Below are 922746 nucleotides of genomic sequence, written 5' to 3'. Positions count from 1 at the left end.
CAGAGCCTTGGTTTTTCGTAATTTGAGAAATTCCTCATCTGAAAGAGCCTCAAGCCGTTTCTCATCAATCACCATAAAACCGGCAACCACTGTTTCCTCTGCTCCCTTCTCATCCGGGGTTTTGAACTTGGCATTCTGAATCATGAAAAGGTCCAGTTCTTTCATATGATTACAGAATTGAGCCGTCTTTTCGGCCTCCGCATGGAATGCCTTTGAAAACTCAACTGCCTTTTCAATCAGATGCGAGGGTTTGTCGCCTTCATAAAGAGGTTCACCATCCTGCTCACTAAGCAACGGGCAATCCAGATCAATACATAATGACAGGGAGTTGCTCTCCGAATTTTCCATAAAGATGAACGGATAGCGCCGCAAGAATGCGGGAATGTAGTGATTGGGTCTCCAATGACCGTTTTCATCGACATAGACGTTTTCATTCTGCTTATAGCCTGTTACCGCATAGGGCATGATCTTGTCATTGGCTTCTGCGAAAACAATCGGATAATCCCTCGCAGCAGATGAGAATTCGGATACAGTCACGACAATGGAATTCATCTTGGAGGCAAAGGCCATGCTTTCCATAGGCTTCATGCACAGCTTGCCATGCTTTTCCTTGTTCAGCAGTTCGACCCGGGTATAGAGGCCGATCGCAGGGATATTTTCGGACCCCTCATCGCGCGCATCATTGATCGCGCCAGAGTCTGCTGCACTCATTTCACTCATCAATCATCTCTCAGCATCAATCACGCATCTTTTGCCTGGCAAAACCACGTATCATTATGAACGGATAGATATTCTGATGACTATATCCGATTCTCAGCTCCAAGGCATGGCACTCGTGTCAACACTCGATCCACCCAATGGATTTAACGTTATAAGAGCTCAGACAACAAAAAAGGCGTGACCAATACGGCCCCGCCTCATTCAAATATTGTAATCAACCATTGGGAAGCGCCTTAGTGCGTCCAGTTCCCTTCTAGGCGATTGGTGGCAAAATTATCGGAATATGCCACGATACGGCGCTTGCGCTCTTTTGGCACAATTACCTGATATTCGATGTTGTTGCGCTTGGCATAGGCCACCGCATCTTCTTTGCTATCAAAGGAGAGATTGAGTTGTTGACGGGTATCGCCAGTAGAAGTGTAACCCATGAGAGGCTCTACCGTTCTGGAAGAGAGCTGCTCAAATTTCAGAACCCAGCGATGGGTTTTGGCCCAACCGGACTGCATTGCATTTTTGGACGGTCTGAAAATACGTGCTTTCATCATGGCACTCCTTGGCTCAATCTGGTCCTCTTATATGATCTTCATATATGGACTGGCCATTTTTCATCGAATGGTCGGAGCGAGAGGATTCGAACCTCCGACCCCCTGATCCCAAATCAGGTGCGCTACCAGGCTGCGCTACGCTCCGATACCCATTCAGAATGGCGTTTGAATACCAATCCGCCTGGTAGCGAGCAAGTCCTATCTTCCCCTTTTGGCAAATTTTATCAATTGGATGTGAACAATTGGTGTTGAACCTGATCACCTTTTTTCAACTGATGCCGTTTCACCGTTCCTGCTTTGACTTCCAGCACATAGCGCACAGACCCACCAGACCCGATCAGAGAGCGCGATAGAGGGGTTGTTGATTCCACGATATGGTGCACCCGCCCCAGCTCGTTGATGAACAGCATATCCAACGATATATAGGTGTTCTGCATCCACATATAGACCGGGCGACTTTCGCCAAAGTCGAAAATCATACCTTCATTTTCCAGCATCTTGGTGCGGAACATCAGTCCCAGAGCGCGTGTATTGTCATTATCGGCCACTTCAACCTGAAACGTGATGTCATTATCCTGCTTTGCAATGATCAAGGGGGTATAGGTGCGCTCTGATCGATCTTTGACGCTTTGTGATGTCAGTTCCTGCGCATTGACCCGATCAGAACCGCTGACCCAAGCCAACGTCAAAGCCAAGGACAGAATGGCTGTCAACTTTGTCAGGGAGCCAACGCACAGACTGCGTGTTACGGATAATTCTTGGGTCATGGTCATTTTCAAATCAAGTAAGCGTCAGGAGAATAGGGAAGCTGTCGAACTGGTTGTGAAATCCGCAGAACCCTTACTACATCAGTCAGATTGGTCAAGAAAAAGGCCGCATTTGCGGCCTGATGCTTGTATACAGATTTATCGTTTCGCCCGGGACGGCTTTTGCTTCTCTTCAAGTCAATGGGAGGATGGAATGAAGCCGCCAGTCGCCGGGCGAATTTCCGTGGCCATTTTACCCTTTGGCCCAGGACCATAGCGCACCTGCACTTCTTGCTGAGGACGCAATTCTGTAATGCCATAGAGACGCAATGTCTCCATATGGATGAATATATCTTCGGTTCCCTCACCTTGGGTCAGGAACCCAAACCCTTTTTGGCGATTGAACCATTTCACCCAAGCTCTTTCCAACTCGCTGGTTGGCTGTACTTGCACATGGGTATTGGCAGGTGGAAGCTGTGAAGGATGAATAGCGGTACTCTCATCCATGGATAGTATTCGCAGAGCTTGAAGGCCTTTTGGTCCCTTCAGCACTTCACAGATAACGCGTGCGCCCTCATAGGCCGTACGATAACCATCGCGACGCAAACATGTTACATGTAGCAGAATGTCTGGAATATCAATATCGGGTACGATGAAGCCGAAGCCTTTCGCGACATCAAACCATTTGATCTGACCTGCAACCTGCATCACATCTACAGCTGGGTCGTCCCTCAGTTTGCTTTGATCAAGATCACTATCTTGTGTGAATTTGACCCCCATAGCCTCGCCTCAATGTTCCGCCTACATCAATCAACCGACTCAAAAATTGGTTTGATTCTCAATCAAGCATACCATTGAGAAGAGCTTCGTCATTCATTTTTTTTTAACCTTTGGATATTTTCGAATGAACGGAAGCGTCCAATTTACCGGGTCGCGTTCATGGATGGCATTTCAAATAATCAAAGGGTGCAAGCTTCTGCCCAATTCCGCATTGAGCACAAAGTCTGCCAAATGATCCAATGGCGTCGGGTCACGATTGATGATGAAAAGCTTCGCGCCATTACGTTTGGCGATTTGTGGCAAGGCTGCTGCCGGATAAACCTGAAGAGACGATCCCAAAACGATAAATAGATCACAAGCTCTGGCATCATCCTCTGCCTGCATCATAGCATCCAATGGCATTGCCTGCCCAAAATTGATGACGGCGGCCTTAAGCAAGCCACCACATTCATCACATAAGGGACTTTGATCTGTTGTCTCGATCTTTTCATGACACTTCTCGAATGAATAGGGCTTGGCGCAGGTCAGGCAGGTGGCGTAGGTACAGTTGCCGTGCAGCTCTATTACATTGTCGTCGGACAGGCCGGAGCGCTGATGAAGCCCATCGACATTTTGCGTGATGACACGCAAGAGCCGATTCTGCTTCTGTAACTCGACAATTGCCAGATGCCCATTATTTGGTTCAGCCTTTTTGAACTCGTCATTGAGAATGAAACGTCGACGCCAGTCTTCTCGCCGCGTCTCTTCACTCGATACAAAATCCTCATACATGATTGGTTCAAACTTGTGCCAAAGACCACCTGGTGATCGATAATCTGGTACACCGCTTTCCGTACTGATCCCCGCACCGGTAAAGACAATAATGTTTGAAGCCGCATTGATCGCTTCCAACAAAATCTGCTGCCGTGATTTGAAATCCATCACCCGTACCCTATACTTTCGTTCACATTTCAACAGGAGTTCCAATCAATGAAATATCTACACACTATGGTGCGTGTCTCGGATCTGGAGGCCTCACTGGACTTTTATTGTAACAAGTTGGGACTGGTCGAGGTCAAGCGGAACGATTATCCTCAAGGGCGTTTCACTTTGATTTTTCTCTCCGCTGACGGAAGCACTGAAAACTGTCTTGAACTCACTCATAACTGGGATCCTGAACAATATGGTGAGGGACGAAATTTTGGTCATCTTGCATATGAAGTAGATGACATTTACGAATTATGTAAAAATCTTATGGATCAAGATGTTATCATAAACCGCCCTCCTCGTGACGGTCGCATGGCATTTGTTCGATCCCCGGATGGAATTTCCATTGAGTTGCTTCAGAAGGGAGAAGCAAAAGAACCACAGGAACCCTGGCTTTCTATGGGTAACATTGGCCATTGGTAATCAGAAACGTACTGCTCTTGTTTACCAATATATAGACATCCAAAAGCATTCGGGCCGGTTGGAACACCTGTGTTCTGTCCGGCCTTCTTGGTGCCCGTACCCGGCGTCGCAGAAATCGATTGTTATCCTGACATTTACTCTCATACGTAGTTGTTACTATTATTTTCTTGCTCCTGTCAGATAAGTGTCATAAAAACGCCCAAATTTCCCTTAGTTTGCGCAATCGGCGCGGAATGAGGTCCGCAAATTAAGGTTAGACTGATTAAGACGTTAGAACGGATTAGATGACGTAAGAAACGTAAAATCACCATAGGGTTCAGCAAACACGCGAGCATGACGCGACAAATAGAATTTGCGCCCCACACTTTCCAAAAGAACAGCCCAATTGCCAACGGCCCACACTGAATGGGACAGGCCACTTGTGCCTGCATGGTATATGAAACGACTTATTCGCATTTGCGCCATCCTCGGCGCTCTGGGACTTCTTGCGGCCTGCAAAACGACCGGTCAGCAATCCAAACTGGGCGTGACCAGCTCGGTAAGTACCCATATTGATCTGTCAGATCGAAGCATGACGGCCTATGCTGAAGGCCGCACCAAACAAGGTGCCAAACTGATCACCGGCAAACACGGGTTCAAGCGCGCACACGGACGTGTGAAGCTTTCTTGCCTAAAGCCTGAGATCGTGAAAATTCTCAAGCAAGTTGAACGCCACTATGGCAAGAAAGTTATCGTAACCTCTGGTTATCGGTCCAAATCTCATAACCGTCGCGTTCGTGGAGCGAGAAACTCCCAACATATGTATTGTCGCGCCGCAGATATTCGAGTGCCAGGTGTCTCCAAGCACGCGTTGGCCAAATATGCGCGCACAATCAAGGGTATTGGTGGCGTCGGGGTTTATTGTCGCTCCAGCTTTGTGCATCTGGACAGCGCCAAACGCCGTGACTGGCGATGGGGCTGCGGCAAGAAGAAACGCCGCAAGCGCACAGCCAGAAGGCGCTAAATCAAATAGTCGACCATTTTAGATAAAGGCTTGGCACAACAAGGGCACTTCGGTGCCCTTTCCTTTATCTGAGGATTGGTTTTCCTGACCGTATCTGACGATATCATTCTGACATAGGGTCTGTATAATAATGGTCGAGAATCGTCATTCAGCAAAAGGCTCTTAACCTACATGGCAGCAGCATCCTCCCCGCCATTTTTCTATGAAGCCATCGTCTATTTGTCCGCCGCCGTTGTTGCGGTCCCCGTTGCCAAAAAATTGGGCCTCGGTTCCATCATAGGATATTTGGGTGCAGGAATATTGATCGGTCCGTTTGGCTTGGAGGTAGTAGAATCTGCCGAAGCAATCTTGCCAGTTGCGGAATTGGGTGTGGTCCTGCTGCTCTTTGTTTTGGGGCTGGAACTAAAACCCAATCGGCTCTGGCGCATGAAAGCAGACATATTCGGACTTGGAAGCAGTCAGATCCTGCTCACAGGCCTTGCTCTGGCCAGCCTCATGTATCTGTTGGATTTCTCACTCGAACTCTCCCTTATTGGCGGCTTTGGAATGGCATTGTCATCCACTGCTTTTGCTGTTCAAATCCTAAAGGACCGAGGGCACTTTTCCGCTAAATACGGACAGCGGGCCTTTGGAATCCTGCTTATGCAGGATATCGCTATCGTGCCTTTGCTGGCGATGGTTACCTTGCTCGCGCCCCGTTCCAGTTCAGCTGGAATGGAAGAGATCCTGATGCAAATTGGTATCACGATATTGGCAGTTGCCGGTGTAATCGGCACTGGACGCTATCTGCTCTCGCCAATGTTCCTGTTTCTTGCAGGCACCCGAGCGCGTGAAATCATGTTGGCCGCCGCCCTACTCGTCGCACTGGGCAGTGCAGCCATTATGCATTCTGCAGGCCTCTCCATGGCGTTGGGAGCATTTCTGGCTGGCATCATGCTAGCGGAATCCAGTTTTCGCCACACATTGGAAGCCGATATTTATCCGTTCCGTTCGCTCCTCATGGGTCTCTTCTTCATGACAGTGGGCATGACGCTTGATCTACCTGTCACCATCGAGTTTTTATGGACCATTCTGGCGGGCGTGGTGGTTGTCATGGGCATCAAAGGTTTGATCTTGTTCACGCTTGCTCGTCTTACAGGTTCAAGCAACCCAGATGCCATTCGCATTGCCGTCTCATTGCCACAAGCAGGCGAATTTGCCTTCGTGTTATTTGCTTCTGCCGCAAGTGCAGGCATTGCCGCTGGTCAGACGAATACCATCCTCTCCGCCATCGTGATCTTGACCATGGTATTGACGCCCATCGTTGGTAAGATTCATGACTTCATCGCTCTCAGGGTGAATGACAAGGAATCTGACAAGAGCGATCACATCATTGAAACTTTTGACGAAAGCAAACCCCATGTTCTGATTGTCGGCTATGGCCGGTTTGGCATGATCGCCTCACAAATGCTGATGTCCGAAGGCCTGAACATCGTAGCCATTGACAACAATGCCAACCGCATTGCAACAGCACGCAAATATGGTCTACCTGTCTATTATGGCGACGCGACTCGCGAAGATGTGCTACGTGCTGCTGGTGCGGATCAGGCTATTCTGATTGCGCTTTGCATCGAGAATGAGCAGGTTATGGCTCGGGCGATTGATCTGATCAAGGAGGCCTTCCCCAAATCTTCCATTTTTTGCCGTGCAACGGATCGCGCTCACGCTATGGAGCTCACTTTGCGTGAAGTTGATTTCCATATTCGTGAGACATTTGAGAGTGGCATCACTTTCGGCCGCGAAGCACTGGATCATTTGGGCATACCAACAGATCGGATCAATCTTATCGAGAGCGATGTCCGTCATCGTGATCAGGAGCGTTTGAAGCTGCAGATGCAGATGGGTGAGTTTGCGGGAGCTGAAACCTTGCACAGGGTCACCCCGAGACGACGTCATGACGATGTCCGGCCCGAGTTGGAACCCGAACCGGACTCATCTGAGAAATAAGCCTATTTAGGCTTTGCTATGGGCAAATCCTGACGTTTGGCCCACTCGGCCATGGATGCATCATAAAGTTTGGCATCTTTGTTGCCCAACAGCTCATGGCTGACAAACCATGTGAGCGACGTTCTGTGGCCAGTATGACAGAAGGAAATTTGACGGCCTGAGGTCGGAACCTTGTGCTTTTCATAAATGGACTTAAGTTCGCTCACTTCCGGAAAACGGAAAGATTGTCCATCTTTCTCGAGCAAGCGATCAAACGGCATGAAACGTGAATCGGGGATGGTCCCTGCCCGCTGTCCCGGACCTGCTACCTTTCCCAGATACTCATCCTCACTCCGGCTATCGACCATCACAACGCCCTGTTTCCAGGCAAAGTTCACCTCATCACCGTTTGGAGCCATATCCTTGTTCAGGCTGGCATTATAGGTTGTCGGCGAGACTGTGGTTGGCTCTGTCACAAACTTGGCATCGGACAATTTGCTATAGGCGATCAGACCACCATTCAGTATGGAAACTTTGTCATGCCCCAATGTCTTGAATGTCCAATAGACACGCGTTGCAACCGCAACTTCGCTGGCACTGATCCCAATAGGAGCGAGAATGACGTGGGTGCCTTGTTCAATGCCTAACGTCCCAATCAAGCTCTGCAAATAATCCAGGTCCGGCAGCATCTTGGGCAACCCATTCGCATCTGTCCGCCGCCACTGCGCGTAGCTGGTATTGACCGCTCCCTTGATATGAGCACGGGCATAGCCTTGAGGTGATTGAAGATCGAGAATTCGTATAGATGATGCATCAAGATTTTCACTCAGCCATTTTGCACTCACCAAAGGCTGGGCAGCTTCTGCTCTGATGGTATCTACAGATGCAATCAGAAAGATAGCTGTGAGCAACATGAAAAGCGTATGGGGAATGCCCCATCTGGTGCTTGGAGTGCGAGCAAAAGCTGAGCGCGAAGAAGAGAAAGACATTGTCATAACGGATACTAATCTTGTGGGCTGGAATGTCAGAATATGGAATATTTGCATTTTCGCAAGTTATCACACCCTTTCACCAGACAGCCCACTCCGTCAAGTCGGCGAGGTCGATTTCTCTTCACATATCTGTCAGGTCAGGAATATCAGTATCAGAACTACCAGCGCAAGTGCGATCCACCCCCACATTTGAGCACCGCCTAGAACCCCTTTTCCAGCCGCAATTTCCGCTTCATTTTCAAGTTCCATTGCGGCGTCCTCCAGACTATGGAGTGTCTCGCCGAAATTTTCATGGGCTTTCTTATCTGTCATGTTTACACCTGCATGGTGACGCAATTTATCGGCAAAGCGGTCAGTCAATGCCGTGATGAAGGCGATACCTCGACCATTTTCTGATTGATTGTTGCCTCCGTTTGGATTCACTGTCATTTGAATCTGGTGGGATATCTGTGTATGGCTTTTGTGAGGTGTCAACGCGAACACAGCACTTCCGTCAGGTAGTAAGGCACTTGGCTCCTCACTCGACCAAGTCAATGAGATTTCACGGTCCTTGATTGTCTCCGCGATCCGAAAATGATACAGGAAAAATGATGTTTCCTGATCCAGAACAGGAGTGATTTGGGCCTCAAACCGACCCGGGCCGATCTGTCTCATTGTCTGACAATTGGGTATGGCCTGCTGGAGAACCTCAGGATCTTGAAATGCCTGAATTATACGCTTCGGGCTGGCGGAAATCTTGAATTCCCCTGAAACATCCATTGAATGGTCCTTGCTGCTAAATTCACCACCGCTTGCCTGAACCTAAGTATTCTACCCTTAGGTATTATTGACAGTCAAACAGCCCAAATACCTGCGCCAGATCAATTTCGCGCCTTAGTCCACCAGAAAATTTGAAATTTGGAACCCTCTCTGCTACCTGTGCGACTGCTGAAAAGCTGTGGTTCACATTCGGGTAATTTGACATACCCTCCTGATTGCAGCTTTGCGTATTTTTCCGTATAAACAGCGACGAAACTCGTTAAGACTGCCAGCAGGACATCTGGACCAATGACCAAGCCTATCCATCATTCCGGCCGCCCGGCCCACTCCGAGCTTCTGATGCCTGCGGGTAATCTGGAAAAGCTTAAAATGGCTGTTCTTTATGGAGCTGATGCTATCTATATGGGCACACCGGACATGTCCTTGCGCACCAAGTCCCAGATGACCCTGGAGGATGTGGTCGAAGGCATCGAGTTTGCACACGCGCATGGCAAGCGGGTTTATCTAACGCTCAACCTGTTTTCTCATAACAAGGACATCGACAAGCTGCCGCAATATGTTGAAACGGTTCGCAAGGTTAAGCCCGATGGGTTGATCGTGGCTGACCCGGGCGTCTTCATGTTCGTCAAGCAACAAGCACCGGAGCTGGAGCTTCATGTCTCCACTCAGGCTAATGTCTGCTCCTGGCAGTCTGTGAAATTCTGGGAGAGCCAAGGCGCTGGCCTTTGTGTATTGGGACGTGAAGTCTCATATGCTGAGTTGGCCGAGATCCGTGAAAAATGTCAGGACATCAAACTGGAAGCCTTTGTCCATGGCTCCATGTGCATGACCTATTCTGGTCGTTGTCTGCTGTCCAACTTCATGGCTGAGCGCGGGGCCAATCAAGGCTCCTGCGCCAATAGCTGTCGTTGGAAATATAAAGTTCACATGAAGTTGCGTGATGGCACTGTTCGTGAGCTAAACCTTACCGAAGAGAATTTGGAGCTGTTTGATTTCTTCCTCGAGGAAGAGCAACGCCCCGGCGAATTGATGCAGATTACCGAGGATGAGCGTGGTTCTTACATCCTCAACAGCCGCGATCTCTGCATCATGCCCAAGCTGGAAGATTACTTGAAGATCGGCGTTGATAGCCTAAAAGTTGAAGGACGTGGCAAGAGCCCTTATTATGTTGCCCTTGTAGCACGTGCCTATCGCATGGCCATTGATGACTGGTACAAAGACCCGGAAAACTGGGATGCAGACGCCTATATGGAAGAGCTGGCAACAGTTCCAAACCGTGGCTATACTCTCGCTTTCCACGAAGGACGCCTCACCAATTATGCTCATGGCTATGAAGAAACCGGCACCTATGCAGAATGGGAATATGCCGGTCAGGTCAGCGCCGTCGAAGAAGATGCCTTCATCGTCGACATCAAGAACAAGCTTGAGGCAGGCGATGTGATTGAGTTGGTTTCCCCCCACCTGCGCGAAGCCATTCCGATCCGTCTGTATGAATTTGAAGATGCCAAGAATGGCAAGATCCTCGAGGTTGTCAATCCCGGTACCAAGCCTCAGATCCGTCTGCCGTTCAATCTGTTCGATCACGAAGATCCAGAACTGCTGCGCAAGCATGTACCAGTCATGACTGTGCTGCGTAAAGAGCGCGCCTTGACACCCTCACAATGGCAACGTCTCCAGCATGATGATGAGGCTCACAAGCTGGAGCTCGGCAAAGGTAGCGAGCGGCTTTATGATCGCAAGAAAGACAAGCTGCAGACCGCGATTGATCAATCCAGCACCAAACGCTCAGTCAAAAGCCCGCGCCTTGGGGTTGAAGGCTGCTGTGGCCGTGGCTGCAATGGTTGCACTATTTTCTGGTATGACGACAAGTATCAAAAAGCCCGTGATCTACTTGCCCAAAACAAGCAAGGTAAGTTGCTGACCAAACAGCAGGCGCGACAGGAAATCATTCAAGCTGCTGAATAGCGGTTTGTGTCCTAGTGAAAGTGAACAAAAAAGGCAGTGCTGACTTGCAACACTGCCTTTTCTCTTGTCCAAATTGACAAGCATCCGATCAGGGAAGATTTTCTTATTCTGCAGCCAGGGATCCTGCCATGTTCAGATGATCAATATGTTGGACATGATCTTCGTGACGCGCCAGCTCTTCCAGCCATGGCAGGATCAGAGACCGGTCATGAGGTGCAGGCTGAACGCCACTGGATAGTTTTCCATCCAGAACGGCTTCCGTTGCAAGGCTCACAGGAATTGAGACAAGACGCCCCATGGCACTGTCTTCGGCATTGCCAAAGCTGTCCAACAGTTTGGACTGATGCCAGATGACCTTTCCATCTCTTGTGACTTTCAGTTCAACAGACAGAACGACACGGTCGGCCTCATGTGGCTCATAGGCATGATCGGCCCAGAGGCGATCACTGAGTTTTGCCAGCTCCGCTTCACCTTCAGGCTTGTTCGCATTGCTTACTGCTTCAAACACATCTGCCCAAGCTTCGGCCCAGCCGTTCAGGCGCAGCGTTCCGCGTACAAACTGGCTGACATTCCAGTCTTTTTCAAAGCCATATTCCGCCATGAATGGCAGCGAATCCCGGTTTGGATAGGATTGAAATATCTCACTCCCCTGAGCTGAGTGAACAACATAATCCTCCACTGCATCCCAAGGGCGCTGCACCTCGGCAACTTCGCCCTTCAACAGAGCTTTTGCGGGAGAGGCAAGCGCCTTCAAAACACCGAGTGGAGACCAGCTGAACTTGTATTTGAAATCATTGGCAACAGCAGGAAAGCCACCGCAATAGGAGCGGAAGTCATGGTCATTCTGTTTATCGAAGACCGGACTTTCCTGATAATCCTGCATCAAGAGATGAGCAAAGAGATGATCAAGGCCAGGATCAAGCCCCACTTCATTGACAAAGCAAAGGCCTTGTCTCGTTGCTTCGTCACTCAACGCATTCATGTCAGGGCTTATATAGCTGGAGGAAACAAAGTGCGCTTTCTTGCTGAGGCACATCTTTGCAATGGTCGGATGAAATGCTGCAGGTAGCATGGAGACAATGACATCACCAGCTTCAATATCAGCTTCCAAAGCCCCATCCAAAGCTTCCTTGATCGCGTAGTTCCCGCTCAGGCCTTCAACTGCTTCCAAGGCCTTTGGCACGTCTCTCTCCCAAAGGGTCAGAGAGTGACCTTGCGTGATTAACCGACGAATACCGGGGACCGAGGCCAGTCCCGCTCCAAGCCAATGGATATGTGCCATGTTTCATCTCCCTCAACGGCGCAATCCCAACAGCGCCGGAAAATCAAATGTTTCCCTAGGGTTATGAAAAATGGTAGTGAATGCAAGGCAGCCTGTCATCGGTCTCGGCAAATTGCCGAACAGGTCCGGACAGTTTGCGGGTCGGCATCCTACAAGGCGCGCATTTCGCCGTTTTGCTGGTGTGGGAAAATGCCATGCGACTGCCAAATTTCGCAAACTTAACAGCACGACAGCAATCACATTCTCGAAATTCGCTGTCGGAAACGCGCGTAAATCACAAGAAGCGCAACTCTCTGAGCTGCGCTTCTTGATCAATTCAATCGCTTGAATTTCCGAGGTTATACCAGATTGTCGGTCAGATGAAAGTCATCACCATATTTGGACAGTTCCGCGAACCAGTTTTCAATGATAGCTGGATTACTGGGAGCAGCCTGAACACCAGCCTCCATCTTGCCATCAAGAACCGCTTCAATGGCAAGGCTCACTGGAATAGAGACCAAGCGTGCCATGGCAGAAGCATCATCGTTGCCACGGGCGTCCAGAGCATATGATTTGTGCCAAACAGCTCGGCCGTCCTTGGATGCTTTCATGTCGACAACCAGAACCACGCGATCTGGTTCCCCTTCATCATATGAGTGATTATTCCAAAGCTCTTCGGAGAGTTCGGTGAGCTTCTCTTCTCCATCAGGACCGGCAATTTCATTTTCAACGAAATTGAAGATGTCCGCCCAAGCATCAGACCAGCCATTCAGACGCAGTGTGCCGCGTACAAAAGTGTTCATGTTCCAATCTTTGTCAAAGCCATAGTCATCCAGGAATGGAAGAGAGTCGCGGTTCGGATAGGACTGGAAAGTTTCACTACCCGATGGGAAAGTAACTTCAAAGTCCGCAATGGCATCCCATGGCTTCTGAGTCTGAACCACATCGCCACCAAGAATGGACTGAGCAGGACTTTTCAGAGCTTTCAGAACACCAAGCGGAGACCAGCTGAATTTGTACCGGAAGTCATTAGCGATAGCTGGAAAACCACCACAATAGGAACGAAAGTCATGACTGTTGGAAGCATCAAAGGCCGCAGAGCCTTTATAATCAGCCATCAGAAGATGGGCCAGCAGATGATCAAGGCCAGGATCGAGCCCTACTTCATTGACGAATACAAGGTTCGCTGCTTTGGCCTTGTCGCCAAGAGCGCTCATTTCCGGGCTGATATAGCTTGATGACACGAAATTAACGCCTTTGTCGAGGCACAGCTCAGCCACCGCAATATGCATCGTCGCCGGGAGCATCGAGACAACCACGTCACCACCCTGCACGGCTTCAGCCAAAGCATCCAACGAGAAGGCTTTTACATCAAAATCACCTTCCAGCCCATTGACGGCCCGCTCAGCTTTGGCAACCGTGCGGTTCCACAAAGTGATGGTTCGGCCTTCCTGAATCAGACGGCGAATTCCGGGAACAGATGACAGTCCGGCTCCAAGCCAATGAATGCGCGCCATAAATCTCGTCCTCTAATATGATGCGCTCGGTTTTCGAGCCGCATTGAGATTGGTGGGGATGAAGGTGCAGATATCCCGAATGATTGGGGGCTGCGCGCCTTCAAGCAAAATGATGATTTATTCGTCATATATCAGCAAATCACCGACTGGCAAGCAAATTGGATACAAAATACCCGAAATGCATAGCATCATGACAGAATACGATCTCATCATGAGGAATGTGAAAGGCTATCACACCAACAAAATGCGACATCGCCTGCTGCAATTCAGTCGGATTTGTTCTGAAGCTGAGCAGGAGAAAAAGTTAAGGTTACATGATCTTGATCAATCATGGCTTGCTCAAAGCTAGTCTAAAGTCTTAGAGTTTTTAAACTCAAAAAGAGACCCAATAAAGAAAACACCTGTAAGGAGGCAAATGTGGCCAGTGATATCGAAATAGCCCGTGCGGCGAAGCTCAAACCGATTCAGGAAATTGGTGAGCGATTGGATATTCCCTCCGACCATCTTCTACCCTTTGGGCATGATAAAGCCAAAATTTCGGAAGAATTTATCAAATCACTGGCTGAGAAAGAGGATGGTAAGCTGATTCTTGTGACCGCAATCAGCCCTACTCCGGCTGGTGAAGGTAAAACGACAACCACAGTTGGCCTGGGTGATGCACTCAATGCAATCGGCAAAAATGCCGCTGTTTGTCTACGCGAGGCCTCTCTTGGTCCATGCTTTGGCATGAAAGGTGGCGCCGCGGGTGGCGGCCATGCACAAGTCGTACCCATGGAAAGCATGAATTTGCATTTCACAGGTGATTTCCATGCCATCACCTCCGCCCATAACCTGCTGTCTGCAATGATCGACAACCATATCTATTGGGACAATGCCCAGGAAATTGATAGCCGTCGGGTTACCTGGCGTCGCGTTCTTGATATGAATGACCGCTCCTTGCGCACAATCACGACTTCTTTGGGTGGCGTGGTCAATGGCTTCCCACGTGAAGCAGGATTTGACATCACTGTGGCGTCCGAAGTCATGGCCATCCTTTGCCTTGCGGACGACCTTGAAGATCTGCAAAAGCGCCTGGGCGATATCATCATCGGCTATCGTCGAGACCGTAGTCCGGTTTATTGCCGTGACATTGGTGCCGACGGTGCCATGACCGTGCTCCTGCAGCAAGCCATGCAGCCAAACCTTGTACAGACACTGGAAAACAATCCAGCTTTTGTTCACGGTGGTCCTTTCGCCAATATTGCCCATGGCTGTAACTCAGTTGTCGCGACCAAGACAGCTTTGAAACTGGCTGATTATGTCGTCACCGAAGCAGGTTTTGGTGCAGACCTTGGTGCGGAGAAATTCTTTGACATCAAATGTCGCAAGGCTGGACTAAAGCCAGATGCGGCGGTTATCGTCGCAACCATCCGTGCATTGAAAATGAACGGTGGTGTTGCCAAGGGTGATCTGGGCATTGAGAATGTCAATGCGGTGGAAAAAGGCTGCTCCAATCTTGGTCGCCATATCGAGAATGTGCGCCAGTTTGGTGTGCCTGCAGTGGTGGCTATCAACCATATTATTGGGGATAGCGATGCCGAAATCCAAGCCATTAAAGACTATGTCGAGGAAAAAGGTGCTCAAGCCATCATCTCCAAACATTGGGCAAATGGTTCTGCTGGTGCGACAGAATTAGCAGAGAAAGTCGTTGAACTCGCTGAAAGTGGCACCTCTCAGTTTGCACCACTTTACCAAGACGAACTGCCATTGATGGAGAAAATCTCCACCATCGCCAAACGCATCTACCGCGCAGAAGAGGTATTGGCCGATAAGAAAGTCCGTAACCAGTTGAAACAATGGGAAGACCAAGGCTTTGGCAAGCTGCCTGTTTGTATGGCAAAAACCCAGTACAGTTTCTCGACCGACCCGGATCTTCGCGGTGCACCGACTGGCCATTCAATGCCAATTCGTGAAGTTCGTTTGTCAGCGGGTGCTGGCTTCATCGTCGTCATTTGCGGTGAAATCATGACCATGCCAGGTTTGCCGCGTAAACCTGCCGCTGAATCTATCCACCTAAATGCTAAAGGCGAGATTGAAGGATTATTCTGATCCCGCTATTAGAATGCACATGATTTGGGCCGGGCGTGATGCCATTTCGGCAACGCCCGGTTCTTGTTCCCTCCAATTGAAGAGACCTCGTCCCATGACCGCCGAGCGCATTGATGGCAAGTCCATTGCCGCCGACCTCCGTGACAAAATCGCAGTTGAAGCCAAGAAGCTGATTGATGAGACCAAAATTGTCCCCGGTATTGCCGTGGTGATTGTGGGCGAAGATCCAGCCAGCAAGGTTTATGTTGCCTCAAAAGGCAAAGCTGCCAAGGAGTGTAATTTCCACTCTGTTCAGCACACTCTGCCTGAGGACACGCCTGAAGCAGACCTGCTAGTTCTGATCGAAAAGCTGAATACTGACGACGCCATTCACGGTATTCTCGTTCAACTTCCTCTGCCAAACCATATCAACGAATCCAAGGTGTTGAACCTGATCCGTCCTGACAAGGACGTTGATGGCTTCCACCCGATCAATGTCGGCCTGCTGACAGCTGGTGAACGTGACAAGGCTTTGGTGCCCTGCACCCCTGCTGGCTCTTTGATCTTGGCAAAGCGCGTATTGGGCAATCTTTCTGGCAAAAATGCCGTTGTCATTGGCCGCTCCAATATCGTTGGCAAACCAATGGCGGCACTGCTTCTGGCTGAAAGCTGCACCGTCACCATCGCTCACAGCCGCACCAAGGATCTACCTGAGGTGGTTCGTGGAGCAGACATCGTGGTTGCCGCGGTTGGTCGTCCTCAGATGGTCAAGGGTGATTGGATCAAGGAAGGCGCATGCGTCATTGACGTTGGTATCAATCGCATTGACGCACCAGAGCGCGGTGAAGGCAAGACTCGTCTTGTCGGCGATGTCGACTATGACAGTGCCGTTGAGCGCGCTGGTTCCATTACACCAGTTCCCGGTGGTGTTGGCCCCATGACAATTGCTCTTTTGATGGCAAATACTCTGACTGCAGCGCGTCGCGCAGCTGGCTTGAGTGATTTGGACTTTGCCGCCCTTCTGGCGGAAGTAGAAGCAGCATAAGCTGCGCAAATCTTCACACATCGAAAAGGCCTGACACAGCAAAATGTCAGGCCTTTTTCATATCATGAGTTCACACCAAGATTTTCTTAAGGTGTATTCAGTTCGCAAACTCCGCCATGGCATCCATCAGAAATGTGGCGAGATATTCGGCAAAGGAATTACGCACGAGCAGTCGAAATTCCGGCTCATTTCCAGATTGCCAGAATATAACCTGTGCCCGCCCATAAGTGGATTGGGCTATCATGCCCTTTTTCCAGGATCGAGGATGGAAATCCAGATGCGCGCCTTTATTGAGAACATCCCAACTGGCTGATCCTGAGAGGGTCAGCATCGTGCGATTATCAGAGATATCGACAAGGGCGATGAACTGATCTGACAACATGACCTTGAGCGTCGACATCAAGCGTGTTGCTTCGCCCTCAGGTGCCAGAATAAGCCACTCATCGGGCCCCATCCAGAGGATGTCGATCTCACCTTTTGAATTGGCTGTATTGGCTTTGATTGGCAGCGCCACACCCAAAGCTCGCTTCACGCCATCAGCAAAAGCTTTCTCGTCAGCATTCCCACGCAAAGTGAGCTGTGTCCTGAATGGGACCTCGGTCAGTTTTACCTGATCAGAGGACGCATTTGCCATTCGGGCTGCCAGATCCGTCAAAGGGGAGCGAGCCTCTAGGGTGATTTCCTGAATTTGCTCAGCCATCGCGGCGGGCTCCTTCCTTGTCATAGAATACTGGATCGACCACAGTCACCTTTTGCCAATTGCCCAACGAGAAGGTATGCAGCTGCTCACCTTTCCGATTGAAGCCATCCTTTACCACCGCCATGGCGATGGAATGACCAAGAGCTTCACTCCAATAGGATGACGTCACATGGCCAAGCATCGGTATTGGCGTCGGTGCATCCGGGTCTTCCAGGATTTGAGCACCCTCTTCCAGCACGAAATTTGGATCTTCCGTCAGCAAGCCGACGAGCTGTTTGCGATCCGTACGAGACGTATCTTCGCGGCTGTAGGACCGCTTGCCAATGAAGTCCTTCTTCTTCTTGGAGACGATCCAATCCATATCCAGATCCTGTGGCGTCAGAGAGCCATCAGTATCCTGGCCGGTGATGATGTAACCCTTTTCTGCACGCAAAATATGCATGGTCTCGGTACCATATGGCGTGATGTCATAAGGCATTCCGGCTTCGACCACCGCTTTCCAAAGTGCCAGACCATAGCGGGATGGTACATTGATCTCGAAGGACAATTCGCCGGTAAAGGAGATACGGAAAATCCGAGCGGGAACGCCACCAATGGTCTGTTCTTGCCAGGTCATGAATGGGAAGGCGTCATTGGACCAATCCACATCCGGGTTCAGCGCTTCCATCACCTTGCGTGCCATCGGGCCATTGATAGCGATACAGGACCATTCTTCCGTGACAGATGTGCAATGGACCTGCAATTCAGGCCACTCGGTTTGCAGATATTCTTCCAACCAATCCATCACATGAGCGGCACCGCCAGTGGTGGTCGTCATATGGAAGTGATTTTCGCTGATGCGGCTGGTTACCCCATCATCAAACACCATGCCATCTTCACCACACATGACACCATAACGACATTTGCCGACGCCCAGTTTGAGGAATACATTGGTGTAGAAACGATTGATGAATTCTGCTGCATCTGGTCCCTGAATATCGATCTTACCAAGGGTCGAAGCATCCATCATGCCAACGGATGTGCGAACAGCTTTGCATTCACGTCTTGTCGCGGCATGCATATCCTCATCGCCTTGGGCATAGAACCACGGACGCTTCCATTGGCCGACATTCTCAAACTCCGCGCCTGCTTCAACATGAGCCGAATGAATTGGTGTTGTGCGGATCGGATCAGACAGATCACCAATCTCCCGCCCAGCCAGCGCACCAAAGGTCACCGGAGTATAAGGTGGGCGGAAGGTGGTGGTACCGGTTTCCGGGATCGAGCTCTCAATGGCTTGCGCCAGAATTGCCAGACCATTGATATTACCGGTTTTACCCTGATCGGTCCCAAAGCCTGTCAGCGTATAGCGCTTCATATGTTCGACTGACCGGAAGCCTTCTCGCGCGGCCAGCTGAATATCAGCCGCGGTTGAATCGTTCTGATAGTCAACAAAATGCTTTGCCTTGCTCTGACCAACCGGCTTTTCAGACGGAATCAACCAACTTGGGTCTGGATTTCCAACTTCAGGCTCTTCTACCGTGAAGCGTCGGGCGGATTTACGATCTTCAAAGCCAGCGTGTACGGCTGCTTTCACCCCTTCCCGGCTGCCTGAACGCAGACATTCGGCCAACGTGAAATCGCCATTGGCGCCACCGATTGAGACAGCATCCTGATTGGGAGCATAAAGATTAGGTACAAAGGCTGCTTTCTCATCGTCATATTTAAGTTTGCCTGAAGATTGACTGAAGAGATGGACAACCGGGCTCCAACCGCCTGACATCATCAAAAGATGAGCATCAAACTGCTCGACCTTGCCGGTGATCTTCTCACCATCCCATGCAGCAACACGAACACCGGTGAAATGACTTTGACCCAAGGTCTTGGTGACCACATGACCGGTCAAAACCGTCGTACCGGTTTCGCGCATTTGCTGGATCAGCGGACCTTGCGGATCTTTGCGGGTATCGATGACGGCAACCAGATCGCCCCCAGCAGCCTTGAAATCAAGAGCGGCTTCATAGGCACCATCGTTATTGGCAAAGAGGATAGCCTTTTTGCCCGGCAATACCCCGTAGCGATTGATATAGGTTTGCACAGCACCTGCCAGCATGATGCCCGGACGATCATTGTCGCCAAATACCAATGGGCGTTCATGAGCGCCGGTCGCAAGGATCACACGCTTGGCACGGATATGCCAGACCCGCTGCCGAACATTTGCGCGATTGGATGGCTGGTTCTTATGATTCAAGCGTTTTTCCAATGCCACCAAATAGTTCTGGTCGTAATAGCCAAAGACAGTTGTGTTGGGGAGTAGAGTTGTCTCTCTCTGTTCGGAGAGCGCTTTAATCTGCTCTTCCACCCAATCGACAGAAGCCTGTCCGTTGATTTGACGTTTCACACCAAGAAGCGAACCACCCATACGCCCTTGCTCATCTGCAAGGATCACTCTGGCTCCACCACTTGCAGCATCACGTGCTGCCGCCAAACCAGCAGGCCCAGCGCCAACCACCAGAACATCGACATGTTTATGGATATGGTCATAGCAATCCGGGTCGGTACCCGTTGGAGCGGTACCCCACCCGGCAGACTTTCGGATCATAGGCTCGAAGACATGATGCCAGGCCCAAGGCGAGCCAAACAAGGTCTTGTAATAGAAACCCGCTGCAAAGAAGCGATGAAAGAGACCATTGATGGCCTGAACATCAAATTTCACCGATGGCCAGGCATTGACGCTGCTGGCAACCAATCCATGACAAAGCGGTATTTGTGTTGCCTTTGGGTTTGGCTCTGCACGCACACCCTGATGCAATTGCACCATGGCATTTGGCTCTTCTGTACCCGCAGCCATGATGCCCCGCGGGCGGTGATATTTGAAAGAACGCGCTACGAGATGAACACCATTGGCCAGCAAAGCTGAGGCCAACGTGTCGCCTTCATAACCGTAATAATAGCGATCATTGAAGCGAAAACGCACTTGTTTGTCACGGTTCACAAAACCACCGCTCTGTAAACGATGGCCGTGAATATTGGATGGGGAATGAGGCTGATCACTCATCTTATTTGCCCTTCCCTTTCAGATCTTTCAAATTTGGCTTTTCGCCAGCCTTATAAGAACCCATTATTTCATGGGTAACGGTATGACGTACGACATTGAACCAGCGACGGCAGCCTTGGGTATGCACCCAACGTTCACGGAACCAGCCTTTGGTATTGGTACGCATGAAGAGGAAGTCTGCCCATTCCTTGTCATCAAGACTTTCCGGGTCTTCTGGTCTCGCGATATGCGCTTCTCCACCATAATGGAATTCGACTTCGTCGCGTTCGCCGCAATAAGGGCATTCAATCTTCAACATGTCTTCTCTCCCTTATCGTCTTAGTGCGCCACGCCCGCGGCACCATGCTCATCAATAAGATAACCGGTCACGAAGCGGTTCAAATCAAATGGAGCATTCAGCTCGTGCGGTCTGTCTCGTGCAATGGTATGGGCATAGGTCCATCCAGATCCCGGAATGGCCTTGAAACCACCAGTTCCCCAACCGCCGTTTATATAGAGGCCATCGACCGGTGTTTTGGAGATGATCGGGCAAGCATCTGGACAGGTATCAACGATCCCGCCCCAGGAGCGCATCATCTTCAGACGTGAGAAAATCGGGAACAGCTCTTTCAGTGCGCCAATCTGGTGTTCAATCACATGGAAGGATCCGCGCTGCGCGTAGGAGTGATACGCATCAATCCCCGCTCCCAGCACTAGTTCTCCCTTATCCGACTGGCTGACATAGACATGCACCGCGTTGGACATGACGACTGTATCCAGCACTGGCTTGATTGGCTCCGATACCAATGCCTGCAAGGGATGGCTCTCGATTGGCGTCCTGAAGCCTGCCATATCGGCTAGAACTGAGGAATGGCCCGCAACGCAAATAGCGACTTTCTTGGCCTTGATGGTACCAAGCGTTGTTTCGACACCCGTTACCTTACCTCCATCGCGATTGATGGCAGTGACTTCGCAGCCCTGAATGATATCCACTCCGCGCTGATCAGCGGCACGTGCGTAGCCCCAGGCCACGGCATCGTGTCGACCAGTGCCTGCACGCTTTTGCAAACTTGCTCCCATCACCGGATAGCGGAGATCGGTGGAGATATTGATGATCGGACAGAAATCCTTGACCTCTTGCGGATCCAGCCATTCAGCATCAATGCCATTCAGTTTATTAGCATTCACCCGGCGTTTGGTATCACGAACATCCTGAAGGGAGTGGGCCAAATTCATCACGCCTCTCTGAGAAAGCATGATGTTGTAGTTCAGATCCTTTGATAATCCCTCATAAAGCTGCAAGGATTTCTCATAAAGATGTGAGGCCTCATCCCAAAGATAATTGGATCGAATAATGGTGGTGTTGCGACCAGTGTTACCGCCTCCCAACCATCCTTTTTCCAGAACGGCAACATTGGTAATGCCGTGCTCTTTGGCCAGATAATAAGCTGTCGCCAGACCATGCCCACCACCGCCAATGATGACAACATCATAGCTTTCCTTGGGACTGGGGCTACGCCATTGGCGCGGCCAATTCTGATGAAAGGACATGGCATTCTTGGCCAACGAAACAATGGAATATCGCATGATTGTGCGTCCTGCCTGAAAGAAGTCTTTTCACTGACCAATCCCCGCCGGAATCACGCTTGATCAATCAGTTTTTATTTCCTCTAGAGAAGCCGAGCTTTGTATCTAAATCAAGGCAACGATCATACTTTACTCCAAGAATTGCGTATCAAGTATCGTAATGCCGACATCTGCTAATGATTGACAAACAGAACCGAATAGTCGACATAGGATGTCCGCTTTGGTTTTTGGTTGCATGCGTGGCCAAAATGAAAAGGGAACATGGTAAAGGCGACCCAAACCGGGGCCGAATCCATGGCTGCCCCCGCAACTGTATGCGGCTGTGTCATTTCATAACCACTGGCCTTTTGCCGGGAAGGGAAATGTCACGATAGCTGCGAGCCAGGAGACCTGCCAAAGGGATTTGAGTTTTTAGCCGGTCGGGGTGTGCTGGGAAAAGCGAGGCTTGCGGAGCATCTTTTCGATCCCTGTTTTGCCACTTTGCTTTTCTCCTTCTTGATCATGACATGCATCGACTAGCTGTTATTTCCAGCTTGTCAGGACCAATGAGAAGAGCATGAGCAAGCAAACAGGATCTCCCAGTATTTTGCAGATTTGTGTCACATGCCGTACGCAGGAAGATCTTCAAGCTCCCGTACCGGATGACGGCATTGAAGCCAAGCGTAGCGGACAGAAGCTTTATGAGCGCCTGCTTGACCAGCAGGATGCTCTGAATGGGGATGTCGAAATTCATGCCGTCGAATGCATGAATGGCTGCCAATCTGCATGCACCGCCAGCCTGCAAGCAGCTGGGAAATATTCCTTTCTTATAGGCAATCTGGATGATAGCACCGAGCGTGTTGACGATCTATTGTCCTTTGCCAATGCTCATGCTGCTGCCGAGAATGGCTTACCAGCATGGCGGGAACGCCCAGTCCATGTGAGGAAAAACACTCTGGCCCGGCTGCACCCTGTTACGCGGCCATCGTCCGGTGCATCATCCAGCAATGATGCCAGCTAATCCAATTTCAAACTTACGAGAAACCCGATGAGCTTTAGCACCAATTCGGCCAAGAAAATTCCAGCCACTGTCGTCACCGGTTTTCTGGGCGCAGGCAAGACCACTCTGATCCGCAATCTGATCAATAATGCTGGCGACAAGAAAATCGCATTGATCGTCAATGAATTTGGCGACATGGGTTTTGACGGTGAGCTGCTGAGTGATTGCGGCAACCCAAACTGTACGGAAGATGATGTGGTCGAGCTGAAGAATGGTTGCATATGCTGCACCGTTGCTGATGACTTCCTGCCGACCATGGAAAAGCTGATTGCCCGTGAGCCTCGCCCTGATCATATTGTCATCGAGACTTCCGGCCTTGCTCTGCCTCAGCCACTGGTTCAGGCTTTCTCATGGCCGAGCGTTCGCGCGTCCGTCACCGTTGATGGCGTTGTCACGGTTGCTGATGCCATGGCATTGTCCGAAGGCCATTACAGTCAGGATGAGGAAGCCATTGCCCGCCAACGTGAGGCAGATGACAGCCTTGATCATGAAAGCCCGATTGAAGAGCTGTTTGCCGACCAGATCAAATGCGCCGACATGATTGTCGTCTCCAAAGTCGATCTGGTGGATGAAAATGGCCTGTCTAAGGTGGAAGCCCTGTTGGCTGAACAAATGCGTGATGGCGTCAAAGTTGTTCCATCCCGCAATGGTGATTTGTCTGCTGCGGTTCTTCTTGGCCTTGATAGTGCAGCGGAAGATGACATGGATAGCCGCAAAGCTGCTCATGATCACCATCATGACCATGATGATGACCATCACCATGACGACGATCATGATCACGATCATCACCACCATCATCATTCTCATGATGAGTTCAGCTCCGATGTCGTTGCACCACGCGTCTTTGCCAACATGGATGATATCAAAACCCAAGTCGAGAAAACCCTTGCCCTGCCGGGTGTTCTGCGGGTCAAAGGCTATGTGAATATTGAAGGAAAATCCGCCCGTGTCGTTGTACAGGCTGTTGGACGTCGGGTGGAGACGTGGTTTGATCCAAGCATGGATGATAAGACCGGTCTGGTTGTCATCGGCCTGACTCCGCTGGATCTGGATGGTGCAACTGCACTGCTTAGCAAATAAGAGTAAGTTTTCCTTATGCACATTCTTGCCCCACAAGCCGGTCGTATTGACGATGGTGATGAAGCTATCGATCTGGGTCAGAGCCCGGGGGATATTCTCTTTCTTTCAGCTGCGGATAGCGAGTTATCCGCTCTGGCTGATTGCGCCCAGTTGCGCAATGAGAATGCGCCGAGCCTGCGGCTTGGGAATGTGCTCTCGCTGAACCATCCTTACTCAGTCGATCTGTATGTGGAGCAAACAGCAAAGCATGCCAAACTGATTGCCTTACGCATTCTGGGGGGCGAGGAATATTGGCGTTATGGCCTTGAGCAAATGCAAAAGCTCTCGCGTGGCCATGAAATCGCATTGGCGGTCATGCCCGGTGATGACAAATGGGATTCTGACTTGGCTGGATGGTCCAGCTTGCCTCAAGATCAAGTCCGTCAGCTCTGGCGCTATTGTGTAGAAGGTGGTCAGGAGAACCTCTCCAACGCCCTCTCCTTTGCCGACTATCTGATTGGCGCAAATGAGAGTAGCCCCGGCCAACCCAAAGCCTTGCCGCGCATGGGGCTTTGGTGGCAAGGACAAAGCCTTGAAGGTATGGATGCAATTTCGACGCACATTAATAAGCAAGTCGTCGCGATTGGTGAAGCACCAGTTTTTGCTCCCGTCATGCTTTACCGCTCACTCGTGCAGAGTGCGATGATGGCTCCGGTTCAAGCGTTATGCGATGCACTATTTGCCAAAGGCGCAATTCCGCTCCCCATCTTTGTGCCAAGTTTGAAAAATGCCGAGGCGCAGGAATTCCTATCGGAGCTCTTCGCTCGCTTTCGGCCTTCGGTCATTCTCAACACGACGGCCTTTGCCATTTCCAAAGCTGGACAGGCTTATGAGCCAACTGTGTTGGACAAGCCAGGAGCTCCAATCTTGCAAGTCATCTTGTCCAGCTCCTCAGAAGAAGCTTGGCAGGAAAGCCCACGCGGTCTATCGGCTCGTGATCTGGCCATGCATGTGGTGTTGCCTGAACTCGACGGACGCATCCTCAGTCGCGCAATCTCCTTCAAGGAAGAAAGTGGCTTTGATGAGCGCACGCAGAGCAATCCCGTTCGTTATGTCCCAAAGGTTGATCGTGTTGCTTTTGTCTGTGAGCTTGCAATGCGCTGGGCGCGTTTGGAACAGAAAAGCCAAGCAGAACGTAAGGTCGGTTTGGTGCTAGCCAATTATCCAAACAAGGATAGCCGCATCGCCAATGGCGTTGGCTTGGACGCTCCCGCTTCCGCCGTCATCATCATGAAGCAGCTGAAAGAACTTGGTTATTTCATTCAAGATGAACCAAGCGACTCCGATGCTCTCATGGCGCAGATTTTGGCTGGCCCGACCAATGCCTATGGGACCAGCATTCGTGTCTCTGATAATGCTTTGGCTTTGGATCAATATGAAGCATTCTTTGCTTCATTACCCAAGGCAGTGCAGACCCAGATATCGGAGCGCTGGGGAGTACCTGCCAATGACCCGATGGTCGCAAATGGTGCCTTCCAGCTCCCCATTCATTGCTTTGGTAATGTGGCTTTGGGCATTCAGCCAGCACGTGGCTATAATATTGACCCAAAAGAAACTTACCACGATCCGGATCTGGTACCACCGCACAATTACTTCGCCTTTTATTTCTGGATGCGGGAAAGCTTTGGCATTGATGCGGTCATCCATGCGGGTAAGCACGGCAATCTGGAATGGTTACCAGGTAAAGCCCTTGCCTTGAGCGAGGCCTGTTACCCGGAAAGTGTGCTTGGTCCCCTACCCCATCTTTATCCTTTCATTGTCAATGATCCCGGTGAAGGCTGTCAGGCCAAACGCCGTACCAGTGCTGTGATCATTGACCACCTGACGCCTCCGTTGACCCGCGCTGAAAGTCATGGTGTCGGTGAAGAATTGGAAGCTTTGGTCGATGAATTCTATACCGCACAAGGGGTTGATCCACGCCGCGCTGAAAAGCTGATGGAAGAAATTCGCTTCCTTGCTACGCGTACAGGATTGGACAAAGATGCAGGGATTGCTGAGGAATTCTCAAACACCGAAGCCTTGCAACAATTGGATGCACATCTTTGCGATTTGAAAGAACTGCAAATTCGCGATGGCCTGCACATTCTTGGACAATCTCCAACGAGCGATCAGCTCACCGATCTACTCATCGCGATCGCTCGCGTTCCCCGAGGATCTGAATCGTTTCAGCAAAGCTTGCATCGCGCATTGTCGATAGATCTCAGCTTATCACTGAATGGTAGTAATTTTGATCCGCTGGATTGTGACTTTGCTGCGCCTTGGGACAGTGAAAAGCCCGATATACTGAGCCAACTAAGCAGTGATCTCTGGCGCAATGCAGGCGATAGCGTCGAGCGACTGGAACTTCTTGCGCAGAAGATTGTTTCCAATGAAATGGAAGCGTCTTCTCATTGGCAGCAAACACTCACTGTTCTTGGCTGGATCAATGATGAGCTTCGTCCGCTCATTGCCTCTTGTGGGCCAAGCGAACTGGATGCCATCACCAAAGGACTGGGGGGCAAGTTCATTGCTCCAGGACCATCTGGTGCACCAACGCGTGGTCGGCCGGATGTTTTGCCAACCGGCCGGAACTTCTTTGCCGTTGACGTGCGTTCCGTTCCATCCAAAACCGCCTGGGCTATTGGCGAGCTTTCAGCCCAGCGTTTGATCGAGCGACATTTTCAGGATGAAGGCGAATGGTTGCAAGCCATTGCTCTCACCTGCTGGGGCACAGCCAATATGCGCACTGGTGGCGATGATATCGCCCAAGCGCTCGCTCTCCTTGGTGTACGCCCGGTTTGGGAAGCCGCATCTGGTCGTGTCACTGGCATTGATGTGATCAAGCTTTCCGAGCTTGGTCGCCCGCGTGTAGATGTGACCTTACGCATTTCGGGCTTCTTCCGTGACGCCTTCCCACACCAGATCGATTTGTTCGATAGCGCCGTACGTGCCGTTGCAGAGCTGGATGAGCCAGCAGACGCAAACCCGATTGCAGCCCGGGCCAAAGAGGAAATGGCCAAGGCGATTGAAAACGGCCTTGATTGTGCTCACGCCAAGCGTCAGGCAACATTCCGTGTTTTTGGCTCCATGCCCGGAGCATATGGGGCCGGCTTGCAGGCATTGATCGACGAGAAGCTCTGGGACAAACGTTCAGATTTCGCTGACGCCTTCATCGCCTGGGGTGGTTTTGCTTATGGGGCTGGCGAATATGGCAACAAAGCCGCCGAACAGCTAAAAGCCCGCCTCGGCCAAGTCGATGCGGTGGTTCAGAACCAGGACAACCGTGAGCACGACCTTCTCGATTCTGATGACTATTATCAGTTTGAAGGTGGGCTTTCCGCCAGCGTGGAAGCCTTGAAAGGGTCTGCTCCCAAAATCTATCACAATGACCATTCTCGTGTCGAGCGACCGGTCATTCGCACCTTAGATGAAGAGATTGCGCGCGTGGTTCGCGGTCGCGCAGCCAATCCCAAGTGGATAAATGGAGTGATGCGGCACGGCTATAAAGGCGCATTTGAGATGGCAGCGACGCTCGATTATCTGTTTGCCTTTGCCGCCACAACAAACGCTGTTGGAGACCATCATTTCGATCAACTTTATTCCGCCTATATTGATGATGAGACCGTTAGGGATTTCCTGATGGAAAAGAATCGGCCAGCTTATGATGATATGATTGATCGTTTTCTGGAAGCCATTGATCGCGGTCTTTGGACCCCACGTTCCAACAGCGCTGCCTTTATGCTGCAGACTGCCAGCAACCAAAACAAACAGGAGGATGTCGCATCATGACAAAAGACATGACCCCGGAAGAACAAGATGCTCGTCACGCAGAAAAAATGAAAAAGAAGAAAGCAGCTCGAGATAAGATCCTGGCCACCAAAACCATCGAAAAAGGCTTGGTGATTGTTCATACCGGCAAGGGCAAAGGCAAATCTACCGCCGCCTTCGGAATGGCCTTCCGCCAGATTGGCCATGGCAACAAGATTGCCGTCATCCAGTTCGTCAAGGGTGCTTGGAATAGTGGCGAAAAGGCCGTTCTGGAGAAATTCCCTGAGCTGGTGACCATCAAGGCCATGGGCGAAGGTTTCACCTGGGAAACACAAGATAGGCAGAAAGATATCGAGAATGCAGAAGCAGCCTGGGCAGAAGCCAAGAAGGCTATCCTTGATCCCGAAATTCGCTTCGTTCTGATGGACGAGCTGAATATCGTTCTGCGCTATGATTATTTGCCAATCGATGAAGTGACCTCTTTCCTGCAGAACGAAAAACCCGAAGACACCCATGTTGTCATCACCGGCCGAAACGCCAAAGATGAGCTGATTGAAATTGCAGATCTGGTCACCGACATGACACTGATCAAGCACCCGTTCCGCTCAGGCGTAAAAGCTCAGGAAGGCATTGAATTTTAACTTAAAAAAGTCTTTTCATATGAAAAGATTGCAAACTTTTTCCTTCATTACCTGCAACCATTTATCTGGTTGACAATGAAGGGATCAGCTTTTAACTGTGACACAGATGGTTTGCCTCCCCCGAGAGTGGTGAGGTGATGAAAAGGGAACATGGTGAGGCGTACCCAGAAGGGACCGAATCCATGGCTGCCCCCGCAACTGTAAGCGGTGAGCAAAGGATGCGAATGCCACTGGCCTGATTTAAGGCTGGGAAGGTGCATCCCGCGCCAAGACCCGCGAGCCAGGAGACCTGCCATCTTTGGTGCGGCTGTTGCAAGACAGCACTCTCTCTATCAAGACGCCGGGGTGTGCGTTAGGTGACGAGACAAAGATGGAAATTGGTAAAGTCAAAAGCCACCCTCCATCCCTCTCCTCTCCAATCGTTCAAAGCCTTTCGCGTCTCCAAATAATGCGACTTCGTTCGTTGGAGGCAAAATGACATTTTTGAAAAAACTGGGTCTGGCAACTGCCGCCCTCGCTCTCTCAATCTCTTCTTCTTCTGCCCATTTTGTTCTGGCCTATACCCCAGAGGTGAATCTGGAGCGCGCAGGCGATGTTCCGCTCAAACTGATCTTCTGGCATCCGTTTGAAAATGGTCATGTGATGGATCTGGCAAAGCCGGAAGCCGTTTACATGATGCATAAAGGCAAGAAGATCGATCTGATGGACAGCCTGAAGCCGATCACATTCAAGGGCGCAAGCAATGAAGCCAAGGCCTTTGATGCCACGGCAAAGATCAAACGCAACGGTGATTATATCATAGTGGTTGAACCTACTCCTTATTACGAGGGGAGTGAGGACATCTATATTCAGCAGCTGACAAAGAGTTTCCTGAACAAAGGTGGTATTCCAACCGGTTGGGAAGAACCACTTGGTCTCGCTACCGAAATTGTACCGCTGAACAAACCAACCAATATTCTGGCAGGCTCCACCTTTACCGGTCGCGTTCTCGCTGAGGGCAAGCCTGTTGCCGGCGCTGAGATAGAGATCGAATATATGGCTGCAGAGCCAAATATGGAAACCAACAGCCCCAAAGACCCAAAGGCCAGCCCTATGCCAGGCGGCGCTGTTGTTGCTCTGTCCGATGAGAATGGCTATTTCTCTTTCGGCATTCCAAAGGCAGGATTCTGGGGCTTTGCAGCCCTTGGCTCTGGTCCGAAAAAAGAACATGAAGGCAAAGAGCTTTCCCAAGATGCCGTCATTTGGGTTCGCGCTTATGACGTCAAATAATTCGCTTGAGGGGTGGTTCGCCACCCCTCGTACCCGCAACCAGATACCGGAGAGGACAGCCCGTGCATATCATAGATGCAGCTTTGACCAATGATGTCGTCATTGCTGGCGGTGTCCTCACTGTTGCAGGCCTCGGACTTGGATTGCGCAAACTGGACATGGATCTAATCCCTGCTGCTGGTGTTTTAAGCGCGACTTTCTTTGTTGCATCCCTGATCCATGTTCCTATTGGGCCATCCAGCGTTCATCTGATCATGAATGGTCTCGCCGGACTGATTTTGGGGTGGGCGGCATTTCCTGCGCTGTTTGTCGGTCTATTATTGCAAGCAATCTTCTTTGCTTTTGGTGGCATCACCGTATTGGGTGTAAATGCAGTCAATATCGCCGGACCTGCCGTTATTGTCGGGTTGCTATTCCGTCCATTCGTGATTGGAGCCAGTTCAGCAGTCATGGCAGCAATCTTTGGCGGATTGGCTGGAGCGTTGGCCATCTCTCTGACAACATTATTCGTTGGCATCTCGTTGGCGCTGTCAGAAGAATCCCTCATCCCTGCCGTAAAGCTTGTGTTCCTGGCACATATTCCCGTGATGGTCATTGAAGGATTGCTGAGCGCAGCCGCTGTCTATCTGATTTATACGGTCAAGCCGGAGCTCTTTCAGGTGATGAGCCAACTCAATATGAGACAAGTTGATACGGAGGAACGGTCATGAGACTTCTCTCCAAAATAATTTTCGGCCTTGCTTTGGCGCTGTCTATTTCCATCAGTTCCATGCCCGCATTTGCCCATAAAGTGATTGCCTCGGCTTACGCCGAAGGAAACGCTGTTGAAGGCGAGATTGGCTTTTCCAATGGCGACATGGCCAAGGATGTTGTGGTCGAAGTCTTGGATGATGATGGCAACAAACTCGGCGAGACCAAGACAGATGAAGAAGGCATTTTTCGCTTCACACCGACCAGCCTTATTCCCTTGACCTTCAGAGCGGATCTGGGCCAAGGGCATGTCGCTGTCTATCGCATGGCTGAAGACGAGCTTCCTCAAATTGAAGACGCAGCGAAACCTTCAGCAACTCAAGCATCCATGGTCAAACCTGTTGGTGATACAGGCTCTTCAATCAGCTCCAGCAGTCAGGTCATTGCAAATGATGCAATGATGCAGATGATCAATACTGCAGTGAAAACTGAGGTGGCTGCTTTGAAGTCCGAATTGCGCATGGCCGTGCGATTGGAAACCAAGCCGCTTCGTAAAGAAATTGCGGCTTACAAGGAAAAGAATGATCTTCAGACCATTTTGGGTGGGATTGGGTACATCATAGGCCTATTCGGCATTGGCTTTTATGTGGTAGCCAGACGGGAAGCTCAAAAGATGAAGACAAATGGCAGCTCTTCTAACAAAAGTGAGGCCGCTTGATGAGTGATATACTGGAGCAAGCTGGCCGCGCCTATGACATAACAGGGCATGAGTTACCAACTGACCATATGTGGATCCGTCGGTTGGATCCGCGTGTGCGGATTGTGGCTCTTAGCGCCTATGCTATCACACTCGTTCAGCTTACCAGTATCCCTCTACTTCTAGCAGCTTTGGTGCTGTCTTTTGCCCTGATGAGCCAAGCCAGGCTACCAGTCGGCCCCACCATCAAGCGCGTGGCCATGATGGATAGTTTCATCATCTTCATGCTGGTGATGCTTCCCTTCACCATGGCGGGCACACCGCTCTTTCATGTCTTTGGTTTTGCCGCTTCCTATGAAGGTGTGATGAAAGGCATTGATATTTTGCTCAAGGCCAATGCCATCGTTATGGCGACGCTCGCCTTACTCAGCACCTTGGAACCGGTCACGCTGGGGCACGCGCTTGCCCGTCTCAAGGTCCCTGCCCCTTTGGTTCACTTGCTTCTCTTCACTGTACGCTATATCGAAGTGCTCCATGAAGAATATAACCGTCTGCGCACTGCAATGAAGTGCCGAGGATTTCAGCCTGCCAATCGCTGGCATAGTTACAAGAGCTTCGGCTATCTGGTTGGCATGCTTCTCATTCGCTCATTCGAGCGATCAGAACGCATCATGCAGGCCATGAAATGCCGTGGCTTCAATGGTCAGTTTCATCTACTTGACCGCATGGCATTTGACCGCCTTGATGCTGTTTTTGTCGGTTTTGCCAGCCTGACAATGCTGACGCTGTTGGCTCTGGAGATATTGAATGTCCTCCCTTCTTGAGCTCAATGACATCCGCTTTGCCTATCCGGGGTTCGAGCCTTGTCTGAATGGTGTCAGCTTGAATCTGGAGGACGGAGAACGTCTCACCCTGACCGGTCATAATGGTGCTGGCAAGAGCACTTTGCTGCATATCATCGTGGGGCTGCACAAAGCACAAGGCGGTACGATCAGAGCCTTCGGCAGCGATTACAAATTTGAAAAAGAATTTCGGTTACTGCGCCGGCGCGTCGGCCTTGTTTTCCAAGACCCGGATGATCAGCTCTTTTGTCCGACTGTCGCCGAAGATATTGCATTTGGTCCGCTCAATCTTGGCTACTCCAAGACTGAAGCCATGAAGATCGTCGACGAGACACTCGCCGAGCTCAATCTGTCGGCTTTTCGCGATAGAGTGACGCATAAGCTATCAGGCGGACAAAAAAGACTGGTATCATTGGCGACGGTCTTGGCTATGAAACCAGAAATTCTGTTATTGGACGAGCCTACCAACGCTTTGGATGAGAAAACGACAAAACGTCTGATTGACATTCTTGTCAACTTGCCCCAAGCCATGGTGATCGTTTCCCATGACCGGCAGTTTCGTGCTGCAGTGGAGACCAGAAGCATTCAACTGGAAGCCGGATGCATTCTGTCAGAGTCTGAAGATGCCTGAAGCGGCATGATGCAGACACAAGGTTTCCCGTTTGGCCATGCCTGAAGACAGGCGCCGGACAACTTTCGCAGTGTTCCCCTTGAGGGAACTGAAACACATGCCAGTGCGGTTGATCCAATTCGGAGACCAAGTCTGGCCTGCAGGAGAGATTGACAGGTTGGAGAGTTCCAACCCTGCCCTTTTCCATCCCTGCATTTTAAGGACCAGCCGAGCGATCGGCCAATGAGATAGGGATTTGACGTGACTCAGGACGCCCCAAAAGAAAAACTAGGCCTGATGATTTGTGGCCACGGCAGCCGCAACAAAGAGGCTGTTGGCCAGTTTGCCAAGCTGGCAGAACGTCTGGCACCACGCTTTCCGGATTGGCCTGTTGATTACGGCTATCTGGAATTTGCCAATCCCGTTCTCTCCAATGGTTTGGACAAGCTGGTGGAGCAAGGCTGCAATCATATCCTTGCTGTTCCAGGTATGCTGTTCGCAGCAGGCCATGCCAAGAATGACATTCCGTCTGTTCTGAACGCCTATCAAGCCAAGACACCTGGCGTGAAGATCACCTATGGTCGAGAATTGGGGCTGGATCTGAAAATGATCAAGGCTGCTTCTGCCCGCATTCAGGAAGCTGTTGATGCGGCCAATGAAGAGCATGGCGAACTGCCATTGTCCGAGACCATGTTGATGGTGGTTGGACGTGGTGCATCTGATCCTGATGCCAATTCCAATGTCAGCAAATTGATGCGTATGCTTTGGGAAGGTATGGGTTTTGGCTGGGGCGAGGTTTGCTATTCTGGCGTGACATTCCCACTGGTCGAACCTGGGCTGGAGCATGCTGCTCGCCTTGGTTACAAGCGGATTATCGTCTTTCCTTATTTCCTCTTCACCGGCATTCTGATCCGCCGCATCTATAACTTCACCGATGAAGTTGCCGCACGCAATCCAGATATCCAGTTCATCAAAGCTGGCTACCTGAACGATCAGGATTATGTGATCGAAACCTTTGTTGATCGCGTTCAGGAAATTCTGGATGGCACTAATAATATGAACTGCCAGATGTGCAAATATCGCGCGCAGGTTCTTGGCTTTGAAGATGAAGTCGGCTTGAAACAGGAAAGCCATCACCATCATGTGGAAGGTGTTGAGACCGCTGATTGCGAATATTGCACGGATAATATGTGCAATAATGAGTGCCTGAAGCATGGTCCTGCGCAGCACGGTCATCATCACCATGATCACGATCATGGGCACCATCATCACGGTCACTCTCACAGACATGATCACTCACACGATCATGGACACAGTCATGACCATGATGATCACCATCATCATCCTTATCCTCATGCAGATCACCCACTTGGGCCAAACAGCATGTATAAAAAGGACTAGGGAGCGATGCTGGCCACGCCGACCTACGACTATATCAAATCACCTCAAGGCATCTATGAGGAATCCTTTCGCATCATTCGCGAAGAGGCTAAGCATGACTTAGCCTCCCTCCCTGATGATTTGGGTCCCGTTGCCGTACGTCTGATGCATGCCGTCGGCATGACCGATCTGGTCCCCGATTTACGCTTCAGCAATGCCGCCGTGGCGGCTGGCCTGTCTGCCCTCAAAGAGCAAAGGCCAATATTGGTGGATGCACAGATGGTTGCGGGCGGAATTACCCGGCGGTTTCTTGATGTGGAACAGGGGGGCAATGGCAATGAGGTTCTTGTCACGCTGAATGATCCGAGTGTATGGGATTTGGCAGCGCGAATGGGTACCACTCGCTCTGCAGCAGCTTTGGAACTTTGGCGACCTCATCTGGACGGAGCCATTGTTTCCATTGGCAATGCTCCGACCGCTCTGTTCCGCTTGCTAGAGATGATCAAGGAAGGCGCGGCCAAGCCCGCTCTCATTCTTGGTTTCCCCGTTGGTTTTGTCGGCGCTGCTGAATCCAAAGAGGCTTTGGCTGAGGAAGCACAGGAACTTGGTCTTGACTTCATTACCCTGACCGGTCGGCGTGGTGGAACTCCCATGGCAAGCAGCGCTGTGAACGCATTGGCCCTGATGGCTTTGGGGCGCGAAATTTAAAAGGCATCTCCATATTATTGGAGGGATTATTTCATGAGCAACGAAAAACCAACCAGCACTCGACCCGAACCTTGGATCTCGGTGATTGGCATCGAGGAAGATGGCGTAAGAGGGTTGTCTGATCTTGGACTGTCCCTGATCAAGGATTGCGATATATTGCTGGCTGGCCAACGTCATCTGGATATGGTGTCAGATGATCTCAGCCCCAAAGCTGAGCGTATGACTTGGCCATCGCCTTTTTCATCCACCTTTTCGATAATTGCCGAGATGAAGGGCAAGCAAGTTGTCATTCTGGCAACTGGCGATCCGATGTTTTGCGGCATTGGCGGAACGCTAACGCGTTTCTTTGACTGGTCCGAATTAAGGGTCCTTCCAGCCAAATCTGCCTATAGCCTAGCTGCAAGCCGTATTGGTTGGCCGCTCGACAAATGCTCTCTTCTGACCATACATGGCCGCGATCCAGCGGGCATTGTCCCGCATATTCAACCGGGCGCAAAATTGATCATTCTTTCCAAGAATGGCGGTTCCCCCAGTCTCTTGGCGTCCAAGCTCTGCGAGATCGGAGCGAATGATGCAGAGATTACCGTGCTGGAACATATGGGTGGTGAGAAAGAAAAGATCATTGAAACCAGCGCTCATGCGCTGAGTGAGGCAGGTGACGCCCTGCCCTTTGCAGATCTCAATGTCATTGCCGTCGAAATTCCATCCGATTTCAGAAACTGGCTCTCCACCAGTCCCGGTTTGCCAGATGATGCCTTTGAGCACGATGGCAAGATGACCAAGCGCGATATTCGTGCCAGTGCTTTGGCGAAACTCGCGCCACGCCCCGGCGCCCATCTTTGGGATGTTGGAACTGGATGTGGGTCCATTGCCATCGAATGGTTACGCGCCGCTCCAAACACGTCTGCCATTGGTCTGGAGCCTCAAGAAAAGCGTCGCGCCTTTGCCAAGCACAATGCAAAGACCTTGGGCGTGCCACGCCTGCAACTGATCGATGGAACCGCTCCAGATGGCTTAATGGGGTTGGATGGCCCGGATGCGATTTTCGTCGGTGGAGGTCTATCGAGCGAGACCCTGAATTTCTGCCTTGATGCTTTAAAGCCAGGTGGGCGACTGGTTGCCCATGCGGTGACACTCTCGTCGGAAGCTCTTTTGCTTTCTTGCTTTTCTGAGCATGGAGGTGAATTAACCCGGCTCTCCATTGCCAAAGCTCAACCTGTAGGCCTGCATTTTGGCTGGAAAGCGTCCATGCCGGTGACACAGTGGGTTTATGTCAAAGGTAATGACATTAAAAAACAAGAAGGATTGGCATCCTAATCATGAGCGGAACATTATATGGCGTGGGCGTCGGTCCGGGAGACCCGGATCTGATCACCATGAAAGCCGCCAAACTCATCTCGAATGCCAAGGTCATTGCCTATCCTGCTCCGGATAGTGGCGTCAGCTTTGCGCGCTCCATTGTGGCTGAGCATATCGCCAATGATGCTCAGGAAATTCCGATGATTGTGCCTATGCGCGTCGATCGCTTTCCAGCGCAGACCGTCTATGATCGGGAAGCTGAGGTGATTGCAGGACATTTGGCTTCAGGCGAGGATGTGATTGTACTTTGTGAGGGTGATCCCTTTTTCTTTGGATCCTTCATGTATCTCTATAATCGTCTGGCAGATCGCTTCAAAAGTGATATTGTTCCAGGCGTATCGTCACTGACAGCTTGCGCTTCTCGTCTGAAGCATCCATTGGCTGCGCGCAATGATGTGCTGTCAGTCATTCCCGGCCCGGCCAGTGATGAAGAATTCAAGGCCCGCCTTTCGATGGGTGGCTCCTTTGCCATCATCAAGGTAGGCCGTCATTTTTCTCGTATCCGCGCCTTGCTGGAACAGCATGGCCTTTTGGAACGTGCCGGATATGTCGAGCGCGCCACATTGGAAGCAGAAAAAGTGATGCCGCTTAAAGACGTCACCGATGATTGCGCCCCCTATTTTTCCATGATCCTGATTTATGATGGAGAGGAACCTTGGTCCTGAAGAACGAAACCAATTTTGCCATTGTTGTCCTGTCCCAGAACAGCATGGATCTGGCAAAGCAAATCAAAAACGCCCTTGGCGGAGAAAACATCTCGATACAGATCCATGGCAAAGGCGACCTGGATGGAGCTGATAGCTCCTATGGTGAGACAACTGCTCATCTCGCCTCCCTCTTTGCACAAGGCACCGGTATTATCGCTCTTTGCGCCAGCGGCATTGTCATACGAGCCCTCGCTGCGCAAGTCCGCGACAAGTTCGACGAGCCACCTGTTCTGACTGTTAGCCGTGATGGTGCGTCCGTGGTACCTTTGCTAGGTGGACATCATGGTGCCAATGAAGTTGCCGATCTGTTGGCTGATCGCCTGAAAGCCCATGCTGCCATCACAACGGCTGGCGATTGCCGTTTCAAACTGGCGCTAGACAATCCGCCGAAAGGCTGGGCATTGCAGCATCCTCGAACGGCTGGCCCCATCATGGCCCGTTTGATCGATAGAGAAGCATTGCAAGCTGACGCAGAGTTGAACTGGCTAAATGAGTCAGAGATCACATTGAATGAAACTGCTGATCTGAAAGCCATTTCCACGATCAAGGCTTTACCTGCTTCCGAAGATAGTCTTCTCTATTCGCCTAAAAGCCTTGCTATCGGCGTAGGCTGTGAGCGTGGTGTTGACGCTGGCCATGTCATCGAACTCATTGAGCGAGTGCTTGCAGACAATGGCCTGGCAAGAGAGGCTATTGCTTGTCTCTGTTCCATTGATTTGAAGAGCGATGAAGCAGCTCTGCAAGCTGCAGCCAATCATTTTGGGGCTCCCGTTCGTTTCTTCAGCGCCGAACGCCTGAATGAAGAAGCCGATCGTCTTGCTAATCCGTCCGAGGTCGTTCGAAGCGAAGTGGGATGTCCGGGCGTTGCTGAAGGCGCAGCTCTGGCAGCAGTCGGTAAGGATGGATCACTGCTGGCTGAAAAAGTGAAGACCGACAAAGCGACTTGCGCTGTAGGTCTTGCAACGAAGCCCATTGATGTTGATCAACTCGGCACTCAGCGCGGTCGTTTGTCAGTGATTGGCATTGGTCCAGGTCAGTCCGAATGGCGCACGCCAGAAGCCTCTCGCCTTGTACAAGAAGCGGAAGAGCTGGTTGGCTATGGCCTCTATATCGATCTGCTTGGCGCACTTTCCGAGGGCAAGAAACGCAGCGATTTTCCGCTTGGCGGAGAAGAGGATCGTTGTCGCTATGCACTGGAAGAAGCAGCCAAAGGCAAGAATGTCGCTCTGATTTGTTCAGGTGATGCGGGCATTTATGCCATGGGTGCCTTAGTCATGGAGCTGATGGATCGCGATGCCGATCATGGCGGTGTTTCAGATCTCGCCAAGCGGGTTGAGATCGTCAATGCTCCAGGCATTTCCGCCCTGCAGGCAGCATCTGCCCGTTTCGGCGCGTTGCTTGGCCACGATTTCTGTACGATTTCTCTCTCTGATCTGCTAACCCCGTGGGAAGCTATTGAAAACCGTCTCCACGCAGCTGCACAGGGGGACTTTGTGGTTGCTTTCTATAACCCTGTTTCAAAACGCCGCCGCACACAATTGGCTGAGGCCAAGAATATCTTACTCCAACATCGTCCAGCTAACACTCCGGTGCTTTTGTGTTCCAATCTCGGACGCCCAACAGAGGCTTTGCGCCTACGGACCTTGGCTGAGCTGGAAGTGGATGAAGTGGATATGCTGACCGTTGTGTTGGTGGGTTCTTCGCAAAGTAAAGCATTCCAGACTGGTGATCACTCCGTCGGAGATGATGGTTGGCGAGTATATACCCCACGCGGTTATGCCAAAAAGATTGACGCGGCTGAATAGGCCAATGAAAAGAAAAAGGAATTTCTCATGACTGTTCATTTCATTGGTGCAGGCCCCGGTGCTCCCGACCTGATCACCGTTCGTGCCCTAAAGCTCATTCAAAGTTGTCCGGTTTGCCTTTATGCGGGGTCGCTGGTGCCTGAAGTGATTGTAGCAGAAGCGCCAAAGGACGCGCATATTCTGGACACTGCTGGCATGCATCTGGATGAGATTATTGATGAAATCAAGAAAGCCCATGCCAAGGGACAGGATGTGGCGCGAGTTCATTCGGGCGATCCGTCTATTTATGGTGCAACTGCCGAGCAAATGCGCCGCTTGAAGGCTGAAGGCATCCCGTTTGATGTCACACCGGGCGTTCCTGCCTTCGCTGCAGCCGCTGCTGCAATTCAGACTGAACTGACCATTCCGGAAGTAGCGCAGACCATCATCCTGACCCGCACGGCAATGAAGTCTTCTTCCATGCCGAACGGAGAAGATCTGGAAACCTTGGGAAAGTCTGGCGCGACTTTGGCCATTCACCTGTCCGTGCGGAACATTCCCGAAATTCAGCGTAAACTGACACCTCTATATGGAGCGGATTGCCCGGTTGTGGTGGCCTTCCGGGTCGGCTGGCCAGATGAGATGTTCATCCATGGAACACTGGACGATATTCGTCAAAAGGTCCGCAAAGAGAAGATCACACGCACTGCACTGATTTTTGTCGGCCCTGCTCTAGCGGCAAGTGGCTTTATTGACTCCGCGCTCTATGATGCGGAATTCAGCCACGTTTTGCGTATCGGCAAGAAAGGTGAAGTGATTGAAGAGCCGGTACAAATCGACTAGGCCTCAAATCTCATCACAGCTACCTTTACCAGAAAAGGCCCGCTGTTGCGGGCCTTTTCTTTGGATCCAATCCAGCGATGAAACAGAGTTAAGGAGCATTAACCTTTTGCACCGATAATATGAGCAAAGGATCCCATGACCGACCCAATTCTTAGCCCCATGGGCGCAAGTTCCTTACCGGAAGCGTTGGTTGCATGAAAGAGGCTCTCTGCTTTCCCCTGCCAGGTGATATTGGCATAGTGGAATTCATGAGCAACGAGGCCGGGAGCCCAAGGAAGAAGTTGGTCATGATTGAGTATACGATAACCCAAATTTAATTTTGGGTTAGAAAAACTTGTAGTGATTGGCAGCAAGTTTAACATATCCTCTACCTTACTATCTTTGCCAATTATTTCCTTACCCAACACCATAAAGCCACCGCATTCACCGAAAATGCGTGTGTTGTTGCTTGCCGCCTCTCGCATGGACATTTTGAACTGATATGCCGCCGCCAGTTGCTCAAGATGCAGCTCAGGATAGCCACCTGGAAGATAGATTGCGTCGGCATCTGGATGCGGCTCCTCATCATTTAACGGAGAAAAGAACGATATTTCAGCACCTTGATCCTGCCAGTCACTCAGGACATGCGGATAGATAAATGTAAAGGCTGCGTCCTTTGCAATCGCAATATGTTGCCCTAACGGTTGCAACATACCCGGTTTTTGGACAGCAGAAACATCAGGTGCATTCAGTGGCTGCGCCAGATCAATCAATCGCTTCAGATCAATATTGGGCTCGATATGGTCCGAAATCCGATCAATCCGAGCATTCAAGTCAGCATATTCATCAGCTTGCACCAGACCCAGATGTCTTGAAGGCATTTCCAAATCCGGATTGTTCCGTACCGCTCCGATAACGGGAATATCAAGGACCTCAATTGCTTCTCTCAGCAGGCTCTCATGGTGAACGGACCCAACCCGGTTCAGAATGACCCCGGCAATCTGCAAATCAGGATCATAAGCTTTCAGGCCATAAATCAAAGCAGCGGATGTTTGCGCCTGCCCTTTTACATCCAGTACCAGAATGACTGGCAAATTCAGTATCTTGGCGAGAGATGCCGTTGAGCCTTGACCCCCAGCTGCGCCATCAAACAGCCCCATGACCCCTTCGCAAAAGAAGATATCAGCACCACCCGCATGATTGAATGCGCGTGTGCAAAGCTCTTCTGGGATCATGGCCCAAGGGTCAAGATTGATGGAGGTTTTGTGACTTGCTGCCTTGTGAAACGCCGGATCAATATAGTCTGGACCGCATTTGGCAGGAGCAACGCCTATATCATTTCGAACCAACAATCTTTGCAGACCCAAAGACAGCATGGTTTTGCCAGAATTGGAGCTGGCTGCCGCCAGTATCAGTCCGTTGGGTGCAAGATCGGTCATGGCGCCACTCCTTCGGCCTAGTCTTGTTAAGGGCTATAGACTGAGAGAGAAGACAGGGCAAGAGTAAGTCTGCCGACACCTCTTGGCTTATCCCAACGGATCGGGATTGAGTTTTTTGCCGGCTTGATGAACTCCGAGCCAATCGAGACCATCATGAAGCTTGACCACATCGCCAATCACCACCAACGCTGGGGGCTGCAGGTCACTTTCTCGCGCTTCCTGCGCAATCTTTCCCAGTGTTGATATCAACACCTGCTGACGAGCTGTCGTGGCATTGCAGACAATAGCTGCCCCTTGATCCTCGGGGCGCCCCGCCTTGAGCAATTTCTCCGTTATGCTCTCCAAGTGCTTCATGGCCATATACATGACAATCACTTGGGATCCTTTGGCTATTGCATCCCAATCCAGTGCAGTTGGCATGGAGCCTGTCTGGTCATGTCCCGTCAGGAATGTCACCGACTGATTGATGTCACGATGTGTAGCCGGAATGCCAGCATAGCAAAGCCCACCAATCCCCGCTGTAATGCCCGGTACGACGCGAAACGGCACATCAGCAGCGACCAATGCAAGCGCCTCTTCTCCACCACGACCAAAGATGAATGGGTCGCCGCCTTTAAGGCGCAGCACACGTTTGCCCTGCTTTGCCAGTTCGATCAGGCGCAAGGTGATGTCATTCTGCTTCGGTGATGGTCGGCCACCGCGCTTGCCAGCAAATTCCGTTTCAACATCGGGCTTTGCAAATGCCAGACTGTCCTCATCAATCAACGCATCATAAACAATGACATCCGCCTGACGCAGCGCATTGACAGCATGCAGTGTCATGAGACCGCGATCTCCAGGCCCTGCCCCCACAAGCCAGACATGGCCAGGCTCGAAATCAGGCAATCCAGCAAAGAGCAAGTCTGCGAAGGGACCAGGATTTACGGAGTGTGACATTTCTTGTTTCCTTTGGACCTGTGGCTGTAAACAGCACTAGATCGTGACAATGGGTCTTTTGCAGGTTTATAACCGACATTATGACTCGTGATGTGCCGCAAAGTGGAAAAAATTTACCTCTAAAACGAGGTTGGACGACAGGGGCTTGCGCCACTGCCGCAACGAAGGCTGCTTTAACGGCACTCATCAGCGGTCAATTTCCCGATCCGGTCCAAATTACTCTGCCCAAAGGCCAGGAACCAGCCTTCCCTTTAGCTATGGAGGCACTTGGGGACAATTCTGCGATCGTCGGCATCATCAAGGATGCCGGTGATGACCCAGATGTCACCCATGGGGCAATGATCAGGGCCGAAGTACAATTTGGCGAAACAGGACAAGGCATAATCTTCAAAGCAGGCAAAGGCGTTGGCACAGTCACCAAACCCGGCTTGCCTATAGAGGTCGGCAACGCCGCCATCAATCCCGTCCCCCGTCAATTGATGAGCAACGTGGTTGAAGAGCTTTGTAAAGCGCATGGATTGAAACCTGATGTAACCATCACGATATCGGTTCCAACGGGTGAGCAACTGGCCAAGAAAACGTGGAACCCAAGGCTTGGAATTCTGGGTGGCATCTCCATTCTTGGCACGACTGGTATTGTCGTTCCTTTCTCGTGTGCAGCATGGATTCATTCCATTCACCGCGGCATTGATGTTGCCCGTGCAACCGGTCAGACCCATGTTGCGGGCTGCACTGGCTCAACTTCAGAAAAGAAGGTCCGCGGGCTTTATGATCTACCAGAAAGTGCCATGCTGGATATGGGCGATTTTGCGGGTGGCATGCTGAAATATCTGCGCCGCAATCCAGTCGAGCACGTGACCATCGGCGGTGGCTTCGCCAAATTATGCAAACTGGCGCAGGGCCATATGGATCTGCATTCCGGTCGTTCTCAAGTGGATTTCGATTGGCTCGCAGAGCAATTGGCCGTTTTGAATGCCGATGATGAGTTCATCGAAGTAACGCGTACCGCCAACACTGCATTGGCAGTCCTTCGCATGGCCAATGAGAAATCTCTCCCCATTGCTGACCATGTAGCCAAGCTGGCCCATGATCAGGCCAAGAACATGTTGAAGGGAGCGGATATTCATCTCGACATTGTCGTGGTCGGACGCGGTGGCGAGTTACTCGCTCGCTACGAACCGGGCTAAAACCAGATAATGAGGCTCCTATGACGCGGATATTGTTACTGGGCGGCACAACAGAAGCCCGAGAACTAGAAGCCAAACTGACGGAGTTTTCCGAGTTTGAGGTAATTGTATCACTTGCCGGGCGAACGCAAGCAGCCCGTTCCGGAACATCCCTCAATCCAACAGATGCCACTCGCCATATTGGTGGCTTTGGCGGAGTTGAGGGACTGAAACACTTTCTAGTGCAAGAAGACATCAACATCATTCTGGATGCCACTCATCCCTTTGCCAATCAGATCAGCTGGAATGTTGTTGCCGCCAATGAGGAATTGGCGCTTCCTATTCTACGCATTGAGCGCTCCGCCTGGCAGTGGCAAGCGGGTGACAAATGGGTCCGCTCCCCTGACCTCACTCATGCTGTCGATGCCCTAACCTCAGGAAAACGCTATTTGCTGGCAATTGGTCGACAGGAAGCCCATCAGTTTGCGAGGCGCGGTGATTGCTGGTTTTTGAGCCGTTCCATCGAAGCGCTTCCCACTGAATATCAAATCCCAAATGGACAGCAGATATTATATCAGCCTGACGGCGATCTGGATGCAGAATGCGATCTTTTGGCCAAATATTCTCTAGACGGAGTTATTTGCAAGAATTCAGGCGGAGAATCAGGGTATGCGAAAATATTGGCCGCCCGGGAATTGGGGTTGATTGTCCATATTATTGAACGACCTAACAGTCCCGACCAAACTTCGGTCGACAATATAGATACAGCATTACTTTGGATTTCCAATCAATCTGTAGACAAAACTGCCTAAAAAATGAACGTATATTTTGCAAAGCAACATTTATTAATTCAGCATTTCAAAATAACATCCAATTTATCTTTTTCTTTGAAAAATCAATGCTGTTCGTGTCGTAATATTTCAGTTTGATGAAATCTCTTTTGAATTGAAAAATCACACTTGATACTTTGCTTTTATTTGATGTAAGCTTTTTTCCGTTGGTTTTTCATGAGCGTCTGGCCTTTGGCAAATTCTAGGGTGTGCCATTTCCTGACGGCGATGAGAATTGACCTCTCTCGGCATGGAGCCGAATGAGGAAGGCACTATTTAAAGGAAAGACAAAATGACAACCGGAACTGTAAAGTGGTTCAACCCAACCAAGGGCTATGGCTTTATCGAGCCATCCGAGGGAGGCAAAGATGCCTTTGTCCATATTTCTGCGGTTGAACGTTCTGGTCTGACGACCCTGAATGAAGGGCAAACCGTTGAATTCGAAATGGTTGAAGGTCGGAATGGCAAGGCTAATGCTGACAATATTAAGGTTATTTCCTAGATATTGCTATGCACTAGCTGGCAACGCTTCAAGTCAGCCAAATCAGATCGGCACGTGTCGCCCCGTCTTATTCGGCGGGGTGATGTAGCTTGCGTGGATACTACCACAGCTTAACCCGCCTTTTGTGTTAAAAATGGCGGATCATTATTGTTGTGCTGGATCGCTTTGGGTTCATATCCCTAGTGCTTCCTATCAGGATTGACGTTTATTTTTCCTGATGCAGATCTCCCCACATTCATCACCATGACATAGTCAGCAAGTTTGTTGGCGTGGAGCAGCATGGCTCTATGCACAGATGTCATGATTATTGTACAGCCAGAATACGGAATGCAGACATAATCAACTGCCTGCTTGACTGAGTGCTTCTTTATATCCGAGATAGAATGGCACGCCCTACGGGACTCGAACCCGTGTTTCCGCCGTGAAAGGGCGGCGTCCTAGACCGCTAGACGAAGGGCGCATGCCTTACAATTCCCCATCTAGGTTGAGGAAGGATCAGTGGCACGCCCTACGGGCGTGCAACAAATCCTACTATACAATGAGTTAGAACAGTCTAACCTGTCGATAGCAAGCGCTGGGAACATTACATATTTCTTTCGAATGTCCAACCATGTTTTCGATATCAACTGGGTTATTAACAGTGACCTGCGCCCCCACAACCTTAGCCAATTAAATTTAGATCGCTTCCCATGGCTACATCATGTCTTCGTTGATGGTGGCTATGCTGGCGAGAAATTGCGATCGGCATTGAGCGGCTGGACCAGCGAGTTCATCAAACGGTCAGACACGACCAAGGGGTTTGAAATCCTGACCTGACGATGGGTGGTGGAACGCACCTTTGGATGGGTAGGGCGTTGTCGCAGATTGGCAAAGGGTTGGGAATCTTCCATCGCCTGTTCTGTCGCAAGGGTCATCTGTAGAAGTCTCGATTTGATCTGACACCGCCCTCAATCAGACTGAGCTGAACGAGGGCGGGACATCTCTTGCGAGATGATGTGGTTATCCGTTTTGATGGTGGTGCAAACCCAACCTCAAAACGAGAAAGAACCACAATGTTGCATTCTACCGACAAGATTATCAAACACAAAGCCGGTCTTTTGAATTTGGCCGAAGAGCTTGGCAATGTCTCGAAAGCCTGTCAGATGATGGGCTATTCGCGCGATACTTTCTACCGCTACAAGAATGCCGTCGATGAAGGCGGTGCCGAAGCGCTGCTCGAGAAAACACGTTGCAAGCCTAACACGGCCAACCGGGTTGATGCGGTCACGGAAGAAGCCGTCATCAAATCGGCCCTGAACTTTCCTGCCTATGGTCAGGCCCGCACGTCCAACGAGTTGCGCAAGCAGGGAGTGTTTGTCTCGCCCTCTGGTGTTCGATCCATCTGGCTGCGGCACGAACTTGCCAACTTCAAGGATCGACTGAAAGCATTGGAGGCCAAGGTTGCCGAAGATGGCATCATCCTAACCGAGGCACAGGTTCAGGCTCTTGAGAAGAAAAAGCATGATGATGAGGCCTGTGGCGAGGTGGAAACAGCCCATCCCGGCTATCTCGGCAGTCAGGATACCTTCTATGTCGGCACCATCAAGGGAGTTGGTCGGGTCTATCAGCAGACCTATATCGATACCTATTGCAAGGTCGCCCATGCCAAGCTCTATACCACCAAGACACCGATTACCGGAGCTGATCTACTCAATGACAAGATGCTGCCTTTCTATGAAGAACATGATCTTCCAGTGCTGCGTATCCAGACTGATAGAGGGACTGAATTCTGTGGTAAACCAGACAAGCATGATTACCAGTTGTTCATCGCAATCAATGACATTGATCACACCAAAACCAAGGTCAAGCATCCCCAGACCAACGGTATCTGCGAGCGGTTCCACAAGACCATCCTGCAGGAATTTTATCAGATCACGTTCCGCAAGAACCTTTATCAGAGCATCGAACAGCTTCAGGCTGATCTGGATGTTTGGCTCCATCATTACAACACAGAGCGCACTCATCAGGGCAAAATGTGTTGCGGCAGAACACCGATGGAAACTATGATTGATGGAAAGAAGATCTGGAATGAAAAATTCGTAGATCAAATCTGAACTTCTACAGGTCATCATTGCCACATCAGAGTGATGATCCGACGTTTGGCAACCTATTGTTATGTCCGAAGAACTTTTGAACCGGACACTAAGTACTTAGACAATCTGCCAGACCTTTATTAATTGCCCATGATGAGTCTTTTAATGACAAAGCACCTATTCCTTTGCCTTGAACATAAATTTTAACACTACTATATGCTCCTGAAAGAGCTATCGCCAATTTTCTAGTGAAAAAAGCAACATATGGGCTTTCGCTTGCCCCACTCTCATCCGATTGCCCCACAAATTCCGCGGTGTGTACCTCACCACCAAAATCAAATTTCAGTGTGACTCTATTTGGTAAAGCTCCCAATAGTTCGCTAAGTTCACTCCTCACAAAAATATTATTACCTCTACAACTCATGAACAATATTGCTTTGTTGCTCTCCTCAGAAGGCCAGATCGAAGCCCCACGTTCGCTTGCGCGCCAAGCCTGATTAGTCAAATTTCCTAAATATCTGATATTATTGATTCTTTTTACACCTTCACCATCACTCAACAGATGACCTCTAACCCCAATCCAATTTATGACATCTGAATTACATAAACGATATAATAATACCTCTCCTCTACACTGAACATGTTGAGTTTTCTTCACTCCGTTATAGTAAAAGCTAAAACAAACCCTTGAATCCGAGCCTATATTTAAACCTACGTAACGACCATTGCGGGGCAATATCGCCTTTCCAAAATCTGGAATGATTGCATATTGATTTTCCCAGACTGTGAATCTTGTATTCGCTAATGAATACCCACATTGAGGGACATCCAACTCCGTCTCAGTATTTGAAAATGATATTCGTTTTATATTACTTGGTGTTTTGCCTTCTATAAACCAATTGGGAATGTAGCTGTAGATACCATAATCTTCTAACTCTGCCCCATCTGCACCATAATTTTCCGCTATCTCATAGAGCCCAAGTAACCATAACCCCATATCCTTGCCATCACTGCATTCATTAGTCGGAGAGTTTATGAGTATAGGCTTTAGTTTCTTGAAACTCTCGCATAGCTCTGAAATATTTAGGCCTGAGATGCGAGATTTTTTTAAAAAATCTCTAACAAAGCTAACTTGTTGCCCTATTTTTGATTTCACTAGAGAAATATGCGGGATATCATATTTCCCAATATACTTAGCAATATTGTTCCGTTGGCTTAGATCGAAATTTTTCTGGTTTTGCTCAACCCATTGATAGAAAGTTTCAGCGGTAAAAAACGGAGTTTCTCTATGAAAAATATCTAGTGCTTCAGCTTTGCTTTTCTGAATTGCATCTAAATAACCCTCTTCATTAAATTCAACTCCAAGTGACCGGAGCATTTTTATTCGATCATTGTGGCTAAGAAACCCTATTCCATAAGCATGTCCGTCAGTTAGATCAAATGGATAACCGGCTTGCTCAAGGGTTTCCTTTAGGAGCCTCAACGGAACAACACGGGCAAGGCCATTATCTGCTTCAACAATAAGCCCAAATATTCGCAAGCCTTCATCAAAAGTTGCGCCGCCTGACATACCGGGAACAACAGATTTTGACTCAACTTCTATAGAGGTCAAAGTTGATGAAACAACTTTTTCCGGGCTTTTGTTTCCGCTCCAAACTCGTCCACTTGGTTGCCCAAAAAGATAGGCTCCCTCACCAGCTTTCACCTCTTGAGAGATACGGGCTGCGGAAAACTCATTAAGCGATGTTATGGAAGCTGGTGCTCTGCTCTCTGGAACGACTAAAATTGCTAGGTCGATGCCCTTATCTAAATTTGACGGCCAAAGCGTCGCATCTATCTCTTCGCCAGGTCGGTCTTGAAATTGAACTTTTATATCTACTGCCGCTTCGGTTAGCCCCTGCACAACATGACCAGCAGTTGCAATATACACAAGTCCGCCTTTGCGACCGACAACAATTCCTGCACCTTCTGTGAGTTTGTCAGTTGTTGGAAATCGACCGTCGATCATCACAACCAACTGTTTTGCTGATATTAGTTCGTTTTTGCTTTCCGCTACTTCCTGAGCTATTGCGACTGATAATCCGATGATAAAACATATCATTATGCTGATTAATCTCGTTAGCATTTGCATATTTTGTCACCTTTCACTTTCTCTACCCAAACTTATTGCGCTTAGAACAGCGAGCAACAGCGCAAAAAGAGATGACATTATAATCACTAAACTTTCGATTGATCGAAATCCATCAAGCATACTTGGAGTTATATTTCTGCGATTATTTAAAAATCCCGTTTTTACAGCATTAGCCTTCCCTACCAAAAGGAACCTAATTCCTGTCTCAGTCAGCTCTAAGTTTGTGATCTGGGCTTCTAAATCATTGAACTGCGTGAACTCACCACTCCGCAATGTGGTTGGCTCAGTGGGGTAACTTCCAAATGGGAAGTTCAGATAAAATTGAATTTCACCTTCCAGCAAGGAGCTGGTAGCTATTTGATTTGATCCACTTAGCCGCAATCGCTCGGTAGAAAGGGCGGTCACAGGTATTGGACTATAGATTAGGCCATCTATTTCCGGCTTTTGAATTTCAATTAGTGGTGAAATTGCCTTCCACCTATCACTGCCAATATCCTTTGAAATTGGAACTGAATCTAGAGTAATATCCCCATACCAAACTATTGTTGTTTCAGAGGCAACACTTTGGTCATCGCCGACAATTTGCAAGGAGATGTATTTGTTTTGTCCAGAAGTTGAAATCTCCATCGCCAGTTCGGCAGGAATTAGGAAACTATCAAGCTCCAAGTGGCTGTCTTCCGATGCTTTCGAAAATACTTTGGATCTTGGACTTTCGGTTCCTTGAACATCAGTTAATTGAGTGAGGTCGCCGACCTCTAACGCTTGATCTGGAGAGTATGCATTAATCTCACGCAAAGCTATGCTTGATCCTGAAATCCCTGAGATGCTGGAATTCTGTTTCCCATTCCTAAAAGTCAAGTTCTGTGTTTCGAGTGTGGCGACAAAAGTTGTATTTATGAGCCAATGACTTGGTAGAAGTTCCAAAGCGATGACAGAAGCGCAGAAAAGTGACAGAGAAACAAATATGATCACCGCATATACACGCCACGTCAGGGCAATTTTGAATCTTCTATAAGATCTACGCAAGAAGAGCCTAAGCGTAATGACGCCACTTCTAAACTTGTTCATTCATATTCCAAACGAGCACTTATGCTATCAATTTGTTTACGGCCTCTTCCGACAGCAATAACCTCTATGGTGATACTTTCATGACTTTTAAAATATGGTTTTAAAGGAAAAGTTGCAGGTCGGCTTGCTGGCCAAGTTCGCTTGCCGAGCATTTCCTTATCAAATAAGACCTTTCCGGTATTATCGGCTTTTATCGATATCCGTAGCTCAAACAATTCAAGGTTAGCTACCAATGCTATGTATGGATTAAACACATCCCCTCTTCCAAAGGAAGCTGGCGTTAACGTTGGGATGGAAGCGTCACAATTTTCCTTACATACAACAGCAGCGAAGTCAGAAGGAGTCACATTGACATCAGGGTGGCGCACCACATCCAAAGGTAATGAATAGTTGTTACCGGAAAATCTTGTGTCCATCCTATAAAATTGTTTTGGACGCAAAGAAGTCACTGTTAATGCCTTAGAAGAATTTTCAGTTCCAGATGAAATATTTAAGGCTAATGATGTTTCATCATAGGAGGCAGGATGTTTGTGATAAGCCGCAATGCGCATTCCTGTAGCTGAAACTTGCTGTAAAAATAACCCCTCACAGCGATCACCTCGTTTTTTGTATGCTAGGTCGCTCGACGAAATAGGATTCACTTCTTCTCTACAAAAATTTTCTTGTGCATAGACGTTCATAGTAGAGAGGAAAATGATTGCAAAAATGAAAGAAGATAAATTCTTCATAATGGATACTACTCAAGGAATATTAATATCAAAGTATTTTATCAATTTGTGAAGAGCGGTAAATCGCCAAATTTTCATACAGCTAGTTATTAACATCTTGTGTCATTCAGGTTACGACCTAATAAGTTGTAGAAATTCAGACCTGCTCTAACAGCTGCCGTTATAACGGCGGTGATTTATCAGATCGGTCTGAACTTCTACATTTTAACGCTCTCGTGGACTTGACCTTTTGCTCTCAGGCGCTCGAATATCAATATTCGATCCAGTTTTCTCCGCCAACCCCTTCGCTTCCAACGCCATTTTCAATCTTGCGACCTTAGTGACTGATCCGTTCTGAATTTGCTCATAGACACCTTTATTTAGATAATCTTGTGCAAAGTTTCGAATTTCTTTTATCTCGTCAAAAACAGCATTGAAATTGTCTTTCTCCTCCTGCGCCCTCTCTTTTAACTTCTCAGCTTCTGCCTTTGCTTTATTCGCTTCAGCTATGGCAACCCTAGCCTTTTCATCAGCCTTACGGTCAATCAACGCGCCAATATGATTGCCGATCCTCTTGGCAGCACCCTTGGCAATTCTTCTCAATATCGCAGCGACTGAGCGAGGAAGCCGATCCACGCCTTTAAGTTCAACCTGAACAATTTCGTCAGAAGAATCCGTTTTGTCGGGATCGTAGGAAACTGAAACATCCACCAGTGACGGATCCGCCTGAATAGCACGCTCACATTGTGCTAGGTCAGAATTCCAGATCCTGCGGGCATATTTTTTAATGACATCAGATGCACGCCTTATCGGAGCAGCAAAAGCTTCGCGCTCCGCTGCATCCTGAGGTGCATTGGGGCCATAATTCAGACCATCTTTTTTATTTGTTTTACTGGCAGGCCGATATATTATTTTGCCGTCATCAACGGCGTCTATCCCCTTTTCAAAAGCTACCTCATAGCGATCCATCTCCTTTTCCTGCTCTTTTCTGATTTGCTCCACTTCTGCATAGCGCTCCTCAGCTTCAGTTTTCTTCTTTTCTGCAACCCTTATAATTCTGTCAGCTTCTAAACGACTATCTGATAATATTGTTTCGGCTTCACGTTTCGCCTCCTCTTTATACCTGTCTATTTCCAGCCAACGCTGTAGATAGCCTGCCTCAGTTTCCTTGGCCACTTCTTCACGTTTTCGAAGATCTTCCGCTCGCGCTGCGCGATGGTCTTGGGGAGCGACATGCTCGCGCTTTTCCGGAACTGGCAGGTCAAATTCTTTTGCTTTGCGACGTTCTTCAGCACTGCGCTGACCACGCTCAAGCCCGATGCTGGAGAAAAATTCTCCAGCCTTATCTTGTAAAAGTTCATAGGACTGGAACAGCGGATTGGCGCTTGGTGTGATCATGGTTTGCTTGCCGCGTCTTTTAGAAACCCGGACTTTTGTTACCAAAACCAATGCATGGAAGTGAGGCACCTCCTCATCCATATCCAGACGCAAATGACGAACCTGTTCTGGAAAATATGTCCCAAAAAATTCGAGACCAGCTTCTTTGAATGCAGCAATCTTCTTCCGGCAAAGCCGAACTGTTTGTCGGTCACCTTCTTTGGTGGTGGTATGAGCAAGATACGGATCGGGATCATCATTATCCGCTGCAAAATAAGACCCATTAGCTGTCAGGATGACCTCACGCAAGGGGCCTTGCTTTGAATCGCGAAATGGATCTTTCAGACCATCTTTCAGTCGCTTTTTCATATCACTTTTACGGTGAATCTTTTCCAGAGCCAGCAGCTCTTCTTCCAGATTTTCTTCGCTATAAGTCGCGATCTCCTCATGGATCGTTTTGGCAAAATCATATCCACCGATGAGCCATTGTGTGTCATCAAGACGGCCTTGATCACAATGATCAAGATCCCCGCCTTTTCTTTTGCCATGAGAGATCATGCCAGCAATATCTGCTGGCCACATTTCTTCGCAACGCACAACAACGGGATGAGCCATTTCAATTTCTCCAAGAATTTTCCTGGAGGGGGAAATGGGTTCGTTTTCAAAAGCCCCAAAATATATTTCTTAGCCAACTTCTGACAACTGGAGGGGTATCGTCAGATACTTACTCACTAAGCAAGTGACAACCTACTGGCGTATGTTTTCACTTGCAGCTCGCTCAGGGCAACCCCAAGACCCCGGCGGCGCAGGCGCCGCTCAGGAGGCATTCCATCCTCCCAAGCCCTCCAGGAGCCTTCAGCCAGACCAAAGGGATTTCATTCCCTCTGGACACCTGAGCAAAGAATGGTTCGCCACATCTCTGCACACTTTGGCGCTTTCCAGCGGAGCAAAGACAAGCCCTCGACGGTTTTTCTCTGCACTCTTTTCTGCCTGTTGGGGATCCATTCTGCATGTCCCCAGAGCGCCTGTGCGCTTGGATAAGCGCCATTGCACATGCCTCTCTACACCTCACCAGTTTGAAAAAAATCTCTACCGATCTTTGATGGCAAAACCGCATCAACTTGATGCAGATTTTCACACAACAGATTTGCGACAAGCCTGCTTGGTGACGCCTCTCGCAACTCTGTTTTTTGAGAAATCGATCGGGAGGTTTGGCAACGCATCCAGAAAAAAACTCGATCAGAAATTTTGATTTCAAAATCCAGATTGGAGATTTGGACGCCGTTTGTTTTTTCATTTTTGACTTGGAGATTTTTCCCATGACCCGACAGCAGCCGCGACAAAAACAGCGTTTCAAAAAGTTTCAACTCCGGCAAATTGAGCAAGCCTTGCTCAACCATTTCCCTTATTGCCCATCAGAGCATCGACAGCTGATTTTGGAAAAAATGACTGAGAGAAATTGGACCAGAAAAACTTCTCTCACCCGCGCCATCTCAATCGTCGTTCATAATCATATTCGTCATCATCTGACCGATTATGAGGAGATGCTCAGAGAAAAACATCTGACGCGAGATGAGGCAAGCTGAGTGAATTTTCTATCTGCCCTGTTTATGAGGGCAGCTTGATAATCCATCAGATCACTCATCGATCTTAGTTGGCGAATTCTCCCTGCCCTCTGACAACATCCATTCAAGAAAAACAGGATCATTCCCATGCACCATCAAGCAATCAATCAAAAATCTGATCAGAAAAAGGACAGCCACCATAGCGATCTCATTCATCTGAAAAGATGACAACAGAGGCAATTGGCAAAGCACGATTGGCTCTTGTTTATATCGCTCGCGAGACAGATGAATTCCGTGAGGCAATTTCTGAATCCAAATCAGAACTTGCATCATTGGACAGGCTCTGTTCCCAGCAAGTTGACAACAGATATTTCTGGCTCGCAGCAACAACATTAGGCAGCTTCAGTTGATCCTAGTCTTTTATCAATCCGGGTAGTAATTGCGATTGTCGAAAAGGCCAGCACTTCAAAGCAAATAGCAAAAAAGAGCGGAAGCCATATTTTGATATCGTTGAATGGCGATTTTAGTTTCTCCAGCGTGGACGCAATTCTTGCAATCAGTGGCACTTCTGAGGGACCGATAGCTCTGAAATGCTCGCTATCATCAGCCATTTTCTGCCGAAGACCTTCGGCTTGCTTTATCACTTCCATTTTTTGAGCTCGTATCTGCTCTGCTTTTGGGCCGCACTTCTCATTTTGACATTCCGCCTTCCAAGCTTTGTGAAGCTCCGCAATTTCCTCCTGATAACGTTGATAGGCAGCCCTATACCCATCAACGATTTCCTGATCTCTTTCTCTTCTGTCATTGACATCTTGGGCCTCCATCAAGCTGGATGAAAACAATGTCGTTGTCGAAATGAGTGAGACCGGCATCAACATCAGGACACTCACACAGCAAAAACTTGCGATAAGCAATTTGCCATCTCTTAAGAAGCGCGAAAAGCTTGCAACTAACATGGCACGCCCCAAATCGAGGGCAATAAAAAAAACAACGACCATCGATTGGATATAGATATCCTGTCCGCCCAGTGCCAAGCCAAAGCGGGCATTAAAGCTTATAAGAACCAACCAAGTAATGGACGTGACCAGCCGTGAAAACCAATGGAATGGGTTGCTACATACTGACAGTGTTGCGAAAGCATTATTGGATAGCGCTATTGTCTCAGGTCCAGATGCTCCGTCTTGATCAGATTGCGTCGTTTCTGATTGCGGAAGCTTCATCCATACCTTTTCATCATGATCGAATTTTAGCACACCTTTCTGGGTCAAAGACTGTGACAGCCCGCGGATAAAATCTCTTACCTGGCTTTTAGCTACTCCGACTTGAGCCAAGGCATCTTCAAACTCTTTTCTGCTAAAATAGGATGAGAGCAACTCCAGCGCCTTATTAACTTGCGCCCAAGTGACTGTAACACCGCAATATGTTCCAACATTACCGTTTGGATTTGTGGTATTCGGCTCGGATGGATCAATTTTGTTCATCTAAGTATCTTCCTTTTATCAATTAAAAATCAGACATTTTCTGTCCGTAGGAAGAACGCGCAAGCACATGGAAAGAAATGGATCAAAAGCAATTCCAGAATTTGATGGTTTGCTAAGCAAACCAATCCCTCTAAGTGCCAACACGCTCTTTAAAGGAACTAGGAAAAATTTCAGGGAAACAAAAAATGAGGAGCTATTTTTCTGAAATATGATTTGGAAGGGTCAAGATGCAAAGCGCACATCCTCTGAGAGCCACTCAGATTTCAAAATACCTGAAGAGAAGTGATTGCCTCTCCTGTGATCCAAAATCACTGATGTCATGATATGCAAAACGCCACACCTGAAAGTGAAACTCACTCCATCAGATCATCTGTGACGGCTCGTCCAGCCAGCCTGCTCGCCTATAACAAGCAGAGCGCAAATGACAAAATAAATCAATAAAATCAAACGCTAAAAGAAAGAACCAAAGTATCACAATGATCGACTGATCTGTCATGATCATTATAAGAGACGTGATGACTTCCCCCGTCACGCCCTCAAAACATCATGACGGTTAAGATAGAAATCGAAGCGGACCTAGCAAATGTTCAAGCTTATCATGACAAGCATCCGTGACATCAGATTGATGTCAGGTAAGCCTCTGACAATTACGTGATGGTCAGCAAATCCGGGAAAGCAAATAATCGCTATGTTGAGAGGATCATGACCAAAAAATCAGCCTATCACTGCTGATGGATCCCAGTCATGTCGATTTTTTCGACAGAACCGCAACTTTGACGCCACCAACATCCCAGTTTCACTGAAGAAATCAGCACTTGATATCTTATCAAATCTTCGATCACCGAAGATAACTCATGGCTGATAACAATATCAGCCGTTAACTCATGCTTTCGCGCGAAGCGAAATCTTACATGCCCATCTTGGTATGACTGAAAGGGTCTATGCAGATCTGCCCTGCCCCAGCCCGGTCTCAGGTCGCCAAAATTACAGCTCGTTTCATTGAAAGATGATCATGACGTTCGTCAGGATGTCATGACGCCAAGAAACAAGGTCTCTTAAAGGACCTGAGTTACTTAAAAGTCCAGATTGGGCGGAGAACTGACCTCTGTTGCAGATGCGAGCAGCTAACTTGGGCATGGCATTAGCAGACACTCGACCAAAAAAATACACGGGCTATTGTTTTTGAAATCAACCAACAAATTTTGAACTGGCAGAAGACGCTGGTGTATATATAGAAAAATCCCTTTTTGATTGATTCGAAAACACCAATGACGATGAATAATGCCAAACATTGGCTATGGATAGCCACAACCAGCAAAGATCAAATTGTCTATGGCTGCTTGGTTTTCAACGCAGAGTTTTGGTCCAAATTAGCTGTTGACATTAGTAGAAAATCGAAGCTCATGGACGGTAATCTGACGGTGTTTCAAGCGTTGCTTGATTCAGCAGAAGCGCTGGATACAAAACAAGTATTAGTCGACAGTTCGGTACTAGATCTCACGCAATATGGAGGGCCTTGTGTTGATCTAAGCAAAGGTGGATATAGATTGGATGACGGATTTGGTAAAAATTCTGTACCCGTAGAAACCTACCTATCAGTCAACTTCCCAGAACTTTCGGATGAACGGTGGCTTGAAACATTTGAACTGCTTGAACAAGAACTAGGTATTAAATTTCGATATGCACCAGCTAAATTGGGCACCTTAGAAATTTTCCAAGACCTCAGAGCTGATCTTCCAAAACCACTTTTAGGATTCAAAGCTGGTCATGTTGAAGATCACGATTTCAAGAACTACCCAGATAAGTTCAATCTGATCAAACTTGGTAAATTTAACGAACAGTTGAATGTACATGTTCAATTGAAGCTTGGTGATGATCTTGTGTACTCAAAACTGCTTAAGCTTTCTTCAAGCCGTCAAGAAGAATTTACTGCCTTACCATTCGACAGATATTCTATGTCGGTTTTTGATGATCAAGGCTCGCTTGTGCAGTTAGACGAACATCCTCTTATAACGCGAATTCCGTTCAACATGTCCCCAATGCAGGGCACGCTACAAATTGACGATACCTTAACGAGATCAGCCCAGGGAGTTAGTCGAGAAGTTGGGGAGCAGGCTTCTATTGTAAAACCACGGTCAACACAGCGCTCAATGGTCGGCGTCAATGTTACAGAATATGAAACACATAGGTTGAGAAACTCGACACTGGTAGATCGGTTATTTCCAAGTTCAGAATACGATCGCTGGTTTCCAAAGGGTGTTACTGAGGAGGTAGGTGTAATCCGACATCTAAACAAACTCCTAGACGGTGGGCAGGTTAAATCTGCCATCATCGTAGATCCCTTCTTTGGAATCGATACACTCAAGCGAGTTATTACTAGGCTGGAGAGTGTTGACGTAAAACTCACTATTGTAACAAGCCTTTGCTCAACTGACCCCGAGACAAATCGCAAGACCAATCGACTGGTCGAAGATCTTGACCAAGCCTTGATGGAACTAAGAGACCGTGGTGTACCGAGGTGCTGTAGGAACCTTAATGTCGTAAATATGACTGACGGAAATAAACAAGCTTTTCATGATCGTTATCTGTGCCTATCTACTCATGATGGGCAACGAGAGATCTACTTGATGTCAAATAGCTTAAACAAAATGGCTGGAAATTGGCCATTTTGCTTAACGAAAATTGATGCCCCAACCACACAGCAAGTACTTCCTTATATCGATGGGCTCGCCAGAGGAGAGGACGTGTCTGGGGCAACCAACTCTGAAGTAGATTATAGGTGGCCATGATGACGACTGCGAAAAATGGTGCATTTGCGGTACTGGGCGTAAAGGAGGCTGTAAAGTGGTTGATTGATAGCAAAGAAGAATGCAATCAAAAACTTCAATTTCAGGCTGAGCTAAAAGGTCTTTTGCATCCGACAACAAATGAACAATTTTGGAAATGTGACGGTGAGCGTCTGACGTTCTTCTTGAAACTGCGAACACGATCAGCATCGCTGCTTTTGAACGGAGCGATTTTGCTAGGCCTCGGAGAGTTGGTCGCTAGATCACGTGCAGATGAACGCCTTATTTATCACCGGCTGCAATCGATTTTTCAATCCTCATATCCTGAGTTTAAGCGCCTAAAGCTATTGAAATCTGCTCTTGACCTTGCGGCAGTCCATCAAAAAAGACCAACCAAAGTGTTCGACCAAATTACTGTCGGAAGCTCGCTCAGTATACTGAACTGGGATACGGTGGGAGAAGCCAAACACTGGATTAACCAACATCATACAATAGGTTTCTCAAATGCCTATGGGATATGGTTTCTCACCCGTATGATACTTCACAGCGCCCCACATCGAACTCGTTGGCTTTCTGAAGAAGCAGACAGGAGAGGTCTTCTAAATATAGTCGTCAATACGGTTTCGACTGAATGTAGTGTCAGTTTGGAAGCATCCCGAAGTGCATTGCAAACTGGTGTACCATTTTATATCGGATTTGGGCTCTCTATGCTTTATGGCACTGATGGTTTTAAAGGGTGGTCATCGAGCCAAGCAGACAACATACTAAGCAAAAATGGCGTTCCACTGTATGGTCGCATGAAAGCCAGCGCATTCATGCTTAAAGAAGCTGTCCATTCTTGGTATCGGCAAAAAGAAAGGCCTGATGACAATCGTCGTAGACAGACCTTACTAAGGATTGAGCCAAAATATGCACTTGGTGGGGCAGACTATGCATCTCAAGAAATTGTAAGATTAAAAGAAGAGGAGAAAGAACTCGCATCTCGGTATGAAGAGGCTGAAAAGCAATTACAGGACGCTTTGGAATGTGCCGCAATGTTGAACAAAGAACCCGATCGATATTGGAGTCTTTTCGAACCTGCATTGGTGGATACACCAGAAGTATATTACCGTTTTGCAATTGCCCATGCAGACACAGAGCCTAGAACTGAGGCTCTAAAACAGTCGATCAATCGATTTGATATGATAGTCGGAGTAAAAAATCCTGAGCAAAAATTTGATGCTAATTTGGACTATCATAAGAATACCTCAGAGCTCGCTTTTTGGGCAGCAAAATCCCAGTTTGAGCTTTCAGATAGAGACGGGCAAGATGTAGGTCATGTGGCCGTACGACGAATTACTCGTCTGGAAAAAAAAGTGCGATGTTTCACGACCGAACCATTTGCGTCGTCTCGCTACGGGGAAAGATTTCAAAATGCGTTACACCGATGGGCCGTGGCTTTAGAATTCGCTGCTAATATTGCATTGCTTGACAAAAAAAGCCATTTGAAGAGCTTCGAAAGAATATTGCAGGCAGTGCTAAACTGTTTTTGCAAGTCGCTAATACCACACTGTGGGAAAAGAGTATATTGGACAGTGTCTGCCGTCTGCTGTCTCCGATTGTGTCGACCGGGGATGCAGACCATTTGGGTAAATGGATCAATGATGAAACATTACCTTATCTCATCCGAGCATTGCTAATTTGGTCCAACCCATCCGTTCTCGAAAAAAATTTAAGCTTGGCTCGTTTGCTTGCGGATGAGGTTGCAAATCAACCCGAAGCCAGAAACAAGAGTGGTTCGAACGCAAGCAACTTACTATCCATTTTGGACGCAGCAAGTGCAGCACTTTTTCACGAGCAACGACTTGACCTAATTCCGCACTTGAAACACCTATATTCAGCGGCATTGGCGCAACCTAATTGCCCATTTGTTCGTAGCCTCGATTTCACAACCATTTCCAACACCTTGACTGGATGCCCTGAGGCTCGAACACAGTTTGACGCAGATTATTTTTGGGGTCAGAGCGTTCTATCAGATAAGCTACAGGAATCTTCTTAGTTCTTCGACAACTCCGTTGTTAGATTTGATTAAGATCCGCAAATATTTCCGTTCACCCAGAAATTGAGAGCATTCGTGCTGCATCATATGTGAATGGCAGCAATCAAGGAAATCACTGTTGAAGCAAGCGTTCTTTTAAAAGGCAACTTTGGGCCGGAGTTTCCACCGACCCACCATTTTTCAGATCTCGACACTTTCGGAAATGGACAATGCTTCCCCCAGATCAACACCAAGATAACGGACCGTGCTGTCCATTTTGGTGTGACCAAGCAAGAGCTGGACAGCTCTCAGGTTGCCAGTTTTCTTATAAATCTGCGCAACTTTGGTCTTCCTCATGGAATGTGTTCCATAAGCGCTTGGTTCCAGCCCAATTGACTTACCCCCTCCTTTCAGCGGCCTTGCATATTGGCGGGTCGATACATGCTGGCCATAATGAAATCGGCCAGGCCAAAGATATTCATGACCAATCATTGACGGGTGCATAATCCATTCAAAGAGAGATTTGCGAGTCCCCTATGTGATTCCAAACCGAACGGGTGTTTTGGTTTTGATCTGCAAGATTGAAACCCGTTCTTTGATAGCTCCACTTGCGAAGACATCTGAAACACGAAGTGTCACCAGGTCAAATCCGCGAAGTTTGCTATCAACGGCCAAATTGAACAATGCAAAGTCCCGAACAGCGCCTGCAATCTCTAACCTCACACGGATAACCCAAACATGTTTGGTAGCAGCGGGCGTTTTGACCGACTATTCGACCTCTGTTCCAATCACGCTTCTGAGGGATGAACATGGGCAAATTGGAAGCAGACATTTGCATTTCCTCCTTACCATTCCCTCCATCCCATCGCTCAGACATTGAGCTTTGGTATTTTGATCCCCAACATGGGGAAGTGCAAATTTCTGCAGGGAGCCCAAACTCAAACTGGGTCGCAACCAGACCTGTGACTTTCACAAATGACGGGAAGCCAGCGATTTTCGATACTGTTACACGAGGGACTGGCAAGCTTGGCAAGACTCGTGATTCCAAGGTTTCGCTTGACGCCCCGCCAAGTGCGATTTGAACACCGATATGCTCGGCCGCTAGTCAGGCTTCGGCGGATTAAGGGGAGACCGTATCTTCTTCGTCGAAGAAGCAGAGCATTTGACCAGTGAAGAGAATCCTTTGGACTAGGTCTGGCGCGTCCGGGGGGGCAACAAGGCGATTGAATGATAAGGACGAACTCGACTGTTATTTTCGGACGCGGTTGGTATTCGTTGGTATCGCGACGAAATGCCTAAGCGAGGATCACCCGTGATATCGGCGGACTCGGAGCATAACCGCACGGTTCCCAGTACAGCCGGGCGTCCCAGGTAGGGGCCGGGGACCTGTTTCTTCAGGATTCGGCGATAACGGATTTACTGAGCGACTAATCGATGATGCGGTGCAGGCGTGGCTTTGCTAACTCTTTGCACCGCCTCAGCCGTCGCGGGCGGGTGGCTCGTCCTGAACGGCACGACCGAGATCCGAGGACCGCAGGGCGAAATCAGTGGCACGCAAGTCTCCGAGGTGACGGCGCTGTGGCTCCAGACGATGGTCGTGCTCACCACCGGCGACACCATCGAGCTGCAAGGTAGCTTCCGCGCCGTGGACGGCTACTTCGCCGCCAAGCGACCTCGTTCTGGCGTGCGAAGATCGGCTAAGGCAAATCCCTTTAGCTTACGGAGCATCATTAGGATCTGAGCCTCGTCGCTTCACTTCGGCCGCTATCGGCTACGGTTGGTACGGACCTGTTCCGCGGCGGCTCTTGAGCCGTTTGGCCATAGGTCCGCAAATGACAGAGGCGGTCTTCTCAAGACGATTCCGGAACACAAGCAGCGCCGGGGGTGTGATCGCGCAGAGCGAGTGCGCGCGGATCCGCGACGAAAGGCTCATACCAGCGCGGGGCAAAAACCGCATCTGGGGACTGCGCTTCTAACCGGTCGATGAGCGCCTTGAGGCCCAGTTCCTCTCGGTGGGCACCGGCAAGTCGCATGTCTAGGGCGGACTTCGTGGTCACATAGCCACCACGTTGCGCATTCAAAAGATGTACGCAGAACGTCGGGTTTGAAGTAGCGCCCCAGCCCACCACGAACAATGCGTCTTGTCCGTCGGGACGCAGCCATAGACGTGCCACCGTCACCTCGGCACGCAACTGCGCTGCTATGTATTCGGAGATGACAGCATCCTCTGGCGCCCTCGCCAACACGGTGTCGGGGTCGCCTTGCAACTGGAGCGGATACCACCGCGTCCTAGTCATGGCGCGCGCCTCAAAGGTCCAGGCACCTCCCAGCCGCGTCACCGGTGACACGTTGTCCAGGCTGGCGCGTCCTGTTGCCTCGCAGGCGCGATCGTCTGTTTGCGCCAAGAGCCAGATCGGCGCTTGTTCTTCTAGGTCAACGGCGCGCAGGAACAAGTGGCGCGGCGATCCGTCAGGCAGCAAACGCCCGCTGAGAACGTCTAGCTTGGCCCGGCCCAGTGTTTCGAGCGAGACCAGCAGACAGCCCCGGTCAGACAGGATGATCCAGTCTTGTTCCATGCCTGACCCAGCGCCGGTAACCGCCAGCAATCTGCTGCCGTCCTGCGCCAGGACGTCGAAGCGGAACGGCGCATCGGCTCCCTTCGGCATCAACCGACCATTCAACAGGTCAAAATCGGAGCGAGAGAGCGGCGTGGCCTCCGCGCGGGACAACCGTTTCATCAGCGCGGCGAAGGCTGTCGCGCCGACAGGCGCCGTGGCAATGATCCCGCAGGGATCGTCAAGAAACTGCGCTCCGTCAGACAAGACCGTGTGCACCAGAGGCTGGTTGCTGCAAGCTGTTACGCCCACGCTCAGGAACCAGGTCAACAGCATCTCGTGGTCTGCTGCAGAAGGTGTTTCTAGCTCGATCTCGCGCATGACTCCGGTGCGGCTATCGAGCACGGTTACCTGCCCACCGATGGCCAGCAGCGCCACCGTACCTTCCGCAGGCGCCTTAAACCAATCACAGGACGCGCCCGCGTCCCAAAGACGCTTGGCCAAGAGCCGCAGCAGCTCATTGGCCTCGGGAGTGAAGGTGCCGAGGCAGCGCTTGTCCAGCGTGCCTTCCCCGACCCAGAGTTGAGCGACGGTCTCGGGCGGTATTGGTGTCGCAATCACCACGTCTGGGTGCTGACGTGTGGTCCGGGGCAGAAGATCCACCCGCGCGACATCCGTGATCTGTTCGGGCGTCGACACGACAAACGTCAGGTGCCGGCGCACGATTCCGCAGGACGACGCATGAAACCGCATCGCCAAGTCGGTATGCGCCGCACGCACTCGGTTTCCACCACTGTCTGCGATCTTCAGGATCAAGCCCTCGTCGACGCCGGAACTTGCCGCCGCCGGCCCGCAAGCGACAAGGGTGCTACCTTCCGCAAATAGGCCTGCGAGGCTATGCCCTGCCGAAAGGTTCGGTCTCAGAACAGCGGCCAGATCCGCCGCAAGCCCGGCTGCCAGATCTTGCGGCCAAGTCGATGGCGCGGCAAGGCCTGCCGGCGCGCCCATCGCGGGCTTGACCCACGCGCCTGAGATCTTTTCGCTCGCGATTTCCATCACAAGGAAAGCATCACCGGCGGGCACCAGGATGGCCTCTGCGATCGTGTCTGCTGCAGGCTCGGATGCGGTCAGATAGGCAGCGATGTCCTCGGCCAGCGCGTCAGGCCGCGCATCGGCAGTGTTTAGGAACCGCGTATCTCGGATGCGATCTCCCCCCAGCACGTCCAGCCGCGTTTCGTCGTAGAGCAACGCATCCCGGCCTTCGATGTCGAGAAAGCGGCCGCGTGTGGCCAGCGAGGCAACCGGCGTCATTTGCGCCAACAAAAGGTGCTGTTCCGGTCGCGCGTCCTGATAGCCCTGAAAGCCTCCGACGAGGTCCGGAACCGTCCCAGGGCTGTCGCGCCAGACGGCGGTCTCAAAGCCCGTGTCCGCCGTGGCCAACACGATCCCCGGGATATCCGCTGTCCAGAGTTGAACGCTCTCGAACGCCTGATCCAAAGCCGGCGTGGCAAGGCGCAGGACCGCCTCGGCCTGTGCGTCGAAACCGGCGCCGAGCTCGGAGAAATCGGTATCGATGTCGAGGACGGCAAAGGCATCGGGCGTCACTGCCAGCGCCGATGGCACACCGGACTGCAACATCGCAAGCCTGTCGGTCGCGTCCGGGATACAGGTCACAGCGGCCTCGGGCGCAAGCGCCGCCAGGCCCTGGATGAAGGTGTTGCGCTGTTCCAATGCGACCGTACAGGCGGGATCGAAGAACACATCCGGGCGCGCATTGGCGGCGAGCCGCTCTCGCAAGGTCAGCCCTGTCGCGGTTGGCGCCGTCTCCAAAAGAAAAAGCGGCGCGTGATGGGACGCGCCAGGGATCCAGATCGCCTCTTCGTACAAGCGGGATGCACCGAGGCGAAGGCTCAGATGGGTGACAATCTGCGCTGCGGTGTCGGTATCGATCACAGCCTTGCCAGACCAGTACACAGGCCCCACTGCGCCGCCAGGAAACAACACACGATGCCCATTAAGGGAAGCGCCCGGGTCAGGAAAGCTCAGCAGCGCCGGCGCATCCGGCCCGGACCAGCCGTTCGTCAGACGCTGGACGGTGAAAGAGGCCATACGCTCGGCGGCGCGCTGCAAGACGGCCACGCGCAGCGCGATCCTTATCTCGTCCGGGTCCGTCTCGTTGAAGGCTCGGGAGAGGTCCTCCGGCAGGTCGCCGTAATGACGGATCAGGTCATCAGTGTCTTTCCGTCCCAAGACGCTGCCATAGGGGCGTTCGGCCGCCATGACCGCATCCCCGGCGACACCAAGGTCAAACCAAGCGTAGCAGGCTTTCTCGCAAGCGGTCAGGCGGTCTGCAGCCAGCGATAGGGCAAAATCGGCCAAAACAGCGTCCTGGCTGGCTGCGACATCCGTCAGACCTACCGCGCTCGCCCGTTTGCCCGCAGCGTCGATTACCATGGCAAGGCGCTCCCCTGCGGAAGTGGTTCCTTCGAGGCGCGTGCAATCGGACTGGCAGGTCAACGAGATATTGCGGGCCTCTCCGGCCTTTCCCGCCACCCGGAAGAGACCCGCCGCCCGGAAGAGACCTGCGATGGCTGACTTGATCGGCGCACGGACCGTATTGGCCCCGGTCGGGTCCAACCCCTCGGTGAGCCTCAGGTCGAGGTGTAAGGTCAGATTGGTCCCGGAGAGCCTGTGCGCCTCGGTCGCAGCCGACGTGCTGCGGGCCAGCCCTGGCCACGCGCCCGTACCGGCCTGCGCAAGGCGAACGCGCCGGATGCTAGGGCCCGTGTCAGGCGCGGGGGCCGCGGCCTCCAACAGTTCTTCCCAGATGTCCCATGTGCCGTCCGACGCCACAACATTGATGCGCAGCTGTTGCGTCCGTGGGCAGAGATTGTCATTTTCGGGGTCAAACGCCTCCACCGTTCGGGTTACCGCGACCAGCGTGATGTCGATGACGTTCTCCTTGATCTCGTCCGGAAGGTTCGTCGGCAGGGTCGCTTCGATGTCACCCAGAACACAGACAAGCGGCGGCTTGTCCTTTCGCGGCAATTGGAGGCCGGCCAGCCAGACCAGCCGGTTGTCCGGGCGGATGACTTCGAGGATGACGGCCTTCTCGCTCAAGGCCTCCGGCAGCACCGTGTCTGGTAGCACGCGCAGGTCATCCTCGGGCCGGAGGCTGCCTTGCAGGCGTCCGACCAGAAGCGTCTTCAGCGCATCGGGGACGGTCTGGCCTGTCGCGACGCGCGGTGCTGCGGTGTTAAGCGCCACCAGATCCAGAGGCGTCTCGTCCCCTGTCTGGTAGAGCATGCCAACGGCGCTGTCGCGCGGCGCAGGGGCGTATTGCCAGACCACCACCCCCGGCGCGTTACACAACTGCGGCGATGCAGAAGGCGCGAGGTCCGCGTCCGGCCAATAGGCCAGCGCAGCCTGCGCACGCGGCGATGAAGCGCCGGCGTGGTCGGTGCGCAAACAGGCCCATCGCCCATCATCCGCGATCACATGCAGTGGACCATCCTGCGTGAATTGCACCAACCGTTTGTCCGAGAGACTCCAGGGGTCAATCAGAGGGGCCGCATCGGGGAGTTGCTCGGGCGACTGGGTCGCGACCTGGACAAAGAGGCGCTTGACGGTCTCGCGCGCAGCCGGCTGAGCGTCTCGTGTTGGCAAGGGCAGCACCATCGCCTCGGCCGTGTCGGTCAGGGGCAGCAGAACGAGGTTTTCCACGCAACTGTTGCTGCCTGTGCCGCAATAGCCGGTTTCCGTGCGCGCCAGGGGGGGGGAGGCCTGCAGCAGAGTGAGCCTTGAGTCATCAGAGGTGAGCATGTAGCGCAGGGCCGCCTTGACGAGCGCATCATCTGCGAAGTCGCCATTCAGATCGATCGATCGCGGCGTCTCCCCAAGCTTGAAGAACACCCGATGCTCCGTCTCTTCGTGGTGTCGCAGACGGGTTTGCCAGGCTTTCGTGACATCGACACCAGCAACCGTCAGCGCACTCAGCGCGACGGACCGTCCCGAGATTTGGGCGATCTCGGTTGTATCGCGGTCCAATTCTTTGGCCAGGGCCCCCCAGGCGTGCCGCGGCGGAGCGTCGCCGGTCATGCGCGCGAATGGCGCGATAACATCCACAGCGCTCGGCTGCAGCAGGAAGCGGCGGAAGAGCAGGTCTGCGCCGTCGGTTTGCGCGAGATAGACCGGCGCGCCGGCAGCCAACCTCTGGCCGACGCTGGTGTCGGCTACAAAAGCCTCAGGCGTGTCGGACCAAGGCGCTTCGAGTGCTTCGTTGGCGACGGCGAGCAGACGATTGCGGTCTTGGAGGATGAGTGACAAATTCTTGACGTCAACTCTCTCTCTTTCAGCTTCGAAGTAGTTAACCCTCGCCTCGGTGGGCGCCACTTGGCATTGCTCAGGCCCACGCGTTTCCTGTAGGTCCCGATTGACTGTCAACTCAATTTCGAAGTTCGGCAGGACCTCGCCAGACACTTCACTAATCAAACCGACGAAACGAGTTTGATTGTTTTCGGGGTACCAATCGAGATAAGCACCCTGAGAATTGCTGCCGCTCCAATTGCTAGCAAGCGGAATTCCGTCCTCGTACCCAAACAGGCATATCAACAGTCCGTCACTCGGACCCGACATGTTTCGAAGATCCATCGAGAAATTGCGTGTTCCTGACGGCAGCACGATGTCGAACCAGAGTTCGCTGCCGCCAGACGCCTCGTACACGATACGATTGTTACTATCGCTGAGTGTATCTTGCCGAACTGCAGCAACCTGAATTGTTGGCACCACCGCACGCCGCACCATCAGGCGACCGGGCTCACCGTTCCCGTCTTCGATGGCGTAGGCCCAGGCTTCGATCTGGGGTGCGTAGGGAATGATCTGAACACGATGTGGCGCGTCGATGTCGTTGTCGATGACGTCGTACAACTCATTGGCCACGGACCGTGCACTTGGTACCTGTGCGCGCTGTGGATCCTCCGCGATCTGGGCGATCGCTTCCCAGGCCCCGTCAGCCCAGCGGTAAACCCATAGCGCCTCGGGCCGCACCAGCAGCAGACGGTCCGGTGTTGTCACCTCGGCCTCCAGAACATCCTCGGTCAGCACGGTCAGCAGCGCCAGAGCCCGGTCTTCGGGCAAGGCATCGCCGGTTTGCTTGCTCGACCAGACCCGGTCGTCCTGCCGCACCGCCCACCAGCGCCCTGCCCCGTCTGGCAGGGGCGCTTCAAGCGCCTCGCGCGTTGGCAGGTCACTCAGCACGCGGACCGCTTTGAACCCGCCCGGTGAGGATGAGCGTGCATAGATATCTAGGAAATCGGACACCTGCTTGGCACGCGCAGCGGTGGCCGCTGCGCGCCCAACGAAGCTGAGCGGGGTCTCGGTCCGGTGATAGCCATCAGGCCGCGACAGCAGAAGATGGGCGCGCGCCTCGTCCACCGGGACATAGAATTGCACGAACCGCGCTGTCTCGCGACCGGCAATGACGGTCTCGTCACCCGGCTCACAGATTTCGCCGCCGAGGCCGCCGCGCGGGTACCGGCCGGACAATTGGTCATAGAGCCAGATGCCACAGCCATCATCCAGTTCGCCAATGCGCACCGGTACGCTCCGACAGTCAGTCTCACAAGGCTCAGGGTCGGGCACTGGTGGAGGCGGGGGCGGAGGGACCGGTGATGGGTCAGGCTTCGGCACCGGCCAGGGCGGGGTTGGGCGTGGCTGAGGCACCGGGTCTTCCGGCGGCTCTATGGGCGAGACAATCTGGTAGCCACCCGCCGTCTTCTTGGACAGGCTTTCCGCGGTGGCCAGCGTCTGGTTGGTCGGATCGACCCGCCCCAGCGTACCCTCGTCACAGTTCCACAGCGCTTGTACGGCTTCGAACACTCCTTGCGGATCGTCGAGATCGCCCCGCCGCTCGCCGTCATAGACCTGACGCATCCCAGTCAGCCAGAAGCTCTTGGTCTTCGTCTCGCCACCCGCCGAGGGCGGCTCACCGCAGGCGGTGTTGTCTTCGAACGCGCCGCGCATAACGACCAGCAACTCACCAACGCGCTGAAAGCCGATGGTCCCTTGCAGCGTGCCTTCCCCGTTCTGGACAATCCGAGCACGCAGAAGCAGTCGGCCGTAGTCGCCCGAGGGCTCTACGGGACGGGTCGCCATTTCGCCGATCAAGGCATTGTGGAAGCCGACGAGCAAGCCGCGTTCCTCCACAGACAGACCCTTGAGGGTGGTGACCGGCTGATTGTCGGTGCCAATGCTGACGCGACACAACTCGTAATAGCCGCGCCGATCCACTGTTTCGCCAGTGTAAAGATAGACGAGGTTGCCCGGCCCCGTGGTGCACTCACCGTAGCCATCAAAGGCTTCGACGGTCCCGGTCTGAATCTGGCTGTAGCCGCCGATCAGGGTCGACAGTGTCTTGCCCATGGGCTGACCCTCGGCATTGAAATGCCCGGGCGCGATGCGGGCTACCGCCAGTTTTTCATATTCGGGCGTGCCCTTGTTGCCTTTGCCGATCTGCACTCGGGCGGGATCGCCGCCCAGCGGCTCGAACCAAAGCGCGGCGACCTTGTCACCCAGGAGACCGGGGGTGCCTCCCGGCGGAATGTCTTCTGGTGCGCCGGTGTCGGCCAGAGGAGGATCTGTACCGTCGCCCAGACCATCGCCGGGATCCTGCGCTTTGCCGTCGGACGCACTGTCGCCCGCGTCACCGTCACCATCGTCGCCCATGCCGTCCCCGCCGGACCCGAAGCCGGCAAAAGGATTGATCGTGACATTGCCGCTGAACAGCGCCTCGAGCGCCTTGTCAAGATCCTCAAAGTTCGGCGTCAGCAGATTCTTGAGCATGTCCGCAATTCTGCTAGGATCCAGCGCCTGCAAACCAGGAAAGGCCACTGTAAGTCGCAGCCCCAAAACGCTGAGCCGCGCGCGTGCCAGATTGGCGCGTGCCTTGAGATCGGCGCTAAAGGCGTCAAAGCCGGCAATCGACATGCGGGTGCCCGCCGCCGCCTCGGGCCGCGAGAACCCCTTGCCGGTGCGTACGGCGCCATTGCCGCGAAGGAAGGCCGCGATGTTGAACTCGGTCGTGGTATCCAGGATGCCCTGATCGAGATCCAGCAGGAACCGCCCGTCTCCCACCGGCACGGTAAAGACCTTCACACTGCTGTCCGCAGTGACGATCTTTTGCGGTCCGTCGATCGTGAACTGCCCGCGCATCGACAGGATGTCAGAGACCGCGCCACCAATTTCAGACTGATGCTGAACAAAGGGTTTGCCCAGATCGATGACCCCTTCGTTGCTGCCCAACGGGATGATGCTGAGCAGCGTGAGCGCGCCCTTGGTGGTCACCTTCAGGGGGCGTTCGATGTCCATCGTCAGGCTGCCGCGATAGTTCAGCAGATAGCTGGCACTGCATTCTGCAACGGTCACGGCCGCCCTGATGGTCAACTCTGTGTCTTCAATGGCACCGCCGTTGGGACAGATGGCGAGCGGCGGCACGGGGATGGTGAGACCTTCGCCAAAGGAAATGGCAAAGCGGTTTGGCCCCTGGATCGCCAGACCTTCTTCGCTCAGCTGCACTTGCGGCGCAGAGATCGCAAAAAGTCCGGCAATACTGGCCTCGCTGTCGATCAACAAGGCCTTCGGCATGCTCCCGTCCGCCGGGCTCAGCCCGATATTGGTAATCTTGACCCCAAAGTCGCCGAGGAGGTCGTTGATGCCGCTGGTCAGTTGCTCAGTGATTTTGCCTGTCAGTGCGTTGTAGTCGGCGTCGATGTCCGGGTTGAGATTGCGGTCCAGCGTGATCTTTGCGTCGACGGTTTCGTCGATACCGAGGCCAGCAAAGGACGCCTCAGCTGTCATTTCGATTCGGCCAAGCGACGGTTTGTGGTCGGGCGCTTGCTTGATCTCGAAAGCGATCAGGCCGAGGTCCAGAGTCTGACCAACCTCCAGCGGGCCTTCGGCGAGGATCCGGGCCACCGCGTCCATCACCAGCGCCTCGGGCGATAGGCCTTGGCCGCCGCAGTCGGGCGCTGCGACGTTCGGAAAGCCCTCGAGGTCGATGATGCAGCGCAGATCAACGCTGCTGCGCAGGCCCAATTCGTCAATAACGAGATCGTAAGGCAGGGTCAGTTCAAAGCGCTTGTCGGTCTGGATCAGTGTCGCGCCATCCTTGGACCGAAGATATTTGCCAGAGATCGAGTCCCCAAGGCGGCGCGCCAATTCGTTCAGACAATCGCCGTCCTGCGTCTGCGGGCATGTGAGTGACAGGCGAGCATCTTTCGGGTGGATCAAGCCTTTAGCCTGGGATTCGGCCCAATCTGCGAGCGGGTCAGTATCCAGGCCTTCCACCGACAACTTCGCGGTGCTCCAGGACAGGTCCGCAGTCACCTTCAGATCCTCGCCGAGGATCTCATAAGGCGCAGTGACGATCGCCCCGGTGACCCGGCCGGTCTGCACGTCTTCACCACTGTAGGCGCCACAGGCAATCTGAGCGTCTCTCTCGGTGCTCTTCAAAATGCAGGAGGCCTCACCATCCAGGGTCGCGCCGAGCGTTTCCGTAGTGCCATCCAGAACGGAGGAGCTGGCATCGGCGATCCCTTGGTAGAGATCCGACAGATCGACCGTATCCGCAACCTCGGAGAGCGCGGCTTCGGCGGCGGCAGCGGCCAGCGCATCTGCGCAGCGCCTAAACCGGTTTTCTAGCGCGTCCAGCCCTGATACGCCCGCCCCAAACCGCAAGGTTCCGTCAAGTGAGACCAGGGCCGTCACATCGAGCTGCGGCGCGTCGAGCGCACAGGCCTCGTCGTCATAGATCCGGCCAAGCGTGTCCGAGCCGGTCTTGTTCAGCTGGTCTGCAAGGTCACTCAGGTCCAGCGTGAAGGTGCCTGTGATGGCACAATCCGACAGGCGGTTAAGATCGGAACATGCGCCATCGAACCCGAGCGACACTTTGATCTCGTCGTAGCCCAACTGATCACGGGGGAGCAGATCATCAGTGGTGTCTTTGATACACTCTTCGAGATCTGCTGAGTGCACCTCGGGTTTTTCCGGACGCTCCGTGCCGCGCCAGTCGAACCGAATGTCGACAGCGTCCCCGCAAAGGCCAAAGTCATCCGGCAGTTCTAAGTCGCAGTAATCAACCTCACGGCCCGGTGCGATATTGCTGCCGGAACAGGACCAGGTCAGCTCCTGATCGCGCAAGAGGATGCGGCCTTCGTCGGGCTCGCTGACGGTGCACATCTCGGGCACCGGGGCAAGCATCCCGTCAGCGAGGGTCTGCCCAAGGCGCTGCAGCGGTACCACGTGCTTGCAATACGCCTCGCTTTCCTCTTGCAAAGTCGCACCCACATCCTCGGCCCAGGCCTGCCAGACGGCGGCCTCCTCGGACAACATGTCGGACAGGCCGCGCCAAGCATCATCGATGGCGCCGCTGGGATCGATGGAAATGTCCAGGCCGTCCGAGGCAAACTGTAGCCCGTGCACCCGGACACCCCGGGGCAATTGCACACTCAGGGCGTTTTCGATGTCGAGATACAGCTTGGCATTCTCATCGACATCTGATGGCAGGCTGACCACGCCCCGTGGCAGATCGATGCGCAACAAGGCACGGGCGTTGTCGACCTCAGCAAAGAGCGGTGTGTGTGACGAGACCCGCACGTTGAGGTCGTAGATGCCTCCATCGTTGCTCGCATCGCTTTCGACAGCGCGCACCCGCATGCGCCAGTCGCCGTCCGGGCTTGTGAGTTCGACATCCGGGCCCAGCACCAGCCAGGGTTCGTCGCCGGAAGGTTGCACGCAGACAAAGCCCAGCGGACCTTGCACAGGTGCCTGCCGGCCAAAGGCGACCGAGACGACATAGGCACCGGCACATTGTGTTCGATCCCGCGCCGAGGCCACATCCTGCAGTGCATGCGGCAGGTCATCCGGTTTCAGAGGATCCGGCGCGCCGATTTCCTTCAGGATCAGTAGATCCGAATCCGAGGGCAAAAGGGACAAGGCACGCTGCACCAATGCGACCCCGTTCACCGTGGGTCTTTCGACAATCATCTGGTCGAGACGATCGCCGTCGAGCGTGGTCTGAAACACAAAGGCGCCTGTAAGCGGCGCAAGGCCGTGAATCGTCGTCAGATCCGCTATGGCGTTCTTGGGCACGGTTATGCGCACCCAGGACAGGATCTCGCCGCTGGTTCGCGACGGGCCCCGAACCACTGTGATCTCCGCGTTGTCCTGCAAAAGGTCTTCGATGGCGGCCAGACCCTTGGAATCGGCCAGAAAACGCTGCAACTCGGCACCAACCGTGGCGGCCAGCGCGTCGAAGGCTTGCCGCGCCATGGCCTCGGCCATCGCGCTCACCACCACTTCGGCATCTTCGAATGACGGGCAGTCTGGTGAGACCCGAGCCGGGTCGGTAGGGACGCTGAGGCAGAAACTCTGGTTCACCGGCTCTGGCAAGGCCACCCGCAACAGCAAACCGTACTGCTTGTCAAAGCCGCTGCCGCTGAGCGGTCCAAGGCGCAGGCGCGCCAGGGCGTCGAGGTCGAGCCCTGCCGCAGCGGCGATGCGCCGGAGTTGCACGTTGAGCAATGCCTCGTCGACAGTGATTTCCGCCTCTTCAACAGCACGACGCATGGCGGCCTGCAACTGGTCTGCCACCGCCACCGTATCCGTCGCCGTATCCACATCAAAGGCTTCGGAAAACTGCGTACTGGCCTCTACGACGCTGACAACCTGATGCAGGGCTTTCGGATCGTTCGAGCGCAGGCCGCAGACTGCCAGATTCAGTTCCGCACCGAGGTGGATCGTCCAGCGGCCGTCTTCGACGATGAGCCTGCGCTCGACCTTCTTCGACAAAAGCCCCATTTCGAGCCCCGTGTTCGGCGGCGCATTCTCATCGGTCTCCGCCTCGGGCCCGCACCCGCTGTCAGCCTGCATGCTGACAACACGATCCAGCACTGCAGACCCCTCGAGAATGACGGCTGCCGTTGCGGCGCGTTTCGCGAGCCGATCACCGGACTGCTGAAGGCGGTCCATGGCCTCATCCAGACGCGCGACCACGGCAGCGGCCTGCGTTTCCTCCAAGGAGTCCTGTAACACCGCGTTAAAGGCATCCGAGAATGCCGCACCGGTCCAGACGCCTGTGCCCTTGCGCAATTCGGTGCACATCAGTGCCACTTCGGCAACCGCCGCGCCATTGTCCACAAGGCCGAGGTCAGTCAGCACCGCTTGCGACACCGCGCGGCGCACCGATCCCTCCGGCGCTGGGCTGAGCGGCGTAACCATGTCGCAAAGCGCGGTCAGCCCAGTTTCGATGCTGGCGGTCACTTCAACCGGCACCTTCGAGCGGTCGAGAACACCTTCAAGACTGGCCAGCGCCTTGTCTTGCAAGGACTGTACCGCGGCTTGCAGCAGGCGCTCCAGCGCGGCGCCCGCGGCGTTTTCGAGCGCCTCGGCCCTACGCATCACAGTGTCGGGGTCCAGCGAGACCGTGCCTTCGCAAATTCCCGCTAGACCGTCCCGCCCTGCGGCTGACACCAAGGCCTCCCAAGGCTTCTGCAAATCGCGATTGAAGGGTGCTGGCAGCGCCGTCGGGACCGCGCGGATCCGGGTATCAAAGCGCTGGGTTGGTCCGGCCAGAACGGACTGCGTGCGCCGGCACATCAGGGTCAACTGATCGGTCAAGTTCTGTTCGGCACAGGCAGTCAAAACGCCAGCCAGACCTTCGGCCGCACGCCGCAGCCGGCTTTCGTTGAGTGGGCCAGTGATGGCCTCCGCTGGCTCGGCCATGGCGCGTGTGGCATCGGTGCAGGTTCCGCCCGCGAGGGGCAAGGCTTCGGCCTTGGCAACCAGCAAGCGGATGGTCAGAATGCGCTCGTCAAAGGCCTCGGTCAGCGCCGCAGTAAAGGCGTCCACTTCCGCGGCGCGCGCATCAATTTCAGCCTCGAGCGCCGCATAGGCGCCGGAGGCGGCCTCGCGCGGCACGTCGAGCGCTTCTGAGACGGCCTTTAACCGGTCGAATGCAGCGGTGCAGAGTTCCTCACGATACCAGCGCGCATCGCGCAACTCTTCTGGCAGCGTGTCACGGCAGGTGTTGGCGTCGATGGGCGTCGAAAACACCTGTTTCAGCGCGTCGGCCTGAAGCCCGGCATAGGCCGCCGCGAAGCGCACCGTCGCTTCGGCGCGGTCCTCCAGAGCTTGACCGGGGTCGACGATCACCCGCAGAGACGCAACCAGACTGGCGAATTCCGGCGCATCCTTCACCGCATTGCGCAACTGCGCCACGGCGGGTTCCTGCTCGATCTGGCGCAGGGCGCGGGCCAGTCGGCGCAGCGCCCGATCGGCGATCTCGTCTTCGTCTCTGCGCTGCTTGATCCATTCGCGCCCCACCCGCGACACCGCCTCGAGCGCCGTCGGCGCAGCCTTGGCCCACCACGCCGCGACTTCGGCCTCACGCGCCTCGGTCCGGTCCGACTCCGGGATCGGCGGCGGCGGCAGGGTGTCGGCCAGCCGTTTGCTTGCAATCAAATGCGCATCGGCGGCCAGTTCGGCCGCCAAGCGCCAAACCTGACGTTCCATCGAGATCAGGGTCGCCAGACAGTCCGGCTCGCTCAACATACGGAGCGTCATGTCCGTGTCCGGAGGGGCGCAGACCTCGCCGACAAGAGCGCCATTCCTCTGGAGCGCTGTCAGTTCCTGGAAGACGAACATCAGATCGAGCGAGACCTTACCCACCGGTCCCACGCCATCGGAGTCAAAGGCGACCGCCATCTTGTGCGCTGCCGCGCGCAAGGCTTCGATCTCGGTTTCCACAGCATCCTGGGCATGCGCCTGTAAGACACCAAAACAAAACAGGACGGCGGCAGACAGCGCGGCGCGCAAACGATCACTCCAAGACAAGAGCCCCTCCTTGTCGCTCAAGGTTCAGTGAGCAGGTGCGCGGCGCTGTTGGCCTAGCGGCCGCGTCGGCCTGCGTTCTGGTCGGACACGCCGAAAGCGTGCAGAAATCCAATTTCGCCAATCCCCTGTCATCCGCCTCCGAAAGCTCGATCAGCTCTCCGACGCTGACGCAAAACGGGGCGGGGGACCAAAAGACATCGCCAGTCTTAATGTTCACGCGCAGACGCAGATCGGCCTTCAGGACACCCTGTGGCAGTTCATGCAAGACAGCGATATTCGAAAGAAATGGCGCAACCGTGATGCGCGGCCCGTCGGGCACGAACAAGGCCGATGACAAGATATGGTCTCCCGGTGCGCCTTGGACCGGAACGACGCCGGTGCGAAACATCGCCTGCTGGGGTACCGCGTCCTCGGACGGTGCCGGCTCTTCGGGCCTGAGCAACGTCGAGTTGCAGTCTGCAGGCGTGAAACTCGCGCCAAAGTCGCACGGGATTGAATTAGCGTCCATGACCCGAAACCCGAATGCCATACGACCAAGCGCGCGATGCAGCGGCGCAATATCCAGGACGGCTTCGGCATCAAGCGTGATTAGATGAAAGTTTTTACCTTCGATACCGCTGTCGCGTCCAAGTTTGAGAACGATCAGGACCGTCAGGATCACCAGTGCGCCAAAGAGACCAAAGAGCAGGTCCATCATAGATACCCAGGCAAATCCGGCTCGCGCACGTCGCATGTCAGTACCCGCGCTCGAAACGGAAAACCGCATCGCCTTGCTCTGTTAGCGCAGTGGTAAATACAAACGTGACGTTGCAATTAGGAAAACGTCGGACGTCATAGTGCCCGCCGGTGACCAAAACGACACTGCAAGGGGCTGTGCTTGTGACCGGCGATTGCACTTCAAAACGTTGGCAACCTACCGGATTACCGGCCGCCCAAATCCCGAGTGCGGTCGAGGCCCCCGGATCATCCGACAGAAAATGGCTTCCGGCTTCGCGCATGATGCGCGCTTCGACCTCGGCCAGTGCGCAGTCTTGGCCCCTAGCGCTGACTAGTGCTACTGCATCCCTGCTAGAAGGTGCCGAAATGAACACCACAGCGAGGTTGTACATGTCCCGCGCTGCCGCTGCGGCTTCGCTGACCCCACGTTCGGCCGGTGTCGGATCCTTCGCTTCGCCGCTCTCGAAGATGGCGCGCAGCGGCGTCAGTTGGACCGGAGCGCTGCGATCCGTGAGCGCGGCCATGAGGATCATTAGGACAATTCCGCCCGCAAGCGCACATGTTACCGTGTCGAGCGTCGCGAGCCCAAAGAACTCAGGCCGGGAACGTGGTCTTTCGAGATGGCGAAAGTCAGACACTGCGAACGTCCTCTAGCTTACCGGATGCGCCGGGCGAGCCGTCAGTGCTCGCTGCAGCTGGTTCGTCGTCCACCACTGGTTCAGCGTCCTGCACATCTGGCCCCCGTACGTCTGGATCGAACGGCGCAGCAGCCGCTGAGGTCGGCACTTCAACGGGCTTGCCAGTTTCAGTAGGGGCAGACGCTTCGGTCCCCAACCCGTTCGGCGGAAATTCAATCACGCGATCAACCAGCCTATCCACCAGCAAGTTGGACAGGCTATCCCGAGCCCGGATGCTCAAGGTACGGATGTCCTGCTCGGCCCGAACGAGGCGCCAGTAGAGAAAGGCCGAGCAAACAAGAGCCATGGAGGTGGTGTCAAAGGCGACCCCCAAACCGTCCACAACCAGTTCGATGTTCTTGGAAAACTTATTCGGATCAAGGTCTGCTTTGCCGCCAAACAGGCCTTTGGCGCGCACAAGGCTGGCGCTGATGCCGTAAATCGTGCCCAAAAAACCAACGGTAGGCAGAAGCCACATCAGGTAGTGTGCCATGTCGAGCCGATCTGACAGTGACGATGTGTATTCATACACTGCGACGCGCATGCGTCGTTCGGAATCGCCAACCTTTCCGCTGTGCGCTCCTGCCTTGAGAACGTCCTTTATTAAGTCGACAGGACCGCGAAGGCTTTGATTGCCTGCTGCGTCATGCAACTCTTTCTCCACTTCGGATAATCCTTGCTCATAACGTCTCACCGCCGACCCTTCCGCTGTCATCGGCTCAAGCAGCAAATCTTGTGTGGGAAAAAACGTTTGGGCAAGCATGTGCTGAGGGATCGGATTTCCCTTTGTACCGGTAACGTTGCTCGGGCGAATGTAACGCACTGGATGGTGCACGACTTCTGGCATCCGTACTGTTTTTTCGATCCGCTCTTTCTTATGTTGGCCGTTTTCATCACGAACAGGCTGATTGTCGGCGTCAAACTCCTCAACCATCTCAATCTTGTCGCGCCACCCCGGTTTGTTCGAATTTCTCAATTCATCATTAACTGGCCAAGCCTCTTCCTCGACGGTACGAAAGAATTTGTTCCTCTGCAGCATGAACAATGCGATGATCAGAATGAGCAGGGTGAACTTCTGAACCGGACCAACGTCAAACGACAAGGCTGCCAGAATGCTGCGGGGATCATCGCGCCAAAGGCATGGTGTGTATGGCTCTGTTATTTCGCCTTGGTCGTATCCCAACAGGGCAAGGATTCCAGGTTGTCCCGGCATTTCGGATCCTGTGGGACGTCGCAATTTACCTTGCGTGATGGCGCAAGCAGGAGGAATGGCTCCAACGGCGCGCCCCAAGTATTCTCGCAACGACATGGCCGAGGTGCGATTGTGCATTTGGGCCAGAGGGCGATCGGGCTGGGCTTCGGGACTGCTCCACGCAACTTCCAGCGATCTGAAGCCGTCGAAAGGTAGAACAGGACGGTACGCGGTGAGAGCAAACAACAAAAAGAGCGCAACAAGCCAAGATACTAGCAAACCAAATAGCCAAAACCATGCGTTGTTCGCTAACGCATAGCGGCGGAGTTTTGGCCTAAACCTCTTGTCAGCGTAAGCGCGCGCAGCGTCCCAATCCTCTTCGAACAAAACAGTATTTCCCTCTTAATGCTCTTTTGGTTCGGATTAGGATCAACCAATAGATTGAGCCGAAACCAAATTTTAAAGCAACTTCTTTGGACTAAACGTTTTCAGCACGACCCAAACCCGCAAACTTCACTTTCCTGGCGAAAAACAGCGAAATGACCGCAAATATATCTTTTGCCCCTTGTTCTATCGCAGACACTCTCTCTGGACTATACCGCATAGAAGATCCGCCTCACCGCGGTATGCCTCGAGAGCCCGTCCCAATTCCGCCGCGGACAACGCCTCGGCAGCCGCAGCCTCGCTGCGGAGATCAGCCAATTGCCGACGGATAGCGTCAGACTTACCTCCAGATGAGACGAGAGTGTCAATCAATTCGTATTTTGCCTTTATAATGCCAGCTACACAGAGCGCAGCGCCAGGACCTGTCGATGGACACCCGAAAGCTGCCATTATCATCCCAACTTCATACAAAAGAATGGTTTGCGCTAACTCAGCCTTTTCGTCTGCCTGCGCGGCTGCGTATCGGTTCTCAGCGTCTTCGAGACGAGCAAGAAGACGGTTGCGTTGAGACAGCCATTCGTCTGCCCGGCTGAAAACATCATCTTCAAAAAGGTCACGATATTCGATAAACAGCTTCTCGCGATAGAGCTCCGCAGTGACGCAATTCCAACCGGTAAACACGCCATTTCCTGGCGTCGAAGAGATCGTTGCATTGGGATCAACATTGAATGACCGCATGCAAGTTTGCGAGAGCGCCGTCGACGGAAAAAGTGCCATGGTTGCGAGAGAAAGTGCTAGAATGGCGGTTTTCATAGAAATTTTTGCCCCCAGTTATTCACCTTTAGCGCGAAAGTTCGAAAGTTACACTACACATGAACTGGAGGCACTTCAATAAATTTTTTGCGTGTTGAGCGGCACGCGTCGAGCCTACCGTCATCCCAACCTGCCAAGCTTGCGGCATCTACACACAAGTAAAAGAAAGGTGCGCTTCTGGAAGATGCTGCTGCTATCGGAGTCGATCTTACAGAGAACATGTGCAAGCTGCGTGGTGCTGCCGCAAAACGCTACGGTCTGTTCTACAAGAGGCGTTCGCAAGTGCGGATTGGTCTTTTCGTTCCCGCCCCCTCCGGGATTTGGCCGCACATGGATCGTTTCCTCAGAACTTGGAGGATCGGATCGATCCGTATGCTTTGACTGGACATTAAGCACCTCTAGCATGCACTCTATGTGCAGTTTACTTCGAAAGTGCGGTAAAGCGGGGGAACAGACTTTTGGGTTAGCGAACCAAATGGCAGCTTCGTCCGCATCCCTGTCATCTGAGCGATTGGAATATTGCAGGCCGAATGAATGGCAGCTTTCGGAGGACTGGAATTAACCACCGAATGTCCGCAAAGGGCCGTTTTCAGACACGATCAAGGGGCAATTTGCCGGCCTTTGCTTCAGTATCTACGAACTCACACATTGAGGATCTTGGTGTCGTTCGGCCTGTTCGCACCAAAGATAATCTGTGTTGATCGGGGCTCAGATGCAGGCGTTGGAATCTAGCAGCACTCTCCACATCATTCCATTAATCCGAATGTGACAGAGATTTCAGCATCTCCGTCATGAATGCTTTCACCCATGGAAAATCCGGCACCCTTATAAAGCCCCAACTTGCAGGGAACAGGATTGATCTCATATTTGACCAGTCGAGCAATCGGCTTGCCAGCCTTAGTTATGATCACCTCTTCGCCTGCACAGCTTTTCTCAACAAGGGTAGAGAGTTTTGCTTTTGCCTCATGTAGATTGACCTGCATATAGCACCTCCCATTCTCTTTCGCTCTTTTGCCATTTTTCATAGGTTTAACTGGCCTCAACCAATTTCAGGCATTGATGGACATCATACGATAATCTGATGAGTCATTTCTTGGTTTTCCAACCCAAGGGTAGCGACTTAACCATTTGATCCCTGCCTACATTCAGTTTGATTTAATGCTCATTGGAAGATCCAATTATAACATCCACCAATCAAGTATGAAGCCCCGTTTTGTTAGCCATGCCAACGACTACTGATCGGGAATGCTATGTTGTGTAGCAATGACTGCTATCGTGGACTGCGCGGCAAAAATCTTGGCTACCCCCGGCCGCTTCGGGCCGGAGTTTCCTCCGGCCCATCATCTTTAGACCTCAACACTTTTGGAAATGGACAACCCATCTTCCAGATCGACACCAAGATAGTGGACTGTGCTGTCCATTTTGGTGTGGCTGAGCAAGAGCTGAACAGCTCTCAGGTTGCCAATTTTCTTGTAAATCTGAGTGACTTTAGTACTGCTTATGGAATGTGTTCCATAAGCTCTTGGTTCCAGTCCAATTGACTTGCCCCATTCTTTCAGCAGCCTTGCATATTGGCGAGCCGATATATGCTGACGAAAACCGCTCCTATGGGGTTACGATGAGCCAAAACCTCCTTTGTGAAATCAACCCAATCTGTCCCATTGGCTGAGACGAAACACATCAGCAAGGATAAACAGGCCCAAAAAACAGGGTTCGAACAGGAGGCATGAGCGTTGATGCCTCCAGGCACAACAGGGCCTGAGACCAGCAAGCGATAAGAACAGACCAATCTGCTTTCATGTGACGCTTCGGGTGACGCCACATTCAACCAGATTGGTCTGACATAGACAAAGAAAGAATGGATAGGCGGAGCATAGAATTGAAAGGATAATCCATGAAAGATGCTTTAAATCCGCAAATCACCCCTGATGACAAGATCCAACAGGACAACAATGAGCAAACCGCAATCTCGGAACAAACTCGTGAACCAGTTACATGTTTAACAACCAACAGCGACTGCATATCAGGTCCGATATCCTTTTACCCCATTCTTCTGATCTCAGCAGAAAATTTGTCTGAGGTTAAGACAAGCAATGATGCAGCCCTTAAGCAGCTGGAGTCTGCTCTTTCATTGATCAAGACCCTTGACCCAGCCCCCCTCTCCTCGATTGGCAAGGAAATCGCCATGATGGCTGAAGCAGTCAGCGAAGTCAGATTGTTTAATGAGCAATATAGGCGGTGCGTGGAGCGCGTGAAGGAGACCATGCGGAGTGATGCAAAACTCGGCAATAAGGATGTGCGGGATCAGATCTCAAAGCATCTTCGCGAAGCACTCGTTCATTCAGAGCAAATCGATTTTTGCCTGTGCCCGCAAAATAACAGCGAACATCTCTATAGCCCGGAAATGGGTGTCTTTATCGACGAGATCCTGAAAAATATCTGACCTCTCCCCATCTACAGGCAGGGTAAAAAAGCCGCTATCACCATAGCGTCATAGCCAGAAAACATGGATTTATAAAAATCCATGTTTTTCCTCGCGACGTCGTCACAATAAGAAGGTCTGCTTTTTTACCTTTTTGCGACCCGTCACGCATTTTTTTGCAAGGACAGCATCCATCGACTGGATGACAAAACAAATAAACCAACTATATCAGCGCCTTGCTCTGATTTTGAAAATTATTTTGGTTTCCTGCCAATCGAACCCACTTCGTAAGATTCACGTTCTTTTGCCAGAAGCAAAATTTGGGCATCTCAGATGCGGATCATCGATCTTCTGAAATCCCGAAAAGAAATCAACGCCTATCAAATCATTCCAGGCTGATCAGCAGGTGCCAGCAAGCACCTGCTCTCCGCTGGCTCTCTGCAGTCTGGAAATCAAAAATTCCTCAAGATACAGGCAGAATCGCCATGGCAAAAAAAGCACTCATTCATCAGACCAAACAATTCCAGCATTCCCAGGTGGAAGCCACAATTGCTCGGCATTTTCCCAATTGCCCATCAGATCACGCTGATCAAATTCTTGAAAAGGTCATGAAACGGGCCTGGACCAAGAAAACCTCCCTTACCAAAGCCGTCGCCATTGTCGCCCATAATCACATCAGGCATGAGCTGACAGATTATGAAAGCCTTCTTCAAATCAGTGGCATGACGAGAGAAGACGCCAGATTAATCGTTAAACCCGAAGTCGATGATTGGTTCGATTTTTGGTCTTCGGGTAGCAGACTTTAAAAACCGACCAATCCAGAGGACAAAAAAATCACAATCTTAAATCAGTAATTTTTTCAGCCGAAAAACGAAAAAATCCACCCAAATTAAATACATCAGTACATTCAATATCTTACTTGATAAGAAATCTTGATTGAATTTATTTTTTCCGTTTTCACTCGGATGCACCAATCTATCCCGCCCCAAAAATTCAGGAAATTGGCAAAATTTGATCCAATTGGTTGGAATTTCCAGCACCCGTTTCTCCGGCCACGTCATAGCAGGCCGTTTTTGCATTACTGAGCAAGCCCTGGCTGTTTTGCCCTGATCATTGAAGGCAAAAACGCCAGTCAAAAAAAAATATCACTTCAGATTTTGGTTTGAGAACTTTTGAACCTAGTTCCCTCTTAACGATCAACGGGCAAGGACATTTTGCTCTTCGCTTCAACGGCCAGGAAGCCGCCTGGTCAGAACCAAACTGGAGAATATTTGATGAAAGCTAAAACCGGTTTCAAACAGTCAGACATCACTCGTGCTCTGCGAGGTGCTCAAACCGCTGGCCAGACTGTCACGGAAGTCACCATCTCACCTTCCCTTGAAATCAAACTGAAACTTCAGAATCCCAAATCCATTGAGCAACAGCAAGATGATGACTGGGATGAGGTAATCGACCAATGAAACTAAAGAATCCATATCCAGGCATTACAAGGATTATAGATCGCCATGGTAAAACACGTTGGCGCTTCAGGAAAAAGGGATGCGTGTCCGGCTATATCAAGGGGGCGTATGGGTCAAAGGAATTTGAGGCGTCCTATCAGGCCGCCTTGAATAACAAGCCTCACACTATCTCGAAATCCCGGGCTACCCCCGGAACGTTTGATTGGCTAATCGAGCAATATCTGCGCTCGGCTGATTATGCTTTATTGAGTCCAACTACCCGGAAAAACCTCTTTGGCGAAATCAGGCGCTTTCGCCAGGAGCATGGCCATCGTAGGGTCGCCCAACTTCGGCCTAAGCATGTTGAGGCTCTTGTCCTCAAGAAAATGAATACTCCTGCCGCTGCCAACAAGCTAAAAAAGCTCATCACTCGCCTTTGTAGATACGCTATCAAGCTTGAGATAATTACCTCCAATCCTGCTCAAGATGTGAAGAAGATCAAAGAAAATGAGGATGGCTATCACACCTGGACCGAGAGCGAAATCTCAAGGTTCCTGGAACATCATGGAGAGGCATCCACTGCATCAATGGTGCTCCATCTCATCCTTTACACGGGTGCAGCACGTCAGGATGTGAATCGGATGGGCTGGACGAGCATTTATGACAACAGAATTTTCTACAACAGAGGAAAGACAGGCGAGCGTGTTGATCTTCCTCTCCATGCCAAGCTTGAGAAGTTTTTGATCAATATTCCAAAAGATCGAAAGACATTCATCAGTCAGGTTAAGTCAGCTGGAGAGGGATATACAACTGAATCATTCGGGAACTGGTTTGGTGATCGCTGCAGGGAGGCCGGAGTGCCTGGCCGAGCTCATGGTTTACGGAAAGCTGGCGCTACTCAATTGGCTGAGGCTGGCGGGACTGAATATGAAGTCATGACGTTTTTGGGCCACAAAACGCCACATGAAGCTCGGAAATATGTGCAGGCGGCAAACAGGAAGAAGATGGCTGATAATGCAATGGCAAAACGCAAATAATGTCCAACCTATGCAGCTAGTTGGACAAAAGCCCTCGCAACCGATTGGTGTGCAAGGGCTTTTTGTACAAAGTGGCACGCCCTACGGGACTCGAACCCGTGTTTCCGCCGTGAAAGGGCGGCGTCCTAGACCGCTAGACGAAGGGCGCGCATTTGATGGGCGGTTTATAGGGAGCTTTGCATTAAAGCGCAAGCGGGATTTTATCTTTTTGTCACAAATCCACATGGCTTTTTCGGGACACCGAAATTTTGCCATATCTTATGAAAGACAAACAAAAGCAAAGGCTTTTACGCATCAGTTCCAAGTGTGAACCAGTCATTTTCTTCTCCCAACAGGACTGTCTCCACTGCTTGAAACTTGACATCCATCACTCAATATAGTTGCATGATACAACTTAATTTGTTCTCGGAGTGATAATATGTCTTCAGATCAATCTTTATGCGGTGCCCTTCATAGCGTGGAACAGATCGCCGATATCCGCGCCTCCTCCCGATTGCTGGTGCGAGAGCTTGGCGTGTTGGACAAGGTTGCCGCCGAGACGGAATTATCTCTATCTGCCGTGCATGCAATTTTGGAGATTGGCAATCGTGAACAGTTCAATGCGCGCGATCTGGGAGAATGTCTGAGACTTGAAAAGTCCACGATCAGCAGGTTGGTTCAATCACTTCTCAAGCAGGGTTTGATGGAGCGCCAAGCATCAAAACAGGATGCAAGAGAGCGTATCCTATTCCTTACACCATCTGGACAAAAACTGTTTCACAAGATCAACTATCATGCGAATAGTCGTGTTTCTGCGGCCTTGACGACATTGTCTGGCGATGCTTCATCAACCGTGGCATCCGGTCTCTCACTTTATTCTCAGGCTTTGCAAAATAGCCGCCTTGGTAAAACCTCTAGCAGAGACTCATCAGTACCAGTACAGATCAAATCTGGCTATAAACCCGGAATTGCAGGACAAATCACTGACTTGCATGCGCGTTTTTATCATAAACACTCGGGCTTTGATCTGCAATTTGAGGCCACAGTCGGATCAGGCTTGGCCGACTTTCTTCCTCGTCTGAGACATCCGGCCAATCAAATCTGGCATATCGACTATAACGGGCGGCTAGCAGGCAGTATCGCTCTGGACGGTGAAGATCTGGGAGACAATATCGGTCATTTGCGATGGTTCATCATGGACGATGCACTACGCGGTACTGGTCTAGGCAAGATGCTGTTTCAAACTGCCCTCGCATTTGCTGATGAGCAGCAATTTGATGCTCTGCATCTATGGACTTTTCAAGGTCTTGATGCTGCACGCCACCTCTATGAAAGCCACGGCTTTGAGCTGGCGGAAGAATATCTCGGTGATCAATGGGGCAAAAACGTCATGGAACAGAAGTTTGTCAGGCCAACACCAGAAAAGCTAGCTTAGTGGAACAGGTTCGGCAGCATCCAGAATACGCAACTGCACCGTTGGACGTCCCTGCCAGTGATCCAAAGACAAGCTGCCAGCAACATGCAGAGGCTGGCCTCTATTCTCCAGCAACAGCTTGCCCAGTGGCTCATCGGCTGCACGGAAGCAAATACCTTTCAAGTTGCCTCCGGCATTGGATTTGAGGGAACAGCGTACATGTCCGCCCTGCCCAACAACATCGGCAAAGGCGATGGTATGGGATGGGAAGACAAAGACCGGCTCGGAGTTACCGGCTCCATAAGGCCCGGCCTTCTCCAGCAGATTGACCAAATCTTCTGTTGCCCCGGTAGCAGTGAGTGCGCCATCGATTTTCATTTCATCACTGGCACGTGCTTGCCCAACTTGTGAGAGCAGCTCATCATGCAAATAAGCTTTGAAAGAGTGAAGAGCCCCCTCTTCCACTGTCAGGCCTGCTGCCATAGCGTGCCCGCCGCCTTTGACCAATCGACCCTCTTCTACGCCTTTTCGAACTGCTGCGCCCAGATCGACACCAGCAATAGAACGACCAGAGCCAGTCCCCTGCCCATTCGCACCCATGGCAATGGCAAAGGCAGGTCGGCGGAAGCGTTCTTTCAGACGTGACGCCAGGAGGCCTACGATTCCAGCATGCCAGTCCGGGCTGGATGTCACGAGACAGGCGGCGTCCGGGTCGGCCATCAGAAGCATGTCGGCCTGAGCAGTCGCCTCCTCAAGCATGATCTGCTCCAGAGCCTGACGTTCTTTATTCAGACGCTCTAGCTCATTGGCTATTTGTTCGGCCTGAGATGGATTACTTGTTGTCAACAAACGTGCGCCAAGCGCAGCATCACCAATGCGTCCACCGGCATTGATACGTGGCCCCAAAAGGAAACCCAGATGATACGGGCGTACGGGACCAGAGACACGAGATACTGCTTGCAAAGCAGAAAGACCGACATTGCTGTGTTTGCGAATGACCAGCATGCCCTTGGTAACAAAGGCACGATTGAGGCCAACAAGTGGCACCACATCGCAGACTGTTCCCAAAGCTACCAGATCCAACCAAGCCAGAAGGTTGGGTGCAGAACATTGCGCACCAAAGAAGCCTTTCTGACGCAAGGTGCGATTGACGGCAACGATGGTCATGAAGGTAACGCCAACGGCTGCCAGATGGCCGAGCTTGCTGAGATCATCCTGTCGGTTGGGATTGACCAGTGCAACACATGGCGGCAATTCTTCACCCACCTGATGGTGATCCAGCACCACAACATCAATATTTCGTTCCTTGGCGCGTTCCAATGCTGTAAAAGATGTGGAGCCGCAATCCAGCGTGGCGATCAATTGATGTCCAGCATCGATGAGCTGATCAATGGCATCAGGGTTGGGTCCATAGCCTTCAAAAATCCGATCAGGGATATAGATTGTAGCTTCGATGCCACAATGGGCGAGGAAATTATAGAGAAGCGCGCTGGAGGTGGCCCCATCTACATCGTAATCCCCGAAGATCGCGATCTTGTCACCTTTGATAATGGAATGCGCGATGCGCTCAGCTGCCAGGTCCATGTCCGTGATGCAAGACGGATCCGGCATCAGATCTTTGATGGCAGGATCAAGATATCCCTCGGCCGCTTCCAGATCCAGCCCACGCCCTGCCATGACCCGGGCCACGATATCGGCGATACCCTGACTTTGAGCAATGGCAGATGCAATCGAGGTTCCACGCTCATCCAGCCGCTCTATCCATTTTCGCTCTTTGGCGGACTTGGAGACGCCGAGATAAGCTTTGCGATCTGAAATCATAATGGCCTCAAAATGGGGTTTGCTGGAAATGGCAAACAGAAAAGGCGGATCAGAGATCCTGACCCGCCTTTTACAATCTAAATGGGAGCAAGCGGAAGGGTCCCCTTCACTCACAGCCCGATAGCAATATCCGGATCAATCCAGATGGAATTTGGAAAAGTTGGTATGCTCGGATTTCACGTAGCGAACGGTACCGGTGGAAGAACGCATGACAACGGTCTCGGTACGAATACGCTCTTTGCCGAACTTCACGCCAGACAGCATGTTGCCGTCGGTCACGCCGGTCGCAGCAAAGGTTACATCACCAGACGCCATTTCTTCCATGGTGAATTTCTTGTTTGGATCGGTTACACCCATTTTGATGGCGCGCTTACGTTGATCATCGCTGTTGATGACCAATCGGCCCTGCATCTGGCCACCGATACAACGCAATGCAGCGGCAGCCAAAACGCCTTCTGGTGCGCCACCAATACCGAAATAGATATCGATGCCGGTTTCTTCCGGGTCAGTGGTGTGAATGACGCCAGCAACGTCACCATCACCGATCAGACGGATTGCAGCGCCAGTAGCGCGTACATCTTCGATCAGTTTAGCGTGACGTGGACGGTCAAGGATACAAGCGGTTACTTCGTTGATCGGCACACCCTTGGCATTGGCAACAGCCTGCATGTTTTCAACTGGCGTGCGATCCAGATCAACCAGACCTTCTGGATAGCCAGGGCCGATTGCGATCTTGTCCATGTAAACGTCAGGAGCGTTCAGCAGAGAACCAGCTTCTGCCATTGCGATCACAGCCAGAGAGTTCGGCAGGTTCTTGGCGCAGATCGTAGTGCCTTCCAGAGGATCCAGAGCAATGTCCACTTTAGGGCCTTTTTTGGTACCTACTTCTTCGCCGATATAGAGCATGGGAGCTTCATCGCGCTCACCCTCACCGATAACAACAGTGCCATCGATTGGCAGTTGGTTCAGCTCGCGACGCATGGCGTCCACGGCAGCTTGGTCAGCTGCTTTTTCATTGCCATGACCACGCAGGCGGGCAGCAGCAACAGCAGCGCGCTCGGTTACACGGACGATTTCCAGCGTCAGGATACGATCCAGCGCTTGTTCCTTGGATTCAGCCATCTTCTTTAAGCCCCTTGACACAACAGTGTTCTGTTTGCGTGTTCTATATTCTGAAAATCACAATCGTTCAATTCGAATCATCTGTGGAGGCGCAGAAATGTGCCCATCCTCCTCAATTTGTTGCAAAGCCTTGCGTACGGCCTCTTCCGTTGTCTCATAAGTGATGAGAACAACAGCCTGAGGTTTCACAACTTCGCTCGCTTCACTCTGAGCATTGGTGAAATACCCATTGCTGCGACGCTGAACGATGCTTTCCAGTGAAATGTCATGCTCTGCCATGCGCTGCGCAATAGAAGCGAAGGCACCCGGACGATCATTCACGGAAAGGCGAATATAATAGCCACCCTCGTGCGCCCGCATTTTGGCGCGAACATATGGCTGCAGCTCTGCCGCCGGACGGCCAAGCGGATAGATTTTGAAGTCACGCGCGACATCGACCAGATCGGCGACAACAGCAGACGCCGTCGCGTCACCACCAGCGCCGGGGCCAGACATGGTAATGGAGCCTACCGCATCACCATCCACAGCTACAGCGTTGGTCACGCCAGAAATCTGAGCGATAGCAGAGCTTTTCGGCACCATGGTTGGGTGTACGCGCTGCTCGATGCCGGTGTCGGTTTTCTGTGCGACACCCAAAAGCTTGATGCGGAAACCAAGCTCGTCTGCTGCCTTGATATCGTCAGTGGTCAGAGAGGTAATGCCTTCGAGGAAAATGCTATCAGCTTCGATCTGAGTACCGAATGCCAGGCTGGTCAAGAGTGCCAACTTATGAGCAGTGTCATTGCCCTCAACGTCAAAAGTCGGATCAGCTTCGGCATAGCCAAGGCGCTGAGCGTCTTGCAGGCACTCTTCAAAGGACAGGCCTTCCAGCTCCATCCGGGTCAGGATGTAGTTGCAGGTTCCGTTCATGATCCCATAGACACGGGAGATGGCGTTGGACGCCATACCTTCACGCATGGTTTTGATGATCGGGATACCACCGGCAACGGCCGCTTCGTAATTCAGCTGAACGCCGTTTTCTTCGGCTAGCTTGGCAAGTTCATTACCGTGTTTGGCGAGCAATGCCTTGTTAGCGGTGACCACATGCTTGCCAGCTTTGAGTGCAGCGCGAACGGAATCCTCTGCTGCGCCGCTGTCTCCGCCCATCAATTCCACATAGACGTCGATATCATCATTGGTGGCCAGCGAAACCGGATCGTCAAACCAGGTGCAATTTGACAGATCAACCCCTCTGTCCTTGTCGCGCGAGCGGGCTGTCACTGCGGTTACTCGCATGGAGCGGCCCGCTGACATGGCCAGTTCGTTTTCCAACAGAGCAAGACGTTTCACCACAGAAACGCCAACCGTTCCAAGGCCCGCAAGGCCCAGTTTCAAGGGGTTGCTCATAAATCGCAAATCCAGTCTTCTTAATCCGTCCAACAATTACGCGGTTTCATGCACTTTTTTTCAGTCGCTGGCAAGGAACCGGCGAATATTTCTTGCCGCCTGCCTGATGCGCTGTTCGTTTTCCACGAAAGCAAGGCGCACATAGTCGTCGCCATATTCACCAAAGCCAACACCCGGGGCCACAGCCACGCTGGCATTGGCGACCAATTCCTTGGCAAATTCAAGGGAACCACGCTCTCGGAATTGCTCAGGGATTGGCACCCATGCGAACATGGTTGCATCTGGAACCGGGATTTCCCAGCCAGCACGAGCGAAGCTTTCAATCATCACATCCCGGCGCTGCTTATAGATATCTCGCGCCTCGGCGATGCAATCTTCCGAACCATTCAATGCAGCAGCTGCAGCCACCTGAATTGGAGTGAATGCACCATAATCGAGATAGGATTTCACACGCGCCAGAGCCTTGATCATCCGCTCGTTACCAACCGCAAAGCCCATGCGCCAACCTGGCATGGAGAAGGTCTTGGACAACGAGGTAAATTCCACCGCGATATCCTTTGCTCCATCCACTTCCAGAATGGATGGTGGCGGTGTGTCGCCGAAATAAATTTCGGAATAAGCCAGATCCGACAGGACCATAATGTCATGTTCCTTGGCGATCTTGATGACCTGCTTATAGAAATGCAGATCGACCGTATAAGCCGTCGGATTGGACGGATAGTTCACGATCAGTGCGATTGGCTTTGGAATGGAGTGACGCACGGCCCGATCAATAGAGCGGAAGAATTCATCATTCGGCGCAGCTGGCATGGAACGCACCACGCCACCAGACATGATGAAACCGAAGGAATGGATCGGATAGGTCGGATTTGGCACCAGCACAACATCGCCAGGGCTGGTAATGGCCTGCGCCATATTGGCAAAGCCTTCCTTGGAGCCCAAGGTTGCAACAATCTCGGTATCGGGGTTCAGTTTCACACCAAAGCGGCGCTCATAATAAGCAGCCTGAGCCTTGCGCAAGCCGGGAATGCCACGAGACGTGGAATAGCGATGTGTGCGCGGGTTCATCACCGTCTCGGTGAGCTTGTCGACGATGTGCTTTGGAGTTGGCAGATCAGGGTTGCCCATGCCCAAGTCGATGATATCCGCGCCCGCCGCTCGCGCCTTTGCTTTCAAACGATCGACTGGCTCGAAAACATAAGGGGGAAGGCGACGGATCTTATGGAAATCATCCATTGTCATACTCCACGAGTGCATTTTTAGAGTTGATGAATGGCGCAGCTTGATTCTGAATAAATGCGCCTCTTTTGCTCGAAGGCCGTTTTACACAGCCAGCTTGATCGAGACAATCAGACAATTGGCTTTTGCTGCACTTTTTTGCGTTGATTGCGCAAGCAGACTGTTTTGGGCAACAGACCTGACAAAAGCAGAGCAATATTTGTAACGAATGGAAGGATTATCTGAGAGCTTTTACTCTCGGCCTACTCGCCCAACTCACGGAGTTCGGCTTCAATTCTTGCCCGCTCTTCTTCGGTCAGAAGGCGGCGTTTCTGTGGAGGAGCATCCTGAATGGTTGGGTAAGAAGTTTCTGGTGTCTCTGCGGTCAATTCACGCAAGGACCGCACTACACCATTGGACATATATTTCTGACCAGGTAGAGCTTCGGAATTTTTCCCCGCTTGAGTGGATGCTGCAGCTTTATCTGACTTTGCTGCTCCGGTTGGCGCTGGCTGTGTCGTGGCTGGCACAGATGCTATTGGTTGGGTGTCGATTGCATCGTCAGCCCCGCCCAAGCCCGAACCAGAACATCCTGCAAGCAGGATTGTTGTCAAAATCACGATGGATTGTGTGATCTTCACGATAGTAAGAGTCTCCACTCGAAATGCCCTACAGCCTCATAGGCGATTTCCCCTTCGCCCGCTGTGTTTTCGCATGCCCGTTTGCCTTGGTGTTTTGGACCAAGCCGTTGGTTAAATTATGGCATATATCTCTTTCGAAGAGATAAATGGTTGGCCCTATTTAGAAATCAACCCGCGAAAGACAAAAACATCGGCTTCCAGATCTTTGAAAAAGAATCATCTTGACCGACGAGGTATTCTTTTCAATTCAATATAACTGATCCATCAAGACAATACACAATTGCTGCGACGCACAAGTATTTTTCACAGAATTGCTGCTTCGCAAAATCCAAAACCTCGCCTTAAGGCGTAGATTTTTTCTTTCCTTTTACGTCATCAAAACATGCAAATTCCGCAATTATCTGCGAACCTCGTCTAATTACTTATGGGAATGGATAGAGGGCAACTTGTCACAAGGCTGCAAAAAGTCCCTAATAGGAAAAGTGACAATCAAGACCCCTTCACATATCAGATCTGGCTTAATTGCGCTCAAGACGGGTATGCTGAAGGTGCAAGCGGACGTAATTGGATACGGGAGGGGGATGCATGAGCAAGAAAGACGACAAGCAGGACCAAGGCAGCGAGATCAATCTCATACAATATATGGTCAAGGATCCTGAAAAATTTGCCATGAACTTTGCCCGAGTCGTTGAGGAAGCAGGCAAAGCGGCCTCAGCCTATCTCAACCCCAAAGACAATGAGTCACGCTCTGCCCAAGCAGAGCAGATCAATCATATCGTCAAAACACTTGGCAAGGTGGGTGAATATTGGACTTCCGACCCGCAGCGCGCCATGGATGCCCAGACACGCCTTTGGGGGCGTTATATGGATTTGTGGGGAGCATCCGTCAAAACGATGATGGGCGAAGAGCAGGAAATCATCGAAGCGCCGGAAAAAGGCGACAAACGCTTTCAAGATCCGGAGTGGGAGAACAACCAATTCTTTGATTTCGTAAAACAATTCTACCTGATCACATCCAAATGGGCTCATGAAATGGTCGATGAAGCCCAAGATCTGGATGATCACACACGTCATCAGGCGCAGTTCTATATGGATCAGGTGATCAACGCCCTCGCCCCGTCCAACTATCTGGTCACCAATCCAGAGCTTCTTAAAGAAACAATGGCCAACGATGGTGAAAATCTCGTGCGTGGCATGAAAATGCTGGCTGAAGATATCGCGGCCGGCGATGGGGATTTGATCATACGGCAGTCCAGCAATGGCGAATTTGAGCTCGGCAAGAATATTGCGGTGACACCAGGCAAGGTGATTGCGCAAAGTGATGTCTGTCAGATCATCCAATATGAAGCGACAACCAAGGAAGTTTACAAAACGCCACTCCTTATCGTGCCGCCCTGGATCAACAAGTTCTACATTCTGGATTTGAATGAGAAGAAGAGCTTCATCAAATGGTGCGTTGACCAGGGCCATAGCGTCTTTGTCATCAGTTGGGTGAACCCGGACGCCAGCCTGAGGGACAAGGGCTTTGATGCCTATATCAAGGAAGGTGTGATCTTCGGCCTGGATGCCGTCGCCAAAGCGACGGGCGAGAAGAAAGCCCATACGATTGGTTATTGCGTCGGTGGTACCCTGCTCTCCAGCTCTCTTGCCTATATGGCAGCCAAACGTCAGTATAAAGTAGCTTCTACAACGCTATTTACAACGCAGGTGGACTTCACCCATGCAGGCGATCTGAAGGTTTTTGTCGATGAAGAGCAATTGACTGAGATGGAAGGTCACATCAAGGAGCTTGGCTATCTGGAAGGCCGCTCCATGGCGAACGCCTTCAATATGCTGCGCTCCAACGATCTGATCTGGCCTTATGTGATCAACAATTACATGAAAGGGAAAGAGCCCTTCCCGTTTGATCTGCTTTACTGGAATTCAGACTCCACGCGTATGCCAGCCGCCAACCATGTCTTCTATATGCGCAATTGCTATCTGGAGAATAACCTGGCGCAGGGCAAAATGGAGATTGACGGCACAAAACTTGACCTCGGCAAAGTGAAGGTGCCGATCTATAATTTAGCGACGAAGGAAGATCATATTGCCCCGGCAATATCTGTTTTCAAAGGCTCTTCCATGTTTGGCGGCAAGGTTGATTTCGTTCTCTCAGGCTCCGGTCACATTGCTGGCGTTGTGAACCCACCAGATAAAGAGAAATATCAGTATTGGCGCGGCGGCAAGGCCGAAGGTGATTTGGAAAGCTGGACTGCAGCGGCCAGGGAAACTCCCGGTTCCTGGTGGCCGGACTGGCACAAATGGATCGAAGACATTTCAGATGAAAAGGTCCCTGCCCGAAAAATTGGTGATGGCAAACTAAAACCAATTGAAGACGCTCCGGGAAGTTTTGTGCGTGTTCGCTCCAACGCTCCCAAAGTCATTGAGGCACAAGATAGCGATGCCACTTCGGTTACCGCATAGCCTTAACTCTAGCGCTCGCAGGATTTGCATCCAGACACCCCGGACCTATGGTCTCGGGGTGTTTTTGTTTCAAATGAAATAAGTCAATAACCGATCGTGAAACGTTGCTTTCGATGTTTGGGATTTTCTGCCTCATCGAGCATGGCAATAGCAAAGTCTTCCATGGAAATGCCAGAGTTACCATCCTCATCGACAACCAACGTGTCTGAGCCAATGCGATAGTGATCTTTACGCTCTCCGGGCGTCAGCATGGCTGGAGGACAGAGGTAGGTCCAATCAACATCATCTTGCGCCTGCATCAGCTCAAACTGAGCCTGACATGCGGTCGCAATGGGCACCACCGCCTCCGGTAAGAAATTTGGTGCGGTCAGTACGGTATGGCCATTGGCATTTGGCACTTTCAGACTTGCAGCTCCTCCGACAATGATTGCTCTAATTGCTGCTTGTTCTACCCCTTTCAATATTGATTGCGTCAGGGGCACGAGTAGCTCTTCCTGTCCATCTGGTGGACGCAGGGCGCTGATAGCGAGATCTTGGCCTTGCATCAGATCAGCTATATTTTCTCCACTTATAACATTTCCAATGATACTATTGGTATTTGAAGGAATATCATTGATTTGACTTTCATTCCTAACCACCGCAGTCACTTGATGTCCACGCATCAAAGCTTCCTTGACAAGACGGCGACCAACATCACCTCTAGCCCCAAAGATGATAATCTTCATGCTCGTTCATTCCTTTTTTCAAAAGTCATTCGGTTACAGGGATAGTTTTCGTAGGACGGCGTGCTGCATATTGACTTAGCCAAACACTGACCAAGACCGCGATAACTCCCACAGCTTGTATGAGTGTCAGAGACTGATCTAGTAGTCCCCAACCCAACAGCAGAGCCGTCAGAGGACTTAAAAAACCCAAAGTCGATATGACCGAAGGTTCAATTCGGCTAATGCCGCGAAACCAAAGCAAGTAAGTGAAGGCAGCACCGATCAACCCGAGATAGGTCAGGCCTAGAACATTTTCTGTATTTAATTCAGGAAGCGTGGGCTCCATCAGTAGAGCCAATGGCAGCAACAGCAAACCGCCTGCCGTCAATTGCCATGCTGTGAAGGTCAAAGGCGAGATCGGCGGTTGCCAATGCCTACTCAGAACCGTTCCCGCCGCCATGGAGATTGCTCCGCCGAGCGCAGCAAGAACTCCGACACTATCAAGTTCAGCATTCGGCCCCAACACAAGCAGCGCTACTCCAATCATACCGGTCACTGCCGCAATAATGGAGAGAAATAATATCGGCGTTCCAAGAACCGATCGCGCAAGAAAAATCACGATCAATGGCTGGACTGCCCCGACGGTCGCCGCCACCCCTCCGGGAAGCCGATAGGCAGCAACAAATAACAGCCCCCAAAAGATTGAAAAATTCAGCGCACCGAGCAGGAAAACCCTACACCACCATTCTTTTGCTGGCAGTTGTTTGACGATTAGCAAGAGTAACAAACCAGCAGGCAGAGCGCGCAGCATCGCCACGGTTATTGGATACCCATCGGGCAAATGCTGCGTTGTCACATAATAGGTACTACCCCAGATTGCCGGAGCAAGTGCCGTCAGAATCAGATCAGATTGGCGCATTCTCATGCTCCTTGTGTTCGAAAATTCAATGTATCTTGACATCAAGATAAATATTTAAATCTTGACGTCAAGATACTTTTCCCTAAAACTGCATTTCATGGATCACGTTGATAAAATTACGGCTCAATGGAATTCCGAGCGCCCCGACCTGGATGTCGCCCCCATGGGATTGATTGGACGCCTGAAACGCCTTTCCCTTCATCTTACGCGGGAGATGGAGGAGTCCTGGTCTCAATATGGCTTGAACTCTGCCAGCTTTGATGTATTGGCCACCTTGCGGCGTTCAGGTATCCCCTATGCTCTTTCCCCCAGTGATTTGATCGCTTCCGCCATGGTGACATCCGGCACCATGACCAACCGGATCGATCAGTTGGTCAAGGCAGGTCTGGTTGAAAGAAAACAAAGCGAGGAAGACAAACGCAGTTTTCTGATTTCCTTGACAGACAAAGGCTTTGAACTGATCGACAGAGCTGTTGCTGACCATGTATCCAATCAACATCGCTTGGTTTCAGGACTATCCGATCAGGAGAAGCAAGAGCTTGATATTCTGCTCAAGGGCTTTTTGGAGACATTTGAAGCAGGCGGTTCCAAATCTTGAGCAGATTCGCCAGCACACCCTGCGCTTCAAATCTGGAATTTTGAGGTATTTCCTCACCAAATTCCGCACCCCTGGCAGCAAAACAAAGACTAAGGAATAGTCCAAAGATGATGACGCATCATCCTTGAATGAAACAGCTGTATTATTCCTGAAACAATTGTACGCAAAGCTGCGAAACATTCGTACTTAGTGCACGACCACTTGCATACATTCGCATGATTTCCTTGTTTTATATGGGCATTTAGCCGCATTTGGCTTATTTTCATTTGGACTTACTTGACGAGACGGCAGTGAAATAATACCCAGCATTTGTCCTGCACTGGTGAGTTATTCGGCAATTTGCCGAAACTCCAATTTCGACCCGTCACTTGAGCGCATCCTGTACTGATGCAGCCAGATCGACAACGAGATGAAAGAGCAAGACAGGGAGAAGATTGGATACGCGGCCTCAAGTCGCATCCACCTTTTGCGGAAGTTGGCCTGATGTCAGGCTCTTGGCACAATAAGGCCAAATCGCGTAATCGAGCACATTCTCCCAATCTCTGGCCTGGCCGGCCAGTATTCGTGAATTTATGACGACGCGTCCTTCTTGCTGTCGACCACGCAGCAAGAAAAGAATAGACGCCCCAAAAGAGTGAGGACTTCGGTTTGAATCAGACACAGCTAGATTTTGGCCTATATGACCCGAATTTTGAGAAGAGCAGTTGTGGCGTTGGTTTCATGACCTACAAGTCAGGTGAGCAAACGCATGATGTTCTTGTCAAAGGTCATGAAGCCCTTTGCACCATCCCCCATCGCGGTGGCATGAGCTCCGAAGGGGTTGGCGATGGCGCAGGCGTCAACATCGACCTCTCTCTCTCCTTTTTCCGCAAACTGACCGGTGATGACAGCCTTGAACTGGGCTCATTTGGCGTTGGCAACTTCTTCCTGCCAGATGACAAAGCCTACTGGGATGAAGCAGACGCACTTATTCAGGGTTCCCTTGAAGGGCTGGATCTGAATGTACTTCTGGTGCGCAATGTTGCTGTCAACAACGCCATCATCCGCCCAGCTGCCGTGAAATATATGCAGACCATCCATCAGGTGGTGTTCGCCAAGCCTGAGAGCATGGGCGCAAAAGAGTTTGACCGGACCATTCACGATGCCCTGATGGCGATCGAGAAGACGGCTTATCTGGAACCAACTCTCAAAGGCCTGTATCCGCTGTCTCTGTCAGCGCATACGCAAGTTTATAAGGGCCGCCTGAACTCCAATGAGGTGATTCCATATTTTGAAGATCTGATGGATGAGGATCACAAGATCCATTCCATGTTCTTCCATACGCGTTTCTCGACCAATACCGAGCCTCATCCAAGCATGGCGCAGCCCTTCCGCATCATGGCACATAATGGTGAGCTGAACACGGATAAGAAAAACCGCTTGTCAGAGGCAGCGATTGCGCAGATGAAGAATAGCCAGATCTATTCTCCTCCTGGCCAGTCCGATTCCTGCCGCCTCGACCAGACCCTGGAGCGCCGCCTGATCGAAGATGATCTGGATCTGATCACCGCTGTTGTGGCAATGATGCCTCCGGCTTGGGAAAATGACTCCCGCTTCTCTGACGACGTCAAAGTGATGCTGGAATATTTCTCTCTCTATGAAGAGAAGAATGACGGCCCGGCTGCGCTTATTTTTGGTAACGGTACTGTCGTTGGAGCGCGCCTTGACCGTTTGGGTCTGCGTCCTCTTCGTTCGGTAGAAACTGATGAATATCTTTGCGTCATGTCTGAGGCTGGCCAGATTGATTTCCCAGCAGACAGTATCACGCGTCGTGGCCGCATTGAAGCCGGTGGCATGCTGTATTTCGATCATAGCACCGGCCAGTCCTACACCTCCAGTGAAGCATTAGAGATGCTGGCATCCAAGCGCGACTATCGCAGCCTGCTGGAAAAAGCCCGTATCAATATGGGCGATCTGCCAGCTAGCGCCGATAGCGCTGATCTGGCACCCGATTTCTCCGAGCCACAGCGTGCTGTTGCCTATGGCCTGAATCAGGAAAGCTTCAAGTTCCTGATGGATCCCATGATGCAGAAGGGTTCGGAGAAAATTTCTGCCATGGGTTATGGTGTTGCCATTAACGCGCTGACCGATCAGGAAGGCGGCATGGCGAAATATTTCTCCCAGCGTTTTGCTCAGGTGACCAACCCGCCATTGGACAGCTTGCGTGAAGCCGATGGCATGACGCTTCGTGTCGCACTGGGAGCCAAGCCTCATTTCAATGAAGATGAAACCAAACAGATCGTTATTGAAAGTCCAATTCTTGCACCTTGGGAACTGGCAGCTCTGCGCAATCAGGGCAATGTTCCGGTTACCAATATCGAGACTATCTACGCCATTGATCATGACGGCGACAATGCCAAACAGCAGGCTGATCTGGTTGCTGCAATTGATGCTGTTTGCGACAAAGTTGAAGCTGCTGCCCGTGAAAAAGGCGGCATCATCATCCTTTCTGACGCCATGGTCAGCCAGCAGAATGCTGCTATCCCCCTTGTGATGGCCATTTCCGCCGCCAACCAACGCCTTATTGAGCAAGGGCTGCGTTTCCGCGCCTCCCTGATCGCTGAAAGTGGTCAGATCGCATCTTCCCACCAGGTTGCTACCGCACTTGGCTTTGGCGCAGCTGCCGTGATGCCGCTTAGTGTGGTTGCCCGTGCCGAGGATATGGCCAAAGGTGATGCAGACGAGATCAAGGCCTGTATCAAACGCTATAACAAAGCTGCTGACAAATCACTGATGAAAACCATGGGTAAGGTCGGCCTTTGTACTGCGGAGAGCTATATCGGCGGTGAATTCTTCGAACCAAACTTCCTCGATACGGACAATGAAGTTCTGGCCCGATACTTCCCGAACATGAAAAATACCGTTGGCGGTGTAGACTTCGCAGCTATTGCCGACAGCGTTAATGCTTGGCATATCCGCGCTTGTGAGATCAAAGCGGATGGCGACATTCCTCTTCTTGGCCTCTTCAAGGAGCGTTCGGAAGGTGCTGGTCACTCTTATGGTACCACCGCTGTTCGTGGCTTCGTGGAAATGACCGAAGAAGGCATTCAGTCTGGTGAAGGTGCACCTGAAAAAGGGGACGCCAATGATGACGATTTGCGTCTTCTACCAGTCTCCAAGCTCAATGATGCTTATGGCAAAGGAGCTGAAGCCTATCGTCACACCAGCTTTGCTCGCCGCAAGCCCGAAGAGATCGATGCCTTCAAGATCACTCGTCAATATCGTGAATTCTCTCACGATCTGGCACTGGAGCGTGAGAAGCGCCCCGCGGCTCTGCGCGATGTACTCTCTTTCCCGGCAGATGTGAATTGGGCTCGTAGCTCAGAAGAGTTTGCAACCGAGCTGTTCTGGCATGATCTGGTCGGCAACAATTGCTTTGTTGTTCGTGGTCTGGATGTTGTTGCCAAAGGCGATGCCGCCTTCACGCTGACCTTGGTTGATTGTGGCAAGCCGGAACGTGTGGTCGCCCTGTCCGTTGCCCTGAAAGAAAAGTTTGGTGACGATCTTCTCCATTTGGAGACCCATGGCAATGAGATTGCGCTGGAGGCACAGGGCCAAGCCCTCTTCTACTTCTCCAATATCAAGGCCTGCAATCCAAAGATCGAACTGGATGACGTCCAGCCAGCCCACGAGATTACCGCAACGCTTGCGTCCGGCGCGATGTCCCATGGTGCGTTGGTGACCCCTGCTCACGAAGCTGTGGCACATGGCACCAATATGGCTGGTGGCTTCTCCAACTCTGGTGAAGGTGGTGAGCATTTCACCCGCTATGGCACCATTCGCTCCAGCCGTATCAAGCAGCTGGCGTCTGGTCGTTTTGGTGTCTGGACCGGTTATCTCGCTGACCCGACGCTGGAAGAGCTGGAAATCAAGATTGCCCAGGGTGCAAAGCCCGGTGAAGGCGGCCAGCTCCCAGCACCGAAGGTAACGGTTGAGATTGCTGCAGCCCGTGGCGGTACGCCTGGTGTTGAACTGATTTCTCCTCCTCCGCATCACGATACCTATTCCATCGAGGATCTGGCTCAGCTGATCCATGATGCAAAAGCTGCCCGTGTTCGCGTGATCGTCAAACTGGTATCCTCTGAGGGTATCGGAACGATTGCAGTCGGCGTAGCCAAGGCTGGTGCTGATGTCATCAACGTGGCTGGTAACACCGGCGGTACGGGTGCTGCAGCGGTGACGTCTTTGAAGAATACCGGTCGTGCGGCTGAGATTGGCCTTGCTGAGGTTCATCAAGCACTTTGTGCCAATGGTCTGCGCGAGAAAGTGATCTTGCGTTGTTCTGGTGCGCATCAGACTGCATCCGATGTTGTCAAATCCTGCCTGCTTGGTGGCGACAGCTTCGAATTCGGTACAACCGCCCTGATGATGCTGAAATGCGTGATGGCCAAGAATTGCAACATCAAATGTCCTGCAGGCCTGACAACCAATGCCGAGACCTTTGAAGGCGATCCACGCGCGCTGGCGCAATATCTGATGAATATTGCTCACGAGACCCGTGAAATTTTGGCTGATCTTGGTTTCTCATCTCTGCGTGAAGCACGTGGCCGTGCGGATTATCTGCATCTGGTCAAGCATGAGCGCGCAATCGGTCAGATGGATCTTCGCAACATGCTCACCGTGGTGCCGGAAGTCATCATCAAGGAACCGGTATATCTGGACGCCAACTTCGATATTGATGACAAGCTCATCAAGGAGTTCAAGAACAAGGCTGTTCAGCAGCATCAGGCTCGCGTCAAGCTGGTGGTCAAGCGCAAGCTGGATAACCGCAACAAAACTGTCGGTGGCCAGTTTGCCATCGACATCGAGCGTATGTTGCAGCATGAGCTGTCCGACAAGCATCTCAGCACCATGCCGATTGTCTATACCGATGATCGTGGTCGCACCCTGATCAAGCCGGAAATGCTGCATATCCATACGCATGGCTCTGCTGGCCAGTCTTTCGCTGCCTTCTGCAACTCCGGCATGGTCTTCCATCATACCGGCACCTGTAACGATGGTGTTGGCAAGGGCGCTTCTGGCGGTAACATTGCCATCCTGTCTCCAGGTGGTGGCGAGAAAGAGAACTACCTGATCGGTAACTTCGCCCTGTTTGGTGCAACCGGTTCTGCTCTCTTCGTAGAAGGCGGCGCGGGTGACCGCTTTGCAGTGCGCAACTCCGGTGCGACAGCTGTCGTCGAAGGCGTTGGCGATTTCTGCTGCGAATATATGACCAATGGTGCAGTGATGAACCTTGGTGGCTTCGGCAAAGGCTTCTGTAACGGCATGTCCGGCGGTGTGGCTTACCAGTATGATCCATATGATCAGCTCGAAAAGCTCTATTCCGACGATTCCGTGAAGCTGCACAAGCTGGATACAGACAATGATCGCGCTGCGATCCACCGTCTGGCAGTGAAAGCTTTGCTTGAACGTCATATCAAGTTCACCAACTCTGCCAAGGCGCGTTTCATACTGGAAAACTGGGAGACCGAGGTTTCCAACTTCCGCTTTGCAACACCGCTGGCTCTGGAAACTTATCAGAACTATGAGGCCATTCTGAAGGCCGCTCCTCGTAAGGAGCTGGTAGAAGAGCTGGCCCAGGCTCTGGTGTCCTACCAGATCCGCAAGTTCAAAGTGGCTTATCGCGATGGCAAGATTATCGCTGGTGGTGCCATCCCGGGCTATGGTGAAGTGGATAGCAGCCTGATGCATGAGCTGATCAACAACTTCGCAGTTGTCAATGCAGCGCAGCAGGTGGTGAAAGCACGATATCGCGGCAAAGAGGATATCTCTGAATACGAACTGAATGGCGGCGTTCGCAAACTGATCTTGACCGAGGACTTCGGTCTCATGGTCAAACTGGCAGCGATTGCTCGCAATGCGCTTGCCAATTACAACGATGAGCAGCTGGCCGTGATGGTCTCTGACAAACGGATGAGAGACTATAAGACAGCCTTGTCCAACCGTAACGTACGCCTGATGGACAGCATCGGCACCTATGGCTGGATCTTGCTGCAAGACCGGTTGAACCGGGCCGCAATGGGTGACTTGCCGGATTACGAAGCACTGTTCGCGTCTTCGGCCAGCATGGAAATGGTCAAAAACATGTCATAGCGGGCGGGGCCTGGTGCCCCTCCTCTCACCCGGACTTATCAATTCCAGTTGGATTTATTTTCATGTCAGCTCTGTTCATACCAAAAGAGACCCCATTTTCCGAGGACCAACGCTCCTGGCTTTCCGGCTTCTATGCTGGCCTTCATACGCAAATGACCAAGGATGCCAGTGCTTCCAGCGCTGAGTCCGCGCAAGCCCTGACCGTCAATGTCTTCTATGGTACCCAGACCGGTAATTCCGAGACGGTGGCTGAAGAAGTGTGTGACGCTATCCGTGCTGGTGGCTCCAATGCGGTACTTGCCTCTCTTGACGAGACCGAAGTCGAAGCCCTTACCGAGATGGATTATATCCTGATTGTCACCTCTACCTATGGTGAAGGCGAGATGCCGGACAATGCCGAAATGTTCTGGGAAGCACTGAAAGACACTGGTGCCCCTCGCCTCGAAAGCCTGCAATTCTCCGTTCTCGCGCTGGGCGATACCGCCTATGACGAGTTCTGTGAGGCTGGCAAACAGTTCGACTTGCGACTGGAGCAATTGGGTGCCAAGCGCATCCAGCCGCGCGTCGATTGCGATGTCGATTTTGAAGAAGCAGCCGAAGGCTGGACCGCTGGCATCGTTGAGGAGCTTGCCAAACGCAAGCCGGAAGGCGCCTCCAATGGTGCAGCGGCTCCTGCTGCTGGTGCAGCACCGAAAGCTGCCAAGTCCAAATGGACTCGCAAGACGCCATTCTCTGCACCGGTCACCTGCAACCGTCTGCTGTCTGGTGAAGGCTCCGCCAAGGAAATTCGCCATTTCGAGTTTGACCTCTCCAATGATGGTCCAACTTATGAGGCAGGCGATGCAATGGGCGTGATCCCGACCAATGATCCGGCCTTGGTCTCTTCTTTCCTAGAGCGTTGTGGCTTTAACGGTGAAGAAGCCGTTCCTGGCAAGGATGTCTCATTGGCAGAAGCCATGTTCAGCGATTTTGAGATCTCCACGCCGTCTTCTGATTTTGTCAAAGCGATTGAAGCGCGTGCGAATGACGAGCATCTGACCCATATTGTAGAGCATGGCGACAAGGAAGCCATGGAAGCCTTCCTGTGGTCCAAGGATGCTCTGGATCTACTCAACCTCTATCCGCATATCTCGCTCTCCGTTGAAGAGCTGGTCGGCCTGCTGAAACCTTTGCAGCATCGCGCCTATTCCATTTCTTCCAGCTCCAAGCGGCATCCGGACAGCGTGCATCTGACCATCGCATCGGTTCGCTATAACAGCCATGGCCGCGATCATGGCGGTGTTGCCTCTTGCTTCCTTGCAGACCGGGTTGGTGACCAGCCTTCCAAAGTCTTCATGACACCGAACAAGAGCTTCCGCGTGCCATCCAACAATGATGTGCCGATGGTCATGGTTGGTCCTGGCACCGGTATCGCGCCATTCCGTGCCTTCCTCCAGGAACGTGAGGCGATTGGTGCCAAGGGCATGAACTGGTTGTTCTTTGGTGATCAGCATGCAGCAACAGACTTCATCTACAAGGATGAGCTCTCCGCCATGCAGTCCTCCGGCATCCTGAACCGCCTTGATCTGGCCTTCTCTCGCGATCAGGCACAGAAGATCTATGTTCAGACCCGCATGCAGGAGCAGTCCAAAGACCTGTTTTCTGCACTACAGGACGGTGGTCATTTCTATGTTTGTGGCGATGCCACGCGCATGGCGAAAGATGTCGATACTGCCCTTCACACTATCATCGCAAAGGAAGGCGGTTTGTCTTTGGATGCCGCCAAGGATTATGTGAACAAGATGAAGAAGGAAAAGCGTTACGTGCGCGACGTTTATTAAGAGCGTTTTTCAGACGTGTTTCGTCAAATTGGTAAAGTCTAACTGCCTGTCAGATATGATAAATCTGGCGGGCAGTTATCTTTTGTGCAGTATTACGACCAAAAATACGCAGCTTTTCACTCCACTCTCTTTGATCTTTGGGAGCGGATTTGGCACATTGCACGCACGCTAATTTTATAAAGATGCAACTTGTCTAGTTGCTCGTTTCCGGCATTGCTTCTCTTGTCTATCTGACAATCTGCCGGAGTGGAGGAAAAGATGAAACCCATCCTCGAAATCAATGATCTGAAAAATCTGGCCCGCCGTCGCGTGCCGCGCATGTTCTTTGACTATGCTGACAGTGGTTCCTGGACTGAAAGCACCTATCGCGCCAATGAGAGCGATTTTCAAAAGATCAAGCTCCGCCAGCGCGTAGCGGTCGACATGACAAACCGGACGCTGAAGTCGCAGATGATTGGGCAGGATATCTCCATGCCATTGGCGATGGCTCCAACTGGCCTGACGGGCATGCAGCATGCAGGTGGCGAAATTCTGGTGGCACAGGCCTGCGAAGAAGCTGGCATTCCCTATACCCTCTCCACCATGAGCGTCTGTTCCATTGAGGATGTGGCAGAGCATACCAAGAAGCCCTTCTGGTTTCAGCTCTATGTGATGAAGGACAAAGAATTTGCAGGAAACCTGATTGACCGTGCCAAGGCTGCTGGTTGCTCTGCGTTGGTTCTGACCCTTGATCTGCAGATCCTCGGCCAGCGCCACAAGGATTTGCGCAACGGTCTTTCTACCCCACCAAAATTCACGCCCAACCACATCTGGCAGATGGCAACGCGCCCTCTCTGGTGCCTTGGCATGATGGGAACAAAGTACAAGACCTTCCGCAACATTGTTGGTCATGCCAAGGGCGTGGAAGACCTCTCCTCCCTTTCCTCCTGGACCGCAGAACAGTTCGACCCGAAGCTGAACTGGGATGATGTGGAATGGATCAAAGAACGCTGGGGCGGCCCGCTGATTCTGAAAGGCATTCTGGATGTCGAAGACGCTCAGATGTCCCTGAAGACTGGTGCAGACGCCATCATCGTTTCCAACCATGGCGGCCGTCAGTTGGATGGGGCCCCATCCTCCATCGCTGTTCTGGAAGAGATTGTCGATGCCGTAGGCAAGGATGTTGAAGTCCATATGGATGGCGGCATTCGCTCCGGTCAGGATATCCTGAAAGCTCTGGCGTTGGGTGCAAAAGGCACGTATGTCGGCCGTCCTCTGCTTTATGGCCTTGGCGCCATGGGCAAGCCTGGCGTCGCCAAAGCCATTGATATCCTGCGCAATGAGCTGGATATCACCATGGCTTTATGTGGGGAGCGGGATGTCAACAATATCGGCAAACACAATCTCTATCGCAAATAAAGCGCTATAAAAATCAAACAATTATAAAACTAGCAATGCCCGAAAACACCCTTGATATCCTCAAATGCCAAGGGTGTTTTTTCATGTCGACCATAGGCACGAAAAAACACCGGCAACTTTTTATGCTGTTTCTATCGATAGTGTGGAAATGTCATTGTCCTGACAAAAAAGCGGTTGCGGCTAACGCCTCAAATCTTTAAACCGGTCTGCGGAGAGGTGGCCGAGTGGCTGAAGGCGCTCCCCTGCTAAGGGAGTAGGCGGTGTCGAACCGTCTCGAGGGTTCGAATCCCTTCCTCTCCGCCATTTCCTTCCCATCATCGCAAATCAACCCTAACACCTTGAATGGCAAGGTGGTTTTTGGTGTTCGAAGTCCTTCGCTTCGCGAGTAAGAAATTCTCTCTGCAAAAGCTAATCTCAGCACGATTTTTTGCATGATTAGATTTCCACTTTCCCAGAGTTTCCAAGGGTTTGACAGGAATGCAAAGGCGTGTTCGAACATCTCCTCAATAGTGTGCTTTGGCTTTGCCTGATTTTCCATCTTTTCAGCCAGAATATGCTTCTGCCGATCCATTTCTGCAATGCGTTTCTCATACGCTGCAATGATCGATGTATTATTGGTTTCAACAATCCGATCCAATAACCCTTCGATCTTAGATTCGATCTGGCGGTGCTCTTTGCGAATATGCTCTAGATTAGCCTCAGATTGCCGTAGGCGTTGAGACCACGCATCTTGGAACATCCGCTTAACAAAAATAAACATGCTCTCAGACGGCTTGAGATCTTGCAATAAGGTCGAGAACTCCCCTTCCAACACATCGCGGCGAATAGATTTGCGATAGCTTGGACAGCCTTTTGAGTGGCACAGGTAATACGGATGTTTCTTGCCCGATTTGCTGGTTGACCAGCACGCAGTCAATGCAGTGCCGCAATCATCACAGCAAACAAAACCACGCAAGGGAAAGTCAGTACTGATATCTTTGCGGGCTGGTGCGCGTGAGCCTTCTTTGATCCGTTGCTGGATCAGTTCATATGTCTCAAGTGAGATAATCGCCTCGTGATGCCCTTTGCGCAAGGATACATCCCATTGGGGAACTTCGATATGCCCCGTATAGATAATGCGGTTCATCAGGCGGATGATGGTTTCAAAACGAAGAGTACCGTCTGGCTTGTCTTTTGGAAAGGCTGGTTGGGATTCCAAGAAACGCTTGACCTCACTTTGAGTATCAAACCGACCCGTTGCAAATCCTTCCAAGGCTTCTTGGATGATCGATGCAATCGGTTCATCCCGAACCAATATATTCCCATGACCAGAAACCCGCTCAAACTTGTAGCCAAGTGTTGAACGGAAAGGCCAATAGCCATTCAAGGCTCGACCGCGCATACGGTTCTTCGTTTGCTCGCCATTCTTCTGGCGTTGGTGTTGAGACACAGAAGCCAGCAAGTTCTCAACAAGAATGGAATCAGAGTCCTCGCCAAACTCAATGGACGGGCTTTCAAGCTTGCCGCCCGCTTCGGCGAGCATTGCCCGTAATTGCCAATGCCCGACAATATCACGGGCAAAACGATTAATATCATCGATCACAACCACGCAAGTGTCATCTTGTTTGGAGAGAAATTCCAAAAGTGCTTTCATCGCAGGGCGATCCATATCCCCGCCAGATTTATTGTCATGAAAGGTTTCCAGGACATCATAATTCTTATATCGCGCATATTCACGGCAACGCGATTCTTGCGAGGCAAGGCCGTCCCCCTTTTTCAATTGCGCGGTGCTTGAAATCCGACAATAAATGACGGCTTGTTTTTGTTTTTCTTGTGGCATTGTCAAAGACTCCTTCTCCGTTAATCGCAATTATTGCGAAGTTGTGTCCTGTTCAGTTTTCAAATTGGGTGTGCTGTCCGATAAGCTTATCACATCGTCGGGATTCAATGCATCAAAAGAGATTTCTTTCCCCTCAAGCTGTTGCAGAGGGTGCGTTCCAAACCCCAGATCAACAAAACTCACGACAATCGACCAAAGCGTTTGAATGAACTCATGTTTCTGTTCATCGCTCAAATCACTATTCTCCAGCAATTCGCCATAGGTATCCCAATCAATGGTCAGTGAAGGTGGTTTGGTTGGGTCTAAGGTCATGGCTTTGTCTTTCTGCTGCTTGGCGTTTTTCTGTTTGGGGATACTCCTTTTTGTGCCTCAGTGATTGAGAACGTAAAGAGAACATTATAGGATGTTATTCCCATTTCACCAAACGGAATTTGCAAAAAATGTGTCTGTGTTTGACCTCAGAATAGAAGTCAGCCATCTTTCCGTCAGGATGCAGAATGCGGGTATATTCGGGTAGTACATTCCATGACATATGTCAGTGAAATCGACTGGTTGCAGACAACCGAAGAGCAAAGAAAGATACTCTATATCGCAACCAGAGCAGTCGCAGATGCTTGTGATACAAGCGTTGAAGAGATCATGGACGCTGCGCTTGGTCGCAAAGTTCTCATGGGAACGGATTATATTTCGACCTTTCGGCGTGGGAAAATTCGGCGTTCATATGCCAAGCTTATTCATGCTTGGATAAGCGAAAATCACGCTGCTAATGCCAGCACAATCGCACCGTCTCTCTTTACGTGGCAGCATACAGATGCATGGGGTGATTATCTGAAAGATTATGCGATTCAAGGTACATTGCGAATTGCTCGTTTTGACAAATCCATGAACCTCGTACAAAGACCGAGACGGCAACCAAAGCCAGAAGAAACGCTGAGGTTAGGAGAAGAATTCTGTTTTCACCTCGACAGTGATATCGATGGCTATGCTGTGGCTTTCCAGCGATACAAAGGCAAAACCCATCCTCTGCCTCTTGGTCTGAATGATGAACCAAGCATCAAGATCAATTTGGGAGAGCAGTTTCTTCCCATTGATGAGACAGGGCGGCCAGAAGTATTATCGGAAACAGAGGATGCGGGACACCATCAATTCATCATTTGCATTGCAGATGATTGCTCAAGGCTCCCGACACAAGACCTACCCCCATCATGCGAAAGAGTCGTAGCAATACACGTGACACAAGTTAAGTTTGTTACTTGATATCAATTTTACAAGCGAATCTGAGATCCTAATTAGGACAATTGAATTAGAAATGACCACGTTTTGACAAAACTTACATTAGAAAACCACCTTGATCGAGATACACGCCTAGATGCTTGGAATATAAACGGTCTTGGTGGCGGCACACACTCAACCAATGATTGGATCAAGTTGATTTTAGCAGTTTCAATCGATATTAACCTCCCGCCATTCCTACAAGAAATGTTTGAGCGCGCTCAGGCTTGCATGGTCTATGGATGCTATCACTACCCGTTGTTTACTCTTGGCAAAGAAGAGCTTTTTAGATTTGGAGAGAGTGCATTCAGAGAAGCCATAAAGGAAGCAAAACCACCCCAATCCCTGCTCAAGAAAAGATATGCTGATCTGCAAACGTGGGCGCATGAAGAGGGTTTGATTAATGACGATGAAGCAAGGCGCTGGAATGCATCTCGGCAACTTCGTAATTTTGTCAGTCACAAAGACGGAGCATTATTACTCGGCCCTAATGACGCATTAAATCAGCTTGATATCACCAAAGAGCTGACAGAATCTCTATTCATCAATTGTCGCGCCCAAGTAAACAAGATGCAAAATTCTCAGAATGAAGAGTAATCAAGAAGATTGAGAATGGCTGCATTTGTATTTTTTAAATCTGCCCATTCTTTCGCACCAGTCGTTTGAAGATCTGTCAATCGCCCAAGTTTTGCGCATGAGATATCAGCAAAGAAATCTTCTGGTGAGCCTAAATCAGCGACAATGGTTTTGGCATCCGCAATTTCTGCTAGAGCAACTGCATCCCAAAATGCAGGCAGGATCACTTCTTTGCCGAATGCTTGTTGTTCCTCTTTAGAAGGCAGATCACCTTCTGAAACCTCTTTTAAGTTGCGATTTCGTGCAATGATATGGGCGGGGATTGACCACATTTCCGTTAGATGGCCCAGAAGTTGAAAAATCCGCGTTGCTGCTTTGGGATGGGTTGAGTGCTTGATCCCATTCTCTGTATCAATTTTCTCAATCAAGACCATTGCTGCCGCAATGCTAGTGGCTTTAGTGCGGATTCCCTGCCAGCCATCAGTCGAATATCTATCCAACATGAAGTCAATCGCATCGTGATCAGCTTGTAATTCAAGGCACGGTTCGACCTTGTGCCATAGCTCTTTAGGCATGCTATTGATCGGATTGGAGCTGCGCTTAGAACGAGATATCAAATGCAATGTTGGAACACCATTCAACAACTCAAAATGCCCCAGTTTCCAATGTTGAAGCTCGTGAAGGATGACCCAGTCGAGACACGCCCTGACGTCAAACCCATTAAAATTTGACTTTGTATTTTTATCGCGCGGGCACAGTGCCAAGGAACGTGAAAGGAGGATAGCTCTTTCAAAAATACTTGAGCATATTTCGACATGTAAGTTCCCATACACGTCTTCAAAAACGTGAGAGTTTCCCTGCCTAGAGACCCAATCAATTTTAATGTACTCAAGATCAAATTTGATATTCTGAAGATCCATTAATATCTCAAATTTCACAAGTTTTTCGCAGTGGTTTAAGTTGATTCAATTTCAACCTATGATACTCTTTTGCGTATGAAAAAAACTGCTCATTTCCTAGTCAATCCACGTTTGACACGTCTCTTGGGTGAAACGTATCGCTCAAGTGAAGCCGCACTCAAAGAACTCGTAGACAATGCGTGGGATGCTGACGCACTAAATGTCTGGATTGAAGTACCGTCAGCTCTTGTAACAGCTCCAATTGTTGTAAAGGACGATGGTGTTGGAATGAGTGATCAGCAAATCGAGAAGAACTATCTAGATATTGCAAGCGATAAGCGGCGCAGATCAGGTGAAATTACTGCAAGACTCAAAAGGAAAGTTAAGGGGCGCAAAGGTATTGGAAAGTTTGCGGGACTGACACTGGCCTCAAAAATGAAAATCATATCGAATAATGGCAGCAGCAAATGCACATTAGACCTTGATAAGAAAGTAATTCTTGAAGCTGATAATGATCTGGAAAAAATACCTTTAGACTTGCAGGTTGAAGCGTCTAATGGCGAGGAAGCAGGATCCCTTGTGGAACTACGGGATCTTGACCAAAATCTAAACTATCCAACAGCAGAAAAACTCAAAGAGCTTTTGTTTAGGGAATATGGACAGGAGAGGCTTTTCCAAATTCACGTTAATGGTGATCTACTGAGTATTTCGGATTTACCAGGCCATAATGTCAAAAAACAGAAGAACTTGAAGAATGCGGGTGATGTAAGCTTACATTTCACTATTGCGCATTCAAAATCCAAACCTAAAACTGCTGGAATTAGCTTAAGAGTTGACGGAAAAATTGTTGGCGCACCCTCGTTTTACGGATTGGAAAACGACGAAGAAATTCCGCCCAAGCTTCTCAAAAATTTAACAGGCGAGATTTCTGTTCCCGATACGGAAGGTATGGTTACAGCAGACTGGGGAGGCGTCAATGAAAGCAGCAAAGCTTATGAAGAACTGTGCGAATTTTTGAGAAACGAAATTAAATCCAAGCTTAAAGAAACGCACAGCAATCAGCTAAACCTCCAAAAAGCTCGACTTCAAAAACAAATTAATAAGCGGCTTGAAAATCTTCCTGAACATCGCCGTAAATACGCCGAAAAAGCGCTCAATAAAATTCTTATGAAGTACTACTCAGAAAGCGATGAGCGTGCTCAAGTGATCGCCTATGTCGCACTGGATGCGATGGAGTTTGACGGATATTGGGAAGTCTTAGACAAAATTAATGAAGCCAGCAATGGTGAGGTACAGCATTTTGCTGAAGCTCTCAGTGAATTTGGCTTATTGGAAATGTCCCACATACATTCTCAAGCACGCCGCCGTACGGAGTTTTTGGATTACTTAGACCAGTTAGCATTCAACCCTGACACGCTCGAAGACACAATGCACAAAGCTTTAGATTCAAACCTATGGGTATTCGGATCGCGCTATTCTCTGATGGCTTCTAATACGTCCCTAAGCACAATTGTTCGCAGGTTTTGTGACAAAGCGTATTCAGGTAAAAACGCCAGCAGACGACCAGACCTTCTTCTGACGCAGGGCTTTAACGGTCGCTATTTATTGATTGAGTTTAAACGTCCAAGTAAAATAATTGGACGAGATGAAGTCAATCAAGCTCAGCGTTATGTAGACGAACTAGCATGTCAGCTTGATTCAACAGCAGCGTTTGAAATTATGGTTGTTGGCAAAGGAAGAGATCCCATAATATCTCCTGACAGCCTCAATCCCAATATTTCGATCCACTCATATAATAGCTTGATCTCCACCGCTCGAAATGAAATCGATTGGCTTCTTAACACCCTCAAATAGCTTGTAAGTTGAAGTGTCATCTGGACTTCTATTGCTCAAGTCGATTTGACCGCCCGAGGAGTTACTTCATCCGTGCCTCACTCACTAACGCTGATCGCAAGATGTGTATGGTAGTACCATACGATCTTGAAAAGGGAGACGTTACACTCTCCCGTTTTATCCCTCACGTTGTGGATCAGAAATGGGTATTGAACCCAATCTGATCCATTCAAACATATCGCTGTTTGATCTCTCACAGGACTTGGAGATATGCCTCTCCACCTGCACCGAACCATGCACAAACGATTGGTCTTTTGAGCACCAATCAGAGGAGCGTTCCTGCTCCCCCGATACCCCCATGACGATTTCATCGAGAGCAAAGAGGTTTCAGCTTTCCTTTGCAATCCATCGGCACATTGGCATATCCACGTTAAGCTGATCAAAGCCTATTCAGTCAGTTCCATCCCCCCATAGATCGCTCAGGTCTACATCGCTACTATCGGGTTCACGTTCTGCAGGAAGCTTATCGACCTGCATAAGCATTGGAATATCAAAACTGGTTCCTGTGACCACACAAGCCCCTTGAGGCAGCGTTGGTATCTGTCCGCGAGAAAGACTGTCTAGTGTCGAAATCGTGTTTTCCAAAAGCGCAAGGTCTCTGTCATTCACAAGACGATGAATGAAATAGTTGTGCAATTGCGAGACCACGGTTGGTGAAATATCTGCAGGTCTTTGACTTGCAAGCGTAAGGAATACACCAAACTTCCGACCCTCTTTAATAATCTCTTCGAACAGCTCTAGGCGATAGTCTTTCCAGCTTTCAGCTTCTCGATTTGACTGCTGGGAGAGTATGTTGTGTGCTTCATCAACAATCAAATGCAGAGTAGTCGTAGGTGGACTTGCGACTGCGCGTCTATGCTGCTCATAGAAGTGTTTTGCGATGAGAATAGGCAGTATTTTCTTCACGTCCTGTTTGCACTCACGCAGAGAAATCACGGTCACGAGCTTATCAATATCGTCGCCAATATCTCCAACAGAAATGACCCTCGAAAATTCTTCTTTCAGGGCGTCCACTCTCCGCAGGAGCGGTTGAATATGTTCGTATTGCGCGGAGCCGGATAGGACATCTCGAATGATCTGCAGGCCTGCGCGGACTTGCAATTCAGAAAACCCAGAAAGGTCAGACAGATCAAGGGCCGCAATTAATGGTTCAAATTGCTCTTCAAAATAGCCGTTTTCGTCAGCCAAAAACTGCCATGTCGGAGGCACACCAACATGAAAACTGTGCGCGTTAGCCGTGCTTCGCAACCCAACAGAGCCAACTATCTCAGCTAGATCACTAGCATTGGGAAGATTACTAACAAGAGCCTTGATTTGTTCAAGGGCTTCAGCGCTAGGATCCGTTGAGCGAAGTACGCGCCTCAAAGTTGCTTGTGCAAACCGGGTAAGACTATTCGGTAACTCCAAGAATGTCTTGCGACCTGAAGTGACGCGTCGCAGAAATGGTTTCTGGGTGTTCGCCGTAGCTTGAAATAGAATACCAAGTGTTTCTGCGTCCCAAAACTCATCGTCGCGGATCGTAAATCGGTCTCCTACGGTATTGCGGGTATTCAGCCGGACAACCTTCTTGTGGTCAACTCCAACAATTTGTTCTCCTGTATATTCACCATTGAAATCGAGGACCACAAACTTGCTGGTGTTTCCGATACTTTGGAGCTTGTTGTCGAAGAGCACTGTAAACAGCTTCGTCAACGTGTTCGACTTTCCGCTGCCTGTATTACCGAAAATACCCAGATGCGAATTGAATAGCTTTTGCCAAGGGAGGGATACAGGCAAGTCTTCCTTCAAGAGTTTGCCAATTACATATCCGCCCGTCGATTTGCTCTCAAAAATGCTGCCAACCTGTTGTTCAGATAGAAGTCGAGCAATATCACCGATCTTAGGTAGATACTTGATCCCGTCCTTAAACTTGTCATCCTCAAAATACCCAATAGGCCGCAGCTTTAACTTTCGAGTAAATAACTTCTCGCTTGCCTCAAGTTCGTAGTTTTGCTCGTCCAAGTATTCACCTTCAACGGTACAGACAATTTCGCGGAAGCCGTGCGAAATAGATACGAACTCGCGGATTGAGATGCCTTTGAACTTCTTGCCATTGAAAAAGTGTGTCTCATGGTTTGAGTTCTCGAAGGCTCTGACAGAAACTTCGACACCCATTACCGCTACGACTTCGCCAATTTGAATACTCATGGCTATGCACTCGTTGGCTTGGTTGTGAAGACTTCATCATTGAATGCTGTAAAGTCAAGGAACCCATCTACCCGAATCAACTCAACATTTGCAAAGCCAAGAAATTTTTGTTCCATTGAATGCTTCTCGTTGTCGTCAAAGCAGCAAACGTACATATGAAGGGAGGGGTTCGAAAGCGAACGCTTTACTAGGTTCAGGATATGCTCATCCGCGAATGAGAACCCAAATGCGATGAATACGGTGTCAGGCTTCTCTAGCTCGTAGCTCAGAAGCCGCAACATCTGGTAATAATGTTCCTCGAAAACTGTCTCGTGGAATTTCCATTTTGTTGGGTTCACAATTGGAAGAGCATTATACGCATTTTGAAATGCTTCATTTTCCGTACCAGTTGGGCCTGATGGGGGATTGAGATCCTCGTCGGTCTTTGTTTCATCCGATAAGATCGCAAAAAAATCATGATCCTCTCTTAGAGGAACGTCCTCAATTCGCTTTTTTGCACGATTCAAATCATAAGATACTTCGATTTTTTCACCATCTTTATACCAGTAAACGCTCCCATGCATCTCAATCAGATTTATTTGGGGAACGCTCTTGGAATGGCGATCGAAAACCCCGTGATCTTGAAAATATCTCCCAAAGTTCCGTGCATTCAAAGTGCGCTTAACAAATCCGTCAGTCCCGTCATTCAGATGAAAATCATACGAACCAAGCCTTAGAAGAGCCTCGGCAGTATGTGCAACCATCCCGTCATAGTTGGTCGTGAATACATTAACTCGCTTCTTATGGCTTTTCTTGCTGAGTATCTTCAAAACCGTTTCGACGAATTGACGGTAATTTTCAATCGCCTTGCTTTGTTTATCGGTATTTAAAAATGACAAATCAGGATTGTATTGAGCTGCTGGAAGAATGACGTTGCGAACGTACCAAGAGAAAAGATGTGCTTTGAAATCATCATTTCCTGCGAACTTGGTAGCCAAAGTTTCGACGGTGTGGGCATCTTCAGTTCCGTGTTGTTTCACTTCTAAAGCAAGAGTTGGCAATAAGCCAAAAGAAGCACCTGAACCAAGCAAGAAATTCAAATTTTTTTCATAGATCTCTGACTTATTTATTTTTGACACGGAAATCGCCTTTTAGTTGTACTTCGAGAGAAAAGCATTTTTTATAATTGAATGCACGCGTTTTTTTAAAGGAGAGCACTTGCTGTAATTATTAAAACAAATCAGTATGGTGACAGCCTCGTTTCAGAACAAAAAAGCCGAAAAACATAGGACACACTACGGTTGCAAAGGCCATTTTTTTCACAATAACTATTATCTTCAGATATTGATTCCTTTTACATCTACAACATAGATCTAGTTTGTCCATACTGCGCTATTAGAGGTACAGTTTCAGCTTGCTTTTCTCGGTCTTCCGATGTGGATGCCGCGTTTTTTGGCGGCTTTCATGCCTGCTTTGGTGCGTTCGGATATTTGTTCACGTTCGAATTCAGCAAATACGGCAAGTTGCCCATAGAGCATGCGCCCCACTGCCGTTGTTGTGTCGATGCCTTGGGTGATGGCTTGGAAATCAACACCGCGCTTGCGAAGATCATCCAGCAATTGCAGCAAGTGAATGGTGGAGCGCCCAAGCCTATCCAGTTTCCAGACCACAAGTGTGTCTCCATCTTCAAGACTGGCGAGCATTTCCTCCAATCCCTTGCGATGAGGGATTGCGCCCGACACACCGTGATCACCATAGATCACATCGCATCCCGCCGCTTTCAGGGCGTCTATTTGTAGATTTTCGCTCTGATCTTCGTCAGAAACCCGAACATACCCAACTTTTTGCCCCTGTTTTGGTTGTAATGATTGCTTCGCACCCATACCAAAAACTCCCACAGTTACAGCGATTTATAAAATTTCATACCCATGCAAATGCATGCTCAAAAGGGTTCCCTTTTGAAAGCGTCTGTGACAGTGAATTTGCGGATGAATGTAGACCTTATTGAATCAAGGTTTTCTGCCAAATTCAAGAACAGGAAGGGTACAAATTTGCTATACTGAGAAAGGGAACCCTTTTTCATGAATATTCCAGTGTTTGGTAAAATCATCGCTGCTGCTGGCGCGATTATCCTCGCTCTCTCACTCATTTCTGTTTACTGGACTGCTCCTGATATTATTTCTGAGCAGGAATGGAAGAAATGGGCCAAGCAATATAGTCGTCCTCAGACGCATTTTGGTGTGCAACTCAAACGCCGCAATCCAGGAAGCTATCGGGTTTATGTCATGCAACGCCGTGAGGTCCAAACGCAGCATGCCACTTGCTTGGTATCGCGGTTTGGTTCGCGATCTTGCCCCATTGGCGGCTACTCGGCGATCTTTACTTATGTCGGTGCGTTTTTCTTATTGGTTGGTGGCGGGTTGATTATTGCATCACGCAAGCCCCCCGCTCCACAGCTTGCTAAGGAATAAATCAGCAGGAGCCTTGAGTGCTTGAATGCAATCAGGGCTCTTTTTTTGTTGTGTTAAGGGGAAGCCGAGAGACCAGCCTCTTCTCTCCCCATAAAGCGGAATAGACATGGCCGTGGCTCACTTTGTTGCGCCCGCACCACCCAAGTCGATTCCGCTTTGCCCCTCCCATCTCCGTCTTCGCCAGAGGGCAAGGGTTGTAAGCGCAACCCAAGTCCAAAAAGGAGAAGACAAATGACAGTGACTTTTTACGCCCAGCCCTACGATATCGATGCGACAGGTTTTTATTTTAGTGATGCGGAGACCTACAAGGAAACCATTGGCAAGATCACCAATCGCTATGGGGATCCAGTCGAAGAATTCGAGCTGCAATTCATTGATGGTGATGCCATTGATGCGGAATTGTTCAAGGCACTTTGCATCAGTCAGGCAACGATACTGCCCTTCATGGAAAAGCTGGATAAATGGGAAGATTGGAACAAGACCGATATTGTGATTGCCGTTGGCGAATGTGGCTATAGCTTTGATCTGGAAAGCGATGATCCAGACGATCTGGATATTGATCTTTATGCAGGCATGGATCTAAACGATCTTGCTCGTCACTTCATTGAAGACGGTTTATTCGGAGACATTCCCGAGCGGTTGGCATTCTATCTTGATTATGACGCGATTGCCCGTGATCTGGGGCATGATTATGCCGAAACCACCATCACAGGTGAAACCTGCGTTTATCGCATGGCGTAAGGGAGGGTGAACCATGACATACTCAAACCCTCACACGCATGGCGGATACAGCGCGGGGCATTCTTGGTATTATCTTTTGGGTGGGAAAGTTCTCACTCCCAAGCAGATCAGAGACGCAACATGTCAAAGCGGCTATCAAGGCTATGCACGCGATGACATTCATGCAGCAGACAGGAAAGCTGAGCCACAGCGATCTGCCACATTGAGACAGTTTAGAGAGAAGTTCGAAGCTGATCTGAAAAAGGATTTACGCTTCTATCGGCGGATGGCTTTGACATTGCATCGCTATCGCAAACAGCGCGGAACGCCTGAAACTCCTGTTTGCTCGGATGACATCCACACAGCAATGAGCCTCAAACATAATCATCTGGTCAATGGCTTTGCCCATCTGATCCTTATTGATGAACTTCTCAACCAGCAAGGAGATTTGTTTGGATTGTGGTGAGAGGTGTCTACTCACAATAACCTTCAGGAGGAGACGACGGAGGGCATGGATCACCACGACGATAACGCTCGCATTCGTCTATCCAAATGCGTTCCATCAAAAATTCGCCGAACGATTTATCTTTAGGGCGTTTGGAGTCAACTTTTTTGACCCATTTACGCACATCAAGCCCTTGGTTTGCTAGGAAATCTAAATAATCCCAATAGCCTTTTGGGAGAACAACGATCTCTCGTGACCCGAGACAATTGGTGACTGTTCGACCAACAGGTTCGTGTTCGGGAAATAAGTGTTTATCTAAGTAATCCATTCTAAATAATAACAAATATCGACTATCATTTCCACAAAATTATCTTATAAATCAATATCCCTATCGTCATTAGGGTTCATATCGGCAAAGGATTTAAACTCCTTCTTTTGCTCGGGGAATTTCTCTTTTAGTTGTTCTATTGCTTTGTTTGCCTTCGGCATGTTGGATTTATGTTTCCAGCCTTTATCAAAACGTGAAACGATCAGACCATCCTTCTTCAAATCAAGTTGTTCAATATTACTTCCCTCAATCGTTTTGCTTTTATTGTCTTCGCTGAGCGTCAACTCGAAACTAAAGCCTTTCAGATTTTCGGAATGATCAAAGTTACCGTCGATTACGCGATGCCATTCCATGTCACTTTTTTCTACAAGAAGATCAAACTCAAACTCGACATCATACGCTTGTTGCTGTTGTTCTTTTGTCTTTATGCCTTTCATGCCGCGCGGTGCAGTATTGGGGCGTGGATGGCTTTCATTATTTGGAGGGCTATGTTCTTTGGCTACGTTATCTTGATCCCTAATGTTTGTCTTCTTTTGAGGTTGGGCGTTTAAGTTGAACGGATTTTTCGAACGGTTGTTTTTGTCCTCGTCACTCACAGCAACAATCCTTGAAGTTCTCATAAATGGGTAGTGGCGGAAATTTCCCGCCACCAAATAATGATTATTGATCATGCAGGTTAACACCTTTGGATTTCAGGGCTTCATCTTTAAACCATGGTGTTTTAAATGCCTGAAGTGGATACATATTCTCAATAAAAACGATCTGTTTAGTCGTGTTTATACGCATTAACTCATCGGGATAAGCAAGTTTACGTTGTGCTGCTGATCTGTTGTCCGTTTCTGTTGTCGACTTGTCCCCCGAGCTTGGAGAAAAGGCATTAGCAACAGCGGAGCTAAAGTTCCAAACTGTTGTTTCACCACACATGGACGAGAAATACTCAGCCGTCATTTTGTCACTCGAGCCGAAGTAGTTAATCATGCCTGAATTCGAGACGAAAGATTGCCAACCACCGCCATAGATACGCTCCAACTGATTGAAGTCCTGAACAATACCCCATATTTGAAGCCCGAAGCCCGCCATCAATCCATACGCTTGCTCAACCATACTTAGCCGCCCTAATGCCGCGAACTCATCCAAAATAAACAAGATCGGTTTTTCAGGCTTCTTGGCGATATTCCTAGCATTGACTGTAATGGCTTGTTGCACGAGCAACCGCAGCCATCGACCAAACGCATTAAGACGATCTGCTGGTAAAACCAAATATATTGACATCGGTTTTGTCTTCAAGTCCTCAAACTTAAAGTCAGACATAGAAAGACTTTCACGTATTCGCGCACTATCAAGAAAATGAGTTTGTGCCTGCGCTGCCGCAAGGACATTGGCAATAAGTTTGGGTTCTTTCTGTAAGCATCGCGCGCCAGTGCTGGCGACAATATGGTGAGGGGATTGGGTCATTCTTTTAAACTGTTTTGGCATGTCTTCGCCATCCAACAAGAGCAAATCCCGAACTCGACCCAAATGGCGTTGGTCTGCCTCATTTTCATCAGTCGCAACATAAAGAATAAGTCCCTGCAACAAGGCTTTCGCCTCTTCGATCCAAAAACTATCTGCGTGGTTTTCACCAACAACCAATGCGTCAGCAAGCAACATAGCATTTTCCGTAATATCAACATCAGTAATATCGAGCCAATCAAGAGGATTAAAATGTGCCGTTTCTATGCCTTCAATATTTGCAATGCCCCACGGATCAACAATATAAACATCTTGGCCCATAGCCTTACGATGCCCTGTTGTAATCATGGCATTTTCGCCTTTAGGATCAATCACAAGCGTAGAGCCTGTATAGCTCAATAAATTCGGGATGATTTGGGTTGTGCCTTTACCTGATCGTGTTGGGGCAACAGTTAAAAGATGTCGGTCACCTTTATATGAAATCACGTCTGTCGGAGCTTGGTGATAGGCTTGTCCTATTCTAATCCCATCATCACCAATAATGTTGTGTATTTCTAAATCTTCTTGAGTAGCCCAACGGCTTGACCCAAAAGTTCTTGGCGCTTCACCAAGCGCAGAGATTCCCCTTTTAAGCCAAAAACCAAGTGCACCAAAAAAGCCTACGACAGCAACAAGCAGGGCGGAGCTTCCGCCTAAGACCCCATCGTTGGCGATTGCTACTAAAATTATAGAAACGGCACTAAAAATCAGGGTCGCACCTCTGACTCTGCTTGCTCCTGGCGAGAAAAACCAACCTATGCAAAACCCTAAACAAATCGGGATCAACATTGTTAGGAGCTTTAAGCCGATTGGGTTCGTTCGCCTTCCATAATCATCAATGCCAAAAAATATGGATTGTGCCTCGGTGCTGGTTGTAAACAAGACAATAGCGAGCATTCCAGTAATTGTAGCTGAAATCAAATAGTTCAGTTTCATAGATATATCCTAAATCATAGAGATAGAGTGGGGTGAGGCCTAATATTGAGGCCGTGATTGTGTTCAATATCTTTGAATTTACGTTGGCGTTGCAAAGATCGCGCAACATCATTCGCGAGTATTTTTCGGTCCCTTTTGTGTTTGGCGCGCAGTGTATCGATCTGTCTTTGGAGTTTTTGGCGCTCTGCCATTTGTGCCATGACCATAAAATCACGTTGTTTCTGATCACGTGCCGCGCAAGCCCTCGCTTCCATTTCATTCTGCTTTTGAATGGATTTTGCTTTACCAGTCAGGCGATCAAACAGACCGCGTAGCCCTTTATTCAGCCGCTCAAAACGCAACTTGGTTTCGTTTGTCCAGCGTTTAGTTTGCCCATCATGCAGCTTTTGTCGTTCTTCTCGATGTGCTTGTTTCATTGCGTCGTGGGTTTCACGTAGCGGATCAAAATCGCGGCGCTGACGGTCTTTCACTTGCGAGATATAATCCCGCATTTGATCTGAAACCTTGGATCGGATGGTGTCCTTTGTCTCATCAACAGAGGGCAACTGGTCAGGAGATCCAAGTTTGGATTTTAAATCTTTAGCGCGTACACCAGACCATTTCGAAAGCGCGTAGACATTCCCATCGACGTCTATAGCGACAAAGCCACGTCGATCACCGCGAGCTAGAAAATATCCGCGATCCTCTAAGGCGTTTACTAGGCCAACCAAACTGTCAGATCGTTCCCACGCTTGCTGAAATGCCTGTTTGATCTCACGAGGGTCGATATTTTGTCGTTTGGCTTGCTGCCATTCTTCCAGGGTGAAGTTGAGAGGGCTTTTGCCACCATAAGTCTTCAGTCCATTGGGTAAATCCCATCCATGATCCAAAAACAAATCACGCGATAAATCACGCAGCTTGTTCTTATAATGAGGGAGATTAATTGCCTTTAACTCCTGCCCATCAATGCGTGACCACACCACATGTGCGTGGCGGCGACCTTCTTTTTCATGAATAACAATGGCACGGGGTTGCCCATCCAATCCCAATGTTTTTTCTGCACGATCAGCGGCCTCGATGTAATCATCTTCGGTCGCAATACAGTCCTTGGGTGGGTTTAAACTCAAAGAAAACATATACTGCTTACACCGCGTTGCCTTAGAAATGGCATGCGTTTCCAACAGTGCATCGTTTAGGTTGCTGGAAGCGAATCCATGCAACTCTAACAATGTAATGTGATCGTTGTCACGCTCATTCATTAGATGATTAGCAAGAGCGGATGCACCCGCACGTTGTGAGCCTTTAAGGATCATAATTTGATCCCCAAAGCCCGCATCAAACTTGCTCGCATCCACGCCATTTCCGCGATGGCGCGATGTAAATCCACTTCCAAATCAGGATCGACAATCAATGTCCCTTGATTCAAATGTTTGGCGATCTGATTGAGATTACTTGCCGTGCGGCTTCCACCAAGTCGCGCAAGGATTTCTGCGAGAAGCTTTTGGTCAACAACAGGCGGCTTGCGTCGCTTGCGATAGACAGGCGCATTATCAGAAAGAACGACGGATTTAATATAGGACGCAAGTGGCATCCCGCCCGCAGCCTGTTCAACCTGATCACGCTCTTCAGGCGTAAAGCGAATGGAAAATGGTGGCGGACGCTTAATCGGTTTCGAATGCAAAGACCTCATGGGCAAGGCCCCCGCAAGTCATTTTTGTGGTGTTGTAAAACTTCATTCCAACGGGTAAGCTCGTCGAATAATTGGTTCGAACCTAATACATCTAGGTCCGCCACTTTACCTTTCTTTGAATGCTTTATGTGGTTCAGGAATTCCCTGATACTCTACTACCATTCGATGTAATTCGCATCATATGATGGCGTGAGCAAAGTTCTATTTATCCGCTGCTCTTTCACATCCTTTCTTACTGATTTCTAAAAATCTTTCGTGCTCAGCAATTCTTAACCAAAACTGGACTTTATAGAGCGTTTCCAAGTTAAATTCATTCAAAATTAATTCGCAGAAAGCAACTTGCTCGCAACATTTAGAAGTTGCGTATCATATGAGGCGAGTATGCTTGATAAAGAAATCCCTTTACCGTCGAACAGAAAGTTCGGCTATTTTTTTGCTATAATTTTTATTTGCTTGAGCGCCTACCTTTTCTGGTCAGAATCCAATATGTCAGCCACTGTTTCAGTCGTTTTAGCTGCTGGTTTTGGTGGCCTCGCATCCGTTGCTCCTGATTGGCTCACTCTACCAAACAAACTCTGGTTCAAGTTCGGCATCCTGTTGAGCAAAATCGTAAGTCCCATTGTTCTCGGATTCATTTTTTTCTTGCTCATCACTCCGATCGCACTCGTGACCAAAATATTTGGTCGTGACGAACTACGTCTGAAACGCAGAAATGTTTCATCTCATTGGATCATTCGCAATCCAGTCGGCCCTGAACCGAATTCTTTCAAGAACCAGCACTAAAGGAACTCAACTATGTCTTTCGTAGCCGAAATGTGGGCTTTTTTACGAGTACGTAAAAAACTTTGGTTGGCACCCGTAATTACGGTCATGATCATCATGGGTGGTTTGCTGATCCTGGCCAAGGGATCCGTTGTCGCACCATTTATCTATACCTTGTTCTAAAGCAAAATTCGACCTGCATAATTCAGCCAGGCTCTCTAACTAATTGATTTCGCGGCGTTGTGAGATCGCTTCAAGCAATGCCGCGAGCAGATAATTGATCAGGACCATCCAATGTACATACTTGGCGTTTCAGCATTTTATCATGACAGCGCGGCCTGTTTGCTCAAGAACGGCGAAATTGTAGCTGCAGCTCAAGAAGAGCGCTTCACGCGAACCAAGCACGATCCTGGCTTTCCCGTGAAGGCAATCAAATACTGTCTCGCGGAAGCTGGTATTCGGGCGGATCAGGTTGATAATATTGTTTTCTATGACAAACCTTTTTTGAAGTTCGAGCGTTTGCTGGAAACCTATCTGGCATTTGCACCTCGGGGCTTTAAAAGTTTCGTCACCTCAATGCCTGTTTGGATCAAGGACAAGCTATTTCAGAAGTCAGTCATTGCTGATGAGTTCAAAACAGCTTTTGGCGACACCGTGGACTGGTCAGAGAAACTTCTGTTTTCCGAACACCATCTCAGCCATGCCGCGAGCGCATACTTTCCTTCACCTTTTGAAGATGCCGCTGTTTTGACGATGGATGGAGTTGGCGAGTGGACCACCACCTCCCTCGCAATTGGAAATGAGAACCAGCTCAACGTTCATAAAGAGCTGCACTTCCCGCATTCTCTTGGGCTGCTATATTCAGCTCTGACATATTACACCGGGTTCAGAGTGAATTCGGGTGAGTATAAAGTGATGGGTCTGGCCCCCTACGGGGAACCACGCTTTGCGGACAAGCTCAAAGAGAACGTGATTGACATTCGAGAAGACGGATCTTTCCAGCTCGACATGTCGTATTTTGACTATTGCACCGGCCTACGTATGACAAACAAGAAGTTTGACGACTTGTTTGGTGGCCCTGCCCGCGAACCTGAATCGGAATTGACTCAACGCGAGATGGATCTCGCTGCTTCAGTTCAGAAAGTCACTGAAGAAGTTGTTCTGAAACTATGTAAAAACATAGCAAAGGAAACTGGCCAGAAAAACCTGTGTCTCGCTGGTGGTGTTGCTTTGAACTGTGTCGCGAATGGACATCTGCTTCGAGAGGGTTTGTTTGAAAACATCTGGATTCAACCCGCTGCTGGGGATGCTGGGGGAGCATTGGGAGCAGCTCTTGCGGCTCATCACATCGCCTTTAACAATCCTAGATCGGTTAGCAATCATACAGACAGCATGCGCGGCTCATATCTCGGGCCAGATTTCAATGCCGACCAGATACGCGAGAGTTTGACAAAATCTGGTGCAATTTTTGTTGAACATTCCGACCAAAGCATTGTCGACGCCACCGCTCAAGCTCTCGCAGATGGCAAAGCAATTGGTTGGATGAATGGACGTATGGAGTTTGGACCACGAGCTCTGGGTGGGCGCAGTATCATTGCAGATCCTCGCTCTCCGTCAATGCAGAAGCTGCTGAACCTAAAAGTGAAATATCGCGAGTCTTTCAGGCCATTCGCTCCTAGCGTTTTGCGGGAAGACGTTCACAACTGGTTCGAGATTGAGAATGACAGCCCTTACATGCTTCTAGTGGCGAATGTTGCCAAAGAGAAGCGCCGCCAGATGTCTGAAGATGAAGAAAGCCTATTCGGAATCGACAAACTGAATGTGCCCCGTTCAGAAATACCGGCCATCACACATGTTGATTACAGTGCACGTATTCAGACGGTGCATAAGGAAACCAATCCTAAATATCATGCGGTAATCAGTCGCTTCAAGGAGCTCTCGGGCTGCCCTGTCGTTGTAAACACCTCTTTCAATGTCCGTGGGGAACCAATTGTTTGCACTCCTGAAGACGCATTCCGGTGCTTCATGGGAACCGAACTCGACGTTCTGGTTGTCGGAAATTTCATTCTGAAAAAGGAAGACCAAGACGCCAACCTGAAAGAAAATTACGAGGAAAAATATGAGCTCGACTAATTCGTTCAAACTCGGCTTTTGGGCTTTATGTCTGTTTTCTTTCCTATTTTCGGTCTACAACGAAGAATGGGATTTGATCGGCGCAAAAAGAAAAGCCCTTTACGCCATATTGGCGTGTCTGTTCCTTGTTTCTCTAGCTCTGCTGATGTTTGAAAAAATGCAGCAGATTGCCATCACATTTCTTTTGCTAATGGGGCTGAACACGCCGTTGGCTTTGTTCATGAAGGTGGACTATATAACTCTACCGCCTAACTTGGACACGAAAATCCAAATTGTCGGCGATGTATTGCCGGGATTTAGCGGGGTTGAATCCATCACAACCGACTCCAAAGGCTTCCGTACGACCAAGAAAATCGATTATTCAGACAAGGAACCATTCCGGGTCTTTGCAATTGGTGGCAGTACAACAGAACAATTGGCCCTTGATGATCATGAGACCTGGACCTCAGTTCTACAGGAATTGTTGGAACAAAAAACAGGGCGAGACGTCGAAGTCATCAATACTGGTGTCTCTGGTCTGACCTCGCGTCAGCATTACGCCACTTTGGAAGAGATCAAAAACTATCAACCAGACATGGTTTTGTTCATGATGGGCATCAATGACTGGAACAAGGACATCAAGGCACTACAATCTGCAATCCCTTTTCCAGAACTTGGATTTCGCAACACTCCGCTTCGCTATGGCTTGGAAAATGCTTTCAATATTGCCAATAGCTTCCGCCCAAAGGCACCGGACAATTTAACGATTGAGCGGGGTGATTACTATTCGAAGCAGAATGATAGTTTAAATCGCCCTGAAAAAGTGGATGTGACCTTCAAAACTGTCAGTGAACGCTATAAAAACTGGGTTCAGAAAATCAGTGACGGATGTAAGGAATGGGGTTTGAACTGCATTTTCATTGATCAGCCTGTAGCCTATCAAGCTGAGATTGAACAGGGCTTGCGGGAACGCCTATGGATGACGCCTCCGAACGAGGCCTACACGTTGTCACTGAACAATCTGACCGATATATCAAATACCTACAATTCCTGGCTTATATCTTTCGCTCGGAACAGTGAGCATTTGAAGGCCTGCCCAATCTCCCAAAACGTCCCTGCAAGTATCAAATATCTTACTGATGATTGTCACTTCAATGAGGCGGGTGCAAAACTAGTTGGCACGCTTATATCAGATTGCCTGGTATCAACTATACACTAGTCAAAATCAGCTCAGCGGAGAGCTCAATTGATAATGAGCTCTCCCGTTCTTTTTCGAGGCCGCACGTCCACGCTCCTTTGTTCAAGATACAATGCCGCATGAGTGGAGATCAGAATCTAACGCATGTCTGCTTTCATGCTATCCGGCATGCATTCATTCTGTTTCACTTATCCTTTGTCAGTCTATCCAAAGCTCTCACCGGTTCAATCCAGCATATAAAAAGCTTTAGATATTAAGCATGCTTCGACATGGGTGAGTGTGCTCTCTTTCTCGTTGAATATCTTACCAAATTTCAACGTAGCGCTAGCATCTAGTCGAAAAGCAAGCAAAACATTTTCTCCCAAACATCATGATTGGGAATGACAAGCCTCGTATACTCTACTTCAGCTCGACAAATAGGCGCTGGTTACTCCACCAACGGGTAATCGGGATAGCATAAATAAAACAACCTTGACTAAAACCCTGTTTTGTATAGACAAGATAGAGCATCCCTTCCCTACGTAGCCGTTTCATATGGCTGCACACAATCAAACACATTCCAGTCTCGACATCGTCATTCAAACAGGTGAGTATTTGTTCAAATATTCAGGAGGAAACATAAAAATGACATTGAAACAGATAATTTCTGCTGCAGCTCTGATCGCAGTCGGCTCTACGGCTTCCCTCGCAGAAACACGGGTCACCTATAAATCCGCAAAATCCACCTCATCCTATTATCAGATGGGTGTGCAGATTTCTGAGGCGATGAAAGCAGGCTCAAATGGCGATATCATTGTGACCGTCGAGGAAAGCCAAGGGTCCGTTCAGAATGTGATGGAAGTCCGCGCCCGTGGCGGTGACTATGTCTTCACAACGCCTCCTGTTCTGGTAAAGCTGGCGCAAGGCGGCAAGGCGATGTTCAAGGACAAGGGCAACCCTGCTTTCAACGACATCCGTGCTCTCTTCCCTATCCCATCCCTGACCATGCATTTTGTTGTCTCTGAAGGCTCCGACATCAAGGATTTCGCCGGTTTGGAAGGCAAGACCATCCTATTGGGCAAAGGCTCTTTCGGTGCTCGTGAAGGCGCGAAATATCTGAAGCTGTTCGGTCTGGAAGGCAAAGTGAAGATTGCCGACGTTGAACTTTCCGGCGCAGTTCAAGCGCTGAAAAATGGACAGATCGATGGCTTTGTTACTGCCGGTTCCTATCCTGCACCAAATGTGATCGAAGCTGCCGCAAGCACTGGTGTGAAAGTTCTGACACTGAATGACGAGCAGATCAAGAAAAGCAAGCGCACGCGTCTGACCATTCCTGCAGGCACCTATGCTGGTCAGAAAGAAGACATCGTAACGACATCTCTGCCAGTTGCTGCTTACACCACCACAAAAATGGATGACGACACCGCCTATGCGCTGACCAAAACCTTCTGGGAAGGCAAGAAGTCCATGGGCTCCGCTGCCCCATGGTGGAACGGTGTCGACAGCAGCCTGATGACAAACATTACTGGCAAAATCCACCCAGGTGCTGTTCGTTATTACAAGGAAGCAGGCATCACTCTGACAGACGCTCAGATGTAATAGCCATCCATTCAACAATGATAAGGGCCAGTAATGTACTGGCCCTTTTACTTGAGGAAGCATTCTTATGACCGAAGTCAGTTGGCCGAAACCAATCAAGCTATTCTGGCTGTTTTTGGCCTTGGTTATGGTTGCCTTCCACCTTGGTCTGATCTTTTCAGGACTTGTGCCCAACCTGGTCAGCCGCCCTCTTCACTTGGCTTTCGTGTTGCCATGGGTGTTTGTTTATGGCGCAAAATCCGGTTTTGAACTGATGAGTGGCAGCATATTGGCTCTTCTTGGCGTAGCCGCCTCCATCTGGATTGCTCTCAATCACAATATGCTGGGCGATCAATATGGGTTTCTGGAAGGTGACTTCCAGATTGGTGTCGCACTGGTGCTGTTGATCTGCGTGATAGAAGCGGCACGTCGTGCGATTGGCTGGCCTTTGCCAATGGTCGCAGTTGTTGCGCTTCTTTATGCCCTGTTTGGGCAACATATTCCCGGTGAGTTTGGCCATTCCGGCACTCCGTTGCAAAGCTTTCTGGGCACGCTCACCATTGCAGAAGGCGGCATTTGGGGAAGCCTGACTGCGGTATCCGTCGGAGTGGTATCGATCTTCGTGATTTTTGGTGCAGTTCTTAATGCAGGTGAAGCCGGGCAGGGCTTCATGAATGTTGCAACCGCCGCTGCCGGACGCCTGAAAGGTGGCGCTGCAAAGGTCTCCGTCATTTCATCGGCACTATTCGGATCCATCTCAGGTTCAGCATCCGCCAATGTTGCATCTACTGGTGCTATTACTCTCCCTGCCATGACCAAGCTGGGCTATCCCAAACGACTTGCCGCCGCAGTAGAAGCCGTTGCTTCCTCAGGTGGACAAATCATGCCGCCTCTCATGGGCGCCGGTGCCTTTGTCATGGTTGAGTTGACCGGTGTTCCCTATACCGGGATCATGTCCGCAGCCATTTTACCTGCCGTCCTGTTTTTCTTTGCCGTCTGGATGGGCATCAATGCCTATGCCCGCCGCTTCGAACTTCGGGCCGTTGACAAGAGCGAGCACCCCTCTTCAAGAGATGTACTGATCACATCCGCCTTCTTTCTGATCCCATTCACAGTCTTGCTATGGGGCATGTTCGGTGCTGGTTTTTCTCCACAATATGCGGCCTGCATGGCCATTCTGGCCGGTGCTGTTCTGTTGCTTTTCAATCGCTCGGCAAAGTTTGATCTCGCATTGATAAATGAGCGTTTTTCCTCTGCTCTTTTGAACTCTGCCCGTCAGGTGTCGATGATCGCATCCATCATCTTTTGTGCTTCGATCATCATTGGCGTCCTGTCCATTACAGGTTTGGGCGTAAAGATCACATCCCTGATTTTGGCTGGGTCGGGCGGAATGCTCTGGCCATCACTGTTCTTGACCGCGCTGGCCTGCCTTATTCTGGGCATGGAAGTCCCGACCACAGCGGCTTATGTGATCTGTGTATCGGTTGCCGGCCCTGCCCTGATCCAGCAAGGTTTGGCCCCTCTACAAGCCCATCTGTTTGTCTTCTGGTTCGCTTTGTTATCAACCATCACTCCGCCAGTCTGTGGCGCAGTTTTCATTGCTGCTGGCATGATTGAGGAGAATTGGATCAAAGTGGCACTGACAGCCATGGCGCTGGGCGTGGGACTTTATGTGATCCCGCTTGGCATGATTGCCAATCCTGAGCTTTTGCAGCTCATGGACAATCCTGCAAATGCTCTCTTTGGCTTTGTTCGTGTCGCGATCGGTCTGAGCCTTCTGAGCTATGGTCTGATTGCAGCCCGCTCACTCTTGCCCAAGCTTGGCTTGAGTGCTCTGGGATTGGGCATTGTCTTTTCCGGGCTGGCATTCTAGCCCGGAAAACATCTTCAAGTTCAACCATGCGTCGGGGATACCGCTCTCCTGTCGAGACTTTGGCTTGGAAGACTTTTGGCTCGACCACTTTTCGATCATTAAAAGCTAGCCGATTCAGATGCTGAGGGTGATGTTCGAATGGATTTCAAGCCTCGTGCGCGATTGGAAATTCCACGTCTCCGAGATCAGTTCTGACAGTGGTTTACTGCTTTTTGGGAGGCATGAAGCAACCCTTGATACATACAAAAAATTAAGCGCTCTTAGAGAGATATCTTGGACAGCAAAATGAGTTCTCTGCCTTGCAGATCTAATCCGTAAGCGCCACCCACAGGCATCAGGAAAACCCAGCTGGGACATGATCACCTACCAATCAGCTGAAATAGCAGTAACAAGCACTTTCTTCGGCCAAATCCGCTGCTATATGCGCCCTTAAACCGGCTCCAGGATTTACATGACAAACCATAGAACAAAACAACAATAAAAGCGACTGGATATAGCCGGTCTTGCAAAGGGCAAACTCGACAAACACTGAGCGCAACGCTTGCCGTACCCTCATTTCCGTCGATCTTGCAGAAGGCACCCCAATCAGGCTTGAAAATGTTCGCAAAGACCTTCACTCTTGGACTGAAGCCAAATTGCCCGGGAAATATAGGATCGGATAACCTGCACACCTGTTTTGCCCATAAAATGTATGGAGAAAACTTTAAAATGATAAGAAAACCTCTGTTTCCCAAAAACTCCAAAATTTCAGCAGAACAGATCAAAGTCTCCCCAGGGATAATATCCGGGAATCATGTGTTTTTGACTGGATTGACAGGCAGCCTTCCTGACGGATCAATGCCAAGCAATTTGGAAGAACAGTTTCGCAGCGCCTTTGACAAAATTGGGCTTGTTTTGAATGAAGCGGGATTAACACATGGATCAATCGTGGAAATGACATCTTACCATATTGGTTTGCGAGAACATTTTGACCTGTTCAACAGAATACGTTCCGAATATGTTAGTGCTCCATACCCCACTTGGACTGCAATTGAAGTTGCTGGCTTGAGGCGTGAAGGAGCCGTTGTCGAAATTCGCGTTATCGCAGCCATCGAAGAATAGGGTCACGCAAAGACCATACCAGATTCTTCCCTGGAGCCGCTGTGTTCGATTGGTTATGTTATGTACAATTCAATCTGATTTCCACATGCATGTCTTTTAAATGCCGCTAGCTCTGTACACATTTGGCCAATTTATTGAACCAGCCGACAATCCATCCAATGATGGATTTCATGAGCTGAATGATCCAGTCTTTGAGGTTGTTGACAAGGCCCCCGGCCTCATAGCCCGATCTGGCTATGCGTCAGACGAAGGACCAAGTCCTTGGGGCGAAGAGGTCTATCCTCGCTTTTACAATGAGCGCGGAGATGGGTGGTCTCCGGCAACTCTCTCTCTTTGGAGGGATATTGAATCCCTTTATGTCTTCACATATTCAGGCCTTCACGCAAAGGCGCTGAAACACGGACGGGAATGGTTTCAATCTCCCAAATGGCCGCCTCTGGTCTTGTGGTGGCATGAAAGGCGGGACAATCCGCAATGGTGCGAAGGTGTCGAACGGCTCGAGTATCTTCATGACCACGGCCCCTCTTCCTTTGCTTTCACCTTCAAAATACCATTTGATCAATTCGGGCAACCGTTTGATATAGATCGTGCCCGCGTGAAAGAGCTGAAATCAAAAAATGCTATCTTTTAAAGCACTTCAACTTTTCAGGAATACGCAGTAAGGCAGAAACTCATCAATGCGATGAATTTGGTAGAAGCAAATTTTTCTGTCATAAAAAAGAGTGAAAACTATATAGCTCATTTTCAAATTCTTTCGAGTTGACGAGTCTGCAAATACAGATATTTCATTTGCAATTCTAGAGACTTTAGGCCTCAATAGGCTTCATTCCGACCCCGATTTCCGGCTTTGGAAACAAAAGCCACACCAGTTAAAGTGCTGCTCTTCCCTTAAAAATCTACGGTCAAAACAGGAAAGTCATATCGATGAGCGTGATTGATCAGGCATTGAGTGAGCTTGGAATAAAACTACCGTCTGCACCAAAGCCACTGGGCAATTTTGCACCCTATCTGATTGATGGAGATTATCTCTATATATCCGGTCAGATTTCAGTTGATTTGGGCGGCAAAATCCTGACAGGCAAACTTGGCAATGATGTCAGTCTGGAGCAAGGTCAAGAATCTGCTCGTTATTGTGCAATCGGAATTTTAGCTCGCGCAAAGGCAGCTCTTGGTGGAGATTTGGATCGCATTGAAAAGCTCCTCAAGCTGGGTGCATTTGTCAATGCTGCTCCAGATTTCGCCTCTCACCCTGAAGTCGTCAATGGAGCATCGGATTTCATGGTTCAGGTTATGGGAATTGAGAAAGCCAACCACGTACGCTTTGCTGTGGGCAGTGCGAGCCTACCTTCAAATGCAGCGGTAGAGATTGAAGCCGTATTTCGTATCAGATCAGCTTGATCGCTCCAGATCCAGTCGGATCAAGCCGCCCTCACCTGCATCGATCGGCTGGATCGCCAGTTTGGCTTTGAAAAGATTGGCGATCTCGTTAGCGATTGCCAATCCCAAACCATTGCCTTCGGACAAGTTCACATAATGATTGAAACGCTCCATCTGGTTCGCAATCTCATGCGGTATTCCCACACCATCATCCTGTACTTCCAGCCGGGCATAGTCCTGCTTGTCACGTTTAACAGATTGCACACGAACGGTAATTTCTGATCCACCTTTTGCATGTTTGATGGCGTTATCAATCAAATTCTTGAGCAACTCGCTGATCAGAATCTCGTCTCCGTTGCAGATTAGATCCTCCTCTCCCTCAAATCCCAGGTCAAATCCGGCTTCATGGGCTGGTGGAACAAAGGATGTGGTCACTGTCTTCGCAATCTGACTGAGATTGATTTCCGATCTTTGAATGTCATCTCTTGCGCTGTGATCAAGGCGGGCCAAAAGCATCAACTGCGATAATGTCCGCTCAGCATCGCTGATGGCATGATTGCAGGTGATCAATGCGTGCTTGGCATCTTCCATTTGGTCTGCCCGCTGGGCCAGCGTAATCTGAGTGCGGATTATCGCCAGAGGAGTGCGAATCTGATGGCTGGCATTCCCCGTAAAGTTCTTAAGTGCATGGATAGATGATGACAAACGAGCCATGAAGTCATTGATCCGTAACACAAGACCACTTACCTCATGAGGAACATGATGCAATATGGGCCTCAGATCATCCGGACTACGTCGCCCAATTGCCGCTTCAAGCTTGATCAAAGGTCTCAAACCACGTGTAACAGCAAACCAGACGATGATTGCAGCAGAAAGAACCAGAACTGCCTGTCTCAAGGCAGAACGGATAAGGATTTCCTGAGTAAGGCGTTGCCGGGCAATCATGGTCTCAGCCACTGCCACTCTGAACGGAATAGAACGGAGGCCAGAAGATGCCGCTGTATACATGACAGCCAACCGAATTTTGTCCCGTTTGTATCGAGTGTCATCAAACTGGATGGCATCTCTCGTCGCAAGACTCTGGGGCTTTTGCAACGTTACCGGCAATTGACGATAACCGGTGACAAATTCGTTATCAGGTCCGTCAATACGATAAAAGACACGGTCTTGAGCCGCAGAAGTCAGCATATCCAAAGCAACATAGGGAATGTCGACTTCCAATTGCCCGCTATCATTGACAAAAACACGCTCGGAAATCGCTTGCACAGACCCGGCCAGAACTCTGTCAGCAGCATCATTCGCGGTTTGACGCGCGTTGAAATAGCTATCTACCAAAGCCAGCAAGGCGATCAGGCCAAGTGGAATCAGCAGCCACAGCAAAAGTCGTCGACGTAGAGAATATGGAGTGGGCTGCTCGTTCATGGGCTTTCATCATCACTTTTAAGGAAGTAACCCAAACCCCGTGCTGTTTTGATGGTCACCGCAAATGGAGCCAAGCGTTTTCTAAGACGAGAAATATATTGTTCCACGGCATTTTCACTCAATTCATCATCAAAAGAGGAAAGGGATTCCAAGATCTGTGTTTTGGACAACACTCGCCCATTAGCCAGCATCAATGCTTGCAGGACATGAAATTCTCGAGCCGGGATATCTTCAGGTTGCTCATCCAGATGAAGCGTTTGGGCGCTCATATCCAGACAGATTTTGCCTATTTCCAATTTTGCAGCCATAGCTCCGGATCGACGGCGTAACAAAGCCCGAACACGCGCCTCCAACTCCGGGATTTCAAAGGGTTTGGTAAGATAGTCATCCGCCCCCAAATCCAATCCTTTGATGCGATCATCCAGACCATCGCGAGCGGTAAGCACAAGCACAGGTGTATCATTCCGTCGAGCCCGCAAATTGCGCAAGATCTCAAATCCATCCATATTGGGAAGGTTCAAATCCAGCAATGCCAGATCATAGCTTTGAGCAGCCAGCACGGCGTCAGCTTCATCGCCCGTCGTCACCGCATCAACAGCATAACCATTGGTCAGCATAATCTTGCTCAAGCCCTGTGACAGTGCCTCATTATCTTCGATAATCAGAATACGCATAAACTCCTCCCAAGAGACATTCTAAGAGCAAGATTGCTCTTGTGCCTAGGTCCAAATTATGTCTGACTTGTCTGCTCAAGCATTTGGGAGGAGGAAATTCCATGAAACAGGATCGATTGCACAATTGGATAAATCGACTTACCAACACTGGAATTTTCCTTTTTATTGCATTAGTTTACGGAGTTTTCAACGCGCAACCATCATCAGCAGAAACTCTATTTGAGGCCCCTGCACCGGGCGCTGATGGCGAAACACTAACTATTTATTCTTCTTTGGATACTCATCTGTCAGAACCGCTGATCAAGGCATTTCAGAAATTGAATCCGAACATTTCGATTGTTTATGAAGAAATGCAAACGCAGGACGTCTATGAGCGGGTTGTAAACGAGAGCGATCAATCAGGCGCGACCGCTGATCTTACTCTTTCGTCTGCGATGGATCTGCAAATGAAGCTGGCCAATGATGGTTATGCTCAGCCTGTCAATCTGCCCGATCTCGAAAATTGGCCGAGTTGGGCACAATGGCGCGATACAGCTTTTGCTTTCACGTTTGAACCTTCCGTTCTCGTATATCACAAACCTACATTTGCCAATCTGATACCACCCAACTCTCGTGCGGAGCTCACCAAGCTCTTGCGAGAGAGCAGCGATAAATTTTTTGGGCGTGTTGCGACCTATGACATTGAACGCGCAGGGGTTGGTTACCTGTTTTTAGCGATGGACGAGAAAAATCACCGAAATATCTGGGATCTTGTCAGCGCCCTGGGAAGTGCAGGTGTGAAACTCTATTCCAACTCGTCCGCCATTTTGCAACGGGTCTCGGAAGGTCAGTTTGCGCTGGGTTATAATATTCTTGGGTCGTATGCCAGCAACTGGGCGGAGAACCATCCCGACCTCGGTATTATTTTGCCTTCAGATTATACCATCGTCATGTCTCGCATAGCCTTTGTTCCTCGTGTTGCGCGCAATCCAGAACTGGGAACGCGGTTTCTGGCCTTTCTAATGAGCAAGGAAGGCCAATCGGTTTTATCCGACCAGGTACGTATTCCCGTCCTTCACCCCGATATCCGGGGAGAACGCACAGCGCATCATCTGGCTAGTAATCATGGCAGCCAACTGCGTCCAATCGCGGTTCGCCCCAGCCTGATGGTTTATCTTGATCAGGTGAAGCGTGCCCGCATCGTCAAGAAATGGAACGAAGCGTTGCGTGATCAGTAATTTCTGTAAAAAACAAGTATCCCGCAGTTTCCATGTTTTATTGCACTGCAATGACAGCTTCGTGTCAGGTTCATCTGTTTGACTGTGTTCATGCCGATCACGCTCACCATCAAGGTGGGCCGATTGGATTTGAACTGGGAGGAAAATCTGATGAAATTTTTGAAAGCAGCCCTTTGTGCTGCCGTTTTTTCTGTATCTGCAGCCGGTCTTTCTGTGTCTGCCAAAGCCGATGGTCACAAGGTGCTTGATGAAATCAAGTTCCTGATTCCTGGTGGTGCTGGCGGTGGCTGGGATGGGACTGCCCGCGGAACCGGCGAAGCTCTGACAAAGTCGGGCATCGTAGGCGCCGCATCCTATGAAAACATGTCTGGAGGCGGCGGTGGCAAAGCCATTGCTCATCTGATCGAAACCAAAGATCAGAGCACCTTGATGGTCAACTCCACTCCAATCGTTATTCGTTCCTTGCAGAAGGTCTTCCCTCAGTCCTTCCGTGATCTGACCCCAATCGCAGGTACGATCGGCGATTTTGGTGCTATCGTAGTCGGTAAGGATTCACCGCATAAGAGCTTTGGTGATCTGCTTGCAGCTTACAATGCCGATCCAAAGAATGTTGCTATTGGCGGCGGTTCCGTTGCAGGTGGCATGGATCATCTGATTGCCTCCATGGTCATGAAAAATGCCGGTGCCGATCCGACGACCGTGAAATATATCCCATATGACGCAGGTGGTAAAGCAATGGCAGGTCTGCTGTCTGGTGAGATCAAGGCGTTGACAACGGGTTTTGGTGAGGCAATCGAGCTCGCTCGTCAAGGTGAAGTGAAAATCCTTTGCGTCACTTCAAATGCTCGTGTGGAAGCATCCAAAGATACACCTACCTGCTCAGAGGCCGGGTCTGATGGGACTTATTTTGTGAACTGGCGCGGTTTCTTCGCAGCTCCTGGTCTACCAGACGAGAAGAAGGCCATGTTCGTGAAAGCATTGCAGGAAATGTATACGACTTCCGATTGGGTGACCGTTCGTGACCGCAACGGTTGGGTAGAAATCTTCAATCCTGATGACAAATTCGTCAAATTCCTGGAAACCCAGGAAGAGGAAGTTTCTGCGTTGATGAAGGAACTTGGTTTCCTCTAGGGAACACTCCCAAGGCATAGCCGGTTCTCTGGCTTGCCTGTCGGGGAGAGCTGGACACTCTCCCCGAGCTTTATTGAATGCAAACCCGCTTGTATAATTGCTGTTGAATGCGCTTCGTCCAGTGCGCAATCAAGCACAATATGTTTGATGACGATTTCGTCGCTAAAAGGCTCTCAGAGACACAGCATTTGGGCGGAAATTTCATACAAGACCTCTGGGAACCCTATCATGCTCTTCGTTAAGGACCGTATTGGCGGGATGCTTTTGCTGATCTTCAGCATTACCTATGGCCTGCTAAGCCAACAGATCCATCTGCTACCATTTCAGGCCAACTCCGCTTTCCATGCTCGCACCATGCCAGAGGTATTATCGGTTCTGGCAATTGGACTATCAGTTCTGATCATTCTATTCCCCGGATCTGATGAGAAGCCCCGCTTTGCCGGACTGAACTGGGGTCTTGGTGCCTTATTTCTCGCCCTGATGTCTGCATATGGATTGATGGTACGCCCAATGGGCTTTCTGATCGCAACATCTTTATTCCTGATGATCGGTTTTGCGCTTCTGGGTGAGCGCAAATGGTGGCGTCTTTTGGCTGTTGCTGTTCCAACCGTCTTCGCCTTTTGGGCGCTGATGACCTATGGCCTTGATGTTTTCATCGAGCCTCTGCCGCAATTTATGAAAGGATCCTGATATGCTTGACGGTATCCTGATTGGTTTGGGCACCGCCCTCACCCCGATGAATTTGATCTTTGTGATGATTGGATGTTTCGTCGGCACATTCATTGGTATGTTGCCAGGCCTTGGCCCCATGTCTGCCATTGCTTTGATGATCCCGATCGCTTCAACGCTGGAACCTTCGGCTGGTATCATCCTGATGGCTGCCGTTTATTATGGTGCTATCTTCGGAGGGTCAACATCCTCCATTCTGATCAATGCTCCCGGCGTTGCCTCGACCGTTGCGACTTCCTTTGACGGCTTTCCCATGGCCAAACAAGGAAAGGCAGGCAAAGCTTTGGCCATTGCCGCTTATTCGTCTTTCTCCGGTGGTGTGATTGCAGCTATCTTCCTGCTTGTTGCGGCTCCTTTTTTGGCAAGTGTTTCACTGGCTTTTCAATCAACCGACTATTTTGCTCTCATGGTGCTGGGTCTGACCGCAGTGGCTGCCTTTGCCAGCAAGGGCGATGTGCTGAAAGCCTTGCTGATGACCGTGATTGGCCTGATGCTCTCCACCGTTGGCACCGACCAAACTCAAGGTGTACCACGCTTTACATTGGGCATTCTGGATCTGACCGATGGCATTTCCTTCCTTCTGCTGGTGATGGCAACATTTGCTTTGTCAGAAGCTTTGATTGCCATTCTGAAGCCAAATGATGATTCCAAACGCCAAGAAGAGAAAGATGCCTCCAGCCACTTGGGCTCCATGGCTGTCAGCAAGGAAGAAGTGAAGGAAATGGCTCCAGTCATTGGCCGCTCGTCAGTTCTTGGCTTCCTGATTGGCGTTCTTCCCGGTGCAGGTGCAACCATCGCCTCATTCCTTGCCTATGGTACAGAGCAGCGCATTGCCGGTGCGGAAAAAGGCAAGCTGTTTGGTAAAGGTTCCGTACGTGGTTTGTCTGCACCTGAGACCGCCAACAACGCCGCTGCTACTGGCTCCTTTGTGCCTCTTCTGACCCTTGGCATTCCTGGCTCTGGTACCACCGCCATCATGCTGGGAGCCCTGATTGGCTATGGTATTCAACCTGGACCACGTCTTTACATTGATCAGCCAGAAGTTTTCTGGTCCGTGATCGTATCCATGTGGATTGGCAATATCATCCTTCTGATTTTGAATCTGCCCTTAATCCCGTATATCGCCAAGGTGCTGGCCATTCCTTCTCGTTTCCTTCTGCCATTCATTCTATTCTTCTCCTTGATTGGTGTGTATTTTGTCAGCTTCAACACGTTCGATATTCAATTGATGGTGTTGTTTGGCGCGGTGGCTCTATTCCTTCGCTTCCTCGATTTCCCCATGGCTCCGATGATTCTAGGTTTCATTTTAGGTGGTATGATGGAAGAGAATCTGCGCCGGGCATTGTTGATCAATAATGACAGCTGGTCCTTCCTCTGGGAACGCCCGCTGACCCTCAGCATCCTTGTTATTGCCGGCCTGTGTCTGATTGTTCCGATGGTCTCACCACTTTTCGCCAAATTGCGAAAGGCAAAACCAGTCGAAACACCAACAGCGGACTAGAGCGGCATCCAAACAGGAGATCAAATGACCAAGCAAGTCATTTTGACTTTGAGCATCGGAGCAGTTGGGGGGATCCTGGCCTATTTGGCAGGATTCCCCGCTCCTTTTCTGACCGGCTCGGCCATTGCGGTCACTATTGGCTGTTTATCCGGCCTTACATTGAATATCCCCAATCTCATCCGAAATGCTTGTTTCATTGGAATTGGTTTGTCCATGGGATCGGGCGTAACCCCCAATGTTCTCGAGACAATCAGTCTTTGGCCTTTTGCCTTCGTCATTCTCGTTGTCTCACTGCTTGGGACATTTTTCGGCTGTCGGATATTGCTAAGGCGCTTTTGGCACTTTGATGCCAAGTCGGCCACACTGGCGTCCTCTCCCGGTCATCTGAGTTTCATCTTAGGGCTTTCAAGCCAAAGCAATGTCGATGTAGCAGCCGTCAGTATTGTTCAGTCGATCAGAGTGATGGTGCTTACTGTCGCCGTTCCTTTTGTTGTCAGTTTCATGGGATTGGCTGGAGAGCCATCATCAACAGCACGATTGTTCATGTCCTATTGGGAACTTGGTCTTCTCATACCTGCTGCAGGTCTTGTTGGATGGCTATTCATCAAGCTCAACTTTCCAGCTGCTTTTTTGTTGGGCGGTATGCTGGTCTCCACCCTCACCCATGTCACTGGCACTGTTACCGGCCAAATTCCCGATTGGCTGAGTATCATCGCCTTCGCCATCATGGGTAGCCTGATTGGCACACGGTTTGCTGATGTGAGTATCAATCAATTGAAAAGATCTGCGGGAGCAGGCCTCGTTGCGGTAAGCTGGGCCGCCATTATCGCGATCAGTGCGGGCTTCCTCGCCAGCTGGCTTCTTGGCCTACCTCTGCCTCAGCTCCTCATCGCCTTTGCGCCCGGTGGATTGGAGGCCATGGCTGCCATGGCTGTCATCATGGATGTCGACACGACCTTTGTTGCCGCCCAGCACGTGTTCCGCTTGTTCTTTTTGAGCTTCTTTGCTCCAATGGTTTTGGCCTTCGATGATAAAATGGAACGTAAGAAAGCCGCTTCCTGACGAATTGTGTTTCTTTCCGGTTCGAGAACCCACACATTTGGATATCTAGAGAATTTGGTTACCTCGCTCACGTCTCTTGCTATCTAGCTCCAGCATCGCCGTGCTAGAATTGATGCTCAATCAGAATCGCCCAAAGGATGAGCCGTGTCGGAACCATTTGCCAATCTGCCTTTTGACAACAGCTATGGCCGATTGCCTGGCAAATTCTACTCGCGCCTGTCACCGATTGCCGCCAGAAGCCCATATCTGGTTGAATTCAATCAAGGACTGGCAGAGGAATTGCGCATTGCCAATCATTTTCATGATACAGAGGCAACAGCCCGTTTTCTTTCCGGTTCCCGTTTTCCAAAGCATGCCGATCCTCTTGCCATGGTTTATGCGGGCCATCAATTTGGCAATTGGGTTCCACGTCTTGGTGACGGGCGTGCACTGTTGGCTGGTGAAGTGAAAGATAGCTCCGGCACGCTGTGGGATATTCATCTGAAAGGATCGGGTCCAACCCCCTATTCTCGCAATGGCGACGGTCTGGCGGCTTTGGGGCCGGTGATACGGGAATATGTTGTCTCCGAAGCCATGCATGCACTGGATGTGCCGACCACGCGGAGTTTGGCTGTCGTCACCACCGGAGATAATGTACGCCGTGAAGAAGCTCTGGAAGGCGCAGTTCTGACCCGAATCGCTCGCAGTCATGTGCGGGTTGGCACCTTCCAATATTTCTATGCCAATCAGGATCATGAGGCACTGCAACAACTAGCAGATTTTTGCATTGACCGTCTCTATCCCGATTGTCGAAATGCCGATAACCCCGTTCAAGCCCTCCTGGCGAAGGTCGTTGAAAAGCAAGCAACATTGGTTGCTCATTGGCTAAGTCTAGGCTTCATCCATGGCGTCATGAATACTGACAACATGGCCATTTCAGGTGAAACGATAGATTATGGCCCATGCGCCTTCATGGATCGTTTTCATGCTGCCAAAACCTTCAGCTCCATTGATCGTCATGGCCGCTACAGCTGGGGTAACCAGCCCCATATGGCACATTGGAATTTGGCACAATTGGCCACCGCACTGGTGCCAATATTGGCGGAGGATCAATCTGACGCCATGCAACTGGCGCAAGAGGTTCTGGATGGCTTCGCAGAGCAGTTCAATCAAAGTTATTTGCAGCGCTTTGGGCAAAAGCTGGGTCTTGTCTTAAAAGAAGAACAGGAAGAAGCCTTTCTGAATACCACTCTTGAGCTTCTCACCAAACATCAGATTGATTTCACTCTCTTCTTCAGACATCTAAGCGAATTTGCCCGTGATAACCAGCATGAAGGCTTAGCCAATCTGTTCGCCAATCGCCGTGCTGTTGCCGTTTGGCTGGACAATTGGTTGATGTTGATGGGACAGCAGGTCAATGATCCGTCAGATCGTTATCAAGCCATGCGCAAGGCCAATCCGATCTATATTCCGCGCAATCATCAAGTCGAAGCAGCGATCAATGCCGCCTATCACGGCAATTTCGAAGTTTTTCGCCGATTGAGCGAAGTGCTCTCAAAGCCTTACACTGAACAGGCGGGGGCTGAGGAATATGAGGCAGAGCCCAGTGACAATGAAATGGTGCACGCAACCTTCTGCGGCACATAATTTCATTTACAATGAAATTATGATGTCTTTAAACTGTCAATCTATTGCCAATCCTTTTGGTTGGCAAAATAGCTCGCGATGAATTCAACATAGACGCGAACTTTAGCCGCAAGATGGCGATTGTGAGGGTAGACAGCATAGACCGCCCCACCATCCCTTAGATAGTCAGGCAGGATCTCCTTTAGTAGTCCCTTTTTGATATCGTCCTTGACGACATAGCGTGGCACGGAACCGATCCCACCGTCTTCCAAGAGAGCGGCACGGACAGCCAAGATGCTGTTTGTTGTCAGTCTACCATTGATGGGAACGGTGAAATCTTTGCCATTCTCGGTGAAGCCCCACATCTTGCCACCCAGATAGTTGGTATCATGAATACACTGATGCTGAGCGAGATCATGGGGATGCTCCGGCGTGCCATGCTTGGCAAGATATCCTGGCGACGCCACCACCGACACACGCATTGGAGCCAGTTTACGCGCAATCAGACTTGAGTCTTCCAGTGTTCCCATTCGGATAGCAAGATCATACCCTTCATCAACCAGATTGATATAACGATCAGCCAACTTCAATTCGACTGAGACATCCGGATAGAGTTCCATGAAACGACTGGTCGCATGTGCCAGATGTTGCTCAGCCAAGGTGATCGGTGCAGAAATGCGTAGACGTCCGGTCGGGACACCCTTTTGTTCACGGATCAAATTTTCCATCTCGTCAAACTGATCAATTATTTGTGAGCAACGCTCATAGTAAGCCTGCCCCTCTTGTGTCACAGCCAGACTTCGAGTGGTCCGATTGAGCAACCGCACCTGCAGCCGTTCCTCCAATTGAGCCACATATTTACTGGTAAGTGCTGCAGAAAGCTCAAGTTTCGCAGCTGCGCGCACAAAGCTTTCTTCTTCAACTACCGCACAGAAAGTGCGCATTCCGATCAAGGTATCCATATTATTATCAACGCCATGTTGAGAATGTAATGTCAATTCCCTTCTTTATCTTTGAACAAGGCAAACCCAAATTGATCCTTGGAATTGGTAGCTGCCCTTACCCGTGATGGATTTTCCCAAGACAGGCCCACGGGGAAGAGCGCTGCCTTTGTCATGTTTAAATGGAGTGCCTCATGGCATTGAAAAATACAGAAAACGGATATGGCTCCCTTTCGCGCTTCCTGCATTGGAGCATGGCTCTTTTGTTTTTTGGCATGTTCGGTCTTGGCTGGTGGATGGTCGAACTGACCTATTACAGCCCCTATTACAAGACCGCTCCCAACCTTCATATCAGCATTGGCATGGTGGTGGCTTTGATGCTGCCTATTCGTTTCATCTGGCGTTTACTGAGCGTCGAACCCGATTCCAGCTATCTGCCATGGCATGAACGTCTGGCCTCTCACGTGGTTCATTTGCTGCTTTATGCCGGACTGGCTGTGCTCATTGTATCAGGCTATCTGATTTTTACCGCCGATGGGCGCCCTCTGGATATATTTGGCCTCTTCAGTCTGCCTTCTCTCATTCAGGTGCAGGGCATGGAGAATGTTGCAGGATTTATTCATGAATATGTTGCCTATGGCGCCATAGCACTGGTTGCTCTTCATGCTCTTGCCGCAATCAAGCACCATTTTATCGACAAAGATCCTACCTTGCGTCGTATGACGCAAGGAGAAACATAAAGGTTGCGGGGTATTTTCCATCCCCGCGCCATCCCCCGATTACTCCAATTTACCCTCAACAGGAGCCAACCAATGACTCTTTCAAAAATCAAGACCACCTTTGTTGCTGCAGCAGCTATCGCCGCCAGCTCAGTTGCTGCACTTCCAGCTTTGGCAGCAGATTATGTGATTGATACCAAGGGCGCTCATGCTTCCATCAATTTCAAAATTCAGCATCTAGGCTATAGCTGGCTGACCGGTCGTTTCGATACTTTCTCCGGCAATTTCAGCTTTGATGAGAAAGATCCTGCAGCCAGCAATGTGATGGTGGAAATTGACACCAACAGTGTCAACTCAAATCATGCTGCTCGCGACAAGCACCTGCGCAGCGCTGATTTTCTTGAAGTCGACAAGTTCCCGACGGCAAGCTTCAAAAGCACCAAAGTAGAAGTCACGGGTGATAAGACAGCCAAGATCCATGGTGATCTGACCTTGCATGGTGTCACCAAATCAGTTGTTCTGGACACCAAATATGTTGGTGGCGGTAAAGATCCCTGGGGCGGTTTCCGTCAGGGCTTTGAAGCAACCACTCAGATTGCTTTGAAAGATTTCGGCATCAAGATGGATCTTGGTCCAGCTTCCCAGACTGTTGACCTGTCTTTGCATGTTGAGGGCGTTCGCAAATAACCAAGCTGATTTCTCAATCAGTGCCCCAAAACAAAAAAAAATCCCGGCGCAACTTCAATATTGCGGCGGGATTTTTATTTTGACAGTGAGATATGTTGAACATATCAGGTGTCAGGTTGCACCATCACCACACCATCCAGATACATATCGAGAATATTCTGCCCTTGATCGGGCAGCATAAGAGGCGTACCCGGCATAAAATGCTTTTCGACCAATCCACCCATCAGACAGATATAGCCCCAAGCGATGGTTTCCACTGCCCGGTCTGTTCTCAATAAACCCGCAACATTTATCCTCTCAAACGCAGCTGTGAAGCTTTCAATCATCATCTTGTGCTCTTCCATCAGATATTCGCGTAATGCTGTATGATTCTCGCTTAGTTCCACATTATGCATTACGATACGAAGAGCCTGCCCCAACCGCTCATCATTGATCAAACGATCCAGCAATTGCGATGTTACATGACGCAAGCTGTCTACCGGGTTTGTCTGAAAAGAGCTGACAAGATTCTGCCTCAAAGGCTCCAATTGTGGTTTTGCATAAGATTCCCATAGTGCACGTACCACGTCATTCTTATCCTCAAAATGCCAATAGAATGCGCCTCTTGTTACACCGGCTTCCTTGGCAATCTGATTCAATGTGGTTTCAGCGATACCGTTTTTGATGAACAGATTTGCCGCAGCCTGCAAAAGGGCCTGATAGGTTTTCTCTGCTTCTTCTTTGGTTTTACGCGCCATTTGGGGTCACCTTTGTCCTTACTTTTTTCTGCATAAACCAGAGCGCAGAAAATTACCAGTAGACAAATATACATTCCTGTATGTATTTATATTAAAAATTCAGTTTACAGCCGAAAGCCGCTCTATGCGGCCTTTTTTCTCCGGTGGTTATATCTAATGGCAAAAGTCAGTTCTTCAATTCTGGTCGTTGGCGCCTTGCTCACTTTGGCAGGATGCATGGATCAAGGCACTCAGGAAGATGTCGATCAGACCAAATCAAACATCGTCCGACCTGCGAAAATCATTACAGCCAAATCCTCGCTCAATAATCTGGAAAAGACATTTCCAGGAATTACCGAAGCCAGTCGAAAATCTGTACTTGCCTTTCGTGTATCAGGACAGATTTCCAGCTTCCCTGCCCTATCCGGCCAAGAGCTGAAAAAGGGCACTCTCATTGCCAAGCTTGATGAAACACCGTTTCTCAACACTCTTGCCGAACGTCAGGCAAGCTATGATCTGGCACAAACGGAATTGAAGCGAAGCAAGGCCTTGTTCGAGAAAAAACATCTGTCCAAGGCCGGATTGGACAAGGTTCAATCCCAATTTGATATCGCTGCAGCAGCTCTTAAACGCGCGAAGGACGACCTTGGCTATACAAGCCTCGTTGCTCCTTATGATGGCGTGGTGGCCCAAACTCAGGCAGAACGCTTTCAGAACATTCAGGCAGGCGCATCCATTGCCGAATATCATGGCAACAAAAATATCGATGTTACCTTCAATGTTCCCGAGAGCCTTTTTCTGATGCTGGATCGGGACAAAGCCGAGAAAAACAATGAGGTTTCGGTCGCCTTCGACGCATTTCCTGATCAAAAATTCACAGCTTGGTATCGCAAGCATGAAAGCGTGCCAGATGCCGCGACTCGCTCCTTCAAGATCACAGTCAGCATGCCACATCCAACCCAGCTCAGTGTTTTGCCGGGTATGAGTGTCAATGTTTCCTTCGATTTGGGCAAGCTTGTCAAACAGCAGGCACAAAAAGGCCTGCTGATCCCTCTGGAATCTGTTTTTGATCAAGATACCAAGCGCTGGGTCTGGAAACTGGATGCCGACAATGTTGCCCACAAGACGGAAGTCAGCGTTCAAGGCATTGATCATGGTATGTTGCGCATTACCGATGGCTTAAACGAAGGAGATCGACTTATCGCCGTTGGTGTAACCCACATTGTCGAGGGCCAAAAGGTTCGTCCCTTTGAAAAAGAACGTGGTCTTTAAGACAGAGATAAGGGACAAAAATCATGAATTTGACTGATTATGCCATCAAGAACCAGGCGGTCAGCTGGATGGTTACGGTCTTTCTGCTGGTCGGCGGTGTTCTGGCCTTTACCGGTCTTGGCCGATTGGAAGATCCTGAATTTACAATCAAACAGGCTGTGATCGTTACTCAATATCCCGGCGCATCGGCACTGGAAGTAGAAGAAGAGATCACTCTCCCGATTGAAACTGCCCTGCAGCAACTTCCTTATCTGGATAATGTGACTTCCATTTCCTCCAGTGGCCTATCGCAGGTCACCGTCGAGATGAAGTCTATTTACCGCAAGAACGATCTCGCACAGATCTGGGACGAAATGCGCCGCAAGATCCGCGATATGGCGGGCAACCTGCCACCAGGGGCACACCCACCCCGTGTCAATGATGATTTCAGTGATGTTTATGGCATGTTCTTCGCTATCACGGGCAAAGGCTATAGTCAGGAAGAAATGGGCAATTATGCCGATCTGTTGCGTCGTGAGTTGGTCCTGGTCAAAGGCGTTGGCAAAGTATCCGTTGGTGGCACCTTGCAAAAACAGATCATTCTGGAAGTCAACCGTTCCAAGTTGGCATCTCTCAATCTGTCTGTCAGCGCGCTTCAGCAATTGCTGCAAAGCCAGAATCTGATCTCCAATGCCGGCAAATTGAAGGTCGGCAGTGAATATATCCGTATTGCTTCTACTGGTAACTACAATCAAGCCGAACAATTACGCGATCTGATGCTGGGTCAAGCCAATGGTCAGATTGTCTACCTTTCTGACGTTGCCAATGTGTCAGTGGAATTTGCTGACCCGCCGCGTCACGTCTATCGCTTCAATGGGCAGGAGGCCCTCACGCTTGGCATTTCCTTCTCCTCTGGCGTGAATGTGGTTGAAGTCGGAAAGGCTGTTAAGGACCGCTTGGCCGAGTTGGAATATACACGCCCGATTGGCGTGAATTTGAGCGTAATCTATGACCAGCCTGGTCAGGTTGATAAATCCGTCAATGACTTCCTTATCAGCCTTGCTCAGGCCATCGGTATTGTGATTGTCGTCTTGCTTCTGACCATGGGATTACGATCCGGAATCTTGATGAGCGGGATTCTACTCCTGACCATTCTTGGCACCTTTATCATCATGAATATCTATGCAATTGATCTGCATCGCATCTCGCTGGGTGCCCTGATCATTGCCTTGGGTATGCTCGTCGATAATGCCATTGTGATTACCGATGGTATTTTGATTGGTTTGAAGCGTGGTTTGAGCCGAGTAGACGCAGCCAAGCGCATTGTTTCTCAGACGATCTGGCCGCTGTTTGGTGCAACCGTCATTTCTGTCACGGCCTTCGCGCCAATCGGATTGTCCCCTGACGCGTCCGGGGAGTTCACCGGTGCCCTTTTCTGGATCTTGTTGATTTCTTTGATGATCAGCTGGCTCTTTGCAATCACGCTCACCCCATTCTTTGCCTCAATTCTGTTCAAGGAATTGAGCAAAGAAGAGCGAGCGGCGGCACAAGATTCGGAGGAAGAATCCGACCCTTATCGTGGTATTGTCTATCAAATCTATAAAGGCATCCTGCTACTTGCCCTGCGCTTCCGCTGGATTACGGCTGGATTGACCGTAGGGGCCTTGGCACTTGCCATCTATGGTTTCGGCTTTGTCAGTCAGGCCTTTTTTCCACCATCCAACCTTCCCGCTTTCACGGTTGATTTCTGGCTCCCGCAAGGGTCCGACATTCGCTCAACCATTAAGGATATGGCGGAATTGGAAGGCGACTTGCTGGAAGATCCAGACATCCGTCAGATCACCACAACAATTGGCACTGGATCTGAGCGTTTCATGCTGACCTATGCGGGCGAACGAGACTTTCCCTCCTACGGCCAGTATATCATTGAGGTGAATGACTTTGACAAAATGCCAGCTATCATTGATCGGGTTCTAACCTCGATTTCAGAGAGGGCACCGCAAGCTTTTGCAAAGGCTTCCCGTTTTGAGTTAGGGCCAGGCACCAAGGCCAAGATTGAGGCCCGCATTTCCGGTCCTGATCGTGCGGTTCTGCGCGAATTGGCACAGAAAGTGAAGGACATTTATCGCACGGAAGACAATGTCACCAACATTCGTCATGATTGGCGTGAACGAACCAAGGTGTTGCTGCCGCAATTTGCAGAAGCAGAAGCACGCCGCTTGGGTATCTCCAAATCTGATATCGATAACGCCCTGCTTCTAAATGTGAGAGGCATTGAAATAGCCAAATTGCGGGATGGAGCAGATATTCTACCCATTTTTCTGCGTCCGCCATATGAAGAACGCTCAAGCGTTGAGCAACTGGGTGATATTCAAGTCTTCAGCCCCGCCTTGAACCGCTATGTCAATATTGATCAGGTGGTACATTCCATCGATTTGGGTTGGGAAGATAGCCTGATCATGCGGCGTGATCGGAAGCGTACCATTCAGGTTTGGGTCGACCCTGCGCCCAACTCCCCGATAAACTCGTTTCAACTCTTCGATAATTTACATCCAAAAGTGGAAGCATTGGATTTACCGGCCGGATATGAATTGACTTGGGGTGGTGAGTTTGAAGCACAGCAGAAAGCCAATGTGGCTGTCTTCCAGTTCGTTCCGCTGGGCATTGTTGTGATGCTCGCTATCACAGTGATGCTGTTCAACTCTTTCCGCCAGACCGTCGTGGTGTGGCTAACGGTACCGTTGGCAGTCATTGGTGTGGCATCTGGTCTGTTGCTATTCAACCAGCCTTTCAGTTTCACCGCTCTGCTTGGTTTCCTGAGCTTGTCAGGCATGCTTCTCAAGAACGGTATCGTGCTGATCGAGGAGATCAAACGGCTGAATGAAGAAGAAGGCGTGAATATGCATGATGCGATTGCTCAAGCAGCGGTCAGCCGCATGCGACCGGTGACCATGGCGGCAATCACGACAGTTCTGGGCCTAATCCCACTGCTGACCGATGTATTCTTTGCCCCATTGGCTGTGACGATCATGTTCGGTCTTGGCTTTGCAACCGTTCTGACGCTGATCGTCTTGCCAGTGTTGTTTGCGATTTTCTATCGCATTTCCTATCATCGGGGCGAAATCTGATCGCTTCATCAAAGCGACCATTTGTTAGAATAGAAAGCGTGGTGCTCAGCATCACGCTTTTCTCTTTCAGGCTAAGATAATCTTAAGTCTGTTTGTTGAAATAAAACCAGATCATCTCAGTATTTGCCAGCCGTTAGGGACTATTTGTCACCATTGCTCCCAAACATACAGGGGTAAAGGCAGGGGCATGACATTATTCAGGGGAAGCAAGCGAGCGGAAATTGCCCATATTTTGACTGGGATTTGTCTCATGGCCGTCGTTATATCGGGTGCAGTCATGGGAACAGCAAATACAGGTTTTCATATTCCTCACCCAATCGATAAAGCCGCGCATTTCATCGGCTTCGCTCTGTTCACCTTCTTATTCGGGCGTTTCTTTCATGCTTATGTAGTTGCGGCCATTCTGGTTCTGATTGCCGGAACCGGTGTAGAAGTCATTCAGATATTCATGCCCAATCGCCTCTTTTCCATTGCAGACATCGCCGCCAACTGCTCTGGAGCTGTGTTCGTTCTAATCACACGTTGGATTCTGGATGGCGCAGGCGTGAGCCTTGCCTACTTCCTGCCGAAACGATTTGAGCAAAGCTATCGTGTAAATAGTGTTGCTGCTCATTGATCAACTTGCTCTCTTTGAGCAACAATGACTGGGCACTGATCGGCACGAATTTATCGGCGCATATCCCAGTTCGCATGAAATTTGAACAACTTCATAAGCTGTTCAGCTTCGGTGCTTTTACACCCGAGCGCTTCAACTACCTTGTCCAACCGCCTATTCATGACTCTGAATGAAGCATGAACTTTTTGCTCACTAAAATCAGGCCGCCTTTGCTGAACACGTTCTTGAGCTCTTATTTTGACTATTGCAAAATTCCTTGAGAACTTTTTCTTCAAGGCCTTATCCGACATGCCGCATTTTTGTGCCACGCCCTGCGTAAGATAAAAACGATTATAGATTTCCAGAATATCTATCTTCTTTGCTATTGCAGTGTTTGATGCCAGCAAAAGTAAGAGAAAAAAATAGGCAAAAGCAAAAGGTTTCATAGTGTGTCTCTGACGTTTCAGTATAGATGAAACGCTAACGCACTCGCTAAGATTGAACAACAAAAAAGGGCAGCTGAAGAGCTGCCCTTTTGTATTCGTATAACTGTCGACTTCGACAGAACCCAGCAATTAACGCTTGGAGAACTGGAACGAACGACGAGCTTTTGCGCGACCGTATTTCTTACGTTCAACGACACGGGAGTCGCGGGTAAGGAAGCCACCTTTTTTCAACACTGCACGCAGCTCTGGCTCGTAGTAGGTCAGAGCTTTGGAGATGCCGTGACGGATGGCGCCAGCCTGACCGGACAGACCACCACCGGCAACGGTAGCGATGATGTCGAACTGACCATCACGGTCAGCGGCAACGATTGGCTGCTTGAGAACCATCTGCAGAACAGGGCGACCGAAATATTCGGTGTACTCTTTTGTGTTCACGATGATTTTGCCGGTGCCTGGCTTAACCCAAACACGAGCAACGGCATCTTTACGCTTACCAGTAGCGTATGCACGGCCATACTGGTCAAGCTTCTGAACATGAACTGGAGCGGATTCCTCTGCGCCTACAGCAGCACCGAGTTCTTCCAAAGACTGGATCTGATCACTCATGGATTAGCCCCTTGCATTCTTGGAGTTCAGGGATTTTACATCCAGAGTCTCAGGAGCCTGAGCTTCATGTGGATGCTCGCTGCCTGCATAAACACGCATGTTGGACAGCTGAACGCGGGTCAGAGGACCACCTGGCATCATACGCTGCACAGCTTTCTGCAGAACACGCTCAGGGAATTTACCCTCCATGATCTGACGAGCGGTGCGCTCTTTGATGCCACCTGGATGACCAGTGTGCCAATAGTATTTTTTGTTTTCGTATTTACGACCGGTCAGTTTTACCTTGTCGGCGTTAATTACGATAACATTGTCACCGCAATCCATATGCGGAGTGAAAGTGGCTTTGTGTTTGCCGCGCAGACGCATCGCGATCAGCGAAGCGAGACGACCAACCACCAGACCTTCAGCATCGATGAGAATCCATTTCTTCTCGATGTTAGAAGGATTTGCAGAAAAGGTTTTCATTGCTTATCCGTATTTCCGGTGTCAGTGAAGACAACGTGAAACGGCGGCACACTTCGTACCGCCGCAATGTCTGGGCTTCTTTTAAAGATCCCTGCGCATAAGTCAAGCAATTTCAAAACGAATACACCAACAAAATCAACGAGATAATTTTGCGGTATTATTTTACCACAAAATATCATGTCGTTTTCATTCCATTGTCACTCCCCAAGAGCAGGATTCGATCATCCGCATCTTTTGGCAGTTCAATTCGCCTGTGGTGGCACAGAGTAGGTTGCTGTCGCATGCGCCACCAGATCTTCTTGTCCTTCCGATCGGATATCAACCTCTACAATGATCAAGCGTTTGCCTTTTTTGAGGATCTTGCAATGACCGAGCAGATCACCCGGTCCTGGTTTATTGAGGAAGTTGATATTGAGACTGGTGGTGACAGCCAATGCCACAGGGCCAATTTCGGCCAAGATGATGACATAAGCAGCCAGATCTGCCAGTGACATCATGGATGGTCCGGATACAGTTCCGCCCGGACGCAAATGACGATCATCTGCCTTCAGGCGCATTTGTGTCTCGCCCGGTTCCACCCAGTCGATATGATAGCAACGCCCACCATGATTGATTTGCGGAAATTCCTTATCAAGAAGTGCAGAAACTTCTTCCTTGTTCATTTTCAGGCTCACGAGCCCCTCCCCCGAAAGTCTTCGGCTGTCACAGGTTGATAATATGAAGAGTAGCTTTGGCTTTGCGCCTGCCTTTTTTGGATCTGCAGCTTCTCCGCCAACCGGTTCCTCATTTGATCAGGCATCTGACCAAATCAGTTGACGTTAAAGGAAATACAAGCCCAAAATTCGCTACGATGCAACAGCTTCCGAACCTTAACCTTTCTATAACCTCGCTTTTCCAAATAGTCCGAACGGCGGCCTTGACCTTCAGGCCTTCCCTCAGCAGACTTGAGCGAGTTTGAGGGTTTATCTTGCATTTGGGTCGTAAAACGGACTATGCAGTGCCCCGACATGCACTTTGCCTGATTTAGGAGACGCTATCGTGGACGCTACTGGGAGCACCGAGAAGAATAATCCCGCCAATGATGACGTGCAGGAAGCTGCGGTTCTGATCGAACAGATCGGCCCTACCCGCCGCTTGATCATGAACCGCCCAAAGAGCCGCAATGCCCTTTCCGAAGAAATGATGGCGGCACTGGCATTGGAGTTGGAGCGCGCAAACCAGGATGATGTGACGCGTCTGATTGTAATTGCAGCCAATGGCCCTGTCTTTTGTGCTGGCCATAACCTGAAAGAGTTGACTGCGCATCGTGCGGATAAAGATGGTGGCAAAGCCTATTTTGCCATGATCATGGAAACTTGCTCCAAGCTCATGCAGCAGATTGTTAATTGCCCAAAGCTTGTTATTGCCGAGGTACAAGGTACTGCGACTGCAGCAGGCTGCCAGCTGGTAGCCACCTGTGATCTGGCCATTACAGTCAATGAAGCCAACTTCTGCACTCCGGGCGTCAATATAGGCCTATTCTGCTCTACTCCTATGGTGGCACTGACACGCAATGTGCCACGCAAGCAGGCTATGGAAATGCTGGTGACCGGCGAAGAGATCGATTCTCATACCGCCAAAGCTTATGGCATCGTCAATCGCGTGGTTCCCAAGGATTACCTGCGCTTGGTGGTCGACCGTTATTGCGAGGAAATCGCCAAAAAATCCCCTGCAGCCCTGAAATTTGGCAAGGAAATATTCTACCAGCAGGTCGAGTTACCATTGTCAGATGCTTATGATCTCGCCGCAAAAACCATGACCGAAAATATGATGGCAGCTGACGCAGAAGAAGGTATTGAGGCCTTTCTCGAGAAACGCAAACCAGAATGGCCTTGCGGTTCCTAAATCAATACAAGGCTAGACATTCCAAGATTCGCCTAGCCTCTCTCAAGTTGATCAACTTGCACTTTTGCCATTCGCTCATATATTCACTTGGACAAATATACCAAGAGACAGTAATAGACGGACAGACCCATGGCTGAACTCACCTATCCTGACGAGTATATCCAAGACATTCTGAATGAAGTGAAGACTATCGCTCTGGTTGGAGCCAGTGATAAGGAAGAGCGTCCGAGCTATAGAGTGACCAAATATCTGCTGGAACAAGGCTACAAAGTCATTCCTGTTAATCCGGGCAAAGCAGGGCAAGAAATTCTTGGCCAGAAAGTTGCTGCATCACTTTCTGATATTGATGTGCCGGTTGATATGGTCGATATCTTTCGTAACTCCGAGGCTGCAGGCAATGTGACGGATGAAGCCATTCGTATCGGGGCTAAAGTGGCGTGGATGCAGCTCGGCGTGGTTAATGAAGAGGCCGCAAAGCGCGCTGAGGAGGCCGGTCTTCGTGTGGTGATGGATCGCTGCCCCAAGATTGAAATCCCGAGATTGGAGCAAGGTTGATCAGCTTTCAGCTGTTATCCATTTAGAGATCGAAGGAAAGCCAACTGATACCTCTATCAGTTGGCTTTTAGTTTTTCCGATGGCTGCCTTCACTCAATTCTATTGACCTTTTTCAGACATCAATCATGCTTAGTTCCCAAACGGAAGCCAGATTGGCAGCGAGACGATGACGAAAGAAAATTGCTGCCATAAGGATATTTGCATTATTGCGGGGGTTCGTTTTCCTGAAATTGTGCAATAAATAGAATTTTTTTTGCAATTTTCAAATAGCTCCCAAGAGCACTCTGGGCTAAAGTCCCTGTAATCAAATAGAAATCTTGTTTCTGCCGGTTGGCCCTCCCAACCATTCAGGCAAATCTTCTAAGGGGTAAAAAAATGAGCGAAGAGACAGCACCGGGCTTTGGCACTTTGACCATTCATGCAGGCGCGCAGCCAGATCCAACCACTGGTGCACGTACGGTTCCGATTTACCAAACTACAGCCTATGCATTTAACAGCACAGAACATGCTGCCAAACTGTTCGCTCTTCAGGAATTTGGCAATATCTATACCCGCATCATGAACCCGACCCAGGGCGCTTTGGAAGAGCGTGTGGCTGCTCTGGAAAGCGGCACGGCGGCTTTGGCTGTTGCTTCTGGTCACGCCGCTGCAATGCTGACCTTCCACGCCATCATGCGCCCGGGCGATAATTTCATTGCAGCAGACAAGCTATATGGTGGCAACATCAACCAGTTCAACCACAGCTTCAAAAGCTTTGACTGGCATGTGCGCTGGGCTGATGCTCTGGATCCGCAAGCAGCCAAATCCCTGATCGATGACAAGACCAAAGCCATCTATATCGAGAGCCTTGCCAACCCAGGTGGCGTGATCACCGATCTCGAAGGTTGGGCAGCTGTTGCCAAGGAAGCTGGTATTCCGCTGATCGTCGACAACACCATGGCAACTCCGTTCCTCTGTAAGCCAATCGATTTTGGTGCCGATGTAGTCCTGCATTCCATGACCAAATTCATGGGTGGTCACGGCAACTCCATGGGCGGCGTAATCGTTGATGGCGGTAGCTTCGACTGGTCTGCTTCTGGCAAATATCCAATGCTCAGCGAGCCACGTCCGGAATATAACGGCGTTGTATTGCATGAGACTTTCGGTAACTTCGCTTTTGCCATTGCGTGTCGTGTGCTTGGTCTGCGTGACCTGGGCCCAGCTATTGCTCCGATGAACTGCTTCCAGATCCTGACCGGCCTCGAAACATTGCATCTGCGTATGGAACGTCATTGCGAGAATGCCTTGATTGTTGCCAAGTTCCTGGAAAGCCACGAGGCTGTGAGCTGGGTTTCCTATGCTGGCTTGGAAGGCGACGATAATTATGCCAAGCATCAGAAATATATGCCCAAAGGTGCTGGCTCCGTCTTTACTTTCGGTCTGAAAGGCGGCCATGAAGCTGGTGTGAAATTGATTGAGAGCATGAAGCTGTTCAGCCATGTTGCCAACATTGGTGACACGCGCTCTTTGGCTATTCACCCTGCCTCTACCACTCATAGTCAGCTGACCGATGAGCAAAAGATTGCAGCTGGTGCCTCTCCGGACACCGTGCGCCTGTCTATCGGTATTGAAGATGTCAAAGACATCATCGCTGATCTGGATCAGGCAATGAAAGCTTAAGCTTGATATACCATTTGGAAATGTGAAAAGGCCGGGATTCCCCGGCCTTTTTTATGTTCTGAAGTTATTCAACTTCTAACTTCTATTGTCATAAAGATCGCGAAGCATCACTGTTGCACAAGCCAACACGATGATTGCTCCGACCTGATGGATCAGAGCCAGGCTAAGTGGCACGACCAATAGGAGTGTCAGAATTCCTACCAGTACTTGCGCGACGATCAGGCTGGCCAAAGCAATAGTCCATGGCCTCAAGGTGTTGGCAAAACTGTCCTTGAACAGCCGCAACAGTGCCAGAGCAGCAATCACAAGGATGACATAAGCCAGCATGCGATGATTGAACTGAATGGTCATGTGATCTTCAAAGGCAGAGAGCCATGCAGGTGATCCGTCATAAAGCTGATCAGGAATAAAACTGCCATCCATAAGCGGCCAGGTATTATAGGTTTTACCCGCATGGGTGCCTGCAACCAATGCACCGAGGAAAATCTGCAGCATCACAAAGATCCACAGCAGTAGCATAGTCCACCAATGACGATCTGCGCTCACACATTCCGGTTTTTCATCTTTTTCTCGATAGCCCCGTGCTACCCATATGAGAGCCGCGAAGATAAGACTGGCCATTATGAGATGTGAAGCCAGACGATATTGGCTAACATCAACCCGCTCAGACAGGCCAGAAGCCACCATCCACCAGCCAACTGCTCCCTGCAAGCCACCAAGGAAGAAAAGAACCAGAACCCTCGGTTTTATCTCGTCAGTCAGACGCCCTGTGAGCCAGAAAAACAGCATTGGAATGAAGAAAGCGAGACCGATGAAGCGGCCAAGCTGGCGATGGCCCCATTCCCACCAGAAGATGAACTTGAACTCCTCCAAATTCATGCCCTTGTTCACTTGTTCATATTCCGGAATCTGTTTGTATTTCTCAAACTCCTCTGCCCAAGCTTCAGAGCTCATGGGTGGAATAGCGCCATGAATAGGTTTCCATTCTGTGATGGAAAGGCCAGAATCGGTCAAGCGGGTTGCGCCGCCGACAACCACCATCAAAAAGACCAGCGCCGCTATAAGATAGAGCCAGATGCGCACTGCCTTTCGGCTGGCTGCAGCTTTTTTGCTTACATTTAGCCAGCGGTCCTCTTGTGTCAATTCCATGATGCCTGCTTCTCTCGATAGTCCAGTCTTCAAGTCTCTTTTTTGCGCATGCTACAAAGTCTGACCAAGGAACCAAAGAGAAAAGTATCAAAATCCTGCGATAAGGTGCGCAGACATGAAGATGATCATCTTTTTTCTTTTCTCTATCGCCGGACTGAGATAAAGGAAATGCGCAGAACAAACCATCAGGATGCATCATGACCATTCGGACACGCAAATTCATTGGAATGCTGGCTCTCGTCGCACTCATCGTTGTTTATGCTGCTATCGGAATGACAATTGGGGCTGTTGTTGTAGCCAAAGCCGCAGGCTGGGTTCAGATCCTGTTCTTTATCATCACAGGTCTGCTTTGGATTTTCCCCGCCGGACTCATCATCCGCTGGATGGAACATGGACGCTTCCGAAAAAAAGCGGAGTAATAAAGCCAGATATTCACGGCCTAATCGATATCGATCCTCTTGCCTTTGTTAGCCAACAAGAAGGGTAGACCGGAGAGTAGAGCCTGTACGTATCCGGGCTTCTGGAACAGACCATTGACAGAGACGCGCGGCAGAGCTGACAGATGTAAATTGTGCTCATCATGCACCAATCCCGGGCGCGTAGTCACCGCACATGTCAGATCCAACTCCGAAACGATTCTGAACTCTCGTTTTCCGGCTGTGCTTTTGAATCCAAAAGGATAGGCAAAAACCTCGGGTTCACTGCCAATCCTGTCGGTTATCTGATCGAGTCCCGCTACAATCTGATCTCTCACGGCATCGTCAGATAAACGGGCTAGTGATGGATGAAGCTCAGTATGGCCTCCGATAGTGCATAAAGGATCAGTTACCAGAGCATTCACATCATTCCAAGACAAGAAAGTCTCTTGAGAAAACTTCACGGCTTCAACACCGTTCTCCTGACAGAGCTCAAACAGGGAGCCGAATACCTTTTCCTGATCCATTGTCAGATAGTGACGTCCCAGATATTTGAAGGCTCTTTTTTTCTCAACATCCGTTTTGGTCGTTGCTTGCCCCCCCAAACCATCCACGATTTCAGGAAGTTTCAGTGTTTCATTTTTGCGAATAACTTCTTCAATCAGGATCCACCATGGAAGTGCCTGTCCTTCCACAAATCCCGGCACTAAAAAGACCGTGTATGGAACCTTGTGCTTTTTAAAGATGGGAACTGCAAATTCCAGATTATCCGCGTAGCCGTCATCCAATGTGATCGCCGCGAATCTCTCACCCCTGGATCTTGTTGCGAGAAAATCCGGTATCTCCTTCAATGAAATCCATTCATATCCCCATTGGGGCATCAATTCGAGTAACTCATCCAGAAAATCAGGAGAGATTTCCAAATGGGCGTTCGGTTGAAATGAATGTCCTTGATCCGGTTTTACCCGATGAAACATCAATATAGCACCACGTCCGCCCAGAACCGGCTTGATAACCGGAGCAAGACCAGTATTGGCAATGGTTGCCAGAACGGAACGCTGAAAGAAACGAATTAAATCCATAGAAACCTGCCCAAAGGCGAATGACGAGCGGCTAATGCGGCACTGAAGATTTTTTTTACCATCGCAGCACAATATTGGAATCTTCTTAACACGTGCAGCAAAGCTTTTACTCTCCCCATGATATAGGGGGTAAGAAGTAATTTTTCTCTACCCAATAAGAGGTAGAAAATCCGAGGACGACCATGCTGGCAACGCCAGACTTACCAATTAAGACATTTTCCGTTTCAGGTGGCTTACAGCTTAAAACCTGGGGCGATCTGAAGGCCTGCCAAAATGACTGGCTGAACTTGGAGACCAATGGCGCAGTTGGCCCAACCTTTCAACGCCATGCCTGGCAAAAATCATGGTTTGAAACGCTTGGCGCATCACAAAAGGCACGCCCTTTCATCGTGATCGGTTATCGGGAAAATATACCAGTTATGGTCCTGCCCTTTGCTATCATATGCAACAAAGGTTTGAACAGGCTGGTCTGGTCAGGTGGCAAGCATAGCAACTTTAATTTCGGTCTCTTTTCCGAGCAGGTCGCTGATACTCTACATTCAGAGCAAAAGCGTTCGGGGCTGGAGCAAGCAGTTCTTGATGTTTTGACGACTTCAAATGTCGATTTGATACAACTCTCCGCAAATCCGGAACACTGGGATGGGTTCCCACATGTCATAGGGTCCAAGGCAATAAATGCGGGAATGACACCTGCATTCGGCCTGGACCTCACCCCTGGATTTGATCAACTATTCGAAGCAAAAAGCCGCAAACGAATGCGCAAGAAACATCGTTGGCAGCGGCGTTTTCTGGAAAGCGGAAACCATACCTGGCGTATGGTGGAAACTGCTGAACCCGATCAGTTCGCACCTTTCCTTGAGGCTTTCTATGCTCAGAAAAGTGCACGTTTCAATGCATTGGGAATTGAGGATATTTTTTCTCAAGACCACACTCAAGCATTTATTGATGCCCTGAAAAGATCGAACTCACAAGGCAAGGATCTTGCCCCTGCCCTTCATTTCTATGGCCTTGAGGTCGATGGTCGCCTGATAGCCACCTATGGAGGGGGCAGCCAAAATGGGTGTTTCTCGGCCTATTTCAACAGTTTTGATGAAGACTATCTGCCGCGTTTGTCGGCTGGAGAGATGCTGCTTGGCGAGATGATACGCCACCGTTGCGAACTTGGAGACCGGTTTCTCGATCTCGGTATGGGGGACGAGCGTTACAAGCACCTATGGTGTGACATTCGAATTAACTATTTTACCTACACCAAATCAAGAACATTCAAAGGACAGCTGGCTGCAATGGGCGCAACCATTGTTGCTGACGTGAAGCGCACGATCCGATCAAATGAGACGCTTTGGGCCAGCTATAAGAAGTTGCGTAAAGCAAAAAAACTGGTTGCCTGATTAAAGGTCAAAACCAAAAACGACAATTTCATCATGGAGCCGCTTTTTCTCTGCAATTTTTGAACGACTGATAGTCAAGCTACATCCTTCGCTTCAATTCCCGCCTCTCCGGAAATGACGATCGCAACATCAGCATATCCGATGGACTTGAGGAATTTTCCAATCTCGGCAGCACCATCGTCACTTTCCTGAGCCGTCAGAACCAATGCCATTGCTTCTGTACCGTTTGCAAGTCCCTCTACAACCTCATCATCCTTGTAAAAACGTCCTGTATCCACCAACACAATATCGTAAGCCTCGCCCAAGGCCGCAAGAAGCATCTGGAACATTTCGGTTTGCACATCCTCCTGCTCCAATGCTCTGCTGCCACATGGCACCAAATGACAGCGAGACAATCGGTCGCGATAAATCACTTGTGAGAAAGATGCTTCGTCATCAATCAGATCGCTTACACCTTCCCACGCTATATCAGCTCGACCAGCCAGATTGGCATCCGCCAACGATACAAGCACCACATTCTTACCAGACTGAGCAATTGCACGTGCGATCGGCTTGGCATTGGTGCGGTCATTATGCATGCCACCCGGAGACAACATCACAACTCGTGCCTTGCCCGTTTTCAGGTTTTCCAACGCCGCTTTGGCCGCGAGCGAAACCACATCTTCATAAGACGAGTGTTCCAGCTCAGCGCTCGCTCCTGCGGCCATTCTGGTCACGTCAGCTTCTTTTGACCAATTACTACCTTGTTTTTGCTTGGCTGCTTTTTCCAACATTCGATCATCCAACACAGGCTCTTGCAAAACGGGACCCGCGTTTGCCTCTCGTGGTAACTCCTGAACATATTCAACGGGTCTGAAGGCAGCCCCGGAAAAGAACGCCTTGAACATGGTCAGAATGATACCGATCAGCATGGTGCCAATAGCAGCAACAATGGCCTTGGCGACTGTATTCTTGGGTAGCGGTTCTGACGGAACAGTCGCACGAGCAATAATACGTGCATCCGGTGGTACAAATTCCGGATTTTGCAGAGAAAGAGCTTCACGATAGCGGGCAAGGAAACTCTCAAGCAACTGGCGTTGAGCCGTTGCCTCACGCTCCAATGCTCGCAGTTTGATGGATTGTTCATTCACACCCGCCACATCAATTTTGAGGCGGTTCAAATCCTTCAACAGCCCTTTCTCACGCGCGGCTGCGATTCTTGCGTCATTCTCGAGCCCCTGAAGAATGTTACGAACTTCGGAGCGCAAAGCATTTTGGGTCTGGGTGAGCTGGGTCTTGAGTGCTTTGATCCTTGGGTGCGCAGGCAACAAAGTTGCTGATAATTCTGCAATCTGCCCTTCTTGTGCAAGCTCCTGTTCTTTCAAGCGCTGGATCAAAGGATTGGAGGCAACTTCCGTCGCACTCTGACCTGATACGCCATCCTTGAGCAATGCACGCACACGGCTGGCACGTGCCTCTGCTTCTGTTTTCTCAGTTCTCACACGAGCCAATTGGGCATTGGCATCAGAAAGACGCTGTTCGATCAAGGTGTCAGATCCATCGCCAGCCGTTTGCAGCAGATCGGAAGTGGACCGGAAAGCTTCAACCTTGGATTCTGCAATACGGACACGTTCACGCAGTTTGGTGATTTCTGTTTCCAACAGCCGTGTCGCATCTTTGGTATTCTCGACTTTGGCATTTCGCTGCAAAAGACGATAATCCTCGATCACGGCGTTTACGATGTTCGCCGCCATTTCAGCTTTTAGCGATTTATATTGAACAGAAATGACCCGTGTCATATCAACTGCTTCAATATTCAAACGCTTGGCGAAATTCTCGATGGCACGTTCCTTGGCATCTTTGCCTCCACCCCCAAGTCCAATACTGGCAACCAGACCTGATAGTAACGAACCTTCCTGCAATTCCGGTTCATCAATGATACCAAGCTTATCAATCACACGAGAAGCAAGATCGCGGCTGGTCAGAACCTGAACTTGTGATGCAAACATGGCTTCGTCTGCTGATGCAACTGGAACCGGACTATCCACGGAGGAGCGAGCGAAACCTGCATCCTGTGGCGCAATCAACAGGCGGGCATCTGCACTATAGTTGGCTTGTTGGGAGAAAATCATAAAACCGACCAGCCCCGCCATTGCAAGCGAGGCAATCAACAGCTTCCATTTGGCACCATATATGGAAGTCAAAAGAGCTTTCAAATCCAGCTCAACTTCATCGTTATGGCTTACGCGAGACGAGTTCATTGCCATTTTCTCCGCATTTGGTCATGCCCAGAGCATGCCAAAACATGGTAAGCAAGGCGTTAATGCCGGAGATATTTTGTTTACCCTAAACGGAAATTACACTTCCCTCGTGATCGTCTTTTTTATGCTTGCTGCGCCGGTATTTTACGCTTCATTAACTATAAACACTGTTTGTTAGAAGGAGATTTGAGTAGACGAGTCGGACACAATGATTATTCGTTTCTTTCTTTTGCTGGCAATCGCATTGGGCCTTTCGGCATGCTCCAGCTATCGACCTGCCGGGGATGCATTCCATAAATCCCTGATTGGCCCCTATCAGCTGGATTCAGGGGATCGGGTGCGTGTTATCGTCTATGATCAAGAAAACCTGAATAACGAATATACTGTTGATCAGTCAGGATATATTTCCGTTCCGTTGATTGGTGATGTCACCGCCCGTGGTCGCCACACAACTGAGTTGGCAGCCGAGATAGCAACACGTTTGCAGAATGGCTTTGTACGCGATCCTGACGTCTCTGTAGAGATTGCACAATATCGTCCATTCTTCATTATGGGCGAAGTCACCAATGCCGGCCAATATGCCTATGTAACCGGAATGACGGTCCAGACTGCCATTGCGATTTCCGGCGGTTTCACACCACGTGCCAAACAACGCTATGTCGATATTACGCGTCAAATTAACGGTAAAATCATAACCGGTCGAGTAAGTTTGACTGACCCGGTACGACCAGGCGACACAATTTATGTGAGAGAGCGCCTTTTCTAAACGATAACAACAATGGTCGTGCCGTGACCAGGACAGGAGTTCGGCATGACCAGGGCAAAGAAATTACGTATCGTTCACTGCGTGCGTTCCCCTTTTGGTGGCATTTTTCGTCATATTCTTGATTTAGCCCATCAACAACATCATGAAGGTCATGATGTTGGCCTGATCCTTGATAGTGAAACCTGCAGCCCATTTGAAGCAGCCAAGATTGAAGCGGAAACTACCAGCTTGACTTTGGGTGTCGCAAAGTTCCCAATAAAGCGACAAATCGGCTCCGGCGACCTGATGGCGTTCTGGCGCATGTATAAAGCGCTGAAAGCCATGAAACCTGATGTGGTTCATACTCACGGTGCAAAAGGTGGGGCATTGGGAAGAACTGTTGCGTCTTGTCTTCCTCAAAAGCCAGTGAGGTTATATTGCCCTCACGGTGGTAGCCTTCACTATGATAAGGACAGCCTGAAGGGTAAGATTTTCTTCGGCCTTGAGAGAATGCTCGAAAAAATTACCGACTCTCTCGTATTTGTCTCTGAATATGAAATGCGCTCCTACTTCGCCAAGGTAGGTCAACCCAAGGTAAGCTGGAACCTGACCTATAATGGATTACGCGATCATGAATTCACACCAATTCCAGCTGATGAACAGGCTTATGATTTCCTGATGATCGGTCAATTGCGCGATTTGAAAGGCCCAGATCTATTCATTGACGCCTTGAAGATGCTTCACAATCAAGGAAAAAAAGCCACCGCACTCATCGTCGGTTCTGGTGAAGATGAAGAAAAATATCGCTCAATGGTGCGTGAATACGGGCTAGAGGCCCACGTTACCTTCTCAAAACCGATGCCTGCGATCCAAGCCTTTGCCAAGACACATTGTGTAGTGGTACCCTCTCGTGCGGAATCCATGCCTTATATCGTTTTGGAGGCCATCGGTGCGCAAAAACCACTAATCGCTACACAAGTTGGGGGCATCCCAGAGATTTTTGGCGACCAGGCGCATGTGCTTGTTCCAGCCAACAATGCCTTAAGCCTTGGCGAAGCAATGCTTGTCAAACTGGAGAGCAGAGAACTGGCTCAAGCGCAGGCCGCACAACTGGTTGAACAGATCAAAAGTGGTTTCTCTCTGACCACCATGAACCGCACGATTCTGGATGAATATTATCGCGGCTTTCGCATTCGTCCTGACATTAATCTGCCATTAACGACAAAAACCGAAAACGTTCAAAACGCTGCATAATTTCCATCCAATTAAATCTTTCTCAGCTTGCAACCAATAGTCTGGTTTCCGGGACGACTTAATAATAAAATTCGGAAAACGGTGTTGAACAATGCAGGCTTTGGATCCAAGAGCAGTCTATACTTCGAGTGCAGTTCTTGCCTCCTCAGATGATGAGCCACAGAGCAAGAATCATGAAATCACAGAGATGGCTCGCGAGGTAGCTTCTGAATTTGCATCCACCACATATGCGCCGATGGTGGTGCGTGGTTTTGTGCAGATGACAGATATTGCTCTCATCTCAATCGCTGGCATCGCTTCCCTGCATTTTGCCAGCGAGATGCTGTTCCCCAATCTTCTATATCCAATGGGTTATTCTTTGCTGGGTGGCTTGCTATTTGCCCTCTTCATGCTCTCTGCCGAGGGATATAACATGAGTGGCATGCACAGCTTCTCACCACAGATTGGCAAGATTGTCGGGGCTTGGACCCTTGTCGTCGTACTTGGAATTCTGGTCAATTTCTTCACAGGAACCAGTTTTGAAGCCTACCGCGGTTGGTTGGGAGCCTGGTTTGCCGGTGGTATCGGCGCCATTGTCGTTGTTCGGGCCTTGCAGACCGTCGTTATTCGTCGCTGGAAAGAGGAAGGCCGCCTGGAGCGCCGTGCGGTGATTGTGGGGGGTGGCCAACCTGCTGCCGATATTATCTCCACTTTGGAAAGTCAGGAAGCCAATGATATTCGTATCTGCGGCATCTTTGATGACCGTGACGACGAACGTTCCCCCGCTCTTGTTTCCGGCTATCCGAAACTTGGCAATGTGGATGATCTGGTCGAATTTGCGCGTCTTTGCAAAATCGATATGCTGATTGTGACTATTCCAGTAACAGCAGAAAACCGTGTCTTGCAAATGCTGCACAAGCTTTGGATTTTACCCTTGGATATCCATCTCAGTGCACATATGAACAAGATGCAGTTTCGCCGTCGCACCTACAGCTATGTCGGTAAATTACCGACCGTTCCGATCTTCGCCAAGCCAATTGCCAATTGGGGCTCAATGTTCAAGCGTGTCTTTGATGTGCTGGTAGCGGCCTGCGCGATCATCGTTCTCTCACCAATCCTGATTGCTACTGCGATTGCGGTGAAACTGGATAGTCCCGGCCCTATTATTTTCCGTCAGAAGCGCGTTGGTTTCAATAACGAGCAGGTGATGGTTTACAAGTTCCGCTCACTCTATACCAACCAGTCTGACCAGAAGGCCGCGAAATCCGTGACCAAAAATGACAGTCGGGTTACCAAAGTTGGCCGCTTCATTCGCCGTACATCCATTGATGAACTGCCACAACTCTTCAATGTGCTGGTTGGTACCCTGTCCCTGGTGGGTCCGCGCCCGCACGTACCGCATCAGGAAACTGACAACAAGCTGTTTGAAGAAGTCGCCGATGGCTATATGGCACGCCATAAGGTCAAGCCAGGTATCACTGGCTGGGCACAGATCAATGGTTGGCGTGGTGAGATTGACGACGACAACAAGCTGAAACAGCGTGTTGAACACGATATCTATTATATCGAAAACTGGTCTTTGGCACTGGATTTCTACATTCTTGCTGCGACTCCGTTCAAGATCATCAATCAGGACGGAGCATACTAACCATGGCCAGCGCACTTGCCCCTTTGGCGACCGGTCGCCTGGCTTGGCCAAGTGCGTCCGCATGGAAACAGCATATTGCGTCGGCAACCTTGGCAGTTGCCGTCTTCTGCTCCGGTTTTGTTATCAACGAACCATCGCCCTATGAGTTTGCCATGGTCGCCCTCATCGGGATTTGGGCATTTGTGGACTTCAAGATCAATCGCTATATCCTGCCACTCGTTGGTCTGATGCTGCTTTTCATCGCGGGCGGGGTCTTCTCCATCACCCAGTCCAGTATAATAGATCATGAACCGCTTTATATGGCAGTTTCGGCATTCCTGGCCTTCACATCTATTTTTTTCGCTGGCATTATCAGTCAAAATCCGGTCCATTATGCGACACATATCTACAAAGCCTATGTGGCAGCGGCAGTGGTGACTGCTATTTTGGGGATCATCGGCTATTTCGGCGCAGTGCCGGGCTTTGAAATCTTCACGCGAAATTCACGTGCCATGGGAGCCTTTCAGGATCCGAACGTATTTGGCCCTTATTTGGTGCTGCCCTTCATCTTCATATTGGTCAGCATCTTGAAGAACCCGCCCTCCAAAGCGCTAATTCTGTTGCCCATCTTCGGTATCTTGGCTATTGGCATTCTGCTCAGCTTTTCTCGAGCAGCCTGGGGCCTGACCGTGTTCTCTACCCTCGCCGCCTCTCTCTTGTTTCTTGTCACAACCCGCTCTCTCAGAATACGCGGGCGCATCATGGTATATTTGATGATCGGCGCTGGGTTGGTTTTTCTGGGCATTCTGGCAGCCCTGAGTATTGAGGAAGTACGCGGGTTGCTATTGCAGCGCTTCACGCTGAAACAGAATTACGATAACACCCGCTTTGCAACACATGCAGCAGGATTTGCGGCCGCTTGGACCAAGCCGCTGGGCTTTGGTGCATTGGAATTTGGTCCTCTATTCGGGCAGGATCCCCATAATATCTATCTGAAATCGCTGGTCGCTTATGGCTGGCTTGGTCTGATTGCCTATCTGGGGATGATCATCACAACCTTTATCGTTGCATTTCCCTTATTGTTTCGTACACGTCCATGGCAGTTGCTGCTGCAGTGCGCCTTTGTGGTTTGGCTTGGTCACGTATTGATTGCGCAAGTGATTGATATCGACCATTGGCGTCATGTCTATATGCTGTTCGGATTCATTTGGGGTTTTATTGGCGCGGAATATCTCACTCGCCGTAAAGAGCGCCGAGAAACACCTCAGTACATGCAGACTACAAAGCCGCAATCCAACAGCATGGATCTGTCACAACAACCTGACATTCATCCCACACGAATTTTGACCTTCTAAGCCCTCTTTCCTGCTTTCATAAAGCTTGAGGATAATGGCTGTTATGGTGACCGACTTTGTTGCATGATTGCAGCATAAGCCCTATATAACTCTCAGTCGGAGCGTAGCGCAGCCTGGTAGCGCACTTCGCTGGGGGTGAAGGGGTCGTAGGTTCGAATCCTATCGCTCCGACCATTAACTTCCCCTCAGCCTGAATTTACCCGATATTTCAAATTCTTGTAAGCAGATCGTTGGTTTCGGCGTTTCGAACACCAATAGCAGCTGCGTATCCAGTCTGTCATAGAGCTGCAATATCCCGCTATTAGATTTTCTTGCAAATAGTCATGTTGGCGTTTTGCCAGCGAACACACTATTGCAGGATATGAAACATGAAGATCAACACCATCCTTTCCGCAGCTGGCATGGCTCTTGTATTTGCCGGGTCAACCGCAATTGCGCAAGAAGTCAAAGAACTGGACCTCTCGGCAACCACCAAAGCACTGGATCTGGGCACTATCACTTTTCCTTCAGGTCATGTAATGCAGGCCGATTATGGTATTGGTTCTGCTGCCTATCGCCGTGCGGGTGACGAGGCTGGCGTTTTCTATACCGCAACAGATCGGGGGCCAAACATCAAATGTGGAGACGCCGAGAAAGTCATCAAACGCACTTTGGAAGAGGCCTGCAAAGGCGTTAAAGCTGGAAAAATCTTCCCACTTCCAGATTTTTCCCCCTCCATTCTTACCTTCAAGGACAACGGTGGCAAAGTTGAGTTACTGGAAGTATTGACCTTGAAAGATCGTGATGGCAAGCCAATTTCCGGTCGCTCGGCGCCATTGAAGATCACCAACACCGAAGGTGCTTATTCCAAAGATGGACGAGAGCTTCCTTTCGACGCTGAGGGTCTTGATGTTGAAGGGCTGGCTCGCTTGAAAGACGGCACTTTCTGGCTATCCGAGGAATATGGCCCTTCCCTCATTCACGTCGCTGCCGATGGCAAGATCCTGAAGCGCTTTGTGCCTGCAGGTATGGAAGCTGATCTCAAAGATGCCAACTATAACATCATTGGCTCCCTGCCTTCCATTCTTGCCAAACGCAAACTCAATCGTGGCGCCGAGAGCTTGGCGATCAGCGAAGATGAAAAGCACCTCTATTTCTCCATGCAGAGCCCATTGGCCAACCCGAATGGCAAAGCCTACAAAACCTCTCGCAATGTGCGCCTTTTGAAGGTGGAAGCAGAGAGTGGAAAGGCCATAGCGGAATATGTTTACCAACTGGATCTGGCGGATAGCTTCCCTGCTGATAATGTCAAGAAGATGCGCAAGCAAAGTGATGTTAAAATCTCCGAGCTAACCCTGCTGTCTGATGAGCGGTTTGTGGTGCTGGAACGGATCAGCAAGACCACGAAATTCTATGCTATTGATCTGAAGGACGGGGCGACCAATATTATTGGTACCGAGTGGGACAAAACTGCCACCTCTCCTTCTCTGGCTCAGACAGATCTTTCCAAAGCGGAGATTCAGCCTTTGAAGAAGGAAGAGCTTCTGATTGGAGAAGGTGCAACCTATCCGAAAAAGATCGAAGGCATTGCTCTCTTTGGTGAGAAGGACGTTTTGCTGGTCAACGACAACGATTTTGGCATCATGGGAGCTCCGACCCGCGCCATTCGCGTGAAGCTGGACAAGGCTTGGAAATAACCTGTTTTCGTAGTTCTTCCGCCGTGGGAGAAACCAGAACACCAGAGCGTTTGGATTATCTGACGGATCTTGGATATTCTGACGCATAGTGGCCCTGTCGGATGATGGGGCCATTTTTCGTTTTCTAAAGCGCTTTGAATGAATATCCGGTCATTCCAATTTCCTAATCCATTGTTTGCTAGCATATTCCTTTCTGAAAACCGCACACATTTTTCAAAAAATAAGCCCCGGGCTTCTTCTAACGCTTTTCGCGAGATTGCATTGCGACGGCCATACGTTTGGCACTTTGACCAACAATAAGATGATGAAAGGGCATGATAAGAGTCAAATATGCCCGACCAATCCAGTTGTGAGGATGCACCCAGCTTGCCATCTGCACCCTATTTTCCGACTTTCTGATACCGACACGAAAATCCAGATGCCAATCATCCGCCCCCAGTACAATTTCATCGTCTGACTGCTGAAAGACTTCAAATAACCCAATTTTTTCGCGTATTCCTACGCTTTCAACTTGGGGATCATCAATCGTGAAAGGACCATCATGGCCCGTTTTCAGGCCCAACGGCTTTACGATCCTGTTGCGCAGCGCCATAAGGAACTCTACCCAGGCAGGTTGTTGATCAAAAACGAGACTGGCCAGTTCGGCGGCTGACTGATCAGTTTGTCCACTGATGGTCACACAATCCAAATGATCCTTATCCTTGAAATAAGCCCATAGAGCACTGGCTTCATGTAGACGAATTGTTTTGGAAATCGGGACGCTCATCAGCTTTGCTCATCATTTCGACTTTATATACGTAAAGAACCGTATTCAGAAGTCGACTCATCCGCAATCCAAAAGGCAGTGTTGCGACATTATTACACTGTGTGTTGAGATGCATGATCCTTCAAATTTTATCGATTTCCGGCAGTTTTCCTTAAGTTCTATATTCTATTATGTCTTCATGATGATTTCTGGCACTCATACGGCCTTGTCGGCGATGCGTGATGCTTCTGATCGCGCAGCAGAGATTGCACACTCCATTGCTAATGGAGGCCCTGTGCATGCCAATATCGATGATTCTTCACCTGACAAACCAAAACCCAAAGACGCAGTAGGAGCTCTCTCCACCCCAGTCTCTGCCTCACCGGATGCCAGTCCCGTGATGCAATTGGTCGATCTGAAGCAGACAGAAATGGTCTTCAAGACCAGTGCACTAGCAGCTCGCACCTTGATTGAAACCAGTCAGGAATTGATGGAATCCTTGCGATAATTTTGTGACTTACACTCAAAATGATCCGGCCCATACAACTAATATCCAAGTATTTTTCCTAGAGAAAAATTATTCTTTACAATTGGTTGAAAGATTTATTTCAAAAAATACTTTAACTGGAGTTTCTTGCTTGATCCAGTATTCGCTTGCATTCCAACAGTTCAAACAGAGTCGACTGCAAGCGACGAACATCGTCGCGCGGCATACCAGCCAGCCCGGAAGTTTCCTGTGACGCAACCATATCATCTGACACGCCTTTTCCTCTAAGACGAGAGAAAAAGCCCGATTTGTTTTCTTGCAATAATGTATTTCGCCCTGCTTCAACCGAAAATGCAGCTTCCTGCCCTTGCTGAAAGACCGGCTCTCCTTGTGACAGGTCCTGAGGCATGGGAGTTGGCTGGCTTGTATGCGGAGTGATGACACTAGTCGGGGCAGCAGAATTGTTCAGACCCTGAGCAGTATTGCTTTCTGTATATGATGTCTGAGCAAAGAGCGGAATTTCTTCCTGTTGAGATGCCAGGGCTGGTACTGGCTGCTGTACGGGATTTTGCGGTGATGCTGGCGGTACAACAGAAACCGTTCCGCTTTCCTGGGTTGCAGTAGATTGCTCCGACTGCGGGACAGTTACTTGTGCAGTCTGTGGCGCCTGTATTGCTACTTGCGGCACCGGAGCTTGAACAATAGGTGCTGTTTGGCTGGATGCTATTGGATCGGGTTGGATTACCGCTGTAGCTTGGTTGGTTTCAATGCCTTCGGGGGCGAGCATATTGCCGGAATTATGGCCGTCCTGTAGTTGTTGAACACCATGTGATACGATAGCCTGCACTTCTGGCTGTCCGATGTCGTCGCCGTGCGTTGCTTCACCAATCTCCGTTTCAGGAACATTTATGTGACCGGGGAAAGCCTCGATCACATGTCGGACACCCTGCTCTTTCAGAATGCGCTGCACACCCTTGATGGTGTAGCCTTCACCATACAACAAGTGCCGAATTCCACGGAGCAGTTCCACATCATCCGGACGATAATAGCGCCGACCACCACCGCGTTTCATGGGTTTGATTTGAGAGAAGCGCGTTTCCCAAAAGCGCAAGACATGTTGCGGCAAGTCTAGTTCTTGCGCCACTTCGCTAATTGTACGAAATGCGTCCGGGCTTTTGCGCACGGCTCCCTCCCCACTAGACCATGCGCAGTTGTGCGCATAGCCAACCATTTGCAGCCATTTTTGTGTGTGACTGGATGAGTCACACTTCCAATTGTACCGGTCAAATTCCCTCTGGCCTTATTCTTTGTTATGCGTCTGAGGGCGCCAGGGAATCGTTGATCTTCTTCTTAAGCACATTGGATGGTTTGAAGACCATCACCCGACGCGGAGAAATAGGTACTTCCTCACCAGTCTTGGGATTGCGCCCGATACGCTCATTCTTGGAGCGTACAAAAAATGTACCGAATGACGATAATTTCACTTGTTCGCCATTGACCAGACAATCGCTCATTTCGCCCAGCACCATCTCAACCAACTCGGCTGATTCAGTGCGAGACAGTCCAACTTTCTGGTAAACCGCTTCGCACAAATCGGCGCGTGTAACAGTCTTACCCCCCATGCGAAATACCTCACTATTAAAATTACAAAAGTTTTACAGACTCGCCCCCGGGTATAGAGGGTATTGGTATCTTGCCTATCCGTCAATAACTTAAAGAGCAGAGAGGCAAATCAGTGTTGTTACATGCGTAACAGTACAGAGCCCCAGGTAAAGCCCCCTCCCATGGCTTCAAGCATCACCGTATCACCCTTTTGAATCCGCCCATCCTTGACGGCAACATTCAACGCCAAGGGAATAGAGGCTGCAGATGTATTGCCATGCAAATTAACTGTCGTCACCACCTTGTCCGCAGCAATGCCAAGTTTCTTGGCACTGGAATCAATGATGCGTTTGTTGGCCTGATGAGGCACGAACCAGTCGAGATCTTCTGCGGCAATACCCGTCGCCTCAAACGCGTCGGTGATCACGTCCGTAATCATGCCAACAGCATGTTTGAAGACCTCTTTTCCTTGCATACGAAGATAGCCTGCGGTCTGAGTGGTAGATGGTCCACCATCGACATAAAGCTTGTCTTTATGTCGTCCATCGGAGCGTAGATGGCTCGTCAAGATACCCCGATCGGATACTTCTCCCGATCCTTCCTGGGCTTCCAGAACAACTGCACCTGCACCATCGCCAAACAGAACACAAGTGGTACGATCATTGAAATCCAGAATACGTGAAAAAGTTTCCGCACCAATCACAAGAGCGCGCTTGGCCTTGCCGCCCTGCAAATAGAGGTCGGCAGTCGACATCGCAAAGACGAAACCAGAGCAGACAGCCTGTAGATCGAATGCGGCACCATGAGTAATGCCCAACTTGTTTTGGATGGAAACCGCAGTTGCCGGAAAGGTATTATCCGGCGTTGCAGTAGCGCAAATTATCAGATCAACATCTTTTGCTTCCAAACCGGCGTGATCCAGTGCATCCAAAGCAGCCTTGTAACCCAGATCGGAGGTATATTCCTCATTTGCAGCAACATGGCGTTGTTCAATACCAGTACGCTGCCGAATCCATTCATCCGAGGTATCGACAATCTTGGTCAGATCCTCATTGGTTACGACATTTTCTGGCAAATAGGATCCACATCCCACCACAACTGAACGAATGGTACTCACGATGCATTCTCCTCATCCGTCGGCATTCTATTCTTATGATATACGGACAAGTCCTGTTCCAGTTTGTCCGTCAGGCCATTTTTGACCATGTTATGCCCCAACACGATGGCCGCCGCGAAGCCTTCGCCATCGGTTCCACCGTGACTTTTGATCACCAAGCCATTGAGGCCAAGGAATACCCCGCCATTGACCTTGCGCGGATCCATTTTTTCCTTAAGACGCTGAAAAGCTGACCGGGCGAACATATAGCCGATCTTCGCCATCAATGTGCGGCTCATGGCTGAGCGTAGATATTCGGCAAGCTGTTTGGCTGTACCTTCAGCGGTTTTCAACGCGATATTACCCGCAAACCCTTCAGTCACGACCACATCAACGGTGCCACGCCCCAGATCATCGCCTTCCACAAAGCCCTGATAATCCAGTTTTGGCAATTCGAATTCACGCATCAGACGGCCGGCTTCCTTGACCTCATCCAGGCCCTTCACGTCTTCCTCACCTATATTGAGCAAACCAACGGTCGGGCGCTCAATATCCAGCAAGGCACGGGCCATCGCACCACCCATCATGGCGAAATCAATCAATTGCTGCGCATCGGCACCAATAGTGGCACCAACATCCAGCACGATGCTCTCGCCACGCATGGTCGGCCACATAGCAGCAATTGCGGGTCTCTCGATATTGGCCATGGTGCGCAGGCAAAATTTGGACATTGCCATCAAAGCGCCGGTGTTACCGGCAGAAACACAGACATCGGCTTCTTCGGTTTTCGTTGCTTCGATTGCCTGCCACATGGACGACTTACCGCGGCCACGACGTAATGCCTGGCTCGGGCGTTCATCCATTTCGATGGTGACATCTGTATGGTGGAATGTGCTGGCTTGCTTCACCCTGGGGAAGTTTTCCAGCATCGGCAGGACGGTATCCTTGTCGCCATAAAGCACATATCGGATGTCCGGATAACGGACCAGAGCGATATCTGCCCCTTCCAAGACGGTGGTAGCGCCATTATCGCCACCCATCACATCCAGAGAAATTCTAATCGTTTCGGTCATTCCACGCGTCTTTTGTGGGCTCAGCCCATCACTCAAGGATGCTCCGACTCACTTTAGAGCTGTTCCAAGTCCAAAGTAAGAATGTTTGGACAATATCCAATTCCTGTAAATAAACAACCGGATTATCGGCCAATTCTGGCGAAGTGGGGCATAAGTTTAATTCTGGTTATCGAGTTTATCCTTGAGACCGGCAAGGGCAGCAAAGGGATTTTCACTCTCGTTCTCACTTCCATCATCTTCGACATGATCGGAAAAATCGACATCGTCAGCTTTTGGATAATCATCAAGGGCAAGGGCAAAAAATTCTTCTGCATAAAGCCCTACATCAATGTCATCACCGGAAAACTCCTCTGGTGGGTCTTCTCCTTCGGCATCGATAATCAGCTCTCCACCACTTTCCTGATCATTGGAGCGACGAGCAAATGGTGAACCTTCCGGTACGAGGGTCACTTCAAACGTTTCATCGACATTCTCGGCGACAGGCTTCAGTGAGACCACGCAAGTCTGTTCCACGTCCCCCCAAACACGACCTTCCAGTCGCGCTCCGGTTTTCTTCCATGGCAAGACACGACAGTCTATATTGAAGCTATGAACCTTTTGGATATCCAGACGGCGTGCAAGCTCTTTGCACATGGCGTCGTCTGCCTCGCCCTTTACCATTTCTCCCAGGCTTTTCAGCCTTGTGACAGTGACCGGCAGGGACAGAACAGCCTCACGGCTGGCCAACTCTTCTATCTGTTCGCTTTTTTTCATTTCTTATCAGTTTTTCCAAGTCAGCTTTCTGACTTTGCAGTTAGCGACAAAGGATGCGCGAAGGGAATTTGTCCTTGCTTGATCACATCCACATTCACATTTCCAAGCACAGTGTCATTTTCAAACACATAGTCGGCCAAGGCAGAAACTTCACTGGGAGGGCTTTCTTCTTCCGGGAAAAAATTACGCCCCAGCGCTCCTATCAACTGCTCTTTGCTCTCTTCTCTGGCCGTATCGTAGGCTTCAATACGGCCATAAAATGCCTGAGCCATCTTCTTTATCTTTTTCGGCACAGATAAATCGCCGATACCGATTTCTCTCAGGGAATGATCCATATCCTTGAAGAAGCGATCAAACACTGCTTGTCCCAAGTCTTTCGCAGCCTCATCCTCGTCGCGCAAGCGACGGAACAGCATATAGGCATGCAGCAGGATCATTTCAAATCGTCCATTGATGGTATCCGGAATCGCATAATCGGTATAGAAAACTGGCAATCTCGCCTGATCCACCAATTGGCGATAAAGCCGATCAGCCAGTTCATCTCGTTTGCTATCTTTTTTGAAGAGATTGAAAATCATGGTTGCTTGATCTCGTAAATCTGCAGGTAATATCACCCATTTGGCCATATCGGAGCCTGATTGCCACTTCTTTGCCACATTGAGGGGGCTTACAGCAAGAACAGGCATTCAATGTTGTCTCAGCGATTGCATTTCGCTGTTAAAAGAGCTACCGACAGACAACGACATTGTGCAAACGTCAATGTGCAAGCCACAATCGGGAGTAATATACTCAAATGACTGCAAAAAGCGAATTGCCATCACGCCGTATGTTCAAGCCATTTCGAGTGGCAAGTATTGTGCTGGCACTGAGTTCCGTTGCCCTGACAGGTTGTCTGACTTCCGAGACAACAATCCATGGCTTTGTGCCAACAGACTATACACTCGATGAAATTGTCCCCGGCTCCAGTCAGGAACAAGTCTTGCTGAGTCTGGGCACTCCCTCGACAACGGCAAATTTTGGCAATGATGTCTATTACTATATCAGCCAGACCCGAAAGAAATCCGTTGCCTTCCTGAATTCATCGCCTGTCGCCCAAACAGTTGTAGCTGTTTACTTTGATGATGATGGCCGTGTGGCGCGAACTGCCAAATATGGTTTGAAAGATGGTCGCCTCTATGACTTTACCAATGAGGTCACACCGACAGCGGGTAAAGAAGCAAGCTTCCTGGGACGCATGTTGCAAGGTGTTGGCCCTAGCAGTAGCCTGTTCAGCGGCGGCTAAATTCGTGAGAGTGGAATTCGTTATTTCCCTATATGCCGGACACAACTGAATGCCCAATTGAGATCGGGAGCTGATGACCTCCTTCCCGGTCTCTCTCAGTGCAATCTGTTGATGGTTTCATATAGGGACACTTTCCATGGAGGAGTGGACTCATGACAATTGAAAGTGCAATGTCATTCACACTTGCCATTTTCATCTTCTCCATAACGCCAGGCCCTGGCATTTTTGCCATTCTGGCCAAGGCGATGATCAATGGTGCTCATTCCTGCTTCATGTTGTCTCTGGGTATGACAATCAGCGATATAGTCTATTTGATTGCTGCATGTTTTGGCCTTGCTGCTCTGGCACATCATTGGGGCGAGCTTTTTACCGTTGTGCGCCTGATTGGTGCTACGTATCTGCTGTATCTCGGCTGGAAGATGTGGACTGCGAGACCAAATCTGACCACACAACCGCAAAAAGAAACCAAATCCGGAATGATTCTGTCTTTTGGTCAGGGGTTCCTGATTTCAGCATCCAATCCAAAGGTCATTTTGTTTTATATTGCTTTCCTGCCAACATTTCTGGATGTTGAATCGCTCTCTGGTCGGGATATTGTAATTGCCTCAGTCCTGACGATGTTCGCCCTGATGTCCGGATTAATGCTGGTTGCCTATTCCGCTTCCAAAGCGCGCATATTGCTTAGAACAGACGTATCCGCGCGCTGGATCAATCGGATCGCAGGATCAATCATGATTGGCGCAGGTGCATTTCTTGCCAGCCGCAGTTAGGATTATCGGAGCTGAACAAGGCTCCATGTGGAGCCTTGTTCTTTTTCGCCTGAGATCAGGCATTGCTTTCCCGTAAACTTCTGTTACGCACCCATTGTAAGGCCAGCAAGGCCAAACAAAGTGCAACAACAGGGAACATGATGAGATTGAGCTTTTCCCATCCCCAGGCATTCAAGACAGAGCCGGAGGAAAAAGAAGCAATCGTAACAACACCAAAAACCAAAAAATCATTTGTTGCCTGGACTTTGGCACGTTCTGTTGGCTGGTAACAATCGGTGACCATAGCCGTGGCTCCAATGAATCCGAAATTCCAACCAACACCCAGCAAGACCAGAGCAATCCAGAAATGGCTGAGCTCGATCCCCATCAGCGCCACAACCGAGCAAGAGGCAAGCAGAAACAGGCCAGCAGCAACAACCTTTTCCTTGCCAAATTTCTGGATCAGATTGCCCGTAAAGAAACTTGGCAAATACATACCCAGCACATGCCATTGAATGGCCAGAGCAGCATCTTCCTGACTATGATTACAAGCCACCATAGCCAAAGGAGATGCGGTCATCACGAAGCTCATAAGCGCATAGGAAAATGCAGCACAAGTGGCCGCCACGATAAAGCGGAACTGGGTGATGATTTCAAGAAGAGGACGTCCCCCCTGTTTCTGCTCTTTGGTTTGTTTTGGCGGGAATTTCAGTCCCATCAAAATCAAGATAGCAAATATTGCCAGAGCACTCTGAGCAAGGAACGCACCGGCAAAAAGGATAGGATCAAACAAATCCTTGGTGTAGATGATTGTCTGGGGCCCAATGATGGCGGCCAGTACTCCGCCAGTCATCACCCAGGAAATCGCTTTGGGGCGGAATGTATCACTGGCTGTATCCGCCGCTGCAAAACGATATTGTTGAGTAAAGGCGGTGGCAAAACCGGTTAAACTAGTTGAAAAACTGAATAATGCGAAATTGCCTTGCATGATTGCATACCAAGACAAAATACCAGAAAACAGGCTAAATAGTGCACCGATGATAAAGCCATTTCGTCGCCCGAAATGTTTCATCAGAAAAGCTGCCGGATAGATACCAATAGCAGTCCCGGCAACGAAGGTAGAAACAGGCAACGTCGCCAGAGATTTGTCAGCCCCCAGCAAATAGTGCCCAGTCAGTCCACCCATGGCGACGACGATCGCGGGGATGGAACCTGCAAAAGACTGAGCACCGGCAAGAATAAAACTGTTTCGCCTGGCCAGGCGATCATCGATTACATCGATTGTCATTTATGGATCTCACATTGCAGGGCTGTATATATATCAGCGTACTGTGACTCATAGGAAGGGCCACAGTCTGCCGATTGCCAATCGAGAAAGCAAGCCTCAAAATTTTCGAAAATTGCCATCAATCAAATTGAAAACTGCAAACTATCTTGAGCGGTGTCTATTGGGCTTTCAGAAATGCTCAAAAGACAAGGGTGCACTATCGGATAGTGTCAACTTGTTTGAAGACAATTCGAGACCCTCACCTGTTTCGAGCCTACCGATCTTTGTTACCGAAACAGCCTGCTGAGACACATGATTCAAAAATGCTTGTTCATTTTCCTCTGATACTGCCATTAGCAGTTCGTAATCATCACCACCCGATAGGATCACTGATATCAGTTTTTCATCCAATTCGAGTACGGCCTTTGCTGCTCCTGACAATGGCACTTGATCCGTATAAATATGCGCCTTGGCTCCACAGGCTTTCGCCATCTTTTCAGCATCGCCGAGCAGACCATCCGAGATATCCATCGCAGCATGAACATATGATTGCAGGATTTCTGCAAGTTGAGTACGTGGCTCTGGCAACCAATAGCGATTTCGCAGATAGTTCGCATCATCCTCGCTCATCCCTGCTGGAAGTTTACCCAAACGCCCCAATAGACCAAGAGCGGCATCACCCAATGTTCCGCTCATATAGAGACTGTCACCGACTTTTGCTTTGGGTCGCACGATGCGAGAACCTGTAGGCACCAACCCCAAAGCCGTAACGGAAAGGCTCAATCGCTCAGGACTTTTAACAGTATCTCCACCCAAAAGTATAAAGTCATATTCTTTCTGATCGCTACCAAGCCCCGACACGAAATCCACAAGCCAATCCTCCTTCCAGTCATTGGGAAGCCCCAATCCTAAAAGATAGCCATAGGGCTTTGCTCCTTTTGCCGCCAAATCTGAAAGATTCACACGCAGGGCTTTTTGAGCGATTTTTCTTGGGGGATCATTGGCAAAGAAATGGACGTCTGCCATCAGCAGATCCTTGGTCACAACGAGGTCATATCCTGCAGGGGGTGAGAGAAACGCTGCATCATCCCTAAGACCAAAAGCCTCTTTGTCGCTGGCCAATGGCGCAAAATAATGAGCGATCAGCTCCGCTTCTCCTCGTCTTTTATCAGCCATACTGCCCAATCCATCGCTGCTATCTATTCATGACTTTTCTAGTCTGAATATGACAAAGGCGACTTCACATGAGAAGCCGCCTCCAAGTCTTTTCTACTGCCTATTCGTGATACACTGTCACGTCTTGTCACGCGGTTTCAGCTCTTCTTCACGCACTTCGCGGGCCAAATTATCCAAAACGCCATTCACGATACGTGGCTCGTCCCCTTCAAAGAAGGCTTTGGCTACATCAACATATTCGGTAATGATGACGCGCGCTGGAACGTCCTTGTGATAGAGCATCTCATACAGACCGGCACGCATGACCGCACGCAAGGTGGTGTCGATACGCGCCAAAGGCCAGCCTTTTTCCAGAGCGGTGTGGATTTTCGGATCCAGAACCAATTGCTGCTTTACCACCCCTGCTACCAGATCCCGAAAATAAGCAATGTCGGCGGGCAGATAGAGTTCTTCATCCAATTCCTTACCCAGACGATATAGCTCAAACTCCTCCAGAACTTTGGAAAGAGATGTTCCACCAACATCCATCTGATAGAGCGCTTGCACAGCACCGAGCCGGGCTGAGCCACGCTGATTGGCGCTACGGGCAGGTGTTTCGTTGTTGGCTTGATCGCTCATGCATCAATTCCGAATTTCTGGCGCATTTCAGCCATGGCCAAAGCAGCCTTGGCAGCACCGCCGCCTTTGTTTTTGTCATCAACCTTGGCACGCGCCCAAGCTTGATCTCCATTCTCAACCGTCTGGATACCGTTACCCACAGCAACGCAACCTTCGACAGACAGGTCCATGATAGCACGAGCCGACTCGTTGGAAACGATATCGTAGTGAGTGGTTTCACCACGGATCACAACACCCAGGGTTACAAAGCCATCATAGACAACGCCACCATTCTCGGCAGCGAGCATTGCCATGGACATTGCGCCCGGAATTTCCAATACACCAGGCACAGAAATGCGTTCGTAAGTCGCGCCAGCCTCTTCAAAGGCCTCCATTGCGCCACGCGCCAGTTCATCGGCCAGGTCGTCGTAAAAACGAGCTTCGATAATCAGAAAATGTGGTTTTGAATCGCTCATGTCACTCACCCAATCGTCTGCGGTGGCGTGTCAAACCATGTCCGAGCAGCAAAGTCCAGTCCTTAATAGCATTTAGAGCTGTTTTCTATCGCTTCCTGTACTTGTTTTTCAGCAATTTCACCAGCAATTGTGTTCTCCGTGTTCCTACAAAGCAGGTCCCATGATCAACCGGCTTCCATCTGAGAAACGATTGAAGCGAAAACGGCTCATATCATGATCCACTGCCTCTCCACAAATCATCTTGGCTATGGCCATCCCCATACCGGGACCAATGCCAAAGCCATGGCCGCTCATGCCCGTTGCCACGATCAATCCCTGCAAATGAGGCACCCTATCAACGATGGGTACAACATCCGGCATCGCATCAATCATACCGGCCCAGGCTTCCTTGATCTGCACTTTTTCAAGTTTTGGAAAACGCTCAGACCAACGCTCCTGCATCAATTTCAAGAATTTCCGGTTTGGTTCTGGTTCCAGTACACGGCACGCTTCAAAAGGAGATGGTCCTTCCTTTGGCCAACTGCGAGCTATGCCCCAGGCATCAGGGAAATCCCTTGGTGCTGCCAGATGAAAGCTGGTATCGGCAAAGCTATCTTTCATAACCTCAAGATAGGATGCAAAATGACGAAATGCGTCTGGCCCGAGATAGAAATCATGACCGTCCGAGACTGCAAGTGTAAAACCGCCATCATCCCGACGGCGCAATGCCAATTTTTCATCGGTGCTGTTGGGGGCATGAAAATCAGGCATTTCCTGAGTTTGCAGGACTGAAGACTTTACGCAAAGCTGGGGGATATTGATGTCATGTGCGCGAGCAAAGAGCGACGACCACGCGCCTGCAGCCAAAATGGCCTGCTCTGTTTTGATGGTTCCTGCTTCCGTCACCACCGCCTTAAGCACACCAGCTTCGATGTCCAGGGCGCGCACAGCGCAGTTCTCACGTATGAGAACACCTTTCTCGTGCGCAAACTTTGCCACAGATGGTACTGCCTGCCATGGCTCGCCCTTGGCATCATTCTCCGTCAGCGTACCACCAACCCATTTATTTGTTGATTGACCGCCAAAGCTCGTAAAAACCTCGTCACCAGTCAGGCGACGGGTAGGAATGTCATATTTGTGCGCAATGTCCAGCCATTCTTCGAGTTTTTGCATCTCGGATTCAGTTGAAGCCAGATATTGAACACCCGTAGTTTTCACACCACAGGCGCCGTTGGTTTCCTCATTGATCTCATGCCAGAGAGACAGAGCTTGTGTTGCTATCGGCACTTCTGCTTCATCGCGGCCATGCTGGCGGATCCACCCCCAATTGCGCGACGACTGCTCGCCAGCTATTCGACCTTTTTCACAAACGATGACCTTCTTGCCCCGCCGGGCGAGATAGAGTGCGGAAAAAATTCCAATCACACCGCCGCCGATAATCACCACATCAACACTGTCCGGCAAAGCATCCTGAAACAGAACGGGTGTGTTAATTGTGATGCGAGAGATCATGGTTTCACTCCCAGATATTGTTCATTGGTTTATTTGGAAGGAGTGTAATCGGCAAGACGAGCTACATAGCGAGCCATCATATCAACCTCGAGATTGATGGTCGACCCAACCTGACGTTCGTTCCAAGTGGTTTGCTCCAGAGTGTGCGGGATCAGGAAGATGGTGAAATCATCCCCATCGACATCATTGACCGTCAACGAACAACCATCCAACGCTACGGAACCTTTCTGGGCAATGAAACGAGCAAACTCCCCCGGCGCATGCAACTTGAAAAAGACGGAATCAGGATGATCTTCACGCTCGATTACTTCTGCCAGACCATCCACATGGCCGAGAACAAGGTGCCCTCCCAATTCATCCCCCATTCCAAGGGAGCGCTCGAGGTTGAGCCTCTTGCCCTCTTGCCATTCGCCGGCATTGGTCAGATCGAGGGTTTCCTTGCCAGATTCCACGTCGAAATAGTTCCGGCCATCATCCAAGGATCCTTTTTCAATCACTGTATGGCAAATACCGGAACAGGCAATGGATGCACCCAGATCAATGCCATCAGGTGCATAAGAGGTTGCAATGCGAACTCGTTGCCCCGCAGGAATTTTTTCCAGTTTGATGATTTCGCCGATATCGGTGACAATTCCTGTAAACATCTTCTATTCCTGTCTCATCAAGCTGTGGCGGGTGGCGGCAACCTTGGGGAGATGTGCTTTAAAAACGTGGTTCGTTGCGCACAAAAGTCATAGCTCTGTCTTGCCCCATCGCGCTCTGATGTTCAAGAGAAAAACCAGCCCTTATCAGGGCTTGCTGAGGATCGATGCCAAATGGCCGCAAACCCTCCCCGATTGGGTTTGCGCCGCGATAGAGGATGAACTCATCAATCAATTGTTTTGAAAGCAGCACTTTGGCGAGCGTTGCCCCGGTCTCAGCGAAGAGTGTATTGATGCCCTCTTCGGCCAATAATTTCAGCGCCTGATCCAGATCCACATGACCGCGGGAGGTCGGATCTGTCAGCAAAAGCTTACAGCCTCTCGCTTCCAGTGCAAGCGCTTTTTCTGCCGAGATATGACCACTGGCAATTATCCACGTAGGAACGCTTTCAGCTGTCCTCACCAAGTTGGTGGAGAGTGGAATACGTCCCTTACTATCAAGAACAATGCGAATAGGAGATCTGTCTTCCAGCCCGGGCAGACGAACCGTCAGAGATGGATCGTCAATCAGAGCCGTTTCGATCCCGACCAGAATAGCATCGGCACGAGATCGCAAAGCATAAGTACGCTTCTTTGCCGCAAGTCCGGTAATCGGCACATTCGCCTCGTCCCGACTACCGATGAAACCATCGGGCGAGATAGCCATTTTGGCCTGCAACCAAGGACGATTGGTCTGAGTACGAGAAAGAAACCCTGACAGATCTCGTTTGGCATGCGCTTCAAGGAGGCTGGTCTCAACCTCAATGCCTGCTGTGCGCAACATCCCGAAGCCACGTCCATTGACACGGGGGTCCGGATCGCCTTTGGCACAAACAACACGTGCTATGCCCGCCTCTATCAAACCTTGTGAGCAAGGAGGGCTTTTTCCGGTATGGGAACATGGCTCCAGCGTCACATAAGCTGTCGCACCTTTGGCTTGATCACCGGCAACAGCCAATGCAACACGTTCGGCGTGAGGACGCCCCCCGGGTTGGGTATGTCCCTGCCCGACTATGATGGGACCATTGCCCGTGAATTGAACCAACACACAGCCCACAGATGGATTTTCTGCAGTCTGTCCCATTCCTCGTCGCCCGAGACGCAAAGCCAGATGCATGAAACGTTCATCCCATGACACTTGCTCGCTCTTTGAAAGAGGGGCAATTGAATTTCGACAGATCATGCTTTGGCCTTTCCGGGGAACGGGATCAGGCGGAGAATGGATTATTCATCTTCAGAAGATAGCTCATCCAGAACGTCGGAGAAATCTTTTGCTTCGGCGAAATTACGGTAAACAGATGCAAAGCGAATATAGGCGATGTCATCGAGGCTTTTCAGACCTTCCATAACAAGTGTACCAATTTGCTCGGCCGATACTTCTGAATCACCTTGACTTTCCAATTGACGTACAATGCCCGACACCATGCGCTCGGTCCGTTCTGGCTCCACAGGACGCTTGCGAAGAGAAACCTGGACAGAACGCATAAGCTTGTCGCGATCAAAGGGAACACGGCGACCTGTACGTTTTATAACGGAGAGTTCGCGCAACTGGACGCGCTCGAAGGTTGTGAATCGCCCACCACAGCCATTGCACACACGCCGACGGCGAATGGCAGTATTGTCTTCTGTCGGGCGAGAATCCTTGACCTGAGTTTCGTCACATCCACAATAAGGACAGCGCATTGATCACCCTCGCACGTTAGGCAGCTATCGGGAAAATGCTCCCGATAGCTGATTTTTCAAGCCTTACAGACCGGCATAAATCGGGAAGCGATCGGTCAGTGCAATGACCTTTGCCTTTACCGCTGATTCTACCTCTGCATTGCCTTCTTCGCCATTTGCGGCCAAACCGTCAAGCACTTCGATGATCAATTCACCAATCAGCTTGAACTCTTCCGCGCCAAAGCCACGGGATGTCCCCGCTGGAGTACCAAGGCGGATACCGGAAGTGATCATTGGCTTTTCAGGGTCGAACGGCACACCGTTTTTGTTACAGGTGATGAAAGCGCGACCAAGTGACGCTTCTGCAGCTTTACCGGTCAAGCCTTTTGGACGCAGATCAACCAACAGAAGGTGGTTGTCAGTACCGCCAGATGCGAGCTCCAGGCCACCTGCGTAGAGGGTATCAGCCAGAACCTGCGCATTGTCACGAACAGCTGTTTGATACGCTTTGAAATCGTCCGTCAAAGCTTCGCCGAATGCGACAGCCTTAGCAGCAATCACGTGCATCAGAGGACCACCCTGCAAACCAGGGAACACAGCGCTGTTCACCTTCTTGGCGATATCGGCGTCGTTGGTCAGAACCATACCACCACGTGGACCACGCAGGGTTTTATGAGTAGTGGTGGTTGCAACATGAGCATATGGGAATGGGTTCGGATGCAGGCCTGCAGCAACAAGGCCAGCAAAATGAGCCATATCCACCATCAGGAATGCACCAACGCTATCTGCGATTTCGCGGAAACGTTTGAAATCGAACTCGCGAGAGTAAGCAGAGCCACCAGCGATGATCATTTTCGGCTGATGTTCTTTAGCCAGTTCTTCAACCTGATCGAAATCGATCAGGCCGTCCTGCTTGCGTACACCATACTGGATGGCATTGAACCATTTACCAGACTGGTTTGGACGCGCACCGTGGGTTAGGTGACCACCTGCATCCAGGCTCATGCCAAGAATGGTATCACCTGGCTTGATCAAAGCCATGAAGGCCGCCTGGTTGGCCTGAGAACCGGAGTTTGGCTGAACGTTGGCAAACTCGCAGCCAAACAACTGCTTGGCACGATCAATCGCCAGATTTTCGGCAACATCAACAAAGTGACAACCACCATAATAACGGCGACCTGGATAGCCTTCCGCATATTTGTTGGTCATGATGGAGCCCTGTGCTTCCAGCACCGCCTTGGAGACGATATTCTCTGAGGCAATCAGCTCGATTTCCTGCTGCTGGCGGCCCAGTTCGTCATTGATTGCTTTCGCAATATCTGGATCCGTGCTTGCCAGATCATTGGTGAAGAAGTTTGGGAAGATCGCTTCTGTCATAGACATTACCCTTTGACTCAAGAAAATGCTTGCCTGGTCCTGAGGATGGCAGAAAGACTGAAAACCGGATTGCTCCGTCCTTCAGTTCATTTCATTTTCGAATGCTGTTCTGCTCTTTTCAAACCGGCTGATTGTTCGGTTCGGATTTAGCTTCTAGCATGGAAAAGTACCACCCGTCTGTTTCTAATTATGCTCTTATTTTTTTCAAATGATCTCATTTAAGCATCATTATGATGCAAATATGAGCTCATCAATTTCCTATAGGAAACATATCTTCCGCATAAAATGGCAAATTCCCAACAATTACGCAAGGTTTCTACAAAGAAATTTGTTTCCTATGAGAAACTTTTGGATAATACGGAGCAATTTTCAGTTCCTTATACCCACTTTCCGGGACGGTCTACCTTCGACGCCAGATCGTTCAGACGTTTTTTGAGTTTGCGAACAGCCAAGTTCTGCAAATCCGACTGAGAGACGCTGGAAGGACCAAAAACAGATACCTCAACGCCTGTTGCAGCATCTACGGCAATCGCCTTCACCTGTGAACCAATAGAGATAAATTCAATATAGATCTCTCCGGGTTGGGGCTTGCTCATAACCGTCTCCTGAAACTGCTATTCCGACATAAGGTGTAAAAAAGGCGGGCGGAGGCCCTGCCCCTGCCCGCCTGAAATGGCAGTTTAACCGATTCTCAGACACCTATTGCAAGGGAGCAACAGGTGAGAGACCATCGCGATTATAAATATCATCGCGGAAATGGATCATGCCGCCAGACGTAGCCCATGCTGTGATATAAGTCATATAAATCGGCACTCGACTTCTGACAGACACGTCCATACGCTCTCCCGAGCGGATCACATCATCAATCGCAAGACGATTCCAGCCCGGCGTTTGACCCAACACCCAAGTTACGAATTCACGCACATTCTGAACACGTACGCATCCTGAAGAATGGAAGCGATAAGATGATCCAAACAAGGTTTTTGACGGGGTATCGTGCAGATAAACCGCATGCTTGTTGTGGAAATTGATCTTGATGGATCCCATCGAATTTTTCGCGCCGGGCTCCTGACGGAATTGATAGTTCAGAGCTTCATCAGTCGTCCAATCTACCTGTGAGGCGTCAAGTTCGACATTGTTTCGAAGATCGCGGATATGGATCCTGTTATCTTTCAGATAATCCGGATCCTTCTGCATTTTCGGAATCAGATCCTTACGGATGATACTGAGCGGAACGTGCCAATAAGGATTGAAATTGATTTCGTGAATCTTGGATGCCAAAACCGGACTCTGCCGATCAATCTTGCCAACGACGGCGGTATGACGAGAGTGAACTGCACCGGTTTGAACTGTCTCAATCTCTGCTGCCGGAATATTGACCATGACATATCGATCACCCAGATATCCCGACATGGCCCGAACGCGCACCAAGTTGGTTTCCAGCTGTCGCAAACGCACCTGCGCCGGAACATTCAGTGCGGCAAAAGTTTCCTTGCCCACCAATCCATCAGGCGAGATACCGTGACGAGACTGGAAACGGCGTATGGCAGCGTCAACATAAGAGTCAAATACATCGCTGACACCAAGAGACTGCTGCAAATCACCTGACATGGTGAGGCGTTGACGCAGAATGGTCACCGCCTCGCTACGCGCACCAATGCGCAAAATCTTTGTATCAGGAACCAGAGGCCAGCCACCACGTTGCACCACACCGTAATAGAATTGCATGGCTTGTTCGATGTTGCTGGCGGTTTGCGGCGAGAGTGTCGGTTCTGCAGTTCTCACTGCTGCCACAGTTTGGCCCGGAGTATCGAAACGATCTCCCCATTCCACTTGATTCTGGTTCAGCACTTCATCAAGCGGGTTAGACTGCGCAAAGGCTGGAACCGTCTTGGCCATCACAAGGGAGGCAGCCAACCCTGTTCCCAATCCGAAAACCTGTCGTCTGGACATTTCAAGCATTCTAGCGCGCTCTGTAGGGTTGGAAGCGTTCGCTGGCAGATGTCTCTTCTGGCTTTTCTTGTCTTGCACTGGTCTCTCCGTGGCGCTCCCGATGGTGGTTCACCGCTCTCTTTGAAAGTGTGTAAATGCGTAGCACGAGGTTTGTCGGGTTACAATCTCTGACTTAGTCCCAGTCAGATCGACTAACAGCTCACAAACTGAATGCGCTTTGATTGTGGCGAATTCTGGATGAATGGAGGGTGAATTGCTCACAAGCAGCTCACACGCAATGACAGAATTGTGAGTATTCAATATCAGACATCAAATGAAGAGATTGCGGAGTTTACAATATTGCTACCGTATTGAGTGCAATCAGAGAATCAATAATTGAAACATATGAGAGAATAAAAAATCCCCCCAAGAGTGCGATCTCGGAGGGATTGATGATGGTCAGTTCTCATAGAACATTATCTTGATTGTAAAGGGGCTGATGTCGCAAACAGTCCCTTTGTCTTGGTTGGGGCCAATCTCCATCAGCCCAGGCTTCCCGCCGGAAATTTTTAATCCGTGTCGAGAAGTTGCCCTCTGCCTGTCCCTGTTAAGCAGACAGAAGGAAGTTATTGCCCTGTTACAGGCGATACAGGATCTGATCGGTCCAGAAGCGCTCAAGGCGCTGCAAGGATTTGTTGAGCGAGACGAAGTCGTCTGCATTCACACCACCCACCTGTTCGATGGTATTGATGTGACGCTCGTATAATTCGCTAACGATCTGACGAATTTCCAAACCCTTGTCCGATAGACTGATGCGAACAGAACGACGATCCACTTTGGAACGCTCGTGGTTCACATAGCCCATATCTACAAGTTTCTTGAGATTGTAGGATACGTTCGATCCTTGATAATATCCACGAGAACGCAGCTCACCTGCGGTCACTTCTGAATCACCAATATTGAACAGGAGCAAAGCCTGTACGCTGTTAACATCAGAGCGACCACGGCGATCAAATTCATCCTTGATAACATCAAGAAGGCGACGATGCAGTCGTTCGACGAGACGTAGGGCATCCATGTAGAGAGGTTTCATCTCTACCGTGCCTTCAGCGTCGCCGACCGTTTCCACTGCCTGTTGTGCTGTAATCATCCGTTTGAGCCTCATTTTTATTTGACTTATTATGCGGCGGGTTTTCCCGCTTCTGAAAATCAACTTACGGCTCAGCGCATAAAATGCCGTAAAAAAAGAGACTTAACAGAGCCTTAAACGGCAAAAAGCCGGCCTTTTTGGCGGCCGACTTCCATAATTGGTAAATAAGATCTTGCAATATTTTCACAAAATCGCAGAAAACCGCGCTTTTATCCTGACACGATTTTAACCGCGAAGTTTATTGATGATGCCGGAGAAGTCGACATTGCCGTTTCCAGCATCACAGAAAGCGGAATAAAGCTCATCCGCAGCTGCTCCAAGAGGGGTTTGGGCGTTAACAGCTCCAGATGCTTCTTGCGCAAGCTTAAGATCTTTCAACATCATGGCGGCAGCAAAACCCGGCTTGTATTCATTGTTGGCAGGTGATGTCTCTACAGGTCCCGGGACCGGACAATAGGACGTCAGCGACCAGCACTGACCGGACGCAGTGGAAGAGATATCGTAAAGCTTTTGGTGATCCAATCCGAGCTTCTCTGCCAGAGCAAAAGCTTCACAAACCGAGATCATCTGAATACCAAGCATCATGTTGTTACAGATCTTGGCTGCCTGGCCATTACCAGCACCACCCGCATGAACAATGGTCTTGCCCATGATATCCAGAAATGGCTTTGCGGCAGCGAAGGCTTCGTCAGAACCACCAACCATGAAGGTCAAAGTGCCGGCAGCAGCTCCCCCCACACCACCAGAAACAGGGGCATCAACCATTTTCATGCCAGCCTGCTCGGCAATTTTCGCCACATCACGAGCGGATTGCACATCAATGGTCGAGGAGTCGATCAGAGTTGCACCTGAATTGATATTAGCCAGAATACCGTCTTCACCAGCATAAACCTCACGAACATGCTTACCAGCTGGCAACATGGTCACCACAACATCAGCACCTTTTACTGCCTCAGCAACGGAACCAAAGGCCTTACCACCTGCTTCCTCCAGTTTGGTCAAGGCATCCTGGCTTAAATCGAAGCCTTTCACGTCGTGACCGGCTTTTGCCAGATTGGCGGCCATTGGACCACCCATATTGCCCAAACCTACAAATGCAACCACTGCCATGGTTCTTTCCTCCAATATTTTTCACCCCACCCGATTTATTTGAGCTGGTGATTATTGCAGCATCCAACAGGTGGATGCCTGTTTTCGAATTCATCACAGAGATAGCACCAGATCACATGATACTGCTCCCCCAGCCCAATCAGTTGATCAATCCGCTGATCGACCAGAATGGGAAATCATACCTTGCTCTTATTCATGCTTTTTCTTGCTTGCCCGGTAATACACCAACAGGCAAGCAAGAAGCATGATGAGCAATCCGGCAATTTGCAACAACACCGATGGCAGCGGATGGATCGCAAAACCATCCCAACGAATGATGGCCGCGATCTCGACAATAGCGGTCACTCCCCAGACGACAACACCCCAGAAAGTCAGCAACCAGAGGCCAACAGCAGCAATCAGAAAAGAACAGGCCAGAATAACCCGCAGAGATTGCTGTTCCCAATTTCCCCGGATCAACCCACTCTCCCCTCTCGCACCGAGCAAATCAGCCCAATAAAAAAGGCCGGCAACCATCAGGCATAGACTGCCAAAACGCGCCAAGGTTATGAACCAGAATGGAAGATTTTCACTCCATACATGCTTGGAATAGGAATCCAGATTTAATGCTGTCATATCTCATCAAATGTCAGTTCACCGTTTTCAAGCGGTGCGAAATGGGCTTCGATCTTTGCTGGATCCACTGATTCCAGCTCTGCTGGATTCCATTCCGGTGCACCGTCTTTGTCAACGATGGTTGCGCGTACTCCCTCATAAAAATCTTCTTCATGCAAAATACGATGGACAATTCGATATTCCAGCGCCATGCATTCTTCAAAATCAGCTTTCGCTCCTCGCAAAACCTGAGCGAGCCCAACGTGAATGGAAGTTGGTGACTTGCCATCTAGCTGTTTGAGTGCTTTCTGTGCGAATGAATGTCCATCTGCTTTTTCTTTCAAGCTATTGACGATTTCCAGGACGGTTGGTTTGGAGAAGGCTTCATTCATGATGTCAAGCGCTGAAGCATCAAAGGTTGGCTCGAAAAGCTGATTGTAACTGGACAATACCGCCTCAACTTGCTCGCCTTGTGCAATACGATCAATGATGGCGTCAAAATTCTCTGAAGAAGTTGCATGAGTGGCAAAGCCAAGAGCTGCGCAATCAGCCTGTCTCAAGCGCGCACCGGTCATGGCCAGATATGTGCCAACCTTGCCCTTCATGCGTGGCAAGAAATAAGTGCCACCGACATCGGGGAAAAAGCCAATGCCAACCTCAGGCATCGCGAACATGATGTTCTCACCTGCCACGACATATTTGCCATGGACCGATATGCCAACACCTCCGCCCATGACAATGCCATTGATCAGGGAAATGTAAGGCTTTGGGTAACGAAAGATGGCGCGATTGAGTCGGTACTCGTTCCAGAAAAAATCAAAGGGAGGATTGCCTTTGCCATCATAAAGGGCACGGATATCCCCTCCGGCAGAGAAGGCTTTCTCACTGGCTGAAGTCAAGATGACAGCTTTGATACCGTCATCCCCTTTCCATTCACCCAACTTTGCCGCCAGTTCCTTGACCATATCATGGCTAAGGGCATTCAACGCCTTGACCCGTTGCAGAGTGATCAGGCCTACACAGCCGCGTTGTTCAAAAGAGATGTCGCTGGACATTAAACAGACCCTCTTAGCGGTTAAACAAATCGCGTGAGATAATCAGACGCATGACTTCATTGGTCCCTTCCAGGATTTGATGGACGCGGACATCACGCAAATACCGTTCGATCGGATAATCACGCAAATAGCCATAACCACCATGTAGCTGCAGCGCCTGGTTCACAATGTTGAAGCCAGCGTCAGTTGCCAGACGTTTGGCCATGGCCGCCTGTGTGGTCGCGTCAGGCGTCTTGGCGTCAACCAGTGTTGCAGCACGATGCAACATCAGGCGGGCTGATTCCAGCTCGGTCGCCATATCGGCAACCCGGAATTGCAGGGCCTGAAATTCTGCAATGGCGCGGCCAAACTGCTTACGTTCTTTCATATAGTCGATCGCGCGATCCAGACAGCTCTGTGCTGCACCAAGGGAACAGGCGCCAATATTCAGGCGCCCACCATCCAGGCCAGCCATGGCAATCTTGAAGCCTTGCCCTTCTTCACCGATCAGGTTCTCAGCAGGAATGCGGCAATCTTCGAAATTCACCTGTGCTGTTGGCTGGCTTTTCCAGCCTAGTTTCACCTCTTGTGCACCAAAAGAAAGGCCTGGTGTGTCTTTTTCTACAACAACACAAGAAATGCCCTTCGGACCATCCTGCCCGGTACGAACCATGACAACATAAACATCAGCAACCCCACCGCCGGAAATAAAAGCCTTGGAGCCATTCAATACATAATGATCACCATCACGCACGGCTTTTGTACGCAAGGCTCCAGCATCAGAACCAGCATTTGGCTCGGTCAAACAATAGGAGGCAAATTTGTCCATTGTACAGAGAGATGGCAACCATTTGTTACGCTGCTCATCATTGGCGAATGTATCTATCATCCAAGACGCCATGTTATGGATGGAGATGTAAGCAGAAGTAGAGGTACAGCCCTTGGAGAGCTCTTCGAAGATAATTGCTGCATCCAAACGAGATAGACCAGAGCCACCAACATCGTCTTTCACATAGATACCGCCAAAGCCGAGTGCCGCCGCCGCACGCAGGGTATCGACCGGAAAGATGGATTTTTCATCCCATTCCTTGGCATACGGTTCCATTTCGTTGGCGGCAAAGTCCGCCGCCATTTCCTGAAAGGCGCGTTGTTCTTCAGATAGTGCAAAATCCATGAATCTTCCCTCCCGGACTTCTCTTTTCAGTGTGCTTGACATATCCCACAATGTTCGTCAACGCGCCAAAAGGGTAAAGTATCACTATATATCCATTCAACCTTATGTTTTATTTGAATTTAATAGATGCATTTTACGTTGACGGAATAGTTATTTGTGCTTTTTGATCCATCATTACGAAATGCTTAGTTATTTGACCTTTGATAAAGTGCTAGGAGTGAGATGGGGCTATGACAAAATCGAAGGACCATTCGGGCCGTCACCCACACTTTGATACAATATAGAGACAGGCAGTTAGATACTCTTGATTTGACTTGCTTATGAGACCGCATTCAGGACCCTGCAAAATGGATAGATCTATACATTCTTCTTCTTTCATTGACGTCAGTGCCATCACCGGTGGCCGTCGCATGCGCCGTAACCGAAAGTGCGATTGGTCCCGCCGTCTTGTGCAGGAAAACCAACTCACCGTGAACGATTTGATTTGGCCGATTTTTCTGATTGAAGGCGAGAATGCAATACAACCAGTTAAGTCCATGCCTGGTGTCGAGCGCTATTCCATTGACAATGCGGTCCGTGCTGCCGAGAAAGCTGCCAAACTGGGTATTCCTGTTGTGGCGCTCTTCCCCAACACTCCGACAGAGCTGCGCGATGATGAGGGATCGGAGGCCTTGAATAGCGACAATCTCACTTGCCGTGCTCTTCGCGCAATCAAAAAGGAAGTGCCAGAAATTGGCTTGATGACCGATGTGGCGCTGGATCCCTATACCAGCCATGGCCATGACGGTTTGCTACGCGATGGCATCATTGTCAATGACGAGACAGTCGAACAATTGACCCGCCAAGCTCTGGTTCAAGCAGAAGCGGGCTCAGATATTATCGGTCCTTCGGACATGATGGATGGTCGCATTGGAGCCATTCGCCAAGTCTTGGACGGCAATGGCTTCACCGATACTCAAATCATGGCTTACACCGCCAAATATGCTTCAGCCTTCTATGGACCATTCCGTGAAGCTGTTGGTGCCAATACTACCCTGAAGGGCGATAAGAAGACCTATCAAATGGATGCAGCCAATAGCGATGAGGCCCTTTATGAAGCGGAGCTGGATATCGCAGAGGGAGCTGACATGCTGATGGTCAAACCAGGCATGCCTTATCTGGATATTGTCCGTCGCTTGAAAGATCAGTTCTCACTACCGACCTTCGCCTATCAGGTCTCTGGGGAATATGCGATGATCTGTGCTGCCGGTCAGAATGGCTGGCTGGACCAAGACCGTGCAATGTGGGAAAGCCTTCTTGCCTTCAAGCGTGCTGGTGCTGATGGCATTCTGACTTATTTCGCGCCGACGGTCGCAGAAGCTCTGAATGAATAAGACCTATCAAAACAAAAATTGAGAAAAATACCCCCAACTCGTTCAAAGTTGGGGGTATTTTTTGTGCTACTACCATCAGTATCATGAATTTTTCACTCAATTTATTTCACGCCAACTTTTCCCTTGAGCTTTCGAATGGAAAGGAGTGAATTAGAAACCCGATTCCGAATTCCGTAAAAGGTCCCAGTCATGGCAAATCAATCTCATACTTCATTGCCTCCTGCAATTCCCAAACTCTCTGATATTCAGGCCGCGGCAAACGAGATTGAAGGTGCTCTTCTCAATACCCCTACGCTGCCCGCAAAGAAGCTTGCTGATGCTTTGGGGACCGATATTTTCGTCAAATACGAGAATATGCAGATCACCAATGCCTTCAAGGAACGCGGAGCCTTGACCAAATTGCTCTCGCTGACACAAAGGCAAAGGCAAGCAGGGGTTATTGCAATGTCAGCAGGCAACCATGCTCAGGCAGTCGCCTATCATGCCAGTCGCCTTGGAATTCCCTCAACCATTGTCATGCCGGAATTTACTCCCTTCGTGAAAGTTGCTTCCACCAAGGCCTTTGGAGCCAAAGTCATATTGGAAGGCGAAACAGTCGCAGAGGCAGGTTTGGCTGCCGAACGCATTGCAGATGAGCATAACATGACCTTCGTACATCCATATGATGATTATGATATCATACGCGGTCAGGGTACCATTGCATTGGAAATGCTGTCAGCAGTGCCGGACCTGGATTGTCTGGTCATCCCTATTGGAGGCGGTGGGATGATCTCTGGAATGGCAATCGCTGCAAAGGGGATCAAGCCGGGAATTGAAATCATCGGAGTTGAAACCGAGCTTTATCCCACCATGCATAATGAGCTAAAGCAGGAAAATCTGGAATGTGGGGGTCAATCATTGGCTGAAGGCATCGCAGTCAAGAAAGCAGGTCGCCTTCCTGCCCTGATTGCTGCAGATCTGGTCAGCGATATCATCCTGGTATCAGAGCGAGAGATCGAGCAAGCTATCAATGCCTTTGCCACTCACCTTAAAACAATGGCAGAAGGTGCAGGCGCCGCTGGCCTTGCTGCCATTATCTCTCAACCTGAACGCTTTGCGGGTCGTAAGGTAGGGCTGGTATTGTCGGGAGGAAATATCGATCCTCGTCTGCTTTCATCCATCATGGTACGTCAGTTGGGCCGCAAGCAGCAGATCGTTGGTTTGCGCATCACCATTCCTGACCGCCCCGGCGTGTTGGGTGAAATCTCCACTGTCATCGGTGATCTGGGAGGAAATGTTCTGGAAGTTGATCATCACAGGACCTTTCTGAATGTTCCGGTCAAGGGTGCTTCCATTGATATCACGATCGAGACCAGAGATGCTGATCATGCCCAAGACATCATCAAGGGCATCGAGTCAAAAGGCCATAAGGTAGAACATCTCAACGCCCCGAAAAAATGAGGTGCGCCCTTCAGAAAACTACCGGACCGATCAATTCTAACATATTGAACGTACTCCACTAGTTATAGGTCAATTATCAGTTTTGACAATTTTCCACAAATGCTGATTTTAGATCACTCATTTATCTTCTAAACTTCGAAACTTATTAATTGTTAACTCAACGAGCCTTAAGTCAGGGATGACTAAAATCAAAGTTATCAGCTACGACATAGTGGGGTTGTGGGCTCATGAAGACCAATTTGGAAGCGGGCAAGATCCAATCAGAAATGGTTGGCCAGCTATATAGTTTTATTACGAATAACAGATCATTGGATGATCGGGCCGAAAAGTCTTGGGATGCCATTTCCCGCCAGATGCCATCAATCATGCAGAGTTTCTATAATGATCTCTCCAAAAATCCTGGCCTTTCCTCCAAACTGGGGTCCAATGCTGCTAAAGTCCCCTCTCTTGTCAATGCTCAACTCTCCCATTGGGAGCAGATTCTGACCAGTCAGGTGAATGGTAGCTTTCAAGATCATTCCTACAAAGTGGGCGTCGCTCACGTTCGTACCGATTTAACTCTGGATTGGTATCTGGCCTCCTATGGACGCCTGATGTGCGATATGATTCCGGAGATTGTTAAGAACAATCGTTTTTCTGCCAAAAAACTCACCGAGAGCTTGCAAGCTACAATTTCTCGCTTCTTTTTGGACATGGTCCTCTCATCCAACGCCTATCATGGTACATTGGAACATATGTCCAGTCAGGAAAATGGTGTCGTCAACAATCTGAAAAATCTTCAAAATCTCGCCAACTCTGTTATTGAGATCAATGAAATCTCAATGGACATGGCCATTTTGTCTCGAAACACTCAAATGGCGGCAGAAAATGGCCAATCCATATCTGCTGCCGTGACCGAGCTGGTTTCCTCCGTCGAACAATTGTCCGAGACATCCGAGCAGACCGCACAGGGCGCATCAGAGACACATCAGACGGTTTCTGAAGGCCTATCCATCATGGAATCGGTCTCGGATGCAATTCAGAACATTGCCAGCGCCTCCAGCATGACGGAAAACAGCTTGCACGACCTGGTCTCTGTCTCAGAGCAAATTGGCGAATTCCTTTCTGTTATCGATAATATTTCCAATCAGACCAATTTGCTTGCATTAAATGCGACCATTGAAGCTGCGCGCGCAGGGGAAGCCGGAAAAGGCTTTGCCGTTGTGGCCTCGGAGGTTAAAAACCTCGCTACGCAAGCAGCGAAAGCGACTGAGGACATTTCTGAGCGTATCAATGCGCTCAGCGAAGGTGTTCGCACCATTGAAGGGGCGGTATCCGGCTCTCGAAACGCGGTTGAAACAGGAATGGATGCCATTTCAGGCGCCAATCAGGTCATTCACAATATTGGTAATCAGGTGGCCAACGTTTCTGATCGCATGCAAGATGTCGCCAGCATCCTGCAACAGCAAACCGTTGCAAGTCAGGAAATTGCCCATAGCATCACCGGTGTGGCGGACCTGTCTTCCCAGAATGAGCAGACACTTTCCGGTATGGCCGCGACCATGCAGTCAAGCAATGACAAGTTCAGCTCCAACGCAAGCAGCTGGTTCGACAACCAATCTGCCGCCTCCCTTTGTGAAATGGCCAAGATCGATCATGTTCTCTTCACCAAACGTGTAGTCGATACCGTGACCGGGCGTGGCGAATGGCGCTCCGATCAAGTACCAGATCATCACAATTGCCGTTTGGGCAAATGGTACGACAATATTCAGGATCCTTCCCTGCGCCGTCATCCGGCCTTCATGGCTCTGAAAGAGCCCCATCGTATCGTTCATTCGGTTGCCATCGATACATTGAAGGCCAAGGCGGCAGGTGATCTTGATTCCGCCTTTGCAGGTCTGGCAAAGCTGGAACATGCCAGCCAGCAGGTTATTGAAAAACTGGATGACTTTGCTGTCGCCGTTGCAAAGCGGGAAGCAGCCTAAGATTTCAGAAAAACCTTTGTTTCCATTACGCAATCTGTTCTAGCCACTGAACATATATTAGCCGGGGCATATAAAGCACGCTCCGGTTAATTTGCCTGTTATCGTCTTCAATGCTCTTGAAAGCTGTCTCTAGCATCCCACATCTTGTGTAAGTTAAACGCAAGCGCAATAATCCGGAACTCCATAGCGGATCGGCTGTATATGCGCATTTCAAGGAAAGGAAGCATTTCGATGACAAACACCTCCACGGCACCGGTAATGAACGACCGTCGCCATGCCTATGACCCGGAAACACTCCCGGCTCTGTTTGACGGTGTATTGTCACGGCGTGCCATCGCTTTTCTGTTCGATGTAGTCTTCATTGCTGCCCTTGTAGCAGGTGCTAGCGTCGTGGTCGCTATCCTTGGCGTCCTGACATTTGGTCTTGGTTGGTTGCTCTACGGCATTCTGGCGCCACTGGTTGCTATCACCTACACCGCTCTTACGCTGGGTGGTTCAAAAGCCTCCACTCTTGGCATGCGGATCATGGGTCTTGAAATGCGTCTCTGGTATGGTGCGAAGCCCTATATGTTGTTAGCGCTCATGCATAGCCTGCTTTTCTGGTTCATCCATGTCGCATTCACGCCTCTGATGCTGTTGGTGGCCCTGTTCTCCAAACGGGGTCAGCTGCTCCATGACATGATCCTGGGAAGCATTGTTGTTGATCGGGACGCATTATATCACGATCAGGACTGATTCAAGATTTCCGCTCCGAACCATTTTTCACTTTCAAAGGCCGAGGAATTTCCTCGGCCTTTGTTATTTGACCACAGGAAAAAGAGGTAAGACTAGGATTCACTTTTGAAATCCTGCATCCTGATCTGTAATGCTTATGAATGTCTGCTTCGCAGGCTTGGACCTAGAGACAAGACAGGGTGGGCGAATATATGCTGACAGCCGATTTGCAAATGTGGCTTACCTTTGCCGTTATCGGGCTGACCATCATTGCCTACAGTATCGAGCGTTTCGCGATCGAGCTTACCGCGCTTGGTTCTCTTCTCATCCTGATGGTCATTTTTGTCGGTCTGCCTTCCGCACCACGTGCTACCGACAGCATGGTCACCCTTGATGACCTATTGGCTGGCTTTGCCAATCCTGCCCTCCTGACCGTTCTGGCACTTTTGGTGATTGGTCAAGGGTTGTTCCAGACAGATGCGCTGGATGCTCCAGCACAATTGATCACGAGAATAGCAAAAAAATCCCGCTATCTCGCGTTTATCGGTGTCTATATCGCTGCTGCTGTGATCAGTGCTTTCATCAACAACACCCCTGTGGTGGTGATGTTTCTGCCTATCATGACCGTTGTAGCCAGCAATTTGAGACTATCACCTTCCAAGGTTCTGATGCCGCTTTCCTTCATCTCGATCCTTGGCGGTATGACGACAATCATCGGCTCTTCAACCAACCTACTGGTTGCAGAAGCTGCACGTAAAGTAGGTGTGCTTGATCTACAATTCTTCGATTTCACTGGTATTGGCATGATCATGGCCAGTGTTGGGGCAGTTTATGCGCTGCTGATCATGCCTCGATTGCTCCGCAAGCGCGAGAGCATGACCGAAGAGATGTCGCAAACCACCGGAAAACAATTCATCGCCCAGATTCCGCTCACTTATGGTGATCGACTGGTCGGGCAACAGGCTGTTGCTGGCATGTTTCCAAGCTTGAAGGACATGACAGTCAGGCTGGTCCAGCGCGGTGAGAGCCCTCTTCTTCCTCCTTTTGATAATGTCACCTTGCAGCCTGGTGATACGGTTGTTGTCGCCGCGACGCGGCAGGCCTTGCTGGTTGCGCTCAAAGGCGGTCACAATGTGACACAAGAGACAGAGGTCGAGGAAGACGAGGCGAGTCAGAATGCAGCCATGCAGCAATCGGACTTCACACTCGCTGAAGTGATTGTACCGCCAGCCTCGCGGATGATCGGCCAAACAATCGAGCAGGCTGGCATGCGGGCCAAGACCAATTGCATGGCCCTTGGCATCCAGCGACGCTCTCGCATGCCGCGAATGGCCATGAATGACATTCGTCTGGAAGCTGGCGATGTGTTACTGGTCGGTGGGCGGCGCGAATTTGTCGAAGCATTGCGCCTCAGCAAGGATATTCTGTTGATTGAATTGTCAACTACCGATGTCCCTCAGCGCCGCTATGCCCCTCGTGCATTGATCATTTTTTTGGCAACAGCCATTGCCGCTGCAACAGGCTTTCTTCCCATAGCAACGGCAGCTCTTGGCGGAGCATTTGCGATGATCTTGGGGAATTGCCTCAATCTTCGACAGGCTATTCGCGCGCTCGATAGTCGTATTTTCATGCTGGTGGGAGCATCGCTGGCCAGTGCCGTTGCCTTGCAAAAAACCGGAGGGGCACACTTTGTTGCAAGCTTTGTGGTCGACGCCATGCAGGGACAGCCTGCCCCGGTTCTGCTCTCTGGCCTCTTTCTGCTTGTGGCAATTCTCACCAATATCCTGTCCAACAACGCAACAGCGGTTTTGTTTGCGCCTATCGCCATTTCCATTGCAACACAAACAGGATTACCGGTCGAACCTTTTGTGGTTTGTGTCATTCTGGCAGCCAATTGCTCCTTTGCCACGCCAATAGGCTATCAGACCAACCTATTGGTCATGGGGCCGGGTCATTATCGCTTTCAGGACTTTCTAATCGCGGGCATTCCACTCATGCTGCTGATTTGGATCACCTTCTCGCTTGTAGCTCCATGGTATTACGGGATTGCATATTAAGACTGTTCCTCACATTTGCATTAGCAGAACCAGAGCCGTTTGCAGATATGGTATAGTGATGTGAAAGTATAGATCACGATAACCAACAGTGTTGATTCCGGCACGCCTGAACCATAGGACCTCGATGACACGGCACAGTTTCAATAATCCGCAATTCTACCTGACTGCTCCGCAACCCTGCCCCTATTTATCAGACCAACGAGAGCGCAAGATCTTCACCTATATGGTTGGCGAGGATGCGGATAATTTGAATAACAGCCTGTCCAGTGGTGGCTTTCGCCGCAGTCAAACCATCGCCTATCGTCCTGCCTGTGAGAATTGCCAAGCTTGCCTATCCGTTCGCATCGTCGTACCGCTCTACAAATTCTCCAAAAATCAGAGACGCATCCTTCGTAGGAATAAGGATCTGATCACTCAAACAAGCGGGCCCGTAGCTACTACCGAGCAATATGCTCTGTTTCGGGATTATCTGGAAGCACGCCATGATGATGGTGGTATGGCCGCTATGGGGATGGGCGATTACGGAGCCATGGTGGAGGATACTCATGTCAACACGCAGATGATTGAATATCGCCTGCGTCATCCCGATAGCGGCATTACAGGAAAAGGAGGCGAGTTGATTGGCGTCGCACTGACTGATCAACTGGATGGGGCCTGCTCCATGGTTTATAGCTTTTTTCGACCCGATATGGCAGAACGAAGCTTGGGCACCTTCATCATTCTTGATCATATTCGCAGAGCAATTGAAGAAGGCTGGAGCCATGTCTATCTTGGCTATTGGGTCAAAGGCTCTTCCAAAATGGACTATAAGGTTCGCTTTCAACCCATGGAGTTTCTCGGCCCTTATGGCTGGGAGCAGATGAAATAGCGCCTTGCCTCATCTCGACTGCCCCAAAACCTTATCGAGGATGACAAATGCCGTAATCTGGCTTAAAGCCTGAAAGATCTTTCTTGAGTTGATTCCCAATCTGGCAATGAAGGCGTTAACTGTGCGTACTGTTTTCTCCTGGTTTCGAGCATTTATTGATGGGTCCATTCTACTTGGGCTGATTGTGGGTAGCAGCCTATCAGCCTTGGGCCTTCTGGCTTTCATCTGGCCATCGTTTGATATTCTGAATCAGTTTCAGCTCTTGTTTTTGGTATTGACGGTGATTTCGTCCATCGCCACATTCCTTTGGCCGTACTACTTTCCGCGCCTGCGTGCCATCGCACAGTGGATTTTACTGGTTCCATTCATCAGTTCCATTGGCGTTCTGGCACCAGATGTGACTGGTTCCTTTACTGCTCCCAAAATGGATATCACCAGAGTAGATACAGCTTCCACCCGTGCCTTGCGGATCATGAGCTTCAATATCTATCTCGAGAACTGGGATAAGGAAGAGACTGCCAAGTCCATCCTCATTTATGATCCAGATATCGTTTTTTTGCAGGAATATGCGCCCAATCGCTACAAGAATGTACAAGCGCTCAAAAACCGCTACCCTTATCAGGCACGATGTAAATATTGGAGGGACTGCACTCTGGCAATCTTGTCGAAATATCCGCTCTCCAATATTCAGAACAAGAAGCTTGCTTCCAACAATACCCGTGATGATGTGCATGGCCGTGTTCTATCTGCCACTGCCCTGGTCAAAGGCTACAAACCTCTACGTCTCCATACTTTTCATGCTGAGTGGCCGAAACCATTGGGGGAGCAAGATCTGCATTTCTCCAGATTGGATAGCTATATTCGGAAGGATATGAAGCGTTATCCGGATACAATATTGGCGGGGGATTTCAATTCATCCAGCTGGTCTTTCACCATGCGAAACTTCTCGGATCAATTGCCCCTTATTCGTCATAGCTATTTCAAACCAACCTATCCGACGGAGAATTTACGAGTAAAGCGGTATCTGTGGCTACCAGCCTTTCTTAGCCTCGATCACGTCTTTTCCAGCCCCAGCGTTCCTGTCTTCAATCTTGAGCGCGGTTCTGCTTCTGTGGCCGATCATCACCCATTGATTGCGGATGTCCTGATTTTCAAATAGGCCATGTTAACGGATATGAAAAAGGGCCTTTCAGCCCTTTTAAACTTCTCTCAGAGTGCGAGCAACTTAGCTATTTTCAAACTTGTTACTGCGTGGGAAGCCATTCGGCGGCATGCGACCTGCCTGCGCACGATCACCCAGCCATTCCTGCAAATCTTCCATGGAACGGGTGTAAGTGCGGCCTGAACTGTCATTCCAGCTCATGCCCTCTTCCGCCTTGAACACTTTGACATCCGAGATGCCGCCATCCTTATAGCGTTGCAGCATCACACCGCGACCACGGCCCATTTCCGGCATTGCGTCCAGCGGGAAGATCAGAAGCTTACGGTTCTCACCAATAACAGCGACCTGATCACCTTCCGCGTCGATACAAAGCTTGGCTTCGTTCGGAGCCGTTACGTTCAACACCTGTTTGCCTTTGCGTGTATTCGCAATCAGGCCATCCTCGGATGTAACGAACCCACGACCATCAGTAGAAGCCAACAACAACTTGCGACCCGGCTTGTGAACGAAGAAATGAGCGACATCAACACCAGGTTCCATATCCACCATCACACGGATCGGCTCGCCATGTCCGCGCCCACCAGGCAGCTTGTCCGCCCCTAAAGTGTAGAAACGCCCAAGTGTTGACATGATCAACAATTTGTCAGTCGTCTCGGCATGGATGGCAAATTTAAGCTTGTCACCATCTTTGAAATTGAGCGTCTTGAAATCCGCGATGTGGCCGCGCATGGCTCGGATCCAGCCTTTTTCGGATAGCACCAAGGTTACCGGCTCGCGCTCAACCATGGCCATATTGATATCTTCAATATCGGCAGAGCCCGCTTCACCGAAGATGGTGCGTCGACGACCAAGCTCCGTATCCGGACCGAAAGACTTGTACATCTCACGAATCTGACCGGAAATATTCTTCCATTGCAAGCTCTCAGAACCGAGCATTTCGATCAGGGCATCGCGTTCCTTGCTCAGCTGATCATGCTCATTGCGGATTTCCATTTCCTCGAGCTTTCGCAAGCTACGCAGGCGCATGTTCAGGATCGCATCAGCCTGAACTTCCGTAAGATTGAAAGCCTTCATCAATTCGGTCTTTGGCTCATCCTCGAAACGGATGATGCGAATAACCTCATCAAGATTGAGATAGGCGATCAGGTAGCCATCGAGCACTTCCAGACGATGCTCGATCTTTGCCAACCGGTAGCGAGAACGACGGATCAGAACTTCGCGGCGATGATCAAGCCATTGCCGCATGACCTCTCGTAGACTGAGAACTTTCGGAACATTCTGAGAGTTCAGAACATTCATGTTCAGTGAGACCCGCGATTCCAGGTCTGTCAGCTTGAACAGCGCTTCCATCAAAAGATCCGGATCAACCGACCGATTCTTCGGCTCCAGCACAACCCGGATATCCTCCGCTGACTCATCCCGTACATCTACCAGCAATGGCAGCTTCCGGTTTTGAATCAGTTCGGCGATCCTCTCAATCAGGCGGGATTTTTGCACCTGATAGGGAATCTCGGTCACAACAATATTGTATGCGCCTCGCGCGAGAGGTTCCTTGTGCCATTTGGCGCGCAGACGAAAGCCGCCTCGCCCGCTTTTGTAGGCATCCAGAATTTGCTCGCGGCTTTCAACAATCATGCCACCGGTTGGGAAATCCGGCCCGGGAACCAGTTCCACCAGCTTCTCATCTGATGTTTCCGGATCTTTGATCAGTTGAAGAGCTGCTTCGCATAGTTCCGAAACATTATGCGGCGGAATGGCAGTTGCCATACCCACGGCGATGCCGTTGGAACCGTTTGCCAATAGATTTGGGAAATTGGCAGGTAGAACAATAGGTTCCTTGTCCTCGCCATCATAGGTCTCGCGAAAATCGACTGCATCCTCGTCGATGCCTTCCAGAAGGCGCTGGGCAACCTCGGTCATGCGTGCCTCGGTATAACGCATGGCCGCAGCATTATCGCCGTCAATGTTACCGAAATTTCCCTGACCATCAACTAGTGGATAGCGGACGGCAAAATCCTGTGCCAGACGAACCAGTGCGTCATAAACCGCCTGATCTCCGTGGGGGTGGAATTTACCGATAACATCACCGACAACACGCGCACATTTCTTGAAGCTAGCGTTCGGATCCATCTTCAATTGCCGCATGGCAAAAAGGATGCGGCGGTGCACGGGCTTCAGGCCATCACGGACATCAGGCAGCGCACGCTGCGTGATCGTCGACAATGCGTAAGCGAGGTAGCGCTCTTCCAGCGCCGAGCGAAGATTGATGCTTTCAATCTCGCCAGATTTCATCAAATCATTTCCCATACAGCGATGGATAGCGAATCTGCACGATTCGTGCAATCTTCTGGCGGTTGAGAGCGGCGGAAAACCGGGGAAACTAACTTGACATCAATCCAGTGTCAGATGCGAGCGTATGCAATTGATAAAGCTTTCGCGCATAGCGGGCTCGTTCAACTCTCTGGGGTGATAGATGTGTCGCTTCAAAAAGAAATCCGTCAACACAAACCCTTTTTCGATTTCGGCAAAAGCCAGACGATTGCCAGTTTCCTGCCCAAGCAAGAATTGCGGTAGCACCAAAAGGCGATCATGATAAGGTTTTCCGGCCTCACTGCACACTGCCCTACCCGATTTGGGTGAAACATAGGCAAGATCATCTGCCTGGCCCGTTGCAGCGCAATGTTCCAACTCCAGTCCAAAACCAAGCTCTGCGAGAAGAGCCAATTCGAAACGTATCATCAGCTCAGCGGCAATATCCGGTTCTGTAAACTCATCGACAATAACCGACAGTGCCCGATGAAGATAAGGATGTGGATCACGTTCTGGTAACAACCGGATCAGATCTGCGAGAAACTGAATACCATAGGTTCCCATTGAGCTTTCCATGAGCTTGGCAGCACGTGAATGCAGTGGTTCCACAGTAAACTGACCCAAATGGTTTTCCATGCGTGCTTTCCAGGTCACCTGGACACTATTGCCAAGCTGAAGCACGGGCTGCATGCGCTTCGAACGTCCCGAACGCACAACCCCCAAATGACGACCACGTTCTGCGGTCATTACTTCCAAAATAACCGCTCTCTCACCATGGATGCGTGTTCCAAGAATTATAGCGTCGGATGTCCATTCCATGGCAGCAGCCTGGCTCGCAAAAAGAAAAAAGGAAAGCACTGATCTTTCGGCGCTTTCCTTTTTAAGTGACTCGAGCGTTGCTCGCAAATCAAGTCAGATAGAACCTAGATCGGGAACTCCAGCCCCATTTCGCGATACCGCTCAGGATCATCCACCCACCGCTCGCGCACTTTGACAAACAAGAAGAGATGAACCTTGGCTTCCACCAGCTCGCTCAGCTCTTCACGAGCCGCCATGGAAATCGCCTTGATGCTACGGCCATTCTTGCCAAGAACGATCATTTTCTGGCTATCGCGCTCAACATAGATGACTTGCTCGATGCGCACGGAACCGTCAGGCTTCTGTTCCCATTTCTCCGTTTCGACGGTGGAAGCATATGGCAATTCCTCATGCAGACGCAGAAAAACCTTCTCGCGTGTGATTTCTGCTGCCAGTTGACGCATTGGCAAGTCAGAGATCATGTCTTCCGGATAAAGCCATGGACCCTTTGGCATCTGATCGGAGAAATAGTCGAGGATATCATCGGTATGATCGCCATTCAGCGCAGATACCATGAAAGTCTGGTCAAACCCGGCAATCTCGTTCACCTTTGCAGCAAGCGCCAGCAAGCTATCGCGCTTCACCAGATCAATCTTGTTGAGTATCAGTACCTTGGGCATCTTGATATCATTGACACCCTCCAGAATGCGCTCGACTTGCTCGGTAACGCCCTTTCGAGCATCGACAAGAACGGCGACAAGATCAGCATCTTTGGCTCCACCCCAAGCAGTGTTGACCATTGCACGATCAAGACGGCGTTTTGGAGCAAAAATACCAGGCGTGTCGACGAAAATCACCTGATCGTCGCCTTTCAGGGCAATGCCGCGAATCAAGGAACGGGTGGTCTGGACCTTGTGTGTCACAATGGAGACTTTGGTACCCACGATCTTGTTGACCAATGTCGATTTACCAGCGTTGGGCGCACCGATAAGGGCAACAAAACCACACTTGGTTTTCATATCTTGTGTATCGATCATTTTGCTTTTTCCACCGGTTCGCCATCCTCATTCCAGATTGCTTCACGTATGAGCATGGCACGGGCTGCATTTTGTTCTGCTATGCGTTTCGAAGGTCCGTTGCCAAAGATAGATTCCATACCTTCGACTTCACATTTCAGGATGAATTCTGGTGCGTGGTCGGGACCTTTACGGGAGACTTGACTATAGAGAGGCGGAGGTAATTTGCGTCCCTGCACCCATTCTTGCAAAGTGGTTTTGGCATCACGTAGCGGACCTTTCCAGTTCAGCATACGCTCTTTCCAGTTTCTGGAAATGAAATCTCGAGCCTGTTCAAAGCCACCATCCAGAAAAATGGCACCGATGATTGCCTCACAAACATCGCCAAGGATGGCATCCTTCTTATAACCACCAGCCTGAATTTCTCCTTCTCCAAGGCGAATAAAGGACCCGACCTTCAGGTCCTGGGCAACAGCAGCACATGTCTCATTACGGACCAACCCGTTGAGACGACGCGCCAACTCTCCTTCATCGGCTTTGGGGAAAGCTTCCAAAAGCATATCAGCAATGGTGAGTGCCAAAACACGGTCACCCAGAAATTCATGCCGCTGATAAATTTCTTCTATCTGATGTTTTGGGGAACTGACCGAGCTGGAATGGGTCAAAGCCCGTTCCAGATGGGACATATCTTTGAAGACATATCCCAGTGTCTTTTCCAAAGAACTGGTATTTTTCTTTTTCATTCGATTTCCCGGTTGGGAGTGTGTATCCGAAAAAAGATAAGCCGCACTGCCTCTCAGCTGTGCGGCGTTCCTTGCCATATATAGCGTAATTTGCTTGGCTCTTCTATCCAAAGAGTGATGTCAGGTCCATGCTTTTTTGCCCGACATCGGCTGATTTCAGCCCAATTCAGCAATTGTTTGGACTAGATCCAGGTAAACCATCGATCCCAACGAGCTGATTCTGGCCAAGTCCAGACCTGCCAAGGTGCTTTTTCGTCTCCAATCGAGAAGAAGATAACCTGTGCCTTACCAACCAAATTCTCATATGGCACATACCCAACCGACGCCAGTACGCGGCTATCGGTGGAATTATCCCGGTTATCTCCCATCATGAAATAATGTCCTTGCGGCACTTCATAAACAGGCGTGTTGTCGAGATAGGTATTTTCCAGATCAAGCGTTGTATAGGTCACTCCGTTCGGCAGTGTCTCTTTATAGCGAGCGACACGACGCTTCTTACCGTTGTCTTGCGTTTCGATAAAATCCTCAACCTGCTCACGCGGCACGGCCTTACCATTGATGTTGAGTTGACCTTCAATCATCTGGATCTTGTCGCCCGGCAGACCAATCACACGCTTGATGTAGTCGGTAGAATTATCACGTGGCAATTTAAACACCACGACATCGCCGCGCTTGGGCTCACTGCCCATGATACGGCCCTTGAATAGAGGTGGTCCAAAGGGTAGTGAGTAACGGCTGTAGCCATAGGAGAATTTTGAGACAAACAGATAATCACCAACCAGCAACGTTGATTTCATGGACCCGGAAGGGATGGAGAAAGGCTGAAAAAGAAGAGAGCGTACCACCAGTGCCAGAATAAGGGCCTGAATGATAACCTTGATGGTCTCCCCAAGGCCACCTTCAGCTTCGTTCATATTGTCTTGCGACACGCTCATGCTCTTTTCCTCTTTCGCCTTGCTGCAGGTCAGCAGGCTCATGCAACGAAATTCATCTTTCGCGCTTGCTGGATGACAGGACTTACTAGAGGCAGTTAGGATGGCAGCCCGTATTTGCAAGCCGGTTTTTCTTCTTTTTGCATCAAAATTGGGATTCTTTGAGTCTTTTTCGCATCCGGGCGTAGTTTTCCCTAGATCTTCTTGCTTCCTGACCACATCTGATTTTTTTGAACCGACTTATATAGATCCCCAAAGGCTTTTATTTCGCGGCGATTTCTCTAGTTCGGCCGGGGCCACTCCTTCGGATATGCCGATATAATGACATAGGCCTGAGCGAGTGGATAATCATCCGTGATTGTTAGATCAATTTGCGGCACGAAGCCGTCCGGTATCATCGCTTGCAATCGTTCCCGCGCACCGCCCGTCAAAACCAATGTCGGCTTGCCCGATGCCAGATTGGAAACCCCCATATCACGCCAATAAACACCATGGTTGAGACCGGTACCCAATGCCTTCGAGCAAGCTTCCTTGGCAGCGAAGCGCTTGGCATAGGAAGCGGCCTTGTTCTGGCGCCGCTCTGACTTGGCCTGTTCTTTGTCAGTAAAAATTCGCTGGATGAAGCGACTTCCAAAACGCTCAATAGACTTCTCGATCCGCCGGATATCAATCAGATCATTACCAGTTCCCAAAATCATACTTGCACCTCTGACCATTTGATGATCGGCGATCCACTCGCTTCATAACGTCGATATAAGAAATAGATCGTTTCGGAGAGATGGCAATAGAAAATATACCAATCAAATTGCAGAATATTGGGAAAGATCGAGATGAAACTGAACTAGGTGGCGCTTTCATGCTCGGCAATAGCAGAACGCCATTTGCCAGCTTCAAAGGCTTTTCGTGCCAACACTGCCTTGCGACGATGCTGATAAGCATCACAGGACTTACGTACCAAAAAATAACAAATCAATCCGCAAATTAGACCTGTCGGAATAGCACCAACTGCCATCACCTTGATAACAGGCCAAAGCGCTTCAAAGGAAGACGACATGAGTGAATGGCCCAGATGCAACTCCCCGCCTTCAATCTTGGGTTTTCCCAGAACCAATGCACCTGTATTGTAGGTTGCTCCCCAAATGAACGGGAATGTAATGGGATTGCCAACGGCAGTTCCCAAAGCGGCGGCCAACAGATTGCCGCCAATAATGAAGGCCAGCACCCAACTGATGATAAAATGGAAGCCAAGGAACGGCGTGAACGAGGTAAAAGCCCCAGCGGCAACGCCTGCTGCGATGGCATATGGAGATCCTGTCAGCCGCAGAATCCGTTTGACAAAATATTTGCCAGAACGCAACCAGCTTCTGCGCGGCCAGATGAAAACTCTGAAACGCTCTGCCAGTCCTGGTTTATTTCTGCGGCCAAAAATCACGGTCAGTTACTCTCACTGATAAAACGCCAAGGGGTCACATGCGCCTTGTAAATACAGGACTATATAAACCCTTTTGACACCTAAAATTCCAGTCTATTTTGTTAGTATTTCATACAAACCCAAACAAATTACTGCCAAGACAAAAAAGTTTACGGCTGATCACTGCAAACCACGGCTTCCGGGTTTAATTGCTGGTATATCCCGCATTTGTGGCGGTATGGCATCCACCTGATAGGCAGGTACCTTGTACTGGGCCAACGATATGAGAGGCACGCCAACATCTGCCTCGCCTGCCGACCGATCAACGATACAAGCAGCAGCAACAACGTTGCCGCCAAGAGCCTTGATACAATCAATACACTCGCGGCTGGAGAGACCAGTGGAGACGATATCCTCTACCATCAATATACGCGCGCCTTTTTCAAATTCAAATCCGCGACGCAAAGCAAATTCCCCTTTTTCACGTTCTACAAACAAGGATGGCACCTGCATATGACGAGCTGTCTCATATCCGGGAATGATGCCACCAACCGCTGGAGAAATGATGATATCAACTGGACCGACGTCGGATTCTTTCACTTTCTCAGCCAGGGCTTTACATAGAATTTCCGCCTTATCTGGATACTGGAAAACTTTGGCTTTTTGAAGGAAGGTTGGGCTGCGTAGACCGGAAGACAAGATAAAGTGTCCATTTTCCAGCAAGGCGCCACATTGACGAAAAACATCCAGAACCTGTTCCGTATTCATACTTTCTTTCTTCCCTGTTTTACGAAGGCCATGTTCGGCCGAGATTTCCTGATCAATTCCGATATCAATATTTCGGCCTAATTGATACGTTCGATTTTCGAGACCGACTGCTTGGAGCGGACTTGCTCGATAATGCGATTGAGATGACTAAGGTTCCAAACTTCCAGATCAATCGTCATGTCCTGGAAATCCTGACTCTGTTTATTCATATGGATATTGTCGATATTGCCGTCATTTTCAGCGATCACCTGTGCTATGGCCGCAAGGCCACCGGGCTCATTGATGACAGAAACATGCAATCTGGCGGGGAAGCGTTCGTGCGAGGCTTCATCAATATCCCAGCGGACATCCAGCCAAAGCTCTGGCTGATCATCAAACTTCTTCAAAGCTGGCGAGTGGATCGGGTAAATTGTGACCCCCTGCCCGGGCATATGAATACCGACGATACGATCTCCAGGTACCGCGCCACCCTCTGGTGCAAAGCTGACGGGAAGATCTCCTTGTTGGCCTCTGATGGGTATTCCTTTGCTTCGCCCATCAGTCTCGCTATCCCCTTTGGTGCCTGGAACGCGGAACTTCATGGCACTTGCCTGTTTCAGATCGAACCAACCCTCGCCTTGAACACCTGTTTTTTCTTCTTCACCATTTTTGGAAGCACGCTCATCCTGATAATCGGGGAACACGGCTTCAATAACAGCACGAGAAGGCAACTCACCACGGCCAACAGCGGCCAACGCATCATCAACAGCATTATAGCCAAGACGTGGCAACGCGACGGTCAGCATTTTGTCGCTATAATCCTGCCCGCCACGTTCAAAGGCATTTTGTAAAATCTGACTACCCAGGCCTGCATATTGCGCTCGCACGGCATCACGAGTTGCACGCCGGATCGCTGCGCGGGCCTTACCAGACACCACAATATTCTCCCAGGCAGCGGGTGGCGTCTGTGCTTTGGAGCAAATGATCTCGACCTCATCACCATTTTGCAATTCAGTCACCAATGGCATGATGGCACCATTGATCTTGCACCCGACGCAGGTATTGCCAATGCCAGTATGAACCGCATAAGCGAAGTCAATTGGCGTGGCGTGGCGTGGCAGGGCCAAGACCCGTCCTTTCGGAGTGAAACAGAAGACCTGATCCTGAAACAGCTCAAGCTTGGTGTGCTCCAGGAACTCCTCTGCGTCATTGCCGGCATCCAGCATTTCCACGGTGTGGCGCAACCAAGCATAGGCATTGCTGTCCTTGGCTAGTTTGCCAAGAGACCGTCCACCTTTGGTCTGGCCTTCCGGATCTTTATAAAGAGCATGTGCTGCTACTCCATATTCGGCAATCTGGTGCATTTTCTGGGTACGAATCTGCAGTTCCACCCTTTGCCGACCGGGACCGATGACTGTCGTATGGATGGAACGATAATCGTTGGGTTTTGGAGTCGAGATATAATCCTTGAAGCGACCTGGGACGCATGGCCAGATGGTATGAACAATTCCCAATGCCTGATAACAGGCAGAAATGTCGTCAACAAGCACGCGAAATCCATAAATATCCGAAAGCTGCTCGAAACCCAATTGCTGGCGCTGCATTTTACGGAAAATGGAATAGGCCCGTTTCTCACGACCCCTTACCTTCACATTCAGGCCTTGCTCGGCAAAGGTTTTTTGCAGTTCACCCTCAATCTCTTCGATCAGGCTTTTATTCTGCTGCCGCAAACCTTCCAATCGCGATGAAATCGCTTCAAATGCCTCTGGATTGATATATTTGAAAGAAAGTGCTTCCAGTTCCTCTCGAATATCCTGCATCCCCATGCGCTCCGCCAATGGGGCGTAGATGTCAATTGTTTCCTGGGCAATGCGGTGACGCTTATGATCTGGCACAAAGTGCAAAGTACGCATATTGTGCAGGCGGTCTGCCAGTTTTACGATCAACACCCGCACATCATCGGAAATTGCAAGAAGAAGCTTGCGTAAATTCTCAGCCTGCTTTGTCTTTTTGGAAACCAGATCCAGCTGGGCAATTTTTGTTAGACCTTCGACCAGCTTGCCGATTTCCTGTCCAAAGAGATCATCCAGTTCAGGACGGGTCGCATCGGTATCTTCCAGCGTATCATGGAGCAAACCCACGGCAATTGTGCTGGAATCAAGACGCAGCTCGGTCAGAATACCCGCAACCTCCAGGGGATGCAGAAAATATGGATCACCAGATGCGCGATATTGGCTACCATGCTTTTGCATGGAATAGACATAGGCCTTGTTGAGCAATGCTTCGTTGGCATTGGGATTATAGGCGGTTACGCGTTCGACTAGCTCATATTGACGCATCATGACGGAGGGTAAACCTTGTAATGCTCGGGGCCGGAACTCAGGCGCTGACGTATTATTCCGGAATTCTTTGTTTGTTTTTAAGGTCTGAACCGGTTACCCCGCTTCATCCAATCGATCAAGGATGTGCCGGGAAGCCTTCATGCAAGCATTATTCGAATACTCTCATGACGCCCGAATTCTCCTAGTCTGCATGCAAAACCCTAACGCTTAGGCAAATCGCTCCGCCAATTTCGCATTTTGTCGATGCACCCAATGAAGATAGTCTCTTTTTATCATCATCTCAAATGATGCGCACACCAAGTCCCAGATTTATTCCGGCAACGCGACTTGGATCAGCAACCCTGAGCCCACGGTAGCGGCAACTTGGGGAAGCAATTGGGGAGCACCCGATTGCATTTATGAAAAAAGCGGACCAAATGGCCCGCTTCCTCTGGCATTTATGCCCAAATATCTTAGTCGTCGTTACGATCTGGCGGTACAAGACTTTCCAATCCACGCAGCAACTCTTCCTCCGACATCTGATCAAAGACCAATTCGTTTTTCGGCTCTGCCACAACAGACTCGAAATCAGTAGTCGCTGCTTCATCAGCAGTGATCATCTGTACTTCATCGGTCTCAGGCTCATCCACCTCTACATATTTCTGCAGGGAATGGATCAGATCTTCTTTCAAATCGCCTGGAGATACGGTTTCGTCAGCAATTTCACGTAGAGCAACGACAGGGTTCTTGTCGTTGTCGCGATCGACAGTTATCGAAGAGCCAGAGGAAATCATCCGTGCGCGGTGGCCGGAGAGCAGAACAAGCTCAAAACGATTGTCGACCTTATCGACGCAATCCTCAACGGTTACGCGTGCCATACAAATCTCCTGAATGGGGGAATTTTTTCTTTCAATAAAACGAATTTGCCTTCTTGACAAGAGTGCAGAAGATGTTAATTCGCTCTTTTATGCAGGTTTCCTGTTTAATGTAGATGTTTTTTTTGGGAAGAAATCTTAAATGTACGTCATGATGGCGGACTTTTCTTGTATTTTTTCCCTGTTACGGTAGCATGAACCTGTAGGACTAAATTATTGCTATAAACTATTGAGTAAGGCAACCATAATAAAAAAATCATGTTTGCCCAGCCAAGAATCTCAAATTAAATATAAATACTGAGATTTGCTGACATGTTTTACAGCCTCATCGGTAGTAGCAATTCCAAAAACAAGGATAAAATAATTGTTCGATCCCCGTGAAAAAGTCGCGTTGTTTATCGACGGCGCCAATTTGTACGCAACTACAAAAACACTTGGCTTCGACATCGACTACAAGCGACTTCTCAAGGAGTTCCGTAGTAAAGGCTATCTTTTGAGGACCTATTATTATACGGCACTCGCAGAGGACCAGGAATATTCCTCCATTCGCCCTCTAATAGACTGGCTTGACTATAACGGATACCATGTTGTTACCAAGCCAACCAAAGAATTCACCGATTCGACCGGCCGTCGTAAAATCAAAGGCAATATGGATATCGAACTCGCCATCGATGCCATGGAGCTGGTGGAACATGTGGATCACTTTGTTATCTTTTCGGGTGATGGGGACTTCCGTAAACTGGTAGAAGCCCTACAACGTCGCGGCCGCAAAGTATCCGTCGTTTCCACCATGTCCACCCAACCTCCTATGATTGCCGACGAATTGCGTCGCCAAGCCGATCATTTTATCGATCTCAATCATATTGCCGATCGCATTGGTCGTGATCCTTCGGAGCGTCCGCAACGGATGCCTGTTCAGGGTGAATTTGAGGACGATCACGAATATGATGGTGACTAGGCCAGGATTTCATTCAAATCTTGTGCGACCAGATTTTCAAAAGCCCGGATCGATATATCCGGGCTTTTGCTTTTGAAGGTTTTGAACCAGACTGGTCTCAAATCAGATACCAGTTCGTTTCAGAAGGCTCAACCAGTTCTGATAGGCAATCTTTTTGACCAGAGCTTCGCCATAGCCATGATCCAACATGGCCTGGATGAGGATTGGATTGCCCGCAGCACTGCCGATCCCAGCCGGTACTGTGGCTCCATCAAAGTCTGAGCCCAGCGCAACACCCTCTTCCCCCAATTTAGTCAGCAGATGGTCCAGATGAGCTAACATCAAGCTGATTGGTGTATCGGTTTCATATTTCTGCCCATCATCACGCAGGAAACCGACCGCATAATTCAATCCGACAACACCTTGGCTCTCCGCAATTGCATCCAGTTGCCTGTCCTTCAGATTCCGCGGACTGGGGCTAAGAGCATGGACATTGGAATGTGTCGCTACAAGCGGATCGGTCGAGAGCTTTGCAATATCCCAAAAGCCTGCTTCATTGAGATGGGACATGTCGATCAAGATATGCATCTTGTTACAGCGCCGTACAAACTCCCTGCCAAGATCTGTCAAGCCAGGGCCTTGATCAGGGGAGCCAGGAAAATCGAACGGCACACCATGGGCAAAGATATTGTTGCGGCTCCAGACCGGACCAATAGATCTCAGACCAGCCGCATAAAGGACTTCCAATGCATCGAAGTTCGCGTCAATGGCTTCTGCCCCCTCTATATGCAACATGAGGGCTACGACATTGTCCTGCAGAGCCATGTCAAGCTCTGAGCTGGACCGGCATATACGAACCGCTCCCTCGCTTTCGCGCTCAAGTCGGTATGCGCATGACACCATTGCCAATGTTTCTTTGAGCGCATGGGCCTGATCGATCGGGCGCTGCATATCTTCGAATTTGAGTGTTTGTCCCGGCTCTTGTTTTGGAGGCACGAACATTGCAAACAAACCGCCAGCCAATAAACCTTGTTTCGCTTTAGGTAGATCGATATGCAGGCTGTCATCTCCATTCATGAAGGAAATCGGTTTTCCAGCAGCTCTGGCCATTTCCAGACGGAGAAGTGTATCGTTATGACCATCAAAAACCGGAATTGCGGGAGTATTCATTGAAACATCCTGTCAGGAACAATAGGAGACGAATTTACCAGCCTAACCAGATCGTCGAATAAAGTGGAGCATCCACTTTGCTACAAGAACATCATCCACAGTTCCATCAACATCAATCAATGCTTGCTCTCCTTCCTCCAGTGGAAAGTGAGTTCCTTTGCGTTGATTGATCAGATATCGAGAGAAATCAGGCCTGATTTCAGGGTGCAATTGCATGGACAATGCATTATCGGGATAAAGGATCACCCCATTGGGGCAATGATCCGACCCGGCTAGACAGAGGGTTTGCGGAGGCAGTTCCACCACTTGATCCTGGTGCATGGCTTGCAAACGAATCTCGCCTTTGCTCATCCAGTCGGGCCTCTCACTCGGCGCTGAATTAGCCATGTAGTGATGAATGCCGATACCCCACTTGTCGCCTTGGGTTCGTTCAACCCTGCCGCCTCTGGCCTTAGCCATCAATTGATGTCCAAAGCAGATGCCGATGGTTGGTATATTCTGCTTGGCTGTGCTGCGAATAAATTCTTCCAGCTCAAGCATCCAATCTGCTTCATCATTGGCACTGGCCTTTGAGCCGGTAACAACCCAAGCATCACATTCATCGAGATTGTCAGGCAATTCTCCCAAATGAGCCAGATAGGGTGTGCAGAGAATGTCAGGGTCGGCGAGCTTGAAGAAATCGGAGAACATGGAGCTCAGGGTTCCGAAATTGTCTTCCACTTCCCGACTGACGCTGTCTGCTTCCAAAATTCCCAATCTCATTCCACATCACCTTTCTAGTCTCATGCAAGCATTCCAGGCGCACGAATCCAAAGTTCATCACATTGATCAGCGAGCACCAAACGAATTTTAGATTCAAAAGAATGACTAGAAAATGTAGATCTTCAATGTGGATTGAGGAATTGAAATAGGCAAATGATCCTGCAGATTGATAATGATACCTATTTCCATTCCACACTAGCCAATGGCCATGCGTGCCAGAATAATAGCCAGAGTGCCGATTGCCACCATGGGCAACAAAGACAAGTAGAGCCCGGCAATAGCAGCAACGCATATAGCTATCCATTCCGCGGGCCCACCATTGTAAACAGCTGGTGCCACAATTGTGGTCAAAACCGCAGCAGGCACAGCATCCAGCCCAGCCTGAACACGTGGATGAATACGATCAAACCGCGACAGAACCAAATGCCCCCCAATACGGGTAAGGTAAGTCAAAGCCGCTCCAGCCAGAATGATCCAGATGATAGAGGACATCATGATAAGTCCTCCTTCAGTTCGATACCGTCACTATTTTCTCCCTTTGCTTGCGGAGAGAAAAATGCTGCTAGCAATACACCTGCAGTGGCGCCAATTGAAACATGCCAGGGTGATCCGACCGTCTCATACGCAATGACTGCCGCAATCGCGGAAATACCAACAACAGGCAGCCAAAAACTGCGTTTGCGAAATCCCATGACAAGGCCAAGGAAATAGATAGGCAAAAGAAAATCGATACCGTAGGTGTAACTATCTTCCAGCAAATTGCCAAAAATAGCTCCAATCCAGGTAATAAAAACCCAAAACAACCAAACTGGAATGGCGAGGCCCATATACCAGGCAAAATCAATCTTGCCACCTCGCTCCAAACGCCCTTCTGCTTCGGCATATTGCGGATCTATCAGGAAATGGAACCCGATAATCCTCTGCAGTCTGGTCCAGTGACGAAGATGCCGACCAATAGAGGCAGAGTAGAGCACGTGACGGAAATTCACTGCAAATATTGAAAGCACGATAACCCAGGCCGGTATTGTCTGACCAAACAGATCAACCCCAACCATCTGGCTGGCCCCGGCGAAAATGGTGGCGCTCATCAACACCGCTTCAAATATGGACATACCGCTTTCTACCGCCAAAGCACCAAAGAGCGCGCCAAAAGGGCCGGCAGCGATGCAAACTGGAATACATCGCTTTGCTCCGGCAAAAAAGAGCGCCTTGGCACTCATGCTGTCATCATCGAGTCGGTGTGTCATAGGCGCACTCTAAGCGAGCTTTGCTCGCCAGTCCTATGAATTTCTTACTTTGATTGATCAAGAAAATGAATGAAATGAAGCGCTCACTCCGCGTTTATCTTCCCCAAATGACGGCCAAACGAGATCAGCCATCGCAATTACAGCTTAATTGCGAGAAGATCAGTTCAACTTGCCATGAATTACATAATCAAGGATATCAACGATCTGTGCGGGTGTTTGAGTAACTGCCAGCGCTGCAGCGTCGACCTCTTTCAAAGCATGCTGATGGTCGTCGCCATGCATGGTGATGATCGACTTTCCCAACGCCGATGCATAGCCAGCATCAAAGGCTGCATTCCATTGCTTGTATTTTTCTCCGAAGCGAACAACAACAATATCAGCACGTTCGATCAGGGTACGGGTACGAATGGCATTCATATTCGCCCCCTTGTTGTCATGCCAGAACTTCTTTTCTTCGCTTCCCAAAATATGCACGCCACAATCATCGGATGCACCATGATTGGTAACCGGAGCATGGAACTCAACGGGCAGCCCCCTCGCTCTTGCTCCTTCTTCCAGCTCCTCACGCCAATTGGAGTGAATTTCACCTGACAGATAGATGGTCCAGATTTTTGTTGCAGTCATGATGTCGGCCTTTTTGCTGGAATCAATTTGCAATAGCTTGGTCCTTGTCACTCGTCCTGCGCAAGACGCAAATCAGAAAATCACTTATGCAATCAAATCAAAAATCTCGATTGTTTCATAATGCTTGCTATTCCATCAGAACGCTGTCGGTCATATTCGTTCTCTTTGCCAAGCCCCACAACAGCATTCGGGGATCGAACAACTTCAACCCATCATATGGTCGCCAACCATTTCTCAATCTTGATCATTGACGCCATATTCAACCGGGCAAAGCGAGTGAATTTGAGATAGACTTTACTCGTATCACTTGGGTTGACTTCGCTCTCCAAATCGGAAATGTTCTCATTACGTTCCATTTCATGAGGTCAAAATTATGTCCAATGATCCTTTGACTGGCCGCTGTTTGTGCGGCTCGATTGCGTTTGAGCTGGGAGGCGATGTGAACCCTGCAGTCGTCTGCCATTGCAAACAATGCCGCCAATGGGGCGGGCATGCCTGGGCCAGCGTAGGCGGGGGTGTCAAGAATCTCGTCTTCTCCAAGGGTGAGGACAAACTGAAGTGGTATGAATCGTCTGACTTTGCACGCCGTGGCTTCTGTTCAGAATGCGGCTCTTCGCTTTTCTGGCAGGCACATAAACTGGATGATCATAAAGATCACATTGCCATTGCAGCTGGCTGTATCGACGAGCTTGGTGATAACCATATCAGCAAACACATTTTCTGCGCACATAAGGGCGATTATTATGAGATTGGAGAGGATGGCGTGCCTCAGCTCGATACTCATTGAGCCTCTTAAGCAAGACAAAGCGAAAGCTCAGCTGCCTCAAAACAGCCGAGCTTTGGTCTTGCAGAATGGATCAGACGCCTAGATAAGCTTCTCTTACCGCATCATCTTCCATCAGATCCTTGGCATTACCACTGGCGGTGATTTTGCCTGTCTCAATCACATAGCCTCTGTCCGCGATAGACAGAGCTGCAAAGGCATTTTGCTCAACGAGAAAGACTGTCACAGCTTCTTCCTTCAGGCTGGCAATCGCTTCCAAGATCTGATCAACCAAGATTGGCGCCAGGCCCATGCTGGGCTCATCAAGTAACAGAAGACGTGGACGGGCCATGAGCGCTCGGCCGATCGCCAGCATTTGTTGCTGTCCGCCTGACAAGCCACCTGCGGCGGTCTTGCGACGCTCTTTGAGGATCGAGAACATTTTATAGACCCGATCCAGATCATAGTCGATCAGGTCATCTTTACGGGTATAGGCTCCCAGCATCAGATTGTCTTCAATGCTCAGCGGGCCGAAGATCTGACGACCTTCCGGACTTTGACCAATTCCATTAGGCACCCGCTTGTGGGCAGGTAACGCCGATATATCCTTGTCTCGAAACGTAATAGAACCACCTGTTATTGGCTGTACACCGGAAATGGAACGCAGGAGTGTCGTTTTGCCCGCACCGTTACCGCCAACCAGCGTGACGATTTCACCGACATTCACGTGGAGGGATACCCCTTTCAACGCTTGAATGCGACCATAGGAGGATGTGAGATCTTTCACATCCAACAAGACTTTAGGAGCCTTTGACTGTTCGGCAGCATTGAGAGGAGGCTCTGCGGAGATGATTTCAGGTTTTTGCATATGATCGGTCATCCTTATCCCAGCAGCTGCCCTCAGACAGCACGCGCTGCCTCCTTCGAGCCGTGATCTCCCAGATAGGCGGCAATCACATCGGGATGCTTGCGCACCTGTTCCGCCGTTCCCTCAACCAGTTTCTTGCCGTAATCAAGCACAACTATCTTGTCGGATATCTTCATGACCAACTTCATGTCATGCTCAACCAACAATACTGTAATCCCATCCTTATGGGCGATATCGTGGATCAGGTTATCAATCTCTTCGGTTTCTATCGGATTGCAACCAGCTGCCGGTTCATCGAGTAAGATGATCTCGGATTCCGCGGCCAAAGCACGAGCAATCTCGAGCCGCTTCAATGCACCATAAGACATGGAGTCTGCCATCTCATCAGCCTTCTCCGCCAGCCCTACCCGTTCCAGAAGCTGCATAGCCTTGGCACGGCTTTGGTTATTCTGCCGTTCGACACTCGGAAGCGAGAAGAGATGCGGAAATGGGAAACGCTTTTCCCGCAAATGACATCCAACCATGACATTTTCGATCACGGTCATACGGAAGAAGATCTGCAAGTTTTGAAAGGTCCGCGAAAGACCATATTTGGCCAATTCGTTTGGTTCCAAACCGGTAACATCCCGACCGTTCAGATAAACCTCGCCGACTGAAGGTTTGTAAACGCCGGATATCAGATTGAACAGTGTCGTCTTGCCCGCACCATTGGGGCCAATAATTGAAACGATCTGCCCCTTATCGACCGTGAAGCTCACCTCATCAACTGCTTTCAGTCCACCAAATTCAATGCCAATCTTGTCTACTTGGAGAAGTGTCATGCCGCCCTCCCTTTAAGCTTATTGGCAATGGAAGGAACAATCCCGGAGCGCAGGAAAATCATGAAGATCATCATGATCAAGCCGAGCATCATATGTTCGTAATGCTGCAAATCGGCCAAAACCTGTGGCAGAATGATGAGGAAAGCCGCGCCAACCACCGATCCGAGGATGGAGCCCATACCCCCCAATACCACCATGGTGACCAACTCAATGGAATGCAGAAAGCCAGCAGCATCAGGTGTGATGAAACGGTTCATGAAAGCCAGCATTGCCCCCGCAATCGATGCATACATAGCCGAACCCACAAAGGCGAGCAGTTTATAGTTTGGCACATCAATACCAGCGACCTTGGCTGCAACTTCAGAATCATGAATGGCGCGTAATGCTCTGCCTGTCGGACTATCGATGATGTTCAGCGCCACCCAGGCACCACAAATCATGACAATGCCAGTAATCCAATACCAGAGCTTTGCAGTCTTGACTTTCCAACCCATGCTCTTGAGCAAGCTTTTGATACCAAGTGCCTCAACATTCATGCCATCCGGGCCACCGGTCCACTGCGCTTCGTTATTGATGACCATGGAGATCAGGATACCAACGCCAAGTGTCGCAACAGCGAGATAATGGCCTTTCAGCTTGAGCACAGGGCGACCAATCAGGAAGGCCAGCGCCCCAGCCAGCAACACGCCAATGATCAGTGACAGCAAAGGCGGAATGCCAAGGTGAACCGGCCCGATGGCAACAGCATAAGCCCCGATGCCAAAGAATCCAGCATGGCCAAGGCTCACCTGTCCGGCATACCCCATGAGCAGGTTGAGACCAATCACGGTGAAGGCAGAAATCCAGATCAGAGCCGCTACGCGGTAATAAAAGCTGGATGGGAAAACAAATGTCAAAGCAACAACCATCACAGTGAGTGCTGCCAGAATTTTCCATTTATCAGCAGTAAAATTCATAATCCAATCCTCCCTCTATACGCGATCAACAGAGGATTTGCCGAACAAGCCATTCGGTAATACGAATAGCACCAGAAGAATGACGATAAAGCCGACAGCATCTTTATAATCGGACGAGATGTAACCAGCCCCAAATGCTTCCAGAAGCCCGACAATCAAGCCACCGACTACAGCACCAAACGGGTTGCCCATACCTCCAAGCATGGCAGCAGCAAAGCCTTTCAAAGCCAGAAGAGTACCAATCTCGTAGTTTGTCAGTGTGATCGGAGTGACCAGAATACCAGCAACAGCGCCAATGGCAGCAGATACGCCAAAGGCCAGCGCCATGATCATGGATGTATTGATACCCACCAGTTTGGCTGCCAGACGGTTGGCCGCTGTCGCCAAGACAGCCTTACCCACCTTGGTGCGCTCAAAGAAGAAATAGAGCATCATGAAGACGACAATCGTACCGCCCATAACCCAAAGCGATTGCGGCAGGATGGATGCACCACCGACATGGATTGGTGTATCCGAGGAGAACGCAGGCAAGGAATGGAACTGCTTGTCAAAGACAATACTGGCCAAACCACGCAAAAAAATGGACGCACCGATGGTGATGATGATCAAGGTCACATGAGAGGCCCCACGTGCCGGCTCGATAGCCAGACGATGCAGCAAGATGCCGATAATCACGGCAACAATAATTGCGCACAGAGCAGCAACCATCAGGGGCAAGCCAGCCGCAATCATGAAGACGGTGACCATCCCGCCAAGCATGACAAACTCACCTTGTGCGAAATTCACCACGTCCGAGGCATTGTAAATGATGGTGAAACCCAGTGCGACCAGCGCATAAACTGCGCCAACAGTCAGACCGGAAAAGAGAAATTGCAACAATTCAGCCATGATCAGTCCATTCGGCTCCGTCCTGAATTTACCCGAACGTCCCGCGCATTTCGTTTGCAATAAAGACGTGAAGGAATTGAGATCCTCTACGACCGGGGATGCCAGTTCATGGCAGTCGGGATGAAAGCTTCACACCCTTTTGGAATGTCGGATAAGGAGGCCAAGGAGAGAATGGAGCTCCCCTCCTTTGACAATCTTGGTAGGCGATCATTCTCATCTGCCTCAATGGCATGAATGAGAATGATCTGGTCCATATGCAGCTTATTTGGACAAGGTCCAGTCGCCACCTTTGATCTCCAGCATACGAAATGCGGTGAGATCGAGGCCCAAGTGATCGGTCGCTGACATATTCACTTCACCAGCGGTTCCCATGAAGCCTTTGGTCTGCTCCAAAGCATCGCGGATCGCTTCCGGTTCAGCACTACCGGCTTTCTTGATGGCGTCAACGAGAAGATAAAGACCATCATAAGCGTGGCCACCGAAAGTCGAGACCGACTGTCCGGTTGCTTTCTCATAATCAGCTTTATATGCGGTCACGACTTTCTTCTGAGCATCACTATCGTCGAGCTTATCTGCGACTAGCAGAGCAGACGCAGGAAGACGAACGCCTTCTGCTGCATCACCAGCCAGTTCGATATACTTCTTGGAAGCAACACCATGAGACTGATAGAGAGGAACAGTGATACCGATCTGGTTGAAGTTACGGGTCACGATAGCTGGGCCTTGACCGAAACCGGCATTCAAGACTGCCTGCACACCAGCAGCGCCTTTGATATTGGTCAGCTGTGGGGTCATGTCACTGTCTTTTGGACCATAGGTCTCATCAGCAACGACTTCGATGCCGTAATTGTCTTTAACACCCAGACATTGGCCACGCATCGATTTGCCGAAACCACCTGTTCCGGAAATCATGGCAATCTTGGTCAGACCTTTGGCCTTCATATCTTCGAAGATCTTTTCACATGCCATCTTGTCGGTATGTGGGGTTTTGAAGGTGAATTTCTTGACCGGATCCACGATAACAACAGCGCCACCAAGGGAGATGAAAGGCACTTCAGCCTCTTCAAAAACCGGAATCATGGCCATGGTGGTTCCTGTGGTGGAGCCACCGACAACAGCAACCACTTCGTCTTCTTCAACCAGGCGTGTCGCGAAGGTACGCGCCTTGTTGGCGTCAACACCGGCATCATAAACGATCAACTCGATCTTCTTGCCGCCAATGCCACCTTCAGCATTGATCTTGTCAACATAGAGCTTCAGGGTCTTTTCTTCCGGATCCCCCAGAAATGAGGCTGGGCCTGTCACAGACAGAACGGAGCCGATCTTGATGGTATCAGAGGCCTGTGCGCCGGCGATAACAGCCAAAGTAGCAACGCCTGCAACGGCAATGGTCTTGAATTTGGAAAGTACACTCATAGTCAATTCCTCCCAGATGGTATGAGTACGTGGTTCAGATCTCTCATTGGGTCCTCCAACCCGGGCATTGATCGAGAGATCAAACTGAAAATGTAAAAAGCAGGATCAAGTGATGAAGAACCTACCTTGATGTGGTCGGGCGTACCCGACCGCTTCTGACAAGGTCTCCTCCCTTGAAAAGAGACCGAAAAACAGGTTGGGTTACCCAACTTGGCGACGCAGCGTCGCGACCCGGAAACGATTTGCAACGAAGGCGGCATCGGTCAGGGCTGCATTGCCTGCCGGGTTTGCACCGGTTACATGGAAATCGGAGTAAGCTGCTGACTGATTGACGAAGATACCACCAGTCAAATTCACTGAAAGCGGAGCACCACCCCACGCGAAAGCATCGGCTGCCTGATCAATCACATCTTCTGATGTGGTATAGAGTGCCGCAGTGATTGCGCCCTTGGTCTTGGCTGAGCTGGATGCAATCTCGATTGATTGACCGGTGCTGTCCGTTGCGATTACAAAGGAAATCGGGCCAAAGCGCTCTTCCAGATACGCGCCTTCATCCTTCGCATCGACGGCGACCACAGTCGGCGTTGCCGAGCGTGCACCATTCATGCCTTCAACTTCATTACTTTCGCGCACGACACGGCCAAGAGACTGAACACTATTGATGCGCCCAATGGTCGCCTCATTCTGCACAGCACCGAGAATGGCAGCAGCACGAGCTGGATCACCCAATAGTTTGTCCAAGCCGATCTTGATGCCTTCTGCAACTTCATCAAAGCTCTTATGGCCTTGATCGGTTTCAATGCCGCCACGCGGAATATAGATATTCTGCGGAGCAGTACACATCTGGCCCGTATAGAGAGACAGTGAGAAAGCGATGTTTGACGTCATCCCACGGAAATTGTCGGTGCTATCGATGACGATGGAATTCACACCAGCTTCTTCGGTATAAACCAGCGCATTGCCTGCATTCTCACGCACCCACTGACCAAATGTAGAAGACCCGGTAAAGTCTATGATGGCGACATCCTTATGAGTCACATAGTCCTTGGTCTTTGGCGCATCAGCATTGTCCGCTGCCAGCAACAAAACATTTGGATCAAAACCGGCCTCTGTCAGCACTTCCCGGCCAATTTTCAATGAGACGGCCAGAGGCAGGATAGCAGCAGGATGCGGCTTCACAATCACTGGATTGCCGGTGACCAGACTTGCAAAAAGTCCCGGATAGGTATTCCAGGTTGGGAATGTTGCACAACCAATCACCAGTGCCACACCACGCGGCACGATGCGGAAGGTTTTATCCAGCAATAATGGATCATTTTTGCCTTGTGGCTTTTCCCAACGCACCTGTCCTGGCAGCTTCGCCATTTCGTCGTAAGCATAGGCAACTGCTTCCAGACCACGGTCCTGAGCGTGCGGACCACCAGCCTGAAACGCCATCATGAAGGCCTGACCGGAAGTATGCATCACAGCATTGGCGATCAGGAAAGATTGCTTGTTCAAACGATCCAGCCATTCCAATGCAACACCGACGCGATCTTCTACAGACGCCTTGCCCCAAGCCTTTCCAGCTTCCTTGGAAGCTGTAACAAGCTGCTCTACATCGGCGTCTGGATATGAGATATTCATCTCGAGACCAAATGGTGAGACCTCACCACCAACAGCGCCACCATTGTTTGGTTGACCAAGATCGAAGGTCTGGCCCAGCATGGCGTCGAAAGTGCTTTGCGCATCTGCTTTGGCAGTTTCGCCATAAATCTTGCCAGAAGGCGCTTCGGGATAGGCAGCCCAATAGGTTCTTGTCCGGCTTGTCTCGCACGCTTTTTGAAGTGTGGCCTGATGCCTTTCAAAAAAACTGGTCATCCACTTGTTCCCTCTCCTGAACAACGCACCATCATCCACATCTCACGGACCAGGACATTGGCGCTTTTTTATCCTTTCACTATCTCTACATCTTACTTCTTTGCCTTCGCTCCACTCTGGGTGGATGGATGAGAAATCTTCGAAGTTTTCAAAATTTCAGAATTTGATGCATTGACAGTTGGTTCTTGTTTCTCCAATAATTAACCGACCGGACAGTCAATGCAAGTAATTTTTTCTATAACATCGAGATTTTACCGAAAGAATAAATCTCAAATATGATGTGAGTAGTAATAAAGTGCCATTGATTTCATATTCCATGTTTGTCGCTATGATTTCTGGGAGGACATTGTCATGAGCGAAGCCCCGATATTGGTGAACCGTCAGGACGGCTATGTGATTCTGACGCTGAACCGGCCGGACAAGTTGAATTCCTTTAACGAGGAGATGCATAAGGCTCTGATGGCGGCACTTGTAGACGTGGAACAAGACGAGAGCTGTCGCGCTCTGGTACTGACCGCTTCTGGAAAAGGATTTTGCGCCGGACAGGATTTGGGGGACCGTGTAAAACCTGACCCGAACGCCCCTCCTCCCGATCTGACGCAGACCATTGAGGCCTATTACAATCCACTCATTCGCAAGTTGCGCAGCCTGTCCATTCCGGTGGTTTGCGCCGTGAATGGCGTTGCTGCTGGCGCAGGCGCGAATATTGCGCTGGCCTGTGACATTGTTCTGGCCGCCAAACGCGCCAAGTTCCTGCAAGCCTTTGCAAAAATCGGCTTGGTTCCAGATTCTGGCGGCACCTATTTCTTGCCACGTCTGTTGGGTGATGCCCGTGCTCGTGCCTTGTGTTTGCTGGCGGAGCCAATCTCAGCTGAGAAGGCAGAGGAATGGGGCTTGATCTATCGTGCAGTTGATGATGAAGCCTTGATGGAAGAAGCCATTGCCCTCGCGAAGCATCTTGCAACTCAACCTACCATCGGTCTTGGCTTGATCAAGCAAGCCCTGAATGCCTCCGCTTCCAACAGTCTTGATGAGCAACTGGATCTGGAACGGGATTATCAGGGCGAAGCCGGACGCACGCCAGACTATATTGAAGGCGTGATGGCCTTCATGGAAAAGCGCGCTCCTAATTTCACAGGCCGTCGCTAGGTCTGATCGAATTTGGTCGTGAAAGAGGAGGACTTTGATGGGACAGGTTTTTACCGATAAGGACACCCTGGCACAGGCAGCAGCACAGGCAATGTGGGACGCTGACCCAGCTACGCAAAAATTGGGAATGGTGTTGGAAGAAGTGCGCTCAGGGTACGCCCGAATGAGCATGGTGATCCGCGAGGAAATGAGCAACGGTCATGGCACCTGCCATGGTGGCTATATTTTCACCTTTGCGGATTCAGCCTTTGCCTTTGCCTGCAACAGTCACAATATCAATACTGTTGCCCAGCAATGCTCCATCACTTACTTGGCTCCTGGCAAATTGGGCGAGCGCCTTAGCGCTGAAGCTGTTGAGCGCTCTCTTGCCGGTCGCAGCGGTGTTTATGACGTAACCATACGCAATGAACAGGGCCAGATCATCGCAGAATTTCGCGGCAATAGCCGCAATATCAAAGGGGAATTGGTGCCGGGCGCCCGTTTGGCAGACGAATAGCCAGATGCTTTACCCCGGTTGATCAATATTTGAATATTGGCCTGCTGATATGCGGCCAACCGGCAGGAGGAGCCGGTGTTTGAGGGAGGAATACATGCTTGATTTGTCACCAAAAGCTGGTGAGCTAGACGCGATTGAAACTGCATCCCGTGACGAGATTGCCGCCACGCAGCTAGAGCGGATGGAATGGTCCGTTCGTCACGCTTATGAAAATGTGCCTTTTTATCGCAAGAGCTTCGATGAAGCCGGCGTGCATCCGGACGATCTGAAAACCTTGGCTGATCTGGCCAAATTTCCTTTCACAACCAAACAAGATCTGCGTGACAATTATCCGTTTGGTCTGTTTGCGGTACCCCGCGAGCAAATCGTTCGCGTTCATGCATCCTCTGGTACAACCGGCAAGCCTACTGTCGTTGGTTATACCAAGAAAGATATCGAGACCTGGTCCAGCGTTGTCGCACGTTCCATCCGCGCTGCAGGCGGTCGCCCGGGCCACAAGATCCATATCGCCTATGGCTACGGCCTTTTTACTGGTGGCTTGGGTGCGCATTATGGCGCTGAAGCCCTGGGTGCGACTGTTATTCCCATGTCAGGTGGCATGACTGAGCGTCAAGTGCGTCTCATTCAGGATTTCGAACCCGATATCATCATGGTCACCCCATCTTACATGCTGTCCATTCTTGATGAGTTCCGCAAAGAAGGCATTGATCCACGCACATCTTCACTGAAGGTGGGCATCTTTGGTGCCGAGCCATGGACCAACAAGATGCGCTGTGAGATCGAGCAAGCTTTCGACATGCATGCGGTCGATATCTATGGCCTGTCTGAGGTTATGGGACCCGGTGTCGCCAATGAATGTGTAGAAACCAAAGACGGCCTGCATATCTGGGAAGATCATTTCTACCCGGAAATCATTGACCCGATTACAGGCGAAGTAAAAGAAGATGGCGAAGAAGGTGAGTTGGTTTTTACCACACTGACCAAAGAAGGCCTGCCGGTTATTCGTTATCGCACACGCGATCTGACAACCTTGTTGCCTGGTACAGCGCGCTCCATGCGCCGTATTGAGAAGATCACCGGTCGTTCTGACGACATGATGATCATTCGTGGCGTGAATGTCTTCCCAACCCAGATTGAAGAGCAATTGCTACGCTGTGGGGGGCTTGCACCGCATTATCAAATCGAATTGTCCCGTTCTGGCCGCATGGATCGTATGCTGGTGCGGGTGGAAGCAACTGATGAAGCTGGATCAGACAATCACCGTGAGGCCAGTGCACGCGAATTGGCGACTCATGTGAAGAATAACATCGGCATTTCCGTCAAAGTCGATGTTGGTGCGCCACATTCCGTCGAGCGTTCTCTTGGTAAAGCCCAACGGGTTGTGGATTTACGACCAAAAGAGAATTGAGGTCGTTCGCCGTTCCACCCCAAAGTGTGGAGCCCAAACAATTGGTGAGAGCTTTTTGGGAAAGGAAAGCTATCACTATGGCTGCCAGAAGATCATAGAGGGAGGATCTTGGTCCCTATACCGCAACATAGGTTTTGATCCTGATCTTCTGGCGCCCCTTGGGGCAAAAGCCGTTTTGGGCTCCATAATTTGCCATTTAATCACTCTTTTCGGTGAAAGAGCCGGGGTTTTGACGTTTACGCGCACAACTCTCCCATTTCCTTCGCCGGACAAGTGCTATATGAGTAGCGCATTCGCGCCATAGACGACGAATAGCTCCTGATCAAGCAAGACCAACAAGGGATCTGTTAGCGGCTAGTGGCAAGGATCGCCCCTTCATTCGCTGAAATGGAAAAATCCATGGCCCGTACACGCGCTGCTGATTATGGCAGTAAACGCCGCTCAATTCTGGACCAATCCGCTAAGGTTTTTGCAGCCCAGGGCTACGACAAAACCTCGATGGCACAGATCGCCAAGACGTGTGGATTTTCCAAGGCACTTCTCTATCATTATTATGAAAACAAGGAAGCGTTGCTGACTGATATCATCCAGGTGCACCTGGAAGAATTGCTGAATGAAGTACAGGCGGCAGTGAATGGCGATCTTCCCCCCAAGGCACAATTGCAGGCCTTGGTTACTGCCCTTTTGCTGGCTTATGAAGATGCAGATGACAAGCACAAGCTGCAAATCAATGAACTATCCTTCCTTCCCAAAGAACGTCAGGTCGGACTGAAGCAATTGGAGCGTGATCTTGTCACCATTTTTGCTGATGCAGTGATTGCAGCCAGCCCAGCAGTCGCTTCGCGCGATAAGATGATCATGCCGGTGACCATGAGCCTGTTTGGGATCCTTAATTGGACATATTTATGGTTCCGCCCCACCGGTGATCTTACCAGAACTGATTATGCTGAATTGGTCACAAATCTGATCATCGACGGCACACGGCATTTACAATCATCAGCAGGTACGTGACGGCAATGCTCATTCTCTCCATTACTCATCTGCATTTCCTAACCTAATTCAGTTGTCCCCAATAGCGAGTTACCAGTCCGATTTTGCTCAATTAGTTCCCATCTATTTTCATAATTCGGCATAATGGGAAGATAGTGACCAAATCGGATTGCCTGAGCACTAGTGGGGAGGATTTTGATGATCAATACTTTGCGTCGCGTTACATTTGGATTGGCTGTCGTAACATCTTTGTGTGTTTCAGCCTATGCTGGAGAGTTGACAAACTCTGCAAAGAAAATTGAAGATCTACTGGCTGCCAGCCAGCCAGTCGCAGCATATGATGTATTGCTGGAAATGTCCGACAAAGTTTGGGCCAAGCTGCCAATGAAAGTACGCAACGCTCAATATGTGCAGGAAATCTATTCATTTCGTCGCTTCACGCCCAAAGAGTCAGCAGTTTTCAAACCCAATGAAACTCACATAATTTATGCGGAACCCATTGGCTTTACCTATGGGACGACCACCAGCGGCGAACGGGAAGCGGGATTCCGGATTGACTTCTCTCTCTCCGATGCAACTGGCAGAGTTATTCTGCGACGGTCGGATTTTTTGAAAATCGACCTACCCCTCGGAGCCAACAACAAGGAAGTACATCTGAATCTGACCGTGGACCTGACTGGTCTTCCGGAAGGCCAATATGAATCGCATTATGTGATCAAAGATAAATATTCGGAAAAGCAGGATCAAATATCCTTGCCCTTTGCGATTGCCAAATAGGTGAGATCTTATCTGGTTTAGAATATGAAGCGGGCCTTGCCCGCTTTATCTTGTTTCAGACTTGCAGATTTCTATCGCTTGAGACTTGCCGTCTTCATTCCACGCTGTATCTGATCTGCATTCATATCGCTGCTCATATCATACATGTGAGAGCTCAGGAATTTGAAGAAGCGATCCCCGCCAACCACTGCACCACTAACCGCTCCGCCAATCAGGAACAGATAGGCCACCAAGCCAATGGCCATTTTGTGCAAATCCTCTCTTTTCAAGAGAGAAAGATCCTTCATCACTTTGGCACAATATGGCTTTAATATTGACATCTTAGACAGCATTGATGCCGATGATGTCTGGATGACTGCCTTTTCAAGAGGCTTTCCGATAGCAACTTGCCTCGGTTGTTGAATATTGCCATTCTCAAGCGCTACATCCGCCTGTTGCATATCAGCAGTAACCCGAAATTGTTCCTTAGGCGGTGGCGGGACATAGGGGCCACGGCGCACAGCTGGTGCTGGTGCTTGCGCTTGTACAAGCTGCTGACGCTGCCTGTTCATGGCCACGGATCCGTTCAAACGGGTCGACTGATTGTTGTTCTGGTCTGGCATCATCAAGGTTGCTTTACTCGTACTTCGGTCGTTGTTTTTTTGCTCAACCTCACTTTTGTCCCACTGCACCATTTTCATATCCCGCTATATCTGATCCGTTCAATCGCGAGAAGCGATGAATTAAGGATACCCGAAAGCCATGAAAGAACCTGTTTCATGCGGCCAAGTCGGTATAATTTTATGATGTGATGGTTTTCAAAGAATGAATCCTTGCTCAATTACGCAAATACAAAAAAGCCGCACACAGGATTTCCGTGTGCAGCTTTCGATATCATCCACTTAATTATTGGCCTACATAACGTCAAAATCGACGACGACCTTATCGGTCTTGGGTCGGGATTGACAAGTCAACACGAAATTAGCTTCCACTTCCCATGGTTCCAGTGAATAGTTGATTGCCATATCCACTTCACCTTCCAGAACCTTGGCACGACAGGTACAGCACATACCGCCCTTGCAAGAGAATGGCGCTTCGATATCCGCCTTCAGAGCCGCATCAATGATCGTCTCCCCAGGCTCCAGATCCAGACTATAACGTGCACCATCGACGATCATATCCACCTTGGCCTTATGATCAACTGCCTTGGCATCCTTTGCTTCGTGGGCCTCATGGCTTGCGGAGCCATCAGCTGGTGTAAAGAGCTCATTATGGATGCATTCTTTATCAAGACCGGTCTTTTCCAATGCAATGCGAGCTTCTTCTATCATCTCGCCAGGACCACACAGGAAGGCATGGTCGATGTCGCCTGCTGGCAGGATGGACGTCAGGAAGGCCTCGACCTTCTCCTCATCCAAACGACCGTTCAGAAGTGACAACTCCTGCTCTTCTCGGCTCAGGATATGATAGACAGAGAGGCGTCCCAAATACTGATCCTTCAGATCATCCAGCTGCTCTTTGAAGATAATGGTCTGGGAGGTACGGTTACCATAGAACAGGAAGAACTGGCTTTCCGGCTCGCGCTGCATCACTTCCTTGATAATGGACATGATGGGCGTAATGCCTGAGCCTGCTGCAAAGCCGACGTAGGTACGTGCTTCGCCGGTTCCATTTTCGGGCAAATAGAAGCGCCCCATGGGCGTCATGATATCCATATTCATGCCAACAGTGATGTCATCGTTAGCATACTGGGAGAATATTCCATCATCAATCTTCTTGACCGCAACTCGAATATCCTCGCCTTTGCCGGAACAAATGGAATAGGAACGGCGCACGTCCTCACCATTGATATCGGCTTTCAGGGTCAGATATTGGCCAGGGATATAGGAATAGTCTTCCTTCAGATTCTCTGGCAGTTCGAAAGCGATAGAAACCGCGTCCGGCGTTTCGCGCTTGACGTCAATAACCTTGAGAGAGTGAAAACGAGGGCTCATACTTTACCTCTTTCCTATCCGCAACCTAATTAATCTCGATAGATCAATTGGTTCGGTTAGATACATTTGAAATAATCGAAAGGTTCCGCGCAGTCTTTGCATCGGTACAGGGCTTTGCAGGCAGTCGAACCAAATTCGGAAATACGTTCTGTATGGCTGGATCCACATTTGGGACAGTTCACACTTTCCTCACCAAACAAAGCCCGGCGACCAGCCTTGCCTTTCGGCGGAGCAATGCCAAACTTTTCCAGTTTGTCGTGAGCTTCCTGTGTCAACCAATCGGTGGTCCAAGCCGGATGAAGAACGGTTTCGATCTTTGTTTTATCGAACCCCGCCTTGGCCAATGAGAGCTGGATATCCATCTCAAACATGTTCATGGCCGGACACCCCGTATAGGTCGGGGTGATGGTAACAAGGACGCTACCATCCTGTTCGACCTGCACATCACGCAATACGCCCAAATCCGCGATGGTCAGCACCGGAATTTCCGGATCCACCACTTCTGAAACGGCGGCCCAGGCCAAGGCCTGACGATTGGAAGGTGCAGTGGAGCTGGTCCTTTCCTCATGCATAGCTTTGGTCCTTTGTGACTGAGGTCCTTTTCGAGATTTGATTTATGATCTGCAGACAGATCAGGGGAAGCGCCGAAAGCGGGCCCTTCCCTTTTGAGGCGTTTACCAAGTGCAGTCAGGATATGCCCGTTGCAGATATTGAAAATCTGACAAGGCATGGCCAAGATGTTCGGTATGCACGCCATTGCGGCCACCCACATGCATCCAACCATCTTCCGGTCGTTTCAAGGTCGCACGGGTCAGTACTTCTTCGATCGTCCGCTCCCATGCACCACGCAGGCTTTCCGGATCGATCGCAATACCAGCTTCGATTAACCGTTCCTCAACCTCATCTTTGACAAAGAGCTCACCAGTATACATCCAAAGCTCATCAATGCCCTCTTGCATGCGGCGATGGCTTTCAGGAGTTCCATCACCCAAACGAATGGTCCATTCAGCTGCATGACGCAGGTGGTAGGTAACTTCCTTCTCAGCCTTGGCTGCGATAGCCGCCAGTTGCTTGTCCTTGGATGCCATCATGGCTTCCCAGAAAGGCAACATGAATGCAGAATAAAGAAGCTGGCGCGCCATGGTCTTGCCGAAATCACCATTTGGTTGTTCAACCAGAATTAGGTTGGTGAACTCACGCTCATTGCGCAGATAAGCCAGTTGGTCTTCATCCCGCCCTTTGCCTTCTACTTCAGCAGCGTAGGAATAGAGATTGCGGGCCTGACCGATCAGATCCAGCGAGATGTTCGTCATGGCCACATCTTCTTCAATGTGAGAAGCATGACCACACCATTCGCCCAGTCGATGAGACAGAATTACCGTATCGTCGGCCAAACGGACGAGATATTTGAAAAGTGCATCAGACATGAATGTCTCCGTCATTTGCTTGGGCGGCATGAACAGGATCAAGTCTGATCCCACTCATGCCAGCCTCATTACATGTTGCCGACTTCTTCGGGGATTTCGTAGAAGGTCGGGTGACGGTAGATCTTGTCGGCTGTCGGCTCGAACATCATGCCTTTTTCATCCGGATCATTTGCAACGATCGCATTGGATGGCACAACCCAAAGGGACAAGCCTTCACCACGACGGGTATAAACGTCGCGCGCTGCCTGCAATGCCATTTCGGCATCAGCTGCATGAACAGAGCCTGCATGGCGATGAGCCATACCGTTACGAGCACGGATAAAAACTTCCCAAAGTGGGGTATGTTGTTCGGTCATTTTAATGTCCTCCAATTCCCTGCCTCAAGTTCGACAGGTCGGAATTTCCAGTCCGATCAGGGAATTATATATCCCTTCCGGTCCTCTCACTGGCATTCCTCAAAAATTTCATTTCCAACGAGTGCGATTATTCAGCAGCTTCAGCGGCGGCTTGCGGAGCAGCGCGCTTGGCAGCATACGCCAGTGCAGCTTCGCGCACCCAGGCACCATTTTCATGGGCTGCCACACGGTCTTTCATACGCTGCTTGTTACAGATGCCATTACCGCGAACCACATTCACGAACTCGTCCCAATTGATGTCACCGAAGTCCCAGTGACCGGTCTCTTCGTTGAATTTCAGATCTGGATCCGGCACTTCCAAGCCAAGGAAGTGAGCCTGCGGAACAGTGGCATCAATAAAACGCTGACGCAGTTCATCATTGGAGAAGCGCTTGATCTTCCAAGCCATATTCTGACTGGAATGGATGCTTTCCTTGTCAGATGGTCCAAACATCATCAGCGCAGGCCACCACCAACGATTGATGGAATCCTGACACATTTCCTTCTGCTCATCAGAGCCCTGCATCATGGTCAAAAGCAGTTCATAACCCTGGCGCTGATGGAAGCTTTCTTCCTTACAAACACGGATCATTGCGCGGGAATAAGGACCGAAGGATGTGCGGCACAGCGGGATCTGGTTCATGATGGCAGCACCATCCACCAGCCAGCCAATGGTACCAATGTCAGCCCAGTTCAGAGCCGGATAATTGAAAATGGATGAGTATTTGGCTTTGCCAGAATGCAGATCATCTATCAGCTCCTCACGAGAGACACCAAGGGTCTCGCATGCGGAATAGAGATACATGCCATGGCCTCCCTCATCCTGAATCTTTGCCAGCAACGCAGCTTTACGGCGCAAGGTTGGCGCACGTGTCACCCAGTTACCTTCTGGCAGCATCCCGACGATTTCTGAATGGGCATGCTGGGAAATTTGCCGGATCAGCGTCTTGCGATAGGCAGATGGCATGGTGTCATTGGGTTCGATTTTTTGCTCGTCATCAATACGGGCCTGAAAGGCGTCGAGGAATTCCTGATCCTCTTCCACTCGCTCGTCAGCCGCGTTCAGCGCTTGGCTATACATTGGTTCTGGTCCTCCCAACCAACAATGTTGTCCTGAATTTAATATGTCACAAATTTTACTTTTATCAAGCCAATTTCGTAACATATAAAATTACAGCCGTGGGAAAGCGCAGAAATATGCGACTTTACAGTGCGTTAAAGCGGCGATAAAAATCGAAGTCAGGGGCTGGAAGCGGCCCATATTCGCCTTCGGCGCGACTATCAAGCCACATTTCCGACGCTTCCATCACCCTGTGATAGATGCGAGCGCTAAGCTGGCGTGCGGCATCACCGGGCCAGTTCTTCGGCAAGGCACTTGGTGGAAGAAGCGGATCACGGAGTACCAGGCGGCGAAAATCATGGATGAGCATGATACGGATAATCAAGCTCTCCAATTGCGAGAAGCTCTGCCCCGATACCAAGGCTTCATCAATAGCGCGATAATGCTCAAGGAACTCATGGTAGCCTTCAGAGATCTTCTCCAAGGGCCACCCCTGCTCCGCCAATGTCCAGGCATTTGGGCCCAGACCATCGATAGTAGAGAAAACACAATTTTGCGGATCAGAGTCGGGCAAAACCCCGGTATAGGGGCGCACCACAACATTTGGCGCTATGGCGCCATATCCTCGTCCTAAAAGTTCCTCGCGTCTTGTTGCCCTATCAGAACCAGATGCCAAGAAGCCGATGATCCATTGTCCATCCCATGATCGCGTGGTCTCAAAATAAATGCGACGCGTCGCTCCCTTGAAGGTTTCAGCACCTTTATCAGTCAGGCGATAATAGGAGTTACGTCCGACTTTGGAACGGTCCAACCAGTTGTCCGCAGCCAGTCTTGACATAGCAGTCCGCACAACACCGGGACCTATATCAATGGCCTCCATGATACGTGTCAGCGAACCGAGCCAGAGTGTCCCTCCCCTTGGCATCACGCAATCACCGAAAATGGTGATGATCATGGACCAAGCCCGAATTGGCGTTTGGGCATGGAAAGCTTTGAGCAACTGCTCCACTTCGGGGGAGAATGGCGGTCGCGCTTGATCGTCCAATTGCTGCATAGAGAATCTCGGCACTGAAAAGCATCACAATTTCTGCACGATAGACAAGATGCATGAGCAAGGCAAATGGCCTTGCGGCACTATCTATGTATTCATCCAAAGGTGAGAGAATTAACCCTATCAATCAAGGTTATCGAGCCCTGCGACTTTTTGAATGATATTCAGCATTCCTATATTTGGTAAGCTATTATCCAGTTTAAACAGTACGTAAAAGGCCTTGTCATGTCAGAGAATGAGCCGAATTTATCCAAATCAATCCAGATTTTCCTACTTCTTTTTGTACTTTGCGCGGTCGCCCTTATCGGCGGCGCCTATCTATTCTGAGACTTGATCTGTTCAACGAATAGAATCAAGTAAAGCTTAGACTTCAGAACGCTGCCAGTGTTCCCCAACCTCTTTGAACGGCACTTCAATATCGCCTGCCATTCTTTCAAAGAGCCTGCCGCTCTACGATCTTTTTCCTGTCTTTTTCAGTCCGCCCCGGCAGAACATCCCATCATCCGTCATAATCTTCTCTGGACAATCACATAACATACCATTCAGTATGGTATGCGATTCTGAGGAGAATAATCATCCTTTGATCGAATAACCTGCATATTGCTCATAGAAACAGGGAAAAGATCATGCTTCTTTCCGAGTTGAATGTCTGGCTGATTGCAACAGCTGGGATATTGTCATTGGCCACAGCCCTCATCCATATCATTCTGGGTGGGCGAGAAATTGCCAAGCCGCTGTTGGCTTCCGAACTTAAACGGGTTCCCAAATACACCAACTATTATTGCTGGCACATGGTTTCCATCATACTCGTGACAATGGCTGGCTGTTACGGTATTGCACTTTTCTCACCCGCAGGCTGGCCTCTTGCTACTTTGGCCACATTCCTCGCTTGGGCCTTTGCAATCTGGAACTTCGTCCTTATGCTTGGCACCAAAAGCAAAGCAATCGAATTGCCGCAATGGATTCTGTTCATTGCCATTGGCATTCCCGGACTATTAGGCCAGATCGCGTGATGTCAAAATCTCAACGCTTCTCAAAATCAGACTGGATCGAAGTTGGGGGGCTTCTTCTTAAAAATGAAGGGCCCGATGCTTTGGTGGTTGATCGCTTATGCGAGAAAGCAGGACGCACCAAGGGCTCTTTCTATCATCATTTCAAGGACCATTCGACCTATCTACAGGCATTGATTGATGAGTGGGAGCGGCGTAATACGCTGGATGTAATCGAAAAGGCTGCCCGACAATCCGGTGCCAGTCAGCAACTTGAGGCTTTGAACGAGCTGACTTTGGCGCTTGATCTGAAACTGGAAATCGCCATTCGACAATTGGCCGGACGCAGTCAATTGGTCGGTGAATTGGTACAAGCGGTCGATCAGAAGCGTCTTCGCTTTCTGGAGGATCTCTATATCTCTTTGAATCGACCTTTTGCCATCCCCCCACGCCGCATTGCTGAATTGGAATATTCCGCCTTTCTTGGTTCCATCCTTCTTTGGCCCACAATGAACAGCGCCGAGCGATCAGAATTAAGTGCCGCATTCACACATTTATTGATCAAGGCCTCGAACTCTGAAAACTAGAAAGCCACCAGACTTCTCCGGTGGCTTTTTCATTGCTTGATTGTCTCTAGCCTTCGCTTAAGCCGAGATTGGCTCCAAATCAAAAGCAGCTGCCATCAACTGGCGCGTATACAGCTCTTTGGGAGCATCGAAAACCTGATCGGTCAAACCTTCTTCAACAATTACTCCATGCTTCATCACCATCACATAATCTGACATGGCACGTACCACCGAAAGATCGTGGGAGATGAAGAGATAGGAGAGATTGTGCTTCTCCTGCAGATCACGGAGCAGTTCAACAATCTGCTTCTGCACTGAACGATCCAGCGCAGAAGTTGGCTCATCCAGCACCACGATGCGTGGTTTGAGCACCATTGCACGGGCAATCGCGATACGCTGACGTTGACCGCCAGAAAATTCATGCGGATAGCGGTTGCGCATGGATGGATCTAGCTGAACCTCTTGCAGAACTTCAATCGCACGCTGATCTCGTTCTTTTGCGGTCAGACCCGGCTCATGCACCAGGAGACCTTCTGTGATGATCTGCCCGACCATCATACGTGGAGACAGAGATCCGAACGGATCCTGGAAGACCAATTGCAGTTCGCGCCGATGAGCACGCATATCACCTTCACTGATCACACTCATATCGACGCCGTCCAACAGCACCTTACCTGTAGAATTGTTCAGCTTCAGCAATGCCCGACCAAGGGTGGATTTACCAGACCCGGACTCACCGACAATACCGATGGTCTGGCCGCGACGCAGCTGGATATTGACATCATTGACAGCTCTCAGCTCAGTTTTTTGGCCGCCAAACAGGCCTTCAACGATATTGAACGTGACATTGACGCCCTGGCCTTCAAGCAAGACATCTGCATCATCTGATGGAGCTTCCTTGATGCCATCAGGCTCGGCAGCAAGCAGCATTTTGGTATAGTCATGGCTTGGCGTGTCAAAGATGGTTTTGGTTTCTCCTTCTTCGACAACTTCGCCACGCTTCATCACATAAACACGATCAGCGAAGCGACGCACGATGTTCAGATCGTGGGTGATGAAAAGAATGGCCATACCCAGCTTCTTTTGGAGTTCGGCCAGCAGCTGCAGGATCTGCGCCTGAATGGTCACATCCAATGCCGTGGTTGGCTCATCCGCGATCAATAGATCGGGATTGTTGGCGAGAGCCATAGCGATCATCACGCGCTGACGTTGCCCACCGGACATTTCGTGCGGATAGGCCTTGATGCGTTTTGCTGGATCAGGAATCCCCACAAGATCAAGCAGTTCGATTGCTCTCACCATTGCAGCCTTCGTATTCATTTTCTGATGAACAATCAGAGGCTCACAAATCTGCCGTCCCACAGTATAGAGTGGATCAAGAGAGGTCATGGGTTCCTGAAAGATCATGGTCATCTTGGAACCGCGATAGCTGTTCAGCTTACGCTTGGAGAGCCCCAGAACTTCCTGTCCATCATACTTGACCGACCCTTCGGCCCAGCCATTCTCAGCGAGCAAGCCCATAGCGGACATCATGACCTGACTCTTACCAGATCCTGATTCACCCACCACAGCGACAGTCTCACCTTTGTTGATGTGCATATGAATGCCTTTAACGGCATGCACACCAACCCCATCATTGGTGGAAAAGCGCACATGCAGGTCATTCACGTCCAGAAGCGGTTGTGTTTGATTTGTCATTGTTCTGTCTCCCTTCTAGCGATCTTTTGGATCCAGAGCATCACGCAGGCCATCGCCGATAAAGTTCAGCGCAAAGAGCGTGGTGGTCAGGAAGATTGACGGGAACAGAAGCATCCAGCTTGCCCCTTGCAGGTTGCGAGCACCTTCCGAGATCAAAACACCCCAGGAGGTCATTGGCTCTTGCACGCCAAGCCCAAGGAAAGACAAGAAACTTTCCAGCAGGATGACCTTCGGAACCAGAAGCGTGACGAAAATCACAACTGGGCCCAAGGTATTCGGGATGATATGCCGTTTCAGGATACCACCGGTTCCGACCCCCATTGCCTCAGCCGCCAGCACATATTCCTGACGTTTGATTGACAGCGTCTGCCCTCGAACAATCCTTGCCATATCAAGCCATTCAACTGCACCTACGGCTATGAACATGAGTATGAAATTTCGCCCGAAGAAGACGACCAGCAAGATAACGAAGAAGATGAATGGCAGCGAATAGAGAACATCAACTACACGCATCATTATCAGATCAACCCGGCCACCGAAATAGCCGGACAATGAGCCATAAGTCACACCTATGAGCAAGGCAACACCGGAAGCCAGAAGACCAATCACGAGCGACACCCGCCCAGCTATCAGGGTACGGGTCATCAGATCGCGACCATTGGCATCGGTGCCAAAATAGAAATGCTTGCGGTCGATGTCTGCGATTAGTTTACCGCTTTGCTTGTCATCAGAGAAATCCTGCAGTTTGGCATTCTTGAACAAATCTGAACGATCAACATATTGCGCTGTACGCTCACGAATTTCTCTGCGGGAAGTGACTTCTGCAATCACCTGATCACCTTCGATTGCGACAGAGGTGATCGTCAGTCGCGCCCTTTTCAAGGCTTTTTCCAGGGCAGGTTCAATCGCCTCATTTCTTGGATAGGCGGTGAGAGAGGCCGGCACCTTCACATAGTTCCGGTAGACTGTATCGAAGCCATGCGGTGACAGCATGGGTCCAAAAAAGCTGGCAACGGAGATGATGAATAGAGCCACGAAGGAAGCCATCGCTGCCTTGTTGGCCTTCAGACGCGCCCATGCGTCGTCCCAAAGGGAACGACCGACCTGCGCTTCAACAAGCGTCTCGGTCAAAGCTCCTGCGGGAGTTTTCATTGTGTTTTTCATTGTATCACTCATGGCTGGCCTCAATCGTAACGAACACGAGGGTCGAGCCATGCATAAAGCAGGTCAACAATCAGGTTGAAAATCATGATGAAAACAGCAATCAAAATCACGGTACCCATCACAAGCGTATAATCACGATCCAGCGCACCTTGAACAAAGTAGCGACCGATACCTGGGATCTGATAGACGGTTTCGATGACTACCGAGCCAGTAAGCAATGCAGCGGCGGCAGGGCCGGCATAAGAGACCACCGGCAACAATGCGCCACGCAATGCATGCACAATGACAACCATCCAGCCGGGCAAACCATTTGCGCGTGCAGTGCGGATATGATGCGAATGCATCGCCTCAATCATCGATCCGCGTGTCAGACGAGCCACGATGGCAATCTGCGGCAGAGCAAGTGTGACGATTGGTAGAATTTTGTTTGGCCAGGCACCATCATTCCAGCCACCTACAGGCAGCCATCCAAGGGCAACGCCAAAGATCAACGTCAGTACTGGTGCAACCACGAAATTGGGGATGGTAATGCCCATGGTCGCGAAGGTCATGACAGTGTAATCGGGAGCTCGGTTCTGCTTGAGCGCAGCCATAATTCCCAGCGCACAACCAACGATCAAAGCCAAGAGCAGCGCATAACCACCCACTTCGGCGGAAATAGGCAAACCTTGCTCAATCAGGAGTTCGTTGACGCTAAAATCACGATAGAAGAAGCTGGGACCAAGATCACCTTGGAGAATATTACTCAAATATATGAGATATTGCTCCCAGAGCGACTTGTCGAGCTGGTAAATCTTGTTCAGGTTCTCCATCACCTTGGCCTCAAGTGGGCGCTCCAGATCGAACGGACCACCGGGGGCGACGCGGATCAGGAAGAAGGAGATGGTAACAATCAAAAATAATGTCGGAATTGCGGTTAGCAAGCGCTTGAGCACATAACGCAACATGCCGGTTTCCTCAGTTTTCTCTTATGCAGCTGGACATTGCCATTGGTGCTGAGTTGTGAGCTGATTTGCACCAGGTTGATCACTTGCTTTTCGCTCTGATCTGGCTTGCCTTCTGATTATCCCTGTTTTGCAAAGCAGAGATTGACCAAAGTCTTTTCCGAGATGTTATCAGCTACTAAATTTGCCCAACAGCGTGTGCATAAGGCCTGCCCTGACCACCCAAGTGACACCATGGAAACAACAGCATAAGCCATCGCTCTTTGCGGCACAGACTATGGATAGACTGGCATATGGTGGCTGCCCCATCTTGAGGGGCAGCCTTTATATTATTCGGGAATGATCCTTAGCCTTCTACGGACATCCAACGGGTCGGGTGCACGTTCAGCAGGTTATCTTTGAAGCCTTTGAGCTTCGGAGATACCAGGTTCATGGAGCCGTAATACATCAGAGGGATGAATGGCAGGTCGCGCATGAACAGAGTTTCCGCTTGCTTCAGGATTTCAGCACGTTCTTTGAGGTCAACGGTCTTGGCAGCTTTGTCCATCAGACCATCATATTCGGCATTGTTGTAGTTGGCATAGTTGAAGCCATCGTTGTCGGACTCAACCATGAACAAGAAGTTCTGAGGATCTGAATAGTCACCAATCCAGCCAGCACGGGCGACATCAAAGTCACCTTTATCACGCAAATGCGCATAGTGGGTTTTGGTATCGGTGTTCAGCATCTTAACCGTCACACCAATCGGCTTCCACATATCTGCAATCGCAACAGCAGTATTCTTGTGGTTCTCGGAAGTGTTGTAGCGAATTTCGATTTCCAGCGGATTGGCTTCAGAATAGCCAGCGTCTGCCAGAAGCTTCTTGGCTTCATCTTCACGATCCAGCTGATCCATGTCTTTATAGTCAGCAAATGCTGGCTCGCCATAGTTGCCGATTCCCGGTGGTACGAAGGAATAGCCTGCAACCATGGTATCGCCCCAGATGGACTCAGCCAGGAACTCACGGTCGATTGACATGGACAGAGCACGACGGACTTTAGGATCTTTCAGTTTATCCTTGTCTGCCTTCATCGCATAATAATAGGTACCCAGATATGGCGCGACACGGAACTGATCACCGATTTCCTTTTTCATGAAATCGACCTGCTCGGTTGGCGCATCATTGTTTGAATGCAATTCGCCAGCCTGAAAGCGACGCAGAGCAGCACCGCGGTCTTCGGTTGGATAGAAGAAGACGGTGTCGATCTTCACATTGGCCGCATCATGGAAATGCTTGTTCTTGGTCGCTTTCACATGGCTGTTTGGTACGAACTCAGCCAGAGTGAAGGCACCGTTGGTGACCATGTTGCCAGCACGAACAAAGTCGGAGCCATGCTTTTCAACAGATGCTTTGTGAACCGGAAGACCGGTCTGATGTGTCAGCAGTTCGAGGAAGTAGGGAGTTGCAGCTTCCAGAGTAATTTCAAGAGTTTTGTCGTCGATCGCCTTGACACCCAACTCTTCGACCTTTGCCTCACTCTTATTCACTTTTTCCGCATTTTTAATCGGATAAAGGATGTTGGCATATTTGGCACCGGTATCCGGGGTCATGATGCGGCGAAGGGAATAGACAAAGTCATTGGCGGTGACAGGATCACCATTGGACCATTTGCCATTGTCGCGCAGCTTGAAGGTGTAAACCATGCCGTCGTCGGAAACCGTCCAGTTTTCTGCCGCGCCAGGAATAGCTTTGCCATCTGCGCTATAGGACAGAAGACCTTCATAGAGGTCGCGTAGAATATGCGCCTCGTAAGTGGTGGATGTTTTATGCTGATCAAGGGTTTCAGGGTCTGCGGTATTGCCACGATGATAAACCACTTCGGCAGAAGCAGTTGCTGCCATCATTGGCAGAGCACAGACGCTAGCCAATAGGGCCGCAGCCAGAGTTTTCTTGAGCATTTTTCACCTCCAGATATGTTTTAATCTCGAAGCCCTGCCCCGTATGAATTCAAGGATTGGTCTACGCCAGAATTTGGCGCGCAAGCAGCCATGCTACAGACCCGGGGTGAGCTGGCACGAGCCTAGTAGGGATCGTTCAAAAGTAGCAAGCGCTTACCACAGCAAGAAGTTTCAAGAAACAAACAACTGTCAGCATATTGTTTTATTCATAAAAATTAACGCTTTAGATTCAAACCTATAATCAAAAGGATAAAAGTTGAGCTTATCAGCCATCTTTTGAGGTAGATCAAAATAATTTTTGACATATGTCAGCTATAAATATGGTTTTCCACCATATCACCGTTTTAGTGCAGGAATATTATCCCTAAAAATGCGATTTTTAGGATTAATTCATTCGTTGATTTAATTGAGTTGCTTCAATAAGCCATACGAATTCATTTTAATCATCTTTGAACAAATTCAGGATTGAGTATGAAAGCACTCAAGCTACAAGCATTTCTTGCTAGACAACCGAAAATGCTGTCGCTTGATCGCATTTTACCGATCCGGGTCGTCGCCCAAATCCTCACGCGGCAAACTCATAACAGCGACCCCCATGGTTACGCTGCATATTGTGATCAGCAAGCCAAAGAAAAGTAAAGCAAGTGGCACAATAGGATTCTCGCTATTGAGGATCAGCTCCTGCATACCAGCTGCATTGGTGAGTAAAATTCCAGCGCAAATCAGAATAGTGGTAAAGAGGCCTATCAGCCAATTAATGGCCAGTAAGCGAATAAGAGGATTTTTAAAAAGTCCCTTGATTCCCTTTTCCTGACGACGGTGCGGTGGCACTAGATTGGTGATTGGCACAGTCTGGCTCCATTCTTAGCTCTTTTCCCTCCAAATGATTGAATGACTATCCTTTTGCGGCTTCATTCCTCATCTGATGCAAATAGAAATTGGGAGGTCACGCGTTATTTTGAACTGCCTCTGACGACCATTGTCCGGCCTTACAGGTCGATTGGCAAGTCATGCTTTCGAGACCGTTTGCCGCATTCTTCCTTACGTAAAAACCACATCCACATTATATATATACTAGACATATATCGATCCGGCATATATATAAACGATATTATATCGATCCGGCATATACCTAAACTTAATATACGCCTTATAGAGAGGTACAAACAGGTAGTGCATACAAGCCCAAAACCAGCAATGGGCTATGGAGACCATACATGAATGTAAAAGGCCTATGTCTGGCAATTCTGTTCCGAGGTGACACAACGGGATATGACATTCGCAAAGCGTCAAGCGAGGGCGACTATAGCTATTTCGCAGAAGCCAGTTTCGGGTCAATTTATCCTGCACTGAACCGTCTGGAGGCAGAGGAATTGGTAACCTGCAGATTGGAACCTCAGGAAGGAAAACCAGCGCGCAAGGTCTATTCCATTACCGATGCCGGGCGTCAGGCTTTTTTGGAAGAATTGAGCCAGCCACCCAAACCTGATGTATTTCGTTCCGGATTTTTGCTCGTGGCAATTTATGCAAAATTGCTCGGCCCTAAAGTGATTGAGAAAGCGCTTGATCTGAGACTGGAGCAACTCAATGAAGAACTGAATTGCATGACAGAATGTAAGGATAAATGCTCACCTGATGAAACAAATTACGATCCACTGATTGCCGCTGCCGGAGAATGGACACGTCGCTATGGAGCACATGTAATAACGGCATCAATTGCCTATCTGAAAGAAAATCGCGCACAGCTTATGGCGATCGCCAATGGCGAACTGCCGATCGATTTATCTGGCAAGCTGGCTGTATAATTTCTATTTGGGCAGATATTTTCCCGCTTCTGCCTCCAATTTTTGGAGGCAATACCTATATGAACCGAAACGGCACCAAGCCGATTGCAATTATCAAAAGAGCATCCCTCCTTCCTTACAAGCTCTTTTGACTTTGAAGGATGATTGAACGATGGCGTTGCGAATAAAAGGCTCTTACGGGCTCGCTCTTCTATTCTCAGCTTGCATCACAGGATGGCTGGCAACTGGCACAATGGTTGTTTCCGGTCAGTCTGATGAAAATGGCGCACCACCTCCTGCGCTACGCGATACAGATCAACAAAAAGCTCTGACACGGGTTGCCGTGCAAGATTTCAAAGCACAGCAGCGAGATAACCTTCTGGTCATTCGCGGTCGCACCCAGGCGGATACCAAAGTTGTGGTTCGCTCCGAAACTGACGCGATTGTGCGCTCTCGCCCAATTTCCAAAGGGCAGCAAGTTCAAAAGGGTGACTTGTTATGCGAGTTGGACAAAGGATCTCGTCAGGCACGCCTTGCACAGGCCAAAGCAGCGCTGGCAAAAGCCGATTTTGATCTGAATGCAAAGGAACGGCTCAAGAAAAAGGGGTTTGCGACCACAGCTGAACTGACCGCGCTTCGTGCAAACCGTGATGCGGCCTTGGCGCAGGTCGAAGAAGCCACCCTAGAAATGGCACGCACCCATATTACCGCTCCCTTTGATGGCATTGTTCAGGGCCCACTGGCGGAAATTGGTGATCAGCTCAATCGTGGTGGCGCTTGTGCAACCGTGATGAACGCAGACCCAATGCTGATAATTGGTCAGGTGTCAGAGCGTGACATCCAACAAGTCAAATCTGGTTTGGAAGCTGATGTGACGCTTGTGACAGGTGAGTCCACCAAAGGTATGGTTCGCTATGTCTCCACCGCCAGCGATGTGGAAACCCGTACATTCCGCGTAGAAGTGGAAGTGTCCAATTCCGATCACTCCTTGCGCGATGGTGTAACCGCCACTGCCAATCTGCATCTACCTCAGAGTAGTGCCCATTTGATGAGTCCGGCTCATCTGACCTTGTCCGATGACGGCACGATCGGCGTTATGCGACTGGAAGGCAAAAAAGCAGCCTTCACCCCTCTCACCACTTTCACTAGCGCCAAAAATGGTGTCTGGGTTTCAGGCCTTCCTTCCGAGGTTACCTTGATCGTGGTTGGTCAGGAATATGTCAAAGATGGCCAATTGGTGGACGCCGTACCAGTAGCCGACTTCAATCGTAAAACTGCTGCTTCTCAAAGCGGAGATAGCCAATCATGAATGGTATCCTAGATACAATCCTGCGCGCCCGCAGGACCGTTCTGACCATGATGATCGTTCTGGTCGCCGCCGGGATCATGAGCTATATCACGATCCCAAAGGAGTCGGATCCGGACATCGACGTCCCGGTTTTCTACGTCTCCATCAGTCAGAATGGCATTTCACCAGAAGATTCCGCCCGCCTGCTTATTCGCCCCATGGAGAACAAGCTGCAAAGCCTTGATGGTTTAAAGGAAATGACCGCTGTCGCTTCCGAAGGCCATGCTGGTATCATTTTGGAATTCACCATCGACTTCGACAAGGACAAAGCTCTGGCCGATATTCGCGATAAGGTGGATCAGGCTCAGGCTGAATTGCCAACAGACGCAGATGAACCCACGATTTCCGAGACCAACTTCTCTTTGCAACCGACCATCTATGTCACCTTATCAGGTGAAGTGCCGGAACGCGCACTCTATCGTCATGCACGTCGCCTGAAAGATGAGTTGGAAGGTATTTCCACCGTTCTGGAAGCCAATCTCTCCGGTCATCGGGATGAATTGCTTGAGGTCGAAATCGATCTCATGCGCCTGGAATCCTACAATGTCACGCAGAACGAACTGATCTCCGCAGTTACACAGAACAACCAACTGGTTCCGGCCGGTTTTCTGGATAATGGACAGGGCCGTTTCAATGTCAAGGTTCCGGGCCTGATTGAAGATGCCAAGGATGTTTATTCCATCCCCATCAAACAAAATGGCGAAGGTGTGGTTACCCTTGGGGACATCGCCGACATCAAGCGTACTTTCAAGGATCCGACTGCCATTACGCGCGTGAATGGCCGTCCGGCTATTTCAATTGAAATCAAAAAGCGTCTTGGCACCAACATCATTGAAAACAATCAGGCGGTTCAAGAAGTTGTCAAAGCTGAGACCGCCAACTGGAATCCGGCTATAAGGGTCGATTTCATGCTGGACGAAGCCAAGCCGATCAATGAGGTTCTTGGTTCACTTCAGTCATCCATCCTGACAGCGATTGCGTTGGTGATGATGCTGGTTCTGGCAGCCCTTGGGTTCCGTTCAGCCTTGTTGATCGGTATCGCGATCCCAACTTCCTTCATGCTCGGCTTTCTGATCCTCTCCGGCATTGGCATGACGGTGAACATGATGGTCATGTTCGGCCTTGTTCTGACCGTGGGTATGTTGGTGGATGGCGCCATTGTGATTGTGGAATATGCCGATCGCAAAATTGCGGAAGGAATGGAGCGCAAGGAAGCCTATATTCGTGCAGCAAAGCTGATGTTCTGGCCGATCACATCCTCTACGGCAACAACCCTGGCAGCCTTCCTGCCGATGCTGCTGTGGCCAGGCGTCGCTGGTGAGTTCATGAGCTACTTGCCGATCATGGTCATTATCGTACTGTCAGCCGCTCTTTTGACCGCCATGGTCTTCCTGCCAGTAACCGGTGGTTTCATTGGTCGTAAAAAAGCATCTGAAGAAGAGATGGCCAATGCTGCGCACCTTTCAGGTGGAGAGCATTTTGATCCGAAAGAAGTCACGGGTCTGACTGGTATCTATGTACGCTTCCTTCATTGGCTGGTGAGACACCCGCTAGGTAACTTCCTGACCATTGGTGCCATACTTGGAGCTGGCTTTGTCATTGTTACCGCCTTCGGCCAAAACAGCAAAGGGGTCGAATTCTTTGTTGAGGAAGAACCGCGTCTTGCCACGGTCTTTGTTTCAGCCCGTGGCAACATGTCTGCTTTGGAAAGCCGTGCTCTGGTAAAACAGGTCGAAGATATCGTCCTCACCACACCCGGCGTCCGTGATGTGGTAACCACCTCCAATCCATCGGGAGCAAGCGGTGGTGGTTTCAATGCTCTTGGCTCCAATAACAAACCCAATGACACCATTGGCACCCTATCAATGGAGCTGAATGACTATGCCGTACGCCGCAAGGCAGATGCAATCTTTGCAGATATTCGTGAAAGAGCAGCTCTCATTCCGGGTATCCGCACGGAAATTCAGAAGGTTCAGGGCGGCCCTCCGACCGGTAAAGACATCACGTTGCAGGTCACGTCAAACAGCTATGATCGCGTCATGGAGACCACTGCAATTGTGCGCAAGCGCTTTGATCAGATTGACGGCTTGATAGAGCAAGAGGATGATCGCCCTCTGCCCGGCATTGAACTTGAACTGGATATCGATCGCGAGGAAGCTGGTCGTTACAATGCTGCCATCGCTCCGGTCGGTGCCATGGTTCAGCTCGTGACCAACGGAGTGATGATCGGCAAATATCGCCCGGATGATACAGAAGATGAAGTAGAAATCCGTGTACGCTTGCCCCAGGAACAGCGCAATCTGGATCAGTTGAACCAGCTGAAACTGATCACGCCGAATGGTCAGGTTCCAATCAGCAATTTCATCAAGATCGAACCAAAGCAGAAAGTCTCTTCCATCACCCGTCGTGATGGCTTCTTCGCCATGAATGTGAAAGCCACTGTGGTGAAGGATAACGGTGTCACTGTCGATGACAAAGTGAAGGAAGTACAGGCTTGGTTGGATAGCCAAACATGGCCAGCAGATGTCATCTTCAAATTCCGCGGTGCGGATGAGGATCAGAAAGAGTCTGGCGAATTCTTGATGAAGGCGGCGGTTGGTGCCCTCTTCATCATGGCGATGATCCTGATCACCCAGTTCAACAGCTTCTATCAGACTTTTCTGACCCTTTCGACGGTGATCCTGTCAGTCTTTGGAGTACTTTTGGGCATGATGATCACAGGCCAGAAATTCTCCATCATCATGACAGGGACTGGTGTGGTGGCTCTTGCCGGAATTGTGGTGAACAACGCCATTGTGTTGATCGATACGTATAATCGATTCCGCCACGATGGCATCGAACCGGTTGAGGCGATTGTCAAAACAGCCGCTCAACGTATCCGTCCGATCTTGCTCACGACGATTACCACCATTGCGGGTCTGATACCGATGGCAACACAGGTGAACTTCAATTTCTTTGAACGTGTCATCTCAGTTGGCGGTATCACGGCAACATGGTGGGTTCAGTTGTCAACAGCTGTGATTTCCGGTTTGGCCTTCTCGACCATCCTGACCCTGGTGCTCATTCCGGTGTTGCTGGCTATGCCATCTGTCACCCTGCTGCCAGCAGGTCGCTGGGTTCTGGGGCTATTCACCGGTCTCAGAAAACAACGTGGCTCTGGTGTTCCGATTGCCGGATCTGCAGGTGTGGCAGGAGGTGCAACAGCATCAGCTATGGCGCAGCCAGCAGCAGCTGATGTTGTGGCGTTGCAGCCCAAAGCAAAAACGAGTGCGAACAAGCCTGCGCCAAACGACATCGACTACGCCAATGCTGCAGAATAGCTGAACTGGCTCAATCAGAACTGAAAAAGGGCGATGCTGATAATCAGCATCGCCCTTTTTTGTTTTAAAAGCACATAGTACTCATCACTACTTCTTATTGCTGTCTGTCTCTTCAAAATCCTCACCAAAATTGACATCACCAAACTCAGCTTCTGCGCTGTCACCCATTGCGCGGTTGGCTCTGTGCCAGGCACGACGCGCTAGAGGAATGGAGATCAAATAACCAAGTGAGATCAGAGTGAGTGTCACCCATGGATATGAGAAGAAAAGCGCAACGCAGGCAATGACACCGACAAAAAGAGGTAAAACACGATCCCTTGGAATACGCACACCGATGGTCTTGCCTGAATAAGTTGGGATAGAGGAAACCACGAGCATTGCAACAAACAATGTATAAGCCAGCACCAAGGGGGCCATTTCGCTATATTTAGGCAATCCTACCTGTTCCAGATAAAGTGGCAGTAACACCAACATTGCCCCTGCCGGAGCCGGTACCCCCACAAAGAAGTCTTTCTGCCAAGCAGGTTTATTCTTGTCATCCAATGCCACATTGAAGCGCGCTAGCCGCAACACCATGGACATGGCGAAAAGCAGGGACGCAATCCAGCCAAAGCTTGGAATCTCCTTCAGGATCCAAACATGGAGCATCAAGGCTGGTGCAACACCAAAATTCACAAAATCGGTTAGCGAGTCCAGTTCCGCTCCAAAGCGCGAGGACCCTTTCAACAAGCGCGCGATACGGCCATCCAGACCGTCCAGCAAGGCAGCTGCCAGAATTGCGTAGAGAGCAAGCTCGAACCGGCCTTCAATCGCCATGCGAACGCCAGTAAGGCCAGCGCAGAGCGCCATTAATGTCACCAGATTGGGTGCAATCACCCGAAACGGAACACCTTTGATGCCCCGCTGCTTGGGATTATCGGCCTCTTCATGTTCATCAGCAGCTTTCCCTTCGGGATCGAACGACTGAAAGGGATTGGTAAGGCCGTTCTCTTCTTTTTCATCCATTGCCATAAATATCCTTGGCTGGAGCCCACAATTCAATGGCTCCCAAATCTGTCTGATCTTCTATCCGGAGATCAGTGTCTGGCTTTCATCAAAAATAGTGTGCCTAAGTCACAAGGGCAACCGGTTGCCCGCCAACCTTTTGCAATAACTGATCGAAAAGTTGCTCTTCACTTGCATTGAGGAGCACCGGACGAGGATAAATTGGGTTATGCCGATCTTGCAATATAGGCACCCTCCATCCATCGGTCTCGCTTATGAACCGCTCAAGTCCGGCGTGACCGAACTTATCCAGAAACCCTTGCATCACCGCGTCAATATAGGATTGAAGAACTGGAAAGGCCCCTTCTGCCCAATGGGTATAATGAGGTTGGCCAATATAGATATAAGCTTCTACGCCTGCCGGAATATCGAAATTACAATCGAAATCCGCCAAATCCAGCGACAAACGATCATAATTGGCTTCGCGTTTGTCTACCTGTGGCAGATGGTCCTTGTGATCGAAGACCAAAAGACCATCGCAATAGGCATTGTCATCCCGGTCAACGGAAAGAGCAGTCACTCCCTCATTCCCCGGCTGACCAGTGTCACCATAACCAGATCGCATTCGCCATTGACGACGAAAGCCTTTCAGTCGACCTGACAAACCAAAGCTCTCCAGATTGCGAGTTCGGTCATTGACCAATGATCCATAACCAAAATACGCTACCCATTGATCGGGATTGTCGAGAATTTTCTTGATTGGCAATATCTTGCCCCATGCGGAAGGAAAACGAGTGGAAGGGTCTTATCAAAAACGACAGAGCATTTCCAGCCTTGGCAGATGGCGTTTTAGCATTGGATCAAAAACAGAGATACTACGGGTTTCTGAAAAACCGTTTTTTTCATAAAAAGCCTGAGCACGCCTATTATTTGCCAGCAATTTCAGTGCCAGACCAGTTTGGTGATTTTGGCGGCATTTATCCAGCGCATCCTGTATCAAAGGGGTTGCAATACCCTGCCCCTGCCATTGAGGGGCCACCCATAGATCGGATAGATATCCATTTTTACCTAAACTGGTTTGCAGGGCATAGAAACCAACGACCTGGCCGCCAAGATCTGCACAAAAGAGATAACTGGCACATCCTGTCGAGTCATCTGAATTCTTTTGGCGATCGTCCCAAAAATGCGCGCTGATAAAATCGTCGAATAACTTCTCGATCTCAATGAGTTCTTCAGAGCATAAATCATCCAGCAAAGGCGCAATTCCTGATATCCAAGCGGTTAGGCCGATTTGCACCAAAGCGCTCCTGTCGGTCGATGTCGCTGCACGTATCAGCAAGGCCATTCACTTTCCCCGCTCTTTCCTGATCATATTCATTGCTTACAAAAAAGGCCCAACCAGATGGTTGAGCCCAATTTTGATATTTCTGTCTTTTACTTGCGGATCCGCGTCGATGGTTCTTTCATCGTCACCAACTCTTCTGCGGCTGTTGGATGCACAGCCATTGTTGCGTCAAAATCAGCTTTTGTCGCTCCCATTTTTACCGCTATGCCCAGAAGCTGGGACATTTCACCTGAATCCGGCCCCAATATATGACAGCCTACAACCCTGTCGCTATCAGCATCGACAATGATCTTCATCAGCATCTTTTCATCATTGCCTGCCAACGTATTTTTCATTGGGCGGAACTTGGCCATATAGATATCGAGATTGTCATAGCTCTGTTCAGCTTGAACCTGGGTGAGCCCAACCGTACCAATTTCAGGCTGAGTGAAGACTGCGGTCGGAATATCCTTGTAGTCAATCTTGGTCGGATTGTTGTTATAGAGAGTTTCCACCAACGCCGCGCCTTCACGGATTGCAACAGGGGTCAGATTCACACGGTTTGTCACGTCACCAACAGCAAAGACATGATCAACATTGGTGCGGCTGTATTCATCGACCTTGATGGCTCCTGTTTTGTCCAACTCCACACCAACGCGATCCAACCCCAAACCTTCTGTGTAAGGAGAGCGGCCGATTGCGGACAGCACCTGATCGGCAACCAATACACGGCCCTCTTTGGTCCGAATTGAGAGGCCCTCCGATCCTTTGTCAATCGCTTCGATCAGATCACCACAGATAACCTTGACACCTTGCTTTTCCATTTCCTCGTGCAAAGTGGCACGAATATCGTCATCAAAACCACGCAGGATTTCCTCACCGCGGTACAAAACAGTTGTATCGACGCCCAAGCCATTGAAGATACCAGCAAATTCCAAAGCAATATAGCCACCACCGACAACAACGACACGTTCGGGTTTTTCTTCCAGATGGAAGACCTCATTGGAGGTGATCATATGCTCAGCTCCCGGCAGATCGGCAGCGAAATTTGGACGACCACCTGTCGCTATCAGGATATGCCTTGCACTGACATGGCGGTTTTCTCCGACCAGGCGCACCCGGTGAGGCGCCTCTATTTCAGCACGAGAATGAATGATTTCAACCTTGTGACGCTCCAAATTCTGCATATAGAGGCCATTCAGACGATCGATTTCCTTGTCCTTGCGCTCAATCAGTGTGTTCCAGTCGAAATTGGTTTCGCCTACTGTCCAACCAAATCCCGTTGCATCCTTGAAATCATGGGCAAACTTGGAAGCGTAGACCATCAGCTTTTTCGGCACACACCCTCGAATGACGCAGGTGCCACCTACCCGATACTCTTCTGCAATCGCCACCTTGGCGCCATAGGTTGCTGCCATACGCGCCGCACGAACACCACCGGAGCCAGCGCCGATGACAAACAGATCATAATCGAATTCACTCATTATCTTGCCTCTTATTGCCCGCAAAAGAGCATTGATCGCATATCTTCATTTATGGTCTGATTCTTGAGAGGAACAAATCAGTTTCCAGCAAACATCATCGCTGCCAAAAGCTCCGACAAATCACTGTGGTACCCAAACAGACCATCCCCATTCATCCCATTCCGCTCAACATAGGCATCTTGTAGAGTATTAAAAGGCGCAAGATGACGCGAATGATCACAGAGACATCACAAATTCTCGATTTGGATCACGAATATAAAAAAACCACCCGTGTTGGGTGGCTTCTCAATTTTTCATCTCGTTCATCGAGATCAGAACTTGTGACCCTTCTTGCCCAAGTCTTCTTTCACAGAATTTACCAGACCGGCAGTCAGGGTCTGGCTGATTTTCTGTACGGACCCAATGGATTCACCGATGATCCGAGCCTGATAAGAGCCGAGTTTCTGGCCGACTTCGCTTTTGAAGAATACTTGCAGCTCTTTAAGTTCTTCCTCAGAGAAATAAGAAGCCCAAACCGTAGCAACGTTATCGAGCAACAAATTCTCATTACTAGACAATACCTTAGCTTGCTTTTCAACAGATTCACTGATCACCTTTTCAAGGGCAGGATTTTGTCTGATCAGCCATACCTTGGCATTTTTCTTGATCAGGTCGATCTGGTCCTCATATTTTGGCAACGTATTTGTTGCTTCCACCACTGCAATAGCAGCCTGCAAATGAGTGTCTTTTTTACCATCGGTCGCGCTTTGTGCCTGAGCACCCACGGCCATAGCGCCAATGACAACTAGACCGGCTACAAGAGTTGCGCGCAAGGTCGATTTCATCCGTTTACCATCCTCTAATAGTGCAATTTCCCATCATCTCGCCGGATGAATTGGGAGTTAGTCGATATTTCCTCCGGTTCCGCTTTTGCGTCAACCGGCTCCATAACTGTGATGCCGCCTTGGCCCATGATAATAGCCCGGTTTCCACAACTCCCGTGACCGCTCTCAAGACCTTATCCGAACCATATACATCAGAAATGCGGCCAAAAGGGGCATCCCGAACAAAATGGTGCTCATTTTTGACAAAAGTCCTGTTGTTTGTTGTTTTACGCAAGACAACGTCGCCATGCAAACCAAAACGAACACATATATTGTTCGCCGCCATCCAGGTGGCTTCAGGGCTGACAAATATGACCTCAATCGTTAGAGGGAATGCACCCGGGATATCCTCCATTGCCTTTGATCAAGCATAACTGGAGATCCAGATAGAGTGTATCTTAAATAACGGCACAACAAATATCATTGCGACGCTCTTATCATGCATGTGATGTCAATCCAACGTCAGTTTCACTCAATGTCGTGGAGTTGCACCATTTTTGAGAATGAGATAAGCCAGTTTGGACAACATGGCCGATGAGACGGGCCAGCTTGTTGTTTGCTTCAAGGTTCAGCTCAACACGCCTTATCGGGCGATGTTCATTCAGTGAGATTATCAATCATGGTCGCATCCCCTTTTACGAGCCTTCTCTTTGATCTTGATGGAACACTGGTTGATACAGCTCCGGATCTTATAAACGCGGTCAATCATGTTTTCGCCAGACAGAATTTACCTGCGGTACCCGGAGAACTAGTCCGGCCATATGTCGGCTTAGGAGCGTTGGCAATGCTCCAAAAAGGCTATGAATATCACGATTTGGGAATAGATGAAGCACAACTAGCCCAGGTTCATGGCGTCTTTCGGGCATATTATGAAGAAAATATCTGTGTGGAGAGCCAAGCATATGATGGTGTGTGGGATGTTATTCCCAGTCTTTATGAAGAAGGATATCGCCTCGCAATATGCACCAACAAGCCTGAATATCTGGCCGTTGAATTACTTGATCGACTGGATCTGTCCAAATATTTTGCTGCTATATGTGGATCTGACAGCGTTCCCAATCGCAAACCGCACCGCGATCATCTGGCAATTACGGCAGACCGCGCGGGCACTTCACTTGACCGAAGTGTGATGGTGGGAGATGCCTCACCCGATGTTGATGGAGCAAGAAATGCTTGCATCCCGATCATTGGTTTCGACTACGGCTATAGCACCGTCGCTATGGCTGATTTGTCTCCAGATGTGCTGCTCTCGTCTTTTGGTGATCTACCTGACGCCCTGAAACAACTATCATCGGATAAGTCTATTGATAGGTAAAACCAGCTGTCGTCATCTGTTCTGCTCTTGCTCTGAACCAAGCACCACTCCGATCAACCCAGCGCAGCATTTACATCTCATTAAGCAAACGAAGTTATGGAGCCACAAGCTCTACAATTGCGATAACATTACCGTAAAAATATAATTTTACATTTACTTTCAATTACTTAATTTATTTTTTTCGGAATTTACATTTAACTTCTTGGAAAGCATAATAATCAATTTCCGTTCTTCCAGACTGTTTCAGCACCAATATCGCCTGCTTCTCAGGCCGGATATTAACCTTTCTCGGACATATTCCCAAACTTAATCAGACCTCAGATCTGATCGAAGTCATGAGTACAGGGACCTTGCTCTTCTTATCAGGAGGAAGGCAGCAAAAATGTTGAAACAGATTTCATGCGCAGCTATCGCATTGACGGCAGTGACCAGCACCACAACTATCGAGGCAGTCGCGTTTCCGGGCTTCCTACCCAACTCAGTTCTGGCAGCCACACAAGTTGAAAAACGCCGCCCACTGATCGCCAACATCCCGACCCCTGTGGCAGAACGCTCTCCCATGGTGGTTAGAATTGGTAGCCGTGCGCATTTATTCGATGGATACTTTTACTGTGAACTGCCACGTACTCCTCTACCCATAGGATCTGAAGCTTCTGGTCAGCGCTCGACAACCCAAACACTCTCATTTCTAGCTCGCTAGGGAAAGATTTTTTGCGGCGGAATATTCCCGACTTGGCGTTATTTTCGCGTCAATGCGATAAAGCATGTGATACAGGAACTTAGTCGCCCACGCTGTCTCTATCCTTGATGGTTTCCAGCAATTGATCCTTCACATGTTCGATATGGCTGGTTAGGAGAGCAATGGCCCTTTCTTCATCCCTGTCTCTGGCTGCTTTGATCAATCCCATGTGCTCTTCATGAGCCTGATCCTTGGCATCATCAGTCAATGCAATCTGAAGTCGGACATATCGGTCGATATTATCATGCACTCTTCGAAGGATCTTGACCGTTGCAGGTCGATTCGCTGGTCGATAAAGTGTTTCATGAAATTGCCAGTTCAGATTACCCCAATCCTCAATTCTGGCATCATTCCTCATCGCCTCAACCAACTCTTGAGCTGCTTGCAAATCCACCGCTGTAATCTGTTTAATGGCCAGCCCAAACAGCCTGTTTTCCAGCATCAGTCGTACTTCAAACAATTCGGCGATTTCATTTGGCTCGAGGCGAGTTACCTCTGCCCCTTTATGAGATACAAGGGTGATCAAACCTTCGGCTTCCAACTGTCGCAATGCCTCACGTACCGGAATACGTGACACCCCAAGCTCGGTTGCAATAGCTTCCTGGCGAATTTGCTCTCCCTCTTTGAGCTGCCCCCTTAGAATCCGCTGACGGATCTCGTCAGCAACAATATTCGTGGTTGTGCGTCGGACCAACCTCGCCATAATTTTCTCCCTCTTCACTTATAGGTGGCGTTTGTTTTATGCCGTCCTATCTTTCCGCACACCAATATTCCTCTGAACTGCATTTGTTCAGAACTGAATTCAAGTGAAACGCATAGGGAATATATTATCCAATTCTGGCGTCTATGCAATTACCAGAGGCACCAAAGTGATTGCAACATAAGCACGAACAGGCAAAATCCTGAAGCGCAAATTGACCTGCAAGTCACTAAAGCCATGAACAAAATATGGCAGCAAACTCCACAAGAACCAAACTATTGTCGAGCAAATTTCCCACGGTTGCCTGATGTCATGGTCAATTGTTACCAACGAATGCGCCTACCACTTCTATCAGGCTTATCTTTCTTCGGGCAAACATAGTGCCCAATGAGGAAGATTTTCCTTCACGAAAATATTGAAGTCCAAAATTTTTGAAGCGAGGTCTGCAAAGCCGTTCTGATAACAATTTTTCTCCAAATCTTCGATCAATGCAGAGATCCCTACCCTTGCCACTTCTTTGGCATCCAGATAGAGGATTGCATCGATTTCCCCCCCCAAAAGAGCGTCAACAATTCGTCTTTCCATATCAATGACGACAGATACGATCTTGAGGTGCTCATAACGTGTTGGCCGTTTTGAAAGATGGTCAATCAAATCGGTGGTTTCATGCCCCAGGCAAGTCAATGCCACAACATCTTCGTTGTTGTCGATATAGTCAGCCAGAACCTTGATCTGATCCGTGCTGTCCTGATGGACAGGAACCTGCACCAGCTCACACGACCAATCATGCTCATTCAGATAAGATTGCTGCCCTTCAAGCCGATCTTTGTAAGCCATCATTTGCAGAAAAGTGGAATAAGTCAGGATTTTTCCTGTTTTCCCGTTTGTCAAAACCTTAAGCAAATGCGTTGCAGTCCGGCCAATCTTATAATGGTCATATCCGATGTATCTATTCGCATATCCATCGGACAAACGTGAAAAGATGCTAAAGATTGGAACGCCTTTTTCAGTAATATTTCTGACGGCCTGTCGAGTGTGCTCCGTATTCGGCGCGCTTAGCAGTATTCCATCGACCTCCTGACATACCTTTTCCAGTTCTTCGAGCATGGTCTCCTGACGGTTCATGTCATAGATGGCCATGCGAAGCTGAACACGCGCATGAACAGATTTTTTTTGAATGAGATGCCAATAATGTTCGATGCTTTTTGTCAGGCGATCACCATCGCCGGGAACCACAATCGCAATGATCTGTTTGCGAGACCTAGCCAAGCGCGCAGCAACAGGGTCTGGTTCATATCCGAGCTTGGCAACCGCATCCATCACCTTCTGCCGGGTAGCATCGCGCACCCCGCTTCGCTTGTTTATAACGCGATCCGCTGTTGCCAGACTAACGCCTGCAAATTTTGCCACATCAGATAACTTCGGTTTCACATCCATATCCCCGCAATTTGCAATCCGGGCAGAGTCGGGACGCTTGAATTAGGCCCTGTCTCTGATCCCAGAACACAGCCCACCACCAGCTATTCCGGTCGAAACCTAAAATAAATTCCTATTCTATTGAGCTGACCTTAGGGTAAGCTCTGGTTTGCGCTATAACGAACCTGACTAAAAAAATCGAGTCACAATTAACCAATATTCACCGAATAGATATAAACCTTTGAAGAGCCTTGGTAATAATAATGGATATATATCCTAGGCAATTTTACTGTTAAAAAAATTATTAACCAATAACTACTTTGTAATTTCTCCTATTTTTCCATACTATTACTGGAAAATAGCAATTGACTTTTCTCCTAATCACATTAGTCCTGCCAACGGAATGCCGTTTCCATGCGATCATCTCCCCAAAAGAGTTCACCTTTCGGTGTCACAAATGAAGGTGCTCCAAAAATACCTATCCGATCGGCATGCTCTGTTTGAGTTTTCAATGCTTGCTTGATTTTGTCAGACTTGGCCCTTTGCATCACATCCGGGGCATCAAAGCCATTCTGGGACAATATATCGAAAAGTACATCAGGTTCCGATATGGTTTCTCCATATTGAAACTGAGCGCGAAACACAGATCGCACGAATATTGGCAGGCGATCATCTTCTTCCAATACCATCGCAATACGAGCAGCAGTCAGGCCGTTCTGGGGAAATGGCTCAGGCTTTTTGACCGATGGCAGGCCATGAATCCTGACTTGGCGATCCATGTCACGCCACATATAATCACCTTTCTTATCATGACGATTGAAGGGGCTATCGGCATAGCCGAGGTCTTTCTTGAAAATCGCACCCAGAAGAAATGGGCGCCAAGTCAATCTAACACCACAGTCAGCCGCCAGACCCTGCGCCCTCATTGCTGCCAGATAGGAGTAGGTGGATGCAAATTCAAACCAGAAATCAATATCTTTCATATCGCCATACTCCCGAGCGCGTATATCTTTTCATGAAGTGAGAAAACGGCCTGGATCGAAGACCCAAGCCGTTGTTTGGAAGAATATGCATTAGAGTATGACGACAGGACTTCAATGGATCAAGCTTATTGCGGCTTGATCATCTTTTCCGGTTTCACCAGCTCGTCATATTGATCAGCTGGCACATACCCCAGACGAGCTGCCTCTTCCTTCAAGGTCGTACCATTCTTGTGAGCTGTTTTGGCAATCTCGGTTGCCTTGTCGTAACCAATATGCGGAGCAAGAGCTGTCACCAGCATTAACGAGCGACCCATAAGTTCAGAAATCTGCTCCTCATTGGCCTTGATGCCAACAACGCATTTGTCGGTGAAGGTATTGGACGCATCGCTAATCAAACGAATGGACTGTAACACATTGAAAGCAATAACAGGCTTGAAGACATTCAGTTCAAAATGCCCCTGGCTTGCTGCAAAAGAAACCGTAGTACTGTTACCGATGACTTGCGAGCATACCATGGTCATCGCTTCACACTGAGTTGGGTTCACCTTGCCAGGCATGATGGAAGAACCAGGCTCATTTTCCGGCAGAGAAATCTCACCAAGACCGGAGCGTGGGCCGGAGCCCAGCAAACGAATATCATTGGCAATCTTGAACAGACTGGAAGCAATGACACCGAGCATGGATTGTGTTTCGGCCATGGCATCATGGGTTGCGAGCGCTTCAAACTTGTTGGGAGCAGTTACGAAAGGGAGGCCGGTAAACTCTGCAACTTCTTCTGCGAACTTCTCTGCAAAGCCAATTTTTGCATTGATACCGGTGCCCACAGCTGTTCCTCCCTGTGCGAGGGCATAAAGTGCGGGTAAAGCGCTTTCAATACGGCGGATGCCATTGTTGACCATTGCCGCATAGCCGGAAAATTCCTGCCCCAGAGTCAGAGGTGTTGCATCCTGCAAATGGGTGCGACCAATCTTGATGATATCCTTGAAAGCCTTTGCTTTTGCATCCAGTTCCTCATACAGGTTTTTCAGCGCAGGAACCAGAGAGGCATTGATTTCTTCCGCTGCGGCAATATGCATTGCGGTTGGAAAGGTATCGTTCGAGGACTGAGAGCGATTGCAATGATCGTTGGGATGAACCGGGTCCTTGGAACCAAGGCTGCCACCAAGAATCTCAATTGCCCGGTTCGAGATCACCTCATTGCTATTCATGTTGGATTGAGTACCAGACCCGGTTTGCCAGACGGAAAGAGGAAAATGATCGTTCAAGTCACCGGTAGCGACTTCCCTGGCTGCCGCAACAATAGCCTCACCAATACGAGGTTCCAGATTATGCAGCGCCATGTTGGCCTTGGCTGCAGAATATTTGACAATCCCCAAAGCGCGCACCAATGGTTTCGGTATCGTCTCGTCACCAATTGGAAAATTGATCAGTGAACGGGCTGTCTGTGCACCGTAATACTTATCGCTGGGTACTTCCAACGGACCAAACGAATCCGTCTCAATGCGCATTTCGCTCATCTTTGTCTCTCCTCAATCTGCCCTGCTCTATCGCACTATGATCTGTGCATCTGCCCTCATCCGCTTTTATTCAGTCAAAACCGGGATTGGCGTTACCCATATAATATAACGATGCCTTACATGCCATATTATATGAACTTTATATTCATATAATATGGTTGAAAAATGAGCAGTTGATGACTGTCTTGGTTTGATCCTCCCAAATCCAGCCTTTTCTCATGAAATGACAAAAACTGCCTCCACTCTACCGGAAAACCCACAATTAGGTCACAAGAAGGGCTTGAAATTTCTGCCAATGAGTCGCACTGATGGGCCAGATAAATGGTCAGCGTGTTTGCAGGTTTGTCGACCACGATCTTGTGAACCATGACCGAACCCAAGCTGCCTTGCTGCAAGAGGACCCAATATGAGCAATCAGGCGTCGAAGCTCTTTCCTTTGGGGAAAGATGATACCCCCTATCGCAAACTGACCTCCGACTACGTGTCTACTGACACCTTTCGTGGCAAGGACGTGCTGGTCGTAGAGGAAGAAGGCCTGCGCCTCCTCTCCGAACAGGCTTTCATGGATATCAACCATCTGCTTCGTCCGGATCATCTTGCTCAATTGCGCAAAATTCTGGACGATGACGAGGCAACCAACAATGATAAATTCGTTGCCTTTGACTTGCTCAAGAATGCTAACATTTCCGCCTCTGGCATTCTGCCGATGTGTCAGGACACCGGTACCGGTATCGTGATGGGCAAGAAAGGCACTGCCGTCTGGACAGAAGGTGATGACGAACGTGCTCTGTCGCAGGGTGTATTCGATGCTTATGCCAAGAAGAACCTGCGCTACAGTCAGGTAGCACCCCTGTCCATGTTTGAAGAGAAGAATACCGCAAGCAACCTGCCTGCTCAGATCGATATCTTCGAAGAAGGCGAGAATGAATACAAGTTCCTCTTCATGGCCAAAGGTGGGGGCTCTGCCAATAAAACCTTTCTGTTTCAGGGTACTCCTTCTCTGTTGACCCGTGAACGCCTACTGGCTTTCCTTGAAGAAAAGATCAAAACTCTTGGAACAGCAGCTTGCCCGCCATACCATCTTGCAGTGACCATTGGCGGCCTGTCTGCTGAACTGAATCTAAAAACCACCAAATTGGCCTCTGCTCGCTATCTGGATGCCTTGCCGACAGAAGGCTCCGAGAGCGGTCACGCGTTCCGTGATTTGGAAATGGAAGAAGTGATCCATGAAATGACTCAGTCCATGGGCATCGGCGCACAGTTCGGCGGCAAATATTTCTGCCACGATGTACGTGTAATCCGCCTTCCACGCCACGGTGCATCCTTGCCGATTTCCATCGGCGTGTCCTGCTCCGCTGACCGCCAGGCCAAAGGCAAGATCACCAAGGATGGTATTTTCCTTGAGGAACTGGAGGCCAATCCGGCACAATATCTGCCAGAAGTCGAAGATGAAAGCCTTGGCGGCGAAGTTGTCAATATCGATCTCAATGCTCCCATGAGCGAGATGCTTGAAACCTTGAGCCAATATCCGACCAAGACCCGCCTGTCCCTGACCGGTCCACTGATTGTGGCTCGCGACGCTGCTCATGCCAAAATCCGCGCCCGTTTGGAAGCGGGCGAAGAAATGCCGGATTACTTCAAGAACCATCCAATCTATTATGCGGGCCCGGCCAAGACCCCGGAAGGGTACGCGTCAGGCTCCTTCGGCCCAACCACAGCTGGCCGTATGGATAGCTTCGTTGACCAGTTCCAGGCCCATGGCGGCTCCATGGTGATGCTGGCGAAAGGTAACCGCTCCAAAGCTGTGACCAATGCCTGTAAGCAGCATGGTGGCTTCTATCTTGGCTCCATTGGTGGTCCTGCTGCACGTCTGGCTCAAGATTGCATCAAGAAAGTCGAATGCATTGAGTATCCAGAATTGGGTATGGAAGCTATCTGGCGGATTGAAGTAGAGAATTTTCCAGCCTTCATTGTCGTTGATGACAAGGGCAATGACTTCTTTGCGGAATTGAAGCTGGGCTAAAGCACTTCTCACAATTATTGAATTGCGAATAGTGCTTTAACTCTTTGATCTGAAGCGAGCTCTTGTCCGAAAAGTGCTCCAATTTTTCGGGACCACGCTATAGGCTCACATGAACGGCATTTCACGAACTCCAGTAGCCCGGCTTTGTCGGGCTACTGGAGTTTTGCTGCCTGCAACTAAGCGATTATTGAGTTTGTGGCTCTTTTTTGGAACTTGTTGCGCAAACCATCAATCAGTCACCAATTAGGAATGAAAGCGTTACCGTTAGAATTCAACCCGAAGCCCGATTGAACCTGAATGCAACCTTTCCACGCCGTTGAATCTGCCGGAATAACCGATATCCAAAACCATATCAGGTTTCAAATTGAAACCAAGAGACGCCTCTATCTCAGCCAGATCGCGTACGGGTGCGGTTCCCACTCGTTCGTATGTCAGACCAGAGTCAAAAGACACGGAAACAGTGTTTGACAATTTTCCAAACCGATGACGCCAACTGGCGCTTATTGTCGGAACGACCGAAATGTTACCAATCATTGCCTCGGTAGACAGGGTAAGTCCCAGCTTGGTTTCACCTTCCCAATGAGATGATCTTTTGATCCAGGCCGCTGATGATTGCACGCCACGTTCGGCAGCCTTGGCTTGATAATGCCAATCCAGCTCTATTCCTGCGATGGGTTGGACCACCATGGAGCCGAAGCTTTCTGTATATCCCAATTCAAAGGCCTGAGTAACGCGGTGATTGGTGTATTTGTTCGTCAGACGTTGTTCCGCACCACTTACGCTTATGACGCGACTGGCACTGGAAATTTCCGGACCGTAAAGAACAATATTCTCCAAATGCCAGTTTCCGAACTCCATACTGGCCTGGGCACCAATCTTTGGTGATATGATATCGACAGTTTCCTGGTTCTCATTCACATCTACATGTATATGGGCATACATGCCTATCAAACCCAATCTCAGCCGGTCATCAGTATAGAGGTCAACTCCCCCTGCAGCACCGCCTATTCTCATGTTTGAGCTTGGCTCACCCAGACGGGCATCTTGAGACCCCCCTCCTCCGAATATGCTGACAAAATATGAACGCGCCAGTGGCTCGACATGAGCTGCATGGCTTTGCCGTTCTGACAATATGGGTTCGATAAGAATAGCGGGTTGTTCTTTCGAAATATCTTTATCCAAAAACACAGATATGGGTCGACCTGAGGAAGACACATCGGTATCTATTTGAGAGGAACTGTACTGCGCATGCTTGGAAGGTACCCCTTCCGATATATCCGTACTTGTGAGGGTTTCCAACGCAACACTGTAATCAGGCTGCCGTTCGTCACGCAGATTTGTGTCTTGCTGCTTTTTTTTATGACGCGCGGTCTCCAGCTCCGCATGATTGTCGCAAATTGCAGGAGAGCCCAGCCCCGACCAGATCAGGTAAATTTCCAAATCACAGGAGGCAGCATGTCCCTGCCCCGTCGGCATCAAGAATGCTGACCAGGCACCTATTCCCATAACAAAGGCGACACTAAACTGTCTTCTACCCATAATGACCCTGAACGCAGCGCTTTCTCATCCCCAGTCCAGAAACGTCCCAATTTACGCAATACCGACCGTTTCTCAACTCGAACACTTAATGCCTTATTTATCACTTTCGGGGCAACTCGAAAATGGCATTCTCCTTCATCAATCTGGACCCCATCGTTGGCTAATGTTGAAATTACCGCAATGAACCGATGATTTTTGGAATCAATGACCATACCAATCAATCGTGTTTTCAATACAGTCTCAACTCTGGCGGTTGTTTTTTCATTAGGATCTCGTTAATAGTCTCCATTGACTGACGAAGTGATGTTGCCATCCACTAATCCATTTGTTGAGTGCACCCGATGTGTCGTTTTCATGCTGTTGTTCGACTGACCTTGTTTGTAATCGCTTCCCTGACGGGAGTTGCAAATAGTCACGCACATGGGACACATTCGCCAATTTCCACCGTCAATGACTGCGGTCTTCTGGACTATTTCCAGTATATTTATCGGACGCCTACCCGCCCTCACAATTGTACGAATGTCCCAGCAGAATTTTATGACTATCAACGTGATGTAGGGGAAGCCGCGTCCAGCGGTTCTTCATCTGGCGGCTCTGCTGCCGGGTCATCAGCTGGTGCTGCCAGTGCTGGTGCTGGCACATCCTCCCCTACCAGTATCGGTCATACCATTCCATCCAGTCTGTCGGCTGAGCATGTATTGGGTTATACTCCCAAGGCAAAAGAAGAAGCCAGTGTGCAAGCCATGGATGATCTTCAAACCTATGAAGATGACTGGAGTGATCTGCCTCCACTCGAGCGTTCCTTCTTTTTCCGCCCTACCGGATCTTTTGGTAGCAAAAATGCGACAGCGACTGATGCAAGTGTGAAGGTGGAAGCCGTTGGCGCGGTCGCTGGCATCGATCTGATTTCCAACTCCTATGTTCGCCTTGGTCTTCTCGGATCCATCAACAAGGTGGATGTCGATGTGAACGAGAATATTACCAGTATCGATATTTTCATTCCCAAAGTCGGACTGACGGGCACATTTGAGTGGCGGAATTGGTATCTGGATGGAATGGCACAATATGGTCCGGAATATTATGAAACCAGCCGCTATATCGATATCGATGGAAATGGTGATTTACGCCGGATGAGCTCCAAATATACCAATCATCGTATCACCGGTGCATTTGAAGCCGGTCGACGAATTACTCTTGGTTCAATCGTTGCTCAACCTCATGTGGGCATTCAGTATAACGGCATGCGTCAGGCGAGAGTAGTAGAAGATGGCAATGCCGATGCTGCCATTCATACCGCTCGCAAGGATGTTTTCACCGGTACCACGAAAGTAGGCTTAAACTTGTCCACTGTCTGGTTCTGGGGTCGCGCACCGATCGTACCAGTCATTGGTATTGGATGGACACATCGATTTGGTGATTTGGACAGGGCCAGCCGTATCTCGGTGGATAGTGGAGCTACCTTTGAAAATGTCGGGTCAGCGCCAAGCAAGGATTTGTTGAATCTCCAGGCTGCCCTTTCAGCCAACATCAATAAGAACTTGTTTCTGAATATTGGTGGATCTGCGCTCTTCAACGGTGTAGAGCGCACTTATACCGGTAGTGCAGGTTTCCGTCTGCGTTTCTGATTTCACGCTCAGACCGAAAGAATTAAAGTTGGCTTTTCGCTCCCGGAGCCACTCATTCTGCGAAACCCTGTATCGTCTGTAGCCAGTCACCCGGTATCGAATCGCTTTTCAGATGATTTTGACCTGATAAAATGCAGCCACGATTGCTTTTGCGACAGATTCTATCAAGTTTGAGACAGATTGGACAAAATTCCAATGATAGATCTTCGTAACTGTTGCAAAACCACCACAGGCAACAATCAAGCCCCTTGGAAACCCTGATATGGGATCGCTTATGACCAGAAAAGTCTTGCGTTTGGGCCAGATATTAACAAAATAACGGTTCGAATTGGATTGCTGAATTTGTGTTGGGTGCGCCTTGGTAATTTCAATTTCGGTCATCTTGATTATCCAAGGAATGAGAGCTCGGGATAGGATTAATGCGGAAACTCTTTTCATTGGCTGCATGCGCAGCACTTGGCCTGACTTTGGTCGCGACAAGCGCTGAAGCTGGCCGTTATTACAATATGGAAACAAAGCGCTGGGAAGACGTCAAAGGCGGAACCCGCGGTGGTAAATCACCAATCAAGCGTTCGACGGTCTCCTATGACGGCCCTCATTCAAAGGCCAAAAAAGGTACCATCATCGTAAACACCAAGGAGCGCCGCCTCTATTATCTATTGGGCGAAGGCAAGGCGCTGAAATATGGTGTTGGCGTTGGCCGTGATGGCTTCCAGTGGGCTGGTACTCACCGTGTTTCTCGCAAGGCAGAATGGCCGGGCTGGACTCCTCCACCCGCTATGCGCAAGCGTGTTCCCAACCTTCCCCGTCATATGGAAGGGGGGCCGAACAACCCGCTTGGCGCACGCGCCCTATATATTGGCTCAACCATCTACCGCATCCATGGCTCCAATGAGCCTTGGTCCATCGGTCAGGCTGTTTCTTCCGGCTGCATTCGCCTGTCAAACGAAGATGTAACCCACCTTTATGAGCGTGTAAAAATCGGTTCCAAAGTGCATGTGATCCGCTAAATTGCATCCAACATGAGATTTAAATAGCCGGGCAATGCCCGGCTATTTTTTTGCTTCAGTGCTTTTCACATAGTAAGAGCATTGCTTGCCGGTGAATATGACAGAATCCGGATTTCGGATAACTGGGTATTTTGTTGTCCACGACCACGCACACTTTTGGGGAATATGCTTTAGCGACTCAGTCCCTTGTCTTCCAGCTCTGCCAGATAGGCAGCCCAAACAGCATCGAAATTGCGACCGTTTTCGATGAAATAGTTCCAAGTATAATAGCCCGTATCATGCAGATCGGTAAAAACCAGCCGAACGGCATAATTTCCGACCGGATCAACCTGCATGATTTCGACATCCTGCTTGCCCGAAACTGTCTTTTTCTGGTCCGGACCATGACCCTGCACTTCTGCACTGGGTGAGGTCACCCGCAGAAATTCAGCTGGGAAGTCAAAGCTTTCGTCATTATCGAAGCGAACACTCAGAGTGCGTTTATCTTTATGCAGTCGAATTTCTGTTGGCCAGATTTCCGTTGCCATTTTGCTTTCCTTATTGTCTATACCCAAAAGCAGGCAGGTCTCTCTCCTTCATAACCCTTTGCATCCTGGCTCACAATAAGTCGGTGTGTTTTTGGTCGATTTGCCAAAGATCAATGTTGGCAACCCGCTTTTTTTCTAGTCTGCATGGAATAAATGGAGATGACAAAGCGTTGTGTGTCTGAGTGCCCGCATTCTGGCACCGCCTAACAGGCAATCATAACAATCCTGTTATGTTTCTTTACTGCTTTTTACATTCCATCTGCGGCAAAATCACGTATGCTGGTGTTTACCGCATTGGCCGGACCAAATAGCGCACGCAATCTTGGCTGGATATCTGTTTCATCCTGCCAGCGGGTTGAACAAGGAGACCCATGCAATGACGACTTCAGGACTTAATTCCGATTTTGACACAACAAGTCAGGGGCCACTCGTTGATCCCTTTGGGCGTCAGGTCAGCTATTTGCGCGTTTCAGTTACTGATCGTTGCGATTTTCGTTGCTTCTATTGCATGTCGGAACATATGAACTTCCTTCCAAAGAAAGAAGTTCTCTCACTTGAAGAACTCGATCGTCTTTGCTCAGCCTTTGTCGATCACGGTGTGAAACGTCTCCGCCTGACTGGTGGTGAGCCTTTGGTACGCAAAGGCATTCTATCCCTGATATCCTCCTTATCTCGTCATCTTGATAGTGGGGCTCTGAATGAGCTGACCATTACATCCAATGGCTCTCAGCTCAAAAACATGTCCAAGGATCTTGCTTCCATGGGCGTGAAACGCATCAATCTCTCGCTTGATACGCTGCAGGAGAAACGCTTCACAGAAATCACGCGTTGGGGTCGCTTCGCTCAAGTCATGGATGGTATTGAAGCTGCTTTAGCCGCTGGTATTCACCTTAAAATCAATGCGGTAGCACTCAAAGGTGTCAATGACGATGAATTTGATGACATGATCCGCTTTGCCCATGAGCGCGGGATGGACCTTACCATCATCGAAACCATGCCAATGGGAGAAATTGATGGTGATCGTCTCGACATGTATCTGCCGCTGTCTCAAGTCAAACAGCAATTGGCACAGAGCTGGGAACTTGAACCGATTCCATACAAGACCGGCGGCCCGGCAAGCTATATGCGTGTGAGAGAAACCGGAGGCCGTGTCGGTTTCATCACTCCCCTTACTCATAATTTCTGCGAAAGCTGCAATCGTGTTCGTGTCACTTGTACCGGCACTCTCTATTTGTGCCTTGGACAGGAAGATGCAGCAGACCTGCGCGCTCCTCTTAGAGCTTCGGAAAGCAATGATCTTTTAAATCAGGCAATTCGTGAAGCAATCAGCAGAAAACCGCAAGGCCATGATTTTGTGATTGACAGAGCGAACAATCGACCCTCTATTGGTCGGCATATGTCTGTGACCGGAGGTTAGAGTCGGAATAGATCTCATCCACTAGCCTACCGTGAATATTCTTTATTCGCAGACCTTCGCAACATAGGTAGTGGATTATGACGACAGCTCCCCAGGGTACGGCTGCGCGTCGACAAGTCGGTGAGACAGTCGGCAAGGGCAATCTATTTGGCATTGCGGTTATGCAAATTGCCATGTTTTTGTTTGTCAGCAACGACATGCTCAACAAAATTGCCGGAGCAGACATGCCCGTCGGTGAATTGACCGTCATTCGAGGCTTGGGTACTGTTGTTGCCGTAGCCGTCATTTTGGTTCTGACTCGCCAATATCGATATCTCTCCCAGGCATTACACTATACTGTTCTGGCTCGCTCCATTCTGGAAGCAGCAGCTGCACTTTGTTTCCTGAATGCTTTGGCTCACATTCCCCTTGGCAATGTGACTGCAATTTTGCTGGCAATTAGTCTTACGACAACAGCTGGTGCAGCAATTCTGTTCAAAGAAGAGGTAGGTATCCGCCGTTGGTCGGCTATTCTTGTTGGTTTCATCGGCGTTCTGCTAATCGTGCGTCCGGGCTTCGAGGGCTTCAACTCCTTTTCGCTCTATGCGGTTCTTGCTATGTTGCTTGCCGCAGCACGTGATTTGTTCACTCGCCAAATCCCTGAAGGCACGTCAGTTTGGGTTGTTACCTCCACAACTCTGGTCTTTGTTACCATTGCGGGGTTCTTGTTGGGGCTAAGCGAGGAATGGGTTGCTGTTTCCGGCCCGAACGTGATCTATTTGCTCATATCCTCACTCTGCCTGGTTTTTGGCCACTTTCTTCTGGTAATGGCCATGCGCAATGGTGATGTGGCTGTGGTGTCTTCTTTCAGATACAGCTCCATCCTGATTGCCTTGGCCTATGGCTATCTCATTTGGGGTGATGTACCGGACTGGCTGACACAGGTTGGCATTGCACTGGTTCTCTCCTCCGGTCTTTACACAATCTACCGTGAGCGTATACGAGCGCGCGAAGCAAAACGCATGAAGGATGGCTAAGAGATTCCTTTTATCTTCCAATCAGTTTTCAAACTTGTTTTTCATTGTTGGCACTCATGACTATACTTTCACAAACCGCTTCCAAGAGCATAGTTCGACCATCGATTTTGATTCTGGTCGCGGTCACCGCCGTCAATCCACTGGCTCTTAATCTTTATATTCCTTCAATGCCGAGTGTGCAGAGCGAATTCTCTGCCAGCGCCTCAATGGTTCAGCTCACGCTATCGCTTGGTTTGCTAGGCACTGCCTTCATTCAATTGCTGATTGGCCCACTATCCGATCAGTTTGGTCGACGCCCCATTCTATTGGGTGGACTGGTGATTGCGGTGCTTGCTTCTTTCTATTGCGCGCTGGCCCCATCGCTCGATCATTTGATTTTCGCACGTATTGTCCAAGTCGCAGGCGGTGCTGCCGGTCTGGTTCTGGGTAGAGCAATCGTTCGCGATACTCACAGCACCAATGAAGCTGCCAGTATGTTGGGCTATGTCACGATGGGTATGGCAATGGCTCCAATGATCGGACCTGTCATTGGGGGGATATTGGATGATCTATGGAGCTGGAGAGCTGGTTTTCACTTTACAGGCTTGTTCTCGCTCGCCGTTCTGATTGCGGCCTGGATCAACCTGTCCGAGACCAATCAGTATATTGGTCAGGCGAAAAGTCCCAAGGACCTTTTGCGAGATTATCGTCAACTACTCGGCATGCGCCCTTTTTGGGTTTATACTGCGGTCAGCGCCTTTGCAGCAGGCACATTCTTCTCGTTCCTGGGAGCTGCACCTTATGTCAGCCGGGCTCTGTTTGACATGAGCCCAACGGAATATGGTCTCTATTTCATTCTGGTCGCTGGAGGCTATAGCCTCGGCAACTTCTTTTCCGGGCGCTATTCGGCACTGGTTGGTCTGTATCGCATGATGTTGGTTGGCAATCTGCTCACGCTCGCAGCCTGTTCCGTTCTTGTGATACTGAGCCTGATGTCGATCGAAAGTCCGCAAATCCTGTTTGCAGCCATGTTCTTTTTGGGAATTGGCAATGGTGTTACCTTGCCCAACTCGAATGCAGGTGTGGTGAGCGTCATGCCTCGTCTCGCTGGCTCTTCCTCGGGCCTCTCAGGCAGCCTTGTGACCATGACCGCAGCCTCTGCGTCATTTCTGGTAACACTGGTTCTCAGTGATAGCCTGCTCCCCATGGGCTTGTTCATGGCAGGCTGCGCACTCCTTGCTCTGTTGTTTGGTTTGGTATCTCCAGCAGTAACAGAAGAAGAATAGCTTTTGTAAGGCTGCGAACCAGCAACCTCAAATATCCGGCTTCAATCCTTAAGCTTTCGGGCTGTCGCCTTCTCGCCACAAACAACGAAGCTGCACACCTGGCATGCGAATGAATGACCCATAGACGGTAAACTCACCCTCCTCCATGCGTGTGTGGATCTTCTGCTTGGCCTCAACAGAACATCGATCCATTGCGGCACGGTGCGCATCGCTCTTGGCATAAGCGGCCCGTAGAATGGATGGATCCTGCAGCGAGATCACCAGAGCCAAAACACCCATCACGATATAGGCAGCCCAAGCCAGCGGTTTTAGATCCTTTTCCTGAATCTCTCTCGACTTGGGTTTGTCATTTTTGGATGCGGTCATGATGCATACCTTGCTTTTGATCTCAACTGCGTTCTTGATAGCTGTTTCTAATCATTTTGAAAATGCTTTCCTTGACCAGAGTCAGAGTGAGCGCAATCAAGATCCAGTTCCTTGAACAGCCAGTTGCGAAATTTTTGCACTTTGTTTTTTTTCAGATTTTCTGGCGGACAAACAAAGTAAGACCCAAACCCGCTTGAGACAGGAAGGTCAAAAGGTGTGATCAACCTGTTATTGGCGATGTCTTTCCGCCCCAAAACGGTGCGTCCGAGTACAACCCCCGCCTCATTGATAGCCGCATCCAGAACGTGATCAGCATGATTAAAGCGGAGGCCTTTTTCTCCATTCACCTTTGATGCACCGGCTTGCTCCAACCATTCCAGCCAACCTACCGAGTTTCCGATAAGGGTCATGGAATCATCATGGAGCAAGGTATAATTGGCAAGATCATCTGGATGGTCCAATTGCCCGACCTTTTCCATGAGAGAGGGAGCAACCATTGGGACAAGAAACTCATCGAACATCTTTTCGACATGTAGATCGGGATAGATACCTCCGCCAAAACGCAAGGCCGCATCGACTCCATCTCGTTCAAAATTCGTCAGTGCCAGCGTTGCCGACAAACGAAGTTCCAGTTCGGGATGCTCGTCGGAAAAGCGATACAGCCGTGGTGCCAACCATTTTGCCGCATGAGACGGTCCACATGAAACCACAATGATGTTGTTATCTTCTTCTCGCTCCAATGCAGCGACGCTTTCCTTTAGCAGGCGAAAAGCCTCCGCAATTGCCGGACGGATCAATTCTCCTTCACGGGTCAGGCTGACTTGTCTGTTTCCCCGTACGAAGACCGCCATACCAAGATGCTCTTCCAGACTTTTGATCTGATAGGATAAAGCCGAAGGCGTGACATGCAATTCTTCTGCAGCCAACTGAAAGCTCAGATGCCGGCTGGCTGCTTCAAAAGCTCTCAATGCATTGAGTGGTGGCAGGATCATCAAGCATCCCTCAGTTCAAATTATTTGAAGTCATACTTGAGAATTACCCGTTTGTCAGTGCCTATGCAAGCCCCTTATAGTCGGATCAAGAGCAGAGGAATTTAAGATATCAGGTTAAAAAATTCCTCTAATTAATTGATATATAATATAGGAAATCGAATAATGACTTTTCACTCCCAAGATCCAATGACTGTAGCGCTCGTTAATGGTCGGCGTGAAAGATCTCGCCAATTCAGAAAAATTGTATCATTGGTCTGGAAGTTTCTGCCATCCCGGCCGGGATCAAAGCCAGATCTGTCTTTCCGGCCCAACCGAGGGACAGATCTGTGCAATGGCTGAAGCCTGAGAAGGTTGACGCAAAAAAGGCGCTCCGCTCATTTCCGAATGGAGCGCCTTTTCTTTGTTTCAATATTAGAGGAAATGCCCTCTTTTATTCGATGATGATCTTTGGAGCTTCCCTGCCCGCTCCGGCCAACTCTCCGGCCATGATGCGGGCAATCTCACGATAGATTTTCGAATGCTCATTATCGGCATCTGTCGCAACAATCGGACGACCGGAATCGGAGCGCTCGCGAATATCCATGTGGAGCGGCACTTCACCAAGGAATGGCACACCAATCTTATCTGCAATCTCGCGCGCTCCACCATGACCAAAGACATCATGGCGCTCACCGCAAGATGGGCAGAGGAAATAGCTCATATTCTCGACCACACCGAGAATTGGAATGTTGACTTTTTCAAACATTGCAATGCCTTTGCGTGCATCAAGCAAGGCCAAATCCTGAGGTGTGGAGACGATCACGGAGCCGGAGAGCGGCACCTGTTGTGCCATGGTCAACTGAATATCACCCGTTCCAGGAGGCATATCGACCACCAGAACATCCAACTCACCGTCGATATCCCATTTTACATCGCGCATCATTTGCGTCAGCGCAGAGACCACCATGGGACCACGCCAAATCATCGGCGTATCTTCGTCCACCAGAAAGCCAACTGACATGGCTTTGAGGCCGAACCCTTCCATCGGCTTCAAGATCTTGTCCTTGTAAGCCATCGGACGGCCTTTGATACCCAAAAGACGCGGAATGGATGGCCCGTAAATATCGGCATCCAGAATGCCGACCTTCAATCCATTGGCCTGCAAAGCAAGAGCCAGATTGACAGAAGTCGTTGATTTACCTACGCCGCCCTTGGCGGAAGATACAGCAACAATATTCTTCACGCCTTTGACATCCAGCTTATGTCCACCTGCAGCTCCTTGAGGTGCTTTGGGCTTGGCTGCCGCAGGTTTTACCCCGGGCTTAGCTGGTGGAGGCAAAGAAGGACCTGAGCCGGGCTTGCGTTCTGCAGTCAGGGCGACCATGACCTTCTCAACACCTGACAGCGATTTGACTACCTCTTGTGCCTTTTCGCGCAAAGGTTCCATTGCATTGGCCTGTTCAGCATCAACAGTCAGCGAGAAAATAACAGAGCCTTCATTGATGAAGATATCGGAGACCATACCAAGCTCAACGATATCCGGGCCGCCAGTCTCCAGTTTCAACTTTCTCAAGACATCCTGAATCTGATCAGTCGTCACATTGCCTGCTGGCACTTTGTTTTTTTTCCAGAACACGGGAAATCCCTCAAATTGGTTCCTGCCATGCACACAAACTATCTTCTCGCCGGGGTGGAATGAAGATAATATCAGCGCATGGTTCCTGTCTTGCCCCCTTTTGCCCTGCTCATGATGTCAGGTCAATGCGTCCGGTGGGCAATGGGCAGGCTATTTGCCACATGTTGGGCTCACATTGTTCATCGTCAAGGGCAATTGGTCTTTTCTTTTCGATTATAAATCAGAACATCAAGGAGCAGGAATGATTGTGCGTAACAGTCTGCCAATCTACCGCAAAGCTTTGGCAAAGAGAGCTTTTCTCCTATAGTCCGCTTAGCCCCAAGTCCAGACCAATCCAATCGGACCCTTCCACCATGTCAGATACCGTCATCCATTTTAGCACCCAGGAACTAGCCGAACTGGACAAAACAGCGATGGAGGCCAGCGAGGCTGGATTTTATGGAAAGCCGGTTCTGGCCAATCGCTGGGCTCACAGGACTGTTGGCTTGGTTCTGGCTGGCGGCCGATCCAGCCGAATGGGGGGAGAAGACAAAGCCTCTTTGACATTGGAAGGTCAAAGCCTTCTGAAGCGGGTTGAAGAACGTCTCAAGCCTCAAGTGGCGAATCTCATCATCAGCAGCAATGCAGACCCTGTTACTTTGGACAGCAATGCCCTTGTTCTGGCAGATGAGATTGAGGGTTATGCGGGACCTTTGGCAGGCCTTCTCGCCGGTATGCGCTGGGCACAGAAAAATGTGCCACAAGCGTTCTGGATGACTTCCGCCGCTGTGGACACACCTTTCTTTCCGCAAGACCTTGTCGACCGCCTTGTCATGTCCCAGGGAGCACCTCAACCCTGCATCGTATTGGCACAATCTGGCGATCGCAGACATCCCGTTTTTGGTCTTTGGCCCGTCATGCTCGCAGATAGCCTTGAGGCCTTCTTAAAGGATGGCAATCACAAGGTTGGCATGTGGGCAGATAGTCATTCCAATAGTCGTGCAATCTTTGGCGGCCCGATCGTAGATGGAGATATCGAGATTGATCCTTTCTTCAATATCAATGAGCCAGATGATCTGGAAGTTGCCCGCGTCATTGCGCAAGAGCTGGACAAACTACCAAACGACAACTGACACTTGATGATCTGACAAGTGAGATGGAGACAGAAAAGATGAGCAATCGCGGTTTCTTCAATGCCCATGGACATCGTGTTTTTGGGATAACTGGTTGGAAAAACTCCGGCAAAACCACACTCGTGGTTCGACTGGTCGAGGAATTGGTACGTCGGGGTTATAAAATCTCTACCATCAAACATGCTCATCACAAATGTGATATAGACAAGCCCGGCGCAGACAGTTTTCGTCACCGGGAAGCCGGGGCCGGAGAAGTGGCACTTGTTGCTGCTGGCACCCGTTGGGCCATCATGCACGAATGCCGTGATGAACCGGAACCGCTGCTGGGTGATATCCTGCCCAAACTCTCCCCGTGTGATTTGGTGCTGATTGAAGGTTACAAAAAGGAAGGCTTTCCCAAGATAGAGGTGCGCCGCGCCGAAGCCAAGCATCACGACCCGCTGGCCCCGAAAGACAACATGATTGTAGCACTGGCTAGTGATCACCCGAACAATCTGGAAGGCTCAGAAGGATTGCCGATCTTCAATCTGGATGACGTGAATGCCATAGCTGATTTTGTGGTTGCCCACACGGATCTGCCAGGCAAGGGATAGTGCTTCGCATAAGTGGTGCCGTATTTTAACGCCTAAAAACTCCAATTTGACGGAGCAAAATCTGAGTGATGTAAAACCCCTGAGACAGCTTGCCTCACCCCCGTTTTAGCATTTTGTCGACTTCAACAAGCAGTTTGTTCCTGATGTCGCTTATGTCGGCATTTTTTGTAGACCCCTGCGCCCCAAAAAACTGCCACTTTTCCACGATGGCGGCACAATCTTCCAAAAATCAAACCCTACAAATACAATAATGCTGCAAAAGTAATATCAATGAGCGCATTGTGAGGCCGTTCATAAGGTTTGCATTTCTCTATTGTCATCAAGACTAAAATAATGGGAATATGCAGACAAGCGAGGCTCAGTGTGGTCTTGCGCATTTAAAGAAGGCCTTCAAAGGCCCAAAGCATTATACAATATGCAAGAGGGAAGAAATCCATGCGTTTCATGAAAAAACTTGCTCTGACGGCTGCTGCTGTTCTGATGGTGGCTGGTGCTGCCGAAGCCGCTGACAAAATCCGTATCGGTACCGAGGGTGCTTATCCTCCATTCAACAGCCTGACCAAAGACGGCAAGCTGGTTGGTTTCGATATCGATATTGCCAATGCTCTTTGCGCTGAAATGAAGGTTGAGTGTGAGTTTGTTGTACAGGATTGGGATGGAATGATCCCTGCCCTGATGGCCAATAAGTTCGATGCAGTGATCGCCTCCATGTCCATCACTGAAGAGCGTCTGAAGAAAATCGACTTCTCCGAGAAATACTACAACACCCCACCTGCGATCGCGGTGCCTAAGGATTCCGACATGAAAGATGCTTCTCCTGCATCTTTGAAAGGTAAAATGATCGGTGCCCAGTCTTCCACCACTCACTCTGAATATGCAGAGAAGAAACTGGAAGGCATCGAACTGAAGCTGTACCCGACTCCTGACGAGTACAAGCTGGATCTCGAATCCGGTCGTATCGACGGTGCAGTTGAAGACATCGTGGTTCTGGATGAATGGGTAAAATCTGATAAGGGTGCATGCTGCAAGATCCTTGCTCCTTTGACCCCCGATCCAAAAATCAATGGTGCTGGCGCAGGTGTTGCCGTTCGTAAAGGCGAAACCGAGCTAGCCAACAAATTCTCTGCTGCCATCAAAGCTATCCGTGCAAATGGCGTCTATAAAGAGATCAACGACAAATACTTTGAATTTGACGTTTACGGTGGTGAATAATCCCATCTCCAAGCATTGATATAACCCGGCGAGCTTCTCGCCGGGTTTTCTTTAGGATGGCAGATCAACTATGGAATTGTTATCGTTACTCTCGTACGGCGATGCAGGCTGGGGGGATGAGATACTTAGTGGCATATGGGTGACCATATCTCTGGGTCTTGCTACGCTTCCTTTTGGCTTGTTACTTGGTTTTTTTCTGGCGTTGGGCATCAATTCGCGCGAGCCCAGTTTGCAGGTATCAGCCAAAATCTTCACCACAATCTTCCGCGGTCTACCTGAATTGCTGACCCTGTTCATCGTATTTTACGGAGCGCAAATTCTCGGCAATTTTCTTTTTCAGAAGGTCTTTGGCATCAATATAGAGATCAATTCCTTTGTTGCCGGCATGATCGCACTGGGTTTTGTGTTCTCCTCCTATGCCAGTGAAGTTTTTCTCTCTGCGTTCAAAGGCATCAATCAGGGGCAATATGAAGGGGCTTCTGCTCTGGGACTGTCACGTTTTCAGACCATGCGCCTGATCATCTTACCGCAATTAATCAAACTCGCCTTGCCTGGCCTTTCCAATCTTTGGTTGATCTTGCTGAAAGAAACCTCTCTTGTTTCAGTCATCGGCTTGGCGGACACAATCCGTGTTACTGGCATTGCCGCGCGCGTCGAGAAAGAACCATTTCTGTTTTTCAGCCTTGCCTGCCTGATCTATTTGGCTTTGACCTTCCTCTCATCAGTCGGTCTCGAAAAAATTGAGAAAACAGTGCGCCGTGGGGAGGTTCGATAATGAGTGAAGCTTATGTCGCTTCCGAGATGATCTCATCGCGCCCTCGCCCTGCCGAGGCCCGCAAAAGCGAGTGGTCCGTTGGTAAAATACTGGGCCTTATGAGTGTAGTATCCTGGATTGCAGCAGGAATCGCCCTGATTGTTTTTCTGATTACATCTTACGACCCTGCCCAGATCGAGAAATATGGTCCCCGATATTTTGATGGTTTCCTAACCACTCTGAAACTGGTCGCCATCTCTGTCACCATCGGTGCAGCACTGTCTCTTCCCATTGCTTTCGGCCGAATGTCTTCCAACAAGATTTTACGTGGCTTCAGCTTTGGTTATATCTATTTCTTCCGCGGCACCCCTCTGCTCGCCCAGCTCTTCCTGCTCTATTATGGCTTTGGATCCTTCCGCTCATTCTGGCAGGATGTAGGGCTTTGGTGGTTCTTCCGCGACGCGTGGTCCATCGCATTGCTGTCATTCTCGCTGAATACCGCCGCCTATCAGGCCGAGATCTTGCGCGGAGCCATCATGAATGTGCCCAAAGGTCAGCATGAAGGCGCAGCCAGCCTTGGCCTGCCAAACATGGTGACCTTCTTCAAGATTATCTTGCCGCAAGCCTTGATTGTTGCTCTACGCCCTTATGGCAATGAAATCATCCTGATGGTCAAAGGTTCCGCTGTTGTTTCCATTATTACGATCTTTGATCTGATGGGCCATACCCGTCGGGCATTCTCTCAAACCCTGGATTATCAGACCTATATCTATGCCGCGATCTTCTATCTGATCGTAGTGGAGGTGATGCGTCGACTTTGGGATATATTGGAGCATCGCCTGACCCGGCACTTGCGCCGCTAACTCAGATCCATCTCTCATGATAGCCCGGTTCGAGCCTCTCGTACCGGGCTTTTTTGTGGTCAAGGTGCTCGCAAACCCGGTGAACGCATTTTATAAGTGACAACGCGGCATCCAATTGCTAGTCACTCAGGCACTTACATGATTATTTCAGCCAACCGAGACGACAATGCCAGATCTTCTGCTTGAGCTTTTTTCCGAGGAAATTCCTGCCCGCATGCAACGCAAGGCAGCCGATGATTTGAAAAAACTGATCACCAATGGTCTGGTTGATGCCGGTTTGACCTATGAGGGCGCTCGGGCTTTTGCAACCCCTCGTCGTCTGACGCTGGTCGTTTCCGGTTGCACGGCTTCTTCTCCCGATATCCGCGAAGAGCGCAAGGGCCCACGCGTCGGCGCTCCTGAAAAAGCTCTGGCGGGCTTCCTTCGTGGTGCCGGTCTATCCAGCATTGATGAGGCAACCATTCAGTCCGACCCGAAAAAGGGTGACTTCTATGTGGCTGTGATCAACAAGCCGGGCCGTAAGGCGGAGGACATCATTGCCGGGCTGGTACCTGAGACAATCCGTAAATTCCCTTGGCCCAAATCTCAGAAATGGGGTGTGGCTGGAGAAGGCGCGCTTCGCTGGGTTCGCCCACTGCACTCCATTGTCTGTACATTTGGGATTGATGCAGAAGCACCAGAGGTTATCACCTTTGACGTTGATGGTATTGTAACTGGCAACACAACGGAAGGCCATCGTTTCCATGGCAAGGAACGCTTTGACGTCAAACGCTTTGACGATTATGAAGCAGGCCTGAAGGCCCGCAAAGTGATCCTTGATCTCGATGAACGTAAGGACATCATTCTGAACGACGCCAAGACCCTGGCCTTTGCACAAGGTCTGGAACTGGTCGAAGATGGTGGCTTGCTCGAAGAAGTCGGTGGTCTGGTCGAGTGGCCAGTGGTTCTGATGGGTTCCTTTGACGAAGAGTTTTTGGATATGCCGGATGAGGTGATCCAGACTTCCATTCGTGAGCATCAGAAATGCTTCGTTCTGAAAGATCAGAAAACCGGTAAACTGGCCAATAAGTTCGTACTGGTTTCCAACCTGATTGCGCCAGATGATGGTGCGACTATTGTTGCTGGTAATGAGAAGGTTGTGCGTGCACGCCTGTCTGATGCCAAATTCTTCTGGGAAACTGACTTGAAGACCGGCTTGGAGACACGCCTCTACAAGCTGGATAATATGGTCTTCCATGAGAAACTCGGTACACAGACTGAACGCGTTGAACGTTTGATCGCTCTGTCTTCTGCCCTTGCGCCACTGGTTGGTGCAGATGCAGATAAAGCCGCCCGCGCCGCCAAGCTGGCCAAAGCAGACCTTGTCTCCGACATGGTGTTCGAATTCCCTGAGCTGCAAGGTCTGATGGGCCGTTATTATGCATTGGCACAAGATGAGGATGCATCAGTCGCCGAAGCCATTGAGATGCATTACAAACCGCAAGGTCCCTCAGACGAGATTCCGAGCAATCCAGTCGCAGCTTCTGTCGCATTGGCCGACAAGCTGGATTTGTTGACCGGTTTCTGGGCGATAGATGAAAAGCCAACCGGTTCCAAAGACCCATTTGCTCTGCGTCGTGCAGCGCTTGGTGTGATCCGCATTTTGGAAGACAACAACATTCGTCTGTCTCTCTTTGACGTCTTCAAGACTGCTCGCCCTGATTTCACTCAAGGCCGTGATCTCATGGGCTTCTTTGCGGATCGTTTGAGCGTTCATCTGAAAGACAAAGGCGCACGCCATGATCTGATCGATGCGGTCTTCGGTCTCGGTAATCAGGACGATGTGCTGATGATCTCCAAGCGTGTCGAAGCGCTGGGCGAATTTCTCTCCAGTGAAGATGGTACAAACCTGCTGGCAGGTTATCGCCGTGCGACCAACATCTTGCGTGCTGAAGAGAAGAAGTCCGGCGAGACCTATAACGGTCAGGTGGAAGGCGCACATCTGGATGCGGCGGAGGAAATTGCCCTTGCCGCAGCCATTGATACCGCTCGTTCCGCAGCTGTTGAGGCGGTTGAAAAAGAAGACTTTGAAGCTGCGATGTCTGCGTTAGCAGCACTGCGTGCTCCTGTCGATGCATTCATGATAGAGGTACACGTGAATGATGAGCGGGCCGAGGTTCGTGAGAACCGCCTGAAGATGCTCAACCAGATCAGGGAGACCACCAGAACGGTGGCAGACTTCTCCAAGATTTCAGGATAAAATCAGGCGGCTTCGAGCCGCCTTTTTTAATGACTTAGTCTTTTTGAAATCAGGAAATCCATTATGACAATCATGCGTTCAAAAGAAGATCTACGTGCCCTCTACGGTCATCCCAAGCCAATACCGACCAATAAGGTGATTGATCATGTCGATGACTATTGCCAGCGTTTCATTGCTCTCTCCCCTTTCCTCGTTCTCTCAACTCAGGGCAAGGACGGTTTGGTCGATATCTCTCCACGAGGAGATGCGCCGGGCTTTGTAGAGATCGAGAATAAAATCTCTCTGCTTATTCCAGATCGTCGAGGCAATAATCGCATCGATACGCTGGAGAATCTGATTGAGAATCCAGCTATTGGCATTCTCTTTCTGGTGCCTGGTATGGATGAAACACTGCGCATTCAAGGTGTTGCAGAGATCGAAACAGATTCCGAGTTGTGCGCCCACTTCAGTGTGCAAAACAAAACCCCAAAATCGATCATCCGTGTCAAAGCACAGGAGGTCTATTTCCAGTGTGCAAAAGCTTTGATGCGCTCCAAGCTATGGGCTGGGGACTATGCGATTGAACGATCTTCTTTCCCGGCCATGGGGGAAATCATGAAAGCCCATACACAACTGGATGGTCCGGCAGAGACGCGCGAAGAGATGTTGGAGCGCTACAAGGACATGATGTATTGACATTCCTTCACGATGGACAATCAAAAGAGTTCTCTGCTCCCTCCCCTGCAAAATTGTTTCCAGACAATATGATGGCCTGACAAAGCGGATTTGCTTGTCTATTGTTCGCATAAATCAAAACGGGCCGGTGAATGGCCCTCCTTCCCATAAATTGAGGAGAGAGACATGGCAAAAGTTGCATTCATTGGCCTTGGCGTGATGGGCTACCCGATGGCGGGATATTTGAAGTCCAAAGGCGGACATGCTGTGACCGTCTATAACCGCACAACTGCCAAAGCTCAAAAATGGGTAGAAGAGCACGGTGGGGACTATGCTGAAACACCTGCCAAAGCAGCGGAAGGAGCGGATTTTGTTTTTGCCTGCGTGGGCAATGACGATGATTTGCGTTCGGTTACCACTGGCCCTGACGGTGCATTTGCTACCATGAAGCCAGGTTCCATCTTTGTCGATAACACCACTGCATCTGCTGAAGTCGCACGCGAGCTCTATCAAGACGCCAAGGATATCGGCGTCGGTTTCATTGATGCTCCCGTGTCTGGTGGCCAAGCTGGCGCCGAGAATGGTGTGTTGACTGTCATGTGTGGTGGCGATGAAGCCATTTTTGCGCAAGCCAAACCAGCAATCGAATGCTTTGCGCGCATGGTTGGCCTGATGGGCGCATCTGGCGCTGGCCAATTGACCAAGATGGTCAACCAGATTTGTATTGCAGGTTTGGTTCAAGGCCTGTCTGAAGGCGTGCATTTCGCCCAGAAAGCTGGCTTGGATGTTGATGCAGTTGTAGATGTGATCTCCAAAGGAGCAGCGGGATCCTGGCAGATGGAGAACCGTGCCGGCACCATGGCCAAGGGTGAGTTCGACTTCGGCTTTGCTGTAGACTGGATGCGTAAAGATCTCTCGATTGTTCTGGACGAAGCCCGTAACAATGGCGCCCGCCTTCCAGTAACTGCCAGTGTCGATCAGTACTATGCGCAAGTGCAGGGCATGGGCGGCAATCGTTGGGACACATCTTCCCTTGTAGCACTTTTGAACCGCGACTAATCAAGACTGGCTGGGTGGCAAAACCGCCCATCCATTTTCTTTCGAATACGCTTGTCTTGGTTCGCTTCGCTCACCAAAACGTATCTTGTGGCTGCAATCGCCGGGACACATCTTCTCGTCGCTCTGCTTGATCACGACCGAGAATTACAATGTGGGCTATCCACCTAAAACAAGAAAGCCCGCTTCTTCAATGAAGAAAGCGGGCTTTTCTTTGTCGAGATAGCGCCAAGCTATCATAGGAGAGCCTAACCTTTTGTGTCGCAGAAGGTCAGCGAGGCTCTTTTTCCGGCAGATAATTCAGCGGCAATGCCGTGGTGTATTTTATCTGCTCCATTGCAAATGTAGTAGAGATATCGCCAACTTCAATACGACCGATCAGTTTTTTGTAAAAAACATCATAGCTTTCGATATCCGGTACAACCACACGCAACAGATAATCTACCTGTCCGGCCATGCGGTAAAACTCGACCACTTCCGGAAAGTCGCGAATAACATCTGCAAAGCGCTTCAGCCAATCAGAGGAATGTTCCGTGGTCGTAACCGCTACAAAAGCTGTGACTTTGGCATTGACCTTTTCCGGATCAAGGATGACCACACGACCAGTGATAACACCTTCTTCTTCCATTTTCTGGATTCGTCGCCAGCAAGGTGTGGTTGAAAGGCCAACCCGGCGGCCAATTTCCGCCACGGGCATAGTCGCGTCCTCTTGCAGGATCTGTAGAATTCGACGATCAAGACGGTCCAACATTTTTCAATCCAACCTTTAGCAGTCAACAATTCGGAAATTCATTCCAACAAACATTGCCTAACTTCAAATTTATAGAAATTCATTCTCAAACACAAGGTTTCATAACACCAAATAGCTCATACTTCTCATTTAATATTAATTTTGCAAACTTCCGAAAATTAAGGCGTTCTCCATAGCAGCTTCACATCTTCGTTCACATAATTTGTCATACTTTCCCGATCAGTCCAAAATTTTGCAGATATATCAACATGTCAAACGTCTGACCTCCTGTTTCAGCAATGGAAGAACCTGATCTTCAAACCATGGATTGCGCTTCAACCAACCAGAATTTCTCCAGGAAGGATGAGGCAAAGGAAGCAATTGGGGTTTCTGGGAATTTTCGAAAATCTCTACTGCATTTCTTACAGTCTCGGTCAGAGTTTTCTTGCGTAACTCTTTCATATGATAGCGCTGGGCATATTGACCAATCACCAAAACCAATTCTATCTGCGGCATGAGTTCAAAAAGTTGATCATGCCACAGCTCTCGACACTCCTTTCGCGGTGGCAAATCCCCTCCCTTTTTGTCCCAACCAGGAAAGCAAAAACCCATTGGGACGATCGCAATCCGGTTTTCGTCATAAAAGAGATCACGATCAATGCCCATCCATTGGCGCAAACGATCCCCTGACGGATCATTGAATGGAAGAGAACTTTCGTGCACGCGAATTCCCGGTGCCTGCCCTGCAATACAGATGCGCGCTGAGCTGGAAAGGCGCACAACAGGATTGGGTTCGTGGGGTAACTGGACACCAACCGGATTGTCTCGACATCGACGACAGGATTCGATCTCATGCCGGAGATCTTCAAGCTGTCTTTCCCGCTGTTTTCCCACCATTTTGATCCCTGTTTTACCCATGTCGACCGGTCTAAATAAATCCTTGTTCCAGCACCATATGGAATTTCAATTTTAATAATATAAATCAACTATTTATATAGTTTCCACAAATCTGATTTAACGAGCAATTAACCATCTTCCTGAGGGGGATTTTAAGACATTTGTTTCAAAGTTGCATAAAAATAAACGTGATGACTTGAGCATCCCTTCACTAGAGGCATTCTTTTTCATGGCTGGAGCCCAAAGCGTTCGCCGCTCGAAAGAAAATGACAGTCGGGGCATAAACAGTAAACGTGCGGCACGCCGTCGCGCAGTTTTGCGTACCGTGCATGATGTTCGCGAACAGTTGAACACGACCAATGGCTATCGGCCATCGTTTCAGCATGAACTGACCATGATGTACGCCAAAAACCGCACCAGTGCTTCCTTGGCCATTCCTTTGCTTTTGCTGATTGTTGGTGCAGTGTCCACTCTGTGGGCAACACCGTTGCATACTCTGTCCTGGATTGCTGCGGCTTTTGTTGCTCATCTGGTCATGCTGATGCTGGCACGCAAGTTCGAAGATTTGCCGCAGGAAGATCTTGATCTGAGTAGCTGGAAGCGCCGTTTCTTTGTTGGAGACCTCTTTTCGGGCATCATCTGGGCGAGTATTTTACTGCTGCCAACACAAAAAGACGTAGCCTATCTGGCCGAATTTCATTTCGCCATCATGCTGATCGTGGTGGCGGTCTCCACCATGCTTTGCTTCACCCTGCCTGCCAGCACCTGGGCGGGAACTCTGCCAATTTCGGCTGTTGTGATCGGCACTGCCGTGTTGAATGCCGAAAACATGGACATGACGCTCTCACTGCTCGCAGTCGGGTCCATGTTCTTCTTCCTGATGCTCGCAAATCGGCTTTATCGCTCGACACTGGCCATGCTGAACTTCCGCATGGAGAAGGATTTTCTGATCGCGGAGCTGGAACAAGCCAAGGCCATTTCTGACGAGTCTCGTCGTCAAGCCGAGGAAGCCAATACGGCCAAGAGCCGTTTTCTGGCCACCATGTCACATGAATTGCGCACGCCACTCAACGCCATTCTCGGCTTTTCCGAAATCATGCAGAATGAAGTTCTCGGGCCGTTACCAAATGACAAATATCGAGAATATGTCGGTGACATCAACAGTTCGGGCAGCCATCTTTTGAACCTGATCAATGAGATTCTCGATCTTTCTCGCATTGAGGCCGGGCGCTACAAGCTGAATGAAGAAGCGGTCACTCTGAGCTATGTGGCAGAGGATTGCGAGAACTTGCTAAGACTGCGCGCCCGCAATAAAGACGTCACCATTCGTCTGGAACTGGATTTGAACTTGCCAAAGCTTTGGGCGGATGAACGTGCCATGCGTCAGGTCATGCTGAATTTGCTGACCAATGCCGTGAAATTTACCCCACCGGGTGGCGAAATCACTCTATTGGTCAAGCCGACCGAAGATGGTGGGCAATATATTCAGGTCAAGGATACTGGCCCTGGCATTCCAGAAGACGAAATACCAACCGTTCTCAGTGCCTTTGGGCAAGGTTCCCTTGCCATCCAGTCTGCTGAAGATGGATCCGGTCTTGGTCTGTCGATTGTTCAGGCACTCGTTCAAATGCATGATGGTGAGTTTGATCTCAAATCCACCTTACGGGTTGGTACCACGGTCACGGCAACCTTCCCCCCATCCCGTGTTATGGATGTACTTCCAATACACCAGGATAGAAATCAGGGCCGCATTCAACTCAAACGCGCTATTTAAGCTCAAAGCTTGAATATGTTGCAAAGCAAAAGGCGATCTTTCCAGATCGCCTTTTGCTTTATTCTGAATATCTCTGGAAGCTTAGTTTTCTGCGGGACCATCTACCGAGGCCTGCTCGAATGTCGCCATGCCTTCATGGATCTGAACAGCAGCTTTCACGATGCCCGCCGCCAATGCAGCACCGGATCCCTCGCCCAGACGCATGCCGAAATCAAACAGAGCTTTGACACCCATCGCATCCAGAGCGCGCGAATGAGCGCTTTCAGCAGAAACATGGGCAAAGATGCAGTGATCCAGAGCCGCCTTGTCCAGCGCATAAAGAACGGCAGCAGCGGAACTCGCTACAAAGCCATCAACGATGACTGGAATATTTTGCAAACGAGCTGCAAGGATCGCACCCACCATAGCGGCAATTTCGCGTCCACCCAACCTGCGCAGCACTTCCAGCGGTTTATCCAGATTACCATCATGAAATGCCAGAGCTTTCTCGACAGCATCAACTTTGCGCTTCAGGCCTTCATCATCCACGCCTGTCCCGCGACCACACCAATCGGCAGCATCGCCACCAAATAATGCGGCATAAATGGCAGCGGCGATGGTTGTGTTGGCAATGCCCATCTCGCCAATGCAAAGAAGATCAGTGCCGCCTGCAATGGCTTCCATACCGAAGGCAATGGTGCGTGCGCAACTCATCTCGTCCATGGCGTCTTCGCGTGTGATATCACCAGTTGGAAAATCAAGTGCCAAATCGAAGACTTTCAGGCCCAGATCATTGGTGATACAGAGCTGGTTGACCGCCGCACCCCCAGCCGCAAAATTTTCGACCATCTGCTGGGTCACAGACGCGGGATAAGCAGAGACACCTTGATTTGCCACGCCATGGTTGCCTGCAAAAACAGCAACCAGTGGGCGCAACACCTTTGGTGGCGCCTGACGCTGCCAAACAGCAACCCACTCTGCCAGATCCTCAAGACGGCCAAGCGATCCTGCCGGTTTGGTCAACACTGCATCACGCGCCCTTACCGTGGCACGAGCATCTTCATCTGGTCCGGCCATCTGATCAATCAAGGACAGAATATCATCGAATGGCATTCCGGTCGCAGAAGTGGTCATGGTCTCTTACCCTTTTTGGTTTCGACAATCGGGCGCTTTTCTTTACCAACCCCGACATTTCAGGCTTTTTTGCCACGCTGGTTTATGGCACTCTTCTCACCGCTCACCCGGTCTTGATCTGGCAATCCTCAGCTAAGCTTGGATGTTGCCTCAAGATCCTGATATTACGATGTGCTATGGCCAATCTGCCAATTGCCACGTGCCGAGATATACCGGGATGCAGTCAAAGAGCAAGATGTAAAGCGTGAGAGTGACCTTATGTCTGACAGTAAAAACCACGATGAGCCTACATCCGACAAAAATACCGGATTTTTCGACATGCTGGATCGTGTTCAACGCGATGCACGCCATTGGCTTCATGACTTTCGCGACTGTCTGGCCTTTTTCTCCCGCATTCCTGTCGCCACACTCTTCGGTCCCGTAAGTGATGGACTTCCAGACTTTGAGCGCGCCAGCAGAACCCTGCCACTGGTCGGATTATTGCTTGGTCTTCTTTCGCTTGTACCGGCCACGCTTTTTGATGCGATAGCTCTTACCGCTCCGCTGCCGCCAATGTTGCTGGCTGGGCTTACACTGGCGACCATGGCTCTGCTTACTGGTGGCCTGCATGAAGATGGCTTGGCTGATATGGCCGATGGTTTCGGCGGTGGTCACACAATCGAGCGCAAGATCGAGATCATGAAAGATAGCCGACTTGGCTCCTTCGGCGCACTGGCCTTGTTGTTCTCGGTTCTGATCCGCTTCAGCATCCTGTCCTATTTGTTTGAGAATTACGGTGTCTGGACCGGTGGAGTTGCGTTTCTGGCTTCAAGCATGGTCTCTCGTGTTCCGATGTTACATGTCTGGTATACGTTGCCTGCTGCACGTCTTCATGGTCTCTCATCTGTCGCCGGTCAGCCAACCACCAGTTCCTATGGAATCGGGGTTGCATTCGCTGCCATTGTAACGGGCTGTCTGATTGTCCCCTATTTCGGGCTGGTTGCCGCCCTCTCAGCCTTTGTAGGGGTAGTTTGTGCCAGCGGCTATATGGTCTGGCTTTCAAAGCGCCATATTCGTGGACAAACAGGCGATGTTCTGGGGGGATCTCAGCAAATCGGCGAAATTGCCTTTGGTGTCGGTTTGCTTTTGCTGGCCTCTGCCGGATAATCCCTTTTTCTTTTCAGATCATTTCAAGAATGGTGACTTATGGCGATCCAGTCTCCTTGTGTAAAATCCTGTCGGTTGGATGAGCAAAGCCAGCTTTGCTTTGGTTGCGGTCGACATATGGATGAGATTGTCAATTGGCGCAGCTTTAGTGATGAAGAGCGGACGATCATCATGGAAGAGCTGTCTTCCCGATTGGAGGAGCATTTCCCACTCCAGTCGACTGTCGCCTCGCAATAATCTTTTTTCATTCCTATATAGAGAATAGAGATAGCCAATATCGGAAGATTTGAATGCTTCGGCTATCGCTCAATGTGAACAAGGAATATTTTGAATGTTTTATGTCCTGATGGGTCTGATTGTCACCGCTGCCGCCGTGTTGATGTTCAATCACGAAGCAGGCGAAGTGTTTGGTCTTCCCATTGAGCAAGTCGCAGCCGTCACCGTTCTCTCCTCCTGGCTTATCTATCTGGCTGCAGGTCGCTTTCGCTCCCTTGGCTCCATGGCACAATCTCTGAAGCAATTGGCCGTTTGGGTGCTGATCGGCTTCGGACTTGTTCTTGCCTATAGCTTCAAGGATGATGCCAAAATGCTTGTGGGCCGTGTTGCGGGTGAATTGGTCCCCGGCATGGGTATTCAATCCAATTCCGGCAGTGTTACCTTCCCGCGTTCTGGTAATGGACATTTCATGGTTCTGGCCAAGGTGAATGGTAGAGAAGTACCGATGCTGGTGGATACCGGTGCCACCTCGGTTGTGCTGTCCTATGAAGATGCACAAGCAGCTGGCCTGAACCCGGAAGGCCTTCAATTTTCCACACCCGTATCCACCGCCAATGGCCGAACCAAAGCCGCGCGTTTGATGCTGAATTCCGTCGATGTCGGCGGTATTCATCGCGGACGTGTCCCAGCCATGGTTTCCCAGCCTGGTGCCTTACGCGAGAGCCTGCTCGGCATGAGCTATCTGGAAAAACTGGGCAGTTGGTCCGTTTCCAATGATCGTTTGACGTTGCAACCCTGATTGTTTCACCTTATGCCCATAGAGCGTAAATGAAACGAATGGCGACGATGCTCAAAAAGATCCCAAAGGCGCGCGTCAGCACGCTTTTGGGCAGACTATGAGCAATCTTCACACCCAAAGGCGCAGTGTAGATCGTAATTGGAATGATCAGGGCTACGGCCAGCAGATTGACAAAGCCCAGCGAGAAATCTGGCAGCGCTTCCTTACCCCAGCCTGCCCAGATGAAGCCAAGCGTCCCAGGAATGGAAATCAGCACACCGACGCCAGATGATGTCGCCACAGCCTGATGGATCGGACGATTATACAAGGTCATGAAGGTGTTATTGAGAACGCCGCCGCCAATCCCCATGAGAGAAGACAACAGGCCGATCATAACACCAGCGGCACCACGACCAGTCGCGCCAGGCAAATCTTCAGCCAAGCGCCAACTTTCCTTTCCAAACATCATCTTCAACGCCACCACAAAGGCTATGGCGGCAAAGACGGCCTTCAGACCGTCCGCCGAGATATAACTTACGGCCAGCGAGCCGATCACTACCCCTATGGGCACCGAGACAAGATAGTTTTTAAGCAGGTCCTGATCGACTGCATCCCTGCTTTTGTGGGAGAAATAGGACCGCAAAGAAGTCGGCACTATCACAGCCAGCGAGGTACCCACGGAAAGATGCATGCGCACCGCATCCTCAACACCTAACGTGCCCAGAAACTGATAGAGAACCGGCACCATCACCGCACCGCCACCGATGCCAAAGATTCCGGCCAGAAGTCCAGCGACGGCCCCTGCCCCCATCAATGCAAGCGCAAGGGAAATGAGCATCGGATCAAGGGTTGCTGGCATTTGGGGTGAGTTCCCGGGAGAGCGCACATGAAGCAATATGCTGCTGCATGACTAAATTTCTGATGAACGCAGTTATCATCATTGAAAAGATCGGGTCAAGCCCGCTTGGTGGTAAGGCCGTCAGCGAACGGTTCAGCGCAAAGCAGCCAAAGCATTGATGATGACTTCCGACCCTGCATCAGGTTTGACGGCATCTACGGTCATGATCTGCCGCCAACGACGCGCACCGGGGCGTCCTTGAAAGAGACCCAACATATGGCGTGTCACATGATTGGCCCGACCACCCTTGGCGATATGCTTGTCGATATAGGGGATCATCGCTTCCGCAGCCTGAAACAGGTCAGCATCTTCCACTTTCTTGCCATAGATGCGACGGTCAACCTCGGCCAGAATTGCCGGAGAATGATAAGCTGCACGCCCCAGCATGGCTTCATCCATGATGGCAAGATGATCTTCAGCCTGATCCAGCGTTTCAATGCCACCATTGATGCCAACCGGCACGTTGGGCAGACGCTGTTTCAGACGATAGACGCGGTCATAATTGAGCGGCGGAATATCACGATTTTCCTTTGGGCTCAGACCTTGTAGCCAGGCTTTTCGTGCATGAACAGTGATGGAATCACAGCCTTCAACCAGCACTTGATCCACCAAGGTGTCCAAGGCCTGCTCTTCATCCTGCTCATCAATGCCTATACGGCATTTGACGGTGACAGGAATGCTCACGGCCGCCTTCATGGCTTTGACACCATTGGACACCAGGTCCGGTTCGGCCATCAGGCAGGCACCGAACTTTCCAGACTGCACGCGATCAGAGGGACATCCGACATTGAGATTGATCTGATCATAGCCCCAATCCTCACAAATCCGGGCAGCTTCAGCCAGCTCTTTCGCATCAGACCCACCAAGCTGAACAGCGATTGGGTGCTCGACATCATCAAAGCCCAAGAGGCGCTCCCGATCCCCATGGATCACCGCCCCGGTTGTCACCATCTCGGTATAAAGCAGCGCTTCTTTGGACAGTTGACGATGAAACACCCGGCAGTGACGGGTCGTCCACTCCATCATGGGCGCCACGGAAAACACCTTAGTCATTGATTTTATATTGCTATCCATCTTGTTCAACGACTTGCTCGCAGGTTTGGATTGACGATCTTTGCTTGCATCTGGGCATATCAGCCTATTCGGGCCACTGACTTACGCTTTTGCGGGAGGAAATTCAAGATAGTGTTGTTTCCGGCGATATCACATTTGTCAGGAGTTTCGAGCTATGCCGACTATCTAAGCGACACTTGCTCCCTTTAGCGAGATGATCAATAGATTGTAACGCCGTAAACTAGCGACTTCGACTTTTCAGCCTCACCCATCAAAAATTCATGCGCAAACTAAATGACGGACAGATCGACCTGCCCGTCATCCGCATGGAAAACAGCCAAAAATGCAAAAAAGGCGTCCACGTCCAGGACCTGGCCGACTATATAGAAAAACGCCGCAAAGCCGCCCAAAAAGAACATCAAGCGTTTTTTGGGTAAATTGAGCATTTCGCAACAATCAATCAAACTTCCATGCATTATGAGACTCCACAACTTATGCGGAATCGCCCTATTAATCGGGCATGTGGAACATATTCAAAAATATTGGCTATCTGGCGCTCGGAGCCCTCATTACCGTCGCGATTGAAGCGATTTTCCGAATTATCTCACCGAATGATCAAGCATTGCTCGCATGGCTTACCAGCATGTGGGGTGAGGCCGTGACTTGGCTGGAAGCACTGGTTGGCACTCAGCCCTTTCCATATGTGGTCACAGCTCTTGGAGCGGTACCATTCGGCTTTTATGCCAATGAGTTCGCCCGTTGGTATGACAACCGCCATAAACGCCACCTAAAGGCCATGACACCCGACTTGGAGGAAGCTTATCAGGCAGCAAGGAATCTCGTACAAGACTTTGTTGGCTGGCACATGGCGCCGAGAGAGTGGGACTGGCGCATAAAAGATGTCGCCAAGCTGGACACAGTCATAATCAAATTAGACGAACTCGGATTTGCCCGAACAGAACGCCACTGGTCCGAATATTTAGAAAACGCCCAAGCGATGTCGTTTCTTTCGCAAACGTTCGCCGCCATCCTCGAATATGCCAAAGCAGAACAGATTGAGCGAGCAAAGGTCACAATGCAGCAGGCCGTAGATCATATTGACGGGATCGACCCAGACAAGAAAGATAAACTGCTGCTGTAGGCGAGATTGAAGTGATCAAATAAACTATCTAAACATTTTTTTACAAACCTTATAAAATACATTCGAAAAATATAAACACCCCTAATACAAACCATCATAAATACAAACTTTTACTTATATAACCAAGCCTAAATAATTTAACAACAGCCTCAAGTCTATTTATAGATTCAGTCTTCCTCTTAACATTAGAAACATGTGTATATACTGTATTTTCTGAAATCCCCAAGGCATCAGCTATTTCCTCATTCCCCCTTCCGTTTATTATAAAACTAAAAACCTCAATCTCTCTCTTGGAAATATGCAATTTAATTCCATTTTTGCTTCTTTCGTATAAACATGCACGATCCATTACTTCCATACGAAGCCTTGCAACAAGCTTAAACTCTTTGTTATTCAAAAAGCTTGCAATTGTTTTACTAAGGTATGGATACTCATACAAATGACTGAAATCCCTCACTAGGGTTTCCGCGATCTGCTTTTTCTGACCAACATGCTTCAGACCATTCAGATCGTGATATGCATAAAGCCCGAGGTCGCCTAGATTGGCTCTAAGAGGGCAGTCATAATAAGCAATATCCCGTATCGCATTCTCACTGACACTACACATCTCAGTAACTACGTCTTCTTTGGTAATCTCTTGGATATACAAACAATTGGATTCTGACCCGCTAAAAACCGGCGTGGCAAAGCAAGGATATGGGGTTACCGCAACCCCTCCAATCAGCTTAAAAAGCGGTTCTTCAGCCATAGAAACCTTCACTTTTGTAAAATCTATTAGCCTCTGCAATTATTGCTCGAGCGTCTTCCGAGGGCCGCGCGTGAGGACATAGGTAATGCAGGGGTTTCGCACCAAGCTCCACTTCGATAAAATCTCTAACAAATTTATCATCAAGAAGTTGCTCAGGAAGAATTACCGCAAGAACGTTCCGCTTATTTATAATAATTTCATCAGAAACTTGAAATTCAATAGCGCCTCTACGATCATCACTTTTTGTTTTTGACTTGTCTCCAACTATAGATAAATAAGCTTCCACCTCAATATCCATTACTGATGGAGTAATTTTATTCGCAACTATCCCCTTCATGTAATTTTCGTTATTTTCAAAAAAAGTAGAAACAGTCTTCTCTGCTGTCTTCATTTCAGGCTTGAGTGAAAAATCGTTTACATCCATTTGCGGATGTAACGAAGAGTCATAGAATCCATTTACATAGGCGCCACTGTCAAATGGAAACATTCGTACAAACTTCCCCAATACTTCAGCTCTCAGAATTATTCCTACCAAATAGAATGCAGATAATGAGTTTGGATCTTCTCCAATATGCTTACGATAGCAAGGTTTTCCATAAAAAAAATACGACAGGCGCTCACCAAAAACAGGACAGTTCATAGGCTTAAGTTTACGATCACCGTCAATCAAATCACGCAAAACATACCAATCAGTTGTATGAACGATCGGCAGAGTTGGCCCACATGGTTGGTTACTCTCTACAAAAGAGCTAAAACGTTGCTTCATTATTCCCTAGAAACTAATAGACCCAAATGATTTGTTCTGAACATTACACCCAAAGCAAAGGCTCATTGCAATCAAAAGATGCATTATTGAACATAGAACTTGGCTTAATCAACCAGCAATCAAACGTAGTTTGCATGCCATAGCTCAAATGCCTAAATACAACATTTCGTGCAACAAGAAGAATGAGCTACCGATAAGACACTGTTCTAAAATAATAAAAAAACCTATAGAAATCCAATCCGTCATCGACGTCGGGAAAATACCTTAGTCATTGATTTTATATTGCTATCCATCTTGTTCAACGACTTGCTCACAGGTTCGGATTGTCTGTCCATGCAGGTTTCGAGGCACATTGGCCCATTCGGGCCACTGACTTACGCTTTTGTGGGGGGAATTTCAAGATGGTGTTGTCTGGACTGAAACAACAAGACATCACATTTGAGACTTTGTATGAACTTAGGATTGCGTTCTCCCGTAGTAAGTAGATAGATGAACCAAGGCGCAAACCTTGTTGCAAGACGGCCCTCCTTTGAAGTAAAAACCAATGTCCTTATCTTTTAACCGTTCCATATCCCCCCTCGCTCATCTCAACACCATCTTTGGCAATAATGGACCTCGGAAATGGTTGGTGAAGGCCATGGTTCGGGGGCTGGAGCGGGAGAGCTATGAGTTTGTATTGCCTTGCCGGGATGGAGTTCAATTGCATGGGGTATATAGTCCCAATTCAAATGATGACGGCCGGCTGGCGGTTCTGATCCATGGATGGGAAGGATGTTACACGTCCACCTATTTGATGTCGGCGACAAACCATCTGCATCGCAATGGCTATTCTGTCTTTCGCCTGCATTTGCGCGATCATGGGCCGACGCATCATTTGAATGAAGCGCCATTTTTGGCCATTCGGCTTGAGGAAGTATTGGAGGCTTTGAGTTCGCTAAAAGAGATGCTGCCCGGCAAGCGCTTTTATTTGGCCGGCTTCTCGCTAGGTGGAAACTTTGCTGTACGAATTGCGGCCAATGCCAATCGCCATGATTTGCCCATTGAACGCGCACTGGCTCTTTGTCCACCGGTCGATCCAGAACGAGTGAGCTGGGCCATTCAGAGAAGTGCAATCTACAATCGCTATTTCGTGCGCAAATGGCAGAAGTCTCTTGCTACCAAGCTCTCGCTCTATTCGGCCTTTGGGGATCATGCCGATCTGCAGGATCATACCGACATAATGGCCTTGCAGGAAGATTTCATTCCTCGCTTTTCGCATCATGAGACTGCCAGCAGCTATTTTGCTGCCTATGGTCTGACGGAGCAAAATCTTAAAAGCATGGATGCGCCCTGTCATCTGCTTTTCACCAAGGATGATCCTGTCATACCAGTTGAAGATTGCTCATTATTGCCTGAACTGGAGGGTTTGAGTTCTGAGATCGCGGCGACCGGAGGCCATTGTGGTTTTGTCAAAGCTCTAGGGCTTTTCTCCTGGGCGGATGATTACATTCTGTCTCATTTCAATAAAAAATAGAGACGCTTTATACTCTTGGTTGAAGGCGACATATGTTAGACTGACGCCTTTAGAGTCTGGAAGAAAATGGGGTTTATATGAGTGATCTTGCGTCAAAACTGATTGATAATTTGCCGAAAGCCGAGCTGCATTTGCATATTGAAGGGACGTTGGAGCCGGAAATGATGCTGCGACTTGCCAAGCGCAACAAGATCTCCCTGCCCTATAAAGATGTCGAAGATGTACGCAAGGCCTATGAGTTTGACTGCCTGCAGGATTTTCTCGATCTTTATTATCTTGGCATGTCCGTGCTACTGACCGAACAGGATTTCTTTGATCTTACCTGGGCCTATCTGGAACGCGTGCATCAGGATGGCCTCACTCATGTCGAGTTGTTCTTTGATCCGCAAGCCCATACCGATCGCGGTGTGAGCTTTGAGACCGTGTTGGGCGGCCTCACGTCTGCTTTGGAGCAAGCACAGAGAGAGATGGGCATCAGCTCCAAACTGATCATGTGCTTCCTACGGCATTTGCCAGAAGAGCAAGCCTTTGACGCGCTGGAATGTGCCTGCAAACATAAAGAGCATATTTTCGGGGTTGGGCTGGACAGTTCAGAAAAAGGCTTCCCTCCTCCATTGTTTGAACGGGTTTTTGCAAAAGCACGCGAAGAAGGCTTTGTGCCTGTCGCGCATCTGGGCGAGGAAGGCACAGCGGAGAATGTACGAGAAGGGCTGGATCTTTTGAAAGTTGAGAGGGTGGACCATGGTAATCATGCACTGGATGATCCCGCCCTCACCCAGCGTCTCGCCGAAGCTCAGACACCACTGACCATGTGCCCGATCTCCAATTGGCGCCTGAAAGGCATCCCAACGCTTGCTCATAGCCCGGTGAAAAAGGCTATGGATGCAGGTCTGCTGGTGACCGTCAACTCAGATGATCCAAGCTATTTTGGTGGCTATCTGAATGACAATTATCGGGCCGTCTATGAGCATCTGCCACTGGTTGAGAAGGATCTGGTGACATTGGCGCAGAACAGCTTCAAGGCATCTTTCCTGTCTGATCAGGAAAAGCAGATCCAGCTGGATGCAATTGACGCAATCGTCGAGAAACATCGCCACGAATGATACATAACGATGTCCGTGCGCCACAAACCCATAAGAATAGAAGAATCACCTATATGTTAGCGGTACCAATTTGGCCGCAATCAGGGCTTATTTGTGACAAGTGACCATGATTGGAGTGAGAAAACCTGCGGGTTTCCCACAATAGCAGTCTATATCGGAGATGAAATTGCGCACTAGTTGCGCCTTTTCTTATCTTTTACCAACCGCAGAATTCCGCGATTTTCTGTCTGTATTTTTCGACATGAAATTATAGCGATGTGCATTTTGTACGCTTTTTTAATTTAATAAATGCACTGAGTACACTTTTTCTTTTCTTGATCGCTATATCTTGTTATATTCTCATCAACTTCATGATGATTTTGCATGTCTTGTCGAGCGAGTCGAAAGCTTTCCTCCCCGCATCTTTTCGGCTCAGGACCACGGTTAAAACCTGATGGCATCGGCGAGCAAATTAGGAAAGGTTTGCAATGGCAATCCTTGAATTCTTGATCAATCTGGCAGGAGCGACCATGCTTTTGCTCTTTGCCGTGCGCATGGTGCGCACCGGCATCGAGCGGAGCTATGGTGCATCCTTTCAGCGATTGCTGACGCGGCACAAGAAACCAGTCAAAGCCGCAACTGCCGGATTGGGGTTGGCCGTGGTGCTGCAAAGCTCTGCTGCCGTTGCATTGCTGGTCTCGGGTTTTGCGGCCAGCTCGCTCGTTGGCTTCGGCTCTGGTCTGGCTGCCGTCCTTGGTGCTGATCTGGGTTCGGCTCTCGTTATTCAGATCCTGAGCTTCAAACTCGATTGGCTCATTCCGCTATTACTGGCCATTGGCGGCTATCTATTCGTGAAGGTCGAAGATACCCGACCACGTCAGATTGGTCGTATTCTGATGGGTGTTGCCTTCATCCTGTTGTCGCTGGAATTGCTGCGTGCAGCCATGATGCCAATCCGGGATAGCTCTTTTCTGCCTGCAATTGCCGGTTATCTGGCCAAGGATTATCTGACTGCTTTCTTTGTCGGATCTGCTCTTGCCTTTGTCATGCATTCCAGTGTGGCAACCATTCTGATGTGTGTGACCTTGGTCAGCATCGATGCTTTGCCATTGGCTGCCGGTGTCTCACTGGTTCTTGGTGCTAATCTTGGCAGTGCCTTCATTCCAATCTGGCTCAGCCGGGGCATGGGCACACCGGGCCGTCGCATTCTCTATAGCAATCTGTTGTTACGGGGTAGCTGGGCTCTGGTGGCTTTGGGTTTGATCAATAATCTACCGGTTTTTGACTATCTGCCACAAGTGAGCGCGGGACAGATGCTGGTCAATGTCCATCTTGCCTTCAACCTCATTCTGTTGTTGAGCCTTGTCTTTGTAAGGGCGCTGGAGCCCGCCATGGTTCGTTTTCTGCCGGAGCGCGATACGCAATCGCAAAGTCAGGATCTGGGGCTTGTCCATTCTGCACTGGATCAGGCCGTACTTGGCACTCCTTCCCTTGCCTTTGCCAGTCTGAAACGCGAAGTCTTGCGCATGTCCGATGTGGTCGACCGCATGGTGCGCCCGGTCATGGATCAATATGAACATGGTGATCTGGACAAGATCGATGCGCTCATTGAGCTGGACAATCATGTCAATCAGTCACTCAGCGATATCCGCACCTATGTCGCGGCCATACCACAAGATGAAATGAGCAAAAAGCACAAGAAGCAGATTCACAATCTGATGGATTATGCCATTGCACTGGAAACCGCCGGTGACATCGTTGCCAAGCGCTTGCTGCCACTCGCAGAGCAAAAGGCTAAAGCCAAGCTGGAATTCTCAAATCAAGGCTGGAAAGAGCTTGTCTGCCTGCATGAGAAGGTTCTGGCCAATATGGCGTTGGCATCCAATGTGCTGATCTCCAATGACATGGAAAGTGCCCGCTTGCTGGTTGCCGAAAAGGGTGATGTGAAGCGCTATGAACGCAAGAGCCGCAAACAGCATCTCAAGCGTCTGTCCGAAGGTGCAACACAATCCTTTGACTCCAGCGACATTCATCTGGAGACCTTGCGTGCACTTCAGGACTTCAACAGCCAGATTTCAACGGTTGCCTATCCGATCCTGTATCAGAAGGGTCAGTTGCTTGAGACACGCTTGATTGAAAATCTGAAAGAGAATGCCAAGCATCTGGAGGACGACAACTCCCATAAGGATGCCCTTGGTGGCACAGCCTGATTGTATGACTTGAGTTCATACGAAAGAAAACCCGGTATCCATAAAAACTGGATACCGGGTTTTCTCTTTTCTAACGAACAGATCTTGAAATCTTTGTTTCAGAACCAATTTTTATCCGAAAAATGCTTCAACTTTTCAAGAACATGCTCTAGATCCAGCCCTGCAATTCGTTCCGAACCAGACTTTCCAGCATATCCATACCTTCGTCGCTATCATTGAGACATGGCAGGAAAGCAAATTGTTCGCCGCCATTCTCCTTGAAGATATCGCCATTCTCGCCGGCAATCTCTTCCAGAGTTTCCAGACAGTCTGCAGAGAAGCCCGGCGTCAGGATAGCCAGCTTCTTCACACCCTCCTTAGCCAGACGCTCGACGGTTTTATCGGTATATGGCTGGAGCCACTCTTCCGGACCAAAACGAGACTGGAAGGTAGCGAGCATATAGTCCTTGCTCCATCCCATGGCACCGCGCAGCAGACGCGAGGTTTTCATGCAATGGCAATGATAGGGATCACCCATATCAAAATAGCGTTTTGGGATACCGTGGAAGGAAGCGAGGATCATCTCTGGCTCAAAGTCCAGCCTTGAGAGACTGTCCTTCAGCGATATGGAAAGAGCTTCGATATAAGCAGGATTATCATGATAAGGTGGTAGGGTGCGCAAAACTGGCTGCCAGCGCATGGTCTTTAAAACATCAAAAACCTTGTCATTCACCGTTGCAGTTGTTGCAGCCGCATATTGCGGATAAAGCGGCAGAACCAGCAGACGTTCGACACCCTGCTCCGCCAAGGCTTCAATCCGTTCCTTGATCGAAGGATTGCCATAGCGCATTGCCCAATCGACAACCACATGAGAACCGAGCGCTTCCAAACGTTTGGCCAGCTTATCTCCCTGATCGCGCGTAATGGTGCGGAGCGGAGATTCATTGCGCTCATGGTTCCAGATTTCTTCATAGGCCTTACCCGACTTTTGAGGACGGGTCTGAAGGATGATGCCATTGAGGATCGGCCACCATTTCCATTTAGGCTCCTCGATCACGCGCTGATCTTCCAAAAACTCTTTCAAGTAACGGCGCATGGACCAATAATCGGTCCCATCTGGCGTGCCGAGATTGACCAAAAGGACGCCAATTTTGCCAAATTTGACAGGCGGGTGATTGTCTGGCCAAAAGTCCGTCATGTAATGGTCCTTCGTATCCTGCGGCATAAATAATCTTTGATCTCGCTCACAAGCGTCTTACGGACAGATCATGAGCATCCTGTCCGTGTACGGTCAATTTGCACACCTGGATCAGCCACACGTGCAATCGAAGATCGGATATCAAAAATATTGGAGCCTGGTCCTTAACTTGTGTCAAAAGCACCATATCGCACTCAGCAATTTGCTGACATGAATAATTGGTAATTCGAACATGTTTATCTATGCGGAATTTCTCACCATGTTCCTTGCAGCTTCAATCACAAGAGCAAAATGTTCTCTCATATTTCAAATGACAGTTATCGATAAATTTTGGGCAATTTGCGTTTCATCAAATCTTTAAATTTTCGCATTTACTAATCTATCGCCATAGGGCGGCAGTAAAATAGGCGGATTTGCCTGTCTAAGCCTGTACTCGAACAATGAATGGTAGACGTTGTGATCAGACTGAGCCAACTTGCAAGAAGCTATATTGCTGCATGGTTCGCCATGCTGGCGATCAGCTTGCAAATTGTGTTTGGTATGGCACATACCGCTGCGATGCTGGCCGTCGCTGCCGGACCTTTGATCCTCAACTCCCCTGACAGCCTTTCCTATAGCTATCTTCAAATCTGTACGGCCAATGGTCTGATCAGTTTCGAAGGCGGCAGCTTGCCAGAAGGCTCCAGCGAGAGAGATCAGGAGAAAGCCAAAGACCGCTGCCCGGTCTGTACATCAGCAGCTACGTCCCCCTTCACTGCTGACGCTGGTATTCCTATCTGTCCGATCCCGGATCTGGATCGCGCTATCGCGATCCCTGATCTGCATCAGCTCTTTGCCCTTCATGATGAATGGCATGAACCTATTCGCGGTCCCCCTGTGTTTTCCTGATTTCTCAATTTATCGCTGAAATCTGAATTGTTTTCAATTGCCTATGTCCAAGCGCATAGCCTCCGCGGCGGCCTGCAATGCTGCGAGCCTGCTCGTATGTAATCGGACAATTCGTTTCGGCGCTTTCCATCTAAATTGCCTGAACAGGAAAACTGTCATGAAACGTCGTGAATTTCTTACTTCTGCCGCTCTCGGTTCTCTCGCTTTGATCGCATCCAATACCATCAGTGCCGCCAAAGGCATGGTGACGCCGTGGGATTGGACCAAAAAGAACGGCCTCACCAACCATATGCCGAAGGATGAGAATCCTACCGATAAAGAGTTTGAAAAATATCCACGCTGTACATATTGCGGCATGCCACGTCAAAAATGGAGCCATACCCGTCATCTCATTCAATATGATGACAACAGCACCGAAGGCACCTGCTCCATTCATTGTGCATCCCTCTCCCTGGGTCTCAATATGGATCGCAATCCGAAAAATATCTGGGTTGGTGATGCAGGGTCGGACGCAAAGGTCAAGCCACTGATCAAAGCCGATGAAGCCCATTATGTCATCGATCCATCAAAACCTGGCACCATGGCAAGTGTCAGCAAATGGGCCTATGCCGACAAGGCAAAAGCTGACGCGGCTGGCGGTGAAAAGGTGGTCGGTTTCGATGATGCTTTGCAGGCCGCTTATGTCGACATGGGCAAGAACACGCTGATGATCCGCAAGCGTCGGGCTGAGAAACGCGCCCATATGATGAAGAAAATGAAGGATATGAAATCCAAGAAGCAATAGACCTGCATTTTTCGCAAATCATTGCTTTTGGCTCTCCTCGCTCCTGTTGTTGCAGGAAATAGGGAGAGCCACGCTTCCTGTTTCATTATGCATCCATTGGATCTGCCAAGGATCTAGCCATGTGCTGTCATAAATCTTATAAAGACACTCCTCTGTCCCGGCGCAAATTGATGACCGGACTGGGTATCATCGGTCTTTCCACCAGCCTTACTCTAACGACAAGCGCATTGGCGCAAGTTAAAACGCCCTTTGGTACACCTTTGCCGGGCGAGCTGGATAGCTGCCCGGTCTGCGGCATGTTCCCCGAGCGATATCCCGACTGGATCGCAACAGTGCTCTATGAGGATGGGCATGCCGATCATTTCGACGGAGCCAAAGACATGTTCAAATATCTGTTGGACATGGAGAAATTTGCCAAAGGCCGAAGCCGGGATCAGATCGCCAAGGTTGGTGTCACCGATTATTACGCCACCGAGCGGATTGATGCCACCAAAGCACTCTATGTGATTGGATCGGACGTCCTTGGGCCCATGGGGCATGATCTGATTCCTCACCCGGATGAATATGACGCCAAGGAGTTCACCAAGGATCATCTCGGGCGGCGTACTCTCACCTTTAGTGAGATCACAATGGACCTTCTCCTCGCATTGGACAAAGGGGAGTTTCTGGTCAAATGACACTTCGAAAATCCAATCTGGCCCTCTCTCTTCTCGGCATCGGGTTGTTGGTCATTTTTGCCATGATGCTCAATTCCTTGCGATATGACACCAGCACAACGCCCACACATAGCATCGCCAAAAGCCTGGTTCATCAATTGGGATTGACCGACCTCGCCCTTTTTACCGAGGCTCGCTATACCCGCCATCCCACTCAGGCCGATCTCCATACTGCCTTTCAAGATCATCCTGTTGGTCTTGATCATTTCCCTTCCGGCTCACTCATCGCCCCGCCTCCAAGCTTTGGTCCTGGTGGCAACTTTGCCAATGAGCCGGTGAAGGAGTAACGCCATGCAATGGTTCAATCGACAAAGATATCTCATCGATTTCACACTTTCATCGCTACAGCGTCGCAGCGGGCGTAACCTGACATTGTTCACCGTCTACAGCCTTGTGGTGTTTGTGCTGGCGTCGGTGATGTTCTTCAGCCATGCCATTCGACGTGAGGCCTCGGACATGATGCGTGGCGCTCCGGAAATCACAGTGCAGCGTATGGTCATGGGACGTCACGATCTGGTCCCACTGTCCTATCTGGATGCCATTGGTAAAATCCGTGGTGTTCGCAATGCGCAAGGTCGCCTCTGGGGCTACTTTTTTGATCGCTCCAGCTTTGCCAATTATACCTTGATGGTGCCGACCAAAGGTGCCAAATCCCACAAGGTGGTGCAGGGCGAAACGATCATCGGCGAAGGCGTTGCCCGTATGCGTGGTGTTCGCGAGGGTGGCTCGCTCTTTCTCTCCTCACCGACCGGCAAGATCTTCAAATTTCGTATCAAAAAGATTCTTCCTCGCTCGACCGCACTGGTCAGCTCCGATCTGGTGTTGATATCCGAGTCAGACTTTCGGCGCTTCTTTGTGCTTGCGGATGATGTCTATACCGATCTGACGTTGGAAGTGCGCAACAGCCGTGAGGTGGAAACCGTTGTCGGTAAAGCAGCCTATAGGCTCCATGATGCACGCTTCATCACCAAGGCCGATATTCTACGCACTTATGAAAGCATCTTCTCCTGGCGCGAAGGCATCATGCTTGCCCTGCTCGGCACCTCACTCTTGGCCTTTGCCATATTCGTCTTTGACAAAGCCTCTGGTCTTTCCGGGGAAGAAAGACGAGAGATTGGCATTCTGAAAGCTGTAGGGTGGGACACTTCAGATATTCTGGGCATGAAATTCTGGGAAGGGGCTATGGTCTCGCTCTTTTCCTTCATCACCGGCGTCATCATGGCCTATGGCCATGTCTTTTTCTTCGATGCCGGGTTGTTGCAACCCGTGTTGCAAGGATGGGCGGTTCTCTATCCAGATTTCTCGCTGCAACCTCATCTTGATGGCCTTCAACTCGCCACGCTGGCTTTCTTCACCGTTGTGCCTTTTACCGCCGCCACCATCGTTCCCATCTGGCGTGCGGCCATTACCGACCCCGAGCAGGTGATGAGATGATCGAACTCTATGATATTCATAAGATTTACAATCAGGGTCAAAGCAATCAAGTCAACGCCGTGCGTGACGTGACCATTACCCTTGACCTCAACCAGACCAGTGTCTTGAAAGGCCCTTCCGGGTCGGGCAAAACCACTCTCCTCAGCTTGATTGGCTGCCTCTCACGGCCCACCTCCGGTCGTATCATGCTGAATGGAGAAGTGATCTCCAATCTGCCTGAAGCCTATATGAGCGAAATACGGCGCCGCACCTTTGGTTTTATCTTCCAGCGGTTCAATCTTATTCGCGGCCTCAGCGTGCTTGAGAATGTCATGGTTCCTGCCTATCCCTCAGGCGGGGATCATGGAGCATTGATAGTGCGCGGAAAAGAACTCCTATCTCTGCTCGAACTGGGTTCCAAGGCAGACATGTCTGTCGAAGCCCTATCAGGTGGAGAATCTCAACGCGTGGCCATTGCACGCGCACTCATCAATGATCCCTCCATCGTCATCGCCGATGAGCCAACCGCCAACCTGGACACGGCTCTTTCTGAGCAATTTTTGCAGATCATTGGACAGCTGCGTGAAGCAGGAAAGACCATTATCATGACCAGTCATGATCCACGGATCTGGCAAGCGGAAATTGTGGATCGGGTCATTTCCATGAAAGATGGCGGCATCGAAGAGGATCAGATCAATGAGGCTGCTCATGAACATCCTTGGCATGAGGTGATAGCATGATCTTTCAAAGCACCATCCTTGCGCTGCTCCTGGCCTCTCTTCTCTCCAGCCTTACACTTGTATGGGCAGCGTGGTTTGCCTGGAGTGTTCTACGCAATTGGGATGTATCCAGCGGTCATTCCAATCAAATCAGGATGGAGCGCAAGACCTATCTGGTTTCCACGGCTCTGCGTTTTGTCATGATATTGGAATTGGGTGGCCTCTTGCTGTTTGTCTATAATGCAGACCAAATGGCGGTTCTGTTCGTCGGGGCCATGTGTGCGGTTGGCACGTTGAACATGAACGAGTTTGGCTTCCCTGCCCTTCTCTTCAAGCTTGTCGGATTCTTCGGTGCCTCTGTCTGGTTGATCCTCAATCATATCGACAGCAAAGGACGGGATTATCCGCTCACCCGGTTCAAGTATGGTGTTCTGATTGGCCTTGCTCCAGTTCTGCTGATCGCAGGTGGACTTCAGTTCGCCTATTTTTACGAGCTGGATCCCAACGTCATCACCTCTTGCTGCTCGCGCCTGTTCACACCTGAAACATCTGGTGTAGAGGCAGCACTTTCTTCGCTCTCTCCAACCTCATCCCTCGTAGTCTTGTTTGGAGGCTTTGCATTTCTGATGATGGTTGGATTGGTCGTCTGGAAGCAGCCCCAACTTGGTCTTCTCTATGGACCGTTATCGCTGCTATTTTTTATCGGCTCGATCATCGCAATCATCTCGGTGGTTGCACCATACATCTATGCGCAGCCATATCACCATTGTCCCTTCTGTATCCTGAAAGCAGAATATCATTATATTGGCTATGGGCTCTATCTGACATTGTTCCTTGGAACATCCTTCGGAATGGCATCAGGTGTTTTGTCCCTGCCGATAGGGGCTCTGACATCATCCAGCCTGACGCCAGTCTTGCCAGCAACCATCCAGCGCTGTCTTGTCTGGTCATTGACGGGCTTTGGGGCCTTCGTCGCGCTTTGTCTCTTTGCGATCATGAGCTCACGTCTGGTACTCTTTCATTAAGAGCAAACAGCAAAAAGGCGGGAAATTTCCCGCCTTTTTCTCTGGTATCTGATTTGTCAGCTAGCCTTCTTTCACTGTCTCGTCACCTTTCACTCGGAAGAAGACCGAATAAAGTGTTGGGACAACAATCAGTGTCAGAAGCGTTGCAAATGACAGGCCGAAGATGATGACCACCGCAAGACTTTTGAAGAATGGATCCCACAAAAGCGGCACAACACCAAGGACAGTTGTCAAAACTCCAAGGCTCACCGGGCGCACACGACTGACAGAAGAGTCGATCACAGCACTCAAGCGTGGTTTGCCTTCTGAAATTTCCAAGTCCGTCTGATCGATCAGAACAATGGCATTCTTGATCAGCATGCCAGTGAGGCTGAGTACGGCCAGAATGCCCATGAATTCCAAAGCGGTTCCGGTGACAATTAATCCCCAGATGATACCGACACCAATTAACGGCACTGTCAACCATATGATGACTGGCTGGCGAACGGCGTTGAAGAGCAGGAAGACCACCAAAACCATGGCACCGAACCCGAGCGGCATGGTGGAGGCAAGACCAGCATTGGCTTCGGCACTATCACCAGACTCACCACCCCATTTCAGATTGTAGCCAACAGGCAAGTCAATAGCTTCCACCTTGCCTTTTACACGAGCAAACAAGTCCGTCGCATTATCGCCTGGTGCCGGATCAGCTTGCGCCTTGATCGCCAGGGCGCGATTTTCTCGCAAGAGCTGGGCATTTTCCAATTCGGTATCGAAACTCTCGACCACTTGTGTGATCGGGATATATTTGCCCGTACCAGAGTTGAAAATCTGGATGGTTTGCAATGTTTCCGCACCTTTTCTATCCGCTTCATCCGGACGGAACAGGATCTGTTGCAACTCATCCCCTTCGCGATAAACGCCAATGGCAGTACCAGAGAAATGGGCAGCAATCGCCTTGGTGATATCACCCTGGGTTAGGCCAAGACGGCGCATATTCTCCTCGCGGATGCGAGGGCGGATCACCTTGACCATTTCACGCCAATCATCCTTAACTGCAACGGCACCAGCCTCGGCATAGATCCTCTTTGCTTGCTCTGACAATTCACGCAAGACAACAGAATCCTGACCGGTAAATTTGGCTTCAATTGCACTGCCGCCACCTGGGCCCAGTTTGAATTTCCAAACCTTGGTGAAAGCTGCCGGGAAGTTGGCTTCGATATATTCCCTCACCGAGGTGAGAAGTGGATCGATATCTTCATACCCTTTTACATCCACCAAGATCTGCCCATACGCATTGTTGTCGCTGCCAGCATCATAGATCAACATGAAGCGCGGATGACCACCCCCAGCCATGCGGTTGGTTCCGGTAACACCGGGAAGCCCTCGAATATGCTCAGCGATTTTTGCCGTGTCGTTTTGAGTTTGCTCGATGTCAGTCCCTTCCGGAAGGAAGTAATCGACAACGAATTGTGCTCGTGTCGATGACGGGAAGAAACCTTGCTTCATATAGGGAGTTGCAGCAAAGGATAAGCCGAGCAGTCCAAATGCCAAGATGATGGTGACATAGCGATAGTGCAGTGCAAATGTCAGAAGCTTCCGATATGCGGCGAGAAACGCGCCTTCCTGCTCTCCTTCTGCATTCTTTGAAGCTTTTTCACCCTTTAGCATCACCGTGCAATAATAAGGCGTCAGCCAGATTGCGATCAGCCAGCTGAAGAGCAGCGCAATGGAGATGGTCCAGAAGAGAGACCCGGCATATTCCCCGGTTCCATCTGGCGAGAAGCCAATAGGTGAGAATGCCAAAAATCCAACCACGGTTCCACCAAGCAAAGGCCACTTGGTTTGATTGACAACCGCTACCGCAGCACTGGCCGGGCTCTCCCCCTTATGAATGCGCACCAAGGTGCCTTCCACCACGACAATGGCATTATCGACCAGCATACCAAGCGCAATGATCAACGCGCCAAGTGAGATACGCTGCATATCAAGGCCATAGAGGTTCATGCCAAGCAAAGTACCTGCAACGGTCACAAGTAGAATACCCCCCATGAGCAGACCGGAACGAATGCCCATAAAGAGAAGCAAGGTACCGACCACAATACCAAGGGCCATCACGACGTTAAGCACAAAGTCGTTGACGGAGATCCGTACACTTTCGCTCTGCTCTGAGACCGGAATGATATCAATACCAACCGGGCGCAAGCTTTCCAGCTCCTTGATCCGGGCTCTGACCGCATCGCCCATTTCTACAACATTGCCACCGAGCACGTTGGAGATTGCCAAACCAATGGCTGGCTTCCCATCGCGATAAAGACGTTTGCTGATGGGATCCTTGATACCTCGGGTAACCGTCGCGATATCTTTCAGGCGGAAAGAACGGCCGCCTTTGGGATCGGAGATCACCAGTTCCTCCAGAGACTGAAGCGAGGACACTGCAGCACCTGGGCGGAACACCACGCGCAAATTGCCTGCTTTCACACTACCGCCGGATACGACAAGATTTTGCCCTTCGAGCACTTGTGCAATTTGGCTCGCTGAAAGTCCAAGCTGGATCAGACGGGATGGCTGATAGTTCACATAGATAATTTCTTGTGGCACTCCAATCTGAATGACCTTGGATACCCCTTTAACCAATACCAACTCACGTTGGAGCGTATCCAGATAATGATGGATTTCCGATAGGGAATATCCGTCACCTGTCACGGCATAATATTGAGCATAGACATCGCCATAATCGTCATAGACTTGAGGCGTGCCTGCATTGGGAGGCAGTTGGCGCTCGGTATCAGAAATCTTGGCTCGAAGCTGAGTGAATTTCTGCGCCAGAATATCGCGGGTTTTCGCAGCTGCAATGGTGAATTCAACCGTAACCTTCGACAGACCAGCGGATGAAGTTGAAGTTACCTTTTTGATGCCAGCAAGCTGCTGTATTGCTGTCTCGATTACGTCTGTGACTTCTTCCGAGACTTCCTCGGCCGAAGCGCCTGAATAAGGTGTGATGACCTGTGCCGAGCGAATAATGAACTCGGGATCTTCAAAACGCGGCAAGGATGTATAGGAAACATAGCCCAGAAGGAGAATGACCAATGTCAGCAAAGCGCTGACAAGTCTCTTCTCAATAGCAAACTTAGCGAGATCCATGATGTCATTCCCCGATCACGGTGACGGGGTTGACCATCTGGCCAGCTTGCAGAGCCGAGATGCCAGCACTGGCAATCATTTCACCAGCTTTCAAACCTTCGAGGATTGCAACATCTGCGCCAGTGATCTGACCAGCTTTTACAGACCGTTTGCTAACTTTTTTATCTTGCCCAATAACCCAAACGAAGGCACTGCCGTCTGGCTCGGATGCCAGCCCTGTTACCGGGATGGAAAGTACAGATTGCCCTTTCAATTTTTCGACCACCCAGATCCTTCCCGTCATACCAGGAAGGATCGTGATGTCATCTGGCGGCGCTATGGAAACGCGAGCACGGAAGGTTTGGGTTGCGGCATCGGCCTGAGTGGAGAAGTCAACCAACTTCACATCGAATGCCTGATCTGGTAACGCATCCAGGGTTGCTTTTACATCCGGGTTTTTCTTGTTGGAGAAGCGAGCAACATCGGTTGCAGGAATGTCCAGAACCAGATCAAGACGATCCAGTTTTTGCAAAATAGCGATGGATTCTTTCGCCTGCACATTAACGAAATTGTCGACCTGACGTTTGGCAATCACGCCGGCAAAGGGAGTACGTAGCGTTGCATCTGCCAGGTTGTTTTGTGCCGCCTGTATCTGGGCCTGCAATCCCTTGATGCCAGCTTCTTGAGCGTTGATTTCTTCCGGACGGGAACCTGCCTGCCCTTTGATCAGTTCCTGTCGGCGACTTTCCAACTCAGCCTTGGCGACGGTTAGAGAGGTTGTATCATTGTCCAATTGGGCCTTGGTAATCACACCACGGCTAAACAGTGTCTTGGACCTCTCGACCTGTTGAGCTGCCGCATCAGTTTTCGCTTGAGCTGCCTCTTGTGCTGCTTTCAAAGCTGCAACATCCTCAGCGCGAGCCCCACTCGCCATAGCGGCCAAATTGGCTTGCGCCTGTTCAAGCTGGCTTTCCAGCTGCGCAATCGTGTTCTTCAGATCACGGGTATCCAATTTGGCAACGATCTGGCCTTTTTCGACTTGTTGGGCCGCTCGAATAGGCAATTCAACAATCTGACCCGAGACGCGGAACGATAAATCCACTTGCTGTGCGGGAAGAACCGTTGCCGGATAATTTCGTCGGATTACCGCCTCTTCTCCAGCCAATGTGAAAGCTTTCACAGGTCTCACCATCAACTCACTGTTCCCTTGGGTATCGCTGCCCTGATCACAAGCAGAAAGCAACCCGGCAAGCATCAGGACAGAACCGAACGTTATATATCGAGACATAGTAGAGGTACGTGGCAGCAAGCACATTGGCTTTTCTCCAACTGATTGTTGTTCTTATATTTCTGCATTCAATAACCTGCGCAATCAACGCAGAGGGGCAATTATTTAAAGTCTATGCATTTTTAATCAAGGAACAAGTATTAAGTCCCATTCACACAGGTTCTTTACAACAACAGAACTCGAAGATATGCGATATAATCATCAAAACCGGTTCACATTGATAGCCAGTGTGATCGACCAGATCGATCAGCTGAATTCCAACCTGACTGCCTCTGTGTGCGCCCCAAGGGCTGGGATCTTTTTATAATCCAACCGTTCACGCCCCGGTGGCAAAGGCAAAGAGAAAGCCTTATCATTTGGAAGAATAGATTCACCGCGCTTCAGAGCAGGATGGCCAGGCAATTCTTCGAGTTTTGTAACACGAGACCAAGCAATCTTATGCTTGATCAGACGTTCGATTGCTTCCTTCCGCGTCCAGCCGGCGAAAATGGGATTGATCTCTTCATCCAAGGTGAGGCGATTTTCACTTCGCCTGGGATTGGTTTCAAACAGAGGATTTGTGGGAAGATCTGGACGTTCCAACACACCTTCACAGAGACGCAACCATTCAGAATGATTCTGAATGGCGATCACCAGATCGCCATCCTTGCAGGCAATCTTGGTATAAGGATAGATGACGGCATGCGAGAGGCCGTTTCTTGTGGTCTCATGATCCAGATAATCTTGATAGAGTAACGGCACTGACATCCAATCGGCCATGCAATCAAACATCGCCACCTTGATATGCTTGCCTTTTCCGGTGATACCCCGCCCAATCAAGGCTTCCAGCACCAATGCGTGGGCAACCATGCCGGTGCCAATATCAGCAATTGATACGCCAACTTTCACCGCTTCATCTGGCGTACCTGTCACCGTGCAGATGCCACTCTCGGCCTGCACCAGCATATCGTAGGCCCGCATATCCCGATATGCACTATCCTGACCATACCCATAGATATCGACGACAATCAATTTTGGATATCTGGCGGTTAACTCTTCGCCGCCAAGGCCCAAACGCTTGGTTGCTCCGGGCGCAAAGTTTTGAATAAACACATCTGCCCTCTCCAGCATCTTGTGGAGCAGCTCCATGTCTGGTTCAGTCTTGATATCCAGAACTGCACTTTCCTTGCCACGATTAAGCCAGGCGAAATAGGCGCTAGTTCCCTTCACTGCTTCATCATATTTTCGGGCGGGATCCCCTTCCTCGCGCTCGATCTTGATGACGCGGGCTCCGGCATCAGCCAGTTTGACACTACAGGTCGGTGCGGCAACCGCCTGCTCCAGCGATACGACCAACAGGCCTGTCAAAGGTTGATCATGACGTGAAGGTATGGAAACCATTGCCAAACGATCCTTGAGACTAGAAATAGGTTTTGGGCACGGTATCAGGTCTGAACACCAAAGGGGCAGAAGAAAAAGTTGTTTCTCCCTTGGGAATTGGTATGGCAACTTTGCGTTCACGAAAGCACTTCTCACAATTGTTGAATCGCGAGCAGTGCTTTAATTCTTCTATTTAAAGCGAGTTCTTATCCGATCCGAAAAGTGCTTCAACTTTTCGGATCGGATAAGAACTCGCTGTAGCGTTGCGGATCAACAGGCTATCACATCGCAACTACGTAAATTCTTTGATGAAGGACTCGATCAAAGCTCGCCGATCAGGCTAAGCTAGCCACCCTATTTCTCGTCTTCCTTACGACCACGGAAGCCCTTGGCAAAAACATACATTTCCGGGCTTTCCTTGCGGCTTGCCGGTGGCTTGATATGTGCGATGCTTTGATAATCCCGTTTCAGCTCCGCCAGCATGTCGTGCTCGGTTCCTCCCTTGAAGACCTTGGACAGAAAAATACCGCCCGGGCGTAAATTTTCCTTGGCAAAAAGTGCTGCGACTTCAAACAGATGCACGGTACGCAGGTGGTCGGTTTGCTTATGTCCGGTTGTTGGTGCTGCCATGTCGGATAGAACGATATCTGGTGGATGACCTCCAAGAGCGTCCATCAACGCTTGCGGGGCATCGTCATCCAAAAAATCCTTTTGCAGGACATGTACACCCGCAATCGGGTCCATGCCGAGATAATCAATTCCCACCACAAGCGGGTTGTCACTGTTGGATTGAACCCGGCCAGCAGCGATATCACACCAACCACCAGGAGCGCAGCCAAGATCGACCACGCGCATGCCAGGTTTCAGGAACTGATATTTGTCGTCCATCTCGATCAATTTGAAGGTTGAACGTGAACGGAATCCTTCTTTTTTGGCACGTTGAACATAAGGATCATTCAATTGACGCTGGAGCCAGCGCGTTGAGGAAGCCCGGCGGCCGCGCGCGGTTTTCACGCGCACGCGTTCAACGCGATGTCCTTGAGAGTCCCGGCCTTCTCCGCCGCTTTTTCCCTTAGCCATAATTCCCGTTCCTGTCTTCACTCAACCAACGTCTTTGCGGATATATGATCCTGCATACATGCTGTCAAACTCTTAAAGCACTTCTCACAATCGCTGAATCGTGAGTAGTGCTTTAACCCTTTGATCCAAAGCGAGTTCTTATCCGAAAAGTGCTTCAACTTTTCGGGAACACACTCTACACCTATCCAGGTCAATCGACTTCATCCTGGATGGTCCAACTCCTTGCCGCACAAATCTTTTAGGTTGGATTGTGAAGTCGATCCAACGATACGCAAACTAGTCCTGATCCGAGCTGCTGCTCTGCCCTTGCGAGGTTGAGGCCTGGCTCGATTGTCCACGATGGCCTCTGCCCCCACGCCTACGAGGACGGCGGCTCTTTCCGGAGCGTTTCTTGCCGGATTGCGGTGTCCAGACACCATCGTCCAACATCATCTCCATCAAGATTCCTTCGCGTAAACCGCGATCTGCCACACGCAGTTGTGGGCACGGCCATTCACGATGAAGCGCTTCCAGAATAGCACAACCTGCCAGTACAAGATCAGCGCGATCCTGTCCAATGCAAGGGTTGGCGATCCGTTCTTCAAAATCCATATCAAGTACACGACTGATCATGGAGCGCACTTCATGGGCGCTGAGCCAGGTTCCATCCACCTGTTTACGATCATAGCGCTCCAGCCCCAGATGCACCCCGGCAAGAGTGGTGACCGTCCCAGAGGTCCCTAACATATGGATATGTTTGTTCTGAATGGCATGTGCCAGCGCTTCACGTTCTTCAAATTCATGCAACATTTCGCGCACTTCAGAGACCATGGCCTCAAAATGCTCTTTGGTAACAACATGTCCACCATGTTTTTCTGATAGCGTAACCACACCGACCTGCAATGAAGTCCAACAGCGCATACGCTCGGACAAACGGCGCATGGCACGGCGGGTCTGGCGATTACGCTTTTCACCTGGCAATGGCTGCTTGTCTTCTTCGGCGATCTTATCCAGATCCAGCCAGACAATCTCTGAAGACCCGCCGCCAATATCAAACAGAACAACCCCTTCCGCTTCCGGATGTACAAGAGACGCACAGCCGGCAACAGCTAGACGTGCTTCTGTCTCACGATTGACGATTTCCAGCTTCAGGCCTGTTTCCTTATAAACCCGATGCAGGAATGCGCCACCATTGAAAGCCCTTCGGCAAGCTTCTGTTGCAATCAGACGGAAGCGTTTGACGCGGCGATAGGATAGTTTTGACTTACAGATCTTGAGGGCTGCAATGGCACGTTCTTGCGCATCATTACTAAGACGCCCGGTCTGGGACAGTCCTTCGCCCAAGCGCACAATGCGCGAGAAGGAATCCACCACGCGGAAAGACGGACCATGAGGTTCGGCAACCAGCAAACGGCAGTTATTGGTGCCGAGGTCAAGCGCTGCATAAACCGTTCGATCAGGACGTTGCTGGCCTCTGTTGCCAGTAGATTGCCCCTGTCTTGCACCACGCGGTTGAGAACCTCGATTGCCACGATGATCACCACCATGCTGGCGGCGTTGCTCACCTGAACGTTCGCCACTCTCTTGCTCCGAACGATCTTGTCTGGTTTGAGATGACCGTTGTGTCTGTTGTTCTTCACCTGATCCACCACGGCGGCGGCCTTTGCGACCATGCCGTTTCTGATCACGAGCTGGGCGTGTATCACGACCAGATCTTTCACCGCGTTCTTGTTCGCCAGACGAAGAACGATCCTTGCGATCTTGATCTACTTGAATGTTTGCACCAGAGGCGGATTTGTTTTTGAGAGAGAAGCCAACACCACTATCTCGCTCAACCTTATCTGGCTGGCGAGTAGGATTGTTTTGCTGAGCTGCGGGTACAACTCCACGTTTACGCTTACCTTTACGGCGGCGTGATTTGGACTTGGGCTGCTCTGCCTGCCCGGTCTCCGACCCCTTGGACCCGGATTTTCCGTGAAGCCTATCAGGCTCCTGCCGATTCGCAGAAGACCGGCGACCCGCATTTGGGCCCCGCTTGTCGGTCCTCTCGCCTTTTGTGACAGGAGACCTGCTTTCACTTCTATCTTCTGCCGCCTTACCTTTGGTAGCGGAAGAAGACGCAGGTTCAACAGCTGTACGACCCCCTTTGGGGTGGTCGTCAGCTTCATTTGCCACTTAGCGTCTCCTGCTGCGCTGCTTCATGTGGACAAGACATGGCGCGCAGCCTGTGATTCAATATCAATGTCACCGCTTAGTCTATCAGGCCCCCACAATAGAGCAAGACAAGAGAATGGCTTTCTCGCCTTTTTGCGACCAATGTTGCTCGCACGCCATCGTCCCACACTTCCTACAAGATGCCGCGCAAAACGGACATGTTGAGGAATGCTCAATGTTCAAAATTGCAAGAGAAAGAATGGCTGGGGATCCTGGACTCGAACCAGGACCGACGGAGTCAGAGTCCGCTGTTCTACCATTAAACTAATCCCCAGCAGGATCAGCGAGCTCAAAACCACGCTGTTTGGTAGTGAAGGATCGTTTAATCACTTTGCTTTGACCCGTCAAGCATCTTCACTCATATGTGCACAAATCCGTGGGGAAAATAACAACCACAGGATTTTCCTTCTGTTGGGTCGGTATATCGCGTTGTCGGCATGTTCTGTCAATGTGAAGAGGAATGTAGACTTGCCTGCCCCTGATGGGCCCTTGATCGCGACGGTCTGGCCTTTGCCATATCCAGATGATCATACAATAAAAAAGAACGTCCTTCTCACTCTTCACCCTCAGGTTCCGCAGACTGACGATGAATCAAAATGATGATCTGCCATTCATTTCATGCAAAATGAAAGAAATGCACATCTCCCATCAATCCAGTATTTTCAATCGGATGATCACAGGGGCAGGGTTTGTTGGACATCAGCAGAGTAACCAGAGCGTTCGTATAACGGTTTTGCCGGAGTTGATGAATTCCACTGCCCATTCTCAACTGGTCGATGAGCAGGCAAAAGAACAAGGTGCTTTTAGAAAAATTACCCTTGGTGATCCAGGCACTTATCCAATTTCGCGTGCTCACCGAGACATTCATCATGATTGTTCAAGACTTCCAGAATACGGCAATTGGCCACATCCGCATGGTTGCAGCCACCAATCATGCTTTCCAGCTCTTTTTTGAGGGCTTCAAGCCGGGCAATATGCTGATTGACCAATTCCAATTGCTTAATCGCCAATTGATCTGCTGTCTCACAGGAAGCGTCCGGATAACGGGTCAAATCGAGCAAAGCGCGGATTGCATCCAGACCAAAACCCATATCACGAGCATGCCGAATGAAGGTCAAACGCTCCACTGCAGATCCCTCATAGCGACGCTGTCCACCATCGCTGCGCTCCGGCTCCTCGAGAAGATCAATTTTCTCGTAATAGCGAATAGTAGGCACCTTGGTGCCAGTCCTGCGCGATAGATCTCCGATAGTCAGCATGGTTTCATCCGGAATTTGGGTCTGTCAGTTCCTATAGGATGGAGTGTTGAGCGGCAAAATCAATATAGTTGTGTATTTTTTTCAAATTATCCCTTGAAGCTATAGCCGCTATAGGCCTTACAAATCTTGTCAACCAAATGATTTTATAGCCTGACCTTTGAAGTCAGGCCGTGGAAAGGAAGACCAATGGTTGATCGTTCGAGCCTTGATCCCAGCTCCTGCGGATGTTCCAATCAAGAGAATAAAACCACTTCAGTTTCAGAAGCTTTGGGAGCGGTCACGCCAGCGCCAACAAACTCTACTGAGTCGACGACCTGCTGCTCCAGCACTTGCTGTGAGCCCGAACCGCAGATTGATCCTGCTCCACAAACGGGCTGTTGTGCCAGCAATAATAGTTGTGGTTCAAATGAAACTTCGTCCTGTGATCAGGTGCCCTTCAATCCAAATCAGACGCCAAAAGGCCGCTCTTTTCAGATAATCGGTATGTGCTGTTCCGAGGAAGTTGCGATGCTGAAGTCGGAAGTCGGGCCTGTTGTTGGTGGTGCGGAACATCTGGGTTTCGATCTGTTGAGTGGCCGTATGATTGTTCTGGAAAGCGCCAAGGGTATTTCCGATGCCTCCGTTATAGATGCTGTCAACAAGACTGGTCTCTCTGGGGCGATATGGGAAGAAGGCGCGGCCAAAAAAGAACGAGATCTGCAATTCTTCCGTTTGAAATTGTTCACAATTGGTAGCTCCCTTGCCTGGGTTAGCGGCTTGCTCTTTCATTTGTTCGAAAGCAATACAGGCGGCATATTCGACCTCTTTGCCGGCCATGAAAATAACCCGATGCCAACGCTTGAGCTCGGCCTGTATGTAATTGCCGTGATTTTGGGTGCCCGCTATGTTGCTCCGAAGGCTATCTATTCAATTCGGCGACTTTCTCCCGACATGAATTTGTTGATGATGGTCGCAATTATTGGCGCAATGATCATTGGAGAGTTTTTCGAAGCGGCGACAGTCGCGTTCCTTTTTGCACTATCCCTGACACTGGAGGCTTGGAGCGTAGGACGAGCGCGCAATGCAATTTCCTCTCTCCTCAGTCTCGCACCACAACAAGCACTCAAATTGGAAACAGATGGGAGTGAGAGGCTTGTAGCCGCAGAGAAAATCTTGATCGGTGATCAATTTATCTTGCGTGGTGGAGATCGAATTCCTCTGGATGGCATCGTTCTTTCAGGCCGTAGCTCGGTCAATCAGGCTCCAATCACTGGGGAGAGCATCCCTGTTTCCAAGGAAGAAGGCGATGAGGTGTTTGCAGGAACCATCAATGGTGATGGTAGCTTGACGGTTCGCGCCACCAAAATGGCACGTGATACGGTCCTGTCTCGTATCATCACCATGGTTCAGGATGCCCATTCCAAACGTGCAGATGTCGAACAATGGGTAGAGAGGTTTGCCAAGATCTATACGCCTATTGTCATGGCGCTGGCACTCTTGGTTTTCGTTCTCCCTCCCATGATTTTGGGCGGTGCTTGGTCCGAATGGTTCTACAATGCCTTGGTGCTGTTGGTTATTGCCTGCCCATGTGCTTTGGTGATCTCCACTCCCGTGGCGATCGTTGCTGCACTGGCCGCAGCAGCCAAGCATGGTGTGCTGGTCAAAGGGGGCGGTTTTATTGAACTACCGGCCCGAATGGATGCCATCGCACTGGACAAGACAGGCACTCTGACCCGTGGCGAACCGGAAGTGTGTTCCATTGTTGCCTTTGATCCGATTGACGATGACCGACTTTTGGCAATTGCGGCCAGCTTGGAAGCGCGCTCTTCCCATCCTCTTGCTTTGGCTATTCTGGACAAGGCCAAATCCGAGAACATCTCCTTTGCACAGCCACTGGACGCAGAAACCAACCCAGGCCGAGGCGTGAGCGGGATCATCGAAGGCATCAACTACTGGCTGGGTTCTCCTCGCTATGCGAAGGAAAAGGATATGATTTCTCCTGCAGTGGTGGAGATGCTATCCAAGCTGGAAGCCAAGGGACAGACTGCGGTTCTCGTCGGAAGCGATACAGCCCTTTTGGGCATCATCTCGTTGGCGGATGCGATCCGTGATGACGCAAAGGACGTTATCTCAGCACTCCATTCTCACGGTGTCAAAACAATCGCCATGCTGACCGGCGACAATGAGCAGACCGCCCAAGCTGTTGCCAAGGAAGTAGGCATCGACAAGGTCTATGCCAATCTGCTGCCTGCGCAAAAAGTGCAAGCCATTGAATCTCTTATGAAGGATCATGAAGTTGTGGCCATGATAGGTGACGGCGTCAATGACGCCCCAGCCATGGCCCGTGCCAGCTTTGGCGTTGCCATGGGAGCCGTTGGATCTGATGCAGCCATTGAGACGGCCGACATGGCTCTTATGAGCGATGATATCGCCAAACTGCCCTGGATGGTTGGTCATTCTCGCCGAGCTTTGGGCATCATCAAACAAAATATCATCTTCTCGCTAATCATGAAGGTCATATTCGTGACGCTTACCATGCTCGGGATTGCGACCATGTGGGGGGCTATTGTTGCCGATGTTGGCACGTCCCTGCTGGTTGTCAGTAATGCCTTGCGTCTGCTCAAAAGCTAGACATGCAACCGTAATCCAATAATTCAGAGAAGCGCCCTCAATCAAGAGCGCTTTTCCTTTAGCGCGATTTCCGCTAAAGCTGAGGAAATTGATCCATAAGGAATTGTCATGAAAGCCAATCCGCTGAAACTGAACAACCTGCAACTCAAGACACTTGTTCTTACCCAAATTCTGGCACGTCGTCAGCCTGACGAAGCTTGGGGGAAAGACGGTTCCATTACACTTCATTCTATTCCGCAACCGCATGGTGACCATGTTCATATTGGCGAATTCACGATAGCAGCTCGCGATGCCACAGGTTTCTCCAATCGTGCTGTCTGGACCGCATTGGCTCGCAAGGGACTGGTTCGATCACGCGATGTACCGCCAATTGCACTCACCCGTGAAGGGATGGAATATGAAACGGGATTGGATCACCATTTTGTAAAAGAACCAGAGCAATGCGGATGTTGTGATGACGGCAATAATTGTAGCGGTTAGTAGAAATAAACACCTGATAGTCGAACCATAAGGTTGTGCTTGATCACCGTAGGATCATGATCATCAGGTTTCAAAGCTGCATTCCCTTCGAATGCAGCTTTTTTATCCTCTTTTTCCATTTTTTCTGCATGTTTCAGCCTGATCCATGCAACGACTGCATTGACTGCTACACCTGTATCAGTGGACAATGGTGACCTGATACCCGAAAAATCAAGATATTACTGGCAGTTGCGCCAGCTTTGGACTTGAAAGGCACCTGCTGCCCATCGGCAAATCAGCGCCTGTTTGGGATGGGGGACAGAAACAATGCGCATCATACTTGCAGATGATCACCCGATCTATCGCTCTGGGCTTTGTCAGATCCTGTATGAAATGTTTCCTGATGCCCGTGTTGATGAAGCTGGCGACAAAGCCGTCCTGTTTCGTCAACTGGATCAATTGCCCGCTCCGGATCTGATTATCTCCGATCTGGTCTTTCCCGGCTTTGATTATATTCACGACCTGAAGCTTATTAGAAGACGGTTTGCTCTCTGTCCGATCATTGCCGTATCCATGATCAATGATCCAATGGAGATCGAACATATCATGGCTCTGGGTCTGAACGGCTTCATCTCCAAGGCTGTTCCTTCTCATGACGTGGTCAAAGCAATTGGCAATGTCATGCAGGGTCAGATCGAAGTCTGCTTCTCGCAGACCTATATCGGCCATGAAACAGTCACCAGTGCTCATATCTCCCTGGACGATCTGACACCACGTCAGATTGAGATACTGAAATTCCTGCGCCGCGGCCTTTCCAATAAGGAAATTGCGCGGGAACTTGATCTTTCGCCTTTCACTGTTCGCAGCCATGTGTCTGCACTGATGAAAAATCTAGGTGTTTCAAACCGCGCAGCCGCATCTGCAATCGCTGCCAGCCACGGTATTTCTTGACATCAAAGCCTTTGCTTCCAAGCTATTCTTATCCGAAAATTGCCTTTTCTGGGAATATGCTCTGAAAAATCAAAAATCCTGGTCTCTTTCCAGCATGGCGGCAACATAGTCAGCGATTGCCAGACAAGATGTAAGTCCTGGAGATTCAATGCCATAAAGGCCAATATATCCTTGCATTCCATGGTGCTGTTTTCCATGGATAGCAAAATCTGCAGCTTCTTCGCCAGGCCCGGAAATTTTAGGACGAAAACCTGCATAGTCCGGCAACAGTGAACCATCCTGCAGATCAGGCCAGTATTTACGAATGGCGGAATAGAATTTTTCAGAACGTTCCTCGCCCACCTGACTGTCCATCTGAGCCACCCATTCCACATCCGGACCAAATTTGGCTTGTCCCGCCAGATCCAATGTCAGATGCACGCCAAGGCCGCCAGGTTCAGGAACCGGATAGATCAGGTGACGAAAGGGAGCACGTGCGGCCAATTGAAAGTAGCTTCCCTTGGCAATATAGGCCCGAGGCAATGCAGCCAGGCTTCGATCTGTTTCATGACTTTGCTGACTGATCATGGTTTTTGCCAAACTGATGGAACCGTGACCTGCTGCATTGATCAAATTCCTGGAACGCAAGGTAAATGGGCTTGTGCCACCTGTTGCCACCGAAAAACCGTCATCACATCTCTCCATGCTCATCACCGGTGTGTTGAGCGAAAGCATAGCGCCATTGTTTTCTGCATCTCCTTGCAAGGCCAACATGAGAGAATGGCTGTTGATGATACCGGTTGATGGTGAGAAGAGCGCGCCACGACTATGCAAGGAAGGTTCCATTTGCTCAGCTTCGACCTTGGAGAGGAATGCCAAGTCCATCACACCATTGGCTTCTGCGCGTACCTTGATACCATGCAAGTGTGTCATCTGATTCATCGAGGTGGCAACGATCAGTTTTCCTATTCTGGAATGGGCAATATTGTGACTCTCGCAATAAGCATAGAGCAGATCACGTCCTTGCACACATAGCTGCGCTTTCAGAGAGTTCTTTGGATAATAGATGCCTGCATGAATGACTTCGGAGTTGCGCGAGGAGGTTTGCGAACCAATCTGGTCCTCACCTTCAATGATGATGACTTCATGCCCTTGTTGGCTCAGTTTTCTTGCAACGGCAAGGCCAACGACACCAGCTCCAATCACGATGGTTTCGCAATATTCACTCATCCCGGTCACTTCTCATATTTGTCAGGCAGTCTTTGCTCTGCCATTTTTCTCCGAGAGGATGATCTAGCATATTGTCGTGATCAGGCAAGCGATCGATCGCCGAAAAATATCAGTTTGCGTCCTTGGCGGGTCAGGCTGTCTGCTTCACTCGATCGGCAGCATCTTCATCTTCGCCCTGAGACGACATGAAGGCTTCAAGCAGAGCAGAGCGCAATTGTACGGGCTGCACAGGTTTATAAACCAGTAACAATCCAGCATTCTCGACCAATTTCTGCACCTGAGCTGACGAATCTCCGGATACGATCATCGCAGGCAATGCCGGTTCGAAAATCTGACGTGCTTTTTCAATGATATCCAGACCGGTACATTGACCTTCGAAGCTAAAATCGCTGATGAGCAGATCCGGACATTGCGTCATAGGAACGATCTCATCAAGCCCACTGGCAAGGCTGACCTTGCATCCCCATGTACGCAGTAAGTTTGCTGTTGCTTCCAACGTTGCCGGATCGTCATCAGCCACCAAAATATGTTTCCTCGCAAACAAGGCGTCAATGCGGGCCATTGGGTTCTGTTGGGTTACCTCTTTTCTGGGTATGGCCACCTGCTTCAACCCTTCAATCGCAAGACTGGTGCCTTTGTCACTGGACTGAATTGATATGGTCAAGGATTGCAGATCTGCCAAACGCCTTACAATGGCCAACCCCAGGCCCAATCCCTTGTCCTGCCCCATTTCATCTTGCTTATGATCCGCCAATGGATCCTTTTGTTTTGCAAGCTGCGAAAATTCTTCAAAGATAACAGCTTGGTGCTCCTTTGGAATGCCTGGTCCCTGATCTGAGACGACAATGGATAGCGAATCGCCTTCCTTTCCTTTTGCCAACAGCCTCACTGTTCCCCCATTGGAATAGCGAATAGCATTGGACAGTAAATTCTGCACCATTCGGCGTAAAAGCACCGGGTCGGCTTCCACTCCTGCATCATCGCATTCCAGAAGGAGCGTGGCATGTGCAATTTCCGCCAACGGCTCATAATCATCCAGGATAGAATTCAACATTGGCTTGAGATTGAAATGCGAGGTTCTGACTTTCACTTTTCCAGCGTCCAGCAAGCTGACATCAAGAAGAGAATTGAACAATTTCGTCAGAGTTTGCAGGGAATTACGAATTCGCTCCAACGTTTGACGGCTATGCCCATCCATTTTGGCAATCGGTAAAGTCTCCATATAGAGACCAATGGCGTGGATTGGTTGTCGCAAATCATGACTGGCAGCAGCCAACAACCGCGTTTTCTCTCGGTTCGCGTGGTCTGCATCATCTGCTGCTTTTTTAAAGCGATCTGCCAGATCAAGGTTCTCATTCTTGATGGCAATATAGCGTGAGACCGCTTCCATCACGCCCTCACCCGATACGAGAAGCATGAACAAGAAAATCGCCACCAATCCACCAAGGAGCACGAATTCTCCACCCATCAGCAATAGGCGCAAAACAAGCAAGCCCAACATGGGCACTGAATACACGATAAAAGAACGAGGAAAAGTTGCAAGAGACCGAACCGCTGCCGATGATGCACCAGCTGCAATCGACAATTGAATGGCAAAATGCGCCGCATTTTCCTCATTCAGACTGATAAAGAACATTATTCCCCAAGTGGTTCCTACAAAAACACACAGAAGGTCCATGTAATCAATCCAGCGGTGATTATCCGGTGCGCTACGATCCGCTTTCTTGCAGCAGCGAGACCAAATTTCCATCAAAATTGGATAGCCAACAATCTGGGCGACAGCCCATCCCCAGAGAAACCAGACTGGTACCGAGTTATTTTGTGCTGCGATGTAAATAAGTACGCTTGCACTGGCAATATGTCCCATATAGATCGAATTGGGAGCTTTGAGGAAAATATCGAGATGTTCCTGAACAACATCCGTGGGCAATCGTTTTTGAAAATTCATAAGGACTCAAATGCCAGTTTATTGCCCGAATACTCTCTGCAACGATAGTAGACAAGCTTCAATTTCCAACTCTAACTTTTTGTTATTATATCTATTTTCTTCATCATACAGAATAGGTTACGGAAGGCAATGCCATGCTTTGAGGTACGCAAGTCGGAAAGCTGGGGGTAACGGAAACCCTCTGCGTGAAAAGAGTTGAAATACAACCCAAATGACCCTCAATATATCCAAGGACAATCTGCTGTCGGTTTAGATTGCGGGGGTGCATATAAATCGACTTATACCTTGCTGGATAGCTGGACCCGGTCAAGCTGTTCAGATTGATCTGTAACTTCATAGCCCGCATGGCCCTGCCGTGTGGGCTTTTTTTGAGCGATTGCCTCTGGTGAAGATTACCCCTGGCGAAATATGAACTCGCTCCTGTTTCCGCATTCGAGAAAATAATTCATCTCGCTATTGATGTTTATTGATGTTTCAAAACCTTTTGCCCTTGATCATATACTTGCCTATAAGACAGTCTGGCGGGATCAAACATCCAATATTCAAAACTCCATGCGGAGAAGTCATTTTCTTAGGATCGTTCGAGAGGTACAGCAGATGGACCGCATCGTAATCATTGGCGCTGGACAAGCCGGATTTTCCGCCGCTTCAACTCTTCGCAAAGAAGGCTTCGATGGGCAGATAGATCTTATTGGCAACGAAAAGCACTTACCATACCAGCGTCCTCCGCTGTCCAAAAAATATCTGTTGGGGGAAATGAGTGCAGAACGCCTCTCTTTCCGGGATGACACTTTTTTTTCGGATCAGAATATATCCTTGCACTTGGGAAAAGAAGTTCAATCCATTGATCGAGTTGGTAAAAAGGTGACGTTTAACGACGGTGTACATCTTGGCTATGATCGCCTTATCCTGACCACAGGGTCACAGGCTCGTACTTTACCAGACCATATGACGAAGGATGTTGACCCAGATCGAGTTTTCACCATCCGTACTCTTGCTGATATTGATCGCATGCAACCACATTTCAAAGCCGGTGCACGGCTATTGGTGCTTGGTGGTGGTTATATAGGGCTGGAAGCTGCGGCAGTTGCCCGACAAATGGGTTTGGAGGTTACTCTGGTCGAATTGCAGGAGCGTCTTCTTGCTCGTGTCACCAGTCCTCAAACTTCGGATTATTTCGCCTGGCTCCATAAAGACCAAGGCGTTGATCTTAGACTTGGTGTCGGATTGGAGCAATTGGAACAAGAAGACAATGCCATCAAGGCATTTCTTGGCGATAGTCGAACTATTATCTGCGATTTGATCATCGTTGGCATTGGTGGAAATGCCAATATAGAACTTGCGCGGAAGGCAGGTTTGAATATCGATGATGGCATCATCGTGAATGAATTTGGCCGTACCAGTGATGATAATGTTTTTGCCGCTGGTGACTGTTGTCTTCTACCTTACCAGGGTCACCGCATTCGATTGGAAAGTGTGCAGAATGCAATCGATCAAGCCATGATTGTTGCCAAGACGATCATGGGTGGCAGTGAGGCCTATCGCCCCAACCCATGGTTTTGGTCCGACCAGTATGATATAAAATTACAGATTGCCGGATTGTTTGATGGATATGATACGATAATCCGGCGCCCCGGCAAGGGTGACCGTTCCTGTTCCCACTGGTATTATCGAAAAGGCGGTCTGATCTGCGTTGAATCCATCAATGACCCTCGTGCCTATATGATGGGTAAACGCTGGTTGGAAAAAGGCCAGACGCCAAGTCCGGATGCAATTGCAAATCCTGATATGGATTTGAAGAAAATCGCCGTCTAAAATATCAAGGGCATCGCGAATTGGGATTGTAAAGACGATCTTGCTTGGATAACGTCATCGCAACACAGAAGCCTTGTTTTTCAAGATCAGAACAAGCTTTTGAAAGACCTAAAAAAATAGTTTATCTGGGGAAATGCGTACATTTTAATCTGATTTGACCAAAATCAATTAAGATGCAAGTGCAGAAGAATACCACCGTCCCCAAAACAGGCTGCCGGCATATCTTGGGATCAAAACATGCATAGTCTCTTTGACGACGAAGAAGTTCAAGCCCTTCGTATGGCCCCTATTTTCCAGGGGTTGAACGATGACGCCATGAAAACCCTACTCGCTACTGCTGTAACCAAAACCTACTCCCGTGGCGAGACCTTGTTTTTACAAGGTGACGAAGCTGATGCATTCTATGTTGTGCTTGAAGGATGGGCGAAGGTTTATCGCATCACTCAGGCCGGGGAAGAAGCAGTCGTTGGCGTTTTTACCCGCGGTCAGTCCTTTGCTGAAGCAGCCGCCTTTACCAATGGCAGATTTCCCGCCACCTGTGAGGCGGTGACGGACGGTCGTTTCCTGCGGATCCCTGCTCGTCAGCTTTATCAAACCATTGCCAGCAATCCCGAAGTCGGCCTTGCCATGCTGGCCTCAACTTCCATGCATTTGCATGAATTGATCAAGCAGATTGAGGCGTTGAAAGCGCATACTGGCGCGCAACGCGTCGCCGAGTTCCTACTTTCTCTCACCAATCTGGAAGATGGTGCCTGCACCTTGATGCTGCCTTACGACAAAGCCTTGATTGCCGGCCGCCTGGGTATCAAACCGGAAAGCCTGTCTCGCGCCTTCCAAAAGCTCCGTTCCTACGGCGTTATGGTCAAGCAAAACACTGCTCAGATTGAAAACCTGGCAGTTCTGCAGGATCTGGTCGATCAGGAACGTGCTGTCGTCATGCAGCAAAAACGCTAAGACAAGGAACGTTATCTTATGTCGAGCTCTACAAGACAAGAAGCGGTCTTTGATGCCATTGATGAAGCCAACGCCGTTGATCCACGTTCCACTCCAGTTGGTGGCGAAGGCATGGCTGCGATCCCGGTTGAGCTTATCTATGGCCTGCGTATGAGCGAAATGTGCAGCTCTTTTGCACCCGATGCAGACGAACTGGTCCAGATCGCGGCGCGTGGTCAGCATATCGAACGCTGGATCATTCCACGCGATGACTATCCTCGCGATCGCCCTGGCTATCACCGCTGGCGCAATGCCCTCAAGAAGCATCATGCCAAACGTGTCAGCGAAATTATGGCGGCTCAGAGCTATGGCGCTGAAGAGTGCGAGATCGTCTCCAATATCCTGCTGAAGAAAAATCTGAAGCGTGATGATCGCACCCAAGCTGTCGAAGACCTCGCCTGTCTGGTCTTCTTGCAATATTACGCTGAAGACTTTGCCAAAAGTCATGAGAGCGAAAAGGTGGTCAATATCATCGCCAAAACACTACCCAAGATGAGCACAGAGGCGCACGCTTTTGCAGCTACCCTGCCATTGGCAGATGGTATTGTTGCCGCGATTGAAGCAGCCAAAGCCAAACTCGCCGAACAGGCCAAAGAATGACACCGTTGCATTGTTGACTTTTTAGGCAGCGTAGACGAATTGGGTCACATGTATCGGATTAGATATTTTCCTAAATTTTTATTGTGTGATTAATAGATAGCCAACTGATTTGGAGAGTTGGCTATATCTAGTCATATGATTGAAGATCATTGAGCTGTTTCACCGAAAATGCCTGAAACCAATCTGCTACAAGAAGGTAAACCATATTTGATGATTGTATCTCTACACTTTCTTGATCTTGAACTCCCTGAGGTCTAAGAACGATTACTCATCACTTAAGCTATCACGAAGCGACCAGCTTTCCCAGATGAAGGGATAGTTCCAGTTTTCGTCATGTGTCTTTGCAAGCTCTGCACGGATTGTTTGGCGCATTGCCCACGCATTTGGGACAAAATTGTGAAACTGAATCTGACAATGACGGATGCGGCTAATCCAGCCTGATTCAATCAACTTCTGTAAAAGGGGAAACTCACCACCTTCGATATTGATTTTCATAAGATCAATCGTGTTAACGGAGAGCTCTTCAAGCACATCAGTTACATCATGAAGTGAGATTTTTTCAGACCCTTCTCCCTGTTCAAGAAAAACGCTGGATCCATCATCGTCATTGCTCAGCAAAACATCTTGTGTTGTGTCTGCAAGACCATAGGGAAAGATGTGAACCATTGTGTTGTCCGCAAAGCGGTCTTGGCAACGAGTGAAGAAAGCCTGCGATGGTTCAAAAATGAAAACCTTACATCCAAATTTGTCCTGTATCTGAGCGGCAAAATCACCGTGATAACCGCCGACATCAAAAACAACACTGCTTTGATTGAGAGGATAATCAAGCCGTAGTGTGTTGTCACCTTTGGCTTTTTTCCAGGCCTTATGGGCCAAAAGAAATTCGTCGCGCAAAATGCTACGCTTGTATGCGCGCTTCAATTTTTCAGCTGTCTTTTGCCAAGTCACTCTATTTACTCACCCTATATCCTGTGCTTGCTTAAATGACATTTGGAGTTTTATTGTTCCCTTGAAAAGGAATGGCGTTACGTAAAGTTTCTAAATCATCTATCCAGAACATGTATTTAAAGTACTGATTGTACCCCAAGTGGATCAATGCGTTCATCAGTAGAGCCTGTGAAATACTCACGACGTGCTCGTTGTTTGCCAAGAAGTCGATCGACCACTCGAAGGCATGCCATTTCGGATGATCGACGCACAAAACAAGAGAAAGTGGCTTTCAGAACTTGGCCAGGGTTGCATTTGAATTTCAACCCGATCTGCTCGTTGACTAACAACATGGACCGACCCTCACACGATTGCAATTTTATTTCCCAGAGTAGAAGCGTTTTCCTCAAAGCGATTCACTATTTATAGGTTCATAATCCCGATAGCGAAACCAGCCCATCATTGTGAGAATACTGGAAAATCTAACGAAAAGGAGCTCACTACACCATTTGCTTGCCCTTGAACTGACCGATGAGTAGAAAAGGGACAGATCTCATTTTTCAATTCCTCGGAGTATTGACCTCAATATCAGGCCCAGAGCCGCTCTTGGTGACAATAGCTATTCCGGTAATGCCAATAGTCATCAACATGCACTGCAAACGCGGGCCTGTTACAGTTTTTATTAGGCGAGAGTCCGTATTGAGCGGATATTTGGTAAACTCGAACGTTTCAAGCGCGTTGCACTCAGATGCGAAAAGACCCAACAGAGTTACAGATCAATCATTTGGTATGCAGCAATGTTCTTCTTGATCAAATCCGTCCACACTGCCTAAACAAAAATCAGGATGCTGGCACAGACGATCATGATCACAAAAATTGTGCTGGAGAGCATGGAGTACCAAGCCGGGCTGGAGGTGAGCCCAAGATATTGCCTCAAGATGATCCGGGATTTCAGCAATATCAAAGCTGCAATGATCAATGGCCCTGCTTTGGAGAGGATATCGCCTTCCAGAAAACTCAAGGCGTAGCCCACAAGAGTGAAGCCCACCAAGACCACCCAGGCTTTGGCAAGATCAGCAATCTCAACAGATTGGGAGTTGTTTTTCTGTCCACTCATAACCCTACTCCCATCAGGTAGAAGACAGGAAAAATCATCACCCAGATCAAATCGACCATGTGCCAGAAGGCAGTGCCGGTTTCCAAATTGTCCTCGTTTGGCCATATAGCAACAATGGCCAGAATGATCAGACCAAAAACCACATGGGCCAGATGAAATCCGGTAACGAGGAAATAGAGCGTGTAGAAGGAATTGGTTTCCAGTCCTACTCCCAGCTCGAACTTCTGCTGATATTCCATGATCTTCAAGATCATGAAGACCACACCCAGGGCCCCTGCTCCAGCCAAGGACAGGCGCGCCAACTTTGCATTGCCCGCCTTAGCATAGCGCACAGCGATTGCTGCTATAAAGCCGGAGGTCAGCAGGATAAGGGTATTAATGGTCGCAATGGGAACATTAAGATGAGATCTGGCTTCCTTGAAGATTTCAGGATGCAGCATTTCGGAAATGGCAAAGCCCCATAAGGCTCCACCAAAGACGAAAATCTCACTGGTGATCAAAATCCACATCATAGGGTCGCCGGGCAAACTGTCCAGCGACCACGGAGATTTAGCAGCAACTTTACGCCCGGGATTTGATGCTTGAACCGGTCCCTCAACCGGTACGGCATCAGCGCGTGTGTCGTTCATTTGTTTTGTCCAGTTCTTATCTGGCCACTTCTGTTGTCAGGTCACCAGATGGCGGTAAATCATCGGCAATGCATTGGTTAGCCGTGATGGATGGGACATGATGGCATAGCCATTTTGTCCGAAAATTCTTGGAAGATAGGCACGAGCCTTGCTGTCGACCGTCACACCAAAGACAGAATGACCAGCACGACGGGCTTCCAGCACCGCTTTACGGGTGTCTTCAATTCCATGACGACCTTCATAATGATCGAGATCATTCGGCTTACCGTCAGTAATCACGAGCATCAGCCGTTTCTGGCTTTGACGTTCTTCCAAAACCTTTGTCATATGACGGATCGCAGCCCCCAAGCGAGTATAATGACCCGGTTTCAAAGCTGAAATTCGTTTGATCACCTGATCATTCATCTTCTCTTCAAAGGTCTTGCAAGGGCGCATGAAAATCTTGTCATTGTTCAGGCTGGAGAATGTATAAATGGCGTGATCATCACCAGTCATATCCAACCCGTAGGCCAAAGCCGCCAAAGCCTCTCGCTCAATATCAATGATAGAGCGCCCTTCGACCACCGACTCGGTAGACCGAGAGACATCCATCAATGTACAAACAGCCAGATCACGCGCGACAGTGCGGGATTGGGTAAAGACGCGATCTGAACTCTCACCCGTGGCTTTCAGATCCACCCAGGAGCGAATAGCCGCTTCCATGTCCAAATCATCGCCATCCAGTTGTCGATAGACTTTGGAACGTTTGGGACGCAAAGCTTCGAATTGTCGCTTGACTGCATTAACCCGACGCCAGATTTCAGGATCATTCATGAAATCGGCTTCCGCTTCTTCCTGATCGCTTTCATCAATCAGTACCGAGCAATAATCAGGAATATAGCTTGATGTCTTACAATCCCATTCAGGATACAACACCTTACCGGACGATTTGACACGTTCCATATCTTCTGGTGCCATGTCCAAATCAAAGGCTAGCAGAGTATTGGGCTTTTGTTTGATATCCGCTAGCCCCAATTCCTCCATATCATCCTTTGCCTTTTTGGCATTGTCTTCGTCGTCGTCCTCAACATGACGTTTGATATTGAGGAACTCCGTCCAACTCAGAATGGCTTCGAAGCGCGCGAGCAGCAATGAGTTTCTATCATCGGCATTGTCGCTCTTACGACGCGTGGCTTTATGTCGCCCCTCTTCGCGCTCTCTTTGATCTTCACCATCGCCAGTTTCCGGTTGGCTATCCTGTGCATCAGACGGACGGCTTTTGACATAGCGGGATTGGCGAATATCGATCCAAAGAGGAACAGATCGATGTGGCTTGTAATCCTTAGGCGCAGGGAATGAACCTGAGGTCCGGCCAGGATCCTTGATCATGCCCAGCATTTCCCGGCCGACATCGGATGGCGGCTCATCATCACCCAGCAAGGCACGGATTGCTTCCTCGACCGCCTGTTCCATGCGCGGCAGGCTTTGTCTGGGGCGCTGCTTCAGCACCACTGCGCAAAGCTGCCAATAGAGGTTTTTCAGAGCAGGAAAATCCTCCAGCATCTGTTGTGTCAGTTGCCAGGAAGCCTTTATCGCCTCCAAATCTGCTTTCAGGGGATCAGAGTTAGGCTCGTGATATTCCGGTAAGTAGATGGCAAAGACAGCAAGCCATTTATATAGATCTTCATTCAGATGTTTTTCCGGGAAAGCATCCACCTTTAACGGCAAACTGAGTGAAGTTCCATCATATGCTGGTCGCTGGATTTGCTCATAAACATTGCCCATCCGGCGAAGCCACGAAAGGCGGTGCTTACTTTTTTCTGCACTAGCTGCCTTGAGTTCGACCGATTGGTCACCGCCCAGCGCACGAAAAAGCAAACTGATGCGGCCAACCATCTGCTCAAAGGTAACTTCTGCTTCCGGAAAGTGATCAGCATCCCCGGCTTTGGAGATCATATCGTGCCAATAGGCTCCGACGGTTTCTTCCGGTTCCCAAAAGACAAAATTGGACTCACCCATGATCTTACTCCGTTATTATCTGCCATCATAGCGGCGCATATCCATGAAGGATCCGCGTATTTTCATCTCATCGAGACAGCGATGTTTGGCAGCATTGTTTGGACCGAAGACGGATGGGAGCAGGAGTTCACCCTCATCCGTCAGAGCTGGGGCTAAAGTAAGAATTAGCCCAAGGTGATTTGCACCAGATCACGCAGACCCGCCTTGACATCTTCATCATCGGTCAAAGGCTCGATCATGGCAGTGTTCACGGCCATTTCCAGCTTCATGCCTGACGCAATCAGAGTTGCGCAGTAAACCAGCAGACGAGTGGAGATCCCCTCTTCCAAGTCCTGACCTTTCAGATCACGCAGCTTGGCTGCCAAGCGGACCAACAGCGAAACACGGTCTTCATCCAATCCTGATTCACGCGCTACGACCTGCATTTCCAGTTGCGGATTTGGAAAGTCGAACTCCAACGCCAGAAAACGCTGGCGGGTGGATGGTTTGAGGGTCTTTAGAACATTCTGATAACCAGGGTTATAGGATACCACCAGCATGAAATTATCAGGTGCTTCCAGCAACTCGCCCGTACGTTCCAATGGCAGGATACGGCGATCATCCGTCAACGGATGCATGACCACGGTCACGTCCTTGCGGGCTTCAACCACCTCATCGAGATAGCAGATGCCGCCTTCACGAACTGCGCGGGTAAGTGGCCCATCTGACCAAACCGTTTCGCCTCCTTGAAGAAGATAACGACCAGTCAGATCAGCAGCAGACAGATCATCATGACAAGACACCGTATGCAGTGGCAGACCAAGCTTCGCCGCCATGTGAGACACAAACCGGGTTTTTCCGCAACCGGTTGGACCTTTCAGCAACAAAGGCATCTTGTTCTTGAAGGCTGCCTCAAAGATGGACACTTCATCACCTTGTGCGGCATAGAATGGAAGTGTGTTCATTGGGGTATTCTCATGTTTTTGGACCGAATTTGACATGATGATGTTCCAATAATTGGGGGATGTGTTTCTTGCTTTTTGTGATCATTCAGACGGATTTTTTGGGTATCAATCTGGATGGACAGAAAAGGCAATCCATCAATGAAGCCTGATTTGGGTTTCCTTCATCATTCGATCTGGTCGCGGAAACCGGCTTCGTTGGGTTATCTGGCCCGGACAACCGGGCCAGATAAGGAGTTTGATCTTATTCAGCAGGTGCTGCTTCTTCAGATCCAGCTTCGATGAGCTCTTTCTGAGGACGAGCCATTGCATAGATGAACAGCAAGGCACCAAGAACAACAACCACACCAGAACCAAGACGCATCCAGTAGAAGAATACGAGCTGATCCTGTACGTCCATGAAGTATTCGCCCATGACGCGCTGCAGATGCGTTTGAACAACGCCGGCAAAGGTCAGTACGAATGTCATGAATGCCATACCACTAGTCATCATCCAGAAACTGATCATGTTCAGGACCTGATTGTAAGGCTCACGCTTCAGAAGGATTGGCATTGCATAACTGATAATCGCCAGGTTCAGGGACACATAGGCACCGAAGAATGCCAAGTGACCGTGAGCAGGAGTAACCTGCGTGCCATGCGTCAGATAGTTCACGCTTGACAGGGTATGCAGGAAGCCCCAGACACCAGCACCGAAGAATGCAAGGGTTGCGCAGCCGAGAGCCCAGAGGACCGCAGCTTTGTTCGGATGGTCGCGACGACCCTTCCACACCATGACGAAGGAGAACACAACCATTGCGAAGAATGGAGCCACTTCGAGGGTGGAGAAGATGGAACCGATCCACTGCCAATAACCAGGGGTACCAATCCAGTAGTAATGGTGACCCGTTCCCAGCACACCAGAGAAGAGTGCCAGTGCGGCGATGGCATAGATCCACTTGTCGATCACTTCGCGGTCCACACCGGTCAGTTTCAGCAACAGGAAGCCAAGGATGGAAACCATGATCAGTTCCCAGACGCCTTCCACCCAAAGGTGAACAACATACCACCAGTACATTTTGTCCAGCGCCAGGTTACCCGGGTTGTAGAATGCGAACAGGAAGAAGACAGCCAACCCCCACAAGCCCAACAACAGAACGTTGGTGATGGTGGTTTTGCGACCTTGCAGCACAGTCATGGAGATGTTGTACAAGAACATCAATGCAGCAACGACGATACCGAGTTTCACCCACAGTGGCTGTTCCAGGAACTCACGGCCTTCGTGAACACCAAACAGGTAGGAGATAACCGCACCTGCGGAACCAACGACCCAGATTACAAGCTGGATATAGGCCAGTTTGACAGAATGGATTTCGCGCTCTGCCTCTTCCGGGATCAGATAGTAAGCTGCCCCGAAGAAACCGCATATCAGCCACACGATCAATGCGTTCGTATGGATCATGCGTACGATGTTGAATGGCACGAGTTCCGACAGGAAGTTCGGAGCTACATAGATGTAACCAGCCAACAGACCGAATGTCACCTGCGCTGCAAAGAGAACCATTGCAACGATAAAGTACCACAAGGCGACTTTTTGACTTGAATATTTCATAGCTTAGTCTCCTTGTCCCTTAGCCGGCTTCATTTGGTGGCCAGCCCTGGGTATCAATCTTGCTGGTCCACTCCAGGAAGTTTGCAAGATCATCCAGTTCTTCCTCAGAGAGGTTGAACTGAGGCATCTGACGACGCCCTTCGATACCGGTTGGTTGAGCCTTCATCCATTCCTTGATGGATTCTTTGGCTCCCTCAGGATCGTCCTTGCCGCCATAGCGAACAAATACGTTCCCGACTTCAGGAGCGAAGTATGCTCCCTCACCCAAAATGGTATGACAGTTGATGCAGGAGTGCTTCTCCCACACATGTTTTCCGCGAACCACAGATTCGCTCAATTGATCATTGTTTGATGACTCGTTCAGAACATAAAGATGGCTCTGCGCGGTCAGTCCAATGAAGATTATAAAGAAGAACAAGGAGCCGCCGTAGAAGATATTGCGGGCCTTGGACTTCGTCATCATTTCGCTCATAACGCCCTCCAGCGAGGGATAATTCCCAACATGGAAAAGACTAAGGGGAAGGCACCGCCCTCCCCTTGACCAACGTCAATCTTTTGTATTTCTTGGGTTTTTCCATATCAACCAATTGTTATCCTTCATATTTTCCAATGAAGAACAGCAAGTTTTCCAACCTTATTTTTGTAGTCTGGGGCGGGTCAGAATCGGGAAATAGGCGATTACGAAAATTGCGAAAGCTGCCAACCATAGCCCCGCACTCAGATAGATCCAAAGATCGTAGGAATCAGGCATCAAACCAGGCAGAACTGCTCTTGTCAGAGCGGAAACAGCCACCAGAAGATAGGCTACACCGAGTATCGGCCGCACCGTCAGCGGACGTCCGGTGTGTCCCAATGATGCACGCGACATGATAGCCAACGTCATGCAACCAACAGCACCTATGGCGAGGATGTGAAGCGCTGCACTCTCCATCGCAACTCCGGTTAACAGAGCCAAGCCATAAAAGGCATAGGCCAGAATCAGCATGGTGTAACCCAAATGCAGACTCCAGAGAATCGGGTGACCAAGGATGGACAACCCCTTCCAACCAGAAAAACGCCACGCATTTGCCATCGCCGCCAGCAAGGCCAATATTCCCAGCACAGATTCAGGTACAGGGAAAAAGAGTGCAAACGTGAACATTCCTGTTGTGAGCAGAGCCAGTTTATTGGCCATCGGATGAGTATCAGGCAGCTCGTCCTCACTCACCTCCATCCGGCGCAGAGCATTGCGTGTGAAGGCTGGCACAACTCGGCCACCGAGTACAAAGATCATCATGCCAACAGTGAAGAGACCAACTCGAAGGCCTGTCTGTGCGGTCTCATCAGCCCAGCCCATCCATTCCAAGTGGCAAAGCAGATTGGACATCCAAAGCAAGCCAAGAAGCCCCATGAAAATCAAGTTATGGGGCTGCGGATTGTTGCGCATTTGAATGATGAGACGCACTAGAAGCGGAGGTAGGAAAACAAGGTCAATAGTCGCCACAAATTCGGCAGGCAAGAGATCCGACCACCACATGACCAAGCGACCAGCTAACCAGACCATTCCAATTGTAGCTATATAAGCCGCCTTGGCTGGCTCTGTTTTGGTCCAGTTTGGGACAGCCGTCAAAAAGAAGCCAGACACCACTCCTACAGCATACCCATAGATCATTTCATGGGCATGCCAACCAGTCGCCGCCATGGCCAGCTTCGGCGTCAGGAAAGAAAAGACACCATCCTCCATGTATAGACTGATCAACCACGCAGAAATACTAAGAAGGCCAAACATACTGGAAAATAGAAAGAAAAACCGGAACCCTTCCGTCAATACGACGGGGATCGATGATCGCTGCATTTTATGGTTCATTTACTGCTCTTTCCCGTTCTCATCATTCATTCCAATTTCAAACTTCAACCACTATCAATCACCCGCAAACAAAGTATTCACAAATATAGATGAAACTAAAAAACCAAAAATAAAATAACAATAAGAAAAATAAAATAAAATATAACAAAAAAAGAAAGTTACTTTCATTCATGAAATTTATAGTCATAAAAAACTCATTCATACAACCAATATCAGCTAAATTTTCCTTTGTTTGCATACTGTTACAGAGAGCAAGAAAAAATCTTGACCAAAGTCAATGTAAGAAGAGCCCGATATTTGAATGCTTTAGCCAGACAGAGGACCAATACCACTGTCTGCAAAGGTCCAAATCTTCCTCACTTGTGATTCTTCACTCATTTATTCGAGTGATGCTGAACAAGCCTTTCCAGATATGTGCACCTTTCTAAATCCTCTGCTCTGGAGTGAGTAAAAATATTCATTCCATAGATTGTTTTTGGCTTTGGTCAATTGCTCAAACGCCGAATGCGATCAGACTGACAGGACCAGACCAAACGACCGCCCGGAGAGACCTTATGGAAAAAACAGGCAAAGTATTTCTGATTGGCGCAGGCCCAGGAGACCCAGACCTCCTGACCGTAAAAGCCTTGCGCTGCCTGCAGTCTGCCGAGGTGGTTATTTATGATCGTCTGGTCTCAGATGAAATTATGGAGCTGGTTCCCAAAGATGCTGTTCTGGTACCAGTTGGCAAAGCTCCCAAACATCACATGGTGCCACAAGAAGGCATCAATGAATTGTTGGTTGAGCATGCGCACAAAGCAACGACAATTGTTCGCTTGAAAGGTGGCGACCCTTTTATTTTTGGCCGTGGGTCGGAAGAAGCACAACGTCTGGTGGAGGCTGGTATTCCCTTTGAGGTGGTGCCGGGCATTACAGCAGCGCAAGGCTGCTCTACCAGTCTGCATGTCCCTCTTACCCATCGGGGTATGGCAACCGGTGTGCGCTATGTCACCGGCCATTGTCGCAATGATGTTCCTCTGGATCTGAACTGGTCCAGCCTTGCCGATGAGGCCACCACGTTGGTGGTTTATATGGGTCTGGCAGCGATCGAGCAGATCTCTCGTGAACTGATTGCGAATGGCATGCGAGCAGACATCCCGGTTCTGGCCATCTCCAAGGGTACAACCAAGGATGAACGTCATGTGCTGGCTGATTTACGCAGCATTCATCAAGTAGCAAAACAAGCTGAACTGAAAGCTCCTACCCTGTTCATCATCGGCGAAGTTGCCTCCTTTACCGGTCAATTACATGTCGACGAAGGCACTCCCATCGCTACTCCTGCAAAGGAGGCAGCTCATGGCTAAGCCTTTTGTCGCAATGCTGGCCAAGGCCGGACTGATAATCGGCCTTTGCATAGCTTCTGCTTTTATCTTCTCCGCTGCTCAAGCGGGTGAATATGACTTCGAAACGCATTCGGAAATGTCCGAATTCGTTCGTCAGGATTGCGGGGCTTGCCATGGCCTCAGCCTGAAAGGTGGCCTCGGTCGCCCCTTGCTGAAGGAAAATCTGGATCACTTCGATCTGGAGACTTTGGAAGAAATCATTCTGGACGGCATACCAGATACTGCGATGCCGCCCTGGCGCGGAATTCTGGATGAGGCGCAAGCCAAACAGATTGCCAAGGCTTTGAAAGAAGGAAACATCGAATGAGCAAGTCATTCCTTTCAAATATTGCAATGGTTTGCGCAGTGAGCGCTCCTATCATGCTTGGCTCAGCTGGTGCATCTGCCGAGGAGATGCTGCGAGGCACCGGTGATCTTGGTTTGATCATTGAACGAGCAACGGGGTCCATTCTGATTGTTGAAACCACTAGTCGCACGACATTGAAGCGTGTTGAAGGATTGGGTGATATCTCCCACGCCTCTGCCGTTTACTCCCGCGATGAGAGGTATGCCTATATCTTTGGACGTGATGGCGGCCTGACCAAGATTGACATGCTGAAGGGCGAAATCGTCAAACGCATCGTACAAGGTGGGAACTCCATTGGTGGCGCAATTTCTGACGATGGCAAGCTGATTGCTGTTTCCAATTATGAGCCAGGTGGCGTGAAAGTCTTTGACGCTGAGACGTTGGAGCTGGTAGCTGACCTTCCAGCCAAATATGGCAAGGATGATGCTTTATCCAAGACTGTTGGCCTTGTCGACCTGCCTGGTCGCAAATTCGTCTTCACTCTATGGGATGCTGGCGAGACCTGGATTGCAGATTTTTCCAGAGGCAACAAACCTGAAGTCCAGAAAATCCCGAATATGGGCGAATATCCATATGACGCTCTGGTAACCGGTGATGGCCGTCATTACATCACCGGCTTGTTTGGCGAAGACGGTTTGAGCCATATTGACCTTTGGGCGACTGAGCTCAAAGGCGAGCGCATCCTGAAAGGGTATGGCAAAGGCGAGAAGAAGCTACCCGTCTATAAGATGCCGCATCTGGAAGGATGGGCGAAGGCATCTGGCCAGTTTGTGCTGCCAGCTATTGGTCGCCATGAAGTTTTGCTGATGGACAGCAACAGCTTTACCGAGACCGATCGCATCGAGGTTTATGGCCAGCCTGTATTTGCCATGGCTCGACCTGATGGCCGGCAGATCTGGGTGAATTTTGCCCCTCCGAAAAATGACACCATTCAAGTGATAGATTTGCCAAGCCGTAAAATCATCAAAACCCTCAAACCCGGCCCTGCCGTTCTGCATATGGAATTCACCCCCCGTGGCCATGAGGTCTGGATGAGTGTTCGCGGCGCGGATGAGGTTCAGGTTTATGATACGCAGACCTTGAAGAAAGTCAGCTCCTTGCCTGCCAAAAAACCAAGCGGCATCTTCTTCACAGCCCGCGCACATAAAATCGGGCTATAGGAGTGGTTGAGATGAGCAATGTGGCAACAGGAGCTTTCGCGGAGCTTGATGAGCTGGATATGGCCATTGTCGATGATTGGCAACGGAATTTCCCTCTGGTGCCACGGCCCTTCTCCGTTATTGCAAAACAAAACGATGTTCGGGAATCTTATGTTCTTGAGCGCTACAAAGCGCTGAAAGAACAACGAATTCTTTCCCGGATCGGTACAATTCTGGCACCGAATACAATTGGTGCCAGCGTGCTGGCCGCGATGGCCGTCCCAATCGACCAGGTGGACGAAATTGCGGCCAGCATATCCTCATTTGCCGGTGTGAACCATAACTATGAACGCGAGAATGAACTCAATCTTTGGTTCGTTGTCACTGCGTCTGACCGGCAGAATGTTGATCAGATACTGGCTGATATCGAGGCCACTACCGGTTATCAGGTTTATCCCTTCCGCTTGGAGCAAGCCTATCATCTGGATCTCGGCTTCAGCATTCGCCCCAATCGCAGCCATACCAAGGTTGTTCGCGCCGAAGAAGCTGATATGTCCTGCATTCAACCGGAAGATCGCATTCTACTGGGCGCCTTGGAAGATGGCCTTCCTCTGGTCGGACGTCCCTATATGGAACTTGCAAAGACACTGGGCTGGACCGAAGCTCGTGTGATTGGTCGCCTTACCGATCTGCTTGAAGGCAAGATCATTCGCCGGTTTGGCTGTGTTGTTCTTCATCGGCGCGTCGGTTTCAAGTCCAATGCCATGGTTGTGTGGGATATCGCCGATGATATGGTTGATCAAATTGCACCCAAGCTGGCGCGAGATCCCGGTGTCAGTCTTTGCTACCGACGCAATCGTCATGAAGGTCGTTGGCCGTATAACCTTTATTGCATGGTGCATTCCTCCAGTCGTGAGGAAGCCAAGTGCGTGATTGATCGCCTCAATTGCCAGGTTGGCCTTAATGCCCGCAATCACACCATTTTGTTTTCACGCCGCTGTTTCAAACAGCGCGGAGCCCAGTTAGGACCCGCTGCCCGTAGTCCCTCTCCTCATACTGTGGCAGCACAATAAAAGGAATGGGCCAATGCAAGCAGCCCAAAAAAGACCATTCACTCACGAGCAAGAACGCCAGCGACAGGTGAAAGCCCTGATGCTGGAGCTTGATGAGATCGATAAAGGCCTGATCAATTGTCTGCAAGATGGTCTTGATCTGGTCGAAGAACCCTATCGTGAAATCGCCAAGAAATTTCGCCTGTCTCAGCCGGAATTGTTCGATCGTATTCAGCGCCTACTCGATATGGGCATCTTTTCGCGCTTTGGCCCCATGTTCGATGCCGACAGGATGGGTGGTAAATTCTGCCTTTGCGCCATGAAGGTGCCTTTGGTCCGATATGATGAGGTTACCGAGATCGTCAATGGTCACGACGAAGTTGCCCATAACTACAAGCGCGACCACAAGCTCAATATGTGGTTCGTGGTTGGGAGCGACCGTCAGGAAGCCATTGAGGAAGTCGCCAGCAAGATTGAGACTGAAACCGGCCTTGAAGTGCTTCTATTTCCTAAAGAGCGGGAATTTTTCATCTCGCTGAAGATCGAGGTTTAGTCATGCTGGATGCTGTTGATCGTCAGATTGTCACTGCGCTTCAAAGTGGCATGCCACTGACCACTCGCCCATGGTTGGATCTGGCGCTGGATCTCGGGTTGGCTGAGTCGGAAATCATCGAACGCTTGCGCATCATGAAGGAAAGCGGTGTCATCCGTCGTGTTGCTGGCGTGCCCAACCATTACAAGTTGGGCGTGACTGCCAATGGCATGTCCGTGTGGAATGTTGATGATGAGTTTGTTGATGAGCTGGGCGAGCAGATCGGTGCCTTGGACTTTGTGTCACACTGCTATCGCCGTCCGCGCGCTCTGCCCGATTGGCCCTATAACCTGTTTGCCATGATACATGGCAGTAATCGGGATGAAGTGGCGGAAAAAGCGAAAATTATCGAGAACTTGACCAGCGACAAGTGTCAAAGCTGGGACATTCTCTATTCTAGCGCCATCTTGAAGAAGACCGGGCTAAGGCTTGCTAAAAGCTAGGCTTTTGCCCTTCCACTGACCATGGGAGGGCAATCAATTCCAGGCCACTTTTATGCATATGCGGCTCGCTCACGCAAAACGGAGGTCCAACCGTGTTCCGCTTGACGCATTATCTCAGAGCCATTGCAGATCCCAAACCCTTGGGGCCTCATCGCGAGCCTCCCGGACCAGTGGTGATCTGGAACCTGATCCGCCGCTGTAACCTGAAATGCAAGCATTGCTACTCGACTTCTGGTGATGTGGATTTCCCAGGTGAATTGTCAACCTCACAAGTCTATGACGTGATGGATGATCTGAAGGGATTCCGTGTCCCCGTCCTGATCCTGTCTGGCGGTGAGCCATTGATGCGGCCTGACATCTATGATGTTTCCCAGCGCGCCAAAGACATGAAATTCTATGTCGGCCTCTCGACCAATGGTGTGCTGATTGATGAAAGCAATGTCGATAAACTGGCCGAGATTGGCTACAATTATGTCGGCATCTCACTGGATGGCCTTGGCAAGGTCCATGACGATTTTCGCGGGTTGGCTGGCGCCTTTGACAAGAGCCTGCATGCTGTGCGCCTGCTGCGCGAACGCAATGTGAAAGTCGGTCTGCGCTTTACCGTCACCTTGGACAATGCCCATACGCTACCTGATTATCTGGATCTTTGTGAGAAAGAACAGGTCGACAAGATTTATCTCTCCCATCTGGTTTATGCAGGTCGTGGCAACAAGAACCGCGGTGACGATGCCCATTGGGAAATGACCCGAAATGTGATGACAGATCTCATTGAGCGTGCTTGGCAATCTGTCCAGAATGGTGAGAGCAAGGAATTCGTGACCGGCAACAATGATGCCGATGGCGTGTTCCTTCTGCATTGGGTACGCGAGCGCATGCCCGAGAAGGAAGAGTATCTTCGCGAATTGCTTATCCGCTGGGGCGGCAATGCGACAGGCATCAACATCGCCAATATCGACAATTTGGGCAATGTGCATCCGGATAGCTTCTGGTGGCATTACACTCTTGGCAATGTCAAAGAGCGCAATTTCTCTGATATCTGGACTGATTTGTCCGATCCGTTGCTTGCCGGTTTGAAACAACGCCCGCGTGCCATCAAAGGACGATGTGGTCAATGCGCCTACATGAACATTTGCGGTGGCAATACGCGTGTTCGGGCCTTGCAGCTGTCCGGCGATCCTTGGGCGGAAGATCCTGCCTGTTATCTCACTGATGAAGAGATCGGGCTGGAAACCCCATCAGCTGATCGTCTGGTTACGCGTCCATTCACCGGCGTTCGCAATGAGGCAAAGCATAATTATGGCTAAATATTCAATCCTGTCTGTTGCTATCGGCTCTGCGCTGATGGCCAGTGTTGCCAGTCCATCTCTTTCCGAGGTGATTGATGCAGCCAAGCTTTATGCCGACAATTGTGCAGAATGCCATCAAGCTGAGCGCTTGGGTGGAACTGGCCCTGCCCTCATTCCCCAGACTTTGAAGCGCAAAAAAGCCAAGCATCTCTCCAAAATCATCTCAGCTGGTTTGGAACAAACACAGATGCCTGCGTTCGGCGAGGATCTGAGCGAAGCGCAGATCGCAGCACTGGCAGATTACATCAAGCAACCACTTGGCTATGTCCCGAAATGGGATGAAGCCGACATCATGGCGACCCGCGAGTTCAACGAAGACTACAAACCCGCGAACAAACCGGTCTTTACCGGCGATCCGATGAATATTTTCATTGTCGTGGAAACCGGTGACCATCATGCTTCTGTGCTGGATGGCGATACCTTTACTCGCCTTGACCGCTTTGAGACCCCATATGCCTTGCATGGGGGGCCGAAATATACTCCGGACGGACATTATGTCTTCTTCATGAGCCGCGACGGCTGGGTGATGAAATATGATGTCTGGTCCCTGCAGGTCGTGGCCAAAATTCGAGTTGGCATCAATTCGCGCAATATTGCGATGTCAGCCGATGGCCAACATTTGGCGGTCGCAAGCTACCTCCCGCACAACCTTGTAGTGCTATCTACAAAAGACCTCAGCGTAGAAAAAATATTCGACGCTCGCGCAGAGAATGGAAATTCTTCTCGTGTTTCAGCGGTTTATCAGGATCCATTCCATGGTAGATTCATAGTGGCCTTTAAAGATATCGCTGAAGTGTGGGACATCGCGTCGCAAAGAGCCAAGGACGGCAGCCGTGAGTTGTTCGATCTGCGACGCATTTCAGTTCCCGAACCACTGGATGATTTCTTTTTTGATCAGTCCTATAACCAGCTTATGGGATCTGCACGAGACGGAAAAACCGGTATGGCCATTGATATGAAAGATGGCTCCGTCTTGGGCAAGATACCGCTTCCGGGTTTTCCGCATCTGGGATCCGGTATCAGCTGGAAGTGGAACAAAAAGACCGTCATGGCGACGCCGCATCTGCGCGAAGCCAAAGTCAGCGTGGTTGATATGGATAATTGGTCCATTGTGAAGACCATCGAGACAGAAGGACCCGGTTTTTTCATGCGCAGTCATGAAAATTCTCCTTATGCGTGGTCCGGTGTCTTCTTTGGTCCGAATAAGGATAAGATGCATATCATCGACAAGAAGACGTTGGAGATCGTCAAGACCATCCAGCCGATTCCTGGCAAGACTGCCGCCCATATCGAATTTGACCGAGATGGCAAACATGCCATCATGTCGATCTGGGAAAAAGACGGGATGATCATCATTTATGACGCGAAGACCTTCAAGGAGGTCAAGCGTATGAAGATGAGCAAACCGTCTGGCAAATATAACGTATGGAACAAGATCACCTTCTCCGAAGGAACCAGTCACTGATGGACCACATACCGACCGACCCTGTTTCCAACTCTGGATTCCACTTCACCCTCGGTAAAGGCGTGTTGATGGTCGCCCATGGTGAACGGGGTGGTCGGCTGAACAATGCTGCATTGCTTGATCTGGTTGACCAGATTCGTGATCGGCTAGATGGCGTGGAAATTGAAGCTGGTGTTTTGAAAGGCGAGCCGTCTCTATCTGAAGGTTGGGACGGTCTCTCTGCTGAGGATCGCTATATCTATCCATTTTTCATGAGCGATGGATTTTTCGTCTCCCGCATCTTGCCAAAAAAAATACGCGAGGCAGTCGGGTTTCATGGCAACGAGTTAACAATGCTTGCCCCTTTTGGCATCTCCCCACAGCTTGGTCCTGCTCTCCTGAACAATCTGAAACGGACTCTGGCGGGTCTAGGCAGACAAGCGGAGATACCTCCCCTGCTTATTGCCGCCCATGGTGCATCCGTCGATAAGCAGTCATCCTTGCGCGCCAATCAATTGGCAAACTATTTGTCTGAAAGCGGGCGCTTTTCGGAAGTCCATTGTGCTTTTCTCGATGAAGCACCTTATCTCGAAGATATCGTACCGGATCTGAACCCTCAAAGTCTTGTTCTGCCGCTTTTCAATGGGCTTGGCTCCCACAGTATTGATGATATGAGCGCACTGAGAATCAAGAGTCCGAATGGCGTTCATTACCTGCCTCCCGTTGGTGGTGAGGAATGGGTTGCAGATATAGTCGCCCATGATATTGAACAAGCCTTGTTTGGGTCAGGTCATCAAATTGCTTGTCAAGATGCTGCCCAATAACTGCCGATACACTTATCTCCAAAATCCGTCAAACGCTGAAGATTACATGGCCTATATGATTCCATGTACGCGTCAATAGTACGAATTTTGAGAAAACATGGAGAGCCCCAGCAGCGCTACTCGACCCTTTGCCCGGTCCAAGCGACACAAGGCCAAGCGTAACTGCCGGGGCATGGGACTGTAATCACAGCCCCAAAAGCAAGGCAATGCGCATAAATGGACCGTTTACGCACGCTCTGCAATTAGCAACAGATTAGCCGAATCCGACCTTGCAAACCCTTGACTTTGGTTAAGCTTTGCCCTTGCTTTCATCTGCTAATTGCTCATATTCGAGATCTTCCTTTTCTCTTCCGAGGAGGCAAAACCTATCTTTGATTTTTGTGGCATTCTTTTTGACAAATACATCTCTCGATGGGCATAAGCGTCTGATAGATCCAGATGTTTGAGCTTGGTCAAGGCTTTTGGACCAGTGATTGGCAGACTATCTTCACAACCTTGCAACAAAAGGAGACATCGTGACTTCTCCCCGGAAATCAAAGTCTTCCCGAAAGTCCAGAATGCTTTGGACCTGGGTCATGCTTATGCCCTTGATTGCAGCAGCCTTCGCCATTTTGATGATGGGGCAAGAAGATGATGGCCCGACTATTGGCGGGCCGTTTGAGTTGGTTATGGCCGACGGCTCTCCTATCACCGAGCAAGCCCTGGATGGCCGCTTCACCTTCATCTATTTCGGCTACACATCATGCCCTGATGTCTGTCCGACATCGCTAGCGACCTTGTCTACGGCGTTGGATGCCATGCCAAAGGACAAGCAACAGAAAACCCAGACGTTCTTTGTCTCCGTCGATCCGGACCGCGATCAGGGGGAAGATTTGGAAGACTATGCCAAGACCTTCCATGACACATTTATTGGCGTTACCGGCACTCGCGAGCAAATTGACAGCATGGTTGCGGCTTACAAGGCCTACTACAAGATCGACAAATCTCAGGATCCCGAGCTTTACCCCGTGGACCATTCCTCCATCCTCTATTTGATGGGGACGGATGGTCGCTATGTGGCACATTTCACGCATAATTCGCCGCCAGAGCGCATTACGAAGAAGCTTGAGGAAATTCTCTAAACAGTACAAGCCCAAACGTGGGCAGTAGCACATCAAAGATGTGTCTATGGAAGGGTAAAGCAATGAAAAACAGGTCCAAACTGGCATCCATGGCACTCCTGCTCCCATTTATAGGAATGGGACTGGTACCCTCACCCGCGCATGCCTTGAAGATTGAGGACCCTGCCCACATGCAATGGATCTATCTCGCTGGCAAAGCTATTCCAGACAGCCTTTATTCCGCAGGCAAAACTGAAGATCAGATCGTGCGGGTTTGCCGTGTGCGTCATCGCAAGGATTTCGAAATTGGCTATCTTGAAGATTTGCGTTGTCAGATTGGTGGCGATGGCATGAGCCGCCCTTATAGCGAATATGAAGTGCTGATCTTTGCCAAGAATACCGACTGGGTTTCTGCAAAACGTCGTCAGCTTCCGGCTAATGCCGAAGATGTCAGCGCTGGCACCCTTCGTGGTGATCGCAAACTCTATATGTGCCGAATCGATTATGAAGACACCATTACCGTCGGCACCATCAATAGTGAAGGCTATTGCATCACGGGTTACAAGACCGGTGAATTGAAATCTGACGAGTTTGATATTCTCATTCGCCAATAGTCAAAGATTGATACATCAAATATACCGAACGGGTTAACCCGAGTAAGGACCTTCATGTCCCAGGACACACAGATCCAGGGCTCACCCGATATGGCTGAGCCCAATCCTCTTCCTTGCACTCTAGATGAGCTCAGCACGGCCTTCGGTACACAAAATGTGACGCCAGAAACCCGGCAGAACAATATTCGATCCCTCTTTCAATCCATCGCCTCTCGCTATGATCTTATGAATGATCTGATGAGCGGCGGTATGCATCGGCTTTGGAAGCAACGTTTTGTCTCGCGGGTTAAAGATCTTCCCGAGGGTCCCATCTATGATGTTGCTGGTGGTACTGGTGATATCGCCAAGTTACTACTGACACAATTGCCCGGACGTGAAATTTGCGTCCTAGATCCCTCGTCCAAGATGCTGGCCGTGGCCAAAGAGCGATTGGGAGAGAAATGTTCCTACGTTGAGGCTCAAGCTGAGGACTGGCCTCTTCCTGCTAGCAGTGTCTCAGGTGCTACCCTTTCCTTTGGCCTTCGAAACTTCACGCGTCCGAGTCTCGCTTTTACCGAGATTGCTCGTGTTTTAAAGCCCGGTGGAAGACTGCATATTCTCGAATTCTCTCAGCCTGACGCTTGGCTTGCTCCCTTTTATCGCTTCTATGCGAGGCTGGTCATTCCGGCAATCGGTGCATTGGTGACAGGCAACCGCGGTGCTTATCGCTATCTGGTTGAATCAATCGCAGGATTTCCGCCTATTGAGGTGGTCAGCGAAGCGCTTGAGATTTCCGGTCTCGAGGTCGTTCATACCGAGAAAGTGCTATTCGGGATCGCCGCAATTCATATTGCCGAGAAAGTGGACGCTTAAAGATCCGTATGCTAGTCGAGCAGCTCAAATTAAGTTTGATGGATCAATCAGGAGAATTCCATGGCCCCACAGCAAGCCCCAAACAATGCGCCATCAGGCATGATTGGCATTTGGCTTGCTGCCATTCGACCTAAAACACTACTCCTGTCCCTTGGCCCTGTCATTCTCTCAGCTCTTATTGGCGGCCGTGAGGGATCCCTCACCTACTGGTATTTATTTCCCATTATAGCCCTTGCTGCAATGGCGATACAGATCGCAACCAACCTATGGAATGACGCAGCTGATTCCGATAGTGGGCTGGACGATCAAACCACGCGCCTTGGCCCAGCTCGCATGACATCAATGGGATTATTAAGTGCGCAACAAGTTCGGCTCGCCGCGCTCTTATTTCTAGCAATTGCATCACTATGCGGACTGTTTCTGGTTTTTGCAGGCGGTTGGCCCATTCTTGCCATTGGTCTGGCTGGTATCATCTGCGCTTTGGCCTATTCCAGTGGCCCCTATCCCATTGCAGCATCCCCTTTCGGAGAAGCTTTTGTATTAGCCTTCTTTGGCCTATTTGCGGTCGCAGGCAGTCATTATCTACTGACCGGTTTCTGGTCCCAAATGGCGCTGGTGGCGGGGCTCTATGCTGGCTTGCCAGCCGCTGCCGTATTGATCGTGAACAATCACAGAGATCGCATTGGTGATGAACAAGGCGGTCGTCGCACGCTAGCCATCCTTCTTGGCCCTCAAGCCACCAAGATCTTTTACACTGCCCTTATGAGCGTTTCTTCACTTGGCCCACTCCATCTTGGACACGGATCAGTCACAGCAATAGCGGCTTCCGCGCTGCTCTTTGTCATAGCTCTAACCTTGCCCATTCGCTCCTTGTGGCACGCAGCGGATGCCCAATCCTTGAATAAAATTCTGAGCCAGACAGCGGCGTTTCAGCTTATGTGGATCGTAATATTCGGCATTTGGCTATTCAGCACCTGAAAATCCCTGCCAAGTTGAACCTGGCAGGGATTGGGCCGGGGAGCAAACCGACCTTCTACCAACGTGACTAATTTGAGGGTGTCGCGTTAGTTCGATTTTTTCATATCACCTTTTTTCATATCACCATGTTTCATTTTGGAATGATCCATTTTTGAATGGTCCATGGCCTTCATGGCACCGACCTTGCCAACTTCGATCTCGACGGTCACTTTGCCGCCCTTCTCAAAGGTCAGCTCGACAGGGAATTTTTCACCGGCTTTCAATGGCTTGTGAAGCTTCATGAACATCACGTGATATCCACCTGGCTTCAGGGCGACTTCGCCTTTGGCAGGCACTGGAATACCATCTTTTACTTCACGCATGCGCATCACATCACCATCCTTGATGTGCGTATGTAGCTCGGTGCGTTCGGCAACATCGGAGCTGGCAGACACCAGACGATCTGCGTCACCTTTGTTCTTGATCATCATGAAGGCACCGCCTGCGGTAGCTTTACCAGCAGACGCACGGGCAAAGGCACCGGAAATGGTCAGATCGCCAGACATCACATCAGCGAGAGCGGGGGTGAGTGCCATAACAGACGCAATAAGGGCACCAGCAAGAGTCTTTTTCATAAGAAGTTCCTGTCTCTAAAAAGGATCAACGTGAGAAATGAGAGGATTTGGCACCATGCCAAACCCTCGGTGATGGGTTTAAAAGGCACGACTCAGACCACGTGCATACGCTCCTCAGTTGGGCGTAACTGGCGCATCATTGTTCTGAGAGGAATTCATTCACAGATATTTTTGCAAATTCCATGAAATACTGAAGCTACACGAACAAGCTACAAACCAAATTCGAAAGGGTGAATGCGAAGGGGCAGGACGCAAATAGCCAGACTGAATGGTGAGCGCGTACGCACATCATCAAGAGATCAAGCGTATTTTGGTGGGTCTCTGCCGAGATTGTCAGACAGTGTTGGAGCTGCATGAACAATCCGCTCTCGTTTGAGAGGTTTCAGCGTCAAGAACGCAACCCAGTCCGGAGTTGCAGGGGTCTCGAGAAGATTAGCCAAGGGTGCGCCATCAGCGCTCAGAACCATGCAATATGGGCATTTATACGCCGTATTGACTGGCTGCTCTTCCCCATCTTCATCGGCCATCAAATTGGCGACGGTCGCCACCTGTTGGCAAATAACCAGGGGAATTCCGTCCTCATTTACGGTAACGGCCAAGCCAAGAGGCAGCGCGGCCCGCAAGGTGAGTGCGAATAGGACCAAAGCGAGCGCAAATGCATGCAGCCCATCTCCCTTTTTTAGAGAGAGTGAGAAATGCATCATCTTAAATGTCTTTTTTAAATCAAACATTTAAAAAATCGATCTCGCTCTTTATTTTGGCCAAACTATCTTATGCCGCCCAGCTAAGCTAGAACGGATTGAGACCTGTGACAAGATGGCTCAAGCATGACGATCCAAAACTTTTTCTTCCTTGATGATCGTCAAGTAGGAAATGCCCTGCCCCGACCAATATGTCCTCGCGTGTTTTCGCACATTACGAATTTGTTGGACGTAATGTTCTCTCGCGTTTCGATCAAATCTCAGATTTCTCCATGCTCTGAAACCCGATTGAACGCGCTCAAATGTAAGGGGCACTTACAATGAAATCTCTGAAGCGTATCTTGGGCGCTTCCACAGCTGCCATTATCGGTTTTGGCGCTGCTGGAGCTGCTTATTCCGCTGAATCCCTGGACGATGTCATGAAGCGGCGTGGTCTTTCCCAGAAAGACTTGTTGGCCGCAGCCAAGACCTACACCCCGACCGGCGGTCGCGACGAATTTGTTGCCTTCTCCTCCGGTGGTCAGTCTGGCCAGGTCATCGTTTACGGCATCCCGTCCATGCGCATCCTGAAATATGTTTCCGCCTTTACACCGGAACCATGGCAGGGCTTCGGCTTTGATGACGAATCCAAAAAAATCCTTGAAGAAGGTTCTCCTAAGGGCAACGTGTTGACCTGGGGTGATACTCACCACCCTGCAATCTCCGAGACCAATGGTGAATATGACGGTGAATGGCTCTTCATCAACGATAAGGCCAACCCTCGTATCGCAGTCATCAATCTGCATGACTTCGAAACCCAGCAGATTGTTGCCAATCCGGTTTTCCAATCTGAGCATGGTGGTGCATTTGTTACGCCAAACACCGATTATGTTCTGGAAGCCGCACAATATGCTGCGCCTCTGGGTGGCGAATATGCTCCACTGTCCGAGTTCAACGAGAAATACCGCGGTGGTGTGACCTACTGGAAATTTGACCGTGAAGCTGGCCGCATTGATCCGTCCAAATCCTTCACCGTCGAAATGCCTCCATATTCTCAGGATTTGTCCGATGCTGGTAAACTGGTATCCGACGGTTGGTCCTTCACCAACTCATTCTGTTCCGAGCGTTATGTTGGCGGCATCGAGTCCGGTCGCCCTCCATTCGAAGCTGGCTGTTCTGCAAACGACACCGACTTCCTGCATATCGTGAACTGGAAGAAAGCTGCTGAGCTGATTGCTGCAGGCAAAGGCAAGGAAATCAATGGTCATCAGGTTCTGACCATGGATGTTGCTGTTGCTGAGGGCGTTCTGTTCCTGGCTCCTGAAGTGAAGTCTCCACACGGTGTGGACGTTACTCCAGACGGTAAGTTCCTCATCGTATCCGGTAAACTGGACACCCAGGTCACCGTTTACTCCTTCGAGAAACTGCAGCAGGCTATCAAAGACAAGAAATATGCTGGCGAAGACCCATACGGCATTCCAATTCTTGATCTTGAATCTGTGATTCACAAGCAAATCGATCTGGGCCTTGGACCTCTCCATACCCAATTCGACAGCACTCCATGTATCGCCTACACCTCGTTGTATGTGGACAGTCAGGTTGCCAAATACAATTATTGTGAAGGCAAGATCCTCGACAAAGTTTCCGTTCACTACAACATTGGTCACTTGATGACCATGGAAGGCGACACCGTTGCTCCTAAAGGCAAATATCTGGTTGCCCTGAACAAGCTTGCAATTGACCGCTTCAACCCAGTTGGTCCTCTGCATCCGCAGAACCACCAGCTGATTGATATCGGCAATAGCAAGATGGAATTGCTCTATGATATGCCAATTCCACTTGGTGAGCCTCACTATGTGGTCGCTATCTCCGCTGACAAACTGAAGCCGCTTGTTCGCTACAAATATGGCACAAACAGCCGTACCGGCAAACGTCATGAAGCAGCTGTACGTCCAGGTCGTGAGAAGATTGTTCGCACCGATGGTCGTGTTGACATCTACGGCACCGCCATTCGTTCACACCTCACACCAGAGATTGTTGAAGTTGAACAGGGTGATGTTGTCTCCTTCCACTTCACCAATGCTGAACGTGCAGAGGATGAAACCCACGGCTTCGCAGTGGACACCTACAACGTCAACCTGTCACTGGAACCAGGCAAAACTGCTTCTGCGACCTTTACGGCTGACCGTGCAGGCGTCTTCCCATACTTCTGCACCGAGTTCTGCTCTGCCCTTCATCTGGAAATGCAGGGTTACCTGATTGTCCGTCCGAAAGGCACCAAAGCTGGTTCTGGCGAAGTGAGTGTTGGTACCACCTACACCAAAGCTGACTATGACAAGCAGTACAAGACCAACTTGCAGACTCAGCAAGTCATCGACTCTGTTGTCGCTTACATCGTGTCCACCAACTTCAAAGACTTCGACAATGTCGTAGCACTGGTTGAAGACGCGACTGATCAGCTCGGCCGCATCGAGGAAGTGAAGAAAAAGGCTGAAGAAGCAGCTGCCAAGGAAGACTGGAACAACGCCATGCTTTGGGCGAACCAGTGGTGGCAGTTCCAGGTTAAAGCCGCTGACATTGGTCTGCGAGCCAAAACCTATCTGGAAGAGCACGGCGCTGTCGTGAAGAAGTAAGCTGAACTTCAAATCTGACAAACTTGGAAAGGGGGCCTAGCGCCCCCTTCTTTCCCATGTGACCAACACCATTGAGCGACAGCTAAGTAATTATACCTTTTAGTTATTTCTTCTTTGCGCAAGTAATTAACGAAGGTCAAGGCCAGCCCATAACCGGCATGGCAATTACTTATTAAAGACGCCAATTGGTAAGAACTCGAAAAAGCCAGCTTCAAGGTCCAGGGCGAAAAGGGTTCGATGAGGAGTGACCAGACATGCGAACTTTTATTCCTACTTTGTTGAAAGGTTTGAGCGTAGCTGCCCTTGCAGCTGTAATCGCCATGCCTGTCTCGACAACCGAGACAAATGCACAGGCTGCGACGGCCGAGAAAAAAGTCGAAAAAAAGAAGAAGAGAAAGCGCGACCCACGCTCCAGAATTTACCGGACCAAATCCTGCATGGCCTGTCATGGCCGCAATGGGGCCAAAGCAATTCGCGATTATCCAAACCTCGCAGGCCAGAATGCCAAATATCTGACACAGCAAATGCTGGACATCCAGTCTGGCAAGCGTGTTGCCAGTGTCGAGGAAGAGACTGGTCATCCGCGTACCAAAGGTATGGCGGACATCATGCATCTGGTGAACAAGGATGAGATCAAGGATCTGGCAGCATGGCTGAGCGAGTTACCTCCTGCGAAACTGCGCCCACCAGAAGAGCCTGTCTCTGAAGAGCAAATTGCCGCGGGCAAGAAAGCTTACAAAAAGCTCGGTTGCAAAGCCTGCCATAGCAAGGACGGCACCAAAGCCTCAAACAAAGCTTATCCAATCATTGCTGGCCAGAAGAAAGCCTATTTGATCAATCAGATGACCGACATGCGTGAAAAAGTGCGTGTGAATGGCAAATCCAAGCTGATGTATGGCGTAATCAAACGCGCCAAGGATGAACAGATCGTAGCGATCGCCGACTATCTGTCCACGGTCGAGCGTAAAGCAAAGAAGAAGAAATAGAAGAATTCAAGACGCGGACCCAGACCAGAACAGGCCCGCGTCCTGATCCACGGACCTGACTATTGGAGTCAATTATGAAAATGTATATGAAATTTCTAGCAGTTGGTTGCACAGCTCTCATGCTGTCCGGTGCTGCTTATGCCGCAGGTGGCTGGAACGAGGGCAACGAAGAGCAGGACGAAGCCCTGCACCTCAAACCTAATCATGAAGGTGGCATTGAGACTTACGAAGTTTGCTCTGCCTGTCACCAGCTCAATGGTTGGGGTCTGGAAGACGGTACTTTCCCTCAATTGGCTGGTCAGCATGCAGTTGTAACCATCAAGCAGCTTGCTGATATTCGTGCCAAGAACCGTGACAACCCAACCATGTATCCTTTTGCTCTGCCTCGTGAAATCGGTGGTGCACAGGCTCTGGCAGACGTTGCTGCCTATATCGAAAAACTGCCGATGAACCCGAATAACGGCAAAGGACCAGGCAAAGATCTGGAGTTGGGCGAAAAACTCTACAAAGACAATTGTGTTCGTTGTCATGGCGAGCGTGGCGAAGGCAAGCCAGATAAATTCTACCCTCTGATTCAAGGCCAGCATTACAATTATTTGCTGCGTCAGTTCGAGTGGATCCGTGATGGCAAGCGCCGTAACGCCAACCCTGACATGGTCAAGCAGATCGAAGGCTTCTCCGACAAGGATATGGTTGCCGTGATGGATTACGTATCCCGTCTGACGCCACCAAAAGAAAAACTGGCCGATCCTGACTGGGTGAACCCAGATTTTGACTGGTAACACCCAAATGACTGGATTGGGACACGTTGGGGTGCCCCAATCCTCAAGACGCACGCTTCTTGCTTCGTGCCTGATGCGTCTCCCCGGTTCACAGTGAAGCTGCCTGGGCTTGTTTGTTCTACGCATAGACCCATGGGGCATCTTCCAACGACAAGGCGTTCACCCCATGTCTGATACTGCCAACCACCCCGTGATTGATGAAAACAAAGACAAACGGGTCTGGATCTATCGTATATTGACCTTGGCCGGTCTGGTTTGCGTGATTGGCTATTTCTTTGCTCCCCTTTGGTGGGTGTCTCTCGAAGCAGTCAACTATCCCAAACAGACCTTCCCGGATGGTGTAAAAATCCACTTCCACATTGATAGTGTTCGCAATGGCTGCGCCTTACGTCAATCCACCGAGGTTGACGAGAAGGAAGCGCTGGATTGTGTCCACGAAATGGATACGATCAACCACTTTGTGGGTATGTTCCCAATTGCCTCTGGTGGTCCGGTCGAAAAAGCTTTCTCTCCCTTCATGATCGGTCTTTTGGTCGTGATGCTGCTTGGATTTGCTGCTCCTGGGCGAAAGTCACGCATGGTTGTTCTGGTTCTAGGCTTTGGTACGGTTGCAGTCTGGATGGGGCATGTCATGTATGCCAAGGACGGACTGATGTTGCATTCCAAAGGCTATATTACCGGTATGGTGGTCTCGTTAGGTCAGGGCGATGAGGAGACGGATGAAGAGGAGGAGCTGCATCCGCTGGTCAAACGCCTTCGTGAGGAAATGGCAGAGGTCTATGCCAAACAGCAAGAAGCTCAAGGCATTACAGCTGTGCCCGATGCTCCAGCAACCGAGTTGGATCGTGCTTCCTTAATCACCAAACTTGCAACAGTTTACAATAACGATCAATCCAAATTGCCGGCATCAGAACGCGTCGAATGGAATGCGTCTGGTATGCAGGCAATGCTTTGGCATTATGAGAAGAGCCTTGGTCGCTGGTTCATGGATCCCGCTCGTAATGACCCACTGGTTGCTACCATGACATGGGTGGCTCAGGCATTGTTTGTTATCATTATTCTGGCAATGGTCGTGCTCACCGCCCTTTCCTGGCGTGAAGACAAGCCTTGGTTCTGGTTGCTGGTCATCATCCCGGCTATTGTTCCATTCGCCTTCATCGTCGAATATGCCGGTTGGTTGTGGTGGTATGGTCATAGCCTTTCCACCATGGGCGCCTTCACTTTGAAGCCATTCATGCCAACTGTATTCGGTGATGGCAAAGTGGCACAGTTTACCACCCACTCCTATCCGCATATCGGTTTTGGTTTGATGATGGCGAGCTTTGTATTGCTAGCTCTGGCTGGCTTGATCCGCCGCAAAATCCGCAAGGATGCGGCAGCTCCCAAAGTTGAGGCTTCTGTTTCTGCGGGCCCAACCATCAAGCAGGCATAAAACTGCGTAAAACCCTAAAAAATGAGGTTGGTCAAGGAAACTTGACCAACCTTTTTAGACACTAGAGCCAACTTGATGCTCTATCAGCATTTTTCTTTCAGATCACTCATGAATGAGTGTGCGAAAAACGGTCCAGAAAATGCATAATCTTGCCAAAATCATGTCCCTGTTTTGCCTATGGATAGCCCTGTCTTCGGCGTCCACCACAGCATCTGCATCATATGATCTGCAGGCTACCATTGATGCAGCAAAGCCAGGTGAGACCATCATCCCGCCTGCTGGCATCTATAAAGGTAATTTTACCATCACGAACGCCATTACCTTTGATGGTTCCAATGGTGTGATACTGGATGCTGAGGGCAAAGGAACAGTCCTTCTGGTCAAGACCACTGGAGCGACAGTTCAGGACATGATCCTACGTAATTCCGGCCGGCTACATAATGAGTTGGATAGCGGAATTCAGGTACGCGGCGATTTCAATATTCTCAAAAACCTGACGATGGAAAATGTATTGTTCGGTTTTGATATCCAGCAATCCAACAACAACATCGTCAAAAACAACAAGATCAACAGCCGTGATGTCGATCTACCCTTGCGAGGCGACGCAATCCGCCTTTGGTATTCGACCGAGAACAAGATCCTGAACAACATTATCACCGACAGTCGTGATGTGGTGGTCTGGTATTCCAAGAATAACCGTATTGCAGGCAACAAGATCCGACGCGGTCGATATGGCATTCACTTCATGTACAGCCAGTATAACCTGGTCGAGAAGAATGACATTCGCAACAATACCGTTGGCATCTTTCTGATGTATTCCGACGGTATCAAAGTGCTCAACAACAAGATTATTGAGAGCTCCGGCTCATCCGGAATGGGTATTGGCTTCAAGGAAACCTCAGATGTCATCATTGCGGGAAATGATGTGCTGGGCAATTCCGTAGGACTGTATCTTGATGTCTCTCCTTATCAGCCTGATAGCGAGAACCTGATCTCGGACAACAATATCTCCTTCAATGGTATCGGCGTACAATTCCACAGTGATTGGAAAGGCAATCGCATCGTCCATAATGACTTTGCTTCCAATTTCACCCAAATCGTTGTGCGCGGTGGTGGCTCCGCCAGGCGACACCTTTGGGATAGCAATCATTGGGATTCCTATGAAGGTTTCGACAAAAACAAAGATGGAAAAGGCGAATCCCCCTTTGATCTCTGGAGTTATGCCGACCGTCTTTGGATGGACATCATGCCCATCTCCTTCTTCCGCGGCTCCCCTGGCCTGGAAGCACTCGACTTCATTGAAAGACTGGCTCCTTTCTCCGAACCAAAACATCTTATCCGCGACCAACAGCCCATGATGGAGCGGATTGCCGGTCTGGACCCGGTGGAATTGAAGACCAATACCATCCATCCAGAACCGGAAGGGGATTTTGAGAATGAGGCAGAGACCAAACGAGCTGAGGCGGGACCGGCGCCAAAGGTTGTTCACTCTCCTCCCTCAACTGCCCTGCAACTCCTGCTAAAAGCGAGGCAAAGTCAATGACATCCGACCAGTCAAAGACTAACAATGCATCGCCTCCCCCGGCGAACGCAGATATGGACCCACCATCCGATAATAGCGCAGCTCCCGCAAAGGCTACGCCTCCCAAGAAGCGCAAGATGTCCGAACGGCAGAGGGAAGCACGCCGTCGGTTCCTGCGCTCCATCGGCTTTGGCTCTGTCATTCTGGCAGCAGCCTTGAGCGGTGTTTATCCTGTTCTCAAACGCTTGAAAGAGCGTTTGCGTCCACCTGGTGCCATTGATGAAGATGCCTTTCTGGCAGCTTGCATCAAATGCGGCCAATGTGTGCAGGTCTGTCCGGTAGAGGCCATCAAACTCGCTGATGTCGATGAGGGTATGGGCATTGGAGTGCCCTATATTGATGCCCGTACTCAGGCCTGTGATTTCTCCTGTGACGCTACCCAGTGCATTCTGGCCTGCCCGACTGGCGCATTGGACCATGTCATTACCAAGAAAGAAGAAGTCACGATGGGCTTTGCCAAGCTGGTGGAGCCTGAAAATTGCCTTGCCATGCAAGGGCTTGGTTTCAGTGGTACTGCGCGCGGTCCTGATTTTGAAGGCCTGCTACGTTACGAGGAAATTGATCGTTGGACGCCCATCAAGATCGCGGATCATGACTATGATCTGGAGCTTTGCGATCTCTGCGTTCGGGAATGCCCGATTGAAGGGGCAATTTCACTCGAACCTATCTCCAGTGATCCAGGGGACAAGCGTCGCGAACCAATCATTCATAAAAGCTGTGTGGGCTGTGGCACTTGCGAAATGATGTGCCCGGTCGAACCGGCAGTGATCATCATTGAACCCGAAGTATCAATGGAGACGGCAGCATGAGCAAGATTGTCCATTCCATTCTCTTGATGCTTGGCAAAGACGCAGCGAGGCCTGCCCGTGATCAATTTTCACCCAAAGCTCTTGAGATTTTCAAAGGCAAGAAAACCAAGGAAGCAGTGCAAGAACGCATTCGCCTGATCAAGGAAGAGAAAGTCTGGTTCAAACCAGGCACCAAATGGCTGAAACGTCGCTGGGCCTCGGTCATCATCGTCAATCTGTTGTTCGTTTTGTCTTTCTGGCTCGATATTCAACTGATTGAAGGAGCTCTTACCGGCTCTCGCGTTGTCGGCTTCCATATGGCGGACCTGAACTCTGCTTTGCAAGTGATGCTGGCTTACAAGCATATCGTCGTCAATTTGCTGATTGGTACGGCAACTGTTCTATTTGGTTGGTGGCTGCTTGGGGGGCGTACCTTCTGCGCCTGGGCCTGCCCTTATCATCTGCTGGCTGAGATTGCAGAGATGATACATATGAAGCTTGCCGCGAAAGGTCTGGTCAAGGATCACACGTTTGACCGCCGTATGCGTACGGTGTTGTATTTCATCTTTGCCATATTGGCCTTTGTCACTGGCTACACGGTGTTTGAATATATATCTCCAGTTGGCATTCTGTCCCGTGCCTTCACCTATGGAGCAAGCTTTGCCCTTGTCATTGTGGGTATTTTGCTGCTGATAGAGATTTTTTATTCTCGCCGTTTCTGGTGCCGATATGTCTGTCCGATTGGCCTGACCTATGGCTTTGCCGGAGCTCTCTCGCCGGTTCAGATCAAATATGATTCCACCAAATGTTTGCATGAAGGCGAATGCCGCGATGTCTGCATGGTGCCGCATGTTCTGGAACCTACCAAGCTCGGTTTTGCCGATCAGGAATTCCACTATATGGGCGCTGACTGCACGCGTTGCGGTATGTGCCTTGATGCCTGTCCGACAGGGGCGTTGAAGTTCCACATTCGTGGCTCCGACTCCCTGCTCTGATCACTGAACACTTCGGCGAGCTTTGGCTGGCCGAAGATGCCCACTAACTTAAAAGGTAACCCAATGACCGGTCCACTTATCCAAATAAGCGCGTTGGAAAAAACCTTTGTTCGCCGTCCTGTGCTGCAGTCGCTTGATGTGGATATCGCATCAGATGATCGCATTGCACTAATTGGCTCGAATGGTGCAGGCAAGACAACCCTTATCCGCTGTCTGCTTGGCCACTATCGCCATAAGGGAGATATCCTTTTGGCAGGAGAGAAGGTTTCCACCCATAACCGCTCCATGCTGGAAGCCATCGCCTTTGTGCCCCAGCTTCCTCCTCCTCTGAAGATGCCTGTTGCTGATCTGATCAAATTCTCCTGCGCCTCTGGCAAGGCGGACAAAGACAAGATCTGGGACATTGCCGACAAGCTGGGATTGGAACTGGCGATCCTGATGTCTATTCCGTTCAACAGACTTTCAGGCGGTCAGAAACAAAAATTACTGATTTCCATTGCATTGGCTCGCCCGGCGAAATTGTTCATTTTCGACGAACCTTCTGCAAACCTCGACCCCGCCGCCCGCTCTGCATTTCTCGACCTTCTTGCCCAACACAAGGACCGCGCGATGCTGATCGCCAGTCATCGACTGGAAGAGATTGCGTCCTTGGTCAATCGAGTCATCGAGATGGACCAGGGCAAGATCGTGCTGGATGATCGTATCTCCGACCGTTTGAAAGAAGGAGATCGCCGTCTTTGCACGCTGAAACTGGCGGTGCCAAGCGAGGCCCTGTCCAAGACCTTGTCCGAATGGGATTTTTCCATTGCCAGCAATGGCTTGAGTGCTAGCGGCCAGGTAGCAGGGGGAGATATGATCCGCTTTCTGTCCACCCTCTCTCGTTATGGTGGTCTGCTTTCGGACATCAGTTTTGAAAACCTGGGCGAAGACTAATCTTTCATGGTCACGTTTGACCAAGGGCAAGTTTGCATTGCGCAAAAACCCTTAGGCTTACACCAGTTGATTTTGACAGGAGTGGGGGCATGATCCGTTCCATCCTCATTGGTTTGACCGTCGCCGTCTCATTGGGCCTATCGGCGTGTCAGAAACAGACTACCGGTCCGGAACCCATCAAATATGGTCGGGATATGTGCGAGATTTGCCGCATGATTATTTCTGATCCCATGTATGCGACCGAAGTACGCGGTGGACCAAAACGCAAGCTCTACAAGTTTGATGACATTGGTGACGCCATACATTGGCTGGAGACCCGAAGCTGGAAAGATGAGCCAGAGACAGAAATCTGGGTGATGAACAGCGAAACAGCCAAAGACTGGCTGGATGCCAAGAAATCCTATTATGTCGCTGGAGCCCTCACCCCAATGGATTACGGCATCGCGGCTATCAAGGATAATCGCGATGGCGCCTTTGGCTTTGCCAAGATGAAGAAACTCATTTTGGCTCAAGGTCTGTCAGCGCGTTGTGAAATCCCACTCGAAGACATCGAAGAAGAATAAAAACAAAAGGACGACACTATGTCTGCCAAAGCTCGTTCCGGCTTGATGCTCAGTGCTGGTCTGGATTTGAAAGAAGCCATGCGCTCGCGCTGGTTCCATATCTACTCGTTGGTCTTTACCGGCCTGATGGTCCTTCTCATCTCCATGGGCATCACCGAATCACGTGTTCTGGGCTTTACCGGCTTGTCACGCCTGCTGGTGACTTTCATTCAGCTCACCATGGCCATTTTGCCTTTGTTCGTTCTGGTTACCACCGTGCGTTCTCTGGTGGGAGATCGTGAGGCTGGTACGCTGGAATATCTCCTTTCCTTCCCGATCAAACTATCCGACTGGTATTGGGGCAAGTTGCTGGGCCGCTTGTTCGTGGTGGTGGTGCCAATTGGTATCGCTCTGGTCATCGCTGCTGGTTTCAGTCTGATCAAAGGCCATGCCTTACCCTATATGGAGATTGCTTATTATAGCGGCTTGGTAGTCTCACTCTCTCTTTGCTTTCTTGGCTTTGCCTTCTTCCTCTCTTCTATCGCCAAGAGCACAGAATTTGCACTTGGCCTGTCGCTACTCACCTGGCTCTTGCTGGTCGCATTCCTTGATCTGATCTTGATTGGTGTTTTGATCCGAGAAAATTTTGATCCGGACTTCGTGCTTGCGATTGCACTTGCCAATCCATTGCAAACCTTCCGTACGGCCGCCATGATCCTTTTTGACCCACAGCTGGTTCTGCTTGGCCCTGCAGCCTTCCTGATTTTGGACAATTTCGGATCACAAGGCTATGTTTTCTGGGCACTGGCCTACCCAAGCGCCTTGGGCCTGATCTTTGCTGCTCTTGGCTTCTGGCGCATGCGATCGGGAGATCTCGTCTAGAGCATTTTGAATGAATACCCGGTCATTCAAAATGCCCAAGCTATTATTTCCGAGCATATTCTTGTCCGAAAACCGCACACACTTTTCGGGAATAGGCTCTAGCCTATAAGTCAATCACTCAAGCATTAAAAAGGCTCACAACGAGCCTTTTTTCGTCTGATATAGCTAAAAGGTCTTTTTCAAGCAGGCTTCCAATGATCTATTTTATCCTGCAGATAGGCGATAAAATCCTCGGCGTCCCATTTGACCGGCCCCAGGATACGACCAAACTCTTTGCCTTCAGGATCCAGCAAAATGGAAAACGGAATACCGCGCTCACCAAATGTGGTTATGGCCTGCATGCCTGAACCAAGAAAAATTGGCAGATGTTTGATATTGGTGCGATCATAGAATGGCATGACAGCATCGATACCTTTGCGATCCACTGAAATTGGCATGACAAGTAGCTTTTCTGGGTCGAACTTGCCTTGCAAGGCGTCCAGATCCGGCATTTCCTGACGGCAAGAGAAACACCATGTGGCCCAGACATTAACGAGCACAAAGCGCCCCTGATAGCTATCCAGTGTGCTTTCCTCGCCCTTCTCGTTGATCAGTTCAATCACCTTATCGCTCTGATAGGCGGTCGACCCTTCGATCATTTTTTTCAACGGACTGATGATGCTGGATGCTTGTGCCTCTTGTGGCCCAAAGCCGATGGCCAATCCTGCACAGGATGCCAATAGCCCGGCCAGGGTTTGACGACGAGTGGTGATTATCTCTCTCATATTGGATCCTATCAATAAGTATTGCCGGACAATTTAAGGCAGTTTGAGATGTGCTGGTGGCTCAACGACATCTTGCCAGACAACATCGTCCAATACAGCATTCTTAAATGTTGCACCCTTTAGAATTGCCTTGTCAAACCTGGAGCCTTCAAGACTTGCTCCGTCAAGATTGACGCCGACCATACTGGTGCGCGTAAAATTGCCTTCCTCGAAGGTAGCACCTGTCAGTACTGCCCCATCCAGTTTCGCGTCAGTGAAATTGACCTGATAAGAGACTGCACGCAGCATATAAGCATCTTTGAAAGTCGACCCCGAGAAATCAGTCTCTTCCATATTGATGTCTTTCATATTGGCCGTATCAAACGTTACGTCACGTGCCTTTGCAAAATTAAGATTGGTGCCGAACATGAATGCCTTGATGAAGATGCCTTTGGAAATATCCGTTTCATTCATGTTGGTGTGAAACAGATCAGCTTTGGTGAAATTGGCACCAACAAGCGAACTATGCTTGAAGGATGCCCATTTCAGAGTAGCCGCCGAGAAATCTGCCCCATCCAGTTTGCATTTCTCAAAACGCGTATTGCGTAAATCCATGCCAGTAAATTTCGCGCCGGACAGATCACAATTGGAAAAGACCTTGCCTTTCAACTCTGTGCACACCGTCAAATCGTCATTGGGTGCAGGATTCGCGCAATCTGCCGCACTTGCACAGGCAGAAGTCATGATAATTGCACCGCAGGCTATCAGGGCTTTGAAACCTGTATTTGGTTTGGTTTGAACCATCATATCCGTCCTTCGATCCGGCTCGCAAATTTCATACTATTTGGCTTTTTCTTTTAAAATCTTGACCAGTTTCTGATGCTGGGAAAGCGTTGCCTTGATCTCGAAGAGGATTTCATCAAGCGGTTTACCATGACCGAAGCGGGTCACAATGCGACCATTGGGACCGACAAAGGCGATGGAAGCCGTATGGTCGACCGAATACCCCATCGGATCTCCATCTTCGCTTGGAATGAACTTGTATCGGGCGTTGTAGGCATCGACCGCAGCATCGACCATTACTTTTGGCCCGGTCATACCGATGATCTTTGGGTGAAATGCATTCGCATAATCGCGCAAGATAGCCAGAGTATCGCGATCTGGATCAACAGAGATGAAGATGGGCGTGATGACTTTGGCATCATCCCCTAACTGATTGAGAATGTCCGTCATGGTCATCATGGATGTCGGGCAAACATCAGGGCAGAACGTATAACCGAAATAAATCAGGGTGAACTTGCCCAACAAATCCTGATCACCGAACGTCTCCCCCATCCCGGTTTCCAGCATGAATGGACGGCGTGGCTTGTCGCTATCGACATTGCCAGATCCCAGGATCAGCTGAGGGGCTGCCATTGCTGGAGATACAGATTGGGTCGGTTGCATTCCGGTCAACACCATGCTTGCCACCACACCTGACAGCACAACATGCCTCGTCCATTTTTTCGACAGTGAACGTAAGAAGTTGGAAGTATGGACCATGGTTTTGCCTGCACGGGGTCGCAGAAAGAATTGTCTGATAGGCAGATCAGAAAATACCCTCGTAACTTTCTGATTGCTCGCCAAAAATGATTGCAGTCATTCTTTGACACTTCTTATTTTGGTAAAACTGCAAGCAAGCCTCAGCCTTGACTTTTGTTAAGGCTCGAACACCCTCCGGTCACCGATGCTAAGGCTTAACGTCGCAGTTCTTTTGCCTCCCGTTGAAGAGCTGGTGAGGTGAGCAAAAAGGTCCAAACGTGAACACTCCCCTTATTCCTTTGGGGCTGGCAATCATCATGATTACTGTCGGCCTGTCGGTACAGATGCAAGACTTTCGAGCCTTGCGCAAGCACATGTCAGCCGTCTCCGCAGGACTTATCGCACAAGTTCTGATCTTGCCAATGCTGGCGTTGAGCATTGGCCTGGTTCTAAAACTTGATCCCGTGTATGCGATAGGCCTTGTGGTTTTGGCTGCAGCACCGGGAGGGATCACATCAAATTTTCTTTCTGTTCTTGCTCGCGGCAAGGTGGCGCTGTCTGTTTCCCTGACCGTGCTGACGAACATGCTGGCCTTTGTGACTATCCCCGTTGTTTTGTCCATAACACTCTTGGCAATCGCAGAGCCATCTCTTGGTGAGCAATCAACTCAATCCCTCTTTGCCCTTCCCTTTGGACGTATGGTGATTGGTGTTCTTGTGATTTCTGCCTTACCTCTTGCTCTGGGAATGACCATTCGGCATTTCTTCCCCGATTTTTCGGGACGGATCGTCAGACAAGCTCGTTTTGTGGCATCCGCTATCTTTGGCGCTATTGTCGTCACATCTTTTGTGACGGAATGGGGATCAATATCCAGCCATTGGTCAGTCGTCGGACCTGCCGTGATCTTGTTGAATTGTCTATCCATTGGTTCTGCCCTGATAATGTCGAGATTCTTCTCTCTAACCGCTTCGGAAGCGATCACAATCGCCGTAGAATGTGGGTTGCAAAATGTCGCCTTGGCCTTGGTCATTTGCCAGCTACTGCTTGGCAATAGTGCGCTGATGGTTCCCGCTTCAATTTATGCCCTCGTAATGAACATTTCGATTCTGGGCCTCATTTACATCGGACAAAGCTTGATCAAACCAGGTACAGCAAGACCTGTAGACACACTCTGATTCGTATATTTCTGCCTTTAGGGCAGCTAAATCTTTCCTGATTTGCAATGACAAGGATAAACGTCATGAAACCTCGCGGATCCAACCTTCTAATCGCGACCATATTGGTAATGACAGTTAGCTCATCCAATGCTTTGGCTGGCAATATTCTCACTCCAGAGCGCATGAATGCCATTGAAAAGCTTGGCCAACTGACTGGTATTGGCCTCTTCTGCGGCCATCACGATGCAGCGATTCCACTTAAGGAGGTGGTAATTGAGGTCGCAGACAAACATCATATGGACGAAGCGACCCGGGCCAAGCTTGGAAATGCCTATCACAGCACGCGTGACAAAGCATTCAATAGCGGCAAGCAAGGCGACTATGAATGCCCGAAGCTCCAACAGTTTCAGTCTGAGGCTCTTCTCGCCAAACTGAATGTCTCACAAGCATTCTAGGCGTAAGCCTTCCATATTCATCGCTCAAGCGCCGGAGTTGTCACTGGCGCTTTTTGAATGCCGCTTCAAGCATTGGCTTCCAACTGAATATATGGAGGGAATATTTGCTTCAGCCGATAACAAACAAAGGTAAATCCGTCAAAGCTGACGGACTACCTTGCTGTCTCATGAAATCATGATAGATGCTTTTGCGACCCCCACAAAAGCAATCCCCAAAACTGACAGGTCCCCACCATCAGCTCGCCTAACCGGACCGGCGATCTTTGCTGATCAGAATTGTGTTGACCAGCATATCTCTTCTATCGTCAAGGCAAATTCACCTGCAATTTCAGGCTTACTCGTCTGCTCAGATCTAGGACACATGATTAAGAAACCCATGTCTCCAATGATATGACTATAGCAGACAACATGGTTAAAAATGCAAGCGTTAGATATAGTATCTGTGTGAATTCACAAGATTGTCCCGTTTCACACCCAAATACACACGCTCTAGTGTTCAAGAACCAAATATTATTTCAAATAATAGGCAATAATGAACAATATTGTCCCCATGGGCTGGCCGCCGCTGCGGGGACAACGACGGCCAGCTGGCGAAAACTGGTTTCAGAATCGCCAAACGGGCTATTCGCCCTACGCCAGACTTTCCACCCAAAGGGTGTGCATTGCGGCATCTAGTGGGGGACGTGCCGCAAACGCATCTGGACGCTTCGTTGCTCTCATCTACAGGCCGTAAGGAGGACACAAGCCTGTTAGAGAGCGATTTCCTACCCCATTGAACTCGGTAAAGCTCTGAGAGTAAAAGTTTAGACAACCATACCAATTATACGTTCTCGTATTCTTCTTCTCACGGGAAAGAACACGACTAGATCGCAAAATTTGGTTTCACTTCAATGATACTTGATTGCCTACATTCGGGTTTGGTATCAAATGCTGTGTCTTTTTGAAACCAAGCCAACCCATTGACCTAACAGGAAATAAGGATAGCACCTGTCTTTTCATCATTATCAACATATCATGCAAAAATCAGTAAAAAACCTGATAGCACTGACTCTGAGAAAAGTACCATTTCCCGAGGCGGGTTTAATCTAGCCACATCTTAAACCCGACCCTGTCACCTCAATGGTCGGGCCTTGTTAATCCAACTCATGCAGCTTTGCAATAACCACATTAACTATACTAATGCGTATTACTACTTAACTTTACAGATTTTAGTATAAAGCAAGAAATTTTACAAAATTTAGGAGGTAAAATAGAAAAAACACCCCTTTTTTTTGATCAAATGGGATGTTTTATGTTTTTGCAATACAGGAAAATCTTGTGGATAATCCGAAAGTATAATGCGGAAAATGCAGGAAATGATTGACTAGACTGCTTCGATAGCAATCGCAATCCCCTGCCCCACACCGATACACATCGTTGCCAACGCCCGTTTTCCGCCATTCTTACGCAATTGCAGAGCGGCTGTGCCTGTAATCCGGGCCCCTGACATTCCAAGGGGGTGCCCCAACGCGATGGCTCCTCCATTGGGGTTGACCTGCTCTGCGTCATCCGGCAGTCCCAGATCACGCATCACGGCCAAGCCTTGAGAGGCGAAGGCTTCATTCAACTCGATGACATCGAAATCATCAATTGTCAGTTCCAAGCGGGCCATGAGTTTTTTCGAAGCTGGTGCCGGGCCAAACCCCATGATACGTGGAGCCAAACCAGCAGTCGCTCCGCCCAGAATTCTCGCTATCGGCTTTAACCCATACTTCTCAACGGCCTGTTCTGATGCAATGATCAGGCCTGCAGCGCCATCATTAACGCCGGACGCATTACCGGCGGTAACAGTCCCCCCCTCGCGAAATGGTGCTTTCAATTTTGCCAACCCTTCCACCGTTGTTCCACGACGGATATGCTCATCATGCTCTACGACAACAGGATCTCCTTTACGCTGAGGTATGGTGACCGAAGTGATTTCTTCGGCAAAACGACCTGATTCCTGAGCTTTGATTGCCTTGTCTTGGGAACGCCCTGCAAATGCATCCTGATCTTCGCGCGAAACTGCAAAATCTTCTGCAACATTCTCTGCGGTCTCAGGCATGGAATCGATCCCGAACTGCTTCTTCATCAGCTTGTTTACAAAGCGCCAACCAATCGTGGTGTCGTAGATCTCAGCATTGCGAGAGAAGGCGCTTGTTGCTTTTGGCATGACAAAAGGAGCGCGTGACATGGATTCTGCACCTCCTGCGATCATGATCTCAGCTTCTCCCGCCTTTATGGCACGGGCGCACATCATGATGGCATCCATCCCAGAGCCACAGAGACGATTGACTGTTGTACCGGGAACAGACTGCGGCATTCCAGACAACAATACGGCCATACGGGCCACATTGCGATTGTCCTCACCTGCCTGATTGGCATTGCCCAAGATCACATCATCAATGGCTTCCCAATCAACAGAACTGTTGCGCTCCATAAGTGCTTTCAACGGAATAGCTGCGAGATCGTCTGCCCGTACGGTAGAAAGAGCGCCACCGAAGCGGCCAATAGGCGTGCGGATATAATCACAAATGAATGCTTGCGTCATGGTCCCCGTAGTTCCTTGTATATCAGACGACCTTCTCAGGATCAGCTCGTCTACTTCTGATTGCGCGATTTTATGTTACGAAATTTCATAAAGTATATTCATTTTTGAAACATATACAATTCTATTTGTAAAAATCCTTATGCACCTTTTGACACTTATGCAAAAGAATACGAGTCTCTTTGCTCCTCTTTAACCCCTTTGCCCTATAGAAAGCTGAAATTTTGGGGACCGCCTTCATGCGCCAAGTTGCGCATTACAATTGTGGGGACGATTGTGACGTTACACTCTATTTTTGCCAATCACCAGCCAATGCGTTGGTGGGCAACTGGAATTATCCTTGCCTCAATTGCTGGATGTTCAGATACCATAACCGCCAACAGTCTCGGCGTGGATAAGGTTGCTACCAATCAGTGCCTGACAGCCGACCAGATCACGAATGAGGGGATCGTAATCCCACGCGGCACAAAGGGGTATATGCAGGAAAATCTGGGCAGGGAGAGCTTTGTTATCACGAACAGGTTGACCGGACTGCCCATCGCTTATGACATTACCGGCCAACAAAAACTAATGGCAGGTTGCTCAGGTGGCAGTGTTGATCCGATTACGACTGCAGGCATCAACCGACCTGTCCAGCAGCAGATAAGACGTTCGGTTTATCCGGTACAACCACCTATTCCACCAATGCCTGTTCAGCCCTATCCGGCTCAGCCCGGCTATGGTGGCCAGACGATCTATCAGCAAACAACAGGCTATCCAGCGCAATGATGAATGCACATTCGGCTTGTTTGATAATTTAAAACCGAAATGGCGTTATCACTTTAAGCCTTTCTCGTGATTTTGGAATCACAGGAAAGGCTTAAACTCATTGCTTTTTGAAGAGAGTTCTTGTTTGAAGAATGCTTCAACTTTTGAAAATGCGCTTCAAATGTAGCAGCGTCATTTTGCATTCAGTACCATATCAATGCTCTGTGCAATATCTTGTACCAGTGCATCCTGCCCCATCTCACCCATGACCATCATGCCCACTGGTGCGGTATCTTCTCCTCCCACCGGAATACTCGCAGCAGGAACCCCCAGCACGTTGCCTATGGCAGTGTTGCGCAGAACTTTCAGGTTGGTCTCAATGTAAGCATCATCAGATGAGAGCAATGGTTTGATCTCTGGCGGAACAACTGCCACAGAAGGCAACAGAACTGCATCATAATTACGAGTTGCCAGATGTGTACGCTCCTGCATATCTCTTTGCAGAGCCAGCATCTCGATATAATCAGCGGCTGAAATCGATTGAGCCGCCTTAATGCGGCTGGCCACGCGAGGATCGAAATCTGCCTCATCTGAGCTGATCAAATCTCTATGCAGATGCCAGGCTTCCGGCCCAGCCAAGGAACCAAGCTCTGCAATATCCGAGAAGCGATTGATTGCATCGATCTTTACCCTCTCCAATCTCGCGCCAGCCTGAGACATCTTTTCGAGTGCGCGTACAAAACCGCCGGCCACTTCCACATCCAGACCGTCCAGAGCGATGGTTTCCAGAATGGCAAAGCGCATCCCGGCAAGTGGTCGTATATTGGCTTCCGGTACGGGCAAACCAGCCATGACATGATCCAGAATACGGCAACATTCCATAGATCTTGCAATAGCACCAATGGTATCAAGCGAGCTGGACAAAGGGAAGATGCCATCCATGGAGTGCCGATCTAGAGAGGGCTTGAATCCATAAAGCCGATTAAAGGCGGCCGGGATACGGATGGATCCACCAGTATCAGATCCCAAGGCAGCGATGGCCATATTCTCGGCCACAGATATGGCGGCACCAGAAGAAGACCCACCTGGCACACGTCCGATCCGGCGATCCCAGACATTCAAAGGAGTGCCATGGTGCGGGTTGATACCAAGACCGGAATAAGCGAACTCAGTCATATTGGTATGACCAAGGAAAATGGCTCCAGCCGCTCGCAGATTCTCTATCACCTTCGCATCTTTGCTCGCAGGCTCTGTGTCGGCCAAAACCCTGGAACCAGCAGTGGTCACTTCACCAGTAATATCAAAGAGATCCTTAATCGAAATTGGAATACCAGCAAGTGGGCCTTGCGGCACATTCATTTTGCGCAAAGCATCAGAGGCCGCTGCTTGCGTGATTGCATTATTCTTGAAGGTTCGTATGAAGGTTCGGCTGCCCTCGCCTTCCTCGCGTTCGATGGCGCTAAAGGCATTGCTCACCAGATCGACGGCGCTTACCTGACCCTCTTCCAAGGCTTTTCGAGCTGACGCAATTGTCCACGTCTGGGTCATGACCTCTATCCTCTCCGCAAATTTTGCCGCATCCGAGGCAGCGCACCGATTGGTTGAGGCTCTCAACCAGACTCAGGCATTTGCCACATAGATAGGCAGTATGTTAGCGCACTTATTACTACTCTGTCCTGTTTTCCGCACGGGATGTGGATGATGTAGAAATATGCATAGAAGATCCCCGCCAAGGGCATCTTTGACGGGGATTTCCTATATCAAGCCATCAATATCAACTCTTTTTCGCAAAGGCTTTTGTCTGACGCACGACGTTCTCGATCATGACCATACCAGCATTGCCACCAAGAGACATGATGGATTCCGGATGAAACTGAACGGCGCTGATTGGCTCACTAACATGTTCAATTGCCATGATAATGCCATCTTCCGTGCTTGCGGTAATACGCAGATCGTCTGGCAATTTGTCACGATTGGCAAAGAGAGAATGATAACGCCCCACCACGATCTGATCTTCCAGACCTTCGAACACGCCTTTTGGCTCCACATCGATACGAGAAGGTTTGCCATGCATCGGAATGTCAAGCTGATCCAACTCACCTCCAAAGGCTTCGGTGATAGCTTGCAATCCCAGACACACACCAAAGATTGGCAACTTGCGAGCCCGGGCCTTGGTGATGGTCTCATTCGTTCCAAAATGTTGCGGATTACCCGGCCCTGGTGACATCACCACCAAATCAGGCTGCACCTTCTCAAACACCTGGTCTGCAACAGGAGATCGCACCGTGACGACCTCGGCACCGGTTTGCCGGAAGTAGTTGGCAAGTGTATGGACAAAGCTGTCCTGATGATCGACGAGCAGAATTTTCAAGCCTTCTCCAGACTTGGGAGCTTCGGCAGCACCGATATCGCTTTGTGGTCGTGCTGCATCGCGAATTGCCGCTCGCATCGCAGAAGCCTTCAATTCTGTCTCAGCCTCTTCGTCTTCCGGGCAGGAATCATAGAGCAAAGTCGCCCCGGCCCGCACCTGAGCCACACCATCCTTGATGCGAATGGTACGCAGGGTCAGACCTGTATTCATGTTTCCATCGAAGCCAATCATGCCTATGGCACCGCCATACCAGGCTCGCGGAGATTTTTCATGTTTCTCGATGAAGTCCATGGCCCATAGCTTTGGTGCACCTGTGACCGTCACCGCCCAAGCATGAGACAAGAATGCATCAAGAGCATCCAACCCTTCTCTCAAGCGACCTTCAATATGATCAACAGTATGAATGAGGCGGGAATAAAGCTCGATCTGACGACGCCCCTTGACACGAACGGACCCGGGAACGCAGACGCGACTTTTGTCATTACGATCCACATCTGAGCACATTGTCAGCTCGCTCTCATCTTTTTTGGAGTTGAGTAGCTTCAAGATTTGCTCGCTATCTTCGATGGGATCCTTACCTCGTTTAATGGTACCCGAGATCGGGCAAGTCTCGACCAATGTACCATCACTGACTTTGACAAACATTTCAGGGCTGGCGCCCACCAGATATTCCTGGTCACCCAGATTGATCATGAAGCCGTAAGGTGATGGGTTGATCTCCTGCAGGCGACGCGAGATAGCGGAAGGGTTGCAGTCTACCCGCTCATAGAAAGTCTGGCCGGGCACACATTCAAACAAATCGCCACGTTTGAAATACTCAACGGCCTTGCGAGCGACTTCTGCATATTCGCCCTTTTCATGATCGCCACGTGGAAGATTTTCAAAAGACCGTTGGAATGGCTCGCTTGTGATCTGCCGCTCGATATCTTCCGTCGTGTTGCCTTCATAGGCGAAGTCGTAGCGATAGCGATAGGCTTCTTCAGCATAGAGGTCGACGATCAGCAAATCATCTGGAAGATAAAGCACCAGATCGCGCTGATCCGACGGACGCTGAAGCTGCATCTCGATGGGATCGAACTGGAAAGCAAGATCATAACCAAATGCTCCATAGAGCCCAAGTTGCGCATCTTGTCCGGATTTAAAGAGACCAATCAGTGCTCGCACGATGCTGAAAACGGATGGGATGCGGCTACGATCTTCCTCTGTGAAACTACCTTCGGGCTCCCTAACGACCAACTCAATTCTGGTGTCATCCGCCATGTAGGATTTCAGTTCCGGCAGGTCTTTCAACTCTCGATTAATCGCTGGAACAAGTACGACACCACGGTCATTCAACGCCTCAATCGTCATTGAACGACCACGGGCTGTAACGGCCAACGGAGGATCGACAAAACCAACTTCCCAACGAGTATACCGACCGGGATATTCATAGTTGGAGGACAGAACGACCCCACGTCGTTCATCCAATTGCGAAAGGATGGTATCCAGAGCGGTAGCGAAATCATCCTTGCCGACCTGCCGGATCACTTCGATCCCACCTTCGGTCAGGTAGAGACCATCTTCTATAAAATCAATGGATGAAGTGTCTGTCTGATGAACAGTCATGATATGTCCCTAGCTTGTGCTGTGCCTGTAAGGATAGCACCTTTGTTCCAAATCTGCGGGTCGTTCCATCTATCGCCCGACGGTTTGCAACTTTGCCCAGATACACAAAAGCCGTCGGAAAACCGACGGCCAGATCCCAATTTCATGTTTTGCCTGATTGCATAGCAAAGGGTCAGCCGCCGTTATTGCGTCTGCCACCACCACCAATTTTGTGCAATCAAGTAAGTCATGCCAACGGGTGTAACCGATTTTACAATATGCGACAATGAAAAAAGCGCCCCCTGGGGCGCTTTTCCATGATCAGTTTCTTTAGTGGCAGGCATAACCGTGCCACATCAGGCAGATGCAACATTCTTGAGGAAACTGTCGACCTCATTGCGCAAACGGTCTGTCCGCTCAGCAACATTAGAGGAGCTTTCCTTGACCTGCTCGACAGACTGAGTGGTCTGAGTGACCGATTCCTGAAGGCCTGACATATTGCCAGCTACAGCCTGCGTTCCATTCGCGGCCTGGGTAACATTCTGAGAAATTTCGAACGTTGCCGACCCCTGTTCATCTACTGCCACAGAAATGGAATTGGTGTATTCGTTTACCTGTTCCATTGTTGTTGCGATGCCAGCGATAGCATGAACGGCTTCGTTGGTCGCTCCCTGAATTTCGTTGATTTGTGAGGAGATTTCCTCGGTCGCCTTGGAGGTCTGGTTCGCCAGTTCCTTGACTTCAGATGCGACAACCGCGAAGCCCTTGCCATGTTCGCCAGCACGGGCAGCTTCGATGGTGGCATTCAGCGCCAGCAGATTGGTCTGTTCGGCAATATCCTGAATGAGGGAAACGACATCGCCGATTTTCTGAGCAGAGTTGGACAGGCCGGAAACCTTCTCATTGGTATGGCGAGTGGCTTCTGTAGCCTGATTGACGACATTGGCTGTTTCATCAACCTGGCGCTTGATTTCCTCAATGGAACTCGCCAGTTCTTCAGCTGCAGATGCAACTGTTTGAACATTGGATGATGCTTCTTCAGATGCACATGCAGAAGAAGTTGCCTGGGCTGCAGTATTCTCAGCCATACCAAACAAGCCATTGGCAGTCTGCTGCATGGTGTCCATATTCTGGGTCACGTCATTGAGCAAATCGTTGGAAGAGGAACGGAAACCATCAATCATGCTTTCAATAGCACGCTGTCGAGTGGTACGTTCCTCCTGTTCGCTGCGAGCCTGTTCCTCAAGACGTCTGCGATCAATGGCGTTGTTACGCAGCACTTCAACGGCCCGTGACAATTCGCCAATTTCGTCTTTGCGTTTTGCATCAGGCAACTGAACATTCAGATCATCTTTCGCAATGCGAGTAACTCCATCGTTCAGTGTCTTCAATGGCGCCATGGCACTTCTAATAAACCAGGTTGCGAGACCACCTATAACAACCAACATGCCAAGTCCAAGAGCCAGAAGGCTGTTACGCAAAGTCGCAGCTGGCGCCAGCAGTTCCTCATAATTCTGCCGAACCACAATAGCCCAAGCTGTCCCCAGAACTTCCATCGGAACGGCAACTGCACGATACTTATTGCCATCAAAAGCAACATCATCCATGGCAGTCTTACCCGTCAGAGCAGCCAAGGCGATTTCATTTTCCGAGGTTGGCACCTCTTCAACGGTTTTGTTGGCAAAGGAAATAGCCCGCAAATCTGCATTGACCAGATCAATGTGCCCGGTCTTGCCAAGCCCTGTCTTATCTTCAATGATAGACGCCAGTTCCTTGGTGTTCACCTCGAAGGCTATTGCACCCAGAATGCGTCCCCATTTGGCGATTGGTGTCACCATATATGCGGTAATTTCTCCGTTGACCGGAACAAATCCAGTAAAGCCATTGCCCTTGTAGCCACTTTCCGGATCTTCCTTGGCCAATTTGAGGATCGGCTGAACTTGGGCGATCAACTCTTCATGGAGAATGCCTGATTGACTGATATTGGTCGTGAATTCAGGACCCTTGCGGTAGCTGTAATAGACGTTACCCTCTTTGCCAAAGAAAATAACATCGCGGAACATGCCACCCTTCAGAAGCTTTGTGATACGAGGTTGATGTTTCTTGTGAGCGGCGGAATAGTAGACACCCTGAACCTTTGCATCGACGAACTGATGACGCAGGTTTTCCGGGTTTGGATTATTGTCTACATAGATTTCCTTTAGCTTCCCTGGCGCGTCATCCTTCAGCACCTTCCAGCCACCAAAAAGCTCGGTCGCTGCATCACCAACATCGGTGTGACTGGCCAGAGTTTGCATACTGCCCTGAAGCTGCTCCAGATATAATGTGACCGTATCCGTTCGTCCTCTGGCAGCATTCTGCAATGCTGTTTCAGTCAGTTGAACTGACGTGTTTCCACCCATCCAGGACGCAACAGAAACGAGAAGAGCAACCAGAAAAGTGACCGATAGCACCATGATCACTGGTAATTTGGTTGCGAGGCGTTTTGGCAAAATTGACATCTCGAATCCTCGAAAACTGTTTTATCTTGCCCCAGAGTTTTCGGGATTAGTATTGCTGTTTGGTAAACAGAAGCGATAAAGAGATAACTAATTGAATATTTCCGTTCAATATTGTTATTAGTGCAATGTTTTTTCCCGCAACCCGCCCCTGTCATTGTAATTTATACCAAATAATTGAAGTGAATAATTCAATTAGTTCGCACATAAACCAAAACTGGGGGATGGATTATTATTTCCATCCTCCAATTTGATTGCCTGATATGTACAACTGAGTTCAAAAGCTTACTTATTCTTGTTTTTACTCCGTACACTGCCATTCGGCCAGTTTCATGCCCCGTTCGATACAAGCTGCCAATACCGGCGAGACTTCCCACCCCTCTCCGTACTCAGCTTCCATCTCCTTCAGGGTTCGAACAATGTCAGCAAGGCCCAACTGATCAGCGGCAAACATCGGTCCACCACGCCAAACGGGATAGCCATAACCATTGAGAAGTACCATATCTATATCAACAGGTCGCAATGCGATCTTCTCCTGCAGAATTTTGCACCCTTCATTGATCATACCAGCAAGCACCCGCTTCTGAATTTCTTCGGAGGAGAGCTTTCGCTGCGAAATGCCTTTCCTGACACGCTCCGAAGCAACAAGCTTGGCAACCTCTGAAGATGGCTGAGGTTTACGGCTTCCATCCTCATAGTCATACCAACCCTTGCCTGCCTTGATGCCCAACCGTCCCTGCTCACATAATAGATCGGGGATCTCGACATACCGCTCAGCGGGTTTCATAGAAGTTTTTTTACGTTTGCGCTGTGCCCAAGCAATGTCCAGACCTGAAAGATCAAAGACCGAATATGGCCCCATCGGGAAACCAAATTCGAGCATCGCCTTATCAATGTCTTCTACCTCTGCACCATCTTCCAAAAAGAACTCCAGCAGCTGGCGATTGCGTGCCCAGATACGATTGCCGATAAAGCCATCGCAAACACCAGCTATGACGGCAATTTTTCGCAGTTTTTTGCCAACTGCCAGAGCAGTTGCTAAGACTTCAGGCGCCGTTTTTTCCGCGTCGACAATCTCAAGCAATTTCATGATATTAGCGGGTGAAAAGAAATGAAGACCAACGACATTTTCCGGTTTCTCAAGAACGGAAGCAATCTCATTAATGTCCAGATAGGACGTGTTGGTCGCGAGAATACAATCCGGGCCAACAACAGATTGGAGATTGGTGAAGAGGTCTTTTTTTACCTGCATATCTTCAAAGACTGCTTCGATCACCAGATCACTCCGAGAGAGATCTGCAAGCTGTGTGGTGAAGGAAAAGCTCGCTATTTTTCTTTCAGCCTGTTCTTGCGTCAACTTCCCGCGCTTCACACCACCTTGATAGATACCGGCAACCCGGCCCTTTCCTTGTTCCAGTCCGGCTTCGCTCATCTCCACCACCGTGACCGAGTATCCAGCATCAGCAAATGCTGCCGCTATTCCGGATCCCATATTGCCAGCACCGATCACGGCAACATCAGTCACAGAGCGTGGATCAATATTTTCCAGACCAGGTACTTTGGCAATGGTACGCTCTCCAAAAAATGCATGACGCAACGCAGCGGCTTGATCACTGCTTGCCAACTCCAGAAATATTGCGCGTTCCGCCGCCATACCTTCCTCAAATGACAGGGTTGCGGCATTATCAATGCTCTCCAATGCCTTTATTGGTGAAATCTGACCTCGCGTGCGCTTCGTCACCTTTGCTTTCAATGAGGCATAACTCTCCTCATTGGTCTCCATGATCGGACGCTTTGAAATGGAAACCGGTGCCTCTCCGGTCCCAAATTGCTTGATCAGGAAGGATTTTGCACCCTCAAGCAGATCATTCTCATCGATCAGAGCATCGATCAAACCGATTTCCAGTGCCTCGGTCATCTTGACCTGGCGGCACGATGTGATGATATCTGCGGCTTTTTCCTGCCCAATCAACCGAGGAAGCCGCTGAGTGCCACCTGCCCCGGGGATGATGCCCAGCTTTACTTCTGGCAAACCGACCCTGGCCTGTGGCAAAGCCACTCTATAATGGCACCCCATAGCCACTTCGAATCCACCTCCCAACGCAGTGCCATGCAATGCAGACACAAGGGGTTTACTGCATGCATCCAGATATGCGATGACATCTGGCAGATAAGGCTGTTTTGGTGGCTTTCCCAATTCCTTGATGTCTGCACCAGCGATGAAGGTGCGACCAAGACAATGCAGAACTGCTCCCTTGATGCTTTCATCGACCTCGACCTGCTCTATTGCCTGCTTCAAGCCCAGTCGAACTGCATGGGAAAGAGCATTGACCGGCGGGTTATCAATCTGGATGACCGCAATCCCATTTTCTGCTTTTATGACAGAGACCGGGTTAGGATGATTGTGTTGGTCCATCTTATGATGCCTCCTCACCGACACGTTACATAAATTATATATCTTTATTCATTTTTGTAACTAATGATCTTCCTGATGGCAATCACTTATATCCCTCCTTCGCATCCACTGGCCAGTCCATGGGGGCGAAAGCAAACCTGGAACGAAAAAAAGCGAGCCATTGGCTCGCTTTTTCTTTCCTTCAGAAGACAATCACCTGATGTACATCCGGCAAAGATCACATCATCCGGTTGGCGATGGCAACGGCCTGTGTCCGGCGATAGCAATTAAGTTTCTTCAGGATCAAGGAAATATGATGTTTGACGGTCGCTTCAGTCAAACCCAGCTCATAGGCAATCTGCTTGTTCAGCAAACCATCACGCAGATATTGCAGAATGGTCATCTGTTTTGGTGTCAAATTGGCCAGCTTGGAGTAGAGATCCGAACGCTCATATATTTCCCCGCCCTCAACAACCGGTGCCTCATCAGCCAGTCCGGCTTGAACGCGGGCAGCAGCAGCACGAAGCTCGGCAATAGGAGCAGTCTTGCTGATCACCCAATCAGCCCCATGGCCCAATGCAAAATGAGCAAGACCTTTATCATTCTCATCGCAAATCAAAACCAGACGCGCATGTTTATAAGCTTTGCGCACATCCGCAATCGCAGCAGAACCCCGGCTGGCAGTCGCCGACAAATTGAGAACCAGCAGAGTGTCTTCGCGGTCCGGAGCTGCGCTGAGCAGCTGGTCCAGTCCGGCGCATTCCAATACCGGGGTATATTCACGTTTGATGCCGAGCATGTTCAGCAGACATTCCGTGAAGATCGGGTGCGTCTCGGCAAACACCAAGGTACGGTAAGTCACCATCCCCTGCTCTGCCTGATGGGTCATGCCACGACGAACTTCACCACCTACATCCTCAAGCAACAACATTTGTCTTCCCCCTAAGTATCAAGTGCCGAATGACGCATTCGCATTCCATCGGCGTTAAGTCCGGTTCTCCCTTGCCCTTACTCAGCTTCACCCAATCAAATGACGGGGAAATAACACCCATATATTGATGGGAGCTGCACCTTTAGGAGGATCATCAATCAGCTTTTTCAACCGAATGATCAGTCTTAGCCTTTTATCCACCCAAACTAGTCCAAAGGGCAATTCGTGAAGCATAATTCGATCAATTACACAAAAAAGTCAATGAATGTCTTGATTTTATTGAGTTAATTTGCAAATATTTTTGCAAACTTAACTTTGCAAAATGCAAAATTTGCAAATATCAGGACCACATCATGGCAGAGAAATTATTTGTTGGCCCAAAGGTCAGGTCATTACGCGAGACACATGGCTTGACACAAGCCAGCTTTGCCGAACGCCTTGGAATTTCAACTTCTTATCTCAACCAGATAGAAAACAATCAGCGCCCGCTGACCGCTCCTGTTCTACTGGCTCTCAGCCATCACTATGACATGTCCTTGAGTGATCTGGCTTCAGCGGACACCAGTCGGGTTTTGGCCGATTTGAAAGAAGCACTGGCCGACCCTTTGTTCCGGGATACCAACCCGGGACTGCAGGAATTGAAGATGGCGGCCTCAAACTCTCCTTGGCTGACCCAAGCTTTCCTGGCTTTGCATCAAGCAAATCGCCGCACAAATGATCGCCTGATGATGCTGGATGACGCATTGTCCGCCCATTCCAATGAGGGGGAAGAACGTTCCATTCTTCCTTACGAGGAAGTACGCGACTACTTCCACTATCATAACAACTATATTGATGAGCTCGATCAAGCCGCCGAAGATCTGGCCAAACGTCACGGAATGCTGGATGGCAATCGTATCAGCGCCTTTCAGGGCTATCTGGAAGATCGACATAATGTGAGGGTGCGTTATATAGAGAAACCCACACAAGATCAGACCATGCGCCAATTCGATGAGGAGACACGCATTCTCTCCATCAACGCTGCCCAAGACACTCCATCCATCTCATTCCTGCTGGCGCACCAGATTGCAATTCTGGACTATTCGGATCTCATCGACAATCGCATCACCAAGTCCGGCCTTCGATCTGAAGCCGCCGAATCCATCGCCCGCATTGGTTTGGCCAATTATTTTGCTGGAGCCCTCTGCCTTCCTTACAAACGCTTTTTGGATGTTGCCCAAGAGACACGACATGACATTGACCGTCTTCGTCATCATTTCGGAGCATCACCGGAACAAGTTGGCCATCGCCTCTCATCCCTACAACGCCCTGGCGCTCGTGGTATTCCATTTTACTTCGTACGCGTTGATCGAGCTGGCAATGTCACAAAACGTCATTCAGCTACCCGCTTCCAGTTTGCTCGATTTGGTGGTGCTTGCGCGCTCTGGAACGTGCATGAAGCTTTTGAGGCTCCAGGTCGACATCTGGTACAAATTGCAGAAATGCCAGATGGCATCCGTTACCTGTGCGTAGCCACCAGTGTCACCAAATTTGGTGCTGGCTATCGCGCCCCTGTTCGCCGCTATGCGATCGGCATTGGCTGTGAGCTCTCCTTTGCCGATCAGATCATCTATGCCGACGGACTGGATTTAAAATCGGATGCCGGAGTTGTCGGGATTGGGGTTTCATGCCGTATCTGCGAACGCAAACGCTGTCATCAGCGCGCCGTACCGCCAATTGATCGCAAGCTTATTGTCGATCCGAACAAGCGCCAATTCGTTCCATTCGACCTTGGCTAGACGTCAACGCCCTACCAGTGCACCTCTTTTTTTCGCTGAAGTCTACTTAACAAATTGATTCAACTTGCAATTCACCTGACAAAGCGGTTCAAGAACAGGAAATATACGAGTCTGCTCAGAATGTTAGACCAGGAAGCTGAGAGATTGAGTCATTTTGATCATGCCCGGATAAATAATGCCATAACAGCTCGAAATCGACATTCTTTCCTAGCCCCATTTTTCTCACTTGCCATGACCAAGGAGAGATGGATAGGCTACCTCGCACCAATGAGCAGCCTCTCTGACATTCAACAAGAAGAAGACAGAAAAAGAAGAAGAAAATGATGATGATGATGCGAACCGATTATTCCATAATTCGTCTGGAAGATTACCGCCCCACTCCTTATGCCATTCCCCGTCTTGCCATGACGTTCGAATTGCATCCTGAGAAAACCTGCGTTCGAAATGAAATGCACATTGAGCCGAAGGAAAGCGCAGGCGAGAAACCAGCCCTTATCCTGAATGGTGAAGGCTTGAAATTGCTCTCAGTAGAACTGAATGGCTCATTATTGCTCTCTGATGATTATCATGTTGATGACAAACATCTCACAATTCCTCACCCACCAGAGCAAGCCTTTACTCTGACCATTACAACCGAGATCAATCCAACAGCCAATACGCGTCTCGAAGGCCTCTACCGAACAAGCAATACCTATTGTACCCAATGCGAGGCCGAAGGCTTTCGGCGTATCACCTATTTCTATGATCGCCCGGATTGCCTGTCCGTCTATGACGTCCGCTTGGAAGCCCCAGTCACAGGCAACCCGCACCTGCTCTCCAACGGCAATCTAATCGATAGCGGAGCTTTGACGGAGAAAAGAGATGGATCTGATTGGCATTTCGCACAGTGGCATGATCCCCACCCAAAGCCTGCTTATCTCTTTGCATGTGTTGCCGGAGATCTGGCACGTATCGAAGATAGCTTCACCACCTCCTCAGGCCGAGAAGTAAATCTGCATATTTATGTCGAACATGGCAAGGAAGACCGCGTGTCATATGCCATGGACGCACTGAAACGCTCCATGCGTTGGGACGAGGAAGTATATGGCCGCGAGTATGATCTGGATCTGTTTCAGATCGTGGCCGTATCAGACTTCAATATGGGAGCCATGGAGAACAAGGGCCTGAACATTTTCAATGACAAATATGTTCTAGCCAAACCGGATACAGCAACTGATACCGATTACGCCCTGATTGAAGCCATCATCGCACATGAGTATTTTCACAACTGGACAGGCAACCGGATTACCTGTCGCGACTGGTTTCAGCTTTGTCTGAAAGAAGGTCTAACCGTTTTCCGCGATCAGGAATTCTCATCCGACATGCGTTCTCGCGCCGTGAAACGCATTGAGGACACCCGCCAGCTCCGCTCCCGTCAGTTCCCTGAAGATGGCGGCCCTCTGGCTCATCCAGTTCGTCCTGAAAGCTATTCCGAGATCAACAACTTCTATACAGCAACTGTTTATGAGAAGGGCGCCGAACTTTGCCGAATGATCAAAGCCATATTGGGTCGCGATGCATTTTCCAATGGACTGGATCTTTATTTCGAGCGTCATGATGGCGAAGCCGCGACGATCGAGGATTTTCTCAAAGCATTCGAAGATGCCTCCGGCAAAGATCTATCGCAATTCTCCCTTTGGTACAGTCAGGCTGGTACACCAGATGTTGCTGTTACATCCACCTATAATGCCAAGCATAAAGAATTGACACTTGCTGTAGAACAATCTTGCCCTGCAACCCCCGGACAGCCAACCAAACGCGCCATGCATATACCGGTTCGGTTTGGCCTGATCGGCAAGAACGGTCAGGAAGTTTCATTCACCAATACTCGTGGGGGCGACATTGACCTTCATGGCATGGAAGGCATTCTGCATATTCGTGAGCGTAAGCAGAGCTTCGTTCTGGAAGGCGTCGAGAGTCCTGCCCTTCCCTCGTTGCTAAGAGGCTTTTCTGCTCCTGTGCGCTTGCGCTCCAATCTGACCGATGACGACATCCTGCACTTGATGCAGCACGATAGTGATAGTTTCAATCGCTGGGAAGCATCACAATATCTGCTGATACGCACACTGATCAGAAAGAGCGAACAGGACAATCCCATTGAAGTCAACCAACGCGATATGACTTTGATTGAAGCTTTGGGCAAGGTCATTTTTGACCCTCAGCTGGACATGGCCTTCCGCGCGGAAATTCTGGCCATTCCAAGTGAAACAGATATCGCACGCGAGATTGGTCGAAATGTCGACCCTGATGCTATTCACCACGGACGCGAAACATTCCGTCAGTCGCTGGCGGAACGATTGCAAACTCAGTTGAGAAAGCTATATCACTCCTTGCAACAACACGGCCCATACCAACCCGATGCAGAAGGTTCCGGCCGCCGTGCATTGCGCAATCGAGTTCTCGATCTTTTGGTCATGCTCCCTGACAAGAGCGGCATTGAACTGGCCCAGATACAATTCAATACTGCAACCAACATGACGGATCGCTTCGCCGCGCTTGCCAGCCTCACCCACCATGGCAAGGATGCAGCCAAACCGTTGCTTACTTCTTTCTACGAACAGTTCAAGGATGATGCTCTGGTCATCGACAAATGGCTTTCCTTGCAAGCGACATCTCCAAAATCAGACTGCCTTGCAACTGTCCAAAGCCTGCTTGACCATCCTAGCTTCAGCTTGAACAACCCGAACCGAACCCGTGCGTTGATAGGCGCCTTTGCCATGAGCAATGCCTGCCAGTTCAATCGAGCAGACGGAAAAGGTTATCGGCTTGTTGCGGATATCATTTTGGAACTGGATGATAAAAACCCTCAAACCGCAGCAAGGCTGCTTAACAATTTTCGCTCCTGGCGCGTTCTGGAAGAAGGACGACAGGCAAAAGCTCGGACAGAATTGGAGAGAATCGCTACAGCAAATCCACTATCCAAGGATGTCGCAGATATTGTAAATCGATGCTTGCATTAAGAAAATGAGGCTGATTCTTCAACAGAATCACAGGATCAGCCTCACTCTTTACTTTCGTTAACCTTTCGTTAACCAAAAAATCCTCGTCAGACTCTAGACAAAATGCCTCTTGTCGATTCAAATGGAATTGATTCGGAAGCGCGGCATTTTCTTCCGAACCACCGACAATTCAACCAGGAGGCCAGGGTATGACGCAGGCTGATTTTGCCAGCGCGCCCAATAAGGGACGATTCCGTTTTTTCGGAACCAACAGCCCCAAAGATGTGGCAAACGGTCAAGTTCGCCTACTGGCCCGCCCTAGCTATTTCAAATTTGCAAAAGAAGAGCCTTGGCTTCGACAGGTCATACCCGTCGTTATTCTAATATTCTTTGGCATTGTCGTCTTTTGGCGCGCATCTGACTTGCTTGAACGCAAGGAAGGTCTTGATCTTGATGCTCGTCAGGATATTCAGATGCTGGCAACGTTATTGACGGAACGCGTAGCCAATCAATATGACCGGCATGTCGTCCAACAGGAAACCTTGATTGCCGAGACCAAATCCAAGACAACCGCAAGCGCAAAAAAAACAAAAACCGAAAAGGCGGACAAACTTGAAAACGATGCTGTTGCAGCAACGACAGTTCCAGCTATTGATGCTCCAGGTAAAGAGGCATTTCAGGAATGGCTATTCTCTGCATTGCCAAATATGGACTTGGCAAAAGACTATCAAATTTTCCTGACTGATGAGAATGGCATGATCGTGGCGAGCATTCCTCGCAATGAAACCGATATGCGTAAAACACTGATCGACTTGCTGGGGCGCTCTCAAGCCCTGTCCACATTTGGTGCAAGTGCCGGTGTTCTGGAAATTACCCTTCCCAATAAAGAAACAGCACTGGGTGCGGTTCATCATCTTGGTGGTGGCCGCGGTTCGATCACTGTGTTGCGCAGTACAGATCAACTGTTTGCCGTTTGGCGTCGGGATGTCTCGCGCAATGTGATTGCTTTTGTGGTGATGAGCGGAATTATTCTGCTTATCGTCTATGCATTTTTCAGCCAAGGGGCTCGAGCGCGAGAAGCTGACGATATTCATACATCCAGCACCAATCGCATGGATGCCGCCTTGAAACGCAGTCGCTCCGGTCTATGGGATTGGGATCTAGCCCGTGGACATCTTTATTGGTCCCAAAGCATGTATGATCTGCTTGGCATGCCGCCACGGACCGACCTTATTGGATTTGCAGCCGTCAAAGAGCGTATACATCCTGAAGATGGCGATCTTCAATCTCATATCGAGACGCTTTTGCAAGCAAATGAGACTATATTGGATCGCAAGTTCAGAATGCTCCATGAGGAAGGTCACTGGGTTTGGATCCGCATCCGCGCCGAGCTTTCCGCAAAGCCAAACGCAGCTATCGAGCCTTCTTCAGGTACCCACGGGGCAAATCGCTTGCACCTGATTGGCATCGCAATGGATGTCAGCCAACAGATCGAGCGTGACGAAATGGGGCGTATGGCTGATCAACGCCTACGTGACGCAATTGATGCCATCTCGGAAGCCTTTGTTTTATGGAACCACAACAGCCAGCTTGTTCTATGCAACCAGCGGTATCGCGAGCTTTACAGTCTGCCGTCCAATCAAGACATAACCGGTCTTGGCTATCAACAAGTCATGGATTGTGGTGAGCCACAGGTGGTGCACCTTGAAGAGGAATCCGCAAACGAATTGAACTCACTGATGAGCGATGGCCAGGAGCATTCAGCGACTGAGGCACGCCAGTACAAAGCACAACTTGCAGATGGTCGCTGGCTTCAAATCAGTGAACGCAGAACATCGGACGGTGGCTTTGTCTCTGTTGGCACCGACATCACCGCCATGAAGAATCAGGAAACACGTCTCCTGAATTCCGAACAACAACTTATGGAAAGTGTGACCGATCTTCGTCAATCACGCCAGGATCTTGAGTTGCAAGCACAACAGTTGGTCGTCATGACCGAGCAATATGCCAAAGAAAAGGATAACGCGGAGGCTGCCAACCGTACGAAGACACAATTCCTCGCCAACATTTCCCACGAATTGCGTACACCGCTCAATGCCATTATCGGCTTCTCGGAAGTCATGAAGCAGGAGATCTTTGGCGCACTTGGTACCGATAAATATCGCGACTATTGCAACGATATTCATGGCAGTGGCACTTATCTTCTCGGTCTCATCGATGACATCCTGAACATGTCACGTCTGGATGACGGAGAGGTGGAGCTGGAAGCTGAGAGTATTGATCTGGCTGAAGTTGCTCGCACTACATGTGACGCTTCGATAATGGAGCTGGCAAAATCGCGGAACCTGACGCTTACCGATAAACTGCCCGACGATCTGAAAGCCTTTGCCGACCCGGATTTGGTTGGCCAGGTTCTGATAAATCTTCTGGACAACGCCGTGAAATTTACCCCGTCAGGCGGCGAGATTTCGCTCTATGGATTTGAGGAAGCAGGCTACTCCGCTTTGACAATTGCAGACACAGGCGTTGGTATTCCGCAGGATGCGATTGACCGGTTAGGACATCCGTTTGAACAGGTCCAAAACCAGTTTACCAAGACCCACAAGGGCTCAGGCCTTGGTTTGAGCATCGCACGTTCACTCGTGAACCTGAATGGCGGAACGATGAAAATTCGCTCCCGGATTGGTCAGGGAACACGCATAACCATTCGCCTACCACAGACTTGCAGCAAGGAAGCTGCTTATGCCCTGAAAGAAGAAATAGCAGCTTCCAAAACGCCCGATTTTAGCTCGGATTCTCCTGATCTGGATGTTCCGATGCTAGAGGTTTCTCCCGAGGAGGCAGCTCACGCGGTAACCAGTGCCAACTGAGCAATGCAGCCGCCTCCGAATGACTGGCACCTTGCCCCGGAAGTGTGAGCAGTATCCGGGGCAATTTTTTGCGCTTTTTCCAGAACCACATTGATATGTTTTGTGCAGAACTTTATTGATCAAACTGTTTCCTGGCGGGCTTCAACCGATCCTATGAGCTGCGTGAAACAGTCTCGTGCTTCACTTTGATATTGCCGCAATCTCAGCTCCAATTGAGCAATGTCGGGCTCTTCCCCTGCCCTTGCAATCGCCTGTTTCAATCCGTTCGACGCGGAATGCGGATCAAAATTACCGTCAAGACATACCCGCAGGATTTGCGTCAAATTGTGATAGAGACGAATTGCCGGAAGAAGTTTGTCCGCTACTCCGTGATCGATCAATCCTTCATCGACGCAGAGACGCAATGCTTCTGCCGTATTCGCATGCAGGACCTCAGGATGTTTGTTTGCATGAATCAGCTGTAACGCTTGGGCGATAAACTCGACATCGACCAACCCTCCAGCTACCTGCTTGATATGCCAGGGATTGGAGGTTCGTTTTTCGTCCTCTATACGCACGCGCATGTCGGTCACATCTGCAAAAACAGCTTCTGCTTCACGAGGTTGCGCCAAGACGGATACAATCTCTTTTCTCACAATATTTGAGAAACCTTCATCCGCCGCCACAATACGCGCTCTTGTCAGGGCCATATGCTCCCAGGTCCAAGCATCTTTTTCATGATAGGAACGGAAAGAACTGAGTGATGTTGCCAAAGGTCCGGAATTGCCCGAAGGACGCAGGCGGAAATCCACTTCATACAATTCCCCTTCTGCTGTCGGCGCAGACAAAGCTGTAATCAGACGCTGGGTCAGACGTGTGTAGTATTGGCTTGGAGCCAACGGCTTGTCGCCGTCTGACCATTTGGCATCCGGATCATGATCATAAAGCAGCATCAGATCAAGGTCTGAGCCGGCCGTCATTTCCCGACCACCCAACTTACCAAGTGCAATAACCGCAACTTTGCCGCCTGGAATTCTGCCGTGGCGACGTTCCAACTCCTGCTGACTGAATTTCAGTAAATGGCGAATGATAACGCCAGCTAGCATGGCGTAAGCTGCACCGGCCTGAGAGGCGGAGATCGCACCCATCAAAATGCGCACACCAATCAAAAACAATTGCTCTTGCCCAAAAATACGGGCGCCGTCCAGCGCGTCCTCGTAGCAAGTGGCTTCTTTCAGCATACGCGACAAGCGCGCATCCAGATTGTCGCGCTCGAGCATGTCACCGAAGAAGGCTGGATCCAGGAGTGCGTCAATCACTCGCGGGCGACGGCTCGCAGTTTGGGCTAAACGAGGCGAAGCTCCAAGCACGATTGCCAAGGTTTCCAGCATTTGAGGATTGTTCTTCAAAAGCGAGAATAACTGGATACCGGATGGCAAGGCCCCAAGGAAACTGTTGAAGGACAGGAAGGCCTTGTCGGGATTATCCGTGTTAGCCAGTGCTTGCAACAAAGCCGGAGTAAGCTCCGTCAGGCGCTCTCTTGATTTGGTTGAACGTGTCGCTGCATAGCGACCAAAATGCCATGCTCTAACGGTCTTGGTAACCTCGGTTGGGTTTTGAAACCCCATTTCCGTCAAAGTATGCAGGGTCTCGGGATCATCATCTTCACCGGTAAAGACAAGGTTCCCTCCGCTCTCGGCACCCAAAGCCTGCTCTTCCTCGAACAATTCAGCATAATGCCCCTGAACGCATTCCAACCAGGACCGTAGATCTGTCTTGAATGTGTCGAGATCAGCATATCCCATCATTCGGCCAATCTCGGCCACACCCTCATCCTGTTCGGGCATGTTATGGGTCTGCTCGTCACGCTGCATCTGAATGCGATGCTCGACCTTGCGCAAGAACTCATAGGCCTCCGTTAGTTGATCACGTGCTTCAGGTTCGATCCAGGTAAGTTTGACCAATTCGGAGAGCATTGGAATGGTCTCTCGCCCGCGAAGAGCCGGATTGCGTCCACCTGCAATCAGTTGCTGCGTCTGGACATAGAACTCGATCTCCCGAATGCCACCGCGCCCCAGTTTGACATTGTGCCCTTTGATAGCAATCTGACCATGCCCTTTGTGCGCATGGATTTGACGTTTGATGGAATGCACATCCGCCAAAGCCGCATAGTCGAAATACTTACGCCAGATGAAAGGAGCAACCTCACCAAGGAAATACTTGCCAGCCTTGATATCCCCGGCACAGGCACGAGCCTTGATCAGCGCTGCTCGCTCCCAATTTTGCCCCATGCTTTCATAATATTGCAAAGCCGCCAGAACCGACATGGCAGGTGGGGTTGCGCCCGGATCAGGCCGCAGACGAAGATCTGTACGGAAAACATAGCCATCTGCTGTTCTGTCCTGCATGATTTTGACAAGCTGCTTGGTCAGGCGCACAAAGGTTGTGCCCATTTCCCACTTGTCCCTGCATGGTGCAATGTCGGAATCATATAGAACAATCAGATCGATGTCCGAGGAGTAGTTCAATTCACCTGCGCCATGCTTCCCCATGGCAAGAGCGAAATAACCACTGCCTTCTTCCGGTTCCTCCGGGTTGGGAAGATGCAATTTGCCACGACGATGATTATCCTTCAGCAAAAAACGAATGGCCCCGCGCAAAGTCGCATCGGCAATATCAGTGAGTGCATTGGTGACCTGCTTGACATTCCAGAGTCCGCCAATATCGGCAAGTCCTAATGTGAGAGCAGCATCTTGCTTGATCAGACGTAAGTGCCGCATAATCTCGGCTTCACTGGAGGCTTCATGAAAAATTGCGGACTGGACCAAAACCTCAATATGCCTCTTAGGATCTGAGGTCAGGATCTGCTCCAGACGTGCAGGATCTTTCAAGATCAGATCGGATAGATATGAAGAGGTCTCAAAGATACCCGCCAGCAATCCTTTGAGAGTTTCATCACTCAAGCATTTCCGAAGAATATTGAGAGAGATTTCATCACGTTCCTCGATCTTGCCTATTTTCTCATAAAGAGGAACAAGAAGCGCTTGGTCATCTGCAAGATGCGGGATGGCTTTGGCTCCAGTCCAGATTTGCGCAAGTGCTGAAATGGATGGCTGCTTAGCAGTCATGTGCTCCCCCGTCATTTACTCAATCGAGCCTTACAGTACTCGATCTTAAAATATGCAGAGCCGGAAAAACATCAGGGGAGCCCCACAGCTGAAAGCTAATGGGCTTCGGTGCCCTGATTGTTCGGCTTCATTTGCAAAAAGCCAATGGAAAATACCAAACCTGGCTCATTATCGTCGAGTTGTATATTAGCCTCATGCAGACTGGCCACAGCATTGACCAGACTCAAACCAAGGCCACTTCCCGGCTGAGTACGACTTTTATCCAGTCTTACAAAGCGCTGAAGCACACGCTGTCGATCCTCTTTCGCAATGCCTGGCCCGTTATCCCGCACTGTCAATATCACTCTGCCCTCATTTGTGGCGACACTAACATCAATTCTTGCCTGTTCAGGCAGAGTGCATTCGGTTTGCTCGTCCTCATGATCTTGTTGCGCCTGTCTTTGTTCTGCCACATGGCGAACGGCATATTTCAGAGCATTATCAATGAGGTTGGCAACAGCCTGGCTTACAAGCTCGCGGTTCCCATCAATGAATTGTTGAGAGGGAGAATTCCAGGTCAGGACAGCACCTTCGTCTTCGGCCACAGGTTCATAAAGCTCGGCCATATCGGCAGCGATGGCCCCAATATCCAGCGTTGTTTTTTCAATCTGTGTTGATTTGGCTTCCACCCTTGCAATACGCAGCAAAGCATCAAAGGTACGAATGAGGCTCTCAGATTCTTCCAAAGTCTGCTCAAGCGCATCTCGATAGATCTCGGCACCTGCTTCTTCACTCGCGAGCGTTACTTCAACACGGTTACGCAAACGTGTCAGTGGTGTCTTCAAATCGTGAGCAATATTATCGGAGACCTCCTTAAGCCCCTGCATAAGGCCCTCGATGCGAGATAGCATTACATTGAGACTGTCAGACAGGCGATCAAACTCGTCACCAGCCTGTGTCACCGGCAAGCGTTCATCCAACTGCCCGGCCATGATATGGCGGGAAGCCACCGCAATCATATCGATCCGGTTCAAAACCTTTCGAGATACAAAAAGCCAAGCCAGAAGAGCAAGGAAGACAAGCAGAAAGCCGGAAACGATGAATGCCTGTTCTACGACTTTGCGAAAGGTTTCACGCTCACCAATATCCCGCCCGACCAAAAGGCGATATCCGCCAAAGGTCTCGTAAACATTGACCACCGCCTTATATTGTTTTCTCTGGTCAACATCACCAAGACGCTGATAGGTCACAGCCTGATCCACTGCACCCCGCTTATCCATGACCCATTTGGGAAGGGCAGCGACATTGCCCGCAACATAATGACCTCGGAAATCTGTTACCAGATAAAGGCTAGCGCCGGGACGGCGGGACCTATCCTCGATCACCTTCACCAGAGCATTCAAGCCACCAGCACGATAACGCTCAACAAGTCCTCTGACTTCCAATTGAATGGTGGCATTCATTTGCCGCGTCATCAGTACCTGAGTATTGAAGGCGATATAGACAATCAGGAAAGTAGCAAAGATCGAAAAAATTATCAGATAGATAGCCGACAGCTTGAATGCTGTCGTACGCATGATCTTATTGATGGAACTGATAGCCACGATACTGCTCTTTTATGCTGATTCAAGCCGGTTCGCGCAGGCTATAGCCGGAGCCACGTATGGTTTGCAGCAAGGCAGGATCAAACCCCTTATCGATTTTTGATCGTAAACGTGAAATGTGGACGTCAATGACATTCGTCTGGGGATCAAAATGATAATCCCAGACATTTTCAAGAAGCATGGTGCGGGTGACTACCTGCCCGGCATTTTTCATGAGATATTCCAGAAGGCGGAACTCACGGGGCTGAAGAATGATCTGCTCCCCTGCTCGTTTGACGGTATGGGCCAGACGATCCAGCTCCAGATCCGCCACACGATAGGTGGTCTCTACCTCACCCGGATTACGCCTGCGTGCCATCACTTCGATACGCGCCAATAGCTCGGAAAAAGCATAAGGCTTGGTTAGATAATCGTCTCCACCAGCACGAAGACCTGTTACCCGATCATCCACCTCTCCCAAAGCCGACAAAATCAAAACCGGGGTTTCATCACCTTCCGCCCGACGCTGCTCAATGATCGATAGACCATCACGTTTTGGCAGCATGCGATCAACGATCATCACATCATAGCTCTGACCGGAGGCCAGTTTGTAGCCTTCATCACCATCAGCAGCATGATCACAGGCATGCCCGGCTTCTTGAAGGCCTTTTATCAGATAAGCAGCAGCTTCTGTGTCGTCTTCAATGATCAGAACATGCATGGCTTATCCTATTTCTGGCTAAGGGTTGATTTGATGCTCGAATTATATCGACTAATCCATCGAAATGAAGGAAAAATCCATTAAAAAAGGGAAAGCTTTGCAGCTTTCCCTTATGATTTTATTTGATTAATCCGACAGCATCGCGTTCAACCAAGCTTGGCCGGCTCAATCTGATTTGGCTCGCCCCTACTTCTTCAAAGGCAGTGCAACAAAACGAATACCGTTACGAGCCTGAATTCGCATCAGAACCGTTTTGCGACCATCGTCTTTTACCGCTTCAATCTGTTTTTTCACTTCAGCAGCAGAGTTGACATTTTTGCCTGCCACCGACTGGATGATGTCACCTGCACGCAGGGCTTTTTCAGCACCAATGCTATCTTGTTCCACCTTGGCAATCAGCACCCCATCACCATCCGGGTTCGCTTGCAATTCCAGACCAAACTCTTCCATCATGGCTGGTTTAACTGGCTCTTGTGGTGCCTTTTCACCGTTTGCCTGGGCTTCCAATTGCTCTGGAAACAAACCAAGATTGACAGAAATTTCCCTTTCCTTGCCATCACGCCATACGGTCAGCTTCACGTTGGTCTCAGGATCTTTGCGCCCAATTTCGCGCGCCAGTTCGCGAGTGGTTTTAACGATAGTTCCATCTACCGCCAATATCACGTCACCAGGTTCGACACCTGCTGTCTTGGCCGGAGATTTATCATCAAGGCTGGTAACCATAGCACCTGCGGCATCAGAGAGCCCCAAGCTATCTGCGATATCTTCGCTAACACCCTGAATACGAACACCAAGCCAGCCGCGTTTGACCTTGCCACCATTCTTAAGATCTTTGACAACGTCAAATGCAACTTCCGCCGGGATGGCAAATGCAATGCCTACGTTACCACCAGATGGCGAGAAGATAGCGGTGTTAACGCCGATCACTTCACCTTTGAGGTTGAAGGTCGGGCCACCTGAGTTCCCCTTGTTCACGGCAGCATCAATCTGAATGAAGCTTTCATAATTACGAGCATTGATGTCGCGACCATGGGCAGACACGATACCTGCGGTCACGGTACCACCAAGCCCGAACGGGTTACCAACTGCGACAACCCATTGCCCAACTGGAGGCAGATCTTCAGCAAACTTCACATAAGTGAACTTCTTCTTGCTATCCTTGACCTTCAAGAGAGCCAAATCAGACCGTGCATCGGAACCCACCAATTCGGCTTCCAGCTCAGTACCATCATCCATGACCAGCGTAAATTCTGATCCCTTGTCGATCACGTGATGGTTTGTGACAACAAAACCGTCCTCGGAAATGAAGAAACCCGAGCCCTGAGACTGACCATATCGTGGCTTGGGAGCCGGACGTCGATTGCCCTCCTGCCCTTGCTGACCTTGCTGGCCTTCTCCGAAACGACGAAAGAAGCGATTGAACGGATGATCCTTTGGAAGATCTTCAAAGCCTGGAATACCGGGAATACCAAAGTTGCGCGAACCGTTGCCGTCACTGATTTTGGTTTTGACCTGTACTGAAACAACCGCAGGCTTAACGGCTTTTACAACGCCGGAAAAATCAACAGGAGCTGCCGGCGTTGTGACAGAAACAGCTTCAGCTGAAGCAGTCGGCTGACCACTCAGCAAGGTTGGGGCGGTAACGCCTGCAACGACACCCAAAGCCAAAGCAGAAGCCAACAAGGTCTTTTTTACCGGGGCTTTTTTTGAAGGTTGGTGACTAGCATTATTGGTCATAGGTTCATCTCTCCGCTCGGGCTCGATAAATAGCATTTCATGGTGACCATTCCGAGGCCGCATCATGTCTCAGAAGGTTGAATTTTCTATCTGATCTTGTCCTCGTCTTTTTCAGATTCAAGAACAAGCACTGTCTGATAATTATCATATAGAGATCACAATGAGATGCGGAGATGGCCGGAGGCATTAAAGATCGGTAATGTTGAATTTTCTAAAATTCATCTTTTATTTCAATATATTAAAAAAATAAAATTCCTGTTACTGATGGATAGATTGCACAATTGTGACGAAGCTGAATTCCATTCCGGCACCTTTTCGCCACATTCGCTTCAATCATGTATGCTTCAAGCCATATCCCTCAGGCAAATCTGTGATGAGCTTCCAGGACAAGACCCGTTCCAACAGAACCAAATGCATCGCGCTGAACAACCTCCGCTTCGGGTAACAACCCCAGAAGCGATTGGCGAACGAATGGCACCTTTGTGGATCCCCCGGTCAGACAGACTGCGGTAATCTGCTCCCCCGCGACATCGGCTTGTTGCAAAGCCGCTTCAATGGTTTGACGTACTCTGGCAACACCATCATCCAGAGCCATCATGATATCAGTCTGTGTCATCTCTGCCATCAAACCTGCCTCGATGAAGGTCAGATTGATATTGGTCATCGGTTTCTCCGAAAGGGCGATTTTGCCATTCTCAATTGCGAGTGCCAATCGATGCCCTTCTCGCAAATCCAACAGCTCTATCAAACGATCTATAAGTTGCGGTTGTCTGGCCTCCCGTCTGAGATTGCGAAGATCGTTTCTTGTTTTGTGATCATAAAGGAAATTGATTTTCTGCCAGGTCGCCAAGTCGTGGTAATAGCCAACAGGCATCAGGCGTCCTTCCTTGAGCATTGGACTTTGATAGCCAAGCAACGGCATGACACGGGCCAGACCCAGCCAACGATCAAAGTCTGTTCCGCCGACATGGACACCGGTATTGGCCAGAATATCCTGCTGTCCCAAAGCATGATCAGGCGATACCCTCAGTATGGTGAAATCCGAGGTACCACCACCGATGTCGATGATAAGAGCCAACTCTTCTTTTGTCACTGATTGCGCAAAATCACGGGCAGCGGCTACTGGCTCATATTCGAATTCCACGTGAGAAAATCCGCAGTCACGAGCTATCTCTTCCAAAGTGTCCTGCGCAACTCGATCGGCTTTTTCATCATGATCGATGAAATGCACCGGCCGCCCCATGAGCACTTTGTCTATGTTTTGCTGTGACTGATGTTCCGCCTTTCTCTTCAGGTGAGAAATGAACAGTCCTAACACCGCTTTAAATGGCTTTCGTTCCTTGCCAATCATGGTGCTCTCTTCCATCGTGGATGTTCCCAAGACAGACTTGAGCGCACGCATCATGCGCCCTTCCCCACCTTCCATATAGGTTGAGATCGCGTCACGGCCAAAGTGAGCACTATTTTCTTCAAAATCAAAGAACAGGGTCGATGGGATAGTCGTGTCATTCCCTTCAACAGGCACCAGATGTGCCTGCACACCACTCATGAGACCGATTGTAGAGTTGGAGGTCCCAAAATCCAGACCGCAATAGGAGGGATGTGCCATAATATCTGCCCTTAAAGCCTTTATATTGAAGCGAATTCTTGTCCGAAGAATGCTTCAACTTTTCAGGAACGCGCTCTAAATAACTGCGAGCTGGCGGATTTATCATGGTCTTGCAAGAATGGGAAGAGCAAAGCGAACATCATCCTTGCTCTTCCACGATATCGGCGTTCCGAGGCTTTGGAACGCTCAAACCTCTTCGGCAAATTTTGTGACAACAACCGAACCATGTTCCATTGTCTGATGCACCGGGCATTTGTCCGCAATGCGAAGCAAAGATTGCCGTTCTTTTTCCGGCAAGTCACCCTTGATGGTTATGCGTCGTTCAAATCGGTCAATCTTGCCTTTACGATTGGCCTTTTGAGCTTTGTCATCATCGGAACAATCCGTGCAATCATCTGCGTGAACCTTGTTGTGCAGTACTTCTGTTTCGATATGTTCAACGGGAAGTTTCTTGAAATCAGCATACATGCGCAAGGTCATCGTGGTACAAGCCCCCAGAGCCGTGGCCAAATAATCATAAGGGGTTGGGCCAGTATCCAAACCACCGACCGATTTTGGCTCATCAGCCAACAATGTATGATGACCTACACGCACATAGTTCTGGAACTTTCCAAGACCTGTTTCAGCGACCACAGCCCCCAACGGCACAACGCTTTCTGGTTCATGATCAAGATCCAAAAAACGGGTCGCCCATGCGGTAATGACATTCGCCGCATAGATCGCATCTTCCTTGCGGGTCAAAAGGTGATCTGCATTGTCAAGAGATACGAAGCTCTTGGGATGTTTGGCCGCTTGAAAGATTTCGGCCGCATTCTCAATTCCCACGGTATCGTCCAATGGGGAATGCAGCACCATCAGTGCTTTTTTCATATTGGCGATATTGTCGGTCTGACTATGAGCTTTCAAATCATCCAGAAATTGCTTCTTGATCGTGAAAGGACGACCAGCAAGACTGACCGCGGCCTCGCCTTTTTCTTCAATCTCGTCGAGCTGACATTTGAAGCTATGCTCAATATGCTTCACATCGGCGGGAGCTCCAATGGTCGCAACAGCTTTTACTTCGGGGATCTGGCTGGCAGCAGCCAACACTGCCGCACCCCCTAGCGAATGACCGACCAGAAGGCTTGGACCTTCCAAAACCTCCCGTAAACTATCGGCTGCATGCACCAGATCCGAGATATTTGAAGAGAAATTGGTATCAGAAAAATCGCCGCCAGAAGCCCCCAGACCAGTGAAATCAAAACGCAATACTGCAAATCCTCGGCCAGCCAATTCCGAAGCAATTCTGCGCGACGCAAACAAATCCTTCGAGCATGTAAAGCAATGAGCAAAGATCGCCGTTGCACGCACCGGACCCGCTGGCATGTCCAATCTGGCCTGCAATTCATCCCCTAGTGCACCGGCAAATTTCAAGGGTTGGGTAGTGGATGTTGATTTGTTCATTCTATCGGTCCCTTCCCTATACGGGCAATCATTGCTGCAAATGAAAGGCGCGGTCACCAATCAGCATGGTACCGCGCCTGGTTGCTTATCAATGTAAGCCAGAGAAAGAGAAAAGCCAGTCAGCTATCGCTCTCGGATGATAAAATTTTGTTGAGCTTGTCCTGCTCTTCCTTGCTCAACTCGACTGCCCCGGTAGCCTGTGCAGTTGCCGCAACACTTTTATTCTTGCGATACAACAGATGGACCGCCCAGAGCCCCAAAAGCAGAATGGCTGGCCCAAATCCCCAAAGCAAAAGTGTTTTCATAGTAAAGCGTGGCTTGAGAAGCACGAATTCTCCATACCGGCTTACCAGAAACTCCATGGCTTCGTCATTGCTGTCACCCTTCACTATCCGTTCTCGCACCAAAAGTCGGAGATCCTTAGCCAATGGAGCGTCCGAATCATCGATTGACTGGTTCTGACAGACAAGACACCGCAGTCCGGCGGAAATTTCCCTCGCCCGTGCTTCAAGCGCGGGATCCTTGAGCATCTCCTCAGGGCTGACCGCCAAGGATGGTCCAGCTTGCAAGGTAACAACCAGAAACGCCGACAGAAAAACGAGGCGAAGAATTGAAATAAGCTTCATTACCTTGTTCCTTTCTAGGCTGTACTTGCAGCTTGCTTGGCACGGCCTTTACGGGCAGGTGCACCGATACGAAGGCGACGATCTGCCAGTGAAAAACATGCACCGAAGAACATCACCAGGGAGCCCAACCAGATGAAGGTCACCCAAGGCTTGTAGTAGATCCGAACAGCCATCGCGCCATTATCTTGCTTGTCACCAAGCGACATATAAAGCTGGGTAACGCCCCAGATGGTGTAGATATCGGTCTCAGTCGTAGGCATTCCGCGGGTATTATACACCCTTTTGACAGGGTTTAGAGTGGTCACCAGCTTGTCACCTTCAGTCACTCTGAACGTGCCTGCAACATCTGAATAGTTATGCTCAGAACTTTCCTTCATGCCTTCAAAGGTAAAGGTATAACCTGCAATAGTACGGCTATCGCCGACCTTCATGATGGAAATGTCTTCCAGCTGATAGGAAGAGGCAACAACAATGCCAATGACGGTCATGCCGACGCCAAGGTGCCCCAGAGCTGCCCCCCAAACCGACTTTGGCATACCAAACATGCGAGAGATGGCTTTGGAGAAGGAATTTTTGAAGAAACCCGAACGCAACTGGATTTCCGCAAAGGACCCGATCACCAGCCAGACACCGATGCCGATGCCAAGTGGCGCCAGTGCTGGTCCACCTTCAACATAACCATAAACCAGTATGACGGTCAGGATAGCGATACCCAGTGCCGTCCAGAGGCGCTGCATGGCTGCACCCAGATCACCGCGTTTCCAAGCGAGAAGCGGACCGAAAGGCACTGCGATCAAAAGCGGGATCATCATTGGGCCGAAGGTAAGATTGAAGAAAGGCGCACCAACCGAAATCTTTGCTCCTGTCGTCGCTTCCAATGCCAGCGGATAGAGCGTTCCAACCAGAACTGCAGCTGTCGCAGCAGAGAGGAAAAGGTTGTTCAGTACCAAAGATCCTTCCCGGGAGATTGGCGCAAAAACACCTCCTTGACGGAGCATGGACGCGCGCCATGCAAAGAGAGACAGTCCGCCTCCAATGAAGGCTACCAGCAGAATGAGAATAAAAACACCACGGCCCGGATCGGTCGCAAAAGCATGAACTGAAGTCAATACGCCGGAACGCACGAGGAAAGTGCCGAGCAGAGACAGCGAGAATGTCAGGATGGACAACAGGATTGTCCAGACCTTCAATGCACCCCGCTTTTCCATAACGATTGCTGAATGAAGCAATGCCGTACCGCACAACCAAGGCATGAAGGAAGCGTTTTCAACTGGATCCCAGAACCAGTAACCACCCCATCCAAGCTCATAATAAGCCCAATATGACCCCATGGAGATACCAAGGGTCAGGAAGCCCCAAGCTGTCAGAACCCATGGACGAACCCATCGAGCCCATGCCGCATCAATGCGCCCCTCGAGAAGAGCTGCAATTGAGAATGCAAACGAGATGGAGAACCCGACATAGCCGAGGTAAAGCAGTGGCGGGTGAATAGCCAAGCCGACATCTTGAAGGATCGGGTTCAAATCACGCCCTTCAATCGGGGCATCGGCAATTCTGTGAAAAGGATTGGACGTAACCAGTACAAACAACAGGAACGCGGCTGTAATCCATCCCTGCACTCCGAGCGTATTCGCCTTCAGCTTTGGTGGCAGGTTGCGCCCAAAAGCACCAACCATCGCACCAAAGATAACCAGAATGAAAACCCAAAGAAGCATTGAACCTTCATGGTTACCCCAAACAGAAGTGTATTTGTACAAAAGAGGCTGAGTTGAGTGACTATTCTCCCAGACATTCTGCACGGAGAAATCCGATGTCACATAGGCATGTGTCAGCGCCGCGAAAGCCAATCCAACGAACAGAAATTGCGTGATGGCAATAGGGCTTGCCACCGACATCATGCGATTATCGTCAATCTGAGCTCCCCAGATCGGCACCACGGATTGAACGAGAGACAGGGCGAATGCCAAAATCAGCATATAATGGCCAAGCTCAATGATCATTTGGTCACTCCCATCAATTACCCGCCAAGCGGCAATTGAATAACTGGTCTGTTACACCCGACTGGTCCGGGTTGTTTACGTCCGAAGACGGGAATATTTTCGAATTTGGTTTACACCAAAATTCTAGTAGGTTTTGGCTTCTGCCTCGTCGCCTTGCCAATGCCCTTGCTCTTTCAAGGCATCTGCAACTTCTTTTGGCATGTAGGTTTCGTCATGCTTTGCGAGGACGGTATCAGCATCAAAGGTTCCGTTGGTATTCATAACACCCTCTGTCACAACGCCCTGCCCTTCACGAAACAGATCAGGCAGAATTCCGTTATAAGCGACCGTCACATCAGCGCCGCCGTCAGTTACGACGAAGGAAACCTGTGTACCCTGACCGCGATTGATGGTTCCATCTTTCACCAAACCACCCAGACGAATACGCTGTCCTGGCTTGACGCTATTGGCTGCTACGTCAGAGGGAGAATTGAAGAAGACAATCTGATCCTGCAAAGCAAACAAAATCAGACCAACAGCGGCAAACAGGACAACCCCTGCTGCACCGATCATTGTCATACGACGTTGCTTTCTTGTCATGAGAGGGATCCTTTTTCTTTCAACTCAGTTTCAGCGCCGGTTTCACATCCGGCAGATGAATTCGGTTTGTATTCAATTGGCTCACTGGTTTATCGACAGACCCAATGAGCGAGCCGCTGCTTTGACTTTTTCCATTCCTGGAACATCGGAGCGCAAAGCATCCAAAGCATTGTGAACCGTCTTGGCTGCCTTATCCGGGCGCTTAAGAACCAGTTCGGCTCTGATAAGCTGTACCCATTCTTCTGCACTCCCACCTTCGCTTTCCAACCTCTCTGACAAAGTGGAAACCATATTCTCAATCATTGCCTGGCGATCTTTGGCGTCCAATTGAGATGCATTGTCGATATCTTCCTGGGTCGGACCTTTTGCTGCTGAAGCCCTTTGGCTTTCTGAAATTGCTGGCACTTTGGTGTCGTCCAGCTTCTTGTTCAGTGCAGCAATTTGGCTCTTGGCAAAAGGTACCCAGGCTGAATCCGGCTTGGAATCGCTGATGAGTGCTTCCCATGCTTCAATTGCCTGAGGGATCTTGTCTTGTTGCCCCAAAGCGATTGCAAGAAAGAAACGAGGTTTTGGAGCAATTCTATCCAGCTTGTTTGCCTGAAGAAACAAGCTGATCGCTTTCTGCGAAACGACGCCGCCCTCTTTCACCACCAAGGCTTCTCCAAGGTCTGAGAGATTTTTCGCGGTTTCCCCTTCCAGACGCACGACGTTGCCATAAGCCCGAATGGCATCATCAGGCCGACGCATGGTCAGATAAATCGGCGCAATCAGCTTCCATCCGCGTATATCATCCGGATTGGCTTTCAAAACCCGTTCGACTGACGCAACCCGCTCTATCAATGTTTGTTGTTCCGGATCTTTGGTCAATCGCTCAGCCAATGGCTGACCTGATATTTCAGGTTTTCCCATATGATAGTAGAGCCCCAGCCCAACGACAGGAACGATCAGCAAGGCCAACAGGCTGGAAACTTTGACTGCACCAGAATGCGATGAAGTATTTTCCTGTTCCGCATCCAAGGCTTCCTGAGTGTAGATCAGACGGCGAGCAACCTCGGCCCGAGCAGCGTCCGCTTCACTGGCAGCAATCAAGCCGCGCTTTACATCTGCATCAATCTCTTTGAGCTGAGACTTGTAGACGGTCAGGTCATAAGCCTCTGCGCTATCAAGTTTCTTTTGTTTGCGAGATAATGGGTACAAAATCACCATAACCGCAAGCGCCGTAAGCAGGGCTGCAAAAATCCAAAACATACTGGTCCACATTCTGACTGGTTCTGGTCAAAAATTTGCACTTTTGACTGGAATGTCAAATTAACTCATGTTCATCTAAACCAAGATGCGTTTTGTCAATTTCGAGCAAACCTTACTAACTTTTAATGTTTAATGGATTTGAGGATGCTCATTTGCTCTCCTGCAACCGCACTCGAACACAGGACATCACACGATGGATATCAGGATTGAAGACCTCTCTTCTCGCAATGTCATTTATTCACTGGAGGTTGGCCCGTATGCTGAGAAAGCCAAGCAGGCATGGAATAATCTATGGGATTGGTATTTTGGTCTGCCCAACCCGCCAGCGATGAAAAGCTGCATTGGCTATGGTTTGGATAGTCCGAGGATCATTCCAGCTGATATGTTGCGTTATTATGCCTGCATGGAAATGGACACGGATGCAATTGAAGATTTACAGAATGATCTTCCTGCTTCCATGGGACGATTATCCATTCCTGGTGGACGATATGCAATTCATCAAATGAAAGGCCCCTACCAGGATATGCCGCAATATTTCATGAAAATGCATGAGGAATGGCTTCCTTCCTCCGACAAAGTCCCTGATTACAGTCGCCCATTTCTGGAGATTTATCTCAATAACCCAAATGAGGTAGGAATAGAAAATGCACTGACAGATCTATGTATGCCAATTCGTGAAGATCGCATTTAAAAACTGGAGATCAGATCAGCCTGCGGCCTTTAGTTCCGGAGACGAGGCTGCAGCGCGTAATTGGCGTCGGAAACTGTTTGCATAATCGTCGTCCACCAAATGGGTCGCAAATATTGCTGCGGCATCTCCAAGAGTTTTACACGTTTCGACATCGTGCCCCTCAGCATTGCGCGTTCGTTCGACAAGAGACTTGGTGAGCAACTCAAATGTCTGATCCAATTCTTTGCGAACTTTTCTGACGATCTCATTGATCGCCAAACTGTCTTTCATTCGCTCGGCATGATGGAAAATCTGGGCGGCACGAGTAGCATCCTGCAAAAGATTTTCATCTGCACTTTCCTGTGCACCTTCTTTCGGAGCACGCAACGCTTTGCGAATGAGACCTGCAACCGAGGAGATTTCTTTTTCCAAGATATCAGACATTTCAGTCTTCATTGCAGACAAGGACTTCGCCCATGGACATTGCACAGGCATTTCCAGCTCGCTATCAACTGCCCGCACCAACTTGCGCCATTCTGCCAAAGAATATAGTGCCTGATCCAGTCCTTCAGGATCATTTACTTTGGCCTTGAATTGGAAAATATGCGCTTCCATCTCTACCAGAATCTGTGTAATCGCAGGTGCATATACAGTAGCGCCAATCTGCACTGCATCTTCTGATCCTGCCAGTTTCGTCGCCAATTGAACGAGAAGCTTCGGGTCTGCAAACTTTGATGTCAAACCTGAGAACAACCAGGCGGTCTGCATGGGAAACTGCTGCACAAATTTTCTGATGTGCGCGTAGACCTCCTCACCCTGTGGTGAGCCCCAGGATACGAGTGGTTGGTCGATACGTTTCAAAAACGGTTGCAGAGCCATGGCCTTTTCTTTGGATACCATGAAATCTCGAAGATCTTCATAGATTTCTCTGGATCCCAGTTGGTTGGCCATTTTCTGCTCGCCGCCCAATTCAGAGAGAATCTTTTTGGTTACCTGCGAAATTTTCGGAAGAAAAACAGACTTCAACTGCTCTGCTTTTGTTTGAATTTCAGACTTATCAGGTTCGACAATTTCCTGATCAATCAAAGCCAAATGTTCAGGCTGTGCGATGTCACGCTTAATCCAAACCCAGATTGAATCCAACGAGTCAGGGCTCAATCGCCCTTCCGATTTGCTTGCAAGGTTCAACGGTGCAGTAAATGGTTTTGCAGTTGAAAAGAAAGCGTCTTTCAACAAGGGATCCAACGCAACTTTGACCGGAGGAGTAGCCTCGGGCTCCTGATCAGGGAGGACTTTCTCCAATGCTTCCAGAATCAATTGTGACGAAGGATCCATGTCTCCACTCGCCATATTCTTTTTCAATGTGCGCAACAACAGTTGCTGCGCGCTTTCAGACAAGGACGCAAGATAGAGAGAGAGCTTTTCCTTCAACTCTTCAGCACTCTTCATATCAGGGGACTCCACCATCACTTCAAACTCGATATCCTTATGATTAAAACAGAAAAAACTTTAATATTTCCTTGAACCTAAGGACTTTTGCCCGTGTTCATTGTCGTCCGAATACAAAATACAAAAAAGGGAGAGCACCTTGAGCTCTCCCTTTTCAATCAGATAAACCTGTAGTTGTAATTTTAACTTACCGGTCTCCATGTTCCGTCAGATTGGCGACAAGCCTGTCCACGCGCAGTCTGTGGCTGTCCATCAATATAGATGGTATGGGTATAATCACGGCAAGTCAGATTGTTGACCGTACGCGGTTGTGCAGGGACAACTTGACCATAACGGCCACTATCGGGGTTGCGCCACGATACAGGCGCTCCTGAGCGCCCGTATTCCAGTGCATTCTGCTCAGCACCATAAGACAATTGACGGTCGCGCTCATCAAGCAGCTGACCGATCTGAGATCCGGCCAAGGCACCGATCAAAGCACCAGCAACAGTTGCCGCAGCCTTGCCTTCTCCCGAACCGAATTGATTGCCGATGGCACCACCAGCAACAGCTCCGGCCAGACCGCCGAATGTTTGCTTTGGTCCTGTGCCCTGACATCCTGCCAAAGCCAGCCCGACAATTGCCACAACAGCCATTGATTTGAATTTCATTGGAAGCCTCATTTTTTATAGCGGTCATTATGAGAAACCGCAGATCACATAAAACCCACTAAAGATTATCATTGAAGGCGGGTTTGAGCGAGATATTTCTATCCATTAATCACTCTACTCTTGGACGGATTGTCTTGCCTGAGTTTGGCGAAAATTGGACCATCAACAGATTTTCCAAGCTAAAGTGCAGGCAAATCAAGCTCAACCTTGAGTCCGCCCAACTCTGACACGGTAAGAGTGAATGAACCCTTATAAAGATGAGCCAGTTCATCAACAATTGATAATCCCAAGCCAGAGCCTGGTTTGCTTTCATCCAGCCTATATCCTCTGCGTTTGACTTCTTTTCGCTCTTTCTCAGTAAGACCGGGTCCATCATCTTCAATGGAAATACGCAGAAAGGTTTGACTGGGCCCGTTCTGGCTTTTAGACGGGACAGATTTGGCGTGAATGATCACAGTGTCTCGTGCCCATTTACAAGCATTGTCGACCAGATTTCCGACCATTTCCTCGAGATCATGCTCTTCACCCCGGAAATACAAGCCTTCTTCTACAGTCAGTGCAATATTCAATGACTGATGAGAATAGATCTTATTCATTACGTTGGTGAGACGCTCAAGAACAGGTTCCATCTTGGTCGCTGACCCCAGGACATTGGACCGGGCAGCCATTCGGGCTCGTTCGAGATATAGACTGATCTGATCGCCCATGGTTTTGGCCTGATTGTGAAGACGCTCGCCAATCTCATCATCCAGATCATTGGCTTCATTTGTGATCACTGACAATGGGGTCTTGAGCGCGTGAGCCAAATTACCCACTTGCATTCTTGCTCTTTCAGCCAGCTCTGAATTGGAAGTGATCAAGGCATTTGCTTCTTCAACCAGTCCCGAGATCTCGCTTGGGTAGACCCCGGCTATTTGAGACGCACGCCCTTGCCTTACTTCTCGCAGGCGGTCCTGTAACTCGAATAGAGGCTTCAGGACCAACCGCACAACGAAAAAGACCGAGAGAAGAGGCAATGCCACGACAATAGCCATGGTCAGCCATGCATCAGTTTTGAATTCATCGCTTCGGCGTTTCAATTCGTCAGCATTGCCGGATATCCGAAACAGAAACGTCCGGTTCGGTCCAATGCTGATTTTTCGCTCCAAAATCCGAAGACGCTTTTGATCTGGTCCCAAACCAGAGCCATAGCGTATATTCTCGTCATTGAACTCAGCATTTGTATCTGCACTCAGCGTGAATTCGCCGCTTGCCAGTGAAGAAGAGGAGGCAAGTACCTGACCTTCTGCCTTGGTGATGGACCAATACCAGCCAGATAACGGCAGTTCAAAAAGCGGGTCGCCAAGATTTCCACTGGCGGTCAATGGACTATCTTGTGTCAATTGCCCTGCAAATTGAGCAACAAGCAATTTAACAGCAACATCCAGGCGTCGATCCAGATCCCTCTCCATCGATTGATGGAAATTATCCGTGATCAGAATCCCCGCAATGAATATGCAAATCGTCACCCATAAACCGGCAAAGGCCATCAGGCGAGCTGATAAGGACTTGAACATTATAGTGAGCCTGGTACCACCATGTTATATCCAAGGCCGCGAACGGTATGGATTGCATCAACCGCCAGCTTTTTCCTCAACCGACCGATGAAAACTTCAATTGTATTGGAATCCCGATCAAAGTCCTGATCATAGAGATGTTCGACAAGTTCTGTTCTGGAAATCACCTTTCCCTGATGATGCATGAGATAGGATAGCAAGCGATATTCGTGGGAGGTGAGCTTGATCGCCTGACCATCTACCGTCACCTTGCCAGACCGGCTATCCAGACGGATTGGACCACAGGTAATTTCATTGGACGCATGGCCAGCATTTCTGCGGACCAAAGCTCTGATCCGGGCGATGATTTCTTCCATATGGAACGGTTTGGAAACATAATCGTCAGCGCCAGCATCAATTCCCTGCACTTTGTCACTCCAGCGATCACGCGCAGTCAATATCAGAACTGGCATGGTCCGCTCATTCCGTCGCCATGCTTCCAACACACTGATACCATCCATTTTTGGAAGACCAATATCCAAAATCACAGTGTCATAGGGTTCGGTATCTCCCAGAAAATGCCCTTCTTCTCCGTCGGTTGCGACGTCGACAACATAGCCATTTTCTTCCAGAGCTTCTCTTAATTGACGATTCAGTTCAGGTTCGTCTTCCACCACCAGCACGCGCATCATTCATTTCCCATTTTAAAAGCGGCCCATCACCGCATTTCGTCTATTTAGAAATTTGGATCAAAACCCCTTGGACAACACAGAGCCTGTGCGCGCGTCGACGATCGCACGTGTCACAGTACCGGTTCTGGAAAGGATTGTTAATTCGTAGACCAGACCACTGTTGCCATTACAGACATCAGCCCGCACTACATCACCGCGCACGACCTTACGCACGGCTGCTTTGATGGCAGCCAGATGTTTGATCTGTTTCTTGTCTATTGCTTCACGAATTTGTTGTTGAGAAAGACAAGAAGCCGCTTTTGATGCCTGTAGTCCACTTGCTGTGAATAGCAAGACAAACGCCAGTATCATCCAAAGCCAATATGTGCGGTTCCAAATTTTCATCACATGAAGTATAGGAAAAATCACTGAACCTTACATGAATGAAAATCTTGGATAGAATTCATTTTCACCCAATATTTCTTGATTAACAAACCGGGTTAATTCTTTGCAAAATTAGAGCAATCTGCGATCAGCCCATCTTGTAAAAGCAATTACAATATTATTCATGTACACCGCCCCCGAGCATGGCGCATACAACAAGCATGCATAGGTATGACACAACGGCCACCTCACCGTAGAAACCCTTATTGCACATTGAAAATCCTCTCGCGTGCAAGCCAAATAGACCCTTGAGCTTTGATCTTGATCAAGGAGAGTGACTAAGTCACATGGAATAGTTCGTCTGTCTTAGCAGCATATCTTTTATTGTGAAGCGCCGGGGGCTGATCATTAAGAGACTAAGAAGCTTGCTTCACTGCCGGGACGCGTCGGTGGCCGAGCCCCTCCTCGTCGTTCACTGGCAATTTATAGCCCGCGTCGTCCCCGTCCGACGGCGCGGGCTAATTTCATCTCGATCAAATTTTCATATGCCCGGTTGGAACAATGCTCCAATGGCCTGCCAAGCCAGATCGTTGGGTATCCAAAACGCCCCGGCGTTCACTTCCCCAACGCGGGCATGAGCGTGGGCTCATCTTCTCCATCTTCACCAGGCCAGAAAACCACGTGATTTTCATAGTCTTCAACTTCCATTCCCTCCTCCGAGACAGTTTTCCCACGCACAGAAATCCCTGCTTGATGGACAGTGTCAGGGTCGCCGGATACGAGAGGATGCCACCAATAAAGATCATAACCTTCCTCCAACAGGCGATAAGCACAAGTAGGAGGCAACCATGTCAGGGTAGCCACTTTTTCCGGATCAAGCGGAACGCAATCAGGAACGGTTGCCAGACGGTTGTCATAGTCGGCACATTTGCAACTTTCTCCGTCCAGCAATGAACAGGCCACATTGGTCCAGATGATTTGTCCTGTTTCCCAATCCTCGAGCTTGTTCAGACAACAACGCGCGCACCCATCACACAGAGCTTCCCATTCCATGCGGCTCATATTTTCCAGGCTTTTCACCTGCCAAAAAGGACGTCCAACTGGTGTTGGGGTCGTCAGGAAATCTTCCGTATCGGAATCACTCACGGTGTCAGAGACATTGGCCGGTTTGTCAGTCACTCTGGTCTGGTCCTTCTATGGTCACCCGTAGCGGGCTAAACAGGCACTCTAAGATCAGGTACCGCAAATTCAAGGAAAATGTGGCTCATTTCGGGCTACGCCCTTAAAAAGGCAAGCTCAGTGCACCAACCAGAACCATATTAACCCTCCGCATAATGATAAACATTTTGTTGGGTCAAACTCTGGCCCCACTCTTGCTTCTTGTTAAGCAATGATTAAGAAAGAAGGTCTGCCCGTTGGCAATTGTACAAGGATGAACCAGTTTCGTGCGTGATCCGTTTCAAAATAAGACCAGTTCCAATTTCAAGCAAAAGCTTTTGGCACTTGACGCCATATTCGATAGCTTTTTCTATCAATTGCGCGGGTCTTTGAGCAATGGCATGGATCATGCAAACAACTTCATGCGCCGTTTCCGTGTAACCGGCTTTGCATATTGGTTGTTTCAAGGATTGTCCGGTGGATTGAATATGGCTGTTTTCGGAGCTTTTCTGGCTCTTGCACTCGCGCTATCCAGCTTTGATTACACCGCTAATGGCTTGACCACCCAAACCGACTATGCCGTAACCTTTCTGGATCGCTATGGCAACGAGATTGGCAAGCGCGGCATTTTACAAGATGACTCCTTCGAACTGGATGAGCTCCCCGATCATGTCATCAAAGCAGTATTGGCAACGGAAGATCGTCGCTTCTTCGAGCATTTCGGGATCGACTTTTTTGGCCTCGCACGTGCCATTGTTGAAAATGCAAGAGCTGGCGGTGTGGTGCAAGGTGGATCCACCCTCACCCAACAGCTGGCCAAAAATCTCTTTCTGACCAACGAACGCACACTGACACGGAAAATTGATGAAGCTTTTCTATCTCTATGGCTTGAGGCGAACCTCACCAAACGAGAAATCCTGAAACTTTATCTCGACAAGGCCTATATGGGCGCTGGCACTTTTGGCATTGCCGCTGCATCAGAATATTACTTTGGCAAATCGGCAAAAGACCTGAGCTTGGCAGAAGCCGCCATGCTCGCCGGACTTTTCAAGGCCCCAACCAAATATGCCCCCCATATCAACCTCCCGGCAGCACGTGCACGCGCCAAGGAAGTCCTGATCAATATGGTTCAAGCGGGCTTCATGACTGAGGGCCAGATTGTGGCCGCGCTTCGCAATCCAGCCACCCCCATTGATCAAAGCGAGATTTATACACCAAACTACTTCCTCGATTGGGCTTTTGAAGAGGTCAAACGCATTGCAGGCTCCAAATATCGCGTACTAACGGTCAAAACCACGATAGATGTTAATTTGCAGAAGCAAACCGAACAGGCCGTCGAGAGCAATTTGCGCCAATATGGAAAGCAGAAGCGTGTGAATGAAGCCGCTGCGGTCCTGATGGAACCAACGGGGGCCGTCGTGGCCATAGTCGGTGGACGCGATTATGGCAAAAGCCAGTTCAATCGTGCAACCGACGCTAAACGTCAACCAGGCTCTTCATTCAAACCTTTTGTTTATACAACAGCGATGATGAATGGCTATAAACCAGGTTCGGTTCTTCAGGATGCCCCCATCACCATTGGCAACTGGTCGCCCAAAAATTATGGCCGCTCCTATGCTGGTCCCGTGACACTGACAAACGCCCTTCGTCGCTCCATCAATACCATTCCGGTTCGTCTGGCTCAGGCAATGGGGCGAGACAAGATTGTGGAGACTGCCTATAAGATGGGCGTGAAATCCGAGCTGCTGATTACTCGTTCGCTTCCTCTTGGTGCAGCTGAAGTGACCGTGATGGATATGGCAACCGGTTATTCAGTTTTTGCTTCTGGCGGCAAGAAAGTCGATGCTCATGCGATTTTGCAGATTGTCAATTCCAAGGGCAAGGTTATCTATGATCGGCGCAAACTGGATCCACCCGAGCAGATCATTCCTCAAAAAGCCATTGCCAACATGAACAAGATGATGGTGACAGTCGTAGAAGCGGGCACCGGACGCCGGGCAGCACTTCCCGGAATTCGCGCTGCCGGCAAAACAGGAACCACTTCGGCCTACAAGGATGCATGGTTTGTCGGTTATACTGGCAATTACACAGCTGCAGTATGGTATGGCAATGACAGCAGCCGCGCCACCAATCGACTGACAGGTGGCAATTTGCCTGCCATGACATGGAATGCCATCATGACCGCTGCCCATGATAGAGTTGACATCAAACCAATCCCATTCCTTTCTCCCCTTCCCGGACAGCCAGTCAATGTTCAGGTTGCACAAGGTGGACGCATCAAGGATTTGAAAGCCAAACGTGGTTTACAGCGCCTGTCTCCGCAAACTGTGGAAGCACTGGGTGATCTTGGAAATCTGCTGGATGTCCCGGCCAGCAATCGTCCTGGCTCCGTTCAATCCAAGGCAAGAGAACACTCACCTATACGCGGACTGACAGAAATGAAAAAACCAGCCGGCAAAGGTTTGGTTGAAGTTACCATGTTACGCTAGCTCCCTGTAGATATTGATCTTTCTTCATGCGCAATCTCTTGTAATGTTCCACGTTCAAGCAATCATCTGATTGAAAGAAAGCACATAACAATCATCAAGAGCCTTTGCAGGAATCATTGTACCAAGTAAGCTCATTGCGATTCTTCGCCGGTATCGCTCTTTTTTCTGTCCCTTGCAGCGGAAAAATTGATCTGTTGCGACATGAATTGCAGCTTTGGCCTTGTGTTTGGCGGAATGCGAATTACAGGCTTGCAAACGGACGACCGTGGTCACTAACAAAAGAGCCTGGAGGCTCTTGGCAAGGCAACAGGATAACAAAGCGTGCGCTTGATCTGGGATATTTTGCTGTTTGTCGTTGTCGCTGCCGGGCTTGGACTTGGAAGTGCATATACGGCGATCAATCATGCAGACAAGCTCGGCCTATACCAGATTGGGCCCTGGATGGCCTGGCCGGAAGCAACTTCACCAAAGGCTGATCCTTATACGCGCGCGCAACAAGCCCGCCAAGGTGCCCTGCTTCTGGGAGCCGGTGAAGGATTGGCATTTGAGGCAATTCATGATGACGATGGCACTCCTCTTGATGGCGCTTGCCAATATCGTCTGAGCGGCAAACAATTGCCTGCAAGACTCTGGACGCTTTCTTTACTCAATGAGCAGGGCAAGGTCGTTGAAAACCCGTCTTCTCGCTATAGCTTCCATAGCCAATCCATCATGCGAAATGCAGGTGACGCCTTTGATATCGTCGTCGGTCCTCAGGTTCTTGGGGGTAATTGGCTTCAGAGCCCGCAAAACGGAACATTCCGACTGGTTCTACGTCTATATGAGACACCGCTGACATCTGGTGGTACTCTTAGCGATATCGCACTGCCATCCATTCGCTGGGAGAGTTGTCGATGATCAGAACACTTTATGTCGTTCTGGCGGCTCTCTTTGCTGCCATCATCATTCATATCATCACCATTCTGGCCGTTCCCTACATGGCTGTGAACGACGTGTGGCATCGGAATGTCCGCACTGCCAGCCTTGGGCAATTGCATATAATCAAAACAGCCAAGGATGTATTGGACGATTTCCCCGAGTTGGATCCGGCTTTCGCCTACGCCATGTGCCGGGTTGATGTGAGTAATGTTCCTGCTCAACTGACTGGATCTCTGGATAGCGGCTTCTGGTCCCTTGCCTATTTCGATGTCAAGAACCGCGTTCAATTCAGCCTGACAAATCAGATCTCAGGACGAGATGTTCAGGTTGTTCTGGCAAACAAGGTTCAACAACGACTGCTTTCCGAACGTCGGGATCTGGTCGATGACACCGCCGTCGTCATAACTGCCAAAGAAGATCAAGGACTATTGGTACTAAGAGCCTTTGTAGAGCAGGAAACCGAACGTAACGCCATTGCTCGCTCACTTTCAAAGCTTGATTGTTCCCCCCTTTGGGAAAGTCAGGTTGAACAATAGCCTCACTATTTCTTCTGAACAGAATACACTCGTTACACTTCGCAAGGCCTGCTGCTTGGAGTCATAACCTTTCCCGACACTGTAGAGCATATCAAAAGCTTTCAATCGCTCTATTTCACAAGATTGGGATTTTCCTTCGCCCATTGCTTCCGGCTCAGACGAGATCGTCTGATCGTCTGATCGGGCATCGTTGTTTGGGCTTCCAACGCACCATTCTGTTCTTGAACTTCACGATAGAGCGCTTTCAATGCAAAATTGGCGTCTTTGACTTTGTGGGATGGAGTTTCCACCTCCAGCCGTTTGATCGCATGGGCATAAGCTCGCATTCGGTTTTGCAAGGCGCGCCAAACCCAACCAATAAAGCGCCGATTCTCATCTACCCTTGCATAGGCCCCTTGCATTTCTCCCGGTCGCATATCCGCCAATCTACCCAGAGCCTGCATGCGGTGTTCGTCCATCTCGACCACTTTCCGCGCAGCGGGCAGAAAGGTGGCCAGAGCTTCACGATCTTTCTCGATATCATCGATCACGCGATCATAACGGGTGTGATGGGAGAGATAGTTTTTTGCGCGCAAGATATCGTAATACATGCGCGAATCGAATGCTTCGTCAATGGCTGGTGTGAGCCGCAAGCGTTGAGCTTCTGTAAAAACGTGCAAACCAAATGAAAAATTGTGCGGCAGGAAGTCTCGCAAGCCAGCCGAAGTCCAATCTGTTGCATGAGGCGGATAGATCAGTACCCACGCCTTGTTGCGCATCTCTGTTTCTTCATCAGTCGCATTGAAACTGGAAACCAATTCGCTGTTCATGCGCGCGCGCTGCCGACCGAGAGCCGATAGAACTCCCTCCCCTATTCCAGGTTTTTCCGGTCGTCCCAAATCACCTGTGCTGGACGTACATGCAGCAATCAAAGGCAAACAGAAAACGGTTAGACAGCTTATGATACGGACCCGCTTTGCCAGATCAGGAAAACTCGTTTGTTTTGGCACATCCATGCGCACGATCATCGGCCCCTTAATTTCCGAATTTTCCTGATGTTTCCCGCCCGCATGCAGGCAAACACCCGAATCGAAAGCCACATTCATTCATCAAGATGTAGGAGGAAACGCCAAACGGGTAAAGCTCCTTTGACCGGTATGGTGACTTTAGCCAAAGGATTGTCTGGAAAGAGGCAACGAAGCCATCATGGTTAATAGCATATTAAAGTTTGAGATTCAGGATAGGGTAAAAGATCAATCTCTTCTGGGGGGAAGACACTTTAGTACTGATCTTCTGTCGTCACCCTATTGGAAATTAAATCTTGTCGTTGGCCTCATATAACAGGCTGGAATTATTTTAAATTTGTGGCTCGGTATGCATGATCATTCCTTATGGTGGTTCTGCATCAAGCCAGAGTAGTTTTGTGTGCTTGAAGGGTAATTCGATGCGGTCTTTTACAGTGTCCTCATCTCAGGCTTTTGACGATTTGGCGAAAAATCGCATCGAAAAGAGAGGAAGCCGGACTTTGCTGGCCGCCACTCAAGCTTTTGTCACAATGCCTCTTCATGATCGTCGCTCCAGCAAGCAATATAACGAGCTGTTCAGGCATTTTTTCCCGAAGACCAATCTTGATGATCGACAGGCCATTGCCCGCCTGATCGCAACCAACACTGATGTTCCAGAAGAAGTTCTGCTACTCCTTTGCTGTGACGAGGAGAGTGTAGCTTGTCAAATCTTGCAGAACTCTCCTTTATTGGATGAAGAGACGTTGATCACCCAGATTTTGCAAGGAACAACGCTTAAAAGACAAGCCATTGCAAATCGGCAAGACATTAATTTCAATCTTGCATCTCAGCTGATTTCCTTTTCTGAAACCAGTGTTCTAATGGATCTGGAGCAGCATATCGACAGGCTACCTGAAATAGCAGCGCGTCTCCATGATATACTTGGAGCCGAATCAGAGATGGCTGAGCTTCAACAGGGGTCCACCGCGATGGAGCCAAATGATCCAGACTATGACAAACTGGTCTCCGATATGGAACGGGATTGGTATGAGCATTATCATCCTGAAGAATTGGTAGCAGCCGAGGAACGGATGTTAAGCGCAACCGACGATGCGTTGGCTGACGCGATTGAAAAACCCCACGGCATTTCAGCTTGCGCTTCCGAAAAGGCATCATCTGCTACAACTTCCACCCAAGATGATCGTGATCCTGAAGCTGAATTCGAAGAGGAAGCATCTCCCAAACGTTTCTCCTTCTCCATTTTCGCCGAGGATGAAGGGAATGCACCCATTCCCCCTTTGGAGACAAATGACCAAGATGTCCGGTCGGCCAGCATTCAATTCAAAAAAGCTTTGGAACAAGAAGAACAAGCAGAGTTGTCTGCTCATGAGTTCAAACCGAACACTCTTTCCGAGCAAGATAACAATCAGGGCACGCCTGCCACTTCTCTCGAAGAAACCACCTCTCCGGTATCACATGAAGAAGAACATCAGCAGCCTCGTAGCCGGATAACTTTTGAAATCCGTGCCAGCAAGGCAGATGAAGAAGCGATTATGCCTTCATCCAACACCGAAATCCTGCCAGCACGCACATCTCTTCAAACGCAAGATCGGAGTGAAAACCCACAGCTCGGCCCCGCTCCTGCACCTTTTGTTCCACGTGCTATTCCACAAACTGCATCTGATGATGACTGGCAGCAGGCACTTGCGCATCTATCCAAGCCTGCTGATGAGAAGGCTAAAGCCCAAACCCGCTTTGGTGTTCGAAGCCCAGCAGATCGTGGTACATCGGCCAAACGGGAGCGAACAGCATTGCCCCAAGTTGCCCCACAAGCAGATACACATTCAAAACCCGCAATGCCTGCGGAAGCAACCGTATCTTTCACCCGCATGCAGTCAGCCCCTATCACCTTAAAAGCCCCTTCTCAACCCATCGTTGAAACGGGAAAGGGAAAAGAGCCCGTCGCATCGCTAGATGTCAAACAGCAGGAGCGAGATGCCCGCATCAAGCTTCCAGCTGGGCCATCTCAATCGGGAAATGTAGACAGCAAGTTCGATATGCCTGTAACTCCTACCTCTCAACAGGTATCTGCTGGAACACAGCAAACTTTCGCGGATAGGGCATCCCTTCCGGAGGTGGTGTTAAAACATACTATATTTGACGCCTCCCAAATCAGGGAATGTGTACTGGTAGAAAATCCCGAACCAAATGCTGAAACTGTCGAATCTTTTGCTAACAAAGCAGCTTTGGCCAAACCGGAACTGCTCACGGCCCACTTAGAGAACAAGGTTCCACAAGGCGTCCAGTTGCCGGCTCAAGATACATTGGATGCTTTTGCTCAAAAGGCTGATCTTGGCAGACCCGATGTGTCTGCTCTTCTCAGCGATTTAAGCATGATTGAGCCACCACAACTAAAAACAGGTATTCCAGAAGCCTTATGTGCTACCACAATGCAGACAGATGCAGTCGCACAAACCCCGCGTGACAGAGCAGCTGATCTGTCCAAGCTTGGTTTCATGCCTAGCATGATTGATCTGGAAGAGCTGGATTTGGTAGAGGCAATCCCAGATATGCCATCTGCCAGCGAAGCAATGATGGATCAGATCGAACGCGCAACACCCGCAATCGAGTTGGTTGAACCAATCGAGCTCTATTTTGCAGATGATGAAACCGCAGATGCGAAGAGTACATCTTCGCCGATGATGGTGGTAGCTGCCCAAATTGAGGCGGAGCGAGAAAAGACCACACTGGCATTGGATGATGAACGCGTACTAAGCGATGTTTCTGTTATCTCAGAGGAAGTCGATGCTACGACCAATCCTGTTTTGCAAGTTCAGGCGGAAGCACAAGCTCAACAGGAAGAAACCTTCCAGCAAGAAGCAGCAAAGGTTCATATTTCCATTCGCCGCAAACAAGTCGACGAACTGCTGAATGAAGCAGGTGATCTAACGGATTTGCCTGAACTCTCTCACCATCAAATCGTTGAAGCAGAAGACTTGGTAGCTCTGAAAACCGAAGAGCAAGCAATTGATGTGCGTACGGATAGTGTGGCGTCGTCACGCACCATCTCAGTCTCTTTGAGACCCGCAGCTCGCCAAACCGGATCTATGGACCAGTTTCTTGCATTTGACGAAGAAACACGCCTTGCCATATTGCAATCTCTCATCAGCGCCACAGTTCCCATGGATCGCGCTGAACGTTTTCAGCGTTGGCCACAGGGGCGTCCGCAATTGGCTGAGAAACAATCCTCCGCTCTGCTGATGGCACGTTTTGCGTCCGATAATGACAGTGTCGCACAGGTTATGCACGAGATCTCTGGCCATCCCAAATCCGACATGGCCAAGCTGTTGCAAGATGCCGGTGGAGAAGCCCTCATCGCCTATTTGGCATCTATTGGCCTTGATGAAAGCCGCGCCCTTTCCATGGTTCTTCATGCACCTGACTCCTTGTCACATTCCTATGACAAAGTCTCCAAACTGATGACTTTGTTTGATCAGATGCATCCAGCTGCCTGCATTACCATTGTCGAGCAGCTTTTGGGAGCCCTGTCAGGCAAGGACAGCACGCAAGCCGAGCACATAGCCCTTCATGATGATGGGTATGGTGCCTATGCTCCAAGACTGAGAACTGATAGGGGGCTTTCTGAAACGACGACCGAAAGAGAACCAACCATTACATTTGGGCGTCGGAATAGCGGAAAAAATTAGGACTGTTGAAATGAAAACAAAGGGCCCGACAATCTATTTGCCAGGCCCTTTGTTTTTTGAATGATTATCGGTCAGATCAGTCTTTGGCGATCTGCAAATCATGGCTGGCATCCACACATTCCGTTTCGACAAGCCATAGATCACTATCAAACTTCATTTCAGCTTCAATCTTGTCCATGACCTGAAAAACATCTACCTGCTGCATGACAGGACTAAAAAGCCTTTCTCCATCCCTTATATGCGTATCGCTATAAGCGATTTGCGAGGCGGGCCCGTATAGATCATAGCTTCCGTCCAACCGGTCCAGGCGTATAAAGATAGTACCAGCTTCCAATGCCCCACGTTTCATGAGAACAGTTGGCTTGCCCTGGTCATTGCGATAGCGAATATAGGCTGAAACCCAAAATTCTGACGTTGTGCGCATCAGAACTATACCTATCCCAAATCCAGATAGCCCATCATGATCATGTCTTTCAGAAGACGATCATTGACGCGACCTGTTTCTGGATGCCCACGAGAGCGCTGGAAGGAACGAATTGCTGCTGCCGTTTTCTGCCCCATCCGGCCATCAACAGTCAGTTGCGCATAGCCCCATTTGGTCAAAGCGTTCTGAACCTTTGCCAAGGTCGGATCTGGAGCAGCTGGAATGCCTTCCGGTGGAACCGGTTTATTGGCAACAACAGGCTTGACGGTCTGACGAGAGGCAATCGTTGGTTTACGTTTCGGCAAAATTGCCAACTTGACCGCCTCGCTGGGCGTGCCAGCATAAGAGCCTTTTTGAGCCAGCTTTGCAGCATATTGAACAATGGTCTGGTTTCCAGCCAATACATCATGTAGTCCAGCGGTGATTGCACCTGTTGCAGGAAGCCCCATTGCCTCTTGATATGCACTAACAGCTTCTCTTGTGAGAGCACTTTCCCGTCCATCCAGTGGCCCCATATAATAGCCACTTTGGGTAAGGTAGGTCTGAACCGCCAAAATGGTGCTGGTACGGTTGTTGGCAAAAGCCCGGTTCTGCGCAACTAGCTGATCATTGCCCTCTGGTTGGGAAACAAACTGTCCCTTCTGATTGGCGCGCGGTGTTGGCACCGGCTGCGCATGGCCAGACAATCGCGCTTGCTTTTCTGCCTTACGCGCTTCCGCCATCATGGCGAGTTCAGCAGATTTGGGCTGAAAAAACAGAGCATTGGAAATGATAGCTGCGCCAGTCAATGCCATGACCATGATGCCGACCAATGCCAATGGGCTATCCTGCCCACCTTCATCCCAGTCTTTATACTCGTCATACATTTCTGACATGAGCGTCATAGCCTCTTGGTTCTGTGGAATGGTTCTCTATTCCGATATCTTGGTCTTATTGTGATGGAGCCTGCTGCTCCAAGAACCTTTGTAGCTGTTCAAGCTACATAGCTTTTACATTTGCCATCTTTGTGCCGGGTGATCGCTACACGCGGCTGGCGTGTTTGCGGGGTCACCTCCCCTTGAGCAATGGCTTTCAATGCCACTACAGACTCTTCGACTTCTTTGGCTGGCAGCTGTTTCTCCATATCGATTGGCAAGCGAATGATCATGGATGTGCCTGCCCCCAACTCACTCTCAATGGTCAGAGAGCCGCCTTGCAGTTCTGCCAACCCCTTCACGATGGACAAACCAATACCTGCTCCCTCGTAACGACGTTGATGAGAGCTGTCTGCCTGTACGAACGGGGTAGCAAGACGCGGGATATCATCCGCATCAATCCCGATACCTTTATCATTGACAATCAGACGAATATGATCAGACAGAATATTGCTGTCCTCATCTCGGTCCCATCCGATAGAAACTGCAACTTGACCTTGCTCATCACTGAATTTGATAGCGTTGGACATAAGGTTCAGCAATATCTGGCGACAGGCTCGTGGATCCATATTCACATCGGGAACCTTGTCATCGATATTTGCGTACAGCGCCACAGATTTTTTCTCGGCGTCGGTTTGCATCATCTTACAGCAATCTTCGACCAGTTCCTTCATATCGAACTGATGCGGATGCACTTCAAAGTTGCCAGATTCAATGCGAGACATATCGAGCAAGGCATTGACCAGTGAAAGAAGATGATTGCCACCTTTGTTGATCAATTCCGCATATTCATGCTGGCGTTCTTGCTGATCCTGCACAACAAGCGGATTGAGCAAAAGCTCGGAAAAACCTATGATGGTGTTGAGAGGTGTACGCAGCTCATGTGTCACATTTGCAAGGAACCGGGTTTTGGACAGATTGGCAGCTTCAGCCTCATTTCGTGCTTCAATCAGTTCTTCCTGGCGCTCCTTGCGGACACTGATATCTCGGGTGGCGGCTACCACTCCTACAATCTCACCAGATGCATCGCGTTCCGGTGCGCATTTCATTTCGGTCCAGATCAACGCTTTATCCGAGAGCATTTCCTGAGAATCCGAGATATCGGACATGGAGCGCATCATGCGAAGTTCGACCGTTACGGGCTCGTGATCGTCATCACTCTTATATAACACTTCGGAAATGGCCTGAAGATATGCAGGGCGATCGGGAATGTGAATTCGCTGGAAAAGGCCGTTCCCTTCCAACTTGTCGGATCCCAAACGCAACAATGCCAATGCACCACAAGATGCAAATGTCACATCACCATTACTGTTATGGCGCGTGATCATATCAGTCACTGTATCGGCGATCTTGCGATACCTCATTTCCCCTTGGCGAGCTGAGCGTAAGCGTCCACGTTGGAGCGCATCAATACGCAATATCAGTGTGGCTGCATAAAGCAGTGCCGCCATACCGGACAGATAGGTAAGGGTTGATGCAAAACTATCAGAGGCCTGCCAGTGAGAAATCTGCCCTGACATGCTTGTCACGGCAACAGACAGGAATGCCAGTGCAGCTATTGCAAAGGTCTTGCCTTGCGAAGACCGGTAACCAGCCAAGGCACTTTCCATTGGAATCACGATCAGCCAGATCAGGTGGTAGGATTTCAAACCACCTGTAAGAATGGCCATCCAACAGACGAACGAAGCGGCCAACAAGGCGCTGAAGATCAATGCATGAGACAGGTTTCCTTGCCGCGACAGCAACGCAACAGGCAGGAAGGGTGCCAGGAACCAAACAGGAGCAACGGCTTCAACAATGTGGGTTGCAGGTGCCAACAGCAAAAAAACCGGCAATGCTGCCAAGGCCAAGCCCCCGATCAACAAATGTACGGTCATAAAGATACGGTGATTGTCCGCAATTTCCCCTTGCTCGCGCATGGCAGGATGTACCAAACCATCAACTACCGAGCGGAAGGGCGCAATATAGGAAGCACCTTTTAACACTGTTGAACCTCACCTGATTTACGTCCACATTGGAACGTAACTCTCTACGCAATACTGACACAGGTCTCTCATCGCCAACGAGGTATGAGAGGGGATCCTTGTTCAATTCAATTTGCCATGCAGTGTTTTAAGGAACGCTAAAAACTACTCCCTACATTCGGCTTTTTTGCCTAAGCCAAACATTTTTTCACTCAAAAGGGCTGAAAAGCCGGGTTATGGTTAACAGGGAATGTAGAAATTCCATTCCCAATCTGAAAAACATTGTTTTTTCCTTGCCTTAGAGATCGTGTGAGCCTGTGAGCAGGCAAACAGAAGCTGATCCCTTTTTCTTTCACCCTTCTTGGCTCTCTGAGTGACTTCCCGCAGAAACGCCGGATTTCTGCGAGTTTCGAGGTATGGTTAATCAAAGTTTTTTTTAAGCTCCAGATTTGACGCTAATTTGACTCTTTCTCTCAATCTCGCCGTGAGAGGTTGTGATTACAGTGTTTGATAACAACAACGAGCGTCGCAAGAATCACTTCATCAAGAAGGATCACATCAAAATGCGAAGCCGCAATACAGGACGAGTTGACCTACACAAGGTCGGTCAGTGGGAGAAAGGGCGTTATGTTCGGATTTCTAATCAGGGCTGCTTTTTGGCTATCGCTGGTAATCATGATTTTGCCACGCGAACCGGGAACCACCCGTGAGGAAGCAGGGCTTTCGACAATGGAGGCCATAACGGTTGCTCAGGCAACCTTGAATGATTTTACCGGCTTCTGCTCGCGCCAGCCAGATGTCTGTGCAGCAGGAGAAGTCGCATTGGAAACATTTTCCGCCAAAGCCAAGTATGGAGCCAAACAATTGTATGTCTATCTGGACGGACAGGAGAACCAGACAGATCGCGATGAAAATAGCGGTTTGAGGCAAGCTCCGGCTCTCTCAGAGGGACAGGGACTTGATAGACAAGAGCTGACCATGTTGGCACAAGGCAGTGAATAGATCAGTCAGCGTGAGCGACAAGAATTGAACAATTAGAGAAGAAAGAAGAACAAAGTTTTCAACCTAATTCGGGCGTCCAGGTATTTTGCCAGGCCCCGTTTCCCCAGACCGGAGTGAGCGGATCTTGTTTGTCCATCCATAGACAACCACCTCATCACCTATGATCCTTCATTCTGGTCGTACTCGTCCCACTCTCGGGCCTTCCCCGGCGCTGAAGCGACTTTGCCCAGTCACTTCAGCGTTTTTTTTCGTGGTTGGCGCCGATTTCCATGTTTGTCGGTTGCAGCCTGTTTTGTGCTTCTTTAGGGTGCAGCCAGCTAGGAAACCCGGTTCTAACCAGATGATTGCAGGAAGAAGACCATCATGACCCTGACCATTGACGAGATCATAGAGAATTTCTCTTTTATTGATGATTGGGAAGAGCGTTATCGTTATGTGATCGAGCTGGGCCGTGATTTGGAAGAATTGAGCGATGCAGAAAAATCTGACGTCAATAAAGTCCAGGGCTGCGTTTCTCAAGTTTGGCTGGTATCCGAACATCGGGCAGATAAAGGTTCCCCTATTCTGACTTTCCGTGGTGACAGTGATGCCCATATTGTGAAGGGGCTGGTTGCCATTACCTTATCCATTTTCTCTGGACGCTCAGCAATAGATATCCAATCTCTGGACGCAGAAAAGGTATTTGCGCAGATCGGGTTACGAGATCATTTGACCCCTCAGCGCTCCAACGGCCTCACCGCTATGCTGGAGAGAATTAAATCAGACGCTCGTAAAGCGATGTAGGTCCAATTCCAGCGAAGGGGAATAACAGCCAACTTTTGTTTCACTCTCTGGTCATAGATGATCAAGCCCTCAAATAGTGTAGATCACGCTACATTATCTATTTTGATCATCCATAAAAAAAGCGCCGAACAATCCGGTCCGGCGCTTTCTTATTTTCTGTATCGTGAAGTGACTAACTGCGAGCCTTGCGACGACGCTGCTGACCAAGGCCCATTTTCTTGGCCAGGTTGGAGCGCGCTTCGGCATAGCTGGGAGCAACCATGGGGTAATCCGCAGGCAAACCCCATTTTTCACGATATTCCTCAGGGGACAGATCGTAATGGGTGCGCAGATGACGCTTCAAAGATTTGAACTTCTTGCCATCTTCCAGACAGATAATGTAATCGGGAGTAATAGATTTCTTGATTGAAACAGCAGGCTTTGGCGCTTCTACGACTTCTTCTGCTTCTGGCTTGCTGGTTTCTTCAAGTGCCTTATAGATATCACCGATCAGGCCGGACACATCATTCACAGGGACAGCATTGTTGCTCACGTAAGCAGAAACGATATCGGCAGTCAATTCAATAAGAACATTGTTATTCGCATTTTCGGTCATAATTGGTTCTTCTTCCTGATCCTTATGGAAACGGCATCTTCCATATGTCGGCGGGGGTTCCGGGGGAGAGTGCTTTAATTTGATTTGGAAGACGCTAATCTTGTACCCTTCCTAATAGGGTTCCCTCTATACTTCAAGTAAATTAATAAGAACCCTGTGATTTTCCAAAAATTTCCTTAAACGCCAAAATTTTGAAACAAATACATATACAACCTGCTGATTGTCCTTTGACAACAACTGATATCGACAATTTTCCTTTAGTTATCGAACACCAACTTAGCGTTTCATCCAACTATTCCCGCACATCAAAACAGTTTCCATAAAAAAACCCGGCTATTGCCAGGTTTTTATTATTTGAACCATATCTGTAAAATTTACCTAGTCTTTTTGTGCGGAACAATGATCCTTGTATTCATCAATCACCGTTCCTGACCATGGCTTGGTTCCGGTAACATAGGCAGCCCGAGCCAGAAGATGGGCAGCGACCGGGGTCGTCAACAAGAAAAAGACGATGCCTGCCAACGCCCTGGAAACGACACTGAATTCTGAAGAATAGAGTGCCAATGCCAACAGCATCAAACCTGATCCAAGCGTTCCAGCCTTGGAGGCAGCATGCATCCGGGTATAGAGATCAGGGAAACGAACCATACCGATTGCTGCCAGTAAGGCGAAGAGCGCCCCCACAATCAAGATACAGCCAACAATTATTTCGATCATCATGATGATTGTCCTCCAGCTTCTTGCAAGGCCTCATCTGCCTTGGCACGAGCTTCAGCAGCATCTTCTTCATCTGCAAATTCGGAATCATCCCCATGGCTGAGTACAAATCGGGCGAAAGCAACTGTTGCCAGAAACCCGATCAGACCAAGAGCAATGGCGATGTCGATATAGAGATAAAACCCGGTTTTCACACCAATAACAGCAATGAAACCCAATCCCACAGCAACCAACATATCAAGCGCCATGATTCTGTCTGCAAGGCTGGGACCAATGATGATACGCCAGGCAATCAAGAGAAAAGAGACGGTCAGGATAACCAACGAGAGCAAGATCGCCACTTCCAGAAAACTCGTAGGATAGCTCATCGCAGGGCCTCCATGATTTTACGCTCGAAGCCTTGTTCGATATCAACACGCATGGCTTCAATATCTTCGATATCGATTGCATGAATGAACAGGCGCTTTTTATCGTCCGATACATCCACTGAAAGGGTTCCCGGTGTCAGTGTGATGAGGTTCGCCAGCAAGGTGATCTCGGCATCACGATCCGTTTTCAACTCATAGATGAAAAAGCCGGGGCGGATGTTCAATTTTGGCTGCATCGCGATTTTGGCCACTCTTACCGCGGAAAGGACCAACTCATACAGGAAGAGCCAAATGAGGGAGATCACTTTATAGACCCGTGATAGATAGGACAGCGTGCCAACTTGTTCGCGGATCAGGAATAGAGCGATCATGCCCAATACGAAGCCAAACAGAAGGTTCAACTCGGAGAATGAGCCGCTGATTGCACCCCATACCAGTGCCAGCAATATATTTATAAGAAACAGGGAACTCATTAGTGGCTGCCCTCCTCTTTTTTGTCGACTTCGTTTTTGCTCTCCGCCTCTTTATTCATGATCTTGTGTTGTTCCTGCTTTTGCTTGATCACTTCACCGAAGACGGCTTGCGTATAGGCTTGAGGACGAAGCAAGGAATAAGACCCGGCTTGGGCCATACCAAAGAACGGGGTGGGCATCACACCCATGATGACGACGAAGACCGTCAGAACTGAAATCGGAATGAAAGCGCGTGCTCGAACCGTGCCGACAAGATTGTTTAGCGGCGCTGCATCACGGCCATCTTCGGTTCCAATTGGACCACCTCTCCAGAATGCGTGAGCCCATACACGACCCATGGCAATTGAGGTCAACAGGCCAGATATCAATATCGCGAAAGTCAGCCAATGATGACCTTCGCTGAGAGCTGCTTCAACCAGCACGAATTTCGGCCAGAAGCCGGAGAATGGCGGCAAGCCTGACACTGCGAACACCAGCACAAGGAACAGGATCGAGAGCAAGCTGGATGCTTTGTAGCCTCCCCCCAGTTCAGCAAGGCTATATTTGCCACCAGACATACGGATAAGCACACCGAGGGAAAGATAGAGTGCGGTCATCACCAGAATGGAATGCACTGCATAAAGAATGGATCCCATGATCGCAGTGCCGGTTCCGATTGCAACACCCGCCAACATCGAGCCGATACCAGCAATAACGAGGTACCCGAGAATACGGCGCACATCATTTTGTGCCAGAGCACCCAATGTTCCAACCAGCATGGTCAGAGCTGCGACAATGGCCATGATTTCGCTAAGCTGTTCACGGCTTTCCGGCAAAATCATTACCAATGTACGGATCAGCGCATAGACGCCAACTTTGGTCAGAAGACCGGCAAAGACGGCAGAGACCACGATCCGTGGGGTGTGATAGGACGCTGGAAGCCAGAAGTTGACCGGGAATGCTGCCGCCTTCATGGCAAAGGCCAAGAAGTAAAGCGCTCCGATGGTACCCATTGGAGCACCCGGTGGTAGCAGTGTCGTCTTGAGAGCAATATCTGCCATATTCAAGGTGCCGGTGACACCATACAATAGGCCGGTAGCAACCAGGAACAAAGTCGTCGCCATCAGATTGAGAATGGCATATTTCAATGCACCGTCAATCTGAGCTCTCTCACCACCAAGAATGATCAGGCCGAAGGATGAAATCAGCATCACTTCGAACCAGACATACAGGTTGAAGATATCACCGGTGAGAAACGAGCCGCTCACACCAGTCATCAGAAGCATCAGGAATGGGTAAAACCCCAAGCGACGGCCAGTATAATTGATATCCAGTGAGGAGTAGATGCAAACGGCCAAGGCCACGATGCCGGAGACCGCAGCGAGCAAGGCACCCATGGCGTCAACGGTGAAGGAAATGCCAAAGGGTGGCATCCAACGTCCCATGGTCATGGATTGCGGTCCCTGCTCCAGCACATTTTGCAAGAGCAGAAGTTCACACGTCACCACCATGGCCATGGCAATTGTTGCCAGATAGGCATGGATATTGGGTTTTGAGCGCAGCATCACCATGATTGCGCCAGCAAGAATTGTAATGATGATCGGGGAGATGATCAGCCAGTCCGACGGGGAGCTTGGCGCTATGATCATCGCCTGGGACAGATCAACAGAATGGGATGGGCTTCCAGCCATAATATTCTATGTCCTCTTAGTAGCTTACCGGTGGAAAGGCTTCATTCTCGGGCTCGGCAACACGCATTTTAACAGTGTCATCTGTGCCGAGCTCCTGATAGGTGCGGAAGGCCAGCACCAGCAGGAATGCAAGGAATGAGAAGGAAATCACGATTGCTGTCAGGATCAGAGCCTGTGGCAATGGATTGGCAGTCACCACTTCCGGCACCATAGAACCTTCAGGAATGATCGGTGGTGTTTCACGGGTCAAACGTCCTGATGTGAAGATCAGCAAGTTCACCCCGTTCCCCAGAACGGCCACACCGATCAGGATCCGGATGATATAGCGTGACATCATCAGATAGACGGAAACACCAAAATAAACACCAACAAGCAAAGCTAGCAAGGTTTCCATGTTCTACTCCTCCAGCGTCAGGGCAATGGAGGATAATGCCCCCAAGACTACGAAATACACCCCGATGTCAAAGAACATGGGCGTCGAGAGAGCCAGCTCAACACCAAAGATTTTCGGGAAAGCCCAAAGACCTGTCAGGAATGGCATTTGAAACAGGATTGACAGAAGACCTGACAACCCTGCCAACAAAAGTCCGAAAGCCGCCAGAGACAAAGGACGGAAGTAGAGTGTGCGCCGAACTGAATGGACGCCAGCGGCAATACCGTGGATCGCAAAAGCGGAGGCTGCAATCAGACCGCCAATGAAGCCGCCACCTGGTTCATTGTGACCACGTAAGGTCACAAAGACAGAGAACAGCACCATCAAAGCGGCCAGGAAGGGAGCAATGGTTCGGAAAATCAGGGTTTTCATTTGTCTGCCCCCTCGCTTTTCAACATATCATCAATGGGATCGATATTTTTTCTATATGCCTTGCGGGTGCCACGGATAAGCGCAGCAACCGACAGGCCGGTTATCATGACAACAGCAATCTCACCCAGCGTATCCAATCCGCGGAAATCGACGATGATCACATTGACGATGTTGCGGCCATGGGCAATGAGACGACTATTCTCCGTGAAGAAGTTGGACAGGCTTGGATCGAAAGTTGTTTGAGTTACGGCGATCAGCAGCAATGCAATGCCACCGCCAATGGAAACCGCAACAATCGAGTCCAGCACGAATTGATAAATTGGCCTTGGATCACGCTCCTTCAATGACAAGCGGGTCATGACCAATGCAATGATCACCACGGACAAGGTCTCAACCATGAACTGGGTAAAACTCAAGTCCGGAGCACCAAACATCATGAAAATCAATGCAACTGCAAATCCTTGGATGCCCAAAGAAACAATTGCAGTAAGTCGTGTCTTGGCAATAAGGATCGCAATCAATCCTATGACGGCCAGGCCCAGAACACCCCATTCATAAAAATGGAGGCGAGGAATGTCCGGTATGGCGGGCAATTCGTTGAACATCAACAATGGCAGAACCAATGCAGCTGCGGATATCAGGAAAGTAAAGGTCAGATAACCTTCCATGCTGCCATTCTGCAAGATACGAGTCACACCTGTTGCACCACGAACCAAACCGGCAATAACATAGTCAAACGCTTTGTCCGGTCCACTTCCAAGAAACTCAATCACGTATCCTTTGGCATTTCGGATGCGATCTGCATTGCGATAGAAGAGAATACCCAAAACTATTGTAACGGCTGACAAAGCCAGCGCTGCATTGAAGTGAAGGCCAAAACCAATTTTCACATGGGCCTGAACACCAGCAACAGACGACGCCATCGGAGCCAAGAGACTATGCGCGGTAAAGCCACCAAAGATCATCGAAATCAAACCAAGGCTTGAGAGTACGATCGGCCCGGCAACAAGAAGAGCTGGCCCCTCATGTGCTTTCCTGGGTGTCTTTTTTTCGTGACCGAAGAATGGACGAATAGCTACGATGAAACCTGCAGCAAACATCATTGCATTTCCTATCACAGCTACTGCAGTGATTGCGATGAAATGCGGACTTGTGCCGAAAATACCAGCATAGACTTCTTCCTTGGCCACAAACCCGATCATCGGCCATAGGCCGCCCATGGACAGTGCCGCCAATATAGCTGTGATGAAAGAAATCGGCATCAACTTGCGCAGTCCACCGAGTTTGGTCAAATCACGTGTCCCCGCTTCATGATCAACAGTGCCGACAATCATGAAGAGACCGCCCTTGAAGAGTGCATGGGCAAACAGATACATGACCGCACCTGTGATGGCTGTCTCATTTGAAGTACCAACCAACATGACCAGCAATCCCAAAGACGCCACGGTCGTAAACGCCAAAACCAGCTTCAAATCCCGCTGACGCAAGGCCATCCAGGTCCCGATCAGCAAGGTCAGTCCACCTGCCGTTGGCAGGATGATGGACCACAAAACCGTGTCGCCCAGGATTGGGTTAACCCGCATGAGCAGATAAACACCAGCCTTTACCATCGTGGCGGAATGGAGATAGGCAGAAACAGGTGTCGGGGCCTCCATGGCATTGGGCAGCCAGAAGTGAAACGGGAATTGTGCGGACTTGGTGAAGGCTCCCCCAAGCACCAGCAATAATATTGCGCTATAAATAGGGCTGTCTTTTAGAATATCGCGATTGCCCAATAGCTCGCTCATTTCCCATGTGCCACCGGTATGGGCCATCAGAATAAAGCCGGCAAGCAGCGCCAATCCACCACCACCGGTCACAACCAAGGCTTGAATTGCAGCGCGTCGCGAGGCTTCCAGCTTATGATTGAACCCAATCAGCAGGAAAGAGGTGATGGAGGTAAGTTCCCAATAGATAAAGAGCGTAATCAGATTGTCGGCCAGAACAACGCCTAGCATGGACCCCATGAAAAGAAAGAGGAACGAGAAGAAGCGCCCCTGATCGGCGTGACCTTTCAAATATCCCCCGGCGTAGAGAATGATGAAGGTACCGATGCCTGAGATCAGCAAGGCGAATAGTAAACTCAGACCATCAATGAAGATGGAAAACTTGAGATTATAGATTGGAACCCAATCCTGGGCCAGAACCACCGGTGTGCCGTTGGAGACCGGAAGTATATAGTTCCACAAATGCAAAAAAATGGCCGCTGGTACCAAAGCCAGAAGCCATGCAGCATTGTGACCGAGCCATTTTTTGGCCAACGGAGCAATAGCCGCTGCCGCAAAAGGCGCAACCAACGCCCAAAATGTGTAGTCACTGAAATCAAGCGCCATCCGCCAATCCTCATTCAGCTTGTTTTCGTGAGTGAATTTGTCCCGCGCATAATTGTTGTTGCGCCTTGATTACCGTCCACCCTTAATCAGTTCATATGGTATGGATCCGGGCTTTATAAATACCTAATGAATCGGATCATTCGAATTTGACTAAAATTATAGGGAAAAACTTACTCTGTTGTTTGAGTTATGCTTACCAAATTCTTGCAAGGGCCGATTTACAGCTAGCGCAAACGTGATGTCAGATGAATTTAAATCGCAGGCGGGCTTCCTATATTGAGCATAGACTGTCGCTTCAACAGAAAGGAGCTCGTAATGGCGAAAATAACAATGAGCGACGCAGAATGGCATGCCAAATTGTCTCCTGAGCAATATCACATTACCCGAGAATCCGGGACCGAGCGAGCAGGCAGCTCTCCTCTCAATCACGAGAAACGCGATGGCATCTATCATTGCGTCGGATGTGGTAAGTCTCTTTACAGTTCAAGTACCAAATATGAATCTGGCAGTGGTTGGCCAAGTTTCTTCCAACCCATTCGCGACGATGCAGTCACTGAACACGAGGATCGCAAATTCTTCATGAAACGGGTGGAAATTCGCTGTGCCGATTGCGCTTCTCATCTTGGTCATGTGTTCAATGATGGCCCTGCCCCGACTGGACTACGATATTGCATGAACGGGCTGGCCCTGGATTTCGAACCTGAAAACAAAAGCTAAGTCGTCGTCCGGGTTAATCAATCCTGTGTTTGAGAGTTCAAGCCAAGCGGCAAAGGGTCGCTTGGCTTTTTTGCGCTTTGGAGTTGCTTTTCGTCCCATTCACCCTATGGTCCGAACTGCTTGCAACAGAATGAACTGGCTCGACCAGTTTAGAGCCGGGTCCAGCCGCTTTTTGGCCAATCAAGGGTAATTAAATGTCCCATTCCAACCTTGACAGTTCTCCTGCGAATATTCCTCCAGCGAAAGAAACCCATCACAAAAGACAGGAGAATCCATTCTTGCGATATCTCTATCTATTGATTGCGCTTGGTGGATTAACCTATGCCGGACTTGGCTTTGTCTCTTTATCGGAAGCAACTCAGAATGAGCGCTGGCCAACTGTGGAAGGCCAAATAGTCACCAATGAAGTTCAGGAGTATGAACGAAAAAGAAGTGATGGGTCCACATTCAAAACCTATAAGGCCGTGGCTGGATATCGCTATGAAATCAATGGTAAATTCTATCTTGGCGCCAACTTGTCCCTACATCCGGCAGAGCGAACACTTAAAGGTGTTGCCCTGACAGAACTGGAACCCTATCAAATTGGAACCAAGATAAAGGTTTATTACAACCCGAACGATCCCGATCAGGCCGTGCTACGTTCTTCCGACACCGTTGGAGCCTATCAGGCCATTTCCGCTGGCTTGTGTATCGGGCTGGTTTGTCTGGCGTTGTTCTTCATCAGCTTCCGCCGCCCTCAGAAATAACCGGCATCTATCATTACATACTACGCGTCTGGCCGAGTTTCCTCAGTCGGGCTTTTTTACCTGTGCTCTTGAGAAGGCTTGCTTAACCTCCTAGATGCTAGAAAGAGCTATCTAGTGACCCTTCGCTTGTTTCAGGACAATATCAATGAGTGCAAAAGCATCCCAAGCCGCTTATCCGTCCCTTGCGCCCAAGGCTGACAACCGACCTGTTATCAGGACTTTTCACGATATCAAGTTGAGCGATAACTATGCATGGTTGAGGGCAGATAACTGGCAAGAGGTCATGCAAAAAGGCAAGGATGTTCTGCCTGCCGATATCCGTGATTATCTGGAAGCGGAAAATGCCTATACTTCCAAAGAATTGGCCCATACCGAAAAGCTTCAGGCCGACTTGTTTGAAGAAATGAAGGCCCGTATCAAAGAAGATGATTCCTCCGTCCCCTCCCCTGACGGGGCCTTTGCCTATCAAAGCCGTTATATCAAGGGCGGACAGTATCCACTTCTGGTGCGTACTCCGCGCGATGGTGGTGAGGAAGAGATCTTGTTGGATGGTAACAAGGAATCTGAAGGTCAAGCTTTCTTCCGCCTGGCTGGTATGAGCCACAGCCCCGATCATTCCATGTTGGCCTGGGCAGTCGATGTCAAGGGAAGCGAGTATTACGAAATCCACATTCGCGACCTAACCAGTGGCAAAGATCACCATGAAAGCCTTGTTGAAACCACCGGCAGCGCGGTTTGGAGCGCGGACAGCAGCCATCTTTATTACACTTGGCTGGATGACAATCATCGCCCATGCAAGGTGTTCCGGCACAAATTGGGTCAAGATCAAAAAGACGATGAACTAATCCATGAAGAAACAGATCCAGGTTTCTTTGTCGGTCTTGGCAAAAGCCAGTCTGGCAATCACATTATCATTGATTGCCACGATCATGAAACCAGCGAGTGCTATCTGATTGATGCTCGAGATGATCAGGCCAAGCCCAAACTGATCTCTGCTCGTGAGAGTGGAATAGAATATAGCGTCGATGAAGGCCTTGGCCTTCTCTATATTCTGACCAATGCAGATGGCGCCGAGGATTTCAAACTGGTAACGGCGCCTGTCATGGCGCCAGGTCGTAAGAACTGGGTCGACCTGGTTCCACATCAAGCAGGTACTTTGCTTCTGTCTCACGGGATATATCGCGATTATTTGACCTGGATGGAGCGCGCGGAAGGATTGCCACGGATTCAGATCAAAAATCTGACCTCCGGTGCTGTCCATTCTATCGCTTTTGACGAAGAAGCCTATGCACTAGGACTATCAGGTTCGTTGGAATTTGACACCAGCGTGATCCGCTTCAGCTATTCATCCATGACCACACCGTCACGGATCTATGACTATGACATGTCCAGCCGCTCCCGTACTCTGCGCAAGGAGCAAGAAGTACCAAGCGGGCATGTGATCGAGGATTATGTCACTCGCCGCCTACATGCAACCAGTCATGACGGTGAGCAGGTACCAATCACCCTGCTCTACCGCAAGGACACTCCTCTAGATGGTAGTGCTCCCTGTTTGCTTTATGGATATGGATCTTATGGTATTTCCATTCCTGCCAGTTTCTCTACCAATGCATTGTCGCTGGTCGATCGTGGGTTCGTTTATGCCATCGCCCATATTCGCGGCGGTAAGGAAAAAGGCTTTGCCTGGTACAAGAATGGCAAGAAAGGCCTGAAACCCAATACTTTCAAAGACTTCATCGCTGCAGGCAATTATCTTGTCGAGAACAACTTTACCAGCCGTGGCAATATCGTGGCCGAAGGCGGTTCTGCTGGTGGCATGTTGATGGGTGCCGTCGCCAATATGGATCCGGGCCTCTTCTGCGGTATTCTGGCTCTGGTTCCATTCGTTGACGTGCTCAACACCATGCTGGATGAAAGTCTTCCCCTCACTCCACCGGAATGGCCGGAATGGGGTAACCCTATTGCATCAAAAGAAGACTATCAATCAATTGAGGCCTATTCTCCATATGATCGGGTCAGTGTGCAGCATTATCCTGCCATCCTTGCGGTCGGCGGTCTGACCGATCCACGTGTCACCTATTGGGAACCGGCAAAATGGGTCGCCAAATTGCGTGAGAAAAAATTGGATCAGAATTTACTTTTGCTCAAAATCAATATGGATAGTGGTCATGCAGGAGCTTCAGGACGCTTTGATCGACTGAAGGAAACAGCACTGGAATGGGCATTTGCCCTGAAAGTTACAGGCAAACTGGACAAAGCCTAGAATATTTCGGAACACAATCATTGAATAAGAAAAGGCTCCAACTTGGCCTTTTCTTATTCAGTTTCTTGATCATACGTCATCACAGCAATCTGATCTTTCATGCATTCAACCTGCAACTTTATAATTTGCAAGGGTTTTTGCTGCTTTCTTCAAGAGACCACCATTCTCGTATGCCAGATGCGCTAACTGACCAAGGAAGCCGCCAGAAACGGCAACATGTTTCAATGGGCGCGGTGTTGCATTGAATTTTGCCTTATAGGCTTCGTCACCAATGGTGAAGTCAGCCCGGGAATCTCCCTGCTGGATACGTTCTCTTAGCACATGCTCTATCATCAACATGCCAGGAGAACTTTTGGAGAAGCGCTGCCCATCAAAACCGCCTAGCAGGAAATGGTAGCAATTGTCATGGACCAAACCGAACTCTACTGCCGTGATGTCATTCCCTGCATAAAGCAGTGCCGTTTGACACTCTCCGGTTTTGGCACCCTCGACTGCTACATTGGCGTAGAAGGTTCGATAAATCTGCTGTTTCAAGAGATCATCATCGAATCTCTGTGAGCGCATTTCCGAAAGAAGCTCGATCGCCTGTCGAATTTCGTCAGCATCTGAGAGAATCTCGAAGCGAACCTCTCCATGTTGTTCCAGTTTGCGACGTTTGCGACGCAATTCTTTACGAAAACTGGAAGACAATGCTTGCTGCTGCCATTCTTCAAATGGCCCCCAAATTTCCGTATCATAAGTACAGGTATCCATCTCGCCAACCTTAGGCTGGTCGAATGCGGTCATCAGGAATGAGCATTCCTCTGGCATTTTTCGAAAAAAGATCAATTGATAAGGTTTGAGAACGGATCCAATTTTGGATTGAAGCCCCTGATCTTCAAAAAACGCTCTCCGTACACCTGGTGCAGCCACGACAGCGTTATAATCACAAATTCCAAAATCTGCAGGTTCGATAACGGCCAAACCATTGTAGCGGCGACGCACCATCGGAAGAACCAGCTTCAACTCATCGGATTTCTTGCATCGAGCTGAGATGATAAGAGGATCGGCTCCTAATTGATCAACCAGATCAGCATAGATGTGCGTCAACCATATTGGGCTCTGAAAGGCTGTTGCCTTACTCTCCGCAAACAGATGCTCATATTCCGCAGAGTGGAAATCAAAACTCTCATGCACTGCAATATTATAAACCACCGATCCGCCCTATTTCTGCTTCACCCACATCTTGTTGAGACAATCATTAGCAGAGCTATCTTAAAAATAGATTGTTTCACTCTGTATCTGATTGTTTCAGAAGGGCAATATATGAGGGAAAATAGCTATATTCATGCTTTTCTGCGAGTTAGAGTTAACCCAACCTTTAAAATTCTATAGATCAATCTCGTTTGCGAATAAATTTCACTCCTATAACAGCAACAAACCCTCTAAATCCTTCAACTGAGCTGCTGGGGAAAGATCTCCATACTCGTCAGGCTGCCCGGTACGGTTAATCCAGACAGTGCGAAAACCATAGGCCGTTGCCCCGGCAATGTCCCAGCGATTGGAAGATTGAAACGAGACCGCTTCCGGGAACGCGCGAAAGACAGTTCCAACCAGTTCATACACCGCTTCTGCAGTCTTGTAAGTCCGTAATTCATCAACGGAGAGAACATGATCGAGAAGATCGGTCAGTCCATTTCCCTCGACTGCCGCTTTCAGCATATCAGGAGATCCATTGGACAGGATGGCCAACTCATTGCCTTGGGCTTTTAGCCGTTCCAGAACCGAGCGCACCTCCGGATAAGCTTCCAACGCAAAGTAAGCATCCAGCAGATCCGTGCGCTTGCTCATATCTGCATCTGGTACTTTGGCAAAGGCATAATCCAGTGCTTCTTCTGTCAGAGTCCAAAAATCTCTATACTTGCCCATCAAGCTGCGCACCCAGCTATATTCCAATTGCTTGTTGCGCCAAATTTCAGACAAAAGCGCGGCATTGGGCCCGAGAGATTGCTCATGCTTTCGCACGGCAGCATGGACATCAAACAGAGTGCCATATGCATCAAACACATAAACCGAACATGCTGATAATTGGGACATTGGCCTCTCCTGCTTTCCATTGGGCAAATCATTTTCTTCTCACTCTGCCCAATATTGAAGCCCATTAAAAGATAGCAGTTTGAAAATAGTCTCTTGCTCCTCTTTGTCTCTACACAATACTATCGAGCAGAATGCACCCCACCATGTTCCAAATCGACCTATTTCGGAATTAAATTCACAGAACTGGTCATATTTGGAACTATTCAATCCTAATTGCGTACAGTATCAAGGAAAATCTTGACCTTGATCTCGTTAGGCGTTTCGATTACCCATCTCATTCTGGATGGCTACCCGCATGCCTGCTCAAACTAACTATATCTACAAGACCCTCGGAGACTATAATGGCCGACTTTTCAAAGACCTGGACTTGGTATAATGGTGACTGGCACGAGGGAAACCCTCCTCTCATGGGACCTCGCTCACACGCATTCTGGCTTGGATCCAGCGTATTTGATGGAGCCCGGGTTTTTGAAGGGGTGATGCCGGATCTGGACCTGCATTGCGCCAGAACCAATAATTCTGCTCGGGCTTTAGGTATGAATCCCACGATGGAAGTGGGACAGATGATGGAACTCACCAACGAAGGTGCCAGCAAGTTCAACAAGGATCATGCCATCTATGTTCGTCCTACTTATTGGGGCGTAGGCGAAGGTGCCGGTGTTATCTCTGTTAATCCTGATGAGATCGATTTCTGTCTGACTATGTTTGAAGCACCAATGCCAACAGCTCCTGGCATCCGCATCACTTCAACAGCATTTCGCCGTCCAACATTGGAATGTATGCCCGTCAACGCAAAGGCTGGTTGCCTTTATCCCAATAATTCGCGTTGCTTGAACGAGGCCATCGCCAAGGGTTTTGACAATGCACTTGTATGCGACATGTTGGGCAATGTGGCGGAGCTGGCCACAGCCAACATCTTCATGGTCAAGAATGGAATTGTCAAAACACCTGTTCCAAATGGCACTTTCCTTAATGGCATCACCCGTCAACGGGTTATCAAGCTTCTGCGTGACGCTGGGTTACAAGTGGAAGAGCAGACCTTGAGCCTTGATGATTTCCGTACTGCAGATGAGGTTTTTGCCACAGGTAACTATAGCAAGGTGACCTCCGTTCTTGCTTATGATACCAGCGAATATGGAACTGGACCTATCGCACAAAAGGCCAAAGAGCTCTACTGGAGCTTTGCCCACGACCAATTGTGATCATCCTAATTTTATTAGGAAAATTACAGCAAACATTCCTGGGTCATGGTATGCCAGCGGTCATTTTGATGGGCTTTGATCAAAATATACGATATTTTGCACATCTCGCACTTTTCCGCTGGCATTGCCCCTCTTTTGACATTTTGATGGGTAAACTGATTCCCAACGCTGACCGGGTAGATTTGTCCTCGCAATTCAATCCCCTATCCGGTCGGATTGTTCTTGCTTCTCTCAATGGGAGCATCCGCTGACTGTCAGGAGACCATGCCAATGGTAAGACAAAGAGTGTCTGTGACACTGCTTGCGACAGCTTTCACGCTGCCGCTTTTGCTCGTGGCGCCCTCCCCTGTAAATGCCGGTAGCAATAAACGCCCAAAGCCTCGCCCGGAACGTTGTCTGGATCTTGCCAAGAAGATCGGACCGTCCAAAGTCTGGTGGGGACGTCATGTCGGGAAGCGGGATTTGGAACCTATGTTCAATTGGGGTCCCAAACAGGAATATATCAATCAGATTGGTTGTTTCAAAACCCGCAAATCCTGCGAAAACTGGCTTTACTGGATGCGTACCGATTTTCCCCATTCCACATATTACAAGCCTTGCCGCAGAGGCCTGTAAGCTTAGGCAACACTCAGCGGTAGTGACTTGATATCATTTAGTTTTCGCCTCATAAAAAATCCCCGCTCGATCCAGGATCCAGCGGGAATTTTTATATCAACTATGGTACTGAATTAGGAAGCAGCTTCCAGCATCTCAGCAACATATTCCCAGTTAACCAAGTTATCGAACCAGCTTTCCAGATACTTAGGGCGCGCATTGCGGTAATCGATGTAGTAGGAATGTTCCCAAACATCACAGCCGAGAAGCGGTGTGCCGCCATGAACCAGTGGGTTCTCGCCATTAGGGGTCTTGGTGACTTCCAGCTTGCCGTCCTTCAGGGATAACCAGCACCAACCAGAGCCGAACTGGGTCAGACCAGCATTGATGAAATCAGCCCGGAACTTGTCCATGCCGCCCAGATCCTGATCAATCTTGGCAGCCAGAGCACCGGGAACCTTGCTCTCATTGGCAACCGGCTTCATCCATTTCCAGAAATGGATGTGGTTGTAATGCTGTGCCGCATTATTGAACAGGCCGGCATTGGTACCAAAGCTTTCCTTGACGATCTCTTCCAGGCTCTTGCCTTCCAGACCAGACTCTTTCAGCAGATTATTGCCATTGGTTACATAAGCCATATGATGCTTGTCATGGTGGAATTCCAGAGTCTCAGCGGACATGAAATCACCAAGTGCGTCATAGGCATAAGGCAGTTCAGGAAGTTCAAAAGACATGGACTATCTCCTTTGGGAGGGATGGAGGTATGGCAGGATTGAGTGGCCAGAAATTGGTTGGATACACCTGCTGACTTGATTTATGTCAATTTAGGCACTGCATTGCGGAACAGCAAGAGACGATCGGAACAAATAAGGATTGAAACTGCAGGTATTCACAAGCAATGAGGATTAATTCGCATGGTGCACTGCTTGCTTATCCACGATCTCATTCAGTCGATCCACAAACGAATGGACATCAAAATCTTCCTCTCGAATACGAATGAAGCAGGCTTTCTTGACGGATGAAAGACGATCTGGATCTCCAATCATCTCCAGAAGACGCTCAGTCAGGCTGAGCGCATCATCAATTGGTGTCAAAGGTGCCACCATGCCGCCTTTCAGAATATCCATCGCCCCGTTTGTACAGGTAGAGATGCAAGCGATCCCATTCTCCATCATTGCGCAAAGGGTCAAACCGAACGGTTCATCCCTGGATGTCTGGCAATAAACATCTATTTCACGCGCCAGTTCAGCTGGTGTGAGTCTCCCTGGAAACTCCACAAAAGGAGCGATTTGCTCCCCCAATTGCTTGAGATCCTGATCATCAGGACCATCTCCTGCAAGAATGAACCGAATATCGGGACGTTCCTGAACCATCAATTGCGCCATATGCAGAAACACTGCCGCACCATTTTTCTCGATAAAATGAGCAGAAGCTCCGACTGTCAATCGCTGATGTTCCGGTTCGGGCTTCATGACCTTGCTAGTGCATTGATAGGGATATGGAAGGCTTTGGATATCACAATCATTATCGAGCACTGACTTGGCCTTGTCAGCCGCGCTGGAAGAAAGGGTCAGCAGCGTATCGACGGTCTTGAAAGGCTCAAACTGATCATCATGACAAATTCCGATGACTCGCTTGGCAATCAAAGACAAACCGCGCGCTGCATATCCATCATGTGTAATGGCAAGATCAAAACTGTGCCGTCTCATGGCTGTCAAGATCGGCCAAAGCTGAGGTGTTCGGCGCAAGAGTGAACGGCCAAACTCGGAAATCGGCAATAGCGGAAGCTCTTGCTCTTTCGCCAATTGGCTGAGAGCCGCTCCATTCGGCGCCAGAATAGTCAGCTTGATATTTGGATTTTCAGTAAGGGCAGCAAGATACAGGGCCTGTCTTGCTGGCATGTTGCCGCCATTCCGCTCTGACGAATAGACCAGGACCCGCAATATTTTTTTCTCTTGTTCTGAATGCACTTCCTCATTTGCAGGCTTGTGGCCATTTGCATGTGTCGGAGCAGCGATTGGGTGATCTGTCTTCATCATGGGATTTGATTAATGGATATGGTCGAGGAAGAATGATTCTCTGTATTTCCACCCACGATAGCGCAAAAGCCCGGGAAAACCAGTGACAGCCAATCAACGCTGGTTTTCCCGTACTGAATTCTGTTGACGGCATGCCTAGAGCAAGGCCTAGAGAGCTTTGCCCATCACGACATGGATATTTCCATCCCGCTCATAAGTTTCAATCTCGGCATATCCAGCTTTCTTGTAAAGTTCGGGATATCGAGTGTGAAGGAACAATTCCCCCTCTCCCATTTCTTTGGCCATGCTTTCCAGCTCAGCAATCAGCTTCAGTGCCAATCCCCGACCTCGAAAGTCTGGTGCCACAATCAGGCTGGCGAGCCAAGGGCTGAGATCTTCATAAGCAGGCAACTCATTGTCAATCAACACGCACAGACCAGCCAACTCGCCTTTTTCACCAAGGCAGAGAATTACATCTTCATTCTCTCCCGCCAATGCCAATCGACGAAAACTGCTGATACGCATTTCAATGGACTCAGCGCTACCATCACCCCATTCCGCATCATTCAGTCGTGCACATTGCTCGGCCAAATCCGGAAGATCACTCAGACGCACAAATTCGAACTGAGACATCATCAGGTCTCGCTCTTTTGCTTGATCCATTTGGAGCCTTGAGGTGGTTGATAATTTTCCATCTGATCAAGAATGGATTCTGCATCGGTATCGATGATCAGCATTTCTCGATGAGCCTTGCGAACAAACCCTTCGTCTGCAGTCTTATCCAAAAACTTGATGAGGTCATCATAATAACCTTCAACATTCATCAAGGCTGATGGCTTGTCATGCCAACCCAGCATGCCCCAGGTCCAAATTTCGAACATCTCATCCATGGTACCGGCACCGCCGGGAATGGAAATGAAACCATCCGACAATTCGGCCATCATGGCTTTTCTCTCGTGCATGGAAGAGACCAAGTGCAACTCGGTCAGACCCTTATGGTCGACTTCCTTCTCCTTCAAGGCTTCGGGTAGAATGCCGATCACCTTGCCGCCTTCTGCCAATGCGGCATCAGCGCAAGCGCCCATCAATCCAACACCTGCGCCGCCATAAACAAGGGTATAGCCACGCCGAGCAATTTCACGGGAGATTGCGCTGGCAGCTTGTTTATATTCTTCCCGATTGCCCCAGTTGGAGCCGCAAAAAATGCAAATAGATTTCATAATGTTAGGGCCTTCGCTTCAGAGCATCCCATTGGCTGGTCGAGCAATGAGATGCTCTAATTTTTTGGGCGCGTATCCTTATCCGAAAAGTCTGAATCTTTTTCGGGGATGCGCGGCAAGAATCACCGACGAAAGCCCAATGCTACAGGAAAATTATTACTCAAACACCACAGCTGTACCAGAAGCAGCGACCATCAACATCGAGCCATTCTGCCCTACTGTCTCATAGTCTACATCAACGCCTATGATGGCATTGGCACCAAGGCGACGAGCATGTTCGCTCATCTCTTCCAGAGCGATTTCACGAGCCTTTTGAAGTTCACCCTCATAAGCGCCGGAACGACCACCGACGATATCCCGAATACCTGCAAAAAAATCCTTGAAGACATTCGCCCCCAAAATTGCCTCGCCATTGACCATACCCTTATAGTCGTGAATGGTCCGGCCTTCGATGGTGTTTGTCGTGGTAATAAGCATATGTCAATTCCTTCAGTCGTATTTGCTCCTTCACAGATAGGAACTTATACCACTCAGGCAAGGCGACGAGATGACAATTTAAAACACAGTGGCCTGTTTTCCTGAAAGTGACGTTTTATGCTTCTGCTCCATCCCCACCTCCTACGGGTATGATGGAAGCAAATGATTGCGAGGAGAAAACGACTTTTCCACTCAACATAATTTTGCAGCCCTACATGATCACTTCGTCATCAATGGAGCAGCGGCAAAACTGCCACCCTGATTTAACGTAGCGATATCATCTGGAGCAGGTTTGGGTATTGTTGCATCCAGCTTGGCGCGAAACTCTTCGGCATTGTCTTTTGGCCTCCATCCAAGACTTTCTGTCTTGCTGTTATCCCACCAGCCCTCATCGTTGTTCGATGCTCCATAGATGATCGGACAGCCAAGCGTTTCAACTTTAAAAACCATCTCAATCAGCGAGATAAAATCATCCGGACTGAACCAGGTGCTGAGCATACGATGATCTTTGGGTTCGGGAAAACACGAGCCGATACGAACAATGGCCGTTTCCTGCCCCTCTTTATTGAAATACATGCTAGCCATTGCCTCACCAAAAACCTTGGACACCCCATAGAAACCATCGGGCATGATAGGTGAAAGGGCATCCAGACGTTCACTCACGGAGTGATACCCAATGGCGTGATTGGAACTGGCAAACAATATGCGGGGCTGTCCCGCCTTTTTGGCGGCCTGATAAAGGTTATGTATACCAATAACATTGGCCTGCAAGATCGGCTCAAAGGGTTGCTCGATAGAAATCCCACCCAAATGCACCACACCATCGCAATCCTGCAGAAGACGGTTCATGAACTCGGTGTCTACCAGATCGCCGATCATCAATTCTTCATGATCGCCATTCAAGGCAAATTCATGAAGGTCACTGACCCTGAGGGATTTTGCAATCTTTTGGAGTCGAGGACGTATCATCTTTCCCAATGCACCAGCAGCTCCAGTGATCAGCAGTTTTTCAAGCATTTGGTGCCTCACTCAAACAGTCTTGGAAGGGTCAGAGAAATGGCCGGAACGTAGGTTGTCAGCAATAGCGCCAGAAAAATTGCCAGATAGAAAGGCCAGATGGTTTTCAATACACTTTCGATTCGCACCTTCGCTACAGCACACCCAACGAACAGGCATGCACCAACCGGAGGGGTGGTCAAGCCCAGACCAAGGTTCATCATCAGAACCATGCCAAATTGAACCGGATCCATACCAAATTCTCTCACGACAGGTAGAAAGATCGGAGTGCAGATCAGAATCAACGCCGCCATATCCATGAACATTCCAAGCACAAGTAGCGCGACATTGATCATCAGCAACACAAAATACTTGTTGTCCGAGATCGCGGTCATGGCTCCCAGGATCATGTCCGGCACTTGATAGAGCGCCAGAAAATAGGCAAAAGCGGTTGCTGCGCCGACCAAAATCATCACCAATGCTGTGGTGCGAATGGCTTGCGTGACAGATTGCAAGAAAGCCTGCCAGGTCAAAGAGCGATAAACGCAGATCGTGACCAACAAGGCCCAGATAGCGCCAATGGCAGCCGATTCCGTTACCGTGAAAATACCGGATAAAACACCGCCAATAATTACAACTGCGGTCATCAAACCGGGTAGCGCATAGACAGCGGCGAAGAATACAGCTTGCCAACCAGGAAATTTCTGCGATGGATAGTGACGACGAACTGCAATCCAATAAGTGGCGAGGGTCAAGATGAGGCACATCATGATACCAGGCACGATCCCCGCCAAAAACAGCGATGAAATCGACACACCACCACCAGCCGCCAGAGCATAGAGGATCATATTATGGCTCGGCGGGATCATGATACCGGCGATGGAAGATGTGACGGTCACATTAACTGAATAATCATCGTCATATCCCTGCTCTCGCATCATGGGGATCATCACAGATCCAAGTGCGGATGTGTCAGCGACAGCGGAACCGGAGATACCACCAAACAGCATTGAACTGAGCACGTTGACAACCCCGAGTCCGCCTCGCACCTGCCCTACCAAGGTTTCAGCAAAGCGCACCAGACGCATGGCAATTCCACCACGCATCATCAGTTCGCCAGCAAAAACAAAGAAAGGGATTGCAAGAAGTGTAAAGCCACTCATGCCGGACACCATGCGCTGAAACACGATCAATTCTGGCAGTCCTTCGATCATGGCAGCGCAAAAAGCAGCAATGGCCAGACAGAAGGCAATTGGTATGCCAGACAACATGGTAATGGCAAAGACACTCAGAAGAATTGTGAGGCCCATATCAATTTCCTTCGTCAGATATGTCTTCGCCAATCAAGACGCCATGCGACCACATACCGGCCAGGCGTTCGATCATGAACAGAACAATGAGAATGCCACAAAAAACAAGCGGCAGATATTTGAAACCTTGAGGCACCCCAATCAGTGGAATATTGCGGTTCCAGGTACCGCTCACAAGACTGAGTGAATGCCAGGTCATTGCCAGACCGAATGTTAGAAGGACAAAAGTATTGATGACCCGTAAAGCAATTTGAATGCGCCTTGGCAGCAGCTCCGTAAGGAAATCGAGACCAAGATGGAAATTTTCTCGCAACCCAATCGCGGCAATGGGGAGTGACACCAGCAAGATCAAAAGCAGCGCAAGGCTTTCCGCCCAGGTCGGTGTATCGTTGAGTACATAGCGACCCCAAACCTGATAGCCCATGATCGAGATCAGAATAATCAAGGATAGTCCGCCAAGCACAATCACCATGCTCGCCAGCCTATCAAACAACTTCCAATGCATGCTTTCCTCCAAGCGAGCAAACGGCAATGTCGTTTGCTCCTATTTGCATTCACTATTGAATGTTATTTCACTGCTTGTATTTGCTTCAGGATATCACTCACAACCGCATTGGTGGCAAACTTGTCGTAGACAGGTTTCATAGCTGCAATGAAGTCGGACTTGTCTTCCAGTTCCACAATGGTATTACCTGCATCACGCACAATTTTTTCGGATTTGGCTTCGCGCTCTGCCCATAGCTTGCGCTGCAATGTTGCACTTTCAATCGCAGCCTGACGGACAATCTTCTGATCATCTCCACTCAATTTGTCCCAAGTGGTTTTATTGATGGCAAAAACTTCTGGCACAATGGTGTGTTGATCCAGCAGGTAGTGGCGTGCCACTTCAAAATGACCCGTTGATTCATAGGATGGCCAGTTATTCTCAGCGCCATCAACCACGCCGGACTGAATGGACGTGAACACTTCACCAAATGGAATTGGCGTCGCATTGCCACCAAGAGCCTCAACCATCGCCACATTGACATCGGAGTTCTGCACGCGGATTTTCAACCCTTTCAGATCAGCCAGTGATTTGAGGGGTTTGTTTGCATAGAAAGACCGCGCACCACTGTCATACCATGCCAGCGCGACCATGTTCACGTCTTCCATATGCTTTCCGATGACCTCACCTACATTACCATCCATAACGCGATGCATGTGATCGATGGATTTAAAAGCATATGGCAAGGTTGTTGCTTGCGTTGCCGGAACGAGATTGTTCAACGGCACCAGATTGAAAACAGCAAAATCCAATCCACCAAATTGCATCTGCTCAATGGCATCGTCCTGCTCACCGAGCTGAGCGGAATGATAGGTCTTTGGCTTGACACGCCCTTCTGTTCGCTGTGCAACCAATTCGCCAAATTTATCCATCGCAACCGATACCGGATAATCCGGTACATGTGTATTCCATCCACGTAGCTCCGCCGCAGATGCCAGTGAGGCGAGTGCAACAAGTATGGCGCCTGCTGCTGTACCTAATTTCATAAGTTTCATTGAGCCCTCCCATTGGCTTGAAATAGTTATCGTACATATTTCAAAGTTAACATAAATTTATATGACAACTTTTGTCAATGCCATTTTGACTCATTTTGAGGTATCATCAAAAAACAACCAACAACCTGAGAAGAAATGATAGCACATCATGGGAAAGACCGAAGAGCAACAACGCCCTGCAAAACCTCAAGGCGGACGAGCCAATTTGGTACAGAATCTAGCCGCGTCCCTACGTGAGGAAATCCTCAGTGACGCCTTTCAATTGGGAACCAAACTTCCCAGCGAAGCCGCCCTTACAGAGGAATATAAAGTAAGTCGTACCGTGGTTCGCGAGGCCATTGCCTCTCTACGCTCCGATGGATTGGTCGAAACACGACAAGGTGCCGGAGCTTTTGTTATCAGCCAATCCATGCCCTCCAATAATATGTTAAAATCCTTTATTCCCAATAAGATATCATCGATTATAGAAGTACTGGAATTGCGCATGGCGGTCGAGATTGAAGCTGCGGCCCTGGCGGCCAGGCGCCGATCTCCAGCCCAGGAAGGAGCTATTTTGGAAGCATGTAATGACATGAAGGAACTTGCACAAAAAGGCGCATTAACCGTCAAGGCAGACTTCGAATTCCACAAGGCAATAGCCGACGCCACAAACAACAAACGCTTTCCTGAATTTCTTGAAATGATGGGAAACCAGATCATTCCGCGCCAACAATTGGTCTCCAGCAATAAAGAGGTAGCCACCAGCAGATACTTACAGCAAATCGTTGCAGAACATGATAAAATTGCGCTCTCAATCTCATCTCAGGACGAACAAGGCGCCCGCGACGCAATGCGCCTGCACCTGGAAGGCGGAAGCAATCGATATCGTGAATTGCTCAGATGAATTATAAAATTTGTATGATAAGTTATTGACAATTTTTCACTGACCCATATGCTAATTTCCAATATTTATTCGAATGGAGATATCGGATATGGATCCACAATTGCTCAAAAAGGCCCTAGGTGCCGGCTTACTGTCATTTCCGGTGACACCCTTCGACGAAAGCGGACACTTCAATCGGGCTGTTTACGAAAAACATATGGATTGGCTTTCCGGGTTTGACGCAAGCGCACTCTTTGCAGCGGGAGGAACTGGCGAATTCTTCTCGCTCTCTCCCAACGAGGTCCCGGAAATCGTCACAAGTGCCAAAGCGAGTGCTGGAAATACCCCCATCATCGCCGGTTGCGGATATGGCACCAACATGGCTGTCGAGTTGGCGCGCTCAGTAGAAAAAGCCGGAGCAGACGGCATTCTTCTGCTCCCACACTATTTGATCGATGCTCCTCAAGAGGGCCTTTATCATCATGTGAAGGCGGTTTGCGATGCGGTGGGCATAGGCGTGATGGTCTATAATCGCGGTGTTACGGTATTGGAGACAGAAACACTTTTACGTCTTTGCGATGTATGCCCAAATCTGATTGGCTTCAAGGACGGAACAGGTGATATCGGCGAAGTCAGGAAGGTAACCGCATTGGCTGGCGATCGTCTGACCTATCTCGGCGGCATGCCCACCGCAGAATTGTTCGCGGAGGCTTATCTTGGTGCTGGTTTCACTACCTATTCATCTGCAGTATTCAATTTTGTTCCTGCACTGGCTCAACAATTCTACAATGCGTTACGTAAGGATGAACGTGCACAATGCGAAGATTTGCTGGCAAGTTTCTTTTATCCTTTCATGGAAATTCGCGATCGCAAACGTGGCTATGCAGTGTCCGCCATAAAGGCAGGCGTTCGCATCGCAGGTTTCGATGTCGGTCCAGTCCGTTCACCATTGACTGATCTTACAGAAAAAGAGACGGCTGCATTAGCCGCTCTGATCGAGGCACATCAATCATGAAGATTATATCCGTCCAGACCCACATTCTGGATTTCAAATTGGAAACTGCCTTTGAAAGCGCCTCGGCCAGGTTTGACCGTCGACAACATGTTTTGGTGGAGATATCGTGCGACAATGGCTTGACCGGATGGGGGGAATGCCTCGGGCCTGCACTGCCCAATGCCTCTGTGGTTCAAGCCTACACACCAATGTTGATTGGCCGGAATCCTCTTGAGACCGAGAAGATCTGGATTGAGCTTTATAATGCTCTACGTGATCAAGGACAACGCGGCCTTACGGTTACCGCTCTTTCAGGCATTGATATTGCGCTGTGGGATATCAAGGGCAAACAATTTGATGTTCCTGTCTCTACCCTTCTGGGTGGGCGGTTCCGGGAAAGCGTGAAAGCCTATGCAACCGGCTCCTTCCGCAAGGATGGTGTGGACCGTGTAGCAGATATTACACGAGAAGTAGCTTGTTATCGCAAGGAAGGTTTCCATGCGGTCAAGATCAAGATCGGCTTTGATGTCGAGGAAGACCTGCAAGTCATTGCTGCTGTACGAGAAGCCATCGGTCCCGACATGCGCCTGATGATCGATGCCAATCATGGTTATGATGCACTGGAAGCCATTGAGGTCGGTCGACGGGCAGCTCATTACAAAGTGGATTGGTTTGAAGAACCTGTCTTGCCGGAGCTGCTGGACGCTTATTCGGAAGTAAAGGCCCGACAGCCGATTCCGGTTGCCGGAGGTGAAACCTGGCATGGGCGTTGGGGGATGAAGGATCCGATAGAACAACGCCGGGTCGATATTTTACAGCCAGATATTTGTGGTACCGGCGGTTTTACAGAAGGCCGTCGCATTATCGATCTGGCAGCCCTGCATGGCGTCCGTGTCATTCCGCATGTTTGGGGCACCGCCGTTCAGATCGCTGCCAGCTTGCAATTCATGGCAGCGCTTCCGCCAAATCCTCCTCGCCCAAGCGCTCTAGAACCCATTCTGGAATTTGATCGGACTGAAAACCCGTTTCGACAGGCAATCGTCACCAAACCACTTGAGCATACAAATGGCATTGTTCACATTCCCAACGGACCCGGTCTCGGCATTGAGATTGATCATGGTGCCCTTTCACAATGGCGCCTGAAGAATGATTGAGATGTTGAAGCGCAAACTGACAGGAGCAAAACCTGAAACAATTCTTCCTCAAGGTTCCGTTGATTCCCAACTACACATCTACCTGCCGGAATTTGAAGGACAGGAAGACGGTCCCGCCTTGCCTCCTGACCCGCCGGATATTTCTGATTATTTGAGCGTTTGTGACTGGCTCGGCGTCGATAATTTCATTGTGACTGTCGCCAATGCCTACCAACGTAACAATGACTGTCTTCTTGAAGTTCTACGCCGGGTGGGCACTCGTGCAGCTGGTGTCGCGGCCATTTCCGAGGATATGAGTGATGCCCAAATCACCCAATTGCGCGATAACGGCATTGTAGGCGCCCGCATTATGGACCTTCCCGGCGGAGCCTACGGATTGAAATATCTTGAAGGTGTAGACACTCGTTGCCATTGTTTCGATCTGGCGATGGCAGTTCAATTTGATGGCAGTAATATTTGCCATCATGAGAAACGGTTGCTCAATATCAAAAGCCGTTATGTCATTGATCATCACGGCAAGTTTTTCTGTGGTGTCAAGCCTGACAGCGCCCAGATTGATACCTTGAAGAGGTTGATTGATAAAGGCAATTGCTGGTTCAAATTTGCAGGATGCTACGAATCCTCGCACTCCGGTGGGCCTGACTATCGTGATATTGGTGCAGTGGCCAGAGTGATAGCCACACACGCTCCGGAGCGCATTATCTGGGGTACAAATTTCCCTCACAATATGGCAGCAAGAAGCGAAGATTATCCCTGTGATGCCAGCCTGCTTGATCTAGCCGCCAGTTGGGTTCCTGAAAAATTCCATGACTTGTTTTTTTGCAAAAACTCGCGGGAGCTTTTTTCACTCAATCTCCAACCATGAGCAAATTTGGGTAAGCATCGAAACCAGATCAACCTGCTATTAAATACATTTTATTTATGTATCCATGACCAAAACAAAACAAACTCCCCATATCATTTATAATTAACCTATCACTATATATAATAACCTTCAGGTCAAGAACGTCACAGGCGGGAATTTGTCGTGAAAGTTATTGGATGTATATTTTATAGTCATAATATATGGATGGTAATTATTGCTGCACTATTTTGCTTTGCAGGATCAACGATCACCATCAAATCCATGAACAAAGCAAAAAAAGCACAAAGTTATGGTCGTCATGGATGGTTTTTTCTAACCGCAGTTTCTGGCGGATCATCTATCTGGGCCACTCATTTTATTGCGATGCTTGGATATGAGGTTGACGCGCCTTATTATTTCGATCTGGTTCTCACTGTTCTATCAGTTCTTATCGCGATAGTTGGTATCTATCTATCGACTTGGATCACGATAGGTATGAAGCACCCCTTCGCACCCATTGCAGGGGGCTTCGCGATCGGTCTTACTATTTCAGCGATGCATTACACGGGCATGATGGCCTATCATGTTGATGGTCTGGTTTCCTGGGACCGTACCTATGTCCTAATATCCGTTCTGCTCGCCATTGTGCTGGCTGCACTTTCCATGCAAATCGCTGCACGCCCAACCAACAGATCGATACTTACAAAATCCATTTTGGCTTTGGTTCTATCTATCGTAAGCTTGCATTTCACTGGAATGACAGCGTTTCAGGTGACGCCGATGCCAGGTATTGATCCCAGCCTGAATGACAGTTCCCTAATTGTCGTCGGCGGACTTGTTTCAGTTTTATGCTTGCTGGTAATGGGCGTCGGTATCGCCAGCTACAGTATTGACAATGACCGGATCAGCGACTCAAACAAAAAAATTGCAGAGGTTTCGAACACAGATCGCCTGACTGGTCTACCCAACCGTTCTGCCTTCGATCTGGAATTGTCAAAATATATCAAGACCGGGAAACCCTTCTACATTTTGGGTATCAGTCTGAAAAAATTCAGGGAAATCAATGACTATAGAGGCCATTTCTTTGGTGATAACGTCCTGATATTTCTTGCTAATCACTTAAGGGAATTGGCAGGCAAACGCGCCCATATCACTCGTGTTGGTGGTGACGAATTTTGCCTTCTGGTCCCAAGCCCTGATCACGAGCATACCTTTGCTCTTGTTGACGAGATAAAAGCATCGCTGGATACCAAGCTTAAGATTGGAGAGACCAACCTTACCATCAATTGCGCATTGGGAGTGGCTAGCTACCCGCAAAATGGCCGGGATTATCGCAGCTTGGTTCGTAATACTCACCTCGCAATTGAAGCCGCAAAAATGAACGCCATAACCAATATTGTTCATTACAACGATAAGCTGGGAGAGAAAATTCGCCGTCAACGAAAACTCGTTCGCGATCTGGAAGTCGCACTGAAAGTCAAAAGCCTAAATCTTTTTTATCAACCACAAATTGATCTGAAGTCGGGCCAAATAATCGGTTACGAGGCCCTTGCCCGCTGGAATCATCCAACCTTGGGTTCCATCCGCCCCGATGAATTTATCATGCTAGCTGAACAAAGCGGGCTTATTCACGAGCTTGGAAAATGGGCCATTTTTCAGGCTTGCAGTGACGTTACGCATCTTCCAGATGGATCCTGTATAGCTGTCAACATTTCGGCCATACAACTCCTCGACAAAAGCCTGCCTCATATCATTCGCGAGGCGCTTGTCCAAAATAAACTGGCTGCCGAGCGATTGGAGTTGGAAATTACTGAAACAGCCCTTATTCAGGAAAATAACACAGCTATGGAACTGATGCATAAAATCAAGTCTCTTGGCGTCAAGATTGCGCTGGATGATTTCGGTACAGGATATGCATCATTCGAGGTTTTGAAGACCTTTCCGTTCGACAAGATAAAACTCGACCGCTCATTTGTTGACGACATGACGAGCAGCTATGAATCGCGGGCTATTGTTGATGCATCCATCCAGTTGGCAAAGAATCTCAACATCTCAATTCTGGTTGAAGGAGTAGAAGATCAAGCACAGCTCAATGAACTCAGAAAAATGGGAAGTGACGAGGCTCAGGGATATTATATTGGGCGCCCTGTCAGCTTGGCTGATCTAAGTTCCGATCATTTGACTACACAAGAAAAATTGGAAAAAACAGCCAGTTAGAACATATTTCTGAAAAATCCACACGGCTTTCACACAAAGATATTTCTGGAAACAAGGGCTCGAGCATTGTCAATGCGTTTTACCAAAGACAAAAGCCGGGCAAAAAGCCCGGCTTTGTTGCATGTTTACCCAAAAAGCTCGCTTACTCAACTGCTGCTGTCTGATAACCGAGACGTTGGTTCAGTTCTTTCAGCAGATCCACGGCTGCCTCAGCGATCACAGTTCCTGGAGGGAAGATGGCGGAGGCCCCGGCTTCGTAGAGAGCATCATAATCCTGCGGCGGGATCACGCCACCCGCTACGATCATGATGTCTTCCCGTTCTTCGTCTTTCAGGCATTGCTTCAAGGCTGGTACCAAGGTCAGGTGACCGGCAGCCAATGAAGACGCACCCACGATATGCACGTCATTCTCCACCGCCTGACGAGCAGCTTCTTCCGGTGTCTGGAACAATGGGCCGATGTCAACGTCGAAACCAAGATCAGCAAAAGCAGAGGCAATCACTTTCTGACCACGATCATGACCATCCTGACCCATTTTTGCGATCAGAATACGAGGACGACGACCGTCATTGTCCTCGAACTCCTCAACCATTTTCTGGACTTTCTGAACAGCATCAGACATTTGTCCGACCTCCTGACGATAGACACCGGAAATGGACTTGATCTCGGCGCGATGGCGGCCAAAGACCTTTTCCATGGCAAAGGTGATTTCACCGACCGTTGCTTTTACACTCGCTGCTTTGACTGACAGGTCCAGCAAGTTGCCGGTACCGTTCTTGGATGCTTCGGTCAATGCGTCCAAAGCCGCATCAACTTCTGCCTGGTTTCGCTCTTCCTTCAGACGCTTGAGCTTATCGAGCTGTTGCTGACGTACGGCAGAATTGTCCACCTGCAGAACATCAATCGCTGCTTCGTTTTCTGGCTTGTATTTGTTCACGCCGACAACGGTTTGCGTGCCACTATCGATACGAGCCTGGGTTTTCGCTGCAGCTTCTTCGATACGCAGTTTCGGAATACCGGCTTCGATGGCTTTTGCCATACCGCCAAGTTCTTCAACTTCACGAATATGCGCCAGAGCTTTTTCGGCCAGCTCATGGGTGAGCTTCTCGATATAATGAGAACCACCCCAAGGATCGATAACTTTGGTTGTGCCACTTTCCTGCTGCAAGAAGAGCTGGGTGTTACGAGCGATACGAGCAGAGAAATCGGTCGGCAACGCCAGCGCTTCATCCAGTGCGTTGGTATGAAGAGACTGGGTATGACCCTGCGTTGCCGCCATGGCTTCAATTGCTGTGCGACCTACATTGTTGAAGACATCCTGCGCGGTCAAAGACCAGCCGGAAGTCTGGGAGTGAGTGCGCAAGCTGTAGGACTTGGCATTCTTTGGACCAAACTCTTCCTTCACCAGCTTGGACCATAACAGGCGCGCCGCGCGCATTTTGGCAATTTCCATGAAGAAATTCATGCCGATGGACCAGAAGAAGGACAGACGCGGCGCGAAAGCATCGACATCCAGACCGGTTGCAACACCAGCACGAATATATTCGATACCATCTGCAATAGTATAAGCCAGTTCAAGATCAGCTGTTGCCCCGGCTTCTTGCATATGATAGCCGGAAATCGAGATGGAGTTGAATTTCGGCATATTCTCTGATGTGTAAGCAAAGATATCCGAGATGATCCTCATGGATGGTGCTGGCGGATAGATATATGTATTCCGCACCATGAATTCTTTCAGAATATCATTCTGAATAGTGCCGGACAGCTTGTCTTCACTAACGCCCTGCTCTTTCGCCGCAGCGATATACAGAGCCATCACCGGCAGCACGGCACCATTCATTGTCATGGAGACAGACATCTTGTCGAGCGGGATACCATCAAACAACGTGCGCATGTCATAGATGCTGTCAATCGCCACGCCAGCCATACCAACATCGCCTGGCACACGCGGATGATCGGAATCATAACCACGATGTGTCGCCAAATCGAAAGCGATGGATAGGCCCTTCTGACCCGCAGCCAGATTACGGCGATAGAATGCGTTGGAATCTTCCGCCGTAGAGAAGCCCGCATATTGGCGCACAGTCCAGGGCCGCTGGGTATACATGGTCGGATAAGGACCACGTACGAATGGAGCCAAACCAGGCCAGCTATTGGTAAAATCGAGATCCTTGATCTCGGCTTCATTATAGGAAGCTTTTACATCAATGCCTTCTGGCGTGGTCCAGACCGCGTCGGAACCGTTTGCTGCAGGGCTGACCGCTTCAAAAGCGATGTCGGCAAAATTAGGGATCTTGGTCATCACTTTTCTCCTTAGCCTTGAGCCACTGGTTGAATGCCCAGCTCGGCATGAATTCTGGAAAGCTCGGCCAATACGTCACAGCCTTCGAAGGCAAAAGCATCGACACCGGCGGCACTCAGAGCATCCATCAGGTCTTTAGGACGTCCTGCAAGATATACCATTTTGGTGCCGGCTTCTTTCAGTGATTTGGCAAAGTCTGCTCCGAACTCTTCATACAGAGCATCGGACCCCACTAGACAAGCAATCTCAGCTTTACTGTTCTTGAAGGCTTCGACGGCTGCATCTGAGTTTTCAAAGCCCTGATCAGACTGAGCAGCAACGCCACCAGCCTCAAAGAAGTTCTTCGCCCAGGTAGCTCGCGCAGTGTAATCAGCGATTTTGCCCATATTGGCGAAGAACACGGATGGAGCCTTATCAGCGACCTTGGCTGCTTCACGCAGAGCTTCATATGGCTCGGCAAGGCGCTGAGGTTTCAGTGCGGGACAAGTAATGCCTTCTTTGGCCAATTCTGGTGCCGAAACAGAGGAAACTGTTTCCACCTCAACAGCTGCCTCATGAATATCAGGGAAAGCAGAGGCACCCGTCAGTGCATTCTTGCGGCTGGCCAAAAGCTTGGCACGGCCCTCATTGGCCTCAGCAACCCATTCAGCAATCAGTCCAGCCTCAAGTGAAGCAATCATTCCATCAGCTTTCTCGACCGACTGGAACATACTCCAGGCTTGTTGGGCGATCTCGAACGTCAGGTTTTCAACGAAGCCGGAACCAGCAGCAGGATCAGTTACCTTGTAGAGGTTGGATTCTTCCAATAGAAGAGTTTGCAGATTACGAGCGATGCGGCGGGCAAACCCATCAGGCAACCCCAAAGCGGCGGTATGTGGCAAGATGGAGACACTATCCGCACCACCAACACCGGCTGCAAAACTCGCTGTTGTCACACGGAGAATATTTACCCATGGATCCAGACGGCTCATCATCGCCCAAGATGTTTCCGCATGAATTGCAAGTGGAATAAAATCAATACCAGAAGCCTGTAACAAACGCGCCCAGAGATGACGCATGGCACGGATCTTGGCCAATGAACCGAACTGGTTCGCTTCGACTGACAAGGTTACATCAATCAGAGGCAATGCCTCTGATGCGTCAAAACTAGCTTCTTCCAGTACACGCCAGTAAGCCACGATAGATGCCAACACCGCTGCGAGTTCTTGCGCATCGGTTGCACCAGCATCGTGATAAGGGCGACCATCAACAGTGATGAACGGACCTTTGAAGCCTTTTTCTTTCAGTTCCTTGATGCTCTCGATCATCTTTGCTGCGCGCTCTGGCCAGTTTGGAGCCAAAATGCCGGTAGACGCAAAAGCACCAATCGGATCAAGACCAAAGGAAACAGATAGATTTTCTGGTTCATAGCCACGTTGTGCAACAACATCTGCAAATGCGCTGGCTGCGATACGCCCAGTCACTCCGCCTTCCAGACGAATTTTTATCAGGTCCAGCAGAACCTCATCCAGAGCCTTGGAAAGGGTTTCTGTATCAGCCTGAAGTCCATAACCACGTGCTGACAAACAACCTGCAAATGGAATGGCCAACATGTTGGTTCCATTATTCAAGTCGATCAATGCTTGCTCATTGGCTTTTGCAGCGTCGGGATGATCCATTTTTTGACAGACATCCCAAGGAGCTTGTGCTGAACGCATTGCCATAGGGGCCTTACCCTCGCCGCGACCATAGATCGGATCAATTACCAGACCATCGGCCGTTTTCGTGGAGATACGGGACAGCGGGGCTCCTTTCAGGGCTTTTTCCGCCATATCCTGCCAATCTTTGCGCGAATAACCAGGAAAGGTATCCGAGATCTTTAGAGCGTCGCTCATTCTATTTGCTCCTATCTGAGACGCAGGTCCGCTTCCATACGCCGGGGCAAGCACACTGTTTTTCATGCAATTGTGGATACAATCACTAAGCGGCCATCGCCTTTTTCAATTCTCTCGCGACGATAAGCACGTATTTTCGACATCAGCTCCGCCACATAATAAATCTCTGATCTAGGGTTTAAGCCGACAAACAGGGCACCGCAAGCCCGTCAAATGGCGATATGCATAAGCCATCTGGCCAATTTTCGTAATTTCACGACTACATGTCGATTTTAGACCAAACGACGCGAATCAAAACTCTCGTTAGGGAAGCTTGCACTCTTCCACGAGCAATCCCGGATCTCACCAAGACAGATTATTTCTTGCTCAGCCCTGTCAACTTTAACAATATTCCGTGAAAAGCTTTTGGATTAATCTGTATAAAAACAATTAATTGGGTTGGATCGCCTAGTTTTTGTTGCTCGAAAATTCTCTTTACGTCATCGTAACGCCGCACGTTGGAGGGCGTGCTTTCATCAACCCATTCAGGCTGCCTTGGTTCGTGGAGACTTCTTAAGACCCTGATTAGACACCCACCTTCATTATCCCACCTTCCTCATATCTGGCACTTTCGCAAAGACATAAACAAGAAAAGCAAATCATGTCCCAGCAAGTAGACATCAAGGATGAGCTGCCAGTGACAGCTCTGATAGAACACAAACCTGAAGACTTGACCGGTTTTCTCGATTATGTCTGTGCAATATTGAGGCATAAAGGGGCCCAGCATATATTGATCACGGGTTTACCATTGCCCGGCAAGGCAATTGGCGAGCTGATCTATCGCAATCAATGGGGTCGCTCGGAGTCAGACAATTGTGATATTTGCGATATACTCGGTAGCGACATTCTTTTGCGCAAGATCGCTGGCTTAGCCACACCGCAGCTCTGGCGATATGAAGAAGCTCAATCCTGGCTGGAGGTGTCTCGATTGATCGAGATATTGGCAGAAAATCCGGCAGATCAAAAAAGCTTAAACAATATAATCGGCATTCATGTTCATCGGTTCAATCGTGTGCAAATGGCTATCATTGCTGCGGGTGAGACATTGAGATTGTCAGAACCGGACTTGTATTTCCTGAGCTGTCAATGCCAGGTCACGATGTTCGAATTGGATAGCGCTCGCCGGGTTGAACAAACACGCTCCGGGGAACTGTCCAATCGGGAACGTCATGTCCTTGCGCTAACTGCTCAGGGTAAAACTGCCAACCATATTGCTGAAGAGCTGCGTATTTCTCAACGCACGGTTCATGCCCACCTTCAAAATGCATCTGAAAAGCTACAAGCTTCCAACAAGACGCAAACAGTTATTGAAGCCGTACGTTATGGGCAGATCGAACTGAGCTAGACGACTGGTTCACCATAAATTGAATATTGGCTCGATTGTTGCTGTGTTATCGGCGTTGTTCCGCCCTGGTTCAGCGCATCTGTGCCTGCATTTTCCAACTTCCAAATATGCCCGTTCAGTAGCGTTACTAACCTTTATGCCATTCCATACCCCTTGTAAATGTAACCAAACGTATCGATAAACTGATCTGATAAAATTGATTACACGATAGCTGGGATCAACTTTTCTTGTAATACCGTTTGGAGCCTTTAAACGCCCTGTATGTGTTAAAATTCATACATACAAATACAGGAGCTAATGTCATGAAAACTCTCAAACTTACCACTCCTCTCACTGTCCTTGTTCTCGCTATTGCTTTGGGTGGAATCACCTTGGCGTATGGTCAGGGGAACAGCCCCGCAATGAAAGGTCAGGGCAAGGGTTATGGACAAATGGTGGAACAAGGCCAGCCTTACAAAAAAGGCCGAGGAATGGGGCAAGGCCTCGGCATGAAGCAGGGAAAAAACCGGGGTCGAAAAGATGGCCAAGGCCGAGCCTTTGATAGCGATTATATGCCGGCCTTCATGGCCGGATGGGACAGCAATGAAGATGGCATTGTCAGCCTACTCGAGGCCAAAGAACGCCGTGCCGATCTGTTTGCTGCCTTGGACGGCGATGACAATCAACTGATTGATGATGCAGAATTCAAAGATTTTCTGGAAGGTCAGGAAGATCAGGCCGCGGAAGAAGGAGCTGGCCATAAGCGAGCCATGGTAGGCATGAGCTTGGATTTTAATGACCTCAATCAAGATGGCACAGTTACAGAGCAGGAATTTGTAGATCAGACCGAACCTTGGTTGGCTCGAATGGATCGCAACAATGATGGCGATGTCACTCTTGCTGACTTCGGTCGCGGTGGTGGACGTGGTCAGGGATCTGGCAGAGGCCGCAACAGGAACTAATCCTCCCCGCATTATCGATGGTTGGCTTACGTCGGTATGATATTGCAAATGAATGGGTGTCCATTCTATCAGAATTGGTTGTATGACCAAGTTCGGCCAAACAAAAGGGCCCTTGCCGGCAATTGGCAAGAGCCCTTATTCAGTCCACCATTGTCTGACACACTAGCCAGCTCTTCATGGCTTAGTATGTCATCATTGGCGTCAGTTCTTTTGCCTCGGCAACCCACTTTTCGACATTGCCCTGTGCTGGAACCTGACGCACAAGCTTCTTCTCATCATTGGCTTCTTTCATGGCAACAGTCAGATTTGCGGCATTGCGATTGCGCAATTCCTTGACCGTATCCACGCCAGCAGCTTCCAGAAGCTCGGAATATTCTTCACCGACACCATTAATCCGCATCAGATCGGCCATATTGGCCCATTTCAGAATACGCTTATGGTCAATGCCGGTCTCTTTTTCCAGCGCCTTTCGACCTGCAGGATCTTTGGCTTTTTCCAGATAAGCTCCGGTATTGGAAATTCCAACAGTTTTTAGTTTCTCCGCATAAGTCGGGCCAATACCTTCGATTTTTGCGATCGGATAAGATGACATTCGTTCCTCCTTTACGACGAACAGCCCATATGCGACAGGGCCGGATTTCAAATAAAAAAGCGACCATCAGGCCGCTTTCTAGAATGGATTAGATAATTTGGTTAAGACCAGGAACTGAAGACACGATCTCATCGACCACTTCTTCACCTACGCTTTCTTTGGCTGCTCCAATCAACTCGGACGCCACCGACTGAACCTGACCCATGTCGAGGCCCGCAGAGTTCAGCTCATTCATAGCCGCCATGGCACCGCCCATACCGCCCATTGAGCCCATCAAACCTCCCAGCAAGCCTCCGCCACTGGAGCCCTCGTCCTCTGACACCAGATCGCTGGCACCAGGTAAAGCATCGAACAGAATGCTCATTTTGTCATCGGGTGCTTCCTTGTTCAGGAATTTGAGGATGATCTGCACTGCGGTTTTGGCGATGTCAGGTGAAATGCCAGCAGCCGAGGCAATACGTTCAATAATCTCGTCCATAATCGTCTCCCGATTCGGTTCTTTCTTGCTTTCAAGCAGTTTTCCACCTGGCAGCAAAGGTGACAACCTATGATCTTTGCTTTGGCAATCTCTCATAGCACTTTTATGATATCTACCCTAGCGTATCATTTGCTTGTCAGTGCTTCCATAGATCGATTTCTGCCTTGAAAAGACTTGTATAACTTGTTTTTTTCTAATCAATGATGCCTGAACACAGTGTGAATGAGCAAGAAAATAAGGCATCATCGACAGCATTGTTTATTGGATGGGAAGGGCTTTTGGACGCATTTGATTTGTAAGGGGCGACAGTCTTCAAATCAGAAGATGGGCGAATAGAAGTCATTTGGTTGTGCGAGAAAAGAATAGAGGGCGGAATGCTTAAAGACGGACAAGTCTATTTGGGGACAAGTTTCCTTACCGATAAAGATGGCAACCAATCCAGTCAGGGAGAATATCTCAATCTCAAACTGGCAAACCGACATGGCTTGATCGCAGGTGCTACAGGCACAGGCAAGACCGTCTCACTTCAAATCCTGACTGAAGGATTTTCTGCTGCTGGGGTTCCGGTTTTTTGTGCGGACGTCAAGGGTGATTTGTCCGGTCTGGCCGTAGCGGGTGAACCAAAGGATTTCCTTGCCAAACGCGCAGAAACCATCGGCTTTACCGATGACTATAAATATGAAGCCATGCCCGCCATCTTCTGGGATCTTTTCGGCGAACAGGGTCATCCCATCCGCACGACCATTTCCGATATGGGTCCCTTGTTGTTATCTCGTCTGATGGATTTGAATGCTACACAAGAAGGCGTATTGAACATAGCCTTCAAACTGGCCGACGATGAAGGTTTGTTGCTGTTGGATCTGAAAGATCTGCGCGCGCTTCTGGTGAATATGGAAGAGCGCCGGAAAGAACTGAGCACCGCCTATGGCAACGTCTCCACAGCTTCCATCGGGGCAATTCAGCGACAATTGCTGGTCCTTGAACAACAGGGTGCCGAACATTTTTTCGGGGAAGCAGCTCTGGATATCATGGACCTGATGCGTACGACACGTGATGGTCGTGGAATGGTCAATGTACTGGCGGCAGACAAACTGATGCAGTCCCCTCGCCTTTATGCCACCTTCCTGCTTTGGCTTTTGTCTGAACTATTCGAAGAATTGCCTGAAGTTGGCGACAGAGATCGTCCACGTCTAGTCTTCTTTTTTGACGAAGCACATCTGCTCTTCGATGATGCCCCCAAAATCCTGGTTGAGAAAGTCGAGCAAGTGGTCAAATTGATCCGCTCCAAGGGCGTCGGTGTCTATTTCGTAACCCAGAACCCGATTGATATTCCTGATGGCGTTCTTTCACAACTGGGAAACCGGATTCAACATGCCCTGCGTGCCTTTACACCGCGTGATCAGAAAGCTGTTCGTGTCGCTGCTGAAACTTTCCGCCCAAATCCGGGCCTGAATACCCGCGAGACCATCATGGCGATGGGCGTCGGAGAGGCTTTGGTCTCAACCCTGATGAAAAAGGGTGTACCATCCATTGTTCAGCAGACCTTGATCCGCCCTCCAAGCTCTCGCCTTGGCCCTCTCACCAAGGCTGAGCGAAAAGAAATCATCCAAAACAGTCCTGTCTATGGCGTTTATGATGAGCCAAAAGACCGAGAAAGTGCATTTGAAGTCCTGAAAGAACGAGCTGAGGAAAAGGCTCGTCGAGAAGAAGAGCAGCGTGCCGAGGAAGACCGCCAACGCGAGGACAAGGGCCGCATGCGTAAAGGACGCACGGGCTTCACTCTGCCTGACTTTGGTCGCGATGATCGCCCCACTCGCTCCTCCCGCCGCAAATCAACCCGCAGACGCAACTCCAATCGGCAGAGCGTGGCAGAAGCAGCGATGAAGTCGGTTGCTCGTTCGGTGGCCACATCTTTGGGCAAAGCATTGGTGAGAGGTATTCTTGGAAGTCTCAAGCGTGGTTTCTAATATAACGGTAAGATTTTGTTTACCTTAGATTAAATGCAATTTGTACTTTTACCTATTGCAAGGAAATATCATGGATGATGGGTCGGTCTGTTAGGACCGGCCTTTTCTTTTATGAAAGGCGCTCTCAGGCATACAAAAGAAACCAGGGTCAGAAGTGGTGCATCTATCGCTGGTCAAACAAGTGGGGCATTGCTCATGCGTCGCCTTAAGGCAGTCAAAGATTTAAGTGTTTTGATCGTTGCGCCCCGCCGCCATGACAGCAAGTTATGGGCTGATCTGCTGAAAAACTGCGGGATCAATCACCCTACTTCCATGGAAGATATCAAGCAGGCGGCTCATTTCATTGGTTCAGGTCAGGCCGACGTTGTTTTTGTTGATGAATCTTATGGTGCTGCTGGAATTGCCAACGTCCTCATCCCGTCACGTGGAGTAGAATTTGCAGGTGGTCGCGGCGTCTGTCTTATCCTGTGTTCCAAAAAGGCAACTGCTGCAGATGTTCTGAATGCGCGACGCCTTGGATTTGCATCACTGGTTATTCTGCCTGCCTCTACCGATACGGTGCGGAAACACCTGGAATTGGCAGCCCGCTATATTCCACCTACTGATGAGGAATTGGGATGGTCTATACCGGTCAAAAAAGAAGAAAAAGATCTACCCGCCTTGCCAGATGCTGCGGATGATCCTGCATTACAAGCCAAACAGGCACGCAATGATGCTTCTCCCATTCCTCAACAAAGAAATGAAGCGCAAGACAGCTTAGCTACCGACTCCATTTCCAATGCTGCCGAAGGCCTTTCTGCCATGCCTGATCAGCCTGAAAGAACAATACGGAAAGCGCCAGCAGCACCTTCCGACGCTCAATCCAAGGAGGACCGTCTGGATGAGGCTTGGGCAGAAGAAGAGGCCAGCCTTACTGATGACAACTTCGATGCAGGCACTGCTCCCGGTCGCTCCGGAGCATCCGCCGATGAGGAAGTCTTTTTTCTCTAACTACTCAATCAAAACCCAATCACCCTTTTGGCGAAGACTTTGGCCAATTCCCCGTTCTTGGATTGATTGGCCATTTTCTGCTGTGCCATTGCCAGATGGTAATTGACCTCTTCCGGCTTGAAGCTGATACGCAAGGCAATTTCTTTTGGCGAGAAACCGCTCGCCAGCTGCTGCATAACCTTTCGTTCGATAGCACTAAGCTCAGGTGTCGCAGAAAAGCCTATTCTTGCTTGCATGGCGTTGTAGGACAGATGTGTCACCAAGTTGAGGATTTCACCGCTCTCCTGCCATATCCTGCGCAGATCCTCTTTGGTCATATCACCTGCGGCGGCCCAACAAGCGATACCATCATCACCCATTGGCCTTACCGTGGAGATAAATCCCGCAACGGTGCCCGCATCTCCCGCTTCTTCAATGATCTTTCTTTGGATCGGTGTGAAGTTCCGAAACTTTTCATTCAAGAATTCCCGACCAATGACCTGCGGCTGACAAGAAGAGCCGCAATAGTCAAAGATCGCATCATGCTCTGCATAACCCTCCGCCAGATAATAGCTCATCCACCAATCAGGAAGATTGGTGTGCATTACATGGCGACCTGGCTGCAGGTCCATATATACAACACGCTCAAAACCGCGATTTTGAAAGAAGTTCTCTGTTACCTTCCAAATTTCTTCTTCCGTTTGCGCTGAATTCAAGGTGTCGATAAACCCAATTATCTTGCTTTTCAGCATACCCACTATCCCACCTTACTGGAGCGCTAGTCCAAGATCAGTAGAGGCAGAGTCTATGGCCTAATGCAAGTAGGTTTGACCGGTCAATGTCGCTATTTTCCGTTACGTCAGGGAAAACTTCAAAAGACTGACAACGATCCTCATTTCTTTGCCAGCCTTTCACTGTTTTGAAGAGAGGAAGCTTACACTATCCACCTCTTCGTCACTTTGTTTCATTGCCCTTCTGATGAGACAAAAAGAGCCCCTGCACCGTGTAGGCTGCCATCACTGTTCCAATGGCACCCGCCAACCAGATCATAAACAAAATAATCAGATCTATTGGTCCTCCGATATCGGAATAACCGGATGAAGTAATGGTCTGCACAAACCAGATGGCCAAAAAGCCACCGATCAAACCAATAATCTCGGAACGCAGGAAGCGGGCTGATACAACTGTTTTTTCGCGCATCAACACGAACAGAAAAGCCAACAATCCAAAGATCGCCAGCACAACCATACCCCAGAACAAGCCTATACCGAAGACCTCTTCAAACACAGCCAGCATAGTGGAAAATGTCAATTCTTTCATAGCAATGTTTCCTTACTCCGGCCTTAGGCCCGGCCCCTTACCATGGCCAGATAAGTGGCCTTGAGAGCAATTTCTTTCATCAACCAGGAGATCCAAAGCTCTTCCAATGGTGCAATTACACCAGGAAAGGAGGGTGTCAGGTTGTTCTTGTAATCAAACTCGACCAGCATCGCCCGGCCGATCCTGGTAATCAGCGGACAAGAAGTGTAGCCATTGTAAACTTCCTCAGAGGTCCTACCTTCGACATCGGCCACCAAATGGTCCACCGCCACTGGCACCTGCCATTTTACAGACGCAGCAGTTTTCCCTTTCGGAACACCCGCAACATCACCTATGGCCCAGACATTGGAATAGCGCACATGGCGCAGATTATATTTATCTACCTCAACAAAACCGTCTGCTGCCCATTTGCCTGTTTGCCAAGCCAAGGGAGAGGTACGAACTGCATCAGGAGCCCGCATTGGCGGAATCACGTTTGTGAAATCATATGGCATCTCCTGATCTCCGTCCGGAGTGGAGAAGGTGCAGATTTTCTTTCCGGGATCAATGGCCTTGAGCACGTGATGATAGACCGATTTTACATCTCGATCTTCAAACAGCATACGAACCTTCTCATTGACGATCGGCACTGAAAAGAAGGATTTCCCGTGAGCGCAATAATGCACTTCGATCTTGCTACGGTTACCTTTGCGGCGTGCACGGTCATCGGTCAGGAACGTATATTTCAGTGGTGCTCCGGCACATTTCATCTCGGTTGCCGGACGATAGAAGAGACCTATACCACCTGTGTCGGTAAATCGATCCATCTCACGCCAAGTGGCTTCCGCCTCTTCCGGACCCGCATAGACAGCACCGATACCATTCTTGCCAATAAGGTTACGTTCGAAGCCTTCAATTGCATCAAAATCCAGTTTCAGACCAGCAGTAACCAGCAGATAATCATAGGATATTGATTTACCGGAGGTGGTGATCACCTTGTTGGCATCCGGATCGAACTCAGCGACAGCCTCTTCAATCAGTTCTGCACCATTGGGCAACCAATCCTTCGTTGCTGAAACCGAGTAGTTGGCTGGCTTGAGCCCTGCCGCGATCAGTGTAAAACCTGGCTGGTAGAGATGGCGCTTACGGGCGTCAATCAGGGTGATTTTCACGCCATCGAGACGCTTTGCCAAACGATTGGCGGCAGCAAGCCCTGCGGCACCCGCCCCGACAATCACGATATGGGCTTTGGTTTTCGTCTGCGCTCTCGCACCAGAATGGGCAGCAACACTGGCTAATAAACCAGACCCTGCAGCCAATTTGAGCATATCTCGCCGAGAGGGGCGAATGAGCTCATCTTTCAAATCGGACATTATCATCTTTTCTCGTCATGAGTGAACCGAGACAGATGGATGCCTTTTGGGAAACGGCTTAGAGCGGGGGTATTTCAAAGAGACCAGTTGCGCGAAATTTGCGCAAGATGACAAGATCTGGTTGGGTACAGATCATGCGATCCCCTTGCAGATGGGCACCCCCCAGTCCCAAAGGCCACATCTATCTTCGTGACCTTTTTATCATATTTTAAATTCAATTAGTTCGAAATTACGCAATTATAGCTATGACACATCGACGCAGCGATAATGGTCGCATGCTTGAGGCCGGTCAAATGCCCTCAAGGCGCGCATCAAATGCCTCGGTTGCCGCTTCGAATTTGTCTTTACAACCGGGATTGCAGAAGCCTACCACATGCCCACGATAGTAAGTCAGGCTATCACTTGAGACCGCCTTGCCTGACCAAGGGCAAGTTTCGTTGACGCAATTGTCACGCGTCAGTTCTGGTAAGGCAGCAGTTTTGGATGTCATAGTAACGCCCCCTATCATTGCATTGATGACAAACTCTCCTGATGATCTGCAACACTTGCGCTCCTTACAAGAACCAGACCATTACGAAATTTCCTCACATTGGCTCTTTCACCCTGTCTGTGGAAGCCTTGGTTGGGGTCTGGTACGGCCTCAAACACCCTGTTAGGCTAAAGTTCAACTCATATTCAATTCCTGCCAATTGATCTCCATTCAAAGGATCCTTGCATGTCCAATATTGAAGCCGTTCTGGCTCATGTCGACGAAAATATCGATGCTTCCATCGAGCGCATGAAGGAGCTGGTGCGCTTTCAATCCATCTCTACAGATCCAGCTTATCAGGAAGAATGCCGCAAGACAGCTGATCATCTTGCAAGCGAGCTGAACACAATTGGCATTGCAGCGGATGTTCGCGTAACACCTGGCCATCCTATGGTGGTTGGTCATGCTGAGGGAAATGAAGGCAAAGCCGGTCCGCATGTGCTGTTTTATGGCCATTATGATGTTCAGCCGATTGACCCAATTGAGCTGTGGGATGCTGATCCCTTTGATCCTCAAATTGTCGAGAAAAATGGCATCAAAGTGATGACTGGCCGCGGCACGTCCGATGACAAGGGACAGCTACTAACCTTCATGGAAGCCTGCCGCGCCTATAAAGCGATCAATGGCGAGTTGCCCATCCCTGTTTCCATCCTTTTTGAAGGCGAAGAGGAAAGCGGCTCTCCTAGCCTTGTTCCCTTTCTGAATGAGAATAAGGAAGAACTGTCCAGAGATCTGGCGCTGGTCTGCGACACTGGCATGTTCGATCCTACCACCCCAAGCATAACCACCATGCTGCGGGGCCTCTTGGGCGAGGAAATCATAATCACAGCAGCAAATCGCGACTTGCATTCCGGCATGTATGGTGGGCCTGCAGCCAACCCGATCAAAATCCTGACCAACATCCTTGCAGACATGCATGATGAAAATGGTCGCGTGACTATCCCGGGCTTCTATGATGGTGTTGAAGAGCTGACACCAGAAGTGAAGGCGCAATGGGATGCCCTGCCCTTTGATGCGCAAGCTTTCCTCGGTGATATAGGTCTTTCGATACCGGCTGGCGAAACAGCCTACAGCGTCTATGAATTGGTCAATGCTCGCCCCACCTGCGAATTCAATGGTATCACTGGCGGCTATAGTGGTGATGGTTTCAAGACCGTGATTGCTTCAAAAGCCTCGGCTAAAGTTTCTTGCCGCTTGGTTGGCAAGCAGGATCCGCTTAAAATTCGCGAAGCCTTCCGTGCTTTCGTTCGTGAGCGGGTGCCGGCTGATTGTAGCGTTGAGTTTCTTGACCACGGTGCAGGCCCGGCACACAGTCTTTCACCTGATTACCCTCCACTCAAGAAAGGCGCAGAGGCGCTGAAAGATGAATGGAACAAGGATGCGGTGATGATGGGTATGGGTGGTTCTATTCCGATCGTTGGAGAATTCAAGGACATTCTTGGCATGGATTCCATGCTGATCGGATTTGCATTGGATGATGACAATATCCATTCACCCAATGAGAAATATAACATTGAGAGCTACCACAAGGGCATTCGGTCTTGGGTTCGGGTTCTGAATGCACTGGCAAAAGACTAGCTCTTTCGCTTTGAAATGATCGCAACATGAAAATGGCCGGGCACTGCCCGACCATTTTCTTTTTAGCTCTTTTGTTATCTGCAAAGACATCAGGCGTTACGACTTCCCAGACGCGCATCCAGATCCTGCAAATTCCATTCATCATCACCAGCAGCTTTTGCCAGCATGAAGTTACGGCGGAAGGTGTCTTCCTCTTCCACCTGTTCGTCAAGGAACCATTGCAGCATGGCCGTGGTACCATATTCCTTTGCCTCTGCCGCCACTTCGAAAATGTCATGGATAGCTGCGGTTACAAGCTTCTCGTGATTGTAAGCCGTTTCCCAGGCATCTGTAGGCGACGTGAATTCTGTTTTTGGGGCTTCAAGCTCAGTAATTGTAATCCGCGCACCACGCTTTTGCATGAAGTCGAACAATTTCTTGGCATGCTCATGCTCTTCGACAGAATGAGCCTGAAACCAAGAGGACATTCCAGGAAGATCACGGGAGGAGAAGTAAGCGGCAATAGAGAAATACAAATGTGAGGCGAACAGTTCGCTATTGATTTGTGCGTTGAGTTTTTCCGCTACTTTGGCATTCAGCATTTTATGCTCCTTAAACGATTTATCGCATTGTTTTGTTGGCGTCTGTTCACTTGGTCCAAATGGGAACAGCTCCTGATCCTCTCGACAAATCTATGCCTTTCAAAATAAAAACAAAATCAAAAATCTGAAATAAAAGTAAAAATCAACAGATATACTTACAATTAAAAATCATTCTCAAATATACTTAATAATGAAAATCATTCTTATTTACATCCAGCTATTTAATTTCACTTTCGGTCCAAAATTGGGAAAAAATCGTTACCAAACTCGAGAACCCAGGTATCTCCAATTTGCCTGTAAACCCCAAATCAAGCACTTTCGTTCCCTTCAATGGGGTGTTAGGGTCTCATCCGGTGCGATTTGGCAGAAACATCAGTTTTGTGAAATTGATTTGGCGCAGTCCGCTATTGCGCCTTTTTGATTAGAGTGTTCTTCTGCCGCTCTTTCTACGTCCTTTGAGATGTTGGAAATAACAAAATGGGAACGCCGTATGTCGACGGCGTGACAGATAGATAGATGGACGTTTCAATGCCTTGTGCGCTGTCTCGGATTGCTTCCAAAGTAATTTTGGGGGGAATTTTAGTATTTTTGTCCGGTTGTGGCTCCTCAATGACGCCTCTCAGCGACCCGGCAGGTGCACCACCACCTGCTGCTGTTCTGCAAGTTACCGATCAAGGTGTCGGTGGTCTGGGAGACGAGACCGGTTATGGCCCCAAAGCAATCGGGGCTGCATTACCCGGATACAATATTGAGACCATTCAAACCGCCGGGGAGAATGGCACCCAATGGACATATGCGGCCTTTCTGGACGGTCTGCAAATGGTTCAGGTTTTCAAAGGAACCAGTGGGAAAATTGGTGTCGTTCATGGTGTAGGAGACGCTATTGCAGGGCCAAATGGGGAGCGCCTGGGCATGACATTCTCACAATCCGGGCTCCCTCGTTCTGCATGTCGTGTCGGCAAGAATTTGTGGCGTGGCATGGCAATTTGCAGTGCCAAAAACACGCGGTCTGTATCGCTGGTCTTTGCAATTTCGGGTTATGCGGGTCCATTTGATCGACTGCCAGCCGACAGGGAACTGGGTGGTGCAACCTTGCAGCGCATTCTTTGGTCACCAGCTCGTTGACACTGAGCAGGCTTGATCCTTTCCTTTAGGGGATGAGAGGGAAGTAAATATGATGGCGAATGCATCAAAGACACTGATGTTGTTCAATAGGACCAAAATAAATATGCCGAGCCAACAATCTCGAGCTCTTAAAACTATGTCATGCAGGATTTTGGCTCTTGGTCTGGTCGGCATTTTTGCGACCACTGCATTCGACGTCGCTGCTCAAAGCACAATTTCCAATGTTACGGCTCCTCAGATCGCAAGTGACTTCACATTCCAGCCATCATCCAATATTGCTCGAATGGCTCAGACGAATTCATCCACCGCCAATGCAACCTCCGGTGAAACAACTCATGACACGCGGAACAAGCCAGAAACCGTTACGATTCAATCCCAATCCAACTCCAACATATTAGGTCCATTGAAGCCCTTTCTTCTGCATTCCAAGGATGCAACCATTACCTATCTGATGCCGGGAGCTATTGTTCATCGAGCCGGATTGGATCTGGCTTTGCGCTCGGAATTGGAAAATCGGGCATTGGACTTCTGGCAGCTATCGCGTCAGGTTCGTAGCAAACTTCCAGCTTTTTCCGTTTCTCCTTTTCTATTGCGCTCACGAGTTGAAGACCGCTTCCAATCTTCACATTATTCGTCCCTTTATTGGCAGGAAGAGCAACAGACTGGTGACGCATCCGGCACATTATCCATTCATACCCTCACCTATGATCATGAGAGCGAAAAGGTTATCGGATTGCAAGATCTGTTGGGCAGTCAGGATGATAATCATTATCGCGCATTGCTGGATTTGCTCAACGCCTATATTCGTGCCGACATCGCCCGACAGAAATCTCTGCGTTTGGGATCATCCATCACACCTGACCAAGATGCCTGGCTGAAAGAATTCAGCCCAACAGAAGAGAAGCTTTCCACCTTCAATCTGGTTCCCTCAACAGAAAACGGATTGATTGCTGGCCTGACTTTTTATTTCAATCCTGGCCTTTTAGGTGCTGAGGCCGATGGCGCTTATTCCGTTTATGTCCCTTCCTCCATTTTCGCCACCAGTCTTCAGCCCGATTATGCCGCCAACTTTGGTGGGGAGGCACTAAAAGTCAATACGTATGCATCCAATGGGCTCTCCTCAGCCATGGTACACCTACGTAACTTAAAAGAAGGAGATGAGCTTGCCGGTTCCATGGTGATTGAAGGGGAAGTGCCGCAAAACTGGTGCAATGGTCTACATGTGACCTTACTGGATGGTGATGAGATCGTCTCCGAGGGTGCGGTCACAATGGAACCCAATCTTCAGGGTTTCGGTCTCGTGGATGGCATGATCCGTTTTCGAGTGGAAATGGATGTCAATGGAGAGGGTGGCAATCCGGGAAGACTGACATTCGAACCCTATCAGGTTGAACAACAAGATGGGCAAGCAGTCTTAAAAAAGGGACATGGTTGCGATCCTCAAAAATCCCTGACCCTGCCGAATCCGATCAATGATCAAATCTCCTTGTCAGTGGTTTATTAAGTCATTATTTCTGTTCGCAGATCGCGACAGTTCACACATAACCTTATGGCGACAAGACATCCGGGGTGAACTGCGCTATGAGCAACAGTGAGATTAGCTCACGGACTTTATGCATTGCTTCAGCGAATACAGGAATGATGCCCATGGCCCCTGCCAACCTAAATGCCGAAGATCTGGCTCATCGTATTCTGGATGGAAATCGTGCAGCATTGGCAAGAGCCATCACTCTGATCGAGAGCCGCAAGCCTGCCCATCGTGCGATTGCTCATGATCTTCTGACCCGCCTCTTACCCCATAGCGGTGGCGCACATCGGGTTGGAATCACCGGAGTGCCTGGCGTCGGCAAGTCGACAACCATTGATCAGCTGGGTTCCAATTTGACAGCCATGGGCAAGAAGGTCGCCGTTCTTGCGGTAGATCCCTCTTCAACCCGCACGGGCGGCTCAATTCTGGGTGACAAGACCCGCATGGAGCAGTTGTCCATTGATCGCAACGCTTTCATTCGCCCCTCTCCTTCCGCTGGTACTTTGGGCGGTGTAGCCGCCCGCACCCGCGAAACCATGTTCTTATGTGAAGCAGCCGGGTTCGATGTCATTCTGGTGGAGACGGTAGGCATCGGTCAATCTGAGACCACCGTTGCCGATATGGTGGATTTCTTTCTGGTTCTGATGCTTCCCGGTGCTGGTGATGAATTGCAGGGTATCAAGAAGGGTGTTCTGGAAATTGCCGATATGATTGCCGTCAATAAAGCGGATGGCGACGGTGCACGGCGCGCCCGCAAAGCAGCTGCTGAATATCGTGCTGCTCTGCATATCATGACCCCGGCCAGCCCAAGCTGGACACCTCCCGTCATGACCATATCCGGTCTTGCCAATGAAAGCCTCGACAAGATGTGGGAACAGGTGGAAAGCCATCAACAAAAGCTGAATGCTACAGGCGAATTGCAAGCCAAGCGCTCGGGTCAGCAAGTTCGCTGGATGTGGTCCATGGTTGAAGATCGCATGCGTGCCCTCCTTCATGACAGTCCGGCTGTTACAACATTGCTATCTAACGTTGAGGCTCAGGTCCAAAATGGACAATTGCCAGCCTCTGTCGCAGTCGAGCAGATCATGTCTCAATTGCTGACCAGCCTTCGAGCGGAATAAGCAAACCCTCACTCATTCCTGCCATTGTTTAATCTGCGAACATCGACTTGAGCCGTACAATTGTGCTGTGCTCTTAACTCGCCTTTCACATGCTGCTGTCAGATTTACCTTTCAAATCTGCATGCCGCTGAAAGGGAGTTCCATGTCGTCTCACTTGTCCCGTCGCTCATTTTTGAACCGATGCCTTGTTGGCCTTGGCGGTGTTGGATTGGCCTCTGCAACACCTGCACATGCTTCATCTTGGCTGGATGGCGGGAAGTCTGGGTTGATTCCCAACGGTAGAAAAGATCAGTCCAAAGCCATGAGAAAGGCCATGAGCCGTGCTGCTCATGAGAAGCGGCCGCTTTTCCTGCCTGCTGGCCGCTATGTGGTACGAGATCTGGAGCTTCCCTCCGATCTACACATGATTGGAGCGTTGGGGCAGAGCGAGTTGATCATGAGGTCGGGCGCAAGGTTTTTACTCCGGGCAAATGCGCGCAAGAATATCCGCCTTGAAAGTCTTACCCTTCGTGGCATAGGTGCCACAATCTCATCAGAAATCACCGCTCAATTGGAAGCCGTGAACTGCCAGCGTCTGGTTATTGACAATTGTCACTTCGTGCAGGGTGGACGAACCGGCATCCAATTGGAGGGATGCTCTGGTGAAATCACCTCCTGTGAATTCCGACAATTGGGCCGCTATGCCATTTTCTCTCGCCATGCCAAAGGACTCTGGATCGAAAAGAACCGAATTGATGACATTGGTGACGGTGGAATTCTGATCCATCGCGGAGAATTCGGCCCTGATGGCACTCGGGTTCTCAATAACCGTATCTCTAATATACATGCTGCTCGGGGCGGCTCTGGTCAATATGGTAACGGCATCAATATCTTTCGCTCTGACAACGTGTTGATATCGGGCAATCACATTGCCGACTGCCAATATTCCGCCATCCGCTCCAATGGTGCCAAGCAGTGCCATATCATCGGCAATCATTGTCTTGGGTCAGGGGAAGTGGCGCTCTTTAGCGAATTTGAATTTGACGGTGCGATTATTGCCAATAACAGTATTGAAGGTGGGGCAGCCGGCATATCCATCGCCAATTTCAATCGTGGTGGACGGCGTGTCACGGTGACAGGCAATCTCATCCGCAATATGACCAATTCCACACCACATCAAGGGCCTCGTTTGAACAATTATGGCCTTTATGTTGAGGCCGATGCGGTTGTGAATGGCAACAACATCGAAGGCTGCCCAAGCAAGGGCATGATATTGGGATTTGGCCCATATATGCGCAATATTGTGGCTAGCAATAATCTGGTTCGTGGCTCTCAGGTTGGCTTGGCGGTCAGCATTGTTCCAAAAGCTGGCAGTGTTCTGATTGAGAGCAATCTATTTGAAGATGTCACCACTGCCATTGCTGGGTTCCGTTGGCGAGACCAATCCACCGGCGAGCTATTGGGCAATCCTGACAAAGTCCCTGCCAATATTCGTCTGAACAACAATCAAATAGCATAATCAGTTAAAACATGACCTTAATGCGGTTGGCTTCAATGAAGGCCTTAACAGCAATTTTCCATACAAATGTCTAATTCACTCATCGTTCATTAACAGACTTGCCCTAATATTCGCGCGGGGAAATTAGAGGGGATGGGCACGATGGTCGCCTTGCGCAAAATTCTCGTTGCAGATGATTCTTCAACGGTTCGCACTGCCTTTTGTCAGGCAATTGAACAGATTGATCAGACAATCGAAATCATCCAAGCCAAGGATGGCGTAGAGACTGCAGCAGCATTGGCAAACCATGTCGTCGACATGGCCTTCATTGACGTCAATATGCCCGGTATGTCCGGAATTGAAGCACTGGAACTTGCGCGCAAAGCCGGGGTGGATACCTTTGTGGTTTTGATGTCTGGCCACTTTGACCCGCAACTCATTTCACAAGCCAAGCGCTTTCACGCTTATGACTATCTGAAAAAACCTTTCCAATTTGACGAAATCAAGCGACTGTTGAGCTATCAGCAACGCATCCGTCACCAAAAATCTCTGTTGGTGGTCGATGATTCGAAAGTGGTTCGTCGTGTGGTGTTCAAGGTTTTGAATGAGAGCCAATTCTCGCTCAACAGTTCCGAGGCTGATTCTGGTGAGCAAGCCATTCAGCTTTGCCGCAGCATTCCCTATGATATCATTTTCATGGACTATCATATGCCCGGCTTTGATGGACTTCGGGGGGCACGGGAAGTAATGAAAATCCTACCCAAAGCCAAGATCATCCTGATGAGTGCTGATGGCAGCGATCAGGTGATAGAAAAGGCCCGAACCAACGGGTTGGCAGGTTTCATGAAGAAACCTTTCTACCCCGATGATGTCGACATGATCCTGCACGAGATCATGGGGCTAAAACCTCCCAGCATTGGCAAGGAGGCTATTCTCTTCCCACAGAAGGAAGTCTCAGCGCCTGCAGCAAAGGAAGCCAATGCTGAAGACGATGATGCATTCCTCATCTAACTCACTCTATCTGCGCAATTGTTCCAGAACTCCGTCAGCAAGACGGATGTCACCAACATGGATTCCGTTCCAGTTCTTCATCTGTACCAAATTATAATCAGCCAGAGCCTTTTGCTCTGCCTCACTCATTGGCAACAAGGCTTGTAGCACGCTGGTCATCATCATTTCGGCGGCCCGGAATGAACCATCCCAGCATTTCAGGGCAACTCCAAAGCCGAGCTCAGGCAATGCCGCACAAAACACACCTTCTGCGCCGACTTTGACAAAAGCCCGTTCACCAAAAATCTTCATAACATCAGTACAATAACGATCATGTCCCGCGACCATATAGGGTGCCTCTGCAACCGCTTTACGTAGTCTCTCTGAGGCTTTCGCTCGCTCTGCTTGCATGCCGATACCGGTCGCAAATTTGGCAAAGGCATGCGCCCAGTTTTTCAGAGGCAGTGCGTAGGTTGGAATTGAACATCCATCGGTACCGCAAGCATGTAAGGCACCATCTTCGAGATTTTTCACCTCCGTCAGATCTTCCAGAACTGCCCTTATCTCTCGCTGCACCGGATGATCCAGATTGACATAGCCCTGATGATCGAATCCTGCTTTTTGAGAGAAACACAAAAAGCCAGCATGCTTGCCGGAACAATTGTTATGAAGGGCAGAAGGCTGTAGGTGGGCGCGATGCAAATGGGCCTGATCAACTTCGAACTTTGGAGCTTGGGTACCACATTCCAACGCATGGTCGTCCAGCCCGCAGGCTTTCAGCATTGCAGCAGAGACCTTTGTATGGATCTCTTCACCGTTATGAGACGCGCAGGCAATAGACAGTGCTTCCTGAGAGAGAGAGTAAGCATCCGCCGCACCAGATTCGATCAATGGCAGAGCTTGCAATCCCTTGATGGCAGAGCGAGGAAAAACCGGGCGTTCAATGTCACCAATCTGTCGCACCATCTCGCCGTTGCTATCTACAATGGCAATGGCGCCATCATGCCAACTCTCAACCCAGCTCCCACGGGTCACTTCCACCAATGCAGCCATTCACCTCTCCCAGTATATTTTATAAAATATCGCTTTATACGACTTTAGTCCGACAGAAAGTAGCCACTCCCCTCCGATAGAGCAAGAGGCGGCCTTTATAAGTCACCATCCGCCTTCATACGTGGAACAAATTCAGTAATTTCATAGGCAGCAAGCGCATGAATATGAAACGGATCTTCCTTGATGAGGTTCTCAATTTCTTGACGAGATGAGCCTACAGCTATGATCATGCCACCAGTTCTGGGCACTTTGGGGCCAGATGCGAGAAAGCGCTTTTGATCATAGTTGCGCTGCAAGAAATCCATATGCGCCGAGATGTGGGGCTCCACCTGTTCAATCGGGACTATATAATTGAGATCAATAGTGAAGAGATTGGCATCTTTTTCAATGAGAGGCACGATATTTCCTTATCAGTAAATCAGGGATCTCGGGAATCATACATGACAAAGAACCACATGCAGCTGGATATCCTAACCATTCACATATTTGGTCGGCGCTGAGCCGAAAGTAGCGGCAAATGCTCTGCAGAAGGCATCACCATTGCTATAGCCAAAGCGGCGGGCGATCTCGTTGACTCTTGTACCTTTCAGGACTTCATTTCGCGCCAGTACCATGCGCCATTGCTTGAGATAGGCAATGGGGGTTTTACCGACAATCGACTGAAATTCAGCCATAAACTGAGATCGGGACATTCCGGCAAGTCGCATCAAATCGTCTATCTGCCACCGCTCTCCGGGATTATCATGCATGGCTACCACGGCGTGACAAAGCTTGGGGTGAGCAAGTCCCGCAAACATGCCAGTTTGAGCACCATGCGTTTCGATGTGGTGACGCAGAATATTTACAAAGAGCAACTCACATAGACGATTGAGTACGATATCTCCGCCACAGCGATGGGTCGCACTCTCCGCAAGGATCAGTTGCGTGATGGATGCGATAGCCTTCTCATTGGTCAGATTCACTTCAATAACGGGCGGCAAGGCTTGCACAAGCGGATTGTCATTCCCACCAAGATCGAAGTGCAAATTAACGAACTCAGCACCAGTGAAATCAAGCGATGATTTGCTGTTGAACACCAGATAGAGCCGTTCGAGCTTTCCATCCACTTGCCGCAAAGCAAGATTACTTCCCTCATGTATGGGAAGACGTTTTGCAGTAATCTCAAACTGCGAGATCAAGGTTGTGAGGCGATCTGGATGCATCATTTTGGACTTTAGGTAAGAATATTCGGATTTTTCCGTATCATAAGTCTGATACACAGAATGCACAACAGATATTTCAATCTACGGATTTTGAAAAACGGAGACCAGTATGCTTATCCCTCGTCAAAAAACTCCATCCCTTGCTGTGCCAACCCTTGATGGTACGATCTTCAATGTCAACAAAGAGAATAGCGAACGCGGTGTCGTCATCTGTTTCTATCGCGGCCTGCACTGCCCGCTATGTGCGACCTATCTGAAGGAGCTGGAAAAGCAGACCGCAGCATTTGCCGAACGCGGTGTAACAACGATTGCAATCAGCTCCGATGGAAAAGAGCGTACCGAGGCAATGGCTGAGAAAATCGGCGCCAAGGCTCTACGCTTTGGTTATGATCTGGATCTGAAGAAAGCTCGCGAATGGGGTCTGTATATCTCGACCTCACGCGGCAAAACCTCTATTGGCATTGAAGAACCCGCTCTCTTCTCCGAGCCAGGACTGTTCATGGTCAACTCCGACCAGACACTCTATTATGGCTCCGTCCAGACCATGCCTTTCGTTCGCCCGCATTTTTCTGAGCTGGTTGGCGCATTGGATTTTGCTATTGCCAACAATTATCCAGCACGCGGTGAATATACCGACGAGGTATAGTGTTATTGAGACACCCAAAGAGCCAAGAAAAAGCCCCGCCATGCAAATGCATGGCGGGGCTTTTTATTCTACGAAACTGAACGGTACTTACTTTACGCGTTCCAGAATGGAGACATAGTTGGCAACTGCTGCACCACCCATGTTGAAAATGCCACCGATATTGGCATCTGTGATCTGCATATCACCAGCATTGCCGGTCAGCTGCATGGCCATCAGAGCATGCATGGAAACACCGGTTGCACCGATTGGGTGACCTTTGGCTTTCAGACCACCAGATGGGTTCACTGGCAGCTTACCATCCTTGGTGACCATTCCTTCCTTTATGGCGCGAGCGCCCTCACCTTCCGGCACTAGGCCCATTGCTTCATATTCGATCAGCTCGGCGATGGTGAAGCAGTCATGAGTTTCCACCAAATTCAGGTCATCAATGGTCAGACCAGCATTGCTGAAGGCTTGTTTCCAGGCAACTTTACAGCCTTCGAACTGGAGAATGTCGCGCTTGGACATTGGCAGGAAGTCATTCACCTGCTCGTTGGCACGGAACAGAACAGCCTGATCATGAGATTGGGCGGACTCGACGTCTGAGAGAACAACAGCAGCAGCACCATCAGAGACCAAAGAACAATCGGTACGTTTCAACGGCCCGGCAACGATTGGGTTTTTCTCGCTTTCGTCACGGCAGAATTCAAACGGCATTTCCTTGCGCATTTGCGCATATGGATTGGACATGCCATTGGAATGCGCCTTGGAAGCAATCATGGCAAGCGCATCATTCTGATTGCCATATTTCTCGAAATAGAGATGTGCAATCTTGCCAAACACACCCGCGAAACCAGCTGGAGTGTCACCATCTTCTGGCAAATAAGATGCTTTCAGCAGATTATCACCAATTTCCTTGCCTGGAGTGGTGGTCATCTGCTCAACGCCAACGACAAGCACTTTGCGCGCACGATTAGCTTGAATGGCCTTGATACCTTGAGCAATTGCAGCAGAGCCCGTGGCGCAGGCATTCTCGACGCGGGTCGCAGGCTTGAAGCGGAAAGCAGGATCTGCTTGCAACACCAACGAGGCTGTAAAGTTCTGACGAGAGAAACCGGCATTGAAGTGGCCAAGATAGATCTCATCGATGTCAGCAGGGCCAAGGCCGGCATGAGCCAATGCGTCAGTTGCCACTTCGACAATCATGTCCTCGACGGTCTTGTCCTGAATTTTTCCAAAGGGCATGTGCGCCCAGCCAACGATACATGCAGTCATTGCTATCTCCTGTCACGGCCACTCTCACAGATCGACCTAACTCCAGATTCTATTTGTCTTATCCAACCCCGTTTTGACGTAAACGTCAAAACAAAAATATGCGATGATGGTGCTGAACAGACTTGTTGATGATGAAATGCAGGGAACAGCCATCGCTAGTGCCTTGATTGAGCTGCAAGAATGCCCCATCAATAAGAACATGAATGCCAACCTGCCCTTTTGGCTAATGCCAGCACATTCCTACGAGGCTCGCCCCAATGACCTACATCCAACAGCATACTCAGCGTGATGACACATCTTTCACAAGGGCGCGTGACCGGGGGATCTCCGTTGGGCAGATGGAAGTAGGCGCAACAAACAGCATCTGCGATATTAAGGGGGTGTCAGTTGGCTCCATCACTTTGAGTGATGGTGCCATTCAGACAGGTGTCACCGCCATACATGTGGTTGATGACAATATCTTTGAACACAAATGTGTAGCAGCCGGGCATGTGATCAATGGCTTCGGCAAGTCTGCCGGATTGCTTCAGCTCGATGAACTGGGCCAATTGGAAACACCGATTGTGCTGACCAATACCCTATCCGTTGGAACCGCATCAGATGCCTTGGTGCGTTATATGCTGGATCGAAATCCGGCAATTGGTGAGACCACAGGGTCGGTCAATCCTCTGGTTCTGGAATGCAACGATGGGGCCTATCTCAACGACATCCGCGGCCTGCATGTAAAGGCAGGCGATGTTGAAACTGCGTTGACAAGTGCACAAGACTCCTGTCCTCAAGGAGCCATTGGCGCAGGCACTGGAATGAGCTGTTACGGCCTCAAAGGTGGTCTTGGTTCTGCTTCGCGCAAGTTCCGAATTGGCGATCAGAGCTATCATTTGGGTGCTCTCACCCTTTGTAATATGGGATTGCTGGATGATCTCCTGGTAGATGGTCGCAAGGTTGGACGCGAGATTGCCGAGTTGAAAAAGCATGAAGCAGAACAATCAGCTGAGCTTGGGTCCATCATCATGTTGCTAATCACTGATGCACCTCTCTCCTCTCGCCAACTAAAACGCATTTGCCGGCGGGCTGGAGCTGGTCTAGCCCGTACCGGCACACAGTTCGGTTCAGGTAGCGGTGACATTGTCGTGGGTGTTTCTACCGCCAACCGCATTCCTCATTATAGTCCTGAAAGTGGTCATCAAGATTGCCAAATTCTCCATGAGGACAAATTGGATATTCTTTTCAGGGCAGCGATTGAAAGCACTGAAGAGGCGATCATCAATTGTCTTTTTGCCTCAAAGACAACCACTGGCAAGCATGAACGCGTTCGTCATTCCTTGGCGGATTATTGGCCTAAGCTTGATCAGCCGCAAGCTTAGGACAGAAGCGTAATCTCCGGACGCATCAACATCAACCAGATGATGACAAGCATCGACGCAAAGGCAGGAAAACCGCAAGCAAACCAGATGCGAAAGAGTTTTTGATAGCGAGAGCAAAGTGGCTTGCCCTGCCCTGCACTAGCTTTGGCAATGTCCCGCAGCTTGATTTGGATCCAGACCACAGGTAGCCAGCACACTCCCACAACGACATAGAGCATAATGGAGAGCAGGATCCAGCCTTCAGTCCATGGCCAACCTATCTCATGGGCTAGCCACAGACCGGTGATCGGCTGAAGGATTGCAGCTGTTGCTGTGAAGATGGTGTCAGCAACGACAACGATGCTGGCAGTATGGGCAATTAGCCTTGGCTCACCGGTTCGATGAGCCATCAGCATAAAAAAGGCAATCCCTGCCCCGGTGCCCATGAGTGTCATGGCACCAAGGACATGCACAAATCGCAGAATTGCTTCCAGCTCCAAGGGGTGCCCTTTCTATCGCTCCGTCAGCAGGCTTCTGGTTATCAAAGCCAGCATCAAGGCTGGGACGGCTTTTAGCAAGGAACCAAGAGGATCAAACCACAGGTCCGGCACCAAAATGGTCGCAGAAGCCAGATAGACGAGCGTCAACAGAACCATACCAAGGCAAGCTCGCCTTGCCCAAGGGCGGATTAGAATGGCCATGCCGAGCCCAATATCCAGAATTGCTCCAGTTGCTGCCAGAAACTGAGCTTGCAAAGCGGAAGTACCCGAATCTGCCAAAACATCGGCTGCGGCCTGCATTTGCGCCAGTGCAATCACTCCGGTCATTATCCAGAACAGCGAAAGGACGCCAACCAGCGCCGGTAACATCAACGCCAGTTTGGAGAACCAACGCTCTTGTGTCGTACTAGGCATGGAGGCCAGCGTTTCCTGAAAGGAACGGCAATGGCGACCAGAAATGGACTGCCAAAGGCCAGGGTCTCCTGTCACATGCCCTTCCAAAACTTGTAAGGCATTGGAGCGCAAGGGAGACCGCCATCCCATAAAGCCAAATAGGTCGGCACCTTTACTGATGACATTGCCCAGCCAGCGCGGAAGATTGATCTGCATTTTTGCAGGTTCAAACCCGAGCCAGGAACGCATTCCAGCAACCAGAGTTGCCAGACTTTGGCTTTCCTCTTCGACTAAATCAATATCAGCGCCAGACGGGATACGGCCTTCGGAAGCCATCAACGTCGCCTCAGTCACTTCGTTTACATGAACCGTCTGCATTTTTCGGTCCGCCATGATCAGCGGCTGTATATAGGGAACAGCAGCCAAAAGACGCAACAAGGCTGTTCCACCATAAGCCGTCGGAGCAAGCACAAGACCAGGGCGCAGAATCACCCAGTCCATACTGGCGGCCATGACCGCATCATCGCCCGCCGCTTTTGTGCGCATGAAAGGCGTTGCCGCCTCTCGGCTGGCACCAGTGGCGGAAATCTGGACAAAACGTGCCACGCCACTTTCTTCGCAGGCAATGAGACAGGCCTTGATAGCCAGATGATGAACGGCTTCCAGATCATCAATCAAGCCGTCCTGTAATGCACCAGCAGCATTGACCACGATGTCGACATCTGAGACCAGATGTTCCCAATCTTCTTTTTTCAGCATTTGGCGCATATCGCCATGATGCCAATCGATTTGCGGTAACAGACGTGCAGCCAGATTTGGCGTTCTTGCCAACCCTGCCACTTCATGTCCGGCCTTTAGAAAAGTCCGGCAAATTTCCGCACCAATGAGGCCGTAGCCTCCAAGGACCAAAATGCGCATCCTTCGCCACCTAGCTGACCACTGCAGCTATCACTGTCCGGGCCATTCCATCATGTTTTTATCTTGTTATTGTCTGGCCGAGAAACGGACTTGAAGGACCAAGCCCTGCTGGTTTTACGTGCCCAAAACAGATGACCAGAGACACGACATGAAGTCTTTTGAATATCGTCAGGATAATATCGCTAGTTGATGGCAAGGTCATGCCCGCCATTAGCATTAGGTAAAGACCGCAAGATTGGTTTTGCGCTTTTTGACAGGTGCACTTGAATATAGAAAAGGCTTGGTTTCCTCACCCTTATTCGTTCAATTCAACTCGAACTGAGTTTATTGCACCGCCCAGTTTTTCAAGCGTTGGATCGCTTCATCCAGCACGCTTTCCTTTTTACAGAAGCAGAAGCGAACAAACTGCTTTGGTGCGGCTGCGTGGTTCTCATCCTCAATGTAGAATGCAGAAACAGGAACGGCAGTCACACCGGCTTGCTCCGTGATGGTTTGGCAGAAAGCAGCATCATCCAATGGCAAGCCTTTCTTGGCGCACAAATCGGTAACGTCTGTGGTCAGAAAATAGGAGCCTTGGCTATCAATGACTTCAAACCCCACATCCCGCAAGCCAGCAGCCAATCTATCGCGCTTGCTTTGCAGATCACTGGACAGCTCTTCGTAATAGCTGTTGTCCTTGTTCAACCCGAGAGCAATTGCTTCTTGAAGATTGGGAGCTGTCGTGAAGGTGCTGAACTGATGGGCTTTTGCAACCGGATCCAGAAGCTCTTTGGAGCCAGTGATATAGCCAATTTTCCAGCCAGTTAGTGAGAAGGTTTTACCAGCAGAGCCAATACGCAGGCAACGCTCACGCATGCCATCAAAGGCCATCAGCGGTTTATGGGGCAGTCCATCAAAGGTGATATGCTCATAGACTTCATCGCAGACTGCATAGGCGTCATATTTTTCCAGCAATTCGGCAATCCAGCCCTTTTCCTCATCTGAATAGACTTTGCCCGCCGGGTTATGAGGATCGTTGAGAACAATCAACTTGGTCCTGTCCGAGAATACTGCTTCCAGCTCTGCGCGATCAATCTGCCATTTGGGCGGCACGATACGGATGCTCTTAACCGTTGCCCCAGCTCGCTTGGCCAGAGGTAGATAGCAATCATAAAGAGGCTCGATGAGAATGACCTCATCACCTTCTTCAATCAAGGCGGTCAAACAATCAGAGATTGCTTCTGTCGCGCCGGAAGTGACCACCACTTCATTCGCAGGATCGATATCCAAATCGTAGAAACGTTTATTGGCGTCGGCTACAGCCTGGCGCAATACAGGCAAGCCCATCATCGGAGGATATTGATTATAGCCGGAAATCAGTTCATCAGCCGCTTTCTGGCGAATATCAAGAGGGCCATCGACGTCTGGAAAACCCTGACCAAGATTGATGGAGCCGCTTTCTCTGGCCAACTGGGACATGACCTCGAAAATGGTGGTTGGCATCCCGGTATAGATGGAATTGGTCGCTTTCACGCTGATTGTCCCCTCTTGCAATTTATCAGATCCGGCGATGCCAAATCTCATTTGTGCGAGCCCGATCAACCTATTGTTGCTCTTGCAAAGATCGGCGCACCAATTATATGTCGGCTTAGCAATATAGGATTTGCCAACGGATGAAAAGCGGCTCTGCCGTCACACCACCTTTGGGTATCAGAACCACTGGACAAAGCATGATTGATGATTTGATTGACGGCGAAACTCTGGAAGAGCGCAAAGCCTTTTTTGATGCGGTTTATATTCGCGCGGACGGTGATGACAATCAGGTCCCTTGGTCTGGTGAAGATGCCAAGCCAGAGGTATTGAACTGGTTGGAAGATAATCCTGCTCGAAATGGTGCGAAGGCGCTGGATATTGCCACAGGTCTTGGTGAGCATGCGCAAGCACTTGCACGGGCTGGTTATAAGGTGACGGCCTTCGATTTAGCGGATAAGGCCATCGCTTGGGCCAAAACCCGCTTTCCCAACATGCCCGAACACAACCCGGTCACTTATGTCGGTGCAGATCTGTTCAATCTGCCTGAAGAATGGGGTCAGTTCGAGCTGGTGCATGAATGCTACACCATTCAATCGCTGCCTGATGATTTACGCATTGGAGCTTTCAAGGCAATTGCCGACGCCGTTGCATCTGGTGGGACATTACTCGTCTATGCCCGTATTCGGCCTGACGGATCAGATTGGGATCAGGCCCCTTGGCCGGTAATGCCAAGCGAGTTTTTGCGTTTTGAAGAAGCAGGCCTCATCAAGGTTCATGAAGTGGATTTCTTGCGCGATGGCGGCCGTCGCAAAGACATTCCGCATCGCTTTGCCATCTACCGAAAGCCATAAGCTTTTCAATACATGTGTTTATAAATCTTGATCAGGGCATCCATCACGGTTCGGATAGCGGGCTCTCGCAAAACATCTCGGTTGACGATCAGATGTTCGGGGCTCACGGTCTGTGGCTGATCAGGTGTCAAACAAACCAAGTCGGGTTCATGGTCGGCCAAAAATGTGGGAAGCAAAGCCAATCCCGCTCCGCTTTTTGTCGCTGCCAAGCAATCTATCATGCAGTTGAAGCGCATCTGGATAGGACCGCGCACATGATCCGAGAGCCATCTGAGCTGATCTGGATACCATAGAGGTTCTGCGCAGATGCCGATCCAATAGCCCTTTGCACAATGATCTTGAAGGCCATCTCGCGGAAAGCGTTCCAGATAACTTCGGTGCGCATAAACCCGATAGCTCAGATCGGCCAGTTTTCGCAAAATCACACCATCATTGTCCGGCAAACATGTCCTGACCTGGATATCTGTGGTCCTGTTCATCAGGCTCAAATGCTGATGTGTGGCAATGAAATCCAGTTCAATCTCACCAATCAATGATCTCAGCTCTTCCAAATGCATTGTCAGAAAACGCGTGCGTAGATCATCAATAGATAGGCGCACCTGCCGCAAGCCCTGATCCGACAGGTTCGGCTGCAACCGAAGTACCGCGTCTGCTGTGCTTCGCATTTGCTCTGCCAGAGGCATCAAAGTCTCGCCGGCCCCTGTCAAACGCAATCCTTGCGGCGTTCGTTCAAACAGGCGTGCGCCAATTCTCTCTTCCATCTGCCGAAGGCGACGAGACAGCTGCGGTTGGCTGATTTCCAACCTCCTTGCAGCTCCATTCATGGAACCTGCGGTCGCTGCTGCGTGAAATAGCTGAAGATCATCCCATTTCAAAATTACATCACCTTAATCAATGAAATGCATTTATGCATAACCATCATGCTAAATTTGAGGCTGGTTTTCCAGTTATTTTTTGATGACATTGGCAAAAGCTTTTCACCGCGCTTTGATCGTCAACGCCTAGTGCAACCAGATGGATTGAGCATGTCCCAGACCTCCCCCTCCCTATCCAACAATGTCAAAGGCGTTGCGTTCTCCCTATGCGGGACCGCGCTTTTCACGCCAATTTTCGCTGCAGCAAAGTTTGCAGATGGCGCGGTGCCAGTTTTGGTGGTGGTTTTCATGCGCTATTTCAGCGCTTTCATTCTGGTTCTTGGCTTTTCCCTGTTACGTGGCGGTGAAGGCCTGTCTGGCCTTATGTCTCCCAAACCAAGCCAACATTTGATGCGGGCCTTTTTCTCTGTTGGTGGGGGATTTTGCACCCTCTATGCGGCAACACTCATCCCTCTGAATGAAGCAACCGCGATTGGGCTCACGGAAGGTGTCATCGTTGTGGGTCTTGCTGCCCTTTTATTAGGGGAGCGTGTCAGCCGCTCTCACTGGCTGGCAGGAATGCTATGCTTGGCCGGAGCTTATCTGGTTCTATTCTCCCGTATCCAAGACGGCTTGAACTTCTCCCAGTTGAGTGGTGTGGGATATGCCTTTGTCGGGGCAATCTTTTTGGCGCTGGAGTTATTGGTTCTGAAAACTCTGGCACGCAGGGAAAGTGCAATCGGTCTCATACTCCATGTCACAGGTCTTTGCAGTTTGCTGCTGGCAGGTCCTACCATCTATATGACCATCTCTCAGGATATCAGCCTGATGGCCATTGCCCCATTCATCGTGCTCGGACCAATTGCTATCGTAGCGCAATATTGCAATGTGCGAGCTTATCGTCTGGCGGAGATTTCGCTGTTAGCCCCCATCAACTATAGCTGGATCCTGTTTTCTACATTGCTCGGCTTTATTGTTTTTGCCGAGATACCGACCCCTTGGGCTTTGTTTGGTGGAGGATTGGTCGTGGCGGGAGGTATTTGGCTGACACGCATACCGACACAGCCAGCCGAACGCCCGACCGGACGTTTCATCAAAGCTTTGAATTTACACTGAAATCAAATGGAGAACTGTCTCAATGCACACATTGAGGCGGTTCCTGCTCGCTCATGAAGCTGGTGATATTGTCTGTCAGCCCCAGCAATGGCTTCAGGCATTCTGGCTCATCCACCATGTCGGCCAACGTGCAGTCATCCAGCACATCCAAGAATGCCTTCAAGGCCCGTTGCAGAAGCTTTCTGAACTTACATTCGCTGATCAATGGGCAGGTATTAGTGGTCTCAGCAAAGCACTCAACAATGATCAAATTCTCTTCGGTTGCGCGCAAAACTTGGCCGACATTGATTTCGCTTGGGTCTTTAGCCAGACGAATGCCACCATTGCGGCCTCGGATGGCGTGAATGATGCCAATGTGAGCGAGGCGCTGGGCAATCTTGTTCAGGTGATGACAGGAAATATCATAGGCTTCGGCAATATCCGCCAAGCGCACCAGATGATCAGGTCGCAAGGCGCAATACATAAGCAAACGCATAGCATAGTTGGAATGCTGTGTAAGCCGCATCACATTCTCCTGTCTGGTGTTGGGCTGGCCTGCTCCAACGGTCCATAGATCTCAGATCTGTTCGATCTATCTGTTTTGAGACCCAATATTCAATAAAGTATCGAATAAAGTGTCTGCCCACCACATGACAACATCAAATTTGCGACCATCCGGAAAAGAACACCCACTCGCATGCCTCATTGCAGGGCCCTTAAAACAAAAGGTACGACAAGGCAGCAAAATAGCAAAGTGCCTTGAAAAGAATAAAGAACTGCCGCCCGAGCCGATTTAGAGACCGGGGTGATCGGCTCAGGCGGCAGTACCATCGCCACTCCTCGTTGGAAAGCGATGACTTCACAAAGACATCATTGGACAAGAAGGTCGGGATTGTCTCAAATCCCGCAAGATCTGATGAGCTTGGTCAGAGCCCGTTTGGTCCTTCTCACCGATGGGCAAATTGTCCTATCTTTGACTTTTTGCATATATTCGATGGCTTTGATTTGTTATCCAATGAGTAACAGGTTAGATAAGAAGCATCAAGTATACCTGTTTAGATTTTTGCCGAAATAGGAGAGGCACAATGACGCATGGAACAACAAACGCCAGCGCTGGTGAACAAAGCGTGGGGCAAGGCTCTGATGCGCAAAACGAACAAACACAGCCTCACTCCAAACTGGAGCATTTTCCAAATGCTTTTTTCGCCATGGTGATGGGCCTTGCAGGCTTCACATTGGCGGCTGAACGCTTGGAGAAAACAGTCGGCGTTGCGCATCAGGGCAGTCTCATCCTTGTTGTCCTGACCACAATCGTGTTCGCGATCCTGCTTGGGTTCTACGCCATGAAAGCAGCCCGCTACCCCCATATGATCAAGTGGGAATGGAATCACCCGGTCAGAATGTGCTTTTTTCCAGCTGCCTCCATTGGGCTGATATTGCTGGGCACAGCCATGGGACCTTTCTCAAATGACCTCGCCATAGGTATTTGGGGACTCGGCGCAGTTCTTCATCTGATAGGAACCTTGGCAGTGCTGACAGCGTGGATTGGCCATCGCTGTTTTGAACCACTGCATTTGAACCCGGCGTGGTTCATCCCGGTGGTCGGAAACATCATTGTTCCAATTGCCGGAGCGCGTTTTGGTATGATGGAGTTCGCCTGGTTCTATTTCTCGGTTGGCCTGGTTTTTTGGATCGTATTGCTCACACTGGTCTTCAACCGACTTGTTTTTCACAATCCTCTGCCCGAGCGTCTACTCCCAACCTTGATGATCCTCATCGCTCCTCCCGGCGTTGGCTTTGTGGCATACGTCACCATGGTTGGAGATCTCGATCCATTTGCGCGCATTATCTATTATACTGGCGTGATGTTCTTCCTGATCATTCTCATTCAGGTGCCCAAGCTGGCTCGCATTCCATTTGCCCTATCATGGTGGGCCTATTCCTTTCCATTGGCTGCGCTAACCATTGCGACCTTTTTATATGCTGAAAAAGCCCAATCCGGCACACACGAGATTGCAGGTATGGGGCTGTTTGCGCTACTAACATTGGTAATTATCGGACTTTTGGCGAGAACCGCCAAAGCAATTGCCAATGATCAAGTTTGCAAGCCTGAATAAGAATTAATAATAAACTTGCATATCAGGTCTTGAGAAAGGTCTCTGCTTCCAGATACCTTTCTCACAAACTATGAGTTAAGAGTAGCGCAGGCATTCATGACGGGTATGGAAACACGGGACAAGTCGGAAGAAACCAGCCACTCTTCTGATACCGAGGCCCCCAAAGGGCGAAAGGGGCGCAAGCCACGTCAGAAGAATCCAGCTGATCAATGGTTGGGAAAGATCGTCGATCCATATAAGGGCCAGCTCAAGCATAAAGCCAGACTGGAAACCCTGAGCGGCGTTCTGGCCATCGCCCAAGCTGGATTTCTGGCTTTTGGCATCGGTGCTCTGATTGAAGACGGTGGCGGCATTCTGGGACTTGTGCCCTATCTTGTCGGATTGATCATCACCATTCTCGCCCGGACGGCTCTCAGTTATCTTGCCGGGAAACTTGGTCATACCATCTCCGCCGATCTGCGCTTTTCCCTTCGGCAAAAGCTGGCATCCATTCTGGCTTCCCAGTCTCCATTGGATATTGAGCGGCGATCCGCTGGTGAAGTGGCGGCATTGGCTTCTGATGTCATCGAAAATCTGGATCCCTATACCAGCCGCTATTTGTCCTTGCGACTTCAGTTGACTGTCATCCCCCTTGCAATCTTGATCGCTGTTACCCTGTTCAGTTGGGCCGCCGCTCTGGTTCTTTTGCTTTGCGGCCCGCTCATTCCGGTTTTCATGGCCATTGTCGGCATTCGCGCCAAAAAAGCATCTGACAAACAGGTGGCAGCTCTCTCCACCATGAGTTCTCGCTTTCTGGATCGTTTGCAAGGCATGACGACCCTGCGCCTTTTCGGAGCTGTTGGTCGCACACGTGATCTATTTGATGGCATCGCAACCGACTATCGCAAGGCCACCATGAAAGTGCTGCGCATTGCCTTTCTTTCATCAGCTGCACTGGAGCTGTTCTCCGCTCTCGGCATCGCTCTCATCGCAATTTATGTGGGCTATCACTATCTTGGCTTCACTGCCTTTGGCAGCTATGACTCACCCATAACACTGTCCAGCGGCTTATTCATGCTGTTGCTGGCACCGGAATTTTTCACACCATTGCGTGATTTTGCGGCGGCCTATCATGATCGTGCTTCTGCCCAGTCTGCCGCCGAACGTCTGATGCTTCTTCTTCCTGAAGACAAGATCGCTGAGGAAAGTGAAGCAGATACCTCATCGACAACAAAGGCCAGTGCTGCGGCCTCGCCTATCAAAAAAATCACGTTTGAGGATTGCAGCTTTGGTTATGAGGGCGGACGAGATGCCATTCTCAGCAATGTCAATATAACACTGTCCGCAGGATCTAGAATTGCCATTCTTGGCCGTTCCGGGTCTGGAAAGTCAACCCTATTGGCGGCGCTATGCGGCTTGTTAAAGCCCTTGGAAGGACGCCTGTTGTTGAATGAGCAAGCGGTTTCCAACTCCCGGGAGGAATGGGTCAACTGGCGCCAATCCATCGGCTGGATCGGTCAAAAGCCGCACATATTCCATGGCTCCTTGCTGATGAATGCTCGCTTGGCACATCCGGACGCATCACGAGAAGCTGTTGACGAAGCTTTGAGCCAGGCTCACGCTGACCAGTTTGTCGCTCAATTGCCGCGTGATCTGCTCACAATTCTTGGTGAAACCGGCTTTGGTATTTCCGGTGGTCAAGTACGTCGCCTTGCCATTGCTCGAGCAGCACTTGGTGATAGCAGTCTTATCCTCTGCGATGAACCAACTGCCGATCTGGATGCAGACACAGCAAAGCTTGTAACTCAGAGCCTTCTGAAAATGGCCAAGGATCGCTTGCTCGTCATTGCCACTCATGACCGCGATGTCGCTGAACAATGCGACCATATCTATTTCGTAAAAGATGGTTCCCTATCCGAAATCTCCAAGCCCGATCTTGCAGATTTGGAAAACCTGCTATCCGATGAGCCTGTAGCGCCTTCCACTTCGGAAGTAATTGAAGGCGAAACAAAATCCGAGGAGGTCGTATCATGAAGACTATTTTTGCGATCCTTCGGCTGTATTGGCAGCATTATCCGGGCTGGTTCATGGCCGGAATTGGTATTGCCTATGTAACGGCGCTTGCCTCCATCACGTTGATGGCAACCGCTGGCTGGTTTTTGGGCGCTACAGCTCTTGCTGGAGTTACTGGAGCCGTCGTTTTCAATACTGTCTATCCCGGTTTCCTGATCCGCACCGCCGCCCTCACCCGCATGGCCGGTAAATATGCGGAACGGGTCATCACTCATGACGCCACATTCCGGTTTCTGGCCCGCCTTCGACTGTATGTTTTCGATGGCATCTCTCAATTGCCGTTCCGTCGTTTGCACGACTTCCGTTCAGGCGAACTTCTAGCGCGTTTAACCGCTGATATTGATGCTCTGGACGGCATTTATTTGCGGGTCATTCTGCCGCTTTCCACCGCTGTTCTAACCTGTTTGGCTTTGATTTTCATTCTCCATGGCTTCAACGCCCCTATCGCCTTTGCAGCGGGCGGAATTCTGCTCTTGGCTTTGATCATTCTACCGATACAAGCAGGCAAAGTTGGTGTCAGACTTGGCCGTCGCATTGCCTTCACGTCTGAGGCCTTGCGACTTCGTTATATCGATCTGTTACGTGGTCAGATGGAATTGGTCATGGCAGGCCGCATTGGCGATCAAGTGTCCTCCATTACCAAGGCAGCTAGCCGGATCCGTGATTTGCAGGCTGAATTGGCTGCCCACGATCTGAAGGGCCGCGCTTTGATCACGCTCGCTGGTGGGGCCGCATTGGTCGTAACCCTCGCAATGGGTGCTCTTGCGTTTGAGGCCGGAAATCTGAGCGGACCAATGGTTCTGTTGGCGGTCCTCAGTGTCTTCGCCATGGCTGAGCTTCTGGTTCCTATCCGTCGTGGTTTACTGGACATTGGACGAGTGCTTTATGCCGGTCAGAGGATCCTACCGTTGATGGCGGAACCGGAACCTTTACCAGAACCCTGCCTGTTCGATCTGGGTCCGGTGACCTTGAAGGTCGATGATGTTCGCTTTGCCTATTCAAAGCAGGCCGCCCCTATCATCAATGATTTGAGCTTCAACCTGCAAAGTGGTGAAGCCATCGGCATCATTGGTGGATCTGGTGCTGGCAAATCCACCCTACTCTCCCTTGTGGCAGGTTTGCTGGATCCGCAAGATGGTGGCATCCTGTTGCGTTATGATACCTATCAGGATGGTCGCAAGCCTCGCCTTGGACTGCTGACCCAACGCACCGAACTTTTCCGTGAGAGCCTCCGTGAAAACCTGATTCTGGGCGCACCAGATGCATCATCTGATGAGCTGGATGATGCCGTTGAGAAAGCGCAGCTCAAGCGCATGATTGAGCGCCTCCCCAATGGTCTGGAACAGATCTTGGGAGATGAAGGCCTGGGCTTGTCGGGTGGAGAGAGCCGCCGCATGGCATTGGCCCGCCTGCTTCTCTATAAACCCGATCTATGGTTGCTGGACGAAATGACGGAAGGCCTGGACAAGAACACTGCTCAGGCCGTACTCGAGACTCTTCGCGAGGCCACCAAAAACAAGGCACTGCTATTTGTCACGCACAAACAGGCGGAGGCAGAACTGGCTGATAAACTTCTGGTCTTTGAAGATGGTCAGAGCTGGCACATTGTCGAACGTGATCAAACCGATGAATGGGACCGTTTGGTTGACGGCCTTCGCTAACGTTGATGAATTTGTAGAAAATCAAAGCCACTATATTTTGAAAGGTAGTGGCATTTTTGAGCCTCTAAAATTTTAACAATCATTTTAAGCTCATTTGAAAAATATCTTGATAGGTTGGCAAGGCTTGGGGGCGAGCATCTGGCAGAACTGAACAGCATTTCGGTTTGTTCAACTGCATTGAGACAGGGAAAATAGCATGACCTATATGCTCGGAAAACGATTGCTGGCACTCGGTTGCCTGCTGCTGTTTTTTTTCTGGGAGACCTTCTCTCATTTTTCCGACAAGGGTAGTTTCTGTACCAGTTGCTACCGCGACGATAGCCAGACTTTTCTGCTTCTGGCCCCACCCCTTCTCATGATCTGGCTTTTCCGCCAACATCTCTTTATCGGTGTTGATGAGAAGAAAGTCCCTTCTCGGAATGAACAATAACGGTTTCAGGCTGCATCCGGCTGCTGATCAGGATGTGCCTGCTGAAATGCTGGGAGCTTCGCAGCATTTTGCTCGATTTCAATCAATCTTTCCAAACCGGTCAGATCGCAATTAAAACGACGCGCATTATAGAGTTGAGGAATCAGGCAACAGTCAGCTTGGCTTGGTTCATCACCATAGCAGAAGTCACCAGTCGCGCCGTGCATCTCCAGCATCTTGGCGCTGGCTTGCAGGCCAGTTTCCACCCAATGACGATACCAGTCGAGCTTTTGCTCTTCACTCGCGCCCAACTCCGTTACAAGATATTTCAGGACACGCAAGTTGTTGACCGGGTGGATCTCACAAGCGATAGACTGGCAGAATGCCCGCATCTGTGCTTTTGACGCTGGAGATTGAGGAAGCAGTGGCTTTTCGGGTCGGGTTTCTTCCAAATAATCCAGAATAGCCAATGATTGACTGAGCATCAGGCCATCAATTTCCAAAGTTGGAACCAGAGCTTGCGGATTCCGCGCCAGATGATCTGGCTGCAGTTGCTCTCCGCCCTGCTTGAGCATATGCACCGTTCTATGCTCATGTGCCAAACCTTTCAGATTCAGGGCAATACGCAGACGATAGGCTGCAGAAGAGCGAAAATATCCATACAAAATTGGTAGCTTGGATGCAGATGCCATTTTAGTTTCCTTAGCAACTAAATTTATGCCAGATTGCCCTTTTGGCCGCAAGATTGCAAGGGCTGGACCGTAAATGCCGGAAAATATAGCCGAAATAACTAATATTTCAGGGTAATTTCTACAGATCATACAATCAGATATCCAAGCGACTCATTAGTTACGGTAGAAATCTTTTTCCGATTCCATCATTTTAATCCTTTGTCATACCTCACATCTATCGATGCGCCATTTTGTCCTATATGGGTTTTAGAATTTATTTTGATATTTTCGAATATTAGTATATTCTAATTTACATATAGATTTACACTTAATCCAGGATTATGCCATGGTCTTTCGCCGCAATCTAAAAGAGGGCTACAGCCCATTGCTCTTTCTTGCTTCATTGGGCTCAGGCGGTGCAATCGTCTCAATGTTCATGTTTCTGATGTTCTGGGTCCCTCACAGAGGTCGCCCTCTTGCTACTTTTGCTGATTGGATGGCTGCCTTCAACGGACCGGAAGTCGGATACAAGGTCATGGTCCCGATCGTTTTGATCGGCATCGCTTTCTTTACTTACCTGCATATCAGGACTCTGATCTGGAATATTTCAGAATTCAGAAAGTTCAAGGCTAGTAAAGCCTATGAAGGCTTCTTGAAATCCAATAATGGCATCCAATTGATGGCGTTACCGCTGACATTTGCCATGAGCCTGAATGCCAGCTTCATCGTCGGTGCCGTTTTCGTTCCCCGCCTCTGGGATTTGTCCGAATTTCTATTCCCTGCGGCCATTGTCGGCTTCTTGGTGATTGGTTATTTCGCTCTGAAGATCTTCACCGGCTTCATGGTCAATGCCTTGGTGCATGGACATTTCGATTGCGAAAAAAATAATTCTCTGGCTCAGATGCTATCCGTTTTCTCGCTCTCCATGGTTGGTGTCGGTCTTTCTGCCCCGGCGGCCATGAGCCACGTGAAGGTGACCGCAGCCATCGGCTTCATCGGCGCAGTCTTCTTCCTGACCGCTGCCATTGTGTTTGGGCTGATCAAACTGATCCTTGGTTTCCGATCCATGATGAATAACGGCGTCAATCAAGAAACCACCCCAACGCTCTGGATCATCATTCCCATTCTAACCGTGATAGGTATTGGCCTGTTCCGTTTGACCATGGGTCTGGATCATAATTTTGGTGCCCCTCATACTGCTGGTGGTATTTTTGCCCTGCTAACGACCTTGCTGGCGCTGCAATTGATCTTTGGTCTGCTTGGCTATGCCATCATGAAACAGGTTGGCTATTTCGAAACCTTTGTAACAGGCAGTGGCAAATCCCCCGGTTCATTGGCTCTTGTCTGCCCTGGTATCGCTCTGGTGGTCATGGCCAATTTCTTCATCAACTGGGGGCTGGTTGGTATTGGTCTGGTCGAGAAATTCTCAATCACCTATTTTATCCTTTACCTGCCTGTCGTCTATTTGCAGATCAAAACCTATCTGGTTTTGTTGCGCCTTACAGATAAATTGCTTGGCAATAGTGGCTCCACCACCCCGGCTACGGCCGCCCCTGCGGAGTAATCTGTGAGACATTTGCAGATTGATATGTTGGCCGACGGCTCAAGCTGTCGGCTAATTTGCTTCCTATCTCTTGAAGTCTTAACGGATAGCTCCAAACACTTAGCCAGTGCCAATGTTTACAACCGCATATTTGCCGGTTTTTACGTCATATCTGAACAAAATCGCTCTCGTTCGGGCCATTTCCTAACAATTCGTAAATGGTGATCACGGATGCTCGTGGATTGGATGCAAAAGCTGTTAACCTTGCTTCTCGTTGGCACACAACAAATCTAACTAATTTGCCAAAACTTTGGAGCACGCACAGGGCGTATCAGCCTTAACAAATTCCTTTTGCAATCGCCTCACACAACCAAAAAATGCATAAATTCAATTGGCTAGCTTTTCCTGAATATCAAGCACAATATTTGTTTGGAACCTCGCATATCTCAGGGTAAACAAGCCATAAATCGATAGACCAAAAACGGCGATATTCCAGAACGCATCCTTTAAAAGAGGAGCGTAGCTTTCCCTTCAAGCAAATTGAAGGGGACTGAGTTTGTTCACTACTGGATCTCATAAATCATCTTGTAAAAAGAACCTGAGCCGTCGGTTGATGGGTAGCCTGGCTTTGGCAGCAATGGGGCTGTTGCCAATGGAAGCCATGGCTTTTGGTGCGGCTGGTTCCAGCATGAGGGTTTTGGAGCAAACCAGCTCGCCGGCGGGACATATCTACTATTGTTCCAATCAGCCCGAGGCTTGCCTTCGCTATGGCAAAGGTATCGTGAAGCTCACTCCAGCCACCTGGCAAACACTGGTGACCATAAATGCTCATGTGAACCAACAGATAAAACCGGTTGATGACGGCCCGATAGACAATTGGCAACCTTATGTTACGCAAGGCGATTGCGAAGATTATGCGCTGACCAAACAGCGAGAGTTGTTACGAGCAGGTTGGCCATCTGACTCACTGCTCATCACTACGGCTTACTTGCCTGACGGCGTCTACCACGCAGTCCTGGTGGTGCGAACTGATCGGGGCGAATTCATTCTCGACAATCTCAATCCATCCATTCTGCCTTGGCAACAAGTGAGTTATCGCTGGAACAAACGTCAGGCGGTCGGCAATCCTCAAGTCTGGTTACGCATTGCCGGAGCACCGAAAAGCAAGTCCGGCGGACCAGTTGCCGGTCTTCGCGGGTTAAACTAATTTTGAATTTCTCGTCAGACTGGTCGTCCTGTCCGATGAAATCCCCTTCCTCCCGAGGGTGAGAATGCCATGTTGCATTCAGGGAGACGAATACATCCTGAGCTAGGACGCTCATCACACTGACTGTCCTCCTTGACCATGAAGAGTATCCCTCTTCATGGTCTTTTTTTGCGCTTTTTTCGATGTCCGGCGTGATGCCCTCTTTCTCTTTGCAACAAAGCAGCCTATGAGAAGGCTCCCTCGATTAAAGCCTTTCTGGTAATCGTTGAATTACCGGCAAGACTTTACATCTTTGTTTCAAGCGAGTTCTTGTCCGAAAAGTACTGCAACTTTTTGGGAACGCGCTCTAAGAAAGCCTGAGCCAATGACAGATAAATCCGCAAAAACAATCGCAATCATTGGTGCAGGTGCCGCTGGATTGATCGCAGCTGATCATCTCACAGAGCTGGCGCAAGATCAGGAGCAGAACTGGCAGATCACCCTTTATGACGCTATGCCAAGCCCGGCCCGTAAAATCCTGATGGCAGGCAAGAGTGGCCTGAACCTGACCCATGCCCAGCCGATTGATGATTTTATTGCTGCCTATGGTGATTATGCGGACTGGATGGAACCGATGATCCGCGAATTCGGTCCACGCGAGGTTCGCTCCTGGAGCTATGCCATGGGGCAGTCCACCTTTGAAGGATCATCCGGGCGCGTATTCCCAGAGAGCATGAAGGCGTCTCCGCTGCTTCGCAGCCATTTCAAGCATCTGGAAAGCCGCGGTGTGAAGATGGTTACCCGTCACCGCTGGATTGGTTGGAGCGATGACGGCGCGCTTTTGTTCGACACACCAGACGGACAAGCAACCGTTGAAGCTGATGCAGTATTGCTGGCCCTTGGTGGACCAAGCTGGCCACGTCTTGGGACCGATGGAAAATTTCTCTCAATTCTTGAAGAAAAAGACATTGCCTGCAAACCTTATCGCCCTGCCAATTGTGGCTTTGAGGTGGATTGGTCAGAGCAGTTCGCGCAACAGTGGGCAGGCGAGCCAGTCAAATCTGTAACCCTCAAATTCGGTCCCTACAGCATACAAGGTGATTTCGTCATCACTCACTATGGTATTGAAGGCAGCGCTGTTTACGGCCTCTCTGCGCCTTTGAGGGATGCCATTGCCGAATGCGGTCCAATTGAGCTGCAAGTTGATTTGCGCTCCCATCATGATCTTGCAGAAGTGGAGCGTCGTCTGAACCAACCGCGCGGCAAGCAGAGCTTTGCCAATCACATTCGCAAGCGCATTCATCTCAAGGGTGTTCAGGCTGCCCTTCTAAAAGAATGTACAGAGCGGGATGTGATGAGTGATATGGGCAAACTTGCCAAAGCGGTCAAAGGCTTGCCTATCACGGCAATCGGTCCACGCCCGATTGAAGAAGCCATCAGCACCGCTGGCGGCGTATGCTTGTCCGAGATGGATGATGAATTGATGGTCAAGCGCCAGCCAGGTCTATTCATCGCTGGGGAAATGCTCGACTGGGAAGCTCCAACTGGTGGTTATCTGCTCACGGGCTGCATGTCTCAAGGTTATCAAGCAGCGACTGGCATCGGGCGTTATTTGAATTCCATTTGAACTTGAGTAGATTGTTGGAATCAAAAAGGGAGCCATTTGGCTCCCTTTCGATTTTCAATTTGGCCAGCTTCGCTAACCACCGGGGGTGGCGCGCATATTCTCTGGCAGATAGGTCACCAGTTCCGGGAAGAAGATCAGGATGAAGACCATCACGACCATGATCAGGAACATTGGCAGTGCCGTTTTGGCAATATAGCCCATGCCGTGATTGGTCATGCCTTGCATCACGAACAGGTTGAAGCCAATTGGCGGGGTGATCTGGGCCATTTCCACGACAACCACGATGAAGATACCAAACCAGATGATATCGATACCAGCCTGGCGTATCATTGGTTCCACGATGGCCATGGTCAGAACGACCGAGGAAATACCATCGAGGAAACAACCAAGGATGATGTAGAAAACCATCAATGCCATCAACAGGGCGAATGGTGACAGACCCAATGTATCAATCCATGTTGCCAATGCACGCGGAAGGCCAGTGAAGCCCATTGCCAGCGATAGAGCTGCCGCACCGGCCAGAATGAACATGATCATGGCAGAGGTTCGGGTTGCACCGATCAGACTATCCAGAAAAGTGGATAAGGAAAGCGAACTCTGCAAGGCCGCCAGAATGAGCGAACCGATCACACCAAAGGCTGCAGCCTCGGTTGCCGTGGCAATCCCCAGATACATGGAACCGATCACAACCGAAATCAGAACGATCACAGGCAACAAGAAGCGAGATTCCCAAAGCTTCTGACCAAAGGTCAATTTTTCTGAAATATCCGGCACTTCTTCTGGTTTTGTAAAGGACCACCATGCCACATAGCCCATGAAGAGCAATGCCAAGGTCAGACCAGGGAAAACCCCTGCCAGGAAGAGCTTGGAAATGGATTCATTGACGGTCACACCATAAACGATCAGCGTCAAGGACGGCGGAATCATCAGCCCCAACGTTGCCGCACCAGTCAATGTGCCGATGATCATGCGTTCTGGATAGCCGCGCTTGCGCAACTCAGGGATCGACATCTTGCCGACTGTGGTCAGAGTGGCTGCTGAAGAGCCTGATACAGCAGCAAAGATAGTGCAACCCACAATGTTTGTATGAACCAAGCCACCCGGCAAACGAGACATCCATGGTGCCAGACCACGGAACATATCTTCCGATAATCGCGTTCGATAGAGGATTTCGCCCATCCAGATGAAGAGCGGAAGCGCCGTCAATGTCCAACTGGATGTACCCGACCAGATGACGGTCGTCATCGCATCACCCGCTGGACGTGTTGTAAACAGTTCCAGACCAACGAATGCCACGCCGAAGAGAGCAAGACCCACCCAGACGCCAGTTCCCAACATCAGGAACAGAACGAAGAGGAATATAGCTGTAAGGTAAAATTCTTCCATTTGTTCCTACTCCGCGTGACTTTCCAGCGCATCTGAATCAATGCCATGTTCGCCGGTGAAGATCAGCTGCACCAGATGATCAAGCATCGCAATTGCCAGCAAAACCGCACCAACGGCCATGGACAATTGTGGTATCCAAAGCGGTGTAGCATCCTGCCCCTGACTGATGTCATTGAGTTTTTGTGACCAATAGACTGCCTTGATGGCATAATAGGAAAAATAGATGGCCAGACCGCTGCCGATGGCAAAGCACCAGATCTCCAGCCATTTGCGTTTATCACCCAGTGCCTGCAGCAGAAGCCCCACACGAATGTGAGCGCCTTTATTCAGCGCATAGGCAAAGGCAAGAAAAGCCGAAGATGCCATGAAGTAGCCGGCATATTCGGGAATACCTGGAGCGACTTCCCCACTCCAACGAGCAACCATTTGCAGGACGACAAGTATGAGGATAATAACGAGGCTGAGCGCCCCCAAAATTCCCCCGGCAAGGTACAGCCCGTCCAGCAGCTTGCGAATAGCCGCCATAATGTCACCTCCCTAAAGATATGAGACACTCCGTCCCTGACGGGACGGAGTGCATTTTATTTTACTTATTGAGAAGCTTTGAAAGCGTCTACGATGGCTTTGCCGGTTGGCCCAGCTTTTTCCAGCCATTCAGCAGTCATTTTCTTACCGATTTCCTGCAATTCACCTTTCAGGGCATCGCCAGCTTTACCAACAGTCATGCCGTTTTTGGCCAGCTGGCCAATGGTGAACTCGGTGTATTGGACAGAGCGCCAATATCCTGCATATTCAGCAATGGAAGCACAGCCATTGATGACATTTTTCACACCGTCAGACAGACCACCCCAAGAGTCCTTGTTCACGAAAACATAGTTACGTGGCAGCCAGGCATCCACTTCATAGAAGTGAGTGAGGCTTTCCCAAACCTTACGGTCATAGCCAGTGGAACCGGAAGATACCATGGATTCTGCAACGCCCGTTGCGAAGGCCTGTGAGATTTCCGCCGCTTCGATCTGAACTGGCAACATACCGGTCAGCTCGGCCAAACGGCCAGTTGCAGTATTGTAAGAGCGGAACTTGATACCCTTCATGTCAGCAACAGAGTTGACTTCTTTCTTGAAGTACAATCCCTGTGGTGGCCATGGCACGGAATACAACAGAACGAGGTTCTGGCTGTCCAACAGCTTGTCAAATTCTGGTTTTGCTGCTTTCCAGAGTTTGACTGAATCTTCGAAGGAAGTCGCAAGGAATGGAATGGAATCAATTCCGAACAAAGCATTCTCATTCTGGTGAGCAGAAAGAATACGCTCGCCGATCTGAGCCTGACCTGTCTGAACTGCACGCTTGATTTCGTTGCCCTTGAACAGGGAACCGCCTGGATGGGTGACGATTTCCAATTCACCACCGGTACCTTTGGTGACGCATTTTGCGAACTCAGCGCCAGTCACGGAATGGAAGTTGGAACCGGAATAGCCCATTGGCATATCCCATTTGTCGGCTGCAACTGCGCCACTAACGCTCAACAAGGCTGCTGCGGTCAGAGCGGTTGTCAGCTTCAAGGTTTTTGCTTTCATTTTCAGTCTCCCTCTGGATTGAAGCAAGATTAACTCCTCCTCAGCCGAAACGCTGAGGCGAGTAAGGTGAAAGGTTGTTATTGGATAGATTACCGGAAATCATATCAGCTACCATTCGGCCAGTTTTTGGACCGCCTGTCAAACCGATATGATGGTGACCAAAGGCTGCATAGACCCCGGTTGCACCAACCTCACCGATCAACGGCAGGCTGTCACTTGGGGCAGGACGATGTCCCAGCCATTCTTCCTCTGACTCTGCGATCAGATTGGGGAAGCTTTCCTTGACTTTCTTACGCATCAAGGCAAGCGGAGCACTGGAGGCCTCTGCCTCCAGTCCGCCAAATTCAACAATACCGGCACAGCGCAAACCCTGCGCCATTGGCGTGGCGACGAACTTTCCAGCCGCCACCATAATCGGGCTCTTGGGACCGTTTTCCGGATTCTTATATACGATGTGATAGCCGCGCTCGGATTCAATCGGAACGTTGATGCCCAGTTTTTTCATCAATGGCTTGGACCAAACGCCCGTTGCCAGGACGGCCTGGTCGCATTCGAAGCGACCCCGGTCCGTCTCTACGGCCGAGATTTCACCGCCAGACAGGTCGAAGTCACGCACTTCGGCCTGAACGAAAGTACCACCCATCTCGACCAGCAGTTTGCTCAGATCCGCAACATAACCACCAGGCTCGTGAATAAAACCATGATCACTTTTGAAGCTCGCCAGCAGATTGACATCGGACGCCAGAGCTGGCTCAAACTCATGCACTTCGGCGCCTTCGATCAATTCTGGTACGAAGCCATGATCCTTACGCAAATCCCATACATAGGCATCAGCATCAAAAGCTGCGCGATCAGCATAAGCGAAGCTGTAAGCACTTGGTTGGACCCATTTTGCGGTATCTGTACCATCGGTCAAAGCTTTGTGCTGTTCCAGACTGTCGCTAACAATCGGGGCAAGGCCAGCCGCAATACGACGGGTATCCTTGTCATTGGCATGGCTCAAATAACGGGCCAGCCAAGGCAACAGTTTGGGAAGATAAGGCCAACGCATGAAAAGCGGGAAGTTCGGATCCAGCATCAACTTCGGACCTTTGAGAATAAGGCCCGGGCCAGTCACGGGTATCATGGAACAGGAGGCCAAAACGCAGGCATTGCCATATGAGGTTCCCTGCCCCGGTTCACCCCTGTCGATCAAGATCACGTCATGGCCAGCACGCTTCAGCCAGATTGCACTGGATACACCGACAATACCGGCTCCGACAACAACAACTTTCTTGGTGGCAGTCATGCTTTTGATCCGTTGCTATGGGTGAGTGTATATTTGGTCAGTTTGTCAGGATCTGGCAGCACTCCCAGACCCGCATCTTGCGGCACAATGACTTGACCATCCTTCACTTCAAATGGCGTTTGTAGAATATCTTCCACCAGAAAATAACTAGCCTGATAGAATTCACAACCAAGCGTGATTTCCGGCGTTGAGGCGATCATGTGTGTCCCGGCCAAATGTGCCAGACCTGCCTCGAACATATCACCGCCATAAGCCGACAGGCCAACGGATTGAGCCATTCGTGCTACGGTTTGGGCACGGGTCAAACCACCAGTTTTCATGATCTTGATGGAAACGCCATCACACAATCCCATGGCAATGGCCGTTTGCATATCTTCCGGGCCGAAAACACTCTCATCAGCCAGAAGCGGAATATCGATGCTATCGCGAATGCGAGCCATCAGGCTGCGCAGGTGCGCTTTGACTGGTTGTTCGATAAAATCTGGATCGAAAGTTGCGACTTCCTGAACGCAACGAATTGCATTGTCGTGGTGCAGGCCCTGATTATAATCGACGCGGATCTTGAATTCAGGATAATTCTTGCGCAGCTCTTCCAGACGCATCATGTCATAGGCATGACCCTTGAAGCCTGTTTTCAGTTTGATGATGCGCACACCATCTTCCCGCAGACGCTCCATCAATTTCAGATCCGCTTCCCAATCCGGGTCTGCGATGGAACATGAAAGTGGAATCGTATCGCGACATTTGCCACCCAAAAGAGCCCAGACAGGTAGGCCGGAAATACGGCCCTGCAAATCAAGAAGAGCTGTTTCCAGTGCTGCTTTTGCCTCAGTACAATGTGCTACTGCGTAAGCTGCATCTGCCATGATGGCGGCGCGATCTCCGATAGAGCGACCAACGACCAGAGGGCGAATATAGCGATCAAGAGCGGCGAAGCTGGCTTCGGCTGATCCGGTAAAGACGGACCAGCTGGACCCTTCGCCATAACCTGTCTGGCCGCCTTCTGCGGTCAAACCGACCACAACAATATCTACGACGTGCTCTACCGAACCGATACCGTGATCTCTACGCGCATTGACGGGCAATTGAAGGTGCCACACGTCCATAGCCGTGATCTTCTGATCGACAGACATATCTTCTCCCTTATCTGATCGAGGCTTTTAGCCTTCTCTCCTGTTCTGGCGTCATGCTCAAATGCATTGGTCAGAATGGGCGATCTTACAATCAGTCAATGCTGATAATTTATCAACATTTTGCCGATATTTTGTTATTTTGTAAACCGTTGATCTGAAAAAATTGGTTTCTGCACCTGTACAACTGAATAAGTCATGTAATTTCCTCTGCCGGGTCACGCCAAATGCAGGAGAGTAAATGTGGCAGAAAACCAAGCCTTCCATCTCGTATACCAAATCGTATACAATACCGTCGGCAATTTCAATCACCAGATTTTATAGTTGGACAAACAAAGATCGATTTTGCAGAGATCGGGGGCTATATTCTGTGCAGTTCGGGCTAAATCTCGCAATGAGAAAAGGTACAGTCGCTACACAATTCCGATGTTATGCCGGATTTCTAAATCATTCCGTCAAATTCACGGATTTATTTGGCATTATGACGATTTAGTTGGAAAATACTATCGAAACACAGCTGGGCACTGATGCAATGCAGCCTATGAGGCGGCATCGATCACATCATGTCTTCACCATTCAACAGGAACGTCTGGATGCCTATCATGATGAATGTCAGATTGAGATCAGACAATCTAATTTGCTGGATTCGCGAAATTAATAAGATCAACCGGGATTGCCGATCTTGTGCCTCTAGACCTTCCCGATCAGCCGGCGCACCTGATGGTTCAGTTGCGGATAGGATTTGAGACCAATTCTCAGTTTTCGACGGGCTCTAAGAAATGATGTTCCGGCCACACCTATCGGAGATAGAGACAACTCCAACTCCATAAGCTCTGTTACATCACCACCAAACTTGGATTTATAGGCGGAGCCACCGACGCCCATATCGCAATAGTTACAGCCGCTCTCGGCCGCCCACTGCAATTGACGTGTTGCTACACAGATACCAGGGCTGTAACGCCGCGTGGTGTGATCACCAATTGACAGGATAAGACCGTTGAATATGTTGTTTACGACAATACCAAGCGAGACGGCAACGAAACTGTCAGCTTGCTTCAGGCCATAGCCAACAACAGCCGCCCCATCACCCGAGCTATCAATCAAAGCCCGATAGAATGCATTGATTTCCGGGTTCTCAAGAATGTTCTCGATCTTGAGTTCTTCACACCGATCGGCTCTTTGCTTGATCGCGCAATCCAGCAACTCGCGCAAATCCTCAGGACGTTCGGCGATCACTTCTTCCAAACCACCATCCTGATCAAGCTTTCGCAACTTGTAGCGCACTTCACGCAATACCTTGGATGGTAATTCGGTCATACCAGGCTGGAGCCGCATGGTGCTAACCCCCATCAACTCGGCCTCCGACAAGCGCGACAAAGGATTTGCAAGCGTCTCGATATGAGTAGGCATCTTCTTGATGGACAGAACATCATTGGCTGGCAAGGCAGCCAACACCTGTTTCCAGATCGCATGAATATCCACATGCTCCCAATCGTCACGACGCCTGAGGATCGGTGCACAATAATCACACAGATCAAAGTCGGCCTGTGTAACGACGCGTTGACCGTGTCGACGTAAACGGACGAATGGAATCAACATGAACGGAGTTTCCTGCCCTTGCTCAAACACCATAACAATACAGGGCTGGGCGTCATTGGCCGGTGCAACAATTTCCAGTAATGGCTTCATATACCAGCTGGATTGGAACACTGTGTGATAAGCATCCTGTTCCAACCTCTGCCACAATGGCCAAAGGCTCTCGTCATCCAAAGACTGAATACATTTTACTTGAATTGACAGCTTCATCTTCGCCCTTTTTGCCAATCTTTCACCTCAGATCGACTACTCCACGCACGAGACTATAGGCAGACTTGCTATTAAATGTGTTAAAACCCATGGTAAATAGCAATATTGTAAAACAATCAGATTGTTTTTTCTTGTTTAGGTTAACATTTACAGAAGAAGCCCCACCCTTCAGAGCAGGCGGGGCTATTGCTGATAAAGGCGCAAACTTGAGGAAGCTTTTTCAAGACAAGTTTTGTCGCGCAAAATCAATATATATTTCGCGCAGGCGGATTGTCATTGGCCCTGGCGTTCCATTCCCCAGCTGTTGACCGTCTATGTTGACCACTCCTGTTACAAAGGTGGAGGCTGAGGTCACAAAAGCTTCCTTGGCGAGTTTGGCTTCTTCCGGGGTAAAATCCCGCTCTTCGATGGTCAAGCCCTCTTCCTTGGCAAGGGCAAGAACAGCTTTGCGGGTGATACCATGCAGGATCTTGTTTGAACGAGCCTTGGTTACCAATACATCGTCCTGCGTGATGATATAGGCATTGTTGGAAGTTCCTTCGGTGACCTTACCATCTTCGACCATCCAGGCATCATCTGCCCCTTCACCCTGAGCGGCAACTTTGGCCATTGAGGCTGGCAAGAGGCCTACGGTCTTGATGTCACGCCGTTGCCAGCGAATATCCGGTTGGAACGAAATGCGCATCCCTCGTTTGGCAAGAGCAGATTCTACGACCGGCTTTTCCTGGGTGAACATGATCAATGAAGATCGTGTACTTTCATCTGGGTAGACAAAATCACGATCCGCAGCGCCGCGCGTTACCTGAAGATAGAGTCCACCTTCCTGAATGGGATTGCGTTTCAACATTTCCTGCTGAATGACTTCAATCTCTTCCATGCTGCATGGTGGGGTCATCCCCAGCTCGTACATCGACCGGCCAAGACGTTCCAGATGAGCCGGATTATCGACCATCTTTCCATCCAGAATGGTGGAAACCTCATAGACCCCATCGGCAAACAGAAAACCACGATCAAAAATGGAGATTTTGGCTTCTTCTTCGGGCAGAAATTCACCATTCACGTAAACCACACGAGACATGACTTTGCCTTTCCTTGGGATACTCGTTATGCAGACAATGTTGTTTTGCGAGGGTAGAGCTGGAAGTAAAACTGAGGATAGCGCAGGGAATTCAGAAGGAACAGGCCGTTAAACACCCAGTCCCCAGATCCTTTGCGATAGTGTTACGAAACTGTCCAGATAAAAGCAATCTTTTGCCAATCGATATGCTGGGCTTTTCTACTCAGATATGTCATGAGAGACACTGAGCGCATCTGATCCAGAACAAGAAGGAAGAAAGAATGTCTGTCGCCATGCGTCTGGCTCTGGGTTCCATATTGGTAGCCACGCTTGTTCTGATATTGAAATATTATGCCTATCTGGCAACTGGCAGTATCGCCTTCTTCTCCGACGCTCTGGAAACCATGGTCAATCTGGTGGCGTCAAGTGCAGTACTCGCAGCGATCTGGCTCAGTCAGAAACCGGCCGATCACAATCATCCATATGGTCATCACAAGGCAGAATATCTCTCTGCTGTTTTGGAAGGTGTATTGATTGTATTGGCAGCGATTGCCATTTTCAAGGAAGCCTATGACGCCTTGCTCAACCCGATACCCATGACAATGCCAGCCTCAGGTCTCATGCTGAATGCAGGAGCAGGCGTGATCAACGGCCTATGGGCGATGGTTTTGATTCGCAAGGGAAGAAAACTCAAGAGCCCCGCGCTCGTGGGAGATGGCAAGCATTTACTCGCAGATGTTCTGACAACAGTAGGGGTATTGGCGGGCGTTGCACTTGCCTATCTGACAGGTATCAGTGAACTCGATCCGATCGTCGCAATCATTGTAGCATTGCACATTCTTTATACCGGGTGGGAGCTTATTCGCAGTTCGGTATCGGGACTGATGGACGAAGCAATTCCCGATGAAGAATTGCACATGATCCGTCAAATCATCTCGTTGCATGCAGATGGAGCTATAGAAGCCCATGATCTTCGTACGCGTCATGCAGGAAAATTGACATTTCTGGATTTTCATTTGGTTGTACCGGGCACAATGAGCGTTCACAATGCGCACGATATTTGTGATCGGATCGAACATGCCTTGAAAGATCACAATCCAGGCATGGCGGTAACCATACATGTGGAACCAGAAAGCAAGGCGGAACATCAAGGCATCATCGTTCTTTGATGATGCCCAGCCATACCTTATCTCAAGATGTATGCTTGAACCTTTCCCCACAAGCAGCTTTTATAGAGTGAACCCATCCTTCAATGAAGGGAGCTGATTGAATGGACTTTGCGTTAACTCTTGCTTTCTTGACAACCACATTGTTGTTCGTTGCCGCGCCTGGCCCGTCTGTTGCCTTTGCAACAGCCCAGGCTCTTCGACATGGCACCCGTGGTGTTTGCGTTACTGTTGCTGGCGATGCTTTGGGCACTGTCGTTCACATTGCAATTGCAGCAAGCAGTCTGTCGGTACTTATGAATCTATCTGCACTTGTCTTACCCTTGTTGCAGATAGCAGGAGGCCTTTTCATTCTCCATTTGGCATATAGGTCTCTTCAATCTGCACGAAAAGGCTTCACTGGCTCGACAAGCACATCAGACAAAGCAACATTCTGGGCAGGCTTCTTTGCTTGCGTTGCAAACCCCAAAGCTATTGTTTTCTTTGTTGCTCTGTTTCCGGCCTTTATCTCGCCAGAACACAGCATATTGCTGCAAAGCATAATTTATGGAGCGATCTTTCTCGTTCTGGATGCAATATCGATATTGGCCTATGCCTTGCTGACCATGCATACCTTGAAGCGTACGGCCTCAAGATGGCTCAGCGCTGATGTGCTCAGCTCACTGGGCCTGTTCGGTGTGGGAATTGCCATGATCATCAAAGGCTATAAGGCCGTTCCGCAGAATTAAGGGTGATTGATCAGTTCACCTGATTGGGTGGTTTTTTACCAGAAAAGAAAATCACCATATTCTCTGCAGCCTTCATACCCATATCGGTTCTGGTCTCCAATGTTCCACTGCCGATATGTGGAAGAAGGGAGACATTGTCCAGTTTCTTCAACGCTTTTGGAACTTTTGGTTCTTCCTCGAACACATCCAGCCCAGCACCTGCGATCGTGCCGGTTTGCAGGGCAGCGATAAGCGCTGCTTCATCCACGACCTCTCCTCGTGCAGTATTGATCAGGTGAGCCGTAGGTTTCATCATAGAAAGGCGCTGCGCATTGATCAAATGGCGGTTGGCAGCACCGCCTGGACAATGAAGTGAAACAAAATCTGCCTCACGCAGGACGTCATCTACACTATCGAGTTGGATTGCGCCGTAAGCTTTGGCCTCATTCACTTCCATGCGCGAGCGATTATAGAAGACAACAGGCATGTCGAAACCAAAATGGCAGCGCTTGGCCATAGCTTTGCCGATACGGCCCATGCCAATGATTCCCAGAGTCTTACCGGCGACTTTGGTTCCCAGATTGAAGGTCGGGGAGAAACCACTCCAATCCCCATCTCGCAGATATCCTTCGCTAAAACTGGCGCGTCGAGCTGTCATGAGCAGCAATGTCATGGCGATATCAGCTGTACAATCTGTTAGCACACCTGGTGTATTGGTCAAGGCAATGCCTGCTTTTGCCGCAGCTTCGGCATCCACATTGTCGTATCCCACGGCAAAGTTTGCGATAATTTTGCATCTGATAGCTGGCTCAGTCAGCATTTGCGCATCGAATCTGTCAGCAGCAGTGGGCAGAATTCCATCATAGTCATGGAGGGCTTTTTGCAATTGCTCCGGTTTGAGCGGTTGATCTCTTGCATTCAGGGTCACATTAAAATTTGATGTCAAATAATCTTCCACCGCCTGCGGCAGCTTTCTGGTCACCAGAATTTTAGGCAAACCCTCTTCCAGACCTTGCTCAACCATCGTCTCCCCCGGTAAAATACTTATGCTTTTCAGCTTGTTATAAGGCGATTTTTCTAGGCAATCTTACATATTCATTTTTGTATTGCGAGGGGAAAAGAGTCTCGCAAGTCGGGAAAATTCAATCACATTGTCGTTGTGCACTATGCTGGAGGAAAAAGCATGGCTAATGTGTTGCCAGATAGTCATAAGAGGTTCGATCAGTTTTCCATGTCTTACAGAAAAGCTCCCAAATCCTTGGCTCATTCTTCTTATAATGATGTCTACACCAAGACGCAGGCTTCCCGGCGAAGCCGAGTGGCTGTTAAATCTGATGATGCCGAGCAATTAAACAGGACCTTTCTGATCCGGACACTGCTGCTGGCGGTGATGTTGGTAACCTTTTCCTGGCTATCCAGCCCAGCCAGGGCTGCTGACGTAACCTTGCGACTGCACTCGTTCCTGCCGCCTTCTTCTACGGTTCCCAAGCAGATTTTGCGCCCCTGGGCAAAAAAGGTGGAAGAAGCCTCTGATGGCCGGATCAAGATCCAGCATTTTGATTCCATGGCTCTGGGTGGCAAACCTCCATCCCTCATGGATCAGGCACGCGATGGAGTTGTAGACATCACCTGGACCCTGCTTGGCTACACACCCGGACGTTTTCCTCGTTCTGAAGTACTCGAGCTCCCCTTCTTGATGGAAGATCCAGTTGCCACATCCCTTGCCTTCTGGGATTTGGTCGAAGAAGATTTCTCCAAGAACGAGTTCAAGTCCGTCAAGGTTCTTGGCGCGTGGGTACATGGTCCCGGCGTTCTGCATTCCAAGGAGCCTATTCGTTCTCTTGAAGACATGAAGGGCCTGAAATTGCGCGGCCCTACCCGCGTGATCAATGATTATTTCAAGGAAATTGGCGCTGTGCCTCTCGGCCTGCCTTTGCCTGCGGTTCCAGAGGCTCTGTCACGTGGTGTGATCTCAGCAACGGCTCTTCCATGGGAAGTGACACCAGCAGTAAAATTATCCGAATTAGTTGGCAATCATAGCGAGCTGAAAGGTCCGCAAGCCCTCTATACCGCAACACTCGTGCTAGTGATGAACAAAGCACGCTACAACAATCTTCCCGATGATCTGAAGGCGATTTTGGACGCTGAATCCGGTGCCAAACTCTCCGGCTTTGGTGGTCGTGTGCAATATGCAGCAGATGGCGCAGCCCGGAAGATTGCCCAAGATGCTGGCAATGACTTCCATGAGATTTCCAGCAAAGACTATGACGCATGGAAGCAAGCCGCACAGCCAGTTTATGATCGCTGGATTGCCGATATGACCAAGAAAGGTATCGATGGCCAAGCATTGATTGAAAAAGCACGAGAGCGCATCAAGGCTCACCGCAAACCATAAGAAGACCGATGCAAGCAGGACAATTGGCACTTTCATGATCGCTTCTTTTTTCCAGCGCTTAATGGAATGGACGAACCGTCTTGCTCTCGGCTCTGCGCTTGCCGGTGGATTGGTCTTGTTGCTGCTGGTGTTGCTGACCGTTCTATCCATTCTGGGGCGGGAGCTGGCAGCTCTATCATTCTTGTCCGATCTTGTTGGGCCAATCCCCGGAGATTATGAGCTGATCGAACTCGGCATGGGTTTCGCGATCTTTGCCTTTTTGCCCTGGGCCCACTGGACCAATGGTCACGCCAGTGTGGATTTGCTAAAGCCTTATTTCGGTCGCCTACTCAATCGACTGGCTGAGATCGCGCGCGATCTTCTGATGTTCATCATTGCTGTCTTGTTCATGCGGCAACTTTGGCTGGGTATGCTGGATAAACAAAGCTATGATGAGACCAGCTTCATATTGCAAATCCCGCTTTGGTGGGGCTATGCAGCTGCTAGTGCTGGAGCTGCTCTTTTCACGTTGATCGCTTTGATCAAGCTGAGTGTCACCTGCTTTGGCACACAGGCAGATGCTCCGACAGAGACAGCAGAACCGGACGTTCCTGGAGGTGGCATATGAGTGATGTCATCTTCGGTCTTTCAGATCTTGAACTCGGGATTGCCTCTTTCCCAGTCTTGCTGCTTTTGATTTTCTTACGCCTTCCCATAGGCTTGGCCATGCTGGTTCTGGGATTGGGCGGATCGTGGTTGATCAATGGCTCGCCTTTGATGGCGCTGGCGCAGCTCAAACACACACCCCATGGACAATTTTCCAGCTACTCTCTCTCCATATTGCCACTCTTCTTGCTAATGGGGCAGTTCGCAACCCTTGGCGGGATGTCGGGTGCCTTGATGAATGCCGCCAATACGTTCGTGGGTCACCATCGTGGCGGCCTTGCCATGGCGGTGGTTGGTGCCAGTGGTGGCTTTGGTGCCATTTGCGGCTCTTCTCTTGCGACCGCAGCCACCATGAGCCAGGTCGCGCTACCTGATTTGCGCAAAGCTGGTTATCCGGGAGGACTTGCAAGCGCTACCTTAGCGGCAGGTGGAACATTGGGCATTCTCATCCCCCCTTCCATCGTTCTGGTAGTTTATGCCATTTTGGCCGAGCAAAATATCGCAAAACTTTTTGTAGCTGCACTTGTGCCTGGTCTTTTGGCGATGCTGGGCTACATACTGACCATTGCCATCATTGCCCGTTTTCAGGTTTCGGCATCAAGAGATGCCATCGCGATACAATCGAAGCAAAACTGGGCGCAAAGACTGATCGCCTTGAGTACCGTCTGGCCGGTGCTGTTGATCTTTTTAATCGTGGTTGGGGGAATTTATGGTGGCTTTTTTACCCCGACTGAGGCCGCGGCCATTGGTGCCGCTGGCACCGGACTGCTCGCTTGGAAATCTGGACGTCTCAACTGGGGTAGCCTGAAAATGTCCATTGCCAGCACGGCAAGCGCCAGTGCCATGGTCTTTTTCATTATTCTTGGAGCAGGCTTCTTCAATGCCTTTCTGGCATTATGTGGGCTCCCACAAGCGCTAGCAGATTATGTCGTGAATAGCGGATTTTCGGCCTATGGCATTCTGCTATTGCTGCTTGGCATCTTCCTGATACTTGGCTGTGTCATGGAGAGCCTGTCCATCATTTTGCTGATGGTTCCGCTGGTCTTCCCGATTGTTTCTGCGCTTGATTTTGGGCTAAGTCCAAGTGAGTTCGGTCTCTGGTTTGGCATATTGGTTTTGATTGTTGTCGAAGTCGGCCTGATCACTCCACCTGTAGGGCTCAATCTCTTTGTCATTCATCGCCTTGCCCCAGATATTGCACTTGGTTCAATGTTCCGTGCTATTCTTCCCTTTGTGATGAGCGACATCGTTCGTGTGGCTCTCTTGGTAGCTCTGCCTGTCCTCTCTCTGGGACTGGTACGCTTGGTCTTCTAATCCTGTCATTATTCACATAGCTACCCTAAGGTGATCTGGACAGGTCTTTGATGTAGGCCTAGGCTCTTACGCATACGTCAATCATGTCTTCCAGATCGGAACACCTCTTCATGAGCCTGCCTCCTCTTTTTAATCATTTGCGTCTACCTGCTGTCGCTTCTCCCATGTTCATCATTTCCAATCCGAAAATGGTGATCGAGCAATGTAAGGCAGGTATTGTCGGCTCATTCCCCGCACTGAATGCACGACCGCAGGAAAAATTGGGAGAATGGCTTACTCAGATCGAAGAAGAACTGGACGCCTATAATCAAGCCAACCCAGACGCACCTGCCGCTCCTTATGCCGTCAACCAGATCGTTCATCGCTCCAACTCACGCCTGATGGAGGATCTGGAAGTCTGCGTAAAGCATAAAGTGCCTATCGTCATCACCTCTCTCGGGGCACGAGAAGAAGTCAATGAGGTCGTGCATTCCTATGGCGGCATTGTTCTGCATGACATCATCAATAATCGCTTTGCCAAAAAGGCAGTTGAGAAAGGCGCAGATGGTCTGATCGCGGTCGCAGCAGGTGCTGGTGGCCACGCAGGGGTTCAATCTCCCCTCGCCTTGATTGCAGAGATTCGTGAATGGTTTGATGGGCCCCTGCTTCTCTCTGGTGCCATTTCCACCGGTTCATCTATATTGGCAGCCCAAGCTATGGGGGCTGACCTTGGATATATCGGTTCAGCCTTTATCGCTTCGCACGAGGCCAATGCCGATTCAGACTACAAGAAGATGATTGTCGATTGCGGAGCAGAAGACATTATCTATACCGACCGCTTTACCGGTGTTCATGGCAATTATCTGATTCCATCTCTGGTCGCCTCAGGCATCGATCCTCGGCGTGTGGCCCATGAAGATCGCAAAAAAATGGATTTTGGCAAAGCTGACAGTGATGACAATGAGAGCGTAAAGGCTTGGAAAAGCATCTGGGGTAGCGGTCAGGGTATCGGCTCGGTCAAATCAATCGCATCCGTTTCCGAGATCGTGAGGCGACTGGCAGGAGAATATGAAAGCGCGAAAGAAAGACTGGCTGCACTTTAAGGGCAGCTTATCTGCCTGACCTAAAAACAAAAAAATCGCCTTGCGGCGATTTAGTAGATCTTAGATCATTTTGGGAGGATTTGATCTAACGATGGTCGGAGCGAGAGGATTCGAACCTCCGACCCCCTGATCCCAAATCAGGTGCGCTACCAGGCTGCGCTACGCTCCGTTCCATCGGTGGAGTGGCTTATAGCGGTGAAATTTTTATAGCGCAAGCCCCTTTTCACAGAGTTTTTGTCATAAAGGTCACTCTTTCCCCAGCAATCAGATTTGCCCTCAAAAGTTTGCTATGGCAGGATATCAGCTTGTGAAAAAGGCGTCTTTTTCATTGCACCGCTGAATTGGGTTGTTTATAGAAGGCCCTACTTCACGGTGGATCGCTGATCTACTGTCGTGTTGGGGTGTAGCCAAGTGGTAAGGCATCGGTTTTTGGTATCGTGTATCGTAGGTTCGAATCCTACCACCCCAGCCACAATCTTCCCTTAAAACTTACATCTCAACCGAATAGACAAACATCCGTTTTTTCAATGTTCTATGAGATTTTTCGTCTCAATCGAGCAAACCAGATATCTGCCTGGACCATTTCTGCAGCGGTGCTGTATAGAAGTCTGGATCTGATTGAAGCCTGAAAGTAGGGATGGAAACGCTGATCGCTGCTACTGGTCCGCCACCCGTAGAGCAGATTGCTGCCCCATAACAAACAATCCCTTCTTCATTTTCCTGATCATCGAAGACGAAACCTTGCTGGCGGCTTTGCGCCACAATGTCGCGCAGCACTTTCTTATCTGCGGTTGTGTAACGAGTAATTCTGCTCAATGTCAGCCGATCAATCAGCTCATCAGCATCACTCGGCTCCATTGCAGACAGAAACGCTTTGCCGACCCCAGTGGAGTGAAAAGTAACACGAGTACCGATGGTCGAAGTCATTCGTACTGTCGCTGTGCTCTCGATTTTATCAACATAAACCAGCTCATCACCGCTACGTAGCGCCAAATGGACTGTCTCACCGGTTTCATCTCGTAATTTTTCCAGACAAGGCCGCGCTATTTTGCGCAAATCATTATCAGCCAAAGCCTTACGGGCAAGGGAGACAAGGCGTATGCCCAAAATATAGGACTTGTCTCGCTGACGCTGGACAAGACCTTCTGCCTCTAATGATCCAAGAATGCGATAAAGAGTGGGACGCGTCAGATCTGTCCTGGATAGCAGATCTGCAATCGTCGGCGCTCCGTCGTAATCTGCGATCATCTGAAGGACATTCAGACTACGGCTAAAACTTTGAGCCCCTTGTACCATTCTCTTCTATCCACCTTTTTCTTTGTCGCGATATTAGATCAATGCCTGTTGGCTTCCAAGCCAGCCATAGAGCACCCTTCCATGAAATGATGCAGTTACGCCTTGACACTTTTGCTCTACTCTTCCTAATATCCAATTTATGGATATTTGTCCATAATATGAACAAATTAAATTCAACCAGTCCGGTGGGAGAACAACTGAGTGATCATGAATGCCAGCAAAGGACTTGCAAGCCGCGCCGTATCTGTTTCACCTTCCATCACGCGTGTTTTGGCCAATGCGGCCATGGATGTCGACGGGCTGATCCCGCTTTGGTTTGGCGAACCAAACCAACCAACACCACAGTTTATCTGTGATGAGGCAGCAAGATCTCTATCCGCAGGCGAGACCTTTTATGCTGAAGGACTCGGACGCCCCTATTTGCGAGAAGCCATTGCAGGATATATGAGCGATCTCTATGGCAAATCCATCGGTAAAGATCGAATTGCAGTGACCGTTTCCGGCGGCAATGCGCTTAATCTGGCGTTTCAGGCGTTGCTGGAACAAGGGGATAAGGTGGTGACACTTACCCCAGCCTTCCCGAACCTTCTTGCTATTCCCAGCCTGCAAGGTGCCAATGTGGTGCCCCACAAGTTGCAGATCAAGGATGATCAATGGCATTTGGATTGCGACGCATTTCTGGAAACGGCCAAAGGCGCAAAAGTCGTCTTGATCAATTCCCCATCGAACCCAACCGGTTACATGATGCCACGTGAGGACATGCAAAAAATCATGTCCGTCTTGCGCGAACGAGGAACATGGTTGATCTCGGATGAGGTCTATGCTCGCACAGTCTATGATGACAAAGTCGCTCCTTCCTTTTTGGATGTCAGCGAAGCAGAAGATCGACTGATTGTGATCAATTCCTTTTCCAAAAGCTGGGCCATGACTGGTTGGCGCCTTGGCTGGCTCACGTTACCCCCGAGCATCACGCCAATCATTGAGAAAATCGCTGAATTTTCTGTTGCTTGTGCTCCGCCCTTTGCTCAGCGTGCAGGGGTTGTTGCGCTACAAGATGGTGAAGACTTCATCCGCCAGACGGCACAATCCTATAAAGCAGCTCGTGATCAGGTTTGTTCAGCGCTACTCTCCCATGAGCTTGTCAGCTGTCCCGTACCAGATAGCGCTTTTTATGCCTTCTTCAAAATTGACGGCGTTGACGATTCCATCGCATTTGCTCGGACCTTGATCGACAAAGCCAAGGTTGGCCTGGCACCGGGTGATGCCTTTCTTGTGGGAGAGCCTGGTTGGTTCCGTCTCTGCTTTGCGCAAACAGAGCAGCAATTGTCTGATGCACTAACTCGTCTTTCTCCTTTTCTGGAAGATCCGGAAAAAGCTCAGTAAGGCATCAGAGATTTCAAGGAGATTGCTGTACTGATATTGCCCCTCACCACCCGGTTGCTGAAAAGGATAGGGACATGGAGAGCGGTATCGATCAGCAATCTTCTCATGAGCAGTACAGGGTCATGGGTTGGGATCCTGTACTGCTCACCCAGAAACTGGATTGGAGTGAAACATGACACAACGCTCAAAACGTTTCGCCAAGCGGGCCGAACGTGGCATCAATAAAGAGAGCTATATTCATGAGCTGCCCGAGCTGGGCCTTTGTGTGATGAATAGCCCATCTGACCCCAAACCCTCGATCAAGCTCAAGGATGGCGTGATCGTTGAAATGGATGGGCGAAGCTTTGATGAATTTGATGGCATTGATCGCTTCATCGCGAAATATGCAATCGATATCGAACAATCCGAGACATCCATGGCGCAGGACTCTCAGAGCATTGCTCGTCTGTTCGTTGATATCAATGTGCAGCAAAAAGATGTTCGCCGCGTGCTGTCCGGCTGCACCCCCGCCAAGATTGTCGATGTCATGCAACATCTGAATGTGGTGGAAATGATGATGGCGCTGCAAAAGATGCGGCAACGCCTCAAACCTGCCAATCAATGCCATGTCACCAACTGGAAAGAAAACCCGGCACTACTCGCAGCAGATGCCGCCGAGGCAGGGCTTCGTGGCTTTGCAGAAGCCGAGACGACCGTCCGTGTTGCCCGCTACGCACCCTTCAGCGCTCTTGCCCTGATGGTTGGGGCACAAGTCGGTCGTCCTGGCACCTTGACCCAGATCTCCGTCGAAGAAGCTCTGAATTTGAAGCTGGCCATGAAGGGGCTGTCTTCTTACGCAGAAACCTTGTCTGTCTATGGCACTATCCCCTCTTTCGTGGATGGTGATGACACGCCTTGGTCAAAAGGTGTTCTTGCGTCCGCCTATGCCTCTCGTGGCGTCAAATCACGCTTTACGACGGGATCGGGCTCTGAAGCTTTGATGGGACATGGACAAGGCTGGTCCATGCTCTACCTTGAAGTGCGCTGCCTCTTGATGGTCAAGGGCGCTGGCAGCCAAGGGGTTCAAAATGGCTCCATCTCTTGCATTGCCCTACCGGAATCCTTGCCCGGAGGTGTTCTCGGTGTATTGGCAGAGAATTTGATCGCAGCATCTCTGGGCCTTGAAGTCGCCTCTGGCAATGATGCCCTTGCTTCGCACTCTGATATCCGCAAAACCGCAAAACTGATGCTTCAGTTCCTGCCGGGTACAGATTTCATCACCTCCGGCTACAGCTTGATCCCCAAAAAGGACAACCTGTTCGGTGGAGGTAACTTCGACGGCGAGGATCTTGATGACTGGCTGGTCCTGCAGCGAGACATGCGTGTTGATGCTGGCCTACTCCCAGTGCGAGAAGATGAGACCGTCGCTCACAGGCGCAAGGCCGCTCTTGCCATGCAAGCAGTCTTCAAGGACTTAGGCTTCCCCGAAATAACGGACGAGGAAGTCGAAGCAGCAGCAATAGCTTATACCAGTGACGACATGCCAGACCGAGATGTGGTTGCAGACCTGGCAGCTGCTGATGATTTTTTGAACTCTGATCTGACTGCAATCAACGTGGTCAAAGCGTTATCAGAAGCCGGCTTTGACGATGTTGCTGATAGTGTTCTGGAGATGCAGCGCCAGCGCGTTCTTGGTGATTATTTACAGACATCAGCCATCTTTGATGAGGAGTTCAATGTATTGAGCGCGGTGAACACCCCCAATAATTATCAAGGTCCAGGCACAGGCTTTCGCGTCGAGGGAGAGCTATGGGACAAGATCCAAAATCTTCCGCAAGTGATAGATCCCCGGTCGCTGGTCGCCGACGAAAAGGCCGATGCAAAACTGACACTCACCCCAAAAGGCGAGCCACAGGCAGGTGATGAAAACGAAGTGGTTATCGCCGTTGGTCCTGCCTTTGCGACATCAAGCGATGAGACCCTCGCCAAACTGTCCCACACAGATGTTCTGAAAGCCATCATTGCGGGCATTGAATCGGAAGGGGCAAATTGGAAAGTGGTCAAGGTCTTTACAAGCGCAGATCTCGCAGCCATTGGCCTTTCCGGGGCAAAAGTGAGCGGATCTGGCATTGGCATCGGTTTGCAATCAAAGGGCACAGCCCTCATTCACAAGAGCAATTTGGCCCCGCTCAATAACTTGGAACTGCTAAGTCAGGCCCCCAACCTCACACTGGAATCTTATCAAGCGCTTGGCCGCAACGCCGCCTGCTATGCCAAGAGAAAGCCCCCTCACCCGGTTCCGGTCAAGATCGACAATACCGCCCGTCTCCGCCTGATTGTGCAGACGACATTGTTGCATTCACGAGAAGTCAACAAAATCGATGAAGATCGCGGCCTTGTCGAGATGGCTGTTTCATTCCAGTAACGGAGAGGGACTATGACAAACGATAAAACCACAAAAAATCTGACTTATCCGTTCGGAAAACATCATCGCTCTGAGATTCCATCTCGAAGCGGTAAAACGCTCGAAAACATTGAGCTAGACAATGTTTTGGCCGGCACAGTCAGCCCGGATGATCTGGCCATTCAAAGAGTCACGTTGGAAGCCCAAGCGCAAGTCGCGACAGAGGCAGGCTATACTGAAGTTGCCGAAAATCTGCTGCGAGCTGCTGAGATGACGAATATTCCAGATGATGAAATTCTGGATATGTATGAAGCCCTGCGCCCTGGTCGCTCAACCTATTATCAGCTTCTATCCTTATCACAGCGAATCTCCAGTCAGTTTGATGCTGAGTTGACCGGCAACTATATCCGCGAAGCAGCCGACGCCTATCGAGATACAGGCCTATTGAAAATGGAAGATGACTGAGAGAACGCACCTTCTTCCTACATTAAGTGAAAAAACAATAGGATTATATCATGCTAGTTCACCGCCCCAGTCTGAATAGCGACATGGCGCTCACTCTTGCAAAAGCGGCAACAGAGATTGCCCAAAGCAAAGACCTCAGAATTTGCGTGGCCATATTGGGTACATCAGGGGAGCTATTGGTTTTCTTGCGCAATGATGATGCAATCCCAGCAGCTCAGCAGATTTGTCAGCAAAAAGCAGCAACCGCCCTCCATTTCCGCACCGCGACCCAACAATTGTTTGAACGAAGTCTGGAACGACCAAGTCTTCAATCAGGCTTCTCCAACCAACCCGATATCATGCTGCTTCCAGGAGGCATTCCATTATTTGCTGATGGAGTATGCATTGGAGCAATCGGTGTTTCCGGTGCCAAGGATTATGAGGACGTGGAAATTGCTCAAGCTGCGCTCAAGCAAACAAGACTTGATTGCGCCTGATAGCTCACACGCAAAAACGGAGCGTCAGGGGTGACGCTCCGTCCTATCCAGTTTTTCGGCCAGAGGAGGCGGCAGACTCCTTGTCGAGCGTCCCCGCACACAAATTGCGCCCGACCAGATCCGAATTACCGGATATGTAAGAATATCGCTTCTAAGGGCGACGACCGCCACGTGGCATGCAAGCCAATTGCCGATCTGGCGTTACACCACATGTTCCGCTGATCTGACGCCCTCCCGGTGCATTGAAGCCACAACGCTGTCCAGTGTTTTTGGACGTGCAAGCCTGCAGGGCTTCCTGAGGTGGACCAAAACGTCCCTGCCCCATGCCACGCCCTTGTGGGCGCTGGCCACCGAAACTCTGATTATTTGCCTGATTGGATCGCCCCAAAAAGCCATTATTGGGACGCTGACCACCTTGGCCGAACTGAGGCCTTTGACCTCGTTGATTTCCGCGACCTCGGCCAACCTTGAAGTCAGAGCTGGCACTGCCCCAAAGGCAGCGGGGAAAGAAGGGATAGGTGTCGGTCGCGAAATAGACGAACTTGCCGTTCAGCGTGCCACCATTGCACTGATCAAGATTGCCTGATCCCGCAACATATTGCCAATCCTGCACATATGTACCGTCGTGGCGCCCTCCCGGACCAGACGAGCGCTTGCCACCCTTCAGTTTGTAACTGGATGTTTTCCGCTTACCTACATAGTGAATTTCAAAGCCATCAGCCGCATATCCGATCAGAGTGCCTTTTCCAGACTTGGAAAGAGCTCTGGACGGACCATGATAGTGATAGAGGCCACGTTGATCGACATGGGCATTATTGCGATCCATGCCCAATTGGGTGCGGGCTCCCATACCTTCCAAATTCCAGCCAGAGCTGCGGTTTCGACTGAAGCCACGGCGGCCACTCGGATCGTAATAGTCAGCGGTACCAGGACGGATCTGCACCCCGTTGAGAGCCACGCCGATTGATCCGCGAATAGGTGTCGCACGGGAGCGCTTCTTTGGATTCTTGTTAACGCATAAACGGATGGATTGTGCCGATATTGTGTGCGGATTTCCACGATTTGGAAATGAACCAGTTGAGTGGTCGGGCAAACCGTTGGACAGGATACAACGCTTGTTACCCTGATCCTTGATGGTCACCTGGTTGTTATGTGCTTGAGCAGAGTTGGCTGCCAGTGTCAGGAGGCTGGTCGCAACCATCAGGCCAGAGGCCTTGATTATCTGCCGAGCCGCCAGATACTTCAGTCGGAAAGCTTTCATGTTCGTTCTCCTTGGTCTCCTCCGCTGCATCCAGGTGTCGCAAGCCTTTGGTGATGAAGCGGGTTGTAAGGAAAGAATGGCTTTCAAAAAAGGAGAGATGAGGTGGGAAATATGGAGAAGCCGTGAAGACAGCGGGGTAACTTTATGATCCAGGCTCAGAGCATCTCGAAACTGTAGCCGACCCCATAGACGGAACGAATAATATCGCACTCGGAATCAATCTTGCGCACCTTCTGGCGAATATTTTTCACATGACTATCGATGACCCGATCAAACACCTCGCTGTCATCAGGAAAGGCAAGCTCCAGCAATTGAGCACGGGAGAAAACCCGGCCCGGCCGGTTATAGAGCGTGCTGAATAGCTGGAATTCCCGCCGCGTGAGGTTCAGCGGTTGGCCATTATAGTCCGCCGTCCAACGCTCTTCATCGATGGTAAGCAATGTTTCTGAAGCTGCATCCGTTGGGGCAGTATTGCCGACTGTCCTTTTGGTGCGACGCAAAATTGCTTTCACACGCGCAACCATTTCGCGAGGAGAGAAAGGCTTGCAGATATAGTCATCCGCTCCGAGTTCCAAACCTAGCAGTCGATCAATTTCCTCGACTTTTGCTGTTTGCAATATGATGGGCACATCACTTTGAGCCCGCACTTCACGGCAGATGGTCAGACCATCTTTTCCCGGCAGCATGATATCCAAAATCACCAGATCGGGATCAGATTGCAGAATGTGCTCCGTTGCACCTCTGCCCTCCTCCACAAGGTCAACATTCATACCTGACTGAACCAGATAGTCTTTTACGATCTCAGCCAATGCAGGTTCGTCTTCAACGACAACAATGAACGGCTCTTCGTTGGAGTTCATGATTGAGCCTCCTGTTGCTTTGGCAAGCTGATACCCACTTGCAATCCGCCAAGGTTTGATGCCGTTGCCGAAATATCACCGGAATGTGCGTCAACAATGGCTTTGCAAATAGCGAGCCCCAATCCTGACCCACCGTGCTGGCGATTACGAGAGCTCTCAGTACGATAGAAGCGTTCAAACAATTTTGGCAATTGCAGTTCTGTTGGGCACGGCGCGGTATCTGCAATTATGATTTGGTAGCCATCATTTAACTCACCGAGGGTGATGGCAATTTTGCCGGGCGAGGACGTATAACGGCGCGAATTTTCGATCAGATTATCGAGAAGCTGCAGCAATCGCCCACGATCACATTCAATGGGCGCGTCTTCGATCAGGTTCAGATCAAACTCAAGGCCAGCTTTGTTCAAGCGATCAGCTTGCCTCTCCAAACTCTCCCGGATGATTTCGCTCAGATCATCCGGTGCCCATATGCATGAAAGCTTCGCCTCGCCGCTTTGTGCAAGGATATTCAGATCACTCACCAACGTGGTCAGGCGCATGACGGACGTGTGGAGATCACTGAGGAATGCTTCGTCAGGTTTATAGATGCCATCCTGCAAGCCTTCAATTTTGCCACGCAGGACAGCCAATGGTGTTTTCAATTCGTGCGATGCGTCCGATACCCATTGGCGCTCAGTCTGTTTTGCAACCTCAAGACTTTCTGCCATCTCATTAAAGCGCGTAATGAGCGTACCGATTTCATCACTGCGTTGCGCTTGCGTGCGAACACCACTTTCCCCCGCGGCCAAACGCATGGTGCCCTGCATCAGTTCCTGAATTGGATGAAGGAAATAGCGGGCCAGCACCCAGGCACTTAAAGCGGCGATGGCCAGTGCCAGCAGCGCAGCTAACCCAAGAGCTTTGAGCTGATCAAAGACAAAGGACTGATCCCGCCCATCTGCAGCAGCACGTGATTGGGCCAAGGCCAAATAGCCGATGATCTGCCCACGCCCGCTCGCGTCGAAAATGGCTTGTGTCACAAAATTGCGAGAGGCGATCTTCGCTCCGGCAACGCGATCTATATCGATATCCAAAAGCGCCAGTCTTGTTCCCAACTGGCGCGGATCAGGATGACGGGGAAATGGTCGCCGAGCGCCTCCTTCTGGCCTGGGAGGACGCATTCCCGCTGGTGGAGGAGGTCTAAACCCTGCTCTCTCATCTCGCGGTGGCCTAGGCCCTGCTCTTTCGTCCCGAGGTGGACCAAGGCGGCTCACATTCGATCTGACCGTATCATGCCATCGTCGGGGATCGGAGGCAAAGCTCTTCCAACTATCCCCCGAGCCGGCATATTGCAGTGCTAATGCACCAGCAAGATCGTCAAATTGTTCCAGCTCAATCTCAAGCAGATAGTCCGAGAATCCAGAGCGAATATTGATAGCTATGAAACCCGCCATCAATGCCACGATCACAGAGGAAAGGGCAGCCATCGCCAGAAACAGCTTACCTGCCAGAGACTGTCTTATCTTCATCATTCCCCCAGTCTGCATAACAAATGTGGAGAGGCAATGAAGTTTTCATCAGACCGGCTGACCGACCTCCAAAAGAGGAAAAGATCGCAGAACTTTCCAATCCTCAATCAGGATCAGACGTGAAGATCGGATCAAATCAATTTTTTCCACTCTTCAGCTGCTTGTTTTGGCTTTCGCAGAATCAACTCTGCAGATCCACCCGCTCATCCATAGCTTCAACAAAACTGTCAGATCAAGCACATCCACCCTTGCTAATTGAAACTACTTAGAATGCGTTGACTTTTTGCCCATAAGTGACTTTTCTAGATCTTATATGCTTGATTTTCTGTGATTATCAGGAGTTGCTTCAACGTTTGATCACATTCGTGTGGTTGATTTCCGCCACCTAGTACCTACTATTTAAATATACACTTTTCAAAAAGGGGAAATAATGTCTGCCCTAGAAAGCCAGATCAAAAAAGCAGTAGAAGAAGTTGCGACTTCCCAACAAAAGCTTTCCAAATTCACCGATCAAATTGAACAGGCGCGAAGCGAGTTTGAAGCCGGACAAGAGCTCTCTATCGACATCGAAAATGCAAGCCTTGATGATGTGAATGCCCACACCGATTTGATGAGCGCCAATATTGCTGAGCTGATCATGGGTCTTGATGATGTAACGGCGGGTTTCTCCAAAGATTTCGACGCCATGCGCTCCTATTCCGGCTGGGAGAGCTTCATCGGCTTCTTCTCCAAACAGCGTGCCGATAGCTTACGTCAGGAACGTATGCGCACTGCATCCATTGAAGACAAGCTTCAGGACCTGATTTCCAAATCAGATGTCATTACCAATCTGCTGCAAGATCAGTTAAATACGCTGAACGAACATGCCGAGCGGGTCGAGAAGAACCTGGAGAGCACACTCGTTGATCGCGAAGCAACTGTTGCTACATTGGAAGACATCAAGGCGAAAATTCTTGATATCGATCCTAAGATCATCGCTTTGGAAAACAAGATTTCCGTCGAGACCGATGCCGCAGCCCGCACCAAGCTGGAAACAGAGTTGGCTGCTCTTAATACCGAATATAACGCGCTCGTACAGGAGGAGCAGGTCAAAGTAGCCGAAAGCCAGACTCTGGAGCGCTATATTGAGAAGGGTAAAACCTGGGTCGATAGTCTGCAAAACCAGGCCGCTACCCAGATGGTTCTCATCAACAAGCTTCAGACAGACACCAAACAACGCGTTGTTCTCTATGATGCCTTGAGCAAATCTCTGAAGACTGCACAGCAACAAGATGTAGCTCACCGTATCAATGAGATTGGAGTTGCAACCGATCAGGAAGCGCAGGCAGCGATGGCAGCCATTGGATCGGCGACCAATCAGCGTATGGCCGAAATGATGGAAAAGCACGAAGACCATATGGTGTTTGCACGCAAGGTTCTGGAAGAGAAGGCCAAGTCTGATGAGAGATTTGCCCGCCGCTTCGAGAAGATCGTCGAAAAGCACGACAAGAACGCTTACGGAGCCTGAGGTCTGAATGGTAGATCTGACCAAAGATCACTTACCCCTTGAGGATGCCTATGAGACCCGGCGCTATTTTGCCAAGTTTGACCAAATCATCGGCCACCTGACAAAGGTGGCCGAGAATACCACGTCAAACAAAATTGTGCTGGATACCGAAGTTCCTATCCTGCAGGATTATTTGAGCAGCCTGTCGGCGACATTCACGGCGCTTTCCTACAAGCATTTGCTTGCTGGCCGTGTCTCGAACTTGATGGCAAATGTTCTCAATATTGACCGGCAGGAGAGCGGCTTTCCAATCTTTCCTGAATTGCTGCAAATGGCCAATGACGCCATTCAGGCAAACCGCCATCTGCAATCTCTGCCCAGCCTCAAGCAGCTCAAACAGGAAATGGTGCAACATATCCTCAATGAGCATGAGATTCCTCTGCAATTGCAGTTCGCAGCCTCGCAGCGCCTCTATTACCAATGCCTTGTTGATCAGAACCTCTTTTGGGCTCAAAATGACCCGCAATGCAGTTGGGATGGAGATCTTTCGTCAGGACGCCGCAAATATCACATTCACTGGGCAGTCTATGACAGCCAGCTCAATATCCCGGTCATCTATCTGATGGATGTTGAGGATAGCGGCTATCGTGCCCTACCCCGTGATGGCGAGCGCTGGCCACAGGTTCAAACCCATTTGATGGCACAATCTTCTGCTCTTCTTGAGTTGGTGACCATTGCGCGAGGATTTGATCAGGATTTTGATGACCTGCATCCCAAGAAGCTGCGCCGGATCTTTGTCGGACCGATGTACAGCCATAGTTTCACTCAGCAAAGCGGGCCTTTACGGGATGTATTGTCAGAGGCCAGCCGCAAACCTGAGTGGGATTGGGCCTTGGCATGGAGTGTCGAAACACTCATTGCCTCGCGCACCGAAATGCAGAGAACAGGATTTTTCAAACAGGTCGAACGGCAGATCTATCAACTTGATCCGTTGATGAAGCTACCACATGGAGGCCTGAGTGGTGCAACTGCGCATCAGCGATCCCTTATTTTGCCACAGCGCGCTTACCAGATTTTGGAAGAGATGAACCCGCCTGGCTTTACCAACATTCGCAAATATGTCGTCAGCCCTCATGGCCGTGTTTTAAGCTATCGATAGGTATTATTTTGACTTTTTCTAATGATTTGATGGAACTGAAAGAAGAGCTGGTTCGCGAGAAATATACCGCGTCAGAGACCATGCTGGCCGGCTTTGACCATACTCCACGCGTTGCCAAACCTGTAGAGCAGCCTGCCAAGATCGAGCGTTCTGCTGGTATTGGAACAAGACGTCGTTTCCGTTCCACCACACCTGGTTTTGTCACCCGCCCAACCGCAAGGCCGGAAGGTGTCCAGCTTAGCACTCGCATCACCCAATGTGATGAAGATGATCCGCTGACCAGTCCGGTTCAGGCTACCGTCATGAAATCCATGCGGCGTGCTCTTTCCGTCGCGCAAGCCGTCTCCGACCAATTTGCAGATCAGACCGGTTTATCCGATTTGATGCGGGAAAACTTGGCCGGGGCCCTCGCTGCCAGTCAAAAGAGGCGCTTTGAAGATTTGCTCGGAGCCGCCTCTCTGATCTCGTTGCATGTTTTTGCCAATATGAGCGACTTTTTGATCTCCAATATCGCTTCCATGGACAATGAGACGGAAACCGATATCGGTGAAGTGGAAGAGATTGTTCTCGATAATCCGCAACTGGCTCTGCATGGCACCCTTTGGGAGTTGGATCAGAAGCTGGCACAATTTGCCAAATCTGATGAGCAATTGATTGCCGTGTTGAAAAGCTTCTGCGAAAAGCTGATGGAGAAAGTTGCACGGCGGGCAGAAGCCAATACCCATGTAGCTCCTTTCACCAATTTCAGCTATCGAGTAGAAGAAGACGAATTCGAGATTAATGGCTTCGTCCCCTCGTCTAGCAAGCGGTCCTCAACGCTGGTCATGTCCTTCAAGAAACCTAACGAGGTGGTCGGCAACCATATTGCCAAATATCAGGCCATGAAATTGTCCAAGATGCTGATGGCCTATGATTTTGATCGCAAGCTTAATCCGTTTGCCGAGCTTGGTGGTTTCATTTTCACGTTCATGGGGGATGGAAAGCCAGGCACTGGTAAAACCACGCTCATTCAGATGATGGCCGGACTGATCAGTGATTATTGCGACAATGCCGGTTACGCTTTTCGCTATCAGAACCTATCGACTGACAGTATCGATAGCTATCAGGGCAAGTCGGCACAAAATGCCAAGGCCTTCATTCGCAACATCATTGATCCCAATATCATCGGCTTTGGCACAGTCGATGATATTGACCAGTTGGCTGGCAAGCGCGGAGATCGACAATCCTCTGCTGGTCAACTGGAAGTGACCGCCGTTTTGATGGAAAGCTTTGCTGGTGCCAATACCTTGGTACGTGGCAATTGCACCTTTGGCATGTTTTCCAACTATCCGGAAAATGTCGATGATGCCCTACGTCAGCGTGCCGGTGCACGTTTTCTGGTGGATGGCCCGCAAACCCGTGAGGATTATATCGATATTCTCCATCTTCTGATGGGCAAGAACCACAATATCCCTCTCGGTGATCACGAGCTTTATTCCGCACAGGAAATCAAGAAAGCGGTTGCCGCTTCCTATGATCAGCATTCCAAGCCGCAAGAAGCGCAGTTGCTCAATGTCTTTGATCGGGTTCAGTCCGATATCGGGGAACTAACCAACATCGCCAAGCTTGGCCATTATCTGAAAGCCATCCAGCAGGCTGATGAGCGCTTTACAGGTCGTGCCATCAAGAACATCACCGACGCCATCAAGGTTCGCGCCATGGACTTTGAGCTGCCAGATGAATGGATGGAACAGCCGGATTTGTTCCTCTCCAAAGATTATGACACCAAGAAAAACATGATTGCGGAACTGGCTCAGCCCATTACTGTCGACATGGCCTTGCAGGAAATCAACCGCTACGCGGATAGTGAATTCCGTTATGCTGACAAATCCGATGAAGTGGCCATTGAAGACGCCGTACGCGATATGCAGCGCATGGCAGAAGCAAAACGCCGTTATGTGGAGACGAACACCCCATGATGCGACTGGTCACACGCGGTCTGATGTTTGGCAACCTCTTTGAGGTCAGAGCACCTGCTCTGGTGGCGCGCTATAATCGTGCGCTGGAACATCTGACTGGCAAACGTACCGAGTTGGAAGAATTTCATATTGATATCTCGGGCTACTCACCCGAGATCGGGGATGAGTTCAATGACGAATTCTATCTCAACCCCGATGGTTTCAATCGCAAATTCATCCTGCTATCCATTGACCAGAAAAAATGCCCGCTATTGAATGTCCGCCTTTCCATGTCGCAGGATATTCTGCGCAGCTATATCGAACAGAATGAAGAGCAATTGTTTGTTCTGACTGCACGGGACGCGGTGGTCGGGGAATTGATCAATTCAGTCTATTCCGTCGACAGCCCGTCCGATCTCTTCACCATTCGCACCATTGAAGTCGAAGCAGACACAATTGGTTCGGACGTGGAAGCCAGCGAGGAGTTGTCCGAGAAGATCGAGCAATTCATGAAGCACAAGGATGGCTGGTGGGATGATGTTCTGATCGCAGAGATGATCGAACTCTCCAAACGCACCGGCAATATCCTTCGTGATCCGATCCATCTGGCCAGACAGACTTTTGAGCAGAAGAGTTTCTATACCAGCCATTTCGGCGGTATCTATTTATTCCGTGATGTACAGGAACCCGGCATCATCAACGTCAATGGCGCTCATGATCTGACCGACTTGTCGCTTGAATATAATTGCTCCCTCGACAATCATTACGAGATTGCTGCATTTCTAAAAATCAATGACCTGGTGGAGCAGATCACCAACACAACATTAATGACCAACAGTCTGGCCGTCTTGCAACAGAAGATGGATTTTCTGGTCATTGATGCTGCTGCAAGCAATGACGAAGATCTATCCAACGTCTCGCGTCGTGATTTGCGAGATCTGCGGCGCAAGCATCGTCAGGATCTGCCAGAAGCATATCATTCCCTTGAGAAACTGATGAAAAGTATCATTGCCGGGCAGCAGCATTTTGATCTGAAGCCACATGATCCTGCTTATTTTTATCTGTTGCGGTCCAAAAACCATGCCAACAAGCGATTGGTCAATATGCTGTTATCGCAGCTGACACCTTTGGATTTCCGCCAATTGTTCATTTGCCACAAGGATGCATTCTATTCTGCCTATCGCTCATGGAGTGATGCCAAGAAGAGCTATGTGGCTCGGTTCCTTGAAGAGGAATATATTTTGGACAAGAGCGGAGCACGCATGCAGCTCTTTGGTCCTGAGCCCGCTATGGAAGAAAATGAGCCTGAGATAGAACCAGCAATCTGGCAAGGTCCGTGGGGACCAGCATCGATGGAGCAATAGGAAAAATCATGGTCATTTTTAAATGGGTGGTGGGCATCCTGATTGCGGTGATGCTGGGATTGTTTCTTCACTATACCCTGCCCTCTCGCGATATCGTTCAGATCGTTGGAACAGACGTCAAACGGATGGATATCGGAAATTCTATTTTTTGGGCATCACCAGATGCTGGCACCAATAAAGAATCCACTCGCGATGTTCGCTTCATCAATGTTACCTTCCCGGATGGAAAACCCTTTGTCTATCGCAATGAGGATACCGACTGGAGCTGGCCGCCTTACTTCAAGTTCGACAGCGGGACAGTGACCGCACAAGCCCAATCACTTGCCAAACAAGACGATGTCTGGGTTGCGGTAAGGCATTATGGCTGGCGCATCAAGCTTTTCACAATTTTCCCAAATGCCGTTAGCATCAAACAGGTGTCGGGTCCGAATGAGTTCCTCTTCCCGTGGTTCAATACAATCTTCTTCTTGCTCCTAGGTGCCATCTTCTATGGCGTCTATCGCCTTATGGCGACCATCAAGGAACGTCAGGTAGACCCTGTTTTGGAGAGCATTGAAGAGACCGCAGACAATGTAAGCCGCTATGCCGAGGAAACCCACTCGGCTGCGCAGGAAAAAGCGCAAAATGTTGAGAAGGGCCTGAAAGGCTGGTTCAAACGCTGGTTTGGTGAGACGAAAAAGTAACGTTTGAACACGCAAGACTTGCGGTGGTTTGTCCAGTGAAAACCAGATAGACGATGCACGGTGAACACTGCGATTGTCTCCTCTTCAAACATTCGATAAGAGTTGGTCCATATCGGAATGATCTATAAAATGTATTTGGATTTCCATTAGTTGGGCAGGATATTCGATGGCGAAACCAATTCTTAGCTTCATCAGCGCTGTTTACAACAAAGCCGATGTTCTTGCCGAGACGCTGGCATGTTTGAGAACCCAGCGCGGCTTTTCCGTCAACGAATTAGAGTTCGTCTTTGTCGATGACAAGTCCACGGATGGATCTCTTGAATTCCTGCAAAAAGAAGCTGAACAAGATAGCCGGGTGACTGTCATCTCCGATGGCAAGAACATGGGACCCGCCATCCGCTTCAATCAAGCTGCAAAAGCAGCAAAAGGCAACTGGGTGTTGGCTTTGGATGCTGACGACATTCTGCCGGTTAATGCAGCTCAAGTCATGCTGAATGAGTGTTTGACCAATGAAGCTCAGCTGGTATTTGGCAAATCAAAGCGCAGCCTGGATGTGGTTGAGATCCCTTATGATGCGAATGTTCAGCGACCTGCCGATCCTCTGGCCTTCGCTGCCAGGAAAAAAATCGTGCGCATGGGCATTCTGGCGGAGCGCACGCTTTGGCTGGAAGCTGGTGGGGCTGATGAGAGCGTCTTCATTCAGGATCAATCCTTGCCGCTTCGTCTGAGCGCCAAAGCAGAGCAAATCGCCTATATTGAGGATTATGTCTATTTTCTAAGACCGGCTGATGACAGCAACTTATCCGCCAATGTCATGCAGCAGCATCACGACCGCTTCTTCTCTCTGTTGCCATTTTTGAAGCAAGACATATCGGCTGAAGCGCGCAAAGCTATCGTCAGTCAGATTTCTTCGACAATTTGGAAAAGCCATCGTGACAATGGCAGGGCTCTGCCGCAATTGTCAGGCGCACACTGGCAATATCTTTTGCATAAGATCACCGGTAAAGAGAATAGCGATCAAGAGCTTGCTGCAACTGCAGATCAATTGCGCGCCCTACCCAATATCAGACGTCCTGATTGAGCCTTTTAAGCTACACTATTTATCGCTGACTTCTTTCGGCCAAACGGTCCAGATTGAGGACCGTTGAGAACATGATGCGTTCATGACTCCAGTCATTGGGTTTTTGCATCAGGATGGATGCAAGCCCCACCAGGCTCAGAACTGGCACCATGAAAGCCAACAACGTTAAGGCATGGCGCTGATGCTTCTCACCCTCCAGGAGAGAGACCAAACGATGGTGCAGGAACTTTGCTGAGTTGCTGCCAATCGGTGATTTATCCAGTTGAACGAATGCGACCCTTGGCATGGCACCTAGGAAGAGTTCACGTTTTTTCAGGCCAGTTTCGCAGGTCCGCAGCAGGCATTCGCAATAGTCCTGCACGCTGATATTCCGGCGTACAATCACTTGCTGGTCACAGCTTAGCTCGCGCAAGCGCTCGATCTGGCGCTTGAGGACCAGAAAAGCCGGGTTCCAGAAAAAGAATGGACGCATGAATTCCAGCGCAATTTCCCATTCGGTGTCTCTTTGACGAATATGCTGAAGCTCATGACCAAGAGCAATTTGCAGATCCTTGCCATTTTCCAACATGCTGGTGGGCAGGATGACATAGCGCTTGATCAAACCGCGCGTAGAGAATGGTGTTGTAACGCTGTCAGACAGCAGCAGATGAAGAGAGCCGAACTGACGCCATTCGAAGCATTTCGACAAAATATTGGCGAGTTTCACCATGCTGACAGCAAGACGAATGGCTCCAACTGTGAGACCGGTTGCCAGCGCAGTCAAAAGAGCCAAGGCGAACATGCTATCGGCGGCCAAAACATCCTCGGTCAATCGTGTACGCAGAGCAAGAAACACCTCCAGATCAGCGGCCTTCATATCAAAACTGCCTTGCAGATATTGAGAGACAATCAGATCGGAAATAGATAGAGAATAGCTCGTCGCAACACCATTTTGCCTCACATAGACATCATAGAGCACGACCAAGACAGGGGCGATGAAGCAGGTGAGAACCAGTGATTTGATCAATCGGAGTTTCAAGCCATAGGCAAAGGACATCCCCATCCCTTGCATAGCCAGGCGCGTAATCGCCCAAACCCCTATTGTGACAAGCAACAGAATATTAATGTTCAGATAAACATCAAATATTGTTCCTATCGTTGGCATTTTTCACCCTCCTCTCCAACAGAGTACGGATCTCGTTCAGCGCTTCCTCGGACAGGTCTTCATCGTCGACCAATCGAGCCACCAGCGCTGCAGGCGTATTGTCAAACAGCTTTGCTGAGACATCCTTCAAGAACCGTGTCTGGTACGCATCCTTTGTCAGCAGGGCATTATAGACATGCGTCTTGCCCTCTTTTCTGCTGCTGACAAAACTCTTCTGCTCCAGAATCCTCATGATCGTTGCTGCGGACGTGTAGGCCAGATCGCGCTCCGGCGCCAATTTAGCCATGACATCACGCACAGTCCCCTCACCCAGCTCCCATAGTCGGGTCATGAATTCCAACTCGACTTCGGTAAGAAATTCGCTTTTCTTTTTTTTGCGCATAAAAATTCCCGCTGGCAGACAAGCAATGCATGAAAGGACAGTAAATACTAAAACTTTCGCAGATCCAAGTCTTTTCTCTCAAAACCCGACCAAGCACCCTGCTCGGCCGGATTTCGCCACTAATGTGTGGTATTTTCAGATCATTTCAAACTTTCCAGAAGCAGAAAATCCCCCAACAGATTGCCAACCCCAGAGGGATCCAAAGCGGCATACCAAACAGACCAAGCCAGGCAAGGAAGATGTAAACCGAGCCCAGGAGCGAGATGAACAGACGATCACCTCGTGTGGTTACCAGCCCGAGGGCTCCCAGTCTTTCTGCTCCACCTGGGTGACGGATTTCCAAGACTGTCAAAACCGTCATTGCAGAGAAAATTCCGATGAAGACCAATGCGGTTGGCCAGGTCCATGCCATCCAGCTAAGCATTATACCCTCCCCAGGGCAAAGCCCTTAGCAATATAGTTACGGACGAAATAGATGACGATGGCGCCAGGAATGATGGTCAGAGCGCCAGCTGCGGCCAACAAACCAAGCTCGTAACCAGCGCTTGAGGCCGTCTTGGTCATGGTTGCTGCAATCGGCTTGGCAGCAACCGCAGTCAGTGTTTTTGCCAATAGCAGCTCGACCCATGAGAACATGAAGCAGAAGAACGCAGCCACACCGACACCGGAGGAAATGGTTGGCAGGAAGATAGTCGCGAAGAAGCGTGGGAACGAATAGCCATCAACAAAGGCTGTTTCGTCCAGTTCTTTCGGCACGCCCCCCATGAAGCCTTCCAAGATCCATACCGCCAGCGGAATGTTGAACAGGCAATGAGCCAATGCCACAGCCAAATGGGTGTCAAACAAGCCGATTGCTGAATAGAGCTGGAAGAATGGCAGAGCAAACACAGCTGCTGGTGCCATACGGTTGGTCAGAAGCCAGAAGAAAAGCTGCTTGTCACCCAGAAACTTATAGCGCGAGAAAGCATAAGCGGCTGGCAGAGCGACGACGACGGAAATCACGGTATTGATGGCCACATAGAGAATGGAGTTGATATAACCCCAATACCAAGTGGGATCGGTGAAGATGACTTTGTAGTTCTCCAGCGTGAAGGTCTGCGGAAAAAGTGAGAAGCCAGCCAGAATTTCACCCGTTGTCTTGAAGCTCATTGCTACCAACCAATAGATGGGCAGCATGAGGAACAGGATATAGACAATGGGAATAATATAGCGTTTTTTCATAATCCTATCCTCTCCTTATTTCTGCACATCGCGGTTCATGAGCGTATAGAAGAGCCATGAAACCAGCAGGGTGATTGCGAAATAGATGAGTGACATGGCGGCAGCCGGACCCAGATCAAACTGACCGAGGGCAATCTTCACCAGATCAATTGAAAGCAAGGTGGTTGAATTGCCCGGTCCGCCACCGGTCAGAGTGAAGGGCTCGGTATAGATGTTGAAACTATCCATGAAGCGCAAAAGGATTGCGATGGTCAGCACCTGCTTCATTTTTGGCAGCTGGATGTAGCGGAATATGGACCAGCGGGATGCTCCATCCACTTCCGCTGCCTGATAGAAGGCATCCGGGATGGAAACAAGACCTGCATAGGACAGCAGCACTACAAGAGACGTCCAGTGCCACACATCCATGACGATGATGGTCACCCATGCCGCAAATGGATCCTGGGTCATGTTGTAGTCAATGCCCAGTGTGTGGTTCATGAAATACCCCAGCAGACCGATATCCGGCAAGGTGAAGATGTTCCACATCGCACCAACCACGTTCCAAGGGATCAACATAGGTAGTGCCATGGTTACAAGACAAACCGGTACCCAGAAGCCTTTGCGTGGCATGGCCAGCGCAATCGCGATACCCAGTGGGATTTCAATCGCGAGGATCAGGCCGGTGAACAGGAATTGACGGCCCAGAGCATTGTGAAAGCGCTCTGAATTCAGGATCTGCTGGAACCAGTCCAATCCTTGCCAGAAGAAAAGGTTATCGCCAAAGGTTTCCTGAACCGAATAATTGACCACGGTCATCATCGGGATCAGGGCGTTGAAGGCTACCAGAAGCAAAACAGGCAGCACAAAAAACCAGGCTTTTTGATTTTCGGTTTTCATGATCAAGCTCCCGCACTTTTGGTTGCAATCCAGCCATCGCGATAGAGGCGTGTTTTGGCAGGATCGAATTGCAAATGGATGCTCTCGCCTAGATTGGGCGCACTTTCTTCCGTGATGGATGCAACCTTGGTTCCACCGACCATTGCTTCCACCACATTATGGCGACCGACATCGGAGACTTTGCTCACCACCGCTTCCAAGCCGTTGTCGGCAATTGTTACATGTTCAGGGCGAATACCAATTTCGTTGCTCTTGCCCTCGCCTGCTTCAATTTCGCCTTCCAAGGTGATTGATTGGCCATTGAACATGGCTTTGCCGCCAGACACTTCACATGGAAGAATATTCATGCCCGGGGATCCGATGAAGTGGCCAACGAAGGTGTGGGTTGGGCGCTCGAACAGTTCGACTGGAGTGCCAATCTGCACCACCTCGCCTTCCTGCATCACCACTACCTGATCGGCAAAGGTCAATGCCTCTGTCTGGTCGTGGGTCACATAGATCATGGTGGCTTTAAGCTCCTGATGAAGCTCCTTGAGCTTGGAGCGCAACTTCCACTTCAGATGTGGGTCGATCACGGTCAGAGGTTCGTCAAACATCACAACATTGATATCATCGCGCACCAGACCGCGGCCCATGGAGATTTTCTGTTTGTTGTCAGGAGACAGGCCAGCTGCCTTTGTGCCCAACATGTCGGTGACTTCCAGCATATCGGCAATGGCTTCGACGCGGGATTTCACGGTTGCTTCATCGACCTGACGGTTGCGAAGCGGGAAAGCCAGATTGTCGAACACAGTCATGGTGTCATAGATGACCGGGAACTGGAAAACCTGAGCGATATTGCGTTCGGCCGGCTTTAGATGCGTAACATCCTTATCATCAAAGAGAATTTTCCCCTCAGATGGCACGAGCAGGCCGGAAATAATGTTAAGAAGGGTAGACTTGCCACAGCCCGAAGGGCCCAACAGCGCATAAGCACCACCATCTTCCCAAGACAGATCGAGATGCTTAAGCGCGTAATCATCCGGCTTTGATGGATTGGGATAATAGGAGTGACGCAGGTTCGAAAGAGTAATTTTTGCCATTCGTTTGGTCCTTCCTATCGTGCCCGTTGGCCATTGGGGAGGAAGTAGAAGCAGTGATCTGGATCCATGAAAAACTCATGGTCCTCTCCTACCTGATAGGGATGGACCCCTTGTGAAAGAGAAACCCAGCTCTGATCACCCAATTTGAAGTGAGCACTGGATTCTGAACCAGTCAGTTCGGTCACCTGAACTGTTCCGGTCATGGGAACATGACGGTCTGCAATGCGTACCGGGCTGACATAGTGGGGACGAACTGCAACATCATACTCTCCATCAGCGAGCCCAGAAGCTTCACCAGTTGCAGTCCACTTCACATGGGCATCAAGGCGAATTTCATCGCCTTTCTTGGTAACCCGAGCTGAATTGATTGGAGGATCAGAAAATACACTTGCAGAAACAAGATCTGCTGGATTGCGATAGATGTCCGCAGTTTTGCCGAACTGGGTTACATTGCCGTCCTGCATCAAGGCCGTTTGCCCTCCAAGAAGCAACGCCTCCTCGGGTTCGGATGTTGCATATACGACCACAGCCCCGCGACCAGCAAACAATTCAGGCAATTGTGCGCGCAGTTCCTCGCGTAATTTGTAATCAAGGTTGGCCAAAGGCTCATCAAGGAAAACTGCATTGCTTTCCTTGGCAATGGCGCGGGCCAACGCAGTACGCTGCTGCTGGCCACCTGATAGCTCATGCGGGCGACGATGCAGCATTGGACGTAGCTGCAACAAGTCTGCCGCTTCCTCTACCCGTCCCTCAATCTCGGATTTCGCCATACCCGCAACTTTCAAAGGGGATGCGATATTGTCAAAAACGCTCATATGGGGATAGTTGACGAAGAACTGATGCACCAGCGAGATATTGCGTTGCTGGGTATTCTGTTTTGTCACATCCACCCCCTCCATCAGGATGGAGCCGGACGCACAGCGATCAAGACCTGCCATCAATTTGATCAGCGATGTCTTGCCTGCCCCGGTTTCGCCGAGCAGAACATTGAAATGCCCTGGCTCAAGGCGTAGAGATGTCTCTTTAATATGGAGGCGGCCATCAACTCGCTTCGTGATGCCCTTGAGTTCTAATGTCATTTCGAAGTTACCTTGCCCTGTCTATCGGGTTCTGTCTTATCTGCCTCACTTCTGAAAGTGGCCAGTTCCAGATATCCCGCTCTCCAGCTAATACACGCATGGTCAGTTCATGGTGCGGCTTTACGCACTAAGGCCGAGCAACTGAACGTTTGGGGAGTTTCAGCGCTCGGTCCAGTGCAGGGCTGGAGGATAGGAGTGCCAAGCTCAGCACTCCCGGCCCTGGGCGGGGCTAGAAGCCCCGACCTGTTCTTGTCATTCCGTCAGGATTAGTTCTTGGCCCAACGTGCGACCAGTTCGTCATAATTGACGGTCTGACCCTGTGGCTTTTCGTTGGCAAGCTTTGGCTTGGCACCACCGTTTTTGAACCACCATTCGGCGTCTTTCTCTTCGTTGAGGCGTGGACCACAGCCGCCATAAACGTTGGCACCTTTATCCGCGCGCTCCATACGAGCCATGATGGTGTCCATCTCGGATGCAAGACGATCCATAGCTTCCTGAGGGGTGAAGGCTCCGGAGTTCACGTCACCGATTTGCTGCCACCACAACTGAGCCAACTTTGGATAATCAGGCACGTTGATGCCTGTTGGGGACCATGCAACACGATCAGGAGAGCGGTAGAACTCGACCAGACCACCAAGTTTGCCTGCACGCTCGGTGAAGCTCTCATGATTTACAGAGCTGTCACGAATGAAGGTCAGACCAACATGGGATTTTTTCACGTCAACGGTCTTGGAGACCACGAACTGAGCATAGAGCCAAGCCGCTTTGGCGCGATCAACCGGAGTGGATTTCAGGATAGTCCAGGAACCCACGTCCTGATAGCCAACTTTCTGGCCTTCTTCCCAATATGGACCATGTGGTGATGGAGCCATGCGCCATAGTGGCTTGCCTGCATCGTCAACAGTGTTGTTGCCTTCTGACTTCGGCTTCACCATATCAGCGGTAAAGGCAGTGTACCAGAAGATCTGCTGAGCTACGTTGCCTTGGCTAAGTGCAGGCAAAGACTGGTAAAAGTCATAGGAAGCAGCACCTGGAGGGGCATAGTTACGCAGCCATTCATCCCATTTACGGATCGCGTAAACAGCCGCTGGGCCGTTGGCAGCACCGCCGCGGGTGACAGATGCACCAGCTGGATTACAGGAGCCTTTTTCCATACGGATGCCCCATTCATCGATTGGAACACCGTTTGGCTCACCTTTGGAACCAGCACCGGCCATGGACAGCCAGGCATCAGTCATACGCCAACCAAGGTCAGGAGCGCGCTTGCCGTAATCCATGTGACCATAAATTGCGGTACCGTCAATTTCCTTCACATCCTTGGAGAAGAATTCAGCGATATCTTCGTAAGCAGACCAATTGACAGGAACACCTAGGTCATAGCCATATTTTGCTTTGAATTTTTCTTGCAGATCAGGGCGGTCGAACCAGTCTTTACGGAACCAGTAGAGGTTCGCAAATTGCTGATCTGGCAGCTGGTACAAATCGCCATCAGGGCCAGTGGTGAACTGGGTACCCATGAAGTCGCCCAAATCGAGGCCAGGGTTGGTTACGGCCTTGCCCTCACCTGCCATCCAGTCGGTCAGGTTGTAAGCCAGCTGCAAGCGTGAGTGAGTACCAATCAAATCAGAGTCATTGACATAGGCATCATAGAGATTGCGCTTGGTCTGCATTTGGGTCTGAACGGCCTGAACCACTTCACCCTCACCAAGAATCTGGTGATTGACCTTGATGCCTGTGATCTCGAAGAAGGCTTTGGTCAGAACTTCAGATTCGTAGGAATGGGTCGGGATGCCTTCAGACAGCACGTTGATTTCCATGCCTTTGAAAGGCTCGGCTGCATTGATGAACCAGTCCATTTCCTTCATCTGATCGTCTTTTGACAGAACAGATGGCTGGAATTCGGAATCGACCCATTTCTTGGCTGCCGCACTATCTGCCAGAACAGCAGATGATGAGGCAATCATTGCAGAGATGGCGACTGCCGATAGCAGAATTTTCCGCATATGTTACTCCTCCCAAAGTAGTTTTATAGATACATGCGATTTCTATCAAAATCTGGTCCGGCTATTGTTCCGGCAACCAACTAAAATTGTCAAACTAAAAAATTAGTAGAAATAATTTTTCATTTAACCATTTGTATTATATAATTTAATTTAATCCAGCACTTGTGCACTAAAGTCTTAAATTGGCATTGATGCAGCGCAGCAATTGGTTGCAGGAAAGTCATCTCAGGCAACTAACTTCTACAAAACTTCATAGCTGGGAATAACCCTATTCCAGAAAAGGGAAGCACAATTCAGGAATTCCATCTTGCCATAAAAACACCCCCTGACATAACTCGATGTCAGGGGGCAAAGAATATGCTCTCAAAGTGCCAACTCTTGCAAAGAGGTATTCTATAGGTAGAAATTCTCACTAGGCAGCTTACCACCGATGATGGCTGGAGACATGCCTTTGAGCACGTTATAGAAACGCTCCAGCTCTGAACGAGATGCCTTGCCTGATTTCACATCAATGTTGCTGAATGGAATGGCTCGCTCGATAATTGGTGCTTTCAGGCCAAGATAGGTTGCGCCAATTTTAGCGGCACTTGCGGGATTATTGCATGTCCAACGACCGGATGTGACCATAGCTTTATTGAAGGCATCAACAAGCTCTGGGCGTTCTTTGGCAAGCTTACCAGAAATCATCATACCCGCCTGTGGAATCTTCGATCCGCCACCGATGGTACCACCCCACTCTTTCTGCATATCCAATGCACGGGTGATACCAACACCGCTTTTCATGCCCATCATCTGGGATGCAGTTGCAGCAGGTTCTGGCAGCACCGCCATTTCGGCTTTGCCAGCAATGAGCATTTTCATGGCTTGAGGCGGCGTGCTGGTATATTGCAGTTTGAAATCGCGACCTGCTTTCATACCAACTTTTGCCGCCATGGCACGGAAGACCAGATCCGGCATATCATTTTTAAATGGCATGAGGATCGTCTTACCTTGAAGGTCCTTGATAGAAGAGACCTTGCCTTCGCGAGACATCAAGTAGAGCAAGCCCCATGTCACGATGCTGCCCATATGGACATCGACACCACGGTTATAGAGGTTGGCCGCCACATAGCTTGGCGTACCAGTAATCTGCATTTTTCCAGACAGCACCCCCGCCCGCAGTTGATCAGGATTGCGCCATAGCTCGAACTTCACCTTTTGGGCATGGTCTTTCAGAGCCCCAGACTGGACCAAATGGGCCAGAGCAATGGACGGTCCGGCTGGAGGACCATAGATGGTCAGACTGTCCAAGCCTTGTGCGATGGCTGGAGCAGGAAAGAGTGAGTTGACTGCACCAGCCGTAAGAGTGGTGCTGAGGCCCACAGCCGACCAGGCAAGAAAGTCACGACGATTAAGCATAGCGAATACCTAGAGTTTATTTGACGCATATCCTTATCCGAAAAGTCGAACAGCTTTCCGGGGATGGGTTCTTGTTCACGCCAATCCTTGTCCGAAAAGTCGAACAACTTTTCGGGGATAGGCTCTAAAAATTGAGTTGCGAGCGCAGGAAGAAGTTCCGGCCCGGTGCATTGATCTTGGTTTTGGTGGCAGCAGCTACGTGCGTACCGGTAATATGCTCCTGATAATCAGCGTTGAGCAGATTGTTCACACCTGCTGTAACCGACCAGCGATTGCCAATCTGGATGCCGCCATAAGCGTCAATTGTGGCAAAGCCCTTGCCTTCGCTTTGATCCATTCCAAGGCCAGTTGTGACGTTGGTATCAACACGGCTTTGATCTGCAACCACACGCAGCTTTGCGCCGATATTCCAAGTACCGACGGAACCAAGCATGTCACGATAATCAATCAGGAAATTGGCTTCCAAAGGTGCAATCTGATAGAGCGCTCGGTTATCGCTTTCATTGTTGCCCCACAGATAGGCGGCTTTGACTGCGGTGGACCAATTATTGGTCAGATTCCAACGAGCCTCGAAGTTCACGCCGGCGAAGAGCGCATCGATGTTACGATAGATAAGTGCGTTGTCATTCTGCAGAATGCCGGTTTGACCATGCGCGCGATCAAACGCAATAAAGTTATCGACCGCATCCACATACCCGGAGAGGCTGACTTTCATATTGTCCGCATCAAATGGACCCTCAGCATTGGGGCTCAGTTGGCCATAGCCTTTGTAATTGGCACCAGTCCATATGAAACCGAGTTCGGCTTTATGATGCGCTTCCGGGTCCAGATTAGGGTTGCCAATCCAGCGAGCTGACGCAGTCGGGTTCGTGACCGCATGGTAGGCTTCAATGTTATCCGGAGAGCGAACTTTACGGCTCAGATCTGCAAAGACTGAGAATCTGTTATCCATCGCAGCTTTGCTGACTCGCAAACGGGCTGAGATATTGTGGTCATCGCGTTTAAAATCCCCGCTAGCGCCGTAATATTGGCCATAGAGTGCGGCAGGTGACATGTTAAATGCCGGAGCCGCCGGTGGAGGGTTCACAACTTGACCGGTCTCATTCACGGCCTCAGGGTCTGCGTGGATATAATCATAGCGAACACCGGCCTGCAATTTGAAGCCATTCTCGAAGTTGCGTTTGCTATCCAATGACAAACCAAACATCGTGCGGGTGATGTCTGGCAGTTTGATTGCGTTGATAATGCCGCCTTGAGAATCCTGATACCGACGGGCGTCATGATTGTCCCATCCACCACTCACTGCGGCAGTCGTTGCCCACCCCCCCAGATTCAGCTTTGCGTTTGCGTCACCTTCCAGAATATGTCGCTTGGTAAGCGCTCGCATATTGTTGCCGGGATTGCCGTCATCGCGGTTGGTGTAATTATCAGGCTCACGTTCGACATTCTTTGATGCGAAATTCAGTCCGAAGCCTTTGAGTACATCGCCTTCCAGTGCCTGTTCAAAACTGGCCTTCCCGACATAGCGGGTGGTGGTTGGCACATCCATCGCGTGATGCGGCTGAATATCATCCTGGATGACATCACGAATGCCGACCAGCTTCAGTTTACCACCTGCATTTGGCATCCATTGAATAACGAGTTGCTCGGTATCGCGCTTGTAACCGAACTTGACTTCGTTGCCATCGGCATCGTCGTAATCATCTGCCTGATCGTAACGCATGCCAGCCAGAACCACGATACCGGGTGCCATCAAACGTGCCTGAGCAGCACCGGTTTTGACGCTGCCATCACCGTTATAGCCGCCCATGACCTTGACCATGCGGTTGGCTTTGGCGACGTCCCCTTCCACGCCCGTTGTCATCGGCAGTTGATCATCATGTCGGAACTGCATCGCTGGCTTTGCAAGCAGAAGCTCAAGAGGAGAAGGAACAGCTGGCGGCCCACCCGCCGCATGACGCATCATACTCTGTGTTTCAATGAAATCTGCTGCTGTTGCATTATCGGAATGGCCAATGACACCAAAGATGCTAATGCCAATTATTAGCATCATTTGATGTTTTTTCAGTCGCACGTGGTTTGACATCTCAATCTCGCTCATCGGGAAAGCATCATTTTATATCATGATTTTTATATTCAAGTTTTATAAACTTGTATAATAGATTCAAAATAAAATCAAAGCGAGTCAGACGACAAATTGACGCATCAAAAGCCTATATATTTCAGAAATTTAATCGCGCATTCAGCTTCACTCAACTTTAGTCGAGTGAAGCTCATCCGTGTTCATGGTCACGCGCGTGGGCGAGTCAGAATTTTCCAATAACTGACAAAGAAGAGGCCAAAGGCAAGGCTCCAGAAAATGGCGGAGATTGCTATTTCAAGCAAGTAGAGCTGAGGCATGACGATGGGGCCGAAAACTCGAACCATCGCCCCCAATGTGACGAAAATGAAGATGAAGGTCTCTACTTTGCTGGCGATAATTTGCCGTCCAGTATGCCCTAATGCAGACCGTGTCATCATAGCCAACATCATGCCACCCATGGAGCCAACCGTTAAGGCATGCAACGCAAGAATTTGATCTATCGGTGCCCCTGCTAATGAGGCCGCACGCAACAGCAATGCAATGGGCAACCAGCTATAGGCAAGAGGCAAAATCCATAGCATAGGATTTGCCAAGGTGATTTGAGGTCTCCAAAGAGCAACTTTGGTGCAATGAAGCAATCCTAGTGCAAGCAGAAACCCTGCTCTTGGCATAGCCCAATCATCTGTAAGCCCCCAGGCAAGATCACTGAGCAGCAACAGAACCATGCCCGTGACAATGGCATATTCCAGATTTTGGTGACGCTGTGCTCGTTTGCTTCCTGTAGCATTATTGCAAAAGAGCGGGATAATCCGCCCGCCAATCACCGTAATGAAGATGGCAAACACATCCAGTGCAATCAAAAAGACCGTATTCGGGTCTACTGAAATCCAGTCATAGGCGATGGCATAAAAGGCACCGTTGGCCAGTGCCAATAAAAGCATCAGCAGAAATGTGAAATAGTTTCGTTTGTTACCACTTCTAATCAAAGGCACTGCGATACCCAATGCCGCCAATGGCAGGAAAAGAAGATCGATAATTGGCACCCAAGGGCCGGCATCAAAAATCAGCATGATCCGTGCTATTGCCCAGAGCAAAAGCAAGGCCGCCAGAGCTTTGCCATTGGGCGTTGGCAGGCCACTCCAGTTGCGAACGGCAGTGAAGAGGAAACCGACCAGAATGGCAACGGCAAAACCAAAAATCAGCTCATGGGCATGCCATAGCGATCCTTCAAACGGGCCCTGAAGTTCCACAAAATCGAATAGATAGGCCACCCAAATGAGAAGACTTGCCGCTGCGTAGAATGCACCTGCCAGATAAAACGGTCTAAAGCCTAAGGAAAAGAGCGCATCAGTTGAGAATTTTCGGGTGTTGTCAGTCATTCACATTCTCCGCCAAAATCCATGGCGTAATTTGCCTCAGATAAAAGGCAAAGCTTAAAGCAAAACAGATCCATGCGAGCATCATCCAATCGATATCCGGCAAGACAAGCGGTAACACTGATCGTGCGACGCAGGCCATGACCAAAGTCAGGATAGATGCGATGAATAGCGGGTATGGAGCAAGACTGCGTCCGGTATGTCGGGTCCCAGCAATAATCAGGACCATCAGAGTTGCCAGTGAGAAACCACCAATGAAGAGCATATGCCGCCCGGCAACCAGAGCCTCTACAGGTACCAATTCCAATAGACTTAGGCCTTGTAATGCCAATCCGACAGCCAGGAACCAATAGACCAAGTAGAGACTTTTGGAAAAGCTTGTACCCAAAGCCCCTTTCATATGCCAGTCCTGAAGGATATTGAGAACAGAGCAGCTTGCCGCCAATGCCAACCATCCTTGCAATCCATCTGATGCCTGCCCCATACGCGCCAGCGTATAAAGACCAAGGCAGAGCATAGCAGCGCGGCGAAATGGGGGACGCGGAATGAACTTCACACCATCATCGCGCTGATCCAGCGCATGATTGACAATAACCGTCGAAATTGGAGCAAGAGCGGTAAGCACCATGATGGCGAAAGCCCCTTCGGCCATTGCAAGGCCGGTATCAAAGCTCAATACCCATTGCGCGTTTATCACGATGCCATCAGACACATATCCGACCACACTAATGCCTTGTGCTATAGCCAGCAGAATTACAGGCCAGATCAGATGACGCATTTTGGCAGTCCAAAGCGGTGGCAAAATGCGGATTGCCAGTGCAATCAAAAACGCAAAGTGCAAACTGAAGGCAAGCCATACTGGCACCCAATCAGACCCCCAGAAAGCAAATCTACCCGCCAACCAAAGGAGCCCCAATCCAAATAACTCCCAGCCAGCCACTGGAGATGTTTTGCTCCAGGATGGTACAGCCGTGGTCAGAAAGCCTGCCATAGCTGCAACCAGAAAACCAAAGATCATGTCATAGCGATGCAAGGCCAGTGGACTTAGTGAAGCCTCAATCGAGATCAAACCGGATAAGCTCAATCCCCAAAAAAGGATAAGACCAAGGGCGCTGAGTGCTGCAAGCGGGAAGAAAACCCGAAAACCATCAGAGAAAACCGGATGATCAATGAATCGTATCTGCTCTTGTGGCTGCTCCGTTGGCTGCAGGATACCTTCACTCATAGTACCTGATCCCAATCATGCATTCTGAACAATTCCGCTACTTCGCTATCACACAGCAATTCTGCTTCCAGATCCGCGACCATATGGCGTGTGCGCTCTTCCAAAGGGATACTGACCTTGATTTCTTTCAAGAACGCCCCTGGGTCGGGAGACATGATAATGACGCGGTCACTCAAGGAAAGCGCTTCAAACACATCATGGGTCACCATCAAAACTGTGCAATTTCGTTGACGCACTTCACCAAGCAGCAAGCGATACATTTCCCGGCGTCTGCCAATATCCAAGGCACTGAATGGTTCATCCAGAAAGAGTAAGTCCGGTTCTATCATCAGAGCACGGGCAAGAGCCGCACGCTGACGCATTCCACCTGACAGTTCGGATGGATATTTCACCATATCTTCGTCGGAAAAACCCATGATCTGGGCGGCTTTTCTGAGACGCCTTGCTTTCTCATCGGAAGGGATTGTGCGCCCTCTGAAGCCGAAGCTCATATTGTCGATCAATGTCTTCCAAGGCAAAAGACGATGCTCCTGAAACAGGACAGCACTATCTTTTGTCTTGCTCACCACTTTGCCTTCGCTTGGCTCCAACAGCCCGGCAGCAATTTTAAGAAATGTTGACTTGCCACAGCCCGAGGGCCCAATAAGACTGACAATCTCACCTTTATTGATACCGAGTGCACATTCATCAAGCACTTGTTGCAACGGATGGTAGCGATGATCAGTTATTTTGACTTTCAAAACAGGATCGGGCGATGAAACATCCTGCGCTGTCTCTAGTCTTCCAGGGTCAAACATCATTTCTCCAACCCTCCACATGCTCTTTTATGGGATTGAGAAAGAAGCCTTCCAGAAACAGCAACAGGCCAACAACAGCAACGATCCAGGACATGGTGGTGACGGTATCGATATTCACTCTCGCCTCTGCCAGGCCTGCACCAATACCTTCGCTGGATGAGAGAAGCTCTGCCATAACAACCACCTTCCAGCTGAGACCGAGTGCAGTAGCCCAAGCTGGGAACAAGTAAGAGATGACTTGTGGGATCTGGACATGCCAAACCTTGTCCCACCAGGGAATTTCGAAGCTATCTGCCATCTCATCCAATGTAGCATCCCGCATTCGGATGCCTTGCAAAGCTCCGGCGAAAACCAAGGGCACAGTGGAAATGAAAACAGTAAAGACAGGCGTACCATCGCTGCCGCCGAACCAGAGAAGCGCCAGCACGATCCAAGCAATGGGCGGCACGCCCAGCATGACAGTCAGAAATGGGCGGCACAGGATGGCCAATGTATTGGACCATCCTGCAAGCAAACCGATGCAAGCACCAATCAAACTGGCCAATGCAAAGCCGATCATGGCTCTACGGGCAGTAATGGCGATATAGTCCAGCCCTTCGGATTGCTGAAAGATCGTCAACAATTGTGAGAAGGACTGTAGGGGATCAGGAAGAACGAGCGCGCCGAAGCTCTCATAACCAACTTGCCACAATGCAATGATCATGAAGACCCCAGCCAAAGTTCCCCAGCCGGACCAGATCCGGGCAATGAATGAGCCGGTTTTCGCTATCATGCTCGCTCCCCCTCCCTTGCCAGATTACAGATAGAAGCTGGCGTCAGGCAGCTTGCCGCCAATGATGGCCGGGTTCTTTTCAGCCAGCAGACCATAGAAGGTTTCAAGCTCATTGCGGATATCGCTAGCCCGCTCCATGGTCAGGTGCGTATGAGGAATAGATTTGGCGATGACAGGTGCCGGCAGAGGCATGGTCTCGGCCGCAACCTTGGCCGCTTCCATGGGATTGCCCTGTACCCATTTGGTGCCTTCCATAGCCTGTTTCTGGAATTCTTCGATCAGTGCCGGATTCTTATCCAGCAAATCCTGATGCACCATGGCGCCTGCCATTGGGAAGCGCCCTTCCCCACCAGTCACAGATGCCCACTCCTTGGCCAGATCCAGCGAGCGATACAGCTTTTTGCCTAACTTCTTACCTTTGACCATGCCTGCAGTCGCTGCAGGCTCAGGCAGAACGCAATGTTTGATACGGCCAGACAGCAGCAATTGCAGAGCTTCAAACGGAGTACCAACATAGTGGAGTTTATAGTCGGTTCCGACCTTCAGCCCTTTTTCTTCCATCACTCTGCCAAAGACCAGATCCGGCATATCATTGCGGAAGAACATGCCTACAGTCTCGCCCACCAGATCTTCCGGCTTTTTGATGGCTTCATCAAAACTCAGAACATAGAGCATGCCCCACGTCATGATGTTGAGCATTTTTACCGGAAGGCCTTTGTTGGCCAGATTGGCAGCGACATAAGATGGAGTGACCGCCAGTTTCCAATCACCAGAAACAAAATTGGCGCGCAATACATCAGGGGATTTATAGATTTCGAAATCAACCGTACCGCCTGCAGCTTTGCTCAGCAAACCCTGTTTGGCCATATAGGCCAGCGTGACAGATGGCCCAACTGGAGGCCCATAAAGGGTTAGCGCACTGGCAGCATTGGCTGCAGTTGCAATAGAACTGCCCGCCCCCAAAAGCAGACTAGAGCCGATGATGGATGAAGTATAGCCGAGCAAGGACCGACGAGTGATCATGATGATCTCCTTGGAAAATCAACGTTATTATGGTCCTCGATGAAGGAATGTGGGCTGGTCAGGCCTTGGCTATGTCTTATAATATGAAACTTACAATCAAATTTTGATCAACGTCAATCCAGTTGCAATTAAGTTGCAACTTCATTGCTGATTTTTAATATTGTCTACCGATTAAAAGATCGTTCGTATGATCAAGCTAGCGCCCATCATTGAAAGCATCACAAGAACTGTTCGTCTAAACATCTCGGTGGATAGGCGGCTTCGATAGCTCTCCCCAAGCTTAAGACCGAGGAATGCAAAGAATGTTCCAATAAGTGAGACTAGAACCGCATCTATTGAAAACAAGTCCAACTTCATCAAACCCAAAGCCATAACGAAGCTCGAGAGCGTGAAACTACAGTTCATTGCCTGTACAAACATCTGACGGTTCAACCCGAGAGCCATCAGGTAAGGTAAAGAAGGCATGACTTGAGATCCGGTTAGCCCATTCACGACGCCGGTCAGAAAGCCACTGATGACACCTAACGGATTTTCCAAAGAAGGTTTCAAGCGGAAATCAGGCTTCGCAAAGGAAACCAGACACCAGATGATCAGAATACCACCAAGTAGAGCTCCAGCCATGCCACCATCAATAACGTCCAAAATCCAAAGACCAATCAATAGTCCAGGGATCGTCGCCAGCAACATCAGATGAAACCGCTGTATGGTTTGCGTGAACTGACCAGCACCATGCATGATAATGAGATTGGCCAAGACGGAAGGAATGATCACCAACGACAGAGCGTCTTTGAGACCCACTGTCATTGCAAGGAATGGCAGGCACATAGTTGAAAAGCCAAGACCAGAAATACCTTTCGCAAATGCAGCTGACAAATATGTCAGGATTATCGCAATAATTTGCCAAAGGTCATAATCCAATTGCATCCGCTTTTTCCTCGGCTTCGTGACGATCGTGGAGCACCGCTATTTTCTGGTCGTTCGGACCTGATAATCATCCAGACTGCTCACAAACATATCAATGAATTCCATGGTAACCATGGAGCGCGGAGTGTGAGTTGGATAGAGAATATGTACTTCATGTGGGATCACCGGAGAAAAAGGTTTGATGATCAAACCTTCCTTCTCATATTCCAGAGCATCAATAATAGAGACTACGCTCACCCCTACTCCATTGGCAACAATCCTGCACGCAGCACCAAACTGCCGTGTTTCAATCAATGAGTTCAGCCTTGCACCAGAGGATTCAAAGGCTGTTTTGACCAGATTGAAAAATCTGCTGGCTCGTCTTGTATGGATGAAAGGTTCTCCATCCAGGTCCCTGGGGGTGATTTGTTCTTTGTCTTTCAATCGATGATTGAGGGGCAGTATCGCAACCGTTCGCATCATGAGCGGAATTGATTCAATCACCGGATGATCGTGATAGTCGGCTGTAATACCCAAGTCATATTGTTGCGAGATAATCCAATCGAGGATCCTCTCAGGACGATCAGGTTCCAGTGCCAAGGTAACGCCAGGGCGTTCCTTCAAAAACTGAGCGATGATGCCAGGAAGATGGGTAGTCGCAAAACCAGGAAGGCAGGCAACGCGAACATGGCCAACCTTACGTTCATGGATCTCTTTGGACATCTGTTCGATGTTGCGCAAGCCGGCCATGACACGATCAATTTCATCAAGAAGGAAACGCGCCTCATGCGTGGGTACCAGCCGCCCGCCTTCACGCACCAGAACAGGAAACCCAAGGCTCTGGACTAATGAATTGATCAACCTGCTCACAGCGGGTTGAGAGATGCCAAGTTGTTGACCAGCAAGGGTAACATTGCCTGTGAGCGCCACTGCACGGAAGGCTTCCAATTGTCTGACTTGAAGCATTGGTCGAAATCTCCCGACTTATTCCCAAAGGTATCTTCTTGAATCTTTACAACTTCCCGCTTCTATAACACAATGTTATGACGATTGCGAAAAAAATTCATTTGAATTATTTTTCTCACCTAATAAGCTTGTGACTGTCTGGTATGGCTGGCCAAGGACATGTGCCTGGCTAAAGCGCTTCTCTCCTGCGCAAGCCAACTGCGGGATGGTTGATGAGATTAACCTCCCCGCCTTTGATCAATTGGAAGCTGCCAATTGAACACTAGCGAAAGACATTTCTGGGGGGAGAGTGAATTTACATTTGTCTCGAATGAGCAAAGGACAATGAAGATGAAAATGTCTCGCAAAGTTGCATGTCTGCTGGGAGCCAGCATGCTCGCCGGTCTCGTTTCTCCTGCATTGGCTGCTACCGAAGTTCAGTGGTGGCACGCAATGGGCGGCACCAATGGTGAACGCGTCAACAAAATCGCCAATGATTTCAACGCAACCCAGTCTGACTATAAAATTGTACCTGTCTACAAAGGCAACTACACCGAAACCATGACTGCCGCGATTGCTGCTTTCCGTGCGAAACAGCAACCACATATCGTGCAGGTCTTTGAGGTTGGCACTGCAACAATGATGGCTGCCAAAGGCGCCGTATATCCAGTTGAAAAACTAATGGCCGACTCTGGCGAAGCTTTCGACAAATCCCAATACCTGCCTGCAGTGATCTCTTACTATCAGACCCCTGAAGGCGAACTGCTCTCCATGCCGTTCAACAGCTCCACTCCGGTTCTGTGGTACAACAAAGACGCCCTGAAAAAGGCTGGTGCTGATGTTCCTAAAACCTGGGACGATGTGAAAGCTGTTTCCAAGAAGCTTGTCGACAGCGGCATGAAATGTGGCCTGTCGTTCGGTTGGCAGTCCTGGGTCATGATCGAGAACTTCTCCGCATGGCATAATATTGAAATGGGCACCAAGGAAAATGGCTTTGCCGGTTTTGACACCGAGTTCACCTTCAACAATGACAAGGTTGCAAACCGTCTCGACGATATTGCTGCCATGTCCAAAGACAAATCCTTTGTCTATGGCGGTCGTCGTGGTGACTCCTTGCCATTGTTCACCAATGGTGAATGCGGCATGTGGATGAACTCTTCCGCTTACTATGGCTCCATCAAGGGTCAGGCCAAATTCGAATTCGGTCAGACCATGTTGCCTCTGGATACCAAGGTTGCTGACAAGCCACAGAACTCCATCATCGGCGGTGCAACTCTTTGGGTTCTGCAAGGCCATGAGAGTGAAGAATATAAAGGCGTGGCCAAATTCATGACCTACCTGTCTTCTCCAGAAGTACAGGCTTGGTGGCATCAGGAAACCGGCTATGTTCCGATCACCACTCCTGCTTACGAACTGTCCAAGAAACAAGGTTTCTACGACAAGAACCCGGGCACGGATACTGCTATTCAGCAGCTGAGCCTGAACACGCCAACTGCTGCTTCTCGCGGTCTGCGGTTCGGTAGCTTCGTTCAGGTTCGTGACATCATCAACGAAGAGATGGAAGCGCTCTGGAACGGCTCCAAGGATGCAAAAACCGCTCTGGATGATGCCAAGAAGCGTGGTGATGCGTTGCTGCGTAAATTCGAGCGCTCTGCCAAATAAGCTCGCTATCTGAATAACGCATCCTGGCGCTGCTTGCGCCGGGGTGCTCCTGCATATCTGGAGCCCTTCATGATAAAGCGCGTACATTTTCCCGCGTCACCCCTTCCCTATTTATTGGTGGCGCCGCAAATCCTTATTACAATTGTGTTTTTTATCTGGCCCGCTAGTCAGGCACTCTATCAGTCCTTTCTGATTGAAGATGCCTTTGGTCTGGGTTCCGAATTTGTATGGTTCGAAAATTTCGAGCTTCTGTTTGAAGATAGTCATTATATCGACAGTTTCTGGCGCACAGCCTTTTTCTCGGCAGCTGTCGCGTTTCTGTCCATGTCCTTCGCACTGGTTTTGGCAGGCTTTGCCGACCGCGTTGTCAGAGGGGCAACCTTTTACCGCACGCTGTTGATCTGGCCATATGCAATTGCGCCAGTTCTGGCTGGTGCACTCTGGGTCTTCATGTTCAACCCGACCTTGGGCATTTTCCCGTATTTCCTGCGTTTCTTTGGCATTGACTGGAACCATTATCTCAATGGTTCCCAAGCAATGGCTCTGGTAATTATGGCAGCAGCCTGGAAACAGGTTGCCTATAATTTCCTGTTTTATCTGGCTGCCATGCAGTCCATTCCGAAATCCGTGATAGAAGCTGCTGCCATAGATGGCGCGGGACCGATCAAACGATTCTCCACCATTATCTTCCCGTTGATCTCGCCGACGACTTTCTTCCTGCTGGTGATCAATGTGGTTTATGCCTTCTTCGAAACCTTCGGCATCGTCCATGCGGTGACCCAGGGTGGCCCGGCCAACTCCACAACCATCCTTGTTTACAAGGTGTTCAATGATGGTTTCGTCGGTCTTGACCTTGGTGGTTCCGCAGCACAGTCCGTCATTTTGATGTTCATCGTAATCGTCATGACCGTAGTTCAGTTCCGCTATGTTGAAAGAAAGGTCGAATATTAATGATTGAGAACAGACCAATCGTGACCTTTTTCACGCATGCGATGCTTATCTTGGGTATCCTGATTATTGCACTGCCAATCTGGATCACCTTTGTAGCCTCGACCCATGACGAAATCCGCATGGTTCAGACCCCCTTGCCTCTCTGGCCGGGTGACCAATTTTTCGTTAACTTGGAACGCACCCTGTTTGGAGCAGGCCTCAGCGGTACAGAGAATGCACCAGTTTGGTTGATGCTTTTGAACAGTCTGGCCATGGCCTTGATGATTTCCATTGGAAAGATCGGCATTTCCCTGATCTCCGCTTTTGCCATCGTCTATTTCAAATTCCCGTTCCGGATGACCTTCTTCTGGATGATTTTCATTACCTTGATGTTACCAGTAGAGGTTCGCATCCTGCCAACCTTCGAGGTCGTAGCCAATCTGGGCATGCTGAACAGCTATTGGGGATTGTCCATTCCGTTGATCGCCTCTGCAACCGCAACCTTCATGTTCCGACAGGTCTTTTTGACCATTCCAGACGAACTTTTGGAAAGTGCGCGAATTGATGGAGCCGGACCGTTGCGCTTCTTCTGGGACATTCTGCTTCCCCTGTCGCGCACCAATATCGCAGCTCTTTTTGTCATCATGTTCATCTTTGGTTGGAACCAGTATCTGTGGCCTCTTCTGGTCACGACCGATACCTCCATGACCACAATCGTGATGAGCATCAAGCAGATGCTGGAAGCAGCCGAGCAATCTCCGCAATGGAACATCATCATGATGACCGCACTGCTCGCCATGGTTCCCCCGGTCTTTGTTGTGATCGGAATGCAGAAACTATTCGTCAAAGGCCTGACGGAAACCGAGAAATAAGCGCCAGTGCGCATAGAATTAGACAGGTATAAGCAATGGCTAAAATTGCACTCGAACATATCCGTAAGGCCTATGGTCAGACCCAGGTCATTCATGGCATTGACGGAGAAATTGAAGCAGGCGAGTTCGTCGTCATCGTCGGACCATCCGGCTGTGGTAAGTCCACCCTTCTTCGAATGATTGCGGGTCTTGAAACCGTGACAGAAGGCAATATTCGTATCGGGGATCAGATCGTCAATAATCTCGAACCTTCCCAACGTGACATCGCGATGGTGTTCCAGAATTACGCGCTTTATCCGCATATGAGCGTATTTGACAACATGTCCTATGGTCTGAAAATTCGCGGCCTACCTAAGGATGAGATCAAACGCCGGGTAGAAGAAGCTGCAAAAATTCTGGAGCTGAGCCCTTATCTGCAACGCGCTCCACGTCAACTTTCGGGCGGTCAACGTCAACGTGTCGCCATGGGTCGCGCCATCGTTCGCGAACCAAGCGTCTTCTTGTTTGATGAACCACTTTCCAACCTGGATGCCAAGCTGCGTGTCCAGATGCGGCTTGAAATCAAGAAGTTGCAGGAACGCTTGGGTATTACTTCCGTTTATGTGACCCACGATCAGGTAGAGGCCATGACACTTGGTCACCGTTTGATGGTTCTGAACGGTGGTAATGTTGAGCAATTCGGCACACCGATTGATCTTTATGACAAACCACAGACCTTGTTTGTGGCAGGTTTCATTGGCTCTCCTGCGATGAATATTCTCGATGGCGTTTGCGGCAGCGATGGCCAGAGTGTCTCCCTCGCCAATAACGAGGTGATCCCGGTAGCTTGCGGTGCCGAAAATCAGGCTGGCAAGACCCTCAAGGCTGGCGCGCGCCCAGAACATCTGCATCTCTCAGGCAGCCATGACGCCCAGTTCACAGTCACCGTTGACGTGGTTGAGCAATTGGGGGCGGATACCATTGTTCATGGCACATTACTGAATACCGAAGAACAGATTTCTGTACGTCTTGATGGGATTCAAAAACTGGATCGTGGCACCTCTATCGGCCTGTCCGTTGACCCAGCCAATGTGCATCTGTTCGACCCAGAAACCACCCAACGCGTGAACTAGGCGCGATTTGAAAGTTTTGGTCCATGACTGAAAATTTGCAAAATGACGCTCGACGGGTGATCGAAATTCATGGTCACCGTGGTGCACGTGGTATATTGCCTGAAAACACCTTGGAAGGCTTTGCCTACGTTCTGGGTATCGGGGTCAAGATCCTTGAACTTGATATCCAATTGTCCAGCGATGATGTTTTCATGGCTACCCATGACCTGACACTTGCCAAGCACGGCACTCGTGACGAGCAAGGCGTCTGGCTGGATGACGATCATGAAGTCATCTCACTGACACAAGAGCATATCAAACGTTATGATGTTGGCGGACTGAAAGCGGGAAGTGAATATGCGTCACGTTTTCCCGATCAAGCCTTCATGAGTGATGTCACCATTCCGTCACTGGAAGAGGTCATCAATCTGCTCAAGGATGTCGGAGTGGGTGATGAGATCCTCAATATCGAGATCAAGAGCGAGGCAAGTCTCTCTCGCCATCAGGATCGCGTCAAGGATGTTGCCCAAAAACTGGTCAAACTGATCAAAGATCATGACTTTGAAGATCAGGTTTTGCTGCAAAGCTTTGACTGGGCTTTGATGGAAGAATTGACCAAGCTGGCTCCTCATGTTCAACGCGCTTGCCTGACTTTGCAGAAACCGGATATTCCCGATGGGGGCAAAGGCATCAAAGGGACTATCTATGATGGTTCTCCGTGGATTGGCAGTTCGGATTATATCGCCGCCAACGGATGCATCCCGACCATGATTGCAAAAGCTGGCATTCCAATTTGGGGCAGCTTTTTCAAGGATCTGGATCAGGGGCAGTTGAACAAGGCCCATTCACTTGGTCTGAAGGTCAATGCCTGGACCGTGAATGAGACCGAAGACATTCTGGCCATGATCAAATTGGGCGTGGATGGCATCATTTCGGACTATCCTTCCCGCGTCCAAAGGCTGCTATTGGAACAAGGCTATCATTGGTTGCCGGAAGACCAGCGCTAGTGTGGTGGGTGCTCATTGGCCAATGTGACGAACTTTAGATTCGGGTGATTAGATTTCTCACTCATATATAGATAGAGAATTGAAGAAGAGGAGCTACCATGTATCCTGCCCTTTCCACTCAGGACGCTTTTGCACGATATGAGGCCATTCGTGCTCGCTTGCCCGGATATATTGGACAGGATGCTTCCTCCTCTTCTTCTTACAATCAAAGGCAATCTCAGGCGGAAAAGTACATTGAAGCTCCGAACCTTGGTGCATTGGCGGACAAATTTGATGTATTTGTCTTTGATGCATTTGGCGTTTTGAATGTAGGAGAGACCCCTATTCCCGGAGCACGTGAGCGCATTGACGCTTTACGAGATATGGGTAAGACGTTGTTCGTCCTGACCAATGCTGCTTCTTTCACATTTCCGCAAACAATTGAAAAATTTCAAAAACTTGGTTTTGATTTCAGACCTGAAGAGTTGATATCCAGCCGCGCAGTATGCGAAATGCATCTTGATGATTATGCCGATGTCGGACATTGGGGTGTCATCGGACCGGAAGATTATCATGCCGGTCAACTTACCCTGCCCAATAGTGCATTGGGCATCGATGGTGCCGATTATGACCGGGTCGATGGTTTCCTCTTCTTATCATCCGCAGGATGGTCACGAATGAAGCAAACCATGCTGTTGCACAGTCTGGCGGCAAATCCTCGCCCTGTTGTGGTCGCCAATCCTGATCTGGTTGCCCCTCGAGAGGATGGCTTGAGTTTGGAGCCCGGCTACTTCGCCCACGATTTGCAAGATGCCTTGCCAAACCTATCCTTGAAATTTCATGGCAAGCCCTATGGAAGTGTCTATGATCATATTCACGAGCGGTTGGGCGACAAGAACAATGCAGATCCAAGCCGTATTGCAATGTTGGGGGATACCTTGCATACCGATATTCTTGGCGCACAAGCTTGTGGCTGGACAGGTATTCTCGTCACTGACCATGGTCTGTTCAAAGGCCATGATATCAATGACTATATTGCCTCCAGCGGAATCAAGCCCGACTATCTCATTCCATCAATATAAGCTCACAAATCTGCTAGATCTGTCGTTGCATGCCGGTTGAGACATAACTGAGTTGATATCTTTTGTCGGATTGTCATGTGTCTTATTGCTGAAAATTCGATCTATCTGATTCAGATCTGCTGCTCTGACATGGGCAGATCGATCCAACTGATCCGAATCCAACAATAGCAACCCGTTGTTTGCGTGAGATAGAACTGTTTGAATGATCTCTGCTTCTTCTTCCGCTGTTTCCAGCAACATTCCTTGAGGCGAGATTGCCGTCGCCTGTATCAATCCGAAGTCAGCTTCAAAACGAGAAAAAAAATCGGCAATTTTCGAGCCACTGACCGGTTTGGCCTGAAGGGGGGCTTCTTCTGATTTTGGACTGACAACAAGACCACCAGCAATTACGATTTGCCAATCCTTTTGGTGCGATGCCAATAATGCTACAGTCAAGTCGTTGGTGAAAATTTTAAGGCCTGATTTTTCCCTTAATGCCTGAATTACCAAAATCATCAAGGGCGATGAGACGATTGCAAGAGAGGAATGATCCGGAATATGTGATGCTACTCTTGAAGCCAGTTCGTGATATTTTCCTGAGAGGTGTGTCGCATTGATGCTCAATTGAGTGTGTGATTTGGGAGGTGGCAGTGTGACGCCTCCCCGAACTCGTCTCAACTCACCAAACTCACACAGCTGATTGACGTCACGACGAATAGTCTGCGTAGAAACTGCAAACTCACGGGAGAGATAGTCAATGCCTGCCGTACCATTTTCCCGCACCTGAGCGAGAATTTCCATTTGACGTGGTGAGTAAGTAGACATAACAGCATGATCCCGAAAAGATGGCTTGCCGGGATCATGCCCTCTTCATTTGAAGCTTTCATGACATTCAATTGAATATATTCAGTCTATTCGAATTGGTTGCATCACTTCCGGCTCGATCACATCCACTTCCGGTAGTCCATCCTTCATGACTTGAGCCGATTGTTCCAGGATTGGGAAGGTCCGATAGTGACAAGGAATGATGGTTTTGAAGTTGAAGAACTTCTTTGCCGCATAAGTCGCCCTTTCCATATCCATAGTGAAATGACCACCTGCTGCCAAAATACCAATATCCGGCGCATGCAAATCGTTGAAAATGCCCATATCAGTTGTTACATCGGTATCACCGGAAACATAGATAACGTGATCTTGGGTCGCTATCATATAACCGCATTCACTACCTGCACATTTGGGACCATCTTCACTCATGAGAGAAGAAGAGTGGACCGCATTGACCATGGTGACAGCAATATCACCCAGATCAACAGTGCCACCTTTATTGAAAGCAACAACCTCGATGCTTTCTTTTTCACTCCAATAAGAAAGCAGATCGAACTGACCAACCAGCGTTGCCCCCAATTTCTTGGTGAGGTCCAGAACATCATCAGAATGGTCGAAATGACCGTGTGTCAGCAGGATGTGGGTTGTGCCCTTTGTAGCAGCTTCATATTGATCTTCGGTCAGCATTGGATTGCCTGCCAACCAGGGATCAATCAACAAGACCTTACCCGCCAGTTCCAGCCGAAAACTGGCATGTCCCAACCATATAATTTTCATACTTTCCTCCACACTATTGCTTTTGTTATCCAGACCTGAGATTCATTCAAGATCTTCAAACCTTGCCTTTGCAGTCGTACTCAGTGTAACGCTTGGTATCGTGTAATCCATCCCCTATTCTATCAACGCGCGTAATTGCTCTAAGCACATGACCTCTCTCAAAGCAATTTTGCTATCATGTACCCAAACTAAATCTAGCTTTAACTGATTGCTTCAAAAACCACCCAGATCGGAGAGCCTCTTCCATGTCCGGCCAGACTTCTGCTTCACAAGGTCCAGCATCTGACCCGCAGATGGTTTTTCGCACCAGAAATCTGGAGAAGATTTATGGCGAGGGAGAGGCGGCAGTTCATGCGCTACGTGGGGTAAATCTGGATATTCCACCAGCCGAGATTGTAGTTCTGCTCGGCGCATCGGGAAGTGGCAAATCAACCTTGCTCAATATTCTCGGAGGGTTGGATCGGGGCAGCAATGGTGATGTCTGGTTCGGAAATCAGAGCTTGAGTGAAATGGATGATGCCGACCTTACCCGGTATCGCCGTGATCATGTAGGATTTGTCTTTCAATTCTATAACCTCATGCCCAGCCTGACCGCGCTCGAGAATGTCCAGTTGGTCACCGAGATTGCTGATCATCCCATGGATCCGAAGAAAGCACTTGAACTTGTTGGACTGGATCACCGACAATCGCATTTTCCGGCTCAATTGTCTGGCGGTGAACAACAGCGAGTTGCCATTGCCAGAGCTATCGCCAAGAAGCCAACAGTTCTGTTTTGCGACGAACCCACGGGAGCATTGGATAGCCAGACAGGACGCAGCATTTTAGGTGTTCTGAAGCGTGTGAACGAAGAAATCGGCTCATCAGTGCTTATTGTGACACATGCGGCAGATACGGCTAGCATGGCACACAGGATCATTCATTTCTCAGATGGCGCGATTGGTAAAATTGAACTGAATGAGCACCGTGCCAATCCGGAAGATATTGTCTGGTAGCATCATGAGTGTTCTGAACCAAAAATTATGGCGAGATCTCAACCGCATGAAGGTACAATCGCTTGCGATTGCTGCTGTCATTGCAGTTGGTGTCATGTTGCTCGTCATGATGAGTGGTGTGGTAACATCGCTGACAGAGACCCAACGAGCCTATTATGAACGCAATCATTTTGCAGATGTTTTTACCTCGCTCAAACGCGCTCCCGCTTCTGTTCTGAGAGACTTGCGTGCCATTCCCGGCATTTCAGTTGTTGAAGGACGTGTGGCCGGCTCAGCTCTGATCAACATGCCCAGTCAGGCTGTTCCTATCAGGGCACAAGCTTTATCATTGCCAGATCTGCATTTGCCACGCCTCAATGTTCCTCTTTTGACCGACGGACGCCTCGTGGATGCAGATCAACCGGATGAAATCCTGCTCCTACGCAGTTTTGCCCACGCTCATGATCTGCTACCCGGAGATTATTTATCAGTGACCATGAATGGCAATCGCCGCCAATTGGCCATCGTCGGTCTGGTCCAATCTCCAGAATTTCTCTATAGCGTTCCTCCAGGCGAATTGTTTAGCGAAGACAAACGCTTTGGCGTTTTCTGGATGAGCAATACCGCCCTTGCTGCTGCCTTTGACATGCGCGGTGCCTTTAATGATGTTTTGATTTCCATTGGATTGCAGGCCCGCGAGGCCGCTGTCATCGAAGCAGTGGATCTGGTGCTCAAACCCTATGGTGGACTTGGTGCCTATGGGCGATCTGATCAGATATCCGACCATTTCACCACTCAGGAAATTACCAGCATGCGTGACGCAAGCAAAAGCGTACCACCAATCTTTCTGGCGGTTGCGGCATTTTTGCTGAATATCGTGATTTCGCGCATGGTTCAGGCAGAGCGGGAACAAATCGGCCTGATCAAGGCTTTTGGCTATAATGATTGGGAAGTTGGCCTGCATTATCTGAAACTGGTACTGGTCATTGCATGCTTTGGTGCTCTGATTGGCTGCATTCTTGGGATTGCTGCCGGACGAGGCATGATGGAGCTCTATCTTGTCTATTTCAAATTTCCTGCACTCGTCTTTCAGCTAGACCCGTCAAGTTTTGTCATCGGTCTTGGTGTCAGCATTTTTGCGGCTTCTCTTGGAGGACTTTTGGTTCTGCGCGCCGTTTTTGCCCTGACACCCTCAGAAGCCATGCGTCCTCCTACTCCACCTGATTACAGCAAAAGAGGTCAATGGGGTGCAAGGTTCAGTCAAATGCTGGATCAACCCAGCCGCATGGTTTTGCGACGCCTGACGCGCGCGCCTGGACGGATGCTGGGATCCATGGTCGGCATTGCGACGGGCATGGCACTGTCCGTTGCCATGATATCGCTTCTCGCTGGATTTGACCGCACGATCGAACTGACTTTTGATGTTCTGGACCGCTCGGATGTCACTGTAACATTCATTCATCCAGTGCATGAAAATGCTGCTCTTCAATTGTCGAAACTGGATGGGGTCACATCAGTGGAGCCCGCCCGTGCCGTTTCCGTTATTTTTCGAAACGGGGTCAAGACCAGCCGTGGGGCCGTGCAAGGATATATTGCCTCGCCGCGCCTCAATCGCGCACTCAAGCGAGATCTGTCTCCTGTTTACTTGAGACAGGATGGACTGATCCTCTCGACAGCTTTGGCCAAAAAACTGGATATTCGCCCCGGCGATATACTTACTCTGGAAATTCGCGAAGGACGGCAACCCAAGCTCGATATTCCAGTAGCAGGGCTCGCACAGAGCCTGATAGGTTCTCCTGCCTATATGGAATTATCCGCACTTAATCGGGTCTTGTCAGAACCTGACAGAATCTCAACAGCCTTCCTGACCATCGATGCTTCAAAACAAGAGAACATCTATCGGTCCTTGAAAGCCATGCCTGGTGTTGCTGGTGTTTCGGTCAAATCCGAGGCGCGGGACTCTTTTGTAAAAATGCTGAATGAAGGCTCCGGTTCGACCCGTTTCATCATGATCGCCATTGCCGCCATTATCACTTTTGGCATTGTATATAACGCTGCACGCATCGGTTTTGCCGAGCGCGAGCGTGATCTGGCAAGTCTGCGCGTAATAGGCCTTAGCAAAGGTGAGACGGCTTTTGTATTGTTAGGAGAGCTTGCCGTCGTAACTCTTGTTGCCTTGCCTGTTGGAGGATTGGTTGGATATTTTCTAACCTTTGCCATTGCCAATGGTTATTCAACGGACCTTTATCAAATTCCTGTCACCTTTTCTCCGCGCAGCTTTGGCTTGGCGGGTCTTTCTGTTGTGCTGGCGGCCATTTGCTCTGGTTGGCTGGTCAAGAGAGATGCCGACAATCTGGAACTTGTCACAGCGCTCAAGACGAGAGAATAATCCTATGGCTAAACGCAATACACGCCCCATATTGAGCCTTTTTGTAGTTGCACTGTTGGGGGCCGGGCTGGCCTGGTCCTTTTGGCCACGCCCATTGATGGTCGATATTGGCAACGTTCAGCGCGAGCCGATGATTGTAACCATCGATGAAGACGGTCGCACCAGAGTGCATGATGCTTACATCGTCTCTACACCCGTGGCTGGAAGACTGCTTCGTGTCGAAGTAGAACCTGGCGATGTCGTCGAAAAAGGCAAAAGCGTCGTTGCACAGATGTTGCCGATCAATCCAGCGGCATTGGATATCCGCACACGCGAACAAGCACGCGCTGCTGTGACGGCGGCAGAGGCTGCTCTCCGGGTGGCAAAGGCAGATTTGAACAAGGCGATTGCTGATCTTGAGCTCGAACAGAGTGAATTGAAACGCACACAGTCCTTGGCCAAGCGAGGCACGGTCAGCCAATCAACCTTGGAGCGGGCACAGAGTAAAACACGCCGTGCCAGTGCAACGCGAGATACAGCAGAGGCAGCTATTTCGATGCGTGAAGCGGAGTTGGTCAATGCCCGGGCTCGTCTAATTGGATTTGATGATCCCAAGGCTGGGGGCAATGCACCACTTGAGAAGGAGATTCCCCTTTATTCCCCAACAGATGGTCGCATATTGAAGATTGTTCAACGTTCTGCAACCACACTGCCTGCCGGAGCTCCCGTCATGGAGATCGGCAATATTGAAGGCGATCTGGAGATTGTCGTCGAATTGCTGTCTAGCGATGCGGTACAGATCAGAGAAGGCAATCGGGTTATCATTGATGATTGGGGGGGAGAAGAGCTTCTTGGCGGCAAAGTAAGCCGGATTGACCCACTCGGTTTCACCAAAATCTCGGCACTCGGTGTCGAAGAGCAACGGGTAAATGGCGTGATCCAATTCACAGGTGATCAGGTCAAGCGTGACGCTCTTGGTCATGGTTTTCGCGTTACTGCCCGCATCGTAGTTTGGGAAGATGACAATGCTCTGGTGGTACCGTCCAATGCCCTCTTCCGAATGGGCGAAAATTGGGCCGTATTTGCAGTGGTTGAGGGAAAAGCAACGCAGAAGCAAGTGACAATTGGCCGGAATAATGGCTTGAAAGCCCAGATTCTTGAAGGCTTGGATGTCGGTGATGCCATCATCCTCTATCCATCGGCAGCTGTGAGTGATGGCAAGGCAGTCGCATCACGTTGATAGGTGCTGCTGTATACCAGAGGCAAAAATGGCCGCGCAGCGGCCATTTTTTTTAAATTCTCAGCAAATTTTGAAGCTGCATCAGGTCCTTGAAAGCAGCATTGCCGGGCGTGCTTTTGCAATGCCCTGCGTCACCAGCCCTGTAATCACGGCCTTGATGGCATCGCCAATCAGGAATGGTGTGACAAGAAGTGCCGATTCAATCAAGCCTTTGCCAAGTACGACCGAAAGACCAACAATACCGCAAGCATATAGTGCAATGATCCCGCCAACGACGGCAGCAACAGTTGCGACCAAAGCAATATTGTCATGCTTCCAGCTCTGCATGATCAGACCGGCAACGAAAGCAGCGATCGGGAAGCCGACCAGAAACCCTGCTGTTGGAGAAGTAAAGACACCAAGGCCACCACGACCGCCAGAAAGCAAGGGCAATCCAAGTGCTACCAATGCCAGAAGCAGCAAAACGGCCAGCAAGCCACGCTTTGCGCCCAGAACAGTTCCTGCCAGCATGATACCGAGGCTTTGAGCGGTGATGGGAACGCCAAAGGCCAGATCAATTTTCGGGATCAGCCCCAATGCCGCTATCAAGGCTGCAAACAGGGCGATGAAAACAAGATTTCTTTCCACTTTTCTTCCTTTGCAAAGATGCATCGCATCAGGCTCAATAGCGCCCGATAAGTTTAGGTCCCCTGGTATTTGGTCTATTCTTCGGCAGATTTTATTGCCCGAACTTTGGAATGGGCCAATCCACCACGGGCTTTCAAAGCCTCTGCCACTCTATCTGCGTCATCCAAAACAGCCAGACTAAGTGGTACCAACAAACGATGACTTGGCTTTCGCGTACTCCGCATTTTCCAGGCGTCGGCCAACGTTGCCCCACGCTGAATGAAAACCGGTGTGAAGCGGATAACCAATGCTGTTGCCAGTCCAAGCGTGCGTCGTGGTAAGCCAAGCTTGTAAACCGGTTCTGCCAACCAATCAACCACCTTCATCATGGCATCCAGACGGGTGGTCATGGTGACCAAAGTCGCGATACCAATCGCTGCGCATAGACGCAAGGTGATTACCAACCCCTCTTCAAACCGTCCGGTCACAATATGATAGAGCATGATAACAGCAATCATCCAGATTAGCGGTTTAAGGCGCTGCAACCCGGTTTTGGCAAATGACAGCCCGAGCGACAGATAAAGCAGACACACGATTACCAGCACGAAAAACGCAAGTACCCAGCTTTTTAAAGAAAACACAAATATAGTCGCCGCACACAGTGCGATTAGCTTGATCGTGGCCGGAAGCCTATGAAGCCAGCTTTGTCCGGGGATTGAGAGAGAGAGCATGATTATGCCCCTAACTTCGAAATTTCAGATCGCTGCATAGTTTCCGGGGTCAGATCGGAATAACCTCGCAGTTTCATTTCCTTGACATAGGCAGTAAGCACTGTCTCTGGAGTGCCATCCATTGCAAGCTTTCCGTCATCCAACCAGATAATTCGGTCAAAGTTCCGCAAATGCTCAAGGTCATGGGTAATAAGTACAATTTGCTGATCCAGCCCCTCTAGCCATTGATAAAGTGCTGAACTTGTGGGCCAATCAAGGCCCGCATAAGGCTCATCCAGCAGAATAACAGATGGCTTCATCGCCAATACAGACATCAAGCAGACGAGATGTCGCTGACCTTGTGAGAGCATGTGAGTGCCAAGAGCTGCCCAATGACTTCGGCCAAAGGCTTCCAAAATCTCATTGGCTTTACGAATAGCTTCTGCCTTGTCGCCAAGCTGGCTTTCCAAACCGAAGGCAATTTCCTCTTCCACTGTCGGGAAGATAATCTGGTGGTCGGGATTTTGGAAAATCAAACCAACAGTCGATATGGCTTGCTGCCGATCTTTGGCAACATCAACGCCTTTGATCTTAACAGACCCTTTGTCGGGTTCCTGAAGACCGGCGATCATACGCAAAAGTGACGTTTTTCCGGAGCCATTGCAGCCGATCAAGCCAACACGCTTTTCCGAAATTTCCAAGGTCACATTGGACAGGATGGGGCGTTCCTGCAAGGAAAAGTCGACTGAGTGTATTGCGATCACTTCAGAATGCTCCATTTTGCAGCAAGAACCAACAGCGTCTTTGTTCCACCGCCTTGGTGAGCTGTGCGCCCCAAAAGGCGCACAGGAAGTATTGTCTGGTCATAGCTATTGTTTGCCATGAATTCAACCGGCTCGATTTCATGCCGATCTTAATGGATTTCTCCGAAGCAGAGGTATTTCATCTCCAGAAAATCCTCAACACCGTATTTAGAACCTTCGCGACCCAAACCAGATTGCTTGATACCACCGAATGGAGCCATCTCGGTGGAGATAAGCCCCGTATTGATACCAACCATGCCGGTTTCCATCTCCTCTGCAACACGCCAAACGCGGGCAATGTCGCGAGAATAGAAGTAACCAGCCAAGCCGAATTCGCTATCATTGGCCAATGCCACAACTTCTTCCTCGGTTTCGAATTTGAACAGTGGTGCAACCGGACCAAATGTCTCTTCACGTGCAACCACCATATCGGTCGTCACATCTGTGAGGATAGTTGGCTCAAAGAAGGTGTGGCCAAGTTCATGAGGCTTGCCACCAACCATAACCTGCGCCCCTTTATGCACGGCGTCAGAAACATGCTGCTCGACCTTGTCAACAGCAGCCTGATTGATCAGTGGGCCGGTGGTTACCCCCTCTTCAAATCCATCTCCCAGTTTCAGGCTCTGCACTTTGGCTGCGAGCTTCTCTGCAAAGGCCTCATAAACACCTGCTTGAACATAGATGCGGTTAGCACAGACACAAGTTTGGCCGCCATTGCGATATTTGGCGATCATCGCTCCATCGACGGCAGCATCGAGATCTGCATCATCAAAAACAAGGAATGGGGCATTCCCGCCCAGTTCCAATGAGAGTTTCTTGATCGTATCCGCACATTGCTGCATGAGAATTTTGCCAACACGGGTGGAGCCGGTGAAGGTGACCTTGGAGACTTTCTCATTGGCGCAGAGCTCTTGACCAACGCCTGAGGAATCAGAGCTTGGCACCACGTTGAAGACACCAGCCGGGATCCCTGCCCGCTCGGCCAACACCGCCATGGCATTGGCAGACAACGGGGTCAGCTCAGCCGGACGAGCGACGAAAGAACATCCCACAGCCAAAGCAGGAGCAACCTTACGTGCAATCATGGCATTAGGAAAATTCCAAGGTGTGATGGAGCCAACCACGCCGATTGGCTGTTTCAGCACCACAATACGCTTATCCTGTTGATGGCCAGGAATGACGTCGCCATAGATACGTTTGGCTTCTTCTGCAAACCATTCGATAAAACTGGCACCATAGAGCACTTCGCCTTTTGCTTCCGGCAGAGGTTTGCCCATTTCGGCACAGACAATGGTGCCCAGATCATCAACATTCTCGACCATCAAGTCATACCAGCGACGCAGCAAAGCACCGCGCTCTTTGCCGGTCAGCTTCTTCCAGCTCTTTTGCGCTTGATAAGCATGATCAATAGTTGTGGAGACTTCCTCGGCGGAAAGATCAGTAACTTTTGCCACCACTTCACCCGTCGCCGGGTTGATCACGTCAAAGGTCTTGCCATTTTCCACCCATTCACCATTCACATAAGCACGGGTTTCCAAGAGGCTTTGATCGCGTAATTTCAACATGACGGACTCCATTTATAGCGAGTGGTGCAATTGCCCAAATCGGATTTAAGTCTTTGGCTTGACAGCTTGTAATTTTGTGATCACAAATTACTGGTGCGTATTTTTAGCGTATCAAGCCATATTTCTTGAACTTGGTATGCATCCAAAACTACACAGCAGAACAGGTCAAGCTTTCAAGACCCAATACCCACGCCTGAATCGCCTTATCAAGGAGTTCCATATGGCAGAGCTACATAACCGCCTTTATGATGCCCATGCCTATGATATCGAAGCCGAACCCATGAGCTGGTGGCGAGATAGCTGTGCGGTTCCGCAATTTCTCTATAATCCGCTGGAAGGCGATAAAATCAGCGATATTGCAGTGATTGGCGGTGGCGTTACCGGCCTGAATGCGGCCTTGCGCCTTGCCAAGGACCACAACCAATCTGTCATTTTGCTCGATAGCAGTTATCCAGGATGGGGAGCATCGGGGCGTAATGGCGGATTTTGCTGCATGGGAGGTAGTCGCCTGTCAGAGCTTGCCATTGCGCGTAGGCTCGGGGTTGATGAAGCCCATCGATTTGAGATGGCACAATTGCAGTCCATCGATCATGTTGCCAAAATCATTGATCAGCTTGATCTGGATGTGGACCGGCATAGTGATGGTGAGCTGGTGATCGCCCATAGCGCAAAGCAAGCGACCAGTTTGCAAGAAGAAGCTCCACTTCTATCGCAAAAACTCGATATTGAAGCCCACTATCGCTCGGCTTCCGAGCTCAAGGAACGTGGCGAACATTTGGCAGGCGGTTTCGGCGGTCTGCATATCAAAGCTGGTTTTGCCATACATCCCATGAAATATACTTCCGGTCTCGCAACAGCTTGTCATGAAGTTGGGGCGAGGCTCTGCGGACAGAGTGATGTGGTGGCCTTATCTCACGAACCAACCGGTCGCGTTCGTGTCCATTGCACCAATGGGACCGTGCTGGCAAAGCGGGTTTTGATTGCCACCAATGGCTATGCTTCCGAACGAGCACCCTTGAGCATGGCGGGGCGAACTATGCCTGTCATGTCCAATATCATTGTGACGCGACCACTCACAAAAGATGAGCAAACAACGCAAGGATGGTGGTCGGGTCAGATGGCTTACGACAGCCGTAATTTGCTGCACTATTTTCGCCTGATGCCGGATGGACGTTTTCTTTTTGGGATGCGTGGCAGTTGGGATGCATCCGAAAGTGGATTAAAACGGTTCGAGAATGAAGTACGCAAGCATTTCAATCGTATGTTTCCTACTTGGGCGGGTGTCGAACATGATTATTTCTGGTCTGGCCTTGTCTGCATGACCTATTCCGGCCTTCCCTATATTGGTCCCATCGAAGGCTCTCCCAATGTCTGGGCCGCTCTTGGCTATCATGGCAATGGTCTTGCCATGGGCAGTTGGGCCGGAGCCCAGGCAGCTGACATTCTGGCCTCCAAGATGCGGCATGATGCTTTGCCCGCCGCTTTTCGCCAACCACTCAAGGCCTTCCCCTTGCCTTCATTGCGCAAAAACTATCTGAAAGCAGGCGTTTTGGGGATGGGATTGCTGGATCAGATTTCCTGATCCAGCATATCAATCGCGCTTAAACGGTTCGAAGATAGGAACGGTATTCAAAGTCTGTAATTGTCGCAGAAACAATCGCTTCTTCGGCTTCGCGTGACTTGGTGTAGCAATTGTGGAAGTCATGGCCGAACATCTCTTCTGCCAGTTTTGACCCTCCAAAGCGTTTGATGGCTTCCTGCCAAATCGGGCTCAATGGCTCTTTGGCATCAACTTGTTCCAGTGTCTCGATATGCTCACCTGGATTGGATTGGCTCTCAAACCCTTGCATGACACCAGCGAGCAGCGCCGCGATAACCAGATATGGATTGGCATCTGCACCAGCGACGCGGTGTTCAAAACGAGCGGCTGGGCCGGAACTGGACGGTACGCGAATGGCAACAGCACGGTGATCATAGCCCCAGCATGGTGTGGTCGGCGCGTAACTCTCTGGCTGGAAGCGACGATAGCTGTTTGCATGAGGCGCAAACAGCACCTGCATATCACGCATGGTATCCAGCATTCCGCTGACAGCATGTTGCAAGGTTTCATTGGCACGGCCGGCTTCACCTCCATCAAAGATATTGTCGCCCTTCTCATCCAGCACGCTCATATGAACATGGAAGCCATTGCCTGTGGTCTGGGCATAGGGTTTGGCCATGAAAGTGGCGTCAAAACCATGTTTTCGGGAAACGTGACGCACCACACGCTTGAAAAGCATGCAATGATCGGCAGCCTCCAACGCAGACGGCACATGCAGCAGGTTCATCTCGAACTGTCCGGGACCGAATTCTGAAATGGTTGTTTCTGCCGGTATGCCCTGCTCCTTACAGGCCGCGTAGATCTCGGCCAGTACCGGTTCAAAACTGGCAATTACATCCATATTATAGACTTGGCTATCGCTCAGCCGATCTGTCTGACCTGGAATGACTGGTCCCTGCGGATGCCCAGCCGCTGTGGTGTTGCGATCAATCAGATAGAATTCCAGCTCTGTTGCGACAACCGGAGTGAGTTTTAGCTCAGCAAAACGATCTACCATGCGGGAGAGCACGCCTCTGGTGTCGAAACCACAAGTCTCACCGCTATCAATCTCGGCCATGGTGACCAACACCTGTGCCGTTGGCTCACTTGCCCATGGCACTCGCTTCAGGCTCCCAGGAACAGGAATGCAAATCCCATCAGGGTCACCTTTTTCCAAAGCGATACCGACGGCAGGGACATCATCCCCCCAGATATCCAGCGCAGCAGTTGACAACGGCATACGCACGCCGCCATCTGCAAGTTTCTTCAAGGAATCTGCTGGTAGCCATTTACCCATCAGTGGACCGCAGAATCGCGGTAACAGCAATTCGACTTTCACAATGTCCGGGTTTGCTGCCAGAAAGGCTTCAGCTTCAGAACGAAACAGATCAGCCTGACTGGGCTCTTGATTGGTGGCGAGCATAATATCCTCTTTGTTCGCTTACTTTTTTACTTATCGGGGGTGTTGTTTTCTGTCATCCATACTTCATTTTACAGCATGGCTTTGGCTTTTCGGTCTGGAAACTGCGATGCATAAAGGCAGATCAGATCCAACGCCAATGTGGCAGCTGCAAGAGCTGTTACTTCTCCCACGTCATAGGCGGGCGAAACCTCAACGACATCCATTGCCTTGATGTTCAACCCCTGCAATCCACGGATGATGGCGCGGACATCGCCGGTATGCATACCACCAACCACCGGAGTTCCGGTACCTGGAGCAAAGGCCGGGTCCAGTCCATCGATATCGAAGGTGACATAGGCAGGGTGATCGCCAACCGCTTCACGAACTGCTTTGATTGTTGCTTCCACGCCATTCTCACGCACCCAATCGGCGCTGAAAATATTGAAGCCATGGCTTTCCGGATTGTTGGTTCGGATACCGATCTGCGCGGATTTTTCCGGTAGGATCACACCTTCCTGCGCCGCGTGATAGAACATGGTGCCGTGGTCCAGTCGCTTGCCGTTGTCCCGCCAAGTGTCGGAATGGGCATCGAACTGTATGAGCGCCATGGGGCCATGCTTCTCCGCATGAGCTTTGATCGCAGGATAGGTACAAAAATGGTCGCCACCAAGCATCAGGGTTGCCACCTCACGATCCACCATCTCCTTGATCTGCTCTTGCAAACGATCGGCAATCTGACGCGGATAGCCCGGATCGAACTGCAAGTCGCCGTAATCCACCACGGCGAGGCGCTCAAAAGGATCGAACTCCCACCCCCAGGCGCGATCCCAAGCCAACATGCTTGAGGCCTGCCGAATGGCCCGCGGGCCAAAACGGCAGCCGGGGCGATTGGAAACCGAGATATCGAAGGGCACACCAAAGACGGCGACATCCGCTCCGTCCAAGTCCTTGCTATATTGACGCCGCATGAAGGACAAAATGCCTGCATAGGTCGCCTCGGCCAGCGTGCCATAGGGCGAACGCCGGGTTATGGCGAGGTCTGCCTCGCCATATTCATCATGGATGATCGGGTCTTCGTTTGTGTTTCCGGCAATTTCACTTTGTGTCTCAATCATTGGATTGTCCGCTTTCACGGTTTTTCGCTTTAGGCTTCGGCAATCGCTGCCTGTTCCTCTCGTTTCCGTCTGACTTCCTGATTTTTGGTCACGAGAGAGGCAATGATCACGCCTGTTGAGACGAGGATGACAAGGATGGTGGATAGGGCATTGATTTCAGGGGTCACACCCAGACGCACCTGCGAGTAAATCTTCATGGGCAAGGTAGTGGCACCTGGTCCGGAAGCAAAGGAAGCAATCACCAGATCGTCCAATGACAAGGTGAAGCTCAAGAGCCAGGCGGACAGAACCGCTGGCAGAATGATGGGCAGCGTTACCTGAAAGAAGGCAGAAAGACGCGTACACCCAAGATCCAGAGCAGCTTCTTCCAAAGACTGATCAAAGGTAACCAGACGGGACGACACAACCACCGCCGCATAACACATGGAAAAGGTAACATGAGCGATGATGATCGTCCAAAATCCGCGATCCAGCCCCATGGAGACGAAAAGCAACAAAAGGGATAGACCGGTGATCACTTCGGGCATCACCAAAGGTGCATAGATCATGCCTGAGAACAGAGTTCTGCCATGAAAGCGCCCTGCCCTCACCAGAATGAGCGCGCCCATTGTGCCGAGGACGGTTGCAATGGATGCCGAGAGGAAAGCCACGCGAGCAGTCACCCAAGCAGCATCCATAAAGCCTTCATTCTGAAAGACTGCCGAATACCATTTGGTCGAGAAACCACCCCAGACAGTAACCAGTCTGCTCTCATTAAATGAGAAGATAATGAGCAACAGGATTGGCAGATAGAGGAACACAAATCCAAGCGTGAGCGAGGTTGCATTGAACAGCGAGAAGCGTTTCATCGTTCAGCCTCCGCATTTCGTTCCTGCATCTTCTGGAACATGACAATTGGGATGATCAGCAGCAGTAATAAAATGACAGCTACGGCAGATGATACTGGCCAATCACGGTTGGAGAAGAATTCCACCCAGAGCGTTTTGCCAATCATCAGCGTATTGGAACCACCGAGCAGATCCGGGATGACAAACTCACCCACTGCCGGAATGAAGACCAGAAAACATCCCGCTATGATACCTGGCATCGACAACGGAATGGTGATGGCCCAGAAGCTTTTGATTGGTGGGCAACCCAGATCTTGGGCTGCTTCCAGCAGGGAACCATCCATTTTTTCAAGAGCTGCGTAAAGTGGCAGCACCATAAAGGGCAGATAAGAATAAACAATGCCTATATAGACTGCCAAATCGGTATTGAGGATGATCAGAGGTTCATCGGTGATGCCGGTCGACATCAGCAGAAGGTTCAGCAAACCTTCTTTCTTCAGGATTCCAATCCATGCATAGACGCGGATCAGGAAAGATGTCCAGAAGGGCAAAATGACCAGCATCAGGAATGTCGGACGCCATTCATCTGGAGCTCGGGCAATCGCATAAGCAATTGGATATCCGATCAGCAGTGTCAAAAGCGTTGAGATGATCGCGACTTTGAGGCTGGAGAGATAAGATTTCCAATAAAGGTCATCCTCAGTCAGCCAGATATAATTTTCAAGATCGAAAGCCGCGAACATGGCTTTCAGACCTTCCCACCCTGCAGCAGGATCCCATGTCGGAATATAAGGTGGCTTCGCAATTGCGATGTCAGACAGCGAGATCTTCGCGACAATAAAGAACGGCGCAAGGAAGAAAACCAGAAGCCAGATATAGGGAATGGCGATTAGCAGACGCTTGCCCCATTTCCCGCTGAGCATCATTGTAAATGATGGCCCTCTATCATTATCAGAGACAGAATTCGGCATAGTGTCCTACCTCTCCAGCAAAACGCCAGAACCGGCGCGCCAGTGAATGAAGACCTCATCGTCCCAGGTAATCGGTCGCTTGGAGAGATGCTGAACGTTGGCTTCCTGACTTTTGATAACCTGTCCGTTGCCCAACTTCACGTGATAGGTGGAGAAGGTCCCGGTATAGGCTATATCGAGCACCTTACCCTTCACATAATTATGGGCGTCAAGCGGCTCATCCTTGGAGATACGGATTTTCTCAGGGCGAATGGCAAGCCAGGCTTGGCTGTCTTTTGGTGGATGCGGATCGTCATTGCGCAAACGAATACGGATATCTTTCTGACCTTCCGCCCAGCTGAGCAAGGTGACATCATTTTCGCTATCACAGCCACCAGACGTACGGCCTTCGATGATATTGATGTCACCAAGGAAACTGGCGCAGTAACGACTATTGGGATGCTCATAAATATCAGAAGGTGTTGCCACCTGAATGATTTTACCGTGATCCATCACCGCGATACGGCTGGCCACGGTCATGGCCTCTTCCTGATCGTGGGTCACGATCACGAAAGTCATGCCGAGTTTTTCCTGAATATCCATCAGCTCGAACTGGGTCTGCTCACGCAATTTGCGATCCAGTGCCCCCAATGGTTCATCCAGCAACAAGAGCTTGGGGCGTTTCGCAAGCGATCTGGCGAGGGCAACGCGCTGACGCTGACCACCGGAAAGCTGGTGTGGTTTTCTTTTGGCGAACTGTTCCAATTGGACGAGGGAAAGCATTTCCTCGACACGGTCCTTGATTTCAGCCTTGGGTCGCCTTTCCTGCTTGAGGCCGAAGGCGATATTTTGCTCAACAGACATATGCGGAAAGAGCGCATAGGACTGGAACATCATATTGACAGGTCGCTCATGGGGAGCAGAAGCACTCAGAGGTTCACCACCCAAGGTGATCGAGCCTTCTGTCGGCGTTTCAAATCCAGCCAGCATACGCATCATGGTCGTCTTACCACAGCCAGATGGTCCCAGCAGGGCGAAGAATTCCCGCTCATAGATATTCAATGTCAGATCGTCGATGGCGGTAAAGGAGCCGTATTTTTTGGTGACATTTTCAAATTTCACCAATGGTGTCTCGTTCGGCTTGTCCCAAGGGGCAAAGTCGCAGGCAGGCACAGCTGCTCCGTTATTGCTCATGATGCTCTCGCTGTTCGCTGAATAAAAACCATAAAACCCATATACAAGAGCAGTCGAGACACCAGCTTGGTATCTCGACTTATCTTGCTCATTGTTGCGCTTATTGACCGGACTTGACTGCAGTCCAAGCGCGCGTCACGAGACGCTGGGTTTTAGGCGGATATGGCATGTGAACAAACAGCTTCTTGGCTGTCGCCTCATCCGGATAAACTGCGGGATCTTCAAGAACTTCCTTATCCAACAAGGGCTGAGAGGCTTTGTTGCCGTTGGCATAGACCACATAGTTGGATGCCTTGGCGATAACTTCCGGGCGCATGATGAAGTCAATAAATTTATGCGCGCCCTCTACATTCTTGGCGTCCGAAGGAATGGCCATTTGATCGAACCACATCTGAGCACCCTCTTGCGGGATGACATAGTTCACTTCAACACCGTTGTTGGCTTCAGCAGCACGGTCGCGAGCCTGGAACACATCACCGGACCAGCCAACTGCCAGACAGATATCACCATTAGCTAGCGCGTTGATATATTCGGAGCTATGGAATTTCTGTACATACGGACGAACTTTTTCGAGCAGCTCCTGGGCCGCTTTCAAATCCGCCTTGTCATGACTGTTCGGATCCTTGCCCAGATACATGAGAGCAGTCGGGATGATTTCGGTCGGCGCATCCAGCACATGGATGCCGCAATCCTTGAACTTGGCAGCCAGTTCTGGCTTGAAAATGATATCCCAGCTATTGACCGGCATTTCACCCAGACGCTTCTTGGCTTCCCCTACATTGTAACCAAGGCCAGTGGTACCCCAGAGATAGTTGACGGAATGATCATTACCTGGATCATATTTGGCAGTCTGCTCGGAGACCACGTCCCACATATTCTTCAGATTGGAGAGCTTCGGCTTGTCCAGTTTTTGGAAGACACCTGCCTGGATCTGGCGCATCAGGAATGTGCCCGACGGCACCACTACGTCATAACCGGAAGATCCAGCCAGCAGTTTGGTCTCCAGCACTTCGTTGGAGTCAAAAACATCATAAACAACTTTGATACCGGTTTCGGCTTCAAAGTCCTTGATGACGCTCTCATCAATATAATCTGACCAGTTATAGACATGCAGCACCTTATCTTCTGCCTGCGCGATTGCGCTGGTCGCCAGAAGTGCAGCCGTAATGATGCCTAGTTTGGAGCAAAGCTTTTTGGCTTTCACATCCATGTCTCTCTCCCCATTTGCCGGAGTGTTGTTTCATCGGTGATTGCGAATGGACCTTTTTCGGATCCTTTTATTTTTCACTTCTAAAATTTGATCACAAAATTTCAAGCTTCGCAAGCCCCTTCGATCAAATTGTCTTTCCTCTCCCCTCCCAAACGGCTATAACCAAGGCATGAAACATGACCAATCCAGCACATTTTCCTCGGTCCTACGCGAGGATTCCGCCCCCAACACCACCCATGAGCGCATCTATCGCGCTCTGAAGGAAAAATTGTTGTTTGGTGGATTTCTGCCCGGCAAAGCTGTTACCTTACGCGGACTTGCCGATGACCTCGGCGTTAGCCCCATGCCAGTTCGCGAAGCGGTGAGACGCCTCATTGCAGAAGGCGCTTTGGAACTTCATGGCAATCGCCGAGTTTCAATTCCCGAAATGAGCGAAAAAAATTACCGCGAGATTATGCTTGCACGCTCTTTGCTGGAGCCAGAGCTTGCCATTATGGCCATGCAAAATGCTGATGAAGCGCGGATTTCCGAACTTATCGCCATCGATGAGGAAATCGACGTTTGCTTGGAAAATGGCGATGTCGAAGGCTATATGCGCGGCAATTATCACTTCCATTTTCACCTCTATTCCTTTGCCTCCTCTCACGTTATGGCCAATTTGGTCGAGAGCCTTTGGATGCAGTTTGGCCCCTTCATGCGTCTAGTTTACGGGCGCCATGGCACCGCCAATCTGGTTGACCAACACAAACAGGCAATCGAAGCCCTGCAAAACAAGGATAGCTTGGCGTTACGCACAGCCATAACCGAGGATGTTCGGCAAGGAATGGTCTTCATTGGCGATCAGATTCAGTCCTGATTTTCGCAATCAGTGCATTTTGGGTGTTGACATCGAGATAAATGTGATCACAAAATATCTCAAATTGTGATCACAGATTTTCTTCCTGAATTGGGATAAGATCGCCCTATCACATTTCAAATGCCCTTTAGCGAGCCAGATGGATCTCACATGACCTCGACATCGAACGACAATGCTACACTTGGCGCCCTGCCTTCCACTCCGGAAGAAATGCGCGAATGGATGCGCGTACGCCATATTGACGAGGTTGAATGTGTTGTCCCTGATTTGGTCGGGGTCGCACGTGGTAAAGCCATGCCAGCATCGAAATTCTCCGGCTTCAATCCGACCTATCTACCGACCTCCATCTTTTTCCAGACCATTACCGGCAATTATATTGAAATGGACCATCGTGATGATTTCATGATGGAAAAGGACATTCAGCTGGTACCGGATCTGGCAACCTTGCGCGCTGTGCCATGGGCCAATGATCCTACCCTTCAGGTGATCCACGACCTGTATACTCTTGATGGTGAGCCAGTGGAGCTGGCGCCGCGCAATGTATTGAAGCGTGTGTTGAAACGCTATGAGGAAAAAGGCTGGGAGCCCGTCGTTGCACCCGAGTTGGAATTCTACCTTACGAAACGCAACACCAACCCAGATGATCCGCTAGAACCACCTGTTGGTCGTTCCGGTCGTCAGTCAGTTGGCCGTCAAGCCTATTCCATTGCTGCCGTCGATGAATATGACCGCGTGATCGAAGACATCTATGACTTTGCCGAAGCGCAAGGGCTGGAGATTGATACGGTTATTCAAGAAGGCGGCGCCGCGCAACTTGAGATCAATCTCATCCATGGCAATCCATTGAATCTTGCCGATCAGATCTTTGTTTTCAAACGTCTTATCCGCGAAGCTGCGTTTCGTCACGATTGCTATGCCACTTTCATGGCCAAGCCGATGGATAATGAACCGGGCAGCGCCATGCATATTCACCAAAGCCTGGTGGATGCAAAGACCAAGAAAAATGTTTTCTCGGACGAGAATGGCGAAGCGAGCGAGATTTTCTATCACTTCCTTGGCGGTCAGCAGGCCTATTTGCCTGACGCCATGAGCATTTTTGCGCCTTATGTGAACAGTTACCGCCGTTTGCTGGCAGGCGACTCAGCGCCCATCAATCTGGAATGGTCAATTGATAACCGCTCTGTTGGACTGCGCATTCCAAACTCCAATGCCAATAATCGCCGTATTGAAAACCGACTGGTCGGGGCCGATACCAATCCCTATCTGGCCATCGCCGCCAGCCTTGCCTGTGGCTTGCTGGGAATTGAGAATGAAGTTGCCCCTCGTGATGAGTTGAAGACTCATGCCCATGATCAGGAATTCAGCTTGCCGCGCTCCTTGCATCAATCATTGGAGCGATTGCAAGCCAATAGCGAACTTCATGAGCTTTTAGGACCGGATTTCGTTGAGATCTACAGCCAGATCAAACACGCCGAGTCTGAAGAATATATGCAAGTGATCAGCCCGTGGGAGCGGGAACATCTCTTGCTGACCGTCTAGCGATTGATCGCCAGACCAATCTTAACATCAAGAACAAAACCCAGATCAAAGCCCTGCAACCGGGCGCGTCACTGGCTTTTCAGCCGTCAGGAAAGGAATAGTCACATGACCTTCATGGCCAATCTACCCCCTACCGCAGAGTTGCAACAAAAGGATGCAGCCCATCATTTGCATCCCTTTACTGATACGGCTGATTTGAACGCCAAAGGTGCCCGTGTGATCTCTCGTGCGGAAGGCGTCTATCTTTGGGATACAGAAGGCAACAAGATGCTGGATGGCATGGCTGGACTTTGGTGCGTGAATGTGGGCTATGGTCGTCACGAGATCATTGATGCCGCCACCCGCCAGATGCAACAGTTGCCGTATTACAATACTTTCTTCCAGACCTCTCACCCTCCAGTGATTGCTCTGGCCGAAAAGCTGGCGCAATTGGCACCTGATCATATCAATCACGTCTTCTTTGCCGGCTCCGGATCAGAAGCCAACGATACGGTTGTCCGTATGGTTCGCCATTATTGGGCAAGCCAAGGCAAGCCAGACAAGAAGGTCATCATCTCTCGCAAGAATGGCTATCATGGTTCGACCATGGCCGGTGCCAGCCTTGGTGGGATGAGCTTCATGCATGCCCAAGGTGGATTGCCAATTCCTGACATCACCCATATCGACCAGCCACATTGGTATAAGGAAGGCGGCGATATGAGCCCGGAAGAGTTCGGTCTTGCACGAGCTCGCGCTTTGGAAGAAGAGATTGATCGTCTTGGCGAAGACAAGGTTGCCGCTTTCATTGCCGAGCCTATTCAAGGGGCTGGCGGTGTGGTCATTCCACCGGAAACCTACTGGCCAGAAATCCAGCGTATTTGTGATGAGCGCGAGATCTTGCTGATTGCGGACGAGGTGATCTGTGGTTTTGGCCGGACCGGTCAGTGGTTCGGCTCACAGACCTACAATATCAAGCCTGACCTGATGCCGATCGCCAAAGGCCTTTCTTCCGGTTATCTACCGATTGGTGGTGTTCTGGTCTCGGACCGCGTGGCGGAAGGTTTCATTGCTGATGGTGGTGAATTTGCCCATGGCTATACCTATTCCGGCCATCCGGTGGCATGTGCAGCAGCATTGACCAATCTGGAAATTCTGGAACAGGAAAATATTGTCAGCGATGTAGCCAGCCGCGCTGCGCCTTACCTGGCTGAAAAATGGGGTCAGCTTGGTGACCATCCCTTGATCGGCCAGGCGCGCTCCAAAGGACTGGTTGGTGCCATTGAGCTGACACCCGACAAAGCAGCGCGTGCTCCCTTCGCAGTGGAGGCCGGAACTGCAGGTCTGATTTGTCGTGAGCACTGCTTTGCCACTGGCCTGGTCATGCGCCATGTGGGCGACACCATGATCATTTCTCCTCCGCTTGTCATCTCCAACGAAGAAATTGACGAGTTGGTTGAGAAAGCCGGTAGATGTCTGGATCTGACTCTCGCAGATCTGAAAGCTCAAGGGCTTTACAAGTGATCCCTCTAGTGTGGTGGAATTGAAATAGGTATCATTTATCCGCAGGCGTGTTTGCCTATTTCAATTCCGCAAACCACACTAGAAGCACAGATTTGCTAGTCACCCGTTTGAATCTGAAGTTCGTTCAGTGCTCTCTGATAGTTTTGACGAACTTCAGATTCGGGTGACTAGTGGCCGGACCTTCGTTGCTGGCCATTCTTTTCATTCTTATGTTCTTTCGCCAAGGTGTATCATGAGCTTGTCCGGCAGCTTTCTTCATAGAAATGATCAGCAAGGGAAATATCCTCCCTCCTATTATCATGCCACGGCTAATTCGCATGATACCCTTCCCCATCTTCAAGGGGATCTGCAATTCGATGTCTGCATTGTGGGCGCAGGCTATATGGGGCTGTCTTCAGCGCTTCATCTTGCCGAGCGTGGGTACAAAGTGGCAGTCCTAGAGGCCCATCGTGTTGGCTGGGGGGCATCTGGCCGCAATGGCGGTCAGGTTGGTTCGGGTATGCGCAAAGAGCAGGACGAATTGGAAGATCTAGTTGGCCTGGACCATGCCCGTCAGCTTTGGGATATTGCGGAAGCATCCAAAGCCACAGTTAAGTCGCTGATTTCAAAGTTTGATATCCAGTGTGATCTCAAATCAGGCATTCTGCATGCGGATCATAAAAAGCGCTATGTACGGCACTCCAAAGCGATAGCTGAAAAGCTGCAATCAGAATATGACTACCAGCATATTCGCTTTGTGGACGGTGAAGAGATCCGTGAGATGGTTGGCTCGAACGCCTATCATGGCGGCACCCTCGATATGGATGCAGCACACCTCCACCCGTTGAATTTCGCGCTTGGCCTCTCAGACGCAGCTCGATCTCTAGGTGCCGAGATTTTCGAAAATAGCCAAGTCCTGAATATTCACAAAGGCTTGGCTGGCAACAAGGTCAAGCTTGAAACCGCACAGGGCTCTATTACAACCTCCCAAGTCATCATGGCCTGCAACGGCTATATGGAAGCCTTAATACCCAAAGTCGCGGCTAGAGTTATGCCGATGAATAATTGCATCCTGGCAACCGAGCCATTGTCTGATGATGCTGCAAAAAGTCTGATACGGGATGATGTAGCGGTCGCAGACAGCAAGTTCGTCATCAACTATTTTCGCCTCTCTGCCGACAAGCGCATGCTGTTCGGAGGAGGAGAAAATTACAGCTTCAAATTCCCTTCCGATATCAAGGCCTTTGTTACCAAGCCGATGCTGGAAATCTATCCGCAGCTCAAGGATGTCAAAGTCGATTATGCGTGGGCCGGCACACTGGGCATCACTCTCAACCGCATGCCCTATATCACCAAGATTGAACCCAATATTCTGAATGCAAGTGGCTTCTCCGGTCACGGGGTCGCCATGGCCACTCAAGCTGGCCAAATCCTTGCTGAGGCCATTGATGGGCAGGCCAGCCGCTTTGATGTGATGGAAAAAGTACCAACTCATATCTTCCCCGGTGGACGCCATTTGCGTTGGCCGCTCATGGTGTTAGGCATGTTCTATTACAGCTTGCGCGATAAATTATAAATCTCACCACTTCCCAAATAGGCTGACTTGCGGCATTCTTTCCTCTCAATTTGGGAGGATTGATCATGCGGTATATAGAAATATCCAAGAAGAGGCATTCTTTCACCCTGGCCAGTCTGGCCGCTCTCGTCCTACTTTCTGGCTCTGCCATTGCGCAGGAGACCATGCAACCGGAAAAAACGGTTGCAGTTGAACAGAAGAAGAGCGTAACCGCCAAAAGCTTCATGGTTTCTTCGGCCAATCCGATTGCCAGCCAGATCGGTTATGATGTGCTGAAGGCCGGTGGCAATGCCATGGATGCGGCCGTCGCCGTTCAATTTGCGCTTAATCTGGTTGAACCGCAAAGTTCTGGCATTGGTGGCGGTGCCTTTGCCCTTTACTGGGATGCCAAGGAACAAAAACTCACCAGCTTTGATGGGCGCGAAAAAGCTCCGATGGCAGCTACGCCTGATTACTGGATGGGCGACGATGGCAAACCGGTCAAATGGTTTGATGCGGTCGTTGGTGGTCGCTCTGTTGGTGTGCCCGGTACCTTGAAATTACTCGATGAAATGCATACACGCTTCGGACAAAGCGATTGGGCCGGTCTGATTGAACCCACACGCCAATTGGCAGCAGACGGCTTCAAGGTATCGCCACGTCTGGCGGGTCTGATCGAGAGCTCTGCCGGAAAGCGTAAACTTGATCTGTTCGGCCCGACAAAGGCTTACTTCTTTGATGAAGACGGTCTGTCGCTAAAGGCCGGACATCTATTGAAGAATCCTGCTTTTGCGGCAAATCTGGCAAACATTCAGAAAAATCGCTCCAAGGATTTCTATGAAGGGGGATTGGCGCAAGCAATCGTTGAAGGGGTCAAGACCGAAATCAATGCTGGCATTCTCACCATGGATGATATGAAAGCCTATGAGGTCAAAGAACGTCCAGCTGTTTGTGCCCCCTATCGTGGCTATGAGATTTGCGGCATGGGACCGCCATCCTCTGGTGGGCTGACAGTTGGACAAATCCTCTCCATGCTTTCTCATTTTGATATGAAGGCAATGGGCCCCGGTTTAGAAAGCAGCCATCTCTTTACCGAAGCAGCACGTCTCGCCTATGCTGATCGTGGGCTTTATATGGCCGACAGCGATTTTGTCGATATGCCGGAAGGCTTGCTGGATCAGGCTTATTTGAAGGAACGGGCCTGGTTAATCAATTCAGAGAAAAGCATGGGCAAAGCAACGGCAGGAACTCCACCATCTAAAAACCAAGCCAGGTTCGCACCAGATACTCAACTGGAACGCCCAGGCACCAGCCATTTTTCCATCGTTGATGCCGAAGGGAACATGGTGTCCATTACCACGACAATCGAGACAGGTTTTGGCTCGCGCGTCATGGTTGGTGGCTTCTTGCTAAATAATGAACTGACCGATTTTTCTCGCTCGCCCGAGAAAGAAGGAAAGCCGATTGCCAATCGGGTTGAAGGTGGCAAGCGCCCTCGTTCCTCCATGGCACCAACTATAGTGTTGAAAGATGGTGCTCCCATTCTGGCGATCGGTTCACCTGGTGGATCACGCATTATCAATTATGTAGCGCAAGCACTTGTGGCCATTCTGGACTTTGGCTTGGATCCACAAGACGCCTTGAATCAGCCCCATGTGGTCAATCGCAATGGTGCCACAGATCTGGAAAAAGGCACAAGCGCTGAAGAGCTGAAAGACGGATTGGAAGCCCTAGGACATGAAGTCAAGATCAGAGATCTCAATTCTGGCCTACATGCCATTCTGATCAAGGATGGCATGCTGATTGGTGCAGCCGATCCACGCCGCGAAGGTGTTGCAATGGGAGACTGAGTTTTTTGATAGTTCAGAAATGCAAAAGGGCCCGATTGGGCCCTTTTTTTATTGTTCAGGTTCGCGCACCTCAAGGTCTTGAAATGGCCTTGATCTCAAGGAAGTCATCCATGCCGAAATGACCACCTTCACGACCGATGCCGCTCATTTTATAGCCACCGAATGGGCTACCTGAGCTAATATCCGAACCATTGATGCGAACCATACCTGCACGCAGTTGATCGGCAACACGCTCGGCACGCTCCTCGCAACCGGTATCCATATAGGCGGCAAGGCCATATGGCGTGTCATTCGCAATCTCAATTGCCTCTTCTTCGCTATCAAACGGGATGATGGAGAGAACAGGGCCGAAGATCTCTTCGCGAGCGATGGTCATATCGTTGTTGACGTCACCAAAAACGGTTGGTTTACAGAAATAGCCGACATTGCGACCTTCCGGTTTTCCGACACCACCAGCCAGTAAGGTTGCACCTTCATCAATGCCTTTCTGAATCAAGGTCTGTACCCGCTCATACTGCAAAGCGCTGACGAGAGGACCGATGTGGCGACCTTCTTCCGCAGGATCGCCAACTTCAGTCTGCTCTGCTACTTTGGCCGCGATGTCCTTTGCCTGATCATAGGCTGAGCGCTCAACCAACATGCGAGTTGGGGCATTGCAGGATTGGCCCGTATTGTTAAAGACGTGACGAGTACCACGTTTGACAGCCTTTTCAACATCACTGTCGGCAAAGATGATATTCGGGCTTTTACCGCCCAACTCCAGCGCGACACGTTTGACAGTTTCTGCTGCATCTTTTGAGACTGCCACACCGCCACGGGTCGAGCCTGTGAAAGACATCATCTGTACATCAGGATGGCGAGATAGAGCGCTACCTACCACCGGACCTTCACCATTGATAAGGTTGAAAACACCAGCGGGAACACCTGCTTCATGCAGGATTTCTGCATAAAGCATCGCAGACAGCGGAGTGAGCTCGGATGGCTTCAACACCATGGTGCAACCAGAAGCCAAAGCCGGTGCAATTTTCAGCACCATCTGGTTCATTGGCCAATTCCAAGGCGTGATGAGACCGCAAACTCCGATCGCTTCACGCTGAATGATATCTCCACTAGGCGTGGTTTGCCGGAATTCATACTCCTTCAGAGCATCAATGAAACCCTGCAAATGGCCAATACCAACAGCAGCCTGCGCACGCTCGGAAAGCACCTTGGGAGCACCCATTTCCTGCGTGATGATACTTGCCATCTCATCGTAGCGCTTTTTGTAAGCTACCATGATACTTTCCAGAAGTTCGACCCGCTCTTGTTTTGTGGTTCTGGAGAAAGCAGGAAATGCATCTTTTGCTGCGGAAACTGCAGCATTGGCATCCGCTTCACTGCCCATGGAGATGGTTGCAATGGATTGTTCCGTTGCCGGGTTGATGACATCAAACTCTGTTGCTTGAATCGGATCGACCCAGGCCCCATTGATGAAGAATTGACGTTTATCCAAAATGGACATCGATTTCCTCCCTTAAGCACGTTCACACGTGCTCCTTCCAACTTAAACTTCTAGCCTGCCTTCTTTGCAGGTTCACTCTCAGTGCGATTTGCCTGATAGACAAGCAAAAATTCTACGACGGCCTTGGCCAACAATTCCCGATCCAACGGATGATCTTTTGTGGCAATGGCGGTATCGGCGACTTCGTCCGGCAGCCCTACTCCTTTTCTCAAGGAGAACAGATCGCTGGAATAGTCAGGCGAAAATTCCGGATGACCTTGAAATGAAATGGCTTTGTCCTGATAAGCGAGCGCTGCATAATCGCAGAAGTCTGATTTCGCGATAACATTCGCATCACGCGGCAAATCAACCACCTGATCCTGATGATATGCCTGAATGGCAAAGGAGCCCTCTTCCTTCGATGATAACGACTGTTCGGCTTTTTGCATCCAGTCAGGTTTATCCGTCCAATCATAAACATGGGCACCACATCCCCACCCTTTTGGAGATTTGATCACTTTCCCGCCCAAAGCTTCTGCCAAAATCTGGTGACCAAAGCAGATACCGACAATTGCTCTATCCTGTTCATAGGCTTCTGCAAGAAATCCGCGAAGGCGATGAATCCAGTCGTAATCTTCATATGCACCAAATTTCGAACCAGTGATCAACCAAGCATCACAATCCGTCACGCCACTTGGGAAATCCCCTTGCACTGGCGAATAAGTCTCTATTTTCCAGCTTGTTGGCATATTGCCCTGCAGAAGACTTGTGAACATGTCAGGATAGGAAGAATACTTCTCGACCAGTTCATCTGGCACAAGACCCGTTTCCAAAATTCCGATTGTGAATTGCTCACTCATAGTCAATTGGCTCCTGCTAGAAAGCTTGTCGTAGCTATTCATTTGGCTCGCTTGTTAGTTTTGTGATCACAAAATAGAAAAAGTACACTACTCTGTCAATGAAAGAGGTGTGTGCCAGTTTTAATCTTTTACGTCTGGCCCTTGCCAGAGATGCTCAGCTTGCATTCAATAGCATAGTGATTTGCTATGTAGAAATGTCCATTTCTGCTGACATGGTGATAAGGAAGTCCGAATGAAACAGCTCCTGGTGCATGCCCGATTGTTTGATGGTGAGCAGTTTCATGCTGGTAAAGCCGTTTTGCTGGACAGCATTCATATTGCCGATATCCTTGACTGCCCTACCGATCTATCCAGCTATCACAACAAGCATGTGCAAGTTCATGATCTTTCCGGCCTTGTTCTCTGTCCCGGTTTTGTTGATTTGCAAATCAATGGCGGAGGTGGCGTGATGCTGGGTGGACAATGTGATCTGTCTGGATTGGAGCAGATCGCAGATGCTCATCGCCGCTTCGGAACCACCTCCATGTTGCCAACTCTGATCAGTGATCGATGGGACGCCATGGAGCATGTTGCCGATCTTATACGCCGGGTCCATCGTCATTGGGGCGAGAATAGCTCCCTCTCAGCCATCAAGGGCGTACATTTTGAAGGCCCCTATCTGAATGTAGAGCGAAAGGGTGTGCATAGGTCCGAGATCATTCGCCTTGTTGAAGAGGATGGCACTGACGCAGCTTTGGATTTGCTGTCTCATCCCGATCTTGGGGTTAGGTTGGTCACACTGGCACCAGAAAAAGTTTGCCCCTCTTTCATCACATCACTCGTTGAGCGTGGTGTTCTGGTGAGTGCAGGCCATAGTGCTGCCAACTATCAGCAAATCCATAAGGCCTTACGGACAGGCATTAGTGGTTTCACGCATCTTTTCAATGCCATGACACCTTTTGGCAGTCGTGAACCCGGCGTTGTCGGTGCTGCTCTGGATGATGAGAAAGCTTATTGCGGACTGATCGTCGATGGCTTTCACGTTCATCCCGCCAGCCTGCGCATGGCCATAGCTGCAAAGGAAGCGCGCGCGGGCAAAGGCAAGATGATGCTGGTTACCGACGCTATGGCAGGCGTGGGCATGGAAGCAGACAAGGACGGCATCAAGTGCTTTGAACTGAATGGTGCGAGTATTCAGGCCCAGTATGGCAAATGCACGACCGAAGATGGCATCCTGGCCGGATCAGATCTCAACATGATGGGAGCAGTGCGCAACAGCGTTGAGCTTCTTGGCCTTCCTTTATCTGAAGTTCTGCGCATGGCATCGCTCTATCCGGCACGGTATATCCGCATGGATAAAGTGATTGGGCGTGTTGCTGGCGGATACAACGCCGATCTGGTGGCGTTTGATCCCGAGAACTGGCAAATAAAGCATAACTGGATCAATGGGTATGAGCGCTCCTATTGATCACTCGCTCTTCTATCTCAATTGTTAGAGCATTTTGAATGAATGTCCGGTTATTCAAATGCCTAAGCCATTGTTTCCAAGCATATTCTTATCCAAAAACCGCACACACTTTTCGGGAATATGCTCTAGCCACGCAGGAAGTCGTGATACCAGTTGCGAATAATCCGGCGCTCTTCTTCTTCCATATAGGTGATGTTGGCCGGAGGCATTGCATTGGTGCGTCCTGCATGAAGATAGATCAGATCCGCTGCCGCTGAGATTTGCCCTTCTGTTTCCAGCAAAACACCTTTGGGCGCTGTCGGGATACCATCCCAGCCGGGCTCTTCGGCATGGCACATGGAGCAGCGCCCCTGCACTATTTCGGTTACCTGCTCGAAGTTGGCATGGCTCGCCAACCTCATCTGATCATGGGTGAGCGCGCTTGTCTGCTCCATTTCTTCGCCAGTCTCATTCATCTCCTGAGGTGGCAGGAGAGACAGCCAAACTGCAGCAAAGAACAGTACCATTGTCGCCGGGATCGTCCAGATTGGATTGCCAGCTCTTGCATGACGAGTGTTGAAATAGTGGCGGATGGTGACGCCCATCAGGAATACAAGGGCTGCAATCAACCAGTTATAAGGCGAAGCAAAAGCCAGCGGGTAATGGTTTGACAGCATCAGGAAGATGACAGGAAGGGTCAAATAATTGTTATGGGTTGATCGCAACTTGGCGATCTTGCCATATTTGGCATCTGGTGTTGTGCCCGCTTTCAGATCTGCCACCACAATCCGCTGGTTTGGCATAATGATCAGAAAAACATTGGCAGTCATGATCGTCGCGGTGAATGCCCCGAGATGCAACATGGTCGCGCGGCCGGTGAAGACCTGATTATAACCCCAGGCCATGACAACAAGCATCACGAAGAGCAGGATCATCAGCGCAGTTGGCTTCTCACCCAAGGAGGATTTGCACAACACATCATAGATGATCCAACCAAGGATCAGGGAACCAGCTGAGATCGCCACTGCTTGCCAGACCTCAAACTCCAACTTCGCAGCATCAATCAGATAGAGCTCTGCTCCCATCCAATAGACAAGCGCGAGAAGAGCTGCGCCGGAAAGCCAGGTGGAATAGCTTTCCCACTTGAACCAGATAAGATGCTCTGGCATGGCTTCAGGCGCAACGAGGAACTTGCGGATGTGATAGAAGCCACCGCCATGAACCTGCCATTCTTCTCCATGAGCACCTTTTGGCAAATTGTCAGCCTTACGCAATCCCAGATCCAGCGCGATGAAGTAAAAACTGGAACCGATCCAAGCCATAGCAGTGATGACATGAAGCCAGCGCACAGCGAATTCCAACCAGCTCATCAGGAGTGGTGAGAGAATTACAAAATCCTCCATCTGTTAGCTCCCCCGATAAGTGGAATAGCCAAAGGGCGAGAGCAACAGCGGCACATGATAGTGACTGCCTTCGCTTATCCCAAAGCGGATGGGAATAAGATCGAGAAAGAGAGGTTCAGCCAGGTCGGGATGGATCTTGCGCAGATAATCTCCGGCATGGAAAACCAGCTCATATTGCCCAATCTGGAACTGATCCTGTGGCAAGATGGGGCTGTCCGTGCGACCATCATCATTGGTGACCATGCTGGTGAGATGGCGCAACTGGCCGTTTTCAAACCGCATCAGATCGATATGCAGGCCTGCGGCAGGTTGGCCAAGAGCCGTATCCAGAATATGGGTGGTGAGAAATCCGCTCATTCGCTCTTTTCCATCCTCTCAAGCTCGGGTCGCCTGTAGCTTCAGCCATCCTGGACCGAAGATTCACGGCTATAATATATCTTTATTTTCTGATGGTGTGCGTCGAGGGTATATTGCGCAATTCTTATATCTCTTTCTACGATTTATTGAAAATATACGCCGATTGCTTTGCGATAGAATGAAAATGAGCTGACCCAAGTTTACGACTCAAAGGGGCATCATGACGCGTTATTCCAGAGACATGCGTGGCTACGGCCAGGCTCGACCTGCTGTCCATTGGCCGAATGGTGCGAAGATCGCCGTTCAATTCGTTCTCAATTACGAAGAAGGTGGAGAGAATTGCCTGCTCCATGGCGATGAAGCCTCCGAGGCTTTTCTGTCTGAAATTGTCGGTGCTGCCCCCTGGTCCGGTCAACGTCACTGGAATATGGAAAGCATCTACGAATATGGTGCGCGCTCCGGTTTCTGGCGATTGCATGATGTGTTCAGATCCGCTGATATTCCCCTGACCATCTTTGGTGTTGCGACTGCCCTTGCCCGCAATCCCGAGCAAGTCCAAGCCATGCTTGAAGCGGACTGGGAGATTGCCAGCCATGGCCTGAAATGGATTGATTACAAGGACTTCACCGTAGAGGACGAAGCCACGCATATGCGTGAGGCCATCCGCCTTCATGCGGAAGTGACTGGTGAAAAGCCCAAGGGCTGGTATTGCGGGCGCTGCTCGGCCAGCACTGTCAATCTGGCTAGTGACATTGGCGATTTCGATTATATCTCAGATTCTTATGCGGATGATCTACCCTATTGGCGTCGTCACTATACAGGCAAGGATCAGTTGATCGTGCCTTATACGCTCGACTGCAACGATATGCGCTTTGCAACAAATCAGGGCTTCAATTCCGGTGACCAATTCTACGCCTATCTGAAAGACAGTTTTGATTGCCTTTATGAGGAAGGCAATCAAGGCCAGCCAAAAATGATGTCTATCGGGCTTCATTGTCGTCTGGTTGGGCGTCCGGGGCGCATTCAGGCGCTGAAACGCTTTATCGATTATGCACAAAGCCATGATGATGTTTGGTTTGCCCGTCGGATCGACGTTGCCCATCATTGGAAAGAACATCATTCGCCGCAATGGTCTGCCCTGCAGCCATCTGGTATGGAGAAAGCTGACTTCCTGAAGCAATTTGGCGATATCTTTGAGCATTCCTCTTTCATTGCCGAAAGAGCTTTTGATCTGGAACTGGGGCCGGCCCATGACAGCCCTGTCGGGATCCATAATGCGCTATGCCGGATTTTCCGCTCAGCCAGCAAGGAAGAACGCATGGGCATATTGAAGGCACATCCGGATTTGGCAGGAAAGCTAGCCGCTGCCAAGCAGCTGACCGAAGCCTCCAATCAGGAACAAGCCTCAGCTGGCCTGGATATTTTGAGCGATGAAGAGCGGACACATTTCACCGATCTGAACCAGCGCTATGTCGAGAAGCACGATTTTCCCTTCATCATCGCTGTGCGGGATCATAATAAAGCATCGATATTGAGCGCTTTTGAAAGACGAATAGAGAATGACAGTGAAATAGAATTTAGTGAGGCATGCCGTCAGGTGGAGCGGATTGCGTGGCATCGTCTTCATGCCCTATGGGATCAGGAAGATGGATGATGTACCAAATCAAGTCGTGATAAAAACCGCACCGTTGACCGAGGAAGCTTTTGCCCCTTTCGGTGACGTGATCAAGCTGGGACCTTTACCCGACTTCCTGATCAATCAGGGCCTCTGTGGTCGGCATCATGATCTGGCCAAGCTTGATTTTTCTCCCGATATTGGTGATGGCCGTGCTGGGATCAGTTTATTCAATGCCGCCCCAAGGAGCCTTCCCTACTCATTGGACCTAATGGAGCGTCATCCCTTGGGCAGTCAGGCTTTCCTTCCAATGCATGAAGCGCCATTTCTGGTTATTGTGGCAGAAGATGATGCTGGGCGCCCCGCTCACCCCCAAGCCTTTCTCACAGAACCCGGCCAAGGCATCAATTTCCATCGTAACGTCTGGCATGGAGTTTTGACACCACTTTCCAGTTCCAAACATCGCTCAGGCCTATTCGCGGTGATTGACCGAGTTGGTGAAGGAAACAATTTGCAAGAATTCTGGTTTGATCAACCCTATCGCATTGAAGAAGCTGATTAGGCATCCATTCCTTGAAGCTTGCTTTTCTGCGGCACTCCTGCCACGTAAGTCTCGGCAATTGCTCGATCATCTCCCATGATCTGTAGGATGAACAATTCCTCGCTCAGTTTCTCAGCCTTTTGCATGCGAAGTGCCATCGCAGGCGTTGAGGCGCTATCGAGCACCACAATGTCGGCTTCGCTTCCTTCTTCCAACGTGCCAATCTGGCTTTGCAGGCCAAGCGCTTCTGCATTGCCTTTCGTTATCCAGTAGAACGCACGCAACGGATCGAGCTTTTGCCCTCTGAGCTGCAGGATCTTATAGCCTTCATTCAAAGTCTGCAGCATGGAATAGCTGGTACCGCCACCGATATCCGTTGCAATGGCATTGGTGATGCCTTTCTCCCGAAGGCCTGCATCATTAAACAATCCCGATCCCAAAAACAGATTGGAGGTTGGGCAGAAGACCGGTCTGGCATCCGTGTCCGCCAGCACTTCAATCTCTCGTGGTTCTAGATGGATACAATGGCCGAGCAGTATTTTCTCGGACAAGAGGCCATAGTCTTCATAGATACCCAGATAGTCCTTGGCATCGGGATAGAGGCTCTTGGTGAAGGCGATTTCATCCATATTTTCAGAAAGATGGGTCTGGATATGACAATCGGGATGATCTTTCACCAATTGCCCTGTTGCTTCCAACTGCTCTGGCGTTGAGGTGATGGCAAAACGTGGCGTGATTGCATAGAGATTGCGCCCCTTACCATGCCAAGCGTCTATCAGCGCCTTGCTGTCATCATAGCCCGACCTTGGGGTATCCAGCACACTGTCGGGCGCATTTCGATCCATCATGACCTTGCCGCCAATCATACGCATATTGCGGGCACTGGCCTCGGTGAAGAAAGCTTCCGCGCTTTGGCGATGGACCGAACAATAGGCCACTGCCGAGGTGGTGCCATGACGGATCAACTCGTCAAAAAAGGCTTTTGCCATAGCCTTTGAATGGCTTGGATCTTCATAAAGTGCTTCCTGCGGGAAGGTATAATTGTTCAGCCAGTCAAGCAATTGCGCACCCCAGGAGGCGATGACCTGCACTTGCGGGAAATGCAAATGAGGATCGATAAAGCCCGGCATCAATAAATGGGGGCGATGGTCAATCAGGGTCAGATCATCCAGATCACTTTTATGCTGGCGAATGAGGGCTTCAAAATCGTCGCACGCGATGATTTTGCCATTCTCAACCAACAAGGCTCCATCTTCCAGATAAAGATAGGATTGCTGATCGTCGATGCCTTTGGGTTCGGCATGGAAACTCAGCACACGTCCGCGCAGAAGTGTTTTCACTTGTCCTATCCTTTCAGATATCTGACTTTGCTATCTGGTATTATTGATCATCCGCATTTGTGCGACGGGCAAATTACTGCTCTGATACTTTGCTTCGCAAGGGCTTTTGCACCAATGCCCCCTGATTTAATGCTGCGATCAGTTCTGCAGTGATCAGAGCCGCTATAACCTCGGGCCTCTTATCTTCTGAAGCAACGGCAACACTCTTTGCCATTGGGCAAATCAAATCTTTGGCGGAAAGTTCAGGAGCCTCACCCGCCAACCAATGCCTGAAGCGTGCAGCTTTGCTTTTAGAACCAATCATGCCGACATAGCATGCATCCCGTCTCGCCAAAGCTTCGCGGGCCAATAGAAAATCCAGCGCATGATCATGAGTTGCGATAACGAAGGTGCTCCCAGGTGCGGCCATCCTCATTCTCTCTTCCGGCAATGGAGTGAGATAGGTCTCGATATCAGCCCGACAGAGCGCGAGCTCTTCCTTTCGGCTATCAATCAGAACGGGTCTCACAGGCAAAAGTGACAAGCTATTCGCCAACGCTCTGCCTACATGCCCCGCGCCAAACAGGTAGATAGCGGGGCGCTTGGCGATTTCCGCGACTTCTTCCCTCAAACGCTGTTGTTTTAGCTGTTGATTCATCAGCGTAAGTGTCAACTCTACTCGACCACCGCAGCATTGGCCGATTTCAGGCCCCAAAGGCACATCCATGATCTGAGGCACTTCAATTGATTGCTGACGTAGAAGACTACGCGCCTTGTCGATGGCCATATATTCCAGCTGTCCGCCTCCGATGGTGCCGCATTGCGTCGCGGGGCTTACATAGATGCGTGCCCCCTCTTCTCGCGGAGACGATCCGCGCACTCTGGAGATCTCAATTTCCATGATGGATTGATGAGCTGGGAAGAAGTTGGAGAGCACAGTCATGACGCTTCCCTCGTTCCGTCCAATGCTTCCATAGCCAGAAGCACTCGTTCTGGAGTGGCTGGCGCTTCCAATTGAGGGCAAATTTTATAGTCTGCAACGCTAGCTACAGCCATGGAGAGTGCCTCAAAAACCGAGATGGCCAGCATGAAAGGTGGCTCGCCAACCGCTTTGGAGCGTTTGATGGTCAGTTCCTTGGCTTCGCTCCAATCCGCCAATTCGACATTGAAAATACGCGGAATATCAGAGGCCAGAGGGATTTTATAGGTCGATGGAGCATGGGTGCGGAGCTGACCTTTCTCATCCCACCAAAGCTCTTCGCTGGTCAGCCAGCCCATGCCTTGGATGAAGGCGCCTTCCACCTGCCCCTTATCCAGAGCCGGGTTCAAAGATCGGCCCACATCATGCAGCACATCCACCCGATCCACGCGATATTCTCCGGTCAGCCGATCGACGCTGACTTCCGAGACTGCAGCGCCATAGGCAAAATAATAGAAGGGTCGGCCCATGCCTTTTTCGCGATCCCAATGGATTTTCGGCGTTTTGTAAAAGCCGGTATCAGAGAGCTGGACACGCGCCATATAGGCAGCTTCAATCAGATCGGGAAACGGGATCAGCTCTTCGCCGATCTGAACATGATTGGGCAGGAAGCCCACATGAGAGGTCTCGACTTTCCAGTGCTCAGCCGCAAATGCGATAAGGCGGCTTTTGATTTTGTTAGCAGCATCCAATGCTGCCATACCATTGAGATCGGTGCCAGATGAGGCCGCAGTTGCGGAAGTATTGGGAACTTTCTCAGTCGTGGTCTTGGTAATCTTGATCTTTGCAAGATCGATCTGAAAAGCCTCGGCCACGATTTGCGCGACCTTGGTGTTCAGCCCCTGGCCCATTTCCGTGCCGCCATGGTTCAGTTGAACGGAGCCATCTCGATAGATGTGAAGCAAACATCCGGCCTGATTATACCAGGTGGCCGTGAAGGAAATTCCAAACTTGACGGGTGTCAGCGCAATGCCTTTCTTGATCGAAGCGTTGCTTTCGTTATGCGCCAGAATGGCCTCACGCCGGGCTTGATAGTTTGAATTCTGCTCCAATTCCTCGATCAGACGATGCAGAATATTGTCTTCGACCGACTGATGGTAGGGCGTCAGCGCGTTGGGGTGGCCATTCTCTTGGGCTTCAGTACTGTCCATAGCGGGATAAAGATTTGCTTTTCGGATCTCCAAAGGATCTTTACCCAAGGAATAAGCTATTTCTTCAACCATTCGTTCAGCTGCGATCACGCCTTGAGGACCACCAAAGCCGCGAAAGGCCGTGTTGGAAACAGTGTTGGTTTTCATCGGATGAGATCGCAAGCAGACATTGGGATAGAAGTAAGCATTGTCGGCATGGAAAAGCGCACGATCTGTCACCGGGCCGGAAAGATCGGCCGAATAACCACAGCGGGCGGCAAAATCCGCATCAACGGCCAGAATTTTACCGCTCTCGTCGAACCCGACATCATATTGAATAGCAAAGTCATGGCGCTTGCCAGTGATCATCATGTCATCATCACGATCGGGGCGCAGTTTAACGGGACGGTTCCATTTCTTGGCGGCCAGTGCTGCAACGGCAGCAAAGATATTCATCTGGGTTTCCTTGCCGCCAAAACCGCCACCCATCCGCCTTACCGAGACTGTGACTGCATGCGATGCAATGCCCAGCACATGCGCGACCATATGCTGGGCTTCGCTTGGATGCTGAGTGGAGGAAAAAACCTCAACATCCTCATCTTCTCCGGGTATGGCAAAGGCAATCTGACCTTCCAGATACATATGATCCTGTCCACCAACCACCATCTTGCCTTGCAGTCGATTGGGAGCAGATTGTAGCGCTGGTTGAACATCGCCCCGTTCCAGCTTTAACGGTGCAGAGACATAGGGGTATCCCGCCTCTTGTGCCTCGGAAATGCTAAGGGCTGGCTTTTTAGCCCGTAGCTCCAGTTTAGCCAGTTTTGCTGCCCGGCGCGCCTGATCACGTGTTTTGGCAACGACTGCAAAAAGCGGTTGCCCCCAGAACTCAACCCGATCCGTTGCAAAGACAGGTTCATCATTCAATCCCGTTGGGCTGATATTGTTATGGCCGGGAATATCAGCTGCTGACAGCACGCCCACGACACCCGGTGCAGCACGGATGGCTGAGAGGTCCAGATTGACGATCTTACCGCAAGCCTGTTCTGCCAGTCCCAGATAGGCGTGCAAGGTACCAACAGGCTCTGGAATATCATCGGCATAGTTAGCTGAACCGGTGGCATGTTTGGCAGCACTATCGTGTGGGATGGCCTGATGGGTGATCCCTTTCAATCCCTTGGTCATTGCGCTGCCTCCAGTCCAGTAAAGCCATTGGCTTTTTCCAGATAGAAGCGACGGAACAAATTTTGCGCGACTTTCATGCGATAGGCACTACTCGCTCTCATATCACTGAGCGGGGTGAACTCTTCTTCCAGTATCTGAGCCGCCTTGATCATGCTTTCTTCAGAGAATGGCTGACCAATCAAAGTCTTTTCTGCGGCCTGTGCCCGTTTTGGCGTTGCTGCCATGCCACCGAACGCTATCCGCGCCGAACGGATGATGCCATTTTCAATCACCAGATTGAAACCCACGGCGACGCTGGAGATATCTTCATCCCGTCGCTTGGAGATCTTGTAGGCAGCAACCTCATTATTGGCTGCCATGAGCGGGATATGAATCGAATGCAGATATTCACCCGGTTGGCGGTCCTGCTTGCCATAGGCAAGAAAGAAATCCTCCAATGGCAATTGGCGACTTCCCTCGACAGATTTGAGGCAGATCTCCGCCCCGAGCGCTATCAGAATGGGGGGCATGTCACCAATCGGTGAGCCGTTTGCGATATTACCGCCGATTGTTCCCATGGAACGCACCTGCCAGCCACCAATACGCAACAGATATGGTTCAATCATTGGAAAGGCTTTGATCAGGTCTGGCATGGCATCACTATAGCTCACACCCGATCCGATGGTGAGGCTATCACCCTTGTACTTAATGGTCTTGAGTGCCTTAAGATTACCTATATGGATAAGGGCTGGTATCGAACTCAGAAACTTTGTCACCCACAGCCCTGCATCTGTTGCTCCGGCAATCAAAGTGGCATCGGGATGCTCTGCATAAAAATTAGCCAGATCCTCCTCGTTCGCGGGGATAAAGATTTGCTCTGGTCCACTATCCCCCTGCTTTTGCAAAAGAACGGATTGATCATGTTTCAGCTTTGAGAGCGCTTCTTTCACCATCGCTCGTTCATCCAGCAACGGATCAGATCTTGGCCAGTCCTGATCGTAACAAACGGCTTGCGCAGCTCTGATGATTGGCTCATAGCCCGTGCAACGGCAGAGATTTCCCTGCAATGCGTGTTCAATCTGCTCACGGCTTGGTTTTGCTGTTCTCATCCAGAGGGCATAGAGCGCCATGATGATACCGGGCGTACAGAAGCCGCACTGACTCCCATGATGCTCAATCATGGCCTTCTGGATTGGATGAAGAGTTCCCTCGGCCCCTTTGAGATGTTCAATTGTCACGACATGACAGCCATCGAGGCTGGAGAGAAAACGAATGCAACCATTGACCGGTTCATAGATCAATTCATCATCTACCAGCCTCCCCACCAGCACGGTGCAGGCTCCACAATCCCCTTCCGCGCAGCCTTCCTTGGCTCCGGTCAGGCGCTGATTGAGGCGCAAGAAATCCAGCAACATATCGCCAGTACCGACTTCATTGAGGGTAATGGTTTGATCATTCAGCAGAAATTGAATGCAGTGACGCATAGTGGGCAACGGAACAGACTCCGGTCATGATGGTCCTAAGATCCAGCCTACTCGCCCCCTATTCCCACGAAAATGCAGAGCAATTTTCAAGACTTTCAATATTTTCTATAAAATCACTTGCCACACCCCCTCTATGATGGTCAGCTAGCGAGTAACACGCGCAGGCTGTGCCTTTCAGTCTGGGACTGCAAACCAATTGCCGGACGGAGAAACATCATGCCCTATATCGACTCGCTCAAAGTGTTTGTGCGTGTGGTGGAATTGGGCAGCATCACCTCTGGCGGCAGAGATTTGCGGCTCACCCCCGCCGTCGCTTCCAATCGCATCAAAGAGCTGGAAAGCCGATTGGGGGTTCGCCTCTTCAACCGCACCACCCGCAAGCTGACACCAACGGAAGTTGGCCGGGTTTTCTATAAGGAGGCGGTCAAGGTTCTGGACACCCTGGAAGAAGCGGAAGCCATAGTGGCTGGTTTTTCTGATCACCCCAAAGGTGTCATTGCGGTAGCCGCACCCTTTGGGGTCGGACGGCGTGTCATTGCCCCTTTGATCCCGCAATTTTGTGAGCAATATCCTGACATTGAAATTAGATTGCGGCTCTCAGATCGGCAAGTCGATATCCTGCATGAAGGGCTGGATGTCTCTTTCTTTGTCGGCGAGCTTTTGGATTCCAATCTCAAGCAACGCAAAATCATGGATTGCGAGCGGGTCCTGGCTGCATCGCCGGCTTATCTTGAAACGCGTGGCACACCCAACACGCCGCTCGATCTGGTAGAAGACCAGCATAATTGCCTGATGCTACGCTATCCGCGTTCTCCGGAGTATTTCTGGATGGTTGAAGGACAGGATGGCCCGATCAAGCTCGAAGTCTCTGGCCAATATGACAGCGATGATGGCGATGTTCTGACCGAGTGGGCCTTGGATGGGCACGGCATTGTCAACAAACCACGCTTTGACATCGCCAACCATCTTGCGAGCGGAACTCTGGTTCCCATTCTGGAAGAAACTCCGCCCATGCCTTCGAGCTTTGCCTGCCTCTATCCACACCGCAAACTGCTAGATCCAAAGATTCGGTTGTTTGTCGACTATATGGCTGATGAGAGCAAAAAGCAGGTTATGTCTGTTACGTCCTAGGACGTAGGCTCATAAATGCGGTGCATTTGGTAGAGGTAAGTTTTTTCGATCGCAAGGAGTAAGGATGCAGGCAATGTGTTGCATTTTCAAATCCTTGCGACGTAGTGATCGGAAAAAATCGCCCTATCCTTTGGACGACAAAATGGTCAAGCTCTGGCGTCGGCAAAGAGCTTGAATGGGCATCCAGCCCATCCTTCACTCTTTTTCTAGCCATATCAAACCATTTTGACGCCAAATACAGCTCATTTATGAGCCTACGTCCTAAGCCCTTTCGGGAAAGGCATATGGCGATTGACATTTTTATAGAGCAGATATCGAAACGGCCCCGGTCCTGACGCGTAGCACGCTTGCGGGCAAAAGGCGCGAAGCCACATATAGTCACCAGCTTCAACCTCAACCCAATCCTGATTGAGCAAATAGACTGCTTTCCCTTGCAACACGAAGAGACCATGCTCCATGACATGGGTCTCAGCAAACGGGATCACGCCGCCAGGTTGGAAGGTGACAATATTGACGTGCATATCGTGACGCATGTCATCTCCTTCGACAAAGCGCGTTGTCGCCCAAACACCATTGCAATCCGGCATCAGATCCGGAGTTATGTCCTTCTCATTGGCGGTGAAGGCAGATGGAATATCGATGCCCTCTACCACTTCATAATATTTTCTGATCCAGTGAAAGACTGCCCTGCCCTTGCTCCTGTTCCAAAGCTGCCAATCAGCATCTGATGGTAGATAAGCATAGCCGCCTTCGCCAAGCTTTTTGACCTCACCCAACAAGGTCAGCTCAACCTCACCCTCGACGACAAACAGCACATGTTCAATACCCTGTTCGGTCTCAGGTCTAGCACTTCCGCCGCTAGGTGATAGCTCGGTCAGGTAATGAGAGAAGCTTTCCGAGAAGCCTGATAAGGGACGTGACAGAACCCAACTTCTGCTGCCTTCCCAGAAGGGCAGATTTGAAGTGACAATGTCGCTCATCACCCCTTTGGGAATGACACAATAGGCGTCAGTAAAGACGGCTCGACCACTTGTCAGTTGACTTTGAGGAGGCAGGCCTCCGACCGGAGAATGATAGGATTTGTTGCTCATAGGGTCTTTCAAAATTGCAAAACGGAGCGCTCTTCTATCCGACTCATCAAAGCAAATTTGCGCTTGGCGGTCACTGCTTTCAGTCATGAAGGACTGCCTTGGAAAAATTGAAAATCAAAAATTCACCACTGCCCGACTTTGATGACACACAGCTTTTCTTGAGTTGTTTCAAGGACAAGCCATGCCTCGATCAGATGAGCTGAGAATCACTTAACATGATTCAAAATCCGATTCTAAACTAGCCTATAACATACTGATTAATATAAATAATTATACCCTCTTAAAGTAACATCCGCACTTTAACTCCTTAAAGTGGTTCAAGTTCAGAAAAAGATTCAAAGAAAAATTAAATACAGATCTGAATTTAATATAAAAACTTTTTTGCGTGACAAATTTTGCATTTTGTGATTAGTCAAAAGCTCAAGACAGGGGCGTCCGTTAAGTCGGGCTGAGAAGAACCCTTATCACCTGATCCAGATCATACTGGCGTAGGGAGTCGCGTCGGATAGTCTCAAAGCTTGTGTTGGGATTTATCCAGCCACTCCCTCCCAAGGGAGTGTTCATATGAGCGACGTTTCCTCCAAAAAATTGCATGCCGATATTCAGGCCTGTTTTGCTTCCATGCGTGCGACCAATCCATTGGTTCATTGCATCACCAATTATGTGGCCATGAATATCTCAGCCAATGTGCTGCTGGCTGCTGGTGCCTCACCTGCCATGGTACATAGCCCGGAAGAGAGTGGTGAGTTCGCAGCTATCGCATCTTCCCTCACCGTCAATATAGGCACTCTGTCTCCTCACTGGATCGAGGGAATGAAGAATGCAGCCAATGCTGCCAATGAAGCTGGCAAGCCGTGGGTCTTGGATCCCGTTGCTCATTTTGCGACGTCTCTTCGACGCGAGGCAGCAGCTGACTTGATGGCATTGAAGCCAACCATTGTCCGTGGCAATGCATCCGAGATCATGGCGCTGGCAGGTGAAGCCAGCTCCGGCCAAGGTGTCGATGCCGGTGATGAAGTTGCCGCTGCTGAAGGTGCTGCTCGTGCCCTTGCCAAACAACATGACTGTGTAGTCGCCGTGACCGGTGAAATTGACTTTGTTTGTGATGCCAATCGAGAGGCGCGTATTGCAGGCGGCTCCGCCCTGATGTCACAGATCACTGCGATGGGCTGCTCACTGACGACATTGGTGGGGGCATTTGCAGCAGTGGAGAAGGATGCGTTCCTTGCCACTGCTGCATCCCTTGCCCTGTTTGCTGAAGCAGGCACATGGACTGCTCAAACAGCCAAAGGGCCCGGTTCCTTTGCCTGGCAGTTTCTGGATCAACTGACCGCTCTCCAGCCAGAAGATATTTCTGCTGATCGGGTTGTTGCATGAGACAGATGATCGATCTTTCGCTCTATCTGGTTCTCGACCCCGACCTTTGTGAGCCTTTGGGTATGGTGGAGACCACCCGGCGAGCCGTTGCTGGGGGGATCACCGCCGTGCAACTACGCCATAAGACAGCGACTACAGAAGAGTTCATCGCCATTGGAAAGGAGCTGAAAGAAGTGCTGAAGGGCACCGAAGTCGCTCTGGTGATCAACGACAATGTAGAAGCTGCCCATGCCCTGCAAGCAGATGTCTTGCATATTGGTCAAGGGGATATGCCGGTTGAGGAAGCGCGTAAGCTGATTGGGCCGGAGATGATTTTGGGCCTATCCGTCGAGAGGCTCGATCTGGTCAAACAGGTCGATGCAAGTCAGGTTGATTATATCGGTATTGGACCTGTCTTTGCGACCCCAACCAAACCAGATCATAAACCTGCCATTGGCTTTGATGGATTGGCTGAGATTGCAGTTGCCAGCCCCGTACCGACGGTGGCGATTGGTGGCCTGAAAGCAGAGCATGTTGCGCAGATACTTGAGGCGGGCGCTGATGGCCTTGCAATTGTCTCAGCCATTTGCGGCCAGAAAGATGTAACCTCCGCAACCGAAGAATTTTCCAAATTGATCAAGGAGGCACGATCATGATTGCCACCGCTCTTTCCATTGCCGGTTCTGATCCCTCTGGTGGTGCTGGCATTCAGGCTGATTTGAAAGCCTTTTCAGCGCGTGGTGTCTATGGCATGACCGCATTGACGGCATTGACCGCGCAGAACACACAAGGGGTCAGCGGTGTTCATCTGGTGCCCCCATCATTTGTGGCCGATCAGATTGCCTCCATTTTTGACGACATCCGCGTCGATGCTGTCAAAATCGGTATGATTGCCAATGCTGATATTGCTGCAGCGGTTGCGGACGCCTTACACTCCCACAAGGATGTTCCGATTGTGCTGGATCCGGTGATGATTGCCAAAGGTGGTCATCCATTGCTGGAACCTGAAGCCATGGAGATGGTTCGTACGCGCTTGTTGCCATTGGCACACATGCTGACCCCTAACCTTCCAGAAGCCGCTGCTCTGCTTGGTCAGACCGAAGCCAAAACGCGTGATGAAATGCTTGCCCAAGGCAAGGCACTTCTTGCTCTCGGACCCAAAGCCATTCTTATGAAGGGTGGTCATCTGGATAGCGAAGAAAGTCCCGATCTTTTGGTCACGGAAGATGGAGTGAGTTGGTTCGAGGCCGAGCGCATCAATACGGTCAACACCCATGGTACAGGCTGCACGCTTTCTGCAGCCCTCGCTGCTGAACTTGCAAAGGAAAAAGATCCCGCAGCTGCGGTTGCGGCTGCCAAGTCCTATCTGGCTGGTGCGGTCGCCATGGCTGATGATCTGAATGTCGGTTCCCATAACAAGGATAAGACCGGTCACGGTCCAACCCACCACTTTCATGAATTGTGGGCTGAATAATACGCCCACCAATATCCCCCGGATGCGCTGTCAGTCATTGAGTGAGAGCGCGATTGATACAAAGACTTGAAAGGATCGCAGTCATGCGTCTCTTTGTTTTTCTTGCTTCACTTCTGTTTGCAGCGCCTGCATTTGCTGCCGATAAGCTGTCTCTGATCCTTGACTGGTTCGTAAACCCTGACCACGGCCCTATCATCGTTGCCCAGGAAAAAGGCTATTTCAAAGAGCAAGGCCTTGAAGTGGAAGTGATCGCTCCAGCTGATCCTGCTGACCCACCAAAGCTCGCTGCTGCTGGCAAAGCTGATCTGGCTGTTTCCTATCAGCCACAGTTGCATTTGCAAGTTGCTGAAGGTCTGCCACTGAAGCGCGTTGGCACCTTGGTTGGCACCCCACTGAACTGTCTTCTGGTTCTTGAAGACGGTCCGATCAAGAAGATTTCAGATCTGAAAGGCAAGAAGGTTGGCTTCTCTGTTGCAGGTGTTGAAGAAGCCGTTCTAGGCACCATGCTGGCGTCAGATGGTCTGAAAATGACCGATGTCGAGATGGTCAATGTCAACTGGTCGCTGTCTCCATCCCTGATGAGTAAACAGGTTGATGCTGTTATCGGTGCTTTCCGTAACTTTGAGCTGAACCAGATGGAAATTGAAGGCATTGCTGGTCGTTGTTTCTACCCAGAAGCACAGGGCATCCCATCCTATGATGAGCTGATCTATGTCGCCAATCCAGAGAAAATGGATGCTGACAAGATCAAGCGCTTCCTGGCAGCTACCGAGAAAGCAACCCAGTTCATCGTGAACTATCCGGAAGAATCCTGGAAAATCTTCTCTGGCACCTCCAAAGAGCTGCAAGATGAGTTGAACGCCAAGGCCTGGGTTGATACCTGGCCACGCTTCACCCTGTCTCCAGCGGCGCTCGACCATGGTCGTTACGCTCGCTACGAAGACTTCCTGCTGAAATCTGGTCTGACCAAGAAAATTCTACCAGTTTCTGATCTGGCAATCGATCTGGGTGCAGCCAAATAATGACGGCTCATCCTGACTATGGCCGGGCATATCAGCTCTGGCGACAGGCAAGCGGCAAGGCATGGGATCTCTATGCCCGCCACGCCTTTGTAGAAGGACTAAAAGACGGCACATTGCCGAAAGAAGCCTTTCTGCACTATCTCATCCAGGATTATGTCTTTCTGATCCACTTCTCCAGAGCTTGGGCTTTGGCAGTGGTGAAATCGGAAAGCCTGGAAGAGTTGAAAATCGCCTCTGGCACCGTCAATGCGCTGGTCAATTTCGAGATGCAACTCCATGTCGGCATTTGTGCCGAACATGGCATCAGCGAAGAGCAGCTGTTTGAAGCCGAGGAAGAATTTGCCAATCTTGCCTATACCCGCTATGTGCTGGATGCAGGGCAGAATGGTGACCTGGTTGATCTTCTGGCTGCCCTGATGCCATGCGTGCTTGGCTATGGCGAGATTGGTGAACGTCTGGGGCGTGAAGCAACTGAGGGCACTCCTTATCAGCAATGGATTGATACCTATGCTGGCGAAGAGTTTCAGGATGTTTGCCGCGATGTTGGTAGCATGCTTGATCGCGCAGTCGCCGCCCGTATCGGCGACGACTTCGAGTCTTCCCCACGTTGGGCCAAACTGTGTGAGCGCTTCACCATGGCTACCAAGCTGGAAGCAGGCTTTTGGGATATGGGTATGGCGGGAGCTGACTAGTAAAGCACTCACCTGCCCCACAAAAGACAAACGATAATAAGGCGATGGAATGGCGAACCCGATTGGAATTTCCCTTACAGGTAAGGCGCATTTTGATGCGGTACCCTTGTTTGACCAATTGGAACTTACCTTGAAACCCGGAGAATGGACCTGCCTGCTTGGTCCATCCGGGATTGGCAAGACAACCATCCTTCGCCTTATTGCCGGTCTGGCAGCCGGAGTGACTTTCGAAGGCTCCATTGATGCAACGGACGGTCAGCCGCTTAGCGATCGCTTGGCCTATATGGCCCAAACCGATTTGCTGATGCCTTGGGCAACCGTGCTCGACAATGTGCTGATCGGAGCACGACTACGCGGCTCCAACGGCGACAAAGATAAAGCGCAGGATCTCCTGGCCAAGCTTGAGCTGGCAGATCACATCTCCAAGAAACCATCAGCCCTTTCTGGTGGTCAACGGCAACGCGTTGCTCTCGCCCGTACCTTGATGGAAGAACGCTCCATCGTGCTGCTGGACGAACCTTTCTCAGCGCTGGATGCCCGCATGCGGTCTGAAATGCAGGAATTGGCTGCCGAATGGCTTCAACATTCGACCATCCTTTTGGTTACCCATGATCCAGCAGAAGCTGCCCGGTTAGGCGAGACTATCTATCTAATGAGTGAAAAAGGTCTCAGCGAAGTGGAACCACCAGCCAGCCCGGCTGTTCGTGCGGTTGATGATGAAGCAATGCTGGCCTGTCAGGGAAGGCTTTTGAAGCAATTGCGGGAGGCGAGATCATGACCTTGTCCAAATCTCTTCATTCCGTGCTTCGCCCCCTTGCTGCGACCGCTCTCATTCTTGCAATCTGGCAGGCATTGGTCAGCTTTGCTGATATCCCATCCTTCATTCTTCCCGGTCCAGGAAAAGTGATCAATACTCTGTGGTCATCACGTGAGCTGATATTCGAACATAGTCTGATCACTGCATGGGAAGTGATCCTTGGCCTGGTTCTGGGTACACTGTTAGGCGGACTAACAGCTCTTAATCTGGCGACCTCCCCGATGGCTCGCTATTTGATCAAACCTGTATTGGTGCTGACGCAAGCTCTACCAGTCTTTGCCTTGGCGCCCCTGCTCACCCTTTGGCTTGGCTATGGCATCAGCTCCAAAATTTTGATGGCAGTGCTGATCATCTATTTCCCGGTGGCCTCCAGTTTCTTTGACGGTTTGATGCAGACACCGAAAGGCTGGCTGGATTTGGCGCATGTCATGAATGGCAATGCGAAGCGTATTCTTTGGCGTATTCGAATGCCTGCAGCCATCCCATCCTTTGCTTCAGGTCTGAGATTGGCGGCAGTCTATGCCCCAATCGGGGCTGTGATTGGCGAATGGGTCGGGGCTTCCAAGGGGCTTGGATATTTGATGTTGCTGGCCAACGGTCGCGCCAAGATCGATCTGATGTTTGCAGCGCTCTTTGTGTTGGCGCTTTTGACCCTGCTTCTCCATATCGGGGTTGGCAAGATCTGTGACCGGCTGATCCGTCACTATCAATAGGCACAATTAAGACGCAAAAAAACGGACTTTTGGCAGACCTCAGACCTCGTGTTTAACAATTCCCTCGACTGATCATCAGGTCATTCTCGCTGCCTTTTGCGGGCAGATACTCTTGCCGTTGAATGATTGTCTCTACGCTCTGAGGCCAATCATTCCCCATGTAACGCGGATCTCCGCTTCACATCCGTTTAACGCGTCAGGACATTTCATTTCTTCTAGAGGAAGTATTTCCTTATTGACTGGCAATATCGAAAATCGCCTGGATAGAGGCGATGTGCTGCATTTCCGGTAAACAGATCAAAAAATGCGAGACCGTAAGCTCATTGTCATCAATTGGAATGGCAACCAGATTGTCCAATTCCGTCACCTCTCCCGCCATTGCGATTCCCACCCCCATTCCACTCTGAACAGACGTGACAATCGATCCCCACGACCCTAATGCCAGCACAGTCTTCAAGGAGATGCCTGCCTTGATTGCATTGGCCTCGAAAACCCGACGTGTTTCGGAGCTTTTTTCTCGTTGAATCAGTGGCAAATCTGCCAGTTGCTTCCATTGCAACATCTCGAATTGTGCCAGAGGATGCTCCTTGCCAACCACCGCAACCATCTGTTCGATACGCATTTCAAAGGCATTTACTTCAGGTGGCGGGGATTTGGCCGAGATGAAGGCCACATCAAAATTGCCATCCTGCAGTAAAGGCATGAGATCATGCGAAGCCATAGCCCTGGCCTCGATATTCACATCGGGATATTGTTCCATGAATTTTGAAATTACCGGCAGAGCAAATTGATATGTTGAATATCCCAGTCGAATGGTGCCCGTTTGGAGTTGCTTGCGGCCCTCGAGAATTTGCTCGACTTCCCGGGTCATGGCCAAAACGGAACGTATCCGGGAAAGAACTTCACTGCATAACTCGGTCGGTTCAGCAAGACGTCCGTTACGATGAATGAGTTGAGCGCAATAATGCTTTTCCAATGCCAGCAGATGATTGGAGACCGACGGCTGGGAAATACCCAATTCTTTTGCAGCTGCAGAAAAACTTCCAGTACGAACCACGGCTTCAAGTGCACGCAATTGATTGATGGAGAGTTTCATGACAGCTCCTAAGACTTCACCAGGCCTTGCGCCATTACAGCCAGCGAGGAAGACCTATAGTCTATCGAGCTGCCTAAATAAAAGCAAAAAGCGCACGGACTGAAAGGATTCTCCGCACGCTTTGCCAGTTGAATGACAATGCCCTAACAATCGATGATTTTTCCTGTCCGGTCACAGTGTCCAAAACTCTCGGAAATCACTGGCGATCGATTGATAAATCCTCAAGTATGGAATCTATCTCATCCTCTTCCATTGTATCAAGGAACTTCACACCATACCCTGTTGGACGCACCGCAACAATCTTGCCCGAAAATTGACGATCACCCAGCATCAATGAAATGCGCTCACCTTTGCGATATAGCAAATAGGTACTTGCAGGGCGAAAAAGAACGCCTCCGGCGGAAATCTCCTTGATCACCCCTTCCAGAGGCACCGAACGTTCCAAGACCGTCATGACAGCAATGATAAAGCACTCATGACGAGCATGACGACGCAGATGCTTGTTTTCTTTCTGATCTTGCATGATGCGATTATGCAAGACCTTGGTATCTTTCTTGATCAGACCTTCAACACTCATAATCCCACTCTCTTATCCCGCTGACTTTGTAGCAATGTTCAAGGTGCCATCCTGGATGCGCTTTTGTTGCTCCTCCTCCTGCATCAATTGATGCAGATCCCAACGATCTGATGGATTGGGGCCGTGATCATCTTCACGAATTTCTGCCTCAAACTCTTCACTCAATCGCTCTTTCAGATTACCGAGTTCCAGAGGATCCTTTGTATTGATTGTGACATTGTCTTGACGCTTCAGAGTGAGCTTGAGTTGGGAGCGGAGCGCCGCATCCTGATCATTCATGTCACTGTCGGACTGGTTGGATACCTCATCACCGGACAGGGCTTCCTTGTGCTCGCGGAGCATTTGTTGATGCAAATCAAGCGCGCCTTTATCAAGTTCGTTGATCAACTCATTCGCTTCAGAACGATCCTGATCATTCAGACTGGATTGGGTTTCGATGGACAGCGCCAGTGTGTTCAAATTCTGATTGACCGCATCAATGCGATTACGCATGCGCTCCTGACGGTCCGCCAGTCTGTCCTCCATATGCGCCATCAAATCTTTCAGATCATAACGACTTTGCATGGCCCTTGATGAGCGATCCAGCACCTGCACCATGGATGATTGCTGTTGCGCCATGGAAGAAAGTGAGGTCAGCATCGCGTCACTATTACGTTGATCCTTTTGCTGCTGTTCCACCATGGACTGCACAGCACTGGTCAGTGTCTCCATTTGATTGCGGACACGGCCATTGTTGGCCATGGTGTGACGAGCCACTTTATAAAGAAGCTGTAGTTGCCGGGCACTGACACCATTGGTTCCGTTGGAGACCTCTTCCAGTTCTTCATCAACAGCATGTGCATTTTCGTCAATCTGAGCAACACCAGCCAACCATTCTTCAAAGTTGGTCCGCAAATCATTGGAAGCCTTGGCGGCAAAACGCCCCATCACACCAAGGGTCAATGAGGTAACCAGTCCGAACAAAGAGGAAGAGAAACCGGTTGCCATACCTTTGAGTGGTTTTTGCAGATTGTCCATCAGTTTGGCGACAACTGCCATTGCATCGCCATTGGTCAAATCCAGAGCACCAAGAATGTCACCGACCGATGCCAATGTTGCCATCAAGCCGACAAAAGTGCCAATCAGTCCCAAGAAAACAAGAATGCCGGTCACATATTGCTGCAGGCTTTTCTGGTCCGCCAGCCGCCCGTCAACACCATCGACCAGGGTCGACATGGTGGAAGGCGAAATGGATAGGCTCTTATGCCGTGCAATCTGCTCGGAAATCAATTGATGGGCGTGGCCCAGAATGGTTGGCTTCTTATAGATTGTCGCGAGCTCATTACAGCGATAATAACGCCAGAGCGGATCATTTGCTTCCTTGTCTGCAACATTGCGCGTGTCTTCAAACTCTTCCTTCAACGCTTCAAAAGCATGGATTTCGTTTTCCAGCTTCATAACATCGCGATACATCAGAAAGGCACCGAAGATGAAGGTACCAAAAATTGTCAAATTCAGAAAAACATTGGATTTGACTGCTGAGATCACGAAATCCAGCTGCCAAACGCCCAGCGAAACCATAAGGAAGAGGACAAATGTCATTCTCCCCAGCTGGGACTTCAAGTCCTTGATCATATCCGGCTGCCTATTCTGTAAACGCTTGTACTTCAGAAACACCGGGCTGCATCACGCTCAGTTTAACTGTCGCTTGCAGCACCCCACCATATGAGGCTCAAATTAGCGCTATTCCCTTTACAATAGGTTAGAGCTGACAAAAACTTGCGAAAATTGCGGACTTTTGAATCAAATTTTATCGATTCACATAAAGAAACCGTATACATGCTCTTTAAGTTATTGCTTTATAATTACTTTGACCTTGTGCTTGAGTGTCTCATCATCGGTCTCTCGCACACGAACCGTGATATTTTTCTTTTCGATTTTTGCCTTCAGCAAAGAGTTTCGGGTGTTCATGGCACGGTAATAGGCAACACGGCGCGCTTCGGAAATCGAGCCGATTTTTGACTCTGCAAATGACCATATTTCCAGCTTGGCATCTTTTGGCAAATCTGGATTTCCCTGAATGAATCCGAGAACTTCTCGATCGGAATTGTCATCCAGCTTGATTGTCTTTTCATCAAATTTCAAAGTCAGAAATTCGTGGGTGGATGATATCTGTACCGGCCCGGTCTTGAGCTTGTCCGGATCGGTCTCATCACTGGCCACGGTTATCTCTTTGGTCTTTTGCACTTCCTGGCTTCTCACCGCGAGCTTGGTTTCGCTATCGACTGTCATGTCAGCGCTTGTTGCCTTACCCAGATCTTCCTTGAATTTGCCGACTTTGCCCTCCAGACCAGACGCCTTTCCATCATTGGGATTCGTGCTGCTGCTTTGGCTTTGCGATTGGACTGAGGTTTGAGATTGCGCTTCCGACTGAGATTGAGATTGAGATTGAGATTGAGATTGAGATTGAGATTTTGCCTCGGACTTTGCGACTTCGCGAGACTGGCTCTGCGTTTCTGCCTGAGCCTGGATTTCAGATTTGCTTTCTTGTTGTTGCTGGCTTTCTTCCTTGCTCTCTAATTCAGAAGATTTTGCAACTTGCGCAAACTCCTTGGTCTGATTGGTTTGGCTATCTGACTTGAGTTCGCTCTCAACTTTGGAGTCGGCCGAAGCCTGATGTTCGCCGAGCTTTTTCCCGATCTGCTGAGACAACGAGAAAATAACGATGCCAAGGATGATGAGCAGAAAAGTGACAACCATCACAATGGTAGACAACGCATCCACGAATCCTGGCCAGTGATTTTCAGCTTCTTCCTGTCGTCTTGCCACGTTCGTTTTCCTTGGTTTTCGTTCTTAAGATAATTGTCGCCGAAACGGGTACAGGTTCGTTTGAAATATGCAGCTACGCATTGCGCTTGAGGCTGGAAAGCACCTTGTCTCGAGGCCCATCTGCGATCACTTTTCCCTTGTCCAGCCAGATCACTCGATCCACCAGTTTCAACAAATGCGTGCGATGCGTGGTCAAGACCAGAGTTTTATCAACCACCTCCCCGCGACAAGCGCGCACAAAATGCGCTTCCAGAGAATTATCCATTGCAGAGGTTGGTTCATCGAGCAGCAAGATAGGAGCATCATCGATCAGGGTACGTGCAAGACAGACGGCCTGTCGTTCCCCTCCCGACAAACGCTCACCACGTGGCCCCACCATGAGACCATAGCCTTGAGGATGGGCGGCAATAAATTCATTCAATCCGGTAATCTTACCGACTTCAAACAGGCGAGAGGATTCAACATCGCCGATTCCGAGGCAAATATTGTCACGCAGGGAACGGTCGAACAGAATGTTGTCCTGGGGCATGTAAGCCATGGTTCTGCGCAACTGCATCGGATCATATTGCTTGAGATTGAAATGATCGAACAAGATAGTGCCCGCAGTTGGCTCCAAAAATCTTGGTATCATTCGCAACAATGTTGATTTTCCAGAACCATTACGGCCAATGATGCCAACTTTTTCACCCGGTTTGATTGTCAGGCAGATGTCATCTAGACAGCGTTGTTCCGATCCTTCAAATTGGAAGGATACATTGTTGAAAGCAATTGAAGCAGCGTGCTTTTTCAAAGGCTGACGGGTGGTATCTCCAGCGGCCTCTTCGCTGGCTTCCATTAGCCTTTGCGCTTTTTGCAAGATTGAGGACAACATGGATGCCCTGCCTAGCAGCGAAACGATATTGCTTGTGGGTGCGATAACCCGACCGACCAACAGTATGGAAGCGGCCAGATTACCAACGGTCATCAGGCTATTGCCAATTTGATAGACACCGATCATGACCGTTAGAACGATCGCCAGTTGCGATGCCGCCATCGTGGCTTGCATGGCGAATGTATTATGGAGCCTTGCATGGTGGGATGTGATCGCCTGATTATCGGTCAATCGCTCCCAATTGGCGAGAAGCCGATTTTGAGATCCGGTTGCCTTGACGGCTTCCAATGCCTCAATAGTTTCTGCCATCTGATTGGTTTTTTGATGCAACAACCGGGCATCTTGCTGACCATTCTTTCGCGAAACGCGGAAACCATACCCCAGCATCAGCGCAATAACGATACCGCCAGTTATGGCACCCCATACAGCAGCTCCGCCCAAATAGGCTATCAATGCGATAATCAGAATAACGAAAGGCAGATCAATGGATAATGCAACCAGCAATGAAGGACCTATCAAACAGAGTCCCTCCATCTCGCGCAGGGTATCCGCCAGGCCTCCCGGTGTTCTTGGAGCATCTTTCAATGGCATTCGCGTCAGGCGCTTATACAAACGTGATTGCAATTTCACACTCGCAGCCAGACCAATTGCATCAGCAAGATTGAGACGTACATAGCGCAAACCCAAATCAATAGCCATTGCCAGCAACACTCCGATGGACAGAGTCCATAGAGTTTCCGTTGCAAAATGTGGGATCACTCGATCGTAGACAGACATGATGAATATCGGTAGAGCGATCATCAGAAGATTGGAGATACCAGCTGCGATCATCAACTGGATCAAAAGCACCTTGTTCGCTTTCCAGACATGCTCAATCAACCATTGCAACAGGCCATCTTTTTCTGATCGATAACCCTGATGACTGGTATGCTCATGCGACTTCGACGCCGTTTCCCCATCAAGCTGCACCTCTTGATTGCGGTCTGGCTGTAAAGCATAGAAAAGACCGCTGTAGGTACGTGCAAGATCGTGCGCTTCAAGCCTTACGAAATCTCCTTTTGGCGTCTCAATCACCAATGAACCATCATCAGCGACCGCCAGGAGCAGCAGGCATAGATTGTTATCCAATGCCAGAATTGCAGGGCAGTGCTGTTGTTTGAGGGAAGACAGCGCCTTTTCGTGACGAAAGATCGTGCAGGCTTGTGCCTCGGCCTCCACTTCAATCAATTCCCACGTTGGAAATTCATCGGTCAGGTCAGCAGCGTCGTAAGATCTGCTTCGTGCATGGTCTGACCACTGCGATGCAAGAGCCCTCATCACCAAAAAGAGATGCTGACCATGAGAAACATGAAAGGCAGTCAGATCCATCTTTTGTGGATCAAACTGATCCAGATTCATATCTGGGTGAATGGAACCTTTAGGCGATTTGGAAGCGTCAGGAGGCGTATCTTTTGTAGCTGGGCGTTTCAAGGATCGTTTGACTTCACCCTTGTTACCACCATTATCATTGTTCGGTTTTTGAAATTTAGACATGGCTAGCTTATCGCCTCGCGCCTGCTTGTCCCCATAAGCAAGGCTAAAAACTGGTTCACATCGAACCAGAATCCCCCACCTTTTTCAGCCTCAGTAATAAACGGTTAAGCTTAACACTTTCTAAAGCCAGACTTACTAGTATGAGGTCATCTCCTTTGATGACCAATCTTTTGTGCGGTGAAAAGTCGGTAAGTTTTACGCATGGCCAAGTCAAATAATCCGCAGGGTTCCGAGCAGAAAAGCTTGGGAAAGCTGGGTCTTTCAGATTCCACAGATCCTATCAGGATGGAACGCCCCTATATGCGTCAGACTGATCATATTGCCAAGCGCTCGCACAAGATTTTCACCTATGTCACTCTCATAGGGCTGGCTGGCTTCTTAAGTTGGTCCGCCATGGCCAGTATCGACCGCGTAACCCGTGGAACCGGCAAGATTGTTCCTCTGCAACAAAACCAGATGGTACAACATCTGGAGGGCGGCATAATGACTGCTCTCTATGTGAAAGAGGGCGATAGAGTCAAAAAAGGCGATATCTTGCTGCGCATCCAGAACAATTTTTTCAATGCCGAACTCAAGCAAGTGAAACTGGAGCACACAGCGCGCCTCCTGCGTCTTCATCGATTGAACGCAGAAATTCGCGGACTGGGCAGCCTTGCTTTCCCCCCTGCTCTAGCAAACTCCGCTTCCGATCTCGTCGACAATGAAATGGGATTGTTCGAGCGACGCAGAGAAACCCTGGCTGGTCAGTTAAAAATCTTCGATGATCAGATCCGCCAAAAGGAACTGGAACTTGCAGGCCATAGAGTTCTGATGAATGGCAAAAGTGCGGAGCGCGCCCTGACACAAGAACGCGTTGATAGCAATCGCCGTTTGCTCAAGGTAGGGGCAGTCTCCAAAACTGACCTCTTAAAACTGGAAACATCTCTGGCCCAGATTGAAACACAGCTGGGTGGTTTGCGGTTGGCAATCCCAAAAACCGAAGCATCTCTCTCCGAAATCAAGGAACGGCGCAAGGATTTGTTGTTGCGCACCAAGGAAGCTGCCGCCAACGAACGAACCGAGGTGGAAGTACAACTTGCCAAGCTGAATGGCAGCATGCAGGCCATGAAAGACCGTAACCGTCGCTCGGATGTGCGAGCCCCTATCTCAGGCACCGTGAACTCGGTATTTGTCTCCACTGTTGGTGGTGTTGTACGCTCTGGTCAAAATCTGGTGCAAATCGTTCCTGGCGAGACCTCCATCGCCATCGAAGCCCGTTTGTCACCCAAGGATCGAGCAGAAATATGGCCAGGTCTTCCCGGTATCGTAAAAATCTCGGCCTACGACTATTCAATCCATGGTGGCCTCAAAGGCAAGATCACCGAAATCTCACCTGATGCTCTGCAGGATCAGAAAGGCAATCCCTATTTTCGTGTGAGATTAGAGGCAGATGTCAGCAGCTTTGGGGCCGATAAACCCGTAGTACCCGGCATGTTGGCAGAAGTGGATATTCTGACCGGAGAACGCACCGTCCTGAACTATCTTCTAGCTCCGGTTCGCCGCCTGCAGGAGCGCGCTCTTCGCCAGTAATACCAACGGTGGCTACATGGCCATGCAGATTTGCGTTTGCAATGTAGCGCAACAAGCCTCTGCACTTAGCCTCGGAGATACGGTTCGGTGATGTCGTTCATGAAACTGAATATTCTGAACAACTGTGACATCATGGCGAAAGCTGAAAATAAAAAAGTGCTGAAAAACAAAGCAAATTTGAATAATGTCGATTTCTACATTTCATTATTCCTATAAATTTCAGCCATGTATTTAAGATGAAAGACTATTTGAAATTTTACAACACATTGATTTTCCTGATAATATTTTCATGTTTTCCATCTACTGTTCTATCCCAGAGTCGTTCTCTCGATTCGCCTCAATTGATGGATTCAGGGGAGGCTTATCTGAAAGCTCTTCGCTTCAAGCGCATCGATCATGATATTACATATTTCGATCCCTCCGCGCCGATGCCTGCGTTGGAGATAAATGCACTTCCGGATCCGAAGCAACGGGACAGCAACCAAAAAAACTGGGCGGGAATTTCGGAAACCTGGACTGTTACGAGAACCATGTTCCTAGTTGCAACAGTCGTGCTTCTTACGTTGACTATCTCGTTGTTCGTTAAATTCGGTGGCAAAATTACATTATCCTCACGAGGTGAGATTGATAACGCTTACAGTCGGCGAAGACGGTCAAAGTCCGGAGGCGTGTCACTGTATGACGATATCCTGCCGCTCAAGGACATTGTAAAACTGGCTGATCGCCGTGAAGCAATCATCCAGCTGTCGCGATTTGCCCTGAACGCGGCTGCGAAACTGGATAGCGTTCTGCTTCAACCGAGTTGGACTGGCAGAGATGCTCTGCGGCATCTTGTCAAAGGTCAAACCTACGCAGGTGCGCTTTCATCGGTTGTGTTTGCCAGCGAGGAAGTTCAGTTTGGTGGACGCGATATTTCAGAGCAGGAATTCGAAGCATTGAGAGCCGAAATAGACCCTCTGCTGAAGCAGGCGGAGGCTTGATATGCAGGAAGCCGCACCAAACAGTTTCAAACAAATGCGCGTCGAAACCCTTGCCATTATGGGTGTGGTTGTGGCGGCTATTGTCATACTATTCATTGTTTTGTCCGGGCGTCAGGCTGCCCTTCGGGCAAGCAATGTCGGTTTTGACGGTTTGCAGGTGTGGCTGACTGCCAACAAGATGAGTGCGCAGAGTTTCACTGGTGGCTGGCAGCTTGAGCCTGATACGATCGGGTTGCTTGTCGTTCCTGTGTTCGATTCCCGGTTTGATCAGAAACGCGTTGCTCCGAAGACAAAAGAAGAGTTTTTGCAACAGCAGGATGAGTATGATCTGCGCTTTTCGCCTTTGAGCAAGAAGCGATCAAGCGTCCCCACAATGGTTGTGTTGCCCAAATGGCGGTCCGGTGTTCGGCTGGCGGATGTCGCACATCCGGAACTTTTGATTGAAAATGGCCGCATATCGGACATGCTGCAGCGATTGCTACCTGACAAGCAGGCGGCGCTGGTGCCGCCAACAGATGCATTCACACACATTGACTATCATGGGGCAGAAGGGCAACGTTTGACAGCGACGCTTTACGCGGCGCAATTGTTTGCCAGCAAATATTGTAATCCCGTCATTGGCACGCAAAAAGCCATGATACTCGCGGAATGCCTATTTGAAGCTGGTAAATCAGATGGTGTTGATGCAACAGGCAAATTTCTGATCCTCTCAGATCCTGATCTCCTGAACAATCATGGGCTCAAATTGGGAGACAACGCATTCATTGCACGCCATTTTCTGAAATCCCGGGTCGGGGATAATCGCGTTGTCATCGATTATTCGGAAAGCAACTGGATCAAATCCACCGCAAACATTCCAAAGCGGGAGCGCAGTTGGGAGGATCTGCTGCGCTTTTTTGAACCACCTTTGCTGTTTCTTTGGCTGTCGTCCGCCTTTTTGTTTGTTCTTCTTACCTGGCGAGGGGCCGTCAGATTTGGTCCCGCCAAAGTGGTAGCCTTCAATGACGGTTCAAAACAATCCACGATGATTGCCGCCTTTTCCAAGATTATGCGCATTTCCGGTCAGGACGGAGCGATGGCGTCGGAATATGCCACAGCGCGGATTTCAGCGGTGGCATCTTCTCTTTTTGGTCCGGCCCAGGCGAGGATAATGGCAAGGGAAGACAATTTTGTCACTTATGTCAGAAAACGGGACAGCAAGCTGGCTGATCGACTAAGTACCGCCCTGAAAAAGATACATAGGCTACCAAGCCATGCATCTTCTGAAGCTGCGATGAAGCAAATTGATGAACTCGAACAGGTATTGGAAAGCATAGCCCATGGATCTTGAAAACTTGCGACAGCAAACCGATGCCCTGCGTATCGAAATTGGAAAAATGGTTCTTGGGCAGGATGAGATTGTCGAACTGTTGCTGGTATCCCTCTACGCCCGTGGCCATGTGTTACTTGAGGGACCTCCGGGAACAGCGAAAACCCTGCTCGCCAAAAGTTTTTCCTCTGCCCTTGCCCTTGAATTCGGGCGGATTCAGTTCACTCCCGACCTGATGCCGGGGGATGTACTCGGCGCGTCAATTTTCGATTTCAAATCAAACAGCTTCATTCTGACAAAAGGGCCTGTATTCTCACAGATTCTGCTTGCCGATGAAATCAACAGAGCTCCTCCCAAAACCCAGGCTGCCCTTTTGCAGGCCATGAATGAGCGCGTTGTCAGCATTGACGGAACGGATCATGAGCTTGGCAGGGAATTCATGGTCATTGCCACCCAGAACCCGATCGAGCAACAGGGGACATATCCACTTCCCGAAGCCCAGCTCGACCGGTTTCTGTTCAAACTCATTCTCGACTTCCCTCCGGAAGACATTGAAATGGCCATTCTGCAAAATCATGCCGGGCGTCCCCTCAATGTCGGCCTCAGCACGGATGGCATTGCCAAGGTCATGACGTCCAGTGACCTAATGAGCATCCGTAATCTGATCGACAAGATCATTTTGAAGGATGATATTCTCGCTTATATCCTGCGTCTTGTGCGGGCAACCCGGGAGAGTTCGGAAATAGCCTATGGTGCATCAACAAGGGCAGCGGATGCCCTGGTCGGGGCCACCCGGGCGATTGCTGCGATCAATGGCCGGGATTATGCCATTCCTGACGATGTCAAAAAACTATTCATTCCTGCAATGAGGCACAGAATCCTGCTTCTTCCGGTTGCTGAAATCGAAGGCAGAAGCCCGGAACAGGCCCTTGAAAATATTATCAACCAGATAGAGGCCCCACGCTGATACGCCCAACCAAAAAATTGCTGATCTTCGGCATGAGTGCAACGGTTGTTTCGGTGCTTATCATTGTCGGTGGAGAGAGCCTGCATGACTTTGCGTTGCTACCACCTGCCGCGTTGGGGATGATGCTGGTCGTCGATCTTCTTTTGTCATTTTCCAGACCACGAAATGTTGAAACTGATGTTTCAGATGAGGTTTTCATTGGGGAAGAGGCAAATATTCGTCTGCAATTCGGCAGATTTCGTTCGGATCTGAGGGTACGAATTGATTGGCCGGAGGGTTTGAAAGGACCGGTAGAAACTGTTGTGGATCGGGAAACATCTGTTGCAACGGCAAGATTCAAAGCCACAAGGCGGGGCAGCTGGGCCATCGACTATGTATGGATTGCATGGGAGTCCCGGTTTCAGTTGCTGGAATTTGTTCCTCGACTTCAGCTCGGCACAGTCATCAGGGTTGTCCCGAATATCCGATTGGTTCAATCAGGCGCGATCACGACCAAGGTTCTTTCATCCCTCTATGGAGTGAAAGAAAACCGTTCGCTTGGAGAAGGATCGGAATTTCATCAGTTGCAGGAATTTGTAACCGGCATGGACCCGAGAACGATCGACTGGAAGCGTTCAGCCAAACTTCGAAGTCTTGTTGCCAAGGATTCCCAGGCTGAACGGAACCACCACGTCATCATCGCTTTGGACAATGGTTATCTTATGGCGCAGAAGGTGGGAACTGTTGCAAAAATAGATTTCGCAGTAACGGCTGCCCTTGCGGTTGCATGGGCTGCAGCCATTGGTGGCGATCTTGTTGGTTATCTCAATTATGATGTCAAACCACGCCAGTATTTTGCGCCGGAGCCCGGCCGCAAGGCTTTTACCCGGTTGCGTAGTCATACAGCGGACATGAATTATGTAACACGTGAGACAAACCACACACTTGCATTGACTGAGCTCTATGCCAGATCGCCGAAACGAAGCCTGATCATTGTTTTCACCGATTTCATTGATACCACATCGGCTGAGCTAATGATTGAGAATATCAATCTTCTTGCGAAGCGTCATCTGGTGATTTTTGTCACTATCCGGGATCCGGAGCTGGACGGGCTGGCCAGGACCGCTGCTGATACTCTTGACGATGTTGCCGGTACGGTAGCGGCACATCAGACCCTCAACCAACGTCGGCTTGTTCTGGAACGGATAGAGCGGATGGGGGTGACCATTGTCGATACCACACCGGAGGCTCTCACTGCACAATTGATCTCTACCTATCTCGACATCAAGGCGAGGGAGATGATTTGATGGATCAACAGGAGCTCATGCGTTCGGTTCGCTTCAGACGAGAACGGGAAGCCAACTGGAAGCAGCTGGAAAATCTGGTGAACGAGGCAGAGAGGGGCGGACTACAACAGATGAGCTTTTCCGAAGGAAGGGATCTGGTATCCCTCTATCGGCAAGCCACCACATCGCTGGCGATTGCAAGGGAAATATCACTCGACAAATCACTTTTGAACTATCTGGAGGGTCTGACAGCTCGTGCCTATCTGTGTGTTTATGCCCATCAGCAACCACTCGGCGGCATGGCTCGCAGGTTCTTTACCCAAAGTGCACCGCAGGCCATGCGTCGCTCGTGGTTGTATGTTTTGATTGGTTTCTTGTGCATGGGTCTTGGAACGCTTGTGGGCTTCCTTCTCTATTTTGAAAATTCAGCCTGGTATTATGTGTTCGTACCGGATGGTTTCTCGGCATTGCGAAACCCCGAAGCAACAACACAGGGTCTGCGCTCCGTTATTTATGACGAGAATCCGGAAGCTTCCGGCCTTGGTGCATTTGCCACGCATTTGTTTTCGCACAATACCCGGATTGCAATTTTTGTGTTTGGTTTGGGTGTTTTCCTGTGTATTCCTGCGGTGATATTGACATTTTACAACGGTCTTCTGCTTGGTGCATTTGTTGCCCTGCATGTCGAGAGAGGGCTTGGAGCCGATATTCTCGGTTGGCTGTCCATTCATGGTGTTACGGAATTGTCGGCCATTTACATTGCCTGTGGTGGTGGAATTCAGTTGGGCTCTGCGGTCCTGTTTCCGGGCAACCGACGGCGCATCGATGCCTTGCGCCTTGCAGGAAATGATGCGGTCAAACTGGCACTGATCGCAGCTCTTATGTTGCTTGTTGCTGCATTTCTTGAGGGATTTGCGCGACAACTTGTTCAGGATTTGAATGCACGATTGATCATCGGTTGGGGAATAGGTCTGCTGTGGCTGGTCTGGTTCCTTTTTGCAGGAAAGCGAAGTGATGACGCTACGGAAAAAGAAAAAGCGGCAACTGAAAGGCTCTCCTGATCAGGTTGTTCCCCCTGAAGGTGTTCCCATTCGGTTGAAGGTTGCTGGTGTTGGTGTTCGGCTGGCTGCACAGATTGCGGACATATTGGTTACAATAGTGGGTGCTGGCAGCCTGTTGTTGTTTTTGGTGGTCCTGAATCTGACATCGCCGAATACACTTTTGGCAATAGCTTCCCTTTTGTTTTTTGTGATCCGCATACCTTATTACATCATTTGTGAATTGCTCTGGAATGGTCAGACGCTCGGCAAGCGTTTCATGAAAATCAAGGTCATTGCCCATGATGGCGGGGCGCTGACTGCGCAGTCACTGGTCATGCGAAATCTCATGAAAGAAGCCGAAATCTTTTTGCCTGGCACATTGCTTCTGACCCTGAACGCCATCGATCATGTCTATAATGTGATGGCGCTCGGTTGGATAAGCATGAATTTTACCATTCCTTTTCTCAACCACCATCGCAGACGGTTGGGTGACCTGCTTGCTGGGACACATGTTGTGCATTTGCCGACACATGTTCTTTTGCGCGACCTCGCTGTTGACGGACAGATGGCAACAAGTCGGGAGGACGGATTTCATTTTCTTTCGCATCAACTGGATCATTATGGTGTGTTCGAATTGCAGACTCTGGAAACCTATCTCAGGAACAATCAGGCGGCCAGCTCGCCAGATGCCCACAACAGGCAGAAAAACACCACAGAAGTCATTGTCGAGAAAATTCGCAAAAAAATTGGATATGCGGATCCGGTTGCGCCTTCCGAGCGGATGGAATTCTTGCAGGCCTTTTACAGTGCTCAGCGCAAACATCTTGAGCAACGTCAGATCATGGGCGATCGCCGCAGTGACAAGTTTCATGCTGATCAGAACCAAGGGGACGCGTGAACAGCCATTTGGACAAAGCTGTTGGTTATTTCTGAAAACTGCACTATGAAAATTATGAGAGGCGGGAATCAATTTAAGGTTGTTGTTTGTCCATAGGTTTATTCTTCTAAAACTGTCTTTGAGTATCTATATATACAAAACGGGGTAAAAAATGACGGATTCAATTCAGGCTAGTGAAGCACCAAAACTTGGTGTAGGTAATCTGATTTCCGAGACTTTTTCAATTCTGGGGCGCAACTTTCTAGCTGTGTTGCTTATTGGTTTTGTGCTGACGCTGATCTCCCAGATCATTTCCGGATTTCTGATCGGTTTTGATGTTGCATTGGGTATTGGAGAGCCCAATTTTCAGGACGGGTTTTCAGGTATTTCCTATTTCATTACTTTCCTGCTCAGTGTTATGGTTTACGGCATCATGACGGCAATGATCGTGCGAGTTGCGTATGATTCCAAACTGAACAGACCAGTCCAGCCGATGAATTATATCTCCACGGCACTGGCCGTTGCTATACCAATTTCCATACTGAGTGTCGTGTCCACAATCCTGATGTCCATCGGGATGGTGTTTCTAATTGTGCCGGGTCTTTGGATATATGGAGTGTTTTACGTAATGCCTGCTGCCGTTACAATCGAGCGTGTGGGCTTTGGTGGCCTGGGCCGAAGTGCAAGTCTGACGAAAGACTATCGTTGGCCGATCGTTGGTATGTTCGTATTGCTGCTCATCTGTATGGTGATCGTCAGCCTGATCGCCACTACCGTGGCGGGTTTTGTTGTTACCTTCGGCGGAACAATTGTTGCGCTGATCGTTGTCTCTGCGCTTAATGCTGTCGGCTACAGCTTTTTCAGCATCAATACAGCACTGGTCTATGCTCGTTTGCGGGAAATCAAAGAAGGTATCAGTGTTGACGAGATCGCATCCGTGTTCGAGTGATCGCAGTTCGGAAATCTGAGGTGGATTGCCGGTCGAGTACAGTCCGACTGATGAGATCATCAGTCGGGCTTTTTATTGATCTCTACCTCACAATTCTATGACGAGATGACAGTCAATTCGGCCAGCTGTGTTGTGTGGCTCGCATCATCAAAAATCGTATAGGTGGTTGTCCCGCCACTGGTGCTTGTCGTGTAATTTGCAACAGGATCAGTGAGATTGATGCTGTCACCAGCATCAATCCGCAATGTCAGTTCATTGTCACTGTCTGTTACATTCTGAATATCTGTTGCCGAGATATTCAGATCCGCATCAACGTTGGTGCCCCGGAAATCAATCACTTCCATATCAGTCAGCACATTGAAGAGGCTGGAATTATCGACGGTGCCGGAATTGTCGGCCAATGTCAGCGTATCCGTTCCCGTCCCACCATCCAGTGAGGCTCCAAGATCGAGTGAGACTTCATCCATGAAGAAATCATCATCTCCAGCCTCGCCGAACAGACTATCTGCCCCACCATTGCCAGTGAGACTATCATTGCCCGCACCACCACGCAGAATGTTCACACCACTATCGCCAGTCAGATTGTCTGCATAAATGGAACCAGTCAGGTTCTCGATGTTGTCAAGACTATCACCAACTGCATGCCCTCCGGATGCGGTATCTGCATCCAGATCGATGGTAACGCCTGCATTGGAGGCCGCATAAGAAGCGGTATCGGTGCCTGTTCCGCCATCAAGACTATCGGCCCCTGCGCCACCAATGAGAATATCATCACCGCTACCGCCGAACAGGGTGTTGGCTGCTGATGTCCCGGTCAGGCTATCATTGTGATCGGAGCCGATGACGTTTTCAAACTCGGAAATGGTGTCACCATCGGCATCACCGCCGGACACGGAGTTACCTGACAGATCAACTGTTACCGCAGCATTGGAGCCTACATAGGACAGGGTATCAGTTCCGGTTCCACCATCCAGTATATCAGCGCCATCGCCACCGATGATAGTGTCATTGCCAGCGCCTGCGTCAATATCGTTGATGCCAGCATCACCCGTAATGACATCGTCCTGAGCGGACCCAATGACATTTTCGATATTGGTGAGAGTATCCCCAGCGGCATCACCACCAGAACCTGCAGAGCCGTCCAAGGCGACTGTCACACCGCTGGCCGAAGCAGAATAATCGGCTGTATCAGTTCCACTGCCACCATCAAGACTATCAGCGCCGGTACCGCCAATCAGAGTGTCGTTATCGTCACCACCGCGCAGATCATCATTGCCCGCAGCACCAATCAAGGTGTCAGCTCCGGCATTGCCTTCCAAACGGTTGGCACTGCCATCGCCGGTCAGATTATCGGCCTGTGCGGAACCAGTGAGATTTTCAATATCATTCAGATCATCCCCTTCGGCATCGCCACCAGAGGCGCTATCTGCACCCAAATTGACCGTTACACCAGAAGCAGAGTCTATATAGGAAGCCGTATCGATACCACTACCACCTCGCAGGATATCTGCTCCGATGCCACCGATCAGGGTATCATTGCCATCGCCACCGGAAAGATCATTGGCCTGGCTATTGCCTTTCAAGGTGTCTGCCTGATTAGAACCAATGATATTCTCAATACCTGAGAGACTATCACCTTCTGCATCACCACCTGTATGCGTGTTCGTATCAAGATCGATATTCACACCAACGCTGGATGCTGAATAGTCAGCTGTGTCAGTACCAGATCCACCTTGCAGAATATCTCCGCCACCGAGACCAATAAGGGTGTCATTCCCATCACCACCAGTCAGGGTATTGACGTTACTATCGCCAGTCAGACTATCAGTATAGTCTGTTCCGATAATGGTTTCGATATTAGCGAGTATATCGCCTTGTGCATCGCCTCCAGATCCGACGGTGCCGTCCATGGCAATGGTGATACCAGCAGATGAAGCGGAATAATCGGCAATATCTGTTCCGTCACCACCGTCAAGACTATCCGCACCAGCACCACCGATCAGACGGTCATTGCCATCATCGCCAAAGAGACTATCATCATCCGCTTCACCATAGAGGGTGTCGGCATCATTGCCACCGCGCAAGGTATCACTCCCCGCCCCACCAGAAATGGTATCAGTGCCATCACGCCCTTGCAGAATATTGGCAGTGCCATCACCGGTCAGGTTGTCAGCATGATCAGAACCGGTGATATTTTCGATATTGTCCAGACTATCGCCATTGGCATGGCCACCTGATGCACTATCTGCCTGCAGATTGATGGTCACTCCAGCATTGGACGTTGCGTAGGAAACAGTATCGGAACCAGCACCACCATCGATGCTATCTCCACCTGCGCCACCGTCAATGACATCATCGCCATTACCCGCATTGATGGTCTCGGCTGCAGATGTGCCATTGATGACATCACCAAAGGAAGAGCCGGTAACTGTCTCAACCAATGAGACCCGATCCCCTTCAGCGTGACCACCGCTGGATGCAGTGCCATCAAGGTTCAGCGTGATGCCACCTGTAGAGCTAGAATAGTCAATACTGTCGATGCCGGAACCACCATCAATGGTGTCCGCACCCAGCGAGGAAACAAACTGATCATTGCCATCACGACCTGTAAGTGTGTTGTCCGACCCATTACCGGTCAACACATCATCGAAATCAGAGCCGACAATATTCTCGATATTGGCGAAGGTATCCCCTTGTGCATGGCCACCCACGCCCGCACCACCAGACAGATTGATGGTAACACCTGCATTGGATGTGCGATAATCGATGGTATCCTCGTCCGCTCCCCCGTCCAGGCTGTCAGCACCGGCTCCGCCGATCAAGGTATCGTTGCCATCACCAGCAATGATGGTGTCATCACCATCGCCAGCATCAATCACATCACTGCCACCATGGCCGGTGATTGTATTGGCCTGACTGGTTCCGGTCAGAGTATCACCAGAATTGGACCCCACGACATTTTCAAAGCCGGAAATTACATCACCATTGGCATGACCGCCAGACACGGTATTGTCGGAGAGGTTCACAGTCACCGCAGCGTCAGACAAGACATAAGAGATCGTGTCCGTGCCCGCTCCGCCGCTCAGAGTATCTGCGCCAGCTGCACCCTCAATCACATCATTGCCATCGCCACCCGAGATGGTCTGGCTGCCTGTGATGCCTGTGATGGTGTCATCGTGATCAGACCCGATGACCGTTTCAACACCAGACACCCTATCGCCTTGTGCATGGCCTCCGCTTGCAGCAGTGCCATCAATGGTCAGAGTAATACCAGCATTCGAGCCAGAGTAGTTCACCTCATCGGTGCCAGCTCCGCCTGTGATGGTATCAGCACCTGCTCCCCCAATGATGATGTCATCGCCACCATTACCTGTCAGCACGTTATCCTGATCGTTGCCAGTTAACTGATCAGCCTGTTCAGAGCCAATAATATTCTCAAAACCGGAAATGGTGTCACCTTGGGCGTCACCACCGGAGACGACATTGCTGTCGATATTGACATTCACACCGGCACTGGAAGCTGAATAGTCGATGGTGTCGATACCCAGACCACCTGCCATGGTATCGCTACCTGCATCCCCAAACAGGATATCATCGTCTTCACCACCATCCAGATTGTCATCACCGGTACCACCATGCAGTTCATCATCACCGATGCCTCCTGTTACGGTGTCATTATCACCACCGCCATAGAGGATATCATCTCCATCCTGACCATCGACGATATCGGCATCATCTTCACCATAGATGGTGTCATCATGATCACCGCCACGCAGGGTATCCGTTCCTGCACCACCGCGGATGATGTCACGACCACGAAGACCCTCAATGACGTTGGCCGAGCCGTCACCTGTCAAGGTATCGTGATTATCCGATCCTTTGAGATTTTCGATATTGTTCAGATCATCACCGGATGCATCGCCACCCGAGGCGCTGTCAGCCCCAAGGTTGACCGTCACCGCATCAGTTGAGCTCTCATAGCTTGCTGTATCGATACCTGCTCCGCCGTCAAGGATATCGGCACCGGCGCCGCCTTCCAGCACATCGGCACCATCCCCACCTTCCAGACGGTTGGCCTGATCGCTACCGATGATGCTATCAGCATGAGAAGAGCCGATGATATTTTCGATGGATTGCAAATCATCCTGCAAGGCATCGCCACCATGATGCAGATTGGTGTCCAGATTGATGTTCACACCTGCGGATGAGTTTGCATAGCTGGCGGTATCAATGCCATCACCACCGATCAGATCGTCGCCCCCTGCACCGCCTTCCAGCGTATCATTACCAGAGCCACCTTCCAGACGGTTGTCCTCACCATTCCCTATCAAGGTATCAGCGAAAGCAGACCCAATCACATTCTCGATATTGGAGAGGGTATCCCCTTGCGCATAGCCGCCAGCACCGGTTCCATCGGCCAGATTGACAGTAACCGCTGCATTGGAGGCAGAATAATCAACCACATCTTCATGATTCCCGCCATCCAGAGTATCCGCTCCGGCATCGCCTATCAGGGTATCATCGCCCTCACCACCGCTGAGGTTATCATTGCCTTCGCCACCAGTCAGATGATCCTGCTGATTACCACCCGTAATCGTATCGTTTCCATCCCCACCTGTGATCGTATCAGCGCCATCATCACCGTGCAAAGTATCAGCCCCTGCACCACCGGTAATCGTATCATTACCGCTTCTGGCATAGACAATATTCCCGCTATCATTTGCAGTGATCGTGTCATTGTGGTTGGAACCATGGACACGCTCGATGGAAGTATAGGTGTCGCCTGCAGCATCGCCACCAGACCCCGTACCATCTCGTAGATTGACCGTTACACCCGCTCCAGAATTGTGATATTCGACCGTATCCGTGCCATCACCACCAATCAGCTGATCTGCACCACCACGACCTTCCAGTACGTCGTCACCATCACCACCTTGGAGAATATTGGCACCACTATTTCCTTCCAGATCATCATTGAAATTTGAACCGGTCAAATTCTCGATGCTGGATAACTGATCTCCAGCTGCATGATTGTAGGTGCCTGTCCCGGAAGTCAGACTGACATGGATCAAGCCATCAGAATCTTCGTAACTAACAGTGTCCGTGCCGCTTCCGCCAATCAAATAATCCAGACCATCGCCACCACGTAGAGTGTCGTCCCCTGCTCCACCTTCCAGGCGGTTTGTGTCCGCGTTACCGATCAGAGTATCCGCTTCGCCTGACCCGATAATATTCTCAACATTGGTGAGCGTATCACCCTGTGCATCGCCGCCAATACCGGTCCCGTTATCCAGATCGACAGTCACTGCAAATGTAGAGGAGGAATAATCTGCGGTATCGGTCTTGTCACCACCATCCAGCGTATCTGCACCAGCACCACCAATCAGCGTATCATTCTCATCGCCACCTTCAAGAATATCATCGCCATCACCACCTTCGAGACGATCATCATCATTACCGCCCTGAAGACGGTCATTGTCATCGCCACCCTGCAAGATGTCATCACCAGCCCCACCGATCAGATGATCTTCGCCACCATTGCCAACCAGCGTATCATTGCCCCAGAACCCATCGAGCTTGTTAGCATTGTCATCGCCCGTGATATGATCGGCATAGCGCGAGCCATGGATGTCCTCGATCGAGTTCAGTGTATCACCAAGTGCATCTCCGGATGTACCGGTATTGGACAACAAGCTTACGGTTACACCAGTGTCAGACCAACGATAGTACGCTTCATCAGTACCATCGCCGCCGATCAATTGGTCCGCGCCACCAAGACCTTCAAGCGTATCATCGCCTGCACCGCCACGAAAAATCTCGGCACCATCGGTTCCCTGAATGTGATCATTATAATCTGTGGCGATCACCTCTTCGATACCGGAGAGATTATCCCCTGCAGCGTGGCCACCCGTACTGTCCGATCCATCCATCACGATGGTGATACGTGCATCCGATGCGGAGTAATCAGCGATATCGTGCCCGCCGTCACCACGAAGGGTATCACTGCCAACACCGCCAATCAGGGTATCATCGCCAGATCCACCACTAAGATGATCAGATCCGTCGCCGCCTTCCAATCGGTCATCATCATTACCACCATAGAGGGTATCGTTACTACTTCCGCCTTGGAGGAGATCTTCCCCTGCTTCACCATAAAGGACATCCGTTCCACCAAGACCGACAAGCGTATCATCACCCGCACCACCATAGAGATAATTGCCACCTGCAGAACCGGTCAGACTGTCATTGAAATTGGTTCCGCGTGCCCATTCGATTGATGTGATGGTATCACCCTGAGCATGACCACCTGAAACAATATTGTCGGTCAGATTTATAGTCACTGCCGCGTCAGACGCCGAATAGTCGACCAAGTCAGTTCCGCTTCCACCATCCAAATGATCAGAGCCCAGACCACCATAGAGAATGTCGTCACCACCTGCACCAGAAAGCGTGTTGTCGTTATTGTCGCCACTTAGATAATCCCGATAACCGGAACCCAACACATTCTCGACATTCGTGATCACATCGCCATTGGCATCACCGCCACTATGAACACCAGTTTCCAGATTGATCGTCACGCCATTATCGGATGTGGCATAACGAACCGTATCGATACCATCACCACCGTCGATGGTATCTCCAGATCCAGCTCCTTCCAAGATATCGTTCCCGTCACCACCAATGATCGTGTTCACCAGCATGTCGCCGGTCAGATCATCGGCAAAGGCTGAACCTGTCAGGTTTTCGACTTCGAGATAGGTATCCCCTTGAGCATGACCACCTGTCGCAGTGTTTGTGTCAAAGTTGACCGTCACGCCCGCATCTGAGGAACTGTAATCTGCAATGTCAATGCCGGAATTGCCTTGCAGAACATCGGCACCCGCACCACCGATCAAGGTATCGGCGTTGTCGCCACCGATCAGCGTATCATCACCATCTTCACCACGAAGGGTATCATCCCCTTCGCCCCCGCGCAGAGTATCGCCTTCTGCACCACCGCGCAGCTCATCATCACCTGCATCTCCATAAAGGATGTCGACACCTGCATTGCCAATCAGCGTATCATTTCCATCCGCGCCGCGCAGGGTATGGCCTGCAGCACCAGTCCGAAGGGTATCGTCATGGCTGGAGCCTTGAATTTCTTCGATATTGAGAAGAGTATCTCCAGCGGCATCACCACCGGAGCCGGTTGTTCCGTCCAAGCCAACGTTAACCGCTGCGGAAGAGGCGCTGTAGTTCGCGATATCGGTACCATCCCCACCGTCCAGTACATCGGCCCCGCCAAGGCCAGCCAGGGTATCATTCTGATCACCCGCCATCAATCGGTTGGCTTCACCATCACCTGTCAGACTATCGATATGATCGGTACCGATGACATTCTCAACACCCGTCATCTGATCGCCAGTCGCATCGCCACCAACGTTCAGGCCGCTGTCAAGATTGATGGTCACACCTGCAGCAGAACCAGAATAATCAACGGTATCAATTCCCGCACCACCAATCAAACGGTCACCACCATCGCCACCAATCAATGTATCATCGCCCAAGCCACCATCAAGACGGTTCTCGTTCGCATCCCCTGTCAGATGATCATTCTGATTGGAGCCGGTGATATTCTCAATCGTGGTATAGGTATCGCCTTGAGCATCGGACCCCGCACCGGTATTGTCTGCCAGACTAACTGTAACAGCACCAGTTGCAGTTGAGTAATCCGCAGTGTCTTCCCCGGCGCCTCCGATCAAGGTGTCAGCACCACCACCACCGCGCAGAACATCGTCATTCTGGCCACCATCCAGTGTGTCATTTGCCGTACCACCGATGAGCGTGTCTTCACCTGCGCGACCTTCCAAACGACTACCGGAATTTGTTGCTGTCAGATTATCAGCAAAAGAGGAGCCGACCAGAACCTCGATGCTATCGAATGTATCGCCCGTCGCATCGCCGCCGCTTGCGCTGTTGGCTTCCAGATCAACAGTCACACCAACGAGTGACTGCTGGTAGCTGACGGTATCGGTATCGTCCCCACCAACAAAGGCGTCGGCTCCACCACGTCCTTCGAAGCTATCGTTGCCAGATCCACCGACAAAACGCTCATTCGCGGCGGTACCAGTCACAGTATCATTGAAGTTGGAACCAATGACGGTTTCGATATTGATGACCGTATCACCTTGAGCATGACCACCGCTGGCGATTGTACCATCCAGAATCAGATTGATCGCAGCATTTGAAGCGGAGTAATCGACGATATCTGTTCCAGCTTCACCGTCCAGAGCATCAGCGCCTTCGCCACCGATGAGGGTGTCATTCCCGCTTCCACCTTTGATGACGTTATCGCCAGTATCTCCTTCCAAAGTATCGTCAAAGCTGGATCCTTGCAGATTTTCAATATCTGTCAGAGTATCGCCAGCAGCGTCGCCACCGGATACAACACCTGTACGCAGATTGACATTAACGCCTTGGCCAGACCCTTCATAGGACGCAGTATCGATACCAGCGCCGCCTTGAAGATCATCAGCACCGACGCCACCAATCAGGACATCATTCTCGGTGCCACCGATCAGAACATCATTACCACTTCCGCCAGAGAGACGATCTTCACCTGCACCACCTTCCAGGCGGTTGGCCTGATTGTTTCCTGACAATGTATCATTGGAACCGGATCCGATGACATTTTCGATACCTGACAGGCTATCGCCATTGGCGTCGCCACCTGTCCCCGTTCCACCATCAAGATCCACATCCACTGCACCGCTGGAAGCAGAATAATCGGCAGTATCAGTTCCTGCACCACCGATAAGGCTATCTGCCCCCAGACCACCGATCAGAATATCATCACCGGCCCCACCACGCAGGGTATTGACGAAATCATCACCGGTCAGAGTGTCATTGTGATCGGAGCCAGTGACATTCTCAATGGTTTCGAGAGTATCGCCTTCGGCATGACCACCAAGGCCCGTTCCAGCATCCAGGTCAATGGTGACCGCAGCACCCGACAAGGAATAGTCCGCAGTATCCGTCCCGCCACCACCGACCAGTTCGTCAGCGCCACCAAGGCCAGCCAACACATCATCACCACCACGTCCTTCCAGACGGTTGGTGCCAGAACTGCCTGTGATATCGTCATCATTGGCTGAGGCAACCACATTCTCGACTTGCGTGATCACATCACCTTCGGCATCGCTGCCTGTATTTACACCAGTATCCAGATTGACGACAACTTGTCCGGTTGCACCGACATAAGATACCGTATCGGTGCCATCACCACCGGTGATGGTATCAGCACCAACGCCACCGATCAGGGTATCATTGCCATCGCCGCCAAGGAGCGTATCGCCGCCCTCATGACCGAAGAGCGTGTCATTGCCATCGCCGCCTGTCAGCACGTTGGTCAGCGTATCGCCAGACAGACTGTCATTGTTGGCTGAACCGATGATGTTTTCGATCTCGGTCAGGCTATCGCCTTCGGCGTCGCCACCCAGGCCCGTGCCATCCAGCAGGTTGACAGTCACGCCAGCTGCGGAATTGGAATAATCAGCGACATCAATACCAGAGCCACCAGTCAGGCTGTCGGCACCGCTGCCGCCTTCCAAGGTGTCCGCCCCGGCACCACCATCCAATGTGTCATTCTCGGCGCCGCCTGAAAGGTCATCAGCGCCAGCTCCGCCAATCAGCACGTTGCGCTGGGTAGACCCGATGATGGTATCATCGTGCGCAGAGCCTGTGGCATTTTCGATGCTGTCGAGACTGTCGCCATCCGCATGGCCGCCAGAAGCAGCACCAGTCTGCAGATTGATACTAATGGCAGCGTCGGATGTATCATAGAGCGCAGTGTCCGAGCCGTCGCCGCCCTGCAGATCGTCACCACCTGCACCACCGCGCAAGATATCGTCTTGCGTACCGCCAGACAGAGTGTCTGCACCTGATCCACCATCCAGAGTGTCGGCCCCTGCACCACCTGTCAGGATATTGTCTGCATTGTCGCCGGTCAGCGTATCAGCTTCACTGGATCCCAGCACATTCTCGATCTCACGCAGCGTATCGCCTTGCGCATGACCGCCGGTACCAGTGCCATCAGCCAGATTGACCGTTACAGCCGCGTTGGACGCAGAATAGTCAGCAAGATCGGAGCCGGCGCCACCAATCAACTCATCGCCACCAATACCGCCAGCGAGCGTGTCATCACCATCGCCACCGGTCAGGATATTGATTTCGCTATTACCGATGAGCGTATCAGCCTGATCGGACCCAAGCACATTCTCAATGGATGTATAGGTATCGCCTTGCGCATCCCCACCAGTACCGGTGCCATCAGCCAGATTGACCGTCACTCCGCTTGCTGAGGCGGAATAGTCCACCAAGTCGGTATTGAGGCCACCATCAAGACTATCAGCGCCTGCACCACCAATCAGCGTATCATCACCAGTTTGGCCAATCAGGGTGTCATCACCCGCTCCACCTATCAGTGTATCATTGCCAATCCCACCATCAAGACGGTTGGCATTTCCATCACCGGTCAGAGTATCAGAATGAGAGGACCCGAGAACATTTTCGATTGTGGCAAGCGTATCGCCATCCGCATCGCCGCCGATGCCTGTGCCATCTGCCAGATTGACATTCACGCCAAGAGAGGAGGCAGAATAATCCACCAAATCGATGCCATCACCACCCGTCAGGCTATCTGCACCAGCGCCACCAACCAGTGTGTCATCATCCGCACCACCATCAAGCGTATCAGCGCCAACGCCCCCATGCAGCACATCATCACCGGCAAGGCCGCTCAATGTGTTTGCGGCGGTGGTACCTCGCAATGTGTCATTGAAAGCAGATCCTGTGGCGCTTTCGATATCGGTCAGAATATCTCCTTGAGCATGTCCACCCGTGGCGCTTCCCGCCTCCAGATTGAGATTGACGGCTGCGTTTGAGGCAGAATAGTCAACAAGATCCGATCCGTCGCCACCATCCAGTTCATCCGCACCAGCAAGGCCGATCAGTGTATCGTTGCCATCTCCGCCTTCCAGCTTGTTGGCACCACCATCACCGGTCAGAGTATCAGCATTTTCTGAGCCTAGCAGGTTTTCGATACCGGTCAGAGTATCGCCTGCTGCGTCGCCACCAGACACCGAACCATCATCCAGATTGACGGTCACACCAGAGGCGGAACTGGAATAATCTGCTGTGTCGATGCCATCGCCACCGGTCAGCACATCGCCATCTGCACCACCTGCGAGAGTGTCATCACCATCGTCACCGATCAGCGTATCGGTTCCCGCACCACCAATCAGACTGTCACGTCCCGCCCCGCCTTCCAGGCGGTTGGCTACATTGTCGCCGGTCAGGGTGTCGTTGCCGTCAGATCCAATGACATTCTCAATGGAGCTCAGTGTATCGCCCTGAGCATGACCACCGGAACCAGAAGATGAGGAAAGATCAACATTCACTGCCGCATTGGACACAGAATAATCGGCCGTATCGACACCATCTCCTCCAGCCAACTCATCAGCCCCATCCAGACCAATGAGGGTATCGTTGCCATCACCTCCAGTGAGCACATTGGCAAAAGTAGACCCCGTCAGGTGATCATTGTTTGCAGAGCCAGTGATGTTTTCAATGCTGGAAAGCGTATCCCCTTGAGCATCGCCCCCGGTTGCGGTGTTATCATTGAGATTGACAGTGACCGCTGCAGCCGAGCTGGAATAATCAGCGGTATCGGTTCCACCGCCGCCTTGCAGATCGTCCGCACCACCGCGACCTTCCAGAATGTCATCACCGGTATTGCCAATCAGGACATTGACGCCAGCATCACCAGACAGGCTATCTGCCTGACCGGAGCCAGTGATATTCTCGATATTGTCCAGATCATCGCCCTGGGCATCACCACCAGACGCGGTATCATTAGCAAGATCGACAGACACGCCAATCGTCGAGGTGGAATAATCGGCAGTATCCAGACCATCACCACCATCCAGATTGTCGCCACCAGTGCCACCAATCAGGGTGTCATTGTCAGCGCCACCATCCAGCGTGTCTGCGCCATCGCCGCCGGTGAGCACATCATTGCCCGCGCCACCGGTCAGCGTATTGGCCATGGTGTCGCCGGTCAAAGTATCGTTAAAGGCAGAGCCCTCGAGATTTTCGATCTCGGTCAGATCATCACCCGTCGCATGGCCACCGGATGCGCTGCGTGCAGCAAGGCTCACATTTACTGCAGCGTCGGAACCGGAATAATCAGCAGTATCCTGCCCGGCACCACCAACCAATTGGTCAGCCCCGGCACCACCAGTCAGGCGATCGTTGCCCGCTTCGCCGCGCAAGACATTGTCTGCTGCTGTGCCTATCAATATATCGCCCTGAGCAGAACCAGTGACATTCTCGATGTCGCTTAACGTATCGCCCTGAGCATCACCACCCAAAGCAGTTCCATCAGACAGATTGACGGTGACCGCGCCAGCAGAACTGGTATAGGAAACCGTATCTGTGCCAGCACCACCTTGCAAATCATCGGCGCCAGCACCACCGGTCAATGTATCACTGCCTGCGCCACCAATCAGTGTATCGTCGCCCACACCACCTGATAGAATATCATTACCATCCAGACCGGTCAGGATGTTGGCTTCATTATCACCGGTCAGGGTATCATTGCTGCTGGACCCGGTCAGGTTCTCAATACTGATCAGCTGATCACCCTGGGCGTGGCCACCTGCACCTGTGCCGCCACCCAGATCGACATTCACCGCGCCACTGGATGTGGAATAATCCGCAGTATCGCTGCCATCGCCACCAACCAGAACATCGCCACCGGCTCCACCACGAAGGGTATCATTGCCATCGGCACCATCCAGGCGGTTGGCATTGAGATCTCCGGTCAGCGTGTCATCATGATCAGAGCCGATCAGGTTTTCGATATTGGTGTGGGTATCGCCTGCAGCATCGCCGCCGGTGCTGGTGCCGCCATCAAGATCGACATTCACTGCGGCGCTGGAGCCAGCATAAGAAGCTGTATCTGTACCCGAGCCACCATCCAATGCATCAGCATCGGCACCGCCGATCAGGACGTCGTCCGCCGCGCCGCCCGAAAGAGTGTCTGTACCTGCCGCACCCGTCAAGGTGTCTTCACCGCCACCGCCAGTCAGCACGTTGGCCGAGGCATTGCCGATCAAAGTATCTTCGAGCGCGGAACCAACAACATTTTCAATGTTGGTCAGCGTATCACCTTCAGCGTCACCGCCGACACCAGCTACACCGGTCAGGTTGACCGTTACCCCGGCTGTAGAAGCTGCATAATTGGCAGTATCCAGCCCTGCACCGCCATCCAGACTGTCAGCGCCAGAGCCACCAATCAACGTATCATTACCATCACCGCCAATCAGTGTATCGGTACTCGCACCGCCAGAAAGGCTGTCAGATCCATCGCCACCCTCGATGCGGTTTGCGCGAGAATCCCCGGTCAGATCATCATCATGATCAGAACCAATGAGGTTCTCAATCGCGGTCAAGGTATCGCCATCAGCATGGCCACCGGCAGCGACATCGGCTTGCAGATCGATTTCCACGGCAGCGTCTGAGGCTGCATAAGATGCCGTATCTGAACCGCTACCACCATCCAGACTATCAGCGCCTGCGCGCCCTTCCAGAACATCATCACCGTCCAGACCGACGATGGCATTATCAGATGCATTACCGATCAGTGTATCGTTGTGATCGGAGCCTTCCAGATTTTCGATGCTGGAGAGCGTATCTCCATCCGCATCGCCACCTGTGGCCGTGCCATCATCCAGATTGACTGTTACACCACTGGCCGAGCTGACATAGGATGTGAAGTCGGTGCCAGATCCACCCTGAAGATCATCTGCACCGGCACCACCGATCAGGATATCATCGTCATCACCACCAATCAGGGTATCCGCACCAAGACCGCCACGCAGCGTATCATTGCCTGCCAGACCTGACAGAATATTGTCAGAGTCGGAGCCTTCCAACGTGTCGTTGTGAGCAGATCCTGACGCATTTTCGATGCTGCTGAGCACATCGCCCTGCGCATCACCGCCACTGCCGGTTCCTGCGTCCAGATCAATCGTCACAGCAGTCGTTGAAGACGCATAGCTTGCCGTGTCGTCGCCGTCCCCACCGATCAGATGGTCAGCGCCAACGCCGCCTTCCAGAGCATCATCCCCGTCACCACCTTCCAAACGGTTGGCTCCCGCATCACCAATCAGAGTATCGTTGTGATCTGACCCTCGAAGATTTTCGATATTGGTGAAGGTATCGCCTTGAGCATCCCCTCCGCTTGCGGAATTGCCGATCAGACTGACACTAACTGCGCTGGCAGACCCTGCATAGGACGCAGTATCGCTGCCAGTTCCACCATCAAGCGCATCGGCACCAGCACCACCAATCAGAATATCGTCACTGGAATCTCCAAACAGCTCATCATCGCCAAGGCCGCCGCTCAGAGTGTCCTCACCCCCGCCGCCACGCAGCTCGTTGTTGCTGTCATTACCGGCCAGATCATCATCAAGAGCAGAGCCAAGAATATTCTCGATGTTTGCGTATGTATCACCCTGAGCATCGCCGCCTGTGCCGCTGTTTGTACCAAGATTGACGGTTACGCCAGCCGTGGAAGTGTTATAGGCGGCGGTATCCTCACCTGCGCCACCATCCAAACTATCGGCGCCAGATCCACCAATCAGGGTGTCATCGCCCTCATCCCCTTCAAGAGTGTCATTCGCACCACCACCTTCTAGGCTATCATTGCCAGCACCACCTTGCAGACGGTTGGCATTGGTGTTCCCCACCAGCGTATCGGCATGGTCCGAGCCAAGCAGGTTCTCAATACCAGAGAGACTATCGCCTGTCGCATGCCCGCCAGCAGTGACTAGTGAGGAAAGATTGACCTGAACTGCTGCGTCCGATCCTTGATAGGATGCTGTATCACTGCCAGTTCCACCGATGATCTCGTCAGCTCCGGCTCCACCGATCAGCACGTCATCTCCTGCACCGCCAGTCAAGCGGTTCACGGCAGTATTACCGATCAATGTGTCATTGTTGGCCGAGCCGATGACATTTTCCAAGTCTGAGAGCGTATCACCATCCGCATCACCACCGGTGCCGGTCTGGTCTTGGAGGTTCACGGTGACAGCTTGTGCCGAACCGGAATAATCAACCGTATCAATATCATCGCCACCAGCAATGATATCTGCGCCTGCACCACCTTCCAGCGTGTCGTTACCAGCACCACCTTGCAACTCATCACCACCATCGCCGCCGCGCAGTGTGTCATCGCCTGCACCACCAGTCAGCACGTTGGCATCATTGGAGCCAATAATGACATCATCACCGGTGGTGCCGATCACATTTTCAATGGTGGCAAATGTATCACCTGCTGCGTCTCCGCTTGACCCCAGTCCGGTATCAAGATTGACATTCACCGCGCCAGCAGAACCTGAATAATCGACGACATCGGTTCCAGCACCACCGACCAGGGTGTCACTTCCCGCTCCACCGATCAGCGTGTCATTGCCTGCACCGCCACGTAGAGTATCACCACCTTCGGCGCCAGACAGATTGTCATCACCATCGCCGCCTTCCAGAATATCCCCATCCGCCGAGCCGATCAGGGTATCGTTATGATCAGACCCGATCACGCCTTCGATATTCTGCAAGGTATCGCCTTGGGCGTGACCGCCCAGGCCGGTACCGTTTGCAAGATTGACGGTTACCGCTGCATTGGAAGCCGAATAATCAGCTTTGTCATTGCCGTCGCCGCCATCCAGAGCATCCGCCCCTTCCAGACCTGCCAAAATATCCGCACCGTCACCGCCATCCAGATCATTGACACCGGAAGAACCGGTAAGTGTATCGCTCTGAGATGAACCAATGAGATTTTCGACGCCAGAGAGCGTATCTCCTTGCGCATCGCCACCGCTGGCGCTGCCATCGGACAGATTGACCGTCACGCCAGACGCAGAACCAGCATAACTGGCCGTATCGATGCCATCCCCGCCCTGAATATCATCGGCTCCGACGCCGCCGACCAAGGTGTCGTTAGCATCTCCGCCGATCAGAACATCATCACCCGCTCCGGCAGTGATGGTGTCATTATCCAGACCACCTTCCAATCGGTTATCAGAATTGTCACCAATCAAGGTATCCGCACTATCAGAACCGATCACATTCTCGATGCTGGAGAGCGTATCCCCTTGAGCATGGCCACCTGAACCGGTTGAATCAGCCAGATTGACAGTCACTGCTGCGTTGGACTGGCTATAGTCAGCCGTATCAGATCCATCACCTCCGACAAGAACATCGGCTCCGGCCATCCCAGCTAGTCGGTCGTCTCCATCGCCGCCTTCCAGACGGTTGGCATTTGCATCGCCGGTCAGAGTATCATCATGTGCGGAGCCAGTCAGATTTTCCAGATCAGCAAATGTATCTCCGGTTGCATCGCCTCCAGAGCCGCTATTATCTGTCAGATTGACTGTAACAGCGGCGGAAGACGAGGAGTAATCCGCTGTATCAACTCCGTCACCGCCCTGCAGGGTGTCACCATCAGCACCGCCAATCAAGATATCGTCACCAGTGCCACCGACCAGTGTATCAGCACCGGCCTGCCCGATCAGGGTATCGTTGCCTGCACCACCATCCAGACGGTTGGCATTTGCACTACCAGTGAGATTATCTGCTTGCCCCGAACCCGTCAGGTTCTCAATATCGCTTAGCGTATCGCCAGTAGCATCACCACTTGAACCACCCGAACCATCCAGACCAACTGTCACGCCCGTGGCAGACGTTGAATAATCCGCCGTATCAACACCATCGCCACCGATGAGCGTATCCGCTCCGGCTCCACCAATCAGGCTGTCATTACCATCGCCGCCTTCCAGACGGTTGGCAAAGATATTTCCGCTGAGGGTATCATCGTGATCAGACCCGACAAGATTTTCAATATCGGTGAGAGTGTCAGCTTCGGCATCGCCACCAACACCATTGCCGGATTGCAGGCTGACATCCACTGCCGCACTGGATCCGGCATAAGACGCCGTATCAACACCAGTTCCGCCTTCCAACGTATCGGCTCCGGCACCACCTTCCAGCAAGTCAGCGCCAGCGCCGCCTTGCAAAGTGTCATCTCCGGCACCGCCGCGCAGCGTGTCGCCGCCGGCACCACCGTCAAGCAAGTTCGCACCGCCAGAGCCGGTCAGTGTGTCAGCATGGGATGAGCCCGTGATATTCTCGATATTGGCAAAGGTATCACCCTGGGCATCGCCACCGGATCCGGTATTGTTGGCCAGATCAATTGTAACGCCTGCACTGGAGCTGGAATAATCAATCCGGTCGGTACCTGCGCCGCCATCCAGATGATCAGCTCCTGCTCCACCAATCAGGTGATCGTCGTCATCACCGCCAAGCAAGGTATCATCCCCTGCTGCCCCTGAAAGAGTATCTGAACCTGCACCGCCATCCAGTCTGTTGGCTTGCGCATTACCTGCCAGATTATCCTGATTGGCAGACCCGACGAGATTTTCGATATCGCTTAACGAGTCGCCCTGGGCATGGCCGCCGGTTCCCAATCCGGTATCAAGGCTAACCTGTACGCCAGTACCAGAGACTGAGTAATCAGCTGTATCGACACCGTCACCACCACGTAAATCGTCACTGCCCACGCCGCCGATCAGCGTATCATTGCCGTCACCTGTCTGGATCAGGTTGGCGCCGCCATCACCGGTTACATGATCGTCGAAATCCGAGCCGGTAACATTTTCAATGTCCTGGAAGGTATCGCCTGTGGCATCGCCACCGCTGGCCGTTGAATTCTGCAAATTGATGGTAACTGCAGTATCAGAACTGGAATAGTCGATGGTGTCTGTACCTGTGCCGCCACGCAAAACATCGGCCCCTGCTCCACCAATCAAGGTATCATTGCCTGCCTGTCCATCCAGAGTGTCGTCGCCAGCTCCTCCGCGCAGCGTATCTTGCCCTGCACCCGCCTCTATCAAGTTGGCTTGATCAGACCCCGTCAAATCGTCGACACTGGACGAGCCTGTCAGATTTTCAATAGATGACAGGCTATCTCCAGTCGCGTCACCGCCACTCGCGGTATTATTCGCAAGATTGATGGTTACGCCAGATGCTGACGACGCATAGCTGGCGGTATCCGTACCATCACCGCCGGTGAGAGTGTCCGCCCCTTCTCCGCCCATCAGGGTGTCGTTACCGTCACCACCAGTCAGCTCATTGTCAAAGCGATCACCACGTATATTGTCATCCTGCGCGGACCCAATGACATTCTCGATTGTGACCAAGGTGTCACCAGCGGCATCCCCATCATTGCCTGTTCCGGCATCCAGATCGATGGTTACACCGACGGAGGATGCTGAATAATCGGCAGTATCAACCCCGGAACCACCTTCCAGATAATCGGCACCTGATCCGCCGATCAATGTGTCAGCACCTGCATCACCATACAGGCGGTCAACTCCTGCGCCACCTTCAAGAACATCGCCCCCTTCGCCACCCCGGAGAGTGTTCGCATTACCATCACCAGTCAGAGTATCGGCTGCCTGCGAACCCGTTACATTCTCAATCGAAATGAAGCTATCGCCCATCGCATCGGAACCGGAGACAGTGCCGTCTTGCAAATTGATGTTCACGCTGCTTGTCGAAGTCGAATAGTCGGCCGTATCAGACCCGGCACCACCATCCAGAATATCGGCGCCAGCTCCTCCAATCAGAGTGTCGTCATCACCACCGCCGATGAGGTGATCATCGCCAACACCACCATCCAGATTGTCATCACCTGCACCACCGGTCAGCTGATTGTTCGATCCATTCCCGACAAAGGCATCATTGCCGACCGAACCAATCAGATTTTCAACTTCCGAGATGGTGTCGCCCTGAGCGTGCCCACCAGATGCAATACCACTATCAAGATTGACATTCACGCCAGTATCAGAGGCGGAATAATCTGCAGTATCGATGCCATCTCCACCGACCAACTCATCCGCGCCGGTACCACCAATCAGGATATCATCACCACCCCGACCATCCAGACGGTTTGCTTCCGTATCCCCTGTCAGCGTATCAGCATGATCAGACCCAATGACATCTTCAATGCCGGAATAGGTATCGCCAGTCGCATCGCCGCCTGTTGCAGTGGAGTCTGCCAAATTGATCTGCACGCCAACGGAAGAACCGGAATAGTCCACGGCGTCATCACCGATGCCACCTTCCATATGGTCGGCACCCGCACCACCTTCCAGCGTATCATTGCCTTCCCCGCCAGATAGAGTGTCGTCACCAGCACCACCGTGAAGCTCATCGGCGCCATCATTGCCTTGCAGGATGTCATTGCCATCCATGCCAGAGATCACATCAGCACCGGCATTGCCGACGATCAAGTTGGCAGATGCATCACCTGTCAGGACATCTGAGTTGGTCGATCCGGTGATATTTTCAATTCCGCTGAAAGTATCGCCTTCTGCGTCGCCACCGCTTGCCGTGCTCTGGTCAAGATTGACCTCCACTCCGGAGAGAGAGGCTGCATAGCTGACAGTATCGACCCCGTCGCCACCGGCCAGGGTGTCACCACCGCCACCACCAACGAGGGTGTCATCACCATCACCGCCCGTCAGTTGGTTGGCCAAGTGATCACCAGTCAGCATATCGTTGTGGGCAGAACCGATGACATTTTCAACCGAGGTCAGACTGTCACCTTCCGCATCGCCCCCAACGCCAGTGCCATCGGATAGGCTTACGGTTACAGCAGCAGAGGAGGCAGAATAGTCGGCAGTATCGAGCCCTGCACCACCTTGCAGATCGTCAGCTCCGGCTCCGCCTATCAGGGTATCATTGCTGGCCCCGCCTTCCAGACGGTCATCGCCAAGACCACCACTTAGGTGATCAGCACCACCGCCACCGATAAGGATGTTGGCTGCATCGGACCCTACCAGGGTATCAGAGTGGGCAGATCCACTGATATTCTCGATTGAGTCCAGCGTATCACCATCGGCATGACCACCGGATACTGCCAAAGTTTGCAAATTGACCGAGACCGCAGCATCGGAACCGGAATAATCTGCTGTATCAGAGCCAGCGCCACCAATCAGCGCATCCGCACCAACGCCGCCCTCGAGTGTATCGTTATCGCTGCCACCTTCCAGACGATCATCACCCTCGCCCCCGATGAGGGTGTCGTCACCCGCGTTGCCGGTCAGGATATTAACCCCGTCAGAGCCGATCAGAGTATCGGCAGATCCAGAGCCGATGACATTTTCCACATCGCTAAGACTGTCACCCTGCGCATGCCCACCTGAACCGGCGCCTGTGCCCAGATTGATCTCAACACCAGCGTTGGAACCGGAATAATCAACGCTATCCACTCCCGCGCCACCATCCAAAACGTCCGAACCGACGCCACCAATCAAAGTATCCGAACCACCACCACCGATCAGCTGGTTGTTCTGATCATCACCAGTAAGAGTATCGTCGAAATCGGAGCCCGTGACATTTTCAACGCCGGAGAATGTATCACCTTCCGCATGCCCTCCTGAGGCCGTTCCATCCGTCAGATTAACGGATACAGCCTGATTGGAGCCGGAATAATCTGCAGTATCAGAGCCAGCACCACCTTCCAATGTGTCTGCACCGAGACCACCTTCCAGAACGTCATTGCCATCTTCTCCGAGAAGAGTATCGTCCCCATCCAGACCATGCAGGCTGTCTTGACCTGAACCACCGGAAATGGTGTTTGCGCTGTTGCTACCGGTCAGGCTGTCGTTGCGGTTGGAACCGATGACATTTTCGATAGAAGAATAGGTATCTCCGTCAGCATCACCGCCCACACCCGTAGAATTTTGCAGATGGATGGTCACACCATCAGCGGAGCCTGAATAGTCAATCGTATCAAGGCCATCGCCACCTTGAAGACTATCGCCACCTTCACCACCTTCGAGGATGTCGTTGCCGTCACCACCAATCAACGTATCCGCACCACCGCGACCGCGAAGGGTATCAGCACCATCGCCGCCGGTTAGCTGATTGGCGGAGCCATTGCCAACCAGAATATCAGAGCCGGCGGTTCCGATCAGATTTTCGATATCGGAGAAGCTATCCCCTTGTGCATCACCACCGGTGGCAATATTGGCATCGAGCTGGATGTTGACCGCACCGAGCGAGCTGGAATAATCAGCTGTATCGACACCTGAATTACCGACCAGATGATCTGCGCCTTCCCCGCCAATCAGGACATCGTCACCCTGACCGCCGCGCAGGATATTGGAATTGGCATCACCTTGCAGCCGGTCATCATGATTGGATCCGGTGACATTTTCGATCTCCTGCAGGGTGTCGCCAGCTGCTTCTCCACCACTTGCCGTCCCATTCAGCAAGTCAATATTAACAGCAGCGGAGGAGCCCGAATAATCCGCAGTATCAGTGCCCAGGCCACCAACAAGCTCATCAGCTCCTGCACCACCGATCAGAATATCGTCCCCTTCGTCCCCGTGCAGACTATCGTCACCATCAGCGCCGGTCAGCGTATCCTGACCTGCATTGCCGTGAAGGACGTTGGCATTTTCATCACCTATCAGGGTATCGCTTCCAGCGGAACCGGTGACATTTTCAATATCGGAGAAGGTATCACTTTCTGCATCGCCGCCTGAAGCGGTCTCATCGGCAAGATTGATACTAACCGCTCCGCTGGATTGGCTATAGTCCAGCGTATCCAGACCAGCGCCACCTTCCAGGACATCAGCACCGATGCCACCAGCGAGATGATCGTTGCCGTCTCCACCGATCAGACGATCATCGCCGATCAGACCTTTGAGGGTATCATTGCCATCACCACCGGTCAGAGTGTTGGCACTGGCATCCCCTTCGAGGGTGTCATCAAAAGCGGATCCTTCGAGATGCTCAATCCCAGTCAGAACATCTCCTTCGGCGTGACCACCCGATCCGCTGGTGGTCTGCAGTGAGACATTGACTCCAGCATTGGAGGCGGAATAATCAGCAATATCAATCCCGGATCCACCAATCAGTCTATCCGCGCCGACTCCACCCGTCAGGCGATCATCACCTGCTCCACCATCAAGTTCATTGGCAACATTATCACCAATCAGTATGTCGTTCTGTGCAGTGCCGATGACATTTTCAATACCAGACAGCGTGTCACCATCAGCATCGCCACCGGTCGCAGTTTGATCAACCAGATTGACCGTCACGGCCTGCGCGGAATCGGAATAATCGACACTATCCTGACCAGAGCCACCAGTCAGAACATCGGCGCCTTGCCCACCAATCAGGACATCGTCGCCCTCATCACCCAGCAGAGTATCGTCGCCGTCGCCGCCCATCAGGCGATCATCCCCGTGGCCACCTTCCAAGCGGTTGCTCTGATCATCGCCTGTCAGATTATCGCTATAGGTGGATCCCAGCAAATTTTCGATTTCCTGCAGATTATCACCATCAGCGCTCCCCCCCGCACCGGATTGAGTGGCCAAATTCACCGTTACCGCAGCATTTGAGCGGCTATAATCGGCAATATCTTCGCCTGCACCACCGACAAGAATATCAGCTCCATCACCCCCATCGAGCGTATCATTTCCCGCTCCACCTTCCAGACGGTTGGTCGCAGAAGATCCAATCAATTCATCGCCATGAGCTGAGCCTGAGAGATTTTCGATCGAGAGATAGGTATCTCCATCTGCATCGCCACCGGAGCCGACCAGTGTACCCAGATTGACGGTAACAGCTTGCGCAGAAGTGGAATAGTCAGCCGTATCGACACCAGTCCCACCTTCAAGGCGGTCACCACCTTCTCTTCCTGTCAAAACATCGTTACCAGCCCCACCAATCAAAGTGTTGGCGGCACTATCTCCCAGCAGATTATCGCTTTGCTCAGAACCAATGATATTTTCGATGTCGGAGAAGGTATCGCCGGTGGCATCCCCGCCAGATGCAGTAGAATTGGCCAGATCAATGGTCACACCGACAGCAGAAGAAGAGTAATCAACAGCATCGATACCATCTCCACCGCGTAGAGTATCCGCGCCACCAGCGCCGCGCAGAGTATCATTGCCATCGCTACCATCGAGAATGTTGGCCTGATCATCACCGATCAAGGTATCACCAAAGGTGGAACCTTCGACATTTTCGATGCCATCATATGTATCGCCTGCGGCATCGCTGCCTGAGCCACTGCCCAAGCCCAGATTGACCGTTACGGCGCTTTGCGCGCCTGCATAGACGGCTGTATCAGAGCCTTCTCCACCAATCAGGACGTCGCCATCCTGACCACCTTCCAGACGGTCATCCCCCGCTCCACCATCGAGACGATCTATGCCTGCACGACCCGAAAGTATATCGTTGCCAGCATTCCCATCGAACCGATTATCTTCTGCATCCCCTACCAGAATATCATCCGCAGTTGTTCCAACCAGACTTTCGATATCGACAAGCACGTCACCGGCCGCTTCACCACCCAGCGCGGTATTTGCGGTCAGGTTGATGTTAATGGACTGATTGGAACCCGAATAGTCTGCGGTGTCAGATCCTTCACCACCTTCAAGGCGATCAGCCCCTGCCTTACCGACAAGAATGTCATCGCCATCGCCCCCCACAAGGATATTATCTTCGCCATCACCAATCAGGGTATCATCATGATCCGACCCGGTCACATCCTCAACATTCGAAATCTGATCGCCTGCAGCATGACCGCCTTGGCCAGTTCCATCTTCCAGATTGATGGTAACGGCTTCGTTCGATGCACTATAGTCAATACGATCCTGACCATCACGGCCATCCAGACGATCGGCCCCAGCTCCCCCGATCAAAGTATTGTCGTCAGCATCCCCAGACAGGGTGTCATCGAAGCGAGACCCCTCCAGTCCCTCAAAGCCGGAGAAGGTATCACCTTTGGCGTAACCACCTGATGCCGTTCCATTTTGCAGATCGACATCCACACCAGCATTGGAAGTCTGATAGGACAGGATATCTGTGCCATCACCACCAGAAAGATTGTCCGCACCGGCCGCTGCGACGACCTTGTCATCTCCATCGCCAGCATTGACGATATTGCCCGGAGGGTTGGAATTCAGAACATAGACAGTATCGCCCGTAACCTCATCTTCATGAACCGCATCATCCGGTGTATTGACCTCCTTGATGCCAAACTTGGCTGTACCAGCAGTTTTGCCGATCTGGCCTTGGCTATTCTTCACCGTATATTCGATATTGAGCGTGAATTCTTCCTGGAACCCGGCGTCGTTGGTCGGTGCACCGTCTTCCGGCAGCTCATATTGCAGTTGGATTTGACTATCCAACGGCTTGTCGGGGTCAATGACCAGGCTGTAATTGCCTGCAGAATCCTCTGTCGCTCCAATCACCGAATAACCGTCGGGCAAACCGGTAACTTTGGCAGATTGAGGTGTCCAGCTATCATCGGGCATGGTAGCAGCAACCTGCAACATACGCGCACTGGTGCCAGATGGCGCGAGAATCGGGCTATCTGCGAAAATTATATCATTGCCCGAAGTTCCGGTGATCGTTTCAACGGCTTGCTGAGCGGGATAAGAAGAATCCGTATCCGCTGGTGGCAACGCAGTCGCCCCATAGATCTGTGTTGTTCCGTCCGAGAGTGTTGTAGTGGTCTGTTCGGTGATACCAAAGAGCTCAATCTCCAACTCAGCTGCACTCAAGTCCAGAATACCTGGATTATCAGTCGAGGCGCTATCGGTATCGGTATCGGTATTGGTGGATGTAGAGGACGAGCTGGAAGAAGCATCTTCATCTGAGTTCTTGTCCGCCAATTGCTCTTCTACAGCACTGCGATCTTCCTCTGCATCGACCTTGTATTTTCCCGGACCAACATTTTGCGACTGATTTTGAACAGTTTGAACCTGAACAACTTCAACGGCTTGCTCTTGCGGGGTTGCTTGTTCCTGCGGCTCTTCCTGCTGCTGGCTGCTCGCAGTCGAGAAGTTCATTTTCTGCGTGACGTCAGAAGCCTTGAATTCACCTACTCTGGATAGCAGATCCTGCGCCGAGCTTTCATAATCTTCGAAGGCGACGGTTGGCGCGACGTCGGACACCGCATGCATACCGAATTCGAGCAGCACGATCTTGCCGCCATCATCGAACTCAATGACAAGATCGACATCAGACAGATAAACGTTGGCATTATCGATGTTGAAACCAAACGCTACCTTGTCATTCTGCTCAACGGAAACAATTTTGGTTTCTCCAGCATCAGGGCGCGAAATTGTACCCGCGCTGTCGCCCGCTTTACTGGCAAGGCTCCCGGTTGAGACAAGAGTGGCATTTTGTTGTTGATCGGCTTTGGTAGCCTCAGTGCTGCTACCATCTTGTGGAGCTTTAATTGCACCTGTGGCTTCGGTATCGACACCCGGACCATCTTCTTGAGGTTGTCCATTCTTTTGCTCATGGACGTCCTCGTGAGCGATTTCCTGACCGTCTTTACCCTTGACACTCTTCTTGCTGTGCCTGGTTTTTTGTCCGTCGCCGTTTGCCAATGCCCTGCACCAAATTCATAGCAATAATAAAAATAAAAGCCATACAATCTGGAGGTCGGCAAGCGCGATCTACAAGACATGGCAATCCAGATTCCAACGCATGACACACTGGAATTTGACGCCCTGATCTCCCCCACCAGAGATTGCAGCTTGATCGCAATAAAGCGCAATATGGTTAATGATTAGGAAAGATTTTGCTTGTTTTTTTACTTTTTCTACTGCCTTCCAGCGATGTAAAAAACCGTCAAACTTAGTTATATTTTTATACTGAATATATTCATTATTAATATTTTTCAATAACTTACATACAACAAGTATTTCATGAATAACAAATATTGGTATAAGCATGTACAGGCTTAAAAGGTTAACAACAGTGACTTTGTTCATTAATTTTGCAAATCTCAATGCAAAATGACTGATGCTTTACTCCATATTAACCCTAACAAAGACTAAATGCCCTCAATTGCGTAGGAGTCTGTCTGATGTCGGGGCATCGGATATACCGGAACTTAGTGTGGTGGGCACTAGTTATGTTGGTCAAGATTGGTGGCGATAGAGCCCAAGATTTATTCAAATATACAGGTTTGGCGTTAGCATTATCTGCTGCTCTGACTGGATGTGCCTCCAAAGGCTCCAAGTCTATTGATGGCTGCTCAGCCAGTGCTTCCTCACTTTGTGAAACAACCGCAGGGTTACAAGCGCAAGCGATCAGTGAAGGGCTTATCAATCCTCTGGATATCGCCAATAACGCATCCCACACCTCGGCAGCCACAAATGGCGCTGATGCCCTGGTTATTCCAGCATATGGTCCCTCAAAGACGACGCAACCTTCCAAGGCTCGTAAACACCTCATGAGCTTGTCGGATGTTACACAACATACCTTACGCAACAGCCCTGAAATCGGAATCTACGGTGCCAAGACGGAGGATGCCTATCATGGTGTGCGTGTTGCACGCTCGGCTTACAGACCTAACGTCGATCTGAGGGTTGCGGCAGGCTATGAAAATGCTGGCAACAATAATACAATTTCCCGTGGAGCATTTCGTCGCGAAGGTGGTGTCAAGGTCAAACAACGCCTGATTGACTTTGGTAGCACTGGTCAGAATTTAAAGCGCGCAAAAAATCTCTATGATTCCAGTCAGCTAAGATTATTAGACAAAGCTGATGGCGTTATTCTGGAGATTGCAGAAGCTTATCTCAAAGTCATGGAGCAGAGCCGTTATATCGCCAATGGCCGACAAAATGTTAGAGCACATCAGAAATTCTATGAATTGGTGAAGGCTAGTGAGGGCGAAGGCAATGGCACACAGGCTGACGTAGAGCGTGCCTTCTCTCGTCTGGAAAATGCCCGTACCCAGGTCATTGATTTTGAAACCGAAAGACAAAAAGCCATTGGTCGCTTTCGTCGCATTTCCGGTATTGAGCCTGGCAAACTGAAGATGCCACCAAGCTTCAACAAACAGGCCCGCCTGACCCGTGCGGATATTGATCGATTATTGGAAAACAGTCCCCGCTTGCATTCCATTCAAGCGGATTCTCGGTCCTTGGAGGCTCAAATCAAAGCACAGACTTCATCCTTCCTACCAAGCTTGAATCTGGAAGGCGAAGCAAATGCCAAAGAAAATGTCTCAGGTCGCAATGCGGCAACACATGACTATCGCGGTATGGTAGTCATGCGCTGGAATCTGTTTAGCGGTGGCAAGAAATATGCTGTCAAAGATCAGATTGCAGCGCGTTTGAAAGAGAATAAACATCGTTATCGCAAGGCTTATAACGAACTTGAAGAGGATATGATCGAAGCCATTCGCACGATGAAAACCACGCGTAAAAAATCCAAGACAATCAACGATCAGGTTCGCGCCAGCGAGAAAGTTGCCAAGCTCTACACTCAGCAATTCACTGTTGGCAAAAAGCGCCTTCTGGAAGTGCTGGATGCGCAAAAGGATCTGTTTGCTGTGCGCCGGGATCGCATTGCCAATCAGTTCGAACGTTTACGGGCCAATTATCGAGCTCTCCGCCTGAAAGGCAAATTGGTTGAGACCATCACTGGCAAGGAGCTGATGGAGCATATCAGTAAATAGCGCCCGGTCTTGTATCAACCGGACGCCTGGCCACCTCATAAGCTTTATCGCCTATGCGATATGAAATCTGCCTTAGCCCATCCAACGCCGGACTGGAGCATTGGTTTCTTCCAATGGCTGACTGATGATATCAATCAGAGTCGGGCCATCATGCTCGATTGCCTCTTTCAGCACACGTTCCAGATCATCTGGATTTTCCACACGCCAGGATTTCACACCGTAAGCAGCCGCTATGGCCGCATGGTCGGTGCGGCTGAAGTCGACATTGTAGTAACGTGCATCCTTATCAGCATACTGGCTCGCCTTGATCCAACCGAAATTAGAGTTGGAGAACACGATGAAAGTGATATTTGCCCGGGAGCGGCAAACAGTTTCCAACTCACCACAGGTGAAGCCGAAAGAGCCATCTCCCATCATGGCAACAACTTTGGAGCCCGGACGACCATACCATGCACCCAAAGATGCTGACAGAGAATAGCCAAGAGCACCATGCGCCCGGTTGGTGATATAATAACGACCAGGCAAAGGCTGTTCGTAGTAAGCGTTATAATATGGGCAGGAGGTGCCTGGATCAGAAACGACAACGGCATCTTCCGGCAACATCTTGTTCATCGCCTGAATGACGCGCTCAGGGCGAATTGGTGTCTCATTGGACTGAGCAAACTTATTGAAGATTTCGAACTTGCGACGCTTGGCATCGGCCACCAATTGCGCACCACCAAAATCAGAATTCACTTCCGCTTTTCTATCAAGCACGGCATTGACTGCAGCCAGTGAGAGCCTCAAATCACCTACCACACCCACTTCGGTCTGATAATTACAGCCAATCACCATCGGGTCATTGTCAAAGAACAGAACACGGGTTTGGTTGCTGGGTGCTTCCCAGCGGGAAGTGGTTGTGGAACCGGCACGACACCCCATGAAGATTATCATGTCAGCTGCAACCATCTGCTCCCAAGTTTCATCGGTACCACCGTTGGAGCCGACCACACCGAGACTGTTTGGATGCGTGTCCGCCAGTGACCCTTGACCTGAAATGGAGGTTGCAACCGGTATATTCAGGCGGCTTGCCAGACGATCCAGCTCTTCCATCGCACCAGCGATCACAACCCCACCACCACAGACAATCAACGGCCGTTTGGCAGAGAGAATTGCATCAACGGCTTGCTCCGCTGCACCTGGCTCCGGAGCCTGCGGATATGCAGGATAGTTCTGCAGCTTCTTGTCTGCCCAGATATCAGAGACATCAACATTATCATACTGAATATCATAAGGCAGGCCCAAATGAGCCGCGCCAGACCGACCTGTGGTCATGGCGCGGAAAGCCGTACGAACCATTCGAGGGATATGAATTGCCTGCTTGATGACTGTATTCCACTTGGTCAGGGGCTTCATCAGAGCGTCCTGATCCACTTCGGTCAGAGGATATTTGCCGTAAGAAGCAACGGAAATATCGGTCGTAATACCGAGCACCGCATAGGAGCTTTCGCTGGCTTCGATCAGACCTGGCAGAATATAAGTCGCACCGCCGCCAGACGGGCCTTCACAGACACCCACACGACCGGTTACGCGAGAATAGGCATCGGCCATATAGGTCGCGCAGCGCTCGTCGCGCGTCAGAACATGCTGGATCTTGTGATCAAGACGGAGCATGGCATCATAAAATGGCAGGGTCGTATCTCCACACAAACCAAAAACATGCTGGACTCCATGGGCTTCCAGCATCTTAACCATGGCTTCTGCACCATTGATCTGTTCAGTCACTCTGTCACCTTTCCCTATCGATCTTTGCATCAACAAACTGTCTTGCTGTCAAAAACCGTGGCTCATTCTTTGCCTTGTTGCCGTATCTACCAAATTCCATTTCCCGAGCGAGTCGTCTCGCCAGAATTTAGCGATATTCATATCTGTATACAGATTTATATACTATTTTGAACTCAAAGAAAACTCTTGAATCGATCTTTTTTGAGCCTGTTCAGCAAATTATTGAAATGATGGGAACTCTTGCTTGCCGAAACCGCAAGCTTGGCAAAGAAAAAGGTCTGAAAGTCAGACCCTTTTATCATTCTCAGATTAACCCGGTCGCTCAACCGTTTTTGCCGAGCTCGATTGACCTGTTCACCGCAGCGGTCACACCTTTATCCAGCAACGCCGGGAAGCCTTCATGATCATTCATGAGCACTTCCAGCGCTGCAGCAGTCGTGCCATTTGGAGAGGTCACTCCTACCCGTAAATCCGCAGGCGTTTGATCGGACTTCATGGCCAATTGGCCAGCACCCCAAACAGTCGTTTTGGCCAACTTCATGGCAAGCTCGGCATTCAGGCCTTGCTTCTCACCAGCCGCTGCAAGTGTTTCGATCAAGTGGAAGACATAAGCAGGACCAGAGCCGGAAACGCCGGTAACCGCATCCATTTGCCCTTCATTTTGCAGGCGCACTGTATCACCGACCACCGCGACAAAGGCTTCGATCTTGTCAAGTATGTCAGCGCTTACGTGCTGATTACCAATCAAGGCGGTAATGCCACAACCAACTGCTGCAGGGGTATTTGGCATAGCACGTACAATCGGGCTCTTCTCACCCAACAGTGACGCCAATGTTGCCAGCGTAGTGCCAGCAGCGATGGAGAGGAAAACGGTGCTACCATTTCCCAAAGCCTGCAAACTTGGCAATGCGTCATGCATCATCTGTGGTTTGATTGCCAGAATACAGACATCCACATTTGCAGGGATTGAAGCATTCAGGGTAAGACCCTTGTTTTTCAGCCCCTTCAGCCAATCAGACGGATATGGATCATTCACATACACCTGCCCAGGAGGAATGCCAGCCTTCAGCCAGCCATCCAGCATTGCAGATCCCATCTTGCCACATCCCAGCAGCAAGATTGTACCTGCATTCTCCAAACCATTTGTTTGCGCCATTGTTTTGTCCTTTGATCAAAACCGGCGAACCGGCCTCAAGTTCATCACAGCAAATTACAGAAAAAGCGGATCATCCAATTCCAATGGGAAACGCTTTGGCGCCAGACCGGACTGGAACCAGGAAATGAAGGAATAGATGGAATAGACCGGCAGGCCCGTTGCCTTTCTGACATCCGCAGCATAGGGCACCATATTGGTACATTCCAAAACAATGGCGCCGACATCCGGATGTTTTTCAATCATTTCACGACCGGCATCTATCATGTCGAGGCGACAGGCCTCGAAGTCGATTTCCGGGTGGCTATCGAGAATTCCCGAAGTAAATTCCCGCCCTCCTTCCGTACCGATGACCGGAGTATCCAAAGAAACATTCGCCGCTTTCAAATGTTCGTCGGTCAACGTCGACTTGGAGATGGTAATCACACCAACCCGTTTGGAGCTTGGCAACAGAGGTTGGATCATTGGAACCTGCATCAGAGATGACGTTGCCACCGGTACTTGCACAGCTTCTGCGACCTGATCCTGAATTAAGGACAGGAAACCGCAATTGGTCGTGATGCCGTCCACTCCGGACGCTACGAGATCCTCAGCTTCCCGAATGAAAAGATCTGCCAGTTCACGCGCATCAGAGCGCACGATCTTATCTGGCGATGCCCCACGCACAAGGCGATATTGTACAGGGAAATCCCAAGTCAGAGCATTTCCGATATCACCAGGAATACGGGGAAATGTTGCGTCGAGCATAAGAATTCCGACCGAGGCACCATAAATACCTTTGCCGCCTTTAAGAATTGTCATCTTTCTTCTTTCTACCACGGACCAAAATGTGGTGAGAGCTGATTTTCCGAATGGTTATTCTTTGTTGCAGATGAGAGCTCGAAGTGGATCTTGCTCATGCGCGAATCTACAATCCCGGCGGAACATAGAGCTGGGAAAACGCAGTGCGAACCGCGTTGGTCGTTTCTTCGCTGCGTTTGGTGATATGTTTGCGTATTACCGTGACGGCTTTTTCCTCATCACGAGATTTGAGTGCATCCAGTATCGCTTTGTGATCGGATGAGCTCTTGGTCTCTCTCCCCACCATATCGATACAGCGGACATAATGGATACGCGCATTGATATTGGCGAGCATGCGCTCCAACTCTTCATTTCCGGATAGCATAGCCAAACGCAAATGGAATTCTTCATCCAAGACAACAATATCTTTGGCAGCATCTTTCTGATCATAAGCTGGTAATGTTTGTTCCAGAAATGCTTCCAAATCGACAATATCTTCTTCGGTCGCGCGCGTTACTGCCAAACGGATAGCTTCGCTCTCGATGGCGACACGCACCTCATACAGGCTCTGCACCTTGTCCGGACTGAGTGTGCGACAGAAGAAACCGCGACCATTTTCGAAATACAGAAATCCTTCTGCAACCAGACGATTCAATGCTTCACGCAGAGGCGTGCGGCTTGCACCCAATTCCTTGGACAAGGCACTTTCATTGATCCGCTCACCCGGCATGAATTCAAAATTGATCGCCATCTGGCGTACTTTTGAATAGATTTTATCTACGCTGCTTGAGAGCCCGCTCATTGACTCTCCCCTTTCTGTTGGTCGCATTTTTTTGGCCCATGGAAATCACCCAGCTTTGACTTGCAAATTGAACGATCCATAGCCCTGCTGTGCCCAAAAACCGAGGCTTTGGCAAGTGTCTTTCCTCAATGCCCGTCCAGATTCGACCATCGCACAGCATTTATTCTGAATACCAAATTGTACACAGCGCCATGAGCATGTCAATCCAACACTGACATATGACTGTGTGCGACCGGGAAATACTGGAGTATTTTGAATGAAACTCCAGTCATTCGAATTCCTCCAAGCCTTGTTTCGAAGCATATTGTCATCTGAAAATCACACATATCTTTCCGGAATACGCTCCAAGGCAGAATGAAGTAGGAAATGATCCCGAGATATCAAAAAACCCGGTAAGGAATTCCTTACCGGGTTCAGAATTTTCAGGTTATCAGCCCTGCTTACAGCACTATTCACAATCACTGTATCGCGAGTAGTGCTTCAACTTTTTGGGAACACGTTCTAATCAACGAATGCACGTTCCACCACAAAGGTAGATGGACGGGCATTTGAACCTTCTTCCAGGCCGAATGATTCCAGAACAGCCTTGGTGTCGTTGAGCATATCCATGGAACCGCAAATCATGCCACGATCTTCCTCAGGATTGATCTTCGGCACCCCCAGATCTTCAAACAATTTGCCGGAAGTCATCAGATCAGTAATACGACCCGTCCGCGGAAACGGCTCCCGGGTCACCGAGGTATAATGGATCAGTTTCTCAGCCGCGAATTCACCAATCAGAGGGTCGGTTTTGCATGCTTCTACCAGTTCTTCGCCATATTTCAATTCGGCAACTTCACGACAAGTATGGGTCAGAATAACCTGATCGAACTTCTCATAGGTCTCCGGATCACGGATCAGAGATGCAAAAGGTGCAATACCGGTGCCGGTGGAGAACATATACAAACGCTTACCCGGAATCAGAGCATCATTTACCAGAGTGCCGGTTGGCTTCTTGCGCATCAAAACGGTGTCACCGACCTTGATTTTCTGCAAATGCTCAGTCAGAGGGCCATTTGGCACCTTGATTGAGAAGAACTCGACCTCTTCATCCCAACTTGGGGATGCGATGGAGTAAGCACGAAACACCGGGCGCTCTGCGTTTGGCAAACCGATCATCACAAACTCACCAGAGCGAAAACGGAAGCTGGCGGGACGTGTGATACGGAATTTGAACAACCGATCCGTATAATGCTTTACTTCTGTTACGGTTTCGGCGAAGCAATTGGTCGGAATCGGGAAGGCCGGCGCGCTGGCTGGAGCTGCTGCTGATGCGACCTCAACATGGTGTGTCATCGGGTTCTCCTCTATCATCACCCAATCAAGGTGGGCACGGCCCAAATTCCTGGTATTGGATCATAGATCCGGGGTAGATGATGATCTTCAGTTTCACTTCATTTGAAGCTGGAATCAGGTCAGGTCTCGACTGGGTTTGTGGCAGATGTAGAACATCTTTGCCACATGGCATTGATCTGTATCAGATATCAGCTTATCCGGCTATTCTGACGGCATCATTGCCTTATGCGGAACAGTTGTCTCTTTCCTACCCGGCCAGACTTGAGAACCTGAATGACCACATCCTGCTTTCAATATATCATTTCTGCATCATAAATAGAGGCAACTACAAAAAATACAAGCAACTAAACGCCAGATTAATATAGGGATTATCCATGTTGCCAAATGGAGAATATTATTTTTTGCCTACATGGTATCATGCGCAAAAAATACTACGTATCGAGCTATCTTTGAGCATGAAGAGAACATAATGCATGCGAACCCATCCGTTTTGACCAACATAAAAGAGGCAAATAACATACCAGATATGGGTCAATATGTCGCAAGGAAGATTGCCTGATGCAGACTCGATAGAATCAGGATCGCTCATGGAAGCTAAACTGCCAAATATTTTTTCCAAATATCCGGTTTGCGATCAAGGTCGTAAAAACTACCCTCATAACGGATCACACCCTGCTCGATAATATAGGTTTGGGTGGATACCAGTCTGGCAAAATGCATGTTTTGTTCGGACAGAAGGATGGCAAGCCCTTGCGCTTTGAGATCTGCAATCACCCCAGCCAGTTGCTCAACAATCACCGGAGCAATACCTTCAGAGGGTTCATCCAAAAGAATCATGGATGGATTGCCCATCAATGTGCGTGCAATCGTCAGCATCTGCTGCTCACCACCTGACAAACTGCCACCCAGCTGGTTTCGTCGCTCGGCAAGATTGGGAAACAAGTCGAACAGATCATCATGCGCCCATTGGGTAACGCCATCCCGAACTGAGCGCTTTCCTACCTCCAGATTTTCCTCAACGGTCAGATCTGGAAAGATACGCCTGTCTTCCGGCACATACCCGATGCCCTGCTGGCAGACAAGATGCGTATCCATTGCAGATATATTCTGCCCTTCAAAGCTGATGTTTCCCGAGACCGGTGGAACCAATCCCATGATGGACTTCATGGTAGTGGACTTTCCTGCTCCATTCCGCCCAAGCAGTGCTACGACCTCGTGTTTTTTGACCTGTAAAGACAGGTCTTTGAGGATATGCGCTCCACCATAATAACTATTGATCCGGTCAACCTTCAGCATGGCTTTCCTCTTCGTGTTTGGGCGCATCACCAAAAACAGAACCACCACCAAGATAAACCTCTTGCACCAGTTTATTTGTGCGGATCTCTTCTTCATCCCCTTGGGCAATCAGCTCGCCCCGATTGAGGACAAGGATTCGATCTGCATGCTCAAATACCACATCCATGTCATGCTCTGTGAACATGACACTCAGATCCTCTTCATGCACGATATCTGCCACCAATGACATGAGAGCATCTCGTTCGGACGGTGCCATACCAGCCGTCGGCTCATCCATCAGCAAGAGCCTGGGAGCATGGGCAAGTGCAATAGCCAGTTCCAGTCGCTTCAAATCACCATATGCCAATTCAGAACAAGCACGATCTGCAAGATCCTGCATGGATACCATCTCGAGCAATTGATCCGCTTCGGCATTATATTGCCTTGTTGCCCTTACCCAGATATTCAGGCTGCTACGATAATGAGAAATCAGAGCCATCTGCACATTTTCACGAACTGTCATCGAGGCAAAGGTTGCCGTGATTTGGAAGGTTCGACCAACGCCATAGCGCCAGATTGCACGCGGTTTGCGTCCAACCAGATTGCACCATTTTCCATTTGGTTGTGCCAGCTCCACTGAGCCGCTATCTGGCTTCAGATAGCCATTGATCATGTTGAAGCAGGTAGATTTTCCTGCTCCATTGGGACCGATCAACGCCAGGAATTCTCCTTTTTTCAGCTCAAAGGAAACTTTCCTGACTGCCTCGATACCACCGAAGCTTTTGGAGAGATCACGTACTTTCATGATGGTCATGACGCCGCTCCTTGACTGCTTGTCTTTGTTGCCTTGCTCCAGACAAGAGATACAAGGCCAGACAAGCCATTGGGCGCGATGATCACAATTACCAAAATGATAGTGCCGAAAATGAAGCGCCAATAATCAAAGCGCGAAATCCAATCTTCCAGCCAGATGAAACTGACTGCCCCCAAAATTGGCCCAAACAGCGACTGGATGCCGCCCAGAAGCACCATGATCAAAGCGTCGACCGAGTGGGGAATGGAGAGGATATCCGGGAAGACGCTCCCCTTTGAGAACGCAAAAATCACACCGGCCAGACCGGCCAAGCCGCCGACCAAGGTGAAACCCATCCACTGATGGAATTTCAGGTTCAATCCAATAGCCTCGGACCGCAATTCACTATCGCGCCCTCCCCTCAAGACATAGCCAAACGGGGAATAAGCAACCCGGCGCAAGATCCAAAGACCGGTCACACAAAGGATCAAGGTCAGATAATAGTAGTTTGTCTGGCTGGACGCCCAGTCAGATGGCCAAAGGCCAAGAATACCATCGTCGCCCCCAGTCACATCCTGCCATTGAAAGGCAATGCCCCAGAGTATTTGCGCGGCTGCTAATGTCAGCATCGCCAAATAGACACCCGATAGCCGTACGCAGAACCAACCAAAGATCAGCGCTCCCAACGCACCACTGGCAGGGCCTGCAATCAAAGCCAGTTCCATTGGAATGGCGAGATATTTGACACATAACGCTGCGCCATAAGCGCCGAGACCAAAATAGGCAGCATGGCCAAATGAGACCATGCCCCCTACGCCCATCAGGAACTGCAAACTGGCTGCAAAAAGCATCGCAACCAACACATCGACAAACAGTATCAAGAGGAAACCGTCAGTTGCGACTGGTATCATCAGAAGAGCTGCAAAGACCAGCGCCACGGCCCAGATGGCACGCTGATTCAGCAAACGCAGAGGATCATGCGGTGCCTCTGGTGCACCATGGCCTGAACCGGGTTTACCCAGTAGCCCCCAAGGGCGCAGGATCAGCACAACGGCCATGACCAGAAAGGGCAAAAGCAGCGAAATCGATGGGAACAACAAAATCCCGAAGGCATTGAGAACCGAGATCAGGGCCGCTGCAATGAAGGCACCAGTGACCGATCCCATACCGCCAATAACCACCACGACAAAAGCTTCACCAATTATGGAAAGGTCCATCAAAAGCGATACACTCTCACGCGGCACCTGTAAAGCTCCACCTAGGCCAGCGAGAAACGAACCAACCATGAATGTTGAGGTGAAAAGCCAGCGTTGATTGACACCAAGAGCCGCCACCATTTCGCGATCATGAGTTGCCGCCCGTACCAAGATGCCCCAACGGGTACGGTGAAATAAAAGCCAGACCAGCGCGAGAACTGCTGGCCCGATCACAATCAGCGCCAAATCATATTCGGGAATAGGCTCGCCCAGAATACGGACAGCACGATCCAGTCCCGGAGCACGCGGTCCAAGCAGGTCCTCTGCTCCCCATACAGCAAGAGCAATATCCTGAATAACCAGAACAATACCAAAGGTCGCTACAAGCTGGAATAATTCAGGAGATGCATAGATGCGGCGCAAGATCGTCATCTCGATCAGACCACCGATAACGGCCACGCAGAGGGACGCAAACAAGATGCTACCCCAAAAACCAAAAATTCCCACTTCGAAATAGGTCACGAAGCTATAGGCAAGATAGGCACCAATCATGAAAAAGGAACCATGGGCAAAATTGACCACGCGGGTCACGCCAAAGATGATTGACAAACCCGAGGCAATGAGGAAGAGCGAGGAGGCATTTGCCAGCCCTGTCAGCAATTGCGCGAGATAAAAACCCATGGAACTCTTGCCCGCTCGATATGGGAATCAAAAGAATAGGCGACCTAAGCCGCCTATGCCTTGTGTCTCAATTTGTTTTAAATAGCCAGTCTAAAAACTGGGAAATTAGCCACTTTGCTCGTTATGGGCGTAATTTTTGGGCTTCTTCTTCACTTGGCAGATAGTCAGCACCATCTGCATAAGACCATTCGATCATGGCGGGCTTGCCATCGATGAAGCCGGTTTTACCAACATAGGCACCCATTGTCGCCTGATGATCGGCGGCACGATAAGTGAATGTGCCGGATGGTGCTTCGACTGTCAGGCCGTTCATTGCAACCAGCAGATCTTTTGTCTCGGTGGACTTGGCTTTCTTGAGCACCTCAATCACTGACAACATCGCATTGTAACCGACCAATGCACCTGCCTTTGGCAATTCACCAAATTTGGCCTGATAGGCTTTTGAGAAGGCCTGATGCACTTCGGTGTCAATCTGAGCCGCAGGATAACCGGTTACAATCCAGTCCTTTGGCGCTTCCTTGCCCAACGGGGTGAGGTATTCCGGCTCGCCCGTAAGGATAGAAACCACCTCACGATCATCAAAGAGATAGCGCAAAGAGCCTTCGCGCACGAACTTGGCCAGATCACCTCCAAAGGTCACATTGTAGATTGCCTCAGGTTTGGCAGCTTCCAGCGCACGTACCGTGGACCCAGCATCAATCTTGAACAGGGTCGGCCATTGTTCGGTGACCCATTCCACCTCGGGCTGTAGTTTGGTCAGCTCCGATTTGAAGGCTTTTACCGCATCTTTGCCGTAGGCATAGTTTGGTGCAATTGTTGCCCATTTCTTTTTGCCCAGCTTTGCTGCCTGCTTGGCAAGCATAGCAGCTTGCATATGTGTGGATGGACGCAGACGATAGGTATAATCGTTCCCTTTTGACCAAACGAGAGCGTCGGTCAGCGGCTCCGCTGCAATGAAAAGCGTCTTGCGGTGCTTGGCAAAATCGCTGACGGCCAACCCTATATGTGAGAAGAAGGTGCCAAATAGCAGGCTCACCTCATCCTTTGAGACCAGCTCCTGAGCAATGCGGACTGCAGTTGCCGGATCTCCGGTATCATCGCGGCTGATTACTTCGATCTGAGCGCCTTTGATGCCACCAGCTTTATTGACTTCTTCCAGAGCCAGTTGCCAACCATTGCGATAAGGAATGGTGAAGGCTGGCAGGCGGGTGTAGGAGTTGATTTCTCCGATCTTGATCACATCAGCTGCAACGGCACGATCTGTCACAAGCCCAAGACCGGCAGTAGCCGACAGAATAACGGCACCAAGGCCGGCCAGAATGCTACGGCGTGTTTGCATACTCTCTCTCCCTGAACGGGTTTTGGTCAGCTTTCATGTTCTGAAAGCACAACACAAATCCTTTTGGGCCCCTGCCAGTTGAAACACAGGATGGAGGTCACCACTCCCGCTAACAACCGACAAAGGCATAGCCCATCCCCCGACAGGATCGGCTTCAATTGTCGAGAGGGAGTTTTGCATATTATGAGCATAAGTCAAATATTTTCGTAGGTCAATATGATCTCAAAATAAGATCATTCATATTTTCCCATTTATTTCAGCCCATTAAATCAAAATTTATTTATGCTCAAATTGTGCAAAAGCACTAAATCCTACAATTCCGATAGGCTTCCAATGCCTCATTTCGTGACTGTTTCAGGTCCACGATTGGGTAAGGATAGGTCACACCAAGCGTAATCCCGCACTCTTCCAGCAGCGCTTTGGGAGCTTGCCATGGCTTGAACAGATATTTGTCGGGTAGAGCGGATAGTTCTGGCACATATTGTCTTGTATAAGCGCCATTCTTATCGAATTTTTCACCCTGCAGGACTGGATTGAAGATGCGAAAATATGGAGCTGCATCCGCCCCGCATCCTGCTACCCATTGCCAGGATGCGCTATTGGATGCAAGATCCGCATCGACAAGACAATCCCAAAACCAGGCCTGCCCTACCCGCCAATCAATTCTCAAATTCTTGATAAGAAATGATGCCACAATCATGCGCAAACGGTTATGCATGAAGCCAGTTTGCCAGAGCTGGCGCATGCCTGCATCCACTATGGGGATACCTGTCTGTCCTTTTTGCCATGCTCGCAGCATCCGGTCGTCTTCCCGCCAGGAAAAATCTCCAAAGATCGGGTTTAAGGGCTCTTCTGGCAAATCACGGTTATAGAAGAGCAAGGAATAGGAAAATTCGCGCCAAGCCAGCTCAGACAGAAAATGATCCAGATCTTTTGCAGCCTGCTCCTCGGTCGCAGAATGCGATTTCAAGTAATCTAGCGCTCCATACCAGACCTGATTTGGCGAAATTTCGCCAAAATGGAGATGAGGAGACAAAAGAGAAATATTGGCTTTTGCAGGAAAGTTTCTACCCTGCTTGTAACCCTGCAATCCACTCTGAAAGAAGCTCAAGGCTTTTTGCTGTGCTACCTTCTCACCAATCTTCCAATGAGGCGCCAATTGCAAATGCCAGTTGGGTTCCGGCCTTTGAGGCTCCAGTTTCAAATCTGCAAGATCGAGTGAGCCATCATCTCTGCCAACCGCATAGCTTATTTGCTCAGGGGCACCTAGGGGCAGTGCTGGCGGAGGTGCTGATTGAAGGCAGCCTTTTCGAAAGAAAGGGGTAAAGACCTTATAGGGAGTCCCATCTGCCTTTTTTACCTGCCATGGCTCCCATAAAAGCGAGCCATTGTGACTAATCACCGTTGCCTTGGACGCCCTGAGCTGTTCTTTCAGCCCTTCGTCACGCGTCATCCGCCACGGCTCATAACAGCGTGTCCAAGTGATCACGTCAGCGCCATATAGCTCTTGTAAGGCAAGAAGGATATCTGCTGCTCGTCCCTTGAACAAACGTAGATTGCCATCCAATGACTGATTGAGACTTCTCAAAGACTGATGAAGCCACCAACGGCTAGCACCACCCATCTGGTAGGCAGCTGCTTCTTCATCTTCCAAAATATAGACAGGAACTACAGCACCGCTCTCACAGGCGTGACGCAAGGATGGATTGTCTGAAAGGCGCAAATCCTGTCGAAACCAATGAATGGCGATGTTTGTCATGGTGGCCTCTCATTGCAGTCGTTATTTCGATCAGACTTTGATCAGATTCCCGTCAGACTACAATGAGAGTTGTTACGCAATATTTTGCTCATCAGATCAGTGTTCAAAAACAACAGTACGGTTGCCATCAATGAAGACCCGACCTTCCGCATGCAAGCGCAATGCACGAGAGAGAGCTCTCGCTTCAATGTCCCGACCACGGCGCACAAGTTCTGTCGCACTTTCAGCATGCGTAACTTTCTCGGCATGCTGTTCGATAATCGGGCCCTCATCAAGATCCGGCGTCACGTAATGCGCGGTAGCACCGATAGCTTTCACGCCGCGTTCCCAGGCTCGCTTATATGGCATCGCACCTTTGAAGGCTGGCAGAAAGGAATGATGAATGTTGATGATCTTGCCAAAATGGCGAGAAGAGAATTCATCGGACAGGATTTGCATATAGCGCGCCAATACAATCAGCCCCGCACCAGTCCGATCAATGATCTCTTCAAGCTTTTCTTCCTGCTCGCGTTTGTTACCCGCATTAACCGGCAAGAGATGATAAGGAATGCCCAACCGTTCAACGTCCGGTCGACTATTGGCATGGTTCGATACAACGGCAACAATATCCAGCGGCAAAGTGTCAGTTTGCACGCGATACAAGATATCCATGAGGCAATGATCAAATTTGGAAACCATCAAGATTGTTGGTACCTTGCACCCGAGCTCATTACAGCTCAGGTTTGCGCCAAATTGTGAGGCGAACGCCTTCAGGCTTTCATCCACCTTTTCACTATTCAGATCCTCTGGCGTCGAAATCACGACACGCATGAAGAATGTGCCCTCGTCTTTTGCGGCTCCTGCCTCTGCAGATGGCTGGAAGAATTGGGATGATTCCAGAATGTTGCATTTCAGCTCCAGAAGACGGGAGCTCAGCTCTGCCACAACACCGGGTTGATCCGGACAGGTAATTTTCAGGACCAGGTTCATATCTTTTCTCTCACTCTGGCAATTCGAACTCATTCAAATGGAATTTGCGACTGGTTGTATCGCCAAGCTTACCCACTGGCCCTTCAATTCCACACCCAATCACATTTCTTCCATTCAATTTATCGAGGCAAAAAAATCATACTTTCCAAATGATTGCATGATGATATTAGCAGTTATCCCGCTCCGAAAATGAAGCATTTTTCCCTATAGGAAACTTACTTATCCAGGCAGAGAAAATGCAAGCAAGACGAACAGATATTTGGCTCGGCGCTGATATCCGGATTTTAGGCGGTTTTTGAAATTTCCTGAGATCAATTGGGAGAAATGATACTTGTCTGGATCGATTGTTTCAGATCACTACGCCACAGAGTTGGCCCTGCCTTTGGAGAATACTGTAAAATACACTCCGATAATCAATGACGAAGACAACAATATTCCATCAAAGATCTACCATCCAAGACCCGAAGTCGCGGTAGAATGCACCAAAGACTGTCCTTCATCCGAGCCTTACTTGCCGGTAAGGCCAAATTCTTGTTCAATGCATTGATGACTTGCGCCACTTGCTGGCCAAACAGATTCTCCACATCCTCAAACTGAATGGGCGTATCTTCCAATATGTCCTGAAGAGGTGATGCCTGTATGGCCAAATCCTGCTGATTGGTCGTTATGTCATCATGGCGTGCAAGAGCAGCTGTTACTTCCATCACAACATTGACGACATGATAGAAATAGAGAAGCGTGCCGCAGAGCATTGTCTGGCCATGATGGGCATGGCAAACAAAAGCCCACGCTTTAGAATGAAGGCCTTGGCTTCACATTGGAGCTCACCTCATCAGAAAAGGCAATCGCTGGCGTTATCGATCAACTGACACTCCTCTCCTGATACTCAGCATCAGGCCATATGGATTTGCACTCAAAGAACAATATCAGTGCATGATCTGAACTTAAGCATTTGAAAGAGATGTGACGCTTGCGGAAGCAGTCGAGTCTCTCTAATCTGAAATTCCTGCATATACATGGTCAGGATTGTCTCGATTTCACAATCCGTGAAGGAGCGCGCGCACTGCATGTCGAAAAGCAAGTCAGGAAAAATCAAACAAAACAAAGCCTCTATCTCGAGACAGGAAATCTTGAATGTTGCGGCAAAGATGATGCGAGACGTCGGTTACTCCCATATGTCTTTGAGGGATCTTGCGCAGAAAGTCGACATGAAGGCAGGTAGCCTTTACTACCATTTCTCCTCCAAAGATGCATTGGTGGGCGAAGTCATGCGAGTTGGAGTCGATATTGTCAGTTCCGCCGTTATCGAAGAGCTACAGACCTTGCCGACCGAGACGGCTTCTCATGATCGAGTATTGGCCGCCATGCACATTCATCTCAGAACTCTGCTCTCAGCCAGCGATTTTTCTTCTGCGCATATCCGCTGCTACCCATTTGTACCAGAAGCCGTTCGACAGGATCTGCTGGATCATCGCCGTTCTTATGATCGCATCTGGACTGACTTGCTGACCAGTCATATTCGGGCCTCCAATCATAAGTTAACCAACGAAGAGCAACAAGCCAAAGTACGGCACCTTCGACATGCTATTCTCGGCGCATTGAACTGGTCGCTGGAATGGTTTGATGAAGATCGTGACGATATTCAAGCATATGTGGCATCACTGGAACCATTACTGGGTTCAAGATAGGGCTTAGGATTGATCTTTGGCTTCTGACTTTGATTGCTTCAACCGCAGCAAACGCAGGATCAGCAAAAGCCATGGGGTCCCATGCATAAATAAATCCAGAATATCGATGGGCCTGGATAAAATCCCTTGCCCCAACATGCGTAACTTCTCAACGATGTGCGGCTCAGGCACAAAAGGCGCAAGCCCCAAGGTCAGTGAAACAATGACCAGCATATGAAGTGGAATTTGGTCAATCCATTTCAACATGATTCCAGCTTCCTCATTCATTCGTAGCCTGGCAGAACAATTTCGCGAAGTTTCTTGCCTATCTCTTCTTGCGACATCACGCAACAAGCAAATGGTTGGAGCCGTCATCCTATCAAATCAAGCTTACACAATAAGATACAAAATTCCTGTCAAGGAATGACTATCAAGTGCTTGTTCTGCCTTTTTTGCGGCCTATATGAGTTGTAAGGCACAAGGCTGAGTAGCCAGCTCCACCATAGTCCAGAGATCGAAAAGGGGATCCTTATCCATGTTTGACGCATCCAAGCTGATCAACGAAATTCTTGGTGCCAGTGGCAACGGCAATGCCTCCGGCGCGATGCAAAAGGGTAAGGACTATCTCAGCCAAAATGCCGGTGGCATTGCCGGTGGTACACTTGCTGGCGGCTTGGCCGGCTATATGATGGGCTCCAAGAAGGGGCGCAAGATGGCAAAGAAAGCCGCCACTTATGGTGGTCTCGCCCTTGTGGCCGGCCTCGCATACAAGGCTTACACAGACTACAAATCCAACAATCCCGGTGCTCAGACTATTGATGGTTCTGCCAATACAACTTCCGCTCCAGGGAACACTGCCCCGACCCGCACAGTTCCACAAATATCACATGTGCCAGCCGCACCGGTGGGATCAGGTTTTGAGATTACAGACACAGTAACGGATAGTGACGGCCTTGGATCTGTGCTGGTCAGCGCGATGATTGCCGCAGCCAAGGCTGATGGACAGATTGATGCCGACGAACATCAGGCCATTTTTGGTAAAATTAACGAACTCGACCTCTCAAGCGACGAGAAGGCCTTCTTGTTTGACCAGTTGAACAAGCCAATGGATATTGATGGTTTGGTTGCTGCTTCCCGAAGTCAGGAACAAGCGATGGAAATCTACATCGCTTCTCTTATGGCCATCGAAGTGGACACTCCAGCGGAGCAAGCTTATCTCTCCATGCTCGCAGCACGCCTTGGACTGGAGCCAGCCTTAACGCAGCAAATTCATCAGACCCTGATTGCAGCAGGCGACTAGAGCTTCCAAGGGTATTAAAAAGTTTAAGCTTTTGGTTTCTCCCTCTTGAGCTTCATAACCTCAATGCCCACAAAGTGGTGAGTTGTTCAGGAAGCAACTCGCCACTTTTTTGCTCAAACTCGGCAGGCGCTCATTTCGTAACAGTAATTGAAAATTTGTCACCGTAGACTTTTACATTTTCCCGTCCCGGGCGCATGGCGTGGAACTTGATAATACGGACGGGCACAACAGCCTTGCAATGTCCACTGTTAGCTTTACCAACACCACCAATCCGGATTGTGCCGGTTTTAAGTTTTGGCAATTTTGGAAGCGCGGCTGCAGATGGAGCTTTTCCTTTGTCACAATCCCGGTGACGCACACCTTTCATGACAATAGCTTGTCCCACTTTCAATTTGATTTTGGGATTATATGGGACATTGCCAGCTTTGGCGCTGAAAGAACCAAACCCTATCACCATAAAAACTGCAGAAACAATAGTTCGAAAAAACATGATCAATTACCAATTCAGTTACAGGAACTCTTCGATGCTACCTTAAAAACAGCTAATCGTCGATGTCAGCTATTCCTTCAACACTGATCCAGAAAATGCACCAAATAATCACAAATCACTTTCTATAGCCATTGAACAAGACATCCGTGCCTTTACTGGAAATCTGCAGTCTTTGAGCATGGGTGAAATTGCCACATATGGCCAGACGGCAACACGCCGGTTCTCATCACCATCCATTGAACCAAGACGAAAGCCAATTTCAAAATACGCAACATTGTAATTGCTGCTCTCGTATTTCTAAACTTGCGGAATAGCTCTAACGTTCGAGGCTCACCCAAAGCACTACGGCATCTTCCTCGGACGTCGAAATACAACAATGCCCCATACCACTGTCATAATAAACGGAATCACCAGCCTTCATTGGCAGCGGACGATAATGCTCAGTCAGCAACTCCAGTTCCCCGGACAGGACAAGCATGAATTCTTCACCACGGTGGCGAATCCAGTCATCAAAATCGGAGAAATCGCGAGCCTTGATGGTAGAAAAATACGGAAGCATCTGTTTGGAAGACAGCTCATTGCAAAGAAGCTCGTGATGATAGGTCACCGTATGCTTTGGCTCCCCTTCTCCTTTGCGGGTCACATCACGGCGGCCTGAAATATCACTTTTTCCTGATTGGAGGAACAAATTTGGCGTTTCCAACTCAAGAGCCTGTGTCAGGCGACGTACAATTTCAAAACCGGGACGTGTCTGATTATTTTCAATCTTGGATAGGGTAGAACGACCTATACCGGCACGTTGGCCAGTTTCTTCAAGCGTCCAGCCTTTTTTCTTGCGCGCTTCTCGCACCATTTGCCCCAAAGCAGACTGGGTGGGAGCGGATTTCCCCGCATGAGACTGTCCTGGCCGTTTGCCACCTTGAGACTCTTCACTCCTCGCGTTTGCCAGTTCCGACGCCTGTAACTCACCCATTATCGATTCACTGCTCCATTAGAACTCGTTATCTGACTGACACTAGAGCATTTTTGGGAAATATCAAATTTCTTACCACACCCAATATTGCCAATAAGGGAAAATTCCCCTATAAGAAACTTTATCAGACTATAGTCGTGCAGGCAGCACTCTTGAGGTTTGGTGGAAAATGGAGGCCGCCATCTCTCAAAATTCCTGCAAATAACCAATCTGTCGACCATCAAGTGAATTCAAATGCTGATTATTGACCGATGCGGTTGTTGCGGGAAGGCAATTTGTGCTGTCATTTACAGACTGGTCCGATCACTGAGGGAAATCCGGCATACCAGATTTGGGACCGGTTCCCCTCATTTGTCTGAAGTATCTTTCAGAAGAAGAGGAAAGCCCGCTTCACCCTCTTAGCGGGCAGGTTTCCGTCTTCAAACGGGGAGGAATGCTAAATGGAAGCACTTACAAGTATCGTCAACTCGATCAACGGGATCGTTTGGGGGCCACTGATGTTGGTTCTTATCCTGGGGGTTGGCTTCTTCCTTCAGGTTGGCCTGAAACTCATGCCGATCCTGCGCTTGGGCACTGGCTTTGGCCTTTTGTTCAAAGGCCGCGAAGGACAAGGCGAAGGGCAAATCAGCCCATTCAACGCCCTGATGACTTCACTCTCAGCAACCATCGGAACCGGTAACATTGCAGGTGTAGCAACGGCTGTGTTTCTTGGTGGACCTGGTGCTCTGTTCTGGATGTGGATGACCGCATTGGTGGGCATGGCGACCAAATATGGCGAAGCTGTACTGGCGGTGAAATATCGCGAGAAAGATGAGCTGGGCAACTATGTTGGCGGCCCAATGTACTACATCAAGAACGGTCTTGGCGCGAAATGGGCCTGGCTCGGCTTTGCCTTCGCCCTGTTTGGCGCGATTGCAGCCTTTGGTATCGGCAATGGCGTGCAGGCCAACGGTGTTGCACAAGTGCTGGATAGCAATTTTGGTGTAAATACCTCTGTTACCGGCGTGATCCTGATGCTTCTGACCGCTGCTGTTATCCTTGGCGGTATTCAGCGTATTGGTATGGTTGCCGGTAAGCTGGTTCCTTTCATGGCTGTCAGCTACATCGTTGCAGGTCTTCTGGTTCTGCTTTTGAATATCGGCACTCTTGGTGATGCAATTGGCTTGGTCTTTACCCATGCCTTCACACCATCTGCTGCTGAAGGTGGCTTTGCTGGTGCGGCTGTTTGGGCTGCGATCCGCTTTGGTGTTGCCCGTGGCGTATTCTCCAACGAAGCAGGCCTTGGTTCTGCTCCGATCGCTCACGCCGCTGCGTCCAACAACAGCCCTGTCAATCAAGGTCTGATCGCGATGCTCGGCACCTTCATCGACACCATCATCGTCTGCTCCATCACCGGTCTTGCTATCATTGCATCTGGCGCTTGGACATCCGGCGAATCCGGGGCGGCTCTGACCTCACTGGCGTTCGAAACCACTCTCCCGGGCATTGGTGGCTCGCTGATTGCAATTGCTTTGTCAATCTTTGCCTTCACCACCATTCTTGGCTGGTCCTTCTATGGTGAGAAATGCGTTGGCTACCTGCTGGGTCACAAGGTGCTGTTGCCATACCGCATTGCATGGATCGTGATGATCTATTTCGGTGCAACCGCTGACTTGGGCTTCATCTGGCTACTGGCTGATACGCTGAATGCCATGATGGCTATTCCAAACCTGATTGCGCTGGCACTGCTTAGCCCGATCATCTTCAGCATGACCAAGGCCTATTTCGCCGAAGGGTCCGATAAAGACCAATAAGATATCGCAAGAAGATTTGCCGGTTTTGATGATCAATTGTCCGGCAAATCTTCAATAAATGAAACACTGAACTCCTGCGGGGACTGATCAATGGCCAAATCTATTTTGTTGCCGATCGATTATTCGGATCCCAAATCATGGGAAAAAGCTCTACCCGTGGCACGGGAACAGGCTGGTTTTTATGGTGCAAGCCTGACCATCTTGACGGTGATTCCCGAAATCCTTCATTTGCCAAATTTGCCTGACAATTATGGCGATGGCGCTGCGGAACATGTCAAAACCAAGATCAAAGCCATTCTGGTCGAGCAAGGCTGTGATGATTTGAAGGTTGAAATCCGTCAGGGCAGCGTCTATCGCGAAATTTTGAAATATGCCCATGCCGAGAAGATCGAAATGATTGTGATTGCATCGGCAGAAGGTGATTTCCCCAATTACGAAATCGGCCCGAATCTGGCACGTGTTGTACGCAATGCCCACTGTTCTGTTCTGGTAATTCGGGATTAGAATAGGCGAGACATAACCGGATTATCCGGTTGATCATCTGATCTCTGCCAGCCGGCCTCCGCCGGCTGGTTTCGGATCCCGGGACTGTCCCGACATTGATTGTCGGGGCGCTCATGATTGAAGCGATTGACCATCAAGCATGTGTGCTACTTAAAGGAGTTCGCAATGGCTTTCAAACCGACCGACTATATGGCTTATGATTTTGCCAACCGTCGTCATATTGGCCCTTCTCCGTCGGAAATGTCCGACATGCTGAAAACTGTCGGGTTTGACAGTCTGGATGCCCTGATCGATGCCACAGTTCCTTCTTCCATTCGCATCAAGGAACCATTGGATTGGGGTGACGCTCTGAGCGAGCGCGATACTTTGCATCACATGCGTCAGATAGCTGACAAAAACAAGATACTGACTTCTCTTATCGGTCAAGGCTACCATGGCACGACAACACCTCCGGTAATCCTGCGCAATATTCTGGAAAACCCGGCCTGGTACACCGCCTATACTCCATATCAACCGGAAATTTCGCAAGGCCGCCTTGAAGCCTTGTTGAACTACCAAACCATGATCTCCGATCTGACTGGTCTGGAAATCGCCAACGCGTCTCTTTTGGACGAGTCGACTGCCGCAGCAGAAGCCATGACCATGGCAAAGCGCGCTTCCAAATCCAAATCAAACATTTTCTTTGTTGATGCCAATTGTCATCCGCAAAATATTGCCGTGATCCAGACCCGTGCCGAGCCTCTTGGTATTGAGGTGCAGATTGGTCAACCAGATGAACTGGATGCCAGCACTGTCTTTGGTGCAATCTTCCAGTATCCCGGCACCTATGGTCATGTGCGCGATTTTTCCGATCTGATTTCTCGGTTGCATGAGAACAAAGCACTAGCTGTTGTCGCTGCCGATCCTCTGGCTCTGGCATTGCTGAAATCTCCAGGAGAAATGGGTGCGGATATTGCCATTGGCTCCACACAGCGCTTTGGCGTGCCAATGGGGTACGGCGGCCCACACGCTGCTTACATGTCCTGTCGTGATGCCTTCAAACGCTCCATGCCAGGTCGTATCATTGGTGTTTCCATCGATAGCCGTGGTCGCAAAGCCTATCGTCTGGCTCTGCAGACCCGTGAGCAGCACATCCGTCGTGAGAAAGCAAACTCCAACGTTTGTACCGCTCAGGCACTGCTGGCAGTGATCGCATCCATGTATGCGGTTTATCATGGTCCTGATGGTATCAAGGCCATTGCGCAATATGTACATCGGAAGACCGTTCGCCTTGCCAAAGGTCTGGAGAGTCTTGGCTTCAGCGTTGAGCCGAAAGTCTTTTTCGACACGCTCACAGTGGAAGTTGGCGCTCTGCAAGGCGTCATCATGGATGCTGCCGTGTCACAAGGCGTCAACCTGCGCAAGATCGGCAATAGCAAGATCGGCATCAGCCTTGATGAGCAGACACGCCCAGAAACGGTTGAAGCTGTTTGGGCTGCCTTTGGTGGCTCCGATCTTGACTATGGTGGCTTCGAGCATGAAGTCGAGAGCGATTTTGAACAGGATTACCGCCTGCCAAACGCCAACTTGCGTCATACAGACTATCTGACCCATCCGATCTTTCATCTCAACCGGGCGGAAGCTGAGATCACCCGCTATATGCGCCGTCTTGCTGACCGCGATCTGGCACTTGATCGTGCAATGATCCCTCTTGGCTCCTGCACCATGAAGCTCAACGCAACCATTGAGATGATCCCTGTCACTTGGCCAGAATTTGCTGACCTGCACCCGTTCGTCCCGCAGGATCAGGCTCTTGGTTACAAGGAAATGATCGATGATCTGAATGACAAGCTCTGTCAGGTCACCGGTTATGATGCCATTTCCCAGCAACCAAATTCTGGTGCACAAGGCGAATATGCCGGTTTGCTGACCATTCTGAACTATCACAAATCTCGTGGTGAAGGGCATCGTAACATCTGTTTGATCCCGACTTCTGCGCATGGCACCAACCCTGCTTCTGCGCAAATGGTAGGTTGGAAAGTGGTTCCAGTGAAGTCTGCCGAGAACGGTGATATTGATCTGGAAGATTTCCGTGCAAAGGCGGAAAAGCACAGCGAAAATCTCGCGGCCTGCATGATCACCTATCCATCCACTCATGGTGTCTTTGAAGAAACCGTCGAAGAGGTTTGTTCCATCACTCATGAACATGGTGGTCAGGTCTATATCGACGGTGCCAATATGAACGCCATGGTTGGTCTGGCGCGCCCGGGCGATGTTGGCGGCGATGTCAGTCATTTGAATTTGCACAAAACCTTCTGTATTCCCCATGGGGGTGGCGGACCAGGCATGGGGCCAATTGGTGTGAAAGCCCATCTGGCTCCATTCCTTCCAGGTCACCCAGAGCGTGATGCTGCTATTGGTCCTGTTTCTGCAGCACCATTCGGCTCACCTTCCATTCTGCCGGTGAGCTGGGCTTATTGCCTGCTGATGGGTGGTGCGGGTCTGACCCAGGCCACCAAGGTCGCAATCCTCAATGCCAACTATATTGCAGCACGTCTGCAAGGGGCTTATGAGATTCTCTATACATCCGACACGGGTCGTGTAGCTCATGAATGTATCGTCGATACGCGCCCATTGGCAGATAGCTGCAATGTCAGCGTTGATGATGTTGCCAAGCGTTTGATCGATAATGGTTTCCACGCACCGACCATGAGTTGGCCGGTTGCTGGCACCTTGATGGTTGAGCCAACAGAATCCGAGCCGAAGGCAGAGATTGATCGTTTCATCGACTCCATGCTTCAGATCCGCGAAGAAGCTCGTGCGATTGAGGAAGGCATCATCGATAAGGACAACAATCCTTTGAAGAATGCTCCTCACACCGTCAAGGATCTGATTGGTGAATGGGATCGCCCATATAGCCGCAAGGAAGGTTGCTTCCCTGTTGGTGCGTTCGAAGTCGACAAATATTGGCCACCGGTCAATCGCGTTGACAACGCCTTTGGTGATCGCAACCTCGTCTGCACCTGTCCTCCGATGTCCGATTATGAGGACGAGGTGTCGGAATAGAATAAAAAGAAAGATCACCCGGCTGCTAGAGTGATCAAACAAGACAGCGAAAAGCTGCCAACTGGATGGCCCCTGCCCTTGCTAAACAGGGGCCATCCTTTTCTTTTGGAAAACCTTGAACGAAGCTCCCCGGCTTTTCGTTCATTAGGCTCTTGGTCCGTTAAACACTTAACTTTCTGCAAAATAATACGCCCATGACCTGGGAAAGTGTTGGACCGTTCTGAGGAGGAGACCAGCCTATGTTCCTGAGTGTATTTGATATCTTCAAAATTGGCGTCGGGCCTTCTTCATCTCATACGATGGGACCAATGAGTGCTGCTGCCCGCTTTCTTAGCGATTTGCGCTCTGGCATGTTCATGGGCGTTGACGCCGCACAGGTGAGGCGTTTCTCCGCTTCTCTTCACGGATCATTGGCCTTTACCGGCAAAGGTCATGCCTCGGATCGCGCCGTCATTCTCGGTCTGATTGGATTTGAACCTCATAATCTGGATCCGGATGAAGCAGAACAGCTTGAACAAGAAGTCTATGAGAAGAAGGTCATTCAACCCGAAGGCTTCGGAGAAGTTCGGTTCAATCCAAACGATGATCTTGTCTTTGACTATGGCCCCCCTCTTCCGGGTCATGCCAATGGAATGAAACTCTCTGCCTTTGGAGAGGGCAATCAATTGCTGGCGACTGCAACCTACTATTCCATCGGTGGTGGTTTCATTGTCACGGCGAGTGAATTGGATGAAGAAGTCAGCCACGATCCACATGATCTTCATGACGAACAGGAAGCCATTGGCTATCCTTATCCTTTTGGCTCTGCGGCTGAAATGCTCTCCATGGGCCAGCAGTCGGGCATGAGCATTGCCCAGATGAAGCAAGCCAATGAAGAAACCGGCATGAGCCGTGAAGAGCTGAACAGCAGGGTTGATGCGGTCTGGGACGCCATGAATAGCTGCATTGATCGTGGCTTGCGCATGGAAGGCCAATTGCCTGGTGGTTTGGCCGTGAAGCGACGCGCCAAGGCCATCATGGATCGCCTTATTGATCAGAGAGCCAATAACCAACCCATGCCACATGTGGTCAATGACTGGCTGTCTGTTTATGCCATGGCGGTGAATGAAGAAAACGCAGCAGGTGGCCGTGTGGTCACCTCGCCGACCAATGGTGCATCTGGTGTTCTTCCTTCCGTCATTCGCTATTATCGCGATCATATTCCAGCTTCCAATCATGAAGGTGTCCGCACCTTCTTGCTGACGGCAGCGGCCGTTGGCGGTCTCATCAAACATAACGCTTCTATTTCCGGAGCTGAAGCCGGTTGTCAGGCTGAAGTTGGCTCAGCTTCAGCCATGGCAGCGGCAGGTCTTTGCGCTGCGCTTGGTGGTACCAATGAGCAGATCGAGAATGCAGCAGAGATCGCGCTGGAACATCATTTGGGCATGACTTGTGATCCCGTCAACGGTCTTGTCCAGGTTCCTTGCATCGAGCGCAATGGCCTTGGGGCTATCAAGGCTGTTTCCGCCGCCTCCCTCGCCCTTCACGGCGATGGTACCCATTACATGCCCCTTGATAATTGCATCAAGACCATGTGGGAGACCGGACAGGAGATGGACACCAAATATAAGGAAACGTCGCTCGGCGGTTTGGCAGTCAATTTACCAGAATGCTAGACATGTCCGCCTCGCTTCATTTTGTCGATAGGCTTGTCTTCTCGCCTCCGCTCGAAGGCCTATCTTGCCTGTCGATAGGCTTGTCTTCTCGCCTCCGCTCGAAGGCCTATCTTACCTGGCGATAGGCTGATCTTCTCACCACGGCTCGAAGGCCTATCTTGTCGGCGGTTTAGCAGTCAATTTACCTGAATGTTTGACATGTCCACCACGCCTCATTTCTGATGATAGGCTGATCTTTTGATCAGCCTATCTTGTTCGGTTCTATTTGCTCTTGCATCCATCCTCTTCACAAAGATATGTTAGCGCTAACAAGTTTTATTGGGAGTGAGCCAGATGATCCGTTGGGGAATTTTAGGAACGGCCAAAATTGCACGTGAAGCTTTGGTACCTGCCATTCAGGCCAGCGAGAATGGTATCTTGAAGGCAATTGCAAGCCGTCGCCCAGAGAGTGCCGCATCCTTTGCAGAGCGCTATGATGTTGATCTGACTTTTGATAGCTATGAAGCGCTGCTTGCGAGCAATGACGTTGATGCGATTTATATCCCCCTTCCTACCTCCCAGCATATCGAATGGAGCCTCAAGGCTTTAGAAGCCGGCAAACATGTCTTGTGTGAGAAGCCTATCGCACTGAAAGCGTCCCAGATTGATCAGCTCATCGAAGCAAGGGATCGTACTGGCAAGCAGATCAGCGAAGCCTTCATGGTCACCTATCATCCGCAATGGCATAAGGTGCGTCAGCTCTTGGCCTCTGGCGCAATTGGTACTCTACATCAGGTTCAGGGAAGCTTTGCCTATCATCTGGTGGATCCGGACAATATGCGCAATCAAGTCTCTCTTGGTGGCGGTGGCCTTCTTGATATTGGTGTCTATCCAACTGTTACGACGCGTTTTGTTACCGGCAAGGAGCCGATCAGAGTGCAAGCCAGCATTCGCCGGGATCCTGAATTTGGAACCGACATAGCCGCCAATTGTCGTCTGGACTTTGACGATTTTGAGCTATCCTTTTATTGCGCAACTCAAATGGCCGCTCGCCAATCCATGATCTTCCATGGCGATAAAGGCTGGATTGAACTTACTGCTCCCTTCAATGCCAACGCTTATGACAGCGCGGATGTAATTTTGCATGATCAAGGCAATGGTGGCGAGCAGATCTGGAAGTTCAGAAAAGTCGACCAATATCAGCTGCAAGTCGAAGCATTTGCGGAACAGACTGCTGGGAAAGAGAGTGAGATTTTCTCGCTGGAGAACTCAAAAGCCAATCAATCCGCAGTCGACGCGCTGTTTGCCGCCGAACATATCGATGGCTGGGTACAGGTATGACCAAGGCGTGAGCATTTCATTTTTTCCAAGTGACTCTTGAGGTCCTGAATTGAAATCTGGAAAGCGATACCCTAGCCTTCACAAAACTTTCGGAGGCCTTGCATGTCACATTCTCCAGCTTCGTCGGGACTTATCAATGCCAGAGGCACTTTTACGCCTCTTGGCGTCTCACGCTCCAGTGCAGCCATTGCCCACGCAACGGCAAACGCACTAAGTGAGTTTCATAAGATCTCTGATCTTCAGATAACGCTGGAAAGTGCTTTGCAGAAATGGTCCGGTGCTGAAGCGGGCTTTGCGACACATTGCACTGCTGCCAGCATCACCCTAGCTGTTGCCGCCTGTCTGACTAGCACGGACCAAGAAGCGATTGCATCACTACCCCATTATGACGGGGCCCATCGTAAAGTCCTCATACCGGCGGGGCATTGTGTGAATTATGGGCAATCCATTCTTCAGGCCATTCGCCTGTCCGGGGCGAAGCCATATATTGTTGGCTCAGAGCATTCATACAGCTTGCAAGATCTTGAGGAAGCGCTCAAAGCAGATGGCATTGCAGCTCTTCTCCTGGTGTCTTCACGTCTTACAAAAGGAGATGCGATAGATTTTAACGCTGCTGTCGCCCTCGCCCACAGCTATTCAGTTCCCGTCATCCTTGATGCAGCTGCCCAGGATTTTCGTGTTAGAGAGCTTGTTGAAACTGATGCTGATCTCATTCTGATCAGTGCTCAGAAATATATGGCTGCTCCGACGACTGGTTTGATTGTCGGGAAAGCATCCCACATCGCGGCTGTCAAAGCACAAGAGGCGGGTATTGGTCGGGCAATGAAGGCTTCAAAAGAAGCGTTGATGGGAGCACTGGCCGCTCTTGAAGAGCGCCTATCCCTTGATCTTTCCGCCTGGAAAGCTGAACAGTCTGAAAAAGCACATCATTTCGTCACCTCTGCAAACGAAATCAAAGGTATCACAGCGTGGGCTGAACCCGATTCAACAGGTCTTCCCTTTGATAGACCATGCCTGAAGGTCGATAGCGATCTTTATGGCTGCAGCGCTACGGAACTTGCGGATAGGTTACGGAACAGTTCGCCGTACATTTGGGTGATAGATCATCTCGCAGAGCAAAGCTTGTTGCTCTTTGAACTGGTGCCGTTGAAGCAGGAGGAGTGCAAGGCAATCCTTGATCGCCTTGCAGTTTCGCAAAGAGACTGAACTCTATTTCATCTTTTCGATGAAGGCATTCACCGCATCCAGATGCTCTGGCTCATTGTGGCTCATACCCTGATAGGCAGCAGAGAGATCAAGGAAATCTTTGAGTTCCATACGCTGCGCCATTTTCAAAAGGCGCTTGGTCAGACGGGTCGCTTTGGGAGGCTGAGACGCAATCTTTTCAGCTAGCTTGATGGTGGCTGGTATCAGCTCTTCTGGCTCATGAATTTCCAGAACCAAACCATAGTCCTGCGCTTCCTTCGCACCAATCACACGGCCTGTCAAAGTCAGTTCCGCTGCTCGCTGATATCCGATCAGGCGCTGCATGAACCAAGCGCCACCATCACCTGGAATGATACCCAGATTGAGGAAGGTCTCACCGAATTTCGCACGGCTGGAAGCGATGCGGATATCGCACATATTGGCCAGATCAAAGCCTGCTCCGATAGCTGGTCCGTTGACCGCAGCAATGATTGGGATTTCGACATTTTGCAGCGCCAAAGGGATGCGCTGGATACCGCGACGGTAGCGGTTTTCCACCTCGGCAACATTGCCAGCAAAGTCTCCACCACGTTCGGCCATATCCTTGATATTACCACCAGCAGAAAAAGCAGATCCCTCACCTGTCAGAACGAGCACAGAGACATCCGGGCAGAGATTGACCCAATTGGCGACTGTTCCAATATCGTCGATCAATTCAGTGCCTGTCAGTGCATTGCGCACATCATGACGATCCATGGTGAGGACGGCGACACGGTTCTCAAGAGTTAGGCGTGCGTCTTTTAGCTGCGGCATTTCCAGGGACTGGGAAGACATGGAATAGATCCTTTACAAAACAAATGGCTGTAAAGCAGCCATGCTTGAAATCATGTTGTCCTGATTGTGCATGTTGCGCCGCAAGGATCAAGGCTTCGCACATGCGAAGGGATCATGGTGCCCTTATTGCCCCAGCTCTCCATGCCCCGGTTAGCTGCACTGGCTCAGACATTGATTCATGCAGAATGCGAAAAACAGAATTTAGCCTAGAAACTGATTCAACGAACTTTTAACGTAGCATCCAGATTCACATATCGTTGATAAGTATTTGATTTTCATCGAAAATAGAATCCAACTTAAAGTCATATCTTGTCTATTTTTACTGCGTTTTCTTCTGTTCAAAACCATACACACCCCAGTTGGCGGGAGTGTTTAAGAGTTTGATTCCATCTCCTCACCTGTTATGGCAGAAGCCTATTAACAGGGAGATATGCAATTTCGGCATGCTCCGGTGAGTTAAGGACATAAGCAATGGAAATCATGGTTTTGGTCATAGCTGCCTTTATGGCAGGTATCCTGAATGCTATCGCTGGTGGTGGTAGTTTTCTGACATTTCCCGCGCTTGTCTTTGCAGGCGTGCCTGCCATTCCGGCCAATGCCACCAGCGCCGTTGCAGTCTTTCCCGGATATCTCTCATCCACGCTTGGCTTCAAGGAAGAACTGCTCAGTTATGATCGTCGCGCATTATCACTCCTGACGGTCCTATCAATCCTTGGCGGTGTGTTGGGAGCACTGCTATTGATGGTGACATCATCAAGCGTGTTCAACTTCATCGTGCCATGGCTGTTACTGGTCGCGACCTTGCTCTTTGCTTTTGACAAGTCCTTGCGACGCTGGAGCCGGAGTGAAAGCACTGAGAGCGCTTCTGAGGGACAAATCGAGAGCATTGGCAAGAAGACAGCCACCTTGGTAGTAACGACCTATGGCGGCTATTTCAACGGCGGACTGGGTATCATATTGTTGGCATTATTCTCCGGCCTTGGCATGCGTGACATGCATATGATGAATGGGCTCAAGAATGGCCTCTCCTTCATCCTCTCAGCAGCATCAGTCACTACCCTTGCACTGGCTGGTCTGGTCTATTGGCAGGAAGCCATCATCATGATGGTCGCCGCCACCATTGGTGGCTATGCGGGAGCCTATCTTGCCCGCTTGCTGCCCGTTCATATTGTTCGAGCAATTGTGATCGCCGTTGGCTTTGGAATGTCCATCGCCTTCTTCATGCGATAGCAGCTTGTTGCTCTTCCAGATCCTGCTCTAACTCTTTTGTCAGATTGATATCAAACACCTGGTTGTAAAGCTGGTTCTGACAATGCATGCATTTGAATAGAACAAAAAAGCCGGGCCCATTCACTAGACCCGGCTTTTGGTTTTTACTGTTACGATGCGTTAGCCGCCGAAATCATCAAGCATGATATCTTCGCGCTCGACGCCGAGATCAACCAGCATGTTGATCACGGAAGAGTTCATGATCGGAGGACCACACATGTAATATTCGCAATCTTCTGGTGCGGCATGGTCTTTCAGATATTCATCATACAGAACGTTATGGATGAAACCTGTATATCCGTCCCAATTATCTTCTGGCAGCGCATCAGAGAGCGCAACATGCCATGTGAAGTTCGGGAACTCAGCTGCAAGTTGATCGAAATCTTCCACGAAGAACATTTCGCGCTTGGAGCGAGCACCATACCAGAAGGTGATCTTGCGATCCTTGTTCTTCAGACGCTTCAGCTGATCGAAGATATGCGAACGCATAGGCGCCATACCGGCACCCCCGCCCACAAAGACCATTTCCTTCTCGGTTTCACGAGCGAAGAACTCGCCGTAAGGACCGGAGATGGTGACTTTGTCGCCAGGCTTCAGGTTGAAGATGTAGGAAGACATCTTGCCCGGAGGAATGCCTTCAGATCCAGGAGGAGGCGATGCAACACGCACATTGAGCATGATCATGCCCTTCTCTTCCGGATAGTTGGCCATGGAATAAGCGCGCTCTACAGGCTCTTCCACCTTGGAGGTATATTGCCAAAGATTGAACTTGTCCCAATCTTCGCGATATTCTTCCTCGACATCGAACTCGGTGTAATTGACCACGTGAGCTGGAGCTTCAATCTGGATATAACCACCAGCACGGAAGTTCACGTCTTCGCCTTCCGGCAGATCCAGAATCAACGCCTTGATGAAGGTTGCCACATTCTCGTTGGAACGAACGGTACATTCCCATTTTTTCACGCCAAAGACTTCCTCCGGCACTTCAATGTTCATGTCCTGCTTCACAGCTACCTGACAGGCCAGACGATCGCCTTCACGAGCTTCACGCTTGGTAATGTGGGATTCTTCGGTTGGCAGAATGGAACCGCCACCCTCATGCACTTTGCAGCGACACTGGGCACAAGTACCACCGCCACCGCAAGCAGAAGGAACGAAGATCTTCTCACCAGCGAGAACACCAAGCAATTTGCCGCCCGCAGGCACCATGATCTTGCGTTCATTGTTGATGGTGATTTCGACGTCGCCAGATGCCACCAGTTTGGATTTTGCAAACAGGATGACAACGACCAGCGCCAGAACGATCAGCGTGAAGAATGTAATCCCGAGGCTAAAATCTTGCATTGATCAGTCCTCCCTTACAGTTTCACGCCAGAGAAAGCCATGAAGCCCATGGCCATCAAACCGGCTGTGATGAAGGTGATACCGAGGCCCTGCAGACCATCTGGCACGTCGGAATATTTCAGCTTCTCACGCACACCAGCCATCAAAGTGATGGCAAGCGCCCAACCGATACCAGAGGAGACGCCGTAAACGGAGCTTTCCGCAAAGTTGTAATCGCGCTCCACCATGAAGAGAGAACCACCAAGGATGGCGCAGTTCACGGTGATCAGCGGCAAGAAGATACCAAGCGCGTTATACAGAGCCGGGAAGAAACGATCGAGCGTCATTTCCAGAATCTGCACCATGGCAGCAATCACACCAATATAGGAGATCAAGCCCAGGAAGCGCAGATCGACATCAGCAAAACCAGCCCAAGCCAGCGCGCCATCATTGAGCAGATAGGTCAGGATCAGATTGTTGGCAGGAACGGTAATTGCCTGCACAACGGTGACCGAGATACCCAGACCCAGAGCAGTTTCGATCTTCTTGGACACGGCCAGGAAGGTACACATGCCCAGGAAGAAGGAGAGCGCAAGGTTTTCGATAAAGATCGCCTTGACGAAGAGTGATACGAGACCTTCCATGCTTAGTGGCCTCCCTCTTGTTCAATGATTTTGAAGTCGCGGGCTTCAACCTGATTTGGCTTCCAGGTACGAAAAGCCCAGATAAGAAGACCGATTACGAAGAATGCGCTTGGTGGCAACAACAGAAGACCATTTGGTACATACCAGCCGCCATTGTTGACGGTTTCGAGAATGGTCACACCAAAGAGCTTGCCGGTGCCGAACAGCTCGCGGATCACACCAACCAGCATCAGGATCAAGCTATAGCCAAGACCGTTGCCGATACCGTCAAGGAAGGATTCAACCGGGCCATTTTTCATGGCGAAGGCCTCTGCACGACCCATCACGATACAGTTGGTGATGATCAAGCCCACGAAGACCGACAGGGTCTTGGAAATCTCAAAGGCATATGCCTTCAAGACCTGATCCACCAGGATCACCAGAGAAGCAATGATCACCATCTGCACGATGATCCGGATTGAGCTGGGAATGAAGTTGCGGATGGCCGAGATAAAGAAGCTTGAGAAAGCCGTCACCAAAGTCACCGCCAGCGACATCACAAACGCCACCTGCAAGGAGGAGGTCACCGCAAGAGCGGAACAGATTCCCAACACCTGCAAGGTGATGGGGTTGTTATCGACCAACGGGTCGAGAAGCATTTCTTTTTTGCTTTCAGACATCAGGCGGCCCCCGCTTTGAGGTTTTCAAGGAAGCGCTTGAACCCTTGCTCACCCATCCAGAAGCGAACCAGATTGTCCACTCCACGGCTGGTAAGGGTTGCGCCGGCAAGTGCATCAACATGATGCTGGGCTTTGTCTGCAGACGGCACGCCTTTGGCGACGGTGATGGCAACACTGCCAGCGTCATCGAACACCTTCTTGCCCGGCCACATGGCACGCCAGATCGGATTGTCTACCTCGGCACCAAGACCCGGGGTCTCAGCATGAGAGTAGAACTGCAAACCGGTGATCTCGTTGCCATCCGGCTTCAGGGCGATGAAGCCATAAAGCGTGGACCACAGACCATACCCATGAACTGGCAGAATGATCTTGGAGATCTCGCCCGCTTCGTCACGCAACAGATAGATGGAGGCCAGCTTGGCCTGACGACCAATGGATGCCGGATCATCGGCCAACTCGATTGATTGAGCTGGATCCTTGGCAGCAGCTGGCTGATCATAGGTTGCTGCATCAACAGTATCAGTGAAGGTACCGGCAGCGATATCAACGACGCGCGGCTCAACAGACTTGAAGGCTTCCTCGATGTCGATGCCGTCCTTGAAGAGGCCAGCAACCTGCAAAATGTTGCGCTTCTTATCCAGAACCTTGTTCTGCTCCTGAATAGGCTTCAGCATCACGGCTGCGCCCGACACAACCATGGAACAGAACAGACAAAGAGTGACTGCGACCAGGATGGTCTTGGGAGTTGAGTCCACTGGCAGCGCTTTAAAACGCGCCCATGGGCTGAGTTTCTCATTCGCTTCAGGCATTGCGACGAATCCTCCGAGCGATGTTGGCCTTGACGACGAAATAGTCAATCAGCGGCGCAAAGATATTACCGAACAGGATCGCCAGCATCATGCCTTCCGGGAAAGCTGGGTTGACGACACGGATCATCACCACCATGAAACCGATCAAAATGCCATAAATCAAGCGGCCCTTGTTGGTCATGGCTGCAGAGACAGGCTCGGTGACCATGAAGACCAGACCGAAGGCATAGCCACCCAGCACCAGATGCCAATACCAAGGCATTGCAAACATCGGGTTGGTGTCAGAACCGATCACATTCAACAGGGTGGAAAAACCGATCATACCGATCAGACAGCCCGCAATCAGGCGCCAGTTAGCGATCTTGGTATACATCAGGAACAGGCCGCCAAGCAGACAAGCCAGAGCAGATGTCTCCCCCATGGAGCCCTGCATGGTACCGATGAAAGCGTCCCACCAAGTCAGATCAATCTTGGCCAATGCCTCATGACCTTCTGCTGCGGTGATACCCAGCGCGGTAGCGCCAGAGAAACCGTCAACCGGGGTCCAGATGCTGTCACCCGACATTGCTGCCGGATAGGCAAAATAAAGGAATGCACGACCAGTCAAAGCCGGGTTGAGGAAGTTCTTGCCAGTCCCACCGAACACTTCCTTGCCAATCACCACACCGAAGATGATGCCGAGAGCAACCATCCAAAGCGGAGTGGAGGCAGGCATGATCAATGTGTAGAGCATGGACGTCACGAGGAAGCCTTCATTGACCTCGTGACCGCGAACAATCGCGAAGATCACTTCGAAGATGCCGCCAACCACCAGGGTGGTGATGTAGATCGGCAGGAAGTAAAGCATCCCATGGAACATATTGGCAAAGATATTGCCCGCATCGAAACCCACACCCAGTGCAGACAGCAAGGATACGCGCCAACCGGTGGCATTTTCCAAGCCTACCTGCGCGATGGCCATGTTGGTCTGATAACCGGTGTTATATAGCGCCCAGAGAATACAAGGCACCGTCGCGACCACGACATAAGACATGACACGCTTGAGATCGATATAATCTCGTGCATGTGGGGCAGCCTTGGTTACGGTCTTTGGTGAATAGATAAAGGACTCAACCATCTCATAGATGGCAAAGTACTTTTCCAGCTTGCCGCCTTTCAGGAAATGCGGCTCAATGCTGTCGAAGAAATTGCGCAAACCCAAGACTTAGCCCTCTTTTTCGATTTTTGTGAGACTTTCCCGCAATGCAGCGCCATACTCATATTTGGAATGGCAGATGAAGGAGCAAAGTGCGAGATCTTCCTCATCCAGTTCCAGAGCACCAAGCAACTGAGCCTGATCGGTATCAAGCACAAGCAACGCACGCAGAAGCTGGGTTGGCAGCATGTCCATAGGAATGACGCGCTCATAGGAGCCAATTGGTACCATGGCACGACGTCCACCATTGAGGTTGGAGCCGAAAGGAAACTTCTTGCTCCAACGCACCAGCGAGGACAAATGCACATTGAGGAAGGAATAATTCTTCGGAGATGGGTTGATCCAGCCGAGAATGCTCTGGTCCTGATCTTCCTTGATCAAAGTGATCTGACGGGCGCACCAGCTCAGGTAAGCAAACTGATCGTGAGCAGCAACACCCGACAGGATGGAACCGGAGATCACGCGGCAATCGATTCCGATTTCCACCTCATCTGCAGTCAACTCATCGGTTGATGCACCCACGCGAGTGCGAACCAAGCGTGGATTGACGGCCAATGGGCCAGCCAGTGAAATCACCCGATCAGTGTTCAGCTTGCCAGACAGGAAGAGATCGCCAATGGCAATCACTTCAGCATAACCAATGGACCAGACAGTTTTCTCAGCATTCACCGGATCCAGGAAATGGATATGGGTGCCTGCAAGACCGGCTGGATGAGGACCATCAAAGATTTCCTGACGAACAGAAGTGCTGGTGCTCGCTGGAATGACATCGTGTGGCTTGTGACAGACAAATACCGAGCCATCGGTCAGATGCGCGAGAACATCAAGACCTGCGGAAAAGCTTTCCGGCTTTTCGTTGATGATGGTAGCAGCGTCAGCACATAATGGATCGGTATCCATTGCGGTCACAAAAATGGAGTTGGGAACACTATCCTGCGTCGGCACGTAAGAGAAAGGGCGTGTCTTGAAAGACGTCCAAAGCCCACTTTCATAGAGCCTCTGCTGAACAGCCTTGCGGCTCAATTCATGTAGACTATCTTTATCGCAAGATTCGAAGGAGATTTCTTCTTCGCTCTCATCCAATGCAATGACAATCGTTTCAAGAACACGGCGTGCCCCACGATTGACTGCCACGATAGTCCCGCCACCCGGAGCCACATAATTTACATCCGGGGATTCTTTATGAACAAAGAGCGGCTGCCCTTTTTTCACTTTATCCCCTTCTGCGACCATCATTTTAGGTTTCAGGCCAATGAAGTCCCGACCACTCAGAGCAACTTTTGTTATTTTGGGCCCTTCGTGAATGGTCTGAACGGGAGCGCCGGTGATCGGCAGGTCCAATCCCTTTTTTAGCTTCATAGCATACCTTAACAGAGTAAGTTCTACAGCACTTCAGCTCACGTGAGTCGTCTCATTCAACCCGCGTGCCCCAATCTCGCCCTTTGACTAACGGGCGACGGTTAACAAATCAAGATCTCCGCAGTGCACAATTGGTATTTCATGGCCAGAGATGGCGATTTTTCCGCCCAAAGTCTGATTTGCGACCTATTTCAAATGTCTTCATGTATCCAATATTCATAAACATCGAATTTTCCAAAATCTCCTTGACTTCCACCTCAATATCGGATCATCACGACCCGCAACCGGTTTTAAGGTGAAAGAGGTTCCTTGTGGTCCGTTATCTTACCATGTTTTTGATGCTCGCAACTGGTTCGCTGTTGACTGGATGCGATCTGATCGCCCCGAAGACCGAGCAATATTTGCTGCGTGGTCAGGTCATGGGAACGACCTACATGGTCAAAGCGCTGGATGCCCGCGGCAAGGTGGACAAAGAACGCCTATATAACGATATCAAAAGCAGCCTTGATGAGGCCACTAACATCTTTTCCAATTGGGAAAAGGAGAGTGAGCTTTCCCGCTTCAACGCCAGTCCGTCCACTCGTTGGCAGGACATATCCGATCCATTCTCGGAAGTGATGGTCGAGGCCATGCGTATTCATCATTTGAGTGACGGCCGCTTTGATGTGACCTTGGCTCCACTCATCGATCTTTGGGGGTTCGGACCAAATGATGATGAGCGCTTGCCGGGCGATCTGGAAGTGAATGAAGCTTTGAAACAGGTTGGACAAGATGAGCTGCTGGAATTTCGCAGCCAGAATGGCATGCAATCTGCTTCTCTTAGAAAGCGCAAAGGCACGGTGACCATCAACCTCTCTGCCATTGCCAAAGGCTATGGGGCCGATCTGATCGCCCGCAAGCTGGAGAGCCATGGCATTGAAAATTTCCTGATTGAAATTGGCGGTGATTTGCTTGCACGTGGCATGAATGAGCGAGGCGAATCCTGGCGCGTGGGAATCGAGAAACCGAATATTGAAGGAGGCTCCGTTCAGCTTGTGGTTTCAGTCAAAGACATGGGTATGGCAACATCGGGTGATTATCGCAATTTCGTCATGAAAGGCGGGAAACGCCTCTCCCATATACTAGACCCCCGCACCGGTCGTCCGGTTGACCATAACCTCACATCTGTGACTGTCTTGGCTGACAGTGGCATGCGTGCCGACGGATTGGCGACTGCTCTACTGGTATTGGGGGAGAAGGAAGGCCTTGCAGTGGCTGAAAGGGAAAATATCGCGGCATATTTCATCACCCGCAATGAGGATGGCTACCAGACCAGCTCCAGTGGCGCGTTTGATCGCCTCATGGCACAAAAGTGAATGGACAAATGAACTCATTTGTCGCTATAGACAGGCTGCGTTCCCTTTCTGGAATTTTGGACACTGATTTAATCATCGCAAGGACTAATCCATGACCACCTTTTTGTTCGCATTTGGCCTATTGGTTCTGATCGTTCTGGGCATGTCCTTGGGTGTCATTTTCATGCGCAAGCCGATCACGGGTTCTTGTGGTGGTTTGAATGCGATCTCGGACGCTGATCATTGTCTGGTCTGCAATGCACCGGTTGATCCAAACAGCCCGCTGAAAGAAAAACTGGAATGCCCGCGCAAGAAAGCAGCACGCGAAAAAGCCGAGCGGCTGGCCAGCGAGGCAACGGCATAATTTCTCTCACGGCTAATCGCGCCTAAGGGCGCGGCCTGCGAGGGCGCGGACATTCGTCCGGTCGCCTATCGGCTCCCAAACACGAAGCTATTCCGTATTTGAAGATATCTCTCACGGCTATTCCTCGCTAAGGCTCGGGCCTGCGAGGGCGCGGACATTCGTCCGGTCGGTATTCTTGACAATACGCTTGTCCTTTCGCCACGGCTCAAGGGCGTATCTTTTTTGACGATACGCTTGTCCTTTCGCCACGACTCAAGGGCGTATCTTTTTTGACGATACGCTTGTCCTTTCGCCACGGCTCAAGGGCGTATCTTGTCGGCTCCCGAAGACAACGTTATTTTGCCTTCGAGGTTCTGTTCCATAGCTAAGATTGTCCAGACACCGGCATTTGCTGGGTAGCGCAGTGGATTCCGCCGCCGACATAGCCAAGGGCGTCCACATTCAGAGCGATGACTTCCCTACCCGGATAGTGCTTTTGCAAAGCTTGCTTGGCGATGGCATCAGTCTCACGGTCACCAAACTGAGCAGCGATCACGGCACCATTGCAAACATAATAGTTTGCATAAGACGCTACGAAATCATCCTCTTGTACACGATGAGCAACCGGATCCGGGATGACATCAATTTCCAGACCTTCGGCCTTCAAGGTCTCGTAGGTCTCCAGAGCCGCCAGATGGAAGACATCATCCATATTTGGCTCATCTGGCAAGTTCATCAAGACCGTATTTTGACCGGTGAAACGGGCGAGACTGTCTATGTGATAATCCGTGACGTCCTGTCCTTTCACTCCTTTGGCCCAGATCAGCTTTTCAGCTCCATAAGCAGCCAATAGGCCCTCTTCGATCTCTGTTCGTGACAGATTTGGATTGCGATTATCATTCACCCAGGAACTTTCATGCGCAAACAACAGGCCATGACCACTTTGCTCGGCTCCGCCAGGCTCACCAACAATGCCACTTGGCACGATTTCCAACCCAAGGCGCTCAGCTACACGCTTGGCGACGAGCTCATCGTTGGAAAGATTGAAGCGCCCGCCCCAGCTATTGAACTGGATTTGACTGACAATCAGGCTGCCATCTGGCTTCTTGCCAAAGAGAGGACCGGAATCGCGGCACCATAGGTCATCCGTTGGAATGTCCCATAGCTCTACATTCTCAGACAGCAAACGTTGAGTTTGGCGATGGAGTGCACCATCGGCCAGCAAAATAACGGGTTCAAAATCTGAAATGGCATTGGCGATGCCAGCGATGGTTTGCTGCAACTCTGCCAGAGCACCCTTGTCACCATCCCCATAGGCATCCGTCGGCCATTGCATGAAAGTCAGTTCATGCGGATCTTCTTCAGGTGGGACAATGAATACGGGGTCTTCATTTGCATAAACTGGTAGGCCCATCATATTGGTTGCTCCCAACATCATACCAGACTTCAAAAACAGCCGTCTATCCATCTCAATCCCCTGCCATGCTTGCAGATTAAGCGCTCGGAGCAAAAGGAACAAAAGCCAGGATGGAAAAACATCCAAGGGCCAGAAGTCCCGATACCCAGCAATTCCTCTTCCAATTCGGCCCCTGTTGCTTCCAATTATCGCGAAAGACTTTACCACTGACAACAAACAGCACGAGAAGCGCAATACCGGCGAGCGGAGATGTAATCGACATATTTTCCATCAAATCTAAATCCGGCAAGAGAATTTTTTGAACAAGCATGTCAAATGCAAACAGGCTTGCTTGGGTTTAAGGTCAAAATAGCCTATTGTGCCGCCTTCTCAAGTCCAATTTAAACATTACAACCCTTCAGCACAGAGCCCTTGGTCATGCCCAAGAATCAACAATCCGAGCCTGATAAAGCCAGCGTGACTGATATCCAAACCTCTTCCAAGAGTATTTTGGCGCAAGCGGCCTATTTTGCGTTGTCCGGTCTTTTGGCGACAAGTGCTGTCCTGATTGACGCCAATATGGTTGCTCCTTTGGGAGATGAAGTTCTGGCAGGCTTGGGATTGTCGGCTGGACTCTATGGCCTGTTCATGGCGCTTTTGTTCGGTCTTGGATCTGCCGCACAGATTTTGCTGAGCCAAAGTGCAGACGCAGAATCTCGGGCCAGTTTCTATCGTCGCCTTGCCTATTGTCTGATCATTGGACTGGGATTGTGCGTCATTCTCGTCTTACTGTTCCGTTTCAACATCAATTTTTTGGTAGATTGGCTGGCCACAACTTCTGGCGTTGGCTTTGCGGCCAAGCGATATCTAAGTATTCTGCTTTACGGATTACCCATTTCCTTTGCTGCTTATCTATTGAGTCTTTCCTTCGATGTGCGCAAACAATCCTCCAAGGAATTGTGGGGTTTTGCCATTGAGATCCCGCTCAATCTGTTTCTGAATTCTGTCCTGATTTATGGTTTGTTTGGCTTTGCTGCCCGTGGAATTGAAGGGGCCGCCATCGCAACCCTTTGCGCGCAAGGGGCCAGATTGATGTATCTGGTCTGGATCACACATCAGGATCTGTCCAAGACTAGTCAATGGAGTCGTCTTTCCTGGCCTTCCCAACAAGAGCAGTCCCTGTTTCATCAGTTGATGGTACCAATTGCAATCAACGTTGCCGCCTTGATTGCGGGTGCACAGGCTTATAATCTACTCTTCGCACAATTACCTTATCAGGAATTTGCAGCACTGGCTCTGCTCGTACCCTGGCTTTCCATCGCCAATGTATTGGGGCGCGGACTTTCCTTATCTGCCACTGTCAGCAGCGCGGGCCTGAAACCCTACAGCCCTTCGTTAAGAGATGCATTGTCGCAAATTTTTGCAGCTTTAAAAGACTTCACTCCAAAGCTCTCACTTGGCTTCTTGCTGGTCACCATGCTTGTTTGTGCGCTCTCGCTGCATGTCTCAGGCAGTGTTCGCCTGCATTTCCTCACACTTATTCCACTAGCCTTCATTCTGGTTTTCATCCGAACCATTTCCGTGACACTTGGCGCAGTTTTGAGAGTGATTGATCAACCACAATGGGTTTTGCGTATACAACTCGGTTTGCAATGGGGCCTTGGCATACCGCTATTGCTGGTTCTGACACTTCTTTTCGAGTTACCATTGGTGTTGGCACTCGGTATTCTGATTGCCGAAGAAGGTTTGCGTCTTCTGGTTCTAGTCCGGCGATTGCAACAATATCGAACAGTTCCGGTAAAATTCCCAACATAGAAAAAAGCCAGCCTGGCGTGGTGACGCCAAAGGCTGGCTGAGGATACCAACAGGGGCATATCATGATCCGAGGAACGTGATCACTATGTCGGCTGTTGGCTCATAAGGCTTTGGCCCTTCTCCAGAATATCTTTCGGGAAAGGACAGGATTTGCGTGCCTTTCTATCAAAATGCACGCCCATCAACTCTGTCGTGGCCACTTCCTGGCCTGTTTCACAATTTTCCATGCTATGGAAAAAGCGAATTTTCTTTTCCGAAATGTCGAGAAGTCGGGTTCTGATCACCAACAGATCCCCGGCTGTCACTTCTGCCTTATAATTCGTTGTCTGCGTCAGCGCTGCCATACCTTTATTCTCTGAGCGAATATACCGATTGGTCAGACCAATAGCGCCAAAGAACTGCCAGGTCGCTTCATCAAATTTGCCCGTATAGAAAGCTACATTCATGTGGCCCATATGATCTTCATTGGGGCGGGTGACCATTCCGCGATAGGTTTCGAGCCATGTCATCGCTGAAGCCTTGATCCTTCTTGCTGTGGTATCTCTTTTGTTTCTGGTAATGAGGTTAGCCTTGTTTTTTACATCCGTCTAATCGATAATAATTCTTATTACCATAAACAAAAGTTATGATGATGGATATCAAGCAGCTCAAGCACTTTCTGGCAGCAGCAGAAACCGGAAGCTTCACCCGTGGAGCGTCATTGGCCAATATATCTCAGCCCGCCCTTTCCGCTTCCATTGCCAAACTGGAGGCTGAACTGGAATGTCATTTGTTTGTTCGTAACAAACGCAATGTGGTCCTGACGCCAGAAGGACGTCATCTGAAACATTCCGCAGATCACATTGTAACAGAGGTAGATGCTCTGAAGCGCCGCTTTCGCAAGCGAAAGAGCAGTCGCATCTTACGCATTCTGGCCAGCAACTCATTCCCGGCTGGTTATCTTGGCGATCTACTTAAGGGCTTTGCCATCGCTACACCACATGTAACTTTCGATGTGAGTGATACTGGACCGGTCAATCGTCTGGACCCGCAAGATGATCGCATCTTTGACATGATCTTTTCTGTCTCAGCTAGTGGTTCAGACAATTTGGTTCTGCAAGACAAGAAGCCCACAGATTGGGGGTTGGGTGATGGCCGTAGTGATATGCAGACATTCCTGCTCAAGGAAGATGTGTTTGGGGTCGCATTGCCTGAGAACCATCCCTTCGCCTCCCGCAATTCCATGTGCCTACAAGATCTGCAAGATGAGCCTTTCATTGCCCGCATGCAATGTGAGATGCGACCGCAAATGGAAGCCTGGATGCGGGAAAAAGGCGTTGAATTTCAAGTACGCTATCGGACCGATCAGGATGGCCGAGCCTTGGCGATGGTTGGGGCCGGATTGGGTATCACCATCGCGTCCATGAGTGAAGAACCGCAAAAGGGTGTGATCTTTCTCCCCTTTCGCGGCCACAAATGGAAGCGTAGCTTATATGCGCATGTCCCTCACCCCGTTCGTAGTGATGTGGAGAAGGAAGTACTCGCACTCGTACGCAGTTTTTCGACTTAACTTTTAGCTGCGATTTCCTTGTCCAGGCGCTCAAACAGAAGCTTGAATTTGACAGCTTCCTTTTTGCCGACCTTTTGAGAGCGGGCTTTATCCAGATTGACCTTTGGATCGCCGACAATGATCAGCATTGCCATTCCGTGGCGACCATGGACGCGACAGCGAATGCCGTACACGCCTTCTTTCTCAAATGCGACGTCCATCTGAGGCTTGCCACGAATCTCGAACGGGCGCGCACCTTCAGGATACATACCACGCACGGAACTAACTGTGTGACGTCCGGTGGAGCCTTTGAAACGGACCACAGTACCCGGCTTCAAGCTTAGATAGTCAGGCTCGAACCGAAAGGCTTCATAAGAAGAATTTGCATTGAGATCGATGATTTGATTGACCACATCAATTTCGATCACTTCGGTCGGTGTTGCGATTGCCAGCTTTTCCTGCGACTGCTTTGGCTTGGGGCTGACCTTCAGCTGACTTCCTGCCGCCAGTGCGGTTTGGGAAAACAAGGCAACAAGAGGCAACGACATCAAGGTCATTTTCCAAGCAATTGGAATGGTGGCCGAGGAAGCGCGGGATCGAGCATTTTTGTGACAAAAAAGCATGACAGTCTCGTTTATTCTGCCAATTTGGTATCGAGCTCCAAAGTTGACAATTACAATCATCTTATAGTGACATTACTCAAAGCGAACCTGCTCTGACTTGCTCCAAGTCAATTTGGACTGAAAAGTCGCAACCCTTCAGCTCATGGCCATGAGGTCAGCAAAGATTTCGGATCAGGTCGTTCCTTGGTCTTGGCTTTTCTGGTTGCGGTACCGATCGCCAGGAAGCATAGGAAAACCTCATCTTCATGCAGGTTCAACGCCTTTCGGAAGGCGTTCGTGCGCACAGCACGACCTGATGTTGCTCTGGCGCCAAACCCGAAGGCATGAACCTGAAGAAGCACATTTTGAAGCGCAGCTCCGGCCGATGCAATCTGGTCTTCAAAGGCGACCTTTTCATCTTCCTTGTCGATATGAACAACAACACCAAGCAAAAGCGGTGCCCGGGCAGCTTTCTCTCTCGCCCGCAATCTGTCTTCTTCTGTTGCTTGCGAATGTCGCTCAAGCAGGGCCTCTTCAAACAGATCTGCCAGTACAGGACGTTTGTCTTCCGGAAAAAGAATGAAGCGCCATGGACGCAGCAAACCATGATCCGGAGCACAGGCAGCGACTTCGATCAACCTTTGCAATTGCTCGTCGCTGGGTCCAGGGGCTTGAAGCGCCTTAGGAGAAACTGAATGACGGGATGTAATGGCAGAAAACATTGCTTCGCCAAAATCATGAACATCAATGACGGATGACGGCTCCAAATCGGAATCGTTAGCATGCATGGGAATCTGGACCTTTATATTTTTCCTCTAAACCATTTCTCGGTGTGTCAGACTCACCAAGAATGGTTTAACTCATTGCTGATGCGAATCTTTTGCGTTGGATCGTGAAACCAATCCAACGAGACGCGCACTAGAAGGAAAGATCCGTCATAACCGGCTGTTTCCAGCTACCCGCGTTAGGTTTGCCTGGTCCTCACTGCGAGCCAGACCAACCGGCCATGACGGATAAGTGAATCCTTTTTCAACCAGGTTGGAAAAGGATTCGTGACCAGGCTCTATTATGCATAAAGCTGTGTCATGGCAGGCAGAATAATCGTCCATTCAGCCTTTGCCTTGTCGTTGGTCAGTTTGCTTGCAAAAGATGATGCCAACCTCTGTTTTTCCTGTTGAGAAAGGTGTTTGGTCATCATTTCCTCTCCCAGAAGAGAGTCCAATGTCTGCTCCGGATTGCCAAGCAGGAAGTCTACGATATGGTCTATCGCCAGATTTGGTGCCTTTTGTGCGAGCAGGCGCATAGTCGCTTGGCGCACCAAGGTGGAAGTATCTTGCAAGTAAGAAACCAGCCTGCTGGCATCGCCACCCAGAACCAGATAGGCTGGCATTGCATCAATGCGCAGCGTGCTTTCCGAATCTTGCAAGCATTTTTCGACCAGATCGCGGAACACATCGCCTCGCACCAGTTTGTCTTGTGGCAGTTTGGCGAGCAGGCGTAATCCTTGTTTCTGCACAGTCATTTGGCTCGAGGTCAGCGCAGTGAAAACCACTTTTTCAATTGCTGTTCTTGGGTCAAATTCCTCTGCTTCTTCACCCTCAGTCTCTTCCACGATCTCCTGTGCTGACAGAAGAGCATCAACGGACCGATCCGCCAACCGGGTCAGGGCTTCAAGCGCCGCCAAGGCTTTGTCAGCCTGTTCGCTTTGCGCAATTGCCATAAGTTGCCCAATGGTCCAATCATGCTCACCCATCAGGTGAATGGCTGTGAGACACAGTTCCTGCTCAATCTGCTCGGCATCGCCATCCAGATCAATTTTGCGGCGACGCAGATTGCGACGAGCACGATTCAACAAGGCCTGTTCATTGAGGCTCAACTCGCCAATATCTTCTTGATCCTCAGCTTCCTCGATCAGATCCTTGGCAATCGCCTCATGCCCCAGAATTGCGCCAAGCGACGAAGTTGGACCTTCTGACTGGTCTTTCTCATGGCCCAGATCAAGACCTGCATCCTTCATGGCTTCCAGATCAGGCTGTGCCTCTTCTTCCTCGGACTCCTCCTGATCGGTTGACACTTCTACCTCTTCATTTTCGGTATCACCATCAGCATCAATCTGTTCAATTTCTTCATCAGCAAAGCTTTTTGAACGCCCAAAGGCAATGAGCACTGCCAAGGCCTGTGCCTTGACCTTGTCATCAAGCTCGTCTTTACCAGCCAATAAACCAATGGAAGCGAGGGCTTTCAGGCGCACAGAGCGAGACGCACTGCCGCAGGCCTGTTGCAGCCATTCAAGACAAAAAACATCATCGCGCTTGGAAAGGCCATCAACCACAGCCCATTGACGCTGTTCCTGCTCATCCTTTGGCATGTCGGAGCGCTCAAACAGATCCTTCAATTCCTGTTTGATCAGCTCTGGTGCCAAGGCCGCCAACGCACCCAAAGCACTGGAAGAAACTTCTGCTCCGGAATTCTCAAACAGGATATAAAGCGCCTTGAAGAAAGGCTGCTCTTTGCTGGTGATCGGTGCGCCGCTTTGTGCATCACTCAAACGCCTGACCAACGCCAGCTGCACTTTTGGGCTTGGGTCGGAAAGAGCTCGTTGCAAATAACCCATCTGATCCAGATCGAGTTTGGCAAGAGCAGCCATACGAACCTGATCGGAATTGTCTTCCAGAGCTCGCTCGAACAATTCGACGCTTGGCTTGCGCCTCAACAGCGTTTCAAAGGCAAGAATACGAATATCATGATCGGGATCATCCAAAGCCTTGTCCAGCAATTCCAAAGCCTTGTCCGACGACATGCTCGCCAAGGCGCGCACAGCATGAAAACGGCGGCGGCGACTGGAAGATTGTGTGCAAACTCCGAGACTTGGCAAGGATGCATCGCCGATTTGGGCCAAGGCATTCATGGCTTGAACGGACAGATCCTGGTTTTCCGGATCGTTGACCGCCAGCATGATGGGCTCGATGGCTTCCACATCTTTCAGTTTGGCCAGAGCATCGATAGCCATGATCTGAATATCCAGCCAGCCATCCCATTCATCGCGGTGATATTCATCTTCATCCCATTGGATTTCCTCACCACGACCGATCACGAGTTGGCGCAAGAGCGGTGCCGCTTCCTTGGCATTCAACAGTCCCAAAGCCTGAACTGCATTTTGCTTCACTTCCGCACAGGGATCATAGGTGAGATTTTCGATCAGCGCTGGAATGGCACTTGTATCGCCCAAAAGGCCCAGACTTTCGGCTGCGTCAACACGGACATCTTCATCGTCATCGTGCAGGGCCTGTATGAGCAAAGGAACGGAATCGGTTGCCTTGAGGTCGCGCAAGCCCTGAACGGCTTTGACGCGCAGGATATCAAAATCACTTTGTGCGAAGACTTCCAACACCCGGCATGTCTCGGCTTTGCCAATGGGAGCACTGGTCAATCCAGCAAGGCTTTCATTCAAAGAAGGAGAAATTTGTGTCATTGTTTGGACCTGCCATGTTGTTTCTCATGGGGGATTATTACTGCCAACCATTGCATCGTGGGGGACGGTTAGCAGGGATAAAAGGCCCCTCCCCCATGCGAGGGGCCCTTCACCGGAGATGAAAATTCATCCCCGAACCTTCGCCGACATGGCATGCGGCGAAGGCTCAAAGCGGGGCTTGAAGCGGACGCCTCAAGCTAAGCCGGTCAGGCAATGTCACGTGGGGCGAAAGACATCGTTCTGAATTCGGTCTTGTACGGGCTTGGACCAAGCTTCTTGATCTTGCCAACACCCATTTTGTAGTTGTAGTTGCCTGAGATCCAGTCAACCACCCGGCCTTCCAGTGCGTTGGCAGGCTGCGACATGTGAAGGAAGTCCATATACATGACACCCTTCTTGATCGCAGGCGTTACCATTGCAACGGCGGTGATGGCTGCTTTGGTCAGCTCGATATGGCCATTTTCCATCAGTTTGGAGAATTGGAAGTCATCGCCTTCCACGCCAACGATAGTGTGCTTCTGACCAGGGACACGCTCGGAGTAAACCATCACGTAATCACCAGACTCGATGCCACGCTCGGCCGCATCATCCGGATGGATTTCGACCCAGTTTTCAGGCCAACGCTGAACGATATAGGGACGACGACGGTCATCGAAGCCAGACTGCCAACGTTCGTTGATACGTCCGGAAGTACACCACAATTCGCCTTCACCTTCGCGCGGTTTCAGCCATGCCCAGTAATCCGAGAACAGATTCCAAGGGGATTTCTGAATGTTGCACTTACCGGTCTGGCTGTTGAAATGCGTGGCTTTCTTGCCAAGCATGTTCGGTCCCGCCGCACCGATTTCAGGCAACTCACGTTGGGTATCGTGCAAACGCTTGGTTTCAATGATGTTGTCATTGTCATCAAGCATAGCAGGACATTGCACGCCGTCTGTACCGAATTCGGCCAATTTCTGATGTAGCGTCTTGCCTTCCTTGTGAGCCAAGGTTTTGATCACAAAGAAGTCCTTGCGGCTACCACGGGTGAAGCGCGCCAGTTCTTCAGCAACTTCGTTGGAATTTTGCCAATCGAAGCCATCAAAGCCCATGCGTTTTGCAAGCTGAGCAATGATCCACCAATCCGGTTTCGCAGCGCCCGGTGCATCATAGAATTTCTGATACAGACGCACACGGCGTTCGCCGTTGGCGCGCATGAAGTCAGATTCACCCCATGTTGCGGCTGGGAAGACGATATCGGCATAACGGGCACCGATCGGATCTTGCAGATAGATGTCCTGATTGAAGACAACCATACCACCGCTATCGACACGATCCTTGAGAGCCTGAATCATCTCTTCCTTCATGAAAGAGCGGATCTGATGCGGGTTGCGCACCGTCAGTTCCTCAAATTTCTCTGCCAATTGCTGGGACCCACACATGGACTGGATCCAGGTGTTCCCGATGACGTGAGCCAGACGGGTGTGACCAGCCAAGAGGTAACGGTCAGTATCCATCGCACGACGACGACGACCAGGTACTTTCTCAGGTGACTTGTTGCGAGGGTAGGAACCACCCTTCACACCACCACGCTGGTGGCCACCTGCACGGCCAATGACCTGACCTGGACGACCGCCAGCACCAACGATGATGCCGAGAGCGGAGATTGCCTGGGTGTTACCGGTGTTGTTTGACCAGTAGAAGCCCTTCTCGATCATCACTGAGGTCTTGGGACGGGAGCCATCTTTCTTGGGCTTGGCCATCCATTCGGCCGCAGTGTAGATCTTCTGAACATCGATTTCAGCAATCGCAGCAGCATTTTCAGGCTTGAATTCATCCTGAGACAGCAGCCACTTTTTCCAGTCCTCGAACCCTTTGGTCTGGAATTTGCCCCAAGTGGTGCGCCATTGCCATGGCGTGTTCCGCGTGCCCTGACCGAAGCCTGAGGAGCTTTCCCACTTGTTGTTGACCCAGTCCTTGATCCATTCGGCATCTTCCCAGCCATTCTCCACGATGACGCGGGCGATGGCATTGACAACCAGAAGGTCGGTCCCTGGGGTAATGTCGATATGCAAACCGCCCATTTTCTCGGCGTAAGCAACACCGGCAGAACGACGAGGAATGAGATAGATCTCTTTCTGGCCGTGCTCCTGCATACCCTTCATCAACCACTGGGTATAGAGAATGGTTTTGGTTTCATAGGGATCGGTACCGCAAATCAGCAGCGTTTCGGCATTTTTCCAGTCTTCGTAAGAAGGACCAAAATTGTCGAAACCAGCATCACGGAATCCCGGAGTGGACGTCACGTCAGATGGTGTATCATGGAACGTGAAGTTGGCCGTCTTGATGTGCCGCAGGGCATATTTGGAGATGGCGTAGGTATTCTCCATGTATTGATAGGAGAATGTCTTCACGGCATAGGAATTGGTGCCATGCTTCTCGATGACATATTTGCCGATTTCGGCAGCCACTTCCAGAGCCAGATCCCAAGGCACAGGCATCAGTGTGCCATAGATACGCATCATTGGTGTTTTGAGGCGATCACGGGTCGGAGTTTCCGGGTTGTAGCATTTTTGAGCGATACAGCCACCACGCAAGGAACTGTCACCGTCAGTGTTGACGAAGTTGGTATCCTTGTCGGGAATGATAACCACATGATGTGGCTGGCCATTATGCATGACAATGTTGGTCTGGTTCGGAGCAACCCATGGGCCAAGCGGCGCAACAGGGAAGTCTTCATTGAACGCATTGCTGTCAGCTGTGGTACCACCTGATTTGGCGGTTACTGGCCAGCGGTAGACCTTGTAGCCACAGGCTACGATGCAATAGTCACATGCAGTGGAGATAACGTCTGCCCCTTTGGGAGGCAACGGCACATTGGTTTCGGGAACATAGTACGGAGTTGTCATAACTGCTCCCTCCTTTAAGAAATCAGGTTGTCATAGCGGCCATAAATCAGGCCGAACATTCCGACGGCATAAACATCATCGCCATCCACTTCCAGCAGTACCTGAGGCAGGGACTGATAGGCCTGTCCGGAGACCAGAATCCCGTGACGGGTCAGGTCGTAGGTGGACAGATGCAACGGACATGGGCCAAGCACTTTATGCTCTGGCTTGTAGCCGTCTGTCATGTCACCACCCTGGTGGGTACAGGTCAGGTTGAAAGCTACGATATCCTTGTCCTTGCCGACGCCGCCGCCGCCTTCCTTGCCCATTTTCACAAGGATGGAGCTGGCATATTCGCCTTCATCAGGATATTCAAAGGTCACCGGTTCGTCCTGTTTCAACTCGGACAGTTTGGCAATTTTCTTGCGTGGATAGGTCGATACCAAAGCTGGCACCTGTTCTGCCTTACCCTTGCCCGCCGTCATGGTGACCATGACGGTGAAGGTGGTTGCACCAGAAGCGAACAGGAATTGACGCCGGTTCATGGTGCAGGCTTTCTTGGCTTTGCCAGAACAGCTGCAGGTATGGGATTTTTCCATTTCCATGGCAGTTGGAGCATTCATGATGGGGTCCTCCTCACTTCATGGCCGTTGGCGCGGGAAGCGGAGCATAGTCTTGCAGCTCTGGTTCCTCGACGATGATCTCATCACCGGACAGAGATTTCAGGAAGTTCACCAGATCGGCTTTTTCCTTGTCACTCAGACCTAGAGGCTTGATCAGTTTGGTTTTGTTTTCAGCAAATTCGTTGGTGCCGCCGCCCTGATTGTAGAACTCAACCACATCATCCAAGGTCGCAATCATGCCGTTATGCATGTATGGCTCGGAATAGAGGGTGTAGCGCAGGGATGGCGTACGGAACTTGCCCTTGTCTTTCTTGTTCTTGGCCCGGAAGTAGAAGCCAGGATCGTCTTTGGTATGACGATACATCTTCTCGGTGGAGCCTTTCGCATAGAGCTCGAAACGGAACGTGATCTGTTTCAGTGCATCATTGTCCCACTCATCCAGCGGCGGTACGCCGGTATTGTAGTATTTCTGATCAGATAGAAGTGGGCCATTGTGGCATTCCATGCAGCCAGCTTTGCCGCGGAACAATTCCAGACCACGTTTCTGGCTATCATCCAGAGCGCTCTTGTCACCAAGCAGATATTTATCGAATGGTGTGTCACGCTGAACGATTGTCCGTTCAAAGGCAGCAATCGCACGATAGGCGTTGCGAACCAGTGGCCATTGATCACCAAAGACCTTGTTGAAGGCTTCACGATATTCCGGAACGAAGGCCAGACGGCTTTCCATCATATCGTCTTCGCCGTTACCAGCCACAGCACCACGAGCCGCAGAACGCGCCTGCTTTTCAAGGTTGCCTGAAGAACCAGCCCAGAAGAGCTTGCTGTAATAGGCAGAGTTGACGATGGTCTGAGAATTACGCCAGTGCACAGCACCGGGATAACCGAAGGAGACCTTGTCCTCTACGTCCCAGCCAACCTCTGGAAGGTGACATGCGGAACATGGAGTGGATGGGTTGCCACCCAGACGTGGATCGAAGAACAACTTCTTGCCCAATTCCACTTTCTCGGCGGTCATTTTATTGTCCGCAGGGATTGGTGGAGGACCGAGAGCTTCCAATGCCGGATCCGGGTCAGGGTCGCCGCCTTTGATCGCGCTTTCAATTTTCATGGAAGGCTTGTCGAAAGGCTTCAGCAGTTCTTCGATGCTTGGAGGGGCTACCTCACCAGCAAAGGCAGAACCGAGTGTGAGTGTCGCTACACTTGCAAGGGTGGCGACGGATGCGAACAGATTTGATTTCGCTTTCATCTTATTCGTGCCCCCTAGTTTTTCGCTTTACGCCAGTCATCAATCACCGTGTATTCGGTATCGATTTCTTCTGGCACGAAGTCTTTGCCGTTCAGAACGTCACCAGACAGGCTTTCCAGGAAAGCGACCAACTGGTTCTTTTCATCGAAGGACAGGCCGAGAGGCTTAAGTGCAGGATCTTTGTCTTTGTCCTGACCGCCACCCTGATCATAGAAATTGACGACCTCAAACAAACTGTCGAACATGCCATTATGCATGTAAGGGCCAGTCTGCTTCAGCTCACGCAAAGTCGGTGTCATGAAGGACCCCATAGGCATCAACGTCTCGTCGTGATAACGGATGTAGGCACCAGGGTCCTGACGCAGATTCATGTAATTTTCCAAGCCCTGGAATTTTGCAAAGGTCACGAAGGTGATATGGCGCTCGGGTTCATTCCAGATGGCTGGATTGTTCGGCACGCCAAGTTTGTGCGGCTTGTCGTCGGTGAAGCGATCACCGGAGTGACAGGAGATGCAGCCTGCTTTACCTTTGAACAGCTCAAAACCAGCTTTCGCCTGCTCGCTCATTTCACCCTTGTCATAAGGGGAACCTCGGGAAGTCAGAGTTTTCAGATATTCCGGAATGGCTTTGCGAACCGAACCGTTGGATGGCTCTCCGTAACCGGCATCCTTGAACATTTTCACATAAACCGGATCCTGCTTGATGCGTTCCTGCATCAGGCGCATGTCCATATTCATGTTGTAGGTTTCCGTAATGGACTCACGGGTGATATCGTTCAGATTGGTCCCGACACGGCCATCATGGAACCAGGCCGCTTTATGTGCTGTATTGATCAGCGTTGGTACATTGCGGAAGCCGTTGCTGCCTGCATAGGCGGAAGAAAGCGCTTCACCATCGGTGAAGCCTTTTTCCGGATCGTGACAGCTGGAGCAGGAAAGTTCCGCATCGCCAGACAAACGCGGATCAAAGAAAAGCCGTTTCCCAAGCGCCGCCTTCTTGGCGTCTACCTTGATTGTGGGTACAGGGCCCGGATCAGCCGCAACCGCTGGTCCTGCCACAAAAGCAACGCCCATTGCCATGGCAGAAACTGCGGAGAGAAGACCAATCCTTGCAGTATACTGTTTCGTCATTGATGTATCCTCTGGTCGGGCTGGCGCGGTCAAGTCCTTGTCATGATCACTGGTCCTCAGCAATCCAGACAGCCAGCCACGGCTCAGAAGATAGCGCGGCGTTGTAACGCAGGTTTTTCCAGAAGAGCGGAATCCCGTGACGATACAAAACAAGATGTAACGAGATGTAACAAACGAAATTACAAACTAAATTCAAATAATTACCTGAATTTTCAGTACGCAATTGACTTGCATCATACGCCAGATTGACATAGCTCAACCATCAGCCCTGCAGAAAAGGCACGCCAGCACTCCATATGCTCCATCGAAGCACAGATTTTCACATGTGATCTTGATTTTGGTTAGGTGGGAAAACAGAATCGTTGCCTGAGTCAGTTTGATCTACCGGAATACGCCAAAACAGGTTTCAGCCACTATGCATGACTGATGATCAGGCCAGAAAACACAATCATGCATCATAGCTTTCGTAAAAACTGAAGCCTATCCATCCAATTTGCCTCGAACCGCGTTGGCTACTTCCATGACATCGACCGGTTTTTGCAGAATGGTCAGGTCTTCGATATCGGTCAGTTTGTCATTATCTTGCATATAGGCCGTAGAAAGAATGATCGGCAGGTCCGGGCGAATAGCCCTTGCCGCTTTGATGAGGTCTTCCCCTCCCAATTCCGGCATCACCAGATCGGTCAGCAGCAAGTGATAGCGCTGAGGATCCATGGCGAAATCTGCAAGCGCGCTTTGGCTGGATGTAAAAGCCACTACCCGATAGCCAAGGCGGGTCAGCAAGCGGCGCATGACAAAAAGAACCTCTTCCTCATCATCAACCAAGAGAATCTGCTCATGACCACCAACAAGTTGGGCAGATTGTGTTTCCACCTGATCATCTGACTCGATCAACGGGAAATAGAGTGACATGATCGTGCCACCTTGCGGATTATTCTCGACCTCGACGCGACCATTCATGTCTTCCACCAGTGAGCGAACAACAGAGAGGCCAAGCCCCGTTCCCTTGCCAATTGGCTTGGTGGAATAAAAAGGGTCGAACACGCGTTCAACAATATGAGCTGGAATACCGGGACCGGTATCGATTACGGAGAGCTTTACAACGCCTTTGGCATGCTCTGGCAGTTTGCTCAAACCATGCTCCTCTTCCACTGTCATGCGAGAGAGCTCGAAAGTGATAGAGCCTGCCTTGCCACCAATCGCCTCAGCTGCATTGCGTGACAAATTCATCAGGATCTGATGAATCTGTGTCGGGTCTGCCATGATCGTGCATTCACCGGGCTTGCAAAGACGCTCAAAACCCAAGGAGATCGTATTTGCAATAGAGGCACGCAGAAGAACCAAAATTTCGTCGATCTGCTGCCCCAGATGCAAGCTTCTGGGACTTACAGGCTGCCGACGCGCAAAAGTCAGCAATTGTTTAACAAGGCTCTGAGCACGGCGGGCGGCTATTTCGATATGTTCCAGTTCCTCGGAATTGGCCGCCTGATCGGCATCCAGCAAAGCAATCTGCACATTGCCAAGAATGACCATCAGGATATTATTGAAATCATGGGCAATTCCACCAGCCAGAAGCCCAACGGCCTCCATCTTCTGGGCCTTGACCATATGCTGCTGAGCGGCTTTTTTTTCCGTGATATCCTCACCAATCCCAATGAAGTTGGTGACATTCCCATCTTCATCCTTCAGTGGCAGAATGGATGTTGAAGCCCAATAAAATGAGCCATCCTTCTTTCGGTTCTTGAAAATACCGCGCCATTCCTGTCCTGTATTAAGCCGCTGCCAGATAAGCTTATATGCTTCTTCGCTGGTATAGCCTGATTTCAGAATATTGGGATTATGTCCCACCAATTCCTGCTGATCATAACCCGTGAGCTCGCAGAATTTGCGGTTCACATATTCGATTTTGCCCTTTGTATCAGAGATGGCAATGGTGGTTGGACTTTGCTCTACCGCTCGCAGCAGTTTTTTCTCTGCTTCTTGCGCCTTTCTGCGGGCTGACAGCTCTTTTGAGAGTTGATCAGCAGATGCTGTGATGCGCTGAATAAGAAAATGCATCAAGCCGATCAGCAATGCCGCCAGAATGATCAACACAAACAACCCAATGAAAGCGTAACGAGTAAGCTGCTCTCCACGCGACAGAGCATTCACCAGATCCGAGATATTGTCTTGCCTCTCCTGCCACCAGATCGTCTCCAATGTGTTCAAACCTTGCAACGCAGCCGTGTCATTGACTTTTACTGCTTTATCCAGCCGTTCTGCATTCCACCCCTCTTGGGTGGCTTTCAGAACCACCGGAATTTTCAACTCATAACGCTTGACTGTACGCCTGATGGCAATCAAGGCCTTGATTTCTTCGGATGACGGATGAGAGGCAATATAGGCATCGATAGGTTGATACAGATCCTTGAATTCCTGGCGCAAACTCTGAATATAGATATCATCACGGCGCAATACATAATTCTTGAAATTATGGATCATGCCCCCATACCCAAAATGGCCACGAATCTGCGAAATCCAGACGCCCTTTTCCTCGGCCTGATGCGAAAAGGAAATCCAGCCGGACTTGATCTGCTCAAAGCGGGTGACAGTTCCCAGTGCCAGGAACAATGCTGTCAAAATGATGCCAGCCAGCAATCCACCAGCAAACAGTCCTACAGGTATCCCTTCCACACGTTCCGGGGCTTTGGAGAAAAATCGATGTAAGGACGAAAACATGATTGTTTCTCCGCTTTCTGAGCCTTGGTGCATATGGTCGGAAAAATGCGGCACCGGATTGATGATACACTCCATATACGTTTTTTGACGTATTTTATCCCCTCTCAAGCGGCTTGCGTTGATCGACATCAAGTCAGAATTTAGACCGCCTGATAAAATACCGCTCAACCGAGGGAAGAGCGACCATGACAACAGGCCATATATTGATCGTGGATGATGATCCACAGATCACATCTTTCTTGTCCAGATATTTGGAGAAGCAGCATTATCAGGTGAGCTGCACGGCCACAGCTGCTGAAATGGCGAAAGTATTGAACCAGCAGACTGTGGATCTTTGCATCCTTGATATCGGTCTTCCTGATCGTGACGGCTTCGATATTTTGCGTGACATGCGGACGGATTCCAACCTTCCTGTCATTGTACTTTCAGGGCGCGATGATCCATTTGATCGTGTCTTGGGGTTGGAGTTTGGTGCAGATGACTATGTCACCAAACCTTTTGAGGCTCGCGAGCTACTGGCACGCATCAAGACGGTTCTTCGTCGTTGTCGCCTGGAAGATGTCGCTGTCCGCCAGACCAGTGAAGGCACACCTATCTTGCAGTTCGATCAATTTGTCATGAATGCTCAGGAACGCACACTTCGCAATGCCATCAGTGGTAAAGACGTCAATCTCACCACGACCGAGTTTGAGTTGCTTCATGCCATGGTCAAGCATCCCCATAGTGTCCTGTCACGGGACCAACTACTGGATCTGGCACGAGGGCGGCAATGTTATGTAGGTGACCGTACCGTCGATGTTCATATCATGCGTCTTCGCAAGAAGATTGAACCTGATGCAGCCAATCCGACCTATGTGAAGACCATCCATGGCATTGGCTATTGTTTCACCGCCGATGTGATGCAGAGTAAAGTCGCACAAAAGCAAGCCAATGACGCGCCAATTCAGGTAAACCTTCGGGAAGAAGGGCGGTCATGTCCAGTTCCACCAAACGGCACTTCAAATTAATTGGCTGTGTGTGACACCAAAAGTCCAATATAAAAAGGGCTCCCCGAAAAGGAGCCCTTTTTCTGACATGCTCACCACTTTGTTTTGTCAGTCCAACTCCAGAGCATATTCTTATCCGAAAACTGCACACACTTTGCGGGAATATGCCCTAACCGTCACCCAACTTTGCGGATTTCGCAAAGGAAGGTTCCCAGCTCATCTTTCAGATGGGCCAGGTTTTTCTCCTGTTCAACCATCAGATTGGAAACAGCCAAAACTTTTTGAGCTGAAGAATCCGTTATCTTGGTCGCTTCATTCACCGAGGTGATGCCGATACTGACATCAGTCGTGCCTTTGGCTGCTTCATCAAGATTGGCTGCAATTTCCTTGGTTGCATCGCTTTGCTGCTCAACGGCTGCGGCAATTGCTGTCGAAATTTCGCTTACCCTTGCAATCGTTTTGCTTATCTCATCGTTAGCGCCTACGGCTCTTTGTGTTGCAGTTTGCAGGGATGAGATCTGTGAAGTAATTTCTTCTGTTGCGGCAGCGGTTTGCGCCGACAGATTTTTCACTTCTTGCGCCACAATCGCGAAACCACGACCAGCTTCTCCCGCACGGGCGGCTTCAATGGTTGCGTTCAAGGCCAGAAGGTTGGTCTGGGCAGCGATATCGGAAATCAGGGAAACCACATCTCCAATCTGGGAAGACGCAGTTGAGAGACCAAGGATTCCTTCACTCATATCTTGAGATTTCTGTACAGAAGCCTGTGCAATGCCAGCGGCTTCATTTACCTGGCGATTGATCTCGGAAATGGAGGTTGTCAATTCTTCCGTGGCTGCGGCTACCGATTGCATATTGGCCGATGCTTCCTCGGCTCCGGCAGCAACCACCAAAGCCTCGGATTGAGCATTCTTCGATGCAGTACCAACTTCGTCCGAAGACCCCTGTAAATCACCAATCATGCTGGACATCTGAGCTGTGATATTATTGAGATCATTTTCGAAACGATCTCCCATTTTGGTAAAATCATCATGCTTTTGCTTAATGGAGTAGGTCGCCTGATTGATACTTTGAGCTGCTTGTTGGAAATTCCCGACCATACCTTTTTCTGCAATCAGGCGAAAATGCTGGTTGCGAGAGACATAATCCAGGCAGGCTTTTGACTCCCTGATATAAGCATCAGTTCGATCGATCAGCAAGTTGATGGCATGCATCAACTCTGCCATGTCACCTTTGTCCGGAATATCGAGAATTCGTGCCTCGAAATCCCCACCAGCAACCGCCTGGCAAACCTGAATTGCCTTCTCGATTGCTGTTTTTGAAGTTAGAAACGACATCTTACCCACCCTTGCGATATTCCTCTGGAGCTATATTACCGGACTGCCAAGTGCCATGTTGCAGCCTCCAGAGACAATCCTTTACATTTAACCTTGTTCCGCCGACCACCACGACATGAACCCGTTCAACGGAAACCGCGACGACGACCTTGGCCGATCGTTGCCATAAACTCATCGTAACCGATCCCGAGTTCTTCCAACATTTTGCTTACGCGTTCTGCACCCGCCAGCATTCCTTGCTTGGCGTTACGATGGTCATTTTCCAAACGCTTCAGTTCGTCATAGAGAGGTACGATTTCCTTATCGAGTATGTTACGATCAGGCACTCTGCGATTGGAATGAAATCCAACCACTTGACCGCTCCTGTCCCAGCTTGGCGTGACATGAGCATAAACCCAGTAATGATCGCCATTTTTTGCCCGATTGTTGACATAGGCGAAAATTTCTTTGCCGGAGGTCAAACAATCCCAAAGCAGTTTAAAGATGCATCTTGGCATCTCCGGATGCCGGATCATGCTGTGCGGTTGCCCAAGAACTTCTTTTTCCTTGTAGCCCGACACATCCAGGAACACCTTGTTGGCATAAGTAATACGCCCCTTGAGGTCCGTTTTGCTGACAATTATGTCATCATCCTCAAAAAATCGCTCTATTCCAGTGAGCTCTGCTGCCTGCCCCATGTGATCATCCTACTGATGGTAACAATATCGTACACGGTGCCGCACCCCTGAAGCACCAGTCAGGAGAATGGTCACTCACTTGTCGTTAAAAGTTCATTAAAAGTAACTTTAAATTTCTCCGAACCCAGTATTAATCCAGTTGGTTTAAAACAAACAACATGAAATAATGGGTTAATTATTTATTAATTTAAAAGTATACTAAAATTTAAAATTTTGATACATATCAAAATAAAAATTAAAATCAACACATACTCTTAAATATTAAAATCATGCATTCAAACTGATTATATATATCATCTGTATATTTCTTATATATACATGATACAGGACATATATTATTGAATATTAGGCTATATTTGATATTCAAAATTTTGCGTATATTATTTTTTTTTGATTTATGCAGTGCAGCAAATAGAAAATTATTGGATCAAATCCATTTCATCCGTTACATATTGAAAAGGAAAGATTTTTCACTGGGTTCAAATGATGACAGCACCAAAACTGACTTTTAATCGTGATTTTAATCCTCGTTATGGTGAAGTTATTCAATTATTACACAATGTACGAAGAATTACCTGCAATAATCCCGGCCCTTTCACTTGGATGGGGACCAATACCTATATCCTTGGGGAAAAAGAAGTCGCCATTCTGGACCCAGGTCCAATGGATGAGGAGCATATCGCCAACCTAATCGCAGCTTGCAAAGGCGAAACTATCTCCAAGATATTGATTTCTCACACACATGCCGATCATTCACCCGGAGCAAGGTTGCTCCAAGAGAAGACTGGTGCGCCCATCTATGCGGAAGGTGGACATCGCCCTGCTCGTCCCTTGCATCTTGGCGAAGTAAACCCATTGGATGCTTCTGCAGATACTTCTCTTGAGATCGATGTCTATGTGAAAGACGGCGACCTTATCAAGGGAAATGGTTGGGAGTTGGAAGTGTTGCATACACCTGGCCACACTGCCAATCATCTGGCTTTTGCCTTTACCGATGGCAGCGGTCTATTTTCCGCTGATCATGTAATGGCTTGGTCAACATCAATCGTTGCTCCTCCTGATGGATCCATGCGCGATTATATGAAAAGTCTCGATAAATTGATGGCGCGCGAGGATGCGGTTTATTGGCCAGGTCATGGCGGAATTGTTGAGGATGTTGCTCCATTCCTTGCTTGCTTGAAAGCACATCGCCAAGGGCGTGAGAAGTCTGTGTTGGATCGTCTTACAGCCGGAGACGAAACAATCCCGGAGATGGTCTCTATCGTTTATCGCGATGTGGACAAGGCGCTGCATGGAGCTGCGGCTCTTTCCATGTTTGCGCATATTGAAGATCTGGTCGAACAAGGTCTGGTGAGCTGCAATCAGGAAAGTCCGTCGCTCTCTGCCAAATACAAACTTAACGATTGATCGCTCACCGGCGGTCTTAACCAATCTTCTGCGATGATTTGGGTGGCTGTTTTGGCTTTCTCCGTGGCAATGGCCCGCGCTTCAAACGTTCCTGACGCTCCAATTCTTCCAATTGCAATTGGTAAAGCTTCAAACCCTGACCCAATTTCGTATCCAGATCTGAATAGAAACTTCGGATACGTCTGGCATTCTGGCCAAAATCATGGTCACCCCATAGCGCAGCCGAACGCATATCTACCCGCGTCCCTTCATTGCCATCGTCCTGCAAACGAATAGCGGCAACATAGCGAAATCCGGTAACAATAGAACGGATACCAATTTCAAAATTGCCGTCAGCATTCTCTTCGCTTGGTACCTTTTCACCAAGAAGGGTCCAGCCATTTTCCTTGATGAGATCTCGCACCAAAAGATAGATCAATTGTGGGCTTTGCTCGATATCCTTACCCGCAAGCTCCGGGTAAGCTCTTGCTTGCTCTTCCCGCTCACCAATGCTCACAATATCGAGGCGATTGTCATAATCCTGACGTTCCTGCCATGCCATCTCAAACACTGGAGGATCCTCTGGATTGGTAGAAAGATCGGTAAAGGCCGGGCGGTTGAAATAATAAAATGCAACAACAAACGCAGGAACCAACACAACGAGGCCGCGCAGGAATGCCCCCCAAAGACGCCTCCCGCCCTTTTGGCCATCAAACCAAATAGCCGGAAAAGCCGCAATGCTCACCAAGAGTGACAAAAGTGCAAGCATGATGGCGGTCGCAAAGCAATATATCGCAATGGAAGGGTGCAGGCCGCCAAACCGCATCAACAAGAAGGAAATAAGGGCAACCGGGATAGACAAACGAGCCAGCCACAAGGCCCAGACTGCCAGTCTTGAAATATGAAATGAATAATGCCCGCTCATAAAGCTGACTGCCCCGCCTTGCTACTGTCTCGCTCCCAAGAAGCGCAGTTTAAGGATGTTGCCTGACAATCTCAATGCGGGCAACGGCCATATCACAACTATTCCGACCTAATACGAGGTGCAATTGCCGGTATCTTTCGAAACTGCGACGCAATGAACACTCTAGCGAGGAGTATCCAGCCACATCATTGTTGATCAGAAGGAAAACGATACTCTTTGAACTGCTGTCGCAGAGCTACTTTCTTGATTTTTCCAGTAGCGGTATGGGTAAGTTCATCCAGAACGTCTATATCATCGGGCTTCCACCATTTGGCAATTTTCCATCCATATAGGAGAAAACGTCTTCCTTGACGATATCCTGTCCATCCTATGGCACAAGGATCAGCAACGGTCGCTCATCCCATTTCGAATGTTTGACAGCAATCACTGCCATTCCGGCGACCGATGGCAATATTATACCAAGGCAGAGACTTGTTATCCTAATCGCCAATCTTCATTTTAATACCGAATGGATCGGTTCCAGCACTTTGCTTCACATCCAGCAATGCTTACCCGTCCAAATCTTGATGTTCCGGCTTCATGGAACCGACAGTGCCGAACAGGCTCATTTCCGTAATCCCTGGTCATGTATGACTTCCGCACCATAATCATCTCAGAAAGCTTGCGTCATGGACCTTGGCGGGCTGAACCACCGATAATCACGCGCTCCAGATCGGAAAGCATGAGGTCGTTTTCTTGCATGTGATTAATGAGCATCAACCAAACAGTGGGCAGCGCCCCGGAAAATGTGCATTTCTCTTCACTTGGCAATTGATAGAAGACATGAAATTTCCCAAGGATTAAAAGCAAAAAGGCTCCTCGCCAATTGGGAGGAGCCAGTTAACATCAATATTGTGAGCAGTTGTTTTCAGACTGCTCAATGATCAGATTCAAGCCAGCAAATCAAAGCGATCAGCATTCATGACCTTGGTCCAGGCGGCAACGAAATCACGCACGAACTTCTCTTTGTTGTCGTCCTGAGCGTAGACCTCTGCATAGGAGCGCAAGATCGAGTTGGATCCGAACACCAGATCAGCACTGGTCGCCTGCCATTTGACAGCGCCTGTTGCTCGCTCCCTCAACTCATAGGTGCCATCTTCAAGTGGATGCCAGCTATAGGCCATATCAGTCAGATTGACGAAGAAGTCCGTTGACAATGTGCCGACATTGTCGGTGAACACACCATAGCTGTTCCCGCCATGATTGGTGCCAAGAACACGCAAGCCACCGACCAACACGGTCATCTCCACTGCGGTCAGCCCTAGCAGTTGGGCACGATCAAGCATCATTTCCTCAGCGGAGACCGCGTAGGCTTTCTTCTGCCAGTTTCTGAAACCATCGGAGACTGGCTCCAGCACATCAAAGCTCTCTGCATCTGTCTGTTCGGCAGTTGCATCACCACGGCCCGGGGTGAAAGGTACATCAACCGAATGACCACCTGCCTTGATCGCCTGCTCAAGGCCAACATTCCCCGCAAGAACAATGACGTCGGCAATCGAGGCACCAGCCTCCGTAGCAATCGGTTCCAAGATGCTCAACACCTTCGCCAGACGATCTGGCTCGTTCCCGGCCCAATCTTTCTGAGGAGCCAAGCGGATCCGTGCACCATTGGCACCACCACGCATATCCGAGCCGCGATAGGTCCGCGCACTGTCCCATGCTGTGGCAATCATCTCGGCCGAGGTCAAACCACTTGCGGCGATCTTGGCCTTGAGAGCGGTAACATCATAACCATTACTGCCTGCAGGAATGACATCCTGCCAGATCAGATCTTCCTGTGGCACATCTGGACCGTAATAGTTGGCCTTGGGGCCCATATCGCGATGGGTCAGTTTGAACCATGCACGGGCAAAGACATCTGCAAAATATGCTGGGTCAGCCATAAATTTCTGGCAGATCTCATTGTAGATCGGGTCAACTTTCATAGCCATGTCGGCATCTGTCATCATTGGCATACGGGGCGTTGAACCATCACCCGCATCAACCGGCATTTCACTTTCTGGCATATCAACCGGTTTCCACTGATGCGCACCAGCAGGCGATTTTGTCAGCTCCCATTCATAATTGAACAGATAGTCGAAATAGCCCATATCAAACTTCAATGGTTCCTTGGACCATGCACCCTCAATGCCTGAGGTGAAGGCGTCAGACGCAGACCCCTTCTGGTCTGGATTTGCCCACCCAAAACCCTGTGCCTCATAGCCTGCAGCTTCTGGTTCGGCACCAATCTTGTCACCAGCCATGGCTCCATGACCTTTACCGACGGTGTGACCACCACAAGTCAGGGCAGCGGTTTCTTCGTCATTCATGGCCATCCGGGCAAATGTCTCACGGACATGCAGCGCAGTACGTGCCGGATCGGGATTTCCGTTGACGCCTTCGGGGTTCACATAGATCAGGCCCATATGCACAGCTGATAACGGATTCTCCAGCGTTGATGCATCATCCAGATCTTCATAACGATTTTCAGATGGAGCAAGCCATTCTTTCTCGCTGCCCCAATAAACGTCGGTCTCCGGACCCCAGATATCTTCACGACCAAAACCGAAGCCAAACGTTTTCAGCCCCATGGACTCATAAGCAATGGTGCCAGACAAAACGATCAGGTCTGCCCAGGAAAGTGCATTGCCATACTTTTTCTTGATAGGCCACAGCAGGCGACGCGCCTTGTCCAGACTTGCATTATCCGGCCAGGAATTCAAAGGTGCAAAACGGATATTACCCGAACCGCCACCACCTCGACCATCTTGAAGACGATAGGAGCCAGCAGAGTGCCAAGCGAGACGGATCATCAAACCACCATAATGGCCCCAGTCAGCTGGCCACCAATCCTGGCTATCAGTCATCAGGGCATGAACATCTGCTTTGACTGCCTCATAGTCGAGCCCCTTCACCGCTTTGCGGTGATTATAGTCCGGATCCATCGGATTGGTACGTGCACCACCTTGATGCAGGATGTCGAGATTGAGCGCATTGGGCCACCACTTTGTCACTGGTTTGTCCATTGAAGTGTTGCCACCGTGATTTACGGGGCATCCGCCGGTACGCGGCATTTGAGAGTGGTCCATTCAGGCCTCCTGATTGCTTGATACGGTCTGATCAAGATTGTTGTGGAGGTATGTTACCCAGCCATTTCAATAAATTCCAATCGCAAATACCGACCAAATCAATAAGAAAAAATTATGATAAATATTCTTGAGCTATTTGGCCATGTTTCAATGTCTGATACCTTTCAGAAATTTACATACGGATTGGTATGAATGAGGCCCCTCACCAAATGGTAGGGGCCTGAAACAAGAAGCATCGCGCGCAGGTAAATCAAGCAGCCCAGCGTCTGGTAGAATTTGCAACGCGCGCACCCAGAATTTCTGCGGTTTTATGGTCCGCAGTAGGTGGAGTGACATCCGCACCTTGATCGGCATTAGCCTGTGCCATCATTCCGATATATGAACCAATACGGTTGATGTCTTCAGCGCTCCCTTCGGAGCTGTTATTGCCAGGCATTTCACCAAGGCCGACCCAGACCATGCCGTGCTGTGCGGCAAAAACCGACATCTGAACCAAGGTATTCAGTTTATCGCCGGACTGGGAGGCAGAGATCGTGAAACCAGCCGCAATCTTGTCTTTCCAGCCCTGGTTCATCCATACTTTGGAGCTTTCATCCATGAAGGTTTTGAACTGAGCGGATACGGATCCCATATAGGTCGGGCTACCAAAGATGATGGCATCTGCTTTTTCCAACAGATCCCAATCTTTGTTCTCATCATCGGCTTTTACCAGATGTGCATTCACACCAGCATCCTTTGCGCCTTTCAGGACGGATTGTGCCAGCACTTCGGTGTGGCCGTAGCCAGAATGATATACGATAGCGACGGTTGGGGCAGAATTCTCGGACATCGGAACTTCCTCTAAATTTTGACTTGAATTAGCAATCGCGGGGTCAAAATCCGCTTGTTGTCTGCCCTCATAGATACATATTGAAATCATGCATTCAAATGCATTATAATCATATTTATTATGCAGAATTTCGATCATTTATCATTGGACGGACGATCGCTTCATATGCTCAAACTCATCCATGAGCATCGCTCCGTTACTGTTGCAGCCCGACAAATGGGTGTGAACCAGTCCACCGTCAGCCATTCTCTGGAGCGATTGCGCGGTTTACTTGGTGATCCTTTGTTTCTCAAGGTTGGCCGCGCCATGGTGCCCACCGAACGCATGGATGGAATGATTGATGAAGTGAGCCATGTGCTGGCATCTCTGCAATCCCTTCATGACAAGAGCAGTTTTGATCCTTCCCTCTCCAATCATCGCTTCGCCGTCATGGGCAATGACTTTGAACATGACATGTTCGTTCCATCCATCTATCAAGCTCTTCGCGAACAAGCTCCCAATGCGACGATGCGCACCCATGTCTTTCAGGAATTCAGTCTGGATTGTTTGAAAGAGGGTATGGCTGATATCGCACTGTGCCCTCTGAAGGATTATGAGAGCCCGGATATTGTCGCGACCACCATCACCACTGATCGGATGGTCACCTTCTATGATCCGACCATGAGGGAGGCTCCCAAAGATGTTCACGAATATGCCGACGGGCATCATGGCATTCTGGCACTATCGAATGATGAAACGACCGCCATTGACATAACCCTTCGCAAAGAAGGGCTGGAGCGGCATGTTTCATATTGCGCGCCGAGCTTTGGCTCGGTTGCCAATGTTGCCAGAGGAACCGACATGCTGGCAACAGCACCCTCTCGTCTTGCCTATACCGTCTTTCGGGACTTTGACTGGGTGGAGGTTCCCATCGCGCTGACACCGATGGATTTTCATATGGTCTGGCATGTAAGGAATCGCCATTCACCACGGCATAGATGGTTCCGGGAGCTGGTCAAACAAGTCGCAAAAGATTTGCCGTGTTGCTATAAGCAACCCGTCACTCAAAGTGGCAAGGACGGACGTGCCTGTGGTGCGGAGACTGGCAATGGCAGCCCAAGCATGAGCGGCAAATCTGCAAGGCTGGAAATCACCTGATCTGCTTCAGCCAGCAACTCATCTGAACTGGCAGCGCCTGTTGGCAAGGCTAAAGTCATTGCTCCAGCGGCTTTGCCTGCATGCACATCATGCAGACTGTCACCAATCATCAATACGTCGCCGGGTTCAATCTGCAATTGATCCGCAAAGGCCAGAACCTGTCCGGCTTCGGGTTTTGCCCCATAACCAGAATCATATCCGATGACGGCAAAGAAGTGATCTTCATATCCCAAATGCGCCATTTGCCGGCGAGCGCTGCTCTCTGTTCCATTGGTGGCGATTCCCATGGGAATACCCGCGTGCTTCAAGGCATCAAGTGCCTGTGACGCCCCGGGCAGAAAGGTTGGCGACACATCGCAATATTTCAACGAAAGATCAGTGAAATCTCGCATGAAGTCTTCGCCATAAGGACGTTCGCAAATCTCTGCCCAGCGAGCACAATAATCTGATGGTGCGCCGGTCAACAAACGAGATCTCATATCAAATTTGCGACTATCCATGAAGTAACCGGAATAGTCTGCCAGAGTCTGAATCTTACTTTCGTCCCCACCAGCCATATCACGAATAATGAAATAGAAGGCACCTGCCCATGTTGCTTGTAGATCCAGCAGGGTTCCGTCCCGATCAAACAGAACCGCTTTGATAGTATCGCTCACTGGCATGGGAGAAGCTCGTGGAAACAGGTTTGGAGGAATTCGACTGAAATTTAGGCCTCAGGCCCGATTGGAGCAAGCGTTATTTCGCCCGCTTCAATCTTCTTGCCATTCACAAGCAAATGATCAAGCAGATCAAATAGCATCTGTTGTTGTTGTTCATTCAACCCGGTCATCATGGCCTGGTTGAATTGCTGTAAATATTCCTTGAGATAGGATAGAGACCGTCCCTTCTCGGTCAGGAAAACCCTTACCTCGCGACGATCCGCCGGAGACGCGCATCGCTCAACCAGGTCCTTGGCTTCCATTCGATCCAGAATTCGAGATAGGGCTGGCTGGCCATTGTTACAATAATCGGCCAGATGCGTAATTTTCAAACCATTGGAACGCCAAAGTGCTGTCAAAACAACCCATTGCGGCAACGTCAAATCATGACGCGCGAGGTTGCTTTCTGCCAATTGATTGATGAAGCGAGTTGCGCGATTGAGCCTGCTGCCAAGAGAATGTGGGGGTGAAGGAGGAGATTGCGGCAAGCTTTCCTGCTTCTGACCATCGCAAGGCAGTATTTGGGTGGGTGTGGTTTGCTTGGCCATACACTCTCCTGATTGTGACTATTGCCTGCCCAGGCAGGCAAATCAAATTGCACCAGTTCGTAGCGAATATCAAATGACGTTCTCTTCACGTTTGCGGATGCCAGATATCTAGCTCCTTAACGGCACATGCCCGGCTATCTACTGCAAGAGAAATACATTTTGATACGATTGGTTACAATTGCATTCCTTGACAATAATTTACATGTAACAAATAATTCAAGTAACTTTCTGCTCATCTGAATTGCATCCTAGCGACAGCAAGAATGGATAATTGCTCCCGTTGGGCCCCATCACCAAGCATCTATACTTCAAGAACAGGACCAACCATGACTGCCTCTCCAAACCGCTATTCCAAAGCTACAATCCTTCTGCACTGGCTTGCCGCTCTACTTATCATTGGCCTGATTGTTGTCGGCCAGATGATGGAAGACATGCAGGGATCCGAAAAACTGCAGTTGCTCGATTTGCATCGCAAGATCGGACTGCTCACCGGTGTTATTTTTCTGGCTCGCCTGGTCTTTTTCTTCCTACATGCACGGCCTGAAGCAGATCCAGTCTGGCCACCCTTGCAGGCCAAATTCGCCAAGCTGATCCACCTGCTGCTCTATATTCTGCCCATTGTGATGGTTGCCAGCGGTATGGCATCCATGATGCTTTTTGGCCTCGGTGAATATGTCGATAGCGGCGATTATGCCGGATATTCGACAGCAGCAGAAAGTGTAAAGCCTCTAATAGTCCATGGTATCGGATCCAAATTACTCGTAGCCAGTATTGTTCTGCATGTTGTTGGTACGATTTATCACCATTTCATCAAGAAGGACGGGATTATGGATCGCATGTCATTGCTCAGATCTCGATAGGTGCTGCTCTTGTCTTTTGTTCCCTTCCCGAGATCAGAAGAACCGCAGCATATCGCCCCGGCAACCAACCAACTGGTCCGGTCAGTTGCCGGGGTATTTTTTGGACAATTGCAGCGCATTTGCAAATGAGTCATACTCAGTTCGAAATAACCATAATATAAGGATTAATACCTGCTTAAGCGTAGATTAACCTAAGTATAGTTCCATGCAATGTAAGGCATTTTTGACCAATTCACCTTTGATCAAGGACTGGCTAATGGATACTTTGTTTGCGACATTCGGATCGGGCAATTGCTTCAAGGCACATTTGATAATGGAGCAATTATCAATCCCCCACGAATTGCACTGGATCGATGTGCTGAAAGGAGAACAAAAAGCCCCTTCCTTTCTGGAGCTGAATCCGAATGGTACTGTTCCCTTCCTGCTCACATCCGAGGGCAAAGGCATCACAGAATCCAATGCAATGCTTTGGTATCTGGCGAAAGGCAGCGCTCTTTTTCCTGAAACAGGCATGAGCGAAGCTGAAACCATTCAATGGATGATTTTTGAGCAAACCAAACTTGAACCATTCATTTCTCCAGCCCGTTTCTTCTCGGTTATTCTACCCCAGCGCAAAGAGGAGATGGCATCGCAAATTGCTGAATGGCAAGAGCGTGCTGCAATTGGTATGGAGCGGCTGAATGCTCATCTTTCCACACGATCATTCATGATCGAGAACCGTTACACCATCGCCGATATCGCCATTTTTGGCTATGTCCATGTTGCTGACGAAGCTGGCCTTGATTTCGGCTGCTATCCTGCTGTTGGTCAATGGATTGAGCGGGTTGAGAACCAATCTGGTTATCAGCATATTCTTTCCTACAAACCCGCCGCCTAACAAGTTTTTTGGATTTTTTGGTTTTTCGGTTTCATATGAGCGACATCTGCCCAACTGCCTGCTGCATCAAAGATGATGCTTTCAATATCCAGAGTGTTTTGAATTTGACGACACCATTATGGGTTTTCGATATCGATCATTCTCATGTGGTATGGGCCAACGACGCCGCAGTGGAACTGTGGCATGCAGACAATCAGGAAGATCTCTACAAACGTGATATGGGAGCGGATATGTCTGCTTCCATCGCCGAGCGATTACGTCAATATCAATCCGACTTCATTGCCGATAAAAAGACATTCAGCGAAGTCTGGACGCTCTATCCAAACGGTCATCCTCATACCTATCGGGTGATGTTCCGCGGTTATGTCATGTCTGATGGCCGTATGGGCATGCTGTGTGAAGCCAAGGCCGAAGAACAGGAAACACCGGAGAGACTGCGCTCGGCGGAAGCCCTGAATCACATTCCAATCGCTATCTCGCTCTTCAGCAAGGAAGGCATTCCACTCTATACCAATGCTGCTGCCAGAAGCATTTATGGCAGTTCCACTATACCTCTGAAAGAACGCTTCGTAGATCAATCCACCCATACAGATCTTGTTGCACAACTTGAACGAAAACAGAATGCCACCCTGATTTCACAGGTCTGGACCGAACAAGGCATACGCTGGCATGAGATCTCAGCTCGCAACTGTCATGATGCTGTGAGCGGCAATCCGGCCTATATCTTGTCCGAGGTTGATGTAACCGAGCTGAAGGATAATGAACATAAGGTTCGGTATCTGGCACACCACGACACATTAACCGGGCTTTATAACCGGAATTATGTTCAGCTCGCCTTCCCGGAATTGCTTTCGAGCGCCAAACAGTCAAATCTCGATATGGCCATGATGTTGATTGATCTGGACAAGTTCAAGACCATCAATGACACATTGGGGCATGCTTCGGGTGATCAATTATTGATGCATGTGTCTCAAATTCTGGAACAACAAGTCGGGAGCGCTGGCCATATCGCCCGTCTTGGCGGAGATGAATTCATCATCCTCATTCCAATGAGAGACAAAAACGAGCTCAATCAATTGTGCCATCATCTGTTGAAAGCCATCGCTACAGACTGCCATATCGAAGACCACCGACTGAGTTCCAAAGCTTCTATCGGCGTCAGCCTCTTTCCGGAACATGGCGATGATCTCGCAACATTGATGAAACATGCCGATCTGGCCTTGTATGATTCCAAAGACAGAGGACGGAATACATTCTCCTTCTTTCGTCCAGCCTTACAGATGGCGGTCTTGAAACAACGTTCATTGGAACGCGATCTCATTCAAGCAACCCAGCGCAAGGAGTTTCTCCTGCATTACCAGCCACGTGTTTGCTGTCGGACCAACGAAGTCAGGAGTATAGAAGCTCTTTTGAGGTGGAATCATCCCAATCGTGGCGTCCTGTTGCCCGGGCATTTTGTCGATACGCTGGAAGAAACGGGACTAATCCACGATGTAGGAACCTGGGTTGCCGAGCAAGTCGGTCACGATCAGCGCACCCTCACGCGGGCAGGCTTTGATATACCTGTTTCTATCAATGTTTCCCCCAAACAATTTGATGATCACGACCTTTGTCATGAATTGGTCGCTGCGCTTGCACAATCCAATTGCCCCACCGACCGCATCGAACTGGAGATCACCGAGAGCATGCTCATGGGTGACAAACGCAATGCCAAGGCTACCCTGTCCAAACTGAGGGCTGAAGGCTTCTCCATTTCGATTGACGACTTTGGAACTGGTTATTCGAATCTTGCCTATATCCAGGACTATCCGATTTCATGCCTGAAAATTGATCGCTCTTTCATCAATGCTATCGATAAGCAGGCACCTGTGGTGAATCTGGTGCTATCACTTTGCCGTCTGACGGATATCACAGCCATTGCTGAAGGTGTGGAGACACCGGAACAATTGCAATGGCTGGAAGAGAACAAATGTGATCAATACCAGGGTTTTATATTCTCTCGGCCTATACCTCTGATGGAGATGGAAAAACTCCTGCAAGATCCTCCCAATTTGCTCTATCCTCATCGTCAGGAAAACGAGGATTGTGCCCATAGTCTCAAGGCGGCCATTGAAACTCCGAACGATCCTGCGATCGAGCTCTATCAATCGCGAAAATAGACACGTTCCGCTTCAACGCAAAAAAGCTGGCCTGAGCCAGCTTTTCTTTTTGATAACGTCAAACGTAAGCTGTTTATTCTGCTGCTACAGCAGCCGGGTCCAGTGGCGCGGCTTCCCCGCGATATCGATTCATATGCAGCTCTTGCCCATCATCCTCTTCCACGCCCAGATCTTTGTGAAGTTCCGAGAAAACCGGTTCCAATGCCAACAAGATGTAGGAGACAATGACCACGCCGATATAGGTGGAATGCTCCAACAATTCTGCCCGATCACCAACAACTACATCAAAGATACAAAAACCAATGAATGTGATCGCCGAGATAATGATCGCCTGATTGGCTTTTTCCATTTTTTCAGCCATTGGAGCGCCTTTGTAGAAGGCAATCATTGCAATTAGACATACCGCAGCAGCTGCCAGTTCCCAAACGCCAGCAAACATCAAAACCGGATTCACGGCACTATCAGACATCCCTAGCCGGTCAAAATACATGGCAAATTTTTCATCTCGATCATTGCCATACCAGGTAAGGAGTCCAATATCGGTTCGATTGAGAAATTTGTCCAACCCGTTCAGGGTCCAGAACATGCACCAATAACCTAGCGCCAAAAATCCTAATGAAGAAAGAGCTTTTCGCATCTCCATCATATCCCCACTGTCTTGTTTTGCCGGACAATGCGTGCCAAACAAGCGCCGCATCTGCCAACTTCTTCAATTTTTCAAAAACAGAATGGAACGACAGCGCTTCAATCTCGTTAAGGCACTCCTGAATTCTACAACCAGCCTTAGTCAGACCTTTTGTAGATTGTTCAAATTTTAGATAATTCCGTCTCGACATGCGCGCAAAGGATCGCGAGTTCCAATACAGAACAGGGGCAGCCAAATCTGAGACCTATTGGATCCGAGCTCCTTTCAGAAGAAGGTTTTCCCTATTTTTCTGCCATTTATGCTGATCAGCACTCAGAATTCCCTCGTCAACAAGGGTAATTTCATATCCGCGAGCCAATGCCCCATTGGCTGTCGCCTGAATGCAAGCATTCGCTTCCTGTCCTGTAATATAAAGATGACCGATTTTGTGCTGATCCAGATAGCTTTCAAAGGCTGGGACTGAAAAACTGTCCATCTGGTGCTTTGTAAAAAGCTGGTCAGCTTGAAAGCTTAACGCGTCATCCCGATCAATACCCGGACTTCCTTCCACACCTGCCCCGCCAGCAGTCATACGCATGAAGAGTTTTTCATGGAGAGCAACGAAAACATGCCGGATCTCGATAACAGCAACTCCTGTCCGCTGTTTTTCCATAGCCAGACTATTGATCAACTCGAAAGCACTGTGTTTGCTCGCTTTGTCGTGGTTCTTGGTGAAATCAGTTTGCATATCGATTACCAACAAAGCAGTGTTAGGACGCTGTTCTGGATCTATCCGTATAATCTTGGGTCGGTTGAGCAGTTTGAACAGCCCGTTTGCCATCAGAAAAACGATGCCAGCCAGAACCAGGCCCAATATCAGATCCATTATGCTTTCCCTCCATCAGTCATACCAACCAAACACGATATTTGGTCATGATACGGCTCATGAAACGATAGCGTCTGCCGGTTAGCAACGCAATGCGGCAAGAGTGCTTTGGCAGGCTCAAGTGTGGGGTTTTTGCTAGCGGGCCAGACGCAACAAGATTGCCCCGGCAACCGTCAGAATAGTCGAGAGAAACTTGCTGAAATTGAAGCGCTCATTAAGAAAAAAGACGCCAATCAGAAGAGCGAAAATGATAGAGGTTTCGCGCAAAGCTGTAACCATGGCGATTGGCGCTTGAGTAAAGGCCCAGACCACCAATGCGTAGGCAACGAAAGAAGCTCCACCTCCAATGAAGAACGCCTTTTTTCCTTTGCGAGGAACGGCCGAAATGGTTCCTGGTTTCAAATAGCGGATAACAGCCATATAGAGCAGAGCATCCAGAACCGAAAGCCAGGCAAAATAACCCAGAGCTGAATCGGTCAGTCGTGCCCCCATGCCATCGGCAAGGGAATAAGCAGCAATGAAACAACCGGTTGCAAAGGCAAGCAAGCCCGCCTTACCGTTCCGTGCGCCGTCCGACTTGCGTACAGCGACCAAGCTCATGATACCAAGCCCGATCACAAGAATAGCAATCCATTCCAGACGAGACATTTCCACGCCTAGCACAACAAGAGAAAAACCAGCAACGATCAGAGGTGCGGAGCCACGAGCAATGGGATAGACCTGCGTCAGATCACCAAATTTGTAGCTCTGCAGAAGAAAAATCTGATAACCAAGATGCAAGAAAACTCCCAGAGCCAGAAGGCTCCAGCTTTCTTCGGCTGGAAAGGCAAAGAATGGCAGAAGAGCCAACCCTGCCACAGCTTGCCCCAGCATCACCGCTGTCATGGAAAGATACGTATCTCCGCTCCCCTTGACCACCGCATTCCAAAGGGCATGCAAAGCCGCAGCTGCAATTACCGCAAGAAAGGTCAATGTGGTCATAGGTAGCTCCGCTTGCAGAATAGAGAAATCTTGCTCTGCGTGCTTGAGTTGGGGGGCAAGAAGACGGAACCTATCAGATTTGTCGCTCGATATCGACAAAAAAGATCCATTTGAACTTCCATTTGCGCAAAAACAAACCCGATGCCCTTTAGGGCACCGGGTTTGCATCCATATCCTTCGGATATACCCTTGAAAATGCTTATTTAACTTCGGAAACTCGGCCATCCAGACCTGGCTTGTAATCAGGGTTTTTGGAGATGTAATCAGCCAGCACTTCATCCAAACCCGGACCATAATCATATGCCTTCATACCATTGGCCTTGAAGACTTTGTAGCCATCACCGCCGGACCGCATGTAGTTGTTGGATGCAACGCCATAAACGGCTTCCTTGTCGATTGCCATCCATTTGCCATCTTTCATGACTTCAACAGAAGTGATACGTTCGCCAGCAGGCTTTGCTCGGGTCCAGCTATATTTGATGCCGGCAACCTGAGCGAAGCGACCTTTGACTTCCTCGACCTGAGATACACCATTTTCCAAAGCAGCAATGACATCAGCGCCTTTCAACTGGAAGGTAGCCAGAGTGTTCTGGAATGGCAGGACAGTCAGGACTTCGCCCATGGTCACTTCGCCAGCATCAATGGAGGCACGCAGACCACCGCCGTTCTGGATCACCAAATCGACACCTTGGTCCTTTACCCGATCCAGAATTGCGTCGGACACAAGATTGCCCATCTCACATTCACCAGTACGGCAGTTTTCGCGCTTGCCATCAACGGCAGCGGACAGATTACCGATGACTTTGGCTTTCAAATCCGCAATTGGAGCACCAAGCTCAGCAACGCGCTTTTTGAAGCCTTCATCCATTGCAACAGATTTGTCGAGCAGGATTGGCTCACCCTTTGCAGAAATCACATCACCATTGTCATTCCAAGTGACTTCGATGTCGCCCACATATTTGGAATAGGCGTAGGCCTGTACAATTGGCACTTCCTTTCCATCTGGGTTCTTGACCATGACAGGATAAGGGCCTTCAGCGCGCTTTGCTGTATTGGACAACAAAGTATGAGAATGGCCACCAACGATCACATCAATACCGGATACCTGGGATGCCAGTTCCATGTCCTTTGGAAGGCCCTCATGGGTCACAGCGATGATCTTGTTGACGCCCTGTGCTGTCAGATCAGCCACTGCCTGCTTCAGATAGTCAGCAGAATCCATGAAGATGACTTTGTCACCAGGAGACGAGGTCTCAGCTGTATCGGTTGCCAAGGTGGACACGATACCAATTTTCTGATCGCCGCGCTCAACAACGAGTGTGCCTTTGACCTTGCCCTTCAGCAGCGGCTCGGAAGAAACATCGATGTTGCCAGAGATGACAGGAAATTCAGCCTTTGCCAGGAAATCAGCGAGACCTTTCGGGCCATCATCAAACTCGTGGTTGCCAACTGCCATGACGTCGAAGCCGATGCCATTCATGAATTCAACAGCAGCAGCGCCTTTATAAGTTGAATAGAAGAGCGAGCCTTGGAATTGGTCACCGGCATCAACGGTCAGGACATTCTTGCCAGCATCTTTCAGCTCGGCGCGACGCTGATCCAGCATGGTTTTGACGCGAGCAATACCGCCAAAGCACTTGCCTTCTTCTTCACCCTTGGCATTGCAGGTGGAGTCATATTTGTTGATCGACTCAATACGGGAATGCAGATCGTTGATGTGCAAGATATTGAGAGAGAAATCCGCTTGGGCAGAGCCTGCAAAGCTGGCGCCTACCGCCAGGGCTGCGACGCCAGTAAGAAGCTTATTCATTATGTTTGAACCTCCAATGATACCGGATGAGCAAAGAGAAAATCGCCTCAAAACCTACGGTGTTTGCGCAAAAGTTTTGTGACGATCGGCTCTTTACCAAACGAAGTTTTCTGTCGATGGTGACAGACATCATTTCCCCCTACCCTCTTAGGGTCAAGAGAAATATGCCACCCTTCAGGGTTGCTCCCCATTCTGATCACAGGCAAAATGCCCTTCCCTAACGTCGCTCTGGCTCTTTTAAATTTCAATGATGCCGGCACGTCATCAGAGCAGAATATTATGGTCATCAATTTTTTCAAAACTGCCAGAGACACTCGCACGCAAACAATGTTTTGCAACTATTGTGATGATTTTCACGAAGCGCCCATAGAGAAGACCACGACCATGTGTATGTCATGAAAAGCTGGTGGGTTTGCAACAATTGCTTTCATGATATCGGCACTACAAGACAACAGTTGCGCAAGGATCTTATCCTCATTTGGTCAATTGGTTTTGCGCTTCTTGTAGGCGGCTATTATTGGATTTATAGCTTGCTTGATTGAAACGAGGGCTGAAGATGAGACGTATTTGCTTTGTTGGTGCTTCCACTACGGAAGGAATGGGCGATGAAAGTGGACTTGGGTGGCCGGGTCGGCTATGGCGCATGCATCAGGAGGATGTAACCGCCTTTGCTTCCTATAACCTCGGCGTGCGCGGACAAACCATGCATCAAATCAAGAACCGTGCGGCTGCCGAATGCAAGGCTCGTCTTCCGCGCGCCTTGGGGCCACTCATTGTGCTCGGGACCGGAGCTAATGATCTTTCGCGCTTTGCCGACGGAGATTACAAAGACAAACCCCGCACCCCGCGACGTGGCCTGGAGCGCACCTTTAGGGCACTTGTCGAGGAATTGTCAGAGATTGCTCCGGTACTGGTTATTGGTCCTCCTCCCATCGATGAAACTCAAATGCCCTATCGCATGGCCGATGGCATGCGCTTTGACTTTCGCAATATCGATTGCGCCGAAGGAACAGAGCTTTACGCTGATATCTGTAGCGAACTCAATATTCCCTTTTTCGATCTGTTCGGAGCCATGCTGGGAGATGCAGATTATCAATCCGCATTGAAGCAAGGAGACGGCCTTCACCCGACAGGCGCAGGCTATCAATCATGTGCAAACGCCATCAATCAATGGGGTGCATGGCGCAAGACATTGATAGAAGGCTGGGCTTGAGTAATTGCCGCATTGATTTTTGGCCTTAAAGCGCCTATCTGGGGGCGATATTTGTTAGGAGACCTCAATGCCAAGTTTACCGGGAATTTTTCAGATCGGCAGTTACGAGATGGTTGTGCTTCAAGTACTTCTGCTTGCCGGGATCATTGGTGCAATTACAGCAAAAGCCAAGGGTCGCTCAGGGACCATCTGGTTTATTCTCTCTGTCGCAACCTTCGGGGCCGGCATTTTGGTAGTGTTGTTCATGCCTGCTATCGTGAAACAGGATAGTGAAGTTCAAAGCGACGCCGAGCATCAAGCTGACAGTGATGGTGGAAGCGATTAGTCGCGGCTCCAAAAACTCCACTTATCTAGAGGCTCGGTTTGTTTCGAAAATCGGGTCTTTTGTTTCTCAGATCAATGCCTGCTATTTCTTCAGAAATGCGGCAAAAGCCGCTTGAGCTTCACTTGACGCCAGTTGAGCGCGGAATGCCGTCGCTTCCTTCTCAATTTGAGCTTCAACCTCACTCTGGCTAACTGAACGCAGTAAAGCACGTGCAGCCTTCATTGCTGCCTGTGGCTTTGAAGCAATGACGTTTGCCGCTTCCAGTGCATTGCCTTCAACCTCTTCAGAACTGACCAGCTTGTTGATCAAGCCAGTTTGGGCCATCTGATTTGCATCCCATAACTCACTCATACAAAGCAGTTCAAAAGCTTTTTGATGTCCCATGAGGCGTGGAGCGATCAGAGAGCTCGCAGCTTCCGGGACAAGTGCCAGATCGGTAAAGGGTGTTTTGAAGCGAGAGATCATACTGGCCACAACATAATCGCAGTGAAGCAGCATGGTCGTGCCAATGCCGATAGCCAATCCGTCAACACCTGCTACGATTGGCTTTTCACTGCGCGCCAAGGCATATAGCAAGTCGATAATTGGCTGCCCTAAAGCACCGCCTTTGGCCATCTGTGCAAAATCAGCGATATCGTTGCCTGCACAAAAAGCTCCCGGTTCTCCCAGAAGAACGGTCACTTTGGTGTCGTCATCACTATTCGCATCTGAAATAGCTGCGGCCATAGCCTGATACATCGGCTGTGTCAGGGCATTTTTCTTTTCCGGCCGCTGCATGCGGATCAAACGCATACCATCTTTGATTTCCAGCCCGATATGCTCACATGCAATTGCCATCTCTGCTTTCCCCGATGCAAATCTCTAATTGCATCACCGTAACCCGCAGATCGGATCACGGTAAAGTAGCAACCTCATGCAGTTAGATCATAAGTGAATAGCTTGGTGCCCAGCAGTGGTTAGTCAGCTTGAGCTCTAACCGTCCCACTTCACATCCAGGGGCTCCGTGCCCTGTGCTTCGCCACTTGCAGACATGCGGATTTTCTCGACCTTTTCTTCGGCCTTTTTCAGCAGAGCATCACAATGTTTCTTGAGCGCTTCGCCGCGCTCATAAATTTCGATGGACTTTTCCAGCTCCACATCGCCACGCTCCAAGCGCTGAACGATCTGCTCCAATTCGGCCAGAGCCTGTTCAAAGGTCAGAGAAGAAATCTCGCTCATGATACACCTGTTTGTCTGCGCTAGCTGGAAAGCCGGACGCTATCTCTCGAAATTTTAGGAAGCAGTGAATCTTCCTACCTGTTTACATAAAGGCAAACACATCCGTCAAACAAGGATATGTTTGCTCTGTCACCATTTGGATCTCTTCATGCTTAAGCGAGACGTACCGACACACCTCCATCAGCAATCAAAGGACATCCTGTTACAAATGAGCTTCTATCCGACAACAGGAAGAGCGCCGCTTGAGCAATTTCCTGAGGCGAAGCCATGCGTTTCATCGGATGCAATCCGGCAATAAATTCATGTCCGGCTGGATCATCGCCTGCCATGGGAGTTTTCGTACCACCTGGCAAAAGTGCGTTGATCCTGATCTGCTCACTTGCATGATCGGCAGCTAATGATTTTACCAAACCAATCATGCCAGCCTTCGAGGCAGCATATGCTCCCATGCCCGTCATGCCACCATTGCTAAACCCGACAAAGGATGACGTGAACACGATTGAGCCGCCGCCTTGCTTACCAAGAACGGGAATTTGTGCCTTGGCTGCATGAAAAGCACTCGTCAGATTGGTCGTAAGAACTGCGTTCCAGTTCTCGAGTGGCATGTCTGGCAGCGGACACATATCACCCATCATGCCAGCATTGTTCAATGCTCCATCCAGACCACCATATTGGGAAATCGCCAAGTCAACGAGTGCTTGCGCATAATCAGCATCGCATACATCTCCACTCAGATAGCAGGCTGATCCGCCCTTGGACTGAATGGCTTGCACCTGAGCCTTCAGCAACTCTTCACGTCGTGCTCCCAGCACAACATTAGCGCCTTCTGCCGCAAACAGACTTGCAGCAGATGCCCCAATACCGCTTGATGCTCCGGTAATGATAATCGTCTTGTCTTTGAGTTCCATAACGCTTTCTCCTCTATTGCGTCAGGGAACTAAAACAATCAGAAATGTTTACTGCGACCCGTTTCTTGCACAGCCCACAAATCAGGTCGATCTAGCCGCTTTTCACTCACCCATGCATCAAGCGGTCTACATGCACCGCAACAGAGCGAGCCAGTGCTTGCAAGTCATATCCCCCTTCCAGAAGGGAGACGATGCGGTTGTCGCAGCATTTGTCTGCTACATCCATGAGCTTGCCGGTCATCCACGAAAAGTCAGCTTCGGTGCAAATGAGATCTCCCAAGGGGTCTCTCAGATGCGCGTCAAAACCAGCCGAGATAATAACAAGATCAGGATTGAAATTATAAAGACTTGGCAGGATGCGTGTCTCGAACGCTTCGCGGATATGATCGGAGCCATCGCCAGCACGAAGAGGTGCATTGACGATATTCCCCTCGTCATCCTTGCCGGTTTCATTCCAGGCACCCGTGCCCGGATAAAGGGGCATTTGATGGGTCGAACAATACATCAGGCTGGGATCATCCCAGAAAATATCCTGCGTGCCATTGCCATGATGCAAGTCCCAATCGATCACCGCGATGCGCTCTGCATCATATTTGGATTGGGCATAGCGAGCAGCGACGGCGGCATTATTGAAGAAGCAAAAACCCATGGCACGATCAGTTTCCGCATGATGCCCCGGAGGACGGATACCGCAGAATGCGTTATTGACCTGACCGGTCATGACTTCGTCCACTGCTTGAGTGGACGCACCGATGGCATACATGGCTGCATTGAATGTGCCTGGTGAAAGCGTGGTATCACCATCAATAGATACCAGTTCACCCTCATTCTCAGGGGTCACCGCCTCCAGCATATCCACCATATTTTCCGGATGACAGCGCAAGATATCCTCGCGTCGGCCCATCTGCGCTTCTTCTCGTGGCATGAACAGGAATTTCTCATGTTCAAGTGCCACATTGACCGCTCGCATTCTGTCGGGTCGCTCTGGATGCCCTTCTGGCGTTTGATGCTTTAAAAAGGATTGATGGGAAATATAAACAGTCGACACGCGTATTCCTCTCCTCTCCCGGCAGTTTCACCTTCGCGCTTTTTCCGTCCTGACGCGAATGATCTCACATCTGCCATGGATCTTGGCCTCGTCATTATATACAAGTCTGCTCTTTGTCGTCACGAAGTCAGTTCCGATGCCCCAAAAAACGTGAACTCTTGAAACGACATCACATTCATCTTGTCAGATCTGTGTAGAGGCAAGTTCATAGCTTCTTGGTTCAAGTCCCGTGAGCGGTTCACGGCTCACATAACCGGAACTTTCACAATACGTCTTTTCCCCATCCAACGGCGGGACATAGATCAAGTCAATTCAACATTCGTGATTTTTGCCAAGCTGTACACCACACTCTTTGCGTATTTTCGAATACAACTGCTCTTCTCAAGCGAACTGTTTCAGAACGAGACAGATTGTGGTTATTAACCCTAGTTTGAGAAAGATAATGTCTGGATGTTGTTTAGAATTGATTAACCATAAGCCTTTTGCCTAAGGTTGTCCTATCCCTTTGATCCCGCAATTTCGCTCAGGATCGATACGGTGAGGCGACGATGAAGAAACTGTTTCTTGTGCTGAAAGATGGCTTTGCTCATAGCTTCGATTGGAAAGCAAAGGCCAGCCGCAAAAATTTCTGGCTATTTTTTCTTGTTTTCACCTTGCTCTTCTTTGCCGCTTTTGGTGCTGACGTCAGCTATGTGCAGCGTCCGGCAGAAATGTCACCATTGCCGAGCGTGCTCGTTTCCATGTTCGATGCGCAAACGCCGTTCACCCGCCTCTATCTATTACTCTTCACACTACCCATGATCAGCTTTGCCATTCGGCGAATTTTTGACCGGGACAAACCAAGCTGGGCAGGCATTGGTGCTGTTATCCCATTCATGTCCATGGCATTTTTATTGGTCTCTAGCGGGCAATAAGGGAGTCTTTTTATTCGAATTACCAACTGCCCGTAAACATGGTGTGAGAAGATAGAATCAAGACAAGATCTGTTTCAAAAAGCAGCCATTTGGCTGCTTTTCTTTAGCAATAATTCAAGCTCTTGATATGATAAAAAAGCAAAATATAAACTGGTGATGAAAAACGAGTTTGTTGTCTGATGATCCCGATTTTCAGACATGCCAGATTGGTTGCCAACCTAACTGGAACAATTTTACCAATCTCAGATGTCAGTTTGGTGACATATTGCGATAACTTTCAAACTGTACCGGAATGCCTAATCGAGCTGAATCATCGAAACTATTTATGTATTCATAACAATTAATCACTTTTGCTCGTTTATCATATCCCTTATGATCTCATCCTTCCCTTCCATGTAATTTTACGCAGCAACTGCGGTGAGACCGGAATCATGAGCGCATTCTCCCCCAAAAGCCGTCTTCCTTATGGCTTGATCATTTTCTTTGGCTGCGTGCTTGCAACCATCCCATTCGGCCCCCGCGCAACCATGGGCTTCTTCCTTACGCCGATCACGGTTGAGAATGGCTGGAATCGCGAGATCTTTTCGCTGGCCATTGCTCTTCAAAATCTGGTTTGGGGGATTGCTCAACCCTTTGCAGGCATGATTGCCGATCGCTTTGGCACCGCGCGTGTTCTTGTCAGTGGTGCATTGATTTACTTCGTGGCGCTCTATTGGATGTCCACTGTCACAGATCCAACTGTGTTTACGCTCAGCGCCGGATTGTTGATGGGTGTAGGCATCGCCGGTTGTGCCTTTTTCCTCATTCTTGCAGCCTTTACTCGTCTGCTACCACCATCTTTACGGTCTGTTGCATTTGGATTGGGCACAGCTGCTGGCTCGCTTGGACAATTCCTCTATTCCCCAATCTCTCAATATCTGATCGCCGACTATGGCTGGCGCACCGCACTTATCATATTGGCAGCAAGTGTTTTGATTGTTCCGTTGCTTGCCCCGATTTTCAGGGGTAAACCGGAATCAGTTACGAGTGCCGATGGGGCGAAAGACCAGAGTTTGATTGAAGCCATGACAGAAGCTTTCACCCACCGATCATATATCCTGCTGGTCTTTGGTTTCTTTGTGTGTGGCTGGCATGTCGCATTCATCACCACACATTTGCCGCCCTTTATTAGCGACATGGGAATTGACGCCAAATGGGGTGGCTGGGCCATTGCGCTGATTGGCCTATTCAATATGGCAGGTTCTTTTGTTGCCGGAATCATGGGCAACAAGATGGCCCTTCGTACCATGCTCAGCTTCATCTATCTTGCACGGGCCGTGATTATTGCCATCTTCCTGATGGTGCCTATTTCCGTTGCTTCCATTCTGGTTTTTTCGGCTGCGATGGGATTGTTATGGCTTTCCACAGTACCACCAACCCAAGGCCTGATCACCAAGATGTTTGGTACCCGATATGTTGCAACTCTGTTTGGCTTTGTTTTCCTGTCCCACCAGATTGGTGCCTTTTTGGGCGTTTGGTTGGGTGGAATTCTCTATGATCAAACCGGGAGCTATGACATCATCTGGTGGTTATCCATCGCTCTTGGTATTTTTGCTGCACTGGTACATTGGCCCATCAAAGAGGAGCCCGTGGAACGTTTGCAGGCGCAACACGCCCGCTGATCAATCAAGACGAAATCAATTGATGTCAGGCAGCCGTTCCAGAGGAGAAACCGGTCATTTTCCAGTCTCCTGTTGGATTTCGGCAGATTTCCCCGGCAACATTCTCTACACCGGTGATACGATGCATGGAACTTTTAAAGGAGCGACATTCCTGATCCATAATGGATTGATGAGCAGAAATATCAGTAATTTCCCCTTTGGATCCTGTCTTGGGATTAACCCACGCAATCACTGAACGCTCTGATTTCAGCTCACGCTGTTCTACAGCTCCAACCGTTTGCATCAGGATCTGCCAATCAGATGGATCGATCCCTGCAAGAATGGCTGGATTTGTGCCGACTGATGATGTGGGCGCGGTGTCAATTTCGGTTTCGGGTCCACCAAACCCAATGGATGCGCATGCTGACAGGTAAAAACAAGACCCAATCACAGCAGCCAATTTTGCAGCCCTAACAGCCGGAAAGTTGGAGATAGAAAAGCTAATGCAGTTCACATTCCTGTCCTTTCCATTACAATCAATACTATGCCGTCATCTCGCTGGCATTTGTTACGCACCCTATTCTCCATCATCTGTCAGGAAAGTTAATGACTGGTAACTTTATCGAAGCGAATGAACCATTTGATCTGTTTGCCACTTGGTTGAAAGATGCAGAAGCAAGCGAGCCGAACGATCCAAATGCCATGGCGGTTGCCAGCGTTGATGAAAGCGGCATGCCGAATATCCGCATGGTTCTTTTGAAAGATTTCAGCCCGGAAGGCTTTGTTTTTTATACCAACTTTAAAAGTGCCAAAGGTAAGGAGCTGCTTGCCAGCCGCAAAGCCGGGCTGCTATTTCATTGGAAAAGCCTGCGTCGACAAATCCGTATTCGCGGTCAGGTGGACATCGTCTCCGACACGGAAGCAGATGAATATTACCAATCTCGGGCACGTGGTAGCCGCATTGGTGCCTGGGCTTCCAAGCAGTCCCGTCCATTGGAAAGTCGCTTCGCTCTGGAGAAATCAGTGGCTGAGTATACGGCCAAATTTGGTCTTGGTACCGTACCGAGACCGAACTATTGGTCCGGCTTCATCGTTCGCCCGGAGCAGATCGAATTTTGGCATGACCGCCCGTTCCGCCTTCATGACCGGATTGTCTTCACCCAGGCTGGTGATGGCTGGGAAAAAGAGCAGCTATATCCATAAAACCATCCCCCTTTCCCAGATCACAAAGATGTGAGAGACGGTGATTCGGCAGATGAATTTGCGAATGTTAGAAGGCAGCAATGTCTTCTAACCCGACGCATGTCCAGACCTGAATAGATTTCAGTCAAATTTGGTATGTGCACTAGCCGGAGCTCTTTCATGGCATCGCCCTTTGCTGAAAATCCTGACCAGCAACATTCGCCTCAATCAGCTTTCTCACGTCCCAAACCGAGCCTGAAGCACTTTCGTCAGCTCTATCTTTCCGTATTGTGCCTACCATTTCTGATGTCTCCGGCAATTGCGATGAATAGCAAAGGCCTCTCATTACAAAAGCTGCACACCCAGCAACCAGTTAAAGAATTGCTGGTGCAATCGAATGACGGAAAAGGGCAGAGTGTCTATGTGCGCCAAGGGACAAATTGGCATCGTGCAATTGGCTGCGATGATGGCAGCAATGACCTATGCCTGATCAAAGCACCACCCCAAGCATCACCTTCTTTGCCGGCATCGCAAGGCAAAGCACTGAGGGATGGACAGGTCGCCACCGCAAGAGACGGAGATATCCGCGTGGCCTGGCTGACAGGACCGACCAGCCGCTATCAGCACGGTGTGCTGGGAGATGCCATTGAAGCGGAAGGAGTGGCCGTTCAGCTCAAGAACGGACAATATCGTCATTTCAAATTGCCCAAAGATTCCGTTTTTGAAGATCTTGTTCCGCGTCTTACCGATCTGGATGGCGATGGTCGGAATGAACTTGTTCTTGTACGCTCCTACCTTGGTGCAGGTGCCGCTATTGCAATTCTGGGCATCCGTGACAATGAGCTACGCTTGCTGGCAGAGACGCCAGCCATCGGTAGGGCAAATCGTTGGCTGAATCCATCTGTATTGGCAGATTTGTCTGGCAATGGCCGACCCGAAATCGGACTTGTTCGTACACCACATATCGGAGGACAGTTACAAATTTGGCGTTTCGACGGCAAAAAGCTGACTCAGAGCAACAAGGCCAACGGCTTTTCCAATCACTCTATTGGCAGTCGCGCTCTTGGCCTCTCAAGTGTCGTGGTCAAAAACAATGCCAGCCGCATCATCATCCCTGACGCCAAACAGTCCGCTCTACTGGTATTGGACGGCAAAACCCTGAATATCTTAGGGAGAGTGTCTCTTCCCTCACGTCCAACGACGGATTTCGCACTCATTAGACAACCAACTGGCAAACAACAAATACTATTGGGTTTGTCCGACGGTCATCTTTACTCTCTGACCAACCCGAATGGTGATCTGTTCGATTGATCGCTTCCACTGATGGTGTTCTAGCAGACCATTGATTGACAGGCCTTCTGTGGTACATGAAAATATCGTGTTCTGGCAGGATGTGGGAGGATGCAACCATGGTGGATTTTGTAGATATGGGTGCTGTCGCACTGGCTTTTCTCGTGGTGACGGCCTCTCCCGGGCCGGCCACGATTGCATTGGCGAATGTCTCCATGGCATCCGGGCGAAAGAGCGGACTGCATTTCGGGCTTGGATTGTCATTTGGCTTGGCATTTTGGGGATTGATTGCTGCCAGCGGCATTGGTGCAATCCTTCAGGCATCCAACCATGCCCTGGTCATTCTGAAAATTGTCGGCGGGGCTTATCTATTATGGCTCGCAGCCCGGTCAGCAAACTCGGCTTGTCAACAGACTGCTATCCTATCTTCTCAGATTTCGAGTGATCGCTGGCTCAAAAGAGGTCTTTTTCTCAATCTCTCCAACCCCAAAGCTGTTGTCGCATGGATGGCAACATTATCCATTGGAACCAACGATTACAGCCATGCAGGACAGATCGCCTTGATGACCATCTTATGTGTTGCTCTGGGTTTCATAATCTACACCACCTACTCACTTGCCTTTTCTCTTCCCGGTGTCATGGCTGGCTATTCAACGTTTCGCAAATGGATTGATGGAATTGTCGCAGGCCTGTTTGCCGTTGCAGGTTTTGGCCTGCTCCGCTCTGCATGGAATAAATGAAATCTTCAAATCAAAGAAGATCAACGCTCAAATCTTCCAGCCATGTTCCAAGGTTGCGGTTTTTGATCATTAGGCTTAACAAGGAGGATATCAGGCATGTCTGATATCCTCCTTGTTCCTTGGTCCTACCTTTATGACATTTGCGCACTATCTTGAACCCGCTGTCACCGGTTTTTTGCTAGGTGGCTCTTTGATCATTGCCATTGGTGCTCAAAATGCCTTCGTCCTACGCCTCGGATTGCAGCGCCAACATGTTTTTCCCATTGTCTTTTTATGTGCGTTGTCAGATGCCTTATTGATCCTGGCTGGTGTTGCAGGCATGGGTGCCCTCGTCAAACGTTATGATCTGGTCTTACAACTCATTACTTGGGGTGGCTTTGCCTTCTTGTTTGTCTATGGCCTGCAGGCCTTCATGCGTGCCTTCAAGCAAGAACACATGGATGCTCGACACGGTGGGAACATTAGCCTTCGAAAGGCCATATTGACTGTTCTGGCTTTCACCTATCTCAATCCGCATGTTTATCTGGATACTGTATTACTGGTCGGCGGATTGTCCGCTCAATGGCGAGGTGCGGCGCAAGGTGCCTTTGCCATCGGAGCGATAACGGCCAGCTTTGTCTGGTTCTTCTCTCTGGGCTATGGTGCAAGAGTTCTGACACCTTTGTTTGAAAAACCAATTGCCTGGCGACTTCTTGATATTCTGATCGGCTCTATCATGTGGCTTCTGGCTCTCTCATTGATCCTCACCAATGTCAGGGCTTAAACCCACCTAGGGTGTTTTGAATGAATGCCCGATTAATCAAAATGTCCAAACCATAGCTTCCAAGCATATTCTTGTCAGAAAAGTGCATCCGCATTCGGAAATATGCTCTACCACGGCATAGCCATAAACTGAAAAGGCCCTTTCACTATAATGAAAGGGCCTTTTCAGTCTGATTGTCGCAACACCTTATCCGGCAACGCGGACTAATCGGTCATAATCTCTTCAGAGAGGGTCAGATAATCTGCCTTCTTCTTAGCTGCCTTCTTCTTGGAGGCGCATGACATTGCGGCCGCCACGGACTGAATGCCGATAGTATGATATTGCTTCTCCAGCAGATCCTCATTTGCCGGGGTCGAGATATTGGTCGCTTGGTTAGCAGCTTGAGCAGACATCGCTTTCACTCACTTGACTTATTGCACGAACAGATCATCTAGGACTCGAATAGGGCAGAACCTTGACTTCGATCCACCTTTTAAATCTAGGCTTTTCTTACCGCCTCGTCTTGATCTGTTCCTGCGAGGTAATCACAAACTTCCCTGTTGTAAAAGCCCTTAATGCAGTCTGAACAATATTATTTAATTTTTTCCCAAATTTTTTTGAATAAAAAACAATTTATGAATGAATTTTGAAATTATATTTCTTATTGATAGAATAATATTTCAATGCTGAGCATGGAACGCAGAAAAAAAGATATGTGCACAACTGAAACAAAAGCGCTTTTTCATGAAATATGCAATTTTTGCACATATACAAATTGATTTCTGTAACGCTTTAAATGCTGTTTCTTGCTTCCACTTGGCAAAAAAGCCGACAACACCTCCTGCGTTTCCGGCTTTCATCTCTCGGCCATAGAATCCAGATCTCTACATTATGTGAGACAGGCACCATTTTCATTTCTTACTGGTTCCAGGAATTGGCGCAGCAATGATAGCGACTCGCGGGTAATCCTCTCAATGATAACAGCATCAGTAACCATCTCCTTACGACCTATATCGGAACGCATAAAAAGTGGAAAAAGTGTAATCCCCATGCGAAAGGACAAAAGTAAATCTGGTGGTACCTGCCGAACTGTCCCCTCTTCTACCCCACGATTGATCATGTCGCCCATGACGACAAGCACTTCCTGAATTTTGGAACTACATTTATTGAAGACCGAATACTCAAAAGGCGCAGGAAAGTCAGCAAGTAACAAACGGGCATAGCCGCAATGCGTTACGTAGAATTCAATGGTTTTTTCCGCGCTGGCCAACAGGCCCTCCATAGGCGGCAATGCCTTGATATCGTGGTAAATGATCAATAAGTCATCCATCAAACGGTCCGCCAAAGCCTCTAATACCTCTTTGCGGCTAGAGAAATGAGCATAGATGGATGGGAGTTGCACCCCGACCTGTTCTGCCACATCTTTCAGTTTGAGCCCTTCCACCCCTTTCTTTGCAATTTCCTGCTCGGCAATATCCAGTATCAAATCTCGCGTAGAGCGGTTCTCCTGCGTAAAATTTTTTCGTTTGGAGGTCATAATCCCTTTAGCTTGAAGGATCTAAGGCCTTAAAGCTTCCCATTATTGTTCCGGCTGACTGGCAGCCTTATTCAATCGCACCGGGCGTACTATCACGGATTACGTTGTTTACTTCAATAGACAGAAATATCGGTGACCCTGCTTACCATTCTTCAGGTCATATAATTCATGATTGCGAAGCTCCATATGTATTATTAATTTTACCTATGGAGCCTTCACGATTGCAGCCTGATCAGCCCTGATCGGCGATATCAATAATGATACGACCGCGGATTTTTCCGTCCACGATATCGGCGGCAGCCTGCATGGCCTCGTCAAATGGAACCGTTTTGGTCAGGCTTTCCAGCTTCGATAAATCCAGATCCTGAGCCAAACGGCTCCATGCCTCGATTCGTTTTGCTTTCGGTGCCATCACAGAATCAATGCCCAACAGGCTGACACCACGCAGAATGAACGGGGCAACACTGGATGGCAGATCCATGCCTTGAGCCAAACCACAAGCAGCAACTGCACCACCATATTGGGTCATGGATAGTACATTGGCCAATGTGTGACTGCCAACCGCATCTACGGCACCCGCCCACTTTTCCTTGTTCAATGGCCGGGCCGGACCCGACAGTTCCTCACGATCAATCAATTCGGAAGCTCCAAGACTTTTCAGATACGCCTCTTCACTGCTACGCCCCGTGGACGCAATAACGTGGTATCCAAGCTTGGAAAGGATGGCAATTGCAACAGAGCCAACGCCACCAGCGGCCCCAGTGACAAGAATCGGTCCTTTATCTGGCGTCAGGCCAGCCTTCTCAAGAGCCATGACGCAAAGCATGGACGTATAGCCAGCAGTACCAATTCCCATGCAATGTTTTGCGCTCAGACCTTCCGGCTTATGGATCAGCCAATCTGATTTGACCCGCGCCACCTGGCTATAGGCGCCCATATGGGTCTCACCAACACCCCAACCATTGAGAACAACCTCCTGGCCAGGTTTGAAGTCAGAATTATCTGACGCCAAAACCGTTCCCGCCATATCAATGCCAGGTATCATGGGCCAGCGACGAACCACGGGGCTTTTGCCGGTAATGGCCAGGCCATCTTTGTAATTGACTGTAGAATAGGCCACTTGAACGGTAACATCGCCATCCATCAAGTCACTTTGGTTCAGGGTTTTGACTGCAACGCTTTGCTTTTTCTCCTCGTCACGGTCAATCACAATCGCTTTGAACTGATCCATTTCTCTCTCCATTCGCATGTCCTGATCTCCTGACATGCTTTTCAATATTCTTCGCATGGAGCTTATTAAACGAACAATCGTTTGTATATAGAAATTCAGTTTCCCGGGACAGTCATTAGTCGGAGTTTCCGCTCTTTTGAGGTCAGGCCCTTGGCTCACTTGGGAAGAAGTTTGGGCAATAGATGGTTTTCAACCAATGACCTTGGCATCTTCCAGGCATCCCGTTGATTGTAATTGCCAGCATAAATGACAACAACGAAATCCAGTCCTTTATTGATGATCAATTGCTGGCCTCCATTTCCGAACCCAGCGGCCCAATAGGGTGGTTCACCTCGCGGGGAGAGATACCAGAAATAGCCATATTTCAAGCCGGAACTCGTAACGGTTCTGGGTTCCAGTGATGTCTTGATCCAATCAAGAGGCACTATCTGCTTACCCTGCCATTTTCCACCCTGATTGATCATCAATCCGATTTTGGCGAGGTCCTTGGCACGGAGACGCAGACCAGAAGCAGCAGATGGTTCCTTATCAGCTCCCCGCACCCATTCAAACTGATCTATGCCCATCGGATCAAACAGCTTCTCTTTGGCATATGCATCCAGCGTCACGCCTGTTCCTTGTGCTATCAAACGGCCAACCAGCGCTGTCGCTCCTCCATTATAGACCCATTTTTCGCCTGGCTTTCCCTGCAATGGTCGGCTCAACACGTAGTGATAGCGGTCCTTGGAAAACTCCATGGCGATTTCGCTGTTGCGTTTGTCCGTATAGGGTAGGCTTTCGTCCCACTCTATTCCCATTCGCATGCTAAGAGTATCGTCAACTGAAATGCTACTACGGCCCTCTTCTTCACCCAGATCCTTGTATTTTGGAAATGCTGCATAGAGGCTTCTCGATGGATCGGGCACCTTTCCCTCAGCCAAAGCTATTCCATAAATCAGGCTGGTTATGCTCTTGGTAACAGAGCGCAGATCATGCAGGCTGCCATCGTCGAACTCTCGCATCCCGAGTGGGCTACCCCATCTCTGATCCAACCCCTGATAACTGGCATCAACAATGAGTTTCCCCTTATGATACACAATCACTTGATGAAGCCCTTGCAGTTTGCCAGCCTCCTTGGCGTCATCAATCGACTTTTGAAGGTCGTGATCTATAGCCCAGACCGTCTGACTGGATATCAGCATGCAGACCACAAAAGTAAGGCCGATGTTTTTTAAAATTGCCATGGATTTATCTACCAGAAAAATATGAGCACGAAGTAAGACGCATATCATTATATGGGATCAGTTCGAATGAACGAAAGCAGTATTGGGACATTGCTTTCCCAAATCACAAGGCAATTCATTTCCCATAAGGACTTGATGAGACCAACGCATCATTTCAGAGGATCTCGCGCGGACATTCTACCAAACAAACCATGCAGAAACAGGTTCCTTCAAAGCGGCCACAACCTAAAAAGGCCGCGGCAAAGTTTGCCACGGCCTTTTAAACTCTTTTGGTGATCCGGTGAAGGATCCGGCGCTCTTTTGATTTAGTTGAGCTTTCCGCCAACTTCCTCAATAGAGGCCTTCAGCAGGGCCTTGCCTGCTTTACCGCCCATCTGCTTGGCCAGAATGCTTTCGGCCGCAGAAACAGCAACATCGGTTGCTGCACCCTTGACTTCAGCAATTGCCTGACTTTCAGCCTGAGCAATCTTTTCTTCAGCCTGTTTGGTACGGCGAGCTACATAGTCCTGAATCTTGGCCGCAGCGTCTTTTTCCATCGCTTCTGCTTCACGCTTGGCCAAGGTAACGATTTCCTCAGCTTCGCTTTCCGCTTCACGCTGCTTACGCTGGTATTCCGCCAACAGAGCCTGTGCTTCTTCACGCAGACGACGAGCCTGATCCAGCTCATCCTCGATAGATTTTGCGCGTTTGTCGAGGGCTGCAGCAATCATTCCCGGTACACCAGCTTTGATGATGATACCAAAGAAAACGATCAGCGCGACAAAAGCCCATAAAGTTGCGTCACCCATGATGCACTCCCTTAATTCGCTTTTGCAGCTGCTACAGCCACTGCAACGTCTTTTGCTGCGACGCCGGAGCCCATAATCTGCTCCAGAATTGCCTCGGTCGTGCTCTGAGCGATCTCTTCAACTTCGCCCATTGCCTTGGCTTTCACCGCAGAGATTTTTTCCTCTGCCGCTACCAGCTGTTTGGCAATGTCTGCTTCGATCTCAGCATTTTTGGACTCGATGTCCGCCTTTGCCGTATCACGAGCAGATTGGGCGATGCCATGAGCTTTCTGGCGAGCTTCTGCCAGGGATTGCTCGTATGAGGCGATCGCTTCATCGGTTTCCTTTTTGAGGCTTTCAGCCTCTCCAAGGTCACTGGCAATCCTGTCACGCCGTACTTCAAGAATGTTCGCAATGCGCGGCAGTGCCACTTTGGACATCAGATAGTAGAGAAGCCCAAAAGTAATAACCAACCACAAAATTTGAGAACCGTAGGTAGCGGAATCAAACGGAGGAAAATTCGCCCCCGTATCTTCCATCATACCTGGAATGCCTTCTTGCGAGTCAATCAGGTTCTTCGTCATTGCAATCTCCCAATCAAAAGCCGGATCATTTTTTACTTGCCCGCTCTGCTAGAACAATAAAAGAGAGTCTAGCAGAGCAAGGCGGAACCGACGTTTTTTGAATCTTCGTATTTGCTTAGGATTAAGCTACGAAGAGGAGAATCAGGGCAACAACGAGAGAGAAGATACCAAGACCTTCAGCAAGGGCTGCACCGATCAGCGCGTTGGTGAACTGGGCTGGGGCTGCAGAAGGGTTCCGCAGAGCGCCAGACAGGTAGTTACCAAAGATGGTGCCCACGCCGATGCCTGCGCCACCCATACCGATGCAAGCGATACCAGCACCAATCAGCTTTGCTGCTTCAGCTTCCATTGTGATCTCTCCTATTAAATCAAACGAGAATTCGAGTTAGGTTGATAGTTCGAAACTTTTCCACCAGGACCTGGTTCAAGTTGCCTATTGGCACCTCTAATGAGACGGGTGGATCGCGTCATTCAGATATACGCAGGTCAGGATCGTAAAGACGTAAGCCTGCAAACAAGCGACCAGGAACTCCAGAGCTGTCAGCGCGATGGTCATGGCAAATGGGAATATAGCACCCAGCCAACCCGCAGCACCTGCTGCTGTCAAGGACACGATAAAGCCCGCAAAAACCTTGAGGACGATGTGACCAGCCAGCATGTTACCGAACAGACGCAGCGACAGGCTGACTGGACGGGACAGGAATGACAGAATTTCAATGATAACGATGAAGGGCAGGATAGCGCCCGGAACACCAGAAGGCACAAAAAGCTTCAGGAAGCCAATGCCGTTGCGCATGAAGCCGTACAGGATCACAGTGGTGATCACCAGCAGGGCCAGCGCAAGCGTAACGATGATGTGCGAGGTAACGGTGAAGAAGTAAGGGAACATGCCAATCAGGTTGGCGGTCAGAACGAAAGTGAACAAGGAGAATACCAGTGGGAAGAACTTCATCCCTTCGGTACCTGCTGTGTTCCTTAGCGTACTCGCCACGAGCTCATAAACAAGCTCCGCCGTTGATTGCCAGCGGCTAGGCACCAGACCACGGCCAGATGTAGACATGATCAGGAAGCTGGAGATCACAACAATGGTTGCAATCATGAAAACAGCGGAGTTCGTCATTGCGAACTCAACGCCACCGACTTCGCCTAGAGAAAAGATCGAATTGATCTTAAATTGTGAGATCGGATCGTTGGCCACGGCGTGAGCCCCTTTATTAGATGTCCAAGTCGCACTTCGAGGCAAAAAGCTTTGAAGCCATCCTGCCCAGTTTGTTTTTACTCACCCGGAGGAGATATCTTCCCCGCCGAGCGCAGCATATTTAGCATACCTGCCATGAAACCGAGAAGGATGAATATGATCATTCCCCAAGGCGCCAGGCCAAACCATTTGTCAATGAGCCATCCAATCGCACCACCAACAAAGACACCGGCAATAAACTCTGATCCCAATCGCCATGCCATGGCGAGGCCAGATGCATTTGCCCCGTTTCCTTGTTGCGCCCCTTGGTCCTGATCACCTTGCTGCGTCATTTGCGCCAGCTTTGCATCCAGTTCCTCGAGGCGGCTGTCCAGCTCCTTGGTCTCTTCTAGCTCTTTTCCGGTCTTACCTACTTCAAGCTTACTGTCCCGTTCATCAGAATTCATCGCGTCAATTCCCGTTCCTGCCTGATGGATATCGCGGCGCCAGGTTTTGCCCGCCAAGACGATGATCGAGCTTGTAACGAAGTCGGATAAACCGAGCTATCGAAGACGGGCGCACCATAATCGCGAGGCCTTGGGGTGTCAAGACAACAGAATCTGAAGCTAGTTCTTTGTAATATTTATAGAAATCTTGTTTTCGCACCTTTTGAGGGAGTATTCTTCGCCCAATTGCCAAGGAGAATTGGTTCTGATTGGAACAAAATAGGTGGAAATCCTCAGTTTTTCCCCGGTTGTTATCATTTTCCTGACAACAACCAACTGGAAAATGCCGACCAAAGTTGCAAATGCAACTCTGAGAATGTGCAAATCCCCTGTTTCTCCGTTTTTCCAATGACCGTGATCCTTGTTGACCTACACGAGATTCTCCGAGGCTCCCATATCTGGCCATTACAGCGGCTGAGATGTCCGTTGTACCGCTCACATCGTCAAGGAAAGACCTGTTCATGTATCTCAGCTCGCCATGTTTAGACCACAAACACAGCCTCAATTTGGCTTCACAAGGAATCATTATCCACGATTACAGACACAGTTCGTCCTGAAACCTTTTTCCTTTCATAGGGATAGAGAAAGTACTCAAATACTTACGAACATTTCATTTGGGTGTGATCAGAGTGGTTCCTACATTTCAAGGATCATATCAGTTCCTTTCATTTACCCGATCCGGGACCCATTTTCTGGAGTGATATATGCGCCAGTTTTCGAATCCACCTTCTCCTTCCTCCAAATGGCTATTGAAGAGCTGCTTCTTTGCGCTTCTTAGTTCGGTTGCCGTTACTCAAGCCTCAGCTCACGGAGTGCATGCTAGCAATGACGCTGTGCCAATCCCCGTCATACAGTCCGTTCTGTATAAAAGCGGAAATGATGTTCCGGGCAAAATGACCGAATCGCTCGCGGATCTGCCTTCCCTTGGCGCCAATTTCTCGCAGTTTGAACTCGACAACGGCATGCAGGTGATTGTGATTCCCGATCATCGGGCACCGGTAGCAACCCATATGGTTTGGTACAAAGTGGGCTCCGCCGATGAAAAACCCGGCGAAACCGGCATTGCACATTTTCTCGAACATCTGATGTTCAAAGGCACCAAGGAGCATCCTGACGGAGAGTTTTCGCGAATCATCGAATCCGTCGGAGGCCAGGAAAACGCTTTCACTTCTTATGACTTCACGGCCTATTACCAGCGTGTTGCCAAACAGCATCTACCAACCATGATGGCAATGGAAGCAGATCGCATGGCGAATCTGGTGTTGCGCGAAGATCAGGTCAATCCAGAGCGCCAGGTGGTTCAGGAAGAACGTGTAAGCCGTACGGATAGCGTTCCAAGCTCGCTATTGGGAGAAGCAGTCTCAGCATCGCTTTATCGCAATCACCCCTATGGCAAGCCGGTCATTGGCTGGGCTCATGAAATCGAGAAACTGGATCGAGAAACAGCTCTCAATTTCTACAATACTTATTACACGCCCAACAATGCCATTCTCATTGTGGCAGGTGATGTGAATGCGGAAGAAATCAAGAAGCTGGCGAAGGAGACCTACGGCAAAGTCAAACGCCGAGCCGAACCGGGTCCTCGTATTCGGCCAATAGAACCACCACAACGTACTGCACGCACGCTCACTTTGCGACATGAGCGCGTCACCCAACCACAAATGAGCCGTTCATATGTGGTACCGAGCTATACCTCAGCGACTGGCAAGGAATCTTACGCCTTGGATCTGCTTGGATATATCCTCGGATCAGGCACCAATTCCCGCCTCTATCAAACCTTGGTTGTAAAGGACAAGATCGCGACATCTGCCGGGGCAGGCTATTCCTCCAATGGGCTGGATGATACGACTTTCTATATTTATGGCTCTCCTGCTGCTGGCAAGACACTTGTTGATGTGGATACGGCCATTGGCGCACAGATCCAACGCCTGATAGACGATGGCGTTAGTGAAGAAGAGTTGAAGCGGGCCAAACGGTCAATACTTACGCAAAGTTACTATAGTCAGGACAACCAGGTCACTTTGGCCAATATCGTTGGGCGAACTCTGACAACCGGCGGCACTCTCGATGATATCCGTGATTGGCCCCAAAAATTAAGCGAACTCTCCATCAAGGATGTTCAGGATGTTGCCGCAAAGTATCTGAAAGAGAATCGTTCCGTGACCGGATACTTACGCGCTCCCAAAGCTGCAAAGCCGGTGACCAAACATGACAAAATGCCGCCGAACGACACACATCCGCTCCCTAAATCCAAACCTCAATCTTCTGCAAAGAAGGAGAGCTAAGCCATGCATAATCAAGATTCTCAGCCCTCCTCCCCAGCATTCAAAAAGCGCGCTATTGCAAAGGCCAAAAAGGTGCCAGATAACCGTCCATTTCTATTGGTGATCGGTCTTCTCTTCCTATTGGCAATGGTTGTTGCAAGCTTGAGTCCCGCTCGTGCAACTGAAATTCAGGAAGTCGTCAGCCCCAGCGGTATCAAGGCATGGTTGGTGGAGGAGCATTCTGTTCCCATCGTGACCATGGACTTTTCTTTCTTGGGCGGTGTGGTCAATGAAAAGGCCGACAAGCTCGGCACTGCAACCATGCTGACTGCGCTTTTCGATGAAGGTGCGGGTGATATGAAGGCAGAAGCCTTCCACACACGTCTGGAAGAAAATGCCATTCATATGAGCTTTGATGCTGGCTATGAGCGTTTCTATGGCTCTCTGCGCACTTTGACACCCAACCTTACTGAAGCCACGGACCTGCTTAGCCTCGCCCTACAAAAACCGCGCTTTGACGAAGATGCAATTGAACGCATGCGAGCGGTTTTGATGAGCGGGCTGAAGCGCAAGGAAAAATCCCCACGCAATATCATGTCAAAAGCGTGGCGTCAGTCCGTCTATGGAAACCATCCTTACAGCCGTCCCGGTGATGGGGAGCTGGAAACCATGAAGGCCATCACCAAGGCTGATCTTGTGAACTTTCATCGCAATGTTCTGACCCGTGATGATCTGATCATCGGTGTGGTCGGGGCCATAGATGCCAAGACGCTGGCACCGCTCCTCGATAAAATTTTTGCTCCTTTGCCTGCTAAAGGTGAAACCGTAGAAGTCGCGGATTACACCCTGACAAATAAAGGCCGCAAGGACATATCGGTCAACAACCCGCAAACCAGCATTCGCTTCGCATTGGAAGGCATCAAGCGCGATGATCCTGACTTCTATGCAGCCTATGTCATCAATCACGCATTAGGCAGCGGCATGAATTCCCGTCTTTTCACCGAGATCCGTGAAAAGCGAGGTCTGGTCTATGGCGTTGCCAGCTATCTGACAGATCGTGAGCATTCGCAATTGTTTGTTGGCGCCATGCAGACCCGGACTGACAATACCGAGCAGGCAATCGAACTGGTTCGTATCGAAATTACCAAACTTGCCAAAGATGGTTTGACCCAGGACGAATTGGACGCTGCTAAGCAGTTTCTGATCGGTTCGTATCCTTTGCGCTTTGACACATCTTCCAAGATTTCCCGTCAGCTGGTGGGTATTCAGGAAGAAGATCTGGGTATCGACTATTTCGACAAACGCAACAGCTATATTGAGGCAGTGAGCCTTGAGGATGCAAAACGCGTCGCCAAGCGCCTGTTCAAACCAGAGAATCTGTTTGTGATGACCGTCGGCAAGAACTTGCAAACCGCGAAAGCCGGAACCAGCAAAGCCAACTGAGCTTCAACATTATTCGATCATGAAAAAGGCCGCCGAAGCTCCATCTGGCGGCCTTTTTCATATGCGGCCAGGCGATACAGGGCGAGGTTCAAAGCCCGTCAAAAACAACATCCGTCTCCATGACACTTTCGGCACCGTTGACGATGGCATCCAGGAGTGACGTTGTTTGGGGAAGGAGGTTCACACAATAGAAACGCAGTAATGCCAGGCGTTTGGCCGCAGAAGAGTGCTGTTGTTCGGATGACAGGATTGTACCTTTGATCATCAAAATACCACCAAGCGTCAGGCCAAACAAACGCAGGAATGGTGTTGCCCCGGCCAGAGCCAGATTGGGTTTTCCATCCTTGAGTGATGACAAAAGCCATTCGGTTGCAAAGTTCAAATCTTCCAGACTTTCAATCATCTCTTCGCCGCATAGAGCAAGCCTGCCGTCTTCACTCTCTGCTGCACGTTTGGCCCAGATGCTCATTTCCACCAGCATTTCCTTGACAGCTGCACCATCAGACAAAGGCAGCTTACGAGTGACCAGATCAATGGCCTGAATGCCGTTGGTTCCTTCATATATCTGAGCGATCCGAGCATCGCGCATATGCTGTGCTGCTCCGGTTTCTTCGATATAGCCCATACCGCCATGAACCTGCACGCCGATGGAGGCAACTTCGGAACCAATATCAGTGGAGAAGGCCTTGGCAATCGGTGTCAATATGCCAGCTCGTTCCTGCCAATGCTTGGCAGACTTTGCATCACCTTTTGCAAGAGCCAGATTGGTTTGATCAAGTGCAAAGGCGCAACGATAACTGATGGAACGAACCGCTTCGGTCAAAGCCTTCATGGTCATCAGGTTACGTTTCACATCCGGATGAACGAGGATTGGCTCCATTTCACCATCTTTTGGTGCGCCAACGCGTTTGCCTTGCTTACGCTCTGCGGCATAGGCTTCTGCCTGCTGAGTGGCACGTTCTGCCACCCCCACTCCTTGAATGCCGACCATCAGGCGAGCGTTATTCATCATGGTGAACATGCAGGCGAGACCACGATTCTCTTCACCAATCAACCAACCAATAGCGCCACCATTATCGCCAAAGGCCATGGTGCAGGTGGCGGATGCATGGATGCCCATTTTATGCTCCACCCCTGCTGCACGCAGATCATTCTTCTCGCCGAGTGAGCCATCGTCATTAACGATATATTTAGGCACAAGAAAGAGAGAGATGCCGCGCGTGCCAGCCGGTGCATCCGGAAGACGTGCCAGAACCAAATGGATGATATTGTCGGTCAACTCGTGATCACCATAGGTGATGAAAATCTTCTGGCCAATAATCTTGTAGGTACCGTCACCGACGGGTTCGGCCTTGGTCCTCATGGCGTTTAGATCAGATCCGGCAGATGGCTCGGTCAGGTTCATGGTTCCCATCCATTCACCAGACACCAGCTTGGCCAGATATTTGTCTTTCAGCTCTTTTGATGCATGCTTTTCCAGCGCCTCTACCGAACCCATGGTCAGGGTCGGCCCAATCGCAAAGCCCATGGAGCCCTGGTTCCACATATCCATTGCCGCTGCAGCCATTTGCAAAGGAAGCCCTTGGCCACCGAACTCTTCTGGTCCGGTCAACGCATTCCAGCCACCTTCCGCCCAAGTCTGGTAAAGTTCTTTCCAGCCTTCAGGCGTTGAGACTGTTCCATTTTCCTGCAGTTGGCAGCCTTCCATATCCGCCTTTGCATTGCGCGGAGCAATTTCCTCGGTTGCAAAACGACCGGCTTCTTCCAGAATCGCCTCGACAAGATCATCAGCCAAATCAGGATAAGCACCTTGCTCCAGCATTTCGCTAAGCCCGGCCACCTGTTTGAGGGTGAATGCCATGTCATCGACGGGTGCGCGATAGCTCATGATTTGGTCTCCAATATAACTTGTCTGCAATGGTCTGGCTGAGCAAGCCAGTATCTATCTTGCTATTCTGCAGTCATGCTTTTTCAGTCTGATGACGGCTGATTTATCAAGATAAACCGAGTTGCAGACTAACGCTCATTCGCCATGGGTCAAGCAACCCCTTTGGCCTAGTGTGGCCGAATTCCGGATTCAGATAACGAGCGCTTCAATTTTTAGATAAAGGTTCGAGCTTGATGCTGTCATATTGCACCCCGCCCAATGTGTTGCCTTTCTGATTGGTTCGCAAATCTCGAATAGCAATGCCCAATGAAGGCGCATAATTGAGTGTTTTGAACAAAATGCCTTTTGAACCAAAATCCTGAGACATTCGGATTTTCCACGTCTCATAACGGCATTTCCCGACCAGAAGCGGTACCTTTCCACCATAACTAAGGCTGATAACCACGCGTTCCGCCGCAATCTCACCATTGATCTTCGTGGTCATCTCGCTCAGCCATCTTTTCTTTTCCGGCAGCTGATCGATATCAGAAACAGGATCGTCGAAGGCAATCGTGACCTTGCGATCATTTTGTTCAATATCAGCAGGCAATAGAGGATGATGATAGAGATTGCGTACTTTCGTCTCTCTACCAAAATCCATTTTGGTCTGGTCTTCGATCAAACGTCCATTTCGGCGCGAAAATCTGGTTACAAGTTTCGGGTTGCGCCGCTCAAGCACCAGACTCTCTTTTTCAGACCAGTTACGTGGACAAGCATTGTTTGCGTGGGCCTTCCCATCGACCAAACCATAGGCGGCGGTAAGCAAGAAGGCAGAGAGCACAGTTAGAATGATTGCTGTTTTCATTGGTTGATCATGGCCAGGTCGATTTATTTTCTCCATTCTTTCAGATTCCTGCCTCTCTTCCAACGACAGATCCGACAGATAGGCGTGAAGCAGGGATTTTGCAAAAAGTCTGGACCTGTTATCGCTCTTCTTTTACAAGAGGCCAGCTTTTTCTGGCAGATGATTGAAAAAATGCGAAAAACCACCCGTCTCTGGTCCCCTACCGACATTGTGATTGATCCAAAAACTGGAGCTCTTTCCGAGCCATTGGATGGCTTCGAACAGGCTGTTGAATGTCTGGCTGGGGGCGGTCTGATGGCAATTCCGACCGAGACGGTCTACGGATTGGCGGCAGATGCCACGAATAGCACGGCGGTGGCCGGAATTTTTTCCGCTAAAAACCGCCCTTCCTTCAATCCCTTGATCTCTCATTTGCCAAACCTTGAGGCTGCACAACATTATGGTCAGTTCAATGATGATGCGTTGCGACTGGCAGAAGCCTTCTGGCCGGGTCCACTGACCATCGTTGTCCCAAAACAGCCTCACAGCTCTATTGCCGATCTGGTCAGTGCAGGATTGGACACAATTGCCCTGCGGGTACCTGATGCTCCCTTGATGCGGGCTTTGAGTTATACGCTGGACCGACCCTTGGCGGCACCTTCAGCCAATCGATCTGGGCGCGTTAGTCCAACCAGCGCCTCACATGTCATTGAGGAACTTGATGGTCGTATTGATGTGATTGCGAATCTCGGCTCTTGCTCCGTGGGTGTCGAATCCAGTGTTGTTTTTTGCGCATCAGAGCAACCGGTAACGCTATTGAGGCCTGGTGGATTATCAAGCGAGGCAATTGAAGACTGCTTGGGCAAAGTGTTGTTGCGTGCTGGATCGGATGATGAGACCCCCTCCTCCCCCGGCATGCTCACCAGTCACTATGCACCGTCCTGTCCTGTCCGCCTTAATGCCGTCACCGTCAATGAAGGCGAAGCCCTGCTGGCTTTCGGACCTGACTTGCCGGATGGTTCCGAACAGGCAAGCTCCATCCTCAATCTTTCTGTATCAGGCAATGATCTGGAAGCTGCCCAAAATCTGTTTGCCGGGCTCCGCCAATTGGATAGCAACGGTACCTCATTGATCGCGGTAGCGCCTATTCCAGATGACGGATTGGGCGAGGCAATCAATGATCGTCTGCGTCGTGCAGCTGCTGGCCGATAATTGTCAGCAAAATTACCCAAGGACGAAAACCAGACAGGCTTCAACTTTTGTCTAGGGCTCGATATACTCTTTCCCGGATGTGACTATAGCAATGCAAGCAAGACTTGCTGTGATACAAACCGGGGAGCACCTGATGCTGAAAGAATTTCAAGATTTTATTGCCAAAGGCAATGTCATGGACCTGGCTGTTGGGGTTATTATTGGCGGTGCCTTTGGCCTGATCGTCAAATCCTTGACTGGTGATATCATCATGCCTGTTATCGGCGTAATTTTCGGTGGTCTGGATTTTTCCAATTACTTCCTTCCCCTCTCCGATGGCGTGACAGCTTCAACCCTTGAAGCAGCCAAAGAACAAGGCGCGGTTCTCGCCTGGGGTAGTTTCCTCACGGTAGCGATCAATTTCCTTATTCTGGCCTGGATCATTTTCCTGATGGTCAAAAGCGTCAACAAGTTGCGTGCAGAAGCCGAAGAACGCATGAAGAAGGAAGAAGAAGTCAAAGAGGAAGAACCAGCCAAACCCGCTGAAGATATTGCACTTTTGATGGAAATTCGTGATCTTCTGGCCAAGAAAAAGAACAAGGCCTGATCCCGACCAGCTCAACCAATACAGATTGTTTGACAGAGCGCTACGTCCACAGTCACCTCTGTCAAACAATTTTCGTCGGTTTGTCACAAGCTCGACATGAGATGCGCTCCTTAATTGCATTCTCCACTATATTCTTGAATGCCAAGAGAGCTCTCATGTCACATCATAACCAGTCCCTTTCCAATGGGCTCAGCCGTCGCACCATACTGTTGGGTGGTGCCGCTACTGCTGGCCTCGCTTCCTTTTCTCCCTTTCTGACCTTCCGTGCCAATGCCGCCCCGAATGTGGGTGAGTTGCAGCTTGTTCCTTCCAAGCCAAACCCGAACGGTTCAATCGACAAGCTGTTTTTGCTGAAAGGCGATCCGTTAGCCGCGCCTATCAAGCGGATCGTTGCCGAAGATGGCTCTGCTGTGCCCTCGCCCGTCCTGAAAGCTGGCGAGCGGCGTGTCTTGCGGGTTCTGCACTTCAATGACATGCATAATCACATCACCGACATGCACAAAAAGAAAGGCGATACACGTCGTCTGGCGCAGATGGTGAAGCTGGTCAAGGAAGCACGATCCAATGCAGCAAAAGATGAAGCCGTTTTGTTTGTGTCTGCAGGTGACGATCACACCGGGTCCATCTTTGATGAGTTGATGGGCTGGAGCCCTGAGGAATTTGCCGCCGATGCCGGATATCGCGCCTATAGCGCAGCTGGTCTGGATGTGGCAGCCATCGGCAATCACGAATTTGACCGTGGAGCGGAACTGCTCAAGAAAGGCATTGATACAGACGCCAATTTCCCTCTTCTCTCGGCAAATGTTCATAGCTCCAAGCATATGATCCGCGATAAAGATTATATGTCTGCGGCCATTGCCGAGATCAAGGGTCTTCGCATTGGTCTGATCGGTCTTACCACCAATATCGATACTCGCGTCGGCCAGCCGGAAGACCCTACTTTGGCAGTTGAACGCCCATTGAAAGCGATTGAGAATTTGCTGCCAGCGGTTTCTGACATCTCAGACGTCGTGGTCATTCTCTCTCATTGTGGCTATGGCGAAGGCAAACATGCCTCCGGCAAAGCGGCGACAGAGCGTGATATTGGCGATGGTGATTTCGCAGTTGCCAGCCTTGCCAGCAAGCTCAGCAAGAAGCCAGTCGTCGTCGTTGGTGGGCATACCCATACCAAACTCAATGCTCAAGGCATGGACGAAAACAACCTGATTGATGGTGTGCTGATCACGCAAGCTCAGGCCCATGGCAAATATCTTGGTGACATTGCCCTGTCCATCGCTGCCGATCAGGGGCGGGAGAATTGGTACAATTCTGTCACTTTGCATCCAATCAAGAAAAGCGATAAGCGTGTTAAAGCTGACGACCCGAAATATGCCTCTCTTCAACAAGTCGGCGATTGGGATTCCGGCTTTGAAGAGAGCGTTGTCGTTCCTCTCATCAAAGCGCTCGACAGCAAACTTGCTGAGGTGATTGGCGATGTGGCAACCGATAGCTTGGGTCGCGAAGCAATGATCAATTCACGTTATGTGGGTGAGAATGCACTGGCCAACTTCATGAATGATGCGGTTGTCGCACGTTCTGCCACCTTCCCATCAGGCAAAGTGGATTTTGCCTTGTTCAATGCCACCGGTGTATCATCCGGTGTCGCCAAGGGGGCGCTCTCTTTCAAAGCTTGGTATGATGTCATGCCTTACGCCGATGCCATTCATGTGGCGACCATGAGCGGCCGACAGATCCATGACATGCTGCAATCGAATGTAAAACGCTTGCTACGCCCGGAAGAAGTGGCCAAGACCGATATGTCCGGCTTTGTCTCTCGTGGTTTCCTGCATTTTTCCTCTGGCATTCGCTATGAGATCGAGCTTGGAAATGATGCTGCTTCCTCCAAAGCAATCAATATCACCTTGAGCGGTCAGCCGATTGAGAGCGTTCTCGACAAGACCTTTACCATTGCCATCAATACCTATATGGCACTCGGTGGTTATGGCGAGGCGTGGAACTCCAAGCCGATCGGCGGTGGCGTAAAAGGAGATATCGTCAGTTTTGACCTACGTAAACTGAACTATGATCATACCGGTCTTGTTTATCGGAATGAGGTGATTGCCTATATCCGCGCTAACAAGGAAATCTCTGAATTCAATGGCGGCAAACTGGACGGGCGCCTGACAATTCGTTAGCTCGGACCCACACTCCTCTTTCTGCTTCGACGCAGGATATAGTACTGCGTCGAAGTTCCTCCTGTAGCTCACACATGGTTTACCACTTCACTCCTTTTCGGTGAAAGATAGGGCCACCTGACATTTTCCATCGTATAACAGCTTGTTCAGAGGGTAGTTGATGCCTTTTTAGCCTATTTTCTGTGGGACATCTTCTTGCCCTTATTGTGCTTTCGGTATAGATCAAACCGGTTGGGGAATTTTTCCTATAGACTTGTTGGATCTATAATGCCTCCCCATGTCTGCTGAAGGTGAAGCGACCGGCACCAGCAGCGGGACCGGATCGATAAAACAAGCTATGCGGTGATTCAAAGTGCCCAATACACCAGTGCTCGACCAAATACAGTCAGTCGAAGATATTCGCTCTCTCTCTCAAGCTGATCTGAAAGATCTGGCTGCGGATGTGCGGGCGGACATGATTGAGTCCGTTTCCCACACGGGCGGACATCTGGGAGCAGGTCTTGGTGTCGTGGAACTGACAGTCGCCCTTCATCATGTATTTGAGACACCACGTGATCGCCTGATCTGGGATGTCGGACATCAATGTTATCCGCACAAAATTCTGACCGGACGTCGTGACCGCATGCTCACGCTTCGCCAGCCAGATGGTTTGTCCGGCTTTACCAAACGCGCGGAAAGTGAATTTGACCCTTTTGGAGCGGGGCATAGCTCCACATCCATTTCTGCCGGTCTTGGCATGAAAGTGGCCTCAGATCTCTCCGGCGAAGACGAACGCAATGTCATTGCTGTGATTGGCGATGGTGCCATGTCTGCTGGTATGGCCTATGAAGCGATGAACAATGCTGGCGCTCTTGATAGCCGCCTGATTGTGATCCTTAATGACAATGACATGTCCATTGCACCGCCAACCGGTGCCATGAGCGCTTATCTGGCACGCCTGATTTCTGGCAAAACTTTCCTGTCCTTGCGCGATATTGGCAAGCAATTGACCGAAGGTTTGCCGAGGTTTTTCAAAGAAAAGGCTGCCAAAGCCGAAGAATTCGCCCGCTCATTCGTGACCGGAGGCACGTTGTTTGAGGAACTTGGCTTCTATTATGTCGGTCCAATTGATGGCCACAATCTCGATCACTTGCTACCGGTCCTCAAAAATGTTCGTGATAGTGCACAAGGCCCGGTTCTGATCCATGTAGTGACGCAAAAAGGCAAAGGCTATGAGCCAGCCGAAAATGCTGCTGACAAATATCATGGCGTTGGCAAGTTCGATGTCATCACCGGTACCCAGCAAAAAGCGCCATCCAACGCGCCAAGCTATACCAAAGTGTTTGGCCAATCTTTGTCCAAAGAAGCCGCCAAGGATGACAAGATTGTTGCCATCACCGCAGCCATGCCATCAGGCACCGGGGTTGATATTTTTGAGAAAGACTTCCCGGATCGTACCTTTGATGTCGGTATCGCCGAACAGCATGCTGTAACCTTTGCCGCAGGTATGGCATGTGAAGGATATAAGCCATTCTGCGCAATCTATTCAACTTTTCTGCAACGCGCCTATGACCAGGTCGTGCATGATGTCGCCATTCAGAATTTGCCTGTTCGCTTCCCGATTGATCGGGCAGGTTATGTAGGTGCGGATGGTGCCACCCATGCTGGCAGCTTCGATGTTGGTTTCCTTGCTTCCCTGCCAAATATGGTAGTGATGGCTGCAAGTGACGAGGCCGAACTGGTTCATATGGTTGCAACCGCTGCTGCTCATGATGACGGTCCAATCGCCTTCCGTTACCCCCGTGGCGAAGGCGTTGGCGTCGATATGCCTGAAGCAGGTGTACCATTGGAAATCGGCAAAGGCCGAATGATCAAGGAAGGATCCAAGATCGCGATCCTGTCCTTTGGCACGCGTCTGTCCGAAGCTTTGCTAGCAGCAGAAAAACTGGATGGCTATGGCCTCTCCACATCTGTTGCCGATGCCCGCTTTGCCAAGCCTTTAGACAAAGAGATGATCCTGAAGCTTGCAGGTGAGCATGATGTCTTGCTGACGATTGAAGAAGGCGCAACTGGCGGCTTTGGATCGCAAGTGCTGCATATTCTTGCAAACGAAGGCGCGTTGGACGGCAGCCTGAAAATCCGCTCTCTGACCATGAATGATGAATATACCGATCATGGCAAGCCGGATGTTATGTATGCCGGTTCCTCCCTTGATGCCGATGGCATTGTCAAAACCGTATTTGAAGCCTTGGGTCGTGATGTCAATGAAGCGGCAGAAGCGGGTGAAATCGCCTGATCCTGGTGCTGTTGTTGAAGTAATTATCGAAGGCCAGCAAGTCGCTGGCCTTTGTTGTTTTAGAAAATCCAGTACCAGATCAATGGTAGCAGGATTGAAGTTGCCAGTGCATTCAGCCCCATGGCGAGGCCGGAGAAGGCGCCCGCTTCCTCATTGACTTGCATGGCACGGGCTGTGCCAATGCCGTGGCTCGCTGTGCCAATTGAAAAGCCTCGTGCCGCCCAATTTTTGATGCCCAGCATATTCAGTAAATAGGGTCCGAGCATGGCCCCGATTATACCTGTCGCCATGACCAACACTGCAGTAAGAGACGGCAGGCCACCAAGCTCTTTGGTGATGCCCATAGCTACTGGGGCTGTCACGGATTTAGGTGCCAATGAAAGAAAAGCTTGTTCGGTTCCACCCAACCAGATCGCAAGCGCCACAGCCGAAACAGCCGCAGTGATAGAGCCGCAAAGGAGGCTCATCAATATGGCAACGGCAGATCGTTTCACCTTATCGAACTGTCGGTAGAGTGGAATGGCCAGAGCCACCGTAGCAGGCCCAAGAAGGAAATGGACAAATTGGGCTCCGTTGAAATAGGTCTCATAGCTGGTATCCGTGACCAAAAGAATAGTGACCAGAAGGATGACCGCGATCATAACCGGATTGAGCAATGGCATCATGCCACCCTTCTGATAGAGATAGAGCCCTATCTGATAGGCAACCAACGTCAGAAACAAGTGAAGCAACGGGCTGGCAGAAAGATAAACCCAAATGGATTGCAGATCCTGCATCAGATCTCTCCCTTTTCGCTGGTAGGCTTGGACTTACCCAACCAACTCATAACCAGCGCCGTCACAGCAATGGTCAGAAGTGTACTTCCTATTACTGATATCGTAATGGGAACAAGTTCCGCCTCAATCAGGCGGAAATGCAACATGACCCCAACGCCAGCAGGAATGAAAAGCAAGGACAGGTTTGCGAGCAAAGTGTCAGCAACCGTTGCAAGCTCTTTGGGAACCCCGCCTTTGATCATCAAGCCGCAGAAAAGAAGCGCCATGCCAACGACAGGCCCTGGTATGGGGAGCTTGAAGACTGTTACCAGTCCTTCCCCCGCCAATTGGCAACCGAAGATGATAGTGAGGTAAAAGAGCATGCGGGGTCTTTCTTTCATGCCTGGGGTCCGAAATTGTGCTCGAATTTCTCCAACCTTCTTCAGAGATCCGAGTTTATTTCAATGGAGACTTGCCAGAAGAAAATGATGTTGTGGCAGGTTGGCTGCGATCTACTACACACTGCTGCCTGAAAGTGATCGTCCCCTTGATGGGATATTCAACAATTGACCGCTGCCGCCAAAGCATCAATCTCTACGTGATATTCAGGCGTAGCCAACGCAGATACATGGAGCAATGTCATGCAGGGGCGATGCGTATCCATGTGAGTATGAATGATATCGCGTCGTTTTCCGGAATCCATTTCGCCAACCAGATAGAAGGTCAGTTTGACAAGGTCTCCAATGTCCATATTGGCTGCTTGCAGGTTCAAGCGAACATTTTCAAGGGCAACGTGGAGCTGATCCGCCGGGTCTGTGGGGACGGAACCATCCGGTTTCTGACCAATCTGCCCCGACAGAACCAGCCAACGTGCGTCTGGTGGCACCTCGATCTGATGTGTGTATGAAGCAAGTGGGGCATGAACAGTATCTGGATTGCGAAAATGCATTACAATATTCCTCTATCTTGGTCCCGTTTGCTCATCTCTTTCAGATGAAACAATCGAACGCGCCACGTCTACGGCTTTATGATCAAAGGTGAGGTTCGATCACTGCTTGAGAAGAGCGGAGCGGAAGACATAGACATCTGGGCTGATCAGCTTGCGGCAGAGCAAAGCCCACAAAATCTTGCGGGCTTTGTAGAGGTGAGGATCGTTGAGGCAGTTCTTAATGTGTGCCGAGATATGCGGCAATGATATCGCGGGCAGCTTCCAGATCGCTTTTTTCAATCATCTCGGTCACAGTGTGGATATAGCGGGTGCCGACGACGATACCAGCAGCACGCGCGCCTGACCCCGCCTGCTGACCTGCTGCCCCATCCTGACCACCACGAGCAAGGATTGTACGCTGCGCTGGAATATCCCGCTCTTCGGCCAGAGCTTCCAGCTCTTCAATCAGATCGATATCAGAAATGTAAGAACCGTCCTTGACATGAAGGCCAAAGCCTTTTCCCTGATGGGTCACAGCGTCCTTTTCAGGAATGCCAGGCGTATCGCAAGCAAGTGTCACATCAATACCAAAGGCGATATCGGGGGCAACACCGAAGGATGCTGTACGCGCACCGCGCAGGCCAACTTCTTCCTGAGCTGTGAAAGCAACGATAATTTCACACTCATGTTCATCACCAGATTGCACCAGCTGACGCAAAGCCTCAATGCCGAGCCAACAAGCAATACGGTTGTCCAGTGCCTTGGAGACAATCTTGTTACCCATATCCAGCAAAGGTTCATCCATGACAATATAGTCACCGATCTTCACCTTGTCCTTGGTTTCCTCACCAAGGCCGATATCAATGAAGAAATCAGTAGGCTCAGGAATCTTCTTACGTTCTTCAGGGCTTTGAGTGTGAATTGGCTTGCCAGCCGGGTTCATTACACCCTTGTAGTCGCCTTCCTTGGTGCAAACCAATACACGGCGAGAGAAGAGATTGCGCGGATCAAAGCCACCAACCGGATCAATATGGATATAGCCATCTTTGGTGATGTGACTGGCGAGGAATCCGATTTCATCCATATGACAGAGCAGAAGCACGCGAGGTGCATCCCCATCTTCGCGCGGTTTGGTCGGATAGCGCGTGCAAATGAGCGAGCCCATAGGATCAGTATAAGTCTCGTCAAACAGGCCTTCGATTTCGCTTTCAATCAAGGCACGCACACGATGCTCTCGCCCCGGCACACCCGGCATCTCGCACAACCGACGCAATAGATCGATATTCATATCTCATCTCTCCGCTATGGAAATTTGTTTCAACTCTCTCTATATCAGAGATAACAGCATTGCGTCAGCATCGCCTGTTGCTTTTCAAAAGAACAGTATTTGTGGCTGACCAGATCAATTTGACACTGTTTTTCGGGGCTTTCAGACCGGAAAACAGGGGTGAGGACAAGATTATGAGAGATCCATACAGTGTTCTTGGTGTCTCGACAGGGGCCGATGAACGCGAAATCAAAAGTGCGTTTCGCAAACTGGCGATGAAATATCACCCTGATCAGAATCAGGGTGACCCTGCCGCACAAGAGAAATTTGCTCAAATCAATCAGGCTTATGAGATCATAGGCGACAAGGACAAGCGCGCCAGATATGACCGAGGCGAGATTGATGAAGAAGGAAAGGACAAATTTGCAGGCTTTGGCGGTGCAGGCGGAAATCCTTTCGGCGGTGGCGGGAACCCGTTCGGGTCTGCCGGTGCAGGAGGTGGCTTTGCCGGAGGCGCTGCAGAAGATATCCTGAATGAGATTTTCGGCAATATGGGTGGTGGTCGCTCCTCCGGTATGGGCGGTGGCGGTCCTTTTGGTGGAATGGGCGGCGGGGCCGGTCCACGTCAAGCACGCCAGACCAAAGGTCAGGATGCCGAGGCCAAACTGAATATCACCTTGGAAGACCTCGTCAACGACGAGAAACGCCGGGTGCATTTGCCAACAGGCAAAAGCCTGAACATGAAAATTCCCAATGGCGTCAAATCCGGTCAGACCATTCGTATGAAAGGTCAGGGCTTTGAAAGCCGTATGGGCCCTGCAGGTGATGCACTGGTTACAATCGAGATCCTGCCGCACAAGATCTTCAAGGTAGAAGAGCAGAATTTGCGTCTGGAGCTGCCTCTGGCACTTTATGAGGCTGTTCTAGGCACCAAGATCCGCATTCCAACCTTGGAAGGCAAGGTGGAAATCAAGGTTCCGGCTGGCATGAGTTCTGGCAAGAGCATGCGGCTGAAAGGCAAAGGACTTCCCGACCGGAATGGCAATCGTGGGGATCTCTATGTCACAGCCAAGATTATTCTGCCAGAAGGTTCAGATCCCGGCCTTCGCGCCTTGATGGAAGATTGGCAAGACACAAATGCCTATCGCCCTCGCGGACCTGAATTTGGTTAAAACGATAAACCCGAGAAACAACCAGCTTCTCGGGTTCTTCGCCTTGTGATCTTGAGCAAAGATTATGCAACGTCGCGTTTTTGTTCTTCCTCTGCACTTGCATTGAGAATACCGCGTATATTGACGAAAAAGCCATCCCAGCCTTTGTCCAAAGACATGAAGATAGGCAAGGATGCGCCTTCCATGGCTTCCACCACGCCTTCATGCTGCAAAGTCAGTTTGGTTCCACCATCCAGCTCTTCCAAGGTCCAGACAAGGGTCGAAAAGGCCCCTTCCCTGAAGGGCTTCACAGCGAAGGTCTGCACCAATCTGGTATAAGGATCCGCGCTCAATACTTTCCCCCAACAGCCACATTCTTCGGTGCCGTCATCATTTTTTGAGGTCAGATGATAATCTTGCCCCACCGTCATATCGACATCTGCTGGCATGAACCATTGGCTGATCTTGTCTTTTTCAGTCAGAAAAGCCCAGACCGTTTGCGGGCTTGCTTCAAAGAAAAGGGTTTTGGTTATTGTGTGGATGCTCATGAGACAGGTCTCCTCCCGATCCATTGGATAAATGTTTGATTTTCAGTCCGACTTCATCTTCTTCTTTTCATGCTCTTGCACGGCAGTTTGCAGTCTGCTGAGGCGATCATCCCAGAACTGGCTGAAATAGCTCACCCAATCTGAAACTGCTCTGATACCCTGCGGCTGCAATCGATTGATACGTTCGCGCCCTTTGACCTCGACCATTATCAGGGCTCCTTCTTCCAGTATGGTCAGGTGTTTTTTGATGGCACCACGTGTGACATCGAATTTCTCCACCACCTGACCAATGGTCATATCCTGCTGGCTCAAATGCATCAGGATTTCCCGTCGCGTTGGATCTGCCAGCGCGCGAAATACATTTTGGGTAGGGGTCTGGCTGGCTTGGTTTATAGGCATATCGGCATCGCTCAGTTTTAATAATACCATTTGGTATCATTACATATAATACCCTTTGGTATCATGTCAAGCTCTATATTCACCACACGCATACGTGATCACTCTCACCGCTATGTGAGTATGACGTGAATAGCGCATCTTTTATTCTTTGGTTGCGACCAATCTGACTTAGCCAAGCAAGACCAAATTCAAGAGAAGGAACGAATATCACCGGAGCCAAACACAAGGAGAGGACCATGAAAAAACTGACATTCACAGGCCTGGCCACTATCGGGCTTGCTCTTTTTATTGGAACTGCCTCTGGCCAGATGGCCCCTTTTGGCAATGATGAAGACAAAGATTATGCCAGCGCCCTTTGGAAAGTATTGGAAACTGATCGCTTGATTGGCAAGGGCGCAATCAACACTGTTCCCTATGAAGGCATTGAACCTCACGGATTTGTGTTGGAGACCCTCATTTCCAAAGCAACTGTAAATGGGCATACTGGAGATGTCGTCGTAAAACGGAATTATGGCCCGGAAGGCGTAGAAGTGGGCGCAGTCAAAGCTGATCGTGCCAAGCATCTGAAAGCCATTACCGTTATGTTCCGCCGCGAGGCAGGGTTTGACAGCGACAATCAGGATTGGTTCTGGGTGAAATATCTACCAGATGGCACCTTGGACAAGAATCCCAAAGGCATGGCCTTGGCTGGCAAAATTGCCAAGGGCTCGGACACAGGCTGTATCGCCTGCCATGTCGGTGCCGATGGAGATGATTATCTGTTCGTGAATTAGGGTTTCACGCCCGATGCCGGATATCAGGGGACGGATCCGGCATCTACTTCCAGAATTCAAGTGGTGGGATACAATAGGAAGGCTGATCTTTCAGCCTTCCTATTGTGACTCTTAGCTCCAATCATGGTCCAGATGATCCGACGAAATGAAGCCTTGGCCATTGATTTCAACATCTTGTAACCCCTGCCATTCAGCCATTTTACGCAGTTCCGGTATCAGATCTGCAAGCACCTTATCCCGCTTCGCTCCGGGCTCCAGATGACTGGCCTGAATTTGTAGTCGTCCTGCCTGCCGATTGGCCTTTAGATCGAGCCTCGCGGTTATCTGATCACCCTGTAGATAGGGCAGCACATAATAGCCGTAGACCCGTTTGGGCTGTGGTACATAGATCTCAATCCTGTAGTGACACCCCCAAAGACGCTCGGTTCGTTCACGGAACCAGATGAGCGAGTCAAAAGGTGCCAATAATGTTTGGCAATTGGCGCGGCTTGGCAGCACTGCTTCTTTGTAAAGAAAAGCCGGATCTTTCCATCCCTGGACGTCGACAGGCTCTATGGTGCCCTCTTCCAATAAAACCTCCATCGCCAATTTCGACTGCTTTGCATCCAAGCGAAAATAGTCGCGGAAGTCTTTTTCTGTTCCCACGCCATGGGCTTTGGCTGATAATTCCATCAAGCGAACGCAGGCCTCCTGCTCATTCAGAGCAGGTGTGTTGAGAATATCAGTAGGAATGACACGCTCCGGGACATCATAGTAGCGTTGGAATTTTTCACGTCCGGCAGATGCAACTCGACCGCACCAGAACAGATATTCAACCGCCAGCTTGGTACCGCTCCATCCCCACCAATCTCCCGCCTTTTTAGGTTTGTCCGGCTCCAATATCTGCCGCACCTGTGACGAGGAAAGAGGTCCCTCTTTCGCAATAAGGGAAAAGACCGTCTCAATCATCTCATGTTTTTCTCGGGCAAACCGACTGAGGCTGCGCCATACACCCTCTCCTCTGCGAGCGCGTTCCATTCGCCATTGAAAGGCGGGATAGAGCTCCACTGGCATCAAGGATGCTTCATGCCCCCAATATTCGAAATAGCGTCTGGGATTATGTTTCGGAGTATGGAAAACCTTATCAACCTTTTGTTTGTCATACGCCCCAAGGCGTGCAAAAAGCGTGAGATAATGAGCTCTATCCAACACATTGACCGAATCCAGCTGCAAGGGGGCGATTCGTTCCATAAGCTGATCGAAATGCTTGTCTGAGTGGCGCCGCAGAGAGTGACGCTTGATACCCCCCGTCTGAGGCAAAAAGCCCTGAGCAGACAAGGCAATCCGACGGGCCTGTTTCAAGCTGAGGCTATTCTGATTAAGGGACATGAGAACCTGTTTTGGCAATGAATAAAGCGGGTTACGACAAGAGTAATGGAAACAGACACCATCATGGCGGAAAATATCCCATCTGAACATCTACAAATTGTTTTTCGTTCATCTTCAGTTCGAGATGGATTTGTTAAAAGAGCAGACTTGGGCATTTTGTCTTAAGCATATTCTTGTCCGAAAACCGCGTACACTTTTCGGGAATATGCTCTAAGATCGTTTTGAGGACGCAAACAGACATTGGTTCGCGCGCACTTTGAGTTCTGTTGTCGCTGCGAACCTGATGGAAAGTGAGAAGGAACTCTTTCATGTCAGCCATGAAACGCTGGGTGATCCCCGGTCTGGTTGCTATCGGGGCCGTAAGTGGTGTGAGCCTCTATAGTGAAACCGGCAAGATTGAGCGTGATTTAACCACCCGCTCCAAACAGTTGTTGGACACAGCAGGGATGGATTGGGCAGCCATCGAATTCAAAGGTCGCGATGGCGTCTTGCGAGGTGTCAGCCCACGGGAAGGGGCTGCTGATACAGCCATTGAACTTATCGACAATGAATGGGGTGTTCGGGTCGTTGATGATCAAACGACCCTGCTGGTCGAACAAAAGCCGTTTACATGGAATTTGGAGCGCAAAGGCGATGCTCTGACCATGAACGGCTATCTTCCCTATGAACTGAGCAAAAAGACTGATCAATTCCTTCAGGATGCAACAAGTTTGAGCGAAGTTTCCAGCAGCGTGAAAGCCGCAAGAGGTGAGCCGGAAAATCTGGATGAAGCCATTGGTCTTTCTGCTGCCCTCCTCAGTGCTTTGCCTGCAGGCAAAGCGATGCTGGAAGATAACAAGCTGACCATTGCAGCGGCTCTGGAAGACGGCAATGAAGAGCATGTTGCCCTTTATGACAAATTACAGGGACTGATCGCTTCCAACGATATTGGCGCAATCGAGCTGGATTTGCAGATCAACAAACCCAAGGCGCCAATATCTATTACTTCAGATCAGACAAATAATGCCATTGATGGCTTGATCATCACCCGCTCGGAAAATGGCGTGGATTTGAAAGGTTCTGTCCCAAGTGCAAAGCTGAAAGAAGATTTGCTCTCCCTTGCCCGCCGTAAATTTGGCTTTGGCAATGTGAAGGAAAACTTGCAAATCAAGGAAGGCGCAGACATTTCTGGCCTGTCTGTTAAAAGCTTCTCCAAGGCAGCGAATGCCGCGTTACAAGCTGTCTCTCGCCTCGGTGAAGGCAAAGCGGAACTGCTGGATGGTGGTCTGAAACTCAATGGTGGTGCCTTCTATGAAGGCGCGATGGCGCAAGTCTCCAAATTTCTGTCTTCTGCTCTGCCAGAAGGCGTGGCCACCGACGCCAACCTGGCGGTGATCACCCCAGGAGAAGCCTTGGGATCCGAGGAATGTCAGGCACAACTGAAAGGTGCTCTGTCTCAGAACTCCATCTATTTTGATAGTGGCAAGGCCAGCATTTCTTCCGATAGTTTTGGTCTGCTGGATAGCCTCATCTATACCGCTCATCGTTGTCAGGAGGCCGCTATTCAGATCGAAGGCCATACTGATAGCGATGGCGATGATGCCTTTAATCAGGCCTTATCTGAGAAACGCGCGCAAGCGGTTCAGGGTTATCTGGAAAAGGCCGGTTTGGATGCCTCTCGCCTTTCCGCCAAAGGTTTTGGCGAAAGCAAACCCGTTGCAGACAATGGTACGGACGAAGGCAAAGCCAAAAACCGCCGTATCGACTTTGTAATTCTGGCCCAATGATCGAAGACAGGAGATTTTGATGGGATATCTAATCGCTAATCTATATCCGCTGCTCCTGTTGGGGCTCATTCTTGGCATTGTGATCGGTTGGTTTGCCTGCGAAGGCAAAACCACTGATACATCCAAATAGGAGGGAGCAAGACAATGTTTGCATTGGTTTGGCAGGAAATTCTGCTTATCGCCCTTTCCGTTTTGATTGGCATGCCGATTGGCTGTCTGCTTCGTCGCTGGTTTGGTGGCGCCAAATCTGCTGATGTGGTGCAAGATCAGGATGCCATGGCCGCAAAAGCATTCCAGTTGGCGCAAGAAACTGAAGCACAGCTGGCAGCGGAAGATATAGCTCCCGCAGTCGAAACAGATGGAGCGACAGCAGAGGCAGAGCCTGCTATCTCTGAAAGTACACCAGTCGAGATCCAGACTTCTGAGGAAGTTGTGGCAGTGGCCGATCGTGTCGAAGAAGAAAGTGCTCCAGCCGAAACCTTGTCGGAAGAAGATCTGGCAGCCGAGGAAGAGAAAATGGCGACAGCCCTCGCTGCTTTGCCAAAGGATGCTTCGGCGGAAGACAAAGCCAACCTTGTCGGCAATCGTCCATCCAGTCTTCTGGATGCACCGCGCAATGGTTCGGCGGATGATCTGAAACAAATCAAGGGCGTTGGCAAGGTGATTGAGGGCAAGCTGAATGGCTTGGGCATCTATCATTTCGATCAGATTGCCAATCTCAGCCGCAAGGAAATCAATTGGATCACCACCTTCCTCTCCTTCAAAGGACGGATAGATCGCGAGGATTGGATTGGCCAGGCTCGTATTCTGTCCGAGGGCGGAGAGACAGAATTCTCCAAACGTGCTCAGAAAACCAAGCTATATGATTGATCATTGATCGCAATTTTAAACCGGGGCCATTGGCCCCGGTTTTACTTTGGCTCTTTGTCTCTCAGTTATCCGTATAAATCCGCTCTTTCCTATCTGCCTTTATCGTTTCAAAGATTGCATCCAGCGCAATTTTGGGCTTTTATCGCCCCATGACAGGTCCAACCATCCATAAACCGCGCGTCCGGTTGGCTCGGGCAAGATGGGAACTACAGAAACAAAATCTGCAGATCCGTATCTCCCGGGTATTGATGATAAGCATCATGGTCAATGCCATGGTGCTGGGTTTCTTGTCGTCCAGTCATGCCGCAGCACAATTGTCGGGCATGTCGCTTATCTGCGGCCCGAACGGCATTCTTTCCATTCCGCTAGCTGACCAAAAGCCAGATGATCGGAATCTGATCGATCGCGAACACTGCATCACTTCTTGCCTTGCCGCCATGAATGGTGCACTTGGTCTTGTTGCAGAGGTACCGCAAATCCAATTGCCTGCCCTTCGGTTTGAGCCACTGAAGCCGCAGGCTGTTCACGCACTGATCCCTCATAGTCTGGAGCGCCCAAGGGCGCGAGGACCTCCATCTATCTAGCCATCTTTTACTTCCCCATGCACGATCTGTATTTGGAAACAAATATTCAAAAGACAGATCTGACATTGACCCAAACGGTCACTGCCGTAGGCAAAGGTACGAACCTTGCCAAGGAAGAGTGATGGAACCGTATCTAACGCGATTTCTCATCAAGCGGTTTTCCTCCTCTTCGCGCTGAAAAGAGACAAAGATGAAAAGAATTCGACAGGTTACACTCTGGCTTATCGCTCTGGTTGCCGTGGTTGGCATCTCGGCCATGATGATTGAATGGTATAAGGACGAGATGAATGTTCAGATGACCAAAGATGGTCAGAACAAAGTTCAGATCGGCGGCCCCTTCACCCTAACCAATCATCTGGGACAGACAGTTACCGACAAGGATTATTCCGAGAAGCCCATGGCCATTTATTTTGGCTATACTTTCTGCCCCGATGTTTGCCCGACAACGCTTGCTGATATGACAGGTTGGGTTGAGGCACTTGGCGCAGATGCAAATAAAATCAATTATCTCTTCATCACCATCGATCCAGAACGTGATGATCAGGAATCCATCAAGGAATATGTGACCGTTTTCTTTGATCAACTTGTTGGGTTGACTGGCAGTAAAGAACAAGTTGAAGCGGTTGCCAAAGCATACCGGGTTTATGCCAAAAAGGTAGAAGATGATGATGCAGATTCGTATGTGATGGATCACACTGCCAGCGTCTATCTGATGAAGCCGGGCAATCAGTTCATGGGCACTATTTCCTACGGCGAAGATCATGAAAGTGCTCTTGGCAAACTCAAAAAACTGATCGCAGCTGGCTCATAATTCGGTCACAAACCAGAGTTTCGATACTCCTCAAAGGCGCGATCGATTTCGGTAGCGCCTTTTGTCTTGCCCTTTGGCATGCGGCCTTTTAAATTGGTTCCATGACAAATGATCCACAACATCAAGCTGCCGATAAGCCTCAAGAGCCGGACGCACGCTCCATCATCATATGGTCAAGTGCGGCCATGGCAGGCATTGCCATCGTTGGCCTTACTCTTTGGGCAAATACTGGCACGGCTGTGTTCTTTGACCGGATCAGCGGCGCCATTGCTGGCTGTTTCTAGGCTTTCTTCTCTTTCCAATCAGATGGATCTTTGATGAGCAAACTTCGCCTTGATCAAGCGCTTGTTGAACGTGGGCTAGCGCCCAGCCGAGCACGGGCGCGTGATGCCATCAAGCGCGGAGCAGTGATGCTGGATGGCGTAGTGGCAAAGAAGCCAGCCCAGATGGTATCGAGTGACATGCAACTCAGCCTTGATGATCCAGCTTCCGGCTACGTTTCTCGTGCGGCGCTGAAACTGATATCTGCTTTGGACAGGTTTGGCTTTGATCCGCTGGACAAGATCTGCGTCGATATTGGCGCCTCCACCGGTGGCTTTTGTCAGGTCCTGCTGGAAAGGGGCGCGTCGCAGGTTTATGGCGTAGATGTGGGGCACGATCAAATGCATGAGAGCCTTCGCGCCAATCCATTGCTACATGTTCTGGAAGGAGTGAATGCCCGTCATCTCGATGCGACCCATATCCCCGTTCCATTTCAGGGATTGGTATCTGATGTCAGCTTCATCTCGCTAAAACTGGCCTTGCCACCTGCCCTTGCCATGGCCGAAGAAGGTGCTTTTGCAGCCCTTCTGGTCAAACCACAATTTGAAGTCGGCAAAGACGGCATTGGTAAAGGCGGCTTGGTGCGCGATGAAGCCCTCGCCGAGCAAACAGCCCGTGACATCCGTAACTGGTTGGACAAAGGCAATGGCCCATGTTCAGGCTGGCGATGCCTGGATCTTATCCCCTCTCCTATTCTGGGCGGAGACGGCAATAAAGAATATCTGCTTGGGGCGGTGAAGGATAATTAATCAGCTGAATGCAATGGAAACACGCATTAATTGATTAAACTACAATTGCAACGCACTTAAAGCTTCTGTAATTTCGGATGTATGCATGACGAGAGCAAACTTACCGCTGCTATTATCTATGGCTTCATTGGAGGAATCGCCGGTGCGGTAGCGCTAGCTATTCTGCTCGTTGGTTCAGGTATACTTTCTGTTGAGACCAAAACTATTGTTCAAAATGAAAATTTTTGGCGTGAATGGATAGGTGCAACGAGCGGTTGGGTAGCTGCATTTGTGGCAGCGCTTGTTGGCTGGACAACGTTACGCCCAATATTAGTGAGCTTGCGACATCAACAAGTCGACACCTTAATTCAGAGCCTAAATCGAGAAAATCAATCCCTAATTCAACTACGTAATATATTTGGCGATTTTTCGGAAGAATCTGGCACCACAAATCTTATCGCCTATCTAGAAGCGATCCAGTATGTTCGCGCTAAGAACCCTGATTCTGACGGTATTGAGGAGTTCGAGCAACCCCAAACAAAGATCATTGAATTAGCATTCCTTTCCTTTAGGCACCTAATGTCTGCACACGATGCTATTGAAGACTATTGGAGCTGCAATTTCACTAAGCACAACAGCAATGATCGAACAGATATTGAGCTACCATACGAGAAGATTGCAATCGCGATTCGTTTGATTGGAAAGTTATCTTTGGAACCAAATAATCTCAAAATTATTGATGAGATTTACCCGCTTCTCACAAAAATTCGGCAAGAAATGAACATCTCGGGTAGAGAAATCACCAAGCGCTTATCTGAAAATAAACACGCTATGCAGGATATCCGGATTTTCAGAGCCAATGGATATAAAGCCAGCTAATCAGCATCCTTGAACTGATGCCCAGCCTCAATCATAAGCTTGCTTACTTTCTCGAATTGATCGGCTCTAACGAGAAGATAGTCGCGATAATAAGTCGAGATAACGAAAACACCGAGGCCAGCGGTTGAGATCGGTTTGACTGCTGAGAGAACAGCCCCAGGCTCATCCAATCCAAGCAAATTGTTCAGCTTGATTGCAGCCCAGCCATCTTCTTTTTTGATATCATCTGGAACCTTATCGGCCTGACAGACAATAGACAGCTCATCTTGACAATAGCTGATATTGACGAAACCTGCGCCATCATTTGCCCAAGCTGGCACTGATGCACCAGCAGGGAGCCAGCAAATGGCATACTCGCCCTGCAACGGGGTCAGCTCAAGTTTGATCATCATGCTAAATCCAAACTTCGATCAGAAGACCGGCAACGATCAGATAGCCGATATTGGTATTTGACTTGAACAGAGCCAGACACTGATCTGCATCATCGATATCAAGAATGATGATCTGTCGAGCGAGATGTATGCTGGCAAGGCCGAGGCCAATCCAGATGAATGGACCAAGATCAACGGAGACAAAAGCAACAACCATCAACGCGATCATCACGCTGTAAAAGCCAGCCAACCAAAGCTTTGTATTGTCTCCAAACAACAGAGCGGTGGATTTGACACCGATCAGGATATCATCTTCCTTATCCTGATGGGCGTAGATGGTGTCATATCCGATTGTCCAGACAATACAGGCAAAGTAAAGTACGATGGGTGCAAAATCGAGGGAGCCATAGACAACTGCCCACCCCATCAATCCACCCCAGGAAAAAGCAAGACCCAGCACGAATTGTGGCCAATGGGTGATGCGCTTCATGAATGGGTAAGCGGCAACCACCAATAGAGATGACAACCCGAGAATTTGTGCATAGCTATTGAACTGCAACAGGACTAAAAGCCCGACAAAGAGCTGCAATCCGAGCCAGAGCCAGGCCTGTTTGCGGCTCACCTGACCGCTTGGCAATGGGCGGGATCGGGTACGCTCGACACTGGCGTCAATCTTGAAATCAACGATATCATTATAGGTGCAGCCCGCGCCACGCATTGCTACCGCACCGATCCAGAACAGGAAGGCATAATAAAGTGCAGTTGTGAGGCCGATTGGCATCTCACCGCCAAAATAGCGATTGGAAGCAGCGAGCGCCATGGCCAGAGACCAGAAGCAGGGCCAGAGCAAGAGCCACCAGCCAATCGGGCGCTCCAGACGCGAGAGGCGCGCATAAGGGCGAAACCATGCAGGCAAATAGTGATCGGCCCAGTGGCCAAGTACGGCATCAGCCACACGCCCTTCAATATCGTGATCATGATTGCTGGCAGTCCCATTTGGTGCCGGTCGATTGATCATGATTATGCAACCTCTCTTTACGACGCCCTATCAGCTCTCTTCAGATCTCAATCTCTTGTACTTCTGATAGGTCTTGGGGCCGGACTTCACTTTCAACCATTCCCAAGCTTTCAGAACATCTGCACGTGGTATATCGGAATTCTGCGGATCTGAATAGAAATCTGTGATGAAATTGTTCATTCGTGCAGAAGGAATCTGTGGCAGGCGTCCCTTGGTCGTCATCAAAGAATGCAAATGGTCCGCCAGATCCTGATAAGTGAAGGTCCGATCACTTTCCTGTCGCAGCCTTCGCCAATCATTCAGCCAATACCATTGACCGGATTTGTTTTTCAGATCCGCTTCTTTTTTGGCGACTAACTCCAGCAGAAACTGCTTGGTCTTCTTGTCTCCGACATAATTGGTAACGGTGACATTGACCGCCAATTCATCACGCTCTGCACCTGGCTTTCTTGGAAGAACCGGCTTTCGAGAGGGAACCTTGCCCGTCGCAAGGAAATCCCGGATCAGATCTTCCAACTCGGATTTTCTGAAATTTCCAACACTGATCCCGATCTCACGGGCGAAGGCCTTCATGTCAGTAGCATAAAAATAGCCCGCATCAAACTCGGCAACAGACATATCGATCCGAAGTTTCTTCTCTGCCACTATTTCCTCTTCCCATTCTTGTAAGATCAGTCTGACCATATCAGTCATTGCTTTGACGGTAACACTTCAAATTGCCTTTAGCACACGTCTGCCCCTGAATGACGCACAGAGTGTTGCTGATATGCGATATATGGAGACTTGATTTTGCAACACAGGCGCGCTAGCAGACAGGCATCTTTTCTTTCTCGCTTTTTCGCATATGCAAAGGGAATCTTGATGTCTGAGCGCCTGAATGTCCTTCTGATTGGCTCTGGTGGCCGCGAACACGCTCTGGCCTATGGTCTGTCCAAGTCCGACAAATTGGGGCAGCTCTATGCAACACCTGGCAATGCCGGTATTTTGCAGCTGGCAGAGAAAGCTGATCTCTCCGTGAAAGACCACCAAAGCGTTATCAATTTCTGCAAGGAAAAAGACATCAGCTTTGTTGTTGTAGGACCGGAAGATCCACTGGTCGATGGCATTGCTGACAGTCTTCGTAATGCTGGCCTTGATGTATTCGGCCCCTCCAAGGCAGCTGCACAGCTGGAAGGCTCCAAAGGCTATACCAAAGACCTTTGCGCCGAATTCAATATTCCGACTGCTGCTTATGCTCGTTTTGGCAATGAAGCCGATGCGCTCACCTATCTGAATGACAATCCCGCCCCTATTGTAATCAAGGCCGACGGTCTTGCTGCTGGTAAAGGTGTCACCGTTGCCATGACGCAGGATGAAGCCGTGGCCGCTATCAAAGATTGCTTTGATGGCGCCTTTGGTGATGCAGGTGCAGAAGTTGTGATCGAAGCCTTCTTGCAAGGTGAAGAAGCCAGTCTGTTTGCCCTTTGCGATGGCAAGACCGCCTTGCTGATGCCATCCGCGCAGGATCATAAGGCAGTTGGCGAAGGCGATACTGGCCCAAACACAGGCGGCATGGGAGCCTATACTCCAGCGCCCGTTATGACACCAGAGCTGACCCAGGAAGTCATGAACAAGATCATTCAGCCAACCCTGGATGGCATGGCCAGCCGTGGGGCGCCATTCTCTGGTGTTCTGTTCCTCGGTCTGATGATCACCGACAAAGGTCCGGAGCTGATCGAATACAATGTCCGCTTTGGTGATCCGGAATGCCAGACCCTGATGATGCGTCTGGAAAGCGATCTGCTGGAGTTGCTTCTTGCGTCTGCACGGGGTGAATTGACTGGCAAAAGCCTGCAGAATTCCGACGATGTGGTCATGAATGTCGTCATGGCAGCAAAAGGCTATCCTGCTTCCTACACGAAAGGCACCGCCATCAATGGGCTGGATGCAGCAGAATCAATTGATGGGGTCAAGATCTTCCATGCTGGCACCAAGATGGATGGAGATCAGTTGGTTGCCAATGGTGGCCGTGTTCTCAATATCTGCGCGCGCGGAGCCAGCGTCACTGAAGCACAAGCCCGTTGCTATGAAGCCATTTCCAAACTCGATTGGGCGGATGGGTTCTGCCGATCTGACATCGGCTGGCGTGCCGTGGCTCGTGAAGCCAAGACATGAGTGGTCGACCCCAAATTCTGGTTGTCTCCTGCCATCCTCTCAAGGACAGTTTGAACAGGCATCTGGTTGAGACTGTCCTTGCCGAACTTACAAAGAGCGGTGCGAATGTCACCCATCGGGACTTGTATGATGCGGGCTTTGATCCGCGTCTGCAATCCCATGAGCGTGAAAGCTATTATCAAGGCCCATTTGATGGTCAGGCTCTTGAAGATGAGATTACCGAACTCACGAAGGCCGACCATCTCATCCTCATTTTTCCGACATGGTGGTTCAATCTACCAGCTATTTTAAAAGGCTGGTTTGACCGTGTCTGGGCACCTGGCATCGCCTTTGATCATGCCAGCGATCTGGGACCGATCAAACCCCGTCTAACAGGTTTGAAATCAGCTCTCATCATCACCACCTTGGGCTCTCCTGCATGGATTGATTGGTTCTGGATGGGACGACCGGTCAAGCGTATTTTGCAACGCTCGCTGTTCAAGGTCTGCGCTCCACAAGCGAAGTTTTCCTATCTCTGTCTTTATAAAGCGGAGGATGCTTCATCTGCGCGTCTGGACAATTTCAAGCGAAAAATCAGCAATACCCTTGGCACACTCGCACCCTGATTTCGAGGGCAAAATTATCATTTTTCAACTCTGTTCAAAACTCGCTTTTCTTTATCGTCCATTAACCATGGTCGCTTTATAACCGCGCCCTCCCAGCCGGTATGGATGCCTTGACCAAGGACCAATTCCCAAACTGATTCAGGATATTCACAGACTGATTCAGCTTCTTGAAGTTGTGGTAAAACCCATCTCAGTTTGATTCATATATTCTCTGTAACCTTTTGATCCAGAATCATTATTTCCATCTCTTAAAGTGATGATTCCATTTGTTCATGTAGATCTAAGTTACTTGAAGTCGCTACACTCCCTCTCTGCGTTAGACACTGCTCTTCAAGTCGATTGGAAGCAAATACATTTGTACGGCAAGAAAAATCCCGGCCAGCAAAGCTGACCGGGAAGCCGTGTCATCTATGTCATGAATATCCAGGGAATGGTCAATCTCTAACCGTTTCCATTGCCATTGCCATTGCCGTTTCCGCCGCCGTTGCCGTTTCCGCCGCCATTGCCGTTTCCACCGCCATTGCCGTTTCCACCGCCATTGCCGTTTCCACCGCCATTGCCGTTTCCGCCGCCGTTGCCATTTCCACCGCCATTGCCGTTTCCACCGCCGTTGCCGTTTCCACCGCCATTGCCGTTTCCACCGCCATTGCCGTTTCCACCGCCGTTGCCATTTCCACCGCCGTTGCCATTTCCACCGCCATTGCCGTTTCCACCGCCGTTGCCATTTCCACCGCCATTGCCGTTTCCACCGCCATTGCCGTTTCCACCGCCATTGCCGTTTCCACCGCCATTGCCGTTTCCACCGCCATTGCCGTTTCCGCCGCCATTGCCGTTTCCGTTACCGCCACTATTGCTGTTGCTGCTGGCATTGCTATTGGAACTGCTTTTACCATTTGCCGCATTACTGGCATTATTGCCGGGACCGGCATTGCTTCTGTTGAAAGCACTTCTGATTGATCCCTTGAAACCACGGTTTGATCGATTGGCTTTACGAGTTTCACGAGCTTTTTGGGCTTTTGCCTGCTGTCGTTTGGACATGGCCTTTTTAGGCGAACCAGGCACCAATTCCTTGCGCACGCCTTTGACTTTTTTAGTCGTCACAAATGCTGGCAATGCTGCCTTGACCTTTCGGGTCTTGCGTATGCTCACCCGTTTTCCAGCGGCTGCCACCGACAATTTGGCAGGCCCTGCTTTCGAGCGATCCAGACTTGCGGATTGGCCTGCTGTGATATCAGTCGTTTCACCTGACAAAGAACTGGAGACACCCACCTTGCCTGAGCGAACAGAAACCGTTGTTTTCTTCTCATTCACGGATACAGAAAATTGGGTACCCTTTACCACAGCAGCCAGATAAGGCGTTTTCACTGCAAAATGCTTGACGTCCTTTTTATTGACAGCGAGATCCAATCGACCAGCTTGCTGCAGGATGAGTGTTTTGCCAGGACGCAAATGCTGTTCTTGCGGAATGGCAAGAACTGCGTTGGCCCCAACCTGCATACGCTCTTTACCGCGTTTCAGCATGAGCTTGGTACGACCTCGGGTTGACAAAGTCTCACCGGGATTGAGCATGCCGCCTTTGGAAGCTTTGCGCGGCTTCACCCCTTTTGAAGCAATCCAGGCATTGCCAAAAATTTTGGTAATTTTCCAAGAATGCTCACTCACTGCCTGACTTGGTGTTGCCAACAGGAAGGTTAGGGTCAAACAAATTAATAGTCTTTGAAACATACTCATTCTCCGCCTTCTCACAGAAGATCTCTTCTCATACAAACGCCAATAAAATGGAACTCTATGAGTTTCCGCCACCGTTGCCGTTTCCACCGCCATTGCCGTTTCCACCGCCGTTGCCGTTTCCACCGCCGTTGCCGTTTCCACCGCCATTGCCGTTTCCACCGCCATTGCCGTTTCCACCGCCGTTGCCGTTTCCACCGCCATTGCCATTTCCACCGCCATTGCTGTTCTCATTGGCGCCGCTATTTCCTCTGTTTCCAGCATTGCTCGAGACATCAGCAGAACGGGCACCACCTCTGAATTCCATGCCTGGATTTACCTGACTATGCCAGGATTGAGGCGAAGTCTTTCTGGCAGAACCCGGAGAGAGCTCCTTGCGACTGCCTTTTATTGTTTTAGTAGCCACAAAAGCAGGCGGAACTACCTTAACTTTTTTCACTTTCCGCACGCTTGCTGCCTTACCCAGGCCCGAGACGGAAAATTTGGATTTGGCGCGATCAAGACTAGCCGTTTGGCCTGCGGTGATATCCACTTCTTCTCCAGACAAAGAACTGGATACCCCCACTTTACCGGAACGAACAGAAACGATCGTTTTCTTCTCTGTCACAGAGACAGAGAATTGTGTTCCCTTCACAATTGCAGCCACATAGGGCGTTTTCACTGCAAAATGCTTGACGTCCTTTTTGTTGACTGCGAGATCCAGTCGTCCCGCCTGTTGCAAAATCAGCGTCTTACCAGTCCGTAGATATTGTTCTCGCGGAATTGCCATAACCGCATTGGAGCCAACCTGAATACGCTCTTTGCCTCGGCTCAACATCAGCTTGGTTCGCCCTCGTGTGGACAATGTCTCGCCTGGGTTAAGCATGCTGCCTTTGGAAACTTTACGGGGCTTCACACCCGTCGATGCGATCCATGCCTGACCAAAAATCTTGGAAACTTTCCAGGAATGTTTGGTTGCAGCATGACTTGGCATCAGAAGAAAAGCTGAGATAATTACCCCATAGAAAAGTCGTAGCAACATACTTTCTCTCCGTTTTGGAACAGAAGGTCCAATTATTAAAGTAACGCTGCTTAAAGCGGGGCTAATGGGGTAGATAAAATTTTCTATTATTTTTGAATATCTGAACTTATGGTTTTCAAAGTCTTAATCTTGCCTCCCCTTTCATTCTTGGGCCTCTTCGCTTAAGAGTGGCGCAGACCAGATGGATTGAAGAGGACCGATTGTGACCGATCCCGTTGAAGTGATGATTGAAAGCCTTGGGGCCAAAGGCGATGGCATTGCCCATCATGATGGCAAAGCGATGTTTGTGCCCTATGCTCTTGAAGGCGAGCGGGTGCGTATCACACCACGTGGCGAGCGTGCTGAGCTGGAAGAAGTTGTCGTCTCATCAGCGGACCGTGTCGATGCCATCTGTCCTTTGTTCGAGCGTTGTGGTGGGTGTTCCATGCAACATCTGGCGAGTGAGCCTTATCAAGCATGGAAATCCAATCTTGTGAAAGAGGCTCTTGCGTCACGTGGTTTCGATGTTCCTTTGCAGCCCATGATCGCAACCAAACCCGGTGGACGTCGCCGCGCGGTTCTGACTGCCCGCTTAATTGGTCGTCGGCTTTTGTTTGGCTACCATGAGGCAAAGAGCAATCGCATTGTTGATGTGAACCATTGCCCGGTGCTCGTCCCAGAGCTTTCTGCATTGCTGCCAAAGCTGGCCGAAGTGCTTCCGCTTTTCATGACCAAGAAGGGCGAGGCAAAAGTCACATTGCTGTCCACGAATTCCGGTATTGATGTGAGCCTTGCCAATGTCAGGGATTTGAATGGCGGTCAGACTTATCTGAAAGCTGTTCAAGTCGCCGAAGATCTGGACCTTGCCCGTCTCAGCGCCAATGGCGAGATATTACTGGAACGCCGCCCACCACAACTGACCATGGGACGGGCTCATGTCTCTCCTCCCTCCGGAGCGTTCACACAAGCTGACGCAACGGCGGAACACGCCATGGTGAATCTGGTGCTTGATGCCGTTGGAGACAAAGCCAAGCGTGTGATTGATCTCTTTTGCGGGTCGGGCACCTTTGCCCTTCGCCTGGCCGAGAATTCTCCTGTCTGGGCTTTGGAGGGCGATGAAGCGGCTCTCAAGGCCTTGGAGAAAGGTTGGCGCTTTGGCTCCAATCTGAAAGGCATCAAGATTGAGCGCCGTGATCTGTTCCGTCGCCCCGTCTTGGCGATGGAGATGAAGAAATTCGATGCCGTGGTCTTTGATCCCCCACGCGCAGGTGCCAAAGCGCAGGCTGAAGAAATTGCCAAATCCAACATCCCCTGTGTGGTGGCTGTTTCCTGCAACCCTGGCACCTTGGCCCGAGATTTGCGCATTTTGGTTGACGGTGGCTACGAGATTGAAAGTGTCACCCCGGTAGATCAATTTCTCTTCTCCGCACATGTGGAATGTGTCACTGTCTTGAGAAAAAAATGATGCATGGTGCTCAGGGCTGTGGAGCGGTTCAGTTGCACCTTGATCTTGACACAAATGCCCTTATCTAAGCTGTAAGGGTGCTTCATATTTTAGCGCTTTTACATTTTGGAACAGGACAAGACATTTGGTAACACGGCTCAAGCAAGGGATTATTGTGGGTGTGGCGATCATTTTGTTCGTCATAGGCCTTGCTTCTGTCTGGACGCCGGTTCCAGCCGGGGCCATTCTCATGGCCTTCGCTACCTTCCTGCTCATTGCCAATAGCCGCTCTGGCCGCAATCTTGTGCGTCGCGTACGCAAGCGTTTCTCGCTGATTGATCGTCAGATGATCTGGTTGGAAGACAGATCAGAGAACAAGGTCACGCGCGTCTTGCGCACCACACGTCCATTACTAAGCCGCCTGTCTGGCGACGTTGACAATCAGCTCTGAATATCGCCCAATTTTCTTTTCCATTGGTCCGTTATCTGCTCTTGGCAAAACAGAAACACCGTCGTCTCGCTGTCATATGTCCTGCTTAAGGCAGTGATATCTCAAAGAATGGCAGATGGACCGACTCGCGGTGATAGCGACTTTCAAACAATGGTTTATGCTTGGACTTGCAATTGTTTGTCTGATTGCAGGCATTGCCACCATCTGGCTTCCGATCCCCACTGGCGTTCCTTTGCTTGCATTGGGGATCTTCCTGTTGGTCGCCTATAGCTCCTCTGGTCGCAACTGGATCCGCCGTACCCGAAAAACTTGGCCCTTTCTGGACAATAAGATGGCATGGATCGAAGATCGCGCGGGCAAAAGTATCGGCCGCGTTCTGAAAACCACCCGCCCCTTCTTGCGCCGGAAGAAATAGAATATGGAAACCATGAACCAATTCATGAGTTGCAATTCTAGATAATTGCCATCAGATAGTGCATATTTACTTCTATCTCCGGATTTCAATTACTCCAATGACATTCAACGCCCATCAAGACCAAGAAGATGGTTATTCCCTCTTCATGGCCATTTGTATCATTATCGGGCTAATATGCGCCTACATTGTCGGAACGCATTACGATACCGGTCTGGTCTATTGGTTGCTCACCAATTGGGGTCAAACAACTGAAGGAAGTGTGATTTCAGTCGCACTATCATCTGGCCCATTCGAGAAAAATTTTGATTCTGGCCCACCATCTTTGCTTTTTAAAAACACGACCTATTTCGGAGATTTTAGCACCGCGATCCTCAACTTCACTTCAATTGAGGGCGCAGAGTTCAAACATGAAGTTTGGTTTATAAAAGAGAAGTATTTGCTCGAAATCGACCAGTCCATCTCCCTCACCTATTTTCCTTGGCACCCCGAAATTGCTCATCCAACATCCTGGCTTTCCGATTTCCAATTCGATGCCAAGCTTTTGAAATGGGCAACCTCGGGCCTCTGCCTCTCGATTTTTGGCTTCCTTGTTACTCTGCATCGTTACAGGCTTTTCAAACGCAATATGCGGCGCTATTAGTGTCATTCCACTGATGAAGCTTTGAGAGTATCCATGACCAAACCCATTGTGAAAGCTGCACAGGTTCCCCTCTCTCAAGAGGCTGCTTATGGATTGTTTGTTGGCAAGATGGGGTTATGGTGGCCGTTGCATTCACGCTCTGTCAGTGCTCATCGCGATGGCACACGAGCCTTGGGTCTGGAAGTCAACGCCGTCAATGATGGCAAGATCACCGAGATTACCGCTGACGGCACACGCTATATCTGGGGCAGCTTCAAGGATTGTGATGCGCCTCATTCCGTCGAGATAGCCTTTCATATGGGGCAACCGGCAGAAGGGGCCAGTCAACTTGTGGTCAGCTTCCTGCATCTTGGCGATGAAGAATGCCGCGTCAAGCTGCATCATTCGGGCTGGGAGAGCTATGGTGAGCTGGCGCAGATGATGCGCGATGGCTATGAGGTCGCCTGGGGTGAGATCTTTGATGAGGGGTATGTTCAGGCCTGTCTCGGCAAGAATTAGATATATCATCTTTCAAGGCTTGCTTAACCATGGAAAGCGGTTTTGGGCAGCCAGACCCAATGAGTAAGCCAATCTTTGTGAATGTAGCCTAAGGCTGGATCACTTCATTCATGTGATCAGCCCAAGGCCCCTATATGTCGCGCATTGGTTATATTGACGGACTTCGTGCCCGTTAGATTCACATCCGAAGTGCAACACCTGCTATTGTGGCAGGTGGTATGGGAACGAGATATAGACACCTTGATTTGCGGGAACGCTGCGAGATTTGCAGTCTTTCTGCAGTTTGCCATCCGTCGCTTTGCAAGGCTTTGGCCGACTATGCTGCTCTGTGCCAGCCTGACATTTGGGGTTTTGTCGCTTTGGCCAAATGTCTGGGCGGCCCAGTGGGGCAATTTCCTGCCGTCCCTCAGTCTGATTTCTCCAAAGCTCTGGAATGCCGCACTGCCTGGCGTCGAGTAAAAATTGGATGGATAAGGCCTATTGGTCTTTGTTTGTAGAAGTTCGCTTCTATGCCATCGCCGGACTTTTATACTTCCTCTCACGCAAACATTTCATTCTACTGATCAATCTGTTTTTCCTCGGAAGTCTGGTCGCCATGTCAGGCGCACAGATGCTGGGCATTCAGTCGATCTATAATGGATTGGCAGTGGTCAGTATTTCCAATTTCTCCGGTTGGTTCCTGCTTGGAATAGCAGCCTATCTGGTCAATCAACAGCAACTAAGCATGGCTGGCTTTACCCTATTCAATGGCTTTGTCTGCCTTGGCTGGGCATCACATTTGTTTGGCGATGCCTATTTCCTTGCCTTCGCACCGGTCTTTGCTGCGCTTCTGATCCTGCCGCAATGGTGGGATGGATTGAACCGGGCGCTTTCCATTGCACCACTCGCCAAAGTCGGATTGGCGTCCTACTCGCTGTATCTGGTGCATCAATATGCAGGCCTGACCATCAGTTATGTGATTGCAGATAGTCTGCATCTTACTGGCTGGGCCGCCGTTGGAGTGGCCTTCGGCGTTATAGCGGGCTGCATAGGCGTTTCAATGATCATTTATCGCTATTGGGAAGAGCCTTTGAACAAGGCACTGGTCAAGGGTTTGACGAGCAAGCTGAAATCTTCCTCAAAGCCATCCAACATACAAAGTCAGATGGCATAATGATCTCAAATTTAAAAAGCCGGGCTCTGCAGATGCAAAGCCCGGCTTTTTATTTAATGCTCACCACTGCACCTAGGGTGCTAGTTTTTAGAGACCCAAAATGCTCTCAGAAGAGACATAGTCGTAGCCAAGATCGTCGGCGACGGCCTTGTAGGTGACTTTGCCTTCATGCACGTTCAGGCCGTTGCGCAGATGTGCATCGTCTTTCAGTGCCTGCTGCCAGCCTTTGTTGGCCAGAGCCAGAGTGAATGGTAGGGTCGCATTGTTGAGCGCAAAGGCAGAAGTGCGAGCCACACAGCCAGGCATGTTGGCCACACAATAGTGAACCACGCCGTCAACTACATAGGTTGGGTTGGAGTGAGTGGTCGCTTTGGAGGTCTCGAAGCAGCCGCCCTGATCGATTGCTACGTCAACGATGACGGAACCATCACGCATGGAAGCGATCATTTCCTTGGTGACGAGTTTTGGAGCTGCTGCACCGGGGATCAGAACGGTACCGATGACCATGTCTGCTTTTTCAACCAAGCGAGCAATGTTGCCCTTATTGGAGTAAACGGTCTTCACTGCGGTACCGAAGCGGTCAACTGCTGCACGCAGAGCGTCAACATTGCGATCAACCATGGTCACGGATGCACCCATGCCCAGCGCGATGCGAGCTGCGTTGGTGCCGGACACGCCAGCGCCGATGATGACGACTTCAGCAGGATCCACACCAGGAACGCCACCGAGCAGAATGCCCATGCCGCCGCCATTGTTTTCCAGAGCCTGTGCGCCAACCTGTGGAGCCAGACGGCCAGCAACTTCTGACATTGGGAAGAGCAATGGCAGAGCACCGGAATCGGAAGTCACGGTTTCATAAGCGATGCAGGTTGCTTCGGACTTTACCAGATCTTCGGTCTGAGGAGCATCTGGTGCCAAATGCAGGTAAGTGAAGAGAACCTGACCTTTACGCAGTTTCGCACGCTCTACAGCCTGAGGCTCTTTCACTTTGACGACCATATCGGCCTTGGCAAAGATCTCGTCAGCGGTCTCCACGATGGTCGCGCCGGCTGCAAGATAGTCATTGTCTGAACAACCGATGCCTTGACCAGCATTGGTTTCCATCATGACTTCGTGGCCGCTGGCAACCAGTTCCTGAACGGAAGATGGCACCAGACCAACGCGGTCTTCGCTGTCTTTGATTTCTTTTGGGCATCCGATAAGCATGATGCAAATTCCTTCTGGCTTGGATTGCTGCTGTTGCACTTGATGCTCTTCTTTTCGTTATGCGGAGCATCCTTGAGAATTTGATCACACTATTTTGCTCGAATTTATGCGCAATTTGTCACGAAAGATGCTTGCCTATCTTATATTTTTTCGAATAAAATTCGAAAAAATATAAGATAGGTGAAATTAAATGCAATTGAAGGATTTAGATAAGCGTGACCGTCAGATTCTGAATTTCCTTCAGGAAGACGGCCGACTGACAAATGCCGAGCTGGCCGAGAAAGTCAGCCTGTCTCCTTCCGCTTGTCTCCGCCGTGTCAAGCAATTGGAAGAAAGCGGGCTAGTCAGTGGCTATCATATGATGCTGGATGCCAAGGCCTGTGGCCTTACTGGCGCTGCCTTTGTCTTTGTAACATTGGAAGGACAGGGTCGCGATATTCTGGCTCGATTTGAGCGCGCGGTGAAAGAGATCAACGAAATTCAGGACTGCTATTTGCTGGCGGGCGAATATGATTATCTGCTGCGTGTAGTCTATCAGGATGCCGCCGATCTGGAACGCATCCATCATGACATCCTGACCAATCTTCCCGGCGTGGTAAGAGTCAATTCCACCCTCACCCTACGAGCTGTCAAACATACAACCAAGATCAATATGTGACTGAAATCGGTTGAGGCAAAAAAAGGCCGGGACTCTCGTCCCGGCCAGAGTTCCTCCTATTCGCCCGGTTGCTTAGAGGCAAAAAAGGAGGCGTCCCCACAGTAAAGCTTCAAATCAGCTCGCAAAAATTCCGGACATATCAGCAAATCCTTTGATCTCGATCGGATTGCCTGATGGATCACGGAAAAACATCGTATGTTGCTCACCCGGCTCACCCACAAAACGGGCGAAAGGTGGGAAGACAAATTCCAACCCATTTTCCTCAAGCCTGACCGCCAGTTTTTTCCAGTCGGCCAGTGGCAGGATTGCGCCGAGATGCGGCATAGGCACAAGATGACCTCCCACCTTGCCTGTCTTGGCAGTCGGAAAAGGCTCCCCCAAATGCAGTGAGAGCTGATGGCCAAAGAAATTGATATCAATCCAGCTATCCGTTGAACGACCAGCCGTACAGCCAAGCATATCGCAATAGAAAGTTCGTGCTTCGTCCAGATCCTTCACATTGAAGGCAAGATGAAAATAGCTTTGCATGGCGTTGTTCCTCATTCATCCTCAAATGTGGCCAAGCCTTGGCGCTGGCGATTGACAACAAGACGTGTAACGTCAGGACGTGAGTAATGGCCAGCCAGATCAAAGTTCTGACGTTCCTGGCGCACCTTGGCATGGTCGATTTCGGCGACAAGCAGAGCTTCTTCCTCAATCACAGGTTCAATCAGCCAAGTTCCGTCTGGATTGGCAATGCAAGAGCCACCATTGGCCATGAATTCCCCGGAATTATCGAGGATTTCTTCCAATGAAGGCATATCCGCAGGGCAGTCACTTTTGCGCATCAGGCCAGAACAAGCCACAACATAAGAACGGCCTTCCTTGGCGAGCACTTGCGTCAGATCATAGGTGTTGTGCAATCCACCCGGCCAGACGCCGATATGAAGATTTTCACCTTGTGCGTAAAGCGCAGCGCGTGAGAGTGGCATCCAGTTTTCGAAACAGTTCAAGCCCCCAAGTGTGAAGGCACCCAATGAATGGGTGCGAAGACCATGTCCATCCCCGCTGCCCCAAGCCAAGCGCTCTTCATAGGTTGGATGAAGCTTGCGATGGACGGAGGCGATCTGTCCCTGGTTGTCAATATAGACCAGGCTACAATAAAGCGTATGGCCACCACGATCCAACGCGCGTTCCATGATGCCCAGATATATAGCAATTTTGTTTCGCTTGGCAGCGGCTTGCACATCGGCAAGATCGCCTCGCTCAATGGTTACACCCTGTTCAAGATATAGAGAATGAATGGCTTTTTGTTTGTCATCATTGAAGCGGGCCGCATCTGTCAGAGCGAGCCAGAACGGATAGCCCGGCACCAATGCCTCACCAAAAGTAATCAGTTCACAACCTTCTTTTGCTGCCAGCTCGATCTGATCAATCGCCTTATCCAACGTCGCCTGACGGTTCAGAAAGATCGGTGCCATTTGGCAAACCCCGATTATCAGGTGATCTTGGTCTGGAACGTTTTTCGGTCCTACCTGAGGCTTGATGACTTTCATTTATTCCCTCTTGGCTAACATCTTTCAATGACACTGAACAAAGCGCCGAAACAATATTCCATAAATTGCCATCCCAGCCCCCCTTGTCAGCAAGGTCCTTCGGAGCCAAGCACCATACTATGGGTTCTGAAGATGCCGCTTGCTGGTCAGCCCAATTTCACAGCAATCCATGTTCGACCACCAGCAAGCGGCAATTGGACGAACATTCCGGCTCCAGGATCATTCCATCTTATGTTCGACGAGTCAGAGTGATGGTTTGGCTCATCATTTGTGCCCGGTTTTACCATTGCAGATCAAAAAGAAATACAATATATTTCTTTCATCAATCGAAAGGAACTCTTTTGGATACGGATTTTCTCCGCTCTTTGGTGCTGGTTGCAGAGAAAGGGTCCATCGCGGAAGCCGCACGGATAGATCATATGACCCCCGCTGCTGTCGGTCAGCGCATTGCTGCACTTGAGCGTCAGATGGGATGTGTCCTTCTTGATCGCATGGGTCATCGCGCCAAACCGACGCAAGCTTGCCTCAACCTGTTGCCCAGAGCTCGACAAATTCTGGAAGATGTTTCCCTGCTCGCCAGCGATCTGGATGACCAGGGTTTGAGCGGCCAGTTAAACTTCGGAGTCATCTCGACGGCCATGAGTGGCTATCTGCCAAAGGTGATGAGGGATCTACGCCAGCAGGCTCCAGATATTCATCTGACCATCTCACCTGGCACTTCCAGAGCCTTGTACGAGGATGTGCAGACACGCGATATCGATGTTGCGCTTTTGGTTGAACCACCTTTTGCGCTGTCCAAAGCTCTGCAATTCTTTCCAATCGCGCTCGAACCTCTTTGCCATATATCTCCTGAGCCATTGAAAGATGCCAGTGAGAAGACGATAGCCCGGTCCATAATGTCTTCTTCCTATATTTGCTATGATCGGCAGAGTTGGGGAGGAAGAATTGCCGCACAATATCTGAACGACTTCGGATTGATGCCGGATATTCTATGCGACCTGGATGGTCCTGATTCCATTCTTCATATGGTGCGTGAAGGCATGGGGACATCCCTGTTGCCATTATGGCCGGGCGTCATGCTAGACACGTCAGATTTCCATGTAACGATCATTCGCAATGTTCGCTATGCTCGACCTGTTGGATTGCTCAGCACCCGTGTGGGGGAGAAAACACCGATGATCAATCTGCTTCAACAAAGCCTGATGCCTGCTCCCAAACTGCGTTAGAGCATATTCCCACCCAAAAACCGCAAATACTTTTCTGCAAAAAACATGCTTCAAATATCCCGTAACGTTTGATGCTTCGCATCCCGGTCTTTTCTATCGACCTTGCATACGGCTCCAGAGGAAGGACGCTGCTTCAGGATTTATCTGTCGCTGCAATTGCACTGTAGGCTGGTTCCACTTCAATTGCTCCGCTTCCTTTTTTGCAATGAGAAAGCGGAAGACAAAATCCGGTGCAATTCCCATGCGCAGGTCCTTCAAAAGAATCTGGTTTCCCGCATGCTGCTCGAGCGCATAGAAACCATGAGTAAAATTCATCAAGGACTGAACCAATTCTGGTCGTTCTGATCCTTCCTCCAACAGATCCAGATTCCTATCCATATCGATCCATTCAATCTTTTGATCATCAGCATCCAATAGAGACACCCAACCATAGCGGGCTTTCTCGTCATCAACTGACAGAACATACCAAAGAACTGAATTACCCATGGAAGGTGTAACGAGAATCTGCGGATCAGATGTATCTGGCTCGCTGCCTTGGGCAATTTGTTGCTCTACACGGGTCTGCATCTGATTTTGAGCCAACATGCCCCAACCAAGATAAAGCGTTGAAAGAATAAGCGCGACCCTGCTGATTTTGCCTGCACTTCCTATTGTTCCTTCAATCTTCGGTCGTCCTTTGATCAACGCCCAGATGGTAGCGAAGAGCAAGGGAAGTGTGTAGACCGGATCGATGATCGAAACTGAAGAGACAGCAAATGGATAGTTGGTCAGCGGCCAGAGCAGTTGCGTCCCATATGAGGTGAGACTATCGAGCAATGGGTGAGTGATCAGCACCAGCCATGTCATCAGCATGATGGTCACACGCGATGATGTTGGGAGTTTATGCAGACGCCGTATCCCCTCCCCGATCACTGGGCTGATAGCGGTGAGCAGGAAGAGCGAATGGCTCCATGAGCGATGATAGATGAAGTCTTCAATCGGATCGGAAAAGGAAACCAGAACATCAAGGTCAGGCAAGGTGCCAAGACCCATTCCCCAAAGCGCAGCCTTGCGACCCAATTGACGACCGCCGACGGCATATCCAATGGTGCCGCCCAATACAGCTTGTGTGAGAGAGTCCAATCCCGGCTCCTTGGTGTTCCTGAATAATCGATTGGAAAATTATATGTAGTTTGGAGACAGGAATTGCAAGACTCTGGTCAATCGGCCAACATTACCGGATCCAGAAACCTTTGCCGAAATTGGCTGATTATCGACGAGTATAGCGGTTTGATATACATCATTTTGAGGAGAAAAGGATATGGAATTTAAATATTTCCGTAAACCAAGCAACTTTGCTTTTAGGACAGATACCCCAAAAGGCTGTTCAATCTGTGGAATGCAAGGGATATGGTTTGACGGTAGCGGATTTAGTGGCACCAAAGATATTGAATGCGTTTGCGAGCAATGCCTGACCTCAGGAAAATTAAAGGAACTTGAAATTGAAACAAATATAGTGCGTGAATATGGTAATGAGGATGCTGACGAAATAGTTTTCGCCACACCTTCTCTTCCAACATGGCAGGATTGTGTTTGGCCATGCATTGATGAGCGATTTCTGGTATTCGAGCGCATTGCTTCAAAGCAGGATTTTGCGAATAAAGATGAGTTCAAGTCTGCGCATTTACCGGAAGTTGACGCCATTACAGACTTTGATTTCTTATGGGACACTTTACCTGATCAACAATTGAAAAACTATCAAGAGGGTGGCGACATATCTGTTTATCTATTTTCAAATGGAGATAAGAAATACTGGCTTTGGGATGCAAACTAACATAGACGGGCCCTGATCAGGGGAAACGGGCAGCAGCAGGACCTGCCATACGATTTTTGTTGCTTCAGAGTTGATCCCAAGGCGGCATATCCCCGCCTAAACGCTCCAGTAAAAAATCAATGAATTCACGTACCTTGGGTGGAAGGTGACGGCGTTCGGGATAGATTGCGTAAAGCATCTGTCTGGGCATTGAATAATCCGCAAGTACCTGAACCAAGCGACCATTTGCAAGATCCCCTCCAACAGTAAAGGTGGGTAGCCTGCCTATACCAAGCCCGTTGAGAATAGTCTCCTTCAGCGCTTCTCCATTATTGACGCGAAAGTTGCCATTGGGCCGAAAGGATAGAGTAGTTCCATTGGACAAAAATACCCACTCCTGAAAGTCACGACTGTAGGTATATTGCAAACAATTATGGTCCATTAGCTCTTTTACAGAGGAAGGCTCTCCGTAAGCTTGGATGTAGTCTGGGGAGGCAACAAGGATGTTTGTTATTGGAGCGATTTTTCTAGCGACCAAAGAAGAATCTTTCAAAGTCCCACCTCGTATCGCCAGATCAAATCCTTCTTCAATTAGATCGACGACGCGATCATCCATAATGAGTTCAATTTCAATATCTGGGTAGATTTTCAAAAAATCCGCAATCAATGGTGAGATATGCAACCGGCCAAAAGACATCGGTACATTTATTTTCAATTTGCCTTTGGGCTTGCTTTGCAGGACTGAAACGCAATCCTCTGCTTCTTGCGCTGCTTCATAGGAACGGATTGCGTGTTCATAGAATCTGGCTCCTACTTCTGTTAAACTGATGTGCCGTGTCGACCGGTGAAACAATTGAGCACCGAGGCGTTGTTCAACCACGGTAATCCGTTTACTCACTGCGGATTTCGAAACCCCTAATCGCCTTGCAGCGGAAGCAAACCCTTGGGTCTCTGCAACCGCAATGATTATCGGAATATCCCCCATATTCATCAGAACCACCTCTCTATATTGCGCAATAGCGGCACATATTTCTTCGGGTTACAGCTTTGAACTGGAACCCAAAGCACTTCCAAAGTTGATGAACAAGTGTTCACTTTAAGATGAATATGTGGCTCAGGTCAAAATCTTGGTTTCAAGCTCACTAAACTGGTTTTACCAAGCTTGCTCTAACCAGATCCCGCATAGACTAGAGCGAGCCCACCCTTTCCCGACACTCTGTTTTGTACCCTCAGGCAAACAGCAAGGATTTCGAACATTCGAAGACAAAGCGAGAGAAGGAATGGGCGAAATTTTCTCACCTCTGTAATTCGAAGAAGGCATATTATCGAAAAATTGAGAACGAACTAGATTGAGATCATCATCAACATTTAGGAGGTTCCAATGGCCAAAATGCTTATAGACGGTGAATTACGCGAAAAACCGAAACAGACAGATGGTCAGTTTAAAAGGATCCCAAGCGGAATACGTAATCGGATTGAAGCGGATCCAAATGCAAGATTTCCGGCAGAGGTTGGCCGATATCACCTTTATCTTTCCAGAGCTTGTCCTTGGTGTCATGGCGTGGAATTGGTGATTGCCTTGAAGGGGATCAGCGAAGCCTTGAGCGTGACCTGGATGGATCCAATCTCATCCGAGAACGGATGGATTATTCAACAAGGCGGAGAAGATGCCAGTTCAGACATGCCAAACCACGAATATCTGTATCAAGCCTATCAACATGCAGAACCCAAATACACCGGAGCAATTTCAGTACCACTGCTCGTTGACAAAGTAACCAGGCAGATTGTTAGCACCGATTCAACAGACATGATGCGCATGCTAAATTCGGCCTTTGACAATTTGGGTGCCGTCGACATTGATCTGTATCCAGATCCTTTGTCAGGGGAAATTGACCGGATCACATCTCTGATCCAGGAACCAATAAGAAATGGCGTTTACCGTGCAGGATTTGCCACAACACAAGAAGCCTATTGTCAGGCCGTAGTCGAATTGTTCGAAGGTCTGGACATGATTGAAACCATTTTGGCAAACCGGCAATATTTGGCAGGGTCAGATCTCACGGAAGTCGATTTAAAGCTATTCCCAACGCTCGTTCGGTTTGATGCTGTCTATGTCACGCATTTTAAAACCGATCACAAAAGAATTGCCGACTATCCCAACCTTTCTCGCTACATGTGCGCATTGGCTCAGCTACCAGACGTTGTGACTACCATCGATATGCAGCATATTCGAGAGCATTATTTCAGAAGTCATAGGCACATAAACCCATCAGGTATTACATCCATCGGTCCTATCTCGCAGTTTCGGGAAGCCAAAATCGCGATCGGAGCTTAGCCATGGTTTCATTTCTACGGATCGTACCGGCGTCAACATTGATTGTCGCAATTGGGGCACTAGTCGGCGTAAGTATCACGCTCTCCAAAATCGCTACCAATGCAGGAACCCCTGCGTTGACAGCACTGTTCTGGCAATTGCTGGTAGCGACAATTGTACTGATGGCAATGGGATTGGCCTCCGGCAAACGCTTGCAACTCACGCCACAATATCTTTTTTATTATCTAGGAGCAGGTTTATTAGGCATCAGTTTGCCGGGTTTTGTTGGCTATACCGTTTTAGGGAAAGTTTCGGTTAGCATTTACTCAGTGCTCATCACTCTCTCACCGATTTTCACCTTCATTGTCTCCTCGGTCGTTGAGCGAAAAATACTTCCCCTGCATCGCCTTTTAGGAATTCTTGTCGGATTGACCGGCATAAGCATGATAACGACCACAGGTTTGGATCTGGCCGATACCGGTTTCCTATGGATTGGTGTTGCGATACTAGGGCCATTGTTTCTCGCGCTTGGTAATGTTTTTCGCAGCAAGGCCTATCCATCAAGCGGTAATCCAACAATGATGGCTACCGGCGCATTGCTCTCGCAACTTCTTCTTGTTTGGCCCGTTCTGTTTCTCATTGGTGAGCCGTCCGGTGTCGAACCAACATCATCACCGGCACAGCTTGCAATGATTGGTGTTGGTCTTGTCACGGCATTTTCCTACCTTCTGACGTTCGAAGTCCAAAGCCGCGCTGATGGTGTGAGTTTTGCCCAGGTTGGATACTTTGCCACCCTTTTTGGAATTGCATTTGGAGCACTCATATTCGGCGAAGTCATTGCCCCATCACTGGTGTTTTCACTGGCAATTCTGTTTTTAGGACTTGCGATATCAAACGGCCATCTGAATCCAAGACAATTATATGCCCGTCTAACAGGTGAGAAGGCCTGCTGAATTCCACAGCCTACTTCCAAATACATAAAAGCTAAGACATTGGAGATAATCATGAAAATTACGACAGACAATATCACGAAATATACAGACCTTTTCGCAGATCTTTATACCGCAGTCGATGCAAAAGATGCGGATGGTGTCGTTCGACATGTAGCAGATGACGTAACTTTTAAGCTTGGCAACTTTGACCAGCTAACGGGGCGAACAATTGTTAAAGACGCGAATGTGGCCTTTTTTGACACAATAAGCGGCATGCATCACACAATTACCGGCATATGGGAAAGCGGCCCCATGGCATTTTGTGAGGGGCTCGTGCGTTACACACGAAAAGATCTCTCGGAGTATGAGGTACCTTTTGCAACGAGGCTGGAAATCCGGAGCAACGAAATTAAAGACTATCGAATCTTTGTCGATATTTCCGAGCTCTAACTTGATTTGAACCGCAAGGAACAGATTACTCAGCTATGGGATGAAGGGTGAAAGCAATCCCACGATCATATGCCCGGTATGCAGAAATCTATCCTTGCGGATTTTCAGGTTAGTCGCAAAACCCTTCTCCTTCAGATTGGCAATCCATTGAAGGGGTGCCTATCGTATCTGGTAGAACATTCTGAGTAATATTCTGATCTTGTAGCATTTTTTTATAGGCCGGACGCGCCATTGCCATGCTCACAAGTCGGTTCAGATAGGGAAAGCTCTCACCCGGCTCCCGCATATCCCGCGTCCAGCGGATCAACATTGCCAGGTAATAGTCACAGGCAAAAAATCTGTCCCCGCACAACAAAGGGCCATTTTCTTGTAAGTGTCCATCAAGCACCTGCCAAAGTTTTGCCAGTCTTGCTTCAGCCTCATACTTCAGTTTTGCCTGCACTTCCGGGATGTTGGTATATTGATCCGGATGCCACCAGATAGTCATGGCTTCCTGGACTGTGTTTGTCAGATGCATCATCCATTGCAGATATTTCCCTCGGCATGGATCATCAATTGCAGGACAAAGACCAGTCTCGGGATGCCTTTCTGCCAAAAACTGACAAATCGCGGCACTTTCATAAAGTGTTTCGCCATTTTCACAAACAAGAACAGGAACTGTCCCGTTCGGGTTTTTTCTTAGATAGTCGGCGCTTTTCAAAAAAGCACCTTTGGCTTCGATCAGCTCAAAATCTTTGCCAATATCATGCAAGATGGCGTGGGGTGCCATCGCAGCACTGCCGGGATACCAATAAAGCTTGTATGTCATTTTTTCCTTCAAAACCTGGTAAACGCTAATCATTATGGAGATAGGCCCCAATTTAACGCTTCATGGATTTCCCAAAGTGCTTTTCAAGTCGGCCTTGCAGCAATTCGAACAGAAAGCTGATGAACCAATAGATGAGTGCTGCGGTGATCAGCATTTCAAAATGCTTGAACTCTGACCTTCCCAAAGTGCGCGCGAGATACATCAGTTCCATCACCCCCATGGCCGAGACCAATGATGAATCCTTGAGCATTGCGATAAAGTTGTTTCCGGTCGGTGGGATGATAATTCTGATTGCTTGTGGAAGCACAACCTTGAGCATGATCTGCCAGGATTTCAATCCCAATGCCAGTGCGGCTTCGGTCTGTGCCTTGGGCACTGCCTGAATACCGGATCTAAATATCTCCGTCATATACGCCCCATAGCAAAGAGAGAGCGCAATAACACCAGACGGTATTGCATCCAGAATGATCCCCAGTTGCGGCAACCCCAGATAAATCAGATAGACCTGCAACAGCAATGGTGTCCCACGAAAAAATGAAACATAAAATGTCGAGATGGCAAATGCCGCTCCATTGTTCGACAGTCTCATAAGCGCGCCGACCAGCGCGATTCCGCTGGCTATCATGATGGACAGTGCCGAGACGAGAAGCGTATATCCGATCCCCGTGAAAATCAGCAGCGGCAACCTTTCGATAATGAAGGTATAGGACAGATCGAAGGAATAGAAGAACACCATGAACAGCGTCAGGAGCTCGAACCAGAACACCACTACTTGCGCACGAAAAGGCAAGTAAAGCACCAAGTGCATGTTGAGCATGATCAACCCGGCGATGATTGCTGCCACAACTGGTCCAGATATATCCCAATTGTCTGGATAGTCGAAATTGATCAACAGACCGAACAGGATGATGAACAAGAACACGCGTCTGATAGACGCGTGTTGCATGAGTGTAAAGACATTGGCCATAAGTGTGGTTCCGCTTGCACTTATTTCGCTTTAGTGGACACGAGATCTGCGCCAAACCACTTGATCGACAAGGCTTTCAGTGTTCCATCCGCTCGCATTTCTTCGACTATGGCACCTGTTTTTTGTGAGAATTCCTTGTCACCTTTTGCAACGACCACAGCCAATGGTTCGAAGAAAACCGGTTCTCCGAGAATACGCAGAGGATAATTGTTCTTGATCGCTTCATGAATGTTTGGAACCGACGAAATGCCGGCATCCAAACGTACACCATCGCCAAGTCGCAAATCATCCATTGCATTGGTATCGGTTTCATATGTACGGATCTCGCCTGGTTCGACGAGATAGTCAAAAGGCGGAGAATAGGCCTCATCCAGCTTTAAGGTTTTATTGAGATAGCTTTCATAGGTGGATCCGGCGCTGGCACCTATCTTCTTGCCATTGAGGTCTTTCAAGGATTCGTAAGATGCTTTTTGGTGAACATAAAATGCTGCTGGTGTGAAATAGTAGACGGCCGGAAAATCGAGCACTTGCGCCCGAGCAGGGGTCGGGGTCATGGATCCGATAGCCATCTGCCAACGCCCCCCCCATTTTCCTGACGTGATGGCTTCCCAAGCCGGATTGATGAATGTTGCCTGAACTCCCAAGCGCTTGGCCAGTTCTTTGGCTACATCTACATCGAAACCATCAAATTTTCCTTCGGAATTGAGATAAGACGCTGGCGGATATTCGGAATTAGTGGCCACAATCATGGTTTTATCAGCCATGACCTTGTCCAAAACCTCGCCCGCTTGTGCGAATGATGTGAAGGCAATCACAGCCGTAAGCCCCAAAGCACATTTCGTCCAATTCATCATTATTCTTCCTCCCAAACAATTGGATTTCATCTCCCGCTTCAGACCCTATGAAAGAAAAAGAGCATTGGCAAGATTTATTTTACAAGCGTATAATAACTCATCTTGATCTGAGAGTTTGTTTAAGGTTGCAATGTGGATGGAGGTTGGTAATTTGAGGGAGTTCGCAGAGCAGTTAGAGAGAAAAATCTTGCCACCCAAAGCAAAGCAGACCCCCAAATATTCGCGTCTGGAAGCGGAAGTCAGACGTGAGAGGCTGATTTTGGCGACGATTGAATCTGTTGGGGAAGTTGGTTATTCTGCAACCACGGTACGTGAAATCTGCCGCCGTGCAGAGGTTTCACCTGGACTGCTTCGGTTCCATTTTTCCGGTAAAGCCGAACTCATATTGCATGCCTACGAGCGCCTCCTGAATGACTTTATTGCCGGGATCATTGAAATCGTTCGGCACGAGGACAGTGAACCGAGAGTGAGGCTGGCGGCTTTTGTTGAAGCCTGCTTTGATCCGTCGGGACATTCAGAGAACCGGCTGGCAATGATGCTGGCCTTTTGGAGTGAGCTGCGCCAAAATCCGAACATTCGCGGTCCTGCAGCCGAGATGTTTTCGTCTTACCGCAGTGAATTGATCGAAGTCATCAAAGAGGTAGCCTTGATCGAAGGGAATGCAGATGAAGTTGATGCAAGCCTTGTTGCCATCAGCCTCACCTCTCTGGTCGATGGTTTGTGGCTTGAAAGAAGCGTGAATCCCGAAGGTTTCTCATTGGAAGATGCAAGATTGGCTTGCTACGGGTTGTTGGATGGATTTTTGTTCTGCGGAACCAATGAGCAATGGTTGCAGGAACGCGCTGCAGGCCGAAATATCTGATATGACCGTTGAGTATCCAATCAGTCTCGGGCTTTGGATCAATCGGTTTGCCAACAAAATCCAGATGATGAGCTCAGTTTTGGCTCTTACCTGAAAACGCATGGCCATGAGATGCTCAACCCTACAATCACCAAAGCGCCCGAGGATTGGTCGGGCGCTTTCTCGCAGATTTTGGAAGATCGGTCGCAACGACCCTCCCGGTCAGATGTTGATTTGATCATTTTTTACAAACAAGGCCAAATTTGGACCGATCCATAATGAAATTGGCCTTGTTAGGTCCAAACCAGATACCAGCCTGGCTCCCATTCTCACTTTCACCAAGATATTGGCGGGTTTCACCGCTTACTTTTCCGGTCTCGGCCATGAACCATTCTTTATAGCCTTTATCCATTTCACGACCCGCAGCAACAAACTTACCAAATGCGGTACGGCCTGTGGTGAATGTGACAGGAAAAGTGGTTTTATCACTTTCACATTGCCAATCCTCACTTTTGGTACGGCCCGGGCGGAACTTTGCCTCCAGATAAGCAAGGCGCGCATTATAAGTCTGCATCAGGCATTTGATTTTGGTGAATGATTTGCTGCAACGATCACGACGTTTCAGCCAAGCGGTTTGACTATCATCCAGTTTCAGACCAGGAGCATCCTTGCGAGGTGAGCGGGCAGCATGAGCCAGCAGTCCCTCCATCTCGGTATGACGAGCCAGAAGGTCCTTGTTATCACAAATACTACGCTCGACCACAACGCTTGAATTCTTGCAATCCAGCGTTTCTCCAACTTCTGCTGCCTGAACGCCGCCTGTCAGAGTGCATATAACCATCACACCAACAAGGGATGCGATTGAAGACAGAAATGGGACTTTAAACTGAATACGAATCTTCACGAGCTGGTCTCTCTTCAATGGTTCGCCATATTACGATCTTTGAGTTTCAACCTATTTGGTACATTGCCTGTCTTCTTTGACTTTTGCCAAAGAGAGACATTTTTTGTTTGCCAGCATCAGATTTTCAATCCTGCAAAAATCGTCGATATCACGATTTATCAGTTTGAATAATTCTTTAAAATATATATATTCGAATATTCTAAATTATATTTTCTTCCCGATATTCCCTTTGTGCAAATGCCGCAAAGCGGGAAGATTTCATAGAACCCAGAGATGAGAATACGCAATTTACATTGTTTTTCTCTGTACTTAGCTCTGTTACACAGATCGGGAGACACGACATGATCCTGAATTGGAGATCAGGCGGCATATTGCTCGGTGCCGTCTTTTTCTTGGCCGTATTGCTGGTAAAGCCCATCGGAGTTTCGACCCAGTTTGTTATTTTCGATGGCATCCTTTGGGACGCAATCAATCCTGACATTGTTGTGTTAGATGAGAATGCAAAGAAGGGTTATTCCAGCCCGAACGCTTATCTCAACAAGAGTGGCGGCAAATATGCCAAGAATGTTGCCAATCCGCTTAACTACAGCTTTGTCTTTGTCATTGCCATGATTGCAGGTGCCGCTATCTCAGGCCTGATGCGTGGGGGTGTGAGCAAGGAAGAAAAGCAGATGCCTGAAGTCTGGCGCAAGAATTTTGGCGACAGCACTGTCAAGCGCTATGCAGCCGCTTTCTTTGCTGGTTTCATTGTTCTGTTTGGAGCTAGATTGGCCGGTGGCTGTACCTCTGGCCATATGATGTCAGGCATGATGCAAACTTCTATCTCAGGCTATATCTTCACCGCAGGCGCCTTTCTCGCCGCCTTCCCCATTGCTCTTATGATGTTCAAAAAAGGACGTTAGTCAGATGTCCCTATCCGTTATTCTTGCCATTGTCATTGGCGGCGCATTCGGCTTCACCCTTGATCGCGTTGGAGCGACCAATCCCGGCTTCATCATTCGTATGCTGAACCTGACCAATCTGCACTTGATGAAAACCATCATGCTGGCGATTGGCACTGCTTCGCTTCTGATGTTTGGCGGCTTGCTGCTTGGCCTGGTAGACCCGGGTCATATGTCCGTCAAGACTGCCTATAGCGGTGTCTTTGTGGGTGGCCTGCTGCTGGGTGCAGGATTTGCCATTTCCGGCTTTTGTCCGGGCACCTCTCTGACTGCGGCAGCAACTGGCCGCAAGGATGCTTTATTTTTCATTCTTGGCGGTCTCTTTGGTGCTGCTGCTTATATGGGTGTCTATGCTGGCATAAAAGCCACAGGTCTTCTGGACAAGATTGCAGGTGGCAAATCCACCCTTGGCCCTGTTGGTGGTACAAAATATCCATCGGTCATAGATGGTATGTCTGGTGAGTTGATCGGCATTCTACTTGGTGTAGTCTTCATCGCCGTAGCTATGGTGGCACCTGCTCATGTATTTGGCAGCAAGGATCATAGCTAGAGCGCTTTCCTGAAAAGTTGCAACACTTATTGGATATAAATTCGCTCTGAAATGTTTGATTTTCCATCTGCCTGACGATTGATCAGCCCGGCATTGCCGGGCTTTTCTCTTTTTCAGGTTTCTCTTGTCACGGTTCAGGGCCTTTCTCGCTCCGGCGATCCTGTTGGCTCTGATTATCCTGTCTCTTCGAGACTTCAAAAATCTCGAAAGTGGCAGAAACCCGCCTTTTCCACCAGCTTTCTGCTTTAAACCTAGGCCTAAGGGATAAAATTTACGTTCTTGGCAAATGGGTCTTTCCCTGGAGATAGAAAAAGTGTTTAAAGAGGCACGCAGCGCGGACCGATCTTGTGGCAAAAGCCCACGGTCCAACGTTTGGGGTAGACAAGCATAAGAGTGCTGCGGGCTTGTCCTTTATTTTATGCTAGAGGTAGCGCTGAAATGGCAAATTCAGAGCAGATGAAACGGATCACCGACGACAATGGCTTTATTGCAGCTTTGGACCAATCTGGTGGTTCCACTCCAAAAGCCCTGGGCTTGTATGGTGTGACTGCTGACCAGTTCTCCAACGACGAAGAAATGTTTGCTCTGATGCATGCCATGCGCACTCGCATCATGACCTCGCCCTCCTTCACCGGTGAGCGTGTAGTAGGCGCCATCCTGTTCGAACGCACCATGGACGAAAGCGTTGCTGGCAAGGCTTCCGCTGACTATCTGTGGGAAGAAAAAGGCGTTGTTCCTTTCCTGAAAGTGGACAAGGGTCTGGAAGCTGAAGAAGATGGCGTTCAGATGATGAAGCCAATGCCTGAACTCGATGTCACTCTGGACAAAGCTGTAAAAGCTAACATCTTTGGCACCAAGATGCGTTCCGTGATCAACAAAGCATCTGCAACCGGTGTTGCAGCCATTGTTGAGCAACAATTCACCGTCGGCAAGCAAATTCTGGCCAAAGGCCTGGTTCCAATCATCGAGCCGGAAGTGAACATCAATGCTACTGATAAAGCCGAGATCGAAGATCTGCTCGTAGCAGAGTTACTGAAGCAACTGGATGCTCTTGAAGATAGTCAGAAAGTTATGCTGAAACTGACCCTGCCAGAGAAAACCGGCCTGTTTGATGCGCTGGTCGCTCACAAAGCATGTGCACGCGTTGTGGCTCTGTCTGGTGGTTATAATCGCGAAGAAGCTTGCAAGCGTCTATCCGACAACAAAGGTGTTATCGCTTCCTTCTCTCGCGCTCTGACCGAAGGCCTGAATGCCTCTCAATCTGACGACGAGTTCAATGGCGCTCTGGATGCTTCCATCGAAACAATCTATCAGGCTTCCAAAGCTTGAATTTGATCAGCATCTGATCTCATCAATTTGAAAGAACCGGGTCACAATTGTGGTCCGGTTTCTTTTTTGCTCAGATTTCACGACCAAAGCTCCACCCGCATTTCCTGACTATGAACGACAGGAACATTGGCAAAAACTTGCGATACAAGCCTCCTTCGCCAGTTGAATCAAAAACAGCAACTCGCTCAGAAACAGTCTTTTGCGCATGATCGCCTCCCTTGTTGGTGCCAGGTGATTCATAACGAACAAAGGTGGCAAATTGATGCCTTTTTGTCGTAATTCAGTCAGAAATTGTATCAAACTGTATCAATATGATTATTTTCAATGTCAGATACTTCTCTATTTTCTATGAGGTATTGTCGGGTAATTTGGATCAGTACAACTCAAACATGGTTGAGTGATTGGATAGAATTGATTTGATCTATTTAAACTTTCAAAACACAAATCAGGATCATAAAAAGAACAAATTATGACAAAGCAGAACTTTCATTTTCTGACACAGAACAAAGAGAGAATTAGCCGGTTTTTTTCCCTTTGAAATGTAACCATTTTTCGGTTTGCCGCCATGCTGCAAGACATTGTTAAGATTTTTGTGCAAGGCAGATTTCCCTGCGATCATTCATGACCAGTGTTGCTCAATCCTGACCTGCATTTTAAGCCTTCATTAACCATAAATTGGCACCTTGGGAGCATGCTTGATTTGCCTTTCCATCGTGTGGTTTTTCGCCTTCTTGGCATAAGCTTGTTACTGACTGGCTGTAGTTCTGTTCAGACAATTCAGTGCACATACAGCCTTTCAAAAGATGGAGGAATATACGAGCACTGCCCTGGAAAGCCAGCTCATTTCCTGCGCTATATGGGTGCGGAGGAAGACTATATCGAACTGGCAGAAGATCTGGGCATGGACGGATATGTGGTACCAGCACACTGAAGCACCCCTCACAATTGTTGAATCGCGAGTAGTGTTTTAACTCTTTGATTTGAAGCGAGTTCTTATCCGAAAAATGCTCCAACTTTTCTGGAACACGCTGTAGGGTTCCGGCACCACTAATCAAGCTCATTCTGCGAGAGCACTGAATCCTGTACCCAGGCTTTATCTCTAGACAATTGCTCCAATAATCTGCCAAGCTCACATTTACCACAGAATTTCAACGTCTTACAAAGGTCTTGCCATGGATGCTCCTTCTTTTTCCATTGTGCTTGATAATGCCCTCACAGTTTTCACCTATGCAGGCTTGATCGTATTTGCCATGTCGGGAGGCATACGAGCCAAACAGGCTGATATGGATATATTTGGGGTGGTTACAGTCGGGTTTGTCACCGCTGCCGGTGGGGGAACATTACGCGATCTCCTGATCGGCATAAGCCCGGTCAACTGGGTTTCCGATCCATGGCCGCTGGCAATTATTCTTCCCTCCAGTCTTCTGGCACTGACTGTCAAACATATGGGCTTTTCTCAAAGAGCCGTTTTGAACTGGATTGACGCCGTGGGCATGGCCACTTTTTGTGTCGCAGGAGCAGGTGTCGCACTGGCAGCCAACATTCACCCGTTGATGGCCATTATGATGGGCGTCATTACGGCCACATTCGGTGGGCTGCTGCGTGATATTCTTTGTAATGTGGTTCCCTTCGTTCTGCGACAGGAAATCTATGCCACCGCAGCATTGCTTGGCGCAGGTCTATATGTCGGGCTGTTGAAGCTTGGACTGGACCCCGCTCTCAGTGCGCTGATTGGCATGAGTGCAGCTCTACTGATGCGAGGCGTTGCTCTTCATTTCAAGTTGCATGTCAAACCTGACGATAGCAACACCTCGCATTTTCCCGGAAGCAAATAGCCAATCCCCCTAGCCTTTCTCAACTAGAGAAGCTGGCGCCTCATTTGCATTTTGCTTGGAAGAAAGCCCATTGCTTCATAGAAGGCACGTGCGGGGCTGTTGAAATCATAGACATTCAGAGACATTTCCCTTGCACCATGCCCTTTGGCCCATTGGCAGGCAGAATTACACAGAGCTCTTGCCACTCCCATTCTACGAGTATTCTGATCAACGACCAGATTATCCAGTTCAAACAGGACCCGCGCCGGGAAGATGGCATTGGGAGCCAGAGTTTGCAGAAACACACTGGCAAGCCCTAAAAGCTTGGACGATGCTGCCTCGGTCACTTGTTCAGGTTGACCATCTCGTTTCTGAGCCACCAGCAAAGTCTGGTCGTGGCGATTGATCAGGCACTCGATATAGTCTTCTGTGCGGGCAGGTTCATCCAATTTGATCACAGGGAAATGCACAGGATCCTGAAGATGGTGGTAGGCGTCCAGCTGATGCCAGAGACGATTTAACTCATCGAAATCATCCATGGTGGCAGGGCGTACATCAAAAACTGGCCGAGTCGCTTGTAACGGCAAAACCGCAATATCAGATATATCTGATGTTTCAGGTTTGAGAGGAAGGATAGACATTGGAACTCCGCATTCTGGCCAAGAGGCCTTTTACAGGTCGGAGATCCTTTGCAAACTGTTGAGACCACCGAACCCGGTGGTCTTTTCGCAAGCGCGACAAATCCACCCATCTATGAAGATGAGTAAAAATAAAAGTTGCTGGCGATGATCAGTTGGTTTTTCATAAATCCATCCATAAAGCGCAATTATTTCTTGGTCAAGACCGGATCTCGGAAAGCGATGAAATGGGCAATGAAAATCGAGCGTTTATTCAAGCAAAACCCCGCCTGGATTTCTCCAGGCAGGGTTTTGTTCAAGCTGTCAAACTTGTATCTGTGCTCTTTTCCGACCTAGATGATCTCGGTGCCGGAGATTTCCAGACCAAAGCCTTCCAGACCCACATAGTGACGCTCTTTGGAAGCGAGTAGACGAATGGAACCAATCCCCAGTTCTGCCAAAATCTGCGCCCCCAGACCAATATCACGCCATTCCTCTTCACGAGATTTGGCGCTTTCATGCTCTTCATTCTCAGCCGCTTCCAAGCTCTCACGCGGGCGCATTGGCGTGCCGACCACGCCAGGAGACCCATCACGCAAATAGACAATCACACCGCGCTCTTTGGAAAATTTCTCGGCGATCGAGTCGATTGAAGTATCGCCAAAGACATCATTGAGAACATTTTCCTGATGCAGGCGCACCGGGATATCCTTGCCATCGCGAATATCGCCATAGATGATGACCAGATGCTGCATAGCATCGAATGGAGCCTTGAAGGTTACTGCTTTCGCCTTGCCAAACTTTGTCTGGACCTCAAATTCATCCATCTTTTCGATCAGCCGTTCATTGCGCTGACGATACGCAATCAGATCAGCAACGGAGACCTGTTTCAGGCCATATTCCTCAGCAAATGCCTCCACTTGGGGACCACGCTTGACCGTTCCATCATCATTGACCAATTCGGAAATCACACCAACAGGTGGCAGGCCGGCAAGCTTGCAAAGGTCAACAGCGGCTTCGGTATGACCAGAGCGCACCAACACGCCACCATCTTTGGCAACCAGCGGGAAAATATGTCCCGGACGGACAAAGTCCGCTGCACCTGCATTTGGATTGGCCAAACCACGTACAGTAGTACAGCGCTCCTCTGCAGAAATACCTGTGGTAGTGCCGTGCTTGTAATCAACCGAGATGGTAAATGCAGTAGACAATGGTGCATTGTTGGACGCTACCATCGGATCCAGATGCAAACGGGCAGCATCTTCACCAGTCATCGGAGCGCATACGATACCAGAGGTATGGCGCACGATGAATGCCATCTGCTCGGGGGTAACCTTGGTCGCAGCAACAATCAGATCGCCTTCATTTTCACGGTCATCGTCATCAGTCACAACAACCATTTCGCCCTTTTCAAATGCCCGAATGGCGTCGGCTACCCGTTCCATATCTGTGATCATCAGATCCTGTCCCTTTTCCCGTCCTGGTGCTTGGCACCAGTCATTGTCTTTATTTCTGATTTGCTTGACTTGGTCAGCCGCCCTGCTGAGCTCTGTGCAGCAGAGTATGATCCGCAAGCACACACGCCATCATAGCCTCACCGACCGGAATGGCACGAATGCCGACACAAGGGTCATGACGCCCTTTGGTCATCACATCCACTTCCTCTCCCGAGCGCGTAATGGATCTTCGAGGTGTCAGGATGGATGATGTGGGTTTGACCGCAAACCGCACAACAACATCTTCCCCTGAAGAAATGCCACCGAGAACTCCTCCCGCATTGTTGGAGCCAAAGACCGGCTTACCATCGGGGCCCATGCGCATTTCATCGGCATTTTCCTCACCAGTCAGACAAGCAGCTTCAAAACCGTTACCAATTTCGACACCCTTGACGGCATTGATTGACATCATGGCAGAGGCAAGATCTTGATCCAGTTTTGCATAAATTGGCGCGCCCAGACCAGCTGGTACATTCGAAGCCACAACCTCTATCACCGCACCAATGGAGGAACCTTTCTTGCGAATATCCTCCAGATAATCAGCCCACAGGCTGGCTGCTTCCTTATCCGGGCAGAAGAAGGGATTGTTGTTCACTTCATTCCAATCCCAGTTCGCGCGATTGATCTTGTGTGGTCCCATTTGCACAAGAGCACCACGAATTATGATATCTGGAACGACTTTGCGAGCAATCGCACCCGCCGCCACCCGCATGGCAGTTTCACGCGCAGAAGAACGTCCCCCACCGCGATAGTCACGAATGCCATATTTTTCATCATAGGTGTAGTCGGCATGGCCAGGACGATAGCGCTCCGCGATGTCGCCATAATCCTTAGAGCGCTGATCGGTATTCTGGATCATCAAACCAATAGAGGTACCAGTTGTAACCTGATCCCCGGTTTCGGGATCTTCAAAAACACCAGATAGAATGGAAATCTGATCGGGTTCACGCCTCTGAGTGGTAAATTTTGACTGACCCGGGCGGCGGCGATCCAGATCTTTCTGGATCTCTTCCGCGGTAATAGCAATACGGGACGGGCACCCATCCACTACGCATCCAATAGCGGGACCATGGCTCTCGCCCCAAGTTGTGACGCGGAAAAGATGGCCAAATGAATTATGCGACATCGTCGGAAATACTTCTTGGTCTGGCGGGCCTGATCGGATGCCCTGCCATGGTTAAGGATTCATCAATAGCGGTTTTAAAGAGCCTGCAAGCAAAGGTCAAACAGACAGATCTTCAACCATAGCACCATCGCCAGATTTTCGCAGCAACCAGACACCATCCGTGATCAGAGAGGTTTTTGACAACCAAGGTACCCTGCTGGAGCATTTTGAATGAATATCATGTCATTCAAATACTCCAACCATTGTTCCCGAACATATTCTTGCCCGAAAACCCTGCAAGCTTTTAGGGAACATGCTCTAGTTCTGGGGGTTCCAGTATTTGCTTGGCATTTTGCGCGTCGCATAGTTACGCCGCTCCAATCCTGGAGGATGGCATTTACGTGTGACTTTCATTTTCCAGTCTCGTGCACCATTCACTCCATCATAGATGGTTACATATACCTGCTTGCCTTGGGAGAATAACTCATAAGTCCGATAGATATGCTGGTTCTGCACAGACGAGCGCAGCGACAGACGTTCATAAAGCATGACATGGCGGCCATTCTTCTGGCTCAATGTCTCATAGCTCCACTGGTTTTGTAACTTGCCCCGTTGCCCGGATCCCAGACGAAACACCACTCTGCTATCAGGAAAGCGGCCATCAATACGGTCAACCTGACTGGATTGCATGTTAAACCGATAGTCTACGCCTCTACTTTCGGAACCACCCTCGCAAACCAGCGTGCGATTGGCCAGGTTCTGGGCCAACTGAAACGAGGCTGCTGGCTGTGTCATCGCCAAAGCCAGATTGCAAGAAAGAAAAGCTATTGCTCCAAATCGTATTGGTCCGTTTGCTGTATTCATTACACCCATTGCACCCATACCCTACGACCTAATACCATGTTAGCGGTCCAGATCGTTTTTGCTCCCTCGAGATCTGCTTTCACATAATCTCTGTGATTGTGCTGATATCATCACGTTACTCATTTCAATCATGCACATCTATATCATCAGATAATCGCCGAGCGATCCGGGTCCTGCCGTTGCCAACGTCGCTGGCGAAGACTTTAAACCCAATCCCTCACATTCATTATGTAACAAATGAAGATTGCGACTTCGTCAGCTTTGGATGCCTGTTTTTAGGCATAATTGACGCAAATTTTAGCTAAATTTTCAAAGCGCTGGGTAAGCTGGTCTTTTTGCTTTAATGGGAAATATTTTTAGGGAGCGCAAACAAGTTTCTGTTGCACAGATCTTATAGCCAATGGGCTTTTTCACCATCCCAATGATAAACAACATCCTGAGGTGTCTTCAATTTTCCTGCTTGCTGGCCAGACAAATCTTCCAGAATGAAACGCAAACAGCGCATGACGCCACCATGAGAGACGATCAGGCACGGCCCGGATTGTTCTTCAAGCCAGCCTCGCACCCGCTCTGCGAGAGTGGCATAACTCTCACCATTAGGCGGTACCATTGTCCATTTGGTGTTTTCCCGCTGATCGAGTTGATCAGGATACAAAGTCCGAAGCTCCGGCAAGGTTACCCCTTCCCAATCGCCAAAACTAAGTTCCATCAGACGTTCTTCATACTCGACATCCGGGCGTTCAAAACCACTGGCCTGAAGCATTAGCTCAAATGTCTCGCGGGTTCTGCAAAGTGGACTGACGAAGACAGAGATGCCCTTCAGACTTTCCAGATGTTGCGCCAGAGCATGACCATTTCTGGTTGCTTGCATTTTTCCGGTTTCATTTAGGGGAATATCCTGACGCCCCTGAAATCTGAGTTCTCTATTCCAGTCCGTCTCACCGTGGCGAAGGAAATAAATCGGAAATGAACGCATTTTCGGTCTGTCCGCCACAGGATGTCACTGTTCGCCATTTTTGGTGCGGGAGTATAGCTTTGCTCCGCCCTTCATTTAGGGAACAAAAAAGGCCCAGCGTCAATCAAGAACGCCGGGCCTTTCAAATTGATTGTGGGCAAGGTCAGATCCAGTCTGGATCAGTCCTTGTTCACCGAAATATCCGGCGCATCCACGGCTTTCATGCCAACACAATGATAACCAGAATCCACGTGATGGATTTCACCAGTTACACCGCGAGAATAGTCCGAGAGGAAATAAACGGCAGAATCACCAACTTCATCAATGGTTACGGTTCGGCGAAGCGGAGAGTTATACTCATTCCATTTCAGAATATACCTGAAATCACCGATACCAGATGCCGCCAAGGTCTTGATGGGGCCTGCGGAGATCGCATTGACGCGGATATTCTGTTTTCCAAGATCTTCAGCCATATAGCGAACGGAAGTTTCCAGAGCAGATTTTGCCACCCCCATAACATTATAATGAGGCATGACTTTCTCGGCACCATAATAGGTAAGGGTCAGCATCGAGCCACCATCCGTCATCAGCTTTTCTGCACGCTGGGCAATCGCTGTGAAGGAATAACAAGATATGAACATGGATTGCGCAAAGTTTTCGGCGCTGGTGTCCACATACCGACCGGTCAATTCTTCCTTGTCGGAATAGGCTACGCAATGAACAACAAAGTCCAGTTTGCCCCATTCCTTCTCAATATTGGCAAAAACTGTATCAATCGAATCTGCATCCGTTACATCGCAGTGACCGGCAACGAAAGCACCCAATTTGTCAGCCAGAGGCTCAACGCGCTTCTTTAATGCTTCCCCCTGATAGGTGAACGCCAGTTCAGCGCCAGCATCGGCACATGCCTGGGCAATTCCCCAAGCAATTGAGCGTGTGTTTGCAACACCCATGACCAGGCCGCGTTTGCCCTTCATCAATTGAGGCTTGTCAGACATCGAATCCCTCTTCTTGCGTCGCGCTAGAGCGCTGAATGATTTCTTTCAGCCTGCGCTGACTGCTTAATTGTCAGAATATCAGGTCATGCCAGCCCAATTCTTGGCTTATTGATCAAGCCAAACCGGCAGCAGACACTCTTCTTGCTGATAATATTTCGCCTTTATCCAACAGAAGCGATAGCAATTGCAATGGCTAATTGGCGAGACAAGCATGAGCTATGCTCAAACTTTGTTACAATTTCTTAACCGCTCTGTCAGGAAGCAGGAAGAAATCGGCGTTCTCATTGATGATCTGTTGAAAAACCATAGGCTTTCAGCATGTAAAGACGACATCACACTCCTCGAAAACAACCCAAACGGATGTATGCCGCCTTTCATGTGATGAAAAGCAGCAGTCATGTCGTAGCATACAGGCCATGGCAGATCCTCTGCCCAGCGGTTGCCGGACAGAGGATCTGCCATGGTTGAATCACGTTCAGGCGCGGATAGCGGCCAGTGGCTCGTGATGTACTATCTGCGAGGTGCGATTGCCATTCAGGATCGAATCCACCGCGTAGCATAGCTGGGTCGGCAGATCGCTCTGGCGTTCATTGTTTAGCCATTCCTGACCCAAACCAAACAGCAATGAGACCAATATCTCACTCAATAAACCTGGTTTGGTTGACGCTTCCAACTCCCCACTCTCCACGGCTTTCTGGCAGATGCGTTCCAATGTGAAACGTAACTGGCTTGATGCGCATTTTTTATGCTCAACAAGACTATCCTGATCCCGCAGATTACGCGAGAAAATGAGCGCCAGCCAGACACCAGGTTTCTCGCGGAAATCAGAAGCCATTTCACTCATCACATTCCTCGCTAGAGTAATTGGTGAGTTCCATTGCTCAGCCTGCCCTATCAACGCCTTCAAGCGTTCAATCACACGGTTGTTTGCCTCATCGAGAATAGCATCGTGTAATTGTTGCTTGGAGCGAAAATGGCGAAAAATCGCTGGTTGCGATATCCCCACCATATGAGCCAGCTCAGTGGTTGAAAGAGAAAGATGTCCTGCCTCTTCGATGCAGGAAAAAGCAGCATTAATAATTTCTTGGCGCCGATACGCGCTGTTCATACGACGAACAGGTCGTTTCGACTGACTTATACCTGATTCAGGCATCCAGCTGTCCCCTTGCTGTGATGCAATTGTCATTTTTTGCATATTACAAACTATAGAAATTTGTGAAGTCTAGCTATCTTTTTCACCTCGAACTGTCATTTTTGTTACAAATTTGCGTGCAGTCAGCACCAATTTGGCGCCTCTCTTGTTGGTAATTTTGAGATTTTGGGCGCTTGGTACAAAATAGACTTGGAATTCTCTTCTTTGATACAATTGATTCGCATGATGAATCCGCCATTTGATCATCGAAATTGCAACCGGTCACTTTTCGACATGCAGCCAAATTCACTGATGGGACAGCTTGTGATCTGCTTGTGCTTTTTTGTTGCTGAACGAGCAATAATCGTTGATCATCGTTCTGAATGACCGTTTCGGTCCAAACCTCATGCAATCGGTTGCTCACCATTGCACCTAATTCAGCAGATGTCGAAGTTCCTCGAACGGCACTGCCTTAATCAACTTGATTGCCATGCCTTGTTCTTCCCCCTCTTTGTCCAATGAAACCATCAAATCTCACCATGCCTTCTTCGCACAATTAATTGGCTGTGCGTATTGTTTGTCCGAGACTAGGGATATCGAGAAATATTGCCAGGAACCTCGTGACAAGTTTCATGGACGAACCTGGCTGGTTCTGCGTCCTGCCAATACGCAGGAAATTTCGCAGATCATGACCTATGCTTATGACCATGATCTTTCGATTGTACCTCAAGGTGGCAATACAGGTTTGGTTGGCGGACAAATCCCGGATCAAACCGGCGGCCAAATTCTTCTATCTTGTGAGAGGCTTTCCGAAATCCGATCGATTGATCCGAACAGCAATGTAGTCATAGTGGAAGCTGGTGTTGTACTGGAGCAATTGCAAAAAGCAGCAGAAGCGGTACAGCGCTTCTTTCCACTCTCCTTGGGGGCTCAGGGGTCTTGTCAGATTGGCGGCAATCTCTCCACCAATGCCGGAGGCACGGGAGTGCTTGCCTATGGCAACATGCGGGATCTGGCTCTGGGCCTGGAAGTTGTTCTGCCCGATGGGCGCATCTGGAATGGATTGCGAAGCCTTCGTAAAGACAATACCGGCTATGATTTGAAACACCTCTTTATCGGAGCGGAAGGGACGCTTGGAATTATCACTGCAGCTTCATTGAAGCTCTACCCCGCCCCTGTCAGTCAGCAGGTTGCCTTTGCCGGAGTTGATAGTCCCCATCACGCCCTTGATCTTTTCAACCTTGCCCAAAGCCATGCTGGTTCCATTCTGACTGGTTTTGAGCTTATTCCGCGGCTCGGAATGGAATTCGTTTTCAAGCATCTTGATGGAGCACGCGATCCGCTGTCAAATCCCCATGCTTGGTATTGCCTGCTGGAACTCTCTGCCAACAGCCCTGCCCTCGATAGTGGCGCTTTGATCGAAGCGATTTTGACAGAAGCTTTCGAGATCGGGCTTGTAGAAGACGCCGCCCTCGCCCAGAATCACCAACAAGGTCAGGATTTCTGGCGATTGCGACATGGCATGAGTGAAGTGCAAAAAGGCGAAGGAGGCTCAATCAAGCATGATATCTCTGTGCCGGTTTCCCAAATTCCCGCCTTTCTGGAGCGGGCAATACCGGCCTGTATTGATGCGATTCCCGGATGCCGTCCCGTCCCTTTTGGGCATATGGGAGACGGCAATTTGCACTTTAACATTACTCAGCCGGTAAACGCTGACAAGGCCAAATTCCTTGCGCACTGGGAAGAGATCAACGAGATGGTCCACGCGATTGTCAGCGAGATGGGCGGTTCCATTTCTGCCGAACACGGAATTGGCACATTGAAACGCGATCTGTTGCCGGGAGTAAAAGATCCGATCGAGCTGCAGCTGATGCGCCAAATAAAGGATCTTTTGGATCCGAAAGGACTTATGAACCCCAACAAGGTCTTGTCCTCCGATCGCCTGGTTTGAGCCTTCCCAGATCAACTGCTTTTTCTTTTCAGATCTTTCACGAGGTTTCCACGATGCCAGATCCAAAGCTCCAATTTGATGAGATACAAGATAGTGACGTAACAGAAGTAATCAATCTCTGGAACATTTGTGGCTTGGTGCGTCCATGGAATGATCCTCATAACGACATTGCCTTTTGCCGTCAAAAACCCAACTCCACAATTCTGATTGGCCGAGCAAAAGAACATGGTGCCATTCTGGCATCAGTCATGCTTGGCCATGACGGACATCGTGGATGGGTCTATTATCTGGCGGTTGATCCAAACTGTCAGGGCAAGGGCCTGGGCGCAAGTGTCATGAAAGCTGCCGAAAACTGGATGTTGGATCAAGGGGTGTGGAAACTACAGCTGATGATCCGGCGCGGCAACGAAGGAGTAACCCGGTTTTACAACAGCTTGGGATACCAGGAAAGCAATTGCATGATCATGGAACGCTGGATTGACCCTTCCAAAAGAGGCGATAGCTAGGTCCAGGATCTATCAATTCTGCACATCCTGTTTGCCGTGACGTATTCACTTTGTTTTGGGCCCAAAAGCCACCAGAATTAACCAGACAGGTATGATGACGATTGCACCGACCATAATATTCGGGATGGACCAGACAATCAGCCAATTCAAAGCCAGTTCCAGATTGTCCGTAATCTGATCAATCAATGCCTTGGAACTTGGGAAAATGGTATCTGTTGTGATTCCGAGAGCTGCAAGCACAGCCCCGGTGATCAAAGATGTGAGCAGGATTTTGCCAATACTTGCCCCAAAGCGTGCAATCCACATGGTGCCCTCTATATTCTGTTGCCTATATTCCTGTTGACCCTTGGCAAAGGTACAATTCAATTCGTTCAATTCGGACTGGGAGGTGAATTATCCTGTTGCTCAACTCTTGGCTCATTCACTGCGGGCATCCTGGCGCCTTTTTGTGCAGGATTGCTATCCACACCTTCTAGCGGCACTGGAGAAATGACACTATCCGGTACACCAGGAACGGTTATGGTTTCTGATGTGCCGGATGGCTGAGTTCTCACAACATTTCGCTGCAAACTTGGCTGAAGCAATGGTCCTTGCAGAGTGAAGCCAAATTGCTCTTGCGGTGGTTCCAATGCATGGGTTGCGGGATCATTGCTGCGATAGCGCACAAGCGTTCCCGAAAAATCCAGATCACCGTCTTTCAATCCCATGGACGCAGTTCCGGACAATGCCAGATTTCCAGCTGTTAATCGCAAGCCATCGATGCTCGCCTTGTGATTGCCCAACGTCGAGGAAATGGAGAGAACATCAAAATTGGTCCCTCCTTCATAAAGAGCATCTGGCTCGCTCTGATCATCAAGCTTGAGTGCATCCATCATACCGGCGAGATTAAAATGATTGATCTGACCATCAGTGAACACCATCGACAATGAACCACTTGCATTGGCAGCTGTTTCTCGCAGGGTCTTGCCTTCACCAGCAAGATCCAGTTCAGCAAGAGCGGTGCCAGTAATCGGCGGTTCCTTGTTGAGCGCCTTCAAAAAAGCACCGGCCAATACGCCACTGACCTTACCGCGCAGATGGCTCTTCAGGCATACAGGATCCGTATCTGAAGGCTTCATTTCCAAGGTTGCTTCCAATCTGCCACCATAAGCGAATGCCTCTCCCACAGACAATACCAGTTGCTGATTACGTGTTACGATTGAAGCCGCTGTTCTTCCAAGTTCAATGTCTTTCAGAATGAGGTGTTGAGCGGAAAGACGGACATCAACGTCCATGTGTCCCAGATCCTGTGGTCTGATCGGTTGATCCAACAAGGTTGGAGCACCCTCAACCTGCTCCAAATAAGGGCTCAGATCCAACCTGTCATAGGCAAGTGTTCCTTGAATCAAAGCACGTGGTCCACGAAAATCCAGTTGCAGCGCCCCCTCCAACTGGTTGTCGTCCAAGGTCAACGCAATATCGGACAAAGCCATGGAAGCACCAATCATGTTAGACCGTGCATTCAGCTCCATGGCACCGAAATTTGCACCTGGTTTTATCGAAAAACCCAACCATTCCATCAGATAGCGCATGGACTGCGCTTTGAAAGCCAAATCCCCTTCCAGTTGCAAATCTGACACAGTGGCAGCCGTACCTTCCAGCTTGATCTCGAATTGCTTGGATCTAGCCTCCAACTGCATCGGAGAGAGACCTCCAGTGATCAGCTCCATAGGTTTTTCGGATTTTGCTCGAATGGAAACGGGTTCTCCACGCCAAACCATATCACCAGAGATTTCTGCAGAGCGTTCTGTGCTAGGCCAAATGACGGACAGGTTAGTATTGGTGATTTTTTCATCGCGCTGCAAAGCTTCGTTGATATAGCGAACCTGTCCATTTTGAATGGTGAAGCGGCCAAGATCTACATTCTCGAATGTTGCCAGATTGTCGCTCTCATTCACCGCAAACAGGCTACCATTTTCCAATCCCCAAGACTTTCTGCCGTCTTTTCGCACCTCAAGGTGAAAGCGTGGCCGCACGAGATTGAACCGCCGAACTTCAAAATTTCCGATCAACAATGGCAGCCAATACATCTCTGCCTTCAGATGATCCATTGCCAGGAGATCGGGCTCATCCTTGCCCAGATTGGAGACAATCCTAACATCTTTTAGCTTGACGGTCAGATAGGGAAAAACTGTCACGACAGGTTCACCTCGAACGGACACAGGTAACCCTGCCCATTCAGAAACCTGTTCCGAAATCTGCTGTTTGACCAACTTGCTGTTGATCAAATAGGAGCTGGCCATCGCCAAGCCGATCAAAAGGACCAGCAATGTGACAAAGCTCCAAAGCAATCGATTCCTGGAGGTTGCAGACATATATTGTTTTTCCGTTTGGTCGTTCTCATCTTGCCTGACTGGCAATACAAGGCCTTGAAATCGGCCAACTGGAGCGAACGCACCATGTTTGAAGACTATCTATATTCCTGTTTCATAGTAACCAGCCGAGCTTTGCTTGTACAAAAAAAAGTGCTTTTTGCCGATGGTTAACAACAGGCCTGAGCTGACGATCAAATAACATTCAATCCTTAAAACAGAAGCTGTCACGACCATCAAACTGGCGAACTTGAATTCCTTGCAGGCTTTCTTCATTGCACAGATTTGCGTTCACTGCCATCGGGGCATTTTTTGACGGATCCTTGTTTTGCCAATGCGTAGTGCAACCGCACGTCCTGCAGCTATGAAAAATGATTTTCCTGTCCCCCCATTCATAAGGCAAGGTTCCATTTTTTGGAGCTGATATTGTAACATTTTCAGTTGGCCCATGAGCCCAGATGGCGCCCAGTCGATGACAAATAGAACAATTGCAATCCACCAACCATTTGGGTTGATGATCGAATGTGAAAGAGACCGCTTTGCAATGACAATGACCTTTCAACATGAAACTCACCTTATCTGAATTAATACCAACGAGGAGTAAGAAATAAGATCATGCAAGCATTTGCTCGACGAGAAAACCCGCCAAGGCCTGCCTTGGCGGGTTTTCCAATTTCGTCACCTTGATCAGATGCTATCAGGCTGCCAAATCAATCGTCAAATCAGCATCGGTTTTCGCCTGAACTTCCTCGACAGTTACATCCGGTGCCAGCTCAATCAGCGCAAGACCGTTGTCACGAACTTCCATCACGCCCAGATCCGTGATGATGAGGTCGACAACCCCCTGACCAGTCAGTGGCAATGTGCACTCTTTCAGCACTTTGGTTTCACCTTTCTTGTTGGTGTGATCCATCACCACAACAATACGCTTTACGCCGGAAACCAGATCCATTGCGCCGCCCATGCCTTTAACCAGCTTACCCGGGATCATCCAGTTTGCCAGATCACCGTTCTGTGCCACTTCCATGGCTCCAAGAACGGACAAATCGATATGACCACCGCGGATCATGGCAAAGGAAGCAGAAGAAGAAAAATAGGAAGAGCGGTTCAATTCGGTGATTGTTTGCTTGCCAGCATTGATCAGATCCGCATCAATTTCGTCTTCAGTTGGGAATGGGCCCATACCCATCATGCCATTTTCCGACTGCAACGTGATATCATAATCGGAAGGAACATAGTTGGAAACCAGGGTCGGGATGCCTATACCAAGGTTTACATAGAAGCCATCTTCGAGCTCTTTTGCAGCTCTTTCAGCCATCTGTTCGCGTGTCCATGCCATAGTCGAAATCTCCTTTAGCCGGCGCGCACAGTGCGCTGTTCGATGCGTTTTTCATGCTCGCCCTGGATCATGCGCTGAACATAGACCTCAGGAGTGTGGATCGCCATTTTATCAAGGCTGCCCACTGGCACGATTTCTTCCACTTCCGCCAGAGTTACCTTACCAGCGGTGGCGCATTCCGGATTGAAGTTCATGGCTGTCTTGCGATAGGTCAGATTGCCTTTCTCATCGCCCTTCCATGCCTTGACGATGGCAAGGTCGGTTTTGATACCCCGTTCCAGAATATAGGTCTCACCGTCAAAGTCCTTGTGCTCCTTGCCTTCGGCAATGATGGTACCCACACCAGTTTTGGTATAAAAACCAGGGATACCAGCACCTCCAGCGCGCAAACGCTCGGCCAGGGTTCCTTGCGGATTGAACTCCAGTTCCAATTCACCAGACAGATACTGACGCATGAATTCAGCATTTTCGCCAACGTAAGAAGATACCATCTTCTTGATCTGGCGGGTTTGCAGCAACAGGCCCATACCAAAATCATCAACACCGCAATTGTTGGATACAACGGTGATGTCTTTCACACCTGTCTCACGCAAAGCGATGATCAGGTTTTCCGGAATGCCGCAAAGGCCAAAGCCACCTACGGCAATGGTCATGCCGTCGAATACAAGCCCCTCCAGCGCTTCGACGGCGCTGGCATAAACTTTTTTCATTCTGCTCTCCCACACTAGAGCAGCTGCAAAAACAAGAGCGCTCTATTGCCAATTCAGTCTATTTTGCTTCGAACAGGGTAAACCGTTCCAGAAGCCGCGACAGCTTCGCAACTGCGATATGATTTTACAAGCCCCCCTCGCTTATAAATTCATGAATATGGCCAAAGCTGGCCGATTCATTGCGTATTAGTTCGCAAACTGACCATATTGCAGCGCGCAAGATGTGGATGGTATCGGTTATTACCTAGCAATCATCTTTGCCTGATGTTCAATCATCAAATAGCAAACGACAAGCAGATTCATGCTGTTACATGTGCTCATAAGGATCGCATTTCATGCTCCACAAAGAACCAATAACGTAACAACCTCGTATTACCTCCCTGACTGCTAATAGAAGCAAGAAAACAAATCCAGAAATTCTGCCGAACCATAATAGACTCATACGTGCAATACATGCATCTTAACCGAAATAAGTGCATTTTCTTCAAATGGGTTGTCACCTGTGCTATAATCAAAAACTACTTTGGAATTTAAATATTCTTTTGGACGTTTGGTCACACCCAATATCCTTAACAGGTCGAATATAATGACTTCGTCCTACTTCAGTTGCTTGCAGTTTTTCTAATTTGACGGCCTTAAGCGGCCAGTAATAAGGCCGCACTTTCCGCCCCCTTGCCCGACTTCTGTCGGGCTTTTTTTTGATAATATGATCAGGTTTGCTGGATATAGGAACGACCTGAGGTGCGGGAAAGCAGAATGACCGGAACAATCCCAACCGCAACAATTGCCAGTGCTGCTAGCGAGCCTTTCTCAAATGCTTCAAGAGATGCCTGCCCATATACCAATGTAGCCAATGTGTCGAAATTGAAAGGACGCAACAGGATGGTGGCGGGCAGCTCTTTCATAACATCAACGAAAACCAGAAGAGCACCGGAAACCAAGGCCGGGCGGATCAAGGGCAAATCAATTGAAACCAGGGTTTGAAAAGGGGTTCGCCCAAGAGTTCTGGCTGCAGCTTCCATATTGGTTGAAATGCGCTGTAAGCCTGTTTCTCCTGCACCATAGGACATCGCCATGAACCGCACACAATAGGCATAGAGCATAGCAATACCGGAACTGAGTAGAATAAGCCCGACGGCAATACCAAACCAGTTTTTCAACGAAGACGCGATCCAATTATCAAGCGTCGCCACCGGGATCAGAATTCCGACTGCCAAAACAGTCCCTGGAACAGCGTAACCAATGGAACTCAGGCGCGTAATGGCAGTCACGTAACCCTTGTCCTGAATGCGCGCCAAATAGGCCAAAGCTGTTCCAATGGAGGCTGTAAGCAAAGCTGCTGCCAAGGCAAGACCAAGACTGTTGAGGCAGGCTTGAATAAATTCTGTACTGAGATTGTCTTCCCAATGATAGAAAGAGGAGCGCAATAATACCATGGTTGGTAGAACAAAACCCAACAAAATAGGCAAACTGCAAGTCACAATCGCAGCCCAGGACCGCCAACCACGCAACCAATAACTGGGCAGCGCCTGATAACGTCTTGTGGTGACGTGATAGCGTTGATTGCGACGCCCATGCCTCTCCAACCACAACAACAACAACACAACAACCAACATGACGCTCGATATTTGGGCTGCACCCGCCAGAGATGATCGATTAAGCCACGTATCATAGACACTGAATGTCAGAGTTTTGACACCGAAAAACTCGACGGCCCCGATATCATTTAGGCATTCCATTATGGCCAATGTAGCGCCAACCACAATTGCCGGGCGCGCCAACGGCAGCGCGACTGTGAAGAAAAGACGTATGGGACCGGCACCCAATGTGCGAGATACATCCAACGAGCAAGCGGATTGCAACATGAAGGTCGCACGAGTGGTGAGATAGACGTAAGGATAGAGCACAAGGCTCATCACGACGATCGCTCCCCCCAAACTTCGAATTTCCGGAAACCAATAATCTCTTGCAGATGTAAAACCAAATAGCCAACGGATCAAACTTTGAGCCGGCCCTGTGTAGTCCAACAACTCAACCGATGTATAGGCCACGATATAAGTAGGAATCGCCAACGGAACCAATAAGGCCCACTGAAAGAATTGCCTTCCCGGGAAACGGCACATTGTGACCAGCCAAGCCGTTGAAACACCGATCAATACTGTCAGACACCCCACCCCCAGCATCATCTGAGCAGTCGTGAGAACAGCCCTTGGCAAAACGGTACGCACCAGATGGGGCCAGACATCACCCGCATCCCCCAATGCCAAAATGAGCAATGAAACGATTGGAGCCAAAACGAAAAAGAGTAGAAGGACAAGCAATAGCCATCCGATCCACGTGCGTAGATCTGCCCTGACGATACGCACCCGGACCCGGTTAACGAGACCAAAGGATTGAGACTTTTCCTGCAAAATACTGGTTTGATCTTGCTTCACATTTGCAGCGAGGTCGTGCACGCAACTCTTCCGTTTCATCGATAGGGTAAAACACTACCCTTCTATTCATCGCCCCAGCTTTGCTGGTCTGTTGTTTCTCTGGCTGTAAACCTGACTTTGATACACAAAATATCGACAAACAGCAAGATTGCATCTTATTCGCATTTGCATCTGGTGCTTTGACCTTGAACAAAAGACCCCTGCGATCGATAAAATCACTCCCGATTGATGTGCATTGCATCAGCTTTTGAAACATTACTTGTTGGGGATAGCTTGCAACTTTTCTAAATTCGAGTTGTTGTTGGCCTTCAATTTGGCATGTTCGGCCTATCAGGGACTTGCCATAAACTGTTTTTGGTTATAAATGGAAAAAGGTGCCACGTTAAACGTGACACCTTTCCATAAAGACGGAGGACCAGTCTGTCTTTATTGCCTGTGCCCGCTTGATGCAAAGTAAGACCTGACGTGAGGACCAGTCGCCGTGAGATCTTGCCCCTTTGCAGCGGGACTTGCGGGAAGTGCGCTCAGATTTTGGATGCAAGAGGACCAATTCTGCATCGAGACAATCTGAAACGCGGCATTGGACTTACCTTGATGAGCGACATGTGACTTTCTGCAGGACCAAGCAAAAGGTCATGTCTGTGCCGGATTAGGGCTGGGCAAGGTGTCCAATTCGGATAATTCGTTTCACTCTCCTGAAATTATATCGAGAAGCTTCTTTCGAATTTATTCTTGTCTAAGAAGCCCGACCAGAGCCGGGCTCATCAGCAACTACTGAATTTGATCAGTTGGCACCAGCGTCAAAGTCGACGATATCTACCAGCTCAGATGCTTTTTTACGAGCGTCTGCCACCTTGTTGAGAGAAAGGCTATCCGCTTTGAAGGACCCCCAACTCTGCACCAGCTTTGAAGCTTCAACACCATCGAGAACCGGATATTCGTGGTTTGCCTCGGCATAGATTTTCTGCGCTTCGCCTGATGACAGGAATTCCATCAATTTAACAGCATTGTCTTTATTCGGCGCATACTTCGCCAACAGCATGCCGGAGATATTGACATGAGTGCCACGATCATTGGTGTTCGGGAAGAGGATGCGGACAGATTTCGCCCAATCCTGTTGCTCTGGCTCTTTGGTATTGGTCTGCATTTTACCCATATAATAGGTATTACCCAATGACAAATCACATTCGCCGGAATAGATCGCCTTAACTTGAGCGCGATCATTGCCGGTTGGTTTGCGCGCAAGATTGGCCTTCACACCTTCCAGCCACTTCTTGGCTTCTTCCTCGCCTTTATGAGCGACCATGGAAGCGAAAAGTGCGATGGAATAAACATGCTGACCAGAACGGGTACAGATCTTACCCTTCCACTTTGGATCGGCCAGTTCTTCATAAGTGATACTGTTCTGCTCCACACGATCATTGGATGCATAGATCACTCGAGCACGGGTTGTCAGACCGAACCATTCGCCGTCTTTGTCGCGATACTGAGATGGAATGTTTTTTTCCAGAATGTCAGATTTAAGAGGCTGAGCAATACCAGCCATTTTCGCGCCGTGAAGACGGCCAATATCTACGGTCATCAGGATATCAGCGGGGGAGTTTTCGCCTTCTGCCTCAATGCGTGCTTCAAGGCCTTTCTTTGCGAAAATAACGTTGGTTTTAACACCGGTTTTTTCAGTAAAGGCTTTGAGAAGCGGCTCAATCAAAAATGGCTGACGGTAGGAATATACATTCACTTCACCTTCGGCCATTGCCGGGGCTGCAATTGCGGACGACATTGCAAGCGCCGCAAAAGTAGCGACAGTAGACTTCTTCATCATTCTCTCCAATCAACGGGGTTCAAGGCCCCACCATCGGGCATTTTGCCAAACAAACTGACCGGGCCTGTCCCGTTGAAACTCTCTTGTTTGCGCATTCAAAATGCTGCGAATGGTTCGCATTGTCAACGAAGAGAAACTAAAAAATCAGTAAGTTAGCTCATATCCTGACTTTCACAGTTTAGAATTCCTCAAAGTATCTTCCCTAAACAACTCATATTTATCCACTTTCATTTTTGTAGCACATGGCAAAATACAGATCGTTTTTTGTTGAAAAAAACCTTCATATTTATTTTCTGATCAAAATTACCCGATATCGACGATATTTTCTCAGATAGTTAACGCACAAAATGCGTTTTCAAAATTGAGATGATACCAACATCGCGGACCGCCGGGTGGGAAAGAATTGTCTCACGCAGGCAATGCAAGGCGTCTTCCTTGAGTGTCACCGCCTCCAAGACAATATCGATATCTCCTGCAAGAGACTGCATGCGAATGATTTCTGGCATCCCCCTAAACCATGGCTGTAGTGTTTCGCAGGACGGCTCAGAAGTTTTGACCATAAGAAGCGAATGTTTGGCATGAGGGTGAGGGCTGGCTCGGATGGTGAAGGCTTCGATCGCCCCTGATTGCTTAAGTTTGGTCAGGCGTTCCGTTGTCGCAGTACGTGACAAACCAATATTGACGGACAAAGTCTTGATGCTGGCACGACTATTCTCTGCCAATAATGCCAGTAATTTTTCATCTATCTGATCCATGGCCCGTCCCTATCGACTTTTAGTTCAGAATTGCAATGCAGCCTTCCGGAATCCGATCAAACTGCATAATCACTGCGGAAACCGTCGGAATGACACTGGCATTACTGCACTATCGGGTCTTTGCTTGGTGAAAAGCAACCGGTTTTACCAAGCCATAAAGGAGAGCAGCATGCGTTATTATCGTGCCAATGAATTTTCAGCTGACAAAGCATGGGGAGCGCTGGACATAACCAATATTGAAGGAGCCAGCGTACGACTACACTGGAGTGACGAACCGTATATCTGGCATGAGAATGACGGCGAAGAGATATTCGTTGTTCTGGACGGTATTGTGAACATGAGAACTCGCACAATAGATGCCAGTGGCAGCTTTCAGATCCAAGAACGCATCATGGAGATCGGGGACATATGTCATGCCGAGGACGGAGATCAGCATGTCGCACATCCACAAGGTGTTGCTCGGATGTTGGTTATCGAGAAGATTGGTAGTGTCTAATCGCAGAAAACAAGACAAAGCCAAAATGAAACAGGCTATAAGAGCGGCATTCTGCCGCTCTTATAGCCTGTTTCAAAAGAGTAAGGAGTGCCAGATATTGTAGCACTCCTTTATTCAATCGGTCCCCACTCAATTGAAACTCTCAGGTCCATCTATTGGACCATGAGGCACAAATTACCGGTATTTGGTAAAATTAACAAGAGAAAATACCTCTTTCGTTTATAGTCATCCTCAACTGACGTGCTGTTTTCTATGGGTTTTCCCTTAGTTCCTCCTCTTCTGATCAAAGAGAGGAAAAAAAATCTTGCCCCATACCAATTTGTCGCTAGGCTCGCTCTTGTTTCGAATATGACAATGGTGCCTTTGAATGTCTTCTAGTTCTGTGCCTCGCGCCTGGCAACGTATGTTGTCCGGTCGCCGTCTGGATCTGCTTGATCCTTCTCCCTTTGATATAGAAATTGAAGATATCGCTCATGGATTGGCCCGCGTAGCCAGATGGAATGGGCAAACCATAGGTGATCACCCTTTTTCAGTTGCTCAGCATAGTTTGATCGTCGAACAAATTCTCGAAATCCAGAACGAAAGATGCCCACCTGTCGAGAGCTTGATGGCCCTTCTTCATGATGCTCCTGAATATGTGATTGGCGATATGATCTCGCCTTTCAAAGCGGCGATTGGCCTGGATTACAAGAAAGTCGAAGATGGATTGGAAGCTGCTATCCATTTGCGGTTTGGTCTTCCATCCAAACCATCGGAACATTTGAAGAAACAGATCAAAAAGGCAGATAAAATCTCGGCTTATTTTGAAGCAATTCATCTTGCCGGATTTGACATGGCCGAAGCTGCCGAGTTGTTTGGCCGCCCCAATGGTATTACACCAGATCATCTGGATTTTACTCCATGGGGTACCCAACAAGCCGAAACTGCGTTTTTGAAGCGGTTTTCTCAATTGGTTGCGCAGATCAAGTGATACCCAGGTCGTCAGGCCTATCCGATTGAATCCGGATAATCTATATTGATGATTTGTCGTCCTCTTTCTCGTGCTTTTCAATTCTCAGGATGTTTTAGATGCTTTATGTCTGCTCTCTTGCCAAAATGCCGGGTCTTGTCGAGGAAGTCGGTGCCCGTCATCTGGTCAGTGTGATCAATAGTGACATGGCGGTTCAACGCCCTGCCTGCATCCGTGAGGAGAATCATCTGTTTCTCGGCATGAATGATATAGTGGTGTCCATGCCCGGGTTTGAGCGTGGAAGTCAGCAACAAGTCAGCAAGCTGATCTCGTTCTTCCGCAACTGGGATCGCGAGCATCCGCTGGTACTGCATTGCTGGGCTGGTGTCAGCCGTTCCACCGCCTCTGCCTATATCGCCTCTTGTGCCTTGAATCCAACCATGGATGAAGACAGAATTGCGCAAGATTTGAGAGCTGCGTCACCATCCGCCACCCCAAATCAATGGCTTGTGGCGCTCGCTGACGATATGCTCAATCGTGACGGTCGAATGGTCGCTGCAATTGAACGCATCGGTCGCGGTGCCAATTGCTATGAAGGTGATGTATTTGCAATGCCCCATATCGGTCCTGCTTGAACTGCTTCTTCCGACTGACCTTCAACCGTTCAAAATCGGCATTCATTTTTCTCAAAGTCGTTTTGTCATGTTGGTTTCTTTTTAAACCAATTGCGGCACATCATCCCTTATGGTTTGATTATCCAAGATTTTCCAGATCAAGGTGATATGTGTGTCTGATTCGACGCCTCGCTCTTCTCGTTCCATTGCAATCGGCCTGAACGCCGCCATCATAGCCGTTCACGACCTCATGCCAGTCATTCTGGAAATCAATCTTTCCGTGTCCAAAGACCAGGCAGACAAAACCGCTGATGGCCAGTCCATTCTCGGAGCTCTACCTTATGGTCCTTTCGATCCAGGTCGCCACCGAACACTGGAAGCTGGCCTTCGAGCATGGGTAGAGCAACAAACGGCGTTGAAACTCGGCTATATGGAACAGCTCTATTCCTTTGGTGATCGCGGACGCGCTTTTGATGCCGAACAAGAAGGCCCTCATGAAGTCTCCATTGGATATCTTGCCCTTACTCATCGTACTGACGGGCCGCAATCCAGTGACTCCAACGAAGCGCTGGCAGCCCTAGGCGCACAATGGCGTAGCTGGTACGATTATTTCCCATGGGAAGACTGGCGCAATGGACGCCCCGCCCTGCTCGACAAAACCATCCTGCCAGCACTGCTGGATTGGTTGAAAAGTGCTGGACCAGAAGATGCACATCGATCGCTTAGCCGCGAAGAGAGAATGCATCTTTTCTTCGGTATGGAAGGCACGCCTTGGGACGAGGAACGGGTATTGGAACGCTACGAGCTTCTGTATGAAGCTGGTCTGGTTGCAGAATTCTATTCCGATCGTGGGGCAAACCATCAACCAGAGAATTCGGTATTGTTGGGCCGCGCCATGCAAATGGATCACCGGCGCATTCTTGCGACTGCAATTTCCAGGTTGCGCGGCAAGATCAAATATCGCCCCATTGTCTTCGAATTGATGGCAGAGACTTTTACGCTCACCCAATTGCAGGCCAGTGTCGAAGCCATTTCCGGTCGCCATTTGCACAAACAGAATTTCCGTCGGCTTGTGGAACAAGGGCAGTTGGTGGAACCAACGGGCATGCATTCCACGGCTACCGGTGGGCGACCTGCTGCTCTGTTCCATTTTCGCAGAGATGTCCTTGCCGAACGCCCGGCACCAGGCCTCAAGCTTGGTGGCCGTGGAAACGGATCTTCACGATAAAGCTTCAATTGATGACAAAATCCGAACAGCCCAAACATTCAAAAAAATCCAAGTCCAAAGCACGACAGAGCGATTTGTTTTTCCCAAATCAGGATGGCCCGGACGCCTCTCTTGAGGATCATGGATTTCGATTAAGTGGCGGTCCGGTTGCCGGGATTGACGAGGTTGGACGCGGACCATTGGCAGGGCCAGTGGTTGTTGCAGCTGTTATATTGGATCGTCAGAACATTCCTGTTGGATTGAATGACTCCAAAAAGCTAAGTGAGAAAAAGCGCGATGCTCTTTTTGAAGAGATTTGTCTTTCAGCACATGTCGCCATAGCCTCTGCATCAGCTGCACAAATTGATCAGATGAATATTCGTGCAGCCACTTTATGGTCCATGAGCCGCGCTCTTCGCGGCCTTGCCGTTCAGCCAAGTTATGGTTTGTTCGACGGACGTGATATTCCCTCCGACAGCCCTGTACGTGGGGAAGCCGTCGTCAAAGGAGATAGTCGCTCTGTATCCATTGCAGCCGCCTCAATCGTTGCCAAGGTGGCACGCGACCGGATGATGAAACGGCTCGGGTTGCTCTATCCCGGTTACGGGTTCGAAAAACATATGGGCTACGGCACCAAGGCTCATTTGGAGGCCTTGGATACGCTTGGCCCATGTCCGTATCACCGCTTCAGCTTTCGCCCGATCTATGAGCGCAGTGATACGTCTTCAAATTGAAGGTAAGGAGGGTGGTTTACCAGCCGCCGCCGCCACCGCCGCCGCCGCCGCCGCCGCTGGACCCACCACCGCTCGAACCCGAACTGGAAGATGCAGGCGGAGTTAGGCTTTCGCTCAGATCACTGGATAATGCGGAGTTCATATTATCAATGTCTGAGCTTGAGAAGTGCCCATCACTATAATCCCCGTCATACCAATCTGGGTCATAATGCTGTTCCGGAGGCAATTGACTGAATACCAAAGTCTCAAAGTTCTGTGTCCATTCCTTATCCACGCCAAGCGCAATGGCATAAGGTAACAGCTCTTCATAGAGATCAGGGGTCAGCTCAGGCATATCCATCGCATCAACCTTCTCGGCAATCACCACAGTCATGAAGAGTTTCAAGCCGTTGAGCTGATCGATGATCTTCTGCCCATCTTCCGTTGGAGCTTTCATTACATCAAAGGCAAATGGCACAAGCAATGCCATGCCAGCAAAGACACCAAAAACCAGAAAATTGGCCAGGCTTGATGGAGTTAGTCCACCCTCCTCGGCTACAATCATGAAAACGAGACCGGCAAAGATTGCCACAAATGCCATCACAATTATCGCGGCCAACTTGCTGGAACGCCATAGCGCCCAACATCCATATATAACGCCCCCGGCAATAACACCCGCAATAGCAAGACCGATACCAATAGCGTTATAGGGATTGAAGGCGATGGTTGAGCCAATGAAACCAATCAGGGCAATAATGATGAGAATGATGGTAGGAACTGCGGTTCCATAATTGCGATTGAAGTATTTTTGGTTGGTTATGGTTTCAATGTCGCGCGTAAATGCACCCATGGCACCAGACATGACCGAATAGCTGAGATTGGAAAAAATCAGTTGGTCGCGCCCCTCTTTCTTTCTTGGACTTGCACTACTGACATCATCATAAAACAGACTGCTCATCAGGCTGGTTTCACCAACCGGCAATCGACGCAATTCACCTGAATAGATTTTATCCAGACTGTGTACCTTCAGTTTCGAGCCTGTTTTATCCAACCGCAAAAAGCCTTTGATCGACAGGCTCACCAAGCTGGCCATGAAAGCCTTCTGGCGGGATCCAACAAAACTGCCTACTCCATGAATGTAGGAGGCAAGTGCTGGGGAGATATCTTTCGGAGGATGGAAACGCGGTATGATGGTTCCCGCTCGCGGATCCTTGCCCCATTTGCGCCAAGTGCGATAGAACCAAGCGAAGTTGCCCAATGCCAGCAAGGCCAAACCGTAGAGAGGGCTGTCCTTGACCAGTGCCTTCATCCGCAACTCTTCCTTGGTCGGCGGGGCAATGAGTCCTTTTTCCCAACCAACAGCAACAGTCATACCTTCACCGATCTTGAGCGGGCGGTTTGCACGATAATTTATATAGGTATCGCTTTGTTCGGTAACGGAACCATCCTGCGCCTCACTGCCGTCGGTACCGGTATAGACCACCGATTGCAATATTTTGCCACCTTGCGGGATGGTGACGGAAACATTGGCTTTACGAATGGGGAAATTCCATCCCGTGCCAATCGCATTCCAGTAGATTTCATCGACATCATCGAAAAAGGCAACAAAATCATCGACATTATAGGAGATTCGATAGGTGTGCGGCTCGTGAGACAGGTAACGATCCTTGTCCCCGATCTTCATGCGAAGATAGCGGCCGGTATAACTCGTCTGAAACGGCTCGGATCTGCCATTTCTCTGGATACTGATATTGCTGACATCCAGATTAAGTGGAGAGCCATCCTCCAATACATATTTGACAGTCAGATCACGAAAAATACCACGCCTTATCTCCTGACCTTTCACATCCACCTTGATAGTCTCGACAACATCAATCGAGCGATCAAGATTGACCGTCACATCAACTTTGTAATCTAGAATTTCCTCTCTCGCCCAAGCGGACGAGGTCAGGAAAACAGCGGCCAGCGCGATCCAGGCAATCGCCAGAATTCGCGCAGGGCAAGACACACTCGGCATAGAAGCCTCCGGAAAAATTAAATGTAATCTATTGGTCGCTTAAAAGATTGGTTTGGTTCAAAATTTGACTTCAGGGGTGGCGCGGTCTGCTTCATTGTTCAGCTCAAAATAGCTGCGTTTCACAAACTGGAACATATTTGCCACGATATTGGATGGGAAGCTTTCCACCAGAATATTCTGACTGCGGACGGTGCCATTGTAATAGCGTCGAGCCATCTGAATATCGTCCTCAATGGAAGACAGCTCTTCCTGCAAGTTCAGGAAAGTCTCGTTTGCCTTCAGATCAGGATAGTTTTCTGCAACGGCCATAAGCGAGATCAGGGCTTTGGAAAGATCACCTTCGGCCTGGGCACGCTCTGCTGCTCCCCCCGTTGCAGCACCAGCCGCACGAGCGCGCATTTCCGTTACTTTTTCCAGGGTTTCCTGTTCATGGCTGGCATAACCCTTGACCGTTTCCACCAAATTGGGGATCAGATTGGAGCGGCGTTTAAGCTGAACATCGATACCCGACCACCCTTCATCGGCCATTTGTCTTCCTTTGACCAGCTTGTTGTAAATCGAAATTGCATAGACAGCCAAGGCAATCAGGATACCCAGCAGGGCCCAGGAAACATCCATCTTTTCTCTCCCAAAATTGGGCGCGGATAGTGCAGCCCGATAGTCTGTAACAAAATGTCAGCTTGCCGTTTTGTGCCTCTTGATGCAACCTTCAATCAAGATGAGCTACTGATACCTGTTTGAAAGTGCCTAAGTACATTTTGGATCTTTCGGTGCCGTTCAATGCCCAGACCGAGCAACTCTTCAGGCAAGGACACGCAGTAGCCCGCCCAATTATGGCCTTATAGGGGCATGAAGATATCTGAACCCTGTCGATTGATTGAGGATTTTATGCCGATTTCCAGATTTGCGCCTATTGCCTGCCTGTTGGGGCTTTTTCTTGCAAACGATCCTGCTGTCAACATGTCGGCTTTTGCTGGCGAACGGTCCGAACCGAAGGAGAGTGCTTTGCTGTTATCCGATCACCCTCTTGTTGATACGATCTGGAACACCAGCACATCAGCCAGTATCACAAAAAAAGCTCTAACCGAGCAACTTCATGAAAACGACTATGTTCTTCTGGGTGAAAAGCATGACAACGTACGCCATCACAGTGTTCAAGCAGAACTGAGTGCTTCAGTGATGGCCCACAGCTCCAAACCAGCAGCTCTGGTATTCGAAATGCTGGAACCAGCACATCAGGATATTCTTGATCAGGCTGATAGCTTCAGCCTCGCCGAGTTGGGTAAAAAGGTCGAGTGGGAAAAGCGTGGCTGGCCGAGTTGGGCAAGTTATCAGCCAATTTTCGAAAGTGGATTGAAGGCAGGCTCCCCTATTTTTGCCGGAAACCCCGATCGTGCGACAATCATGGATGTGGGGCGTGGCGGCAAGCTGCCAGAAAGCGACCTTGTCGATCTACGTTGGGATCAGGATTATGGTGACGGTCAGCGTGAAAGCCTTCTGACCGAACTGGTCGACTCGCATTGTGGCATGATGGGGCGCGAGAGCATGGGACCTCTGGTTACCCTGCAACGATTGAAAGATGCCTATATGGGCCGAGCCATTCGCAGAGCAGGAAACGAGCGCCCTGTGGTTCTGATTGCTGGCAATGGCCATGTGCGCAAGGACCGTGGTGTCCCTTTCTTCCTGGATGGTGACAAGAAGACCGTTTCTGTTGCGATTATTGAAGTTGCGCGAGATCAGCTGGAAGCGTCCAGCTACTCGGCATTTGATCCAAAACTCTATGACTATGTCTGGTTTACACCAAGGGTCGATGAGATTGATCCATGCGATAAGTTTCGCGAGCAGTTGGAACGCATGAAGCAGAAAATGAAAACCAAATCCGGCACAAAGGATCACGGCAAAAGCTGATTACGCTGATCGCATCATAGAAAAAGCCCGCGTCACTCATCATGGCGCGGGCTTTTTAAATCCATTGGCTGACTTGCTTAGCCCTCAAAACCAACGCCACCAGCCTCAGTCAGCAGGAAGGCTTCACCACAGGCTTTGGCCAGCTCACGGACGCGCAGAATATAGCTCTGGCGCTCAGTCACGGAAATCACACCGCGCGCATCCAGCAAGTTGAAGACGTGAGACGCCTTGATGCATTGGTCATAGGCTGGCAGCACGCAATGATGCAGACCTGCTTCGCTTCCCGCAGCTTTGCCCTGTTCCAGAATGGATTTGCATTCCTCTTCGGCATCTTTGAAATGGGAGAAAAGCATTTCGGTGTTGGCATATTCAAAGTTATGGCGAGAATATTCCTGTTCAGCCTGCAGGAAAACGTCCCCATAGGAAATGCGATCAGCACCATCACGGCCATTATAGTTCAGATCATAGACATTATCGACGCCCTGAACATACATGGCCAGACGTTCCAGACCATAAGTCAACTCACCAGCAACCGGAGAGCATTCAATGCCAGCCACCTGTTGGAAATAGGTAAATTGGGAGACTTCCATGCCGTCACACCAACACTCCCAACCAAGACCCCACGCACCAAGGGTCGGGCTTTCCCAGTCATCTTCAACAAAACGGATATCATGAATGGAGCTGTCGATACCGATGGCCTTCAACGAGCCGAGATACAGATCCTGCAGATCTTTCGGGCTTGGCTTCAACAGCACCTGAAACTGATAATAATGCTGCAGCCGGTTCGGGTTTTCACCATAGCGACCATCAGTTGGACGGCGGGAAGGCTGAACATAGGCGGCGTGCCATGGACGAGGTCCCAATGCTCGCAAGGTCGTCGCCGGATGGAAGGTACCCGCACCAACTTCCATGTCATACGGCTGGAGAATTGCACAACCATAATCAGCCCAATAGCGTTGCAGAGCCAAAATCATGCCCTGAAAAGAACGTTCGGGCTGCATGTGGGGGGCAAGCGTATCAGTCATGCGAATGCGTCTCGTCTTGAATGTCTCTGTGGTCGGCTTCCTCGCCGATTGGCAGGCAATCCCGCCATTTTCTAGCGCGGACCCTAGTCCAAACTGCCGGGGATTGAAATATCTTTTTTGAAACTTTCAAGGGTCTGTCTGATCCATCACCTGGTATTCAGAGATGGCGGAGCTTATTTTTAATATTCGAATATTTTGGCAGATGAATTATAGATGAATAACAATCTCAGGATGTATTCAGATTATCTGTTCTAAAAGAATATCAGGCAGAACAGGAGATGCGGCAAGCACACTCTCTGCTTGACGTTCAGTTATCTTCTTCGAGGCCATTGGAGAAGATAGATCTGAAACACTCCCACGCGTGGCGTGGATCAAGGCTAACTTTCAATCCGTCTTTGTGAAGATGGGGCAAAGAACAACCAATTCGCTCTGACCCATACCCCTGCTTGGGCAGAACTGGATCTGCACTATGCGCTGGCAATATAGTGCATTCTTGTAGAGTTGCTGTTCTCCTATTCTTCCAAAGACGGATCTTTTTTATCCCATTTGTCATTCGAGTGTGGTCGATCCAGACGGACGCAATCAACAAAAGACGGCTGAGCTATTCATTCAGAGCCACATGATGTCTCCCCACGAACAATCAAATCCCACGCTGCAAGCAAATCTTCGGCATCTGCTCTCTTCGGATCAAAGAAGCAACCATTTCAGATAAAATTAAATAATTATATCAATAAGATAATAGAATTATCGATCAGATTTCGTCACCATGATAGCCATGAAAAGTTCGTGATATATCTCGATCAGTTCATCAATGCATACAATTATTCAATACCATTGCCTCACCGAAAAGCCCTTATTGGGGCCAATGAATATGCCGCCAAATCAGCTTTGAGACTGATGGCGGCATAGAGCCAAATAGAATGCTCGGCATCTCGCAAGAATGGTTTCGAAGCTCACATACAATACAATGCGGACCTTCTCTTCCGGTGATACTTCTTGCGAGCCTTCCGATTGAATGCCTACGTTCTGGATTTTTAGGGCCTTAGGCTGCTTCTGCCGGATTGCTCTTTTCATTGATGTAGGCAAGACCAGCGAGATCTTCATTGGCCCAGGCAACGCGCGCTTTGATGCGGTCACCATTTTCCCTGATGAGTTCAAGCGTTGCACCCGGTTTGATGCCGGGAACAATCGAGATTGCTGCACCGTTCGGGCTGTGATTGGCTATCATTGTCTCATGAGAAACACCATTCATCACGACGGATGCCGGTTCATTGGCAACGCGGCGAAGGCTTTTGCGACGCTCCACGACATCTTTTGCAACATCGGCAAGGAATTGCTCGACTGAAGTTGACAGATTTTCGCCAACTTCCCGCAATTCGCTTGAGACACCAAGAACGCCATCTGCCTCCTGACTGGTCTGATCGATAACGGCAGTTACGCCATTCACGTTCTCGGATGCGGTCGTACTGCCATTGGAAGCCAGAGTGATACTGCTGGAAATTTCCCTGGTTGCAGAATCCTGCTGTTCTGCGGCACTGGCAATTGCCGCTGTCAGCTGATTGATTTCGGTGACAGAGTCGGTAATCGTATTGATGGCAGATACAGTGTTGCGAGTGGACGCCTGTACTTCACTGATCTGCGACCCGATTTCCTCGGTTGCCTGAGCTGTTTGCCTGGAAAGCTCTTTCACCTCAGCTGCAACAACGGCGAAACCTTTCCCAGCATCTCCGGCACGAGCTGCCTCAATTGTCGCATTGAGTGCCAGAAGATTTGTCTGTTCGGCAATGGCACGAATGATCTCTACAACCTCTCCAATCTTGTCAGCTGTCTCGGAAAGTGCCGATACGTCATCATTTGTGGACTTTGCGATTGTCTCGAGATTGGAAACAACGTTATAGGCATTGTTGGACTGGCTGCTGATTTCCTGAATGGAAGAAGATAACTCTTCCACAGCCGCTGCAACTGTCTGAACATTTTCAGACGCATTGCTTGATGCCTGCAAAGCAGATCTTGCATCGGAAGATGCCTGCCCCGCCATTTGGGAAAGGTTGTCAGCTGATGAACGCATTTTGTCCGTTCCCAACCCCATGGATTCAAGAACTGCGGAAATGGAGTCTCGAAAGTCACTGATCAGTTTATCGAGCTGATTTTGTCTAAGGGCTTCTTTCTGTCTTTCCAGAGCTGCATCTTTTTCCAATTCGGCACGTGCAATGGCATTGTCTCTGAAAATGGCGACAGCTCTTGTCATATCACCGATTTCATCTGCCCTGTCCGCATCAGGTAACGCAATCTGTGTGTTGCCGTCGGACAATTCACGCATGGCTGTTGTAATTCTGTTGATGGATCCGGCGATCATTCTGCCGATGAGCCATGCCAATACAATACCCAGAACGATGCCGGCTATGCTGGTTGCCGCAGTCAGGAAGATGCTGTTCTCGATATCTGCAGATGTTGACCGTGCCAATTTCTTCTCGTCGGCTACCGCACTTGCCTTGACTGATGCTGCATGGGTCAGAATACTTTCGCCTCTCACCACCAGAGTTTCATCACGAATTGTATTTCGCTCGGCAATCAACTCTCCAATGCGTGTAGTCGCATTCTGATAGGCTGAAAGTTGTGTGACAACTTCTTTCAGCAATTTTTTGCGGCGGGGATTCTGTATTGAGCGATCCAGCTGTGATGCGTTGGCCTTGGCCTGATTGAGTTCATCAATGGCCCTCTCGATATTTTTATGGCCATTGGTCAGTAGAAATTTCGTAACGAAGAGCCGTCCCAACAACACCTTTTCCTGCATGGCACCAGCCGCGTAGGCAGCTTCATAGTCACCATCCCGGGCTGCAGTTGTTCCGATTTCGGTCAATTTCTTACGGACTTCCGGACCAATGACATCAAGTTGAGCATTGACGATTTTATCACGCTCTTCATACAGCACCACAATTTTGTCTACACCACCCGCAAAATCCGTGATCTGGCTGGCCATCTCGGCTACTCGCGCGGCTCGTTCCGGTTTTTTAATTTCATCAACAGCAATCGTGACCCCTTCGCGAACCTGTCTGATGAACTCCCGGGAGGCCGTGAGATCATCATTGGAGCGTGATCCGATATATTTGCGTGTGTTCAACAAGGCCTTTGACATATCGGCATTGATTTCCGACGCGAGCAAGGCGTCTTCTGCCATATCCTCAAAGACATGGAAGGAGTCATTGAAAGAAAACATCGACAGGATGGCCCAGACGCTTGCTATTGCTGCAATCGTGATAACAGCGCCAAAACCGCCGAACAACCGGCCTTTGATGCCTAACGTTGGGAGAGGTGATTTAGCCATGTTACTGTTCCTTGACTACGCCTTATCATGCGTTTTGGGATATATGTCGAAGCTGAATATTTTTACCTGTATATTCAGAATTTCTGTTGCAAACAGGCACCCTACAGGCTCGTTTGCTGTATCGAATAAATTTCAACATCGTCAGTTTTAAAAAATACTTCATTCTAAACAGAAGTATTCAAATCCTATATTCATCATTTTGAACCTTATTGTACATTAAAAATACAATTTAAATTCATGAATACTTTCTAATTTTATTATTAATTTAATATTAATAGATATATAATGCTGTTTAAATTTCCTATATTTAATATACTTCAAATAATACTCATAAATTATATTTTTCCATTTTATTTTCCGATTTTATTCTGTTTTATTATGCTTAAAACTATCGAATGAACGCTTTATCAATTCACCCTATTTTGAATCTCTATTCGCCAAGCTTGGTGCACTGACTTTGCCGACGTTCTGTCTCGCATGTGCGAGCCTGCCAAGGCGTTTCCAGAAATTATTGCCAATGATCTCCGTGCCATGGTTTGGTGGGACTGGGTCCGTACTATGTGCTGGCAACATAATGCATTCCGATAGAGGTGCTGTTCCTCATTCTTCCAAAGACGAACTTCCTGATGTCCTATCTCTGGATCGTTGATTTCTGCACTGCCTTCTTTACAGCCTCGAGAAGGCCATCCAGCTGTTCTTCTTGCAGTTTATAAAAGACCCAATTCTTGATCTTCTTACTCTCAACCAAACCTGCTTCTTGTAAGATTTTCATATGACTCGTGACCGTTGGCTGGCGCAGGCCAATCTTCTCGGTGATGAAACCAACGCACACCCCATCCTCAATCAGATCACCATCCTGTTGTGGCGGAAAGTGGCTCCCCGGATCAGCCAGCCATTGAATGATGCGCAAGCGATTTTCATTGGCCAGCGCTCCGAGCAAGCTTGCAATTGACACCAAAGTACTATCTGTATAGTTATTCATCTATATAGACTCTCCGCTATGTAGGTTATACATGCCACAACCCGATCAGATGTTCAACTTCGTCCATTGTGATGTCTTTACTGCCAATCCCTATTCGGGCAACAGCCTTGCCGTCTTCATGGATCGCTCGAACCTGAGCGCGAAACAGATGCTGTGCATCACGCAAGAGCTCCGTCATTTTGAAACTATCTTTCTAAAGGAAGATAGTGGTCAGCTCACAGCACGCATTTTTGATCTGATAGAAGAACTCCCCTTTGCGGGCCACCCGATCATTGGCGCGGCTTGTGTTCTTCACCGACAAGCCAAAACATTTGAGAAATGTGTTTGGGAATTTGGGCTCGAGAGTGGACGCACAGTTCGTGTCGTAACTCATTATCAAGATGGTCGCTATATCGGCACCTTGGATCAAGGGCGACCAGAGATGGTCTGCCTATTGGAAGAACATCACAAATCCGCTATCGCAGACATCTTTTCCTTGGCTTCCAATGACCTTGCTGATCTCCCCTTGGAGGTGATTTCTACTGGTTTGAAATATCTGGTCGTGCCAGTCAAAGGCGGCCTTGAAACCGCCTGCATCACCATCCCTGATCTTGAGCAAAAGCTCGAGGCTTTGGGAGCAGCGTTTGCCTATCTGTTTGATGTGAATAGCTTTGAAGGTCGCCACTGGAACAATGATGGCATTATGGAGGATATTGCAACAGGTAGCGCCGCAGGAGTGATTGGGGCCTATGCCCTGAAACATGGCTTGGTCACCTCGAATCAGAGTTTCATCCTCCGTCAGGGCCATTTCATGGGCCGCCCGAGTGAAATCATCGTGACAGTTTCAGGCATTCCCGAGAATGTTAAGAGCGTAACTGTTGCTGGTGCCGTCGCATTTGTCGGCCATGGGGAGGTCATTGCACCATAAGCTTATTTGATGCGATATGGAACAGAGGAAGGATCAAAGGCTTTTCAGATAGTCCGAAAACTCCTTTCCCTTGTCTCGTTTGAACTTTGTTTGGGTAACTTCAAAGTCGGAAATACGATCCAGTCTGAAATTACGGAAATCATCTCGCGTTTCGCACCAGGCTGTCAGAACCCATACCTTTTCAAATGCAGTTAGTCCCAATGGCCGAACCAGGCGACTTGTTTTGCGCTGCTGTCCATCAAGATATTGCAATTTCACCTTCAAACGAAGCCGTATGGACGCTTTCAATTGGCTCATACCAAAAGCATGGTTTGGCTTTGCGACAGGTTTTACCGCCAGTAAGGGCTGATCCAGATTGTTCTCACCGCCCTTAAGTACATCCTCAATTTTACCCAACAATCGGTCTGCGGTCTCCGCAAGCTCATTGTCGCCCCTTGCAGCGACCATCCGAATACCCAGGAGCAATACATCCAGTTCTTGCGGTTCGAAATGAAGAGGTGGCAGAAAGAAGCCATCCTCAAGTTGATATCCCAGCCCTCCTTCTCCTCGAATGGGTGCCCCCATGGATTGGAGAGTTTTCATATCCCGATAGATCGTTCTGACAGACACGCCAAGCCGTTCTGCCAAATTCTCCGCTGATATCGGTGTTCGCCTCCCTCTCAATTGATCAAGGATGGAAAACAGTCTGATTGTTCGCATGACTACCCCTGACAAAAATTGTCAATCACTCAGTCTAATAATCGGTCAAACATCCAATGAAAGGAAGCATGATGTTGAAACGAGATCTTGGCCCTGTGAGCATTATGGGATTTGCACGATACAAACTGAAGAAAAATGTCGATCCTCAGTCCTTTGTCAGCGCAGCCCACACTTGGCAGACGCAGTTTCTGGCACAGCAAGATGGCATCGCAATGCATTGCGTGCTCGGCAATCTGAGCGGAGAGTTTGCAGATGTAATTTTTGCCACTGACAACGCGGCCTTTGCCGCCATGTCAGAAGCTCATTTGCGGCATTCAAGTTCAGCAAGCCTCATGGCAATGCTGGATAAGGAAAGCATTCAACTGACCAGGAACGAATTGATTGGAGGGCCCCATTCCTTTCCCGCGAGTTTTTCCTGCGTGGAGTTTGGGAGCTTTCATCCCGAGGATACAGCTTCATTTTCCGAAGATAAAATGATGGCAGCCTCAGCGATGATCGAACAAAACTATCTGTCTCGCTTCAACGCCCCCAAAGCGCATTTCATGGGCAAGACCGGTGAGCATAGCTATTCCGAGATTACATTTTTTGAGACCTTAGGAGAAGCACAAGGGATCTGCCAAGGTTATGTGAATGATGATGATTGTCAGCCTCTACTGAACCTTATTGATCCCGCATCGGTGGATCTCGACTTCTGGTTTCTGCTTGCCTGATAGCCTTGTTAGGGATAGGGCAGCTAAAATTTCCAATTGATCATCGCCACTTCCCACAGAAAAGGCCCCACAGTCTTTCGAAGATTGACTTGGGGCAATTGCATCTGATCAATTGTCTGAGAGAGTGGTACAGATTAATCTTACACTTGCTCAATGTTGCAAAATACAGGAAAAACCAATGGCGCATTATACCGGACCGCGTGACTTCATCCCTGTGAAGATTGCCATTTTGACCATCTCTGACAGTCGTACACTGGAGGATGATCGCTCCGGCCAGACTTTGGTTGATCGTCTCGAAAAAGCCGGACATGTGCTGGCTGACCGGGCCATTGTCAAAGATGATGTCAATACCATTCAGGCACAGACCAAGGCCTGGATTGCCAATCCCGATATTGATGTCATCATCTCCACTGGCGGCACCGGCTTCACCGGCCGGGATGTAACGCCAGAAGCCATGATGCCGCTGTTTGAAAAACAGATGGACGGCTTCTCCTGGCTGTTTCACAAAATCTCTTTTGAGAAAATTGGCACCTCGACCATTCAGTCGCGCGCTACAGGTGGAGTCGCCGGAGCAACCTATATTTTCTGCATTCCCGGCTCCACAGGAGCCTGCAAGGATGCTTGGGATGGCATTTTTGCTCAGCAGTTGGATTATCGACATCTACCCTGCAACTTCGTCGAGATGATGCCGCGGCTGGATGAGCATTTGAAACGCGGTAAGATGCAAGGCAAATAGGCCTTTGCCATCGACATTCTTGATACAGAAATGCCCGCTTCAAGCGGGCATTTTCTCTGGCTATCTTGTGTTGATCAAATGATCAGGCAACCTTCTCGTCTCGATCTGAAGCATCCAGATCGGCTAGAAAGCCTTCTTCGTCCAGCAAGAATAATGGCTCGTCTCCCTCAACTGACCATTTGATCTCCCCACTATCGTCACCAAAACCTGTTGCCTCCGGGTTTTGTTGAACCACTGCCTCAGACTTTTCTTCCGGCAGTTTGATCTGATCAAGCGGAATGACCTTGCCGATTTCACTGGACATTTTTCGAAGTGCTGCAAAATCATCGAGCTTGGCGCCTCCCTGCGGGAAGGCTTCCAGCATGGTCGCGGTCAAAGCGATGAAGAAGCCATCCAGCTCCTCGCATTGGTCCAGCTCACGCAACAATTGCATGGCGTCGATCATGGATTGGCAACTGGTATAGCAAGGCTCACCTGACGTTCCACACCAGACCATTTTCAACAAACCACCATAGCGCGGGCCACTGACATCCCCATTGTCAATCTTGGCTTGCGCATAGTCGGCGATGGAGCCGACCAAGTCCTTCAAGGCATCATTTTTAACCAGCATTCTTACGTCCCCCGTTTGCCAGATATCTAAGGGATTTATGCTTACCAAAATCTAAAGATGCCAATTGTAATGACTGCAATTTACATTCATGCCCAAGCCTTTTGTCGCATAACGGGCAAATGGGCAGAAAATGCTTACATGGAAAGACCAAATTGATCGGCAAAATCGGCATAAGCAGGAATGGAGATAGAGAGGGAAAGTCCTTGTTCGCTCTGAACTGTTTGTCCTTGTCCCAGCGCTGTCGCCAAGCGATCCAACCTGATCTGCGCCAAAGCAACATTTCCCTGAGCCAGACCGATTTGGCCGATATTTTTCTCGCCAGCCAGAATTGCTGCATGAGAGGTGAGAGCTTGATCAGCACTCACCGTAACAATGCGCTTTCTGGCAGTGCCCCGGTGATGCATGCGCGAGACAACTTCCTGACCGACATAACAACCTTTGTTATAGTCAATACCACCAAGCTGATCGAGATTGACATCATGAGGAAACGCATCGCCATACAGGAAATCGCGTGACGTTTCTTCTGTTCCGCCTTGCGGAACACCGCAGCTGATATGTGCAGCAAGGACGGCTTCACCACCCGTCTTGGCTTCGCTCAACTCATTACCAAACGCATAATGGCGATATCCAAGACCTTCGTGGCGAGGGTCCTTCACGGTCAGCGCGATTTGCTCGTCTCCGTCACCCAAAGACACCGCAACTTCCAGATCGCTTTTCTCAATGGTAACATCTGAGCGCATTTTATAGAGTGTCATCTTCTTGATGAAACCATCGACAAGCTGGCTATCCAGATCAAACAGGAAGCCGTCATCCTGACGAATGACGAGAAAGTCCATCAAGATTTTACCTTGAGGAGCCAACAGAGCCCCAAAACCAGCTTCGCCCATTTCCACTTGGTCCAGATTTGTCGTGATAAGACGTTGCAGCAATTCTTCACAGTCAGCGCCACGCATGGAAATCACAGAACGATCGTGGCAAGCAAACAAAGGCATATGTCTTTTCCTGAAATTGACGGGAAGGCGTAAGGAACTATTCGTCAAACTAAGTTAGGTATTTCCCCCTAGCGCTACAAGGGTAGAACATTGGAAGAAGTAGCAGCGGAAGAAACCTGCCGCTCGATCTCCTACCATGCAAGGCTTGGCATGAAGCCGACAGCTTGAACATCTTCATGATCCAGACGATGCTGAACACGCTCAGTGTCTGGCGCATCTGATGGACCGAAATCAGCTGCATGAATGCCCGCGGTGATGAAGATAGCATCAAGCTTTTGATGATGTGCGCCTCGCATATCCGTTGGCAGACTGTCACCGATGATCAGAATTTCATCGCGATTGACTTCACCACCATTTGCCTTGGTAAGTTCGGACAAGGACGCATCATAGATTGGACCACATGGCTTGCCCACCATGATTGGCTCGCCCCCATAGGCCGCAAATCGCTCCGCGAGGGCGCCTGCGCAATAAATCATCTTGCCACCCTTATCGACAACCAGATCGGGATTGGCGCAGATGAATGGTAATTTGCGCTTGGCAAAATCCTTGAGCATATCGTCATAATCGTCCGGCGTTTCGGTTGCGTCGTTCCAAAGCCCAGTACAGCAAATGACCTCTGCGTCAGATTGCTTTACTAGTTCAACACTTAAACCTTCATAAAGAGAAATGTCACGTTCGGGTCCAAGATGATAAACTCTTTTTCCCCCTATCCGTTCGATTGCATCACGACTAACATCTCCTGAGGTAACCAAAGCATCATAACACTCACGTGGCACCCCCAGATTGTCCAACTGCTCCAGAATTGGGCCATTGGGACGCGGTGCATTGGTGATCAGAATAACTGGACCATGATCCGCCCGGAACTTCGCCAGTGCTTGAACAGCTTCCTTGTTATGGGCGACGCCATTGTGAACAACTCCCCAAATATCGGACAGCACGCCCTTATAGTTGGAAGCGATAGAAGAGAGGCCGGTCAGACGGGAAGACATTTGGGATATTCCTATGATCTGTAAGTTGGCGGATATGCGATAAATCAGCGCCAGCCTTGGCTCCAATTGCATGCATTCCTTTGTCACGTGTGCGGGAGGCAAGGTCAAGCGCAAGCTCTGTTTATCGCCTGATATATTGTCGCGAAAGGATGGAAATATCGGTCATCAGAATGTGCTTAACGGATCACCCGCTGCAGTCTTGGTTGCCCCTGAGCGGGTGTATCACTTGCCTGTCGTTCCGCTGAGCCGGGACGTGTTGTTTGTGGGTCCATCAAACCTGCCGCCTCCGCAAGCACATTACGGAAATGATCGCGAGTTGGATTGGCTTCGCCATCCTGCGCCGACATCGCCTTCAAAGCTTGGGCTACACGCGGGTTTTGTCCCAAAGTTCGATCACTCGTCGGAGCTGCTGGCATGGGAGCAGGTTCATTCATGCGACCGCCTGCCCCATGTACGATGGGAGCAGGTATATTTTGACCTGTCGCGTTCATCTGGCGAGAGGCCAACCCTGCTGCTCCATTTCTACCTTTACGAGCTGCCTGAGCTGCCGCATTCGTCACCGATGCCGGAATGGATGTTTCTTCAGGGCGCAACGGTTTTGCCGGAGCAAAATGGTTTCCTTGAGCCAGTTTGATATTGTAATCAAGCAACCCAACCAGAGCGCTCTCTGTCTCAACATGGGTAACAATCAGATCCAGCCCTTTGCGTGACAAGACACGTGAGAAATCTGCAGGATGAATGTCCATGCCACGACCTGCATCACGATGGGTCAGGATTGGTGCAGCCACCTTGGCAAAGCGGATGCCGGATCGAACCATCTGATCAAAATCAGCTTTGAGGCTGGTAAGTTGATCAACGGAGAAACGAAAGCCCATGCTTTGCATCAATTGCATGGTTTCCTGTTCCAAAACTCCGAACGAATTGAAACTCGCAAGGTTGAATTCCAGAATGATATTTTCAACCAGGTCCGTATTTTGCTCATATAACTCACGTAGATGAGCAAAGAAATCCGGATCTGACATGCTCTCAAGAGAAATATTACAGAAACATGGCATACCATGACCACGATCTGTCAGATTGCGCAGCATCCTGAAAGCCTTGTTAACCGCCAAGCGGTCCAGAAGCGATAGAAAATTCAATTCTTTACAGACCGGCAGAAAAACATCCGGTGTGATAACCTCACCTTGTTCATCAAGCAAACGGGCCAGCATTTCATACAGGGCAGGCTTTCGCATTGGCAAGGTTACGATTGGCTGCAGATGCAATTCCATCTTACCCATAGCAAGTGCACGGCGAACGGCCTGTTTTTCATCATCCGAAATGGTGCTTTTATGTTGGCCATGATGCAGATTGGCAATAGATTCCAATGCCTTTGCTGCTTCTTCCGCTTTGGCACGGCTTGCAGCCAACGTGGAGGCTTTTTGTTCTTCCTCACTGAGTGCCGGTGGCTCGTCATCAATTGCCATGGGCTCAGGCTTTGGCTCCGATGGTGTCACCTCCGATTGTGATTGAGCTTCGTCTCCTTTGGCCTTGTCAGCGACGGCCACCTTTGTGGCCTGCAACTTTTCCCGCGTCGCCAATGCTCCATTACTCAGACTTTTCTGAATTTGAGCCATGGTCTTTGTGGCCTGATCCATCTTGGATTTCAAAACCTTTGCACGCTCTTCGTTCAGCTCAACTCGCTCATCAATCTCGGCACAACTTTCCGCCAGTTGCTTGACCAAGGTTCCCATCAGATCCAGTTCGGCAAGTATGGGGTCCATCTCACCGCGCATTCTGCTCGCAACAGTTTGTTCGAGCTGCTCGGTCAGCTCGCGCACATCTTGCACATCTTTGGTCAAAGAAAGTTTGAGACGCGTCAGATCATCCATCTGCTCATCAATGATCAAGCGATCGCGCACACGGCTGATTTGATAATGAACCAACATCAAAGTGAGTAGCACACCCACAGCAAAAGGCGCAGCTTCGAGAATAGTCAGCCCGAATTTATAATTCAGGATCACTCCAACTGAGGCAGAAATCACCACCATACAGATGGCAATGAATAGTGCACCCAGACGCTGCATAACTTTCTCCGCCCTTTAATCGATATCTGCGCCCACCAGACAATCCGCCAGTTTGGGCGACACAATCAACATCGATGCCGATATAGCCTGACGCCCTACCCGTGGCCATGGGTAAAAACCGGGGCGAATCAAAGCTTTTAATCTTTCGTTAACCCTAGCTTGCCGGAGCGTCAGTGAAAAGGGGGGATCTGTTCACGCTCCGATCTACGCCAAGCTTATCGACAAAGCTCTGCATGAAATGGACAAATTTTCTCACCTTTGACCCGCACATGTCAAAAAAAGCTGCCCTGTTCCGGCGGCAACCGGAACAGGGCAGAGTTGAGGCGTCACATATGAAAAGCTGCATATGGAGCACGGAGTTGGGAATTCAGAATGATATGAATGGTTCAAATCGAATTATCAGAACAAACTTAGCTGTTGCTCCTGTGATTGAGGGGCAATGAAATGATCGGTGCTAAGACGTAGTTTTCTTTTGGATAGCCCCAAACGCCTGATGGCCACTTCAAGCCGTTTCTGGATCATATCGGCGTAAGGCCCCTGCCCTTTCATGCGCTTACCAGGAGTGGAATCATACAGGCGCCCACCGTGCATGGAGCGAAGAACGTTGGTCACATGGCGATAACGATCCGGGAAATGGTGCAACAACCATTCCTGAAACAGATCAGCCACCTCACGCGGCAGACGTAGCAAAATGGTACTAGCCTCCACGGCGCCGGCTTCAAAACAGGCTTCCAGTATGGCTTCCAGCTCAATATCATTCAGGGCAGGAATGATAGGAGCCATCAAAACCGCGGTAGGAATTCCTGCACTGGATAATTGCCCGATTACCTCAAGCCGCTTTTGAGGAGCAGCAGCCCTTGGCTCCATGACAGCGCATAATTTGCGATCAAGGGTCGTGACCGAAATTGCCACTTTGACCAAATCCCGCTCGGCCAATTGCTTCAGCAAATCCAAATCCCTCAGAATAAGGCTGGATTTGGTGACAATGGAGACAGGATGGCCCGTTTCCAGCAAAACCTCCAAAATTCCACGCATCAGACGATAATTACGCTCTATCGGCTGATAGGGATCGGTATTGGTTCCAATGGCAATCGGGCGAGGCTTGTAGGTTGGGGCCGACAACTCCCTTTTCAACTGCTCCACTGCATCAGGTTTGGCAAAGAGTTTTGTCTCAAAATCCAGACCGGCAGATAATCCCATATAGGCATGGGTTGTTCGGGCAAAACAATAGGTGCAGCCATGTTCACATCCACGATAGGGATTGATAGACCGATCAAAGGGCAGATCAGGGCTATCATTGCGGGTGATTATGGTTCTGGATTTCTCCTCCTGCACAGTGGTCTTCAGAATTGTTTCTTGCTCTTCATTGTTCCAACCATCATCCACCGGAGCTTTGGCATAGGGCTCAAACCGACCAGATTGATTGGTCAATGTTCCACGCCCGCGCGTTCGGCCATTAAGCGAGCGGGCAAGAAGCGGATCTTTGAGGGATGCAGTTGCCTTGGCTGCTGGACGCGCTGCTGGCCGAGCATTTACGGTTTGCCGCTGGTTCAATGCCATGATTTTTCTGTCCCACATTCTTGTGAGCAACCGTTCAGAATTGCTCAATTCAAACTTGATAGTTTGTTTTCTTTTTGTTCTCTTTCCAAAATGCCATTTTTACAGAACATTTCAAGAACAAAATTAAGACCAGAGATGATCTGTTGGTAACAGGTGGATAATTTGATTTGAATGCAGTCGATATCCTGGCAGTTTCGCTACTTCTTTTCCTCAAAAGAGCCGGAGTCGGGATCGACCTCCAGATCAATAATATCGGCTTCTCTTTTCTGAAACTCCGCTTCCTGACGACGCTCTTCGCGAATCCGTGCAGCCTGCAATTTTGTTGACTGAACCTTGAGCTTGCTACCCAGTTTGAAAAAGGCCCAGACGACTGCCAATGCCGCAGCAAGAACGAGCAATTTCGTGACCATGTCTTATGCCTTTCAAGGGTAGATATCACACAGCTTCATGGCTCCTCAAGGAAACCGAAGCTTTCTTATGTCATGAATAATCACTCTGGAAAAGACCTCAAGCGCTGAGTTTTCTCAAAAGCCGTTCAAGAGGCCCAGCACCCAGATAGTGATGCCATGTCACCGCATAGATCATGCAACCAATGAGAAAGAAGCCTGAATAAAACGAGACTTGCTCAAGAGTTGGAGGGTCTGGTTCAGATCCGGCCATCGCAATCCACCCCATTGCTTCCATAATCACCATTCCGACAATGATATGAGCGATATAGAGCGTCAGTGCTTGCTGACCTGTCGTCAGAATTGGCTTCATCCAAGCTCGCTGACCGAACCAATCACCAAGCCACAGACAGAACACCAATACAACAAGTGCGGCACCTGAGGCGGAGATCATATAGATTGGAGACGGTGGAATAGGACTGGAGGACATCAGAGCCTGGACTAGCTCAACAAATTCCTGATCCTGAGCAACCTCAGGCAAAGCAATGATATCTCGTCCCATTTGAGCAAACAGAGCACCCGCAAACATCAACGCAAGCCCTGCACCAGCTATCCGAAGTCGCACCGTTGCGCTTTGCAGATTGAGTTGTGCCAGAGCCATTCCGAACAACAGGAAGGATATCCAGGGAAACACCGGGTGGAAGCCGTTATAAAAGGTATTTCGGATAAAGCCGTCAGGCGACCAAAGGCCTTCATATTGAAGAGTTTGCCAATCCCAACCAGCTTCATAATCAAAAACAAAATGCAGCGCAGGTGAGAAGAGAATGATGACAAAGGCAAGAGTAAGAAGTGACTTGCGATTTCCTGTGAGAGCGATGCAGGCCAACAGGAAGTAAATCCCATAGAAGTGCAGGATATCAGCATCAAAAATGATGAGATTGAGCAAGCCAAACGCAAAGAGGATGAGGCCGCGCTTAGCTTGTTTTTTGCGTATATCCGCCGCAGATACGCCTTTGTTGAACGCTTTTTGGGCGCCGAAACCTATACCAAGTCCGGCAAGCAGGACAAAGAGAGCAGCAGCCCTTCCCTCCAGCAATGGATGCATTGAAGCCAACCATGACGGAGTTTCAGCACTCATGCTTGCATTTGTGGCTACTTTGAAATTTACCAGCACCATGCCGACAAATGCTAAAAAACGGGCTATATCAAGCCCCGCCAAACGAATGGCTGGCGGGGTTGAAAAGGAATTTTCTAGAGGCCCAGACGAGACCATAATGCGCGCTCTTCCAAACTAGCCAGAATAGAATCAGCGGACAGGCCAGCAGCAATACGATCTATTGGATCGCCACCTTGCGCTGCCATCATCATGCCGGGCATACGAAAGCGCGAGAAGAGACCGCCACCAGAGGCAATAAGTTTGAGCTTGGTATCTTCACCATATTTTTGTTTGAGATAGCCACTCATATCGCCCAATTCATCGACAAGGCCGTATTCCTTGCCTTTCTTTCCGGTCCAAAAGGCTCCAGTGAAAAGCTCGTCCTCTTCCTTGGTCAGTTTGTCACCACGACGATTGCGTACCAAATCCTTGAACGTCTCGAAAAGATCCTCAAGAAGAGCATTGAGATGTTTGGTGTGATCCGGGTTCTCCGGCTTGAACGGATCCAGCATGGCTTTTTGCGTACCAGCGGTATAAACGCGACGTTCAACGCCCAGCTTCTCAATGGCATTGACAAAACCGAAGCCACCAGACACGACACCAATCGAGCCAACGATCGAACTTGGATCTGCTACGATCTCATCGCCTGCAATTGCAAGCATGTAACCACCAGAAGCGGCAGCATCCTCACAGAAGGATATTACCTTCTTGTCTTTTTCCTCAGCCAACTGACGGATACGTTCATAGATCAGCCGGCTCTGAACAGGAGATCCACCAGGGCTGTTGATCGCAATGGCAACAGCTGGCGCATCCTTGATGGAAAAGGCTTTGTGCAATTGGCCTGCAACGGATGCCATGGAAAGGCCCGGGCGCATTTGGCTTCCTACCATGATCGGCCCGGTCATACGCACCACCGGGATAATGGTTGGTTCCTTGCGATATTTTTCCGGCAAAAACTGTTTCAGCTTTTTCTTCAGGCTCACGATCTTGTCCTATGGCAATTCTGGTTGAGGAAACCTGCAATGCAAGTCCTTTGTCATTCCTTATCTAGGATAGGAGACACAGAATTTCCAGAGGTCAATGTCTTTTGGCTTGCAATGGGTGGCAGAGCATCGCACAAAAAGGGCCTTACCTTTTCTCTCCAATCCAATCGGACCGTCCCGGAGATCTCTGTATGCTTTCCAATGAGCAAATCTCAAGCCTTGTTGCTTTTCGTCACGCCCTTCACCGCCGCCCGGAACTATCTGGCGAGGAAGTAGAGACTGCGAAACATGTACAGGAGATGCTGGCTCCTCTTGGTGCAGATGAGATTGTCACGGATCTGGGACCCTGGACTGAGCCAGATGGAACCAAGCTGGGCGGAACCGGCATAGCAGTCAGTTTTGATAGTGGTGTGGAAGGACCAAGTCTTCTATTTCGCTGTGAGCTGGATGCTCTGCCTATTGATGAGATCAGTGACATTGATTACCGCTCGGAAATTGAAACGAAAGCCCATCTTTGTGGCCATGACGGCCATATGGCAATCCTCACCGGCCTTGCCATGCGATTGGCAACCCAACGTCCCCAAAAGGGTCGGGTTGTTCTTCTTTATCAACCTGCTGAAGAAACCGGCAAAGGTGCGAAAGCTGTTCTGGAAGATGAGCGCTTTGCCCCTTTTATTCCAGATTTTGCCTTTGCCCTTCACAATATCCCTGGCACACGCCATGGCGAAGTATTGCTGAAGTCCGGCAATATGTGTTGCGCCTCCCGCGGCATGCGTATTCGCTTTGAAGGCAAGACCTCCCACGCCTCGATGCCACAGGATGGCGTCTCTCCTGATGATGCCATTTGTGCCAGCATTTCCGGTTTGAAAGCCCTTGCCAATGGCTTGAACCCTGAACAGGCACTGGATGATGCGTTCAAGCTTGTGACCATCACGCATTGCCATTTGGGCGAGCCTGCTTTTGGCGTCTCGCCTGCCGTCGGTGAAGTCTGGGCAACCCTTCGTACTGTGACTGACGCTGCCATGGGCGATCTGATTGAGAAAGCAGAAAGTCTGGTAAAAACCCAAGCCGAGAAATACGGTCTACAGCTAAACATCGACTATGATGATGTCTTCCATGCTTGCAATAATGCTGTGGAGACCAGTGACATGGTGAAAGAGGCCTTGATCGAGACTGGTACAATCCATCACGAGCAACCTGAGCCAATGCGCTTTTCAGAAGACTTTGGTCTGATGGGGCATCACTGCCCCTCTACTCTCTTTCTGCTTGGATCTGGTGAGGCGCAACCACAATTGCACAATCCAGATTTTGATTTTCCGGATCAATTGATTGCGACGGGCGTCTCTATCTTTGAGACCATCATTCGCCAAAAGCTTGGTTAGAGCCGGGCTTTAGCTCAAATCAATCGCAGCGCCGTGGCGATGGATGGCTTCGACCTTCTCGCCTGGCTTGTCACTGCCTTCATCATGCAAGGCAATGGGTGGTAGCAACCGGAATGGCGCACGGGACTGCTTTTTGCCCTGAATGACCACGCGGTGCGCAGCTTCTCCCACTCTTGCGGCAAAAGGCTGAACCGTGATGCCACCGAAACGCCCTTCCATCAGATGCAAGAGCTCCGGTAATTCGTCTGCTCTTTGCACCACAGTGAAAGTTCCGCCTTTCTTGAGAATGGAGACAGCGGTACGAAACCAGGGCTCCATTCCTTCATCTGTGAGCATATGGGCCATTGCACGAGCCTCATTAGGCGAGGTCTGAAACTTTTCCGGCCGGTAATAAGGTGGATTGGCAATCACATGATCTGCGATATTCTCAGATAGCCCCGCTTCCATCCTCGCAACACCACGCAAAGCTATATCACAATTGAGAACAGAGGCCCGGTTCAGAAATGAACGACAATCTGACCGACGCATATTCAAGTCAGCCAGCGCTGCCACGGTCTCATCCAGCTCGACAGCCAACAGATCAATCTTGCCAATTCTAGCCGCCACACACAGTCCGGCGGCACCTACGCCAGAACCGAGATCCGTTACGACCTGTCCTTGCCGAGCTGGAACACATGCCGCCAAAAGCACCGCGTCAGTGCCAGAACGATGATGACCCTTGCGAGGTTGAAACAAGCTGAATTTGCCGCCAAGAAACTGATCCTCGGACAGATCCAGATCGCTTGGTACTTCACTCGCATTAACGAGACAGGCGCTCTTCTCGATCAAGGATGGCAAGCTAGATTCAATCATGGAATTTTCGACTTAGAGACAAATCTATTTGGATTTTTTAGGTGCGCTGGTTTCATGAGCCAAGCCAGCATCTTCCATTAAACGGCGCGCTTGATCCTCATATTCCTCATCCACCAAAATCCGGCGTGGCAGTATTCCCAAGGACCCTTCCAAAGTGCTCATATTCAGATCCAAGGCCTGAAAAGGAATGTTAGAATCCCGCAGCAAGGCCTCGACATATGACAATGTCACTGCGTTATTGGTCTTGATCAGCTCTATCAAAAGACGCCCCTTTGGTGCCAAACGTATCTGTTGTGATATTTAGGCTGCTTTACCCAGATTTAGCAAGAGCTGACAATCTCACAATCAGGACATCATTCACTGGCAGGAACAGTCACACCTGGTTCATTTGCGGCTTTATTCTGGCCTTCGATCTCGTGAAGTTGATCGATGGTGCATTTTTCAAGGCTGAAGCGCCTGCTGAGCTCTGCTTGGGCTGCCTTGTCAATCTCATTTCCATCAATTGATGCAAGGCTCAAGCGACCATTCATGTGATAGGTAAAAGACCATTTTTCCCAATCTTTACCGTCGCTTGCCGCTTTTCGCATATTCACCATCATGGAAAGCAAGCCATTGGATTGGCCCTTCGCGGGTGCCTTATACAGCACATCACGATAATGAAAAAGAAGATCGCTGGCGGGTTCATAACGCGCCAAACGCAGTGCCAAGCCTTCATGAAACTGGAAATACAGCGCTGTTTCATCACAAGTTGCCCCACGAGGTGCCCAATTCCCTTCTATCGACGTAAAAGGAACCGGAGCTATTTCCGAGCAGGATGCAACCAGTAACCCGATCACGCAAATTGCAGATACACGACGCTGCATGCGCCAGGAAACACATTTAAATGGAACAGAGAAGAAGCTAGCCTGCATGGATATAAACAACATGTTGAGCAAAGGATATCTCGCCTTCTAACACCCTGAGGGGTGATTGCAAGCCACCAGTTATGGTCCGTTGCTTGCTCCCCTGCGACATATTGCGCCTTGGACCTCATCAATATGGTTCAATAAACGCATAATTTACCTTGATTTAATCACAAAAGCGGGGACGAGCTCTTGCTGTTGCCTGTTTGCCCCCCTATTCTCCCGCCGAGTTGATGGAACCAATAGCTGGAGCCAACCTGTGAGCGTTGCGATCTCGATGGACCAAAAGAAAAAATCACAAGCCAGCATTCAGCCGCTGATTGATCTGGTACGCCCTGACATGGGGCGAGTGAATGAGTTGATCCTGGAAAAAGCCGGATCCGACGTTCAGATGATTCCGGAAGTGGCCAATCACCTGATCGATTCCGGCGGCAAACGCCTGCGCCCGATGCTGACTTTGGCTGCGGCTCAAATGTGTGGTTATGATTCTGAAGGCCAGGGGTTGGATGGACATGTCAAACTGGCCATGGCAGTCGAGTTCATGCATACCGCTACGCTGCTTCATGATGATGTGGTTGATGAAAGCGATATGCGCCGTGGAAAACTGGCAGCCCGCATGCTCTGGGGCAATCAGGCCAGTGTTCTGGTTGGAGACTTTTTGTTGGGCCAGGCCTTCCGCGTAATGGTGGATGTTGGCTCGCTGCAAGCTCTGGATGTTTTATCGACTGCTGCTTGTGTGATTGCCGAAGGGGAAGTTCTGCAGCTATCAGTCGCACAGAACATGAAAACCACCCGTGCAGAATATATGGAAGTCATCCGATCCAAGACTGCAGCACTCTTTGCTGCTGCTTCCGAAGTTGGTCCCATTCTGGCTAACCGACCGAACCAGGAGATTGTCGCTCTGCGCACCTATGGTCTGGAGCTGGGCAATGCTTTCCAGCTCATTGATGATGCGCTTGATTATGGTGGCTCCGCCGCTGATCTTGGCAAGAATGTGGGTGATGATTTCCGAGAAGGGAAAATCACCCTTCCTGTCATTCTGGCCAACGAGCGCGGTTCTGAAGAAGACAAAGCTTTCTGGAAGCGTGTGATGGAAGATCGCAAATTCGATGAGAGCGATCTTGCCCATGCCATGAAACTTCTGGACGAAACCAAAGCACTGGAGGAGACCCTGCAACAAGCGCGTCAGGCTGGCGCAGATGCCATTGCAGCACTGGATGTCCTCCCGGATAGTGCACACAAGTCCGCTCTGATTGACGCAGTCGAGTTCTGTATCAGCCGAGCCCACTAGGCGCCGAATTCCTTATGTAAATTACAAAGCCGCCCGGATCTCGCTGGGCGGCTTTTCTTTTCTGACAGGCTAGACCTCGTGGAAATTCTTGCTGTCTGCGGGTGCCTGTTCTCGCTGGTTCTTGCCATAGTCCCGAATGACCGAAGCTACACGCAGACGATAACCGGCAAACGCTTTACTCCTTCCAGCCACTTGTGCTGATCTGTGCATATCGAGATTACGCCATCTGGCAACAGCCTCTTCATTTTCAAAGAATGACAAGGACAGGATTTTTTCCGGATTGGTCAGGCTTTGAAAACGCTCAACTGATAGGAAGCCCTCAATCTTCTCAAGTTCTTCTCGCAAGTTGGCAGCGATATCCATATAGAGCATCTTGTGCTCCTCATGAGGTTCTACTTCAAAGATCACGGCAATCATGGACTATCCTTCCTCTTTGGAATGAGCAGGCAAAATAAGCGAGCTGTGTGGTGCTGATGCCAGTTTCAGAAAAGTTCTGTCTTCTCTCAACAGAAACTTCTCGCGTTGAGCAAATTTATAATTCTCGATTCCCAACGGGTCATTTGCCAGACGTTTCCTATAGGCTTCATAGGCTGCCAGGCTTTCGATATGATAGACACCATAGGCTAAAGTGGCCGAGCCTTCATGAGGTGCATAATAACCAACCAGATCTGCACCATTCCTCGGAATGGCTTGCCCCCAGTTCTGGGCGTATTGCTCAAACAGATGCTTTTTGGTTGGATCAATATGGTAGCGAATGAAGCAGGTCAGCATGAGTTAGTCCTTTCAATGAACATGTTGATGTCTTCATTTCTTTTGCCATATTGCGCTTCTTTCATGCTTCGATTAAGATCGAAGCATGAAAGAAGGACCCGATATAGCCCTACTGGGTAGCTTGATTGGTGACCCCGCTCGCGCCAACATGTTGGTTGCCTTGCTAAGCGGCAAGGCACTGACGGCCAGCGAATTGGCTCGCGAAGCTGGCATCACATTGCAGACAGCAAGCTCTCATCTCAAAAAGCTGGAAGCTGCAAACCTGCTTGCTTTGCGAAAACAAGGGCGGCATCGCTATTTCGCATTGGCAGATGAAGATGTGGGAGCGTTACTCGAAAGCATGATGGGATTGGCTGCCAAACGCGGGATGCTACGCACACGCACTGGCCCCAAGGATGCAGAGCTGCGTCATGCCCGTATTTGCTATAATCATCTGGCGGGAGATATGGGCATTCAAATGTTTGATAGCATGGTCCATCAAACCTTCCTCGCCGAAGCGGATGAAGTGATTGACTTAACCGGCAACGGTGAGGCTTTCATTCTTGGGTTGGGGCTTGATCTGAAGGCGCTCAAAAAGCAACGCCGCCCGCTTTGCAAAGGATGCCTGGATTGGTCCAATCGTCGCACTCACCTGGCCGGTTCACTCGGGCAGGCTTTGCTTGAGCATTTCCATGCTCAAAAATGGGCACACAGAGAGGAAGGCACTCGTATCATTCGCTTCAATGACAAAGGAACAAAGGCGTTTCACACCCTCTTTCCCATGCCTTCCGGTCACAATGGCTAGCTTCTAATCCAGGCGACCGTAGAAGGTCTTGCGGGCATTTTCTGACAAAGCAATGCCGGGCTCAGAATTATAGGCCAACACCGCGAGCATTCGGGTGCGATCGCCTTCATTGGGGGCAACACGGTGAATTGAATTTCGGCCACGGAACAGGCTGAGTGTTCCCGGGGCGGCATTAAGAATCTGAACCGGCTCTTGCCCATCCAGTACGCGCCCGACTTGTGCAAAATTCATCTCGCCTTTGTCAGCATCGCGAACATTCGCAACATATTCAAATGCACCACCAGATTCGGTGTCCTGAATCATCAAAGTGATAGCGAAAGACGAATTATCGAAATGCCACCCCAGTTCCTGTCCTTTTTTTGCGTAATGAAGATTGATCGAGGACACATTATCGGCATAGGGATAGAGGGCATTTTCTCCAAAAATTTCACATAGAAAACCCTTGAAAACATCCGACATATATAGCTCCCGCAAAGGAGAGCTTTCATCAATCACATCATCAGGAATACAGCCTTTCGTGGAGATAACTTCACGATTTCGTGGATGATCCATAGGATATGAATCATCACACGGTGTAAGATAGACATTATGTTCCTGTTTGCAGAAATAGGCATGATCTTCACTTCGGACACCCTCATGTCTCACCGCTTCGATTGCCGAAGGGGTAAGGAATTCACCCAGCATCAAGACCCCGGTATCATCAATCTGTTGTCTGCATCTGGCACGGTATTCGGCTTCACCAATGGGATGTTTGTCGAGATTGATAATGGAAGATAGCTGCATTGAAATACCCTGATGATTTACACTGGCAAATAATTTTCCAATTTTGTGTCTGCCAATTCCTGATCTGCAATTATACCTCACCAATTTGGGTGGGTCTGATTTTCAAAACCACTGCCTCGTTGAGAGGGAAGCCTTTTTACCACTTTCCAATGGTCCTTGCCATCCCCCTGTTATTGCAACCCAAGCAATACTGGAACCTGATTTAGGAAGAAAAACAGCCGTCTGCCTGTGGGTCCAGCAGGTTGGCGCTTGCCCCTTTGCCCTAAAAAAGCCATGCTGGATTCTTAGCAGGTAATACTATTAGGCCTTGGCATTTCGTTTACCTTCGCTGCATGCTGTTGGCGTAATCCATCATACCTTCCAACTTTGGTTGACCTGGCATGTATCGATAGGTCGGTTGGCCTGCATATAGTTTGAGTCTAGATTTGGGGTCCTTTCGTCCATGGTGCATCTTCACATCTTTCGTCGATTTCTTCTTTCCGGCGCTGCATCCCTGCTACTTGTTACCTCTGTCTTCGCCGCTGAAGATGATAAGACCTCTCCAGAGACCGACGCACAAATTATTGAAAAACTTGAAGGGTTACCGGGAAATTTGACAGCCAATTATCTGTCTGCCCGCTTGGCTCAACAGGAAGAAGATCTTGGCCTTGCTGCTCATTTCTATTCCAAAGCCCTGGAGTTGGAGCCTGACAATCCGGTTCTGCTTGAACGCAATTTCTCCCTGACCCTCGCAGTTGGTGATCATGATACAGCCTTCAAGCTGGCAGATCGCATGACCGAAATGATGGCCAGAGCAAAGGCTCAAGCTGAGGAACGTGCGCGCGAAAAAGCACTCAAGGACGAGCAAACCAAGGCCGAAGTTAAAAAAGACGAACAGACACTAACTCCCGCAGAAAAGGCAAAAGCCAAAAAAGAAAGAAGCCAGGAAAAGACAAAAGCTGTTGTCAAAGATGAAAAATCTGACAAGAGCAAAGATGCCTTGTCAAAAGAGCTTTCCAAAATCGAAAGCAAGGCCGATATGGCCAACGAAGAGCTTGCCGAGCCAATTCTCGATAGCAAAGTCGAGCCTATGGTTCACCTTGCTTTGGGCGTTAAGGCTCTGAAAACGAAAGCCTATAGTAGTGCTACAAAGAGCTTCGAAGAAGGCATTCATATTCTGGTCACACGACCTGCTGATCTATTGAGCCTTTCGGGTGGGCATCGTCGTGGTATGAACAGTCCGCGCTTGCTGTCCGCGTCTGCACAATATGGTCCGTTTGCACAGATCACTCATACCATTCTGCAAGCCTGGTCCCTGATCGGACAAGGTAAAGAAAATCTGCCACGAGCTCTGAAACTTCTGTCCGATATTGATCGCTCGGAAGTCGATCAGTTCTTCTTTAATCTGCATTCTGGTCTGATTGCCGCTTATGCCAAGGACTATAAAAAATCCATCTCGTTCTTGCAGGCCAGTTTCGATGCTGATCGTAACAGCTTGCCAACCGCGCAGGCACTGATCAGCACCCTACTGAAGGCTGATCGCAAGGAACAGGCACAAAAGACACTGGATGAGTTCCTGAAAAGTGCGGCAAGCATTGATGAGAAAACCTGGCTAAAACTGACCTACGGTGGAATGGATCAAGCCCCCAGCTTCATCCGCACACCTCAGGAAGGGGCTGCTGAATTATTCAGTACACTCGGCGACGCCCTTTCTCAGGAACAGGCTTTGGAAGGTGGTGCGCTTTATCTGCAGTTTGCCAATTATCTGCGTCCCAAACATCCAAGAACTATGTTTGCCCTTGCCCGCCTGAATGAGCGTATGGAGCAAGATGAAGGTGCACTGGCTTATTATGACACTGTTCCACAAACCAGCCCGCTTTATCGCGACGCAATGCGTCAGTCCGGTTTGACGCTGTCCCGTCTCCAGCGTGGCGAGGAAGCTGTTGGACGCCTTGAAGGATTGTTGAGCGATGACCCCGGTGATCTGGAATGTGTTTCCATTCTTGCTCGCGTCTTGCAGGCAGAGGACAGATTTACTGATTCCATCTCCGTACTAACCGAAGGATTGAAGACTATTCCCAAGGAAAGAGACATTCACTGGTCTCTCTATTTCCTGCGTGGCTCTGCTTATGATCAGATCAAGCAATGGCCAAAGACTGAAGCAGATATGAAACGGGCACTGGAATTGTTTCCCAACCAGCCAACTGTTTTGAACTATCTGGGCTATAGCTGGGTTGATCGAGGCCTCAATCTGGACCGGGCTTTGGAAATGATCCGTCAGGCTGTCGCACTACGCCCTTATGACGGCTTCTTCGTCGACAGCCTGGGCTGGGCACATTATCGTCTCAAGCAATTCAAGGATGCTGTGATTTTCCTTGAACGGGCAGTAGAATTGCGTCCGGAAGACCCTACGATCACAGATCATTTGGGCGACGCCTATTGGCAAGTGGGCCGTAAGAATGAAGCACGTTTTCAGTGGGAGCGGGTCAAAACCCTGAATCCCAAGAAAGATCTACTTGAGAAGATCGAAAAGAAACTGGCCAAAGGCTTTGTGGAAGAAAAGCTGATTGGTCATGGCAATGACAAGGACGACAGCAAGACCAACTAACCTCTGCTCTTTCAGACTATCTTTGCCAAGTACTTGGGCTCTGATCAGAGGATGGTGTCAGAAAGAAGAAACAAGCATGACGATCCATATGCAGGATGAAGCGGTCCTGACCATTCCGGCTCCGGCCAAGGTTAATCTGGCCCTGCATATTACGGGACAGAGGGATGACGGCTATCATATGCTAGACAGCCTTGTTGTGTTTGGTGGTGCATCTGATGTCATTCATTTTCGTCAATCCGACCACTTGCATCTTTCTGTTACCGGCCCGTTCAGTGAAGACTTGCGGCACGAGCCGGACAACCTCATGGTTCGTGCTGCTCGTCTATTAGCTGAAGAATTCGGTTTGAAAGCCAAAGCTGATCTAACTTTGGAGAAAAACCTGCCTATTGCAGCTGGTATTGGCGGTGGATCTGCTGATGCAGCAGCAACCATAATGGGTTTGTTTCAATTATGGGATCGCACGGTCAGGGACGAGACACTGCGTGCCATTGCCTTGTCTCTCGGGGCAGATGTACCAATGTGTCTGGAGGGTAGCTGTCTTCGCGCAGAAGGTATCGGTGATGAACTCACATCCGGGCCGCGCTTGCCAAATGATCTCGGATTGGTATTGATTAACCCGCATATCCCGATTTCAACACCAGATATTTTCAAGAATTTGAAATCGAAAGATAATTCACCGATGGGACCGATTCCCTCAGCCTTTCTATCGGCTACGGCCCTTGCCGAATGGCTATCAGAACAGCGTAATGATCTGGAATTGGCTGCCATTGCCCAGGCCCCAATCATCGAAAATGTCTTGCAAGCCTTGAATGATGATGGTGATTGCCTCTTGGCTCGAATGTCCGGCTCTGGTGCCACCTGCTATGGCATGTTCGCAACGAAGAAACATGCCGAATATGCTGCAAGACGCATGGCCTTTTCCCATCCCAACTGGTGGGTCAGCCATGGTGGTGTGCAATAGCGTTCATCTCTCTGCTGAAAATGCTTTGCGTACCAATCGAATGAAGGTTTGAGTTCCTAAATAATAGAAACTGGCATCGGGAAATTCCGTCGCTAGATTCATCTGAATTGTGCGTAAAGCATCGACATCATCATATGCCAGTTCGGCCAGATGATACCCCGCCAGATTTGCTTGCTCATAGTGCAAATATCCTCGTGTTCCAGACAATGTCAGCTCATAAAACGAACACTGAAGGTCTTGCGCGACCAAACTACGCAGTCCGTCACCATCCTTGTCATCCGGAAGAGAAGCTATGGCAATGATCTTGCCATTCGTTCGCAGTGTCTGAAAAAATGCCACATCCAAAGATTGGGGCGCGATACAGGCGTCAAAATAAAGCCGCTCCCCACGCTCACCTTGCAAAACTCCAAATGCGGCGGACATAGCCCGCAAGTCATGAGATTGCACGATCTTGCGTTCAAGAAAGAGTTCGGCAGCTCTCATTGCCAAAGCCTGATTTTGAGCAAACCACGCTGGCATACCTTTGTCTTTGGCAACGCTCTCTGGCAGTTGGATCTTATCGGCTGCAATCACGCCAAGATGATCATTCCATTCCCTGCAATTTTCATCCATCACCAAAAGATCGGAGGTCAAACCGATGGCCAGCTTGTTGTCAGCGATATCTTTGAGATCTGGCCCCAGATAGCCTGGATGTTCTAACAGAATGGACGTCAGAACAGACACGTGGGATGGCAGATTTCCGACCTCATCATAGCGAGCTCCCCTGCCGGTCTCCAGAACAAAATAATCGACCTTTTGTTCCTTGAACCAGGATAGAGCAATCAGAAGAAATGTCCCCATTGGCGACAGATAGCGTCCCCTTGGCAGGTCTTCTTGCAGATCTTGCAAATGCGGCTGCAGTTTCAGGAAATGAGCAATAAAGGCATCTTTGGAAGCAAACTTACCATTTATACGCATGCGATCATTGTGATCGAATTCTTCTGGTGAGACAAAAAGGCCAACCTTGGCATCGGTTTCTTTTCGCAAAATTTGTGCAATCATACGCGAGGTGGTTCCCTTTCCCTTGGAACCAGTCACACGAATGATGCGTTGCTTTTGGGGTATCAAGTCCAGCTTTTTCGCCAGCGCCACAAGCAGGCTCGGGTCACGAATATCCTTATCGAGCTTTCCGGCTACCAAGTTCTTTTGTGACATGAAAGAAGCATAGATTGCATCCAGCACCCCATCAAAAGCCACTTTCTTTCCCGATAAACCGCCCATATTCGTCAATGATCCTTTTGACCATCACGAGAGATATCAGTTCCTTTGCGGATCAGCTTCTCTTTGAGGCGATGCATGGAAATCCAGACGAAACCCGCAACCGGCAAAACCAGACCGGCCGCCAGCATGGTTTTGCTCATCGGTAGCACCTTGGTCAGAGGAGCCAACAGATAGGTAAGCAAACTCACGGCATAATAGGAAATGGCAACAACCGAGATGCCCTCTACCGTTTCTTGCAAACGCGCCTGTTGCTCCGCACGTCTATCCATCTTGTGAAGCAGCGCACGGTTCTGTTCAGCCGTTGTGACACTGACACGTGTACTCAATAGATCAGCTGCTTTGTCAGCTCTGTCTGATGCATTTTGCAAAGCTTCATGGGCAGCGTGACAGGTCCTCATTGCCGGATCGAAGCGACGTGTCATAAATTCTACAAAAAGCTGGCGGCCCAACACTCTGCCCTCACGCAGAATATTGGTTCTATCATGCACCAATCGCTCATAGGCTCGGGTGGCTGAAAAGCGAAAAGCCGAATTGGTGTCAAGCAAGGCGATTTGTGACGACAGCTTTTGCAATTGCTGCAAGGTTTCCTTGTGATTGTTGTCGACTTTGGCCATGGCCTCGACTGTACGGGATAATTCCCGATTGATGCCTTCCAGGTCCGAAAAGATCGAACGAGCGATTGGAAGCGTCAGCATGGCAATGCTTTTATAGGTTTCGATTTCCAAAACACGCTGGATGATACGACCAAGGCGGCGTGGGCCAATGCCCTTTCGCCCCAGCAGAGCAAAACGGATATGGCCTTCCTGATCAAGATGAAAGTTTCCTGCCAATACGGCCATATGATCGGAAACCCAACCAGCAGCAAAACCTTCATGCATGAACCAGCTACGCAAATCGGTATTCACCCGGTGCTCAATCGCCATGATGTCCGGTTCTATTTCGACCTGCACCACAGCGGAGGTAATACGCCGTCCTGGATAGGTCGCTATCCAGTCTGGAGCAAAATAGTCATGCAAATCCGGCGCAAACGGCTCTGCATCCATATTGGAAGAATAGAGAGTATAGGTCGCAAATTCCGTATGGTTTTCCCATTTCAAAGTGAGCCGGTGGTCCGGATTATCAATCAAGGTGGCAAAATGATAGACAACCCCGGGGCGTTCAGGATGGTCTGCACCAAAGCGGTCCAGAAAATCAACAAGCTGTCCATGTGCCAGCGCCTGATCATGCAAGCTATCTTCATCAGGTTTAAGCGCTATGAAGGCAACCCGGCAAGGAGCTTGCAGTTTGGCAAAGGGGCGCGCATGCAACTCATCGGTCATGGGCACACGCATATGGTGATCGAGTGACGGGTTTTCGGTCAACTGATTGGCGCTGCTTATGTTTGTCACGGCCCTGCCCTTCATTGCCAGCCTCAGTCCAAGGCTTTTAATAAAAGGAGAAGAGGGGCAAAGGTCAAGAGACGATTGCCTGCTCTGCTATATTCTCATCAGCTTTGTCGGGATGACTTACATGAGGACCGTGCGTTCTAGTCTGCGCTCTCTTCCAATAGAAACTTTGAGACGATAATCGCAAGGCCCATTCCCAGCAACTGCGCAGCAATGAAAAAAGCAGCATCTTCCGGGCGAATGCCGGCAAAGGTATTGGAGAAAATACGCGAAATAGCAACTGCCGGGTTGGCAAAACTGGTGGAGGAAGTGAACCAATAGGCCGCTGTGATATACAAGCCCACAGCCGCAGGAATAGCGGTTGGTTTGGATTTCAGGCACACAAGAATGGTAAGCAGAAGACCCACAGTTGCAGTGATCTCGGAAACCCATTGTGCAGGCCCGGTGCGAACTTTTTCCGAGATCTGAACCACATCCAGCTCAAACATGAAATTGGCGATCAAGCAGCCAAGTATGCCGCCAATAATCTGGGCAACAACAAACTGTATGGTCGTGGATGCTGCCAACTCTTTGCGCAGGAAAAAAGCAAGAGAAACCACCGGATTGAAATGCGCGCCGGAAATTGGCCCCAGCATGGTGATCAGGACAAACAGGATGGCTCCGGTCGGGATGGTGTTGCCAAGCAGCGCAACAGCCGTGTTTCCCGCTGCCAGATTCTCGGCCATGATACCAGACCCGACAACGGTTGCCACCAAAGTTCCCGTTCCAAGGAATTCTGCCAAAATTTGTGCTCTATGCGTGGACGCCATTAACGGATCCCCCCAGTCGCTCCGCTGAATGAACCAATCTCTTCCATCAGTTCACGGATTTCTTTTTTCTTCATTTCTTCAATCGGCATGGATACGAAGCGTCCAATGCGGTCCGATAATTGAGCATATGCAGTCAGGAAAGCAAGCTGGATGTCTTTCTCTGATCCAATGGCAGCTGCCGGATCGGGAATACCCCAGTGACCGGACGCTGGTTTGCCTGGCCAGATCGGGCAAGCTTCGCCAGCTGCATTGTCACAGACCGTGATGATATGGTGCATTTTCTTGCCATCCAGATCGGTCGAGAATTCTTCCCAGCTTTTGGAGCGAAAGGAAGAGAGGCCGTAGCCAAGTGAACGCAGCAATTCCAGCGCATATGGGTTTGGCTCGTGCTTGGGCTGGCTACCGGCAGAGAAGGCTTTGAAACGTCCCTTGCCGACGCGGTTCAGAATCGCTTCGGCCAGAATTGACCGTGCAGAATTTCCGGTGCAAAGGAACAAGACTTTTTGCATGACTTTGGCTCCTGATATGAGGCGATGAAGTAGGTTTTGCGAAGGACCGCGAGGTGTTTGGGGACAAACAAAGGGCGATCAACTCTGGTTTTCGTCTGACGGAACAAGCTCTGTAGCGCGCGAAATGCCGTCTCTTTTCTGTTTTTGGCCATTACTCTTTACGGCAATCCTGAAGCAGTGAGGTCACCAAAGATTGCACTCTGTCTCGCCGAACAAAATAACGGACATTGCGACCCTCTTTGCTCTGACGGATGAGGCCGGCACGTGTCAGAATGGCAAGATGCGTGGAGAGCGTGTTATGGGGAACCGAAAGATCTTTGGAAATGACCCCTGCAACGAGCCCTTGCTCACCAGCCTGACTGAGCAGGCGAAAGGTTCTCAGTCGGGTATTCTGCGCAAGCGCGGCCAGTGCCTTGACCTGATCTTCATCAAATGCAGCATCGGCATTGTCCTGTTGTCTCATCTGTTCATCCATCCAAGATTCACTCACTCGTCGATGATTGCCGACTTGAATGCCAAGATTGCATGACAACGAGATGACAACAGATCTTCTTTTGATATCTTGTTGTTGGAAGCTGTCCTTGTTTTTCAAAAATGGTCACAACACTGCAAAACGACAAGTTCTGGCTTAACCTTGACATCAGGCTGGGGCGTAAAAACCCTGACTTTTGTTGCATCGCAACATTTTACTGGTTAAACTGTGATGGTTTTGCGACTCATCTGATACACTTTGCGAACTTGCAGCATCGGTTCAGATTATCGAGAGTGGCAACATCATGGTGGCGAACAGCAAGGCAACCCTACCCATTGCTGTGGAGCCCTAGCGTGTGAGTTAGAGGACTGAAAGATGGCTCAGTGGGTCTATGGTTTTGGCAACGGATCCGCCCAAGGTGACGCAAGCATGCGCAGCCTGCTTGGCGGCAAAGGAGCCAATCTGGCGGAGATGAGCAATTTGGGATTGCCCGTACCTCCAGGTTTTACTCTTACCACCGAACTATGTCGCTACTATTACGACAATGGCCATTCCTATCCTGAAGACCTGAAAGCGCAGGTCAAGGACGCTCTTGCCAAAGTTGGGGAGCAAACTGGTCGGCGGTTTGGCGATGCCGAGCATCCCCTGCTGTTGTCTGTGCGCTCAGGTGCCCGTGTTTCAATGCCGGGCATGATGGATACTGTTCTCAATCTCGGCCTGAATGATGTCACTGTCGAGGCCCTTGCACAGGCTTCCGGTGACGCACGCTTTGCTTATGATAGCTATCGCCGTTTCATTCAGATGTATGGCGATGTGGTCATGGGTGTCGATCACCATGATTTCGAAGATATCATCGAGCAGATCAAGGATGAGCGCGGTTATGTGCTGGACACTGACCTTAGTGCAGATGACTGGAAGAATGTTATTGCCCGCTACAAGTTGCTGATCGAAGACGAACTGGAGGAAGCTTTCCCTCAAGATGGGGAAGAACAATTGTGGGGAGCCATTGGTGCAGTTTTTTCCAGCTGGATGAATGCCCGTGCCATCACCTATCGTCGCCTTCATGACATCCCTGAAGATTGGGGAACTGGCGTCAATATTCAGGCTATGGTTTTTGGCAATATGGGACAGGATTCAGCCACTGGAGTTGCCTTTACCCGCAACCCTTCCACTGGCGAGAAAGCATTATATGGTGAGTTCCTGATCAATGCCCAAGGTGAAGATGTCGTCGCGGGCATTCGCACGCCGCAGGATTTGACACTTCAGGCACGTTTGTCAGGGCATAATCAGGCTCCTTCAATGGAAGAAGTGATGCCCAAAGCATTTTCGGAATTTTCCGATATTTGCCAGACTCTTGAGCATCACTACAAAGACATGCAAGATCTCGAATTCACCATCGAGCGTGGTAGATTATGGATGTTGCAGACCCGCATTGGCAAACGTACCGGCAAAGCAGCTTTGCGCATAGCCGTTGAAATGGCCAACGAAGGCGTCATCAGCCGTGATGAAGCCATTTTGCGCATTGATCCTCGCTCTCTGGATCAATTGCTACACCCTACAATCGCGGAAGATGCTGAACGTAATCTGGTCGCAAAAGGCTTGCCTGCCTCCCCTGGCGCAGCTTCAGGTCAGTTGATATTCCATGCCGATGAAGCGGAAAGTCTGGCGGCGCAAGGCCGCAGGGTTATCCTTGCAAGGGTTGAAACCAGCCCGGAAGATATTCATGGCATGCATGCGGCACAAGGCATTCTGACAGCGCGGGGCGGCATGACGTCTCACGCAGCAGTGGTTGCCAGAGGTATGGGCAAACCATGTGTTTCCGGCGCCGGGTCTTTGCGCATTGACTATGACAAGGAAATTCTATCCGTTGGTCATATTACCCTTAAGAAGGGAGATGTCGTGACCATTTGTGGTAGCTCGGGTGAAATTCTGCTTGGAGATGTCCCCATGCAGAAGCCGGAATTGACGGGCGAATTTTCCACCCTTATGGGTTGGGTGGATGAAGCCCGCCGCATGCGTGTGCGTTGCAATGCAGAAACACCGCAAGATGCCAAGTCTGCTCGCGAGTTTGGTGCAGAAGGTATCGGCCTTTGCCGGACAGAGCATATGTTCTTTGATGAAGATCGCATTTCGGCCATGCGCGAGATGATCTTTGCCGAAGATGTTGAAGCACGTCGCGATGCTCTCGCAACCCTGTTGCCAATGCAACGCAAAGACTTCACCGAACTCTTCGAGATTATGGCGGGACTGCCAGTCACCATTCGACTATTGGATCCTCCATTGCACGAATTTGTGCCACATGAAGTGGAAGATATCGCCCATGTGGCACCATCCTTGCGTCTGACACCAGAAGCTTTGCAGGCGCGTATCACCACCTTGCACGAATTCAATCCGATGTTGGGGCATCGTGGGTGCCGTCTGGCCATCACCTATCCCGAAATTGCCGAAATGCAAGTCCGAGCCATCTTTGAGGCTGCAATCACAGCAGCGGTAAAAACCGGACGAGCGGTGCAACCGGAAATCATGGTGCCACTTGTCGGCTTGCGGGAGGAACTCGATTATGTGAAGGCACGGATCGATGCGGTTGGTGCCGATGTGATGGCAGAAGCAGGTCGTAGTGTCGATTACAGCGTTGGCACCATGATCGAACTGCCAAGAGCTTGTTTGCAAGCACGCACCATCGCTGAGAGCGCTGAGTTCTTCTCGTTCGGGACCAACGATCTGACCCAGACCACCTATGGCATCAGCCGTGATGACGCATCGCGTTTTCTAGCCGACTATCAACGCTTGGGAATAATTGACCACGACCCTTTCATCAGTCTGGATACCAATGGAGTTGGCGAACTCATCGAGATAGCAGCCGAACGCGGCCGATTTGCCCGTGACGATATCAAGATGGGGATCTGTGGCGAACATGGAGGTGATCCGGCCTCGATCGAATTCTGTGAGAAGATTGAGCTTGATTATGTCTCCTGCTCGCCTTTCCGCGTACCGATCGCACGCCTGGCTGCGGCGCAAGCCTATCTCAAAGCAGCCGAGCATCGTTAGGTTTGTGCCCCCAATCAGCATGCGCAAATAGTTCTACAGATATGCGCTTTTGTCTGGTTCAGACTGTCACTTGAGATGTGTTAGCACTGAGTGAAGATGAATTGGTGTGCAGGAGACGAGTGTGTCACAGGATTTGTGGTGTCTGGATGCAATACGTGATGGCGGCAAGCGTGCCCTTGCCCGTGCGCTTAGCAATATAGAAGCACAAGATGGTCAGCTGAAGACCGCCCTGTTGCTTGATGAAGCCGCTCGCAATGCGAAAGCTCACGTTGTTGGTCTTACCGGCCCTCCCGGGGTTGGCAAATCGACCCTTACCAATGCCCTGATCAGAGAATGGCGTCGACGTGGCGAAAGCGTTGGTGTTGTGGCTGTTGATCCTTCTTCTCGCTTTTCTCTTGGCGCGCTCTTGGGAGATCGTACGCGTCTCGATACAGATCCTGCAGACAAGAATGTTTTTGTGAGATCCATGGCAGCGCGAGATCGCCTTGGAGGTCTTTCTCATGAAAGCTTGGCAGCTATAATTCTCATGCGAGCCGTATTCGATCGGGTTCTGGTCGAGAGCGTGGGAATCGGACAATCAGAAGCCGACATTGCCTTCGCAGCCGACACCATCGTGCTCTGTATTCAGCCTGGCTCTGGCGACAGCTTGCAATTCATGAAAGCCGGTATCATGGAACTGCCAGACATCGTCACTGTAACCAAGGCTGATATGGGTGCCCCTGCCCGGCGCGCCAAAGCAGATGTTCAAGGAGCGCTTTCACTTGCTCTAAAGAAAAAGGAAGATTGGTCAACTCCCGTCCTGATGACATCCTCCCCTACCGGACAGGGACTGGACTTGCTGATTGAGCAGGTCGATCTGCATAGAAACTGTCTATTGGAGAGTGGAAAGTTTTCAGCTCACCGCCGCGAACAGATGCGACTATGGCTGCGTGACCGAATTGGCATGAAATTTGGACAAATCGGCCTTCTACATGCCCAACTGGATGATCATCTGGATGAGGCTGGGGGGCCTTTTGAGGCTGAGTTCAAAATTACAGAGGAATTGACGCACCGTCTAACGCCCTAGCTCAGCCCCTATTCGTTGAGTGAATTCTGCGAGGATAATTTTGCCCGGTGACGTGGCGACAAACCGCAACAATGTGGCGTATCTTCAAGATCTTACAATTCCGCCAATGGGCAAAAGTATCTCGCCCTTCGGATTTCCCGGAACCCAACCATTGTCACAGGCTATTTGTTTGCAAACACTATTTCTTACTGCCCTCACTTGATGAACCTGCACCGTTTCGATCCGTCACACGGTTGTTCATTGCATCTTTCAGATGGAGGACAAAATTCACTATTGCCCCACCTATTGTCACCAGAACCAATAGGTAGGCAGGCCAATCAGACAGCCTGGCTTGATATATGAATACAAAGACTAAAATCGCCAGAACGCTGACAGCATTGAGCAGACGCAGCCAAAGAGGCTGATTTTTGCGATCCATTTGGTTGTCTCCCAATCCGACAGTTTCATAGCCATAACAGAGACGACTTCAAAATACGAGTTGCGATCCCGGAGGGGTATAGTTTAACAGCCTCGTTTTTGACCGAAAGGTCACATTATATCCGTACCAATAAAACGCTTGGCTCCCAAACAGATATTTACAATACATCCACAGGGAAACACACTTATAAATACGAATCGCTTTCACGTACAACCAATTAATCAGGCGTACACAAAAATACTGAATTGGATACAGAATTATACACTTAAGATGCATAAGTGTTGCAAATCAGCCAAAACACCCCCCAATTTTTGGGGGAAAATCCTACTATTCATTGAATTTTGGGGGATGATTTAGGTTTTGAAAAGCGTTAGTCTGGTTTTGCTTGGCTTGTAAGGCTGGACGCTCCACCTTTCTTGGCTCTAGGTGCGAAACGCGAACATTCTGCGGGGACTGTTCCGATTTTCGTGTCCGACTGAAGACGTTCTTTGCTGGTTTGAACGTGAGTAGGTTAGCCCTTATTTGCTTAGTACCGACAACTTGCCCGGACCTCGGTCCGGGCATTTTTCATTTCCAACTTTCCTTTTCGCCTCTTTTGTCTAACTGCGTGGCTCATACAACCAAGCAGTCGTTCACAATGCCTATCTGCGAGAGCCCTTGCTGCCTTGATCATGGTTAAACCGAATTAACATCCCATCATTGCTGCCAATGCAATTTGCCATTCAACATCACCCTATTCTTCATGATGCCTTCATAATTGAAGTGAAGCACTGACTATTAGCCATATCTTTGCCTGCCTTATCCATGCCCCATTGCCATGAGAGAGAGCCTGCACATTCCAGTCCTTAACCACCAGAACAGTGCTCACAGACTGGATTTTCTTGACATGCCATGGTCGGCAGTACCCATAGAAAGCGGGTTTTTCGTTGGCTAAATTTTTGATCCGGCTGTTAACTGTCTTTCAAGGTTAATAGCCCATTATCATACGCGATCAGGAGTGATCTGTATCTCATTTCTGACATTTGCGTTCGCGGCATCTGCGTTTTCTAGAGTCGTGATTGTGTAAATTAGTTGCGTATGTGTAAGTGGTGACGTGATGTCAAAAACTGCTTTGGGCCGTGTGAGCTCTCGCTTTGTATCGGGCTTGCTCGTAAGCACAGGCCTTATCCTGTCTTTCACCCAGCCTATCCCGGAAGAAAGCCGTGCCGGTCTGTCACTGGCCCAGGTTCGCCAGCAAGCATGGACACACAGCCTGTTTTCCGGCGATCAACTGGGAATACGCGGGACGCAGCTTGACTTTGCCATGACAGACGCCATCGCTGGGAATTCCGGATCACATCGAGCACTTATCAAGATTGCTGAAATTATCAAGGATGACCCGCAAGCTGGACGCTATGATCCAGACGCAAATCTTCCGATCCTCTTTATCGACAAGAAGCAAGATCTGGTTGTGAACCGTGCCGCCAAGGGAGATAAGCGCAAGGCTTGGGGATGGGAGCCGTATGAAGTCGCCAGCGGTCGAAAAGCTATTGGCTTGAACTGGTCCGGTTCCCTTTGGAACATGGCAAGCCTGTTCCAAGATCCGAAACGCGAAGCCCTGCCAAGACAGGCCTTTCACCGGGCCAAAGATCGCCGTATCATGATGGCGGATGCCAAAGCCTTTGTATTACCACGGCCTCCCAAGATAAAACGATCGCCGATAGCGTTGGCACAGGCAAATACCCAGCCGTCTGGCAAAACTGTCACAACTCGTCCTGCAGATGGTCTCGCAACAGGATCTACATCGCTAGCCTATGCCCCGAATTCCTTGCAAGCGCTTGAAGAGCCATTTCGTGCCATCCTGACAGAGCAGAAAACCGGACAGGTCATCGAGGATAATCCTTACCTTAACCCTGAACCGACCGGTAGTGCCGAGGCTGTTGGCAAGGCTATCTCCAACACAGATCGCAACCCTGGCAAAACTGCAACTGAACGCAAGGGACCGCTGAACTTGATTGCCGCCTTGCCACGTACCAAGCCTGCAATAGGCAAAAAAGCAATCAAATCCACCATCGCTTCCAAGTCTTCTTCCAAGCCGATGGACACCAGCGCTGTTCTGGCAAAAGCTAAAAACAGCAAGAAGGTACCAGTTAGAAAACAGGAACCGCGTATTCAGGTCGCATCCTTGGCGCCCGTCAAAGTGAAGGCAGAAAAACCGAAGAAAAAGTCGCGTTGGGCAAGCTGGTTCAATTTTGGCTCTTCCAAGAAAAAGAAGGTCAAGATTCCAGCCAGAGGTGAACATGCCTGGGTGACCAACAAGCTGCCGAAATCCAGCTATACCAAGCAACAAAAGACCTGTTTGGCAAATGCCATTTATTTCGAAAGCCGATCTGAGCCGATCAAAGGCCAGATTGCCGTCGCACAGGTTGTAATGAACCGGGTGAAGAATCCGACCTATCCAAACACCATCTGCGGTGTGGTCTATCAAAACAAGCATAAGCGGAACGCTTGCCAATTCTCATTTGCCTGTGATGGCATTCGGGACCGGATCCTGTCCAAGAAGGCTTGGGATACAGCCTGGAAGTTATCCGATCAGGTGATCAATGAAGAGGTCTGGCTGAAGAATGTTGGCTCGTCCACCCATTATCACGCCACCTATGTGCGCCCCAAATGGGCTCGTACCATGAAACGTCGCGGTAAGATCGGCCTTCATATCTTCTATAAAACATATGGTGGCGGCTGGAGTTAGGCCCCTACCCGCAACAAAACAAACACAAGGCGGTGCAGTGCATCGCCTTTTTTCTTCAATCACTCATAAATGAAATATGCTGCCCTGCATGGACTTCCAGGAGCAGTCAATTCAGCCTGACAATCTGGCGGAAAGCTCTCCGACACCTATTCTACCATGAAAGCACAGGCGTTCAGCTATCATGAATTACGAAGTTTGCTGGAAACTTCCAGAAGATCATGCCAGGCAGCCCGCTTTTGCGCTGGTGTTCTTAGCAGAAAAGCAGGATGCAGGGTCGCCATTGCCGGGATTTGTCGGTTCTGGCCGGATGGATCTGCGATGGTATAGCTTTTCCAGCGCCCGCGCAGGCGCATGATACCGTCCTTGCTTACCAGCAATTGCTGAGCAGCTGTGCCTCCCAGAAAAATCAGAATATCGGGATTTACCAACTCAATATGGCGATGAATGAAAGGACGCATCATCTCGCTTTCATTCAGGCTTGGTTTCCGATTGCCTGGTGGACGCCATGGCAGGATATTGGTGATGTAGCAACTGGAGCGGTCTCGCCCAATGGCCGCCAACATCTTGTCCAACAATTGCCCTGCCCTCCCAACAAAGGGAAGTCCTTGAATATCCTCTTCCCGGCCCGGCGCTTCACCAATGCACATCAGGCTGGCATTTGGATTACCATCACCAAAGACAAGAGACTTGGCTGAAAACTTCAGGCTGCAACCTTCAAACTCGCTCAATGCCTGGCGCAATTGATCCAGGTTCTGTGCCTGCTGCGCCCGGCCTTTGGCTTCTTCAACCTGTCGTCCCATGCCAGCCAGAGCTGGTGCACCGAGATGAGTGTCCCCAGATCCATTTGGCGCACGTGCCTCTGCAGACCTATCCGAATTGGGGAATTGATTATTCATTGACTTTGACGTAAACGTCGAAGTGGTTGCATTGACGCCTTGTGGATCCGTCTGAGATGGATGAGGTGCCAGTGATGCACCTGCAGAAAAATTGTGAGGAGAATGAGCGGAATTTCCGCACCCAATATTGGGCGCAGCATTGGGAGAGGCCTGAATATGCGCCTTGGCCTGCTGACGAGCGGCAATCTGACGTTCCGTCTCCTTAAAACGGTTCTGGGGATCTTCGTCCAAGGGACAATCTGCGCCAAGAGCATCATACCATCGTATGAGTTCAGCCAGATCATGAGCAGATGTCACCATATTGGGAGAATTTGGCACGTGGATTCCGATATCTCTTTGCGCTAAAGCATTCTTTATAGCAGGCGATGAACAATGATCAAATAGACTTGTTGTACGCCTCATTATGTGGTTGAAAAGACTTCGGACCATCCGACCTCTAATGAAAGGACCTTTTTGATGACTGCCGATACAGCCCTTCCCGAACGGGAATATATGGAATTTGACGTTGTCATCGTCGGTGCCGGGCCAGCAGGTTTGTCAGCAGCGATCCGCATCATGCAGCTGGCTCAGGAAAAAGGCACCGAGATTTCCGTCGTTGTACTGGAAAAAGGCTCCGAGGTTGGTGCCCATATTCTCTCTGGTGCGGTAGTCGATCCGGTTGGCCTCGACAAATTGCTGCCTGATTGGCGCGAAGATAGCTCCCATCCCTTCCAGACCGAGGTCAAGAAGGATGTATTCCGGGTGCTTGGTCCTGCTGGTAGCCTTACGTTGCCCAACTTCACCATGCCACCATTGATGAACAATCATGGGAATTACATCGTCTCACTCGGCAATGTTTGTCGTTGGCTGGCAGAAAAAGCCGAAGCACTGGGCGTTGAGATTTATCCCGGCTTTGCCGCTGCAGAAGTATTATATGACGACAATGGTGCTGTGCGCGGTGTAGCCACCGGTGACATGGGTGTGGGACGCGATGGTCAACCCAAAGATACTTTCATGCGCGGCATGGAACTGCGCGGCAAATATACCCTGATCTCCGAGGGTGTACGCGGGTCACTCGCCAAAGAAATCATTGCCAATTACGAGCTGGACAAAAACTGTGATCTAGCCAAATTTGGTATCGGCATCAAAGAGCTTTGGGAGATTGATCCCGAGAAACATGATCAAGGTCTTGTCACTCATTCCTTCGGTTGGCCATTGGATATGAAAACAGGTGGTGGTTCCTTCTTGTATCATCTGGAGAATAATCAGGTTGTCGTCGGTTTTGTTCTGCATTTGAACTACAAGAATCCATATCTATCTCCGTTCGAAGAATTCCAGCGCTTCAAGCAACATCCATCTGTACGGGACACCTTTGTCGGCGGCAAACGTATCTCCTACGGTGCTCGTGCCATTACAGAAGGTGGCTATCAGTCCGTTCCGAAAGTCTCTTTCCCCGGTGGTGCCTTGATTGGCTGTTCCGCTGGTCTTGTCAATGTGCCTCGTATCAAGGGCACCCACAATGCCATGAATTCCGGTATGTTGGCGGCTGAAAAGCTGGTTGATGCTCTTGGTGAAGGTCGCTCCAACGATGATCTTATCGCCTATGAAGAGGCATGGCGTGATGGTCCAATTGGCAAAGATCTGTATAAGGTTCGCAATGTCAAACCACTGTGGTCGAAGCTGGGTACCGTACTTGGCATCTCTCTTGGCGGGTTGGACATGTGGTGCAACACGCTGTTCAATTGGTCACCATTTGGCACCATGAAACATGGCAAGACTGACGCTGAAAGCACCTTGCCTGCGGCAAAGTGCAAGATGATCGACTATCCAAAACCAGATGGAGAAGTCTCGTTTGATCGCCTGTCTTCTGTCTTCCTGTCTTCCACCAACCATGAGGAAGATCAGCCGATCCACCTCAAGCTGGGTGACGAAGTACTGCAGAAATCATCTGAACATGATGTTTATGCTGGCCTTTCCAACCGCTTCTGCCCGGCGGGGGTTTATGAATGGATGGAAGATGATGCCAATCCAGGCGAGGTCAAATATGTGATCAACGCTCAGAACTGTGTCCACTGCAAGACTTGTGACATCAAGGATCCAAACGGCAATATCACATGGACCACGCCGGAAGGCATGGGCGGACCAAACTATCCGAACATGTAAGGATGTCACTGTTTGCCTGTCGATACGCTAGTCATGATGCCACGGCATCATGGCGTATCTTTCTCGTCGATACGCTGGCCATGGTGCCACGGCATCATGGCGTATCTTATGACATCGAGGATCCAAACGGCGACATCACTTGGACACGCCGGAAGGCATGACTGGGCCAGATTATCTGGACGTATGGGTGAAAACGGCACCTGTTTGATTGATTGCTCACCACAATGAAACCCGGTCTCTCAAAAGTACCGGGTTTTTCATTATCAATCTCTGGCTTTGATACCTTGAGCAGCAATTCGACATAGCTATTGTATAACCTTGAACCATTAGTCCTGCGGTCCCGTATCCCAAGTATAGACGGTCAATCCCCATGGAGATTGAGTAATACGGCTTTCACAGTTTCTGACTTCACTATCCAAGGTGTAGTACGCGTTGAAATTGCGGGCGATTCCATCATCCAGAACAGAGACCATAACTTGTTCCAACGCCTCTTGATCAGCCTCTGGCCAAAGCGTTGGCAAATCGATCCCCACGATGTCACGCATGCGTTTACGCATCATATTGGACATGGGACGATTGCATTCAATAACCTGGAATTGTTGTTCTCTTTGTCCATCAACCGGGTGCCTCACCACAGTCATCAGTCCGTGAGGCAGAGCATTTAGGAGTTCTTCGAGATAATTCTGCCGATAGACAACAGGTTGAAGGATGGCAATCACTTCGTCTTCATTGATGTCGGTCGAGCGAACCGGCAGGTAAAGCACTTCCCAAAGAGCTACATGCACGGCCTTGATAGCTTTGAATGTTGTATAGACCGGCAGTTGTTTGCTCATTGCCAATTCACAATTGTCTATGTGAACTTTGGCAAATGCCTCACCACCACTTTTCAATGTCTGGCCAGCTAGAGAAAAGCCCGTAAAATCTACCATCCCAGGAGCAAAGTCCGTACAGAACCATTCTCCGCGCTCATCTATGGAAAAACGTGCTTGCTGATTGCGTGTAAGCTGGATTTCGGCCAATTCCATGCCGCCGATTTCAGGGAGCTTGCCTTGCTCCCTTTTCCATGACATCCAGGCATCATATGCGACAAGAAATTTCTCATCCGACATATGCTTTTTGAGATCTTCGGTAATGGAGAATCCGAAACCCACAATACTGTCCTCACCCCACTTGGCAACCAAATCCTTGGCCGCCCTCAAAACGAGATTGCCCGCCTGCGTGGATCAGTTCAGATAAGTTGCAAATAAATATATCTGCCACCGACAGGTTGATTTCGTTCACCTTTACGCAAATAGATTATCAATTTCTGACTGATCTGATTTTTTTTCTTCTTCAGCATCAATTGAGTCAAAATCCATGTCATTGAGCATCTGATCAACATCGTTCTGATCGACACCTTCCCCGCTGTGTTGGGGGCCATGCAGAATTAATTCGCGACGGCGGCGCTCTTCTTCGGTTTCTTCCATCTGCGGGGCATCAAGGTCTTGTACCTTAAGGCGCTCAATGAAGCCTGATACCCGCTCATCAATCAGATTGAGCGTGCGCACAACCTTGGAAATACGCTGTCCAGTGATGTCCTGGAAAGAACAGGCTTCAAAAATCTCGATAATCTTGTCGTTCACCAGTGTAGAATAGGCATCCGCATCGGAAGGATCGGCACACATGATCTCTTCTGCAGCGCCCATGATTGTATTGGTCGCATTTTCAGTAGCATCCACCACTGCATCAAGCTCACGCCCGGCATCAGGAATGGAGTTGTTGCGCATGTCTGTTGGACAAAGGGCAGCAATTTCCTGTTTCATGCTGGTGATTTCTGCAGCTATTGCAGAAAACTCAGAATAGGCGTGTTGATCAATTGCCTCAACATGGGCATCCAGACTCTTCGCCATCACTTCAGCCAAGGACATGATGTCGGTTAGCGAGACATCATCCGTCTTGTTCTGCTCAAGATATTTGACGATCTGCTCAATATTTGTCTTTGCAGCCAAATTTTCGCTCTGTGCCATGTTGTCTACCCCAGTTCTTCCAGTTAGCTGATTTATCGCCACTTATAGCGGTCTTTATCATTCTTTATGCAGATATGCGTGATCCACATCTCAAGGCGTACAGCCTTGCGATTCGATATTCATCAAGTGCTCATCAATGCCAATGGCTTCCTGCATGTCTTGGACATGACAGACGGCCTGACCAAATAGTGGGGCCAATCATGCGAGAAAGGCGCATGGGTCGCCTCATCCTGCAAGTGATCATCGGCATTTACCCATACCGAATATCAGCCAGCCAACCGGGCATTTTCATGCCCGGAGCTGTGGCCCGTTCATATTGTCTGGCAATATGACCCTCAAGACCTAGCTGTCAAAGACGGCATCAATCTTGGTTTTCAGGGTTGCTGCGTTGAACGGCTTCACGATGTAATTGTTCACACCAGCCTTTTTCGCTGCAATCACGTTCTCGGTTTTGGATTCTGCGGTCACCATAATGAATGGTGTCTTGGACAGACTTTCACTTGAACGAACCTGCTTGAGCAGTTCATAACCAGTCATTGGTTCCATATTCCAATCGGAAATAACCAAACCGTAGCGACGATCCTGCATCTTGGCCAAGGCTTCGGTGCCATCTGCAGCATCATCAACATCTTCAAAACCCAACTGCTTGAGCAGGTTCTTGATAATCCGGATCATGGTTTTGTAGTCATCCACTACCAGTACCGGCATAGAAAGATCGAGGGCCATAAGTTCACTCCAAACTCACACTGTGTCCCGCTTAATTACGGGTTTTCACCTATTTATTGTCATAGATCTTACTGGGTTGTCAGCTCTTTCGGCCTCCTGTCACCCAAGCCTCAATCTAGCCTAAGGAGTTAAAAAAGCGGTTAATTGCCACAATCAAGAAAACTGGCCTTTATGTAAAAATGTCTCGTTTTTGGGCTAAATAGCCTGAAATTTCGGGAAATTTAAGAGCTTTGTAGGGATTTTTTCAGTCTTTGATAACCTTGACATTCATTAACCAAAAACAAGTGTGATCGAAACAAAGATTTCCTCTTGCAGAGTTGCTCTACCCTTATCTGCTGCGGCTCTATAAAAATGATTGTCTAAAAAACCATGAGAGTAACCAATCACCAATCCAGTCAAATTCCTTCATATTGACGCTCTTTCTTATTCGAAAGAATGCCTCATTTAATCAACTCAAGACTTGTGGCGTTTGGAACTGCGGCCTAATCTGACCATGCTGCAACGCAACATATTCAGTTCTGGCCAGTGACGCCAGAATAGAGAGTTCAACAGGGAAGAGAAAAATATGACAGCTCCTTTGAGCGGCGTAGAAGCCCGCACCGTCTATTATGAGGATATGAGCGTCGGCCAAACCGAGAGATTTACTCATTGCGTAACAGATGCTGACATCGCAGCTTTCGCTGCAGTTTCCGGAGACTATAACCCCATTCACATAGATAAGGAGTATGGCGCAAACAGCCAATTTGGCTCTTGTATTGCCCATGGCCTTTATACCGCCAGCCTGTTTTCTGCCATATTGGGAATGCGCTTACCGGGACCCGGTGCCATCTATATTGGCCAGACACTGAATTTCAAGGCGCCGGTCAAACCAAACGATGAGCTGACAATCGAAGTCAAAGTGGAAGAGAAGATAGATCGGGGCCGCCGGGTACGTTTGGCATGTGTGGCTCGTGTAGGCGAAACCGTTGTATTAGAGGGTGAAGCTCAGGTGAAGGCAGTCAAAAAACCTGCTGAGTGATCGACCTCCGCAAGGTTTAAAAAAATCCCGCCTTACTTTTAGATCAGCAAGGCGGGATTTTTTGAAACATGCCCCTTAAAGATCAATATCGCAGAAGACCATAGCGCTCTCGCAAGGCGAAGCGAGAGGTAAGCACCACAGCGACAAAGGCCAGCCCGACCGCCAAGCCAACCCAGATCCCAACGCCCTGCCAATCCAATACAAAGCCAAGATAATAGCTGGTGGCCATGCCACATCCCCAATAACCGATGATCCCGACGATCATGGGTACCTTGGTGTCACCAAGACCACGCAGTGCAGCTGCCGACATGGCCTGCGCCCCATCCACCAATTGAAATAGAGCTGCAACAGCTAGATAGCTGACAGCCAGAGCAAAAGGAATGGTGTTGGCAGGATTGCTCTTATCAATATAGAAGCCAATCAAGGTTTCCGGCATGACAATGAAGAGTGCACCGGTGAAGAGCATGAAGCCAGTTCCAGCAACGATGGAAATCCACCCAGCTCTCTTCACGCCCAAAGGATTATGACTTCCTTGAGCAAGACCTACACGAATGGTTGTGGCTTGTGAAAGTCCCAAAGGCACCATGAAGGCAATCGCTGCACATTGCAGGGCCACCGCGTGAGCCGCAAGAGCGTCCTGCCCCAACCACCCCATCAATGCGGTCGCAGCAGAGAACATGCCTACTTCGGTGGTAATCATCAAACCAATCGGCACACCAACCCTCAACAGCTCCATGAAGCGTGGCCAATCGGGACGCCAAAAATTCGTGAAGAGATTATAAGAACTATAGGTCTTGCTGACAGCGACATAGCTGATCAACAGCGTGAAACCCACAAGATTTACGAAGGAGGTAGATATCCCGGCTCCGACCAACTCCAGCTTGGGGAAACCAAAATTGCCGAACATCAGCGCATAATTGCCCAAAGCATTTATGAATATGCCGGTGATAGTGATCCAGAGAATGATGGCTGCTTCGCTATGGGCGTTGACCATACCACGCAAAGCTACAATTCCCAGAGCGGGAAACAGGCTCCAGGACGCATAATAAAGATAGGACGAGGATTGGAGATAGATCTCTTTTTCCTGCCCCACTTGAGCAAAAATCCATTCACTTTGAAACAGCAAGAAAATGAGTAAAGCGCCGAGAATGATGGTGAGCCACAGCCCTTGACGGGCTGTTCTGCGCACCGAGGTATAGTCCTTGGCACCTATGGCCTGCGCCGCCATGGGCGCGACAGCTGTTAGCGCGCCAATCCCGAAAAGCTGGATTGGATGAAGCAGGGCCGTCGCAAGTGATCCGGCAGCCAGAGCATCTTTTCCGAGCCATCCCATCATGATCACATCAGTCGTAAAATAGGCCATTTGGGCTAACTGGGTCAGCACCAAAGGCAAGGCAAGCATGAAGGTTGCCTTGAATTCCTGTCCCCAGCTCAGGGTGTCTTGCGACCTTCCAATCGCAGCATCACCATTGGCAATATCCGTACCACCATCGACGCCATCAGGCCTCTGGTTTTCACTCTTATGCATAGTCTCACCAAGTCATGGAGATCCGACGCAACTTTTTGATCTGGGGGAATGCTCAGGAATAATCCTGGAAGAAGCAGACGCCATAATCGCATAGATGTGTCAGATTATTTGATAAGGCGACCCTATCCTGTCTTCACCAAATTGTATAGTGAAAAGACGCTCGCTATTTAGCTGTATCGTTGATCCGTTTGAGGTTGAATCATGAGATAAAGGCAGCAAATGCCAGATTGGCGGGGGATAGTTGTTCTGTATCAGAAAATATCTTGACCTTATCGTTGCTTTTGGGCAACGTCGCGCCACATATTTCCAACCCCTTATGTCTTTGCCTGGGAGCTCCGGCCAATGGCGTCTGCCCACACGTTTGTCGATTTGAAACAGCCTGTTTTCCCCTTACCTGACTCGGTCCGTGGTGGCGTGGTGGCTATCGGCAATTTTGATGGCATGCATAAAGGGCATCAGGCGGTTCTGGAAGATGCCCTGGTAGAAGCGCGCAAGTTGGGCGTCAAGGCAATCATGCTGACATTTGAACCCCATCCACGCAGTGTTTTTCGCCCCGACAATCCGGTTTTTCGACTGACACCTCATGATGAGAAAGCTTTGCTGGCCGAAGCTTTGGGTTTCGACGGCATGATTTCGCTTCATTTTACCAAAGAGTTTGCCAGCCAATCAGCAGAGTCTTTTATTGAAGATATGTTGATCAAGGCGCTAGACGCCCGTGAAGTCATTTCCGGTTACGACTTTCACTTTGGCAAAGATCGTAAAGGAAGCCCGGATTTTCTGCGTGAGCAGGGACATAAGCACGGCTTTGGCGTCAAGATCGTTGATATGAAGGCTGACCGCACCGGCGATGCTGTTTCCTCCACACGCATTCGTCAAGCCCTGGAAGATGGAGCAACCCATCCGGCCAACCGATTGTTGGGTTATCGCTATTTCTTTACCTCCACCGTTGTTCATGGAGAAAAGAATGGCCGCAAACTGGGGTATCCGACTGCCAATCTGAAACTGGCGGACAATAGTCGTCTTAAAGAAGGTGTCTATGCGGTACGTTTGATGCGATCCAATGGCCAAGTTCACGACGGAGTTGCCAGTTATGGTCGACGTCCGACCTTTGACAATGGCGCTCCAATCTTCGAAGTTCATGTCTTTGATTTTGAAGATGATCTTTATGATGAAAGCGTTCGTGTTGCACTGTATCACTATCTGCGTGGGGAAGAAAAATTCGACAGTCTGGATACGCTGATCCTGCAGATGGATGAAGATAGTGCGCAAGCTAGAGCCATTCTGTCTGATGCGGCAGCTCTTAGTCCTTTGGAAACAACCTTATGGGGTGGGATCTCAAACGATTGAAAATCCATCAAGCCAAATTGTTCAATGGCGTTTTCTCTCATCTGCTCACATTTTTGTTTTCGAAGGTGATTTCCTTTTTTGTCACGGTTTGACTATCCGTAGAGCAACCATTGCTGTTGCTTTCAAGGACTAAACCCATGACTATCGCCAATTCGCCAAAACCCTCCGGCCCTCCCTCTCGTTCTGTGCCTTATCGCTTGCGGAAAAGCTGGCTTTTGGCATTGGCTGGCCTTTTTGTGGCGGGCGGTGGTTTCTTCGCTGCTGGCGGTTTCTCACTCTTCGGACAAAAACTGGAAAGCCGAAATACCGAATTTTACAAAAGCTATGATGGTGCCTGGGATCTGACCTGTGACAAAGCTTCAGGCGAGGCGCAAGCGCGTTGTTATGGCCAGTTGGTCGATGTTTACAGCCCAGACCCGAATTTTCGTGCTGCCATCTTGCATCTGACCTATGAAAAAGAAAGCACGGGATCAAGAATTCCGCAATTGCTGTTCAATCTTGAAGCAGACCTGGATTTTTCCGACGTCAAAGCAACCATTCGCGGTAAGAATGGTGAAGCGAAGATCATGTCTTTGGGGGATTGCAGCGGCAACAGCTGCAAGATCAAAGGACAAGCTGCCGAAATCATTCTAGCCGATTGGCGTGAAGGCGATGCATTGGAGCTGGATTTACCCGAAGCAAGTGGTCGTAGAGTTATCACCTGGCCACTTGATAGCTTCTCTCTGTTGCTGGATGAGCTGACCAAGCAACGAAAAGAACGCAATATATTATAAACGCAATATATTATAAGAGAGGGTAATTTCTCTCTCCCCCTCTCCTTGTTCATCAATCAGGCATTATTTCAAGATCGGGCGCTCTGACCTCGCCCTGATGAGCAATATAACCACCTTCAACAGCAGTTCCCACCTTCATCCCTACTATTGCCAACACCTAATGGTGCCTTGCAGACAGCTTTTGGGACATCACCTGTCTCTTCACTCAACTGATAGCAGGTAATTTTTATCTATTTCCCTTTCTCCAGCTTTTGCCCGCCCATTATCCTTGATACTGGGGTTGCCCTTGGGTTTTTGTTGAATTAATGTCCGCGCAGATATGGCAAGGCCATCCGAAGAGGATGACTGCAAACATGCACACCAAGGCTTATAGGCAAATGACGGGCATCTATCTTCTTGCGCCCCTTCCCGGTTCACAAATTTTACGTCCCGGCGGGTTGATAGGTCGAATTACTGGCCCGGCCTTCGCGTGATCGGCGTCTTTAACGGACGCCCGCGAGGGACCGGGATATAAGGAATTTGATCTGGTGTCTTCAGATCTTTCTTTTCCTAATTCCAATAGATCGCGCTAGAAGTGATCAAGTCTTATAGGTGCCACCAATGTTTCTCCCGATGACACTTGAACGGGATTGAGACAGTCAAGGCGCAAAACTGAACGAAAGATATATCCATGACGGAAAGCCGCGATTATTCCCAAACGCTGTTTTTGCCAAAAACCGATTTCCCCATGCGTGCAGGACTGCCAAAGAATGAGCCCAAAATTCTGGCTCGTTGGGAAGAGCAGAATCTTTATCAATCCTTGCGTGAACGCTCCAAGGGTCGCGAAAAGTATGTGCTGCATGATGGCCCTCCCTACGCCAATGGCCATCTGCATATCGGTCATGCTCTCAACAAGGTTCTGAAAGACATCATTACCCGCTCTTTTCAGATGCGGGGCTACGATTCCAACTATGTCCCTGGCTGGGACTGTCATGGCTTGCCAATCGAATGGAAAATCGAAGAAAAGTACCGTAAGAAGGGCAAGAATAAGGATACCGTTCCAGTCAATGAATTTCGTCAGGAATGTCGTGACTTTGCATCCGAATGGATCGGCATTCAAGCCGGTGAGTTCAAGCGTCTTGGTGTGGTTGGCGATTTCGTCAATCCCTATAAGACCATGACCTTTGATGCAGAAGCACGCATTGCTGGCGAGTTGATGAAATTTGCCATGTCCGGCCAACTCTTCCAGGGCTCCAAGCCGGTCATGTGGTCAATTGTCGAAAAAACCGCTCTGGCTGAAGCCGAAGTGGAATATCAGGATCATACCTCTCACACCATCTGGGTGAAGTTTCCCATCTCTGCCCTTCATGGCACTGTTGCTGAAGATCAGACAGATATGTTGCTTGATGCAGATGTTGTGATCTGGACCACCACCCCTTGGACCATTCCCGGCAACCGTGCAGTTTGTTTCTCCAATGCCATCTCTTATGGCCTGTATGAGATCACGGCCGCTGCTGATGACAATTGGGGCAAAGTTGGTGACAAGCTGGTGCTGGCTGACGCCTTGGCTGAAAGCGTCTTTGCTGCGGCCCGCGTAGAGGGTTATGAGCGCAAGTTCGATGTTGATCCGTCAGTCATCTCGGAATGCGAACACCCGTTCCGCGGTATCGACGGCACCGATGGTTACTTCGACTTTGACGTGCCATTGATTGATGGCGACCATGTGACCGATGATGCCGGTACCGGTTTCGTTCATACCGCTCCGGGCCATGGTGCCGATGACTATGAAGTTTTCGTTGCCAATCGCGAGCGATTTGCAGACTGTGGCACGCCGGAAGTTCCTCATACTGTGGCGGAGGATGGCTCCTATTATCCGCATGTGCCTTTGTTTCAGGGGCAATATATTCTCAATCGCAAAGGCGGCGAAGGCACCACCAATCCTGCTGTTATCGATAAGCTGGTCGAAGTTGGTGCCCTGCTTGCACGAGGCAAGATCAAACACAGCTATCCCCATAGCTGGCGTTCCAAGGCACCACTGATCTTCCGTAATACGCCACAATGGTTCATCGCCATGGATCGCGATATAGATGGCCAGGGTGATACCTTGCGTTGTCGCGCCCTAAAAGCAATTGACGAGACCCGTTTTGTTCCTGACAGCGGCCAAACCCGCCTGCGCTCCATGATCGAAACCCGCCCGGACTGGGTGATTTCTCGTCAACGCGCCTGGGGTGTGCCTATCACCATTTTCATCAAGAAAGATGATCCGGCGGTTGTTCTTCAGGATAGCTCGGTCAATGACCGTATTTTTGACGCTTTCCGTGCTGAAGGCGCTGATGCTTGGTTTGCAGACGGTGCGAAAGAGCGCTTCCTCTCACCTGATTATGATCCGTCTGAATGGGAAAAAATCGACGATATTCTTGATGTCTGGTTTGATTCCGGATCCACCCATGCTTTTTGTCTGGAACAACGCGATGACCTGAAATGGCCAGCCGATCTTTATCTGGAAGGTTCTGACCAGCATCGCGGCTGGTTCCATTCCTCTTTGCTCGAGAGCTGCGGCACTCGTGGCCGTGCACCATATGATGCCGTCTTGACCCATGGTTTCACCATGGCTGAAGATGGCCGCAAGATGTCCAAGTCTCTTGGCAACACGATCGCACCGCAAGATGTGATCAAGCAATATGGTGCGGATATCTTACGTCTGTGGGTGGCCTCTTCCGATTATAGCGACGACCAGCGCATTGGGCCGGAAATTTTGAAAACCAATGCTGATGCCTATCGCAAGCTTCGCAACACCATCCGTTGGATGTTGGGCTCTTTGGCTCATTATGATGGAACAGAAGTAGCTGTCTCTGAAATGCCGGAGCTGGAACGCTTGATGCTGCACCGTCTTTATGAGCTGGATGCGATGGTTCGCTCCGCTTATGACACCTTTGATTTCAAGAAAATCACGTCTGAGCTGAACTATTTCATGGGCATTGAGCTATCGGCCTTCTATTTCGATATTCGTAAGGATGCTCTTTATTGCGATGGTCCAAGCTCCGCACGTCGTAAAGCAGCGCTTTATGTCATCCATGAATTATTCATGCACCTCACTGCCTGGCTTGCTCCTGTCATGCCGTTCACTATGGAAGAGACATGGTTGTCCCGCTTCCCGTCTGACGGAGATTCGGTCCATTTCCGGCAATTCCCTCAAGTTTCATCTGACTGGAAAGATCAGGAACTGGCTGACAAGTGGGCCAAGGTACGTGAACTTCGTCGGGTCGTAACCGGAGCTCTGGAAATCGAACGTCGCGAGAAACGTATTGGTTCCTCTCTTGAGGCCGCGCCGAAGGTTTATGTCACCAATGATGAATTGCTGGGTGCCATGGACGGGATTGATCTTGCTGATCTATCCATCACATCACAGGCGGAGTTGATCAATGCCCCTGCTCCGGAAGGAGCATTCACCCTGGATGATGTTGACGGGGTCGGTGTGATTCCTGCTCTTGCAGAAGGCCAGAAATGCCAACGTTCCTGGAAAATTTTGCCAGAGGTCGGACAGGATAGCGATTATCCTGATCTTTCCTTGCGCGATGCTGCCGCCATGCGTGAGCTGGACACACAATAATAATGCCGCAATTCAAGGTCAGGATTATATAATCCTGACCTTGTTCATTTGTCAGCCTTCCGATCCTTGAGGCTCTTTATCATATCTGGAGTTTGATGTGTCTGTGCGATTGACCGGCTTTATCATTGCAATGGTTGCCTTTGTCAGTGATCAAGCCTTTAAATTCTGGATGCTTTTCGGCTTTGACATTCAATCGCATATGCAGACATTCGGCCCAGTGCGTATCGCTCCTTTTTTCGATCTTGTTCTGGTTTGGAATCGCGGCATTTCCTATGGACTTTTTCAGCAAAACAGTGATTTGGGCCGTTATATTCTTGTCGCCATCGCCATCCTTGCCTCACTTTTCATCAGTGTTTGGATCTGGCGCAATCATGACCGTCTGATTTCAATCGGATTGGGATTGATTCTCGGTGGCGCCCTCGCAAACGGTCTTGACCGTCTTTACTACGGAGCCGTAGTGGATCTGTTTCACTTCTACTGGGGAGAATTTTCCTGGTATGTGTTCAATCTTGCAGATGTATGGATCGTTGCAGGGGCGGCCATACTGATATATGACTCTTTTTTGGGATCTGGTCGCAATGGTGCCGCAAAGCTGTGATCTGTCACCGCAAAGGCTTCGACCATAGTTTGTATTTGCGTATCCGGTGATACTGCCAATCACCATTCAAAGTAAGGCAACATGTCATGAAATCTTCTGTCCGAATTGATTATAAAACCGCATCTCGGTTTGGTCTTGGTGTTGGATTGGCTTTTGGTCTGTCAGCTTGTGCAAATGGTATTGGCGGCACGACCTATGGCACCGGGGTTTCTCAGGAAGAAGCACTGCTTAATGACATTCAAGGCATTGCGGCTGTTTCGTCTGGAGACAAAAATCAGGCGCAAATTGACTATTCATCGCGCCCGGGTCTGGTTGTGCCACCGCAAAGTTCCCAACTTCCCAATCCTCTGAACGCATCGAACACCGGTCGCTTGGTTAATGCGGCAGACTGGCCAAAAGACCCCGACTTGCTTCGCAAGGCTTATCATCAGCGGTTGGAAACGATGAATGATCAGGAGCGGAAGGCTCTGCTTGAGGCAATCCGTCGTATGCCTCCCGAACAACGTGCTTACATCATCAAGAATGATCCGCGCGTGACTTCCTTCACCCAGATTGAGGAGCCAGACTATAGAGAACCTGGCAAACTGAAAGAATATAATCAAAAAGTTCGTGAGAGGTTGGCAGCAATTAATGCAGCCAATGGCAAGTCAGGTGGCAAATATAAACGCAAATATCTGACTCAACCTCCTGAAAAGTATCGTCAACATTCTCCTGAGGTGCAAAGAGAACTCGACAAGGTAGCTGTCGAAGGACCTGAAGAGAAAGAGTCCAAAGGACTATTTTCCAAATTGTGGCCATTCTGATTGTCAGCACGTCACTTTATCGAACCGTTTAAAGCTCGTCCTCTGGCGAGCTTTTTTTCAAATCATACCAGACTTATTCAACCGTGCTTCTTCTTGCCAGAGGGAATCATGTCAAAGTGTTTCTTTCCCTTGGTGAATAAACCAACATTGTCCGCCCTGATCCGACTCGATTTGTTGGCGCAATAATTGTCCAGCTCACAGAGGACTACGGGAATCCACGATGACAGATCAATCATTTCAGGTGTTTCCCTCCCCTTTCTCCGTTAACCAATCAGTAACAAAGTGGCAGATTTCCGGGGTTCTTTGCTGTTTTTGTGTTTTTTGTGCAACAGTTAGGTCAAATGGATCTGGGGGAAACCAGCTAGCAATTGATCCCGCTCCAAAAAGGAGTATTGTCACCCTTGTCGCAAGCAGATGACCCCATCGGACTGACTGGAACGGTCTCTGCGAAAAAGTTCTTTATGACAAGAAGGTCAGAAACAATGAACATCAAGAGCCTTATCCTTGGTTCCGCAGCTGCTCTGGTTGCCGGTGGTGCTGCTCAGGCAGCTGATCTGCCAGTAGCTGAGCCAGTAGATTACGTTAAAGTATGTAACGCTTATGGCGCTGGTTATCACTTCATCCCAGGTACCGATACCTGCCTGAAAGTTTCCGGTTACGTACGTGCTGAATTCCGCTTCAACGAGCGTAAAGGTGGTCATACCAACAATCTTCCAGATAACAATGACCGTGCTGACAACAAAACCAACATCTATGCAAAAGCTTCTTTGGAATTCACTGCTAAAGAAGAGACAGAGTTGGGCACTTTGGTTGCTTACATGCGTCTTGAAGGTGCTACCGACACCGGTACTTCTGGAAGCAACCTGACTGCAAATGACGGTTTCAACAAATACTATCTGTCTATCGGCGGTCTGTATGCTGGTCTGACCGATTCTGCTGCTAACATCACTTCAACCGACGTTGGCATGTATGGTTCCACCATTGGTGACCATGACACCGGCGCTATCGGCTACAACATGGATCTTGGCAATGGCGTAACTGCTACCCTTGCTCTGGAAAACAGCCAGCGTGCTGCTATTGCTGGTCTTGCTGGTGCAACATATGCAGGTCAAACTCTTCCTGATGTAGTAGCTGCTCTGTCTGTTGCTCAGGGTTGGGGTTCTGCTAAAATTGGTGGTGCCATCCACACCATCAATTATGACGGCGTAGCTGTCTCTCAGGACAATGACATCGGCTACTATGTAGGCGCTGGCGTTAGCTTCAACCTGGATATGCTGTCTGCTGGTTCTTCCATCGGCTTCTCCGCTGGTTACGGCAAAGGCGCAATGGGCTTCGTTGGTGGCACCAATGACGCTACCTGGAACGGTACTGACTTCAAGCTGAACTCTGCTTACAAGCTTGGCGTTGCTCTGAAATATGCTTGGGCATCTAACTTCAACACCGTTCTGACCGGTTCTTACCTCAGCTACAATGACAATGCTAGCACCGCTGACTACAAGTCTTGGGATGCTGGTTTCATGGCTGAATATCTGCCAGTGAACAACCTGATCGTTCGTGCTGGTGTTAAATACAGCAAAACCAACTGGTCTTCCGCAGCAAATGCTGCTGGTCGTCAAGACGTTGGCACTTGGGAAGGCAAACTGCGTCTGCAGCGTAACTTCTAATCTGAGTTCATCTTAGATTGTCAGGAACCCCGGAGGAGCAATCTTCCGGGGTTTTTTTTGCCTGAACGAAACTTATTCAAATATAATATTAAAGCGAAGCTATCCGCTCTGATCTAGCCTGCCCTTCTTTTATCATGGATGGTGTGAGTAGCTGACAGACTTCGCGAAACATGCTGAACGACTTCCCTGTCATCCCATATGCACTTTTTTCCAAAGCATCATATGCAAGCCTTGTTTCAAAACAGCTTCAATTGCTTTGATGCTGTTTCTTGCTGGCAATCATTGGTACTGGCATCCTTGTCAATCTCCGCTCTATCAAGCAACTTTGAATGGTCATTGGTCACTTTGTTCACATCCTTGGCAACTGGAGTGATCGAGAGATAATCTTCCCTTTGTGCTTTTAGCAAAGGCGTGATCTCATCGGCTCGGCCAGAACTCGTGTCCAACCAACGAGAAAAATCAACCTGCTCGAGCATGACTGGCATCCGATGATGCACCTGGCTCATTGTTTGATTGGAAGCGATCGTGAGAACAGCAACACCGTCTTGCTCCTCCCCATTTGGTCCCATCCAGGTTTCCCAGATTCCTGCTATTGCTATGGGTTCACCAGTGGTGGTGGTCATATAATAAGGCTGCTTGGCCTCTGCCTTTCTATTCCACTCATAGAAACCACTGGCCGGTATAAGACAGCGGCGGTAACGCAAAGCATTCCGGAAGGAGGGTTTCGTGGCAGCGGTTTCCGCTCTGGCATTATTAATCAGAGAAAAACTGGATGGATCTTTTACCCAATCGGGCATGAAAGACCAACGCATCAGAGCAGCCTGTCGCCGTGTATCGTTTCCCAGAATTGTCAGAATCGGTTGAGTGGGGGCAATATTATACCGAGGGGGCATATCATGCAGGCCAGGAAGCTCTCCATTCACACCGAAAAAGGCGAGCAGATCTTCCCGATCAAGTGCCACGACAAAACGACCACACATGCTGCCTCCTATTTTTGCAACTTCGATTAATAACAATGGCTGTTTTTTTCATTTGGCGCACTTCTTGTCAAACATTTGGAAACCATGTTCTGCTTGAATCGAGTGGATGGGATAGTTTCAGCGGTAGGCAGGCTTATGCAAAAGGCACACTCGGTTCCAGAGGATGCTGTTCTAGAGGCATCAAATATCAATTCCGCCACTTTGTTGGCGACGGATTACCTCAACCATTTCAATGAGGTATTGATGCTGATCGAAATGCTGCCCAGCATGCCGGACTGCGCTGAGGATGTTTTTTCCTGGCAACAGATGAGCTATTGCGATTATTTTCTGCAATCAACATTCAAGGGTAAGGATCTCGCCATCTCGATCTATGAGCATGTTGATACTGACCTGAAAAGCCAGTTTGAACTTCTCATAGGCAAGATCAATGAAAAGGTTTTTGGTCTTATTGAAGCCATTGCCGCCTTGAATGGTGATATGAGCCAAAGCAATTTCGAGCCTATTGCCTTCATGGCAACAACAGAAATTCGACCATTGATCGATCAGGCAAGCGCCTTGATCAATGGAAGCCATAGCGAGACCGACTGGATGCTAGCTGTCGATCATCCAACAGCGCAGGATGAAATTGACCGTCTGTTCGATTAGAATTACTCTCAGCTTCCATTTAATGCACTTCTCACAATCGTTGAATCGTGAGTAGTGCTTTAACCCTTTGATCCAAAGCGAGTTCTTATCCGAAAAGTGCTTCAACTTTTCGGGAACACGCTCTAAGCAATCCCAAACCGTGACTATGCCCAGATCCCGAGATTATCCCACTCGCCCATTTTTAGGGGTAAGCGCTGTTGTTCAATCCGATGCAGGTATCCTGTTGATTGAACGGGGCAAACCACCTTTGATGGGAAGTTGGAGTCTTCCGGGCGGTTTGGTAGAAACCGGTGAACAACTGGAACAAGCGATCATACGCGAAATGCGGGAAGAAACCGGGATACAATTCACTCCGCATCACATAGCCGATCTCGTCGAAATTATTCGTACTGATAAAGATGGCAAAACCGAACGTCACTATGTCATTGCTGTCTTTTATGGAACCAGCGATGTGGTAGATCTGATTGCTGGTGATGATGCTTCGACAGCTGAATGGGTGCCCATCGAAAATCTTGCAGATTATCCGCTGACCGAAGGCACGTTGGATGTGGTCAAGAAGATATTGAACACAGTTGAACGATCTTTTCCCTGAATTTCTGCCGATCATCCTTCCTTGTAATCCATACCTCACGCTGCTTTGAGCAGGTGTGATTTGCTATTTTCTGCTCTTTTGTCATGCTGGCTCACACATATCATCGATGAAGGGCCGGATTATGAAAGTGCTATCCTCAACACTCTTTGCTCTCCTGTTTTCCCTTGTCAGCATTTCAGTGGTCACAGCCAATCCAGCTCGCTGGACACTTGAAGGCTGGAAAACCGACTTTGAAAAAAGCAGCATCTCCTTTTCAGAAATCCTTTCTGGCGGTCCTCCAAAAGACGGCATCCCATCCATCGACTCCCCGAAATTCCAGCCCGCTTCATCCATCAAGACACTTGGCGATCGCGACCCTGTGATCAGACTGGACATCAAGGGTGATATCCGAGCCTATCCGTTGCAGGTGCTAACATGGCATGAGATCGTCAATGATGTGGTGGGTGGCGTTCCTGTTGCCGTGACCTACTGCCCGCTTTGCAACGCTTCCATCGCCTTTGAACGCAAAATTGACGACCAAATTCTGGAATTTGGCACCACAGGCAAGTTACGCAACTCAGATCTCGTTATGTATGACCGCCAGACAGAGAGCTGGTGGCAGCAATTCACGGGAGAAGCAATCGTTGGGAGCTTGCAAGGCACAGAATTGACCATGATACCGGTTCGTGTCACCAGCTTCTCCGATTTCAAGACGGAGCTACCAAACGGCAAAGTTCTGGTTCCTAATCAACCATCAGCTCGACCCTATGGTAGAAATCCATACGTCAAATACGATAGTCGTAACACCCCATATCCCCTGTTTACCGGAGACTTGCCAGAAAATATCAATCCCATGGCACGGGTGGTTGTATTTGCAAGTGGGGGCAAGCGCCAAGCCGTCATGTTGGCCAAAATTCGCCAAACAGGAAGCCTGAAAATCGGAGATATTTCCCTGAATTGGGAAAAAGGTGTGGCCTCAGCTCTGGATAGTGCTGATATCTCCAACTCTCGCGATATTGGTGGTGTTCGAGTAACTCGTGAGAAAGGCGGCAAAGCTGAAGATCTTGTCCATGATGTCACCTTTGCCTTTGTTTTCTATGCTTTCCACCCAGACGGACAGCTTCTGCAATAGAGATTATGAGGGCGTATCGCCGCCCTCAACAAGGCTCTATGCTTCATCTTCTTCGACTATCCAAGGCTCTTTTAACGCCTCAGTCACCCATTCCTGCCAAGCGGGCAAGCCTTTCATGGCTTTGCTATAGGCCGATATGGCGGGGTGATTGCTGAGTTCATAGATTTCCAGACGATTGACAACAGGCGCAAACATCGCATCGGCAATGGTGAAATGCCCAAACAGGAATGGGCCACCTGACTGCTCCAGGCATGTTGACCAGATCTGCTCAATACGCTTCACATCCTTGCGCACTGCATCTGAGACTTCAATTGCCTTGACTTCCCGACGAATATTCATTGGACATTCCGAGCGGATCCCCATGAAACCTGCATGCATCTCAGACGCTAGCGCGCGGGCTTGGGCCCGAAGAAGCTGATCCTTTGGCCATAGATTTTTCTCGGGATATAGATCTGCAGCGGTTTCCAGAATTGCCAGGCTTTCGGGAATGGTCACCGGCTCCTTGCCATCTTGTTTGATAACGAGAGTTGGGACTTTCTTGGTTGGAGAGAACTCGATGAAATGTGCATGCCCAGTGCTTTCATCAAATCGGGACAATCGTTCTGCAAACGAAATGCCCGCCACCTTTAGAGCCAGCCACGGTCGCAAGGACCATGAGGAATAATTCTTGTTGCCAATATAGAGGGTGAGGTCCGTCATCATTTTCTCAGTCATTTTGGAAATTATGCATGCGAGCGCATGTCAGGTAGGGAACATGTAATCTCGCAGAGATTTTGCGCAGAACCAATAGACAAAAAAGCGAAGGGCCAAAAGCTATTGCTTTAACCGTTCGAGATTACGGCCCCTTTGTGTGTTATCCAGAACGTATAATTGAAAAGTATCAGTGATCTGCAAGTGCGTTTGCCTGTTGCAATTCCTCAGACCACACTGGAAATACATATAAAGAGGTGAGGAAGGAAGAATACCCGACCCCAAGAGCCCTATCCGATGGGTGCGCGTCGGTGGATAGGCCTCTTCCTGTTGGCTTTTCTTCCTTCCTCCTGCCCTTCCAGCTGATAAGCCAAGGGCAATTCCAAATCATTCCTCAATAGCGCCGCAGATAACGTATATTGACCCAACCAATTGATTTATTTGACCAATGGCTAGTGGTAATCTTACACCAGTTCTTTCTGCACCTTCCTTTTCCGAACACTCCGCAATAATTGGAGGCCAGCCGATAGGTGATAGAATATTTATGAGAAGGTCCGGACCTTACATTGAGATGATCCCATTCAGGAACAGACACACAATGACGTCGATTACCCAATTTATCGCCCCAACGATAATAGCGTTGCTGCGTACCCGGTGGTGCATAACGCAAACTCCCACGCACCGATGGTTCCCCATATTCCGGACTTGCATGCGCGGATCTCCCCAAAATACTGATCAGCAAACACAGCATTGTCATTGGTAGATTTCGCACTATTTTGAACTCCTGATACCTGGCATATAATTTTCAATGCTCATATTTATGAGATGCGATGGGAGGCAAAATGGTTCAAAATTATTTCATTTTTCACGGGATCAGCTTCATCATGACAACAAAAATTTCATGATACTGCCTCTCATATTTGCAAAGCCGGCATTTTGTAACTACCGATCAGAACCCGGTTTTGCAGTCAAAGTGAATGGTTCTAAGCCGCATTCCGATCCGCTCATATCTGATACCATCGTTCTCTAAATCGATATGGCGAACAGCCAGGACCGGTGAGCATATATGGAAGAGCAACGGCCTATGCTGTGAACAGTAAAGCTGCAAGGATTTTACTGGAGACACTGATGGTCATTGAGACCTCTTAAAGCATTTCTCATAATTGTTGAATCGCGAGCAGTATTTTAACTCTTTGATATAAAAAGAGTTCTTATCCAAACAGTGCTCCAACTTTTCGGGAACACGCTATAGCCGTTCAAATTCCAAGCTTTCGCCAAAATCCAAGCCTTTGGTAGTGTACAAAGTTGGAAATTCTTCGCCTTTTATGGCTATTGAAACTCTATCTGGTCTGGAAAAGTCGTCAAATTGGAACGCTTCAGCTCAATCAGACATGGGGATGCCCGGGGGGAATGGATGAAACGGCCTTGGCATCATCTTCCTGTATCATCTCTTCTGCGATTTCAAGATTGACCGATACAAGCTGTGAGATACCGCGTTCTGCCATTGTCACACCAAACAGGCGATCCATACGCGCCATGGTGATCGGATTGTGGGTGATGGTCACAAAACGGGTGTCCGTCAATTTGCGCATTTCTTCCAGCAAATGTGTGAAGCGCTCCACATTGGCATCATCCAATGGCGCATCGACCTCATCCAATACACAGATTGGTGCCGGGTTGGTCAGGAAGACAGCAAAGATCAGAGCCATTGCGGTCAGAGCTTGCTCGCCACCTGAAAGCAGTGTCATTGTCTGCGGTTTTTTACCAGGAGGGCGGGCAATGATATCAAGACCTGCTTGCAATGGATCTTCGGCTTCGGTCAATTGAAGCTCCGCTTGACCGCCACCAAAGAGCTTGGAAAAGAGCGATTTGAAATGTTCATTGACAATATCAAAGGATGCCAACAAGCGTGCGCGCGCTTCCTTATTGATATTGAAAATGCCAGTGCGCAATTTCTTGACGGCTTCCAGAAGATCGTCGCGCTCGGTTTCCATTTCGGTCAATCGATCTGAAATCTCAGTCGCTTCTTCATCTGCACGCAGGTTCACACCACCCAAACGCTCTCGCTCATTCTTCAGACGGTCCAGCTTCCCTTCCACGCTTGGCATGGCTGGCAGCGGTGCTCCAGGTTTAAGCTGAGCAAGTTCGAAAGTTGCCGCAGGCGAGCATTCCAATGTTTCAACAATAAGTCGCTCGACATCCAAACGGCGATTGATCATGCCGTTCAAGCGTTCTTCTGTCCGACCTTTGATTTCACGCGCTTGAGCCAAAGCTTCCAGGGCCTTCTTGGCTGCGTGGTCTGCTTCCATAGCGGCTCGCTCTGCCTCCACCAACTTATCGCTGGCCTGCTTCTGTGCTTCTTCAGCTTTGCCGATTTCGCTCAGCAGGCTGCGGCGCTGCTGTTCAATTTCATCAGGCGCTTCCTGCAGGGAACGGCGCTCTTCCTCATTCTGTGTCAGTCGACCTTGAAGAATAGAAATCTGATCATCAGCGTTGGAGGCACGGGTTACCCAACTCTCGCGCTCCCGCTCAATTGCAGCCAAACGACGCTGACGCAGCTCGCCTTCACGTGTCAGACCCTGCACATAGGCACGGGCTTCTGCCACCTCTGCCCGTTTTGCGCTTTGTGACAGTCGCGCTTCATCACGTTCGATCTGAAGCTCGGATAGATCGGGCAAGTCAGTCAATTGTTTTTGTGCTTCGATCAGAGCTTCATCGGCTTCCTGACCATCTTCCTTCAAACGTTTGCCCGTTTCCTCCAAAGACGCTTTTCGAGCCAGCAACTGATTGGCTGCCTGCTCGGCTCTTGCCAGTTCATCCCGCAATTGCGACAGCTTTTTCTGACTATCTCGCCATTGACCACGGGCGCGCTGCTCTGTCGTGGCAAGATGGCCCACCTCTTCGCGCTTTTCATTAAAGACAGCGCGAGCGTGGTTGAGATCATCACGTGCCGCATCAACCTTGGCTTCCAGCTCTTCCAAACGATTACGCTGTTCCAATCGTTGAGCTGCCGCAGTTGGAGCTCCCGCTTGAATGACGAGACCGTCCCAGCGCCAGAGATCACCTTTACGGCTTACCAGTCTTTGCCCCTGCGCCAACTGCTTTTGCAGCCCTGCGCCATGGCCTTCGCTTACCAAACCAATCTGTTTCAAACGTCGCGTCAGTCGGTTCGGGCCTGTGACATGATCTGCGAGACTTGGTAGATCATGAGGCAACCCCTGATCACTCTCAGGTATGATCATGTCTGCCCAGTGGATACCAGCTTCTGAGCTCAAGGGCGCATCAAGATCATCACCTAAAGCAACGCCGAGGGCTGTCTCGAAGCCAGCATCGACTTTCAAACTATCAAGGATTGGTGGAAAGCGAGCATCTCGACCTGCATTGACGACTTTGGACAGAGTTTTGGCTTCGGTATCCAGCCGATTGAAAATGCTTTCGGCTTCAGCGCGGGCACGGCGAGCTTTCGTCTCGGCGTCGCGTCCCGCCCCCACCTTTGCAGTTGCCTGCTCGGCTATCTGTTCGGCTTGCTCCAAGTTTGTCTTGGCCAGTTCGATTGCTGCGCGTTTCTCATTCAGTCCAGCGTCACGTTCCAGCTTTTCAATTACTTGAGCCAAATCCCGTTCGCAAGATTGCATTTGCTGATTCAACTTGTCCTTGCGGCTTTGAGCTGATTGTACTGCTTGCTGAAGCTGGCGTTCGGTGCCCTGTGCTTCCGCCAATTTCGCAACGAGGCCAGAGGCTTCGCTCTCAGCCTTGCTGAGCAACTTCTCAAGATCTGAGAGATCACTTGCTGCCTTTTGCGCTGTTTCTTCGGACGCAGCTTCTTCGGTTTTCAAAGCAGCTTCTTCATCATTCAGAGTTTTGAGGATGGTGGTATTTTCATCAATCAATTTCTGCTCACGAGCAGTATCGGCTTTGATTTGTTCAATTCGTCTGTCCAGATCAGCAAGCTTTTCACGGACGCGTTGTTCTGATTGGTCCAGCTCATTCTTTGCCAGCGTCAACCGCTGCATACTGGCTGCTTTTGCAGCTTGTTCGTCTCGCAACTCAGGTAAGACATGCGCGGCCAATGCCTCATCTTTTGCTGTTTGAGCCTGGATGGACGTCGCCTCGGCTACTGCAAGATCAGCCTTGCGCAGCTCTCCTCTTGCCTCTTCTTCCTTGTCCTTGGTCTCTTGCCAACGCAAGTGATAGAGGGTGGCTTCCAGCTTTCTGATTTCCGAGGACAGATTACGATAACGGCTAGCTTGCCGGGCCTGACGTTTCAAACCATCGAGCTGACTGGCAATCTGTGCCATGACATCTTCTAGGCGCTCGAGATTGGTCTCGGTTGCTCTCAGACGCAGTTCAGCTTCATGACGACGCGAATGCAAACCGGAAATACCGGCAGCTTCTTCCAATAGTCCACGACGTTGCGTTGGCTTCTGACTGATGATTTCACCGATTCGGCCCTGACCAACCAGAGAAGGAGAACGGGCGCCGGTCGAAGCATCGGCAAAGAGCAATTGTACGTCTCTTGCTCGTACATCCTTGCCATTGATCTTGTAATTGGAGCCGCTTTCACGCTCAATACGGCGCGAGACTTCCAGATCGTCCGTGTCATTGAAACCAGCGGGTGCCGTGCGATCAGCATTGTCCAGATAAACGGTCACTTCCGCGGTATTGCGCGCGGGTCGATGGGTAGAGCCAGCAAAGATCACATCATCCATACCGGACGCACGCATATTCTTGTAACTGTTTTCCCCCATCACCCAGCGAAGAGCTTCCACCAGATTGGATTTGCCGCAGCCATTGGGTCCGACCACACCAGTAAGACCCGGTTCAATCAGGAAATCCATGGGTTCAACAAAGCTCTTGAACCCCAAAAGGCGCAATTTGACGAACTTCATTGGCAGGTACTCCTGCCATTTTTATCGCTCACGGCTATTTGTCGCTGTGCGACAGCCTGCGCGGGCGCGGCGTAAAAACGCCGGTCACCTATCGGTTCCCGGGCACAGGATATCTGTACCCGATTGCTATCGCTCACGGCTATTTGCCGCTGTGCGACAGCCTGCGCGGGCGCGGCGTAAAAACGCCGGTCACCTATCGGTTCCCGGGCACAGGATATCTGTACCCGATTGCTATCGCTCACGGCTATTTGTCGCTGTGCGACAGCCTGCGCGGGCGCGGCGTAAAAACGCCGGTCACCTATCGGTTCCCGGGCACAGGATATCTGTACCCGATTGCTATCGCTCACGGCTATTTGCCGCTGTGCGACAGCCTGCGCGGGCGCGGCGTAAAAACGCCGGTCACCTATCGGTTCCCGGGCACAGGATATCTGTGCCCGATTGTTATCGCTCACAGTCAGTTGTCGCTGTGAAACGATGGGTTGAGAGCGAATATAAGAAAAGCGCCCTCCCATGAGGGAGCGCGCTTGTTCATGTCCGGTCACGGGCCGCAACCAAATTTTATTTGATAAGGGGAGCAACGATTTTGTCGATGTCCTCAATAGAAAGTGCCCCGCGATGCAGTTCGCCATTGATAATGAAAGATGGCGTTGAATCAATACCGAATTTCTCACTACCACGTTGGCTGACCGCACGGATATTATCCAGCAACTTTTGATCCTGCAGGCATTTGGTAAAGCCGTCCTGTGTAAAACCAACCTGCTTGGCAAGCTTTAGGAGAGCATCGACCGGATTCGGGCTGGCAGCCCAAGTACGCTGGGTTTCGAACAACAAATCATTCATTGCATGGAAATTATCGTTCGGCGCGCAACGCGCTAGCATCGCACCACCGGCTGCCAATGGATCCAGTGGGAACTCACGGGTGATATAGCGGATCTTGCCGGTATCGATATATTTCTTCTTCACCTCTGCGTAGGTGGAGTTGTGAAAGGCTGCGCAATGCGGGCAAGTCAGGGAAGAATATTCAACCATGGTCACAGGAGCATCGGCTGCACCCTGAATCTTGTCTGGCAAAGCGCCTTCCTTGAGCACTTCATCCATATCGACTTTATCAGCAGCAAATGCTGATACCGGCAAGGCAGTGACGGCAGCAAACCCTGCAGCTAAAGCTGATGCGGAGGCCAGAAACTCTCTACGTGAAATTGCCATGGTTCATCCCTTCTTGGCCTGTTCTCTTCGCGCAGGCATGTGTTTGGTCTTACCCCAGATCCTGAATTTGCTGACATTGTAGTCGGCCATAACCTTGCAGCAAGCTCAGATCTTGTCTCATAACTTTTATCCAATCACATTTTGGCGATGCTGGGGCAAGTTCCTTTGCAAAAATCAATCATTACTGATTTGTAATTTTCAAAAATGAACAAGTTAGACCTCCTGAAACCACACATTCAGGGGGACCTGTTACATGCCAATAGCTCAATTTGCTCATCTCCCGCTGTCTGGGAGTTCAAGAAAATCTGCGATTGCATCTACAATCTGGCGATGAATATCGGCTCGATCCGTCCCAGCGGGATCGGTACAGATCGGATCATCCTCTTCTTCTTGCAAAATTTTGGCTCCATTCGGCTTGCAAACCGGCAAGGCAGTAAAGTGACTTGCCGGCGCCAGTTTCACATGCCGAACATTGGAAAGATTGGAGACCAAAGCACTGCCTGTTGAAGAGACATCCGCAGCAACCAACTGGGTTTTGTCATCCCCCAATGAGACAACCAATATGGGTTGTTTAATGGCTTTGATACTCTCTTTCGTCATTCCATAGGTCATGCCCGGATCTAGCGCGATGATACGCTTGATACGAGGATCAGACAGATCTTGAGAAAATTTTTTGGAATCAACCAGGCTATAATCCACGCCGCCTTTTGCGAAGAAAATGCAATCTTCGGCTACCTTTTCGAATTTCTCGCAATAATTCTGATAGCGTCTCAGATCCGCCCGAGCACCAGCCAAGGACAGGACCGTGGCACCACCAAGCGAGAAACCCGCCGCAGAGATATCTTCTTCATTGATAAATTGGCTCAGGAATTTATCTGCCATTGCAGCATCCAGGATGGCAGAGACATCTTTTGGACGGGTCCAATGTTTGATAGAGCGACGTGGAGAACTATCCCCCGATGTACTTCCCGGGTGATTGAAGACCAAAACCAGAGCGCCTCTTGTTGCAAGACTTGAGGCAAGCCAGGCCATACTTTGTTTGGCACCACCTGAACCATGAGAGATCACAACAAGAGGGTGCTTTTTCTTCTCCATTGCTGCGCCGACAAAAGCCTTCACACCCTGAAAAATTGCATTGTCCGCAACCAGACCTTTGTAGGTTTTGGTTGCAACCGGATACCAGATATCCGCATTCAGCGGATCGGTATAGTGTGGCACCTTCAGTTCAACCTGGTCATAACCTGCATATTCAATTTTTGAGTTTGCTTTGCTTGGCATGACCATCTGCAAGGTACAAAGCGTTGTTGCGAGTGCGACCGCCAGAATGGATTTCCTGGTATCGTTACAGATATGTGAGAGTTTGGGATGTTTCAGCATTGTCTTTTCCATTGGCATGATAAGTGATGTGTTCAAGCTGGTGGAAAAAGTCAGGCTTTGCGTCCTGAAACCGGATTTAGGTCGAGCAAAACCGGATAATGTCACAGAGTGTGTATTCGCGATTGTCTGATTTTGAGATAACCGAGAGTTTCTGAATGCCTGTCTTACCCATTCCGGCCATTGTGGCCCTTTTGCTGTTCTTCTTTGCAATCAAAGCGCATGTGAGCAAAAGCAGCTCTCCACTTTTCATTCTATTGATCCTGGCGATGGCAGTTCAGAATCTCATTATCTCTCTAAATCTATATTATGGTGTGACCGCACTACGTTGGGTTCAGCCAGTCAGTGCAAGCTTCATTCCTGCCCTGGCCTATATGGCCTTTGTCAGCTCTTCCTTACGCTCCCTCTCCTGGGCCAAGGATGCCTGGCATCTGGTGGGGCCGGGCTTGACGATCTTTGCTTTGTTCGCAGCCCCCAGAAGTTTGGACTTTGTCCTCCCTGCCCTCTTTGCAGTTTATGGCCTGACCTTGTGGCTGGCGGTTTCAAAAGGACAGGATAGCCTGGTCAAATCCCGACTGGACGGTGGAGATGTTCCCGTTCTGCTGTGGCGTATCATCGGGGCAGCCCTTGTTTTCTCAGCTCTGAGCGAAGGCGTTATCTCCCTTGACTATATTTATAACGATGGTCGCTGGAGTTTGATGATCATTGGTGGCTTCTCATCGCTCATTTTGCTCACCATGGGTCTGCTTAGTCTCTCCCCTTTGTTGCAAGACGTAGGCAACGAGGTGATCGAAACCGATCCAGGTCCAGCTCCGGAACTTGAAGAGCAGAGCGCCGCTGCCGAGCAAGCATTGGTCAATCGGCTTGAGAGCCTTTTGCTTAAGCAGGAGCTCTTTCTCGATCCATCTCTAACATTGGCGACGCTTGCGAGAAAACTTCATGTCCCGGCAAAGACACTTTCAACGGCAGTCAACAAAGTGAGCGGAGAGAATGTTTCGCGCTATATAAATGCCTACCGTATTCGCCATGCTTGCAAGGAATTATCAGAAGGCTCGAACATCACCCAAGCCATGCTGAACTCGGGTTTCAACACCAAGTCCAATTTCAATCGTGAGTTCTTGCGGGTTATGGGATCAAACCCAAGTGACTGGATCAACAAAGTCCGAAATGCGTGATGTATTCGATTTCGATTAGAAAGCTCTCGACTTCCATCGATAGCCCATTATGGTTGTGCTCTCTCTAACAGGAAAAAGATGATGACAACCAAAGATAGTAATGGCGCTGAACTGGTGGATGGTGACAGCGTTCAAGTGATCAAGGATTTGAAGATCAAGGGTATGTCCAAAACCCTGAAGCGTGGCACGGCAATCAAGTCCATTCGTCTCACTGGCAAGAGCGAAGAAGTCGAATGCCGCATTGGTAAAAATACAATTGTTTTGAAAACTCAATTCCTAAAACTTGTGTGATCCTGCTGGTCGTCATCCGAGTTCGGTTTCACATACTCATATGCTTTGGGGGGATTTACGATAAAGAGCAATAAGTGCGCCTTTTTCTTGCCTCTCTTATTTGATCAGTCTAAGTTGCCCTCAATATTCAAAAGTCTTGAATTAGTATCAGTGCGACAGGACAGAAAAGTAGGTAGATTATGGCCAAAAGCGAAAACGTCAAAAAAGACACCAAGGCAGGCGCTAAAAAAGCAGCTCCTGCAAAGTCAGAAAAGAAGGCCGTGAAAAAGCCTGCGAAGGCTGCAAAGAAGCCCTCCAAAACTGACGCCAAGAAAGCCTCGAAAAAAGCGGCCGTCAAAGCCAAGAAGAAAGTACTGAAGGCTGAGATCAAGTCTCTTGAAAAAGAGATCAAGAAGCTGGAAGGCAAGGTCAAGAAAGCCAAGAAGGCACTCGACAAGCTCGACTAAGTCTTGCGAACGTCTGAAGACATTTCAAAAGCTCCGACAGCGATCTGTTGCCGGGGCTTTTATTATGTCTGCAACACATTATTTGTTTTTGACAGCAATTGCATGGCCAAGTCGTTTCAGTGCTGCAGCCATACGATCATTTTCCATGCCCTGTAGTTGGTTATCAAGGTTTGCTTCTTCTGCTTGCGTCATGGCCCGCAAAGGTGGTGGCTGTACAGTGCGGCGTGGTCGAACCGGCCGCTGCAAGATCTGGATCTTGTCAATCGCCGGATATCCGAAATAAGCATTGACCCGTTGGATGACGCTTTCACGCTCATGCTGAAAGAACACCGATTGCGCCCCTTCGCAATGAACCACCAAGGTACCAGGATGAAATCCATCCCCCTCTCCACGGCGTGGCCAACGGATTTTGTCTGGTTCTGTGCAATGGGCAAATTGTGGTCCGACAATCTCGGCCCAGAACTGTACGATATCGGCAGATGCAAAACCCTGTTTGCGACAAAGTGGTGTCAAAGACTGACCAATCAATTCCCCAAGACGTCGAGAGCCTTTACGCTGTTTGCGCGCGGCCGCCTGACTTTCAGATGTGGAACTGGCAGCCTTTTTCGCCTTCTTCCCTGAAGTTTTGGGAGAGGCATTGGATTTATCAACACTCTTAATCATATGATTTGAGCAAGCCTTGATTGTCACGATCAGTCTTCGTTCCAGCAAAAGATCAATTGATGCATTGCTGTCCTCTCGTTCATACACCGAGCTGATCTGTCACCACAAGCTCAATCATTTTGGCACTACATGACTACAAATTGAATGGAATGCCAGGGAAAGCTCAACTTATGTGAATCCTGCTTACCTTTTGTGCTTTGCGGCAAATTCATCTCGATCACAACCATCTGAATCCTTTCCCAAAGCGTTGCATGCATTTGTTGAATCAATTTCTGAAGTGATGCAAAATGAGACAGACTTGCTTACCAAATACTTAAAATAACCTTTCAGTAACTACTCTTAACCTTTTGTTATCTATAATTTTTTGGATTTTGCGATTCTTTGCCTATTTATGGCGATCACACCCTCATTATTTAACTTGCGGTTTACCATGTTCGGCCACGATGAGATCCAACCGAGGGGCTGAGGCCTCTTACTTGTGTGGTTCTACTGGTTTGAGTTAAGCGTATGCGTTCTGTTGTTTCTTCACCTGCGAATGTCGATTTTTCCTCCGCTAACAAGCCAGAATGGCTCGATACAATTTTAAAAGGCGACTGCATCTCGCAGTTGGAAAAACTCCCCAAACATTCCGTGGATGCCATTTTCGCCGACCCACCCTACAATCTTCAATTGGGTGGCGGCTTGACCCGTCCGGATCAATCCGAGGTGGATGGCGTTACCAACGCCTGGGATCAATTTGAGAGCTTTGAAGCTTATGACGCTTTCACGCGTGCCTGGCTTCTTGCGTGTAAACGCGTGCTGAAACCTGCCGGTACCATTTGGGTGATCGGCTCATATCACAATATTTTCCGCGTTGGTGCCATCATGCAGGATCTGGGCTTCTGGATGCTGAATGATGTGGTTTGGCTGAAGACAAACCCGATGCCAAACTTCCGCGGCAAGCGCTTCACCAATGCACACGAAACCATGATCTGGGCATCAAAAGACAAAGACTCCAAGGGCTACACCTTCAATTATGAAGCGCTGAAAGCTTTCAACGATGACACTCAGATGCGTTCTGATTGGACCCTTCCGATCTGCACCGGACATGAGCGCCTCAAAGGTGAAGATGGCAAGAAGGTCCATCCTACTCAGAAGCCGGAAAGCCTGCTTTACCGGGTGATGCTGTCTTCCACCAATCCTGGTGACGTCATTCTGGATCCTTTCTTTGGAACCGGCACCACTGGTGCGGTGGCGAAGAAATTGGGTCGCCATTTTGTCGGTGTCGAGCGAGATCGCGACTATATCAAAGCGGCTCAAGAGCGTATTGATGCGGTCGAACCAGTTGAGATGAATAGCCTGAAAGTGATGCAGGGCAAACGCGCAGCTCCACGCATTCCGTTCGGTCGTTTGCTGGAAAATGATCTTCTGAAGCCTGGCTCTGTTTTGACCGACAAAAAGGGTAAACATTTCGCCATGGTCCGCGCCGATGGTTCACTGGTTTCCGGTCCTCATACCGGTTCCATTCATAAGGTTGGTGCGCTGGTGCAAGGCTTGGACGCCTGCAATGGCTGGACCTATTGGTATTTCGATAAAGACGGAGAGCGTGCTCCGATTGACGAGCTACGCCAGATCATCAGAGAGGCAAGTTAAGGCCAGATGGTCAATAGGCAGATCATTGCCAACCCATCTCAATGAAAAGTTTAAACGAGGAAGAGTTCTGAGTTCCTGATTACCCCGGTGAGGGTCTGTTTTCCGTCTGGCAAAACGATGCGGATAAGGTTTTGCGTACCCATCGGCCAGACAGAAAACAAATGGCGACAACATGACCATCACCCACTTGAGGCGGCCTTGTGCCGCCTTTTATTTTTTTGGGAAGCATAATTTATTGTTCGGCCTCGATCATATGTCGCCAAAGATCTGGACTGTACTCTCTTACATTCGGGTAACCTTGCTCAGTTAGCCAAGCATTAGTGGCTTTCAGGCTTCCACCTCCCCATAATCCGTCAATTTTTCCGGTATAGTGACCTGTCTCAGCCAATTTTTCCTGCCACTTTGCAATACCGACATAGTCAACTTTGGAAAGTGATCGATTACGGTGAACCTCGTCATAATAGACAATCTGCTTGGGAGCTTCTGATACTTCGTTCCTATTCTTGTAGCGACTGATAAAGCTCCGATAGATCCCAAATTTGAAAAAGCTTCTGTCACCCTTGGCTATAGTTTGACCTGCATACTCGTATTTTAGCTTATGGTTGTGGTAAATCTTGAAAAAACCATCACTGCTGTGAGACCAACGGGTATGGATGAGTATGTCCTGCCATTTTCCTTGATAGTTACGCTGCGGGATGATGTTTCGAGTTTCACGAGTGTAGCCGTTACCAGGAACCTGATTGTCAATATAGTAGCCAGCTAATGACCATGACATCAGCAAAAGAACATTGTTATTTTTCTGTTGGAACTGCCCAAGATGAACCTTTGTCGGTGAAATGCTAGGGGTATCAGTTGGCACGAAAATCGACCACGAATACCAATATTCATCGCCATGCTTCTGAAGTGCTTTGTTCTGAGAAAGCTCGTGACGCTCTCTGTCATTCGCACAATCATCCCAACCACCATTATTGCCACAATCACCAGGCCTGACTTCAAATTTGATGAACTTTTTACCAAATCTCGGCCCGGGTGCGGTCTGACTGTCGACTATCTTAAATCCATAAGGTTTATAGCCATTTTCCATGCTTTTGAGCCAAACATTACCCCAACCGCTTGCAACATCTTTGGGTAAGGAAGTTCGACTTCCTGCCATCCCCTGTGTAACACAAATACTGAAAAGCAAGGCCAGTGCGGTCAAAACCACTTCTCTATTCATTACAATCTCCCAACTACGCTCAAAAAATACCTGAGTGTATCCGACTTTCATAACACGTAAAATTCTTTCATCTCTTCGAATTGATCGATATCAGAGCTGACAGATGAGGAATTGCAAGTCGTAGCTAGCTTGGAATATGGCCATACTCCGAGCTCCTCAAAAGTCATCCGTAGAACTTCAAATCAAAGTCTTGTTCTCTCTCAGGACTCACTCGTCACTTAGGCTCAGGTCTTTGCGCATGGTGATGTAAGTGGGGCGGTCATATCCGGCGTGAGCACTTTCCGCGCATTTCACAAAACCAAAAGCCTCAAAGATTCGATGATTTTCGAGCAATTCTATGCGGGTATTCAGCTCCAAAGCCTCAAAACCAAGCGCTTTAGCGCGACTCTCCGCCAATGCGATCAGATCCCATCCATATCCCTTGCCTCTCGCCTCAGATGCGACGGCCATTTTTCCAAGATACAGGGAGTTTTTCTGGTAAGTCAAAAATATGCAGGCTTGTACTGGCTCTCCAATCGTCCAAACCTCTCCTGTTTCGCATTGCTCGGAGATATTGGCGAGCGTGAGCTTATACATTGAGCTGGGAGGATCAATCCGACTTTCCATATAGGCAAAGCTGGCCTGAATTAGCTTCAGAACTTCGCCCAGGACCGGATCGTTCGGTTCACATCTTCTGGGTCTATCAGCGCTCAAGGCCCATCTCCACGACCTTGCGAAACACCGTCGGCAAAGCCTCATCTTTTAGAGATTGCGGTTCTGACCACCATCCCTTGTTCATAGGCTCACTATCAGTACTGGTCGTTTCATAAACATCCAGCACCAAATGAAAATGCGTAAAGGTATGGATGACCTGACCAACCAGTTTACGGAATTCCAGACCTTCGGGGGCATGATCAAGGGCGCTGGCCAGTTCAAATTTCTCTGCAGATTTTCCGAACCAATCACTGCTCGGCACTTCACTCATGGAAGCGAGCAAGCCTTTATCGGGGCGTTGTCGCAACCAGATGGCGCCGTCTTCTTGTCGCTTGATCAGAAAAGCAGCCCCATATCGGGTTGGCTTCTGCTTCTTCGGTGCCTTGATCGGGAAGCGCTCCTGATCACCAATTCCTTCTGCCTCGCATGTGCCGGAAAACGGGCAGAGCGAACAAGCTGGTTTTTTGGGGCTACAAAGGCTTGCCCCCAAATCCATCATACCTTGGGCAAAGTCGCCGGGACGCTCTGATGGTGTCAGTTCAGCAACCTTTTCCTTGATCGGTTTCTTGGCTTTTGGAAGGGCTTCCTCAATGTGATAAAGGCGCGAGACTATGCGCTCGATGTTTCCGTCGACCACCGGCACCTCTTCATCAAAAGCAATGGACGCAATCGCTGCCGAAGTGTAGTCACCAATGCCGGGCAGTTCTTTCAATGCTTTGGCATTGTCTGGAAAGCGGCCATTATGATGCAATTGCACATGATCGGCGCATTTTTTCAGGTTTCGGGCGCGAGAATAATAACCAAGGCCTGCCCAGGCTTTCAGTACATCTTCCTCACTTGCGGCAGCCAGGTCAGACAATGTCGGCCACATGGTGAGGAATTTCTCAAAATAGCTTTTCACCGCGCCGACAGTGGTTTGCTGCAGCATGATCTCGGACATCCACACATGATAGGGGTCATTGACCACGCCCACCGACCGATCCTTTGGAATGACGCGCCAAGGCAAGGTTCGATGGTGACGATCGTACCAAGCGAGCAATGCCTCGGCATTTGGTTTGTTCAGTTGTTGGTTGGTCTTATTGGTCACGCCTGATTCCTGCTTTTGGTCCATGGGGCGCAGTCTCAAAGTCTTTGTTGATGAAATCAAGGGCCTTTACGTATTGCCCCGTAGCACCCACAATGGACAAAATTACTGATAGTTATGGGGATGGGTGCGTCATTGGGCTGGATATCACCCTCCAACACCCCTATTTCTAGGGATCAGAACACAAACTCACTGGACCAGACCATGACCAACACAGATAATCAGCCTCTTGATGCAGCTCTCAATTCAACTGACAGCGGTGACTTGCTCGAGGCCCATGGACTGGATCGGGAGAGTGTGTGCAAGCTTCTGGCCGATACGCTCAGCAATGCCGATGATGGTGAGCTGTTCTTTGAGCAATCCCAATCTGAAGGTCTGGTTTTCGACAATGGCCGATTGAAAAGCTCCAGTTTTGACAGCAGTCAGGGCTTTGGCATGCGCTCTGTCGCTGGTGAGGCCGCTGGCTATGCCCATTCCGGGGAGCTTTCCATTGAAGCGCTGAAGCGTGCCAGTGATGCCGTTTCTTCCGTTGGAGAAGGTTATAGTGGTGTTACTGCAGAAGCACCACAACAAACCAATCGCCGGCTCTATGGCGACCTCAATCCTGTCGATGACATGAGCCTTGCAGAGAAGATTTCTCTGCTGGAAGAAATCAACCAATATGCTCGCGATAAGGATAACCGCGTTCGGCAGGTTTCAGCCTCATTGGCAGGTAGCTGGCGCAAGATTGCTATCCTTCGCGCCGATGGGCAGATATTCCATGATGTCCGCCCTCTGGTGCGCGTCAATGTCAGTGTCGTGGTCGGTGAAGGAGACCGTCAGGAAGCGGGAAGTCACGGCTTTGGTGGTCGGCATGGTTATAGCTATTATCTGAACGGTGGAATTGATGGTGGCTGGCAGGGTGCCACCGACGAAGCTCTGCGTCAGGCTCTGGTCAATCTGGAAGCTATTGACGCGCCTGCGGGTGAATTGGATGTCGTGCTTGGGCCGGGCTGGCCTGGCGTTCTGCTTCACGAAGCCGTCGGTCATGGTCTGGAAGGTGATTTCAATCGCAAGAAAAGCTCAGCCTTTGCCGAACTCATGGGCCAGCAAGTGGCTGCCAAGGGCGTCACAGTGGTGGATGATGGTACCATTGATGGTCGTCGTGGATCGCTTTCCTTCGATGATGAAGGCACGCCGACCCAACGCACGCCACTGATCGAAGATGGTGTTCTCGTCGGCTATATGCAGGACCGCCAGAATGCGCGATTGATGGGTGTGAACAGCACAGGTAATGGTCGTCGCCAGTCCTATGCCCATATTCCAATGCCACGCATGACCAACACCATCATGGAAAGCGGTGATCATGATCCGGCAGAGATCCTGAAATCCGTCAGAAATGGGCTTTATGCGGTGAATTTCGGCGGTGGTCAGGTGGATATCACCTCAGGCAAATTCGTCTTTTCCTGCACCGAAGCCTATTTGATTGAAGATGGCAAGGTCACCGCTCCGGTGAAAGGTGCCACCCTCATCGGCAATGGCCCGGAAGCCATGAAGCGCATTTCCATGATCGGCAACGACATGCAATTGGATACCGGCATTGGTACCTGTGGCAAGCAAGGCCAAGGCGTTCCAGTAGGCGTTGGGCAACCAACTTTGCGCATTGATGGCATTACTGTTGGCGGCACGGCGACTTGATATTTCTGACGCGCTATTCGCAGCAAAGCTGCGGCGCTGCGAAGGCCCGGGCTATACAGCCCGGTCGCCTATCGGCTCCCGAGCATGAAGGATTTCATGCTCGATTTCTTTTTCCACGATAACTGCGAGAGCGCGCTTTGCGCTTGATTATCGTCCGTCACGGATTAGCCCTAACTAATCCTTGGAGACCTCAGAAAACATATTCACGCAGCGTGTGAAACAGAGAACCCTTACCCCCATGCGGCCATTGAGATATTACCATAAGTGAAGGAGCTATGGAGCTTCTTTGGTGATAGATCCAACGCTTCATTGACACCAAGCGTGATAAAAAGCGGACGAAGATGCTCATCAGTGGGATGAGCACGTTCCGCATTTGGGGCCAAGCTTCGATAATTGAAGAGACTTTGCCAGTCTTTTGCTTCAATATGCTTGTCCAGCCAGTTCTCAAACTCTCTCGCCCAAGGCTCGGTTGCTTCATTTGGTTCGTTCGGGTTTGCAAAATCCAGCTCGAAGAGATTATGCACCAACCCTCCAGACGACATGACAAGGATGTCCTGCTCCGACAAGCTTGCAAGCACTTTACCAAGATTGAACAAGTCTTCCGGGTTCATGCTCTTGTCCAGGGACAACTGTACCAAAGGGATATCTGCCTCTGGAAATGCCAACATCAAAGGCACCCAAGCCCCATGATCGAGACCACGGCTGGCGTGAAGACGTAATGGATGGCCATTGGATGCCAGCAAGCCCAGAAGATTTTCTATCAAGCTGGAAGAGCTTTGGGCAGGATATTTCAGCTCATAAAGCTCTTTGGCAAAGCCGCGAAAATCATAGATGGTTTCCAATTCCCGGGCAGCTGTTACCTGCAATCCCCTTGTCTCCCAATGGGCCGAGACCATGATGATTGCTTTGGGTTTACGAGAAATATGTGTTCCTAAATTTTTCAGGAAACTAGCTGCTTCATTATCTTGTAGAGCAAGATCTGGTGCCCCATGAGGAACGAAGAGCGCGGGTATTTTTGTATCAAGCATGAAAACACCTTGGGATTTGGATCAACATTTGCGTTGATCCTTATGTAAGGCATCTCCAACGGAGCATAAAGATGATGGTCAGTAAGTCATTCTCAACATGACATTGATAATTTATACCGGTGACTGGGCTTTTACTGCCTTCAGCCATTGAACATACCCATCAACCGGCTGCGCACCGGTCGTAAGAAACTTGCGATTGGCAACAATGGAGGGCACGCCAGAGATTCCTTGTTGTTTCCAACCACTAGCGGCGGCTTGCACTTCTGCCAATAAAGCATCCTGCTTGAGCATTTCAGATGCTGCCTGACCATCCAGCCCTTGCTCCGTTGCCAAGGCTGCAAGTATCTCAATATCAGCGATGTTTTTGCGATGAGTAAAGAACGCTTCCAACAGGGCAAGCTTGACGGCATGGCTTTTATAAGAACCAAACTGTTTGGCCCAATGCACCAACTGGTGAGCACGCAGGGAATTCTGGACCTGCATATCATCTGTATAGTTGAAGCTAAATCCTACTTCAGCACCCAGACCGGTCAATTTGGTGCGCATCTCACGCACCTGATCTGGTGTCATGCCATATTTATAGATGATGTTATCCATCAGATTGGTGCCTTTGGCATCCAGATGCGGATTGATTTCATAGGGATGCCATACAATCTCTGCTTCCAGTCCCATTTTATCAAGAGCCGCCTTGAGTCGATAATAGCCAATCGCACACCAAGGACAGGCAATATCGGAAATAATATCGAGAGTCAGGTTATTGGATGCTGACTGGGGTACTGCTTCGGTCATTGGTCGGGCTCTTTTCGGCAAAACTGAAATGATCGTTCTTTAGTTTTACAGTAGACTTCAAAGACAGCCCTACTCACAAAGATGTTATCAGACCATTTGTCCCAAAAAATAACCCCCCATGAAAGCGGGTTATCATTCTCACATCAATGAAGCACGATACTTGTTCAGGCCAGCTCATCCTGAATGGTCAGGAGCTGATCGTTGAACTGGATTTCCTCGAAATCCCAAAGCATATCAAAACCCTGATCATTCCAGACAATAACACCGACGCCGTCATCCGCTTTTGCGATCTGATAGTCATCTGAATTGCCATCGATAACAAAGGTATCTGTGCCTTCTGTTCCACTCAGATATTGCTCTTCGCCCTTGATATCCTTGGCAACAATCTGCCCAAGCTTATCTGCGGTCAGATCAATATCACGATCCTTGAACCGCAAAGTTTCAAAGTCCCACAAGATATCAAACCCATCATCATTCCAGACCAAAACTCCCTCCCCATCATTGGCACGGGTCCAGTTGAACTCGGTCGAGAATGCATCGATGACAAAGGTGTCAGTCCCTTTGGTGCCGGAGATATATTCCTCAACACCTTTTTGATTTGCCGCAATCAATTGCCCAACTTTATCGCCGGTCAGATCGATGCTGGTGTCGGTGAACTGAATGCTCTCGAAATCATACAGGATATCGAAACCATTCTTGTTCCAGACCATGATGCCCTGACCATCATCGCTTGGCGCCCAGTTGTAGTCCGTTGACTTCCCATTGATCACGAAGATATCGGAGCCAGCACTGCCATTGAGATATTGTTCTGTGCCAACTTCATCCTTGACGATGATCTGGCCAACTTTGTCAGCCGTCAGATCAATAATTTTATCGGAGAAACGGATCGTCTCAAAATCATAGAGAATGTCAAATCCATCCTCGTTCCAGACCATGATCCCTTCGCCATCATCCGACAGTGACCAGTTATAGTCCGTGGATTTCCCTTTGATGACAAAGGTGTCCTTGTCTCCAACACCGCCGAGATATTGGACTTCTCCAACAATATCAGCGACTTCCCCTTCCGCCAATCCGTCCACTTCCTCGGTCTGCCAGGCGACTGTCCCGAGGGTGCTGCGGCTCACACCACTGTCATTGCTCACCAAGGTCATGGAGAAGGAGCCATCGGCATTCAATGTGCCTTTATAGAGCGCTGCTGTGCCGACGCCATCATTCAGCAATTGATAGAAAGTCTCACCGTCAGCTGTTGCCAATGCAATGGTATTGCGGCTTAATCCTGAGTTTACATTCAACAATTCGGTCGTGAATGTACCATCTTCCTTGCGGGTGGATTTATAAATTGCCGCAGTGCCTGAACCATCATCATAGAGCTGATAGAAGACGCGGCCATCAGCGGTGGCAAAATCAATGGTCTGATCACCAAGCCCGGAATTGGAGCTGAGACGGAACCATTTGAAGGTACCATCGCCATACGCAACCGCACGATAAAGAGAGGCAGATCCCGAGCCATCATCATAGAGATGATAAAAAATATGGCCATCGGCGCTGGCAAGGCCAACTGTCCTGGAATTGGACAATCCCGAGTTGGAATGCAGTAGTTTGGACTCAAATGTTCCATTTTCTGACAAACCGCCTCGATGGGTCGCTGCAGAGGAATAGTGATCATTGACCAGATGCAGGAAATCAACTTCACCATCAGCACCAGCTTCATCGCCCGGATGAATGATGGTGGCTGATACGATACCAAATGGCTGACCTTTTTTCGCATAGGTGAAATCTATCCAGCGGGGTTCGTCGGTACGCTCCCAACCATCGTGGATCAAAAGTTTGTTGGTCGCGCTGTCATAGCCAAACACCACCACATTGTGGTCATTGCGACCATCGGCATTACTGTCAACCGACAGAATAACCGGGCGTCCTGCATCAATCTCATCAGAAATGGTTTTGAAATTAAAACCACCCCAGTGTTTCAGTTTGGTGACGAAATCATCATAGCCGCGGTGGGTAGCCCAACCATGTACGCCCAAGCCTTCCGTCCCATAAAGGGACCAGCCAAATTTCAGGCCCAATTCACTGCGCGAGGTATAAAGGAAATCTGCGACCGAATTATTCTCGTGACCTTCTCCGCGCTCGCTGGCATCCGGCAAGACGGACGAAGAGGAACCATCATTCGGATTTGCATAATCCCGATAATGCTCGTCAGAGGACATTACCTTTTTGACATCCTCGGAATAGGTAGTTGAATCCCCCTCGATCAGATTGTCATAACCGTGACGATCCCAATATCCCAACACCATGGTCACAGCGGTGGGTGTACAGCCAACCAGCCAGTGATATTCCACCTGGTCTTTCAATTGACGCTGTGTTGACGAGATTTCAAGGACAAGATCAGTATTGACTGCCATTTGCTCTTCCTAACAATGGACAAATTGTTCCAAAACGGGATGAAACGCCCGTTGACCGTTCTTTGGCTGTAATCATCCAAATGGCATGCCAGTTCGGGCTTCATCGCTACGCGATCTGGTTCGATAGTTAAAGCTTTATGAATATACGTAGCGTCCCTTACACTTCCCGTTCAGAAGGCATCAAGCCGATCAGATCAAATAAATGCTGCACAAAATCGGGATTTGGTGGTTATTTTTCACCAGAGATTTGACCTTTGATCAGCTCTCCTCTACAAGACCGGCCTAACCCGTGAAGATGATGCTGATTTGAATGCGAGTTTTAGCCCTGCAAATGTAGCGGCTCGACTTCTCGCTGGCAGGGGGAGCATCTGGATACGGGACCATGTGACCTAAAACCAGGATCTCAGTTTTCTTGGTATACAATCCCGAAAGATGTCTTAATGACCTTGCATAATGCCGTGCATCCATCCTTGGCTGCTGCCCTTAGCAATCGTGGCTATGAAAGCCTGACACCAGTCCAGACCGCAATTCTGGATGCTGACGCAGGACAACGCGATTTGCTGGTATCCGCCCAGACTGGATCAGGTAAAACTGTTGCCTTCGGTCTGGCCATGGCCAATGGCCTTCTGGCTGACGGTGGTCGGCTCTCCAAAGCTGCTGAACCTCTGGCGCTGGTTATTGCTCCAACCCGCGAACTTGCCCTGCAGGTTAAAGCAGAACTGACTTGGCTCTATGCCGATTGTGGTGCGCATATTGCCAGCTGTGTTGGCGGTATGGACATGCGTCGTGAACGCCGCGACCTGTCAGCCGGCGCTCATATCGTCGTCGGCACACCGGGCCGCCTTCGCGACCATATTGAGCGTGGTTCGCTCGACATGACCTGGTTGCGCGCCGCTGTGCTCGACGAAGCCGATGAGATGCTGGATCTAGGCTTCCGTGAAGATCTGGAATTCATCCTCGGCGCTGCACCGGATGAGCGTCAAACACTTTTGTTCTCTGCAACGGTACCGAAACAGATTGCCTTCCTCGCCAAGACCTATCAGCGCGATGCCCTTCGCATCAGCACAGCAGAAGAACGCGAGCAGCATAGCGATATTGAATATCACGCCCATCTGGTCAATTCCCGCGACAAGGAAAAGGCAGTCATCAATGTTTTGCGTTATTATGAAGCGCAAAGCACGATGGTATTTTGCTCCACTCGCGAAATGGTGCGCCATCTGACGTCTCGCCTGTCCAACCGTGGCTTTGGTGTGGTGTCTCTATCGGGTGAACTGAGTCAGGCAGAACGCTCGCAAGCATTGCAAGCGATGCGCGATGGCCGAGCCCGTGTCTGTGTGGCAACCGATGTGGCCGCACGCGGTATTGATCTGCCAAATCTGGATTTGGTTATCCACGCCGATCTTCCTACCAACAGTGACACCTTGTTGCACCGCTCGGGTCGGACCGGCCGCGCAGGACGCAAGGGCACCTGTGTGTTGATTGCACCAACGAACAAACGCCATGTTGTCAATCGGCTGCTGAAATTTGCCAAACTACGCGTCAATTGGGGATCCGTTCCTAGCACAGGTGACATTCAAGCCAAGGACCAGGAGCGCATTTTCGCCAATGAGCATTTGCAGGTCACTCCAACCGGCGACGCATTGCAAGCAGCAGAAAGTCTTCTGGCGCTTTACGGTCCTGAGCAAATTGCCGCCGCCTTCATTGCCAGCCAGCAATCAATGCGTCCAGCACCTGAAGAAATTCTGGATACCGGCGGCAGCTTTGACGACAAGAAGCCGGGACGCGAGCGTTCTGATTTCGACGATGGCGTCTGGTTCCGTCTGAATGCTGGTCGCAAACATAATGCGGAGCCGCGTTGGCTGCTGCCCATGATCTGCCGGATCGGTGGCTTCACCAAACGCAAAGTTGGTTTCATCCGTATTCTCGATAGCGAGACCGTATTCGAGCTTTCGGGCGATGTTGCTGGCAACTTCCAGGACGTAACCGAGACTGAAGGTACAGGGGAAAAAAGCCTTCGTATCGTCAAATTGGCCGAGCGTCCGAAGGAAGTTTCCGGTCCGCGCGGCGGCGGTGGTGGTCGTGCTGAGGGTCGTGGCGGCCCACGCGGTGGTAAGCCTGGTGGCCGTGGCGGTCCACGTGGTGATCGCAAAGGCGGTTTCAGGAAAGATGGTGATCGTCGCGATGGCGACCGCAAAGGCGGCTTCCGCAAGGATGGCTATCGTAAGGATGGCCCCAAAGGCGGCAAGAAGCCTCATCGTGGCAAGGGTGGCAAAGACAACGGCTGACCGTGAACGCAGCCACAGATACCAAAAGAGGCTCAAATGAGCCTCTTTTTTACTTATTGTCGCTTATAAATCATGCAACAGAATCAGCGAAAGATAATTCCGCCTTCATTGTCTTTGTATCCTGCACCTGACGTTTTGTAGGAGTAACATTTAGGTTTTCCCTTGCGGACCTTGGAATATTGAGAGCACAAGGTATTGCTTTTGATCCACCATTTACCGTTGTCCTTTTTGAGCTTTCCCTGATCAATCGTGACGGTCACTTTGCCACCAGTCTTCATATGAATGGTTCCGGAAAATTTGCCTTTTTTCCATTTCATCTTCTTCCCAACCATTTCCTTTTTGATTTCCTCACCACTCAGAGTTCCAGCAGAGGCAGGAAAGGCAAAGGCAAGACAAAGGAGACTGGCACAAATCGTTCTTTTCATCTTTAAAACTCCCAATATTCATTTCATCGTAAAAATGCGTATATCTCACCATAAATTCACCAATCTCTCAAGCGCCCTATCTCCGAAGGACAGCATGAAAACTCGATCATACGGCTGGTAAATAAAACCAACAGACCTTATGTTTGCGAATGAGAAATTCCCTCTTCCTGCACCATGCCCCGACAAACAAAAGTGAACCTGATGGATCATCCAGAAGAAAAAAAGTCAAACAACAGCATGTCCGCAAAGCCATCTGGAAGCCGTAAAGCCAAGTTTGTCGAGGGATCAATCCTGAAGCATGTCGTCAATATGACCGCTGCTGGATCTGTTGGTTTGCTTGCCGTCTTTGCCGTTGACTTTGCCAACCTGTTTTACATCTCGCTTTTGGGTCAGACAGAGCTGGCTGCTGCCATTGGCTATGCTTCGACGATCATGTTCTTCAATACCTCGGCAAGCGTAGGATTGATGATTGCCGGTTCTGCCGTGGTAGCACGAGCCTTGGGCGCAGGAGACAGGGATCTTGCCAAACGACGGGCCAGTTCCGCCATTGCAGCGGTCATACTGAGCATGGTGCTGATTGTCATGCTTGTCTTCCCACTGATTGAGACATTGCTCTACTATATCGGCGCACGCGGTGAGACCCTGGAAGTCGCCGTTGGCTTTTTGCAAATTGTCGTACCATCTCTGCCGCTTCTTGGTATTGCCATGATGCTGGGGGGGCTTCTGCGTGCCTCAGGTGACGCTAAACGCTCGATGTATGTGACCCTCTCAGGTGGCCTTGCATCAGCCATTCTCGACCCGATTTTCATCTTTGGTTTTGATCTTGGCGTTACAGGTGCAGCCATCGCTTCGGTTCTGGCACGTGTTGTCATGATCCTTGTCGGCCTTTATAGCGTGATCAAAATCCATAATCTTCTGGGCAAGACAACGCTTGCATCTATCTGGGAAGATTGGAAAGCACTTTTTGTTATCGCCATTCCAGCTGTGCTGACCAATGTTGCAACACCAGTGGGCAACGCTTATGTCACCGCCGCCGTTGCTCCCTTTGGTGATGATGCCGTTGCCGGCTGGGCAATCGTAGGAAGGATCATCCCGCTTTCTTATACCGCTCTCTTCGCCATTTCAGGATCTGTTGGTCCGATCTTCGGACAAAATCTGGGGGCTGGTCTGACCCATCGGGTGCGCCAGACCCTAACGGAAAGTGTGAAGTTCATTCTGGCCTATTCCATCCTGGTCTGGTTGATCTTGTTCCTGGCACAGGACTGGATATTGCTCATGTTCAGTGCGACAGGTGAAACAGCTGAATTTGTAGCTTTCTTCTGTAGCTGGATTGCGGCCAGCGGTATCTTCATGGGCTTTTTGTTTGTATCCAATGCCGCTTTCAACAATCTGGGCTATCCGACCTATTCCACGGCCTTCAACTGGGGCAAGGCAACTCTTGGAACCATCCCTCCCGTTATGCTTGGCGCGTCCCTCTATGGCGCAAAAGGTGCTTTGGCCGGGCAAGCAATTGGCGCTGTTGTCTTTGGTCTCGCCGCCGTTCTGACTTGTCTCTATGTCATCCGCAAAGCGCATAAACCGGAAGATATAGATAAGGACGATACACCACCACTTTCGCGCCCCGCATTGTCTCCATTCTCATCAGGCAAAAGCAATATGTAAATCCGAGCAAGGATATGACGGCAAGATAGTGAATGCTTCAAAACCGGGGTGGATTTCGCTCCGACGACAAGCTACAAAGTTTGCAAGACACTCAACGTGTTTATTCTGAAACGAGTTCCTGTCTGAAAAATGCTTCAACTTTTCGGGGATACGCTCTAATCAAGACGGATCAATCCATGATCAATTTTTCCAATGCAGGTAAAGAAGCCAAATTGCGCTATCTGGATGGCGATTATCAAGTCGTTCAAAGCGGTTCCTTTGTAACATGCGCTATCACCGGACGCTCTATTGCCTTGGAAGATCTGAAATATTGGAGTGTTGATCGTCAAGAAGCGTATGCCGATGCAACAGCTTCCTATCAAGCATATGTGCAAGCGGAAAAGCCCTGATCCTTTCCTTCAAAGACAAGAAAATCAGTCGCTATTTCTTAGCGGCGGCTGAATTTACGCTGGGTTTGCTCCAGAACCAGACGCGGGAATGCCCGATCATCAAAGGCCATCGAAATCTCGATCACCTTCGCGGCCCTCGCCAGATCTTCGCCTGCCCCTGACATGCTTTTCAGACGCACATGATCCTTGGCAGTGGTTACAACCACCAAATTCTGGTCCTTGGCCTTGTGCAACACCTGCAATGCATCTGCATTGGTGTAGGCATAGTGATCAGCCACCTCATATTTGTCCACAATCTCGAGCCCGAGCGAGTTCACTGTTTGATAGAATTTCTCCGGTCTACCGATTCCACACAATGCCAGAACGCGGGTCCCTTCCAGCAAACTGGTCGGCTCTGCCGAGAAATAGGCATGGCTTGAGGCCTTACCCAGGCGCGCTGCCATCTGGCGTAATTTGGGAGCACTATTGCCCTCTCCAATCACCAGAAACTGATCTGCCCGACGGACCTGTGGTAGCAGTGGCGCGCGCAATGGACCAGCAGGCATGACAAAGCCATTGCCAATCGCCTGTTGGGCATCAATCGCCACAAGGTTAAAATCTTTATAGAGATAAGGGTTTTGAAAACCGTCATCCATGATCAGGATATGGCTCTGAAGGCTTTCAGCCAATTTCGCACCTGCCACTCGATCAACACTAACGATGGTTGGAGCTGCCTGCGCCAGCAACAAAGCTTCATCTCCGACATCTGCAATGGAATGCTTTTCCAGGTCCACCATCACCGGGCCTGTAAGTTTCCCTCGATAACCCCTGGTCAAAAAAATGGGTTTCAAACCCAGCTTGACTGCGGCTTTGCCTATTGCCAGAGCGGTTGGGGTCTTGCCAGCACCACCAGCCACCAGATTACCGATACATAATACCGGTAAACGTGCCTTGTAACGAGCGTTGCGGTTAAAGCGCGAGAGAGCAAAGCGCGCATAGATGAGACTCACCGGATAAAGCAACAATGCTTTCAAGCCTCTGGTCTTCCAGAATTTGGGTGCTCTCATCGCTGCATCATCCCCGATGCCTTGTTCAACTCGGCGTTGATCTTGAGGGGATTCAGGAAAGGCGTCAATGCCATCATGGTGCTATCCAAAGCACCAGAAAATGGTCGCAGGGCTTGTTTTGCCAACTCGGAGCGTCGATGAACTTCTGATGGAGCTGAGAACAGGCGGGACAGTGTATTGATCAGATCTCGCTCGGAAGAAATGGTCTCTCCACCACCACTGGTGTCCAGAGCCTGATAGATATCCTTGAAATTCTGGATATTGGGACCGTGAAGAATTGCGCATCCCAACCGAGCAGGTTCGATGGGATTTTGCCCACCGTGGTTGATGAGAGATCCGCCAACAAAAGCAATGCGAGACAAACGATAGAATAGACCCAATTCACCAAGAGTATCGCAAATATAGATCTCGCTACTATCCTGTAGCGGTTCTTCACCGGTGCGCAGAACGGTTCTTGGTACAATTTCGCGAATCTGGCCCGCCAACTCTTCACCCCGGTCTGGATGACGTGGAACAAGAATAGTCAGCAGTCCAGGAATGCGCATCGCCATACGCTTATGGGCTTGCGCAAAAAGCTTTTCTTCTCCCGGATGAGTACTGGCTGCTATCCAAACTGGACGATCGCCGATCGACTGATGCAACTTTTCCAATTCCTGGATATCGGCCGAAGGCGGAGGTGCATCAAATTTCAAATTCCCTGTTACTTCAACATGTTGCACACCAAGAGCCTGATAGCGTTCTTTGTCATCTTCGCTCTGCGCCAGACAAAGAGGCACCGAACCAAACATCTGTTCGATGGCAAATGGCATTTTCTCCCAACGTCGGTAGGAGCGCTCGGACATGCGACCATTGACAATGATCAACGGAATATCGCGCCTGTTCATTTCGGTCATCATGGTTGGCCACAATTCCGATTCAACAAAAAGCGCAAGATCGGGTTTCCAATGATCCAGAAATTTGCTGACATAAGGTGCGACATCAAGAGGCACGAACTGATGTATCGCTCCTTGTGGCAAGCTCTTTTGCGCTATGGCTGCAGAAGTAACTGTGCCAGTCGTCAACAGAACGGATGTACCAGTCTCGGTAATTTGATGGATAAGTGGCAGAACGGCATTGGTCTCCCCAACCGAGGCCGCATGAACCCAGACGAGTGGACCCTCAGGACGAGATTGGGCAGCTCGCCCATAACGCTCTTTACGCCTTGCACCATCTTCCTTGCCACGAGAGCGACGAACGGCCATCAACAAAGGCATGAGAGGACGAAAGGCGTATCCTGCCGCGCGGTAAATCGAAAGCGCCATGCGTCCAGACATATCCATTCCAGTTTCTCTCCACTTCGCCCATGCCAGATGGACCATGATCAACCCAACCAGTATGAGTGAGCTGGATCAATCGGCCAATCCCGGCACCAAAGCTTCATTTGGTCCCCATCAAATGCCAGAACATCCTAGAAAGAACCGCAGATATTGCAAGTTATTTCAAGATTTTGCGACTATCTGACCAGAGCCATGGTTATTTTTGGCGACACACTATCCACCGACATTCCGATAGGCTTCTTCCGTCACCGCATTCAGGGCTGCTTCAACTTCCTGGCGCTTGGCCTCCAGATGCTCTTCTGATGCATCTTCATCAACAAAGATTGGATCACCTATGACAAAACTGGCGCGAGAAAACGGCAGATTTAAGGACGCCTTGTCCCAGGCATTGATGAAATCCTTGCGACGTGATGAAGCATAAGCTGCTGGAACAATAGGGCGTCCGGACATTTTGGCAAGCATGATAACGCCCGGACCACATTCACGCGCGCCACCCTTTGGAACATTGACGGTCATGACCACACTGCGATTGTTCTTGAGGGTCGACACCAGTGTTTTCAATGCTGCAACGCCACCTTTCTTGATGGTCTTGCTACGAGCTCTACCGCCCGAACCGCGCACCACTTCAACTCCCAAACTCTGTGCAGCAATGGCATTGACCTCCCCATCTGCTGATCGGGAAACAAGGGCATTGGCCTTGTGATCCTTACGGCGGACAAGCGGAATCATGAAGTGCTGGCCATGCCAAAGCGCTACAATGGCCGGAAAATGCTCACTCGCCCGATCATAGCTCTCGTTATAATCGTTGACCATACGAGAGGTATAATGCACCAATCGAAGATAAGAGGCGATGCTTTTCCCTATCAGGCCCAAAACCGTTTTTGACTGGCCAATTTTTTTCAATAGTGACATTGAAAGGCCTTCCTTTGATCTTGACCTGTCGATAGGAGCAGTAGCATTCCGGGTCTCTCAGACATATCGGAATCGAGACGCACATGGCTCTGAATATGCAATACCAATCCTTGAAAAATCTGGCAGAGATTTACACCAAGAGCAGTTGGAGGGAAAGACAAAAACAGACCTGGCAATTGCAGGTCCATTTCCATCATGAACAGTGATTGCCGAATGGCAAATCTGCCGGGCAATTACTCACTGGCTTGGTCTGGTTCCAGCAAGCGATGCATATGCACGATGAAATAACGCATGTGAGCGTTGTCAACGCTGGACTGTGCTTTAGACTTCCATGCGTCATAGGCGGTTGCATAATTTGGATAGATACCCACGACATCAAGCTGATCCAGGTCTTTGAATTCGGTGCCATCCAATGAGGATAATTCACCACCAAATACCAAGTGCAAAAGCTGCTTGCCTTGTTCTGCTGCCATCTTTTGGTCTCCAATAATGACGGCCTGATCATGAAGAGAATGACAGGCCCAAAAAGCGAATTTGATCAGGTGCACTCAAGACGTCCATTCAGCGCCAGATGATCTGCGATACAATATGCACCTCTCAAGTATCGCACGGCTCGATCAATTTGGTCGCAAACCGGAAAACGGACAGTACCAGACAACCTTTATCTCCCCCGAGCAAGTCAGGTGCCGGACGGTGGCGAACCTAGCCGCTAAAACCATGCACGGCTAGGGCAAAGAGCTATTTTATCTCGCAAAGCAGCAAAAAATCGCGCTTTCCCCAACAAGATTTACAGGGCTATAACCAAGGTACATTCAAGCTACGGTCTGGGCGTTCGCGCTGGGAATTTCAGCTTCGGCATAATCGGCTGAATCACTGGTTCCAGTTCGGGGCTACAAGCATAAAGAGCTCCATGGCGAGGCACGGATTTATTGTAGGTAAGTATCTTGCCCAAATCTTCGCGCAAAATGCCACCGGCCTCTGAGATGATCAGATCTGCTGCAGCCAGATCCCAGTCGTGAGCGCCTGATCGTGCCAGAGCCAGATCGGCCTTGTTATCTGCCAACATGGCCACACGATATGCCAGAGATCCTATATAACCAGTCCAGTTGGCCCCTTTATCATGGATTGGCCCTTTGCGAATGACCGAGCTGGGACCAACTGCACGAACACCGGATAAGTCTTTTCTTTCCTTAACTGAGACGGCTTTACCGTTCATGAATGCTCCATCCGCATGACTGGCCAAGTACATTTCGTCACGAACCGGTGCGTAAAGAGCTGCCACGACAGGTCTGTCATCCCTGACGATTGCAATTGAGATTGTCCAGACATCTTCACCATTGATAAAAGCCCTCGTACCATCAATTGGATCGACCACAAAAACCATGTCTTTCGAGCGGCGCTCAGCGCTGTCTTCGGTTTCCTCGGATAACCATCCGAAACCCGGTCGCGCGCCTAACAAATCCTTGTGAAGCATTCTGTCGACCGCCAGATCTGCTTCCGTTACAGGACTATCATTTGCCTTGGACCAGACTTGAGGATCACGATTGAAGTAATTTAATGCCAGTTGTCCGGCTTTACGGGCAGCCTGTTCGAGCAAGTTCCTCTCTTGTTGCCAGCTTTGCGCCTTGGCGGGAACGTCATTCATGCATCAGGTTCCTTCAAATCTATCGGTGCTTATCGACCTGCTACTGCCATGGCTTCGATCAGACATGTCGGAGCGTTGGTTGACTTCTCCAGAACCAAATCACTTGCCGGAACAAGTCGGGCAAACATGTCATGCAGATTGCCTGCGATTGTAAATTCCGAAATTGGTTCCGCCAGTTCGCCATTGCGGATACGAAAACCCGAGGCTCCACGAGAATAATCACCAGTCACACCATTGACGCCTTGCCCGATCAGATCTGTCAGATATATACCATCCTTGATATTGGCCATCAGATCTTTCGGACTTTGTTCACCTGCTTCCAAGGTCAGGTTTGTGCTGCCGGGGCGAGGATTGGCACCGGAGCGAGCAGCCCGGCCATTGGTCCTCAGATCCAGTTCCGCCGCCGTTGCGCTATCCAGAATCCACTGGGTTAGTTGTCCGTCTTCAATCCAGTTCAGTTTTTGAGATCCAATGCCCTCCCCGTCAAACGGGTGAGAGCCCATACCACGCGGGCGCAGAGGATCGTCTGAAATGGTCACGCCTTTGGCAAAAACCTGCTGACCGAGCATGTCTTTCAAAAAGGATGTTTGCCGAGCGATGGATGCACCATTGATGGCACCCACAAAATGCCCAAGAAGGGAAGTCGCGATCCTTGGATCAAACAGAACATCATAGGTTCCGGTTTCGATCTTCGCGGGGTTTAGCCTTGCAACAGCGCGCTCGCCAGCCTTCAGGCCAACCGCTGTGGCTGTTTTCAAGTCTTTATGATGAATGCAGGCAGAATAGTCATAATCTCGCTCCATGGACGTTCCCTCCCCTGCAATTGCAGTGGTTGAGAAGGAAAACTGAGATGACAAATAAGAACCGGTGAAGCCGTGAGACGTCACCAGCACCATGCCACCAATGCCATGGCCTGCGCTGGCTCCACCAGATTTGCTGACGCCTTCCACAGCAAGCGTGGCTTCTTCTGTTTCCTGAGCCAGCTGTCGCAGGAAAGCGTGATCGGGCATGAATTCATCAACCAGATCGAGCTTTTCCCGCAAAGTATCAATAGCACCAGATGTCATGAGATCTTCCGAGGCCGCCAGTCGTGCATAGGGATCTGGTGGGGAGAGCTTTGCCATGGCAACCGCACGTTCCGCGAGCTTGGACAGCTCTTCGTTATCTCCTGTTCCATTTGTGGAGATAGACGCCTTGCAGCCATCAACAAAAACTCGCAGAGCAATGGAATCATTCTCCGAATGCTCATTTTCCTCCATTTTGCCTTCTCGATAGCTGACCGAAGTAGAGGCGCTACGCGCTGCAATGGCATCAGCAGCATCCGCACCGGCTTTGGTTGCCGCTTCCACAAGTATCTCAGCACGCTCCAGGGTCTGAGACTGGTCAAAAAGGCTGGACATTATTTGTGCATCCTGACTTGGAGATGAAGGAATGGTTCCTTTGAACCTTGCTCCATATGTAGGGTGTTGCTTCAAGCGGGGCAAGGAAAAAGCAGACTGTTCCCTTGTGACTTTGGATCAGATTTTTCTTCCCCTCACTTTTGCTCAAAGTAAACCAATGATGAAGAATACCGATCCAGTAAGATTTGAATAACCCTATAAAATATAAAGATTTTTTAACCTAGAAACTTAAGCAATTTCACATGCCATCGCGCTAGTGTGTTCTTATTAAAAAGAAGCACCCAAAAGGGGCTCGAAGGAGAGGCACGTGAGGCGTCAAAACAAAAATCTATACACGGAAGCCACTCCGTACAGGGATGAGGGGTCGATGCGAGTCGACCCCCATGACCTGAACAAGCGATTTCATTCTTCCAAATTACGAACCAAAGCAGCTGAGCTAACCGGGCAGTCTGAAACAGACCTTTTTGGTGATCAGGTTCCTGGCCACGTGCAAATCAAGGAAAATCAGGTTCTGGTGGAATGCAGACTCTCATCAGGCTTACCGCTGATCGTTCGCGTCCCGCTGTCCTATTACAGGGGCATTGGGGCTCGCTATCTGACTAGCAACCAACCCGGTTCACCTATTATTTGCGTGTTGGAATTGGTGCATAACGATCCACATCTCTGCATACCATTGTTTGCAGGAGGCGATCTTGAAGACGCAGCGGTTGATTGGCAAAGCTGGTCCCGTCGATATGGACTGGTCCTGTTGCATCAACCATTGGGTGTTGAGAACTTTGTGCCTGCCGATGGCAGCGTTCATGGACAATGTCTCACCGAATCCTTGTCGAAGGCAAGGCGACATCACAGCCATTTCGCAGCTCGCCGACCACGTTTTCTGACCCGTCGCAAAGTGGGAGTGGCAGGAGCCATGCCTTTGGTATCCGGGCGTGAAATGATCGCTCGAAATTAGATTTTTAGATTTCAAGACTGACCAGTCTTGTGTCAGGACTTTGTGGGATGGAAAAGGGTCGATTATCGGCCCTTTTTCTTTTGACAGGATTACCTATTCAGGCTGCTCGAACATTGCCATCATGGGATCGATTGCCGATGAGCCTGTGCTATGGCACATGGCAGAGAAATCTCCCTCTCCGAACATGGCCTTTCCAGCATCCAGAATGACCCGATGTGTGGCACGTGCCAAAGCAGATCCCAGTGAAATACGTGCGACGCCAACATTGGCAAATTCTTGAAGATCATGAGCAAGAAAACCACCGGCAGCCAGCGCGTTGACAGGAGCAGATACAGCTTTACAAATCGCTGACTGTGCTTCCAAATTGCCAGGAACAGGCACATAGAGACAATCAGCACCAGCTCTCTCAAAGGCCTGGATGCGCCGGATTGCTTCGGCAACATCATAAGTACCGAGCATCACACCATCTGCTCGAGCAGTCAGAACAAAGTCGCTTTTCGCTGAGCGAGCTGCTTGAACAGCCGCTTCTACCCGTTCGACAGCCATCTCAAAGGCATAGGGTTGATCGGATGGAAGATCCGTATCTTCAATACAAGCACCATTCAAGCCAAGCTTGGCTGCTTGTTCAATGGTTTTGGCCACGTCATTCGGGATTGCACCATAACCATTTTCCAAATCACCGCTCACCGGCAGTGGCGTCGCCTGCAGCAAATCCACCGCATGGTCCAGTGCTTCTTCTCGACTAACATATCCCATATCCGGGCGCCCAAGCGTAAAAGCATGAGCTGCTGATGAGGTGGCAATTGCTTTGGCCCCCATCGCTGCCAACATACGGGCGGAGCCTTTGTCCCATGCATTGGCCAGAATGAAGGGATTGCCTGGCTGATGCAGGTCGCGGAAGGAAGGAAGTGTTTGGCTCATTGGTCAACTCATGGAATTTTAGCTGGAGATAAAATCGGCGGGTATGATTATTCAGTCTAGATCTTATCTTCCTTCCCCACAGAGCCAAACCTCCCAAATTTACGGGACCAATTTAGCCAAGTTTGGCTTCCAGTGATCGTTTCAACTCATCCTTGGCTGCTTCGGATGCCTTCAGGATATCCTTAGCTTTCAAAAAATCCAACACACGAAAAGATCCGATTTCAGGATGGATCAGTACATCCACCTTATCATGACGCATTTTCTCGCGCTGGATGGTTTGCATCAAAAGCTGCGTGGACCCAAAGCCAACTTCCCATTGGCTGAGCTGGCCTTTCTCTGGCCTTGAAGGCAATCCCACCACATCAACAGCAACAACCAGATCGGCTTTATCACGTACATGGTCTATTGGCATAGGGTTGACGCAAGCCCCATCGACCAAGGTTTGGCCTTGATATTCAACAGGTTTGAACAAGGCCGGAATTGCCATGGAGGCAGCCAAGGCTTTTGGCAAATTGCCCTCATCGAACACCACTTCAGCTCCAGTAAAATAGTTGGTCGCCGAGAGGGATGTCGGAATGGTGAGATCAGCGAAGTCGTTACATAATTGAGTGGGCAGAAAAGCCTGAATCACTTTCTCTGCATCAAACTCGCTTATCTTGGTATCATTCTCAAACCAGTCGGAGAATGTCTTTGGACGCATTTTCCAAAAACGCCCCAACACTTCATTGGTATTGCCCAAAAGCGCGATCGCATAATCGTGCAATTCCCTGCCCGACATGCCTGAGGCATAAAGACAAGCGGCGATGGCCCCGATGGATGTGCCCGAGATAGCAACCGGCTTGATGCCCATTTCGTCCAGTGCATCTATGATCCAGATGTGCGATAGACCACGCGCTCCCCCACCACCAAAGGCAACTGCAATAGATTGGTCATTCATCATCTTGGCTCCTAACATGAACATCAATAGATTTTGGCAATATTGTCGTCACCACTCGACGGCACATAAACTGAATATATTGAACAACGTTCACTCTTCAATAGCTGAAATCTTCATTGCAAAAATATTTGCAAAAGCCGCAAGCATATGCCACCAGACATTCATCCTTTATCCATAAAGCCTTTCGGATGATCGCGGCATCATCTGAGTGGCTTCACATCTTTGTTTTAAAGTGGGTTCTTATCCGAAAAGTGCTGCAACTTTTAGGGAGCGCGCTATAACATGAAAGACATGTATCATGATCACACTGAATGTTCAGGAAATGGCCTGCGGCGGCTGCGTGAAATCCATTCGTGAAGCAATCGAAAGCAAGGATTGCTCTGCCACGGTTGAAGGTGATTTGGAAGCTGGCAAGATCACAGTTGAGACTGTGCTGAACCCTGAGATTGTGCGCCAGACCATCGAAGAGCTGGGTTTCCCCGCCAAGCTCTGAGAGCTTGCTGAATATGGTCGTCTATCAAGCAAAATCGGATTGAGCGCGTTATCTTTCGTGTTCTTTTTCCAGCGCCATCCAGGTTCGCAAATCAGCGATCTGTTGTTCTAAGGCTTTTCTGACCAATGGGTCTGTTACCTCTCCCATTCGCTGGATAAGTGCCTGCATTTTTCCGTTCTGTAAAACAAAAGCGGGTTTCCCACCCTGTTCCCTTGCAACGCGAGCCAGACAATCCTCGAATGGCTGGTCCAGGTCGGCAAGAGGTTTGCCTGAACAGGAAAGCCGATCAAAATCGCCTTGCTCAATTGCTTCTTCGACACGCTTTTGGATGAGATGATCCAAAGGATGAGCCATGGCTCTCTTCTCCCACCTACATCAGCTCTGCCCTCAACCGTTTCAGTCGAAGATGAGGCAGGCCTCTTAGTTTTATCAAAGCGTTAACCAATTCCAACCGCTTTTTTGGGGATTAGAATGCAGAATGGGAGAAAAAAACCTCAAGATTCGCCCAGAACTGCCTGTTGCAAAGATTTTGTTTACCCTAACCGGTCAAAACTGTTTTCAGGTTAGAGCGTAGCATCGGATCTGGCCAGACACAATTTTGATCGGTTTGATCTAAAAGAAAGGCATCGAAATTATGACATCGGGACCAGCGGATCATTCTTCTGTCCGCATCGCAGTTGTGAGTTCTGACCCTGCCTTTCGCCGACTGATCAGCGATCAGCTCTCGGTCCATCTGGATCGAGAATGCGATTTCCAAATCTATGATGGCGAGGTGCCTTCGGCTTTTCTGATGGAGCCAGCCTGTGCTTTGGTTACTTTCGAGATGGAAGAAGAACTCTCGCACCTGTCTCGCTTGGCTTCGCGCCACCCCAATATGATTTTGCTGGCCTTTAGTGAGAATAGTAGTGTTTCGCGGGCCGTCGCCGCCATGCAAGCCGGTGCCCATGATTTCATCGCTCGCCCTGTGAGCGCCGAGGCACTTGGCAAGCGTCTGAGCGAGCTTCTCTCTCAACACCGCCCTGCCCCAAGTCAGGATATGAAGAGCATTCCATCCTCTGCCCCCGCTGTCACTCAATCTGATGACAACAATAGCGATGAGCAGGATGCATTGAAGGATTTTGAGGGCTTCATTGGTCAGTCTCCTGCCATGCAGGGTATCTATGACCAGATCTTGCGCGTTGCCTCTTCCAAGGCCCCTGTCTTTGTGACAGGAGAAAGCGGCACGGGCAAGGAAGTATGTGCTCAGGCTCTTCATGCTCGCTCCAACCGTGCCGATGGTCCTTTCATCGCCATCAATTGTTCAGCGATCCCAGCAGATTTGATGGAATCTGAGATTTTCGGTCATATACAAGGCGCATTTACCGGAGCCACCCAAGATCGCAAAGGGGCAGCCGAGCTTGCCGATGGCGGCACCCTGTTTCTGGATGAAGTAGGCGAAATGCCATTGGATTTGCAGGCCAAGTTGCTTCGCCTGATTCAGACCGGTGCTTTGCGTCGCGTTGGTGGTGCACAAGAAATACCGCTTGATGTCCGCTTTGTGGCTGCGACCAACCGAGAACCGATGGAAGAAGTGCGCGTCGGACGTTTTCGCGAAGATCTATTCTATCGTCTTCATGTACTACCCATCCATCTCCCTCCCCTACGGGAACGACGTGGCGATATCATGCCACTGGCCAATTCCTTCCTGAAGCAATATGCCAGAGAAGAAAATAAACAATTCTGTCTTTTTTCTACAGAGGCCGAGCAGATGCTCACGGCCTATCGCTGGCCGGGCAATGTCAGACAATTGCAAAATACGATCCGCCGTCTGGCTGTCATGTATGACGGAACCGTTGTCGAAGACGAACATTTTCCTGAATTGCTGCGCAAGGATGAGAGCTTCGAGCAGGAACTGAACGATGCCATTTGCGGCTTGCGCCAGATGGGACACGCCATGGCGGATGCCATTCTACCTTTCTGGCAACAGGAAAAACAAATCATCGAAGGAGCCTTGCAGGCATTTGATGGAAATATCTCACGTGCCGCTGCTGCTCTCGAGATCAGCCCATCAACCATCTATCGCAAACGCATGAGTTGGGCGCAAAAAGAAGCCGTTTAACGCAAGTTACCGAGCTTCTTTCTTCCAGACTGCTCTATTCACACTCGACAGCTTGCCTCCGTCCTATTAAGACAGAGGAAAAGTATGATTTTCTACATCGGGCTCATGCAGCTGACATTGCTCGCCTGATGCAAGCAAGTGCGAGTGGATCTATGATTATTTGTGTTCAGGGCCGTTTGACCGAGATGCCAAAACCGCCACAAACCGAGAAAATTCGTCGGAATTTCATCGTGGCCGTGGATTCCAATTCGGTACCTGAGGCAGAAGCGCAAGCAACTCAGGTTCTGACCGAATCCGGTTATGGCTTCATCACTATCAATCAGCGTTTCTCTGTTGAAAAAGCGAGTGGCGATCCGGTAATGGACAAGATCGTCGACGAAGCCCGTCGCGATGGCTTGGCAGTGGCAATTTATCAATAAGCCAGGCGCACCATCCCGGCTCTTCTGAGAGGAATTACCATGTCTTTCAGCTTCATTCGCTCCGCGCGTGATGATGATGGTCCGCTTCTGGCGAAATTGATCGCCGGAATTTTCGCCGACTATGACAATTGCATTTTCGAGCCAACCGAATTCCCAGAGTTGGATCATCCTGCCAGCTATTATGCTGCTAAGGGCGGGCAAATGTGGGTTGTTGAACAGGACGACAAATTGGTCGGCAGTCTCGCCATTTCCGAGACCACTGACGAAGGCATCTTTGAGCTATTCAAGGTCTATGTCGCCAAGGAAACCCGTGGCCAAGGCCTGGCCTGGTCCATGTTCCAGCAAGCCACCGATCTGGTCGATAGTCGTGATGGTCATGAAATCAAACTCTGGACTGACACCCGCTTTGTTGAAGGGCATCAATTCTATGAAAAAATCGGCTTTGAAAAGATGCCGGTCATTCGCCGATTGAATGATGTCTCAAATACTTGGGAATTCTGCTATCGCCTGCGCGCCAAAGAGCCAAGCTGATCAGACTCCCTCTTCTGTTATACATAAAAAAGCGCAGCCATAATGACTGCGCTTTTTTCTTATCCACCAACTTCATTCCTATCAAACCATAGGCTCAACGCCCATGGAGTTGTCGACCGGGTAATGGCATCACCAAACCTAGCTGTTGCCAGAGTCAGCTTGCGCATTGCCACCCTGGCCATTTGGTCCACGCTTGCCAAACCAACCACGTTTCTGGCCGCGATCATTTTTATCAAGCTTGCCATCATCGTTACGATCCATACGATCGAACATAGACAATGCAGGTTCTTTCAACTCTTCAGCAGTCACAGTGCCGGATCCGTCTCGATCCATGCGCTGGAAGGCACGAACCATGCGATCCTGGGTCTGTTTCTGCCACTCGGCCTGGAATTCTTCCAATGTGATGGCTTTGTCGCCATTTTTGTCATTGTCGGCAATTTTCTTGTCGATACCAGCGGTAATTTCTTCCTTGGTCAATGCCTGGTCCTTATTGGTGTCGAACTCTTTCAGCATTTTCATTGGGCCGCGGGAACCACCGCGTTTACCCATAAAGCCCCCTTTATGGCCACCTTTGTTGCCATGCCATCCCTGCTCCTGCTTTCCGCCACAATCGCCGCCGCCGAAGCCGCGAGCCAGAGCATTGTTTGCTGTCAGAGCAGTTGCAGAAACACCAGTGATCAAAGCCAGAGCCAGAGCGATTTTGGTTACAGATTTCATTTCATTATCCTCTCGTGATGGCCAATTCCTCATCGGCCGTTTTGAAGTCATATATGCAGGGCCATTTGGCCGGATTATTGGAATGGACCAAGCTTGGCGGGTCAGGTCCGCCTTGCTTGTCCCGAAGTCTTCGGTTTGCCCGTTTGCGCCCCGTCGATAAGTTGAAATTAGTGAGGCTTTGTCGCAGATGTTTGCCCAAAAACAAGATAAGTGTCGCGCTCTGTAACCGATCAGAGTCATGATACAGTTCGATACAATTTCCTGATTTTTATTTGGAAAAATTAGCTATTCTAAGCTTGTGGACCTGGTGATGAATGGAAATAAGTCTTTACGCTTCCTATTCTATAACCACACCCTGAGACCGAGACCCTTAACCCGGATTTTGATATGGACTCTTCTGCTCACATTCTTGTTGTCGATGATCACCACGAAATTCGCGACCTCTTGTCGAAATATCTTAGCCGCAACGGGTTTCGGGTGAGCGAGGCAGATGGCGGCACCAAAATGCGACAAGTGCTCAAGACCGCTGCCATTGATCTGATTGTGCTGGATGTGATGATGCCAGGGGAAGATGGCCTCACGCTCTGTCGTCATGTTAGAGAAACCGAGAATATTCCCGTGATCCTTCTTACAGCTCTTGGTGAAGAAACAGATCGCATTGTAGGATTGGAGATCGGAGCTGATGATTATGTAACCAAGCCATTCAACCCACGTGAGTTGCTGGCTCGTATCAAATCTGTCCTGCGCCGCAGTCAGAGCGTCCCTGCTGCTCACCAGATCCAGCATGATGAGGACATTCTGGAGTTTGATGGCTGGCGCCTTTATGTGGCGCGACGCGAGCTGTTAAGCCCGGCTGGTGTGACGGTTCCACTGAGTGCGGCTGATTTCCGTCTGCTGGTTACATTTCTGCAGCGCCCGTCTCTGGTTCTGTCGCGCGACCAACTGCTGGATCTGACATCCGGGCGCACTGCGCAATTGTTTGATCGGTCCATCGACAATCAAGTTTCACGCCTTCGTAAAAAAATAGAAGAAGACCCCAAAGCACCCAAATTCATCAAGACCGTACGTGGTGGCGGCTATGTTTTTGCCGCCAAAGTCTCCGGAAAGGTGGAAGACGCGCTAAAAGGACTGGATGCCGAGGACTAAGAAGATGGCCGAGCAAAGATCACATTCTGCGTCTGATGCGAAGCGCGAAAGAGGCTTTCGTCTACGTTTGTGGCCCCGTTCCATTACGGGTCAACTGATGCTGGCTATCTTTCTGGCCGTCGTCATCGCACAGATCTTTGCCATCTTTCTCTTTTCCAAAGAACGGCTGGATGTAGCTCAGAATGTGGTACGCAAGCAGGTTTTGGATCGGACAGCCTCTGTTATCACTTTGCTCAACGAAACCGATGCCAGTCTTCATCGCAATATCCTGCGAGCCGCCGAGGGCACTGGAATTCGCTATAGCTTGCGCAAAAGAACCAGACTTAAATTACCCCGTTCAGGCACACCTGAAGCAGCTTTGGCGAAAAGCTTGCAAAGGCGCGCTGGACTTGAAAAACAAAGTGTACGTGTTCGGGTAACCGATCGTAAATTTTTTCATGGTTGGGGGCGCTCCAAGAGCAAACCCAATAATGACCCATTCTTTGACAGTTCTGCGCGTCAGAGTTTGAGGCTAAATGATAGAGATCAGGACAGCCAGTTTAACCCTCATCCTCCCCGTGATCAGAGAGATAGATCCGCTTCCTTCGGCTCCAAACCGGACAGGAAATGGCCACGCAACAATCATCACAGAAAGAATTTTTCCGCTTGGGATATGGCGGTCGCCGTACCTCTGGATAACGGTGAATGGTTACATGTACAGACTGTGGTTCCCAAGCCACCCAAGACCTGGGGTTTTGTTTTTCTTGTCTCGATGCTGCTGTTGATGCTTCTTATGTTTGCTGCCGTGTTCCTGACTGTTCGTAAACTGACGGCGCCTCTGCGTTCTCTTGAACATGCGGCCCGCAAGTTGGGGCGAGGTGAAGCTCTAGAACCTTTGGAAGAAAAGGGACCTAAAGAACTGGTTGGCACCATTTCCGCTTTCAATAACATGCAAGATCGCCTGATGCGCTTTGTGCAGGACCGTACGCGCATGCTGGCGGCCATCAGTCATGATCTGCGTACGCCCATCACGACCTTACGTCTGCGAGCAGAGTTTGTTGATGATGATGAGATGCGTGACAAGATCCTCGCAACATTGGAAGAGATGCAGGCCATGACCGAGGCTGTTCTGGCCTTTGCTAGAGAAGACGCATCCACCGAGGAAACCAAATCAGTTGATATCGGTGCACTGCTCGCGTCCATGGCTGAGGACTTTTCCGATATGGGCAAGGATGTGTCTTTTGAAGAAAATGGCACTGTTGTTTACGACTGCCGCCCAATGAGCCTGAAACGGGCATTGCGCAACCTGATAGAGAATTCCATTCGTTACGCGGGTTCGGCGGAACTGAGGTTGACTGAAACTTCAGACAGCCTTGTCATTGATGTTCTGGATCATGGTGATGGCATCCCCCAGGAACAAATGGATCAGGTTTTTGCTCCTTTCTTCCGTGTTGAAGCCTCCCGCAATCTTGAAACAGGAGGCGTTGGCCTTGGGCTTTCCATCACCCGAACCATTGTGCGCAGCCATGGCGGTGATGTCAGCTTGGCCAATCGCGCAGAAGGCGGCTTGCAAGCCACCATCACTCTGCCCAAATAGACAGTTACAGTCTCTTCTCTTTACACAAAACCTGTGATTACACAGATTTTGTGTCTTTGGGCTGTCATCATTCTGTCACGCATTCTATTGCATAAAGCCCGGTGAAACTTGGTATTTTCAACATATTGCGGGTCTGCCTGCCATACGGGCGGGCATAGACAGAACCCGGCTAGAACAAGGAATGCCGCAATGGCACAGAATTTTCGTCTGGCCAAGCCAGACCAATGCACTGATATTCGACAGCTTTTCTTTACAGCACTGGCCCCAATGGCCAAGCGCTTGGGCAATGTCATTCCCAATGATGCCTTTAGCGAATTGGCGGACAAAATTGGTGAGCGGAATCTTTATATTCTTGAAGAGGATGGAAAGATTCAGGCCGCAATCGCTTTTCACGAAGAAGATCAGGCTCTGTATATCGACACGTTGGCTGTGCAGCCTGAACTTCAAGGACAGGGACTTGGTTCTCAGCTTCTCAAGGAAGCAGAAATGATTTCCGAGAGCCGCGAGCTGTATCGCCTGAAATTACATACACCAGAAATCATGGATAAGCTGCTGACTTTCTATCATGGCCATGGATATTTCGAGAGCCATCGAGCCTTTCCAGACCACGGGAAAGACAGCACATTGCGGGTGCATTTTACCAAAGAGCTGGTACGTCACGGCATTTCCGCCGACATGGCCCATGAGCATGACCGGACTTTGGCTGACTGTTAAAATCCGCGCACTTGATTTCTCAATGATGACTTGATTAGGCTGGTCGCATCTTTCTTGCCAGCCAATCAACGATACATGCTTGCCAATTCTTTACCCAGACTGATCCTGACCGGACCGGAAAGCACCGGAAAGTCCACCCTCGCCACAACCCTGGCACAGAGACTGGACGCGATGGTCATATCGGAATATCTTCGGGACTATTTCGAACTGCACGGAAGTATCGGTCAGGAAGATTGCATTCCCATCGCTGAAGGACAGTGGCAGCGGGAAAGTGATGCTGCAAAGTTGGCCGATAACAATGGCCAACCTCTTATTTGTGATTGCGATCTGATTTCTTCGTTGGTCTATAATGATCACTATTACAAAGACGGTGATCCGGACTTGAGGAAAGCCTGGGAAACCTGGTCCGGTCGCCATCTGAAAAGTCTCAAACAGCCACCCCACTCTCCCAGGCTTTATCTCTTATGTGGGGTCGACTGGCCGTGGATGGCAGATGATCAACGCGATGCCCCGGATTTGCGCGCATATTTTTATGATGCTTTCAGAACCTGCCTTCAACGCAGTCAGCTAGACTATCTGGAACTGACAGGCAGTCTGGAAGAGCGCCTTGATCAGGTGCTCATCCATTTTCATTTGAGCTCATAAGGTTCCATCGGCTTACTCTTAAACCAATCTGGTTTCTTTTCTGCGCGCATCCAAATCTTGCTCCACGGCATTGAGGAAGGATGTCATGGAACCGGACAAGGCCACAATCACATTATCCAATACAACTGAAACCGCCAGGAAAGCCTTGGCTTCCTCATGAGACGCTGTGATGGATTTGGCTGCTTCATCGACATTGTGCTCGACATCTTGCGCGCCATTCAGAGCTGCCTGCATTTTGCTGGCCATCTCGCTAGCAGAGGAGTTCTGAATATCCACTGAATGTGAGATGACGTTCGTTGCCTCATCCACGCCTCCTATCATTTGGGTGATGGCTTGCAGTGAGGTCGCTGTAGCCTGCGCCGCTTGCTGGATATTCGATATTTGAGTAGCAATCGTTTCCGTTGCTTTGGCGGTTTGACCAGAGAGCTGTTTGACCTCTTCCGCAACCACCGCAAAACCCTTGCCCATTTCTCCGGCTCTTGCCGCCTCAATGGTTGCGTTGAGTGCAAGCAAATTGGTCTGAGCGGCAATTTTGCCAATCAACTCCACGATATCTCCGATCTCCTCGGCAGACTGGTTCAATATATTCATGGACTGGTTGGCTTTTTCTGCGGTCTGACCAGCATGCGTGACGACATCTCCCGCTCTATTGGTCTGCTCCAGAATATCATCCGCTGCTTGCTCCAATTGAGAGGCATTGTTTGACATTTCGCCCATATGGGACGTCGAGACCTGGCTGGATTGGCGTGCAAGATCTGTGCTTCCCTGTGCACGACTGGAAAGTTGATTCAAGCGCTCTGCAGCATTGGAGACCTTGACCGCCTCGCTATTCACACTCTCAATGGCTGCATCGGTTTGCTGGCGGAAAGTATCCAGCATTCGCGCCAAATCATCCTGCCGTTGCAACTCTTTGGCGTTGTCCAATTGTGCCGATTGCTGCAATTGCGATGCTTCCACTACACTGATGTGGAAATTTTCTGCTGCTTTGGCCAGCAATCCCAGCTCGTCCTTGGACCGGATTGCTGGCAATTCAACGCATGCATCCTTGCGACGTATCGCATCCATTGCAGCTGCCAATATACTAAGTGGTTTTGTGATGGATCGGGCAATCAACCAAGAGCTCAGAGCCGAGGTGACCAGCAGGACCGCGGCCAGTATGTAAAAACTGGTTTGAGCTTGTTCCTGAATAGCTACACTTTCTTGCATTTGGATGTCTGCATCACGCATTGCCAGTTCGGCTTGGCCTATCAGCAACTGGATTGTTTCGGACATATGCTCTCTGTGGCTTTTGATCTTTTGCTGAAGCAGTTTTTCGCTTTCAATCCAGGCCAGAAAGTCTTTGCGATAGACCTTCAAAAACCCTTTTAATTCCATACGAGCAACGATCTTGAAGCCAGCAGGTTTCAGAGATGAGACTGTTTTTCTATAAGCTCCCTCAAACTGCTGAACTGCTTTTGGATCCCCAAAAAGCATATAATCTTTTTCGATCTGGCGCATACGCAACAAATGGGCACGTACATTGCCGGATTTATCATCGATGCCTGCCTTCTTAATAAAGAATTCCAGCTTTTCTTCCGCTCGGCGTATTGCAGCACCCAAATACCCCCGCAATCCGTCATCCTGACCGAAGCCAACCCCTTTTTGTAGATCGACCAATTCCTGAAACTGCTCTGACGCCAAGGCCAACCGCGTTAATTCCTTTTTCAGATCTGAACGGGAAGAAACAGGCATCTGAATTTTTCGTATATCGGTGAAAATTTGCGCAACTTCATCTGCCCGTGCTTGCCCTCTCTCAAGCAAGAAGATTTCAGTACTGCGCGCTGCCTGAAGGCTCTTTGCCAGCAATTGCTCAAAAGTTGCGGCCAGATGAAGCGCTTCACTTTCCTTGGCCTTGAGCATCTGGATCGTTGATGTTGTTTTCCAGTTGAGTGTGATTATGCCCAAAAAACCGAAAATCATCAGACATACCAGAGCTGCAATTCTCTGGCGTACTGACAGTCTTGCAAAACCATTGGAGACCATGATTCCTACGCCGTTACTAGTTGCTTACCTACCGGCCACCCTGGTACTGCAAAATTTAATGAAAATATAATTTCAAGAATAAATTTCAAATATACTTGTATTATTCATGTAATTGTCATTATAAATTCTTCTATCTTACATAAATAAA

The 922746-nt window shown here is 49.9% G+C and carries 790 protein-coding genes, 8 tRNA genes, 10 pseudogenes and 3 riboswitches (1 of these 811 cut by a window edge); of the genes and pseudogenes, 368 read left to right on the top strand and 440 right to left on the bottom strand.

Features of this window, described 5'->3' with window-relative positions:
* The 6 genes from CRO57_RS05140 to CRO57_RS05115 all read right to left on the bottom strand — a co-directional run.
* Nucleotides 1-720, bottom strand: partial view of a SapC family protein gene (locus CRO57_RS05140; RefSeq protein WP_097152277.1) — the 5' portion only. The gene continues 57 nt to the left of window position 1, outside the view; only the first 720 of its 777 coding nucleotides appear in the window; the start codon lies at nt 718-720; the stop codon falls past the left edge of the window.
* 233 nt (nt 721-953) lie between these two features.
* Nucleotides 954-1262 (bottom strand): ETC complex I subunit, encoded by a 309-nt coding sequence (locus tag CRO57_RS05135; RefSeq protein ID WP_097152276.1) that lies wholly within the window; start codon nt 1260-1262, stop codon nt 954-956.
* Between the two features lie 71 nt (nt 1263-1333).
* Nucleotides 1334-1410: transfer RNA gene (locus tag CRO57_RS05130), tRNA-Pro, on the bottom strand.
* Between the two features lie 79 nt (nt 1411-1489).
* The gene (locus CRO57_RS05125) at nt 1490-2032 is read right to left on the bottom strand and encodes a DUF192 domain-containing protein (RefSeq protein WP_170955953.1); all 543 of its coding nucleotides are present in this window, start codon (nt 2030-2032) and stop codon (nt 1490-1492) included.
* A 177-nt stretch (nt 2033-2209) separates the two neighbouring features.
* The gene (locus tag CRO57_RS05120; RefSeq protein WP_097152274.1) at nt 2210-2791 is read right to left on the bottom strand and encodes a cold-shock protein; all 582 of its coding nucleotides are present in this window, start codon (nt 2789-2791) and stop codon (nt 2210-2212) included.
* 171 nt (nt 2792-2962) lie between these two features.
* The gene (locus tag CRO57_RS05115) at nt 2963-3712 is read right to left on the bottom strand and encodes an SIR2 family NAD-dependent protein deacylase (protein ID WP_097152273.1); all 750 of its coding nucleotides are present in this window, start codon (nt 3710-3712) and stop codon (nt 2963-2965) included.
* A 48-nt stretch (nt 3713-3760) separates the two neighbouring features.
* Between CRO57_RS05115 and CRO57_RS05110 the strand changes: the two genes are divergently transcribed.
* From CRO57_RS05110 to CRO57_RS05100, 3 genes are all read left to right on the top strand, one after another.
* Nucleotides 3761-4180: a VOC family protein gene (locus tag CRO57_RS05110; RefSeq protein WP_097152272.1), complete on the top strand. Its 420-nt coding sequence runs from the start codon at nt 3761-3763 to the stop codon at nt 4178-4180.
* 436 nt (nt 4181-4616) lie between these two features.
* Nucleotides 4617-5183, top strand: a complete 567-nt coding sequence (locus CRO57_RS05105; RefSeq protein WP_097152271.1) for a YcbK family protein — start codon at nt 4617-4619, stop codon at nt 5181-5183.
* A gap of 171 nt (nt 5184-5354) precedes the next feature.
* Entirely contained in the window at nt 5355-7169 is a 1815-nt protein-coding gene (locus CRO57_RS05100; protein ID WP_097152270.1) for a monovalent cation:proton antiporter-2 (CPA2) family protein, read from the top strand.
* Nucleotides 7170-7171: 2 nt separating this feature from the next.
* Here CRO57_RS05100 and CRO57_RS05095 read toward each other — a convergent pair whose 3' ends face one another.
* Both CRO57_RS05095 and CRO57_RS05090 read right to left on the bottom strand, forming a co-directional pair.
* A complete protein-coding gene (locus tag CRO57_RS05095; RefSeq protein ID WP_170955952.1) occupies nt 7172-8143 on the bottom strand; it encodes a sulfurtransferase in 972 nt (323 codons plus the stop codon).
* A 129-nt stretch (nt 8144-8272) separates the two neighbouring features.
* Nucleotides 8273-8899, bottom strand: a complete 627-nt coding sequence (locus CRO57_RS05090; RefSeq protein ID WP_097152268.1) for an SRPBCC domain-containing protein — start codon at nt 8897-8899, stop codon at nt 8273-8275.
* 288 nt (nt 8900-9187) lie between these two features.
* Here CRO57_RS05090 and CRO57_RS05085 point away from each other — a divergent pair, with 288 nt between their 5' ends.
* Nucleotides 9188-10864 carry a U32 family peptidase C-terminal domain-containing protein gene (locus CRO57_RS05085; protein ID WP_097152267.1) on the top strand — a complete coding sequence of 559 codons (1677 nt, stop codon included), beginning with the start codon at nt 9188-9190 and terminating at the stop codon, nt 10862-10864.
* Between the two features lie 103 nt (nt 10865-10967).
* On the opposite strand, the gene CRO57_RS05080 is transcribed toward CRO57_RS05085, so the two are convergent.
* Nucleotides 10968-12146 carry a saccharopine dehydrogenase C-terminal domain-containing protein gene (locus CRO57_RS05080; protein ID WP_097152266.1) on the bottom strand — a complete coding sequence of 393 codons (1179 nt, stop codon included), beginning with the start codon at nt 12144-12146 and terminating at the stop codon, nt 10968-10970.
* Nucleotides 12147-12484: 338 nt separating this feature from the next.
* Nucleotides 12485-13642 carry a saccharopine dehydrogenase family protein gene (locus CRO57_RS05070; protein WP_097152264.1) on the bottom strand — a complete coding sequence of 386 codons (1158 nt, stop codon included), beginning with the start codon at nt 13640-13642 and terminating at the stop codon, nt 12485-12487.
* 417 nt (nt 13643-14059) lie between these two features.
* Here CRO57_RS05070 and CRO57_RS05060 point away from each other — a divergent pair, with 417 nt between their 5' ends.
* Nucleotides 14060-15730: a formate--tetrahydrofolate ligase gene (locus CRO57_RS05060; protein ID WP_097152262.1), complete on the top strand. Its 1671-nt coding sequence runs from the start codon at nt 14060-14062 to the stop codon at nt 15728-15730.
* A 94-nt stretch (nt 15731-15824) separates the two neighbouring features.
* Nucleotides 15825-16754, top strand: a complete 930-nt coding sequence (folD, locus tag CRO57_RS05055; RefSeq protein WP_097153208.1) for a bifunctional methylenetetrahydrofolate dehydrogenase/methenyltetrahydrofolate cyclohydrolase FolD — start codon at nt 15825-15827, stop codon at nt 16752-16754.
* A 97-nt stretch (nt 16755-16851) separates the two neighbouring features.
* On the opposite strand, the gene CRO57_RS05050 is transcribed toward folD, so the two are convergent.
* From CRO57_RS05050 to CRO57_RS05035, 4 genes are read right to left on the bottom strand one after another with little or no spacing between them, the layout of a single operon-like run.
* Nucleotides 16852-17454: a sarcosine oxidase subunit gamma gene (locus CRO57_RS05050; protein WP_170955951.1), complete on the bottom strand. Its 603-nt coding sequence runs from the start codon at nt 17452-17454 to the stop codon at nt 16852-16854.
* The gene (locus CRO57_RS05045; protein ID WP_097152260.1) at nt 17447-20491 is read right to left on the bottom strand and encodes a sarcosine oxidase subunit alpha family protein; all 3045 of its coding nucleotides are present in this window, start codon (nt 20489-20491) and stop codon (nt 17447-17449) included. Before CRO57_RS05045 ends, CRO57_RS05050 begins: the two co-directional genes overlap by 8 nt.
* Before the next feature lies 1 nt (nt 20492).
* Complete coding sequence (locus tag CRO57_RS05040; RefSeq protein ID WP_097152259.1) at nt 20493-20789, bottom strand: sarcosine oxidase subunit delta; 297 nt, start codon at nt 20787-20789, stop codon at nt 20493-20495.
* Between the two features lie 20 nt (nt 20790-20809).
* On the bottom strand, nt 20810-22060 hold the full coding sequence (locus CRO57_RS05035) for a sarcosine oxidase subunit beta family protein (protein WP_097152258.1): 1251 nt from the start codon (nt 22058-22060) through the stop codon (nt 20810-20812).
* A gap of 201 nt (nt 22061-22261) precedes the next feature.
* Nucleotides 22262-22469, top strand: a riboswitch (cobalamin riboswitch).
* A gap of 144 nt (nt 22470-22613) precedes the next feature.
* Here CRO57_RS05035 and CRO57_RS05030 point away from each other — a divergent pair.
* The 15 genes from CRO57_RS05030 (at nt 22614) to cobM (ending at nt 39492) form a co-directional block, all read left to right on the top strand.
* Nucleotides 22614-23057 carry a DUF1636 family protein gene (locus CRO57_RS05030; protein ID WP_097152257.1) on the top strand — a complete coding sequence of 148 codons (444 nt, stop codon included), beginning with the start codon at nt 22614-22616 and terminating at the stop codon, nt 23055-23057.
* Between the two features lie 27 nt (nt 23058-23084).
* The gene (gene cobW / locus CRO57_RS05025) at nt 23085-24176 is read left to right on the top strand and encodes a cobalamin biosynthesis protein CobW (protein WP_097152256.1); all 1092 of its coding nucleotides are present in this window, start codon (nt 23085-23087) and stop codon (nt 24174-24176) included.
* 15 nt (nt 24177-24191) lie between these two features.
* Entirely contained in the window at nt 24192-27983 is a 3792-nt protein-coding gene (gene cobN / locus CRO57_RS05020; RefSeq protein ID WP_097152255.1) for a cobaltochelatase subunit CobN, read from the top strand.
* Nucleotides 27980-28603 carry a cob(I)yrinic acid a,c-diamide adenosyltransferase gene (cobO, locus tag CRO57_RS05015; RefSeq protein ID WP_244580011.1) on the top strand — a complete coding sequence of 208 codons (624 nt, stop codon included), beginning with the start codon at nt 27980-27982 and terminating at the stop codon, nt 28601-28603. Before cobN ends, cobO begins: the two co-directional genes overlap by 4 nt.
* Nucleotides 28604-28693: 90 nt before the next feature.
* Nucleotides 28694-28914, top strand: a riboswitch (cobalamin riboswitch).
* A 163-nt stretch (nt 28915-29077) separates the two neighbouring features.
* Nucleotides 29078-29872, top strand: a complete 795-nt coding sequence (locus CRO57_RS05010; protein ID WP_097152254.1) for a DUF4198 domain-containing protein — start codon at nt 29078-29080, stop codon at nt 29870-29872.
* A 62-nt stretch (nt 29873-29934) separates the two neighbouring features.
* On the top strand, nt 29935-30582 hold the full coding sequence (gene cbiM, locus CRO57_RS05005) for a cobalt transporter CbiM (RefSeq protein ID WP_097152253.1): 648 nt from the start codon (nt 29935-29937) through the stop codon (nt 30580-30582).
* Nucleotides 30579-31280, top strand: coding sequence for a cobalt ABC transporter permease (locus CRO57_RS05000; protein WP_097152252.1), 702 nt, complete (start codon nt 30579-30581; stop codon nt 31278-31280). Before cbiM ends, CRO57_RS05000 begins: the two co-directional genes overlap by 4 nt.
* Nucleotides 31280-32083: a cobalt ECF transporter T component CbiQ gene (gene cbiQ / locus CRO57_RS04995; RefSeq protein WP_210200757.1), complete on the top strand. Its 804-nt coding sequence runs from the start codon at nt 31280-31282 to the stop codon at nt 32081-32083. Before CRO57_RS05000 ends, cbiQ begins: the two co-directional genes overlap by 1 nt.
* Nucleotides 32067-32732: an energy-coupling factor ABC transporter ATP-binding protein gene (locus tag CRO57_RS04990; RefSeq protein WP_097152251.1), complete on the top strand. Its 666-nt coding sequence runs from the start codon at nt 32067-32069 to the stop codon at nt 32730-32732. Before cbiQ ends, CRO57_RS04990 begins: the two co-directional genes overlap by 17 nt.
* 276 nt (nt 32733-33008) lie before the next feature.
* Nucleotides 33009-34112, top strand: coding sequence for a sirohydrochlorin chelatase (locus tag CRO57_RS04985; RefSeq protein WP_097153205.1), 1104 nt, complete (start codon nt 33009-33011; stop codon nt 34110-34112).
* 6 nt (nt 34113-34118) lie between these two features.
* A complete protein-coding gene (locus CRO57_RS04980) occupies nt 34119-34799 on the top strand; it encodes a precorrin-8X methylmutase (protein ID WP_097152250.1) in 681 nt (226 codons plus the stop codon).
* A 33-nt stretch (nt 34800-34832) separates the two neighbouring features.
* On the top strand, nt 34833-36116 hold the full coding sequence (gene cbiE, locus CRO57_RS04975) for a precorrin-6y C5,15-methyltransferase (decarboxylating) subunit CbiE (protein ID WP_097152249.1): 1284 nt from the start codon (nt 34833-34835) through the stop codon (nt 36114-36116).
* 2 nt (nt 36117-36118) lie between these two features.
* On the top strand, nt 36119-36823 hold the full coding sequence (gene cobI / locus CRO57_RS04970) for a precorrin-2 C(20)-methyltransferase (protein ID WP_097152248.1): 705 nt from the start codon (nt 36119-36121) through the stop codon (nt 36821-36823).
* Nucleotides 36814-38670 carry a precorrin-3B C(17)-methyltransferase gene (cobJ, locus tag CRO57_RS04965; RefSeq protein ID WP_342068269.1) on the top strand — a complete coding sequence of 619 codons (1857 nt, stop codon included), beginning with the start codon at nt 36814-36816 and terminating at the stop codon, nt 38668-38670. Before cobI ends, cobJ begins: the two co-directional genes overlap by 10 nt.
* Before the next feature lie 27 nt (nt 38671-38697).
* The gene (gene cobM / locus CRO57_RS04960) at nt 38698-39492 is read left to right on the top strand and encodes a precorrin-4 C(11)-methyltransferase (protein ID WP_097152247.1); all 795 of its coding nucleotides are present in this window, start codon (nt 38698-38700) and stop codon (nt 39490-39492) included.
* 98 nt (nt 39493-39590) lie between these two features.
* Here the strand turns inward: cobM and CRO57_RS04955 are convergent, their stop codons facing one another.
* Both CRO57_RS04955 and cobA (CRO57_RS04950) read right to left on the bottom strand, forming a co-directional pair.
* Nucleotides 39591-40910, bottom strand: coding sequence for a cobyrinic acid a,c-diamide synthase CobB (locus CRO57_RS04955; RefSeq protein ID WP_097152246.1), 1320 nt, complete (start codon nt 40908-40910; stop codon nt 39591-39593).
* An 87-nt stretch (nt 40911-40997) separates the two neighbouring features.
* Nucleotides 40998-41846, bottom strand: coding sequence for a uroporphyrinogen-III C-methyltransferase (cobA, locus tag CRO57_RS04950; RefSeq protein ID WP_097152245.1), 849 nt, complete (start codon nt 41844-41846; stop codon nt 40998-41000).
* An 80-nt stretch (nt 41847-41926) separates the two neighbouring features.
* On the opposite strand from cobA (CRO57_RS04950), the gene CRO57_RS04945 reads away from it, so the two are divergent.
* The 3 genes from CRO57_RS04945 to CRO57_RS04935 all read left to right on the top strand — a co-directional run bounded on the left by CRO57_RS04945 (nt 41927) and on the right by CRO57_RS04935 (nt 44344).
* On the top strand, nt 41927-43033 hold the full coding sequence (locus CRO57_RS04945) for a cobalt-precorrin-5B (C(1))-methyltransferase (protein WP_097152244.1): 1107 nt from the start codon (nt 41927-41929) through the stop codon (nt 43031-43033).
* A gap of 20 nt (nt 43034-43053) precedes the next feature.
* The gene (locus CRO57_RS04940; protein WP_097152243.1) at nt 43054-43824 is read left to right on the top strand and encodes a cobalt-precorrin-6A reductase; all 771 of its coding nucleotides are present in this window, start codon (nt 43054-43056) and stop codon (nt 43822-43824) included.
* A 310-nt stretch (nt 43825-44134) separates the two neighbouring features.
* Nucleotides 44135-44344, top strand: coding sequence for a cold-shock protein (locus CRO57_RS04935; protein WP_097152242.1), 210 nt, complete (start codon nt 44135-44137; stop codon nt 44342-44344).
* Nucleotides 44345-44728: 384 nt separating this feature from the next.
* Here CRO57_RS04935 and CRO57_RS04930 read toward each other — a convergent pair.
* A tRNA-Glu gene (locus CRO57_RS04930) sits at nt 44729-44804 on the bottom strand.
* Nucleotides 44805-45025: 221 nt separating this feature from the next.
* Between CRO57_RS04930 and CRO57_RS04925 the strand changes: the two are divergent.
* Nucleotides 45026-45283, top strand: a pseudogene (locus tag CRO57_RS04925) (transposase); the annotation flags it as partial.
* A 113-nt stretch (nt 45284-45396) separates the two neighbouring features.
* Nucleotides 45397-46437 (top strand): IS481 family transposase, encoded by a 1041-nt coding sequence (locus CRO57_RS04920; RefSeq protein WP_097153203.1) that lies wholly within the window; start codon nt 45397-45399, stop codon nt 46435-46437.
* Nucleotides 46438-46525: 88 nt separating this feature from the next.
* Here CRO57_RS04920 and CRO57_RS04915 read toward each other — a convergent pair whose 3' ends face one another.
* The 5 genes from CRO57_RS04915 to CRO57_RS25075 form a co-directional block, all read right to left on the bottom strand.
* Nucleotides 46526-48547: a S1 family peptidase gene (locus CRO57_RS04915; protein ID WP_097152241.1), complete on the bottom strand. Its 2022-nt coding sequence runs from the start codon at nt 48545-48547 to the stop codon at nt 46526-46528.
* 6 nt (nt 48548-48553) lie between these two features.
* On the bottom strand, nt 48554-49615 hold the full coding sequence (locus CRO57_RS04910) for a hypothetical protein (RefSeq protein ID WP_097152240.1): 1062 nt from the start codon (nt 49613-49615) through the stop codon (nt 48554-48556).
* A complete protein-coding gene (locus CRO57_RS04905; RefSeq protein WP_097152239.1) occupies nt 49612-50343 on the bottom strand; it encodes a hypothetical protein in 732 nt (243 codons plus the stop codon). The genes CRO57_RS04910 and CRO57_RS04905 overlap by 4 nt, the downstream gene beginning before the upstream one ends.
* Before the next feature lie 204 nt (nt 50344-50547).
* A complete protein-coding gene (locus CRO57_RS04900) occupies nt 50548-52281 on the bottom strand; it encodes a plasmid recombination protein (RefSeq protein WP_141401190.1) in 1734 nt (577 codons plus the stop codon).
* A gap of 479 nt (nt 52282-52760) precedes the next feature.
* Nucleotides 52761-53099, bottom strand: coding sequence for a hypothetical protein (locus CRO57_RS25075; RefSeq protein WP_244580010.1), 339 nt, complete (start codon nt 53097-53099; stop codon nt 52761-52763).
* On the opposite strand from CRO57_RS25075, the gene CRO57_RS25350 reads away from it, so the two are divergent.
* Complete coding sequence (locus tag CRO57_RS25350; RefSeq protein ID WP_097152236.1) at nt 53019-53285, top strand: DUF2293 domain-containing protein; 267 nt, start codon at nt 53019-53021, stop codon at nt 53283-53285. The two genes, CRO57_RS25075 and CRO57_RS25350, sit on opposite strands and share 81 nt — an antisense overlap.
* 371 nt (nt 53286-53656) lie before the next feature.
* Here CRO57_RS25350 and CRO57_RS04880 read toward each other — a convergent pair whose 3' ends face one another.
* Nucleotides 53657-54745 carry a hypothetical protein gene (locus CRO57_RS04880; protein ID WP_097152234.1) on the bottom strand — a complete coding sequence of 363 codons (1089 nt, stop codon included), beginning with the start codon at nt 54743-54745 and terminating at the stop codon, nt 53657-53659.
* Between the two features lie 1268 nt (nt 54746-56013).
* Here CRO57_RS04880 and CRO57_RS04875 point away from each other — a divergent pair.
* Nucleotides 56014-57534, top strand: a complete 1521-nt coding sequence (locus CRO57_RS04875; protein WP_097152233.1) for a VPA1262 family N-terminal domain-containing protein — start codon at nt 56014-56016, stop codon at nt 57532-57534.
* The gene (locus CRO57_RS04870) at nt 57534-59210 is read left to right on the top strand and encodes a hypothetical protein (protein WP_141401188.1); all 1677 of its coding nucleotides are present in this window, start codon (nt 57534-57536) and stop codon (nt 59208-59210) included. The genes CRO57_RS04875 and CRO57_RS04870 overlap by 1 nt, the downstream gene beginning before the upstream one ends.
* Before the next feature lie 539 nt (nt 59211-59749).
* Here the strand turns inward: CRO57_RS04870 and CRO57_RS04865 are convergent.
* The 8 genes and pseudogenes from CRO57_RS04865 to CRO57_RS04825 form a co-directional block, all read right to left on the bottom strand.
* Nucleotides 59750-60359 (bottom strand): annotated as a pseudogene (locus tag CRO57_RS04865) (tyrosine-type recombinase/integrase).
* Nucleotides 60360-61398: 1039 nt separating this feature from the next.
* Nucleotides 61399-74991, bottom strand: a complete 13593-nt coding sequence (locus tag CRO57_RS04855; protein WP_097152231.1) for a sbcc family protein — start codon at nt 74989-74991, stop codon at nt 61399-61401.
* Entirely contained in the window at nt 74978-75688 is a 711-nt protein-coding gene (locus tag CRO57_RS04850; protein ID WP_210200756.1) for a hypothetical protein, read from the bottom strand. Before CRO57_RS04850 ends, CRO57_RS04855 begins: the two co-directional genes overlap by 14 nt.
* A 37-nt stretch (nt 75689-75725) precedes the next feature.
* Nucleotides 75726-76346 carry a hypothetical protein gene (locus CRO57_RS04845; RefSeq protein WP_097152229.1) on the bottom strand — a complete coding sequence of 207 codons (621 nt, stop codon included), beginning with the start codon at nt 76344-76346 and terminating at the stop codon, nt 75726-75728.
* Nucleotides 76339-77856, bottom strand: coding sequence for a MotA/TolQ/ExbB proton channel family protein (locus CRO57_RS04840; RefSeq protein ID WP_141401186.1), 1518 nt, complete (start codon nt 77854-77856; stop codon nt 76339-76341). Before CRO57_RS04840 ends, CRO57_RS04845 begins: the two co-directional genes overlap by 8 nt.
* Before the next feature lie 291 nt (nt 77857-78147).
* Nucleotides 78148-78699, bottom strand: coding sequence for a hypothetical protein (locus tag CRO57_RS04835; protein ID WP_141401185.1), 552 nt, complete (start codon nt 78697-78699; stop codon nt 78148-78150).
* A gap of 821 nt (nt 78700-79520) precedes the next feature.
* Nucleotides 79521-79757, bottom strand: a complete 237-nt coding sequence (locus CRO57_RS04830; protein ID WP_097152226.1) for a type II toxin-antitoxin system Phd/YefM family antitoxin — start codon at nt 79755-79757, stop codon at nt 79521-79523.
* Between the two features lie 363 nt (nt 79758-80120).
* Entirely contained in the window at nt 80121-80360 is a 240-nt protein-coding gene (locus CRO57_RS04825; protein WP_097152225.1) for a site-specific integrase, read from the bottom strand.
* A gap of 308 nt (nt 80361-80668) precedes the next feature.
* Between CRO57_RS04825 and CRO57_RS04820 the strand changes: the two genes are divergently transcribed.
* Both CRO57_RS04820 and CRO57_RS04815 read left to right on the top strand, forming a co-directional pair.
* Nucleotides 80669-81217 (top strand): hypothetical protein, encoded by a 549-nt coding sequence (locus CRO57_RS04820; protein WP_097152224.1) that lies wholly within the window; start codon nt 80669-80671, stop codon nt 81215-81217.
* A 464-nt stretch (nt 81218-81681) separates the two neighbouring features.
* Nucleotides 81682-82002, top strand: a complete 321-nt coding sequence (locus CRO57_RS04815) for a DUF2293 domain-containing protein (RefSeq protein ID WP_141401184.1) — start codon at nt 81682-81684, stop codon at nt 82000-82002.
* Nucleotides 82003-82038: 36 nt separating this feature from the next.
* Here the strand turns inward: CRO57_RS04815 and CRO57_RS04810 are convergent, their stop codons facing one another.
* Complete coding sequence (locus tag CRO57_RS04810; RefSeq protein ID WP_141401183.1) at nt 82039-82332, bottom strand: hypothetical protein; 294 nt, start codon at nt 82330-82332, stop codon at nt 82039-82041.
* A gap of 138 nt (nt 82333-82470) precedes the next feature.
* Between CRO57_RS04810 and CRO57_RS04805 the strand changes: the two genes are divergently transcribed.
* On the top strand, nt 82471-82656 hold the full coding sequence (locus CRO57_RS04805; protein WP_097152221.1) for a hypothetical protein: 186 nt from the start codon (nt 82471-82473) through the stop codon (nt 82654-82656).
* The gene (locus CRO57_RS04800) at nt 82653-83672 is read left to right on the top strand and encodes a tyrosine-type recombinase/integrase (protein ID WP_097152220.1); all 1020 of its coding nucleotides are present in this window, start codon (nt 82653-82655) and stop codon (nt 83670-83672) included. The genes CRO57_RS04805 and CRO57_RS04800 overlap by 4 nt, the downstream gene beginning before the upstream one ends.
* A gap of 72 nt (nt 83673-83744) precedes the next feature.
* Here CRO57_RS04800 and CRO57_RS04795 read toward each other — a convergent pair.
* Nucleotides 83745-83820 (bottom strand) — tRNA-Glu (locus tag CRO57_RS04795).
* A gap of 270 nt (nt 83821-84090) precedes the next feature.
* Between CRO57_RS04795 and CRO57_RS04790 the strand changes: the two genes are divergently transcribed.
* Entirely contained in the window at nt 84091-85086 is a 996-nt protein-coding gene (locus tag CRO57_RS04790) for a bifunctional helix-turn-helix transcriptional regulator/GNAT family N-acetyltransferase (protein ID WP_097152219.1), read from the top strand.
* Here the strand turns inward: CRO57_RS04790 and recJ are convergent.
* The 5 genes from recJ to CRO57_RS04765 form a co-directional block, all read right to left on the bottom strand.
* Nucleotides 85078-86886, bottom strand: a complete 1809-nt coding sequence (gene recJ, locus CRO57_RS04785; protein ID WP_097152218.1) for a single-stranded-DNA-specific exonuclease RecJ — start codon at nt 86884-86886, stop codon at nt 85078-85080. The genes CRO57_RS04790 and recJ overlap by 9 nt on opposite strands.
* A 135-nt stretch (nt 86887-87021) precedes the next feature.
* Nucleotides 87022-88008 carry a class II fructose-bisphosphatase gene (gene glpX, locus CRO57_RS04780; protein WP_097152217.1) on the bottom strand — a complete coding sequence of 329 codons (987 nt, stop codon included), beginning with the start codon at nt 88006-88008 and terminating at the stop codon, nt 87022-87024.
* A 57-nt stretch (nt 88009-88065) separates the two neighbouring features.
* Nucleotides 88066-89394 carry a homoserine dehydrogenase gene (locus CRO57_RS04775; RefSeq protein ID WP_097152216.1) on the bottom strand — a complete coding sequence of 443 codons (1329 nt, stop codon included), beginning with the start codon at nt 89392-89394 and terminating at the stop codon, nt 88066-88068.
* A 60-nt stretch (nt 89395-89454) separates the two neighbouring features.
* A complete protein-coding gene (locus CRO57_RS04770; protein WP_097152215.1) occupies nt 89455-90630 on the bottom strand; it encodes an LL-diaminopimelate aminotransferase in 1176 nt (391 codons plus the stop codon).
* Between the two features lie 245 nt (nt 90631-90875).
* Nucleotides 90876-91271, bottom strand: a complete 396-nt coding sequence (locus CRO57_RS04765; protein ID WP_141401182.1) for a hypothetical protein — start codon at nt 91269-91271, stop codon at nt 90876-90878.
* 567 nt (nt 91272-91838) lie between these two features.
* On the opposite strand from CRO57_RS04765, the gene phaC reads away from it, so the two are divergent.
* Nucleotides 91839-93716, top strand: coding sequence for a class I poly(R)-hydroxyalkanoic acid synthase (phaC, locus tag CRO57_RS04760; protein WP_097152213.1), 1878 nt, complete (start codon nt 91839-91841; stop codon nt 93714-93716).
* 83 nt (nt 93717-93799) lie between these two features.
* Here phaC and CRO57_RS04755 read toward each other — a convergent pair whose 3' ends face one another.
* Both CRO57_RS04755 and CRO57_RS04750 read right to left on the bottom strand, forming a co-directional pair.
* Nucleotides 93800-94441 carry an NAD(P)-dependent oxidoreductase gene (locus CRO57_RS04755; RefSeq protein ID WP_097152212.1) on the bottom strand — a complete coding sequence of 214 codons (642 nt, stop codon included), beginning with the start codon at nt 94439-94441 and terminating at the stop codon, nt 93800-93802.
* A 25-nt stretch (nt 94442-94466) separates the two neighbouring features.
* The gene (locus CRO57_RS04750) at nt 94467-95345 is read right to left on the bottom strand and encodes an EamA family transporter (protein ID WP_097152211.1); all 879 of its coding nucleotides are present in this window, start codon (nt 95343-95345) and stop codon (nt 94467-94469) included.
* Nucleotides 95346-95436: 91 nt separating this feature from the next.
* Here CRO57_RS04750 and CRO57_RS04745 point away from each other — a divergent pair, with 91 nt between their 5' ends.
* From CRO57_RS04745 to CRO57_RS04725, 5 genes are all read left to right on the top strand, one after another.
* Nucleotides 95437-95937: a MarR family winged helix-turn-helix transcriptional regulator gene (locus CRO57_RS04745; protein ID WP_097152210.1), complete on the top strand. Its 501-nt coding sequence runs from the start codon at nt 95437-95439 to the stop codon at nt 95935-95937.
* Between the two features lie 648 nt (nt 95938-96585).
* The gene (locus CRO57_RS04740) at nt 96586-102069 is read left to right on the top strand and encodes a glutamate synthase-related protein (RefSeq protein ID WP_170955950.1); all 5484 of its coding nucleotides are present in this window, start codon (nt 96586-96588) and stop codon (nt 102067-102069) included.
* A gap of 62 nt (nt 102070-102131) precedes the next feature.
* Nucleotides 102132-103889, top strand: coding sequence for a diflavin oxidoreductase (locus tag CRO57_RS04735; RefSeq protein WP_097152209.1), 1758 nt, complete (start codon nt 102132-102134; stop codon nt 103887-103889).
* Nucleotides 103890-104147: 258 nt separating this feature from the next.
* Nucleotides 104148-105287, top strand: coding sequence for an alpha-hydroxy acid oxidase (locus tag CRO57_RS04730; RefSeq protein WP_097152208.1), 1140 nt, complete (start codon nt 104148-104150; stop codon nt 105285-105287).
* A 210-nt stretch (nt 105288-105497) separates the two neighbouring features.
* Nucleotides 105498-105590: transfer RNA gene (locus CRO57_RS04725), tRNA-Ser, on the top strand.
* A 499-nt stretch (nt 105591-106089) separates the two neighbouring features.
* Here CRO57_RS04725 and CRO57_RS25070 read toward each other — a convergent pair.
* Nucleotides 106090-107106 (bottom strand): annotated as a pseudogene (locus tag CRO57_RS25070) (recombinase family protein); the annotation flags it as partial.
* 30 nt (nt 107107-107136) lie between these two features.
* A complete protein-coding gene (locus tag CRO57_RS04715) occupies nt 107137-107418 on the bottom strand; it encodes a hypothetical protein (RefSeq protein WP_097152207.1) in 282 nt (93 codons plus the stop codon).
* Between the two features lie 240 nt (nt 107419-107658).
* Between CRO57_RS04715 and CRO57_RS04710 the strand changes: the two genes are divergently transcribed.
* Together CRO57_RS04710 and CRO57_RS04705 are read left to right on the top strand one after the other, a co-directional pair.
* Nucleotides 107659-108363, top strand: a complete 705-nt coding sequence (locus CRO57_RS04710; RefSeq protein WP_141401181.1) for a hypothetical protein — start codon at nt 107659-107661, stop codon at nt 108361-108363.
* 63 nt (nt 108364-108426) lie between these two features.
* Nucleotides 108427-108975 carry a hypothetical protein gene (locus CRO57_RS04705; protein WP_097152205.1) on the top strand — a complete coding sequence of 183 codons (549 nt, stop codon included), beginning with the start codon at nt 108427-108429 and terminating at the stop codon, nt 108973-108975.
* On the opposite strand, the gene CRO57_RS04700 is transcribed toward CRO57_RS04705, so the two are convergent.
* Nucleotides 108960-109874, bottom strand: coding sequence for a hypothetical protein (locus tag CRO57_RS04700; RefSeq protein ID WP_141401180.1), 915 nt, complete (start codon nt 109872-109874; stop codon nt 108960-108962). The genes CRO57_RS04705 and CRO57_RS04700 overlap by 16 nt on opposite strands.
* Nucleotides 109875-109949: 75 nt before the next feature.
* Here CRO57_RS04700 and CRO57_RS04695 point away from each other — a divergent pair, with 75 nt between their 5' ends.
* Nucleotides 109950-111707, top strand: a complete 1758-nt coding sequence (locus CRO57_RS04695; protein WP_097152203.1) for an ATP-binding protein — start codon at nt 109950-109952, stop codon at nt 111705-111707.
* Nucleotides 111708-112136: 429 nt separating this feature from the next.
* On the opposite strand, the gene CRO57_RS04690 is transcribed toward CRO57_RS04695, so the two are convergent.
* The 3 genes from CRO57_RS04690 to CRO57_RS04680 form a co-directional block, all read right to left on the bottom strand.
* Nucleotides 112137-113933 (bottom strand): ATP-binding protein, encoded by a 1797-nt coding sequence (locus CRO57_RS04690; RefSeq protein WP_097152202.1) that lies wholly within the window; start codon nt 113931-113933, stop codon nt 112137-112139.
* Nucleotides 113934-113935: 2 nt separating this feature from the next.
* On the bottom strand, nt 113936-115051 hold the full coding sequence (locus CRO57_RS04685; protein WP_210200755.1) for an SIR2 family protein: 1116 nt from the start codon (nt 115049-115051) through the stop codon (nt 113936-113938).
* A gap of 270 nt (nt 115052-115321) precedes the next feature.
* A complete protein-coding gene (locus CRO57_RS04680; protein ID WP_097152201.1) occupies nt 115322-115795 on the bottom strand; it encodes a recombinase family protein in 474 nt (157 codons plus the stop codon).
* A 198-nt stretch (nt 115796-115993) separates the two neighbouring features.
* Between CRO57_RS04680 and CRO57_RS04675 the strand changes: the two genes are divergently transcribed.
* From CRO57_RS04675 to CRO57_RS04665, 3 genes are all read left to right on the top strand, one after another.
* Nucleotides 115994-116383, top strand: a complete 390-nt coding sequence (locus CRO57_RS04675; RefSeq protein ID WP_097152200.1) for a hypothetical protein — start codon at nt 115994-115996, stop codon at nt 116381-116383.
* Between the two features lie 231 nt (nt 116384-116614).
* A complete protein-coding gene (locus CRO57_RS04670; protein WP_097152199.1) occupies nt 116615-117124 on the top strand; it encodes an antirestriction protein ArdA in 510 nt (169 codons plus the stop codon).
* Between the two features lie 13 nt (nt 117125-117137).
* Nucleotides 117138-117569 carry a hypothetical protein gene (locus CRO57_RS04665; RefSeq protein WP_097152198.1) on the top strand — a complete coding sequence of 144 codons (432 nt, stop codon included), beginning with the start codon at nt 117138-117140 and terminating at the stop codon, nt 117567-117569.
* Between the two features lie 351 nt (nt 117570-117920).
* Here CRO57_RS04665 and CRO57_RS04660 read toward each other — a convergent pair whose 3' ends face one another.
* The 4 genes from CRO57_RS04660 to CRO57_RS04645 are packed head-to-tail and all read right to left on the bottom strand — an operon-like array spanning nt 117921 to nt 121972.
* A complete protein-coding gene (locus CRO57_RS04660) occupies nt 117921-118547 on the bottom strand; it encodes a DUF7678 domain-containing protein (RefSeq protein ID WP_097152197.1) in 627 nt (208 codons plus the stop codon).
* Nucleotides 118537-120303, bottom strand: a complete 1767-nt coding sequence (locus tag CRO57_RS04655) for a type IV secretory system conjugative DNA transfer family protein (protein ID WP_097152196.1) — start codon at nt 120301-120303, stop codon at nt 118537-118539. Before CRO57_RS04655 ends, CRO57_RS04660 begins: the two co-directional genes overlap by 11 nt.
* Before the next feature lie 14 nt (nt 120304-120317).
* Nucleotides 120318-121637, bottom strand: a complete 1320-nt coding sequence (locus CRO57_RS04650) for a relaxase/mobilization nuclease domain-containing protein (protein WP_210200754.1) — start codon at nt 121635-121637, stop codon at nt 120318-120320.
* The gene (locus CRO57_RS04645; RefSeq protein ID WP_210200753.1) at nt 121592-121972 is read right to left on the bottom strand and encodes a hypothetical protein; all 381 of its coding nucleotides are present in this window, start codon (nt 121970-121972) and stop codon (nt 121592-121594) included. The genes CRO57_RS04650 and CRO57_RS04645 overlap by 46 nt, the downstream gene beginning before the upstream one ends.
* A 381-nt stretch (nt 121973-122353) precedes the next feature.
* Here CRO57_RS04645 and CRO57_RS04640 point away from each other — a divergent pair, with 381 nt between their 5' ends.
* From CRO57_RS04640 to CRO57_RS04600, 9 genes are all read left to right on the top strand, one after another.
* Entirely contained in the window at nt 122354-122755 is a 402-nt protein-coding gene (locus tag CRO57_RS04640) for an SxtJ family membrane protein (protein WP_097152195.1), read from the top strand.
* Nucleotides 122756-122767: 12 nt separating this feature from the next.
* Nucleotides 122768-122917, top strand: a complete 150-nt coding sequence (locus CRO57_RS24705) for a DUF5989 family protein (protein ID WP_097152194.1) — start codon at nt 122768-122770, stop codon at nt 122915-122917.
* Between the two features lie 111 nt (nt 122918-123028).
* A complete protein-coding gene (locus CRO57_RS04630; protein ID WP_097152193.1) occupies nt 123029-124867 on the top strand; it encodes a carbamoyltransferase family protein in 1839 nt (612 codons plus the stop codon).
* The gene (locus CRO57_RS04625; RefSeq protein WP_097152192.1) at nt 124854-126065 is read left to right on the top strand and encodes an SGNH/GDSL hydrolase family protein; all 1212 of its coding nucleotides are present in this window, start codon (nt 124854-124856) and stop codon (nt 126063-126065) included. The genes CRO57_RS04630 and CRO57_RS04625 overlap by 14 nt, the downstream gene beginning before the upstream one ends.
* A 603-nt stretch (nt 126066-126668) precedes the next feature.
* Entirely contained in the window at nt 126669-127622 is a 954-nt protein-coding gene (locus CRO57_RS04620; protein ID WP_097152191.1) for a TAXI family TRAP transporter solute-binding subunit, read from the top strand.
* A 67-nt stretch (nt 127623-127689) separates the two neighbouring features.
* Nucleotides 127690-129474: a TRAP transporter permease gene (locus CRO57_RS04615; RefSeq protein WP_097152190.1), complete on the top strand. Its 1785-nt coding sequence runs from the start codon at nt 127690-127692 to the stop codon at nt 129472-129474.
* Nucleotides 129475-130071: 597 nt separating this feature from the next.
* Complete coding sequence (locus tag CRO57_RS04610) at nt 130072-130575, top strand: RidA family protein (protein WP_210200752.1); 504 nt, start codon at nt 130072-130074, stop codon at nt 130573-130575.
* 100 nt (nt 130576-130675) lie between these two features.
* On the top strand, nt 130676-131206 hold the full coding sequence (locus tag CRO57_RS04605; protein WP_097152188.1) for a DUF3291 domain-containing protein: 531 nt from the start codon (nt 130676-130678) through the stop codon (nt 131204-131206).
* 293 nt (nt 131207-131499) lie between these two features.
* Nucleotides 131500-131973: a RidA family protein gene (locus CRO57_RS04600; RefSeq protein ID WP_097152187.1), complete on the top strand. Its 474-nt coding sequence runs from the start codon at nt 131500-131502 to the stop codon at nt 131971-131973.
* On the opposite strand, the gene CRO57_RS04595 is transcribed toward CRO57_RS04600, so the two are convergent.
* Both CRO57_RS04595 and CRO57_RS04590 read right to left on the bottom strand, forming a co-directional pair.
* Nucleotides 131965-133374, bottom strand: a complete 1410-nt coding sequence (locus CRO57_RS04595) for a sensor histidine kinase (protein WP_097152186.1) — start codon at nt 133372-133374, stop codon at nt 131965-131967. The genes CRO57_RS04600 and CRO57_RS04595 overlap by 9 nt on opposite strands.
* Nucleotides 133371-134048: a response regulator gene (locus tag CRO57_RS04590; RefSeq protein ID WP_097152185.1), complete on the bottom strand. Its 678-nt coding sequence runs from the start codon at nt 134046-134048 to the stop codon at nt 133371-133373. Before CRO57_RS04590 ends, CRO57_RS04595 begins: the two co-directional genes overlap by 4 nt.
* A 101-nt stretch (nt 134049-134149) precedes the next feature.
* Between CRO57_RS04590 and CRO57_RS04585 the strand changes: the two genes are divergently transcribed.
* The 6 genes from CRO57_RS04585 to CRO57_RS04560 all read left to right on the top strand — a co-directional run bounded on the left by CRO57_RS04585 (nt 134150) and on the right by CRO57_RS04560 (nt 141314).
* Nucleotides 134150-135265, top strand: a complete 1116-nt coding sequence (locus CRO57_RS04585) for an ABC transporter substrate-binding protein (protein WP_097152184.1) — start codon at nt 134150-134152, stop codon at nt 135263-135265.
* Between the two features lie 150 nt (nt 135266-135415).
* A complete protein-coding gene (locus CRO57_RS04580) occupies nt 135416-136396 on the top strand; it encodes a tripartite tricarboxylate transporter substrate binding protein (protein ID WP_097153200.1) in 981 nt (326 codons plus the stop codon).
* A gap of 228 nt (nt 136397-136624) precedes the next feature.
* Nucleotides 136625-137086: a tripartite tricarboxylate transporter TctB family protein gene (locus tag CRO57_RS04575; protein WP_170955949.1), complete on the top strand. Its 462-nt coding sequence runs from the start codon at nt 136625-136627 to the stop codon at nt 137084-137086.
* Between the two features lies 1 nt (nt 137087).
* Nucleotides 137088-138626 carry a tripartite tricarboxylate transporter permease gene (locus CRO57_RS04570; protein ID WP_097152182.1) on the top strand — a complete coding sequence of 513 codons (1539 nt, stop codon included), beginning with the start codon at nt 137088-137090 and terminating at the stop codon, nt 138624-138626.
* Nucleotides 138627-138650: 24 nt separating this feature from the next.
* Nucleotides 138651-139688 carry an AbrB family transcriptional regulator gene (locus CRO57_RS04565; RefSeq protein ID WP_097152181.1) on the top strand — a complete coding sequence of 346 codons (1038 nt, stop codon included), beginning with the start codon at nt 138651-138653 and terminating at the stop codon, nt 139686-139688.
* 144 nt (nt 139689-139832) lie between these two features.
* A complete protein-coding gene (locus CRO57_RS04560) occupies nt 139833-141314 on the top strand; it encodes a protein adenylyltransferase SelO (protein ID WP_097152180.1) in 1482 nt (493 codons plus the stop codon).
* A gap of 41 nt (nt 141315-141355) precedes the next feature.
* On the opposite strand, the gene CRO57_RS04555 is transcribed toward CRO57_RS04560, so the two are convergent.
* Nucleotides 141356-142255, bottom strand: a complete 900-nt coding sequence (locus CRO57_RS04555; protein ID WP_097152179.1) for a LysR family transcriptional regulator — start codon at nt 142253-142255, stop codon at nt 141356-141358.
* A gap of 173 nt (nt 142256-142428) precedes the next feature.
* Here CRO57_RS04555 and CRO57_RS04550 point away from each other — a divergent pair, with 173 nt between their 5' ends.
* Nucleotides 142429-142974, top strand: coding sequence for a cytochrome b (locus CRO57_RS04550; RefSeq protein WP_097152178.1), 546 nt, complete (start codon nt 142429-142431; stop codon nt 142972-142974).
* Between the two features lie 72 nt (nt 142975-143046).
* A complete protein-coding gene (locus CRO57_RS04545; RefSeq protein WP_097152177.1) occupies nt 143047-143640 on the top strand; it encodes a YceI family protein in 594 nt (197 codons plus the stop codon).
* A 104-nt stretch (nt 143641-143744) separates the two neighbouring features.
* Here the strand turns inward: CRO57_RS04545 and CRO57_RS04540 are convergent, their stop codons facing one another.
* Nucleotides 143745-144377, bottom strand: a complete 633-nt coding sequence (locus CRO57_RS04540; protein ID WP_097152176.1) for a TetR family transcriptional regulator — start codon at nt 144375-144377, stop codon at nt 143745-143747.
* Between the two features lie 156 nt (nt 144378-144533).
* Between CRO57_RS04540 and CRO57_RS04535 the strand changes: the two genes are divergently transcribed.
* The 3 genes from CRO57_RS04535 (at nt 144534) to CRO57_RS04525 (ending at nt 149351) form a co-directional block, all read left to right on the top strand.
* On the top strand, nt 144534-145628 hold the full coding sequence (locus CRO57_RS04535; protein WP_097152175.1) for an efflux RND transporter periplasmic adaptor subunit: 1095 nt from the start codon (nt 144534-144536) through the stop codon (nt 145626-145628).
* A gap of 23 nt (nt 145629-145651) precedes the next feature.
* Nucleotides 145652-148735, top strand: a complete 3084-nt coding sequence (locus tag CRO57_RS04530) for an efflux RND transporter permease subunit (protein ID WP_097152174.1) — start codon at nt 145652-145654, stop codon at nt 148733-148735.
* Nucleotides 148736-148985: 250 nt separating this feature from the next.
* Nucleotides 148986-149351: a VanZ family protein gene (locus CRO57_RS04525; RefSeq protein WP_170955948.1), complete on the top strand. Its 366-nt coding sequence runs from the start codon at nt 148986-148988 to the stop codon at nt 149349-149351.
* A gap of 50 nt (nt 149352-149401) precedes the next feature.
* Here the strand turns inward: CRO57_RS04525 and CRO57_RS04520 are convergent, their stop codons facing one another.
* The 4 genes from CRO57_RS04520 to CRO57_RS04500 all read right to left on the bottom strand — a co-directional run bounded on the left by CRO57_RS04520 (nt 149402) and on the right by CRO57_RS04500 (nt 151509).
* On the bottom strand, nt 149402-149776 hold the full coding sequence (locus tag CRO57_RS04520; protein ID WP_097152172.1) for a hypothetical protein: 375 nt from the start codon (nt 149774-149776) through the stop codon (nt 149402-149404).
* Between the two features lie 129 nt (nt 149777-149905).
* On the bottom strand, nt 149906-150382 hold the full coding sequence (rpsI, locus tag CRO57_RS04515) for a 30S ribosomal protein S9 (RefSeq protein WP_097152171.1): 477 nt from the start codon (nt 150380-150382) through the stop codon (nt 149906-149908).
* Between the two features lie 3 nt (nt 150383-150385).
* Complete coding sequence (rplM, locus tag CRO57_RS04510) at nt 150386-150847, bottom strand: 50S ribosomal protein L13 (protein ID WP_097152170.1); 462 nt, start codon at nt 150845-150847, stop codon at nt 150386-150388.
* A 242-nt stretch (nt 150848-151089) separates the two neighbouring features.
* A complete protein-coding gene (locus CRO57_RS04500; RefSeq protein WP_097152168.1) occupies nt 151090-151509 on the bottom strand; it encodes a PaaI family thioesterase in 420 nt (139 codons plus the stop codon).
* Nucleotides 151510-151933: 424 nt separating this feature from the next.
* Here CRO57_RS04500 and CRO57_RS04495 point away from each other — a divergent pair, with 424 nt between their 5' ends.
* The 3 genes from CRO57_RS04495 (at nt 151934) to CRO57_RS04485 (ending at nt 154945) form a co-directional block, all read left to right on the top strand.
* Nucleotides 151934-152731, top strand: a complete 798-nt coding sequence (locus CRO57_RS04495) for an enoyl-CoA hydratase (RefSeq protein ID WP_097153199.1) — start codon at nt 151934-151936, stop codon at nt 152729-152731.
* Nucleotides 152732-152860: 129 nt separating this feature from the next.
* The gene (locus CRO57_RS04490; protein ID WP_097152167.1) at nt 152861-153286 is read left to right on the top strand and encodes a CoA-binding protein; all 426 of its coding nucleotides are present in this window, start codon (nt 152861-152863) and stop codon (nt 153284-153286) included.
* A 375-nt stretch (nt 153287-153661) separates the two neighbouring features.
* A complete protein-coding gene (locus CRO57_RS04485; protein WP_097152166.1) occupies nt 153662-154945 on the top strand; it encodes an O-acetylhomoserine aminocarboxypropyltransferase in 1284 nt (427 codons plus the stop codon).
* Nucleotides 154946-155020: 75 nt separating this feature from the next.
* On the opposite strand, the gene CRO57_RS04480 is transcribed toward CRO57_RS04485, so the two are convergent.
* Nucleotides 155021-156094, bottom strand: coding sequence for a COX15/CtaA family protein (locus CRO57_RS04480; RefSeq protein ID WP_097152165.1), 1074 nt, complete (start codon nt 156092-156094; stop codon nt 155021-155023).
* Between the two features lie 197 nt (nt 156095-156291).
* Here CRO57_RS04480 and CRO57_RS04475 point away from each other — a divergent pair, with 197 nt between their 5' ends.
* Nucleotides 156292-156513 carry a DUF2842 domain-containing protein gene (locus CRO57_RS04475; RefSeq protein ID WP_097152164.1) on the top strand — a complete coding sequence of 74 codons (222 nt, stop codon included), beginning with the start codon at nt 156292-156294 and terminating at the stop codon, nt 156511-156513.
* 20 nt (nt 156514-156533) lie between these two features.
* On the opposite strand, the gene CRO57_RS04470 is transcribed toward CRO57_RS04475, so the two are convergent.
* Nucleotides 156534-157592, bottom strand: a complete 1059-nt coding sequence (locus tag CRO57_RS04470) for a polysaccharide deacetylase family protein (RefSeq protein ID WP_097152163.1) — start codon at nt 157590-157592, stop codon at nt 156534-156536.
* Nucleotides 157593-157774: 182 nt separating this feature from the next.
* On the opposite strand from CRO57_RS04470, the gene CRO57_RS04465 reads away from it, so the two are divergent.
* Nucleotides 157775-158980, top strand: coding sequence for a GNAT family N-acetyltransferase (locus CRO57_RS04465; RefSeq protein ID WP_097152162.1), 1206 nt, complete (start codon nt 157775-157777; stop codon nt 158978-158980).
* Between the two features lie 74 nt (nt 158981-159054).
* On the opposite strand, the gene CRO57_RS04460 is transcribed toward CRO57_RS04465, so the two are convergent.
* The gene (locus CRO57_RS04460) at nt 159055-161220 is read right to left on the bottom strand and encodes a GumC family protein (RefSeq protein WP_170955947.1); all 2166 of its coding nucleotides are present in this window, start codon (nt 161218-161220) and stop codon (nt 159055-159057) included.
* A 208-nt stretch (nt 161221-161428) separates the two neighbouring features.
* Between CRO57_RS04460 and CRO57_RS04455 the strand changes: the two genes are divergently transcribed.
* From CRO57_RS04455 to CRO57_RS04430, 6 genes are all read left to right on the top strand, one after another.
* Nucleotides 161429-161986, top strand: a complete 558-nt coding sequence (locus tag CRO57_RS04455) for a polysaccharide biosynthesis/export family protein (protein ID WP_097152160.1) — start codon at nt 161429-161431, stop codon at nt 161984-161986.
* A 45-nt stretch (nt 161987-162031) separates the two neighbouring features.
* Nucleotides 162032-163219: a glycosyltransferase gene (locus CRO57_RS04450; RefSeq protein ID WP_097152159.1), complete on the top strand. Its 1188-nt coding sequence runs from the start codon at nt 162032-162034 to the stop codon at nt 163217-163219.
* 91 nt (nt 163220-163310) lie between these two features.
* Entirely contained in the window at nt 163311-164846 is a 1536-nt protein-coding gene (locus CRO57_RS04445) for an undecaprenyl-phosphate glucose phosphotransferase (RefSeq protein WP_097152158.1), read from the top strand.
* Between the two features lie 2 nt (nt 164847-164848).
* Nucleotides 164849-166180: an O-antigen ligase family protein gene (locus CRO57_RS04440; RefSeq protein WP_097152157.1), complete on the top strand. Its 1332-nt coding sequence runs from the start codon at nt 164849-164851 to the stop codon at nt 166178-166180.
* A 97-nt stretch (nt 166181-166277) separates the two neighbouring features.
* A tRNA-Pro gene (locus tag CRO57_RS04435) sits at nt 166278-166354 on the top strand.
* Nucleotides 166355-166548: 194 nt separating this feature from the next.
* Entirely contained in the window at nt 166549-167856 is a 1308-nt protein-coding gene (locus CRO57_RS04430; RefSeq protein ID WP_210200751.1) for an esterase-like activity of phytase family protein, read from the top strand.
* Between the two features lie 238 nt (nt 167857-168094).
* On the opposite strand, the gene CRO57_RS04425 is transcribed toward CRO57_RS04430, so the two are convergent.
* Entirely contained in the window at nt 168095-168622 is a 528-nt protein-coding gene (locus CRO57_RS04425) for a DUF2867 domain-containing protein (protein WP_097152156.1), read from the bottom strand.
* A gap of 178 nt (nt 168623-168800) precedes the next feature.
* On the opposite strand from CRO57_RS04425, the gene CRO57_RS04420 reads away from it, so the two are divergent.
* Nucleotides 168801-169109 carry a hypothetical protein gene (locus CRO57_RS04420; RefSeq protein WP_141401179.1) on the top strand — a complete coding sequence of 103 codons (309 nt, stop codon included), beginning with the start codon at nt 168801-168803 and terminating at the stop codon, nt 169107-169109.
* Between the two features lie 909 nt (nt 169110-170018).
* On the opposite strand, the pseudogene CRO57_RS04415 reads toward CRO57_RS04420, so the two are convergent.
* From CRO57_RS04415 to CRO57_RS04390, 6 genes and pseudogenes are all read right to left on the bottom strand, one after another.
* Nucleotides 170019-170271: pseudogene (locus CRO57_RS04415) on the bottom strand (MerR family transcriptional regulator); the annotation flags it as partial.
* Between the two features lie 127 nt (nt 170272-170398).
* Nucleotides 170399-170710, bottom strand: a complete 312-nt coding sequence (locus CRO57_RS04410; protein WP_097152154.1) for an integration host factor subunit alpha — start codon at nt 170708-170710, stop codon at nt 170399-170401.
* 119 nt (nt 170711-170829) lie between these two features.
* Nucleotides 170830-171807: a beta-ketoacyl-ACP synthase III gene (locus CRO57_RS04405; protein WP_097152153.1), complete on the bottom strand. Its 978-nt coding sequence runs from the start codon at nt 171805-171807 to the stop codon at nt 170830-170832.
* Nucleotides 171804-172859, bottom strand: coding sequence for a phosphate acyltransferase PlsX (gene plsX, locus CRO57_RS04400; protein ID WP_097152152.1), 1056 nt, complete (start codon nt 172857-172859; stop codon nt 171804-171806). Before plsX ends, CRO57_RS04405 begins: the two co-directional genes overlap by 4 nt.
* Before the next feature lie 156 nt (nt 172860-173015).
* Nucleotides 173016-173612 (bottom strand): YceD family protein, encoded by a 597-nt coding sequence (locus CRO57_RS04395; RefSeq protein WP_097152151.1) that lies wholly within the window; start codon nt 173610-173612, stop codon nt 173016-173018.
* 20 nt (nt 173613-173632) lie between these two features.
* Nucleotides 173633-174298, bottom strand: coding sequence for a ubiquinol-cytochrome C chaperone family protein (locus CRO57_RS04390; protein ID WP_097152150.1), 666 nt, complete (start codon nt 174296-174298; stop codon nt 173633-173635).
* A gap of 107 nt (nt 174299-174405) precedes the next feature.
* Here CRO57_RS04390 and CRO57_RS04385 point away from each other — a divergent pair, with 107 nt between their 5' ends.
* Both CRO57_RS04385 and CRO57_RS04380 read left to right on the top strand, forming a co-directional pair.
* Nucleotides 174406-174894 (top strand): outer membrane protein assembly factor BamE, encoded by a 489-nt coding sequence (locus CRO57_RS04385; protein WP_244580009.1) that lies wholly within the window; start codon nt 174406-174408, stop codon nt 174892-174894.
* Nucleotides 174895-175046: 152 nt separating this feature from the next.
* A complete protein-coding gene (locus CRO57_RS04380) occupies nt 175047-175664 on the top strand; it encodes a LysE family translocator (RefSeq protein ID WP_097152149.1) in 618 nt (205 codons plus the stop codon).
* A gap of 55 nt (nt 175665-175719) precedes the next feature.
* On the opposite strand, the gene CRO57_RS04375 is transcribed toward CRO57_RS04380, so the two are convergent.
* The 16 genes and pseudogenes from CRO57_RS04375 to CRO57_RS04300 all read right to left on the bottom strand — a co-directional run bounded on the left by CRO57_RS04375 (nt 175720) and on the right by CRO57_RS04300 (nt 191363).
* Nucleotides 175720-176931, bottom strand: a complete 1212-nt coding sequence (locus CRO57_RS04375) for an MFS transporter (RefSeq protein ID WP_097152148.1) — start codon at nt 176929-176931, stop codon at nt 175720-175722.
* Between the two features lie 168 nt (nt 176932-177099).
* On the bottom strand, nt 177100-178086 hold the full coding sequence (gene thiL, locus CRO57_RS04370; RefSeq protein ID WP_097152147.1) for a thiamine-phosphate kinase: 987 nt from the start codon (nt 178084-178086) through the stop codon (nt 177100-177102).
* 117 nt (nt 178087-178203) lie between these two features.
* Nucleotides 178204-178704: a transcription antitermination factor NusB gene (gene nusB / locus CRO57_RS04365; protein WP_097152146.1), complete on the bottom strand. Its 501-nt coding sequence runs from the start codon at nt 178702-178704 to the stop codon at nt 178204-178206.
* Nucleotides 178701-179159 (bottom strand): 6,7-dimethyl-8-ribityllumazine synthase, encoded by a 459-nt coding sequence (gene ribH, locus CRO57_RS04360; protein WP_097152145.1) that lies wholly within the window; start codon nt 179157-179159, stop codon nt 178701-178703. Before ribH ends, nusB begins: the two co-directional genes overlap by 4 nt.
* A gap of 144 nt (nt 179160-179303) precedes the next feature.
* The gene (locus CRO57_RS04355) at nt 179304-180650 is read right to left on the bottom strand and encodes an NAD(P)/FAD-dependent oxidoreductase (protein WP_097152144.1); all 1347 of its coding nucleotides are present in this window, start codon (nt 180648-180650) and stop codon (nt 179304-179306) included.
* A gap of 29 nt (nt 180651-180679) precedes the next feature.
* Nucleotides 180680-181294: a riboflavin synthase gene (locus tag CRO57_RS04350; RefSeq protein WP_097152143.1), complete on the bottom strand. Its 615-nt coding sequence runs from the start codon at nt 181292-181294 to the stop codon at nt 180680-180682.
* 58 nt (nt 181295-181352) lie between these two features.
* On the bottom strand, nt 181353-182468 hold the full coding sequence (ribD, locus tag CRO57_RS04345; protein ID WP_170955946.1) for a bifunctional diaminohydroxyphosphoribosylaminopyrimidine deaminase/5-amino-6-(5-phosphoribosylamino)uracil reductase RibD: 1116 nt from the start codon (nt 182466-182468) through the stop codon (nt 181353-181355).
* An 86-nt stretch (nt 182469-182554) separates the two neighbouring features.
* Nucleotides 182555-183013: a transcriptional regulator NrdR gene (nrdR, locus tag CRO57_RS04340; protein ID WP_097152141.1), complete on the bottom strand. Its 459-nt coding sequence runs from the start codon at nt 183011-183013 to the stop codon at nt 182555-182557.
* A 63-nt stretch (nt 183014-183076) separates the two neighbouring features.
* Nucleotides 183077-184421, bottom strand: a pseudogene (gene glyA / locus CRO57_RS04335) (serine hydroxymethyltransferase).
* Nucleotides 184422-184746: 325 nt separating this feature from the next.
* Complete coding sequence (locus tag CRO57_RS04330) at nt 184747-184965, bottom strand: DUF6898 family protein (RefSeq protein ID WP_097152140.1); 219 nt, start codon at nt 184963-184965, stop codon at nt 184747-184749.
* Between the two features lie 103 nt (nt 184966-185068).
* Nucleotides 185069-186322, bottom strand: coding sequence for a L,D-transpeptidase family protein (locus CRO57_RS04325; protein WP_170955944.1), 1254 nt, complete (start codon nt 186320-186322; stop codon nt 185069-185071).
* Nucleotides 186323-186938: 616 nt separating this feature from the next.
* Complete coding sequence (ldtR, locus tag CRO57_RS04320; protein WP_097152138.1) at nt 186939-187451, bottom strand: transcriptional regulator LdtR; 513 nt, start codon at nt 187449-187451, stop codon at nt 186939-186941.
* Nucleotides 187452-187676: 225 nt separating this feature from the next.
* Nucleotides 187677-188561: a 3-hydroxyisobutyrate dehydrogenase gene (mmsB, locus tag CRO57_RS04315; protein WP_097152137.1), complete on the bottom strand. Its 885-nt coding sequence runs from the start codon at nt 188559-188561 to the stop codon at nt 187677-187679.
* 189 nt (nt 188562-188750) lie between these two features.
* Nucleotides 188751-189176, bottom strand: a complete 426-nt coding sequence (locus tag CRO57_RS04310; protein WP_097152136.1) for a DUF6163 family protein — start codon at nt 189174-189176, stop codon at nt 188751-188753.
* A complete protein-coding gene (locus tag CRO57_RS04305) occupies nt 189173-190210 on the bottom strand; it encodes an enoyl-CoA hydratase/isomerase family protein (protein WP_097152135.1) in 1038 nt (345 codons plus the stop codon). Before CRO57_RS04305 ends, CRO57_RS04310 begins: the two co-directional genes overlap by 4 nt.
* Before the next feature lie 13 nt (nt 190211-190223).
* On the bottom strand, nt 190224-191363 hold the full coding sequence (locus CRO57_RS04300) for an isobutyryl-CoA dehydrogenase (RefSeq protein WP_097152134.1): 1140 nt from the start codon (nt 191361-191363) through the stop codon (nt 190224-190226).
* A 347-nt stretch (nt 191364-191710) separates the two neighbouring features.
* Between CRO57_RS04300 and hemB the strand changes: the two genes are divergently transcribed.
* The 7 genes from hemB to CRO57_RS04265 all read left to right on the top strand — a co-directional run bounded on the left by hemB (nt 191711) and on the right by CRO57_RS04265 (nt 200938).
* Nucleotides 191711-192736, top strand: a complete 1026-nt coding sequence (gene hemB / locus CRO57_RS04295; protein WP_097152133.1) for a porphobilinogen synthase — start codon at nt 191711-191713, stop codon at nt 192734-192736.
* Nucleotides 192737-192925: 189 nt separating this feature from the next.
* Nucleotides 192926-194176, top strand: coding sequence for a threonine ammonia-lyase (locus CRO57_RS04290; protein WP_097152132.1), 1251 nt, complete (start codon nt 192926-192928; stop codon nt 194174-194176).
* Nucleotides 194177-194403: 227 nt separating this feature from the next.
* Nucleotides 194404-196140: a methyl-accepting chemotaxis protein gene (locus tag CRO57_RS04285; RefSeq protein ID WP_097152131.1), complete on the top strand. Its 1737-nt coding sequence runs from the start codon at nt 194404-194406 to the stop codon at nt 196138-196140.
* Between the two features lie 231 nt (nt 196141-196371).
* Nucleotides 196372-196875 carry an RDD family protein gene (locus CRO57_RS04280; RefSeq protein ID WP_097152130.1) on the top strand — a complete coding sequence of 168 codons (504 nt, stop codon included), beginning with the start codon at nt 196372-196374 and terminating at the stop codon, nt 196873-196875.
* 191 nt (nt 196876-197066) lie between these two features.
* Nucleotides 197067-198911, top strand: a complete 1845-nt coding sequence (locus CRO57_RS04275) for an SLC13 family permease (protein WP_097152129.1) — start codon at nt 197067-197069, stop codon at nt 198909-198911.
* Nucleotides 198912-199035: 124 nt separating this feature from the next.
* On the top strand, nt 199036-199779 hold the full coding sequence (locus tag CRO57_RS04270) for an arginyltransferase (RefSeq protein ID WP_097152128.1): 744 nt from the start codon (nt 199036-199038) through the stop codon (nt 199777-199779).
* Between the two features lie 121 nt (nt 199780-199900).
* Nucleotides 199901-200938: an endonuclease/exonuclease/phosphatase family protein gene (locus CRO57_RS04265; protein ID WP_170955943.1), complete on the top strand. Its 1038-nt coding sequence runs from the start codon at nt 199901-199903 to the stop codon at nt 200936-200938.
* 66 nt (nt 200939-201004) lie between these two features.
* On the opposite strand, the gene parC is transcribed toward CRO57_RS04265, so the two are convergent.
* From parC to rpoZ, 10 genes are all read right to left on the bottom strand, one after another.
* Complete coding sequence (gene parC, locus CRO57_RS04260; RefSeq protein WP_244580008.1) at nt 201005-203233, bottom strand: DNA topoisomerase IV subunit A; 2229 nt, start codon at nt 203231-203233, stop codon at nt 201005-201007.
* A 99-nt stretch (nt 203234-203332) separates the two neighbouring features.
* Complete coding sequence (recO, locus tag CRO57_RS04255) at nt 203333-204070, bottom strand: DNA repair protein RecO (protein ID WP_097153195.1); 738 nt, start codon at nt 204068-204070, stop codon at nt 203333-203335.
* A 104-nt stretch (nt 204071-204174) separates the two neighbouring features.
* Entirely contained in the window at nt 204175-205086 is a 912-nt protein-coding gene (gene era / locus CRO57_RS04250; protein WP_097152125.1) for a GTPase Era, read from the bottom strand.
* The gene (gene rnc / locus CRO57_RS04245; RefSeq protein WP_097152124.1) at nt 205083-205808 is read right to left on the bottom strand and encodes a ribonuclease III; all 726 of its coding nucleotides are present in this window, start codon (nt 205806-205808) and stop codon (nt 205083-205085) included. Before rnc ends, era begins: the two co-directional genes overlap by 4 nt.
* 182 nt (nt 205809-205990) lie before the next feature.
* A complete protein-coding gene (gene lepB, locus CRO57_RS04240; protein ID WP_097153194.1) occupies nt 205991-206743 on the bottom strand; it encodes a signal peptidase I in 753 nt (250 codons plus the stop codon).
* A 278-nt stretch (nt 206744-207021) separates the two neighbouring features.
* A complete protein-coding gene (gene acpS / locus CRO57_RS04235; RefSeq protein ID WP_097152123.1) occupies nt 207022-207438 on the bottom strand; it encodes a holo-ACP synthase in 417 nt (138 codons plus the stop codon).
* A 143-nt stretch (nt 207439-207581) separates the two neighbouring features.
* A complete protein-coding gene (locus CRO57_RS04230) occupies nt 207582-208172 on the bottom strand; it encodes a DUF2062 domain-containing protein (RefSeq protein WP_097152122.1) in 591 nt (196 codons plus the stop codon).
* A gap of 159 nt (nt 208173-208331) precedes the next feature.
* The gene (gene pyrE, locus CRO57_RS04225; protein WP_097152121.1) at nt 208332-208919 is read right to left on the bottom strand and encodes an orotate phosphoribosyltransferase; all 588 of its coding nucleotides are present in this window, start codon (nt 208917-208919) and stop codon (nt 208332-208334) included.
* A 77-nt stretch (nt 208920-208996) separates the two neighbouring features.
* Nucleotides 208997-211240 carry a RelA/SpoT family protein gene (locus tag CRO57_RS04220; RefSeq protein ID WP_097152120.1) on the bottom strand — a complete coding sequence of 748 codons (2244 nt, stop codon included), beginning with the start codon at nt 211238-211240 and terminating at the stop codon, nt 208997-208999.
* A 452-nt stretch (nt 211241-211692) separates the two neighbouring features.
* Nucleotides 211693-212097: a DNA-directed RNA polymerase subunit omega gene (gene rpoZ / locus CRO57_RS04215; protein ID WP_097152119.1), complete on the bottom strand. Its 405-nt coding sequence runs from the start codon at nt 212095-212097 to the stop codon at nt 211693-211695.
* Nucleotides 212098-212458: 361 nt separating this feature from the next.
* Here rpoZ and CRO57_RS04210 point away from each other — a divergent pair, with 361 nt between their 5' ends.
* Nucleotides 212459-213052, top strand: coding sequence for a LabA-like NYN domain-containing protein (locus CRO57_RS04210; RefSeq protein ID WP_097152118.1), 594 nt, complete (start codon nt 212459-212461; stop codon nt 213050-213052).
* Between the two features lie 102 nt (nt 213053-213154).
* Here the strand turns inward: CRO57_RS04210 and CRO57_RS04205 are convergent, their stop codons facing one another.
* From CRO57_RS04205 to CRO57_RS04185, 5 genes and pseudogenes are all read right to left on the bottom strand, one after another.
* A complete protein-coding gene (locus tag CRO57_RS04205) occupies nt 213155-214201 on the bottom strand; it encodes a dipeptidase (protein WP_097152117.1) in 1047 nt (348 codons plus the stop codon).
* A gap of 42 nt (nt 214202-214243) precedes the next feature.
* Complete coding sequence (locus CRO57_RS04200; protein WP_097152116.1) at nt 214244-214963, bottom strand: type 1 glutamine amidotransferase; 720 nt, start codon at nt 214961-214963, stop codon at nt 214244-214246.
* Nucleotides 214964-215158: 195 nt separating this feature from the next.
* The gene (locus CRO57_RS04195) at nt 215159-215455 is read right to left on the bottom strand and encodes an AzlD family protein (RefSeq protein WP_097153193.1); all 297 of its coding nucleotides are present in this window, start codon (nt 215453-215455) and stop codon (nt 215159-215161) included.
* Nucleotides 215455-216156: pseudogene (locus CRO57_RS04190) on the bottom strand (AzlC family ABC transporter permease); the annotation flags it as partial. The gene CRO57_RS04195 and the pseudogene CRO57_RS04190, both read right to left, overlap by 1 nt.
* Nucleotides 216157-216369: 213 nt before the next feature.
* Nucleotides 216370-216834 carry a YtoQ family protein gene (locus CRO57_RS04185; RefSeq protein ID WP_097152115.1) on the bottom strand — a complete coding sequence of 155 codons (465 nt, stop codon included), beginning with the start codon at nt 216832-216834 and terminating at the stop codon, nt 216370-216372.
* A gap of 373 nt (nt 216835-217207) precedes the next feature.
* On the opposite strand from CRO57_RS04185, the gene CRO57_RS04180 reads away from it, so the two are divergent.
* Nucleotides 217208-217621 (top strand): GFA family protein, encoded by a 414-nt coding sequence (locus CRO57_RS04180; protein ID WP_097152114.1) that lies wholly within the window; start codon nt 217208-217210, stop codon nt 217619-217621.
* A 70-nt stretch (nt 217622-217691) separates the two neighbouring features.
* On the opposite strand, the gene CRO57_RS04175 is transcribed toward CRO57_RS04180, so the two are convergent.
* The 6 genes from CRO57_RS04175 to paaN all read right to left on the bottom strand — a co-directional run bounded on the left by CRO57_RS04175 (nt 217692) and on the right by paaN (nt 224406).
* Complete coding sequence (locus CRO57_RS04175) at nt 217692-218393, bottom strand: ABC transporter ATP-binding protein (protein ID WP_097153191.1); 702 nt, start codon at nt 218391-218393, stop codon at nt 217692-217694.
* A 104-nt stretch (nt 218394-218497) separates the two neighbouring features.
* Nucleotides 218498-219286, bottom strand: coding sequence for an ABC transporter ATP-binding protein (locus tag CRO57_RS04170; RefSeq protein WP_097152113.1), 789 nt, complete (start codon nt 219284-219286; stop codon nt 218498-218500).
* Entirely contained in the window at nt 219283-220242 is a 960-nt protein-coding gene (locus CRO57_RS04165; protein ID WP_097152112.1) for a branched-chain amino acid ABC transporter permease, read from the bottom strand. Before CRO57_RS04165 ends, CRO57_RS04170 begins: the two co-directional genes overlap by 4 nt.
* Nucleotides 220243-220257: 15 nt before the next feature.
* Nucleotides 220258-221130, bottom strand: coding sequence for a branched-chain amino acid ABC transporter permease (locus tag CRO57_RS04160; protein ID WP_097152111.1), 873 nt, complete (start codon nt 221128-221130; stop codon nt 220258-220260).
* A gap of 261 nt (nt 221131-221391) precedes the next feature.
* Nucleotides 221392-222546, bottom strand: coding sequence for an ABC transporter substrate-binding protein (locus CRO57_RS04155; protein ID WP_097152110.1), 1155 nt, complete (start codon nt 222544-222546; stop codon nt 221392-221394).
* 201 nt (nt 222547-222747) lie between these two features.
* Nucleotides 222748-224406 (bottom strand): phenylacetic acid degradation protein PaaN, encoded by a 1659-nt coding sequence (paaN, locus tag CRO57_RS04150; RefSeq protein ID WP_097152109.1) that lies wholly within the window; start codon nt 224404-224406, stop codon nt 222748-222750.
* A gap of 351 nt (nt 224407-224757) precedes the next feature.
* On the opposite strand from paaN, the gene paaG reads away from it, so the two are divergent.
* The 5 genes from paaG to CRO57_RS04125 all read left to right on the top strand — a co-directional run bounded on the left by paaG (nt 224758) and on the right by CRO57_RS04125 (nt 229226).
* Nucleotides 224758-225555 (top strand): 2-(1,2-epoxy-1,2-dihydrophenyl)acetyl-CoA isomerase PaaG, encoded by a 798-nt coding sequence (paaG, locus tag CRO57_RS04145; RefSeq protein ID WP_097152108.1) that lies wholly within the window; start codon nt 224758-224760, stop codon nt 225553-225555.
* A gap of 37 nt (nt 225556-225592) precedes the next feature.
* Nucleotides 225593-226051 (top strand): hydroxyphenylacetyl-CoA thioesterase PaaI, encoded by a 459-nt coding sequence (gene paaI / locus CRO57_RS04140; RefSeq protein WP_097152107.1) that lies wholly within the window; start codon nt 225593-225595, stop codon nt 226049-226051.
* Nucleotides 226052-226145: 94 nt separating this feature from the next.
* The gene (paaK, locus tag CRO57_RS04135) at nt 226146-227459 is read left to right on the top strand and encodes a phenylacetate--CoA ligase PaaK (RefSeq protein WP_097152106.1); all 1314 of its coding nucleotides are present in this window, start codon (nt 226146-226148) and stop codon (nt 227457-227459) included.
* Nucleotides 227460-227858: 399 nt separating this feature from the next.
* On the top strand, nt 227859-228470 hold the full coding sequence (locus tag CRO57_RS04130; protein ID WP_097153190.1) for a TetR/AcrR family transcriptional regulator: 612 nt from the start codon (nt 227859-227861) through the stop codon (nt 228468-228470).
* A 177-nt stretch (nt 228471-228647) separates the two neighbouring features.
* Nucleotides 228648-229226, top strand: coding sequence for a hypothetical protein (locus CRO57_RS04125; RefSeq protein WP_097152105.1), 579 nt, complete (start codon nt 228648-228650; stop codon nt 229224-229226).
* Nucleotides 229227-229297: 71 nt separating this feature from the next.
* Here the strand turns inward: CRO57_RS04125 and CRO57_RS04120 are convergent, their stop codons facing one another.
* From CRO57_RS04120 to CRO57_RS04090, 7 genes are all read right to left on the bottom strand, one after another.
* Nucleotides 229298-229900: a hypothetical protein gene (locus CRO57_RS04120; protein WP_141401178.1), complete on the bottom strand. Its 603-nt coding sequence runs from the start codon at nt 229898-229900 to the stop codon at nt 229298-229300.
* A gap of 219 nt (nt 229901-230119) precedes the next feature.
* Nucleotides 230120-231199 (bottom strand): 1,2-phenylacetyl-CoA epoxidase subunit PaaE, encoded by a 1080-nt coding sequence (paaE, locus tag CRO57_RS04115; RefSeq protein WP_097152103.1) that lies wholly within the window; start codon nt 231197-231199, stop codon nt 230120-230122.
* 56 nt (nt 231200-231255) lie between these two features.
* Nucleotides 231256-231771: a 1,2-phenylacetyl-CoA epoxidase subunit PaaD gene (paaD, locus tag CRO57_RS04110; RefSeq protein WP_097152102.1), complete on the bottom strand. Its 516-nt coding sequence runs from the start codon at nt 231769-231771 to the stop codon at nt 231256-231258.
* A 102-nt stretch (nt 231772-231873) separates the two neighbouring features.
* Nucleotides 231874-232641, bottom strand: a complete 768-nt coding sequence (gene paaC / locus CRO57_RS04105) for a 1,2-phenylacetyl-CoA epoxidase subunit PaaC (RefSeq protein WP_170956024.1) — start codon at nt 232639-232641, stop codon at nt 231874-231876.
* A gap of 53 nt (nt 232642-232694) precedes the next feature.
* On the bottom strand, nt 232695-232982 hold the full coding sequence (paaB, locus tag CRO57_RS04100) for a 1,2-phenylacetyl-CoA epoxidase subunit PaaB (RefSeq protein ID WP_097152101.1): 288 nt from the start codon (nt 232980-232982) through the stop codon (nt 232695-232697).
* Nucleotides 232983-233109: 127 nt separating this feature from the next.
* On the bottom strand, nt 233110-234102 hold the full coding sequence (gene paaA, locus CRO57_RS04095) for a 1,2-phenylacetyl-CoA epoxidase subunit PaaA (protein ID WP_097152100.1): 993 nt from the start codon (nt 234100-234102) through the stop codon (nt 233110-233112).
* A gap of 124 nt (nt 234103-234226) precedes the next feature.
* Nucleotides 234227-235135 (bottom strand): PaaX family transcriptional regulator C-terminal domain-containing protein, encoded by a 909-nt coding sequence (locus CRO57_RS04090; protein ID WP_097152099.1) that lies wholly within the window; start codon nt 235133-235135, stop codon nt 234227-234229.
* Nucleotides 235136-235758: 623 nt separating this feature from the next.
* Here CRO57_RS04090 and CRO57_RS04085 point away from each other — a divergent pair.
* A complete protein-coding gene (locus CRO57_RS04085) occupies nt 235759-236145 on the top strand; it encodes a hypothetical protein (protein ID WP_097152098.1) in 387 nt (128 codons plus the stop codon).
* Nucleotides 236145-236708, top strand: coding sequence for a TetR/AcrR family transcriptional regulator (locus CRO57_RS04080; RefSeq protein ID WP_097152097.1), 564 nt, complete (start codon nt 236145-236147; stop codon nt 236706-236708). The genes CRO57_RS04085 and CRO57_RS04080 overlap by 1 nt, the downstream gene beginning before the upstream one ends.
* Nucleotides 236709-236765: 57 nt before the next feature.
* Here the strand turns inward: CRO57_RS04080 and CRO57_RS04075 are convergent, their stop codons facing one another.
* From CRO57_RS04075 to CRO57_RS04055, 5 genes are all read right to left on the bottom strand, one after another.
* Nucleotides 236766-238385, bottom strand: a complete 1620-nt coding sequence (locus tag CRO57_RS04075) for an ABC transporter ATP-binding protein (protein ID WP_097152096.1) — start codon at nt 238383-238385, stop codon at nt 236766-236768.
* A gap of 15 nt (nt 238386-238400) precedes the next feature.
* Nucleotides 238401-239537, bottom strand: a complete 1137-nt coding sequence (locus CRO57_RS04070; RefSeq protein WP_170955942.1) for an ABC transporter permease subunit — start codon at nt 239535-239537, stop codon at nt 238401-238403.
* 32 nt (nt 239538-239569) lie between these two features.
* Nucleotides 239570-240496 carry an oligopeptide ABC transporter permease OppB gene (oppB, locus tag CRO57_RS04065; RefSeq protein ID WP_097152095.1) on the bottom strand — a complete coding sequence of 309 codons (927 nt, stop codon included), beginning with the start codon at nt 240494-240496 and terminating at the stop codon, nt 239570-239572.
* A 343-nt stretch (nt 240497-240839) separates the two neighbouring features.
* Nucleotides 240840-242432 carry a peptide ABC transporter substrate-binding protein gene (locus CRO57_RS04060; RefSeq protein ID WP_097152094.1) on the bottom strand — a complete coding sequence of 531 codons (1593 nt, stop codon included), beginning with the start codon at nt 242430-242432 and terminating at the stop codon, nt 240840-240842.
* A gap of 537 nt (nt 242433-242969) precedes the next feature.
* A complete protein-coding gene (locus CRO57_RS04055) occupies nt 242970-243281 on the bottom strand; it encodes a hypothetical protein (RefSeq protein ID WP_097152093.1) in 312 nt (103 codons plus the stop codon).
* Nucleotides 243282-243649: 368 nt separating this feature from the next.
* Between CRO57_RS04055 and CRO57_RS04050 the strand changes: the two genes are divergently transcribed.
* The 3 genes from CRO57_RS04050 to CRO57_RS04040 all read left to right on the top strand — a co-directional run bounded on the left by CRO57_RS04050 (nt 243650) and on the right by CRO57_RS04040 (nt 248884).
* Nucleotides 243650-244237: a PadR family transcriptional regulator gene (locus CRO57_RS04050; RefSeq protein ID WP_097152092.1), complete on the top strand. Its 588-nt coding sequence runs from the start codon at nt 243650-243652 to the stop codon at nt 244235-244237.
* Nucleotides 244238-244388: 151 nt separating this feature from the next.
* Complete coding sequence (locus tag CRO57_RS04045) at nt 244389-245525, top strand: efflux RND transporter periplasmic adaptor subunit (RefSeq protein WP_210200749.1); 1137 nt, start codon at nt 244389-244391, stop codon at nt 245523-245525.
* Entirely contained in the window at nt 245522-248884 is a 3363-nt protein-coding gene (locus CRO57_RS04040; protein ID WP_097152091.1) for an efflux RND transporter permease subunit, read from the top strand. The genes CRO57_RS04045 and CRO57_RS04040 overlap by 4 nt, the downstream gene beginning before the upstream one ends.
* A gap of 87 nt (nt 248885-248971) precedes the next feature.
* Here CRO57_RS04040 and CRO57_RS04035 read toward each other — a convergent pair whose 3' ends face one another.
* The 6 genes from CRO57_RS04035 to CRO57_RS25345 form a co-directional block, all read right to left on the bottom strand.
* Nucleotides 248972-249889: a CDP-alcohol phosphatidyltransferase family protein gene (locus tag CRO57_RS04035; RefSeq protein WP_097153186.1), complete on the bottom strand. Its 918-nt coding sequence runs from the start codon at nt 249887-249889 to the stop codon at nt 248972-248974.
* A gap of 103 nt (nt 249890-249992) precedes the next feature.
* On the bottom strand, nt 249993-250634 hold the full coding sequence (locus CRO57_RS04030; protein WP_097152090.1) for a gamma-glutamylcyclotransferase family protein: 642 nt from the start codon (nt 250632-250634) through the stop codon (nt 249993-249995).
* A gap of 42 nt (nt 250635-250676) precedes the next feature.
* The gene (locus tag CRO57_RS04025; RefSeq protein ID WP_170955941.1) at nt 250677-251123 is read right to left on the bottom strand and encodes a GNAT family N-acetyltransferase; all 447 of its coding nucleotides are present in this window, start codon (nt 251121-251123) and stop codon (nt 250677-250679) included.
* Between the two features lie 179 nt (nt 251124-251302).
* Nucleotides 251303-252676, bottom strand: a complete 1374-nt coding sequence (gene gor, locus CRO57_RS04020) for a glutathione-disulfide reductase (RefSeq protein ID WP_097152088.1) — start codon at nt 252674-252676, stop codon at nt 251303-251305.
* 311 nt (nt 252677-252987) lie between these two features.
* Nucleotides 252988-253500: a DUF2059 domain-containing protein gene (locus CRO57_RS04015; protein WP_097152087.1), complete on the bottom strand. Its 513-nt coding sequence runs from the start codon at nt 253498-253500 to the stop codon at nt 252988-252990.
* A 4-nt stretch (nt 253501-253504) separates the two neighbouring features.
* Nucleotides 253505-253894: a ribose-5-phosphate isomerase A gene (locus tag CRO57_RS25345; RefSeq protein WP_097152086.1), complete on the bottom strand. Its 390-nt coding sequence runs from the start codon at nt 253892-253894 to the stop codon at nt 253505-253507.
* A 264-nt stretch (nt 253895-254158) separates the two neighbouring features.
* Between CRO57_RS25345 and gph the strand changes: the two genes are divergently transcribed.
* Together gph and CRO57_RS04000 are read left to right on the top strand one after the other, a co-directional pair.
* Complete coding sequence (gene gph, locus CRO57_RS04005; protein WP_097152085.1) at nt 254159-254854, top strand: phosphoglycolate phosphatase; 696 nt, start codon at nt 254159-254161, stop codon at nt 254852-254854.
* Nucleotides 254855-255236: 382 nt separating this feature from the next.
* Entirely contained in the window at nt 255237-255554 is a 318-nt protein-coding gene (locus CRO57_RS04000; RefSeq protein WP_097152084.1) for a hypothetical protein, read from the top strand.
* A gap of 79 nt (nt 255555-255633) precedes the next feature.
* Here the strand turns inward: CRO57_RS04000 and CRO57_RS03995 are convergent, their stop codons facing one another.
* The 4 genes from CRO57_RS03995 to fumC all read right to left on the bottom strand — a co-directional run bounded on the left by CRO57_RS03995 (nt 255634) and on the right by fumC (nt 260209).
* Nucleotides 255634-256296 (bottom strand): GntR family transcriptional regulator, encoded by a 663-nt coding sequence (locus tag CRO57_RS03995; RefSeq protein WP_097152083.1) that lies wholly within the window; start codon nt 256294-256296, stop codon nt 255634-255636.
* Nucleotides 256297-256650: 354 nt separating this feature from the next.
* Entirely contained in the window at nt 256651-257724 is a 1074-nt protein-coding gene (locus CRO57_RS03990; protein ID WP_170955940.1) for a substrate-binding domain-containing protein, read from the bottom strand.
* Between the two features lie 371 nt (nt 257725-258095).
* Nucleotides 258096-258692 (bottom strand): 2-hydroxychromene-2-carboxylate isomerase, encoded by a 597-nt coding sequence (locus tag CRO57_RS03985; protein WP_097152081.1) that lies wholly within the window; start codon nt 258690-258692, stop codon nt 258096-258098.
* 125 nt (nt 258693-258817) lie between these two features.
* Nucleotides 258818-260209, bottom strand: a complete 1392-nt coding sequence (gene fumC / locus CRO57_RS03980) for a class II fumarate hydratase (RefSeq protein ID WP_097152080.1) — start codon at nt 260207-260209, stop codon at nt 258818-258820.
* A 406-nt stretch (nt 260210-260615) separates the two neighbouring features.
* On the opposite strand from fumC, the gene CRO57_RS03970 reads away from it, so the two are divergent.
* Nucleotides 260616-262232 carry a fumarate hydratase gene (locus tag CRO57_RS03970; protein WP_097152078.1) on the top strand — a complete coding sequence of 539 codons (1617 nt, stop codon included), beginning with the start codon at nt 260616-260618 and terminating at the stop codon, nt 262230-262232.
* A gap of 264 nt (nt 262233-262496) precedes the next feature.
* Here the strand turns inward: CRO57_RS03970 and CRO57_RS03965 are convergent, their stop codons facing one another.
* The gene (locus CRO57_RS03965; RefSeq protein ID WP_097152077.1) at nt 262497-263771 is read right to left on the bottom strand and encodes an autotransporter outer membrane beta-barrel domain-containing protein; all 1275 of its coding nucleotides are present in this window, start codon (nt 263769-263771) and stop codon (nt 262497-262499) included.
* 341 nt (nt 263772-264112) lie between these two features.
* Between CRO57_RS03965 and CRO57_RS03960 the strand changes: the two genes are divergently transcribed.
* Complete coding sequence (locus CRO57_RS03960) at nt 264113-265396, top strand: autotransporter outer membrane beta-barrel domain-containing protein (RefSeq protein ID WP_097152076.1); 1284 nt, start codon at nt 264113-264115, stop codon at nt 265394-265396.
* Nucleotides 265397-265504: 108 nt separating this feature from the next.
* On the opposite strand, the gene CRO57_RS03955 is transcribed toward CRO57_RS03960, so the two are convergent.
* On the bottom strand, nt 265505-265777 hold the full coding sequence (locus CRO57_RS03955) for a hypothetical protein (RefSeq protein WP_097152075.1): 273 nt from the start codon (nt 265775-265777) through the stop codon (nt 265505-265507).
* A gap of 38 nt (nt 265778-265815) precedes the next feature.
* Between CRO57_RS03955 and CRO57_RS03950 the strand changes: the two genes are divergently transcribed.
* Nucleotides 265816-266406, top strand: a complete 591-nt coding sequence (locus CRO57_RS03950; protein WP_170955939.1) for a L,D-transpeptidase — start codon at nt 265816-265818, stop codon at nt 266404-266406.
* Between the two features lie 170 nt (nt 266407-266576).
* Here the strand turns inward: CRO57_RS03950 and CRO57_RS03945 are convergent, their stop codons facing one another.
* On the bottom strand, nt 266577-266933 hold the full coding sequence (locus CRO57_RS03945; protein ID WP_097152074.1) for a gamma-butyrobetaine hydroxylase family protein: 357 nt from the start codon (nt 266931-266933) through the stop codon (nt 266577-266579).
* 376 nt (nt 266934-267309) lie between these two features.
* Here CRO57_RS03945 and moaA point away from each other — a divergent pair, with 376 nt between their 5' ends.
* The 3 genes from moaA (at nt 267310) to CRO57_RS03930 (ending at nt 270631) form a co-directional block, all read left to right on the top strand.
* The gene (gene moaA / locus CRO57_RS03940; RefSeq protein WP_097152073.1) at nt 267310-268350 is read left to right on the top strand and encodes a GTP 3',8-cyclase MoaA; all 1041 of its coding nucleotides are present in this window, start codon (nt 267310-267312) and stop codon (nt 268348-268350) included.
* Between the two features lie 77 nt (nt 268351-268427).
* Nucleotides 268428-269366 (top strand): DMT family transporter, encoded by a 939-nt coding sequence (locus CRO57_RS03935; RefSeq protein ID WP_097152072.1) that lies wholly within the window; start codon nt 268428-268430, stop codon nt 269364-269366.
* 56 nt (nt 269367-269422) lie between these two features.
* Nucleotides 269423-270631: a multidrug effflux MFS transporter gene (locus CRO57_RS03930; protein ID WP_097152071.1), complete on the top strand. Its 1209-nt coding sequence runs from the start codon at nt 269423-269425 to the stop codon at nt 270629-270631.
* A 48-nt stretch (nt 270632-270679) separates the two neighbouring features.
* On the opposite strand, the gene CRO57_RS03925 is transcribed toward CRO57_RS03930, so the two are convergent.
* The 3 genes from CRO57_RS03925 to apbC all read right to left on the bottom strand — a co-directional run bounded on the left by CRO57_RS03925 (nt 270680) and on the right by apbC (nt 273604).
* On the bottom strand, nt 270680-270997 hold the full coding sequence (locus tag CRO57_RS03925; protein ID WP_097152070.1) for a hypothetical protein: 318 nt from the start codon (nt 270995-270997) through the stop codon (nt 270680-270682).
* Nucleotides 270998-271044: 47 nt separating this feature from the next.
* Nucleotides 271045-271989, bottom strand: coding sequence for a transcriptional regulator GcvA (gene gcvA / locus CRO57_RS03920; RefSeq protein ID WP_097152069.1), 945 nt, complete (start codon nt 271987-271989; stop codon nt 271045-271047).
* Nucleotides 271990-272419: 430 nt separating this feature from the next.
* Entirely contained in the window at nt 272420-273604 is a 1185-nt protein-coding gene (apbC, locus tag CRO57_RS03915; protein WP_425291266.1) for an iron-sulfur cluster carrier protein ApbC, read from the bottom strand.
* A 353-nt stretch (nt 273605-273957) separates the two neighbouring features.
* On the opposite strand from apbC, the gene mobA reads away from it, so the two are divergent.
* From mobA to CRO57_RS03875, 8 genes are all read left to right on the top strand, one after another.
* Nucleotides 273958-274716, top strand: coding sequence for a molybdenum cofactor guanylyltransferase MobA (gene mobA, locus CRO57_RS03910; protein ID WP_210200748.1), 759 nt, complete (start codon nt 273958-273960; stop codon nt 274714-274716).
* A 38-nt stretch (nt 274717-274754) separates the two neighbouring features.
* Nucleotides 274755-275309, top strand: coding sequence for a molybdopterin-guanine dinucleotide biosynthesis protein B (gene mobB / locus CRO57_RS03905; RefSeq protein ID WP_097152068.1), 555 nt, complete (start codon nt 274755-274757; stop codon nt 275307-275309).
* Between the two features lie 435 nt (nt 275310-275744).
* Nucleotides 275745-276521 carry an ABC transporter substrate-binding protein gene (locus tag CRO57_RS03900; RefSeq protein WP_097152067.1) on the top strand — a complete coding sequence of 259 codons (777 nt, stop codon included), beginning with the start codon at nt 275745-275747 and terminating at the stop codon, nt 276519-276521.
* A 70-nt stretch (nt 276522-276591) separates the two neighbouring features.
* Nucleotides 276592-277296, top strand: coding sequence for an ABC transporter permease (locus tag CRO57_RS03895; RefSeq protein ID WP_097152066.1), 705 nt, complete (start codon nt 276592-276594; stop codon nt 277294-277296).
* Entirely contained in the window at nt 277296-278138 is an 843-nt protein-coding gene (locus CRO57_RS03890; protein WP_170955938.1) for an ABC transporter permease, read from the top strand. Before CRO57_RS03895 ends, CRO57_RS03890 begins: the two co-directional genes overlap by 1 nt.
* Nucleotides 278139-278304: 166 nt before the next feature.
* Entirely contained in the window at nt 278305-280377 is a 2073-nt protein-coding gene (glyS, locus tag CRO57_RS03885; protein ID WP_097152065.1) for a glycine--tRNA ligase subunit beta, read from the top strand.
* A gap of 63 nt (nt 280378-280440) precedes the next feature.
* Nucleotides 280441-281052, top strand: a complete 612-nt coding sequence (locus CRO57_RS03880) for a pyridoxamine 5'-phosphate oxidase family protein (RefSeq protein WP_097152064.1) — start codon at nt 280441-280443, stop codon at nt 281050-281052.
* A gap of 165 nt (nt 281053-281217) precedes the next feature.
* Complete coding sequence (locus CRO57_RS03875) at nt 281218-282090, top strand: NAD(P)-dependent oxidoreductase (RefSeq protein WP_097152063.1); 873 nt, start codon at nt 281218-281220, stop codon at nt 282088-282090.
* Between the two features lie 268 nt (nt 282091-282358).
* On the opposite strand, the gene CRO57_RS03870 is transcribed toward CRO57_RS03875, so the two are convergent.
* Together CRO57_RS03870 and CRO57_RS03865 are read right to left on the bottom strand one after the other, a co-directional pair.
* The gene (locus CRO57_RS03870) at nt 282359-282838 is read right to left on the bottom strand and encodes an Lrp/AsnC family transcriptional regulator (RefSeq protein ID WP_097152062.1); all 480 of its coding nucleotides are present in this window, start codon (nt 282836-282838) and stop codon (nt 282359-282361) included.
* 243 nt (nt 282839-283081) lie between these two features.
* Nucleotides 283082-283735 (bottom strand): uracil-DNA glycosylase family protein, encoded by a 654-nt coding sequence (locus tag CRO57_RS03865; RefSeq protein WP_244580005.1) that lies wholly within the window; start codon nt 283733-283735, stop codon nt 283082-283084.
* A gap of 208 nt (nt 283736-283943) precedes the next feature.
* On the opposite strand from CRO57_RS03865, the gene CRO57_RS03860 reads away from it, so the two are divergent.
* Nucleotides 283944-285488, top strand: a complete 1545-nt coding sequence (locus tag CRO57_RS03860) for a sensor histidine kinase (protein WP_097152061.1) — start codon at nt 283944-283946, stop codon at nt 285486-285488.
* Nucleotides 285489-285569: 81 nt separating this feature from the next.
* Here CRO57_RS03860 and cobT read toward each other — a convergent pair whose 3' ends face one another.
* Nucleotides 285570-286601, bottom strand: coding sequence for a nicotinate-nucleotide--dimethylbenzimidazole phosphoribosyltransferase (cobT, locus tag CRO57_RS03855; RefSeq protein ID WP_097152060.1), 1032 nt, complete (start codon nt 286599-286601; stop codon nt 285570-285572).
* Nucleotides 286602-286859: 258 nt separating this feature from the next.
* On the opposite strand from cobT, the gene CRO57_RS03850 reads away from it, so the two are divergent.
* The 3 genes from CRO57_RS03850 (at nt 286860) to CRO57_RS03840 (ending at nt 288762) form a co-directional block, all read left to right on the top strand.
* Nucleotides 286860-287747: an adenosylcobinamide-GDP ribazoletransferase gene (locus tag CRO57_RS03850; protein ID WP_097152059.1), complete on the top strand. Its 888-nt coding sequence runs from the start codon at nt 286860-286862 to the stop codon at nt 287745-287747.
* Between the two features lie 39 nt (nt 287748-287786).
* Nucleotides 287787-287984 carry a DUF1289 domain-containing protein gene (locus CRO57_RS03845; protein ID WP_244580004.1) on the top strand — a complete coding sequence of 66 codons (198 nt, stop codon included), beginning with the start codon at nt 287787-287789 and terminating at the stop codon, nt 287982-287984.
* 94 nt (nt 287985-288078) lie between these two features.
* The gene (locus tag CRO57_RS03840; RefSeq protein WP_097152058.1) at nt 288079-288762 is read left to right on the top strand and encodes a retropepsin-like aspartic protease family protein; all 684 of its coding nucleotides are present in this window, start codon (nt 288079-288081) and stop codon (nt 288760-288762) included.
* A gap of 10 nt (nt 288763-288772) precedes the next feature.
* Here CRO57_RS03840 and CRO57_RS03835 read toward each other — a convergent pair whose 3' ends face one another.
* Nucleotides 288773-289600 carry a sulfite exporter TauE/SafE family protein gene (locus CRO57_RS03835; protein ID WP_097152057.1) on the bottom strand — a complete coding sequence of 276 codons (828 nt, stop codon included), beginning with the start codon at nt 289598-289600 and terminating at the stop codon, nt 288773-288775.
* A 132-nt stretch (nt 289601-289732) separates the two neighbouring features.
* The gene (gene dusA, locus CRO57_RS03830; RefSeq protein ID WP_097152056.1) at nt 289733-290713 is read right to left on the bottom strand and encodes a tRNA dihydrouridine(20/20a) synthase DusA; all 981 of its coding nucleotides are present in this window, start codon (nt 290711-290713) and stop codon (nt 289733-289735) included.
* A 248-nt stretch (nt 290714-290961) separates the two neighbouring features.
* On the opposite strand from dusA, the pseudogene CRO57_RS03825 reads away from it, so the two are divergent.
* Nucleotides 290962-291129: pseudogene (locus tag CRO57_RS03825) on the top strand (pyocin activator PrtN family protein); the annotation flags it as partial.
* Nucleotides 291130-291212: 83 nt separating this feature from the next.
* A complete protein-coding gene (locus tag CRO57_RS03820; protein ID WP_097152054.1) occupies nt 291213-291833 on the top strand; it encodes a hypothetical protein in 621 nt (206 codons plus the stop codon).
* 94 nt (nt 291834-291927) lie between these two features.
* Here the strand turns inward: CRO57_RS03820 and CRO57_RS03815 are convergent, their stop codons facing one another.
* Nucleotides 291928-292581 (bottom strand): helix-turn-helix transcriptional regulator, encoded by a 654-nt coding sequence (locus CRO57_RS03815; RefSeq protein WP_097152053.1) that lies wholly within the window; start codon nt 292579-292581, stop codon nt 291928-291930.
* Nucleotides 292574-293347, bottom strand: a complete 774-nt coding sequence (locus CRO57_RS24370) for a hypothetical protein (protein WP_141401176.1) — start codon at nt 293345-293347, stop codon at nt 292574-292576. The genes CRO57_RS03815 and CRO57_RS24370 overlap by 8 nt, the downstream gene beginning before the upstream one ends.
* Before the next feature lie 544 nt (nt 293348-293891).
* Here CRO57_RS24370 and CRO57_RS03805 point away from each other — a divergent pair.
* The 3 genes from CRO57_RS03805 (at nt 293892) to CRO57_RS03795 (ending at nt 298152) form a co-directional block, all read left to right on the top strand.
* Nucleotides 293892-294860, top strand: coding sequence for a YheT family hydrolase (locus tag CRO57_RS03805; RefSeq protein ID WP_097152051.1), 969 nt, complete (start codon nt 293892-293894; stop codon nt 294858-294860).
* A gap of 77 nt (nt 294861-294937) precedes the next feature.
* The gene (locus CRO57_RS03800) at nt 294938-295963 is read left to right on the top strand and encodes an adenosine deaminase (protein WP_097152050.1); all 1026 of its coding nucleotides are present in this window, start codon (nt 294938-294940) and stop codon (nt 295961-295963) included.
* Between the two features lie 467 nt (nt 295964-296430).
* A complete protein-coding gene (locus CRO57_RS03795; RefSeq protein ID WP_097152049.1) occupies nt 296431-298152 on the top strand; it encodes a Na/Pi cotransporter family protein in 1722 nt (573 codons plus the stop codon).
* Nucleotides 298153-298300: 148 nt separating this feature from the next.
* On the opposite strand, the gene hemH is transcribed toward CRO57_RS03795, so the two are convergent.
* Complete coding sequence (gene hemH, locus CRO57_RS03790) at nt 298301-299329, bottom strand: ferrochelatase (RefSeq protein ID WP_097153179.1); 1029 nt, start codon at nt 299327-299329, stop codon at nt 298301-298303.
* Between the two features lie 444 nt (nt 299330-299773).
* Here hemH and CRO57_RS03785 point away from each other — a divergent pair, with 444 nt between their 5' ends.
* The 7 genes from CRO57_RS03785 (at nt 299774) to CRO57_RS03755 (ending at nt 304874) form a co-directional block, all read left to right on the top strand.
* The gene (locus CRO57_RS03785) at nt 299774-300217 is read left to right on the top strand and encodes a DUF2946 family protein (RefSeq protein ID WP_097152048.1); all 444 of its coding nucleotides are present in this window, start codon (nt 299774-299776) and stop codon (nt 300215-300217) included.
* A 157-nt stretch (nt 300218-300374) separates the two neighbouring features.
* Nucleotides 300375-301001: a nitrous oxide reductase accessory protein NosL gene (locus CRO57_RS03780; protein ID WP_097152047.1), complete on the top strand. Its 627-nt coding sequence runs from the start codon at nt 300375-300377 to the stop codon at nt 300999-301001.
* Between the two features lie 119 nt (nt 301002-301120).
* The gene (locus tag CRO57_RS03775) at nt 301121-301678 is read left to right on the top strand and encodes a nitrous oxide reductase accessory protein NosL (RefSeq protein WP_210200747.1); all 558 of its coding nucleotides are present in this window, start codon (nt 301121-301123) and stop codon (nt 301676-301678) included.
* Nucleotides 301675-302004: a hypothetical protein gene (locus CRO57_RS03770; protein WP_097152045.1), complete on the top strand. Its 330-nt coding sequence runs from the start codon at nt 301675-301677 to the stop codon at nt 302002-302004. The genes CRO57_RS03775 and CRO57_RS03770 overlap by 4 nt, the downstream gene beginning before the upstream one ends.
* 4 nt (nt 302005-302008) lie before the next feature.
* Nucleotides 302009-303151 carry an ABC transporter permease gene (locus CRO57_RS03765; protein WP_097152044.1) on the top strand — a complete coding sequence of 381 codons (1143 nt, stop codon included), beginning with the start codon at nt 302009-302011 and terminating at the stop codon, nt 303149-303151.
* The gene (locus tag CRO57_RS03760) at nt 303148-303870 is read left to right on the top strand and encodes an ABC transporter ATP-binding protein (RefSeq protein ID WP_097152043.1); all 723 of its coding nucleotides are present in this window, start codon (nt 303148-303150) and stop codon (nt 303868-303870) included. Before CRO57_RS03765 ends, CRO57_RS03760 begins: the two co-directional genes overlap by 4 nt.
* Nucleotides 303867-304874 carry a hypothetical protein gene (locus CRO57_RS03755; RefSeq protein ID WP_097152042.1) on the top strand — a complete coding sequence of 336 codons (1008 nt, stop codon included), beginning with the start codon at nt 303867-303869 and terminating at the stop codon, nt 304872-304874. The genes CRO57_RS03760 and CRO57_RS03755 overlap by 4 nt, the downstream gene beginning before the upstream one ends.
* 60 nt (nt 304875-304934) lie before the next feature.
* On the opposite strand, the gene CRO57_RS03750 is transcribed toward CRO57_RS03755, so the two are convergent.
* The 8 genes and pseudogenes from CRO57_RS03750 to CRO57_RS03720 form a co-directional block, all read right to left on the bottom strand.
* Entirely contained in the window at nt 304935-307997 is a 3063-nt protein-coding gene (locus CRO57_RS03750) for an efflux RND transporter permease subunit (protein ID WP_097152041.1), read from the bottom strand.
* 4 nt (nt 307998-308001) lie between these two features.
* Entirely contained in the window at nt 308002-309291 is a 1290-nt protein-coding gene (locus CRO57_RS03745) for an efflux RND transporter periplasmic adaptor subunit (protein ID WP_097152040.1), read from the bottom strand.
* Between the two features lie 219 nt (nt 309292-309510).
* Complete coding sequence (locus CRO57_RS03740) at nt 309511-310644, bottom strand: CaiB/BaiF CoA transferase family protein (RefSeq protein WP_097152039.1); 1134 nt, start codon at nt 310642-310644, stop codon at nt 309511-309513.
* A gap of 333 nt (nt 310645-310977) precedes the next feature.
* Complete coding sequence (locus CRO57_RS03735) at nt 310978-311703, bottom strand: RlmE family RNA methyltransferase (protein WP_097152038.1); 726 nt, start codon at nt 311701-311703, stop codon at nt 310978-310980.
* 276 nt (nt 311704-311979) lie between these two features.
* Nucleotides 311980-313857 carry a Ppx/GppA phosphatase family protein gene (locus CRO57_RS03730; protein WP_210200746.1) on the bottom strand — a complete coding sequence of 626 codons (1878 nt, stop codon included), beginning with the start codon at nt 313855-313857 and terminating at the stop codon, nt 311980-311982.
* Nucleotides 313858-314096: 239 nt separating this feature from the next.
* Nucleotides 314097-314170: transfer RNA gene (locus tag CRO57_RS03725), tRNA-Gln, on the bottom strand.
* Between the two features lie 70 nt (nt 314171-314240).
* A pseudogene (locus tag CRO57_RS25340) lies at nt 314241-314396 on the bottom strand (hypothetical protein); the annotation flags it as partial.
* Nucleotides 314397-314708: 312 nt separating this feature from the next.
* Nucleotides 314709-315155, bottom strand: a complete 447-nt coding sequence (locus tag CRO57_RS03720) for a MerR family transcriptional regulator (protein WP_097152037.1) — start codon at nt 315153-315155, stop codon at nt 314709-314711.
* Nucleotides 315156-315662: 507 nt separating this feature from the next.
* Here CRO57_RS03720 and CRO57_RS03715 point away from each other — a divergent pair.
* Nucleotides 315663-317765: a heavy metal translocating P-type ATPase gene (locus CRO57_RS03715; protein WP_210200745.1), complete on the top strand. Its 2103-nt coding sequence runs from the start codon at nt 315663-315665 to the stop codon at nt 317763-317765.
* 108 nt (nt 317766-317873) lie between these two features.
* Nucleotides 317874-318245 (top strand): hypothetical protein, encoded by a 372-nt coding sequence (locus CRO57_RS03710; RefSeq protein ID WP_097152036.1) that lies wholly within the window; start codon nt 317874-317876, stop codon nt 318243-318245.
* Here CRO57_RS03710 and CRO57_RS24965 read toward each other — a convergent pair.
* Nucleotides 318242-318433, bottom strand: coding sequence for a hypothetical protein (locus tag CRO57_RS24965; protein WP_097152035.1), 192 nt, complete (start codon nt 318431-318433; stop codon nt 318242-318244). The genes CRO57_RS03710 and CRO57_RS24965 overlap by 4 nt on opposite strands.
* Nucleotides 318434-318551: 118 nt before the next feature.
* On the opposite strand from CRO57_RS24965, the gene CRO57_RS03700 reads away from it, so the two are divergent.
* Nucleotides 318552-319175 carry a LuxR C-terminal-related transcriptional regulator gene (locus CRO57_RS03700; RefSeq protein WP_097152034.1) on the top strand — a complete coding sequence of 208 codons (624 nt, stop codon included), beginning with the start codon at nt 318552-318554 and terminating at the stop codon, nt 319173-319175.
* 69 nt (nt 319176-319244) lie between these two features.
* On the opposite strand, the gene CRO57_RS03695 is transcribed toward CRO57_RS03700, so the two are convergent.
* Both CRO57_RS03695 and CRO57_RS03690 read right to left on the bottom strand, forming a co-directional pair.
* Nucleotides 319245-320384 carry an NAD(P)/FAD-dependent oxidoreductase gene (locus CRO57_RS03695; protein WP_097152033.1) on the bottom strand — a complete coding sequence of 380 codons (1140 nt, stop codon included), beginning with the start codon at nt 320382-320384 and terminating at the stop codon, nt 319245-319247.
* Nucleotides 320385-320514: 130 nt separating this feature from the next.
* Complete coding sequence (locus CRO57_RS03690) at nt 320515-322332, bottom strand: ATP-binding response regulator (protein WP_097152032.1); 1818 nt, start codon at nt 322330-322332, stop codon at nt 320515-320517.
* 597 nt (nt 322333-322929) lie between these two features.
* On the opposite strand from CRO57_RS03690, the gene CRO57_RS03685 reads away from it, so the two are divergent.
* The 3 genes from CRO57_RS03685 (at nt 322930) to CRO57_RS03675 (ending at nt 325740) form a co-directional block, all read left to right on the top strand.
* Nucleotides 322930-324147, top strand: a complete 1218-nt coding sequence (locus tag CRO57_RS03685) for an NAD(P)/FAD-dependent oxidoreductase (protein ID WP_097153176.1) — start codon at nt 322930-322932, stop codon at nt 324145-324147.
* 237 nt (nt 324148-324384) lie between these two features.
* Nucleotides 324385-325101 carry a Crp/Fnr family transcriptional regulator gene (locus tag CRO57_RS03680; protein WP_210200744.1) on the top strand — a complete coding sequence of 239 codons (717 nt, stop codon included), beginning with the start codon at nt 324385-324387 and terminating at the stop codon, nt 325099-325101.
* An 18-nt stretch (nt 325102-325119) separates the two neighbouring features.
* Nucleotides 325120-325740, top strand: a complete 621-nt coding sequence (locus CRO57_RS03675) for a DUF4202 domain-containing protein (RefSeq protein WP_097152031.1) — start codon at nt 325120-325122, stop codon at nt 325738-325740.
* A gap of 264 nt (nt 325741-326004) precedes the next feature.
* On the opposite strand, the gene CRO57_RS03670 is transcribed toward CRO57_RS03675, so the two are convergent.
* From CRO57_RS03670 to CRO57_RS03630, 9 genes are all read right to left on the bottom strand, one after another.
* A complete protein-coding gene (locus tag CRO57_RS03670) occupies nt 326005-326688 on the bottom strand; it encodes an FkbM family methyltransferase (protein WP_097152030.1) in 684 nt (227 codons plus the stop codon).
* Nucleotides 326689-326804: 116 nt separating this feature from the next.
* On the bottom strand, nt 326805-327020 hold the full coding sequence (locus CRO57_RS24700; protein ID WP_097152029.1) for a hypothetical protein: 216 nt from the start codon (nt 327018-327020) through the stop codon (nt 326805-326807).
* 476 nt (nt 327021-327496) lie between these two features.
* A complete protein-coding gene (locus CRO57_RS03660; protein WP_097152028.1) occupies nt 327497-327784 on the bottom strand; it encodes a cytochrome C oxidase subunit IV family protein in 288 nt (95 codons plus the stop codon).
* Nucleotides 327781-328413, bottom strand: a complete 633-nt coding sequence (locus tag CRO57_RS03655; protein ID WP_097152027.1) for a cytochrome c oxidase subunit 3 family protein — start codon at nt 328411-328413, stop codon at nt 327781-327783. Before CRO57_RS03655 ends, CRO57_RS03660 begins: the two co-directional genes overlap by 4 nt.
* Nucleotides 328414-328449: 36 nt before the next feature.
* Complete coding sequence (locus CRO57_RS03650; protein WP_097152026.1) at nt 328450-330411, bottom strand: nitric oxide reductase activation protein NorD; 1962 nt, start codon at nt 330409-330411, stop codon at nt 328450-328452.
* Between the two features lie 164 nt (nt 330412-330575).
* Complete coding sequence (locus tag CRO57_RS03645; protein ID WP_097152025.1) at nt 330576-331391, bottom strand: CbbQ/NirQ/NorQ/GpvN family protein; 816 nt, start codon at nt 331389-331391, stop codon at nt 330576-330578.
* Nucleotides 331392-331596: 205 nt separating this feature from the next.
* A complete protein-coding gene (locus CRO57_RS03640; RefSeq protein ID WP_097152024.1) occupies nt 331597-332943 on the bottom strand; it encodes a cbb3-type cytochrome c oxidase subunit I in 1347 nt (448 codons plus the stop codon).
* A 19-nt stretch (nt 332944-332962) separates the two neighbouring features.
* Nucleotides 332963-333415 carry a c-type cytochrome gene (locus tag CRO57_RS03635; RefSeq protein WP_097152023.1) on the bottom strand — a complete coding sequence of 151 codons (453 nt, stop codon included), beginning with the start codon at nt 333413-333415 and terminating at the stop codon, nt 332963-332965.
* Nucleotides 333416-333577: 162 nt separating this feature from the next.
* Nucleotides 333578-334789, bottom strand: coding sequence for an NnrS family protein (locus CRO57_RS03630; protein ID WP_097152022.1), 1212 nt, complete (start codon nt 334787-334789; stop codon nt 333578-333580).
* Nucleotides 334790-335343: 554 nt separating this feature from the next.
* Between CRO57_RS03630 and cobA (CRO57_RS03625) the strand changes: the two genes are divergently transcribed.
* The 13 genes from cobA (CRO57_RS03625) to menA all read left to right on the top strand — a co-directional run bounded on the left by cobA (CRO57_RS03625) (nt 335344) and on the right by menA (nt 346904).
* On the top strand, nt 335344-336132 hold the full coding sequence (cobA, locus tag CRO57_RS03625; protein WP_097152021.1) for a uroporphyrinogen-III C-methyltransferase: 789 nt from the start codon (nt 335344-335346) through the stop codon (nt 336130-336132).
* Nucleotides 336125-336478 (top strand): c-type cytochrome, encoded by a 354-nt coding sequence (locus CRO57_RS03620; RefSeq protein ID WP_210200743.1) that lies wholly within the window; start codon nt 336125-336127, stop codon nt 336476-336478. Before cobA (CRO57_RS03625) ends, CRO57_RS03620 begins: the two co-directional genes overlap by 8 nt.
* Nucleotides 336475-337677 carry a cytochrome D1 domain-containing protein gene (locus tag CRO57_RS03615; RefSeq protein ID WP_097152020.1) on the top strand — a complete coding sequence of 401 codons (1203 nt, stop codon included), beginning with the start codon at nt 336475-336477 and terminating at the stop codon, nt 337675-337677. Before CRO57_RS03620 ends, CRO57_RS03615 begins: the two co-directional genes overlap by 4 nt.
* Before the next feature lie 11 nt (nt 337678-337688).
* Nucleotides 337689-338729 carry a siroheme decarboxylase subunit beta gene (ahbB, locus tag CRO57_RS03610; RefSeq protein WP_097152019.1) on the top strand — a complete coding sequence of 347 codons (1041 nt, stop codon included), beginning with the start codon at nt 337689-337691 and terminating at the stop codon, nt 338727-338729.
* Nucleotides 338730-338742: 13 nt separating this feature from the next.
* Nucleotides 338743-339261, top strand: a complete 519-nt coding sequence (locus tag CRO57_RS03605; protein WP_210200742.1) for an Lrp/AsnC family transcriptional regulator — start codon at nt 338743-338745, stop codon at nt 339259-339261.
* A gap of 2 nt (nt 339262-339263) precedes the next feature.
* Nucleotides 339264-339743 carry a siroheme decarboxylase subunit beta gene (gene ahbB, locus CRO57_RS03600; RefSeq protein WP_097152018.1) on the top strand — a complete coding sequence of 160 codons (480 nt, stop codon included), beginning with the start codon at nt 339264-339266 and terminating at the stop codon, nt 339741-339743.
* A 92-nt stretch (nt 339744-339835) separates the two neighbouring features.
* A complete protein-coding gene (nirJ, locus tag CRO57_RS03595; protein ID WP_097152017.1) occupies nt 339836-341050 on the top strand; it encodes a heme d1 biosynthesis radical SAM protein NirJ in 1215 nt (404 codons plus the stop codon).
* Complete coding sequence (locus CRO57_RS03590) at nt 341043-342557, top strand: nitrite reductase (RefSeq protein WP_210200741.1); 1515 nt, start codon at nt 341043-341045, stop codon at nt 342555-342557. Before nirJ ends, CRO57_RS03590 begins: the two co-directional genes overlap by 8 nt.
* Nucleotides 342557-343360, top strand: coding sequence for a CbiX/SirB N-terminal domain-containing protein (locus CRO57_RS03585; protein WP_170955937.1), 804 nt, complete (start codon nt 342557-342559; stop codon nt 343358-343360). Before CRO57_RS03590 ends, CRO57_RS03585 begins: the two co-directional genes overlap by 1 nt.
* A gap of 575 nt (nt 343361-343935) precedes the next feature.
* Nucleotides 343936-344481, top strand: coding sequence for an SCO family protein (locus CRO57_RS03575; protein ID WP_170955936.1), 546 nt, complete (start codon nt 343936-343938; stop codon nt 344479-344481).
* Between the two features lie 62 nt (nt 344482-344543).
* Nucleotides 344544-345074, top strand: coding sequence for a DM9 repeat-containing protein (locus tag CRO57_RS03570; RefSeq protein WP_170955935.1), 531 nt, complete (start codon nt 344544-344546; stop codon nt 345072-345074).
* A gap of 54 nt (nt 345075-345128) precedes the next feature.
* The gene (locus CRO57_RS03565; protein ID WP_097152011.1) at nt 345129-345926 is read left to right on the top strand and encodes a ubiquinone/menaquinone biosynthesis methyltransferase; all 798 of its coding nucleotides are present in this window, start codon (nt 345129-345131) and stop codon (nt 345924-345926) included.
* 60 nt (nt 345927-345986) lie between these two features.
* Nucleotides 345987-346904 carry a 1,4-dihydroxy-2-naphthoate octaprenyltransferase gene (gene menA, locus CRO57_RS03560; RefSeq protein ID WP_097152010.1) on the top strand — a complete coding sequence of 306 codons (918 nt, stop codon included), beginning with the start codon at nt 345987-345989 and terminating at the stop codon, nt 346902-346904.
* A gap of 86 nt (nt 346905-346990) precedes the next feature.
* Here menA and CRO57_RS03555 read toward each other — a convergent pair whose 3' ends face one another.
* Nucleotides 346991-347518 (bottom strand): copper chaperone PCu(A)C, encoded by a 528-nt coding sequence (locus CRO57_RS03555; RefSeq protein WP_097152009.1) that lies wholly within the window; start codon nt 347516-347518, stop codon nt 346991-346993.
* 299 nt (nt 347519-347817) lie between these two features.
* A complete protein-coding gene (locus tag CRO57_RS03550) occupies nt 347818-348222 on the bottom strand; it encodes a DUF2946 family protein (protein WP_141401174.1) in 405 nt (134 codons plus the stop codon).
* A gap of 317 nt (nt 348223-348539) precedes the next feature.
* Here CRO57_RS03550 and nosZ point away from each other — a divergent pair, with 317 nt between their 5' ends.
* From nosZ to CRO57_RS03500, 10 genes are all read left to right on the top strand, one after another.
* Entirely contained in the window at nt 348540-350831 is a 2292-nt protein-coding gene (gene nosZ, locus CRO57_RS03545; protein WP_097152007.1) for a Sec-dependent nitrous-oxide reductase, read from the top strand.
* Between the two features lie 254 nt (nt 350832-351085).
* Nucleotides 351086-351817 carry a c-type cytochrome gene (locus tag CRO57_RS03540; protein ID WP_097152006.1) on the top strand — a complete coding sequence of 244 codons (732 nt, stop codon included), beginning with the start codon at nt 351086-351088 and terminating at the stop codon, nt 351815-351817.
* A gap of 86 nt (nt 351818-351903) precedes the next feature.
* Nucleotides 351904-352599: a c-type cytochrome gene (locus CRO57_RS03535; protein ID WP_210200740.1), complete on the top strand. Its 696-nt coding sequence runs from the start codon at nt 351904-351906 to the stop codon at nt 352597-352599.
* Between the two features lie 166 nt (nt 352600-352765).
* The gene (locus CRO57_RS03530; protein WP_097152004.1) at nt 352766-354031 is read left to right on the top strand and encodes a hypothetical protein; all 1266 of its coding nucleotides are present in this window, start codon (nt 352766-352768) and stop codon (nt 354029-354031) included.
* Nucleotides 354032-354170: 139 nt separating this feature from the next.
* Nucleotides 354171-355574, top strand: a complete 1404-nt coding sequence (gene nosD / locus CRO57_RS03525) for a nitrous oxide reductase family maturation protein NosD (RefSeq protein ID WP_170955934.1) — start codon at nt 354171-354173, stop codon at nt 355572-355574.
* Between the two features lie 53 nt (nt 355575-355627).
* Nucleotides 355628-356422: a 4Fe-4S dicluster domain-containing protein gene (locus CRO57_RS03520; RefSeq protein WP_097153172.1), complete on the top strand. Its 795-nt coding sequence runs from the start codon at nt 355628-355630 to the stop codon at nt 356420-356422.
* Nucleotides 356419-357396, top strand: coding sequence for a NapH/MauN family ferredoxin-type protein (locus CRO57_RS03515; RefSeq protein ID WP_097152002.1), 978 nt, complete (start codon nt 356419-356421; stop codon nt 357394-357396). Before CRO57_RS03520 ends, CRO57_RS03515 begins: the two co-directional genes overlap by 4 nt.
* Nucleotides 357397-357459: 63 nt before the next feature.
* Nucleotides 357460-358329, top strand: a complete 870-nt coding sequence (locus CRO57_RS03510) for an ATP-binding cassette domain-containing protein (RefSeq protein WP_097152001.1) — start codon at nt 357460-357462, stop codon at nt 358327-358329.
* 89 nt (nt 358330-358418) lie between these two features.
* Entirely contained in the window at nt 358419-358892 is a 474-nt protein-coding gene (locus CRO57_RS03505) for a hypothetical protein (RefSeq protein WP_097152000.1), read from the top strand.
* Nucleotides 358893-358910: 18 nt separating this feature from the next.
* The gene (locus CRO57_RS03500) at nt 358911-359753 is read left to right on the top strand and encodes an ABC transporter permease (RefSeq protein ID WP_097151999.1); all 843 of its coding nucleotides are present in this window, start codon (nt 358911-358913) and stop codon (nt 359751-359753) included.
* A 179-nt stretch (nt 359754-359932) separates the two neighbouring features.
* Here CRO57_RS03500 and CRO57_RS03495 read toward each other — a convergent pair whose 3' ends face one another.
* The 3 genes from CRO57_RS03495 to CRO57_RS03485 are packed head-to-tail and all read right to left on the bottom strand — an operon-like array spanning nt 359933 to nt 362038.
* On the bottom strand, nt 359933-360517 hold the full coding sequence (locus CRO57_RS03495) for a TlpA disulfide reductase family protein (RefSeq protein ID WP_097151998.1): 585 nt from the start codon (nt 360515-360517) through the stop codon (nt 359933-359935).
* A 33-nt stretch (nt 360518-360550) separates the two neighbouring features.
* Nucleotides 360551-361303 carry a pentapeptide repeat-containing protein gene (locus CRO57_RS03490; RefSeq protein WP_097151997.1) on the bottom strand — a complete coding sequence of 251 codons (753 nt, stop codon included), beginning with the start codon at nt 361301-361303 and terminating at the stop codon, nt 360551-360553.
* Nucleotides 361304-361336: 33 nt separating this feature from the next.
* Nucleotides 361337-362038: an SCO family protein gene (locus tag CRO57_RS03485; RefSeq protein WP_097151996.1), complete on the bottom strand. Its 702-nt coding sequence runs from the start codon at nt 362036-362038 to the stop codon at nt 361337-361339.
* Nucleotides 362039-362295: 257 nt separating this feature from the next.
* On the opposite strand from CRO57_RS03485, the gene CRO57_RS03480 reads away from it, so the two are divergent.
* A complete protein-coding gene (locus CRO57_RS03480) occupies nt 362296-363192 on the top strand; it encodes a bile acid:sodium symporter family protein (RefSeq protein ID WP_141401173.1) in 897 nt (298 codons plus the stop codon).
* Nucleotides 363193-363257: 65 nt separating this feature from the next.
* The gene (locus tag CRO57_RS03475) at nt 363258-363629 is read left to right on the top strand and encodes a hypothetical protein (RefSeq protein WP_097151994.1); all 372 of its coding nucleotides are present in this window, start codon (nt 363258-363260) and stop codon (nt 363627-363629) included.
* A 1363-nt stretch (nt 363630-364992) separates the two neighbouring features.
* Here CRO57_RS03475 and pcaF read toward each other — a convergent pair.
* The gene (pcaF, locus tag CRO57_RS03470) at nt 364993-366198 is read right to left on the bottom strand and encodes a 3-oxoadipyl-CoA thiolase (protein WP_097151993.1); all 1206 of its coding nucleotides are present in this window, start codon (nt 366196-366198) and stop codon (nt 364993-364995) included.
* A 273-nt stretch (nt 366199-366471) separates the two neighbouring features.
* Here pcaF and CRO57_RS03465 point away from each other — a divergent pair, with 273 nt between their 5' ends.
* A complete protein-coding gene (locus CRO57_RS03465; protein ID WP_141401172.1) occupies nt 366472-366963 on the top strand; it encodes a hypothetical protein in 492 nt (163 codons plus the stop codon).
* A 171-nt stretch (nt 366964-367134) separates the two neighbouring features.
* On the opposite strand, the gene CRO57_RS03460 is transcribed toward CRO57_RS03465, so the two are convergent.
* From CRO57_RS03460 to CRO57_RS03440, 5 genes are all read right to left on the bottom strand, one after another.
* On the bottom strand, nt 367135-368490 hold the full coding sequence (locus CRO57_RS03460) for an amidase (RefSeq protein WP_097151991.1): 1356 nt from the start codon (nt 368488-368490) through the stop codon (nt 367135-367137).
* A gap of 226 nt (nt 368491-368716) precedes the next feature.
* A complete protein-coding gene (locus CRO57_RS03455; protein ID WP_097151990.1) occupies nt 368717-370918 on the bottom strand; it encodes an anthranilate synthase in 2202 nt (733 codons plus the stop codon).
* 335 nt (nt 370919-371253) lie between these two features.
* A complete protein-coding gene (locus CRO57_RS03450; protein ID WP_097151989.1) occupies nt 371254-373398 on the bottom strand; it encodes a methyl-accepting chemotaxis protein in 2145 nt (714 codons plus the stop codon).
* A gap of 298 nt (nt 373399-373696) precedes the next feature.
* Nucleotides 373697-375811: an FAD-dependent oxidoreductase gene (locus CRO57_RS03445; RefSeq protein WP_097151988.1), complete on the bottom strand. Its 2115-nt coding sequence runs from the start codon at nt 375809-375811 to the stop codon at nt 373697-373699.
* 217 nt (nt 375812-376028) lie between these two features.
* Nucleotides 376029-376721, bottom strand: a complete 693-nt coding sequence (locus CRO57_RS03440; protein WP_141401171.1) for a response regulator transcription factor — start codon at nt 376719-376721, stop codon at nt 376029-376031.
* Nucleotides 376722-377071: 350 nt separating this feature from the next.
* Between CRO57_RS03440 and CRO57_RS03435 the strand changes: the two genes are divergently transcribed.
* The 3 genes from CRO57_RS03435 to CRO57_RS03420 all read left to right on the top strand — a co-directional run bounded on the left by CRO57_RS03435 (nt 377072) and on the right by CRO57_RS03420 (nt 384347).
* Nucleotides 377072-378499 (top strand): helix-turn-helix domain-containing protein, encoded by a 1428-nt coding sequence (locus tag CRO57_RS03435; protein ID WP_170956022.1) that lies wholly within the window; start codon nt 377072-377074, stop codon nt 378497-378499.
* Between the two features lie 332 nt (nt 378500-378831).
* Nucleotides 378832-381498: an aminopeptidase N gene (gene pepN, locus CRO57_RS03425; RefSeq protein ID WP_097153170.1), complete on the top strand. Its 2667-nt coding sequence runs from the start codon at nt 378832-378834 to the stop codon at nt 381496-381498.
* 188 nt (nt 381499-381686) lie between these two features.
* Nucleotides 381687-384347 (top strand): ATP-binding protein, encoded by a 2661-nt coding sequence (locus tag CRO57_RS03420; RefSeq protein ID WP_097151985.1) that lies wholly within the window; start codon nt 381687-381689, stop codon nt 384345-384347.
* 119 nt (nt 384348-384466) lie between these two features.
* Here CRO57_RS03420 and CRO57_RS03415 read toward each other — a convergent pair whose 3' ends face one another.
* From CRO57_RS03415 to ccmI, 10 genes are all read right to left on the bottom strand, one after another.
* Nucleotides 384467-387454, bottom strand: coding sequence for a bifunctional [glutamine synthetase] adenylyltransferase/[glutamine synthetase]-adenylyl-L-tyrosine phosphorylase (locus CRO57_RS03415; RefSeq protein WP_097151984.1), 2988 nt, complete (start codon nt 387452-387454; stop codon nt 384467-384469).
* A 95-nt stretch (nt 387455-387549) separates the two neighbouring features.
* Complete coding sequence (locus tag CRO57_RS03410; protein ID WP_244580002.1) at nt 387550-389037, bottom strand: sensor histidine kinase; 1488 nt, start codon at nt 389035-389037, stop codon at nt 387550-387552.
* Nucleotides 389038-389059: 22 nt separating this feature from the next.
* Entirely contained in the window at nt 389060-389737 is a 678-nt protein-coding gene (locus CRO57_RS03405) for a response regulator transcription factor (protein WP_097151983.1), read from the bottom strand.
* Nucleotides 389738-389923: 186 nt separating this feature from the next.
* Complete coding sequence (locus CRO57_RS03400; RefSeq protein ID WP_097151982.1) at nt 389924-391474, bottom strand: Do family serine endopeptidase; 1551 nt, start codon at nt 391472-391474, stop codon at nt 389924-389926.
* Between the two features lie 358 nt (nt 391475-391832).
* Entirely contained in the window at nt 391833-393083 is a 1251-nt protein-coding gene (locus tag CRO57_RS03395) for an Hsp70 family protein (protein WP_097151981.1), read from the bottom strand.
* Nucleotides 393084-393269: 186 nt separating this feature from the next.
* On the bottom strand, nt 393270-394568 hold the full coding sequence (locus CRO57_RS03390) for a bifunctional alpha/beta hydrolase/OsmC family protein (RefSeq protein WP_280176173.1): 1299 nt from the start codon (nt 394566-394568) through the stop codon (nt 393270-393272).
* A gap of 77 nt (nt 394569-394645) precedes the next feature.
* Nucleotides 394646-395152, bottom strand: coding sequence for a cytochrome c-type biogenesis protein (locus CRO57_RS03385; protein WP_097151979.1), 507 nt, complete (start codon nt 395150-395152; stop codon nt 394646-394648).
* Nucleotides 395153-395166: 14 nt separating this feature from the next.
* Nucleotides 395167-397152, bottom strand: a complete 1986-nt coding sequence (locus CRO57_RS03380) for a heme lyase CcmF/NrfE family subunit (protein WP_097151978.1) — start codon at nt 397150-397152, stop codon at nt 395167-395169.
* Nucleotides 397153-397275: 123 nt separating this feature from the next.
* The gene (gene ccmE, locus CRO57_RS03375; RefSeq protein WP_097151977.1) at nt 397276-397731 is read right to left on the bottom strand and encodes a cytochrome c maturation protein CcmE; all 456 of its coding nucleotides are present in this window, start codon (nt 397729-397731) and stop codon (nt 397276-397278) included.
* Between the two features lie 81 nt (nt 397732-397812).
* A complete protein-coding gene (gene ccmI / locus CRO57_RS03370; protein WP_170955932.1) occupies nt 397813-398979 on the bottom strand; it encodes a c-type cytochrome biogenesis protein CcmI in 1167 nt (388 codons plus the stop codon).
* Nucleotides 398980-399172: 193 nt separating this feature from the next.
* Here ccmI and CRO57_RS03365 point away from each other — a divergent pair, with 193 nt between their 5' ends.
* Nucleotides 399173-399670, top strand: coding sequence for an AraC family transcriptional regulator (locus CRO57_RS03365; RefSeq protein WP_097151975.1), 498 nt, complete (start codon nt 399173-399175; stop codon nt 399668-399670).
* Nucleotides 399671-399685: 15 nt separating this feature from the next.
* Here CRO57_RS03365 and CRO57_RS03360 read toward each other — a convergent pair whose 3' ends face one another.
* The 6 genes from CRO57_RS03360 to CRO57_RS03335 all read right to left on the bottom strand — a co-directional run bounded on the left by CRO57_RS03360 (nt 399686) and on the right by CRO57_RS03335 (nt 405457).
* On the bottom strand, nt 399686-401098 hold the full coding sequence (locus CRO57_RS03360; protein WP_141401170.1) for a hypothetical protein: 1413 nt from the start codon (nt 401096-401098) through the stop codon (nt 399686-399688).
* 182 nt (nt 401099-401280) lie between these two features.
* Entirely contained in the window at nt 401281-401748 is a 468-nt protein-coding gene (locus CRO57_RS03355) for an RT0821/Lpp0805 family surface protein (protein ID WP_097151973.1), read from the bottom strand.
* Between the two features lie 179 nt (nt 401749-401927).
* Nucleotides 401928-403304, bottom strand: coding sequence for an ATP-binding protein (locus CRO57_RS03350; RefSeq protein WP_097151972.1), 1377 nt, complete (start codon nt 403302-403304; stop codon nt 401928-401930).
* The gene (locus tag CRO57_RS03345; RefSeq protein ID WP_097151971.1) at nt 403304-403972 is read right to left on the bottom strand and encodes a response regulator transcription factor; all 669 of its coding nucleotides are present in this window, start codon (nt 403970-403972) and stop codon (nt 403304-403306) included. The genes CRO57_RS03350 and CRO57_RS03345 overlap by 1 nt, the downstream gene beginning before the upstream one ends.
* Nucleotides 403973-404032: 60 nt before the next feature.
* Entirely contained in the window at nt 404033-404308 is a 276-nt protein-coding gene (locus CRO57_RS03340) for a PepSY domain-containing protein (protein ID WP_141401169.1), read from the bottom strand.
* A 645-nt stretch (nt 404309-404953) separates the two neighbouring features.
* Nucleotides 404954-405457, bottom strand: a complete 504-nt coding sequence (locus CRO57_RS03335) for a YcgN family cysteine cluster protein (RefSeq protein WP_280176172.1) — start codon at nt 405455-405457, stop codon at nt 404954-404956.
* Nucleotides 405458-405783: 326 nt separating this feature from the next.
* Between CRO57_RS03335 and CRO57_RS03330 the strand changes: the two genes are divergently transcribed.
* The 3 genes from CRO57_RS03330 to CRO57_RS03315 all read left to right on the top strand — a co-directional run bounded on the left by CRO57_RS03330 (nt 405784) and on the right by CRO57_RS03315 (nt 409439).
* Nucleotides 405784-407985: a transglycosylase domain-containing protein gene (locus tag CRO57_RS03330; protein WP_244580001.1), complete on the top strand. Its 2202-nt coding sequence runs from the start codon at nt 405784-405786 to the stop codon at nt 407983-407985.
* Nucleotides 407986-408306: 321 nt separating this feature from the next.
* The gene (locus CRO57_RS03320) at nt 408307-408882 is read left to right on the top strand and encodes a DUF1214 domain-containing protein (protein WP_097151968.1); all 576 of its coding nucleotides are present in this window, start codon (nt 408307-408309) and stop codon (nt 408880-408882) included.
* On the top strand, nt 408879-409439 hold the full coding sequence (locus CRO57_RS03315) for a DUF1254 domain-containing protein (RefSeq protein WP_097151967.1): 561 nt from the start codon (nt 408879-408881) through the stop codon (nt 409437-409439). Before CRO57_RS03320 ends, CRO57_RS03315 begins: the two co-directional genes overlap by 4 nt.
* 110 nt (nt 409440-409549) lie before the next feature.
* On the opposite strand, the gene CRO57_RS03310 is transcribed toward CRO57_RS03315, so the two are convergent.
* On the bottom strand, nt 409550-410518 hold the full coding sequence (locus CRO57_RS03310) for a hypothetical protein (RefSeq protein WP_141401168.1): 969 nt from the start codon (nt 410516-410518) through the stop codon (nt 409550-409552).
* Between the two features lie 344 nt (nt 410519-410862).
* On the opposite strand from CRO57_RS03310, the gene CRO57_RS03305 reads away from it, so the two are divergent.
* On the top strand, nt 410863-414129 hold the full coding sequence (locus tag CRO57_RS03305; RefSeq protein WP_097151965.1) for a hypothetical protein: 3267 nt from the start codon (nt 410863-410865) through the stop codon (nt 414127-414129).
* Between the two features lie 76 nt (nt 414130-414205).
* On the opposite strand, the gene CRO57_RS03300 is transcribed toward CRO57_RS03305, so the two are convergent.
* The 3 genes from CRO57_RS03300 to CRO57_RS03290 all read right to left on the bottom strand — a co-directional run bounded on the left by CRO57_RS03300 (nt 414206) and on the right by CRO57_RS03290 (nt 417452).
* Nucleotides 414206-414553 (bottom strand): DUF1491 family protein, encoded by a 348-nt coding sequence (locus tag CRO57_RS03300; RefSeq protein WP_244580000.1) that lies wholly within the window; start codon nt 414551-414553, stop codon nt 414206-414208.
* Between the two features lie 11 nt (nt 414554-414564).
* Nucleotides 414565-415428 (bottom strand): peptidoglycan-binding domain-containing protein, encoded by an 864-nt coding sequence (locus CRO57_RS03295; RefSeq protein ID WP_170955931.1) that lies wholly within the window; start codon nt 415426-415428, stop codon nt 414565-414567.
* 98 nt (nt 415429-415526) lie between these two features.
* A complete protein-coding gene (locus CRO57_RS03290; protein WP_097151962.1) occupies nt 415527-417452 on the bottom strand; it encodes a sensor histidine kinase in 1926 nt (641 codons plus the stop codon).
* Nucleotides 417453-418058: 606 nt separating this feature from the next.
* Here CRO57_RS03290 and CRO57_RS03285 point away from each other — a divergent pair.
* Both CRO57_RS03285 and CRO57_RS03280 read left to right on the top strand, forming a co-directional pair.
* Nucleotides 418059-418433 (top strand): DUF5330 domain-containing protein, encoded by a 375-nt coding sequence (locus tag CRO57_RS03285; protein WP_097151961.1) that lies wholly within the window; start codon nt 418059-418061, stop codon nt 418431-418433.
* A 363-nt stretch (nt 418434-418796) separates the two neighbouring features.
* On the top strand, nt 418797-419216 hold the full coding sequence (locus tag CRO57_RS03280) for a SufE family protein (RefSeq protein ID WP_097151960.1): 420 nt from the start codon (nt 418797-418799) through the stop codon (nt 419214-419216).
* Between the two features lie 172 nt (nt 419217-419388).
* Here the strand turns inward: CRO57_RS03280 and CRO57_RS03275 are convergent, their stop codons facing one another.
* From CRO57_RS03275 to CRO57_RS03240, 8 genes are all read right to left on the bottom strand, one after another.
* On the bottom strand, nt 419389-419811 hold the full coding sequence (locus CRO57_RS03275; protein ID WP_097151959.1) for a Ros/MucR family transcriptional regulator: 423 nt from the start codon (nt 419809-419811) through the stop codon (nt 419389-419391).
* 378 nt (nt 419812-420189) lie between these two features.
* Nucleotides 420190-420531 (bottom strand): monovalent cation/H(+) antiporter subunit G, encoded by a 342-nt coding sequence (mnhG, locus tag CRO57_RS03270; RefSeq protein ID WP_097151958.1) that lies wholly within the window; start codon nt 420529-420531, stop codon nt 420190-420192.
* On the bottom strand, nt 420528-420896 hold the full coding sequence (locus CRO57_RS03265) for a cation:proton antiporter (RefSeq protein WP_097151957.1): 369 nt from the start codon (nt 420894-420896) through the stop codon (nt 420528-420530). Before CRO57_RS03265 ends, mnhG begins: the two co-directional genes overlap by 4 nt.
* Nucleotides 420893-421369 (bottom strand): Na+/H+ antiporter subunit E, encoded by a 477-nt coding sequence (locus tag CRO57_RS03260; protein ID WP_097151956.1) that lies wholly within the window; start codon nt 421367-421369, stop codon nt 420893-420895. Before CRO57_RS03260 ends, CRO57_RS03265 begins: the two co-directional genes overlap by 4 nt.
* A complete protein-coding gene (locus CRO57_RS03255) occupies nt 421369-423039 on the bottom strand; it encodes a Na+/H+ antiporter subunit D (RefSeq protein WP_097151955.1) in 1671 nt (556 codons plus the stop codon). The genes CRO57_RS03260 and CRO57_RS03255 overlap by 1 nt, the downstream gene beginning before the upstream one ends.
* Before the next feature lie 16 nt (nt 423040-423055).
* Nucleotides 423056-423433 carry a Na+/H+ antiporter subunit C gene (locus tag CRO57_RS03250; protein ID WP_097151954.1) on the bottom strand — a complete coding sequence of 126 codons (378 nt, stop codon included), beginning with the start codon at nt 423431-423433 and terminating at the stop codon, nt 423056-423058.
* Between the two features lie 3 nt (nt 423434-423436).
* Nucleotides 423437-423844: a Na(+)/H(+) antiporter subunit B gene (locus CRO57_RS03245; RefSeq protein WP_097151953.1), complete on the bottom strand. Its 408-nt coding sequence runs from the start codon at nt 423842-423844 to the stop codon at nt 423437-423439.
* Entirely contained in the window at nt 423841-426216 is a 2376-nt protein-coding gene (locus CRO57_RS03240) for a putative monovalent cation/H+ antiporter subunit A (protein ID WP_097151952.1), read from the bottom strand. Before CRO57_RS03240 ends, CRO57_RS03245 begins: the two co-directional genes overlap by 4 nt.
* Nucleotides 426217-426531: 315 nt before the next feature.
* Here CRO57_RS03240 and msrB point away from each other — a divergent pair, with 315 nt between their 5' ends.
* The 3 genes from msrB (at nt 426532) to CRO57_RS03225 (ending at nt 429942) form a co-directional block, all read left to right on the top strand.
* A complete protein-coding gene (gene msrB, locus CRO57_RS03235; RefSeq protein ID WP_097151951.1) occupies nt 426532-426933 on the top strand; it encodes a peptide-methionine (R)-S-oxide reductase MsrB in 402 nt (133 codons plus the stop codon).
* Nucleotides 426934-427127: 194 nt separating this feature from the next.
* Nucleotides 427128-427679, top strand: a complete 552-nt coding sequence (locus tag CRO57_RS03230; protein WP_097151950.1) for a DUF3592 domain-containing protein — start codon at nt 427128-427130, stop codon at nt 427677-427679.
* 145 nt (nt 427680-427824) lie between these two features.
* A complete protein-coding gene (locus tag CRO57_RS03225; RefSeq protein WP_097151949.1) occupies nt 427825-429942 on the top strand; it encodes a S9 family peptidase in 2118 nt (705 codons plus the stop codon).
* Between the two features lie 105 nt (nt 429943-430047).
* Here CRO57_RS03225 and CRO57_RS03220 read toward each other — a convergent pair whose 3' ends face one another.
* The gene (locus CRO57_RS03220) at nt 430048-431136 is read right to left on the bottom strand and encodes a GNAT family N-acetyltransferase (RefSeq protein ID WP_097151948.1); all 1089 of its coding nucleotides are present in this window, start codon (nt 431134-431136) and stop codon (nt 430048-430050) included.
* Nucleotides 431137-431346: 210 nt separating this feature from the next.
* The gene (locus CRO57_RS03215) at nt 431347-432018 is read right to left on the bottom strand and encodes a haloacid dehalogenase type II (protein ID WP_097151947.1); all 672 of its coding nucleotides are present in this window, start codon (nt 432016-432018) and stop codon (nt 431347-431349) included.
* Nucleotides 432019-432359: 341 nt separating this feature from the next.
* On the opposite strand from CRO57_RS03215, the gene CRO57_RS03210 reads away from it, so the two are divergent.
* Together CRO57_RS03210 and CRO57_RS03200 are read left to right on the top strand one after the other, a co-directional pair.
* The gene (locus tag CRO57_RS03210) at nt 432360-433220 is read left to right on the top strand and encodes a branched-chain amino acid aminotransferase (protein ID WP_097151946.1); all 861 of its coding nucleotides are present in this window, start codon (nt 432360-432362) and stop codon (nt 433218-433220) included.
* A gap of 270 nt (nt 433221-433490) precedes the next feature.
* Nucleotides 433491-433835, top strand: coding sequence for a hypothetical protein (locus tag CRO57_RS03200; RefSeq protein ID WP_097151944.1), 345 nt, complete (start codon nt 433491-433493; stop codon nt 433833-433835).
* A gap of 113 nt (nt 433836-433948) precedes the next feature.
* On the opposite strand, the gene CRO57_RS03195 is transcribed toward CRO57_RS03200, so the two are convergent.
* From CRO57_RS03195 to CRO57_RS03155, 9 genes are all read right to left on the bottom strand, one after another.
* A complete protein-coding gene (locus tag CRO57_RS03195; RefSeq protein ID WP_097151943.1) occupies nt 433949-434548 on the bottom strand; it encodes a superoxide dismutase in 600 nt (199 codons plus the stop codon).
* Between the two features lie 171 nt (nt 434549-434719).
* Nucleotides 434720-435853 carry a glycosyltransferase family 4 protein gene (locus CRO57_RS03190; RefSeq protein WP_097151942.1) on the bottom strand — a complete coding sequence of 378 codons (1134 nt, stop codon included), beginning with the start codon at nt 435851-435853 and terminating at the stop codon, nt 434720-434722.
* 147 nt (nt 435854-436000) lie between these two features.
* Nucleotides 436001-436468, bottom strand: coding sequence for a GNAT family N-acetyltransferase (locus tag CRO57_RS03185; protein ID WP_170955930.1), 468 nt, complete (start codon nt 436466-436468; stop codon nt 436001-436003).
* On the bottom strand, nt 436468-437052 hold the full coding sequence (locus CRO57_RS03180) for an LOG family protein (RefSeq protein WP_097151940.1): 585 nt from the start codon (nt 437050-437052) through the stop codon (nt 436468-436470). The genes CRO57_RS03185 and CRO57_RS03180 overlap by 1 nt, the downstream gene beginning before the upstream one ends.
* 156 nt (nt 437053-437208) lie before the next feature.
* Nucleotides 437209-437529, bottom strand: a complete 321-nt coding sequence (locus tag CRO57_RS03175) for a heavy metal-binding domain-containing protein (protein ID WP_097151939.1) — start codon at nt 437527-437529, stop codon at nt 437209-437211.
* A gap of 219 nt (nt 437530-437748) precedes the next feature.
* Nucleotides 437749-438546 carry an NAD-dependent epimerase/dehydratase family protein gene (locus CRO57_RS03170; protein WP_097151938.1) on the bottom strand — a complete coding sequence of 266 codons (798 nt, stop codon included), beginning with the start codon at nt 438544-438546 and terminating at the stop codon, nt 437749-437751.
* An 8-nt stretch (nt 438547-438554) separates the two neighbouring features.
* The gene (locus CRO57_RS03165) at nt 438555-439835 is read right to left on the bottom strand and encodes a TRAP transporter large permease (RefSeq protein WP_097151937.1); all 1281 of its coding nucleotides are present in this window, start codon (nt 439833-439835) and stop codon (nt 438555-438557) included.
* A 1-nt stretch (nt 439836) separates the two neighbouring features.
* Nucleotides 439837-440340 carry a TRAP transporter small permease gene (locus tag CRO57_RS03160; protein ID WP_097151936.1) on the bottom strand — a complete coding sequence of 168 codons (504 nt, stop codon included), beginning with the start codon at nt 440338-440340 and terminating at the stop codon, nt 439837-439839.
* A 62-nt stretch (nt 440341-440402) separates the two neighbouring features.
* The gene (locus CRO57_RS03155; RefSeq protein ID WP_097151935.1) at nt 440403-441374 is read right to left on the bottom strand and encodes a TRAP transporter substrate-binding protein; all 972 of its coding nucleotides are present in this window, start codon (nt 441372-441374) and stop codon (nt 440403-440405) included.
* A gap of 148 nt (nt 441375-441522) precedes the next feature.
* On the opposite strand from CRO57_RS03155, the gene CRO57_RS03150 reads away from it, so the two are divergent.
* The 5 genes from CRO57_RS03150 to CRO57_RS03130 all read left to right on the top strand — a co-directional run bounded on the left by CRO57_RS03150 (nt 441523) and on the right by CRO57_RS03130 (nt 447445).
* Nucleotides 441523-442257, top strand: a complete 735-nt coding sequence (locus CRO57_RS03150; RefSeq protein ID WP_097151934.1) for a FadR/GntR family transcriptional regulator — start codon at nt 441523-441525, stop codon at nt 442255-442257.
* Between the two features lie 88 nt (nt 442258-442345).
* Complete coding sequence (kdgD, locus tag CRO57_RS03145; RefSeq protein WP_097151933.1) at nt 442346-443251, top strand: 5-dehydro-4-deoxyglucarate dehydratase; 906 nt, start codon at nt 442346-442348, stop codon at nt 443249-443251.
* A complete protein-coding gene (locus tag CRO57_RS03140) occupies nt 443248-444384 on the top strand; it encodes a mandelate racemase/muconate lactonizing enzyme family protein (RefSeq protein ID WP_097151932.1) in 1137 nt (378 codons plus the stop codon). The genes kdgD and CRO57_RS03140 overlap by 4 nt, the downstream gene beginning before the upstream one ends.
* Nucleotides 444377-445249, top strand: a complete 873-nt coding sequence (locus tag CRO57_RS03135) for an amidohydrolase family protein (protein WP_244579998.1) — start codon at nt 444377-444379, stop codon at nt 445247-445249. The genes CRO57_RS03140 and CRO57_RS03135 overlap by 8 nt, the downstream gene beginning before the upstream one ends.
* Before the next feature lie 204 nt (nt 445250-445453).
* Nucleotides 445454-447445 (top strand): putative bifunctional diguanylate cyclase/phosphodiesterase, encoded by a 1992-nt coding sequence (locus tag CRO57_RS03130; RefSeq protein WP_097151931.1) that lies wholly within the window; start codon nt 445454-445456, stop codon nt 447443-447445.
* A 142-nt stretch (nt 447446-447587) separates the two neighbouring features.
* Here the strand turns inward: CRO57_RS03130 and scpA are convergent, their stop codons facing one another.
* Together scpA and CRO57_RS03120 are read right to left on the bottom strand one after the other, a co-directional pair.
* Nucleotides 447588-449747, bottom strand: coding sequence for a methylmalonyl-CoA mutase (gene scpA / locus CRO57_RS03125; RefSeq protein ID WP_097151930.1), 2160 nt, complete (start codon nt 449745-449747; stop codon nt 447588-447590).
* 11 nt (nt 449748-449758) lie between these two features.
* Nucleotides 449759-451621 carry a methylmalonyl-CoA mutase subunit beta gene (locus tag CRO57_RS03120; protein WP_170955929.1) on the bottom strand — a complete coding sequence of 621 codons (1863 nt, stop codon included), beginning with the start codon at nt 451619-451621 and terminating at the stop codon, nt 449759-449761.
* Nucleotides 451622-452261: 640 nt separating this feature from the next.
* Here CRO57_RS03120 and CRO57_RS03115 point away from each other — a divergent pair.
* Both CRO57_RS03115 and CRO57_RS03110 read left to right on the top strand, forming a co-directional pair.
* Entirely contained in the window at nt 452262-453005 is a 744-nt protein-coding gene (locus CRO57_RS03115; protein ID WP_097151928.1) for a helix-turn-helix transcriptional regulator, read from the top strand.
* A 302-nt stretch (nt 453006-453307) separates the two neighbouring features.
* On the top strand, nt 453308-453946 hold the full coding sequence (locus CRO57_RS03110; protein ID WP_097151927.1) for an EF-hand domain-containing protein: 639 nt from the start codon (nt 453308-453310) through the stop codon (nt 453944-453946).
* A 181-nt stretch (nt 453947-454127) separates the two neighbouring features.
* On the opposite strand, the gene CRO57_RS03105 is transcribed toward CRO57_RS03110, so the two are convergent.
* A complete protein-coding gene (locus CRO57_RS03105; RefSeq protein ID WP_097151926.1) occupies nt 454128-454538 on the bottom strand; it encodes a DUF4332 domain-containing protein in 411 nt (136 codons plus the stop codon).
* A gap of 88 nt (nt 454539-454626) precedes the next feature.
* Nucleotides 454627-455016, bottom strand: coding sequence for a DUF2267 domain-containing protein (locus CRO57_RS03100; RefSeq protein WP_170955928.1), 390 nt, complete (start codon nt 455014-455016; stop codon nt 454627-454629).
* 374 nt (nt 455017-455390) lie between these two features.
* Here CRO57_RS03100 and CRO57_RS03095 point away from each other — a divergent pair, with 374 nt between their 5' ends.
* Nucleotides 455391-456983: a helicase HerA-like domain-containing protein gene (locus tag CRO57_RS03095; RefSeq protein ID WP_097151924.1), complete on the top strand. Its 1593-nt coding sequence runs from the start codon at nt 455391-455393 to the stop codon at nt 456981-456983.
* A gap of 195 nt (nt 456984-457178) precedes the next feature.
* The gene (locus CRO57_RS03090) at nt 457179-457973 is read left to right on the top strand and encodes a hypothetical protein (protein WP_141401167.1); all 795 of its coding nucleotides are present in this window, start codon (nt 457179-457181) and stop codon (nt 457971-457973) included.
* An 8-nt stretch (nt 457974-457981) separates the two neighbouring features.
* Here CRO57_RS03090 and CRO57_RS03085 read toward each other — a convergent pair whose 3' ends face one another.
* The 4 genes from CRO57_RS03085 to CRO57_RS03070 form a co-directional block, all read right to left on the bottom strand.
* Entirely contained in the window at nt 457982-458704 is a 723-nt protein-coding gene (locus CRO57_RS03085; protein WP_097151922.1) for an autoinducer binding domain-containing protein, read from the bottom strand.
* 202 nt (nt 458705-458906) lie between these two features.
* Entirely contained in the window at nt 458907-459272 is a 366-nt protein-coding gene (locus CRO57_RS03080) for a DUF5368 domain-containing protein (protein ID WP_097151921.1), read from the bottom strand.
* Nucleotides 459273-459295: 23 nt separating this feature from the next.
* Nucleotides 459296-460624: an NAD(P)/FAD-dependent oxidoreductase gene (locus CRO57_RS03075; RefSeq protein ID WP_210200739.1), complete on the bottom strand. Its 1329-nt coding sequence runs from the start codon at nt 460622-460624 to the stop codon at nt 459296-459298.
* A gap of 289 nt (nt 460625-460913) precedes the next feature.
* A complete protein-coding gene (locus CRO57_RS03070; protein WP_097151919.1) occupies nt 460914-461114 on the bottom strand; it encodes an eL24 family ribosomal protein in 201 nt (66 codons plus the stop codon).
* 225 nt (nt 461115-461339) lie between these two features.
* On the opposite strand from CRO57_RS03070, the gene CRO57_RS03065 reads away from it, so the two are divergent.
* On the top strand, nt 461340-462731 hold the full coding sequence (locus CRO57_RS03065) for a M20/M25/M40 family metallo-hydrolase (protein ID WP_097151918.1): 1392 nt from the start codon (nt 461340-461342) through the stop codon (nt 462729-462731).
* Between the two features lie 89 nt (nt 462732-462820).
* Here CRO57_RS03065 and CRO57_RS03060 read toward each other — a convergent pair whose 3' ends face one another.
* Nucleotides 462821-463312, bottom strand: a complete 492-nt coding sequence (locus CRO57_RS03060; RefSeq protein ID WP_097151917.1) for a ferritin — start codon at nt 463310-463312, stop codon at nt 462821-462823.
* A gap of 609 nt (nt 463313-463921) precedes the next feature.
* On the opposite strand from CRO57_RS03060, the gene CRO57_RS03050 reads away from it, so the two are divergent.
* The 5 genes from CRO57_RS03050 (at nt 463922) to CRO57_RS03030 (ending at nt 469574) form a co-directional block, all read left to right on the top strand.
* Entirely contained in the window at nt 463922-464437 is a 516-nt protein-coding gene (locus CRO57_RS03050) for a DUF1131 family protein (protein ID WP_210200738.1), read from the top strand.
* Between the two features lie 136 nt (nt 464438-464573).
* On the top strand, nt 464574-465941 hold the full coding sequence (locus CRO57_RS03045; RefSeq protein ID WP_141401166.1) for an RsiV family protein: 1368 nt from the start codon (nt 464574-464576) through the stop codon (nt 465939-465941).
* Between the two features lie 137 nt (nt 465942-466078).
* A complete protein-coding gene (gene meaB, locus CRO57_RS03040; protein WP_425291271.1) occupies nt 466079-467086 on the top strand; it encodes a methylmalonyl Co-A mutase-associated GTPase MeaB in 1008 nt (335 codons plus the stop codon).
* Nucleotides 467087-467228: 142 nt separating this feature from the next.
* Nucleotides 467229-468584 carry a TIGR03808 family TAT-translocated repetitive protein gene (locus tag CRO57_RS03035; RefSeq protein ID WP_170955927.1) on the top strand — a complete coding sequence of 452 codons (1356 nt, stop codon included), beginning with the start codon at nt 467229-467231 and terminating at the stop codon, nt 468582-468584.
* A 132-nt stretch (nt 468585-468716) separates the two neighbouring features.
* Nucleotides 468717-469574: a response regulator gene (locus CRO57_RS03030; protein WP_097151912.1), complete on the top strand. Its 858-nt coding sequence runs from the start codon at nt 468717-468719 to the stop codon at nt 469572-469574.
* Between the two features lie 6 nt (nt 469575-469580).
* Here the strand turns inward: CRO57_RS03030 and CRO57_RS03025 are convergent, their stop codons facing one another.
* The 3 genes from CRO57_RS03025 to CRO57_RS03015 form a co-directional block, all read right to left on the bottom strand.
* Complete coding sequence (locus CRO57_RS03025) at nt 469581-470606, bottom strand: asparaginase (RefSeq protein WP_097151911.1); 1026 nt, start codon at nt 470604-470606, stop codon at nt 469581-469583.
* Nucleotides 470607-470701: 95 nt separating this feature from the next.
* The gene (locus CRO57_RS03020) at nt 470702-471004 is read right to left on the bottom strand and encodes a YciI family protein (protein ID WP_097151910.1); all 303 of its coding nucleotides are present in this window, start codon (nt 471002-471004) and stop codon (nt 470702-470704) included.
* 72 nt (nt 471005-471076) lie between these two features.
* Nucleotides 471077-471811 (bottom strand): AraC family transcriptional regulator, encoded by a 735-nt coding sequence (locus tag CRO57_RS03015; RefSeq protein ID WP_141401165.1) that lies wholly within the window; start codon nt 471809-471811, stop codon nt 471077-471079.
* Between the two features lie 106 nt (nt 471812-471917).
* On the opposite strand from CRO57_RS03015, the gene CRO57_RS03010 reads away from it, so the two are divergent.
* Nucleotides 471918-472454, top strand: a complete 537-nt coding sequence (locus CRO57_RS03010) for a peroxiredoxin-like family protein (RefSeq protein WP_097151908.1) — start codon at nt 471918-471920, stop codon at nt 472452-472454.
* An 87-nt stretch (nt 472455-472541) separates the two neighbouring features.
* Here the strand turns inward: CRO57_RS03010 and CRO57_RS03005 are convergent, their stop codons facing one another.
* Nucleotides 472542-473708, bottom strand: a complete 1167-nt coding sequence (locus CRO57_RS03005) for an acetyl-CoA acetyltransferase (RefSeq protein WP_097151907.1) — start codon at nt 473706-473708, stop codon at nt 472542-472544.
* 257 nt (nt 473709-473965) lie between these two features.
* Here CRO57_RS03005 and CRO57_RS02995 point away from each other — a divergent pair, with 257 nt between their 5' ends.
* Nucleotides 473966-475072 carry a DmpA family aminopeptidase gene (locus CRO57_RS02995; protein WP_170955926.1) on the top strand — a complete coding sequence of 369 codons (1107 nt, stop codon included), beginning with the start codon at nt 473966-473968 and terminating at the stop codon, nt 475070-475072.
* Here CRO57_RS02995 and CRO57_RS02990 read toward each other — a convergent pair.
* The 3 genes from CRO57_RS02990 to CRO57_RS02980 all read right to left on the bottom strand — a co-directional run bounded on the left by CRO57_RS02990 (nt 475069) and on the right by CRO57_RS02980 (nt 478374).
* Entirely contained in the window at nt 475069-475551 is a 483-nt protein-coding gene (locus tag CRO57_RS02990) for a DUF2269 family protein (RefSeq protein ID WP_097151905.1), read from the bottom strand. The two genes, CRO57_RS02995 and CRO57_RS02990, sit on opposite strands and share 4 nt — an antisense overlap.
* Before the next feature lie 12 nt (nt 475552-475563).
* Nucleotides 475564-476862 carry an SDR family oxidoreductase gene (locus tag CRO57_RS02985; protein ID WP_097151904.1) on the bottom strand — a complete coding sequence of 433 codons (1299 nt, stop codon included), beginning with the start codon at nt 476860-476862 and terminating at the stop codon, nt 475564-475566.
* A 324-nt stretch (nt 476863-477186) separates the two neighbouring features.
* On the bottom strand, nt 477187-478374 hold the full coding sequence (locus tag CRO57_RS02980) for an aminotransferase (RefSeq protein WP_097153163.1): 1188 nt from the start codon (nt 478372-478374) through the stop codon (nt 477187-477189).
* A gap of 140 nt (nt 478375-478514) precedes the next feature.
* On the opposite strand from CRO57_RS02980, the gene CRO57_RS02975 reads away from it, so the two are divergent.
* A complete protein-coding gene (locus tag CRO57_RS02975; RefSeq protein WP_097151903.1) occupies nt 478515-479225 on the top strand; it encodes a class I SAM-dependent methyltransferase in 711 nt (236 codons plus the stop codon).
* 5 nt (nt 479226-479230) lie between these two features.
* Here CRO57_RS02975 and CRO57_RS02970 read toward each other — a convergent pair whose 3' ends face one another.
* The gene (locus tag CRO57_RS02970; protein ID WP_097151902.1) at nt 479231-480100 is read right to left on the bottom strand and encodes a LysR family transcriptional regulator; all 870 of its coding nucleotides are present in this window, start codon (nt 480098-480100) and stop codon (nt 479231-479233) included.
* 150 nt (nt 480101-480250) lie between these two features.
* Between CRO57_RS02970 and CRO57_RS02965 the strand changes: the two genes are divergently transcribed.
* The gene (locus CRO57_RS02965) at nt 480251-481195 is read left to right on the top strand and encodes a DMT family transporter (protein ID WP_170955925.1); all 945 of its coding nucleotides are present in this window, start codon (nt 480251-480253) and stop codon (nt 481193-481195) included.
* Nucleotides 481196-481214: 19 nt separating this feature from the next.
* On the opposite strand, the gene CRO57_RS02960 is transcribed toward CRO57_RS02965, so the two are convergent.
* A complete protein-coding gene (locus tag CRO57_RS02960; RefSeq protein ID WP_097151900.1) occupies nt 481215-481700 on the bottom strand; it encodes an RrF2 family transcriptional regulator in 486 nt (161 codons plus the stop codon).
* 559 nt (nt 481701-482259) lie between these two features.
* Between CRO57_RS02960 and CRO57_RS02955 the strand changes: the two genes are divergently transcribed.
* The 4 genes from CRO57_RS02955 (at nt 482260) to CRO57_RS24695 (ending at nt 487434) form a co-directional block, all read left to right on the top strand.
* Entirely contained in the window at nt 482260-483291 is a 1032-nt protein-coding gene (locus CRO57_RS02955) for an SLAC1 anion channel family protein (protein WP_097151899.1), read from the top strand.
* Between the two features lie 96 nt (nt 483292-483387).
* Nucleotides 483388-485304: a thiol reductant ABC exporter subunit CydD gene (cydD, locus tag CRO57_RS02950; protein ID WP_097151898.1), complete on the top strand. Its 1917-nt coding sequence runs from the start codon at nt 483388-483390 to the stop codon at nt 485302-485304.
* The gene (cydC, locus tag CRO57_RS02945; RefSeq protein ID WP_097151897.1) at nt 485301-487004 is read left to right on the top strand and encodes a thiol reductant ABC exporter subunit CydC; all 1704 of its coding nucleotides are present in this window, start codon (nt 485301-485303) and stop codon (nt 487002-487004) included. Before cydD ends, cydC begins: the two co-directional genes overlap by 4 nt.
* Before the next feature lie 196 nt (nt 487005-487200).
* Complete coding sequence (locus CRO57_RS24695; protein WP_097151896.1) at nt 487201-487434, top strand: hypothetical protein; 234 nt, start codon at nt 487201-487203, stop codon at nt 487432-487434.
* A gap of 5 nt (nt 487435-487439) precedes the next feature.
* On the opposite strand, the gene maiA is transcribed toward CRO57_RS24695, so the two are convergent.
* A complete protein-coding gene (gene maiA / locus CRO57_RS02935) occupies nt 487440-488105 on the bottom strand; it encodes a maleylacetoacetate isomerase (protein ID WP_097151895.1) in 666 nt (221 codons plus the stop codon).
* A gap of 325 nt (nt 488106-488430) precedes the next feature.
* Here maiA and CRO57_RS02930 point away from each other — a divergent pair, with 325 nt between their 5' ends.
* From CRO57_RS02930 to CRO57_RS02920, 3 genes are all read left to right on the top strand, one after another.
* On the top strand, nt 488431-489648 hold the full coding sequence (locus tag CRO57_RS02930; protein WP_097151894.1) for a TsoY family (seleno)protein: 1218 nt from the start codon (nt 488431-488433) through the stop codon (nt 489646-489648).
* 592 nt (nt 489649-490240) lie between these two features.
* Nucleotides 490241-490834, top strand: coding sequence for a transglutaminase-like cysteine peptidase (locus tag CRO57_RS02925; RefSeq protein ID WP_097151893.1), 594 nt, complete (start codon nt 490241-490243; stop codon nt 490832-490834).
* Nucleotides 490835-491198: 364 nt separating this feature from the next.
* A complete protein-coding gene (locus tag CRO57_RS02920) occupies nt 491199-492440 on the top strand; it encodes a TIGR03862 family flavoprotein (protein WP_097151892.1) in 1242 nt (413 codons plus the stop codon).
* Nucleotides 492441-492512: 72 nt separating this feature from the next.
* On the opposite strand, the gene CRO57_RS02915 is transcribed toward CRO57_RS02920, so the two are convergent.
* From CRO57_RS02915 to CRO57_RS02885, 7 genes are all read right to left on the bottom strand, one after another.
* Nucleotides 492513-493826 carry a TRAP transporter large permease gene (locus CRO57_RS02915; protein WP_097151891.1) on the bottom strand — a complete coding sequence of 438 codons (1314 nt, stop codon included), beginning with the start codon at nt 493824-493826 and terminating at the stop codon, nt 492513-492515.
* 6 nt (nt 493827-493832) lie between these two features.
* Nucleotides 493833-494351, bottom strand: a complete 519-nt coding sequence (locus CRO57_RS02910) for a TRAP transporter small permease (RefSeq protein ID WP_097151890.1) — start codon at nt 494349-494351, stop codon at nt 493833-493835.
* A gap of 65 nt (nt 494352-494416) precedes the next feature.
* Nucleotides 494417-495403 (bottom strand): TRAP transporter substrate-binding protein, encoded by a 987-nt coding sequence (locus CRO57_RS02905; RefSeq protein ID WP_097151889.1) that lies wholly within the window; start codon nt 495401-495403, stop codon nt 494417-494419.
* 40 nt (nt 495404-495443) lie between these two features.
* Nucleotides 495444-496691, bottom strand: a complete 1248-nt coding sequence (locus CRO57_RS02900; RefSeq protein WP_097151888.1) for an NAD(P)/FAD-dependent oxidoreductase — start codon at nt 496689-496691, stop codon at nt 495444-495446.
* A complete protein-coding gene (locus tag CRO57_RS02895; RefSeq protein WP_097151887.1) occupies nt 496688-497824 on the bottom strand; it encodes an enolase C-terminal domain-like protein in 1137 nt (378 codons plus the stop codon). The genes CRO57_RS02900 and CRO57_RS02895 overlap by 4 nt, the downstream gene beginning before the upstream one ends.
* Nucleotides 497825-498511: 687 nt before the next feature.
* Nucleotides 498512-499627, bottom strand: a complete 1116-nt coding sequence (locus tag CRO57_RS02890; RefSeq protein ID WP_097151886.1) for a GNAT family N-acetyltransferase — start codon at nt 499625-499627, stop codon at nt 498512-498514.
* 220 nt (nt 499628-499847) lie between these two features.
* Nucleotides 499848-500705 carry a D-amino-acid transaminase gene (locus CRO57_RS02885; protein ID WP_097151885.1) on the bottom strand — a complete coding sequence of 286 codons (858 nt, stop codon included), beginning with the start codon at nt 500703-500705 and terminating at the stop codon, nt 499848-499850.
* Between the two features lie 260 nt (nt 500706-500965).
* On the opposite strand from CRO57_RS02885, the gene CRO57_RS02880 reads away from it, so the two are divergent.
* Together CRO57_RS02880 and CRO57_RS02875 are read left to right on the top strand one after the other, a co-directional pair.
* On the top strand, nt 500966-501853 hold the full coding sequence (locus CRO57_RS02880; protein WP_097151884.1) for a cation diffusion facilitator family transporter: 888 nt from the start codon (nt 500966-500968) through the stop codon (nt 501851-501853).
* Nucleotides 501854-501954: 101 nt separating this feature from the next.
* Nucleotides 501955-502578, top strand: coding sequence for a LysE family translocator (locus CRO57_RS02875; RefSeq protein WP_097151883.1), 624 nt, complete (start codon nt 501955-501957; stop codon nt 502576-502578).
* A 10-nt stretch (nt 502579-502588) separates the two neighbouring features.
* Here CRO57_RS02875 and CRO57_RS02870 read toward each other — a convergent pair whose 3' ends face one another.
* Entirely contained in the window at nt 502589-503581 is a 993-nt protein-coding gene (locus CRO57_RS02870; protein ID WP_097151882.1) for a 2-hydroxyacid dehydrogenase, read from the bottom strand.
* A gap of 159 nt (nt 503582-503740) precedes the next feature.
* Here CRO57_RS02870 and CRO57_RS02865 point away from each other — a divergent pair, with 159 nt between their 5' ends.
* The 4 genes from CRO57_RS02865 to CRO57_RS02850 all read left to right on the top strand — a co-directional run bounded on the left by CRO57_RS02865 (nt 503741) and on the right by CRO57_RS02850 (nt 507993).
* The gene (locus CRO57_RS02865; protein WP_244579997.1) at nt 503741-504952 is read left to right on the top strand and encodes a TRAP transporter substrate-binding protein; all 1212 of its coding nucleotides are present in this window, start codon (nt 503741-503743) and stop codon (nt 504950-504952) included.
* A gap of 34 nt (nt 504953-504986) precedes the next feature.
* Complete coding sequence (locus CRO57_RS02860; protein ID WP_210200736.1) at nt 504987-505559, top strand: TRAP transporter small permease; 573 nt, start codon at nt 504987-504989, stop codon at nt 505557-505559.
* Nucleotides 505556-506911: a TRAP transporter large permease gene (locus tag CRO57_RS02855; protein ID WP_097151881.1), complete on the top strand. Its 1356-nt coding sequence runs from the start codon at nt 505556-505558 to the stop codon at nt 506909-506911. The genes CRO57_RS02860 and CRO57_RS02855 overlap by 4 nt, the downstream gene beginning before the upstream one ends.
* Before the next feature lie 110 nt (nt 506912-507021).
* On the top strand, nt 507022-507993 hold the full coding sequence (locus tag CRO57_RS02850; RefSeq protein WP_097151880.1) for an NAD(P)H-dependent flavin oxidoreductase: 972 nt from the start codon (nt 507022-507024) through the stop codon (nt 507991-507993).
* A gap of 92 nt (nt 507994-508085) precedes the next feature.
* On the opposite strand, the gene CRO57_RS02845 is transcribed toward CRO57_RS02850, so the two are convergent.
* Nucleotides 508086-508162 (bottom strand) — tRNA-Pro (locus tag CRO57_RS02845).
* A gap of 228 nt (nt 508163-508390) precedes the next feature.
* Here CRO57_RS02845 and CRO57_RS02840 point away from each other — a divergent pair.
* Nucleotides 508391-508465, top strand: a tRNA-Gln gene (locus tag CRO57_RS02840).
* 77 nt (nt 508466-508542) lie between these two features.
* Here CRO57_RS02840 and CRO57_RS02835 read toward each other — a convergent pair.
* Nucleotides 508543-509289 carry an IclR family transcriptional regulator gene (locus CRO57_RS02835; RefSeq protein WP_097151879.1) on the bottom strand — a complete coding sequence of 249 codons (747 nt, stop codon included), beginning with the start codon at nt 509287-509289 and terminating at the stop codon, nt 508543-508545.
* 207 nt (nt 509290-509496) lie between these two features.
* Here CRO57_RS02835 and CRO57_RS02830 point away from each other — a divergent pair, with 207 nt between their 5' ends.
* From CRO57_RS02830 to CRO57_RS02815, 4 genes are all read left to right on the top strand, one after another.
* Nucleotides 509497-510672: a pyridoxal phosphate-dependent aminotransferase gene (locus CRO57_RS02830; protein ID WP_244580052.1), complete on the top strand. Its 1176-nt coding sequence runs from the start codon at nt 509497-509499 to the stop codon at nt 510670-510672.
* 172 nt (nt 510673-510844) lie between these two features.
* Nucleotides 510845-513076, top strand: coding sequence for a propanediol/glycerol family dehydratase large subunit (locus CRO57_RS02825; protein WP_097151877.1), 2232 nt, complete (start codon nt 510845-510847; stop codon nt 513074-513076).
* Nucleotides 513077-513088: 12 nt separating this feature from the next.
* Nucleotides 513089-513520, top strand: coding sequence for a diol dehydratase small subunit (locus CRO57_RS02820; RefSeq protein ID WP_097151876.1), 432 nt, complete (start codon nt 513089-513091; stop codon nt 513518-513520).
* A gap of 50 nt (nt 513521-513570) precedes the next feature.
* A complete protein-coding gene (locus CRO57_RS02815) occupies nt 513571-513996 on the top strand; it encodes a GlcG/HbpS family heme-binding protein (RefSeq protein WP_097151875.1) in 426 nt (141 codons plus the stop codon).
* 151 nt (nt 513997-514147) lie between these two features.
* On the opposite strand, the gene CRO57_RS02810 is transcribed toward CRO57_RS02815, so the two are convergent.
* The 3 genes from CRO57_RS02810 to CRO57_RS02800 form a co-directional block, all read right to left on the bottom strand.
* Nucleotides 514148-515257: a YHYH protein gene (locus tag CRO57_RS02810; protein ID WP_210200735.1), complete on the bottom strand. Its 1110-nt coding sequence runs from the start codon at nt 515255-515257 to the stop codon at nt 514148-514150.
* Nucleotides 515258-515412: 155 nt separating this feature from the next.
* A complete protein-coding gene (locus CRO57_RS02805; protein WP_097151874.1) occupies nt 515413-516117 on the bottom strand; it encodes a response regulator in 705 nt (234 codons plus the stop codon).
* Nucleotides 516114-517628: an ATP-binding protein gene (locus tag CRO57_RS02800; RefSeq protein ID WP_170955924.1), complete on the bottom strand. Its 1515-nt coding sequence runs from the start codon at nt 517626-517628 to the stop codon at nt 516114-516116. Before CRO57_RS02800 ends, CRO57_RS02805 begins: the two co-directional genes overlap by 4 nt.
* A 427-nt stretch (nt 517629-518055) precedes the next feature.
* Here CRO57_RS02800 and CRO57_RS02795 point away from each other — a divergent pair, with 427 nt between their 5' ends.
* From CRO57_RS02795 to CRO57_RS02770, 6 genes are all read left to right on the top strand, one after another.
* Nucleotides 518056-519132, top strand: a complete 1077-nt coding sequence (locus tag CRO57_RS02795) for a coiled-coil domain-containing protein (protein ID WP_097151872.1) — start codon at nt 518056-518058, stop codon at nt 519130-519132.
* Between the two features lie 7 nt (nt 519133-519139).
* The gene (locus CRO57_RS02790) at nt 519140-520270 is read left to right on the top strand and encodes a hypothetical protein (protein WP_097151871.1); all 1131 of its coding nucleotides are present in this window, start codon (nt 519140-519142) and stop codon (nt 520268-520270) included.
* An 8-nt stretch (nt 520271-520278) separates the two neighbouring features.
* The gene (locus CRO57_RS02785) at nt 520279-522228 is read left to right on the top strand and encodes an ATP-binding protein (RefSeq protein WP_097151870.1); all 1950 of its coding nucleotides are present in this window, start codon (nt 520279-520281) and stop codon (nt 522226-522228) included.
* Complete coding sequence (locus tag CRO57_RS02780; RefSeq protein WP_097151869.1) at nt 522225-523571, top strand: DUF6638 family protein; 1347 nt, start codon at nt 522225-522227, stop codon at nt 523569-523571. The genes CRO57_RS02785 and CRO57_RS02780 overlap by 4 nt, the downstream gene beginning before the upstream one ends.
* Before the next feature lie 8 nt (nt 523572-523579).
* Nucleotides 523580-524254, top strand: a complete 675-nt coding sequence (locus CRO57_RS02775) for a DUF1523 family protein (RefSeq protein ID WP_097151868.1) — start codon at nt 523580-523582, stop codon at nt 524252-524254.
* A 166-nt stretch (nt 524255-524420) separates the two neighbouring features.
* Nucleotides 524421-525335 carry a glycosyltransferase family 2 protein gene (locus CRO57_RS02770; RefSeq protein WP_097151867.1) on the top strand — a complete coding sequence of 305 codons (915 nt, stop codon included), beginning with the start codon at nt 524421-524423 and terminating at the stop codon, nt 525333-525335.
* Between the two features lie 19 nt (nt 525336-525354).
* Here the strand turns inward: CRO57_RS02770 and CRO57_RS02765 are convergent, their stop codons facing one another.
* The 17 genes from CRO57_RS02765 to CRO57_RS02685 all read right to left on the bottom strand — a co-directional run bounded on the left by CRO57_RS02765 (nt 525355) and on the right by CRO57_RS02685 (nt 543668).
* Nucleotides 525355-526479: a M56 family metallopeptidase gene (locus CRO57_RS02765; RefSeq protein WP_097151866.1), complete on the bottom strand. Its 1125-nt coding sequence runs from the start codon at nt 526477-526479 to the stop codon at nt 525355-525357.
* Entirely contained in the window at nt 526454-526861 is a 408-nt protein-coding gene (locus CRO57_RS02760) for a BlaI/MecI/CopY family transcriptional regulator (protein WP_097151865.1), read from the bottom strand. The genes CRO57_RS02765 and CRO57_RS02760 overlap by 26 nt, the downstream gene beginning before the upstream one ends.
* Before the next feature lie 145 nt (nt 526862-527006).
* Complete coding sequence (locus CRO57_RS02755; RefSeq protein ID WP_097151864.1) at nt 527007-527285, bottom strand: DUF2160 domain-containing protein; 279 nt, start codon at nt 527283-527285, stop codon at nt 527007-527009.
* Nucleotides 527285-528082: a carbohydrate ABC transporter permease gene (locus tag CRO57_RS02750; protein WP_097151863.1), complete on the bottom strand. Its 798-nt coding sequence runs from the start codon at nt 528080-528082 to the stop codon at nt 527285-527287. The genes CRO57_RS02755 and CRO57_RS02750 overlap by 1 nt, the downstream gene beginning before the upstream one ends.
* Nucleotides 528083-528097: 15 nt before the next feature.
* Nucleotides 528098-528961, bottom strand: coding sequence for a carbohydrate ABC transporter permease (locus CRO57_RS02745; RefSeq protein ID WP_097151862.1), 864 nt, complete (start codon nt 528959-528961; stop codon nt 528098-528100).
* A 2-nt stretch (nt 528962-528963) separates the two neighbouring features.
* Nucleotides 528964-530043 (bottom strand): ABC transporter ATP-binding protein, encoded by a 1080-nt coding sequence (locus tag CRO57_RS02740; RefSeq protein WP_097151861.1) that lies wholly within the window; start codon nt 530041-530043, stop codon nt 528964-528966.
* 14 nt (nt 530044-530057) lie between these two features.
* Nucleotides 530058-531122, bottom strand: a complete 1065-nt coding sequence (locus CRO57_RS02735) for an ABC transporter ATP-binding protein (RefSeq protein ID WP_097151860.1) — start codon at nt 531120-531122, stop codon at nt 530058-530060.
* Nucleotides 531123-531388: 266 nt separating this feature from the next.
* Entirely contained in the window at nt 531389-533125 is a 1737-nt protein-coding gene (locus CRO57_RS02730; protein WP_097151859.1) for an ABC transporter substrate-binding protein, read from the bottom strand.
* Nucleotides 533126-533518: 393 nt separating this feature from the next.
* Nucleotides 533519-534523, bottom strand: a complete 1005-nt coding sequence (locus CRO57_RS02725) for an ABC transporter substrate-binding protein (RefSeq protein WP_097151858.1) — start codon at nt 534521-534523, stop codon at nt 533519-533521.
* Nucleotides 534524-534647: 124 nt separating this feature from the next.
* A complete protein-coding gene (locus CRO57_RS02720; protein ID WP_170955923.1) occupies nt 534648-536576 on the bottom strand; it encodes a TonB-dependent receptor domain-containing protein in 1929 nt (642 codons plus the stop codon).
* Between the two features lie 236 nt (nt 536577-536812).
* A complete protein-coding gene (locus tag CRO57_RS02715) occupies nt 536813-537985 on the bottom strand; it encodes an NnrS family protein (RefSeq protein WP_097151856.1) in 1173 nt (390 codons plus the stop codon).
* On the bottom strand, nt 537978-539207 hold the full coding sequence (locus tag CRO57_RS02710; RefSeq protein WP_097151855.1) for an NnrS family protein: 1230 nt from the start codon (nt 539205-539207) through the stop codon (nt 537978-537980). The genes CRO57_RS02715 and CRO57_RS02710 overlap by 8 nt, the downstream gene beginning before the upstream one ends.
* Nucleotides 539204-540007 carry an ABC transporter ATP-binding protein gene (locus CRO57_RS02705; RefSeq protein ID WP_097151854.1) on the bottom strand — a complete coding sequence of 268 codons (804 nt, stop codon included), beginning with the start codon at nt 540005-540007 and terminating at the stop codon, nt 539204-539206. The genes CRO57_RS02710 and CRO57_RS02705 overlap by 4 nt, the downstream gene beginning before the upstream one ends.
* Complete coding sequence (locus CRO57_RS02700) at nt 539997-540776, bottom strand: ABC transporter permease (RefSeq protein ID WP_097151853.1); 780 nt, start codon at nt 540774-540776, stop codon at nt 539997-539999. The genes CRO57_RS02705 and CRO57_RS02700 overlap by 11 nt, the downstream gene beginning before the upstream one ends.
* Before the next feature lie 24 nt (nt 540777-540800).
* Nucleotides 540801-541799 (bottom strand): ABC transporter substrate-binding protein, encoded by a 999-nt coding sequence (locus CRO57_RS02695; protein WP_097151852.1) that lies wholly within the window; start codon nt 541797-541799, stop codon nt 540801-540803.
* A gap of 171 nt (nt 541800-541970) precedes the next feature.
* On the bottom strand, nt 541971-542723 hold the full coding sequence (locus tag CRO57_RS02690; protein ID WP_097151851.1) for a sulfite exporter TauE/SafE family protein: 753 nt from the start codon (nt 542721-542723) through the stop codon (nt 541971-541973).
* Between the two features lie 39 nt (nt 542724-542762).
* On the bottom strand, nt 542763-543668 hold the full coding sequence (locus CRO57_RS02685; RefSeq protein ID WP_097151850.1) for a LysR substrate-binding domain-containing protein: 906 nt from the start codon (nt 543666-543668) through the stop codon (nt 542763-542765).
* A gap of 330 nt (nt 543669-543998) precedes the next feature.
* Between CRO57_RS02685 and ugpB the strand changes: the two genes are divergently transcribed.
* From ugpB to CRO57_RS02655, 6 genes are all read left to right on the top strand, one after another.
* Entirely contained in the window at nt 543999-545309 is a 1311-nt protein-coding gene (ugpB, locus tag CRO57_RS02680; RefSeq protein ID WP_097153159.1) for a sn-glycerol-3-phosphate ABC transporter substrate-binding protein UgpB, read from the top strand.
* A gap of 69 nt (nt 545310-545378) precedes the next feature.
* Nucleotides 545379-546260 (top strand): sn-glycerol-3-phosphate ABC transporter permease UgpA, encoded by an 882-nt coding sequence (ugpA, locus tag CRO57_RS02675; RefSeq protein WP_097151849.1) that lies wholly within the window; start codon nt 545379-545381, stop codon nt 546258-546260.
* Nucleotides 546260-547111 carry a sn-glycerol-3-phosphate ABC transporter permease UgpE gene (ugpE, locus tag CRO57_RS02670; RefSeq protein ID WP_097151848.1) on the top strand — a complete coding sequence of 284 codons (852 nt, stop codon included), beginning with the start codon at nt 546260-546262 and terminating at the stop codon, nt 547109-547111. The genes ugpA and ugpE overlap by 1 nt, the downstream gene beginning before the upstream one ends.
* A 35-nt stretch (nt 547112-547146) precedes the next feature.
* Entirely contained in the window at nt 547147-548223 is a 1077-nt protein-coding gene (locus tag CRO57_RS02665) for a sn-glycerol-3-phosphate import ATP-binding protein UgpC (protein ID WP_097151847.1), read from the top strand.
* A gap of 23 nt (nt 548224-548246) precedes the next feature.
* Complete coding sequence (locus CRO57_RS02660; protein WP_097151846.1) at nt 548247-549209, top strand: glycerophosphodiester phosphodiesterase family protein; 963 nt, start codon at nt 548247-548249, stop codon at nt 549207-549209.
* A gap of 98 nt (nt 549210-549307) precedes the next feature.
* Nucleotides 549308-550270, top strand: coding sequence for an HAD-IIA family hydrolase (locus CRO57_RS02655; RefSeq protein ID WP_097151845.1), 963 nt, complete (start codon nt 549308-549310; stop codon nt 550268-550270).
* Here CRO57_RS02655 and CRO57_RS02650 read toward each other — a convergent pair.
* Together CRO57_RS02650 and CRO57_RS02645 are read right to left on the bottom strand one after the other, a co-directional pair.
* Nucleotides 550262-551050, bottom strand: coding sequence for a DeoR family transcriptional regulator (locus CRO57_RS02650; RefSeq protein ID WP_170955922.1), 789 nt, complete (start codon nt 551048-551050; stop codon nt 550262-550264). The genes CRO57_RS02655 and CRO57_RS02650 overlap by 9 nt on opposite strands.
* Before the next feature lie 105 nt (nt 551051-551155).
* Nucleotides 551156-551851, bottom strand: coding sequence for a metal-dependent hydrolase (locus CRO57_RS02645; protein ID WP_097151843.1), 696 nt, complete (start codon nt 551849-551851; stop codon nt 551156-551158).
* Nucleotides 551852-552096: 245 nt separating this feature from the next.
* On the opposite strand from CRO57_RS02645, the gene CRO57_RS02640 reads away from it, so the two are divergent.
* Genes CRO57_RS02640 through CRO57_RS02630 form a run of 3 tightly spaced genes read left to right on the top strand, consistent with a single transcriptional unit; the run spans nt 552097 to nt 556430 of the window.
* The gene (locus tag CRO57_RS02640; RefSeq protein WP_170955921.1) at nt 552097-552843 is read left to right on the top strand and encodes an ABC transporter ATP-binding protein; all 747 of its coding nucleotides are present in this window, start codon (nt 552097-552099) and stop codon (nt 552841-552843) included.
* A 4-nt stretch (nt 552844-552847) separates the two neighbouring features.
* Nucleotides 552848-555211, top strand: a complete 2364-nt coding sequence (locus tag CRO57_RS02635) for an ABC transporter permease (protein ID WP_097151842.1) — start codon at nt 552848-552850, stop codon at nt 555209-555211.
* Between the two features lie 4 nt (nt 555212-555215).
* Nucleotides 555216-556430, top strand: a complete 1215-nt coding sequence (locus CRO57_RS02630; protein WP_097151841.1) for an efflux RND transporter periplasmic adaptor subunit — start codon at nt 555216-555218, stop codon at nt 556428-556430.
* A gap of 81 nt (nt 556431-556511) precedes the next feature.
* Here the strand turns inward: CRO57_RS02630 and CRO57_RS02625 are convergent, their stop codons facing one another.
* From CRO57_RS02625 to CRO57_RS02610, 4 genes are all read right to left on the bottom strand, one after another.
* A complete protein-coding gene (locus tag CRO57_RS02625) occupies nt 556512-557057 on the bottom strand; it encodes a biotin transporter BioY (RefSeq protein WP_097153157.1) in 546 nt (181 codons plus the stop codon).
* 74 nt (nt 557058-557131) lie between these two features.
* Nucleotides 557132-557767, bottom strand: coding sequence for an energy-coupling factor transporter transmembrane component T family protein (locus CRO57_RS02620; protein ID WP_097151840.1), 636 nt, complete (start codon nt 557765-557767; stop codon nt 557132-557134).
* A 2-nt stretch (nt 557768-557769) separates the two neighbouring features.
* The gene (locus tag CRO57_RS02615) at nt 557770-558510 is read right to left on the bottom strand and encodes an energy-coupling factor ABC transporter ATP-binding protein (RefSeq protein WP_210200733.1); all 741 of its coding nucleotides are present in this window, start codon (nt 558508-558510) and stop codon (nt 557770-557772) included.
* A 149-nt stretch (nt 558511-558659) separates the two neighbouring features.
* A complete protein-coding gene (locus CRO57_RS02610; RefSeq protein WP_097151838.1) occupies nt 558660-560114 on the bottom strand; it encodes an NAD-dependent succinate-semialdehyde dehydrogenase in 1455 nt (484 codons plus the stop codon).
* Between the two features lie 220 nt (nt 560115-560334).
* On the opposite strand from CRO57_RS02610, the gene CRO57_RS02605 reads away from it, so the two are divergent.
* The gene (locus CRO57_RS02605; RefSeq protein WP_170955920.1) at nt 560335-561696 is read left to right on the top strand and encodes an NAD(P)/FAD-dependent oxidoreductase; all 1362 of its coding nucleotides are present in this window, start codon (nt 560335-560337) and stop codon (nt 561694-561696) included.
* A 19-nt stretch (nt 561697-561715) separates the two neighbouring features.
* Here CRO57_RS02605 and CRO57_RS02600 read toward each other — a convergent pair whose 3' ends face one another.
* From CRO57_RS02600 to CRO57_RS02575, 6 genes are all read right to left on the bottom strand, one after another.
* Complete coding sequence (locus CRO57_RS02600; protein ID WP_097151836.1) at nt 561716-563116, bottom strand: glutamine synthetase family protein; 1401 nt, start codon at nt 563114-563116, stop codon at nt 561716-561718.
* Between the two features lie 68 nt (nt 563117-563184).
* Complete coding sequence (gene speB / locus CRO57_RS02595) at nt 563185-564210, bottom strand: agmatinase (RefSeq protein WP_097151835.1); 1026 nt, start codon at nt 564208-564210, stop codon at nt 563185-563187.
* A 29-nt stretch (nt 564211-564239) separates the two neighbouring features.
* Entirely contained in the window at nt 564240-565058 is an 819-nt protein-coding gene (locus CRO57_RS02590) for an ABC transporter permease (protein WP_097151834.1), read from the bottom strand.
* Nucleotides 565055-565963, bottom strand: a complete 909-nt coding sequence (locus CRO57_RS02585; RefSeq protein WP_244579996.1) for an ABC transporter permease subunit — start codon at nt 565961-565963, stop codon at nt 565055-565057. The genes CRO57_RS02590 and CRO57_RS02585 overlap by 4 nt, the downstream gene beginning before the upstream one ends.
* Before the next feature lie 51 nt (nt 565964-566014).
* On the bottom strand, nt 566015-567181 hold the full coding sequence (locus CRO57_RS02580) for an ABC transporter ATP-binding protein (RefSeq protein WP_097151833.1): 1167 nt from the start codon (nt 567179-567181) through the stop codon (nt 566015-566017).
* Nucleotides 567182-567281: 100 nt separating this feature from the next.
* A complete protein-coding gene (locus tag CRO57_RS02575; protein ID WP_097151832.1) occupies nt 567282-568391 on the bottom strand; it encodes a polyamine ABC transporter substrate-binding protein in 1110 nt (369 codons plus the stop codon).
* A 169-nt stretch (nt 568392-568560) separates the two neighbouring features.
* Between CRO57_RS02575 and CRO57_RS02570 the strand changes: the two genes are divergently transcribed.
* From CRO57_RS02570 to ggt, 5 genes are all read left to right on the top strand, one after another.
* Complete coding sequence (locus tag CRO57_RS02570; RefSeq protein ID WP_097151831.1) at nt 568561-569247, top strand: GntR family transcriptional regulator; 687 nt, start codon at nt 568561-568563, stop codon at nt 569245-569247.
* 150 nt (nt 569248-569397) lie between these two features.
* A complete protein-coding gene (locus CRO57_RS02565; protein ID WP_097151830.1) occupies nt 569398-570786 on the top strand; it encodes a glutamine synthetase family protein in 1389 nt (462 codons plus the stop codon).
* Nucleotides 570787-570891: 105 nt separating this feature from the next.
* Nucleotides 570892-572286 (top strand): aspartate aminotransferase family protein, encoded by a 1395-nt coding sequence (locus tag CRO57_RS02560; protein WP_097151829.1) that lies wholly within the window; start codon nt 570892-570894, stop codon nt 572284-572286.
* A gap of 232 nt (nt 572287-572518) precedes the next feature.
* Nucleotides 572519-573841, top strand: a complete 1323-nt coding sequence (locus CRO57_RS02555) for an NAD(P)/FAD-dependent oxidoreductase (protein ID WP_097151828.1) — start codon at nt 572519-572521, stop codon at nt 573839-573841.
* Nucleotides 573842-573906: 65 nt separating this feature from the next.
* Complete coding sequence (ggt, locus tag CRO57_RS02550) at nt 573907-575670, top strand: gamma-glutamyltransferase (protein WP_097151827.1); 1764 nt, start codon at nt 573907-573909, stop codon at nt 575668-575670.
* A 70-nt stretch (nt 575671-575740) separates the two neighbouring features.
* Here ggt and CRO57_RS02545 read toward each other — a convergent pair whose 3' ends face one another.
* Both CRO57_RS02545 and CRO57_RS02540 read right to left on the bottom strand, forming a co-directional pair.
* Nucleotides 575741-577165: an aldehyde dehydrogenase family protein gene (locus tag CRO57_RS02545; RefSeq protein ID WP_097153155.1), complete on the bottom strand. Its 1425-nt coding sequence runs from the start codon at nt 577163-577165 to the stop codon at nt 575741-575743.
* Between the two features lie 56 nt (nt 577166-577221).
* Nucleotides 577222-578010: a glutamine amidotransferase-related protein gene (locus CRO57_RS02540; protein ID WP_097151826.1), complete on the bottom strand. Its 789-nt coding sequence runs from the start codon at nt 578008-578010 to the stop codon at nt 577222-577224.
* A 232-nt stretch (nt 578011-578242) separates the two neighbouring features.
* Between CRO57_RS02540 and nagA the strand changes: the two genes are divergently transcribed.
* Nucleotides 578243-579457, top strand: a complete 1215-nt coding sequence (gene nagA, locus CRO57_RS02535; protein ID WP_097151825.1) for an N-acetylglucosamine-6-phosphate deacetylase — start codon at nt 578243-578245, stop codon at nt 579455-579457.
* Between the two features lie 125 nt (nt 579458-579582).
* Here nagA and CRO57_RS02530 read toward each other — a convergent pair whose 3' ends face one another.
* Nucleotides 579583-580839, bottom strand: a complete 1257-nt coding sequence (locus tag CRO57_RS02530; RefSeq protein WP_097151824.1) for a urate hydroxylase PuuD — start codon at nt 580837-580839, stop codon at nt 579583-579585.
* Between the two features lie 3 nt (nt 580840-580842).
* Entirely contained in the window at nt 580843-581196 is a 354-nt protein-coding gene (uraH, locus tag CRO57_RS02525; RefSeq protein WP_097151823.1) for a hydroxyisourate hydrolase, read from the bottom strand.
* Between the two features lie 220 nt (nt 581197-581416).
* On the opposite strand from uraH, the gene puuE reads away from it, so the two are divergent.
* Nucleotides 581417-582850, top strand: a complete 1434-nt coding sequence (puuE, locus tag CRO57_RS02520; protein WP_097151822.1) for an allantoinase PuuE — start codon at nt 581417-581419, stop codon at nt 582848-582850.
* Nucleotides 582843-583373: an ureidoglycolate lyase gene (locus CRO57_RS02515; RefSeq protein ID WP_097151821.1), complete on the top strand. Its 531-nt coding sequence runs from the start codon at nt 582843-582845 to the stop codon at nt 583371-583373. Before puuE ends, CRO57_RS02515 begins: the two co-directional genes overlap by 8 nt.
* On the opposite strand, the gene guaD is transcribed toward CRO57_RS02515, so the two are convergent.
* The 4 genes from guaD to xdhA all read right to left on the bottom strand — a co-directional run bounded on the left by guaD (nt 583370) and on the right by xdhA (nt 589425).
* Nucleotides 583370-584692 carry a guanine deaminase gene (gene guaD, locus CRO57_RS02510; RefSeq protein ID WP_097151820.1) on the bottom strand — a complete coding sequence of 441 codons (1323 nt, stop codon included), beginning with the start codon at nt 584690-584692 and terminating at the stop codon, nt 583370-583372. The two genes, CRO57_RS02515 and guaD, sit on opposite strands and share 4 nt — an antisense overlap.
* Nucleotides 584693-584765: 73 nt before the next feature.
* Nucleotides 584766-585614, bottom strand: coding sequence for a xanthine dehydrogenase accessory protein XdhC (gene xdhC, locus CRO57_RS02505; protein ID WP_097151819.1), 849 nt, complete (start codon nt 585612-585614; stop codon nt 584766-584768).
* Complete coding sequence (gene xdhB / locus CRO57_RS02500; RefSeq protein WP_097151818.1) at nt 585611-587962, bottom strand: xanthine dehydrogenase molybdopterin binding subunit; 2352 nt, start codon at nt 587960-587962, stop codon at nt 585611-585613. The genes xdhC and xdhB overlap by 4 nt, the downstream gene beginning before the upstream one ends.
* The gene (gene xdhA, locus CRO57_RS02495; protein ID WP_097151817.1) at nt 587959-589425 is read right to left on the bottom strand and encodes a xanthine dehydrogenase small subunit; all 1467 of its coding nucleotides are present in this window, start codon (nt 589423-589425) and stop codon (nt 587959-587961) included. Before xdhA ends, xdhB begins: the two co-directional genes overlap by 4 nt.
* Nucleotides 589426-589641: 216 nt before the next feature.
* On the opposite strand from xdhA, the gene CRO57_RS02490 reads away from it, so the two are divergent.
* Nucleotides 589642-590556: a LysR family transcriptional regulator gene (locus CRO57_RS02490; RefSeq protein ID WP_097151816.1), complete on the top strand. Its 915-nt coding sequence runs from the start codon at nt 589642-589644 to the stop codon at nt 590554-590556.
* A gap of 254 nt (nt 590557-590810) precedes the next feature.
* Here the strand turns inward: CRO57_RS02490 and CRO57_RS02485 are convergent, their stop codons facing one another.
* The gene (locus CRO57_RS02485; protein ID WP_097151815.1) at nt 590811-591647 is read right to left on the bottom strand and encodes a bifunctional allantoicase/(S)-ureidoglycine aminohydrolase; all 837 of its coding nucleotides are present in this window, start codon (nt 591645-591647) and stop codon (nt 590811-590813) included.
* 417 nt (nt 591648-592064) lie between these two features.
* Nucleotides 592065-592159, top strand: a riboswitch (TPP riboswitch).
* 52 nt (nt 592160-592211) lie between these two features.
* On the opposite strand from CRO57_RS02485, the gene thiM reads away from it, so the two are divergent.
* The 8 genes and pseudogenes from thiM to CRO57_RS25335 all read left to right on the top strand — a co-directional run.
* Nucleotides 592212-593024: a hydroxyethylthiazole kinase gene (gene thiM / locus CRO57_RS02480; RefSeq protein WP_097151814.1), complete on the top strand. Its 813-nt coding sequence runs from the start codon at nt 592212-592214 to the stop codon at nt 593022-593024.
* The gene (gene thiE / locus CRO57_RS02475; RefSeq protein ID WP_097151813.1) at nt 593021-593659 is read left to right on the top strand and encodes a thiamine phosphate synthase; all 639 of its coding nucleotides are present in this window, start codon (nt 593021-593023) and stop codon (nt 593657-593659) included. Before thiM ends, thiE begins: the two co-directional genes overlap by 4 nt.
* Entirely contained in the window at nt 593656-594477 is an 822-nt protein-coding gene (gene thiD / locus CRO57_RS02470) for a bifunctional hydroxymethylpyrimidine kinase/phosphomethylpyrimidine kinase (RefSeq protein ID WP_097151812.1), read from the top strand. Before thiE ends, thiD begins: the two co-directional genes overlap by 4 nt.
* 83 nt (nt 594478-594560) lie before the next feature.
* On the top strand, nt 594561-595499 hold the full coding sequence (locus tag CRO57_RS02465) for an ABC transporter substrate-binding protein (RefSeq protein ID WP_097151811.1): 939 nt from the start codon (nt 594561-594563) through the stop codon (nt 595497-595499).
* Entirely contained in the window at nt 595499-596191 is a 693-nt protein-coding gene (gene tenA / locus CRO57_RS02460; RefSeq protein WP_097151810.1) for a thiaminase II, read from the top strand. Before CRO57_RS02465 ends, tenA begins: the two co-directional genes overlap by 1 nt.
* Before the next feature lie 49 nt (nt 596192-596240).
* Nucleotides 596241-596969: an ABC transporter ATP-binding protein gene (locus CRO57_RS02455; protein WP_097151809.1), complete on the top strand. Its 729-nt coding sequence runs from the start codon at nt 596241-596243 to the stop codon at nt 596967-596969.
* Nucleotides 596966-597721: an ABC transporter permease gene (locus CRO57_RS02450; protein WP_097151808.1), complete on the top strand. Its 756-nt coding sequence runs from the start codon at nt 596966-596968 to the stop codon at nt 597719-597721. The genes CRO57_RS02455 and CRO57_RS02450 overlap by 4 nt, the downstream gene beginning before the upstream one ends.
* A gap of 100 nt (nt 597722-597821) precedes the next feature.
* Nucleotides 597822-597942: pseudogene (locus tag CRO57_RS25335) on the top strand (IS481 family transposase); the annotation flags it as partial.
* An 11-nt stretch (nt 597943-597953) separates the two neighbouring features.
* Here the strand turns inward: CRO57_RS25335 and CRO57_RS02445 are convergent.
* From CRO57_RS02445 to CRO57_RS02425, 5 genes are all read right to left on the bottom strand, one after another.
* Nucleotides 597954-598817 (bottom strand): LysR substrate-binding domain-containing protein, encoded by an 864-nt coding sequence (locus CRO57_RS02445; RefSeq protein WP_097151807.1) that lies wholly within the window; start codon nt 598815-598817, stop codon nt 597954-597956.
* Nucleotides 598818-599013: 196 nt separating this feature from the next.
* Entirely contained in the window at nt 599014-599394 is a 381-nt protein-coding gene (locus CRO57_RS02440; protein ID WP_097151806.1) for a PilZ domain-containing protein, read from the bottom strand.
* 12 nt (nt 599395-599406) lie between these two features.
* Entirely contained in the window at nt 599407-600975 is a 1569-nt protein-coding gene (locus CRO57_RS02435; protein WP_141401163.1) for a coiled-coil domain-containing protein, read from the bottom strand.
* Nucleotides 600976-601224: 249 nt separating this feature from the next.
* A complete protein-coding gene (locus tag CRO57_RS02430; RefSeq protein ID WP_097151804.1) occupies nt 601225-602202 on the bottom strand; it encodes a hypothetical protein in 978 nt (325 codons plus the stop codon).
* Nucleotides 602203-602275: 73 nt separating this feature from the next.
* Entirely contained in the window at nt 602276-604606 is a 2331-nt protein-coding gene (locus tag CRO57_RS02425) for an ATP-binding cassette domain-containing protein (RefSeq protein WP_097151803.1), read from the bottom strand.
* 201 nt (nt 604607-604807) lie between these two features.
* Between CRO57_RS02425 and CRO57_RS02420 the strand changes: the two genes are divergently transcribed.
* The 8 genes from CRO57_RS02420 (at nt 604808) to CRO57_RS02385 (ending at nt 613562) form a co-directional block, all read left to right on the top strand.
* A complete protein-coding gene (locus CRO57_RS02420) occupies nt 604808-606175 on the top strand; it encodes an HlyD family type I secretion periplasmic adaptor subunit (RefSeq protein WP_097151802.1) in 1368 nt (455 codons plus the stop codon).
* A gap of 344 nt (nt 606176-606519) precedes the next feature.
* Nucleotides 606520-607155, top strand: coding sequence for a hypothetical protein (locus tag CRO57_RS02415; protein WP_097151801.1), 636 nt, complete (start codon nt 606520-606522; stop codon nt 607153-607155).
* A gap of 1 nt (nt 607156) precedes the next feature.
* Nucleotides 607157-608485: a hypothetical protein gene (locus CRO57_RS02410; protein WP_097151800.1), complete on the top strand. Its 1329-nt coding sequence runs from the start codon at nt 607157-607159 to the stop codon at nt 608483-608485.
* Complete coding sequence (locus tag CRO57_RS02405) at nt 608475-609431, top strand: AAA family ATPase (protein WP_097151799.1); 957 nt, start codon at nt 608475-608477, stop codon at nt 609429-609431. The genes CRO57_RS02410 and CRO57_RS02405 overlap by 11 nt, the downstream gene beginning before the upstream one ends.
* A gap of 32 nt (nt 609432-609463) precedes the next feature.
* Nucleotides 609464-610717, top strand: a complete 1254-nt coding sequence (locus CRO57_RS02400) for a DUF58 domain-containing protein (RefSeq protein ID WP_097153154.1) — start codon at nt 609464-609466, stop codon at nt 610715-610717.
* Nucleotides 610717-611757 carry a stage II sporulation protein M gene (locus CRO57_RS02395; protein ID WP_097151798.1) on the top strand — a complete coding sequence of 347 codons (1041 nt, stop codon included), beginning with the start codon at nt 610717-610719 and terminating at the stop codon, nt 611755-611757. The genes CRO57_RS02400 and CRO57_RS02395 overlap by 1 nt, the downstream gene beginning before the upstream one ends.
* The gene (locus CRO57_RS02390) at nt 611711-612634 is read left to right on the top strand and encodes an RDD family protein (protein ID WP_097151797.1); all 924 of its coding nucleotides are present in this window, start codon (nt 611711-611713) and stop codon (nt 612632-612634) included. Before CRO57_RS02395 ends, CRO57_RS02390 begins: the two co-directional genes overlap by 47 nt.
* A gap of 151 nt (nt 612635-612785) precedes the next feature.
* Nucleotides 612786-613562 (top strand): hypothetical protein, encoded by a 777-nt coding sequence (locus CRO57_RS02385; protein WP_097151796.1) that lies wholly within the window; start codon nt 612786-612788, stop codon nt 613560-613562.
* Nucleotides 613563-613657: 95 nt separating this feature from the next.
* Here CRO57_RS02385 and CRO57_RS25065 read toward each other — a convergent pair whose 3' ends face one another.
* Together CRO57_RS25065 and CRO57_RS02375 are read right to left on the bottom strand one after the other, a co-directional pair.
* Nucleotides 613658-639085, bottom strand: coding sequence for a hypothetical protein (locus tag CRO57_RS25065; protein ID WP_097151795.1), 25428 nt, complete (start codon nt 639083-639085; stop codon nt 613658-613660).
* 69 nt (nt 639086-639154) lie between these two features.
* Nucleotides 639155-639472 (bottom strand): hypothetical protein, encoded by a 318-nt coding sequence (locus CRO57_RS02375; RefSeq protein WP_097151794.1) that lies wholly within the window; start codon nt 639470-639472, stop codon nt 639155-639157.
* Between the two features lie 143 nt (nt 639473-639615).
* Between CRO57_RS02375 and CRO57_RS02370 the strand changes: the two genes are divergently transcribed.
* A complete protein-coding gene (locus CRO57_RS02370; RefSeq protein WP_170955918.1) occupies nt 639616-641166 on the top strand; it encodes a TolC family protein in 1551 nt (516 codons plus the stop codon).
* 72 nt (nt 641167-641238) lie between these two features.
* On the opposite strand, the gene CRO57_RS02365 is transcribed toward CRO57_RS02370, so the two are convergent.
* The 12 genes from CRO57_RS02365 to CRO57_RS02310 all read right to left on the bottom strand — a co-directional run bounded on the left by CRO57_RS02365 (nt 641239) and on the right by CRO57_RS02310 (nt 655764).
* Nucleotides 641239-642930, bottom strand: a complete 1692-nt coding sequence (locus CRO57_RS02365; protein ID WP_097151792.1) for a thiamine pyrophosphate-binding protein — start codon at nt 642928-642930, stop codon at nt 641239-641241.
* 322 nt (nt 642931-643252) lie between these two features.
* On the bottom strand, nt 643253-644086 hold the full coding sequence (proC, locus tag CRO57_RS02360; RefSeq protein ID WP_097151791.1) for a pyrroline-5-carboxylate reductase: 834 nt from the start codon (nt 644084-644086) through the stop codon (nt 643253-643255).
* Between the two features lie 54 nt (nt 644087-644140).
* Nucleotides 644141-644884: an aspartate/glutamate racemase family protein gene (locus CRO57_RS02355; protein WP_097151790.1), complete on the bottom strand. Its 744-nt coding sequence runs from the start codon at nt 644882-644884 to the stop codon at nt 644141-644143.
* Between the two features lie 106 nt (nt 644885-644990).
* A complete protein-coding gene (locus CRO57_RS02350; RefSeq protein ID WP_097151789.1) occupies nt 644991-645665 on the bottom strand; it encodes a GntR family transcriptional regulator in 675 nt (224 codons plus the stop codon).
* A gap of 501 nt (nt 645666-646166) precedes the next feature.
* Nucleotides 646167-647000 carry a ferredoxin--NADP reductase gene (locus CRO57_RS02345; RefSeq protein WP_097151788.1) on the bottom strand — a complete coding sequence of 278 codons (834 nt, stop codon included), beginning with the start codon at nt 646998-647000 and terminating at the stop codon, nt 646167-646169.
* A gap of 594 nt (nt 647001-647594) precedes the next feature.
* The gene (locus CRO57_RS02340) at nt 647595-648296 is read right to left on the bottom strand and encodes an ABC transporter ATP-binding protein (RefSeq protein WP_097151787.1); all 702 of its coding nucleotides are present in this window, start codon (nt 648294-648296) and stop codon (nt 647595-647597) included.
* Nucleotides 648283-649089: an ABC transporter ATP-binding protein gene (locus tag CRO57_RS02335; RefSeq protein ID WP_097151786.1), complete on the bottom strand. Its 807-nt coding sequence runs from the start codon at nt 649087-649089 to the stop codon at nt 648283-648285. Before CRO57_RS02335 ends, CRO57_RS02340 begins: the two co-directional genes overlap by 14 nt.
* The gene (locus CRO57_RS02330) at nt 649086-650945 is read right to left on the bottom strand and encodes an ABC transporter permease (protein WP_097151785.1); all 1860 of its coding nucleotides are present in this window, start codon (nt 650943-650945) and stop codon (nt 649086-649088) included. The genes CRO57_RS02335 and CRO57_RS02330 overlap by 4 nt, the downstream gene beginning before the upstream one ends.
* Before the next feature lie 121 nt (nt 650946-651066).
* Entirely contained in the window at nt 651067-652284 is a 1218-nt protein-coding gene (locus CRO57_RS02325; RefSeq protein WP_097151784.1) for an ABC transporter substrate-binding protein, read from the bottom strand.
* A gap of 304 nt (nt 652285-652588) precedes the next feature.
* The gene (locus CRO57_RS02320) at nt 652589-654043 is read right to left on the bottom strand and encodes a cryptochrome/photolyase family protein (RefSeq protein WP_097151783.1); all 1455 of its coding nucleotides are present in this window, start codon (nt 654041-654043) and stop codon (nt 652589-652591) included.
* A 96-nt stretch (nt 654044-654139) separates the two neighbouring features.
* Nucleotides 654140-655012, bottom strand: coding sequence for a formyltetrahydrofolate deformylase (gene purU, locus CRO57_RS02315; protein WP_097151782.1), 873 nt, complete (start codon nt 655010-655012; stop codon nt 654140-654142).
* Between the two features lie 413 nt (nt 655013-655425).
* A complete protein-coding gene (locus CRO57_RS02310; RefSeq protein ID WP_097151781.1) occupies nt 655426-655764 on the bottom strand; it encodes a hypothetical protein in 339 nt (112 codons plus the stop codon).
* 315 nt (nt 655765-656079) lie between these two features.
* On the opposite strand from CRO57_RS02310, the gene CRO57_RS02305 reads away from it, so the two are divergent.
* A complete protein-coding gene (locus CRO57_RS02305; RefSeq protein WP_170955917.1) occupies nt 656080-656700 on the top strand; it encodes a TetR/AcrR family transcriptional regulator in 621 nt (206 codons plus the stop codon).
* A gap of 3 nt (nt 656701-656703) precedes the next feature.
* On the opposite strand, the gene CRO57_RS02300 is transcribed toward CRO57_RS02305, so the two are convergent.
* A complete protein-coding gene (locus CRO57_RS02300; protein WP_097153153.1) occupies nt 656704-656946 on the bottom strand; it encodes an RND transporter in 243 nt (80 codons plus the stop codon).
* Nucleotides 656947-657214: 268 nt separating this feature from the next.
* Between CRO57_RS02300 and CRO57_RS02295 the strand changes: the two genes are divergently transcribed.
* Nucleotides 657215-657979: a tellurite resistance TerB family protein gene (locus CRO57_RS02295; RefSeq protein WP_097151779.1), complete on the top strand. Its 765-nt coding sequence runs from the start codon at nt 657215-657217 to the stop codon at nt 657977-657979.
* Nucleotides 657980-658109: 130 nt separating this feature from the next.
* Here CRO57_RS02295 and CRO57_RS02290 read toward each other — a convergent pair whose 3' ends face one another.
* Nucleotides 658110-658469, bottom strand: coding sequence for a hypothetical protein (locus tag CRO57_RS02290; RefSeq protein WP_141401162.1), 360 nt, complete (start codon nt 658467-658469; stop codon nt 658110-658112).
* A 316-nt stretch (nt 658470-658785) separates the two neighbouring features.
* Nucleotides 658786-659442, bottom strand: coding sequence for a helix-turn-helix domain-containing protein (locus tag CRO57_RS02285; RefSeq protein WP_210200731.1), 657 nt, complete (start codon nt 659440-659442; stop codon nt 658786-658788).
* A 440-nt stretch (nt 659443-659882) separates the two neighbouring features.
* On the opposite strand from CRO57_RS02285, the gene CRO57_RS02280 reads away from it, so the two are divergent.
* The 6 genes from CRO57_RS02280 to CRO57_RS02255 all read left to right on the top strand — a co-directional run bounded on the left by CRO57_RS02280 (nt 659883) and on the right by CRO57_RS02255 (nt 668965).
* Entirely contained in the window at nt 659883-661235 is a 1353-nt protein-coding gene (locus tag CRO57_RS02280) for an alanine/glycine:cation symporter family protein (protein WP_097151776.1), read from the top strand.
* A gap of 90 nt (nt 661236-661325) precedes the next feature.
* Entirely contained in the window at nt 661326-661739 is a 414-nt protein-coding gene (locus CRO57_RS02275; protein WP_097151775.1) for a universal stress protein, read from the top strand.
* 165 nt (nt 661740-661904) lie between these two features.
* Nucleotides 661905-664784 (top strand): aminomethyl-transferring glycine dehydrogenase, encoded by a 2880-nt coding sequence (gene gcvP, locus CRO57_RS02270; RefSeq protein WP_097151774.1) that lies wholly within the window; start codon nt 661905-661907, stop codon nt 664782-664784.
* A gap of 239 nt (nt 664785-665023) precedes the next feature.
* On the top strand, nt 665024-666439 hold the full coding sequence (locus tag CRO57_RS02265) for an L-serine ammonia-lyase (protein WP_097151773.1): 1416 nt from the start codon (nt 665024-665026) through the stop codon (nt 666437-666439).
* Between the two features lie 333 nt (nt 666440-666772).
* Nucleotides 666773-667759 carry a Gfo/Idh/MocA family protein gene (locus CRO57_RS02260; RefSeq protein WP_097151772.1) on the top strand — a complete coding sequence of 329 codons (987 nt, stop codon included), beginning with the start codon at nt 666773-666775 and terminating at the stop codon, nt 667757-667759.
* A gap of 102 nt (nt 667760-667861) precedes the next feature.
* Entirely contained in the window at nt 667862-668965 is a 1104-nt protein-coding gene (locus CRO57_RS02255) for an aminotransferase class V-fold PLP-dependent enzyme (protein ID WP_097151771.1), read from the top strand.
* A gap of 3 nt (nt 668966-668968) precedes the next feature.
* Here the strand turns inward: CRO57_RS02255 and CRO57_RS02250 are convergent, their stop codons facing one another.
* Nucleotides 668969-669778, bottom strand: coding sequence for an enoyl-CoA hydratase-related protein (locus CRO57_RS02250; protein ID WP_097151770.1), 810 nt, complete (start codon nt 669776-669778; stop codon nt 668969-668971).
* Nucleotides 669779-670249: 471 nt separating this feature from the next.
* Between CRO57_RS02250 and CRO57_RS02245 the strand changes: the two genes are divergently transcribed.
* On the top strand, nt 670250-671008 hold the full coding sequence (locus CRO57_RS02245) for a sulfite exporter TauE/SafE family protein (RefSeq protein ID WP_097151769.1): 759 nt from the start codon (nt 670250-670252) through the stop codon (nt 671006-671008).
* Nucleotides 671009-671167: 159 nt separating this feature from the next.
* Here CRO57_RS02245 and nqrF read toward each other — a convergent pair whose 3' ends face one another.
* The 6 genes from nqrF to CRO57_RS02215 are packed head-to-tail and all read right to left on the bottom strand — an operon-like array spanning nt 671168 to nt 677036.
* Nucleotides 671168-672391: an NADH:ubiquinone reductase (Na(+)-transporting) subunit F gene (gene nqrF, locus CRO57_RS02240; RefSeq protein ID WP_097151768.1), complete on the bottom strand. Its 1224-nt coding sequence runs from the start codon at nt 672389-672391 to the stop codon at nt 671168-671170.
* Between the two features lie 14 nt (nt 672392-672405).
* Nucleotides 672406-673014: an NADH:ubiquinone reductase (Na(+)-transporting) subunit E gene (nqrE, locus tag CRO57_RS02235; RefSeq protein ID WP_097151767.1), complete on the bottom strand. Its 609-nt coding sequence runs from the start codon at nt 673012-673014 to the stop codon at nt 672406-672408.
* Between the two features lie 2 nt (nt 673015-673016).
* The gene (locus CRO57_RS02230) at nt 673017-673673 is read right to left on the bottom strand and encodes an NADH:ubiquinone reductase (Na(+)-transporting) subunit D (protein WP_097151766.1); all 657 of its coding nucleotides are present in this window, start codon (nt 673671-673673) and stop codon (nt 673017-673019) included.
* On the bottom strand, nt 673673-674482 hold the full coding sequence (locus tag CRO57_RS02225; protein ID WP_097151765.1) for a Na(+)-translocating NADH-quinone reductase subunit C: 810 nt from the start codon (nt 674480-674482) through the stop codon (nt 673673-673675). The genes CRO57_RS02230 and CRO57_RS02225 overlap by 1 nt, the downstream gene beginning before the upstream one ends.
* A complete protein-coding gene (locus CRO57_RS02220) occupies nt 674475-675683 on the bottom strand; it encodes an NADH:ubiquinone reductase (Na(+)-transporting) subunit B (protein ID WP_097151764.1) in 1209 nt (402 codons plus the stop codon). Before CRO57_RS02220 ends, CRO57_RS02225 begins: the two co-directional genes overlap by 8 nt.
* 3 nt (nt 675684-675686) lie before the next feature.
* On the bottom strand, nt 675687-677036 hold the full coding sequence (locus tag CRO57_RS02215) for a Na(+)-translocating NADH-quinone reductase subunit A (RefSeq protein ID WP_097151763.1): 1350 nt from the start codon (nt 677034-677036) through the stop codon (nt 675687-675689).
* A 311-nt stretch (nt 677037-677347) separates the two neighbouring features.
* Between CRO57_RS02215 and CRO57_RS02210 the strand changes: the two genes are divergently transcribed.
* Nucleotides 677348-678391, top strand: a complete 1044-nt coding sequence (locus tag CRO57_RS02210) for an FAD:protein FMN transferase (RefSeq protein ID WP_141401161.1) — start codon at nt 677348-677350, stop codon at nt 678389-678391.
* A 91-nt stretch (nt 678392-678482) separates the two neighbouring features.
* Nucleotides 678483-678734, top strand: a complete 252-nt coding sequence (gene nqrM / locus CRO57_RS02205; protein WP_097151761.1) for a (Na+)-NQR maturation NqrM — start codon at nt 678483-678485, stop codon at nt 678732-678734.
* A gap of 364 nt (nt 678735-679098) precedes the next feature.
* Here nqrM and CRO57_RS02200 read toward each other — a convergent pair whose 3' ends face one another.
* On the bottom strand, nt 679099-680181 hold the full coding sequence (locus CRO57_RS02200) for an agmatine deiminase family protein (RefSeq protein ID WP_097151760.1): 1083 nt from the start codon (nt 680179-680181) through the stop codon (nt 679099-679101).
* Between the two features lie 25 nt (nt 680182-680206).
* Complete coding sequence (locus tag CRO57_RS02195) at nt 680207-680440, bottom strand: hypothetical protein (RefSeq protein WP_210200730.1); 234 nt, start codon at nt 680438-680440, stop codon at nt 680207-680209.
* A 107-nt stretch (nt 680441-680547) separates the two neighbouring features.
* Here CRO57_RS02195 and CRO57_RS02190 point away from each other — a divergent pair, with 107 nt between their 5' ends.
* Nucleotides 680548-681924 carry an MATE family efflux transporter gene (locus CRO57_RS02190; RefSeq protein ID WP_097151759.1) on the top strand — a complete coding sequence of 459 codons (1377 nt, stop codon included), beginning with the start codon at nt 680548-680550 and terminating at the stop codon, nt 681922-681924.
* Between the two features lie 83 nt (nt 681925-682007).
* On the opposite strand, the gene CRO57_RS02185 is transcribed toward CRO57_RS02190, so the two are convergent.
* Nucleotides 682008-682433, bottom strand: coding sequence for an acyl-CoA thioesterase (locus CRO57_RS02185; protein ID WP_097151758.1), 426 nt, complete (start codon nt 682431-682433; stop codon nt 682008-682010).
* A 116-nt stretch (nt 682434-682549) separates the two neighbouring features.
* On the opposite strand from CRO57_RS02185, the gene CRO57_RS02180 reads away from it, so the two are divergent.
* Entirely contained in the window at nt 682550-683473 is a 924-nt protein-coding gene (locus tag CRO57_RS02180; protein WP_097151757.1) for a LysR family transcriptional regulator, read from the top strand.
* On the opposite strand, the gene CRO57_RS02175 is transcribed toward CRO57_RS02180, so the two are convergent.
* From CRO57_RS02175 to CRO57_RS02140, 8 genes are all read right to left on the bottom strand, one after another.
* Nucleotides 683470-684000 (bottom strand): cupredoxin domain-containing protein, encoded by a 531-nt coding sequence (locus CRO57_RS02175; RefSeq protein ID WP_141401160.1) that lies wholly within the window; start codon nt 683998-684000, stop codon nt 683470-683472. The genes CRO57_RS02180 and CRO57_RS02175 overlap by 4 nt on opposite strands.
* Nucleotides 684001-684215: 215 nt before the next feature.
* A complete protein-coding gene (locus CRO57_RS02170; protein WP_097151755.1) occupies nt 684216-684842 on the bottom strand; it encodes a nitroreductase family protein in 627 nt (208 codons plus the stop codon).
* A 278-nt stretch (nt 684843-685120) separates the two neighbouring features.
* Nucleotides 685121-687526: a HEAT repeat domain-containing protein gene (locus tag CRO57_RS02165; protein ID WP_097151754.1), complete on the bottom strand. Its 2406-nt coding sequence runs from the start codon at nt 687524-687526 to the stop codon at nt 685121-685123.
* 206 nt (nt 687527-687732) lie between these two features.
* Nucleotides 687733-690414, bottom strand: coding sequence for an arsenate reductase (azurin) large subunit (locus tag CRO57_RS02160; RefSeq protein WP_097151753.1), 2682 nt, complete (start codon nt 690412-690414; stop codon nt 687733-687735).
* Between the two features lie 14 nt (nt 690415-690428).
* Entirely contained in the window at nt 690429-691016 is a 588-nt protein-coding gene (locus CRO57_RS02155) for an arsenate reductase (azurin) small subunit (RefSeq protein WP_210200729.1), read from the bottom strand.
* Between the two features lie 13 nt (nt 691017-691029).
* A complete protein-coding gene (locus tag CRO57_RS02150) occupies nt 691030-692265 on the bottom strand; it encodes a cytochrome-c peroxidase (protein WP_097151752.1) in 1236 nt (411 codons plus the stop codon).
* A gap of 14 nt (nt 692266-692279) precedes the next feature.
* Nucleotides 692280-693395, bottom strand: a complete 1116-nt coding sequence (locus CRO57_RS02145; RefSeq protein ID WP_210200728.1) for a cytochrome-c peroxidase — start codon at nt 693393-693395, stop codon at nt 692280-692282.
* Nucleotides 693396-693875: 480 nt separating this feature from the next.
* A complete protein-coding gene (locus CRO57_RS02140; protein ID WP_170955915.1) occupies nt 693876-696113 on the bottom strand; it encodes a hybrid sensor histidine kinase/response regulator in 2238 nt (745 codons plus the stop codon).
* Between the two features lie 185 nt (nt 696114-696298).
* On the opposite strand from CRO57_RS02140, the gene CRO57_RS02135 reads away from it, so the two are divergent.
* The gene (locus CRO57_RS02135) at nt 696299-697120 is read left to right on the top strand and encodes a response regulator (protein WP_097151750.1); all 822 of its coding nucleotides are present in this window, start codon (nt 696299-696301) and stop codon (nt 697118-697120) included.
* A gap of 155 nt (nt 697121-697275) precedes the next feature.
* Here the strand turns inward: CRO57_RS02135 and CRO57_RS02130 are convergent, their stop codons facing one another.
* Together CRO57_RS02130 and CRO57_RS02125 are read right to left on the bottom strand one after the other, a co-directional pair.
* Nucleotides 697276-698436, bottom strand: coding sequence for a methyl-accepting chemotaxis protein (locus CRO57_RS02130; protein ID WP_097151749.1), 1161 nt, complete (start codon nt 698434-698436; stop codon nt 697276-697278).
* A 125-nt stretch (nt 698437-698561) separates the two neighbouring features.
* Nucleotides 698562-699113, bottom strand: a complete 552-nt coding sequence (locus CRO57_RS02125; RefSeq protein ID WP_097151748.1) for a PAS domain-containing protein — start codon at nt 699111-699113, stop codon at nt 698562-698564.
* Between the two features lie 486 nt (nt 699114-699599).
* Between CRO57_RS02125 and CRO57_RS02120 the strand changes: the two genes are divergently transcribed.
* A complete protein-coding gene (locus CRO57_RS02120; protein ID WP_097153149.1) occupies nt 699600-700520 on the top strand; it encodes an MBL fold metallo-hydrolase in 921 nt (306 codons plus the stop codon).
* Between the two features lie 16 nt (nt 700521-700536).
* Here the strand turns inward: CRO57_RS02120 and CRO57_RS02115 are convergent, their stop codons facing one another.
* From CRO57_RS02115 to CRO57_RS02100, 4 genes are all read right to left on the bottom strand, one after another.
* The gene (locus CRO57_RS02115; protein ID WP_097151747.1) at nt 700537-701424 is read right to left on the bottom strand and encodes a DUF1499 domain-containing protein; all 888 of its coding nucleotides are present in this window, start codon (nt 701422-701424) and stop codon (nt 700537-700539) included.
* A gap of 666 nt (nt 701425-702090) precedes the next feature.
* Nucleotides 702091-702273, bottom strand: coding sequence for a hypothetical protein (locus CRO57_RS02110; protein WP_097151746.1), 183 nt, complete (start codon nt 702271-702273; stop codon nt 702091-702093).
* An 80-nt stretch (nt 702274-702353) separates the two neighbouring features.
* Nucleotides 702354-704531: a catalase/peroxidase HPI gene (gene katG / locus CRO57_RS02105; RefSeq protein ID WP_097151745.1), complete on the bottom strand. Its 2178-nt coding sequence runs from the start codon at nt 704529-704531 to the stop codon at nt 702354-702356.
* Between the two features lie 250 nt (nt 704532-704781).
* On the bottom strand, nt 704782-705360 hold the full coding sequence (locus tag CRO57_RS02100) for a flavodoxin family protein (protein ID WP_097153148.1): 579 nt from the start codon (nt 705358-705360) through the stop codon (nt 704782-704784).
* Between the two features lie 165 nt (nt 705361-705525).
* Here CRO57_RS02100 and CRO57_RS02095 point away from each other — a divergent pair, with 165 nt between their 5' ends.
* Nucleotides 705526-706497, top strand: coding sequence for a LysR family transcriptional regulator (locus CRO57_RS02095; protein WP_170955914.1), 972 nt, complete (start codon nt 705526-705528; stop codon nt 706495-706497).
* On the opposite strand, the gene CRO57_RS02090 is transcribed toward CRO57_RS02095, so the two are convergent.
* Nucleotides 706404-707159, bottom strand: a complete 756-nt coding sequence (locus CRO57_RS02090; protein WP_097151743.1) for an HAD family hydrolase — start codon at nt 707157-707159, stop codon at nt 706404-706406. The two genes, CRO57_RS02095 and CRO57_RS02090, sit on opposite strands and share 94 nt — an antisense overlap.
* Nucleotides 707160-707203: 44 nt before the next feature.
* Nucleotides 707204-707743: a MarR family winged helix-turn-helix transcriptional regulator gene (locus CRO57_RS02085; protein ID WP_097151742.1), complete on the bottom strand. Its 540-nt coding sequence runs from the start codon at nt 707741-707743 to the stop codon at nt 707204-707206.
* 326 nt (nt 707744-708069) lie between these two features.
* On the opposite strand from CRO57_RS02085, the gene CRO57_RS02080 reads away from it, so the two are divergent.
* The 3 genes from CRO57_RS02080 (at nt 708070) to CRO57_RS02070 (ending at nt 711639) form a co-directional block, all read left to right on the top strand.
* A complete protein-coding gene (locus tag CRO57_RS02080) occupies nt 708070-708603 on the top strand; it encodes a cytochrome b (protein WP_170955913.1) in 534 nt (177 codons plus the stop codon).
* Between the two features lie 256 nt (nt 708604-708859).
* Entirely contained in the window at nt 708860-709480 is a 621-nt protein-coding gene (locus tag CRO57_RS02075; protein ID WP_170955912.1) for a glutathione S-transferase family protein, read from the top strand.
* Nucleotides 709481-709515: 35 nt separating this feature from the next.
* Nucleotides 709516-711639 (top strand): putative bifunctional diguanylate cyclase/phosphodiesterase, encoded by a 2124-nt coding sequence (locus CRO57_RS02070; RefSeq protein ID WP_097151739.1) that lies wholly within the window; start codon nt 709516-709518, stop codon nt 711637-711639.
* A gap of 73 nt (nt 711640-711712) precedes the next feature.
* Here the strand turns inward: CRO57_RS02070 and CRO57_RS02065 are convergent, their stop codons facing one another.
* The 4 genes from CRO57_RS02065 to CRO57_RS02050 form a co-directional block, all read right to left on the bottom strand.
* Entirely contained in the window at nt 711713-712336 is a 624-nt protein-coding gene (locus CRO57_RS02065; protein WP_097151738.1) for a hypothetical protein, read from the bottom strand.
* Nucleotides 712337-712529: 193 nt separating this feature from the next.
* The gene (locus tag CRO57_RS02060; RefSeq protein ID WP_097151737.1) at nt 712530-713150 is read right to left on the bottom strand and encodes a cysteine hydrolase family protein; all 621 of its coding nucleotides are present in this window, start codon (nt 713148-713150) and stop codon (nt 712530-712532) included.
* Between the two features lie 135 nt (nt 713151-713285).
* Entirely contained in the window at nt 713286-714131 is an 846-nt protein-coding gene (locus CRO57_RS02055; protein ID WP_097151736.1) for a DMT family transporter, read from the bottom strand.
* Between the two features lie 199 nt (nt 714132-714330).
* Entirely contained in the window at nt 714331-715941 is a 1611-nt protein-coding gene (locus tag CRO57_RS02050; protein ID WP_097151735.1) for a bifunctional metallophosphatase/5'-nucleotidase, read from the bottom strand.
* A gap of 556 nt (nt 715942-716497) precedes the next feature.
* Here CRO57_RS02050 and CRO57_RS02040 point away from each other — a divergent pair.
* Together CRO57_RS02040 and CRO57_RS02035 are read left to right on the top strand one after the other, a co-directional pair.
* Nucleotides 716498-717154 carry a GDSL-type esterase/lipase family protein gene (locus CRO57_RS02040; protein ID WP_097151733.1) on the top strand — a complete coding sequence of 219 codons (657 nt, stop codon included), beginning with the start codon at nt 716498-716500 and terminating at the stop codon, nt 717152-717154.
* Nucleotides 717155-717221: 67 nt separating this feature from the next.
* Complete coding sequence (locus tag CRO57_RS02035; RefSeq protein WP_097151732.1) at nt 717222-717479, top strand: hypothetical protein; 258 nt, start codon at nt 717222-717224, stop codon at nt 717477-717479.
* A gap of 81 nt (nt 717480-717560) precedes the next feature.
* Here the strand turns inward: CRO57_RS02035 and CRO57_RS02030 are convergent, their stop codons facing one another.
* The 4 genes from CRO57_RS02030 to CRO57_RS02015 all read right to left on the bottom strand — a co-directional run bounded on the left by CRO57_RS02030 (nt 717561) and on the right by CRO57_RS02015 (nt 720653).
* On the bottom strand, nt 717561-718316 hold the full coding sequence (locus tag CRO57_RS02030) for a crotonase/enoyl-CoA hydratase family protein (RefSeq protein WP_097151731.1): 756 nt from the start codon (nt 718314-718316) through the stop codon (nt 717561-717563).
* 135 nt (nt 718317-718451) lie between these two features.
* Nucleotides 718452-718697, bottom strand: coding sequence for an exodeoxyribonuclease VII small subunit (locus tag CRO57_RS02025; RefSeq protein WP_097151730.1), 246 nt, complete (start codon nt 718695-718697; stop codon nt 718452-718454).
* A gap of 152 nt (nt 718698-718849) precedes the next feature.
* A complete protein-coding gene (locus CRO57_RS02020) occupies nt 718850-719605 on the bottom strand; it encodes an SDR family oxidoreductase (protein ID WP_097151729.1) in 756 nt (251 codons plus the stop codon).
* Nucleotides 719606-719711: 106 nt separating this feature from the next.
* On the bottom strand, nt 719712-720653 hold the full coding sequence (locus CRO57_RS02015; RefSeq protein WP_097151728.1) for a histone deacetylase family protein: 942 nt from the start codon (nt 720651-720653) through the stop codon (nt 719712-719714).
* A gap of 548 nt (nt 720654-721201) precedes the next feature.
* On the opposite strand from CRO57_RS02015, the gene CRO57_RS02010 reads away from it, so the two are divergent.
* The gene (locus CRO57_RS02010) at nt 721202-721567 is read left to right on the top strand and encodes a DUF805 domain-containing protein (RefSeq protein WP_097151727.1); all 366 of its coding nucleotides are present in this window, start codon (nt 721202-721204) and stop codon (nt 721565-721567) included.
* 431 nt (nt 721568-721998) lie between these two features.
* Nucleotides 721999-723228: an MFS transporter gene (locus tag CRO57_RS02005; RefSeq protein WP_097151726.1), complete on the top strand. Its 1230-nt coding sequence runs from the start codon at nt 721999-722001 to the stop codon at nt 723226-723228.
* Nucleotides 723229-723253: 25 nt separating this feature from the next.
* Here the strand turns inward: CRO57_RS02005 and CRO57_RS02000 are convergent, their stop codons facing one another.
* Nucleotides 723254-723721, bottom strand: coding sequence for an RT0821/Lpp0805 family surface protein (locus CRO57_RS02000; protein WP_097151725.1), 468 nt, complete (start codon nt 723719-723721; stop codon nt 723254-723256).
* Nucleotides 723722-723813: 92 nt separating this feature from the next.
* Between CRO57_RS02000 and pdxH the strand changes: the two genes are divergently transcribed.
* The 4 genes from pdxH (at nt 723814) to CRO57_RS01980 (ending at nt 727182) form a co-directional block, all read left to right on the top strand.
* On the top strand, nt 723814-724410 hold the full coding sequence (pdxH, locus tag CRO57_RS01995) for a pyridoxamine 5'-phosphate oxidase (RefSeq protein WP_097151724.1): 597 nt from the start codon (nt 723814-723816) through the stop codon (nt 724408-724410).
* A gap of 159 nt (nt 724411-724569) precedes the next feature.
* Complete coding sequence (locus CRO57_RS01990) at nt 724570-725700, top strand: FG-GAP repeat domain-containing protein (RefSeq protein WP_097151723.1); 1131 nt, start codon at nt 724570-724572, stop codon at nt 725698-725700.
* Between the two features lie 98 nt (nt 725701-725798).
* The gene (locus CRO57_RS01985; protein ID WP_097153147.1) at nt 725799-726419 is read left to right on the top strand and encodes a LysE family translocator; all 621 of its coding nucleotides are present in this window, start codon (nt 725799-725801) and stop codon (nt 726417-726419) included.
* Nucleotides 726420-726552: 133 nt separating this feature from the next.
* Nucleotides 726553-727182 (top strand): LysE/ArgO family amino acid transporter, encoded by a 630-nt coding sequence (locus CRO57_RS01980; RefSeq protein ID WP_097151722.1) that lies wholly within the window; start codon nt 726553-726555, stop codon nt 727180-727182.
* Between the two features lie 203 nt (nt 727183-727385).
* On the opposite strand, the gene CRO57_RS01975 is transcribed toward CRO57_RS01980, so the two are convergent.
* The 9 genes from CRO57_RS01975 to CRO57_RS01930 all read right to left on the bottom strand — a co-directional run bounded on the left by CRO57_RS01975 (nt 727386) and on the right by CRO57_RS01930 (nt 734147).
* Nucleotides 727386-727574: a hypothetical protein gene (locus tag CRO57_RS01975; protein WP_097151721.1), complete on the bottom strand. Its 189-nt coding sequence runs from the start codon at nt 727572-727574 to the stop codon at nt 727386-727388.
* Between the two features lie 476 nt (nt 727575-728050).
* Complete coding sequence (locus CRO57_RS01965) at nt 728051-728698, bottom strand: TetR/AcrR family transcriptional regulator (protein WP_097151719.1); 648 nt, start codon at nt 728696-728698, stop codon at nt 728051-728053.
* Between the two features lie 232 nt (nt 728699-728930).
* Entirely contained in the window at nt 728931-729929 is a 999-nt protein-coding gene (gene acuI, locus CRO57_RS01960; RefSeq protein ID WP_097151718.1) for an acrylyl-CoA reductase (NADPH), read from the bottom strand.
* 155 nt (nt 729930-730084) lie between these two features.
* The gene (locus CRO57_RS01955; protein WP_210200727.1) at nt 730085-731152 is read right to left on the bottom strand and encodes a serine hydrolase domain-containing protein; all 1068 of its coding nucleotides are present in this window, start codon (nt 731150-731152) and stop codon (nt 730085-730087) included.
* Nucleotides 731153-731457: 305 nt separating this feature from the next.
* Complete coding sequence (locus tag CRO57_RS01950) at nt 731458-731940, bottom strand: F0F1 ATP synthase subunit B (RefSeq protein ID WP_097151717.1); 483 nt, start codon at nt 731938-731940, stop codon at nt 731458-731460.
* 11 nt (nt 731941-731951) lie between these two features.
* Entirely contained in the window at nt 731952-732503 is a 552-nt protein-coding gene (locus CRO57_RS01945) for a F0F1 ATP synthase subunit B (protein WP_097151716.1), read from the bottom strand.
* 121 nt (nt 732504-732624) lie between these two features.
* Entirely contained in the window at nt 732625-732852 is a 228-nt protein-coding gene (locus tag CRO57_RS01940) for a F0F1 ATP synthase subunit C (RefSeq protein WP_097151715.1), read from the bottom strand.
* Nucleotides 732853-732948: 96 nt separating this feature from the next.
* Nucleotides 732949-733701, bottom strand: a complete 753-nt coding sequence (locus CRO57_RS01935) for a F0F1 ATP synthase subunit A (RefSeq protein ID WP_097151714.1) — start codon at nt 733699-733701, stop codon at nt 732949-732951.
* A 77-nt stretch (nt 733702-733778) separates the two neighbouring features.
* Nucleotides 733779-734147 (bottom strand): AtpZ/AtpI family protein, encoded by a 369-nt coding sequence (locus tag CRO57_RS01930; protein ID WP_097153145.1) that lies wholly within the window; start codon nt 734145-734147, stop codon nt 733779-733781.
* Nucleotides 734148-734890: 743 nt separating this feature from the next.
* On the opposite strand from CRO57_RS01930, the gene CRO57_RS01925 reads away from it, so the two are divergent.
* Nucleotides 734891-736471 carry a M16 family metallopeptidase gene (locus CRO57_RS01925; protein WP_097151713.1) on the top strand — a complete coding sequence of 527 codons (1581 nt, stop codon included), beginning with the start codon at nt 734891-734893 and terminating at the stop codon, nt 736469-736471.
* A 3-nt stretch (nt 736472-736474) separates the two neighbouring features.
* The gene (locus CRO57_RS01920; RefSeq protein ID WP_097151712.1) at nt 736475-737893 is read left to right on the top strand and encodes a M16 family metallopeptidase; all 1419 of its coding nucleotides are present in this window, start codon (nt 736475-736477) and stop codon (nt 737891-737893) included.
* A gap of 88 nt (nt 737894-737981) precedes the next feature.
* Here the strand turns inward: CRO57_RS01920 and CRO57_RS01915 are convergent, their stop codons facing one another.
* Nucleotides 737982-739781: an acyl-CoA dehydrogenase family protein gene (locus tag CRO57_RS01915; RefSeq protein WP_097151711.1), complete on the bottom strand. Its 1800-nt coding sequence runs from the start codon at nt 739779-739781 to the stop codon at nt 737982-737984.
* A 205-nt stretch (nt 739782-739986) separates the two neighbouring features.
* On the bottom strand, nt 739987-740625 hold the full coding sequence (locus tag CRO57_RS01910) for a hypothetical protein (protein ID WP_097151710.1): 639 nt from the start codon (nt 740623-740625) through the stop codon (nt 739987-739989).
* Between the two features lie 171 nt (nt 740626-740796).
* On the opposite strand from CRO57_RS01910, the gene CRO57_RS01905 reads away from it, so the two are divergent.
* The 4 genes from CRO57_RS01905 (at nt 740797) to dxs (ending at nt 746851) form a co-directional block, all read left to right on the top strand.
* The gene (locus tag CRO57_RS01905) at nt 740797-741816 is read left to right on the top strand and encodes an L-threonylcarbamoyladenylate synthase (protein ID WP_097153144.1); all 1020 of its coding nucleotides are present in this window, start codon (nt 740797-740799) and stop codon (nt 741814-741816) included.
* A gap of 133 nt (nt 741817-741949) precedes the next feature.
* Nucleotides 741950-742402: a large conductance mechanosensitive channel protein MscL gene (mscL, locus tag CRO57_RS01900; RefSeq protein ID WP_097151709.1), complete on the top strand. Its 453-nt coding sequence runs from the start codon at nt 741950-741952 to the stop codon at nt 742400-742402.
* Nucleotides 742403-742557: 155 nt separating this feature from the next.
* Nucleotides 742558-744576 carry a bifunctional metallophosphatase/5'-nucleotidase gene (locus tag CRO57_RS01895; RefSeq protein ID WP_097151708.1) on the top strand — a complete coding sequence of 673 codons (2019 nt, stop codon included), beginning with the start codon at nt 742558-742560 and terminating at the stop codon, nt 744574-744576.
* 352 nt (nt 744577-744928) lie between these two features.
* Nucleotides 744929-746851, top strand: a complete 1923-nt coding sequence (dxs, locus tag CRO57_RS01890) for a 1-deoxy-D-xylulose-5-phosphate synthase (RefSeq protein ID WP_097151707.1) — start codon at nt 744929-744931, stop codon at nt 746849-746851.
* Nucleotides 746852-746910: 59 nt separating this feature from the next.
* Here the strand turns inward: dxs and CRO57_RS01885 are convergent, their stop codons facing one another.
* The 4 genes from CRO57_RS01885 to CRO57_RS01870 form a co-directional block, all read right to left on the bottom strand.
* A complete protein-coding gene (locus CRO57_RS01885; RefSeq protein ID WP_097151706.1) occupies nt 746911-747627 on the bottom strand; it encodes an LrgB family protein in 717 nt (238 codons plus the stop codon).
* Nucleotides 747627-748007: a CidA/LrgA family protein gene (locus CRO57_RS01880; RefSeq protein ID WP_244579995.1), complete on the bottom strand. Its 381-nt coding sequence runs from the start codon at nt 748005-748007 to the stop codon at nt 747627-747629. The genes CRO57_RS01885 and CRO57_RS01880 overlap by 1 nt, the downstream gene beginning before the upstream one ends.
* 158 nt (nt 748008-748165) lie before the next feature.
* On the bottom strand, nt 748166-748555 hold the full coding sequence (locus tag CRO57_RS01875) for a RidA family protein (RefSeq protein WP_097151705.1): 390 nt from the start codon (nt 748553-748555) through the stop codon (nt 748166-748168).
* A 217-nt stretch (nt 748556-748772) separates the two neighbouring features.
* Nucleotides 748773-749822: a M42 family metallopeptidase gene (locus CRO57_RS01870; protein ID WP_097151704.1), complete on the bottom strand. Its 1050-nt coding sequence runs from the start codon at nt 749820-749822 to the stop codon at nt 748773-748775.
* A gap of 173 nt (nt 749823-749995) precedes the next feature.
* Between CRO57_RS01870 and CRO57_RS01865 the strand changes: the two genes are divergently transcribed.
* A complete protein-coding gene (locus CRO57_RS01865; protein WP_097153142.1) occupies nt 749996-750973 on the top strand; it encodes a DnaJ C-terminal domain-containing protein in 978 nt (325 codons plus the stop codon).
* 62 nt (nt 750974-751035) lie between these two features.
* On the opposite strand, the gene CRO57_RS01860 is transcribed toward CRO57_RS01865, so the two are convergent.
* The gene (locus CRO57_RS01860; protein ID WP_170955911.1) at nt 751036-751500 is read right to left on the bottom strand and encodes an SRPBCC family protein; all 465 of its coding nucleotides are present in this window, start codon (nt 751498-751500) and stop codon (nt 751036-751038) included.
* 42 nt (nt 751501-751542) lie between these two features.
* Entirely contained in the window at nt 751543-751929 is a 387-nt protein-coding gene (locus CRO57_RS01855) for an ArsR/SmtB family transcription factor (protein WP_210200726.1), read from the bottom strand.
* Nucleotides 751930-752135: 206 nt separating this feature from the next.
* On the opposite strand from CRO57_RS01855, the gene CRO57_RS01850 reads away from it, so the two are divergent.
* Nucleotides 752136-752672: a cytochrome P460 family protein gene (locus CRO57_RS01850; RefSeq protein ID WP_097151702.1), complete on the top strand. Its 537-nt coding sequence runs from the start codon at nt 752136-752138 to the stop codon at nt 752670-752672.
* A gap of 111 nt (nt 752673-752783) precedes the next feature.
* On the opposite strand, the gene CRO57_RS01845 is transcribed toward CRO57_RS01850, so the two are convergent.
* Nucleotides 752784-754040, bottom strand: a complete 1257-nt coding sequence (locus CRO57_RS01845; RefSeq protein ID WP_170955910.1) for a winged helix-turn-helix domain-containing protein — start codon at nt 754038-754040, stop codon at nt 752784-752786.
* A 308-nt stretch (nt 754041-754348) separates the two neighbouring features.
* Between CRO57_RS01845 and CRO57_RS01840 the strand changes: the two genes are divergently transcribed.
* The 7 genes from CRO57_RS01840 to CRO57_RS01810 all read left to right on the top strand — a co-directional run bounded on the left by CRO57_RS01840 (nt 754349) and on the right by CRO57_RS01810 (nt 759999).
* Complete coding sequence (locus CRO57_RS01840; RefSeq protein WP_097151700.1) at nt 754349-755806, top strand: OmpA family protein; 1458 nt, start codon at nt 754349-754351, stop codon at nt 755804-755806.
* 144 nt (nt 755807-755950) lie between these two features.
* Nucleotides 755951-756676, top strand: coding sequence for an NADH-quinone oxidoreductase subunit E (locus CRO57_RS01835; RefSeq protein WP_097151699.1), 726 nt, complete (start codon nt 755951-755953; stop codon nt 756674-756676).
* Between the two features lie 149 nt (nt 756677-756825).
* Nucleotides 756826-757260, top strand: a complete 435-nt coding sequence (locus CRO57_RS01830) for a DUF2946 family protein (RefSeq protein ID WP_141401159.1) — start codon at nt 756826-756828, stop codon at nt 757258-757260.
* Between the two features lie 190 nt (nt 757261-757450).
* The gene (locus CRO57_RS01825; protein ID WP_097151697.1) at nt 757451-758071 is read left to right on the top strand and encodes an SCO family protein; all 621 of its coding nucleotides are present in this window, start codon (nt 757451-757453) and stop codon (nt 758069-758071) included.
* 101 nt (nt 758072-758172) lie between these two features.
* Nucleotides 758173-758355: a hypothetical protein gene (locus tag CRO57_RS01820; protein ID WP_097151696.1), complete on the top strand. Its 183-nt coding sequence runs from the start codon at nt 758173-758175 to the stop codon at nt 758353-758355.
* Between the two features lie 33 nt (nt 758356-758388).
* On the top strand, nt 758389-759141 hold the full coding sequence (locus CRO57_RS01815; RefSeq protein WP_097151695.1) for a TlyA family RNA methyltransferase: 753 nt from the start codon (nt 758389-758391) through the stop codon (nt 759139-759141).
* An 81-nt stretch (nt 759142-759222) separates the two neighbouring features.
* On the top strand, nt 759223-759999 hold the full coding sequence (locus CRO57_RS01810; protein ID WP_097151694.1) for a hypothetical protein: 777 nt from the start codon (nt 759223-759225) through the stop codon (nt 759997-759999).
* Here CRO57_RS01810 and CRO57_RS01805 read toward each other — a convergent pair.
* Genes CRO57_RS01805 through CRO57_RS01795 form a run of 3 tightly spaced genes read right to left on the bottom strand, consistent with a single transcriptional unit; the run spans nt 759996 to nt 762033 of the window.
* Complete coding sequence (locus CRO57_RS01805; RefSeq protein ID WP_097151693.1) at nt 759996-760391, bottom strand: ACT domain-containing protein; 396 nt, start codon at nt 760389-760391, stop codon at nt 759996-759998. The genes CRO57_RS01810 and CRO57_RS01805 overlap by 4 nt on opposite strands.
* Nucleotide 760392: 1 nt before the next feature.
* Complete coding sequence (gene ubiA, locus CRO57_RS01800) at nt 760393-761388, bottom strand: 4-hydroxybenzoate octaprenyltransferase (protein WP_097151692.1); 996 nt, start codon at nt 761386-761388, stop codon at nt 760393-760395.
* Nucleotides 761389-761418: 30 nt separating this feature from the next.
* Entirely contained in the window at nt 761419-762033 is a 615-nt protein-coding gene (locus tag CRO57_RS01795) for an SAP domain-containing protein (RefSeq protein WP_141401158.1), read from the bottom strand.
* Between the two features lie 228 nt (nt 762034-762261).
* Here CRO57_RS01795 and purD point away from each other — a divergent pair, with 228 nt between their 5' ends.
* Together purD and CRO57_RS01785 are read left to right on the top strand one after the other, a co-directional pair.
* Complete coding sequence (purD, locus tag CRO57_RS01790; RefSeq protein ID WP_097153140.1) at nt 762262-763542, top strand: phosphoribosylamine--glycine ligase; 1281 nt, start codon at nt 762262-762264, stop codon at nt 763540-763542.
* Nucleotides 763539-764147 carry an NAD(P)H-dependent oxidoreductase gene (locus tag CRO57_RS01785; RefSeq protein ID WP_097151690.1) on the top strand — a complete coding sequence of 203 codons (609 nt, stop codon included), beginning with the start codon at nt 763539-763541 and terminating at the stop codon, nt 764145-764147. The genes purD and CRO57_RS01785 overlap by 4 nt, the downstream gene beginning before the upstream one ends.
* Nucleotides 764148-764588: 441 nt before the next feature.
* Here CRO57_RS01785 and CRO57_RS24460 read toward each other — a convergent pair whose 3' ends face one another.
* Nucleotides 764589-766109, bottom strand: coding sequence for a FecR domain-containing protein (locus CRO57_RS24460; protein ID WP_170955909.1), 1521 nt, complete (start codon nt 766107-766109; stop codon nt 764589-764591).
* A 340-nt stretch (nt 766110-766449) separates the two neighbouring features.
* Nucleotides 766450-766740, bottom strand: a pseudogene (locus CRO57_RS25440) (FecR domain-containing protein); the annotation flags it as partial.
* Nucleotides 766741-767098: 358 nt separating this feature from the next.
* Between CRO57_RS25440 and CRO57_RS01770 the strand changes: the two are divergent.
* From CRO57_RS01770 to CRO57_RS01745, 7 genes are all read left to right on the top strand, one after another.
* Nucleotides 767099-768340 (top strand): class I SAM-dependent RNA methyltransferase, encoded by a 1242-nt coding sequence (locus CRO57_RS01770; protein WP_097151687.1) that lies wholly within the window; start codon nt 767099-767101, stop codon nt 768338-768340.
* Between the two features lie 124 nt (nt 768341-768464).
* Complete coding sequence (locus CRO57_RS01765; RefSeq protein ID WP_141401157.1) at nt 768465-768770, top strand: hypothetical protein; 306 nt, start codon at nt 768465-768467, stop codon at nt 768768-768770.
* Between the two features lie 115 nt (nt 768771-768885).
* The gene (locus CRO57_RS01760; RefSeq protein WP_141401156.1) at nt 768886-769185 is read left to right on the top strand and encodes an exopolysaccharide biosynthesis protein; all 300 of its coding nucleotides are present in this window, start codon (nt 768886-768888) and stop codon (nt 769183-769185) included.
* A 97-nt stretch (nt 769186-769282) separates the two neighbouring features.
* Nucleotides 769283-769825 carry a hypothetical protein gene (locus CRO57_RS01755; protein ID WP_097151684.1) on the top strand — a complete coding sequence of 181 codons (543 nt, stop codon included), beginning with the start codon at nt 769283-769285 and terminating at the stop codon, nt 769823-769825.
* Between the two features lie 33 nt (nt 769826-769858).
* Complete coding sequence (locus tag CRO57_RS01750) at nt 769859-770323, top strand: SRPBCC domain-containing protein (protein ID WP_097151683.1); 465 nt, start codon at nt 769859-769861, stop codon at nt 770321-770323.
* A gap of 165 nt (nt 770324-770488) precedes the next feature.
* Nucleotides 770489-770782 carry a hypothetical protein gene (locus CRO57_RS24340; RefSeq protein ID WP_141401155.1) on the top strand — a complete coding sequence of 98 codons (294 nt, stop codon included), beginning with the start codon at nt 770489-770491 and terminating at the stop codon, nt 770780-770782.
* Between the two features lie 7 nt (nt 770783-770789).
* Nucleotides 770790-771476 (top strand): acyltransferase family protein, encoded by a 687-nt coding sequence (locus CRO57_RS01745; protein WP_097151682.1) that lies wholly within the window; start codon nt 770790-770792, stop codon nt 771474-771476.
* 87 nt (nt 771477-771563) lie between these two features.
* Here CRO57_RS01745 and ald read toward each other — a convergent pair whose 3' ends face one another.
* Nucleotides 771564-772682 carry an alanine dehydrogenase gene (ald, locus tag CRO57_RS01740; protein WP_097153139.1) on the bottom strand — a complete coding sequence of 373 codons (1119 nt, stop codon included), beginning with the start codon at nt 772680-772682 and terminating at the stop codon, nt 771564-771566.
* A gap of 190 nt (nt 772683-772872) precedes the next feature.
* Between ald and CRO57_RS01735 the strand changes: the two genes are divergently transcribed.
* Nucleotides 772873-773340, top strand: a complete 468-nt coding sequence (locus CRO57_RS01735) for an Lrp/AsnC family transcriptional regulator (RefSeq protein WP_097151681.1) — start codon at nt 772873-772875, stop codon at nt 773338-773340.
* 114 nt (nt 773341-773454) lie between these two features.
* On the opposite strand, the gene CRO57_RS01730 is transcribed toward CRO57_RS01735, so the two are convergent.
* Both CRO57_RS01730 and CRO57_RS01725 read right to left on the bottom strand, forming a co-directional pair.
* Nucleotides 773455-773868, bottom strand: a complete 414-nt coding sequence (locus CRO57_RS01730; protein WP_097151680.1) for a VOC family protein — start codon at nt 773866-773868, stop codon at nt 773455-773457.
* Nucleotides 773869-773879: 11 nt separating this feature from the next.
* Complete coding sequence (locus tag CRO57_RS01725) at nt 773880-774875, bottom strand: carbon-nitrogen hydrolase family protein (protein WP_097151679.1); 996 nt, start codon at nt 774873-774875, stop codon at nt 773880-773882.
* A gap of 341 nt (nt 774876-775216) precedes the next feature.
* Between CRO57_RS01725 and CRO57_RS01720 the strand changes: the two genes are divergently transcribed.
* Complete coding sequence (locus tag CRO57_RS01720; protein ID WP_170955908.1) at nt 775217-776101, top strand: LysR family transcriptional regulator; 885 nt, start codon at nt 775217-775219, stop codon at nt 776099-776101.
* Nucleotides 776102-776194: 93 nt separating this feature from the next.
* On the opposite strand, the gene CRO57_RS01715 is transcribed toward CRO57_RS01720, so the two are convergent.
* A complete protein-coding gene (locus CRO57_RS01715; protein WP_097151677.1) occupies nt 776195-777223 on the bottom strand; it encodes a metal-dependent hydrolase in 1029 nt (342 codons plus the stop codon).
* Between the two features lie 178 nt (nt 777224-777401).
* Here CRO57_RS01715 and CRO57_RS01710 point away from each other — a divergent pair, with 178 nt between their 5' ends.
* Nucleotides 777402-777914: a CbrC family protein gene (locus CRO57_RS01710; protein WP_097151676.1), complete on the top strand. Its 513-nt coding sequence runs from the start codon at nt 777402-777404 to the stop codon at nt 777912-777914.
* 64 nt (nt 777915-777978) lie between these two features.
* On the opposite strand, the gene CRO57_RS01705 is transcribed toward CRO57_RS01710, so the two are convergent.
* Nucleotides 777979-778884: a LysR family transcriptional regulator gene (locus CRO57_RS01705; RefSeq protein WP_097151675.1), complete on the bottom strand. Its 906-nt coding sequence runs from the start codon at nt 778882-778884 to the stop codon at nt 777979-777981.
* 390 nt (nt 778885-779274) lie between these two features.
* On the opposite strand from CRO57_RS01705, the gene CRO57_RS01700 reads away from it, so the two are divergent.
* Genes CRO57_RS01700 through CRO57_RS01690 form a run of 3 tightly spaced genes read left to right on the top strand, consistent with a single transcriptional unit; the run spans nt 779275 to nt 781589 of the window.
* Nucleotides 779275-780228: a glutathione S-transferase family protein gene (locus CRO57_RS01700; protein WP_097151674.1), complete on the top strand. Its 954-nt coding sequence runs from the start codon at nt 779275-779277 to the stop codon at nt 780226-780228.
* A gap of 2 nt (nt 780229-780230) precedes the next feature.
* A complete protein-coding gene (locus CRO57_RS01695; RefSeq protein ID WP_097151673.1) occupies nt 780231-781160 on the top strand; it encodes a DMT family transporter in 930 nt (309 codons plus the stop codon).
* A 51-nt stretch (nt 781161-781211) separates the two neighbouring features.
* The gene (locus tag CRO57_RS01690; protein ID WP_097151672.1) at nt 781212-781589 is read left to right on the top strand and encodes a nuclear transport factor 2 family protein; all 378 of its coding nucleotides are present in this window, start codon (nt 781212-781214) and stop codon (nt 781587-781589) included.
* Between the two features lie 109 nt (nt 781590-781698).
* Here CRO57_RS01690 and CRO57_RS01685 read toward each other — a convergent pair whose 3' ends face one another.
* From CRO57_RS01685 to CRO57_RS01675, 3 genes are read right to left on the bottom strand one after another with little or no spacing between them, the layout of a single operon-like run.
* Nucleotides 781699-782397, bottom strand: coding sequence for a glutathione S-transferase family protein (locus tag CRO57_RS01685; protein ID WP_170955907.1), 699 nt, complete (start codon nt 782395-782397; stop codon nt 781699-781701).
* A 52-nt stretch (nt 782398-782449) separates the two neighbouring features.
* On the bottom strand, nt 782450-783364 hold the full coding sequence (locus CRO57_RS01680) for an amino acid ABC transporter permease (RefSeq protein WP_097151670.1): 915 nt from the start codon (nt 783362-783364) through the stop codon (nt 782450-782452).
* A gap of 20 nt (nt 783365-783384) precedes the next feature.
* Nucleotides 783385-784218, bottom strand: coding sequence for a transporter substrate-binding domain-containing protein (locus tag CRO57_RS01675; RefSeq protein ID WP_210200725.1), 834 nt, complete (start codon nt 784216-784218; stop codon nt 783385-783387).
* Nucleotides 784219-784405: 187 nt separating this feature from the next.
* Between CRO57_RS01675 and CRO57_RS01670 the strand changes: the two genes are divergently transcribed.
* Nucleotides 784406-785080, top strand: a complete 675-nt coding sequence (locus CRO57_RS01670) for a TetR family transcriptional regulator C-terminal domain-containing protein (protein ID WP_170955906.1) — start codon at nt 784406-784408, stop codon at nt 785078-785080.
* A gap of 217 nt (nt 785081-785297) precedes the next feature.
* On the opposite strand, the gene CRO57_RS01665 is transcribed toward CRO57_RS01670, so the two are convergent.
* A complete protein-coding gene (locus CRO57_RS01665; protein ID WP_097151668.1) occupies nt 785298-785963 on the bottom strand; it encodes a lysozyme inhibitor LprI family protein in 666 nt (221 codons plus the stop codon).
* A 341-nt stretch (nt 785964-786304) separates the two neighbouring features.
* On the opposite strand from CRO57_RS01665, the gene CRO57_RS01660 reads away from it, so the two are divergent.
* The 5 genes from CRO57_RS01660 (at nt 786305) to CRO57_RS01640 (ending at nt 790618) form a co-directional block, all read left to right on the top strand.
* Complete coding sequence (locus CRO57_RS01660; RefSeq protein ID WP_097151667.1) at nt 786305-786865, top strand: YeeE/YedE thiosulfate transporter family protein; 561 nt, start codon at nt 786305-786307, stop codon at nt 786863-786865.
* Between the two features lie 4 nt (nt 786866-786869).
* Nucleotides 786870-787454 carry a YeeE/YedE thiosulfate transporter family protein gene (locus tag CRO57_RS01655; protein ID WP_097151666.1) on the top strand — a complete coding sequence of 195 codons (585 nt, stop codon included), beginning with the start codon at nt 786870-786872 and terminating at the stop codon, nt 787452-787454.
* 438 nt (nt 787455-787892) lie between these two features.
* Nucleotides 787893-788783 carry a fructose bisphosphate aldolase gene (locus CRO57_RS01650; RefSeq protein WP_097151665.1) on the top strand — a complete coding sequence of 297 codons (891 nt, stop codon included), beginning with the start codon at nt 787893-787895 and terminating at the stop codon, nt 788781-788783.
* A 691-nt stretch (nt 788784-789474) separates the two neighbouring features.
* Complete coding sequence (locus CRO57_RS01645) at nt 789475-789714, top strand: hypothetical protein (RefSeq protein WP_097151664.1); 240 nt, start codon at nt 789475-789477, stop codon at nt 789712-789714.
* A 241-nt stretch (nt 789715-789955) separates the two neighbouring features.
* Nucleotides 789956-790618, top strand: a complete 663-nt coding sequence (locus CRO57_RS01640; protein ID WP_097151663.1) for a trimeric intracellular cation channel family protein — start codon at nt 789956-789958, stop codon at nt 790616-790618.
* A gap of 23 nt (nt 790619-790641) precedes the next feature.
* On the opposite strand, the gene CRO57_RS01635 is transcribed toward CRO57_RS01640, so the two are convergent.
* From CRO57_RS01635 to CRO57_RS01600, 7 genes are all read right to left on the bottom strand, one after another.
* Nucleotides 790642-791238, bottom strand: a complete 597-nt coding sequence (locus CRO57_RS01635) for a GNAT family N-acetyltransferase (RefSeq protein WP_097151662.1) — start codon at nt 791236-791238, stop codon at nt 790642-790644.
* A 329-nt stretch (nt 791239-791567) separates the two neighbouring features.
* The gene (gene ribB / locus CRO57_RS01625; RefSeq protein ID WP_097151660.1) at nt 791568-792671 is read right to left on the bottom strand and encodes a 3,4-dihydroxy-2-butanone-4-phosphate synthase; all 1104 of its coding nucleotides are present in this window, start codon (nt 792669-792671) and stop codon (nt 791568-791570) included.
* A 73-nt stretch (nt 792672-792744) separates the two neighbouring features.
* Nucleotides 792745-793836 carry a chorismate synthase gene (gene aroC / locus CRO57_RS01620; protein ID WP_097151659.1) on the bottom strand — a complete coding sequence of 364 codons (1092 nt, stop codon included), beginning with the start codon at nt 793834-793836 and terminating at the stop codon, nt 792745-792747.
* 297 nt (nt 793837-794133) lie between these two features.
* Nucleotides 794134-794610 carry a hypothetical protein gene (locus CRO57_RS01615; RefSeq protein WP_141401153.1) on the bottom strand — a complete coding sequence of 159 codons (477 nt, stop codon included), beginning with the start codon at nt 794608-794610 and terminating at the stop codon, nt 794134-794136.
* A gap of 460 nt (nt 794611-795070) precedes the next feature.
* Nucleotides 795071-795655: a histidine phosphatase family protein gene (locus CRO57_RS01610; RefSeq protein ID WP_097151657.1), complete on the bottom strand. Its 585-nt coding sequence runs from the start codon at nt 795653-795655 to the stop codon at nt 795071-795073.
* 158 nt (nt 795656-795813) lie between these two features.
* Nucleotides 795814-796632: an enoyl-ACP reductase FabI gene (fabI, locus tag CRO57_RS01605; protein ID WP_097151656.1), complete on the bottom strand. Its 819-nt coding sequence runs from the start codon at nt 796630-796632 to the stop codon at nt 795814-795816.
* Between the two features lie 475 nt (nt 796633-797107).
* A complete protein-coding gene (locus CRO57_RS01600) occupies nt 797108-797827 on the bottom strand; it encodes a TetR/AcrR family transcriptional regulator (RefSeq protein WP_097151655.1) in 720 nt (239 codons plus the stop codon).
* 427 nt (nt 797828-798254) lie between these two features.
* Here CRO57_RS01600 and CRO57_RS01595 point away from each other — a divergent pair, with 427 nt between their 5' ends.
* Nucleotides 798255-799715 (top strand): FAD-binding oxidoreductase, encoded by a 1461-nt coding sequence (locus CRO57_RS01595; RefSeq protein ID WP_097151654.1) that lies wholly within the window; start codon nt 798255-798257, stop codon nt 799713-799715.
* Nucleotides 799716-799768: 53 nt separating this feature from the next.
* On the top strand, nt 799769-800221 hold the full coding sequence (locus CRO57_RS01590; protein ID WP_097151653.1) for a GNAT family acetyltransferase: 453 nt from the start codon (nt 799769-799771) through the stop codon (nt 800219-800221).
* Between the two features lie 45 nt (nt 800222-800266).
* On the opposite strand, the gene CRO57_RS01585 is transcribed toward CRO57_RS01590, so the two are convergent.
* The 8 genes from CRO57_RS01585 to CRO57_RS01550 form a co-directional block, all read right to left on the bottom strand.
* Nucleotides 800267-800527 (bottom strand): hypothetical protein, encoded by a 261-nt coding sequence (locus tag CRO57_RS01585; RefSeq protein WP_097151652.1) that lies wholly within the window; start codon nt 800525-800527, stop codon nt 800267-800269.
* A gap of 65 nt (nt 800528-800592) precedes the next feature.
* Nucleotides 800593-802575 carry an AsmA family protein gene (locus CRO57_RS01580; RefSeq protein WP_097151651.1) on the bottom strand — a complete coding sequence of 661 codons (1983 nt, stop codon included), beginning with the start codon at nt 802573-802575 and terminating at the stop codon, nt 800593-800595.
* Nucleotides 802576-802777: 202 nt separating this feature from the next.
* Entirely contained in the window at nt 802778-803137 is a 360-nt protein-coding gene (locus CRO57_RS25435; RefSeq protein ID WP_097151650.1) for a GFA family protein, read from the bottom strand.
* 132 nt (nt 803138-803269) lie between these two features.
* Nucleotides 803270-803911 (bottom strand): 3-oxoacid CoA-transferase subunit B, encoded by a 642-nt coding sequence (locus tag CRO57_RS01570; protein ID WP_097151649.1) that lies wholly within the window; start codon nt 803909-803911, stop codon nt 803270-803272.
* Nucleotides 803912-803925: 14 nt separating this feature from the next.
* Nucleotides 803926-804621: a CoA transferase subunit A gene (locus tag CRO57_RS01565; RefSeq protein ID WP_097151648.1), complete on the bottom strand. Its 696-nt coding sequence runs from the start codon at nt 804619-804621 to the stop codon at nt 803926-803928.
* A 710-nt stretch (nt 804622-805331) separates the two neighbouring features.
* Nucleotides 805332-807077, bottom strand: a complete 1746-nt coding sequence (locus tag CRO57_RS01560; protein WP_244579994.1) for an ABC transporter permease — start codon at nt 807075-807077, stop codon at nt 805332-805334.
* Nucleotides 807078-807840: 763 nt separating this feature from the next.
* A complete protein-coding gene (locus tag CRO57_RS01555) occupies nt 807841-808878 on the bottom strand; it encodes a Fe(3+) ABC transporter substrate-binding protein (RefSeq protein WP_097151646.1) in 1038 nt (345 codons plus the stop codon).
* A gap of 335 nt (nt 808879-809213) precedes the next feature.
* Nucleotides 809214-809633, bottom strand: coding sequence for an Lrp/AsnC family transcriptional regulator (locus tag CRO57_RS01550; protein ID WP_097151645.1), 420 nt, complete (start codon nt 809631-809633; stop codon nt 809214-809216).
* A 169-nt stretch (nt 809634-809802) separates the two neighbouring features.
* Here CRO57_RS01550 and CRO57_RS01545 point away from each other — a divergent pair, with 169 nt between their 5' ends.
* From CRO57_RS01545 to CRO57_RS01525, 5 genes are all read left to right on the top strand, one after another.
* Nucleotides 809803-810129, top strand: coding sequence for a cupin (locus CRO57_RS01545; RefSeq protein WP_097151644.1), 327 nt, complete (start codon nt 809803-809805; stop codon nt 810127-810129).
* Nucleotides 810130-810496: 367 nt separating this feature from the next.
* Nucleotides 810497-811099, top strand: a complete 603-nt coding sequence (locus CRO57_RS01540; RefSeq protein WP_097151643.1) for a YfbR-like 5'-deoxynucleotidase — start codon at nt 810497-810499, stop codon at nt 811097-811099.
* A gap of 98 nt (nt 811100-811197) precedes the next feature.
* Entirely contained in the window at nt 811198-811713 is a 516-nt protein-coding gene (locus CRO57_RS01535) for a tyrosine phosphatase family protein (RefSeq protein WP_097151642.1), read from the top strand.
* A gap of 151 nt (nt 811714-811864) precedes the next feature.
* A complete protein-coding gene (locus tag CRO57_RS01530) occupies nt 811865-812920 on the top strand; it encodes an NUDIX hydrolase (protein WP_244579992.1) in 1056 nt (351 codons plus the stop codon).
* 11 nt (nt 812921-812931) lie between these two features.
* Entirely contained in the window at nt 812932-813633 is a 702-nt protein-coding gene (locus tag CRO57_RS01525) for a ribonuclease HII (protein ID WP_097151640.1), read from the top strand.
* A gap of 16 nt (nt 813634-813649) precedes the next feature.
* Here the strand turns inward: CRO57_RS01525 and CRO57_RS01520 are convergent, their stop codons facing one another.
* Together CRO57_RS01520 and CRO57_RS01515 are read right to left on the bottom strand one after the other, a co-directional pair.
* Nucleotides 813650-815629 (bottom strand): DUF2207 domain-containing protein, encoded by a 1980-nt coding sequence (locus CRO57_RS01520; protein WP_097151639.1) that lies wholly within the window; start codon nt 815627-815629, stop codon nt 813650-813652.
* Nucleotides 815630-815686: 57 nt separating this feature from the next.
* A complete protein-coding gene (locus CRO57_RS01515; RefSeq protein ID WP_097151638.1) occupies nt 815687-816247 on the bottom strand; it encodes a LemA family protein in 561 nt (186 codons plus the stop codon).
* A gap of 270 nt (nt 816248-816517) precedes the next feature.
* On the opposite strand from CRO57_RS01515, the gene CRO57_RS01510 reads away from it, so the two are divergent.
* Nucleotides 816518-817537 (top strand): ChaN family lipoprotein, encoded by a 1020-nt coding sequence (locus CRO57_RS01510; RefSeq protein WP_170955904.1) that lies wholly within the window; start codon nt 816518-816520, stop codon nt 817535-817537.
* A 77-nt stretch (nt 817538-817614) separates the two neighbouring features.
* Here the strand turns inward: CRO57_RS01510 and CRO57_RS01505 are convergent, their stop codons facing one another.
* From CRO57_RS01505 to CRO57_RS01495, 3 genes are all read right to left on the bottom strand, one after another.
* A complete protein-coding gene (locus CRO57_RS01505; protein ID WP_097151636.1) occupies nt 817615-818562 on the bottom strand; it encodes a glycine--tRNA ligase subunit alpha in 948 nt (315 codons plus the stop codon).
* Nucleotides 818563-819604: 1042 nt separating this feature from the next.
* The gene (locus tag CRO57_RS25430) at nt 819605-821887 is read right to left on the bottom strand and encodes a methyl-accepting chemotaxis protein (protein ID WP_097151635.1); all 2283 of its coding nucleotides are present in this window, start codon (nt 821885-821887) and stop codon (nt 819605-819607) included.
* Nucleotides 821888-822518: 631 nt separating this feature from the next.
* Nucleotides 822519-822869, bottom strand: a complete 351-nt coding sequence (locus CRO57_RS01495) for an ArsR/SmtB family transcription factor (protein ID WP_097151634.1) — start codon at nt 822867-822869, stop codon at nt 822519-822521.
* 31 nt (nt 822870-822900) lie between these two features.
* Here CRO57_RS01495 and CRO57_RS01490 point away from each other — a divergent pair, with 31 nt between their 5' ends.
* Nucleotides 822901-823776 carry a PhzF family phenazine biosynthesis protein gene (locus CRO57_RS01490; protein WP_210200724.1) on the top strand — a complete coding sequence of 292 codons (876 nt, stop codon included), beginning with the start codon at nt 822901-822903 and terminating at the stop codon, nt 823774-823776.
* 33 nt (nt 823777-823809) lie between these two features.
* Here the strand turns inward: CRO57_RS01490 and CRO57_RS01485 are convergent, their stop codons facing one another.
* The gene (locus CRO57_RS01485) at nt 823810-824475 is read right to left on the bottom strand and encodes a helix-turn-helix transcriptional regulator (protein ID WP_097151633.1); all 666 of its coding nucleotides are present in this window, start codon (nt 824473-824475) and stop codon (nt 823810-823812) included.
* 68 nt (nt 824476-824543) lie between these two features.
* Here CRO57_RS01485 and CRO57_RS01480 point away from each other — a divergent pair, with 68 nt between their 5' ends.
* Together CRO57_RS01480 and moaB are read left to right on the top strand one after the other, a co-directional pair.
* Nucleotides 824544-825185 carry a hypothetical protein gene (locus CRO57_RS01480; protein WP_141401152.1) on the top strand — a complete coding sequence of 214 codons (642 nt, stop codon included), beginning with the start codon at nt 824544-824546 and terminating at the stop codon, nt 825183-825185.
* Nucleotides 825186-825363: 178 nt separating this feature from the next.
* Entirely contained in the window at nt 825364-825921 is a 558-nt protein-coding gene (gene moaB / locus CRO57_RS01475; RefSeq protein WP_097151631.1) for a molybdenum cofactor biosynthesis protein B, read from the top strand.
* Between the two features lie 82 nt (nt 825922-826003).
* Here the strand turns inward: moaB and CRO57_RS01470 are convergent, their stop codons facing one another.
* From CRO57_RS01470 to CRO57_RS01435, 8 genes are all read right to left on the bottom strand, one after another.
* Entirely contained in the window at nt 826004-826531 is a 528-nt protein-coding gene (locus CRO57_RS01470; RefSeq protein ID WP_097151630.1) for a hypothetical protein, read from the bottom strand.
* A 134-nt stretch (nt 826532-826665) separates the two neighbouring features.
* The gene (gene ygfZ / locus CRO57_RS01465; protein ID WP_097151629.1) at nt 826666-827523 is read right to left on the bottom strand and encodes a CAF17-like 4Fe-4S cluster assembly/insertion protein YgfZ; all 858 of its coding nucleotides are present in this window, start codon (nt 827521-827523) and stop codon (nt 826666-826668) included.
* 131 nt (nt 827524-827654) lie between these two features.
* Nucleotides 827655-828512, bottom strand: a complete 858-nt coding sequence (locus tag CRO57_RS01460; protein WP_097153136.1) for a TIGR01459 family HAD-type hydrolase — start codon at nt 828510-828512, stop codon at nt 827655-827657.
* 176 nt (nt 828513-828688) lie between these two features.
* Entirely contained in the window at nt 828689-830578 is a 1890-nt protein-coding gene (locus CRO57_RS01455; protein ID WP_097151628.1) for an EAL domain-containing protein, read from the bottom strand.
* Between the two features lie 399 nt (nt 830579-830977).
* A complete protein-coding gene (locus CRO57_RS01450; RefSeq protein ID WP_097151627.1) occupies nt 830978-832138 on the bottom strand; it encodes a PA0069 family radical SAM protein in 1161 nt (386 codons plus the stop codon).
* A 197-nt stretch (nt 832139-832335) separates the two neighbouring features.
* A complete protein-coding gene (locus CRO57_RS01445) occupies nt 832336-832548 on the bottom strand; it encodes a hypothetical protein (protein WP_097151626.1) in 213 nt (70 codons plus the stop codon).
* A 97-nt stretch (nt 832549-832645) separates the two neighbouring features.
* On the bottom strand, nt 832646-833797 hold the full coding sequence (locus tag CRO57_RS01440; protein ID WP_097151625.1) for a DUF418 domain-containing protein: 1152 nt from the start codon (nt 833795-833797) through the stop codon (nt 832646-832648).
* Entirely contained in the window at nt 833776-834657 is an 882-nt protein-coding gene (locus CRO57_RS01435) for a S49 family peptidase (protein ID WP_244580049.1), read from the bottom strand. The genes CRO57_RS01440 and CRO57_RS01435 overlap by 22 nt, the downstream gene beginning before the upstream one ends.
* Before the next feature lie 197 nt (nt 834658-834854).
* Here CRO57_RS01435 and CRO57_RS01430 point away from each other — a divergent pair, with 197 nt between their 5' ends.
* Nucleotides 834855-836045: an amidohydrolase gene (locus CRO57_RS01430; RefSeq protein ID WP_097151624.1), complete on the top strand. Its 1191-nt coding sequence runs from the start codon at nt 834855-834857 to the stop codon at nt 836043-836045.
* A 9-nt stretch (nt 836046-836054) separates the two neighbouring features.
* Here CRO57_RS01430 and CRO57_RS01425 read toward each other — a convergent pair whose 3' ends face one another.
* From CRO57_RS01425 to CRO57_RS01415, 3 genes are all read right to left on the bottom strand, one after another.
* Complete coding sequence (locus CRO57_RS01425) at nt 836055-836897, bottom strand: tRNA1(Val) (adenine(37)-N6)-methyltransferase (protein WP_097151623.1); 843 nt, start codon at nt 836895-836897, stop codon at nt 836055-836057.
* 24 nt (nt 836898-836921) lie between these two features.
* The gene (locus tag CRO57_RS01420; RefSeq protein ID WP_097153134.1) at nt 836922-837158 is read right to left on the bottom strand and encodes a putative signal transducing protein; all 237 of its coding nucleotides are present in this window, start codon (nt 837156-837158) and stop codon (nt 836922-836924) included.
* A 92-nt stretch (nt 837159-837250) separates the two neighbouring features.
* On the bottom strand, nt 837251-837760 hold the full coding sequence (locus CRO57_RS01415) for a hypothetical protein (protein ID WP_141401151.1): 510 nt from the start codon (nt 837758-837760) through the stop codon (nt 837251-837253).
* A 298-nt stretch (nt 837761-838058) separates the two neighbouring features.
* On the opposite strand from CRO57_RS01415, the gene CRO57_RS01410 reads away from it, so the two are divergent.
* The gene (locus tag CRO57_RS01410) at nt 838059-839090 is read left to right on the top strand and encodes a polyprenyl synthetase family protein (protein WP_170955903.1); all 1032 of its coding nucleotides are present in this window, start codon (nt 838059-838061) and stop codon (nt 839088-839090) included.
* Between the two features lie 69 nt (nt 839091-839159).
* Here the strand turns inward: CRO57_RS01410 and CRO57_RS01405 are convergent, their stop codons facing one another.
* Entirely contained in the window at nt 839160-839507 is a 348-nt protein-coding gene (locus CRO57_RS01405; RefSeq protein ID WP_097151620.1) for an antibiotic biosynthesis monooxygenase family protein, read from the bottom strand.
* A gap of 3 nt (nt 839508-839510) precedes the next feature.
* Nucleotides 839511-839861 (bottom strand): NIPSNAP family protein, encoded by a 351-nt coding sequence (locus tag CRO57_RS01400; RefSeq protein ID WP_097151619.1) that lies wholly within the window; start codon nt 839859-839861, stop codon nt 839511-839513.
* Nucleotides 839862-839946: 85 nt separating this feature from the next.
* Between CRO57_RS01400 and CRO57_RS01395 the strand changes: the two genes are divergently transcribed.
* Nucleotides 839947-840645 carry an ArsR/SmtB family transcription factor gene (locus tag CRO57_RS01395; protein WP_097151618.1) on the top strand — a complete coding sequence of 233 codons (699 nt, stop codon included), beginning with the start codon at nt 839947-839949 and terminating at the stop codon, nt 840643-840645.
* Between the two features lie 3 nt (nt 840646-840648).
* Here CRO57_RS01395 and CRO57_RS01390 read toward each other — a convergent pair whose 3' ends face one another.
* Nucleotides 840649-841428: a HalD/BesD family halogenase gene (locus CRO57_RS01390; RefSeq protein ID WP_097151617.1), complete on the bottom strand. Its 780-nt coding sequence runs from the start codon at nt 841426-841428 to the stop codon at nt 840649-840651.
* Nucleotides 841429-841870: 442 nt separating this feature from the next.
* Between CRO57_RS01390 and CRO57_RS01385 the strand changes: the two genes are divergently transcribed.
* Complete coding sequence (locus CRO57_RS01385) at nt 841871-844015, top strand: tetratricopeptide repeat protein (protein ID WP_097151616.1); 2145 nt, start codon at nt 841871-841873, stop codon at nt 844013-844015.
* Between the two features lie 76 nt (nt 844016-844091).
* Nucleotides 844092-844976, top strand: coding sequence for a 4-(cytidine 5'-diphospho)-2-C-methyl-D-erythritol kinase (locus tag CRO57_RS01380; protein ID WP_097151615.1), 885 nt, complete (start codon nt 844092-844094; stop codon nt 844974-844976).
* Between the two features lie 3 nt (nt 844977-844979).
* Here CRO57_RS01380 and CRO57_RS01375 read toward each other — a convergent pair whose 3' ends face one another.
* From CRO57_RS01375 to CRO57_RS01355, 5 genes are all read right to left on the bottom strand, one after another.
* Complete coding sequence (locus tag CRO57_RS01375) at nt 844980-846236, bottom strand: folylpolyglutamate synthase/dihydrofolate synthase family protein (RefSeq protein WP_097151614.1); 1257 nt, start codon at nt 846234-846236, stop codon at nt 844980-844982.
* A 5-nt stretch (nt 846237-846241) separates the two neighbouring features.
* On the bottom strand, nt 846242-847624 hold the full coding sequence (locus tag CRO57_RS01370) for a DUF3422 family protein (RefSeq protein WP_170955902.1): 1383 nt from the start codon (nt 847622-847624) through the stop codon (nt 846242-846244).
* Between the two features lie 137 nt (nt 847625-847761).
* Nucleotides 847762-848430, bottom strand: a complete 669-nt coding sequence (locus CRO57_RS01365; RefSeq protein WP_097151612.1) for an aquaporin — start codon at nt 848428-848430, stop codon at nt 847762-847764.
* Nucleotides 848430-848939, bottom strand: coding sequence for an arsenate reductase ArsC (locus CRO57_RS01360; protein ID WP_097151611.1), 510 nt, complete (start codon nt 848937-848939; stop codon nt 848430-848432). Before CRO57_RS01360 ends, CRO57_RS01365 begins: the two co-directional genes overlap by 1 nt.
* A gap of 151 nt (nt 848940-849090) precedes the next feature.
* Nucleotides 849091-849402, bottom strand: a complete 312-nt coding sequence (locus tag CRO57_RS01355; protein WP_097153133.1) for an ArsR/SmtB family transcription factor — start codon at nt 849400-849402, stop codon at nt 849091-849093.
* 384 nt (nt 849403-849786) lie between these two features.
* Here CRO57_RS01355 and ppdK point away from each other — a divergent pair, with 384 nt between their 5' ends.
* Both ppdK and meaB (CRO57_RS01345) read left to right on the top strand, forming a co-directional pair.
* Complete coding sequence (gene ppdK / locus CRO57_RS01350) at nt 849787-852459, top strand: pyruvate, phosphate dikinase (protein ID WP_097151610.1); 2673 nt, start codon at nt 849787-849789, stop codon at nt 852457-852459.
* Between the two features lie 121 nt (nt 852460-852580).
* Nucleotides 852581-853525, top strand: a complete 945-nt coding sequence (meaB, locus tag CRO57_RS01345) for a methylmalonyl Co-A mutase-associated GTPase MeaB (protein WP_210200723.1) — start codon at nt 852581-852583, stop codon at nt 853523-853525.
* A 178-nt stretch (nt 853526-853703) separates the two neighbouring features.
* Here meaB (CRO57_RS01345) and CRO57_RS01340 read toward each other — a convergent pair whose 3' ends face one another.
* A complete protein-coding gene (locus CRO57_RS01340; protein WP_097151609.1) occupies nt 853704-853943 on the bottom strand; it encodes a hypothetical protein in 240 nt (79 codons plus the stop codon).
* A 1096-nt stretch (nt 853944-855039) separates the two neighbouring features.
* Between CRO57_RS01340 and CRO57_RS25325 the strand changes: the two genes are divergently transcribed.
* Nucleotides 855040-856671, top strand: coding sequence for a cell wall hydrolase (locus CRO57_RS25325; RefSeq protein ID WP_425291265.1), 1632 nt, complete (start codon nt 855040-855042; stop codon nt 856669-856671).
* Nucleotides 856672-856850: 179 nt separating this feature from the next.
* Here CRO57_RS25325 and CRO57_RS01325 read toward each other — a convergent pair whose 3' ends face one another.
* Nucleotides 856851-857885, bottom strand: coding sequence for a uracil-DNA glycosylase (locus CRO57_RS01325; protein ID WP_244579991.1), 1035 nt, complete (start codon nt 857883-857885; stop codon nt 856851-856853).
* A gap of 138 nt (nt 857886-858023) precedes the next feature.
* Here CRO57_RS01325 and CRO57_RS01320 point away from each other — a divergent pair, with 138 nt between their 5' ends.
* A complete protein-coding gene (locus CRO57_RS01320) occupies nt 858024-859709 on the top strand; it encodes an electron transfer flavoprotein-ubiquinone oxidoreductase (RefSeq protein ID WP_097151607.1) in 1686 nt (561 codons plus the stop codon).
* 326 nt (nt 859710-860035) lie between these two features.
* Here CRO57_RS01320 and CRO57_RS01315 read toward each other — a convergent pair whose 3' ends face one another.
* From CRO57_RS01315 to CRO57_RS01305, 3 genes are all read right to left on the bottom strand, one after another.
* Complete coding sequence (locus CRO57_RS01315) at nt 860036-860860, bottom strand: hypothetical protein (protein ID WP_141401150.1); 825 nt, start codon at nt 860858-860860, stop codon at nt 860036-860038.
* Nucleotides 860861-860992: 132 nt separating this feature from the next.
* Nucleotides 860993-861715 (bottom strand): protein phosphatase CheZ, encoded by a 723-nt coding sequence (locus CRO57_RS01310; RefSeq protein WP_097151605.1) that lies wholly within the window; start codon nt 861713-861715, stop codon nt 860993-860995.
* Between the two features lie 342 nt (nt 861716-862057).
* Nucleotides 862058-862441: a response regulator gene (locus CRO57_RS01305; protein ID WP_097151604.1), complete on the bottom strand. Its 384-nt coding sequence runs from the start codon at nt 862439-862441 to the stop codon at nt 862058-862060.
* Nucleotides 862442-863006: 565 nt separating this feature from the next.
* Here CRO57_RS01305 and CRO57_RS01300 point away from each other — a divergent pair.
* Nucleotides 863007-863459 carry a MaoC family dehydratase gene (locus CRO57_RS01300; RefSeq protein WP_097151603.1) on the top strand — a complete coding sequence of 151 codons (453 nt, stop codon included), beginning with the start codon at nt 863007-863009 and terminating at the stop codon, nt 863457-863459.
* 82 nt (nt 863460-863541) lie between these two features.
* On the opposite strand, the gene CRO57_RS01295 is transcribed toward CRO57_RS01300, so the two are convergent.
* Complete coding sequence (locus CRO57_RS01295; RefSeq protein WP_097151602.1) at nt 863542-864987, bottom strand: MATE family efflux transporter; 1446 nt, start codon at nt 864985-864987, stop codon at nt 863542-863544.
* A 342-nt stretch (nt 864988-865329) separates the two neighbouring features.
* Here CRO57_RS01295 and CRO57_RS01290 point away from each other — a divergent pair, with 342 nt between their 5' ends.
* From CRO57_RS01290 to CRO57_RS01265, 6 genes are all read left to right on the top strand, one after another.
* The gene (locus tag CRO57_RS01290) at nt 865330-866334 is read left to right on the top strand and encodes a bifunctional riboflavin kinase/FAD synthetase (protein WP_097151601.1); all 1005 of its coding nucleotides are present in this window, start codon (nt 865330-865332) and stop codon (nt 866332-866334) included.
* Nucleotides 866335-866471: 137 nt separating this feature from the next.
* A complete protein-coding gene (locus CRO57_RS01285; protein ID WP_097151600.1) occupies nt 866472-867107 on the top strand; it encodes a hypothetical protein in 636 nt (211 codons plus the stop codon).
* Between the two features lie 670 nt (nt 867108-867777).
* The gene (ileS, locus tag CRO57_RS01280) at nt 867778-870696 is read left to right on the top strand and encodes an isoleucine--tRNA ligase (protein ID WP_170955901.1); all 2919 of its coding nucleotides are present in this window, start codon (nt 867778-867780) and stop codon (nt 870694-870696) included.
* A gap of 97 nt (nt 870697-870793) precedes the next feature.
* Nucleotides 870794-871294, top strand: coding sequence for a signal peptidase II (gene lspA, locus CRO57_RS01275; protein WP_097151598.1), 501 nt, complete (start codon nt 870794-870796; stop codon nt 871292-871294).
* An 86-nt stretch (nt 871295-871380) separates the two neighbouring features.
* On the top strand, nt 871381-872097 hold the full coding sequence (locus tag CRO57_RS01270; protein ID WP_097151597.1) for a hypothetical protein: 717 nt from the start codon (nt 871381-871383) through the stop codon (nt 872095-872097).
* Between the two features lie 482 nt (nt 872098-872579).
* Complete coding sequence (locus CRO57_RS01265; protein WP_170955900.1) at nt 872580-873761, top strand: porin; 1182 nt, start codon at nt 872580-872582, stop codon at nt 873759-873761.
* Nucleotides 873762-873997: 236 nt separating this feature from the next.
* On the opposite strand, the gene CRO57_RS01260 is transcribed toward CRO57_RS01265, so the two are convergent.
* A complete protein-coding gene (locus tag CRO57_RS01260) occupies nt 873998-874741 on the bottom strand; it encodes an SOS response-associated peptidase (protein ID WP_097151595.1) in 744 nt (247 codons plus the stop codon).
* Nucleotides 874742-874876: 135 nt separating this feature from the next.
* Between CRO57_RS01260 and CRO57_RS01255 the strand changes: the two genes are divergently transcribed.
* From CRO57_RS01255 to CRO57_RS01245, 3 genes are all read left to right on the top strand, one after another.
* Nucleotides 874877-875386, top strand: coding sequence for a hypothetical protein (locus tag CRO57_RS01255; RefSeq protein ID WP_097151594.1), 510 nt, complete (start codon nt 874877-874879; stop codon nt 875384-875386).
* 145 nt (nt 875387-875531) lie between these two features.
* Nucleotides 875532-875978, top strand: coding sequence for an NUDIX hydrolase (locus CRO57_RS01250; protein ID WP_097151593.1), 447 nt, complete (start codon nt 875532-875534; stop codon nt 875976-875978).
* Nucleotides 875979-876099: 121 nt separating this feature from the next.
* On the top strand, nt 876100-877089 hold the full coding sequence (locus tag CRO57_RS01245) for a DUF3179 domain-containing protein (RefSeq protein ID WP_097151592.1): 990 nt from the start codon (nt 876100-876102) through the stop codon (nt 877087-877089).
* A gap of 36 nt (nt 877090-877125) precedes the next feature.
* Here the strand turns inward: CRO57_RS01245 and CRO57_RS01240 are convergent, their stop codons facing one another.
* On the bottom strand, nt 877126-877788 hold the full coding sequence (locus tag CRO57_RS01240; RefSeq protein ID WP_097151591.1) for a glutathione S-transferase: 663 nt from the start codon (nt 877786-877788) through the stop codon (nt 877126-877128).
* 1376 nt (nt 877789-879164) lie between these two features.
* Nucleotides 879165-882668 carry a chromosome segregation protein SMC gene (smc, locus tag CRO57_RS01230; RefSeq protein ID WP_097151589.1) on the bottom strand — a complete coding sequence of 1168 codons (3504 nt, stop codon included), beginning with the start codon at nt 882666-882668 and terminating at the stop codon, nt 879165-879167.
* Here smc and CRO57_RS24335 point away from each other — a divergent pair.
* On the top strand, nt 882668-883138 hold the full coding sequence (locus CRO57_RS24335; RefSeq protein WP_141401147.1) for a hypothetical protein: 471 nt from the start codon (nt 882668-882670) through the stop codon (nt 883136-883138). The genes smc and CRO57_RS24335 overlap by 1 nt on opposite strands.
* 88 nt (nt 883139-883226) lie before the next feature.
* Here CRO57_RS24335 and CRO57_RS01220 read toward each other — a convergent pair whose 3' ends face one another.
* Nucleotides 883227-883874, bottom strand: coding sequence for a DsbA family protein (locus tag CRO57_RS01220; RefSeq protein ID WP_097151587.1), 648 nt, complete (start codon nt 883872-883874; stop codon nt 883227-883229).
* Between the two features lie 273 nt (nt 883875-884147).
* The gene (locus tag CRO57_RS01215; protein ID WP_097151586.1) at nt 884148-885251 is read right to left on the bottom strand and encodes an alpha/beta hydrolase family protein; all 1104 of its coding nucleotides are present in this window, start codon (nt 885249-885251) and stop codon (nt 884148-884150) included.
* Between the two features lie 155 nt (nt 885252-885406).
* Here CRO57_RS01215 and CRO57_RS01210 point away from each other — a divergent pair, with 155 nt between their 5' ends.
* From CRO57_RS01210 to CRO57_RS01200, 3 genes are all read left to right on the top strand, one after another.
* The gene (locus CRO57_RS01210; RefSeq protein ID WP_097151585.1) at nt 885407-886423 is read left to right on the top strand and encodes a helix-turn-helix domain-containing protein; all 1017 of its coding nucleotides are present in this window, start codon (nt 885407-885409) and stop codon (nt 886421-886423) included.
* Nucleotides 886424-886501: 78 nt separating this feature from the next.
* On the top strand, nt 886502-886714 hold the full coding sequence (locus CRO57_RS01205; RefSeq protein WP_425291264.1) for an alkylphosphonate utilization protein: 213 nt from the start codon (nt 886502-886504) through the stop codon (nt 886712-886714).
* A 179-nt stretch (nt 886715-886893) separates the two neighbouring features.
* Complete coding sequence (locus CRO57_RS01200; protein ID WP_097151583.1) at nt 886894-887160, top strand: histone; 267 nt, start codon at nt 886894-886896, stop codon at nt 887158-887160.
* A gap of 78 nt (nt 887161-887238) precedes the next feature.
* On the opposite strand, the gene CRO57_RS01195 is transcribed toward CRO57_RS01200, so the two are convergent.
* Nucleotides 887239-887823, bottom strand: a complete 585-nt coding sequence (locus CRO57_RS01195; RefSeq protein ID WP_141401146.1) for a DUF721 domain-containing protein — start codon at nt 887821-887823, stop codon at nt 887239-887241.
* A gap of 507 nt (nt 887824-888330) precedes the next feature.
* Between CRO57_RS01195 and CRO57_RS01190 the strand changes: the two genes are divergently transcribed.
* Nucleotides 888331-889455: a site-specific DNA-methyltransferase gene (locus CRO57_RS01190; RefSeq protein WP_097151581.1), complete on the top strand. Its 1125-nt coding sequence runs from the start codon at nt 888331-888333 to the stop codon at nt 889453-889455.
* A 232-nt stretch (nt 889456-889687) separates the two neighbouring features.
* Here the strand turns inward: CRO57_RS01190 and CRO57_RS01185 are convergent, their stop codons facing one another.
* The 3 genes from CRO57_RS01185 to mutY all read right to left on the bottom strand — a co-directional run bounded on the left by CRO57_RS01185 (nt 889688) and on the right by mutY (nt 892451).
* Nucleotides 889688-890671, bottom strand: a complete 984-nt coding sequence (locus CRO57_RS01185; protein WP_170955899.1) for a heparin lyase I family protein — start codon at nt 890669-890671, stop codon at nt 889688-889690.
* A gap of 207 nt (nt 890672-890878) precedes the next feature.
* Complete coding sequence (locus tag CRO57_RS01180; protein ID WP_244579990.1) at nt 890879-891364, bottom strand: GNAT family N-acetyltransferase; 486 nt, start codon at nt 891362-891364, stop codon at nt 890879-890881.
* Entirely contained in the window at nt 891354-892451 is a 1098-nt protein-coding gene (gene mutY / locus CRO57_RS01175) for an A/G-specific adenine glycosylase (RefSeq protein WP_244579989.1), read from the bottom strand. The genes CRO57_RS01180 and mutY overlap by 11 nt, the downstream gene beginning before the upstream one ends.
* 201 nt (nt 892452-892652) lie before the next feature.
* On the opposite strand from mutY, the gene tldD reads away from it, so the two are divergent.
* Nucleotides 892653-894125 (top strand): metalloprotease TldD, encoded by a 1473-nt coding sequence (tldD, locus tag CRO57_RS01170; RefSeq protein WP_097151577.1) that lies wholly within the window; start codon nt 892653-892655, stop codon nt 894123-894125.
* A gap of 230 nt (nt 894126-894355) precedes the next feature.
* Here the strand turns inward: tldD and CRO57_RS01165 are convergent, their stop codons facing one another.
* From CRO57_RS01165 to CRO57_RS01155, 3 genes are all read right to left on the bottom strand, one after another.
* Entirely contained in the window at nt 894356-895153 is a 798-nt protein-coding gene (locus CRO57_RS01165; RefSeq protein ID WP_097151576.1) for a DODA-type extradiol aromatic ring-opening family dioxygenase, read from the bottom strand.
* 111 nt (nt 895154-895264) lie between these two features.
* A complete protein-coding gene (locus CRO57_RS01160) occupies nt 895265-895942 on the bottom strand; it encodes a DsbA family oxidoreductase (RefSeq protein ID WP_097151575.1) in 678 nt (225 codons plus the stop codon).
* 164 nt (nt 895943-896106) lie between these two features.
* Nucleotides 896107-898347 carry a C39 family peptidase gene (locus CRO57_RS01155; RefSeq protein WP_097151574.1) on the bottom strand — a complete coding sequence of 747 codons (2241 nt, stop codon included), beginning with the start codon at nt 898345-898347 and terminating at the stop codon, nt 896107-896109.
* A gap of 440 nt (nt 898348-898787) precedes the next feature.
* Between CRO57_RS01155 and CRO57_RS01150 the strand changes: the two genes are divergently transcribed.
* Nucleotides 898788-900632, top strand: a complete 1845-nt coding sequence (locus tag CRO57_RS01150) for a DEAD/DEAH box helicase (protein ID WP_097151573.1) — start codon at nt 898788-898790, stop codon at nt 900630-900632.
* Between the two features lie 83 nt (nt 900633-900715).
* Here the strand turns inward: CRO57_RS01150 and CRO57_RS01145 are convergent, their stop codons facing one another.
* Entirely contained in the window at nt 900716-901057 is a 342-nt protein-coding gene (locus CRO57_RS01145) for a hypothetical protein (protein WP_097151572.1), read from the bottom strand.
* A 201-nt stretch (nt 901058-901258) separates the two neighbouring features.
* On the opposite strand from CRO57_RS01145, the gene CRO57_RS01140 reads away from it, so the two are divergent.
* Both CRO57_RS01140 and CRO57_RS01135 read left to right on the top strand, forming a co-directional pair.
* Nucleotides 901259-902719, top strand: a complete 1461-nt coding sequence (locus tag CRO57_RS01140; RefSeq protein ID WP_244579988.1) for an MATE family efflux transporter — start codon at nt 901259-901261, stop codon at nt 902717-902719.
* A 176-nt stretch (nt 902720-902895) separates the two neighbouring features.
* Complete coding sequence (locus tag CRO57_RS01135) at nt 902896-903108, top strand: DUF2093 domain-containing protein (protein WP_097153128.1); 213 nt, start codon at nt 902896-902898, stop codon at nt 903106-903108.
* Nucleotides 903109-903146: 38 nt separating this feature from the next.
* Here CRO57_RS01135 and lpxK read toward each other — a convergent pair whose 3' ends face one another.
* From lpxK to CRO57_RS01100, 6 genes are all read right to left on the bottom strand, one after another.
* Entirely contained in the window at nt 903147-904154 is a 1008-nt protein-coding gene (lpxK, locus tag CRO57_RS01130; RefSeq protein WP_097151571.1) for a tetraacyldisaccharide 4'-kinase, read from the bottom strand.
* A complete protein-coding gene (locus CRO57_RS01125) occupies nt 904151-905473 on the bottom strand; it encodes a 3-deoxy-D-manno-octulosonic acid transferase (protein WP_244579987.1) in 1323 nt (440 codons plus the stop codon). Before CRO57_RS01125 ends, lpxK begins: the two co-directional genes overlap by 4 nt.
* A 210-nt stretch (nt 905474-905683) precedes the next feature.
* Nucleotides 905684-906382: a lysophospholipid acyltransferase family protein gene (locus CRO57_RS01120; RefSeq protein WP_097151570.1), complete on the bottom strand. Its 699-nt coding sequence runs from the start codon at nt 906380-906382 to the stop codon at nt 905684-905686.
* Between the two features lie 233 nt (nt 906383-906615).
* Nucleotides 906616-906855, bottom strand: coding sequence for a DUF4170 domain-containing protein (locus tag CRO57_RS01110; protein ID WP_097153126.1), 240 nt, complete (start codon nt 906853-906855; stop codon nt 906616-906618).
* Between the two features lie 344 nt (nt 906856-907199).
* The gene (locus CRO57_RS01105) at nt 907200-908027 is read right to left on the bottom strand and encodes a 3'(2'),5'-bisphosphate nucleotidase CysQ (protein ID WP_097151568.1); all 828 of its coding nucleotides are present in this window, start codon (nt 908025-908027) and stop codon (nt 907200-907202) included.
* A 29-nt stretch (nt 908028-908056) separates the two neighbouring features.
* Entirely contained in the window at nt 908057-909427 is a 1371-nt protein-coding gene (locus tag CRO57_RS01100) for a TldD/PmbA family protein (protein ID WP_097151567.1), read from the bottom strand.
* Between the two features lie 367 nt (nt 909428-909794).
* Between CRO57_RS01100 and CRO57_RS01095 the strand changes: the two genes are divergently transcribed.
* Nucleotides 909795-910379: a DUF6101 family protein gene (locus tag CRO57_RS01095; RefSeq protein WP_097151566.1), complete on the top strand. Its 585-nt coding sequence runs from the start codon at nt 909795-909797 to the stop codon at nt 910377-910379.
* A gap of 93 nt (nt 910380-910472) precedes the next feature.
* On the opposite strand, the gene CRO57_RS01090 is transcribed toward CRO57_RS01095, so the two are convergent.
* A complete protein-coding gene (locus CRO57_RS01090; protein ID WP_097151565.1) occupies nt 910473-911300 on the bottom strand; it encodes an isocitrate lyase/PEP mutase family protein in 828 nt (275 codons plus the stop codon).
* 112 nt (nt 911301-911412) lie between these two features.
* On the bottom strand, nt 911413-912240 hold the full coding sequence (locus tag CRO57_RS01085; protein WP_244579986.1) for a patatin-like phospholipase family protein: 828 nt from the start codon (nt 912238-912240) through the stop codon (nt 911413-911415).
* A gap of 295 nt (nt 912241-912535) precedes the next feature.
* Between CRO57_RS01085 and CRO57_RS01080 the strand changes: the two genes are divergently transcribed.
* The gene (locus tag CRO57_RS01080) at nt 912536-912730 is read left to right on the top strand and encodes a heavy-metal-associated domain-containing protein (RefSeq protein WP_097151564.1); all 195 of its coding nucleotides are present in this window, start codon (nt 912536-912538) and stop codon (nt 912728-912730) included.
* 48 nt (nt 912731-912778) lie between these two features.
* Here the strand turns inward: CRO57_RS01080 and CRO57_RS01075 are convergent, their stop codons facing one another.
* Complete coding sequence (locus CRO57_RS01075; protein ID WP_097151563.1) at nt 912779-913084, bottom strand: DnaJ family domain-containing protein; 306 nt, start codon at nt 913082-913084, stop codon at nt 912779-912781.
* Between the two features lie 280 nt (nt 913085-913364).
* Between CRO57_RS01075 and CRO57_RS01070 the strand changes: the two genes are divergently transcribed.
* From CRO57_RS01070 to CRO57_RS01060, 3 genes are all read left to right on the top strand, one after another.
* Complete coding sequence (locus CRO57_RS01070) at nt 913365-914828, top strand: sigma 54-interacting transcriptional regulator (RefSeq protein ID WP_097151562.1); 1464 nt, start codon at nt 913365-913367, stop codon at nt 914826-914828.
* 152 nt (nt 914829-914980) lie between these two features.
* Nucleotides 914981-915247, top strand: coding sequence for a hypothetical protein (locus tag CRO57_RS01065; RefSeq protein ID WP_097151561.1), 267 nt, complete (start codon nt 914981-914983; stop codon nt 915245-915247).
* 39 nt (nt 915248-915286) lie between these two features.
* Nucleotides 915287-915778 (top strand): GNAT family N-acetyltransferase, encoded by a 492-nt coding sequence (locus tag CRO57_RS01060; protein ID WP_097151560.1) that lies wholly within the window; start codon nt 915287-915289, stop codon nt 915776-915778.
* 138 nt (nt 915779-915916) lie between these two features.
* Here the strand turns inward: CRO57_RS01060 and CRO57_RS01055 are convergent, their stop codons facing one another.
* Entirely contained in the window at nt 915917-916495 is a 579-nt protein-coding gene (locus CRO57_RS01055; protein WP_170955898.1) for an EF-hand domain-containing protein, read from the bottom strand.
* Between the two features lie 387 nt (nt 916496-916882).
* Between CRO57_RS01055 and CRO57_RS01050 the strand changes: the two genes are divergently transcribed.
* The 4 genes from CRO57_RS01050 (at nt 916883) to CRO57_RS01035 (ending at nt 920576) form a co-directional block, all read left to right on the top strand.
* Nucleotides 916883-917641 carry a response regulator gene (locus tag CRO57_RS01050; protein ID WP_097151558.1) on the top strand — a complete coding sequence of 253 codons (759 nt, stop codon included), beginning with the start codon at nt 916883-916885 and terminating at the stop codon, nt 917639-917641.
* Between the two features lie 4 nt (nt 917642-917645).
* Nucleotides 917646-919217 carry an ATP-binding protein gene (locus tag CRO57_RS01045; RefSeq protein WP_170955897.1) on the top strand — a complete coding sequence of 524 codons (1572 nt, stop codon included), beginning with the start codon at nt 917646-917648 and terminating at the stop codon, nt 919215-919217.
* Nucleotides 919218-919406: 189 nt separating this feature from the next.
* A complete protein-coding gene (locus CRO57_RS01040) occupies nt 919407-919931 on the top strand; it encodes a GNAT family N-acetyltransferase (RefSeq protein ID WP_097151556.1) in 525 nt (174 codons plus the stop codon).
* A 75-nt stretch (nt 919932-920006) separates the two neighbouring features.
* Nucleotides 920007-920576, top strand: a complete 570-nt coding sequence (locus CRO57_RS01035; RefSeq protein ID WP_097151555.1) for an AAA family ATPase — start codon at nt 920007-920009, stop codon at nt 920574-920576.
* Between the two features lie 18 nt (nt 920577-920594).
* On the opposite strand, the gene CRO57_RS01030 is transcribed toward CRO57_RS01035, so the two are convergent.
* Entirely contained in the window at nt 920595-922598 is a 2004-nt protein-coding gene (locus tag CRO57_RS01030) for a methyl-accepting chemotaxis protein (RefSeq protein WP_097151554.1), read from the bottom strand.
* Nucleotides 922599-922746 lie beyond the last annotated feature (148 nt).

Source organism: Cohaesibacter gelatinilyticus (genome assembly GCF_900215605.1).
GTDB classification, from domain to species: domain Bacteria; phylum Pseudomonadota; class Alphaproteobacteria; order Rhizobiales; family Cohaesibacteraceae; genus Cohaesibacter; species Cohaesibacter gelatinilyticus.
The sequence above is the reverse complement of the archived record's forward strand: the minus strand, read 5'-3'. Positions and strand labels throughout refer to the sequence as shown.

What these genes read in the sequence shown, in the direction of transcription:
- CRO57_RS05135 (WP_097152276.1), bottom strand. Translation starts at nt 1,262, where the DNA reads ATGAAAGCACGTATTTTCAGACCGTCCAAAAATGCAATGCAGTCCGGT.
- CRO57_RS05125 (WP_170955953.1), bottom strand. Translation starts at nt 2,032, where the DNA reads ATGACCCAAGAATTATCCGTAACACGCAGTCTGTGCGTTGGCTCCCTG.
- CRO57_RS05120 (WP_097152274.1), bottom strand. Translation starts at nt 2,791, where the DNA reads ATGGGGGTCAAATTCACACAAGATAGTGATCTTGATCAAAGCAAACTG.
- CRO57_RS05115 (WP_097152273.1), bottom strand. Translation starts at nt 3,712, where the DNA reads ATGGATTTCAAATCACGGCAGCAGATTTTGTTGGAAGCGATCAATGCG.
- CRO57_RS05110 (WP_097152272.1), top strand. Translation starts at nt 3,761, where the DNA reads ATGAAATATCTACACACTATGGTGCGTGTCTCGGATCTGGAGGCCTCA.
- CRO57_RS05105 (WP_097152271.1), top strand. Translation starts at nt 4,617, where the DNA reads ATGAAACGACTTATTCGCATTTGCGCCATCCTCGGCGCTCTGGGACTT.
- CRO57_RS05100 (WP_097152270.1), top strand. Translation starts at nt 5,355, where the DNA reads ATGGCAGCAGCATCCTCCCCGCCATTTTTCTATGAAGCCATCGTCTAT.
- CRO57_RS05095 (WP_170955952.1), bottom strand. Translation starts at nt 8,143, where the DNA reads ATGACAATGTCTTTCTCTTCTTCGCGCTCAGCTTTTGCTCGCACTCCA.
- CRO57_RS05090 (WP_097152268.1), bottom strand. Translation starts at nt 8,899, where the DNA reads ATGGATGTTTCAGGGGAATTCAAGATTTCCGCCAGCCCGAAGCGTATA.
- CRO57_RS05085 (WP_097152267.1), top strand. Translation starts at nt 9,188, where the DNA reads ATGACCAAGCCTATCCATCATTCCGGCCGCCCGGCCCACTCCGAGCTT.
- CRO57_RS05080 (WP_097152266.1), bottom strand. Translation starts at nt 12,146, where the DNA reads ATGGCACATATCCATTGGCTTGGAGCGGGACTGGCCTCGGTCCCCGGT.
- CRO57_RS05070 (WP_097152264.1), bottom strand. Translation starts at nt 13,642, where the DNA reads ATGGCGCGCATTCATTGGCTTGGAGCCGGACTGTCATCTGTTCCCGGA.
- folD (WP_097153208.1), top strand. Translation starts at nt 15,825, where the DNA reads ATGACCGCCGAGCGCATTGATGGCAAGTCCATTGCCGCCGACCTCCGT.
- CRO57_RS05050 (WP_170955951.1), bottom strand. Translation starts at nt 17,454, where the DNA reads ATGGCTGAGCAAATTCAGGAAATCACCCTAGAGGCTCGCTCCCCTTTG.
- CRO57_RS05045 (WP_097152260.1), bottom strand. Translation starts at nt 20,491, where the DNA reads ATGAGTGATCAGCCTCATTCCCCATCCAATATTCACGGCCATCGTTTA.
- CRO57_RS05040 (WP_097152259.1), bottom strand. Translation starts at nt 20,789, where the DNA reads ATGTTGAAGATTGAATGCCCTTATTGCGGCGAACGCGACGAAGTCGAA.
- CRO57_RS05030 (WP_097152257.1), top strand. Translation starts at nt 22,614, where the DNA reads ATGAGCAAGCAAACAGGATCTCCCAGTATTTTGCAGATTTGTGTCACA.
- cobW (WP_097152256.1), top strand. Translation starts at nt 23,085, where the DNA reads ATGAGCTTTAGCACCAATTCGGCCAAGAAAATTCCAGCCACTGTCGTC.
- cobN (WP_097152255.1), top strand. Translation starts at nt 24,192, where the DNA reads ATGCACATTCTTGCCCCACAAGCCGGTCGTATTGACGATGGTGATGAA.
- cobO (WP_244580011.1), top strand. Translation starts at nt 27,980, where the DNA reads ATGACAAAAGACATGACCCCGGAAGAACAAGATGCTCGTCACGCAGAA.
- CRO57_RS05010 (WP_097152254.1), top strand. Translation starts at nt 29,078, where the DNA reads ATGACATTTTTGAAAAAACTGGGTCTGGCAACTGCCGCCCTCGCTCTC.
- CRO57_RS05000 (WP_097152252.1), top strand. Translation starts at nt 30,579, where the DNA reads ATGAGACTTCTCTCCAAAATAATTTTCGGCCTTGCTTTGGCGCTGTCT.
- cbiQ (WP_210200757.1), top strand. Translation starts at nt 31,280, where the DNA reads ATGAGTGATATACTGGAGCAAGCTGGCCGCGCCTATGACATAACAGGG.
- CRO57_RS04990 (WP_097152251.1), top strand. Translation starts at nt 32,067, where the DNA reads ATGTCCTCCCTTCTTGAGCTCAATGACATCCGCTTTGCCTATCCGGGG.
- CRO57_RS04985 (WP_097153205.1), top strand. Translation starts at nt 33,009, where the DNA reads ATGATTTGTGGCCACGGCAGCCGCAACAAAGAGGCTGTTGGCCAGTTT.
- CRO57_RS04980 (WP_097152250.1), top strand. Translation starts at nt 34,119, where the DNA reads ATGCTGGCCACGCCGACCTACGACTATATCAAATCACCTCAAGGCATC.
- cbiE (WP_097152249.1), top strand. Translation starts at nt 34,833, where the DNA reads ATGAGCAACGAAAAACCAACCAGCACTCGACCCGAACCTTGGATCTCG.
- cobI (WP_097152248.1), top strand. Translation starts at nt 36,119, where the DNA reads ATGAGCGGAACATTATATGGCGTGGGCGTCGGTCCGGGAGACCCGGAT.
- cobM (WP_097152247.1), top strand. Translation starts at nt 38,698, where the DNA reads ATGACTGTTCATTTCATTGGTGCAGGCCCCGGTGCTCCCGACCTGATC.
- CRO57_RS04955 (WP_097152246.1), bottom strand. Translation starts at nt 40,910, where the DNA reads ATGACCGATCTTGCACCCAACGGACTGATACTGGCGGCAGCCAGCTCC.
- cobA (WP_097152245.1), bottom strand. Translation starts at nt 41,846, where the DNA reads ATGTCACACTCCGTAAATCCTGGTCCCTTCGCAGACTTGCTCTTTGCT.
- CRO57_RS04945 (WP_097152244.1), top strand. Translation starts at nt 41,927, where the DNA reads ATGACTCGTGATGTGCCGCAAAGTGGAAAAAATTTACCTCTAAAACGA.
- CRO57_RS04940 (WP_097152243.1), top strand. Translation starts at nt 43,054, where the DNA reads ATGACGCGGATATTGTTACTGGGCGGCACAACAGAAGCCCGAGAACTA.
- CRO57_RS04935 (WP_097152242.1), top strand. Translation starts at nt 44,135, where the DNA reads ATGACAACCGGAACTGTAAAGTGGTTCAACCCAACCAAGGGCTATGGC.
- CRO57_RS04920 (WP_097153203.1), top strand. Translation starts at nt 45,397, where the DNA reads ATGTTGCATTCTACCGACAAGATTATCAAACACAAAGCCGGTCTTTTG.
- CRO57_RS04915 (WP_097152241.1), bottom strand. Translation starts at nt 48,547, where the DNA reads ATGCAAATGCTAACGAGATTAATCAGCATAATGATATGTTTTATCATC.
- CRO57_RS04910 (WP_097152240.1), bottom strand. Translation starts at nt 49,615, where the DNA reads ATGAACAAGTTTAGAAGTGGCGTCATTACGCTTAGGCTCTTCTTGCGT.
- CRO57_RS04905 (WP_097152239.1), bottom strand. Translation starts at nt 50,343, where the DNA reads ATGAAGAATTTATCTTCTTTCATTTTTGCAATCATTTTCCTCTCTACT.
- CRO57_RS04900 (WP_141401190.1), bottom strand. Translation starts at nt 52,281, where the DNA reads ATGTGGCCAGCAGATATTGCTGGCATGATCTCTCATGGCAAAAGAAAA.
- CRO57_RS25350 (WP_097152236.1), top strand. Translation starts at nt 53,019, where the DNA reads ATGACCCGACAGCAGCCGCGACAAAAACAGCGTTTCAAAAAGTTTCAA.
- CRO57_RS25075 (WP_244580010.1), bottom strand. Translation starts at nt 53,099, where the DNA reads ATGGTTGAGCAAGGCTTGCTCAATTTGCCGGAGTTGAAACTTTTTGAA.
- CRO57_RS04880 (WP_097152234.1), bottom strand. Translation starts at nt 54,745, where the DNA reads ATGAACAAAATTGATCCATCCGAGCCGAATACCACAAATCCAAACGGT.
- CRO57_RS04875 (WP_097152233.1), top strand. Translation starts at nt 56,014, where the DNA reads ATGACGATGAATAATGCCAAACATTGGCTATGGATAGCCACAACCAGC.
- CRO57_RS04870 (WP_141401188.1), top strand. Translation starts at nt 57,534, where the DNA reads ATGACGACTGCGAAAAATGGTGCATTTGCGGTACTGGGCGTAAAGGAG.
- CRO57_RS04850 (WP_210200756.1), bottom strand. Translation starts at nt 75,688, where the DNA reads ATGATGGACCTGCTCTTTGGTCTCTTTGGCGCACTGGTGATCCTGACG.
- CRO57_RS04835 (WP_141401185.1), bottom strand. Translation starts at nt 78,699, where the DNA reads ATGCGGTCATTCAATGTTGATCCCAATGCAACGATCTCTTCGACGCCA.
- CRO57_RS04830 (WP_097152226.1), bottom strand. Translation starts at nt 79,757, where the DNA reads ATGCAGGTCAATCTACATGAGGCAAAAGCAAAACTCTCTACCCTTGTT.
- CRO57_RS04820 (WP_097152224.1), top strand. Translation starts at nt 80,669, where the DNA reads ATGAAAGATGCTTTAAATCCGCAAATCACCCCTGATGACAAGATCCAA.
- CRO57_RS04815 (WP_141401184.1), top strand. Translation starts at nt 81,682, where the DNA reads ATGGCAAAAAAAGCACTCATTCATCAGACCAAACAATTCCAGCATTCC.
- CRO57_RS04805 (WP_097152221.1), top strand. Translation starts at nt 82,471, where the DNA reads ATGAAAGCTAAAACCGGTTTCAAACAGTCAGACATCACTCGTGCTCTG.
- CRO57_RS04800 (WP_097152220.1), top strand. Translation starts at nt 82,653, where the DNA reads ATGAAACTAAAGAATCCATATCCAGGCATTACAAGGATTATAGATCGC.
- CRO57_RS04790 (WP_097152219.1), top strand. Translation starts at nt 84,091, where the DNA reads ATGTCTTCAGATCAATCTTTATGCGGTGCCCTTCATAGCGTGGAACAG.
- recJ (WP_097152218.1), bottom strand. Translation starts at nt 86,886, where the DNA reads ATGATTTCAGATCGCAAAGCTTATCTCGGCGTCTCCAAGTCCGCCAAA.
- glpX (WP_097152217.1), bottom strand. Translation starts at nt 88,008, where the DNA reads ATGGCTGAATCCAAGGAACAAGCGCTGGATCGTATCCTGACGCTGGAA.
- CRO57_RS04775 (WP_097152216.1), bottom strand. Translation starts at nt 89,394, where the DNA reads ATGAGCAACCCCTTGAAACTGGGCCTTGCGGGCCTTGGAACGGTTGGC.
- CRO57_RS04770 (WP_097152215.1), bottom strand. Translation starts at nt 90,630, where the DNA reads ATGGATGATTTCCATAAGATCCGTCGCCTTCCCCCTTATGTTTTCGAG.
- phaC (WP_097152213.1), top strand. Translation starts at nt 91,839, where the DNA reads ATGAGCAAGAAAGACGACAAGCAGGACCAAGGCAGCGAGATCAATCTC.
- CRO57_RS04755 (WP_097152212.1), bottom strand. Translation starts at nt 94,441, where the DNA reads ATGAAGATTATCATCTTTGGGGCTAGAGGTGATGTTGGTCGCCGTCTT.
- CRO57_RS04750 (WP_097152211.1), bottom strand. Translation starts at nt 95,345, where the DNA reads ATGAGAATGCGCCAATCTGATCTGATTCTGACGGCACTTGCTCCGGCA.
- CRO57_RS04745 (WP_097152210.1), top strand. Translation starts at nt 95,437, where the DNA reads ATGGATCACGTTGATAAAATTACGGCTCAATGGAATTCCGAGCGCCCC.
- CRO57_RS04735 (WP_097152209.1), top strand. Translation starts at nt 102,132, where the DNA reads ATGTCAGCTCTGTTCATACCAAAAGAGACCCCATTTTCCGAGGACCAA.
- CRO57_RS04730 (WP_097152208.1), top strand. Translation starts at nt 104,148, where the DNA reads ATGAAACCCATCCTCGAAATCAATGATCTGAAAAATCTGGCCCGCCGT.
- CRO57_RS04715 (WP_097152207.1), bottom strand. Translation starts at nt 107,418, where the DNA reads ATGACCTTAGACCCAACCAAACCACCTTCACTGACCATTGATTGGGAT.
- CRO57_RS04700 (WP_141401180.1), bottom strand. Translation starts at nt 109,874, where the DNA reads ATGGATCTTCAGAATATCAAATTTGATCTTGAGTACATTAAAATTGAT.
- CRO57_RS04695 (WP_097152203.1), top strand. Translation starts at nt 109,950, where the DNA reads ATGAAAAAAACTGCTCATTTCCTAGTCAATCCACGTTTGACACGTCTC.
- CRO57_RS04690 (WP_097152202.1), bottom strand. Translation starts at nt 113,933, where the DNA reads ATGAGTATTCAAATTGGCGAAGTCGTAGCGGTAATGGGTGTCGAAGTT.
- CRO57_RS04680 (WP_097152201.1), bottom strand. Translation starts at nt 115,795, where the DNA reads ATGGGTGCGAAGCAATCATTACAACCAAAACAGGGGCAAAAAGTTGGG.
- CRO57_RS04675 (WP_097152200.1), top strand. Translation starts at nt 115,994, where the DNA reads ATGAATATTCCAGTGTTTGGTAAAATCATCGCTGCTGCTGGCGCGATT.
- CRO57_RS04670 (WP_097152199.1), top strand. Translation starts at nt 116,615, where the DNA reads ATGACAGTGACTTTTTACGCCCAGCCCTACGATATCGATGCGACAGGT.
- CRO57_RS04665 (WP_097152198.1), top strand. Translation starts at nt 117,138, where the DNA reads ATGACATACTCAAACCCTCACACGCATGGCGGATACAGCGCGGGGCAT.
- CRO57_RS04660 (WP_097152197.1), bottom strand. Translation starts at nt 118,547, where the DNA reads ATGATCAATAATCATTATTTGGTGGCGGGAAATTTCCGCCACTACCCA.
- CRO57_RS04655 (WP_097152196.1), bottom strand. Translation starts at nt 120,303, where the DNA reads ATGAAACTGAACTATTTGATTTCAGCTACAATTACTGGAATGCTCGCT.
- CRO57_RS04645 (WP_210200753.1), bottom strand. Translation starts at nt 121,972, where the DNA reads ATGAGGTCTTTGCATTCGAAACCGATTAAGCGTCCGCCACCATTTTCC.
- CRO57_RS04640 (WP_097152195.1), top strand. Translation starts at nt 122,354, where the DNA reads ATGCTTGATAAAGAAATCCCTTTACCGTCGAACAGAAAGTTCGGCTAT.
- CRO57_RS24705 (WP_097152194.1), top strand. Translation starts at nt 122,768, where the DNA reads ATGTCTTTCGTAGCCGAAATGTGGGCTTTTTTACGAGTACGTAAAAAA.
- CRO57_RS04630 (WP_097152193.1), top strand. Translation starts at nt 123,029, where the DNA reads ATGTACATACTTGGCGTTTCAGCATTTTATCATGACAGCGCGGCCTGT.
- CRO57_RS04625 (WP_097152192.1), top strand. Translation starts at nt 124,854, where the DNA reads ATGAGCTCGACTAATTCGTTCAAACTCGGCTTTTGGGCTTTATGTCTG.
- CRO57_RS04620 (WP_097152191.1), top strand. Translation starts at nt 126,669, where the DNA reads ATGACATTGAAACAGATAATTTCTGCTGCAGCTCTGATCGCAGTCGGC.
- CRO57_RS04615 (WP_097152190.1), top strand. Translation starts at nt 127,690, where the DNA reads ATGACCGAAGTCAGTTGGCCGAAACCAATCAAGCTATTCTGGCTGTTT.
- CRO57_RS04610 (WP_210200752.1), top strand. Translation starts at nt 130,072, where the DNA reads ATGTTCGCAAAGACCTTCACTCTTGGACTGAAGCCAAATTGCCCGGGA.
- CRO57_RS04605 (WP_097152188.1), top strand. Translation starts at nt 130,676, where the DNA reads ATGCCGCTAGCTCTGTACACATTTGGCCAATTTATTGAACCAGCCGAC.
- CRO57_RS04600 (WP_097152187.1), top strand. Translation starts at nt 131,500, where the DNA reads ATGAGCGTGATTGATCAGGCATTGAGTGAGCTTGGAATAAAACTACCG.
- CRO57_RS04595 (WP_097152186.1), bottom strand. Translation starts at nt 133,374, where the DNA reads ATGAACGAGCAGCCCACTCCATATTCTCTACGTCGACGACTTTTGCTG.
- CRO57_RS04590 (WP_097152185.1), bottom strand. Translation starts at nt 134,048, where the DNA reads ATGCGTATTCTGATTATCGAAGATAATGAGGCACTGTCACAGGGCTTG.
- CRO57_RS04585 (WP_097152184.1), top strand. Translation starts at nt 134,150, where the DNA reads ATGAAACAGGATCGATTGCACAATTGGATAAATCGACTTACCAACACT.
- CRO57_RS04580 (WP_097153200.1), top strand. Translation starts at nt 135,416, where the DNA reads ATGAAATTTTTGAAAGCAGCCCTTTGTGCTGCCGTTTTTTCTGTATCT.
- CRO57_RS04575 (WP_170955949.1), top strand. Translation starts at nt 136,625, where the DNA reads ATGCTCTTCGTTAAGGACCGTATTGGCGGGATGCTTTTGCTGATCTTC.
- CRO57_RS04570 (WP_097152182.1), top strand. Translation starts at nt 137,088, where the DNA reads ATGCTTGACGGTATCCTGATTGGTTTGGGCACCGCCCTCACCCCGATG.
- CRO57_RS04565 (WP_097152181.1), top strand. Translation starts at nt 138,651, where the DNA reads ATGACCAAGCAAGTCATTTTGACTTTGAGCATCGGAGCAGTTGGGGGG.
- CRO57_RS04555 (WP_097152179.1), bottom strand. Translation starts at nt 142,255, where the DNA reads ATGGATACCTTGATCGGAATGCGCACTTTCTGTGCGGTAGTTGAAGAA.
- CRO57_RS04550 (WP_097152178.1), top strand. Translation starts at nt 142,429, where the DNA reads ATGGCATTGAAAAATACAGAAAACGGATATGGCTCCCTTTCGCGCTTC.
- CRO57_RS04545 (WP_097152177.1), top strand. Translation starts at nt 143,047, where the DNA reads ATGACTCTTTCAAAAATCAAGACCACCTTTGTTGCTGCAGCAGCTATC.
- CRO57_RS04540 (WP_097152176.1), bottom strand. Translation starts at nt 144,377, where the DNA reads ATGGCGCGTAAAACCAAAGAAGAAGCAGAGAAAACCTATCAGGCCCTT.
- CRO57_RS04535 (WP_097152175.1), top strand. Translation starts at nt 144,534, where the DNA reads ATGGCAAAAGTCAGTTCTTCAATTCTGGTCGTTGGCGCCTTGCTCACT.
- CRO57_RS04530 (WP_097152174.1), top strand. Translation starts at nt 145,652, where the DNA reads ATGAATTTGACTGATTATGCCATCAAGAACCAGGCGGTCAGCTGGATG.
- CRO57_RS04525 (WP_170955948.1), top strand. Translation starts at nt 148,986, where the DNA reads ATGGCCGTCGTTATATCGGGTGCAGTCATGGGAACAGCAAATACAGGT.
- CRO57_RS04520 (WP_097152172.1), bottom strand. Translation starts at nt 149,776, where the DNA reads ATGAAACCTTTTGCTTTTGCCTATTTTTTTCTCTTACTTTTGCTGGCA.
- rpsI (WP_097152171.1), bottom strand. Translation starts at nt 150,382, where the DNA reads ATGAGTGATCAGATCCAGTCTTTGGAAGAACTCGGTGCTGCTGTAGGC.
- rplM (WP_097152170.1), bottom strand. Translation starts at nt 150,847, where the DNA reads ATGAAAACCTTTTCTGCAAATCCTTCTAACATCGAGAAGAAATGGATT.
- CRO57_RS04500 (WP_097152168.1), bottom strand. Translation starts at nt 151,509, where the DNA reads ATGAACAAGGAAGAAGTTTCTGCACTTCTTGATAAGGAATTTCCGCAA.
- CRO57_RS04490 (WP_097152167.1), top strand. Translation starts at nt 152,861, where the DNA reads ATGGCTGAACTCACCTATCCTGACGAGTATATCCAAGACATTCTGAAT.
- CRO57_RS04485 (WP_097152166.1), top strand. Translation starts at nt 153,662, where the DNA reads ATGAGCGAAGAGACAGCACCGGGCTTTGGCACTTTGACCATTCATGCA.
- CRO57_RS04480 (WP_097152165.1), bottom strand. Translation starts at nt 156,094, where the DNA reads ATGGAATTGACACAAGAGGACCGCTGGCTAAATGTAAGCAAAAAAGCT.
- CRO57_RS04475 (WP_097152164.1), top strand. Translation starts at nt 156,292, where the DNA reads ATGACCATTCGGACACGCAAATTCATTGGAATGCTGGCTCTCGTCGCA.
- CRO57_RS04470 (WP_097152163.1), bottom strand. Translation starts at nt 157,592, where the DNA reads ATGGATTTAATTCGTTTCTTTCAGCGTTCCGTTCTGGCAACCATTGCC.
- CRO57_RS04465 (WP_097152162.1), top strand. Translation starts at nt 157,775, where the DNA reads ATGCTGGCAACGCCAGACTTACCAATTAAGACATTTTCCGTTTCAGGT.
- CRO57_RS04460 (WP_170955947.1), bottom strand. Translation starts at nt 161,220, where the DNA reads ATGAACTCGTCTCGCGTAAGCCATAACGATGAAGTTGAGCTGGATTTG.
- CRO57_RS04455 (WP_097152160.1), top strand. Translation starts at nt 161,429, where the DNA reads ATGATTATTCGTTTCTTTCTTTTGCTGGCAATCGCATTGGGCCTTTCG.
- CRO57_RS04450 (WP_097152159.1), top strand. Translation starts at nt 162,032, where the DNA reads ATGACCAGGGCAAAGAAATTACGTATCGTTCACTGCGTGCGTTCCCCT.
- CRO57_RS04445 (WP_097152158.1), top strand. Translation starts at nt 163,311, where the DNA reads ATGCAGGCTTTGGATCCAAGAGCAGTCTATACTTCGAGTGCAGTTCTT.
- CRO57_RS04440 (WP_097152157.1), top strand. Translation starts at nt 164,849, where the DNA reads ATGGCCAGCGCACTTGCCCCTTTGGCGACCGGTCGCCTGGCTTGGCCA.
- CRO57_RS04430 (WP_210200751.1), top strand. Translation starts at nt 166,549, where the DNA reads ATGAAGATCAACACCATCCTTTCCGCAGCTGGCATGGCTCTTGTATTT.
- CRO57_RS04425 (WP_097152156.1), bottom strand. Translation starts at nt 168,622, where the DNA reads ATGAGCGTCCCGATTTCCAAAACAATTCGTCTACATGAAGCCAGTGCT.
- CRO57_RS04420 (WP_141401179.1), top strand. Translation starts at nt 168,801, where the DNA reads ATGATGATTTCTGGCACTCATACGGCCTTGTCGGCGATGCGTGATGCT.
- CRO57_RS04410 (WP_097152154.1), bottom strand. Translation starts at nt 170,710, where the DNA reads ATGGGGGGTAAGACTGTTACACGCGCCGATTTGTGCGAAGCGGTTTAC.
- plsX (WP_097152152.1), bottom strand. Translation starts at nt 172,859, where the DNA reads ATGACCGAAACGATTAGAATTTCTCTGGATGTGATGGGTGGCGATAAT.
- CRO57_RS04395 (WP_097152151.1), bottom strand. Translation starts at nt 173,612, where the DNA reads ATGAAAAAAAGCGAACAGATAGAAGAGTTGGCCAGCCGTGAGGCTGTT.
- CRO57_RS04390 (WP_097152150.1), bottom strand. Translation starts at nt 174,298, where the DNA reads ATGCCTGTTCTTGCTGTAAGCCCCCTCAATGTGGCAAAGAAGTGGCAA.
- CRO57_RS04385 (WP_244580009.1), top strand. Translation starts at nt 174,406, where the DNA reads ATGACTGCAAAAAGCGAATTGCCATCACGCCGTATGTTCAAGCCATTT.
- CRO57_RS04380 (WP_097152149.1), top strand. Translation starts at nt 175,047, where the DNA reads ATGACAATTGAAAGTGCAATGTCATTCACACTTGCCATTTTCATCTTC.
- CRO57_RS04375 (WP_097152148.1), bottom strand. Translation starts at nt 176,931, where the DNA reads ATGACAATCGATGTAATCGATGATCGCCTGGCCAGGCGAAACAGTTTT.
- thiL (WP_097152147.1), bottom strand. Translation starts at nt 178,086, where the DNA reads ATGGCTGATAAAAGACGAGGAGAAGCGGAGCTGATCGCTCATTATTTT.
- nusB (WP_097152146.1), bottom strand. Translation starts at nt 178,704, where the DNA reads ATGAGCGATCAAGCCAACAACGAAACACCTGCCCGTAGCGCCAATCAG.
- ribH (WP_097152145.1), bottom strand. Translation starts at nt 179,159, where the DNA reads ATGAGCGATTCAAAACCACATTTTCTGATTATCGAAGCTCGTTTTTAC.
- CRO57_RS04355 (WP_097152144.1), bottom strand. Translation starts at nt 180,650, where the DNA reads ATGATCTCTCGCATCACAATTAACACACCCGTTCTGTTTCAGGATGCT.
- CRO57_RS04350 (WP_097152143.1), bottom strand. Translation starts at nt 181,294, where the DNA reads ATGTTTACAGGAATTGTCACCGATATCGGCGAAATCATCAAACTGGAA.
- nrdR (WP_097152141.1), bottom strand. Translation starts at nt 183,013, where the DNA reads ATGCGCTGTCCTTATTGTGGATGTGACGAAACTCAGGTCAAGGATTCT.
- CRO57_RS04330 (WP_097152140.1), bottom strand. Translation starts at nt 184,965, where the DNA reads ATGAGCAAGCCCCAACCCGGAGAGATCTATATTGAATTTATCTCTATT.
- CRO57_RS04325 (WP_170955944.1), bottom strand. Translation starts at nt 186,322, where the DNA reads ATGTCCAGACGACAGGTTTTCGGATTGGGAACAGGGTTGGCTGCCTCC.
- ldtR (WP_097152138.1), bottom strand. Translation starts at nt 187,451, where the DNA reads ATGATTACAGCACAACAGGCAGTGGAAACGGTCGGCGACGCTGAAGGC.
- mmsB (WP_097152137.1), bottom strand. Translation starts at nt 188,561, where the DNA reads ATGGCAGTGGTTGCATTTGTAGGTTTGGGCAATATGGGTGGTCCAATG.
- CRO57_RS04310 (WP_097152136.1), bottom strand. Translation starts at nt 189,176, where the DNA reads ATGACAGCATTAAATCTGGATTCCTATTCCAAGCATGTATGGAGTGAA.
- CRO57_RS04305 (WP_097152135.1), bottom strand. Translation starts at nt 190,210, where the DNA reads ATGTCCAGCGACATCTCTTTTGAACAACGCGGCTGTGTAGGCCTGATC.
- CRO57_RS04300 (WP_097152134.1), bottom strand. Translation starts at nt 191,363, where the DNA reads ATGGATTTTGCACTATCTGAAGAACAACGCGCCTTTCAGGAAATGGCG.
- hemB (WP_097152133.1), top strand. Translation starts at nt 191,711, where the DNA reads ATGGATAGATCTATACATTCTTCTTCTTTCATTGACGTCAGTGCCATC.
- CRO57_RS04290 (WP_097152132.1), top strand. Translation starts at nt 192,926, where the DNA reads ATGGCAAATCAATCTCATACTTCATTGCCTCCTGCAATTCCCAAACTC.
- CRO57_RS04285 (WP_097152131.1), top strand. Translation starts at nt 194,404, where the DNA reads ATGAAGACCAATTTGGAAGCGGGCAAGATCCAATCAGAAATGGTTGGC.
- CRO57_RS04280 (WP_097152130.1), top strand. Translation starts at nt 196,372, where the DNA reads ATGACAAACACCTCCACGGCACCGGTAATGAACGACCGTCGCCATGCC.
- CRO57_RS04275 (WP_097152129.1), top strand. Translation starts at nt 197,067, where the DNA reads ATGCTGACAGCCGATTTGCAAATGTGGCTTACCTTTGCCGTTATCGGG.
- CRO57_RS04270 (WP_097152128.1), top strand. Translation starts at nt 199,036, where the DNA reads ATGACACGGCACAGTTTCAATAATCCGCAATTCTACCTGACTGCTCCG.
- parC (WP_244580008.1), bottom strand. Translation starts at nt 203,233, where the DNA reads ATGAAATCTGGCGAGATTGAAAGCATCAATCTTCGCTCGGCGCTGGAA.
- recO (WP_097153195.1), bottom strand. Translation starts at nt 204,070, where the DNA reads ATGGAATGGACATCCGACGCTATAATTCTTGGAACACGCATCCATGGT.
- era (WP_097152125.1), bottom strand. Translation starts at nt 205,086, where the DNA reads ATGATCGATACACAAGATATGAAAACCAAGTGTGGTTTTGTTGCCCTT.
- rnc (WP_097152124.1), bottom strand. Translation starts at nt 205,808, where the DNA reads ATGAAAAAGAAAAATACCAGTTCTTTGGAAAAGACACTGGGATATGTC.
- lepB (WP_097153194.1), bottom strand. Translation starts at nt 206,743, where the DNA reads ATGAGCGTGTCGCAAGACAATATGAACGAAGCTGAAGGTGGCCTTGGG.
- acpS (WP_097152123.1), bottom strand. Translation starts at nt 207,438, where the DNA reads ATGATTTTGGGAACTGGTAATGATCTGATTGATATCCGGCGGATCGAG.
- pyrE (WP_097152121.1), bottom strand. Translation starts at nt 208,919, where the DNA reads ATGAATACGGAACAGGTTCTGGATGTTTTTCGTCAATGTGGCGCCTTG.
- CRO57_RS04220 (WP_097152120.1), bottom strand. Translation starts at nt 211,240, where the DNA reads ATGATGCGTCAATATGAGCTAGTCGAACGCGTAACCGCCTATAATCCC.
- rpoZ (WP_097152119.1), bottom strand. Translation starts at nt 212,097, where the DNA reads ATGGCACGCGTAACCGTTGAGGATTGCGTCGATAAGGTCGACAATCGT.
- CRO57_RS04205 (WP_097152117.1), bottom strand. Translation starts at nt 214,201, where the DNA reads ATGAATACTCCCGCAATTCCGGTTTTTGATGGTCATAACGATACACTT.
- CRO57_RS04200 (WP_097152116.1), bottom strand. Translation starts at nt 214,963, where the DNA reads ATGAGATTGGGAATTTTGGAAGCAGACAGCGTCAGTCGGGAAGTGGAA.
- CRO57_RS04195 (WP_097153193.1), bottom strand. Translation starts at nt 215,455, where the DNA reads ATGTCCTCTATCATCTGGATCATTCTGGCTGGAGCGGCTTTGACTTAC.
- CRO57_RS04185 (WP_097152115.1), bottom strand. Translation starts at nt 216,834, where the DNA reads ATGACTGCAACAAAAATCTGGACCATCTATCTGTCAGGTGAAATTCAC.
- CRO57_RS04180 (WP_097152114.1), top strand. Translation starts at nt 217,208, where the DNA reads ATGTCCAATGATCCTTTGACTGGCCGCTGTTTGTGCGGCTCGATTGCG.
- CRO57_RS04170 (WP_097152113.1), bottom strand. Translation starts at nt 219,286, where the DNA reads ATGACACTTCTCCAAGTAGACAAGATTGGCATTGAATTTGGTGGACTG.
- CRO57_RS04165 (WP_097152112.1), bottom strand. Translation starts at nt 220,242, where the DNA reads ATGAATTTTACTGCTGATAAATGGAAAATTCTGGCAGCACTCACTGTG.
- CRO57_RS04160 (WP_097152111.1), bottom strand. Translation starts at nt 221,130, where the DNA reads ATGGCTGAATTGTTGCAATTTCTCTTTTCCGGTCTGACTGTTGGCGCA.
- CRO57_RS04155 (WP_097152110.1), bottom strand. Translation starts at nt 222,546, where the DNA reads ATGAGTGTACTTTCCAAATTCAAGACCATTGCCGTTGCAGGCGTTGCT.
- paaN (WP_097152109.1), bottom strand. Translation starts at nt 224,406, where the DNA reads ATGACCAGTTTTTTTGAAAGGCATCAGGCCACACTTCAAAAAGCGTGC.
- paaG (WP_097152108.1), top strand. Translation starts at nt 224,758, where the DNA reads ATGAGCGAAGCCCCGATATTGGTGAACCGTCAGGACGGCTATGTGATT.
- paaI (WP_097152107.1), top strand. Translation starts at nt 225,593, where the DNA reads ATGGGACAGGTTTTTACCGATAAGGACACCCTGGCACAGGCAGCAGCA.
- paaK (WP_097152106.1), top strand. Translation starts at nt 226,146, where the DNA reads ATGCTTGATTTGTCACCAAAAGCTGGTGAGCTAGACGCGATTGAAACT.
- CRO57_RS04130 (WP_097153190.1), top strand. Translation starts at nt 227,859, where the DNA reads ATGGCCCGTACACGCGCTGCTGATTATGGCAGTAAACGCCGCTCAATT.
- CRO57_RS04125 (WP_097152105.1), top strand. Translation starts at nt 228,648, where the DNA reads ATGATCAATACTTTGCGTCGCGTTACATTTGGATTGGCTGTCGTAACA.
- CRO57_RS04120 (WP_141401178.1), bottom strand. Translation starts at nt 229,900, where the DNA reads ATGGTGCAGTGGGACAAAAGTGAGGTTGAGCAAAAAAACAACGACCGA.
- paaE (WP_097152103.1), bottom strand. Translation starts at nt 231,199, where the DNA reads ATGAGCCCTCGTTTTCACTCTCTCAAGGTTATTGACGTCAAGCGCGAA.
- paaD (WP_097152102.1), bottom strand. Translation starts at nt 231,771, where the DNA reads ATGCATGAGGAAAGGACCAGCTCCACTGCACCTTCCAATCGTCAGGCC.
- paaC (WP_170956024.1), bottom strand. Translation starts at nt 232,641, where the DNA reads ATGACGGAGACATTCATGTCTGATGCACTTTTCAAATATCTCGTCCGT.
- paaB (WP_097152101.1), bottom strand. Translation starts at nt 232,982, where the DNA reads ATGACCGAACAACATACCCCACTTTGGGAAGTTTTTATCCGTGCTCGT.
- paaA (WP_097152100.1), bottom strand. Translation starts at nt 234,102, where the DNA reads ATGTATAGCCAAGCGCTGAACGCGGCTGACGAGCGAGTGGAAGAGGAT.
- CRO57_RS04090 (WP_097152099.1), bottom strand. Translation starts at nt 235,135, where the DNA reads ATGCAGCAATTGGACGATCAAGCGCGACCGCCATTCTCCCCCGAAGTG.
- CRO57_RS04085 (WP_097152098.1), top strand. Translation starts at nt 235,759, where the DNA reads ATGCTTCTTTCCGAGTTGAATGTCTGGCTGATTGCAACAGCTGGGATA.
- CRO57_RS04080 (WP_097152097.1), top strand. Translation starts at nt 236,145, where the DNA reads ATGTCAAAATCTCAACGCTTCTCAAAATCAGACTGGATCGAAGTTGGG.
- CRO57_RS04075 (WP_097152096.1), bottom strand. Translation starts at nt 238,385, where the DNA reads ATGACAAATCAAACACAACCGCTTCTGGACGTGAATGACCTGCATGTG.
- CRO57_RS04070 (WP_170955942.1), bottom strand. Translation starts at nt 239,537, where the DNA reads ATGAAAACTCCCGCAGGAGCTTTGACCGAGACGCTTGTTGAAGCGCAG.
- oppB (WP_097152095.1), bottom strand. Translation starts at nt 240,496, where the DNA reads ATGTTGCGTTATGTGCTCAAGCGCTTGCTAACCGCAATTCCGACATTA.
- CRO57_RS04060 (WP_097152094.1), bottom strand. Translation starts at nt 242,432, where the DNA reads ATGCTCAAGAAAACTCTGGCTGCGGCCCTATTGGCTAGCGTCTGTGCT.
- CRO57_RS04050 (WP_097152092.1), top strand. Translation starts at nt 243,650, where the DNA reads ATGAATGTAAAAGGCCTATGTCTGGCAATTCTGTTCCGAGGTGACACA.
- CRO57_RS04045 (WP_210200749.1), top strand. Translation starts at nt 244,389, where the DNA reads ATGGCGTTGCGAATAAAAGGCTCTTACGGGCTCGCTCTTCTATTCTCA.
- CRO57_RS04040 (WP_097152091.1), top strand. Translation starts at nt 245,522, where the DNA reads ATGAATGGTATCCTAGATACAATCCTGCGCGCCCGCAGGACCGTTCTG.
- CRO57_RS04035 (WP_097153186.1), bottom strand. Translation starts at nt 249,889, where the DNA reads ATGGATGAAAAAGAAGAGAACGGCCTTACCAATCCCTTTCAGTCGTTC.
- gor (WP_097152088.1), bottom strand. Translation starts at nt 252,676, where the DNA reads ATGAGTGAATTCGATTATGATCTGTTTGTCATCGGCGCTGGCTCCGGT.
- CRO57_RS04015 (WP_097152087.1), bottom strand. Translation starts at nt 253,500, where the DNA reads ATGAAATCGACCTTGCGCGCAACTCTTGTAGCCGGTCTAGTTGTCATT.
- CRO57_RS25345 (WP_097152086.1), bottom strand. Translation starts at nt 253,894, where the DNA reads ATGGAGGATATCCCGGGTGCATTCCCTCTAACGATTGAGGTCATATTT.
- gph (WP_097152085.1), top strand. Translation starts at nt 254,159, where the DNA reads ATGGTCGCATCCCCTTTTACGAGCCTTCTCTTTGATCTTGATGGAACA.
- CRO57_RS04000 (WP_097152084.1), top strand. Translation starts at nt 255,237, where the DNA reads ATGTTGAAACAGATTTCATGCGCAGCTATCGCATTGACGGCAGTGACC.
- CRO57_RS03995 (WP_097152083.1), bottom strand. Translation starts at nt 256,296, where the DNA reads ATGGCGAGGTTGGTCCGACGCACAACCACGAATATTGTTGCTGACGAG.
- CRO57_RS03985 (WP_097152081.1), bottom strand. Translation starts at nt 258,692, where the DNA reads ATGAAAGATATTGATTTCTGGTTTGAATTTGCATCCACCTACTCCTAT.
- fumC (WP_097152080.1), bottom strand. Translation starts at nt 260,209, where the DNA reads ATGAGCGAAATGCGCATTGAGACGGATTCGTTTGGTCCGTTGGAAGTA.
- CRO57_RS03970 (WP_097152078.1), top strand. Translation starts at nt 260,616, where the DNA reads ATGAGCAATCAGGCGTCGAAGCTCTTTCCTTTGGGGAAAGATGATACC.
- CRO57_RS03965 (WP_097152077.1), bottom strand. Translation starts at nt 263,771, where the DNA reads ATGGGTAGAAGACAGTTTAGTGTCGCCTTTGTTATGGGAATAGGTGCC.
- CRO57_RS03960 (WP_097152076.1), top strand. Translation starts at nt 264,113, where the DNA reads ATGTGTCGTTTTCATGCTGTTGTTCGACTGACCTTGTTTGTAATCGCT.
- CRO57_RS03955 (WP_097152075.1), bottom strand. Translation starts at nt 265,777, where the DNA reads ATGACCGAAATTGAAATTACCAAGGCGCACCCAACACAAATTCAGCAA.
- CRO57_RS03950 (WP_170955939.1), top strand. Translation starts at nt 265,816, where the DNA reads ATGCGGAAACTCTTTTCATTGGCTGCATGCGCAGCACTTGGCCTGACT.
- CRO57_RS03945 (WP_097152074.1), bottom strand. Translation starts at nt 266,933, where the DNA reads ATGGCAACGGAAATCTGGCCAACAGAAATTCGACTGCATAAAGATAAA.
- moaA (WP_097152073.1), top strand. Translation starts at nt 267,310, where the DNA reads ATGACGACTTCAGGACTTAATTCCGATTTTGACACAACAAGTCAGGGG.
- CRO57_RS03935 (WP_097152072.1), top strand. Translation starts at nt 268,428, where the DNA reads ATGACGACAGCTCCCCAGGGTACGGCTGCGCGTCGACAAGTCGGTGAG.
- CRO57_RS03930 (WP_097152071.1), top strand. Translation starts at nt 269,423, where the DNA reads ATGACTATACTTTCACAAACCGCTTCCAAGAGCATAGTTCGACCATCG.
- CRO57_RS03925 (WP_097152070.1), bottom strand. Translation starts at nt 270,997, where the DNA reads ATGACCGCATCCAAAAATGACAAACCCAAGTCGAGAGAGATTCAGGAA.
- gcvA (WP_097152069.1), bottom strand. Translation starts at nt 271,989, where the DNA reads ATGATCCTGCCACCACTCAATGCATTGAGAGCTTTTGAAGCAGCCAGC.
- mobA (WP_210200748.1), top strand. Translation starts at nt 273,958, where the DNA reads ATGTCAGATACCGTCATCCATTTTAGCACCCAGGAACTAGCCGAACTG.
- mobB (WP_097152068.1), top strand. Translation starts at nt 274,755, where the DNA reads ATGAGCAATCGCGGTTTCTTCAATGCCCATGGACATCGTGTTTTTGGG.
- CRO57_RS03900 (WP_097152067.1), top strand. Translation starts at nt 275,745, where the DNA reads ATGCGTTTCATGAAAAAACTTGCTCTGACGGCTGCTGCTGTTCTGATG.
- CRO57_RS03895 (WP_097152066.1), top strand. Translation starts at nt 276,592, where the DNA reads ATGGAATTGTTATCGTTACTCTCGTACGGCGATGCAGGCTGGGGGGAT.
- CRO57_RS03890 (WP_170955938.1), top strand. Translation starts at nt 277,296, where the DNA reads ATGAGTGAAGCTTATGTCGCTTCCGAGATGATCTCATCGCGCCCTCGC.
- glyS (WP_097152065.1), top strand. Translation starts at nt 278,305, where the DNA reads ATGCCAGATCTTCTGCTTGAGCTTTTTTCCGAGGAAATTCCTGCCCGC.
- CRO57_RS03880 (WP_097152064.1), top strand. Translation starts at nt 280,441, where the DNA reads ATGACAATCATGCGTTCAAAAGAAGATCTACGTGCCCTCTACGGTCAT.
- CRO57_RS03875 (WP_097152063.1), top strand. Translation starts at nt 281,218, where the DNA reads ATGGCAAAAGTTGCATTCATTGGCCTTGGCGTGATGGGCTACCCGATG.
- CRO57_RS03870 (WP_097152062.1), bottom strand. Translation starts at nt 282,838, where the DNA reads ATGTTGGACCGTCTTGATCGTCGAATTCTACAGATCCTGCAAGAGGAC.
- CRO57_RS03865 (WP_244580005.1), bottom strand. Translation starts at nt 283,735, where the DNA reads ATGGGTAAAACAGGGATCAAAATGGTGGGAAAACAGCGGGAAAGACAG.
- CRO57_RS03860 (WP_097152061.1), top strand. Translation starts at nt 283,944, where the DNA reads ATGGCTGGAGCCCAAAGCGTTCGCCGCTCGAAAGAAAATGACAGTCGG.
- cobT (WP_097152060.1), bottom strand. Translation starts at nt 286,601, where the DNA reads ATGACCACTTCTGCGACCGGAATGCCATTCGATGATATTCTGTCCTTG.
- CRO57_RS03850 (WP_097152059.1), top strand. Translation starts at nt 286,860, where the DNA reads ATGTCTGACAGTAAAAACCACGATGAGCCTACATCCGACAAAAATACC.
- CRO57_RS03845 (WP_244580004.1), top strand. Translation starts at nt 287,787, where the DNA reads ATGGCGATCCAGTCTCCTTGTGTAAAATCCTGTCGGTTGGATGAGCAA.
- CRO57_RS03840 (WP_097152058.1), top strand. Translation starts at nt 288,079, where the DNA reads ATGTTTTATGTCCTGATGGGTCTGATTGTCACCGCTGCCGCCGTGTTG.
- CRO57_RS03835 (WP_097152057.1), bottom strand. Translation starts at nt 289,600, where the DNA reads ATGCCAGCAACCCTTGATCCGATGCTCATTTCCCTTGCGCTTGCATTG.
- dusA (WP_097152056.1), bottom strand. Translation starts at nt 290,713, where the DNA reads ATGGATAGCAATATAAAATCAATGACTAAGGTGTTTTCCGTGGCGCCC.
- CRO57_RS03820 (WP_097152054.1), top strand. Translation starts at nt 291,213, where the DNA reads ATGTGGAACATATTCAAAAATATTGGCTATCTGGCGCTCGGAGCCCTC.
- CRO57_RS03815 (WP_097152053.1), bottom strand. Translation starts at nt 292,581, where the DNA reads ATGGCTGAAGAACCGCTTTTTAAGCTGATTGGAGGGGTTGCGGTAACC.
- CRO57_RS24370 (WP_141401176.1), bottom strand. Translation starts at nt 293,347, where the DNA reads ATGAAGCAACGTTTTAGCTCTTTTGTAGAGAGTAACCAACCATGTGGG.
- CRO57_RS03805 (WP_097152051.1), top strand. Translation starts at nt 293,892, where the DNA reads ATGTCCTTATCTTTTAACCGTTCCATATCCCCCCTCGCTCATCTCAAC.
- CRO57_RS03800 (WP_097152050.1), top strand. Translation starts at nt 294,938, where the DNA reads ATGAGTGATCTTGCGTCAAAACTGATTGATAATTTGCCGAAAGCCGAG.
- CRO57_RS03795 (WP_097152049.1), top strand. Translation starts at nt 296,431, where the DNA reads ATGGCAATCCTTGAATTCTTGATCAATCTGGCAGGAGCGACCATGCTT.
- hemH (WP_097153179.1), bottom strand. Translation starts at nt 299,329, where the DNA reads ATGACGGACTTTTGGCCAGACAATCACCCGCCTGTCAAATTTGGCAAA.
- CRO57_RS03785 (WP_097152048.1), top strand. Translation starts at nt 299,774, where the DNA reads ATGGTAGACGTTGTGATCAGACTGAGCCAACTTGCAAGAAGCTATATT.
- CRO57_RS03780 (WP_097152047.1), top strand. Translation starts at nt 300,375, where the DNA reads ATGAAACGTCGTGAATTTCTTACTTCTGCCGCTCTCGGTTCTCTCGCT.
- CRO57_RS03775 (WP_210200747.1), top strand. Translation starts at nt 301,121, where the DNA reads ATGTGCTGTCATAAATCTTATAAAGACACTCCTCTGTCCCGGCGCAAA.
- CRO57_RS03770 (WP_097152045.1), top strand. Translation starts at nt 301,675, where the DNA reads ATGACACTTCGAAAATCCAATCTGGCCCTCTCTCTTCTCGGCATCGGG.
- CRO57_RS03765 (WP_097152044.1), top strand. Translation starts at nt 302,009, where the DNA reads ATGCAATGGTTCAATCGACAAAGATATCTCATCGATTTCACACTTTCA.
- CRO57_RS03760 (WP_097152043.1), top strand. Translation starts at nt 303,148, where the DNA reads ATGATCGAACTCTATGATATTCATAAGATTTACAATCAGGGTCAAAGC.
- CRO57_RS03755 (WP_097152042.1), top strand. Translation starts at nt 303,867, where the DNA reads ATGATCTTTCAAAGCACCATCCTTGCGCTGCTCCTGGCCTCTCTTCTC.
- CRO57_RS03750 (WP_097152041.1), bottom strand. Translation starts at nt 307,997, where the DNA reads ATGGATCTCGCTAAGTTTGCTATTGAGAAGAGACTTGTCAGCGCTTTG.
- CRO57_RS03745 (WP_097152040.1), bottom strand. Translation starts at nt 309,291, where the DNA reads ATGTGCTTGCTGCCACGTACCTCTACTATGTCTCGATATATAACGTTC.
- CRO57_RS03740 (WP_097152039.1), bottom strand. Translation starts at nt 310,644, where the DNA reads ATGGTTTCCATACCTTCACGTCATGATCAACCTTTGACAGGCCTGTTG.
- CRO57_RS03735 (WP_097152038.1), bottom strand. Translation starts at nt 311,703, where the DNA reads ATGGCTAAGGGAAAAAGCGGCGGAGAAGGCCGGGACTCTCAAGGACAT.
- CRO57_RS03720 (WP_097152037.1), bottom strand. Translation starts at nt 315,155, where the DNA reads ATGCTGACTATCGGAGATCTATCGCGCAGGACTGGCACCAAGGTGCCT.
- CRO57_RS03715 (WP_210200745.1), top strand. Translation starts at nt 315,663, where the DNA reads ATGCTGAAGTCGGAAGTCGGGCCTGTTGTTGGTGGTGCGGAACATCTG.
- CRO57_RS03710 (WP_097152036.1), top strand. Translation starts at nt 317,874, where the DNA reads ATGAAAGCCAATCCGCTGAAACTGAACAACCTGCAACTCAAGACACTT.
- CRO57_RS03700 (WP_097152034.1), top strand. Translation starts at nt 318,552, where the DNA reads ATGCGCATCATACTTGCAGATGATCACCCGATCTATCGCTCTGGGCTT.
- CRO57_RS03695 (WP_097152033.1), bottom strand. Translation starts at nt 320,384, where the DNA reads ATGAGTGAATATTGCGAAACCATCGTGATTGGAGCTGGTGTCGTTGGC.
- CRO57_RS03690 (WP_097152032.1), bottom strand. Translation starts at nt 322,332, where the DNA reads ATGAATTTTCAAAAACGATTGCCCACGGATGTTGTTCAGGAACATCTC.
- CRO57_RS03685 (WP_097153176.1), top strand. Translation starts at nt 322,930, where the DNA reads ATGGACCGCATCGTAATCATTGGCGCTGGACAAGCCGGATTTTCCGCC.
- CRO57_RS03680 (WP_210200744.1), top strand. Translation starts at nt 324,385, where the DNA reads ATGCATAGTCTCTTTGACGACGAAGAAGTTCAAGCCCTTCGTATGGCC.
- CRO57_RS03675 (WP_097152031.1), top strand. Translation starts at nt 325,120, where the DNA reads ATGTCGAGCTCTACAAGACAAGAAGCGGTCTTTGATGCCATTGATGAA.
- CRO57_RS24700 (WP_097152029.1), bottom strand. Translation starts at nt 327,020, where the DNA reads ATGTTGTTAGTCAACGAGCAGATCGGGTTGAAATTCAAATGCAACCCT.
- CRO57_RS03660 (WP_097152028.1), bottom strand. Translation starts at nt 327,784, where the DNA reads ATGAGTGGACAGAAAAACAACTCCCAATCTGTTGAGATTGCTGATCTT.
- CRO57_RS03655 (WP_097152027.1), bottom strand. Translation starts at nt 328,413, where the DNA reads ATGAACGACACACGCGCTGATGCCGTACCGGTTGAGGGACCGGTTCAA.
- CRO57_RS03650 (WP_097152026.1), bottom strand. Translation starts at nt 330,411, where the DNA reads ATGGGTGAGTCCAATTTTGTCTTTTGGGAACCGGAAGAAACCGTCGGA.
- CRO57_RS03645 (WP_097152025.1), bottom strand. Translation starts at nt 331,391, where the DNA reads ATGTCAAATTCGGTCCAAAAACATGAGAATACCCCAATGAACACACTT.
- CRO57_RS03640 (WP_097152024.1), bottom strand. Translation starts at nt 332,943, where the DNA reads ATGAAATATTCAAGTCAAAAAGTCGCCTTGTGGTACTTTATCGTTGCA.
- CRO57_RS03635 (WP_097152023.1), bottom strand. Translation starts at nt 333,415, where the DNA reads ATGAGCGAAATGATGACGAAGTCCAAGGCCCGCAATATCTTCTACGGC.
- CRO57_RS03630 (WP_097152022.1), bottom strand. Translation starts at nt 334,789, where the DNA reads ATGAACCATAAAATGCAGCGATCATCGATCCCCGTCGTATTGACGGAA.
- cobA (WP_097152021.1), top strand. Translation starts at nt 335,344, where the DNA reads ATGGAAAAAACAGGCAAAGTATTTCTGATTGGCGCAGGCCCAGGAGAC.
- CRO57_RS03620 (WP_210200743.1), top strand. Translation starts at nt 336,125, where the DNA reads ATGGCTAAGCCTTTTGTCGCAATGCTGGCCAAGGCCGGACTGATAATC.
- CRO57_RS03615 (WP_097152020.1), top strand. Translation starts at nt 336,475, where the DNA reads ATGAGCAAGTCATTCCTTTCAAATATTGCAATGGTTTGCGCAGTGAGC.
- ahbB (WP_097152019.1), top strand. Translation starts at nt 337,689, where the DNA reads ATGAGCAATGTGGCAACAGGAGCTTTCGCGGAGCTTGATGAGCTGGAT.
- CRO57_RS03605 (WP_210200742.1), top strand. Translation starts at nt 338,743, where the DNA reads ATGCAAGCAGCCCAAAAAAGACCATTCACTCACGAGCAAGAACGCCAG.
- ahbB (WP_097152018.1), top strand. Translation starts at nt 339,264, where the DNA reads ATGCTGGATGCTGTTGATCGTCAGATTGTCACTGCGCTTCAAAGTGGC.
- CRO57_RS03590 (WP_210200741.1), top strand. Translation starts at nt 341,043, where the DNA reads ATGGCTAAATATTCAATCCTGTCTGTTGCTATCGGCTCTGCGCTGATG.
- CRO57_RS03585 (WP_170955937.1), top strand. Translation starts at nt 342,557, where the DNA reads ATGGACCACATACCGACCGACCCTGTTTCCAACTCTGGATTCCACTTC.
- CRO57_RS03575 (WP_170955936.1), top strand. Translation starts at nt 343,936, where the DNA reads ATGCTTATGCCCTTGATTGCAGCAGCCTTCGCCATTTTGATGATGGGG.
- CRO57_RS03570 (WP_170955935.1), top strand. Translation starts at nt 344,544, where the DNA reads ATGAAAAACAGGTCCAAACTGGCATCCATGGCACTCCTGCTCCCATTT.
- CRO57_RS03565 (WP_097152011.1), top strand. Translation starts at nt 345,129, where the DNA reads ATGTCCCAGGACACACAGATCCAGGGCTCACCCGATATGGCTGAGCCC.
- menA (WP_097152010.1), top strand. Translation starts at nt 345,987, where the DNA reads ATGGCCCCACAGCAAGCCCCAAACAATGCGCCATCAGGCATGATTGGC.
- CRO57_RS03555 (WP_097152009.1), bottom strand. Translation starts at nt 347,518, where the DNA reads ATGAAAAAGACTCTTGCTGGTGCCCTTATTGCGTCTGTTATGGCACTC.
- CRO57_RS03550 (WP_141401174.1), bottom strand. Translation starts at nt 348,222, where the DNA reads ATGATGCATTTCTCACTCTCTCTAAAAAAGGGAGATGGGCTGCATGCA.
- nosZ (WP_097152007.1), top strand. Translation starts at nt 348,540, where the DNA reads ATGAAATCTCTGAAGCGTATCTTGGGCGCTTCCACAGCTGCCATTATC.
- CRO57_RS03540 (WP_097152006.1), top strand. Translation starts at nt 351,086, where the DNA reads ATGCGAACTTTTATTCCTACTTTGTTGAAAGGTTTGAGCGTAGCTGCC.
- CRO57_RS03535 (WP_210200740.1), top strand. Translation starts at nt 351,904, where the DNA reads ATGAAATTTCTAGCAGTTGGTTGCACAGCTCTCATGCTGTCCGGTGCT.
- CRO57_RS03530 (WP_097152004.1), top strand. Translation starts at nt 352,766, where the DNA reads ATGTCTGATACTGCCAACCACCCCGTGATTGATGAAAACAAAGACAAA.
- nosD (WP_170955934.1), top strand. Translation starts at nt 354,171, where the DNA reads ATGCATAATCTTGCCAAAATCATGTCCCTGTTTTGCCTATGGATAGCC.
- CRO57_RS03520 (WP_097153172.1), top strand. Translation starts at nt 355,628, where the DNA reads ATGGACCCACCATCCGATAATAGCGCAGCTCCCGCAAAGGCTACGCCT.
- CRO57_RS03515 (WP_097152002.1), top strand. Translation starts at nt 356,419, where the DNA reads ATGAGCAAGATTGTCCATTCCATTCTCTTGATGCTTGGCAAAGACGCA.
- CRO57_RS03510 (WP_097152001.1), top strand. Translation starts at nt 357,460, where the DNA reads ATGACCGGTCCACTTATCCAAATAAGCGCGTTGGAAAAAACCTTTGTT.
- CRO57_RS03505 (WP_097152000.1), top strand. Translation starts at nt 358,419, where the DNA reads ATGATCCGTTCCATCCTCATTGGTTTGACCGTCGCCGTCTCATTGGGC.
- CRO57_RS03500 (WP_097151999.1), top strand. Translation starts at nt 358,911, where the DNA reads ATGTCTGCCAAAGCTCGTTCCGGCTTGATGCTCAGTGCTGGTCTGGAT.
- CRO57_RS03495 (WP_097151998.1), bottom strand. Translation starts at nt 360,517, where the DNA reads ATGAGAGAGATAATCACCACTCGTCGTCAAACCCTGGCCGGGCTATTG.
- CRO57_RS03490 (WP_097151997.1), bottom strand. Translation starts at nt 361,303, where the DNA reads ATGATGGTTCAAACCAAACCAAATACAGGTTTCAAAGCCCTGATAGCC.
- CRO57_RS03485 (WP_097151996.1), bottom strand. Translation starts at nt 362,038, where the DNA reads ATGGTCCATACTTCCAACTTCTTACGTTCACTGTCGAAAAAATGGACG.
- CRO57_RS03475 (WP_097151994.1), top strand. Translation starts at nt 363,258, where the DNA reads ATGAAACCTCGCGGATCCAACCTTCTAATCGCGACCATATTGGTAATG.
- pcaF (WP_097151993.1), bottom strand. Translation starts at nt 366,198, where the DNA reads ATGACGCAAGCATTCATTTGTGATTATATCCGCACGCCTATTGGCCGC.
- CRO57_RS03460 (WP_097151991.1), bottom strand. Translation starts at nt 368,490, where the DNA reads ATGACCCAGACGTGGACAATTGCGTCAGCTCGAAAAGCCTTGGAAGAG.
- CRO57_RS03455 (WP_097151990.1), bottom strand. Translation starts at nt 370,918, where the DNA reads ATGACTGTTCATCAGACAGACACTTCATCCATTGATTTTATAGAAGAT.
- CRO57_RS03450 (WP_097151989.1), bottom strand. Translation starts at nt 373,398, where the DNA reads ATGTCAATTTTGCCAAAACGCCTCGCAACCAAATTACCAGTGATCATG.
- CRO57_RS03445 (WP_097151988.1), bottom strand. Translation starts at nt 375,811, where the DNA reads ATGGACCAACACAATCATCCTAACCCGGTCTCTGTCATAAAAGCAGAA.
- CRO57_RS03440 (WP_141401171.1), bottom strand. Translation starts at nt 376,721, where the DNA reads ATGTTGTTGCTTGAGGATGTAGGTGGTGAAGTTCGTCGTGGCATGACC.
- pepN (WP_097153170.1), top strand. Translation starts at nt 378,832, where the DNA reads ATGCGAACCGATTATTCCATAATTCGTCTGGAAGATTACCGCCCCACT.
- CRO57_RS03420 (WP_097151985.1), top strand. Translation starts at nt 381,687, where the DNA reads ATGACGCAGGCTGATTTTGCCAGCGCGCCCAATAAGGGACGATTCCGT.
- CRO57_RS03415 (WP_097151984.1), bottom strand. Translation starts at nt 387,454, where the DNA reads ATGACTGCTAAGCAGCCATCCATTTCAGCACTTGCGCAAATCTGGACT.
- CRO57_RS03405 (WP_097151983.1), bottom strand. Translation starts at nt 389,737, where the DNA reads ATGCATGTTCTGATCATTGAAGACGACACAGAAGCTGCTGCTTATCTG.
- CRO57_RS03400 (WP_097151982.1), bottom strand. Translation starts at nt 391,474, where the DNA reads ATGACCAATAATGCTAGTCACCAACCTTCAAAAAAAGCCCCGGTAAAA.
- CRO57_RS03395 (WP_097151981.1), bottom strand. Translation starts at nt 393,083, where the DNA reads ATGGCACATCCCTCCTATTGCGGTCTGGATTTTGGGACCTCCAACTCT.
- CRO57_RS03385 (WP_097151979.1), bottom strand. Translation starts at nt 395,152, where the DNA reads ATGAAGCTTATTTCAATTCTTCGCCTCGTTTTTCTGTCGGCGTTTCTG.
- CRO57_RS03380 (WP_097151978.1), bottom strand. Translation starts at nt 397,152, where the DNA reads ATGATCATTGAGCTTGGCCATTATATGCTGATTTTGGCATTCGCCCTG.
- ccmE (WP_097151977.1), bottom strand. Translation starts at nt 397,731, where the DNA reads ATGACAAGAAAGCAACGTCGTATGACAATGATCGGTGCAGCAGGGGTT.
- ccmI (WP_170955932.1), bottom strand. Translation starts at nt 398,979, where the DNA reads ATGTTTTGGATTTTTGCAGCCCTGCTTACGGCGCTTGCGGTTATGGTG.
- CRO57_RS03365 (WP_097151975.1), top strand. Translation starts at nt 399,173, where the DNA reads ATGGATATCAGGATTGAAGACCTCTCTTCTCGCAATGTCATTTATTCA.
- CRO57_RS03360 (WP_141401170.1), bottom strand. Translation starts at nt 401,098, where the DNA reads ATGAAGAGTGCTGAAGAGTTGAAGGAAAAGCTCTCTCTCTATCTTGCG.
- CRO57_RS03355 (WP_097151973.1), bottom strand. Translation starts at nt 401,748, where the DNA reads ATGAAATTCAAATCAATGGCTGTTGTGGCAATTGTCGGGCTGGCTTTG.
- CRO57_RS03350 (WP_097151972.1), bottom strand. Translation starts at nt 403,304, where the DNA reads ATGTTCAAGTCCTTATCAGCTCGCCTGATGGCCTTTGCCGGTTTATGG.
- CRO57_RS03345 (WP_097151971.1), bottom strand. Translation starts at nt 403,972, where the DNA reads ATGCGCGTGCTGGTGGTGGAAGACGAACCTGAACTGAATCGTCAATTA.
- CRO57_RS03315 (WP_097151967.1), top strand. Translation starts at nt 408,879, where the DNA reads ATGATCAGAACACTTTATGTCGTTCTGGCGGCTCTCTTTGCTGCCATC.
- CRO57_RS03305 (WP_097151965.1), top strand. Translation starts at nt 410,863, where the DNA reads ATGCGGTCTTTTACAGTGTCCTCATCTCAGGCTTTTGACGATTTGGCG.
- CRO57_RS03300 (WP_244580000.1), bottom strand. Translation starts at nt 414,553, where the DNA reads ATGCGCACAACGTCAGAATTTTGGGTTTCAGCCTATATTCGCTATCGC.
- CRO57_RS03295 (WP_170955931.1), bottom strand. Translation starts at nt 415,428, where the DNA reads ATGTCAGAAATGTATGACGAGTATAAAGACTGGGATGAAGGTGGGCAG.
- CRO57_RS03285 (WP_097151961.1), top strand. Translation starts at nt 418,059, where the DNA reads ATGTTCGGATTTCTAATCAGGGCTGCTTTTTGGCTATCGCTGGTAATC.
- CRO57_RS03280 (WP_097151960.1), top strand. Translation starts at nt 418,797, where the DNA reads ATGACCCTGACCATTGACGAGATCATAGAGAATTTCTCTTTTATTGAT.
- CRO57_RS03275 (WP_097151959.1), bottom strand. Translation starts at nt 419,811, where the DNA reads ATGACCGAAAATGCGAATAACAATGTTCTTATTGAATTGACTGCCGAT.
- mnhG (WP_097151958.1), bottom strand. Translation starts at nt 420,531, where the DNA reads ATGATGATCGAAATAATTGTTGGCTGTATCTTGATTGTGGGGGCGCTC.
- CRO57_RS03265 (WP_097151957.1), bottom strand. Translation starts at nt 420,896, where the DNA reads ATGAGCTATCCTACGAGTTTTCTGGAAGTGGCGATCTTGCTCTCGTTG.
- CRO57_RS03260 (WP_097151956.1), bottom strand. Translation starts at nt 421,369, where the DNA reads ATGAGTTCCCTGTTTCTTATAAATATATTGCTGGCACTGGTATGGGGT.
- CRO57_RS03255 (WP_097151955.1), bottom strand. Translation starts at nt 423,039, where the DNA reads ATGGCTGGAAGCCCATCCCATTCTGTTGATCTGTCCCAGGCGATGATC.
- CRO57_RS03250 (WP_097151954.1), bottom strand. Translation starts at nt 423,433, where the DNA reads ATGGAAACCTTGCTAGCTTTGCTTGTTGGTGTTTATTTTGGTGTTTCC.
- CRO57_RS03245 (WP_097151953.1), bottom strand. Translation starts at nt 423,844, where the DNA reads ATGAAAACCCTGATTTTCCGAACCATTGCTCCCTTCCTGGCCGCTTTG.
- CRO57_RS03240 (WP_097151952.1), bottom strand. Translation starts at nt 426,216, where the DNA reads ATGGCGCTTGATTTCAGTGACTACACATTTTGGGCGTTGGTTGCGCCT.
- msrB (WP_097151951.1), top strand. Translation starts at nt 426,532, where the DNA reads ATGGCGAAAATAACAATGAGCGACGCAGAATGGCATGCCAAATTGTCT.
- CRO57_RS03230 (WP_097151950.1), top strand. Translation starts at nt 427,128, where the DNA reads ATGTCCCATTCCAACCTTGACAGTTCTCCTGCGAATATTCCTCCAGCG.
- CRO57_RS03225 (WP_097151949.1), top strand. Translation starts at nt 427,825, where the DNA reads ATGAGTGCAAAAGCATCCCAAGCCGCTTATCCGTCCCTTGCGCCCAAG.
- CRO57_RS03215 (WP_097151947.1), bottom strand. Translation starts at nt 432,018, where the DNA reads ATGTCCCAATTATCAGCATGTTCGGTTTATGTGTTTGATGCATATGGC.
- CRO57_RS03210 (WP_097151946.1), top strand. Translation starts at nt 432,360, where the DNA reads ATGGCCGACTTTTCAAAGACCTGGACTTGGTATAATGGTGACTGGCAC.
- CRO57_RS03200 (WP_097151944.1), top strand. Translation starts at nt 433,491, where the DNA reads ATGGTAAGACAAAGAGTGTCTGTGACACTGCTTGCGACAGCTTTCACG.
- CRO57_RS03195 (WP_097151943.1), bottom strand. Translation starts at nt 434,548, where the DNA reads ATGTCTTTTGAACTTCCTGAACTGCCTTATGCCTATGACGCACTTGGT.
- CRO57_RS03190 (WP_097151942.1), bottom strand. Translation starts at nt 435,853, where the DNA reads ATGATGAAGACAGATCACCCAATCGCTGCTCCGACACATGCAAATGGC.
- CRO57_RS03185 (WP_170955930.1), bottom strand. Translation starts at nt 436,468, where the DNA reads ATGATGTCTCAGTTCGAATTTGTGCGTCTGAGTGATCTTCCGGATTTG.
- CRO57_RS03180 (WP_097151940.1), bottom strand. Translation starts at nt 437,052, where the DNA reads ATGAAATCTATTTGCATTTTTTGCGGCTCCAACTGGGGCAATCGGGAA.
- CRO57_RS03175 (WP_097151939.1), bottom strand. Translation starts at nt 437,529, where the DNA reads ATGCTTATTACCACGACAAACACCATCGAAGGCCGGACCATTCACGAC.
- CRO57_RS03170 (WP_097151938.1), bottom strand. Translation starts at nt 438,546, where the DNA reads ATGCTTGAAAAACTGCTGATCACTGGAGCTGCTGGTGCATTGGGAAAG.
- CRO57_RS03165 (WP_097151937.1), bottom strand. Translation starts at nt 439,835, where the DNA reads ATGGGCCTCACAATTCTTCTGAGTGTCTTTGCCATTACCATGTTGTCT.
- CRO57_RS03160 (WP_097151936.1), bottom strand. Translation starts at nt 440,340, where the DNA reads ATGCATTGGAAGTTGTTTGATAGGCTGGCGAGCATGGTGATTGTGCTT.
- CRO57_RS03155 (WP_097151935.1), bottom strand. Translation starts at nt 441,374, where the DNA reads ATGAAACTTATGAAATTAGGTACAGCAGCAGGCGCCATACTTGTTGCA.
- CRO57_RS03150 (WP_097151934.1), top strand. Translation starts at nt 441,523, where the DNA reads ATGGGAAAGACCGAAGAGCAACAACGCCCTGCAAAACCTCAAGGCGGA.
- kdgD (WP_097151933.1), top strand. Translation starts at nt 442,346, where the DNA reads ATGGATCCACAATTGCTCAAAAAGGCCCTAGGTGCCGGCTTACTGTCA.
- CRO57_RS03140 (WP_097151932.1), top strand. Translation starts at nt 443,248, where the DNA reads ATGAAGATTATATCCGTCCAGACCCACATTCTGGATTTCAAATTGGAA.
- CRO57_RS03135 (WP_244579998.1), top strand. Translation starts at nt 444,377, where the DNA reads ATGATTGAGATGTTGAAGCGCAAACTGACAGGAGCAAAACCTGAAACA.
- CRO57_RS03130 (WP_097151931.1), top strand. Translation starts at nt 445,454, where the DNA reads ATGGTAATTATTGCTGCACTATTTTGCTTTGCAGGATCAACGATCACC.
- scpA (WP_097151930.1), bottom strand. Translation starts at nt 449,747, where the DNA reads ATGACCAAGATCCCTAATTTTGCCGACATCGCTTTTGAAGCGGTCAGC.
- CRO57_RS03120 (WP_170955929.1), bottom strand. Translation starts at nt 451,621, where the DNA reads ATGAGCGACGCTCTAAAGATCTCGGATACCTTTCCTGGTTATTCGCGC.
- CRO57_RS03115 (WP_097151928.1), top strand. Translation starts at nt 452,262, where the DNA reads ATGTCCCAGCAAGTAGACATCAAGGATGAGCTGCCAGTGACAGCTCTG.
- CRO57_RS03110 (WP_097151927.1), top strand. Translation starts at nt 453,308, where the DNA reads ATGAAAACTCTCAAACTTACCACTCCTCTCACTGTCCTTGTTCTCGCT.
- CRO57_RS03105 (WP_097151926.1), bottom strand. Translation starts at nt 454,538, where the DNA reads ATGTCATCTTATCCGATCGCAAAAATCGAAGGTATTGGCCCGACTTAT.
- CRO57_RS03100 (WP_170955928.1), bottom strand. Translation starts at nt 455,016, where the DNA reads ATGGACGAGATTATTGAACGTATTGCCTCGGCTGCTGGCATTTCACCT.
- CRO57_RS03095 (WP_097151924.1), top strand. Translation starts at nt 455,391, where the DNA reads ATGCTTAAAGACGGACAAGTCTATTTGGGGACAAGTTTCCTTACCGAT.
- CRO57_RS03090 (WP_141401167.1), top strand. Translation starts at nt 457,179, where the DNA reads ATGCGTCGCCTTAAGGCAGTCAAAGATTTAAGTGTTTTGATCGTTGCG.
- CRO57_RS03085 (WP_097151922.1), bottom strand. Translation starts at nt 458,704, where the DNA reads ATGCTGAAAAGCAAGATAATTGGGTTTATCGACACCTTGAATTCAGCG.
- CRO57_RS03080 (WP_097151921.1), bottom strand. Translation starts at nt 459,272, where the DNA reads ATGAAAGAATTGACATTTTCCACTATGCTGGCTGTGTTTGAAGAGGTC.
- CRO57_RS03075 (WP_210200739.1), bottom strand. Translation starts at nt 460,624, where the DNA reads ATGTCCGATTTGAAAGATGAGCTCATTCGCCCCTCTCGGCGAGATATG.
- CRO57_RS03070 (WP_097151919.1), bottom strand. Translation starts at nt 461,114, where the DNA reads ATGACATCCAAAACTGCTGCCTTACCAGAACTGACGCGTGACAATTGC.
- CRO57_RS03065 (WP_097151918.1), top strand. Translation starts at nt 461,340, where the DNA reads ATGTCCAATATTGAAGCCGTTCTGGCTCATGTCGACGAAAATATCGAT.
- CRO57_RS03060 (WP_097151917.1), bottom strand. Translation starts at nt 463,312, where the DNA reads ATGCTGAATGCCAAAGTAGCGGAAAAACTCAACGCACAAATCAATAGC.
- CRO57_RS03050 (WP_210200738.1), top strand. Translation starts at nt 463,922, where the DNA reads ATGACGCCTCTCAGCGACCCGGCAGGTGCACCACCACCTGCTGCTGTT.
- CRO57_RS03045 (WP_141401166.1), top strand. Translation starts at nt 464,574, where the DNA reads ATGTCATGCAGGATTTTGGCTCTTGGTCTGGTCGGCATTTTTGCGACC.
- meaB (WP_425291271.1), top strand. Translation starts at nt 466,079, where the DNA reads ATGCCCATGGCCCCTGCCAACCTAAATGCCGAAGATCTGGCTCATCGT.
- CRO57_RS03035 (WP_170955927.1), top strand. Translation starts at nt 467,229, where the DNA reads ATGTCGTCTCACTTGTCCCGTCGCTCATTTTTGAACCGATGCCTTGTT.
- CRO57_RS03030 (WP_097151912.1), top strand. Translation starts at nt 468,717, where the DNA reads ATGGGCACGATGGTCGCCTTGCGCAAAATTCTCGTTGCAGATGATTCT.
- CRO57_RS03025 (WP_097151911.1), bottom strand. Translation starts at nt 470,606, where the DNA reads ATGGCTGCATTGGTGGAAGTGACCCGTGGGAGCTGGGTTGAGAGTTGG.
- CRO57_RS03015 (WP_141401165.1), bottom strand. Translation starts at nt 471,811, where the DNA reads ATGATGCATCCAGATCGCCTCACAACCTTGATCTCGCAGTTTGAGATT.
- CRO57_RS03010 (WP_097151908.1), top strand. Translation starts at nt 471,918, where the DNA reads ATGCTTATCCCTCGTCAAAAAACTCCATCCCTTGCTGTGCCAACCCTT.
- CRO57_RS03005 (WP_097151907.1), bottom strand. Translation starts at nt 473,708, where the DNA reads ATGACTGCATGTATCGTTGGCTGGGCGCACATGCCCTTTGGAAAAATT.
- CRO57_RS02995 (WP_170955926.1), top strand. Translation starts at nt 473,966, where the DNA reads ATGACCTACATCCAACAGCATACTCAGCGTGATGACACATCTTTCACA.
- CRO57_RS02985 (WP_097151904.1), bottom strand. Translation starts at nt 476,862, where the DNA reads ATGCGCATTTTGGTCCTTGGAGGCTACGGCCTCATTGGTGCGGAAATT.
- CRO57_RS02975 (WP_097151903.1), top strand. Translation starts at nt 478,515, where the DNA reads ATGAAAAGCGGCTCTGCCGTCACACCACCTTTGGGTATCAGAACCACT.
- CRO57_RS02965 (WP_170955925.1), top strand. Translation starts at nt 480,251, where the DNA reads ATGTCCCAGACCTCCCCCTCCCTATCCAACAATGTCAAAGGCGTTGCG.
- CRO57_RS02960 (WP_097151900.1), bottom strand. Translation starts at nt 481,700, where the DNA reads ATGCGGCTTACACAGCATTCCAACTATGCTATGCGTTTGCTTATGTAT.
- CRO57_RS02955 (WP_097151899.1), top strand. Translation starts at nt 482,260, where the DNA reads ATGACGCATGGAACAACAAACGCCAGCGCTGGTGAACAAAGCGTGGGG.
- cydD (WP_097151898.1), top strand. Translation starts at nt 483,388, where the DNA reads ATGACGGGTATGGAAACACGGGACAAGTCGGAAGAAACCAGCCACTCT.
- cydC (WP_097151897.1), top strand. Translation starts at nt 485,301, where the DNA reads ATGAAGACTATTTTTGCGATCCTTCGGCTGTATTGGCAGCATTATCCG.
- CRO57_RS24695 (WP_097151896.1), top strand. Translation starts at nt 487,201, where the DNA reads ATGACCTATATGCTCGGAAAACGATTGCTGGCACTCGGTTGCCTGCTG.
- maiA (WP_097151895.1), bottom strand. Translation starts at nt 488,105, where the DNA reads ATGGCATCTGCATCCAAGCTACCAATTTTGTATGGATATTTTCGCTCT.
- CRO57_RS02930 (WP_097151894.1), top strand. Translation starts at nt 488,431, where the DNA reads ATGGTCTTTCGCCGCAATCTAAAAGAGGGCTACAGCCCATTGCTCTTT.
- CRO57_RS02925 (WP_097151893.1), top strand. Translation starts at nt 490,241, where the DNA reads ATGGGTAGCCTGGCTTTGGCAGCAATGGGGCTGTTGCCAATGGAAGCC.
- CRO57_RS02920 (WP_097151892.1), top strand. Translation starts at nt 491,199, where the DNA reads ATGACAGATAAATCCGCAAAAACAATCGCAATCATTGGTGCAGGTGCC.
- CRO57_RS02915 (WP_097151891.1), bottom strand. Translation starts at nt 493,826, where the DNA reads ATGGAAGAATTTTACCTTACAGCTATATTCCTCTTCGTTCTGTTCCTG.
- CRO57_RS02910 (WP_097151890.1), bottom strand. Translation starts at nt 494,351, where the DNA reads ATGGCGGCTATTCGCAAGCTGCTGGACGGGCTGTACCTTGCCGGGGGA.
- CRO57_RS02905 (WP_097151889.1), bottom strand. Translation starts at nt 495,403, where the DNA reads ATGAAAGCAAAAACCTTGAAGCTGACAACCGCTCTGACCGCAGCAGCC.
- CRO57_RS02900 (WP_097151888.1), bottom strand. Translation starts at nt 496,691, where the DNA reads ATGACTGCCACCAAGAAAGTTGTTGTTGTCGGAGCCGGTATTGTCGGT.
- CRO57_RS02895 (WP_097151887.1), bottom strand. Translation starts at nt 497,824, where the DNA reads ATGTCTGTCGATCAGAAGATCACGGCTATGGACGTGTGGCACCTTCAA.
- CRO57_RS02890 (WP_097151886.1), bottom strand. Translation starts at nt 499,627, where the DNA reads ATGAAGCTGTCAATTCAAGTAAAATGTATTCAGTCTTTGGATGACGAG.
- CRO57_RS02885 (WP_097151885.1), bottom strand. Translation starts at nt 500,705, where the DNA reads ATGTCTCGTGTGGTTTACGTGAATGGTGAATTTCTGCCCGAAGAAGAA.
- CRO57_RS02880 (WP_097151884.1), top strand. Translation starts at nt 500,966, where the DNA reads ATGTCTGTCGCCATGCGTCTGGCTCTGGGTTCCATATTGGTAGCCACG.
- CRO57_RS02875 (WP_097151883.1), top strand. Translation starts at nt 501,955, where the DNA reads ATGGACTTTGCGTTAACTCTTGCTTTCTTGACAACCACATTGTTGTTC.
- CRO57_RS02870 (WP_097151882.1), bottom strand. Translation starts at nt 503,581, where the DNA reads ATGGTTGAGCAAGGTCTGGAAGAGGGTTTGCCTAAAATTCTGGTGACC.
- CRO57_RS02865 (WP_244579997.1), top strand. Translation starts at nt 503,741, where the DNA reads ATGGCTAATGTGTTGCCAGATAGTCATAAGAGGTTCGATCAGTTTTCC.
- CRO57_RS02860 (WP_210200736.1), top strand. Translation starts at nt 504,987, where the DNA reads ATGATCGCTTCTTTTTTCCAGCGCTTAATGGAATGGACGAACCGTCTT.
- CRO57_RS02855 (WP_097151881.1), top strand. Translation starts at nt 505,556, where the DNA reads ATGAGTGATGTCATCTTCGGTCTTTCAGATCTTGAACTCGGGATTGCC.
- CRO57_RS02850 (WP_097151880.1), top strand. Translation starts at nt 507,022, where the DNA reads ATGAGCCTGCCTCCTCTTTTTAATCATTTGCGTCTACCTGCTGTCGCT.
- CRO57_RS02835 (WP_097151879.1), bottom strand. Translation starts at nt 509,289, where the DNA reads ATGGTACAAGGGGCTCAAAGTTTTAGCCGTAGTCTGAATGTCCTTCAG.
- CRO57_RS02830 (WP_244580052.1), top strand. Translation starts at nt 509,497, where the DNA reads ATGAATGCCAGCAAAGGACTTGCAAGCCGCGCCGTATCTGTTTCACCT.
- CRO57_RS02825 (WP_097151877.1), top strand. Translation starts at nt 510,845, where the DNA reads ATGACACAACGCTCAAAACGTTTCGCCAAGCGGGCCGAACGTGGCATC.
- CRO57_RS02820 (WP_097151876.1), top strand. Translation starts at nt 513,089, where the DNA reads ATGACAAACGATAAAACCACAAAAAATCTGACTTATCCGTTCGGAAAA.
- CRO57_RS02815 (WP_097151875.1), top strand. Translation starts at nt 513,571, where the DNA reads ATGCTAGTTCACCGCCCCAGTCTGAATAGCGACATGGCGCTCACTCTT.
- CRO57_RS02810 (WP_210200735.1), bottom strand. Translation starts at nt 515,257, where the DNA reads ATGAAAGCTTTCCGACTGAAGTATCTGGCGGCTCGGCAGATAATCAAG.
- CRO57_RS02805 (WP_097151874.1), bottom strand. Translation starts at nt 516,117, where the DNA reads ATGAACTCCAACGAAGAGCCGTTCATTGTTGTCGTTGAAGACGAACCT.
- CRO57_RS02800 (WP_170955924.1), bottom strand. Translation starts at nt 517,628, where the DNA reads ATGATGAAGATAAGACAGTCTCTGGCAGGTAAGCTGTTTCTGGCGATG.
- CRO57_RS02795 (WP_097151872.1), top strand. Translation starts at nt 518,056, where the DNA reads ATGTCTGCCCTAGAAAGCCAGATCAAAAAAGCAGTAGAAGAAGTTGCG.
- CRO57_RS02790 (WP_097151871.1), top strand. Translation starts at nt 519,140, where the DNA reads ATGGTAGATCTGACCAAAGATCACTTACCCCTTGAGGATGCCTATGAG.
- CRO57_RS02780 (WP_097151869.1), top strand. Translation starts at nt 522,225, where the DNA reads ATGATGCGACTGGTCACACGCGGTCTGATGTTTGGCAACCTCTTTGAG.
- CRO57_RS02775 (WP_097151868.1), top strand. Translation starts at nt 523,580, where the DNA reads ATGGTCATTTTTAAATGGGTGGTGGGCATCCTGATTGCGGTGATGCTG.
- CRO57_RS02770 (WP_097151867.1), top strand. Translation starts at nt 524,421, where the DNA reads ATGGCGAAACCAATTCTTAGCTTCATCAGCGCTGTTTACAACAAAGCC.
- CRO57_RS02765 (WP_097151866.1), bottom strand. Translation starts at nt 526,479, where the DNA reads ATGCCAACGATAGGAACAATATTTGATGTTTATCTGAACATTAATATT.
- CRO57_RS02760 (WP_097151865.1), bottom strand. Translation starts at nt 526,861, where the DNA reads ATGCGCAAAAAAAAGAAAAGCGAATTTCTTACCGAAGTCGAGTTGGAA.
- CRO57_RS02755 (WP_097151864.1), bottom strand. Translation starts at nt 527,285, where the DNA reads ATGCTTAGCTGGATGGCATGGACCTGGCCAACCGCATTGGTCTTCATC.
- CRO57_RS02750 (WP_097151863.1), bottom strand. Translation starts at nt 528,082, where the DNA reads ATGAAAAAACGCTATATTATTCCCATTGTCTATATCCTGTTCCTCATG.
- CRO57_RS02745 (WP_097151862.1), bottom strand. Translation starts at nt 528,961, where the DNA reads ATGAAAACCGAAAATCAAAAAGCCTGGTTTTTTGTGCTGCCTGTTTTG.
- CRO57_RS02740 (WP_097151861.1), bottom strand. Translation starts at nt 530,043, where the DNA reads ATGGCAAAAATTACTCTTTCGAACCTGCGTCACTCCTATTATCCCAAT.
- CRO57_RS02735 (WP_097151860.1), bottom strand. Translation starts at nt 531,122, where the DNA reads ATGACATTAGAACTCAAGGGCATCACGAAGCGAGTTGATGGCCGCCTC.
- CRO57_RS02730 (WP_097151859.1), bottom strand. Translation starts at nt 533,125, where the DNA reads ATGCGGAAAATTCTGCTATCGGCAGTCGCCATCTCTGCAATGATTGCC.
- CRO57_RS02725 (WP_097151858.1), bottom strand. Translation starts at nt 534,523, where the DNA reads ATGCTTAATCGTCGTGACTTTCTTGCCTGGTCGGCTGTGGGCCTCAGC.
- CRO57_RS02720 (WP_170955923.1), bottom strand. Translation starts at nt 536,576, where the DNA reads ATGATGCTAATAATTGGCATTAGCATCTTTGGTGTCATTGGCCATTCC.
- CRO57_RS02715 (WP_097151856.1), bottom strand. Translation starts at nt 537,985, where the DNA reads ATGACTGACAACACCCGAAAATTCTCAACTGATGCGCTCTTTTCCTTA.
- CRO57_RS02710 (WP_097151855.1), bottom strand. Translation starts at nt 539,207, where the DNA reads ATGAGTGAAGGTATCCTGCAGCCAACGGAGCAGCCACAAGAGCAGATA.
- CRO57_RS02705 (WP_097151854.1), bottom strand. Translation starts at nt 540,007, where the DNA reads ATGATGTTTGACCCTGGAAGACTAGAGACAGCGCAGGATGTTTCATCG.
- CRO57_RS02700 (WP_097151853.1), bottom strand. Translation starts at nt 540,776, where the DNA reads ATGATAGCGAAAACCGGCTCATTCATTGCCCGGATCTGGTCCGGCTGG.
- CRO57_RS02695 (WP_097151852.1), bottom strand. Translation starts at nt 541,799, where the DNA reads ATGATCACTCGTCGGTCCTTGCTCGGCTATACTTCATCCATCATCGGC.
- CRO57_RS02690 (WP_097151851.1), bottom strand. Translation starts at nt 542,723, where the DNA reads ATGCAATTGGATTATGACCTTTGGCAAATTATTGCGATAATCCTGACA.
- CRO57_RS02685 (WP_097151850.1), bottom strand. Translation starts at nt 543,668, where the DNA reads ATGCTTCAAGTCAGACAATTGGAAGCCTTCCGTGCAGTGGCGCTCACA.
- ugpB (WP_097153159.1), top strand. Translation starts at nt 543,999, where the DNA reads ATGAAAATGTCTCGCAAAGTTGCATGTCTGCTGGGAGCCAGCATGCTC.
- ugpA (WP_097151849.1), top strand. Translation starts at nt 545,379, where the DNA reads ATGATAAAGCGCGTACATTTTCCCGCGTCACCCCTTCCCTATTTATTG.
- ugpE (WP_097151848.1), top strand. Translation starts at nt 546,260, where the DNA reads ATGATTGAGAACAGACCAATCGTGACCTTTTTCACGCATGCGATGCTT.
- CRO57_RS02665 (WP_097151847.1), top strand. Translation starts at nt 547,147, where the DNA reads ATGGCTAAAATTGCACTCGAACATATCCGTAAGGCCTATGGTCAGACC.
- CRO57_RS02660 (WP_097151846.1), top strand. Translation starts at nt 548,247, where the DNA reads ATGACTGAAAATTTGCAAAATGACGCTCGACGGGTGATCGAAATTCAT.
- CRO57_RS02655 (WP_097151845.1), top strand. Translation starts at nt 549,308, where the DNA reads ATGTATCCTGCCCTTTCCACTCAGGACGCTTTTGCACGATATGAGGCC.
- CRO57_RS02650 (WP_170955922.1), bottom strand. Translation starts at nt 551,050, where the DNA reads ATGGAAATTCTCGCTCAGGTGCGGGAAAATGGTACGGCAGGCATTGAC.
- CRO57_RS02645 (WP_097151843.1), bottom strand. Translation starts at nt 551,851, where the DNA reads ATGAAAATTATATGGTTGGGACATGCCAGTTTTCGGCTGGAACTGGCG.
- CRO57_RS02640 (WP_170955921.1), top strand. Translation starts at nt 552,097, where the DNA reads ATGTCCGGCCAGACTTCTGCTTCACAAGGTCCAGCATCTGACCCGCAG.
- CRO57_RS02635 (WP_097151842.1), top strand. Translation starts at nt 552,848, where the DNA reads ATGAGTGTTCTGAACCAAAAATTATGGCGAGATCTCAACCGCATGAAG.
- CRO57_RS02630 (WP_097151841.1), top strand. Translation starts at nt 555,216, where the DNA reads ATGGCTAAACGCAATACACGCCCCATATTGAGCCTTTTTGTAGTTGCA.
- CRO57_RS02620 (WP_097151840.1), bottom strand. Translation starts at nt 557,767, where the DNA reads ATGCTCTCTCTCTCAATCCCCGGACAAAGCTGGCTTCATAGGCTTCCG.
- CRO57_RS02610 (WP_097151838.1), bottom strand. Translation starts at nt 560,114, where the DNA reads ATGTTGAAATTACGCGATCAAAGCCTCTTGGAAACCCGTGCTTATGTG.
- CRO57_RS02605 (WP_170955920.1), top strand. Translation starts at nt 560,335, where the DNA reads ATGGCAGAGCTACATAACCGCCTTTATGATGCCCATGCCTATGATATC.
- CRO57_RS02600 (WP_097151836.1), bottom strand. Translation starts at nt 563,116, where the DNA reads ATGCTCGCCACCAATCAAGAGCCCAGTCAGGCTGATCTGTTTCGTTCT.
- speB (WP_097151835.1), bottom strand. Translation starts at nt 564,210, where the DNA reads ATGATTGAGACACAAAGTGAAATTGCCGGAAACACAAACGAAGACCCG.
- CRO57_RS02590 (WP_097151834.1), bottom strand. Translation starts at nt 565,058, where the DNA reads ATGAAACGCTTCTCGCTGTTCAATGCAACCTCGCTCACGCTTGGATTT.
- CRO57_RS02585 (WP_244579996.1), bottom strand. Translation starts at nt 565,963, where the DNA reads ATGATGCTCAGCGGGAAATGGGGCAAGCGTCTGCTAATCGCCATTCCC.
- CRO57_RS02580 (WP_097151833.1), bottom strand. Translation starts at nt 567,181, where the DNA reads ATGAGCAATAACGGAGCAGCTGTGCCTGCCTGCGACTTTGCCCCTTGG.
- CRO57_RS02575 (WP_097151832.1), bottom strand. Translation starts at nt 568,391, where the DNA reads ATGGATGTGAAAGCCAAAAAGCTTTGCTCCAAACTAGGCATCATTACG.
- CRO57_RS02570 (WP_097151831.1), top strand. Translation starts at nt 568,561, where the DNA reads ATGAAACATGACCAATCCAGCACATTTTCCTCGGTCCTACGCGAGGAT.
- CRO57_RS02565 (WP_097151830.1), top strand. Translation starts at nt 569,398, where the DNA reads ATGACCTCGACATCGAACGACAATGCTACACTTGGCGCCCTGCCTTCC.
- CRO57_RS02560 (WP_097151829.1), top strand. Translation starts at nt 570,892, where the DNA reads ATGACCTTCATGGCCAATCTACCCCCTACCGCAGAGTTGCAACAAAAG.
- CRO57_RS02555 (WP_097151828.1), top strand. Translation starts at nt 572,519, where the DNA reads ATGAGCTTGTCCGGCAGCTTTCTTCATAGAAATGATCAGCAAGGGAAA.
- ggt (WP_097151827.1), top strand. Translation starts at nt 573,907, where the DNA reads ATGCGGTATATAGAAATATCCAAGAAGAGGCATTCTTTCACCCTGGCC.
- CRO57_RS02540 (WP_097151826.1), bottom strand. Translation starts at nt 578,010, where the DNA reads ATGAGTGAGCAATTCACAATCGGAATTTTGGAAACGGGTCTTGTGCCA.
- nagA (WP_097151825.1), top strand. Translation starts at nt 578,243, where the DNA reads ATGAAACAGCTCCTGGTGCATGCCCGATTGTTTGATGGTGAGCAGTTT.
- CRO57_RS02530 (WP_097151824.1), bottom strand. Translation starts at nt 580,839, where the DNA reads ATGGAGGATTTTGTAATTCTCTCACCACTCCTGATGAGCTGGTTGGAA.
- uraH (WP_097151823.1), bottom strand. Translation starts at nt 581,196, where the DNA reads ATGAGCGGATTTCTCACCACCCATATTCTGGATACGGCTCTTGGCCAA.
- puuE (WP_097151822.1), top strand. Translation starts at nt 581,417, where the DNA reads ATGACGCGTTATTCCAGAGACATGCGTGGCTACGGCCAGGCTCGACCT.
- CRO57_RS02515 (WP_097151821.1), top strand. Translation starts at nt 582,843, where the DNA reads ATGGATGATGTACCAAATCAAGTCGTGATAAAAACCGCACCGTTGACC.
- xdhC (WP_097151819.1), bottom strand. Translation starts at nt 585,614, where the DNA reads ATGACTGTGCTCTCCAACTTCTTCCCAGCTCATCAATCCATCATGGAA.
- xdhB (WP_097151818.1), bottom strand. Translation starts at nt 587,962, where the DNA reads ATGACCAAGGGATTGAAAGGGATCACCCATCAGGCCATCCCACACGAT.
- xdhA (WP_097151817.1), bottom strand. Translation starts at nt 589,425, where the DNA reads ATGCGTCACTGCATTCAATTTCTGCTGAATGATCAAACCATTACCCTC.
- CRO57_RS02490 (WP_097151816.1), top strand. Translation starts at nt 589,642, where the DNA reads ATGCCCTATATCGACTCGCTCAAAGTGTTTGTGCGTGTGGTGGAATTG.
- CRO57_RS02485 (WP_097151815.1), bottom strand. Translation starts at nt 591,647, where the DNA reads ATGAGCAACAAATCCTATCATTCTCCGGTCGGAGGCCTGCCTCCTCAA.
- thiM (WP_097151814.1), top strand. Translation starts at nt 592,212, where the DNA reads ATGAGCGACGTTTCCTCCAAAAAATTGCATGCCGATATTCAGGCCTGT.
- thiE (WP_097151813.1), top strand. Translation starts at nt 593,021, where the DNA reads ATGAGACAGATGATCGATCTTTCGCTCTATCTGGTTCTCGACCCCGAC.
- thiD (WP_097151812.1), top strand. Translation starts at nt 593,656, where the DNA reads ATGATTGCCACCGCTCTTTCCATTGCCGGTTCTGATCCCTCTGGTGGT.
- CRO57_RS02465 (WP_097151811.1), top strand. Translation starts at nt 594,561, where the DNA reads ATGCGTCTCTTTGTTTTTCTTGCTTCACTTCTGTTTGCAGCGCCTGCA.
- tenA (WP_097151810.1), top strand. Translation starts at nt 595,499, where the DNA reads ATGACGGCTCATCCTGACTATGGCCGGGCATATCAGCTCTGGCGACAG.
- CRO57_RS02455 (WP_097151809.1), top strand. Translation starts at nt 596,241, where the DNA reads ATGGCGAACCCGATTGGAATTTCCCTTACAGGTAAGGCGCATTTTGAT.
- CRO57_RS02450 (WP_097151808.1), top strand. Translation starts at nt 596,966, where the DNA reads ATGACCTTGTCCAAATCTCTTCATTCCGTGCTTCGCCCCCTTGCTGCG.
- CRO57_RS02445 (WP_097151807.1), bottom strand. Translation starts at nt 598,817, where the DNA reads ATGAAACTCTCCATCAATCAATTGCGTGCACTTGAAGCCGTGGTTCGT.
- CRO57_RS02440 (WP_097151806.1), bottom strand. Translation starts at nt 599,394, where the DNA reads ATGAGTGTTGAAGGTCTGATCAAGAAAGATACCAAGGTCTTGCATAAT.
- CRO57_RS02435 (WP_141401163.1), bottom strand. Translation starts at nt 600,975, where the DNA reads ATGACATTTGTCCTCTTCCTTATGGTTTCGCTGGGCGTTTGGCAGCTG.
- CRO57_RS02425 (WP_097151803.1), bottom strand. Translation starts at nt 604,606, where the DNA reads ATGTCTAAATTTCAAAAACCGAACAATGATAATGGTGGTAACAAGGGT.
- CRO57_RS02420 (WP_097151802.1), top strand. Translation starts at nt 604,808, where the DNA reads ATGGCCAAGTCAAATAATCCGCAGGGTTCCGAGCAGAAAAGCTTGGGA.
- CRO57_RS02415 (WP_097151801.1), top strand. Translation starts at nt 606,520, where the DNA reads ATGGATTCAGGGGAGGCTTATCTGAAAGCTCTTCGCTTCAAGCGCATC.
- CRO57_RS02410 (WP_097151800.1), top strand. Translation starts at nt 607,157, where the DNA reads ATGCAGGAAGCCGCACCAAACAGTTTCAAACAAATGCGCGTCGAAACC.
- CRO57_RS02405 (WP_097151799.1), top strand. Translation starts at nt 608,475, where the DNA reads ATGGATCTTGAAAACTTGCGACAGCAAACCGATGCCCTGCGTATCGAA.
- CRO57_RS02400 (WP_097153154.1), top strand. Translation starts at nt 609,464, where the DNA reads ATGAGTGCAACGGTTGTTTCGGTGCTTATCATTGTCGGTGGAGAGAGC.
- CRO57_RS02395 (WP_097151798.1), top strand. Translation starts at nt 610,717, where the DNA reads ATGGATCAACAGGAGCTCATGCGTTCGGTTCGCTTCAGACGAGAACGG.
- CRO57_RS02390 (WP_097151797.1), top strand. Translation starts at nt 611,711, where the DNA reads ATGACGCTACGGAAAAAGAAAAAGCGGCAACTGAAAGGCTCTCCTGAT.
- CRO57_RS02385 (WP_097151796.1), top strand. Translation starts at nt 612,786, where the DNA reads ATGACGGATTCAATTCAGGCTAGTGAAGCACCAAAACTTGGTGTAGGT.
- CRO57_RS02375 (WP_097151794.1), bottom strand. Translation starts at nt 639,472, where the DNA reads ATGAACAAAGTCACTGTTGTTAACCTTTTAAGCCTGTACATGCTTATA.
- CRO57_RS02370 (WP_170955918.1), top strand. Translation starts at nt 639,616, where the DNA reads ATGTTGGTCAAGATTGGTGGCGATAGAGCCCAAGATTTATTCAAATAT.
- proC (WP_097151791.1), bottom strand. Translation starts at nt 644,086, where the DNA reads ATGGCGCAAACAAATGGTTTGGAGAATGCAGGTACAATCTTGCTGCTG.
- CRO57_RS02355 (WP_097151790.1), bottom strand. Translation starts at nt 644,884, where the DNA reads ATGACAATTCTTAAAGGCGGCAAAGGTATTTATGGTGCCTCGGTCGGA.
- CRO57_RS02350 (WP_097151789.1), bottom strand. Translation starts at nt 645,665, where the DNA reads ATGAGCGGGCTCTCAAGCAGCGTAGATAAAATCTATTCAAAAGTACGC.
- CRO57_RS02345 (WP_097151788.1), bottom strand. Translation starts at nt 647,000, where the DNA reads ATGACACACCATGTTGAGGTCGCATCAGCAGCAGCTCCAGCCAGCGCG.
- CRO57_RS02340 (WP_097151787.1), bottom strand. Translation starts at nt 648,296, where the DNA reads ATGCTGAAGGTTGACCGGATCAATAGTTATTATGGTGGAGCGCATATC.
- CRO57_RS02335 (WP_097151786.1), bottom strand. Translation starts at nt 649,089, where the DNA reads ATGACCATCATGAAAGTACGTGATCTCTCCAAAAGCTTCGGTGGTATC.
- CRO57_RS02330 (WP_097151785.1), bottom strand. Translation starts at nt 650,945, where the DNA reads ATGGGTTTTTATCTCGCGCAATTGCTGACAGGGCTGGCAAATGCCTCC.
- CRO57_RS02325 (WP_097151784.1), bottom strand. Translation starts at nt 652,284, where the DNA reads ATGCAAACACGCCGTAGCATTCTGGCCGGCCTTGGTGCCGTTATTCTG.
- CRO57_RS02320 (WP_097151783.1), bottom strand. Translation starts at nt 654,043, where the DNA reads ATGACAAACATCGCCATTCATTGGTTTCGACAGGATTTGCGCCTTTCA.
- purU (WP_097151782.1), bottom strand. Translation starts at nt 655,012, where the DNA reads ATGAACCTGGTCCTGAAAATTACCTGTCCGGATCAACCCGGTGTTGTG.
- CRO57_RS02310 (WP_097151781.1), bottom strand. Translation starts at nt 655,764, where the DNA reads ATGCTCTGCGGCACGCTTCTCTATTTCTATCATGTCGTCAATGTTGTG.
- CRO57_RS02305 (WP_170955917.1), top strand. Translation starts at nt 656,080, where the DNA reads ATGTCGAAAAGCAAGTCAGGAAAAATCAAACAAAACAAAGCCTCTATC.
- CRO57_RS02300 (WP_097153153.1), bottom strand. Translation starts at nt 656,946, where the DNA reads ATGTTGAAATGGATTGACCAAATTCCACTTCATATGCTGGTCATTGTT.
- CRO57_RS02295 (WP_097151779.1), top strand. Translation starts at nt 657,215, where the DNA reads ATGTTTGACGCATCCAAGCTGATCAACGAAATTCTTGGTGCCAGTGGC.
- CRO57_RS02290 (WP_141401162.1), bottom strand. Translation starts at nt 658,469, where the DNA reads ATGTTTTTTCGAACTATTGTTTCTGCAGTTTTTATGGTGATAGGGTTT.
- CRO57_RS02285 (WP_210200731.1), bottom strand. Translation starts at nt 659,442, where the DNA reads ATGGGTGAGTTACAGGCGTCGGAACTGGCAAACGCGAGGAGTGAAGAG.
- CRO57_RS02280 (WP_097151776.1), top strand. Translation starts at nt 659,883, where the DNA reads ATGGAAGCACTTACAAGTATCGTCAACTCGATCAACGGGATCGTTTGG.
- CRO57_RS02275 (WP_097151775.1), top strand. Translation starts at nt 661,326, where the DNA reads ATGGCCAAATCTATTTTGTTGCCGATCGATTATTCGGATCCCAAATCA.
- gcvP (WP_097151774.1), top strand. Translation starts at nt 661,905, where the DNA reads ATGGCTTTCAAACCGACCGACTATATGGCTTATGATTTTGCCAACCGT.
- CRO57_RS02265 (WP_097151773.1), top strand. Translation starts at nt 665,024, where the DNA reads ATGTTCCTGAGTGTATTTGATATCTTCAAAATTGGCGTCGGGCCTTCT.
- CRO57_RS02260 (WP_097151772.1), top strand. Translation starts at nt 666,773, where the DNA reads ATGATCCGTTGGGGAATTTTAGGAACGGCCAAAATTGCACGTGAAGCT.
- CRO57_RS02255 (WP_097151771.1), top strand. Translation starts at nt 667,862, where the DNA reads ATGTCACATTCTCCAGCTTCGTCGGGACTTATCAATGCCAGAGGCACT.
- CRO57_RS02250 (WP_097151770.1), bottom strand. Translation starts at nt 669,778, where the DNA reads ATGTCTTCCCAGTCCCTGGAAATGCCGCAGCTAAAAGACGCACGCCTA.
- CRO57_RS02245 (WP_097151769.1), top strand. Translation starts at nt 670,250, where the DNA reads ATGGAAATCATGGTTTTGGTCATAGCTGCCTTTATGGCAGGTATCCTG.
- nqrF (WP_097151768.1), bottom strand. Translation starts at nt 672,391, where the DNA reads ATGCAAGATTTTAGCCTCGGGATTACATTCTTCACGCTGATCGTTCTG.
- nqrE (WP_097151767.1), bottom strand. Translation starts at nt 673,014, where the DNA reads ATGGAAGGTCTCGTATCACTCTTCGTCAAGGCGATCTTTATCGAAAAC.
- CRO57_RS02230 (WP_097151766.1), bottom strand. Translation starts at nt 673,673, where the DNA reads ATGTCTGAAAGCAAAAAAGAAATGCTTCTCGACCCGTTGGTCGATAAC.
- CRO57_RS02225 (WP_097151765.1), bottom strand. Translation starts at nt 674,482, where the DNA reads ATGCCTGAAGCGAATGAGAAACTCAGCCCATGGGCGCGTTTTAAAGCG.
- CRO57_RS02215 (WP_097151763.1), bottom strand. Translation starts at nt 677,036, where the DNA reads ATGAAGCTAAAAAAGGGATTGGACCTGCCGATCACCGGCGCTCCCGTT.
- nqrM (WP_097151761.1), top strand. Translation starts at nt 678,483, where the DNA reads ATGACCACCTTTTTGTTCGCATTTGGCCTATTGGTTCTGATCGTTCTG.
- CRO57_RS02200 (WP_097151760.1), bottom strand. Translation starts at nt 680,181, where the DNA reads ATGGATAGACGGCTGTTTTTGAAGTCTGGTATGATGTTGGGAGCAACC.
- CRO57_RS02195 (WP_210200730.1), bottom strand. Translation starts at nt 680,440, where the DNA reads ATGCTTGTTCAAAAAATTCTCTTGCCGGATTTAGATTTGATGGAAAAT.
- CRO57_RS02190 (WP_097151759.1), top strand. Translation starts at nt 680,548, where the DNA reads ATGCCCAAGAATCAACAATCCGAGCCTGATAAAGCCAGCGTGACTGAT.
- CRO57_RS02185 (WP_097151758.1), bottom strand. Translation starts at nt 682,433, where the DNA reads ATGACATGGCTCGAAACCTATCGCGGAATGGTCACCCGCCCCAATGAA.
- CRO57_RS02180 (WP_097151757.1), top strand. Translation starts at nt 682,550, where the DNA reads ATGATGATGGATATCAAGCAGCTCAAGCACTTTCTGGCAGCAGCAGAA.
- CRO57_RS02175 (WP_141401160.1), bottom strand. Translation starts at nt 684,000, where the DNA reads ATGTCGTTGCCTCTTGTTGCCTTGTTTTCCCAAACCGCACTGGCGGCA.
- CRO57_RS02170 (WP_097151755.1), bottom strand. Translation starts at nt 684,842, where the DNA reads ATGCATGCTAACGATTCCGATTTGGAGCCGTCATCCGTCATTGATGTT.
- CRO57_RS02165 (WP_097151754.1), bottom strand. Translation starts at nt 687,526, where the DNA reads ATGACACAAATTTCTCCTTCTTTGAATGAAAGCCTTGCTGGATTGACC.
- CRO57_RS02160 (WP_097151753.1), bottom strand. Translation starts at nt 690,414, where the DNA reads ATGACAACTCCGTACTATGTTCCCGAAACCAATGTGCCGTTGCCTCCC.
- CRO57_RS02155 (WP_210200729.1), bottom strand. Translation starts at nt 691,016, where the DNA reads ATGAATGCTCCAACTGCCATGGAAATGGAAAAATCCCATACCTGCAGC.
- CRO57_RS02150 (WP_097151752.1), bottom strand. Translation starts at nt 692,265, where the DNA reads ATGAAAGCGAAATCAAATCTGTTCGCATCCGTCGCCACCCTTGCAAGT.
- CRO57_RS02145 (WP_210200728.1), bottom strand. Translation starts at nt 693,395, where the DNA reads ATGACGAAACAGTATACTGCAAGGATTGGTCTTCTCTCCGCAGTTTCT.
- CRO57_RS02140 (WP_170955915.1), bottom strand. Translation starts at nt 696,113, where the DNA reads ATGTTTTCGTCCTTACATCGATTTTTCTCCAAAGCCCCGGAACGTGTG.
- CRO57_RS02135 (WP_097151750.1), top strand. Translation starts at nt 696,299, where the DNA reads ATGACAACAGGCCATATATTGATCGTGGATGATGATCCACAGATCACA.
- CRO57_RS02130 (WP_097151749.1), bottom strand. Translation starts at nt 698,436, where the DNA reads ATGTCGTTTCTAACTTCAAAAACAGCAATCGAGAAGGCAATTCAGGTT.
- CRO57_RS02125 (WP_097151748.1), bottom strand. Translation starts at nt 699,113, where the DNA reads ATGGGGCAGGCAGCAGAGCTCACTGGAATAGAGCGATTTTTTGAGGAT.
- CRO57_RS02120 (WP_097153149.1), top strand. Translation starts at nt 699,600, where the DNA reads ATGACAGCACCAAAACTGACTTTTAATCGTGATTTTAATCCTCGTTAT.
- CRO57_RS02115 (WP_097151747.1), bottom strand. Translation starts at nt 701,424, where the DNA reads ATGAGCGGGCATTATTCATTTCATATTTCAAGACTGGCAGTCTGGGCC.
- katG (WP_097151745.1), bottom strand. Translation starts at nt 704,531, where the DNA reads ATGGACCACTCTCAAATGCCGCGTACCGGCGGATGCCCCGTAAATCAC.
- CRO57_RS02100 (WP_097153148.1), bottom strand. Translation starts at nt 705,360, where the DNA reads ATGTCCGAGAATTCTGCCCCAACCGTCGCTATCGTATATCATTCTGGC.
- CRO57_RS02095 (WP_170955914.1), top strand. Translation starts at nt 705,526, where the DNA reads ATGCTCAAACTCATCCATGAGCATCGCTCCGTTACTGTTGCAGCCCGA.
- CRO57_RS02090 (WP_097151743.1), bottom strand. Translation starts at nt 707,159, where the DNA reads ATGCCAGTGAGCGATACTATCAAAGCGGTTCTGTTTGATCGGGACGGA.
- CRO57_RS02085 (WP_097151742.1), bottom strand. Translation starts at nt 707,743, where the DNA reads ATGGCCAAGCAAACCACACCCACCCAAATACTGCCTTGCGATGGTCAG.
- CRO57_RS02080 (WP_170955913.1), top strand. Translation starts at nt 708,070, where the DNA reads ATGACTGCCTCTCCAAACCGCTATTCCAAAGCTACAATCCTTCTGCAC.
- CRO57_RS02075 (WP_170955912.1), top strand. Translation starts at nt 708,860, where the DNA reads ATGGATACTTTGTTTGCGACATTCGGATCGGGCAATTGCTTCAAGGCA.
- CRO57_RS02070 (WP_097151739.1), top strand. Translation starts at nt 709,516, where the DNA reads ATGAGCGACATCTGCCCAACTGCCTGCTGCATCAAAGATGATGCTTTC.
- CRO57_RS02065 (WP_097151738.1), bottom strand. Translation starts at nt 712,336, where the DNA reads ATGCGGCGCTTGTTTGGCACGCATTGTCCGGCAAAACAAGACAGTGGG.
- CRO57_RS02060 (WP_097151737.1), bottom strand. Translation starts at nt 713,150, where the DNA reads ATGGATCTGATATTGGGCCTGGTTCTGGCTGGCATCGTTTTTCTGATG.
- CRO57_RS02055 (WP_097151736.1), bottom strand. Translation starts at nt 714,131, where the DNA reads ATGACCACATTGACCTTTCTTGCGGTAATTGCAGCTGCGGCTTTGCAT.
- CRO57_RS02050 (WP_097151735.1), bottom strand. Translation starts at nt 715,941, where the DNA reads ATGAATAAGCTTCTTACTGGCGTCGCAGCCCTGGCGGTAGGCGCCAGC.
- CRO57_RS02040 (WP_097151733.1), top strand. Translation starts at nt 716,498, where the DNA reads ATGAGACGTATTTGCTTTGTTGGTGCTTCCACTACGGAAGGAATGGGC.
- CRO57_RS02035 (WP_097151732.1), top strand. Translation starts at nt 717,222, where the DNA reads ATGCCAAGTTTACCGGGAATTTTTCAGATCGGCAGTTACGAGATGGTT.
- CRO57_RS02030 (WP_097151731.1), bottom strand. Translation starts at nt 718,316, where the DNA reads ATGGCAATTGCATGTGAGCATATCGGGCTGGAAATCAAAGATGGTATG.
- CRO57_RS02025 (WP_097151730.1), bottom strand. Translation starts at nt 718,697, where the DNA reads ATGAGCGAGATTTCTTCTCTGACCTTTGAACAGGCTCTGGCCGAATTG.
- CRO57_RS02020 (WP_097151729.1), bottom strand. Translation starts at nt 719,605, where the DNA reads ATGGAACTCAAAGACAAGACGATTATCATTACCGGAGCATCAAGCGGT.
- CRO57_RS02010 (WP_097151727.1), top strand. Translation starts at nt 721,202, where the DNA reads ATGAAGAAACTGTTTCTTGTGCTGAAAGATGGCTTTGCTCATAGCTTC.
- CRO57_RS02005 (WP_097151726.1), top strand. Translation starts at nt 721,999, where the DNA reads ATGAGCGCATTCTCCCCCAAAAGCCGTCTTCCTTATGGCTTGATCATT.
- pdxH (WP_097151724.1), top strand. Translation starts at nt 723,814, where the DNA reads ATGACTGGTAACTTTATCGAAGCGAATGAACCATTTGATCTGTTTGCC.
- CRO57_RS01990 (WP_097151723.1), top strand. Translation starts at nt 724,570, where the DNA reads ATGGCATCGCCCTTTGCTGAAAATCCTGACCAGCAACATTCGCCTCAA.
- CRO57_RS01985 (WP_097153147.1), top strand. Translation starts at nt 725,799, where the DNA reads ATGGTGGATTTTGTAGATATGGGTGCTGTCGCACTGGCTTTTCTCGTG.
- CRO57_RS01980 (WP_097151722.1), top strand. Translation starts at nt 726,553, where the DNA reads ATGACATTTGCGCACTATCTTGAACCCGCTGTCACCGGTTTTTTGCTA.
- CRO57_RS01975 (WP_097151721.1), bottom strand. Translation starts at nt 727,574, where the DNA reads ATGTCTGCTCAAGCTGCTAACCAAGCGACCAATATCTCGACCCCGGCA.
- CRO57_RS01965 (WP_097151719.1), bottom strand. Translation starts at nt 728,698, where the DNA reads ATGACCTCCAAACGAAAAAATTTTACGCAGGAGAACCGCTCTACGCGA.
- acuI (WP_097151718.1), bottom strand. Translation starts at nt 729,929, where the DNA reads ATGGATCAGTTCAAAGCGATTGTGATTGACCGTGACGAGGAGAAAAAG.
- CRO57_RS01955 (WP_210200727.1), bottom strand. Translation starts at nt 731,152, where the DNA reads ATGGCAATTTTAAAAAACATCGGCCTTACTTTTGTGGTCTGCATGCTG.
- CRO57_RS01950 (WP_097151717.1), bottom strand. Translation starts at nt 731,940, where the DNA reads ATGGGTGACGCAACTTTATGGGCTTTTGTCGCGCTGATCGTTTTCTTT.
- CRO57_RS01945 (WP_097151716.1), bottom strand. Translation starts at nt 732,503, where the DNA reads ATGACGAAGAACCTGATTGACTCGCAAGAAGGCATTCCAGGTATGATG.
- CRO57_RS01940 (WP_097151715.1), bottom strand. Translation starts at nt 732,852, where the DNA reads ATGGAAGCTGAAGCAGCAAAGCTGATTGGTGCTGGTATCGCTTGCATC.
- CRO57_RS01930 (WP_097153145.1), bottom strand. Translation starts at nt 734,147, where the DNA reads ATGAATTCTGATGAACGGGACAGTAAGCTTGAAGTAGGTAAGACCGGA.
- CRO57_RS01925 (WP_097151713.1), top strand. Translation starts at nt 734,891, where the DNA reads ATGCGCCAGTTTTCGAATCCACCTTCTCCTTCCTCCAAATGGCTATTG.
- CRO57_RS01920 (WP_097151712.1), top strand. Translation starts at nt 736,475, where the DNA reads ATGCATAATCAAGATTCTCAGCCCTCCTCCCCAGCATTCAAAAAGCGC.
- CRO57_RS01915 (WP_097151711.1), bottom strand. Translation starts at nt 739,781, where the DNA reads ATGAGCTATCGCGCACCCGTCGATGACATGGCATTCACCCTCAAACAG.
- CRO57_RS01910 (WP_097151710.1), bottom strand. Translation starts at nt 740,625, where the DNA reads ATGAAAACAGCAATCATTCTAACTGTGCTCTCTGCCTTCTTGCTTACC.
- CRO57_RS01905 (WP_097153144.1), top strand. Translation starts at nt 740,797, where the DNA reads ATGCGAAAAACCACCCGTCTCTGGTCCCCTACCGACATTGTGATTGAT.
- mscL (WP_097151709.1), top strand. Translation starts at nt 741,950, where the DNA reads ATGCTGAAAGAATTTCAAGATTTTATTGCCAAAGGCAATGTCATGGAC.
- CRO57_RS01895 (WP_097151708.1), top strand. Translation starts at nt 742,558, where the DNA reads ATGTCACATCATAACCAGTCCCTTTCCAATGGGCTCAGCCGTCGCACC.
- CRO57_RS01885 (WP_097151706.1), bottom strand. Translation starts at nt 747,627, where the DNA reads ATGCAGGATCTGCAATCCATTTGGGTTTATCTTTCTGCCAGCCCGTTG.
- CRO57_RS01880 (WP_244579995.1), bottom strand. Translation starts at nt 748,007, where the DNA reads ATGAAAGAAAGACCCCGCATGCTCTTTTACCTCACTATCATCTTCGGT.
- CRO57_RS01875 (WP_097151705.1), bottom strand. Translation starts at nt 748,555, where the DNA reads ATGCATTTTCGCAATCCAGATACTGTTCATGCCCCACTTGCTTCATAC.
- CRO57_RS01870 (WP_097151704.1), bottom strand. Translation starts at nt 749,822, where the DNA reads ATGAATATCGATCTATTGCGTCGGTTGTGCGAGATGCCGGGTGTGCCG.
- CRO57_RS01865 (WP_097153142.1), top strand. Translation starts at nt 749,996, where the DNA reads ATGAGAGATCCATACAGTGTTCTTGGTGTCTCGACAGGGGCCGATGAA.
- CRO57_RS01860 (WP_170955911.1), bottom strand. Translation starts at nt 751,500, where the DNA reads ATGAGCATCCACACAATAACCAAAACCCTTTTCTTTGAAGCAAGCCCG.
- CRO57_RS01855 (WP_210200726.1), bottom strand. Translation starts at nt 751,929, where the DNA reads ATGGTATTATTAAAACTGAGCGATGCCGATATGCCTATAAACCAAGCC.
- CRO57_RS01850 (WP_097151702.1), top strand. Translation starts at nt 752,136, where the DNA reads ATGAAAAAACTGACATTCACAGGCCTGGCCACTATCGGGCTTGCTCTT.
- CRO57_RS01845 (WP_170955910.1), bottom strand. Translation starts at nt 754,040, where the DNA reads ATGTCCCTTAATCAGAATAGCCTCAGCTTGAAACAGGCCCGTCGGATT.
- CRO57_RS01840 (WP_097151700.1), top strand. Translation starts at nt 754,349, where the DNA reads ATGTCAGCCATGAAACGCTGGGTGATCCCCGGTCTGGTTGCTATCGGG.
- CRO57_RS01835 (WP_097151699.1), top strand. Translation starts at nt 755,951, where the DNA reads ATGTTTGCATTGGTTTGGCAGGAAATTCTGCTTATCGCCCTTTCCGTT.
- CRO57_RS01830 (WP_141401159.1), top strand. Translation starts at nt 756,826, where the DNA reads ATGACAGGTCCAACCATCCATAAACCGCGCGTCCGGTTGGCTCGGGCA.
- CRO57_RS01825 (WP_097151697.1), top strand. Translation starts at nt 757,451, where the DNA reads ATGAAAAGAATTCGACAGGTTACACTCTGGCTTATCGCTCTGGTTGCC.
- CRO57_RS01820 (WP_097151696.1), top strand. Translation starts at nt 758,173, where the DNA reads ATGACAAATGATCCACAACATCAAGCTGCCGATAAGCCTCAAGAGCCG.
- CRO57_RS01815 (WP_097151695.1), top strand. Translation starts at nt 758,389, where the DNA reads ATGAGCAAACTTCGCCTTGATCAAGCGCTTGTTGAACGTGGGCTAGCG.
- CRO57_RS01810 (WP_097151694.1), top strand. Translation starts at nt 759,223, where the DNA reads ATGCATGACGAGAGCAAACTTACCGCTGCTATTATCTATGGCTTCATT.
- CRO57_RS01805 (WP_097151693.1), bottom strand. Translation starts at nt 760,391, where the DNA reads ATGATGATCAAACTTGAGCTGACCCCGTTGCAGGGCGAGTATGCCATT.
- ubiA (WP_097151692.1), bottom strand. Translation starts at nt 761,388, where the DNA reads ATGATCAATCGACCGGCACCAAATGGGACTGCCAGCAATCATGATCAC.
- CRO57_RS01785 (WP_097151690.1), top strand. Translation starts at nt 763,539, where the DNA reads ATGAGTGGTCGACCCCAAATTCTGGTTGTCTCCTGCCATCCTCTCAAG.
- CRO57_RS24460 (WP_170955909.1), bottom strand. Translation starts at nt 766,109, where the DNA reads ATGAGAACAGCAATGGCGGTGGAAATGGCAATGGCGGTGGAAACGGCA.
- CRO57_RS01760 (WP_141401156.1), top strand. Translation starts at nt 768,886, where the DNA reads ATGGACCGACTCGCGGTGATAGCGACTTTCAAACAATGGTTTATGCTT.
- CRO57_RS01755 (WP_097151684.1), top strand. Translation starts at nt 769,283, where the DNA reads ATGACATTCAACGCCCATCAAGACCAAGAAGATGGTTATTCCCTCTTC.
- CRO57_RS01750 (WP_097151683.1), top strand. Translation starts at nt 769,859, where the DNA reads ATGACCAAACCCATTGTGAAAGCTGCACAGGTTCCCCTCTCTCAAGAG.
- CRO57_RS01745 (WP_097151682.1), top strand. Translation starts at nt 770,790, where the DNA reads ATGGATAAGGCCTATTGGTCTTTGTTTGTAGAAGTTCGCTTCTATGCC.
- ald (WP_097153139.1), bottom strand. Translation starts at nt 772,682, where the DNA reads ATGCTTATCGGATGCCCAAAAGAAATCAAAGACAGCGAAGACCGCGTT.
- CRO57_RS01735 (WP_097151681.1), top strand. Translation starts at nt 772,873, where the DNA reads ATGCAATTGAAGGATTTAGATAAGCGTGACCGTCAGATTCTGAATTTC.
- CRO57_RS01730 (WP_097151680.1), bottom strand. Translation starts at nt 773,868, where the DNA reads ATGCAAAGCTATTTTCATCTTGCCTTCAATGTGAAGGATCTGGACGAA.
- CRO57_RS01725 (WP_097151679.1), bottom strand. Translation starts at nt 774,875, where the DNA reads ATGAAAGTCATCAAGCCTCAGGTAGGACCGAAAAACGTTCCAGACCAA.
- CRO57_RS01710 (WP_097151676.1), top strand. Translation starts at nt 777,402, where the DNA reads ATGGAATTTAAATATTTCCGTAAACCAAGCAACTTTGCTTTTAGGACA.
- CRO57_RS01705 (WP_097151675.1), bottom strand. Translation starts at nt 778,884, where the DNA reads ATGAATATGGGGGATATTCCGATAATCATTGCGGTTGCAGAGACCCAA.
- CRO57_RS01700 (WP_097151674.1), top strand. Translation starts at nt 779,275, where the DNA reads ATGGCCAAAATGCTTATAGACGGTGAATTACGCGAAAAACCGAAACAG.
- CRO57_RS01695 (WP_097151673.1), top strand. Translation starts at nt 780,231, where the DNA reads ATGGTTTCATTTCTACGGATCGTACCGGCGTCAACATTGATTGTCGCA.
- CRO57_RS01690 (WP_097151672.1), top strand. Translation starts at nt 781,212, where the DNA reads ATGAAAATTACGACAGACAATATCACGAAATATACAGACCTTTTCGCA.
- CRO57_RS01685 (WP_170955907.1), bottom strand. Translation starts at nt 782,397, where the DNA reads ATGACATACAAGCTTTATTGGTATCCCGGCAGTGCTGCGATGGCACCC.
- CRO57_RS01680 (WP_097151670.1), bottom strand. Translation starts at nt 783,364, where the DNA reads ATGGCCAATGTCTTTACACTCATGCAACACGCGTCTATCAGACGCGTG.
- CRO57_RS01675 (WP_210200725.1), bottom strand. Translation starts at nt 784,218, where the DNA reads ATGATGAATTGGACGAAATGTGCTTTGGGGCTTACGGCTGTGATTGCC.
- CRO57_RS01660 (WP_097151667.1), top strand. Translation starts at nt 786,305, where the DNA reads ATGATCCTGAATTGGAGATCAGGCGGCATATTGCTCGGTGCCGTCTTT.
- CRO57_RS01655 (WP_097151666.1), top strand. Translation starts at nt 786,870, where the DNA reads ATGTCCCTATCCGTTATTCTTGCCATTGTCATTGGCGGCGCATTCGGC.
- CRO57_RS01650 (WP_097151665.1), top strand. Translation starts at nt 787,893, where the DNA reads ATGGCAAATTCAGAGCAGATGAAACGGATCACCGACGACAATGGCTTT.
- CRO57_RS01645 (WP_097151664.1), top strand. Translation starts at nt 789,475, where the DNA reads ATGCTTGATTTGCCTTTCCATCGTGTGGTTTTTCGCCTTCTTGGCATA.
- CRO57_RS01640 (WP_097151663.1), top strand. Translation starts at nt 789,956, where the DNA reads ATGGATGCTCCTTCTTTTTCCATTGTGCTTGATAATGCCCTCACAGTT.
- CRO57_RS01635 (WP_097151662.1), bottom strand. Translation starts at nt 791,238, where the DNA reads ATGTCTATCCTTCCTCTCAAACCTGAAACATCAGATATATCTGATATT.
- ribB (WP_097151660.1), bottom strand. Translation starts at nt 792,671, where the DNA reads ATGATCACAGATATGGAACGGGTAGCCGACGCCATTCGGGCATTTGAA.
- aroC (WP_097151659.1), bottom strand. Translation starts at nt 793,836, where the DNA reads ATGTCGCATAATTCATTTGGCCATCTTTTCCGCGTCACAACTTGGGGC.
- CRO57_RS01615 (WP_141401153.1), bottom strand. Translation starts at nt 794,610, where the DNA reads ATGACACAGCCAGCAGCCTCGTTTCAGTTGGCCCAGAACCTGGCCAAT.
- CRO57_RS01610 (WP_097151657.1), bottom strand. Translation starts at nt 795,655, where the DNA reads ATGCGTTCATTTCCGATTTATTTCCTTCGCCACGGTGAGACGGACTGG.
- fabI (WP_097151656.1), bottom strand. Translation starts at nt 796,632, where the DNA reads ATGTCTGACAAGCCTCAATTGATGAAGGGCAAACGCGGCCTGGTCATG.
- CRO57_RS01600 (WP_097151655.1), bottom strand. Translation starts at nt 797,827, where the DNA reads ATGCAAAAAATGACAATTGCATCACAGCAAGGGGACAGCTGGATGCCT.
- CRO57_RS01595 (WP_097151654.1), top strand. Translation starts at nt 798,255, where the DNA reads ATGCCTTGTTCTTCCCCCTCTTTGTCCAATGAAACCATCAAATCTCAC.
- CRO57_RS01590 (WP_097151653.1), top strand. Translation starts at nt 799,769, where the DNA reads ATGCCAGATCCAAAGCTCCAATTTGATGAGATACAAGATAGTGACGTA.
- CRO57_RS01585 (WP_097151652.1), bottom strand. Translation starts at nt 800,527, where the DNA reads ATGTGGATTGCACGCTTTGGGGCAAGTATTGGCAAAATCCTGCTCACA.
- CRO57_RS01580 (WP_097151651.1), bottom strand. Translation starts at nt 802,575, where the DNA reads ATGTCTGCAACCTCCAGGAATCGATTGCTTTGGAGCTTTGTCACATTG.
- CRO57_RS25435 (WP_097151650.1), bottom strand. Translation starts at nt 803,137, where the DNA reads ATGTTGAAAGGTCATTGTCATTGCAAAGCGGTCTCTTTCACATTCGAT.
- CRO57_RS01570 (WP_097151649.1), bottom strand. Translation starts at nt 803,911, where the DNA reads ATGGCATGGACACGCGAACAGATGGCTGAAAGAGCTGCAAAAGAGCTC.
- CRO57_RS01565 (WP_097151648.1), bottom strand. Translation starts at nt 804,621, where the DNA reads ATGAAAAAAGTTTATGCCAGCGCCGTCGAAGCGCTGGAGGGGCTTGTA.
- CRO57_RS01555 (WP_097151646.1), bottom strand. Translation starts at nt 808,878, where the DNA reads ATGATGAAGAAGTCTACTGTCGCTACTTTTGCGGCGCTTGCAATGTCG.
- CRO57_RS01550 (WP_097151645.1), bottom strand. Translation starts at nt 809,633, where the DNA reads ATGGATCAGATAGATGAAAAATTACTGGCATTATTGGCAGAGAATAGT.
- CRO57_RS01545 (WP_097151644.1), top strand. Translation starts at nt 809,803, where the DNA reads ATGCGTTATTATCGTGCCAATGAATTTTCAGCTGACAAAGCATGGGGA.
- CRO57_RS01540 (WP_097151643.1), top strand. Translation starts at nt 810,497, where the DNA reads ATGTCTTCTAGTTCTGTGCCTCGCGCCTGGCAACGTATGTTGTCCGGT.
- CRO57_RS01535 (WP_097151642.1), top strand. Translation starts at nt 811,198, where the DNA reads ATGCTTTATGTCTGCTCTCTTGCCAAAATGCCGGGTCTTGTCGAGGAA.
- CRO57_RS01525 (WP_097151640.1), top strand. Translation starts at nt 812,932, where the DNA reads ATGACAAAATCCGAACAGCCCAAACATTCAAAAAAATCCAAGTCCAAA.
- CRO57_RS01520 (WP_097151639.1), bottom strand. Translation starts at nt 815,629, where the DNA reads ATGCCGAGTGTGTCTTGCCCTGCGCGAATTCTGGCGATTGCCTGGATC.
- CRO57_RS01515 (WP_097151638.1), bottom strand. Translation starts at nt 816,247, where the DNA reads ATGGATGTTTCCTGGGCCCTGCTGGGTATCCTGATTGCCTTGGCTGTC.
- CRO57_RS01510 (WP_170955904.1), top strand. Translation starts at nt 816,518, where the DNA reads ATGCCGATTTCCAGATTTGCGCCTATTGCCTGCCTGTTGGGGCTTTTT.
- CRO57_RS01505 (WP_097151636.1), bottom strand. Translation starts at nt 818,562, where the DNA reads ATGACTGATACGCTTGCCCCCCACATGCAGCCCGAACGTTCTTTTCAG.
- CRO57_RS25430 (WP_097151635.1), bottom strand. Translation starts at nt 821,887, where the DNA reads ATGGCTAAATCACCTCTCCCAACGTTAGGCATCAAAGGCCGGTTGTTC.
- CRO57_RS01495 (WP_097151634.1), bottom strand. Translation starts at nt 822,869, where the DNA reads ATGAATAACTATACAGATAGTACTTTGGTGTCAATTGCAAGCTTGCTC.
- CRO57_RS01490 (WP_210200724.1), top strand. Translation starts at nt 822,901, where the DNA reads ATGCCACAACCCGATCAGATGTTCAACTTCGTCCATTGTGATGTCTTT.
- CRO57_RS01485 (WP_097151633.1), bottom strand. Translation starts at nt 824,475, where the DNA reads ATGCGAACAATCAGACTGTTTTCCATCCTTGATCAATTGAGAGGGAGG.
- CRO57_RS01480 (WP_141401152.1), top strand. Translation starts at nt 824,544, where the DNA reads ATGATGTTGAAACGAGATCTTGGCCCTGTGAGCATTATGGGATTTGCA.
- moaB (WP_097151631.1), top strand. Translation starts at nt 825,364, where the DNA reads ATGGCGCATTATACCGGACCGCGTGACTTCATCCCTGTGAAGATTGCC.
- CRO57_RS01470 (WP_097151630.1), bottom strand. Translation starts at nt 826,531, where the DNA reads ATGCTGGTTAAAAATGATGCCTTGAAGGACTTGGTCGGCTCCATCGCC.
- ygfZ (WP_097151629.1), bottom strand. Translation starts at nt 827,523, where the DNA reads ATGCCTTTGTTTGCTTGCCACGATCGTTCTGTGATTTCCATGCGTGGC.
- CRO57_RS01460 (WP_097153136.1), bottom strand. Translation starts at nt 828,512, where the DNA reads ATGTCTTCCCGTCTGACCGGCCTCTCTTCTATCGCTTCCAACTATAAG.
- CRO57_RS01455 (WP_097151628.1), bottom strand. Translation starts at nt 830,578, where the DNA reads ATGCAGCGTCTGGGTGCACTATTCATTGCCATCTGTATGGTGGTGATT.
- CRO57_RS01450 (WP_097151627.1), bottom strand. Translation starts at nt 832,138, where the DNA reads ATGGCATTGAACCAGCGGCAAACCGTAAATGCTCGGCCAGCAGCGCGT.
- CRO57_RS01445 (WP_097151626.1), bottom strand. Translation starts at nt 832,548, where the DNA reads ATGGTCACGAAATTGCTCGTTCTTGCTGCGGCATTGGCAGTCGTCTGG.
- CRO57_RS01440 (WP_097151625.1), bottom strand. Translation starts at nt 833,797, where the DNA reads ATGGTCTCGTCTGGGCCTCTAGAAAATTCCTTTTCAACCCCGCCAGCC.
- CRO57_RS01430 (WP_097151624.1), top strand. Translation starts at nt 834,855, where the DNA reads ATGCTTTCCAATGAGCAAATCTCAAGCCTTGTTGCTTTTCGTCACGCC.
- CRO57_RS01425 (WP_097151623.1), bottom strand. Translation starts at nt 836,897, where the DNA reads ATGATTGAATCTAGCTTGCCATCCTTGATCGAGAAGAGCGCCTGTCTC.
- CRO57_RS01415 (WP_141401151.1), bottom strand. Translation starts at nt 837,760, where the DNA reads ATGCAGCGTCGTGTATCTGCAATTTGCGTGATCGGGTTACTGGTTGCA.
- CRO57_RS01405 (WP_097151620.1), bottom strand. Translation starts at nt 839,507, where the DNA reads ATGATTGCCGTGATCTTTGAAGTAGAACCTCATGAGGAGCACAAGATG.
- CRO57_RS01400 (WP_097151619.1), bottom strand. Translation starts at nt 839,861, where the DNA reads ATGCTGACCTGCTTCATTCGCTACCATATTGATCCAACCAAAAAGCAT.
- CRO57_RS01395 (WP_097151618.1), top strand. Translation starts at nt 839,947, where the DNA reads ATGAAAGAAGGACCCGATATAGCCCTACTGGGTAGCTTGATTGGTGAC.
- CRO57_RS01390 (WP_097151617.1), bottom strand. Translation starts at nt 841,428, where the DNA reads ATGCAGCTATCTTCCATTATCAATCTCGACAAACATCCCATTGGTGAA.
- CRO57_RS01385 (WP_097151616.1), top strand. Translation starts at nt 841,871, where the DNA reads ATGGTGCATCTTCACATCTTTCGTCGATTTCTTCTTTCCGGCGCTGCA.
- CRO57_RS01380 (WP_097151615.1), top strand. Translation starts at nt 844,092, where the DNA reads ATGACGATCCATATGCAGGATGAAGCGGTCCTGACCATTCCGGCTCCG.
- CRO57_RS01375 (WP_097151614.1), bottom strand. Translation starts at nt 846,236, where the DNA reads ATGGGCGGTTTATCGGGAAAGAAAGTGGCTTTTGATGGGGTGCTGGAT.
- CRO57_RS01365 (WP_097151612.1), bottom strand. Translation starts at nt 848,430, where the DNA reads ATGGCGTCCACGCATAGAGCACAAATTTTGGCAGAATTCCTTGGAACG.
- CRO57_RS01360 (WP_097151611.1), bottom strand. Translation starts at nt 848,939, where the DNA reads ATGCAAAAAGTCTTGTTCCTTTGCACCGGAAATTCTGCACGGTCAATT.
- CRO57_RS01355 (WP_097153133.1), bottom strand. Translation starts at nt 849,402, where the DNA reads ATGAGACAACAGGACAATGCCGATGCTGCATTTGATGAAGATCAGGTC.
- ppdK (WP_097151610.1), top strand. Translation starts at nt 849,787, where the DNA reads ATGGCTCAGTGGGTCTATGGTTTTGGCAACGGATCCGCCCAAGGTGAC.
- CRO57_RS01340 (WP_097151609.1), bottom strand. Translation starts at nt 853,943, where the DNA reads ATGGATCGCAAAAATCAGCCTCTTTGGCTGCGTCTGCTCAATGCTGTC.
- CRO57_RS25325 (WP_425291265.1), top strand. Translation starts at nt 855,040, where the DNA reads ATGTCAAAAACTGCTTTGGGCCGTGTGAGCTCTCGCTTTGTATCGGGC.
- CRO57_RS01320 (WP_097151607.1), top strand. Translation starts at nt 858,024, where the DNA reads ATGACTGCCGATACAGCCCTTCCCGAACGGGAATATATGGAATTTGAC.
- CRO57_RS01310 (WP_097151605.1), bottom strand. Translation starts at nt 861,715, where the DNA reads ATGGCACAGAGCGAAAATTTGGCTGCAAAGACAAATATTGAGCAGATC.
- CRO57_RS01305 (WP_097151604.1), bottom strand. Translation starts at nt 862,441, where the DNA reads ATGGCCCTCGATCTTTCTATGCCGGTACTGGTAGTGGATGACTACAAA.
- CRO57_RS01300 (WP_097151603.1), top strand. Translation starts at nt 863,007, where the DNA reads ATGACAGCTCCTTTGAGCGGCGTAGAAGCCCGCACCGTCTATTATGAG.
- CRO57_RS01295 (WP_097151602.1), bottom strand. Translation starts at nt 864,987, where the DNA reads ATGCATAAGAGTGAAAACCAGAGGCCTGATGGCGTCGATGGTGGTACG.
- CRO57_RS01290 (WP_097151601.1), top strand. Translation starts at nt 865,330, where the DNA reads ATGGCGTCTGCCCACACGTTTGTCGATTTGAAACAGCCTGTTTTCCCC.
- CRO57_RS01285 (WP_097151600.1), top strand. Translation starts at nt 866,472, where the DNA reads ATGACTATCGCCAATTCGCCAAAACCCTCCGGCCCTCCCTCTCGTTCT.
- ileS (WP_170955901.1), top strand. Translation starts at nt 867,778, where the DNA reads ATGACGGAAAGCCGCGATTATTCCCAAACGCTGTTTTTGCCAAAAACC.
- CRO57_RS01270 (WP_097151597.1), top strand. Translation starts at nt 871,381, where the DNA reads ATGAAATCTTCTGTCCGAATTGATTATAAAACCGCATCTCGGTTTGGT.
- CRO57_RS01265 (WP_170955900.1), top strand. Translation starts at nt 872,580, where the DNA reads ATGAACATCAAGAGCCTTATCCTTGGTTCCGCAGCTGCTCTGGTTGCC.
- CRO57_RS01260 (WP_097151595.1), bottom strand. Translation starts at nt 874,741, where the DNA reads ATGTGTGGTCGTTTTGTCGTGGCACTTGATCGGGAAGATCTGCTCGCC.
- CRO57_RS01255 (WP_097151594.1), top strand. Translation starts at nt 874,877, where the DNA reads ATGCAAAAGGCACACTCGGTTCCAGAGGATGCTGTTCTAGAGGCATCA.
- CRO57_RS01250 (WP_097151593.1), top strand. Translation starts at nt 875,532, where the DNA reads ATGCCCAGATCCCGAGATTATCCCACTCGCCCATTTTTAGGGGTAAGC.
- CRO57_RS01245 (WP_097151592.1), top strand. Translation starts at nt 876,100, where the DNA reads ATGAAAGTGCTATCCTCAACACTCTTTGCTCTCCTGTTTTCCCTTGTC.
- CRO57_RS01240 (WP_097151591.1), bottom strand. Translation starts at nt 877,788, where the DNA reads ATGACGGACCTCACCCTCTATATTGGCAACAAGAATTATTCCTCATGG.
- smc (WP_097151589.1), bottom strand. Translation starts at nt 882,668, where the DNA reads ATGAAGTTCGTCAAATTGCGCCTTTTGGGGTTCAAGAGCTTTGTTGAA.
- CRO57_RS01220 (WP_097151587.1), bottom strand. Translation starts at nt 883,874, where the DNA reads ATGGCAATTTCACGTAGAGAGTTTCTGGCCTCCGCATCAGCTTTAGCT.
- CRO57_RS01215 (WP_097151586.1), bottom strand. Translation starts at nt 885,251, where the DNA reads ATGCTGAAACATCCCAAACTCTCACATATCTGTAACGATACCAGGAAA.
- CRO57_RS01210 (WP_097151585.1), top strand. Translation starts at nt 885,407, where the DNA reads ATGCCTGTCTTACCCATTCCGGCCATTGTGGCCCTTTTGCTGTTCTTC.
- CRO57_RS01205 (WP_425291264.1), top strand. Translation starts at nt 886,502, where the DNA reads ATGATGACAACCAAAGATAGTAATGGCGCTGAACTGGTGGATGGTGAC.
- CRO57_RS01200 (WP_097151583.1), top strand. Translation starts at nt 886,894, where the DNA reads ATGGCCAAAAGCGAAAACGTCAAAAAAGACACCAAGGCAGGCGCTAAA.
- CRO57_RS01195 (WP_141401146.1), bottom strand. Translation starts at nt 887,823, where the DNA reads ATGATTAAGAGTGTTGATAAATCCAATGCCTCTCCCAAAACTTCAGGG.
- CRO57_RS01190 (WP_097151581.1), top strand. Translation starts at nt 888,331, where the DNA reads ATGCGTTCTGTTGTTTCTTCACCTGCGAATGTCGATTTTTCCTCCGCT.
- CRO57_RS01185 (WP_170955899.1), bottom strand. Translation starts at nt 890,671, where the DNA reads ATGAATAGAGAAGTGGTTTTGACCGCACTGGCCTTGCTTTTCAGTATT.
- tldD (WP_097151577.1), top strand. Translation starts at nt 892,653, where the DNA reads ATGACCAACACAGATAATCAGCCTCTTGATGCAGCTCTCAATTCAACT.
- CRO57_RS01165 (WP_097151576.1), bottom strand. Translation starts at nt 895,153, where the DNA reads ATGCTTGATACAAAAATACCCGCGCTCTTCGTTCCTCATGGGGCACCA.
- CRO57_RS01160 (WP_097151575.1), bottom strand. Translation starts at nt 895,942, where the DNA reads ATGACCGAAGCAGTACCCCAGTCAGCATCCAATAACCTGACTCTCGAT.
- CRO57_RS01155 (WP_097151574.1), bottom strand. Translation starts at nt 898,347, where the DNA reads ATGGCAGTCAATACTGATCTTGTCCTTGAAATCTCGTCAACACAGCGT.
- CRO57_RS01150 (WP_097151573.1), top strand. Translation starts at nt 898,788, where the DNA reads ATGACCTTGCATAATGCCGTGCATCCATCCTTGGCTGCTGCCCTTAGC.
- CRO57_RS01145 (WP_097151572.1), bottom strand. Translation starts at nt 901,057, where the DNA reads ATGAAAAGAACGATTTGTGCCAGTCTCCTTTGTCTTGCCTTTGCCTTT.
- CRO57_RS01140 (WP_244579988.1), top strand. Translation starts at nt 901,259, where the DNA reads ATGGATCATCCAGAAGAAAAAAAGTCAAACAACAGCATGTCCGCAAAG.
- CRO57_RS01135 (WP_097153128.1), top strand. Translation starts at nt 902,896, where the DNA reads ATGATCAATTTTTCCAATGCAGGTAAAGAAGCCAAATTGCGCTATCTG.
- lpxK (WP_097151571.1), bottom strand. Translation starts at nt 904,154, where the DNA reads ATGAGAGCACCCAAATTCTGGAAGACCAGAGGCTTGAAAGCATTGTTG.
- CRO57_RS01125 (WP_244579987.1), bottom strand. Translation starts at nt 905,473, where the DNA reads ATGGATATGTCTGGACGCATGGCGCTTTCGATTTACCGCGCGGCAGGA.
- CRO57_RS01120 (WP_097151570.1), bottom strand. Translation starts at nt 906,382, where the DNA reads ATGTCACTATTGAAAAAAATTGGCCAGTCAAAAACGGTTTTGGGCCTG.
- CRO57_RS01110 (WP_097153126.1), bottom strand. Translation starts at nt 906,855, where the DNA reads ATGGCAGCAGAACAAGGCAAGCAGCTTTTGCACTTGGTATTTGGTGGT.
- CRO57_RS01105 (WP_097151568.1), bottom strand. Translation starts at nt 908,027, where the DNA reads ATGAATGACGTTCCCGCCAAGGCGCAAAGCTGGCAACAAGAGAGGAAC.
- CRO57_RS01100 (WP_097151567.1), bottom strand. Translation starts at nt 909,427, where the DNA reads ATGTCCAGCCTTTTTGACCAGTCTCAGACCCTGGAGCGTGCTGAGATA.
- CRO57_RS01095 (WP_097151566.1), top strand. Translation starts at nt 909,795, where the DNA reads ATGCGAGTCGACCCCCATGACCTGAACAAGCGATTTCATTCTTCCAAA.
- CRO57_RS01090 (WP_097151565.1), bottom strand. Translation starts at nt 911,300, where the DNA reads ATGAGCCAAACACTTCCTTCCTTCCGCGACCTGCATCAGCCAGGCAAT.
- CRO57_RS01085 (WP_244579986.1), bottom strand. Translation starts at nt 912,240, where the DNA reads ATGATGAATGACCAATCTATTGCAGTTGCCTTTGGTGGTGGGGGAGCG.
- CRO57_RS01080 (WP_097151564.1), top strand. Translation starts at nt 912,536, where the DNA reads ATGATCACACTGAATGTTCAGGAAATGGCCTGCGGCGGCTGCGTGAAA.
- CRO57_RS01075 (WP_097151563.1), bottom strand. Translation starts at nt 913,084, where the DNA reads ATGGCTCATCCTTTGGATCATCTCATCCAAAAGCGTGTCGAAGAAGCA.
- CRO57_RS01070 (WP_097151562.1), top strand. Translation starts at nt 913,365, where the DNA reads ATGACATCGGGACCAGCGGATCATTCTTCTGTCCGCATCGCAGTTGTG.
- CRO57_RS01065 (WP_097151561.1), top strand. Translation starts at nt 914,981, where the DNA reads ATGATTATTTGTGTTCAGGGCCGTTTGACCGAGATGCCAAAACCGCCA.
- CRO57_RS01060 (WP_097151560.1), top strand. Translation starts at nt 915,287, where the DNA reads ATGTCTTTCAGCTTCATTCGCTCCGCGCGTGATGATGATGGTCCGCTT.
- CRO57_RS01055 (WP_170955898.1), bottom strand. Translation starts at nt 916,495, where the DNA reads ATGAAATCTGTAACCAAAATCGCTCTGGCTCTGGCTTTGATCACTGGT.
- CRO57_RS01050 (WP_097151558.1), top strand. Translation starts at nt 916,883, where the DNA reads ATGGACTCTTCTGCTCACATTCTTGTTGTCGATGATCACCACGAAATT.
- CRO57_RS01045 (WP_170955897.1), top strand. Translation starts at nt 917,646, where the DNA reads ATGGCCGAGCAAAGATCACATTCTGCGTCTGATGCGAAGCGCGAAAGA.
- CRO57_RS01040 (WP_097151556.1), top strand. Translation starts at nt 919,407, where the DNA reads ATGGCACAGAATTTTCGTCTGGCCAAGCCAGACCAATGCACTGATATT.
- CRO57_RS01035 (WP_097151555.1), top strand. Translation starts at nt 920,007, where the DNA reads ATGCTTGCCAATTCTTTACCCAGACTGATCCTGACCGGACCGGAAAGC.
- CRO57_RS01030 (WP_097151554.1), bottom strand. Translation starts at nt 922,598, where the DNA reads ATGGTCTCCAATGGTTTTGCAAGACTGTCAGTACGCCAGAGAATTGCA.